Raw genomic sequence first — 919,833 nt, forward strand, 5'->3', positions numbered from 1 at the left:
GCGCGGACCGCATTACCACTACGACCACTATGACCGCTATGGCGGCCGCTACTGAGCCCGCTGGGCCCGGATGCAGCCGACACCGGCTGCCAACTCAACGCTAGCCAAGGAGACATCATGAAACGCCAGCTACTGCTCGCCGCCGCCGTGCTTGCCGCCGGCAGCGTCTTCGGACTGATCTCGCCGGGCGCCCAGGCGCACGACAACTACTATCGAAGCCCACCGCCGCCCCCGCGACACGAGGTTCGCCCCGCGCCACGGCCCGGCCATGTCTGGGTACCAGGCCACTATGACCACGCTCGAGACAACTACGCCTGGCGCGGCGGCTACTGGCAATCGGCACGCCCGGGCTACCGCTACGTGCCCGAGCGCTGGGAGCGTGGCCCGCACGGGTGGTACAAGCGCCCGGGCTATTGGGGCCGATAAGGGGCCGATAAGGGGCCGATAAGCCGCACGGGCGACCGGCTCCGCCAGGTGGGCGCGATCGGTAAACGGCAGCCTGGCGTTGGTCGGGGCATGGGCATGTGACCCCGACCAACGTCAGGTTTGCCAGCCGATCGGTCTCATCGAGGGTGGTGGGAACCCGGGAGACGGACGGCCGACAGGCAATCTTTTATCTCCTACTGAAGTGGGGTACATCCCTCATCCATTTGAACTAGTGCGACTCCCATTCCGCGTCAACCCGATGTCCGGATATATGGCATAAATGCCCTTTTTCATGGGTTTCATCATTGTGTCAGCCAGCACGATATTCGTTAATGCCACACCCCCCAACCGGGTGAATAATTGATAATTGTCAGACCACTTTCATTCAAATCGGTTGCATCGGTGAAACATCCTTGGGAATTGCTGTATCAGGCGTGAAACCCTTGTGACAGCACGTCCAGCAAGGCTTGGCGGGCAGGCACGCCACCAAATGAATGAATCAGGAGACGGATTATGAGGCGGACTTCATTCCATCTCGACACCACCTCTAATCCAGCCGCTTGCAATCAGATCAACCAGCCCATAAGATGAATTTAAGTTCGATTTTGGAGCGAGATTTTCTTTCGGGTTTGGGTTCGGGTCATACTTCCGGTCGCGCGGACAAGTCCATCCTGACAAATGGACAAAGACTGACACGGAAGCACGGGGTTGGCGCAGTTTCGCGGCACCGCCATTGGGGCGGCTGTCTGTCCTGACGCAGCAATGATTCCCGCAAGCAAAGCATCCCGCAGCTCGCCCATGAACGGGGAGTGAAGAAGAATGAACGCCTTGCTTATCGAGGAGCATCCATTGCTCCGGCTCGGGCTGTTGCAGATGCTCGAGACCATTCAGGAATTCGGTCACGTACTTGCATTGTCGCCAGCTGACGTTGTCCGAACTGAAGTACCTCATCGAAATGCCGAACTGCTGGTCTTCGGCATGCCCGGCGACCAAGCCTCCGGATGGGCGCAACTCGAACAGGCGCGCGAGCGTCTGGCGCCGCAACGCATCCTGGTGCTGGCCGACGCCTTGCCGCTGCACGTGCCCAACGCGGATGCCGCGCGCGGCATCTGCGGATGCCTGCCGAAGTCCACATCGCTGCCCGTGATCGAGGCCGCCATCCGGCTGACCATCTCGAGCGTGCAGGGCCTGATGCTCGCAAGCGAGGTCTGCGCGACGCCGTCGGCATCGCGCTCGGCCATGCATGCCACGCAATCGCTGGCATCGGCTGCGCCATTGCCGCTGCCACCGGCCATGCAGGAGCCGCTTTCGCCCGGCGCTTGCGCCAACGTCCTGCGCACCACCGTTGCCGTGCGCGACCTCACCAGTCTGCGCCCGGGCCAGCCGATCAGTTCGTCGGCAACCCCGTTGTCGCCGATGGTCGAGGAGGAGCCTGGCTACGACGAGGCAGAGATGCTGCAGATCACGCCGCGCCAGTACGAAGTGCTGGTGCTGCTGGCACGCGGGTATCCGATCAAGACCGTCAGCCGGATGCTCAATATCTCGGTGGCCACCGTGAAGAGCCACGCCTGCACGCTCTATCAGCGCCTCAAGGTTCGCAACAAGGGAGAAGCCGTGTATGCGGCGTTGCAGCGCGGTGCAACGCTCGAGTGGGTCCATGGCGACGAACACTCGGCTCGCGACGGCGGTGTGCGGCGCGTGATCGCCCGCGGCCCCGACGCGCAGTACGACACCAGCGTGCCTGCCTGAGTCTCCGGATTTCCCGGCCCCCTCCCATACGGGCGCCTTCCTCGGAAGGCGCCCTTTTTCATTGGGCATGGCACATTGGGCACGTCACGCCCGGGCGCTGCCACTGTGTGGGGTAGCAGACAGTGGCTTCAGGACACCCCCCCTACAGTCCGCGTATTGCTAACCAAAATGTGACTGTCATGGGCGTAAACGAACTGGACAACCTCTTCGACGCGGCAGACAAGCCCGACGATGCATCGACGCCACGCGGCGCCAATGGCCGGCGCCGGGCACTGATCACCGGCATCACTGGCCAGGACGGTTCGTACCTGTGCGAATACCTGCTCGACAAGGGATACGAAGTCCACGGCATCAAGCGGCGCAGTTCTCTGTTCAATACCGAACGTATCGATCATCTGTACGAGGACCCGCAAGCGCCGGACCGCAGACTGATCCTCCATCACGGCGACATGACCGATACGGCGAGCCTCGTGCGCGTCGTGCAGCAGGCCCGCCCCGACGAGGTCTACAACCTCGCGGCGCAGAGCCACGTGCAGGTGTCATTCGAAGAGCCCGAGTACACCGCCAACACCGACGCCGTCGGCACGCTGCGCCTGCTCGAGGCGATGCGGATTCTCGGCATGGAGCAAAGCACGCGCTTCTACCAGGCATCCACGTCCGAACTGTATGGGCTGGTGCAGGAGATTCCGCAGAAGGAAACCACGCCGTTCTATCCGCGCAGCCCGTATGCCGTAGCCAAGCTCTACGCCTACTGGATCACCGTGAACTACCGCGAAGCCTATGGCATGTACGCGTGCAACGGCATCCTGTTCAATCACGAAAGCCCTGTGCGCGGCGAAACGTTCGTCACCCGCAAGATCACGCGCGCCATCGCGCGCATCGCGCTGGGCCTGCAGGAAGTGCTCTATCTTGGCAACCTGTCCGCGCTGCGCGACTGGGGCCATGCGCGCGACTACGTCGAGATGCAGTGGCTGATGCTGCAGCAGGAAACGCCCCGTGATTTCGTCATCGCCACGGGCGAGCAACACAGCGTGCGCGAGTTCGTCACGCTCTCCGCGCAGAAGCTCGGGCTGACGGTCACCTTCGAAGGCAGCGGCGTCGACGAGGTCGGCATCATTTCTCATATCGACGCCTCGCGCCGCGAGTTGTCCTCCCGCTGCAAGGTGGGCGACGTGATCGTGCGCGTGGACCCGCGCTACTTCCGCCCGACCGAAGTCGAGACGCTGCTGGGCGACCCAACGCAGGCACGCGAGCAACTGGGCTGGTCCCCACGCATCACGTTCGACGAACTGGTGCACGAAATGATCGAAGCGGACTTCGTGGCCGCGCGGCGTGACGCGCTGGTCAAGATGGCCGGCTTCAGGACCTATGACTACCATGAGTGACGCCCGCCCGAGAGTGTTCGTGGCCGGCCATCGCGGGATGGTCGGTTCCGCGATCGCGCGCGCGCTGGCCGCGCGTGGCGATGTGGAACTGGTCCTGCGCACCCACCGTGAACTGGATCTGACCGACCAGCGAGACGTGCGCCAGTTCTTCGCCACCGAACGGATCTCGCAGGTCTACCTGGCGGCCGCGCGTGTGGGCGGCATTCATGCCAATAACGTCTATCCCGCCGAGTTCATCCAGCAGAACCTGATGATCGCGGCCAACGTGATTCACGAAGCCTGGCGCGGTGGTGTCGAGCAGTTGCTGTTCCTGGGGTCGAGTTGCATCTATCCGAAGTTCGCGCCGCAGCCCATCCAGGAATCGGCGTTGCTGACCGGTGCGCTGGAGCCCACCAACGCGCCGTACGCGATCGCCAAGATCGCCGGCATGATGATGTGCGACAGCTACAACCGCCAATACGGCGTCGACTACCGGAGCGTGATGCCCACGAACCTCTATGGTCCGGGCGACAACTACCATCCCGAGAACAGCCACGTCATCCCGGCATTGATCCGGCGCATCCACGAGGCCAGGCTAGCGGACGCGCCGGAGGTTGCCGTGTGGGGCTCCGGTGCGCCGATGCGTGAATTCCTTCATGCCGACGACCTTGCCCGCGCCTGCCTGCATGTGATGGACCTGCCCCAGGCATCGTACCGGGCGCATACGGAGGGCGCCGGGTTCCTGAACGTCGGCAGCGGCGAGGAAGTCTCGATTCGACAGCTGGCGCTGCTGATCGCGCGCGTGGTCGGCTATCGCGGCAACATCGCATTCGACCCGACACGCCCGGATGGCACGCCACGCAAGATGCTCGACTGCGGCCTTATCAACGCAACCGGCTGGCAGCCGCAGGTGTCGCTGGAATCCGGCCTGCGATCGACCTACCAGGACGCGCTTTCGAGCGGACGGCTCAGCGTCGAGCCGGAAGCGCTGGCCACGCCAACCTAGCGGTTCGAACGAGCCAAGCGACTCCTGGGAGACCGACATGCGTTTGCAGCGCAACTTCGTATGGGACACCCTGCTGGCGGGAACGCTGTTGCTGATCGTCGGCTACTGCCATGCGATATCGCATATGGACTCGCCGATGTTGCTGCTGTCGACCCTGATGCTGACCGCGATGGTCATCATCCACTGGTTGCTGCACGTGCGGGAACGCGTCCCATCGCTGGCGAACTCGAGCGTGCTGCTCTTCGAGACGCTGTTTCTCGTGGTAGCCCCCTCCGTGCAGCGCGCCTATTACGAATGGCATATGGTCAACACGGCCACGCTCGAGGAAAGCCTGGCGGTGAGCACCAACCTGCTCTGCACGCTGTTCGTGATGACCTACGTTGCCACGCGGTACTACATGCAGCGGCGCGACCAGCACCGGTCACGCACGCGTCGGCCACGTCCGCCCACGTTCGTGCGCACGCTGCGCCTGAACGCGCCGCGCACGTTCGTGTTGCTGGGCGTGGCGGCAGTGGCCGCAATGCTGTCCTGGCAGACCATCGACCTGCGCGCGCAGTCTGAAGTGATCGAAGCCACGCCGCAGTACCTTCTGGTGCAGAAGTACCTCTGCTTCATGCCAGTGCCGATGCTGCTGATGCTAGTCAACGTGAAGGGGCGCAAGATGCTGCGCCAGCCGTTCTGGCTGCTGGTCACGCTGTTCGTGCTGGCCTGTGTGCTGATCACCCAGAATCCGCTGATCGAGAAGCGCAACGCCATCGGGCCGATCTACCTGAGCCTGTTGCTGATGTTGATGCCGTGGTTCTCCCGCACGCCTCGCCGTCTGGTGTCGACGCTCGTGCTTCTGACCGGTGTCTTCTTTCCGTTGCTGTCGATCTTCACGCACGCCGACCTGTCGGCATGGCAGCCGTCAGAGATCCTCGATCCGTGGTTGTATTTCTCGCACTTCCTGGATCTGCACTACGACGCCTGGGCCAACATCGCCACGGTCATCGAGATGGTGAACCGCGACGGCCTGAGCTACGGCCACCAGTTGGCGGGCAGCCTGCTGTTCTTCGTGCCACACACGCTTTGGGAGACCAAGCCGCTCGCCACGGGCATCGAGATCGGTCAGTTCCTGATGGCGTACTACAAGCTCGACTTCGACAACCTGTCGGCGCCGCTGATCGCGGAGGCCTACATCGACTTCTTCGCGTTTGGCGTGATCGCCTACGCGATTGCGCTGGCGTTTATCGTGCGGCTGCTGGACAAGCTCTGCCGTAGCGGCGGCATCATGGCGCTGCCCGCCGGCATCTATTTCTCGATCTTCCTGATCTTTGCGCTGCGCGGCGCGCTGATGATCGCCATGGCCTACGGCAGCGGTGCCTTGATGGCGTTTCTCACCATCGGCTGGTTCGTTTCCAGCAAGCGCAGGCTCCATACCCGGCGCTCCCGCAATGTTCGCCCGCTGGGCCCCACGCCGGTCCGTCCTGCCATCTAGTCAATTCGCTTCGATTGCGTTTGCGTTTGTGCTTGCGTTTGCAGGGCCCGCCGGTATCTACGTGGGCGAGATCAAAGCGAACCCAGACGGGTCCCGCCCCTCGCATTGCCCATGCCACGCTCCGGCACCGCCGGAGCGTCAGCCAACGTCTCAGTGCTGCGCATCCAGCGAGCCCCGGCTCAGCCGCACGATGGCCTGCGTCGGCATCATCCAGAGGGCGGTCATGGCATTGGCCGCGATCAGTGCCTCCACCACGTGCGGGAAGCTGACCGCATCGGCAAAGTACAGGATGGTGCAGAGCACGCCGGCAGCCAGAAATTCGGCCATGCCGATGTTGCCCAGGCTGACGAACGCCTTCGCGCCCATCAGCACCGGCGTGCTCGCCGCCGACGTTACCAGCAGGGCGAAGTAGACGGCGCACAGCGTAGCGAGCTTGTTGGAGATCGGGTATTCGCCGGCCGTCCACAGCGACACCGCCGCACCACCCACGAATGCCGCACCGATGATGGCCAGCAGCCCGTAGGCCACGTAGCACGTGGCCAGCTTGCGATAGATCCTGATCACCCACTGCCAGTCGCCCGCCAGCATGTTGCGATGAATGATCGGCCAGAGTGGCTGGTTGATCATGTAGACAAAGCTGTGCAGCAGCAGGTTGGCGCGAAAGAGCAAGGCGAGCAGCGCGGCATCGCGCGGCATGTCGGTTTCGTAGCACAGCAGCACCGCGCCCTGCTGCAGGAAAACCACAGCCAGTTGCGCCTGCAGGAGCGACCAGGAATTGCGTGCCAGCTCACGCGCGAATGCCTTGCCAGGAAACGCATGAGGCCATCCGGCGCGTACCACCACGCCGATCATGTTCACCACGCGGATCAGGATGAAACCGGCCTGGCTGGCGACGAACAGCAACGTCACATCGACATGTTCCTCGCCGGGCGGGCGGAAATAGGTCACCAGCAGGATGAACACGACGTTCAGAATGCTGCCCGCCGCGGTGATCAGGTTGTTCACGTGCTGACGATGCTGTCCCTGGTTCACCGCCTCGCCCACGGAGAGCACGGTCAGCATCGCATAGCAGACCAGGGCCGCGGTGAAGAGACTGTAGTGCCTGGCGGAGAACAGGTTGATGCCACTTGTTTCGAGTACCGGCCGCAGGATCAGCACCAGCAGGATCAGCGACGCGAAGATCGCCGACAGCCCCACCCACGACACCGTCAGCACCCCTGCCAGTTGCCCGCGCCGCCGATCGTCGGCCGCGATGGAAGTAACGGTCGGCCAGATACCGATCGCCACCAGCGACAGCCATGCCGTCACGCCGAAGTAGACCATCATCGCGCTGAAATCGTCGGTGTCCAGCACCCGGGCGAAGAGCGGAATGCTGACGGCCTGCAATCCTATGCTGCAAACCTTCGACACCATCGAGCTTGCCACGGCCAGGCGCAACGCCCGCTTGGCCTCGCTGGCCCGCTCCGCGGCCGCGCCGTACTGCCCGCCTTGCGCGGCCGCCGCCATCCCGGTTTCGGTTTCACCCTCCAGCAACTCCCCCTTGATGGTCGTCACACATACCTCCAGATAGCCAGCCTTCAGATTGATGTTCGCCGATGCCGTTCATGGCATCGGCTCGGAAAATAGGGACGCGCGGACACGCACGATGCAGGACCGCCCGGCATTGGAGCGTAGTCCCCTGGCCCATCCGCTTCTGTTCGCTCGCGCACAACCGTGCCAGGTGCTGGCGCGTGCGTGCGGAGGCGAACGTTCCCTTCCGGCGACTCTCCCTACACTTCGCACGTGAATGACCTGCCTTGTCGCACTGACCAACGGTGGGTCCCGAATGGATACCTCCACCCTGACCAGCCCGGGGCGGCAGTACTGAAGTAGACCGATGAAAATCCTGCTTTATTGCCTCAACTACGCGCCGGAACTGACTGGTATCGGCAAGTACACCGGAGAACAGGCCGAATGGCTTGCCGCGCGCGGGCATCAGGTGCGCGTGATCACGGCGCCGCCCTACTACCCTGCCTGGAAGATCGACCGGGCATACCGGGGCCTGCGCTACCGGCGCGAGATGCGCCACGCCGTCGACGTCATGCGCGCGCCACTGTGGGTGCCTGAGCGTCCGTCCGGCGTGAAGCGACTGCTGCATCTCGCGTCGTTCGCCGTCACCAGCCTTGGATGGCTGGCTCGCCAGGTGGCATGGCGCCCCGACGTGGTGTTCACGGTCGAGCCGCCATTGTTCTGCAGCCCCGCGACGCTGCTATTCGCCCGGCTCACCGGCGCGAAGGCATGGCTGCATATCCAGGACTACGAGGTCGATGCCGCCTTCAAGCTGGGGCTGCTCAAGGGCGGCCTGCCGCAACGCATGGCGAGTACGTTCGAGCGCTTCATCATGCGGCGCTATGACCATGTGTCATCGATCTCGCACACGATGGTGGCACTGGCTCGCCAGAAAGGCGTGGACGCCACGCGCGTCTCCATGTTGCCCAACTGGGTAGATCTGGCGGCACTGGCGCGCCGTGGCGAGGCGGATTTCCGCGCACGCCTTGGGATACCGGCGAACGCCGTCGTGGCGCTATATTCCGGCACCATCGGCACCAAGCAGGGCATCGAGATCCTGGCCGACGCGGCGCGGCACCTGTGCTCGCGCGATGACCTTCATTTCATCATCTGCGGCGCAGGCTCCGGCGTGCCGGCATTGCGCACGCAATGCGAAGGCCTGGCACGCGTGCATTTCCTCCCGCTGCAATCGGCCGAAGACTTCCCGGCGTTGCTCGATTGCGCCGACATCCACCTGATGCCCCAGCGGGCCGACGCCGCCGACCTCGTGCTGCCGTCCAAGCTCACGAACATGCTCGCCAGCGGCAAACCTGTGGTGGCCACTGCCGCACCGGACACCGAGCTGGGCAAGCTGGTCATTCAGTTCGGCTCGCTGGTCGAACCCGGCAACAGCGTGGCAATGGCCGATGCCATCGCGGCGCTGGCCGACGATCCGCCGCGCCGTCAGGCACTTGGGGCGGCCGGAAAGGCGTGGGCAGCCACTCATCTCGACCGGGACGCCGTGCTGGCGGAATTCGAGCGAACGTTGCTGCGATTGCGTGCCCCGCGTGGCGTAGCCGATCAGGCCGCCGCCGACCTGGCCGGGAAATAAGGCCGGGCACACGTCATGTGACCGCTTTGTGGTCTGGCGTACGGTACGCACGCCAGCGCGCGGCCATGATGAAACCATCGTCACCGGCCTGACCGGGAACAAGGCTCGGGCTGGTTCCAGCCCGGCATTAGGAGCCTGCTGTATGTTTCAGGACCTGTCGACTTTCCGCATGCCACCCGGCTTCCGTGGCCGCTCCGCCGTTGTCGTGCAGCTGTGGTGGTGCGTCCAGAGCCTGTTCTTTCACCACTCTCCGCATTTCGCCAACGGATTCCGCTGCTGGCTGTTGCGTCGCTTTGGCGCGCGCGTGGGCCGTCATGTCGTCATCCGGCCCAGCGTCCGCATCACCTATCCGTGGAAGGTCAGCATCGGCGACTACGCGTGGATCGGCGACGGCGCCGAGCTGTACAGCCTGGCCGAGATCGAGATCGGCAATCACGCAGTGGTATCCCAGTTCAGCTACCTGTGCGGCGGCGACCATGACTACCGCAGCAGCGACTTCGCCATCCAGGGACGCCCTATCCGCATCGCGGACGAGGCGTGGGTGGCCAGCCACACCTTTATCGCGCCGGGCGTAAGCATCGGCAAAGGCGCCGTGATCGGCGCCCGCAGCGCGGTATTTACCGACATGCCTGCCGGCATGCTCTGCGTGGGCAGTCCTTGCCGGCCGTTGCGGCCACGCCTGGACACTGCCCCGCGGAACCAGACGCGTCCGCATTCGCAGGCGGCCGCGCCATCAGAACGAGATTCCGCTCAAGTCAACTAGATAACGGGAATGCGGAAACCAAACAGGGAACTCATGGCTGCCAATGATCGACATCTATCACAACATCCTATGGCCTAGGTACAAGGGAGCCGTATTCAGCGAAGCTTTCTCTCACGCACACAAAGCCGGGCATAAGGTGCGCTTCTTCCATATCTCGTCCACGGGATACGGGCGCACGGCCTACAGCAGCGTCGACACCAGTTATCACCGGTACCCGTACGAGATTCTTTTCGATGAACCGTACGAGGCGATTCCGACGTGGAAGATGTCGCTACGGCTCATGCGCGAGGTCTGGCGTTCGAAGAACCGTCTGATCCTGATGCCTGGCTACCATCGCGTGGAGTTCTGGGCAATGCTGGTAGCGTGCATGTTGAGTGGCAAGCGTCGTGCCGTGTTCTGCGATTCCACCATCCAGGACCAGGTCGACCATCCGATGAAGCGGCGGCTGAAGCGGTTCTTCTTCAGCCGGTGCGATGGGGTGTTCGTCTACGGCCGACGCTCCGCCGAGTACGCGATCGCGATGGGTGCCGACCCCACGAAAGTTATCTGCCATTGCCAGGCCGCCGCGCTGCCGCACTCGTACAACGCGACCGAAGCCACCCGAATGCGGATCGCCAACGCGCCGACGGCGGAGGCGCCACGTTTCCTGTTCGCGGGCCTGGTATGCCGCGCCAAGGGCATCGAGGACCTGCTCCGGGCGTTCGTGGAAGTGCGCAGGCAACTGCCGGCCGCCACGCTGGTACTGGCGGGGCCTGTCGTCGAGGCCGACCAGTTGCCGGAACTGGCCCGGTCACTGGGCCTTGGCGACGCCGCGCAATTCCTGGGCGCCATGGATATCGATCAACTGGCGCAGCAGTACTCGCGTGCGACGTGCCTGGTACTGCCGAGCCACACGGAAGCCTGGGGCCTGGTCGTGAACGAGGCGCTCAACTATGGCTGCCCGGCGGTGGTCAGCGATTGCTGCGGTTGCATCCCCGAACTGATCAAGGAAGGCCGCACGGGCCATACGTTCGTGACGCGCGACGTCGCGGATCTGGCGCGCGTGCTGTTGAAGGCGACCAGCAGCTTCGCCGACGTCCAGGCCACCATGCGGAACTGCGTTGATGTGGTGCGAAAGTACACACCCGCCCGCGCCGGCCGGTCCATCATCAAAGGCTGCCAGAAGATACTGAAGAGGGCCCGAACATGACGATACCCAATACCCTCGGCCCCATCGCCCGGCAGCCAGTCGACGATGACATCCCGCCCTCGCCGGCGCAGTCTCTCGCGCAAGCTGGCGCGCCGGCAGCAGTTGCGCGGCCGGTGCTGTTCCTCGGGCCGCTCCCGCCGCCGCATCACGGCTTCTCAGCATCGAACCAGCGCATGGTGGACCAGATTCGCCAGCACGCGCCCGTCGTGGTGCTGGACGTCGCGCCACGGGCGTCCGGCCGGTTCGGCGGCCGGTTTGGCGGTCTGCAGGCGCTGGGCAATCGCGCACGGCAACTCTGGCGCATGGTCCGGCTCGTGACGGACGGCCAGCTCGCCAACCGGCCGCATACGCTGTACATGGGGCTCTCGGGCGGTCTTGGCCAACTGCTCGACGCGCCTTTCGTGGCACTGGCGCACTGGTCGGGCATGGCCATCTACTTCCATCATCACAGCTTCGCGTACATCAACCGGCCCACGTGGTACACGCGCCTGATCCTGCGTTGCGCGCCGCGCGGCAGGCATCTGACGCTGTGCGACCGGATGCGCGCGGAACTGGCCCGCCTCTACCGGCTGACCCCGGACCGTGTCCAGGTACTGTCCAACCTGAGCCTCATCGACCTGCCTGCATCGACATCGACAGAGGCGCCGGTCCGCCGGCATTCGGAAGTGATCAACGTCGGCTTCCTGTCAAACATCACCGCCGCCAAGGGCATCTTCACATTCCTGGAGGTGGTGCGACTGGCGCAGGAGATCGGCATCCCGGTTTGCGCGCGGATCGCGGGGCCAGTGGCACGCGATATCCGCGCAAGGTTCGACACGGAATTGGCCCGCACGCCCTGCACACGCTACCTCGGTCCGATTCATGGCACGGAGAAGGAGGCGTTCTTCCAGGAAATCGACGTGCTGATGTTCCCCACGACCTATCACAACGAGGCGGCCCCGCTGATCGTGCTTGAGGCGCACAGCCATGGTGTGCCCGTCGTCGCGCATGATCGTGGCTGCATCGGGTCCATGATCGACGAGCGCAATGGCGTGCTGGTGCCGGCCGACGCGGACTTTGCCGAAGCCGCCATCGCCTACCTGCGGAACATGATGCTCACGGACACGCAGGCCGAATCGCAGGCCGGATCGCAGGCCGAATCGCAGCGTGCCGTGCTGCTCGCCGACTTCCAGGTTCAGCGCGGACGCGCCGAGGCCGTTCTGGCGCGCGCGGTAGCGGATATCAGCCACTGCCCCGACTGACCGGGACAGCGGCAAGGGCGGGTCAGATTACCGGTCAGATGTCGTGATAGCGCATCAACACGACCCCGGCCTGCCTGAATGCGGTGGCAAGGGGGGTCGGATGCATCAGCGGCTCGCCTTCCTCCCGGCGCCATGGCTCGGCGAATCCCGGGTGCACCGACATCTCGGTCACGCCTTCCGGCAGCATCGCCGGCAACCGCAGCGCCCATCCCTGCTGACGCGTATCCGCGCCCACGTAGAAGTCCGGGCTGCGCAGGCCATTGAAGTGGCGCAGCAGCATCACGTTCATCGCGCCTCGCATGTGGTTCTTCAGGAAGTAGCAGTTCTGCGGCGGCCGAACACGCTCGATGCCTGCGCGCAGCATTTCGTCGCGCAGCACCCGCATGACGGCGGGGTACTTGTGCAGATGGCCATGCCCATCGACGTGCGACACGTTCACGCCGTGATCGCGCAGTTCGTCGAGCTGGAGCCGGAACTCGCGCCGGATATCGGCGGCGTCGATCAGGCCCGCCATCGCGCGGGCGCGCTGGATCTTCGGCGGGAACAGCGAGCCGTCCTTGCGGCACAGCGTGGAGGACGCGCCATGCGGGCGCCGCCCCTCCACGATATTGAAGTGCAGTCCGAACGAGAACCGGCTGTGATTGTCTCGCGCGTACTGGCACGCGCTTGCTGTCGCCGGGCTGCCCGCCAGGATTGTCGCGCTGGTCAGCAGCCCAGCGTCGAAGCAGGCAACGGTGGCCTGAAACGTATCGTCGTCGTAGCCGAAATCGTCGGCGTTGATGATCACGCCCTTCATGCTTCCCCCCTCCTTGTTTTTGGTGCGGCAAGAATGCGCCGACGGGCCGGATGCGCGGCCAGTGGTGCGAACGATACGCGGCACGTCAAGGGGCCTTCCGTGCGCCGCGCAACACATCGGCACGACAAGGGCCATTGGGGCAGTCCTTCGGACGTCAATGTGGTGAAACGCACCGATAGCGCACATTGCAGGCTCCTACGATGCACGTAAATGCGCGGGACTGCGATGTCCGCGCTCGTTTCAACGACTGCGGAGAGGATGCCGTGAAGAGATGCCCTGACCACGCCACCTGCAGGCAGGATGCCGGATCGTTTCATACGCTGGGAGCCACGCTTGCCATGGCCTGCGCGGCGCTGCTGCTGAGCGCGTGCGCGGTGTCTCCGGGGATGCAGTTCAGCTCCAGTGCGCCGGTCAATGCGGTGAGCCCGAACGCGATGCCTGATGTCACACCCATCACGCTCGACCTTGTGCACGAACAGCAGGCGCACTCCAAGCCGACCAATGCCGGCGTGGAAGACCTGTACGGCACGCCGACGCCTTACCGTATCGGTCCGGGCGACATCATCTCGGTCGTGGTCTGGGACCACCCCGAACTCGTGTTCCCGACGCAGACGTACAGCATCGGCGCGGCCTTCGAGATTCCGACGTCGAGCGGTGGCTCCAACATGCCTGGCTACGTGGTCAGCCCCGCGGGCGATATCCAGTTTCCCTACGCCGGGGTCATGCGGGTGGCGGGCAAGACCGCCAACGAAGTGCGCGACGAGATGGCGCGCATCCTGTCGCGCGTGGTGCGTGACCCGCAGATGACCGTGCGCGTGCTCGGCTTCCGCAGCCAGCGCGTCTACGTGGATGGGGAGGTCAAGACCCCGGGGATGCTGGCCATCGACGATGCGCCAATGACATTGGTCGAGGCGCTGAACCGCGCCGGCGGCGTGCTTAACCTGACTGGCGACAACAGCCGCGTCCGTGTCACGCGTGGTGAACGCAGCTGGTACGTCAACATTCCGGCCCTGCTGGCCAAGGGTACCGACCCAGCGCGGATTCTGCTGCAATCGGGCGACATCGTTCGCGTGGAGCAACGCGAAGACAGCAAGATCTTCGTGACAGGCGAGGTGGTCAAGCCCTCGTCGCTGCTGATGCGTAACGGCCGCATGACGCTGAACGAAGCGCTGGGCGATGCCGGTGGCGTGAATCCGTCGTCGGCCAACGCCGAACAGATCTTCGTGATTCGCCGGGCCACCGACGGCAAGCCGAAGGTGTACCACCTCGACGGCACATCGCCAGTGGCATTGGCCATCGCCGAGAGCTTCGAGCTCGAACCCAAGGACGTGGTCTACGTGGATGCGCGTGACCTCGTGCGCTGGAGCCGTGTGATGACGCTGCTGATCCAGCCGGTCGTTGGCACGGCCACCATTGTCAAGCCATAAGACATGGAAGTCATGAGAGAGGAAAAGGAAGCAGCATTCATCCGGTCGATCCTCGTGGTGTGTATCGGCAACCGGTGCCGCAGCCCGATGGCGGCGGCACTGCTTGGCCGCGCGCTGCCGCAGTGCCGCGTGCTGTCAGCGGGCCTGGCACCCCCGGTAGGCGCCGCGGCCGATCCGCGCGCGGTGCGCCTGCTGGCGGTGGAGGGCAGCGATCTGACCGACCACCGCGCGCGCGCCGTGAGCGCCGCGCTCGTCGCCGGCGCGGACCTCGTGCTGGTCATGGATGAAGAGCAACGCGACGCGCTGGAGGACATGTACCCCCAGGCGCGCGGCAAGACCTATCGCCTGTGCGAACAGGAACAAACCGACGTGCCAGATCCGTTCAGCGGATCGATGAGCATGTTCGTCATCGCGCTTGGGCTGATCAAGATGGGGGTTGAATCCTGGTCGGCAAGAATTCATGCGGCAGAACCGGCACACCGCCACGGAGGGGCATGATGAGTAACGTAAGGCAATTTCGAGAGCCCTCGCCAGAGCCATGGGAGGAAAGCGACAACGCCGTCGACATGACGTCCTATGTCGATGTGCTGATTCGCTATCGCTGGACCTTCCTCGTCGTCGCGGGGACGATCCTCGGCGTCGGCCTGTTGTACGCGCTGATGGCCCGCCCGATCTACCGCGCCGACATCATGGTCCAGGTGGAGGAATCCAACCCGACCAATAACGCGAGCAAGCTGATCGCCAGCATTTCGCCGGGGCTCGACGTGAAACCAGCAGCCACGGCTGAGATGGAACTGCTGCGCTCACGCGCGGTGGTGGGCAAGGCAGTGGAAACGCTGCGTCTCGACATCGACGCCAAGCCACGCTATTTCCCGCTTATCGGCGCATCGATTGCCAGCTACAACAAGGAACTGTCGAAGCCCGGGTTGTTCGGCTTTGGCGGGTTCGCCTGGGGCAGCGAGTCGATCGTGGTCGACCGGCTCGACGTGCCCGAGCAGATGGAAGACCGCCGCATGGTAGTGACCGCGCTGGGCGACGGCAAGTACCGGCTCGAGTTCGCCAGCAGCGAGAAATCCGCCGAAGGCACGGTCGGCCAGCCGCTGACGGTGGCCACGGACAGCGGCACCGTCTCGATCGACATCAGCCAGCTGGACGCACACGCCGGCACCCAGTTCCGCGTGCGCCGCGTGCCACGCGCCACCGCCATCGCCAACCTGCAGGACCAGTTGATGATCGGCGAGCGCGGCAAGCAGAGCGGCGTGATCGGCGTGGCGCTGGAGGACACATCGGCCGTCACCGCCGCCGCCATCCTGAACGAGATCGCCACCGAGTACGTGGACCAGAACCTGCGCCGCAAGGCCGCGGAAGCCGAGAAGTCGGTGAACTTCCTCGAAAGTCAGCTGCCGCAGCTCAAGCAGCAGATGGAAACCTCCGAGGCGCGTTACAACGCGATGCGCAACCAGCGCGGCACGATCGACCTCAGCGAGGAGTCGAAGCTGATCCTGGCGCAGTCGGTGCAGATCCAGGGCAAGCTGCAGGAACTGCGTCAGAAGCGCCAGGAACTGATCGTGCGCTTTACCGCGAATCACCCCACGATCGAAATCCTGGACAGCCAGATCGCAGGCCTGACCGCGCAGCTCAACGGTGTCTCCGGCAAGATCCAGAAGCTGCCGGACGTGGAGCAGGACGTGGTGCGCCTGATGCGCGATGTGAAGGTCAACACGGAGCTTTACCAGTCCTTGCTCAATGACGTGCAGCAACTGCGGCTGCTGAAGGCCAGCAAGGTCGGCACGGCACGCCTGATCGACGCCGCCGACGTGCCGATCAAGCCGGTGCGTCCGAACCGGATGCTGGTCACGGGCGTATCGGTGGCGATGGCTGTCGTCATGGGACTGCTCGCGGTCGGGGTACGCCGCGTCTTCGATGGCGGCATCACCGACGCCGAAGAGATCGAGACGCAATGCGGCATGACCGTCTACGCCACGATTCCCATGAGTCCGAACCAGGCCCGCCTGGCACGCAACAAGGAGAGCGGCGGCGATGTGCTGGCAATCGACCAGCCGGACGATCCGGCCATCGAAAGCCTGCGCGCGTTCCGCACGGCATTGCAGTTCGCACTGCTCTCCGCGCAGCGCAACAACGTCGTGGTATTCACCGGCCCGTCGCCCGAGGCCGGCAAGTCGTTTGTCAGCGTCAACTTCGCCGTGGTCGCGGCCGCCGCCGGGCGCAAGGTGATTCTTGTCGACAGCGATCTGCGCCGTGGTCTGCTCAACGAGCGCTTCAAGGTGTCGCGCAAACCCGGCCTGACCGAGGCACTGACCGGCACGCGGCTCGACCAGGTCATCCAGCACGACGTGGCGCCCGGTGTGGACTTCATCGCGACCGGCGCGGAGCCGCCGCTTGCGGCGGACCTGCTGCAGAGCCCCGGCATGGACACGCTGCTCGCGGAGCTGCGTTCCCGCTATGACCTCGTGCTGATCGACACGCCTCCGGTGCTGGCGGCATCCGATGCCGGCATCCTGGCCCCGAAGGCCGGCGCGGTGTTCATGGTGGCTCGCGCTGACAAGACCACGACCGCCGAACTTACCGCCGCACGCCGCCTGGTGGAGCAGACAGGTGGCGAGATCAAGGGCGTGCTGTTCAATGGGCTCAAGATCGAAGGACGCTGGTACCGCTCGCATTACCACTTCGGCAAGTACCGCTACCTGAACCGCTACGGCCACGATCACGCCAAGCAGGCGTGAACCACGCCAGGAATGAAAAGGCCGCTTCTTCGCAAGCGGCCTTTTCTTTTCGCGCATCGCTACGCGCCTGCTGGCGGGTCGTCATGGCTGATAAGCGGGCGCGACTGCTGTCATCGCCAGATGCCGCCGGACCAGCATGACGAGCAAGGCGATCATGACGATGGGAAGCACGTTGAGATACTGGTGCAGGTACGCGGACAGCAGCGCCTGAGCCGGCGCCACCCAGGCCAAGGCGAAGACGATCCATTCCAGGGGCGACAGCGGCAACCTGTTGCCATCGCGCAGAAGAAAGGCCATCGGCAAGATAAGCCAGGCCAGGTCATAGAACATGACGTAGGGTTGCAGCAGCAGCGTGGCGAGGACGAACGAGGCCGCCCGTAGCTCGAATCTGGCGCGCTGCGCCCAGAGGAACGCCATCGCAAGAATCGCCGGTGCGGCGACGAGGCCGTGCAACAGGTAGGCGCCGTTGACAGAGAGGCCGATGCTGCGGCCCAGCGCGAAAGCGGTTGGCATCCCCGGCCACATCATGTTGCCGCCTTGCTCCACCGCCAGCGTACCGAATTGCGGCAGGAACGCTGCAAACGCGCGCCATGCGTCCTGCCCGAGCATCACGACGCTGGCGCCGACGAAAGCGGCCGTGCAGAGCGCCGAGACGCCAAACACCTTCCAATGCCTGCCGCAGATGAGTGCGAGCGGAAACAGGATGCCAAATTGCGGCTTGATCGCCAGCACGGCGATGCATACCCCCGCAAGCGCCGCCTCGACCTCGAGCAGTGCCAGCGCCGCGCCGGCAGCAGCCAGCGTGAACAGGGAGTTTTGACCAAGCCCGATGGCAATGGCAGCACCCGGGAACGCCAGCAGCAGCGACAGATACCCACGGTCGATACCGTGACAGATGCGCATCAGCACTGCGCCATAGACGAGCAGGCCGAGCACTGAATACAGGATAAGCGCCGCGCCAAAGGGCAGTTGCCCCAACGGCAAGACCGCCAGCAGGAACGTGGGCGGATACGGCCATGCCGAATAGTCGCTGAGCCCCAAGGCGCGTTCCATGGGCAGCATCCACTCCGGCGAGAACACCGAGGCCGCCCCATGTTCCACGGCGACCTTTGCTGCGGACCAGAAGATCGCGAAGTCGATGCCGAACATGGGGGCCGATTGGTCCCCAAGAATGTAGAACCGGACGATCCATATCCCCAGGACCGGAATCTGGATCGCGAGTGCCGCCCCGGCGTAGACCGTCAGGCGGCGTACGCCCGGGCGCTTCTCATGCATCGACGACATGGGCTCCCTCCTGAATGACCTTTCGCGGAGTCTACCTCTTCCAATATCGCGCAGGCAGGCCCCGATGCGGGGGCGTGTTTTCCCTGACGAGGGTCGAAATGGATCGGTGCGCAGCGCGCCCTGCTCCATAATCTGGGCACAAATCATATAAGGGAGACAAGTCGATGACGCAATCCAATCAGGACAACCGCGGCGCGAGGATGCAACTCCAGGGCAAGGTCGCCGTCGTCACCGGCGCCGGCAGCGGGATCGGCCGCGCCGTGGCGCAGGCGCTGGCGCAGCGCGGCTGTCATCTGGCGCTGGCGGACCGCAATCAGGAAGGGCTGGCCGAGACCGCCGCGCTGCCGGAACTGAGCAGCGTGAAAGTCAGCCTCCACACCCTCGACGTGGCCGACCGCGACGCGGTGGCAGCCTTTCCGCAAACGGTGCTGGCCCACCACGATCGCATCGACCTCCTCGTCAACAATGCCGGCGTGGCGCTGGCCGGCAGCTTTGAACAGGTCAGCGAGACTGACTTCGACTGGGTCATGGCGATCAACTTCCATGGCGTGGTGCGCATGACGCGTGCCTTCCTCCCGTTGCTGCATCGCAGCGACGACGCCCGCATCGTCAACATCTCCAGCCTGTTCGGCCTGATTTCGCCGCCGGGGCAGAGTGCCTATTCGGCCAGCAAGTTCGCCGTGCGCGGGTTCTCCAATGCACTGCGCCATGAACTGGCCGACAGCCGCGTCGGCGTCACCGTGGTCCACCCCGGCGGCATTGCCACATCCATTGCCCGGAATGCGCGCGTGTCCGCGGACATTCCGCAAGCGCAAATGCAGGAGCGGCTCGCGCACTCGCAGAAGATGCTGCGGATGCCGCCGCCGAAGGCCGCCGACATCATCGTGCGCGGCATCGAGAAGCGTAGCGCCCGCGTGCTGGTCGGCTCGGACGCGGTCGTGATGTCGTGGCTCGAAAGACTGTTCCCGGTACGCTACTGGAACCTGCTCGCCCGTCGCGCCAAGCTTTGAACGCGGCGGCGGACCGACGCCTAGCCTACGTATTCGATCAGTGCCACAACCTCTGCGCCCGGGTCCGACCCGGGCGTGAGGGTCAGCGTGCAGCGCTGCCGCGTGTTGCAGCGGAAAGGCAGCCGTTCCTCGGCCGGCCCGCTTGCCTTGAATACGGACAGTTTGGTGGCATCGCCACTCACGATGGCGTAGCTCCCCCTGTCGCCCGCGGTATCGAAGACAACCCGCGTGACGACCGCATTGAGCGGCAGGATCGCCGTCGGCATGGACCCACGCTGGCCACGCGCCACCCTCAGCGCCATGATCTTGGTCCTGACGGCTGCCGATGCGGCCACGTGCCAGCCAATCTCGGCATCGGCGTACACGTTCGCCGCCCCCTTGCCACGGCAGCCTTCCAGCGTCACCACGCGGCGATTGGCAGAGAGGTTGTTGGCCTCCGAGAACATCAACGCTTCGTCGGGATAGGTGTAGTTCACGAAGTCGCAGTTGCGATAGACCGCCCGCCCCTGCGCGGCCGGCGTGTTGCCCGAGACATACTGGTGGCGCCCCATGATCTGGCAGTTGTCGAACACGACTTGCGCGCCTGCCGTATTGCCCGGTGAAAACACCGCGGAGACGGTATCGGCCGCAAACGGGCGAAACCCCTGCGAGCCGAAATCGCACTCCCGAAAGCCGATATTGCCCTGCTCCCATTCGCACAGCATCAGGCCGGCGTTGCGTGACTTCTGTTCCACCCGCAAACCGTGGGCCTTGAACGAGCAGACACCCATTGCATGGTTGTTGCCGCGCAGATTGAACAGGTACGTCTGCGCCGACGGCTCGTAGCCGCTCACATCGCAGTCGGTCAGCTTGATATGGCCGCCGCGGCGCATGTCGATCCATGGGCTGGAGCACCAGTACCGGCAATGCTCGAACCAGTAGTTCAGGAACTGGTCGGACGTGTTTTTCTCGCCCACGTGCAGGAACGAATCCCACGTGCCGGCCCAGGTGCAGCGCCAGAATTTCCACTCGCTATTGCAGTTGTCGCCGGTCAGGTCAACGCCGTAGCGCCACGTTCCTGTGAACATGCAATCGTCGAAGGCATAGTCCTGCGCACCGCCGGAACTCACGCTCGTGATCAGGTCGCTCCTGGCGTCCATGCCGTGGAATTGCAGGTTGCGCAGCCGCACGCCCAGTGCCTTGTCCTGGTTGTTGAACAACGCGCCCGAGCCGTCGCGGCCCGGCTTGTAGAGGATGACAACGGTGCCCGGCGGGCCATCGCCCTCGATCGTGAAGCCGCATGTGCGGCTGGGAAACTGCCTGGCATTGAACAACACGCCGGGCCTGGTCAGCAGATAGGTACCGCGAGGCACGACGATTCGCGCGCCGCCGATATTGTTCGGGTTCTCGCCGAACGCCGGCGCATGCACCTGGCCGGCCACGACTTGCAGCGCTGCGCGGAAAGCCTCATCCGAAGGCGATCTCCCGGTGCCATCCAGCCCCGGAAAGTCGGCAACGGACACCACCTTCTCCAAAGCGTCTGACCTCGGGTTGGCTGGAGCGCCCAGATCGCGCGCACCGGCGGCGGTGGCCACGCCCGCGCCGGTCAGGGCGCCAAGCGTGGTCAGAAAACTGCGTCGAAGATTGGGCATCGATGAGTTCCCGTTCCTGTTTGGGAAGCGTTGGTGCCTGCCCCGCGCGGTCTACGCCGCGCGCTGGGTCACTGGCGTGAGCGATATGGCTGCCTCGGGCGTATCCGACGTTTCGGAGCTGTCCATCGACATCCACCGGAGATGCTCGAGTAGTTGCTCGGCGAAGGCCTGTCGGCTCGCGTCGAGGAACAGTGAATGATCGAGCAGCGGCAAGGTGCGGAACTGGACATTGCGCAACCCCTGGATAGCCTCCAGGTGCTTGCCCAGGCCCAGTCGCAGTTCATGCAAACCCACGTCCGTGGCGCCGTACAGGAACATCGTCGGCACGCCACGCCGGTCCAGTTCCCGCACGGCGGCGGCGGCGAACTCGGGCATGGTCTGCTGCACGTCGTCGCGCCGCATCCGCCCGCCGGCAGCGGAAACATGGTCACGCACGCGCTGCCGTACCCTGCGCATCGTTGCCGACAAGAGGCGGCGCGCGTTGATCTCGCCACGGAACAGCCGTTGCCAGGTTTCCCACTGGCGTGCCGCAGCAAGGTAGACACGCATCGAGCGCAGGTGGTCGCCCACCGCCGCGTCATCAACCTCGTCCCAGCGAAACTTCACCAGATTCACCAGCAGCAGCCCGCTGACGCCCGGGTTGCTCAGCGCGGCATACAGGCCCATGAATGCGCCGGAGCAGACACCCGCAACCACGACATTGCCAAAACCGCGCCCGCGTGCCCAATCCACGGCGGTCGCAAGATCCTCGCGGGGCTTTATCGAATAGATCGCCGACACGCTCATCTTGCACGCCGGGGCAGGGCTGTCGCCCAGGGCCGATACGTCCAGCCGCAGCGCCGCCGTGCCTGCGCGTGCCAGCTGCCGCGAGACGTCCACGAACATGCGGCCGTCTCCGATGTGATGGTTGCCGCCGGTGTTCGGAAAGATCACGACCGTGCTCGCCTGTCTGGCGTTGGCGCTGGCGTCGGCGGGCACGCAGAGGATGCCGAACATCTGCGCTTCATCCAGCCATATCGGGTGTTCCACGACACCGTCCATGCCCTCGCCCGCCAGCGCGTCGCCAGCGCTGTTGGGGCTGTTGGCACTGGCGGGCGCGGCCTCCGCGCTGGCCGACACTTCAGGCCGGCGCGCCGCGCCCGATTTCACCCAGTCAGCTACGTGCTTCCAGGCCTCCACGGGCACGTCCGCGAACTCGGTCGAACGCATCATCTCCGGATACTCGGTGAACGGCGCCATGTTGACGTCAACGCCAGCCTCCCCAAGTTGCCGGGCCATTGCCGCGACTGGAGATGCCGCATCTGGCCACGCATCGAGCAGCAGCACGCGACGGGCGGGCACGACGTCATCGAGTCGCATCGCCTGGATTGCGGCGATGGTCGCGGCGGACAAGCGGAAGCTGAGCACGTCCTGCTCGCCGGCAGGCGTGGGAGGTACCTCGAGTTCGGGAATCGTGCTGTTGCGCCAGCCCGCATGCAACGCGCGAAGCTCCCGCAGATACAAGCGGCCGTTGACGACAGGGGCCAGCATGACCACGCCGCTGACTTCCGGCCCGCGCGCGGCGGCAAGCGCGGCGAGCGACGCCCCCAGGCGAAGCCCGCATAGCACCACCCGGGTGACGTGCGTCTCACTGCGTAGGGCCGCGACGGCCGTCGCGATATCCGCCAGCGCGCCGCCGAACATGTCCGCGCCGGACTCCAGATCGGCGGAATCTCCGGTGCCACGGTAGTCAAAGCGCAGCACCGGCACACCAGACGCCGCCAGCGCATCGGCCAGATGCCGCCATGCGCGATGCGACCACAGCATCTCGTGGCCCTGCGGCGCGCACATCACCACACCCGTGTCGCCCCCAGCCTCATGCAACCACCCCGCGCAGCCTTCGAACACGACCCTTCTCATGGGTCCTCCCGTTGCAATGGACGGGGTGCCCACGCCAGCCCGCCTCCGCGATGTCGCCCAGACCGGCGTCCGCAGAAACGGGTACGCACCCCGCCGGGCCAGGCCCGTCAGCTCGTTGTTGTCTTGTCTTCCACGGCAGGGACGTGGGCAATCTGCCGGACCGCTGGCATGACCGTAGGCATGCCGAGATAGGGATTCATGGTGCCGAAGCCGACGCGGTTGCTGCGCTTCGGCATCACGCCGTTGAGAATGCCGCCCGAGAGACTGGCCCCGGCGCGGGTCAGGCGCTTGATGGTTTCCTCGACCTGCGACGGCAGCGTCGAATCGGCGCGCAGCACGAGCAACGTCGCGCCCACGACATTGGCGACGAGCATGGCATCCGCCACCGCCAGAACGGGCGGGGTATCGATCAGGACGAGGTCGAAGCGCTCCGCACCGGCACGCAGGCAATCGGCAAAGGCAGGACGCATGAGCAGTTCCGACGGGTTCGTAGGCGGCGCGCCGGCAGGCAGGATCGACAGCCCATTGACGACGGTTGGCCGTGCCGCGTCGACCAGCGTGGCGCGGCCGGCCAGCACTTCGGCCATTCCCGGACCCACCGGCTGGCCGAACCAGCTCGACACCCGCCCACGGCGCAGGTCGGCATCGACGAGCAACACGCGCTGGCCCGCTTCGGCGAACAGCACAGCCAGGTTGACCGAGACAAACGTCTTGCCCGCCCCTGCGGTGGGGCTGGTCACGGCCACCACCTTGTTGCTGCCCTCGCGACGCAGGAAATGCAGTGCCGCGCGCACGCTTCGCAGGCCCTCCACGGCCATCGAATGCGGCGCGTTGCGGGCCAGCAGGTATTGATCATGCAAACCCCAATGGCCCGGCTCGGCATCGCTGGCCCCATGCGGCAACGCCTGCGCGACCTGGCGCCCGGGCTCCGGCGCCTGCAGCGCCAGCATTGTCCCGATATCCTGGTCCTTCGCCGTCAGCAGCCGCTCCAGTTCCACCTGTTCGCGGCTGTACGCGACATCGCCGAGCATGGCCAGGCCAAGCGTCTCCTCGGCATCATTGGCGGTGGCCACGGCCGGCTTCATGCGCTGGCGCACCGAGACCACGCACATCGCCAGGCAGATGCCCAGCAACCCGCCGCCCATCGTGAGCGGCGCGGTGCCCACGCCGATTGGCGAGACCGGTGTCAGCGCGATGTCGACCACGCGGGTCTGCCGGGTGCTGTCGAGCTTGGCCAGCGAGAGCTGTTCGAGCCGGTTGCGCAAGGACATGTACATGTCCTCGGCCACCTTGACGTCACGCGTCAGGGCCACGGATTCGCGCTCGGAGACCGACAGCGTCTGCATCCGGGTATCCAGCTCCTTGCGGTCCCGCGTGAGCTGCTGGATCTGACTGTCCATCGTCCGTACTTCGTTCGACTCTTCCGTGAAGCGCTGCAGCAGCTTGGTGCGGTCGAGCTTGAGCTGGGCGATCTGCTTCTGGTAGTCGATGCTGCTGTTCAGATACGACTGGGCGTCCTGGCTCGGCTGCATCGATCCCGTGCGCGAGCGGTAGCGCGTGAGCGCCGCCTCGGCGCGTTCGAGCTCGTCCTTGACGCGCGGCAGTTCGCCGCTCAGGAAGGCCAGCGTGGAGGCGGCTTCGTCGCGGCGCGTCTCGGCCTGCCCGGTAATGTAGGAATCGGCGATGCCGTTGATCAGCGCGGCTACCGCGGTACGGTCACTGCTCTGCCACGCGATGCGTACCGTGCTGGTATCGCTGCCGTCGCTGCCGATGCGAAGTTCCCGCGCCACGGTATCGATCGTCTGCGCCGTGTCGTGCCGTGTGATAGTGAATCGCGTGCCCGCGCGCGCGTCGATGCGCGACACCAGAATGGACACGCCATTCTCTTCGACACGGCTGCCGATCTTGCCATCGGTCACGAGCTCGCCGTCGAGCGTCAGGCGATAGGCATCCCCAGGCAGCACTTCGAGCGTCATTGGTACGTTGAGCAGGCGCTCCGGCACGTCCAGGGTGCGGATGTCGACCCGCTCGCCACCCCACGCGTAACCGAGCCGCTCTGGCCACGGTCCCCGGAGCTTGCCCGCCTGCGCGAAATGCGCGGCCACGCCGCCCAGCAATGGCGCGCGCAGCGGCTCGACGGAGATGTACAGGCGCAGGCGCTCCACCACCGGGCCGACCACCGCGCGGCTGCGCAGCATCCCCACGTCGAACGGTTCGGTGTGCTGCGTGGTTCCCGAGCCGTCACCCTTCTGATAGATCTGCACGAGCGTGTGGGCATCGTAGAGATTGGGACGGGAAATACCGATCATCGCGGCAATCGTGGCGCCAATGACGCCAGCCGCGACAATCCAGCCGGCATGGTCCATCCATGCGCGCAAATGGCGCCCCCCCTTGCGCGTGGTGCTGCTCCCTGGCGCCGGCATTGCGCCGGCAGATGACATGGTGCTCACGAAATACTCCCCTGACGCCTGGCTGGCTCCCGGTGGCCATCGCGCACCGGGGGCTGCGGGACTACTTGCGTCCGTAGTTGTCCTCGACTCTGACGATGTCGTCCTCCCCCAGATACGCGCCCGACTGCACCTCGATGATTTCCAGCGGCGTCTTGCCGGGATTTTCGAGTCGATGCAGCGTGCCGATCGGGATATAGGTCGACTGGTTTTCGGTAAGAATGCTGGTGGTCTCACCGCAGGTCACCCGTGCGGTGCCGCGCACGACGACCCAATGCTCCGCGCGGTGGTAGTGCATCTGCAGGGAAAGGCTCGCACCAGGCTCGACGACGATCCGCTTGACCTGGAAACGGTCGCCATGGTCGATGGAGTCGTAGCATCCCCACGGCCGGTGTACCTTGCGGTGATTGACGATCTCCGCGCCATGCTCCTGCCGCAGCCGCTGCACCACGTTCTTGACGTCCTGCACGTGGTGCTTGTCGACCACAAGCACCGCATCGGCGGTTTCCACCACCACCACGTCCTGCACGCCCACACACGCGATCAGCCGGCCCTCCGAATGGGCCAGGCACGAACTCGCGCCGTCGAACAACACGCGGCCACGGCCGGCATTGCCGGCGTTGTCCTTCGTGGCGATATCCCAGATGGCCGCCCACGAGCCGACGTCCGACCATCCGGCATCCATCGGCACGAGCATGCCGGGGATACCGCGCAGCCCGTCGAGCTTTTCCATCACCGCGTAGTCGATCGAATCAGACGGACAGGTGTCGAACGCCTCTTGTCCGATCCGGAACACATCGTCCTTGCCGCTATCACTCGGCTGGCCCGTCTCGTAGGCCGCGCAGCAACGGGCGTGCATCTCTGGCTGGAGTTGCATCACGGCCTTGAGCCACACCGATGCCAGCACGACAAAGATGCCGCAGTTCCACCAGTACTCGCCCGAGTCGACGTAGTGCTGCGCCAGCTCCAGGTGTGGCTTCTCGACGAACCGCTCGATCAGGAAGCCACCCGGCGGCACCGGCACGGCGGCGCGGATGTAGCCGAAGCCTGTTTCCGGCGCGGTGGGACGCACGCCCAGCGTGACGATCGCACCGCGCTCCGCGTGCAGCACAGCGGCGGCGATGGCATCACGGAAGGCATCGCTATCGGTCACGCTGTGATCGGCCGGCGTGGCCACCAGCACAGCATCGCCACCTTCGCCAGCCGAAGCCATCGCGTGCAGCGCAGCCATGGTCAGCGCGGGCGCGGTATTGCGGCCGCACGGCTCCGAAACGATGCGCGCGCGCTTGCCCTTGCGCTTGAGCATGTCGGCGACCATGAAGCGATGCTCCTCGCCGCATACGACGATCTGCGGCGCCTCGACACCCGCCGGACGGCCAGTGCGCGCGGCGACGCCTTCCAGGCGGGCCGCCGTGGCTTCCAGCAGCGTATCGTTGGCCACCAGGTTGAGCAGCTGCTTGGGATACTGTTCGCGCGACAGCGGCCAGAGCCGCGTGCCGGCGCCGCCCGCAAGGATGACCGGCTGAATCACCGGCCGCTTCACAGGCTGGATCACAGGCATGGAGGTTGCCCGTCCTGGCGCCAACACCGCTGGCGCCTCTACCTGCGCCTGCACCATGACAGGTGGCAGGATCTTCCTCTCCCGGCTTCGCACTCTCATCATGCCCCCGCCTCTACGCAGAAATAGGTTCGCAAGTTAGTTCCGGACCGCTGTCCGGACGGATGCCGCCAGTGTAGAAATTCAGCCCGCGCCATCTCTGTTCGATTCCGCACACGCTCGCCGGCGGGGCCGTGCGGCACGGCCGCGCATCTCGCCGTTCTGTGGCCCAGCGTACCGATGCGCGCGCGCGTTGTCGCTGCAATAGCGCTGATTGCGCCCTTGCCGGCCACGGCGGGCAAAGCACAACAGGCATTCGAACCTTGCGGAGAATCGACATGGAGCGCGGTACTGAAACTGTCCTGGGGACGCTCGCGGGTTGCGGCGGAGCGGACTCTCCGGCAGCCATCGCCCCCGCGAACACGCGGCCGGGCGGCCTGCACGGCGAAGACGCGATCTGGCAGGAAACCAACTGCTACATGGACCTGTGGATCGAACTGCTCTACGGCTGGGGACTGGACCCGCGCGCCGCGCTGGCATTCACGGTCACCCAGGACTTCGAAGGCGACCACTTCACGTTCTTCAAGTATCCGCAGGCCGATATCGAGCAGCTTTACGGCACTGTCGTGCAGGAGATGGCCGTCTACGACACGCTGGAGGCACACGTCGCCGAGCAGGTCGGTCGTGGCCATACCGTGCTGGTCGAAGTCGACAGCTACTACCTGCCCGATACACGCGCCACGGCGTACCGTCGCGGGCACGTGAAGACCACGATCGCCGTCGACCGGATCGACACGGCGGCCCAGCGGCTCTCGTACTACCACAGCGTGGGTTACTACACCGCCGAAGGCGAGGACTATCGCGGGTTGCTGCGGCTCGATCCTGCCCTGCGCGACAACGGGGACGTGCTGTTTCCGTACGCCGAATGCGCCAAGCGCGTGCGGACGCCGCTGCAGGGCGCGGCACTGGCGAATGCCGTGGCCGTGCAGATGCGCCGGCATCTGGGCCGGCGTCCCGCGCACAACCCCGTATCGCGCTGGCGCGAGGCGTTCGGCGATCAGGTCGGCAACGTACTGGCGCGTGGCGATGCGTACTTTCATCACTATGGATTCAACCTGCCGCGCCAGCTCGGCGCGAACTTCGAGATGCTGGGCCACTGTCTGACCTGGCTCGGCGAGCACGGCTATCGCGTGCCGGCATCGGCGATCCGTGGCGCGGCGACGATCGCATCGGAGTGCAAGGTATTGCAGTTCCGGCTCGCGCGCGCCGTGGCGCGTGGGCGCCCCGACCTGTGCGCAGAGACACTGGACACGCTGGAGGCCGCCTACTCGGAGGTCATCGAAGGGCTGCTGCAATCGTTTGGCAGCATCGATCCGGCGCATTCCTGAACCCCTCGTCGTGAAAGAGGGCCGACACGCCTGGCGCGCCGGCCCTCTCCCCTGCTCCATCCCCATCCCGAGGCGATGTATCAGGCGTGCACGTCGGCCAGCGCTGGCAGCAGGCGGTCGTACTCGCGCTTGACCAGCTTGTAGCACTCGCATGAATGCTTCTCCAGGCCGCAGCGATCCAGCACGGTGATATGGCCGCGGCTATGGTGGATCAGTCCAAGGTCCTCGAGCTTGCCAGCGGCTTCGGTCACACCTTCGCGGCGCACGCCGAGCATGTTGGCGATGACCTGCTGCGTGATCACCAGTTCATTGGTGCTCATGCGGTCGATGGCCAGCAGCAACCAGCGGCAAAGCTGCTTGTTGAGCGAGTGGTGGCGGTTGCAGGCGGCGGTCTGCGCGATCTGCGTCAGCACGGCCTGCACATAGAGCAGCGTCACGCGCTGCAGCGCGGGCAGCTGACCCAGTTCGGAACGCAGCACACGGGCCGGAATCCGGTATGCGAAGCCCGGGCTGCGCACTTCCACGCGACTCGGCATCGTGTCGCCACCGGTCACCACGGGAATGCCCACCAGCCCCTCGTTGCCGACGGCCGCGAATTCGACGGTAGCGCCGTCTTCCAGCAGCGACAGCAGCGAGACCACCGACGTGGTCGGAAAATAGACGTGGACGATACGCTGACCCGAGTCGGTCAGCAGTTCGCCGGCACGCAGGCGAACCAGCTCGAAGTGCCTCGACAACGCCTCCCATTCATGGCGCGGCAATGCGTTGAGCAAGTGATTGACATGCAAGTCCGACCGATGCGTGATCATTTTTAATTCCTCCTTCTGATCCCGAAGCGGCTTCGGAACGCATCCCGCGCCAATCCAAGCGCCCAGGATACGTGACCCGGTTTCGCCGCTCCACCCGTATTCGATTGATGGCGCAAGCCGGCAGCCCTGAGGCCGCCACCCGTTTTCTCCGCCGGGGTTCGGCCCCGACTGGCTGTGTTGTTGCTGGCTCTATTAAGTGCTATGCCGCACAGAACCGACAGTAGGCGAACGGTTGGGTCGGCCAGTCATGCTTTGGTAGGTTGGATGGAGGAAAACGGTGGAGGCGCAGGGTGTACGCATAGGCGCCACCCGCGCGGGGCGTACCCGGTGACAGATGCGCCCGCCGCGCCAGCGTTGGGCTGGCGGGAAAGGTTGAAGTGGGATGAATGAGGTTGAGATCAGCCGTCGTAGCTGACCGGGCGGGAAGCATTGAGTGCCGAAACTTCGCCCGAAGGGATGGCGCTGGTGCCGCTGGTGACGCCGGCGTCATGCATCAGGCGGATGCGCCGCGTTTCACCCGGACCAAGGTGGAACCAGTCGGTCTCCGGCTGCAAGGCATGGTCCACGATATGGACCCACCGCGCGAAGCGCCGCGTTCCCACCGTGAGCCACCATTCGTCACCTTCGCGCGCCACGCTGGCCTGCAGTTCCGGCTCGCGCAGCGCAGCGGCGCGGCGATCCGGGAGATACACCGACTGACTGAGTGGCGAACCGAGCGGCGAACCAAGCGGTGAACCGGGTGGCTGATTGAGCAACCCGTTGTCCTCATCCATTGGGTGTAGCGTGGCGATGACCACGTCGTGCGCGGGCGGGCCAAACCGGTAGGCGTAGGTGAAATCGAAGAAATGATCGAACATCTCCGCCGCGGCCAGCCTGCGTGTCTCGCGTGGTGCCAGCGTGAGCGTCTGCTCGGCCCGTGCCGCCACCGCCTCGCCATCGCGCAGGCAGCGCAGCGTCAGACATACGGTGCGTGGCGTGGCGGATTCGTTGATCACGTGCGCGTGCAGGCCATTCAACCCTTCATCCGTCAGGATGACCTGCAGCGGCTGCCATACCTGGCGCAACGCATGCCATGCGGACTTCGGCCGCGCGCGGGCATCGACGATGCCCCATCCGGCGCCTGGCATCAGATCCTGCAACTGCCAGACCAGTCCGCCCTGGCACGTGGACCCCGCACGGCGCCATTCACCGAAGACCTCCGTCATGATCTCGGCCACGACCGCGCGCGACAGCGCCAGGTATCGTTCCGGCTGCTCGTAGCGCAGCCGGGGCGGATCAACATCGAACAGATCCCGCAGATAGAAATCGCGGATGTCCTCGAAGTCCCACGCCGCGCCTGCGTCACGCGGCACACGCGCCTTCCAGCGCGGATCATGCAGCGGTTGGGACAAGCCCGCCTCGGAAAGCGTGCGCGCGCACGGCACGTTCGCAAAGGCCAGGCATTCCGAGGTGAAACGGACGTTTGCCATCCGCGCATCGGACAACGGGCGCTGATAGGCGCCCACGCCGTAGTAGTGACTGACGCCCGTATCGGGCTGGAACGGCCACGCGCCCTCGCTCGGCGAATTGCGCACGTAGATCACGTCGGGCCGATGCTCGCGCACGAGCGACGGAATCAGTTCGTCGAACAATGGCTGGCGCCAGACGTTGCGCGGCGTTCCCATCATCGCGGCCTGCTGTTCCGACTCGCTGCCACCGCACAGCACCGCAAGGCTGGCGTGCGCCCGCGTGGACGTCAGCCACTGCGCCACTTCGCCCGCGGCATCGGCCATCAGCGCCGGGCTGGCGCTGGACTCGCTGCCATAGTCGAAGTTGGCGAACATGAAGTCCTGCCAGACCATCAGGCCGAGCGCATCGCACTGGCGATAGAACGCCTCTCCCGGATAGCAGGTGACGCCACTGACGCGAACCATATTGGCCCCGGCATCGCGCGCGAGTTGCAGCCAGCGTGCCACGGACGCGTCCGTATCCGCCAGCCCCGGGAGATCGTGACTCGACACACAGGCGCCACGGCAGAACACGCGCTCGCCATTGACGCGCAGCGCGAACGCGCCTTCGTCGCCGGAGCGGTCCTCGGTGATCGTGCGGAAGCCAGTATGCCCACACGCGATTCCATGCGCGCCGATAGTCGCCTCGACGCGGTACAAGGCGGGTTCACCATGCGTATGCGGCCACCAGCGCTGCGCCTGCGCCACCCGCAGCGTGCCGGCAAGCGAATGCCCGCCGACGCGGCGCAATTCGCCCTGCCACACTGCGCGGTCGGGGCCAATGGCCGCGAACGTTCCCCGCTCTGGCGCCGGCCCCGGAAAGTGCAACTGGAGCACCACGACGCCGTCATCACCATCCAGATGGCTCGCCAACTCGGCGCGCACGCCGTGTGTGACATCGGCGCCCATCGGGTCGAGCAGTTCGATGTCGCGCCATGGCCCCACCGCATGAACGGGCGGGCACCAGCCAGGCATATGACCAAGCAGCGTGGTACGCACCGCGCGCAGCGTCGGCGGCACGATCATGCGCGGCTTCCAACGTACCGGCCCGCGCTGCGTGCGCAGCCACGGGTGCATCGCGCGGAAGCAAAGGTGCAGCACGTTGTCGCCGGCCAGTTCCACCTCCACCTGATGTGCGGTGAACATGTGCCGCGCGGTCAGCACCTTCGTGCCGTTGAGCCAGACCTCGGCCAACGTCGCAAGACCATTGAAGCGCAGCAGCCGGCGTCCGTCGCCCTGAAATCGAAGCTTGTACCAGTAGTCGTGCTGATGCAGTGGCGGCGGCGCAGCCTCGTCCCAGCGGCCTGCGGCACGCAAGGCGCTAGCGACGGTACCCGGTACCGGTGCCGGCAGCCAGTGTCCACCATCGTCGAGTTCGCCCGGATGCGCGACCGCGTTCGCGAACGTTTCCAGCAGGGTCCAGTCGCCTTCAAGCCGTGCATCGGCCACGGCTACGCCTGGGCGCAGTATCGGCAGCAGAGCCGGCTCCGGATCGCGCGCAGTCATGAGACGGTCTCCCCGAAGCACGCGGCCAGTGCCGGCACGGTGCCCTGGTAAGCGGCCTCGAGCTGCGCCAGGCAATCCTGGCATCCGTCGGGCTTGTGGCTGATCACGGCACGCATCAGGCGGAACTGCATCACCATGGCTTCCGACGCCATCGTGTAGCAGGCTTCGGCCACCGTATCCGGCACCACCTTTCCGTTCATCACCAGCCAGCGCACGTAGCGGCCCATCAACTCGAAATTGGCGCCGAGCTGGCGCAACACGCTCGCGGCGTAGATCTGGAAGTTGGGCTCGCCGCGCGACATCAGTTGCTCGAGGTGTGCCGGAAATGCCTCGCGGAAAGCCTTGATCGGATTCTGGCGCGGACGGCGGGCCAGATGGCTGCGCAGCAGGTCCATTGACGCCCGCAGCAAGGCATCCTCCGCCTGCGCGGCAAAGCGGCGGCGCACGACCTCCGCCTGCGGAAACGACGCGGCGCCCCAGGACGACTCACCATCGGGGCTCCGAAAGATCGACGCGTAGTCGTCGCCGCTCGCGGTGTGATACCCGTCGTGATGGTAGTAGCCCACGGCCGTGGCCTCGGGCACCAGCACGTCGATCGCAATGCAGGACCGCGCGTGCTGCCGCCGATACGCGCCGGTCGGCTGCGGCAATTGATAGTTATCGACCTCGAGCAGCACCACGTTGCCGCGATTGGTCTGCGCGGCCACATGCGTTTCGAGTCTGCCGTAGGTCGACAACTCGTCCTTGACGATGCCGTAGAGCAGTTCGAGGTCCGCTGATGGAATATTCAGCGATGTGAACTGGTCACCCTCGAAATCGAGGGTGACCGTAAATGGCAATGCGGCGATGGGCTCAAGCTCCCATCCATGCAACAACTCGATCCAGAGATCGATATGGCGGTTGGCATGCGACCACACGGGGTTGCCCCCGTGCAGCGCATAGGCTCCGCCGCGCGTGCGCACCTTGCCATCACCGTACATTTAGACGCCTCCCAGCGTTTCCCTTACTGCCTGAGGCCACTTGGCTGGGTCCAGTCCATGGTGCTTCAGAAGCGCCAGCACCAGCCGTTCGATACCGAAACCGACGCAGCCCGTGTGGGCGACGCCACCGTCGTGCAGTCCGATATGCCAGAGCGCGCCGAAGTGATCCATGTGGTAGTTGAAGCTCATGCAGGCCGTCGGCGGCGCGCCGTCGTTCACCGGGATCAGCAGTTCGAACTTGAGTTTCAGTTCGCGCTGGCTGTCGGCCACGATCTTGCCGCCGCGCCCGAAGAACGGGTCATTGGCCACGTCGACTTCCACCGGAAGCTGCAAGGCCCGGCCGAACGCCAGCCCGCGCTCCATCCACAGCTCGCGGAACGCCACGATCCGCTCGGGGGACCCCAGGCAGACGTACTCGCGCTGCCGGAACAACTGCATCCGGGTAGGCTCCAGCGACGGTTCGTGCCGATAGCAGTACGACATCACGTCGACGATCTTGCCCTCGGCGGGCAGCGGGCCACGCTTGCCGATGACGGGATAGATCGGGTAGCAGGCGGCGGGCGTCATCACCACGCCCGTGAACTGCTGCTGATCGGTCCAGTCCTGCTTGTCCTCGAGCCGCGCCAGCAGTTGTCGATGCCCGCGATCGTCGCCGCAGAAGCTGTGGATCGTGCCGGCAAGCTGCGGAAAGCTCTTGAGGTACTCGCTGGTTTCAAAATCATCCTTGCCGATCGCTGGCGGGAAGCGCAGCACTTCGGCGTTCTGGTCCGCGCCAATCCGCGTGAACGCGGCATTCAGGCCGTCGGCGATGCCTTCGAACACCGCGCTGCGGCCGTAGAGGCCACGCACGCCAGTCTGGATCAGCAACCCCGCTGCCAGCAGCGATTCGAGGAACGTTGGCGGTTGCGCGGCCATTGGGTCCGCGCCACCGGCCGGACGTGCCTCGGTGAGAGTGTGTGCATCCATGGATGCCTCCTTCAGGAACGATCGGCCAGCAGCAGGTTCGCTGTGTTGGTCTGAATGCGATCGTTGTTGATCATCAGCGGCGCCGACCACAGATCGCGCAGGTGGCGTCCCAGGCTGAACGGCGTGCCGTGCTTGTAGCCCGCCATGCCGCACACCAGCAGCGCCTGCTGCACGACTTCCAGTGCCATCGTCGACATCGCCGTCTTCAGACCGTTCATCTCGGCCGCCAGCGCGAATGCGGCGGAAACCGAAGCGCCCGCATGGCGGCTGCGCTGATGCGCCAGCGCCAGATCCACGCGGCCTTCCATCATCTGCAGCAGGCTCACGGCTTCTGACACACGCGATGCGGACGGCGGCAACTGGCCCGGACGCGCGCGCGCCTGTCCCTGGAAGAAGGTCTTGGCGCGTGATACGGCATCGCTGGCGATGCCGAGCCACAGCGAGCTCCAGAGGATGTGGGAGACCGGCGTCATGGTGGCGTCGGCGATCTCGCCGAACGGCACCGGCAGCACCTGGTCCACCTGGCCGGTGGCTTCCAGCCGGAAGCCATTGCTGCAGGTGCCGCGCATGCCGAGCGTGTCCCACGCATTCAGGCCTTGCAGCGTGTAGTCGGACTTCAGTGCGCACACCAGCACCTGATCGGACGGCGAGGCATCCGCATTGCGACGCGCGGTAATCAGGATGCCGTCAGCGTGGGCGCCATAGGAAATCGTCGGCGCCATCTTCAGCAGGTGGAAACGGTCGCCATCCACGTTGACGGCGCAGCCGCTGCTACGCAGCGCGCCACCGATCGCCTCTTCGGACGTGGCGGACGCCAGCAGCAATTGCTCGCCGGCGATGCGTGCCAGCAGGTGTTGATGCCATGGGCTGCCGGTGCCGTGATCGAGCAGGCACGCCACCTGGATCTGGTGCATCGCATAGATCATGCCGGTGGACGCGCAGGTCTCGCCCAGCACCTTGCAGATCGCGGCCACCGTAGCCAGCGACGCGCCGCTGCCGCCGAGCACGGCCGGCACCATCGCGCCGAGCAGGCCCTGGTCGCGCAGGACTTCGAACGCTTCGTGCGGAAAGCGCGCTTCCTGATCCACGGCGTCGGCAAAGCGCTGCGCGACCGTTGCGGCCTCGCGCGCGGCGGCCAGCAATGCATCGCTGGCCATCACGCCGCCCGCGTCGGGGTTGGCGTGCGCCAGCGTAACCTTCGCTCCGGTGTTCATGCTGCCTCCTGCTGCTGGCGAATGGCTTCCACCGCGGCCGCCAGCGAGTCAACGCTGCGGAATAGCTGGCGCGTCAGCATCTGATCCGGGATCTCGATATCGAACGCGTTTTCCAGCGCCAGCATCACATGCACGGTGGCCAGGGACGAGAGTCCCGCCGCGTAGAGATCGTCGTTGTCAGCCAGGGTGGCCAGCGGTACATCTAGCCGGGCCACTTCGCCCAGAATATTGCGGATGGTTGCTTTCATTCGTAGTCTCCGATTGCGTTGACGGGCTCCATTCCATGGGTTTTGCGTGGTCGTTTCGGTGCGATTTCGCACCAAACCGCTCACGCGGCGGCGTCTACCCCTCTGTGGGTCTCTTTATTGTTGGTTCAGTAAGCCGTGGTGCCGGTCCAGCCATGCAGCGCGGTGCGCAGGATGATCCGGAGGTCGAGCTGGAACGACCAGTGCTGGATGTAGTAGATGTCGAACTCGATGCGCTTGCGCATCTTCTCGATCGTGTCCGTCTGGCCACGCAGACCGTTGATCTGGGCCCAGCCGGTGATGCCGGGCTTCACACGGTGGCGCAGCATGTAGCGGTCGATCAGTTCCTTGTAGAGCTCGTTGTGCTCCATCGCGTGCGGGCGCGGGCCGACCACCGACATCTCGCCGCGCAGCACGTTGATGAACTGCGGCAACTCGTCGAGGCTGGTGCGGCGCAGGAACGCGCCGACGCGGGTCACGCGCGGATCACCGCGCACGGCCTGGGTCACGCCACCGCCGTCCTGATGCGGGCGCATGGTGCGGAACTTGAACACGTTGAAAGGCTGGCCGTCGATGCCCAGCCGCTGCTGCCGGAACAGCACGGGACCGGGCGACGACAGCTTGACCATCGCGGCGATCAGCAACAGCAGCGGGCTCAGGCAGACCAGCACGCCGAGCGAGAACACGCGATCGAAGCTGGCCTTGACCACGCCCGTGATGCCCGAGACGGGCGGACTGTTCAGGTCGATGACGGGCAGACCCATGAACTCGCTGAAGCGGTGACCCAGCAGTTCGACGGACGACACGTCTGGCACCCAGCGGATATCGATCATTTCATTGCGGAACTGGCGCACCACGCCGGACAGATCGCGGCAAGCGGCCATCGGCAGCGTCAGCCAGATCTCGCGCACGCCATGGTCGCGCACGAAGCTGCTGACTTCCTCGATCTGGCGCAGCGGGGTCACGTCGTACGGAATCACATCGGACTCCTCGTCATACACGCCCACGACGCGATAGCCGGCATCGCGGAAGTGCTGTACGCGGTCGTACATTTCGCGGCCCAGTGGGCCGTAGCCGAAGATCAGCACGCGCTTGGCGTTGATGCCCTGCTGGCGCACGTTGGCCAGCATCCGGAACATCACGACCCGCGACAGCGCCAGCATCACGCCGGTGCCGATGAACCAGCCCATCGACCAGACGCGTGAGACCGCCCCGATCTGGTGGATCAGGAATGCACCAAGCAGGCCGGAGATGAACACCACGGTCCATGCGGCGGCAATGCGCAACCCCAGCACGGCGCGACTGCGGCCGCGCCATGATTCGTAGATGCCGAAGGCAGGAAAGATCAGCAGCGCGCCGAGCGCGCACAGCATCGTCAGGAACCCGTTGACGGGTGCCGCGCTCCTGATGCCGTCATGGAAATACAGCGCGCCCATGGCGATGCCGCATACCGCGATCAGTACCGCATCGCCGAGCCGATAGAGATAGTGAAGTGCAGAGTGCCGCTCGGCGGCAACATTCCATTCCGACGCCATGACCGCCCCAAAGCCCTCGCGGGAAACCAAGTGCGGTCATGGTTGCGCACGCATGGCGCGTCGTCTGTTGGCAGGCGCACAAATCCTTCGAACGCCTGCGACCTGGGTGGCGTCAGCAGGCGCAATGCCGGGTCGCGCAAGCCGGCCGTGCGGCGACGTTGATCTGGCAGACGCGGCAGTCCGCTTGCCAGGCCCACTCGCCACGCTCGTAGGGGCGGTCACGGCCGGAAAGAAAGGTGGCGATACCCTGCACCCAGATATGCGTCACGCCCGCCACGCCACTCACCGGCAACACGAGCACCGTGGCCAGCACACCGGATGCCAGCAGCATCGCAACCGGGCCGTGCGGCACTTCGTGACGCATGATGAATGGCAGGCTGACGCAGAATCCGAGCGCCAGTCCGCTCACCACCTCGGACATCGAATGCGCGTGCAACGCCAGCCGGGACATGCCGACGGCAAGTGCCAGCAACACGCCGGCCACGGCGGCCAGCAAGCTCAGGGTTCGATAGCGCGACGGCACGGCGAGGCACGCGAACACGGGCAGGATCGACGCAGCCATCATCGCGTGGCCGGAGAAGCCCGTGAAGTTGAGCGCGGCGCTGCCGATGCCCCAGCCCATGAAGGCCAGCTTCGACACCAGCACGAGGCAGGCCGTCAGCGAGAACGCGATCAGCCAGTGCCGCGCGACGGCGTTGGCGCCATGCCAGCGCAGCCACGCATACAGGAACACGGCACACGGCAGCAGGAATGCCGATTCGCCGAAGAAGGAAACGAGTTGCCAACGACTCATGACACGCGGACCTCGTACGGTTCAACGTACGGATTGCCAATTGCTTGGGATGCCGCAGCGTAGCAGTCCATATCCATCCCCTCTGTGCGCAAGGGCACGCCAGGTCTCCATCCCGAAGCATGAGATGGGCGGCGCTCTCCGCCCCCGAGGATGAGATGCCGCGCAGGCGCGCGCGTCACCCTGAGTCTTCTGGTTGATGGAGTGTCGCCGCGCGATTCGATATGTTCGTGAGTAATGGGCGTTCGCGCACGCGAGCGTCCATTTCAAAGCCCGCATGGTCCCCCGGTCGGCGGGCTTCTTTTTTGGCGCGCCGATCGGAGTGACCGTGAGGCGTAGCGCCCCGCGACCAGGTTCAGGTCATTTCGTGGTGAGCGCCGTCGGAGACGCGCGCCAGCGCGACGATCATGGCGTGCGCGGCATCGATGTGCCGGCCGGCCTCGCGCTCGCCGATTTCGACTGCGGCGATGATGGCAGCCTCCTCGGTGGCAAAGCTCCGTCCGTGCAGCTCTCCCCGATACAACAACGGCCCGCCTACGATGGCGAGCCGTATCTCATAACAACATGCCCACTTGCCCCGGCCCTCGCGCACGGCGAAACCATGCACGGCCAGGATATCCAGACTGCGATCCATACGACCCCCTTCTTCCCCCGTGCGGCCGGCCTGTCATCTCACCGGCTTCTGATCACGAGCACATCCAGCATAGTCGCATCGACGCACGCCTGCCTTCATCCGATCGCAGGAGATCCCTTGGGATATACCCTTGCGTGGGGTGGTAGTACCGGCGAGGACGAGATATCCGCCATGGTTGCTGGCGGCGGCACGGGCCTCGCGCGCGGCATCGTCAACGCTTCGCGCGGAAAACAATGCCCGCCCGCCCATACCAGCGCGGCGGCAGCGCACACAAGGTCCACCGGCGCGGGCACGGCCTGGCAACCGCCAGCGCCGAGCTTCGCGGCGTGGCCGATCAGCGCGGCATCGAGCGCATCGGACAGGACGAGCCAGCGGCGCGGTGCCAGCTGCGCGTGCACGCGATCGAGCAGTTCGTGGGGGTCATCCTCGGCGCTGCAATCGACCACGACCAGATCCACGCCGCCAGGTGGCAGGGGCTCGGCTTCATCGGGATTGTCGATCGTGTGCAGCGACACGCGCGCTGTGGCGCCGTTGGGCAACCATTCCGGGCAATGCCATCGCACCGGCTGCGGTACGTCCTGCGATTCCATGCGCCGCGCGAGGATGCGGCACATCATTTCGTTTCTGGCGATCAGGTAGGTCGTCATCGAAGTACTAATGAGCATCTCGTCGACATCGTCGCGCAGCATGTTGCGCTGGCGAGATGCCCGGTATGCGGTGGTCGGCTCATTTCAAGGTAGCAACGACCACCTGCGGCCGCCTCATGCTTTTGGATGAGGGCAGGCCGGCGAAAGGCGGAAACTGGACGATCCGAGGGCGCGCGCGCCCGGTGCGGGCAACCGATGCTCAGGCTGCCTCGCAGGCGTGCTGCGCGCTCAGGGATGACATCGGGATATGGGTCGGCCGGGCCGGCGTCGGGCCGGGCCAGTTCAGCGATGCGCCGCGCTGGAGCGCGACGTACACGGCCTCGCCCTTGTTGCGCACGTGCAGGCGCTGATAGAGCGTGCAGGCATGCGTCTTCGCCGTGGCCACCGAGATATTGAGCAGACGGCTGACCGTCTTGATCGGATAGCCACGCGCCAGCAGGGCCAGCACTTCGTACTGGCGCTCGGTGATGTTGAGCAGGTGCGCGCCCGCTGTCGGCGTTTCCGTCGGCACCGCGTGGGTGTCCGCGTGCGCCGGCGCTGCGGCGTCGGCGCCGTGCAGCGGCACCACGACCGGCGTGGCGACGAGTCTCGACAAGTCCACAGGCAAGGCGTCCGCGAGCGGTTCGTGGACACGATGGGCAGGTGCATGCGACGGGAAACACTCGCCACCGGCCAGCACGAGCCGGATCGCGGCTTCCAGCGCCTCGGAAGAACAAGTCTTGGCCAGCAGACCACGCACCTTTTCGGGCAGGCCGCCTTCCGGCATCGGCGCCAGCAGATGATCGGCCAGCACCAGCACGCGCAGCGGCTGCAGACGCAGACACAATTCAGCCAGTATCGGCCAGCCCGCGCCACTGTCGGCGGGCATCCCGATAATCAGCAGATCGGCATGGTGAACCCAGGGTTCGGGGGCGTGCAGCGTGGTGGGATCGAGGTCGACCAGATCGCCGGGGACGTGCGCCTGAGACAAAAGGTGGTGCAGTCCGAGACGCAACAAGGGGTGTGGCTCGAACAAGAGGATGGTGGCCATGACCGCTCACTTCTTCTTGGCGCGCCGCAGGCAGAGTTCGCTTCTGCAACGCGCTGATTGGAGGCGCTCCACTTGTAACGTGGCTGCACTTCCATACGATCAGGTATAGCCTCCTGAGCCAATAGCAGCTTCCCGTCCTGGCCCGCCGCCGTCATACCGGCCCTCCCTTGGAGGATGCCTGACCGCCCCGTTTGCGCATGTAGCGCATTAGATCCTTCTCAATACTGATTCAAATTAAATCTAATTCTGATGTTCAGCATAGGAAGGGCACTGAGTGAATGCAAGGTGATGGTGCGGCGCAGCGGGTTTCTCCGTAGGAGGACGCAGGGAGCCATTGCAGGATCTGTAGCGACGATCTGCGCACAAAGCGATGGGCGCGTGAATCCCGGCTGTGCGGCGCACAACAGCCCGGCTGCGACGGCGGCAAGTAGCGCTGCGGCAACGCCCGGGCTCAGGCCGGAGGCCATAATGGCGGCCTCGAATATCGGACACGGTTCGCACGCCATCCATTGTCCCGACTCACCAACTACAGGGGGCTCCTTGGCCACTACCGAAAATACTGGCTCGCAACCTCAATCGCATGCTGGCCTCACGGCTCTGCCCGACAACCCGGACCTGGTCCCGGGTATGCCATATCGCCATTACAAGGGTGGCGCCTATCTCGTGACCGGGGTTGGCCGTTTCGAAGCCGACATGACACCGGTCGTGGTGTACGAATCCATGCGTGACCGCTCGCTGCTTTGGGTGCGACATGCCGACGTGTTCACCGAACCCGTCTCGACCGCGACGGGCGACGTCGCCAGATTCGCGCCGCACTGGGCACCGGCCTTGTCGTGTCTGGACTTCCTGCCACGCAAGACGGTCCTTCAGGTGCTGGCCTTGTACGATGCGCCGTACCGCAAATACCATGACCGGCGACACGTGCTGGAGATGTTCGAGCAGGCCCACGCGCTCGGCATCGCACTCAATCCTGCACAAGCGCTCGCCGTCCTGTTTCATGACGCCGTGTACGTCCCGGGCTTCGAGCACAACGAAGCGGCCTCGGCAGCCTTGCTCGACACCATGGTCGAGGACGTGAATGCCGACGTGATTCACGTGGCGAGGAAGATCATTCTCGACACACGCACGCATGAAGCAAGCGTGCCGGATGCCGCAACTGTCCTGGATCTCGATCTCCTCCGACTGGCCGCCGACGACGATGTCTTCGACGCGCATGGGCTGGCCGTATTCGATGAAAACCGCGGCTTGCTGGCTAGCAGGGTCCAACTTTCCGGCGAGGCGTTGTATCACGCATTCATGGTTCGCCGCGCGGCATTCCTCGGCACACTGGCGCAACGGCCGAAGCTGTTTTTGACGACTGCATTCGCCGATTTCGAAGGTCCGGCTCGTCGCAATATCGCAAGGGTTCTGGCAAGCGTTGGGCAAGCGGAAGCCAACTGATTCAGGGCTGCGAAGACCATCTCTGGACCTGCCCAGGAGATGTGTCTGAAATATGACTGTCATCTAAATCGCACCAAACTCGCCCCAGATGACAGATGTCATGCAAACGTCCGGCCATCTGCTAACCTCAATCTCCAGAAGCCGGTTTCGTGCAGCCTGAAGAAGGACCAATAATCATGGGCAGACACATCGCGGCGCTGGCGCTGCTATTCGCCGCGGTCAGTGCATTTGCCGGAGATGTCACTGGAGCTGGTTCCACATTCGTCTATCCGCTGATGGCGAAATGGGCGGCCACGTATTACGCCAGGACCGGCCAGCAGATCGATTACCAACCCATCGGCTCCGGCAACGGCATCCGGCAGATCAAGGCGGCCAGCATCACGTTCGGCACCACGGACATGCCGCTCAAACCCGAAGAACTCGAACGCGCAGGACTGGTCCAGTTTCCCATCGCGGTAGGCGGCGTCGTGCCGGTGATCAACCTGCAGGGCATTGGCGCGGGGCAGATCCACATGACGGGCGCGCTGCTGGCCGATATCTACCGCGGCAAGATCGCCAACTGGAACGATGCGGCCATTGCGTCGGCCAATCCCGGCGTGCGGCTTCCCGACCTGAAGATCACGGTGGTCCATCGCAGCGACGGCTCGGGCACCACGTTCAACTGGACCGACTACCTTTCAAAGGTCAGCCCCGAATGGAAAGCGGCGGTCGGGGCAGGCACCACGGTGCGTTGGCCCGTCGGGATGAACGCGAGCGGCAATGAGGGCGTGTCGCTCTATATTCACAATATTCGCGGTGCGATCGGCTATGTGGAACTGACCTACGCGCTGCAGAAGAGCCTGCCCTATGCGTTGGTCCAGAACCGCGATGGTCTCTACGTGAAGCCTTCGCGCGAATCGTTCAGCGCCGCGGTGACAGCCGTGGAATGGAACCCGCGACTCGACTTCTATCAGGTGTTGACCAATGCGCCGGGTCCGAATGCGTGGCCGATCACGGGCACGGTCTTCGTGCTGATGCAGCGTTCCGCCGCGCACCCGTCGAATACGAAGGATGCGCTGGCGTTCTTTCAGTGGGCGCTTGCCGAAGGGCAATCCGATGCATCGGCCGAGCACTACGTGGCACTGCCGCCGGAACTGGTGAAGCAGGTGATTGCGTACTGGGCGGAGACCTTCAAGTAGCGTCGATCCGAACACGTACGCGGCGGACAGATACAAGAAGTTGGTATCGTGACCGCCGACCCTGCCGAGCGCCTTTGCCACAGCGACGTGCACCACGCCCGGAACCTTCCTTGAGCTTGCTTTGAACCTGGCCTGAGGCACGATGCCGGCATGACCGCGATGGCCATGCCATGCCGTGCCAATCAACCGATCAACCGATCAGCGCGAGGAATCCAGCGCCTCGCCGTTCTTCTGCACGTCTTGCGCCTTCAGGTAGCTCTCGATCAGCAGTTGATACGCGGGGAAGATCTTCGTGTAAATCTCGGCCCACTGCTGGGCATCGTCGCGGTTCCAGGTGCGTTGCAGTTCGGACGCCACCGCCGCGGTATCCATCGGCACCACGCCTGCCTGCACCACGCGGGCCAGCGTGATTTCCTGCGCCATCTTCGAGTACGTGCCCGAGGCATCGACCACGGCAAAGACCTTGTAGCCGTCGGCAACCGCGCTGATGGACGGGAACGCCATGCACACGCTGGTGATGGTGCCGGCGATGATCAGTGTCTTCTTGCCCGTGGCCTTCACGGCGGCGACGAACTCGGGGTTGTCCCACGCATTGATCTCGCCCTTGCGCGCAACGTACTTCGCGTGCGGCGCGTTCTCGTGGATCTCGGGGATCAGCGGGCCGTTGGGGCCTTGCGGCACCGAAGCCGTGGTAATCACGGGCAGCTTGCTCAGCGTGGCCATTTTTGCCAGCGCGGCGGCACGTTGGCGCAGCTCGGGCATCGGCATGTCGCCGACGGTCTGGAACAAGCCGCTCTGGTGGTCGATCAGCAGCATGGCCGTATCAGCCGGATCAATCACGGGACGGGCGCCGTTGAAGTTGGCGGGTTGGGTCATGGTGAAGCTCCTTCTTCATAAGGTGGTGGCACGCCACCGTAAGGGGAGAGGGCCCGCCGCCGGCGGCGATAGCGGGTCGATGAAGACAGCTTAGTTTTGGAACGCTGGCGGCGGTAGAGTGCTAGATTGCGCATCAGAGTCCTATTTCACGAACACTGATGGCCGGGAAAGGCCTGCAGGAACAGAGAAGGGGTGATGGCGTGCAGGATCTGAACGACCTTTACTACTACGCGCAGGCGGTGGAGCACGGCGGCTTTTCGCCGGCTGGGCGGGCGCTCGGGATGCCGAAATCGAAGCTGAGCCGGCGGATCGCGCTGCTCGAAGAGCGCCTGGGCGTGCGTCTTATCCAGCGCTCGACGCGGCGCTTCAGCGTCACGGAGATTGGCCGCACCTACTACGAGCATTGCAAGGCGATGCTGACGGAGGCGGACGCGGCGCAGGAAGCGATCGAACTGACGCGCGCCGAGCCGCGCGGCATTGTCAGGGTGACCTGTCCGGTTGCGCTACTTCATGCGCACGTGGGCAGAATGCTTGCCGATTTCATGGCGGCGCATCCGCATGTGACGCTGAACCTTGAAGCCACCAACCGGCGCGTCGATCCGGTGGGCGAGGCGATCGACGTGGCGATCCGCGTACGGCCCGCCCCGTTGCAGGACAGCGACCTCGTCGTGCGCGTGCTGGCCGAACGCAAGCAGTGCATGGTGGCCAGTCCGGCGCTGGTGGCGCGGCACGGTACCCTGCCGCGCGTGCCGGCAGATCTGGCCGACTGGCCGAGCCTCGCGCTCGGCGCACCGATGGCGGACCATGGCTGGACGCTGTTTGGCCCCGATGGCGGGCAGGTCGTCCTGCGACATCGGCCCCGTTTCATCACCGACGACATGATCGCGATGCGCGATACGGCGCTGGCCGGCGTCGGCATTTGCCACCTGCCCCTGATGATGGTGCAGGACCAACTGGCCGCCGGGACACTGGTCCGCCTGATGCCGGAATGGGCCCCGCGCGCGGAGATCCTGCACGCGGTGTTTCCGTCGCGACGCGGCATGTTGCCCGCCGTGCGCGCGCTGATCGAATATCTGGCCCAGCGCTTCGGCGCAATGCAGGAGGAGTAGACCCGGCATCGCGCCGGAGGGCGTGTAGTTCGAACGAACTACACGCGCAGGGGGACGAGATTCCTCCCTTCGACGGTCGCCCGTGGGCGACATGCTCTCTACAGTCGGTCTCATCAACAGGCGCGGCCTTCGCCGCCCGATATCGAGACCGATTGCAAGCCGGAGACAGCATGTACCTGACCCAGGGCCTACACCGTCGTATGCAGCAGACGCCCGACCACGTTGCCACGATATTCAGAGGCCGCCGGCGTACCTATCGCGAATTCTCCGAGCGTGTCTCGCGCCTCGCTGGCGCCTTGCAGCAACTCGGCATGAACCCGGGCGACCGAGTCAGCATGCTGGCCCTGAACTCGGACCGCTATCTCGAATACGCAATGGGCGTGTGGTGGGGCGGTGGCGTGCTCAATCCGGTCAACACGCGCTGGAGCGTGCCGGAAATCGTTTATTCGCTCGATGACTGTGATACCGGCATCCTGATCGTCGACGATCACTTTCTGTCCATGGCCGAGCCAATCCACGCCACGGCGAAGCGGGCGCCGATTCTGATTCATGCGGGCGACGGCGCGCCGCCGGCAGGAATGCTGGGATTCGAGGCCCTGCTCGCAGACTCGCCCTCCGTACCGGACGCCATGCGTGGCGGCGAGGATCTGGCCTCGATCATGTACACGGGCGGCACCACTGGCAAACCGAAGGGTGTCATGCAGTCGCACCTGAACCTGTGGTCGTCGTCGATCTCGCGTCTCGCCCAGTTCCCGCTGGACGAAGCGACGATCACGCTCCACGCGGCCCCACTGTTCCATACGGCGGCGATGGCCAAGGCAGTGGGTGTGTTCGTCATCGGCGGCACGCACACGATGGTGCCGACGTTCGATCCGGCCGAGGTGCTGGAAACGCTCGAACGCGAGCGCGTCAACGACATCATGCTCGTGCCCACGATGCTGCAGGCGATCCTGGCGTGCCCGGACTTCGCCAGACGCAATGTCAGCAGCCTGAAGCGCATCAACTATGGCGCATCACCGATCAACGGCGCGGTGCTCGATGCGGCGCTGGCCGCCATGCCGAATGTCGAGTTCTCGCACGCCTATGGGCTGACCGAAGCGTCGCCGGTGGTATCGGTCAATCCGCCTGCCAACCACGGCCCGGTGGGCCGCGCCAGCGGGCTGTACCGGTCGGCGGGCCGCCCCGGCTTCGGTGTGTTCGTCAAGGTCGTCGACCCGAACGGCGATGAAGTCCCACGCAACACGGTCGGCGAGATCATCGTGCGCGGCCCCAACATCATGCTGGGATACTGGAACAAGCCAGAGGAAACGCGGCAGGCACTGCGCAATGGCTGGCTGCATACCGGCGACGGCGCATACATGGACGATGCCGGCTACCTGTTCATCGTCGATCGCATCAAGGACATGATCGTCACCGGCGGCGAGAACGTCTATTCGGCCGAGGTCGAGAACGCGCTGGCCCAACATCCGGCAGTCCATTCCTGCGCGGTCATCGGCGTGCCGCACGAGCGCTGGGGCGAAGCGGTTCACGCAGTGGTGGTGCTCAGACCCGGCTTGCAGGCCGGCGAGGACGAGTTGCGCACGCATTGCCGCGCGCTCATCGCCAGCTACAAGTGCCCCAAGAGCGTGGAGTTCCGCACCGACCTGCCGCTCTCCGCAGCGGGCAAGATCCTCAAGCGCGAACTGCGCACGCACTACTGGCAGGACCAGCCGCGGCAGGTCAGCTGAACCAATCGGGTCGACAGCGAACGACCCCACATCTATCTCCTCGTCACAAGAAAAGAAGGAAAGCGCAATGACCAACAAAGTGGTGGTAGCCGGTGTCGGCATGATTCCCTTTACCAAGCCGGGCGCGAGCGACGACTACGGCGTGATGGGCGCGCGTGCCGCGAAAGCCGCGCTCGCCGACGCGGGCATCGACTACGCGCTGGTGCAGCAGGCCTACGTAGGCTACGTGTTCGGCGATTCGACGTCGGGACAGACGGCGATCTACGGTGTCGGCCTGACCGGCATTCCGGTCATCAACGTCAACAACAACTGCGCCACGGGATCGACGGCGTTGTATCTGGCGCGGCAGGCCGTGGAGAGTGGCGCCGTGGAATGCGCGATCGCGCTCGGCTTCGAGCAGATGGTGCCCGGCGCGCTGAAGGGCGCGTACACGGACCGCCCCGGCCCGATGGAGCGCTTCGCCCGTGTGATGAACGACGTGCAGGGCTTCGACGATCAGGCGCCACGCGCGGCGCAGTTCTTCGGCGGTGCCGGCCGTGCCTATATGAAGGAATTCGGCATTCGGCCCGAGACCTTCGCGCGTATCTCCGTGAAAGCCCGCCAGCACGCAGCGCGCAATCCGTTCGCCGTATTCCGCAACACCGTCACGCTGGAAGAAGTGATGACCTCCCCGAAGGTGTTCGATCCGCTGACGCGTCTGCAGTGCTGCCCGCCCACCTGCGGCGCGGCCGCCGCGATCCTGTGCACCGAGGCGTTCGCGCGCAAGCATGGGCTCGACACGCGCGTGGCCATCGCGGCGCAGGCCATGACCACCGACCGCAACAGCACCTTCGATGAAGGCGACATGCGCAAGGTGGTCGGCTACGACATGACGCACACGGCGGCCACCCAGGTCTACGAACGCGCAGGCGTCGGGCCCGGCGACGTCGACGTGGTGGAACTGCACGACTGCTTCACCGCGAACGAACTGATCACCTACGAAGGGCTGGGCCTGACGCCCGAAGGCACCGCCGAGAAGTTCATCCTCGACGGCGACAACACGTACGGTGGCCGTGTGGTGACCAACCCCTCGGGCGGCCTGCTGTCCAAGGGTCACCCACTTGGCGCCACGGGACTCGCGCAGTGCGCGGAACTGGTCTGGCAACTGCGCGGCGAAGCGGGCGACCGGCAGGTAGCCGGCGCACGCCTGGCGCTGCAACACAACCTGGGTCTGGGCGGTGCGTGCGTGGTCACGCTGTACCAGCGCCAGTGAAGGCCCGCCGAGCATCGACGGACAGCACTGAGAACAAGACGACTAAAACGAAGGAGACACGAAGCATGAGCAAACTGACCAACAAGGTGGCGATCGTATCGGGCTCCGGCCGGGGCATCGGCCGCGAGATCGCGCTGAAGCTGGCAAGCGAAGGGGCGGCGGTTGTCGTCAACGATCTTGACGCCGAACCGGCTGAGGCCGTGGTCCGCGAGATCACCGCGATGGGCGGCCGGGCCGTAGCCTGCGTGGGCAGCGTGACCGAGGCCGACTTCGGCACGCGCTTCGTGGGTACCGCATTGCAGACTTTTGGCGGGCTCGACATCATCGTCAACAACGCCGGCTATACGTGGGACAACGTGATCCAGAAGATGACCGACGACCAGTGGTCGGCCATCATGGACGTGCACGTCACCGCGCCGTTCCGCATCCTGCGCGCTGCGGCGGACTACTTCCGCGAGACCTCGAAGCAGGAAGCCGAGCAAGGCCGCGAAGTGTTCCGCAAGGTGGTGAACATCTCCTCGGTCTCGGGCGTGATGGGCAATGCCGGCCAGGCCAACTATTCGGCGGGCAAGGCTGCGATCAACGGCCTGACCAAGGCGCTGGCCAAGGAGTGGGGACGCTACAAGGTCAACGTCAACAGCGTCGCGTTCGGCCTGATCAAGACGCGCCTGACCGAGGCCGTGGCGGGCGAAGGCCATGCCACCATCGACATTGCCGGCAACGAGATCAAGGTGGGGGTGAATCCGCAGCTCATGAAGAACATCGAGGCCATGATTCCGCTAGGCCGTGGCGGCACGCCCGTCGAAGCCGCCGGCTCGGTCTACCTGCTTTGCATTCCCGAATCCAACTACATCACGGGTCAGGTGCTTGTGGTGGGTGGCGGCCGTCCCTGAACGGAAGGAGACCAAGATGGATAACGAAAGACGCCGCGCGCTGCGCCGGCTTGGCTGGGGCATGGCAGGCGTGGCCGGCATGCAGATAGCGCTGCCCGGCCGTGCAACGCCGACATATCCCTCCCGCGCCGTGCGCCTGATCATGCCGTACGCAGCCGGGGGTACCGGCGATGTGGTGGCGCGTCTGATTGCCGAGGGGCTGGCCAAGACCTGGCAGCGCCCCGTGGTGGTGGACAACAAGCCTGGCGCGGGCGGCATGATTGGCGCCGATCTGGTCGCCAAGTCCGAGCCGGATGGCTACACGCTGCTGATGGCGCTGACAGGGCTCGTGCAGGCGCCATCGCTGTATGGCAAGGCCGCCTACAACCCGGTGCGCGATTTTGCGCCGATCTCGGAACTGGCTACGTCCCATCTGGCACTGGTCGTGCAGCAGGATTTCCCGGCACGCACCGCGAAGGAGTTCGCGGAGCACGTGGCGCGCCAGGGACAGCCGCTACCCTATGGCACTTATGGCCTCGGTTCGAGCGGTCATCTGCAGATGGAGATCTTCGCTCGCGCCACTGGCATCTCGCTGGTGCACGTGCCGTACAAGGGCGAGGGTCCGCTGGTCAACGATCTGCTCGGCCGGCAGATCCCCGCTGGCGTGGTTGGCGCGGTCACGGCGCGTCAGTACGCGCAGGCTGGCAAGTTGCGCCCGCTTGCCGTGGCCGGCGGGAGCCGTTCGCCACTGCTGCCCGATGTGCCGACGTTCCGGGAGTCCGGCTACGCCGGGCTGGAGCGACAGGGCTGGATCGGCCTTTTCGCGCCGGCAAGTACGCCCCGCGATGTGGTCGACAAGATCAGTCGAGATGTGAATCGCGTGATCGTGTCCGATGCGCTGCGCGCGCGACTGGTGGACATGGGCATCATCGTCAAGGGCAGCACGCCATCGGCATTCGCGGACGTCGTCAAGGCCGAGCAGGAATACTGGGCCGATGCGATTCGCGCGGCCAACATCCGGCTCGAGTAAGTCGGTGTCGCCACACGCTCCACTCACTCAACCACCGGAGACAACATGAACGCTCGCGAGCAAACGGCTGCCGAACAGATTGCAGCCCCGTTCTCGATCACCCCCATGACGCCCGTCATCGGCGCGGAGATCGGCGATATCGATCTGCGCGAAACGCTGGATGACTCCACCTATCAGGCACTGCGCCAGGCACTGGTGCGCCACAAGGTCCTGTTCTTCCGCGATCAGGACATTACGCCCGCGCAGCACGTGGCGCTTGCCCGGCGCTTTGGCGAACTCGAGGTCCATCCGGTCTTTCCACATCACCCCGACCATCCCGAGCTGGTGCTGCTGGGCGGGAACAAGGATGCGAAGGGGCGCGAGAACATCTATCACTCGGACGTCTCATGGCGTGCCGTGCCGTCGATGGGATCGATGTTGCGCTGCGTGGAATGTCCGCCGATGGGCGGCGACACGATCTGGGTCAACATGGCCCAGGCGTATGCCGGACTGCCGGACGATGTGAAGGCGCGCATCGAGGGCCTCGAGGCGGTGCATGACATGATGCCGGGGTTCGGCGCGCGCATGTCGCCGGAGGAGCGCCTTGTCAACCGCGAGAAGTTCCCGCCCGCCACGCATCCGGTGGTGCGCACGCATCCTGAAAGCGGCGAGAAGATCCTCTACGTCAACGAGGGCTTTGTGACGCATCTGGCCAACTATGGCGCGCACATCCAGTATCGCGTGGGGGCCGATTTCCGCCTGGGCGAGCTCGACCTGCTGCAGTACCTCTATCGGCAGGCCACGGTGCCCGAGTATCAGGTCCGGATGAAGTGGCGACCCAACACCATCGCGTTCTGGGACAACCGCTCCACCCAGCACTACGCGGTGCAGGACTACTTCCCCGCTGTGCGTCGCATGATGCGTGCGACGATCATCGGCGAGCGTCCGGTCTGACCCCGCGCTCACGGGCACGGCGTGTCCGTGAGCGCATCGTGGTGGCGCAGCATCGCCGGTGACTATCGAAGCAGTCCAAGACTGCGCCCGATGGCGACGGCTTCCGTGCGGCTCTGCGCGCCGAGCTTGGCGTTGATCTTGCGCAGGTGAGACTTGATCGTCAGCTCCGACACGAACATTTTCTCGGCGATCACGCGATTGCGATGGCCTGCGGCAAGCATCTGCAGGACTTCCTGCTCGCGGGTCGTCAACGGTTCCGCGATGGCGGTGCCGCGCGCCTGGTTCACTTCCACACCGGCTGCAGCCAATGGCGCCGGAATCTGCGCAAGCACTGTGCGGACGAACTGAAGGTCGATGCCGGCGCGGACGCATTCCGCTTCACGCGCGTCGGCCCATCGCCTTAGCAGATCCGCCAGACGGTCCCCTTCGTCCAGGAACGTCCGCGCGATGCCTTCATGGCTGGCGAGCCGCAGGGCCTCGGTCAACTGCTCGAACGCTTCGGACTGCTTGCCCGCGCCATCGAGCGCCATGGCCAGCAGAAGCCGGAGTTTCAGTGCGCGCCAGTGCCGCTGGCGCTGGGTGGCAATCGCAATGGCATCGGCCAGTTCTGACGCGGTCTGTTCATGCTCGCCATGCGCGATCGCAAGCCTCCAGCGGATCGAGTCAGGGAAGTCGATGTCGTTCGCATGGCCATAGCTGTCACTCGCGGCCCAGTCGGCGTGCAGTTCGGCGCTGCGCAACGCCTGATCGGCGGCATCGAGCCGGCCTTCGATCGTGGCAACGCGCGCGCGCTCCAGCCAGGCCGAACAGATGGCGCGCGGCAACTGAATGCCGCGGCCGATCTCCTCAAGCTCCGCCAGCATACGCAGCCATCGGTCGCGGTCGCCGCCCAGCAGCGCCAAGCGCGCCGAGAGAATGAACCCGGCAATCATGGCGTCCGGCGGCGCGTAGCCCTTGCAGTAGGGCATCGCTTCGGCCAGCACGCGTGCGCAATCCTCGAGAGCGTTCGCCTCATAGAGGGCCGTGGCCCATGCCGGAAGGAAGGCGTGTCTGAGGCTGCTCACCTCGCTAGGGCTCCAGCCGCGCTCGGCGACGGCGCGGAACCGCGCAAGTGCATTGCTGAGTCGGCCCTGCACCAGATCGATGATGCCTTCGAGAGAATCCGCGATGCTGCGCTGGAATCCTGTCCGCACATCGTTCGCGCCCTGCATCAGGCGCGACAGCACACGGCGCGCGTCCTCGTACCGATGACTGGCCACCAGCGAGAACGCCAGGGAGTTGGCCACGCTGGCGTACCGGAAGCGCGCGTCCGGCGGAATCCGCTCCAGATGCGCAAGGCCTGCGGCCAGACACGTTTCGATCTGGTCGGTCATCGCCAGCAGCACACAACGCAGCGTCTCGACCTCCAAGGCAATCCACGCCTGCTGGTCGGCGGGAACATCCGCCGCAAGCAACGCCGCCATCGTCTGCATCGCTTCCGCATAGCGGCGATTGAGCAACAGGACCCAGGCATAGGCCAGACCCATGCGATGGGGGTCCGCGAGCAAGCGCTTGCGGTCGATGCGGTCGAGCCATCGCGCCAGCAGTCGCACGCGGCCAGCCTGGAACAGGGCTGGGGTATGGATGGCGATCAGCGGCAGCGCCTCATCGTCAAGCCCGGCTTGCAGCAGGTGCTCGATCGCTGGGACGGGACGATCCTCCGACAGGTACCAGCGCGATGCCGCCACATGCAGCGCGCGCGCCTTGTCCGGATAGGTCACTTGCAGCCGATGCTGCAGGAAGCTGGCGAAGAGGCTGTGATAGCGATACCACTGATGCTCGCCATCAAGCGGCGTAATGAACAGGTTGTTCCGCTCCAGGAAGCTGAGCATTTCGCGGCTGTCGTGCCGTCCGGTCACGGCATCGCACAGTGGCGCCGACAGTTGGCCAAGCAGACTGGTCTGCAGCAGGAAGTCGCGGCAGGATTCGCTTTGCCCCATCAGGATGTCTTCCGCCAGATACTCGGCCAGCTCGATATTGGTACCCGAGAACGAGCGGACGAACGCCGCATGATTGGGATGTCCGCGCAGCGAGAGCGTGGCCAGGTAGACGGCCGCCGCCCAGCCCTCGGTGCAGCGCCATAGCGTGGCGATCTCGCCGTCCTGCAGCGGCAGCTCGCAGTTGTCCCGTATGAAGCTGGCGGCCTCTTCCGCGCTGAAGCGCAATGCGGCCGGGTTGATATCCAGAAGCTGGCCCCTTGCGCGAAGTCCACCAAGGCCGAGGTCTGGCGTGGCGCGCGTGCCGATGACCAGCACACCCTGCGGCGACAGCACTCTGACCAGTTGCTGCAGGTATTCGGTGATTGCGTCGTTCTGGATGGCTTCGAGATCGTCGAGCAGGATGGCGAAGGGTTGCGCATAGGAAGCCGCGATCTCGATGATCTCGTGCGCGATGGTTTCGCCAGCAATGGCGTCGGAGCGTTCGTCGCGCTGATGGCGGGTCAGGCCCGGCAGCCTGAGCAAGCCCGTGTGGAGATGCAGTAGAAAACGCTGCAGATCATTGTCGGCGGCATCGCATCGCAACCACACGCAGGCTCGCTGGCCGGCCTGGCATCGTTCCAGATACTGCTGCATCAGGGTGGTCTTGCCGAAGCCGGCTGCGGCGCGGACCAGGATCAGGCGGGCCGAGGCGGCGTCCACCATCACGTCGACAAGGCGCGAGCGGACCAGATGGTTCGGCAAGGCGCGGGGCGGCACAAGCTTGGAGGCAACCAGTCCCCGCCGCTGCGTGTCACTGTCACCGGGCTTGCGGCTGATCGCTGCGCTCATTGCTCCTTCCCTCACCATGCGTGGCGTGGGGCGTTCGCCATGGGTTATCTCCGTTTGATCTTTTCGGGCGGCTCTTGCGGCACGCCTGTGTCCCGCGGCTGTGATCCGGTCGTCGCCAATTGAAAAGCTGCCGCAGATTCTGCCATGTCGACGGCACGACCGAGAGTTTCCCATCGCGGAACGAGACTGTCGTGGTTCTTTCGAACTAGCTGGACCGATGACATGCGGCTGACAGCCAGACCATTCGAGGCGCTGATAATGTTTGGCAGGCCGCGGGCGACTATGCGCCGCAATGATTGCGATCTTCTGGTATTGCGCTCTGGAATTTCTTCCAGTGAATATCGCCAATTTTTGCTGTTTTCCTCAAATGCGCGGGCAACGACCTCTGCGGTATATGCATGGCACGTATACACCATATATGGTGGCCGGGTGCCGCGTAAACCGTACCAATGGGGCGTCCGCGCACGAAGCGTACCCAACGCTGCGTATGTTTTTCTTTAATAATCAATGCCAAATTGAATTACATGATTTTTGAAAATTCCGCCCGTTCGGGGGCTTGAGAACCCGGATCGCGGTGGGTGTGGCGACGCGGAATCCACCCATTGGCCGTCATCAGGGTGCGTGCGACACGACAAGAAGCAGCTTCGGGGCGTGGAGAACAACATCGGGCGGTTTGATTTGGTGATGTTTCTGGAGAGACCCATCATTCCTTCTATGAATTTTGAAAATGATGCTTCTTCGGCGACATGCAGTCGGCGGACTCGGGGACTCGGGGCATCGAGGTGCCGATGCCGTGACCGCAGCGTTTGGCCCTGCGCGGGCGTAGACGTCTTGGGGTGCGTTGCCCTGCCCTGGCCGCCGGGGCGTCGTCCAGGCTAATGCCGGCAATCACCAAGAGGGCCCCGGACCAGCGTGACGTCACTGTCCTGTGCTCGATCTGCCGACAGGTGCACCAGACATCGGTGTTCATCCGCCACCCAGCAAGATCAGACGCATCACTATGCTTCTGGCAAAAAATAATTTACATTGCACTTTGTGATGCAGAACAGGCCGGATGAAACAGGAGACTGAATAATCCTGTTGTAATTCAGTCACTTATGCGCGGATGGCCAATGTCGGCGTTCGCGCACGCCGGACGAAATCCCAAGCGCACAAAGTGCATTCAGAGGCCATATACCCCCATGCCTGACGATCGAGATACGCTGGCCGCCACGAAACTGACGCGAACGGAGTTCGCCGTCGTGCGGGCGTATGCCCAGGGTATGAAGCCCCTGGAGATCGCCAACCGGTACCTGCAAGACCCCGACGACGACGACGATCTGACCGAGCATCAGGCTATACAGCGCATCCTGGCGCTGCGCGACCGGTTGGTTCAGTTCGCTTTGCAGCATGATCGCCCCGATATCGCGGAGATGTTCGAGGCGCTGCGCGGGCGCTCCGACGCCGGCATGACTCGCCGGGTGGATGCGCTGACTTCGATCGAACAATTGGGCCAGGGGCGCCCACTGCCAGGGCATCAGGTCTCCCTCTGGTTCGGCCCCAGCCTGTCTCGACGTCTGATGGCGGCGGGCATCCGGACGATCGCCGACATGACCGACCTGGCCAATCGAAAAGGCAGCGGCTGGTGGCGCCACGTGCCGCGTATCGGGCGCCATTCGGCCGAGATCATCGTCCGTTGGCTTGGCACGCAATCCGCACAGACGGCGCTCAAGGTCAGTCCTCATGTGCTCGTATCGGCACAAATAGTGGATCGTAAAGCACTTTATGCGCAACCGCTGGGGCGAGGTATGGCATTCCCTGTTCCGCTGGAACTGATGCGCGCACCGGAAACATCTGCTGCCTGGGCGATGGCGCTCGGGGATGAACTCAAGGACGTTCAAGGGTGGGTGGCCGCACGGGCACGCTCTCCAAACACCTGGAAGAGCTATCGTCGCGAAGCCGAGCGGTTTCTGCTCTGGGCTGCAGGGCAAGGCAAGTCATTGCGTGCCATGGCTGCCGAAGACGTGGATGCGTATCGAGCGTTTCTTGCCAATCCGGAGCCTTCATCATTCTGGTGTGGCCCGGCGGGCCCGCGTGACAAGGCGCACTGGCGGCCGTTCGAAGGGCCATTGCGTACCAGTTCCTGCGAGGCTGCAATACGGGTGATCAGCGCGCTGTTGCGGGCATTGCGCAAGGGAGATTCAGCCAGCTTGGCGCGGAGCGGCGTAGTCGATGATGGGATTGCCACCGTGCAGGCATCCTCCAAACCGGCGGCGTTACCCCGCGAGACGATCGAATCGTTCCTGGCCTGGCTGGGTGCCAGCCCGTCTTCGCCACGGCAGCGTGCTGCGCTGGCGGCAGCGCTACTGCTTGCCCGTCACGGTATCCGGATCGTCGAACTGGCTTCGTTTCGCCTGGTTCATGTTTCCTGCTCACCGTCTGCGTCGCCCCCTATGGGCCGGCTGCTGCTCGAAGCAAAGAGTACGGCCAGGCGTGGCGAGATCGTCCTGGAGGAGGATGCGTGGTCCGCCCTGTCGGCCCATTGGACGGACCGACAACTGGCTTGGGATACGTTGAGTGAGGGATGGGATCCGGATGCCGCGTTGCTGGCGCCGATCGAGTACCCGTCGACAGCACGGGGGCGAGCCAAGCAATCGATAGCGACTGCAGGTTACTCGGCCAGTGGCTTGGAGCAATTGCTCCGGGCAAGCTGGAGACGTTTTGCCGAGGCACACGACATCGACGTGGAAGCCTTCACGCCGAGGCAGTTGCGGTTGGGGTGATTGCGATCCAATAGGGCAATTTCGTCACCCGATTGGATCGCGATGGATAGTGATGGTTGGAAGATGCTCAGATCAGCGTCTTGTCCAGGCCGAATCGGGCCTTGAGGACGTCTAGAAGATCTTCCCGGGCACTGCGGTCGGTGAGCTGAACATCGAGCATGACACGGCCGGAGTCCCACTCTTTGATCGTCCCGAGTAGCAGGCCAGATTCGGTCCGAATCTTGTACTGACGGCTGATCTCCTTGACCTTGCGGGATTTCCCTTCCTGGGCCTGCTTGCGAATCGATTCGACCTCGCGGCTGGACATGCCGTCGTTCATGATTCGCGTGGCCAGATCGCGCGTGCGGTCTTCGCCGGCAACCTTGCAGTACAGCGTCAGTTCGTAGCCGGTAGCAATCCCGATCGCGCTCGGACGTTCGCGCATGACCGCCAGAACGGACTCGGGCAGCTTGAGCAAGGCCAGTGTCTTGTTGACGGTGCCGGCCGACATGCCGGTCAGTTCACAGATTTCGTCCTCCTTCTGAACCTTGCCTTCATCGAGCAACTGACGCCAGGCGATCGCGTTGTCGAGCGCGGACTGGTCCGATCGCTGCTCGTTGAGCAGGAAGGACAGGCGATAGAAATCGAGATCGCTGAGGTCGGTCTCGATGAAGCATTCCATCTCGAGCTTGCCCGCTGACGCCAGTGCGCGCTTGCGGTAGTGACCGTCGATCAGGATGTAGTGGCCGGGACGGGTCGGGTCGGACGCAGCCAGACCCGGCGTCTTTTGACCATGCGTGGCGATCGACGCCGCGCGCTCCTGCACAACCGCCGGATCGTAGATGCGGCGGGCATTGAAGGGGTTGTCATGCAGCTGGGCGATTGGGATTTTTATCAGCGACCGCCCTTCGATCACGCTCTCTTCACTTTCAGCGCTGAAAGTCGAATGCGGCGGCACTGCACGTGCCGACTGCAACAGCCCGTTTGGATGCTGGGAGATAGCCGCCTCCGCACGCGCGAACCGGTCGATCGCGTCGCTGCGGGTCTTTTCCGCGGCCATGCCGGCGAGCATCCCCGCCTTGAGACTCTTCAATTTCGTTGCCATAGGTATTACTCAATCAGGGACAAGATTTCGTCCACCATCATGTCGACTTCCTGCACGGCCTCGCGTGCGCCCGGCACGCCGTGGACTGTGCAGCCAATGGCTTGGCACTCTCGAAAGGCCGATCGTGAACCGACCATTGCGTTCAACAGCGGAACATCGCCGTCATCACCAAGGATCTCGATGGCCTGGCGCGCAATAGACACACGGCGCTGGACCATGTTCGCCATCACACGGATCTGAAGCGTTTCGTTCTGTACCTGGGCGTGCTGCGCCAATGTTTTGGCGGCAACGGCTGCCCAGAGGTCTGGCGGCGACGGCACGACGGGGATGATCGCCAGATCGGAGATCAGCAAGGCGCTCGATGGGGCTGCCGAATGGACGGCAGGCGGGCAATCGACAAGGATGTAGTCGTAATCGTTGACGAACTTGCGCACTTCCCGGTGCATGGCGCCTCCCGAAGGCGCCAATCCGATCACTGAGGCCGGAAATGGACGTTCGTCACTGGCTTGCGCAGCCCAGCGCGTAGCGGTGCCTTGTTCATCCATATCCACCAAGAGCGACCGGGCACCACGGAGTCCAAGCGTGCCAGCGATATGCATACTGACTGTGGTCTTGCCGCAGCCGCCCTTTTGGTTGAAAACGGTGATGATCTTTGCTGCCACTACGGCCTCACTTTCAGCGCTGAAAGCGCGAATGATGGTATTCAGTTAAGGCGTCACTTTAGCCAAATAGACATTCCACTACAACCCGTTTTTCAAAAATTGAAATTTTGAAATCTGATCGAGAGCGTAAGGGCGTTGCAGCGCAATAGAAAGCGAGTGATAGCCTGCCCGGCAACGGAAATCCGCTTGAATTGCCTGCGCAGATCGCTTCTTCTTGAAAAGCGGTACGGAATCCGCCTAAAGTAGGGGTAGTGCGCTCTACGGCGCACATGACACCGCAACACATTGTGGTTATGATGCCTGCTACAGTCGAGTCAAGTCGTGTCAACCTCGTCGGCTTCCGTTCGGTTTCTACGAGAATTCAACATGCTTGAGCGGTTGTTTGCGCTGTGTAACGAACTTGCTTCGAAAGGAAATTCTTATGGCAACCGGTACGGTCAAGTGGTTCAACGAGACCAAGGGTTTCGGCTTCATTACTCCGGATGACGGTGGTGCAGATCTGTTTGCTCACTTCTCGGAAATCCAGGGCAGCGGCTTCAAGACGCTGAAGGACGGTCAACGCGTGACGTTCGAAGTGAAGCAGGGCCCGAAGGGTCTGCAGGCATCTGCAATCAAGCCTGCGTAAGCTGGACCACCACCAGCGTCGGCGTATCGCGTCAGTGACTCGTCCGGCAGCAAAAAAGGCAAGCGTTACGCTTGCCTTTTTTGCTTTGCCCGCCAAGGGGCTCAGGAAAGCTTGCGGACGCTCGTTCGAGACGGTTGCAAGATCAGCGCCTTCGAAGAGTCGGCATCCACCTTCGCCCCGGGATAGACCACGAGCACGTCCTTGAGCGCCTTACGGAACAGCGCCCGGAACTTGCGCTCGCTCTCCGTTTCCGTGCCGAACTGCATCTGCAAGGCTTCCCAGGGAATCTCGGTGCGCCGCTGAATCGTGAAGAAACGATACGTCAGCCAGGAATACACATCCAACGCGAAGGGCGACTGCTTGAGTGCCTTGAGCGCGCGCATATCCACGGGTACCGGGCGGTTGACCAGCTCGTTGAAAAACGGCTCGGACAGCACAACGAAGCTCTCGAACATCGAGCCTTGCCCTGGCTGCATCGGATCCCACCATGTCGACAGCTGATCCGCCAGCAAGTAGCCAACGCGATCGATCGATAGCGGTTCATGATTCGGCGCCTGATTCGGCACAGGCACCGACTTGTTCTGCACGATCGCAATCGTCGCGGAGAACAACCGAATCATCTGCTGGCGTACCAGCGTCATCGTCCCACGCTTGCCCCCGGTGGCCATCGGAATGCCGAGGTTGTACATGAACTCGGACAGCGAGTTGCCAAGGGAAATACGTCGATCCTCGACGGTTCCAGTGAACTCGCCCCGCTTCTTCTTGGCCATGATCTCCTTGCCGATCCATGCCAGCATCAGGCGGGGGTAGGACCCGTAGGGGTAGCCAAGGGATACAGTTTCCGAGACGAGCTTCTGCCGGCCGTTCGTAGCCCGCTCGGAGCGCTGCTGCGTGAAATAGCCAGGCTGGATCATCAGCGAGATGTTGCCACTTGTGCGCGTCCACACCGGCGGCGCACCTTTGGGCGCGCGATAGGGCAGCGTTACCTGAACGCTGGCACGGCTCAGAAAACCTACTTCACCGCTTTGCCATGCGTCCTCGCGCTCCATGGCCTGAGCCTCGTCGAACAGGCGCTGGAATTTTTCGGATGGGACAAGGCCGTTCTCGTTTCCGGGAACGATGATACGGGATGGCTCGTTGTCCCCTACCAGGACGGAGCGATCCTCGTCGACGGCCATTGAGCGTTTGATCGGCATATTGACGGGCTTCGAATTACCCGCCTTTGTACGCGATCACGTAAACGTTGTCACGCAGAAACGGGTACGTATACGTATTTCCCATGTCTTGATGCTGGCTAACGGGTTTCAGGTGCCGGGTATCCGGCTAGTGGTGAGATGGCAGGTCGACGGTGGGCAATCCCGAAGGGTTGTCCACGGTTGCCTGCTCATCCACTACAAGTAAACGATACCGATACGGGTTAACTACTCGTAAACCGTATACGGGGTGACTCGAGCCCTGATTACAAAGGAGAAATTGACCCCACTTGTACCCGTTTCTGCGTGTAAACGTACCCGATTCTGCGAACGGCCGAACCCGAATCTGCGACAAACCGAACCCGTTTCAGCGCAATCGCCGAACCGGATTCTGCGTGGATAAGTCACTGATCCCACAGGGTTTTCCACAGCAGGAAAGCATAAAAGCGTACCTGTTTCTGCGCGAAAGCCTCGGGGGCCGTCGATATGACATGCACCCGAGGGCCAGAAAGGGTGTTGTCCACGCAGAATCGGGTACGCAAACGGCTTGTCAGCATCGAGGAACTGGTCTGGGCGTACCCGATTCTGCGCCTGTATCGACTGTTAACGAACCCGTTTCTGCGCTGAACCCCAATCGGCACGCAAAACCTCCAAAGCGTACCTATTTCTGCGGCGTACCCAATTCTGCGCATGGAGCCGAGACCACCCTCGGAAACGCGTCGCGTACCCATTTCTGCGTACTCCAACGCCATACGTAAAGACGCAAGCGTACCTACTTCTGCGAGCCGACACGACCTGGACGACCGGCGGCACCGGCGCCCGGTACGTATACGTCGTCTCTCAAAAAAAGCTAGTACCCACTTAGTACGTATACGTCCAAGTTGGCTCGTTCCGTTGCGTACCAGTTTCTGCGGCGCACTTGCGTATACATGCGGGGCTAGAGCCCGACAACGCAGGGGGGGAAACAACAAGGCCGTACCCGTTTCTGCGTACGAACGCCGCAAAACTGCGTACCTGTTTCTGCGAGCACCCTTCGGCATGGGACATCAACGCCGTGGTGGCGAGCGCGCTGTACCCGTTTCTGCGTGGATAACCCGATTGCCTCTTTGATAAGCAGGAAAAGTCGACCAGCGTCTGTGACGCTGGGCGCTTAGGCTCGTTGGATCGGCGCGACATGAAGGCGGGCCGGCTTAACCTACATGCGTACCCATTTCTGCGGAGCAATTGGAGGCATCCGTCGGTTGCGCGCGAAAAGCGTACCCATTTCTGCGTGCCCAAGCGATTGGGCTAGGAGGAGTGGACCGCGCACACCAGCTTCGACGGGAAAAAGCGTACCCGATTCTGCGAGTGGATCAGGAGTGGGTCAGGGTTCTGCCAGGGGAACACCAGGCGCGATGCTTGGCTTGGGGAGCTACGAAAGCAACGGGCGTAAAAAAACCCGCCATAAAGGCGGGTTTTCGCGATCAAGCGCACCGCAAGGTGCGCTTTGAATCACAACGCTTACAGCGGGGTGATGTTCGCAGCTTGCAGACCCTTCGGGCCGTTCTTGACTTCGAACGACACGCGTTGGTTTTCCTGCAGCGACTTGAAGCCGTCAGCACGGACTTCCGAGAAGTGAGCGAACAGATCGTCACCGCCAGCGTCCGGCTTGATGAAGCCGAAGCCCTTGGCGTCGTTGAACCACTTTACGATACCGGTTTGCATGGTATTGCTTTCCAAAAAAAATATAAAAGAAACCGATGGTGCACACACCACCGTACAGCGAACTCAAGGAAAGGACACCATGGACAACCGAAGTACCAAGACGGTGGCTAACGAATGAACTGTTGCCTCGTCGCTTGAATCTGGCGGAGATTTATACGGGGGATTGTCGCTCCCGTCAAGGCAGGGGATTACCCGAACCTAAGCTGGATCAACAAACCCAGCATATGGGATCATCTCGCCTTTTTGCATATTGTCGATGAAGTGCCCGCTGGCAGACAGCGCTGGCGCCGCAATGAGCACTTCGTCAACAGTCAGGAGACCAGTGATGTCCACGTCGGACCAGAGACCACGGCCAGGCAGCGAATCCACCCTCGCACAGCCATCGACCGGTGTGTTCGAGCGCCTCTTCAAGCTCGGTGAACACAAGACCGACGCCCGCACCGAAATTCTCGCGGGCGTGACCACTTTTCTTACCATGGCGTACATCATCTTCGTCAACCCGAGCATCCTTGGCGATGCCGGTGTGCCGAAAGATGCAGTGTTCGTGGCCACGTGCCTGGCTGCTGCCATCGGCACGTTGATCATGGGGTTCTACGCGAACTATCCGATCGCGATGGCGCCTGGCATGGGGCTGAACGCCTACTTTGCCTACACCGTCGTCAAAGGCATGGGCTTGCCGTGGGAAGCCGCGCTTGGCGCGGTCTTTATTTCAGGCTGCCTCTTCTTGCTGGTGACGCTGTTTCGTGTGCGCGAGATGATCGTCAACGGGATTCCGCACGCGCTGCGCGTAGCGATCACCGCCGGCATCGGCCTGTTCCTCGCAATCGTCGCGCTAAAGAATGCGGGCATCATCACCGCCAGCCCGGCCACCCTTGTCACCATCGGCGACCTGCACCAGACGTCCGCGATCCTGGCGGTGATTGGCTTCTTCGCCATCGTCGCGCTGGACCATCTCAAGGTGAAAGGTGCCATCCTGATCGGCATTCTCGGCACCACGATCCTGAGTTTCGTTTTCGGTGGGAACACGTTCCACGGCGTATTTTCCGCGCCGCCGTCCATCGCCCCCACGCTGTTCAAGCTTGATATTTCCGCTGCGCTGTCGATCGGCATCGTCAATGTCGTGCTGGTGTTCTTCCTGGTGGAGCTGTTCGATGCCACTGGCACGCTGATGGGCGTGGCCAATCGCGCCGGGCTGCTGAAGGCAGGTCGGATGGACCGTCTGAACAAGGCGTTGATGGCGGACAGCACTGCGATCATGGCTGGCTCGTTGCTCGGCACGTCGTCTACCACGGCCTATATCGAAAGCGCTTCGGGCGTGCAGGCCGGCGGCCGCACGGGCCTGACAGCGGTAACCGTGGCGGTATTGTTCCTGGCGTGCCTGTTCATTGCGCCGCTGGCTGGCACCGTTCCCGCCTATGCAACGGCGCCCGCGCTGCTCTATGTCTCCTGCCTGATGCTGCGCGAACTGGTCGATGTGGACTGGAGCGACGCGACCGAGGTCGTGCCCGCGGTGCTGACGGCGCTTGGCATGCCATTCACGTACTCGGTGGCCAATGGCGTGGCGTTCGGTTTCATCGCCTACGCCGGCCTCAAGCTCCTGACCGGCCGTGCGCGCGAGGTGCCGGTGATGGCATGGGTCATCGCGGCCGTCTTCCTGTTCAAGTTCTACTACCTGCCGGGGCACTGAGCACGGCGGCTTAGCCATTTGCAGGGAAAACAGGGCGGCCTCGGCCGTCCTTTTTCTTTCCGTGAGCGTTGTAACGTCATCGTCAAAATGAAAACGATGACATTCGGCGGAAGCAAATGCTGCAGTGCGTACCTATTTCTGCGTATGAAACGCGAGGTTCCGACGCCAACCGTACCCGTTTCTGCGATGAATGTGAGTGCTTATTTACCTTGCGGCCTCCACATAAAGCCGCGTACACGCCTCATACAAAAGTATGAGAGTAGGAGGAAGGGGACTACGCCGGGCTGGACAAAAGAGGACAAATGCACTGAACTATAGGCGTGGCAAAAATTTGAGGGCGCAAGAGCGCCCTTTCTTGACTCCGGGTTTCGGAGGACGCCGGCGATGACCGGCAAGCGTTTCCGACAAAGCGCCAGGTCCGGCAAGTTTCAGCCAATACAAGGACCGGCCGACAATGAGACCGTTCGCTTTTGCGCCAACGGCTTCGCCACCACGAAATAAAGAGCGCGCGAACCAGATACGCGTCAAATAAAGACAGATCCAATCCAGAACAGAGATAGTGGTAACAAGCGAACGTGTAGTGCCGGGGGATGTTGTGCAACGGGGAACAGATCATGACCGCAGGAGAAATCCGGCGTCCCGCCATCGGGCCCATCAGCGAATCCGCCAAGCCGTCCGCCCACCGTGCGTGGACTGTCCTGGGTGAATCGTCAGCAGGCATCGCGCTGTCAGACTGGCACGAGGATTACGCCATTGCCGAAGTCGCCGCCGTGCTTGCCGATGACCAGGAAATATCGCCGCGCACCCGCGCCGCGGTAGAGGCGCTACTGCACCGGCACCGCCTGCTGGCCGAAGAGCTTTCGCGACAGCGAAAGCTGCTCCAGGAATGGATTCTCAGCCAGCAGACCTACAAGACGCTGTACTTCCAGTACTCCGGCCAGTCGCCCGACGCACCGAACATCGAACTGATGCTCGAAAAGGACATGGTGCGCCGACGAATCCGCGACCAGCTGAGCGCCGGACGCGACGATGTCAGCGTCGTGGAAGAACCCCCACACAGTTTGTCCAGACCGTGATTCCCACGTTGCGCGCGGCACCGACCGCGCAGCCAGCGGACCCCGAACGGGCCATGCGGCTCGCCGCCACACCTGCGGGCTCGGGTTCCGCCACTAACAAGAAGTTCAACGTCCGGGAGAACGTCATGGACCGACTGTGCAAGGCGCCGACACGGACCGCACAGATCGTGCTCGTGTCGCGCTATGAAGATTTTGGATTTAACGCGAACCAGTTTGGCTCCGGATGGGAAATCCGCCGGGTGCAGCAGGTTCGCGACCTCGAGCGCCTGGTGCGTGCGAGTTCGCCCATGGCTGGCGTGCTCGACCTGCAGGCGCCTTACACCGATGCCGAGCTGAGCCAGCTCGAACAGGCGCTGCAGCACCTGCACGTGATGTGGGTCGCGATTACATCCACGGCGATGCTGGAGGACGAGCGTATCCGTCGTCTGATCCGGGACTATTGCGTCGACTACGTGCGCACGCCATTCTCGTTCGACGAGTTGCTTTACACGCTGAAGCACGCGCATGGCATGGCCTGTCTGCACGGCGCTCGCTCGCCCGAACTGGTGGCGCGCGGGCCGATGATCGGAGAATGCGCGCCCATGCGCAACATGTTCCGCTCGCTGGCGAAGGTCGCGCACAACGACGCGCCGGTGTTCATCTCCGGCGAATCGGGCACGGGCAAGGAACTCGCGGCCCAGGCCATCCACGAAGCATCGAGCCGCCGCAAGGGGCCGTTCGTGGCGATCAACTGCGGCGCGATTCCATCGCACCTCGTGCAATCGGAACTGTTCGGCTACGAGAAGGGCGCGTTCACCGGCGCGAACCAGCGCAAGATCGGCTGGATCGAGCAGGCCCAGGGCGGCACGCTGTTCCTCGATGAAATCGGTGACCTGCCGCTGGAAAGCCAGGTTGCCCTGCTGCGATTCCTGCAGCAAGGCATGATCACGCGCCTGGGCGGGCACCAGTCGATTCCGCTCGACCTGCGCATCATCTCCGCCACGCACGTGGACCTTGTAGCGGCACAAAGCGACGGCCGGTTCCGCTCCGATCTGTTCCACCGGCTCTGCGTGCTGACACTGACCATTCCGCCGCTGCGCGAGCGTGGCGAGGACATCCTGCTACTCGCGAATACGGTGCTGGCAGAACACGGCCACGAGGCGCACCGGCGTATCCGTGGCTTTTCCACCTGCGCGACGCAGGCCATGATGCAGTACATGTGGCCGGGCAATGTGCGCGAACTGATCAACCGCGTGCGTCGCGCCATCGTGATGACCGACAACCGGAAAATCACGGCCGAGGATCTGCAATTGCACGGTGGGGTGGAGGTGCCACGCAAGACGCTGGACGCGATTCGCGAGGAGGCAGAACGCGAGGCGATCCGCTCCGTCATGGCCAGCCATGGCTTTCACGTGGTGCCGGCAGCGCGCGAACTCAACGTGTCGCGCGTGACGCTATACCGGTTGATGCACAAACACAACATCCGTATCGACACGCAGCCCAGCGCGTCCGCGGAGTAGCGACCTCGACACAGGAAGTGCAGAAACAGCACGCGCAGCAAGTGCCAAGGGAGACCCGGCGACGTCCGCTCGCCAGGTCTCCTTTGTCCTGCCGCCCGGACAGCGGTGGCAGGCTAGCGCGGCTTGGCCCGCGCAATGCCGAACGATTCCTCTTCCCGGAGTGATCAGCTCATGCTGATCTTGCCGCGCCGTCCGCGCGGCGGCGTGGTGCCATCGTGGTTGCGATCGGGCAGCGCCTCGTGCGGATCGATCGCGTTATCGCGAGCCTGCCGCTCATCGGATTTCGCCGGCTGGTCCGGCTTGAAGCGCACGTCTCCCCAGGCCCAGCCGAAGGTGCGTACATAGGTGTCGTTGCTGACGGCCGCATGGCTGTTCAAGTTCATGTCGTCGGGCCGGTCGAAGTATGCGTAGTTGCCTGCCAGGGCCGGCGTCGCAATGCTCGAGAGCAAGGCCAGCGCGAGGGCGGCAAGGACTCTTGCGTGCATGGGTGGCTCCCTCCCTCACTAAAAAAGGTGCCCGCCGGGGGACGGAGCACGTAAACCGGTGTAGATCCGCGCGCGACAAAAAGCAACGACCAATCACCCGCCCGCGCGAGAAAGAGGCCCGTCAGTAACCGGGCGGCCCGCTGCGGGATCGGCTGGCGCAGGCAGCCACGCCACAGCCGGCGGCCGCGCAATAGGACGTGGCGGGCCGTCTGGGCGCTCGCGGCGACGGAAGCAGGGGCGGCGACAGCAGATCCTGGACGCTTGGCGCGGGGCCCGCTAGTCGATAGGCGCGTCTGCGCGCCGTCATGCGCGCTGGTGGATGACGCATGGCTGTTTCCTCTCCCGGGGTTACTTTCGTATTGTTGTCACTGGCTCGTGTTCTTCTGGCACTGACTCTCCAGAGCGACAAGCGTGCCAATGTCATGCTTTCTCTTGTGCCGCAAGGCCTGCAGGCCGTTGACGTGCCAAGCGTTCCCGGCGGGATGGCATGCTTCGATGCCATTCGGTTTCGCGGCTGTAACCGAAGGCGTGAAAGTCCGCTGCTAGCGCGTGCACGCGCGCAACAAGCTGGCAAACCGTGGGCGCGTCAGCGGGCTGGCCTGGTCGGCGGCCCGGGTCGGATTCGGGGGGGAAACGGAAGATGAGCGGTGGATTAACGGCCTGCGCATCCACTGGAAGGGCGGCCATGCGAGTCCACGCCACGAGGTGAGCGGTTCGGCGTCCACATGGCATGTCAGTCTTATCAGACAACGATGCCTGTGCACCTTGTTGCAACGCTGAAACAGGCGGTCAGGCGATCCGCTGCCGCAGAAATGGGTACGCTCGGCGCTGGCCGAACCTGACCGTACCACGCTCGGTGCGGTGTTCTAGCGGGGCGTGCCAGACGGTGACGATGCGCTGGTGCCTGCGGCCTGCGATCCGTTGCTGGAGATGGGTTTGGGGCCCGGCCCCGGCGCCTGATTCCGATCGCATCCTGCAAGCGCGCCCAGGCAGAACGTCAGGCAGAGCGTCAGCCCGATGCCGCGCACAACAGGGGACCGGCCAAGCATGGTGCGAATCACGATTGCCTCCTGATATCCCGGCGAGTGGATGGCCCGGCCGGTTGTTGTGCCTTGATCTACTCTAGCAGGCGTGTCCGCGCGGCGCTTGACCGCGCGCACTATGATGAACTCAAGCCCGGGCGCCGATAACGGCGGTCGTATTCATCGTGGCGCGGCCGCACGACTTTGACGGTGCCGATCCCTGCACTTATGCTTGGCGAAGTTACCCAAGGATGAACGCCATGCCCCCTGAACACGCCCCAAACAACCCGGAGCACGCTTCCTCGCAACGGGCGCCCAGGCGCTGGCTTCCAGACCGGCACACCGGCGGGCGCACCGTGCGCGTGGTGTCGGCCTCGATCAATTCGTGGCTGGACCATCGCGCCGCCAGCAAGGGCGCGGCGCTGTCCTTCTACATGCTGTTCTCGCTGGCGCCTATCCTGGTGCTGGTCATCTCCATCGCCGGACTGTTCTTCGGTGCCGAGGCGGCGCGCGGTGAGATTTTCGCGCAGATTCAGGATCTGGTCGGTGCCAAGGGCGCCGCCGCGATCGAGGGCATTCTGGCCGCCACGCATCGCGCCGGCGGCAGCGGCGTGGCGGCAATCATTGCCACCGGCATCCTGTTCGTCGGCGCCACCAGTGCGTTCGCCGAGCTCAAGAGCAGCCTGGACGACATCTGGCATGCGCCGCCGCCGGCCGGCGCTGGCTGGCAGAAGCTGCTGCGGGCCCGGCTGCTGTCGTTCAGCATCGTTCTGGTTCTGGCTTTCATGTTGCTGGTGTCGCTGATCGTGAATGCCGCGCTGGCCGTGATCGACCGTTTCTGGGGGCAGCTCTGGACGGCCACATGGTTCGCGCCGGTGGCTGAAGGCATCTCGACGCTGTTTTCGTTCGCCGTCGTTACCGCGCTGTTCGCGGTGATCTTCAAGATGCTGCCGAATGCGCGCATCGCGTGGCGCGACGTGATGATGGGCTCCGTCATCACGGCCCTGTTGTTTGCCGTGGGCAAGCGCCTGATCGGCCTGTACCTGGGCAACAGTGCGGTGGCATCGTCGTACGGGGCAGCCGGATCGGTCGTGGCGCTGATGCTCTGGATCTATTATTCGGCACAAATCTTCTTCTTCGGTGCCGAGCTGACGCGCCAATACGCACTGCAATTCGGTAGTCTGCGCGGTCATGATCCCGCGCAGGAGCGCGAAACGGTAAAATAGCGCCCCTGTCCGCCCTCGGGCCAGCCGCGCCCCGGCGCCGCTGCGCCGTTCGGGCCTTTGCCATCACCAGATATCACCTGCCAGGTTCCCCCAGCCGTGAGTTCGCTCGTTTCCGAAATTGCGCGTCGGCGCACATTTGCCATCATCTCCCACCCGGACGCGGGTAAGACCACACTGACCGAGAAGCTGCTCTGGTTCGGCGGCGCAATTCAGGTGGCCGGCGAGGTGCGCGCGCGCAAGGCCGATCGCCACGCCACCTCGGACTGGATGGAACTGGAAAAGCAGCGAGGCATCTCGGTGACGTCGTCGGTGATGCAGTTCCCGTATCAGGCGCGTCCGGAGTTGCCCGAGAACATCGTGAACCTGCTCGACACCCCGGGCCACGAGGACTTCTCCGAAGACACGTACCGCACGCTGACCGCCGTGGATTCGGCCGTGATGGTGATCGACTCGGTCAACGGCGTGGAAGCGCAGACGATCAAGTTGCTCAACGTCTGCCGTTTGCGCGCCACGCCGATCCTCACGTTCATCAACAAGCTGGACCGAGAAGGCCGCTCGCCGATCGAACTGCTCGATGAAATCGAGGACGTGCTCCAGATTCAGTGCGCGCCGATGACCTGGCCGATCGGCATGGGCAAGGCGTTCCGTGGCGTGTATCACCTGATCGACGACAAGGTGCAACTGTTCGACCCGAAGGGAGAGAAGGGCACGGCGGCGATCATCGACGGCATCGACAACCCGGAACTCGACCGCATCCTGGGCTCGCAGGCCGAGGAGCTTCGCATCGAGGTGGAACTGGTGCGCGGCGCGTCGCACACGTTCGACAAGGAAGCGTTCCTGGCCGGCAAGCAGTCGCCGGTCTACTTCGGCTCGGCCATCAACAACTTCGGTGTGCAGTCGCTGCTCGACGCGCTGTGCGAGCTGTCGCCCCCGCCGCTGGCGCGCCAGACCGAAAGCCGCACCGTGGAGCCCGAGGAGGCCAAGTTCACCGGCTTCGTGTTCAAGATCCAGGCGAACATGGACCCGCGTCACCGCGACCGCATTGCGTTCGTGCGCGTCTGCTCGGGCCGTTTCGATCGCGGCATGAAGCTGCTGCACGTGTCGCAGGGCAAGACTGTCGCGATCAACAACGCCATCACCTTCATGGCGCAGGACCGTAACACGACTGAGGAAGCCTTCGCGGGCGACATCATCGGCGTGCCGAACCACGGCACGATTCGTCTCGGCGACGTGTTCACGGAAGGCGAGCCGCTGCGCTTCACGGGCATCCCGTCGTTCGCGCCCGAGTTCTTCCGCCGCGCGCGACTGAACAACCCGCTCAAGGTCAAGCAGCTGCAGAAGGGTTTGCAGCAGCTTGCCGAAGAAGGCGCGACGCAGATGTTCCGTCCGCTGGCTTCGAACGATCTGGTGTTGGGTGCGGTCGGCATGCTGCAGTTCGATGTGGTGGCGCACCGCCTGGAGCATGAGTACGGTGTGGACGCGATCTTCGAATCGCACGAATGCGCCACGGCACGCTGGCTGAAGGGCGATCCGGCCGAAATCGAGAAGCTGATCGACAAGGCCGGGCACAACGTCGCGCTCGACGGTGCGGGCGACCATGTCTACCTGGCCCCGAGCATGGTCAACCTGCGCCTGACGCAGGAGCGCTTCCCGAACATCAGGTTCCTGGAAACGCGCGAGATCGCCTGATCCCCAGCGCAGTTCGATAACGGAAACGGCCCGCATCTGCGGGCCGTTTCCGTTGGTGCGTGCGGCGTGACCCGTCAGTACGCCAGCGATGCCTGGATATAGAACGTGCGCGGCATGCCGACGTACATCCCACGGTTGTTATCGGTGGAACGCGTGAAGTAGCGGCGGTCGAACAGGTTCTTGATGCCGACTGCCAGCTTCAGGTTCTGCGCGGCCTTGCCGAAGTCGTAGCCCATGCGCATGTTCAGCAGCGCGTAGCCGGGAATGTCGCCAAGCGAGCCATCCGCCGATTGCTGCGTCTGGTACACGGGGTTGTCGCCGGCCGGGTCGCCTGGCGAGTGTTGCTTCGACTGCGCGTAGCCATCGACGTTGATGGACCACCGGTCACGCGCGTAGCGCATCCCCAGCGTGGCTACGTGGCGCGAGTAGAAGGGCAGGTCGCGGCCCGCGAACGCGCCTTGCTGGTAGGTGGCGTCCGTGAACGTGTACGTGGCGTAGGCGGTCAGGCCGGCCAGCGTTTTCGTCAGCGAACCGAAGTCGAAGCGCAGCCCCGATTCGATACCGCGGTGCTTCGTCGCGCCAAGGTTCGTCCATGCATCCTGCGAGCCGTTCCGGCCGGCACGCAGCTGCAGTTCGTCATCGAAGTTGATGTTGAACAGCGTCAGCTCACCGCCCCAGCCGTGCACGTCATTGAAGTGCGTGCCGATTTCGTAAGTCTTGGCCTTCTCGGGCGTCAGACCGTTAGTGGTGCGGTTGATCTGGAAGTACTGGACGGGCCCGAACGAAACGCCCGCATTGGCGAAGGCGGTCCAGTTGTCGGTGACGTGGTACATCACCGAGACCGACGGCAGCGGCTCGTTCGCCGAGTTGTCGGTTCGCTTGCCGGTCACGTTGTCCGTGATGTTCGAGCGGATGAATTCGTAGCGCAGGCCCGGCGTGATCGTCCACTTGCCCCAGTTGATGGTGTCATCGATGTAGATCGCGTTGGCCGTGGTGCCGCCGTCGCTGGACTGGTACAGGCTGGCAGGCAGGTCGGGCGCGTACACGCTGCCCGGCGTGTAGAGGGCCGTGCGCGTCGCCCGTTCGGAACTGGCCTCGCGCAGATAGCGATAGCCGACGCTGATCTCGTTGCTGACGCTGCCGGTGCGGAACAACTGCGAGTAGCGCGGCTCGATCGCGAACACGTGATAGTTGCGCGGTGATTTGGTCAGCCGCATCTGGCTGCCGTTGGGCTGCTCGAGCGTGCTGCCACGGAAGCTGTCGGTGTAGTACGTCAGGACTTCGAACTTGCGGTTGTTGTCGTTGTGCGCGTACTTGAGCGAGAAGTCCGTGCGGCGGCCCGAGAAATCGTCAAACGGGCGCGTGGACTGGAACGGGTTGGCCGCAAATTGCTCCGGCGTGAGGCCCCCAGGCATGCCTGCGTGCGCTTCGTAGTAGTGGAACGCGGCCGAGAGCTCGTCGGTCTTGGAGATCCGATAGGCGCCCTTGAGCATCAGGTCGTCGATATCGACGTTGTCATTGCTCTCGCGGTAGCCATTGCCATGCACGCCGGAGTAGAGCAGGGCGCCACCGAGGCCGTTGTCGTTGGTGCCGCCGATGAAGGCGGTGGGGTTGGCCTTGGCATTGCCACCGTGGCTGTAGATGTCGGTGGAGACCGACGCGTCTGCCGCGAAAGTCTGCGGAATCGGGCGCGTCACGAAGTTGATGATGCCGCCCACGTTCTGCGGGCCGTATCGCACCGAACCCGCGCCACGCACCACGTCGACTGCCGCGAGGTTGCCCAGCGAGGTAGGAGCCATCGACAGTTGCGGCTGTCCATAGGGCGCCACGGCCAAGGGCACGCCATCCATCAGGATCGTCGAACGTGGGGAGAGCCGCGAGGTCAGCCCGCGCACGCCCACGTTCAGCGAGATATCGCTGCCGCCCGTGCCATTGTTGTCCTGCACCTGCACGCCGGGCACGCGCTTCAGCACGTCGCGCACGTTATTGGCGCCCGTCTCGACAATGGCCTCCCGGTCGACGATGGTCCGTGCGCCGGGATGCTCCAGCACCTTTTCCTCGTTGGGGGCCTCGAGCCAATTACCCACCACGGTCACGGCGTTGAGCGTGGTTTCATCGGCACGGGTGACGGCCGGTGCGGTCTGGGAGCGGGAGGCGAGAGGAAGGGCGAGCAGGGCGACGCCGGTGGCGCAAAGGGTCAGGCGAAAAGCTGGCAGCACGGTGAACATCCGAGGTAGGCAAATACAAGTGCCTGATGGTGCGCAACGCGTCGCGAAAAGCGTGTGCTGCGTCACAAGGCCTCGAAAGTATAAATAGGAATGATTCGCAGCTACATTGTTAACGGTAAATTTTGTCGGACATGTGGCATAAATGCATCAACGTTGATACATGAAAGCGTCAGCACCTCCCGACCGCCTCGTTTAGAATCACCACCTTTGTGTCCAAGTGCACGCATTCGTGCGCTTCCCGCCTCGCAGTACACAAAATGTGCTGCTGAAGCATCTCCGACGCGTTCCTTCGAGCGCCGATACACCCCATGTCCACCGCCCCCGCGCAAGCGGCCGACGAGCCGCAAACCGTCTTTCGTGATCCTGCTTTCCGGCATTTCTGGTTCGCCCGGCTTTGCACCACCATCGCCTATCAAATCTTCACTGTCGCCGTCGGCTGGCAGATGTATGACCTGACGCGCGATCCGTTCATGCTCGGCATGGTCGGGCTGGTGCAGTTCCTGCCGTCGATCGTCCTGCTGCTGATGTCGGGTCATGTGGCCGACCGGTTCGATCGCCGCATCGTGGTGCGTACCTGTCAGGTGCTGGAAGCACTGATCGCGGCATCGATGGCCGCGGCGAGTTTCTCGGGCTGGGTCACGAGCGAGCACATCTTCCTGTTCGTTGCCGCGATCGGCGGCTGCCGCGCCTTTGAAACCCCCACGCTCCAGGCATTGCTGCCCAGCGTGGTGACGTCACGCCAGTTGCCACGCGCGGTGGCGTTGTCGAGTTCGGCGGGGCAGACCGCGATCATCATCGGGCCGGCGCTGGGTGGCTTTGCCTACGTAGCGGGGCCCGGCGTGGTCTATTCCATCAGCGCCGCGCTGTTCGCGGTTGCCGCGATCCTGGTCACCACGCTGAAGCTCCGGCAGGCCGCGCAGCGGATGACCGCGCAGGCCAGCCTCAAGACGCTGTTCGCCGGATTTGCCTATATCCGAAGCCATCAGGTGCTGCTGGGCGCGGTGTCGCTGGACCTGTTCGCGGTACTGCTCGGTGGCGCCACGGCGCTGCTGCCGATCTACGCGCGCGACATCCTGCATACCGGTCCGTGGGGTCTTGGCCTGCTGCGCTCGGCGCCCGCGATCGGTGCGTTGACCACCGCGCTCTGGCTGGCCCGCAACCCGCTCAACCGTCGCGTCGGGCGCGTGATGTTCACGGCCGTGGCGATCTTTGGTCTGGCGACGATGGTGTTCGGCGTCTCCAAATGGCTGCCGCTGTCGATGGCGGCCCTCGTGGTGCTCGGTGCGTCAGACATGATCAGCGTCGTGGTGCGCCAGACGCTGGTACAGCTCGACACCCCCGATGACATGCGCGGACGCGTGGGCGCGGTGAATTCGGTGTTCATCGGCGCTTCCAACCAGCTTGGCGAATTCGAATCCGGGGTGACCGCCGCGCTGCTCGGGCCGGTTGGCGCGGTCCTGCTGGGTGGTGTCGGCACGCTGATCGTGGTGGTGGCGTGGATGCGCCTGTTCCCGAACCTCACTGAGCGTGATCGCCTGCACGACCATCATCCGGCCAAGGCAAGCTGAGCGGCATGGCCGCTCGCCGGCAGAAAAGCGTACCCGTTTCTGCGCGCCGGTGATCGCGCTATAGTCGCCCAATGTCCGTCTCCTCCACACCCCTCCATGACAACGCGGTGTTCTCCGCGCTCACGCAATCGCGGGCGTCGCTGGAGAGCGCCTGCGCGCTGGGTGACGGGTTTGGCCTCGCGCTCTGGCGCAACCGGATGGACGACACCGCGTATGCGCGGCCCGGCCATCACACGATGTCGGTCTATCTCGAGGGCGGCTTCTCGACGTACCGGCGCGACGCACCCGACCGCAAGGGCGCGCCCGACCGCCTGTGCCTGCTGCCTGCCGACCATGAGTCTCGCTGGCACGTCGGCGGCACGCAGCGCTTCATGCATCTCTACTTCCAGCCCGAGCATCTGGCCTGGCACTGCGTGCGTGTGCTGGACATGGAGCCACGCGCGCTGCAGTTGCAGGACCGCCTGTTTGCCGAAGACGATGCGCTGGTGGCGCTGACCCGCCACATGGTTGCGCTCGACTGGGAAGCGCCCGACATGCGCATGGCCGCCAATGCGATGGCGCACGAAGCAGTGACGCGGATGCTGCTGTCGCACGGCACCCGCCAGCCTTCGGTCGACTGGCGCGGCGGTCTTTCCGTGGCTGCGCGTCGGCGTGTAACGGAGTGGGTTCACGCCCATCCGGCCGCCAATCCCACGCTCGGAGACTTGGCCGCGCTGGCGGATCTGTCCGAGTACCACTTCGCCCGCATGTTCCGAATTTCATTCGGAATGCCCGCGCATGTCTGGATCATGCGCGCGCGGCTGTCACGGGCGTGCGGGCTGCTGGGCGACCGGCGGCTCTCGTTGCAACAGGTAGCCGACCAGGCTGGCTTTGCCTCCGCCAGCCATTTCAATAACAGGTTCCGCGCCGCCTATGGGGTGACGCCGGGACAAGCGCGTGCGTCTGGAATGGGCGCACTACCGTCTATTTCGGCCTCTCGGGCATCGTAAGGCGCACATTTAGACCGTTTCGCTGCACTGCGTCACGCAGAAATGGGTACGCTTTTGCTGAAGACCGATCCGGAACGTCTCGGTCCGACGGGTGTCTACGAGCTTTGCCCTGAAAGGAAGGAGCCGACGGATGGACCTGAAATTCATTGATCCCGCCAAAGTCGAGGCCACCTGGACCTATCTCGCGCAATTCGCGGTTAGCCAGGGGCTGAACCTGCTGGCCGCGCTGGCGATTCTGGTTACCGGGTGGTGGTTGTCCAGCCGCGTCAGCCGGGCGTTGACGCGGGCGCTGCAGCGCACGTACATCGACGACACCCTGAGGCCGATGCTGACCGCGGTGGCGCAATGGATCATCCGGATCCTGACCATCGTGCTGGTGCTGTCGCAGTTTGGCGTGCAGACCGCCAGCATCATCGCGATGCTGGGTGCCGCCGGCCTGGCGATCGGGCTGGCGTTGCAGGGCACGCTGCAGAACATCGCGGCCGGCATCATGCTGGTGCTGCTGCGACCGTTCCGCGTCGGGCAGTACATCGACGCGCAGGGCGTGGCGGGCACGGTGCGCGAAACCGGCCTCTTCATGACCGAGCTGACGACGGCCGATGGCGTGTGCATGCGCGTGCCGAACGGCAAGATCTGGGGCAGCGCCATCACCAACTACAGCGAGAACCCGACGCGCCGCCTGGACATCGAGGCCATCGTCACGTTCGACAGCGACATTCAGGCGGGCCTCGATGCGCTCAAGGCCATGATGACCGAGGAGTCGCGCCTGCTGCCCGAGCCGAAGCCCGAAGTCATGGTGACCCGCTACACCGACCGGGGCATCACGCTGAACGCGCGCTACTGGACGAACAGCGGCGACTTCTGGAGCGTCCAGTATGGCTTCTTCGGCCGGCTGCAACAGCGGCTGGAGGATGCCGGTTGCCGCCTGGCCGTGCCCGTGCAGGAAGTACGCAAGCCAGAGAGCGGCGACGCCGCCCGGGCGTAACCCACACGCACGCGAAACGCGTCCAAAACGCGCGCAAGAATCGTACGCAGAAACGGGTACGCTTTCGCGGCCGCCCCCCCAATTCCCCTAATTCCCTTAATGCTCTTCCGCGAACAGCGAGCACGCGCCGGCTTCGGCCGTGCTCACGTGCGCGCGAAAGCCGCCGAAGAGGTCGCGGCCCACGCCATGCCGATTGCGTGTCAGATCGGGCGTGTCCATGGGGCGGGACGCCCATTCTGCCTCGTCGACCCTGACCGTGAGCACGCCTGCGGGGGCATCCACGCGCACGATATCGCCCGTGCGGACCTTGCCGATCTCTCCGCCCGCATGCGCTTCGGGGCAGACGTGGATGGCAGCCGGTACTTTGCCCGATGCGCCCGACATGCGGCCATCCGTCACCAGCGCCACGTGGAAGCCGCGATCCTGCAGCAATGTCAGTGTCGGCGTGAGCTTGTGCAGCTCGGGCATTCCGCAAGCCGATGGGCCTTGCCACGGGAGCACGGCCACGAAGTCACGCTCCAGCTCGCCACGCTTGAAGGCAGCCAGCAGATCGTCCTGGCGATGGAACACGATGGCGGGTGCTTCCACGACCTGATGCTCGGGTTTGACGGCCGATGTCTTGATAACGCAGCGGCCGAGCTTGCCATCGAGCAGCTTGATACCGCCGTCGGGCGCGAACGGGCTGTCGGCGGTGCGCACGATGGTGTCGTCCAGGGACTTCACCGGGCCGTCAATCCAGCTCAGCTTGCCATCTCGCAGTACCGGCTCGCGCGTGTAATCGGCCAGACCGGTGCCGGCGATCGTATTGACGTCGTCATGGAGCAGCCCCAGCGACAGCAGCCCGCGTATCACCACCGGCAACCCGCCGGCCGCCTGGAACTGGTTCACGTCGGCCTTGCCGTTCGGGTACACACGCGCCAGCAAGGGCACAGCGGCGGACAGTTCGTCGAAATCGTCCCAGGTCAGCAGAATGCCGGCCACGCGGGCCATGGCGATCAGGTGCAGCGTGTGGTTGGTGGACCCACCCGTGGCCAGCAACCCGACGATACCGTTCACAAAGGCGCGTTCGTCCAGGACTTCGGCAATCGGCATGTAGCGCGTGCCGCCGTGAACGAGCCGCAGCGCCTGGCGCGCGGATTCGCGGGTCAGGGCCTCGCGGAGCGGCGTGTTCGGATTGATGAAGGCCGTGCCCGGCAGATGGAGGCCCATGATCTCCATGAGCATCTGGTTCGAATTGGCGGTGCCGTAGAACGTGCAGGTGCCCGGGCCGTGGTACGACCGTGTCTCGGCTTCCAGCAGTTCCTCGCGCCCGATCTTGCCTTCCGCGTAGAGCTGGCGGATATGCGCCTTTTCCTCATTGCCCATGCCGGTCGTCATCGGGCCACCCGGCACGAACACGGCGGGCAGGTGTCCGAACGACAGCGCGCCCATCACCAGGCCTGGCACGATCTTGTCGCACACGCCGAGGCAGAGCACGCCGTCGAACATCTGGTGCGATAGCGCGACCGCGGTGGCCATCGCGATCACGTCACGCGAGAACAGCGACAGGTCCATGCCGTCCTGGCCCTGCGTGACTCCATCGCACATGGCCGGCGTGCCACCGGCGAACTGCGCGGTACCGCCGGCGTCCAGAGCGGCTTCCTTGATCCACTGCGGAAAGGCGTTCAGCGGCTGGTGTGCGGACAGCATCTCGTTGTAGGCCGACACGATCGCGAGATTCGGCCGCTCCTGCGCCTTGAGCCGGATCTTCGCATCATCGGGCATCGCCGCCACGCCGTGTGCGAGATTGGTGCACGACAGGTTGGCGCGTTCGACCTTCTGGCCCGCCATGGCGCGGGTGCGCTCCAGGTAGGCCTGGCGGGTAGGGGCACTGCGGGCCACGATGCGGGCCGTGACCGCATCCAGTACGGGGTGGCGGGGCATGGAAGTCTCCTGTAGGGCGCTATCAGCGTAGTCGAAATTCATGGGCATCATCGGAATGCCGTCCGGATCGGCGACCTGCCCGTTTGCGAGGGCGTCTGCATGTGGGATTGAAGCGGCTCACGGTTGTTCCGCCACGGTGATCCGGGCCACGCAGAAACGGGTACGCTTTGGGTCCGATGTGCGGCGCGGGTCATGCTCGTGGCCACTTCCCCCTGCCCAAGCGGCGGCGAGTGACGTACCATGGCCGGAACCAATGCGCCGCGCGGCGGACTCAATAGTTGCCGGGGCGCCCCATCCCCCGCAAGGAGCCCAGGGTGAGCTTGCCCGATTTCGACATGGTGCTGTTCGGCGGCACCGGAGACCTGGCGCGGCGCAAGCTGCTGCCAGCCCTTTTCGACGCGCACCGCACGGGGTGTCTCCACCCGTCCTCGCGCATTCTCGCTACCGGAAGTCATCCGCACACCACCGAGCAATACAAGGCGATGCTCGAGGAAAGCGTGCGTCCTGGCCTCGAACATGCGCCACCCGAAGCGTGGACCTCGTTCATGGATCGTATCGGCTACGTGCAGGCCGACGCGCGCCAGCCGGCGCACTTCGACGCGCTGGCCGAGCAGGTGCTGGCCCGAAAGCCCGAAGTGGTCGTGTGCTATCTGGCCACGGCGCCACATATCTTCGTGCCGATCTGCGAGCAACTGGGGCGAACCGGCCTCAATGCGCCCAACGTGCGCGTGGTGCTCGAGAAGCCGCTCGGCCATGATCTCGACTCGTCGGAGGCGATCAACAACGCCGTGTCGCGGTATTTCGGCGAGGAACAGATCTACCGGATCGACCATTACCTGGGCAAGGAATCGGTCCAGAACCTGATGGCGATCCGCTTCGCCAACGCGCTGTTCGAGCCGCTGTGGCGGCGCGAGTGGGTGCAGGACGTGCAGATCACCATCGCCGAGGAACTGGGCGTGGAGACACGCGGTGATTTCTACGATCGTACCGGCGCGCTGCGAGACATGGTGCAGAACCACCTGGTGCAACTGCTGTGCATGGTGGCGATGGAACCGCCGGCCAGCCTGTCCGAAGACGCGATCCGCGACGAGAAGATCAAGATCCTCAAGGCGCTCAAGCCCATCCTGCCGCAGGACGTTGCCGAGAAGACCGTGCGCGGCCAGTATCGCGCCGGCGCCGTCGGCGGCAAGCCCGTGGTCAGCTACGTCGACGAGCAGGGTATCGCCGCCGACAGCACGACCGAGACCTTTGTTGCCATCAAGGCCGAAATCGCCAACTGGCGCTGGGAAGGGGTGCCGTTCTACCTGCGCACGGGCAAGCGGATGCAATCGCGCGTGGCCGAGATCGTGGTCCATTTCCGCGACGTGCCCCATGCGATCTTTCCCAGGCCGCTGACCCTGTCGCCGCAGAACCGGCTCGTGATACGGCTACAGCCCGAAGAGAGCATCCGCTTGTATTTCCTGGTCAAGCAACCGGGCGATACCGTGGAGCTGACGCCGACCTCGCTCGATCTCGACTTCGCCAACTCGTTCAAGATGCGCCGTGCGGGCGCATACGAGCGGCTGTTGCTCGACGTGATCCGCGGCAAGCTTGGCCTGTTCGTGCGACGCGACGAGCAGGTGCAGGCGTGGCGCTGGGTCGAGCCGATTCTGGATACGTGGGACCAGAGCACCGTGCCGCCCAAACCGTACACGGCCGGCACCTGGGGACCGGCGGCATCGTCGGCCCTGATGTCGCGCGACGGCGCGTTGTGGCACGAGGAGGCCTGACGCGCCACAGAAGGATCGGAAACATCGGAAGCATCGGATTCACCACGACACGCGAACCATAAGGAGTAGAAGGAGCAGCCCATGCGCCAATTCGAACATGCGACGTTGATGGACCAGGCTGAATCGCTGGCCATCTCGATCGGTCACGCGCTTGATCTCGCGATCAAGGCCAAAGGCTGGGCCGTGCTGGCCGTGTCGGGCGGCAAGTCGCCACAAGCCATGTTCGAGCGGCTGCGCTACCGCCCCGTTCGCTGGGAAGCCGTGACGGTCACGCTGGTCGACGAGCGCGCGGTGCCGCCCGATGACGCAGACAGCAACGGAGCCATGGTGCGCAGCCACTTGCTGCGCGAAGGCGCGGGCGTGGCGGCCTGGGCGCCGCTGATTCGCGACGAGGCCGAGGCCGCGCACCCGCAAAGCGCGGTGGCGCGCCTGAATCAGGCCTTCCTGCAACCGGATGTGGTGGTGCTGGGCATGGGCGAGGATGGTCACACGGCCTCGCTGTTTCCGGATGCGCCTGAGCTTCAGACCGCCCTGTCCGAACCGACTCCGGGCTACATCGTTACCCATCCGTCCGTCGCGCCCCATGCGCGCATCACGCTGAACCTGGCGGCGTTGCTGGCGGCGGACCGCATGTTCCTGGCGATCAGCGGCGAGAAGAAGGCTGCCGTGCTGGAGCTGGCGCTGAAGACGCCGACGCCCTCGTTGCCGGTCAGTGTCGTGCTGGCACGGCACCGGCACGGCGTCGATGTCTTCCGGGTCTAAGCCGATGACGGATCGCGCGATGTCCTATCCCCGGATTCTGGCCGACGTGGGCGGCACCAACGTGCGCTTTGCCATGGAGACAGTGCCGATGCGGATCGGCGAGATCACCGCATACAAGGTGGCCGAGCACGCCTCGCTCGAAGCCGCGATGCGGCTCTACATGCTGACGCGTAGCGGCGCGGCCCGGCCGCGCCACGCGGCCATCGGCCTGGCCAATCCGGTCACTGGTGACCAGGTCAAGCTGACCAACCACAACTGGGCGTTCTCGATCGAGGCCATGCGCCGCGCGCTCGATCTCGACACGCTGGTGGCCATCAACGACTTCACCTCGCTGGCGCTGGCGCTGCCGTATCTGCCCGACGCCAGTCTTGTACAGGTACGCGACGGCACGGCGGTGGCCACGGCGCCCCGGGCCTTGATCGGGCCCGGTACCGGCCTTGGCGTATCCGGCCTGATTCCCGCGCCGGGTGGCGCGGTGGCGCTGGCGGGCGAGGGCGGACACATCGAGATCATGCCGGTCACCGACGACGAGTGGATCGCCTGGCGCGCCGCCCACGATCAGTTTGGACGCGTGTCGGCGGAGCGGCTGCTGTCGGGTATGGGTCTCTCGCATATTCATGCCGCGCTGTCCGCAGAAATGGGTACGCCTCTGGAGGTGCCGCTGGCCCCGGCGCAGGTGACGGACGGCGCGATGCGCGCGGGCGACCCGATATGCCGCCGCGCTTTCGACGCGTTCTGCGGGATGCTCGGCTCGGTAGCGGCCGACGTCGCGCTGGTGCTCGGCGCACGTGGTGGCGTCTATATCGGTGGTGGTATCGTTCCACGCTTTGTCGATGCCCTGCGGGCGTCGACGTTCGCGGAGCGCTTTGTCGCCAAGGGCCGCATGGGCAGTTTCCTTGCCGACGTGCCGGTGTACGTGATCACGGCAGAATATCCGGCGCTGCCGGGCCTGGCTCGCGCGCTGGCGGACCGGCTCGAAGCCGACGCGCGCCGCGCCGAGACCTCTCAATCCTGAAAGACGATGCGTGTATTGCTGGTAGAAGATGACGCCATGATCGGCGAAAGCGTGAAGGTGGCGCTGCGCCAGGAGGGCTTTACGGTCGACTGGGTGCGCGATGGCGATGCCGGACTCGACGCCGCATCGGACCAGCACGGTCCCCGGGCCGACGGCGGCTACGACGTGGTGCTGCTAGACCTGGGTTTGCCGCGCCGCCCGGGGCTCGACGTCCTGAAGACGCTGCGGGCCCGCAACGTGCGCACGCCGGTGCTGATCCTGACCGCGCGCGACGCAGTGGCCGACCGCGTGGCCGGACTCAACGCTGGCGCCGACGACTACCTGATCAAGCCGTTCGACCTGCAGGAGCTGGCGGCCCGGATGCATGCGCTGGTGCGCCGTGCCGAGGGGCGCGCGGAACCGGTGCTGCGCTACGGCGACATCATGCTCAACCCCGCCACCCGCGAAGCCACCAAGGCCGGCGCGTCCGTCCGGCTGTCGGCGCGTGAATTCGCACTGCTGTCGGCGCTGATGGCTCGACCCGGCAAGGTGTGGTCGGTGCCGCAGCTTCAGGAGCGGTTGTATGGCTGGGACGACGAAGTCGGCAGCAATACGGTGGAGGTCTATATCCATGCGCTGCGCCGCAAGTTTGGCGCGACGCTGATTCGCAATATCCGCGGGGTGGGCTATGTGATCCCCGCTGAAAGCGGCGCGGAACAAGACACCAAAGGCGGTCCCGACGGAGCCACACATTGATGCGCTCGATTCAACGTACGCTGCTCTGGTGGCTGGCGGCGGGGCTTGCGGTGGGGATCGCCGTGGCCACCGCGCTGATCTATGGGCAGGCGCGGCAGGAAGCCAATGCGCTGTTCGACTATCAGATGAAGCAACTGGCGGCCGCGTTGCCGAGCCAGTTTTCCGCGCCGGTGGCGCCGCCGTTCGATTCCGGCAGCCCGACGGGCGCCGACCTGCTGCATGCCGATGAGGACGTCGTGATCCATATTTGGGATGGCTCGGGGCGCAGCCTCTATCTGTCGCACTCGCATCCGGCATTGCCGCCGCAGGCGGAGCTGGGTTTCTCGAATGCGCAGACCAACTCTGGCGAGTGGCGCATCTACAGCGTGCAGCTTGGGCCGGCGGTCGTGCAGATCGCCCAGCCGATGAGCGCGCGTCGCACCCTGGCCGCGCATATGGCGCTGCGCACGGTGGCGCCGCTGCTGCTGCTGTTGCCGCTGCTTGGCTGGCTGGTGTGGCTGGCGGTGGGGCGTGGCCTGAGGCCTCTGCGCGAGATTGCCAGCGAGGTGAGCGCGCGCGATGCCAGCACGCTGGCGCCGCTGTCCGTGCGCAATATGCCCGTGGAGATCGCGCCGTTGTCCGATGCCTTGAACCAGTTGCTGGGGCGGCTGGCGCACGCCATCGACACGCAACGCGCGTTCGTGGCCGATGCCGCCCATGCGTTGCGCACACCGTTGGCCGCGCTGCAGTTGCAGGCTCAACTCGTCGAACGGGCCGAAAGTGCCGAGGCCAGGCAGGAGGCCGTGGGCCAGCTACGGCAGGGGCTCGAGCGGTTGACCCACCTCGTGGCGCAGTTGCTCACGCTGGCGCGGCAGGAGCCAGGCGCCGTGCCGCCGCCGCATGAACCGATCGACCTGCACGAACTGGCCGTCGGCGTGGTGGCGGATATTTCCCAGGCCGCCATCAATCGCGATATCGACCTCGGTCTGGATGACAAGGCCGGGAGCCAGGCCACCGTGCGTGGCGATGCCGATGCCTTGCGCATCCTGCTGACCAATCTGGTCGACAACGCGCTGCAATACATTCCGCGTGGCGGGCGCATCGATGTGCGGGTGAGCGAGGCCGCGGCGGGCGTGGAACTGGCCGTGATCGACAACGGCCCGGGTATTTCCGCCGCCGAGCGCGAGCGCGTGTTCGATCGCTTCTATCGCGTCCCAGATGCGCCCACCGGCGGAAGCGGGCTGGGTCTGGCCATCGTGGCCGAGATCGCGCAGTCGCACGGCGCGCGCGTCTTTCTGGAAGATGCGGCGCCGGGGCTGCGTGTGCGGGTGGTGTTTCCTGTGATCGTCTGATCTGATCGGCTGATCAGAGTACCGGCGCCACCAGCGGCTCGCCGGCGAAATGCCGCCGCGCATTCTCGACGAACTGGCTGACCGAAGCGAAGATTGCTTCGGGCGACCAGCCGGCCACATGCGGCGTCAGCACGACGTTGGGGCAATCGAACAGCTCGACGGGCGGTGCCGGCTCGCTCTCGTAGACATCGAGCCCCGCGCCGCCTAGTTCGCCTGCCCGCAGCGCGGCCGCCAGCGCCACCGTGTCTACCACGCTGCCACGCGCGATATTCACCAGATAGCCCGCCGGGCCCAGCGCGCGCAGCACGGGCGTGCCGACCATATGCCGCGTCTCGGTGCCGCCCGGCGTGGCGATGATCAGGTAGTCGGCCCATTCGGCCAGGGACATCACGCTGTCGAAGTAGCGATGCGGCACGTCCGTGCGCGCGCGGCGGTTGTGATAGCCGATCTCCAGATCGAACCCGAGACCGCGTTGCGCGATCCGTCGGCCGATCGTGCCCAGCCCGACGATGCCCATCCGCTTGCCTGACAAATTCGGGGCCAGCGGCAGCGCATTGCGCCAGATGCCTTCGCGCGTGGCGCGATCGTACGCGGGCACGCGGCGTACCGACGCCAGCAGCAACGCCATCGCATGGTCTGCCACGCAACTGTCATTGGTGCCGGCGCCGTTGCCGACGGCGATGCCGCGCTCGCGGCATTTGGCGGTGTCGATGTTCTCGTAGCCGGCACCCATCGCGCAGACCAGCTCCAGCGCGGGCATCGCGTCGATTTCTTCCGCGGTCAAGCCAATGCTGCCGATGGTCAGCACCGCGCGGAAGGTCTTGCCATGGGTAGCGACCTCGGTAGCGCGTTCGGCAGCAGTCGGCGCATAGCGAACGTCGTAGTGTTCGGCGATGAGGGCGAGGTGGGCAGGTTCGAGATGGTTGAGGATGAGCAGAGCGGGCTTCATGACTTCAGGACGTAACGGCAAGGCGAGGGAGAGACTGTTTCTGGATGTCGGCTTCAGCGGCCGAAGCGCCATTCTATGCCTGATGATCGATGGCTGCCGGCCCTCGCCCCCGCTCGCAGAAACGGGTACGCTTCGGGCATTTGGCGTGCGCAGAAATGGGTACGCTTTGGCGGTCGAGGATGGTGGAGATGTCCGGCATCCTCCCGCAGCCGCTCACCATCACCCAATGCCGACTACCCTCACCCGAGAATCCCCAACCTGGCTGCCCGCCCCCGAAAGCTGGCAGTACCACCTGCTGCTCGGCGCGGCCGGGATGCTGATCCTGGGGCCCCTTGGCGGTATCGCCGCGGCGTACATGAACTTCTCGCTCGGGTTCTTCGTGGGTGGACAGGTATTGGCCGGCATTCTCGGGTCGGCCGTGACGGCGGGCTACGGCGCATCCGGGCGTCACGGCGCGAACTACATCCAGACCGCCGCTGCGTCCGTGGCCGGCATGAGCGGCATGGCCGTCGTGATCCAGGCGATGGGCTGGATGGGCATGGCGCCGCCGCCGATGTGGCAGTTGATCGGCTACATGCTCTGCATCGGCATGTATGGGGTGGGCGTGGGAATGCTTTATACCCCGCTGCTGGTGGACCGGATGCAGCTCACGTTCCCGTCCGGGCTCGCGGTGGCCAACATCCTGCGCGCACTGACCGATCCCGTGTTGCTGCGGCGCTCGGTTGCCCGTCTGGCGGGCGGCACAGGGCTTGGCGTGCTGGCGAGCATCGGTGCCACACGCGTGGCATGGCTTGGCGCGATCGACCTGTCGGCTTCCACATTTGGCGCGGGCATGATCGTTGGCGCCCGCATTGGCATCGCGGCGCTGGTCGGCGGGCTTGCAAGCTGGGCGTTGACGCCGTACTTCGTCTCCATCGGCTGGCTGGCGCCGGGTGACCCCTATCGCAAGATCACGTTCCTGATCGCGCTGGGTATGATCATGGGCGCGGCGGCCGTCGATGTGTCGCTGCTCCTGATGCGCGCGGCGCAACGCACGCGTGCCGCTGCCTCGGGCGGCAGGGCGCCGCAGCGCTGGATCGTCGCATGGGTCGCGGTCTGGGGCGCGGCCGTCGTGGCCGCCGGCGTGGCCTGGTTCGGCCAACCAGTCGGCTATCAACTGATGGCCGTGGCGCTGGTGCTGATATTCGCGCTTGTCAACGGCATCTCGGTCGGCATGGTCGACCAGAATCCGATTTCGTCCGCGTTCGTGCTGACGGTGATCCTGATGGCGGCGGTGGGTTTGCGTCAGCCGCATGTCGGTTTGATTGCCGCAACCGTGCTGCTGGTCTCCACCGCGGAGGCGTGTGACATGCAGCAGGACCGTTCCACCGGCTGGCGCCTCGGCACCAATCGCATGATCCAGTTCGGCTATCAGGTCGCCGGCATCGTCGTGGGCGCGATCCTGGCGGTGCTGCTCGCGCGTCTGTTCATGGATGCCTATCCGGTTCTGCGACTGGATCAAACCACGCTACCCGCCGATGCGCAGCCCGCGCGCTGGACATCGGCCATGACCTACAAGATCGTCGGTGCGCTGCGCAGCATGACCGAAGACAAGCCGTATCTGCGGCTGGCGGTATGGATCGGCCTGGGCATCGGGCTCGTCACCGAAGTCCTGCGCAAGCTGATAAGGGCGTCGGCGCGTTATCGCGAGTTCGCGGAGCAGAGCCGTGTTGGCAAGGGCTGCGATTTCCTTCTGGATGCCGTGTTGCTGCCGTCGCCGTATGCATCGTCCTTCGGCGGCTTCGTCAACTTGCCCGCCGCCGCGTGGATGGCGGCCGGTGGCGTGGTCGCCAGCCTGGTCGACAGTCGCGCGCAATCGTCATCGAAGGATGCGGCGCTGCCCGATGACATGAGCACGACGTCGCTGGTCGGTGGCGGACTGATCGCCGGCGATGCGCTGGCCGCGCTGGGGTTCGGCATCGCCGGCCTGCTGGCAGTCGTGCACTGATACGGCGGACTAGATCACCTGCAGCATTGCGTGTGGCGGCTTGCGCGCGAGCAACCCCGATAGCTTCTTTAGCGCCATCGAAAGCTGCGCGCGCTCCGCCACGCCGCCAAGCGATATACGGATGGCGTTGGGCGCATCGGCCCCATCGGAAAACGCATCCGATGCGGTCACCCGCAGGTGCTCGTCGCTGGCCGCGCGGCTGAATCCACTCGACGTCCAGTAGCTTGGCAACGGGTGCCACACATGGATGCCAGATTGCGGCGACTGGTTGGCACCGATCAGCCATTGCTGCGCGATCTGCTGCCGTGCCGCCGCTTCACTGCGAATGCCGTTCAGCAATGCCTCCGCGGACCCATCGCGAATCCACTGCGTGGCGAGCGCGGTGGCGATCGGCGACGCCATGAGGGTGATCGCGCGTAGCGCGGCCAGGATCGCCTCCTGCGTGTCGGCATCGGGCGCCACCACGTATGCGGTGCGCAATCCGGGGCTCAGGCATTTCGACAGGGTCGCGATATGAATCGTCTGCGCCGGCGCGAGTGCGGCCACCGGGGGCGGTGCGTCGGGCGTGAGCAGCCAGTACGGGTCGTCCTCGATGATCCGCGCGCCGCACTGGGTGGCCACCCGTGCGATGTCACGCCGACGGTGCTCGGGCATCGTGTGCGTGGTGGGATTCTGCAACGTCGGGTTCAGATAGATGAGCCGAATCGCGTGCGCACGGCAAGCGGCTTCGAGCGCATCGGGACGCATTCCGTCGCTATCTGTCGCCACCGTCACCACGCGCCGCCCCGTTTGCGCCGCCGCCGCGCGCAGCCCCGGATAGATCAGCGGCTCCGCTGCGATAACTGACCCCGGGTCGCTGAGGCAGAGGATCACTGCCGACAACGCCGATTGGGCACCGGGGCTGGCGATTACGCGTGAGGACGCTACCGTGCCGAGCATCGGCCCAAGCCACCGCGCACCGGCTTCGCGATCCGGCTGCGTGCCGCCGCCCAACTGGTAGGTCATCAACAGGCTGGCGTCCGCGTGCAGCGTCACCTGCGCCAACCCGCGCCGGAGCATGTCGTCGAAGTCGATGCCTTCCGGTGGTGGCGGCACGTTCATGCTCAGGTCCACAGTCTGGGCCAGTTCAAAGACCGGCGCCGCGACGAAGGTGCCGAGCGAGCCGCGTGGTTCGACCAGCCCACGGCGCCGAGCCTCGGCCAACGCCCGCGTCACCGTGGTCAGGTCCACGCCAAGCATTGCCGCCAGTTCTCGCTGAGGCGCCAGCCGGTCCCCGGGAGAGAGCCGCCCGTCTGCCATCGCGTGTTCGAGGAATCCCGCGATCTGCAGATAGCGCGGCCCGCCGGTCGGGCTGAACTCGCCGATCCAGGCGGGCTTGCCTGTCGGTGCGGAAGTCTTTGTACGCACTGAAAAATCCGTCTTGTATGGATGTTGTCTTACCTTAGCATCCCGCGCACCTCAGGCCAATCCATACAAATACCCGGAATACGCCTGTGCCCCCATCAATAGGTGTCTGAAATGCGTGAGCGAGTTGCCGCCCCGGAGCATGTCCGCCGGCGAGTACCCATCCCCCCCAAAGTCCGCGCGTGGCTCTGCGTCGCGGCTCCCCTGATCCTCAGCGGTTGTTCCTACGATCTGCTCTCCCCGAGCGGCGCCGTAGGTGTGCAAACGCGCAACCTGATCGTGCTGTCCACCGCGCTGATGCTGCTGGTAGTCATCCCGGTCATCATCCTGACGCTGGTGTTCGCGTGGCGGTATCGCGAGACCAACACCAAGGCCGAGTACGCGCCGCGCTGGTCGCATTCGACCAAGATCGAGGTCGTCGTCTGGGGTATCCCGTGCGTGATCGTGGCGCTGCTCGGCATCATCATCTGGGACACCACACACAAGCTCGACCCGTTCCGGCCGCTCGAATCGAAGGTCGCGCCGATAGAGGTGGACGTTGTCGCGCTCGACTGGAAATGGCTGTTCATCTATCCGCAGTACGGCGTGGCATCGCTGAACGAGCTACCCGTGCCGGTCGGCACGCCCATCAACTTCCGCATCACGGCCGAATCGACGATGAATGCGCTGTTCATCCCGAAGCTCGGCAGCATGGTCTATGCGATGAGCGGGATGCAAACCAAGCTGCATCTGATCGCCGATGAAACCGGCGTGTTCGACGGCCGCTCCGCTGCCTACAGCGGCGCCGGCTTCTCCGACATGCATTTCCGGACGGTTGCCACCTCGCGCGAGGATTTCGATGCCTGGATCGCCCGCGCCCGCGCGTCCGGCAACGCGCTCGACGAACAGACCTACCGCGCGCTGAAGCAGCCCAGCAGCAAGGACCCGGTCACCATCTACGCAAACGTTTCGCCACGCCTCTTCCAGGGTGTCGTCGATCAATACATGGCCAGCTATGGCGACATCTGCCGCGCGGACAGCCCCGAGACGCTGCGCGCCGCACTGCCGCCGCTGCCCGACACCGTGGAGCAATAACCCATGTTCGGAAAACTCACTCTCGATGCCATCCCCATGCACGAGCCCATCATCATGGGCACGCTGGTGGTGGTACTGCTGGGCGGCGCCGCGCTGTTCGGCGCGATCACGTATCACCGCAAGTGGACCTACCTCTGGCGCGAGTGGATCTGCTCGGTGGACCACAAGCGCGTTGGCGTGATGTACATCATCATGGCGCTGGTCATGCTGCTGCGCGGCTTTGCCGACGCCATCATGATGCGCACGCAGCAGGCCATTGCCGTCGGCGAGACCGCCGGTTACCTGCCGCCGCACCACTACGATCAGATCTTCACGGCGCACGGCGTGATCATGATCTTCTTCGTGGCCACGCCGTTCATCCTGGGCTTGATGAACGTGATCGTGCCGCTGCAGATCGGCGCGCGCGACGTGGCCTATCCGTTCGTCAACTCGCTGAGCTTCTGGCTCTCGGCCATTGGCGCGGTGCTGGTGATGATCTCGATGTTCGTTGGCGATTTCGCCGCCACCGGATGGGTGGCCTACCCACCGCTCAGTGGTCTTGAGTACAGTCCCACCGTCGGGGTGGATTACTACATCTGGGCGCTACAGATATCAGGGCTTGGCACCACGCTGACAGGCATCAACTTCATCGTCACGATCCTGCGGATGCGCGCGCCGGGCCTGACGCTGATGAAGATGCCGGTGTTCACGTGGACCGCGCTGATCACGAACATCCTGATCGTCGCGATCTTCCCGGTGCTCACCGCCACGCTGGCGCTGCTTACCGCCGACCGCTACCTGGACATGCATTTCTTCACCAGCGAGCTTGGCGGTAACGCGATGATGTACGTGAACCTGATCTGGATCTGGGGCCACCCAGAGGTCTACGTGCTGATCCTGCCGTGCTTCGGCGCGTTCTCGGAAATCATTGCCACGTTCTCGCGCAAGCCGCTGTTCGGCTACAAGTCGATGGTCTACGCGACGTCGTCGATTGGTGTGCTGTCGTTCTTCGTCTGGCTGCATCACTTCTTCACGATGGGCTCGGGCGCCAGCGTCAACGCGTTCTTCGGCATCATGACGTCGATCATCTCGATCCCGACCGGCGTGAAGCTGTTCAACTGGCTGTTCACGATGTATCGCGGCCGCATCCGCTTCCATTCGTCGACGCTGTGGACCATCGGCTTCATGGTGACGTTCGCGGTGGGCGGCATGACCGGCGTGCTGCTGGCCGTGCCGGGCGCGGACTTCGTGCTGCATAACAGCCTGTTCCTGATCGCCCACTTCCACAACGTGATCATCGGTGGCGTGGTCTTCGGCTGTCTGGCGGCCATGTCGTTCTGGTTCCCGAAGGTGTTCGGCTTCACGCTCAACGAGTTTTGGGGCAAGGTCGCGTTCTGGTGCTGGCTGATCGGCTTCTACCTGGCCTTCATGCCGCTGTACGCGCTGGGCCTGATGGGTATGACCCGCCGCATGAACCACTACACCAACCCCGAGTGGCAGCCGTACCTGATCGTCGCGCTGGTTGGCGCGTGCATCATCGGCGCCGGCATCCTGGCGATCCTGTGGCAGCTCTACGTCAGCGTGCGTGACCGCAACCAGAACCGTGACCTGACCGGCGATCCGTGGGATGGCCGCAGCCTGGAGTGGGCCACCGCCTCGCCCGCGCCGTTCTACAACTTCGCGCACGTGCCGAACATCACGTCGCTGGAGCAGCACTGGGAAGACAAGGATACCGGCCGCGCCTACGCGCAGCCCGCCAGGTACGAGGACATCCATATGCCGCGCAATACATCGGCCGGCTTCCTCGTCTCCGTGTTCGGCCTTGTGTTCTGCTTCGGCTTTGTCTGGCACATCTGGTGGATGGTCGGCTTCGGCCTGGCCGCGATGATCTTCACCTTCATCGCTCGCGCGTATGACCGCGACGTGGACTACTACGTCCCCGCCGCCGAAGTGGAACGCATCGAACGCGCGCGCTTCCAGCAACTGCAAGGCGCCAACTGATCATGACGACATCCCTGAAACTCCGGGCCGACGCAGCGCCCGGCATCCATGCGCCGGGCCATGCGTCCGACGCCCACGGCCATGACGCCGCCCACGGTCACGACGGTCACGACGACCACGTGGTGCAGTCGCGCACCACGCTGGGCTTCTGGCTCTATCTGATGAGTGACTGCCTGATCTTCGCGGTGCTGTTCGCGACGTTCGGCGTGCTGGTCAACAACACCGCAGGCGGCCCGGGCGGGCGCGAACTGTTCGACCTGCGCTTCGTGCTCGGCGAAACGATGCTGCTGCTGACCAGCAGCCTGACCTTCGGCGTGGCGATGCTCAAGCTGCAGGACGGCAAGGCCAATCCGAACCAGGTCATCCGCTGGATGGTGCTGACGTTCGCGCTCGGCGCGGCGTTTGTCGGCATGGAGATCTTCGAGTTCATGGAACTGATTCACGAAGGGGCGGGCCCGGGCCGCAGCGCCTATCTGTCGGCGTTCTTCATGCTGGTGGGCACGCACGGCCTGCACGTCACGGCCGGGCTGCTCTGGATCATCGTGATGGTGCACCAGATCCAGGTGTTCGGCCTCGACGGCATCGTGCGTCGACGCCTGGCCTGCCTGAGCCTGTTCTGGCACTTCCTGGATCTCGTGTGGATCTGCGTTTTCTCCATCGTCTACCTGAGGACCTTCCTGTGAAGCCCACCAGCGTTACCGCTCACGAATCGTCGCACGGCAGCATTCGCAGCCATCTGATCGGCTACGGGCTGTCGGTGGTGCTGACCCTGGTGTCCTTCGGTGCCGTGATGAGTGGGGTACTGCCGCCGGGCTACGGGCTCGCGGTCATCGTCCTGCTCTGCATCGCGCAGTTGCTGGTGCAACTGGTCTTCTTCCTGCATCTGGGCCCGCGCAAGGGGCAGCGTGGCAACACGGCGATCTTCGCCTGCACGGTGTTCCTGATCGCCATCGTGGTGTCTGGCTCGCTGTGGGTCATGCACAACGCCAATCTGAACATGATGCCGATGCAGTCCATGCCGCTGCAGGCCAGCCCGAAGGGCTGAGCGAATCGAACCGATCCGGTTTGGGGAAGGCGTGGCGGCACAATGGGCGTTGTGCCGCCGCGCCCCTTTTTTATCCAGGCTTCAACTCGGCGGCGAGCCGTCCTTGAAGCACGCTTTGAGCTGACTGCGCAACTCTGGCGTGTCCTGATGCTCGTGCACCTGCACAGCGTGCTGGACCGCGGCTTCCAGCAGTTCCTCTTCGGTATCAGCACTGAGTGCCACCGTGCAATGCATCTGGCTGGGATAGTCGCGGCAATCGATGAATTTGCGTCCCATCGTTGCCTCCTGGCGCGAATGGTTCGTCGGGACGGGAACCTCGGGGGGCTCCCAGTGCGGAGGCCGGCTGCGCAGCATCCGCGAGTTCGGCTCCTCCTGCAGGCGTGGTCGTTGACGGGACACCGGCGCGGTTGGTCGATGTCATGTCCAGTATAGGGCGTGGCACGCATCGCCAAGCACGGCCCGGCGATTCACGCTAACCTGTCGCGGTTCCCATATTCCGCAGATCAGGAAAAGTCATGACTCAAGCACTCAGGATCGATTTTGTTTCCGATATCGCATGCCCATGGTGCGCCATTGGCCTGACGTCGCTCAAGCAGGCGCTGGAGCGTCTCGGGGACGAAGTGGAAGCCGAGATCGTCGTGCATCCGTTCGAACTGAATCCGGACATGCCGCCGGAAGGCCGCACCATCCTCGACTACGTCAGCACGAAATACGGCAGCACCGCCGAGCAGCTTGCCGAACGCCAGGTACAGATCCGCGAGCGCGGCGAGGCGGTGGGATTCGAGTTTGGCCCCCGGACGCATATCTACAACACGTTCGACGCGCATCGCGTGTTGCAGTGGGCCGGCACGCAGGGCAAGAAGCTGCCGCTCAAGCTGGCCTTGCTGAAGGCGTATCACGGCGCGGGCAAGGACCCGAGCAATCACGACGTGATCGTCGAGGCCGCGCAATCGGCGGGTCTCGATGGCGCGGAGGCGCGCCGCATTCTGGAAAGCGATGCCTATGCCGATGAAGTGCGCGCTGAAGTGGCGCAGTTCCAGTCGATGGGCATCAACTCGGTGCCATCGGTCATTTTCGACAACCGCTACCTCCTCACGGGCGGGCAACCGCCGGAAGCCTTCGAGCAGGTGATTCGCGAAGTGCTGGAAAAACGGCAGTCATGACGTGAACGTGGCCGCGTGCGGGGGGACCCGCACGCGGCCACGTTGCCTGCTGGACGTCGGGGGCGACTTTACTCGTGCCCCGTCACGAACTTCTTCGTCGAGTGATAGCCACGCTTGCTGGCATCGGCGACGGCATGACCGGCAGCCTTGGCGCCGTCGCCAATCGCAATCGCGGTCTCGTGCACCGCGTGTCCGGTCTTCTTGCCTGCCGCCTTGACGTCGGCCTTGAACTCACGGGCGCCTTCGGCCACGCTGGCGTTGGCCAGCGTGCTGAAGGCGACCAGCACGATCGCAACGAGGGAAGTTGCCTTCTTCATCAACGGTATCCCGACTCGGTCTCTGATGCGTGCATTGTAGTACCGTCCGATGCGTGTGACGTTCAGCGCGCACCGGCGCCCGGCTCCGTGATCGCGCTGTAGACCATCGTGCGCAGCTGGCGGCGCACGGGATAGGCCGACGACGGCAGGAGCTGGGTCAGGAAGAGGCCGATCAGGTCTTCCTCAGGATCGACCCAGAAGAACGTGCTGGCCGCGCCGCCCCAGAAGAAGTCTCCGGCGCTGCCGGGAATCAGCGTGGTGGCCGGCGTGAGCGTCGTGGCGAAGCCGAGTCCGAATCCGACGCCCTCGTAGGTGGCCTCGCTGAACATCGAACGGGACATACGAGGCAGATCCACACCGCCCGGCAGATGGTTGGCGGTCATCAGCGCCAGGGTCTTCGGACTTAGCAGGCGCGTGCCATCGAGTTCGCCACCCTGCAGCAACATGCGCGCGAAGCGCATGTAGTCCGCCGCCGTCGACACCAGACCACCGCCACCCGAGACAAAGCTGGGCGGCTTCAGGTAGGTGCTGGCCAGAGGATCGTCCTGGAGCATCGGCCCACGAGGCGAAATGACCTTCGAACCCAGCGCGCCGATGGCGTAGCACGCGCAGAAGCGCGATACCTTGTCCTCGGGTACGTGGAACGCGGTATCGACCATGCCCAGCGGATCGAAGATGCGTTCCTTCAGGAAGGTCTCGAACGGAATGCCGCTGATCTTGCCGACCAGGTAGCCCAGCACATCGGTCGATACCGAGTAGTTCCAGGCCTCGCCCGGCGAGAACTCGAGCGGCAGCGTGGCCAGCTTCTCGATCATGTCGTCGAGCGTGCCATCCGTGGCGATGTCGCCCAGCTTCAGCCTGCGATAGGCGGCATCGACATTGGTGTTCTGCTGGAAGCCGTAGGTCAGTCCAGAGGTGTGGCGCAGCAGGTCGACCACCTGCATCGGTCGTGCCGGCGCGCGCGTCTGGAAGCTCTCCATGAAGCCGCCGGTGAAGACGCCGAGGTTTTCCCATGCGGGGATGTACTTGCTGACCGGATCGTCCAGTGCGATCTTGCATTCCTCGAGCAGCATCATGATCGCCACCGAGGTGATCGGCTTGGTCATCGAGTAGATGCGGAAGATCGAGTCCTCGGCCAGCGGCACCTGCCGCTCGCGGTCGGCCTGGCCGAGCACCGAGTTCAACACCAGCTCGCCACGCCGCCACACCTGGGTCAGCGCGCACGGTAGCTTGCCGTTGGCGATATACGCTTCATTGATGAAACGATCGATCCGCCCCAGCCGCTCCCGGGACATCCCCTGCGTTTCCCTGCCTTGCATATCCATGGCTTCTCCTCGATCCGGCGTTCAGTTCAGTGCTGCATGTGCCGTGAAGGGTCAAGGATACCCCGGGATACGCGGATCCCGCTCAGTCGCCAGCCTTCTCCGGCGGCACGGCCTTGCCGAGCAGCTTGCCGAGCAGGCCAGTCTTGCCGGTCTCTGCGCGGCGGCCGCCCTTAGGCAGCGAGCCAGCCCGGTTGGCGCCGTACTGTTTCATGCTGTTGTTGATCTTCAGGCCCTTGTTCTTTTCCAGGTCGGTTTTCTTCACGGACGTCATCCCACTAGTTGAGCCCGGCATTGTACGCAGGTGGGCCGGCAAGCGGCCGGTTCGGGCCATCAGGTGGCCTTGTGCGGGGGCATAACAATTCATTACAACGCCAGCATCCCGCCCGCATTATGCTCGCCGACCGTGACGATACGGGATACGGAAGGATCGAATGAAAAGGGATTGCGGCGTTCGTGTGATGACGGCGGCATGGCTGCTTGCGGCAGCCAGCTCCGGTAACGCGCTGGCCCAGCATGTGGTGGGCGGCATGGGCGAACCGGTGCGGATGGGGGCGTTCGACGCGCGCGGCCAGTTCGAAGGCCAGGCCATGCTGGCTGCGCCGGTGTCAGGCAAGGAGAAGGCGCGCGCCAGACCCACCGGCACGCGCCGTGTGCCCGCCGCAGGCACGCGTGGCGTGACACCCACGCTGCCCGGCAAGCAGTTGCCGTAGGCGCCGCGGGGGGGGCGGCGCCGGGCGGATCAGTGGCTTGCGGCCCCGACGGCGCCAATGCCGGTCTCGGAACGCAGTTCCTGTGCCTCGAAGCCGGCCCGGTCGATACGTGCCCGGGGCGACCTGTCGGTGATCGAGAAGAACCAGATGCCGACGAAGCCGATCGTCATCGAGAACAGCGCCGGCGACGTGTACGGGAACGGCGCATCCTTGAAGTGGAACACGTCGACCCACACCGCCTGCGACAGGACGGTCAGAATCACGGCCGACAGCAGGCCGAGGAAGCCGCCCACCATCGCGCCGCGCGTGGTGCAGTTCTTCCACAGCACCGACATGAACAGCACCGGGAAGTTGGCCGATGCCGCCACGGCGAACGCCAGCGACACCATGAACGCGATGTTCTGCTTCTCGAAGACGATGCCGAGCACCACGGCGATGATGCCCAGGATGATCGTGGTGATGCGCGACACGCGCAGTTCCATCGAACTGGTTGCCTTGCCGTGCATGAAGACCGTGGAGTACAGGTCGTGCGACACCGCCGACGCGCCGGCCAGCGTGAGGCCGGCCACCACGGCCAGGATTGTCGCGAACGCCACCGCCGAGATGAATCCGAGGAACACGTTGCCGCCCACTGCAGTGGCCAGGTGAACGGCCGCCATGTTGAGGCCGCCGAGCAGCTTGCCGCTACCGTCCTGGAACGTCGGGTTGGTGCTCACCAGCACGATGGCGCCGAAGCCGATGATGAACGTCAGGATGTAGAAGTAGCCGATCCACGTGGTGGCCCAGAACACGGACTTGCGCGCTTCCTTGGCGTTGGGCACGGTGAAGAATCGCATCAGGACGTGCGGCAGGCCGGCCGTGCCGAACATCAGCGCGATGCCGAACGAGATCGCAGAGATCGGGTCCTTGATGAATGTGCCCGGGCCCATGATCGCGTCCTTCTTGGCATGGACTTCAACGGCCTTGGCGAACAGTGCCTCGGGGCTGAAGTGGAACTGCGCCATGACCATGAAGGCCATGAACGATGCGCCGCCCAGCAGCAGGCCAGCCTTGATGATCTGCACCCAGGTGGTTGCCGTCATGCCGCCGAACAGCACGTACACCATCATCAGCGCGCCGACGATCACCACCGCGATCCAGTACTCGAGCCCGAACAGCAGCTTGATCAGTTGCCCGGCGCCCACCATCTGCGCGATCAGGTAGAACGCCACCACCACCAGCGTGCCCGATGCCGCGAACGCGCGGATCGGGCCCTGCTTGAAGCGGTAGGCGGCCACATCGGCAAACGTGAAGCGGCCGAGATTGCGCAGGCGCTCCGCCATCAGGAACGTGATGATCGGCCAGCCGACCAGGAAGCCGATCGAGTAGATCAGGCCGTCGTAGCCGTTTGCGAACACGGCGGCGGAAATGCCGAGGAACGATGCTGCCGACATGTAGTCGCCAGCGATGGCCAGGCCGTTCTGGAAGCCGGTGATGCCACCACCGCCCGTATAGAACGCCGCCGCGGACGTGGTCCGCTTGGCCGCCCATTTGGTGATGAACAGCGTGCCGATGACGAACACGACGAACATGCCGATGGCCGTCCAGTTGGTGGGCTGTTTGACGGCCTGCCCAAGATCACCACCCGCGGCCAACGCGGCCGTCGACAACAGCAGGGCGCCGCCTGCGGCGATAACGTGATGCGTTTTCATGCGACCTCCCGCTTGATCTGCTCGGTGAGCTCGTCATAAGTGTTGTTGGCATGGCGCACGTAGAGCCCCGTGATGACGACGGTGAAGACGATCACGAACAGCCCGATCGGCATGCCCCATGTCGTCACGCCGTCTCCGACCTTCGTGGCCATCAGGTCCTTGTCGAAGGCAATCAGCAGCACGTAGCCGTAATACACCACGAGCATGACGAGCGTGAGTATCCAGCCAAGCCGAGAGCGCTTGTGGACGAGTTGTTGATACCGTGGGTTGGTCTTCAGTCTTTCGACCAGATCGTCATTCATCTCTGTCTCCTGCGTACTTGTGCGCTTTGCATGGCCGAGTGCCGCCCGCGCGCCACGCCAGCGGGGCGCGCAATATGAGCGTCATCAGGGAACCATGCCGACAAGGTACGGTGTTCGGCTTACCTGCTTCTTACACGGGTCAGAGAAATGCCCGGGGGTAAACGCGAAGTGGTGCGTCGGGACGGGCTTGGGGCGTCACGGCATTGCGTGCTGCCGTGCGCAGGAGAACTAGAACGAGACGGTGAGATTCGTCATGACCACCTGCTCGGACGAGCCGGGATTGAACCAGTAGCAGCCGACCGTCACGTTCTTGAACGTGAGTTGCACCAGGCCGCCACGCTGGAACTCACGATCGCCGCCGTAGATCCGCGTCCGTTGCATCACGAAGCCAAGCCGCAGCCAATCGACCGGACGATACCCAAGCTCGCTCCAGGCATAGAGATAACTTGGCGTTTGCGTGCCGGAGCCGGTCAGGTACTCGGCTTCGATGTAGTAGTCGAACTTGTACGCGGCGAGACTCGCCTCCAGCCCCGGAATCACGCCGTGGATGCTTCCCATGGCGAAGCCGATGATCGGCGTCACCTTGTAGGTGAATGTTTCACCGCCGGCGAAGGACCAGCCAACGAAGGCCGATTGCGCGTGCATGGCCTCGTAGTTGGCACGCGCTTCGAGATGCAGCTTGTCGCGCTCCGCGATCGCGATGGCGGACAGGTAACTCTGCTCCTGACGCGGCATGTTCCAGTAGCCGGCGAGCGAGAAATTCCAGGTGGGTGGCTGCGCTTCCTGCGATGCGTTGGCCACAGGCGCGGCAGCTTCCTGCGCGTGCGCGCTGGATACGGCCAGCGCGATACCCAATGCGGCGACCGGGTGGCGCATTTCATCCCCCCAGAGCGATGACGGCCATCGTCAGGGCGACACCGAGCGCAGTCATGCCAAGGCCGGTGGCCCAGCCATTGAATCCTGCGTGGCGACCGAGCGCCATGCCGCCTGCGAACAGCATGATGAGGGTCAGGATGCGGGAAACGATCAGGGCCGTCGACACATCGCTCAGCAACACGAATGGCAGCGCGACGGGAAACGTGGACAGCACGACGATGAAGAAGATGCGGATCGACCCCAGCACGTCGCGGGTATTGAGCTTCGCCCGCTCAGGGAGTTCTACGGCACTGGCCATCCGCTGACGCAACATGTCGATCTCCGCGTCACTCAGCAGCAACTGCGCGCTGGGTGACAGCGCGGTGCGGATGGCACGCACGGCCTCGGTTGCGGTTGGCGCCTCCCGGGCGGCCGTTGCGACCTTGAATCGCATCCCGCGATCCGCCAGGGTACGTACCAGGAACATGATCGCGTCGACGAGCCCCCAGGCCAGATTGCAGCCCAGCGCCGTGACGAGCATCGTGTGGCCCGCGTCCGCCCCGGAAGTCGGGGAGGGCGCGGAAGTTGCCGAAGATACCGCGCCGACGAACGTCAGGGCCATGAACAGCCCAAAGCACATCTCCGCGACACGATCGACGACATTAAGGGCTGGATCGCGCCCCTCGTCCGCCTGCTCCATCGCATCGGACTCCGATTGGCTTCCTGGCATGGCGGTTCACCTGGCGAGTAAGTTGGAGTGGTTCGAGATGGGTGCCGGGCGGATGGCAATGTTCAGGACTGCGGCGCTACTGGCCGTCGCATGCCAGGCTCGACGCGCCCGTATCCTTGAAGGTCACCACCACCTTGCTGTCCTTGGCGATGGTGATGGTCTGGCCATAGCTCACGGTCGGCATGAAGGCGATATCCGGCGCGACGGCCACGGGCGGATTCCGCGCGCCGTCGACACTCAGCGCCAGCTCGACGCGATAGGTATCCACCGCCACGCCCTGGCCCTGTGCCTTTTGCGCGAACTTCTGCTTGAACGCGCACAGGTCGGTAGTGATCTTTTCCAGCGCGGTGGAGATATCGACGGGTTTGCCGGGCGGGATGGGCGCGGTATTGCAGGCCGCCAGCCAGCAGGGGCCCAGCACTGCAATCAAGGCGGTACGCATCAATGGCTTCAAGATGTTCTCCTGCGAGGCGGCTGTCCGTTGTGCTCGATCCACTTTATCCCTGCCGCTGTATGGTCTCCATTGGTCCAAAGCCCTAGGGACCAATGGAAACCAGCCGGATGCTCAGAACTGATGGCGCATACCGACCATGACGCCCACGCGTGTGGTGCTGTCGACGTTGGTCACTGGCGTGCCAGCCCAATACTCGGTTTCGCGGCCGACGGTGCCGCCGCGCGCGTAGACGACATCGGCCTCCACGTACAGGCTGGTGCGCTTGGAGAGCGCGTAGTCGCCGACCAGGGCGACGCTGTCGGCGTTGCCGCTGCCCAGCAGGATGGGCGTCTCCTGGAACTGCGTGGTCACGGCCCCGCGTTGCTGGTAGCGGTAATAGGCGCCAGACAGATGCAGCGCAGGGGTGAGTTGATAGCCAAGGCCGATGAACGAGGTGGCGAATGAGGCATCGCTGGCTGTTTCACGACGTCCCATGTGGCCCAGGTAGGCCGTGGCCTTGCCAAACGCGTAGGACCCGCCCACCGAGTAATTGCGGATCGTGTTCGCGCCATCGGTGCTGCTGCGCTGGTCGTAGGCCACGCCCAGCGCCAGCGGTCCCTCCTGGTATTTCACGCCGCCGCCGAGCGTGGTGCCACGGCTCTGGTTGCCGGGTTGCTCGCCCGCGCCGTAGTCGAGCTGGACGGAGAACGGGCCGATCGTGTTTTGATAGACCACGCTGTTGTTGATGCGGTAGTCCTGGAAGAAGATGTCGCCGCCGACGTACAGCGGGTCAGACCAGAAGTTGCCCCAGCCCTGATCGAGCGGATTGAACGCCCAGCCGATGTTGTTGAGCGCGTTGTACTGGCGCCCGAAGGTCAGACTGCCCCAGTTGCCGGAGAGACCGGCCCAGGCCTGGCGCCCGAAAAATGCGTTGTAGGCCGCGCGGCCATCGTCGCTGCCGATGCCGGCCTCGAGCTGGAAGATGGCCCTGTTGCCGCCCCCAAGGTCCTCGGAGCCCCGCAGGCCGAAGCGGCTGCCTACCATGCCGCCCGATACGAGCGCGACCTGGTCATGATGCCGACCGTCGAGGTTCGAGGTATAGCGCACCGCCGAACTGACGATGCCATACAGGTTCACACCGGATTCGGCGTAGGTGGTGCCGGGCACGACGGTGGCGGCAAGCAGCCAGAGGCTGGCTGACTTCTTCATGGATTGTCCTCCGGAATTCGGTCCCGCCCGGCGCATGAGCGCGTCCAGGGGCAGACCGGTCAGGCAGTTGCCTGGGGGGTTCCAGTCCCGCGCGGCGGTCCCGTCAGGGCGCGCGGGGCGTTATCCAGACCGTGCGCGGCAAAAGGCGCGTAGGCCCGGATCGAGGGTCGAAGCGGCAGGCAAAGCCTGGAGGGGGCGCAAGCCGGACCGCTCGTTGGCAGGTTCAGGCAGGCTGGTGGGGCGGGCGCGAGGGCCCAGGGATGTGTTCGCCGGATACCCACTTCGACGTTCGTGACGGCGGCTCGTGTGCGGATAAAGACATGCACGATGGGCCGCGTCCGGCGTGGCGAACGATGCGTAGTTTACTGCATTCGCTCCGACGCCCCGAAATGCGCGTCTTTTGACGCACGTCCCTTTCTGACCGGCCGGTTCTCGCAATAGACTGAAAGCGGCCACATGCGGCGTGCGTCGCGCCGCCCGGCGTCCATCCAATCAGCGAGCCCCTATCCATGTCACTGCCCCATCTTTCGTCTGGCCAGACCGCGAGCGTCCTGCCGCTCGGCACGGACCTGGCGCAAACGCCGAGCAGCGCGCTGTTCAAGGCCCCCCACCTCGAAGTTGCCCGGCTCGTCATGCTGGCGGGCAAGCGCCTGCCACAGCATGCGGTCCCCGGTCCGGTCACGATTCAATGCCTCGAAGGCGAAATCGAGGTAACGCTCGGCAGCGTTGCCCAACGGCTTCGACACGGCGACCTGCTCTACCTCGCCGGCGGGGAGCCGCACGACGTGGCGGCGCTCAGCGATGCCTCGCTGCTGTTGACGATCGTGCTGCTGAATCACGACTGACACACGACTGACAAGAGGATCCGATGGGTATCAGCAGATGGTTCAGGCGGCGCGGGACCGAGGCATCCGGTGGTGGCGCCAGAGGCGGACGTGACGTAGACGACACGATCGAGCGCATGACGGCGTTGAATCCGCGCCTGCGGCTGGCCACGCGCTACCAGCAGAGGCTGGCGCCCGAGACCGCCGCCGCACTCGAATACGTCAGGGGGCTGGTGGCCCAACTGCCCGCCGTTCATGAGGCATGCGCGGCCGACTGGTCGACGGATGCCTGCATCCATGCCTGCTTTGCGACGGCGGACGACGTGTCCCGCGCGCTGAACGGGGCCACGACGCTGCGCAAGTTCTTCGACAACAACCTGGCGGCCGATGAGGCGTACGCGGTGCTCGGCATGACCATGGTGGAGCGCCACACGCTCGGCGTAGCCACGGAAGGCGATACCGTGCGCTCCGATGTGCCGCAGACGACATTCAGCTTCAGCGATCATCAACTCACGATGTGCGAGCCGACCGAAGCCGCGCTGCGCGAGGAGATCGTGCGCCGGATGCTCGATCAACTGGCGGTCCAGGGAATGGCGCGCATTGCCAGCAGGCTGACGAAGCGCGATGCGCTCAAGCAAGAGATCGCACTGCTCAAGACGCGGCAGCGCCTGCTCGAGTCGCAAGGCAAGGGGATGGGCGCGGTAGTGGGCGGCGCGGTGGAACCGGCAATCGGTGAGGTGGCGAAACTGGACGCCGAAATCGCGCGCAACGATGCCGAACTGGCTAAGCTGTCCGAGGCCACCGGCACGCTCGATCGCCAACTGGACATCCTGATCAAGGTGATCGGAGATGTCAGGCAATTGCTGCGGGTGGATTACCGGCACGTGCGGCTGAGCCGCATGAATGTCCTGCTGACGAATGATGATGTGGGTGGCGATGACGTCGAGCTAGGATCGGCGACCATCCCCGGTGACCCGCCGCTGGTCCGGGCGTTCATGCTGGTGCGGGTGAAGCGCAGTGCGATAGTCCCGGTGCGCAATATGCTGGACGAAGCGGAGCGCTTCCTCTAAGAGACGCTATCAAAATGATTCTGGCGTCGTTGCGCGGCCTTGCCGTACCTGGTGTACTGTCTGCGGCCGCGCCCTTGCAGGGCGCGCATGTGCTCGCAGGCACATGCCGTTCCGCAGGCGGCTCGCATACGAGCCGAAACCCCTGCTTCACCCTAGCCAGAACCGCTTTGCTTCATTTTGATAGCGCCTCTAAGAGCCGTTTCGTTTTCTTTCGATAACGTTTCCGCGTGCTTCAGGCGTCCAGTGCCTGACACAGCGCCCGCAGATCGCGAACGATCAGGTGCGGCGGCGGGCTGCTGCGTGACCATTGCGCGGCGGACGCCTCTTCCGAGCGCACCACCCATGCGGCCTGTGCGCCTGCGGCGATAGCGCCGGCTACGTCGAGGTCGGGATCGTCACCGACGTGAAGCATCCGGCTGGGTGCGCATCCGGCTGCATCGGCTGCGGCGTGGAAAATCGCGGCGCCGGGTTTGCCGCTGCCGAAGCTCTGCGGATTCAGCGATGCCCGGAAGAACTGGTGCCCGCCAGTCAGCTTGAGATTCGCATTGCCATTTGATACCGCGACGAGCGGAAACCGCTGGCTCAGCCATTCCAGCGCGGGCAGCGCATCGTCGAAGAAATCGACTTGCTGGCGCGCGGCGTAGAAAGCGTCGTAGGCGGCCTCGGCAAGGCCGGGGTCTTCTTTCGACATGTCGAGCACCAGCCGGATCGAGCCCAGCCGCAGCGCGCGCATGTCGCCAGCCAGCTCGGGGCGCATGGCTTCGAACTGGACGCGGAGGTCACGTAGCACCTGGGGTGATGAAAGGATCGGCGCGGATTTGGGCGCTTGCTGCAGCAGCCAGTCATGCAGAACTTGTTCCGCACGCACGACTGCAGGTTCGAAGGCCCAAAGGGTGTCGTCGAGATCGAGAGATATTGCGGAGATACCGGCCAGACGCATGGTGGGGAACGTGAGAAAGCGGAATTGCGGGGAATCCGCCGAATTTACCATCTTCGCTCGTATCGCCTGGAGGCCGTGTCGACCGCGAGGTCACTTCAGGCTGAGCGTGAATGGCAATAGCAACACGTTGACCAGCAGGAGCGCATACACGATCACGATCGCCGCAGGGATGACCACGGGCGGCCGATTAGACGGGTAGGCGCGTCGACGGCGCCAGAGGAATCCAGCCGTGGTTCCCGTGATGACCAGTGCCAGCATGGCGCTGGCCCACGCCAGTGACGCAGGTCCGGACTCGTCGCCATAGATCGCCGTGTCCGAATCGGTCAGCGAGATGTCGACGGCAGTGGTCGAAGTGGCAGGGACGTGTGCGACAGGCATGGCAACGGGTGTTTCAAACACCGTGGCGCGAACCGGCTGCGCGATGGCAGGTGTGGCTGTCGCGCGGACAGGTGCTGCCGCGTCCGCCATGTGTTGCGCTGGTGCAGCGGCTGCCGGCGGCGCGTCATGACGTACGGTCGATGGCGCGGTCGCTGCGACACGCGGCGCGGAGGCCGTTGCGCTGTGCATCGAACTGCGGTCCCGCCAGAACAGGTGGAACAGGCCATCGAGGCAGCGTGCCGAATCACAGGCATCCCGCCGGGCGCGCCAGGCGACGATATCGGCGTTCTGGATCGTGCCCTTGTGCAGCATCCTCTGCTGCTCGGCATAGATGCGTTCGTAACGCTCGGACAGTCCCGGTGAGTCGCACACCAGGCGATTGTGTGTGCCACTTGCGTGTGGGCTGTTGGTGTTCAGCGAGCAGCGCATCCCGCTGCCGCCAGGGTCATCGCAAACCACCGGGGGGGTGGTTCCGCGCGAATGGCAGATGATGTCTGATGCGCTCACGTTGCCTGCCGCGAGCAGGCCGGTTGCGAGGCAGATGGCCATACGAATGGCCCAGCGCACAGTGACCCTCTTCATCATGCCCCCCCATTGAAGCGGCCTGGTTTTATAACGTAGACGAAAGCCCGGGCGATGCCCAAGCACGCAATGCGATGGGCGGGTCATGATGCACTTGCCGCCAGATCGGGTTTCCCATACGCGCGACGTTCCGATCATTCGTCCGCCGTCGTAATTTCTGAGACGGAAAGCGTCTATCGTGGCGGCGACGTTCCTGGGTGATCGCGCATGCATCCTCAAAACGCTCGTGACGCAGCGTGCCGTGATTAATGGGACGCCGTGCCCGCTACGTGGCGAACAGGCGTTTGAAGCCTGGGGCTGGTTCCTTGCGCCCTATTGCGCCACGAGGAGCGGCCGCAACCGCGTCGAGTCGTGGCTGTCACGGGATGAAGACAACCTGATGTGAAGCCTTTGCGCTGCGGAATTGAATTCTTTCGATGCGTCGGCCGAACGCAAGCGGTGCCCATAGAATGCGTCTGGATTGGGTCCATTGCAGTACCGCTGCTGTGGGGAGGCCCGCGGTGGCATCACAACAACCTGAGTTACCCGAGGAGACTGATATGAGCCATCGTTTCGCCGCTGCCGGCGCAGCGTTCGCGTTGCTGTTGCTGTCCGCCACCGCTGGCGCGCAGACACAACCGCAGCCGCAACCACCCGCGAACGCGCAGGAAGCCAAGGCGAAGTTCACGGAGAAGTTCAACGAGGCGGATGCCAACCACGATGGCAAGCTGACGCGCGAGGAAGCCGAGGCAGGAATGCCGCACGTGGCGAAGGACTTCGACAAGATCGATGCCAAGAAGAAGGGCTACGTCACGCAGAAGCAGGTCGGCGCGTACTACGCCGCCAAGGCGAAGCAGCGCCGCGCTCAGGACCCGGGCAACCTGAACTGATCCGAGTCGTATCCGCCAAGGCGGTCGCCATCGGCGCCGCCTTGGTCGCGTCTAAGCGTATCTCCAATCCGTCCCCGGTCGTAGAAAGTCCCGTGTCACGTGCGTGATAACATTCAAAAAATTCGCGCGCGAACTAAATCATCCGGGTGCCGTCTTGAATCCTCGACTTGTCTACCTCCTGAATGTCGGTCAGCGTCGGCTGCATCGATGGACACAGGCGCGCACCGCCGCCGGTGGCGTCACCGCGTCGCAGGCCGGAATGCTGTTCTTCCTCGGCAAGAACGATGGCGCGTTGATGAGCGAGGCCGGCGCGGCGCTCGACCTTGGCGCGCCGGGCGTGAGCGGGCTGGTGGATCGCATGGAGCGGGCGGGGCTGGTCGAACGCGGCCTGGACGAGCACGATCGCCGGGCCTTCCGCATCTGGCTGACCGATGCCGGGCGCACCGCGCTCAAGCGCTCCCGGTCGAATCTCACCGAACTGAATGCCCGATTGACCGAGGGGTTCACGGCCGCCGAGATCGATGTGGTGGCGCGCTGGCTGACGAGCCTGCAGGACAAATTCCCGGCCAGCGACGACGAGTGATGCCGGGGATGAACGAAGGCGCCGAAGCAGACGACGCCTTCTGGCGCATCACTGCTTGGCGATCCTGCTGAAGTCCGGCTGGCGCTTCTGGGCAAACGCCGTGAAGGCTTCCTTCGCTTCCGCGCTGCGCAGCCGCTCCACGAACGTCGAACTCTCGGCGTCCATCTGCGCGACCAGTTTCTCGGCCTCCCGCATCAGACGCTTCATTGCCGTCAGAGAGCCGGACGGCTTGGTAGCGATCTTCTCCGCGATGCGTCGGCCTTCCGCGCGCAACTGGTCGACCGGAACCGTCCGGTTCGCGATGCCCCATGCCACGGCGGTGTCCGCCGGCAGTGGATCGCCCAGCGAGAACATTTCAAACGCGCGCGCGTGGCCGATGCGCAACGGCAGCAGGTAGCTCGACGCTGCCTCGGGCACGAGCGCGAGGTTCACGAACGGCGTGATCAACTGCGCGTCGTCGGCCAGGACCACGTAGTCGCAATGCAGCAGCATGGTCGTGCCGACGCCAACGGCCTTGCCCTGGACTGCCGCGACGATCGGCACAGTGGCATTCGCCAGGCTATGCAGGAATCGCACGACATGGCGCTCCTTGGGTGCGTTGCCGGTGGCCTGGGCCGCGAACTCCCCGATGTCGTTGCCGGCCGTGAAGGAATCACCGTCAGCCTGAATCAGCACGACCCGGACCGATGCGTCGGTCGATGCATTCTCGATGGCGTCCGCCAGGGCGCCGTACATGTCGTTGGTCAGCGCGTTCTTCTTGTCCGCTCGCGAAATCGTGAGGGTCAGCACGCCACGTTCAAGTCCTGCTTGGATTTCCGGAATCACGGCTTTGTCTCCTGCAATGGAAGGGGTAGGGGCAATGAAGATGTTCGTATGCGAAGTAGATGCAAAGTATAGTTGATTCGCGTGCGAAGTAAACCGGCGCCAGCATCACCATTTCCTCCAGGGCCGCGGCAGGTGCGTGACCCGTATGCCATCAGCAATCACCCCATGAGGGTTTGTGCCGACTTTTCCGCTTGGCGGCGTTGCAGTCTACTGAACCCAGGTTGTGCAGTGTGGCCGGGGGCGCGCGGCGTCTCCCCGGGGTTTGGAAACCTTTCTGGAGACAACACCATGGTGACCAAGCAGGACGATGCCTTCATTCTGAGAAACCTGATCGCGCTGGCCGCCGTGGAGACACTGGGCGGCGCCATTGCACTCGGGCTGGTGTTCAACCTACTGACATGACCTGACGCTCGTGGTGTTGCTTGCGGCCGATCCGCAGGCAACGCCACGAGTCCCAGGTTCCGGGCCATCCATCGACCTGCATTTCGCTTCCAGCAGACTTTCCGGGCCATCACTACAATGGCGCATTGCCCGGCTCGTTGCCGGGCCAGATCTGGGAGTCGAGGATGCGAATTCTGGTTGTCGGAGTGGGAGCCACGGGTGGCTACTTTGGCGCGCGGCTGCTGCAGGCCGGGCGTGATGTGACGTTCCTGGTGCGCCCCCGCCGCGCCGCGCAACTGGCCGAGCACGGCCTGCGGGTAAAGAGCCCGCACGGCGACCTGCATTTCCCGAATCCCCCTGTGGTGTTGTCCGAGCAAATCACGCAGCCTTATGACGTGGTGTTGCTGAGCTGCAAGGCGTATGACCTCGAAAGCGCCATGGATGGCTTCGCGCCCGCCATGGGGCCGAACACGGTCATCATCCCGTTGCTCAACGGCATGCAGCATCTGGATCGCCTCGACGCGCGCTTCGGCGCCGGGCGTGTCATGGGTGGCCGCTGCCTGATCTCCAGTACGCTCGATGACCAGGGCACCATTCTTCATCTGTCGAGCTTCCACGTTCTGTCTTTTGGCGAGCGCCCTTCGGGCAGCAGTGAGCGCGCGCTGACCTTGGCCGCCGCCTTCAGCGATGCCGGCTTCGACGTCCAACGCAGCGACGCCATGCTGCAGGACATGTGGGAGAAATGGCTGTTCCTGGCCACGCTGGCATCGGCTACCTGCCTGATGCGAGCGACCATCGGCGATATTCTCGCCGCGCCACGCGGGCGCGAGACCATCGCGGCGTTGCTTGGCGAATGCGCCGGCGTCGCTGCCGCCAATGGCTATCCGGCCCGGGGGCCCGCACTGGAGCAGGCGAAGACCACGCTGTTCGCCGAAGGATCCCCGCTGACAGCCTCGATGCTGCGCGACCTCGAGCGCGGCGGGGCGATCGAATCGGACCAGATCGTGGGTGACATGCTGGCCCGCCGTGGCCAGACCGCAGCGCCGACGCTGGAGATGGCGCTGACCAGCCTGAAAGCCTACGAAACGCGCCGCGCGCGCGGAGGCTGAAGCCGCCGGCGTCCGATTCGCCCGCATCGCAGAATTTGTCAGGACAGAATCAAGCCTGATACACGCGATTTCGATTGGGCGAACGACGCCGTTTACCTACACTCCGCACATTACAAGCAGCGCCCGGCACGAGCCATGCCGGGTAAAACAAGAGCGGAGGAGGTCGTAAATGCGGGAAATCCTGTTCAAGGTGGGCCTTGCCTCGCTGGCGGCCTGCACCACGCTGGGCGCCAGCGCCCAGAGCACCGCGGCATGCAATGGGGCCGGTTGCGGCTTTGGCGGAGGTGGCCTGCTGAACCAGCAGACCACCTTGCGCCTGAGCGCGGCCCAACTGGCGGCACTGCTCGGATCCACTGACGATGGACGCCAGCTGATGCAGGTTGCGGGCGTGCCAAGGTGCGACATCGAGATCGTGACGCTGCGCTACCGCACGGTGGGCGGCGCCGGGGAACCGGCGAACGCCAGCGCCGCGCTGATGATTCCCGGTGGCGCGGCCTGCAGTGGTCCGCGCCCGACGCTGCTGTACGCGCACGGCACCACGACGTACAGGAAGTACAACCTCGCCGATATCACGCAGACCGACCCGCGTAACGGCGACGGCGCGTCGGAGGGCATCAGCGTAGCCGCGATGTACGCGGCGCAGGGCTATATCGTCGTGGCCAGCAACTATGCCGGCTATGCGGGCTCGGATCTCGACTATCACCCGTACCTGAATGGGGCGCAGCAATCGGCCGACATGGTGGGCGCGCTTGCCGCCGCGCGCGTCGTCATGCGGGCGCCGGGTGGCGGGCGCAACGTGCGGGAGAGTGGCAAGCTCTTCGTCACCGGATATTCGCAGGGTGGCTACGTGGCGATGGCGACCCACCGGCTGCTGCAGGCTGCCGGGATTCCGGTGACCGCGTCGGCGCCGGGGTCGGGTCCGTATGCACTGGCGGCAATGGGCGACGCACTGGTGGCCGGGCAGGTGGGTATCGGTTCCACGGTGTTCGCGGTGCTCGTCACCACGAGCTACCAGCGGTCCTACCAGAATCTCTACCGCAAGCCGTCCGAGTTCTACGAGTCGGCCTATGCGCCAGGCATCGCCAGCCTGCTGCCGAGCATGAATTCGCTCGACAAGATTTTCACGCAAGGCAAGTTGCCACCGACTCAGCTCTTCAACAGTACGCCGCCGGCCTCGCAGTTCGCATCGCTGACGCCGCCGCTGTCACCGCCGCTGGCTTCGCCAGACCTGACGCCGGTGTTCGCGCTCGGATTCGGCAATGCCGATCTCGTGCGCAATGACTACCGGCTGGCCATGCTTGAGGATGCGCTGGTCAATCCGGACGGCGCGTTCCCGAGTTCGACCGTGTCGATGGCGCCGGCAACGCGGCCCGTGCAACCGCTGCGCGTGGACTTCAAGATCAACGATCTGCGCAATTGGCAGCCACGCGCGCCGGTTCAGCTATGCGGCGGGCACGACGATCCCACCGTGTTCTTCTTCAACGCCACCGTGCAGCAGGCGTACTGGAACAGCGCGAAGGTTCCGGCGGGTCTGACCAGCGTGCTGGATGTGGATGCGCCCATCGCCGGCCCAAGCGACCCCTATGCGGCGCTCAAGCAAGGCTTCTCGATGGCGAAGATGAATGTTGCCGCGCAGGCGGTGGCAGCGGGCGCGCAGGATGGCGGCGCGTCGGCGGTCATCCAGGCGTATCACGGCACGCTGGTGGCGCCGTTCTGCATGGTTGCCGCGCGAGCGTTCTTCGGGCAGTTCTGAGCGGGAATGTCGATAAAGAACGCGCGGCGGGGTGACCGGTCGCGCGTTCTTTCCATCAAGCGATTGGTCGATCGGTCGATCAGACGTCGATGGCAGCGTTCGACTGCATCTTCTTGCGCAGTTCGAACTTCTGGATCTTGCCGGTAGAGGTCTTGGGCAGCGGCCCGAAGTAGACCGCCTTGGGCACCTTGAAGCCGGCCAGCAGCGTGCGGCAATGCGCGATCAGTTCTTCGGCGGTGACGCTCGCGCCATCCTTCAGTTCGACGAACGCGCACGGCGTCTCGCCCCACTTGGCATCCGGCTGCGCCACCACGGCGGCGGCCAGCACCGCGGGGTGGCGGTAGAGCGCGTCTTCCACCTCGACGCTGGAAATGTTCTCCCCGCCGGAGATGATGATGTCCTTGCTGCGGTCCTTGATCTTGATGTAGCCGTCAGGCATGCACACGCCAAGGTCGCCCGTATGGAACCAGCCGCCCGCGAACGCCTCGCGCGTGGCCTTGTCGTTCTTGAGGTAACCCTTCATGCAGATGTTGCCGCGGAACATGATTTCGCCGATGGTCTCGCCGTCGCGCGGTACGGGCTGCATCGTATCCGGGTCCAGCACCGTGACGCCGGACTGCAGGTGATAGCGCACGCCCTGGCGCGCCTTCAGCACCGCGCGTTCTTCCTGCGACACCGTGTGCCAGGAGTCCTGCTCCGCGCAGACCGCGGCCGGGCCGTAGACCTCGGTCAGGCCGTAGACATGCGACAGGTCGAAACCCATCGCTTCCATCTGCGCCAGCACCGCCGCCGGGGGCGGGGCGCCCGCCACCATGCCGCGTACCGGCCCGCGCAACCCTTCGCGCCACGACGGCGGCGCGTTGACCAGCGCGGTGTGGACGATCGGTGCGGCGCAGTAGTGCGTCACGCCTTCATCGCGCATCAGGTCGAAGACGAGCTTCGGCTCGAACTTGCGCAGGCAGACGTTCACCCCGGCGCGGGCCGCCACTGTCCACGGGAAGCACCAGCCGTTGCAGTGGAACATCGGCAGGGTCCACAGGTAGACCGGATGCTTGGCCATGTCCCACTCCAGGATGTTGGAGATGGCGTTCATGGCCGCGCCGCGATGGTGATAGACCACGCCCTTCGGGTCGCCGGTAGTGCCCGACGTGTAGTTCAGGGCGATGGCGTCCCACTCGTCGCCGGGCATCTTCCAGTCGAATTCCGGATCGCCGCTGGCCAGGAAGGACTCGTAATCGGTGTCGCCGAACCGCTCGGCGTCGGGTCCGAGCACGTCTTCCACCGCGATCACCTTGAGTCCACGCACCTCACGTGCCATCTGGCGGGCGGCATCGGCGAACTCGGTGTCCGCCAGCAGCACCTTGGCCTCGCCGTGGCGCAGCATGAAGACCAGGTTGGCGGCGTCCAGGCGGATGTTGAGTGCATTCAGCACCGCACCGGCCATCGGCACGCCGAAGTGCGCCTCGACCATCGCCGGGGTGTTGGGCAGCAGCGCCGCCACGGTATCGCCCTTGCCCACGCCGGCACGGGTCAGCGCGCTGGCCAGGCGCCGGCAGCGCGCGTAGGTGTCGCGCCAGTTCTGGCGCACCGTGCCATGCACGATGGCCAGGCGATCGCCGTAGACCTCGGCCGCGCGGGCGATGAAGTCGAGCGGGGTGATTGGAACGTAGTTGGCGGGGTTGCGGGCCAGTCCGGTGTCGTAGTCGGTCGGCATGGCGTGTCTCCTATTGTGATCCTTGGGGATTCGTCGAATGAAATCCGGCGCAAGCTATCATCTCGCCTCCGGCGGACTCTGTCGTCCGGATGACAGATCTGGCGTTTTCGATGCGTTGCAGCATTGTGAGTGCCCAGAAAATTGATTCTTATCAAATGTCTTCGTCCCTTGATCAGGTTAACGCCCTGCTGGCCCAGCATGACTGGTTTCGTGCGCTGTCCCCGGCGCATCAGGCGCTGGCGGCGTCCGAGACCGTTGTCCGCGAATACCCCGCAGGCGGCTATATCGCCCGACGCGGCGAGTTCTCGCGCTACTGGATCGGGGTGGACACGGGGCTGATCAAGCTCGCGGTCTATACGCCGGACGGGCGCGGTTGCACGTTTTCCGGCGTGCCCGCCGGAGGCTGGTGCGGCGAGGGCAGCGTGATCAAACGCGAGGATCGCCGCTATGACGTGATCGCGATCCGCGACTCGCGCGTGCTGCTGGTGCCGGAAACGGTCTTCAACACACTGCTGTCGGATAGCCTGCCCTTCGCGGGTTTCGTGGTGCGGCAGCTCAACGAGCGCATGGGCCAGTTCATCGCCACGGTGCAGAATGATCGGCTGCTTGGCGCCGATGCGCGCGTCGCACAGGCTGTCGCGCAACTGTTCCATCCGGCGCTGTACCCGAAGACCACTGAAGTGCTTGAACTCTCACAGGAAGAGATTGGCCTGCTGACCGGTCTGTCGCGCCAGCGTGTGAATCAGGCGTTGCGCCGGCTGGAGGCTGGCGGCATGGTCAGCCTCGCTTACCAGACCATCAGGGTGACCGATCTCGAGGGATTGCGACGCTTCGGCTTGTCGGAGTTGTGAGGGCGAGAGGCTGAGGGCGTCGAAATTGCGGCGCAGCGTGCGCAATTTGATGTCACGAGTCACGTGTCGGGCACTTGCGGCTAGCGCTTTCCCTTAGTGCCTTTCCCTTAATGCCTTTCCCCAAGTGCTACTGGTTGCGGATGTTCCCATACTGAGGGCTCGCCACGTTCGCGCGGCGATCACTTTGACTCATGGGATCTGCCACCATGCTCGCGATTTCTGTCTGGTTTCTCGCTTCCCTCGGTGTCGGCATGTTTGCCACGGCATTGGGACGCTCCAGCCCTGCCTGGATTCTCTTCTCGCTGATCCTGAGCCCGTCTCTTGGTCTGATCGTTGTTGCCGTGCTCGATAAGAAGCGCGTGCGGTCCGCTCGCGTGCTGGCCACTTCCTCCTCGCCCGCGGCGGCGATCTCCGTGCCCGCATAACGCTGCGGGTAACGCAGGTGGGCCAGGGCCCACCTGATTGCTGTCGTGGCTTAGCTGTGCGCGCCGTCGGTGTACGGGTCGCGCCGGTCCGTGACATTCGCGGTGTCTGCATAGACATCGAACCTGCTTGCCTTGCCGCCATCGGTGTACGGATCACGTGGTCCGATGGCATGTGCGTGACCTTCCGGCATCGCCGCCGTAGTGGGGGTGAGTCCGGCGGCGGACGTTACCGTGGCGAAAGATGCAAGCGAGGCAATGGCGGCAACGGCTGCCGCCGCGATACGGGCTTTCATGATCATCTCCTGAGGCAGTACGAAAGGGTGCCCAGCACCTGTGGCCACAATGGACCACGAACGGCCGCGCATGGGCTTGCATGCCGACCACGCGCCCGAGAATCGTTCGATCTTGTCGTTCCGGCTCTACGCGCCGCGGTGCCATGCACCTGTAGAACTGCCCGGCCCGGCGCCTTATTCCCGAAAGAAGACGAAAATATTCCTGGGAATAAATGCCGGATTCCGGCGGTAAATGCCGCTTTGAAGTGACCAGGACGCTGCTACGCTGTGTTGATATGGCTGTCAGGCAGCCATGCTCGAGCCGGTTGCAGCGGTGCAGTTCGCCCCTGGTGGTCACCGGCATTCCCATATCAAGACGGAACGCTCATGTTCACAGGGTCGATTCATTGGTTGAGAGGCGTCGCGATCGTTGTGCTGCTTGGCGCAGCGTCTGACATGGCATTCGCCGCATCGCAGACGAAGTCGCTCGATACGCAACGCGGTATCCGTGATGGCAGCAGCGGCGGCACCGAGCTGAGCACCGCGCCGCTTTCGCAGCGGGGCGTGACCGGCACGCAGCCGATGGGGCCAACCGACGGATCGGGGCAGTACCCGTACATCGTCGCCCCGTATATCCAGGTGGGCCCCGGTGGCGGGCCGATTCCCTATCCGCCGAATCCACCGCACCCTCCGCAGCCGCCTCGTCCCAGGCCCACGCCGCACGCGCCGTAAGCCTCGAGCGTCAAGGGGTAGTGGCAGGTGGCTATTGCAGGTTGCCCCAGCGTGCAACCGCTGGCTCGGCATTGGCCCATTTCCACTGGCCCTGCTGCTGGCAGGCCGTGACGAAGAACCATTGGGAAGTCTTGGCGGGCTGCCCGCTCGTTTCCGACTCGACGGTGGAGAACAAGGCTTCCTTGCAGAGAGCGAGTGGGCTGTCGATGACGCGGATTACCTGTAGCACGCCGCGTTGATTGCCATAGGCGACGGCATGCCGGACCTCCCACGGCTGCTCGAAGCCGATGGGCGTATCACCGATGACCGCTGCGATGCTGTCCTGCTCCTCGCGTTGCCAGTACCGGTAGACGTACTTGCCAGCCGCATCGGCCGCCGCGCTGACGCCGACCGCGACACCGTATCCCACAACAGGATTTGCCGTGACGGCACCGGTGGTAATTCCGGCTACGGCACCCGAGATTTCGCCGACGGAACTGCACGCGCAGAGACTCACGACCGCCGCCGACAAGACCAACCTCGCGCACAGCGTCCTCACTGAAGCGAACCCCACCGCTCGGTAGCGGGCTCGGCGGATGCCCACTTCCATACCGACCCGTCGCGGCAAACCGCGGCGATATAAAAGCCGTTGCCCTTGTTCGCATCGTCGACGGAGAAAATGATCTCCTTGCAGGCAAGGTACGCATTGCCCAGCAAGCGCGTCACGGTCACCCGTCCCTTCTCATCGGGTTCGAGCGGCACGGTGTGAGCCACTTCCCAGGTCGCCACTGCGCCGACATCGAGGTTGCCAGCCACCTGCGCGATCTGATGCTGCGTTTCGGCGTGAACCTTGCGCTGACTGGCTTGCAGGGCGGCCTTGGCGCCAGCCTGCACACCGAGACCAATGCCCGTGGCAATGGCCGCGTTTTCCGTGACCGCGCCGGCAATGGCAGCGCCGCCCATGCCAGCGACAGCCGTCGTGCCCTCATTCATCAGTGAACTGCAGCCGGTCAGCATCCCCGCCGACATCGCCGTCAGCAGGAGGGTGGTGACACAGACAAGCTTATGCATGGGGCACATCCAGACAGGCATCGAAACAACCTGCGGAAACTATCACAGTGCCGCAACGCCCGCAGCCATGGCCCTTTGCCATGGGTCATGAATCAGACATTTCTGGGCATCGTCGGGGAAGTCGTCCTGGAGCCCGCCCACTGATCGAACTGCCCATATGCGGATCGAGTGCGATCACCGATCCGCCGCAAGTCCTTTGATGGTGGCAATCTCGCTTGCCGCCATGGCGAACCGCTGGCGGATGATCTCGAAGGCCATCATCGTTGCGGGCGCCATGGTGCGGTTGCCATGCCGGACGATGCCGAGCGTCAAGTCCAGTTCCAGCGCGGGCCGTACGTCAAGTTCGACAATGAGCCGTGATTTGAGCGCGGAGATCGCGGCAAGGTCCGTCAGCGGGACAACGGCATCGGTTGACGCCACGATCTCCAGGACAGTGCCGATGTCGTCCGAAATCAGCGCGAACTGGTCCTGCACTGGCGCGGGCAGTTCGTAGAGTTGCGCAATCCGTTGTCCCAGCGATGGTTCGAAGTAGCCGGGCGCGAGCAAGGGGTACTCACGGATCTGCGCGGCGCTGACATTTTCGTTGTGTGCGAGCGGGTGATCGCGCCGCGCATACCAGCCAAATGTGCAAGGGAAGATGGATTCGATCGCCAGCCCGTCATGCAGCTTTGCCACGCGGGTGTCGCCGACGAAGAAGTCGATGCGTTCGGCATGCAGGGCATCAAGGAGTCGCTCGGACGTGTCGATCAGGCTGCGCAGCCGCAGTCCAGGCGATGTGCGCAGCAGTTCAGCCAGCATCGGGCGCAGGATTGGCGTGGCAAGCGAAGAGCCCATCCCTACCGAGAACGTGCCGAGATCGCCGGACTGCATCAGGCCGAGTGTCCGTAGGCCTTCTTTTTCGTCGGAAAGCATGCGGCGCGCGCGGGGCGCATAGGCGATGGCATAGGTGGTCGGGCGCAGCCGCCGGTCATTCCTGTCGAACAGCGGCACGCCAAGCGTGTCTTCAAGCGCGCGGATGCTGCGAGATAGCGCTGGCTGGCTCAGATGAACCGATTCGGCCGCCGCAGCCAATGAGCCGGTATCGAGAAGGGCCAGAAAGTGGCGTAGTTGACGCGTATTCATGACGATGACAGTCCACTTGCATGAATTGCATTTCAACTAGAATTTAGTTGCAATTTACACAAGTAGTGGATGTCTCCAAACTGCGGCCAGATCCATTCCGACTGCCGCATCGTTCCATGTCATCCGCCCCAATTCAAAAGTCACTTCTTCCGGTCGTGGCGATCATCACGGATCGTATCGACCTCCACAGGCATCCGGCTTACTCGGTTCTCGGTGGCTATGTGCGGGCTGTTAGCGAGATTGCCGGTGCGCAGCCGCTGCTGCTCCCGGCGTGCGCCGACGCCATCGATGCCAACACGTTGATCGACACGCTGGACGGCATCGTCCTGACCGGCAGTCCGTCCAACATCGCGGCGGAAAGGTATGGAGCCACGCCCCTGCCGGCAACGACATGCCAGGACCCCCACCGTGACGCCGCGGTGTTTGGTCTGCTGCCAGCCCTGATCGATGCTGGGGTCCCAATACTGGGGATTTGCCGTGGCTTTCAGGAGTTGAACGTCTTGCATGGCGGCACGCTCGAGCGCGCGGTGCACGCTCAGCCTGGCCGACTGGATCATCGGGAGGGCGACCACGACCGACCCATCCAGCAGTGGTACGACGATAGCCACGATATCCACATCGTGCCTGGTGGCTGGCTGGAAGGGATCGCAGGGCGTTCGGCCGTGGTCAATTCGCTGCATCACCAGGGCGTCGAGCGGCTCGGTGCCGGACTGCGTATCGAAGCAACGGCGCCCGATGGACTCGTGGAGGCGTTCTCGCTTGCCAACGCAGCGCAATTCACGCTTGCCGTCCAGTGGCATCCGGAGATGCGTATCGACGACTGCGGCCTGGCCAAAGCGATCTTTTCCGCGTTTGGACGCGCTTGTGGCGAACGTCGCGCCACACGGACGCGCGCATCCCGACCGACATTCCCCGCCTGAGGTCATCGGCATATGGAATCAGCGCTGCATCATCGAGGAGTCAAGGTGCAACCCGAAGTTCGTAACCTGTTCAGTCGAACATACGCGGAGGCCCGGCAGAAGTTCCTGCAGGCCGCCGCATCGCGAGGGCTCGACGTCGAGTCCCATGAACTGCCGCTCGAGGGTGCCCACGGCGAGTCGCTGGCCACGGACGTCGTGCGCGACGGGCCGCTGCATGCTTCGAAGCTGGCCGTCATCATCAGTGGCGTGCACGGCGTGGAAGGCTACTGTGGCTCCGCCATTCAGACCGGGTTGCTTGGCCTTGGCCCGGTAGCGGCGCCGGACACGGCGGTGCTGTATATCCATGCGGTCAATCCCCACGGGTTCTCGTACTCGCGCCGGGAGACGCAGGAGAACGTCGACCTGAATCGCAATTTCGTCGACTTCTCGGCTCCGCTGCCGGACAACAAGCCATATGCGGAGATCCATGAACTCTTGCTCCCCACGGAGTGGCCGCCCAGCGATGACAACGAGCTTGCGCTGTTCATGTTGCGCAAGGAGTGGGGCGTGAAGGGGTTTCAGCATGCCGTCTCGCTGGGTCAATATCGCTTCGAGGATGGCATGCATTTTGGCGGGCGCGAGCCGGCCTGGAGCAACACCACATTTCGTCGGATCCTCCAACGCCATGCGCGCAACTGCCAGCATCTGGGCTCCATTGATGTTCACACTGGGCTTGGACCTTATGGCGTGGGGGAGCGCATCTTCGCTTGCCTCGACGAAGGGCGTTCGCTGGAGCGAGCGCGTCGTTGGTGGGGGGATGTGACGTCCGTTCATGCCGGGACTTCGAACAGCATCCCGATGACCGGGCCGATCCAGTTCGCACTCTTCGACGAATGCGCGCAGGCCGAGCAGACCAATCTCTGCCTGGAGTTCGGCACGTATCCGATGCCGCAAGTCATCGGCGCCAGCCGTGCCGAACACTGGCTGCACCGCCACGGTTCGTCTGACCCGCTGCAGGCGGCGGCCATCCGCCAGACCCTCAAGGATGCTTTCTATCCCCAGGCGGACGACTGGCAACAGGCTGTCTGGCAACAGGGCCGCGACGTGTTCCTGCAGACCCTGAATGGACTGCGGGAAGACTGATCGTCTGAGCAGGCCCTCAGTCCATTCATAACGATTCCAAGGAGACAAAATGCGCGCCACCAGTCCGGCGTCTGCCCAGACGCTTGCGGTTCACACGGCGAGGGATGTCGGCGAGCCCGACGTTCGGCCAGTCATTGGTCGGGCCGCGGTTGCCGCCGCCGTTGCCGGCAATGCCCTCGAGTTCTACGACTTCGTCATCTACGCATACTTCGCCGTCTACATCGGTCGCGCATTTTTTCCGGTCGGTGGCGAGTTCGGCAGCCTGCTGCTCGCGGCCGCCACCTTCGGAGTGGGATTCTTCACCCGCCCACTCGGCGCCGTCCTGATCGGCGCGCTGGCTGACAGGGCCGGTCGCAAGCCTGCAATGATCCTGACCGTGGCGTTGATCACCTTTGGCACGCTTGGCATGGCCGCCACGCCGAGCTATGCGTCCATCGGTATCGCCGCTCCCATCATCGTGGTGGCTTGCCGTTTGCTACAAGGCCTGGCGCTCGGCGGAGAGGTGGGGCCAGCAACCGCGCTACTCGTCGAGGCCGCGCCGCCGAATCGCCGCGCACTTTACGCGAGTTGGCAATTGGCCAGCCAGGGTATTGCCGTGGCGGTTGGTGGACTGCTGGGCGTTGCGGTGTCGATATTGCTGCCGGCGGAAGACCTGGCCGCCTGGGGGTGGCGTATCCCCTTCGTGATTAGCATCGCGCTCGTGCCGGTCGCCCTGAAAATTCGTCGCAGCCTGCCCGAAACCTTCGAAGCCCGGACCGAGCGCAGCACGGCCGAGGTGGTCGGTGGCCTGATGAAGTCGCACCGGCGCTATGTTGTTCTGGGCGTGCTGATGGTGCTGTCTGCCTCGGTCGCGTCTCAGATTGGCAACTACATGACCACTTACGCGATCCAGACGTTGCACCTGCCCGCAACACTTGCGCAGACCAGCGCTCTCGTTGGTGGCGTGATGACGTTCGCGTTCGGACTGGTGGGAGGCTGGCTATGCGATTGGCGCGGCCGGAAGATTGTCCTGATTGCGCCGCGCGTCGCGCTGATGCTGTTGATCGTGCCAATGTTCTGGTGGCTGGGCGCAATGCCCGGTGCCATCAGCTTCCTGACCGTGACAGCGGTACTCGCAGCGCTCACCGCCATGAGTGCCGCGGCATCGATCGTCGTGATTCCCGAGTTGTTGCCGGCCGGCTTTCGCAGTATCGGCGTCTCTCTGGTCTACGCAATCGGTACCACGCTATTCGGAGGGACCACGCAGTTCGTGGTGACAGGCTTGCTGGCCTGGACGCACAACCCTAACGCGCCGGCCTGGTACCTCGCCGCCACCAGCGTCGTCAGCCTTGTGGCGATCTGGCTCCTGCCGGAAACGCGCGGCACCGACATCTCCGAATAGCACGCGCCTGTTCGCCAGTGGGACGCAGTGCCGTCCCAGTGTTCCCAATCCGCAGTGCAAGCCAAAGCCGGGGTAATTCGCTGGCGGGGGGCAATTGCGCCCATTTTCCTGACCGACAACCTGTCAGGGCCACGGCAGCCTGAAGTTTTGTGGGGGCGGCGGTGTTTTCGCGCCGTTCCGGCAGGAGTGGAAGGTCTTTCAGACCGATGAGAGGAGAAACATAACGATGAAGAAAATCTTTTTTGCGACGGCGGTGCTTGGCACCATGGGTACTGCACACGCTCAGTCGAGCGTGACACTCTATGGTGTCGCGGATGCCAACATCGAGTACGTCAGTCATCTTGGCTCTCAGCCGCCAACACCTGCTAATGGCTTCAATGCCGGGCAGGGTGGGAACACATGGCGACTGACTTCGGGTGGCCTGTCCAGTTCACGCTGGGGTTTGCGCGGCGTGGAGGATCTCGGTAGCGGCACCAAGGCCGTGTACGTGCTGGAAAGCGGGTTCAGCATCGACAACGGTGTGCAGTCGCAAGGCCGGTTGTTCGGTCGCCAGGCATACGTTGGACTCGACAGTCGCTATGGCCAGTTCCTGTTCGGGCGCCAGTACACGTCGCTATTCCACATCATGGCGAACTACTCGCCCACGGCCTATGCGGTGCAGTACGAACCCGTCGTGGCATTCGCAGGTGCGAACCTTCGCGAAGACAACACAGCCAAATACATCGGCACATTCGGCCCGGTGACGGCCATCGCGCACTGGTCGTTCGGCACGGGTGTCGCGCTGCCGGGTACGAGTCAGGGCGCGCCAAGCGTGGGCGGCAATGGCGAAGTGCCGGGCCAGTTCCGTCGCGACTCCGCCTATGGCCTTGGTGCGGAATATGCAGCAGGCCCCTTCGGTGTCGCCGTGGCCTATGACCAGTACAACCCGAGCCTTAGCTCAGCCGCGGGCGCTTTCGTCGGTACCGGCTCATTCAAGAAAGCGACGATCGGTGCCAGCTATACGCTGGGTGCCACCGCCAAGATCATGGGCGGCTATCGCTGGGGTCAGAACAAGGCGCAAGACGGCTCCACGCTGATTCTGCGGGACGACTTCTTCTGGATTGGCGGCAACTACCAGGTCACCCCGGCCCTGGGTCTGACGCTGGAGTACAACTACGACAACGTGAAGAACCTGCTGGGCCAGACGCATCTGGCCAACCCATGGCAGGTGTCCTTCATCGCTGACTACACGCTGTCCAAACGCACCGACCTGTACCTGACGACGGCGTTCTCGAAGAACGCGGGCCTCAACTTCGATACGTCGGCCATCAGCTTCGCGAACGGATACTTCCTCGCCAGCGGCCAGAGCACGATGCTCGGCGTCGCGCTCGGCGTACGTCACAAGTTCTGAACGCTTGGGCCATCGGCCTGCTGGTGGCTCAAAAAAGGCCAGGCCAGTGAATGCATTCACTGGCCTGGCCTTTTCGTTTCCACCATCTCGATGGCGCGTTCGCTTTCCTGATCGGCTCTCAGACTTCCTTCGTCATTGCCTTGAAGTCGATCCATTGATCGAATTGTTCGTTGGTGACGTGGCCCGATGCGATGGCGGCCTCGCGCAACGAGAGGTTCTTCTTGACCGCGAGCTTCGCGATCTCGGCAGCCTTGTCGTAGCCGATATGCGGGTTGAGCGCGGTCACCGACATCAACGAGCGCTCAAGCAGTTCCTGAATGCGCGCGCGATCGGGTTCCACGCCTTCGACCATATGTTCGGCGAAGCTCGATGCAGCGTCGGCCAGCAGTGTGACGGACTGCATCAGGCTGTAGATGATCACTGGCTTGTACGCATTGAGTTCCAGCGTGCCGAGGCTGTTTGCCAGTGTCACCGTCGTGTGATTGCCGATGACGCGGCAACAGACCATCGCCAAGGCCTCAGCCTGCGTCGGATTGACCTTGCCGGGCATGATCGACGAGCCGGGCTCGTTGGCGGGCAATTGCAGTTCGGCAAAGCCGGCACGGGGCCCCGAGCCCAGCAGCATGAAATCGCGGGCGATCTTCAGGAATGACGAAGCCGTGGTGTTCAGCGCGCCGGACAGGTCGGCCAGCGCGTCGTGGGCGGCTTGCAGTGCGTAGCGGTTTGGCGCGGGCTCGAACGGCAGGCTGGTGTAGGTGGCCAGCGCGCGGGCAAAGGCGACGGCGAATCCCGGCGGCGCGTTGAGTCCGGTGCCGACTGCCGTGCCACCCTGCGGCACCGGCATCGCGCGCAGCATGGCCTGTTGCAGGCGCGACTGGGCATCGGCCACCTGCGTCATGTAGCCGGAGAATTCCTGGCCCAGCGTCAGCGGCACGGCGTCCTGCAGATGGGTGCGGCCGACCTTTACGATATCGTCGAACGCCTCGACCTTCTTCGCGAAAGTCTGCTGGAGTTTTTCCAGCGAAGGCAGCAGCGTCTGCTGGATCGCGCGCGTGGCCGCGATGTGCATCGCCGTCGGAAAGCTGTCGTTGGAAGACTGGCTGCAGTTGACGTGGTCGTTCGGATGCACCGGCTTCTTGCTGCCGACCTCGCCGCCCAGGAGCTGGATGGCCCGGTTGGAGATGACCTCATTCAGGTTCATGTTGGTCTGGGTGCCGGAGCCCGTCTGCCAGACGGAGAGCGGAAACTCGCCCGGCCATTTGCCGGCGATCACTTCCTCGGCGGCACGTTCGATGGCATCGGCCAGATCGGGCTTGAGCACGCCGAGTTCCCGGTTGGCGCGGGCCGCGCACAGTTTCAGTATTGCGAACGCCTCGATCAACGCCGGCGGCATTTTTTCGCTGCCGATTCGGAAATTCTGACGCGATCGCTCGGTCTGGGCACCCCAGAGATGATCCGCTGGGACGGCGACGTCTCCAAGGCTGTCTTTCTCGATGCGGGTGGCGGACGACTTCTCGGACATGGACGGACTCCTTCAGGAAAGGGATCGCAGCAAGTGCTGAGTACGATCTGCAAGAATAGCCGCCTGGTGTGATATCCGCCGTGTACTGGAACAAAGTCCCTGCCGCCGGTGCGTGCATGGATGCACGCCGGCGGCGGTTGCCTGGTCAGGTTGGGACGGGGCGCTTCAGGCAGTCATCTTCAGGCACATCTCCATGCAGGCGGCGCAGGCCTTGGCGCATTCCTGGCAATGCCAATGGTCATAGCGCTCGCATTCCTCCTTGCACCACTTGCACACTTCGGCACAGTCTTCGCAGACCAGAGGCGCGAACTCGCTGTTGCGCAGCATGTAGGACGCGGCCAGGTTGGCGATGCCTGCGCAATCCATATCGAGCGCAATGCAGCGCGTCATCTTCTTCGTGTCGGGCTCCTCCAGGCAAGCGGCCGCGCACTTGAGGCATGCGGCGGCGGCGGCATTGCAGGCTGCGATACAGTCGGCGTAACGGGAGAAATTCTCCTGCACGGTGGGTCGAATCATCGGTGTCCTCCTTGGGGGGTAGGTGGTAGGCAACCGTTATCCACAATAGCAGGCGTATCGTGGTCGTGCCGGACACGCGTACTGGTCTACAATGGCACGCCCGTGCCATGCGCCGGCGGAGTCTGGATGAATCCTTTGAGTGGGGTTTGGCCGACGAAGCGCGCAGAAGGCCGTGGTAGACGAAAACAGGCAGTCAGAAAGGACAGCATCATGGGTGAGGCAAAACGGCGGGGAACGCCCGAGGAACGGGCACAACAGGCGCGTGCGCGCGTCGATGCACTGCGGCCGGCACAACTGGTCTGCGGGGCCTGCAAGACGTCGTTCACCAATTTCGATGCCATCCCGGCGCCGGGATTGCACGGCATCGACGCGGTATTCGGCGGTCAATGCCCGAACTGCGGCAACGACGTGGTCGTGTTCAAGGGCGAGTCCAAGGCCGTGGCCGAGGCCATGCTGGCCTACGAGAGGATGATGGGCGAGAACGCGAAGCTCGGCTACCAGTCGGCGGACGGCCGCCATGTGCCGTTCGACGCGGATGCGCCCCAGGCGTCGGACGCTTCCGACGAATCTACGAAGCACTGAGCAGCGGCCCCAGCTCTGGCTCCAGCGCTAGCGCCACCGGCCAGCCGATTCTGACACTGTCAGGCGGCTTTCAGCGCCGAAAGTGGGTCAGGCCCCAGCGTCTGCCAGCAGTTCCGCGGGGCCGATTTCATAGCGGCCCCGGCCCAGGGCCTTGGCGCGATACAGCAGCACATCGGCCTGCCGCATCAGCGTTTCCTCGCTGATCGGCGTGCCCTTGTAGAGCGCCACGCCGATGCTCACGTCGACGTCGGCCAGTATTCCATCGAAATAGAAGTGCCGACCGACCGATTCCAGGATCGCGCTGGCAATTCGCTGCGCCGTGGCTGGCGTGCCGATGTCCTCGAGAATCACCGCGAATTCGTCCCCGCCGATGCGCGCGACATGATCGCTCTCGCGCACACAGCGCCGCAGACGCAGCGCGAATGCCTGCAGCAGCAGATCGCCGGTGGCATGGCCGTGGATGTCGTTGACGGCCTTGAAGCGATCCATGTCCAGATAGAGCAGGGCCATCAGTTGCTGCTCGGCGCGGCTCAGCGTCATCGCGTCCCGCAAATGGCTTTCGAAGGCGTTGCGGTTCTGGAGTTGGGTCAGGTGGTCTGTGCGCGAAATGTGCGACAGCCGCAGATTCTCCACCTTGCGCCGCGTGATGTCCTCCACGTGGATGTGTACGCCCACCACCTGCCGGCCATCCTCGCCCCATTCCGGGCGATAGTTCATTTCCATCCAGTGATGATGCGGGTAGTGATACTCGGCCTCGAAGCTGACCTCCTCGCCCCGCAGCGCGCGCTGCAGGAAGGGCTGGGCGCGAACGTAGCGTTCCTCGCCCAGCACTTCGCGCACGGTCTTGCCCTGGATTTCATCCAGCGACATACCGAACACACGCTCGTAGGCGATGTTGTTGAAGACGTAGCGCTCGTCGCTGTCGATGAAGGCCAGCAGTGCCGGGAGCGTGTCGGTGACCGCGCGCAGCCGCCGTTCGCTGCGTGCCAGTTGCAGTCCGCGCTGGCGCATGTCACGCATCAGGCGGATGAAGGCGCCGGTGACATCGCCGATCTCGTCGCGGTGCGGTCGCTTTGGCAAGCGCTGAAATGCATCCAGGTCGTTCGCGCTCGCCTGCACCACCTGATGCAGGCGCGAAAGCGGCGTCAGTAACTGACGCACCGCCAGCCAGATCAGCAGCGCCACCACCGACAAGGCGATGGCCGACATCATCAGGAATCGCCGCTGCATCTGGCGCAGCGGCGCGTAGGCTTCCTGCGCCGGCATCACGGCCACGAGTTCCCAGCCTGTGCTTGCCATCAGCCGGCGGGCGATCACGGGTCGGGTCGGCGTGAGAAATTCCAGTGGCGCGCTGTGATCGTCCACGCCGCAGGTCTCGCCAATGGCGCGGGCGGGCTTGCGCGCCATGGTGGGGTCCGGATGCTGGACATAGACGGGTTCGCTGCCGGCCGACACCAGACAGTAGAAGCCCGTGGTGCCCAGCCGGTTGTTGGCGATTTCCACCAGGAAGTTCGAGTTGGCAAGGTTGAGCCAGCCCCCCGCGACGCCCAGGAACTCACCGGACGACGAGAGCACCGGTACCGCCACCAGGACACCCACATAGCCGCCGACGCGGGAGCGGATCGGCGCGGCAACCACGACATTGCGCGTGCGAATGGCCTCAAGGAAGTAGGCGCGGTCACCCACTTCGACGGGCTTGCCGTCCATGGTGAGGACTGTGCCAGCCGCGTCGACGACCATCACGGCATTGAACGCCTCGGGCATCGGTATCGTGCGGTCGATTGCCTGCTGTAGCGCCGCCCGTACGGCATCGTGTGGCTGGTCATGCGCGGAAGCGAGCGTGTCGCGCAGTTGCGGTGCCAGGTGAGAGAGCAGCTCGATGCGGTCGTCCATCGCGGTGTCGAGCTGGTCCACCGACAGCTTGACGATGGAGTCCTGCTGGTTCTGCAGCGCGTCTTCGAGATCGAGATGGGCGAAGTAGAGCGAGCCGATGACGATGCCTCCGCCGAGAATGGCGGCAAGCACCGTGGTGATCAGCGCAATGCGTACCTTGAGCGACGGCAGTAACCGGGGCATGTGAGTGTCACGGAGTCGATGTGGCATCGAAAGCCTGTGAGTTCGCTGGAGCCAGCGCGTCGCGCATGTCTGGTTGCTGGCGAACGTAAGTTATCACGTTCGCCTGATGATGAAAGCCCGGAGAAATCGGGTTTGACAGCCTGCGTTCCATGCGTCTCTTGTCATCGGAAGCGAACCGGCCGCTACTGTGCGGGCGCAGGCACACAAGGTATAGTGCGCCAGACACGGTGTTCTTCGGGTGTCCTTCGCCAGGGAAAGGGCCCACAACGCCTCCACTGCTGTTTCATTCCTTCGTTCATGCAACCGCTCCTGTCACCGCTCGTCTGGCTTCCGCTGCTACTCGCGACGGCTGCTGTCATGCTGGCGGGATGGCTCGCAGGCCGTCTTCGGCGCGAGCGCCAGGAGGCGCGCAAGCAAGCGACGCTCGCGGATGCCTATATCAGCCACATGGCGAAGCACGATGCGCTGACGGGGCTGCCAAACCGGTCGGAACTGCATGAGCGATGCGAAGTACTGCTCGCGGAAGCGCGCCGTCGTGGCAGCGGTGTGGCGCTGCTGTTGCTTGACCTCGACCATTTCAAACATATCAATGAAACGCTCGGCCATCCCGTGGGGGATGACCTGCTGAGGACCATTGCCGACCGCATTCGCGGCGCGGTGCGGCCCCGCGATGTGGTGGCGCGCATGGGCGGCGACGAATTTGCCGTGGCGCTTGGCGACTTGCGCTTCGATGGCGAAGCCGAGCTGGTGGCCGCCAAGATTCTTGCGCGCGTGTCCGAGGACCTGCCACTGGCGGGCGAACATGTTCGCGTCACGCCCTCGCTCGGCATGGCGATCTTTCCCCAGGATGGCAATTCGCTGACGGACCTGATGAAATCGGCCGACGCGGCGATGTATGCCGCCAAGCATGGCGGGCGCGCCCAACTGCGGCGTTTTGCCAGCGAGATGGCGGAGGCATCGCGGACGCGCTTCACGATCGAGGGGTTGCTCCGTCGCGCGCTGGCCAAGGGGGAGTTCCGGTTGCGCTACCAGCCGATCGTCGACGTTTCCAGGCTGGCGCTGCTCGGGGTCGAGGCCCTGATCGCCTGGGAGACCCCCGAGCGCGGCGTGATGCAGCCGTCTGAGTTCATCCCGATCGCCGAGCAGTGCGGGCTCGTCAGCGAGCTTGGCGAGTGGGCGTTGGGCAAGGCTTGCCAGGATATCCAGTCGGTGCGTCAGGAACTGGGGTGCGATATCGATGTCGCGGTCAATATTTCGCCGCTGCAATTGCGTCAGGCAAGTTTCCCGGCGGCCGTCGCGCAGGCGTTGCGCGCTTCCGGGCTGCCGGCCGCCAGTCTGACCATCGAGGTGACCGAGGGCATTCTCGTCGACGGCAGCGAGACCACCGTCGAGACGCTCCGGCAGGTGCGCCAGCTGGGCGTGGGGATTTCGATCGACGACTTCGGTACGGGCTACTCCGGGCTGGGCTATCTGACCCGCCTGCCAATCAGCAAGCTCAAGATCGACAAGTCGTTTGTCGATGATCTCGCCGTGCCAGGACACGACCGGGCGGTGGCCGCGGCCATCGTCGCGCTCGGGCGCCAGTTGCATCTGCAGGTGGTGGCCGAGGGCGTGGAGACAAAAGCGCAGTTCGATTTCCTGCGCGCCGAAGGGTGCGATGCCGTGCAGGGCTACCTGTTCAGCCAGCCGGTTGGACTGGATACGCTGCGTCAGATCCTGCGTGGCGATAGCAGTCTGGCCAATGCGGACGTGCTTGCGGCCTGACATGGCGGCATGACGTCTGGCACGCCGCGGGCGTCCGCAGAAACGGGTACGCAACGTTACGCACGCATCGGGTGGATACGCGGTGGCTGAGACGTTCGATCCCACCCAAACAAACAAACCGGCAGGCCGCTGGCGCGGCGTGCCGGTTTCGTCATTCAAGCGTGGCTTGGGAATCAGGAATCAGGTGTGGGAAACGGTCGCCGGTGCCATGGCGACGGTCTCGGCGACGGGATTGTGGAGTCGGCGATACAACTCGTCGATCCGTGTGCGGCTGGTGGCCAACTCTTCACGCCCCAGTTCGGTGAGCAGGTAAACCCGCCCGATACCGTCGCGCAGGACGCTTTCGAGATAACCCTCCATCTGCAGCGCACGCAGCAGAGGTCGTACGGAGCCGATGTCTACCTGGAATCCGTAATCCATGAGCATTTCCGCAAGCATCGCCACGGTGGCGGGCACCTCCATGGCGAATTGCATGACGTAGACGCGGGCGAGCAAGCCGAGGAACTGTCGTTTCATGTCGCTGGCAACGCTGTAAGGGGGCTGATGGTTGACGCGGGAACGCAACGTGCACCATACGCCAGTTGCTGTATGTGGCCCTGCTGTGACATACGATACAACTTTTCGTCGCGACAAAAAAAGAAGCCGCCAGGATTGCCTGGCGGCTTGTCGGGAATGCGTCGGAGGGGTCAATTAACTCTGGCGCAGTACAGATTTTAAAGGAATCGAATACGCGATGTCACGCCCTGTGCTAGTGCCCCCTACATTTGAGGGGTGATTACGAAAGGAAATCGAAAGTAACTTGCGGCGGAAGCGCAACAATCGCCGCATTTCTGCCCTTTACGATGCGATTTCGATGATTTTGCGGCGCAGCAAAGACATCCCCTCGTCCAGCAGGGGAATGTCCGAATCCAGCGTGCTGCTTGCCAGTTTCAGCGCTTTAATACCTTCCCGTGGAGCCGTTGCTCCGCGCCGCATCGACCAATGTGCTGATTTTGTCGCATATCAGCAACGGTCTGATGTTTTTCGGTTTGATCATTGCATTTCATAAACCAATGAGACCCGCTGACCTGATCCGTCTTCTACTGCTGTCGGCCATTTGGGGCGCCAGCTTCTTGTTTATCCGCATTGGTGCCCCCGTGCTCGGGCCGCTGCCGACGGCATTCTTCCGGGTGCTGATCGGTGCCGTGACGCTTGCCGCCTGCCTTCCGATGCTCGGGCTCAAATGGGACATGCAGGGCAAGTGGCGTGCCGTGATCATCCTCGGCATCATCAACTCGGGCATTCCTTTCGTGATGTATGCCATCGCTGCGCTCTGGTTGCCAGCCGGGTACTCGGCGATCTTTAACGCGATGACACCGCTGATGGGGGTGCTGATCGGCTCGCTGTTCTTTGCCGAAAAGCTGACGCGTGCCAAGGCGGCTGGTGTCCTGATGGGGCTGGCGGGTGTCGGCGTGCTGACGCGGACGGGGCCGGTGGTGTTCTCGCACGAGGTGTTGCTCGGCGCGCTGGCTTGCCTGGTGGCAACGTCATGCTACGGACTGGCGGGCTTCCTGACGCGCCGGTGGATCACTGCTCGAGGCGGTCTGGACAGTCGCCTGGTCGCTGCCGGCAGCCTGGTGGGCGCAACGTTGTTCCTGCTGCCTTTCAGCGCGGTCGCGCTGTGGCGAGAGAACACGCTGCCGGCTGCGGGCCCTGGCGTCTGGGCGGCGATGCTCGCGGTCGGGATGTTCTGTACCGCGATCGCCTACGTGCTGTACTTCCGGCTGATTGCCGACCTGGGTCCGGTCAAATCGCTGACCGTGACCTTCCTGATCCCGCCGTTCGGCATCGTTTGGGGCTGGATGTTCCTCGGGGAATCGCTGTCATGGGCCCACGCCGCCGGGATGGCGCTGATTGGCGTGGCGGTCTGGCTGGTATTGCGACCCGCCGCGCCGGCAGTGGCGCCGGCGCCGGCCCGGTCGTGATCGTCACGCTGGATCAGCGGCGGTAGTAGTCGTCGTGATGGTGCCAGGCGTGGTACTCGCGGCGGTCATACCAGCGGCGGCCGTCCCAATAACGATCCCCGTGCCAGCCGACGACAACTGCCGGCGCCACATAGACCGGCGGGCCAGGGCGGTAGACGACCGGAGGGGGCGGCGCTATATAGGCGGGCGGTGGGGGTGCCACCACCACGGGCGCGGGAGCTACAACGACGGGTGCGGGAGCGACCACCACCGGCGCGGGCACGCCGAGACTGACGCCGATATCGACGCGAGCCATTGCGGAGGCGGAGGCAGCGAGCGCGGCTGCGCCAGCGAGGAAAATCGAAAAGTAGAGAGGACGCTTGTTGTTCATGGTCTTCAGCCTTCACCAGAAGGCGTGAGTTGCTACACCTCAACTCTACCCATGTGGCGTATTACCATTCGCGCGTGTTTGTAACGGAAACTGGCTATTCTGTAAGCAACATCCGGGGTTTCAGCGCCCCGCGCCGATGTCTGCTTCCACTGCTCCAATGCGTGACTGCTGGCAATCGGGGCAGAGTCCATACAGCACCAGCATGTGCTCGCGCAGCACGAAATCATTGCGCGCCGCCACCTGTTTCTGGCGTTGCTCGATCGCCTCGTCACGAAACTCCTCGACGCGGCCGCATTCCAGACAGATCAGATGGTCGTGATGACCGCCCTCGTTGAGCTCGAAGACAGCATGATCGGATTCAAAGCTGTGGCGTAACAGGATGTCCGCCTGCACGAGCTGGTTGAGCACCCGATAGACCGTCGACAGCCCGGCATCGATGCCCAGTTCAAGCATGGTCCGATAGACGTCTTCCGCGCTCAGGTGGCGGCGTTCGCTTGCGCGGAATACTTCAAGCACGTGCATGCGCGGAGACGTGGCCCTCAGGCCAGCGCGCTTGAGTGGGACTACATCGGCATTCACGTTGGAGGTCATCATGCGGATCTCGCCCGCGAGCGGGCGGTGCAATGGAACCAGGCGAGGGCCTGGAATGGAACGGGAAAGAAGAGGTCAGGCGGAAGACGCCCGGTCCGGCGCGTGTTGCATCGTCCCGGGCGGCGCGCCGTGCCTGGACGGCGCGCGGAATAAAAAGGTGGCCTGGCTTGTTGCTGGATGACGCGATCGGGAAAACGGGGTCTGGTTGTTTTCCCGATCTTCCTGCAACTGGCTACTACCAAACGCTCCGTGTTTCGGAGCGGTCCCCACAAAAGTCGGTATCGGGCGTCGCGAGCCTGGTTTCAGCCGAAGACGACGCTCTGAAATCTTGTACTGTCCGGTCCCGGCGACTCGCCGCGCGTCAGACAGTGACCGGATAGTAAATGGGAATCGATCTCATTACAAGGGATTTTTTCGATCGGGGTTTGCGGTCCGATAGGTAGGGCCGGTATCAAGCAGCGGATTCGCCGACACTCGCCCCACTGCGGCATTGCCGCTTGTCGTGCCGTTTCCGACTGTCCGAACGTGTTCAGACCGAACATGCTCCGGCCTTCTGGCTGCTAGCGCACAGATCTTGCCATTCGAGCGAGCGTAGTAATGGCAATACTTGCCGGGTTCCTGGGCAAGAGCCCGCTCTGCATGCTTGCCATGCCGCTATCGAATCCGCGTTGATGGCGGGGCGGCAAAGCGCAGTGCGCCGTCGTCCTGACATTCGTAGGATGCGCTGTGGGTGACAATCTCAAATCGGCTTGCGCCGCTCTCATATCCGCCAGTGTCATCATCTTTGCCTATGCAAAGGTCTCGAACACCGAGGTAACTTCCGTGCTTGCCCAATTGTTCCACGTGGTCGCCGAGCCGTTGCGCTGGCTCCTCTAGAGCGGCCGTCCCCGGGGCGGACGCATAGTAGAGAATGCATCCCTGGACTGGATCCCGGGCCAAGTTCATCGACGCGACCGCAGTCGGAAGCCGAAGCAAGTTCTGGCTAGTTCATTCCCGCCAGACACGCTGGTATTCCCCGGCTGCCAGCGCCAACCCCCGAACCTATACTTCAACGTTGTTGCAGCGCGACTTCATGCCAGTCGCCCACGCGTGGCGGCGGGGTACTGCTGGGTGTTGGCTGGAATGCCGCGCACCGTTCAATGTATTGGTAATTCGTTGTCCATTCGAGAGCGCTCTACCGCGCCAACCAGGAGACAAGGATGAAAGACGGGGCATCAGGAGCTGCGGCATTCGTCGCCGCACGGGATTTTCTGCTGCGACATCGCGCGGACTACGAACGCGCATACGGGGAATTTGCCTGGCCGCAGCTCGGCGAATTCAACTGGGCGCTCGATTACTTCGACGTCATGGCTCGGGGAAACGACAATCCCGCACTCTGGATTGTGGACAGCCCCGATGATGCGGGCGCGCCATTGTCTTTCAGGGAGATGTCGGAACGGTCTTCTCGCATGGCCAACTACCTGCGTGGCGTAGGTGTCTCGCGCGGCGACCGGCTCCTCCTGATGCTGCCCAATCGGGTCGAGTTGTGGGACGTCATGCTGGCGGCGATGAAGCTCGGTGCCGTCGTGCTGCCTGCCACGACCCAGCTATCTCCCGACGATGTTCGTGATCGCGTGCAACTCGGCGAGGCGCGGTTCGTCGTGGTTGACGGTGCGGAGCTGGGCAAATTCGACGGCGTTGACGCGAGTGTCACCCGTATCGCGGTGGGCGAGCGTGTCGCCGGGTGGCATCACATCGGCGACGCGTATCAGGCGTCGCCAACCTTCGTCCCGGACGGGGTGACTCGCGCGACGGATCTGCTGCTCCTGTATTTCACGTCGGGCACGACATCGAAACCGAAGCTGGTCGAACACACGCATCAGAGCTATCCAGTTGGCCACTTGTCGACGATGTACTGGATTGGGCTGCAGCCCGGAGACATCCACTGGAACATCAGTTCCCCGGGATGGGCCAAGCACGCATGGAGTTGCTTCTTCGCGCCTTGGAATGCCCAGGCGTGCGTCTTCATCTACAACTTCGCCCGCTTTGTTCCGAGGGATGCGCTGGACGTGCTCGTGAAACGCAACGTAACCACGCTCTGCGCCCCGCCCACGGTATGGCGAATGCTCGTGCAGGAGCCATTGGCTTCGTATGCGGTAAAGCTGCGCGAGATCGTCGGGGCAGGAGAACCGCTCAACCCGGAAATCATCGAGCGGGTGCAGAGCGCGTGGGGCATCACCATTCGCGACGGATTCGGGCAGACCGAGACTACCTGCCAGATCGGCAACCCGCCGGGTCAGCCCGTCGTGCCCGGCTCGATGGGCAGGCCGCTTCCCGGGTACCGTGTCGATCTGGTGGATCCGGATGATCATCTCGCAAACGAAGGCGAGATCGTCCTCTCGCTGGCCAGCCGCCCGCTTGGATTGATGGCGGGCTATTCGAACAACGAGAAGGCGACTGCGGAAGCCATGCGCAATGGCTTCTATCACACGTCCGATATCGCGATGCGCCGGGACGACGGGTACCTTGTCTACGTGGGTCGTGCGGACGATGTCTTCAAGGCATCGGACTACCGGCTGAGTCCATTCGAACTGGAGAGCGTCCTGATCGAACACGAAGCCATTGGCGAGGCCGCCGTTGTGCCGAGCCCAGACCCGGTGAAGCTGTATGTACCAAAGGCCTATGTCACGGTTCGCCAGGGCTACGAGGCGGGCCCCGAACTGGCCAGGGCAGTATTCCGCTTTTCGAGAGAGAAGCTTGCCCCGTACAAGCGGATTCGCAGGCTGCAGTTCAGCGAGCTACCCAAGACGATCTCCGGAAAGATCCGGCGCGTTGACCTCCGCCGCCGCGAGATGGAGCGCGAGGATCAGTCGTCGAGGATGCCCGGGGAATACTGGGAAGAAGATTTCCCCGACTTGCGTTGACTGATGTTGACTGATGGCGTGGCAAGACCCGCGGAGGGCGGATCAGGAACCGCACTCCGCTAGCCGAACTTGCGATTTCGTGCCGACGGCAGGCACCCGGCGCGGTCTGGTTTTCCCGGTTCCATCACCCCTGATCCGGGCTTAAACTTGACGCCTCGCTGATATCACGGGGCGCTCAGATGGATAACAGGACGGTCAAATCCGCGGATCGTGTGTTCGACCTGCTGGAGTTGTTTGAACGCGTGCGCCGGCCGCTGCGCGTTGGCGAGATTGCCGAGCGTCTTGGCGTTCCCCAGTCCAGTGTTTCCATGCTGCTGCGAACGATGGTGGCGCGCGGCTATATGGAGTTCGACGCGCAGATGCGCAGCTACTGCCCCTCCGTCCGGGTGGCATTCATGTGCGGATGGACCACGCGAAAGCAGGGCGCCGGCGCCTCCGTCCACGACGCGATGCAGCGGCTATCGAGCGAGACCGGCGAGACGGTGCTGCTGGGGCGCCAGAGCGGCAATATGCTGCAGTACCTCTCCGTTATCGAATCCAGCCAGGGGCTCCGCCTGTCGGTATCGTCCGGCACCATCCGGCCGATGCATCGCACCGCCATCGGCATCATGCTGATGAGCCGGATGGAAGACGAACAGATCGGACGGATGCTGCGCCGATTCAATGCCGAGGTTCCTGCTGGCGAGTCAGCCGTGCGGCCCGCCGAGATCATGCGTGCCATCGAGCAGGCACGTCGGCAGGGGTACTACGAATCGGCCAGTCTTGCCTCCCCGGGGGCCGGCGTGATCGCCACGCTTGTGGCGACGCCGATACGAGGACAGTGGCTCGGCATCGGCACCGGTGGCCCGGTGGCGCGGCTGCACGCGCGGCGCAAGAAGCTGCTGGCCGCCGTGCTCGCGGTGGCGCAGGACTGCTGAGCGCCGCTGTCCGGGAAGAATCAACCAGTTAGCCGGGCAACTGCTGACTGCGTGTCTGAATCGCATCCAGCTTGGTCAGTAGTCGCGTCGCCTGTTCCAGATGCAGGCGCTCGACCATGCGTCCATCCAGATTGATGACACCCGCCGCTTCGTGTTCGGGACGCGCGAAGGCGGCCACGATCGCGCGCGCATCGGCAATCGCGGCGTCTGACGGCGTGAACGCCAGGTTGGCGGGCTCGACTTGCGAAGGGTGGATCAGCGTCTTGCCGTCGAAACCCATCCGCACTGACTGCAGCACCTCGTTGTCGAAGCCCGCGCGGTCGCCGAAGTCGTTCCACACGCCATCCAGCACCTCGATGCCATATCGCTTGGCCGCGAGCACGATGGACATCAGCCACGGCACCAGATACATGCGATTGTCGCCGGGATAGACGCCGGTTTCCTTCGCGATGTCGTTGGTACCGACGACCAGGCACGCGAGCGAGACCCGGCTGTCCTTGCCGGCACGCAGAATGTCGTCGACATGATGGATGGCGCAGGCGGTCTCCATCATGGCCCACAGCCGGGGCGCGGGGCCGTCCACAAGCTTGCCGACCGCGGTGGCGAATGTCTCCAGATCGGCACCGGTATCGACCTTCGGCAACAAGACGGCATCCGCGCGGCACGTGGCGGCCGCGCGAAGATCCGCGTCAAATTCGGCCGTTCCCAGTGCATTCACTCGAATCACGGTCTCGTGCGCTGCAAATGGCTGCGCTGCGAACGCGGTGATCAGGTTCTCGCGGGCCTGGGCCTTCATGGCGGGCGCCACGGCGTCCTCCAGATCGAACACGATGACATCGCAAGGCAGGTTGCGGACCTTCTCGATGGCGCGTGGATTGCTCGCGGGCACATAGAGCACGGAGCGGCGAGGCGTGGTGGTGTTCATGGTCATGGGGTAGTGAGTGATGAAGAACGGCGCAGGCATCAAGGATGACACGGAGGCCGCAACCAGGCTTGCGATCGCAATCGAACGCTGATGCAAGTTTCCGCCGCGGGATTGTCGTGGCTCATCACATATGTGATGGATCGGCGCAATCCGGAACCATCACATATGTGATGCCACGCCTGCGGCCAATTGCCAATACTCAAGCCCATCGACAACAACCCAGCGCCCGCCACCACGGGTCGCCTCCGAGTGGAAACTGACAACACCATCGATAAAGCCACTGCTGGCAGCGGCACTGGCTTTACCCAGGCAATGGCCACCTGGATCAGCACGGTCGACGATGCGGAGATCGGCGAGCCAGCTTTCGAGTGGGCACGACATGCCATGCTCGACTGGGTCGCGGTCACCATCGCCGCTGCCAGTGAGCCGCTCGTGGAAATGCTCACGGCAGAGTACGCCAGCCAGGCCGCACTGCCTTGCGCGCTGCTGGGCAGTTCGCGCCGCGCGGAGATGGCGCAGGCCGCGCTGATCAATGGCTCCGCCGGCCACGCCCTCGACTTCGATGACGTTGCTTCGGCGATGCATGGCCACCCGACCGTACCCGTGGCGCCCGCGGCGCTGGCAATGGCGCAGGCCACCCGCGCCAGTGGCAAGGACCTGCTGCGCGCGCTCGTGGTGGGGCACGAAGTGGAAAGCAGGATTGGTGAGATCGTGGGCACGGAACAGTATCAGCTGGGCCTGCATCCCACCGGCACAACGGGCACGCTAGGCGCGGCCGCAGCGTCTGCCAGGCTGAGTGGATTGGATCCGACCACCACGGCGCACACGCTGGGACTGGCCGCGACACAGGCCGCGGGGCTCAAGTGCATGTTCGGCACGATGGCCAAGCCGCTGCACGCGGGCAAGGCGGCCATGAACGGCGTGATGGCCGCCCGGCTGGCAGCACGTGGTTTTACCGCCAATCCGAACGGCATTGAATGTTCGCAGGGCTTCGGTAGCACGCAGTCGCATGCCGCACCGGTGTTTCCGGATGCGTTCGAACGGCGGACGAGCATGGCCATCGAACGCACGCTGTTCAAGTTCCATGCCTCCTGCTACCTCACGCACTCGACCATCGAGGCTGTGCGTGCCGCGTGCCGTGAGCATCAGATCGATCTGGATGCACTGGAGGCAATGACCATCTTCGTGGCCGGCCCACATCGCGGCGTGTGCGACATCGCCAATCCGCAGTCCGGCCTGGAGATCAAGTTCGCGATCCAGCATCTCGCGGCGCTGGCCATGGATGGTGCGCCCACCGCTTCGCTCGCGTTGTACTCACCCGAAACCGCGTGCGCGCCGCGCTACGTCAAGGCACGGAAGCGGATCGCGCTGGAGGTGGTGCAGGGCCCGGATCGTAATGCTGCCACCGTGCAGATCGTGACGCGCGACGGCCGCACGATTCGCGCGCAAGCCAACGTCGCGGTCCCGGCCACCGATCTCGCATTGCAGTGGCAACTCCTGGTCGACAAGGCGCGCGCCATCGTCGTGCCGCGCGTGGGCGCGGCGAAATTCGCAAAGCTGGTGTCCGCGATCGAGTCGCTGGACCGGCTCCCTTCCGTTGAACCCTTGTTCGAGGCGATCCAATGACCTCCACTCAATCAAAAGCCGGTCTCGCGACTGAGAACCCCGTCGACCCGGTTGTCGCACGCCTGAGGCGGGACGCCCAGCTACGCGTCCGCGGCAACCGCTACGAGGACTTCGAACCAGGCCTGCGCTTTGCGCACCACTGGGGCCGTACGGTAACGGCGGCGGACAACACCATGTTCTCGGTGCTGACGTTGCACTACAACCCGCAGTACACCAATGACGCGGTGGCGCAGGCCAACGGTTATGCGGGCGTGCCACTCAATCCGCTGCTGGTGTTCAACACGGTCTTCGGCCTCTCGGTGGAAGACCTGTCCGAAGGCGGTGGCCCATTTCTGGGCGTGGATGAGCTGGCGTACCTCAAGCCGGTCTATCCCGGCGAGACGCTCTACGCCAGTTCGGAGGTCGTGTCACGCCGGCCCGCCAGCAATCGGCCCGGCTACGGCATCGTGACATGGCACACGCACGGCACCAATCAGCAAGGCGAAACAGTCATCGAGTTCAAACGATCCAATCTGGTCAGGATGAGGGGATAAGCATGTCGGGAGATGGTCTGGGATACATGACAGAAGAGCGCCGCATGATCCGCGATGCGGCGCGTGAGTTCACGATGAAGGAAGTGCTGCCGGTGGCCAATGCGCTGGACGGCCCGGATGCGGAGATTCCAATGTCCCTGCGCGACAAGCTCGCGGAGATGGGGTACTTCGGCATCACCATTCCGGAGGCCTACGGCGGCCTTGGGCTTGGCATCTTCGAGTACTGCCTGATCTGCGAGCAGCTGTCGCGCGGCTGGATGTCGGTGGCATCGATCGTCGCACGGGCGCAGGGCGGGTGGATCATGAAGTCGATGCCGGAAGACATGCGGAAAGCGTACCTGCCCCGTGTGGTGCGCGGCGAGTTCCTCAATGCCAGCGCGCTGTCCGAGCCGGACACGGGCTCCGATCTGGCCTCGATCTCGTGCCGCGCAGTACTGGAAGGCGATGAGTGGGTTCTGACGGGCAACAAGTACTGGTGCACGTTCGCCGACGGCGCCGACTACCTGATCCTGTTCGCGCGCACCTCCGCACCCCCGGCGCCCGACAAGCGCTGGGAAGGGATCTCGTGCTTCATGATCGAGAAACCGCGTGGAAGCTTTCCGCCGGGGATGACCGGCTCTCCGATCCCGAAGATCGGGTACTTCGGCTGGAAGACCTTCGAGCTCGCGCTTGATGGCGTGCGCGTGCCAAAACGTAACCTGATGGGGCCAGAAGGCAAGGCATTCCTCATCATGGCGAAAGGTCTTGAAGGCGCGCGCGCTCACACCGCTGCGCGGGCCATCGGGCTGGCGCAAGGGGCGCTGGAAGACGCGATCGCCTATTCGCTGGAGCGTCGTCAGTTCGGCATGCCGATCGCCGAGTACCAGGCCATCCGCTTCAAGATCGCCACCATGGCCACCGAAATCGAAGCCGCGCGGCAGTTGCTCTACTTCGTCTGCAACGAGATCGACAGTGGGCGGCGCTGCGACAAGGAGGCGTCGATGGTGAAGTACTTTGCCTCCGAGATGGCCGAGCGCGTGACGTCCACCGCGCTACAGATCTTCGGTGGCGCGGGTTACACGAAGCTGTTCCCTGTGGAGCGTTACTGGCGCGATGCGCGGCTGACCAAGATCTTCGAGGGAACTTCGGAGATCCAGCAGCGGATCATTGCAAACAGCCTGCTCGGCAAATCGGAGGTGGAAGCCATGATCGCCAGCCGCGCCTATAGCGGTCAGGTCCGACACGGAAAGGAGGCAGCATGAAGCTCGCGGCGCTCACCAGTCCAGATGGTTACTTCGAACACTTCGAGCCCGGTATGTTGATCCGCCATGCCCGTGGCAAGACGGTGACGGAGATGGACAACGTCATGCTGACCAACATGGTCATGAACACGGCAGAGGGACATTTCAACGAGGACGCCATGCGGCGCGCCGGGGGCATCTTCACGCAGCGCGTGGTATTCGGCGGGATCAACCTGTCGATGGTGCTGGGCCTGGCCGCGCAGGACACCGCCGAGCACTGCCTGATGGAACTGACGCTGGACAAGATCCGCCTGTCGCATCCGGTGTTCCACGGCGACACGCTCTACGCGTTCACCGAGGTGGTCGGACGGGAGGCTGCCGATCGCGAAGACGCCGGCATCGTTCACTTTCGTCACTACGGCATCAATCAGGACGACAAGCTGTGCGTGCAGACCGAGCGAAAGGCGCTGATCAAACGCAAGAGCCACTGGGGTGAGAAATGAGTGGCGAGTCCGGCGCGACTGGAGCACTCAACGGCCTGCTTGTGCTGGACCTGACGCAGATGCTGGCTGGTCCATATTGCTCGATGATGCTGGCCGACCAGGGCGCGCGCGTCATCAAGATCGAGCCGCCGGGCGGCGACAACACCCGGCGCAATGGTCCACACCTCGACGGCGCGGTGAAAATGGAATCGGGTGGGTTTGGTGCCTACTTCGGTTCCATCAACCGCAACAAGGAATCGCTGGTGCTCGATCTGAAGCAACCGGCGGGGCGCGAGACATTGCTGCGCCTGGTGCGCAGCGCGGACGTGCTGGTCGAGAACTACCGCGCCGGCGTAATGGAGCGCTTCGGTTTGGGCTACGAGCGTCTGGCCCGGGAGAACCCAAGGCTGGTCTACGCGGCACTCCGTGGCTTCGGCGATCCGCGCAGCGGTGAGAGTGCCTATTCCGGATGGCCGGCCTATGACCCGGTGGCGCAGGCGATGGGCGGCATCATGGGTATCACAGGTCCGCAGCGTGGCGGGCCACCCACCAAGATTGGCCCGGGAGTTGGCGATATCGTGCCCGCGATGTTCCTGGCCTACGGCATCACCGCCGCATGCTGGCACGCCCAGCGCACCGGGCGTGGCCAGTTCGTCGATGTGGCGATGACCGACGCGGTGCTGGCCGTGTGCGAACGCATGGTGTTCCAGTTCAGCGTCACAGGAGAGGCACCCGGGCCGGAGGGCAATGGTCACCCATTGCTCTGTCCGTTCGGAATCTTTCCCGCCAGCGACGGCCATGTGAGCCTGGGCGTCCCGAATGATCGTTTCTGGAAGCTGCTGGTGGAGCGGATGGGTAATCCCGCATGGGCCGACGATCCCCGGTTCTCCAGCAACGAACTGCGCGTGTTGCACCGGCAGGAGGTGGAGCAGGCCGTCGGCGACTGGACCCGACTTCATACCAAGCATGCACTCGCGGACTTGCTCGGAGGGGATGTGCCGTTCGGCCCGGTCTTCGATGCCGCGGACATCTTCGACGACTCGCACTTCCGCACCCGAGAGATGTTGGTCGAGGTCGACCAGCCAGGCGCGACACGTGGGCTGACCATCGCCGGCAGTCCGGTTCGCATGAGCAAGACGCCGGGCGGCGTGCGGCGTCGCGCGCCCATGATCGGCGAGCACACCGACCGCACGCTCGCCGACCTCGGCTTCGATACCGGAGAGATCGCCACGCTGCGTGCGGGCGGCGTGGTGCAGTAGGTACGCAAGACAAAACTATTACCACTAGCAGGAGACACTCATCATGCAGGAACGAACCAAGCGGCTCCGCCGCTGCCAGCTATCCGTGCCGGGCTCGAGCGAGAAGATGATGACGAAGGCCGCCGCAATGGGCGTGGACTTCGTCTTTCTCGACCTGGAGGACGCGGTGGCGCCGAGCGAAAAGCGTCCGGCCCGGCGCAAGATCATTGATGCGCTCAATGGTCTCGACTGGGGCCGTACCACGCGTTGCGTGCGGGTCAACGACCTGACCACCGAGTACGCCTACGAGGACATCATCGAAGTTGTGGAAGGCGCCGGCCGCAATCTCGACGTGATCATGCTGCCCAAGGCGATGTCCGCCGCCGATGTGCAGTTCGTCGACAAGCTGCTGTCGATGATGGAAAAGAAACTTGGGCTGCCGCACCGTATTGGCATCGATGTGCTGATCGAAGAGGTGGAAGCGATGATGAACGTGGAGGCCATCGCAGCTTCCACGCCCCGGCTGGAATGCCTGATCTTCGGCATGGGCGACTACTCGGCCAGCCAGGGTGTGTCCATGCGCGATATCGGTGGCAGCGGCGGTTATCCCGGCGATATCTGGCACTACCAGCGCCAGCGGCTGACCATCGCCGCGCGCGCGAACAAGCTGGACGCCGTCGACGGTCCGTTTGCGGATTTCCGCAGCCCCGAAACATATCGGGAGGAAGCACGCCGGGCCATGATCCTTGGCATGGTGGGCAAGTGGGCGATCCATCCCTCACAGGTGGCGCTAGCGCAAGAGGTGTTCTCCCCGATCGCCGACGACGTCGCGCGCGCTCGCGACATGATGCGTGCCTACGAAGAGGCCCTGGCGCAGGGACTGGGCGCGGTTCAGTACGAAGGCAAGATGATCGACATCGCTTCGGTTCGCATCGTCAGGAACCTCGTGCAACGCGCGGACCTGATCGGCATGTAGCCGGCCGCATCTCCGCCCGGCCGTGGCAGATCGCCGTGGCCGACAGGAGCGCCGGTGTGTCGTCCACCTATCGCTACCGGCGCCTACCTGAAGTTGCTGACGTTTCAGGGAGACCATCCATGCACACTCCATCTCGCGCAGACAGTCGCGTGCACACACATGTCGTCGATGAGCGGCGGCGCCGGCTGCTGGGTGCCGCCGCTGCCTCGGCGGCACTGCCATGGCTATCGCCGAATCGTGCGTTCGCCGAAAACTGGCCCTCGCGCCCAATTCGCATCATCGCCGCGCAAGCGCCCGGCTCCTCAAACGACAGCACGTCGCGTGCGTTTGCGGAGTTTTTCTCATCCAGGCTGAATGTGCCGGTTGTCGTGGAGAACAAGCCCGGCGGCATCGGCATGATCGCTGCTGAAGCCGTGGCGCGATCCAAGCCAGACGGCTACACGCTGTTGTGCACCCTGCACAGTCAACTGGCGCAGGCACCTGTGCTGCTGAAGAAGCCGCCGATCGACCCATCGCGCGATCTCACGCCCGTGGCATCCATCAGCACTGGCGTGGGTGTGATGGTCGCCACGAAAGGATTGCAGGCGAACTCGTTCAAGGAGCTGATCGCGCTGGCGAAGAAGCGGCCGGTCAGCGTGGGCAACTATGGCATCGGCTCGGGATGGCAGTTGATGGTCACCCAACTGAAGAAGCTGACCGGCGCCCAACTCGACATCATCAATTACAAGGGCACCGGCGCGATGATCGGTGACCTGCTGGCTGGTCATATCGACATCGGCGCCGGATCATTGCTGGGCATGTCAGGCGGTCTGGCCGCAGGTGGCCTCAAGCCGCTGCTGATCATCTCCGGTCCGCGCTCCCCAAAGCTGCCGGGCGTGCCGACCTGGGTGGATGAAGGCATCAACGATCCGATCTTCGCGAACCTGGCGGAGTGCAACATGCTGCTCGGTCCCGCCGGGTTGCCCAAGGACGTGGTCGACCGCCTGGCGATGCTCGTGCGGCAGTCGATGACGGAATCGGAGGCGGTCAGGAACGTTCGGGAACAACTCGGCAGCCAGGATACGCCCCTGACCGGTGATGCGCTGCGGCAATTTATCGCCGCTTCCTGGCCGACCTATCAGTCCGTCACGAAGGCGGTGGGATTGAAGATGGAGTGATGTTTGGTGAGTTCCGGGGCATGCCTTCCCCTTGCGATTGACGAAAATGTAATCTCGTTGAAATCGGCCAGAAACTTCCGGTCTGATATGTTCAAGACGCGGTTTCGCCAGTTCCCCAATTGGCGCCGCAACTCCCCTTCCCCGCCCAGTGTTCGCTGGGCGGTCTTTTCATGCCGACAATGCGCGCATCTCCGCGCCAGTTCCTCCCATTGATGGCATGTCACGATCCCCGGCGAGGAAGTTTCCGTATCTTGATTCAGAAACGCCCGGTGTGAGGCGCGGGGGCGGCTGTGTAAGGTGATGCGATGCCGTGCGTCGTATTCGCGTAAAGATTAACCGGCATCGCGTCCCCACACAGGAATCCAGATGCCGCTCACCTTGTCAAAGGCTTGCCCCCGATCGCTCCAGCTCGCCCTGATGATTGTCGCTGGCGTCGCACTGTCTGGCGTTGCCTTTCCGGCAGCCGCTGGCGCGAGCGTTGCGACCTACACCGGCAACTACATCGTGCGTTGGCGCGATGGTAGTACCACGATCGATGCCGCAGGAGACACCGCACGCATACGCCGCGTCGAATCGAATACCGGGCTCGGCATCGCCGTCAAGCGCCCGATGAGCGGAACGATGCAATTGCTGGCAATCCAGGACAGCCGTGGCGAAGGCCCTGAGGCCGTTGCGAAGCGCTTGCGAAATGACCCACGCGTTGCCGACGCCGTACCGGACCGGTGGCTGCGGCTACACGACACCGTTCCTAACGATCCGGATTTCAGCTATCAGTTGCCCTACATGGGCGCACCAGCTAACTCGGCCGGTGGCGTCAACCTGCCGCGCGCATGGGATCGCTCGCGTGGCGCGAGCCGCGTCGTGGTGGCAGTCGTTGACACTGGCTACCTGCCGCATCCAGACCTTGCCGGGCGACTCGTTGCGGGATACGACTTCATCACGCCCACTGACGTATCGCAGGACGGAGACGGCCGCGATGCCGACCCGACCGATCCGGGGGACTACGTGCCGAGCGGCACCACCTGCCCGGACGGTAGCGGCGCATCCAATAGCACCTGGCACGGCACGCGCGTGGCAAGCGTCATCGGCGCAATCACCAACAATGGGCAAGGTATTGCTGGGGTCGACTGGAATGCGCGTATTCAACCAGTAAGGGTATCCGGCCGCTGTGGTGCCTTGCTTTCCGACACTATCGACGGCATGCGCTGGGCAGGCGGGCTTAGCGTGCCCAACGTGCCGCCAAATCCTACACCCGCACGCGTGGTCAACATCAGCCTTGGTGGAGGAACGTGCTCGAGCTTCGAGCAACAGGCCATCAACGATCTGAATGCCGCTGGCGTGATCGTGGTGGCGGCGGCGGGCAACTCCTCGGGCGCCGTCGAGTCCCCGGCCGATTGCACTGGCGTGATCGCGGTAACGGCACACGCCAACGACGGGGAGAACGCGAGCTATGCCAATGTCGGGCCGGAGGTGGCAATCAGCGCGCCAGGCGGAGGCTGTGGCACCTCCAGGCTCAGCGTGTCGGGCGGCGTTGCCACATGTGCGTCACCCGCCGGCATGTCGTACATCGCCACACTGAGCAACAGCGGTGCGGCTGGGCCCACAGCATATTCGGTCGTCGGCTCTCAAGGCACAAGTTTCGCCGCACCCATCGTGTCAGGGGTGGTGTCGATGATGCTGGCGCAGAATCCGGCGCTGACCCCAGCGCTAGTCACTTCGGTGCTGAAGGCAACAGCGCGTCCGCATCCCGCCAATACGTACTGCGCAACAGGCAACAATGTCGGCGATTGTGGCGCGGGGTTGCTTGATGCCGACGCGGCGCTGGCAGCGGCGCCCAAAGCTTCGGCGGCGACGTCGACAACCCAGCCACCGGCGCCCCCCACCGGCGGTGGCGGCAGCAGCAACGGGGGTGGTGGTGGCAACAGCAACGGCAATGGGGCAGGTGGCGGAGGTGGCGGAGGTGGCGGTGCATTTGCGCCGTGGAGTGCCGCCGCGCTACTGATGATTGGATTAGCGGGATTTGCGCAGCGCCGATGTGCGTGGCGCGCGGGTCGGGGCGCCACGTGAGGGCGGTCGCAGTAAGAAGATCGTCGGGCCCGCGCTCATCGGCGAACAGAGGAATGCATTCGGATTCTTCCATGGCATCAACCGGACGTGTCCGATTGATGCGCTCATTGCCAAAACGGATACTTGACGTTGCCGGCGGGTTACCCGACCCGCTGGAAGATTCGTTGAATTGACCCCAACGATCTTTTCCCGCTACGCCCATCTCGAAGATGGGCGTCTTTTTTTGCGCTTGCAGCGTGCGCCTTCTGTGAAGGATCTACTTCTTGTCGATCCCGTTACTGCACGTGGAGCATTGATTCGTCTGTGCTGGTGCTACAAAGTATCCAAGCTGTTCCGGTGTGAGCGGTTCGGCAGCAACTCTTCCCTGTTCGGAGAGAATGTCGATGGCATCCAGAATCATGATGGTTCGCACATTAAGTGCCCTGGCCAGCTGACAAGCAGCGAAGCGTTGGCCCGGACGCCGGTTCAGATACAGGAAAACCCTCTCGTACAGGCTGCGTTGATGGGTTCTCGTGGTCATTCCGTGCTCCTGAGGCAGCTCATATGAGGGAACGCATTCGGTGAATGGAGCCTTGCATTGTAGGAATGAGTACTGACGGTGAATTCAGGAGTATTCACAATGTGCTGACGTACTTGTCCTAATTGCAACCATGCTGCGCTGAACCCAACAAGCTCGGTTCGGAAAGGGCGATCTGGCGAAAACAAATAATGCAGCGACGTTCGCGTGGACCCCGATCACCATACCTTGAACTTCAGTTGCAGCGACAGGGAGCCGACGTTCTTGTCTCCCAATGGCGGCACGAGAACAAGGTTGAACCCGAACCTGCCATAGGCGTAGCTGAGTGTCGGCAGAATCATCGGAACCCAGCTACCGTGGTTGAGTTTGGGGTATCCACGTATCACACCCAAGGCAGCGCCGAGCTGAGTAGGGCCGAGGGTGATCGGTTGCCAGCTGACGCCGCCATAGGTGGATTGCTTGCGCACGCTGTTCACGTATGTCCCGGCGATAATCCCGGTGTCTTCGTTGAAGCGCCACTCTGCCCCGAATCCGAGATTCAGTGGATTGCGTTCCTCAATTTTGGTGAATTGCAGCGAGATGAATCCAGGATTGATCCAGAATTGCTTTTGGAAACTGCGGCTTGCTTTATCCGCATCCAAATCCGTGGTCGCTGCGTTCGTGCTTACTTCTGCGGTCAGTTCCGCGTTCTGCTCTGTGCTGGTCTCGGCCGCCGATACCGCTGTTGCCGCGCATCCAGTAGCAAGCGTGACGAATACGGGAAGTATGAAAGCGACGAGGGAAATACGGGCGCACGATACCCGCTCGACCTGAGACGACAGGTTAAGCATGATGGCTATTCCGATAGTGAATTGCGAGAAATCCGGGCATCACGTCGACTCGCCTGGCATCCATGGCGTGTCGCGTTAGTTGCCCTTCATGTAGTCATGCAGACTGATTGGAAATCTATGGCGGTTCGCGCATGAAATGCCCCCGGCGTGGTAGCGGTCGTTCTGATCCGAACCATGCGGATAAGCATTAATGACTCGGAATATTCCGAATTCTAGATCTGAAATTTCCGAATAGAGATCTAGCTATCACAATTTGTCACAAGCCAGCTAATCGTATTGGTGCGTGACGATCGGCTGACGGATCATCGCGAGAGTGCGATGGCGAGCACCACTGCTTGCGGTAGATACAACTCCACCGGGAAGTCGGCAAATCAGAGAGGGGAATGACGCGCGAGGTGTCGAATGGTGCAATCGGCTATACGAGGGATGACTCAGCCGTGGATCCGGCATGCGCCTGCTCAGGAGAGCAGGCGCACCAGATAGGTCCGTGAAGGTGAGCAGGGACCGGTCCAATCAGAGGCGAGAGGAAAGCTCGACTCTTACGTCATGATCGCTGATTTTCCTGGTTTCTGGCGTACGCTGCTTCAGATTGGCTTCAGTGAAAATTCTTGGATAGCCTGGCCAGCATCGGTGCGCTTGCCTCGTCCATGTCATCGCACGGAAGTATGCCTGCTGACAACTGTGCGTCAGCGTCTGGTCTCGGCATGACGAGAGCGTCTGGCCTACTTCCAAAAAAAAAGCCGCTCCGGGAGGAAGCGGCCATACGGGGAAGTGCGAATACTGGGGTCAAAGCAGTATCAACACGAGGGATAACCAACGGACAACATCCCTTGTCCTCCATTTTTCATGCGGAGACGGAATTGAGGTCAGGGAAATTTCTTTTTTTTTGCGAGGGATTTCTGATTGCTTGTGGACGAGTTCATGCGAGAACGCCAAAGCCAGCGTCATGAGTTTGTGTGGCGATGGCGTCTTGAAGTTGCAATTGCCCAGAGGAGGTGATGCTCAGTCCGTTGCTAACGCCATCGCATGCCGGCTGCGCTGGTTCATGCAGCTTTGGCATCAGTCTTATTGGGCCTCTCCCGCTGGAAAACCTGACAGCGCCTTATCCAGGGCTACGAGTCGTAATCCGAGAATGGTTTTCGCGGCAAGGGATTCTGCGGCAACGGTTCGGCGCCCGTGACCAGCCTGCTCGCGATCGCCCCGAAGCGTTGTATTCCGTGGATCGAGGCTCGCAGCAGGCGACCGGTCATTTCGACGAGAGTCCTTGCGGCGCAGCGAATGCCGCGCATCCCTTGATTGGGCACGGTCTTTCCTCCGGTGTAGAAGGACGCGTTGACTTGGGACTGGTGAATGACATAGTGCTTCCAGCGGATCCAGTCCAGCCGGTTCGCCGGTTGGGCGAACGTCCAAAATTCGTCGAGCGTTCCTTGCCAGGTCATGCGGGTGTGCCCGTAGAAGGAACGGCCGAGAGTCATGACGGGGACGCCGTGGTGCAGAGCTTGTACTCCCATGGTCGAATTAACTGTGACCACCCCGCTGCTACGTCGCAACAGAGACGGCAAACGCGGATCATGGACATATACGACCCTGTCAGCCACTGCGAACCGATCGCTGATAGCAGCAATCGCTGCTGCATAGTCACGATGCCCCCTATCCATGGGGTGATGCTTAATGACCAGCAGCGAGTCCGACGGAGCGAATCTCGAGAACGAGAAGACGGTCCATTCGATAACGTCCTCCATTCGACGCCACGGACTGCGACTGCGGATCTGACTATCGTTATAAACCTGCAGAGCCAGCAGATAGAACCGCGGATGCCCAGGCATAAGCAGCCGCGCCACCTGGCGTCTTTCGCGGAGTCGGTACCAGGGCTTGCGGTAAGCCGCCCGGATCCAGCAAACCAGTTCTCGCAGCCGGAACGGCTTATGGTGCCGGTAGGCTGGGTAGCGTCCCGCCGCGGCCCATCCCGCCGCGAAGTAGCGCAAGGCATGTCGCGCCATCTTCCAATAGGCACCGGGATACTGACGTAGCCCCTCTGGCGCCGGAAGCAGCGGTACTGCGTCCAGAGGGATACGGGCCAGCGGGGAATCGGCGTTAACCCCTCCGGGTTCCAGAGTGATGAAGTCAGGGCGAAGGTAGCCTTCTTCGAAGGCCCAGAAGTCGAGCCCGAGTTCCTGAGCGATCCCGGCAGCGATTCTGTGATGACGCCGTGAACTTCCGAAAACGACGATGGCCTCCACGCGCGTCCGGATCACCAGTTTCCGCAACCAGTCGCTCCAGGCGACCATCGGCTGCGTAAAGTGGAGCACCCGTTCACCGTAGTAGTAGAGGTCATCCCCGCCGTTGAGATTAACCTTCCAGACTTCAGTCCCCTGCTGAGTCAGGTCTTCTCGCAGCTGAGCAAAGAACGGCCCTACAGGCCCTTGCAGAAGCAGGACTCTGGCATAGACGCCAAGCCGACCGACAACACCGTCAGCCGCGTATGCATGACCTTTCATCGAAATCAGACGTACCTGCCATGCTGCAGGACGGAGCGGGCCAGATGGCCAGCCTTGCGCCCCTGCCTGACGAGCCAGGACTCGCTTGTCGCACCGAGCCTTGCACGCTTGCGCTTCGCAAGCCAGTCGACGACGTCCTCCACCGAGCAGAATCCCTCCACACCCGGCAAGCGGTAGCGCGGATACAGGCACAGCGCGACAAACACCAGCGCGTCCAACGTCAGACGCCGCTGTCTGCGCGGCAAAGGAAAGTGATCCGTGGTCAAGCCCCAGCCGGCGTAGAACGGCGCGCCATAGCAATGCACGGCCTTCCCTCGCAATAGGGCCTCAAAGCCGGACAGTGACGTCATGACATGTACCTCGTCGGCCAGGACCAAGCAGGCGCCGAGACTAGCCTCAGTGATGATCTGATCAGCCAGTATCTCGGAGGCCGGCTTTAGCGAGCCAATGCGGTTCCCAGCCTCGACGTCAGGATGACTCTTGTAAATTACCCATGCATCCGGATTTGCACGGCGTGTCGCGGCGAGCAAGGCATCGTTGCCCCTAACCAGAGTCGAGCCATTACGGACAGAGGCATCGTCCTCGACTTGCCCGATCACCAGGATGATTCGTTTTCCCAACGCTTGTGCGGGCAGGACTGGAATAGCCGAATGCCCAAGGTTGTATTTGTCGATGCCATTGCGGACAAGCGTTTCGCGTAGCCGTCGGCCACGCCCGGCATCGTCCGGATTCACTGTGCGCGTAGAGAGCAGTTGTTCCAGCTTGCTGGCCGACTTTGGGTCGTAGTGAACGCCATCTGGATCGACAGCAAGCGAAAGTGGGGCATGGAGGTCAGAGCCAAGCCCTGCGGAACGCACGAACCCGTCCTCCATCTGCAGAACGGTCAGTCCACGAGCCCGCGCGCGGGCTATCAAGCCAGCATGACGATCGCCCCAGATGGCGATTGTCGTATCCTGAGGCAGCCGGCTCAGCTTGTCCGGACTGAGGTGGCGCAGGCTCCTGATCGTGCTCGCTGAGAGGAAGGGCATGACTGTGGCCCGCTTCCAAAGCGACATTCCGACGCAGTATGTAGGCGCCCTTCCTTCCTGCCCGATTGCCTTGTTGCGGGCCAGCCAATCGATGACATCGAAGATCGATGCGGACTGCCCCGTGACCGGATGAATGTAGCGCGTATATTGGATGTAGGCGGCGACGAATAGGTCAACTACGTTTCGTTGCCTCCCACGCCGCAGTGCGAGGCGAGCCGCTTCCGGATGTACGTCATGAGTGAGGCCCCAGCCCGCATACCAGGGCAGACCAAAGCAGGTCACCGGCTTACCGAGCATCAATGCTTCGAATCCCATTTGGGAAGTTGCCACGTAGACGTGATCCATCTGCGCGAGCAGCGAGAGAGGGCAGCATTCCTGCGCCAGCAAGCGGACGCGGCTATCCAACTGCCATCGCTCGTAATGCCCGCGCCGCCTGCCGGAGAGAACGTCCGGATGGGTCTTGATCCATATCTCGGCATCCGGATGCTCGGCAAGCGCGGCCGCGATCATCCGCGCAAATGTGTCCGCGCTTGCACCACCACGTAACAAAGACAGATCGCCTTCCGTCTGGTCCACGACCAGCACATGAGGCTTGCCCGGCGTGCTCGCGGGAAGGTGCAGCTCGCCCATGTGGTTGTACTTGGTAAGCCTGTGCTGCAGCACCAACTGCATCGCCCGGGCACCGGCATCCCGCTCGGCCGCCGACGCGTCTCCCTGCGCGATGTACTGCTCCAGGCGGGATGGACGGCGAGCATCGTAGTAAATGCCCAGATCATCTACCACCAGCGAGAGAAGACCCTGTCTGCTCCGTCCCGGATGAATGGAACGCAGAAAGCCGTCCTCCACAGACAGGAATGGCAAGTGCCGCCGCGCGGCCCACGCGCGGGCCTTGATGCTGGATGGTTTATCGCCCCAGCCGAGCACGGCATCGACATGTTGCCGGGGGCGAAAGGCGACGCCCTCGTGAAAAAACCTGCGAAGCCCGGGCGTGCGCCACAGGCCCGGAGTGACCACCGCGAATACCATGCGAATCCTGAGCGAAACCTGGAATCAAACCGTCATCGATATGCTGATATCTAGTGCACGCCGGGTGCCTCTTCCGCGTTATGCATTTGGAAGATGCCAATGACCCGACCATCAATGTCCTGCACAACCAATGCGCCAATCTTCTCCTGGCGCAACAGCGCTTCCGCGTCACCAACGCGCGAGTCCGGCGCGATAGCCTTTGGCCTTGTCGACATCAAGTCTTCCGCGAGGATGGAGCGATAGTCATGCACGGTGTCGAATCCGCGGCGGATATCGCCGTCGGTAATGATGCCGAGCAAGCGATCTCCCTGCATGACCAAGGCCAGCCCCATGCGACCCCGATTGACGACATGGACCACGTCCTTGAAGCACGTCTGTGCGGTGCATACGGGCAGCGCACCCTTATGCATGACGTCCGCCACTCGCATAAGCAGGCTCCGTCCGAGGCTGCCGCCCGGGTGAAACCGCGCGAAGTCCTCCGGCTGAAATCCGCGTTTGGAGGCCAGCACGACAGCCAGCGCGTCTCCCATAACCAGCGCGGCCGTAGTGGAACTGGTTGGCGCCAGGTTGTTGTTGCATGCTTCACGCTCGACGCTGATGTCGAGAATCGTATCTGCCGACTTCCCCAGCGTCGAGGCAGGCTTACCGGTCATGGCGATGACGTAGTTGTTCTGATGTTTGAGGAACGGCAGCAAGCGCACCAATTCCTCCGTCTCGCCGCTGTTGGAGATCATCAGCACGACGTCAGTCGGGCGAATCATGCCTAGGTCCCCGTGAAAGGCCTCTCCAGCGTGTACGGAGAAAGCCGGGGTGCCCGTCGACGCCATGGTGGCCGCAATCTTCCGGCCAATCAGGCCGGACTTCCCCATGCCGACAACGACCAATCTGCCTTTCATGTTGAGGATGCACTTCACGGTGCGCCCAAAATCCTCGCTCACGCGTGCGTTCATCGCCTCCAGCGCGCGGATTTCCGTGGCTACCACTTGCTTTGCAAGGGAAATTGACTCTGGCATGTTCCGTTTGTCCTTTTGTCTGTAAGTCTTCAGCTGCCGTCAAACAGCGGGAGCAAGAATGGCCCGGACACGCTCCAGGCAAGCGGGGGTATCGACACCAGTCCCGGTGGGTGGCACCACCTGCATCCGTATGCGGAAACCTGCCGCAAGCAGCCTCAACTGCTCCAGGCGCTCTGCCTGTTCCGCCATCGGCTGGGGCATGCTTCCGTAGACCTCGAGCACCCTTTTCCGAAACGCGTAGACACCCGAATGCTTGTAGTAGCGTGCAGACGCGCCATCGCGCGGGAAGGGGATCAATGAGCGACTGAAGTACAGGGCATCACCTTCGTTCGACATCACCACCTTCACGGCATTCTCGTCGCGGGCTTCCTCCAGCGAGAACTCATGGCAAAGCGTGCCCACGTCGGAAGTCGGATCGGCGAGCATCAGGTTTGCCAGCAACTCGATGTCAGCAGGACGTACCAGCGGCTCGTCACCCTGCAAGTTGATGTAGAGGTCGGCGTGCACCATGCGCATGACTTCGCAAAGGCGGTCTGTTCCAGACTGGTGCCCGGCGGCCGTCATCAGACAGCTCCCACCGAATGCCAGCACCGCCGACTCGATGCGCGCGTCATCCGTGGCAACCACCACGGCACCTACGCCGCGCACCGAACGGGCACGCTCGTAGACGTGCTGAATCATCGGCTTGCCGGCAATGTCCAACAGCGGCTTGCCAGGCAAGCGCGTCGATCCGTAGCGCGCGGGAATGATGATGACAACGCTCTCGCCATCCTGCCGTGTCATCAGGCGAGCTCCATTTCCGGCAGCGATTTCACAACATCGTCGAGCATCTTCACCTGGGTGAGGAAAGGCTCGAGTTGGCTCAGTGGCAGTGCACTCGGACCATCGCATAGCGCTCGATCCGGGTCGGGATGCGCTTCCAGAAAGAGACCGGCAATGCCGACGGCAACGCCGGCACGGGCGAGTTCCACCACCTGAGTCCGACGCCCGCCAGAAGCCGCGTTGCCGGCGTCTCGTTGCTGCAGGCTGTGTGTCACGTCAAAGACAATTGGGAGATCTCCCGTCGCCCGTCGCATGACGCTAAAGCCAAGCATATCGACCACGAGGTTGTCGTAGCCGAAACACGTACCGCGATCGCAGAGCAGGAGGTTTTCGTTGCCAGCCTCGCGGAATTTTTCGACGATGTGCTGAATCTGCGTCGGGCTCATGAACTGCGGCTTCTTGATATTGATGGGCCGGCCGGTGCGAGCTAGCGACACAACGAGGTCCGTCTGCCTTGCCAGGAAGGCGGGAAGCTGCAGCACGTCAGCCACCTCAGCGACCGGGGCAGCTTGCCAAGGCTCATGGACATCTGTAAGCACGGGCACATCGAACGCGGCCTTTACGTCCTGGAGAATGCGCAGCCCTTCTTCCAGTCCAGGTCCACGATAGGAATGAATTGATGAGCGGTTCGCCTTATCGAAGCTGGCCTTGAAGACGTAAGGAATCCCCAGGCGAGAGGTGATGTCCACGTAGGCGGCGCAGGCTCGCATTGCCAGGTCGCGGGATTCCAGCACATTGATGCCGCCGAAGAGAACAAGAGGTGCGCCGTTACGCACGGAGAGGTTTTTTATCGTAGCCATCAGCAGTTTTTTTGCACAGCCACGAGCCATCAACCGTGGGGGCTGTCGTCGGCTCGTCCAGATGAAAGGATTGAATCTACTGGACCGTGGTTGGCTGTCTTGGAACAAAAGGTTGACGGTATTCTAGGAAGTGCAAGTTCTCCAGATTCCCCGAAACTTCCCAATCCCCCGCACGCCAACTCTGAATCCACCTTGTCAACAGTCGGGCACTGTTGGGGGGTACACGGACTGCCTGGCCTCACTGCAGTGATTAGGAGTCTTCCGCATAATCTTCGGATATTTCTCACTGTGTGCTGCGCGTCGGAACGCTAATGTTCCAATCAATGCCCGATCGCTTCTCGGCTTCCAACCACAGGGAAGCGCTTGAGTTTCCACGATCCGGGCGGCGTAGAGGGTGCCCGGCAGGGTTCTTCTCGATCAACAACTTCAGATACCGCTGTCGTCCTCGGAATTGCCTGTCCCGTGCAGGTGTCGGTCTGGCAGGTGGGCTGTACGAACTTCACCACGCAAGACCATGGCTGTTCTGTTTTTCTTCTCGTGTCCCCTGCGACGGGCGGTCTTCATTTCTCCGCGAGGTCGGTGATGACGCTGACCATCCCCGCACCGCTGCGTGTCACGCTCACAGTCTGGCGCGCGCTTTTCTTGCGCGAAGCCGTGACGCGTGTATCGCTTGAGCGGGCGGGCTCGCTCTGGATCTTGCTGGAATCCGCCGAGCACATCGCCTTTCTGATGATCCTGCACGGCATCCTGCAGCATCGCCTGATCCCCGGCGCTAACCCGCCGCTTTTCATCGGACTCGGCATTCTTCCGTACTACATGTTCCGTCGTATCGCTCTGCGCGGTATCGACGCCGTGACATCGAATCGGGCCCTTTTTCACTACAGGCAGGTGAAGGCGTTCGATGTGGTGCTGGTGCGGTCCTTGCTCGAGGCCTTTGTGTATTTCATCGTCAGCGGCGTACTAATCCTGGCGTGCTGGCTCTATGGCATGGACGTGGAGCCGACAAGCCCGCTGCTGGTCATGCTTGGCTTCTTCCTGCTATGGGCTTTCTCAACCGGAATCTCGCTCATTCTTTCCGCAGGTAGCACGATCGTTCCAGAGATCGGGCAGATCGCGAAGATCGTCTCAATGTGGCTGTTCTACATCTCTGGCGTGATGTACCCCATCTTCATCGTGCCCGAGCCGTACAGAAGCTGGCTCCTCTACAACCCCATCGTCCATGCGCTTGAAATCATGCGGATTGGATATTTCCCGGCGTACCACGCTTACGAGGGAATCAGCATTTCCTATCTAAGCCTGATCTCGGCTGCGTTGGTGACTTTTGGCCTGCTGTTGCACGTTCGCTTTCGGCGGGAACTGGAGTCGCGATGATCGAGCTACGACAGGTCTGGAAGCGCTACAGCGGACATCACAGTCGCAACTGGGTGCTTCGGGATATCAATCTCTGTATCCGCCAAGGCGATCGCGTCGGCCTGATTGGCCGCAACGGCGCTGGCAAGTCAACCCTCCTTAACCTGATCGGGGGGATGGATCATCCGAGCCGCGGCAAGATTCGCCGCGACGGCAAGCTTTCATGGACCCTTGGCCTGAGCGGAGGCTTCCAGGGTGCGCTCTCCGGAGAGCAGAACGCTCGCTTCGTGTTCCGCATCCACGGCGTGCCGGACCAGGAGATCGCCGAGCGCACGAACTTCGTGCATGTCTTCTCCGAGTTGGGCGACTACTTCTTCGCGCCAATGAAAACCTACTCGTCCGGGATGCGCTCGCGGCTTGCCTTCGCTCTATCACTGGCTTTCCGATTCGACACCTACCTCGTCGACGAGCTCATCGCCGTTGGCGATGAGAAATTCAAGAAAAAGTCGAAGAAGGCATTCGAGGATCTCATAGCCTCCGCGGGGCTGATCATGGTCAGCCACGACGAGGGAACGCTGAAGAATTTTTGTGAGAAGGGAATCCTCATGAGCAACGGCGCCGCCTATTGGTTCGACGACATTGCAGACGCCCTCTCCGAGTACAAGAAAAGTATAAACGCATGAAAACGTTGTCCGGCGTTGCCAGCGCGGCCCGCCGCTCTCCTCTTTTAGCCGCCTTCGTCTTGTTCAGTCTGATCTCTGGACTGTACTGGGGCGTGATCGCTTCGGACCGCTATGTCTCGGAGGCCCACATTTACCTGCAGAAGACCAACGCCATGCAGCAAAGCTCGGCCGATCTGATATCGATCCTGGCCGGCTCCGGTGGCAATCGCGATCTGCTCCTGCTGCGTGACCACCTGCTTTCCATCGATATGATGAAGCTGTTGGACAAGGACTTGCATCTGCGCGAACACTTCAGCGACAGGCGCCGCGATTTGCTCTCGCGGCTATGGTCCATGGACGCGCCAGACGAACGATTTCAGCGCTACTACCTTTCCCGCATCGACGTCACCTACGACGACTATGCACAAGTGCTGACGATCACCGCACAGGCCTATAGCCCGGAAATGGCGCGTGCGATCGCGCAGAAGATGGTGACCGAGGGCGAGAAGTATATGAATGCGCTCGATCACAAGACCGCGCATGACCAGGTCTCTTACATCGAGCAGCAAGTCTCGGCGTTGGGTGTCCGCATGGTCGCGGCGCGCAAGGCCGTTCTGGCCTATCAGGATGCGCATGGCCTGGTGTCGCCCGGCAATGCCGTGGAAAGCGTCTCGGCCATCGCGAGTCGACTGGACGCCGAACTCTCTGACCTGATGACCAAGCGCGCAGCGTTGGCTGGCTACCTGACTCCCGCTGCGCCGGACATCGTGCAACTCGACAGCCAGATTGCCGCGGTGAAATCCCAACTACAAGCCGAACGCCAGCGCATGGCCGCCAAGCGCGGTGGTGGGCTTAACGCTGTGGCAGAAGAGCAGGGCCGCCTGGAGGCCGAGGCTGCGTTGGCCGACGATATGTACAAGACGGCGTTAGTGGCACTTGAGACAGCGCGCGTGGAGTCGACCCGCAAGATCAAATCCGTTGCAGTCCTGCAATCGGCCAACCTCCCGGTCTATCCCCTCGAGCCGCGGCGCATCTACAACATCCTTCTCTCTCTGCTGGCCGCCGCAATGCTAACAGGCGTCCTGCACCTGCTTGTCGCCATCATTCGCGACCATCGCGATTGACTGACCTGATATGAAACGAATTACCTGCTGCCTCGTCGCCGCGTCTCTGCTCTTCTCATGGACAGCGCACGCGCAGACGTCCAACGTTCCGCTATCCATGCTGCCCAATGCACTGCTCGGACTAACGTCCGGCTCGGACAGCAGTCCCTCGACTGACGCCGCCACTGGCCAAGGTGCTGCGGCACCTGCCTGGCAAAGCAGCCAACCGAGTATCTCCGGCCTGCAATCTCCGATGATCACGGGCGGCACGCCTTTGCCAGGTACCGGTCAGATCCAGCCGCCGTTGCCGAACATCGGTGCACAGGCATATATCCCTGCCCAGCGGCTGGTCGATTACGATGCCAACCAGAAGAGCGAGGTCTTCGGCACTCAGCTATTTACCGGCGCATTCGCCCGCAGCGCGCCATCCACCTTCAATCCTGACTACGCCGTTGCCATCGGTGACGGCGTGCGCGTCAGGATCTGGGGCGGGTTCGACTTTGATAGCGTACTTACCGTCGATTCGCAGGGCATGATCTTCCTGCCTCATTGCGGACCGATGCGTGTTGCTGGCATTCACAACCGCGACCTGCAAGCGGCGGTCACCGGCGCGTTGCGCAAGGTCTTCAGTAGCAATGTTTCGATCTACGCGAGTCTCGCCTCGGCACAGCCCGTCCGCGTGCTGGTCTCCGGCTTCGTCCGCCATCCCGGCATGTACGAAGGAACGGGGAACGACAATGTGCTGCGCTATCTGGACATGGCCGGTGGCGTCGATCCGGACCGGGGTTCCTTTCTGGACATACAGGTCAAGCGTGGAGCCACCATACGCTACAAAGTCGATCTCTATCGCTTCTTGTTGAATGGCGACCTACCGAGTACGCCCCTGACAGATGGCGACGTGATCTTCGTTGGCCAGCGGAAGAACACAGTGATGGTCGGCGGCCTGGCGGCGAGCGCCAAGCGTTTTGAGTTCAATGGCACCACCACGTTGGCCCAGATCGCAGCCGCTGCGCGGCCGGATGCCACCTCTACCAATGTGCGCGTCACGCGTGGATCGGGCACGGTGCAGGACGTTGAGTACTATCCACTCAGCAATGCGCCAGATGTCACGCTGACGAATGGCGATCTCGTTGAGTTCACAGCTGACAAACGGCCCGGCACGATTACGGTGCGGGTGGAAGGCGAGCACTTGGGTCCGCAGGAGTATGTCGTGCCTTATGGCACCAAGCTGGGCGACCTGCTTGGTCGCGTGGAGATGACATCCAACTCGCTGCCAGAGAGCACGCAACTCTTTCGTCAGAGCGTGAAGGATCGGCAGGCGAAGATGCTCGATACCTCGCTCACGCAGTTGCAGAACAGCGTGCTGACCGCACGTTCCGGAACTAACGAGGAATCCCAGCTGCGCCAGCGTGAGGCTGCCCTGGTTCTGCAATGGGTGGACCGCGCGCGCCACATTGATCCCTCCGGTCAAGCCGTCATCGGCCACGGCGAGGAACGCAGCGCCCTGCTGCTGGAGAACGGTGACCGACTGAGGATCCCCACTCGCAACGACCTGGTGTTGATTGGCGGTGAAGTCCTATTCCCGAACTCGTTCGTATTCAAACCTGGTGCCAATGTCCAGCGCTACATTCAGCAGGCAGGCGGATACACGCAGAACGCTGACAGTTCACGCGTCATCATTGCCCATCTTGACGGCACGTTTATCGATGCGCGCCAGGACGATACCGTGATGCCAGGTGACCAGATCATGATCCTGCCCAAGGTGGACTTCAAGACGATGCAGTTTGCCAAGGACGTTTTCTCTATTCTTTACCAGATCGCCATCGCGGCGAAGGTGGCAATAGGTCTCTGACATGCTCCTTGTAAACCACGTAATGTCGAACAATGTCGCGAGCGGAATTTTCTCGGACATCATCTCGTACTACCGCAGCTTCGCGCCGCCCGGTATCGAGCACGTGGCATCAGCCAGTGCGACGCTCGGCGGAATGATCCGGCACTATCACCGGCCAAATCTGGAATCCCGCCTCTCAGGCCCGTGTGTGGTCACAGTTCACCACGATCTGCGCGACGACGATCCTTCGCTCACGGTCCAGCACTTTACTGACCGCTACCGGGAGGCAAATCGCGTGATCTGCCTCAATACGCTACAGCGGGACTACCTGGCGGCGGAGGGCATTACCAATACCGTCGTCATTCCCCATGGTTACCACGCAAGGTATATCCGTGCGCGTGGCGATGCCACTGACATACCCTACCGTGAGAATACCGGTAGCGGTAAGAACGGCCGTGTGGTGATAGGCGTGTTCTCGCGTCGCTATCCGAGAAAGGTCAAGGGCGAGGGCTACATCTACGAGCTTGCCCAGCGCCTCGATCCAGCCCGTTTCGAATTCGTTTTGATTGGCAAAGGCCGCACCTACGATGCCGCGGTGCTGGAGCGGTTCGGCTTCGACGTGACCGCGTACGAGACCTTGCCCTACAAAACAGTCGCCTCTGCCTACCGGACCGTGGACGCCCTGCTGATGTCCTCCTGGTTCGAAGGCGGCCCCGCAAATATTCCGGAGGCCGTTGGCGGCGCAGTACCTGTGCTGTGTAACCCGATTGGCATGGCCAAGGATATGGTCGTCGACAGGGAAAACGGGCTTCATCTTTCCATGGACGCCGGGTCCGATGCCGAGCAGATCTCTGCGTGGCTTCTTGATCCAGCTTCCCGTGCGGACCTGCGTGAAGGTGCCAAGCGCAATGCCGGCAATGCCATCACCTGGGCCATCCACGCCTCCCGAGTGGTCGACGTCTATCGGGAGGTACTCAACGAGACTCTTGGAAATATCCTGACATGGCAAAACGCGTCCTGATCGCAGATCGTCTGCACATCACCGATCGGAACTTCAAGAGCCTGATCACCTATCTCCGCCGCGCAGGCTACGAGATGCATGCGATCGAGCACCCGGAAGGCCTGCTTACCGCATTCGGCCACTACGAAGATCGCGAGGAGATTGCGCCCTATCTCGAGCGCATGGCCGACTGGAGCGAGGCGCAGTTGCGCGCGCTCAGTATTAATGGCTTCAATGCTTTCTCGATCGCCAGAGCCGAACTGATGAGCCGGCTGGCGCCGTTGCCGCACTGGACGGATACCGAGCACTATGGTGTCGATGGCGACGACCTTCTGGCGCGGCTATACCAGACTGACCGGGCCGCCCTGTTGGAGAACTTCGCTGCAACCTGGTACTGGATGGACCGGTGGCTGGAGATCATGCGGAGCCTACCTCCCATGAATATTGCCCTGGTTTTCTCCGGCAGCCTCATCTATGCACGGACATTCTCGTGCATCATGCAGCGCCGTCAAGGGCAGCTCTACGTTTGCGAGAGTTTCTTCACAGGGCAAGACTATTACCTGGAGGCGCGCCACAGCCCGCTGCCCAATGACTCACTGCTCGGCGCCCCGGGGCTGTATGGCTCGATCGAGATCGCCACGCAAGGCGGCAAGCGTCGCGGCGACCGCGCAGCGCTAATGGAGCGGCTAGACAGGCGCTCCAACAAGAATGTCAAGCAGCCTGAGCACGACGGTGAGCCCTTGTTCCAGAACGGCGAGAAGCAGGTGGTAATCCTGGGGCAGGTCGTCAATGATTTCTCCCTGCTTAACCACGGCGAAACAGGTTTCCACAGCATCGCCTTTTATCGCAACTGCATTCGCGCTTTGCTGCGCGATACCAGTGCGAACATTGTTTTCAAAGCCCATCCGTGGGAGCAAAAGAAAGCGAATGTCAGCCGGGCGCTGACACGCGAGTTGATCGAAGCCGAGTTCCCCGACCACGAGGAACGTCTGCGTATTGTCGAAGACTACTCTCTTGAACACCTGCTGGGCTCCGCGGATTTCGTCATCGGTGTCAATTCACAGGGGTTGCTGGAAGCGGCCCTGGCGGGCATCAAGCCAATCCAGGTTGGAAAGGCCTTCTTTGGTCGCAAGGGCTTTACCCTGGATGACCTTACCGTCTCCCAGATTGTCGAGACGGTCAACAGTCTGCCTGGTAGCTATCTCTCCTTGCCCGAGTACGCCGCTCTCGAAGACTTTTTCTTGAAGGCACTAAATACCTGGCTGGTTCCTGAAGTCGAGAAGGAAGGGATTGAGCGCCTGATCCGGATCCTTGGCCCTTTGCCGAAGGCTGCGGCTGTACCGGTCAAGCCGGCCAGCAAGCCCGCGACGGCATCGGCGCCTAAAAAAGCGCCGGCGACGGAACTGCTCATCCCGGACAACCCAGTTGTTTCGCGGGAATCGGCGACAACCAGAAAGCTCAGGAAGTTTCGCCAGAACCCTTATGCCTTCTTCCGCGACGCAAACTCGCCACTACTGCGCTCAGTAGCCCGACTGATTGCACATTGAGTGAGGGGTAGCCATGCGCGAGTGGCTCCGATCCGCCATTTACAAAGGAAGAATCATGCCGACAGAGAACGAAGCTGAGCAACAGCGTGCCGACAACCGTAAGCGCTGCGCCGAGCTCGGCGGCCGCATCGCTCCTACAGCCCAAGTCAGCAGTGCGGTGAGCTTCGACGACCCAATTGATATTGGAGATGGCGCAGTGGTCTATGCGCCGGCATTTATTGGCGGGTTCACCTACGTCAATGTAGGTGCTGTCGTCTTTCCCCACGTCCGCATCGGCAAATTCTGCTCGATCGGGCGTAACGTGCAGATCGGGGCGGCACGCCATCCCGTGGAATTCCTGAGTTCGCACCCTTTCCAATTCTCGCCAGCGCTTTTCAATCGCGTGCAGGGCTATCCAGCCTTGCAGACCGAGAAGTGGCGCTTTCACGAGCCCACCACAGTTGGCAACGACGTTTGGCTCGGGACCAACTGCGTAATAGTGGCCGGCGTCAAGATTGGAGATGGGGCAGTTGTGGGCGCTGGTGCCGTGGTGACGAAGGATGTCGCCCCTTATGAAATCGTCGGAGGCGTTCCAGCGCGGCGAATCCGACTTCGCTTTGATGAAGACAAAGTGTCGCGCTTGCTCAAGACGCGCTGGTGGGATCTTCCCCTTGATTCATTGAAGAATATTCCGTTCGGCAATATCGATCAGGCCATTACATCCATTGAAGCCATCCGAAGCAGCAAGGAAAACGCATGAAACACCCGCTATCAAGAACATTCGGTTCCATTCTTATCGCCACAATTGTTCCGAGCGGTCTGGCTTTCGCCGACGACTGCACACTGCCTGCGCTGGACAAGGACGTCACATTACGCGCGGAGTGCACCTATCACAGCGGAATGCAGATCACCCGGCCTGTCCGCGTAGATTGCAATGGGGCAACTCTGGAAGGTGACAACTCGCGGGCAACCGGCATTCTGATCGACTCCAGGGGGGAAAGCCTGCAAGGCGTAGAGATTCGAAACTGCCGGGTGCACGGCTTTACCAAGCTCGGCATTGGCATCGGCTGGTCGGTACCGGACGGCAAAAAGCGAGAGATCGTCGGTGGAGACGACCCGCAACGCTATGTTTCCCGCACGCCTTCCGGCACCCACCTTATCGGCAATACGATTGAAGATATTGGCGGAGTGGGGATCTACATCGATGATCATGCCACTGGCACTGTCATCGATAACACTACGGTGCAGCGCGTCAGTGGCGCAGGAATCTACCTTGAACACGATTCCAGCGGCACCTCCATCGTTCGCTCCCGAATCCTGCAAAGCGGATGGGATGGTGCCAGGCCAATGCAACCTGGCATCGCGATCGATGCTTCGGCTGACAATCGCATCGAAGCTTCGACTATCTCTGGCAACGGCCTGGGGGGCGTGTTCCTCTACCGGAACTGCCAGGAACGCGGCCTGACAGATCCTGAGTCAGTACCTCGTGCGCACGGGGCCAATGGCAATCGCATCCAGGGGAACAAAATAGACGGCCGTGTGGGTGTCTGGGTAGGTTCGCGCATGAGCCGGAATATGCGCAGCATGCAATGCGGCAGGACCCCCTACTACAAGAACGCCGACATGGACGTTGTACTCGACGAGGCCCGAGGCAATTATGTCAGCGGAAATACGTTCGGTGGTCCTGCAAACTGGGGGATGATCGTGGAGGACGATGACACCGTTGTCGAACATAACGCATTCGTTGGCCCCTTCGCCAATGGTTCCTTGCTTATCGGCACGAAGTACCGCAATCAGGTGCTGAACCTGCCAGTTCGCGGGACAGTGCTCCGGGACAATCGCACCCCCGAGAAGCAAACACCACATTGGGAGTTCGGCAGTACTCAATAGGGTGGCGTGGTGTCGGGATCTAGCCTTGGTTCATCTCGAACAATCTGTGCGGGAACGTGGTTCGCGCCCTTGTCCTCGGGCGCAAAGGCCGGCTGTTCGCGGCTGCGGTCGCAGGTGTCGATGCGATGGCGAACCTCTACTTGCCTATAGCAGGGCATCTTCGAATGACAACGCCTGAGTGCGGCGTCCAGACGTGGTGCAGTGTCAGGCAATGGAGGGCGCCGCTCGCACGCTGGGGCCGGGGCAGGCTATCTCTGAGGCCACCGAACAGGAATCACCGAAGCACCCATCGCTCGATGCATGTGCGTAGCTCAGGGAGCTTGAGCGGCTTGAGCAGGAAATCATCCATGCCAGCGTCACGGCCGCGCTGCCTTTGTTCATCTGAGGCATCGGCGCTCAAGGCGACGACGGGCAGTCGCTGTGCCTGGCCCGCTTCGGATGCGCGGATTGCACTGGTGAGTTCGTAGCCATCCATGTACGGCATGTGGCAGTCGGTCAGAATCATCCCGTATCGCTTTTCGTGAAGCGCGGCCAGGGCCTCCCTTCCATCTGACACCACTTCGCAGGTCAGCCCAAGCTTCTCAATCTGCCTGCGGATGACGATCTGAAACGGCCCGTGATCTTCGGCGACCAGTATCGGCAAGGTTGTGAGTCCTGCCAGCGAACCTGAAGAAAGCGGGGCGTCCTGATCTTGAGTGCGAACGGGGTGCCCATTGCGTTGGACTATGGCGATGCATGCCGCGCGAAACTCGCTCCACCAGATTGGCGGGCCGGAAAGGCCGCCTTCATTCCTGCCGTAGCGTATGGCGGATACCCCGGGAGGCAGTTTGTCTGCGCCGGCGGCATCATCGACGACCACGATATCCGGGGGGGATGAAGCCTCAAGGGAGGCAAGCTCCATGCCGAGTGCCACCGCATGTTCGCGAAATACCGCCGCGTCGCCCGCACGCGATACGTCGATCGCCACACGCTTGCCTTCAAGCTCGGCAATACGTGCGCGACGTTCGACGACAGGCAGCGTTAGCTCAACACGGAACGTGCTGCCTTCGCCGGGGATGCTCGACAAAGAGATGGTACCGCCCATTGCCTGCGCCAGCCGAGAGCAGATTGACAATCCCAGTCCGCTGCCCCCGAAACGTCGCGTCGTCGATAGGTCAGCCTGAACGAAAGCCCTAAAGAGCGCGGATTGCTTCTCCGCTGGTATGCCGATGCCGGTGTCGCTGACCTCGATGCGGAACGTCTGTGTCTCGGGATGATCGGCGATCAATGTCAGGCGAACGACTATGCTGCCCTGAAGGGTGAACTTCGCAGCGTTGCCGACGAGGTTGAGCACGATCTGTCTTAGTCGTACCGCATCGCCGAGGAATGTTTCGGCTACGCCAGATTCAGCGTAGTACTCGAGTACCACGCCTTTTTCCAGGATCTGACGCGCCTGGATGCGCAGAACATCCTCGATGATCAGTCGCAGGTCGATCGGCGCCTGTTCAAGCTTCATCTCCCCTGCTTCGATCCTGGAAAAATCGAGGATATCGCCGAGAATCTCAAGGAGAAGTTTGGCCGAATGATCGGCCAGATCCAGTTCTTCGCGCTGGCGGGTGGAGAGTTCGCTTTCGCGCAGCAGGTCCAGCGAGGCAATGACCGTGGCCAGCGGCGTGCGAATTTCATGACTCATTGCGGCCAGGAAACGGGACTTGGCTTCCGTGGCGGCTTTGGCCTCACGACTGGCCGTTGCCAGAAGCGTGTTGTAGCGCTGCATCTCGGTTACGTCCATCGCGTAGCCGTACCAGAACGTTGCACCGTCGGGGGCGATTCTCGGATTGCCAGTGACGACGTGCACCCACCGGTTATCCGGGGTAAGCAGCACGGTAATATCCATTGGCTTTTGAGTCGCGATGGATTGGTCTGCTTCCGCAAGGAATCGTGTCTTCTCGGAGGCGTCGAGATTCGGAAGGGTGCCACCGCCGTCGCGCATCATTCTCTCGGCCGACCAGCTCAGCATCGTGCTTTGCATCCCTTTCACCCAGGGAAGCCAGATATGGCCGTTTGATTCGCGCCGGAACTGGAAGAACGTCACCGAGAGTGCCTCAGTGATGTCGTCCATGGCAGAGGAGGTCTGATCGACGCGATGCTGCGCTGCCACCTGTTCGCTGATATCCGTCAGCACTATTGCGATACCCGAGAACGCGCCATCTTCCGAGCTGCATTGTTTGGCGTTCACCTTGAATGTGCGTACGGATTGCTCCGGAATGCCGAGGGTGATCAGATCGGAGCGATCATTGCCGTCCATTCTGAGCAGGGTGAGTTCCAGCAGACCACCCAGATCGCGAAAGCGGCTTGTCGTGTGACTGTGGACCAATGGCTTCCCGACGAGATCGTCGGTACTGACGCCGCACAGCGTCGCGTAAGGTTCGCTGACCTTGAGTATGCAGTGCTCGTGGTTCACCACCAGGACAGGATTGGGGGAGGAGTCCAGCAACGACTGGAAAAGGGCGTGCTCTGTCTTGAGTTCTGCCACCTCGGCGTTTGCTTGTCTGGCGTTGCGCCAGCAGCGCGCCGCCACGAGCATCATTACAGCCAGCAGGGCAAACGGAATAACGAAATAGGCCGCCGAAAGATGGAGCATGGTGCGTCACGAAGTCCCAGGCAGTGTCGATACGACAACCACCGTCCCCGACGATTAGAGGGCGGCACTTCATGATGCTAGTTGAAAATCAAGAATTACAGAAGTGACAGATATGCAACATGCTCGCGAGTTGATCGGCAAGCCATGTGTTTCTGCCTTCTGACAAGGTCCGGGCGGACCTCAACTCAGTGATGTGACTGACCTGGCGCAGGTACGCCGCGTAGGAACGCGCCGGACTCCGCTCTCGAATCCGTCAGGCTATGGGCCATCAAGCGCAGTGTCATCGCAATGCTGTCGCGATGCGGAACATGGGGGTGCAGTCGCTCGGACTCATACAGGAGTACTGCGGCGAAATCATTGATCACATTCTGGTCATACTCAGCCTGCACGCGGACATGGGTTTCAAGCATCCAGCTCAGGCCCTGGACAAAACCGATGACGAGCTCCAGATCGTCCGAGTTAGGCCCGGTCTTCTGCATCCGATTCAAGCGATCAATCTCGGATTCAAGGGCGGCAATTCGATGTTCGAGCGATTCTATTCGCGAAGTCATGGAAATTCCGGTTGAGGCACGGTGATGCGGCGAGGTTGAGAAGGGATGCGTCGCGAGCGGGTCAGGCGCCAAGGCGGAACAGACTGGCAATCTGATCAGGAACGATGCCAAGCACAGTCGCCAGCTTTTCGATCGATGATCTGCGCAACGTTTCGCTGTTCTCGAGTTGGGCGTAGGCCTGCTGGCTTATGCCCAGGCGTTCCGCAATCACCTTCTGTGTGTGGCCAAAGTGCTCGCGCCACGCGCGGACCGGTGCGATGCCATCCGCGAGCACCCTTCGGGACACCACGTCGGGCACAAGACTCCGGTCGACTCCGAACTGGACTGCATAGCTGGCGTAGGGGATGACGACGAAGGCTGGATGACCACGATGATCATCAATGATCTGGAGGAGATTCGACGTATCCATTGCGATCGACAACGAGGGTCGTGGACGCGGCGAGGACTCCGAATCATCGCAGGCATCGCGTTCCATGGGCCCGCCCATTTTTTACAACGCACTTATTGCTTTGATCAGCTCGTGAGCAGTTTCAGCTGAGATAGTTGTCCCAATAGCGAGTCGCTCGTTAAGCGTCGCCTAAGTCTAACGACCGAAACGAACGCCGACCTAGGAAGAAGACCGATTCGTCGTCAGAAGTTTCCGATTTCAGCGCGACAAGCACTGAAGGCGTGGATGAGCGCGCGTGTGTGTGCGGACATCGCCAGAAGCGTGGAGAAACTGTTCATGCAGGGTCAATTGCGGTCGCTGAGAATTTCATTCCTTGGTAGAAACCGTACTCAGTTCACAACACTATCGGCTTGCCATAGTCTCGTGCGCATAACGAGAATTTCCGAAATAAGTCTGGAATATTCTTATAAAGCTGCGGGAAATCTCGCGGCCTATGTTTTTGATGATCATAGGTGATTGTTTTAGAAGAGAAAAATGGAAGTCAATGGAAGGGCTCGGCAAGTTTCCAGTTGGCGTGATGGCTATTTCTTGTCAATGGTGATCCAAAGATAATCCGTACCGTTGCATGTTCACCTTGTGACGTTAATCCACGGAAGAAGGAATTCAGTATGAAAATCAAGATGCTCACCGTTGCGGTCGCTGCCTTGGCGTCTACAGGTGCCTTTGCACAGACCAGTGTGACGATGTACGGCGTGGCGGACGTCGGTGTCGAGTACCTGAGCCACGCTGGCGGCGATCACAGCACGGTTCGCATGTCGTCCGGCAACCTCTCGGGCTCCCGCTGGGGCCTGCGTGGTACGGAAGATCTGGGTGGTGGCCTGAAAGGTATCTTCACCCTGGAAAGCGGCATCAACATCGACACCGGCAGCGGCGCCGACTCGAGCCGCATGTTCAATCGTCAGGCATTCGTCGGCTTGCAGAAGGATGGCATCGGCACCCTGACGCTGGGTCGTCAGCAGACGCTGCTGTATGACTTCGGTCTGAACTATGATCCGATGGCCATTGCAACGCGTTACTCGATCATCGGGCAGGACGGTGCGTTTGCAAGCCGTGCCGACAATGCGATCAAGTATGTCGGTACGTTCGGCGCCTTCACGGTATCCGGCCTGTACAGCTTCCGCTTCAACGGCCAGGAAGTTCCGGGCCAGAACACCCAAGGTGCCGAATACTCGCTCGGCCTGAACTATGCTACCGGCCCGCTGTCGGTTGGCGCCGTGTATGACCAGCAGCGTCTGGGCTTTGCCGGTGGTGACTCGGGCTCGAAGATTCAGCGGGCAACGCTTGCTGGTACGTATGCGTTTGGCCCCGCCAAGGTGTATGGCGGCTGGCGTTGGGCGAACGAGACCGGCGTCGCGGCACCGAGCCTGACCGGCAACTTGGGTGTGCCGGGTAGCCAGCTCCGTTCGAACTTGTTCTGGGCGGGTCTGGGCTATCAGGTGACACCGGCGCTGACGCTGACTGGCGCTGTCTATTACCAGGCCGTTCACGAGACTTCGGCAGATCCGTGGTCGCTGGTCGCTTCGGCTGACTACGCGCTGTCGAAGCGCACCGATCTCTATCTCAACATGGCCTACGCCATCAACAAGAAGGACAAGGATCGCGGTGTCGTGTCGGCAGTTGGCGTGAGCAATGCCGATCAGCCGATCAATGGCCAGAACCAGTTCGGCGCCGTTGTCGGCATCCGTCACAAGTTCTGATGACGTGATTGTGTCCTGAAGATCGTGGAGCGCCCGGACGGGTACTCCGCATCTTCCAGATCGGAAAGGCCACGGCATATGCCGTGGCCTTTTTGCATGGATGCCCGTGAAGAGGCTCCACGGTAATAAATTGTGATATTGCGGCACGCATTCGGACATGTCTGCATTAGGATTCGGAAAATTCCTAATTCGGAAATTTCCCTATGCCAACCGCAATCCCTGAATCCGAGTTCGGACCGCCGCGAGTTTGGATCGCGCGGAGGCGGTGGTCGTTGGCGATGGCGTTCCCTTTGGTTGCCGTCATGTTCGGCGCCGTCTCACCTGCCCATGCGCAGAAGCGGAATCCGTCCGAGGTGCCATCGGCGCCGGTCGTGCAGTTGATCGTCAAGGAGTCCGGCGCGATCAGATCAGCCGCGGCCATTAATGGCCGCGGCGATGAGATGCGACGCATCCAGCAGTGGTCGGCAGCGGCGCTGCAACCGTTGACGTCCAAACGGGTCATGAGCGGAGGGGCTCGCATACTTCGGCTGAGCACGCCGCTGACGGCAAGTGACGCCGCCGCGGTGGCACAGCGGCTCAGGGCCACGGGCGCATTCGACTATGTCGACGTCGACTACCGCGTTCACGTGGCTGGCGTGGCAGCCAACGACACCTACCTGTCGCAGCAATGGAACCTGTCACCGGCCACGTCGTCGCGCGGCGGGGCGGATGTCCTGGCTGCTTGGCAGCGCATGCCGACTGGTGGCAGCGTGACCGTGGCTGTCGTCGACACTGGTATTACCGCTCACGAGGACCTGGATGCCTCTCGTCTTGCCGCGGGCTACGACTTTCTGACCGCTGAGACATTGACGACGACAGCCGATGCAAAGACTGGAAAGTTCCTGCCGACAGGCTTCGTGAAGAACGATGGCATCGCCGACCGGGATACCGACCCTTCCGATCCGGGAGACTGGGTGACCGCGGACGATGCGACAAACTACCCCGATCTTTGTGGTCCTGCCGTTCCAAGCAGTTGGCATGGCACCTATGTGAGCGGCATCATCGCCGCCACGCGCGGCAATGGCTTGGGCATCGCAGGTATTACGCCGTTTGCCAGGATCTCGAATGCGCGGGTGCTGGGCCGATGCGGTGGCGTGACTTCGGATCTCATTGACGCAATGCGCTGGGCAGCGGGTATTGCGGTCCCCGGCGTCCCACTGAATGCTGAGCCAGCGAAAGTCATCAACCTGAGCCTGGGTGGTTACAGCCCATGCGGTCCGGCGTTGCAGCAGGCAGTCAACGACGTTCGCGCGCGCGGCGTGGTGATCGTGGCGGCAACGGGAAATGATGCGGCCATGGGCGCGGGCGCTCCTGCGAATTGCTCTGGAGTAATTGGCGTGACCGCGCACACGCCCGAGGGCGACAGCGCGGACTATGCCAACGTCGGTACCGGAACCATGCTGAGCGCGCCGGGCGGGGGGAGGGGCGTGCTGATGACGGGCAGTCAGTTGAGCGTATTGTCGACGGTGAATCTGGGCACGACCACACCAACCGGATCGGGATATGGGCTCAAAACCGGCACCAGCATCGCGGCACCTCATGTGACCGGCGTTGCCGCAATGCTGCTGTCGGAGAATGCTTCGTTGACGCCGGACGACATCGCATCATTGCTTACGCAATCGGCACGCCCGTTTCCTGCCGGATCCTGGTGCCAGAGCCGTCCAGGTACGTGCGGAGCAGGCATGCTCGATGCGGATTCCGCGCTCGCGCTGCTGTCTGGGCAGCCAGTCGTGCATGTCGCGGCAAGTGCTGACACCGTGCAACCCGGAGCAACACTCACCCTTTACGCGAAGGGAGCACCAGGCTTCAACGTGAGTGGCGCCACTATCCAGTGGTCGCAAACGACCGGGCCGGCGGTGTCAATCACGCCAGTGCCTTCGGATAGCAGCAGCGCGACGGCGGTACTGCCAACTGTCGGTACATACAGCTTTGTCGCGACGATCCGCAATGACGCAGGTAGTGTGGCGACCGATACGGTGACTGTTGCCGCAACCGACCCTGCATCCGTGTCGCCGGGCAATGGTGCAACCGGCGGCGTCTCGTCAGGTGGGAGCGATTCTGTTGGCCCTCCGCCGGCGGCGGGTGGAGGTGCGGGTGGCACGGCCTCTCAGACAGGGGGTTCAGGCGGCGGCGGTGCGATCTCCCCAGTCTTGGCATTGCTGCTGCTGTTTGCTGGCGGCCTGGGCTATGGCCTAAGGAGGAGCTGGAGCGGATCTGTCACGTTGGCAAGGCCAGGCCAATGAAGGAGGCAGACGTAAGTTGCCGCATGAAGCGGTCGCTCACGCCTCCCGCGCGCATTGGCCTCGCTATGCCAACGCGACAACGCCGTTGTCGATCATCTTCTGCGTCATGAGACAAGGCAACGCTCCACAAGGCAATGCTCATCAGCCATGTGACGATGACACGGTTTAGTTAGCCGCACTTATTGCTTTGTCGGTTGCCCATACGCGACGTGTTGACCATCGGCACCTTGAACCAAGTAGGCGATTGTTCTTTGATAAGCATTACTGCCAGACACTGGGACAAAGACGATTGCGGCCAATCCCGAGTAAACCATGCCCGCGGGCATAGGGCATGAGGTACCTGCGGCAGCGCTGATTGACATGTTGTAGAGGTTCTGGTTGGTGCCCGGAGTCGCCAAATGCAGTGTTCCGCTGACATCGCAACCACTCAAGGTTCCCGTCAATGCTCCCGCGCTGTCAATCGTGAGCGATACGCTCGTTTGCGACCACGTTCCTGTGACGCTGTTTTGGGTCACACTCAATGCGTTCGCTACGTCGTAGCCCCAGAGAATGCTCTGGGTCATTCCGTTCGCCAGATATGTGCCCGAGAACGTTTGCCCTTGTACATATGTCCCGCTTCCAGAATTCACCGGGTACGCAGACACCAGAGAGAACTGCTTGCCCGACACCATCGACCACGAAGCGCCTAATGTTGAAATGGAACCGATCAGTTCTGATGTCACAAATGATGCGGACGAGTTCAGCGAATATATGTTCAACGAAGGATCGATAAAGGCAAGCGCGCGGCCAAGACCCGAATTGGCGCTCCATACGCCAACGGGACCGGTTCCTGTTGCGGCCGTGGATCCCAGTTGCGGATCGGCCAAGTTTGGCAACGCTTCGCCCACAGGGGTTGGACTTGGAGACGATGCAGGGTCTGGGGATGGGCTTGGAGATGATGCGGGCGTCGGGCTTGGAGTTGGCGACGATGCTGGCGCCGGAGCGGGTGTGTTCGATGCCTGCTGCGCAGTATCGGAATCGCCTCCACCACCGCAGCCGGTTAGAAGTGCTGAGGCAATTGCTGAAATGAGTGCCGCTTTCTTTTGCATCTTCTCTCTCTCCTCAAAATGGCAGTCGCCATTCTTCCTGTTTAATCACTCGCACGAGCAACGTTCTGCATGTCTGGAAGTCTTTTAGGCACCGATGCGAGGTAGGGTTATGATTTCTCCTAGGCCTGAGACACACCGTGCAGTAAGCCACTCATAACGTTATCGTTGTGGCGGCGAGAAATGCAGTCAATAGTAGGTTCCGGCGCACCTCTACATTTACTTGATGTGAGTCAATAATTCTGTCGTGTTGGCAAGGCATGGCCGATGAAGGAGGGGGATATAAGTTGCCGCCTCATGCGTGGTCGGACTTTGGGTGACGTCGGTGAATTCGCACCAAGCCGAGAAGCGAGCGGCGAGGTGTTTGCAGTAGAGGGATGCGCGCAACAGGTACCGTTTCAGCGCGAAGTGCTGGCGGATCGCTCGAAGCACGAGAGGAAGGTCTGAGTGCGCCTCGGATCGCGAATGCCTTAGGTGCGCCGCATGCGTTCGCACCTGCGCCGGATGGTCTGATAGCTGACGGGCACACCGCGCTCGAAGCGCACTTATCGATGCCGAACTGGCCCAACTGGGGACGGAAATGCCGCCGCAAGGCCAGGCGATGATGACTGCGGGGAATCGGTGGTTGCGGTAGAGCGATATCGTTTTTATCCTGGCGTCCTACGCCTTCTCGTCAACGTGATCGTGTCGCCGGAGGGCATAGCGTGGCTCTAGAACCGGTCCGGAGCCTGCCAGACAAGGAACACACCGGGGGGCGCGTCAGACAGCGGTCGCCTGGAATGCGGCAAGATCTGCCTGAAACGCTTTCATGGCTTCGCTCTGGAGCAAGGCTTGGTCTTGCGGAAACGGGGCGTCGAAGTCAAAGGCCGCCGTGCTGTAGGTGACCTGCATGGAAGCCAGCGCTTCGGCTAGTGCCCGGGCTTCCGGCGACCGGTGCATCCGTAGCTGCCAGATCGCGGTGTCCAGTGGACTGTCCAATACATTGGGCGTTGGCGGGCAGATAGCGGTAATGAGTTTACGGGCGAGCCGGAACGCCACTACATAGGCACAAACCGCTGCCTGTCGCCAACTCGCTTCGGTTGTGGCGTTGGCGAGCATTGACACGGAAGCGGTCAGATCGGCCAGCACTGTTGGCGACCCGGCAAGCGCAGCGTCGGGATGGGCAGTTGGGCCCACATCGATCAGCAGCGACGGCGGCACGACCCGCTCGAAGCTAGTGCCTAGTGCGCGGTGTACGACGCGCGTCAATTGCGCGCACCGGAAAATGTCTGCCGCAAGGTGGAAGCAAAGCGCGGCGCGTTCCTTGTCGAAAAAGATCACTCTCGCATAGGCGGTATGGGCATTTGATCGGTCCAGAACCTCGATCGCCACCTTCGCACGCCCAAGCCATTCGTCGTTATAGTGCAGCGCGGCGGAAAGCTCCTCGAGATCGTAGTTCACGTTGCTCGGGCGGATCATTCGCGCTGTGCCTTGGGTGCCTGTGCCTGTGCCTGTGCCTGTGCCTGGGCTGGGCGTCGCTGGGTTGCCTGGAGTGGAATGAAGCTGCTTGATTCCAGTGGCCATGCGTCTTTCCCCCCTTTGTTGCCCGTTGATTCAAAATGCAAATGCCAGATCACGCACGTGTCGCCGGACATGTGAGTGCAGGGCAAGTATCGACGCTCGCCATGATCGACTGGGCAGGGAAACATCGGAAAATAAGAGCGGAATATTCCTAAATGAAAACTGCTCGGCGCAAGCGGCGGGCGTGCCATTGTCGCGAGTAAGCTGCGGTTGATCTGGGGCCTGATGGATATGATCGCTCCAGCACATGTCATGGCGTTACGACACAGGTTGTGGAGGGTACCTATCTTGCGAAGGGACGAAATCTCGATGCGGAGAATTCGAGCAGGATTTCAAGAACGATCGGATCGTTCAGCGAGCCATACCGTCTCGACAGAGAATTGGTGTTTATTGAATCATGGCGCCATATCACTGCATGTCGCCATGGTTTTCATCGCTTCCTGTTTCATCGCCGCAATCAGCCTCGTCGTTCTTGTTGCCTGCATCTTTCTATTGGTGTCGTACGATTAAGTCCAGCCCCCCCGCCCGCGCCGGCCATCATTCCGCCTTTCGAGGCGCGTGGCCGCGGAATGCTGCGATGCAGCAATGCACATGAATCGAAAACTCGGAGTTATCCTAGTGCAAATGCGGAATCTTCTCGATGCGGCCATAGCGTATGGCAATGACAATAATCCATAGGGAAGCTACGAATTTTCCCGTGGTTCTATCAGTCATCGAACCACCTTACAGGTATGGAGAAGTCAAAGATGATTACCGTCCTCATTGTCGACGATCACCCGGCAGTCCGACTCGTTATCAAGACGCAGCTATCGCAAGTGCTCGGCGTTTCATCCGTGCTGGAAGCCGACAACGGCCAGGCGGCGATCGACGTTGTGCGGCAGTGCAAGCCCGATCTGGTTATCCTCGATCTCGATATTCCGAAGATCAACGGACTTGAGGTGATTCCTCGCCTGAAGGCCATCCAGCCCAATATCCGGGTGCTCGTGATTTCGGGGCAGGATCCGATGACCTTTGCGCCTCGCGCCATGCAGGTGGGCGCAAAGGGCTTCGTCAGCAAGATGCAGGACATGACGGACATCATGCGCTGTGTGGAATCTGTCCTTGCGGGCTATACGCTCTTTCCCGCCGAGGTGGTTGAATCCGGTGCCGTGCCCGGCAAGGCCCGCGAAGATAGCGAACTGCTACAGCAACTGACTGACAAGGAGATTCAGATCATGCAGATGCTGAGCAAGGGAATGTCCAACAAGGCGATTGGAGACTCGCTCTTCATCAGTAACAAGACCGTGAGTAGCCACAAGACGCGCATCATGGAAAAGTTACACGTCACGACGTTGCTGGAACTGATCGATTTTGCGCGGCGCTGCAATATTGCACCTTGAGATGAGGTGTCGCTATGTCACGGGTGATCATCTCAGGTGAGGAATGGAGTGGCGCGGAGCGCGAAGAACTCGCTGCAAGTCTGACGTCACTGGGGCTATTCACAGAAGCGGCAAGCGCCGTGGCATCCACCGATGCCGCGGACGTCGTCGTCGTTCGGTGGCCACTATCAGCGGCATCGCAGGCTTCGCTGTCCAATCATTCACCTCCGTGCTTGCGACTGCTGATGTGTGATGCCGGCAGTATTCCGGCGGAGTTGCCCCAGTCGATCGATGCGGTGCTTCCCCTCCGCGCAGACACGGTGACGATTGCGGAAACGTTCGCTGGCCTTGGCTTCGTGCCATTCTCGGCGGCCGACGCCGCACGCCTGTGGCCAGCACTCGATGCCCTGACCGGGGGCGACGCCGATATTCGTACGGAGCTGGTGCAAAGCCTTGTCCTTACCAATACCGAGGACCTCGCGGCACTTTTGGCCGCTTGCGATGCTCGCGATTGGGATCAGGCGCGGGCCATGGCGCACAGGATCAAGGGAACTGCCCGGATGCTGGACTGCCACGCTACGGTGGCGGTCTGCCAGGCCATTGAATCCGCTTCGATCCGGCAAGACGGTGATACGGTCACCGCTCTGGTGCCATTGCTGACACAGGCGATTCAACGCCTTCTCGCGGCGCTGGCCACCGTACCGGACTGAGCCGTACCGCGCGGCCACGCTGACACGCGAACTCAGTTGGCGCCCGCCGGTGGAGTGCCGCCCGCCAGCGCTAGCAGATCGGCACGCACCCGTTCCAGGACGGGTTGCCAGTCGCGATACGTCTCCTGCCGATAGAGTCTTGTGGTTGGATACCACGGGCTGTCCGACCGACCCAGCAGCCATTGCCAGGAAGCGTTCACATCGAGCATCACCCAAGTCGGTCTGCCGAGGGCGCCTGCCAGGTGCGCGACGGACGTGCACACTGTTATCACGAGATCAAGACTGGAAATCAGTGCGGCGGTGTCGTCGTAGCTTCGCAGTTCCGCGGTGTGATCACGGATATCGAAATCGGGGACGCTTGCCAGTTCCGCCGCTCCATCGATCTGCAGGCTGTGAAATTCGATGCCAGGAAGGTCGCGGAACGCCTCGGCCAGTTCGGCGATGGGCACCGCGCGAAGCGGATTGCGCTGGTGGCCACGGCTGCCGCTCCAGACCACGCCGACGTTGAGCTTGCCAGACGCCGACAGGCGTTGCGCCCACGCGCTTGCGGCGGCAGCATCCGCCCGCAGATATGGCACATCGGCGGGCAACGTATCCAGCTCGGTGCCAAGTCTTAGAGGCGCGCTACAAAGCGGCAGGTGATAGTCGAAGCGGGGCAGACTGGGAGTGTCATGCGGGATGACCTCCGGGATCACGTCCGCAAGACTGCGCGAGAACAAGGTATGAAGCTTCGAGAAGCAGCAGTAGTGCAACTGTCCACCTTGCTGTCTGACGAGCGCCGCAATCCTGGGCACGAAGCGGACAAACTGCATTGCGTCACCGAAACCCTGTTCGCCCCACAGAAACAGCGTCTTGCCAGCGAGGGGTTCGCCGCACCAGATCGGTGCCTTCAGATCGGGGAATGATCCCTCCAGTTCTGGCGAAGCCCAGCGGTGTTCGAAGTTGATCAGGCCATTGCGATAGTCGCCGTGCAGCATTTGCAGCATGGCGAGATTCCAGATGATGCCCCCCGAAACTGGCGCCTGCATCGCTGCCTTCTCCATCAGGGCCAGCGCATCTGCCCATTGGCCAAGCTCCTTGAGCGCATTTGACTGCGCTTGCAAGGCGAGCGGCATCGTTGGGGCCAGGGCGCAGGCGCGCCGGGCCGCCAACGCGGCGTCATCCGGGCGGCGCAGTTTCAGCAAGGCATCCGACAGGTTGATCCACGCTAGGGGATTGGAAGGCTTCAGCTCGATGGCCCGACCGATCTGTGCCATGGCTTCTTCGGTCCGGCCGGATTGCAGATATGCGGCGCCGATGTTGTTGCAGAGATTGTCGAGGTCAGGATCTAGCGCATGTGCTTTGGCATATGCGTCCAGTGCCTGCTCGTGGAAGCCGCTGTGATGCAGGGTGAGGCCGAGTTGAAACCAGGACGTCGCTGCTTCGGGTGCGCGTTCACAAAGATGCCTGGCAATGTCCGCACCGCGCATCAGGTCGCCCGTTGCCGCAAGTGCTTCGCACCAATTGGACAATTCAGCTTCATCAAGTGCTTCCGGGCCCGTTTGCTGAAACCAGTCTACGGCCGACTTCGCATCTCCGGCGCACAGGGCCAGATGAGCCATGCCTGCCAGTGCCCGCGAATGATTCGGGACCGCGGCAAGTACCTGTTCAAGTGCGGTCTTTGCGCTTGCCGCGTCGCCGAGTTCAACGTCCAGCGCGGCCTGCGCGACGATCGCATCCAGGGACTCCGGCGCTCTTTTCAGCCAGTCTCGTATCAAATGCGCAGCCTGCAGCAGCGCCCCTTCGCGAATCCATGTGTGAACCTGTCTCAGGGCGTCGTGCCCGGGACGGGGAGCTTCCTGTGTCGTGGATGCCATTGACTGAGAAGTGCCTCGTTCGATGATGGCCCGCAAGCCGGGTGTCATTTCCGATGACTGGGGCGCGCGAATGGTAGCTGGAATCATGCCGCGAGTACCGATTTGCCGCAAGGCGCGAGCGCAAGCGCGAGCCCTGGCAACCCAGGCAGCCCTGGATGCGCGCGGCGGTTGACGTTTGCCGCCAGCGTTGTCTCCAGCGTGGCCATGTCGACAGGCTTGATCATCACGGCATCCATGCCGCATTCAATTGCGTGCGCGCGGATCTCTGGTTGTGCGCTGGCCGTATAGCCCAGGATTGGAAGCGTGCGATATGGCAGATCACTCGAGCGGATTGTTCGCGTCAGCGTGGGGCCATCCATGTTGGGCATGGAGTAGTCGCAGATGATCAGATCGAACGTAGCGTCCACCAGCTTTTCAAGCGCCTCGCATCCGTCACTTGCGGTGAACGCGCGGTGGCCGAGTTTCTCCAGCTGCCGCTGCAGCAGGATGCGGTTTGGCGCATGATCATCGACGATGAGGACGCGCAGTGCCTTGCCGGGCTTGGAGGTGGGCTGATTTCGCTGGTCCGATTGCCGGACCGGCGCGATCTCGGCGGCGATCGGCAACTCGATTGTCGCGGTGACCGTCGTGCCTTTGCCTACCTCGCTGGTGATGCCGATCGTTCCGTGCATCTTGGTCACCAGCCGTTGGCAAATGGAAAGACCCAATCCCGTACCTCCGGCGGAACGCTTGGTATCGCCGATCTGCGTGAATGGCTGGAATAGTTTCTTCAATCCATCTTCGGGAATCCCGGTGCCGGTATCGCTGACCGAGAACGTCAGGCTTTGACGATCCGGCGTGAGATTGGTGGCGCCGAGCCGGATCACCACCGAGCCACGGTCGGTAAAGCGCACCGCGTTCGACACGAGATTATTGAGGACTTGCTTGAAACGAAGCGGGTCAACCATGTGGCAAGGGGCCACGGCATCATCGACGATAGCTTCAAGCTGGACGCCCTTGCGCGACGCCGCCAGCCCGAAGAGGCTCGTGACGTCGCCGATGAGCTGGCGCAGGGGCGCTGGCTGAGGCGACAGCACAAACTTGCCGGTTTCCATCTTCGACGCGTCGAGGATGTCATTGATCAGCCCGATCAGCGATTTTGCGGACTCCTGCGCGGTTTCCACCTGAAGGCGGTCGTCGTCAGGCAGGCGCTTGTCCTGAAGCGTAAGTTCCAGCATGCCCAGGATCGCGTTCATCGGTGTGCGGATCTCGTGGCTGATGGACGCCAGAAATGCGCTCTTTGCACGATTGGCGGCCTCGGCGCGGTCCTTGGCGGAAGCCAGTTCGGTGACCATTTGCTGGCGTTCGGTCATGTCGATCCATCCGCCGATGATGCCCACCACGCCGCCCGTGGCATTCCGAAGCGGTTCCACCCAGTTCAGCACGATGCGTTCCTTGCCGTCGATCATCAGGGTTCGGTCGAGCGTGGCCGCGTCGCCCGTCGCCAGAACCTTGCGATAGGTCTGCTGGCTCAATGGGATGTCGCCAAGCTTCAGCGGCATCTGGTCAATCGTGCGCCCACGCATCTGCTTGCGGCCACAGCCGAGGGCACGCTCGAATGCCGCATTGCAGGTCATGAGCCTGAGGTCGGCATCGCGCAGATAGATCGGCTGCGGAATGGCGTCGAGGATGGAGGTCTGAAAGGCAAGTTGCTCATGGAGGACGGCTTCCATGCGGCGGCGGCGCTGGATCTGCTGCCGCAGTGACTGCGACCACAGCAGCGATATCGCCAGCAATACCAGGCCGGCGGTCAGGCTGAACCATGCCCAGGAGGGCAAGGTCTCCGTGCTACTTGCAATGCTCCGGGGCTCGGACCAGCGCAGACGCAAGGCGTTGATGTCCTCCCGCGACAGGCTGAGCAACGCCTTGTTCAGAATGGCCAGCAACATCGGCTCGTCTGCGGGAACGCCAATACCAACATTGAGTGGCGTGCCACTGATCGGCGCGACAATCCGAAGCACTTCGGGATACGACTCGCGTATCAGATAGTTGGCGGTCATCATGTTGCCCAGCGTGGCATCGGCGATGCCGGTGGCAACCATACGGTAGGCGTCACGATAGGACGCGGCCTTGACAACCTGGAGCGGCACGGTTGCGCGAAGCCGGTCAATGATAGGGTTCGGCAACACGACGGCAACGCGCTTGCCGGCAAGGTCCAGGATGTTGTTGATACCGTGTTGCCGAACGTGCGCCACGATGGCCCAGTACCCCTGAAAGTAGGGCTCTGTGATGGTCAGGCCGTCGGTACGCACGGAGGGGCCGTCGACCGGCACGATTGGTTGAATCGTAGGTGTGGTTGCATTGTCGGGGTCGTTATTGCCATCGGCGCGGACAGGCTCGAATCGAAGCCCCGTGCGCTCTTCGATCTGGTCGAGTACCTGCACGCTGAGTCCCACCGATTCGCCATGCTCGTCAGAAAACACGAAAGGAACCCGGTCATTGGTAGCACGGTATCGAACCACGGGGTGCGCGGCGATCCAGGCGCTTTCTTCCGCCGTGAGGTTCAGGGCCTTGTCGAAGTGCGGCATCAATGTCGTGGGCACCCAGTGGGTGGAGATCGCCAGACGCGTGGGCTTTGGGATCGCGCGGATTGCCGCGTCGAACCGCGCACGCAGCGCTGGGTCCCGGACGAGGAACGACAGGTCACCGACGGAGAGTCGCGAGACATTCACCGCGACCAGGTTGGGAATTCCATACTGCGCGGTGATATAGCTGGCAGCCGTCGCGTTTGACAACAGCACGACGTCCGCGCCCAGCGACAGTTGCGTCAGTGCGTCCAGCAGGGTGGCATAGGATTGCAGTTTGCGCCCAGGGTAGGCTGCCAGGATAGCCTGAGGATCCAGCTGGCCATTCACATATCCAAGCGTCTGGTTCCCAACCAGCTTGTGCGCCGTGCTGCGGGTTGCGATCTCGATGATCTGGTTCGGCATGAATCCGATAGCGCCTTGTGCCGGTCTCGTCTGCCCCGGATCGGTTGCGACCACGTCAATGGCATCGTGGGAAAGGTCGTAGAGCGCGGCGTCTCGGGTGGCGTATGCGCGGACTTCGACCTTGGCGTGCAGTGTGCTGGCGATCATCGCGAGATAGTCGGCGGAGATGCCCTCGTAGTTGCCATCAATGCCAACGAGATCGAACGGTGGTAATCCGTTTGCCATCACGCCGATGCGCAGCAGCATCGGGTCTTTCGGTTTCTGGAGTATCGATGACCCTGGAACGGGTGAAGACGCGCCATTGACCCTGATGCTTGTCTTTAATGTCAACGGGTGAGACGGCATGGCCAGATCACGCCGGAGTTCCGCCTGCGCGGGATGCGCAGTGCCAAGCGCCAGAAAGACGAGTGCGAGCATCGTGCCGATTGCCCGCCCTATGTTTTTCCAAAGGGGGTACGCCGTCTTCACAGAGACGGCCTGGCGTACAGCCGGTGAAGGGGAAATCGGGTTTGACATGATGCTTCTCGATAACAACGCCAGGCATGCTTGAGGCTTCTGGGATTGGCGACTGGGTACGCCTGGCGTCAGTCGGCATGTGGTCCCAATGTATTGAGATGCTGACGACCGAAGTCTAGGAACGCCATTGCTACGCCGGTGACAGACATGTCCGCAAATCAATGCGGAAATTTCTGAATGCACAAAAATGACGCACAGCGTCTCCCCCAACGCTGCCGCGTCATGGCTGTCGGAGACCAGCCTGTGCGAGAGTGGATGTGGCCGTCGGGCCCTGGGAGTGACTTGCAGCGCGCCGTGACGAGAGTCAGGCGCGCTCGCAGCGAAGTTCGAATCGTCGGTTCCCGGAGACCAGCATCGGATTGCGTCGCAATGCGCTCCGGGGCGATGCCTCTATGCCTCGATATATCTGGAAGACTGGTGTGAGGACTTTCGAGATCCGGTTACTGCGCTGTGGAAGCGGCTGGCTTGCCACACGTGAACGTCAGCTTGCGAGGGTCGTTGGTTGGCGATCCAGACCGGTACCCGTCAACCGAGCCAACCGGCACTACCGGTGCGTCCTTGCAGACCTCGTTTGCTACCTTCATGCAGGTCTTCGAGCTTTCGAGCAGCCCGGTGCAACTCACCTCATAGGCCTGGCCGGTGATGTCCGACCGTTGCGCCGCATTCAGGGTGTACGTCGGGCCGCTCTGCGTGGCGCAGGCGCCCAGCGATGCGATCAATGCGCCGAGGACTGCGGCCTTCAATGTGATGATGTGAAAGTGTTTCATGATTCAACTCCTTGAGTACTGGGTCCCGCTCCAGTCTGGCTTGGCGCCACTGGGCTGGAAGCGGGAGATCTCATTTCCTACGTGTAAAGGGCGGTGGTGATTACCACTGCATCGAGCCGCCGACACCCACCGTGGTGCCACCCGCGCTCATGCCCACGCCAGCGCGCACCTTGACGTTCTCGGTGACGCGGGCCGTTGCGCCGATCGCCACGGCATGCTGCCCCTGGTACGATCCGCCACCAACACCAAGTGCAAGCGTCTTGTCCTTGTCCACGTCCGGGATCATGGTCAGCGCGGTTGCCGCTGCGACACCTGCGTACGCCTTGCGGGACATGACATTCATCGAGTTCTCGACGTTGTTGACGCGCATGTCGGTGTACTGGTTGGCCTGGGAAACACCGGTATTCAACTGGTTCACGTTGACCGCATCGGTGCCGGCGGTACCCGCTGCCACGTTCGTGATCTGACGCTCGTTGCCAGCGGAGCCCACGGACACCGAGTTGGCACGATCAGTGGTCGAGCCCGCGCCCAGCGCCACGCTGTTGTCGTGGGTTGCCGTCGAGTTCGCACCGATGGCCGTCGAGTTGTTGCCCGATGCCGACGCCGTGTTACCCATTGCCACACCGTTGTTGCCGGTGACGCTCGCGTTGGCGCCCGATGCCACACCCTTCGTGCCTGCCTTCACGTACGCCTTGTCAGCATCCGTGTTGGTGCCATCGGCCTGGAAGTAGCGCGTGTTGGCCTCCGTCTTGTTGATCGTGTCGCCCCAGTTGTTGACCGTATCCTCCAGGTTCGTGACACGGGTATTGGTCTGGTACAACTGTGCGCCGTTGACCGCATCGGTGCTGTTGGCCGACACATCACCCTGGTGCACGTTGCTGATCGTGGTGCCGCCGGTCTGGCCGCCGTCGGTCGACGTGGTGCCTTCCAGTGTCACGTGATCCTTCGGCGAACCGGATGCACCGTCGTACTTCACGGCACGGTCATCGGTCGTCGGCGTTGTCGACGTATTGACCGAGCTGATGGCTGCTTGCAACTGCGCCACGTTGACCGCGTCGCTGGCCGTGGTACCGGCTGCAACACCCGTGATCTGGCGATAGACGCCGGCTGCCGGGTTACCGACCGCGAAGACACCCGTCGTACCCATCGTGTTCATCACCGCGTTAGCCAGCGTGGTATCCGCACCAACTGGCACCCAGCCCGCGATACCGCCTGCGGTGCTTGCCAGCGAGCCAGAGCCCAGCGCCACGCCACCGGCAACCGACGCGGAGGCGCCTATGCCCGCGGCAAGCGAGTTCAGTCCCGTTGCGCCGTCGTTGGCGTAGTTGGCACCTTGCACACCACCATCGTTCACGCTGTAGTAGTGCGTCTTCGATGCATCCACGGTCGTGTTCAACTGGTCAACGTTCACCGCGTCACCGCCACTGGTGCCGGCTGCCACGTTGTGGATCACCGTGCCGCCCTGCTTGGTGATCGTGTTGTACGTGTCACCACCCATCGTCACGCTGTTGTGGGTGCTGTCGTCGTACTTCACAGCGTTGTTGTCCAGGTTGTCGACCTTCTGGTCCACGCCCTTGAGCTGCGCCACGTTCACCGCGTCGCTGTCGGCCGTGCCGGCTGCCACACCCGTGATCTGGCGGAACTGGCCGTTGGCCGTATCGCCCACTGACACCGCGCCCAGCGTGCTGGTCGTCGCCGCGATCGCCGCGCCCTGCGCCGCGCTTGCGCTCTGCGGCACGAACCCGGCCACGCCTGCGGCCGTGCTCGCCACCGAGCCAGAGCCCAGCGCCACGCCACCGTCGGCCGTCGCCTGCGCGCCCACACCGGCTGCCAGCGCGTTCACACCCGTTGCGCCGTCGTTGGCGTAGTTGCCACCCTGCACGCCGTTGTCGTTCACGCTGTAGTAGTGCGTCTTCGAGGCGTTGAGCTGATCGACGTTCACCGCGTCGCCGCCGCTGGTGCCGGCTGCCACGTTGTGGATCACCGTGCCGCCCGTCTTGGTCGTCGTGTTGTACGTATCCCCACCCAGCGTCACGCTGTTGTAGTTCACCGTACCCGTCGTCGGATCCACGTCGTACTTCACTGACGAATCCGCAACCTGCGTCAGCTGGCTCACGTTCACCGCGTCGGTGGCATCCGTGCCAGCCGTCACGCCCGTGATCTTGCCCGAGCCACCTTCGTTGATCGTCACGGTGCCGAACTTCGGCGCGTCCGCCATCTGCAACTGAACCGCGCCCGTCGCAGGATCGGTCACCGTCTTCAGGTTGTTGCCCGTGTAGGTACCGGCAGTCGTGGCTGCGCCAGCGATCATCAGCGTGTCGCCCAGGTTCGTGTGAACCGCCGCGCCGCTGTTGCCCGCGAAGTTCAGACCCTTCGCAGTCAGTTCGCTACCTTGCTGGTTCAGTTGGTCAACGTTCACCGCATCGCCGCCGCTGGTGCCGGCTGCTACGTTGTGGATCACCGTGCCGCCCTGCTTCGTCGTCGTGTTGTACGTGTCACCACCCAGCGTCACCGAGTTGTAGTTCACCGTACCGTCGGCGTTCTTGTCGTACTTCACGGCGTTGTTGTCAAGGTTGTTCACCTTGCCATCCACTGCCTTCAGTTGCGACACGTTGACCGCATCGGTATCAGCCGAGCCAGCGGCCACGTTGGTCACGCGACGTTCCGCGCCGGCCGAGCCGACTGAGACTTCGCCCACAGGGTTCGTGCCCGCAAGGGTACCTGTACCGGGGTTGTACGCGGCCGCACCCAGGTTGGCCGTGGTCGTGCTATTAGCACCCAAAGCGACGCTGTTGGTAGCCGTTGCGGAAGCGCCGGCGCCGAACGCAGCGGATTTAAAAGCGCTGGCTTTGGCGTTGTAACCGGCGGCAGTACCTTGCTCACCGGACGTCGTCGCATAGGGACCAATGGCCGTTGCTTCCAAGTTCGAGGCCTTTGATTGCACACCGACGGCAACCGAATCGTTGCCGGTTGTCGTTGCATACGGACCCAGCGCAGTGCTATAGCCCGCAGCGGCTGACGATCCGTATCCCAGTGCGGCGGCTACGCCGCCGTTCGCGGTAGCGTTGTTGCCAATCGCGGTGGCGTTGCTGTTTGCCACGGCGTTCGTGCCGATTGCCGTCCCGTAATAGTTGGCAGAGGTCCCTGAGCCGACGGCGACTGCACCATCGGAAGTCGTAGTGGCTGTGCGACCGATGGCGACGGAGTAGTTACCCTGGCCCTTGACAGTATCGCCAATGGCCACGATGGAGTCTCCCTTCGAGCCGGATGCCTTCGGGCCAACGACCACGGAGTTATTTGTCGCGGCCACGGCGTCATTGCCGATACCCACGGTCTGGTAACCCGTGGTCGAGGCATTGCCGCCAATGGCAATGCTGTCGCCATTGGTGTTGGTGGCCGAAGCGCCGCCGCCGATGGCAATCGAGCGCGAGGATGCTGCGTTGGCAAGATTGCCAACCGCGACGGCCTGGTCACCCGCTGCAGATGCTGCGGTGCCTGCCGCCATGGACCAACGCCCCGTGGCGCCGTCGTTGTTGTAGTTGCCGACCGGTGTGCCGGTGTCGTTGACGCTGTAGTAGTGCGTCTGCGCAGCTGCAATAGCCTGGTTGGTGGCATACAGCTGGCTGCCGTTGACGGCATCCGTGCTCTTGGCACTGACGTCACCGGCCGCGACATTGATGATCTGCCGTTCTGTTCCAGCGCCACCTACGGACACTACGCCGTTGGCTGCGGACCCGGCACCGGCAAACGAATAGTTCTTGCCAGCAATCGTGGCACCGGTCACCGTGGTGGCCGCACGATCGGTCGACGCATTGCCCAGCACTACGCTGTTGTCCTGCGTAGTCGTCACACCACTGCCGATTACAAACGCGTTGTTGTTGGCGATCGTGTTGTTGTTACCGAGACTGTAGCTACCGCTGCCCGTGATTGTGGTCGGATCGCCGATCGCACCACTGTTGTTTCCGCTGACAACGTTCCCAGTGCCGATGCTCAGAGACTGCGCGCCCGTTGCCTTTGTGTTGTTGCCGATCGCAATGGTGCTTGCTGTCGTCGCACTGCTTCCGGTACCAATTGCGACAGCGCCGTCGCCAGTTGCGGCGGCGCCAATCGTCCCGTTACCGCCGATGGCCACGGAACCCACGCCACTGGACATCACCGAATAGCCGATCGCCACTGAACCCGTGTTTAGCGCACTCGCCGACTGGCCAATCGCCGTCGATGCATTGCCAAGTGCTTGCACGCCAGCGGAGTTGGCATGTCCACCGATTGCAATGGCGTCGGTACCGTTAGCCTGCGCCTGATCCCCGATCGCGACCTGCGAACCGCTGCCGTTGGCATTCGACGTGGTGCCGATTGCAACCGGCGAGCCACCGTTGCCCGCGCTAACCACAGCGCTGGCCGCAGTGCCGATCGCAACGGGGCCACCGCCGTACTGCGTGGTGGCCTTGGCGCCTTGACCGATCGCCGTGGCGCCAGTCTGCGTGGCCGTTCCGCCCTTTCGGCTGGCTGCCGTTGCGCCGTCGCCGATTGCCACTGATTCGGCTGTGTTGGCCGATGCGCCGGCGCCCGTACCCCCGCCTATGGCTACAGAGCCCGACCCCGTTGCCGAGGATCCGGTGTTTGACCATTGCGCAGAGGCCGTGACAGGTCCCAGAGCCGGCAGAAGCATGAGGCCAGCGATGACTGCCTTGGCAATTCCGCGCGCGCCAACGGTACGGGTAGCTCGCTTGCCGTTCTTGCCATGTGCCTTGGCCGCCTCGCTGGCCACTACCCAGGTATTTAGCGCCGAGTTCCAGATTAGGCGATAGATCTTGTTCATTTGGATTCACTCACTCTAGCAATTGTCAATCCCTGGGCTTGCGCGAAGGGGCTTGTGGATTGGCTGGCCGTTTCATCAACCGGGCCGTTGCTTGGAGTGTGGAAAATCCAATGGGGGATATTTATAGGAAATTTCCCAAATTAATAGAAGGATTTGGATTTGGGGATTATTCAGCCGTCACGCTAGGAAATTTCCCAATCTTCGCGGAAGCGGGTTCCAGCTGATCCTGGTGTTGGAGTGCCGTATGGGTTGGTCGCCCGGATCGACTGAGATTGGGTGCTGGTGTCGATGTCATCGACAGAGGTATTCGATGACGAGTGCAGATATGCCACGTAGTCATCTCGACAACGTTCGAGAGCAACCTGGAAGGTTATCTATGTGCCACGAAAGTCGCTAGGACGCTAGCATTTGTGACCCTCATTCCCGATCATCGAAGCAATTAAATTGCGACGCATGGCCACCATGGCCCTATTGGGGCTGCCAGATTTTTACAGTTTGGACCGATTCCACCATCCCTAACGGCGGTTATTCGCGGGAGGGCGAACTGGGCACTTTCTATTATTTTGGGAAATTTCGCCGTATGTATTCGGAAGATTACGGCGAAATAAGACGTCGTGTCTCAATGTATTTATATCTGATTAAAGCGAAGCTTCATTCATTGCTATAGAACTACTTCTAGTAATGCCATGAAAGCCATTCAATCGCACACGTCGGCCGAATCGCGCATCCTTGCGCGGCTTTATCTGAGCGCCCGGTATCAAGACCGCTAAAAACCGTGTAGAGCGCGCCGACGGAATGACTGATAACCGATAGCCAGCCAGCAGGCAATACAAACAGGCTGGATATCTGTCGCGTAATTCCGCAGTCACCCAGGCAGCTTCCCACTTATCGAATCTACAAAGCTCGCGGGCTCATGGAGCCCGCATGGAGAAGTATTGTGAACAAGATTTATCGCCTGATCTGGAACTCGGCGCTGAATACCTGGGTGGTTGCCTCAGAGATTGCCACAGGGCGTACGAAACAATCGGGGCGCAAGCGCAAGCTGATGGCGACGGCAGCGCTTGCGCTGGTCGCCGGAGGTGCCGCAGCGCAGACGATCTCGCAGGGTACCGGTGGTGCCGGTTCCATGACTGTTGGCACCTCGGATATTGCATCCGGAACCAACAGTGCAGCGATTGGCATTAACAGTACGGCAACTGGCAATGATTCCATTGCCATCGGTGACACCGCCAAGGCCACAAATCTGCGCGCCATGGCCATCGGCAACTTGTCGGTGGCGTCAGGCCAGGAGGCCGTCGCGTACGGATACAACGCCACGGCCTCGGGTACCAACTCCACAGCCATCAGTCACTTCTCCACGGCGTCTGGCTACGACGCCGTTGCGATTGGTCCGTATTCCAGTGCCTCCGGTCAATATTCCGTGGCGATCGGTTCGGGGGCTTCCGCAAGCCAGACCGACACGGTCGCCATTGGCGATCATGCCACCAGTTTGGGCGCCGGAGCTATTGCCATTGGCCAACAATCCCAAGCGGCCAACGGTTTCGCTACGGCTGTTGGCTACCAGGCACTGGCCAATCAGGGCGGGGTAGCGATGGGCTACACGGCTTCGGCTGCCGGTAAGGATTCCCTCGCGATCGGCACGTCCGCCAGTACGAACAGCGGCGCGGAAGGTTCAATGGCGCTGGGCCGGAATAGTGCGACGGGTGCCAATGCCACGTCGGCTATCGCCATTGGCGATGGTGCTAACGCGACGGGAAACCACGCAGTGTCAATGGGGGCGAACGCGTCCGCAACGGGTAACAGCAGTGTCGCAATCGGTGCATCCGGCTACGCTGACGTGACAAACTCGAGTGGACCGGTCGCGAGTGGTGAGTATTCCTTTGCGAGCGGTATGAATGCCAAGGCAAGCGCGGGTAAATCGATTGCGTTCGGCTATGGCGCCGTGGCGGATGGTCCCGCCACCACAGATTCGCCGATTGCGATCGGTTCGGGTGCCCATGCCACCAACACTGGCGCAGCGGCCATTGGCATGGGTAGCACAGCATCCATGAATGCCTCCGCATTCGGCCAGTATTCGAACGCCACCGGCGTCGCGGCCACGGCGCTAGGCTATGGCGCCTCTGCTACCGGTATGAATTCGATTGCGCTGGGGTCTTACTCCAGCGCCAGTGCCGAAGCCGGGACAGCACTCGGTAGTGGCTCATCGGCCAGTTACTACGCCACCGCTGTTGGCCAAGGCGCAAAGGCGGGTGACAACTCCACCGCCGTTGGCCAGAGCTCGAAGGCAACCAGCATTGGCGCGGCACTCGGCTACGGCGCATCATCCACCGGTGGATACGCCACGGCCATCGGGGCTTACAGTTCCGCCAGCGGGCAGGGCAGCGTAGTGCTCGGAGGCGACTATGGGGGCAGCGCCCAGGCCTCCGGCTACCGTGCGATGGCGCTTGGCGCGGCCTCGTCGGCAACGCAGGACTATGCCATTGCAGAGGGCAGCGGTGCCGTCGCATCGAGCGTGAATGCGATCGCACTGGGTCGCGGCGCCAACGCGTCCGCGGCCAATTCCGTCGCGCTGGGCGCAAGTAGCACCACCACGGCAGACCTGACAAAGCCTGCTTACAATCCGAGCAAGACGGCGACTGTCGCCGGCACCGCACCTGTCGGCGAAGTGTCGGTTGGCTCGGCGGGTAAAGAGCGTCGTATCACGAACCTGGCAGCCGGTTCCGCTGCCACGGATGCCGTGAATGTGTCCCAATTGCAGGCCGCACAGACGCACTACTACAGCGTCAACGACAACGGCACGCAAGGCGCGAACTACAACAACGACGGCGCCACGGGGATTGGATCCCTGGCGGCAGGCACCAATGCCACCGCTTCGGGCGATCACTCCACTGCCGTGGGCGATGGTGCAAAGGCCAGCGCGAGCAGCTCTGTTGCCATCGGCTTTGGCGCCGTGGCCGATGGCCCCGCCGCCGCAGCTTCCCTGGTTGCGATCGGTACAAATGCCCATGCCACCAACACCGGCGCGACGGCGGTGGGTCTGGGAAGCACCGCGGGATTCAACGACTCCGCATTCGGCCAGAATTCGAATGCCACGGGCGGCTCGAGTGCAGCCCTCGGCTATAGTGCTTCCGCTACCGGCGGATTTTCGACTGCAGTGGGACCTTCCGCCAACGCCAGTGGTCAAAATGCGGTGGCGGTCGGCAGTAATACGTCAGCCGGCTACTACGGTTCTGCAATTGGCGGCAGTGCCAATGCCGGCATGAACTCGTCCGCTATCGGCGACAGCTCCATGGCTGATGGCGTGTCGGCGGCGCTTGGCCACGCAGCGTCGGCCACCGGGAGTTACAGCACTGCGCTGGGCCCCACTGCCAATGCGTCCGGGAGTGATTCACTTGCTGCGGGCGTACATGCAACTGCCTCGAACTCAGACGCAACGGCCATTGGCGCCTATTCGACGGCTTCTGGCGACCAGGCCATAGCCGCCGGCTACAAGGCCAATGCCAGTGCTCCCTGGTCGGCTGCGTTCGGTGCCAACGCTTCCGCAACGGCTGCCGACAGCGTGGCGATCGGTTCGGTCAGCTCGGCATCGGGCAAGGCGGCCGTTGCCCTGGGTGATCTGGCCAATGCAACGGCCGACAACAGCGTCGCACTGGGTGCCCGCAGCACCACCACGGCCAACCTGAGTGCAGCCGCGTACAACCCCGGCACAGGTACCCTCGCGGGCACCAGCCCGTTCGGTGAAGTGTCGGTCGGCTCTGCCGGTGCGGAACGCCGCATCACGAACCTGGCAGCAGGTTCCGCCGCCACGGATGCCGTGAACGTGTCCCAATTGCAGGCAGCACAGACGCACTACTACAGCGTCAACGACACTGGCACTCCGACCGGCAACTACAACAACGACGGCGCCACGGGTATTGGGGCCCTGGCGGCAGGCACCAATGCCATCGCTTCGGGTGACCACTCCACTGCCGTTGGCGATGGAGCGAAGGCCAGCTCGAGTAGCGCCATTGCCATTGGCAATGGCGCCGTGGCGGATGGCCCCGTTTTAGTAGATTCCGCGATTGCGATCGGTACGAATGCCCATGCCAACAACACCGGCGCGACGGCGGTGGGTCTGGGAAGCACGGCGGGATTCAACGACTCCGCATTCGGTCAGAACTCGAATGCCACTGGCAATTCGAGTGTGGCGCTCGGCAACAGAGCTTCCGCTACCGGCTATATGTCGACTGCCGTGGGACCTTACTCCAGCGCCAGTTCTGAAGGTGCGGTGGCGGTTGGCAATGGTTCGTCAGGCGGCTACTACGGGACTGCCGTTGGGGCCGGTGCCAATGCAGGCATGAACTCGTCCGCCATCGGTGACGGTTCCATGGCCAATGGCGTGTCGGCGGCGCTTGGCCACGGAGCATCGGCCAGCGGCGGCTATAGCTCTGCGCTGGGTCCCCAGGCCAAGGCATCTGGGAGCGACTCGCTTGCGGCGGGACTAAATGCAAATGCCTTGAACTCAGAAGCGACAGCCCTTGGCTCCAATTCGACAGCATCCGGTGAAGATAGCATCGCCGCCGGCTACAAGGCCAATGCCAGCGCTTACCAGTCGGCTGCGTTCGGCGCCGGTGCTTCCGCAACGGCTGCCAACAGCGTCGCTTTGGGTGCGAACAGCACCACCACGGCTGACCTGACCGCAGCTGCATACAACCCCGGCACCGCCACCCTTGCGGGCACGACCCCGGTGGGCGAAGTGTCGGTGGGCTCGGCTGGCGCGGAACGCCGTATCACGAATCTGGCAGCAGGCTCGGCGGGTACCGATGCGGTCAACGTCAGCCAGCTGCAAAGTGCTATGGCCAGCGGCCAGACGCACTACTACAGCGTCAATGACAACGGCACGCAAGGCGCGAACTACAACAACAACGGCGCCACTGGCGTCAATGCGCTGGCCGCAGGTGTGAACGCCAAGGCCAGCAGCGACGGAACGGTCGCGCTCGGTAGCAACGTCACAGCTGGTAGCGCAACCTACGATCCGCTCGTGTCGGGGATGATTGCCATCGGCTCTAAGGTTTCGGCCACAGCCAAGGGGGCGATCGCCGTCGGTACTGGCAACACGACCGCAACCGGTGATATGTCCATTGCGATGGGAACCGGCACGCAGGCCACGCAGGACAACGCAATTGCCATTGGGCAGACCTCTTCTGCCACCGCCCAGGGAACCATCGCATTTGGTCAACAGGCACAGGCCAGCAGCAACTACGGTGTTGCGATCGGCTACATGACTCGCGCCCAGGCTGACCCGGGTACGGCAGGCGATCTGGGTACCGGCGCCACTGCGGTGGGTGATCGGGCAAACGCGAGCGGCACGGGCGCTGCGGCATTCGGCTATGAAACGGGTGCCGTCGGCGTGGGCTCCACGGCACTGGGTTCGTATTCCGCCGCGACCAACAAATATGCCACCGCAGTCGGCTACATGGCCAAGGCGACGGGCAGCAGCGCCACCGCAGTGGGCGACAGCTCAAGCGCCTCGGATTACGCCACGGCCATCGGTCGCAGCGCGAGCGCAACGGGCAACTCGTCGACCGCCATTGGCCGCAGCTCGAGCGCCGCGGGTGTCAACGCGGCCGCCATCGGCCCGGGCGCACAGGCGGTAGCCGACCAATCCCTCGCACTTGGATTGTCGGCCAAGAGCAGTGTCAAAGATGGCGTGGCACTGGGCTCCAGTTCCGTAGCCAGTGTTGACAAGGGCGTAGCCGGGTACGTTCCCGCAGGGGTCTCACCAGCGCAGTCGAGTGCTGTTGCCGCGACCACCAGCACACTCGCCGCCGTCTCGGTCGGTGATGCAAGCAACGGCGTGTTCCGCCAGATCAATGGCGTGGCAGCCGGCACGGTCGACAGCGACGCGGTGAACGTGGCGCAACTGAAGGCGGTGGACAGCAAGGCCAGCGCTGGCTGGAACCTGCAGGCCAACGGTGGCACGGCCAGCAACGTTGCCCCGGGCGGTACCGTCAACGTTGTGAATGGCAACAACATCAACGTCACGCAGAACGGCAACCAACTCACCATCGCCACGGCTGACGATGTGAGCTTCAGTTCGGTCACCACCGGGAACACGAAGCTTGATACCAATGGTCTGACGATCAACGGTGGTCCGAGCGTGACGACGGCCGGCATTGACGCAGGCGGCAAGGTGATCTCGAACGTAGCGCCGGGTGTGGCGGGTACCGACGCGGTGAACGTGGATCAGTTGACGGCAGTGGACACCAAGGTCGACAACGTGACCAACACGGTGAACAACTTCGCCGGTGACCAGTCGACGACGAACACGACGATCAACGGTCGTGGCATCCGCTACGTGCGCACCAACGACGCGGGCCTGCCGGTGAGCGACGCGTTCGCTCAAGGCCAGGGTTCGACGGCGGTGGGCTATGAGGCGAAGTCGACGGGTGCGGATGCACTGGCCCTGGGCCGTAACGCCCAGGCCTCGGCGGACAACTCGGTGGCGCTCGGTGCGAACAGCACGACGACGGCGGATCTGACGACGCCAGCCTACAACCCGGGTACGGGCACGATCGCAGGCACGAGCCCGGTGGGCGAAGTGTCGGTGGGTTCGGCCGGTGCGGAGCGTCGCATCACCAACCTGGCCGCAGGCGCAGCCGACACCGATGCGGTCAACGTGTCGCAACTGAAGGCGGTGGATGGCAAGGTGAACAACCTTGACGACCGCGCCGTGAAGTACGACGTGGATCCGACAACGGGTGCAGTGAACTACAACAGCGTGACGCTGGGTGGTGACACGTACAACACGACGACCAAGCAGGGTGGCACGGTGATCCACAACGTGGCAGCCGGCACCAGCGGCGGCGACGCGGTGAACGTTGACCAGCTGAACCAGCAGGGCTCTGACCTGACCTCGAAGGGTCTGAACTTCGCGGGTAACAGCGGCACGGCGGTTCACACGAATCTGGGCGACACGCTGACGATCGCTGGCACGGCGACGACGGCCGGTACCTACTCGGGCAACAACCTGAAGACGGTGACCGATCCAGCGACGGGCGCGGTGAACCTGCAGATGGCAGACAACCCCGAATTCACCTCGGTGAAGACGGGTAACACCACGATCAACGACAGCGGTCTGACGATCAATGGTGGCCCGAGCGTAACGGTGGCCGGCATTGACGCAGGCGGCAAGAAGATCGTGAATGTGGCGCCGGGAGACGTGAGCGCAACGAGCACGGACGCAGTCAATGGTTCGCAGCTCAACGAGACGAACCAGACCGTCACGAATCTGGGCGACACGGTGAACAACTTCGCCGGCGACCAGTCGACGTCGAACACGACCATCAATGGCCGTGGTATCCGCTACGTGCGTACCAACGACACGAACCTGCCGGTGAGCGATGCGTTCGCTCAGGGCCAGGGCTCGACGGCGGTGGGCTATGAAGCGAAGTCGACGGGTGCGGACGCATTGGCTCTGGGCCGTAACGCCCAGGCCTCGGCGGACAACTCGGTGGCGCTCGGTGCGAACAGCACCACGACGGCAGATTTGACGACACCAGCCTACAACCCGGGCACGGGCACGATCGCAGGCACGAGCCCGGCGGGTGAAGTGTCGGTGGGCTCGGCGGGCGCGGAGCGTCGTATCACCAACCTGGCGGCGGGCGCAGCGGACACCGATGCGGTGAACGTGAGCCAGCTGAAGTCGGCGACGGCAGCGTCGGTGGCAGATGCGGTGATGTATGACAACAGCACCCACAACTCGGTGACGCTGGGTGGGGATACGTACAACTCGACGACGAAGACGGGCGGTACGAAGATCACCAACGTGGCTCGCGGCGTGAATGACAGCGATGCGGTCAACATGTCGCAACTCAACGAGACGAACCAGACCGTCACGAACCTGGGCGACACGGTGAACAACTTCGCCGGCGACCAGTCGACGACGAACACGACGATCAATGGTCGCGGTATCCGCTACGTGCGCACCAACGACACGGGCCTGCCGGTGAGCGATGCGTTTGCTCAAGGCCAGGGTTCGACGGCGGTGGGCTATGAGGCGAAGTCGACGGGTGCGGAAGCACTGGCCCTGGGCCGCAATGCCCAAGCCTCGGCGGACAACTCGGTGGCGCTCGGTGCGAACAGCACGACGACGGCAGATCTGACGACGCAGGCATATAACCCAAGCAGCACGGCAACCATTGCGGGTACCTCGCCGGTGGGCGAAGTGTCGGTGGGATCGGCAGGCGCCGAGCGTCGTATCACCAACCTGGCGGCGGGCGCAGCGGACACCGATGCAGTGAACGTGTCGCAACTGAAGGCAGTGGATGGCAAGGTGAACAACCTTGACGACCGCGCCGTGAAGTACGACGTGGATCCGACGACGGGCGCAGTGAACTACAACAGCGTGACGCTGGGTGGGGATACGTACAACACGACGACCAAGACGGGCGGTACGGTGATCCACAACGTGGCAGCCGGCACCAGCGGCGGCGACGCGGTGAACGTTGACCAGCTGAACCAGCAGGGCTCTGACCTGACCTCGAAGGGTCTGAACTTTGCCGGTAACAGCGGCACGGCGGTTCATACGAACCTGGGCGACACGCTGACGATCGCTGGCACGGCGACGACGGCGGGCACCTACTCGGGTAACAACCTGAAGACGGTGACCGATCCGGCGACGGGCGCGGTTCAGTTGCAGATGGCAGACAACCCTGAGTTCACCTCGGTGAAGACGGGTAACACCACGATCAACGACAGCGGTCTGACGATTGCCGGTGGTCCGAGCGTGACGACGGCCGGCATTGACGCAGGCGGCAAGGTGATCTCGAACGTTGCGCCGGGTGTGGCAGGTACGGACGCGGTGAACGTGGATCAGTTGACGGCGGTGGACACCAAGGTCGACAACGTGACCAACACGGTGAACAACTTCGCCGGTGACCAGTCGACGACGAACACGACGATCAATGGCCGTGGTATCCGCTACGTGCGTACCAACGACACGGGCCTGCCGGTGAGCGACGCGTTTGCTCAAGGCCAGGGCTCGACGGCGGTGGGCTATGAGGCGAAGTCGACGGGTGCGGACGCACTGGCTCTGGGCCGTAACGCCCAGGCCTCGGCGGACAACTCGGTGGCGCTCGGTGCGAACAGCACCACGACGGCAGATTTGACGACACCAGCCTACAACCCGGGCACGGGCACGATCGCAGGCACGAGCCCGGCGGGTGAAGTGTCGGTGGGCTCGGCGGGCGCGGAGCGTCGTATCACCAACCTGGCGGCGGGCGCAGCGGACACCGATGCGGTGAACGTGAGCCAGCTGAAGTCGGCGACGGCAGCGTCGGTGGCAGATGCGGTGATGTATGACAACAGCACCCACAACTCGGTGACGCTGGGTGGGGATACGTACAACTCGACGACGAAGACGGGCGGTACGAAGATCACCAACGTGGCTCGCGGCGTGAATGACAGCGATGCGGTCAACATGTCGCAACTCAACGAGACGAACCAGACCGTCACGAACCTGGGCGACACGGTGAACAACTTCGCCGGCGACCAGTCGACGACGAACACGACGATCAATGGTCGCGGTATCCGCTACGTGCGCACCAACGACACGGGCCTGCCGGTGAGCGATGCGTTTGCTCAAGGCCAGGGTTCGACGGCGGTGGGCTATGAGGCGAAGTCGACGGGTGCGGACGCACTGGCTCTGGGCCGTAACGCCCAGGCCTCGGCGGACAACTCGGTGGCGCTCGGTGCGAACAGCACCACGACGGCGGATCTGACGACGCCGGCCTACAACCCGAGCAGCACCGCAACCATCGCGGGCACGAGCCCGGTGGGCGAAGTGTCGGTGGGCTCGGCAGGCGCGGGGCGTCGTATCACGAACCTGGCAGCCGGTTCGGCGGACACGGATGCGGTGAACGTGTCGCAACTGAAGGCGGTGGATGGCAAGGTGAACAACCTTGACGACCGCGCCGTGAAGTACGACGTGGATCCGACGACGGGTGCGGTGAACTACAACAGCGTGACGCTGGGTGGGGATACGTACAACACGACGACCAAGACGGGCGGCACGGTGATCCACAACGTGGCGGCCGGCACCAGCGGCGGCGATGCGGTGAACGTGGATCAGTTGACGGCGGTGGACACCAAGGTCGACAACGTGACCAACACGGTGAACAATTTCGCCGGCGACCAGTCGACGACGAACACGACGATCAATGGCCGTGGTATCCGCTACGTGCGCACCAACGACACGGGCCTGCCGGTGAGCGACGCGTTTGCTCAAGGTCAGGGCTCGACGGCGGTGGGCTATGAGGCGAAGTCGACGGGTGCGGACGCACTGGCCCTGGGCCGTAACGCCCAGGCCTCGGCGGACAACTCGGTGGCGCTCGGTGCGAACAGCACGACGACGGCGGATCTGACGACGCCGGCCTACAACCCGGGCACGGGCACGATCGCAGGCACCTCGCCGGTGGGCGAAGTGTCGGTGGGTTCGGCGGGCGCGGAGCGTCGTATCACGAACCTGGCGGCGGGCGCAGCGGACACCGATGCGGTGAACGTGAGCCAGCTGAAGTCGGCGACGGCAGCGTCGGTGGCCGATGCGGTGATGTATGACAACAGCACCCACAACTCGGTGACGCTGGGTGGGGATACGTATAACTCGACGACGAAGACGGGTGGTACGAAGATCACCAACGTGGCGGCGGGTACCAACCCGAGCGACGCGGTGAACTACCAGCAGTTGAGCGAGACGAACCAGAACGTCACGAACCTGGGCGACACGGTGAACAACTTCGCCGGCAACCAGACGTCGGAGTACACCACGATCGAAGGCACGGGTATCCGTTACGCTCGCACCAATGAGACGGGTCTGGCACAGAGCGACGCGTTCGCCGAAGGCCAGGGCTCGACGGCGGTGGGTTACGAAGCGAAGTCGACGGGTGCGAACGCCCTGGCTCTGGGCCGTAACGCGCTGGCCTCGGCGGACAACTCGGTGGCGCTCGGTGCGAACAGCACCACGACGGCGGATCTGACGACGCCGGCCTACAACCCGGGTACGGGCACGATCGCAGGTACTTCACCGGTGGGCGAAGTGTCGGTGGGTTCGGCGGGCGCGGAGCGTCGCATTACCAACCTGGCGGCGGGCGCAGCGGACACCGATGCGGTGAACGTGAGCCAGCTGAAGTCGGCGACGGCAGCGTCGGTGGCGGATGCGGTGATGTATGACAACAGCACCCACAACTCGGTGACGCTGGGTGGCGACACGTACAACACGACGACCAAGACGGGTGGTACGGTGATCCACAACGTGGCAGCCGGCACCAGCGGCGGCGACGCGGTGAACGTTGACCAGCTGAACCAGCAGGGCTCTGACCTGACTGCGAAGGGTCTGAACTTCGCGGGCAACAGCGGCACGGCGGTTCACACCAACCTGGGCGACACGCTGACGATCGCTGGCACGGCGACGACGGCGGGCACCTACTCGGGCAACAACCTGAAGACGGTGACCGATCCGGCGACGGGTGCGGTTCAGCTGCAGATGGCGGACGCACCGAAGTTCGGCAACGTGACGATCAACGACGGTGGCTCGGGCAAGATCACGGGCGTGACGGCCGGCACGGCCGCCACGGACGCGGTGAACGTGAGCCAGCTGACGCAGGTCGCGGATTCGTCGGTGAAGTACGACAAGAACACCGACGGTACGACGAACTACAACTCGGTGACGCTGGGTGGTGATACGTACAACACGACGACCAAGACGGGCGGCACGGTGATCCACAACGTGGCGGCCGGTACCAGTGGCGGCGACGCGGTGAACGTTGACCAGTTGAACACGACGGTGGATGCGGCCAAGACGCACTACTACAGCGTGAACGACAACGGCGTGCAGGGTGGCAACTACGCCAACGACGGCGCAACGGGTGTGAACTCGCTGGCCGCCGGTGTGGGCGCCAAGGCAACGGCTGATGGTGGCGTGGCGCTGGGCTCTGGCTCGGTGGCGAGCACGGCAGCAGGTGTAGCCGGGTTCGTGCCGCAGAGCGCAAGCGCGGCACAGGGCGCGGCGATCGCGGCGACGACCAGCACGCTGGGCGCGGTGTCGGTGGGTGATGCGGCTAACGGCCAGTTCCGCCAGATCACGGGTGTGGCAGCCGGTACGGCCGACAGCGACGCGGTGAACGTTGCGCAGCTCAAGGGCGTGGACCAGAAGGTCGACGTCCTGGACAACAACGCCGTGAAGTACGACAAGAACACCGACGGTACGACGAACTACAACAGCGTGACGCTGGGTGGTGATACGTACAACACGACGACGAAGACGGGTGGTACGGTGATCCACAACGTGGCAGCCGGCACCAGCGGCGGCGATGCGGTGAACGTTGACCAGTTGAATCAGCAAGGTTCTGACCTGACCTCGAAGGGTCTGAACTTCGCGGGCAACAGCGGCACGGCGGTTCACACCAACCTGGGCGACACGCTGACGATCGCTGGCACGGCGACGACGGCGGGCACCTACTCGGGCAACAACCTGAAGACGGTGACCGATCCGGCGACGGGTGCGGTTCAGCTGCAGATGGCGGACGCACCGAAGTTCGGCAACGTGACGATCAACGACGGTGGCTCGGGCAAGATCACGGGCGTGACGGCCGGCACGGCCGCCACGGACGCGGTGAACGTAAGCCAGCTGACGCAGGTCGCGGATTCGTCGGTGAAGTACGACAAGAACACCGACGGTACGACGAACTACAACTCGGTGACGCTGGGTGGTGACACGTACAACACGACGACCAAGACGGGCGGTACGGTGATCCACAACGTGGCGGCCGGCACCAGCGGCGGCGACGCGGTGAACGTTGACCAGTTGAACACGACGGTGGATGCGGCCAAGACGCACTACTACAGCGTGAACGACAACGGCGTGCAGGGTGGCAACTACGCCAACGACGGCGCAACGGGTGTGAACTCGCTGGCCGCCGGTGTGGGCGCCAAGGCAACGGCTGACGGTGGCGTGGCGCTGGGCTCTGGCTCGGTGGCAAGCACGGCAGCAGGTGTAGCCGGGTTCGTGCCGCAGAGCGCAAGCGCGGCACAGGGCGCGGCGATCGCGGCGACGACCAGCACGCTGGGCGCGGTGTCGGTGGGCGATGCGGCTAACGGCCAGTTCCGCCAGATCACGGGTGTGGCAGCCGGTACGGCCGACAGCGACGCGGTGAACGTTGCGCAGCTCAAGGGCGTGGACCAGAAGGTCGACGTCCTGGACAACAACGCCGTGAAGTACGACAAGAACACCGACGGTACGGTGAACTACAACTCGGTGACGCTGGGTGGTGACACGTACAACTCGACGACGAAGACGGGTGGTACGGTGATCCACAACGTGGCAGCCGGCACCAGCGGCGGCGATGCGGTGAACGTTGACCAGCTGAATCAGCAAGGTTCTGACCTGACCTCGAAGGGTCTGAACTTTGCCGGTAACAGCGGCACGGCGGTTCACACCAACCTGGGCGACACGCTGACGATCGCTGGCACGGCGACGACGGCGGGCACCTACTCGGGCAACAACCTGAAGACGGTGACCGATCCGGCGACGGGTGCGGTGAACCTGCAGATGGCGGACGCACCGAAGTTCGGCAATGTGACGATCAACGACGGTGGCTCGGGCAAGATCACGGGCGTGACGGCCGGCACGGCCGCCACCGACGCGGTGAACGTAAGCCAGCTGACGCAGGTCGCGGATTCGTCGGTGAAGTACGACAAGAACACCGACGGTACGACGAACTACAACAGCGTGACGCTGGGTGGTGATACGTACAACACGACGACGAAGACGGGTGGTACGGTGATCCACAACGTGGCAGCCGGCACCAGCGGCGGCGATGCGGTGAACGTTGACCAGTTGAATCAGCAAGGTTCTGACCTGACCTCGAAGGGTCTGAACTTCGCGGGCAACAGCGGCACGGCGGTTCACACCAACCTGGGCGACACGCTGACGATCGCTGGCACGGCGACGACGGCGGGCACCTACTCGGGCAACAACCTGAAGACGGTGACCGATCCGGCGACGGGTGCGGTTCAGCTGCAGATGGCGGACGCACCGAAGTTCGGCAACGTGACGATCAACGACGGTGGCTCGGGCAAGATCACGGGCGTGACGGCCGGCACGGCCGCCACGGACGCGGTGAACGTAAGCCAGCTGACGCAGGTCGCGGATTCGTCGGTGAAGTACGACAAGAACACCGACGGTACGACGAACTACAACTCGGTGACGCTGGGTGGTGACACGTACAACACGACGACCAAGACGGGCGGTACGGTGATCCACAACGTGGCGGCCGGCACCAGCGGCGGCGACGCGGTGAACGTTGACCAGTTGAACACGACGGTGGATGCGGCCAAGACGCACTACTACAGCGTGAACGACAACGGCGTGCAGGGTGGCAACTACGCCAACGACGGCGCAACGGGTGTGAACTCGCTGGCCGCCGGTGTGGGCGCCAAGGCAACGGCTGACGGTGGCGTGGCGCTGGGCTCTGGCTCGGTGGCAAGCACGGCAGCAGGTGTAGCCGGGTTCGTGCCGCAGAGCGCAAGCGCGGCACAGGGCGCGGCGATCGCGGCGACGACCAGCACGCTGGGCGCGGTGTCGGTGGGCGATGCGGCTAACGGCCAGTTCCGCCAGATCACGGGTGTGGCAGCCGGTACGGCCGACAGCGACGCGGTGAACGTTGCGCAGCTCAAGGGCGTGGACCAGAAGGTCGACGTCCTGGACAACAACGCCGTGAAGTACGACAAGAACACCGACGGTACGGTGAACTACAACTCGGTGACGCTGGGTGGTGACACGTACAACTCGACGACGAAGACGGGTGGTACGGTGATCCACAACGTGGCAGCCGGCACCAGTGGCGGCGACGCGGTGAACGTGGACCAGTTGAACACCACGGTGGATGCCTCGAAGACGCACTACTACAGCGTGAACGACGACGGTAAGCAGGGCGCCAACTACGCCAACGACGGCGCAACCGGTCTGAACGCGATGGCCATGGGCGTGGGCGCGTCGGCGTCGACCGCCGGTGGCGTGGCACTGGGCTCGGGCTCTGTAGCCAGCACCGCAGGTGGTATCGCGGGCTGGGTGCCGACCGGTGCGGATGCCACGCTTGCCAACGCGGTGATGGGTACCATGGGCACGGCGGGCGCAGTATCGGTCGGTAACCCGGCAGCCGGCATCTATCGCCAGATCACCGGCGTGGCGGCAGGTACGGCTGACAGCGATGCGGTCAACGTGGCGCAGCTCAAGGCGGCAGTTGGCTCGGGTGGAACGGGTCCTGACGACGGTCGCAACGTGAAGTATGACGGTACTGGGAATGCCCCGAAGGATCACGTGACGCTGGCTGGCGATACGTCGACCGATGGTGGCAAGACCGGTGGCACCACGATCAGCAACCTGCACCAGGGTGATGTGTCGGCCAACAGCACCGATGCGGTCAACGGCGCGCAGTTGTACCAGACCAATACCCGTGTCGATAACCTCGAGACCACGGTCAACAACTGGGGTGACGTGATCAACAAGACGGAGGCCAACACGCGCTACTTCCAGGCTGATGGCACCAACACGGACGCCGACAAGGCATACGTGCAGGCTGGCACGAAGGGTGTGGCATCGGGCGCCAACGCCAGCGTCACCGGCAACAACGGTGTGGCGATGGGTAACACGGCGTCGGCATCGGGCAACAACTCGACGGCCATCGGCGCCAATACGAAGGCGACCCACGATAACAGCGTGGCGCTGGGTGCGGGCTCGGAGACCGATCGTGCTAACTCGGTGTCCGTGGGCACTGCGGGCAACGAGCGTCAGATCACGAACGTGGCAGCGGGTACCGCAGCGACTGACGCGGTCAACGTCTCCCAGCTGCAGTCGGGGCTGAACGATGTGCAGAACGCCGCGATCAACTACACCAACCAGCAGGTGAACAACGTCCGTCGTGATGCGTACGCTGGCACGGCATCGGCGATGGCAATGGCGGCACTGCCGCAAGCCACGCTGCCAGGCCGCGGCATGGTGGCGATGGGTGGTGGTACCTACGGTGGCCAGTCGGCAGTCGCGCTGGGCCTCTCGAAGATGTCCGAGAGCGGTCGCTGGGTCTTCAAGGCCCAGGCCACGAGCAACACCCGTGGCAACGTGGGTGTGGCGGCCGGCGCGGGCTTCCACTGGTAATTGATCGCGACGATGGTGTACCGCGGCGGCGTCAGGCACGCCGCCGCGTGTCCCGAACCTAACAGAATCCGAACCCAAGAAATGAAAGCCAAATCTACCTGGATCGCTGTCGCGACCGTACTGGTCGCCGCTGCAGCACTGCAGGGGTGCTCGACCACATCGAGTCGCCTCTCGGATGACGGCAAGTCCGACCAAATCGCATTTCCGGACCCGTCGTCGTCGTGGCCGAAGGACGGTACGTTCCCGAATATCGATAACCTGCGCATGCTGGCACCCGGCATGATAAAGTCCCAGCTTTATCCGCTGCTTGACCGGCCGCATTTCAACGAAGGCTTCTTTGGCGTGCGCGAATGGGACTACCTGTTCAACTTCCGCACGGGTCGCGCCGCGCCGGACGATATCGTCCAGTGCCAGATGAAGGTCGTTTTCGACAAGAACGAGAAGACCCGTGCGTACTACTGGAAACCGGAATCCTGTGCCAGTTTCCTGAACAAGCCGGCTCCTGAAGTGCAGCGCGTGGTCATGCCGCCCGTCGTCGCCAACGTGCCAACGGTGCTGCGCAACGCGACGCTGTCAGGCGACACGCTCTTCCGGTTCAACGGCTCGGGCCCGGGTGATCTGACCAGCGACGGCCGCAGGCAGATCGCGACGCTCGGTGCCGAGCTGACGCAACTGAAGTCCGTCACGCGTGTGGAAGTTCAGGCGTTCACCGACCGTATTGGGTCGGCAAACGCCAACAGGGTGCTGTCACAGAAACGCGCGGAAACGATCAAGAAGCTGCTGGTGGACAACGGTGTGGACTCGCGCGTTGTCGTGGCGGAAGGTCGCGGCAAGTCCGAGCCGGGTACGCAGTGCGGAACCCTGCCGCGCGCGAAGCTGATCGAATGCCTGGCGCCGGACCGTCGTGTGGAGATCCGCGTACTGGGTACGAAGTAAGGGCGCGACTGCCGTCTGTCCTCTTCTGGAGGAGGGGGACGGGCGGTCATGCATCCCATAAGTCCGACAAGAGTCGGACAAGTAAAAAGGCCGTTGCCCATATCGGGTAACGGCCTTTTTGCATATTTGCATGGGCGCTCGCGAGCATGCCAGCGAGGCGGGCACGGCTTTCCAATGACCTTCTAGATGCCGGAGTCAGGGGCGGCGATATCGAGCCGGTAGCCCATCGAATGCACGCCCCGCAGCGTCACGCCGTGCTCCGGGCGGAGCCGAAGCACGCGTCTAAGCCGGGCTACCATCGCAGCCAGCGCGCGCGATAGCGGTGGCAGGGTGCTGCCCCAGACGACGATCTCGATGTGATCACGTGGCAAGGTCACGGCGGGGGAAGAGAACATCAGCTTGGCCAGCGCAAATTCCTTGGGCGTCAAACGGATGGTCTCCGCGCGGAACCTCACGCAGCAGGCGTCGAGGTCAAGCGTGTAGTCGCCCGCACTGAGCTGCCTGCCGCCCGATCCTTCGCGCCTGCGGGCGCGCCGATGGTGGCCGATGATGCGTGGCAATAGGCTGCTCGGATCGCTGGTGAACACGACATAGTCGTCCGCACCGGCATCGAAAGCATCGATCAGATTCACCTGGGACGCGTTGTGGGCGATCACCAGGATCGGCATCTGGAGTGTGGTGGCGCGCCGGAGTGCCTGGACCACATCGGTGGCCGGATCGTCAGGCAGGTTGTCAGACACCAGTACCACATCGAATACAGAGCGCCGGAGCTCCCGAAACAACCTTGCGGAACTGGCGAAGCGGGACGATACGACACCGCCGGATTCCAGCACTTTGCTGATGCCGGTTGCGGAGGAGGGCTCCGCGTCAAGCAGTGCGATCTTGATCGAGTTCACTTTCAACTTCCGAAAGCAGGCGCCCGGCTACGGGAGCGCATTTATGATGACTCGATTGAGAGTAGCAAAGCCATTCAGCATGGCGATTCGGAAATTTCCGATGAAAGGAGTGATCCATCGGAATGGGTTAAGTACCCGAGAGCAAGTGATGCGCACGCAAATCACGGGCGTTCGGCAGGTGTCGAACCGGGCTCTCGGCGGTGCAGCGCCAGCCGCGAGAAACGCTGCTGCCGGCAGGGCTGGCGCCCAGAGATGACCTTGCCCGAAGGCGCAGCGCAGTTCACGCAATGCGATGAGCTGGGCGATGGTCTCGACTAGCGCGCAGCGGGGTGTCGGATGCCAAAGGAAGCTCCTGCCGGACCAATGGCCGGATTCCACCGCGGTGAAGGCTGTCGTGGTTCAACGGCCCGCACGCGCGCCGCGGCGGGTCTCTGCGCGATATTCCAGGTATGCCAGGCAACCGTCGGTGAACGCGCCGGTATATCGGCGGCAGGAAAGGGGCAGGCGGATGTCGTTGAGCTGAGCCCACTGATAGCCTTCCAGCATTTCGGCGCAGTGGTCACCGCAGTGCTGACCGACGATGCGCGGCAATGCGTCCGAGTAGCCCGGCGTGACCTTCGCGGACGCGGCCTGTCCGGCTGCAGGGCCAGACAGGATCGACGAGATGGTCGTGCCGGCGATGATCACTGCAACCACGGCCACCGCCACCAGGATCAGGAATCGATTGCGCCCCGGCTTGGCCGCCAGCGGGGCGGGCGCGGATTGAGACAGGATCTGCATTGGGAGAACAGCCTCTCAGTCCGCTTCGTTGACGAACAGCAGACGACCGAGCAGGCCGGCCAGGATCGCGCCGCAGATCGGTGCGACCCAGAAAACCCACAGTTGCTGAATCGCTACCCCACCAACGATGATCGCCGGACCCGTCGAGCGTGCGGGATTGACCGACGTGTTTGAGATTGGGATCGAGATCAGGTGAATCAGCGTCAGCGCCAGGCCGATCGCCAGCGGTGCCGCCGCGCGCGTGCGTCTGTAGCTGGTGGCGCCAATGATGATGATCAGGAAGAACGAGGTCATCAGCGTCTCTGTCGTTATCACCGCTCGCAGCCCATAACCGCCCGGCGACGCCGCACCGTAGCCGTTGGTCGCCAGGCCATTGGTCATCAGGTCGAAGCCGGGATTGGCGCTTGCCAGGTATAGCAGCGTGCCTGCGGCGCAAACGGCACCGAGCAACTGGGCCACAATGTACAGCGGCGCTTCGGCGACCGGGAAGCGTCCAGCGACGGCAAGGCCAACGGTAACGGCCGGGTTGAGGTGGCAGCCGGAGACCGGGCCGATGGCATAGGCCATGGTGACGACCGTCAGACCGAAAGCGAGCGATACACCGAGCAGACCGATACCAACGTTAGGGAAGGCTGCTGCGAATACTGCGGCGCCGCATCCGCCAAGGACCAGCCAGAAAGTGCCCAGCCATTCGGCCGTGAATCGTTTGCCAATATTCATGTTGTTACGTATGCCGTCGAGTATCGAAAGGGCGGCGTGCGCGGTGCGACCACCGCTCGCCGGTCGTCATTTTCGATATGCCGATGTACGACGGGGCTAAGACTCTTCCTGCGCTGCCACAGGCGAATTCCCGTTTCGATGCGAACGTTCCACTAGAAGCGCATGCCTGTGGCACAGCCTCCGGCGGCGTGGCCATTCCCGCCTCCTGCCGCGCAACCAAAGATCCCGCAGCCGCCAAGCAAGGTAACGACGGCAAGCACAGTTGCCGCACGGATGGCGCGGCTTCTTACAAAGTCAGCAAACGACGGAAAAGAGGTGCGGATCATGATTGCCATGGCCGATAGATGAAATGTACGCCGGTCCCACCGTGGCTCCTGGTCGCATTGGCCGAGTCGCGAACCATAAGGTATGCGTAGAAGACTAGCGCAAGCTTGGCCTGCGAGTAACGGTCACGCGCGGGCAAGAGTGGTTTGATCGTTGCCCAGTCCTTGAACAGTGGACTTGGCAAGATACCCCCCAGACCACAGAAGCCTGTGCCACGAGACCTAAGCTCCCACAGTTCGCGGTGGAATCCTGTCAGGTGGATCTTGCTGTTCATAGGCGCTTCGGGTGACAGTGGTTGATGTTGGCGACACGGCACCAATGTTCGAGGACCGGCTCGGCAAGTCGTTACGGCAAGCGTAAGGGCCGACTGGAATGCGCGGATTCGGAAGCTTCCTGATTGTCTTCAGAACCCTCCGCATTTGCGCGCCACGACATGCAATACCCTTGGCGGGTCAACCCGGCACCTAGCCGGGGAGAACGATTTTCATCACCGCCTCATGAATACCCTCGCCATACCCAGGCCGCTTGCAGTTGGCATTCTGGTGCCCGACGGCATCGATGCGACGATCGATCTGCTTCCGGCTTCCAGAGACTTCCATTACTCGATCTTTGTGTCGCTGGTTGACCTTGCGGAGGTTGGCCAGAGTATTCTGTTCGACCTCGTTGTCCTGATGCTGCCGGCTGTCAGTGGGCCGGGTCTGGCGTTCGTCGACCAGGTGAGAAAGCTCGGTTTCGATACGCCGCTGGTTGTCATTGTCACGACGCCAGATGCAAATGGCAGTGCGCATGCCTTCCATGACAGGATCGATGGATTCATTTCCGATCCACGATCGTCGGAGATCGTCGCCGCCGGGCTGATCGCGGCGCACCAGTGCCATTCACTGTCCCGCGAGGATAGAGGCTCTACTTTTCGGTTGGGCGACTATGTACTGGACATGCGCCAGCATTGCGTGTTGCTGCGCGGGGTAGCCGTCAAGCTGTCCGATCGGCAGTTTCGGCTTGCGCTCATGCTGTTCCGGAGCGCGGGCAAGACGCTGACCCGTGCCAGCATCGAACTGGAGATCTGGGGTGCGAGGCTGCCGACCTCGTCCAGGGCATTGTCGACGCTGATCTCCACCCTGCGCATGCAATTGGGCATGCGTTCACGCGGCCCGATTTCGATCCATGCCGTGTCGGGCTTCGGCTATCGACTCGAGGTGGGTGCGCCGGCAGGCAAGATGTCTCAGTCGGCAGTCGAGGATGAAGACGTTTCCCACGCCCGGCAAGCGGCGTGAATCGGGCGCGCTGGATCATCACGGAGAGGTTCTCCGCGCCGCAAGCTGCTTCGGTATTGAAATTCAGAGGTTTCCTAAGCTCAGGCGGTGGTGCTGACGGCAGAATTCCCGGCCATTGATTGACTCTCTGCTGCTCGTTCCATGCTGGTCGCCCGCCTGACACTCTGCGTACTGGCATTGATTGCCACCGTTGCACACGCTGCCGACAAGGTAGCCTTCGCCGGCTTCGCCTATGCCGGTGAAGCTCGACAGATCGATTCGCGCTTTCCGCTGACGCGCAAGGTGGAAGCCGAGCTGGCCGCCAGTGGCCGGAGTCCTTCGAAGCTCATCACGCAGTCGTTGACGGCAAATCCGCCGGCGAACTTTGCCATCACCACCGACGGTATGGCCAGCCTCAAGGACAGCGATCAGGCACTGGCCACCGCGCTTGTGGTGACCAGCGAATCGGTATCCAGCGAACGCTTCGGGTCGATCTACAAGGTCGTGACGAATCTGCGTGGCCAGGCGTTGGTATTCGACTTCAAGGCCATGACGGTGGTGCGCGCGTATCCGCTGAATATCAGCCACCTGGATGTGTTGGACCACATGCCGGGCGATGCCGAGAAGCGCGAACGGATCAAACGGCTGCTGGCCGGCGGCGAACGTCCCGGTTTGCTCGATCGCTATGTGCGGGCGTTGTCATCGGCGCAGTTGCCATCGTCGGGCACGCGCTACCTGCAGATCGAACGTGTGGAACTGACGCCGGGTGCCAGGGCGCAATTGCCGGAGGCGTTGCGCGGCGACGGTGTGGCGGAGGGCTGGGTGGCCGATATGTTCGGCGAAGCGCTGCTCGACCGGGCACAAGTGCCGATCCTGCCATTCACAAAGGGCTATGCCATCGGCAATGCGATGTCGATGCATTTCAGCGATGGCGAGGTCTTCAATCTCCAGTTGCCGAAACCCGACTATACGATCGACCTGTCCGTGAAGGACTTCAAACGGGTCGAGTACGGCAGTTCTGCGGCTGGCACGAGCTACATCTACGCATCGTACAGCCACGTCTCCATGGCCGAGCCCATGTCGGGCCGCCGCTATCTGGATGCGGACTTCAAGAACGGCGAGGTCAAGGCGGTACCGGTGACGCAGTCTCGCACCGACGACTTCCCGGCATTCGCGGAATCCCTGCGAGGGCTGTTTACCAAGCTGGCCGATGTGGTCGGCGGCAAGGACAGTGACTGGTTGGCTGCTGCCGCGAGCGGCGACAACGTGAAGAGCCAGATCGAAAGCACACGAGGAGTGATCAAATCATGCAGGTAATTCGTAACTTATGGTGGCTGCTGGTACTGGCCAGCAGTCTTGCGTCCGCGCAGGTGGTGACATCCAAGGGGATGGCAACCGTCAAGTACGACGGCTCGCTGTTCTCGAGCAAGGCATCCGCCGAAGACAAGCAGCGTGCATTCCAGACCGCCGAGGTTAATGCCATCGAGCGCTACTACGCCGAGAGCGGCGAATCCCAGGCCGAGAACTTCGACAGCATCCGCGACAAGGTGGCGGCCAACCTGGACAAGTTCGTGCTGGGCGCCACGCTGATCAGTGACGAGGACAAGAAGGACGCGCAGCAGTACTCGGTGGTGGTGCGCGTCGATATCAACGTGGCCAAGCTGCGCAACGCCGTCAAGGGCGGCGCGCCGGTCGCCATGGCCGCTGATGGCCAGAAGTCCCCGCTGACGTTTGTGTTCGTCGCACGCCAGCAGGACAGTGTGAAGTCCTACGACCCTCGCGTGTACAAGCGTGCCGACATCAAGGAAAGCGCCACGGAGAAATCGAGCCGCAGCGGCTATGCCGCGAACACCTCGGTGTCGATGGAGACGGGCGGCAGCCGCACCCGCAAGGCCGATGAGATCAAGTGGAAGCTGGTGCCGTCCGGCAACCTGAACACGATCTTCACGGGCGTGTTCGCGCAGTCGGGCTTCCAGGTGGTGGAGGCGGGGTATGTGGAGCCGACTTCGGGCGGTCACCTGCGGATCTCGGCGCTCGAGAACGACTTCCAGACCGGCAACGACCTGCAGCCGGCCACGATGCGCGAAGCGGTGCTCGGACTGCAGACTGCCCAGGTGCCTTACCTTGCGCTGGGCACCCTCGATATCGGCATGCAGGACACCGACCCGGTAACGGGCCTGACCCGGATCTACGTGACGGTGACGGCGAAGCTGATCGATGTGACGACGCGCTTCCCGCGCACGGTGTCATCGGTGGGCCCGGTGCAGTTCTCGGGCACGGGCCCGGACGCCAGCGTCGCCCAGACGAACGCCCTGAAACGGGCGGCGGATTCGGCGGCACGTGAGCTGGCCGCGCAACTGAATAACGCCAAGGTGCGCTGACACCGTTGACCGGCCAGGTGATAGCGGATCGCCGCCGCCTGGCCGCTTCCTTTCACATTCTCCAATTGACATCATGATCAAAAAACACCTCGCCATCATCGCGCTGTCATCACTTGCCGCCGCGCACGCGCACGCTCTTCCTTCGCTTGGCGCCATTGCCAATGCCGTGACACCGTCCAGCAGTGCATCGGGCGGTAGTGCCGATGCGGGGGCCATGCAGGACCAGCTATCCGCCGCGTATGGCGCGGCCGGCAAGGAAGTGCTGCTGGCGCAAGTCAATTTGGCGCAGGCCGTCGGTCTCAAGGAAGTCGCCGCACAGGCGCAGGCCACCGCCGATGCGCTGACCTCGGGTGCCACCAAGGACAGCCTGCAGGAATCGGACAAGGTCCAGAGCGAGGCATCGAAGGCCATCGAGGCCGCGCTCAAGGACGGCAACACGCGCATGGATGCTGCCGGCAAGGCCTCCTATGCCGAGGGCATGAAGCATCTGGGGCTCGGCATGTTGCGCTACGTCGGCCTGCGATCCAACGTCATGGCGTTCAAGGATGCCGCCCAGGCACAGCTGACAAGCGCGTCGATCATGGACAAGATGTCGCTGGGCAGCAAGCTCTCGACCGGCACGTATATCGCCACCGAACTGCCCGGACATGTGTCGCGTCTGAGCAGCACGCTGCAGGCGGCCACGGCCTATGCCAAGTCGCACGACATTCCGGTGCCGAAGGATGCGACGGCCGCGCTGTCGTCGAAGTTCTAAGCGCTTCTGGCGGTGACAATCATGATTTCGCAAGCAAGGGCCACGTTGGCCGCAACCTGCGCCGTGGCCCTGCTTGTTGCCTGCGGACAGCAGACTCCGGACGACAAGCCCGTTGCCGCGCCCCCTCAGAGCGGGGCCGCGTCCAGTCCGACAGCGCAAGCCGGCAAGCCCGATGTTGGCGCCGTGGAGCGGGTTCACGTCTCCGCTTCGGGCGTGGGCGCGTCAGCCGCGGAGGCCGTGGATCAGGCGCTGCGGCAGGCCATCATGCAGGTCACCGGGACCACGATCGACTTGTCCAGCACGCAGTTCAAGACCGCGCTTGGCGCGGCGGTGGGTCGCGATGCCATCACGCTATCCTCGGCGGGCTTCGCGGAGCTGGTCAGCCAGACTACCCGTGGCGCGGTGACCAATTTCAAGGTGGTCAGTCTGGATGCGCCGGGGCTGATGGAGCGGGTTTACAAGGCGTCGATCGAAGCCGACGTGGCCAAATTCAAGGCGCCGGCGGACACGGGCAAGCTACGGATTGCCATCGCGCCGCTGCGGATCGGACACGCGGGTGGCAACAACGCCGAGCGGACCGCCGCCGAACTGCGTCAGCGCATTACCGATGCCCTGACGCAAAGCGGGCGTTTCACGGTGCTCGAGCGCGGCGATGCGCCCGAGTTGTATGGCGAGATCGAGCGAATTGCCAGCGGGGAGGTTTCGAACGACCAGTTTGCGAAGATCGGGCAAGGCCTGGGCGCTGATTTGATCTGGTTCGGCAGTGTCAACGCCTTCGAAAGGGGACGACTCGCCGACGCGGATCAGACCGGTCGTGCCGGTCGCTGGTCCGTGTCGCAGAAATTCGTGAATGTGACCACGCGTGAAGTGCTGTTTAGCAATACCGTGGATGGCGGTGCCGCCGAGCAGTCAGGGGATCGCGTCGATGCAATGGAATCGGCCATGGTCCGGAAGGTCGTGGCAGACATTCTGGTCCGGCTCTACCCGGTCAGCATCGCCTCACGCGACGGTTACAACGTGGTGCTGAGCCAGGGTGGCCAATCGGTGCGCCAGGGCGCGATCTATCAGGTGGTGCGTCTCGGCAAGGAGCTGACCGATCCGCAGACCGGTCGTTCGCTGGGCTTCACCGAGCAGGAATGTTGCACGGTGGTGGTGGACCGCGTGACGGCTTCGATGTCGTACGGTCATCTGGAGTCGGTCAAGATCAACCTTGACGAAGTGAAACCCGGCGAGCTTCAGTTGCGGGCCGAAGCGGTATCGCGCAATGAGCCGGCCGGGGCCAGTTCGGCTGCCGCCAAGGTGGTCCGGAAGGTGGTGAAGAAGAGTGCGCCGCTTGGGCCACCGGCTTCGGACGCGAACTGGTAATCAGACTGTGTGGTGAGACGAATCAGGTCCTGCCTGATGGGCGCCGCGAGATCCTTGGGGGTTTCGCGGCGTTTTGCATAGCGCGCCAGCGATAGCGCGGCCGTGGCTGCCCCGAAATGTCGTCAGGCGGTCCTGGACGCAAGCAGCATTGCCTGGATCTGATTGATGAGTTGAAGGCGCTCTTTCCGGTACTGCGCAACGGCTGCCGGCGTTGCTTTCAGGAGACCTGATTTGATGAAGCGAAGCACATCCTCAAGGTCGCTGAGCCGATACGACAGGCAGGCAAAGCGCACGCTCCTGGCCCTGAGTTGCAGGATTTCGTTTTGAAGTTCGGGATGCATGGTTGGAACTCCGGGAGGTGTCATGCAGTGACCGATGCGTGGATCGTCGACCGTTATTCCTCATTGTGATCGCCCCGGGCAATCGCGTTGCTCGGATGTTGCCCATTCGGCGGGACGACGCCTCCGAATTTTCTCACCAGCGTCTCAAGCGCCACACCGCGCGGTGTGGCGCGACCGGAATTTCCAATTGGATTTTGGGAAATTTCGGATGGTCGCGCGTAGTCGCGGTGGCCTATAACGAAGGCAGGGAACGGGTGGCACATCGCTGCCGGTTCAGGCAAATAGGACTACCTTCGGAGCTTGATCATGTCAGTCAAACCAGCAAGATTCACAGACGAAAGCGTGACGCGCCGCGCGTCGGAACTGCTTCGGACACCACGCACACTTGTCGTCCTTGGGATGGTGGCCGTGCTTTGCTCGGCCCTGTTGGCGCCATCCGCGGCATATGCCGCAGCCGATCCACCGTGCATGGTGTGCGACGCAAGCGCAACCGTCATTACCTGAGTCGCGCGTCCGCGCTGCATGGGCACGTGATCAAACATCAGTCGCCCTGTGCCGATTTCGGGAAGCTTCCGAAGCCGCGCATTGAATCCTCGAATCGATGGTCTCTCGAGTCTGCAGTGTCCGGAATGTACCGTCGCCTGCGCCCGCGACTGCCATGTGTGACTGCCAGGTGTGGATGCCAGGCGCACGGCCAGATTGGCATGTTTTGCGCGGATGACGCTTCCGGTGGACTTGCCCGCAAAATGGTCTATCAAGAAACTGTCCACGGATGGGCCGGGCCGACCCGGCATGCCGATGTGCGGACGCCTATGCTCTTTTTTCTTGGGCCGTCGAGTACGCGAGTACCCCTGTTCGACCCCAACTCCAGGATCAGGAGTGCGCTATGGAATCCGGATCTTTCGCCACGATGTGCCGTGTATGTGCCATCGCCTTGCCGATGATCGCCGTCTGCGGCTACGCCCGTGCGCAAACGACGACGGGAACCGCTACGCCGCCCATCACTCGCGCGAGCATTCTTCGCGAGTTGCAGGCGCTGAAGTCGGTAGGCTTCGATATCAACGACGAGAACTACCCCAACTCGCTGCAGCAATCGCTGCGCAAGCTTGAGGCGATGGAGGCAATGCACCAGGCCGAAGCGGGGGCGGCAGTGCAGGGCAGTGATAAGCCTGCGTTGCCCAGCGCGCCCCAGTAGGTGCCTCAGCAGGTGCCGCAGTAGGTACCTCTTTGGCATCCCGGGCTGCAGCCCACGCCCGAGTATTCCGCGAGTGGAGTGACATCCGCCTCGCGGTGGCAGGTGTTACGCGTTGCCAGCCACGCCTTCGAGCAACGCACGTACCGTGGCCAACGGTGCTACGAGGGCCGGCTGCAAGCCATACTCGCCGCTGAGGACACCTGCGGCATCCTGATAATCGATATGCGTGGCGCCACGGTCGTCTTCCCAGACCACCGCTCGTAACGGTAGTTCTATCGCGGCATGGGGGTTGGCCTGCATCGCCGGCGTGCCGCCCTTCGGATTGCCGAACAGAAACAGCCGCGTCGGTCTGAGCGAGGTGCCGGCCTGTTCCGCGGCGGCGCTCTGATCGATATCCGCGAATAGTGTGAGCCCGCGCGACGCAAGCGCGTCCTTGAGGCGCGCCACCGTCGTTGCGAAGTCGTGGCGGCTCGGCAGCGATTGCGTGCGCGCGGGGTGCGGTGTGTTCTGGGCTTGTGCTGTCATGATTTCTCGATCTGAAAGCGGGAGCGATGCCACGGACTGTGGCATCGCTCCTCAGAACGCGACCTGCTGGCCCGGATCGGGGACGATTACCGCCGTGGTGACCCCGGCCCCGAGCGCTGCCTTGAACTCGTCAGGCGTGCCGCGCAGCATCGGCGACGTGCCGTAGTGCATCGGAATGGCATACCTTGGCTTGATGAAATCGCGCACGGCAATCGCCGCGTCCTGCGGGCCCATCGTGTAATGCCCGCCGATCGGGATCATGACCAGATCTGGCTTGTAGCGTTCGGCGATCAGCTTCATGTCGCTGAACAGTCCGGTATCGCCCATGTGCCAGATCTTGAAGCCATTCTCCATCTCGATGATGTAGCCGACCGGCTCGCCGCCGTAGTGGCTTTCGGTCTTGTTCGTGGCTGGATTCTTCCAGACCAGTTCGGACGAATGCTCGGCGTGGACGGCGGTGATCTTCGGACCGTCAGGTCCGAATGGCATGACAGTGCCGCTCTTGCCAAAGGGTTGCACCAGATCCGAGGTCACCAGACCAAGGCTGACCAGTTGCGGGCCCATGCCGCCGCCATTCCAGATCGGCACGTGCTGCGTCGTGGCGATTGCCGGCGCATCCCCGAGATGGTCGCCGTGGGCGTGGGTGAGCAGGATCATGTCGACCTTGCCCAGCGCGGAGAGTTGCTTGAACGCGGGCGGCGTCTTCGGATTGCCGGTCAGCCAGGGGTCGATGACGATGACCTTGCCGCCGGGCGTGGTGATACGCGTGGCGGCCTGGCCGAGCCAGAGCACTTCGGTCTTGCCAGCGGCATGGCTGCCGGTGGTAGCGGGCTGCGGCACCGGGGCGGGGGCGTTCGAGATGCCTGAGGCGCAGGCGGCGAGCGCAGTCGCGGCTGCGGCGGCAATGATAAGGCGGCGTCTGATCATGGTCGTCCCTGATTGGGCCCTGTTGGGCAATGAGTAGGGGAAATGAACTGCGACGATTCGAACTGCCTGCACCGTCTCGGGGGTATCGGGGCTGAGGCGCTGCGTGCCGGCAGTATTTGCAGTGCGGCCCCGGCTGTCAACTGGCGCCTGGTGGCGGGGCAAGGTGTTGCTGTATTTGCAGCAATTGCAACGGCGGATTTCATCCGCCCCAGATATGCACCGCCATTAACATCTGCTCACGATCCCGTAACCCAATGTAATGGTTCCTCGCCCATGATGGAGTCGTACAAGCGAGGCCAATCGTTGGCCGTCAAGGAGTCTGAAATGCGCAAGTCGATTCGTTATACCGGTATTGCCGTCCTGAGCGCCGCCATGCTGGTCGCGGGCTCGGCTTCGGCGCATGATCGTTACTATCGTGGCGGCTACCACGGTGGCGGCGGAAGTTCGGCAGGCGCGGCGCTGGCCGTGGCGGCCGTCGCGGGATTGGCGATTGGCGCGCTGGTGGCCAGCAGCCAGCCAGTGATGGCTGCGCCGGCACCGGTCTATGCGCCGCCGCAGCCCGTGGCCTACGCAGCGCCGCAAGTACCCCCGGGCTACTGCTATCGCAGCTATGACGGGGCGTATGTGCCGTGCCGTGGCGCAGCCCCGGTCAACTACGTACCGCAGCCGTACTACGGCTACTGATCCTGCATCGGGCTGGAGCCCTTGCGTGGGCTCCAGCCCCTCACTCCGCCAAACCTCACGTCAATCGCGGGCAGGGCGACGCACCACGCGCAGCTTGCCGCTGGTGCCGCCGCCGCAGAAGAACTGCTCCTTCCCATCGGACTCGAGCCCCGACACCATCACGCCGGGTGGCATGTCGATCTGTTCCAGCACCTCACCGGTTGCCGCGTCGATACGACGCAGCGCGCCCTGATCGCCCTCACCAGCGCCGTGCCAGAGCGTGCCGTCTACCCAGCTGACCCCCGTGACGAAACGATCAGAGGTGATGGTGCGCAGGATGGCGCCGGTCTCCGGGTCAATCTGATGGATCTTGCGTTCGCGATACTCGCCGACCCACAGCGTGCCTTCGGCCCAGGCGAGCCCTGAGTCGCCACCGCCGCCGGGCGCTGGAATCGTGGCCAGCACGCGGCCCGTCACCGGGTCGATTTTCCGGATGCGGTCATCGCCGATCTGGAAGATATGCCGGCCATCGAATGCCGTGCCGGCGTGTGCCGCGATGTCGATCGTCTGCAGGGTCTTGCCGGTGGCCGGGTCGAGCGCGACCAGACTATTGCCAACTGCCATCCAGACCTGCTTGCCGTCATAGGTCACGCCATTCACTTGCTCGACGCCGGGGAAGGGGCCGAATTCGCGGAGGATTGTTGCGTTGGTTCGTTTCATGATGGTTATCCGTTGAGCGGGATTTCATCCTAATCGCCTGGCAGCGGCACGTGGAGTAACAAGGTTGTCGTGAAACCTGGCATCGGCGCGGTGATCCAGCGCTGGGCGCGGCCGCGCCCGATCGACTGCACCTTGCCGGCGGCTGCCAGTGTCTCGAGCGCTCGTTGAATCGAGCGCTGGCTGGCGCCAAGCGCTAGCGCCAGCGAGGAACTCGACCAGGCCTCGCCGTCCGCAAGGCTGGCCAGCAGCATGGCATGCGCATCCTCGACCGGCTGCGCCAGCACCGCGACTTCGGTCGCTTGGCACGGCGCCAATGCGAAGCCGCGCTTCGTTGCATGGATGCCGGCCATCGGGCTCAGCACCGCACGCAATCGGCCGATTTCCACTCGCAGTCGCGCGCGCAGCGTTTCGTCGGCATGACGGGTGCGGAAGGCGTGCGCGATCAGCGTGTCGCGCGCGACATCGTCGGGCCATGCCTCCGCCAGCGTGCGAGCCAGCGCGAACAGCACCGGGCGCGACGCCAGCGAGACCACCGTGCCAGCCTCGCTCACGGCCAGGCGGCACGCGTCGACCACGAGCGTGGGAGAAGCCAGCAGCGACGCCACCTCATCGAGCCCAATGGATCGGGTGTCACCACGGGCGATCAAGCGGGCTGCCGGCGCATCGAGTTGCGCTGCGGCACTCTGGACCTCGGCGAGTAGCGCGGGGATGCCGGCATCGCGCGCGAAGGCCTCGGCGCGGACCAATCCCATGCGGGCCTCCTGTGTGCGCAGCCGCCGCATGGCAACACCGGTGACAACCAGTTCGTGGGCTGCCCGCAGTGCCGGTGGCAAGACCGTGGGATCGATGGCGTCCAGCGCTTGCTCGGCCACGTCGAGCTGTCCGGTCAGCAACTGACGGCGAAGCTCCAGATAGCGTGCGCAGGCGGCATTGGCGTGGTCGCCATGCGCCTCCAGTGTGACGCGCGCCGCATCGAGCCATTTGGTCCGCCAGCCCAGGTCACGCGAGGCCAGTGCGACTTCCGCCTCGGCAACGATACATCGCGCCCGGGAGACCGCCTCCTTCGCGCCGAAGGCGCGTGCGGCGCTTCGTAGCAGTGCCTTGGCGCGGGCGAATTCGCCAAGCTGCGCCATGGCGATGCCGCGCAGCGCGAGTGCAGGGGGATCGTCGCGCAGGGCCACGCGATTGAGCGCGCCAAGCGGATCGCCGGCCGAAAGCGCCAACGCCGCGGCCGTGATCAGCGAGTCCATCCGAATCCCGACATATTTGTCACTCCCGCAGTGGCGATGGAGGCGCCTAATCTAGCACAGGGATACCTACTGCATTGGAGGGAGCGACGATGACCACACATTCCACCGGGACGCGCGAACAATGGCTGGCCGCGCGGCTCGATCTGCTCAAGGCGGAGAAAGAACTGACGCGCCGCAGCGACGAACTGGCGCGCCTGCGTCAGGCACTGCCATGGGTGCGCGTGGACAAGGCATACCGGTTCGATACCGAGCAGGGCAGCGCATCGCTGTCGGACCTGTTCCGGGGGCGATCGCAACTGCTGGTCTACCACTTCATGTTCGGCCCCGACTACAGGGCCGGGTGCCCATCCTGCTCGTCGATTGCCGATAGCTTCAACGGCTTTGCGATCCACCTGGCCAATCACGACGTGATGCTCTGGGCGGCTTCGCGCGCGCCGCTCGACAAGCTGCTGGCATACCAGCGCCGGATGGGCTGGACGTTCCCCTGGGCGTCATCGTCCAGCAGCGATTTCAACTTCGACTTCAATGTCTCGATGACCGAGGCGCAGCAGCGTACCGGCGATACCGAATACAACTACGAGCGCGGGCGGCGCAAGCTGGACACGGCCGAGCCGCCCGAACCGCTCAAGAAGTTCGCAGCGACCTGCGGCACGGACGCCGCCACGTTCTCGCGAGACTTGCCAGGCCTGAGCGCATTCGTGATCGAAGACGACGTCATCTATCACACCTACTCGACGTACGCGCGCGGGCTGGATGGCTTGTGGGGGATGTACCAGTGGCTCGACCGCGCGCCGAGAGGGCGCAACGAGGCGGGTCCATGGTGGAAGCGGCACGACGAGTACGCGGATCCGGCACCGGCGTGATCGTCTGGCGGCCTGATGTCATGTCACGGCATGATATTTCTTGTCTATCGCACCGGGGCCTTGTTACGAATGGTTGCAATGAACCGGGCCCTTCTCGTTTGCGGGCCCGGCCGAGCGACTGGCGACTATCCAGATCGACTAGAAGCTGAAGTCGATGCCCGATTGATTGCCCGAGGAGACATTCACCGGGGTGCTCTGCGTGGCGCCCGCCGCGGAGGTGGCCTGAATCGAGTACTTGCCTGCCACGGCGGTGATGCTCTGCAGTGTGATCGGCAGAGGGGTGCCATACGTGCCCACCAGCGGGGCCGCTGCGGGAAGTGCCAGCGAATAGGCGCCGGTGTCCAGGTTCGCGTTCGTGGAGGTGATCTCGTAGGATGCCGATCCGATCGTCTGCAAGGCTCGCAGCGACGCCTGCGCGGCCGGGGTGGTCGTGCCGGCAGCCGTGTTGGTGGCCGAGGTCGGTAGCGTGAACGGTGCCCCGGCAGTGGAGATCGTCGTGGTCTGCGTGGCCGTCACCGGCACGGAGCGAATGATGCCGGTGGCATGGCCCGTGGGTACCTGGTTATCCACGATCACCACGTCGTAGGTGCCATTGGTCGAACTCTGCACCAGCGGCGACAGCACGAATTGCCCGTTGCCGTCGGCCACCGTGCCGCGGACGACTTGTCCATTCTGTTCCGCGAAGACTTGTGCGCCGGCCTGCGCCATCGCGACGTTACCCGTGATCGAGCCGCTGACGACCATCGGGATCGCGGTGACCACCGGCTTGAGACTGTACGTGCCGTTGCCGCGCTGGACGATCGATTTGCACGCGTTGAAGTCGAGCACCAGGTCCGCCAGCGTGTTCGGCTGCACGGTGAACGGCTGGATGATCTTGAACCCGCTTTGCGTGGCGCTTGGCGTGTCCAGCGGCTGCTCGGTGGTGGTGCCGCTGACCACCACGGAGTTGGCGGGTGTGTTGCCCTGGTTGGCTGCAAGCACCAGTCGGATCTGCTGATACTGGCCCGCGGGAAGCGGGGCGCGGCCCAGGTCGGCCAGCACGCCGTTGGTCAGCGTGAGCAGGTCGATCTTCTGGGGGGAGGCCATCGTGATGTCGGTCCAGCCGGCATCATTGTCACCGGCGGAACTGCTGGTGTTCACCCGGACCTTGTTGACCGTGACGAAGACATGGTCGAAGCCGCAGGCGGGGGCATCGGTCATCGAGACCTGCAAGGTACCGTTGCCGGTAGTGCCGCTATTGCTGCCGCTGCTGCCATCTCCGCCACCGCCGCACGCGGTCAGCATCGAGACGAACGGTACGGCAATCAGTGTTGCGCGGGCGACTGCTTTCATGGCGGCTCTCCCTCGGGGCTTGTTGCCCGAATCTTAGGCTCGGCGGTAGATTGACCGAGTCCGGGGATTGCAACCATTCGTAACAGCCGCCGCGCCTCGACAAGGCTACTTCTTGTCGACCTCGCCGTACCAGTAGATACGCTTGCGCTTGCCAAGGCCGGTGGGCTTCACTTTCTGCACGCCGAGCCCCGATTTCGCATCGCCGCCACCGGTGGCGGTCTGATTGCCGCCGCCCAGCAGCACTGGCGTGACGACGGAGTTGCCGCCCGTGCTGACAGTGATCAGGCCGAACACCGACGACGGTGGGAAGCCGCCGCCGTCCAGCACGATGTAGCGGTTCGTGTTCTGGCCGATGCTGGTCAGGAAGTTGTAGGAATAGCTACGCGCGGTGCCAAGGTTCGGATAGCAAGCGCCGGCGACCGGCACGGAAGGCGTGTTGGTGCCTACGTTCGTATAGCCCGCGACGGTCAGCGGTGCGTTCACCGCCTTTTCGCCCGGGTTGATCAGTGTGATGAAGAAGCCCGACTTGCTGCCATCGTAGGTCGTGGCCGTGGCATCGAACAGGTTGCTTTCCGTGATCGGGCTCCACGACGTCGACATGCCAGTGGTGTTGGTGTCCTTCAGCATGTAGAGGCGGTTGACCACGTTGTATGCGGTGCCGGGTGCGGTGGACGCCGAGTAGAGAGGATGCTCGCGGTCGCCGGAGCCAAGCGAGATCGCATCGTATCCATTCGTCGAGACGACATCAGGCGGATAGAAGAACTTGCGAGCATTGTTCGTACCTGCGCCGCCGCCCAGGGCCGCAAGCTTCGTGACCGTCCAGGCGGTGGGCGCATTGCCGGCAGCGGTTTCGAAATCGGCGCGCCAGACATTGCCGCCTACATCGCCCACGTACACGCGCTCCACATAGCCATCGCCGTTGCGATCGAGCGGCGTGACGTCGGAAGGAATCGCGCGGGTCATGCCGGATACGGCCAGGCATGGCGTTGTGACGCCAGCACAGGACGGCTGCGCGGACCAGACGATGTTGCCCTTGTAGGCGTCCACCATGATCAGGCCGCGCCCCATCGTATTGACGCCCGGGGACGGGTCGCTATCCTCGGCAGGGTCGTAGCCCGCGCCCATGACGATGACGGGGTTCGCATTGCCGCGCACGCGCATCACCTTGGGCTGCGACCAGGTCTGGCCCATCTCGGCGAGGTCAGTGTTGCTGAGCCGCCAGACAAACTGCGGGTTGGTCGGATCGGTCACGTCGAGTGCGTAGATCAGGCTACCGCCACGTCGTGCGGTCAGGAAGATCATGACGTGCGGGTTGTTCGGATCGCGGAGATCCTGCATGACCGTCGTGCTGCCATCGAAGAAGTAGTCGCGCGGCAGCGGCGTCGGCGTGATGCCAGCCGGCGTGGTCGAGAGCTTGATTTCCGGCGTGTTCTGGTAGAGACGATTGAGCTTGCCGAAGAACTCGGGCGCGATGAAGCCCCAGATTTCGCCCCCGGCACGCGTGGCGCCAATGCCCTGGGTGCGATTGCCGTTGACGGCGTGGAAGACACCATCGTTCGTGCCGTAGTAGACCACGACACCAATGGAGCCGCCATAGTTGACCACAGCGGGGCGCGAGTGCAGCACGTCGGCGTGGATCGACGAGCGGACGGTTACCGGTGCCCCCGGTCCGAGTTCCGCTTCCGCGCCTGCCATGGTCGTTGTCGTGGTGGTCGTGGTGCCGGAACCGCTGCTGCCGTTGTTCTTGCCATTCCCGTTTCCGTTTCCATTCCCGCTGCTGCCACTGCTGCCACTGCTGCCGCTGGTGCTAGTGCTGGTGCTGGCAGGGGTCATGTCCTGGCCGCGCACCCAGGCAATCAGGTTAGGCACCTCGGTGGACGGGAGGGCCTGGATCACGTTCGTGTTGGTGGTATCCGTCGTGGCGTTGACGTTAAGGGCTGCCAGCCCACTCGTGCCAGTCAACCACTTGTTGTTGGCATCGAAGCTCGTCAGGGCGCTAACGCCACCCGATGCGGAACACGTGCCCACGCCATTGCATGTCAGCAGCCTGCGGGAAGTCTGATCGCCCAGCCATTGCGCGCGCATCATTTCCGCCACGCCGCCTTTTTCCACGATTTCGCCGTCTGGCGAATCGAACTGCCAGCCAGTGCCAGACGGACTGTTCTGCCAGTAGCCACCGGACGGCCAGGTCGTCATGTTGGGACCGTATCCAGCACTGGAATAGGACTGGGGTGGCTCCGCCGTCCAGAAGCTGACGGAGTTGGGCGAGATGAAGCCGGTCTGGGCGTTGCTGATGGCGCTGGCACCCTTGGCATCCTGCAGGACCAGGTTGCCGTTGGTGTCATAGCCCACCTGATACTGCTTCAGGTTCCCCATCCAGCGCGGCGCGGCGGTCGCGTCGGGGCGGAACATCCCGACGTAGACCTGGTTCAGGAACTGGCCCTGCGCATTGACCGAAGCCGGAAGACTGACCGAGGCGAACACGCTGTTGACCGCCTGCACTTCGTTGAAGATGGCCATCAGGGCGTCGGCCAGCCCGTTTGGATCCCCGAGCTTGACTTCGGAGTACTTGCCCCCGCCGTTGCTGGCCATGCTCTTGGTCAGTTGCAGGTAGTCGGGGTTGCTCCCGTCGGTCACGCCGATCGTATAGGTGACGATGTTCTGATGGTCGGTCGAGCTGGCCGACAGATTGGTCTGGTAGTTGAACCGTGCCCACTCGTCAGCCCAGTTGGCCTGGTACTTGTTGGTGGCCGATGGCAGCACGATCTGCTGCAGTTGCGCGGCGCTCGCCTTGGCCTGGTTCGTCAGGCTGTTGATGGCATTCTGTCCGGTGTCACCGGGTTTGCCGTTGTTGACCGCGTTGGCGATGTAGATGACGAAGTTGCGCTGGCATGGGTTGTCGATCGGCGACTTATAGGTGATGCCGGACAGGCCCTGCTGGCCGGCATAGTACGCCCAGGCTTCCTGCATCGCCCCGGCGACCTGCGAGTTGCCGGCGCTGTCGCCAGTTCGGTCGATTGTCTTGACGTACGTGAGGAAGTTATTGACGCCGGTGGCGTCCATCAGCGGCAGCTTGTACGGCGCCGTGGACGGGAACTTCATGATGCCGCCGAAGTTCTTGCTGTCGCCGAACATCATGATGCCGAGGTTGATGTTGCCGAGTAGCGTTTGGCTATTCAGAATCGAGTAGACGGCGTTGTACAGCGCGCACTGCTCGGCACCCGCATCGGTGTTCGCGTTATTGCTCGACACCACGCCTGACGTGGAACATGTGAAATTCGCCGAGGCATTCCAGGCTGACGCATTGTCGAGCACGATCAGGACGTTGGGCTTGCCAGCCTCCGGCTGGAGACCCGTGTACAGGTCGATGTCCTCGGCCGAGGCCGGCAGCGAGATGGCCATCGCGAGGCAGCCAGCGAGCGCGAGATGAGGGGCGGATTTGCGCATGAGCGGTTCCTGGAGCGGCGAATTGAAAGGCAGCTGCGTTGTTGATCAGGGACAGGCGGTACCGTAGGGCACTCGTACCGCGATGCCCTGATGGAGCGTTGCATTGGCGTTGGTGGAGCCTGTGTCGTTCACGGTGGCGCTGACATCCCATTGCGTGGTGTTGCAGAGCGAGTTGCCTCCGCTACCGCCGGTGGCATCGATGATGCCGGTGTTGTTGTTACCGTTGCCGACGAAGCACGCCACGTCATCTGGATTGGTGACGTCGAGTTGCGTGTTCGTGATCGTGGTGCTCGATTGGCAAACCGGCGTCGCCACTTGCGCGGTGTAGTCCGCCTTGCCATCGCCATTCACATCCACGGGGACGGTGGTGGCGACCGGCGCGGACGTGAAGTCCTGGCTGATGACCTGCTCGATGCCTTGCTGCGCCGCGCTGACCGCTTCGACGTTGTGCTGCTGGTTGGCCGTCACTTTGGTATTGACGATGCCGGTGCTCACCAGGGAGATGACCAGCAGCAGGAAGATCACGACGAAGATCATCGTGATCAGGAGCGTTGCGCCGGATTGTCGGCGTCGTGTCCGGTGCATCTTCATTCCCTGTTCCCCGCGACGTTGATCAGGCGGGCCGTCTGCGCGTAGATGTGACGCTTGTAGCTGTCGTTGAAAGGGCCAGCCGCTTGCGCGCGACCGAGGTCGTAGGTACGCGTGTCCGTCCAGCCGTTCGTCGTGCGCGAGGTACGGGCCAGCACGCCGATCCGGACGGCGGTCACGTTCTTCCAGTTGGTCAGTGGCGTGCTCCAGTCGTAAGTCGTCACTGTCGTGCACTGCGCGGCATTGTTGCTACCGGGGTCTGCCACGTAGCAGTCGGGCGCGCCGTTGTTATCCAGATCGACCCCGTAGATCAGATGCATGTCCTGGATGCCGACGGCCACCGACTGGATCTGGAATGCGCCGTTACTTAGCTCGGCCATTTTCAGCGTCGGCACGCCGTCTCCGCTGCCGCTGCACTGGTCGCATCCGGCAAGGTAATAGATGCGGACCGTCGCCTGGCGCAGCTCAGTCGGCACGGTGTTGTCACAGGTCTTGGTGCGCAAGGTGAACTGCGCGGCGCTGGCGCCGAAGACCATCTGCGACGTGTCGCTCGCGCAATAGGACGCCTGCAGATACGGTGTGCCGGTTACCGCGGCGCTGACCGGCGTGGTCGACACGCGCCGAACCACCAGGATCTCGGAGCTTGCCAGCAGATTCGACAGGCACGGCGCGACGGTGCCGGGCGCGAAGCCTTGCACGCCAAGCGGCATCGTGACAGGCGACCCCGAGAAGCCGAGCGCGCTGGGATCGGTGGCGCAGACATCAGGGCTCGAAACCTGCGCCTTGGTGGAGAGGTTGGTCGGGCCGAAGAAACCTGCAAGCTCTAGCTCGCGGGTCATCGTGTCGAGCACGTACCGGCCGTTCTCCATCTGGTCGGCGCTGTTGGCGAACTCGTTGCGCGTCGTGCTGGTATTGAGAAAGAGCGCCGAAAGTGCGGTCAGGATGATCAGGGTGAGCGTGATGGCCACCATCAGCTCGACCAGCGAGAAACCGCGTTGCCGGCCCCTCAGGCGCAGCGCGGCTGCATGATGCGCCCGCGTCATGACAGGACTCCGATGCGGACCGTTACGCTGATGGCGCGGCGGTTCGCGTCGTTGCCGAACGAGCCCGCACCGCATGGCAACGAGGAGGTCACGGTTTGCGCCAGCCCCTGCCATGCCACCGTGACGCGGTAGATCTGGTTGGTGGCATCGATCGATTCGATACAGCCAAGCGCGCCGATCATGGCGCCGACCGCCGTGCCGCTGCTGCTGCTCTCGGCGCTACCCTGCAGCGCGGTGTTCCATGCGGCGAGATCGGCCGTGGCCGTGCCCAGTTGGGCATTGCTCACGCCCGTGCACACCGGTGGCGCGACGGTGGCGTTGCCCATCACGGTCATGGCGCTGCCGCTGGCATAGCAGGGGGCAGCCTGACGATTGGCGTTAATGCGCGCCACCATGTCTTTCAGCAGCGTGAGTGCCTGCGCGCGCTGGTAAGACTCCATCTCGGTCTGTCCCGAGCGCGCGATCAGCCCGGCCGTGCCGAGCAGCGCGATCAGCAGGATCACGACGGAGACCAGCACCTCGATCATGGTGGCGCCACGCTGTGATGCCAGGCCGATTCCCGGGCGCTGGCGGCGCGGCCTTTGTGTGCGGTGCATGCGATTCATCATGTGCAAGTTCCGTTCACGGTGGTCACGCGCCCGGTGCCGCCCAACTGGACGCAGAGAGTCGTGGCGCTGGTCGCATTGGTGGATGGCGCCACCTGGAATGTCTGGGTGCCAGCAATGGGGCGGCCATCATTGCCGATGGCCAGCGAGCTTCCGCTGCTTGCGGTAATGGTGATGCCGTCGTACGGGCCATAGCCGCGAATCCGGGCGGTGCCGGCCGCCACGGCCCAGCCACCGGTCCATGATCCGCCGGTGCCGGATGCCGTCATCGTCGTGGTGGCACTGCGATTGACCGCTTCGCTGCGCGTCAGGGTCAAGGCGGAGGCCAGATCGGCGGCGGCGTTACGGGTGCGTTGCGACGAGATCAGCTGGCTCATGTTTGGCGCGGCCATGGAGACGACGATCACCAGCACGATGACGGTGACCATCAGCTCGATCAACGTGAAGCCGGCGGCGCGCTGCGTCGCCGGCAAGGTTGGCGAGAGGTTCGGCATGGCCTATTTCCAGCAGGAGGTGGGTGCCACGCCGGCGGCCGTTTTGTCGCCGGTATTGTTCAGCGTCAGTACGCCGCAGTCCGTGTCCGAGGCAAGCTGGGTATTGATCGGGGTCGCGGTGAAAACGTAGGCCGGAGGCGTGGCCGTCACGGTGAGGGTGACCTGGTAGTTGGGCGCGATCGAATCCGGCAAGACAGCGAAGCCAAGTGCGGAAAGGGTTGTGGCGTAGGCGCGATTGTCGACCAGGTAGCGTTCCTGCAGACTCGCGGCCTCGAGGACGAATGCCTCGGCCGCGGCGCGGTTGCCCTTAATGACGTAACGTTGGTAGTTGGGAATCGCGATGGCGGCGAGGATGCCGATAATGGCGACCGTGATCATGAGTTCGATCAGCGTGAAGCCACGCGACGACCCGCGCGTGCGCGCGTCCTCCCCAGTGAACCCGATATCCCGAAACAGTCCGCGCGTACGCACGTGACCATGTTGCACCGTGGGGCAGGGTTGTCCCATGTGTGCTCCTTTTTCTATATATGTTCGGCTGACCCGGTGCCGATAAATTTCTGTCGGCGAGTGTATGACTCGTCATGGGAAGGGTCAACCGTTTCTAGGATTCTTCCTATGTCTGTGGTGGAAACACCATCGACAGCAAGGACCTTGGTCGCGCGAAGAACCAAGCCAGTCTTAAGCCAGCGTTAAGACAAGCACTGCGAGTCGATCGACCCGTATCTCTGCTAACCTGGTTGAGTTAAAAACGCACCGCCTTCCACCGATGTGGATGCAAGCCGCATCGGCTACAATCCACCGTCATGACACGTGCGACCGCGAGCATCCCGCTCCGGGGCGCGCTGCTGCTGATCATCGTATTGGCGCAGTTGCTGACCCCGCTCCTGCACGGCCATATCGGTACTCCCAACCAGACTGGCCTGCACGTGCATACGTCGCCGTCCAGATCAGTCGATTCTCATTCGCGTTTCGAGGATTTGAGCAGGCATGGCGACCACCATCACCACGCCTTTGGCTCTCATCGCGAGCCCTTCGAGGTCGATGTCGAAACCGCCATCGGGCCGCTTTCCTTTTCCCTGTTGCTCCAGGCCGCTGCCGTGCTTGGCGCGTCTGTTCTGACGTTTGTCCTGCTGGCCGCGCTCGCGGTCTACGTCACGCCGCGCCGTGCCTGGCGGCCAGCATCACCGCGTGGCCGATGGTCCAGTCGTGTTGGATGGCCACCACCAGCCCAAGCTCCCCCCATCTTCTCCTGATGTCACCGGCCGGCAGTCCGCCGGCATGTTCGCGCGCGCCCTGATTCGAGAGCGGGCCCGCGCGGGTTTCGCATTCTGGAGTCATGTATGGTCTTTTCCCGGTTCCCCAGGATCGGCGCGGCTATCGCGTCGGCCGTGTTTCTTGTCGGGCAGTCGTTTGCCCAGTCCACCAACCCGCCGGCGATGCAGCCGGTGCCACTGTCCGCCGACCAGGCGCGGGCGCTGGGCGTGCGGTTCAGTCCTGTCCAGGCGTCGGCAAACCTGGAGGTTGGCACGCACGCGCGGGTCGTTTTCCGGCCCGACGCCCAGTACGTCGTGGCAGCGCCCTACGCGGGGATCGTGCCGCGCGTGATCGTGGCGGTCGGTCAGACCGTGCGGCGTGGGGAGGCTCTGGCGACGTTCGCCAGTCCGCAGCTTTTCGAAGCCAGCCGCGCGCTGACGGAAGCCAACTCGCAGGTCAACCTCGCCCAGAAATCGCTGGCCCGTGACAAGCTGCTGTTCGACGACGGCATCATCGCGAACAGCCGTCTGCAGGCCACCGAGGCCCGCGCGACCGAGGCGGCGGCGATGGTCAAGGCACGGCGTGCCGAGCTGGCCTCGGCGGGCATCGCTTTCACGGGCGCGGGCGGCGAGGCGCAACTGGTAGCCAATCGTTCCGGCGTGGTGTCCGAGGTCAATGCTGTTCCCGGCGCGCGCGTGGACGCCGCCGCGCCGCTGTTCCGGATCGTCGATCCCGACGCGGTGGAACTGGACCTGCTGGTTGGCCGCGACATTCCCGTGCCGTCGCTGGGCGATACCGTGGACATCAAGCCGCGCGGCGCCAGCGGCAAGGTGATCGGTATTGCGCCGACAGGCGATGGCACCGCCGGCGTGCGCGTGCGGGCGTCGCTGGAGCGGCGCGGCAACCTTCGGGCGGGCGAGAACATCAACGTCACACTGGTGCTGCGCGGCGCCACGGACGGGTCCGGCGCGCCCGGCCGCGTGCGGATTCCGGCCGCTGCGCTGGTGTACTGGCAGGGGGTGCCCGGCGTATTCCTGGCCACTGACAAGGGCTTCACGTTCCACCGCGTCGAGATCGACAGCACCGACGACGCCACCGCCGTCGTCCGGACCAGGCTGCCTGCCGGCGCTCGCGTGGCGGTCACCGGCATTGGGGCGCTCAAGGGCATCCTGACGGGAGACCAGTGATGGTAGGCCGTCTGATTGATTTTTCCCTGCGGCAGCGCCCGCTGGTGCTGATCGCCGCCTGCGTGCTGGCGGCGGCCGGGGCGTGGGCCTATCTGAATCTGCCAATTGACGCGTTTCCTGATATCTCGCCCACGCAGGTCAAGGTGGTGCTGAAGGTGCCGGGCATGACGCCCGAGGAGGTAGAGCAGCGCGTCTCCACGCCGATCGAGCAGGAGTTGTTGGGCATTCCGCACAAGACGATCGTCCGCTCGGTGTCGAAGTACGGCATCAGCGATGTCACGGTCGACTTCGAGGAAGGGGTGGACGTCTACTGGGCACGCCAGCAGGTGTCGGAGCGCATGGCAGGTATCGCGCGCGATTTGCCGTCATCGGCAGTCGGGGGGCTCGCGCCCGTGACCACGCCGCTGGGCGAGATGTTCATGTTCACCGTCGATGGCGATGGCTACAGCCTGGCAGACCGGCGGCGTGTGCTCGACTGGGTGATCCGCCCCGCGCTGCGTACTGTGCCGGGCGTGGCCGATGTCAACTCGCTCGGTGGCGAGGTCCGCAGCTACGAAGTGATTCCCGATCCCGCGCGGCTGCGCGCCCGGGGCGTGACGCTGCAACAGCTGCGCGACGCGCTCGACACCAATAACCGCAACGACGGCGCGGGCCGGCTGGAGCAGGGCGACGAGCACTGGGTCGTGCGGGTGGAAGGCGGGGTGCGTGGTGTCGACGATCTGCGCACGATCGTGGTCGAGTCCGGGCAGGGCATGGCGGATGCTGCGGCGGTGGCCGTCGGAGATGTCGCCACGGTCAAGCTCGGTGAAGCCACGCGTAACGGCGCGGTGACGCAGGACGGGCGCGGCGAAGTGGTCGAGGGCCTCGTGCTCGGCCTGCGTGGTACCGATGCCCGCAAGCTGGTGGATGCCGTGCAGGCGCGACTCGATGCGCTGGCGCCCGACTTGCCCAAGGGCATGACGACCCACGTGTTCTACAACCGTGGCGAGCTGGTATCGCGTGCGGCCAACACTGTGGTGCGCGCGTTGATCGAAGCCAGCGTGCTGGTGGTGGTGCTGCTGTACCTGTTTCTCGGAGGCGTGCGCGCTGCGCTGGTGGTGGCGGCCACGCTGCCACTGTCGATCCTGGCGACCTTCCTGCTGATGCGCTACGTCGGGCTCACCGCCAACCTGATGAGCCTGGGTGGCCTGGCCATCGCGCTGGGCATGCTGGTGGACGCTGCCGTGGTGGTGGTGGAGAACATCGAGACGGCGCTGGCTCGCGAGGAGAAGCATGGAGCGCGTAGTGATCTGCGCGGCGCCGCTATCCGGCACGCCGTGACATCGGTGGCGACGCCGATGCTGGCCGGGGTGTCGATCATCGCCATCGTGTTCCTGCCATTGCTGTCGCTGCAGGGGCTGGAAGGCAAGCTGTTCTCGCCGGTGGCGCTGACCATCGTGCTGGCGCTGGCGTCGTCGATCGTGATTGCCTTCACGGTGGTGCCGGCGCTGGCGTCGCTGGTGCTGAAGGCCCACGCGGACGAGATGCCGTGGATGATGCGCAAGGTGGCTGCGGGGTTTGCGCGGCTGCAGCAGTGGTGTTTTGCGCATCGCCGCGCCGTATTCGGGGTGGCCGGCGCGGCGTTGTTGCTGGCGGTCGGGCTGTATGTGTCCGTTGGCAAGACGTTTATGCCGAGCATGGATGAGGGCGACCTGATCGTGCAGTTGCAGAAGGCGCCATCCGTATCGCTGGCGGCATCGCTCGAGCTGGATCAGCGTGTCCAGCGGGCGCTGCTCAAGGAAGTGCCTGAAATCCGCTCGGTGGTGGCGCGTACCGGGTCGGACGATCTGGGACTGGACCCGATGGGGCTGAACGAGACCGACACTTTCCTGGTGCTCAAGCCGAAGGACGAGTGGCGCGGAACCAAGGACGATATCGCGGAATCGATCCGCAAGGTGATGGAGCGCTTCCCGGGCGTGGTCTACGGTTTCACGCAGCCAATCGAGATGCGCGTCTCCGAGATGCTGACCGGCACGCGGGGCGATGTGGCCATCAAGATATTCGGCAACGACCTTGCGTCCATCGACAACGCCGCTACCGCCATCGCCGCAACGGTACGCAAGATCAACGGCGTGGCCGAGGTGATCGCACCGAGCAACAGCGGCGTGCAGTACATGAACGTAGTGATCGACAGGGCCGCGGCCGGGCAGGCCGGATTCAGCGGCGACGCATTGCAGGCGCAACTGCGCGCGTTGGTGGAAGGCGACCGCATCGGCGTGGTGCCGGAAGGCATCGTCCGCACGCCCCTGATCCTGCGCGGCGGGCCGGGGCTGCGGCAGGTGCCGGATGCTTTCACGGGTCTGCTGGTGACGGCGCCCGATGGCAAGGTATGGCCACTGACGTCGCTCGCGCGTATCGACCGCATCGACGGACCGGTCCGCATCAACCATGAGGACGGGGCGCGCTTTGCCGTGGTCCAGGTCAACGTGAGTGGGCGCGATCTGGCTGGCTTCGTGCAGGAAGCGCAAACCGCGGTGAATCAGCTTGCGTCGCTCAAGGGTCTGCGCATCGTATGGGGTGGCCAGTTCGAGAACCAGCAACGCGCGGCGGCCCGTCTCGCGCTGGTGGTGCCGCTGGCGCTGGGCGCGATCTTCCTGCTGCTGATGCTGACGTTCCGGTCGGTGCGTCAGGCGGTGCTGATCATCGCCAATATTCCGTTCGCGCTGGTCGGTGGCATTGCCGCATTGCGGATCTCGGGCGAGTACCTGTCCGTGCCGGCGTCGGTGGGCTTTATCGCGCTGCTCGGCATCGCGGTGCTCAACGGCGTGGTGCTGGTGTCGCACTTCAATGCGTTGCTGGACGAAGGGCACGATATGGCCACCACCGTGCGCGTCGGCGTGCGCGATCGCTTGCGGCCCGTGTTGATGACCGCGTGCATTGCGGCACTCGGCATGATTCCGCTGCTGCTGGCCTCCGGCCCGGGTTCTGAAATCCAGCGGCCGCTGGCGATTGTCGTGTCCGGCGGACTGGTGACATCCACCGCGCTGACGCTGCTCCTGCTGCCGCTGTTGTTCGAACGTTTCGGCGTGCCTGGCCTTCGTCCGTCTGCCAAGGGAGAGATGCAATGAAGCCGGCAATGCGAAACATCACGTTGGCGATGATAGGAGCCGCGTTGCTCTCGAATGGTGCCGTCTTCGCGCAGGACGCGCAGTCGTACCTGCCTGCCGAGGCGGCAGTGCGCGAGGCCGTTGCGCGGGCGCCCGACGTGCTCACGGCTGAAGCGCGGCGGGATGCCACGACGGCACGCGCCGCGGGCACGCGCGCGGGCACGGCGGAAACGGTTGTCAGGGTGATCGGCCAGGGCCGGCAGGTGCGCGAGCCCTCAGAGCGCTATCCCGAAGGCCAGATTGCAATCGAGCGTCCGCTGCGTCTCTGGGGCAAGGCGGAGGCCGACGGCGCCCTGGCCGATCTCGCGACCGAGGCCGGCAACCTCTCGGTCAAGGACGCCAAGCACGAAACATCGCGTCAGATCCTGAGCCTCTGGATCGCCGCAATTCGGGCTGGGCAGGCCCGCGTGGCCGCCGAGGACAATGCGCGCGCGGCGGCGGACCTCGCAGCCATGACGACGCGGCGCGTGCAGGTGGGTGACGCCGCGCGTCTCGACGCGGAACTGGCAGCGGCAGAACTGGCGCGCACACGTGCAACGGTGGCCACCGCCCAGGCCACCGAGTCGGCATCGCTCGCCGAGTTGCGCGCGCGTTTCCCGATGCTGGGTCAACCGGCGCCGGCACCCGTTCGCATCGCGCTGCCGCAGCCTCCGCAGGAGCCGGCCGAGCAGTTACGCGGCATCTACGTGCAGGACAGCCATGAATACCTGCTGGCGATGGCGGAAGAAGCCCATGCATTGCAGCAGGCCAAACGATCGGATCTGGACCGCAAGCCGGACCCGACCGTCGGCATGTTCGTCACGGTGGAACGCGGCGGCGCAGAGCGGATTCTCGGGGTCAGCGTGTCGATGCCGCTTGGCTCGGCGTATCGACGCTCTAACGCAGTGGCGGCTGCGGCGGATGCCGAGGCGGCCGCGCGGAAGCGGCTGGGTGTCGAGCAACGCCTGGGTGCGGAGTTCGACGTCTTGTACCGGAACCTGTCCGGCAAGCGCGCGGCGGCAGCGGCCCAGACCGAGGCTGCGACGCTGCAACGGACGGCGTCGGATCGCGCAACGCGCGCGTATCGCGCCGGAGAGTCTGGCTTGCAGGAGCTGATTGTCGTGCGACGAAACCTGGCCGACGCCTTGCTGGCGGAGCGCCTGGCCAATGTCGACGTGCTCGAGTCGGATACCCGTCTGAAGCTCGATCTCCATCGCATGTGGGACTTTGACGACTGAGCGGTAACGACCCGGCAGACGCTGCAAGTCTGCCGGGTATCCGTTAACAATCTATATTTTTATAGACTATAATTCTCGCAATTGATGCCCGGCCCGGCCCGGCCCGGCCCGTACCGGGGCCCATATCGGCGCATACCGGCACCGGCCCATGAACCAGACACATTCCTCCATCGACCTCGTCAGCCTGCAAAGTGCAGCGGCGGACGCCTGCGCGCTGCTCAAGGTGCTGGCCAACCCCGACCGCCTGCTGCTGATGTGCCAGCTTTCACAGGGCGAACTGTCGGTGGGCGAACTGGAGGCGCGGCTCGGCATTCACCAGCCCACGTTGTCCCAACAGCTTGCCGTGCTGCGTGAAAACGGTCTGGTAGCCACGCGCCGCGAGGGCAAGAACATCATCTATGCCGTGGCCAGCGAACAGGCACTTGCTGTCATGGCCGTGCTGTACGAACAGTTCTGCGCGAATTCCTGAGGAGCGAACATGCTGCTGATCGATCTTGGCAATTTCACCCCGGGCCTGTCCCTGGCCGGGGGCATCGTCATTGGCGTGGCTGCAGCCGTGCTGGTGCTGTTCAATGGGCGGATCGCTGGCATCAGCGGCATCCTGGGCGGGCTGCTGAGCCTGCCGCGCCGCGACATGACGTGGCGGGTGGCCTTCCTGATAGGGCTGATCGGCGCACCGATACTTGCCGCGCTGTTCGGGATGCCGGCCAGGGCCGATATCCAGGCAAGCTGGGGCGAGGTGCTAGTCGCGGGCTTTCTGGTCGGGATCGGCACGCGCTACGCGGGCGGATGCACCAGCGGCCACGGCGTCTGCGGTATCTCGCGTGGGTCCATCCGTTCGCTGGTGGCCACGCTGACCTTCATGGCGGCAGGCTTTCTGACCGTTTTCGTTACCCATCACCTGATCGGAGCCTGATATGAGCGCCATCACCGCACTGCTCGCGGGCCTGCTGTTCGGCATCGGCCTGATGGTTTCCGGCATGGCCAATCCGGCCAAGGTGCTGGGTTTTCTCGACCTGGCGGGGCGTTGGGACCCCTCGCTCGCCTTCGTGATGGTCGGCGCCATTGCGATTGGCTCGGTGGCGTTCCTGCTGGCCAAGCGCCGCCAGCGTTCGCTGCTCGGGTTGCCCATGCAGCTGCCGACGAATACTGTCATCACGCCGAGGCTCCTCATCGGCAGCGCGCTGTTCGGTATCGGTTGGGGGACGGCGGGCTTCTGCCCGGGCCCCGCGCTGGTGGCGTTGGGCGCAGGCTATCCGAAGGCCATCGGCTTCGTGCTGGCCATGGCGGCCGGGATGCTGGTCTTCGAAGTGCTGGAACGCAGCAAGGTGCGCGTCGCGCGCGCCTGATCAGGCTTGCGCGCTCCGCGGCGGGAATCGCAGCACGAAACGGGTCTTTCCGTTCGCCGACTGGACCGAGATACCGCCGCCGTGCGCGGTCATGATCGCGCGCGTGATGGAGAGCCCAAGCCCGACGCTGTCCGACTCGGGCCGCCGCCTCGACTTGTCACCGCGGAAAAACCGATCGAACAGCGAAGGCAACAACTCGGCCGGAATCTCGGGCCCATCGTTTTCCACCGCCACCACCACGCTGCCGCCTTCCGCGTGCGCCTCGACAACCACCGCGCCGGCCTGCGGTGTGTGGCGTAGCGCGTTGGAGAGCAGATTGCTCAGCGCGCGCCGCAGCATCAGGCGGTCGCCCTCGACGATGCCGTCGCCCTGCAGCCGCAGTGCCACCTGTTTGTCCTCGGCCAGCGCTTCATAGAACTCGAACAGCGCCCCCGCTTCCTGCGCGATGGAAATGGTTTCCTTGTGCGGCAGGTCGAGCCCGTGTTCCATCTTGGCCAGATACAGCATGTCCGAAACCATGCGCGACAGCCGTTGCAGCTCTTCCGCATTGGAGGCCAGGATTTCCCGATACTTCTCGGCGTCCCTGGGTTGTGACAAGGCCACCTGCGTCTGCGTCATCAGATTCGTCAGCGGCGTGCGCAGTTCGTGCGCGAGATCGGACGAGAATTCGGACAGGCGGCGGAAATCATCCTGCAGGCGTTCCAGCATCGCATTGAGGTTGGCGGCGAGATTGGCCACTTCCTCGGGAACGGCTTCCACCGGCATCCGTTCATGGAGCTTGTCTCCCGTGACGACTTTTGCTCGCGTGGCCATGGCGCGTAATGGCGCCAGACCTCGGCGCGCGGCCCACCAGCCGAAAATACCGCTGGCCAGCACAGCCAGCGCTACATACGAGACCAGCGATCGGCGGAAGGCGTGGACGAAATGCTCGTGGATCTCCGTGTCCATCCCCAGCAGCACGTCGGTGCGTTCTCCCGCCGCGTTCACCGTGGCACGCATGCCGCGATAGGTCTTGCCGTCCTGCGTCCATTGGAAGATGTCGTCATCGCCGACATGCTTGCGCGATGCCTCAATCGACGTCTTCAGCGCTGCGGCAAAGTCGAAATCCGGCGTGGCGTAGTGCACCTGACCGTTGGCACCGCGCGTATAGACCAGGAGTCCGCTGTGATGCTGGTAGGCGTCCGCCAGGCGCGTGGGCAGCGTGCTGCCGGTGTTGTCGGCGATGGTCTTCTCGACCAGGCGCATGTTGTCGCGCAGCAGCGCGTAGTCCTCCACCGCGAAGTGCCGGTCCATGGCCGTGAAGATCAGCACGCCAAGCCCGAGCAGCACGCAGGCCGAGGTCAGCGAGAACAGCGCGGTCAGCCGCGTGGTCAGCGAATAGCCGCGCATCAGGCCAGATCCTCGGGTGCTTCCAGCACGTATCCCATGCCACGCACGGTCTGGATCAGCTTGTCGTCGAAGTCGTCGTCGATCTTCGCGCGCAGGCGGCGGATCGCCACGTCGATCACATTGCTGTCGCTGTCGAAGTTCATGTCCCAGACCTGCGAGGCGATCAGCGAACGCGGCAGTACCTCGCCACGGCGGCGGGCCAGTAGTTCCAGCAGCGCGAACTCCTTGCCAGTCAGCACGATCCTGCGCCCGGCGCGCGTGGCTCTGCGTCGGGCCAGATCCAGCACGAGATCGGCGATCTGAATACGATCGACCGGTGCCTGCGCGGCACCCCGGCGCAACAGCGTGCGCACGCGGGCCAGCAGTTCGGAGAACGCGAACGGCTTGACGAGGTAGTCGTCCGCGCCGAGTTCCAGCCCTTTCACGCGGTCGGCGACGCTGTCACGCGCCGTCAGGAACAGCACCGGCACGGGATTGCCGGCGGCCCGGATGTTCTGCAGGATGCGCCAGCCATCGATATCGGGCAGCATCACATCGAGGATCAGCAGGTCGTAGGACTCGTTCAGCGCCATGTGCTGGCCGTCCTGCCCGTTATGCACGAGGTCCACGATGAAGCCGGCCTCGGTCAGGCCCTGCCTCAGGTATTCGCCAGTCTTGGTTTCGTCCTCGACCACCAGGAGCTTCATACGTGTCCTCGTCAAACCAATGCACCCGGGCCCCGTGCCCGGAAAACGCCGCAAGTGTACGCCGCGGTCCGAACATGACGCGGACATTACCGGAATGTAATTTTTGGGTCATTAGGTGGTTACCGCGCCCTGACTACTCTGTGCTCGCTGCGCCATTTTGCTGGCGCGATTTCACGATGAGAAGGAATTGACAGCATGCGAGCCAACGTTCCGGCCGATCTGATTTTGCCTGTGCGGGCGGGGTTGTCCCGGCGTCGCTTCGTCCAGGGTCTTGCCGCCGGGGGTGTGCTCGGCGCGCTCGGGGGATTGTCGTCCGGAGGCTGGGCCAGTTCCGGGGGCGGGCAGGCTGCAACGGGCAATGGCACCGCCCCGGTCCTGCGTGGCACGGAGTTCGATCTCGTGATCGGCGAGTCGGCGGTCAACTTCACGGGCAAGCCCGGCATGGCCACCACCATCAACGGCATGCTTCCCGGCCCCACGTTGCGCTGGCGCAAGGGCGACACGGTGACGATCCGCGTCACCAATCGCCTGAACGAGCCCACCTCGATTCACTGGCACGGCATCATCCTGCCGTATCAGATGGACGGCGTGCCCGGTATCAGCTTCCCGGGCATTCCGCCCGGCGAGACGTTCACCTACCGCTTCAAGGTGGATCAGACCGGCAGCTATTGGTACCACTCGCACTCGGGCTTCCAGGAGATGACCGGCGTCTACGGCAGCCTGATTATCGACGGCGACGAAGATCCAGTGCGTGCCGACCGCGACTACGCGGTGCTGCTGTCCGACTGGACGGACGAGGATCCGATGCGGGTCATGTCCAAGCTCAAGATCCAGAGCGACTACTACAACTACAACCAGCCCACCGTAGTGGACTTCTTCCGCGACGTCTCCAACGACGGGCTTGGCGCCGCGCTGGAGAAGCGAAAGATGTGGAACCAGATGCGGATGAGCCCGACCGATCTGGCCGACCTGTCGGGCGCCACGCTGACGTACCTGATGAATGGCGTCACCCCTGCCGGCAACTGGACGGGGCTGTTCCGTCCCGGCGAGCGCGTGCGCCTGCGCTTCGTCAACGGCGCAGGCAACACGTTCTACGACGTGCGCATTCCGGACCTGAAGCTCAAGGTGATACAGGTCGACGGCCAGAACATCGAGCCCGTGACGGTCGACGAATTCCGCTTCGGCCCGGGGGAAACCTGCGACGTGCTGGTGGAACCGTCCGACGACGCGCACACGATCTTCGCCCAGTCGATGGACCGCACCGGCTTCGCGCGCGGCACGCTGGCCGTGCGCGAGGGCCTGCAGCCGCCGGTACCGGCGCCCGACAAGGCGGAGTGGCTCACCATGGGTGACATGATGGGCAGCATGAACCACGGGGCGATGGATCATGGCGCGATGAACCACGGCGCGATGCCCATGGATCATAGCCAGCACGATATGTCCGATATGTCCGGCATGGCTGGGATGAGTGGCATGTCACATGGCGACTCGCTCAAGGTACCCAGCACGCGGGCACGTCATGCGCGTACCGAGTACGGTCCGAGCACCGACATGCGCGTGGACATGGCGCGCACCAACCTCGACGACCCCGGCATCGGGCTGCGCAACAACGGGCGCCGGGTGCTGACACTGGCGGACATGCATACGGTCGGTGGCCCGATGGACCATCGTGGCCCGGGCCGCGAGGTGGAGTTGCACCTGACCGGCAACATGGAGCGCTACACGTGGTCGTTCGACGGCGTGGAGTACGGCAAGTCGACCCCGGTGTTCTTCAAGCATGGCGAGCGCCTGCGGGTGATTCTCCACAACGACACGATGATGACCCACCCGATGCACATGCATGGCATGTGGAGCGAACTGGAGGCGCCCGACGGCACGTTCCAGGCCCGTCGTCATACGATTCCCGTGCAGCCCGCGCAACGCATCAGCTTCCTCGTGACCGCCGATGCGCTCGGACGCTGGGCATGGCACTGCCACTTGATGATGCATATGGACATGGGCATGTTCCGTGAAGTGGTGGTGGCATGATGAAAGCACGCAACCCACTCACACTGACGCTGCTCGCGGCGGCGCTTCTCTCCGTCAGCATGGGCGCCGCATGGGCCCAGCATTCGCACGCGGACCACGCGTCGCACGCTGCCCCATCTGCCAACGTGGCCAGCGCGACCACTTCGGATTCGATGTCATCGATGCAGGGCATGGATGGCGGCGAGATCCAGACCATGGACAGCGGCGAAAGCGGCGACATTCAGACCATGGACGGCGGTAACGCCGGAAGCGCGCCGCCCGCCATGGATCATGGCGACATGAAGATGCAGGGAGGCAGTGCGCCGCCGGATGCGCGCGATCCGAATGCCTATTCGGGCGGCTACTTGCTCGGCGTCGGCAAGTACGCGCTGGACGAGCATCGCCAGCTTCACATGGCCGACGAACACCTGTTTGCCTCGGTGCTGGTGGACCGCCTGGAGTGGACGCACGGCAACGGTAGCAATGCAACCTCGTACGAAGCCCAGGCATGGATCGGCAGCGCCTATAACAAACTTGTGATCAAGGCCGAAGGCGAAGCCGAGAAAGGCCGGGTGCATGAGGCCCGCACCGAGCTGTTGTGGGGCCATGCGATTTCCACGTTCTGGGATACGCAGGTCGGCTTGCGCAACGATGCCGGCTATGGCCGGCCCGCGCGGAACTGGCTGGCCTTCGGCGTGCAGGGTTTGGCGCCGTACTGGTTCGAGGTCGATGCCACGGCTTACGTGGGCAACGAGGGGCGTACCGCGCTGCGGCTGTCTGCCGAGTATGAGCTGCTGATTACGCAGCGGCTGATTCTCCAGCCGCGCATCGAAGCGAACCTGTACGGCAAGAATGACCCGGCGACCGGCACCGGTAGTGGGCTGTCGAACGGCGCGGTGGGATTGCGTCTGCGTTACGAGTTCAGTCGCCAGTTCGCGCCGTACATCGGCGTCGAGCGCTACCAGACGTTCGGCAATACCGCCGATATGGTTCGCACATCAGGCGGCCGTAGCGGCGAGACGCGTTTCGTTGCCGGCGTGCGTGCCTGGTTCTGATCGCGTCCGGCTTCAATCGTTTTACCCAGGGAGATCTCATGACTTATATCCACACCGTGGCCAAGGCGCTGGTTGCCGCCACCGCGCTTCTGGCCAGTGCCGCCGCCCTCGCGCACCCCAAGCTTGTCAGCGCCACGCCTGCCGACAAGTCCGAAGGGCCCGCGCCCACGCGGATCGAACTGCTGTTCTCCGAGAACCTCGTCAAGCAGGTCTCCGGCGCGAATCTGGTCATGACCGGGATGCCCGGCATGGCCGATCATCCGCCAATGAAGATCGCGGCCAGTGTGTCCGGGGGCGACGATCCCAAGGCGATGATCATCACGCCGAAGAGCCCGCTGGTACCGGGCACCTATCGCCTGGACTGGCGGGCGGTGTCGTCGGACACCCATCCGGTCAACGGCAGCATCACCTTCACGACGAAGTAACGCGGGCAGGGCTATCCAATGGAGGTCGACTGGCTCAACGTGTGGGTGCGGTTCGCGCTCTATCTGGATCTGATGCTGCTGTTTGGCTTGCCGCTGTTTGCCCTGTACGCGCTGCGAAAGGACGAACGCGGAGCCGCCAGCGCCCGGTGCTATAGCGGCTACGCCACGATGGCCGCGCTCATCGGTCTGGTGCTTTCCGTCGTGGACATGGCCGTGGTGGCCAAGGCCATGACCGGCGTGGAAGGGTATGCGGATCTGGGGGGCGATACGGTGGCGATGATCGCGACCGAGACAGCCTTCGGTATCGCCTGTTTCATTCGCATGAGCGCGCTTCTCGGTGGACTGCTCGCGAGCTTCGCGCTCGCGCATCGGCCGACGCTGCGCTATCGGGTCCTCGTCGCCTGTGGCGCCGTCGCGCTGGCAACGCTCGCATGGGGAGGCCACGGCGCGATGAACGAGGGGCTGTCCGGCGTCGTGCATCTGCTGGTCGATATTGCGCATCTGCTCGCGGGCGGCGCATGGATCGGCGCGCTGGCTGGATTCCTGATGCTGGCCCGGATGGGCGTTCTCGCAGTGCTGGACCGCGCCGCGCGCGGGTTTGCGAGTATCGGTACCGTAATCGTCGGGACGCTGGTGACGACCGGGGCAGTCAACTACTGGTTCATCGCCGGCATGCCGACGCTGGAGCGACTGACGTCGCCCTACGGCCGGATTCTGCTGGTCAAGCTGGCGCTATTCGCCGCGATGCTGGTGATGGCAGCGCTGAACCGGTATCGCCTGGGCCCGGCGCTGGCGACGGCATCGGACAGTGGCGCGGCCGTGCGGGCGCTGCGCAGGAGCTTCGTTATCGAAGCCCTGCTAGGCGTGGCGGTGCTGGCGATCGTGGCCGTGCTGGGTGTGCAATCGCCTGAGCCTTGATGGACTTCCGCCTCTGGTCGCGACGCTTTACTCGACCAGCTTTGCCCGCAGCCGCTTGAATTCGTCCTCGGAGATGGAGCCGGACGCTTTTAGGCGGTCGAGCTTTTCCAGTTCGTCGGCGACACTGAAGCCGACCACCTGGCGAAGTTCGTTGCGTGCCTCCCGCGCACGTTCCTGATTGCGCTCTGCCATGCCGCGACCCTGAGTGAGGATGTAGGCGAAGACGCCGATGTAGGGCAGCACGATCAGGAAGATCACCCACAGCACCTTGGCGAAGCCCGATACGTCATGACGCCGGAACAGATCGCCGGAAATGGTGATGAGCAACCAGAACCACAGGATGAAAAGGAAGATGGAAAAAACGTCGATGATGAAGTTTCCAAATGAAAAACCTTCCTGAATAACCATTGATGCTCTCCATTGAAAAGAAAATGGTCCCGATAAGGGAAAAGGCGATTGGTTGATCCGATTCGTGCGATAGAACAATGCGCGCCGGGCGCAATGCAGGTGGTCAGTGGCGCGTCAACCTCATTAGGTATAGCAGGTGTGACGACAAGTAATCACTTTCACCGTTATGAAAGTTTCTTGTCGGGATGATTCCTGATTTTGCAGGATGCGACGGATGCCATCCGCTTCAGGCCGACGTCGGCGAATGTCCGCGCGTTGCGGTCAGGCCCCTTGCCCGGGAGCACTTTTGATATATGCGTCCAGCCCGTTGGCCAGCGCGGCGAAGGTCACGGCGCAGCGTGCGTTGTCACGCAGGTCTTCATGCATGGCTACCCAGGTGTCCAGCGTGACCGAGAACTGCTCGGGCAACACCCTCACCAGTTGGGGATCCCGTGCCGCCAGCGCGGCCTGGCACACGCCAATGCCGAATCCCGCACGGATGGCGCCGAGTTGGGCCAGGTCGCTGTCGCTGCGAAACGCCAGGCTATCCCGCCAGAAGGGTTTGAACTTGCTCTGCAACCGGCGGATGAAGTCGTTTTCCTGATCGAAGCCGATGAGCGCATGGCGCGACAGCTCGCTCGTCGAGCCAGGCACGCCGTGCGCCTGCAGATAGCGGGTGTGCGCGTGCAAGCCAATTTCGATACCGCCGACATGCCGGGCGATCAAGGCCCCCTGGACCGGTCGGAACATGCGGATGGCGATGTCCGCCTCGCGGCGCAGCAGGTCGTCAGGCTGATTCGACAGGACGAGTTCGACCACCAGCTCCTGATGCGCGTCGCGCAAGGCCGTCAGGATCGGAGGCAGTACCTCGGCACCAATGACTTCGCTCGCGGTCAGCCGTACCGTGCCCCGGACGCCCGCGCCGTGGCTGCTTGCAACCCGGCGCAGCGCGGCGGCGGTGGCGGCGATGCTCGCCGCGTATGGCTTCAGTTCATGAGCGGCCTCGGTGGGGGCGAAGCCGTCGAACGAGCGCGTGAACAGCTTCAACCCCAGGGCCGACTCGAGGCTGTCGATATGTCGCCCGACAGTGGGCTGCGTGATGCCGAGGGCCCGGCCGGCGGCGGAGAGCGAGCCGACCTCCAGCACCTGCAAGAATGTCCGGTACCACTCCCAGCTCGGTTCGTTTCGCGTCATGGTATGCATTTTTAAATAGTTGCCAGTCGATTCTAGGCAATTTTCTTTCGATTGCGGGTGCGCCACACTGCGGTTTCGCGAATTGCTCGCTGCCTTCCCAATCCGTTACCGAAAGGAAATCCGATATGTCCAAAGTTGCCTTGTTTGGCGCGGCAGGCGCCATTGGCCGGAGCATCGCGGCCGCCCTGCGCAGCAGGGGTGAGCCCTATCGGGTGGTGGGCCGGCACGAGGCCAGCCTGCGCCAGGCCTTCGGCGATGACCCGCTGGCGGAGATCCTGACCTGGAATCCGGACTCGCCGGACGCGATTCAGGCGGCCGCCACGGGTGTGGAGACCTTGATCTATCTGGTCGGCGTGAACTACTGGCAGTTCGAGCTGCACCCCGCGCTGATGCGCAGGACGCTCGACGCCGCCGTGGCGGCCGGCGTGAAGCACATCATCCTGATCGGCACGGTGTACCCATATGGCAGGGCAAGGACGACACCCGTGCGCGAGGACCATCCGCGCGAACCCCACACCTTCAAGGGGCGTATGCGCAAGTCGCAGGAGGACCTGCTGATGCAGGCACATGCCGATGGACGCATCCGTGCCACCGTGCTGCGTTTGCCGGACTTCTATGGTCCCGGCGTCGAGAACAGCCTGCTGCATCGCGCGGTGCTGGCGGCTGCGAACGGCGGCACGGCCGACCTGATCGGGCCGATCGACACGCCGCATGAGTTCATCTTCGTGCCGGACGTGGGCCCGGTGGTAGCCCGGCTGGTTGATACCCCGGCTGCCTTCGGCAAGATCTGGCACCTCGCCGGGGCCGGCGTCACCACGCAGCGCGAACTGGTGGAAGAGATGGAGCGCCAGACCGGCCGTGCGATCAAACTGCGCGTGGTGGGCAAGACGATGCTGCGTCTGCTGGGGCTGTTCAATCCGCTGATGCGCGAACTGGTCGAGATGCAGTATCTGCAGACCGACCCCGTGATCATGGACGACTCGGCGTTGCAGGCGCTGATTGGTCCGATTCGAAAGACGTCTTATCAAGACGGCATTCGCCAGACGCTGGCTGCCGCCATGTGCGCCAATACACGCTTGGCGCCCGCTTCGGCCGGCTGAAACTTGCCCGACTTGGAGGTGCTGTCAACGCAACGCTTCCGGCGACAGTTATTGGGGACGAGCGAGAGCGATGCGCGCGGCGCCAGCGTCGCGCTGCAACGTACCTGATCGCCTACTCGGCTCAAGCGTTTTTCTTCTCGTCGATTCACCCCGATACGGGAGCAGCCAATGAAGAATTTGCTGAAGTCGATGGCCCTTGCGGCCGCGCTGGGTTTGTCGCTCGGCGCACAGGCCCAGGCACCTGCTGGCGCGCCAGCAGGCAGCACGGGCCTCTGCAAGGACGGAAGTTACTACTCCGGCGCCAGCAAGAAGGGCGCTTGCGCAGGGCACAAGGGCGTCAAGGAGTGGTATGGCGGCACCGCCGCAGCATCCGCACCAGCCGCGATGGCACCGGCCGCGATGGCGCCTGCCGCGGCACCCGCGCCCAAGGCCGCCGCCCCGGCGACAACAGCCGCACCTGCGGCCCCCGCCACTGCCACCGAGAAAAAGACCACCGCCGCCGCCCCGGGCGGAGGCCCTGGCCAGGTCTGGGTCAACTCGTCGACCAAGGTCTACCACTGCCCGTCCGATCGCTACTACGGCAAGACCAAGAGCGGCGCGTACATGTCAGAGGCCGACGCCAAGGCCAAGGGCTACAAGCCCGATCACGGCAAGGCCTGTTCCTGAGCGGGAACTGACGCGGGACCCAGGGCTCCGTGCCCAGACAGTCCAGAGGTATCCCGGGCAACCGGGACGCCTCTGGAGATGTCATGCTCCGATCATTTGATCAATCCAGACAGCAAGCCGATCGGATACGAACCGTGCCGCTCGCGCGCCGCTACAATGCCGGCTGCCCACTTTCCATGAACGATCATGCTCAAGCGCACTGCGTTGGCCATTCTTGGCTTGGCGCTCATCACGTCCACTGCCGTAGCCGCTGATATTCAGGGCGCGGGTTCGACGGCGGCCGCGCCGGTCTATCGCGTCTGGTCGAGCGGCTATGCCGCGGCCACCGGCACCCGGCTCAATTACGCGGCGGTTGGATCGGGCGAAGGTATTCGTCGTATCCGGGAAGGGCAGGTCGATTTCGGCGCGTCGGATGTGCCGCTGTCTCCCCAGGAAGCAAGCAAGTCCGGGCTGGTCTGTGTGCCGACCGTCGTTACCGCTGCGGTTCCGGTGGTCAACCTGCCTTCCGTCCCGAAGGGCCAGTTGAAGCTGACCGGAGATTTGCTGGCGAAGATTTTCCTGGGCAAGGTCGATAGCTGGGATGCGCCGGAGATCCGTGCCGTGAATCCGGGTCTCGCCCTGCCGAACCTGAAGATCCACCCCGTGGTGCGTGCCGACGGTTCGGGCACCACCTATCACTTCAGCGCCTATCTGAGCGAGGTGAGTGCCGATTGGAAGTCGACGTATGGCACCAAGTCCGCGTTCTCATGGCCGGCCGGCTACACCGGTGCCAAAGGCAGTGGCGAGGTCGTGAAGGCGGTCCAGAGCAACCGTGGCGCTATCGGCTACATCGACTACAACTACGTGCTGGATGAAGGTCTGAATCCGGTGCAACTGCGCAATGCGGATGGCAACTTCGTCAGCGCCACGGTGGGCGGATTCCGCGATGCGGTGGTGCACAGCAACTGGAACCGGAGGGGCGATTTCACGGCCAGCCTGGTCAATCAGGCGGGCGCCGACGCATGGCCGATCACCATGGGGACGTTCGTCGTCGTGCCGGCCGTCAGCCGCGCCGGTGAGCGCACGCTCGAGGCCATGAAGTTCGTCACCTGGGGCTATCTCCACGGCGACCAGCTCGCCCGCGAAGCGAAGTTCGTGCCGCTGCCCGGACAGGTGCAGGCGAACGCGTATCGGGAACTGGCGCGCGTGACGGATGCCAGCGGCAAGGCCATCGGCCTGCAAAGCATGGCATCGCCCGCAGGCAAGGCTCAGTAATGTCTCGCAATGGGGTACCCGGGCCGGATGGCAGGGCGTCCCCGCTGCTTCAATCGACGATGAACAACGTGGCACCCGTCGCGGTACGGGACTGATGGGCCTCGGCGTCGTCGCCGACCTGATAGCTCATGCCCGGCCGCAGCATGAATTGACGGCCGTCTGCGAGCGTCGTTTCCAGTTCGCCCTGCAGGCAGAACAGGACGTGCCCCTTCTTGCACCAGTGGTCCGCGAGGTATCCCGGCGAGTACTCGACCATGCGCACACGCACCCGGCGGTCGCCGTCGCCGAAGTACTGCGTGCGCCAGTAAGCCGCTCCGGTTTCTCCCTTGTGCTCGGTGCGTTCAATCTGCGACCAGTCGGTCGTGCCAAAGGGAAAGGCGTCCATCTTCATGCTAAGTTTCCAGGGGCGATTGAAGGCCGGGATTCTACACCTGCCAGCTTTCAGGCTTTCCCCGTATCGACTATGACCCGCACGTTTCGCACCATCCACCTCGCGCACATCCACTGCGTGTTCCGCTGCCTGGCCGTCACTGGTCTCCTGGCTTTCGGCAACGCGCATGCCACCGACATCGACTGCGATCCGTCCGTCGTGTCTGCCCGACCGGTGCCGGCGCATCGCATGATCTGCGAGTCCGCGCTGTTCTCGATGGGCTACCAGCGCATCTTTGCTGATCAGCAGCGGCAACTCAAGGCTGGATCCATCACCGAGTCGGAAATCGCGGCGTTCCGCAAGAAGCGGGACGCCTGTGATTCGGCGGCGTGCCTGGATACGGTCTTCCGGGAGTGGAAGGCGTTCGCAGCCCAGGCCACCACCCGTCGCAAGCCATAACGAAAATCCCCCAATATCGAATATCGGCTGGATGGCCGATTTCTTTACCGTACCTTGGTAGGGGACATGGCTCGGGCTCCGGGGCAGTTTGACCTTAATCAAGGTTTCGCAGCCCTCCCGTCGCTACGCTGCCGGCATTTTCATGCAAGACAGAAGCGTTTTCGGGGAGAGAAATGCCACAACACACGCTGGATCTTGAAATCGATCACCTGATATCGAGATCCATCCTGGAGTGCGGCCCGCGCACCAGTGTCAGCGAAGTTGTCGCGATGATGGCGCAGCGCAGTTGCAGCTCGATCGTCGTGGTGGACCAGGGGCAGGTCGTCGGCATCTGGACCGAGCGGGACGCGCTGGCGCTCGGCGAGATGGGTGATGCGCTGTCGCGCCCCATCGCCGAGTTGATGAGTCATCCCGTACTGGCGCTGGACTGCCGCACCAGGCTCGGCGATGCCGCGCTGTACTTCAAGAGCAAGAGCATCCGCCATTGCCTGGTGGTGGATGACAGTGGGCGTCCGCTCGGCATGTTGTCGCAGACCGACCTCGTCATGAATCAGGGCGCCGAGTATTTTCTGCGCCTTCGCCCGATTCACTCGGTCAAGGTTCCGCCGCCGGTCATCGTCGACCCGGAAGAGAAACTGGCTGCAGTCATGCGTGTCATGCGTTCGGGCGGACTGAGCGCCGTAGTCGTCCGCTTTCCCGACGACGAGTACGGCATCCTGACGGAGCGCGACGTCGTGCGGCTGGCTGCCGCCAACGCGCTCGACGGCATCGTGTCGGATCATGCCAGTCGTCGCCTGCATTCGCTGGCGCATTCCAACAGCTTGTATTCGGCCCGGAAGTTTCTTTCGGACCATCGCTTGCGTCACGTTGGCGTGCTCGACGATCAAGGCGAGCTGACGGGTCTGCTAAGCCTGTCGGACATCCTGTGCGGTATCGAACACGAGTACGTGCATGAGCTACGGACGGCGCTGCACGAGCGCGACGAGGCACTGCGGCGATCCAACTACCATCTGCGGCTGGCCGATCGCGTATTCGAATCGACGCTCGACGGCGTGATGGTGACCGATCTGAACGGCGTGATCGAGCAGGTGAATCCAGCCTTCACGCAACTGACCGGCTACACGCTCGACGAGGCCATCGGCCGGACGCCGCGGATGCTGAGTTCGGGGCGCCAGGGTCCATCCTTTTACCAGGAAATGTGGAGCCAGTTGCGCGCGCAAGGTCACTGGAAGGGCGAGATCTGGAATCGCCGAAAGAACGGCGAGCTGTACCTCGAGCATCTGTCCGTCTCAAGCATCTGCAATCAGGCCGGCGAATGCACGCATTACGCGGCGATCTTCTCGGACATCACGCATCGCCGTATCGCGGAAGAGCGCCTGAACCATCTGGCCATGCACGATCCGCTGACGGACCTGCCGAACCGCACGCTGTTCAGCGAGCGGCTCAAGCAGGCCATCATTCGCGCCCGGCGCGCGTCCAGACGTGTGGCCGTGTTGTTCCTCGATCTCGATCGCTTCAAGATGATCAACGATACGATGGGGCACGGCACTGGAGACGACGCGCTCAGGATCATTGCCATGCGGCTCAAGCATGCCGTGCGCGAGAGCGACACGGTGGCCCGGCTTGGCGGGGACGAGTTCACGATCGTTGTCGAGGAGATCGAGGACATCCGTCATGTCGCGCATATCGCGCAGGTGCTGCTGGAGGTGGTTGGTCAGCCAATCGATGCGGCCGGGCGCAGCGTGTTCGTGACGCCGAGCATCGGAATCAGCATTTATCCGGACGACGGCACGGATCAGCAGCAACTGTTGATGCAGGCCGACCGCGCCATGTACGAAGCCAAGCAGGAAGGCAAGAACACCTTCCGCTTCTTCGCCACGCAGATGACTTCGTCCGCGAAGGAAAGCATGGCGCTCGAGAGCGAACTACGTCGCGCGCTGACGCGCCGCGAGTTTCGCCTCCACTATCAACCGATCTACGACCTGGGCTCGGGAAGGATCGTCAGCGTCGAAGCGCTGCTGCGCTGGCAGCATCCGACGCGCGGGCTGCTGTCACCCGGTGCCTTCATCGATGTGGCCGAGGAATCGGCCCTGGTCGTGCCGATTGGCGCCTGGGTGTTGCGCGAGGCGTGCCGGCAGGGTGCGGCCTGGCTCCGGTCGGGCTTCGAATTCGGCCGCATGTCGGTCAACCTGTCTGCCAGGCAGATCCGCCACGAGCATTTCCTGCATGACGTCTCCGATGTGCTGAGCGACGCCGGCATGCAGCCGGAGCATCTGCAGCTTGAACTGGTGGAGAGCATGGCCATGACCGGAAACGGCGTGACCGAGCTGGTGCTTGGCGAACTGGCGCGCCGCGGTGTCGGTCTGGCCATCGACGACTTCGGAACGGGCTATTCCTCGTTTACCTATCTGCAGACGCTGCCGGTCAATACCGTCAAGGTGGATCGCTCTTTCCTGACCGCTGTGATCGAGCGGGAGCGCGACGGTGCGATTCTTCGCGCGATCGTTGCCATGGCCCGTGCGCTTGGCCTGACCGTGGTGGCCGAGGGCGTGGAGAACATCGCCCAACTGCAGTTTCTGCGCGAGATCGGTTGCGACCGCGCGCAGGGTTTTCTGCTTGCCAGGCCCGGACCGGCCGAGGTCCTGACCGCCCTGGGCAATGCCGCGCATCCGTTGATCGCCTCGGGGGCCTGACTCGCAGCGCCGCCGCGTCGCCCGTCGATCTGCCGGGGACGCGCGGCCGAACGGAAGAACGGACGCACGCACTGGAGGCACCCACTAAGGTGGGGGACCGGTCGTGCAGCACCGGTCCCGTTCGTTGTTTCATGGCATGATTGAGCGATCAAGGTCTCCGACTTATCTGCCATGACAGCGGCCCTACTCGTCATCGATGTCCAGCAAGGCCTGTGCGAAGGCGATGAGGCCCCGCTCGCCTACGGCGACGTCATCGACCGCATCAACGATGTTGCCAGCAAGGCACGCACCGCGCGCGTGCCCGTCATATTTGTCCAGCATGAATCGGTGGACGACTACCTGCCGTATGGCTCCGCGCGCTGGCAGCTCGCGGATGGGCTGACCGCGCTGGAGAGCGACCTGCGCATCCGCAAGACCACGCCGGATTCTTTCTTCGGGACGACACTCGAGGCGACGCTGAAGGAGCACGGGGTGACGCACCTGGTAATCTGCGGCATGCATACCGAGTACTGCGTCGATACCACCACGCGGCGTGCGCTGGCGCTGGGCTATCCGGTGAGGCTGATCGAAGATGGTCACACCACTGTTTCGAATGCGGCCTTGTCTGCAGGGCAGATCATTCGCCATCACAACCTCACGCTGACGGGTATCAGCAGTTTCGGCCCGCGCGTATGTGCGGTGCCGGCGGCGGACATCACGTTCTGATTCGTCAGAGCCATTGTCAGCCGCTCTCACAGAAGCCCTTGCGCCCCCGTGTCGTTCTGCAACCAACTATCCCTGATCAACCCTGCGGTCTCGCTGATCTTCGCTGGCTGCTTCCTGGTGGTCTGGCGGCAGCTCCGCAGCCAGCACCTGCTGGCGTTCGGGGTGTCCTTTGCGCTTTATGCCGTGGCGGTGGCCATTCAGGTCCTGTCTCCGCCGAGCGATTCCGTCTGGACGACGCTCGTCGCCGCGCCGTTCTACATCGGCAGCACGATGCTGATCGCGTGCGGATTGCTGTGGCGCGCTCATGTCGAATCCACCACCGCACTGGCCGCCTGTTCGGGGGTGGCCATCGTCGAGTTCTCGCTGCTCGCGTACTTCCATTTCGCGGTACCTGACCTGACGGCGCGGATATATGTACACAACGTTGGCGCCGCGCTGATCTTCGGCATTGCGCTGGCTCAGCTTGGCGGCTTGCGGCGGGGCAGCGTGGCGGATCGAGCGATCTACTGGGTTTTCGTCGCCTTTACGGTGAACCTCGGCGTGCGGCTGCTGCTGAGCACGAGCGCACCTCCGCACACCGACGAATGCGGCAGGGCATTTTCGAGCTATTGGACGTATTTCCAGGTAGGCCAGACGCTCTTCAATGTCTTCTTCAGCCTGGTGCTGCTGGGCTCCGAGATTCACGCGCTGATCGAACGGATCCAGCACGAGCGGGATACGGATGCGCTGACGCGGCTTCACAACCGGAGAAGCTTCGAGGAACTCGCGCGCGCGACGATTTCGCGGGCCAATGGTGGGGTGCCCGGCCTGATCCTGGTGGACCTTGATTTCTTCAAGCTCATCAACGACAACCACGGTCACGCCAGTGGCGACGCGATACTCGTGGAGTTCGCGCGGATCGTCAGGCGCGTGGTGGGCGCGCGGGGAATCGCCGGCCGGCTTGGGGGCGAGGAGTTCGCGGTGCTATTGCCGCGGACGACCGGGGAGGAAGCGATCCATATCGCCGAAGAGATTCGGGAGACCCTCGAGCGCGCGCGTTTCGAGACGCTGCCGGATAGCCCGCGTGTGACGGCCAGCTTTGGTGTGGCGGTGTGGCAACCGCTGGAATCGCTCGATGCGCTGATGTCTCGTGCCGACGGGCTGCTCTATACCGCAAAGCGCAGCGGTCGCAATCGCGTGCACCACGCGCACGAACAGACGCCGATGCAGGAAGTGGGCAGCGAACGGCTGCCCTGATACCAGTGCGCGGCGGCTGCGCGTTCAGCCGAACTTGCGCAGCGCGTCCAGCGCGAGTCCCGCGCCGATGCGCCGGCATCGGGCGAGTCGCTTATCCGGCGATCGCGATAACACCGGGCGTAAAGCCGTCGACCCGTACTTCCCCTTCGGTCTACGAGTTAACGATCCATTACAACAGAATGAAAACAAATTCAATTCGGCCTTAGCAATCCCACCGTACCATCTTGCCTCGTCCAATTGAGTGGCGCACCGTTTCCGACGGATGCCCCGACATGTACGCAATCCTGCCTTCTTTCGTTTCGGCGATTTTCCTTGGTTACGGCTTATATGTTCTATCGAGCCAGGGCGTGACGCGCGTGTCGACCTCATTCTTCTTGCTGTGCGCGATGACGTTCGCCTGGCAAGGCTCATGGGCGTTCCTGTTCGGGACCGAGACTCCAGACGGAGCCATGCAGGTGGCGCGGTTCGGCTATCTGTTTATCCTGTTCCTGCCCACGACGTTCTATCACTTTGTCTGCGAGGTGACAGAATCTCGCAAGGAATGGCCCCTTCTGATCGCCGCCTACGGCGTGAGTCTGGTGCTTTCGGTACTGTTGATGAGTAGCGATCTGGTCGTGTCGGGTTACTACACGCTCTACTTCGGCAAGTATCCGAAAGCAGGGTTACTGCATCCCATACACATCATGCAGACCGTGGCGCTGGCCCTGCGCTGCGCATGGCTGCTGCTCAAGGCGCGCGCAAACGCGACCGCCGAGCGCCGACGCCGCTTCGGCCTGTGCCTGCTTGCGTTGGGACTGTTCTCTCTCGCCGCGGTTGACTATGCCGTGAACTTCGGGGCCAGGTTCTATCCGCCGGGCGTGTTCTTCATTGTGCTGAGCCTCGGCGTTATCGCGTTCAGCGTTGTACGTTACGACCTCATGCGGCCGTACTCTCTCGCCGCGACCGTCGCGCATGAAGTGCGCACACCGTTAGCGACTATTCGCATGCAATTGCAGGAAGTCGAGAATGCGTGGCCGCACCTGCACCAGGGCTACATCGCCGCGGTGGAGAACGGCATCCTCGAAGACAGAATGCGCCCTGGGCAAATCGAGCGGACGAAGCAGTTGATCGGCGGGATGTCACGAGAGGTTGACGGCACCAGTGCCGTGATCGACATGACATTGGCATCGCTGACGCTCGAGCGACTCGACCGCAGCACCTTTGCGCCCCACGGGCTCGCCGAGTGCGTGGCTGCGGCTATTGAGCGCTATCCGCTCATGCCAGAGGAGCGTGCGCGTGTGCACATCCGCGGTTTCGCCGACGACTGGAAGTTCGTTGGCTCCGACACGCTTCTGATCTACGTATTGTTTAACTTGCTGAAGAACAGCCTGTATGCGATTCACTCGCATGGCAGCGGCAATATTGAAATCTCTGGCGAGATCGAGGGCAATTACTACCTGATGCGGTTTCACGATACTGGCCCAGGGATTCCAGCGAGTATTCTGCCTCGTCTCTTCGAGCCATTCTTCTCAACCAAGGCACATGGCCGCGGTCACGGGCTGGGATTGTCCTTCTGTCGCCGCGTCATGGAAGCGTTCGGCGGACGCATCGAATGCGCGTCTCAGCTTGGCGCGTACACGACCTTTACCCTGCGTCTGCCGCGCTTCAGGCCGTGCGACTCGGGCCTGGATCAACCACTCCAGACCCGAGTCGCGGGCTGACTTCAGACTGCGACTACGATGCCCACCTAGTTGGCAAATGGCGAAGCGATCAGTTCATATTCCTTGACCCGTTCGATGATCTCGCGCGGAAAGCGGGTGATCCGCTTGTCCTTGCCCGCGAATACGATCTGCTGGTAGCCCAGCGACACAGGACGGCCCTCGACGCTGAAACGAAACAGCAGATAAGCCGAGCACTGGCGAACCTGGAACGTGTTGAGGTGGCAATCGACACGCTGGAACGGAAACGTTTCTTCGACATATTCCTGATGGGCGCGTTTGGTCACGAATGTGCCACCGGCCGCGAGCAGGTTGCCATGGACGCATTCATGGAACCAGCGCTCCCGGCAGATGCCCTGCCATTCGAAATAGCGCGCGAAGTACGTGTTCATGAAGGCATTTGAATCCTTCAGATAGATGTCGATGACATGATGGAACGTCTTTTGCGAACTGCCCTGCATGGCGCCCTGCTCGAACATGGCAGTGCCACGGGTCAGCATTTGGGGAATCACGTCACGCGTAATCATGAATTGCTCCTGAATGGTAGCTGCTAGGCGGCAGCCGGCGCGTGCCCCGCGAACGATATGGGACACGGCACATTCTGGCCCGATGTGCGGTTCACGCTCTACAGGCTTGCGTGCTGCGTTCACGCCGCAACACCTGTCGGCAGACCTTGATCCAACTCCGCCCCGCCTCGGAATAGAGGCGAATGATTTCAGACGTTTCGGAGATCTTTGCGGGGGTTTCGGTGCCAGGAAGCTGTTGGGGAATGCATCCGTGCCGCGTTTGCGCGGGCGCGGTCGGCGAGGTTCGGAACTGCAGTCCCGGGCTACCGTGGATGATTTGCGGCTTGCGCAGAGGACATCCACGCTTTCAGCGAATGACCAAACGGCACCATGGCGTACGAGCGTCCTTTGAGTCGTGCCGTATTGATCGGGTGCTCCGGATGGCCGGATGTCACCGCCGAGAACTATGCCGACGCGTTCCTGTTTGAGCTTCAGGAATCAGCACTCACCAGGCATATTTGATCCCGGCGCGCAGCGTGTACTGGTAGAAGCTCTGCGCGCCCCAGGCGCCCGACACGTTGGACCATGCTGTCCAGCGTTTGCCCAGATCCGCGTTCACACCGAGCTTCACCTCGTAGCGGTTGCTCGGATACATGCTGCCCAGCGGCAGGTCGTTGAACGAGATGCTGCTGGACACACTGGTGTGCCACCAGTTCAGCGTCAGGTATGGCTGAATCTTGCGGTCGTCAGCGCGCAAGAACGTACGATGAAAGCGCGCGCCAAGCCGGGTGATCCAGCCGTGCGAGTTGGCGCCGGTGACGTTGGTACCGTTGGGTTCGGTGATGTCGGATTCGTTGTAGCCGACATAGATCAACTGGCCTTGCGGCTCGATGACCCAGTCATTGCGCAGCGGCACCGCATAGCCGGTCTCGCCAGACGCGGCCCAGCCTTGCGCGTTGTAGCGCACCGATGGCAGGTACTGCCCATCGACGTGGTTGGTGAACCAGCCGTACTGCAGCCAGGTGTCGACGTAGGCCCCGAGTTTCTTCTCGTCGTTCTGATACCACGTGGCGTAGCCACCCACGCTCCAGCCCTCGACGGTGCCCTTGGCGCTGAACGGGTTGTTCTGTGCGTTGGCGTTGGTGTTGGCGTAGCCGTAGCTGCCCATCAGGCCGAGGTGGCCGCGGTCGGCGCCGTTGCCGAAGATCTTCCACTTGGCCAGTTCGGCGCCGCCCTGCATCATGAAGGTGTTGGTGCGGGCGGTGAAAATGCCGTTTGCGCTCTTGCTGCCCAGCCAGTTGCCCACCGCGCGCAGCCATCCCGAACGGGGCTTGTCCTGATCGGGATTGAAACCTTGGCCCTCGACGTACTGAGGCTCGCCCAAGCGGTCATGCAGGCTGTGTACGAACATCTCGCCCACCAGCCGCTGGTTGGCCAGATAGGCTGCGATTTCGGGGCGATAGAGCGGTTCGGGGGGAGAGGGGGGCGTCGGCGGTGCCGGCGGTACCGGGTTTGCCTCGGAGCGCAGGTACCAGGCGTCGGTATTGGTACCGTCGGCGTTGCCACGGAACAGGCGGTACTCGTAGGCACCAGCCACGGCGCGGCCGTCGAGTGAGAATGCGCCAGGCAGTGTGGTCGCGCCATTGACCGTGTCAACGACCAGGATGCCGTCCGCCTGGGTCAACTGCCCTGGTCCGCCGGCGTTGGCAATACGCAGCCGCGTTGTGCCTGTCGCCGAGCCGCCGTCGATCACGAGCCGGTCTGACGGCGATCCATCGGTACCTAGGTACGTATTCAGGCCAATCAAGCCGTTTGCCCCGGTGTAGCTGTTTGCAGTCAACGTCTTGAAGACGCCAGCCGTCGACGCTCCGAACAGGATTTGGCTCGCGTCGTTGGTGAGCGTGGTCACGTTGGAATTTGCGGTCAGATTCCAGACGGTCCCTTGGATCAGTGACACCTTAGACGTGGTGCCGGCCTCGGTCAGTGCTGCACCGTTCAGCACCGCGCCAGACGCGATGATATTGGCGGTGGTGACCGAACTGCTGATGGGTGCCACGGGGCTACTTAGCGTCTGCAGCACGCCGGCCCCAGGGATGGCGGTCGGCGATGTGTTCACGACGAGCGTGGGGTTATCCGGGGCGAGAAGCGAACCTGCGGAAAGGGTCGTCGTACCTAAAACATGCAGCCAGTTCGGAGCGCCGGTAACCGTCGTGCCATTCAGCGCGACCTGCGCGGTTCCGCCACTGACCGCAATGGCATCCGATTGGGCGCTGCTCAAGGTTCCGCCATTCCATGTGGCAGTTGCCGTGAAGCCGGTATCGCTGCTGAGGACAAGGCCCGCAGCGTCCGTACCCATTGCCTGTACAGTGGCGTTGGTAGCGTTTAGCGTACCGTTATTCACGCGGGCGGCAATGGCTGACGGTCCCGTAGTCGTGACTGACGTGCCGTCAATGTCGATGCGCGCCCCCGCGCCGCGCGCATACAAGCCGTATGAGCCATTGCCTTCGGTCTGCACGGAGCCGCCGGTCAGGCTGACACGCACGACGTCTGTGTTTGTCGTGCCCCACGCGGTAACGCCAGGCGCGTTGGTATTCGTCGACGTAACGATGACATTCTTGCCCGTGACGAGCGAGTTGGGGCCATAACTCAGCAGACTATAGCCGCTGGTTCCGGTCGTCTTGAAGCTCGAATCTTGCAAGGTGATGGTAGACCCAGAATTCGCATAGACTGCATACGCAGAGGGTCCTGTTGCCGTTACGGTCAGCCCAGTGCCGGAGATCGTGGAGCCGGTAATCGCAAAGATACCGTAGGCGTTGCTGCCGCTGGTATTGACCGTGACGTTGGCCGCGGAAATGTCCGAGCCAATAGCAAACAAGCCGTAGGCAGTACCGCCAGCGGTGAGAATGCTGCCCCCATTCATCGAGACCGATCCACGGATGCCGTTGAGCACGTTGGAGATGACTCCGTAAGCGCCGTAGGTGCCGGTTGCATCCGAATAGAGTCCGCCACGCGTTTCGATGGTGACGCTATTCAGCGTGATGCGACTGCCATACGCGTATGCGCCCGACGCACCCAAACCTTCGGTAAGAATCGAAGCATTTGTCAGCGAGATGCTGCTGTTATGGCTTGCCACTGCGCCGTAAGAGCCAACTGGTACGCCGCTCACATTGCCATATCCGCCGGTCGTATGGATACTCAGGCCCCCAGTTGAGGTTGCCGAAGTGTTGGTGTTCTGCGTCCACAACGCGGCGGACGCGCCGCCCGTCGTTGACAGTGATATGCCGCCCGTTCCGAGGTTGACGGTTCCGCCAGTCGCATAGATGGCAAACGCGTTGAACGCGGTGGCGGAGAGGACCACCGGGCCAGGAGAAGGCCCTGCGCTGGGATCCACAACGAGGGTCCCGCCAGTAACGCGCGCAGCCGTGCCACCGGGTGTCACCGATGTACCACCCACGATTGTGGTCGTACCGCTACCGACGTTGACCGTGGAGGTCACGGTCCCAGGGCCAATGGTTTGCGCCAGCGTCTGCGGAACGACGCCATAGAGGATGGATATCGCAGTACCCAGTGGCCAGAGCCGACGTGTGCGCGGTTGCCGCTGACGAATAGCGCATCGGGATAAGTGCAGCGTATTGTCCAGCATAGGAATACCTCCCAGCCCAAGGCGTAACCTTGCGGGTTTGTATCGCAACCGCGCATTGTGCTGGTATCCAGAGAATGGATGCCAGAATTCCTACACTAGTGCATCCGCCAGCTCTTGCGCTAGATGATTAAAGAAACATTAAGATCACCACATTAAATTATTCGTGGCATCTCAAGTCTTGAAGGACTTTATCGACCGGCACCGAGGGATACGCGGGGTCGAGCCAATATGCAGGTCTACCGTGCCGACAAGGTGTGGCGTCGACTCCAGTGCGGGGACGTCCCCGTGGATCGTTGTACCGTGGAGCGCCTGATGTGGCGCTACGGCTAGCGCGGAAAAGTGGTTTGCACCACGGTCGGCGATGCCAAGTAATCCAGCCTGCTGGACGTGGACACGCAAGTATCGAAAGCAATCGATCTCGCCCAATCCCGGCAGGCGTGTACTTCATCGTGTGCGGCGAACACGCGCTCAGCCGAACTTGCGCAGCGCGTCCAGCGCGAGTCCCGAACCGATACCGCCGAACAGGTCGCCTTCCACGCGGCGCGCGCCCGGCAGCAATTGCGCGAGCTGCTCGCGCAGCAGCGGCACGCTGCTGGAACCCCCCGTGAACAGGATCGTGTCGACGGCCTCGGCCTTGACGCCAGCCGTCTTGAGCATGCCCTGCACCGTCGTGGCGGTCTTGTCGACCAGTTTGGCGATGGACTCGTCGAAGGTCTCGCGAGTGATGGCGAGCGTGGTGTCCGGCGCGATACGGGCCAAGTCGACCACGGTCTGCGCTTCCGCAGACAGCGCGATCTTGGCGGCTTCCACCTGGATTGCCAGCCAGTGGCCCGCGCGCTCGCGGATCAGCCGGATCAGGCGATCGAGCTTCACGGTGTCGGCGGCATCGCGGTAGTTGTCCATCACGATCGACCAGGCCTTGCGTGTGTAAACCAGGTTGATGGTGTGCCAGCTCGCCAGGTCAAAGTACTGGCCCGAAGGCATGGCCTTGCCGTTGCGAAGCTCACTGCCCAGGCCCAGCATCGGCATCACGCTGGCGAGGCTCAGAGCGCGGTCGAAATCGGTCCCCCCGATATGCACACCACCATTGGCGAGGATGTCGTCGCGGCGGTCAATGTGGCGGGCGCGCTCCGGAGACAGGCGAACGAGCGAGAAGTCGGACGTGCCGCCGCCGATGTCGGCCACCAGCACGAGTTCTTCACCGCCGATGCCGGCCTCGTAGTCGAAGGCTGCGGCAATCGGCTCGTACTGGAACGCGATATCGCGGAAGCCCGCGTCGCGGGCGATCTCGGCCAGCGTGTCCTCGGCAAGCTGGTCGGCGGCGGGATCCTCGTCGATGAAATGCACCGGTCGGCCCAGTACGGCCGAGGTGAACTCGCGGCCGGCGGCGCGTTCGGCGCGGCCCTTGAGTTCGCCGATGAAGTGCGCCAGCAGCTTGCGGAAAGGCATGGCCTGGCCCATCACTTCGGTGCTGTCATCCATCATCGACGTGCCCAGCAGGCTCTTGAGCGAACGCATCATGCGCCCCTCGTAGCCGGCCAGATAGTCGGCCAGTGCCGCGCGGCCATAGCTGACCAGCGGGTCTTCCGCATGGAAGAAGATCACGGAGGGCAGGGTCGCCTTGTCGTCCTCGAGCGACAGGAGCGTCGATGCGCCCGGGCGAACCCAGCCCACGGTCGAGTTGGACGTGCCGAAGTCGACACCACATGCGTTTGCGATCATGAAATTCCGGATGAGGGCAGAGGTGCAAGGAGAGGCGGAGCCAGGGGCGTCCGCCGCGCGGGGCGCTATTGTATTGGTTTTCCTTGCGGTGGGTATGAATGCGGGCGCGATGCGATTGCGCGGCCCATTTCATGTGGCGTATGCCGCAATGAGCGGAAAAAAATGACTTGGTTTTGTGAAATCAAGTCATTTTATGAATTCATGAGATGGGGCTACTCTGTCACCTGGGTTGACACCAGACATCCTGAAGCCCGACGGAGACATCGCCCCTCCGTGCCACGACTGCATCGCCCCTGATTGACAGAGCCCGATCGGCAGCCCGGCAAGAATCCGGCGAAGCCAGCCTTGCCGCGGACTGCCATCCGGGGCAAGGTCAAGATCCCTATCATGACCACGAAGAACAACACCGTCTCCCTGCTTACCGCAGCGCTTCTGCTCGCCCCCGCACTGGCATGGAGCGCCCCCGCCCCGGTTCCTGCCGACAGCACCGCAGCCCCCGCCGTCCTTTCCCCCGTCCTTTCCCATGACAGCGCGCTGTTCGGCTCCCAGGCTGCTCTTGATACGGTGACCCGCACCATCGATGTGGTGCCCGGCATGAAGCGTCTGACCGTTGCATCCGGCGAGTCGGTGGCGATTCGCGCCGGTGGACGTACCGTCGGCTGGACGTTCCTGCAATCCATCAACGGCAGCGCCATGAACCTCGCGGTGCTGATGCCCGGCGTGCCGCAGGCGCGGGATGTCTACGTCTTCATCGAACCCAGCGAGATCTATCGCGCGGGTTGAGCCGCGCCTGGATCAACGTCCCATGCGCCGGTCATAGCTCTGCGAGATGCGGTGCACCAGGTCTGGGTCGCGGGAGTCGTTGGCGTTGAATTGCACTCTCACGCTCCCGTCCGGCTGTTGGCGCACCCAGGCCGAGACCGGAACGCCGCCGCGGTCGCCGGAAATCTCGCCGCTGACCTGGTTCTGCACCGCGATCGCCACACCCTGATCGCGCATGGCATCGGCGGCGGCGAAGAACGAACGGTCGTAGCTGGCGGGCACCGTGCCGGGAGGGTAGCCGTAGTAGGTGCAGCCGGCCAGCGCCAGGCCAAGGCAGAGCGTCCAGATCGAAAGCAGGCGTGTCATGGCGATTCCCTCCCAGTTTCCGTGGCCGGTGTGAACCTATTCTAGGTGGCCCCGGCGGGAAAATGTGCCGATTCCGACTGGCTTGTTACGCCCCCCGGGGCGTTACTGCGCTGGTGCCTTCGGTGCTGCGCTGAACGTCTTGTTCGCGATCTTCCAGACGCCGTCGATCTGCAGCAGGTTCATGTAGTCGGTGAACGTTACCTCGGGGTACTGCAGCACGACCTTGGCGGTGGCGGCATTGCCGACCACGTCGAAGCTGGCGATAAAGCGCCGGCGCTGCGCTTCGTCCGCGGCGGGCTCGCCCTGGAAGCGGGCCGAGAATTCTTCCACGGTCAGCGAATGCAGGGTGCCGTCACGGAACGAGATGATGCGGGCATCGGCATGAAAGGCCTTGCGGACGTACTCGGCGCGGCCGGTGCGGTGCGCTTCCAGATAGTGCTGGATCGGTTCGAGGGCGGCCAGGTATTCGGCCGGGATTGCTTGGTTCGTCATGCTGTGTCCTCCAGTGCGTATTCGGAAACGCCTCGCTGTTGGTCCGCGGGCGGTTTGCATTGTATCCGTAAATTGCATACAAAATGGAGTTGGGCAGCCCAAAAGAGAAAGCGGCCGGATGCCCTGAAGGCATCCGGCCGCATCAGTTACTGCGAAGCCGATGGGCTGGCTTACTCGTTGACCGCCAGTTCCGACTCCAGCACCTGGATGGCCGTCTTCTTCGGCCCGCGATTGCGCCAGGCCGACCACGTCACGCCAGCCAGCAGCAGCGCCGAGATCACCACGAACGTGCAGCTGATCGGGCGCTCCACGAACACGGCCAGGTCGCCACGCGACAGCAGCAGGGCGCGGCGGAAGTTCTCTTCCACCATGGGTCCGAGCACGAAGCCGAGCAGGATCGGTGCGACCGAGAACTCCAGGTACATCAGCAGGGCGCCGATCAGGCCGAAGGCCAGCACTTCCCAGATCTGGAACAGACTGCTCTGCGTGCTGAACACGCCCACCGCGATGAAGAACATCGCCGACGGGAACAGGTAGCGGTAAGGCACCTGCAGCAGCTTGACCCACACGCCGATCATCGGCACGTTCAGGATCATCAGAATCACGTTGCCGATCCAGAAGCTGGCGATCAGGCCCCAGAAGATGTCCGGGTGGTCGCTGATGAGCTGCGGACCCGGGGCGATGCCCTGGATCATCAGCGCGCCAAGAATCAGCGCCATCACGGCGTCGCCCGGAATGCCCAGGCTCATCGTCGGGATGAAGTCCACCTGCGTCTTCGAGTGCGAGGACGCTTCCGGCGCTGCCACGCCAGCGATCATGCCGGTACCGAACTTCTCGGGCGTCTTGGAGATCTTGCGTTCGAGTGCGTAGGCCACGAACGTCGTGATCGTCGGGCCCGTGCCCGGCATCGCGCCGAACAGCGTGCCTACGCCAGTGCCGCGCACCATCGGCCAGAAGGCCTCTTTCAGCTCGGCCAGGCTCGGACGCATGTCGCGAATGCGAAGCTTGGCGTTGGAGGTCACCGCGGTCATGCGGTTCACGTTCAGGATGAAGTCAGCCACCCCGAACAGGCCCATTGCGATGGCCACGAGTTCCAGACCATCGCTCAGTTCCGGAATGCCCAGCGCGAAGCGGAACGTGCCGGTGTTCACGTCGGTGCCGACCACGCCGCAGAGCAGGCCGAACAGCGTCATGGCCACGCCCTTCAGCGGAGAGCCGCGCGACATCGTCGAACCGGCAAGCAGACCCAGCAGCATGATCGAGAAGATCTCGGCGGGACCGAACTTGAAGGCGATGGTCGTCAGCAGCGGCGACGCGAAGATCATCACGAGAATGCCCACCGACGCGGCGAAGAACGAGCAGATCATCGTGATGCCCAGCGCCGTGCCCCCTTTGCCAGCCTTGGTCATCGGGTACCCGTCGATACAGGTCACCGCGTGTGGCGGGTGCGAAGGCAGGTTCAGCAGAATGGCGCCGATCGCCCCACCGTACTGCGAGCCGTAGAAGATACCGGCCAGCATCAGGATGGCAGGCACCGGGTGCATGACGTAGGTGAGCGGCAGCAGGATCGAGATAGCCGAAAGCGCGCCCATGCCTGGCAGCACGCCGATCAGGTTACCGACCAGCACGCCGAAGAACGACCACATCAGGTTGCTGCCCTGGAACGCTACCCCAAAGCCGAACCAGAGATCATGTAATGCATTCGAAACCATGGTACTCACGCCCCCCACGTAAACATCGGAAGCTGCAGCTGCAGCGCCCACGAGAACACCACCGCCGCAATAACGCACATGGCAATGGAGAGCAGGAACGCCTGCTTGATGCTGTTGCTGCGATCACCGAGCGCGGAAATGAAGACGATGGCGAACGTGGCCGGAATCATGCCGCCGTACTTGCCGAACAGCAGGAATGCCAGCGTGCCCAGCACGATGCAAACCGTGCCGCGCAGGTCCGGCGCAGCGTGGCTGTGTCCATGACCGGAGGGTTTGTCTTCCTTGGGCTCGTCGTTGCGGGCGGAGACGGCGATGAGGACGCCGACGAATGCCAGCAGCGCGCCCACTGCGACCGGGAAGAAACCGGGGCCCATGTGGCTGAGCGAGCCGGTGTGATACTGCAGACCGGCCATTACGGCAGCGAGTCCGACCAGTGCCATCAGCGTGCCGCCGTAGTAGTCCTTCTTGAATCCTTTGGCGTGGCTCATCGGGTGGCCCCGCTCTGGTTGCGCCACACGGGCTGTCCTTCGGCTCTGTCCGCTTCCACTGCGCGGACGCCGCTGCATCGACTGGTCATGCTCTCCTCCTACCTTTCAGAATGCCAACGGCCGCGAACCCTGGTGGCAGGAACCGGCGGCTCGTTGGATCTGGGGGAATCTATAAGGAGCGTCTTCCAATCGCCTTTCGTTAGCCTTGCGCGAACCTTTCGGGAAACATCATCTTGTGATGTATAAGAGTCTTTTACGCCGAACTCAGTGAAATCCCTAGGGGGCATTCCGCATTGTCGGAAGAAAGGAAATCAGGCAGTGATGGGTTGGGTTGTATCTGCGACCAGTCAATTTGAATTGACAGAAAAACGGCAAAAAAAATGCCCGCGAAATCGGGGGATCGCGGGCGAGATGCTTGCATCGTGGGGTCAATTCACGATGGCGTCATTTAGCCATGCGCCAGTACCCGTTGTCTCCCCTTCGGCAGGTGGCTTGCGGACACAGGCGGATTCGGTGTAGATCAGTCCGCCGATTGGACTTCCGGGAATTTGCAGGGCTAGGGGTGTATGCATTGGCCGGGTTTCTCTGGAAATAGCCTTCGGCGTTGTAGACACTGACTGACCCGAAACGATCGGCCGGCACGTTCTTCATCGCAAGGCGACAAGGCGTGTTGCCCGAAGCCTTATCGCGGGCAAGACATTCTTAATGCGATGGATTAATTGAGATTTGGAGCCCGTGATGCGGGATCCAGGGGTTGCGTGATACGGAAAGGTCTACCTGCGTCGATGCGCCCCTGGCCGGAACGCATCGATCTTTCACACTGCCTTCAGTGGTGTTTCTTGCTCTTCTGAGGTTGGGTGGACGTCGTTGTCGCCTGTGTTGGCGGGACGAGGAACGATGCCTGCGACAGTGGTGCCGCCGGTCCGGTCACGGCTTGGCCGGGCGGCGATGGCGAGGTGGTGGTCTGGCCGTTCTCGTAGCCGGTGGAGACGGCTTCGAGATAGCCGGGCGGGAACTTCTGCTCCGGTGTGGCCGTGGGTTGGGCGTAAGCGGCAGCGCCTGCAATCAGCGCGATGGCGCCGACAGCCAGCGGTTGCCCCAATGTGATGGGCAGGTAGGCTCTGGGATGCATCAGCAGCTCCTTCTTCACGACGTATTGCAACGACCTGCCGCAGCGATTGCTGCAGCAATGCACGGATGGGACGGCGCCTTCCACGGATACCGGCCTGCGCGACGCGGACGTGACGGCTGCTTCGACTGAACACGCTTCGAGCCATCCACAAAAGGATGGCCGGCAGTCAGCGCCAGCATCGACTGTGTGTCAGGGATGGGGGTGGGCGGAACGTACAGGTTCCGCGCGAGGGAGGGAGCTCGGCCTTCCTCACAATCTGCCACGGAGGCCGCGAAGTCAAACCGATTTACACATCAGGCGAGAGACCGCCCGCGGCGGTGTACGCGAAGGCACGGCCGTGCGTTCGATGTTGCCGCGGCAGTGTCTGACGCGACAGGATAGCAGCGGCGTTCATGGCGATTGCGCGGGCTAGACTACAGGGCATCGAGCAACTAGGCCAACGCTGATCCTGGAGGCCATCAATGCATAAATCTGCAGACGACGCTGAAGATGCCGTTAGCCGCCCCAAACCGCAGATGGTGCCGGCCGGCTATCGCCAGGGCATTATCACGGCCATTACCGTGCTGCTGGGTTTTTCGCTGGCCTTCTGGCGTTTCTGGGGCTTCGAGAGCCCCGGGAAGTGGAGCGTCCGAGCGTTGTTCGCCGCGTTTTGCCTCGTCTCCGCCGTGGCACTGCAGATTCTGTCGCTGTTCCGCGCGTTGCGCATTGAGGACGACGAGGTGTCCGAGTATCGCAGGACCGTACGCTGGTTTATCGCGTCTGCCATTGCACTGCTGCTTGGACTGACCGCCGCCATGTTCGACGCCGCGCTTGCCGAGGCAGTGGATTGAGGCCGGGTCTGGCAGGCACCTATAGCTTCAGTGTTGAAAGCAGGATGCTGGTCTCAGTATTGGCAATGCCAGGGATCAGGCGGATGGCACTGAGAATGCGGTCGAATGCCTCCAGCGTATCCGCGCGCAGTTCGGCCATCAGGTCCCAGCGGCCATTGGTGGTGTGCAGCGCCACGACGTTCGGGTGACCGCGTAATTCACGCCGCACGTCCTCGCTGTGGTTGCCCTCGATCTCGATGCTCATGATGGCGCGGATACGGAACGCCTCGGCCTCGGGGCGCAACCGGATCGTGTAGCCGACGATCGTCCCCTCGCTCTCCAGTTTTGCCAGACGGTTCTGCACCGTGGCTCGCGCCACGCGCAGCTTCCTGGCAAGCGTCACCACGGGCATACGAGCGTCATCCCGCAGCAAGGCAATGAGTTGTCGGTCGGTATCGTCCATGGGTCTGGCTTATTGCCTCATTGATTGGGCAAAGTGTAATGCGAGAACCAATTTCTGCCCATCGTCCGCATGCAATTTGGCTCGGCCACGGCGGGTGAGCGTACCGGGAGGGACGAGGTCGGCCAGCGCGGGAAAATTTTTACGGGCTTTTTACTGCGGGCCGCAATCCTTTGATCCGATATCTATAAGCACATGCTTACCCTTGAGTCTGGGATATGGATGGGCCGAGGAGATCATGATCAAGATACTAGTGCCGGTGAATGGCTCCGAATGCGCGCTCGACGCGGTGCGCCATGCGGCGTTCCTGTATCGAGAGAGCGGCGTGGCCGAGGTGGTGTTGCTGAACGTGCAGCCGCCGCTGGAGCATTCGCGGGCCAGCGCCTTTCACTCGCTTGCGGATTTGCGCGAGCAGGAATCCCAGGACGGCGAGTGCGCGCTGGAGCAGGCGTGCAATATCCTCGACGATTCCGGCGTGCGCTATACCGCGATGATTGGCGTCGGCAGCCCGGCGCAAGCGGTGGCTAGCGCGGCGACGGCTTTGCATTGCGATGGCATCGTGATTGGTGTGAACCTGTGGTCGAGAATCAAGGCGTGTTTCGGCGTCGGACTTGCCTCCGGCATCATGCGCAAGACTTCCGTACCCGTGACGGTGGTGAAGTCGGCTGGAGCAAGCGGCGCGCTCACCAGCCAACCCTTACCGCCCGTTCTGCCGGCTTCGCATCGTCACGCCCGGCCGATGCTGGTCGTGTATCCGTGACGCATCGACTGCATATCATCGTTTGAGCGGAAGCGGACGTCATGGATCGGACGAGACGGTCGCCAGTGCGGCGCCCTTCTCGCGCGCCATGAAGACCGCCTCCGACTTGTTCTTCGCTGCGAGCCGCCGATAGAGTTGCAACGTATGGCTTTTCACGGTCGGGACCGAAATACGTAATTTCCTGCTGATGGACTTGACCGAGAGCCCCCGCGACAACAGCACGAGCACCTCGTACTGGCGCAGGGTCAACCTGAGCAACTGCGCTTCGCACATGTATGCCGGCACCCGCGCGCTGCCGTGGACGCCTACCGGCGTTGGCACGGCAATCGGGGCAACCGGCCCAACTGGCGGCGTGGGTGCCACCGCGTGAACTCCGGCGTGCGCGCAGGCAATCAGGGCGCGTAGCGCACATTCGATCTCAACGGCGCTCGCGTGTTCGGGCAGCCACGACAATAGCGGCGCGAACGGGTTGGGCGGCATCCATTGGACTTCGCCGCCATGCGCCAGGAATAGCACGCAGCGCAAGGCCGATGCGGTTTCCAGCAACTGGTGCATGTCGATATTGGCGCCGCGCGGCAAGGCGCCAAGCACCAGCAACTCGGTACCCTGCAGAGAACACGGGGTCTCTGGCCGTGGCGTGATGACGCTGCTGTCGTCCACGTCTGCAATGCGATTGAGAATCCGCTGGATGCCAAGCCCGACCAGCGGGCGAAATTCGACCACCGTTGCCCTCATGATTGCTCCCCTTTGTTTCTGTAGTTATTTGACTGCGAGCAATCAGACCGCAAGAAGCATTCCATATGCGCGGGCACGCAAAAGCCGCGCCGGCACGCCAAAAGAAACCCCGGGCGTGTTACGTGTCACGTAACACGCCCGGGGCAGGCTTGTGGAACTGGCGGGTTTGGCAGGCAGGGCGCCTGCCGGGCGTCAAGGCGTGATGGCTACCTTGAGCACGCCGTCGCGCTGGTGTCCGAAGAGGTCGTAGGCGGCCTCGATATCGGCGAGCTTGAAGCGGTGCGTGACCAGCGGGCCGAGGTCGATCCGCTGCGTTTCGATCACGTTCATGAGCCGGCGCATCCTTTCCTTGCCCCCCGGGCACAGCGACGTAATGATGCGGTGATCGCCCAGACCGGCCGCGAAGGCGTCCAGGGGAATCTTCAGGTCGCTGGAATAGACGCCAAGACTCGACAGCGTGCCGCCGGGCTTGAGCACGCGCAGGGCCGATTCGAAGGTGGACTGCGTGCCGAGTGCTTCGATCGACGCGTCGACGCCACGGCCGCCCGTAATGCGCAGGATCTCCTGCACTACGTCGGTATTGCGGAAGTTCAGCGTGACATCGGCACCCATCTGACGAGCGATGTTCAGGCGGTCATCGATCCCATCCACGGCGATGATCAGCGACGCGCCACGCAGGCGGGCGCCAGCCGTCGCGCACAGTCCGATCGGACCCTGCGCGAACACGGCAACGATATCGCCGATCTTGATATTGGCGTGCTCCGCGCCGGAGAAGCCCGTGGACATGATGTCGGGACACATCAATACCTGCTCGTCGGTCAGCCCGTCGGGGATGGGCGCGAGGTTTGCCTGCGCGTCCGGCACGAGCACGTATTCGGCCTGGGTGCCGTCGATCGTATTGCCGAAGCGCCAGCCGCCCATGGGCTTGTAGCCGTGCGAGTGGGCTTGTCCGTCCTGCGACGCGCAACCGTCCTGGCACGCGTAGGAGTAGAAACTGGGGCAGATCGCGCCCGCGATGACGCGCTGACCCTCGCGATAACCGGTCACGCCACTGCCGAGTTTCTCGATGATGCCCACCGGCTCGTGACCGATCGTCAGACCCCGCTCTACCGGATACTCGCCTTTGAGAATGTGGATATCGGTGCCACAGATCGTGGTGGTGGTGATGCGGATCAGTGCGTCGGTGGGGCCGACGGCCGGGATCGGTTTTTCCTGTAGCACGATCTTGCCGGGCCCCTGAAAAACCGCAGCTTGCATGCCTGCCATGTCGAGACTCCTTCTGGTTGGCCTGAAAGGCCGCCCGCAGCCTCGCGGGCGGTGATCCAGTCAGTCTAGGCCAGGCAGGTGCGGCAGAGAATTGACACTCGTCAAAGTCGGGGAATGTGCGGTCAGCGGCCTTCGCCGAATCCTTCCTTGACGTCTGGGCACTCGCCACCGATACTTCTCAAACTATTCACTGTTTAGTTATGGGGGCGCGCATGGAAGATAGCTTGTCCAAAGTGGAAGGTGCAGCGGGTGACATGGGTGAGGTGGATAACTTCGCGCCCGTCACGCAGGAAGTCGATGCAAGCGATCTTCCCGTGCGTGGCGTGTTGCCAGCGGGGTTGCAGGGCACGTTGTATCGCATCGGCCCGAACCCACGCTTTCCGCAGCCCGAGGCCCACTGGTTCGGTGGCGACGGCATGGTGCATGTGTTTGCCATCGACGATGGGCGCGTGTCCTACCGCAACCGCTGGGTGCGGACGCCCAAGTGGCGTGACGAGGATCGTGCCGGGCGTCCGCTATTCCGCGCCTTCGCCGGCAAGTTGCCGGATGCGCCGGAGTGGTCGGGCAGCGATGGCGGCGTGGCCAATACCAACATTGTCTGGCACGGCGGCGCGCTGCTGGCGCTTGAGGAAGCGCACCTGCCAACCGCTGTGACGCCTCAAGCGATCGACACGCTTGGCTATATGGAATATGGCCCGCTGAAGGGGCCGTTCACCGCGCATCCGAAGACCGACCCCCGCACTGGCGAACTACTGTTCTTCGGCTACAACGCCGACGGCAAGCTCACGCCGGGCGTGCAGGTTGGCGCAATCGATGCACAGGGCCGCCTGACGCATTACGCGCGTCTGCAGGCGCCGTACCCGAGCATGATCCACGACTTCATGGCCACGCCGGGTCATCTGCTGATCCCCGTGCTGCCGCTGACCGGCAGCCTTGCACGCGTGGAGCGCGGCGGCCCTGGCTATGCATGGGAGCCAGAGAAGCCCGCCATGATCGGCATCCTGCCGCGTGGTGGCGGCGCCGACGACGTGCGGTGGTTCGAGGGCCCTGCCTGCTACGTGTTCCATGTGATGAACGCGTGGGAGGAAGGCGAGGGGGGACAACGCATTCTGGCGGACGTCATGGTCTACGACGAACCTCCCCTGTTCCCCCACGCCGACGGATCGCCAGGAGATCCCGCCCGGCAGCAGGCGTACCTGACGCGCTGGACGTTCGATCTTGCGTCGGACATACGCCGGTTCACCGCCGAACGGCTCGACGATACGGCGGGCGAGTTTCCACGCATCGACGACCGCGTTTCGGGTTTCCGCTATCGGCACGGATGGTTCGCCGCTTCGCACCCCGAGTACGGCGAAGGCGCGCTCAACGGCATCATGCACCTGGACATGCAGGACGGCACGCGCGACGCCTACTGGCTGCCGCCGGGCGATATCACGTCCGAACCGGTGTTCGCGCCGCGTGGTGGCGCTCATGATGGCGCTCATGATGGCGCTCCCGGCGGCGAAGGCGATGGCTGGCTGTTGGCGGTGGTGTGGCGGGCTGCGGCACAATGCAGCGAATTGCTGGTGTTCGATGCGCGGCATGTCGCGCGCGGTCCGCTGGCAACCGTCGAGCTGCCGCAGCGCGTGCCGTTCGGCTTCCATGGCAACTGGGTAGCGGGATAGCGGGATAGCGAGAGGGATGAACGAAGGCGGCACGAAACAGAACGGCGGGCGCAAGGGTGGCACGCGCAAGGTGGCGGGTGGCACGACCAAGCCCGCCGGACAATGGCATCACGGCGACCTGCGTGCCTCGCTGATCGCGTGGGGACTCCACCTGCTCGATACGCAAGGCATCGCGGCGATGAGCATGCGCGAAGCCGCCAAGCTGGCCGGCGTGTCGCCGGGCGCGCCGGCACACCATTTCCAGGACCGCAACGGCCTGCTCGCGGCCATCGCCGCGCAGGCGTTCCGGGAACTGGGCGCCTTCCAGGGCAACCGCGCGCGCCTGATTCCGCGCGATACCCCGGCCAACAAGCTGCGTGCGCTGCTGGTCGGTTACGCCGAATTCGCGCACATGTACCCGGCGCGCTTTCACCTGATGTTCGGCCCGGCGATAGAACGCCGTGACGAATATCCCGAGCTTCAGGAAGCCTCGTCCGGTTCGTTCGATCGGGTGCGAGAAACCGTCGTTGCATGTCTGGGCGGACGTGAACCCGGCGCGCTGACACATGAACAACTGGCGTTCTGTGTCTGGACGGCCGCGCATGGTCTGGCCACCCTGACGGCCACGCACGACCGCTTCCGGGCCATTTCGGCGGCCCCCGGGGCCGTCGAGCAGATGGCGGATACCGTCGCCACCTTCTGTCTGGCTGCGCTTCAGCACACAGGCGACGTCTGAAGACGTCCCCCTCCGTATTAGCCATAGCGTGTGAGCGAGCACTCACGTTCGACCCGTTGCCGCCCTTTGTGTATCTGTTTTGTATCGCCTTTGTACGAAAAACGCTAAAGAGCCACTTTCGAGCGCCGTAAACCTTGGATGTAAAGACATTCATTTGCCTGTCTGGGTGAATCACATCGAAGTTACGCACGGCGAAGGACCTGAAGAAAATGGCTGCACTCGATTTCCTCGGCATTGGCTCCAACATGCAACTGGGTACGCTCCTGGATCAGCTTGCGACGGCGGAACGCCTGCCGCTGAAGGCGCTGGAGACCCAGAATACGGCCTACCAGGCCAAGCTATCCGGATATGGCACGATCAAGAGCATGTTGTCGGCCTTCCAGGCTTCCGCCAACTCGCTTGCCAAGCTCGATACGTTCGGCGCCGTCAAGGCGCAGGTCAGTAACAGCGATGTGATGACCGTCGCCACTGGCACCAATGCGGTTTCCGGCAACTACAACGTAAACGTCAAGAGCCTGGCACAGGCCCAATCCCTGGCGGGCGCTGGCCAGCTCAAGCAGGATTCGGTCATCGGCACTGGCACGCTGACCTTCGAGTTCGGCGTGACGGGCGGATACGACGCCGACCCGGCATCGCCGACATACGGCACATACGTGAACCCGACGTTCACGCCGACCGCGGGCTCCGCTAAGACCGTGACGATCGACAGCAGCAACCAGACGCTGCAAGGTATTCGTGATGCGATCAACAAGGCCAATATGGGTGTCAAGGCCAGCATCATCAACGACGGCAGCGGCACACCTTATCGTCTGGTGCTCAATTCGGAGAAGACCGGCGAGGCGATGAGCATGCGCATCACCGGTTCGTCACCGGAACTGCAGGCGCTTGCTGGATACGATCCGGTGGCCGGCCCGCAAGCCGGCGGCATGAAGGAAGTGGTGCGTGCCACGAATGCACAACTGACCATCAACGATATCGCCATCACCAGCGCCAGCAATGTGGTGACCGATGCCGCGCAGGGCGTCACGATGACGCTCAAGAAGACGGGCACCACGTCGATGACGTTGACGCAGGACCTCGACAGTATCAAGGCTGCGGTGCAGGGGCTGGCCGCTGCCTACAACAACCTCCAGACGGCCGCCAAGCAGCTGACTGCCTTCGACGTGAAGAGCGGTACCAAGGCGGCTCTGACCGGTGACGGCGTGCTGCGCGGTATCCAGTCGACGCTGCGCTCGGTACTCAACACCCCCGAAGCCGGGATGCGCGATGGCGCCGCGACAACGCTGGCCCAGCTTGGCGTGACGTTGCAGAAGGACGGCACGATGTCGGTGGACACCAAGAAGCTGGATGCCGCGTTGGCCGGAAACCTGGCTGACGTGACCGCGCTGTTCGGCGGCGACGGCACGAAGGGTGGGATCGCGCGCCGCTTGTCCGAAGCGGTGGATACCATGACCGGTACCAACGGCCCGCTGACCTCCGCGACCAAGGGTATCGAGCAGAGCGTGAAGGATCTCGGCAAGCGCTATGACTCGATGTCGGAGCACATCGATGCCAATATCAAGCGCGTCCAGAAGCAGTTCCAGGCGCTGGATCTTGCAGTCTCGCAGATGAACCGCACCAAGGACTACCTGACCCAGCAGTTCTCGGCGATGAACAACACGAACAGCAAGTAAGCTGTCAGCGAGTCGTCAATCGATGCAAGAACGCCGCCCTCGTGGGCGGCGTTTTTTTGTTGCGAGGAGACGGACGGGCGATGAGTCGTCAGCATGTTCCATCGGTGTTCCGCTCTCCCGCTAGGCTGGAGAGAGGAGCGAACCGCCCGCATCTGAAGCGCGTGCGGCGTGCTCCCCCAAAGGCCATTCCTATAGCGCACCCGCCAGCCTGAACTGGCCGACCGCACGGTGCAGTGCATCGGCCTGATCCTCGAGCGAGGCCGCGGCGGCGGTTGCTTCTTCCACCAGCGCCGCATTTTGCTGCGCCATCTGGTCCATCTGTGAGACTGCCTGGTTGACCTGCTCGATCCCGCCAGTCTGTTCTTCAGTGGCTGCGCGCATTTCGCCCATCAGGTCGGTCACGCGCTTCACGGCCTCGACGATTTCTCCCATCGCCTTGCCTGCGTCTTCGACCAGCACTGAGCCATCCTCGACACGCTGCGCCGAGTTGTCGATCAATCCCTTGATCTCCTTGGCCGCCGTGGCGCTACGCTGGGCCAGGCTGCGCACCTCGCCGGCCACCACCGCAAAGCCGCGTCCCTGCTCGCCGGCGCGCGCGGCCTCCACCGCCGCGTTCAGCGCCAGGATATTGGTCTGGAATGCAATGCCCTCGATGACGCCGATGATGTCCACCACTTTGCTGGACGCCGCCTTGATCTCGCCCATCGTGTCCACCACCTGGTGCACGATCGCTCCGCCGCGTACAGCGATCTCCGATGCGCCTTCGGCCAGCCGCGCCGCCTGACGGGCGTTGTCAGCGCTCTGGCGAACCGTGCCGGTCAGCTCTTCCATGCTGGCCGCGGTCTGTTCGAGCGATGCTGCCTGTTCCTCGCTGCGGCGTGACAGGTCGACATTGCCGGCCGCAATCTGCTTGGCGGCGCCTGCGATCGCGTCCGCCGAACCGCGAATCTGGCCGATGGCTCCAGTCAGCCGCCCCTGCATCTGCTGCATGTTGTACAGCACGCTTTCCCGATCGTTCGACGCCACGTTCACGTGCGAAGCAAGATCGCCTTCGGCGATGCGCGCGGCGATCTCCGAGGTCAGCGATGGTTCGCCGCCAAGCTGCTTCTGCAGACTGGCGGAGACGCGCACCATCACCACGGTCATCAGCGCGCCCACGCCCAGCAGCCAGCCGAGCGCTTTCCAGAGCGACGCGCGGAACTCGGCCTGGATGTCATCCATGTAGAAACCGGCGATGAAGTTCCAGTCCCACGGCTTGAAGTTCAGCACATAGCTCAGCTTGGGCTGCGGCGCCTCGGCGCCTGGCTTGGGCCAGGCGTACTCAAGGAAGCCTTTGCCGGCGGTCTTGCCGATCCGTGCGATATCGCGGAACAGATAGACGCCGTTAGGGTCCTTCATCTCCGACATGTTTTTGCCATCGAGTTCGGGCTTGATCGCGTGCATCAGAACGACAGCGTCGGACCTCATCACGGTGAAGTAGCCATCGCCGCCAAAACGCATCACGCGCACGCGGTCGAGTGCCTGCTTCTGGGCTTCCTCGGTGCTCAGCTTGCCTGCGCGCGCCATGGCTTCGTACTCGGCCACGACCGAGTTGGCCGTGTCGGTGACCTGTTGCAGCGTCAACTCTCGATCCTGCTGACGCAGTTCTCGCATTTGCCATGCGTTCCACAGCGTGATGGCCAGCAGGCAGACCCAGCTCAGCACCAGCGGCAGCATGAGCTTCTTTCTCAGGCTCAGGTTATGCAACATCCTTATCCTCCGTTCACATCGGTTGTTGATTGGGGCGCTTTCGGGTCTTTGTATGGTTTGTCTTCGCGCGTCCTCTCTGACCGGCCATAACGGCGGCGTCATCGTCAAACTTGATCGGGAAATACCACTGATAGGTAATAGTGATGCGCGCGCCGCTTTGATTTCTGCCATGCAGCACGTTGCAAGAGGTTTGAGGGTGCCGCGTAACGAACCGTAATCAACGAGCCCGATCCGAAGCCTTCAAGTGGTTGTTCTTTTAAATGAGAACCATTACCATCTCCTTCGTTTTTCCCGCGGGAGTGTGGCGTCTTCGCCATGCCGCCGATGCGGCAGCCTCTCCGCCAGCCATGCACGCTTGCCCAGAACTTCCCCGATGACCGAATCCACGCCAGCTTCCAGCCAGCAGCGCCGCGCCTTCTGGCTCAAGCATCTTCACCAGTGGCACTGGATCAGTTCCGCGATCTGCCTGATCGGGATGCTGATGTTCGCCGTCACGGGATTCACGCTCAATCACGCGGGGCAGATCGAGGCCTCGCCTTCGGTCGTCACGCGCCACGAGACCGCGCCGCGCGAACTGCTGGACGCGCTGAAGCGCGCCGCGCTCGCGAACGCATCGACGGGAAACCAGAAGGACCAGAAGGGACCGGTGCCGCGCGTGCTGGCTGACTGGCTGTCGAAGACGATGGATATCGAGGCGGCAGGACGCGAGGCCGAATGGTCCGCCGACGAGATCTACGTTGGCCTGCCACGCCCCGGCGGCGATGCCTGGCTCAGCGTTGCACTCGAAGATGGCGAGGTCCAGTACGAAGTGACATCGCGGGGCTGGATTTCCTACTTCAACGACCTGCACAAGGGCCGCAACACGGGCCATGCATGGAGCTGGTTCATCGACATATTCGCCCTGGCCTGCCTGATCTTCAGCGTCACCGGGCTGTTCCTGCTCAAGCTTCATGCCGGGGGCCGCATGGCCACGTGGCCGCTGGTGGGCGCGGGGCTCGTTGTGCCGCTGCTGCTGGCCATCCTGTTCATTCACTGATTTGCAACCGAGAAAGGTAGTTTCGACATGCGCCGACTCCTGACCGTCACCGTAACCGGCCTTGCCGCAGCGCCGCTGGCACCCGCCATGGCCGCCGACATGAACGTCAAGGTGGAAATTCCCCGCCTGAACGTGGCCGAGTACCACCGTCCCTACGTATCCATGTGGATCGAGCGTGCCGACCAGAGTCCGGTGACGACGCTGGCGGTCTGGTACGACGCGAAGAACAAGGAAAGCCAGGGCACGAAGTGGCTCAAGGACATGCGGCAGTGGTGGCGCAAGGCCGGCCGCGACATGCAGCTTCCGGCCGATGGCGTATCGGGTGCCACGCGCGCTCCCGGCGAGCACGCGCTGACGTTCAGCGATGGCAAGGCGCCGCTGGGCAAGCTGCCAGCCGGCGATTACCAGCTCGTGGTGGAAGCCGCGCGCGAAGTGGGCGGACGCGAACTCGTGCGTGTGCCGTTCGCATGGCCGCCCAAGGCCGCGCAAAGCGCGGGCGCAAAGGGCGAGCATGAGCTCGGCAGCGTGACTCTCGACCTGAAGCCGTGAGCCGCGCCAATCACCGCAAACGCATTGAACTGATCTGACCGGAGCCTGACGATGAACAAGCCTGCCCGCTTCTCCACCCGACTTTCCACCCGCGTTGCAGTCCTCGCGCTGGCTGCGCTGGCGCCGCTGGCCGCCCACGCCCATCGCCAGTGGCTGCTGCCGTCCACCACCGTGCTGTCCGGCGGTAGCCAGTGGGTGACCGTGGACGCCGCGGTGTCCAACGACCTGTTCTACTTCGAACACATGCCGATGCGTCTGGACAACCTTGTGGTCACCGGCCCCGATGGCGCGGCGGTGAAGCCCGAGAACGCGTCGACTGGCAAGTACCGCAGCACGTTCGACGTGCCGCTGGCGCAGCCGGGCACGTACCGCATTGCCGTGGTCAACCAGGGCCTGTTCGCGAGCTGGAAGGAGAACGGACAGACCAAGCGCTGGCGCGGTGCTGCCGATGCCCTGGCCGCGAACGTCCCCGCCAATGCGCAGGAACTGCAAGTGACCGAGATGGCCAGCCGCGTGGAATCGTATGTCACCAGCGGCAAGCCGTCGAAGCAGGCATTGACGACCACCGGACGCGGCCTGGAGCTGGCGCCGATCACCCATCCGAACGACCTTGCCGCGGGCGAGACGGCCAGCTTCCGTCTGCTGCTCGACGGCAAGCCGGCTGCCAACCAGACGGTTTCCGTGGTGCCAGGCGGCGTTCGTTATCGCGATCGTCTCAACGAGTTCGACACGACCACCGACGCCGACGGCAAGTTCTCGGTGAAGTGGCCGGCTGCCGGCATGTACTGGATGGAAGCCGAACTGCGCGACCAGAAGGCATCGGCCAAGCCCGCCACGGTTCGTCGCGTTACCTACGCGGTGACGGTGGAAGTGCTGCCGCAGTAAGACGGCCGCTACGATATCGCCGATGAATCGCGTTCTCATCCCCGTCACGCTGGACCCACCACCGCCCGTGCCCGAGCCGCAAGGCTCGATCGCGCAGTGGGCGGGCGAGACGATGGGGACGACCTGGGCTGTCCGCGCCGTGCTGGCGCTCGGGCAGGACGGCGGCGGCCTGGAGGCAGGCATCCGCGCGGTGCTCGACGAGGTTATCGCGCAGATGAGCAACTGGTCCGAGATATCGGACCTGAGCCGTTTCAATCGGGCCGACGCCAGTGCCTGGGTCACGCTGCCCGAGGATTGCTTCACGGTCCTGCAGGCGGCGCTGGACACCGCGCGTGACAGCGGTGGCGCCTACGATCCCAGCGCCGGCCCACTCGTCGATCTCTGGGGCTTCGGCCCGGGTGGCAAGCGGCACACCGCGCCTACGGCCGATGACGTGGCACGGACGCGCCAGCATTGCGGTTGGCAACGGATCGAGATCGACGCATCGGCGCGTCTCGCGCGCCAGCCGGGCGGACTGTCACTCGATTTCTGCGCGATCGCGAAGGGGTTTGCCGTCGATGCGGTATCGCGCTATCTCCTGGCCCAGGGCGTGCCGCATCATCTGGTCGAGATCGGCGGCGAGTTGCGCGGCCAGGGGCTGAAGCCGGATGGGATGCCGTGGTGGATCGAACTGGAGTCCCCTTCGGCATCTGCCACTGCCGAGGGCGGGACTGGACGCACGCTGCGCACGCTGGTGGCGTTGCTCGGCCTGTCGATCGCCACGTCGGGTGACTATCGCCGCTACTTCGAACACGATGGACGGCGGTACGCGCATACGATCGATCCACGCACCGGTTACCCGGCCGCGCATGCGTTGGCGTCCGTTACGGTGCTTCATCGCGAATGCATGATGGCCGACGCGCTGTCCACCGCATTGACTGTGCTCGGGCCAGAAGCCGGTATCACTTTCGCCACGCGCCAGGGCCTGGCTGCCCGCTTCCTGGTGCGCACGCCGCACGGCTTCGATGAGCGGATCACCCCGGCGTTCGCCGCAATGCAAACATGATGCGTCTTCTACCGTGGGCAATGCTTGTCGCCGGCGTGGCGCTGTCCGTGCTCGCGCACGGTCGTGATGCCATCGCAGCCGGCGTGGTCATCGCGTACGTTGGCTTCTGCTGGGGCGTGCTCGACGGGCATCGCCGCCACCGTGCCGCCCGTGCCGCGCTCGCCAATGTCGCAAGTGATGACGCGACCGAAGACGCGCGTCCGACGCTCGTCGCCTACGCAAGTCAGACCGGTTTTGCCGAACAACTCGCCGTGCAAACGGCCCGCGCGTTGCAAGGCGCGGGTCGGCCGGTGCAACTCGTGTCCTTTGCCGAACTCGATGGTGCGCGTCTGGCCGCGTGCGATCAGGCCCTGTTCCTGGTCAGCACCACGGGCGAGGGCGATGCGCCAGACATGGCGTCGGGGTTCGCGCGCCGCTTGCTGGCCGGCACCACGCCCGATGCGCTGCGCCAGTTGCGCTATGGCGTCCTTGCACTGGGCGATAGCAGCTACGCGCACTTCTGCGCGTTCGGCCGCGCGCTGTCGGGCTGGCTGGAGAGCCATCATGCACAGCCGTTGTTCGACAGGGTCGAGGTCGACAACGGCGACCCCGGCGCGTTGCGCCACTGGCAGAACCATTTGTCCGCGTTGAGCGGTGGTGCGGAAATCGCGGACTGGGAACGCCCGCGCTATGGCCGCTGGCGGTTGGTGGAGCGCAGACTGCTCAATCCGGGCAGTCAGGGCGAGGCGGCCTTTCATCTGGCGCTCGAACCCGAGGACGCGTCGCAACTGACATGGCGCGCCGGCGATATTGCCGAGATTGGTCCATGCCAACCGCCAGACGTCGTAGACCGGTTGCTGGCTCGCCTGTCGCTCGACGGAACCGCACCGGTCCGTTGCGACAGTCGCCCGATGACCTTGTCCGAGGCGTTGGCCACGCGGCTGCCGCTGCCCGATAGCCAACTGGATATATTGACCGGATTCACACCTCAGCGACTGGTCGACGCATTGCCCGCGCTGCCGCACCGCGAGTACTCGATCGCATCGCTGCCCGCTGACGGCCGGCTGGAATTGCTGGTACGTCAGACCCGTCATGCCGATGGGCGGCTTGGGCTCGCCTCTGGCTGGCTGACAGAATTCGCGCGCGAGGGCGCGTCGATCGCGCTGCGCGTCCGCACCAATCGCAGCTTCCATCCGCCCGAAGACGGCCGGCCGCTGGTCCTGATCGGCAACGGTACCGGCCTTGCGGGCCTGCGTGCCCTGATCAAGGCGCGCGCGGAGGCGGGCCATCACCGCAATTGGCTGCTGTTCGGCGAGCGCTCCGCCGCGCACGATAGCTTCCACGCAGAGGAATTGCAGGCGTGGTTATCGCAGGGCGTGCTGCAGCGGATCGACCATGCATGGTCGCGCGATGGCGCGATGCCGCGCTACGTGCAGGACGCCGTGTTCGCGCAAGCGGCGACGATCGCTGCGTGGGTGGAGCAGGGTGCGTCGATCTACGTTTGCGGCAGCCTGCAGGGCATGGCCGCTGGCGTGCAGGACGCGCTCCTGCGCATCCTCGGTGAGTCCACACTACAGCGACTGACCGAAGCAGGCAGTTATCGCCGCGACGTGTACTGATGTCGTCGGTGTCACATCGCTGACGCCGTGGAAGCCATTGCGGACAGCATGATTTGCGGCGGCGCAGCGTCGCCGGCAGCGTCACATTCCGCTATCCTCGCAGGTCTGCATCCGACGAGGAGATCCGATGTTTCGCCCGACCCGTTCCCTGCGGCGCACCGCCGTCACCGCGGCATGGCTTGCCGCCGCATCCACCGCCCCCGCGCTGGCGGCCGGCCCGGACAAGTTCGCCGTCCCCGGGCTGGAAAAGCCAGCAACGGTATTGATCGACCGCTGGGGCGTGCCGCATATCTACGCCAACACGCTCTATGACGCGTTCTTTGTGCAGGGCTTCGTGGCCGCGCGGGACCGGCTGTTCCAGATCGATCTGTGGCGCAAGCGTGGGCTGGGCGAAATGGCGAAAGACTTCGGTCCGGCCTATGTGGAAGGCGATCGCATGGCGCGCGCCGTGTTGTTCCGTGGCGATATGTACCGCGAATGGCTGGCCTATGGATCGGATGCCAAACGTGTGGCCGAGGCCTTCGTGGCGGGCGTCAATGCGTACATCGCGCAGACCGAGGCCCATCCGGAACTGCTGCCTCCCGAGTTCAAGCTGATCAACTACAAGCCGTCGCGCTGGCGTGCCGAGGATATCGTGCGTATCCGTCATCACGGGCTGACGTTGAACCTCACTGGCGAGATCGACCGGGCGCAGATCTTCTGCTACGCGAAGCCGAACGCGGTGCGGGCGGACTGGGTTCGCCGCGAACTCGATCCGCAGATCGAGCCGAAGGTGCCAGACGGGCTTGACCCGTGCACGGTCCCCGCTGCCGAGTTGCGCAAGGCGTACGAACTTGCCACGGCCGCGCCGCGCTTCCCGAAGGACTGGTGGCAATTAGGCACACGTGCCGAGAACATCCCGGTGGACCAACTCTATGCGACGGTCGATGCGTCGAGCGATACCGCGCGCAGCCTGGGGTCGAACAACTGGGTGATCGCGGGCAGCCGCACCGCCACGGGGCGACCGATCCTGGCCAACGATCCGCATCGTGCGCACGGTGCGCCGAGCCTGCGCTACATCTCCCACCTGAACGCGCCGGGCCTGTCGGTAATCGGCGCGGGCGAGCCGTTCCTGCCCGGTATCTCCATCGGTCACAACGGCACGATTGCTTTCGGCCTGACGCGGTTCTACATGGACCAGGAAGACCTCTATGCCTATGAGACCGATCCCGCCCAGCCGCACGAGTACAAGTACAAGGGCCGCTGGGAGCCGATGGAGACGGTGACCGAGCAGATCGCGGTGCGCGGCGAGGCGACGCCGCGCAAGGTCACGATCGACTTCACGCGGCACGGCCCGGTGCTCTATGCCGACACGAAGAACAACCGCGCCTGGGCGCTGCGCGCGGCGTGGCTCGACCTCGGCATGGCACCGTACTTCGGGTCGATGGACTACATGCGTGCCCAGAACTGGGATCAGTTCCGCGCGGCGATGAACCGCTGGGGCGCTCCTGGCGAGAACCAGGTCTATGCGGACCGCTTCGGCAACATCGGCTGGCTCCCGGGCGGGTTGACCGTCAATCGGCCGAACTGGGATGGCCTGATGCCGGTGCCCGGGGACGGACGCTACGAATGGGCCGGCTATCGCAACATGGACGAACTGCCGTGGGCGTTCAATCCGGCACCGGGATTCGTGGTCACTGCCAACGAGAACACGATCCCGCCGAATCACCCGGCAGCCAAGCTCGGCGTCGGCTACGAATGGGCCGAAAGCTCGCGCGCGCGTCGGCTCAGGGCGCTGGTGTCGGCCAATCCGCGCAGTTCGGTGGAGGACTCGATGGCATGGCAGAACGACACGGTGTCGCTGCCCGCGCAGCGGATGGTGACGTTGCTCAAGCCGCTCACCAGCAGCGATGCGCAGATTCAGCGCGGGCTGGATCTGCTGCGCGGCTGGGACGGCAACGAGCGTGCCGACAGCGCGCCCGCCGCGCTATTCGAGATCTGGTTCAGCAAGCATCTGCGTACTGCGGTGGTGCGGGCCGCGCTCGCGCCGGAGGCCGCGCGGCTGGTCGGTGCTGGCGATCCGAGCCGCGTGATCGCGGTGCTGGAGCGGCCTGACAGCTGGATGAGCGTCGAGAAGCGCAACGACGTCATGCTGGCCTCCCTGAAGTCGGCCATGGTCGAAGTCGAGAAGAGGCTGGGCCCTGACCCGAAGACCTGGCAATGGGGCAAGCTTCACACGGCGGTGTTCGAGCATCCGCTGCATGCGATCCTCGACGCGACGCAGCGCCAGCAGTTCGACGTGAATGCGGGGCCGATCGGCGGGTCTTCGTTCACGCCGATGAATACGAGCTACCGCAACAGCGACTTCCAGCTCACTGCAGGGGCGTCGTTCCGCATGGTGGTGGATGTCGGCAACTGGGATGCGTCGCGCGTGGTGAACACACCGGGCCAGTCGGGCAACCCGGCCAATCCGCACTATCGCGATCTGGCGCCGCTGTGGGCGAAGGGCGAGTATTTCCCGCTGCTGTACTCGCGCAAGGCGGTGGAGAAGGAAAGCAAGGAAAGGCTGGAACTGGTGCCGCAGTGATGGAGCGTGGCACGGCAGGCCCGGTCGCCTGACTGGGGCCGAGTCCTGCGTTGCAGGGCTCGGCCCTTTCCTCTTTGCGGGGCCTCGCTTGATCAGGCCAGGCCCCCGCCGTTCGCGGTTCAGTGCATTTCGTGCATGTCGCGCTTCAGGTCGGCAAGCTCGAGGTGCATGGCGCTGACTGCATCCATGACCCGATGGTGGACGCCGTCGGTATCGTGGCAAACGCGTTCGGCGCGATCGCCAATTCGTTCGAGATCATCGACGCACTGACGGATGCGGCCCTCGTTGCGGGACGACATGATCTTCTTCGCGGACTTGCATTCCTTGTCGAGCTCGTCCATGCAGCTCATCAAGTCCTTGGGAATCGCCGAATCGGCGTGGATGGTCTTCGATGTCTCGCTGACCGTGCGCTGCAGATGCGAAAAGCGTGTCTGGATTTCACTGGCTTGTAGCATGGTGCCCCCTTCTTGAACATCCTTGCGGATGTGTTCAGGTTGCAGGTAGTGGAGTGTTATCCGCTCCAGTTCCAGTCTAGTCAGGATTGCCAGGCATCCGGAAAAGCCGCACTCGTGACCCGGGTGAAATATCTCGCAGGGTGATCCATCGGCCGTGCATGGCGCATGTGCGCGTGCGCGCGGCGCTACCTCTGGCCGATTGTCGGGATTCCCGCATATGACGCGTCGGCGTTTCGGGGCACGCGCTAAGTCGGGTTGTCAGAACCTGACGAACCTGCTGAGCGAGCGCCCTTGCCACGTGTTGCGAGCCAGCAAAGGATGGATCCCGCGCACACCATCGCGGCGCCTTTCCAGAATGCGAACGACAGCGGTGCGTGCAGCAGCGTGGCGGCCAATGCGGCCGACAACACCGGGATGAAGTACGACGCGCCAGCCAGCACCGTCATATTGCCGTGGAGGATGCCGACGTTCCACGCGGCATAGCCGAAGCCCATGGCGCAGGCGGCCAGCAGCAGGTAGACCGCGCCCGTCATGCTGAGGACCATCGTTTCGCCGTCCGTGAACAGATACTTCCCCCAGAGTGCGAGCGCCGTCAGCATGAAGAACAGCGTGACCGCGTTCTTGCCCTGCGCGTACCGGCTCGTCACCGTGCAGTAGCCCGCCCAGATCATCGCGCCGGCAAAGGCCAGGCCGTAGCTGAGGGGGTTGTCCTGAATATTGGCGGCCATGCTCGGCAGGTCCAGGCCCTGATCGCCACCGAGCACCGATGCAATACCCAGCAGGGCCACCAGAAAGCCTGGCAGGATCAGCCAGTTGGCGCGCTGACGATTGAACAGGATGGCGGCCAGCATCGTGAAGGACGGCCAGAGATAGTTGACCATGCCGACCTCGATGGCCTGCCTGCCGGTATTGGCATAGCCAATGGACAGCGACAGGCACAGCTCGTAGGAAACAAACAGCACGCTTCCCCAGAGCAGATAGATTCGAGGCAGCGCCCGCGTCCGGGGCGGGCCGACCGTCAACCAGAGCAGCGCCGAAGCGACCGTGTAGATCAGTGCCGCCCCACCGGTCGCGCCGAAGCTCTGGCTGACGCCGCGGATCAGGCCGACGATCGCGCTCCAGAATAGGACCGCGACAAGCCCGATCAGGGTTGCCTGTTTGCTGCTTCGCGTGACTGCCATGTTGCGTGGAACGATCGATGTTGACGGGAGAGACGCGATTCTACTGCGTCATGTCCGCCTTTTCGATCGGGCCACGCAACCGGGTTCACGCCCCGAGTGCCATCTCCAGCACCCGTGCCACGTGCAGCGCCTGCCTGTCGGCGCCGTCATGGATCTGATGGCGGCAGCTCGTGCCATCGGCGACCACCAGCGTCCGCGCATCGGCGCCGCGCACGGCCGGCAGCAACGCAAGCTCGCCCATCTTCATCGACACATCGTGGTGCTCGGCCTCGTATCCGAAGTTGCCCGCCATGCCACAGCATGACGATTCGATCAGCGAGGTCTTGAGTTCCGGAATCCAGCCGAGTACCTGTTCCACCGGCCGCACGGCATCGAACGCCTTCTGGTGGCAGTGCCCATGCAGCAGGGCCTCGGTGCGGCCGATTGGCTTCAGCGTGGGAGCGAATCGACCGGCCGCATGTTCGCGCACCAGGAACTCCTCGAACAGGAACGCATTGTTCGCCAGCAGCCGCGCCGCGTCGCCATAGCCGTACTGCAGGAATTCGTCGCGCATGGAGAGCAGGCAGGACGGTTCCAGGCCCACCACGGCCACGCCGCGCGAGACGAACGGCAGCAGCGTATCGAGCGTGCGCCGGGCCTCGGCCCTGGCTTCATCGACCAGGCCGGCTGCCAGGAACGTGCGGCCGCAGCACAAGGGCCGCTCGCCCGGAACCCCCGACAGATGCACGGTGTATCCGGCCGCTTCGAGCACGCGTTGCGCCGCGCGCGCGTTCTCCGGTTCCATGTGATTGTTGAACGTATCGACGAACAGCACGACTTCCTTGCCGCCGACGGGCCGGGCCACGTAGTCATCGCGCAGGAACGCCGATTGCCAGCGGGGCAGCGAGCGTCGGGCCGACAGGCCGAGCAGGCGTTCGGTCAGTTGCGGCAGGCCGGGCACGCGGTCGCGCAGGTTGAACAACCAGCGCAGCCGGCTGGCGGTGCCCGCATAGCGCGGCAGGAAGGCCACGAGCCTGTCACGCGCGCGCAGCCGGCCTGCGCTGGCGTTGGCGGCGCGCACCTCGATCTTCATCTTCGCCATGTCGATGCCGGTCGGGCAGTCGCGCTTGCATCCCTTGCAGGAGACACACAGGTCCATCGTGTCTCTGACCGCGGCGTCGAGCAGTCCCTCGGTGCCAAGCTGACCGGACAGGGCGAGCCGCAACGTGTTGGCGCGGCCACGTGTCAGGTGCTGCTCGTCACGTGTGACGCGGTAACTCGGGCACATGGTGCCGGCGTCGAACTTGCGGCAGTGACCGTTGTTGTTGCACATCTCCACCGCGGCAGCCAGTCCGTTTGCCGGATCGGTGCCGGTGCCCGGTGCGCTCTCGGCCTCGGTGACCGGGTCCCGCGTGACGTTCCATGCCGACCAGTCGAGCACCGGCCGAATCGGCTTGACCGAGTAGCTCGGTGGGAAACGGAACAGCGATGTGTCATCCATCTTTGGCGTGCCCACGATCTTGCCGGGATTGCAGCGGTTCTCGGGGTCGAACAGTGCCTTGACCTCCTCGAACGCGCGCGCCAGCGATGGGCCGAACTGCCAGGCCACCCATTCGCCGCGGCAAATGCCGTCGCCATGCTCGCCCGAGTACGCGCCCTTGTACTCGCGCACCATCGCGGCGGCTTCCTCGGCGATGGCTCGCATCTTGGCCGCGCCGTCGCGCCGCATGTCGAGGATTGGCCGCACGTGCAGCGTGCCGACGCTGGCATGGGCGTACCAGGTGCCGCGCGTGCCATGCTTGTGAAACACTTCTGTCAGCCGAGACGTGTACGCGGCCAGATGCTCGAGCGGCACGGCGCAGTCTTCGATGAACGATACCGGCTTGCCGTCGCCCTTCATGCTCATCATGATGTTGAGGCCGGCCTTGCGCACTTCCCACAGCGCCTTCTGCGGACCAGGGTCCGGCATTTCCACCACCGAGCCAGGCAGGCCAAGATCGGCCATCAGCTCGACCAGTTGGGCCAGTCCCTGCAGCGTGGCCGCGCGATCCTCGCCGGCGAACTCAACCAGCAGAATCGCTTCCGGCTCGCCCACCAGCGCGCGGTCGATCACGGGGCGGAATGCGGGATTGTTGCGGGCCAGATCGATCATGGTGCGATCGACCAGTTCCACGGCCGCCGGCTTCAGCGCCACGATATGGCGCGTGAGATCCATCGACTGATAGAACGTCGGGAAATTCACCACACCCAGGGTCTTGTGCGCCGGTAGTGGCGCGAGTTGCAGCGTGATGTGGCGGAAGTAGGCGAGGGTGCCTTCCGATCCCACGAGCAGATGCGCCAGATTGACGCTGCCGTCGGCGGTATAGGGCCGTTCACTGCGCGGCGCGAAGATATCAAGGTTGTAGCCGCCCACGCGGCGCAGCACGGTCGGATACATCTGCGCGATGGCGTCGCGCTCGCGCGTGGCGATGCGGCGCACACCGTCGGCAATGGCGCGGTGTGGCGCCGACTCGGCCGGCCAACTGGCATCGAAGCGCACGTCCTCGCCGCTGGCCAGGATGGCCTGGACGCCGAGCACGTTGTGCACCATGTTGCCGTACTGGATCGAGCGTGAACCGCACGAGTTGTTGCCGGTCATGCCGCCAATCGTGCATTGCGCGGCGGTCGATACATCGACCGGGAACCAGAGGCCGTGGGGCTTGAGCCATGCGTTCAGGTGGTCGAGCACGATGCCGGGCTGCACGGTCACCGTGCGCGCCACCGGATCGAAGTCGATGATCTGGTTCAGGTACTTGCTGTTGTCGATGACCAGCGCCTCGCCCACGGTCTGCCCGCACTGGCTGGTGCCGCCGCCGCGCGGCAGCAGCGGCGCCTTGAAGTCCCGGGCGATGTCCAGCGCAAGCCGCGCATCGGCTTCGTCGCGCGGTACCACCACGCCGATCGGCATGACCTGGTAGATCGACGCATCGGTGGCATAGCGGCCACGGCTGGCGTTATCGAACAATACTTCGCCGCGCAGTTCGGCGGCCAGGCGCCGGTACAGCGGCGATTGCAGGGCGGGTGCCGCCGCGCCGGGCATGAAGCGCAGCGGTTGCACGCCGGGTGGCGTGGGGGTAGTTGGCAAGGCCATGGACTTCTATGTCTCCGGTTGCGTGCGCTGGGAGACGCCGTCATGGCCTTGTGACGATGCGCACCGGGTGCGCGTGTCGCGTCAGGTCAGGCGGCGTCCTGCGCGCGTTCTAGTTCGGCGATCAGCGCGTCGTGCTTGTGCTGCAGGTGCGCGCGCAGGATGTCACGCAGCGCGGCCCCATCGCGCTTCGACAAGGCATCGAGCATCTCGCCGTGCTCGCGCACGGCCATGTCCCATTTGTCCTGATCGAAGTTCGAGCGGAAGCGCAGCGCCTGAATGCGCAGGTTGATGCGTCGATAGGTCTCCTCGAGGATCGGATTGCGCGCCGCCGCATTGATCGCGTCATGGATGCGGCGGTTCAGCGCGTAGTAATTGGGCAGGTCCCGCCGCGCGTGGCAAGCGAGCATTTCGTAGTGGAGAGCGCGGATTTCGTTCAGCTCGGCATCGGTGATGCGCTGGCAGGCCAGCTCGCCGGACATCGCCTCGAGCGCGCCCATCATCTCGAACAGGTGGTTGATCACCTCCTGCGACAGCACTACCACCTCGGCGCCCCGGTTCGGCAGCAGCGTCACCAGCCCGTCACCGGCCAGGACCTTGAAGGCTTCGCGCAGCGGCGTGCGCGAAACCTGGAGCAGGTCGCACAGCACGCGCTCGTTGAGCCGCGTGCCCGGCGCGAGGTCGCCCTCCATGATCATCGTGCGCAGGCGTTGAGCCACCGCCACATGCAGGATCTGGCGGTCGACGGCTTGCGAAGGGGGGGTCGGGTTTGTGCTCATCAGGGATCGTGTGGCTTGACAGTATTGTATTCAAAACCTAATCTTGGGCAAGCTCGAACTGCAATTCGTTGTCTCAGGTTGCGCCAGAAACAACGCAGTTGGTGCCATGAAATCCAAATAGCTATTGATTTATAAGGATTTACTGCGGAGAGGCAGGCACTTGCGTCCGCCATCATTATCCCGCATGACGGACGCGCAGTGCATCTCTGTTTTTTGAATACAAAATTCAAATATAAGGATACGAGGCGACATGCTCCGATTGAACTCACATCCCAGCGGCCGGCATTTCCTGCAGATCCCCGGGCCCACCAACGTGCCCGACCGCGTGCTGCGCGCGATGGATTACCCGACGATTGATCACCGGGGCCCCGAATTCCAGCAACTGGGCAAGAAGGTGCTGGCCGACATCCGCAAGATCTTCCAGACGACCCAGCCCGTGGTGATCTACCCGGCGTCGGGGACTGGGGCGTGGGAGGCCGCGCTGGTCAATACGCTGTCCCCCGGCGACAAGGTGCTGATGTACGAGACCGGCCATTTCGCGTCGCTCTGGAAGAAGATGGCCGACAAGCTCGGCGTGAACCCCGAGTTCATCGTGGGCGACTGGCGTCATGGCGTGGATGCCGCTGCAATCGGCGCGCGCCTGGCCGAAGACCGCAACCACGAGATCAAGGCGGTCTGCGTGGTCCACAACGAAACCTCGACCGGCGTGACGTCCGACATCGCCGCGGTGCGCCGCGCGATCGACGCGGCTGGCCATCCCGCGCTGCTGCTGGTCGATACGATTTCCTCGCTCGGTTCGGTCGACTATCGCCATGACGAATGGGGTGTCGACGTAACGGTGTCGGGCTCGCAGAAGGGGTTGATGTTGCCGCCCGGCATCTCGTTCAACGCCGTCAGCGCGAAGGCGATCGCCGCATCGGCCAAGGCCCGCTTGCCCAGGGCGTTCTGGGGCTGGGATGAAATCATCGAAGCCAACAAGAACGGATTCTGGCCCTATACGCCGGCCACGAACCTGCTCTACGGCCTGTCGGAAGCGTGCGACATGCTGCTCGAAGAGGGCCTGCAGAACGTGTTCGCGCGCCATCACCGCCATGCCGAAGCCACTCGCGCCTGCGTCAACGCATGGGGGCTCGAGATCCTGTGCCAGAACCCGTCCGAGTACAGCCCGGCGCTGACTGCCGTGGTGATGCCGGAAGGCCATAGCGCCGACGCGTTCCGCAAGATCGTGCTCGAGCACTTCAACATGTCGCTCGGGCAGGGCCTGTCGAAGCTGTCCGGCAAGGTCTTCCGCATCGGGCATCTGGGCGATTTCAATGACCTGACGCTGATGGGCACGCTGGCCGGCGTGGAGATGGGCTTCGCACTGGCGGGCGTGCCGCACCATGCAGGCGGTGTACTGGCCGCCATGGACAGCCTGCGCGCCGCGGCATCGCAGCCGTCGCTGCGCGCGGCCTGAGGTTTCAAGCAGCAGCAAGAAGAGAGCGTCCAGCAGAGGCGCTCCCGACTACAAGGCCGATGCACCACAGAGCGCACGGCCGCCACCCAAAGGAGACAGACCATGACGTTGCGTTATGCCGCACGCGCCCTCGCGTGCGCTTCGTTGCTAGGTGTCGCGTGGGCCAGCCCCGCGTTTGCGTGGGAGCCTACCAAACCGGTCGAAGTTGTCGTGCCGTTCAGCGCGGGCGGGGCATCGGATCAGATGGCACGTTCCATCCAGGGCATCATCGCCAAGCACAAGCTGATGAACCAGCCGATGATCGTCGTGAACAAGGCCGGCGCCAGCGGGGCCGAAGGGCTGATGGACACCAAGGCGTCGAAAGGTGACGCGCATAAGCTGCTGGTGACCTCGTCCGCGCTCTACACGGTGCCGATGATCAGCCAGTTGCCCTTCAACTGGCGCGACCTGACGCCGGTGGCCATGGTGGCGATGGACGAGTTCGTGCTCTGGACCAACGCCGAGGCGCCGTACAAGACGCCGGCAGACTACATCGCCGAGGCGAAGAAACAGCCGGGCAAGCTCAAGATGGGCGGTACCAGCTCCAAACGCGAGGACCAGATCATCACCGCGCAGGTCGAGCGCAAGGCCGGCGTGCGCTTCATCTACATCCCGTACAAGGGCGGTGGCGAAGCGGCGACACAGCTCTCGGGCAAGCATATCGACTCCAACGTCAACAACCCCTCCGAATCAATCGGTCAGTGGCGCGCCGGCGAGCATCGCGCGCTGTGCGTGTTTGCGCCGGATCGCATGCAGTACACGAACAAGATCACCGGCACGCAAAGCTGGGGTGACATCCCCACCTGCAAGGAGCAGGGGCTGGACGTGCAATACCAGATGCTGCGTGTGTTCATGCTGCCCGGTGGCGTTACGCCAGATCAGCAGAAGTACTACGTGGATCTGATGCAGAAGGTCGTGGCTACGCCGGAGTGGAAGGAGTATCTGGAGAAGAACGCGCTCAAGAACGATTTCCTCACGGGCCAGAAGTTGACCGAGTTCCTGACGGCCGATGAAACGCGCCACAAGGACATCATCAAGGAAGCGGGTTTCCTGGCGGCGAAGTAAGACCGTAGAGCGAGTGCTGATGGCTTGCCCCCTCTCCCTTGAATGGGGTGGGGGGCAACGATCCGGGGGGACACATTCATGAGCGAACAATTACAAGACACCGCGCCGGCGGCGATCACGGTGCGTGCGGCGGAAATCGCCACCGCGCTGCTGATCACCATTGGCGCGGTGGTGGTGATGGTCAGCAACTACCAGATTGGCGCGGGGTGGGAGCCGGACGGCCCGCAGGCCGGCTATTTTCCGATGCGGATTGGCGCGATCATCTTCATCGCGTGCATGGTGGTGCTGTGGCAGGCGTGGCATGGCGAGAATGAGAAGGTGTTCGTCACGTGGCCGCAATTGCGGCAGGTGGCGGTGATCCTGGTGCCGCTGACGGTCTACGTCGCGCTGATCGCCTTTCTGGGCATCTACGTAGCATCGGCGATCTTCATTGCGGGTTTCATGCTCGTGATCGGCAAGTTCGCATGGTGGCGCGCGGTGCTGACTGGCGTGGCCATCAATCTGGTGCTGTTCTGGATCTTCGAGATGCAGTTCCGCGTGCCGTTGCCCAAGGGACCGCTCGAAGCGGCCCTCGGATTCTGAAGGGGACCGGCATGGAAGAACTCAATGCGTTGATGGGCGGCTTTGCTGTGGCGATGTCATGGCACAACGTCGGGCTGATGCTGGTGGGCATCCTGCTCGGCATCGTCGTGGGTGTGCTGCCCGGGTTGGGTGGCCCCAATGGCGTGGCGATCCTGCTGCCGCTGACGTTTTCGATGGAGCCGACGTCGGCCATCATCATGCTGTCGTGCATCTACTGGGGCGCGCTGTTCGGGGGCGCGATCACGTCGATCCTGTTCAACATTCCCGGCGAGGCGTGGTCCGTGGCCACCACGTTCGATGGCTACCCGCTCGCGCAGCAGGGTGAGGCGGGACGCGCGCTGACGTCGGCCTTCACCGGGTCGTTTCTCGGCGCGCTGGCCGGTGTGCTGTTGATCACGTTCCTGGCGCCGCTGGTGGCGAAGTTCGCGTTACGCTTCGGGCCGCCGGAATTCTTCGCGGTGTATTTTCTGACGTTCTGCAGCTTCGTCGGCATGGGCAAGGAAGCCAAGGCCAAGATCGTGATCGCGATGTGCATCGGGTTCGCACTGGCGGCGGTCGGCATGGATACGGTTTCGGGCACGCTGCGCATGACGTTCGGCTCCACGGAACTGCTGCGCGGGTTCGACTTCCTGGTGGCTGTTATCGGCCTGTTCGGCATCAGCGAGATCCTGATGACGATGGAGGAGGGCGTCGCCTTTCGTGGCAAGCGGGCCAGCATCGACCTCAAGGTGGTGCTGAAGACCTGGGCCGAACTGCCGCGTTACTGGATGACACTGATCCGTTCGTCGATCATCGGTTGCTGGCTTGGCGTGACGCCGGGCGGCGCGACGGCCGCATCGTTCATGGGCTATGGCGTGGCCAAGCGTTTCTCGCGCAAGCGTGAGACGTTCGGGCGCGGCAACGTCGAAGGCGTGATCGCGCCTGAGTGCGCCGCGCACGCGGCCGGCACCAGCGCGTTGCTGCCAATGCTGGCGCTTGGCATTCCGGGGTCAGCCACGGCGGCGGTGCTGCTGGGTGGACTGATGATCTGGGGGCTGCAGCCGGGGCCGTTGCTGTTCACCGAGCAGAAGACCTTCGTCTGGGGGCTGATCGCGAGCATGTATCTGGGCAATCTGGCGGGCCTGATCGTGGTGCTTTCCACGGTGCCGCTGTTCGCCGCCATCCTGCGCATTCCGTTTGCGATCATCGCGCCGCTGATCCTCGTGGTCTGCGCGATTGGCGCGTTCACAGTGCATAACGCGATGTTCGACGTCTGGCTCATGCTGATCTTCGGCGTGATCGGGTATGTGCTCAAGAAGCTCGAGTATCCGCTGGCGCCGCTGGTGCTGGCATTGGTACTGGGCGATCGCGCGGAGGATGCATTCCGGCAGACCATGCTGATGTCGCAGGGCGAACTCAACGTGTTCTGGTCCAACGGGCTCGTCGGCACGATCATGGCGCTGGCAGTGGTGATCCTGGTGTGGCCGATGTTCGGCAGCCTGCTGGAGAAGACCCGGCGCCGCAAGGTAGTGTCGGCCCATCAGGGAGCGTCAGAATGAGCGATGACATTCAGCAGGAAGGGACGTTGCTGGTGACGCGCGAGGATGCCGTCGCCACCATCGTCCTGAACCGGCCCGCGAAGCTCAATGCCTTCACGCTCGATATGTGGCGGCAGCTTGGCGAGGCGTTCCGCGAGCTTTCCGCCGATGACACGGTGCGCTGCGTCGTCGTGCGTGGCGCGGGGGACCGCGCGTTTTCGCCGGGCAACGATATCGGCGAATTCGCCACCACGCGTTCCAACAAGCAACAGGCCACGGCCTATGGCGCGGTCATGCATGGCACCGCGCAGGCGATGCAGGACTGCCCGCATCCGGTGGTGGCGCAGATCCACGGCATCTGCGTGGGTGGCGGGCTCGAGGTCGCAGCCATGGCCGATATCCGCATCTGTGGCCAGAGCAGCCGTTTCGGCGCGCCGATCAAGAATCTCGGGCTGGTGATGGCGCACGCGGAGATGGCGCCGCTGGTGCGGCTGATCGGCACGTCGCGCACGCTCGAGCTGCTGTTCGAAGGGCGCATCGTCGATGCGGCCGAGGCGTATGCGATGGGGCTGGTCTCGCGCGTGGTGCCCGATGATCGCGTGGCCGACGAGGCGCGTGCCGCGGCGCAGCGGATCGCTTCCGGCGCGCCGCTGGTGGCCCGCTGGCACAAGCGCTTCGCCCGGCAACTGGCCGAAGGCAAGCCGCTATCGGCCGCCGATATCGATGCTGCGTTCGACTGTTTCGATACCGAGGATTTCCGCACTGGCTATCGCGCGTTCCTGGCCAAGGAGACGCCGAAGTTCAGCGGTCGCTAACCTGGGAGCAGACCGATGTCAGATTCCCCTGCAATCGCGCCGGGTGCGTTGTCCGGCCTGCGTGTGCTGGAACTCGCGCAGATCATGGCCGGGCCCACCTGCGGCATGATGCTGGCCGATCTCGGCGCCGATGTGATCAAGATCGAGAAGATCGACGGTGGCGACGACGCACGTGGCTATCGCGAGCCGACCATCAACGATGTGTCGGCGCCGTTCCTGATGCTGAACCGCAACAAGCGCGGCATCGCCCTTGATCTGAAGACACCCGAAGGCCGCGAAGTGTTCCTGCGCATGGTGCGCAACGCCGACGTGGTGATCGAGAACTTCCGCAAGGGCACGCTGGAGAAGCTTGGGCTTGGCTACGACACGCTGTCGCGCGAGAACCCGGGCCTGATCTATTGCGCGATCTCAGGCTATGGCCGCACCGGGCCGTTCGCCGACAAGGGCGGCTTCGATCTGATCGCGCAGGGTTACACGGGGCTCATGAGCATCACGGGCGAGGCGGGCGGGCCGCCGTTGCGCACCGGGAATTCGATCGCCGATATCAATGCGGGCATCCTGGCGGCGTTCGGCATTCTTGCCGCGTATCAGCATCGGCAGAAGACCGGGCGCGGGCAGATCGTGGAAACGTCGCTGATCGAGGCCGGCCTGCAGCAGCTCTACTGGCACGCGGCGATTCATTTCGCCACGGGCGAGTCGCCGGGGCCGAGCGGGTCGGCGCACGTGCTGGCGACGCCATACCAGGCATTTCCGACGCAGGACGGCCATATCATCGTTGGCGGCGCGAACGAGAAGAACTGGGCGCGTATCGCGCAGGTGCTCGGACATCCGGAATGGGTCGAAGACCCCCGCTATCGGCGCAACGCCGACCGGATGCGTCATCGCGACACGTTGCTGCCGGAGATGGCCGGCATCCTGATGACGCGCCCGTCCGCTGACTGGCTGGCGGCATTCGATGCAGCGGGCGTCCCGGCCGGACCCGTGCATTCGATTGGCGAGGCACTGAACCATCCACAGACGCTGGCGCGTGGCATGGTGGTACGGCAACAGCACGCGGAAGCCGGGCCCATCCGGACGCTGGGGCTGCCGATACAGCTATCGGAAACGCCGGCGCAATACCATCGCCCGTCACCGAGGCTGGGCGAACATACGCGGACGTTGCTGGCGGAATGCGGCTATGGCGAGGCGGAGATCGAGGCGATGCTCGAAGCCGGCGTGGTCACGGAGACGGCCGCATCGGCGGCGACCGTGACCGAGATATAGGGTGAGGTATCGGGCGCTTACCCGACGTAGAACAGGATGCTGATGAACTGGCACATGCTGCCGGCCAGCACGAACAGGTGCCAGATGCCGTGGAAGTGGCGCACCTTCTCGTCGAACAGGAAGAAGCCGATGCCGGCAGTGTAGATGGCGCCGCCGGCTATGAGCCAGTACAGCCCCACGGTCGGCAGGGCCGCCGCCAGCGGGCCAAACGCGATCAGCACCAGCCAGCCCATGATCACGTAGATGGCCAGCGAGAAGATGCGGGTGCGATGGCCGATCCAGAGTTCCTGAATGATGCCGGCCACGGCCAGCCCCCAGTTGACGCCGAACAGGGTCCAGCCCCAAGGGCCACGTAATGTGACCAATGCGAACGGGGTATAGCTGCCGGCGATCAGCAGGTAGATCGCGCAGTAGTCGAGGCGGCGGAAGATGTCCTTCGCGGGGCCGCGAACGCTGTGGTAGACGGTGGAGATCGTGTAGAGCAGCACCAGCGTGGTGCCATAGACGACGGAGCTGACGACCTTCCAGGCGTCGCTATGGAGTGCCGATGAAGTGACCAGCACCGCCATGCCAGCCGCCGAGAGCACCGCTCCCGCCAGGTGGCTATATCCGTTGAACCGTTCGCCGCGATACATCCCCAATGCCTCCGTCTGCGCTGTGGACAAGTGGCCATTCTGTCACGGATCGCCCGGTGAGCAGGCCGATCCGCGCAAACAACAGGGTCATGTACACTTGCCGGCTGGCGTCCGCACCGGGTTTGCCTGGCGTAGGCGTCACTCCCGAGAACCTGACACGACGAATATCCCATGAAGAAACTCTCCCTGATCCTCGCCGCCGTGGCGCTGGGCGCCGCAGGTATCGCGCAGGCTGAAACGCTGCCGTCCGGCGTGGTGATCGAGCACGTGACCAAGGGCACCGGCGCTTCGCCGAAAGCAACGGATACGGTCAAGGTCCACTACCGTGGCACGCTGACCGACGGCAAGGAGTTCGACAGCTCCTACAAGCGCGGCCAGCCGATCTCGTTCCCCCTGAACCGCGTGATCCCGTGCTGGACCGAGGGCGTGCAGAAGATGCAGGTCGGCGGCAAGGCCAAGCTGACTTGCCCGGCCTCGACGGCCTACGGCGAGCGCGGCGTGCCGGGCACGATCCCGCCGAACGCGACGCTGAACTTTGAAGTGGAGCTGCTGGGGATTGGCGGCTGACGATTGAAGGGGCCGGCGGATTCAGGGCCGGCTCTCGTTCCACCCCCGTTCCCCCGTGTATAGACCGGGAGCGGGGCGCAAACCATAAGAACAAGAACATGCAGGTAGATTCGGTCTTTCTCATCGTCGCCCTCGGCGCCATCGTTGCCGGATTCGTGCAGGGCCTGTCAGGCTTCGCGTTTGGCATGGTTGCCATGTCGTTCTGGGCCTGGGGCGTCGAACCACGGCTGGCTTCGGCGATGTCCGTGTTCGGCGCGCTGACCGGCCAGTTGCTTGCGGCCTTCACCGTACGCCGCAAGTTCCATCTGGCCACCGTACTGCCGTTCCTGCTTGGCGGCATCGTCGGCATTCCCATCGGGGTCAGTATCCTGCCCCGGCTCGACGTCCATCTGTTCAAGCTGTGCCTTGGCATCGTCCTGGTGATCTGGTGCCCGATCATGCTGTTCTCGAACCGCATTCCGCCGATCCGCCGTGGTGGCCGGCTGGCCGATGCCGTGGTCGGCGCCATCGGCGGCATCATGGGTGGCATCGGGGGGTTCACGGGCATTGCGCCAACACTCTGGTGCACGCTGCGAGGCTTCGACAAGGACAAGCAGCGGGTGGTGATCCAGAACTTCAATCTCGGCGCATTGCTGGTGACGATGGCCGTGTACGTGGGTACCGGCATCATCACGCGCGACATGTTGCCGATGTTCGCCATCGTGGCCCCGGCCATGCTGATTCCCACATTGCTCGGCACGCGGGTCTACATTGGTATCAGCGACATCGCGTTCCGGCGCATCGTGCTGACGCTTTTGACCTGCTCGGGTGTAGCCATGCTGGTCGCGGCAATTCCGAAGCTTTAGAAAAGAGCTGCATCAGGCGCTTTGTCGTGGGTGAATATCAGGGTTTATACTGACGTCCTTCTTTTGCCTGCAGCAAGTGATCGGCTTCACCATGAACAAGCGCTTCTATCTCTTCTGTGCCACCACGTGGGCCGCGGCTGCCGTGCTGATCCTGGGACAGGGTTCTATGGCCACGGATGCGCTGAGCGGCGTGATCGCGCTGGCTGGCTTCGATCTGCTTCGTCCCTGAGTGCTTGGCGGCGGTGCCCGCGCGCATCGCGTTAACACCATTGGTTCATGGCATTTTCGATGCCCGCGGCATAGGCTTGGTGATGGATTGTGCGTACTCAGCGCACGATGGTCTCAACCGTTCTCGCAGGAGGATCCCGATGAAGGCACTCACCATTGCAGTGGCAGTTGCAGTCTTTGTACCCGGGCTGGCGTTTGCGGCGGGACCGGCAAGTCCCTCTGATCGCTATGACTACGACATGCATACGACTAACAAGGACGGCTATGTGCCCGACCCGGCGCGCACGAGCAACAAGGATGGCTACACGCCCGACGCCGCCCGGGCCGGCGACAAGTTCGATCCCTACACACAGGGCGCGAACCAGAGCACGTCATCAGCTCTGACCGATAGCAAGAGCACCACGAAGAAGTCGAGCAAGTCTCACAAGAAGGCGCCTGCAGCACCGACGGCGGCGACCCAATGAGCGACGAGATCTGGTTGGAAACAAAGCCCCGCGAATGCGGGGCTTCTTTTTTGGGCTTTCGCAGGGTCCTGAGGACAGCCTTGGTCCAATGTCCGCCGGCAGCCGCCGGACAGGACGACAGACGGCAGTGGCGATAAAAGCTTGATCCCCTCTGAAGTAGGGTGTGATGCTTCTTTCGTTGTATCGTCAACATCGTTCGATTATGTTGCCGGGCTGGACACAGTCCATCGACAACTGCGCCGACGCTGTCGCGCACGCCCACAAAACGCCCGGGCGAATCGGGCAAGCAAGAAAAAGAATCAAAAGAGCATTCACCTTGTCAGCGAACAGGGAACGGGAGAAACGGGTTGAACACGCCAACAAGGTCAGCCGGGCAGCACTTGCCCGGCATTTTGCGTTCTGCGCGACGAAATTTCTGCGGTACCAGCGCGCTGCCCGGCTCATGTCCGTGGCAGGTGCCTGACATCATGCCGCCCCGCAACGGCGGCCCCCGACCGCACGCCCTCCTCTCCATGCCGGCGCCTTCTACGACGCCGTCATCGCCGACTGGATTGACATCCTCTTCGTAGTTTCAGTACCCGGCAGTTCGCTTCAAGCGCCCCGGAGTCCTGTCCGAAGTAGCGACACCCGCTTTGGTTCCACGAAAGCTCGTCTTGTGACGCGGCCAGCGATTCCGTTTGCAGCATTTCCACCTCATCCAAGTAGAACCAATGAAAAACACCCAACGGAAGCTGGCTGTACTCCCCCTGGCATGCCTTGCTGCCACGCTGGCAGCGTGCGGCGGCGATGCCTCGGAGTCGAGCACGGCGGCAGCCACGCCCACCAGTACGCCGGCCGCGACGCCTGCCGGCAGCATGATTTATACCGGTGTTGCCGACCCCACGAGCAGTATTGGCGTGAACGGCGATTTCTATCTCAATTCGGCTACGTCCACGCTGTTCGGCCCCAAGGCAAACGGTGCCTGGTCCGCAGGCGTATCGCTGATCGGGCCAGCTGGCACGCTGATCCGCTATGGGACGCGTGACCCGATTGCCAGCGACGGCAACGATGGTGACTTCTATCTGAACACCAGCTCAAGCACGCTGTTTGGACCGAAGGCGGCCGGAGCCTGGCCGATGCCCGGCAAATCGCTGATCGGCGCCACGGGTGCGGTTGGACCGACCGGCGCCACGGGCGTAACCGGCGCTACCGGTGCCACGGGTCTGCAGGGCATCCAGGGGGTCACCGGCCCAATGGGTGTGACGGGTGCTACTGGTGCCACCGGCGCCGGCGTGACGGGACCGCAGGGCATTCAGGGTATTCAGGGCCCCACCGGCCCTGCCGGAGCTGCAGGGCCGACTGGTGCGACTGGTGCGACGGGGGTAACAGGGGCTACGGGTGCGACGGGCGTGACGGGTCCCTCAGGTGCGACAGGCCCCACGGGGCCGCAAGGACCGCAGGGCATTCAGGGCCCCACCGGTACCACGGGAGCGACGGGCGCCACAGGGGCAACTGGTGCCACGGGGGCCACCGGGCCTGCGCTCTATACGGCGAACTTCGTTGTGGGCAATGGCACGAACTTTGGCAATGCCACCTACATCATGACGGGGTCGGGTCTGACCCCTATCGCCACACAGCCGTATCTTGGTGTTTTGCTGCCAATCAATTGCAGCACACTGACGCTGTCGACGGCCGTGACGGGCATCCCGCCTGCACCCTATACGATGGAAGTCTTCAAGATTCAGCCTCCCTCGACAACCGTCACGTCAACAGGGCTTGTGTGCCAGGCCAACAGCTCTGGAGCTAGCTGTACGCAGACCCAGACTGGCACCTATGCGGCTTCCGCGGGGGACGTGCTGCAGGTCCAGTTGACAGGTACTACGGCGTTTAACGCCTGGTCGGGCGCTGTCTATGCCACGCTGACGTGCCAGTGATCGACGGCGGGCATCGATAGGCTGATGGCGGGCCATGGGCTCGGGGATCGCTCCGGGCCCATCCGTCTCGTGCGAACCCTTGCGCCGCCTGTTCAGTATCCCGCCCCAGCGCCCGACAATTGCCAACCTGTCTCCCCCGAGAACCAAAGCCAATGCGAATCTGCCTGTCGATGATCGTCAAGAACGAGGCCGCCGTGATCGAGCGCTGTTTGCGCGCGGTGCGCCCGCACATTCACGCCTGGGCGATTTCGGATACGGGGTCGACCGACGGGACGCAGGACATTATTCGCAATACGCTCGGCGACCTGCCGGGTGAACTGATCGAACGTCCATGGGTGGATTTCTCGACCAACCGCAATGAAGCGCTCGCGCTGGCGGCCAAGCACGGCGATTATGCGCTGCTGATCGATGCCGACGATACCATCGAGGCTTCGGACTTCGGCGAACTGACCGCCGACTGCTATGACCTGGTCGTCCAGTTTCGCTCGCTGACCTACAGCCAGCCACATCTGATCCGGCTGGGCCACGGGTTCTTCTATACGGGCGTGACCCACGAATACATCGACTGCAACCGTCCGTATAGTCGCGACACCTTGAAGAACGCCATCTATCGCATCGGCGACGACGGCGCGCGGCGCGTGAGCGGCAGAAAGTTCGTGGAAGACGCAGGGATACTGGAGAAGGCACTCGCAGCCGATCCCGGCAATACGCGTTACCAGTTTTATCTTGCCCAGAGCTATCGCGACGGTGGTCTGGTGGACAAGGCCATTGCCGCCTATGCGAACCGCGCCACCATGGGCGGGTGGGACGAGGAAGTCTATTACTCGATGTTGCAGATGGCGGTGCTGAAGGAGGGCGGCGGAGCGTCGCCCGGGGACATCGTCGACGCCTACCTGGAGGCCTACAACTACCGGCCGACACGGGCCGAAGCGCCTTGCGAGCTCGCGCGCTATTTCAGGCTGCGGCAGCGCCATGTCCTGGCACGCGACTTCGCGCGTGTTGCCACCGGCATCGCCCAGCCCGATGACCGGCTCTTCATGGATCAGACCGTCTATGACTGGCGCGCGCGTGACGAGCTGTCGATCGCGCTGTACTGGTGCAATGAACGCGATGAAAGCGCGCGGCTCTGCCGGGAATTGCTTGCCGATCCACGCCTGCCGCGCGAGCAGCATGATCGCGTGACGCGAAACCTCGCCTTTGCAATGGGCGATGTCCCGGGCTGAAGCTGCCGACGAAGCAGCGTCTATCGGGTGGAACCGTCGAGGCTGGCCTCGATCCGCGCGATCAGGTCTTCCATCCAGCGCCGCAGCAGCGTGTCCGACATGACCGTTGCCGTGCTTCGCGCCAGCACCCGGTACACCTTGCCGCGCGGGATCTTCGAAATGTGCGCCGGGTCGGGCCAGGCCTTGTTGCCGGCCAATAGCTGCAGCGTCTCCAGGCCAATCAGGATCGGCCACAGGCAGGCAAGCCGCAACCGGATCGCCGTGCGCGGAATCGCGAACGTATAGGCCATCGCTTCGCGGAAATGCGCGAGCGAGACATGCAGCAGTTCGTCCAGTATTGGCCGCGCGCGCAGCGCATTGGCCGGGTCCATCAGGTCGCGTGGCGTCATGCCATGTCGTTCCAGGACCTCGGTCGGCAGATAGCACCGGCCGATGCGCAGATCCTTGCCGCAATCACGCAGCACATTGACCATCTGCAATGCCTTGCCGAAGCGGACACCTCGGCGCAGCATCGTCTCGGGCGCCGCCGTCAGCGTGCCCGGCTGGTGGGCATAGGTCATCGTGGTCCAGAACTCCCCCACGCAACCGGCCACGAGATACGTGTAGCGATCGAGCTCGTCCATCGTCCGCAGCGCGGCCACCTGGCCCGAGCGCTCGTCGGGGAACGTGCGCAGGTCGAATTCCATGCCTTCGGTCAGCGTATCGACGATACCGCGGACAGCCGTGCGATCAGAAGCATCGAGTTGGCTCAGCACGCCAAGCGCGGGGCCGATCGATTCCAGCAGTACCTTCTCGTCGGACTGGGTTTGCTGGCTGGCAACTTCCGCGCTCAGCCGTTGCGCGAGCGAACCGTCGTTCTGCGTGCCGTTGACGTGCTGCCGTAGCGCCAGCAGCAGGTCTAGTCGTTGCGCGGGCGGAATCAGCGAGGTATCCGCGATGGTGTCCGCGGCGCGTGCCAGCAGATAGGCCAGACCGACGGGGTCGCGCATGCCCTCGGGCAGGATGCGAAGCGTCAGGTAGAACGAACGGGAAACCCCCTTCAGCAGCGGGCCGAGCAGAAAGGCCCGGTTCGGATTTGGCATGGCATGGTGATCGCACAATGGGACGGCGCATTGTATCCGCCAAAGCTGACGAACTCGTCTGGCCTCAACCTGGCCCTGCCAAGCCTGCGCGTATTAAACCTAGTACCGAACCTCGGTGAGGTGATGCATTCTCTCAAATGACAACACATCGGGCCGGATAACCGGTACTAAGGAGACAAAGCATGAACAATCTCAGTATCCAACGTCGCCAATTCCTGACGAGCCTGGTGGGAGCCGCCGCTGTAAGTAGCCTGCCGCGATGGGCTTACGCGCAAGCGGCATACCCGAATAAACCAGTGCGCGTGATCGTGCCCTTTGCCGCTGGGGGCACGACCGATGTGGTCGCTCGCCTCATCATGCAAAAGGTGGGGGAACTGATGAAGGCCTCGTTCGTGATCGAGAACAAGGGGGGTGCCAACGGCATCATCGGTACGGGCGAGGTGGCACGTGCCGCGGCAGACGGCTATACGCTGTTGTTCAACACTGCTGGCGCCCAAACGCTAAGCCCCGTGATCTACAAGGCCCCATATGAGGCGGCGGCCAGTTTTGCGCCGGTGGCGCGGGTGTGCGATGTCGGCTTTATTGTCATCGTGCGCAAGGATCTGCCGGTCAAGAACATGGCCGACTTGATTGCTTTGGCCCGGAAAGCGGACAAGCCGCTCGCGGCCTCGTCCGGCAGCAGCATGATCAACCTGATCACCGAGCAGTTCAAGCGCGTGATCGACGCACCGAATGTCACCAACGTGCAATACAAAGGGACAAGCCTTCAAATGCAGGCCGTGGCTTCGGGGGAAGTCGATTTTTCGTTCGACTCCTTTGCCGCAGTGGAGTTGATCAAGGCGGGTCGCGTCAAGGCGCTGGCGGTTATTCTGCCGCAGCGCGCCGGGTCTTTTCCAGACGTACCTACGTTCAAGGAACTGGGTATCAAGGACATGGAGTTCAATTCCTGGGCAGGGCTGCTGGCACCCAAAGGGACGCCCAAGGAGATCGTCACCGCGCTGGCGCAGAACGTCGAAAAAGCAAAACAGATGCCGGACGTGGTCGCCAAGCTCAAGCAGTATGACTATGTCATGGCCAACAGCACGCCGGATACGTTTGGCAAGGAGATCCAGGCAGAAACCGATCGCTGGAAGCAAGTGGTGAAGGAAACCAACTTCAAGATCGAAAGCTGATTCGGCATAGTCCTGAAGAAGCACTCCATCGGCGCGTTGTCCCGGGTGTCGGCGCGCCGATGCGGCGAATTCCTGATGATGGCGCTGCTTGTCAGGTATGCTGTTTCTCTTGCGCGTAGTTGGGATCAGTGTTTTCCCTTGGCTACAAGGCAGTGTCCTGCCTCAGGCGCAGATCCGTCCGAGTTCCCTGTGCGGTACATGCGTGGCGCGCACGCCACGCCCGAGGAATCCGCGCCTACCCGCAAAGCCAGGCCTGACGCGGCCGTCTGGCCAGCAAGGGGAAAGAACCGTCCACCTACGCAAAACTACTGCATCGAGGTCATTCCCATGTCATGGGCGCTTATGCATAATTTCCTGAATCTGGGCCTCAAGGATTGTATTGATGCGTGTGACGATTCGAACCACGACGATTCCCGGAGCTCCTGACCGAGCTGCACTTCATCGCGCGGCGGTCTACCTCAATACCGAGGAAGATGCCTCGCCGCTGATGGTCAGTGCGTGGAGTCAACGTGAACCCGAAGCATTTCTCGCCGCCCAGCGCTGGGCGCGCAACCATGCTTATCAGGTATCGAATCCCCGCAACGGCACGTATTACGGCGGACGCACCGCGCGTTGATTCCAGCGCCCCCATGACGCCGTGAAACGCCTGCTGCTGTGGTGTCTGGCGCTGGTTGCGTCGGGGCAGGCTTGTGCCGACACTGGCCTGCTCGAACGCATGGTCGGCGGATTTTCGCGCGACAGCCTCTGGAAGAACGTCCAGGAGCGCTGCCTGACACCGGCTACGCCCACACATTCCGATTGCGTCATCGTTGATCGACAGCGGGGCTTTGTCCTCTACAAGGACATGATTGGCGCCTCGCATTACCTTGTCATTCCCGTGCGGCCGGTCAGCGGCGTCGACGACGCGCGTGTCTGGTCCGATCGCGAGCACAATGCCTGGGCCTTCGGCTGGGCCGCGCGCGACACCGTGGGCAAGGCCATTGGCCGCGCGCTGCCGGATACCCTTCTGGGGCTGGCCATCAACGCGAGGGCGGCGCGCAGCCAGGATCAGCTTCACATTCATCTGGATTGCATCAGCGAAAGCGCGCGCGACTTCCTTGCCAATAGCGCTTTCGACAGGCAGTGGCGCAGCCTGACGTTTCGCGGCAAGCCCGTGCGTGTCAGGCTGATTCCCTCGGACGATCCGGTTCTTGCGGTGGACCCGTTCGACGTGGTGCGCGAGGACCTCGGCGTCGACGGCAAGATCGCCGACCGGGGCGTATTCCTGGGCTATGTGCGTCCCTTGCAGGGCCAGGCCGGTTTTGTCGTGGTCGATGAACCCGTCGACAAGGCGGGCGGCGCAAACGGCCATGCCAGCGATTTTCTGGATCGCGGCTGCAAGCTGGGCCGGGCGCAGCCCGGGCGATAGCCGAAAAATTCTGCCTGCCAGAACGTGGCGGTGATGACCGTTGCACAAATGGCCGATATTCGCCGCTTTGTTTCCGCCGACCATTTCGTCTGACGTCTTACAAGGGACGCGCCCGCGTAGAATAGCCCGCGAGCCCCTCCAGCAAGAGACAAAAGTGAATACGACTTTCCACCAGGAAAGCACCGCCGCAGCCGCGGAGACAAACACGTCGCGAGGCATCGCCCTGCTGACGTTCGCATTCATCCTGAGTCAGTTCTATCGAAGCTGCCTCGCCGTTATCGCGCCCGAACTGCAGCATGACTTCGGACTGTCCCCGGCGGGATTTGGCGCGCTATCTTCCTGCTTCTTCCTCGCTTTCGCCGTCGCGCAGATCCCCGTAGGCATCGCCTTCGACCGCTACGGCGTAGGCCGCCCCACGGCCGTGCTGCTCGGTGTCGGCGCCGTGTCGGCAATCGGTTTCGTGGTCGCGCCCAATGCTGGCATGGCCATGCTGGTGCAGATGGGCCTTGGGCTGGCCTGCGCGCCGGTGTTCATGGGCCTGCTGCACTATGCGTCGGAACAGCTTTCGGAGCGACAGTACATGCGTGTGGGCAGCCGCTCGAATGCGCTGGGCATGATCGGGGCACTTTGCGCCACGGCCCCGCTGGGCTGGGCTTCGCAGCATGTCGGCTGGCGCCCCGCCATGGCACTTGCGGCGGTCTGCATGGTGGTCGCGTGCTACGGCGTATGGCGTTTTGTTCGTGATGACGGTCACGAGCAGGCGCGTCAGGCGCCCATGAGCGCGATGCTGGTCGAGAGCGGCAAGCTGCTCGGATACTGGCCGCTATGGACGCTGATTCCGCTATGCGTGGCGATGTCCGCCGGCACCGGTTTTCGTAATGCATGGAGCGGTCCGTATCTGGCCGATGTGTTCGGCCTCCAGGCCGGCACGCGCGGGATGGCGCTGATGCTGCTGAGCCTGGCAGGCTTTCTCACCGCGTTTGCGTTGCCGGTGCTTGTCCGCCGCAGTTCGCTCAAGGCGGCGATTGGCATATGGGGATGCCTGGCGACCGCCGGTGGTATCGCGCTGACGATCTGGCCCGATGCAGGGGTGGCCAGCGGCGTTGGCATGATGGCGCTGCTGTCGACGATCGGCATGCTCCATCCGCTGGTGATGGCGCAAGGGCGTGCGTTGATTCCCGCGCCTGCGCGTGGCCGGGGTCTCGGTCTGCTCAACACGTTCGTGTTCCTGGGCTCGGCGCTCACGTCGTGGGGATTCGGCCTGATTGCCAACGTCGGTCATCTGCGCGACTGGCCCGTGGCCCATACCTACTCGGCGATCTTTCTCTCCGCCGTGGTGGTGGTGGCGCTCTCACTGGTGCCGTACTACTTCAGCCCTATATCCGCGCCCGCTGCGAAGTCGTAGTGGACTCGCGCATGGCGCTCCCCCTCGTTAGCGTGGCGTCATGCGTTTGAACATGGCGACGCGCTCGCGCGTGCATGCCCATTCATTTGGCAATTCAGGGTCAATCCCAACACCGCGTTACGTAACGTCGTAACACGGCATCGCTGAAAAATCACCCTACGGACAATGTTCAGACATTGCGTGTTCCGGCCGGAAACGCGCATGGCATCGCCGTTTCCGGGAAATCCGCACGGACATGCACCAGATTGGCACACCGATTGCAGAGCAGGGCTCGCTCAAATCGCGAGCGACAACACCAAGAAGTCCTGCTTCTGGAGAAAGAACGAGCCATGAGAATGAACACGATCGGTTATCTGTCCCTTGCCGCATTGCTCTGCGTCGCGGCCTGCGGAGGCGATGGCAGCGGTGGCAGCAGCAGTAGTGGCAGCGCCAGTACAGCCGGCACGCAAACGACTTCCCAGCAGCCAACGGCTACTGGCTCCGTCACGATGAGCATTCCCTTGAAGAATGGCGACGGCAATACCGTGCGAACGCCGACGGCCTTGGGCAGCCAGTCCGGCACGACGCTCAAGCCGACCTTTGTCGACGGCGGTAGCAATGGATACGTGAAGGTGTTCTTTGATGGCGTACAGGTTGCGGCATTCCCAACCGCAAACCTGCCGTCCGGCCCCGGACCGAGCGGCAGCGCGAATCTCGCCAACGGCGGCAGTTTCTCGTATCAGTCGACCATCAGCTATGTCCGCAATCAGCCCGTTGCCACGATTGCCGCCACCTACGCCACCGTGCCCGGCACGCACAAGATCGGCGCCGTCCAGGTCAATGGGCCATGCGCGTCGAGCGATCCCTGCATCCCGAACAATGAAGGCTATGTGCTGGCGCAGGGAGAAACGGCGGCGTTGCTTCAGCCGGGTCAGAACGCGGATGTGTCGCTCTATCTTCGTGGTGTCATGCAGTCGGCGTACATCTGTGACTATCCTGCCTGCAATGGCAGTGGGCTGACTGTGGACCAGGATGGCTACTACCATCTCTACGTTGTGGTTGCCGACGAGAACGGTACGGCCATCACGCACCAGGTGGATGCCAGTGGCAGCACGATTCCGTTCGACAACAGCTACTACGCGATTGTCGAGACAGGCAACAGCCTCCTGGACATCCGGACGGAAGCCGGCAAGCCGATCGGCGGGCAGTCGCTCTATACGCCTGGCAGCGACCGGCAATCCGACAATGGCGGCAGCTACGGTGTGGCGATCAAGGTGAAGTGCAACGCTGCCGGCACGACGACGCTCATTGCGCAACTCGGCCCGGATGGTGGTAAGTCGATTGCCCCGATCGCAGGCTTTGCCGCGACCTCGGGTACGAACTATCCGACCGCCAACATGGCTCTCGGATCGGTAGGTGCAGACCAGTACTTTGGCAACCAGCTCAGCCTGAGCTGCAATGGGACCGGAGCCCTGACGGTTCAGTAGTCGTTTCGTGTGTCCACCCCGAGGACCCAAAGCCGTGACCGCCGGACTTGCTGCCAGCCGTCACGGCTTTATTGCCATTCGCCAGCGCGGGTGCATTGCGCCCGCAATTCGCATAATCCCTGATTTCTCTCAAGTTCCGGTACTGACTGCCGTTAGCTTTCCCCATGTCCGTTCGAGCGCATACCCAGTTGCGCCGCAGGCAAAGCAGTGATCGGCCGCCACCGGGCGCGGTCAGTCAGCCGCCAACCAGTCAATCAGGTAGAAGAAGGCATGAAGAATCTTGGTATTGGTGTACGCCTTGGCATCGGCTTCGGCGTGGTCTTGCTGTTGTCCACATTCATGACGGTTCTGGGCGTGCTGCGTCTGGAAGATGTCGCGGGCCGCACGCACGCGATGATGCAGCAGCCGCTCGCCAAGGAGCGCATCGTCAGCGACTGGTATCGCCTGATGTACGCCAGCGTGCGCCGTACCACGGCCATCACGCGCAGCAGCGATCCCTCGCTTGGCCAGTTCTTCGCCGCAGAGACCAAGACCTCGGCCGAGACGATTGCCGCGATGCGCGACAAGATAAAGCCGATGCTGACGTCCGACGCGGAAAAGGCGTCCTTCGAGCGCATTCTGGTCGTACGCAATCCCTACAACGAGTCGCGCGACAAGATCGCCAAGCTTAAGCAGGAAGGACAGGCCGAGGATGCCGTCAAGGTGCTGGAGAACGAGTTCGTGCCGGCCGGTGATGCCTACCTGGCTGAGATCCAGAAGCTGCTGGACATCCAGCGCGCGTCCATCGACGCCACGGCCGAAGAGATCAACCGGATCTACGAGAGCGCGCGCAATGGTTTGATCGCGCTTGGCGTGATCGCATTGGCAATTGGTGTGGCATTCGCATGGTGGCTCACCATCGGCATCACGCGCCCGTTGCATCGTGCCGTTGGCTTTGCCCGGACCGTGGCTGCTGGCGACCTGACCGGCCGCATCGACGTGGACAGCCGTGACGAAACCGGCCAGCTCCTGGCAGCGCTGCGCGAGATGAACGAGAACATCCTTGGCATCGTCAAGGAAGTGCGCAAAGGCACCGAGGCGATTGCCACCGGCACGAGCCAGATTGCCGCCGGCAATACCGACCTTTCGCAACGGACGGAAGAGCAGGCATCGTCGCTGCAGGAGACCGCGTCGAGCATGGAGGAACTGACCAGCATCGTGCGCCAGAACGCCGACAGCGCGAAGCAGGCCAGCGGCCTGGCGGTCAATGCCTCCGACGTGGCCACGCAAGGCGGCGAGGTGGTGGGTCAGGTGGTGCACACGATGGACGAGATCAATGCCGCCTCACGCAAGGTGGTCGAGATCATCTCGGTGATCGAAGGCATCGCGTTCCAGACCAACATCCTGGCGCTGAACGCGGCAGTTGAAGCCGCGCGCGCCGGGGAACAGGGCCGGGGCTTTGCCGTAGTGGCGGGTGAGGTGCGCAGCCTCGCGCAGCGCAGCGCGACGGCGGCCAAGGAGATCAAGTCATTGATCGGAGATTCCGCCGATCGCGTCGAACGTGGCTCGCAACTGGTGGCGCAGGCTGGCCAGACGATGGAAGAGATCGTCAGCGCGGTGAAGCGCGTGACCGACATCATGGGCGAAATCAGCGCGGCGTCGGTCGAGCAGAGCGCCGGCATCGAGCAGGTCAATCAGGCCGTGACGCAGATGGACACCGTCACGCAGCAGAACGCGGCGCTGGTGGAACAGGCTGCGGCGGCCGCGGGATCGCTCGAAGAGCAGGCCCAGCGGCTCAAGGAAGCGGTGGCGACGTTCCGCCTGGCCGCCTGACGTCCCCCGGCTATCTCGCTATTTGGTTCTGGGTGGCACGATCGTGCCACCCGATTCCGCTGCCTGCTGCGTGTGCCGCATCTGCGGCATCATGTTGCTGTTCAGGTGGAACATCACCCATAGCGATCCGGTCAGCGTGATCACGACCAGTGTCAGCGTGAACATCAGGGAAAGCATGTTCCAGCCGCCTTCCGACTTGGCGTTCATGTGCAGGAAGTAGATCATGTGCACCACGATTTGCACCGCGCCGATCAGCAGGATGGCGATGGCGGTGGTGGACGATTTTTCGAACACCTTGCCCATCACCAGCCAGAACGGCACCGCTGTCAGGAACACCGACAGCACGAAGCCCGTCAGATAGCCACCCAGCGTGGCGTGCGGCCCCACTTCCTCTTCGTGCTCGTGGCCATGCCCGTGGCCGTCCATCGCGTGGTCTTGCGCGCTCATGGCAGCGACCCCATCAGGTAGACAAAGGTAAAGACGCCGATCCACACGACGTCGAGAAAGTGCCAGAACATCGACAGGCACATCAGCCTGCGCTTGTTCGCCGTGATCAGTCCGTGCCGCGCCACCTGCGTCATCAGGACGATCAGCCAGATGATGCCGAACGTCACGTGCAGCCCGTGCGTGCCCACCAGCGAAAAGAACGACGTCAGGAAAGCGCTGCGTTGCGGGCCGGCTCCCTCATGGATCAGGTGCGCGAACTCGTAGAGTTCCACCGTGAGGAACGCCGCGCCGAACACGCCGGTGATGGCCAGCCAGATCTGCGTGCTGGCGACACGGTTCTGCTGCATCTGCAGCATGGCGAAGCCATACGTGATCGACGATATCAGCAGGAACGAGGTGTTCAGCGCCACCAGTGGCAGCTCGAACAGCTCGGCGCCGCTCGGTCCCCCCGCGTACTCGCGCCCCAGCACCCCGTAGGCGGCGAACAGGCACGCGAATATCAGGCAGTCGCTCATCAGGTAGAGCCAGAACCCGAGCAGCGTGCCGTTCTGAGGATGTACCTCCTCGGTCAGGTAGAACTGATAGCCGCCGGGGGGCGCTTGGTCCGCATCGGCCGTGCCGTGCGCGTGCAGGGGTAGGGTCGTGTCAACCATGGCCGGCCATCAGTTGGGTGCGCGCCGCTTCAGTCCGGACCACCTGCTCTGCCGAAATGTAGTAGTCGCGCTTGTAGTTGAAGGTATGGATGATCGCTGTAATGATCGTGGCCGCGAACGACGCGATGACCAGCCACCAGATGTGCCAGATCAACGCGAAGCCGCATATCGTGGAGAGCCCGGCCAGTACGATGCCGGCCGCCGTGCCCTTCGGCATGTGGATCGGGATGAAGCCCTGCTCCGGTCGCTGGAAGCCGTTGTGTTTCATGTGCCACCAGGCATCGGTGTCGTGCACGACCGGCGTGAATGCGAAGTTGTACTGAGGCGGCGGCGACGAGGTCGACCACTCGAGCGTGCGGCCGCCCCAAGGGTCGCCGGTGGTGTCGCGAAGCTCCTCGCGGCGCATGAAGCTCACCACGAGCTGGATCAGGAAGCAGGCGATGCCGATGGCGATCAGCAGCGCGCCGAACGCGGCGATCTGGAACCAGATCTGCAGCGACGGATCGTCGAAATGGTTCATACGGCGGGTCACGCCGAGCAGGCCGAGCCAGTACAGCGGCATGAACGCGAAGTAGAAGCCGACGAACCAGAACCAGAACGACGCCTTGCCCCACGATGACACCAGGCGATAGCCGAATGCCTTGGGGAACCAGTACGTGATGCCGGCCATCAGCCCGAACAGCACGCCGCCGATGATCACGTTATGGAAGTGGGCGATCAGGAACAGGCTGTTGTGCAGCGAGAAGTCCGCCGGAGGCACCGCCAGCAGCACGCCGGTCATGCCGCCGATCACGAATGTGACCATGAAGCCGACCGTCCACAGCATCGGTGGCTCGAAGCGGATCTTGCCGTGGTACATCGTGAACAGCCAGTTGAAGATCTTGGCGCCGGTCGGAATCGAGATGATCATCGTCGTGATCCCGAAGAACGAGTTGACGCTGGCGCCGGAGCCCATCGTGAAGAAGTGGTGCAGCCAGACCAGGTAGGAGAGCACGGTGATCACCACCGTCGCATAGACCATCGACGCGTAGCCGAACAGGCGCTTGCGCGCGAACGTGGCCACCACTTCCGAGAACACGCCGAATACCGGCAATACCAGGATGTAGACCTCGGGGTGACCCCAGATCCAGATCAGGTTCACGTACATCATCGCGCTGCCGCCCTGATCGGCCGTGAAGAAGTTCGTGCCGGCGTAGCGATCCAGCGCCAGCAGCGCCAGCGCGGCGGTCAGTACCGGGAAGGCGGCGATGATCAGCACGTTCGTGCACAGCGACGTCCACGTGAAGATCGGCATCCGCATCAGCGTCATGCCAGGGGCGCGCATCTTGACGATGGTGACCAGCAGGTTGATCCCTGATAACAGCGTCCCCACCCCCGCTATCTGTAGCGCCCATATGTAGTAATCGACGCCGACGTCGGGACTGTGGAGAATGCCCGACAGCGGAGGATAGGCCAGCCAGCCGGTGCGCGCGAATTCGCCCACGAACAGCGACATCATGACCAGAATCGCGCCGCCCGTCGTCATCCAGAAACTGAAGTTGTTGAGGAACGGGAATGCCACGTCGCGCGCGCCGATCTGCAGCGGCATGACGAAGTTCATCAACCCGGTGACCAGCGGCATGGCCACGAAGAAGATCATGATCACCCCGTGCGCGGTGAAGATCTGGTCGTAGTGGTGAGGTGGCAGGAACCCGGCGTTGTCGCCGAACGCGACGGCCTGCTGCATCCGCATCATGACCGCGTCGGCAAAGCCACGCAGCAGCATCACGATGCCCAGCACGATGTACATGATGCCGATCTTCTTGTGGTCGATGCTGGTGAACCACTCTCGCCAGAGATAGCCCCACGCGCGGAAGTACGTCAGCAGCGCCACCAGTGCCAGTCCGCCTATCGCCACGGCGGCGAAGGTGGCGATAAGGATCGGCTCATGGTAGGGAATGGCCTCCCATGACAGTCGGCCGAAAATCAGGTTGGCGAGTTCGGAGCGCTCGGGCATGTTTGTCACCTGGGCCTGTGTTGGCCAAAATTGACCGATGAAGATTGGCGGGAACCGGGAAAATGGGGGCGAATCCCCGCTTCACCGCAGCAGTCGTCTACCGTCGTTGAGCACGACGTCCGGCGCAAACAGCGGCGAATCGACCGGTGTGTTGCTTGCCGTGCAGATTTCGCCGGACGGGTCGAACTTGCCGCGGCTGCGATCGAGCGCCATGGTGTCGGCCATGCAGGCGCCGCCATCCACGCAACGGTTCAGGATCAGGTCGTAGAGCTCGGGCGCCACGCTCGCATAGCGCTGCACCGGCTCACGTTCGCTGGGCTGGGCCAGCTTCAGGTAGACGTCCTTCGACAAGGTGCTGCCCGATGACTTGGCCTGCGCGATCCAGCGATCGAAGTCCTCGCCCGACATGCCGTGGAACTTGAACCGCATATGCGAGAAGCCCGCGCCACTGTAGTTGGACGAGAAGCCGTCATAGACGCCGGGTTTGTTGATCACTGCATGGAGCTTGGTTTCCATGCCAGGCATGGCGTAGACCATGCCGGCCAGCGAAGGCACAAAGAAGGCGTTCATCACCGAGGTGGCGGTGATCCGGAAGGCGATCGGGCGATCGACCGGCGCGGCCAGTTCGTTCACCGTGGCAATGCCTTGTTCGGGATACAGGAACAGCCACTTCCAGTCCAGCGCCACGACTTCCACCGTGAGCGGTTTCACCTCGGCGGAAACGGGGCGACCTTCGTCGAGCCGTGTCAGTGGCCGGTAGGGATCGAGCTGATGGGTGCTGACCCAGGTCACCGCGCCGAGCGCGATGATGATCAGCAGCGGTGCGGCCCAGATCGCCAGTTCGAGCACCGTGGAGTGGTCCCACTCGGGGTTGTACGGGGAATCGGGGGCGCTCTCTCGGTATCGCCACGCGAACAGCAACGTGAGGAAGATCACCGGGATGATGATCAGCAGCATCAGACATGTGGCGATGATGATCAGGTCACGCTGGCGCATGGCCATATCGCCGGATGGCGAAAGCAGCACAGCATTGCACCCGGCCAGACTCGCCAATAGCGCGATTGCGGTACAACGCAAAAGCAACCTTCCCGTCACCCTGATGGGTGTCACTGCTGCATCGAAGCGTGGCATGGTCTCGGAAGTGGCGTCTGGTTAACGTCGCATTGGGGTGGCCCCAACGATCTTTCGATTTCCAGTTGCAGTTTAGGCGCTATTCTTGTGATTGCGGGACTTTAAGTGCAGTACGACATCCTCCTCTCGCACATCAAGGAGACTCCACGATGGCCAGTCTGTCCCACCAGCATCGCGCGTCGCCCACTGCACCTCCGGCTCCCGGTCATCATGACGTGGCGCCAGCCGAGATCGCCACAGGCGTGGTGATCGGGCGCGCCTCCGAATACTTCGACTTCTTCACGTACGGCATCGCCTCGGTGCTCGTCTTCCCATCGGTCTACTTCCCGTTCGCGAGCGAGCTGGCCGGTCTGCTCTACAGCTTCGCGATCTTCTCCTTCGCATTCATCGGACGGCCGTTTGGGACGACGCTGTTCATGCGAATCCAGCGGCGCTGGGGCCGCGGCATCAAGCTGACGGCCTCGCTGTTCCTGCTCGGCACCGCCACGGTGGGTATCGCGTTTCTGCCGTCATACGCGTCGATCGGCAGTTCGGCCATCTACCTGCTGGCGCTGTTCCGTTTCCTGCAGGGCATTGCCTTCGGTGGATCGTGGGATGGCCTGCCGTCGCTGCTGGCCCTCAATGCGCCGGAAAACAAGCGCGGGTGGTACGCGATGGTGGGGCAGCTTGGCGCGCCGACTGGCTTCATCGTGGCGGGTGCGTTGTTCCTGTTCCTGCGCTCGAGCCTGACGCCGGAAGAGTTCATCGATTGGGGGTGGCGGTATCCGTTCTATGTGGCCTTCGCCATCAACGTGGTGGCGCTGTTCGCGCGGCTGCGCCTGGTGGTCACGCATGAATACACCCGACTGCTCGAGGAGGATGAACTCGAGCCGATCAGCACGCTGCAGATGGTCAATGCGCAGGGCTTCAACATCTTCCTCGGCGCGTTCGCGGCGCTGGCCAGCTATGCGCTGTTCCACCTCGTCACCGTGTTTCCGCTGTCATGGGTGAGCCTGCACAAGACGCAGAACATCACAGACGTGCTCGCGGTCCAGATCGTGGGTGCGGTCATTGCGTTCATCGGCACGTTGATCTCCGGATGGCTTGCCGACCGCATCGGCCGGCGTACCACGTTGGCGACAATGGCCGTGTTGATTGGCATCTTTAGCCTGTTCAGTCCGTGGCTGCTCGATGGCGGCGCGACCGGTCAGAACCTGTTCATCCTGATCGGCTTCGGTCTGCTGGGGTTGTCGTATGGGCAGGCGGCCGGCGTGGTGACGTCGAACTTCGAGACCCGCTATCGCTATACGGGCGCCGCGCTGACGACCGATTTCGCGTGGCTGTTCGGCGCCGCGTTTGCGCCACTGGTGGCGCTGGGACTGTCGTCGCTGTTCGGTCTGGTCGCGGTTAGTCTGTATCTGCTGTCAGGAGTGGTGGGAACGCTGGTGGCGCTGCGGATCAACCGTGCGCTGGGGACCCCCGACGACTGACCTCATCAAGCGCAAATGCCACGAACGCGCGCGCCGCGGCGGTGCGATAGGCGCCACGCCGTTGCAGTAGCGCGGCATGGCGCGGTGGCAGCGGTAGTTCCAGCTTGAGGACGCGCAGATCCGGATGTCCGGCGGCAATGGCCGCCGGCAGCACCGTGGCGTGGCGTCCGCTGCGCACGGCGTCAAGCACGGCGCTGACCGAGTTGGCCTCGAAGGTGATGCGCGGCTCGATCCCTAACGCCCCGAAGTAGCGGGCGATATAGCCCCGCGTGGCAAATTCCCGCGTCAGCATGGCCATGGACTGCGCCGCGAGCACGTCGGCGCGCAGTGCCGTGCGTCGCCGTGCCAGCGCGTGTGTGGCGCCGACCATGTAGGCCAGCGGTTCCTCCATCAACGGTGTGGCGTCCAGGTCGGGCAGGTGGATATCGTCGAAGGCGATGCCGATATCGACCTCGTCATCGGCCAGCAACGGTTCCACGCGCTCTTGCGGCATTTCGCGCAGACTCAGTGTGATATTCGGATACGCCGAGTTGAACGCCACGATCAGCGGCGCCACCAGATAGGGCGTGAACGTCGGCGTGATCGCCAGCCGGAGGTTGCCGCGCGTGAGTTCTCCCACGTCATGGATGGCGCGTCGCCCCGCTTCGAGGTCCTGCAACGCGCGGCGTGCGTGCACGTAGTACGCCTCGCCGGCGTCAGTCAGTCGCACGGTGCGGCCGCTGCGATCGAACAGCGGCGCGCCGAGTGATTCCTCGAGCTGGCGGATCTGCTGCGACAGTGTCGGCTGCGAGACATGGAGTGCCTCGGCCGCTCGGGTGAAGTTGCCGGCGTCGGCGACGGCCAGGAAATAGCGAACGTGGCGCAGCAGCATGGTGGTAACTATTGGTGTTGCCAATGACGAGGATAATAAACCGGTCTTTGACCCAATAGCTGTTCGCCGCCATGCTGGAGCCATCCAGTGACGATGGAGGCGTCGGCGTGAAAGATCTGATCCAGGGCATTCTGAAGTTCCAGCGGGAAGAATTCCCGAAGCGGTCGGCGCTGTTCAAGCACCTGGCCACGCAGCAGAATCCCAAGACGTTGTTCATCGCGTGTTCGGACAGCCGCGTCGTGCCGGCGTTGCTGACGCAATGCGAGCCCGGGGAGCTGTTCGTGATCCGCAACGCCGGCAATATCGTCCCGGCCTATGCGGTGCAGCCCGGCGGCGTGTCCGCCAGCGTCGAATACGCGGTGGCGGGGCTCAAGGTGCGCGACATCGTGATCTGTGGCCATTCCGATTGCGGGGCCATGACGGCCGTGGCCACCTGCCAATGCCTGGACCACATGCCTGCTGTCGAAGAGTGGCTCGAACATGCCAGCGGCGCCCGGCGGATCAGTCTGGCCCGTCCGCACGCATCGGACCGGGCACGGGTGGACGACATGGTGCGTGAGAACGTGATCGAGCAGCTTGACCACCTGCGGACGCATCCGTCGGTGGCGCAGGCGCTGGCCGAAGGGCGTGTCGACCTGCATGGCTGGGTCTACGACATCGAAACCGGTGAGATCGATGCCCTCGAGGGACGTACGGGGAAGTTCGTGCCGCTGCGGGAACAGCCTGATGTCACCGCCACGCTGGAGCGGGCTGCCTGACGCCAGGGTTTGGCAGGTATCAGCGCGAGGGCGATTGCGCAGGCGCCGCGCGCAGCACGCCTGCGGCGATTTCGCGCATCAGCTCATCGACGGTCTCTAGCTCGGCCTCGCCCAGGCCGGCGGGCGCGCGGGCGGTGCCCCAGTCACCATAGACCATGGCGATGCAGCGATTGCGGATTCTCACCGGTGCCAGCAGGATCGACCGCGCGTCGGGAATCGCATCGCGATACCACCGTGGCAGACGGCGCGCCACTTCGGCGTCGGTCGTGTCCTCCACCAGCAGCGGCTTGGACGCCAGCGCGGCAAAGTGGAACACGTCGGGCACGAAGCCTTCTTCGAAAGACAGCGCGGACAGCCTTTCACGCATTCCCTCGCCGAAGCCCAGCCGCGCGTGAAAGTGCCGTGTCGAGGGGTTCAGCATCATCAGGAAACAGCGCGAGAAGTCCAGCGCGCGCATCGACGATTCCAGCACCATCGGCGCCAGTTGCGATACCGTCCGGCCCGCGCCTTCGCGCTGCACCTCGGCGATGCCTTGCCGTAGTCGCTCCAGGACGTTGTCCGGGCGCGCGCCGTGGGCAAGTGTTGCCGCATCCTGCGCCGGCGATTCGGATTCGACGATCGACGCATTGAGCACCTCGGCCTGGCGCACGGCCACGGAGACGTCGCTGGCGTCCAGGCCGAGCACCTTCGCATGGGACAGCAGCAAGGCCTCGACCGATGCCTGATTGCCGTCGCGCACCATCGTGGCCGCGGCCTGTGCGGAGACCTGCGCGATGGCGGCGAGCCAGTCGGCATGGGTTTCCAGCACGGTATCCGTGGACAGCGCGCGCGGCTTCATGGCGTGCGCGATCAGACCCGGGAGCCGCCATTTGCGCGCGGCCGCCTCGGCGATCTCCACCATCGACACACCGAGCACTTCCTGGCAGGCCTCGTTCTCCGTCATCGGATGCGCGGCGCACATGGCCTCTACGCGCTCCCATTCTTCGGGGAAATAGAACACGATGAGCAGCCGGCTCATATGGTGCATCAGCGTGCAGACGACGGCTTCCTCGCCCTCGTTGATGCCGCGTGCCTGGCTCAGCGCCCGCGTGATCTCGCCGGCCACCAGCGCGCGTTGCAACGCACGCGTGGCCTGCGGGCGATTCGGCGCCACGCCGTGGAAGTAGTCGAGCAGCTGGATGCCGAGCGTCAGGTGGCTGATCGCCTCCACGCCCAGAACGAGGATCGCGCGCGAGACGGTGGTCACCTCGCCGCCGAATGATCGGTACATGGCCGAATTGGCGAGCCGGATCACCTTCTGCGACAGGCTGAAATCCGACAGCACGCTCGTGGCCATCTCGCCGACGGTGAGGTCGGCGTTGAGCGTCTTGAAGATGTTGTCGACACAGTACTGGAGCGTCGGGAAGTCTCCCTGCTGCGCCATCCGTGCCCACAAGGTCTCGAAGAAATCGGACTTGGACATCAGGACACCCGTGGCGCGAAGACTTCGTCCTCGCCGACCACGAACCTGCCGTCGATCACGGCGCTCTCGAAATCGGCGGCGGCGACGGCGCGCGCAAAGAGCCATCCCTGCACAAGGTTGCAGCCCTGCGCGGCCAACAGCTTGTTTTGGGCATCGGTTTCGACGCCCTCGGCAATGGCGACGAGACCAAGTTCGCGTGCCAGCGACAGCACGGCCGACACGATGGTCCGCGCGTGCGGTGAATCGACCATGTCGGCGACGAAGCTGCGGTCGACCTTGAGGGCCGACAGCGGAAAGCGGCGCAGATACGACAGGCTCGAATAGCCGGTGCCGAAATCATCGACGGCGAAGCGGATGCCGAGCGCACGCAGCGAAAGGAGCAGTTCCTCGGCCGCCTTCGGATCGGTCATCAGCGCGCTTTCGGTGATTTCCAGCAGTAGCCGGTCGGCGCCGATGCCCGATTCCTGGATCGCATTGCGGACACTGTCGAAGAAGCCCGGATGCAGGAACTGCACGGCTGACACGTTGACCGACATATGGCCTACATGGATACCCAGCGCATCCCAGGCGGCGAGCTGCGCGCAGGCGCAGCGCAGCGCCCAGGCGCCAAGGTGCTTGATCAGACCGTTCTTCTCGGCGACGGGAATGAACACATCGGGCCGGATATCGCGGCCAGCGTGCTCCCAGCGCATCAGTGCTTCCACGGCGCAGACTTCACCGCTGCCAGGCCAGACGATCGGCTGGTAGTGCAGCAGGAATTCGCCGTTCTGCACCGCTTCGAACATGCTCTGCTCGATCTGGAACTGTTCGTCCAGGCGGCGATCCAGTTCAGGCGAGTAGATGCAGTAACGGTTCTTGCCGAGCGCCTTCGCCTCGTACATCGCCAGGTCCGCGCGGCGCAGCCATTGCGACTCCGATTGCGCCGAACCGTTCGAGAAGGCCAGGCCGATGCTGGTGGTGATGCGCACCTGGCAGCCGCCCAGCAGGAAGGGCTGGCGGCAGACATGGATCACGCGCTCGAGGACCCGGATGGCGTCCGCCTCGGACTCCATGTCATCGAGCATCAGCACGAATTCGTCGCCACCCAGCCGCGCCACGCTTTGGCGCGTGCGGACGGTGTCCTGCAGGCGCGTGCCCACTTCCTTGAGCAGCGCATCGCCAAATTCGTGGCCGAGCGAGTCGTTGACGTTCTTGAAGCCGTCCAGATCCATCAGGGCAACCGCGAACGGCTGGCCCGCGCGGCGGCCGGACGTGTATTCCTCGATCCGCTTGCCGATGTAGGCGCGGTTGCCGACACCGGTCAACGGATCCAGGAAGGCACGCTCGGTCAGGTCTCGCTCCGACTCTACCCAATGCGTGATGTCTTGGCCGAACAGCAGCAGGCTCGGCGCATCGTCGGCATCGCGGTGGTAGCTCACGCGCAGATCGAGCCAGTTGGGCCCGCCGATACCGCCGGCCACGCGCACGCGCTCGCGGCGCATGGCCTGGTCCTGCGCGCAGCACGTCAGCAGCATGGCCACGCGTTCGCGGGACTCCAGCGCGATGATGTCGAGGATCGAGGTGCGCAGCAGGTATTCGCGCGGATAGACCAGCAGTTCGGCGGTGGCTTCGGTCGCTTCGAGGATGCGTCCCTGCATGTCCACGCGCATGGCCAGCGCGCCGGAGGCCTCCAGCAACGCCAGGGCCTCGCCGTAGGCAGGGCCGGCATCAGGCCGCCTGCGATCGGCAGGCTCCGGTGCCAGAGCAACATCGTATGCGAACGCGGTCATGTATCTTTCAGCCCTGAGCCCAATGGGCGCATGGCTGATATCGGTTGGTTTCTTGTGATCTTTAGGGTTGGATACCCGCGGTAACGCCAGTCCGTGGCTAACCCGTGCCCGGAACATGACCTCTGGTGCTGCCGCCGTCATATGAATGACATCGGCGATTCTAATACGAGCCGACATCGGGCTGAGTGTGACGCGGGAGGGGGCTGATGACAGTGGGCACGACTACAACACGCGCATCGCCAGTTGAAGGCCAGGCTTGTGTCGGGATTGACATAGTCGTGGGAAATCCGTGACACTCATTCCCATGTCCAGTTTCGCCATCCGCATCGCCGCAATTATTCGCACCATTCCGAGAATGGTGGGTTAGCGCGCGTCCGAAACAGACATCAATAACCCGCCCAACGAGGCGGGTTTTTTTATGGCCGCCTCCAGGGATTTTCAGAGATTTCCCCTCAAGAATGGAGTCGCCATGCCGTTTACTCGTCCCCTTGCCGTGCCCCAAGCCGTTGCGCCGGGCCAGTCGTTCGATGCCGAGCCGTTTGAAGCGGCACACGACGCCTGGAGCGACGCCGACGATTACCTGAGGCGCATCCTGACCGCGCGCGTCTACGACGTGGCACGGGAGACCGCGCTGGAGGCGGCGCCGACCTTGTCCGCGCATCTCGGCCACCGCGTCTGGCTCAAGCGCGAGGATCACCAGCCCGTGTTTTCGTTCAAGGTGCGCGGTGCCTACAACAAGATGGCCAGCCTGCCGGCCGATGCGCTTGCCCGTGGCGTGATCACGGCCTCGGCCGGCAATCACGCGCAGGGCGTGGCGCTGGCCGCGGCCCGGCTTGGTGTGCGGGCGATCATCGTCGTGCCCCAATCCGCGCCGCAGGTGAAGGTGGACGCGGTGCGTGCCCACGGTGGCGGGATGGTGGAAGTCGTGCTGGCCGGCGAGTCCTATTCCGATGCCTTCGACCATGCGCTATCCCTGCAGCAACAACACGGAATGACGTTCATCCCGGCGTTCGACGACCCTGACGTCATCGCCGGGCAAGGTACCGTGGGCATGGAGATCCTGCGGCAGCATCGCGGCCCGCTTGATGCCGTGTTCGTGCCGATCGGCGGTGGCAGCCTGGCAGCGGGCGTGGCGGCATATGTCAAGGCGGTCCGGCCGGAAGTCCAGGTCATCGGCGTGCAGACGGAGGATTCCTGTGCCATGGCGCGTTCGCTGGCCGCTGGCGAACGGGTCACGCTCGATACCGTGGGATTGTTCTCGGATGGCACGGCGGTCAAGCGCGTCGGAGAAGAGACATTTCGGCTTTGCCAGAAGTACCTTGATGGTGTGCTGACGGTGGATACCGATGCGCTCTGCGCGGCGATCAAGGACGTCTTCCAGGACACGCGCAGCCTGGTGGAGCCGGCCGGCGCGCTGGCCGTGGCGGGGCTCAAGCAGTATGCGGCGACGGCGGGCGACGCTTCGCTGGCGCTGGTCGCGATCACATCGGGCGCCAATATGAACTTTGACCGCTTGCGCATCGTGGCGGAGCGGGCGGAAGTGGTTGGCGCCGCGCGATGATGGAAGGGGAGGCCGATGATCGCCCAGAAGTTGTCGTACAACTGCGGTGCTTTCGGGCAGAATCAGGGGTGGCACTCTTCCCAGCCACAAGACATTGGAGACATCGAGCATGACAAAGCAGGCAAAGGTCGCACTGGTCACGGGCGCGGCGCGCGGTATCGGCAAGGCAGTGGCGCAGGCGATGCTCGCGGACGGATATCAGGTCGTGCTGGCCGGTCGCACCGCCGAGACGTTGGAAGCCCTGGCCGCGCAAGCCACGGCTGCGGGCCAGACCGCGCTGGCCGTGCAGTGCGATGTGAGTGATGCCGCCTCGGTCGACGCGTTGTACGGCAAGATCCGCGAACGCTTCGGCCGGCTCGATGTGCTGTTCAATAACGCAGGCATCAACGCGCCGGGTGTCAGCATCGACGAACTGTCAGTCGAGCAGTGGAAGGCGGTGGTCGATACCAACCTGACCGGCGCCTTCCTGTGTGCGCGCGGCGCGTTCATGCTGATGAAATCGCAGGACCCGCGTGGTGGCCGCATCATCAACAACGGGTCGATCTCGGCCCACGCGCCACGGCCGAATTCCGTGCCCTACACGGCCACCAAGCATGCGATTACCGGATTGACCAAGAGCCTGTCGCTCGATGGCCGTCCCTGGGACATCGCCTGTGGTCAGATTGATATCGGCAACGCGGGTACCGACATGGCCAACCGCATGGCGCGTGGCGTGCCGCAGGCCAATGGCGAGATCCGCCCGGAGCCGTTGATGGATGTGGCCCACGTTGCCAGCTCGGTACTGCATATGGCCAATCTGCCGCTGGAAACCAATGTGCAGTTCATGACCGTCATGGCGACCAAGATGCCGTTCGTGGGACGCGGGTAATTCGCTGAGGCGGAATCTAGGCGATCCCCCTCTCGCTCGACCGAGAGGGGCGGCCCGTCAATGGGGGCTACCGTGCCGGCCGGCCATGAAAGCCGCCGCATCGGTTGCGGTCATGCCGCGGTTGTCGCGTGCGTTGGGGTCGGCGCCATGCGCCTTGAGTATGTCGACGATGTCCGTGCGCTGGAACATCGCGGCGGTCATCAGTGCCGTGCGGCCGTCAGGCGAGACGCCTTCGACGTCGGCACCATGCTCGAGCAGGATCTCGACGATTTCCGTGTAGCCCTTGTAGGCGGCTCCGGCGATCGGCGTCTGACCCATCGCATTGCGGATGTCGGGCGAAGCGCCGACTTCCAGCAGCGTGCGCAGCGCGTTCGCGTGGCCGTGGTAGGCGGCCAGCATGACGAGGGTGTCGCCTTTCTCATTACGCAGGTTCGGTGGCATGCCGCGTTCGATCAGCGCCGCGAGCGCCACGGCGTCGCCATTGCGCGCGAGATCGAACACCTGGCCCAGCGCGGCGATCATGCGCGCTTCATCTTCCGCGGACATCGTGGCTTGAGGCTGTTCCATCATCATTTTCCTGTCTCGGACGGTTTGTTCGGGATTTTCTGAGTCGTTCCGCCCGTGCCTCTCCCGAGGGCGGGAGAGGCACGGGTAGTGGGGACTTACTTGGCCTCGATCATCTCGATGGCTGCCGCGACACCCGCACCATAGGCGGGGTCAGCCGCCGTGCAATGCTTGATGTGGGTCTGCTGGATGTGTTTCGAGACACCCTTGATCGAGCGGGCCGTGTTGTCGAACAGCGCTTGCTGCTGCGTCGGCGACATCAGGCGGAACAACGCGCCGACCTGCGAGAAGTAGTCGCCGTCCTCGCGATGGTTCCAGTGGTCGGCGGTGCCTTCCAGCGTCAGCGGCGGTTCGCGGAAGTCGGGTTGCTCGGCCCACTCGCCCTTCGTATTGGGCTCATAGGCGATGGCGGCCCCCCGGTTGCCGTCGACGCGCATCGTGCCGTCGCGGTGATAGCTGTTGACGTACTTCGCGGCTTTCGGCGAGTTCACCGGAATCTGGTGATGATTCACGCCGACGCGATAGCGCGCGGCGTCGCCGTACGAGAACAGACGGCCCTGCAGCATCTTGTCGGGCGAGAAACCGACGCCGGGAACGATCGTCGACGGTGCGAACGATGCCTGTTCGACTTCGGCGAAGAAGTTGTCCGGATTGCGGTTCAGTTCCAGCACGCCGACTTCGATCAACGGGTAGTCTTTCTTCGGCCAGATCTTGGTCAGGTCGAACGGGTGGTAGGGGACCTTGCTGGCTTCGGCTTCCGGCATGATCTGCACGCAGAGCTTCCAGCGCGGGAAATCGCCACGTTCGATCGATTCAAACAGATCGCGCTGGTGATATTCGCGGTCCTGGCCCGTGATCTCCGCGGCTTCCTCGTCGGTCAGGTTCTGGATGCCCTGCTGGGTGACGAAGTGGAACTTCACCCAGAAGCGCTCCATGTTGGCGTTGATGAAGCTGTAGGCATGGCTGCCGAACCCGTGCATATGACGCCAGGTGCGTGGGATACCCCGGTCACTCATGACGATCGTGACTTGGTGCAGGGCTTCGGGCAGGCCGGTCCAGAAGTCCCAGTTGCTTTCGGCGCTACGCATGCCCGTGCGCGGGTCGCGCTTCACGGCGTGGTTCAGGTCGGGGAACTTCAGGGGATCGCGCAGGAAGAAAACCGGGGTGTTGTTGCCCACCAGGTCCCAGTTGCCTTCCTCGGTGTAGAACTTGATCGCAAAGCCGCGGATGTCGCGTTCCGCATCGGCAGCGCCGCGCTCGCCGGCCACCGACGAGAAGCGCAGGAACAGGTCGGTTTTCTTGCCAACCTGTGAGAACAGGTTGGCGCGCGTGTACTTGGTGATGTCATGCGTGACCGTGAACGTGCCGTAAGCGCCGGCGCCCTTGGCGTGCATGCGGCGTTCCGGAATCACTTCACGGTCGAAGTGGGCAAGCTTTTCGAGGAACCAGACATCCTGGAGCAGGGCGGGGCCACGCGGGCCGGCGGTCTGAACGTTCTGGTTATCGACAACGGGCGCGCCAAATGCGGTCGTGAGCTTATTCATAGTCATTCCTTGATGCAGTCGTGCGATCCGGAGGGGTCGCGTCTGGACATTTGTGGGACGGAATTGCCGCGGCTCGTGGCCGCGTCATCGAGTGCGCCGGGGAACTGACTCGCCGGCAGGAGTTGCAGTCAACTATCGCAGAAGGGGTCGTTCAAGTCATATCGTATTGATCAATGGCCGCGATAGTGCACAGACTTTTCGAGCGGGCCATTAAGTGGTTTACGTCTGGGAAGGGCTCCGCTTTCTCGCATTTTTCGGATCAGGTCAAATTCTGTGCTCGGCATTGACAGGAAATTGACGTGTATCAGTCGATTCTTTGCAGTGTCTGGACGGCAGGCTGAATAGGCTGAAAGCAGGACAACTACGACCATGCCGCACCATGTGGATCGTCTACCGTTTTGGCCTTGCCGCCATTGCCTTGATCGCCCTGATTGCGCTGTTCGTGTGCCAGTACCGGCTATCGGCCAGGCTGGCGCGCCGCGAAGCAAAGCTCGATGGGCAGCAGGCGCATGAGGAACCCGGCGCTATTGAATCGTGAGGCGCGGCCCGTTCAAATGCGACGCGCGCTCGACCTGAATCCTCCCTGTGGCAGGTTTTCCGTGCCTTTTCAGGCTGCGTTCCTATCCTTACAAGGTGAAAATCATGCGCAGGAGATGACATGCAAGCGAGGTTTGCGCGCGGCATCGCGCAGACGCCACTGACGGTGGCAGCCCGGGAATTTCCGCTGGCGGAGGAGGCCGCCATGCCCGAGGTTGGCGACCTGGTGACCGTCTTCAGTCAGGATCTGGTGACGGAGTTCAGCATCCGGCTGAACGCCGCGGCGGGGCCGGATCTCTGGTACGGCGTGATCTACGCCATCAGCCGGGGAACCGAGATGCTCGTCGTCGCGGAGGGGCTCGAGCTTGACGATGTGGTCAGCGTCAGGCGGCAGGAAGTTGCGTCCGTCATCAAGGCGGACAGCCAGCATTGAGAATCGGCAGCCAGGTGTGGGACGGCGGCAGGCGTTGCCGCCGGGGGGCTGCTGCGGGTATGCTGCGCGTGCATTCGTATGCCAGAAACCGTAACGCCCGCCCCCAGCCAGCAAGTCGCCGTTCCCATGTCCTCGCCCCTCCCCGTACCTGCTACCACTCGCCAGTTCATCGCCGGACCTGCCGGTCAGATCGAAGTTCTCGTCGATACGCCGGCCGCTGCGCCGATCGGCGTTGCCGTGGTGGCGCATCCGCATCCGTCCCAGGGCGGTAACGCCGAACACAAGATTCCCCAACTGCTTGCGCGCATCCTGCAGGCGCATGGTTTCCTGGCATTGCGGCCGAACTATCGCGGCGTTGGCCAGAGCGAAGGGGAGTACGACGAAGGGAACGGCGAAACGGACGACGTGCTGGCCGTGATCCGGTACGCGCAATCAGCGAATGCGGGGCTGCCGCTGGCATTGGCTGGATTCTCGTTCGGCGCTTTCGTCCAGGCGCGCGCAGCCGAGGTGCTCACCGCCGCGGGCGAGTCGATGGCGCACTTGATGCTGGCGGGAATGCCCGCTGGCGCGTTGTCCGACACGCTGTCCTATGACACGCCGACGGTCCCCGCCCACACGCTGGTCGTGCACGGAGAGCGCGATGAGCGGGTACCGCTGGTGAACGTTTTCGACTGGGCGCGACCGCAGGAACTGCCGGTGGTCGTGGTACCGGGCGCCGGACACTTCTTCACGGGGAAACTGCCCGGCCTGCGCCGCGTGGTGGAGAGCTATCTGCGGCGGCCCGCCGAGTGACCGGCTGATCGGTAGTTACTGGGTCAGAACTCGTACATGATCGAAATATCGCCGGTCATGTTGGCCGAGTGAGATACGACCGGGCTGTTGCGCGCATCGCCGACGAGCGCTGCGATGCCGAAATCGGCCGTGGCGAACCAGTGCTTGCCGAAGAACCACATCGCGGATACCCCCCCGCCGTATGAGCGGATGCCGGCGCCGGCATGGTACTGGGGCAGTCCTGAACGCGCCGATTGCTCCGCCGTGACACCGTACCAGCGACTCATGTAGGCCGAATCCGCGACCGTCATGGTGGGACCCGCGAACCAGGCGAACTTGTCCGAACTGCCCGGCAGCGGCATGTACGCGCCGAGGTCGCCCAGCCACCCGTTGGCACCCCCGAACTGGCGCCGCGCGTTCGCGCGAATCACAAGCGGAAACTCCTTCGAGACCACGTACTCCGCGAACAGCTTCGACTCGACCGCCATCCCGATGTTGCCGAGTCCGGCCAGATGGTCGTGGTCGTGCTTTTCGCGTCGGCCGAAGTCATAGGTCAGCGCAATACCGGCGCGCCAATGGTCGGAGTGGACGATGTTCCAGCCGAGGCCTTCGCCAGTGGACAGGAAGCCTTGGTCGCGGTACCGGATGTCGATCGCCGGGCCCGCCAGCGGATAGTAGTTGCCGGTGCCGTCGTAATACGGGCTGATACGGGCTGCCATGCCCAGGCGAACCGTCCAGTCGGGCGGGGGCCCCTCGAACAGCTTTTCCAGCGGCACGCCTACCGAGTACTGCCACTCGGCCAGCGGGGCCGGCGTCTGGGCGTGGGCTCGCGGCGCGGCCAGCAAGGCCACCAGCGCGAACATCGCCGTGGCGAGCCACAGTATCAGGGCGCGCGGGTACCGGCCATGTGCCACACCAGCCTGGTAATCCGAATTCGTCGACAAGTAATCACTCCGTTTCTTCTGGCGCTTCCCATGGGGGAAGGTGCGATGCAAAACCGGTGTAACGGCGCTGGCGGACGTGCGGATGACGCAAAGTCATCATTTTGCTGAAACCCGATGGCCATTGTGGCCGACGTGGCGGCCGGCGACCAGCCCTCCCCGGCCAGCCGTCAGTCGTCAGCCGTCAATTCCTGGCGCCGCGCTCGTCGTCCCATTGCCAGTCGCGCCGCATGATCAGGAATGTGAACGATGTGGACCAGCCTATCAGAATCAGGCCCACCAGCGGCTGTACGGCAGCCAGTAGACGCAGCTGGCCGATCGGGACGATGTCGCCGATGCTCTGTGTGGTGAAGGTTTCGAGGGAGAAATAGATATACGCCGCGGGGCCGTGCTCTTGCATGCCCGTCAGGCGGCCGATGCCAAGCCACTCGGTGCCGAGCCAGTAACCGCCGCTGAAAATCACGGCTTCGATGCAATGCGTGAGGATGATCAGCAGGATCATCACGGCAATGTTGAGTTTGCCGCTAAGGCGCTTGGGGTGAATCGAGGAGATTAGCCGAAGTGCTTCATAGTGCAGGCCGACGCAGATAACGGTCAGGCCGGCCGTGAGTCCGACTGCAAGAAGGTAATTAATTGGCGTGTCTGGCATCGTTCGCCGGGAGTTCGCGAGTGATGGGCAGACTATATACGGCGGCTTGATGCTTGCGCCATGGTGCGCACAAATGCCAACGCGGCGTGAACGCATGGCAGAGTGCATTCACGCCGCGCTGGATTGCGCACTGATGGCTTTCTTCAACTTGCTGCGGGGGCGCAGTTATTAGTGTCGTGTGTCGGGCTCAGACAGGTAGCGTCTGGACCACGATCGCGGCGGCGGCGCCGGTGGCGGCTGTGACGGCCAGCCATCCACTCAGGATCAGGGCACTGTTCTTGAAGCTCATGATGGACTCCGGGGCAACAACCGGAGCCGGCCAGAACAGTGGCCCTGATGCGACTCCGGTTACTTCTTTTCAACTACCGCCAGCATGGGGCGGGGCTCAGGCGTTTGCGCCTTCGGTGTACGGGTCGAACTTGCCGGTACGGGCACCGTCGTAGTACGGATCAACCTTGCGGGCCGGTTCGCTCGAGACACCGGTGCGATCCAGGCCGGCGACCATGCGTGCGCCGTCGGTGTACGGGTCGAACTTGCCGACCTTGGCGCCGTCGAGGTACGGGTCAACCTTGCGGGCCGGTTCGCTCGAGACACCGGTGCGGTCCAGACCGGCGACGATGCGGGCACCGTCGGTGTACGGATCGAACTTGCCTACCTTGGCGCCGTCGGTGAACGGGTCAGCCTTGCCGACCTTTGCACCATCGGTGTACGGGTCGGTCTTGCCGACGCGTGCGCCGTCGGTGAAGGCGCTGCGCTGGTCGTTCACGCGATAGCTGTAGCCGTAGACTTCGCCGGCCTTCTGGGCGGCGGGGGCGGCTTGTGCGGCACCAGTGACGAAAGCGGCGGCGAGTGCGGCGGCGGTCAGGATGGTCTTGGCGTTCATGATTGCTCTCCTTGCGAAGGGCCGGGCGATCTTGGTGTGTGGGTCGCGGGGCCGGTATTCTGTGCTGCGAATCTCAGGGGTCTTGGTTCGGGCGCTGTTGCTATCTACTGCTAGATAGGTAACCAGGGCTAAAAAAAAGACCGCCTCCCGGTACTGACAAACGACTTGGTATTGCGTGGATCGGCTTGGTGCTGCGGACTGCTTTGCTGCATCGCGTCGTCCATGAGCCAAATATTATCTACTACTAGATAGATAAGCAAGGGCTTTCTTCGAGACGCAATCATATTTCTGGTAAAGATAGCGAGTGATTGCGGGGTAACCGAAGCCGCTGATGACGTTTAAGCGACTGATTTAAAACATAAAATTGCGTTAGGCTATCGCCCGGCGCGACATGATTAGAGTATTTACTCTAGTTATGCCAACTCACCTGTCGCGTTGGGCGACCAAGCCCTCGAGCAGGGTCCGTGTCTGGTCGTGCATCACATCCTGCACGCGTTGCGTCTCGGCTTCCCCATAGCCCTGCCAGTTCAACGCCTTGAGAATATGACGCCGCATCACCTTGAACGATGCCACCTGGCTGTCGATGGCGATGGTGCGGATACGTGTGGATTCCGCCGTGGCCGGCTGCCCGGTCAGGCGGCCAACGATATGCGTGGTCAGCGCGAACAGCCGGTGGTTGATGCCGGCATCGAAGCGGTCGAATGCCGCCGGGGGGCCGAGTCCCGCGCGTTCACGGGCCATGAACTGACGCCAGTGCTCTGTATCGGGGCCCTCATATAGAAAGGCCATGAAGCGCGCCTGCAGCGCCAGGTAGGCGTCGATCAGCTCTGCATCACTGGCATCTTCCCGGGCCACCACGGCTTCCGCCCGGCCCACAACTTCCTCCAGCAGCGACCACACTCGCTCGACGAAGTAGTCGATGCATGCCAGGTAGACCCCTTCCTTGTTATCGAAGTAGTACTGGAGTGCCGGAGCGTTCACCCCGGCTTCGCGCGCGATGTCGCGGGTGGAAGCGCCGTCAAAGCCATGTGTGCCGAACAGCCGCAGCGCCGCATCAATGATACGGGCACGAGTCTCTTCGCCACGCTGGTAACCGCCTTCGGCCGCAGGCCTGTGTCGCGCCATGTCGGAAGTCCTTGTCGCTGAATTCAGACAGAAATATACCAGTTGACAGATTTTTACCAAGTGGAATAATTGCTCAGCCATTCCGGCTTCGAAGTCCCCGCGTCCCCATGTCCGCCACCCATTCCGCCGCAACGGCGTCGCCAGCCGGCGTCGCGCCAGAATCCGCCGTTTCCGACCGCACTTCGCGCCGCAAGCAGATCCTGCTTGGCGCGGGTTTGCTGCTTCTCGTGCTTGTCCTGGCGTACGGCGTGCGCTGGTGGCTCTATGCCCGTTTCATCGAAAGCACCGATGACGCCTATATCCAGGCCGACAGCGTGACGGTGGCACCCAAGGTCAACGGCTACGTGGCCGAAGTCTACGTGCGCGACAACCAGCAGATCCAGGCGGGCCAGGAACTGGTGCGGCTCGACAATCGCCAGTACCAGGCGGCCTATGACGAGGCGCAGGCGACCGTGGCTTCGCGGCAGGCCGACGTGACGCGCGCGGAAGCCGATCTCGCGCAGCAGCAGGCGAGGATCGCGCAGGCTGCCGCGGAAGTGGATGGCGCGCGAGCCAATTCGCGCTATGCGGCATCACAGGTGGAACGCTATGCGCCGCTGGTGAAATCGGGCGCCGAAACGGAAGAGCGCACTGCCGAGCTGAGCAATGCGCAGACCCGCGCATCCACCACGCTGGCGGCCAACGAGGCCGCTTTGCGAGTGGAACAAAGCCAGACGGTGACGCTGAAGGCGCGGATCGAGCAGGCGCATGCGCAGCTCGACGTGGCGCAGGCCAGCGCGCGTCAGGCAAAGCTCAATCTCGATGACACCGTGGTGCGATCCACCACGGCCGGGCGTGTTGCCGACAAGGGTGTGCGCGTCGGCCAGTTCGCCCAGCCCGGCATGCGTCTGCTGACCGTGGTGCCGGTGCAGGACCTCTATCTGACCGCCAATTTCAAGGAAACGCAGGTGGGCCGCATGCGCCCCGGCCAGCCGGTGACGCTCCACGTCGACGCGCTACCCGGTGAGGAGCTGCATGGTGTGGTCGATAGCCTGTCGCCCGGTACCGGCTCGCAGTTTGCCCTGCTGCCCGCGCAGAACGCCACGGGCAACTTCACCAAGATCGTCCAGCGCGTGCCGGTGCGGATTCATGTGGACGTGCCGACGGAAGCGCGCGCGATCCTGGTGCCGGGCCTGTCGGTAGTCGTCGACATCGACACGCGCGAGCTCCATCCCGCCAGGAGCCAGGCCGACATCAAGGCCACCCATGGCTGAAGCGGCCGCAATCGCGCGGGAGCCGAACGCTTCCGCGGCGGACTGGATTGCCGTGGCAGCCGGCTCCCTCGGGGCGCTTCTGGCCACGCTCGATATCTCCATCACGAACTCGGCGTTGCCGCAGATCCAGGGCCAGATCGGGGCGGCCGGTACCGAGGGTACCTGGATCTCTACCGGCTACCTGATGGCCGAGATCGTGATCATTCCGCTCACGGCATGGCTGACGCGAGTGTTCGGGCTGCGCCGCTTCCTGATGTGGAACGCGCTGCTGTTCACGGCGTTCTCGATGATGTGCGGCATGTCGCATAGCCTGACCCAAATGGTGGTCGGCCGTATCGGCCAGGGGATTGCCGGCGGTGCGATGATTCCGACCGCGCAGACCATCGTGCGGACGCGGCTGCCCCGGCACCAGATGCCGATCGGGATGTCGATGTTCGGCCTGATCGTGTTGCTCGGGCCCCTGCTCGGCCCGGTGGTGGGCGGATGGCTGGCCGAAAACGTCAACTGGCGCTGGTGCTTCTTCCTCAATCTGCCGATCACGGCGGTGCTGGTGCCGCTGCTGTACTTCGGCCTGAAATCCGAGCGCGCGGATTTCAACGCATTCTTCAAGGCCGACTGGCTCGGCATCGTTGGCCTTGCGGTGGGTCTCAGCTCCCTGACTGTGGTGCTCGAAGAAGGCCAGCGCGAGCAATGGTTCGAGTCGCACCTGATTATCTATCTGTCGTTGCTGGCGGCAGGCGGCCTGGCACTGATGCTCGTCGGGCAGCTCACCGCGAAGCAGCCCATCGTGCGTCTGCGCCTGCTGCTGAACAAGAACTACGCAAGCGTGATCCTGATCGTGACCACGGTGGGCGCCGGGGTGTACGGCGTGTCTTACCTGCTGCCGCAGTTTCTGGCGACGATCGCCGGCTACAACGCCGAGCAGGCGGGCGGCATCATGCTGCTGTCGGGCCTGCCTGCGTTTCTGCTGATGCCCGTGCTGCCGCGTATGCTCGGCAAGTTCGACAGCCGCTGGCTGGTCATCTCGGGGCTGGTGTGCTTCTTCGCCAGTTGCATGCTCGATATCGGCCTGACCGTCGACAGCGTTGGTCATGATTTCTATGCATCGCAGATCCTGCGGGGCTTCGGCCAGATCCTGGCGATGATGCCGCTGAATCAGGCATCGATGGCCGCCGTGGCCACGCACGAGGCGGGCGATGCCGCGGGCCTGTACAACATGGCGCGCAACCTTGGCGGCTCGATTGGCCTCGCGCTGCTCGGCACGCTGATCGACCGGCGCAATGCCTATCACGACTCGGTGATCCGCGAATCGGTGACCGCTAATAGCGCGATCGGTCAGGAGCACATGACGTCGAGCATCGCGAGCTTCATGGCCCAGGGCGGCGACTATGCTCATGCCCAGTTGCAGGCGATTGCCCAGCTGAGTGGCCAGATTGCCCGCCAGGCCGCTGTGATGACGTTCTCCGAAACCTTCTTCGCGCTTGGCGTGGCACTGCTGTTCTGTGTGCCGCTGGCCTTGCTGCTGAAACCGCCCCGTCCGGGCGCACCTATTTCCACCGGTCACTGATCATGTCTGTTTCCTTTCGTGCCACCTTGCTGACGCTTGCGGCGGCGATGTTCGCCGCGGGCTGCACCGTTGGCCCCGACTATCGCGGCGCGCCGCAGGTGGCTGGTAACGCGATCGACACCGGCAAATTTCCCCGCGCCGGGGAGGGCACCGACAGCCAGACGCCGCGTGTCGCTGACTGGTGGCACGCGCTGGGCGACACGCAACTCGATGGACTGATCGAATCGGCGTTGAAGCAAAGTCCCGATATCCGCGTGGCGCGCGCGCGCGTGCGACAGGCACGTGCCGGACTGGCCGGGAACAAGGCCAACCTGTTCCCGACGGTTGCCGTCGATGCGGCCACGTTGCGCACGCGCTCGCCGAACCTGTCCGCGCTGTCGGGCCAGGGCTCGTCGAATGCCGGGCGCGGGCCGTTGTCGCTCTATATCGCAGCCTTCGACGCAAGCTGGGAGATCGACCTGTTCGGCGGTACGCGTCGCTCGATCGAAGCCGCGTCGGCCGAAGCCGATGCCGCCGATGCGCAACTGGCCGATGCCCACGTGCAGTTGGCCGCCGAAGTGGCACAGGCCTACATCACGCTGCGCGAGCAGCAGGAAAGCCTTGCGCACCTGGCGTCGTCCGAGCAGCTTGAGGCGGAGATGCTCGACCTGACGCAGCAGCGTCGCGCGCGCGGTGTGGCATCGCAGCTTGAGGTGGAGAGGCTGATGACGCAACTCGACAACACGCGCGCGCAGATGTCGCCGGTGCAAGCCAGCATCGCCGAATCGCTGGACCAGCTTGCGATGCTGACCGGTCGCTCGCCGGGGACGCTCGACGCGGAGCTATCGGCGCCGAAGCCGTTGCCCGGCGTGCCGGAAACCGTCGCGGTTGGCGATCCGGCCGCGCTGCTGAAATCACGTCCCGATATCCGCGCCGCCGAAAGGCGTCTGGCATCGAGCACGGCGCAGATCGGCGTGCGCAAGGCGGACTGGTTTCCGAAGCTGTCGCTGCTCGGCTCGCTGGGCTTCGCGGCGACGGACCCCAGCCACCTCGCGCGCAAGGAAAATGGCACGTGGATGACGCTGCCGCGCCTGCAATGGAACATCCTCGATTTCGGCCGTGTGGCCGCAGGGGTCGAGGGCGCCGAGGGCGGGCGTGACGAAGCGGAGGCCAGCTACGAGAGCGTGGTGCTGAAGGCACTGCGCGATGCCGATGTCGCGTTGTCGCGCTACGGCCATCAGCGTGAGCACGTGGTTGTGCTGCGCCGCGTGGAAGCATCGGCGGAGCGCGCCTCGACGCTGCAGCAGCAGCGCTACCGCGCCGGCACGGCCAGCATGCTCGAATGGCTCGACGTCGAACGCACGCGAGTGGTGGCCCAACAGAGCCGCATCTCGGGCGATGCGGATCTCCTCAAGGATTTCGTCTCGCTGCAGAAGTCGCTGGGCCTCGGCTGGCAATCTTCCGCAGCGCCAGCCTCCTGACCCGGCCCGCTTACTGCGGCGCGTTTACCAGCGGCGGGTGGACTTCAACATCATCTCGATCCTTGTGAATGGCACCGCGCAGTGGCGGCAGGCGCGGGCGATTCTGCCCCCGCTCGACGATTCAGTTTTGATGTTCTGCATCGCGCCTCGGGGTAGCGGGACGGGCCCGGCGCACGAAACCGGATGGAATACGCTGGTGCAGGGCGGTGCCGTGTGACTAGAATTCCCCAGGACAGGCGCGCCCTGCCACCGCTTTGTGCGTGACAGGCGACTTGGGGCGGCGCGAACCCGGGACGAATGACCATGCATTTCAACGCCAACGACAGCATCGTGATCAACGTGGTCACCAGCCTGTTCGTGGTCTTCGTGGGCACGATGGTGGTCAAGCTGATCAACCGCTTTTTCTCGACCCGCCTGCAGGCCGACAATCGCGGCAGCTATCGCGCCTGGACCGTGGCATCGCGGAACTTCGTCGCGGCGGTGACCTTCCTGCTGCTGCTTGGCATCTGGGTGTCGGAACTGAAAAGCGTGGCGATCTCGCTGGCCGCGTTTGCCGCGGCACTGCTGCTGGTCGGTAAGGAACTGGTGATGTGCTTCCTGGGCGCGTTCATGCGCATGGTCACGCGACCGTTCCAGTTGGGCGATCTGGTGGAGATCGGGCCGTTCGGCGGCGAGGTCATCGATATGGATGTGATGTCGACCACGCTGGTGGAGGTAGCCCCGGCGCGTCATTACACAGGCTTTACCGTGCAGGTCCCCAACAGCATGTTGCTGACCACGGCGGTGCGCAACCATTCCCAGGCCGGTGCCTATACGCTCGATACCGTGCGCATTCCGCTGGAGGTGGGTGTGGACCCCGAGGATGTCGAGGCGCGCCTGATCAAGGTGGCGCGGCAGGCTTGCGAGGACTTCATGGAAGAAGCTGGCCGGACGCTGCGGCGCTATGGCGACATGCGGTTCGTCGACCTGTCGCAGTTCGAGCCGCGCGTGCTGTTCGAGCCGGTGGACGTGGACCGCTTCGACGCGATCGTGCGGTTTCCGGCCCCGGTTAGCGCCAGGCTGCCCGTAGCGCAGCAGATCGTGCGTGGCTACTATCGCGAGCCGGCGCGGAAGAGCGTCGCGCAGCAGTGAACCAACCACCTGGGGGTCGCCATGGCGCAGGCGTTGCAACAACGGAGTACGAGCGTTGGCCCCCGGTTCCTGTCGGCCTGCCTGTCGGCTTGCATCCTGGTGCTGGCAGGTTGCGCCAGTCTGCCTGCGCATCCTGACCGCACGCCGAGCTACGCGTCGACCGATACCAGCGACACGTTGCTGGCCACTTCCCTGGCGCCACGACTGGCGCGGAATCCGGGTCAATCGATCTTCTATCCGCTGGGTTCGGGGCCTGATGCGCTGGCGGTCCGCATGGCGTTGGCGCGCGCGGCGCGCAAGACGCTCGATCTCCAGTACTACTCCTTTGATGCGGATACCACGGGCAGCGCCCTGCTCGGAGAGTTGATCGATGCCGCCGACCGTGGCGTGCGGGTGCGCGTGCTGATCGACGACCTGCATTCCACCAATCAGGACAAGCTCTGGGCGGCGCTTGATGCCCATCCGAACATCGAGACCCGGCTGTTCAACCCGTTTGCCAGCCGCTCCGCGCGCTGGGCCGAGATGATGGTCGATTTCGGCCGCCTTGACCGGCGCATGCACAACAAGCTGATGGTGGCGGACAACCTCGTGGGCGTGGTCGGTGGCCGGAATATCGGCGATGCGTACTTCTCGGCCCGACCCGACGTTGATTTCAGCGACCTGGATGTGATGGTCGCCGGGCCCGTCGTGCAGGTCGCCAGCAAGGTGTTCGACCAGTACTGGAACAGCGAGAGCGCGTATCCGGTGGCAGCGCTGGTGCCCGAGGGCAAGGAAGCACCGGAGGAACTGCGACGCTTTCGCAAGGAAGTCGAGGCAAAGGGAGACATCGCTCGTGCCAGTCCTTTCGTGCAGGAGCTGCTGGACTCGGGGCTGGCGCGCGGCATCGAAGTGGGTCATCTGCCGGGCCACATCGGCAGCGCGCGCGTGATTGCCGACTCGCCTGACAAGATCGAGAACGATCCCGACGATCCGTCGACCCACGCCATTCCCCGCCTGCGGGCGCTGATGGAGGCGGCGCAGACCGAACTGGTGTTGATCTCGCCGTACTTCGTGCCAGACGACGACACCGAGAAATGGCTGGCTGCCATCGTCAAACGCGGCGTCAAGGTGCGGGTGCTGACCAACTCGTTCGCGGCCACGGATGTTTCCGCGGTCCATGCGGGATACGCGCCACGCCGTCTGGCGCTGCTCCACGCCGGAATCGAACTGTACGAACTCAAGCCCACCGCCAGCACCGGTTTGACGCAAGATCGTGGCAGACACGCTCGCACTTTCACATCGAGCCGCGCAACCCTTCACGCCAAGGCCTATGTCGTCGACCGGCGGTTCCTGTTCGTGGGCTCCCCGAACCTGGACCCGCGATCGAGCCGGCTCAATACCGAGATGGGGGTCGTGCTCGACAGCCCCACGCTGGCTGCCTGGTTCGTGTCCGACGTGGACAAGCGGCTGCCCGAGATCGCGTGGCGCATTGGGGTGCGTACCGATGCAGCGGGTCAGGAAGGCCTGACGTGGACAACGATGGAGCAGGGCAAGGAAGTCACCAACGACAAGGAGCCCGGCATGAGCGTGTGGCAGCACATCGGCATCGACTTTCTGGGACTCCTGCCGCTGGAGGATGAGCTGTAGCCGAGGGGATCCGTGGTGTGTCAGGCGGTGGCGTCGGGGGACTGGAGCAGTTGCAGCAGATGCTCCTGAAGCTTCGAAAGCTCCGGCGCGATACCGCCTGGAAAGCCCTGCCGGTCGCCACGCTTGTCGATCAGCAGGTCGGCGAGGAATGCTGATACAGCGGCCGGGGCGGCTAGCCTGGCCAACTGATTGGCAATGCGCGGATAGGTGTGGAACAGTTCGAGCGGCCGGACTTCACGCGGCAACTGGGCGAGCCATCTGAGTGCTTCGGATGTCAGCGCCTGTTCCGTGGCATCCGAGGGCTGGCGCATCTCGGTCCAGTCGGTCCGCGCGGCAGGCGGCATATTCCCGTCGAGTACCTTCTTGGCTTCCTCGACAGTCACGAACTCGAACGAAAGGGGGTCCATGGTGGCTCCACATCAACACGCCGGACGCCATTCGGCGACCGTCGACCATCTTATCGGATCAGACGCCCGTTTCTTGACGGCGGGTTTGCTTGCCCCACCAAAGTAGGGATTGGGGGTGCGGGGGGTGAGTGGCTGGCGCCACCAGTCGCGGCTATGCCGGCGGCTTCACTCCGGATCCATTCCGCCACACGCCGGACGTCCTCGCGCGGTTGCTCTCTGGCGTGAATCAGCCAGAAGGCGTTGGGGCTGGGCATGGCCGCACCACCGGTCGCGGCAACCACCAGTTGGCCGCCGTCGATCCACGACTGGATCAGTTCGAGGCGGCCAAGCGCCACGCCTTGCCCGGCCAGCGCTGCATGGATCACCTGATCGTACTGGTTGAAGCGCAGGATGCCGCGGCGGCTGGCCTGGCGGTAGCCTTGCGCACCGAGCCAGTTGCGCCAGTGCAGCCATGGGCGTGGATCATCGAACTCGATCAACGGCAGTTCCGCCAGCGCCTCGGGCGTCGTCACGAGGTGGGCGCCCATCGAGGGGTTCGCCACCGGGGCGATGGTCTCGTCGAACAGATGGACGGCAAGGGGCGGCGCCGCCGATGCCGGGCAATAGCGGATCGCCAGATCGATGCCATCGGCACGCAGATCGCTGATCTGGTTGTTGGCGGACAGTCGCACGTCCAGGCCAGGGTACTGGCGCTGCAGCGAGCCCAGCCGCGGCAACAGCCAGAGGCCCGCCACGCCAATGCTGGCCGTTACCGTCACGGGTTGCCGGCCATCGCGCTTGCGAAGCTCCGCCGCCACGTTTTGCAGTTGCAGCAAGGCGCCGTCGGCGCTGCGGAACAGCCGCTCGCCTTCCGGCGTGAACGCGACACCCCGGTGCCGCCGGATAAACAGCCGGACCTGAAGCTGCTCTTCGAGCGCCCGGACCTGGCGGCTGACGGCCGACTGGGTCAGGCAGAGGTCCTCGGCGGCTTGCGTGATGCTCATGCGCCGGCCTACGGCGACGAAGCCCTTGAGCAGATCGAGGGAAAACATCCGGGCGAGCGGTTCGGACATGACGGGGGCGTATGGCTGTGGCAGGGGCGAATGGCGCCATTACAGCATGGCTCGCCATCTCTTGCCATGCGTGTGGCGCATGGCAAAACGCCCGAAATGTCGGTTGAATCGCCGCACCGGAGCACATGAAATGGAGGGCATTCAAGGCCTTCCTCCGACCGACAGCATGACCAACGCTCCCCGCTCCCATACTCGCGCCGCATCTCAGCCCGCGGCCCCTGCGCCATGGTGGCGCGATACCGTCTTCCTGTTGCTGGCCGGCGGGCTGGTCATGGGGCTGGCGCTGGGCGCGCGGCACGTGCAAGGGCTGTTCCTGCTGCCGATCATCGGCGACCGAGGCTGGACGCGCGAGTCGATCGGCTTCGCCATGGCCGTGCAAAACCTGACCTGGGGCATCGCGCAACCATTCACCGGCATGGTGGCCGACCGGTTCGGCTCCTGGAAGGTGATGCTGGCCGGTCTGGTGCTGTACGCGCTGGGCCTCTACGGGATGGCGGTGATCACGAGCGCGCCGGCATTCGTGCTGGTCGCCGGGGTTTGCATCGGCGTGGCGCAGTCTGGCACGACCTTCGGCGTGGTCTATGGCGCGCTGAGCCGCATGGTGCCGCCAGAGGACCGCAGCCGCACGCTGGGCATCGCCGGGGCAATCGGTGGCATCGGCCAGTTCCTGATGGTTCCATCCGCGCAGGCGCTGTTGTCGTTCGCCGGCTGGACGAATGCGCTGATGGTGCTGGCGGTATGCGCGGCGGTGTTGATCCCGTTCGCGTTGCCGTTCCGCGATCGCGTCCCGGCATCCGATGCTGCTACCGGCGGCCAGCCACCGATGCCGATGCTGGCCGCCATCCGCGAGGCTTTCAGCCACTCGGGCTTCTGGCTGCTCAACCTCGGCTTCCTGGCATGTGGCTTCCAATTGGCCTTTATCGCCAACCATCTGCCCGCCTACCTGCGCGACAAGGGGCTGCAGCCCGCTGACGGCATGGCCGCGCTGGCCATCATCGCGCTGGCCAATATCTTCGGCACCTATGCGTTCGGCTGGCTGGGCGGGCGGCATACGCGGAAGTACCTGCTAGCCGGCATCTACCTGGCGCGTACGTCGGCAATGGCCCTGTTCGTGCTGCTGCCCCTGAGCCCGATAAGCCTGTATGCGTTCGCAGCGGTGATGGGCTTCCTGTGGCTCGGCACCGTGCCGCTGACCAGCGGCATCGTCTCCCAGGTATTCGGCGTGCGCTACATCACCACGCTGTTCGGCTTCGTCTTCTTCGGCCACCAGCTCGGCTCGTTCCTGGGCGTGTGGCTGGGTGGGGTGGTGTTCGAGCTGACGCGGTCCTATGACCTGGTCTGGATGGGGGCGATGGCACTGGGGGTGATTGCCGCCGCGCTGCACTGGCCGATTGACGATCGGGCGATCGCGCGCGCGCCGATGCGCCCGGCACGGGCATGACGGGCTATGTGTCCTGCGGAATAAACCCTGGCGATCCGGTGTTTACGTAGCAGGCGAGATACGCGCTCAAGCAGTCCAAGTGGAGTATGCTGGGCACGAGAGTCTCACCGATACCGGAGCCAACCATGCAACTTCGTTTACCCGTCTGGATGGGGATCGCCGCCCTGGTCTTGAGCGCATGTGCGTCGCTGCAACCCGTGGAGACCGGGCAGAAGATGATCGGGAGTCCGCAGTCGGCCGTGAGCGACACATTTGGCAAGCCCACCGAGACGCATCAGCTTGCCGACGGCACGCTGCGCTGGATCTACTCGAAGCAGCCCTACGGGTATGACGTTTACGCGGCCGATTTCGATGGATCGGGCAAGCTGATCGCGTTCCGGCAGATGCTGACCGAGGCCGAAATCTACAAGGCGCAGCCCAACGCCTGGACCAAGCGGGACGTTCTGGAACGTTGGGGCATGCCGCGCGAGCCAATTCAGTACTACCCGTTGATGAAGCGCGAGGCGTGGTCGTACCGCATGTACCTGCCCGGCTACGTGCCGGCGCATTTCAGCGCCTACTTCGACGATAACGGGGTGCTGGATCGCACGATGATCATCATGGATACGTACGGCGCGGACCGCAGCCGCTCGAAGTAGCGGCCGCGTTACCCGATGCGGTACTGCCCTGGCGGCGAGATTAGTCACCAGGGCATCCGCGCAGTTAGCCGCGAAGGCATCCGCGAAGTCTCCCCGAAGTTAGCCCCGACGAACGGCGGTGACCTTGCCGCCCACCACGTCGATGGACCGGCGCTGCGGGTTGTAGTCCATCGTGGCCGGCAGGCTCTGGCCGTCGCGGCTGCCGAAGCGCCAGGCACAGCCCTTGAGCAGGGCGGCGGCCTCGGCTTCGGTCTTGCCGATCAGCGCCTCGTCGCCCAGCTTGTCGGCCTGGCAACCCTCCGGCGTGCCACGGCCACCCTGGGGGCCCGGGTTCGGAATCGGCTCTGCCGGCGGTTGCGACGCGCAACCGGCCACCATGGCGACGAGCGCGACAGCACTGGCGGTGGTCAGTCGCTTCAATTGGCGGTTCGATCGAGTCATGCGGAGGCTCCTTGTGAAGATAACAGCGATTTCTAGAGTTTCTGCGCTGCCGCCAGCGTGAAGATCTTGCTCCAGCGGTTGGCGGTGCTGCCGTCCGCGACGGGGATCTTCCAGTCTGCGGGCGTGTGGTGGTGCAGCGTCAGCGCAATGTGCCACTTGCCATCGGCGGCAACGGCGCGGGCCTCGCCGATATCGGCGAAGATCAGCACGACACGCCGGCCATTCATCTCCAGGACACCGTTCTTGCGCTCGGCGTCCAGCCTCAGGCTACCCCAGTCTCCGGTCAGCGCGAGCACTCGCTCGCCGTTGACACGCTTGCCGTGGATGGCCCGATAGCGTTGCAGCCAGCGCACGGCCAGCGCGGTCAGGGCGGCAAGCAGCGCAACCACTGCGGCGGTGCCGGCGATCGCGCCGTAAGCGGCGGCTACTTTCAGGTAGAGCTGCACGACGCCGTAGACAAAGGCAGCCAGTAACGCCAGCCCCAGGAGAATGATTGGCACGTTCGGTTTTCCGGATGTGTTGTGCATTGGCGGCGCCACCGGGCGCCGCGCCAGTGTCGGACTGCGCAAGCCTATAATGGTTCGCCCCGCACAGCCAGTCGGGGCCCCGATCTGGTTCGGCCGACCTTCCATGCCATCGTATCCTCTCGTCCTTTGTCTGACCATCGCCGTGGTGTGCAGCGTGGGCATGGCCATTGCCGCCTGGCCGCGCCGTGACGACCCTACGGTCAGGGCGTTCCTGCTGCTGGCCGGGGGCGTGGTGGTCTGGAGCGGCGGACGGCTGCTCGAGATCAGCGAATCGGACATGGCTGGGCGGATCTTCTGGGCCAAGCTCCAGTACCTCGGGATCGTGGCCGTGCCAATTGGCTGGCTCGTGGCGATGATCCATGTCAGCCGGCCGCATTTCGTGGTGCCCTGGTCGAAGCTATGGGTGCCCGTGATGGCGGCCGTCCTGTCGGTCGTGCTCGTGTTTACCAATGAGCGCCACCATCTGGTCTGGACCTCGATCGAACTGATGCCCCCCGGTGTATCACCCGGCGCTGTGTTCCACCACGGCATCGGCTACACGATCATGGCGGCGTGGACCTATGCGCTGCTCGGACTGAGCCTGTACTTCCTCATCACGGCCAAGGTGCCGAACGCGGCGTTGTCGGTGCGCGGACGGAACATCCTGGCGTGCGGCCTGGCGCTGCCGCTGGTCTTTCATCTCGCCTATCTGGAACGCCTGACCGGCCCGCTCGGCGGTGATCTCACACCGGCCACGTTCTCGGTCATGACGGTGCTGGTCTGGTTCTGTGCGCTGCGATCGCATCTGGACGATGTCGGGCACTACGCGCGGCTGCGTGTTTTCGACACTATCCGCGAAGGCTGCGTGATCCTCGGCCTGGACGGCACCATCGTCGAGTTCAACCCCGCGGCGGCGCGCATGTTGCCGGAACTGGCGCAAGGCGAGGTGGCGCCTGCCACGTGGCAGGACTTGCTGTCTTTGCCGACCACGGCCGAAGACGTCGGCACGAATCCCGGGATTCCCCAGGGCGCGCAGTACGAACTGACGGTGGAGCCCGTTTGCCGGATGGATGGCAAGCCAATCGGCAGGCTCGTGTTCATGCGCGACATCAGCCGCTATCAGTCGCGCGAGCAGGCGCTGGCCATGCAGCTTGGGCAGACCGCGCAGGAGTTGTCGCGCGCCCAGGCGGACCTCGACGTCGATGCCCTGACCGGCATTCCGAATCGCCGCTACTTCCAGCGCGAGTCGCATGCCGCGGTGACACGCGCCTACGAACGCGGCACGGAAATCGGCCTGCTGATTCTGGATGTCGACCTGTTCAAGCAGTTCAACGATCTCTATGGCCATCCGCGTGGCGATGAGTGCCTGCGGCAGGTCGCGACGGCCTTGACCTGCGTGCTCGACGGCACGCAGTTTTGCGCCCGCCTGGGTGGCGAGGAGTTTGCCGTGGTGCTGCCGGATTCCACGTCCGAGGAGACGAGAACCATCGCGCGCCGGATGGTGGCAGCGGTGCGCGAGCTGGGCATTCCCCACCACGGCACGCCGGTGCAGCCGTTCGTGACGATCAGCGTCGGCGCGGTCTGCGCCGTGCCCGACGCGCCGCGCCTCGAGCCACTGCTGCATCGCGCCGACAGCGCCATGTACCGCGCCAAGCGGGCGGGCCGGAACCGCTACGTGGTCGATGGCGGGCTCTACCTGGAACTGCGCGGCAACTGACCCGGAATGAATTCGCGAGAATTCACACAGGGGCTTGCAAATTCCACAGGCTTCTGTAGAATTCGCGGCTCGCATCGCCCAGATGGCGGAATTGGTAGACGCACTAGGTTCAGGTCCTAGCGGTGGCAACACTGTGGAGGTTCGAGTCCTCTTCTGGGCACCAGATTCGAAAAGCCCCGCGCAAGCGGGGCTTTTTTCGTTCTCCGCCCGGAAAGAAAGGCCCTTGAGGGCCTTTCGCGAGGACGAGAAAAGGTTGCGCTTGCAAGCGCAACCCGGGGTCGCGCATGGGTGACCGAGTCCTCTTCTGGGCACCAGATTCGAAAAGCCCCGCGCAAGCGGGGCTTTTTTCGTTTCTACGCCCGGAAAGAAAGGCTTCCCTCAGCCGTTGCCCACCACCAATCCGCCAACGCCCACGCGCCCTTGCTGCTCCGTAGCGGCGTGGCGCACGACATCCCCCACCATCTCGGCCGTCACGGCGGACAGCGTCCAGCCCAGATGCCCATGCCCTGTGTTGTAGAACACGTTAGCGGCATGGCCCCGACCGACGCGCGGCATCATGTTTGGCATCATCGGTCGCAACCCCGCCCAGGGCACCACGCTGCGGGTGCTGACGCCGGGGAAGCAAGCATGGACCCAGTCGATCAGCGGACGGATGCGATCGGCGCGGATGTCGCGGTCGACGCCATTGAACTCTGCGGTGCCGGCTATGCGGAATCGGTCCACGCCCAGACGGCTGGTGACAAGCTTGGTTTCGTCGTCGAGCAGGCTGACCGTGGGCGCCGAGGCCTGGCTTTCGGCGTCGTTGAGGTTGACCGTGATCGAATAGCCCTTGACCGGGTAGATGTTCACGCGGTCTCCGAGTTGGCGCGCGAATTCGCGGCTGGCAACGCCGGCGCAGACGACCACGGCGTCGAATTCGCGTGATGTCGTCTGGCCATCGTCAGCCGAGACGATCGTCACTCGCCGGCCGCTGGTCGACACGGCGCTCACGTCCTGGTTGTAGAGCATCTGCACGCCCAGTCTGCGCGCCGCCGCAGCGATACCAGTGGTGAACTTGTGGATGTCGCCGGTAGAGTCGCTTTCGGTGTAGTAGCCGCCGTAGTACCGGCCTGCCAGCGTCGGCTCGATGCTTCGCATCTCGTCCGGGGTCACCGCGCGCCGTTCGAGTCCGCCTTCGGTGAGCAGCTTCGAGACTTGCCCTGCGTGATCGAAGCCCGCCTTGTCCCGATAGATATGCAGGATGCCGCGCCGCTTGAGGTCGAAGTCGATGCCCTCCGCCTCCGCCCACGCAAACAGGTGCTGGCGCGCGGCAATGGCAAGCCGCGTGGTCTCCACCGTGTTGCGGCGGTAATGCGGGATCGATGCGATGAACTCGGCGAACCAGCTCAGCTTGTGCCAGGTCGGACGCGGATTGACGAGCAGCGGCGCGTCATTGCGCAGCATCCACTTCAGGCCCTTGGCCAGCGTGGACCAGTGCGTCCAGACTTCCGCGTTGGAGGCGGAGAGCTGTCCGCCGTTGGCGAACGAGGTTTCCATGGCCGCATAGCGGTGCCGTTCGAACAGGGTGACGGAGAACCCGCGTTTGGCCAGGGCGTAGGCCGTCGTGGCGCCGGTGATGCCGCCGCCGATCACTGCAATGGATTTCATGTCGAAGGTCTTTCAGGACGTCGTGGGATGGCAGTCCGCCGCGCACCATGCGCGGTTGCGGACGCCCCCTCTGTCCTTGACCTGAGAGATTCGCGGCACACGAACAATACGCGTGCCGCTTGCTCCTTCGGTACCGCCGGCTGACGTGCAAGCCGGGGTTCTTCAGAGTTCAATGGCGGGTACCGGTCCTTTTGCCTGAGAGTTTCCGGGGCGGTTGCTCCTTCGGCGCTGTGTCGGCCGGGCGGCTGGCACAGACTCTCCCGATACACGCGGGGTAAAACGATGGCAACTATGCCATATAAATCCGCTAGCGGTGCGGATCACCTGGCTTGCGCCCCGTGATCATGGCAGCGACGAGGTTCTCGCGGCCCTTGATGCTCATGACGATGGCCGCGGCCACATGCAGGATCACCAGCGCCAGCAGCCCGTTCGCCAGCCAGCGATGGATGTCGACTGGCAAATCCTCGCCCCAGAACGCATCGAGACGCGAGATCCAGCCGGTGACCGCCAGCGCCAGGATCAGCGCCCACATGGCCAGCATGGCGACGGCGCCCAGCGGCGTATGGCTGACATACCGCGGCGCGCGGCCGGCGACCAGTGCCTTGCCATAAGCCAGCATGGCGGACGGACGTGGCAGCCATGTGCGGAAACGCGCAGGCTGGCTGCCGATGAAGCCCCACAAGACCCGGAACAGCACCAGCCCCGCGGCGATGTAGCCGAGGGTCCGGTGCACCTTGTCTCCGGAGTCCTGGACGAGGTCAAAGCAGACGATGGCCGCCACGCTCCAGTGCGTGAAGCGCACGACCACGTCCCAGACGCGAATCGTGTCGGGGGCGTTCGTCCGGTCCGCGGGCGCCGACATGCTTAGCTGCCGATTTCCGATTTGACGATTTCAAGCGTCTTGGTGTCGAAGTAGATCTCGGCCTTCTTGCCATCCTTGGTCGTGCCGTAGATCTCGTAGCAATTGCCGTCCACCTTGAACTTCTTGATGTTGTAGCCCTGTTCCTGGATCTTGGCCTTGGCATCGGCTTCCGGCATCCATTCGGATTTCGGGTGCTTGGCGCAGTTGGCGCCGGCGAAAGCGGCGGTCGAGAACACTCCGGCAACGAGGAAAGCGGCAATCTTCTGCATGAACTTCTCCGGCAATGAGCCCCGCAAGGGGCGATGGCGGCATCCTAACTCAGAATGAGAGCCATTCTCAACACTGGGTTTCCCAGGGGGTGTCGGGCGCTCGCGGCCCAGCGGCTGGTCTTGGACCATTGCAGTCACCTGGCATACGATGAAACTGCCACGTGGGGGGCTCCAGCTTCTGGCCAATCCGGACCCGCAGGGAGATGTCATGCAGGGCTATCAACTCACCTTCTACACCCAGGAAGGTCGGCGCTATCACGGCAAGCAGCTATCGCACTGGCTGATGCAGGTGATGCGGGAGATGCAGATTCGCGGCGCCACGCACACGGTGGCGGCGGAGGGAATCGGGCACGACCATCGCTTCCACTCCTGGCACTTCATCGAACTTGCCGATCGGCCGGAAGAGGTGACTGTGGTTGCCACGGTCGAAGAGGTGGAGGCGCTGCTGGAGCGCCTGCGTCACGAAGACATCCGCCTGTTCTATGCGAAGACGCCGGTCGAGTTCGGCTTCGTCGGCACGCTCGATATCTGAGCGCCTGGCTCAGGCCGGATTGATGACGGATACCCCGGCACGCGCCGCGGCCCGGGCAAGCCGCGCCACGCCTTCCTCGATCTGCGCCGGATCGGCGCCCACGAACGACAGCCGGAACGCGGGGCGCGCGCGACGCTCGGCATAAAAGCCGGCACCCGGCACGAACAGCACTTTCTCTGCGATGGCATGGGGCAGCAGCGCCGCCGCGTCGTCGATGCCATCCACGGATACCCACAGGAACATGCCACCGGCGGGATCCGCAAACCGGATGCGCGTGCCGAACGCCTGGCGCAACGCCGTCGTCAGCCGATCGCGCTTGTCGCGGTAGACCGCCACTTCCCGCCCGACCTGCGCGGGCAGGTTTCCGGCCTGAAGGTAGTGCGCGGCGGTCAGTTGCAGCCATGGCGGCGTGCACAGGTCCGACACCTGCTTGGCGATCACCGCGCGACGCACGATCTCCGGCGCGGCCACCATCCAGCCCAGCCGCAGTCCTGGCGCCAGCGTCTTCGACAGGCTCGCGAGATGCACGAGCCACGGGCGCGCGCCGGGTACCTGATTGCAAAGCGCGAGCAGCGACGGCGGCGGCGGACCGTCGAAGCACAGCGCGCCGTAAGGATCGTCCTCGACCAGCACGATCCCGTGCTGTGCCACCAGTTCCAGCAATTGAAGCCGGCGCGCGGGTGACAGCGTGGCGCCGGTTGGATTGGCGAAGGTCGGCACCGTGTAGATCATGCGCGGACGTGCCGGCGCGTCCGCGAGCATCGCCTCCAGTGCGTCGACGTTCATGCCGTCATGGTCAGACGGCACGCCGCGCACGTCAGCGCCGGCCAGCCGCAGTGCCTGCAGCGTGGCCGAGTAGGTGGGTTCTTCCACCAGCACAAGGCTGCCCGGCTCCACCAGCGCGCGCACGAGAAAATCGAAGCCCTGCTGCGAGCCGCTGGTGACCAGCAGTTCGTCCAGGGCGACGGCCGCGCCACGCTCCGCCATCAGGGCCGCCAGCGCCTGGCGCAGCGCAGGCGTGCCCTCCGTCGCACCGTACTGCAGGCACTCGGCAGGACGTTCACGCAATGCCTGCGCGGATGCCGCGCCGATGCCTTCCACGTCGAACAACGCGGCGGACGGATAGCCGCCAGCGAACGAGATCATCTCCGGGTCGGAGAGATACTTGAACAGCTCGCGGATCGGCGAGCCTTGCGGCTCGCGTAGCGCGGGAACGAAGGGGTAGGCGGTCATGGCGCGCTCGTGGTTGCGGACGTCGTGCTTCAGCAGGCCGCGGCGGTCATCTTGAAGATGCCCTGCGCATTGCCGGCGTCGAAGCCCAGGTCCGTGCGCGTGATGGCCTGTGCCTCGTCGACGTAGCGATCGCGCGTGATGAACTCGTAGAACGAACCCGGTACCTCGCGCACCACCTCGTCACCGCTGGCGCCAACGAACGCGCGGCGAACCGGATCGGCGCGGAACGCGGTCTGCTTCACGCGGCCGCTTTGCGACACCTCGACCTTTTCCTTCATAGGGCGGCCCACACGCTTCTGTTCGTCCGATACCGCGAAGACGTCCTCCACGCGGTCGGTGGCGTGGTTGAATGCATTCCCTTCGGTGGCGATCCACGCCATCTCGGACGACTCGGCCAGCAGGCGTTCGTAGTCGTTCAGATGCGGTGTGGCGTGCTGACGCGCGAAGCAGCCGGCCAGCAGGTCGATCAGCTCCCCGGCATCGGCCAGCGGCAGCGCGCCGTCACGTTCCAGTTCCCACAGTAGCGACTGCGCGCGCGGCGTGAGCGGATCGACGGAGTTGCCGACGACGTGGCTCACGGCTTGCTGGAATTCCTCGCTATAGCGCTCGGGATGGAATTCGCTGAGGAAGAACTGCGCGATTTCCTCCGGCGCATCGGCGTGGGCATACGAGCGGCCCGTCATGCCGATGCGGTCGAGCGGATACGTGCCATTGAGGCGGTAGCCGAGCGGGCGCAGGATACGCGTGAAGGCTGCCTCGCCTGCGGGCAACGCGCCGTTCTCCTGCCAGCGCACGGTGCGCAGCGCGCCGTGGTCGAAGTGCACCTTGCCGCCCGCGGCCGCTACATCCTCCGTGTAGGCCTTGCCGGTGGGCACGCGATCCAGGATGCCGGCGAACAGCACCAGGTTCAGCGCATGAGCGATCTCGGCGCGCGTGGGGTGACCCAGCTTGCCGGTCGGCAGCGTGGGTGTGGCCACCAGTTGCGAGAGCCGCGTGGCGGCTTCGGTGCCGAGGCTAAGGGATACGAGCGAGGTGACGTTGGAAATCATGATGAGATGCCGCGCGGGGACGCGCGGAAAGGCAGTTGGAATAACGTAGGTGGTTTTCAGTCCACCGAGGCGCCGGACAGTCGGACGATGTCGCCCCACTTCTGGCGATCCTTCTTCAGAACCTCGGCGAAGGCATCGGGCGTGCTCGGTGCCGGTTCGGCGCCGAGTTCGCGCATCTTGGCCTGCACGGCGGGCTCGCCGAGCACGCGCGTCAGGTCCTGGCTAATCTTCTGCGCCACGGCTGCAGAGGTACCACGCGGTGCGAGCAGACCGAACCACGGGCTGGCGTCGAAGCCTGGCACCGGGCCGGCGGCGGCGACGGTTGGCACATTGGGCAACGCCGACGAGCGTGCCGGCGTGGTCACCGCCAGCGCCTTGAGCTTGCCCGAACGGATGAACGGCAGCGAAGCCGGCAGGTTGTCGAACATCACGTCGACGCTGCCGCCCATCAGGTCGGCGATGGCCGGGCTGCTGCCCTTGTAGGCGACGTGGCTCATCTCCGTGCCAGTCATGCGCTGGAACAGTTCGCCCGCGAGGTGCGTGGAGGTGCCATTGCCGGCCGATGCCATGTTCACGTGTTTCGGATGCGCCTTCAGATAGGCGATCAGTTCGCCCAGCGTCTGCACATGGGCGCGCTCGGCGAAGGCCGGTGACACCACGACCACGTTCGGCACCTTGGCGACCATCGTCACCGGCACGAAGTCGGCGGCGGCGTCGTAGGGCAGCTTCTTGTACAGCGTCGGGTTGATGCCGAACTCGCCCACCGAGCCCATCAGCAGCGTGTACCCGTCGGCCGGGGACTTGGCCGCCGTGCCGGTGCCGACGATGCCACCCGCGCCGGGACGGTTGTCGACGAGGACGGTTTGCTTCCACTGGATCGCGAGCTGGTCGCCGATCAGGCGCGCCACCATGTCGGTGGTGCCGCCCGGTGGATACGGCACGATGATGCGTACGGGTTTGGCCGGGAATTCCTGGGCGGCGGCGATGCCGGGAACAGCCGCGCCGAATGCGAGGCCGGCAGCTGCGAGGGCGCTGATCAAACGCTTCATGTTGTCTCCCTGTCCTGCTTGTCTTTGTTCGTTCTGGGGTGCCGCGTTAAGAGGGGGCGCGGCGGTGCGAGTTCGAATCGTTCCTCATCAAGCTGACGGTTTCAAGCGAGATTTCGGTATAGGATGATGACTTTTAGTCAACAAGTCCGTCCCCGCCTCATGCGCCAACGTCTTCCGAGTCTGTCCAACCTGCGTGCCTTCGACGCGGCGGCGCTGCATCTGAATCTGCGGCGCGCGGCGGCGGACCTGTACATCACGGAGAGCGCGGTATCGCGCCAGATCGCCTCGCTGGAAAGCCTGCTTGGCGTGCAGCTTTTTCACCGGGCCAATCAGCGCATCACGCTGACGGCGGCGGGGGTGCTCTACAGCCGCCAGGTGCGCGAGATGCTGCGCAAGCTGCAGCGCGACACGCTGGACATCATGGCGCACGAAGGTGTGGGTGGCACGGTGGAACTGGCGTGCGTGCCAACGCTGGCCGTCGAGTGGCTGATTCCACGGCTGCCGGGTTTCTATGCCCGCCACCCGCAGGTCATCGTCAACATCCGCGCGCAGTCGGATGTCTTCCTGTTCGAGGGCACGCCGTACGACGCGGCGATCCACTTCGGCGAGGCGGTCTATCCGGGCGCGCGGGTGGACCGGATGTTCGGCGAGGAGTCGGTGGCCGTCTGCCATCCAGACTTTTTTGGCGGCAAGAAGCGGGTCAGCGTCAACGACATCGCGCGATCGCCGCTGCTGCACCTGGTCACGCGCAGCTTCGGCTGGAAGCAATGGATGGAGGCTGCCGGCATTGACGATGTCAATGCGTTGCGCGGCGCGCGCTATGACCACCACAGCATGGTCATCAGCGCGGCGCGCGCGGGGCTTGGCATCGGGCTGGTGCCGCGTTTCCTGGTGGAGGAGTACCTGACGCGCGGGCTGCTGGTGACACCCGTGGCGCGATCACTGCGCGCGACGAGTGCGTACTACCTCGTGGTGCCCGACAACCAGCCAATGAGCGATGCGATGGGGCACCTGCGCGAATGGTTGCTGGAGGCAGCGGGTGAGTTCGTGGGCGTCGCGACGTAGAGGGAGCCTCGAGGGAACGACCTTGTGACTTCGCGTTGTGACTTCGCGTTGCGCCAAGGCTTGAGTGCCGTATACGATGGGGTACGGAACATGGTCGTGGTCCCGGAAACCCATGCCAAGGTGTGGCTTTCCCAACTAGTGCACGTGTTCTAGTCTTGAAGACTGTCTGGCGCAGTCAGCGTCTGAAGCTATAACCATACTCACTCCCCATGCCAAACGACCCGATCGAACCCCAGGCCGTCTATCAACCTATTACCCGCAGCGCGATCTTCATCGTCGCGACGCTGACGCCCGGTGCCGAGCACGCCGCGACCGTGCGCGCCTGGTGCGCGGATGTCGCAGCGCTCGTGCGGTCCGTCGGCAAACGTGTGCCGGGCGGCAACCTGTCATGTGTCTGCGGCTTTGGCACCAACGCCTGGGATGCACTGTTCGGGGGCCCGCGTCCCGCATCGCTACATGCATTCCGCGAGTTCGGCGCCGGCGATCGACGCGCCGTGGCCACACGGGGCGATCTGCTGCTGCATATCCGCGCGGAACATATGGATCTGTGCTTTGAACTCGCGACTCAGTTGATCGGCCGGCTCGGCGCGGCGGTGACCGTGGTCGACGAAGTGCATGGCTTCCGCTACTTCGACATGCGCAGCATGGTGGGCTTTGTTGACGGCACTGAGAATCCAGTGGACCGCGAAGCCGTGGATTTCACGATCATCGGTGACGAGGACCCATCGTTCGCAGGCGGCAGCTACGTGATCGTGCAGAAGTACCTGCATGACATGACCGGCTGGAACGAGCTTTCCGTCGAGGCGCAGGAGCGCATCATCGGGCGGACCAAGTTGTCCGACATCGAACTCGATGAGTCGGTCAAGCCGACGTGCTCGCACAGCTCGCTGACGACGCTGGAAGAGGACGGCAAGGAAGTGAAGATCCTGCGTGACAACATGCCGTTTGGCTCGCCCGGCAAGGGCGAGTTTGGCACCTATTTCATCGGCTACGCGCGCTCGCCCGCGCCAATCGAGCAGATGCTCGAGAACATGTTCGTCGGGCGTCCGCCGGGCAACTACGACAGGCTGCTCGACTACAGCAAGGCAGTCACCGGCAGCCTGTTCTTCGTACCGTCTCAAGCGCTGCTCGAAGCGCTCGCGGAACGCAACCCATAGACCGCGGGCCTGGACGATGATGGCGGCCTCGGCATGTCCGTCGAGGCCGAGTGCGAATCGGTGGATCCGACCGACCTGTTCGGCGAGCAGCCGCTGGGGCTGCCGCAGCGCGCCAAGGCCACTTCAGACGCCACTGCATCCGATTCGCACCAAAAAAAACTGACCCTGTCATACTCCCGTAATACCCACACTAAGAGCATGGACTCCATCATTGTTCGTGGTGTGGGACAATCGCGCCCCATCGGGTAAGGGTTTTCCCGGTGTTCGCGTGAACAAGGTGCGCAATGAAATCGATCGACTGGAAGGACTGGGAAATCTTCTGCCGCGTGGTGGAAGGGGGCGGCTTCACACAGGGGGCCGAACTGGCCGAAGTCCCGAAGTCATCGGCGAGCGCCGCGGTGGCGCGGCTGGAAGGGCAACTCGGCGTGCGATTGTTCGAGCGGACCACGCGTCGGGTGCGCGTCACTCAGCGCGGCCAGCAACTATATGATCGCGTGGCGCCACTGTTCGGCGAACTGCGCGAGATCAGCGCGGAAGCGGCGTCCGTCAGCGAAGAGGTCAGCGGCACGATCCGCATCGCCACACCCTATGAAGTCGGTTCGCAGCACCTTTCGCCGACGGTGAACCGGCTGCTCAAGCTGCATCCCTCGCTGCGCGTGCAACTCGATGTGAGCTGGGACCAGCCAGACCTGATCCGCCACGGCTACGACCTGGCCTTCGTCATGACAGACACGGGGTTGAGCGATAGCTCGTTTGCCAGCAAGCGGGTGGTGCTGATCGAACGCGCGTTCTATGCCGCGCCGTCCCTGATTCGCGAGCGCGGACTGCCGCGCACGCCGCAGGATTTGCAGGGCTGGCCCACGGTCGGCAATCTTGACGATACGCGTTGGGAATTCCTGCGCGATGGGGTGGAAACCTTTGCCATGGATGTGGAACCCCGCATCTGCACGCACAACGCGGAAGTCCGGTTTAATGCCGCGGTGGATGGCCTGGGCGTGACGCGCCTGTCGCCGCGATTTGTGCGCGAGGCACTTGTGGAGGGCAAGCTCGTGCGCGTGCTGCCTGGCTACGCATCGTCCCCGCTGAAGGTCTATGTGCTGATGCCCGCCCGCAAGCTGATGCCGGCCAGCGTGCGCGCATTTCTGGATGCGCTCGAGGAAACGCTGGGTGTGCCGGAAACGCGTCGGCCCGGAGTGCGCGTGACGGCCGCAACGCGCATTGAGGAGCGCGCGGAAGATCAGAACGATGACGATGGCGAGCCCACCGTCATCACCCTCGACTGAGCGTCAGAAAGGCTGGTCGCCGCTGCGGGCGTCGAAGCCCAGCGTGTCGGCGATTTCCAGCATTTCGTCGTCGTCCTCGCTGCGCGTGATCCAGCCGGCATAGGCATCGCCGCCCGTATCCCAGTTCCAGAGCGTGTAGCCCGCCACGCGGAGCTGATCGGCCGCCAGCTCCATGAGTTCGGGCACGCTGGTGCCTTCGAGGAAATCCTCATCCTCGGTATCGTCGGTGCCCCAGTCGATCTCGAGATCGATACGCTCGCATAACTGGTTCAGGCAGCCGATAAAGGACTCCACGTCCTTCCAGTCGACATAGAAGCCTGATTCCCAGTCGATGATCTCCTTGATCTGAGAGAGCAATGCCTCCGCATCGACGTCGTCTTCCTCGGCGTCTTCCAGGGCTTCCTCTAGGAGCGTGAGCTGCCGTGTGGTCTGTTGCGTGTCGCCCAGGTTGATCAGCGCGAACAGCCGGCTTACGGCGTCCTGCGCATCGTCTTCCAGTTCTATCGCCATCTGTTCTCTCCTGCCGCTACCTTTCCGATTTCATTTTGCCCACGCGGTGTCACGCGCAGCGCGCGCGACGTGCTTGTAGGTTCTATCCAGCCGCGCGCCAGCATCGCCTGCAGCAGCGCGGCCCCGAGCGCCCCTCCCAGATGCGGCTTGCGCTCGCTCCAGTCGGGGCACGTGCAGGCGAACTGCCGCCGCTTGCGCCGCGCCGCATCCACGTCGATCCCCAACTGCCCCATGGCCTGCGTGCCATCTCCGGTCAGGTCGACCCGCGTGCCGTCCACGGCGATCCAGCCCGCCTGCGACATTCGTTCGAAAAGCCCCACAGCAAGTTCCCCGGCCAAATGGTCGTAGCAAGTTCGTGCCTGCTTCAGCGCAGGCGGCGTGGTGCGCGAAACGGGCACGGCACGCATGCGCGGCGGCTGACTGGCCAGCGACGCGGTGGCCAGCGCCTCGATGGCCACGCCAATTTCCGGCGTGGCAAGCCGATAGTAGCGATTGCGCCCGCGAGTTTCCACCACCAGCAAACCGCCTTCGGAGAGGCGGGTCAGATGTCCGCTGGTCGATGACGCAGACAATCCGGCGATCAACGCCAGTTCGCCGGCGGGCCGGGCGCTTCCGTCCATCAGCGCCCACAGCATCGCGGCGCGGCCCGGGTCGGCCAGCAACCCCGCAAGCTGGCTGATGCCAGGAGCGAATTCCATAGTTCATGCTTCCGTGAAGGGACGGATGCAGTATAGGGGAGTCGGGGGGGCCGCTGACCTCAGACATTAAAAGCCTGTTTGCACATTAAAACGCCGTTCCAAACATCAAAGTGCTTTCCTGTGCAAAAGTGTGCTTTCCAAATGTATTGGTCGCACCCCGTAGCCCTATTCAGTTCCGCCATCCATGCGAATCACCGGTTCCGTCCCTCGGTGTGACTAGGAGTTCTTCCCTTTTACGATGTTGCTCTTATACGGATCGTTACGCCGATACCTTGCGCTGACCTTTCGCATCGGTGGATCCTCTTCGACCAGGCGGTCTTTCTCAAAATAGGTTTTGAAGTGAATCTTCGCCAACTCTTCAGGCAGGTATGCCGTTGCTCCCCAAATGAGACGCCAGGCAGCCAGTTCGCTCGAGTTTGAGATGACGTACACCGGATGGTCGACTTCCTGCCTCAGTCGCGATACCGACGCAAAACCATCCAGCGGACGCGGGACGCGAACCTCCTCACCCTTGTTGTCCCAGCCAATCCAGTGACTGTAGAAACCGACGCCGTCGGGTAGGCGCATAAACTCGTAGTAGGTCTCCGCTGGTTTTGGCAGGCGCATACCGCAAATCTCGCGCATCAAGCGCAACGAGATATCCCCGAACGCGTCACGCGGCGCTTTCTTGAGAACCTGTTTGAAGTGGTTGTAGTCGTTGAACCGCAGTTGTCGTGCCCTGACGTGCAGCAACTGGCAATGACAGAGGCCAGCCGAGACGTCGGCTGCCACGGGGAGGCTTTTCAAGCCTGCCTTGAGTTGAGCGTAACTGAACATCACAGTCTCCGAACGAGCGTCGCCATAGGACTACATAGTCCTAGCCTTCGGCACGCTGCTTGCCCGGTCGGCGACCTTGGGTCATGTGATTTGATTGAAATGCCCCAGCTTTTCCCACGCAGCCGGGAGGTAGCTGGCACCCATATGAGAAGAATACCAGACTTTATCCTCAGTTGATATCCTAGTTCCTGTTAGCGGGGAGAGCCCTGCCGAATAGAGGGGCCGATTGACCGCGATGGCCGACACCAACCGAACGAGTAAGGCCGCATTGGTAAGTGCTGCATCAAGGAACGGCCTGAAAACAAAGGAAATGAAGATGACCGGCAATGGCAAGAGAGTGAGCTGGATTGTTCGCAGTGGAAGCGACTACCTGTTTCCCCAAGGCGGAGACGTGGGTTTCACACCGAATCTGGCGGAAGCCGGGGCGTTTGAATCAGAAGAGGCTGCATTCGAAGCGGGGCAGGATCATTGCGACCCGGGGTTTGTAGTAATGCGGGACCCGCGCTGAGAGGATGAAGTCCTTTGGGAAGCTGGCTATTCAACATCCCTGCGCGCGTCACCCCACCAAGAGAGCTAATCGAGCACTTCCTGCGTCAGTCGGTTTGTGATCTCACCCGAGAGCAAGTGGTCGACTTGAATGGAGGACGCCCTTGCTGGTTGTCACATCCGTCCGTGGACTCTGAACCAGATTAGCGGTGAGCCAGAAAGACAAAATCCGCCTCAAGGGCGGGTTCTGCTTACAGAAGTTGATGCCAGGAGAGCCCCAGGTGGCTGCTGAGCTACGAAGGCGTAAAAGTGGATTCCTTCCCGTCTTGAGGGACAAGGCCCGGCGCGCACCCGGTAATGCGGCGAGCTTTCGTCTATACGAAAAAAATAACGACGACGCACTCATCATGACGCCCCACTCTGCCCCCTCAAACTTCACGCCCTCGCTGTGGAGCTGCTTGCCACTATTGAAGCGCACGCAAGCGACTACCCCCAAGTGTTTCTTTGGAATGAGGTACCCGGTCCCGACCTTGTCCGGACGTATGCGAACTTGGTCATCGAGGTTTTTGTCGAGAAAGACAACCCTATATCCGTTCGCTCTCGTGAGTCGGGAGGGGTTTCTGTCAACGTTAAGAGCTTCCCCGAAGGCATGGAATTGCTGCGAAGAACGGAAGGGCTTCGCCAAAAATTAGGCGAGCCATACGTCCGACTCCGCTAGGCGGGCTCAAGCTCCTTGGGAAAAGCGCGCTGCATTGCCTCGATGGCAAAGGAGGGTAGCGGCCGATAGCTACTGCTCATCCAGGCCGGACTGGTGGGGATGGGCTCTGCCATGATGAACTCGGCCGGTCCTGGCTCTTTCTTGCGTACCGGATTGCGATACTTCAAGCGAAGGAACTTAAACTCTGGAGCTGCGTGGATCCACAGATCTGCGAGAGTTCGATATCGGCCGTCGAATCGAAATCGCAGCCACTCTGTGCGGAATCTCGCCGCCTTCCCGGTGGGCGGAGGAAAATCCCACGTTGAAAGGAAGACATAGGGAATGTGCCACTCTTCGAGATGCCGTTGATCCCAAATGCGGGTGCGGTCGGCCACCTTCAGGAATTCAATAAGGTAAAAGATGTCGGCAAAGGGAGCATTGTCTCGTACGAACGCCCAGTGCTTCTCCCATCTACCGAAGGAGGCGGCTCGCAGTGCTGCCCCAGCCGCGGGATCAGCATCCTTGGGTGGCAGGAGTTCATATCTGGCGCCGCCCTCGGCCTTGATGGGGCAGTAGGTGCCTGGACTAGGGTCGTGCCCCCACGTGCGCACAGCAGTTGCGATGTCTTCTGCGACGGTGTGCAGCGTGATTCCACAAGCTAAGCACCGAACAGTCGGCCGAATGCGAAGGTTGCCATGGGGATCATGCTTTGGACCGTAAAGGTCTTTGTAGTGGTCGACGTTCAGGTTTTGACCGGATCTGGGATCGTATGCGTATTCCAAAATCTTCCTTGCATCAAGTTGCGACGCGCTGCGAACATCGTCTTGATGCTTGGCTAGTCGCGGATAGTTCGCCTTAGTTGCCAAGAAGGGGCTAGCTAACCCGATATCGTCTTCCGGATTAGTTAAATCGATTCCCGGCTAGAAAAAATCTCTCGAGCGCGAACATCAACTATCGGCCGAAAATTATGGATCTTCAGACCCACGAAATGGGGGTGTACGAGTAGAGAGAATTGAAAACGAATTAACATTTCTTATGGTTGCGTTAGTTGTGCTTCTGCCCGTCATTGTCTTTGTTGATCCAGCTCCACTCGGGGTAGCGCGCGCACAGCGCTTTTAGGCTGTTTCCCCAGCATACCCGGCGCCCTGGCAGCATCCGTTTCGCGAATCGCATGATCGTTCCCCGGCCGTCGAGGCCCTTACATGCTAGGTTCGTTTCGCGCCTCTCCAATGTATCCCCACCGAAGTGGGCTATTTTAGCGAAGCAATTGCGCTTACTTAACAAGGTTACGGTTTCAATAGGTCGCAGATTTCGGCTGTGCCCGTCGGAAGGTGCTGACCTGCGCGCGATATTCGAGAGGTAATAATGGAACTATTCATATTCTTGCTGGTGGTCGGCGTAGCTTTGCTTGTCTGGTACGCCCGAAAACTGCATCGGGAGCTCGCCGGCGCAAAGAAAGCTCACGATGACCTTGACGTTCGCTTCAATGTTCTGATGGAAGCAAAGGCGCGACTCGACGCGGCGAACGGCGCTGCCATAAGGGCGCTCACGGAGCGGGCGACAGCTGCAGAGCAAGAGCGCGACTCTCTTGCGATGTTCAAGGATGTCCGCGACGTCGCTTTGGAGGCGGAGCGCCTGATTGTCGAGGCATCCATCACATTGAGCCAGGCGGAGATGGAGGCAACCGAAGTAATCGATGCTGCGAAAGCGGAAGCATCGAAGATTGCTTCGGAGGCATCTGCCGATGCGAAATCGAAGCGACAGGCGTCGGAGCAGATGCTCAGTAGGGCAAGTTCCCAGGCGGCGAAGGTCATTGAGGACGCCCAACAGCGCGCCAAAGAGATCGCCGGCGACGCCATGCGAGCCCTGGAGGACGCTGACAAGCTCGAGGCAATCAGCTTGGCAATGCGAAACGTTATCGAAGGCTACGGCGACCGATACATGATTCCCGCTCACAGTCTGCTGGACGAACTGGCCGAGGCCTACTCGTTCGCCGAGGCCGGAAAGCAACTCAAGGTAGTGCGGGAATACTCCAAGGTCATGGTCGCCCAGGGCCGCGCAGCGAGTTGCGAGTACGTGGAGAACAACCGGCGAGTCACCGCCAGCCGGTTTGTCGTAGACGCTTTCAACGGTAAGGTCGACTCGATTCTGTCCCGGGTGAAGGTTGATAACGTCGGCACGCTCCAGCAAGAAATCAAGGATGCCGCCGCGCTTGTGAACCACAACGGTACGGCGTTCAGGAATGCAAAGATCCTGAAGGAGTACATTGATGCCCGCATCGACGAACTGGTTTGGGCTTCTCGTACGATTGAGTTGCGCGAAAACGAGAAGGAAGAACAGCGTCGTATTCGCGAACAGATGCGCGAGGAGGAAAGGGCACGTCGCGAGTATGAGCGCGCGATGAAAGACGCTGAAAAGGAAGAGGCGCTGTTGCGCAAGGCCATGGAAAAGGCCCAGCAGCAAATTGCTCGTGCTTCGGAAGAGCAGAAGGCCCAGTTTGAACAGCAACTGGCAGAGCTGGAAGAGAAACTCAAGCAGGCCGAGGAGAAGAATCAGCGCGCGCTTTCGATGGCCCAGCAGACCAAGGCCGGGCACGTCTACGTCATCTCCAACATCGGTTCCTTTGGCGAGCACGTCTACAAGGTAGGCCTGACCCGAAGGCTCGACCCGCACGACCGGGTCCGTGAGCTCGGGGATGCGAGTGTGCCATTCCCCTTCGATGTGCACGCGATGATTTGGTCGGACAATGCGCCCCAGCTTGAGACGCTCTTGCATCGCAAATTTGTCGAGACCCAGGTCAACAAGATCAACCCGCGGAAGGAGTTCTTCCGCGTCGGTATCGCAGACCTGCGACAGACTGTGGAGGAGATGGGGCTCAACGTATCTTGGACAATGTCTGCGATTGCGGCGGAGTATCGAGAGACGCAGGCAATCGAACGCCAGATTGAATCCGACCCGGTTCAGCGCGATAAGTGGTTCCGTCAGCAACTTGCTTACGAAGCTCGCATTAGCTTAGAAGCAGAAACAGGCGACGTGGCCCCGAGCACACTAGATGTCAGCAATACACCGGGTGGCGAGTTGGTGGATGCGTAATGGTGTGAGGTGCAGCGTCTTTTGATGCTCACCTCATCATCGGGGCGGAGCACTGGCCAATTTCCTTGCGCCATGCATGTTTCCCTGCGATGGCGAAGGAACTCGTTGGTCGCGTGTTGGATGCACTGAAAGACAAGGACTCAAGGCATACAACGCTTTAGTTGTGGCTTCAGGCTGAGGCCGTGGCCGCAGAGCTACGTTACACCACTCATAAGATACAAGATTCTTGGAAGAAATGTCTGAAACCGAAATTCCCAACGCGCCTCCTGCGGCCTTATTTAGCCTTGACCTAGGCGAGAACGGTGGTGTGGTCTCGCCAACGAATTTTTCTGCGTTACTCGAATGGATCGAGATGGAAATCGAGGCTTGGTCTTGGTTGAATGCGCTCGAAGCCGGTCATCACAAGGCTTCAATTGATAGCGGTCTGGGGCCGCTTCGAAACGCGCTTAACGCAGCCAGAAGAGCCGTTCAGCGCGCAGTAGTTAACCAAGATGACCCCTCGCCGTATGTCGCACAGCTCCAGACTGCCATCCAGGACACGTTCGTAGCGAGACGGTTTCCTTACTCAAAGTCGCCGTTGGGTATGCGGGTGGAGGAAATCAGGGTGCGCGACCCGCTCGAGGCGGCCGGATATCTCTACACGAAGATGTTGAACGCAGGAAGCTATGCGTTCGACGCGAAGGACATCTCATCATGGAGAGGCTTCCTCACTGGCCTGTTGGAGCAAGCAGGGCTTGAAAGTGTCCCAGGTAAGGTCTTCGACGGCGCATTGAAAAGCTTCGCTGGTGTCCAGGCGAGAGCTGAGCGTCTACTTGCCGAGAAGACCGAGGCATATAGCGCGTTACACAAAGACTACGAGAGACTTGCCGCGGAAGTGGCTGCCACGAAAACTCGCCAAGGCGAGTTGTTTCAGCAGTTTATCGATGTGAGTCAGGGCAGCCATGACAAGACGCTCGCCGCCCACAAAGAGAGTATGGCCAGTCTGGAGCAGGTGTTCAGGGAGAAAATGAAACTGCGGGCGCCCGTGGAATATTGGGAAGAACGACAGTATCGCCACGACGCTCGAAGCAAGTCCCTAGGATGGCTGACGTTTGGGGCAATGGTTGCCTTGGCGCTGATGATTGGCGGCATAGCCTGGTGGGTGCTATCGGGGCTTTCCCCAGACGGGAAGCCGGAAGTCTGGCGCGTCAGTGTGCTTGTTCTGGTAGGCGTTCTTGGAGTTTGGGCAGTTCGACTGATAGTGAGAATGTTCCTGAGCCATATTCATCTGGCCACGGATGCAGCCGAGCGAGTGGTCATGGTAAAGACCTACCTGGCCCTTCTTGAAGGGGAGAACGTGCCCTCTGATGAGGACCGGAAACTCATCCTGCAGCCGCTCTTCCGCCCAGCTTCCGATGGCATTGTTAAGGACGAAGGCTTGCCGCATCCGGCTCTCGATATACTCACGAAGCTTGGCTCTCGCTAAGGATCTGCGCTTGGTGTCGATATCTCAGGGAGAACCCGGGGATCCCAGGGGACCTGCGAGAGGCCGCCAATTGCACAAACTTCACGCTCAGAGTTTTAGTCGGCAGCGCCAGGATGTGGGGCCGTGTGTCCATCCTTCTGCTGGGGTGACGGCGAACTATGGTCACGCATGGTTGCGTTCAGCGAGACCCACCGCGCAGCGTTTCCCCTCATGTCTACTCAAGTCCCACCGCTTCCGCGTCCCGCCGGATTCGGCGCGCTCAAGTATTTGGGTTCGGAGTAGGCGCAAGTCAAATGTGCAAGGCGAAGGCGGCAGTCCTCGCTCGCTGTCTAGCCTTGCTCCAGTCGCGACGCCCTGCGTTGATGTGCGTCCCTATACTGGGAATGCAGCTACCGCCGACTATTTATCTCGACGCTCACGACCTTGCGGCTATCCTCAAGGTCACTCCGCCTACAGTCCTCCGCCGTGTCCGGAGCCAGCCCCATTCCCTGTCGGCGCCTGCGCATCTCGGCCCTCGCTTTCCACTCCGCTGGCGTAGAGCCGATGTCGATGCATGGCTGACCGAGCGAGGCCTTCCTTGAAGGCCGAACGCCACAGATAGTGCGCGACCCGGAAAAACTTCGCTGTTTAGAGTGTTTCCCCTAATCTGAAACTCTCTGCTTATTTCAAACCAGTTTTCTCGGCGAGCTTCAAGGCGCTCCACGAACGGCTCATTTTGGCTCTTTCCCCTGCGAAATTCACGCCTTAACATGCGGTCATTCGCAGCTGGAAACCCTCTGCATCCGGATGATTCCGGGTCATGTCAGATGCAGGAGTTTTGGCGCTATACGGGATTGCAGATCGCAGATATCCACGACGGTGCATGGCGCCACGAGGATCTCATCTGCCGCGTTCGACTAGAGCGCGCAATCCCTGGTCATAACTTCAGCAGGACATTGGAAATGGAAAAAAAGTACTTTGTGGGCCCGAATCGTTTGCCCGTTGCACTATTGCGCGCGCTGGACGAAGTGGGAGCCCCGTTCAGGCAAGCGCGAGGTTTGCCTGGCGACATGCCCGTACTCACGTGCGCAATCCCCAAGAAGAAGCGACACCTCTTGGGCTCCACGTATGAACAGTCCAACCTCGGCTTCGGGTGCATCGACCTTGGCGAGGGCCGCAAGCTGCAGACGCTTCGGTTTCAGATGGGAGATTTGCAGTTCTACTTCGTGGCAGATATTCTCGACTCAACGATGTGGGCGGCAATCGACATGTGGCGGACAGTGGGGCGTCTTCCGTTCCTGTTCTACGTCGAAACAGACAACTCTTGGGACGCATCGTTTGTTGTTGTCGACGCGATAACAGGTCCGCTTCGAAATGAAGCGTTTAGGGGTGGCCCGGAAGCGGTACCGAGCGCTAGTACCGCATATGAGCTGCGTGATTTGGTTTTAAGCGGCCAACTGCAGAAGGCTGCGACGTCTGACATCCCAGGCGTGCCACTGCGCCATGTCTTTGTGAACATCATGGCAACCAGTTCGATGGCCCGGGCCCTCAAGCCGCACGTTTGACGAATGGCAAGAAGGTACGCTTAAGAGCTCTCAAGTGCGCGGCCTTCGTGGTCGCGCATTTTCTGCGCGGTGTACTCGCAGACCATGCAGTGCTTGAGCAGCTGGACGCGAAGTTGCACTGGTTAGCGGTCCGTCGTCGAGTAATCTTGGCGTCTGCGGCTTCTCCCTTCCTCACGCCGCCGGACATCGCTGTCCCAAAATGGCAGTCTTGCCACCAGAGTAGGGTAACGGCACCGCCTAACGCAAGCTGACCAATCCATCGGTATATTATCGTCTCCGCTAGCTACGTAAAACAAAGAAAACGGAGGCGAGATCATGGCGGTTAGATTCCGTAAATCCATCAAACTTGCTCCTGGTGTCCGAATGAATCTAAGCGGATCGGGAGTTGGCTGGACGCTGGGTCCACGTGGTGCCTCCGTGGGGATTAGCAAGCGCGGCACCCGGGTCAATACGAGCTTCGCAGGATTCTCCTCGAGCCAAACCATTAGTCGTCCAGCGCGAGTCCAGCGCGCGATACCTCAGCCCGCCCAAGCTAGCACAATCAGTATGTCTTGCACGGTAGGTGAGGACGGCCAACTCATCTTCCGCGACGAGAGCGGGGCACTGGTGCCGGAGCAACTGGTCGAGCTTGCCAAGAAGCAACACAAAGAAGGCCTGATGGGCCTAATTCAAAGCAGGTGCGACGACATCAATGCCGAGGTGGAGAGCGTGGCTACAGTGCATCTCGAAACGCCCGATTGCAACCAGGTACCACGGTTCGATGCGCCTACATTTTCAGTCTCAGAGCCTACGACGCCAGCAGCACTCAAGCTGGGATTTCTCGACAAGTTGTTCAAGAAGCGGCGCCTGCGTGCGGAAGAAAGACATCGTCAGAAGGTCGAAGTATTCAACGCTGACTTGGCAAAGTGGCTGGCCGAGCGCGACGCGTTCCTTCGAGCCGCGGACGCCCGTCGAGAACTCATCGAACAGCGCATCTATTCCGATACGAAGGCTATGGAAGCATGGCTGGCAGAAGTGCTCGCCGATATCGGATGGCCGCGTGAGACAGAGGTCACATTTGAAGTTCTCAATGACGGCTCCACCGTCATGTTGGATGTGGATCTTCCAGAGGTTGAGGACATGCCAAACAAGGTCGCGACCGTCCCATCTCGCGGGCTGAAGCTCTCAGTTAAGGGGATGTCAGCTACAAGGGTGCAGAAGCTTTACATGGAGCATGTCCACGCGGTGACTTTTCGGCTTATCGGGGAAGTGTTCGCGGCTCTGCCAACAGTCAAGACGGTCATAGCGTCCGGTTACTCGCAAAGGCATAGCGGGGCAACAGGCCGGCTGCAGGATGAATATCTGCTCTCCGTGGTCGTTCCTCGTGAGCAGTGGAGCCACACAGACTTCGACCACCTCGCTCAGATTGATGTGACAGAAAGCTTGGCGCGTTTTGAGCTACGTCGCTCGATGAGTAAGACTGGCGTATTCAAGGCCATCGAGCCGTTCAGTTCCACATCAACCACGTGACGCGTAGCGTTCCGCATCGCGTTTCGTGGTAGAGACGTCACCTGCAGTGCACCGCGTGTGGTTTCCCATGCCTTCTCACCCCGAACGTGGTATGGAGCGCGTATCGAAAATGTGCCAACATTCCTGCCGACTGAGAATTACCAAAAACTCGGCAAAATTGTTGGGCATAACGAATGTATTGGATCCAATGCATTAGCGGGCGCAGTATCCAGCTTTGCCGATTCGATGAGCATTCGCTTCCCGGTCTGCCGCGACCGGGTCAAGCATTGGACGGGCTGGATGGACAACCTGAACACCGAACAGCAGCCGGCAGCTGAGGAGCTTCCGCACGTAAAGATCGTCGCTACCCTGGCGGCCAAGATCAATCTGGCGGACTTTCAGAACGCTGTTCCTGCGATTCGCGAACTCACCGTATTGAACGATACGAAGGTCGACTACCAGAGTCTGCGCCTGGTTGCGACGTCCGAGCCCGCATTCCTCAAAGCCAAGACTTGGCACCTGGACCGACTCGGCGCCGAGCAGACACTCCGCGTCTCTGATCTTGATATCCCATTGGACGGGCCCTTGTTGGGTCGTCTCACCGAAGCCGAGAAGGCGGTTGTCACGTTCCGGCTTCTGACCCAAGAGTCTGAAGAACTGGCGGTCGCTGAGCGTCCCGTCGAGCTGCTCCCCCGGAATCAATGGGGCGGCATCTCATATCTGCCGGACATGGTGGCGGCGTTTGTGCAGCCCAACGAGCCGGCAGTAGAGCGTCTCCTGAAGCAAACGTCGGAAGTTCTCCGTAAGGCAGGAAAGAGTGGGGCAATCGACGGGTACACGAACGGCGCGAAGCGGGCGTGGGAGCTCGCCTCAGCGGTTTGGACTGCTGTCGGCTCGATGGGACTGGACTATGCGCTTCCACCTGCAAGTTTTGAGCGTACGGGGCAGAAGGTACGGGGCCCTGGTCAGATTGTCGACTCAGGTCTGGCGACTTGCCTCGACCTCACCCTGTTGTTCTGTGCCGCGTTGGAGCAGGCAGGGTTGCATCCCATCGCAGTCTTCACGGAGGGACATGCTTTTGCCGGCGTCTGGTTGAAGGCGGAAGAGTTCACCACGGCCGTCGTCGACGATGTGACAGCATTGCGCAAACGCGTGAGGCTCAAGGAGCTGGTGCTCTTCGAGACCACGCTGGTTACCCATCGCCCGATGCCGAGGTTCAGCTATGCAGTCGAGAAGGGCGCAGAGAAAGTTTCCGAAGCAGACGAGCACAAGTTCGGATTGGCAGTCGATATCCGACGGGCTCGTCTTCAGCGCATCAAGCCATTGGCCAGCAGTGAATTGGTGGCGCCTGTTGAACCTGTAGCGCCGGGCGTGGATGTCGAGCCGGATTTCGAGGATGCGCCGGACCTTCCGGAAGATCTGCATCAGGCTTCGGACGACGATGCGCCGGAGCGGCCTGAGGATCGGCTGACTCGCTGGCAACGAAAGCTGCTCGACCTGTCTCTGCGGAACAACTTGCTTAACTTCAAGGCTACGAAGAAGGCGGTCAAGCTGGATGCACCCGATCCAAACGAGCTCGAAGACTTGCTGTCCGAGGGACACGCCATCAAGTTGTTGCCGCGCCCGCAGCTCATGGAGGGCAACGACCCACGGAGCCAGGCGATCCACGAGGCTCGAGAACGTGAGAACCTGCGTCGGCAACATGCCCTGGATGCCCTTAAGCGGAAAGAGGTCTTCATTGGTATCACGCCTGAGGACATGGAAGCTCGATTGACCGAGCTCTACCGTTCGTCTCGTGCGGCCCTTCAGGAGGGCGGTTCGAATACTCTGTTCCTGGCACTGGGGTTCTTGTCATGGACGCGCGAAGCCACCGATGACAAGCGGTTCAGGGCGCCGCTGATTCTGGTTCCGGTCAGCCTCGAGCGCAAGAATGCCCGCTCGGGCTTCAGCATTCTGTTGCATGACGACGAGCCGCGCTTTAATCCGACGCTGATTGAGATGCTCCGCCAGGACTTCGACTTGTCGTTGGACGTCGCGGAGGGCGAACTACCCAAGGATGACTCTGGCCTTAATGTGGGAGCCATCTGGAATCGAGTCTCCGACGCAGTCAAAGACATCAAGGGCTGGGAGGTGGTCGATGACGTCGTGCTGTCTTCGTTCTCGTTCGCCAAGTACCTGATGTGGAAGGATTTGGTCGAACGGACCGACCAACTGAAGCAGAGTTCGGTGGTCAAGCATCTCATCGATACACCGCGAGATGTCTACCCGAGCCCCATCGAGTTTCCCGACGCCAGGAACCTCGACCGCGACCTCCCACCTCAAGATACGTTCTGCCCGCTCCCTGCTGACTCTTCCCAATTGTCGGCGGTCGCTGCAGCAAGCAAGGGGAAGGATTTCGTGCTTATTGGGCCGCCCGGCACCGGCAAGAGCCAGACCATTGCCAATCTCATTGCGCAATGCCTGGCGGAGCGCAAGCGCGTGCTGTTTGTCTCCGAGAAGATGGCGGCGCTGGACGTCGTCTATCGCCGACTGAAAGACGTCGGGCTCGGTGGGTTCTGTCTGGAACTGCACTCAAGCAAGGCACGTAAGTTCGAAGTGTTGGAACAGCTCCGCAAGTCGTGGGATGCGGCCAATGCGGTTGAGCCGGAGGACTGGATCGCTGAAGCAGAGCGCTTGGGTACGGTGCGTGCGCAACTGAATCGCTATGTCGAACGTCTGCACACTCGCCATTCGAACGGGTTGAGCGCGTACCAAGCTATCGGTGTGGTCGTCGTCGGCAGGGAACTACCGATGGTGGAACTCTCCTGGTCGGGGGCAGAGGCGCACGATAGAAGCGCGCTTGATAGGCTCCGGAACGCAGCAGACTTTCTTAGTGTGAACGCTACAGCCGTTGGTGAGCGCAATCTCACTGCGTCTCCGCTCGCACACGTTGCCAAGAGTGAGTGGTCGCCCGGTTGGCAGGCTACTTTGCTATCCAAGTCCGCCGCGTTGAAGCCTGTAGTGGAGCAGTACCACGCATCTGCATCCGAATTCGTAGATGCGGTCGGCTTGCCGCATATTCCATTGGACGGGAAAGTTCGAAACGCGCTTGCGTTGCTCGCGAAGATCCTCCCGGATGCAGCAGGTCGCGATTGGCAATTCGTACTCAAGCCGGATGCGAAGCAGATTTTCGAAGGTTTGAACCGAACTGTGCAACTGGTCCAAGAACACAGTGACGTCTTGGCCGCGCTGCCTGCTCCATTGGATGCCGAGCGAATCGAGACTATTCGACAAACTATCGCCGCCCTTACGCGGCATCGAGAGCTTACCGAGCAATTGGCTGAGCCGTGGTCAGCGAATGTGCTCGAAAAACTGCAACATGGCGTTGGACTGGTATCCGCAATTGGGGATGAGACACATCAGCTCTCACTCCCATACAAATCAAAGCTCACTAGCGCATTCGTCAAGCAACTGAAGACTGACTTGGACGAGGTTGAAGCGTCGGCGTGGCCGATGAGCTGGATGAAGCGTAAGGCGCTCATCAAGAAGCTGAAGGACGCAGCCGATGGCCCGGGAGAGCCGGCTATCGAGAACGATGTCCAACGCCTCGTCAAAATCGACGATCTTCGCACGCAGGTCATTGCTATCACCGACCTGAAGCATTCGACCGGCGGTGTATGGACTTCCCTGGAAACTGACTTGGATGTGGCTCGTGCATCTATTTCTTTCCAGAAGGCCCTTGTTGCGTCACGCAATCGCGCTGAATGGGAAGATATTGGTCTCGAGCCTGTTGCACAGGGTGCGTGCGGCGATATCGCCCGATCCGACCTCATGCGGATGAAGGAGCTTCGAAGCCTCCACGCAGAACTCGCGCGATTGGATGGCGTGGCGGCCGACATGCCGGGGGTCTGGGCCGGCTACGAAACCGACTTGGCGGTGGCCATGTCGTTTGCGGTGTACCAATCAGCGCTCCGAGAGGCCAAGGCAGGAAACAAGTGGACGGACAGCGGCCTGACGTTCGTGGAAATGGGGAGGTGTGGCGAGCTGCCCGCCCGTACCCTCCTTGGCATGCGGAAACTGGTGCGCCTGGAGCAGGAGCTTGGCGGTCTGGGAGACTTGGCGCAACGGACAGCCAATCTCTGGGCCGGGCTACGCACGAAGGCAGCAGATGTGGCCGCCGTCCACGCGTTCCATACGTCGCTGTTGGCTGCGCTTGCACCACTATCCGGTACGCCGGAAGGTGTGGCATCTGTTCGCGAATGCATCGGCCGCGTCCTGGGCGCCGGCAATATGCTGCTGGAGCCGGGCGGCCCCATTGCTGTAGCCGGACGCCAGTATGTCGATGCAAAGGCAGCGCTCGACACAGCTACCGGTGAGTTTGCCGCAGCGAGCGGCATTGTCGGTGACGACGTAGCGATACTGAGTCTGACACCGGCTGAAATCGGGGATAAAGCATCGCAAGTCATCGGCTCTCAAGGCCGGCTGAATGCGTGGTGCGCATGGCGTAAGGCACGTGGACTGGCGATCTCACTGGGCCTCGCACCGTTGGTTGCAGCAGCGGAGAATGGTGCTATTGCTGCGGGCAATATTCGCGAGATGTTTGATACGGCATATGCACGCTGGTGGCTGAATGCAGTTGTGGATGCCGACGACGTGCTGCGGAACTTTGTGTCGGCTGAACACGAGAAGCGCATTCGCGACTTCCGTGAACTCGACGAGCGCTTTACCAAGTTGACTCAATCCTGGGTCAGAGCTCGACTTTCCTCGGGCCTGCCGACACAGAAGAGCGTGTCGCGGGATTCGGAGTGGGGCGTGCTTCGGTATGAGATGAACAAGAAGAGCAAGCATCTGCCTCTTCGCGAGCTAATGAGCCAGGCTCCCAGCGCGGTGCTGTCCCTGACTCCGTGCCTCCTGATGAGCCCATTGTCCATCGCTCAATATCTTTCATCGGATTCGGCGGACTTTGACCTAGTCGTTTTCGACGAGGCATCGCAGATTCCGGTGTGGGACGCCATCGGGGCAATCGCGCGCGGCAAGCAGGTTGTGATGGTTGGCGATCCGAAGCAGCTTCCGCCAACGAGCTTTTTTGACCGTGCGGAGTCAGATTCGGAAGACATCGACGTTGAGAGTGACCTCGAAAGTATCCTCGATGAGTGCATTGCCGCGAATCTTCCCACGCGAAACCTGTCGTGGCACTACCGCAGTCGTCATGAGAGCCTCATTGCGTTCTCGAACCATCGCTATTACGAAGGCGGTCTTGTAACGTTCCCGTCGCCGGTGACGAATGACCGAGCTGTCAGCTTCCACCTCATTAAAGAAGGTTTGTACGAGAAGGGTGGGGCGCGCATTAACAAGCCGGAAGCAAAGGCACTGGTTGCTGATTTGGTCGCCCGCCTCAAGCAACAAGGGTTCCGCGAGTCTGGATTGACGATTGGCGTGGTGACCTTCAATACGGAGCAGCAGACGCTCATTCTCGACCTCTTGGACGAAGAGCGGCGTAAGGATGCCAGTATTGAGCCATTCTTCATGGATACAGAACTCGAGCCAATCTTCGTCAAGAACCTTGAAAGCGTTCAGGGGGACGAGCGGGACATTATGTATTTCTCGCTTACGTATGGCCCAACCGTCAGCGGTGAACTGTCCATGAACTTCGGGCCAATGAACAAGCAGGGCGGTGAACGCCGCCTGAACGTGGCTGTTACCCGAGCACGACACGAATTGCGGGTGTTCTCAAGTTTGCGTCCGGAACAACTGGACCTGTCGCGAACCCAGGCCGCAGGCGTTCGCGATCTGAAGCACTTCATGGAGTTTGCCGAGCGGGGCGCGCGGGCTCTAGGCGAGGCCGTTGCCGGCAGCCTGGGCGGCTTCGACAGCCCGTTCGAGCAGGCCGTCCACGCAGCACTGACGGCCAAGGGGTGGAACCTTCATACACAGGTGGGTGTCTCGGCATTCCGTATTGACCTTGGCGTCGTGGACCCGGACGCACCAGGGGCCTACCTGGCTGGGATTGAGTGCGATGGCGCGACATATCACCGGTCTGCAACAGCACGTGACCGGGACAAGCTGCGCGAACAGGTGCTTCGCGGCCTAGGATGGGAGATTGTACGTATCTGGTCCACTGACTGGTGGATTGATGCCAACGGTGTAGCGGAGAAGGTCCATCAGCAGCTCGCTGCACTGCTAGCTGCAAAGCGCGCGGCGCGAGACGGGCAAGCTGAGCGAGCAGACGAGCTCGCGAAGGCAGCAATCGAAGCCGCCATGACAAAGCCACCGGCGGCGACTTCACAGACCACCTCTCCTGCTGACTCAGTTCGAGTTGAGAGTGAGGATGTCGAGCGCAGTCCGGCCGTTTTCGCTTCCAATCATCCTGCATCCCCCGCGCCGTCCTCGGCCCCGGCGGAGGCGTTTGTGGAAGTGGACTTGTTGATGGCTGGCTATGCCGTCCATCCGGATTCATTCTTCGATGCAGATTACGATGCAACCCTGCTCGACATGATCGAGCATGTCATCTCTGTTGAGGGGCCAGTTCGGGATGAGGTTCTTGCCCGGCGCATCGCGCGTGCCCATAGTTGGTCGAGAACAGGCTCCCGCATTCAGGACCGCGTCGTGCGTCTCGCTGAATCGAAATTCGTTGCCCGGAAGGAGGACGTCGGCACGTTCTTCTGGCCGAAGGGAAGTGATGGCACGGAGGTCATTGGCTTCCGACGGCCTTCCATTGGTAACGTGCGCTCGGTGGACGAAATCTCACTTTCGGAACTCACTGCGCTCGCCAGCAAGCTGCGACGCGACGGACACGATGAAGAAGCGGCACTGACGCTAATGGCGCGAGAGTTGGGCTTGTTGAAGCTGCGGGCTGCCAGCAGGGAGCGCCTGCAATTGGCGTGGCTGGGAAGCCGTACGTCTCAATAGGCCTGCTGGACCTGCATCAACGCATGGTTACAGGCACCTTGAGAGTTGGAATCTGGCCATTATCATGCAATAGAGTACGTCACACCGCGATTCTTTACCTATTTCGAACCAAAACAAAAGGCAACGCGTGCAGAATAAAAAATTGTCAATCCGAAAGCTGGTTTCCTACCTCAATGACGAGGAATCAGAAGGAGGAGGCTTTTGGTTACCTAACATCCAACGGCCATTTGTTTGGAGTCAAGAGCAGATTACCCGCCTCTTTGATTCCATCATGCGAGAGTATCCGATTAGCACGCTTCTGGTTTGGAAAACGAAGGAGCCGGTCAGGAACCGGAGGTTTATTGACAACTACCATCGCGGCATCCGCCTAACGGACTTCTACGTTCCCGAGAACACCCGCCCCAAGATGATGGTTCTCGACGGCCAGCAGCGGCTGCAAAGCCTTTTCATTGGCCTAAAAGGTAGCTATGAAGGGAAGGAGCTTTACTTCGACGTCACGAGCGGGCAAGACTCCGCCCCAGAGGATATCCGATACCGTTTCGCCTTCAAGGACCGGACGTCGGTCGACTGGCCCTGGGTGCGATTCAAGGATATCGTGTCCAGCAACAAATTGGATCTTCAGATTGCGAAAGAACTGACTGCCACGGTCGACGGTCCGCTGTCGGAGGATGACATGATCGCGGTGCAGTTGAATGTTGGGCGCGCTCGCCAAGAGTTCGTCAACAACGACAACATCACATATCAGGAATTGGACAGCATCGATAACCCGGACGCATACCGGGTCGATGACATTGTCGAGATCTTCATCCGCGCGAACTCGGGTGGTACAAAGCTAGGGAAGTCGGATCTCCTTTTCTCTCTGCTCACCTCGACGTGGGAAGACGCAGATGGCGAGATGGAGGCTTTACTGGAGAAGCTGAATCGAAATGGATTCTCCTACGATCGTGACTTCGTTCTGAAGGCGTGCTTGACCGTGTTAGGCAAGGGTGCCCGGTACGAGGTCGGGAAATTCCGAGATGGTAGGACCAAGGAAGAGATCATTGCGGAATGGCCATTGCTATCCAAAGCTATACTTGCGGTCCATGATCTGCTAGTCACGCGCACGTATATCCGGTCGGACAAGGCTTTGCCTTCCTACCTCGCGCTCATACCACTGATTTACTACCGGTATCACTACCCTGACGGGTTCAAGAAGAACGACCAGCTTCCGGACTATTTGCTTCGAGTGCTGGTAACTGGCGTTTTCGGGGGAAATCCAGATTCTCTTATCGACAAGATCGTGCGTGATGTTCAAGAACGCAAGGACTTCGTGCTGACGGAGATCTACGGAGTTATCCGCGAAGCGGGACGCAACCTTGAAGTTACGCCACACGTTATCTTGGATCAGCACTATGGATCACGAGAGATTCATTTGTTCTTTAGTCTTTGGTACCGAGGCTTCAACTATCAACCTGCTTACGACGGAAATGTCCCGTCGGTTGACCATATCTTCCCCCAAAGCTTGCTTAGGACGGTAAAACTAGTGAACCCGGACAATGGCAAACGCAACCTGATGAAATTTCCCCAGTCCATCCGGGACCAGATTGCGAACTGCATGCTGCTGACGACGGAAGAGAACGGTCCGAGTGGAAAAAGCGACACTCCTCCGCATCAGTGGCTGGCTCGCGAGCGTTTCAGGACGGACCAAGAGCATAAAGCGTACCTTGATCTTCATCTCATCCCTAGCGACCCGGCGCTTTGGGCGATCGACCGTTTCGACGATTTTATTGAAGCCAGGAAGATGCTGATACAAGAGAAGTTCTCCTACATGCTCCAACGGGTCGAAGCGCAGGCCGCCTAAAGGCACGCGTCTAGACATTGGCGCGGCACAGTGGCGCAGGGCTTTGCCGTCGCTCTTCAATGAACTTTGGACTCGAATATCGCATGGCGCAGACCGTTTGCGCTATGCAGCTTTACAAAACGCTTGTCGGCGGTCAAAAGGCTCCGTGTCGATCCATTTATCCGTAACGTGTACTCACTCCTGCTGAATTGGACGGTCAACTGATTTGCGATCGACCGCATCGACTACTCACTGTGAGCGGTGTCGGGGAGTCCGTCTCCTGCAGGCAATGGCAGTCGGTCCTTCACCAAAGTTCGGCAGAAGCCCTGAAGCTCGGCGATCCTGATCGCCCGCCGCCACCGCATTGGCTGGTTGATACGCCGGTGAGGTGGCTGCGGACAGGTCGTAAGCAAATCGCCTAGCAGGCTTGATCCCTGCGGAAAGGCGACCAGGCGCATCACTCCCGGCTGCCCGTAGCATCATCTCCCTGAAGGTCGGACGGTTCAAGTCAAGAACCGCAACGCATCTCCATTGCGCGTCCGTTCGAGTTTTCGCTATGCTTTGCAGCTTCCGGCAATTGGGCGGTAGTTTTTGCGACAGGAGCCACATGGCAACGAAGAAGACGGCCGCACCGAAAGCTGCGGCAAAGAAAGCGGCAGCATCGGCAAATAAGGCTGCGCCCGTAGCGAAGAAAGCAGCGATGGGAGCCCCGGTTGCTAGGCCGCTGAAGGAAACGTTCAACAAGTCGAGTCTGCTGGCTCACCTGGTTGCCCAGACTGAGCTGGACAAGAAGACCGTACAAACTGTCCTGTTGCACCTCGAGAACACCATCGTGAGTTCGATTCACAAGAAAGGCGCTGGCGAATTTACCCTGCCGGGACTGTTCAAGGTTTCGGCTATCCAGGTGCCGGCTACGAAGAAGCGCTTCGGCAAGAATCCGTTCACTGGCCAAGACCAGTGGTTCGCGGCCAAGCCCGCGTCGGTGAAGGTGAAGGTCCGCCCGCTGAAGAAGCTGAAGGACGCTGCTATCTAAGACCAATGGCGGCCGGAAGTGAGCGAGAAGGGGAGCGAATGCTCCCTTTTGTTTTGGTGTACTGATACCAAGATGGGGTGTACGGTGGCAACTTAACCAGCCCAGTGTCAGTTGACCACTATATCTCGAAAAAGGCTAAAACAGAATATAAAGTTTTTATGATCGACGACAAAACTACTCAAATCGAGAAGGCTCTAGGGGCCCTTGGGACATTGGAGCGAGCAACTGAGTTTCAGACGTTTCTCCTGCTGGCCAGTCTAGCCATTGCATTAAATATCTCATTGACGCTGACCCACCAGCCAAACCTCGTAGGATTTTCTTGGCAATACGCCAGAGACCATCTTGCAATCGGACAAGCGCTGGTGTTCCTAACGGGTTTCACCCTTTACATGTCGTGCATCGTTGGATTACTACGATACTTCGCGGACCAAGTAGTTAGTTGGCTAGCGAACTCGCTCCCATCGTTCTTGCAATCGTACAATCCCGAAGCGACGTACCGTGGACGTAGCCGGCCGAATAACAGGGTACGTCCCTATGAATTGCTTGAAGCAGCTCGCCATGATGGGGGTGAAGAGTACCTTACGCAATACCACGACGACGTAGCGAAGCGAGGTGCTAAAGATGCCGCCGCTTGGCGGACCGCCTCCCTGTCGTTCGGTCTACTGGTGCTCCTAATTATTGAAGCTACATTGCCCGCAAATGCATCATTATCTGCCGGCTTTGTCCGCTTCCTGAATTCAGAAAAAAATGGTCTAGGCGACTTCATCGGCGTTACCGTCATCTTGATACTTCTTGCGTCATGGCTCTTTCGCTTTATTGAAAATGAATCTTATGATGGATGGGTCATCTGTCCAAAACTCTATGCCAAACTCGAGCGCGAGCGAAAAATAAGAGAACAGGACCAACAATCTACCATGCATCGAAACAGAATTTACTAGGTCCGCTATGGACCTGCTCCGCAATCCCCCTTGACTGGACGAGTGGCTAGCTACCGGTTCAAATCCAATCGCTCGCGTTCTTGCGGCGAATCTTGCTCAAAGGAGCGTACTTTTTTTGGACGTTGAACCGGTTGGCTTGAGCATCGCAGCTGTAGATATGTCGGAAAAGCCCTTCCAACTCTTCGACCTGCGCTCTCGTTGTGTTGTCCCAGACCTCAAAAACGGAGACCCACTCTTACCAATGGTCAGGATCCGCGTCTCCTCTCAGACGACCATGCATCTTGGACACTATGTCTGCGCCCTTGTCGGTTAACACCGAGAAGCTCTGTTTGATGTTCATGTTTTACACCATCTCTTCCGCGTGTTTCAGTGCAGATTTCGAGGGTTGATCAATCCACCATTGATCAAATGTAGAATGCTTCTTCTGTCCCCGAGAAAGAAGATCAATAGGCAATGTCAAACGCAACTCCTCCTAAACTCTTTATTTCGTATAGTTGGACGACACCTACCCACGAACGTTGGGTCCTGGAACTTGCAGAGCGCTTGCGCGATGACAATATCGATGTGATCCTCGATAAGTGGGATTTACGCGAGGGGCACGACGCATACGCGTTCATGGAGCGCATGGTTACCGACCCCGAAATCAAGAAGGTTGCGATGATCTGCGATCCAGGGTATGCAGAAAAGGCCAACCGGCGGGGCGGCGGAGTTGGGACAGAGACACAAATCATTACAGGCGAAATCTATTCGCACATCTCGCAAGACAAGTTCGTCGCTGTCATTGCCGACAAGAACCCCGACGGAAGTACTCCAGTTCCGGCCTACTACAAAGGTCGCATGCACATCGATCTCACGGACGCCGACCGGTTTGAACAGCAGTATGAGCAGTTCGTTCGCTGGGTCTACGATAAACCCCTTTTCACAAAACCTCCGCTTGGGAAAGCTCCGAGCTTCCTGACAGAAGCCTCTGCTCGAACTTTGGGCAACCGTTCTGCCATGAAGCGTGCCTTGGAGCAGTTGCGTGACGGTCGGCCCACGGCCACAGCGGCGATCGGTGATTATTTGTCGAGCGTAGCTACCGCATTTGAACATCTGCGTATTGTCAAAGATAGCGGCGAGGAATTCGATGAACAGGTTTTCGTATCTATCCAAGGATTTCTTGCTACGCGCGATGAAATATTGGAAGTTATCCAGACGGTGTCACGATATCTGCCAACAGAAGAAAATGTACGAAGGATTCACCGCTTCTTTGAAGAGCTACTCCGCTACTATGGCCCGCCTCCCACTGTTTCTAGTTGGAGTACCTCGGATTTTGACAATTTCGTTTTCGTTACGCATGAGTTGTTTCTTCATACCGTCGCGATATTCATCGAAAGCGAGCAGTTCGAACACGCTCGGACTCTAATTGCAACGGAATACTACGTAGGGAAGATGCACGTGTTCGGAAACGAGTCGATGGTTTCGGCTGCTGCTATTGATGGCGACGTCGCTGTGCTGGAGCACCGGAATACTCGTTTGGGATCGCGCCGTCTCTCCCTTCGTGCGGATCTCCTGCACGAGCGGTGCAAAACCGGCGTGAATCGATTCGACTCAGTCGCACAGGCAGACATCATCCTTTTCCTGTGCTCGCAAAGTTGGGGCGGCTATTGGTGGCCGCATACGGCTCTTTACCTTGGCAGAAGTCAGTCAGCACTTCCGGTATTTGCGCGATCTAGTTCGGCCAAGTACTTCAATCGTCTGCGAACCGTTTTCGGCGTGGATACAGCGGATCAAATGCGAACCTGGATTGGGCAGCTGGTGGCGAGTAGGGGGCTGCCACGCATGCAATACAGCGAGCTCCCGTTGGCATGGCTCACCAACGTCGAGAAGATTGCTACCAAGGATTGAGGCGCGAGCTCGCTATGTTGCATGGAAGGTGAGCCCTGTTTCACAACTTTGAACAAACCGGGATTCGACACCCCGAAGCCGGGGCCCGTGTTGAAACCAGAGCGGCGGAGGGAAGAAATTGTGCGCCATGGACCTGTCCACCCTGGCTGCCCGACCGCGAAGCGGGCAATGTGCACGCGACAGAGATGTTGATATCAAGATCGCGCATATCCACCGAGGTTATTCCGTACGATTTCTTAGCAGCTGCGATTTGCCTGGAATAACCTAATACACATCCTCACGTAAACAGATGCAATGCTTTTGGGAGGATATCCTTCTTGAGGTATGAAAGGGACAGCCGAAGGCCCCCTGTGCACAAGCTCGGGTATTGCCTTCCATCAGACGATGTGCCTGACTCCGACAGTCATTCGAGCCACGCGCTATCTTCGCCCGCGTGCTGGTCGTCTAAGCTCTTCCCCCACAGAGACCAGTTTCCCCCACCCGCTGCCGTCTTCTAGCCGACCAAGTGAGCGGTCACGACCGAAGCCTTTCATCTGGAAAGGCCAGGCACTCCCGCCGGGTCGGCATTGTGGTTGGCCGACGTGTGACCTACTCGTATACGTCCGCGAGAACGTCATGACGTCAAATTCGTGATACTTATTTCGAATACTATGTGAGCTTTAGAATTCGTACTTGCTATAAGTACGGATAACACGCCTACACGAGGGCTCTTTTTCTGAGAGAGGCACTTGTGGAATGTCAGTCCCCAAGTCGCCAGATTTGCCACTCGGCGAGCGTGCGGAAAGTGAGCACCCCCTCCGACCTCGCGTGGAAGAAGTATGTTTTTCGACACATGCGACAATTTGTGCCGGCGCAGTGACATTTTGATACATTTAGATGATGCCCTACGAGGCGCACATCTAACTAACGTCACATCGGATATGGCACGTCCCCTTCGAAAGCTTCGGCCTGACGGTTCGCCGTACGCGAGGCGCCCAGTCGTCGAAGCAGAGATTTCCGCATTGCAGGATCTTGGGGAGTTTGATCTTGTGACTCGCTGTCGAGCGAGCGAGAAGGAAGAAGCGAATTGGGTCTCACCGGAGGCCGTTTTGTACTTTCTTAGGCAGGACGACCGTTCCGAAGAAGTTAGGGACCGGTTGATGTATTTGCTTCTAGAACGGCTCTATCGGCGTCTGCCGAAACCCAGTAGCGGCGGCGGTCAAACCGCCTCACTCACGGCGACCAACATCCGGGATGAGGTGTGCGACCATTTTGTTGATTTGCTCCTTGGCGACGCCGGTGCATACGATGAGCGACTGGACTTTTACGAGATCAACTTCAACCAGGCGCTTGCGTGCGACATACTTGATGCGAAGCGGAAACACTGGGCTATAGAGAACCGTGGCACTGAGCTTGGCTCGGAAGACGACGAGATATCAGCTCACGTCGAGGAGGCCGCAGGCGAGTACGACCCCTTCGATCCAGACGAGCTCGACAAAAAAGATTACCGGAGAAGGCTGCAGGATGCGATTGATAACTTGCCAGAACTTCAACAACGGATTGTTGAGATGTGGCGCCAAGATATCCCCATCGACTCCAGTGATCCTTCCGTCATGACGATTAGCAAGGTGCTGGAAAGGTCCGAGAAAACTATTCGCACGCATCGAGACAAAGCATTTGCCGCTCTTCGACGTCGTCTCGAGCGCAAGGAGAACACCCGATGACCTCACAGCCGTCTGCCACGCGCGATGACGTTCTAAGGGCTTTTGCCATGGATTTTGGCGAAGGCCCAGCAGTGTTGAGCCGTTACCTCGCCGACTTTCCACAGTTCGCTGTCGACCTTGTTGATCTATCACGCGAGTTGACTCGCAGTGAAGCGGTCGAAGAAAGCCTGACTGAGGAGGACGTTCTTGACGTTCGTCGAGGGCTTGATCGCTTTCGAAGCAAACGAAAACAGAGTGTCGATATACCCGACCTGCAACCCAAGGCATTCTTGGACGCCGCGAAGCAACTGAATCTCCCTCTTCAGGTCATGATGGCATTCCGGGAGCGGCGAGTCGAAATCGTATCTGTACCTCTCCGGTTTCGATGCGCACTTGCTGATGCGCTTCGAACAACGAGAGCAGGACTCGAAAATTTCCTGACTCTACCTCCCCAGGTTGCGGCCGCGAGGGCAAACAAGTCTAGCGTCAAGCCAGTTGCCGCGGAGAAGGTTTCTTTTGAGCGGGTACTAAAAGATGCCGCGGTTGCGCCCGAGCGCATATCCGAGTTGATAAATACGGAAGACTAGTGTGGACGCTATCGAACTTGCGCGGCAGCGTGCGTGTGAACTTCATTTGCAGGGTGTACTGCAAGGTCGAGATCCTTGGTCACCCTATGAGTTTGCCCTTGCAGAGGCTCAAGCAAGAAGCATCGGCGTAGAGAAATGCGCGCCGGGAGCACCGCTACTCGATGGCTCAAGAGCGATCTTCGACCGCAGCTATCCAGCCATCATTCATGAGAATACAGGAACGGAGTTTGAGCAGGCGTTCCTTGTTGCTCACGAGATTGGGCACGCTGAGCTGGGCGATGACGTAGAGGAGGAATCAGATTCGGAACCAGAGATTCGCTTCGATGCAGCGCGCTCGTCGGAGGCGGCTCCAGTTGATCTGGATAGGGTCGTCGATTACAGTCGCCGGCAAAGACGGGAAGTCCAGATGGACTTGTTTGCGCGAGAGTTTCTGCTTCCTCGTTTAGTGGCCAGGCAGTTGCACGTCGAACAGGGCATGTCTTGTTCCGAAATTGCGGGACGACTTGGTGCGCCCTTCGAGGTTGTTGCTCAGCAATTATTTGATGCGCTACTGCTACCCCCAGTTGAACGTGATGTGGAGGCTCCGGCTCAAGAGATACCGCTGAATGCCAAGCAACGTCTTGCAGCAGAGCATCGTGGTAAGCCGTTCTTACTTCAGGCGGGTCCGGGTACGGGCAAAACCCGTACGCTAGTTGCACGTGTAGAAGGTCTGTTAGACGAAGGAATCGACCCAAGGCGAATCCTCCTTCTTACCTTTTCGAATAAAGCTGCGGCCGAGATGGCCGAACGTATTGCGCAAAAGCGGCCAAAGGAAGCTGCAGCTTTGTGGGTAGGAACATTCCACGGCTTCGGCTTGGATCTGCTCCGTCGGTTCAATGACCTATGCGGGCTGCCTGCGGATCCGAAGCTGATGGACAGAACCGAAGCAGTGGAATTGCTTGAACATGAGTTCACGCGGCTCGATCTGGTCCACTATCGCAATTTATACGACCCATCTCAGATGGTCTCGGACATTCTTTCCGCAGTCTCTCGAGCCAAAGATGAAGTCGTCGATGCGCAGGGCTACCTCCGACTCGCGACCACCATGGCAGCCGAAGCGCGGAGCGACATCGAACGCGAGGCCGCGGAGAAGGTCGGAGAGGTGGCAAAAGTCTACGCGGCCTATGAAGCTATCAAGGCCCAACATGGCTGTGTAGATTTCGGCGATCTAGTCATGCTTCCGGTACTGCTCTTGGAAAGGGAGGCGGAGGTTCGTCGTCAGCTTCAGGAAAAGTACGACCATGTCCTTGTTGACGAGTACCAAGACGTCAATCGTAGTAGCGTGCGACTCCTAGCTGCCTTAAAGCCTGACGGAACCAACCTCTGGGTCGTCGGGGATGCAAAGCAGTCGATATATCGATTCCGAGGCGCATCGTCATTCAGTATGGCTCGCTTTGGCAAAGAGGACTTCGCGGGCGGGGATAGCGACAAACTTGAAATCAACTATCGTTCGACACCAGAAATCGTAGAGACATTCTCCAGTTTTGCTGTCGGGATGGCCTCCGCGGGTTCTGGAGACAGACTTACGTCGGATCGCGTCCCTTCTGGCAAGCCACCGGAGCTCAGGACAGTAATGAACGGGGCGCTCATGACTCCGGCTCTTGCGGATTGCATCGAGGAAATGAGGGTCGCGGGCGTTCGCTACCGCGACCAAGCAGTCCTTTGTAAGGGAAATGTCAGACTCGCTGAGGTTGGGTTGGAGCTGGAGCGGCTCGGCATACCTGTGCTGTACCTGGGAAGCCTTTTTGAGCGGCCGGAGGTCAAGGACTTGATGGCCGTGCTTTCCCTCCTCGTGGACCGGAGAGCAATGGGTCTGGTCCGTACCTCGTGCTGGCCAGACTTTGCGATGTCCATGGAGGACACCGTCACGGCATTTGAATACCTGAGGGAAAGCGAAGCTGAGCCAGGCGCTTGGGCAGAGGGCATTCCCGGCGTGTCCCCGGGCGGGCAATCTGCGCTTGCCGCCTTGCAGACCGCGCTTCACGGTTTCGACAGTAGCTCAAATCCATGGTCAGTGCTTGCTCACATCTTGCTGGACAGGACAAGAATGGCCGCCAGCATTGCCTCCTCGGCGACTGTTGCAGACCAAGCCCGAGGCATAGCAATTTGGCAGTTCATGAATTTCGTTCGTGTCCAGCCACGCGGCAATGGACTTCCTATTGCACGGCTGATGGACCGGATGCGCCGGCTATTGCACCTTCGCGACGATCGCGACTTGCGTCAGTTGCCAACAGCCGCCCAGAAGGTTGATGCGGTTCGACTGATGACCATCCACGGGTCCAAGGGCCTCGAATTTCCAGTGGTCCACATCTCAGGTGTCAATCAGGGGAGTGTCCCGGGAGCCTTCCGTCGGTCGCCGTGTCCGCCACCAAACGGAATGGTCGCCGGCGGACACGGCTCCTCGGACGAGGTCCTTAAGGCCGGCCATCTCGAGGAACAGGAGTGCCTGTTCTATGTCGCCATGTCGCGAGCCAAGGACCGGCTGTTCTTCTACGGCGCTACCCAGACGGCCGATGGCAAACGGCGCAACTTATCGGAGTACCTGAAACGCCTAACCGGTGTCGAGGAACGGTCGATACAGCCCTTCGCTCAATTGCCCACCGCACCTGACCAAGTGCCAATAGCAGTGTCTTTCTCCGGTGCACCCACGTTCACTTCGGATGCAGTCGCATTGTTTGACTCTTGTGGTCGGCGATTTCTGTACACCCACCTTCTTCAGGTGGGTGGCAAGCGAAGGACTACCGCGTTCATGCAGATGCACGAGGCTGTTAGGACAGTGTATCGCGCAGTGGTTGCAGCCGGTAACACGCCGCTAATCGACTGGGAGGACTGGCTGGAGCGGGCGCTCGTCGAACAAGGCTTGCATGAGCATGGCTACGTGGACGACTTTCGTGGATTGGCTCAGGGAATGCTCAGGTACTTTGTGCAGTCCCGAGAGGGTGCCACGTCCGAGCCTCCGCAGACTCTCGTTGTCGCCTTCGAGGCGACCAGTATTGAGGTGCGGCTGGATGAAGTGCTGGTGCGCAACGGCGTCCGAACCCTTCGGCGGGTGAAGACCGGTCATGCACGGTCGGGAGACCAGAAAGATGTCGGAGCTGCAGCATTCCTCCTGGCGGCCGGAAAAGTGCTCCCTGATGCAAAAGTGGAGTTGGTCCATCTGGCTGACGGCGAAGCTACCCCGCTAGCCTTGTCACCGCGTGAGCTGGATAGCCGCCAGAAAAAACTGAAGGAAATGCTGGGCGAGATAGGCGCCGGAAGGTTTCCCGCGACGAGATCCGAGTTTACGTGCCCTGGTTGCCCGGCCTTCTTTATATGCGGGGCAACCCCGCCGGGGACAATTGTGAAATCGTTCAAAAAATAATTTACCGGCGAAGCTCCGTCGGCCCGATTAGTAGTTTGTAGCCCAGCAATTCCGCGCTGGACACAGACCTAACGAGGTACGACGTGAACCAAATTGTATACGATATTGATGATGTTGGCGACGCTCTGCGCGAGAATCGCCCCCTGCGGCAGGCCGCTTCCTACCGCATCCGCTTCGGGCTTGAAGGCCTGAACTTTCGCACCATCGAGTTGGCGGACCCGGTCCCGACCGGCCGTCAGATCTTGGCAGCCGCAGGGCTGGACGCGCGTGCTGACTACACCCTGTGCGCCATTCTCACCACGGGTGACTTCGAGGACGTTCGCCTCGACGAGACTTTTGACCTCCGTGGCCGCGGTGCAGAGCGCTTCATCGCGTTCCGGGCTGACCGCGACTACAAGCTGACGCTCAATGGTCGCCAGTTGATCTGGGGGCACGCGACTATCGACGCCGACGTGCTGTATGCACTTTCCGGCGCAGGCGCGCACGAAGCCGTTTTCCTCGAGGTACGCGGTGGCCAAGATCAGCTCATTGAGACGGGTACGAACGTGAACCTGGACGCCCCCGGGGTGGAGCACTTCATCACGGCGACCCGTCCCGTTACGGGCTATGTCATCAAGGTCAACTCCCGCGAAGAAACGGTACCCGATTCCCGCGTGACCTTCGAGCAAGTCGTTCATCTGGCGTTCCCCAACTCGCCGGCGGACCCCAACTTTAGCTATTCGATGACGTATCGCAACGCAGCTTCCATCCCCCACGCCGGTGAACTCGGTAAGGGCGGATCGGTTGAAGTCAAAAAAACGGGAACCATCTTCAATGTCACGCCAACTGTTAAATCGTAATCCGGACTTGGCCCGACTGCGCGCGGAGGGCTATTTCGTGCAAATCCAAGGCAGTCTCCTGGTGATGCGCGAAGTGCCCTATGTGGATTCGAGCGGTCACGTTCGTTTGGGCAGCTTGGTATCTGCGCTCGACCTTGCGGGGGATACGACCATTCGGCCGCAAACGCACGTGATCCACTGGGACGGCGAATTTCCGTGCCAGGCAGATGGCACTCCCCTCCAGGCGATTGCCCATCAGTCGCAGGTCATGGACTTGGGGCATGGCGTCTCGGCCAAGCACAGCTTCTCCAGTAAGCCGCCGGAAGGCTACGCGGATTACTACGAGAAGATGTCGACGTACGCTTCCATTCTGGCGGGGCCGGCGGCAGTTCTGAGGCCGGGGGTTAGTCCACGCGTCTTCCGGGCGCCTGCGGAAGGCGCAGTTGAATGCAGGTTCAATTACCTGGACACTGCATCTGACCGCGTTGGCATTGGCGCTTTGACCGCGAAACTCGAAGGCGAGGTCGTATCCATCATTGGAACCGGTGGTACTGGCAGTTATATCCTCGATCTGGTAGCCAAGACTCCCGTGCGGGAGATCCGTCTCTTCGATGACGATGAGTTCCTGCAGCACAACGCCTTTCGCGCACCGGGGGCGCCGTCTCTCGATGAGCTTCGGGAAGCGCCGAAGAAGGTGGAGTATCTGCGGTCGATCTACGGACGCATGCATCGCGGTATCACCGCCCATGCTGTGAGTCTGGAAGCCTCGAACCTCGGGCTGCTAGATGGGACTACCTTTGCGTTCATCAGCATGGATGCCGGCGAACAGAAGAAGGCCATCGTCGAAAAGCTGGAAGCGCTTGGCGTCTTGTTCGTCGATGTAGGAATGGGCCTCGATTTGGTCGATGGTAGCTTGGGCGGGATCCTGCGCGTCACCTCAAGCACGCCGGAGAAACGCCAGCATGTCCATTCCGGGCGCATTTCCTTCGCCGGTGCAGGTAAGGACGATGTGTACGCATCCAACATCCAAGTTGCTGACTTGAACGCATTGAATGCGTGCCTGGCTGTCGTCAAGTGGAAAAAGCTGCGGGGTTTCTATCGCGACGACGAGCAGGAACACCACAGCACCTACACGACCGACGGGAACATGCTCCTTAATGGTGAGCAGGCATGATGCGCATTCAAACTCTCAGGCATGAATTCGTAAGCAGTGTCCCCAGGGAGTTGGAGCCGGGCATCCTCTACATCTCAATGGAGTGCGCGACGGCCATGCACTCCTGCTGCTGTGGATGTAGGGAGCAGGTTGTGACACCCTTCACGCCGACGGACTGGAAGATGACCTATGACGGCGAGACGGTTTCCCTCCATCCTTCCATTGGAAATTGGAACCAGAAATGTCGGTCGCACTACGTCATCTCCAAGGGGAGAGTCATCGAGGCCGGCCCTTGGTCGCAGGCGCAGGTGGACGCCGAGCGCCGCCGCGACCGGCGGGCGAAGGAGCAGTTCTATAAATCTGTGGGTGCTGGCGCGGCAGTGGCCTTAACTGACGACGATGCGGATTCGAAGCCTACTTCGGCCATATCTTCTGGCGAAAAGTCGCTCTGGTCTTCCGTGCGGCGGTGGCTATCGCTCTAGCGGAAGGAGGGATTTGCGAACCCCAGCCATCGAGCCCATTGCACATCAGTTTTTGAAAACTGACGTCGGCGCTAGGAAAATCGAAACAGTCTCGGGACAGGTGCCAACCAATGGTGTACGTCTCGAGAAAAACTAGGAGGAAACATGTTGGACCGGTTCATTGAATTTTTCATGAATGAGCCTCGCAGACTAATGAGCGTAGGTCGCGGGATCTTGAACTGCTCTGGCTTTTTGGTTTTCGCCGGGCTTTGCGGTGCTCTAGCGATAAAAGCGAGCTCAGTTGCCGCAGGGATGGCCGGCAAGGTCGATCCAGTAGTGGACCTCGTCGACGTATTTCCCGGCCTGCCTCTCTGGTGGGTTCCGGAGTCAATAGTCGGGTACGGTTTTGCGATGGTTTGCGGATTAATCGGCGTTTGGCTTATCCACTTCGGACGAGCATTGCAGCGGATGCACTGACGAAGAGACACTTGGTAGACCAGAGTTTGAATCACCACGGCGATGCCGCTTTCCTGCGCGCATGACCGTCCACGCTAAGGAGCTGAGCATGGCTGGAGCAAAGCGGCTGAGGACGCTGTCCGCATACCGACAACAGATTGCTAGACTTGGTAGGTATCGTGTTGTGCATCCCTTGAATGTGCAACTCGCAGAACGGATCGGCTTCGAAGAGTTTCCGAGTGAGGGCGAAGCTATCGTTCCGTCGCCGGTAGGTCCGATCACAAGCTTTAATGCCGTAGGTCGCGAGATCGTTCGACACGACCTGCCTAAGGAAACCTATTCAAGGACGGAGTTTCGAACCTGGACTGACTGGCACGGGTACAGTCACAGCGGACTACAGTCTCGGTCCTACGAGGCTTATCCTCGCGAACACTTGCCGCCACCATGTGAGCATCTGATGGTGATGCGACGGAAAGGCGAACTGTTCATCGCTTCGCGGGAACTCGGCCTGGACACGCCCGAAGCCGAGGCCGTACACCTCCTGAATATGTACTTCGAGATATTCGGTGAACTTGAGATTGTCGGTGCCGCTGGCGAGGCGGATGCTAATCTCTTGATAAAGAGGGTGCAGTGGAAAATTCTGCCACCTGGGCAGTATCCGTTCGAGGTCGCCCAGCAGTCTCTTAAGGAATACTTGGAGCGTCTTCCTGACGATGTTCGGCATGTCAGTACGGATCGTATTCGGACGATCACAAAGCATCAGCCAGATTTCATGGCTATCGGCATGGGTGGTTTCTCAGATTATGTAGTGTTTGGCTTCAGCGGAAAGAAGCGATACGTGCTGGAGAGCCCGAACACGGGAAACGCGACGTATGTCTTCCGAGATGAATGGGAGAACGTTGCGCAGCTCACAAAAGCAGAGATTTTGAGCAACGGACTGCACGAAGAGCGACTGATTCACAACCAGCGCTGGAAAGGTGCGCTGGGAGACGTCATTGGTAGAGATTGAGCGGCCGGGATGCTGGTGTTGAACCGGCAGGATGGCTCACGAAACCCTGAAGAAGTCCGGCGACTGACCGGCATTTACAGCACGCTGCAACCATTCGGGTAGGCTGCCTTCACCGTTCCAGGTATGCCCATCGGCATCTCTATACGAGACTGCCGAGGGCGATCGGGATGCTGTCGAACTGCGCGGTTGCTCCGCGAAGCAGCCGGCAGAGCGAAGGCTATCCACTGTGATGCCGTGCCTAGCCATTTGGGATTTAACCCATAGGATGGCCGAGGCACGGTCTCGCAATCGTTGCGCGTCGGATGGTGGTTCCATCACGGGCATTTGGTGGTCATGCCTGTGCATTCGGAGATCTATTTCAAAAAGGCGTTGTGCTACGGACGCAAGCCGAGGAATCGCTCGACTCGCTGGATGGCAAGAGGCAGGGGGATAGATTGGCAATCGGCCCGTTTCGGTAAATCTCGTTCCGAAGCGGCAACTTGTTGGCGATGTGGCCGTGCAACCTTGGCGAGAAAGGAAAGCCCGTAGGCTGGCCAGCTACCGAACGCAAGCATTGTAACTGTCAATTTGGCAAGCAATCGCGGAGTAACAGGTCGAAACAACGTATGGATCGCACCCACTGCACATCCACCTGAATCTTCGCTATGCTTTGCGGATTCCGGCAATGGTGCCGGTAGTTCCGTGACAGGAGCCTCATGGCAACGAAGAAGACGGCCGCACCGAAGACTGCGGCAAAGAAAGCGGTAGCCCAGGCAAAGAAGGCTGTTCCCGTAGCGAAGAAGGCTGCGCCTGCAGCCAAGAAGGCAGCCGCAGCACCAGTGGCCAAGCCGCTGAAGGACACTTTCAACAAGTCGAGCCTGCTGGCCCACCTGGTTGCCCAGACGGAACTGGACAAGAAGACGGTGCAAACGGTTCTGTCACACCTCGAGAACACCATCGTGAGCTCGATCCACAAGAAGGGCGCTGGCGAATTCACGCTGCCGGGCCTCTTCAAGGTGTCGGCCATCCAGGTTCCTGCCACGAAGAAGCGCTTCGGCAAGAACCCCTTTACTGGCCAGGATCAGTGGTTTGCCGCAAAGCCGGCATCTGTGAAGGTCAAGGTTCGCCCGCTGAAGAAGCTGAAGGACGCGGCGCTGTAAGGGGCACGAACTCGCTTTGAAGGAAGAGGGCTACGGCCCTCTTTGCATTTGGCAATCTTGGGGCGGATATGCATCGGTTCTATTCTTGTGGTTTTATCTGCTAAGCTGACTACCAGCCCGAAAAACTAATGGAGAAAGACCGAATGGCAACCTACAAACAGTTGCTGGCTCAAAAGGAAGCTCTGGAAGCTCAACTCGCAGAAGTCCGCGCAAATGAAGTGGCGGGCGTCATTGAGCAAATCCGCACTCTGATGGAGCAATACGGGCTGTCCGTTGAGGACATCCAAGGCAAGCGCCGTCGGGGCCGACCCGCCGGTAGCGGAGCCGCCAAGGCAGTCAAGGAACCGTTGCCTCCGAAATATCGCGACCCGAAGACCGGAAATACCTGGTCGGGCCGAGGCCGTGCGCCGGCATGGCTGGGCAAGAATCCGAATCGATTCTTGATCGCGGAAGAGTGACGGCCGTCGCTCTACGCTGGTAATCCAGGCCGGCCATGCAACCCATGGCCGGCCATCCGACCATCCCATCAAGCGTCATATGCTCTCAACGTCCCGCGCAAAGAACACGTTCGCTAGTGCAATTATGGATGCGGAGGTGTTGCTGACGCTGTTCGACTCCATGAATTCGAAGCCACCGTCTGATGGGACAGAGGTGCTCAAGCGGGCTGGTCTCATCATGGCCCTGACGGCATGGGAAACATACGTCGAGGACAGAATTCGGGAGGAGATGAATGTCCGGCTGAAGATGATTTCGGGAAGTCCAGTTGGACAATTTGTTAGCCGCCGACTCGAGGAGGAGTTGAGGCGATTCCATAATCCCAACGCAGAGAAAACAAAGCGACTATTCCAAGAGTATGTCGGTATCGACGTTACCGAATACTGGAATTGGCCACCGTTCGATTGCGCTAGGGTAAAGAAGACGTTGGATGACCTCATCGCCAAACGAGGGGATGCAGCCCATCGTGCGCGGTCAGTGGTGCAAGGCGCTCTGCCGCCCCACCTCGTCAAGCGAGAGGATTTGGACAAGGCGATCCGCTTCCTGAAGGCGCTTGTTGAGGCTACGGACAGAGGTTTGGCCGAGCATGCTCTAATGTGAACGGCTAGCTTTCTGCGCCGAGTCGCCTTAGGTCATTTCAACTTGCGCGCCAAGCATGTTTTTCCCGCGCTGCGAATTTGCTTCACTTGAGCCAGCCAGCTCCTTCACGACGTCGATGAATTGCTGAAGGACGGGCTCTGTACCGCCCTTTAGCCAACAAAGCTGAAAGCTCGTCTTGTAGTTCACGTCCGTCAATTTGACCACTGTCAGGCCTGCCGGATACGTGAAGTCCTTCCCTAGGACGGTTAGGCCAATCCCTACTCCCACCGATATCAGATTCATCTGTGACGCAACAGAGTGCACTTCCTGCACGACCTGCGGCTCGAATCCAGCTTCCTGACAAAGTGCAAACAACGGGCCGTAGCCTGGACTAACGCTCGACTTCGGCACAACCACAAATCGTTCACCAGCGAGTTGCCCCAACGAGACGGACTTTCGTTTGGCAAGCGGATGGTCGGTGGGTACAACCACGCCAAGGGCTCCGGTTTGGATCACGAAACGCTCGAGGGACGCCTCACCTTCCGATTGAGTGGCTCCCCTCCGATGCTTTCGGGGGGATCCGGCATCGGGGCCGAAATGCATGAAGCCGGCTTGAATTTTTTCATCCAGCACTGCCTTCGCTTGGTCAGAAGTTGGCATTTCAACGAGCGAAAGCGCGACGTTGGGGTGGTGCTCAATGAACTGCTTGATGGCTGCGCGAAAGATGGGGTGATACAGGGTCAGTGACCCGTATCCGATGCTCAGCCCACCGACCTTACCTGCGCCAACCTGCTTTGTAAGCGTGATGGCTTGGTTGAGATCGCTCATGATGTTCTGTAGGCGAGGAAGGAAGGCCCGCCCGGCGGCTGTCAGCTTGACCTTATGCGCTTGTCGCTCGAAGAGCTCGACTCCAAGTTCGTCTTCCAAGTCCGCGATGATCTGCGAAACAGCAGGGCGTGTTACGAACAAGCGGTCCGAAGCCCGACCGAAATGCTCCTCCTCTGCAGCCGCAACGAAGTAGCGCAAGTGTCTGAGTTCCATGGCTGTAGATGCCTCTGTCAAGAACCTCGTACCGTACGGGGGGCGTCTGGGCCTGAATGGCGTTCCCACATTCCCAGAGCGTCAGTGTGGCTTACAGTCTGACGACGTCGGCCGATAGTGTCGATCCGCGTTTACCTCATTGCCGGTAAGAGCAGCTAACCAACGGTGTCCCGGGCCCATGGTAAGCGCAACTTATCTCACTGCGGACTAAAGCTGACTGGACGCTAGACCTGTGTGAGGACGAAACTTTTTGTCGTCGTCCTTCGTACGGCACCAAATACACAAAATTAGGAGACATATGAAACCCCTCCGCATGCTCTTGAAAGGGCTAGCTGGCTGTCTGATGACGTGCGTGCTCGGTCACGCCCAGGCGCAGGATAAAGCCTATCCCGTCAGGCCAGTGCGTATGATTGTCTCGACTTCGGCTGGAGGGATGACCGACATACTGGCGCGGCTCTATGCCGACAGCCTTTCAAAATCACTCAAACAACCTTTCGTCGTAGAAAACATGCCGGGCGCAGGCACCATGCTTGCCTCGCGCTATGTGGCAAGGCAGGCGGCAGACGGCTATACGTTGCTTATTGCCGCGAACAGCATCGCAAGTCTTCCTCACGTTGAGAAGAGTGCTGGGTATCAGATGAAGGACTTCACCGGTGTTGGAGAGCTTGCGCGCTCGCCATCTCTGCTGGTTGTGAGCAATTCATCGGCGATGAAGTCGATTCCCAACCTCGTCGCTGCAGCAAAGAAAAGTCCCGGCGTGGTGACCTATGCGTACGTTGGGCGTGGCACAACGTCATATATGACGTCGGAACTGTTCGCACGTGATGCCGCAGTGAGCTTCAATGCGATCGCGTACAAAGGTATTTCCCTTGCAGTTCCAGACGTGCTTGCAGGGCGGGTCGACTTCCTAATGGGACCATCGACGTCGACAGAGGAGTTGATCAAGAGCGGAAAGATGCGCGCGCTAGCGATTACTTCAGAAACTCGCTCGCCGGCCTTTCCTAATGTTCCTACATTCAAGGAACTCGGTTACGCGGGCGCCACCTATAACCTCTTTTTCGGGGTCTTCGCGCCCGCTGCGGTTTCTGACACCGTTCGGAGTGCCTTGGCGGACGCCATTGAGATTGCAAAGAAGGATCCGGCCTTCGTTGCACACCTCCGGCAACTCGGTATGGATGTCTCCAGCGTGCGCACGCCGCGGCAATTCAACGCCTTCCTTAGGGACGAAGAGAGCAAATCGCTGAGCCTGCTTCGGCAGTGAGACTGTGCCGCTTGACCTTTGACAAGCGCGCCGCATCAAGAGGCAACAGTGTGACTCTCCGTCGCTATTAACGGGGGGAGTTCTGCATGCCGGTACGGTCTCCCGCATTTCTGCTCCCCTGGCGAGCGAAACCTGGTTAGCCAGCCTTACCACCAGGCGGAGAAAATCAAACTCGACGGGCCAGACGACGGTGTCCTAGCATGCCGTTATAAAACTTGAAGCAGGAGACAGTGGAGATGAAAAGACGTCAAGTTGTGGGAGCGTTCTGCGGGATGTCGCTGGCGCTCATGACCGGTGGAGTAACCGCACAGCAGGTGTCGTATCCAACGAAGCCGATTCGAATCGTTGTCAGTAGCGTTCCCGGCGCGCTATTGGACGCATCTACCCGGCTCTACGCGGACCGGATGTCGCGCTACTTGAAACAACCTGTAGTCGTGGAGAACATGCCGGGCGCAAGCTCGATGTTAGGTGCACGATACGTTGCGCGCTCTGCTGCAGATGGCTATACGCTCCTTGCATTCGCCAATACGGTGGTGACCATGCCTCGGCTGGTGAAAGGAGCCGGCTACGACTTCAACAAGGACTTCGTCGCCGTGGGAGAGATGGCACGCTCTCCGGCGCTACTGGTGGTCGGCGGTACCTCATCATTCAAGACATTGGATGACCTCGTGAAGGCTGCGAAACAGCAGTCGGGAGCCTTGACGTTCGGATCGGGCGGCCAAGGAACTACGTCGCATCTTCCGGTCGATCTGTTCATCAAGAACGCCGGCATCAGCATGACGCACATACCTTACAAGGGCGTTGCAGCCGTGACGCCAGACCTCATTTCCGGTCGCGTGAGCTGTATGGCGGCGACTGCGACGTCTGTGTACGGGTCGATCGAGGCAGGCACCGTGCGGGCTCTCGCCATATCTTCCGAAAGCCGGTCGACGAAGTTCCCCAATGTCCCAACATTCAAGGAACTTGGGTATCCGGAAGCAACGTACAGCATTTTTGTTGGCATTGCGGCACCGGCGGGGATTCCAAAGGCTGTGCAAGCAAAGCTCGCTGAAGCTATGGAAGCCGCGCGGTCCGATCAGGCATTGCAAGCTCGCCTCGCTGCGCTGGATCAAGAGGTCTCCGATGTCCGCACACCGGGGCAGTTTCAGGCGTTCCTAGTGGCGGAAGATAAGCGGACCGAGCGACTTCTCAAGGACGCAAAGATCCAGCCGGAGTGATGTCTTAGGGGCCATTGAGGAAGCGGACGACCATGGTGTTTGAACATGAATCGTGAACCGGAAGGTATTCTCGTCCTGGATGAGGTTGGGGCAATCATCTTTTCCAGCGGACTGGGCAGAGACTTGTTGGTCTGCCAATCCCTCTGCAGACTTTGGCAGAACCGAGGGTGCGTGCCAGTCAAGCGATTGTCAGCCCTGACGGAACTGCATCGGCCATTGGCGGTTGCCGCAATCCCGACGAAGGATGCGGTCTGCTTTCTGGTCTTCGATTCTCGGGAAGCCGACGGTCTGAGTGAGTTTCTCGCGAGCGTGGATTCTGCGGAGGATATCCTTCGCCATCTCATCACCGACCCGTACAAGGCGATGGTTGTAGTGGATGGCGGGGGAAGAATTACCTACATGAGCCCCGTTCACGAGCGCTTTTTCGGCATCAAGCATGGAGAGGCGGTTGGTAAGCAAGTGAGTGCTGTAATCGAGAATACCCGCTTACATGAGGTAGCTGTTACAGGGAAGGGGCAGTTTGCGCAGTTGCAGGAGATGAACGGCATCACCCGCGTCGTCTCTCGCTTTCCAGTTCTCGACCGCCAGAATCGGGTGGTCGCTGCGGTCGGACAGGTGATGTTCAAGGGGCCGGAATCCATCCGGCAGCTCACTCTCGAACTGAACCACGTGAAGCAGGAGCGGGATTTTTACAAGCAAGAGCTTTCAGGTATCCGAAATCGGAACTATGGGCTTGACCACATCGTTGGTAGTAGTCGCGCGGTGCGACGTCTCAAGGACGATATCCTGCGGCTTGCACCACTAGACGTGCCGGTGCTGCTGACGGGGGAAAGTGGTACTGGCAAGGAAATGGTCGCGCATGCCATCCACAAGCTAAGCGCGCGTAGCGACAAGCCGCTTGTCTTGGTCAATGCTGCTGCGATGCCGTCGAATCTTGTCGAGAGTGAGTTGTTTGGCTACGAATCTGGTGCCTTCACAGGTGCGGACCGCAAGGGACGAAAGGGAAAGTTCGAAGCGGCAGACAACGGCACACTCTTTCTCGACGAAATTGGAGACATGCCAGTAGACATGCAGGTGAAGCTCCTGCGAGTCCTTCAAGATGGCCGCTTCGAGCGAATCGGAGGTGATGGCGCCCAGCACTCCAATTTCAGACTTGTTTCTGCCAGCAATCGCAACTTCAGTGCCATGATCGCGGATGCGAGTTTCCGGCTCGATCTTTTCTACCGTATTAGCGCGGTTACGCTTCGTTTGCCGCCCTTGCGCGAGCGGCTGGATGACATTCCAGAATTGGTCGAGAGCTTCTTGAAGGCGTTCTCCGTTCGGCATGACAGCCCAAAGAAGTCGATTTCGGAGTCCGCCATTCAATTTCTGAGATCACGTGCTTGGCCCGGAAACATTCGTCAACTTCAGCATGAAGTTGACCGGGCGGCCATCTTCTGCGACGGGGATGTGCTTACTATCAGCGACTTCACCAACCTTGATAGCGTCGAGCTCACGTCTGAGGTCGGTACAAAGAATACGTACGTCCAGAACAAGTACGAAATTCGTCGCGCTACCGAGCGGGTGGAGTCAGAGATGATCATCGAGGCTATGCGGCGCACTGGCGGAAACAAGTCTCGAGTGGCAGAGCAACTTGGAATCTCCCGTTCGTATCTCTATAAGCGGTTGAGTTTGATAGAGAGTGCTAGGAGCGCGACGGCGGCTCACGATAGCACGCGTCAGAATTCCTATCTGGAAGATGAGACCACGGCCGTCACACTTGGCTGAGCTGTATCCGCAAGTAAGCACTTCCCCTCAGACAGCGGGTTGCTGACGACGCGGTTCTCTATCCGTTTGGGATCCGCCCGACTTGCGCTTCCCCGCCAAGAATCATTTGCGGTTGTACCTGGCATGTACGATTCCTGCGGGGCGCCAGAACCCCATGCCTTACAGAAACAGCAACTACACTAGATTGGCACGATGACTATAAATGATTCCTGGGACTACATCGTGGTTGGCGCGGGCTCTGCCGGATGCGCGGTGGCTCGTCGCCTTTCTGACGATCCGAACGTGCGGGTAATGCTGCTAGAGGCGGGGCCGTCTCCGGGCAGCTTTTGGATCAAAACGCCTGCGGGAATGGCGAATATGTTCCTTTCGAAGTCGCACAATTGGAGGTTCTTCACTGAGCCTGTATCCACGCTGGGAAATCGACGGATCTACTGGCCGCGCGGAAAGACGCTGGGTGGCAGCAGTGCCATCAATGGAATGGTGTATACACGCGGAAACCGCCGTGACTATGACCACTGGAAGAGCCTCGGCAACGCTGGTTGGGGATGGGACGATGTGTTGCCATACTTTCTTCGCGCCGAACACAATGAGCGCGGCAAGAGCGACGTGAGAGGAAACGAGGGCCCCCTCTATGTTAGTGACCCTGCAGTGAATCATCCGTCGGTCATAGAGTTCATCGAGGCATCGCGCCGCGCAGGTATCCCCTACGTCGAGGACCTAAGCTGTGCGGGTGAGGAGGGTGTGGGGGTGCTGCAGGCGACCATACGCAAGGGTCGTCGGCATTCCGCGTTCGATGCCTACATTGCGCCGGTGACGAGCCGACAGAACTTGAAAGTGGTAACGGCTTCGCATGTGCGACGCGTACTCATGCAAGGGCGCACTGCAAAAGGGGTGGAGTTCTTGGAAGACCGATCCATCCGGTCGGTCTTCGCGACGCGTGAAGTCATCTTATGTGCAGGTGCGCTGGGATCGCCGCACATCCTGATGCTGTCGGGCATCGGCGATGGAGAGCAGCTGCGACGGGAGGGCATAGAAACCGTGTTCCACCTGCCCGGCGTCGGCAAGAACTTGCAGGACCATTGTTCCGTCCAAGTTAAGGCGAAGACCGTTCCGCATTGTTCGTATAACCGAAACCTGTTGGGATGGAGAAAACTCTGGAGCGGCGCGCAGTACATGCTGACGCATAGCGGCTATCTCGCACTGGGTTCGTCTCAGGCAGCTGCATTCATGCGTAGCGATGCCAGTATCGACTATGGAGACCTGGAAATCAGCTTTCGTCCAATGACATTCACCTTCAACGACGAAGGTCGGGCGGCAGTGGATGCCGAGAACGCAATCGGCGCGACAGTTTATCGGGTGCGCCCTGAATCCCGCGGCGAGCTTGTTCTTAAGTCCGCCGATCCCCTCTGCGCTCCAGCGTTTTATCCCAATTATTTGGCGACGGAAGGCGACCTTCGCGCGATGATCTCTGGGCTGAGGAAGGTCCGGGAGATTCTGGCCACAGAGCCGATTGCCTGCAGCATTAGGGGGGAGCTAGCGCCAGGTTCGGCGTTCACAACAGACGAACAGCTCGCTGAGTACATCCAATCGACTGCCAAATGCGCCTACCACCAAGCGGGTAGCTGCAAGATGGGGAAAGACGACATGGCAGTCGTAGACGAGCGGCTACGTGTGCATGGTGTGGATCGATTGCGCGTCATTGACGCCTCGATTATGCCGACAGTGACGTCGGGCAATACGAATGCCCCGACGATCATGATTGGTGAGAAGGGCGCCGATATGATCCTGGCAGACGCCACAGGCTGACCCCGCAGATCTCCGTTTTCCTCCCGCAGCACGAATGGTGGCTGTCACGGGGAACATCAGAAAGCAAGCTTTATATGGACGCCATCTCAGGTTCTCACCTGAGCGAGGCGGGAGTGCAATCGTCCGCAGAAAGGAGACAAACTGATGAGAACAGATAGGCTTGGATGTCGAAAAGAGGCTCGCCGCCCGGGTGAAAAGATATGTCTAGGTGGAAAGAGTATGTCGATTGCATTGACAGGGATGTCCTTGCTGTTCATCGGGACTGACGCTGTTGCGGACCAATTTCCAAGTAAGCCACTGAGGATCATCGTGCATTCCTCACCTGGTGGCCAACTGGACATTACAACGCGCCTTGTAGCACAGGGCCTGAGCGAACGGCTTGGTCAGCCTGTCATCGTGGAGAACAAGCCTGGCGCAGAAGGCTTGGTAGGGATCCGTGAGGCCAAGCGGGCGCCCGCTGATGGCTACACGTTGCTGGCTGCAGCGAGCACCATCACGACATTGCCGGCCACAAAGGCTGAGCCTGGCTACGATCTGAGCAAGGACTTTGCCGGCATTGGGCCAATGGTCAAGTTTCCATACCTCTTGTTGACGGCGACGGACAAACCGTACCGCAGTGCCTCCGACGTTATCGCCACGGCGCGCAAAAGCCCGGGCACGCTTTATTACGCAACGGGTGGAAAGGGCAGTACTTCAAGCCTTGCAATGTCAATGCTGATGCAGCAAGCCGGTATCCAGATGCACCAGGTCCCGTACAAAGGGAACGCGGCGGCGATGCCAGATTTGGTTGCGGGTCGTGCTGACGTGATGTTTGACAGTTACGGTAGTGCTGGGCCGAACGTAAAGTCGGGGCGATTGCGCGTATTGGCCGTGACGTCGTCCACCCGGCTCGACGTGTTGCCTGGCACGCCGACTGTGCAGGAACAGGGGATAGCGAGGTACTCATACGATCTATGGTTGGGGTTGCTCGCACCTTCCGGCACACCCAAGGAGGTCGTATACAAACTATCGAGTGCGTTACGGAATGTTCTGCAAAGCAGGAAGATGATTGAACGCGCACACGAGGACGGCGGTCAAGTGATGGAGCTTTCTCCGGAGCAGTTCGACGCTCAATTGAAGCGTGAGTTGTCGGATATGGAGAAGCTTACGAAGACCCTTGGCTTCGTGAAGGAGTAACTAGAGGGAAGAATGCTGACAAGGGAGAGGCCGCGGCGGGCGGGCGCCGTGGCCCACCGCCGGGAAGATTCAAAGCTTCATGAGTACGGACTTTGTTTGAGTGTAGGCCTCAATCGACTCGGCACCGTACTCACGGCCGAACCCAGATTGCTTATAGCCGCCCGTGGACATCACTGGGTCGGAATCGCCGTACGTGTTGATCCAGACACGGCCAGACTTGAGCGAGCGCGCCACGCGGTGGGCACGGCTAATGTCTGTAGACCACACTGCTGCCGCTAGTCCATATATTGAATCATTGCCCAGGATCACCGCGTCGCGCTCGTCTTTGAAGGGGATGACCGATAGCACGGGCCCGAAAATCTCTTCCTGCGCGATCGTCATTTGGTTATCGACATGGGCGAATACTGTAGGGCCTACGAAATAGCCACTGGTGCCTATCCGGGAGCCCCCATATCGGAGCTGTGCGCCTTCGCGCGTGCCGACGTCTATGTACGTAAGCACTCGATCCATCTGCTGTGCAGAAATCAGCGGGCCTAGTGCTGTGTCCACGGAGAATGGCTGGCCCACCTTGTACCCTGCTGCCAGTGCACATACTCGATCTACCACGGCTTCGTAAATGTCTTTCTGCACCAAGAGCCGACTTCCGGACGAGCAAACTTGTCCCGAGTTTCGGCAAAATCCGGCCACGGCAGCTACTGAAGCTGCTTCAAGATCCGCGTCGGAGAAGATGATGTTTGGTGATTTCCCGCCCAACTCCAGAGTCACCTTCTTCATGTTTCCCGCGGCGGCCTGCAGAATTTGCCTGCCGACGTTAGTCGAGCCTGTGAACGCAATCTTGTCGACGTCCATATGCGCAGACATGGCGGCGCCAGCGATCGGGCCCAAGCCGGGAACAACGTTGAGGACGCCAGGCGGAAGTCCGCACTCCTGGATAAGTTCGGCCAGACGCAAAGTCGACAGCGGCGCCTGCTCCGCAGGCTTCAACACCGCTGTATTGCCGCAGGCAAGTGCCGGCGCGATTTTGGCAGCTGCCATGGCAAGCGGGACATTCCAAGCATTGATCAATGCACAGACGCCCATCGGCTCGCGCAGCATGTGGATGAACCGCGAAGCATCACTTGGATTCGTTGTGCCTAGGATTTTGCTCGCCCAGCCGGCGTAATAGCGGAAAGTCTCCGCAATGTGAGGAATGCGTGCCTGGCTGGCCAGGTATGGCATACCGTTGTCGTAGGTCTCGATCGCCGCGAGTTCATCGGCATGGCGCTCCACGGCGTCAGCGATTCTCAGCAGATACTGCGCCCGTTGATGTGGCGATATCGCGGACCATGAGGGACCAACCAATGTGCGACGCGCTGCAATTACAGCCCTGTCTATGTCTTCGGCATCGGCTTGTGCAACATACGTGAGCGATTTCTCGGTGGAGGGATCTAATGTCTCGAATCTGTGGCCGGATGCGGATTCTACCCATTCTCCATCAATCAGAAGCTTCTTGGGCCCTGCGAGAATCCAGCCCAGCGCGTTCTCCTGACCGGGAACGAAGAGGGCATTTTCGGTGCTTGAATGTGGAGGCATGGATCGATATGTTTGCTGCAAGGCAAAGCAAGGCACGCCGGGCGACCGAACGCAACAGGCGTTCAGCGACCGGCTATGCCTTGCGTTGGATTGATGTACTCCGCTTCACGAGCGGTCGTCAAAAGGGCGGAGAAGCTGGGTCATGCAATGAGGCGCAGCACCGTGGAGAACGGTGCGCCATCGCGTAACCCATGCACGGCGCGGATCAACTCGTCGGCCTTCACCGATGCGTGGCCGTAATCTAGACAGTCGATAACCTTATCTCTCAGTTGCGGAGCCGACATACGCTTGCTAGGACTGCCACATACATCACCGGTTTCGACGAGAAGCTGCTTGCCATTGGAGAGTGAAACTTCGAAGGCCACAGGCACCATGCCCAGGAATGGCAAGGTCTCATCGGCTTCGATAGTGATGCGTTCTGCGGCGAAAGTACCGACCCCCTCATCCCGAATCGCGTCCTCTGTGAAGTCGGCAATGCGCACGCCACCGCGTTCCAGGCCGACGGCAACGGTGTAGGCAATGCTGAACTGCGCGTCTACGACGCCGGCGTTGCGGTAGTCGAACTTGCGTCCAACCATGTTCACCGCCTGACCGCTTACACGAATGCGGATCTGTTTGATATCGCTGGGACGCAGGCCTTCCGCATGGAGTTGCAGGGAAAGGTCAATCGGCGCGTGGGTGAAACGGCATGCGGGGTACGGTTTCAGGCTCAGGTCCTCGGGGAGGCTGCACTGTTCAATGTCGTCGCGAACTGCGTCGAGATCGAACTTCCCATCCTGGTACAAGTTTGCGAAGCCGGCCTTGCCTTCAAAAACGTTTCGCGGTCCATCAATGCCTGCCTGAGCGAGTGCGACCGACATAACGACATTCTTGACCATCTGAGCTGGCTGAAACCGTTTGGCGAGACTACCGTCGATAATCGACTGCAGACTGCCGGCCGTTTGTGTGAGTTGGTGGCCCAGCGCGTTGACGGTGGTATCCGTATCCCAGCGGCGTAGTCGGGCTATGGCAAGGACCGCTCCAACGGAACCGCTGATCACGCTGTAGTTCCATCCACGCGAGCCTTTTGGGCCGCCAGCACGACCGATACGCATGGCTCCATCGACTCCGACGGCCGCCGCGGCAAGAAACTCCCGGCCGTCGCAGTCGGAGCCAATGTCTTCAACGTCGGCAATAAGACCTGGCAGCACCATCCCATTGGCGTGCAGAGGCACTTTGTCATCGGTGTCGTCGTAGTCCAGCGCGTGCATGCTGACCGCGTTAAGGAATGCAGCAACCGGAGCGCTGGCGTGGCCGAAGCCCCCCCACACGGTGCAATTTCCCGTGCCCCATCGGGCCAGAGCCGTACGAGCCTCCGTCAAACCTGGCGCGTGCAGACCCGCAAGTGCGCAAGCAAGGCTGTCGATTAGACCGTCGACAGTGGCGTCGATCGTCTCGTCGCGCAGTTTCCCGAATTCGCGGCTAACGGCATTTGATGCGAGCAGATTGGCGATATCCATGGTGAGATGGGTAAGTTATAGAGGCGTCGAGTATCGGACGGCAGGGCGGCGCAGAGCCAGTCGCTTTTCATGGATGCAAGCGTAAGCGTCCCTTACGAGCGTGGAACTGGAAGGTGATGGTTAGCGGAACTTACGCTGGCCAAAGAAGAACTGACTCGACATGCCGGTGGGCATCTATTGACAATGGGGAGAAACTAAGGCCGCCTTATACGGAGACACGCCCCTATGACACAAGCAGTTGACCTGTCGCACGAGTTCGCCACGTTTGTCGCCAACACGCAATATTCCAATCTTCCCGCTGCCGCTGTTGAAGGGGCCAAGAAGAGCATCCTCGATACCCTGGGCGTAATGCTGGCGGCCACCGGAGTCGAGCCAGCCGTAAAGGGGGTGAATTCGTTGGTACGTGAAGCCGGCGGGGCTGAGGAGAGTTCTTTGCTTGGCTTCGGGGGACGAGCTCCAGCGCTTTGGGCGGCATTTCATAACGGTGCGCTGGCGCACTGCCTGGACTTTGATGATCACGCGCCCGAGGGCCATCATCCGAGTAGCTCTATCGTCCCTGCGGTTTTCGCTCTCGCGGAGCGCTCCGGGGGTGTCTCCGGGCAGGATCTAGTTGCGGCCGTCGCCGCCGGGCAAGACATGTTTTTGCGTATCCGGCGTAACGTCGCAAACCGGCAGGATTGGCACCTCACGACAGTGATTGGAGTCTACTCGGCGGCTGCGGCTGCGGCTCATGTGCTAAGACTGAATCGCGACCAGATTGTCGATGCCATCGGAATTGCCGGAATGCAATGCTGTGGCACCCTCGAGTTGGCATATGGTGTTGGCAGCGATCTGCGAGGCATGTATGCCGGATTCACGACAAAGGGCGCCGTGCTCGCTGCGATGTTGGCCGAAAAGGGTGTCAGTGGTGTCAAAACCATGTTCGAAGGCAAGGCCGGCTTCTTCAATGTCTACTTTGACGGTGAATACGACCGGGAAAATATGGTGAAGGGTCTCGGCGAGAGTTATGACGGTGGGTCGATTCTCTACAAGCCTTGGCCTTCCTGTGGCGCCTCTCACGGCTTCATTCATGCCACGCTGGAACTGATGAAGGAGCACAAGCTGACGGTCGGAGACATTGAACAGATCCGCGTGAACGTTGGCGATTTCCAGAAGCAGTTGTGCGAGCCAATCGAAAGCCGGCGGCGCCCGGCGACATCTGTGGACGCCAAGTTCAGCATTCCCTTCTGCGTCGCGTTAGCCGCGACCAAGGGCCAAGTGAAGATCTCCGACTTCTTTGGTGAGGCACTTAAGGACCCGCAGGTGCTCGCGACCGCGCAAAAGGTGTCCCACGTTGTGGACGAGAGCTTTGACTGGAAGACGACGCTTCCGAAGGGGCGCCTTGATATTGTCACCCGAGACGGACGCACTCTGTCGAGAGTGGGAGAAAACGTTCCCGGTGACATTGAGTGCCCCATGACATGGGAGTATCTCAACGAAAAGTTCCGATCTGGAGCGGAGCTTGCTGCGGCACCACCTTCTAGCGATGGAATTCGGCAGGCCCAGGAGATGATCCGACATATCGAGGATCTCGACGATGCGACCGATATCCTGCGCGTACTGAGCTGAGCATGGACGCCACGACTGTAGGTATTGCCCGCTACGTTGCGGGTGCAGAATTCAAGAGTTTCCCTGAACGGGCGGTCCACGAATGCCGGCGCCGCATCATAGATAGCGTGGCGTGTGCTGCAGCGGCTTATCCTGAACCGTTCTGCGAAACTGTCCGTAGATTTTCCGCAAACTATGCCGGAGTGCCGGGTGCGCGCATCTGGGGAAGTGGCCAGCGCACGTCCATAGAGATGGCGGCGTTCGCCAACGGAACGATGCTGCGCTATCAGGACTACAACGATACCCACCTCGGCAGAAGTAACGGGCACCCGAGCGACATGATAGGGGGGCTCGTCGCGCTGGCAGATGCTTACAGTCTTAGTGGTGAATCTTTGGTCACCGCCGTCGTCGTCGCGTATGAAGTCTACTGCGGCCTTTGCGACAGTGCGGCGCTGGCAGCCCGCGCTGTCGACCAGGCCACGTGCGCTGCGGCCGGTTCAGCCGCGGGGGCCGCGCGGTTGCTTGGTCTAGATCAAGACAAGGTCGGGGCAGCGATATCGCTGGCCCTGTCTTCAGGTGTGCAACTCTACAACGTCCGTACGGGGAGACTTTCCGATTGGAAGAGCTGCGCCGGTCCTAATGGTGCCCGCCACGGTATCTTTGCAGCGCTGCTGGCTCGCGAGGGTATTACCGGGCCGACTGCAGTGGTAGAAGGGACTGGCGGCTTCCGCGACGTCGTGGGTGAGCTGGACTGGAAGGCCGGGATCAGTGAGATACCGCTCATAGTCGGTACACATCTCAAGTTCCACCCGGTTTGCTACCACGGGCAGGCTGCTGTCGACGCCGCGTTAGCATTGCGAGACAGGCTACCACTACAAGGTATCCAGGCGATCGATGTCATCGACGCAATTGAGGTGGAAACCTATGAGGCTGCGTTTCGCGCTATGGCCGGTGACCCAACGCGGTGGGCGCCGACGAACCGCGAAACGGCGGATCACAGTTTGCCTTTTACGATTGCTGTAGCGTTGTTGAATGGCAGGCTCATCTCTGCCGACTATGAACGGCCGCGCTTGGAAGATCCTCAGATTCGGCATCTGATGAGCCGTATTCAAGTTCGCCGATCAGATGACATGACGAGTGCGTTCCCTGAGCATTCTCGCTGCCGGATCCACCTACGGTTGAAAGACGGTTCCTCATTCAGCCATTTGCAGGAAGATCCCAGGGGCAGCGTTGCGAATCCCCTGACCGATGCCGACTTGGAATCAAAGTTCCAGGAGCTGTACCGCCCCTGGGGAAGCGAGAAGATGGCGCGCCGAGCCTTGGAGATACTGTGGTCGGTAGATCGGCTCACCGACGTTTCGCAACTCGTTGATACCATTTGTAGCGTTCCTGAGAAGTAATCTGTCGGGGCCGTCGCCCCGACTCAACTTATAGCTGCACCACGACCGCCGTAGTGCGGACGCACGTCCACGGTGGCGTCTCGCGCCCTCGTTCTAAGCAGTCTGCCACGCCTTTTCCTGGCTGCTTTTTCCTGGCCGATTCATCGGCGTCTGTCAGTTCCTCCATGTGATTAAAAAAATGCGCCCGCGCCTGACAGTTGGGCACCGCCATCTTTTATTGGCGCTCTGCGTTCACGTGCGGCCTGCGAAGAGCGTAAGCGTAGCTTACCGATATGCCCAAAAAAAGCGACTCGACTTTTGGTGCCGTGAATTTGAAACTTGACTCCACAGCACCAGACATCGATGGAACCAACGACATTGCCCGTCGTGATGTCTAGATGCAGTGAAACCAAGGAAACCAACATGTCCGCTATCCCAATCTCCATCGAACCGAACATCTCCCATGGCGTCACGCTGGATGACGTACTCCAGGCCACTCAAGCGGTCACGCGAAACTTTGGCGACGAGTACTTTGCGAAGCTCGATAAGGAAGAGGCGTTCCCGCATGACTACATCAAGGCGTTGATGGACGCCAAGTTGCATACCGTAATGATTCCCGAAGAGTACGGCGGTATGGGATTGGGCCTACGCGAGGCCTGTGTCATCGTCGAAGAGATGCACCGATCAGGCGGCGTCGGTTCCATGATCCATGGCCAGATGTTCATGATGGGGATTCTCGCTCGCCACGGTACTGGTGAACAAAAGCGCAAGATCCTGGAGGAAGTGTGCGCAGGCCGAGTGCGTCTGCAGTCGTTCTCCCTAACGGAGCCTAACGCTGGCACGGACACCGCGAAGCTTCAAACGAAAGCTTGGCGTGATGGCAACGAGTGGGTAATTACTGGGCAGAAGCTCTGGACGTCGCGCTTCGACTACACCGACGCCTTCATGGTGTTCGCGCGTACCAGCCCGCCGAAAGATCCGGCCAAGCCGCATCAGGGAATTTCAGCATTCCTGGTCGACAAGCGAGAGGTCGATCCGAAGCAATACACGAGTCGCAAGATCGACGTGATGTTCAACCATCATACGTTCGAGGTCTTCTACGACAACATGCGCGTGCCCGAGACGTCTCTCATTGGAGAGGAAGGTAAGGGCTTCAAGTACCTGCTCGACGGTCTGAATGCCGAACGCATCATCATCGCGTCTGAAGCCATCGGCGACGGCCGATGGTTCGTGAATAAGGCGGTCAATTACGCCAAAGAACGTGTGTTGTTTGGCAAACCAATCGGCGCGAACCAGGGCGTGCAATTTCCCATCGCTCTGGGCTACGCGCATCTGGAGGCAGCGGATGCCCTGCGCTGGAAGGCCGCGGAGAAATTCGACCGACGTGAACCGTGTGGTGGAGACGCCAACATCGCGAAAATGCTCGCGTCCGACGCGTCCTGGGAACTCGCCAATGTCTGTATGCAGACGCACGGTGGCTTCGGGCTGGCCAAGGAGTACCACATCGAGCGTCGCTTCCGTGATACCCGCGTGTTTCAGATTGCCCCGATCTCGCCGAACATGGTCCTGAACTACGTAAGCCAGCACGTACTTGGGCTGCCGCGTTCCTACTGAGTCTGGAGTGGATATGAACGAAGGTCTCTACTTCGAAGACTACACGGACGACTGGCGATACGAATCTGCCGAAGTGCCGGTCGCAGAGGATGGCATTGCTGGGTTCGTCGAACTCCACGAGTTCCATACGCCGACTTTTACAGACCGAAGCTATGTCGAGTCTTCACCGGAGTACGGCGCGCGCATGGCACCTGGGCTGCATGTGCTGTGTCTGGCCGAGGGCGCTGTATTGAGGGCAGGGCTGACCAGGCGGCGAGGCATATTCCTGATGGAATTGACTCCGAAGTTCCTGAAGCCCGTGTTCGCTGGAGACACGATCAGTGTTCACGTTCGGTTGCAGTCGAAGCGGCAGACGAGCAAGGACGACCGCGGCGTGGTGACCACCATGCATGAAGTGAAGAACCAACGCGGCGAAGTGGTTGTGACGTACGACTCCACGCGGATGATCCGTACCCGCGCGTACGTCGAGCCAAGCGGCGTCGTCAACTGATAGAGCTTGAGGAGGACAAAAGTGCAAGCAACATTGCCGAAGCCAGTTGTCAATGCTGATTCGCAGATCTACTGGAACGCCGCCCGGGAGCAGCGGTTAGTCATCCGCAAATGCAACGCCTGCGGCGAACTTCACTTCATGCCACGACACCTGTGCCCGTCATGCTGGTCTGATGACCTTGCATGGGTTGAAGCGAAGGGGTCTGGTCGAGTCCATAGCTTCAGCGTGGTCCGTCGGGCGTCCGATCCCGCGTTTGCCTCCCGTGTGCCCTATGTCATTGCCTTGATTGAACTGGACGAGGGCCCGCGCATGATGGCCAATATCCTTGGTGAGGATGCGCTTTCCGTGGCGATGGGTGACGCCGTTCAAGTAGTTTTTGAAGACCGCGGTGACGGCGCTCTAATTCCACAGTTCGAGCGGATCACCACGCGCGGAGCCTGAAATGAAGAAGATCGCGTCCCTTAAAAATAAGGTGGCTATTGTCGGCGTAGGAGAATCCGAGATCGGTCGTGTGCCACATATGTCCGGACTTGGCCTGAACGCACAAGCCGCACGTATCGCGATTGACGATGCCGGGCTGAAAGCAGCCGATATTGACGGTGTACTGACGGCGTACTCTTTCACAGAACCGTACTTCATGCTTGGCTCGGTCTTGTGCGAATACCTCGGGCTGAAGCCTCGCTACAACGCATCAATGGTGGTCGGAGGCGCAAGTCCGGCAGTGATGCTCAAGCACGCAGCTGAAGCTATCGCTGCGGGCCAGGCCGAGACGATCCTGGTCTGCGCGGGGGAGAACAGAGCTACCGGGCAGTCGCGTGACGCGACGGTTAGCAATCTGTTGGCGGTAGGTCATCCATATTTCGAACAGCCCTACGGCGGGTCAATTCCCGGGTACTACGCCATGATTGCGCAGCGGCACATGCATGTTTATGGCACGACCCGTGAGCAGCTAGCACAAGTCGCCGTACAGACACGCAAGCACGCCTTGCTGCACCCGAACGCCCATATGAAGACGCCGATAGGGCTGGACGACGTCTTGGGCGCAAAGCCGATTGCTGACCCATTGGGCATGCTTGATTGCTGTCTAATCTCCGATGCAGGAGGCGCATTCATCGTCACGTCTGCGGAGCGCGCCCGTGACCTGCAGTGCAAGCCGATCTATTTGCAGGGTATCGGCGAATACCACACTCATGAGCACCTGATGTGCGCGCCAAGTCTGACGGAGTTCGGTGCAACGGAATCGGGGCGCGTCGCCTACGAGATGGCGGGACTTGGGCCGCGTGACATTGACGTTGCACAACTCTACGACTGCTTTTCGATTGTGCCGCTCCTAGAACTTGAAGAGCTGGGTTTCGTGGATCGGGGAGAGGGAGGCGCGTTCTTCGCTGAGGGGCATGCAGGAATCGGCGGAACGCTACCGGTCAACACGCATGGTGGCATGTTGTCTCATGCACATGCCGGCGCTGCGGGTGGGCTGTTTGGCATTGTCGAGGCAGTGCGCCAGTTGCGAGGAGGCTTGGGTACGCGCCAAGTCGACGGTGCCGAAGTCGCCCTTGTCCACAATGAGGGCGGCATCCTGTCGTCGCACTGCACCGTCATTCTCGCAAACGGCAGAGGCTGAGTTCCCGATCAATTTCCATTCAGTAGGTATGCCATGACCATTGCAACCGCAGCCCGCGGCAAATACTTCGAGGATTTTGAAGTCGGGCAGGAGTTTATCAGCCCGGCTCGCACGATCACGCTCACGGATATCGTGAATTTCGCCTGCTTGTCTGGGGATTTTAACGAAGTTCATACGAACTTCGAATACTGTAAGACCACCCAATTTGAAGAGCCTATTGCCCACGGACCCCTCGTCTACGCCGTTATGGCTGGCCTGCAGTATGCCAGCGGTGTCAACGACGGAACACTGATTGCATTACTGCAGAATGACCAGTGGCGGATGTTGGCGCCCGTGAAGCACGGCGATACCATCCGTGCGCGCGTTCGAGTATTGGAGAAGAAGGAGACGAGCAAGCCGGATCGAGGCGTGGTCGTGGTCCAACGGGAGGTTCTTAAACAGGATGGAACTGTCGCCCAGGAGATGAGGACGACATTCTTGTACCGACGACGCCCGAAGTAGTGGAAGCACTCCGCGCAGTCGTTCGTGCTTGGCACGTCCCTCAGATGCGCTTTTCGCGCGGAAGTTCTTTTTTGCAGACGTATTCGAATATTTGGCTAGGGTATGGCCGCCACCCATCGCTCCGACTTTGCCGCTATCCGGCTGGAAAGGCAACGATATCTCGGCGGCCAGCTTTAGGTCCAGGAGCTCTGAACTCACCGCTCCCAGCCACCAGAGAAACGCAATGAATTCAATTACGCCCACTCCACACCCTCTTCGAGGTGTCAAGGTCATTGAACTTTCGCACTTGATTGCCGGCCCGTACTGCGGGCAGTTGCTTGCCGAAGAAGGCGCCACCGTAATAAAAGTCGAACCCCCTGAGGGTGAGTTGACGCGCCATCGTGAACCGATGCGTGAGTCCGAGGGCAAGACGATCTCTGGGTACTTTGGCGCGCTCAACCGCGGCAAACAAAGCATCAGCTTGGATCTCAAGAATCCTCAGGGTCTTAGTACATTCCATGATCTCTTGAAGACCACCGATGTGCTGTTGACTAATATGCGTGGCGGCGCACTTAAACGGTTGGGACTCCATCCCGAGGAGTTGCTTTCTCGATATCCTCGGCTGGTAATTGCGTGTATTTCGGGCTTTGGCCTAAGCCGAGCAGGCAAGTACGCTGACAGGGCCGGACTCGCGATGGTTGCGGAGGCGATGTCTGGTACTACCAGTCTGACTCGAAATCATGATGGCGATCCTGTGTGGTGCGGCTTCGCAATGGGTGACATTCTCGCCGGGATGACAGCCCACTCTGCAATCCTGCTTGCGCTGCGCAACCAGGAGAAGCACGGCTTGGGAAGGATTCTGGATCTGAGTATGGTTGAGTGCGCACTGCCTATGGTAAGTGTTGCGCTTGCTCGTGAACAATCGGCGAGTGAGGAACTCAGGGCGTTCGCGGGCTCGAATAACTTCCACGGCGTACCCTATGGTGCGTTTCCAGCTTCCGACGGGTTCGTGAACATTGGTGTTAATCGCGATGACTTTTGGAAACGCCTATGCGAAGCTATGGGACGCCCGGAACTGGGGGTAGATCCACGTTACGAGACCTATGTCGAGCGCGCGAAGCGCCAGCATGAGGTGCATCAGATTACTGACTCGTTTACGCGGCGCTATAGCCGCGAGGAAATTGTTGAAAAGCTAAACGCGGTGGACGTACCTGTGGCCAGCATTCTGACCATGGCGGAAATTGGCAGCAACGAATACATGCGTGCTCGGGGGGCTCTCCGCGTAGTCCGTGATGGGATCGGCGGCACGATGCTTTTGCCTGTGGACCCTACCGGCTTTCAACCGGCCGACGGCAGTGATCTCGTTCCGCAACTAGGCGAGCATAGGGAAGAAGTTCTCTTTCGAGAATTGGGAATTTCCGAGGAAGACATCTCTCTGCTTGAGGAAGCTGGAGCCTTTGGACGGTCGAAGACCTTAGCGACGTCGTAACGTGGAATTGGTACCGAGGAAGGCTCCGTGAAACCGGTACGCTGAGCCTTCGTCGTGCGCTCGTACGCGTGTAGAGCGGCGAGCACGCATCGTCTTCGAGCGAGGCAACGATCAGTTGCTTCGCTACGTATATACCGTTATCTAGCTTTGGTATGGCCGTCAATCCACTGCAGAATGAAGTCGGCAATCTGAAGGTTGTTGGTGTCTTGCATGATCATGTGGCTATTGCCAGGGATTCCGAGCCGAGGAGGGTGCAGCATATCTGCTTTACCTCCTGCCTTGCGCAGGCGCGCGATTAGGCGCTCACATTCGTCAAAGCGTTCCTGCCAACCCGGGCCAGGCAGACCGGTTGGCGCAGAGAGGTGATCTCCGTAGACAACGAGGACCGGGACAGTTGCAAGCTTGACGATCTGTTCATCGGTGTACGAGTCCCCACCGCAGCTACCAGGTTCGACGAGAACAGCGGCCTTTATGACGGCGGTATCCAGCAAGGCTGTCTCCAGGGGAAAGTTCCCCGACTGCGAATGACTGAGCAAAACCGCGCCCTTCACTTGTTTCGCTAACGCCGAGAGAGCCTCGTAGTTCGGATTCGGGTTCGGCAGCGAAGTTGACAAGTCCGGAATGCCCTGTCGCGATAATTCTGAGACCGCCCCAATGGGGTATTTGGTATCTTCAAAAGCAACGCCGTCTTGCGGACCAAACCGGAAGTTAATCCACGCAGCATGGAGATCGCCCATGCGCGTAATGTTCGGCAGATCTTTAGCCAGGGCGAGACCGGCTCCGACGTTATTGAATACAGCTTGATTGAAGCCAGAGCGAGCGCGGCCAACTTGGTCGACTACGTATGTAGGATGGGCTTGGCGGACAAAGTACTCATACCAGCCCATGCGACCATCAGGGGTTGTGTCGAAGCTGTTGCCGCTTAACCCTGCGCCATGCACCATAATCACCGGCGCTTTTAGGGGGCCGGTAGGCACCATGAACTCGACATACATTTGTCCAATGGTCACATGGTCGGCCGGACGGCGGCTTCCCAGCTCAACGAAACTCTGCTCGACGTTGCTTCCACCGATGAAGGTGCTTCCCCTCGAACGAAGCGATAGCGGAGAATCGGGAATTTGAATGGTGTTGAGATCTTGTGCCATGGCGATCTGAGAGAGCGGAGTCGAAGCAATGGCTGAGGCAATGGCCGTCGCGCTCAACCGTCGAATGATTCCTAATGTCATAGATGGAGAATGTTCGTAAGCAGTCCTTCAGCAACGCCTCTCAGCACGTTGCAGGCATAGCCCAAGGCAAGAGAGCAGCGTAGTCATCGGCAGTCGTCGCCAACGGGAGTTTCCTGAACAGCCAGACGAGATACTGGTACGAGTCGATACCGTTGGCCTTGCAGGTTTCGACCAGCGAGTAGAGATTGGCACTGGCGTTGGCGCCAGCCACGGTCGTCGCGAACAGCCATCCCTTTCTTCCGAGAACAAACGGGCGGATCGCGTTCTCGCAGGGATTGTTGGAGATCGGCCATGTGCCATCCTCCACGTAGCGCACGAGCTTGGGCCACTGGCCGTGGAGATACTGCATTGCGCGGCCCAAGAGGCTGCCCGGCACCACGATTGGCAACTGCTCGCGCAGCAGCGCCTCGATCGCCCACAGGACGTGCGTGCTGTAGCGCTGGCGCAGCCGTTGTCTGCGCGCCGGTGACCAGTCTGCCGAACGTGCTTCTGCCGCGAACAGCCTGCCGACGAGCTTGACGAAGCGCGTGGCCGTCAACTGCGGGGTGCGTGCCGCCTTCGGCACCGCCTCCTCGGCCTTGATGAAGCCGCGGCGCGCGTGGGCCCAGCAGCCCAAGTGGACGAGCTGGTTGTCCAGCGCCAGGCCGTTGTAGAGTTCATAGCCGTCGGTGATCAATGCCGTGCCGGGACGGATGCCAGCATAGATCGCCTTGGCATGCGCCGCACCACGCCCAGGGGCGTAGCTGAACAGCCGCACGGGCGGCCCCGAGCCGTTCATTTGCACCCAGACATAGCTCTTGGCCTGCGCTCGCCGTCCTGGCTCCTTCAGAACCTGGAAGGTCGTCTCGTCGCCATGGATCAGATCCGACTCGAACAGCGTGTCGCGCATCAGGTTGATCACGGGCTGCACGGCCAAGCCAACGCGTACCATGCTGGCGGCAATCGTGTTGGCCGAGATGTCGCCGCCGAAGCGGCGCAGCAAGCCGGCTTGGCGGTACAGCGGCATACCAAACTGGTACTTGCCGGTGGCAATCCACGCCAGCGCCGATTCGGTGAACAGGCCACGGGGGATGATGCGTGCCGGTGCCGGCGTGACCTTGATGCCCAGATCGCAGCACGGGCAGGCGTACTTGACGCGCTGGTGCTGGATGACGCGGACCTGTTCGGGAATCACGTCGAGCTGCTCGCTGGTCTCGACACCGATCTCGACCAGAGCATGACCATCGTTCGCGCAGAAGCGCTCGGACTCGGGCAGGTCGTGGCGCACCACCTCGCGCGGCAGATTGGGGTCCAGGGGCTTGCGGCCGCGCTTCTTGCGCGTGTGTGCGGCGACCTTTGTGCCGGGCACATCTTCCAGTGCCGGTTGCGCGCCGGCCGTCAGGGCTTCGGCTTCGTTGAACAGACCGAGCTGGCCTGCATCGCGAGCCTCGCTGGTCGCGCCGAACAGTTCGCGGCGGTAGGCCCGCAGCCGCTCCTCGGCGAGATCACGTTCGGCCTTAACCAGCCGCAACTCTCTGCGCAGAGCATCGCGCTCTGCGAGCAGTTCCTGGAGTTCTTCGGCGCTGATTGTGATGGGCATGTCGGCTTGGACCGACATGCCCATGTGCAGTTCAGCTCGCGCGTGCGTAGAAACGCTGCGGATGCTTCTTGACGACGGCAATGTCGATGCCGTCCAGCAACCAGTGCAACTGCTCGACGCTCAGCTTGACGACGTCGACCGTGTCGGGCCAGATGAAGCGGTCGGCTTCCAGGCGTTTGAGCAACATCCAGAAGCCGTTGCCGTCCCAGCCGAGGATCTTGATGCGGTCGCGCCGGCGATTGCCGAACACGTACAGTGCCTGTGCCATCGGATTGAGCGACATCGCCTGCTCGACCAGGATCGACAGGCCGTTGATGCCCAGACGGAAGTCCACGGCCTCGCGATGCAGAAAGACCTTCAGGCCGTCGTCGAACCGAAACATGGCTGCCTCCCCAGCATCTGGATGATCGCCGCCATGGCCTCGATGTTCGCCTCGTTCAGATCGAACTCGACTCCATTGGGAAGCCGCACGTGCAGAGCAACGGTCAGGGCCTGTGGTTGCGGCGCTGTCGCCCTTGGCGCAGACGCTGTCACGACCGGTACAAACGCAGTCGCGGCCTGGCTTGCCGTGGCTTCACTTGCCGGCTGAGCCGGGATGTCGATACACACACCATCGAGGTGGCCCGCGTCCGGTGCTTCGGGTATGACCGCTTGGGGCGGCTGCGTTGCCTCCTGCCACGCTTGCTCCCGCTCCATCAGATACCGCGTGATCCACTTGCGCAGCAGATTGGCGTTGACGCCGCAGGTCTGCGCCATGCGGGCGACCGATGTGCCCGGCTTCAGGCAGGCCTCAACCAACGCGCGTTTGCTTTGCTCGTCGAACTTGCGACGGCCGTCCTTGCGCGATTCAAGCACTCTCAACTCAGGGATCGTCTGTTCCATAGGTGTCCACCTTGTGTAGGTGGACACCATCATCCCTACTCATCGACTACCTCGGTAGGGCGTGTTTGAAGGACGGCTTACGAATGTTCGATTTTCTTTGGTCTTATGGTCTTGGTGCCTGCGCGTGGTCGACGTCGCAAGACCGATGCCAGTCCTCTAACCATGAAGTTTCAGTGGGTAAACTCTTACGCGCCGGTGCCTCTTGCAACGACATGTCTTTGCCGCAGGCATCTCTGTCGTTGCCGAAGTCATTGGGCTTGTCGCGGCGTGCCTGACTACAGAGATAGTCCGGCATTGAGCCAACGTGGCTGAGGATGGACAAGTGCCGCAAAGATAGAAGGTCCTTGACGCGCTCAGAGAGGAGCGGCTCCGGAATGTGGTGGCTGGCACAGGAATTGTAAGTAGTTTCCTCTAGTCAAATCCCACGGTGCATAGGCACGCGCGTACCCATGGCGCTTTCTTCCCATCGGCGTCGCATTGTCGAGTTACTCAACTTTGGCTGCAAGCTTTTCATCGTCCGATCTCCGCTGCACAACGGACCGGTTTATGCTGCGCTGCAAAGGCCTGGCGATCATATTGATGTCGAAGTCATACCTTGGTGGCGCGCAGGAAAGTTGCTCCGAACAGGCAAGGTGAAGCTTGACAAATCTGATCCCGCGACTGCAACCCAGATTGAAATCAGCGGGCGAATGGTTCACCGACGTAGAGGTGCATTGTGAAGGACCGGTGATTTGGAGTGTAACCGCCGTTTCCGAGCGGAGAATTTTGCGAGCCGCAGGCAGTGGACGAGCAACCCTACACTGCCTGCGCAAGTATGATGCAAAGAACGCGGCCCTAAAGGCCGTTACTTCGTCCCTGAAGTGGTCGCTAGTTGTCGGTTGAGAGCTTCCCTAGCTCGACGTGCGCTTTCTGCATCCACTTGGTCAGCCAAGACCTGTGTGAGTTGGAGCAGCTGTCCTGCTGTTAAGCCGACGTTCATGCTGATGCGCATATGTGCTTGCAACTGCGGCTCAACTCCGGGGAGCGCGGAGAGCATTCCCACGGTGGCAAGCTCACGGCTTTGCCAGTCAAGATTGTCGCGCTCGAAGATGTCACCGAAGAGGTGCGTCTTCAAGTATTCGTCAATCGCCGGGGCAAACTCGAACAGGGGGCCCTTTACTGGACCACCCGAAAGTTGGGTCTGATTTGCGGTTCCTGCAGAGAGTAGAGCTTGACCATTTGGAGCGGGCTTGCTGGGAGATTTGCCGAGAGCGTCAACAATACCTCGCTCCTTTCGGGACGCCAGTACTTTCATGAGCTCGGTGAGCGCGTTAAGACTGCGTGGAAATCCCGCGTAGGCATAGAGCTGTACGAGGATCTCCCTCGTATCACTTACCGTGAGGCCTGCATCCAACCCATGGTTCAAGGCCGTAGCAAGCTTTGCTAAGTCGCCCGCAGAGGCAAGAGCAGCAATAGGTACGATAGCCTGCTGCTGGGCGGAAAGAGTTTCCGAAGCAGTAGTTGTGTTTGACATAGTTTTCGACTCTTGGGAGTTTGGTGCTGCTTGACACACGGCAGCAGCCAAGCCGAGCGAGACCGCCAACGCAAGGGACATGCAGCGCCGACCAATCGACTTATCGCGCGTTGTACTGAGCATCGGTGACTTTCTCCATCCATTCAACATTCTTGTTGTCCACCGTTCCGGTTACAGCGAGATGCGTCATTGCGTTGGTCGGCGAGGCGCCATGCCAGTGCTTAACGCCAGGAGGGCACCACACCACATCTCCAGGGTGGATTTCACGAGCCTGTTTTCCCCATTCCTGCGTTAGTCCAACGCCAGAAGTTACTACGAAATATTGGCCTTTGGGGTGGACGTGCCACGCGGATCTTGCTCCCGGCTCAAACGTCACCAAGCCGCCGGAAGCATTGATATCTGCGTTGGCGGACCAGACCGGGTCAATGCGTACTCGTCCAGTGAAGTACTCTGCAGGCGCAGAAACGGACGGACGGCTTCCCGCACGAATGATCTCTTGGGAGGCTGCCGGCGATCCTTCTTTGGCTTGCTGGGCAATGGCTCCAGTCGCGACTGCCTGGAGCGCCACGGCGACAAGAGCCAGTCGCGAGATGAAAGTTACCTTGGTGGTACTCATTTTTCCGTTCTTCCCTTGTTGAGAAATGCCAAAAAACCCGCGTGGCGTTTGAAGCGTCGCAGTCGACTTGGTGAGTGCCCGTATCCGGCAGACGAGCTTTCCAACTGAAGGTAATGCGCTGCTATTGCTCTACCTTGCGGATCGTTACTCTGAGCGTTCCTGGTCGTCGGATGATCTCGATGCCTGAGACCAACGTGCCGAGTCTGATCAGCCCCTTCGCGTAGGAAAACTCCTTGTGAAATATCGCCAGATTCCCCCACGGCGCGTAGTAGGTGACGTCGCCAATGTGAGGTGTCATTCCGGACTGGGCACCCGCAGTGGACAAACGACGGGGCAAATCAGCAATTTTCTCGGTCGCTGCGTAGTCTTCTAAGTCGACCGAGAGCGGCAGCAAAGAGAAGAAATCCTTTGCTGATTCGCTGTTGTCCAACGTCGCTGTGATGGTAGTCCCGTCGATGTCCATGCTGATTTGCATGGCGTGCTCCTCTTGATGAGCGGGGGATCGCCCCGAATTGGGAATCTCGGCGCTCGTTGCTGCATTCACTGCCGATGTCGAGACGATAGTGAGAAGAGTGCCAACAACAAGCGTCATCTGTGGAAACAGCGGGCGAGAACCTTACGCGACGACACGGCCTTCGATGGGATAGCCGGGGTCCGTATATCCTGGGGTCGATGCGTGGCCCGGGGGAACTAGTCCATTGACGAACCGTTCGTCCTCTGGAGTAATCTGCAATTTCAGCGCTTCAGCATAGCTGTCCCACTGTGCTTCCGTACGGGGGCCAGCAATGCTCGCGCTAACCAATCGGTTGTTAAGCACCCAAGCGAGGGCGAATGCGATAGACGTGGTGCCTCGTTCGGCCGCATGCTTGGCGACAGCCTGTGCAATTCGAAGCGATTCGGGGCGCCATTCCGTCTGCTGCATGCGCTTGTCGCCACGACCGGCACGGCTATCAGCCGGCGGGGCAACGTCTATCGCGTACTTTCCCGATAGCACGCCGCGAGCCAACGGACTGTAGGGAACAACGCCCAAGCCATAGTGGCCTGCAGCCGGAAATTGCTCAACTTCCGCGGTTCGGTCGACGATGTTGTAGAGCGGCTCGCTGGCAACGGGTCTGTCGATGCCAAGTTGGTCGGCGATGCGAACGACTTCGGCAATACGCCAGCCACGAAAGTTTGAAACGCCAAAGTAGCGAATCTTGCCTTGCCGGACTAGGTCGCCGACGGCGCGCACACCTTCTTCGAGCTGAAGACCAGGAATCGCGCGATGAAAGTAGAGCAGATCGATATAGTCAGTGCCGAGACGTTTGAGACTTGCTTCGACTGAATCGAAAATCCACTTTCGAGATTGTCCTTGTCGGTTTGGCCCTGCAGATGTGGCCGCCGGAAAGCCAAACTTTGTGGCTAGAACCCAATCATTTCTATTGGGGGCAATGGCTCGCCCTACGATTTCCTCTGAGCGTCCCGCGTGATAAACATCCGCCGTATCGATGAAGTTGACGCCTTGGTCCGCTGCTTTTGTGATGATGCGTTGGGAGGTCGCTTCGGCGGTTTCGCCGCCGAACATCATTGCGCCAAGGCAAAGGGGTGAAACTTGCAGTGCGCTTCGCCCTAGATATCGGTAGTCCATGATTTAGTTCTCCTGTGTCGCGGGGGATTCAATAGTCCTGGCTCGTGGGGCGGAACAGGACTTCATTGATATCCACGTCATCGGGCTGATTCATTGCAAATTCCACCACGCGAGCAAATGAATCAGCGGAGACTGCTTTCTCATAGACTTTCGCGATTCCGGCGGCCACATCAGAGTCGGTAATCGTGCTGGGCAATTCCGTCGCAACAGCACCGGGCGAGATGATGGTAGTGCGGATGTTGTAGGGCTTTACTTCCTGACGCAGTCCTTCCGAGATCACTCGGACCGCGTGCTTGGTGGCTGCGTAGACGGCACCACCCGGACCAACTTTGTGGCCTGCTACGGACGCAACATTGATAAAGTGACCGCTCTTTTGTGCCTGCATGACCGGCAGTGCGGCAGCGATTCCGTAAAGCACGCCCTTGATGTTGACGTCAATCATGCGGTCCCATTCGTCAACGTGTAACCGGGCGAGCATGGCGCTGGGCATCAGGCCGGCATTGTTCAGCATCACATCGATACGTCCATGCAGTTCGATGGCGCGATCTACGAGCTGCTTTACTTGGGCGCGGTCGGTCACATCGGTCTGCACTACCGCCTGGTCGCCTAAGCCTAGTTCCTTCGCGAGTGCATGCAGCCTGTCCAACCGTCGCGCACCGAGAATTATCTTGGCGCCATGGGCAGCCAGCAATCGTGCTGTAGCCTCACCCAGTCCGCTGCTAGCACCGGTAATCACCACAACCTTGCCTGCAATATTGCTGTTCATCTCACGTTCCTCTGCTTGATAGCGAAATGGACATAAAGTGACGTATGGCATACATATTGCGCCTGTAAGACGCCATATTGATGTGCCGTTCGCCAAAGCCACCGCTGTGACATGAACTGTATTGCGTGGGGCAGTAGTTCGGTAGACGGTAAAATCTGCATGCTCTTGTGCAAACGGCTCACCAATGGCAAAAGAAAATCTGAACGACCTCCAGGCGTTTGTGGCAGTCGCCCGCGAACGCAGTTTCACCAGAGCAGCCGCGCAGTTGGGTGTCTCTCGGTCCGCTCTGAGCCATGCGATGTTGGCCCTGGAAGCCCGCCTTGGCGTGCGTCTGCTCACGCGCACAACGCGAAGTGTCTCCACCACTGAGGCAGGTGCACGGTTAATGAATACGGTCGCTCCCCGGTTAGATGAGATTGAACTGGAGTTGGGTTCACTGAGTGAGTTGCGCGACAAGCCTGCAGGTACGGTGCGTATCAGTGCTCATGATCACGCGATCTCGACCATCCTTTGGCCCAAGTTGCTCCCGTTGATGAAGGAGTACCCAGACATCAATGTCGAACTTAACGTGGACTATGGACTTACCGACATCGCGGCAGAACGATTCGATGCTGGTGTGCGGTTGGGCGACCAGGTGGACAAGGATATGATCGCGGTGCGGATCGCGCCGGATTTGCGCATGGCGGTTGTGGGTTCACCGGAGTACTTTGCGGCGAGGTCAACGCCCGTCACGCCCCACGATCTCACAGGGCATCATTGCATCAATCTACGATTGCCCACAGATGGCCGCCTATATGCCTGGGAGTTTGAGAAGGGCGATGAGCGGATCAATGTGCGTGTAGACGGTCGGGCTGCGTTCAACAATACCTTCCTTAAAGTCCAGGCGGCGCTGGATGGCATGGGATTGACGTTTTCCCCGCTGGATGTAGTGCAGCCGCACATTGACACTGGGCGATTGGTACCTGTTCTTGAGGATTGGTGGCCCACGTTTCCGGGTTACCACCTCTACTATGCCAGTCGTCGTCAGTTGGCGCCCGCACTGGCGCTGGTCATTGATACGCTGCGCTGGAGCGGGCGATCTCGAGCCCTCAAATAGGCCCCTGAGGAGATCGGGCAATTGACCAACCGGATAGGGGGCGTCCTTCGACGTGATGTGCCGCCACCTATGGCCAATGTGGACGCAAAGATAGCTGCGCCTCCACCACTCCTTCCCTGGCTGCCCGACCGCGAAGCGGGCTCAGAGGTGCCTACCCGAGGGGAGGAGAGTTCTTCAACCTTGAGTAGCGCCTCAAAGGGTTATTCCAATAGGAGATCTCTAGGCGATCACAGAGGCTCTGGAATAACCAAGTACATATCCTCAATTGCGACATTTCTACGCTGTTTTTGGGAGGATATCTTTCTTGAGGTATGAAAGGAAAAGCCGAAGGCCCCCCGTGGCTGGCACAGGGAGCCTCCTTCCATCGTCCAGATGCTGAATGATTCCGACAGTCTTCCCGAGCCGTGCGCTATCTTCGCCCGCACGCTGGTCGTCTCAGCTCTTCCCCCACAGCTGACCAGTTTCCCCCCGCCGCTGCCGTATCAAGCCGACCAGCGAGGCGGTCACCACCGAAGCCTCTCAATTGGAAAGGGCGGCCCTCCCGCCGGGCGCCATTGTGGTCGGCCGACGTGTGACATAGACGTATACGTTCGCGAAAGGGTCATGAGCGGAACTATTTTGTAACAAATGAAGGAATCGGTATTGTTGGCAGCAACTGGCAAACGGGAGCGAATGACTGCACGATCGTCAATACACGTTACCGTTTTGTGTGTCCGGCTATTGCGTGAAACGGCGATCTTAACGTCCGGAGAGTTCAATGATTACCTTGCCGAAGTGCGAGGCTAAGCTCAGATGCCGATAGGCAGCTTTCGCACTATCGAAGGAGAAGATCTTGCTAATATAGGGTCGGATTTGATGATATTGAACCATGCGGTTCATTGCTTCATGGTCGGCTGTCGATCCAACATTGATACCCCTGAGCGTTTTCCATGGCACTAATGCGCGTGGGCTGAGGGTGCCAGTGGATAGGGCGCCAATCATGTGAATCTGCCCTCCGATTGCGACACTGGCTACAGACCTGTCGATGGTTCCGCCACCGCCGACCTCGACGACATGGTCAACACCGCGGCCATCCGTGAGCCTCAGCACTTCGTCCTGCCACTCGGGCGACGATCGATAATTGATTGTGTCAGTCGCACCGATTTCGCGGGCAATGGCGAGCTTCTCGTCGCTTGACGAAGTCGAGATAACGCGTGCACCGGCCGCGCGTGCAAACTGAATGGCAAAGGTTGATACGCCCCCCGTACCGAGCGTGAGTACGGTTTGGCCGCTAATCAGAGGACGAGGACCGAAGAGTGCGTTCCAGGCGGTCAAGCCGGCGCAAGGAAAGCATGCGGCCTCTTGGAACGAAAGATGGTCAGGGATACGGACGGCGTGATTCTCGTCGCAAGCAACGAGTTCTGCCAGCACGCCGTCAACAGCCGCTCCACGTGATCGCGGAAGATCTGCGGCGGTCATGGGGCCAGCGATCCAGCTGCTAGAAAAGGTGGGACTGACTCTGTCGCCGACCTTAAAGCGGCTGACATCGGGGCCGACGGCTATCACCTCTCCGGCGCCGTCGGACAAGGCAATGACGCGGTCGGGACGAAGGCCGTTGTAGTTGGCGTTGATAATCAGCAAATCACGGTAGTTCAGCGACCACGCTTTCATGCTGACCAAAACTTGTCCACGCAGGGCCGCAGGATCCGGCCTTTGACTCAGATTTACGCTATCCAGGCCATTTGCACCGTTAAGTTCGTAGACTCGCATGTGTGTTCTTCCGATTTGCGGACGATGCCAGAGCTCAACCGAAAATTCACAGTTCGACAGTGAGTTGCGGCGACAACGGCACCGGCCCACATCAATTGTTGTTCCCTGGCAAGATTCTTTTCAAAGCAGCAAAAGCTAGGGGAACCCAACTGGCTCCCCTAGCTACACCTCTCTGGTCATCTGGTGGGTGGTTTGTCACCATCTCACAAGTTGGGCGGCAGTTCGCAGCCCATCGTCCGGCGAATTAGCTGTTTACCGGCATGAAACCAAGCATCGCCTTGGTTTCAAGGTACTCTTCCATGCCGAAAACGCCCATCTCACGGCCGTTGCCCGATTTTCCATACCCGCCCATCGGCGCAGCAGTGTTTGCAGGCGCACCATTAAAGAACACGCGTCCTGCACGCAACTGTCGACAGACCACAAGCCCTAGATCTGGATTGTTAGTAAACACGTAGGCGCCGAGACCATACGGCGAGTCGTTTGCAATCGCAACCGCCTCTTCAATGGTCTTATATGTGATTACCGACGTCACCATGCCGAAGATCTCTTCGCGCGCGATGGTCATCTCAGGCGTCACGTCAGCGAAGATGGTGGGCTGTACAAAATAGCCTTTGGAGAGCCCGTCTGGACGCCCGGGGCCGCCGCAAATGAGTCGCCCGCCTTCCTTGATGCCCAGCTCGATGTAGTGCTGAATACGCTCAAACTGCGCGCGATTAACGACGGGCCCGTGGGTTGTGTCAGGATCCTCAGGATCACCGACGCGCAGGTTGCTAACGGCCTCGCGAAGGTAACCCAGCATCTCGTCCAACTGATCCTCGTGCACCAGTAGTCGGGTGGGAGAGTGGCAGGATTGTCCGCTATTCGAGAAGCCTCGCGTGACCTGGAATGTTGCAGCAGCACGGAGATCGGCGTCAGGCAGTACAACGTTTGCAGACTTGCCGCCAAGTTCCTGCGCAACCCGCTTTACGGACGGTGCGGCGGCTTCTGCGACCAGTACGCCGGCACGCGTGGAGCCAGTGAATGAAACAACTGCAATATCCTCGTGCGAGCTGATCGCATTTCCGACGATAGGCCCGTCACCGTTTACCAGATTGAACGCTCCCTTTGGAACGCCCGCCTGATGAAGGATCTCGGCCAGTACGATTGCACTGACGGGCGTGAACTCCGAGGGCTTAAGAACAACTGGGCAGCCAGCTGCAAATGCCGAAGAAAGCTTGTTGCAGATCAGTTGGTTGGGCCAGTTCCATGGCGTGATGAGCCCGGCAACTCCAATCGCCTCGCGACGAATGATGTTTTGACCTTCGCGGGATTCAAATTCATAGGAACGAAGAGTTTCTATGGCTTGCCGAAGTGCTGCGAGACCGGAAGTGGAGTGCTGACGTAAGGAGCGCGGCGCACCCATCTCGAGTGTCAAAGCATCCAGGATTTCCTGCTCGCGCCGCTGATAGACGGCGATGATTTCCTCCAGAAGCTCAATGCGCTCGGGTTTCGAGGTGGAGCTAAAGCTGGGGAGGACGCGCTTGGCGGCCTGCACGGCAGCATCGACGTCCGCGGCACTGCCGAGGGCGACTGTAGCGAAGGCAACTTCAGTTGCAGGGTTGATCAGAGTGAATGGCTTGGATTCAATGGGGTCGACCCACTTACCATCAATATAGAACTGTCCAAAGTGTCGCATGGTCTCAATACAATTAGGTCAAGGAAATGCGCCTGATGTCGCGGAACGTTCCGCCGTGAGCTAGGTAACAAATCTTATCGCCGACGGCTCGAAACGCAGAACATTCCGCACTGCCAGCCGCTTACTGGACGGCCTTAAACATGTCCTCCACCACCTTCTTGGCATCGCCGAACACCATCATCGTCTTGTCCATGTAGAACAGCTCGTTATCCAGACCCGCGTAGCCCGCGGCCATCGAACGCTTGTTCACGATGATGGTCTTGGCCTTGTAGGCTTCCAGGATCGGCATGCCGGCGATGGGGGACTTCGGGTCGGTCTTGGCGGCCGGGTTGACCACGTCGTTGGCACCCAGCACCAGCACCACGTCGGCTTGCCCGAATTCGCTGTTGATGTCCTCCATTTCGAACACCTGGTCGTACGGCACCTCGGCTTCGGCCAGCAGCACGTTCATATGGCCCGGCATGCGGCCGGCTACCGGATGGATGGCGTACTTCACCGTTACCCCGTGCTCGGTCAGCTTCTCGGTCAATTCTTTAAGTGCATGCTGCGCACGTGCCACTGCCAGGCCGTAGCCGGGCACGATGATCACGGTTTCGGCGTTGCTCATCACGAACGATGCGTCGTCGGCGGAGCCCGACTTCACGTTGCGTTGCGCCTGCGCGCCGGCCGGGCCGGCCGCTGATGCCTCGGCGCCGAAGCCACCCAAGATCACGTTGAAGAACGAGCGGTTCATCGCCTTGCACATGATGTACGAGAGGATGGCACCGGACGAACCCACAAGCGAGCCGGCGATGATTAGCATCGGGTTGTTCAGCGAGAAGCCAATACCAGCCGCCGCCCAGCCCGAGTACGAGTTCAGCATCGACACCACTACGGGCATGTCTGCACCGCCAATCGGGATGATGATCAACACGCCTAACACGAAGGCGATGGCCAGCATGACAAGGAACGGGGCCCAGGACTGAGACAGGAAGAAGGCAATTCCGAAGCCGACCATGGCGATAGCCAGCAGCAGGTTCAGCCAGTGCTGGCCCGGGAACACCACCGGCGCGCCCTGGAACAGACGGAACTTGTAGCGGCCCGACAGCTTGCCGAACGCGATGACCGACCCCGAGAACGTGATCGCCCCGACGAAGCAGCCGATGAACAGTTCGATACGGTTGCCCAGCGGAATCAGGTGCGTGCCGGCCGGCGTGATACCGAATGCGGCAGGCTCCGCCACCGCAGCCACGGCGATGAACACTGCGGCGAGACCGATTAGCGAGTGCATGGCCGCCACCAGTTCCGGCATCTTGGTCATTTCGACCTTGCGTGCCACGTAGGCGCCTATGCCGCCGCCCACCACGAGCGCGCCGAAGATCAGCGCAAGACCGGTGCCCACCGACGACTGGCCTGCGCCCGCGGCCAGGAACTCGTTCTTGAGCTTGACGATCAGCACTAGCGTGGTTAACACGGCAATTGCCATGCCGATCATGCCGAACGCGTTGCCCTTGCGGGCCGATGCTGGGTGTGACAGTCCTTTCAGGGCCTGGATAAAGCAAACAGATGCCCCGAGATAGAGGAGGGTGACACTATTCATCGAGAGTGCATTCACGACGTGACCTCCGTGGGTGCGCCGAGGCCATCAGCAGTAGTCGCCCCCGCCTTGGCTGTTTTCTGGGGCTTCTTCCTGAACATCTCCAACATACGTTGGGTGACCAAGAAGCCTCCGAATACGTTCACAGCTGCGAGGCATACCGCTAGTACACCCATCGTCCTGGCTGTTTGCGTTTCGGTCAGACCGGCTGCCAGCATCGCCCCGACAATCACGATTGCCGAGATAGCGTTAGTTACTGCCATGAGTGGAGTGTGCAATGCCGGCGTAACCGTCCAGACGACGTGATACCCGACGTAGATTGCGAGAACGAAGATGATGACGTTAATCACCGTATGATTCACTAATTCCATGGATGACTCCGTGCTTATTGGTTCGATGTGTTCAGTTCTCCGTTTCGGCACAGAAGGCATGCCGACACGATGTCATCCGAGGTATCGATACGGACAGCCCCCTCCTTATCGACAATCAACTTAAGGAAGTCGAGCACATTCCGTGCATAGAGCGCCGAAGCGTCTGCTGCCAACAAGCTCGGTAGGTTCGTGTGCCCGACGAGAACTACGCCATGACGTTCGACGACCTGATCAGCTACGGTTAGCGGGCAGTTGCCTCCCTGAGCTGCTGCAAGATCCACAATGACCGAACCCGGCTTCATCTGTTGGACGGTCGATTCCTGCAGGAGAACGGGAGCCTTTCGGCCTGGAATGAGCGCAGTGGTGATGACAATGTCAGCTTGGATGGCACGCTGGTGCACCAATTCGGCTTGGCGTCGCATCCATTCAGCTGGCATCGGGCGCGCATAACCCCCCACACCTTGAGCGATCTCGCGCTCCTCGTCCGTCAGGAAGGGAACGTCTACGAACTTGGCGCCTAGCGATTCGATCTGCTCCTTCACGGCTGGACGCACGTCAGAGGCTTCGATCACGGCGCCCAGGCGCTTGGCCGTGGCAATGGCTTGTAGGCCTGCCACACCGGCGCCCAGGATCAGAACGCGAGCTGCCTTCACGGTGCCGGCCGCTGTCATAAGCATCGGCATGAACCGCTGGTAGTGCTGGGCGGCCACCAGTACAGCCTTGTAGCCAGCAATATTGGCTTGAGAGGAAAGTACGTCGAGGCTTTGCGCTCGGGTCGTACGAGGTGCTGCCTCCAGAGCAAACGCGGTCACGCCAGCGGCGGCGAGTCGGCCAATACCTTCTCTGTCAAAGGGGTTGAGCATCCCTACAAGGACTGAGCCGGAGCGCATAAGCCGGAGTTCGTCCTGAGTTGGAGTGCCAACCTTCAGGACTATCTCAGCTTGGAAGGCATCTTTCATGGAGCCTATGGTTGCGCCGGCGGATTCGTATGCTGCATCGGTCTGGCTTGCACGAATGCCAGCGCCGGCTTCGACGACGACGCGATGGCCTTGCATCACATACTTTTTTACTGTTTCCGCCGTGGCGGAGACGCGCCCTTCGCCACTACGCGTCTCCAACGGGATGCCTATGTACATCTATGCAGCTCCTTCGATTGAGTATTCTTGGCGGGAACCTGTCCCGCTGCTTCGTTTCCTGACCCCTGAGCACCCACTACACGGATTGACAGGAGGGCGGGAAGACGTGCCAACAACCGTTGTTGTGGCGGAAGAAATACAGCGACACTTCGTCTACGGACCTGGAAACGTCGACTTGAACACAGCGACAAGTGTTCGCCTGGCTCACCCTTGAGATACGAGTAATTCGAGAGGCTGTCGTGGGATAAGTACCAATCCATTTTTCGACAAGGCCGCGCAGAGTCGTAGTGCCGTTCATTACCGTCTTCCGATGTGTCGAGGTCCGCAAGCCTGGTTAGGCTTGTCGCTTAACTTCCTCCGCGATGTCATCTTTGCGAATGTCGCGCAGCCCAGTCTTCCCGTGGTGGCGATCCGCCAACTTGTAGCCGAGAGCGTCCTCGGCAATCATGATCTTCTGAACGTTTGCCGACCCTTCGCCAGTAAAGAACATGTCGGCATATGCGCGGTAGTACGACACCCGGTATTCCATAGCAAGGCCGTAGCCGCCGAAGATCTGCATCGCCTTGTCAGCACAGAACTTCGCGGTTTGCGAGGCGTGGAACTTGGCGATTGCCGCAATGCGGTTCGAAGGCTGACTCGCATCCATCATCATCGCGGCCTTGTACACCATGGCACGGCTCGCTTCGATTGCCACGGCCATTTCGGCGATGTCCGACTGGATCATCTGGAAGCGGCCAATCGGCTGGCCACGAACCTCACGCTCGTTGGCGTAGCGCACCGCATCCTCGAAACAGGCGCGCGCCACACCAAGCGCTTTGGCAGCTACGCCAACACGCCCTGGCTGCAGGGTTCGCATAATGATCTTGAAGCCTTCGCCTTCTTCGCCAAGGCGGTTCTCGACGGGAACCACGAAATCATCGAGGGAGACCACGTTCGTGCGGAACGACTTCGAGAGACCGAGCATATCAATGGGCCGTGCAGTCCAGCCGGGGTACTTCTTTGGCTCAACAATGAACGCCGTAACCCCCTTTGCACCGGCATCGCGATCCGTTTTCGCAAACAGAATGCCTACGTCCGTCTCGTTTGCGATGGACGCGAACATCTTCTCGCCATTGATGCGGTACACATCGCCGTCGCGTCGAGCGAAGGTCTTCATGTTGCCCGCTGCGTCCGAGCCGCCGCCGGATTCCGTCAGGGACATCATCCCAATCGTCTTGCCGGCCAGCAGATTCGGAACGTACTTCTGGATTTGCTCCGGCGTGCCGCCGAAATAGATACAGCTCGGGCAAGTGGAACCCTGCTGGTTGTTGCAGGAAGCGAAGCGTACGTCCAGGCGAACTGTCTCCTCTTGAATCACTGCGGCGGCCAGATAGCCCATGTTGCTGCCACCGACCGACTCGGGGAAGACGGCGCCATACAGACCAGCTTCGCCGGCTTTTCGCACCAGTTCCCGCGGAAACTCGCCTCGCTTTTCGAAGTCATCCATCACGGGGAGCACCTCGGCTTCCATGAAGTGCTTGACCATGTCGCGAATAGCCTCGATGTCCGAGGAGGTGGTGGGGTCCTGATACGTGTCCATCGTCGTTTCTCACCTTAGTGAATTGGCAGATGAACAGTCTTGTTGCAATCAGCATGCCACAGACGATTTCTATGGCATACCGTTGGAATTTAGCCAGTATCAGCGGTAGTTAGGGCCCCGGTGAGGCCTTCAAGTGTCTTCGCGATGGCGAGAATGTACTTGCCGAAGACACTTTGGTTCACGTCAAGGACACGGCTAGTTGTCTTCGCTCTGGTAATGCTGCGGCCAGAACTGCTTAATGACACTACGGTGTCTGGCGTAGGTGAAGCAACTGTCGAGTTTCACTTGGACCTTACTGACATCGACCTCTGTCTGGCCTTCCCGACGGGAGCCGATGATGCCCTGCAAAGCGGCGGTCGCCATCGGGATGAGCATCTCCATCAAGTGAGTGCAACTCGCCGATCCTCGCAGTAACGACTTGACCTTGCCTGACCAGCCGGACGCGATTCTCTCGCCCACGAGAACAGAAAGTGTTGTCTCTGCTTCCTTGCACAGGGCGTATGGCGTGGAGTCCGAGGACGCCCTTATATCGCGGACAACAAACTCTCCATCAACTGTGAGGCGAATTGATAGGTCGTGGAGGGGGCTGCCAGGCGGCAGCGGTTCAGGCGTACTAACCCGTGCGAAGGCAAACGGCTTGGTGTCCACGAGTCGGCCTTCGACGTCGAACAAGCCGTCCTCGCGCTTGAAGACATGCATATCAATGATGCGTTGGTGGACGTTGCGCCGGGGAGCTGGAGTGGGTAGGGGCATGGCTTTGTTAGGTAACGTGATTCAAGGCATTCACCGCCGTCGGCCGAAACGACCAAGCGCGGCAACGTCCATATCGCTCCATCTCGCAAGAAGCACGCCACCAGTGTTCGTGGGTCGTCGTGCGAACACAGTGTTTCCGCGAAAGACACTGGTGTCGATCTCACGGACAGAGTACCCGGATGTCCTCGTGCCGGTTGCCCGGAATCCCAATTCCCACGGGCCTTTCCGGCAAGTTGATGCTTGCTGGCATTACACTTGCTTCGAAGAGATAAATGCCTGCAAGCGGATACAAGAGTCCTGCTTTTTGCCGGCCCAGAATATCAATCGGAGACGTAGCATGAAACTGAGTCTGATCCCGCTTTCGGCGGCTATTGGTGTGTCGGTTGGGATGTATGCACTTGCCGCGCCAACCACTGCTAGGGCTGCGGACGGGTATCCCAATAAGCCGATTCGCCTGGTAGTCAACACCGCACCTGGCGGCTGGACGGACGTAACGACCCGCTTCATCGCGCAGAAGATGAGCGAGAAATTAGGGCAGACGATCGTGGTCGATAATCGGGCCGGTGCAGATGGGCTGGTAGGTATCCGCTACGTCAAGTCGGCGCCGAAGGATGGCTACACTATTCTTGCTTCGGCCGGAACGATCGCTATCCAACCGTCAGTCAAACAGGATCCGGGGTACGACCTGCCGCGGGATTTCGTCGGCATCGGACCCATGGCTCGCACGCCGTTGGTCATGATCGTTGGCGGGGAGCAACCCGACAAGTCCCTCAAGGACTTCGTCAGTCGCGCCAAAGCAAGCCCGAACAAACTGTCGTACGGTTCCGCAGGCGTGGGATCTACAACGCATCTCGGGGCTGCGCTGTTCATGCGAGAAAGCGGATTGTCTCTGCTACATGTTCCTTACAAAGGCAATGGCGCGGCAATGCCAGACGTCCTTGGTGGGCGCCTAGATACCATCTTTGAAGCCTACGGAAGCAGTGCGGGCAACATCAAGGGTGGAGCGGTGCGGGCGCTCGGCGTTACGTCATCGACCCGCCTGGCAGCATTGCCCAATGTTCCGACACTAGCTGAACAAGGCTACAAGGACTTTAGCTACTATCTGTACATTGGTCTGGTTGCCCCCTCGGGCACTCCAAAGGAAGCCATTCAAAAGCTATCCGACGCTCTGCGCGTGGTGACCCAGAGTGAAGAAGTAAAAGCCAAGCTAAGAGACGAAGGATCTGAGCCGATGACGATGAGCGCGGATCAGTACACGGCCTTTCTTCGCAAAGACATGGACAAGATGGCGCGGTTGGTTGAGGAACTTCACATCCCCAAGCAGTAAGCAGTGCATCGCAAGCCGAAAATGAGAGTACTGAGCGGCGGAGTCCCTCTGCCGCTCACGCCTTGATAGCGTTCAATTCAGATAGCAACGCGAAAGCCCTTCTAGCGCGGTGGAGCGTCAGGTGCCTGTCATTGGCCGAGCCCTCTGTATGTTCGGCCCGGGGGCTACTTCACCTTGCGCTGCCTAAGGTGTCGGTACTGCGGTCATCCAAAGAGTAGGGGTACGGACCTTGCCTCTACGCCGGACCCCGGGGCCTAGCCAAATACGATACGGTTGGTATGAATAGTTCAATGAGCGCGGAGACCTTCGACTACATAATTGTTGGTGCAGGATCCGCGGGATGCGTTCTTGCACGGCGTTTGTCCGACAACCGTTCTGTCAACGTGTTGTTGATAGAAGCAGGACCGTCGTCTGATAGATTCTGGGTGAACACACCGGCCGGGATGGGGAAGCTGTTCCATCACAACCAGTTGAACTGGTGCTACCACACCGAACCGGTGCCTGCGCTGAAGAATCGACAGATCTATTGGCCTCGCGGAAAGGGTCTAGGAGGAAGTAGCGCCATCAACGGAATGGTCTATGTGCGAGGTAATCGTGCGGACTTCGATGGATGGGAAGAACTCGGAAACCCAGGGTGGGGATGGGATCACGTATTGCCCTACTTCCTTCGAGCCGAGTGCGGCAAGGACGGGGAAAATCTCTCCTTGGGTGCTGATGGGCCGCTTATCGTGAGCCAGCCGGCGCTTCGTCACCCTGCGGCCGAAGCGTTCATCGAGGCCGCGGCAAACTGTGGCATCCCCCGCGTCAAGGAGTTTGTCGGTGACGAGCAGGACGGCACTGGCTATCTTCCTGTCACGATCGCAAACGGAAAGCGGCAGTCTACTTATGTTGCCTACCTGCAACCAATCCGGCACCGTGAAAATCTGAAGATCTTGACAGCGACGATGGTACGCCGCGTCGTCTTCGAGAGTATGCAGGCCTGCGGGGTAGAGGTTAGTGACGCCGACGGTCGAACTCGCATCATTCGAGCTCGACGCGAGGTAGTGCTTTCGGCGGGTGCGCTGAATTCCCCGTATTTGTTAATGCTCTCCGGAATTGGAGACGGGCAAGTCCTACAGCGGCACAGCATCAAGACTTTGGTAGACGCCAAAGGCGTAGGAAAGAACTTACAGGACCACTTTGTGGTTCGGCTCCAAGCAAAGGTAACTCGGAATAGCTCATATAACCATGTTCTGCGCGGATGGCGAAAATACTGGGAAGGGCTTCGCTACATCACAACTGGCGGCGGTTACCTGGCTCTAGGCTCGTCCATGGCAGCGGCATTCGTGAAAAGCGAGCCCAGTATTGGGCATGCCGATATCGAGGTGAGCTTCCGACCAATGACCTTTGGCTATGACGTAGCCGGACGTTTGTCCGTGGACAGCTATGCGGGAATCAGTGCGTCCGTCTACAACATGCGCCCGTGGTCACGAGGCGAAGTTACTCTGCAATCGGCGCGGCACACGGACGCTCCAGCATTTTTCCCCAACTACCTGAGCGACGACCGAGATATTCAGGCGATGATCTCTGGTGTCCGTGTAGCCCGCAAAATGTTCGCCAGCGAACCTTTGGCTTCGAGAGTAATCGCCGAAGTGGCTCCAGGAGGAGCTGTGGCATCTGACGAAGATATTCTTGACTACATGCGAAAGCACGGTCAATGCGCGTTTCATCCGGTTGGCACTTGCAAGATGGGCGTGGATTCCATGGCGGTGGTGGACAGCGAACTGCGTGTCCGCGGAGTATCCCGTCTTCGAGTGGTGGACGCCTCAATCATGCCGACGGTGACGTCCGGCAATACCAACGCGCCAACCATCATGATTGCGGAAAAAGCTGCGGACCTGATTGGGCTGGACCCGATGCCGCTTCGTTGAGGCCACGCTCTCCCGCCAAGGGAAGGCGAAGAACTCAGATGAAAGAAAAGGGGCTAGTGACTTCGAGAGTCACTAGCCCCTTTGTTTGTCAGGCAGTCGGACGACGTCGATACATGATCGTCGCCGTCATTTCCTGAGCGACAGAGCCATCCTGCTTGATGCACTGGCGACGAAAGGTGACTACGCCACGATCTGGTTTGGAGGATTCCTTCTTCTCCAGGACCCGTGCATGCATTCGAATGGTGTCACCATGCTTGACCGGACTCAGCATCTTCCAGCCGTCAATCTGTAGTAGCGCCAGGAGCGTGCCATCGTTCACGCCACTAGCATATTGCAGCCCGCCCATCACCGCATAGATCAACGGACCATGCGCGATAGGTTCACCGAACGGGGTGGTCTTGCAATACTCGAAGTTCGTGTGAACGTCGTTGAAATCGCCGGAGAGGCAGGCGAAATTGACAATGTCTGTCTGGGTGATCGTACGTGCCGGCGTCGTGAATTCCTGGCCCACTTCAAAGTCTTCGAAGTAGCGGCCGCGAGGTGCTTGGTTAGTCATGTTATCTCCATTGAAAGTGCGTCGAATGTCGGAGCCCACTAGCCTTTGTCGTTAGCCAGAATGACGGTGCAGTGGGAGGAGAGAATGCCCCCTTCGTTGTGAACGAGGGCAACTTCCGCGTTGGCCACCTGGCGCTCTCCGAGGCCGCCGCGCAGTTGCCGGACAGCTTCAACAATTCCAAAGAGACCGCCTGCCGCGCCGGCGTGGGCATGGGATAGCATCCCGCCGTGCGTGTTGACAGGTAGCTTCCCACCAATCTTGGCGTGGCCGGCGGCAAAGAACGCGCCGCCTTCACCGGGCTTGCAGAATCCAAGTTCTTCAAGCTCAATAATCGGTACGATCGTGAAGCAGTCGTACAACTCGGCTACATCGATATCGGCAGGAGTCAAGCCTGCCATTTCATAGGCAATGCGCCCGGATTCGGTCGCTCCGAACTCTGTCAGACTTGGTGCGCACATCAAATGCTCGTGTGTGTGATGCTCGCCGATACCCTGCAAATAAACAGGCTTTGACTTCAAGTCCTTAGCTCGCTCGGCGGACGTAACAATGAATGCACCGCCCGCGTCAGAGATGAGACAGCAGTCGAGCATGCCGAGTGGATCCGCAATTGGTTTGGCGTCCAAGACCTGGTCGATGGTCAAGGGACTTTTCATGTGCGCATTCGGATGCAGAAGGGCATGCGCACGTGTGTTGACAGCGACGCTAGCCATCTGCTCACGGGTGGTGCCGTATACGTGCATGTGTCGCTGCGCGATCATGGCATAGAAGCCGGGGATCGATGTTCCGTAGGGCTGTTCAAAGTAGGGATGCCCAACCGCGGTCAGCGACGCGACCGCCGCGTCTCGAGTCAGACCCGTTGCGCGATTTTCGCCTGCGCATACGAGTACCGTTTCTGCCTGCCCGGACGCGATGGCTTCAGCTGCATGCTTAAGCATCACGGCAGGGCTCGCTCCGCCCGAAACAACGGATGCATTGAAACGTGGTTTCAGGCCGAGGTATTCGCAGATGACCGAGCCGAGCATAAAGTACGGTTCGGTGAATGAATACGCTGTAAGAACGCCGTCGATGTCGGAGACATTCAGACCGGCATCGTCCAGGGCCCGTTTGGCGGCTTGGGCGTTCAGTCCGAGGCCGGACATACCAGGCACCTTGCCAATGTCCGACTCACCGACGCCTACGATAGCGATTTTGTTCTTCAGGGAGGTTGCTGGTTTCATGGCACTTCCCTTATTCATGATCGGCACGCACGAACTGCGGCACCATGGCCCCATCGCCGCGATCTTCAAAAGTGACCTGCACTCGGTCGCCAATTGCTGCGGCCAGGGCGTCTTCCCCTAGGATGTTGGCCATCATGCGAGGGCCCTCGTCGAGTTCGACCAATGCCACCACGTATGGCACGCGAGGGGCGAAGGCAGCCATGGCTGCACGGCGAACGATGGTGAAGCTATGAATGGTGCCTTTCCCTAGGCTTTCGACCCACTCTAGCTTGTCTGACCAGCACGCTGGACACAGAAATCTCGGCATGAAATGTAGGCGACCGCAATCGTTGCATTTGCGGATGAGTAGCTTTCCTTCGCGGGCGCCGTTCCAATAGGGAAGAGAGTCCGCATTAGCTACCGGGGATGGGAGGTTCGCATTCATTGTTGATGTCTGGAGGCTAGTGGTAGTGGCGGCCAGGGGCCGTCTCCACTTCACTCGTCGCAACGGACATGCCAGGTCTGTCAGGCAGCATGCGCGGGCCAGAAAACGTATTTGTAGCCGCTCTCCGCCCTCGGCGGCATCGACATGTGTATTTCCATGTGTTTTTGGCACGTACACTTGTGTGTTGGTCGCGATCACCTGTGCGAACTACGAGGGTTTGGGGCTTCGATCTGCGGCGGGGATGGTGTGTGGCATGCGTCTTGCGGTGACCAACGAGCAAAGTTTGCGCACCGAACAATAGAGAGGAGACTTCGTTAGCATGCAGATTGGCTTTATCGGGCTCGGCGCCTTGGGCAGCGCACTTGCGACGCGCGTGGTCGCTCAATACCCAACGATGGTATGGGATATCAACTCGAAAGCTGTGGAAGAGCTGGTGTCGAAAGGCGGGGTGGCTGCCCCATCGCCCGAGGTGCTGGGACGTCTTTGTGACGTAGTTCTTTTCTGCCTACCGCGTAGCCGCAACGTCCATGACGTATTGCTTGGCAAAGACGGACTTGCGAAGTCTCTTCGCGCTGGCGCCCTTGTCATCGATCAGACGAGCGGCATCCCCAGAGAGACGAGGGCGATTGCCGATGCGCTTAAAGAACATGGTGTTGAGATGGTCGACGCGCCAGTGTCGGGAAACCCCATGATAGTTCTAGAGGGTAAGGCGACAATCATCGTCTCCGGCCCTGACAGTGGAGTTAAGAAAGCTCTGCCTATTCTCCGAGCGATCACAGAGAACGTCCACTGCAGCAGTGCTCGTGTCGGCGATGCCCAGGCGCTGAAGTCGGTGAACAACACCATGAACGCAGCTTGCCGCGTAGCAACGCTGGAGTCTGTTGCCATGGCGCGCAAAGCGGGAATGAGTTTGCGAGCTATTACCCGTGTACTCGAAGGAAGTCCGGCGTCAAGTCGCATTACGCAGGTCATGCTTCCGGCGATGTGTGAACGTAGGTCGTCTACGAAGTTCGCAATGGCTTTGATGGTGAAAGATCTAAGCCAGTCGCTCGAGCTTGGCGCCGAACACGAAGCACCCCAAGCGATCGCTGGAGTGGCCAAAGGGATCTTGCAGACGGGATTGGGTATATTGGGACCGCAAGCACAGCTAGAGGACGTCGTGCGTGTGGTGGGTACCATGGCAGGCGTCGATCTACTGGACGATAAAGTCGCCGCGAAACAGGTACAAGAACTACAGCAACCTTCTGCCGAACCGATGAGGATTTGCGGTGTCGGTCTATCTCTCCCGGTATCGAACCGGATTCGGGCATCGCACGAGCTACAACAGGCGGTGTTGGTCCCAGGTATTGGCGATGCCGATGATCATCTGAGCGAGAGTGCTCTATCAGAAATTCTCAATTGCGATGCGCTAATCGTCGACGGCGAGAAGGTCAAAGTCTTGGTCGGAGTTCTGCCTTCTGAGTCCGTGCTGAAGCCGAAATCCGCCGTGATCATCATTGGCGAGAGTGTAGATGCCGAGCAACTACGGGGCCTGTCGACGACCTGCGAGCAGCGGGGGTTGCATCTCGTAGAGGCTGTCTTTGGTCGCAATCAAGACGGCTCGGTGAATATGATGGAGCTTTTGTGTGGTGGACTGAGCGCGGCACCGGATTCGGCCAGGAACGCCTTGCTGGCAGTTTGTCCTAAGCTCGTCGACTGTGGTTCTGTTGGAGACGCTCAGGTGGCTGGCAATCTGCGCAACTCGATTGCTGCGGTGAACCTGATGCTTAGTGTGGAGTCCTTGACGATGGCACTTCGCGCGGGACTTACGACCTCGTCTCTAGCAGCAGTGATTCCACAGAGCTCGGGCAGCAACGCGGCTGCAGATTGGCTTGTCGGAAATCTGGCAAGACAGCACGAACAACCAATGCTAGACATTGGACAGTTCCTGAAGGATATTCACATCGCCTTGCGCGCGGCAACGGGCCTTCCGGTGCCAATGTTGCTTGCTAACGTCGCTTCCGCCTTGTTAATTGATGCAAATCGCCGCTGGGGGTCGCATGCGACTGCTATTGAGTTGGGACGGCTTGCTTAGAACATGAGGATGAGGTTGGCACGACCTCATCTAAAAAGTGCGCTCGTGCCGTCCTGCCTCAAAAACGAGTGGGTCCACGTAGCCGTGCTGATTAGGGCGTTCGTCCTACGGACCCCGTTTTTTGCGGAAAGCAAAGGGAACGCAGGTTCGACGCATTGGCAGTAAGAATAATTTCTTTAGCTAAGCTCGAAGAAGGAGACTACGCATGAAAGATCAAACACAACGAACCTGGCTCATCACTGGTGCCGACAAGGGACTTGGATACGCAACCGCGAAGGCTGCATTGGAACAGGGCGACCAGGTGGTGGTGACAGTCCTCGCTAGAGACGGAAGTCACGGCCTTTCGGAAAGCTATCCGGACCGCTTGCGATCCTTCCACCTGGACGCGCGAGACCAAGATCGAGTTGATGAGGTCGTTGCCCAGGTCGAGCAGGCATTCGGCCGACTTGATGTGTTGGTCAACAATGCTGGTTACGGTTTGCTCGCCGTTGCGGAGGCCACGCTGGCGGATCGCTATCGACCAATGTTCGAAGTTAATTTCTTTGGCCTAGTCGAGATGACACGTGCGGTACTGCCGATCATGCGACGTCAGCGCAGCGGCCATATTATCAATCTGTCATCCAAGGCAGGATTTGGAGCGGCCGCGGGATTCGCCTTCTATAGCGCATCCAAGTTTGCTGTGGAAGGCTACTCAGAAGCGCTTGCCAAGGAAATCGCCCATCTTGGGATTAAGGTCACCATTATCGAGCCAGGTGGCTTCCGCAGTGATTTCGCGGGGCCGTCGCTAGTTTCGAATGCGATCGACGATCCCGACTACGCAAAAACCAATTCTCTTATCTCGAATTATGTGTCGGCACGGCACGGAAAGCAGGAAAGTGACCCCGCGAAGTTTGGTCCTGCGCTGTGCAAACTCGTGGCCGCCGAGCAGCCGCCATTGCGCCTACCGCTAGGACGAGACAGTATCGAACTGATCCGACAGGATATCCAGGCAGTGAGTGCCGAGCTTGATAAGTGGGAATCGCTTTCGCTGTCCACGATGGTCGACTAGGGCAGCGCAGGCGCCATCTCGACGTTCAAGTGTGCTGCCGCGCTGGTACGGCTAGCGCGGCACAGGGGACCCAGGGGTTTTGTACTGCAGCGCCAATCTCACGCGGTGCGTCGGTCCTAAGACCGACTGCGCCGCGCTTCGCCTTAAATCCTGACAGTTCTTTGCAGGACGGTCTTCGTTACTAAGTAGGAATTCAGGCTTTCCTCCCCGCCTTCCCGACCGAACCCGCTCTCTCGTACGCCACCGAACGGAGTGTCTGCGCCAGGGCTACCGAAGTGGTTGATCGACAAGACGCCGCAGTCAAGCTCACGGCTGATCTTTTCCGCGTCGTGGAGCGAATTGGTGAACGCGTAGCCAGCCAGACCGACAGGAAGGCTGTTGGCCAAGGCGATTCCTTCGTCTAGTCCGGACACTGGAACACAGAGAGCGAGGGGACCGAATGGCTCGGTGTGCATAGCATCTGCAGCCATTGGTACGTCAGCTAGAACCGTTGGCGCGTAGAAGTAGCCGCGGTCACCGACTCGCCGACCACCAGCTGCGACTCGCGCACCACACGCCTTGGCATCATCCACCAATGCCGAAACTGATGCCAGCCTTCTGGCGCTTACTACGGGCCCCATCTGAGAGCCGGCCGCAAAGCCGTCACCAACCAGGAGTTCGTTGCAGGCCGAAGCAAACGCGTCCACAAAGTCCGCATATACATCTTGGTGAATGATGAACCGCGTGGGCGAAGCGCAGATCTGGCCAGCCATCCGCATCTTGGCCGCTGTCGCCAACTTTGCCACACTCCGTGGATCTACATCTGCACCCACGAGCACAGGGGCGTGGCCGCCAAGTTCCATCAGCACCGGCTTCATCGCGGCCGCTGCGAGTTGGGTGAGATGCTTACCAACTGGTACGGAGCCCGTCAGGGTGACCATTCGAATGACCGGCGAAGCGATGAGAGTGGACGAGATGACTCCCGGATTGCCGAAAACGAGGTTGAGGACTCCCGGCGGAAGGCCAGCATCAACAAAGCACTGCACAAAGGCGCAGGCAGTCCCCGGAGTTTCCTCAGCGGCCTTGATAACAATGGAGCAACCGGCAGCGATAGCAGCACTGATCTTGCGCGCGGGCGAGCTGAGAGGCACGTTCCACGGTGTGAACGCCGCAACTGCGCCGATTGGTTGACGTAACACCAACTGCTGCATTTGCGACTCCGCTGGAACAATGGTTCCGTAGGTCCGCAATGCTTGCGCAGCATCCCACTCGAGAAAAGTGCTCGCTCGGCTGACTTCTCCGCGAGCTTCGCTAATGGTCTTGCCTTGCTCAAGAGTGATAATCGTTGCGATAGCCTCACTGCGCTCTCGCAGAAGCCGACACGCCTCGAGCAAGATTTTGGATCTTTGCTGAGGCGGCGTTACCCGCCAGACTTGAAATCCAACATCCGCAGCCGCCAATGCGCTGTCCAAGTCGTCTGTAGTCGCCTCGGGAACTTGTCCAAGTACTTCTTCAGTACTCGGATTTGTTACGTCGCAATATACCGGCCGGTCATAATGCCATTGACCATTAATGAAGAGTCCAATGGCGGGATAGGCCTGCGAGGCCTGCGAGGAAGGCGAAGTTTGAGAAATCGGCATCTCCATGTCCAGTAAGCTGTTGCGCTTCAGGTTGATTTAGCTAGCGACGTACTTAAGCCACCGACCACCGTCGACAATCAGGTTCTCGCCGGTCACATAGCCACCAAGGTCGGAGCCCAGAAAAACTGCAGCGTTAGCGATGTCCTGCTTGCGGCCAAAACGGCCGAGCGCCGTCTTGCGAGCTTCAAGGTCACCCTTCCCAGCCTCGATATACATGCGCTGGACCCCTTCAGTGTCGCCAATCGGACCTGGAGAAATGGTGTTGACGCGAATTCCGTCCCCGCCCCATTCAACGGCGAGCGTTCGCGAGAGAGACAGAATGCCGCCTTTGGCTGCCGACGCATGGGCAGCACCAGGCCAGCCAGTAACTCCGAGCATTGTGATGATGCTGATGATCGAGCCGCCGCCCGGGGCGTCCTTCAAGTAGGGGTACGCTGCGTGACAGCCGTGGAAAGTGCCGTTCAGATCGATATCAATGACGGTGCGCCAGCCATTTGGGGACAGCTCGGCCGTCGGGCATACGAAGTTACCTGCTGCGTTATTCACCAAGATGTCAAGGCCGCCAAACGTATCTACCGTAGCCTTAACCGCTTCTTGTACGTCTTCGTAGTTCCTGACGTCCGCTTTGCGGGCAGCGGCCTTGCCGCCTGCTTCCGAAATGGCTTTTGCGGCGGCTTGGACGCGTTCCTCATTTCGGCCAACCAGCATCACCGATGCCCCCAACTGCGCATAGAGCGTCGCGATCTCCAAGCCGATGCCGGTGCCTCCGCCGGTGATGAGTGCAGTGCGGCCTTTCAGGGTGTCATTCGAATACATTAGTGCTGCTCCGTGGTTCGTAACGTAGAGAAGTAGACAGGGCTGCTGCCGGACGGCGGGATGCCCATGCAGCCTCTACTGCAATCCGCGTGCCACACCGGCGTCACTGCGAAAGGTCCATGTAAACGGGACTTTTTTAAAGTCGAGTCCATAGTCAGAGGGCCACAGACTGGTGTTGGCTGAGATGAGGTAGTGTCTGCGGTGTACACAAGTGTCTTTTCCGACTACAGCGAATCGTGGATTCTGGGCTGAGCCGAAGACACGGCACATGCTGCCTTGCAGAAGACCCTTGTATCTGCAAGGGTTGCGGGGCATTTGAAACCAACCTTGAGAGTTGGCACGAGCATTGCAGTGAGGAGGTACCACACTGAATGCATCGAAGGAGACTTACGAATGTCGAAGGAGCTTGTCACCACTGAGCGCCAAGGCTCAGTGCTGGTTATCCGGCTGGACAGCCAAGAGAATCGCAACTCGCTGACCACTGAACTGCGCGAGCAGTTGGGAGAGGCGGTCGATCAAGCCGAACGCGATCGTGCGGTTCGTGCAGTGCTTTTGACGGGTCGGGGCCCGACGTTCTGTTCGGGGGGAGACTTCCGCATGCTCAAGGACGCCTGCGACCCTTGGCCAGTACATCGTCGCTTCCGCAACTTGAGTCGATGGCTGACGCCGTTGATTACCCTGGATAAGCCGGTGGTCGTCGGCGTCAACGGGCACGCGGTGGGCGGTGGTATGGGTCTCGCACTGACCGGCGACGTTGTTATTGCAGGCGAAAGCGCAAAATTCATGTCGGGCTTCTTTAGGTTGGGCACGGTGCCGGACATCGGGACCATGTATCACCTGCCTCGGCTGATTGGCATGGCGAAGGCAAAGAACTTCCTGTTCGGCGGTGCCACCATGTCGGCGCAGGAAGCGGCAGCGCTAGGGATTGTGGCCAAGATCGTGCCCGACGACCAAGTCGAAGCAGCAGGCCTGGAAGAAGCCGCGCGTTTGGCTAGTGGTCCAGCGGAAGTCATGGGTCTGGCTAAGTCACTGATGGCCCGCAGCTTTGAAACGTCTTTGATGGACATGTTTGCGTTTGAAGGTTTCGGTCAGGTACTGGCGATGTCGAACCCCGAGTTCCGTGAGGGTCTCGCTGCTGCCATGGAGAAGCGCGGTGCCGACTTTACTGGCGCTGCCGCAAAGAACTAAACCAATTCAATAGAGAGACAGAGTAATGGACGCGTATCAGGACCCCACCACCTCCTCGGACATCGAGGCTATTCGGGACATGGTCAAGCACTTCATGGAAGCCGAGGTGCTGCCCGTGATGGATGACTTCGAAAAGCGAGGCGAGTTTCCACGGGAACTGGTGCGGAAAGCGGGTGAAGCTGGTTTGTATGGCGCCGTCTTCCCCGAGTCGGTCGGTGGCAGCAACATGGGCTATCTGGCCGCGGCGGTGATTCAGGAGGAGACGGTTCGCCTGGACGTACGTTTCGCCTCCTGCAACAACCAGCAGGGTTCCACTTGCCCGAGCTGTATCTATTTCGGCGGTACTCCGGAGCAAATCCAGAAGTACGTCCCGAATCTGCTGGCCGGCAAGACGATCGGGATGATGTCCCTGACGGAGTCCGGTGGCGGCTCGGACGCGGCGGGCAACATGAAGACCTTCGCTCGACGCGACGGCGACGTGTACCGCATCAATGGCGAGAAGATGTTCGCATCCATCGCAAACGAGACGGACGTAGGAATTCTGTTCGCGAAAACGGATCGCGATGCCGGTGCAAAAGGGGTTACGGCGTTCATTGTTGAGCCAAAAAAATACCCCGGTTGGACTGCGAGGCCCATCGACATGCTGGGTCTCTCGAAGTCGTTCCGCACGAACGTGGTATCGCTCGACGATTTCGTGGTTCCCGTCGAGAACCGCCTTGGCGAAGAAGGCGAAGGCTTCAAGATCATTATGCGAACCCTGCAGCCAGGGCGTGTTGGCGTAGCTGCCAAAGCGCTTGGTGTGGCGCGCGCCTGTTTCGAGGATGCGGTGCGCTACGCCAACGAGCGTGAGGTTCGTGGCCAGCCGATTGGCCGCTTCCAGATGATCCAGTCGGACATCGCCGAAATGGCCGTGGCAATCGAAGCGAGCCGTGCCATGGTGTACAAGGCCGCGATGATGATGGATGCGAGTCAGCCTTCGAACCGCATTGCGGCAATCGCCAAGTTCCACGCCTCGCAAACCGCGAAGTTCTGTGCTGACAAGGCGATGCAGATCTTCGGCGGCTACGGCCTTGCTATGGAATACCGGGTGTCGTACTACCGCGCATATGCCGACATGTTCTTTACTGGCGAAGGGTCGGCAAACGTTCAGAAGATCATGATTGCCGAGGACGCTCTCGGCTACAAGTTGGCGGATCGCCACCACGGGAAGACTGGGCTGCGCGACATTCGCAAGGACGATGTCATCCGCGAGTGGCAAAAAGATAACGCGTGAGGGAAACGATGTCCGACTTTCTAAAGTTCGAGATTGACAACGGCATTGGGCTCATCACGCTCAATCGGCCAGAGAAGCTCAACGCTTTCAATGACGACATGTTGCAAAAGTGGCTGGATGCCCTAGAGCAATGCCGTACGGACCCAGAAGTACGGGTCATTGTGATGACCGGGACAGGGCGTGCCTTTACGACTGGCGGAGACGTCGAAACGTTCTCTGCCTCTGCGGCAATGACCCCGGCGCGGATTAAGGCAAGGGTTGCGGACGGAATTCAGCGTCTTCCTCGGAAGATCGCTGAAATTGACAAACCGGTAATTGCAGCCTTGAACGGCTTCGCGACGGCCGGTGGCCTTGACATCGCGCTTGCTTGTGACATCCGTTTCGCAGCGGAGAGCGCCCGGTTTGCAGAAACCTATGCACGTATGGGCTTGATTCCCGGTGTCGGCGGCGCGTACTTCCTGCCCCGTGTAGTTGGAATGGCCAAGGCGCTGGAGATGTTCTGGACGGGAGACTGGGTAGACGCTCAAGAAGCAGAACGGATTGGCCTGGTCAACAAGGTGTTCCCTGACGACGACCTTCTGGCCCGTACGCTGGAGTTTGCTCGTCGCGTAGCCGATGGAGCGCCTCTGGCCGTCCAGCTTATCAAGCGAGTAATGCGGTTCAGCATGGACAAGGACCTGGCAACTGCCCATGAAATTGTCGCGGCGAACCTGCCAATCGTACGCACAAGTGAGGATCACGCCGAAGCCGTTCTTGCATTCAAGGAGAAGCGGCCCCCGAAGTTCGCCGGCAAGTGACATCGACCGAATTTAAGCTAACGAATCAAGCATCGAAATGACTAGCAAGCACCCCCTCGACAACTTCTTCCGGCCGCAAAGTGTGGCGATAGTTGGAGCTTCGCCGCAGGTCGGCAGCCCGCGAAATTCCCTTGTAAAAGTCCTGCTTAAGCATGGATTTGAGGGCCGCGTATATCCCGTGAGCCCAAGCCATGCTGAAATTGAAGGCATGCAGGCTTACAAGAATGTCGCCGAGTTGCCTGAAGTTCCGGACGTCGCACTCGTCATCACGCCTGCTCAAACTGTGCCTGCTGTGATCGCGGAATGCGGAGCCAAGGGAATTACGAACGCAGTTGTGTTCAGTTCCGGCTTTGAAGAAGTTGAGGGCGGCCAAGAGCACGCTGACAGGATGGCCGAGGCCGCGGCTCAGTACGGTGTGAAAGTACTCGGCGCGAACTGCCAGGGAGTTTGGTCTGTCCGCGCGCGTACGATGCTTACCTTCAGCCCCGCGCTTCGGAATCTGGATGTCGTGCAGCATGCCCCGATTGCGGTTGTCAGCCAGAGCGGCGCACTCGCCGGCGCGATCGGTAACTCTTTGCAGAACAACGGCATGGGTTGCTCCTATATCGTTAGCGTCGGCAATGAGACCTGCCTTGACGCTCTGGATGCGCTGAGCTGGGTTATCGAGCAGGACGATGTGCGTGTAGTCGCGCTGTATATCGAAGGGCTTGACGACGCGCATCGCATTCTGCAGATCGCGGACAGGGCGCGGGAACGTGATGTACAAATTGTCGTTCTAAAAGCCGGACGGTCGGAGGTGGGCCAGCAGGCAACGGCGTCGCATACGGGCAAGATCGCCTCGGCGCATGCGGTCTACCATGATGTCTTGGAGCAGGCAGGCGTGATCTCGGTGGACAGCCTGCTGGAGGCCCTTGCCGCTGTGGAGGCCTTGGCCTTTCTGAAGCATCCGCGTGTTACTGGAGATGCGAAGGGCGGTGTCTCCGTACTCTCGTCTTCGGGTGGCGCCGGCGCGCTGTTGGCCGACCATAGCAGTGAGTTTGAGATCCCGATGGCGGAATTCCGCGAGGAGACTGTGACTACACTTCACGAGATTCTTCCGTCTTTCGCGAGAAAGGAGAATCCAGTCGATCTGACGGGGCAGATCAACACGGTCCCGACTATGTTCCGGGATGCCTGCGCGACGGTGCATGACGACGCTCGAACGGAAGCGATTGTTATCCAGTTCGCCAGCAGCGGACGCCGGTATCTCCAGGACAATGTGGAAGTTTTCAAGTCCATGGCTCAGGACCTTCCGGTAATTGTCAGTTTCATTGGCGAGAACATGGAGCAAGATACGCGCAAGATGTTCCGTGAAGCCGGCGTGCTACTGAGCTCTGACCCGTCCGTCACTATGCGTGCCCTTTCGTGGCTCTACATGCGCAACCGGATGCATGCCTGGCCGAAGGCAAGCGAACGCCGCGTTCTTGAAGAGCGACCGGCACCCAACGATTGGGAAAGTCTCATGAAGTTCTGTGAGGACAGTGCGCTAACTCCCGCGAAGTGGCTGGTACTGGGGCCTAATGATCGCGCTGAGATAGCATGCGCGTCGCTGAACTATCCGCTGGTCGTAAAGGTCTTGCCGTCCGAATCGGAGCACAAGACCGAATTGGGCCTGGTGAAACTCCGCGTGCAAACGCCAGAGGACGTCGATCGCCATGCGCAGGCGTTCCGAAGCCAGCTGGGCAAGCCGGCTATGGGTGTACTGGTTCAGGAGATGGTGGGGGATGGCGTCGAGGTTGTCCTATCCTGCATGCGCAATACCGACTTCGGTCCCGTGCTCTCCATTGGGTCGGGCGGCGTGGCAGTAGAACTGTACCGAGATATCGCGCACTTGGCCCTCCCGGTTACGCCGCAACAGGTTATCGCAGCGATGAAGAAGCTGAAGCTGTGGACGCAACTGCAGGGCTTCCGCGGCAAGCCAGCAGCTGATATTGCCGCGCTGGCAGAAGCAGCATCACGCTTTGGTGACACGTTCCTGGCTAGCCCGACTATCCGGGAAGTAGAGATCAATCCTGTCATCGTACGGCCCGCTGGCGAAGGGCTGTGTGCAGTTGACGCGTTGGTGACAACGAACAGCTGAGATCCACGAAAAGTTGGATTCTAGTGATAGAAAGTCAGACTGACGCATGACGCAGCAGTCGACGCGCTAGCAGTAAGGGCTGAGCATCAAGCTCAGCCCTTTTTGTTTTGGGCCACGGTTGTCGCGCACTTACCGCAATGCCACTAGCGTAGTTGGGATCCATCGCCACTCTAAGCCTCCATAAATTGCTTATGCTTGGAGGGGCCATCCGGAATCTACTGAGGATCCTCTGGGTGTATTTCATGTCCTTGGCGAGGTCACCTTGTCTTTCGAAAGCACACAAAAAAAACCGCCTCGGGGAAAGACGAGGCGGACAGAATCGCTGCGCGCTAAGCATAGCGGTAACGGCGCACCGAGAGACAACTGATTCGCACTAGCCAATGCAACTACTGTGCCTGTGAAAGTTCCCAACAACTCTAGTTACGAAAAATGGAGATTCCTTAGTAACTTCGTCGAAGCGCGTATCGATGGTGCGATGACGCATATTTCGTAAAAATAGATGGCGCAGAAGTTGCTTTGTATCCTTCGCTGTTTATATAAGTAAAGGAGACGAAGGACATGAAAATTAAAGTCAAAGCACTGGTGCTGGCGCTTGGAAGTGCTGCAATATTTTTGGGATTGGTTGAACCCGCTTCGGCTAACGACACCTACCCCTCGCGGCCGATTCGGGTGATCGTGCCGAATTCCGCCGGGGGTGGACTCGACGTGACAACGCGACGCGTCGTTAAGTTGATGAGCGAGAATCTAGGTCAGCCCATTGTGGTGGAAAACCGTTCTGGCGCCGACACTCTGGTTGGCACTCGGGTTGCAAAGGCTGCACCTGCAGACGGCTACACGATTCTGGCCAACGCCGCTACGATCACAATCCAACCCTTCGTTAAAGAGGACCCTGGCTACGACCTCAATAAGGATTTTGTGGGCGTCGGGCCGATGGCTCGGTCGCCGTTCATGCTGCTGGTTCCAGGGGTAGGTCCCGACCATACCCTGGCTGAGTTTGTGGCACGGGCGAAGGCGAACCCGAACAAGCTCTCCTACGCTTCGGCTGGTCTTGGAACTACGACGCAACTGGTCGCAGCGATGTTCCTGCACAGTGCCGGTCTCAAGCTCTTGCATGTTCCCTACAAGGGCAACGCGGCGGCCATGCCCGACGTGCTCGGTGGTCGTGTCAACATGATCTTCGGCTCATATGACACCACTTCTGGAAACATCAAGGCAGGACAGGTAAGGGCGCTAGGCATTTCGTCGACTACGCGCATTTCCGCCCTTCCTAACCTCCCGACTATCGCTGAGCAGGGCTACCGCGACTTCAGCTACTACTACTGGTCTGGTCTCTTCCTGCCGGCGGGCACGCCAAAGGCCATCGTCGATCGCTTGGCGGTAGCATTGCGCTACGCGTTGTCGAACGCGGAGCTGGACGCAACCTTTCGCTCCGAAGGCACCGAGATCATGAAGCAGTCGCCTGCTGAGTTCGCTGATTTTCTGAAGTCGGAGATGGCCAAGATGTCCAAAGTCACCGCTGAGCTGAATGTTCAGAAGCAGTAAGGCACTGTCAGGCCTTACCCTATGATGCTGTGGTGACCGTTCCTCCTTGATGCAATCGCATTTGGCACGGTCACAGCAGAATGCCCGTTCAGCCTGAACGACTCAATACCGGAGGCGGAAGCCAACCAAGCCTCGGCGTTATCGTATCGATACCTGTCATTTTTCCGCTGCCAGGTCCTCCGGCTGTTACCCCTGCCGAGCAAACTTTTCTCCTTTCCAAACATCGTGAGAGTCATCGGATGCGTGTCCCATTTCCAGGCGACCATTGCGATAAGCTGTCTTCCAAAGCCGGCTCAATCTCGGCGCCAGCGAAAGACTCACTTACGGCGGGCGGCCACGGCCACGACCTATTCAAGGTCCGGATAAGGTCCCTCTTGCCAAGAATCTGCCAACCCGGGACAAATGTCGTGCACTATAGGGCAGCGCCGAAATGATAGGGGTGCGTAGGGTCGTTGCGCGCGCCTTGCGTCAGCATGAAGGACCCCGCTCCCGAGGTAGCTTGGGGCCACACATGCGAATCCGCCGTGGACCGCATTGGATGCGACCTCAATTCCAAGTGCCGACCGTCACGCTACAGGCGTATCGACATGCCTGTTGGGTTAGTGCAGCGCGATGACATCTTCTCAGGGTAGGGGGTCTGCAAGCAACTCCATTTGCTCGATGGAGGCGCCAAACTGTTCGTGCAGCGCATTCTCCAATCGACAGAGATCTGAGAAACCATAGTCGAGGGAGTTACGAGGGGCCAGCCCAGCGAGAATGTCGTACGCGAACCGAGCTAGTCGTTGCTGTCGAAGTATGCCGCGAAGGCTCTCCCCTTCGTGCATTAGTCGCCGCGACAAGACCGAAGCTTTCAGACCGACGATCCTTCCTGTGGTCTCCAGACTCCAGTCCAGGTGTGGGGCGCTGAAGATCTTCGTAGAAATTTGAGCAGCGAGCGGCCGCCGGTTGCTTTGGTCAGTGGTGACGAGCTGCAAAGGCGCGGACGAAAAATGGGAAGATAAACGAATGAGGGTGGTGAACCTGTCGATGTCCATGGCGGCACCCGGCATGAGGCAAATTCCAATGGGCTCGAAAGCGGGCAATAGTCGGAAGTCACCCTGCTTCAAGTATCGCGCAAAGCCGCGCGTCTCGACCTCGCAAAGTCCCTCCGTCACCCGTATGCTCAACGGGAACGGTACGTTGAAATTTCTGATCCGAGTCAGACGGAACTCAACGGCTCGAACCCGAAGCCGAGTTGAGAACTCCGGCGAGGAACATTCCGGCGAGGAACATTGACCCGCCGCCTCCCGGGCGAGTCTGCTGAAAGTGGAAACGTTTGCCATAGCGTGCTCGTCGACCCAGAGGGGCAAGTTGTTATTCGACTTCGGCACTCAGCAGCGACAGGCCCAGGCCGGCGCGGCGCCACAGCCACGGGCTCGGACGGTAGCGCATGTCGCCAGTCAGGCGGTTCATGTTGCGCAGCACTTCCAGAATCACATGGGCGCCGATCGTGTCGCCCAGTGCCAGCGGACCCTTCGGATAGCCCAGGCCCAGATTCACGGCAAGGTCGATATCGGTCGGCGTGGCGATGCGCTGCTGCGCGATGTCGCTGGCGATGTTCACGATGCAACCGATGATGCGCTGGGCAATGAAACCGGCCGAATCGCGGATCACGGTCACAGGCAAGCCATCGCTGGCAAACAGGCCTTGCGCGGCATCGCGTGCGGCGGCGCTGGTGGCTGGCGTGGTCATCAGCGTGCGGCGCTTGGTGGCTTCGAACGGCATCAGGGTGTCGATGGCCACCACGCGCGTGGCGTCCAGGCCTTCTTCCAGCGCAGCGGTGGTGGCGTCCAGGCCCAGCGGCGTGACCACGATCAGGGCGTCGGACGATGGCTGGTTGCCCGCTTCAACGGTCACGCCCAGCGCGGCAAGCAGCTTGACGGTCATGGCGTGGCCACGCTCGTTGGCGCGGCTTACCCATACGCTGGCCGGACGGGCATCGGGTACCGGCTGCGCAGGGGGCACCTGCTTCTGGCCTTCCGGATACGCATAGAAGCCGGCGCCGGTCTTGCGGCCCAGCAGGCCACCTACCGAGCGCAGCGCCGTGATCGGCGACGGGCGGTAGCGCGGCTCCTGGTAGAACTGGTTGTAGATCGACTCCATCACCGGATGCGACACGTCGAGCCCGGTCAGGTCCATCAGCTCGAACGGGCCCATGCGGAAGCCGGCCTGCTCGCGCATGATGTTGTCGATGTCGACGAACGCGGCCACGCCTTCCTGCGCGGCCTTCAGGCCCTCGATGTTCATGCCGCGGCCTGCATGGTTCACGATGAAGCCCGGCATGTCCTTGCAGCGCACCGGCGTATGGCCCATGCGGCGCGACAGTTCCATCAGGCGGTCGCCCACGGCGGGGTCGCCCGACAGGCCATCGATCACTTCCACGACCTTCATCAGCGGCACGGGGTTGAAGAAGTGATAGCCCACCACGCGGCCCGGCAGCTTCGCACCCACGGCGATGGCCGTGATCGACAGCGACGAGGTGTTCGACGCGATCACCGCGTCTTCACGCAGGATGGCTTCGAGCTTTGCCACCAGGTCGCGCTTGACGTCCAGGCGTTCGACGATGGCTTCCACCACCATGTCGCAGCCGGCCAGGTTTTCCAGCGCGCTGCAGGCCTTCACGCGGGCCAGCGCGGCCTCGCTGTCGGCAGCGCTGATCTTGCCCTTGTCGGCCAGCTTGGCAAGAGTATCCTGCAGGTACTGGCGTGCGGAGGCCACGGCCTGTGCGTTGGTGTCGAACAGGTGGACAGTCAAGCCGGCCTGCGCGGCGATCTGGGCGATACCGCGGCCCATGGCACCCGTGCCAACAATGCCAATGTTCTGAATAGCTGAGTTCTGCATTCGATTGTGAATTCAATCAGCCCTTGAGCGGGCAGTTGGTTTGCGATACGGGTTGGAAAGCCGTAGCGCCGGGAATGACCTTGCGAATCTTGAGAAGATCGAAAGCCGACTTTGACTCTGATGGCTTCTTTGCTTCGGCCAAGTACATGTCATGGACCATCTGCCCATTTGCCTCGATACGGCCGTTCTTCACGAAGAAATCATTGATGGGCGTCTTTCGCATGTACGCCATCACTTTCTCGGAGTCGGTGCTGCCAACTGCCTGGATTGCCTTCAAGTACTGCGTGGTTGCCGAGTACATCCCCGCTTGGACCATTGTGGGCATAAGCTTGGTCTCGCTCTGATAGCGCATGCCAAACTTGCGAGTCTCGTCGTTGTAGTCCCAATAGAACGCTGTCGTGAACTGAAGGCCTTGTGCGACGTTCAGGCCCATGCCACGCAGGTCGTTGTCAAATATCAGCAACGGGGCAATAACCTGTTTGCCTTTACCGAGGCCAAACTCTGCCGCCTGACGGACTGCGTTCTGGGCGTCCCTGCCAGCGTTTGCGAGCGCGATGACATCAGCCTTCGACGCTTGAGCTTGGAGCAAATACGAGGCGAAGTCGGGCGCTGAGAGGGGGTGCCGTACCTTTCCCACGACTTTTCCTCCACCTTCTTGGACAACGGAAGTTGCGTTCTCTTCCAGCGAGTGGCCGAATGCGTAGTCAGCTGTGATGAAGAACCAGTTCTTCTTGCCTTCCGAGACAATCGCTTGCGCCGTGCCGTGAGCAAGCGCGTAGGTGTTATAGACGTAGTGAATGCCGAAGGGCGAACATTGCTTTCCCGTAAGTTCGGTCGTGGCGGAGCCGGCGAAGATGGTGACCTTTTTCTTACTTTCACCGAGCTTTTGGAGTGCTAGCGCGGAGGCTGAATCGGTAGATTCAATAATCATCTCCACGTTGTCCCTGTCGTACCACTCACGGGCTTTTGTCGCGGTCACATCTACCTTGTTTTGGTAGTCTGCGGTGAGGACCTCGATGGGACGGCCAAGGACTTTTCCTCCAAAGTCCTTGACGGCCATTTTTACGGCGGCAATGCCTCCGGGACCACCGATGCCCGAATACACGCCGGTCATGTCGACCAGGACTCCGATCCGAACAGCTTCTTGTGCCTGAACTGGCGCCGCGCCAAGCAATGCAAGGCCTGCGAAGCCAGCGAGAATATGTCGCCGGTTCATGTCTGTCTCCTTCGTACTGTTGATTTTGGTCTTGTGTTCAGTTTTTGGCCTTAGACCAAATTGCATAGGGGTCTACGGTCGACCCTAAAGCGGGGGAATCCGAAGACGTTGCGTCGGAGCGGAAGTGCTCCGCCACGGGAACCGGCAGCGCTGCTATCTCGTCGCCGTCCGATGTTCGGACCCGTCTACGGAAGAGACCGCGATCTACAAAATGCGGATCATGAACCGCCTCCTCAAGGGAGACAACGCGTACCGTACAGACGTCCTGCCCTTCGAATCTGCGTTCCCAGAACGCGGCGGTCTGCTGGCAGACCGCGTGGGACACCATCTGGTGAACCTGTTTGGACGGAAGACGGGAGAGGTATCCCTCGTCCAACTGAAGAAGCCGAACGAAGTTGCTCCAGAACTTGTCCTCGAGAGGGGCTGCAGCCAGGTACTTGCCGTCAGACGTGCGATAGATCTGATACCGAGGAGTACCCCCAGCGACTACCCCTGACCCTGGGGATGGCCACTGGCCGCCCGCACCATCGGCGAGCCCCCAATATTGGAAGGCGAAGAGGTTGTCAGCCATTGACACGTCGATGTATGTACCTTGGCCGGTCTGATCTCGCTGCCGGAGTGCGAGGAGAATATTTATTAGTGCGGGGTAGCTACCACCTGCAATGTCGGCGATCAGGGCGGGTGGAAGCACGGGGGCTCCATCTCGGTCGCTGGTTACTGAGAGCAGCCCAGTGCTTGCGGCGTAGTTCAAGTCATGAGCGGCTTGCTGTGCGCGCTCACCTTTCTGTCCATACCCGGTGATGGAGCAGTAGATCAGCCGAGGATTCAGCTTAGACAATTCCTCGTAGCCCAGTCCCAGACGCTCCATTACTCCAGGCCGAAACTGCTCCACCAAGACGTCGGCCTCGACGATCAGCGGAGTGAGCTTTTCTACAGCATGGTCGTCCTTCAAGTCGAACTCGAAGGACTTTTTTCCTCTGTTCAAGAGCAGGAAGTTAATGCTATCTGCCCCGAGCTTTGGCTCGTATGTCCGCATCTCGTCGCCACGACCGGGACGCTCCACTTTTACGACGTCAGCGCCAGCTTCCGCCAGGATGAGGGTACATAGCGGTCCGGGCAAAAGAGTGCTGAAGTCCAGGACCTTTACGCCAGCAAGGGGCAGATTCATGACGCTTACTTTTTTGCTCGATTTGCTGCAACTTGGGCCCGGCGTGCCGGTGCATACGCTTCCTGTCCCAATGCCTCATGCAAGGCGCTGGTGACTGCGAAGTGATGCTCCAAACCAGTTCGTTCTAGAATGGAAATGGGACCTTCCGGGTACCCAAGTCCAAGGCACAGGGTCTTGTCCATATCAGCGGCCGTTGCGAGTTTCTCGTCGAGACGGCGCAAGGCAGCGTTGTAGTACGGGCGGATTAGACGATCCACAATCCGGCCGGGGAAGTCGTTGCACACGGCGACCTTGAGGCCTGCCTCGATGAATGCTTGGCGCGCGGCATCGATGGCACTCTGCTTCGTCCCCGGCTGCTTAACTAGCTCGACAAGTTGGCTCGGAGCCGAGTTGCCAAGACGGAAGCGCGCGAAACCAACAACATTTGAGGTCTCTGCGCCGTCTTGTTCGCCATTGTGAGTGGCCAAGCACTCAGTACCCAGTTCGATCGCGACGAACGAGCTGTCGGAGTTTGAAGCCGAAATGAGGAACGATTGACCCGCTTCAGAACCAACGAAAACCACACCGGTTCCAGACGAAGCAGCGTTTTCTAGGAACGGGTGGGCTTCGGGAAAGGAGCGGCTTTCGCCGCTGTTGACAATCTTGTAGCTCATATCAGGCTCCGAACATTTTCGAATCACCATACGCATGGAAGCCGCGACCGGTCTTCTTTCCGAGTCGCTTGGCGGCAATCATGCGACGGACCAGGGGAGGGCACGCGGCGCGAGGCTCATGCGTGAGGCCGTGCATGGCTTCGCACAGGAGCTTCTGCGTATCCATCCCCACCAGATCAAGCAGTTCAAGCGGGCCCATCGGGTAGCCCAGAGCCGTTTTGATTGCAACGTCGATGTCCGCCGGTTCGGCGACGCCTTGCTCCACAAGTCGGATAGCGTCGTTGTTGAACGGGATAAGGAAATAGTTGAGGATGAATCCTGGCGTGTCCAGCGTCTTTACGGGCTTCTGACCCATTTTCTCGGCGCATTGCCACGCTTTGGTGAATGTCTCCTCGGACGTCGCGATGCCAGGCGACATCTCAATCAACTTCATGAGCTGTGCCGGTAGGCAGAAGTGCATGCCAACGAACCGGTCCGCCCGACCACTTCCACCTGCGATCTCGGTGATGGAGATCGTTGAGGTGTTCGACGCGAAAATCGTGTTCTCGTTGCAGACCTCGTTGAGCGCCGAGAAGAGCTGGTGCTTAACGGAAAGGTCCTCAAAGATGGCCTCAATGATGAGGTCACATTGCGCCATGTCCTGCAGGCTTGTGGTGCCCTGCCACCGGTCCATGATGAGAGGCACATCCGATGCCTGCAGCTTGCCTCGCTCTGCCGACTTCGTCAGAAATGCTTCGGTCTGTTTGCGTGCCCGATCCAGTGCATCCTGGCGCGTGTCGTAGACAATAGTGCGAAATCCGGCACGTGCTGCGACGATGGCAATGCCCGCGCCCATGGTTCCACTTCCAGCCACGCCGATTGTTCTAATTTCGGTCATTTAAACGTCTCCTATTTCGTGAGGAAGCTGCGACCAATAAGTTGACGATGTACTTGATTGGTGCCTTCCCAAATCTGGGTGATCTTGGCGTCTCGCATGAGACGCTCGACTCGATAGTCGTTGCAGTAGCCATAGCCGCCCAGAAGCTGGACAGCATCGGTGGTGATACGCATAGCTGCGTCCGTAGCGCGAAGCTTCAGGAGGGATGCTTCCACACCAAAATCCGTCGCTCCCTGATCCACCATCTCGCCAATGCGCCATAGCCATGACTCACACAAGACCAGCTCGGATGCCATGTCCGCAAGCATGAACTGAATGCCCTGGAACTCGAGGATCCGCCGGCCAGACTGTTTGCGCTCATTGATGTACGCGGTGGCGTCTTCAAACGCGGCCCTCGCAATGCCCAACGCATGAGCGGCGACGCTCGGTCGAGAGCGGTTTAGCGAGCCAAACAGGATCTTCAGGCCATCGCCAGGTGCGCCAAGTAGATTTGCCATGGGCACGCGGCAATTTTCGAACAAAAGCGCCGCAGTGCTTGACGCGCGTGTCCCCATCTTGTGTTCGGTGTTCAGAACAGAGAGGCCCGGCGTTCCCTTTTCGAGTACAAGGACCGAGATGGACTTCTTGCTGTCTTCGATTCCGGACCACTTTCCGAAAAGAAGGTACAGATCCGCGACGTCGCCGTTCGTGATGAAGACCTTTCCGCCGTTGATCACGATTTCGTCACCCTCTTGGGTGAAGGTAGTCCGCATTCCGGTGGCGTCCGAACCTGCTGAAGGCTCCGTGATAGCGAGAGAAGCCAGTGCACCTTCGGCCAACTTGGGCAAAAGGCGCAGCTTCTGTTCTTCGTTTCCGTACTCGATCAGCGGCTTCATTGCATGAAAGTTCGTAGCCCAAATGATGCCGGTCGACGCGCAGGCCTTCGAGATTTCTCGCACACATGCGAGATAGCTCAGAAACGATGTTTGTACGCCTCCATATGCCTCTGGAACAAACATGGCGTTCAAACCGAGACCATTGATTGCCTTGATGTTGTCCCAGGGAAAGGCGGCGGTTCTGTCGTATTCTGCTGCCCTTGGGGCGATCTCATCGCGACATAGTGTGCGGACACTGTCCAGCAGCATCTGCTCTTCGTCAGAGAACTTAAGGCTCTGGTCGAGACGTTCAAGAATGTTCATGTCATTGCTCCGTCGTCAAAGGGCCATGCCCTGGCCACCGTCGACATACAGCGTTTCACCGGTAAGGAAGCGTCCGGGCAGTTGATAGAGCATCGAGACGAGGGAGGCTACATCCGAAACGCTTCCCGGACCGCCGGTGGGAATGCGTTTCTCCAGGAATGCTCGAAGCGAACCGGCGTTAAGTTCCTCCCGGTTTAGGTCGGTCTCGATGTAGCCTGGCGCCACGTTGATAACCCGGATCTGGTCTCGCGCCCATTCCACCGCAAGGCAGCGGGTGATGGCGCCGACTGCTGCCTTTGAAGCGCAATAGGCAACGTTGGATCTCACCCCAAGCTTTTCGTAGAACGACCCAATGTTGACGATTAGGGCGCCGGCAGCGCGTACGAGGTAAGGGTATGCAACTTGGCTGACGGCGAAAACGGAGGTGGCGTTTGCCACCATGACCTTCTCGTAGTCGGCAATGGGAAAATTGCTGGACTTTCCCTGGAGGTGCATGCCGGCATTGTTCACAACGCCGACGATATGGTTCTGCGTTCTTCCTGCGACCGTTGAGAAGGCGCTCGCAATGGACTTAGCATCTGTAATGTCGCACTTGACGGCAAAGAGCCTGGTCGCAAGGCCGCTTTCTGCAGCCGTGCCTGGAAGCTCGCCGGACCGTGAGAGGCATGCGACTTCGAACCCCTGATTTGCGAGCTCTAGTGCGATTGATGCTCCAATTCCACGACTGGCGCCGGTCACGACTACACACTGGTTTCTCATTTCATGCATCCTTGAATACCGGCGGGCGCTTCTCGACGAATGCCGACGTTCCCTCAATCGCGTCCTGCGTTTGGTAGGCGAGGGTGGACAAATCGGCCTCAATACGAAGACCTTCACTGAGCGTCGTCGTCGATGCGCGCTGAACGGCTTCGCGAGCGAACTGGGAGGCGCAACGACTAAACTCCAAAAATGGTTCTAGCCAGGACTTACCGAGAGCGACGGGGTCATCGCCCTCCACGACCTTGCTTACGAGACCGATTTGCGTGGCCTCCGTAGCGTCGATGCTGCGGCCAGACATGATGAGTTCGAGTGCGCGCGTCTCGCCGACCAGCCGTGGTAGACGTTGAGTGCCGCCATAACCTGGGATCAGGCCCAGCTTGATCTCGGGGAGCCCCATCTTTGCTCTCGCAGTTGCGATGCGGAACGTGCATGCCAAAGCGAGTTCCAAGCCGCCGCCGAAGGCGTATCCATGGATCACCGCGACGGAAGGGATGGTCAGCTCAGCCAGCTTGCCGAAAGCCCGTTGACCGAGCAGCGCGCCTTCTCGTTGAGCGGTCAGGTCGCGATCCATCAGCTCCTTGATGTCGGCGCCTGCGCAGAAAGCCTTAGGCCCGGCGCCGACAATCACCAACCCGCGAGCCGCGGAGGCTTTGATCTCTTCGATCTTGTCCCCAAATGCGCGGAGAGTCGAAAAGTTCAGAGCGTTTAGCGCTTCAGGGCGGTTGAGAGTCAGGATTGCAAACTGACCGGAAAATGAAAGTTCAGTGCTCATCTCAGGCCCCTGTGCTGACGGTGGCCTTGTAGCGCACCGCAACTGGATTGATCTTTCCTAAGCGGGCCATTTCCACGAGTTCGCGCTTCAGAATCTTGCCGCTGGCGGTCAAGGGGAAGTTCTCCAGGCCGATGAAGTACTCGGGCATGTCGTACTTCGAAAGGCCGCAAGTTGCGAGGTGGGTAAGCATCTCGTCGGGATCAATCTCTTGGCCTGCCCGCGGAATGACGGAAAGGCAGACCTTTTCGCCGAGTCGCTCATCGGGAACGGCGAAGGCCGCTGCTCGTTCCACTCCTTTGTGGCGCATCGCCAGTTCCTCGATGTGCGCCGGATGGATGTTGTGGCCGCCACGGATAATCAGGTCCTTCTTCCGCCCGACGATCATGAGGCAACCGTCTTCATCCATAACGCCGAGGTCGCCGCTCATGAACCATCCATGCACGTTGAAGGATGTCTCCGTTGCCACCTGGTTGCTGAAGTAACCGAGCATGAGCACACCGCCGCGACCGCCGATCTCGCCAACTTCGCCAATCGCTGCTTCTTCGTCAGGGTTTTCCTGCTTCCAGATCCGCACTTCGTAGGAGTCGCAAGGGCGACCGCACGTAGAGACAATTACGTCAGGACTGTCAGTAGGAACGGTGTAGTTGTGCGAGCCGTTCTCCGTCATGCCGTACACATTCTGCGGCGTGACACCGAGATTCACGAAGCGCTCCGCCACGTCGCGGGGGATAGCAGCTCCGGCCATGTAGAACGTCCGCACGTCGCCGAGCGACTTCATCCCTCGGTCGCGAACGGCCTGAAGGATATCCATCGCATGGGTTGGGACACCCATCACGTAGGATGCACCTGTTTCAAGAATCCAATCCAGGGCGTTCTTGCCGCGGCGAGAATTCGCCATGACCAGTTCCATGCCGGCGACCAGGGATTGCTCGAATGCCACCGTTGCGATGTGGTGGCTCATCGGGCTGAGGGTCAGGACAATGGTTTCTGCCGAGTGACCCCAATCTGCCACGAGGGCACGGCCGTTTGCGAGCAGCGTGTTATCGCTGTGCATGACGCCCTTGGGCAGACCCGTCGTTCCGGAGGTGAAAGCCAGATAGACGATCTTGTCTGGATTCAGATCTGGAATTGTCAGAGCAGCGGGCGGCTGGCGATCCGGGAAGGGTTGCGACCCTGCCGGAAGCTCGGCCGCTGCAGCCTGCGTATCGGGAAGGGCGTAAGTCGCCGAGAGAGTAGGAATGTCAGCAACGCGCGCGAAAACCGAATGCTCGTTGGCGTCTGCGCCGTATCCAGGCATAGCAAACAGCGCTTTGCACTGGATTCGGTTCAGGAGCGTGCAGATCTCATCCACCGTGTAGTTCTGGTGCAACGATGGGCAGCAGACATAGCCATTCCTGGAACAAGCGAGGAACACAATGACTGTGTGCACCACATTTGGCAGCCAGACTCCAACGCGGTCGCCCGGCTTCAGACCTTTCCTGTGAAGGCTTTCGGCTACGCTATCGGCCCATTCGACCACTTCGCGCCAGCTCAGGCGGACTTCCGAGTCGCGCAGAGCGCAGGCACTTGGACGCTCTCGCGCATGGCGGCGGGCGAGTGTGTACAGAGTCTCCTGCTGCCAGACGCCGGAGAGGTAATAGTCTCGGGCGTCCTTCGGATTGTGGAGCGTCAGAATGTTTTGCATCGCTGTGACTCGTCAGTTCAGTGGCCGAACTTGCTCGTATCCGGCTTGCGACGTTCCGAGAAGGCCGCCGCCAGTTCGTGGTGCTCTTCTGTGTCGAGGTAGCCGCGCAGCAGAAGGTCGTGTGCCATGCGGGAGAGGCCGGAGACACCGCCATGGCGCGCATTGAAAGCGCTCTTGAGGGATGCAAGTGCGAAGGCGCCGCGCTCTGCCACTTCGAGGGCGTACTCGCGCGTAGCCGCTTTCAGATCAGCGTCCGGGACAACACGATTGATGAGGCCGATTTCCATCGCTTCGCGGGCTGTCATCTTCGGATTCCGGAACCAGATATCCTTGGCTCGCTTCTTTCCGACGAGGTCTTCGAGATACCAGGTCCCATAGCCGCCGTCGAAGCTGCCGACCATCGGGCCAACCTGGCGGAAGATTGCGGACTCTTTTGCGATCGTCATGTCGCAAACAACTTGAAGGACGTTACCGCCGCCGACCGCAAATCCATTGACGGAGGCGATGACGGGCTTTTGCAGGCGATCGATGCTCTCGTACATTTCCAGCGTGGGAAGCACGCCTGCGTACAGCGTCGAGTCCTCCATACCGTCTTTCCGGCCTCCGGTGCAGAAGAACTTGTCGCCTGCGCCCGTGAGCACGATCACACGAGTGCGAGTCTCGCGGCGGATCGCATTGATGCAGTCGCGAATCTCGTGGCACATGCGTTCCGTGAACATGTTCCCGTCGTGCGGGCGATTCAGCGTGATGGTGCCGATGGGACCGTCTTCTTCGTAGAGAATCTCTTCGTAGCTCATGAGTTTTTTCCTAGTTAAACGATTTCCGAATCAATTAGTCCGGAGATGCAGGTGGATGACATAGACAGGCGGTCTCGGAGGATTTCCTCCGAATGCTGTCCGAGCGTGGGGGGCGGTGTGCGCAGCGTCGCGCTCTTGCCGTCGAAACGAATACCTAGGCCAACCTGGGGAATGCGCCCGTCCGGTCCTTCAGCCACGTAGAAGAGGCCGTCATCCTGCAGCACTCGATCTGCTACAAGTTGGTCGAGTGTGTTGATGGGGCCGGCGGGGATACGATGCTTGGCAAACAGATCTAGCCACTCTGCGCGGGGGCGTGTGGAGAGAATCTCTGAGATAGCTACGACGATGCGTTCGCGCGCGTGACGACGCTTGGCGTTGCTATTGAGCTCTTCATGCGCAGCAACGTCCGGTTGACCCACGGCCTCCCAGAAGCGTTTCCAGATTCCGTCGTTTCCGAGGCCGAGCGTCATTGGATGGTCGGCGGTATCGAACACCTGATAGATTGCAATGACAGAGTCGCGCCCCCCAGCTCGCTTGGGAACATCGCCCGAGCCCATATAGGGAACGATTTTCGGTGCCATGAAGCGAGCGGAACTGGCGACCATTGAGACGTCAATCTGGCGCCCCTTCCCTGATTGTTGACGGGCGTAGAGGGCCGCAAGTGTTGCCATCGCAGCGTCTTGACCCGCGAGTAGGTCGGAGGCCGGGGTCCCAACTTTCTGGGGGCCGCTATCCGGCTCTCCTGTCAGGTCCATGATTCCTGCATAGCCTTCGGCAATCAGGTCATAGCAGGGCAGATCCGCACGAGGGCCGTCGAGCCCGAAGCCCGTAATCGAGACGTGAATCAACGCGGGATTGAGGGCTTGCAACGTCGTGTAGTCAAGGCCGAGCTTCTTTTGCACCTTGGCGCTGGTGTTCATCATGACGACGTCGCACGTCTTGGCCAGATCGTGCAGGACGCGTTGTCCTTCGGCCCGAGACGTGTCAATGGTGATGCTCGACTTGTTCCGGTTGACGCTCAGGAACCAGAGAGATTCGCCTGCAAGAAACGGGGGGCCCCACGCGCGAGTGTCGTCGCCACCACCGCGGCGCTCCACTTTGATGACTTCAGCGCCGAGGTCAGCCAGCAGTTGGGTACCGTAAGGGCCTGCCACCGAGGTCGTCAGGTCCAGTACCGTGACGTCTCTCAGCAGCTCGAGGCCTTCGGAGGGCGGCTGCAGCGGCAGTGTATTCAGGATGTTCATTTTGGGCCGTCGGAAGGTTGACGGACCTCTTACTGCAATCAGCGTGCCACTAGACGAAAGCGGACTGGCATAGGTTGTGCGTGAGTCGTCATGCCATTTCACTCACGAAGCCTGCCAAGGTAGTACTGGCAAGGGTTTCGGAGCGCAGAAACAAAGTGTGCTGAACGAGTGCAAGTGGAGATGAGGCGACTAAGCCGCAGTAAAATGCTTTCGACGACAACAGGTGACTGTCTTTACCGAATACACTCAAATACAGTGGCGAGACACAGAGCCGACATGAGAGGCCGGAGATGAAAAGAGACACAAAGGGGATCCTCGTGCTTGATGAAAGCGGCGAGGTCAGGTTCTCGAGTGGACTGGGAACCGATAGTTATGTGACACGGAGCCTTACTGCTGCCTGGCGGAATCGTGGGCGCATTCCGCTCCGTCGTATGTGGGCAATCACCGATGTGGAACCGTCTCTGACGATTGCTGCGGTGCACACTCTTGAAGGTGTGTGCTTCATGATCTTTCAGGCGGTGGAATCTGATGATCTAAACGAGTTTCTTGCCGGTGTCGATTCGGCGGACGAGATTCTTCGCCACTTCATTTCGGATTCCTACCGGGCGATGGTGGTGGTCGATCCGACGGCCAAAATTTCCTACATGAGCCGTGTTCATGAGCGCCAGCTGGGCATCAAGCACGGGGAGGCAATAGGTCGACATGTCTCTGAGCTCATCGAAAACACTGGTCTGCCAGAATGTGTTGCCACCGGTAAAGCCCAGGTGGGGAAACTGATGGAGGTCAAAGGCATCACCCGCGTAGTGTCGCGGTTGCCGATTTTCGACCGTAATCATAAGCTCGTGGCCGCCATCGGGCAGGTGATGTTCAAGGGGCCCGAGGTCATCCGTGAGATGACTGAGGAGCTGTCGCGCGTCCGCAAAGAGCTCGACTTTTACAGGCGAGAGCTCTCTGGGATCCGCAACAGGAAGTACGGGCTAGACCAGATCGTTGGGAAAAGTGACGCGGTTCGGCGTCTCAAGGAAGATATCCTGCGCGTTGCGCCGCTTGATGTCCCGGTGCTTCTCGTAGGCGAGAGTGGGACAGGCAAGGAGCTGGTCGCCCACGCGATCCACATGCTTAGCCCGCGCAATGACCAACCGATGGTCGTCGTGAACTCGGCCGCAATGCCGGCAAACCTGGTTGAGAGCGAGCTCTTTGGCTACGAGGCTGGGGCTTTTACCGGCGCCGACAAGAAGGGGCGGAAAGGAAAGTTTGAAGCTGCCGACACAAGCAGTCTGTTTCTCGATGAAATTGGCGACATGCCATTGGACATCCAGGTGAAGCTGCTCCGAGTCTTGCAGGATGGGCTGTTTGAGCGAATCGGCGGCGACAAATCCAGACAGTCCGATTTCCGACTCATATCCGCAAGCAACCGAGACTTTGCCGCGATGATCGAAGAGAATACGTTCCGGTTGGATCTCTTCTATCGCATCAGTGCGGTTACGCTGCGGCTGCCTCCGTTGCGGGATCGTCTGGAAGACATTCCAGAACTGACCGACTCGTTCCTCGAAGCGTTTGCGATGCGTCAAGGACTGGCAAAGAAGACAGCGCCAGAGGATGTCATCCGATTCATCCAATCGAGATCTTGGCCTGGCAACATTCGCCAGCTTCAGCATGCTGTGGAGCGCGCAGCAATCTTTAGCGATGGCCCAGCGTTGACGATTGACAGCTTTGGGAACCTCGAAAGCGCTGAAAGCGTTCTCGAGCGCGGCAAAGGTGCGCAGACGATGGTGCGCGACTCGCAGGCATCCTCACTAGACGTACGAGATGCAAAGGACCGTGTCGAAGAGGACCTGATCTTGGAAGCCATGGACCGTACCGGAGGCAATAAGAAGCGCGTGGCGGAGGAGCTCGGGATTTCCAGGTCCTATCTCTATAAGCGCTTGCGTGAGATCTCGGCAAAACGCGGGGAAGTCATTACGGAGGAGTAGGCCGCCTGTCTGGTCGGGCGCAGCCCTGCCCCTTGGGGCACTTCGCGATGGAGCAAAGAGTTCCTAGGGGCAGCGGTGATTCACCTGCGCGATTGCAGGAAGGCTACAGACGGTAATCCATAGGCGGACCTTTCGGTTTGCCTGAGACTACTAATTGACGGCGACTGTATTTCCTACTTCTCGCCATTTGGCGTATTCGCGTTCGACAAACGAGCGAAACGCTGCGGGGGTGCCGGTGCTAGGCTCTGTGAACAGAGAGGATCGCATGCGCTCGGCCACGTCGGACATCGCTGATACTCTATTGAGTGCTTCATTGAGGCGGTCCACTGTTGCGGGCGTCATGCCGGCAGGCCCGACTACTCCGAAAAAGGTGTACGGATTCAGTCCATCGAGGCCGGGCACCTTCGCATCGTGTAGGTTTGGAACGTTCGGCATGTAGCTGAGTTGCTTGGTGGTGGTGAGAAGAATCGCGCGAGCTTTCCCGGAAGAAATGAGCGGCGCAGCGAGTTGAGCAGTCGTAACTCCAACTTGCACGTCGCCAGCGGCGACCGCGCGCATTGCCTCCCCGTCGGACTTGTATGGAACGTGCGTCATCGTTGTACCCGTCGCCTTCATGATGTACGCACCCTCAAGATGTCCAGCGCTTCCGGCACCGGCTGAGGCATACGTGAGCGCATTCGGGTGAGTTTTCGCGTAGGACACCAGGTCCGACATTGTCTTGACTGGCAGGTTCTGGCTAACAGTTACGACCCCTTGCGCGGTGCCGATGAAACTTATCAGCGAAAAATCCTTGAGTGGGTCATAGCCGAGATCCTTTCGCACAGCTGGGCCCTGCGTCAGTGCGCTTCCTCCAATCAACGCAAGGGTGTATCCATCCGGTGCAGCGCCGTGAAGGGTACGAATAGCGACCAGCTGACTAGCTCCTGGCTTGTTGTCGACGATGACTGGAACGCCGAGAATTTCCGAGAGCTTCTGACCGTAAAGGCGCGCGATAGTATCGGTCGCACCGCCGGCAGCAAATCCGACGAGCATGCGAATCGGTCGTGTGGGGTACGGCGGCTGCGCACTGGCGGAGGGGATGAGCGTAGCGCCGACACTGAGGACGGCAATAACCTTAATTAGTTGTTTCACAAAAGTCTCCTGCTTCTAATTTTCGTAGGCATCTTCAAGGCAAGGAATGAGTCAACAGATCTCTTCCGTATGCGCACTGGATCGGCCGGCTGCCCGTGTGCGCTGGCCGGATGGCGCAACGTCAGCATCCGCAAGGACCATGTCCGCACATTTCTCGCCGATCATCATGCATGGCACGCTGGTATTGCCGGAGATCATGGTGGGCATGACCGACGCGTCTGCGATGCGCAGCCCTTCAATACCAATGACGCGCAGATGTTCGTCGACCACAGCCAACTCATCACGACCCATTCGACAGGTCCCGACCATATGTTGAGTAATTTGACCGGTATTTCGAATGAAGTTGAGGATCTGGTCGTCGCTTTGAATGGTAGGGCCAGGTGACATTTCCTCAGCGATGTGGTCTCGTATTGGAGATGTACCGGCAATCTCTCGTGCCTTGCGGACAGCTGCAACCGCAGTCTGCCGGTCTGACTCGGTGTCGAGAAAGCGGTAACGGATGGCGGGTGCAGCGAAGGGGTCTGCCGAGCGGATGTGGATGCTGCCAGTGCTCTGGGTGCGTTGCACGTGCGCATACATAAAGAAGCCTTCGACGTCCGACATGCGTCGCCCCTTACCCTCCTTCAATTCGACGATATACGGGCTCACCACCATCATGACGTCCGGTTCGCACAGATTATCTTGGGAGCGTGCGAAGACGCGAATGGAGCCATGACCCTGCGCGATCAACCCTTTTCGGAACAGTGCCCAGCGCAGGATCTCGAGGCCGAGACGCCAACCTTTTCCCTTCTTGGCGAGCGAGATTTCGGGTTTGTTGAAGCGCCATTTCATGACTGCGGCGAAGTGATCGCGTAGGTTCTCACCAACTCCTCGAAGTTCGTGTTTCACCGGAATACCGTGACGCTCCAACACATCGCGACTGCCAATCCCAGAAAGCTCCAATAGCTTTGGCGTGTTGGCGGCACCTGCAGATACGATGACCTCGCGCTTGGCATGGGCTTCCAACATGACGCCGTTGTGCCGATATCGGATGCCCGTGCAGCGCTTTGCGCTAAGAGTGAGTGAGGTCACTTCGGCCCCGGTAAGCACGGTGAGATTTCGCCGATTCTTGGCCGGTGCCAAGTATTGTGTCGCCGTGCTCTGCCGCATCCCGCGGTAGCCCGTCAACTGGGCCATCGCGACCCCCTCCTGGCTGGCACCGCTGTAGTCGGCATTAAAAGGAATGCCGATGGCCTGAGCCGATTGGATGAAAAGATCGTAGAAGGACGACAGCTTTTTGCTCTCCGTCACGCGGACAAGGCCCTGTCTGCCACGGTAGTCATCTGAGCCGAGATCGGTTCGCTCGATCTTCTTGAAGTACGGCAGGACTTCCTGATAGCTCCAACCCTTGCAGCCGAGTTCGCTCCACGTGTCATAGTCGATCTTCTGACCTCGGTTATAGACGATTGCATTGATGGAGCTGCTTCCCCCAAGCATCTTGCCGCGAGGCACGGCGATGCGGCGATTGCCATGCGTCGGGTCAGGTTCGGATTCGTACCGCCAATCGACGGCTGGGTTGTCTACGAGAAAAACGACGCCAAGAGGAGGCCGAGACCAAATATAGTCCGGCCCCTTGTCACCAGCTTCGAGGCACAGAACTGAATATTTCCCGCTTTCGCTCAAGCGGCTAGCGATGATGCCGCCGGCGGATCCTGATCCGACGACAATGTAGTCGAATGTAGTTTGCATGATGATTGACGACTTTCTGGAGGTGCCCCCGGTAACGCCGAGGTTGGAGGGTCGAGATGTATCAGTCACCATTGATGTAGACACTCTTCTCGTATAGAAAGCCGTCTAAGTGCTGCGCGCCGCCTTTCATTCCGTAACCGCTCTGCTTGCACCCGCTGAAGCCAACGGCTGGATCTGCGAGTCCATAGCAATTGATCCAGATCTTTCCGGCTTGAAGCCCGTGCATCATTTGCGTCATGGTTTTGACATTTGTCGTCCAGCACGCACCTCCCAACCCGTAGTCGGTATCGTTTGCCAGTCGAAGCGCATCATTGGCGGTGTCGAAAGGAATCACTGTAGCGACGGGGCCAAATATCTCCTCCCTAGCGATGCGCATGTCATTGGTTGCATCTCGGAAGATCGCGGGCGTAACGAAGTAACCTTCTGCCAGCGCACCGCTTAATCGCCCACCACCGATAGCTAGATTCGCTCCCTCTTTGCTGCCGACGGCTAGATAATCCAACACCCGCTCTAGCTGGCGTTTGGACACCAATGGTCCAAGCTGTGTCTCGGGATCGAATGGGTCACCAACCCTGATGCTTTTGGTGAATGTGCCGAGCCTCTCGACAAACTCGTCATAGATAGAGCGTTGAACAAACACGCGCGTCCCAGCTGAGCAGATCTGTCCGGAGTTGTTGTAGACCCCCATCGCTGCTCCCGGTACAGCTTTGGTCAAGTCTGCGTCTGCAAAGACGATGTCAGGGGACTTTCCGCCAAGTTCCAGTTGGACGCGCTTCATGTTTCCGGCTGACGCTTTGATGACTTCCCGACCTGTCAACGTGGATCCAGTAAACGCAATGCGATCGACGTCCATGTGCGCGGCCAGTGCGGCGCCCGCCTCGATGCCTAGGCCCGTTACGATATTCACGACGCCAGGCGGCACACCAGCCTCCACCAACAGTTCAGCAGTGCGAAGCGTCGTTAGCGATGCGTCCTCGGCTGTCTTGATGACGCTGGTACATCCGGTCGCCAGGACTCCTCCGAGAATCCACCACATGCTGATCAGTGGGGCGTTCCAGGGAATAATTCCGCCCACCACGCCGACGGGCGCCTTTAGTGTCAGTGTTGTGAAGTTGCCTGGCAGCGAGTTCGGAATGGTCGTGCCGCCCCAATTCATAGCTTGGCTGGCAAAATACATCACCGTCTGCAGCAAGCCGTTTCGCATTGACATGGTCCGGGTAATCGGAGCGCCCATATCCATGGACTCGAGGATTGCGAGTTCCTCGAAATTGCGTTCGAGCACGTCTCTGACTCGAAGCATTAGCGCGTAGCGCTGATGTGGGGTGAACCGGCTCCAGGGCCCCTCGAAGGTGTCTCGCGCAACCCGAACTGCGGCATCAACGTCTTCGGAACGACCTCGAGCCAGCCGCGCAATGACTGCGCCCGTTGCCGGGTTGAACGTGTCTATAGTTTCCCCTGACAACGCGGCCGTCCATCTTCCACCAATAAAATGCTTCATCACCGGGTTGGACAAAAAATCCAACTCCGGCACCGTAGGTTTCGCGTTCAAGGTTTGCCTCCTATTGCCGTTCCAATCTCCGTGGAACAACACTGATCCACCGATACAAATCTCGTTTTGATGACGAGCGCAGAGCAAGTCTAGAAGGGCCTTGTTTGCAGCAGGAAATACCGAATGATTGCGTCCCCCATCGCGTTTCCTTATGGCGCAGTGGCTTCCGTCGCTCCGGGGGCTGTTCGAATGCCCTGCCATGTTCCAGATTCGGCGAGACGATGGACGGTTTCTACCAGTTCTGCCCGCACGATTGCCGCCGAGGCGGACAATTTTTGAACGGGCAGGGCATATAGGTAGTGTGGGCGTGTGATCGGTGCGTCTGAAATAGGCAGGCAGCGCCAGCCTGGTCCAGCTGGAAACACGGCTGTAGAGGCCATTGGCTGAATTGTCGCTCCGCCTCCCTCTGCCACATACCGCATGACCAAGAGCAAAGAGTCGATCTCCGCGGAAATCTCTACGCTTAACTTTGCGCGCTCAAGTTCGGCCATGAACCGCCGGCGAACGTTGTGTGTCGTCGTAGAAAGCACGATAGGTAGCGCGACGGTCTCTTTCAATGTCAGAGATTGCCGGTCGCGGGGGACGAGTGGGCTGTCCTCAGGTATGACGACAAAGATCTCTTCGTCCAGCAAAGGGGTGAAGTCTAGTCCGCTGGCGGCAGTTGAACTGAATAAGACGGCGATATCAAGCTCGTCGCGCCTAGCTCTTTCTTCGAGATGTCCCGGCAACGCCGACACAATGTTAAGGACAATGCCAGGGTAGGCATCTTTCAGATGTCGCAGTAGTGGTAAACCCAGCATGCACGCGGTGGAAGGGGCCAGTCCGAGCGTCACACGGCCTTTGACATCCGAGAATTCCTGACGTGCGACGAGGACTGCTTCATCCAGCTGCCGAAGCATGAGCTTAGCGTGACGGTAAAGCGCTTCGCCGTTGGGCGTTGGAACAACACCGCGAGCAGATCGCACCAGTAGAGGCTTTCCGACTTCGTCCTCCAACCGAGCAATCTGTTGGCTTAATGCCGGTTGTGCGACAAAGAACTGCCGTGAAGCCTTGGTCAAGCTACCACTTTCGACAACCTGGACAAAGTAACGCAGTCCACGGACATCCATATCCGCCCCTCCCAAGTTGGATACGACGAGCAAGGCAATCTGCGTGCCTGCTGCGGCGAGGTGCAAGGTCTGTTCAAGATTGCGTGTTGCGCGGGTGCGAATCGAAAACATGTAGTTGGCAAGATCACCGGCGTGCTTCTCGCAGACACTTGAAGGTAGCGGCTTGGTGAGGTCGTTTCATTGAGCTTATGAGACTGCGCCACTTGGCTACCGAAGGAGGCTATTGAATCTATACTGGTGCGCTCCGACGCTGAAACCACGATTGGAGGCGCGAATGAAGGTCGAAGGGCGGTGCCATTGCGGAGCGATACACTACGAGGCAGAGGTTGAGCCAGGTACGGTAACCATATGCAATTGCGCGGATTGCCAGATGCAGTCCGGCTCGGTCTTCCGTGCGAATGTCCCTGCATCGGCAGAGACCTTCCGCATCATAAAAGGCGACCCCAAGAAGTACCTGAAGATAGCGCCGAGTGGAGCGACGCGCATACATGCGTTCTGCGAAAACTGCGGAGGCCCGATCTATTCCTCTGCGGAAGTCGATCCGAAGACCTATTCCCTACGTATTGGCGCGCTGAAGCAGCGCTATGAGTTGGGGAGCCCGGTCAGACAGATTTGGACGAAGAGACGATTTCCGTGGATTCCTCCGCTCGACGGGGTTGAAGAATTCGATGGCCAACCTTGACTGAGCCGCAGTGTGGACGAACGAGAAGCGACTAGACAAAGGTATCTGAAATTTGCGAAGGAGGAAGCGCGTCATCGCTCGCCTTCATACGAGCAGCTCTGCAATCGTATCGCAGAAGCCGAGGCGATGGTGACGTTCCTGGTCAGCTTGCCTTTCGAGAAAAGACAACCCAACCTTTTTCTCGGCGCTGTACGCTATCTGTCGGAAGAAGTCCTTTCTTGGGAGGACTTCAGGGACTTTGTCTTCGTAAGTGCGGATGCGCTTAAAGCGGTGATGCTCGCGCGATCGACGCAGACCAATGAACCAGCGCGATGCGCGACACTGATTCCTTTGCTATCCAGACTTCAAGGGCCTCTAGCTTTGCTCGAAGTTGGGGCGTCTGCAGGACTCTGCTTGCTACCGGACTTCTATCGCTATGACTTCAATGGACAATCTGTCACGGGTTCGAACGCGACTGCTGCTTCACCGGTGCTGCGATGCAGGCTGACCGGATATGGAGGGCAGCAACTAAGATGTCCTGAAATAGTCTGGCGCGCAGGGCTGGATCTCAATCCTCTGGACGTCACAAAGCCCACTGATACCAAATGGCTTGAGTCCCTGGTGTGGCCCGAACAGACAGAGCGCCTGGAAAATCTACGGGCTGCAATTCGCGTCGCATCGACGTGCCGACCTGATGTAAGGCCAGGAGACCTCCGGAGAGATTTCCTCGGATTGGCTGCGGAGGCGCCTCGGGATGCGACGCTCGTCATATTCCACATGGCGGTACTAACCTATGTTGCCGACGAGTCGGCAAGAGAGCAGTTTGTACGAGACGCTAGCGCAGTGGGTCATCATTGGATTTCCAATGAATGGCCCAAAGTGGTTCCGCCTCTGCAGGCTGCTCTGCAAACGGATTCAACTGCCAACTTTTTGCTGATGCTTGACCGCCAACCGATGGGCTGGGCGGACCCACATGGCTCCGCCCTGGATTGGTTGTAGCAGTCTCAGGGCTTTTCGCGGAAGGCTGAGTACAGGTTGACGTAGCCGCGCTCTACGCGTTTCTTTGCATGGATCGCGGCAGACTCTCGGTTTAGTGGGGTGAATCCGAAGCCTTGGACTAGGCGCTGCATAAACCCTGCTCGCGCAGCAATGGCGATGGCATCGTGAAATGCATGCTCATTCCATCCAGCTGCGAAGACTGCGTCCGCATCCACTTGACTTAGCGCGTTCGGCTCGAGCACAAGCTTTCTCACGTATGCAAGCAGCACCTTGAGAGCGGCGTCAATCGCGCAGCTTTCCGGGGATAGGAGGAGGCGCTCGACGAGACCGTCTTCGACTCCCCAGGCATAGGCCACCTCCGCGTGGGCCACTTGAACGAACTCGCAGCCGCCCAGCCCAGCGGCATACGCGAGAATCAGCTCGCGGATGCCTTGGCCGAGGGGCGAGTCGCCGTTCATGAGCTGTTGGCTCATATGAGACCAGGGCCCGTAGATATCGGGATACTTCGCAAACACTGCGGGCGGGCCCGCGTCGGGGGGGAGCGATTTGAGAAACGGCATGGCTTGTTCTTTCCAGGCGTTGAGTCGGTTTCCAGTTCGGGGTGACGACCAATTCACTACCCAACCTGCAAGTTAGTCGGTTGCAATGATATGGTTCTCTTTCAAGAGCTTACCCCACCGTCCGTACTCTGCACGGACGAAGCTCTGAAAGGCTGCAGGATCTTTCATCGTGCCGGGGGAAATCGCTGCTCGCTGTAGCTGCTCCCGAACATCCTCGCGAGCGAGAACTTGTACCAGTGCAGCATTGACTTTCTCCACAATCGGTTGGGGAGTGTTCCGGGGAGAGAAGATACCAAGCCAATTGGTTACCGTGAAGCCGGCGAGTTCCTGACTTGCAACGGGGACACCTGGAAGTATTGGGCTGGGCTTGTCGCTAGTTACGGCAAGGGCAACAAGGCGATTCTCCTTCACGAATGGATAGATAGGTGTCAAGTCCATTACCACGCCGTCGACGTGCCCTGCGATGGTGTCATTGACAGCGGGGCTGGCCCCCTTATATGGAACGTGTACAAAGCGCGCGTTCGACGCTTTTGCCAGCAACTCAATCGTCAGATGCGGCAAGCCACCGGTGCCTGACGACGCCATGGAAACAGGTTGACGCTTGGCGCGGGCGATCAGCTCTGCGAGAGTCTTCACTCCCAATGCCGGATTTACGGCGACGGCCTGTGGAATGGTACCAATTTGGTTAATCGCTGTGAGATCCGTCAGGGGATTAAAGGATGGTTTGGTGGAGAGCTGGGGGGCCAATAGAACATGACTGACGGTACCCATCATCAGGGTATGACCGTCCGGCAAGGCTTTCGCAACATACTCGGCGCTGATGGAACCATTCGCACCAGGTTTGTTTTCGACCACTACCGTCGCGCCGAGCAACTCGCCAAGGTGCCGGGAAATTATGCGGGCAGAGGTGTCAAGGGAGCCTCCTGGCGGAGCGCCGACCAAGATACGAATGGGGTTCGATGAGGGGGCAGCGCACGCCAGCTGAGCGGATGCAATGGTGGCGACTACGAAGGCGGAAAGTCGCCACGTGAATTGCTTGATTGAGTAGGTGATTTCCATAACATGTCTCCATTCTTTACACCGATTTCGGGGAGCTTTCTGTGAAGCCTTCCTCGGGGGACCAGGGAAAAATTCCCTAGTCTTCTCTAGGCTGCGTCACGTCGACGGCGTCAGCCCATAGATGCGATTTGCGGTTTCGCTGTACAACGACCGGGCTTCTTCTGGCGAGCAGCCCTCCGTGATCCGCTTGAACGTGTTCCATAAGGTTCCGTAGCTGAAACCCGCGCGATCGACCGGGAAGTTGGAGGACACCATGCAACGCTGGACACCAAAAAGATCAATGCATGGCTCGATATACGGTCGCCACAAATCAGCGAGGTGCTCCGAGGTAGGAGGCGAAGGTTCGACGGTAAAGTCGAAGCTCCCGAGGCACATGAGAAGACCGCCCAGCTTTACCGACACGTTCGCACATTTGGCGAGATCCCGCATTCCGGCTAGCCAGGTTGCGTGAACTTCCGCGGCTCTGCCTGAGTAGCTGCCGTGGCCCACAGGGCTACCTGTATGGATGAGCACTATGCTGGCGTCGGGATGCTTGCGTGCTAACGCTACAACGTCGGGCAACTGTGGGTGATAGATGCTCGCTTCGAATACGAGTCCAAGTGAACTTAGAACGTCGAGGCCCTCGTCAAAAGAGCGCTCCAAATACAGTCCAGGCCGATCTGCACAGACGGCGCCCCGTACTACCGGGTCTGCGTCCCACTTTGCTCGTTGCCGGACACCCTTAAATCTGCGCCCGCCAGCTTCGAGGTGAGCTTCAAGAGTTTCGCGGGTCTTTGAGCCTAGCGTGAGATCTGCGAATCCGATAATTCCCGCGGCGACGCGTGAGGGGGTGTAGAAACCACTCGCTCCGATGGCCGACATGCCTACAGCAAAATCAGTTTCCCCAACACACCGCAAATGTTCAGGACCCGAGTCTCGATACATGGAGTGGCATTCCACGAAGACTGATGCCACAACGTTGTGTCCAGACGCCTTGATATCGTTGGCATACTCTTCCACAAAGTACTTGTATCCCGTGCGGTGGTGCCACAGATGGACATGCGGGTCGACGATGGGAATATCCGGTTCAATTGGAGCTTCGGCCTTAGCACGAGACAACCAAGAGTCATCAGGAGCTTGGGTCCGTCCAAATACCGACTGGGCGCTGTCGCTCATGCCGGCACCCCTACGGCCTTCATCGAACGCAGGTGGTCGTTGTTACCCTGCGTCACTCCGACTTCGAGTTGGCCAATCGCAGCCGTGTTGCTGCACAACACGCGAACTATACGGCGCGTGCGGACCATGGTCGCCCTTGTCACGCTCGCATGTGAGACGTGTTCGTTTACAAACAGCTGGGGAGGACCCGCCTGGTAGACGCGAGATGAATTGAGCTTTGACTTCACTGGTATGCCTCCAAAGGTAGCGGCTGCGTGTGCGAGCGACATTCAGCATTTTTTCCAGAAGAACGCTGTGAGCATTCCGCAAGAGATATGCCACCGAGGCTGCCGATGCTGTCGGGAGTAAGCGACCGAAGCGTTCAAGAAGTGCGAAGCGCCTTGTGTCTCCGAAGGATGCACTTCGAGGCGCAGGAGAACAGTGGATTGAATTAAGTGCTGACAGAGTTGAGTCATAGTTCGCGACCGCGACGCTCAATCGATAGCCACAGACCGACGTCACTAGATCTATCAACGCATGATGGGAAATTCTAGGATTCGATAGATCCGGACCACGACTATCAGCGCGTAGAGCGCTAGCCGTACGCCTCTCATCCACTAGATCAGCGGTGGTCGGTGAAGAAAAACCCTGTCAATTCTTCCAGACGCATCTGTGCGCATCGAAAACATTGTGACCTCGCCGCGTACAAATGAGACATCGATGCCTACACCGATGTTTTTTCCGATGCCCGGCGGCAACCATTCCTCGTGATCCCGTCGCCAGCTGCAACCTCGTTCTGAGGCCCGCCCTTTATGGTTTTCCCTCTGTCTGCTGTTTGTGGCATGACGATTGCAGAACCGGCTGCATTGACAGTCATTAAAACGATGGCGTTGATCGCAACGGAACAGCCCCGCTTCTGTTGTGCCATTACATGCAGAAAGAGAGAGGAGACACAATGAAAAAGGGATCGAGCATGCTGCTCGCCACGGCGGCATGTCTTTCGACGGGCGTTGCCTATGGGCAGTCGAACGTGACGATATACGGTGTTGTTGATGGGGGCATTGAGTACGCGAATCACCAGCCAGGAGGGGGGCACGATACTGTGCGCGTAACAAGCGGGAATCTGTCTGGATCACGTTGGGGGTTACGTGGAACGGAAGACCTAGGGGGTGGATTGAAGGGTGTATTTGTTCTCGAAAGTGGTTATGACGTCGATACTGGAAAGTCCGGGCAGGGCGGTCGACTATTCGGTCGTACTGCCTATGTCGGACTGAATAATCGATTTGGCTCGCTTCTGCTGGGTCGACAAAACAACTCACTGTTCGACGTTATCCCAGATTTCGAACCAATTGTTCTTGCTGCGCGCTATTCAATTCTCAACCAAGATATCGCATTTGCCTCTCGCGCAGACAATACCGTGAAGTATGTAGGCACGTTTGGCGGATTTAAGGCTAGCGCGATGTACAGCTTTGGCGCAGACAGCAGCCTTGTGAACGGTAGCGAGGTGCCTGGGTCACCAAAGCTTGGGAGAGAGTTCGGCGGATACGTTAGCTATTCGGGCGGTCCATTCGGTGTTGCGGCTGCCTACGATGAAATCAATACTGGCACAACAACAAAGACTCCGGATGCAAAGACGCGACGCGCGACCATCATGGGCACGTATGCTGTAGGGGATGCAACTCTCTATGCAGGTTACCGTTGGGCGAAGGCATATGATGGCGCGTTTATGCCTGTCGCAGGAGCTGCCGCCTTGCCGACTCAGCGCTCCAACCTCTGGTGGACAGGCGTACGCTGGAGTGCCAGCGGTCCGCTTACACTGTCCGCAGCAGCCTACTATCAAGATTTTGCCGGGACTTCTGCGGATCCTTGGCTCTTTGTGGTGTCAAGTAACTATGCGTTCTCCAAGCGTACGGATGCTTACTTGTCGGTAGGCTATACCAAGAATCGCTCTGGATCAGATCTCGGCCTGGGTAACGGCGGACAGGGATTTGGAACTGTAGTGCCAGGTGCAAACCAGTTTGGTGTAACTGCGGGACTGCGTCACAAGTTCTAATATGTTGGCCCCGGCGCGTAGGAGCGCCGGGCAACTTCCAGACATCGCAAGCAAACTCAATTCTTGCAAGTAGCTCGCAATCGGTGATCAATGTCGATGCCCCGCTTCATGCAGGGCACGTAGACTTCGGCCCAATCGGCTCCCTAATCCGACGGCCAGTCCCATTGCCCAGAAAACGCCACCGCTACCCAGCACTCCGCCCGCAACACCGAATAGCAGAGGCATTGCTACGCTCGATGCGTTAACCATCAGAAGGCGCATCGCTACTGCTTCACCATGTCGACTCGCCGGGGTGATCTGATGCAGGAAGCTCATAATCATGGGCTGGACGCTGCCAAGCCCCATGCCGATGAGTATCGAGCACCCTCCCATGGATACCGCGGTTTGTGCGAACGGATAGAGGCAAAGAAAAACCCCAGTCAGAAGCATTGCGTTCGTAATGAGAACCCAATCTGACACCTTCGCTGTTAGAACCGGAAGCAAGATGCGAATCGTCGCGGCGGCCATCGCAAACGAAGCCAGAACGCTACCTATAGCTGATGCAGAGAGGTTCCGCTCATGTCCGAGAACGGGGACCATGAAGCCGTGTACGTCCCAAGACGCCGCCACAAACCAGTTCATCAATAATAAGCGAGCGAAGCCCGGCTGTCGCCAAAGGCTCCAGGCGCTACCGGATTTCGCATTGCAGTCGAGCGTGCTTGGAGACTCCTGCGCTGTTCGGACCAGTAGCCACGCAACCAGGGGAAAGGAGGCGAGAAACAGAAATGCGGCTCGGAAGCCTCCGTGGTCGATGATGAGACCTGCGGTCATCGGACCAAGGAAGTTGGATATCGCGGGAGCAAGCGAAAGCCAAGAAAACGCCCGCTTCAGTTCAGCAGCGTTATGAGCATGCCGTCCGACATGGCGTTGCATAGCGATCGATGAGGTGCCTGCCGCAGCACCGGCACACAGCGCGCTGAAGCAGAGTACCGCGTACGTCGGGTAGAAAAAGGCAGCGCAGGCTCCAACCATTGATGTAACGGCGCTCAGCCGCACCGGTGACTTGAGTCCATACCTGTCGGCAAGACGACCCGCAGGAAGGGCGAGGAATACTTGTGTAAGCGCGAAGAGTGCAACGAGAGCACCGACTTGAGTCCTACCACGGCCTTCGCTCAAAGCCAGAAGGGGCGCAGCCATTCGCATTCCTGTCATCGACGCGTGGAGGCAAACTTGACCAGCGATGACGCGCGCAAGGCCTGGCCCTTCGCGTGTGTCTCTTTGGAGGCTCATCGTCTTTTACGGGGGCTTCATTATTGGCCCTCAATCGTTCCGCTTAGCATCCGTGGTCAAATTGAAGGACGGGTGTTCTGCGAGTTGAATGGTGCCCTCGAAGCAAAAGTGAGGGGCGCAGTGTCAGATGCCAGTGCAGCCACCACCAGGCGGTGATTTGGACGCGGCCTAGGGCATTGCAAGGGAAGGGTGGGAGCCCTCTCCCTAGGACGGAGTATCCTTTGGGAGAGGGAAGCGCTATGGGTGTTTAGGCGCCTGCAAACTCGAGACCGGCCATCGCCTCGTACTTGCGCCGCATTTCATCGAGGTTGGCAGTTGCGCCAAACTCGTTGACACCCGCTTCGAACAGAGTACGGACTTCACTGGCAATGAGCATTGGGGCGCCACATTCGGCAGCCATGCGCGCAGCCAGTTTGAGGTCCTTGGCCATAAGGGCAAGCTGGAAATCGGCTGTAGCCTTACCTTCGGAGAGCGTCGGCAAGATTCGCTCCGATGCACCACTCCATCCCGTGCTGTTATTGATGACGTCCGACATATCGGAAATCTTCAGGCCGTATTTCACGCCAACAGCGGCGGCTTCATACGTAAACATGCGGTTGCAGGAAGCTACCGTGTTCTGAATGAGCTTTGCGACGTGTCCGTTCCCAGTCTCTCCGCAATACACGACATTGGGACTGATCGACTTTAGGATGGGCTGAACCTTGCCAAAGGAGTCCGCCGGTCCTCCGCAGATCAGGGCGATTGTGCCAGCTACAGCGCCGCGTGGGCCCCCAGATACAGGTGCGTCCACCAACGAGACGCCTTGCTCTGCCAACTTAGCGGCAATCTCCCGAGTGATGGTGGGATCGCCAGTAGTCTGGTCCACGATGATCTTGCCCGCGCTGAGTCCGGATGACAAACCGTCTTTGCCGAAGACTACTTCTCGCACGACTGCCGATGTCGGAACGCAGACGAAAATGATGTCGCACTCTGCGGCGAGCGAGGGGAGGTCACGGGCCCCGACAGCACCTTCCGCTTCAAATGCACGTACAACCTCTGGTCGCGAGTCATATACGTGCATTCTTCGCGAGAGCATCAGCCGCCGGGTAAGAGCGCCGCCCATTGCACCGAGTCCGACGTAGCCGACGCGCAGCTCTCGCACATCTTCATCTGTAGCGCATGGCGGGACTACTTCCTTGTGATCATCGGCAACCCGCGTGTTTGCCATGGATTCGATGAGTCCAAGGATCTCCTCAAGCTGCGCGGCTTGTCCGAGAGTGCTCACGCCAATTTGAAGGAGGCTGCGTGCCGCGCTGGTAATGGGCGTAGGCGCTCCGCAGTTCATACCCATGGCGATCGCTTGGTTCAAATCCTTCAGCATTAGCGACATGGCGAAGCTCGATGATGAAGCTTTTCCGTCCACCATATTGCGAAGCATCAGCTTCGACGTGCGGTTGCGACCGGATCCCATGTTAATGACGTCTGTCATTGCAGCGAGCGACAGACCCATCTTTTTGCCCATTGCAACGATTTCGAGCGTTGCAAGACGACAGCCTGCGCTAAGGACATTGTTGACGAGCTTCATCGCCTGGCCGTCGCCCACTCGTTGTCCACAGCGGAAGACATTCGGACTGATTGACTTCAGAACGGGTAGAGCCTTCTCATAAGTCGAGTCGTCGCCGGATGCCATGATGGTGATTGTGCCACCCGCTGCACCTGCAACGCCGCCCGAGACCGGGGCGTCAATCAATGCCACGCCGCGTTCGGCCAGGGCCTGCGCCAACTGTTGAGTTTCCTCCGGCACACCACTGGTCTGGTCAATAACCAGCTTCCCAGGGGCGAGTCCCTCAGACATGCCATTCGGACCGAATAGGACTTGGCGGACATCTGCACTGCGAGGAAGGCACAGAAGCACTACGTCGCATGCACGAGCCAGTTCAGCCGCATTGTCGGCGATGATTGCACCGCGTTTTTCGAACTCGGAGAGGACGCTGCTGTTTCGGTCCCACACCATGAGCTTGTGGTCGCTGAGAAATCTCGACGCGAGCGCACTGCCCATGGCCCCCAAGCCAATGTATCCAATCTGCATCATTCAGCTCCGGCTTGCTTTTCTTCGGCCTCAAACAAGCCGAGGGCTGCTTTGCCTGCAGCCAGACCTGCTGGCCAGCCCGCGTAGAACGTAACCTGTACGACGAGTCCTCGCAGTTCGTCCAGGGTGATACCGGCTTCAACGCCTCGGCGCATCCATACCTTGAGTTCATCTACCTTCCCGCCAGCTGCAAGGACGCCGCAGGTCACCAGGATCCGATCGCGGTATGCCAGTTCTGGCTGCTTCCAAACATCCCCCAAAAGAACCTGCTCGCGGATGCGCGCCAGTTGAGGAACGTTCTTGTAAACGCGTGCGGATTCCGAAGTCGAGGTGGGTTGCATATGGTCTCCTTTGTGTAGATCACTGGTTGAATGGACCACACATACGCAAAGCGTGTGCCATCGAAACTATCGGCCGTAGTGAGTCCGAGGTGAAGTTCGGGTGTCGCCCACGAAGGCAACTATGCCGACAACTGTATTTTTCGAGAACACTCTAGTGCTTAGGTCTGTTGGATACGCTTCGAGAAAGGGTGGCACAGGGATTGCGAATGCGGGATTGTGTTCCTCTTCGAGTGCGAACTCTCTTTCTAGGCATGTACAAGCTAGTTTTGCTACGCCATGGCGAGTCGCTGTGGAATCGGGAGAACCGATTCGCTGGATGGGCCGATGTGGGCCTGACGCAAGAAGGTGTCAGGCAGGCAAGAGAGTGTGGGCGGCTTCTTCTGCGTTCAGGGATTGATGTATCGATTTGCTATTCGTCTGTGCTGAAGCGCGCTACGCATACGCTATGGCATTGCTTAGACGAGATAGATCGCACGTGGTGTCCCGTCAACTATTCTTGGCGTCTGAACGAACGCCACTATGGCGCTTTGGAGGGCCGCAACAAGACTGACCTGGCCCAGCAGTACGGCCAGGAAAAGGTGACGTTATGGCGACGTGGATATGAAATACGCCCGCCGGCGCTCGAGCTAGGGGACCCTCGCTGCCAAACTCGGGCTGGGCGGTATGCCCACTTGGCAGATGGCGAAATTCCTTGCTCTGAATCGCTGAAAGATGTCGTGGGGCGCGTGTTGCCTCTCTGGCAACAGTCTATACAGCATGAAATTCGGCTAGGAAAGCAGGTGCTGATCGCCGCCCATGGCAACTCCTTGCGGGCCTTGATTAAGTACCTCGACAACGTGCCGGATCGTGAAATCATGCATGTGGAGGTTCCGAACGCCATCCCCCTTATCTACGAGCTAGATAAGGGGCTTCAACCTGTAAGGAGTTACTATTTGCGGAACTAGGAGGCCAAGATCCCGGTAACGGGTAGACGGGCGAGCCGCGGTACGAAGTGAATTTGTCGAGTTTGAAAGCCCCGTAGAGACACGGGGCTCCAGACAACGGTCAACCGATAGATGCAAGCATTTCCGTCAACTGCCCGGGCATCAGAGTCATGGCGTCGTGCGCTGTCGGGATCTCCAAGTAAGTCCAACCAGGAAGGCTAATCGCAATTCGACGCGATTCGTGTGTCGACGCAAAGTACGGGTTGGTACAAGCGATATATGTTGCTGGTAGTCCATTGCCAATTGGATTCTGGAGTTGCAGCTTGTCGTAGTACGTCTGGAGTGGGTGCGGCGTCAGCTTTTCCGCAAGCCACGCCGCGGTATCGGGATCCGTAATGCCAAACTGTTCCGGTGCGGCGGGCGGGATCGCGAGTTCGTGGCCGGATTCCATCGCGCGCTTCCTGTACATTTCGACACGCTCTGGAGACCGGTCGGCTGACGACTCATTCGACCGAAGAACCAAAGCGTCTAGATACACCAGGTGACGCAATTGTTCCGGCATGCGATCCGCAAGCCCGGAAACGACGGAGCCCGCAAAGCTGTGGCCAACGAGGACGACATCCGTTAGGTCCTCATAGCGAATTACCTGCGCAACGTCCTCAATGAAGGTCTCCAGAGTTGGCTTCAATGACAGAAGATGGGAGCGCTCACCCAGCCCCGTAAGCGTTGGAGTGTAGACGGTGTGGCCCAATCCACGCAGGCGCTTGGCGACATCTTTCCAACACCATGCGCCGTGGTAGGCACCATGAACAAGTACGTAAGTCTTGGAATTCATTTTCATCATTCTTTCGTTACTTTAAGGTCTTGAAGCAAGCTGTCCATTTGTGAAGCTTCCTTGACGATGTAGGCCTGAAACTCATCAGGCGTAGCCGTCATTGGTTCTGATCCTTCCGCACGGAATCGATTGCTCAACTCCTTGCTGTCCTTTGCATAGCGCAGGGCTTCGGCGAGCCGTTGAATGACCTCCTGTGGCGCTCCGGCAGGAGCGAAGAGGGCCGTCCAGAAGTAATAGGAGAAGTTAATGCCTTGCTCTGCGAATGTCGGCACGTCAGGTAGGGCTGCTAGCCGTTGGACACTCGTAACGCCCGAGGCGCGGAGCTTTCCCGCCTGCACGTAGGCTGCTCCGCCGCTGTAACCGCCAAAGATCATGCTCACTCGTCCCGAAGCAACTTCGGGTAGTGCCACGCCGTTCCCTTTGAATGGAATATGTAATACATCGAGTCCGGCTCGATGCAAAAAGAGGGCCGCGCCAAGATGAGGTGGCCCGCCGATGCCGCCAGAGGCATAGGTTAGCTTGCCAGGATGCGCCTTGGCTCGTGAAATGAAATCACTAACTGAACGGTCGGGTTGCCCTGCGCCCACATACATGATCTGTGGCGTTCGCACCATGGGCCCAACAGCGGTGAAGTCCTTTGCTGGGTCGTATCCAGGGTTGAGCTTTAACGCCGGCATTGCGGTGAACGCATTGGCCTGAGCTAGAAGAGTGTATCCGTCAGCGGGGGCTGCTTTGACCACGCGGGTACCAAGCAACGTCTCGCCACCTGGCCGGTTCTCTACGACCACCGCCTGCTCCAGCTTCTCGCTCATCTTTTGCGCGATTAGCCTCGTTGTGAGGTCTAGTGCGCCGCCGGGCGCGGCGGGTACGACGATGCGTATGGGTCTTGAAGGGAATCGGTCGGCCGCACCGGCTGAGTTAGAGGCTGTGGCAAGCATAGCGAGAGCGAAAAGTCCGCAAGCTCGCGATATCAGAATCGGCATTCAATTTGTCTCCACCTATTGTTTGGGGCAGGACAGTACGCAACATCGATGCCAGCGCCATTGCTAGTTCAAAGGGTAGCCGTTATATGCGAATAGTCGACAGCCGCATTGAGTCGCCGTCGCTTTCGATGCTTGAAGTTTCGCGGGTGACACTCGAATGCGTTTGCCAAGGACACCGTGTTTGCGCCGCGGACATCAGCATGTCTGCTGCGGCATCTCAGCCGGCACTTCTCTCGGGTAGGGGTAGGGAAGACCCTGCCGATGTCCGCGTGGTCGCATTATTGGGGCCGCTCTCCAGCAAATGGCATGGTTCATGCGTAATGGAGCGACCAGGACCGAAAATCAACTTACTTCGGATCCGGAAGCCCAAGCGGACCACCGCTTCGGAGAACATGAATATCGGAGACTACTCAATTGAAAAGGCATGGTACTCGTCGCGAACTTGCGGCAGCGTCAATAGGGAACTTCGGCGAAATCTATGACTTTGCCGTCTTTGCTTTTTCCGTGCCCGTTCTGGCGGCGCACTTCTTCCCAGGCACAGATAAAACTGCGGCTCTGCTGAGCACGTTCGCCGTCTATGCAGTCGCCTTCTTTGCGCGTCCGTTAGGCGGAGTCCTCTTCGGTAGTCTGGCCGACAAGATTGGCCGCATCAGGGTCATGGCAGCTACGGTGTGGCTGATGGCTGTAGGAACCGTCGCCATCGGTTTGCTGCCAACGTATGAAACCATCGGGATTGCGGCGCCAATCCTCCTGGTGGCAGCCCGCTTCGCCCAAGGGCTTGCGGTCGGCGGAGAAACGACAGGTAGCAGTGCATTCATCGTCGAGGCGGCGCCGGAGAGTGCCCGCGGCAAGTGGATGGGCATCATGTGGTTCTTTTCGTATATGCCAAACGCTTTTGTGGCAATTCTGCTGTTCGTGCTGCAGATTGCTGTTGGGTCGGAAACATACAATGAGTGGGTATGGCGCGTCCCATTTGTTGCCGGTGGGCTGATTGGCATTGTTGGATTCTGGTTGCGACGAAGTCTCGATGACCCTGAGGAATTCAAGCAAGCTGCGGCAAAGTCGAAAGGTCAGAACCCCCTGCGAGCAGTTTCTAAGTCCAACGGGCTCAAATGCATGCTGGCAGTTCTCATGATTCAACCTGTGCTTGCCGTCGGATCGTATTTGGTCATTGGATTCATGTACTCATTCCTCGTCAAGCAAGTGAAGCTCGACTCGGAGATGGCTCTTCTGACCAATGCGATAGCGATTACTGCTCTCGCTGCAGTGATTCCCGTGGGTGGGATGTTGAGCGATCGCTTTGGGAGAAAGAAGATCCTGACGATTGGCGCGGCATGGGTAGCGCTCGCAGCGTACCCAGCGGTCTACCTGGCGGCGTCCGGTACGGTTGTCAATGCGTTGCTTGGCCAGATTCTGGTTAGCCTAGGGGTGGGTCTCTATGGTGGCGCTGCGTTTACTGCGATGGCTGAGGTTTTTCCCACATCTTTTCGCGCTACTGGACATGCCATCTCGTATCAGCTCAGCGTCGCGATTTTCGGCGGTTCCACGCCGTTCATCAGCACTTGGCTCGTTAGCAAGTTCTCTATGCCACTTGCGCCGGGGTTCTATGCCGCCATCATTTCTATGCTCGGGCTCATCGCGGTTCAATTCGTACCTGAAACAGCGGGAAGTCGTCTTCGCGATGGAGCGAATGACGTTGATGAGCAGTCGCATCCTAGGGCTACGCACGTCAGGTGAAGTAAGTCACTAACACAGAGTTCGATCGATAAACGCATCGAAATGGGAAGCGCAGGGCGCACGTAGCAGCGCGTCCTGCCTGCCAAAAAACCGCCTTTCAACAGATGTTGAACATACCCGAATCCAATCCGACGGGTTCGGCGTTTCCAGTTATCAACTCTAGGAACCCTGATGAAGAACCGATGGACGACCGTCGCGACGAACGTTGCGGCAGCCTTATGCCTTGTCGCGCTGACCCTTCCTAATGCTGCTATGGCCCAGACAAAAGACATCACGATTACGTTGACCGGTCAGTCGATGATCCGTGGCGATACCCGAGTTGATGCGCCTGAGGCGGTGCCTGTCATCAAGTCGCTGATTAAGGGTGACGCCGCTTTCACGAATTTCGAGGCGGCAGTTTACGATCCAAAAAAAGGACAAACCACGCGAGATGGGCGATTCGCATCGCCACCCGAGGCGATGGAAGCCCTCAAGTCTTTCGGGTTTAATCTACTATCGCTCTCAAATAACCATTCGTTCGATGTAAAAACTCCCGGAATCTTGAATACACTAGAAACGGCTGACCGGCTTAAGGTCGGGCATGCCGGAACCGGTCGAAATATCAATGAAGCGGACAATTGGTCGTTGGTCGAGACACCAAAAGGCAAGATCGCACTTATCGCGCTTGCGTCGGGAATGATCCGTGAGGGCGCTCGTGCGACAGACAATCATCCCGGAGTGAACGAACTGCGAATCGCAGGGACCACTCCGAATGCGGAAGATGTCCAACGCATCCTGCAGCGTGTAAGGGAGGCCAAGAAGGTTGCAGACATTGTGATCGTGTCACAGCACAACCATCACTTTCCTAATGTGGAGGAAGACTTCGCTCAGCTCCTGCTCTCGGAATTGCCGGGACGTCTTGCGGCGCCACAATGGTTGGAAACCTGGGCACGACAGCTTGTGGATGCCGGCGCGGACGTCGTCTCCATGCACGGGCCCCCTCTCTTGCACGGCCTGGAGGTCTACAAGGGAAAGCCGATCTTCTACAGTCTCGGTAATTTCATTTTTCAAGTACCCCCAGAATCTGTGCATTTGGAGGAGCCGATCCTGTGGGAAAGTGTGGTGGCATATGTGGAGTTCGGAGGCGGGAAGCTCAAGGCAATTCACTTTCAACCCATTGCAATGAACAAGGTCGGTAAAGGCTTGCCGAATCCGCACGATCAGTTCGATGTTAACGAGTACCACCGTACCAGAGGGCTGCCAAAGCCGGCCACTGGGAAGCAGGCGCGGTACCTTCTGGAACGTTTCGCGCAGTCCTCCAAAGTGTACGGTACGCAGATCGCGATCAAGGACGGAACGGCTGACCTCGTAGTTCCGACCGCATACTAGTACGCTGAACCACCAAACCTTGAGAGCGGCATAGAGAATCTGCCGTGGGTTGAGAGCGCGCCGGACATCATTAGCAATGGTGTACGGCGCGTGGCATTTCTAGTGACAGTTGAACAAGCGTGTCATCGGACAATCGCCGCTAGGATTGGCTGACGACAACGAAGTGCTCCATATTCGGCGTCGTCGCGTAGAAGGGACTCACCATTTTGCGCCATTGTTCGCGTTCAGGGCTGGAACGATAAGTGATCATGTGATCTTCCAACTTCTCCCAGGTCACTTGCAGAATATATCGATTATTATTTTCGACGCATTTCGTAAAACAATAATCCAATACTCCTGGAACCTTGGAGGTGATGGTTTCCAATGCACGAGTCATGGCGGATTCAAACTCGGCGGCCTCTCCTTCTTTCGCGAAGAACTCAGCAATTTCCAATATCATGTCAATTTAATGTGAAGAATATTATTGGTTAGTGATAAACGGGATTTACGTCGTGGTCAGTGCTTAAAGCCTAGTGATCCAGCCCAGTATCTTCAATGTGGCACGAACGTGCTAAGAATCCATTGCGTTCGAGCGTCATACGTGGGATTCCGGGCATGGACTCAATAACGCAAAAGTCGAGCCAGCTTCTAAAGCGAAGCTCTAAGCTATCAGGCGCAACCCGCTCTCTGGCAGCGGGTCGGGAGGGGCGCATTGACCACTACCCAGTTGAAGGTCTGTCCATCTGGGAGTCGACGGGGTTAAGGTTGCGCCGACTTGCCGAGATCGCTGGATCGCGGCGACGAAAGGGGAGTGGATGGAGTAGGTGCGCTCGGATAGGTACGCTATGGTCGTAGTCCAGAATCTGAGTCGCGGGTGAAGCTTGCACGGGGTAGATTCGCAGGGCCGTGGCTGCAGGCCTTTTTGCCAGGCTATTGATGGTATCGGACGGCGTCGATGAATAGCTTCATGGCATGCGAGGGCTGGCGACGACTCGGATAGTAGAGATGGTAGCCGGTCCACAAGGGGCACCACTGCTCTAGTACACGGACTAGGCGTCCCTTTGCAATATACGGCGACGCCATCGATTCGGGAACGTAGCAGAGGCCAAATTCTTCTAGTGAGGCCTCTAGGACCTCGTAGATTCCATTGAAGGTGAGCTGACCATTGACTCGGACGTTGAGCTGGCCTTCGCCTTCCTTAGCGAACTCCCAGGAGTAAAGGCCTCCATGGGTCGGCAGCCGAAGGTTGATGCACCGATGGCTTACGAGGTCGTGTGGTGTCTTTGGTGCCGGGTTCTTCGCGAAGTACCCTTTTGTTCCGACGACGGCGAAACGTTCGTCCGGCCCGAGCCGCACCGCAATCATGTCTTGCGCTAGCTGCTCGCCGAATCGGACGCCGGCGTCGTAGCGCTGAGCGGCAATGTCGACGAGACCATAGTCGCATGTGAGTTCGACCTTGATCTCAGGATACTGCGGCAGAAACTTGGTGAGTTTTGGCCAAAGGATGCTGCGAATCGCGTAATCCGTAGCTGTGATGCGGATGGTGCCGGTGGGAGTATCCCGAAACTCGCCGAGCATTTGCAGGACGGTATCGATCTCTTCCATCGGGCCCGATATGCTGGCTGCCAGGCGCTCGCCTGCTTCAGTCGTAGAGACATTCCGCGTGGTTCGGGTAAGCAGTCGAACGCCGAGAGCGGCTTCGAGAGCTCGGATGGAATGGCTCAATGCAGACTGTGAGATGCCGAGTTGCGCAGCCGCTCGCGTAAAGCTTCCTTCGCGGGCCACCGTAAGGAAATGGAGCAAGCCGCTGTAGTTGTCTCTAGGCATTTATGAGCCGCGTTCATACGTGTATGCGGACTCTACCATCTTATCGATTAATAAAGCACCTGAAAGAATGGATGCTGATGGTCACTCTCTCGCCGGAATTTTGGAGGGTGCCATTCAGCCGCGAGATGCGAGCCCGTCTGGTCCAGCGCCTGCGACATCTCAGCCAAACCTGATGCCAAGACTCCATTCGAGGTCCGTATGCATGTCCCTTCAAAGACACAGACTCCGTCATCCCTAGAAACTTTCTCTGCACTTTTGCCGATCATGGCAGCGGTGCTGTTTTCCTTCTTGGTCATCGGACTGGCGTTGCCTGTGCTCCCATTGCATGTGAGCAAGGACCTCGGCCTGGGAACCTTCGTGGTAGGGCTGGTTACAGGCTGCCAGTTTGCGGCGGCGCTCATTTCCCGGGTTTGGTCCGGGTATTTTTCCGACAAGCAAGGCGCTAAATTGACCATGCTTGTCGGCTTGTCTGTGGCTACGGTGTCCGGCGCCTTCTATCTCTGCTCGTTGTCTCTGACAAGCTCACCTTGGACGTCGGTTTCCGTTCTGCTCATCGGCCGCGGTCTGCTCGGCGCTGCGGAGAGCTTTATTATCACCGGCGCGTTGAGTTGGGGCCTTGGACTCGTTGATCATCGCAGTGCGGGTAGAGTAATCGCTTGGGTTGGCACCGCCATGTACGCTGCCTTCGCCATGGGCGCGCCTATTGGGTCGCTCCTGTATGGCCGGTACGGCTTCATTTCGATTGCTGTAGCGACTATGGTGATCCCGTTGGCCGCGTCACTGCTCGTACTTAACCAAAAGGCGGTCGCGCCGCATCTTCACGGCGAGCGAGTGCCAATGCGGACTGTCGTGGGTATGGTATGGATGCCTGGGATTGGCCTAGCCCTTAGCAGCATTGGGTTTGGTGCAATGACGGCCTTCATCTCGTTGTTGTTCGCGGAACGAGGGTGGACGCCGATTTGGCTCGCATTCACCGTCTTCGCCGCCTCGTTCATCGTCGCCCGCACCTTTCTGAACCATTTGCCCGACAGGCTCGGCGGCGCAAAGGTCGCTCTGATTTTCGTGCTGATCGAAGCTGCGGGCCAGTTCTGTATCTGGCTCGCTCCGAATCCAGGGATGGCGTTGGTAGGGGCGTTTCTCAGCGGCTTTGGCTATTCGCTTGTCTATCCAGGGCTCGGCGTGGAGGCTGTTCGTCGCGTTCCAAGCCAGAGCCGAGGCTTGGCGATGGGGACATACACGGCATTCCTCGATCTTGCGCTTGGCGTGACGACACCGGTTCTCGGGCTCATCGCTGGGCTGAGCAACCTGCGGGTGGTCTTCCTTGCCAGCGCAGTGTTCGCAGTTCTCTCCGCAGGTGTATCGACCCGTCTGGTTCGACGGATCACGACATCGGCCTCGTGAATGACTTGCGTAGTTGCAGCAGGCTCCTTGGCCATCGTCGGCCGGATGACCTCTCAACCGCTCGCGCGAGTTCGTTCGCAGGCGGCCTATTCATGAGATGGGCTTTGGGGCGATGGGAGCGTGGCCGCAGCGTCTCGTTTTGCGAGGTTATCTCTATCGAAACGCTGCTCCGCTTGCGGTGGCCGTGGGATACGGCCCGGACAGCGTGCCGAAGCCTTGCTCTGCCCAGAACTTGCACCTATGCCGTGTCTGAAAATTCGGGTCTTGCGTGACGCCGTCCGAGGCGAAGTTCAAGACGATTGGAGCATCGGGTCGATATGCCGGCCAGCCTGTAAGCCTTGCCCCGTTCGGATTTCCCCGCGTCGCAAAACTGGTCCAGTATCCGATCATGGCATCGGAGATCTTTCGTTGTGCTGGCGTTAGCTCGGTTTGATGGAAGAGATAAGACAGCTCTTTGGTATGCGCGGCCCCTTCAAGCTCGCCCGGTACGCCGAAAATGGGTGCCGGATAGGGTGCGCTCCCATCTGAAAATTCGTACGCGTATAACGGAACGTGCGGCGCGAGCAGTTGGTTAGCCAAGTGAAGGTTGCAAAGCCCGATACGGTTGTTAGTAATCATGCTGGAATCGCTCAGCACGGCGCTCAACGCGTGCATTGGGGTGGCGTAGTTGGCCAGGGGGTATTGCGATTCGATTGCAGACACTCTGGTTTGACCAAAGTACTGGCGGAGAATATCGAGATATTGCTCGGCACGTACGGCGTCACGACTCCCTCCATATCGTTGGGCGAGCTGATACAAGGCTTCATCGCGATTCGACCCCTGCATCAAGGGTACCTTTGCAAATCTGCCTGACGCCATAGCTTCGCGCAACGGTAGTGGAAACGCTCCTCCTCCCCAAGACGGTTGCGCTGCTGCAGTATCCGAAATTGCGCCCTGTTGCTTCGCAAGAATGACGCTCGTCGGCAAGTTGCGCAGGCACGGCAGAGGATTTGGTTCCGTGCAGCCAAGGTCAGTGGCGATGTTCGCTCCCCGTTCCTCGGATGCCGTCAGCGACGGATAGTATTGCCATTGACACGGGCCGCTTTGCGAGATCGCGCGGTGAAACAGCCCCCGTGCCGGTGGCGATGCCAGGAGCAAACAGACAGCTTGGGCGCCACCAGACTCTCCGAAGATTGTCACGTTTCGAGGATCGCCGCCGAAGCTCTGAATGTTGTCGCGGACCCAACGCAACGCCTGAATCTGGTCCAGTAGAGCGTAATTGCCGGAACCCAACTCGGGCTCCTCTGCGGTGAGGGCATGGTGCGCAAAGAACGCGAAAATGTTCAGGCGATAGTTCAGCGAAACAAGGATGACAGGTTCACCCCTCGTCACCAGCCAATCTGCGTTGTACTCATGTGCGGCCGATACGACCTGCCCGCCACCATGAATAAACACCATTACCGGGAGTCGATGGTGCGGCTTGCGGTGTGGACTCCAAACGTTCAGGTAGAGGCAATCTTCATTGGTACTCGCAAGGCGACCTGATTGGGGGCACGGGCTGCCAGCGTCCAAGGCGTCTCGGATGCCTGACCATGCGTCCATGCGGCGAGGCGCCTTCCATCGCAAGTCACCAACTGGCGGTGCCGCATAGGGAATGCCTTTGAATACTTCAACAGCGCCGTCCTCCAATACTTGCCCGCGGACAGACCCCGACGTCGTAGTGGCAATGACATACGGAGGGGTACCCGCGACGGCAGGCGGAAAAGCAGGCGCCACCATCGCAAATGCGGCGATGGCGCCGCAGATCACATATCGAAGCGCCGATCGTGTATCGCAGAGGTTCATGGTGGATCAGTGTGAAGTCTTCGTTGTTGGTTGATTCAATCGAAGACGAGTGCGGTTGTGGCATGTCGTCCGGTGGCGGCGCGTGCCGCCATTACGGCCCGGCGGCACTCTTATGGCAGGCTATTCGCAAGACCTATGCCACCGGCCAGTGTGCCGGCGGGACAGGATCGGCACGCATCAAGTGTCGCGGGTGGGGTCAATTTGTGCGCAGCGAGAACACTGGGATTTTTCGAAGCGGATGTCGCACGCCCCATAGAGCCTAGCGGCTTACATGTCTATTCCCTTTTCATAGAGAGTGTCGCCCTGTGGCGCCGACGTGCGCCAAGGGGGGGCGTGAGATGGATACCTATAGGGAGCAGTCAGAACAGGGCTATCGGCTATAAACAAAAATGCCTTCGGTAACCACTCGTCTGCTGCTGGCCGGTGCCGCGATACTTCGTCGTGCTTCGACCTCGTGGCATTCAGCGCCACGATACAGCTCGCGTGTTGCCACAGTCAGGTGATTCGAGATGACGACGGGGATGCCTCGCGCCGCGGTTGCCCGAGCCAAAACTGCCAACTCCCCTTGGCGTTCTCGTGGAAAGCCTTCGGCGGTGTACTTGGTGAAGGAGGGAGCATCCTCCAAGTCGACATACGGCGGGTCACAGTAGATGACATCGCCAGGCACCGCAAGCTTGAACGCATCCGTGAAGTCGCCCTGTACGATGACCGCCTTGCTTCGTGCGCGCTCGCTGAACGCGCGAATGCTCTCTTCCGGTAGTGCCGGCGCCTGTGCGGACCGGCCCCAGGGCACATTGAAGTTGCCTTTTGCCGCGTACCGCGACAGCCCATTGAAGCCAAACTTATTCAGGTAGAGGAAGTAGGCCGCTCGGACGTCCGCAGGTGCCGCTCGGTTGAATGCATCCCGCACAGCCAGGTAGATTTCTTCGTTTGCGGCATACTCCGAGAACAGAGGTCGCGCCAGCTCGATGATTCGCTCGGGACGCTGGACCATCTGTTTGTACATGCCGATGAGGTCGACGTGCGCGTCGAGCAGCAAGTAGCTCGGAAAATCTGTTCCCAGGAACACGCTTGCGCCGCCGACGAATGGCTCGATGAGACGATTACCTGCGGGCAACAGCTTCCGGAGTGTCGGCAGGAGCTGCGTCTTTCCGCCCGGCCATTTCAAAATCGGCCCAGCCGACGCTGGGATATTGAGGGAGGCCGGAGCGCCGGCGTCGTTGGCTTGGAGTTGAGGATGTTTTTGCATCCTCAGTATAGGTGAGCCGAGTGCTCATGACGTACATGAGCGCCGTACGTCCGCATCTTAATCGAGCTGCCGGGTTGGCAACCCTACAAGCTGCTTCAAGGAGGTGTGAAGGAGATGGCATGCATGGCGAAGGGTTGATCGTTGCTCTCCTGTGTGGCGCGGGAGCAAAACTCGCGGTCCCACATTGCCCTTCAGGAAGCCATTCAAGCCCAGGCCACGTCATGGCCGTCGTCTCGTGCGTTGATGCGTACTAAAAAGAAGCCCGCGGCAAGAATCTGCCGCGGGCGGGGACGGTGTCATGGGGTTAATCACGACGATGTCATTATATTGTGCTCTAATCGGCACGAACCCCCCTCTGTTGGGTGAATTGCGCGCGCACGTCCAAAAGCAAACGGCGAGCACGTTGGCTCGCCGTTTTTGATTCGAAGGCACTTTGGCCTAGCGTTGCATCAGGGCTGGGTCTTGATGATACGCACTTCCATGCGGTACCCACCCTGTGGGCTCGGTACGGCCACGCGACGCTTAATGCCTTCTTCGCCACGCCTCATGGCGCGCTCTGCCTGCTGTTCGAGGCGCCGTCGAATCACCTCGGTACGCGAGAGAGGAATCTCAAATGTTCTAGTCATCGACTTCTCCTACGTTAGTATCGAGTATAGCACTCGCGTCGATAGGCAGTGAGAGGAGGTAAGAGATGAACTGAAGAGACGGCGTCAGGAGTGGCTCCAGCAGTTCCAGCTTCTCAGCAGCTAGCTCATTCGGCAGATTTCGGTGCAGGTTCAGCACTCCGAAAGGCGTTTCGGGTGACAGACTCCCATCTCCCGGTTCAAGCAAATCTGCAGGAAACAGCGGGAACGACAGGAAGCTTTGGATCGTATCCTTTTCGTTCTCAAAGAAGGCCTTCATGTCCCTGGCCACGTAGCCAGAGAAGGAACCAGCATCGCATCGTCGCAGCCAGTCCTCAGGCGCTTCAATAACTGACGCTTCCCTCGAGACGAACGCATCGGCTGCGCCCGGCAGAACGCCTTCGATAAACCGGCTTTCCTTATCCGATGCTACCCCCATGGGTACAGGCAAACAGAACGGCTCTAGCTTGCCGTCAGGATCGCTTGCCACACTAGAGTCTGACGCAACGGAAAGTTTGGGCAGCAGTTCGAGTACACCGTAAAGTTTCTGAACTGATGTAGCTTTGTCCGCAAAGCGCAGCATTCCCTCGTAGTGCGATACGTCTGTGGGAGTCATTTGCAATGACGGCCGAAAAAGCATGATATTGCAGGCATATCGTGCCTTATCCCCATCTTCGTCGAATTCTTGAGCAAGCTTCAATATATTAAAAAGCTGGACTCGAATTGCAAGATCTCGGGTGTCGAGTGGTAGTTTGGTCGAATCCAACGCAAGGAACAGGGCTTCTGTTGCGTTCAATACTGTCTCTCTATATTCCTCCAGGAAGCCGACTGGTGGAATCGTGAATAGTTGCCGAACACGATCATCGATGCTTTCCGCTCGTGCCCTGAGGACGTCAGTCTTCTGTTCAATCGCAGAGGAAATCCGAGCCAATTTTTCCGAGAAACGGTTCGCCCGTTTGGCTTGCGCATCCCCGCTCTTGCCGAACAAGATGGCGAAGGTCAGTCCAGTAAGCCAAAAAGAGGTGGAACCCCAGTCGAATGCTGGTTCACTGATTAGCCATATCTTGCCGAACGATGCAGCAATCGCTTTGTCGTAGTGAGCGCCAAGATACCCCGCACCCACACCAAGGAGAGTAGTGAAGCCCACAATCCATGGACTAGTCAGGAACGCTTCGGTCCGAGTCCCATCGGTGTCACTATTGGTCTCGATACCTTTCGGTCCATCACGTCGCCACGGTAGCGCCGCTAGCCATCGCGGTTCTTGTTTTATCGCGTTATCGGCCTGTGTCTCGTTTTCTTGAGGAAATGTTGTACTCATAAGCTTCGAGTACCAGCGCTACGATGTCTCGAACTGGCACGCAATGAAACTGGAAGCTTGCATATTACCGGTTATTTGACGGAGAGATGAGGCTCGTTACATGTATCGAAAATCGTCACACGGAGGCCTTCTCGAGGCAATGGTGGTTGCCATACCGAACTGCCCATATGGGATAACGGACTGATGCGTCTGTGGTCGAGCGACCATCACTATTTGTCTACGAAGCAGGGGAGTGTGAAGTGCTCGAATCCAGTAGATTCGTCGCTGCTTATGAGCTACTCGCCAATGCAACCACGACCGCGATTAATGCAGTGGACTTCAGTGCGGGCAACACGGCTCGATTAAAGTCGGCGAATACGTCTCGCAGAGGCTCTCGGTCTAAGATTCGAGGCAGCCAGAAGGTCTCGGCGCTTCGTATGCGGGGCCGCGATCTTTTGGAGGCGTCCTCTCCCAACTGGGTGCAGGGCAATCCCGGGTGGTACGGTCAACGTCGCGCACATCCTCCATGGTTGCCGCAGGCGGTGACGAGACAAAAAGGTATATCCCCCGAAATACAAGCGCCGCGGCCACGATAATGACCGTGGCGGCGATAGCTTGCAGGAGAAATCGGTTCCAGAGTTTCAAAAGATGGCGATTTGGTAGTCTTTCCTAAGACATTCGGACGAAGCATACCCAATCTGGGTTAGCACTAGTGCCGACCTGTTGCAGAAGAGTTACATTCCGTTCCGTCCGCGTCGCAGATGGCTGCCTGGCCGCTCCATCCGCAGACAACTACTGAGGCTGCTGCCGTGCAGCGGCATGTGGCACAGATTCGGCATTCAACCAAGTTTCGTGGCCCAGTCGGGGGTTGAGACGCCGTACGTCTTGTAGAACGCGTCCAACCTGGCGCGTGCAGGCTCCCCCGCATTCAGTCCCATCCAGCTAGCTGCGTTGGTGCCAAAAAACCGATTTGACAAGTTTGAGACGCCTTGCTGCCGTACGGCGGGCCGTCCTTCGAGGTCGTCGAAAAGCTGCACGAAATCAGTCAGATACTGCTTGATCTCACCTTCGGTCAACGTCATTTCCCAATCTGTGCCGTACATGAACCGCGCAGCCAGTGGCGCTCCGCCGGCTGGCACTGGATCCATGTAGAGCTGTCGAAGATTTGTAAGGAGCTCCGGTCTTTTCCGAAGAATTTCTACGAAGTAGGCGGCATCTGCGTATGCATTGATACCGGGTTTGCCGGGCTGATTTGCCATCAATGCCGTAAATCCACGAGCTCTGGTGAGTCCATCTTCGACCGGTGACGTGTCTCCAAAGTGACCGAAGCTGATGCGCAGCTTTGGGAAGACACTTAGCGCATCCTGCCAATAGTGAGCAGCTGCCAACTCCTGAAACTCAGGCACGACGCCGTTAGAGATATTGGTGTGCGCCATGATGGGAACCTCGTTGCTCTCGCACCATCTGAAGAGGTCTGTCATTGCCTTGTCAAGGCGAAACCCGAGGTCCTCCCGGTCAGTCCATTTAGGCAACCAGTCGCGTGCCCAGAAGGACTTGCCGTCTTTTCCTTTCAACCTGCTATTGCCGAGGGCGGCGAAGCCCATTGGCGGGTATAGCTTTACGCCGATGCATCCCTTCTTCTCAATCGCATCCTTAACGAGGTCGAGAGAATCTGTACTCGAGTGGTTGAGGTCAAATGCCACCTGCCGAAGTGGGTTGAATGGCGCGAAGGCATGAACTCGCCCTCCTGTAAGGATGGAGATCTGGCGCATGACTTCGACCTGGGTAGCGAGCGGCGTCCGCGTTTGCACGCCTTTCCCGAGCCAAAAGTCGTAATCGACCATACTGGGTATCATCAAATCTACTACCCGAACACCTTTCTGGTTGTAGGTTCTCAGGTAATCGTGCACGCTGACGTAGCGGTACTGGAAGTTCTGGAGGACGAAGTCAATCAATCCAGTCGCAGATTTTCCCTGCAGCCCCTGAAGAAAGAGTCCCTTGTTCTGCCGGAGATTTTGATACGTCTCAACGTCCGGCGGCAACTGTTCTATCAGAGACAAAGCCTGAAGTTGGGCGCTGGTCGTTTCATCTGTACTGGTCAAGTCGAGAAGTTTCAGATCTCGATTTTGGCGTAACGTCCTGAACTGAACGGACTTTTGAGCAGCCAGCTGAAGCTGTTCTCGCCCTTTGCTGTACGCATCCTGTCGAGCATTCGAAACTTGCTTTGCATACTGGGCTTCATCGCAGCTTTCGAGCTTGCCAGACATGCCACGAAGCACACTAAGCTCGTCGCTTCCTGTTGGCGCTTCCGACCACACAATCTCTTGAAGAAGACTTCCCAACACATTGGCTCCAAAGCCAAGTGCGCCCTCTTGATGGATTGCTACGCGGGAGAGGAATTCGCCAACCTGGAGATCTGTCCCATTGAATACGTGGCAATGCGAGTCGATGGTCAGCGGTCCATTCGGCAAGCTCACTTCGGGAGAGGTAGGGCACACTGGCTTCGGCTCTCGCCGTATGAAGCAGCTACAGCCAGATACCAGCGCGACAGCACTCAAGCTGCCCAGCGACTGGATCATCCTTCTGCGACTCAGAGTTGGCCTCGTCATGTGTTCTATCTCCCTGATTTTATTTGTTGACCACTCGCTCTCGCGCCGAGTGTAGTCAGATTTTTGTACCGCTAAGAGAAGCGTCGGAAGTGATCCAGTGGCAATCAACTATGGCTACCGCTTACCCGCTCAGCGCACAGCTGCGCTCAATCGCTAAGGCACGCAAGCATGCGCTTGAGTTCGGGCTCGGAGTATGGAGACGCGGCGCCACGAATTGCATCTTCCGTAACCTCACTCTGAACTACGAGCCCATTCTTAGGCAGCTTTGCCTGACCCAGAATGACGAAATCGAGGTTGTTTGAAAAGCCGACATACGCGCGGATATCCGTGGGCTTTTGCCGCTCTCCACTGCTACCGCACTTATCTCCCTTCACGTCAGGGTATGAATCAAAGGGAGGAAGAAGCTTCTCCGAGGGCCCACAGCGCAGGGCCGCAGGGATCGGGCCTGGTTTTTGGGATTCGATTTTGTTGTATCGCAGGCGTTGGTGCAACGCGATCGATCCCTCTCCGAAAGCAGGTCCCTTGTCAGCGACTAGCGCAAACGTTGGCGCCAGGTTGGCTCCAGCGATCCATACTATTTTTCCTAAATGTCTTGCCTCCGGCGTGACCGCAAGCGGAAGGCTCTCTGAGTTCAAATAGCGCACCTCCCCATCGACGAGATGCTTCAAACTTGTCGTGGATACATACGATTGCACTTTGTCGCCAACAACGGTGTCGAGTACCGCGCCAAGTTTTGGCTTCCCTAGGCCGGCGCCGATCAAAGTCCTTCCTTCTCCGCAGGACACAGTCGGTTGACCGGGAGTGAACGGTTCTACTTCGATGGCAAATGCGCAGAATGCTGTGGTTCCCCGGCCAAATCCTCTGATTTCGGCTTCCTTGAATAGCGTTCCGCAGTTCTTGGCAGCCTTGCAGTCAATCGGTCCATCCTTCTGCCAAATAGAGAGTCCATTGGCGATGTAAGTAAAGCCATGATCGCCCACTGTATAGGAGGCAGGTCCTCCGTCTGGGTTTACTGCGAGAGGTGCGCGGACGGCGATCGATCCATCTTTGAAAACCCGAGTGGGAGTATTTATGGTGTGTTTTCCGTCTGCGGTCTTGATTTTGATAGTGCCCGGGATACCACAGTCGCTGGCGGCAAAGTTGGACCCTGGATTGAGTAGTGTCAGCGTTACTAGGCCGAAGAATATGCGGTGCATTTTCGTCTCCTTGCGTATGTCATAACGCATGAGTAGGAGGGTAAATTATTAGCACGGGATTCTTCTGGAAACCATGGGTTTCCGACCATTCTTTAGTGGGGGCCGATAACTAGACGACCTTTAGGAACCGGTGACCGGGACTGGTCTTCCGAGTTTCGGAGGAGGTCTCGCGGCGCAGGCAATGGCGGAGCGAGGTGGTGAGCTAGCATGGTTGTTGATGCCTCCATCTTTGTAAGCGCAGATGCCGCGAGTTGAAGCGATTTCCAGGTCTTACGAGAAGTCCTGCCACCGTGCTGCGATGCCTGTCATTTCTCCTGCGACCGTGCTTTGTGGATGGCCGGGGTCGACTGAGCAGGAGTTCCTACCGTTTCGCTGCATATGTCGCAAGCCGCCACGAGGAGGTTCGACGCCGTACCCTTGCAATCCGCGAAGGGAACGTCTCGGCGCACAAAGGTCGTACTCACTACCTCGCCACAACGAGGGCAGATGGCATTGCTTTTGTCGCCTTCACGGAAACGTTCTGGGTTCATGGAGCTCTGCATTCACGCCATTCGGGTGAGGTCCATAGTTAGTGCCATCAGTCGAGTGTAGACGCAGGCCGCCGTCCGCCGCGCCCTTGAAAACCTAGTAAAAGCATCTACACTCGTCTTCAAGCGCCGCTCGGCGCTTCCTGGATTGCCCACTACAACGAGAACCACACTTCCCGGGCAGTCTCTTCCCTTGATTCGTCCGCATTGAGTTCAGCAGGAGCCAGGAGCTCTTGCTATCCGCGTTCATCAATCTTTGTGCTGCCGTGACGCGTTCGTCTGAACAGCCCATGGTGGATGAGTGCGCCTAGCTTTGGGGACGCTCCCAAGGAGTAGCTATGCCTATTTGGAGAGTGGCCGCCGTCGAAGAACGGCCGCAAGTAACCCTCGGTCATTGGACCGTCTACGAAACCGAACGCGGCGAGAGGCACTTCGTCGGCCGATGTATGGACAGCGGCTCGGGTCGAGTCAGCTCGGCGATCGCATCCTTCGATGTCGCAGCGCGGACAGGCACGACCAGAAGCGGACGTCGTTATGTTCTTGTTGGTGGCCCGGGTCATGATCCCGATGGAATGCACACGTGGGCAGTATGGAAGTCGATCAACGACGTAAAGACGGAGAAGAACGTCACACCGGACTATGTCGATCCTGCACACCGAATCATCTGAGTGCGTTGCAACTTGACGCCATCTCGATGTGCATGAACCAAGCTAACTGCTTTTCTTGCTGGCGAGAATCAGAACCATAGAAAGCCAGCTTTTTTTGCGTTGCGCTCATTTTGCGAAGCCGATGCGCAATGCCGTCTAGTAGTCCACGACGCAACGATGAACTAGCTGTAGTGCGGCAGTTGATGCACTGATCGTAGGACTACGTTCGTGATGAATTTGGAGATAAAAATGCGACCCCCTAGAGTGAGAGAAGACCAGTTCATTCAGCGGCGCGAACGTATCGTGCCTTTGAAGCCAGAGCTTCGTGAGGAGTTTAGAAATTGGCCGCTAGGACTCGTCGATATGACGTTCGTCGAGGAGTGGCGCCTAATTAGGACTCCTGCAGGAAGCGTACACGTGGTAGGGCGATTTTCCCCTGGCGGGCGCCTTAATGCCTCGCTGCAACTGGCGTCGTTAAACTTGGCGTCACGCTCGGTGGTGACGTCGACTGGAAAGAAGCTCAGGCTTCAAGGTGAACCGGGCTGCACCGCGATTGGGAAGTGTATCGCCTCGATGTACGGGGTCTTCGATAGGCGGATGCTTGAAGCCCAGGACGTTACTGACGCAGTTGTTAGGCTCATGAAAGAATAGCTGCAGCTAAACCGCCGAGCCGGGCGTATGGGCATCAAATGTTCTTGCGTTTTTCGCCCGACGGACTACCCTAGAAGTGCCAGTTTTCTGGCACTTCTGCAGGAGCCCACAATAGAACGACAGAGGCCCTGCGATCTCGATGCTCGGAATAGACCGAGCCATCTCTATCACTCATCAAATGGTGAGCAGATTCTTTGGGCGATGCTTCTGGCCCACGCGAAGCTTCGGGAATTAAGGCTCAGTGTTTTCCTTGGAAGACACTGGTTTCTGCATCCCGCGCAGCTTCTAGCAAATCATTGCGATCGACGAATCGCGTGAACTCTGAGACTGGCACTACAAGCGCCAGTTGAAGGAACGCCGTGAATGGAAGTTCCCCATTCGCGAGCTGAGCTTCGACCTTTTCTGGCTTAAGCGATACGCCTAGTTCGTCAAGCTGTTCGGATAGGTCTTTTACGCTCAGCCCATGGGCCTTTACCTCATGGAGGAAGATATGCTTCGCAGCAATTTCCCAAGACTTGTTCGAGTCAATGAACTTGGACCACTGCGCAGGGTATTCCGCTCCGACTACCTCAAGCAAGGCGAGGAAAAACGCGAGACTGTAGGTGCCGCGATGAATCTTGCTTTCCGTTCCACTCAAGGATTCGGACATCCCATCGGCGGCGATGCGTTCGGCTAGCTCCGCGAAGGAAACGTCCTTGCGCGCAAGAATTCCCCGCGCAGTGCGCGCTGCCAATCTCGACCACGGAGTGCTCGTATGGGCCAACTCAGTTTCCTCTGGCGAAGTGGGCATTCAACTGGCAGCGCGTGCTGACTCAATAAAGTCTAGCCATACCACTGGCTTCTATTGCCTCGGCAATAGAGAGGAAGGTCTCGGAGCTACACAGTTGGCCCAGTCATTCTAGACCTTTTCCAATTGCTGCAGTGGCATGGTCTCGTATCGTCGAAAGGCCTTAGCCATGGCTAGCGAAGCAACACTGTATCTCGCGTTTGATGGGGTGCTTCATCCCAACCTCGTCTCGATGCGCGAAGGTTCCTCACCGCGGCTGCGAGCCGGTGGGCATACCTTGTTCGAGAACGTCGAAATTCTGGAGCAAGTAATCGATGCTTGCCCGTCGACCAGGATAGTGCTCCACAACTGGTGGGTTCCCGTATTGGGCTATCGCGCAGTGCTCAGATTACTGCCGGAAAGCATACGGCAGCACGTAGTTGGTGCGACGTGGCGCCAGGTGAGAGGCCCGAGAGTGAGACTAGCGAAAACAGGAACGCGACGTGATTGGCTTCAGGCAGATATCCTGCGCCGCTGCCCGGAGCGACCGGTCCTCTTGGATTGTGATGTGCGCCAGATCGTGCCGCAGTTGGCCGATTGTGCCTGCATCGTGGATAACTGGCGGGGCATCGCAGACAGTTCGAGCATTCAATCCTTGTTCGAGCTGCTTGGGGAAGGGGTCATATGCCAACGCACAAAGCGTATAGGCGAGCGAAAATCTCCGTGCAAAAGTGCGTTGCAAGGAGTCGAGGTAGCTGGTAATATTTTCGACGTCCTCCCAATGTATGGGTACAATTACCCAGCCTAAGTGGAAGACTTGCTAGCACTATAACACCCAAATCCCATTTCCGCAAGTAAATGCGGGGGAATACACATGTCTTCGCTGCATGTGTTGCATTAACGTGTACCTCAACTAGGAGATGTCAGATGGAATCGTGCTTACAGGGTACGTGCGGCTTCATATAGTTGCGCTGTAGCCAAAACCTGAATTTTGCGACGCTAAAGCCTAAACCGAATCTACAAAGGGGAAATGATGACTGATCTGTACTTATTATTAAGTACGTGTGGCCGTACTGGAATCCAGCAGGAAATCGGAGAGTGGGTGGCTTAAAGCGGCAACTCTAAGCCACCCTGGATGTGAGTCAAAGGACACTTAACCCAACAACCACGAATGGTTAGTGTCCTCGACTCACTCCCGGTTTGTCAACCGATTTTGAGAGGGGGGCGGCCTCCGCTCGCCCTCAAAAAACGTGATCGAGACGAAAAATGTACACTAAAGAACACTTTCCGACCCGCCGAAGCCATGTGGCTCGCCAGGCGCGGGGCGCCGTAGTAGTTCGCCCCGTCTCCCCCTTGTTGCTCCCCGTCTCCAATGACGCCGCCGCGCGTGCTCCGGCTACCGCGCGACTGCCCGTTGTCGTAGTCGTCGCGCGTTGCCGCTAACGGTTGGCTATTAGGTCGGCGTTTAGCGCCGCCCCGAAAGTCCGCTTCCTATCGCGAACGTCGTGAGGGTGGGACTCGTCTCGCCCTCGTTGTGGAGATTACAAAATGAAGAGCATGAAGCTTGAGGGGGCTTGGATGCGCCCCAACACGGCCAATGCCGTACCGCCGGCCAATGAACCAGCAACTGCTGCTCCAACAGCGGCGCCTCAAGGGTCTGGCATTCAGCAATGCGTAGCCCTCTGCTGGTCGCCACCGCGGCTCATCGACATGCGGGAACAGTATTCGTTGTTCCCGGAGTTGGTGATTCGCAGCTAGGGCCTAGATTGCTCTCGCGGCGTTAGCGCCGCTACTCGAAAACACTCAGAAAACCTCTATCGCGTAGATCGCGAGGGCGAGTCTCGTCTATCGCCCTAAGGAGAAAGGCAAATGCAAATCATGCAACCGCGTGAGGACAACACACGCTTCAGCGCGCCCAGTTGCGCGCAACAAGCTCGCCGAAATGGCATGGCCCACCCGCGTCAAGGAGTCGTCCATGGCTAACGGGAAGAGGTCACGCTTCGACATGACACAGGTGAAGTTCGCTCGATTTCTCGAAGAGGGGCGCGGCCAGAGAGGCGGCGCAGCGTATCGCCCCTGGCTGCAGATCAACGACATCTCTTCGAAAGGCCGTAGCCATCGTACTGCGTCTGACCGCACGGGTTTTCGAACGCATCACTTGCTGTCTGACAACGAGTTCTGCGCCTACCTCGATGCCTGGTGGCGGACTGATGTTCTTGACATCCGTGAGCAGTACCCACTGCTGCCTGTCGAGCTGACAGTCGCCATCGCTGCTCAGCTCGGCGTGCGACACCCTAGGAACCACAAGGAGCAGCTCTACATCCCGCAGACAACCGACCTCGTCCTCGTGACGAAGGCTGGCCTTGAACCCATCGCAATCAAGGAGGACGCCGACTATGCGGTGCCACGGACCCAAGAAAAACTGGCTATCCAAGAGGAATTCTGGCGCCGCCGTGGCTTCGAGATGAAGGTCATGTTGTCTTCACAACTGAAGACTCAACGGTCTCTGAATTTGCTGTGGATCTACCACGCGCGCCGTCGCCCCTTTGACCCGCCTTACATCCCTGGAGACAACCCGCTGTACGACTACCTCGTGAAAGACGTGTCGGACGGCATCAATAGTTCCGTAGACCTGGCAAGGCGCGCCGACGCACATCTGCATTTGGAGCCAGGCGCAGGGCTCGCCGGTATTCGAGAGCTGCTGGCACAGCGTGTGTTGGATACGAACGTCGACCAAGGCGACATCAGCAAGGGCTGCACCCTCTCTATTGGAGATCTTTGGAAATGAATGCAAATCACACCCTACCCGTGCTGGCGCAAGGGCTGCTCTTCAAGCATCGCAATAGCAATGAAGGCAAGCTCTATCGCATCGTGAAAACGGGCGGAGGAGAGCTTTGGACGCAAGTCTGCTCGGTCGAAGACGAACTCTGGCCGAAGGCGCATCTGACGGAAGAGTTGAGTGCTCGATTCCTGCCGGACTACCAAGGCGAAGACGCCCTGGAGTTTGTCAGCGAAGAAGACACCCGCGTATCCGCTCAAGCTAGTGAAGTGGCAAAGACCCGGTACGAGTGGATCTCCGGTCTGTTGAAGCCAGACGTGATCTGCGCGATGTTCTCCCCTGCAGACAGGGGCGCCATCATCAGGGAACATGCGGCGAAGATTGGCAAATCGGTGACGACCATCAAGTCGCTACTCAAGCGATTCTGGGCAAGGGGGATGACCGTACTCGCGCTTGAAGGGGACCGACATAAGTGCGGAGGAAAGGGTAAGAAGCGGACGTGCGACTACAAACCAGGAGCTAGGCGGAAGCATCCCGAGGATGGAGTTGGGACCGCTGTCACCAAAGACAACATCTCCTTTCTTGAAACTGCAGCGAGCTATGTGCTCGGGGCAAAGGGCAAGCGCACGCTCCAAGCGGGGCTCGACTTCATCCGCGCAAGGTTCCGCGAGGAATTGCCGAACGCTGAGCCGTTCACGGTGAGGCAACTCCAGTGGTACATCCACTCGAAGTACCCATACACCGTCAAAAAGCGCAAGCAACACGGGGACAGGGCGTACGAACTTGCATGGCGTTCCTTCAAAGGCAAAGCCGATGTGTATGGGCCGGGTGCGCAGTTCCAGATTGACGCGACCGTCGCGGATGTCTATCTGGTGTCCCACTTCAACCGACTGAGGATTGTCGGCCGGCCCACGATTTACATTGTCTCTGACACGTTTTCGCGATTGGTTGTCGCGGTGCACATCTCGTACGCGCCGCCCAGTCGAGAGGGTGCAGCGCTGGCACTGCAAAGCGTGGCAACCCCCAAGGTCGCCCTTTGCCACGAGTATGGCATCGAGATTAGCGAGGCCGATTGGCCTTCCCATCACCTGCCGCGAGAACTGCTTGCCGACCGCGGCTCGGAGTTCACCAGCATCACGGCCTGGGAGGGAGTCGTGGGAAACCTGTTGATCAACGTTGCCAATACGGCGGCCTTCCGTCCCGACTGGAAGTCCATCGTCGAGTCTCGGTTCAACCTCATCGACGCCATTTGGGGGCCGTTTGTGCCGGGTCATGTCGAGAGAGACTTTAGGATGCGCGGAGGCACCGACTATCGCCTCGATGCTGTGCTCACGATCCGTGAGTTCACTGCGGTGTTCCTGCGCTCGGTGATTGAGTACAACAACCGCCCGCTCCGGACGAAAACGCAGATTCCTGAGATGGTAGCGGCAGGAACCAAACCGACGCCCGTGGAACTCTGGAAGTTCGGTATCGCCAACCGCAGCGGGGAGCTCCGAACTGTACCGCTAGACCAGGTTCGGGCATGCGTGTACCCGCGAGGCCGGGCGTCCGTCTCGCACATGGGAATCTTCTTCGCGACGAGGTTCTACGAATCTCCGCGTGCCATTCAGGAGGAGTGGTTCGACAAGGCGCGAAAAGGAAAGTGGAAGGTGAACGTGGCGTACGACCCCGAGAACCCCGAGCGGCTCTTCATCATTCACGAAGACCGAACCATCGAGCGCGCCACGTTGCGTAAGACTGGCCCTCAGTACGACGACGCGGTCAGCTTGTCTGAGATTCACGCCTTGGTGGAGGACTCGACCCGAAATCTCAATAAGTCCTTCCGCGAATTTGAAGACGTGAAAGCCGAACACCGCAGCAAGTCGGATGCAGTCGTCGCGGCCGCCATGGCGGAACGCAAGGCAGCGATGGAGGCCGCTGGGGTCAAGAACCTCGAAACGGACGGCGTGCGGGATGCAAAGGCTGAGGAGCGCGAACTTCTCGAACGGGTCCGCAGCGGGAAGTTGGGCGATTTGGATTCGTCTGAGAGCGCGACAGTGCCGCTTGAGGACGAGGATGACTTCTGGGCCGGCTTGGACGAAATGTCGATGGAAGCCCTAGAAGATGCCGAACGCCGTGCTCGGTCTGGGCAGTCTGGAGCACAGCGATGAAACGGGACGACTTGACGTACTCGCCCAACGTATTAATGCCACCGCTCTTTCGGGAGTGCGACGGCCCATCAGCCGTTGCCATGAAACCTTAGCGTAACTAACGGCCTGCTGCCACATGTAGGGAGGGGTATCGGCCACGGAACCCCTCTCAACACCCTGGACAGCTTGGAGAACAACGATGAAACGCGAAAATTTCGAACTCCAGCAGCACACTTTCGAAGCTGCACCGAACGTGGTGCCAGCAATCTATCAGCCATCGAGCTTGCCGGACTTCACCGGCAACCCCTTGGTTGAAACACTGCCTCCATACCACGACGGCTCCGACTACCTCATGAATTTGGCGAGCTATCCGCACTATTCGGCGAATGAGCGGTGGCAATCGCAGAGCTACAGGATTCATGCTGTCGGGCGTTTGCGTACGTTCCTGAGGCCCATGCCATGGCATCTGAGCGTCGCTCGGGACATCTTCAGGCACGTATGGGAGGGTTATCGAAGCCGGAATCCACTTGTGAACAGGCAAGAAATTCTGGAAAAGAACTACGGCACTGCGATGGAGACCGGCACGGTTCAACCGTTGCAGGAGCATGTTCCCTCTCATGCCTCCACGTTCGGGCTGTTGGGTGCATCTGGGATCGGAAAATCCACAGTCGTCGATCGCGTATTGAAATGCCTGCCGCAAGTGGTCTTACACCGGCAATATGGCATCGCTCAGCTCGTTTGGCTCAAGGTCGAATGTCCGCCGGATGGGAGCTTGAAGCAATTGATGTGCTGGATTCTCGAGCAGGTTGACGCCGCAATGGGTTCCAACTATCAGAGCTACATCCGTGACAAGAGTCCAGCCGATGACCGAATGGCTCTCGTTGGCCGAGTGCTCGAAAGACACTTCACCGGACTATTGGTAATCGACGAGATTCAGAACGTGCTTACCGATGTGAAGAAACATCATCGCAACATTGATTTTTTCATGACGTTTGCCAACCGGATCCGCGTGCCAACCATGCATGTTGGGCTTCCCAGTGCCCTCAACTTGTACCCAGACAACATGCACTCAAAACGGCGTGCGACCGAATCCGGTATTCGCTTGCTTCCGCCGAAGATGCCGAACAAGGAGTGGAGTGGATACCTGCGCGAACTCTTGGAGTATCAGTGGCTGGAAAATCCTGCGACCAAAGAAGAGTTGGAACCTGTTCTGCGCGAAAAGTCCCAGCGAAACCCTTCGCTGGCTACCAGTCTCTTCATACTGGCTCAGACCATGGCTATCGAAGCCGGTCACGACACGCTCACAGCCGAATTCGTAGGGAAGGTGGCGGACCGCTATTTCACCATCGTCAAGCCGCTGACGAATGCCATCAAGAGCAACAATGTCGAGATGATTGCGATGCACGGTGCCGCGATGAAGGGCATCGAAGATACGGTATCCCGTGCCAATGACATGGCGGCGGATCGAGTGAAGCTCGAGGAGATGGCGAAACACCGTATCACGCATGGAGCCATTGCCAACGCAGCAGCTTCGCTCATCGCCCTTGGAAAAATGCAGGACGAGGTGATGTCCAAGCTGAAGGAACTCACACAGTCGAAGCCCGATTGCGATGCGGCCTGGCTGGTGAAGCGATACCTGGAGTGGGAAGTTGATGCCCCAAAGGTAGCCGGCACCCAAGCTCTTGAGAAGCAGCTTGCAGAGCAAATGCAGCGCGACCAGGAAGAGCTGAAGAATGGAGGGAGGGGATGAACGTCTTCGTGCCGCCCCCATACGAGGATGAGCTCTTCTACAACCAGGTGGTTCGTTACATGGCTGAGTTTCCCGTAGCTGGACAACGATGGTTGATTCAGGAGTTGTTTGGAACGGAGCTGGTGCTGTCGCCACACATGCCTAGGAATCTGAGTGCGTTCGCTGAGCGTACGCAGACGGTGACGAGCCTAAGCAAGGAGGCAATCTTTTGGTCCTACACAATGTACCCGTTCAACTGCGCGTATCTCTCCGAGGAATTGCGTGCCGAGACCGTGGACTATGCGTATTTCGGCACGTCGCGGCGGCGAATGCCGGGAATTTTGTCGTCCATCGCGCCGCCGAAGTTCCTGAGGTGGTGTCCCCGATGTGTTCTTGAAGACAGAAGTCGCGCCGACTGCGGCGAGGCTTATTGGAGGCGAGCGCACCAGTTGCCCGGTGTATGGCAGTGCGACAAGCATCTCGATGACCTCGTGGATTCCACCTTGCCGCGATTTGCAACGGGTCTAAACCACTTGGCGGCAGAAGTTGTCTTGCCGAGGGAGGTCGAAGAATTCCGGCGGGAGAGAGAGGCTTCTCCCGCGGAGGCCACGCTCAGACGACGCATCTTGGCGCTGCTCAATAGCACCGAGTTCGCTCCTTGCGTGGCGAGACCTGATTACAAAGCGGCTGCGTTGCAGGCTGGCTTCAGTGCGCCGGGGAATCTCGTCGATTACCAATCGCTGTACGAGGCGTTTTCCGACTTCTGGGGAGACGTATTGCCGCGAGTGGATGAGCTCCATCGGACCAGAGGGATGGGAATGGGCTGGCTACATGGTCAACTCAATGCAAGAAAGCCCATTGCGCAGCCCGTAACCCGGGAGCTGATTGACATCTTCTTCCAAGAGCTCGGTGTCACAGTCCGCGAGCGGTCGTCGGCTGTCAACCCGGCGAAGCCAGTGTTCTATTGTCCAAGCCCGTATGCGGATCACGGGCAGGGAACATCGGTAAGAAGGGTTACACGTACCAGAAAGCATCCTGAAAGGGTGGCAATCGCGTGCGATTGTGGGCTGGCCGCCCTTGTTCCATTGAGCGCGGCCAACAAGCAGATTGGAATGGGCGAAGTCATCAAAGTGACAAGATATGGCAGCGCCTGGTATCGCGAGTTTGAGAGACTGCGCGGCCAAGGTATGGAGTGGGAGGATGCAGCTGAACGTTTGGGGATTTCGTCCTCTGTTGTGGTCTATTGGCGCAGAGCCCTTAAGCCAAAGGTCAGCTTGTCAGGCCAAGAGAGAGAAGCCTTGCGAAGTGAGTGGCTAGGCATTCTTGCCGAGATTGCGCCACGTCCGCCAGGCTTGGCTAGGGATAACCACACGCCGCTGTACACGCGCCTCCTCCGTGATGACCGATCCTGGCTGGAGAAGACGATGCAGGCATATCGAGAGCAGCACAATCATGCGCTCCGAAGGACGACAAACTGGAAGGCTAGAGACGAAGAGTATCCGGAACGATTGGTCGCTGCGGCTTCCCGTTTGTTGAGGATGCGGCGAGTCCAGACCCTGACCGTAGGTGCCTTGTTTAAGGAGGCAGGGATTCACGAGGGTCCTGTTCGGAGGCACCAGGACCGGTTGCCTTCCACAATTGCAACCTTGGCTCGCCTCACCGATGGCAATCTTGGGCCAGCATTGAGTGCAGCGGCCGCTACGTAGCGTGGCAGCGATGTGGCATTGAGTCGCCCCAATTGGGGCGGCTATTTTGCTTCACGGCGCTCCGTCCGGGCGACTTTGGAGGGGCCGATACAACCGGAAGGCATTTTAATGTCAGGCCCAAAAAGTGACGAACTGTACTTTACGCTCTTGGGTTCGCCGGGGCCTCTAGGCGAATCAAGGACTTAGCCTTCGTAAGTGCAAGAAATTTAATGTCCGAGGTCAGCCGCACTGAGCAGTGCAAACGAAGTCCTTGCTAGCAGACTATGTTCTTACTAGTAAATTAAGCTCTTGCGAAGAGACGAAATCGGCGCACGCGAAGCGACCGTCCTGGCGGTCCAAAAAGGACGCTGGAGAAACGTACGGTGGCGGGGACAGGCTGGATCGTGAGTGTTGCGACCTCATTTATGTCGATGATGAGCGGGCGCAAGTCATCGTCCTCCAAGGCCACGTTTCGGACCGAGTCGAACGAGCCACTCCAGTCAAGAAGTGCAACGCCTTGACCACGTCGATTGGTAGCGATTGTTTCAAACGTGCTGTAAGTGCCGGGCCATTGTGGTTATCCGATAAGCTGATCGAGGAGGACCATAGTCGACCCTGGGCGGGCGTCGAAACTTCCCAAAAGCAGACGTTCTCAGGGCTTACCGGCTCAAGGTAGGGTAGGGCTTCGCCATCGCGCCGCTACGCACACATTTTGCGCGGGTGGTTGGGTGTGAGGGCAAACGGGCGGTCCGGGCGATCCCACCTGCGTCCCCGCCCTCAAGCATCGCCCTTGTTCCGCCGATTTCTCGTGCAATGTACCTCCGCCATGTTGCGTGGCGGGTACTCCGCATCGGCGAGAAGAACAATGGGTAGGTTCGATAATTTGATTCCGAGCTTTGACGGCGAGGGCGACGATAACAGCCGCAATCACGGCGGTACGGCCGCCGGCGGACATCACTCCGCGGGGAATTACGCCGACAACGTCCCGTTTGGCGCCAGGCAGGGGCACGGTTTTGCCGCGGAGCGTGCAAATGACCTCTATGACCGTCTAACGGGCCGAGACGCTCAACTGGCGGGTGGCAACAACGCGAAGGACGGTCCTGATGGGATCGTGGACGGGAGTGTCATCCAGACCCAATACTGCAGATGCATTGAAGAGTGTTTCGACGGTGACCGCTTCCGGTACACCACCGACGGCAAGCCCATGCAGATCGAAGTCGCTTCAGATACATACCCCGAGGCGCTCGTCGAGATGCAGGAGCGGATCCGTAAGGGGCAGGTCCCGGGCGTAAAGAACCCAAAAGAAGCCGAGAACTTGGTTCGCAAGGGGAACTTCACGTACGCCCAAGCGAAGAACATCGCCCGTTTCGGCACCATCGAAAGCCTGACCTATGACGCGGTCAACGGCATATCGGTGGGTCGACCATGGGCGTTACCGCCATCATTACCCTGACCGTCAAGCTGTGGAACGGAGAACATACAAGCGGGATTTCGCCATCAAGCTGTGGTTGCCATTCGTCGAAGAGCAAGTTCGCAAACGCGCGTACGTTGCGCTGCCGTCATCCAAGCAGCTTTCCGATTCGATCGTCCGGATAGCAGGGCAGATCGAACCCGACGAGCCATTTGCAGAGTACGCCAAGGCGGAGACCTTGGATGTGCCGGACGAGATCTATCGAAAGATCACTGGCAAGGGCGGCGAGCCGGCACCAAAGGTGCCTGCGCAAAATGCGATGCCCACTGGCGATGAATTAGGCAACAAGGACGTGCGTGAACTCATTCGCGAGCATTGGGGGGGCGACGTGAACAAACTCGAGGCACCTCGGAACAAGGCTGCCAAGGAGGGCGCGTCCGAGGGTTTCTTCGCGCGGACAAGAGTTCGTGGAGCAAAATTGGCTGGGCAGTGGTCGCGCCTGCTCAAAATTCGCACACTCTGGCAAGGTGACAGCTCCGAAGGAGACTTGGATACGCCCATGTACGGGAGGGGGTAATGCGGTTTGCCACGTCGCTATCTGGAGCAAGGTCTGTCCACAAAGGAGATCGCGCGGCGACTGGACGCGAGTCTGCGCACCCTCCACTAATGGATCGACATAGGGCAACTCGATCGCTCACGGGATAACGAGTCGCTGCGGTACAGATGCCGCCCGTCCGTGCCGCACAAGATCGAAGAGTTTCGCGGCATCATCACGGCGCGCCTGGCTGAATATCCTAGGTTGACCGCGATGCGGCTGGTCGAGGAGATTTGCGCTGCCGGCTACCAGGGCGGCTATTCGCAGGTCAAGGACTTCGTGCGAGGAGTTCGCACAAGTGCCGTCTCCCAGCCAGTCGTGCGTTTCGAGACGCCGCCCGGACGGCAGGCTCAAGTTGATTTCGCCGCATTTCGGCTGCCGTGTGGCAGACGCTATACCTTGTTCGTCCGCTTCACTACGGTCGCTGCCATCTGGCCTATTCGCGTGCGGGGGCGTCGTGCGCCAGAGGCAGCTACCGACTCTTCTGGGACATCAAGCGTCTGAGGTGGATTGTCGGTAGCGCTTCAACACTCAGTCATTCACTCTGGTGTCTCAATGGCCGCCACGTTCCGACATGCCTGGCGCGGCGCTAGCACGGCCGGCTCTGCGCTCGTGTGAGCAGCACGTGCAATCGCGCTAGCGACGTCGTCAATCAAACCGACGTTGGAATCAAGTACACCGCTGACGGCATGACCTACGCCGGTCAAGACCAATTGTTCGACGTGCTCGGCGTGAACCGCGTTGCGAACGAGATCGCCCCCAATGGCTGCTGGTACCACGTCGTCTTCACTAGCCTGAATGACGGTAACGCGGCCAGCGAAGGATTGGATCGCCGAGAAGATCTCGGATCTTCGCCAACTCTCATGGTTGCGCAGAATCTCGGTGAATCTAGGGCCAAAGGCGACATCGAATGCCGCAGGGTCGTACGCGGCGCCGACAATGGTGACAAGTCCCGAAATTCTATGCGACGCTTCCACCGCAAGACGCACCGCAATCTCACCGCTCATGCTCACACCGACAACCACGCGCGGCTCATCGGCGTCAACATAGCCTAACGCGTGGCAAGCTTCCGAGTATCGCTTTGCAAGCGAGCCAGGAGTTCTGGCGCTACTGTCACCGTGTCCCGAAAAATCGATGGCAACGGAGCCAACACCTTGCTTCGCAAGCGCAAGGCGCAAATGCAACCAACGCGCACGACTGCTGCTACCGGCGCCATGAAGGAACAAGCACTGCGTTTTTCCGTTCGCCGAAATACGGTCTGCGGCCAGGGTTTCGGTTCCTGCCTCAATTGCGAAAGTGTCTACTGAATGCATGTGCAGCGCATGAGCCTCTGTCGAGATTGCCGTTCAACGCTACTTCAGTGATCCGCCTTCGTCCCAAAATAGCCATGGCCTGAATGGTACGTTTTTTAGCTCCAGGCGTCAGACTTTGAGCTGAGCGGGGCTTGGTGGCTTTTCGCTCGGCCCCACTCCCATCACACAGTCACTTTGCTGTAGGCATCGCGAACTCAGCCCCACGCGCCGTGTCGTTGGGCCAGCGTTGCATGATGCTCTTCTGACGGGTGTAGAAGCGCACGCCTTCTTCGCCATAGGCATGCATGTCGCCAAACAGCGAGCGCTTCCAGCCGCCGAAGCCATGCCAAGCCATCGGGACAGGAATTGGCACGTTGATTCCCACCATGCCCACTTCGATGCGTCGGGCAAACTCGCGTGCGACTTGACCGTCGCGGGTGTAACAGGCGACACCGTTGCCAAACTCATGGCCGTTGATGAGCTTCACGGCCTGGGCGAAGTCGTCGACACGCACGCAGCCAAGAACCGGGCCGAAGATCTCTTCCTTGTAGATGCGCATCTCGGGAGTGACATTGTCAAACAGTGTCCCGCCCGTAAAGAATCCTTGCTCGTGGCCAGGAACCTTGTAGTTCCGTCCGTCGACGAGAAGCGTGGCGCCCTCTTCAACTCCCAGCGCAATGTAGTTTTCAATGCGTTCGAGTGCTTGGCCCGTGACGACTGGGCCCATTTCCGCGTCGGCCTCCATGCCGTTCTTGATAACGAGTTCGCGTGCTCTGGCTTCGAGCTTTGGCATGATCTTGTCGGCTACGTCGCCCACGAGCACTGCCACGGAGATGGCCATGCAGCGTTCGCCAGCGGAGCCATATGCAGCGCCGATCAATCCATCCACGGCCTGATCAATGTCCGCATCGGGCATCACCACCATGTGGTTCTTCGCACCGCCCAGCGCCTGGATGCGCTTGCCCAGCTTTGCGCCCGTTTCGTAGATATAGTTGGCGATAGGGGTCGAGCCAACGAAGCTCACGGCCTTCACGTCATCGTGGTGCAACAGTGCATCGACAACCGTCTTGTCCCCCTGAATGACGTTGAACACGCCGTCGGGAAGTCCCGCTTCCTTAAGGAGGCGAGCCATGAAGAGCGATGCCGATGGGTCGCGCTCGCTGGGCTTCAGAATGAAGCAATTTCCTGTGGCGATGGCGACCGGGAACATCCAGCACGGCACCATGCATGGGAAGTTGAACGGCGTGATACCCGCGACAACGCCGAGGGGCTGGCGCAGCGTCCAGTTGTCCATGCCCGTCGACACCTGATCAGTGAAGTCGCCCTTCAGCAGTTGAGGCACGCCGCAGGCGAATTCGATGATGTCGATGCCACGGCTGACTTCGCCTGCTGCATCGCTCAGTACCTTGCCGTGCTCGGCTGTGATGATCGCCGCAAGCTCGTCCTTACGTTGGTTCATCAGTTCCAGGAACTTTAGCATCACCCGCGCTCGGCGAATGGGGGGTGTGTCCGCCCACTTGGGAAATGCAGCTACCGCCGAGGCCACAGCGGCGTCGACGTCCTCGGCCGTGCCCAGGCGAACTTGGCGTGCTACTGCGCCAGTGGCGGGATTGAACACCGCCTGAGCGCGCTTGCCATTGCCTTCATACGGCTCGCCGGAAACGTAATGAATCACCTCGGAAGGGTTGGTGTAGGGCGCAGTCATGGGCGTCTCCTGTCAGTACTGGGCGGGGCGGAATTGCCCGTCGCGTTATCGATGGTTGGAGTGTATGGACCGAGTCGCCGCCCGGGTAGTCGCTCGAGAGCGAACTTACTGTTCAGGATTTTGATCTGCTGCCATGCTATAGATGTGAAACACGGTCGACTACATGTGCTGATTAGAGAGGTTCATGATGCGTAAAGAGCAGGTTGAGGAACTTTGGGAGCACCTACATTGGCTCGTCGTACTGCAGCAGCAGGGCAGCTTTAGTAAAGCCGCCGCGCGTCTCGGCGTTAGCAAAGCCTCCATGAGCCAGCACATTACGGATCTCGAGAAGGCGGCAGGTATCGCCCTGGTTCAAAGGACCACGCGTAGCGCTAGTTTGACCGACGCCGGTCGGCAACTGGTGGAGTCCATGCGTGGCGCATTCGAGCAGATTGCAACGGGGTACGCCAATGTCCGTGACCTTGCCGGGGCGCCGCGAGGCTTCCTGCGCGTGACAGCGCCGGTGGCCTTTGCGAGGCAGCAACTTGTGCCGTGTCTGCCTGACTTCTTGCGGAAGTATCCCCAGATTCAGCTAGAGCTGGATATGTCGGATCGCTTGCGGCCGTTGGCTCAAGAAGGCTTCGATATCGCCGTCAGACATACCTCCGCCCCACCGGAAACCCACGTCGCATGGACGTTGGCGGCGACGCGCGCCGTTCTCGTAGCTAACCGAGCATACCTGCGTAGCCGAGGAGCGCCAGAGACGCCGCAAGCGCTAGTCGATCATGCGTGTCTCCACTATCCACGGCGACAAGGAACGACCACTTGGACGTTTGTTTCGTCCGTTGCTGGCTCCGGCGGACGGTACGCTGATCCGGTGACAGTCCCGGTCACGGGGCCGCTAGCGGTGAACAACAGCGAAGCGCTGCGTGATGCTGCGATCGAAGGCTTAGGTATCGCGCTATTGCCGGACTTCAGCGCGCAATCTGCCTTGGAAACTGGCCGTCTTGTCGAGGTCTTGCCGCACTGGCGCTCCACCGGAGCATTTGGCGACTGGCTCTACGCCATCCGGCCTTATTCAGCGCACGCCTCGCGGGTCTCGCAGGTGTTTGTGGACTACTTGCGCGAGACGTTTTCAGAGGGCTTTACGTCCACGCCACCCACACTGATCTGAGATAGTGAGAAACAAGTAATCCATAAGCCATTTTTTGTTCTTTAGTTCAAAAAATATCAAGTAATAAATCATTGATTCAGAAATATCGATTACTTAAACTCATTTCAACTCAACCACAAAAGACTACGGCCGAAAAACGGCCGGGTACGGAGACAAATGCTCGGTTCCGAACTCGTCATTCGAGCGCTCGCGCGCCGCGGTGTCACTACGATCTTCAGCCTGTCTGGCAATCAGATCATGCCGCTGTATGACGCCTGCATCGATGCCAACATCCGCATCGTGCATGTCCGGCATGAAGCCGCAGCGGTGTTCATGGCAGATGCTTGGGCGCAGATGACAGGGGAGATCGGCGTAGCCATGCTCACGGCTGCGCCTGGAATCGCTAACGGCATTGCGCCGCTGTACTCGGCATCCCAAGCGGAAAGCCCGGTCCTGTTGCTCTCGGGCGACTCCCCCGTCTCTGAGGACGGGATGGGATCCTTTCAGGAACTGGACCAGGTCGCGATGACTTCGCCTTTAACCAAGTGGTCGAAGCGAGTAACCGACGCGCGGACCTTGGCTTCCGCGGTCGACACAGCGATCTCCATAGCGATGGCAGACCGCCGTGGCCCGGTTCACCTGGCGCTTCCATTCGATCTGATGACTCGCGAATCCGAGGTAGATGCTTTGCCTCAACAGATTCCGAAAACGCCGCCGGTGGAACCGGGGAGCGCGGCCGTTGAATCGATCGTAAACCTGATTGGTCAGGCACATCGACCGCTGGTCCTTGTGGGACCGTCGCTGTGCCGCGGGGCGAGCAAAGCTTCCCTGCGTCTGAGCAGCAAGGCATTGAGTGCTCCCATTGTGCCGATGGAGAGCCCGCGTGGCCTGCGCGATCCTTCCCTCGGCGCCATCGCCGAGGTAGTCGCGGAGTCGGACCTGATTGTGTTGTTGGGCAAACGCCTTGATTTCACGACTGGATTTGGCCGCGAAAACGTCTTCGGCAAAGCAGCACGGGTCGTCGTCGTCGATGCAGACGTCGAGATGGTACGGCGGGCAGAGCGGCTACTCGGTGACCGCCTGGCTGCCCGTTGCGTAGCGGACGTTTCCGCGACGCTGAATGCTCTGACGTCCGCAACTCATACTCCCCGCGGCGACCGGGGGGCATGGATGGAGCGTGTAGCGGCGACGAGCCTTGAGCGTGGCGCCCCGGCTTCCCCAACCACCTCCGGCATCCATCCTCGCGCACTTTGCAAGATGGTAGACGCCTTTCTGCGCAATGCCCAATCGCCCGTTCTTGTTTGCGACGGCGGTGAATTCGGTCAATGGGCGCAGGCGTACTGCAACGCTCCGACGCGGATCATCAATGGCATGTCAGGTGCCATCGGCGGTGGCATCTGCTATGCCATCGCGGCAAAGATCGCCCGGCCTGAGTCAACGGTGGTGTTGCTGATGGGTGACGGCACAGCCGGCTTCCATCTTTCTGAATTTGATACGGCCGTACGCGAACAGGCTGCAGTTGTGGCCGTAGTGGGTAACGATTTGCGCTGGAACGCCGAACACGTGATTCAACAACGCACCTATGGCGAGGATCGCCTGCTTGGCTGCTCTTTGAGCGCAACCGCTCGTTATGACGCTGCAGTGGCTGCCCTTGGCGGATTCGGGGCCTTGGTGGAGCGCCTCGACGAACTGGCCCCCGCCCTCGAAGCCGCCATCGACAGCCAGCAGCCCGCTTGCATCAACGTTCAGATGGAAGGACATCCAGCGCCGGTCTTTGCACGCAACCAGGTTGGCGCGTCAGCGCATTGAATGAAACGGGAGAAAGTGATGGAGGCGACAAAGGCCGCGCAACGCACGCTTACGGTACGCATTGCCCGCGGCACAGAGGAAGGAAACTTTGAGACGTATGAGGTGCCATGGCGCGAGAACCAGACCGTGCTTGATGTGGTGACCGAGGTGCAACGTCGCATTGATTCAACGTTGTCCTACCGCTTCGCATGCCGCGTAGGTGTGTGCGGGTCCTGCGCGATGACGGTGAACGGCAAGCCGCGCTGGACATGCCGAACCCACGTCAGTCGGGTCGAAGAGGATGGCGTGATTGTCATCGAGCCGTTGCGTAACATGCCGCGCATCAAGGACCTGGTGGTCGACATGTCGGAGTTCTTCGACAAATGGAAGAAGGCCGGTAGCACCTTTGTCGGCACCGCCACCCGTAACGACCCGCCTGCTGCGGTGTCTCCGCAAAGCAAGAAGCGAAAGATGGCGGATGCCGCTATCGAGTGCATCAACTGCGGCGTCTGCTATGCCTCCTGCGACGTGGTCGCGTGGGACAAGGAATACCTGGGGCCGGCGGCGCTGAATCGCGCGTGGACGCTTTTCAACGACGAACGTCACGCAGACCCGAAGGATGTGCTGAAGAAGGCAACCTCTGGTAGCGGATGCAATTCCTGCCACACGCAGGGAAACTGCATGACCCACTGCCCCGTCAGCCTGAGTCCGACTGGCAGCATTGCGGGTCTGAAGAAGAATGCACTGCTGCAGTTCCTGAAGGGAGGTGGCTGATCATGGAGCAGCGTCTCTTCGCCCTCCAGCGCCTAAGCGCGATGGTCATGGCGCCGTTCGTGCTCGTGCACCTTGGCGTGATTCTGTATGCGGTGCGCGGTGGACTGACCGCAGCAGAAATTCTCTCCCGCACACAGGGCAGCCTCCTCTGGATCCCGTTCTACTCGCTGTTCGTGGTGAGCGTGGCAGTCCATGTGCCAATCGGGCTGCGCAATATCCTGATCGAGTGGGCAAGGGTTGGCCGCAGTGCTGCATCGGTCTTCTGTTTTTTGTTTGGGCTGTTGCTGCTGTCGATGGGTCTGCGCGCCGTGGCAGCCGTGGGAGGGCTGCTGTCATGAAGTCTCCGAGAAATCACCGTGCATATTGGGCGTTTCTTGGGCACCGGCTGTCGGGTCTTGCGCTTGGCATCTTCCTGCCCGCTCACTTCTATGTCCTGGGTCTCGCACTTGACCAGCGGGACCGTATGGACGCCTTCCTGAAGTTTGCCGATATGGGCGCCGTCAAGTTTGGCGAATGGGGTCTGGTATTGCTCTTGTCCATTCACATGTGCTTTGGCCTACGACTGTTGGCGCTGGAGCTTCTCCCATGGAGTACCACGCGTGATGCGCGCTTGTCGTGGATCAGTTGGGGAGGTGCGCTTTCGCTCTTCATCGGCGCCATCTTTGCTCTGGGGGTAATCTGAAATGCAAATCGATAATCACAAGACAGACATCCTGATCCTGGGCACGGGTGGGGCAGGATTGTTTGCAGCCTTGCATGCCAAGAAGGCTAATCCCGCGCTCAAGGTATCCGTGGCTGTCAAGGGCCTGCTGGGAAAGTGCGGCTGCACGCGGATGGTCCAGGGCGGCTACAACGTGGCGCTGTCCACTGGCGATTCGATCGAGCGACATTTCATGGACACGATTGAGGGCGGCAAGTGGCTACCGCGTCAGGACCTAGCTTGGCGCCTCGTCGAAGGTGCAATCGAGCGCGTGCGTGAACTTGAGAATGAGATTGGATGCTTCTTCGATCGCAACCCGGACGGAACGCTGCATCAGAAAGCATTCGCAGGTCAGAGCTTCGATCGTACGGTTCACAAAGCTGACCTGACTGGCATTGAGATCATCAACCGCCTGATGGAGCAGGTGCGGGCGCTCGATGTGGAGGAGTTGGAGGAGCATCGGGCCATCGAGCTGATTCCGGCGGCGGATGGCTCGGGTATCTCCGGCGTGCTGTTCATCGATATGCGCCGCGGTACCTATCGATTTGTCCAGGCCAAGGCCGTTCTGCTGGCGACGGGTGCGGGCCCGACGATGTATCGTTACCACACGCCTTCCGGCGACAAGACCTGTGATGGCCTGGCGATGGCCATGCGCTACGGCCTGAGTCTCCGGGATATGGAGATGGTCCAGTTCCATCCGACGGGTTTGTTGGGCGGTCCCGATACCCGCATGACGGGTACGGTGCTTGAGGAAGGACTGCGAGGCGCCGGCGGTTGGTTAATCAATGGCAACGGTGACCGCTTCATGACCAACTATGACCCTCGTGGAGAGCGCGCGACGCGGGACGTGGTCAGCCGTGGCATCTACTCCGAAATGCGCGCCGGTCGGACTGGACCAATGGGGGGCGTCTATATCCAGATGAGCCATCTTGGGCCGGAGAAGGTCGCAAAGACCTTCCCAGGGATGGTTAACCGATGCAAGGATTGCGGCTTCGACCTCGCTGGCGGACGCGTGGAGGTCGTGCCAACCGCCCACTATCTGATGGGTGGCGTGGAGTTCGATGTCGATTGCAGTACTGCGTCTCCGGGCCTGTTTGCGGCCGGGGAAGATTGCGGTGGCGTGCATGGCGCCAATCGGCTGGGCGGAAACGGCGTGGCAAATTCGACCGTATTTGGCGGCATTGCGGGTGATTCCATGGCGGCGTATGTATCGAAGGTGCAGCACTGGAAGGAACCGGACAAGCGGGTCATCCTGAGCGGCGTCGAGCGCGCCGAGTATCCCTTCTCGAAGACGCCGGGCGCGATACACGAACTGCGCGATGTACTGGCGCAAACGATGTGGGATGACGTTGGCGTGCTGCGCAATGAGCAGGCGATGCGCCGAGGACTTTCTTCCATCGCTGGCCACCGCGAGGCCCTGCTAGCCATGGGCGTTCTGGATGGTGACCGGCGCTACAACGTCACCTGGCACGACTGGCTCAATCTGCAAAGCCTGGTGGACATGTCTCGGGTGATTACCGTATCTGCGCTCGCTCGCGAGAACAGCCGGGGAGCCCACGCGCGCGAAGATTTTCCGGAGCCCGGCGATCTGCACAGCAGTTGCTACACCCGCGTGACGGCAGATGGCGATGACATTCGCCTGGAAATGGTTCCGGTGAAGTTCAACATCGTTACGCCAGGCAAATCACTGATAACCGGTGAGGCCGGTCAACCCCCAAAAGTTGCAGCATAAGGACCGCTACGATGACCATCTCTATCGATCGGGTCGAGGAAGCCGCGCTCGAAATCATGAAACGCGCCGCGATCGAGATCCCCAAGGACTACAAGGAAGGCATCCAGGCATTGCAGAAAACGGAGACTGGCAAGCTGCCGCGATTCGTGATCCACGCAATGCAGGACAACTGGGACGCCGCCGACCAGGACCGCCGTCCAATGTGCGCCGATACTGGATTGCCTCGCTACTACGTGAAGGTGGGAAACAACGCGGCGGTGCAGCGCGGTTTCGTTGCAGTCGAGCGCGCTTTACGCAAGGCAACGGCAGACGCCACGCTGGCGGTTCCGCTGCGCCCCAATCGCGTGCACCCCCTCTGGCGCACTGATAACAACAACAACGTTGGCATCAATGCACCCGAGATCGAGTGGTCATTCGAACCCGACGCCGATTGGGTAGACATCACTACCGTCCACAAGGGCGGACTGTTCGGCACCGATTACCGGATGTTGTTTCCCGGGGACGGCATTGACGGGATCAGGCGGTTCGTGCTCGACACCCTGATTGCATTCGGCAAGCGTGGCCTGGCCTGCCAGCCAGCGATTGTTGGCATCGGCCTGGGCGGCTCCAAGGATACGTGCATGCAGCTTGGCAAGCAGGCGGCTTGCCTCCGTGTCGTGGGTGACCGCAATCCCGACCCGAAGATTGCCGAGCTGGAACTTGAACTCATGAAGCTCGGTAATTCGATCGGCATGGGTGCGATGGGCTTCGTGGGCTCGTCAATGGTGGTCGACTGTCATATCGAAGTAGGCCACACCCATACGGGAGGGATGCCCATCAGTCTCCATACGTTCTGTCTGTCTTCGCGACGTGCCACGGCTCGTATCCATGCAGACGGCAATATCGAATATCGCACGGACCCTCAGTGGTTCACCCCTTATCTGCGCAGGGAGACGGTCGAATGGTAAGCCCTCAAGATGATGAACTGAAAGTCTTCCACATCAACCTGCCCGCGACAACGGAAGACATCGCCAAACTCGAACTCGGATCCGCCGTCTACTTGACGGGGGTAATTTATACGGCCCGGGAAGGCGTCTACAAAAAGGTGCTCGACGAAGGCCTGGAACCCCCGGTTGATTTGCGTGGGCTCAGCAATGTCAATTTTCATTGCTCACCAGCCGCCGCGCCCAATGAGGACGGGAGCTATAACGTTGGCGCCGTCACTGCCACTGCGAGCTTTCGCTTTTCCAAGTGGATACCGAAGTGGATGGAAAAGACGGCGTGTCGCATCTTCATCGGTAAGGGTGGCATGCCGGCTGACGACTACAAGCGGGTGCTCGCGCCTGGCGGGGCCATCTACCTCACGACCGTTGGCTATGGAACCGGGGCGCTGCTCGGCCGTGGCATCAAGCAGGTGAAGGACGTTTTCTGGCTCGACGAACTAGGCATCGCGCAGGCGATGTGGATGTTCGAGGTGGAGAACTTCGGTCCGTTCATTGTTGAGAGTGACCTGGAGGGCAACTCGCTGTTCGCGCAGCACGCCGAAGTCATCAACGCTGGGATCGAAAAGCTCTACGCTGGTCTCAAGCCACCGGCATTACACCGATACGGCGAAACGGATGACCGCAAGAACGAGGTGATGTAAGGACATTCTTGAACAGAGCTAGAGCCAGGAACACGACATGATCATTGATTTCAGACTCCGCCCTCCGGTTGGTGGCTTCCTCGATACGCTGATGTATGCGGCGGGTGAGCGCCGTGATGGCTTTACCCGCACTGTTGGCTTCGAGCCGTCGCCAGCCGCTCAACAGCAGTCTATGGAACTGCTGCTCAAGGAAATGGATGAGGCCAGTGTGGACAAGGGCGTCGTGGTTGGGCGTCTCGCCGGCACACTGGGCAGTGTTTCGAACGAGGATGTCGCGCGAATCGTGCGTGACTATCCGCAACGATTCATTGGTGCCGCGTCCATCGACCCGACGAACCGGGTGACCGCGTGCAAAACGATCTCCGACGCGGTCGCTAGCGGGTTCAAGGCCATCAATATCGAGCCGGGCTCTTACCCCATCCCGATGTATGCCGATGACAGGCGTCTGTACCCGATTTACGCTCATTGCGAAGATCTGGGCGTACCCGTGATCATGATGGTGGGGGGAACTGCTGGTCCGGACCTGAGCTACTCGGATCCCGTCAAAACCGACCGCGTTCTGACCGACTTTCCCAGGCTGAGCGTGGTCGTTGTGCATGGCGGGTGGCCATGGGTGACGGAAATCCTGCATATCGCATTCCGTCGGCCGAACATGTATCTGTCGCCGGACATGTACTTCTCGCGCATGCCAGGATGGGAGGAATACGTGAAAGCTGCGGACTCGTTCCTGGCCGACCGCATGCTGTACGCAAGTTCCTTTCCGTTTTGCCCGGTACGGGATTACAAGCAATGGTTCGAGACGTTGCCGATTCGTCGCGAGAACATGGAAAAGGTGATGGGCGGGAACGCCCGTCGTCTGCTGGGGATCTAGCCCGTGTGCGCAACGTCCATGCGGCAGAATGACGGCGCAACGCGCTAGCGGATTGAATCACATATCAATTTGTCAGACATGGACGTCAAAACCCTTTACACCCTGGTAGCCATTGCCGACCGAGGCAGCTTCGCCGAGGCGGGCAACGCCATCGGGCTCACGATCTCTGCTGTCAGTATGCAGATGCGTTCTCTTGAGGAAGAGCTGGGCATCACGATCTTCGATCGCAGTCGCAGACCGCCAGTATTGACGGACGCTGGGCTTGCGTTCACGAGTCGCGCGCGTGACCTCCTGACCCATTGGGAGAGCATGAGCGCGGCTCTCAAACGCGAAGCGGCCGGAGGTGTGCTTAAGCTCGGCTCCGTACATACCTGCGTTTCGGGCGTCTTACCGCTTGCATTGAAGCGGTTGCATCAGCAGGGGCACCGAATCGACATCCACCTCACCACGGGTCTGACCCATGATCTGGAGCGGGCGGTATATCGACGGCAACTGGACGTGGCTGTCGTTACCGAACCAGAGGTTCCGCGCCTGGACCTGCAGTTCATGCCTTTCTTTAACGAAGAGTTCGTGGTGATCACACATGCCACGACCAGAGGGGACTCGGACAAGGGGATTCTGGAGACAACGCCCTATGTCAGATTCAATCGCACCGCTCGCGTCGGACTTCTTGTCCAGGAGGAAATGGTGCGACGCCAGATTGCGGTACGGTCGACGATGGAGATCGATACGCTTGAAGGAGTGATCGCCATGGTGGCCAACGGTCTGGGCTCGTCAGTCGTGCCGGCTCGAGGTGTCGAGAACGAGTTCCCGGCATCTATCCGTACCATCCCGTTCGGCTCGCCTCCGTTGATGCGTCGCCTTGGTATCCTGGTCCCTCGCGATAATCCTCGTGCACATCTTTCGCACTTGCTTTTGGAAGCGCTGGCCGATGTGACCAAGCCGAGCATTACGCCGGACGACGGGCGACCGAAATTGGTACAGAAGAGCTAATCATGGCGACGTTCCGATTCTCCCTCCGGCAGTTGGAACTGTTCTCGATAGTGGCGAGGACGGGATCAACTTCTGCCGCGGGAGAAGAGGCAGTGCTATCGCAGTCGGCCGTGAGCGCGGCCGTCAATGAATTGGAGCAGACGCTAGGGGTGACCCTATTCGATCGCGTCTCGAAGCGACTCGTACTCAATGATGCGGGGCGCGCACTCCAGGAACGGGCAACCCGACTCATATGGGACGCGCGTGCAATTGAACGGGATTTTTCTGGCGGGCATCCGCCCTGTCATCTGAGGGTCGCAGCGAGCACGACCATTGGCAATTACCTTATTCCGAGGATTCTGGCGTACTACCACGCCAGTTATCCGGAGTGTCGGGTGGACACGCAGATCGGAAATTCGCACGAAGTCATCCGGTTGGTTTCCGAAGCACGCGCCGATGTGGGAATCATTGAGGGGCCAAGTCCAGCGGCGGACTTGGTCAGCCATAAATGGAGCGACGACGAATTGATTATCGTTGCATCGCCTCACGACAGGCTCGCTGTGACACAAACAGAATCCGGTCAACCGGTTTCCCGTGAGCAGCTTCAGGGGGCAAACTGGCTTTTTCGGGAAGAAGGGTCGGGGACTCGCGATGCGGTGATGAGTGCCTTGTTTTCTTACCTTGGGCCGCTCACTCCTCAGACCGTATTGGGAAGTTCCGAGGCGATCAAGTATGCGGTGGAGCTTGGCCTGGGCATCAGTTGTTTGTCGCGGATTCTGGTGCAGGGCATGTTGGACAAGGGGGCCATAATTGAATTGCGCACTGACTTTCCTCGGCTGATACGACCGCTATCCATCGTGTCGCATCCGGCGCGGCCGCCTTCGGTTGCCATGTCTGAGTTTCTGAATCTGTTTCGAACGGGATAGCGAAAATCAAGTAATCACAATTATCAAATCACATCCAGAAGGATGTGGGTGGGATTATTTTGTCATAAAAAAGATAAGAACTTTAATTGCTATATATAAGTTCCATATCTCGTTTCCGTTTTATTGAATTTGTAATTAGGATTAAAAAATAAAGCAACGCACACGATAGTCGTCAAATCATGGCGACGCCACAAAGGAGACAACGATGAACTCACGAGACACAGGCAATGCCATTGGCAGTTGGCTAGCGGGAGGGCGGCGGTGGTTGCGTCGCATACGCCAGAATCCCATCGTTAAGGAGCTGTGCCAGGACGCGGATGCCCCGCGGTACAAGACATCGACTGCCGTGGCCATGTTTGCGTTTGCCATTGCGCCTTTGGCGATGGTGCCTGCTCACGCGGAGGAGTGGCCGAACAAGCCGATCCGACTCGTTGTTCCGTTTGCGTCGGGTGGAGCAACGGACCTTCTGGCTCGTGCAGTTGCTGTTGAGCTGGGCAAACAGTGGAAACAGACAGTTGTCGTGGATAACCGACCGGGCGCCGGCGGCGCGGTGGGGGCGGAAGCGGTTGCCAAATCTGCACCAGATGGCTACACGCTCTTGCTCGCGTCGGGAAGCATGTTCACGGTCAATCCGTTCATTTATCAGAGGCTCCCGTACTCAGCCGAGAGTTTCGAGATGATCAGCAAGATTGCCAGTGGGCCGATGGTGCTGACGGTGAACACCAAGGTACCGGTGAAAACGATGGCTGAGTTTATCAGCTACGCCAAGGCCCACCCTGGCAAGCTGACCTTCGCGTCGGCGGGTAATGGCAGCCAGGTGCACATTGCTAACGAGGCCTTTGCCGAGGCCGCAGGAATCGAAGTGGTGCACGTGCCGTACAAGGGCGAAGGTCCGGCGTACTCAGACCTCATGGCGGGAACGGTTGACATGACCGTGGGCAACATCAATGCCATCTCACCGCTGCTAAAGGGCAACCGTCTTCGCGCGCTGGCGGTGACTGGCAAGGAACGATCCCCATTGCTGCCCGACGTACCGACCACTGCTGAGGCGGGTCTGCCGGGATTTACGTTTTATGGATGGTTCGCACTGATGGCTCCGGCGGGTACGCCTAAGGAGCTCATCACGAGGATGTACGCCGATCTGGAGAAGGCCACCGCAGGGCCAAGTATGCAGCAGTATCTCCCTGCGCAAGGCATGACCAGGACACTGACGCCAAAGGGTCAGCTTCCCCAGGAAATCGCACAAGAATCGGGCCGGTGGAAGCAATTGGTCGCCAAGCGAAAGATCTCCGCCAACTAAACGAACCGACCCCTCATCTTCCGGCGCTTGACTGGAGGGCGCGGCTCACAAGCAGAATCGCACGATCACGTGGCAGTGTTCGGTACTGCCACAGTCCTGGCGAGGAGACAGTCGAATGAATAGGATTGTCGGAGGATGCATCAAGGCGCTTGGCATCTGTGCCGCCGTAATCGGAACCACGGTGGCCGGGGCCGCACCTGCGGCGGCACAAGCCTATCCCAGCCGCCCCGTCACAATCGTGGTGCCCTTTGCGGCCGGAGGCGACGCGGATCAGTCCGCGCGGAACCTCTCCGTTACCGCGTCAGCACTGCTGGGCCAGCCCGTAGTTGTCATGAATCGCCCTGGGGCCAATGGCGCGATCGGTTCGCAGATAGCTAAGGATGCGAGTCCGGATGGATATACGTTGCTGCTGGCTCGGGTCGGCTCTCAGGTTCTCCTGCCGGCTATCCAGGATTCCGGACTTGCTTACAAGTGGAATGACTTTACGTTCATTGGCCTGCTTGAGTTGAATCCGGTGGTATGTGTTGTGCACCCGGACTCCAAGTTCAAGACGCTTGCAGACTTGGCGGCGGAACTTCAGGCGCATCCTGGAAAGCTCAATTACAGCGCGTCGGGCCCCGCCACGGTACAGAACCTCGCTCCACAGTTGTTGCTGCAGAGTCTCAATCTGAAGCCAAACGGAGCGGTGAACGTGAACTATAAGGGTGGAAACGAAGCTGCACTGGCAGTCATCTCCAAAGAGGTGGACTTCAGTTGCAACAACCTAAGCTCCATGGCGGGCCTGGTCGCAGGTCGCAAACTGCGTGCTCTAGTCACGACCACTCCAGAGAGGCTGAAGCAGTTCCCAGACGTTCCCACAGCGAGGGAAGCAGGCTTTCCAAAGCTGGAAGCGGTGATCGGGTGGAGCGCGTTGTATGGGCCCGCCAAGATGCCGCCGGACATCGTCAAGAAGTGGGCTGGTGTCCTGAAATCGGCATCCACGGACACCCGATGGATCTCCGCGAATGCGACATACGGTGGCATTCCAAGAGTTCTGACACCAGAGGAGACGGCCAAGTACGTTTCCGAGAACTTCAGCGCGTATCAGTCGCTCGCGAAAAGCGCTGGGATCAAGATGCAATAGGCTTCGGAACGCATTCCAAAAACAAATCGGACAGCCATGGGGATGGAACACTACGCAGTGCTTGGGGCAACCGTTGCGGGAGCCTACACAGTATTTGGACTCACCGGTTTCGGCGCGGCGATGGTGGCCGTGCCGATTTTGGTGCAGTTCATTCCCTTGCAGTTCGTGGTTCCTATGCTTCTCCTACTCGATCTGGTGACGACATTGATGGTTGGAATGCGCAACTGGAGTTCAGTGTCACGGCCGGAACTGCTTCGCCTGATTCCCTTCATGACGGTGGGTGTAGTACTAGGTACGACGGTGCTCGCGAAGATCGAATCACGTTGGCTCCTGGTCGGCCTCGGTCTCTTTGTACTTGTGATGACGGGACGGGCCCTCCTGATGTCCTCGGCACGAGCGGAAGAGGAGGTGGCAAGGGGGTGGTCCGTACCTGCCGGCGTAGTCGGGGGCGTATTCAGTGCGCTGTTTGGAACAGGAGGCCCCATCTACACGATGTATCTGTCCCGCCGGCTTCCGCAGATTGATGCATTTCGTTCCACAATCGCTGCCGTCATTCTCTTTAGTGCACTGGTACGCCTGGCAGCTTTTGCGAGCAGCGGGCTGCTGCATCAAGGAGACTTACTGCGCAGCGCCGCGTTCGCGATGCCGTTCAGCCTTGTCGGACTTGCAGTCGGATCGCGCTTGCGCAAAAGAATCTCTGCGGACAACGTGCGACGTGCCCTGTTGATATTTCTTTGCGCCAGTGGCGTTTCGGTGCTTTGTCGTGGCCTATCGATGCATTGAGATAAGAGCACATGATCAACCCCATAGAAGGGTTCGAGGCCGAATGCATGACAATTTCGACTATCAAGGTCCGGTTGCTGTTGCAGCGGATACGGAGCGCTATCTGGCCCACTGGAGCGCTGCAGTGCCGGGTAGTACTCGTTGTTCCGTTCGACCGCGCACCACGGAGGAGACCGTCAGAGGAATCGAGGGAAGATCATCCCCTTGCACCGATTGGTCCGGGGATTGCGCGTACTCGTGTCGCAGCGTAGCCACGGGCAGATACACGATCCGCCCAGACCAGGCAACGAGGCTGAAGACCAGCCCAAATGGAGCTGCTTTTTTGCGCGATAACGCTCCGTCATTGAGGGGTCCTGAGGGCCGATACAACCCGAACGCGTTTTAATGCCAGGCCCAAAAACTAACGCAAGGGGGTATTGGGTTTGAACCCCGTTGGGGTGCCTGTAAGAATCAAGGACTTAGGGTGGCGAAGTGACAGGTTCTTGATGTGCGAATTCAGCCGCGCGATGGGTGATGACACTAAAGTCCGCACAAGCCAATGTCGTTCGCCCAAGTTCTCCTGCCGTACCTTGAGCGGAGAAACTCTTACCAACGGTGCCGCTGTCTCCGGTGCTAGCAAGTTGCTTGCACGGAGCGATTCGCATGGAGTTGGGTAAGACGCCAGGACAAATGCTGCGACGGCAATCGCGCTACGTCCAGCGGCGGTGATCACTCGCTTCCGAGAACACGCACGTGTCCCACGCTTGCAAGCGATAAGGCGGGATTTAGTGGCACGTGGCGACCGGAACCTCCCGGACGGCCCATTCGGCCCATTGCGGACTGACTCGATTCCACCGTAAGCACCTGGTTCGCGGAAGTCATTATTTGACTGGGTGTCAAAAAATCCGTATCTTTAATTATGTTGGTGTCAATTGTTGCGGCGCCGTAGTGCATGCCCCCATGCCAGCCGCACAAGGACAGCACATCGCAGGCTGCTTCAGGCCGCGATCGAAGAGAAATTTACGGAGGAGTAATGAAACGAAGTCTGGCCATCGCCGGGACGCTGCTAGCGACCGGCGTGACCGCGCACGCTCAATCGTCTGTCACGCTGTACGGCGTGGCGGATGCGGGCATCGAATATCTGAATCACGTACCGAATGCCGCCAGGCAATCGTCCAGCCTCGTGCGCATGACGTCCGGCAACATTGCCGGTAGCCGTTGGGGTTTGCGTGGCGTGGAAGACCTGGGTGGTGGGCTGAAGGGCGTGTTCTTGCTCGAAGGCGGTATGGTGCTCGATACCGGCATGGCCGCACAAGGCGGGAGATTGTTTGGCCGCCGCGCCTATATTGGTCTGGACACACCATACGGGCAGATCACCATGGGGCGTCACCATAATCTGACGTTCGACCTGATCATCGGCTTCGATCCGATGTACTTTGCACCCAAGTATTCGTCGTACTCGCATGACACCTGGCTGGCAGGGCGTACCGACAATGCAGTGAAGTACACCGGCAAGTTTGGTGCGCTGACGGCCTCGGCGCTCTACAGCTTTGGCGTGGACTCGACGATCGCGAACGGCAGCGAAGTTCCGGGCAACAGCCGCGTCGGCAGGGAAATGAGCGCGGGCTTTTCCTATGGCATGGGCAAGTTCCGCGTTGCGGGTGTTTTCGACCAGCTCAATGGCACCTCCGCCGCGACCGCGGGGCGGACCGAGCGTCGCTACGTGGTTTCGGCAGCGGCCGACTTCGGCCCAGTATCGGCCTACTTCGGCTATCGGCGGCTGGTCAGCCAGATCCTGACATCAATGACCCGCACGGACCTGTTCTGGGCTGGTGGTACCTACAACTTCAAGCAGGCACTTGCGCTGACCGGCGCGGTGTACAAGACCAATGACCGCACCTCGGCGAAGGATCCGATGTCCTTGGTGATGTCTGCCGATTACCGGTTCTCGAAACGCACGGACGCCTATCTGACGGCCTCATACACCTTGAACAAGGGCGGCTCGGCGCTCGGTGCCAACGGGTACGACGGCTCCGTGATTGCCGGCGCCAATCAGTTCGGCGCCGTTGTTGGCCTGCGACACAACTTCTGATTGGTGTCGACCGGACGCGCCGGCTGGGTCGCGTCTTTCGGGTGTGCCGCCTTCGCGGCACACCTTTTCTTTCCGGCGCGGCGTAGTTCGCGGGGCCTCTGGAATTATTTGACAGCATATCAAATAAGCACTAGATTATTGAGACGGTCGCATTTACGAAGGAGACAGCGTGAGCGAACAAGACAAGCCGCAAGTGACGGCAGGAATGCGAGGTGCCTCATGGGACGCCCGGCTGATGGACCGCCCCTATCAGATGGTGCCCTATGCATTGGGCACGGCCGATGGGCAGCGCACGCTCGGCTTTCTGTTCAGCCTCACTGGCAAGGAAAAGACGGTTGTATCCCTGATGCACCCGCGCGAAATGGCCATCACTCACTACCTGGTGCCGTTCGTGCTCGATGCCGGATGTGCTTGCTGGGTGCAGGGCCCGCGCTCGATCGGCAACGATCTGCGTCTGGAGCATGAGATCGCGCTGTTCGATGTCGCAGCTGGTATGACGCACCTGCGCGATCTTGGTTATGAAAAGATCGTGCTGCTTGGTAATTCGGGCGGCGCGGGCTTGTACACGTTCTACAACCAGCAGTCGCTGACGCCGCGTGAAATGCGTATTGCCCGCACGCCGGGTGGCCGCCCGACGAACCTGGGTGAACTGCATATGCCGGAAGTCGATGCGTTCATCCTTGTGTCGCCGCACCCGGGCCAGGGCAAGCTCCTGATGAGCGGCATTGACCCGTCGGTCACCGATGAAGACGATCCCATGCAGACGGACCCGACGCTCGATCCGTTCTCAAAGGCCAACGGGTTCGATGTGGAATCCGGCAAGGGCCGATACGCGCCCGACTTCATCGAACGATATCGCGCCGCACAGACCGAACGCGTCGCACGCATCGACGCACGCGCGAGGGCAATGCTGCGGGCCAAGCAGGAGGCCCGCAAGCAAGTGAAGTCCGGTGCCGGCACCGATGCTGACCGTCGGCTCGCAGCCCATGCCCCGATCTTCGAGGTCTGGCGTACCGACGCCGACCTGCGCTCATGGGACATCTCGCTGGACCCGTCCGACCGCAAGACCGGTTCTCTCTGGGGCAAGGATCCCTTTGTGTCCAACTGGGGAAGTGTGGGTTTTGGACGTATCGTCACGCCGGAATCCTGGCTCTCTACCTGGTCGGGGCTGTCATCCAACGCGGCGCTGGACAAGACGATTGGCACGTTGCATCAGCCCACGCTGCTGCTCGAATACACCGGCGATCAATGCACGTTTCCGGCGGATATTCAGGCAATCTACGATCAGATCCCTGCGGCGCACAAGCAGCATATTCGTGTGCGCGGCAACCACCACGGCATGGCGTTGAGCCGCGAGGAGGAGCCCGGGCAGCGCATTGCCGGACGTCATATCGTCGAGTGGCTGCGGGAATCGATGGCCTGAGCGGCACCGCAGACGAACTATATAAATACAGAGGTAGACAACGATGCTGCAACCCACCCACGTACGCCCATCCGTGTTGCTCGATGGCGTGCGCTATCCCGATGAAGACCGCCTTCGCCGTTATGTCGGCGACGGTTACCTGACCGGCGAAACGCTGGTTGGCGCCTTCCGTCAATCGTTCCGCGATCACCATGATCGGCTGGCCCTGGTGGGGCCGGAGGGCGAGTTCACCTATCAGGAGTTGGACGAACGGACTGACCGACTCGGGGCGGCGCTGCTGGCCCTGGGCCTGCGGCCGCTCGACCGTGCGGTCTTTCAATGCGGCAACAGCAATGAGCTGCTGTTCGCATTTCTCGGATGCCTGAAGGCCGGCATCATCCCGCTGTGTTCGCTACAGGCATTCCGCAAGCTGGAAGTGGGTTACCTGGGCAACTTGTGCGAGGCACGCCTGCATTTCGTTCAGGGAGATGACCCCAAGTTCGACGACGTGGCGTTTGCCGAGGAGATGCAGGCGGAAGTACCAAGTTTCCAGTTCATCCTTCAGGCGCGCGGTGAGCGCCGCGGACGAGCCGTATTGCTGGCTGACTTGATCCGCGATATGCCGCTGGCGCGCGCCCAGGCGTTGTTGGCTGACGTCGACCACGAGCCGTTCCAGGCGGCGGTGTTCCAGTTGTCGGGTGGCACCACCGGTGTGCCGAAGATCATCCCGCGCTTTCAGAACGAGTATCTGTACAACATGCGCGCAGTGGCTGCATGCAACGGATATACGTCTGAAGACGTGCTGTTCTTCCCGACGCCGTACATGCATAACCTCAACATGGGCTGCTTCTTCGGTCCGTTTCTGTTGTGCGGCGCGAAGGTGACGGTGGCCCCGGATATCGGCGAGGAAACGCTGCAGTCCCTCGTTCGCAACTACGAACCGACCTGGTTCGGCGTTGCCGGGCCGATCCTGAATCGCATCGCGCCGGAACTGCTGCGTGGCACCGCGTCGGACAAGGCGCGACGCAACTTCATTGCCCCGAAGAACGCTGCCAACCTGACGCGCCTGACCGGATCGCCGACACATCACATCTTCGGCATGACAGAAGGCGTGATCATGTTCACGCGCCCGGAAGACCCTTCGGAGATTCGCGAGCAATCGATTGGTTATCCGGTATCTGATGCTGACGAAGTGCGGATCGTCCATCCCGGCACCGAAGACCCCGTGGCCGATGGCGAGGTTGGTGAAGCGTTGTTCCGGGGGCCGTACACCATCCGCGGCTATTACAAGTCCGAGAAAGAAGATGTCACGCGCTTTACCGCCGATGGCTTTTACCGCTCCGGCGACCTGATGTCTGCTCAGGTGGTTGACGGCAAGCGCTACTACTTCTTCCTCGGGCGGATCAAGGATGTCGTCGATCGCGGCGGTGAAAAGATCAATGCCGAAGAACTCGAGAACGTCATCAACCAGCACCCGTCGATCCTGGCGTCAGCGGTCGTTGGCATGCCAGACAAGGTCTACGGCGAGCGTGTCTGCGCCTTTGTGCTGCTCAAGCCGGCAGCGGCTTCGGGCCTGACACTGCCCGAGCTTGCCCAATACCTGCAGGAAGCCGGCCTCGCCAAGTTCAAGTGGCCTGAGCGGCTGGAAGTCATCCCGGAGTTTCCGCTGACGGCATCGGGCAAGCTCAGCAAGGTCCTGCTGCGTGACCGCATCGTCCAGATGCTGCGCGCCGAAGCGGAAAACGACACTGTTCACCACGCAAAGTGAAGAAGGAAGAGACATGAACCAATCCACGCAAGGCGCCCACGCCAACGTGCCCGTCGTTGCACTGCACGGCGTCCATCACACAGCGCGGCCCACCTGGAAACTTGCGGAAACGGTGCACTTCTACCGCGACCTGCTGGGCCTTCCGCTCGTGCATGCGATTTCGGCGAAAGGGTGGGGACCCGACAATCACGCGGACTTCCTGCATTTCTTCTTCGATAGCGGCAATGGCAGCACGATCGCCTTCTTCTACTACATCGGTACCGAGCGGCCCGACTGGCTGACCGTGCGCGAGCACTACCAGGACCGCGCCACGCACACCGCATGGCGAGTGCGCGACGAAGCCGAGTTGCTGCAGTGGCGCCAGCGCGTGGAGGCGGTGGGCATTCCCTTGCGCTACCAGATTCGCCACGAGGTCATCGAGTCGATCTATTTCAACGATCCGAACGGATACCCGATCGAGATCACCTGGCAGGTGCGCCCGTTCAGCGACGCCGACAAGCAGGATGCCGCGTTCACGATCGATTCCGCCATCGAACTCGAACGCGCGCGGGAGGAGGGCGCCGCCTTTGCATCGATCGAGCCGGTCTGGCAGCGCAAGGCGGAGCGTATCGAGCGCGCCGCGCCGAATGGCGAGAAGGCTTCGGTCTATGTACTCGATGTGCCCGAGTTTGCGCCGCTGATCGACGTGGCCCGTAAGACCGCTGGCTATCAGACCACGGCCATTGGCAATGGCTACGTGCGCATCGACGGCAATCCGGTACTGCAGTTCCGGCGCAAGGAGCTCGGCTTCAAGCCGGCGGTCTGGTACGGGGCGCTGACCGGCGGCCTGGCGGGCAGCATTCGCCAGTTCGACATGGATGCGCTCGTGGTGGCTCCGGGAGATGCGCAATGAAGGTGGCGATCATTGGTGGCGGACCGTCGGGGCTGTTCCTGTCGATCCTGCTCAAGGAGCGGATGGCGCAGGTCGACATCGACGTGTTCGAGCAGAACCCGGAGGATGCGACGTTTGGCTTCGGCGTTGTCCTGGCCGACACAGGCCTGTCGAATCTTCGGGCAGCTTCGCCGATCGTGGTGGACCGCCTGGCCAAGGCCATGCGGTTCAACGACCAGCATTCGATCGTTAGTCACGAGCATCCCATCGTCATGAAGAAGCCCGGTGCAGGTGGTGGTGCCATTCCCCGCATCAGTCTGCTGTCTGTACTGCAGCAGCGCGCAAAAGAGCTTGGCGTACGGGTGACGTACAACAAACGCATTGCCGATTTCGATGCGCTCGATGCCGATCTCGTCGTCGGGGCGGATGGTATCGGCTCGCAATTGCGTACCGCCAATGAAGCGGCCTTTGGCACGACGCGCCGCACACTGACGAATCACTTCGCCTGGTTCGGCGTGGCAAAGCCCTTTGCGAGTCCGGCTCTGGTGTTTCGCAAGTACGAGGGTGGCTACTTTGTGGCCCACTATTACCCGTACTCCGATTCGATGAGCACATTCGTGGCCGAGTGCGACCACCAGACCTGGGTCGACTTCGGCATGGAAGAAATGAGTGCCGAAGCGCGGCAAGCGCTCTTCGAGAAAGTGTTTGCCCCGGAACTGGCTGGCCACGGATTGGTTTCGAACAATTCGATCTGGCGACAGTTCCCGGTGATCCTCAATGCCAACTGGCATGTCGGCAAGCAGGTCCTGATTGGCGATGCGCTGACCAGTGCGCATTTCTCGATCGGATCTGGCACCCGGATCGCGATGGAGGATGCCATGGCGTTGGCGGACGCCATCGTGGCGCACCCGGACGATGTGCCGGCCGCGCTGGAGCAGTACGAAGCCGTGCGCAAACCGGAAAAGGCCAAGCTGATCAGCGCTTCCGAGGCGTCGTATAACTGGTACGAGCGCATTCGGGAATGGATGGATCTTCCTACGCCGCACGAGTTCGTGTTTCGCTTTATGACGCGTACCGGCCGTATTGACGCGGAACGTCTGCGGGCTCAGTTTCCGGCGTTGATGGCCGAGTTGGCTGCCGGCGGAGTCGCGGCCGTGGCGGCAGAAGGGCAATCATGATGCGCGCCACGGAGTACGTGCTGAGCGAAAGCCCGTTCGTGGTGCGGCGTACCGTGCGTTGGGGCGACTGTGATCCGGCTGGTGTCGTCTATACCGGCCGCTTCACGGATTACCTGCTCGGCGCGGTTGGACTTTATACCGCGCACATGGCGGGCGGCGACGGCCGGCTGGGAGAGGTCCACGGCGTCGGTACCCCATGCAAGGCCATGCGTTTCGAATTCATCGGCACGCTTTGGCCGGATGACGTGATCGATATCACGTGCACGGTTGAAGCCATTCGGACCAGATCGTTCGATATCCGCTGCGTGGCCCGCCGACCCGACGGCGCCCCGGTCTTCGACGCCATGTTCTCGCCGATTTGCGTGCGGCTGGACCGGCGCGAAGGCACGCAAATTCCTGATTCGCTGCGCGCGGTGCTGACCCGCTTTCTGTCGCCAGCGCTCTGAACTGTTTCTGGAAACAACAATGTCGAAGTACCGAATCGGGCAAATCGTGCCCAGCTCCAACATCACGATGGAGCGCGAAGTCCCTGCCATCTTCAATGCCCGCATGCAGGTGCTCCCAGAGCAATTCAGTTTCCACGCGAGCCGCGTGCGCATGCATCGCGTGGTGGCTGAGGAACTGGAGAGGATGAACCGGGACATGGGCCGCTGCGCGCTGGAACTGGCCGACGCCCGCGTGGATGTCATGAGCACGGCGTGCCTGGTGGCCACCATGTGCATGGGTAACGGTTATCACCGTCAGGTCATTGAGGAACTCGGTGCCGCCATCGGGGACGCGCCGTATCGCCCGCAGATCATGACATCGGCCGGCGCGCTGGTGGAGGAACTGAAGGACTTCGGAGCCCGGCGCATTTCATTGATGGCCCCGTACAGCGATGCCCTGACGAAAACCGTCGTCGAGTACATCGAGCACGAAGGCATCGAAGTGAAGGATGTCATCAATTTCTCGATCCTCGACAACCTTGAGGTTGGAGAGCGGGATCCGCTACGACTGCTCGAAGACGTGAAACGGTTGGACACCAAGGGTGTGGACACCGTGGTCCTGTCCGCCTGCGTGCAGATGCCGTCGCTGGCGGCGCTCGAGCCCGCTCAGCAAGCGCTTGGCATTCCGGTGACGTCGACGGCAGCCTGTACCGTGAGGCAGATGCTGCGCAGGCTCGGCCTGGAAGCCACGGCGCCGGGCGCAGGCGCCTATCTGGGCAGCCAGACCGGACTGCGCTGAGCCCCTGCGCAAACCACAAGGCGGCTGCCCACGTAAGGCGCCGCCATGACCACGGAGACCGTGATATGCATGACGCCCCCCAAGTATTGCCCCGTGCTGCCGGCTGGATTTACGTTAGCGTGATCCTCGGTGCCGCCCTCGGGATGCTGGCTGGATACGCCCCTTTGTTCAATGCCACGGCTGGCGTCTTCGTCAGGCCGCTGGCCGCTGAGTTCGGCTGGGGACGCTCGCAGGCGTCCCTGTCGTATGCGGCGTCGATGTTCGGGCTGGCCGTTGTCAGCCCCATCGTTGGCGCCATGATGGACCGTTTCGGTGTTCGTCGGGTGATCGTGTGTTCGGCGATCGTCTTTGGCCTGGCCACTGCCGCGATGTCACTGCAAAACGGCAGCATGTTGATGTGGGTGGCGCTCTCGGTTGTTGTCGGCGTGTCCGGTGCGGCGACCTCGGTGCTGGGCTACCTTGCAGTGCTGCCCCAGTGGTTCGATCGTCGTCTGGGCCTCGCGCTGGGCATTGCGATGTGTGGCCTCGGGGCTGGCACCGTCATCCTGCCGATCACGGCGCAGTTTCTGGTCACGACATTCGGCTGGCGTATGGCCTATGTGGGTCTGGGTGTTGGCTCGGTCGCGCTTTCGTTGGTGGCCTGCGGGCTATTGCGGGAGCGGTTCTCCGGTAGTCGTGGGGTAAAGCATGTGCCGGAAGGTGTAGCGCTGGCTGTGGCGATGCGTAGCTACCGGCTTTGGGCGATCTGGCTGGTGTTCGTATTGAGTTCTGCGGCCACCTTGTCGCTGGGGCCGCATCTCCCATCGCTGTTCGCGGATCGCGGCTTCGATGCGGCCATGGCTGCGCGGAGCGCCTCGATGGTCGGCGTTGGGCTCCTCGTCGGGCGTCTGCTCACCGGGCTACTGATCGACAAAATCCATGCGCCACTGGTGGCAAGCGTCTTCTTCGTCGGGGGCGCGGTCGGGGTATTCCTGCTGCGCGGGACTCACGACTACGCCGCGTTGCTGGTGGCAACCACGCTCATCGGCCTGACTATTGGGGCGGAGGGCGACCTGATTTCCTATCTGGTCCGGTCATACTTCGGTCTGGCCTCGTTTGGCTCGCTGTTTGGCATTGCCTTCTCCGGCTACGGCTTGGGTGCAGTCATCGGTCCGATCGGGCTGGGCGCCTGGTTCGATCGGCATGGCAGCTACGATGTGCCGTTGCTGATCCTGCCCTGCATGCTGCTGGCTGCCGCCGCGCTGGTCCTGTCTCTCGGACGCTACAGAGCTGGCGCGAAAGGGCAGGACGTAACGGCGGTGGCGTCAGCCTAGGGGTACGCGGTGGATGGCATGTGGGGTGATCGGGGATAGAATTGGCATACCACCAATTTCTAGTCGGTCTGATCGTCCAACGCCCATGCCTGCCGCCCGTAAGTCGCCCGCTGCCAAGGTTGCCGCACAGCCCACGCCCAATCCGGTGCCGCGTCGACGCGGCCGACCACCGAAAACGGAGTCCCCGATCGGCGCCGAGCCCATGCTCAGCCGCACGACGATCCTGCAGCATGCGATCAAGCTGACGAAGACCTTGCCGCTGGACCAGATCTCGATGGTCCAGCTTGCCAAGGACTTTGGCGTGGCACCGGGGCTGATCCACTATTACCTTGGTGGCCGCGATCAACTGGTATCAGGTGTACTGAACGATTACTATCGCCAGCGCACCCTGCGGATCCCGCCTTTGACGGGCGACTGGCGCGCGGACGTCGAGCGCATCGCGCGGCTCAGTTTCCAGGTGGCAGTGGAAAACCCCGGCGTCAGCAACTATGTGGCGTCGCATAACCGGTACCGTCTGTTCCAGGATGTGCAGCCGGGCGAAACCGACTATGGCCTGGAGTTCTTCAACCGGATGACATCGGCGATCATGCAGGGCGGTTTTTCCGCCGAGCAAGTCGCCTTGGGTTACCACTTGCTGGCGCAGTACCTCGTCGCGGCAAGCATGGCGGAAGCCTCGCGCCAACTGCCTGCCTATCACCAGGCATTTATTCAGAACAAGCTGGATTCGGTATCGGCCGAGCAGTATCCCGGTGCGCGCTTTGTCAGCCGATCGTTCTCGCAACTGTCCTCCGATACCGCCTTTGAAGAAGGACTTCGCATTACGCTCGACGGCATCGCTGCCTGGCAGCGCGAAGCAAAACCTGCGAAGAAAAGAAGCGCGCGTTCCGCGTAACCGGTAGGACGGGGGCCCCCACTTTCTCGATGCCACCTCGCTAGTGGTATCTACTTATTTGAGATGCAGTCAATAAAACTACAATCATTATTTGATGGTATATCAAATAAGTGCCGCGACGATGACGTCGCCGGTACGCCAGACGTGGAGACAACATGAAACGCCCCTTTCTCGCACTGACGTTGCTAGCCTTGGCCCTGCCGGCCGTTGCCAGCACGTATCCAGACAAGATGGTTCGGATTCTCGTGCCATCAATTGCGGGTAGCGCGCCGGATATCATCGCCCGGCAGGTTGCCGAACGCCTGACCAGCGCCTGGAAGCAGCAGGTGATTGTGGAGAACAAGCCCGGCGGTAACGGCATCGTCGCGATGAGCGCGCTCAAGCAGGCGCCGGCCGACGGGTACACGCTTGTGCTGTTTCACGCAGCGGCGGCTGTCACGACGCCCGTCATGTACAAGGAAGCGAAATTCGATATCCAGCGCGACACGGAAGTGGCTGCGACGCTGGCGTACACGCCGATGATGTTCGTGACCGGCCCCGCGACGCCCTACAAAATTCTTGGCGATGTCATCAAGGACGCCAGGGCACGTCCTGACGACGTCGTGATCGGAAGTCCGACCCGTGGCTCCGTTCCCCATCTCACGGCGGAGATGATGGGGCAGTTGCAAAAGGCAAAGTTCCGGCAGGTGAGTTTCAGCGGCACAACTCAAGCCATCCAGGCTGTGGTGAAGGGCGATATCCCGGTCTATGTCGATGGCATCGCGCCGCTCGTGCCCCTGGTGCGTGGCGGTCGCCTGAAGGCGCTTGCCGTGACTTCGGATGTGAACCTGCCCGGTCTGGAGGGCATTCCGCTGGCCAAGGACGTCGCGCCCGGTCTTGTCGCCAAGGGCTGGTTCACGATCTTCGCGCCCAAGGGGACGCCAGCGCCGGTGCTGGATCGCGTCAACGCTGCCGTCAACCAGTCGTTGACGCAGCAGCCGTTTGTCGATCGGCTCAAGGACCTGGGCACGTATCCAATGCCGATGTCGCGGCCGGAAGGCGCAAGGTTCATCGAGGCCGAGAAGCTCCGTTGGGAGAAGGTGATTTCGGACGCCGGCGTGAAGCCGGAATGATGCCGATCCAGTGCTGATCTTCCTTCGGAGAACATATGCGTGATCTTTTTTCCCGGGCAGGGACCGGCCCGGTCATCGGCTTCCGCCTGTTTTGTGCGGGAGCATGCGCGGCGCTCGCCGTCCTGGCTTCGACTTCCTATGCAGATTCGATCGGACAGCCGCACAGTACCTCGGCGGCGCAGTCCGGCGCCAGCCTCGTACTGCTGGGAACGGCCGGCGGCCGGACCTCCTGGCGAGGTTCGCAGTCTGCGGGAATCGCTTCCGCGGTAGTGGTCAATGGCCAGGTCTACCTTGTCGATTTCGGCGCGGGCTGGCTGCGACGCTACTTCCAGGCGGGCTTGGGCGCGCCGCCACCAGGACGCGGCCTCGAAACATTACGAGCGGCATTTATCACGCATTTGCACGCCGACCACATCGTGGACTATCCGTCGCTCGTCCTGTTTGGTGCGTCGGACGGCTTGGCCGAACGGCGTCAGAAACTCAAGGTGATCGGGCCCGGCTCACGCGGAAAACTCCCGCCCGCGAGCGGTGGCAACGACGGGGTGGCGGATGTCGTGGCACCCGAGCAGCCGATGCCTGGCACGGTTGCCATGACCGAGGCGCTGTACCGTGCGTTCGCCGCGGACATCAACGACAACATTCTGGATAGCCGCAAGCCGAATCCCCATAGCCGCGTCGATGTGATGGATATCACGCTGCCTGCAGGCCTTGACGTTGATCCTGATCGCGATCCCGCGCCGGCGATGGCTCCGTTCGAGATCTACCGTGACGAGAACGTCAGGGTGACGGCAATACTGGTGAACCATGCCCCCGTCTATCCGGCATTCGCATTTCGGTTCGACACCTCGACTGGGTCCGTTGTCTTCTCAGGCGATACCAGCCCTGACCCGAATCTGATTCGGTTGGCGCAAGGTGCCGATGTGCTGGTGCATGAGGTGATCGACACCGCCTGGGTGGATTCCCTGTACCCGAAGCCCCGGAGCGCGGCAGAGGAAGCCAAGGCGCACCATCTTGTTCATGCGCATACCGCCGCATCGGATGTCGGTGCCGTCGCCGAAGCGGCTCACGTCAAGACCCTCGTCCTGTCGCATCTGGCGCCCGCCGACAGCGATCCCCACCGATGGGCAGCAGCCAGCCAAGGCTTTTCGGGGAAGGTGATCGTTGGTCGCGATCTCCTGTGGATTCCTCTTGTGCCTGCTGCACCGGAATCGAAACTGCGCGCGGGTAGCACCCCCTAGCTTTCCAGATTTTTTCCTATGGCAACTGCGCGCCCTCGGCGTGCGGCCTGCGCTCGTCCCGACGGCGAGGCTGAAGATGCCTGCAAGCCAGATGTATCACGACAACAAAGGAGATAGTGGTGAAATTGAATCGTTTTGCAGCAGTTGCCCTGGCCGCGTGCTCGGGTTCCGCATTGGCCCAGTCGAGCGTTACGCTCTACGGGGTGGTCGACGCAAGCATCGAGTACGTGAACCACGTGGGCGCGGTGCCTACAGCGGCCAATGGCTTTAATCCAGGACCGGGGCATGACGTCGTTCGCATGAATTCGGGCGGTTTGTCCGGTTCCCGTTGGGGTATCCGCGGCGTTGAGGACCTTGGCGCAGGAACGCAAGCTGTATTCGTGCTCGAAAATGGATTCAGCGGCGACACCGGCACGATGCAACAGTCGAGCCGACTGTTCGGTCGGCAGGCCTTTGTGGGGATAAAGAACGCGACCTATGGCCAGATCAGTCTGGGGCGCCAATACACCTCGTTGTTCGACAGCATCGTAAACTTTGTGCCGGCGTACTTTGCCACGCAGTACGAGCCGATCACGCTCTTTACCGGTGCGAACTTCCGTGAAGACAATACGATCAAGTACACCTTGAATGCGGGCCAGTTCACCGGCGTTGCGCATTATTCCTTTGGCACTGGTCTGGCTTTGCCGCAGACTGTGCAGACAGGCCTGGCGATCGGTGGCAATGGCGAAGTACCGGGTCAGGCGCGAAGAGACAGTGCTTATGGCGCGTCTCTGTCCTACGCTGGCGGTTCGCTGTGGGCAGCCATCGCGTACGACCAGTTCAATCCCACCATTGGCACGACAACCAGCGCGAGCAGTGGCAGTTTCAAGAAGGCGACGGCGGCGCTGAGCTACAGCCTGCCTTGGGGGCGCATCATGGGTGGCTATCGTTGGGGGCAAAACAAGACACCGGCGGGCGCGACAATCGGGCGAGATGACTTCTTCTGGGTTGGTGGCATATATCAGGTAGGGCCGGCGCTCAGTCTCACGCTCGAGTACGACTATGACAAGGTCCGGAATGTATTCGGTAACACGAGCGTCGCTAATCCCTGGCAGGTGAACCTGATTGCCGATTACAGCTTCTCGAAGCGAACGGATGTGTACCTGTCGGCCGCCTACGCAAAAAATGCAGGTTTGATGCTTGACTCTGCGCTGATTGCCTATGCGAATAGCCTCTCGCTCGGTAACAGCTATGTGCTTGGCAACGGCAACTCGTCGATGGTGGGTGTGTCGGTTGGCGTTCGTCACAAATTCTGACGCACCCGAACACATACCGTCCGATCCCGTGCTGCCGATTGTTGGCAGGCGCAATCGGACGGAAATGCAGCGGCATCCCAGCGTCGTCAGTCGGCCAGAGTGCTCGACGCTGCGTCCTTCCGACGGCCGCTGGATTGCGTATGGCTACACTGCTTCTCACTATTTGGCTGTTCGCGCTCGCGCTCCTCAGCTCTGGCTGTTGCCGGGGGCTGTCGGCCGTGCGGCATGTCTGGAGCATAGTCATCGACGTTCGAGATGAAGTGCTATGGTAAGGTCGCTACGATGAGTTCCTAGACTTCAACATGTGGTGCATGGGCGAGCACTTTTGTGCTGGTCGAAGAGAGTGAGGCAGTGTGAGTGATGCCAAACAGGACGCGCAGCGCGCGCTTCGGGCTGACAGAGTTTCAATCAGCAGGGCTTTGCGCCTGAGTGTGCCGCCAGAGGCCAGGCCGGCCCCGGTCAACATGAAGGACTGGATTCGGCAACGGAAAGAGCAATTGCAAGCTGCCCGTGCCGCAGCCAAGCAAAGGCGTGATCTGCTAAAAGCCGAAATCCTGTCGGCGGCGCAAGACGTTGCCCGAGAGGAACGTATTGCCGCACGGCAGGAGGCCGTGCGCCGGAAAGCGGAAGCCAGGACCGCACGAACCTACGCGCGGGAGGACGCACGCGCTATTGTCGAATTCGAGCGCGGCAAAAAAACCCGCCCGGAGTCAAAGCCAAAGACGCTTGCCCAGGAGAAGCACAAGCTGGTCTCTTACGCGGATCTGCTGCGAATGCGTGGGTGATTCCTGGACAACGACGTCGGTTTGGTGAGCGGGCAGGTTTTGGTGCCTAGTCGACACGAAAGCGTTCCAGGGACTCCCCAACATTGAAGGCTGCGTTGAAGCGATTCTGGCACTGGCCGGAGTCTGACGATGGAGTAGAGCTATTGAGCCGCCCAACTGGGCGGCTTTTTGTTCGCCGGCGCCGCATCAGGCGAGACAGGCAGGGGGTGATACACCCGGAATTTTCGGTACCAGTATGATTGACATGGTACCGAAATGGGACTTACATTGCCTTCAGACCTAAAACAAGGCAATGGAGACAGAATGGCCCCCCAGGCATCCGCCCGATACGGCTGCGCCACGATCGCGCAGCTCTACACCTCTGCTTTTCGTGCTTGTCCCCAGGCCCTGGCGCTGGTCGAGGACGGTGTGACACTCACCTATGAAGCGTTGGCCCGGCGCTCGTACCGCATGGCCAGGTTGTTCCATGCACGCGGCCTTGAACGTCAGGATGTCGTGGCCTTTCTGGTGGGCAATCGAGTCGAGGCAGTCGTGGCGATCATCGCGGCGCAGCTTGCAGGACTCAAGGCGGTTTCATTGCATCCGATGGCGTCGGAGGAGGACCACGCCTTCGTGCTTGGCGACGCCGGTGTGAAAGCGCTGGTGGTCGACGATGCGCGTTTCGCGGCGCGCGCGCAGGTCCTGCAGGCGCGTGTTGCAAACGTGCTGATGATGCCGCTGGACGACGGCGTGCTCGGTGCTGGTCTCGCGAGTCAGGCGGCGGCCATGGACGACGCGGAGCTCGAACCGGGCGACGACGCCGCGGAGATCAGCAAGATCTCATACACCGGCGGTACCACGGGTCGCTCCAAGGGCATCCTCCATACGCACCGCACGGTGGTGACGATGCTGCAGGCCATGCTGGCGACGTATGAATGGCCGCAGCAGATCCGCTATCTGGTGACCACGCCGATTTCACATGCTTCGGGCAGCCTGATCCTGCCGACGCTTTTGCGCGGCGGTACCGTGTACCTGTGTGACAAGTTCACCCCGTCTGACTTTGTGACGCGGGTAGCAACGCATCGCATCAATCTGACCTTTCTGGTGCCAACGCAGATCTACGCCTTGCTGGATCACGCTGGCCTCGCGGAGGCGGACTTGTCCAGCCTGGAGCTGGTGCTGTATGGCGCCTCGCCGATTGCGCCGTCTCGCCTGCAGGAAGCACTGAACAGGATTGGCCCGGTATTCGGCCAGGTCTACGGTCAGGCCGAGGCGCCGATGACCATCAGCTATCTGTCCAAGCGCGACCATGACTTGTCTCGCTCGCACCTGCTGAGCTCATGCGGCAAGGTCATGGTCGGCAATCAGGTCAAGTTGTTAGACAGTGCGAGGCGAGAAGTGGCGGTCGGCGAAGTCGGCGAGTTGTGCGTGCGCGGTCCGCTGGTGATGGATGGTTATCTCAACCGGCCCGAAGAGAACGAGAAAGTATTCGCTGGCGACTGGCTGCATACCGGTGACATGGCGCGCCGCGATGCGGCGGGCTACCTCTACATCGTCGATCGTGCCAAGGACATGATCATCACCGGTGGGTTCAACGTTTATCCGAGCGAGGTTGAACATTGCCTGGCACAACACCCGGCCATCGCCATGTCCGCGGTGTTCGGTGTGCCCGACGAGAAGTGGGGCGAATCCGTCACGGCCATTGTGGTGCCGAAGCCGGGACAGACACCAGATGCGGGCGAGCTTGTCGAGTTCGTCAAGAGCAGGAAAGGCGTGGTCAATGCGCCCAAGACGGTGATCTTCGCGGAGCAGTTGCCGATGACCGCGCTTGGCAAGATCGACCGCAAGGCCATCCGCGGCAGCTACTGGAACGGCAAAGACCGACAAGTAGCCTGAAGTCGCAGCGGCACCGGCCATGAAGGTGTCGCGCAAAGCCATCCAAAAAAGAGAAGGAGACAATCATGGGTTTGACCCGCAAACTGCTGGGCGCGTGCGCCCTGACGCTTGCCTTTGCCGGCACTACCGTGCACGCGCAGGACAGCTATCCCTCCAAGCCGATCCGCTTCATCGTGCCGTTCGCGCCCGGCGGCGTGACAGACCTGACCGCGCGTACTTTCGCCAAGTACATGGGCGATGCCCTCAAGCAGCCGCTCGTTACCGAGAACAAGGCGGGCGCTGGCGCTACCATCGGCGCCAATTTCGTTGCCCATGCCGCACCTGACGGCTACACGATGCTGCTGGGTACCAACGTCACCCATGCCATCAACCCGCGCCTGATCGCCGCAACGCCGTATGACCCGCTCAAGGATTTCCAGGCCGTGGCGATCTTCGGCCTGAATGGCAACGTGCTGCTAGTGAGCAATTCGTTCCCGGCGAAGACCTTCGCCGAGTTCCTGGCGTACGTGAAAGCGCGCCCTGGCCGCGTCAATTACGCTTCCGGCAGCGTCGGCAGTTCCGCGCATCTGGCGGCCGAATTACTCAAGCAGGACGTGAAGGGCCTCGACTATACGCATGTGCCATATGGCGGTCCCTCCGAAGCCATGAGCGCGCTCATGGGTGGGCACGTCGATTTCCTGTTCGCCAACATTGGCGCAGCGGTCACTCAGATCCAGTCTGGCAAGGTAAGGGCGCTCGCCGTTACCACCGCCAAGCGCGCGCCTCAGCTTCCCGATGTGCCGACGGTGGCAGAGTCCGGCGTGCCTGGGTTTGAAGTCGTGGGCTGGATGGCGGCATTCGTACCAAAGGGCACGCCGGCGCCTACCATTGCGCGCCTGAACCAGGTCATCAATCAGGCGCAGAAGAACCCCGATCTGCGCAAGACCCTGGATGCCGCAGCGCTGATCCCCATTGTGGATAGCCCCGAACAGAGCAGCCGATTTGTGCAGGAGGAATACGAGAAATGGGGGCGCGTCATCCGAGCCGCCAACATACCGCCGCAGTAGGCGGCGAGCGTCGGCTCGGCGCCTTCCCTGCGTGGCGGGAACGGAGGTATCCGCTCAGCCGCGGGGTTGCTTTGCCCGTGGGGTGGGCGTTGACGGCCTGACCAAAAGGCCGTTCAGAATGAGTTCGTAGAATTCGCTGAAGGCATCGCCGATCTTCATGCCGGTCTGCTGCAGGAACTGCTGGTTGCGCAGACGGTGTGCCGCGCCCAGGATGGCTTCGGAAACCAGGCGCGGATTGTGCGGGGCCATCAGCCCCTGTCTCACACCTTCCTCGATCATGCTTTCCAGTCCGCGCACGCGCGCGAGCTGGTAGTCATCGAACACCTTGCGGCCGGTCTCGATGGCGTCCAGGTCGGTAAGGGCTGCCTTGCTCAGCCCCGTGGCATTCAGCGTGGCATGCATATAGGCCGAGATGGCGCGCGCTGCGTCGGGAGCGCGCCTGGCTGCCGCGTAGCCTTTTTCCAGATTGGCTTCCAGCACATTGCGGCAGACGTGAACAAACAGCTCCTCCTTGGTTTCAGCGATCTCGTACAAGCGCCGGCGCGAGCATCGCATGCGCTGAGCCATCTCGCCGATGGTCAGCGACGAGACACCCGTGGTGATCAGCAGGTGCGTCAATTCCTCGAGGAAGGCTTCGTCGGTACGTCGTGTTGCCATGGGATGTGAGGCGTGCCGGGCGCAGAAGGCGAGCAGGGCGTGAGTCAGGAAGCCAGTATCTTAGTGGATTCCACGTGAAGGTCGGGAGGGTACGCCTGCGTGGGGCGGGCGCGCGACTCCGAGAGATCGCGATTCGCCGTGCCGAAGCAGGCTGACATGAGAAGGCACCTTGCAGGAGATGGCACCGCTCTCACTGCGCCGCCCGTCGTCCCCCCACAGCCTTGTCCATCACCTCGGCCTGCAACGCTTCACTTGGATTGGTGAATGTTTGCCGCCGCAGCGTTTCAAGCTGCTGCGCGCGGTCCTGTTCCGACAAACCGGCGAACGACACGATCTGCGAGCGCTGGGCTGCGTAATCGTCGTAGCGCTGCTGCCAGGCCTGCTCGGCCTGCGCCTGCTGCTGATAGCGCTGGGCGACCTCGGGACCGTATGCCTGAGCCAGGGACGCACCGATCTCCTGAGGGCTACGTCCTGCCGTATGCATATTGGCAATCGTCTTGCTGATCGCCTGCGGCCTTGCTTCGGCTTCGCGAGCGGCACGTACAGACTCGGGCAGCGTGGCGTCCAGTGCGGACAGGCGGCGCCGTCGTTCGGCGTCGTCGAGGCCAGGCTGGGTGGCCATCTCCAGGCGCGCGAGCATGGCGTCGTCGTAGGCTTGCTCGTCGTCGAACCAGATGGCCACGACGTCTGGCAAGTGGCGCGCTCGCGCGGCATTGCGGTCGGCGATCAATGCGCGCAGGCGTTGCACCTGACTGGTCTCTGGCGCGCCAATCACACTGGTTATCGGTCCATCGGAGGCTTTGGGCTGCATCTCGGACAGGTATGCCCGGTAGCGTTGCCACAGTTGCCACGCCTGGTCCTCGGCCGGTTGCGGCACATGTTTGCGGATGTCGTCGCGCACCAACTGGTCCAATGCCGCGGCGTCGCCCGCGTCATGGCTGGCGCTCAGAAAGAAGTCGAAGTAGGTGCGCAGCGCGCGCGTCAGGCGCAGATTGCCTTGCGCGTCGGCTTCCGGGCCGGGTGGAATATCGACGCCCGCCAACGACGGCATCTCGGTGATGTTTCGCGCGCGGATGCTGTCAGCGGGTGATGCCGATAGCTCCGACCTTGCGTCCGTGCGGGACCGCGCCGGCAGTGGACCTTGCGCCGGTTCCGTGGGTGCCGTTGCCCAATAGACGGCGGCACCCACGAGCCCGGCTACTACCAGGACCAGGGTGACCCCTGGCCTTCGCTCAGAGCTGATCATTGCGCAAGCGGTTGGCGTGATTCAGGATCACCGTGCGTGGGTCGACGTCCTGATACATACCGAGCATCTGATTGATCTCGTCGAGATGGTTCCAGTAGTAGTCGGTGGAAAGCACGCGTCCCCACTTGGCGCTGCACACCGACACCATCCCGTCGTTGGGGCCGGCGCCCTTCATGCCCATGACACCGGCAGCGGCCGCCATGGCTGCCGTGGATGGGTCAAGCAGGTTCGAGCGCAGCAGGTTGATCGGGCCGCCCCGGCCGGTCCAGGAGTAAGCGGCCTGGGTGTAGGTGATGAGATTTCCGTTGGCATTGCGCCCCTGCCGTTGCTCGGCTACTGCTCCCGGGGTGTCGCAATCCGGGCCTAGCGCGGATTGCGAGCCAGGCGCCAGGGTAGCGTTGAGCCGCGCGTTCTGCTCGGCGGCGCCCTGGCTGGTCAGGATGCGCACCGAGGCAATCGCATCCTGGTTTAGCGCCTGTCCATTGAACATGCCGTTGAACCAGCCCAGAAGATCCGTTGCGCCCTGAATCACATTGACCAGCGCGGGCCCCGCAAGTGGAATGCTGCTGATGCCGTTGATGACGTCCAGCACGACGTCGGCGAGTTGGCTGCCACGGTGCGGGCTGCCGATAGTCGTCACCGATGCCACATCCTGCGGCGACATGGCAGCCAGCATCCGCGAGGTGGGCCCACCCTGGCTGTGTCCGATCAGATTGACCTTGTCGGCGCCGGTCTCCAGCTTGACCGCGCGGACATAGGCCTGCAGTGCCAGTGCGCGTTCTTCATCGCTGTTGAACGACGGCACCGTGGACACGTAGACCGTGGCGCCATTGGCTCGCAGCACCTCAGGAATGCCGTACCAGTAGTCGATCACGCCGCCCATCTTTGCCGCGCCGGTCAGGCCATGCACCAGCACGATCGGATAGCGTGTCTTTGCATAGTCGCTGGTGGCCGCGGCACTGGCTGGCCAGGCCATGGCGATGGCTGCGACGATGGCCGCCGCAGTCCCTGCCGCAGTCCCCGCGATGGCGCTCGTGAACCTGCGTGTCCCTGTCTTCTGCGTGACGGTGCCATGATGCGCGCAAGCCCGGCCGGGCCCACGACGATTGCCGTGTTCCATCTGGTCTCCTCGGTGGTGGTGTCATTGTTGTTTGAAACAGTAAAGGCACCTGACTTTGCGAGCACAATCAAAACCTTAGGTGGTTTCCTCCAAACACTCGCGCATGTCGGGGTTATCCCTTGGGAGGGCTCCGCACTATCGGTAACGGCCACGGGCGGCGGCCCGCTATCGCATCCTCAAAGCCCACCTTCAACAAATGCAAATTGCCGGCCCAGCGGGTCTGCCGCAAAGTCTCCCCCAACTCACCGCACGACAAACTCGCGATAAAGCCGGTGAGCAATGGAAGTCCTGATGCAGAAAACAGGTGGAGACAATGCTACGAATTTTTCTTGCCGCGGTAATGCTTGTGCTTGCGAACGGCTCGGCACTTGCCGATGCCTACCCATCCCGTCCCATCAGATTGCTGGTTGGGTATGCGCCGGGTGGGCCGGTTGATACCGCCGCGCGCATCTACGCGGACTACCTCGGACGTGTGCTCAAGCAGCCGGTAATCGTCGATAACCGCGCGGGTGCCAGCGGCGCCATCGCGGCTGGCATGACGGTCAGCGCCAAGCCTGACGGCTACACGCTCTATTTCGTGGCCAGCCCCACGATGACGATGACGCCGCTGATCCAGAAGTCCGTCAGTTTCAAGCCGGCACAGGACTTCAGCTATGTCGGCCTGATCACCGACTACACCAACGTGCTGCTGATCAACAAGGATTTCCCGGCCAAGAACGTGGACGAGCTGGTCTCGTACGCACGCAAGCATCCGGGTGAAGTGAGCTTCGGTTCTGCGGGCGTGGGTGCGTCGAACCATCTGTCGGCGGAACTGCTTGCGCAGATGACGGGGGTGAAGATGCTGCACGTGCCATACAAGGGCAACGCGCCGGCCATGGCCGATGTCATCAGCGGCAAGGTGACCTTCATGTTCGATATCACCGGAACGGCCATCGGCCATATCCGGGGCGGCAAGGTACGTGCGCTCGCCGTGACGTCGAAGACGCGCAACCCCGCGCTGCCCAATGTGCCGACACTGGTCGAATCCGGCCTCAAGCAGTACGACCTGACGGGCTGGTACGCGCTGGTTGGTCCTCCGGGGCTGCCTGCCGATGTGACGGATCGGCTCGTAAAGGCGCAGCAGGCTGTGGGGCAGGATCAGGCCTACCGGGAGCGGATGGTCGACGGTGGCTATGACCTGAACGTGTCCGGCCCGGCCGCGCTGCAAGGGCGTATCAAGAAGGAACTCGCGCTCTGGGGCAACGTGGTCAAGACGGCGAATATCGAGGTCGAGTAAAAGGTATAAGCGAGGTATAAGCGAGGCATAAGTGGTCGAAGAATGGAGGTCGGGCAAGCCGGATCACCCGGCGGTTTCGCGCGGGCGAAGTACTGCTTTTCGAACGGCGAATTGCGCTGGCACCTTGCTGACCCTAGACTTCGACGTGTGACCCGACCGCGCCCTGATCGGGCCCGGTCGGGCCGTGTTCCACTCTCCATGAGGATTTGAGCCAGATGCCGCAGGAGCGACCGATCGCGCATCGGATCAGCGATATCCCCCGCCATTGGGCGACCCGTACCCCGCACAATGTGGCGGTGCGCGAGGGCGACCGTGTCGTCACCTATGCGCAACTCTGGGAGGGCGTCGAGCTGGCCCAGCGCTATCTCGAAGCGCAGGGTGTCGGCGCCGGCGATCGCGTGCTGATCGTCGCGGAGAACAGCCTGGCCATGATCACGCTGATCTTCGCCTTGTCGGAACTCGGTGCGTGGCCGGTTGTGACGAATGCCAGGCTGACTGCGCGTGAGATCGAGGAGATCCGCGCGCATTGCACACCGCGGCTGATGCTCTTCACGCATGCCGCATCCCCCGATGCCTTGCGGCATGGCTTGCGCTATCGCGCCCGCGAAATCTCGCCACCGGGCCTAGGTCCGCTGATGGCCGCCGACGCGGATGCCGGCAGCGAGCGCGAGCCTGCCGAACTGGCGCGCGACGTGGCCGCGCTGATCTACACGTCAGGCACTACAGGCCAACCCAAGGGCGTGATGGTCACGCATCGCGGATTGCTGCACTACGCCCGCGTGACGGCGGAAATCCGCCGGATGGGGCCGGAAGACTGCGCGTTCGCGATCATGCCGATGTCGCACATCTTCGGACTGGCGACGTTGCTGCTCGCCACGTTTCAGGCCGGTGGCAGCCTGTATCTGGTTGCACGCTTCAACGTGGCCGATGCCTGCGCGGCGCTGCAACGCGACGATATCTCGATCCTGCAGGGTGTGCCGGCGATGTTCAGTCGCATCCTGGCTTACCTGGGCAAGACCGGCGTTACCACGCTGCATCCGAAGCGTCTGCGTTATCTCTATACCGGCGGTGGCCCGCTCGATCTCGCGCTCAAGCGCAACGTCGAGGCGATGTTCGGCCAGCCGCTGCATCACGGTTATGGCATGACCGAGTACGCAGGCTCGCTGTTCATCACGCGCACGGACCGGCCGCGCAGCGACAGCTCTGCCGGGGAAATCGTGGAAGGCGCGGAGTTGCGCGTGGTGGGGCCGGGTGGCGAACCAGTGCCGGAGGGCAGCCCCGGAGAATTGTGGGTGAGAGGCCCGGGTGTCATGCGCGGCTACTATCGTGCACCCGAACAGACGGCGGAGGCATTGCGCCCCGATGGCTGGCTCAATACGGGCGACATCGGACGCATCGATCAGGATGGTGCGTTGTTCATCGTGGGCAGAACGCGCGATCTGATCATCCGTTCGGGCTTCAGTGTTTATCCGATCGAAGTGGAATCGGTCATCAACTCGCATCCGTCGGTCCGCTTGTCTGCCGTGGTCGGCAATCCGGCGGAAGACGGCGACGAGGAGATCATCGCGTTCGTCGAGATTCGCGAAGGCGAGACGTTCGACGAGAGGGATCTTCACGCCTACCTTGCCGAAAGGCTCTCGCCGTACAAGCGCCCGGCGCGCATCGTGCGCGTGTCGGCGGTGCCGACGACGGCCAGCGGCAAGCTGCACAAGCACCGGCTGCGGGGAATGATTGCGGAACTGGTCTAGCCGGGGTCTAGCCGCGGTATGAGCGGCTCGGGGCGTCGGCAATCGTCAGACCGGGTTGCCGATGCCGTCCTCGACCAGCAGTTCCACCAGCTTGCGCGCGAACACGGGTAGCGCGTCCAGGTCCGCCACGCAGATCTGCAACTTGCGCTCGGCCCACTCATCCTCGATCGGTACGATCTTCAGCGCCATGGTCTGGGCAAGCCGGCGCGCGGTGCTCTCCGGCAGCACGCCGATCCCCACGTTTGCCTCGATCATGCGCGCGGCGGTCTCGAAGTTGCTGACCTGGATGCGCCAGCGCAGGTTGCGCTGCAGGTCCGATGCGGCGCGCTTCAGGAAGTTGTGGATGGCGCTTTCTTCGGGCAGGCCAATGAAATCCTGGTCGAGCGTTTCGACAAAGCGTACCCGCTTCTTCTGGGCAAACGGATGGCTGAGTGCAGTCGCCAGCACGAGCCTGTCGAGCCGATAGGGCATCACTTCCAGGCCATCCATGTTGACGCCGCTGGCGGCGATGCCGATATCGACCATGCCTTCCTGCACGGCCCTGACGATATCCGGACTGAGGCGCTCCCGGATGTCGACCGTCACGTCGGGGTGATTGACGAGGTACGTACGCAGCACCCCGGGCAGGAACTCGCTCATTGCGGTGGTGTTGGCGAACACGCGTACATGCCCCTTGATACCGGACGAATACTCCTGCAGGTCGCCGCTCAACTGCTCGATCTGGCGCAGCACGCGCCGCGCGTGCGCAAGCAGCGTCGCGCCCGCCGGCGTCACCTTGACGCCGAGGCTGCTGCGGCTCAGCAGTTTGACGCCAACCTGCTCTTCCAGGTTCTTGATGCGGGTGCTGGCAGCCGGCAGGGATAGGTGGCAACGTTCTGCACCGCGGGTCAGGCTGCTGGCCTCAGCGATATGCGTGAAGAGATTCAGATCGACCAGGTCGAAGCGCATGACGTTGTCTCCAGAATAGTCAGCGATTATCCCCCCAACGGGCCCATTCGATCTATTCGCGCAACTACGGGGGGGACTTCCGCGCAGGCGAACGCAGGATTCAACACATGCAAATGGCGGGATGGCCAAGGATCGGCCAAGCTGACCGTGGTAGACGAAAAATGGAGACAGGCATGACAGAAGAAGACGGCTTGCTGGTAGAAATTTCGGATGGCGTGGCAACGCTGACGCTCAACCGTCCGAAGCAGAAGAACGCCCTGAACGGTTCCATGCGCGATGGGCTATGCGACGCAGTACAGCGGATTCGCGCCGACCGCTCGGTGCGCGCCGTAGTGTTGCGCGGCGCCGGCGAGGACTTCTGCTCCGGTGGCGACATCCGCGCGATGAACGTGACGGAGGCGGATGCGGGCCGCGCGCGCATGGACGACATGCATGGCTGGATCGCCATGCTGGTGGATCTGGATCGTCCCGTGGTTGCGGCTGTCGATGGGGTGGCCTATGGGGCCGGCTTCAGCATTGCGCTGCTTGCCGATTTCATCGTGGCGTCGCCGCGCGCGCGCTTCTGCATGCCGTTCATGAAAGTTGGCCTGGTGCCCGATTGCGGCGCGCTATACACGCTGCCGCGAGTGGTAGGCATGGCGAAAGCGCGGGAACTGGTGTTCAGCGCGCGCGAAATCGGCGCGGAGGAAGCGCGCCAGATCGGCGCCGTGTTCGAGATCGTGCCGCAGGACAAGCTACATGCCCGCGCCGACGAGCTGGCTCGTGGCCTGGCCGGCGCTTCGCCGGCTGCATTCGCCATGGCCAAACGCGCGTTGAACCAGTCGCTCGGCAGCGATGTGCGTGCCATGCTGGAAATGGAGTCGCTGGGGCAGGGCATCGCCTTCACCACCAGCTACCACCGCGAAGCCGTGCGCCGCTTCAAGGAAAAGGAGCCGCCGCTGTTCCGCTGGCCTGCGGCCTCCCGGGACTGACTCTCGCGACTGATGGCTGCCGGGGGCATCGCCCCCGGTCTCACGTCACCCTCAGGGTCATCCGTCACCCAGCCGTCACCCGGCCGTCACCCGGCCGTAATTCCGGCTGTCTGGATGACCTTCTTCCATTTCTCGATTTCGCTGTGCAGTCGCTGGCGCATCTGTTCCTGCGTGCCCGGATCGGCATCCGCGCCGGCTTGCACCATGCGCTGGCGCACCGCCGGGTCGTTCATGGCGACGTTGAAATCGGCGTTGAGCTTGTTGAGGATTGGCTGCGGCGTGTGGGCCGGCGCGAACAGCGCGGCCCATGAGTAGGCCTCGTAGCCGGGCAGGCCCGATTCCGCAACGGTCGGCACGTCGGGCAGGATGGCCGAGCGCTGGCGGCTGGCCACGCCGAGCACCTTGATGCGGCCCGTCTTGATGTGCGGCAGGGCAGTCGGGGCGTCGCTGAACATTACCTGCACCTGTCCGCCGAGCAGGTCGCTCATGGCTGGGGCACTGCCCTTGTAGGGGATGTGCTGCAGCTTTGTGCCGGCTTCCATGTTGAACAGTTCGCCTGCCAGATGCGTACCGCCGCCATTGCCGGAAGAGCCGAACGCGAGCGGCTTGTCGCTCTTCTTTGCGTACGCGATGAATTCCTTGATGTTGTTGGCGGGCACGGACGGATGCACCACCACAAAGATCGGATACATCGTCGCGAAGCTGACCGGCGCGAAATCCTTCTCGATGTCATAGGGCAGCTTGCCCATCAGCGACGGATTGACCGAGTGATGGATGGCGCCCACGAACAGGCTGTAGCCGTCGGCAGGTTCCTTCGCCGCGACGGTCGCCCCGATCACGCCACCCGCGCCGGGACGGTTGTCGATGACGACCGGGACCTTCCACATCTCGCCGAGCTTCTGGCCGAAGATGCGCGCCGTGGTGTCCACCGGACCGCCAGGCGGAAATGGCACGATCATTCGCACGGGCTTGGACGGCCAGGTATCGGCCGCGAGCGCGGAAAGCGGATGCGCGACGGCGCCGAGCAGGCCGGCGGCCAGAAGCCGCCTGCGCATGGCGAAGGAACGGGGGGCTTGCATGGGGAGTCTCCTATGACAGCAGTGATGCGGCCTGTTCCTGCAGCTCGCGCTTGAGGATCTTGCCGTTGTTATTCGTTGGCAGCTCTGGCAGCGCCACGATGCGCGCGGGGCGCTTGTACGGGGCCAGACGTTCACGCAGGTGGTTCTGCAGCGCGGCAACGTCGAGCGTGGCGCCGGGGCGCAGTTCCACGAAGGCGATGATCTCCTCGTTGCCATCGCTTTCGCGGCAGCCGACCACAGCCGAGCGCTGGATGCTGGGGTGCGTGTTGAGCGCGGTCTCCACCTCGGCCGGATAGACGTTGAAGCCGGAGCGGATGATCATTTCCTTCAGGCGCCCCACCACGAACAGGGCGCCGTCCGCGTGCATTTCGCCAAGGTCGCCGCTCGCGTACCAGCCGCCTTCGCGCATGGCTTTCGCGGTGGCATCCGGATCGCGGAAATAGCCGGGCATCAGGCCCCGGCCGCGCAGCCACAGCTCGCCGCGTTCACCCAGGGGTAACGGTGTGCCGGTGACGGGGTCGGTGACCTGCACTTCGGCCTCGGCCACGGCATATCCCGCGCTGGTATCGGCACGCCGGTCGCCAAGCCGCGTCACGTGCACCGAGCCTGCGTACTCGGACAGCCCGTAGCCGTGGTGCAACGTCAGGCCAAAGGTGGCCTCCACACGCTGCTTGAGCGACAGATCCAGCGGACCGGCACCGGTGTAGAGGTAGCGCAGCGCGGGCGCCGTGGGTGTCGTGATGCCCTCATGTTGCAGGTGCGCCAGCAGACGCGAATACAGCGTCGGCGGCCCCTGCAATTGCGACACGCCGCAGTGCGCCAGCGCATCCAGCAGGTCGGTCGGATCGAAGTGCGGGCGCATGACCAGTTGCGCGCCGGCCAGCAGCGAACTGAGCAGGACGGTGCCGAGTCCGAAAATGTGGGTCATCGGCACAAACGCATAGCTGCGGTCCACCGGGCTCAGCGCGCGGGCCTCGCAAGTCACGCGGGCAAAGTGAATCAGGGCATCGTGCGTGAGCATCACGCCCTTGGGCTCGCCGGTGGTGCCGGAGGTAAAGATCAGCGCGGCCACCTGGTCCTGCAGCGGCTGTCCTTCCGGCATGGCGTCGGCGCGGACGTGGCTGTGCTCCATGCCGTTCAGCGCGGAAGGCACGGCGTCGAACCGGCGTGCATGGGTGGATGCGGCACGTGACGCCGCCGCGGTGAAGTAGATCACCCGGGCATCTGCCTTGGCGGCGAAAGCGTCGATTTCGGCCGGAGCCATCCGCGCGTTGACGCCGCAGGACCACGCCCCCACACGGCTGCAGGCGAGGATCAGCGCGGCGTGTTCGGGGCAGTTTTCCGCCACGACCAGGACGCGGTCACCCGGCAGGACGCCTAGCGCCAGCAATTCCGCTTCGGCCGCGGTGGTCAGCGCGCCCAGATCGGCGAAGGTCAGGCTGCGGCCGTCCGGCAGATGGATGAACGGTTGATCGGGCGACTCGGTCAGCCAGCGGTCTAGCAAGTGATGAATCCGGGTGGTCACGGGAATTGCCGTCCTTTGTGTTGCGGGGGAAAAGTCCGGCCAGCATCGCCGCAAAGCCTGGCCGGCGCCATTCGTAAATGGCAAGGGGCGGCTTCGAGGCGCTGAAACGGTCGGCTGTGTGCATTTCGCGTTGTCAAAGGCAGGATTCGGCAAACTTGAACCAGCCCGGCCCGGCCACCCATAGAATCTGTTCATCAGACCGGAGACAGATTCATGGACCTGCGTTTCACCAAGGAAGAAGAAGCCTTCCGAGAGGAAGTCCGCGCCTTTGTCCAGGCCAACTTGCCGACCGATATTCGCGACAAGGTACTGGGCCACAGGCGTGTGGAGAAGGACGACTACGTGCGGTGGCACCGCATCCTTCATGCGCATGGTTGGGGCGCCCCCACCTGGCCGAAGGAATGGGGCGGCACGGGCTGGAACGCGCTGCAGCGCCTGATTTTCGAGATCGAGACGCTGCGGGCTGGCGCTCCGCGCATGTTGCCGTTCGGTCTCACGATGATTGGCCCGGTCCTGATGAAGTACGCCAGCGCCGCGCACAAGGAACGTTTCCTGCCACGTATCCCGACCGTGGAAGAGTTCTGGTGTCAGGGTTATTCCGAACCCGGTTCCGGTTCGGATCTCGCCTCGCTCCGGACCAGCGCCGTGCGCCGTGGCGACAAGTACATCGTCAATGGCCAGAAGACCTGGACGACGATGGCGCATTTCGCCGACTGGATCTTCTGCCTGGTGCGTACCGACCCGGAAGCCAAGGCCCAGGAAGGCATCTCGATGCTGCTGATCGACATGAAATCGCCCGGTGTGACCGTGCGACCGATCAAGACGCTCGACGGCGGCCACGACGTGAACGAGACCTGGTTCGAGGAGGTCGAGGTACCGGTCGAGAACCTGCTCGGCGAGGAGAACAAGGGCTGGACCTACGCCAAGTACCTGCTTGGCCACGAGCGCACCGGCATCGCCGGCATCGGGCACTGCTACCGCGAACTGCGCCTGCTCCGGAAGTACGCCACCGAGACCACCGATGGCCGCGGTGGCCGCCTGATCGACGACGTCCGTATGCGCGACAAGATCGCCCGTCTCGAGATGGATCTGATGGCGCTGGAAATGCTGCTGTTGCGCGTGGCCACGCAGGCCGCGGGCACCCCCGGCCCGGAAGCGTCGATCGTCAAGATCCGTGGCTCGGAGTTGCAGCAGGACATCGCCATGCTCCAGATGGAGGTGGCGGGCCCGAACGGCTGGCCTTACTCGACGGACTGGATGGAGCTGGGCGCGCCTCAGCCCGTTAGTGGCGCGGAATGGGCGGCACCGGCTGCCTCGACCTACTACGACATGCGCAAGACCACGATCTACGGTGGCTCGACCGAGGTTCAGAAGAACATCATCTCCAAGATGATCATCGGTTTCTAGGCGAAAGGACGACAAGCATGGATTTCACATATAGCGAAGAACAGCGGATGCTCGCCGACAGCCTGCGCCGCTTTGTCGAATCCGAGTACACCTTCGAGAAGCGCCGTCGCAACGCGCGCGAACACGGCAGCTTCGACCGGGGCATCTGGTCGTCGCTGGCGGAGATGGGCGTGCTCGGGCTGGCCGTGCCGGCTGACCACGGTGGCTTTGGCCACGGCCCGACCAGCCAGGTTGTCGTGCAGCGAGAACTGGGGCGCGCGCTCGTGCAGGAGCCCGTGATCCCGAGCGGGGTCATCGCCACGGCGATCCTCGCGCATCACGCGCCTGCTGCCCTGCAGGCCGAGTGGCTGCCCGCCATCGCGAGTGGCGACAAGATCTTCACGCTGGCCTATCTGGAGCCGGATTCGCGTTATCGCCCCGAAGTCGCCAGGACGACGGCCCGCAAGGCCGGTGCCGACGGCTATGTGCTCAATGGCCGGAAGTCGGTGGTCTGGCATGGCGCGGCGGCTGATACGTACATTGTTTCGGCGATGCTCGACGGCGCGCTGGCGCTGTTCCTGGTGAGCCGCGACGCGAAGGGGCTGACGGTAACCGGTTATCCGACCATGGACCGACTGTCGGGCGCGGACCTGCAACTCACCGACGTGCCCGCCACGCTGGTCACGACGAACGGTCTCGAGGCCCTGGAGCTTGGACTCGATCACGGCGTTGCGGCGCAATGCGCGGCGGCGGCTGGCGCCATCGAACGGCTGATCGAGATCACCGCCGAGTACCTTGGCACTCGCAAGCAGTTCGGCAAGCCGCTGGCTTCTTTCCAGGCCCTTCAGCACCGCGTGGCCGACATGCTGCTGCAGAAGGAACTGGCGCTGTCGATGGCCTACGTGGCCGCGCAGGGCCTCGATGCCACCGACGCGGCCGAGCGCCGCCGCAAGGTGTCCGCCGCCAAGGTCGTCACGGCAAAGGCCGCGCGCTTCGCCGGCCAGCAGGCGGTGCAGTTGCACGGCGGCATGGGTATGACCGATGAACTGGAGGTTGGCGACTATTTCAAGGCGCTGACCATGGTAGACGTCCTGCTGGGCGATACCGACCTCCACCTGGAACGCTACGGCGAAGCCATGGCGGCCTGACAAGACCCGATAACGGATGACTGTTCATGACCATCAATAGCAAGGCATATATCGTCGGGGCGTACGAGCACCCGACCCGCAAGGCACCGGACAAGACCGTTGCCCAGCTTCACGCGGAAAGCGCCAAGGGCGCGCTAGAGGACGCGGGTCTGTCGCTGGCCGACGTCGACGGCTACTTCTGCGCCGGTGACGCCCCGGGCCTCGGCATGGTGAACATGGTCGATTATCTCGGCCTGAACGTGCGCCATGTGGATTCGACCGAAATGGGCGGGTCCTCCTACATCGCTCACGTCTCGCACGCCGCGCAGGCCATCGCCGCCGGCAAGTGCAACGTGGCGCTGATCACGCTGGCCGGCCGTCCGCGTTCGGAAGGTTCGAGCGGCACGCAGGCACGCAACTGGGGCGCGAACCTGCCAGACCAGCCGTTCGAGGCACCGTTCAACCCGGTGACGGTCAACCTGTACGCGATGGTTGCCCAGCGGCACATGTACGAATTCGGCACCACGCCCGAGCAGCTCGCGTGGGTCAAGGTGGCCGCGTCGCATCACGCCCAGTACAACCCAAACGCCATGTTGCGCGAAGTTGTCACCGTCGAGGACGTGGTGAACTCCCCGATGATCTCGGACCCGCTGCACCGGCTGGACTGCTGCGTGGTGTCCGATGGTGGCGGCGCCCTCATCGTGGCCCGCCCGGAAATCGCAGCCAAGCTCAATCGCCCGAAGATCAAGATCCTGGGCGCTGGCGAGCACGTGAAGGGTTTGCTGGGCGGCCAGGTGGACCTGTCGTGGTCCGCCGCGCGTTTCTCCGGCGCTGCAGCCTTCGAGGAAGCCCGTGTCACCCCGGCAGACATCAAGTACGCGTCGATCTACGACAGCTTCACGATCACCGTGCTGATGCAGCTGGAAGACCTGGGCTTCTGCAAGAAGGGCGAAGGCGGCAAGTTCGTGATGGACGGCAACCTGATCTCCGGCGTGGGCAAGCTGCCGTTCAATACCGATGGCGGCGGTCTCTGCAACAACCACCCGGCCAACCGTGGCGGCATCACCAAGGTGATCGAAGCCGTGCGCCAGTTGCGCGGCGAAGCCCACCCGGCGGTGCAGGTGAAGAACTGCGACCTGGCGCTGGCCCAGGGTACCGGCGGCTACATGGGCTCACGCCATGGTTCCGCCACGCTGATCCTCGAACGCGAATAACAGGGATGCCACAGATGACGACTCCTTACGTCCCCACTCCGTACAAGGCTCCCGACGAGCAGCCTGACAACACCGCCTTCTGGCAGGCCGCCCGCGAGGGGCGACTGCTGGTGCGCCAATGCAAGTCCTGCGGCAAGCCGCACTGGTATCCGCGCACGTTGTGCCCGTTCTGCATGGGTGATACCGAGTGGAAGACCGCCAGCGGGCAGGGCGAGATCTACTCGTTCAGCATCACGCGTCGCGCCGGCCCCAATCCGTTCTGCATCGCCTATGTGAAGCTCGATGACGGCGTGACGATGATGACGAATATCGTCGACACCGATCTCGATACCGTACACATCGGCCAGCGCGTGAAGGTGCGGTTCGCCGAGACCGACGGCGGCGCGCCGGTCCCTGTCTTCGCACCGGTCTGAACCAGAGGGAAGGATGCCGATCAGCTACCAGCACCTGCGGAACCGGCCGTTCGCGCCGGTCCGTCAGCACTACACCGCGCGCGACACCATGCTGTACGCGCTGAGCCTGGGCCTGGGCAATGATCCGATGAATGCATCGGCATTGCCTTTTGTCTACGAAGGCGCTGCCGGCGGGCTGCGCGCGCTGCCGTCGCAAGCGGTGGTGCTGGGCTATCCCGGCTTCTGGGCACGCGAGCCAGATACCGGTATCGACTGGGTCAAGCTGCTGCACGGCGAACAGCGGCTGCGGCTGCACCGTCCGTTGCCCGCAGAGGCAGAGGTTGTCGGTCATAACCGCATCACGCACCTGACCGACAAGGGCGCCGGCAAGGGAGCCATCATGGTGACCGAGCGGAAGCTGGAAACCGCACAGGGTGAACTGCTGGCGACCGTCCAGCAGGTGTCGTTCCTGCGTGGCGATGGCGGCTACAGTCAGGCGGAAGGCGGGCAACCGAGCGATGATCCACTGCCCGCGCTGCGGCCGACACCTGAAGACAGGGCGCCTGACTTTGTCGATACGCAGCCGACGCGTCCTGAAGCGGCGCTGTTGTATCGCCTGATGGGCGATTTCAATCCGCTGCACGCGGACCCTGCCGTGGCGGCGGCAGCGGGATTCGAGCGGCCGATCCTGCATGGCCTGGCCAGTTACGGCCTCGTTGCGCATGCGCTGCTGAGGCAATGCGCGGGTCATGACCCGGCACGGCTGCGCGCGTTCGATATCCGCTTCGCATCACCGGTGTTTCCGGGCGAAACGCTCGTCACCGAGATCTGGCGCGATCCCGCTCAGCCTAATCAGTTCCAGTTGCGCGCCAAGGTGCTGGAGCGCGACAAGGTCGTGCTCAGCCACGGCTGGGCGGAGATCGCCTGAATACCCAACGAATTCCCATGACGACACCCACCGATTCGACCACCGGTCTGCCGCTGCCGTCCCGGCAGACCGGCGCCCTGAGCCATATCCGCGTGCTGGATCTATCGCGCGTGCTGGCCGGGCCGTGGTGCACGCAGAACCTCGCCGACATGGGCGCGGACGTGATCAAGGTCGAGAAACCCGGCGCGGGTGATGACACCCGGCACTGGGGGCCTCCGTATCTGCAAGACGAAGATGGGCCCACGAGCCAGGCGAGCTACTTTGCCGCGTGCAATCGCAACAAGCGCTCGGTGACGATCGACATCGCCAAGCCGGAAGGGCAGAAGCTGATCCGTGAACTGGCGATGCAGAGCGACGTGGTCATCGAGAACTACAAGACCGGTGGCCTCAAGCGCTACGGGCTCGACTATGACTCGCTCAGCGCGCTGAATCCGCGCCTGATCTACTGCTCGGTCACGGGCTTCGGTCAGACCGGTCCCTACGCGGCACGTCCCGGCTATGACCTGCTGATCCAGGCCATGAGCGGCCTGATGAGCATCACTGGCCAGGCCGACGGAGAGCCCGGCGCGGGCCCGGTGCGCGTGGGCGTCGCCGTGATCGACGTGTTCACGGGCATGTACGCCACCACGGCCATTCTTGGCGCGCTGGAGGCACGGCACTTCACCGGCCGAGGCCAGCATATCGATGTCGCGCTGCTCGACGTTGCCATGGCGGTCCTGGCGAATCAGGGCGCGGGATACCTGAACGCGGGTGTTGTGCCGACCCGCCAGGGCAACACGCACCCGAGCGTCGTGCCGTATCAGGATTTCCCGACACAGGACGGCGACATGCTGCTTGCCATCGGCAACGACGGCCAGTTCGTGCGTTTTTGCGAAGCCGCCGATGTCGACTGGGCGCGCGATGAGCGGTTCGCCACCAACAGCGCCCGGGTCACGCATCGCCGGACGCTGATTCCGATGATGAGCGAGGTCACGCGGACCCGGCCGACCAGCGAATGGATTCGTCTGCTGGAGGCTGCGTCAGTGCCTTGCGGTCCGATCAACGATATCGCCCAGGCATTTGCCGACGAGCATGTCCAGCATCGCGGGCTGCGCGTCGAGCAGGAGCGCTACGGGGAGGCAGGATGTCCCCCGTCGGATAGCGTGAACCGGATCTGCAGCACGGCCAGCCCGCTGAGGCTGTCGGAGACGCCCACGACGGTGCGTTACGCGCCACCGGGGCTCGGCCAGCATACGGACGAGGTGCTGCGCGACAATCTCAAGCTTGGTTCCGACGAAGTCGCGAACTTGCGCGCCAAGGGTATTCTGTAAAACAAGCCTTAAAAAAAGACCGACAGTGCAAGGCACTGCCGGTCTTTTTTTGTGTGTGGTGCTAGATCGCCCCTTGCTGGCGTAGCGCTTCCAGTTGCGCCTCGGTGTATCCAAGCTTGCCCAGAATGGCGGCAGTGTGTTCTCCGAGATCCGGCACATCACCCATGCGCGCTGGCGCGTTTGCCAGCGTGGCGGGCGGCAACAGGGCCTGGATCGATCCGGCGGGCGTCGCAACCTCACGCCAGCGTTGGCGCGCTGCCAGTTGCGGATGGTTCCAGACGTCGTGCATGTCGTTCAGCGGTGCGTTCGCAATGCCGCCCTGATCGAGACGTTCGATCAGTTCGTCGCGCGTCATCCGGTTCAGGTGCTTGCCGATTTCCACGTCCAGCGCCTCGCGATGATTCACGCGTTCCAGGTTCGTCGTGAAGCGCGGGTCGTTCGCCAGGGCCGCATCGTCCAGAACGTTCAGACAGAAGCGCTGCCACTCCCGATCGTTCTGCAGTCCAAAGATCACGCTGCCGCCGTCGCCGGTGCGATAGTGGCCGTACGGCGCGATCGAGGGATGTGCCAGGCCATGCCGGGCGGGCGGTGTGCCGCCATAGTGCGCGAAGTTCAGCGGATACGACATCCACTCGCCGAGCGCTTCCAGCATGGTGACTTCCACGCGCTCGCCCACGCCGGTGCGGGCACGCAGCAGCAGCGCCGAGAGGATGCCCGAGTAGGCGTACATGCCGGCCGCGATGTCGGCGATCGAGATCCCGGCGCGCGACGGCGCGTCCTCACCGCCGGTGACCGATATCAGGCCAGCCGCCGCCTGGATCAGCAGGTCGTAGGCCTTCTTGTCGCGATAGGGGCCGTGGTCGCCATAGCCCGATATGTCGCACACGATCAGCTTTGGAAAGCGGGTGTGCAGCGCGTCGAAGCCTAGTCCGAGCCGATCGGCGGCGCCGGGCGCGAGGTTCTGGATCAACACGTCAGCCTCGCCAAGCAATTGCTGAAGGATGTCTGCCGCGTCGGGATGCTTCAGATCGAGCGACAGGCTTTCCTTGCCCCGGTTGGCCCAAACGAAGAACGACGACATGCCGTGCACGGTCTTATCGTAGCCGCGCGCGAAATCACCGACACCAGGGCGTTCAATCTTGATGACGCGCGCGCCAAGATCGGCAAGTTGACGGCTGGCGAACGGGGCGGCGACGGCATGTTCCAGCGCGACGACGGTGACGCCTTCCAGGGGAAGAACTGCAGGGGGCACGGCGGGCTCCATTAGGCGTGGGATGGCCGAGTATGGAGTGACGTGTGTGACGAAGCCAGTCGATATTTCCTTACACGGCTTCAAACTCATCTAACGCAGGGTGGTGGCAGGGAGTGACTCGCTGGATTCCGTCAGAAAGCGAATGAACGCACGCGTGTAGTCCGGCAAGCTCTGAAGGCTGCGCGCGACCACGCGCTGCTCGCGCATGGCCCAGGGTTCGTCCAGCACCACGCCCTCGACGAGCCCTTGCGCGATGGCCGGCTCCGCCACGGAACGCGGTACCAGTGCGATGCCGGCGCCCTCCTGCACGCAGCGGATCACGGCCGGAAAATTCGGCGCATGGACGCGCACATGCGGGACGATGCCGGCGCGCGTTGCCATATCCTGCAGATAGAGGAAATTGCTGCTCTTGCTGCCGATCGATACGAGTTCGTGGCGCAACGCCTGGACCAGCGAGACGCTATCGCGCATGCCCAGCGGATGACGTGGCGGCACCACGAACAGTAGTTCGTCTGCGCCATAGAGGATGGAGTCGAGGCCATGCAGGTCGATGGCGCCTGCCACCAGCCCGATATCGGCGCGTTGCTCCAGCACCGCGCGAACGCTGTCCGCGCTCAGGTGTTCCTCGAGGTCGACATTGACATTGGGATAGGCCGCCAGAAAGCGGCTGAGGGCCACGGGCAGGTTGCACATCGTGCTGCTGTTCGCGTGAACGCGAATGTGGCCTTCGATGCCATCGGTGTGGCGCCGCATGCCGATCTGCAACTGCTCCACATTGTCCAGAATCGTCCTGGCGTGCTGCAGCATGGTCTCGCCGGCCGCCGTCAGGACCATGCCTTTCTGCGTGCGATTGAACAGCGGCACGCCGACGGTCTGCTCCAGATTCTTCAGCCGATAGCTGGCGGAGGGCGCGGTCAGATGCATGTCGGAAGCACCCATCGTCAGGCTTCCCGCCTCGGCAATGGCCACGAAGACCCGAAGGTCGGTCAACTCAAATCGCAAGGTCGTCTCCTGTTGCCACGGCGCCGATCGGTGCCGTGGGGCCAGGGGGCGCTTCAGGCATCGCGGTTCGAATTCTTCTAAGGGGGCTCAGTACTTTTCGACTGGCCCGAGCCGCGTTGTCGATTCTATAGTGATCGCTCGCGCCATGGCATGGCGACATTGCAACGACGTTACCGGTCACCACAGAACCGGACGGAGACAACCTCATGATTCCATCGCTTTACCGGCTTGGCGCAGCGCTGATCTGCGCCGGGGCGCTCCTGGCCACCGCAACGCCGGCAGCGGCTGACGCTGGCTATCCCGCGAAGCCAATCCGCCTGGTGGTGCCCTACGCGGCGGGTGGCCCCACCGATACGTTCGCGCGGGCGCTGGCAGCGGGCTGGAGCCGGCAATTGAAAGCCCAGATCGTGATCGAGAACCGGACCGGTGCGGGCACGCTGGTCGGTACCGAGTACGTGTCGAAGGCGACCCCGGATGGTTATACGCTGCTGCTGACCACGGTGGCGCACGCGGTCAATCCCAGCATCCATGACGCACTGCCGTATCGCACTATCGAGGACTTCGCCCCGGTGGGGCTGGCCGCGCGCGCGCCACTGGTGCTGGTGGTCAACAAGAAGCTGCCGGTGGGGAACCTGAAGGAGTTCATCGCTTATCTGAAGGCGCATCCTGGCAAGGTCAACTACAGCTCTGCCGGGGTGGGCAGCGCGCCGCATCTCGGTGCGGAATTGCTCAACTACATGAGCGACACGAAAACCGTTCACGTGCCGTATCGCGGCAGCGCGCCGGCCATGGCTGACCTGATCGGCGGCCACGTGGCCTTTATGTTCGATAGCGCGCCGACCGGGCTGGCCCAGGTCCGTGCCGGTACCGTGAAGCTGCTCGCCACCACGATGGCTGCGCGCTTGCCGCAGACGCCCGACGCGCCGGCGGTGGCTGAAGTTGTGCCCGGATACGAGGCCTATACATGGAATGCCGTGTTTGCGCCGGCCAACACGCCGCCGGAGGTTATCCGCAAGCTGACGGACACGCTGGGCGCAACGCTCAAGGAGCCCGCGCTGCAGGCCAAGGCCGTCGATCTCGGGCTGCAGCTGGAAACGAATCCAACACCGCAGGCGCTCGCGCAGTTCGTGCGCGCGGAGATCGCCAAGTGGAAGCCCGTGGCAGTCGCCGCCAACATGAAGGCCGACTGACGTCGCGCCGCAGGAAAAGGAAGACCGAACGATGATCAGACACGAACTCTGCGCCCAGCGCTATTTCGAGGATTTCGAAGTCGGGGAGCGGATGAACCTGCCCTCCCGGACCATGACCGATGCGCTGTTCGCCGCGTTTCAGCTGGCCAGTGGCGACAACCATCCGGTGCACTATGACGTGGAGTACTGCCGCGCGCATGGCATGCCCCATATGCTGGCGCATGGCTTCCAGGTGCTGATCCAGACCGCAGCGGGCGCCGGGTTGTTTCCGCATATGGTCGAGGAATCGCTGAAGGGGTTTATCGAGCAGAGCAGCCGCTTTCTGGCGCCGGTCTATGTCGGGGACACGCTGTATTGCAGCCTGACGGTCAGCGAGCTGATTCCGGGCCGCACCACCGGCGTGCTGGTGATGCAATCCGAGATCCGTAACCAGAACGACGTGCGCGTCATGGAAGGCACGCAGAAGTACCTGTTGCGCAAGCGGGTGCCGGATGCGCGCTAGCACCCGATCCACCCGATCCACCCGATCCACCCGATCCACCCGATCCACCCGATTCATTCGGCCCATCGCCCTGCTCGCGCTCGCCTTGTGCGCGAGCGCCGTGTCGGCGGAAGACAAGTTCCCGTCTGGCCCGGTCACGCTGATCGTCCCTTACGCGCCGGGTGGCACGACGGACGTCGTCGCGCGTCAGTACGCCGTGGCGTTGCAGACGGCGCTAGGGCAATCGGTGGTAGTGGAGAATCGGCCCGGCGTGTCGGGAACGCTGGGCGCCCAGGCATTGCTGCGGGCGAAACCCGATGGATACACGCTGGCCATGATTCCGGCCACGGTATTCCGTCAGCCGTTTATCCAGAAGACGGCTTACGATCCGGCGAGCGACTTCACATACCTCGCACGGATTTCGGGCTACACGTTCGGCATCGTGGTGCGTGCGGACTCGCCATGGCAATCCTGGGGTGATTTCCTGAAGTCGGCGCGTGCGGAGCCCGGCAAGTATTCATATGGCTCGCCGGGGCAGTTCAGTACGCCGCATGTCACGATGCTCGAGATCGGCGCGAAGACGGGCATCTCGCTGAATGCGATTCCGTACAAGAGCGATGCCGAGTGCATACCCGCGCTGCTTGGCGGTCACGTGTCGATGTGCGCGGCGGGCAGTTCTGCCGGGACGCTGGTCGATAGCGGCAAGCTGAGATGGCTGAACCTCTGGACCGAGCGTCGTTCCACGCGCTGGCCCGATGTGCCAACGCTGCGCGAACTCGGGCTGGATATCGTATCGGCATCCCCCTACGGCATTGCGGGGCCGAAGGGCATGAAGGAGCCGGTTGTGCGGATACTGGAAGACGCGCTGCACAAGGCGGCGGTCGATCCGGTTCACCTCGCGGCGCTGAAGCGGCAGGACCAGGCGCTCATGTACATGGATGGCGCCGCCTACAAGCGTTTCGTGGCGGAGCAGATCTCGGTTGAGCGGGCGATGGTCCAGCGTCTGGGACTGAAGGCGGACTAGCCCTCGGCGGCGTTCAGCTGTCCTGCTGCGCGGGCTTGAACGCCTCGCCTACGACACGGGCGTTGTCGAGGTACAGATCCCAGCCACCGGCCCAGTAGCTGCCCCACCACGACGACTTGTCCTGGTTGCTGGAAGGGGTCTTGTTGAAGGCTGCGCCGTAGGGCAGAAAGACGGTTTCGACTTGCGTGGACATGGTCTGGGCGCCAGATGGCGTGGTCAGGTTGGTCGGTCCCTTGGTTATCCTTGGTGGATTCCCTGATAGGGTTTTCCCGAAGTGTAGCAAGACCACTACTATTCGCGCCATGGGACCGATGGGCATACCGCCCATCAAGGCCGCATGATGAGACGCTTAGGGCATATTGAGGGCTGGCTGCCGCCAGCCCTAGCCCTGGCATTTCATCCCGGCGCCTTATCCCCAGTGCCGCACACGGCCGGTATCGACGTGCACGAAATCCTCTTGCTGGTAGAACCCGACGCCGCCAATCTTCAGCGAGGTGGCCGCATCGCGCAGATCAGCCAGCGCTACGCCGGGCAGCCGGATATCGATAGCCATGCCGTCCATATGCAGGCTGTGCTTGGCCACGCCGCCGCCCCGCGTGTTGCGCAGACGGGTGTTGGTGGCCGGGCTGCGATAGCCGGAAATGACCTGGAACGGGGTGTCTGTCTCAAGCTCCCGTCGCAACGAGAAAAGCAGGCCGAAAAGCTGGGGGTCGATTGTGCCGACCGAACCCGAATAGTGATCCCGCAGGAAGCGGTTCAGCGCCAGCTGTGCCTGTGGCAGCACTTCGCTACCCATCGCATACACCAGCGAGATGTTCTCGCCCGTGTGCGTGTGATGGAACGATAGCGAGCGGGCATTCGGCGGGTTGCCGGGGCCGCTGTCAGGTGTGTTCTCAGGCGTGTTGTCCGGCGTATTGGCCCGTGCCGCGCCGGTCGAAAGTGCTGCAATGCCGGTGCCGAGGATCAGGCCGCTGGCGCGGTGCAGAAAGCGGCGGCGCGGGGGAGTCTTCGATTGCGTCATGGTGTGGTCTGCGCGAGCTTGCCGGCGCGTGCGGTGGCCGGCGGGTTGCGCTGCCGCAGCGCCTGCTCCAGCAGCTTGTCCTGTCCGTAGATATCAGGCAGAAAATATACACGTCCATCGGCTCTGGCAATGGCGGTGCCGTACGCCAATACAACAGGCAAAGGTTGCTTCAACGCAATTGTGTTGGATTTCCCCTTGCTCATCGCCTGCCGGATGCGCTCCTCGGTCCACTCGGGCATGTCTTGCAGCACGAACTGCGCCAACTGCACCGGCTCCTCCACGCGGATGCAGCCGTGGCTGAAATCGCGGCGGCCGCGCTGGAACAATTGCGGGGTCGGCGTGTGGTGCAAATAGATGTTCTGATTGTTCGGGAACACGAACTTGATGTCCCCCAGCGCGTTCAGCGGGCCGGGCCGTTGCCGGATGCGCATCTGGCCGTTCAGCACCGCATCGAGATTGGCCGACGACAGCGTGGTAATCGCCTGGCCACCCGAGACGAACTCGAAGCCCTGTCGCGTGAAATACCCGGGGTCGCGCCGCGATTTCGGCACCACCTCGCTGCGCGCGATGGATGGCGGTACGTTCCAGTACGGGCTGAACTCGATATAGCGCATGTCCTCGCGGAACATCGGCGTGCGGGTGTTGAGCGCCTTGCCGACGATGACCTTCATCTCCAGCTTGATGTCCAGCTTTCCGTCGACGTAGTCGTAGGCGCGCAGCATGAACTCGGGAATGTTGACGACGATGACGCGGGGGCCTGCCGTCAACGGTGTCCAGCGCAGGCGTTCCATCGTCAGCGCGATCTGCTTCACGCGTTCGGACGGTGTTGTGTTGAGTTGCGCCAGCGTGCCTTGTCCGATGACGCCGTCGGCATCTAGACCATGCCGCTTCTGGAATGACTCGACCGCGGTTACCAGCGCGCCTTCGTACTTTTTCGGAACCGGCGTGCCTTGGGGCAGATCGCCCAATGCCTCCAGACGCTGCGCCATTTGCGCCAGGCCGTCATAGGGCTGCCCGATGGTCAGCTTGTTGCCCGGCGGCGTCGGCAGCGGGGTGTTCCAGAGCGGCTGGGCGGCCAGGGCCCGATAGCGGCTCAGCGCGTCGCGCAACGTCGGATACAGCGGGAACGATGGCGCCGCCTCGTGAATCGCCGCGGGCAGCCGGTTCGCGGCGACGGCGGCGTGCAGATAGCTGTCGGGGTCGAACGGTGTTTCGTCCGCTACCGAGAAGTTCACGTGAATCTGGCGCGGGTCGATACGCCCCTTGTGCAGGTCCGACAGGTACTGGCGCATCGCCACGGTTAGCGCGTTGTCCAGCCGATCCAACGATTCCGGCGCCAGGGCCGTGCCGGAATCGGCCTGCGCGATGGCCCGCTTGAAGCCATCCGCGTCGTAATCCCGGGGTTCCAGCCCATCCGCGCCCGCATCCGCCAGCGCGGCCACGGCCTGTTGCGCGGCTTGCGTCGGGCGCCCGTTGGCAAACCACAGTGGCTGCGCCCAGGCGGACGTCGCGGCGCCGATGAACCAGGCGCATAGCGCGGCTCGCATCCATGTCCGTTTCCGGCGTGGGTGGGGGGTCGAGGGACGGGTCGAGATAACTGCGGTGGCGGTCATCGGCATTCCGGAAGTTTGAGAGAGAGGCTCACGATGGCATCGTATCCGAAGACGAAGGTCGGCTCGCGGGCGCGCTTGATCTGGCGCGATCTAGCGCAATCTATTCGGCCTGCCTGATGTTCAGCCGGGCTCGAAGCGGTGCATCCGGTAAGCCAGCGGCGCTTGAATCGACAGGTAACCATGCACTGCATTGCCCACCGCGCGTCGAAGCGCCACGGCATCGACGGGTCGCGTCGCGGTCATCAAGGTTTGCGATACCAGACTGTACGTCATCGCGTGAACGGCAAAGGCAGTGGCGCCTAGCGGCGCATCGGCGGGCCAATCCGGTCCGTCGGACAGCGTTTCCATCCAGAGCTGCACGAACTCCGCGTACATGTTCCGGAACGCCTCGATGCCGGACACCTTGCGCTCGACCACAAACAGCGCCGCCCAGTGTTCGGGTTCGGCCAGCGGCGCGGCCGACTGGGCGTCGATCAGGGCATCCACACGTGCGGGCAGGGGCTCGGTGCGGTGGGCGTCGATGCTGGCGCGCATCGTGGCCGCGATTGCCTTGACGCGCAGATGTATGCAGACCGCCGCCAGCGCGTCCTTGCAGGAAAAATACTCGTAGAAGCTGCCAATGCCGACCCCGGCTAATCCGATCACCTGACGGATGGAGATGCGGTCATAAGGCTTTTCGGCCAGAAGCTGGAAGAACGCGTCGCGGATGGCGTCGGCCGTGGCGCGGGCCCGCGATTGCGCTGGCTTGCGGCGCCGGGCGCCGGACGGGTTCGGTGGATTGGGGGTGGTGGGAGCTTTGGGGCGCGCTGCTTTCATGTCTGAGAAACCCGAACACCTTGCGATGGACGGATTCTTATACTGGTTGTCGACAAGACCGGCTTGACTGACGAGCCGGCGCAACGGAGACATGCCCATGGAATGGAGCACGCACGAGGTCACCAACGTGGTGACGGAACTGCAGGATTATAACGTCTACACCACCGATCTTCCCTTGCAGGAGGCGGTGCGCCGCGCGGGGGCGGGTGCCCACGAAACCGAGCTATCCGCCTACGGCGCGCGGCTTGGCAGCGCCGAGACGATCCGCATGGCCGAGGAGGCCAACCACTTCAAGCCCGAGCTGCACACGTTCGATCGCCAGGGCCGCCGTATCGACCGCGTGGAGTTTCACCCGAGCTGGCACGGCATCATGCGCATGGCGCGCGAGCAGAACCTGGTGGCACAGCCGTTCGCCGATCCACGTCCCGGCGCATGGGCTGCCTATGCGGCCGGATTCTCGATGCACGGGCAGATCGAGGCGGGCTCGCAGTGCCCGAACTCGATGACTTTCGCGTGCATCCCGGTATTGCAGCGCGAACCCGAACTGTTCGCGGCGCTCGCGCCGAAGCTCTATTCGCGCACGTACGATGCGCGGGATATCCCGCTGGAACAGAAGGACTCGATCCTGGTCGGCATGGGCATGACGGAGAAGCAAGGTGGCTCCGACGTGCGGGCCAACACCACGCGCGCTGAACCGCTGCGTGGCGAGGGGCGCGGCGGCGAGTACCTGATCACCGGCCACAAGTGGTTCTTCTCGGCGCCGATGTGCGACGCGCACCTCGTGGTGGCCCGCACGGAAAGCGGCCCGGCCTGCTTCTACGTGCCGCGCTACCGGCCCGATGGCACCAAGAACGCGGTGCAGATTCAGCGGCTGAAGGACAAGGTGGGCAATCGTTCCAACTCCAGCAGCGAGGTGGAATTCCGTGGTGCCTGGGGGCGCATGATCGGCGAGGAAGGCCGTGGTATTCCCACCATCATCGAAATGGCCACTTTCACGCGCCTGAACTGCGTGATGGGCAGCACCGGCCTGATTCGCCAGTGCCTGGTCCAGGCGTTGCACCATACCCGCCACCGTAGCGCGTTCGGCAAGACGCTGATCGATCAGCCGCTGATGCGCAACGTGCTGGCCGACATGGCGCTCGAATCCGAAGCCGCCACGCTGATGATGATGCGGCTGACCGAGGCCTTCGCGCTGGCCGATGAAGATCCGCTGCAGCGTGCCTACAAGCGCATCGTCACGCCGGCGGCCAAGTTCTGGCTGGCCAAGCGCAGCGTGGAACTGTCTGGCGAGGCCATGGAGGTCTTTGGCGGCAACGGCTATATGGATGAAGGCCCGATGGGCCGCCTGTATCGCGAAACACCAGTGATTTCGATCTGGGAAGGATCGGGCAATGTGATGGCGCTGGACATGATCCGTGCCATCAGCCGGGAGCGGCAGGCCATGCAGGCGTTGCTGGAAGACCTGGCGCCGTTCTGCCGTCAGGACGCGCGTCTGAGCGATGCGGCCACGGCGCTGGTCGCGGGGCTGCGGACCCAGGGCGAGGCGACGGAATGGCTTGCGCGCCGCCATGCGCAGCTTCTGGTGCTGCTGGTGCAGGCCCGCCTGCTCGGCGAACATGCGCCGGCGGCGGTGGCCGATGCGTTTATCGCCAGCCGGTTCGACGCGCAATGGGGCCGCGTGTTCGGCATGCTGCCGGACGGCGTGGCGCACGCCGCGATCCTGGGTCGCGCCTGGACGCAGTAAGGCGCCGCAAGGCCAGCACAAGGCCGGCCAACAAGAGAACATACAAAAGAGAACGTGGAGACGCCCCAATGAACATCGTTGCCTTGCTGGATAGCAACGTACGCAAGTATCCGGACAAGCCGTTCCTGCGGTATGCCGGACAGTCGATCACCTATGCGGAATTCGATGCGTTGTCGCGCGGCGCCGCCATCGTGCTTGCCGACCACGGCGTTGGCGTGGGTGACCGCGTGGCCGTGCTGTGCTTCAACACGCCGGGTATGGTGGCGGCGATGTTCGGTGCGTGGCGGCTCGGCGCGGTGGCGGTGCCGGTCAACCACAAGCTGCAGACGGCGGAGGTCGACTACATCCTCGAACATGCGGGCGTGAAGGTGTGTGTGTTCGACGGCAGCCTGGCTTCCGTGGTCTCTCGCCTGCAGACGCCAGTGAAGCTGTTGGCCACCAACACCGATGCGGCCGGGTTCGATTCGTTCGACGCGCAATTGCCGGCGGCCGCCACCTACGATGCGCCGCCGCCGCCGGCCGACGACGCCATCGCCCAGATTCTCTACACGTCCGGCACCACGGGCCGGCCCAAGGGCTGCGTGCTGACCCATCGGGCCGTGTGCATGGCAGGGATGACCGCCGCGCTGGCGTTGTCGATGCAGCGCGACGAGCGCACGTTGATGGCGATGCCGCTGTGGCACTCGTCGCCGCTCAACAACTGGATGCTCGGCACGCTGTACGTCGGCGGCACCGTTATCTTGCTGCGCGAGTACCACCCGCTGCATTTCCTGCAGACGGCGCAGGACGAGCGCGCCACGCTGTACTTCGGCGCGCCAGCGTCATACCTGCTGCCGCTGCAGATGAAGATCGACGTTACCGCGTTCGATCTGGGGTCGGTCCGCGCATGGATCTATGGCGGCGGCCCGATCGGCGCGGACACCGCCCGCCAGCTTGCGCAGCTATATCGCAGCGATCGCTTCTATCAGGTCTTTGGCATGACCGAGACCGGGCCGTCCGGCACCGTGCTGTACCCGGAGGAACAGGTTGCCAAGGCGGGCTCGATTGGCCGCGTGGCCACGCCGGGTCTGGACATGCGCGTGGTGCGCACGGACGGTGCCGATGCTGGCCCCGGCGAGATTGGCGAAATCTGGATCAAGGCCGACTCCAATATGCTGGGCTACCTCGATAACGAAGCGGCCACACGTGAAGTCATGCGCGATGGTTGGTATCGCAGCGGAGATCTGGCCCGGCTGGACGCCGACGGCTTCCTGTTCGTGGTGGATCGCACCAAGGACATGATCATTACCGGTGGCGAGAACGTCTACTCGAAGGAAGTCGAGGACGTACTGGGGGCGCACCCCGACGTTCAGGACGTTGCCGTGATCGGCCGGCCACACGACCAGTGGGGCGAGACCGTGGTGGCGGTGCTGGTGCCCAGGCCCGGCACGCAGCCGGACCCGGAGGACATCAAGGCCTTCGCCGCCGAGCGGCTGGCGCGCTACAAGGTGCCGCGCGAGTTCCTGATTCGCGACACGCTGCCACGTACCCCCACGGGCAAGCTGATGAAGCACGTGCTGCGCGCGGACTTCACGTAGCGACTCCGGCCGACGGTTGTGCGCCGGACGATGCTTCCGGCCCGCAATCCGCGCCATCCGTATGCCCGGACTAAGCTGTAGGGATGACTGGCACGGTTCGGGCATGCGGGAGGCGCGATGGCAACGCGGAACGGTTTTATCGGCGCAGTCGGCAACACGCCGTTGATCAGGCTCGGCAAGCTCAGCGCGGAAACGGGCTGCGAGATCCTCGGCAAGGCCGAGTTCCTGAACCCGGGTGGCTCGGTCAAGGACCGCGCCGCCCTGTACATCATTGCCGACGCCGAGCGGCGCGGTACGCTGAAGTCCGGCGGCACCGTGGTCGAAGGCACAGCCGGCAACACCGGCATCGGCCTGGCGCATATCTGTGCCGCGCGTGGTTATCGCTGCGTGATCGTGATTCCGGAGACCCAGTCGAAAGAGAAGATGGACCTGCTGCGCGTGCTCGGCGCCGAAGTACGCACCGTGCCGGCTGTGCCCTACGCCGACCCCAACAACTATCAGAAGGTGGCAGGGCGCCTGGCGCAGGAACTCGACAATGCGATCTGGGCGAACCAGTTCGACAACACGGTCAACCGGCAGGCCCACTACGAGACCACGGGGCCGGAGATCTGGCGGGATACCGACGGCAAGGTCGATGCTTTCGTCTGCGCCACCGGCACAGGCGGGACGCTTGCGGGCGTTGCCCGCTTTCTCAAGGCGCAGAACCCGGCGGTGCGAACGGTGCTCGCCGATCCACACGGCAGTGGTCTGTACAGCTTCGTGAAGACCGGGCAGATCCGGGCCGAAGGCAATTCGATCACCGAGGGGATCGGGTCGAGCCGCATCACGGCGAATCTCGCGGACACACCAATCGACGATGCGGTGCGCATCGATGACCAGCGTTGCGTGACGATGGTCTATCGCCTGCTGCGCGAGGAAGGGCTGTACGTGGGCGGGTCGACGGGCATCAATGTGGCGGCCGCGGTGCAGATTGCGCAGGATCTGGGGCCGGGTCACACCATCGTGACGCTACTGTGCGATCGTGGCAGCTTGTATTCGGCACGGTTGTTCAACGCCGAATGGCTGGCGCAGAAGGGGCTGGTGGCGGGTTAGCCGCGCTTGGTGGTGCCGTGCTGGTGCCGTGCTGGTGCCTTGGCGCTGTAATCGACATTTCGCGTCGCCGTGAAACATCCAGTGAGATGCCGAACCATACTGGGTGGCATCTACAAGATGCGAGCAGGCCATGCCCCCCAACGCTTCCCTTGCCCCCGCCGATCCAATTGCAGCCGTCACGCACGCCGATCCTTATCCTTACTATCGTGACCTCGCGAGCACTCGCCCCTTCCACTTCGATCCCGCACTGAAGCTGTGGGTCGCCGCCAGTGCGGCGGCTGTCGCGGAAGTGCTGGACCATGCCGATGGTCGCGTGCGGCCAGTCGCGCAGCCCGTTCCGCCGTCGCTCGCCGGATCTGCCGCAGGTGACCTGTTCGGACGGCTGATCCGTATGAACGACGGCGTGCCCCATGCCCCGTTGAAGGCAATCGTGGCGCGGCAGATGGCGGCGCTGGATCTGTCCGATGTACGCGGTCGCGCCCGCGCGCTGGCAGCGGCATTGCCCCGCGTGGACCACGACGACGCGCACGAAGCCAATCGCTGGATGTTCACGCTACCGGTGCTTGCCATTGCCGATCTGCTGGGCCTTCCACTCGAGCGCGATGCGGACGGTCACGTCTCGACGCGGGTGGCCGGTTTCGTTGCCACGTTTGCCACGGCCATGTCGCCGCTGGCATCCGCTGCGGATGTTGAGGCTGGCGTTGCTGCCGCGCAATGGCTGACGCGCCTGGCGCAAACCGCCGGCGATCGCGCTACGGCAGGCAGCGGCTTGCTGGTCGCGCTGGCGCAGGCAGGGGGTGACAGCAAGTTGGATCCGGCCACGCTGACGGCAAACGCGATCGGCCTGATGATCCAGTCGTGCGAAGCGACGGCCGGGCTGATCGGCAACACGCTCGTTTATCTCGGCAGATCTGGCTGGCAAGGGGCCGATATCGCAGCGAGCGTAGATCGGGTGGCAAGGATCGATCCACCCGTGCAGAACACGCGCCGTTTCATGGCAGCGGATGCGATGTTGTGCGGTCAGCAGGTCAAGGCGGGCGATGCGGTGCTGGTGTTGCTAGCCGCCGCGGCGCATGATCCTTCCGCCCCCGTGGACGATCGCGCGTGGACCTTTGGCGCGGGCCGGCACGGTTGCCCAGGCGATGCGCTGGCTCGCGTGCTGGCCACGTGCACGATCGAGGCGCTGCTCGCGCGCGACGTGCACCCGGACCGGCTTGCTGCCAGCGTGCGCTATCGGCCATCCGTCAACGCGCGCATTCCCAGCTTTTCATCCAACAACTAAATGGAGCCCCCAACCATGATCGCCATCATCTTTGAAGTCGAGCCCGCGCCAGGGCGTCAGGACGCCTACCTCGAGATTGCCGCGCACCTGAAATCGACGCTGGAAACCATTGATGGATTCATCTCGGTGGAGCGGTTCCAGAGCCTGACCACGCCGGGCAAGCTGCTCTCGCTGTCGTTCTTCCGGGACGAGGCGGCCGTGATCGCCTGGCGCAACACGCTCGACCACCGCAAGGCGCAGGCGGCCGGGCGCGGTGGCGTGTTTGCCAACTATCGGCTGCGCGTGGCGCAGGTGATACGCGATTACGGCATGAATGAACGCGACGAAGCGCCGGCCGACAGCCGCGCGGTGCACGACGCGGCGCAACCCTGATCCCCGGAGCCAATGCGAATGACGTCGTTCGATATCGGGCAGGAGATTGCATTCATCGGCCTGACATTTCTGTTGGCCGGCTTCGTGAAGGGGGTGGTCGGGCTGGGCCTGCCGACAGTGGCGGTGGGCCTGCTGGGGCTGGTCATGCCGCCTGCCCAGGCCGCCGCGCTACTGGTGGCGCCTTCGATGGTGACCAATGTGGTCCAGCTATTCAGCGGCCCGCGTTTTGGCACGTTACTGCAGCGGCTCTGGCCGATGCTCGTGGCGATCTGCGCGGGCACGTGGATCTGCGCGGCGCTGGTGCCGGCCCGGGTTCTCGGACATGCCACCAACGCATTGGGCGTGGCGCTGGTGCTCTACGCGATCGTCGGGCTGGCCGCCGTGAGGCTGCACGTTCCGCCACGCGCGGAAGGCTGGCTGGCGCCACTGGTCGGGTTGGTGACTGGTGCCATCACGGCGGTGACGGGTGTATTCGTGATTCCGGCCGTGCCTTACCTGCAGGGGCTTGGGCTGGACAAGGAAAGCATGGTCCAGGCGCTGGGGCTGTCGTTCACCGTGTCTACCACTGCGCTGGCGGTCAGCCTGGCGCTGGACGGCGCGCTGCTGCACACGCCGGTTCTGGGGGCCTCGGCGCTGGCGCTGGTTCCCGCGCTCGGGGGCATGTTCTTCGGGCAGTGGCTGCGCCACCGGATCAGCGCGGAGCGCTTCCGCCGCCTGTTCTTCTGTGGTCTGTTGTTGCTTGGCGTCGATCTGGCGCTACGCGGAGCATTCTGACCCCATCCGCCGAGGATTCCTGACATATTCGCCTGCCATACTGGCTCCCAGATCGCGGCGCTAGCATGGCCTTGCCGCACCGGACACGAAAGGGCGATGCGGTATGAAGCGGCGCACGGGCGGTACTAGGCTGTTGGCAACGCTGGGCAGGCAGGCGGCGCGGAGCGCGCGCCGGCTGCAGCGCACCGTGGCGCAGACAGTGACAAATCCGATGTTGCGCGTGGCCAGGCAGCAGGGCCAGGCGGTCGGCAAGGCCATGGGGCGTGCCGTTGGCAAGGCCGCGCGTCAGGCCTTCACAGGGGTTGTGACTCCAGCCCCATCCCCGGTCAGCAAGGGCGGCGGTATCTGGGAGGAAGGGCTGTGGGGCTTCAGCCTCGGTATCGGCAGCATGGCGCAGCGCCGCTATCGCGTGTTCGTGCCGCCCGGTGTCAGCGCGGCGCGGCCAGCGCCGCTGCTGGTGTTGCTGCACGGCTGCGGCCAGGATGCCGCCAGCTTTGCGGCCTGCGCCCGCGTGGCCACCGTGGCGCGCGACGCCCGCTGGGTGGTGCTGATGCCGGAGCAATCGCTGCAAGGCAACGCCCAGCGCTGCTGGAACTGGTTCCGGCCCGCTGAGCGCGGCGCATCGGAGGCGGCGCTGCTGATGTCGATGGTCGATCATGCGTGCCGGCGCTACGCGGTTCTGGCCGACCGGGTTTGCGCGTTCGGTTTGTCTGCTGGCGGCGCCATGGCGATGATGCTGGGTCTGCGCTATCCCGATCGTTTTGCCGCCGTGGGTTCGCATTCCGGCGCCGCGCCGTTCAGTGCCAGCAACGCGTCGCAGGCGTCACGCGCGATGCGTGGGGAGCGGGCGCCTGACATTGACGCGGCGCGGTTGCTGCTGGCTGGACGTCGGCCTCCGCCGCTGCTGCTGATGCATGGCGACGAGGATGCGGTGGTGTCCTACGACAACGCCACGGCTACGGCTGCCATGTGGCTCGACCTCGTGCCACATGGCGTGCATGCACCTGCCCCGTTGCCGCCAAAGCGCGTGCGCCGCGGCACGCGCAGGGAGATGGACGTGCTCGACTGGCAGAGCGGGGCACGCCCGTACCTGCGGCTCGTGAAGGTGGAGGGTTTGCGTCACGCCTGGAGCGGCGGCGCGCCGGGGCAGGCGTTCGCCGACCCCACCGGCCCCGATGCACTCAAGATCGCGCTACGGTTCTTTTCGGTGAACGGTCGTCACGATTGAGTGTGGGTAGCGCGCGGATCGAGCGCAGATAGAGCGCAGATAGAGCGTGGGCAGGGCTTGGCCCCTGGATGATGGCGCGATCAGGCCGCGCCAACGGGTTCGAACACGACGTCGCTGGTCGGACACGCCACGCAGGGCAGGATGTAGCCATCCTCCTTTTCGTCGCGGCTCAGGCCTGGCCATTCCACGCGGTAACGCACGCTGCCCGCGTGGAGTTTGCTGATGCAGGCGCGGCAGGTGCCATTGCGGCACGAACTGGGCAGCGACACGCCATCGAGCAGCGCCGCCTCAAGCAGACTCAACGAAGCCGGCGCGGCAAACCGTGTATTTGCGGGCAGGACGCACGCCGTGTATTCGGTGTCGTCGAAGGTGTTCCCGTCGCCAGTCATGCCTGCTCTTCGGTATCCGGGAATCGGGCTCGGCCGTGCGTGGCGTCGCGCAGCGTGGCAATCGCGCCATCGCGCAGCGTGGCGGGCAGGCGGATCAGCAGCGTCGCCAACGCGTCATATCGGGTGTCGACCAGCGTGCAGCCTTCGGCGGCTGACAGCTCCAGCCAGCGTCGCACGCGCGATTCGTCGGCATAGTCGATCTCGATGGCAAACGTGGTGTACGCAATGCGTTCGATACGCTCGGCGTCCTTGAGCGCGCTGGCGATGGCGTCGGTATAGGCCCGCACGAGGCCGCCCGCGCCCAGCTTCACGCCGCCGTAGTACCGCACCACGGCCGCCAGCACGCCGTCGAGGTCGTGATGGCGAAGAACTTCGAGGATCGGCCTGCCTGCCGTGCCAGAAGGCTCGCCATCGTCTGACATGCCCGACTGTCCGCCCGCCAGCAGCGCCCAGCACACATGGGTGGCGGTGGGATGCTGCGCCCGCAGATCCTGAATCACGGCCATCGCCGCGTCACGATCGGCCACCGGCACGGCCAGCGCGATAAAGCGGCTCTTGCGGATCTCGATGTCGGCGTGAACTGGAGCGGCAAGCGTGTAGGTAGGCAAGACGGGGAAATGCAGTGGTCGCTGGGCAGGATGGCGAGTGTAGCGCAGGCCGACGGTTGGCTACGGAAACCAGGCCGCATGACAGCTCGCTGACCGTCAAAAAACTGTCATGCTGGGTGCTTATCATCCGCCACGGGGCGTTCCGTCCACATTGCCCCGGTGCCCGATTCGCATAACTATCCACCCATATAAAACCATCATGTCCGACCAACCCCTCGTTGCCCGTCGCCGTGCCCTGAAAATCCTTGGTGGAGCCCCGATGCTCCCGATCGGCGCGGCCGCCGCGAGTCTTGCGGGTGGGATGACCGCGATGGAGGCCGCGTTCGCCGCCGCGCCCCGGCGCAAGGCTGGCGCGGCATTTACGTCGGCAACGTTCACGGGCATGGCCGCGCCGTCGCTCGACAATCCGGCTGCGATGGCCACGACGACGGTTGGCTCGTCGATCAAGGTGTCTTACAGCGACGACAGCGCGCAGGAATATGCGCTGGCATACCAGCCCTTCTTTGTCACCGGCGACATGCTGCCCGATGGCAAGGGCGGCAAGGTGCTGGCAGGCGGCTACTACGACATCCATAACCGCCCGATCATGGATACCTCGGTGCCCGGCAAGACGCGTCAGTTCTTCTCGGACTGCCCGGACGGCAGCTCGCTGCTGACCGTGCGCGGCGCGCGCGTGCATGGCGTGAAGGGCAATACGGTGTTCGCCGTGGTGCAGTTCGAATACACCACGCGCGACCAGGCCAACGGTGACATGTACGGCATGCTGCCGTCGCCGATCGCCGTCATCACGCTCGACCAGGACCCGAAGACTGGCAAGCTCACCCCGGTGCGCTATCACAACGTGGATACGTCGGCGGTGAACGGCCTGTGGATCACCTGTGGCGCGAGCCTGTCGCCGTGGAACACGCACCTGTCGAGCGAGGAGTACGAGCCGGATGCGGTCAAGGCCGCCACCGACAAGCGCCTGCGTGGCTTCAGCCAGAACCTGTATGGCGACGCAGACCGCGCCAATCCCTATCACTACGGCCATCTGCCCGAAGTCACCGTGCACGCCGACGGCACGGGTTCGATCCGCAAGCATTACTGCCTGGGCCGCATCTCGCACGAACTCGTGCAGGTGATGCCGGACGAACGCACCGTACTGATGGGCGATGATGCCACCAACGGCGGCCTGTTCATGTTTATCGCCGATCGTCCGCGCGATCTGTCGTCGGGCAAGCTCTATGTGGCCAAGTGGCACCAGACTTCCGGCACGGGGCCGGGCGCGGCCACGCTGTCGTGGATCGCGCTGGGCAGCGCGACGAGCGACGAGATCCGCAAGCTGGTGGATAGTGGCATCAAGGTCTCCGACATCATGGACGTCAAGGCCAAGGACCCGGCAGATAGCGCTTACACGCGCATCCTGATCGATGGCAAGCCGAACTGGGTAAAGGTGGCACCGGGCCAGGAAAAGGCGGCGGCGTTCCTGGAGACCCATCGTTACGCGGCGCTCGTGGGTGGCAGCCTGGGCTTCACCAAGATGGAAGGCACGACGGTCAATATCGCGGACCGCAAGGCGTACTCGGCGATCTCGCGTATCGAATCGAGCATGTTGGCCGGCAACGCGGCGAACGCGGGCGATATCCGCGTGGAAGGTCCCTACTCCGGCGCCGTGTACGAACTGAACCTGAGTGGCGCCCAGACCGACCATGCTGGCGCGCGCATCGACAGCGAATGGGTGCCCGTCGACATGGCGCCGGTGCCGGCACTGGTATCCGAAGACCTCGGCGGCGGACCCAAGAAGGCGCAGGATGCGCTTGGCAACTTCGCCAACCCCGACAAGGTGGCCACGCCGGACAACCTCAAGTTCTCGGAGTCGCTGCGCACGCTGTTCGTCGGCGAGGACAGCAACACGCACGTCAACAACTTCCTGTGGGCGTACAACGTCGACACGAAGCAGTTGTCGCGCGTGCTGTCGTGCCCGGCCGGCGCGGAATCGACCGGACTGCACGCGGTGGACGAGATCAATGGCTGGACGTACATCATGAGCAACTTCCAGCATCCTGGCGACTGGGAAGCAGGCCTGCACGACAAGGTCAAGGCACAGCTCGACCCGCTGGTCCGCGCCAACTACAAGGACCGGTTTGGCGCGGCGGTGGGCTACCTGACGGCGACGCCGGCAGCGATCCGCCTCGGCAAGCGGGCCTGACGCCGCGTTCCGCCCGGTCCTGCTACCCTGTGGGCTGCGCGCTTGGCATCCGACCGGGTGGCAGCTCCACGAGAAACCCCATGACCGCTGATCCGACCGCGCGCCGCATGGCGCCCGCCACCGACCGCAACCGCGAGCCGATCCTGGCCGTGCTGCGCAACGTACTGCCGCGATCGGGCACGGTACTGGAAATCGCCAGCGGCACCGGGCAGCACGCCGTGCATTTTGCGGCGGCGCTTCCGGGTTTGACGTGGCAGCCGAGCGATCTGGATGTGACGCACCGCGAGTCGATTGCTGCCTGGACCGAACATACGCAGGTCCAGAACGTTCTCCCACCCCTTGCCATCGACGTTCGCCAGGAACCGTGGGGCATCGATGCCGTGGACGCCATCGTCTGCATCAACATGATCCACATCGCGCCGTGGGCGGCGGCCGAGGCGCTGTTCGAGGGCGCGGGCAGGCGATTGGCGCCGGGCGGCGTGTTGTACCTCTATGGCCCCTACCGCCGCGAAGGCGCGCATACGGCGCCAAGCAACGAGGTGTTCGACCGCCAGTTGCACTCGGCCGATCCAGACTGGGGCGTGCGCGACATGGAAGCCGTGATCGCACTCGGCACGACGCACGGCCTGACGTGCGATGCCCCGATTCAGATGCCGGCCAACAACTTCAGCCTGGTGTTTCGCAGGCAGGCGTGAGCGGCGGCTGGCGCACTGCCCCGAGCGGCCCGGTAGGGCTGCTAAACTTCGCCGCGAAACACTGTCTATCTGCATTCAACGTGAACCTGTCCAACCTGGAACGCCAGCTTTCCTTCCTCCGGGAAATCGACCTGTTGAAGAGCGTCGTCCGGATGACGCCGCTTATCAATCAGTCACGCCGGGAGAACAGCGCGGAACATTCGTGGCACCTGGCCATGTATGCCCTCGTCCTGTCGGAACATGCGGCGGCACCTGTCGACGCCCTGCGCGTGGTGAAGATGCTGCTCATCCACGACATCGTCGAAATCGACGCAGGCGACGTGCCGTTTCACGACCCGGCGGCGAGAGCCGGTCAGGCGGCGCTGGAGGAACAGGCGGCAGAACGGATCTTCTCGCTGCTGCCGGCCGCGCAGGCAGCGGAGTTCCGGAGCCTGTGGTCCGAGTTCGAAGCGGGGGAGAGCGACGACGCACGGTTCGCGAAATCGCTGGACCGTCTGCAGCCGTTACTCCACAACGCAGCGACCGGGGGCGGTAGCTGGGTGGAGTGCGACGTCACCGAAGAACAGGCCATGGCACGTTACGGCCCGCCGATCGAGCGCGGCTCGCCAGTGCTTTGGGAAGAAGCGGCGAGGCTTGTGCGCGAGCATTTTCAGAAGCCTCGGGAAGGGTGACGTGGGTGGGGTGTAAACCGCGGGCGCCGAGTGTGCATACGCAGGGTGAGGGGCGGTAGCCACACAATGCTGTGAATCCGTGTCGGATTGCGCTTTCGCCGTTGCAGTGATTGAGCCCTGTCGGGCCATTGCATAAGCTGTCCTCGTCACGTCACTGCACCGGAGGTTCAGCATGTATCTCGATCCCATGGCAGGCTTGCAGCCTCTGCCAAAAGCCAATACGCACAGCAGGCTGCGCCAAGGTGGCCGCCCCGGCCAACTGCCATTTTCGGACTCCCCGTGTGCCGTGCTCGGGTCCAGCCGGCTGCCGATTGGCCATCTGACGGTCGCGGAGGTTTCGGCGCAAGGACTCGTGAACCTGACGCCTTTCGAGTTGCATCGCGCCATCGAGGCGGGCCACTTCTACGCCGAGGGCTACGATCCCGCCGGAATGCCCACAATACTTCCGGCCTGGCAGTTCGTGCCGCCTGCGCCGGCCCTGATCACGCCGATCATCATGGCGCTCCGCAACGAGCCGTCAGGTGAAGATCCCTTTTTCTGGATGATCGCCTACGAAGAGTTGAATGATCTCACTCCGGCTGAAGTGCTATGCGGAAGGCTGCTTTGTACCCGAGGGTCGGTGTCGATCGGTCAGGTGCATCATCTGCGACGGTCCGATGCCGAACGTCAGGCAACGGTCATGGCGGCACTAGAGCTGCTCCCCTCCCGGTTGCTGCGAGCCGGCCCGTGAGGTGCGATCTGGAGTTGTCCTTGCGCGCCACCGATATGCCGGCAGACGTCGCGGCACAGATGCCGCCGCGTGGATTGGTCATGGATGTGATGGCGTCGAGCGTTTGCACGCTGAGCCGTGGGATGTTGCTGACCAGAGCTGCCTGGAACGCGGCGACGGCGCTGCCCGATTTCGCGACGCGTACCCACCGATGGGGGCCGCCGGCCAGTTGCAGGCAGGCGGCGGGCCGCTTTCCTTTCCATTGGCTGTATGTCGCGGAAGATGCCTACACCGCGATATGGGAGGGGCGGTTTTGCGAGAAGGTCGAGAGATTTCCGGGCGCCTTCAGACTCAACGAGGCTGCCAGTGACGGCCTCCTGGTCACCATGCGGCTGAAGTCGGATCTGAATTTCCTCGAGATTGGCGGGACGACAGCCGCCAGACTCGGAATCTATGATCGGTTGTCAGACCCAGACTATCAATGGTGCAGGCATTTCGGTCTGGAGATGCACCATGTTCTCGAAGCGCTTTTCAATCGGACAGGTGCGATTGGCATTCGCTATCCATCAAGGCGCCTTCGCAACCATGCCGCACTCGCGGTTCATTCCCGCCATCTTGGCAGGTGGAGAGAATCGGTAACGATCGATACGGCACGTTTCGGGGACTTGCCCATATACGGTGAGCTTCTCGACGATCCGTGTCGACTGCCCAAGGCGCTATCAAAATGAAGCGAAGCGGTACTGGTTAGACGCGCGGCCGCAGGCAGTACAAGTAGTACGGCGAGGCCGCGCAATGACGCCAGATTCATTTTGATAGCGCCTCTACAGCGCACTAGGCTGCGCCGGTGCGACTCACCCCCGCACCAGCATCACCACCGCCGTTGCGATCAAGCACAGCGCGAACGCCGCGCGCAGTTTGCGTTCCGGCATACGGTGGGCAAGGGCCACGCCCCATGAGATCGTCAGCATGCCGCCCAGCGAGAGCGGGATGCCGCTGTACCAGTCGACGTGGCCGGCGTTGGCATAGGTGAACAGCGCGACAACCGCGCCGGGGGTGACCAGTGCCAGAGCCAGGCCCTGTGCGGCGGCCTGGCGCATCCCGAACAGCCCCACAAGCGCGGGGGCGGCTACCACGCCACCGCCGACGCTGAAGAATCCGGAGAACGCGCCGCCGACCACGCCCACGGCGGGAATCCACGAGGGAGACAGGCGTGCATGCGGTTGTGTGGTGGCGCGGCCCGGCAGGAGTCGCCACAGGAAGTACAGTGCCAGGCCGATCATGAAAATGGCGAAGATGCGCCGTAGCAGTGCCGGGTCGATCGACGTGGCGAACTTTGCGGAAGCGTAGGTGGCAAGCACCGCAGACAAGCCAAGCACGATGGCTGTCTTCAGCTCGATATCGGCGCGCTTGCGGTATTGCCAGAATCCGATCAGTACGTTCGGCGCGATCATCACCAGCGAGGTGCCCTGTGCGAGCTGCTGGTCCATGCCATAGAGCAGGCCGAGGGCCGGGATGGCGATCAGGCCGCCGCCGATGCCAAACAGGCCGCCCACGCCGCCGAGGAGTCCCCCGAGTCCAAAGATGAGCAGGGCGGACAGCAGCGAGTGGTCGGGCATGGTGAATCGGGGGCGGGGTTACGAGAAGCGGCCTTCAGAAAAGGCAAGTCCGCGATCATACGCGGACATGGGTAATACATGGCTGTGGTGCGTCGGGCGGATCGGGTGGAAGACCGGCACCCGCAGGTGCCGACTCCTGACCGACGCGGTCAGTCGACCTGCGCGCCAGACTGCTTGACGATCTTCGCCCATTTGTCGATATCGCCGCGCAGCATGGTGGAGAACTGTTGCGGCGTGCCCGTCAGCACTTCGGCGCCCTGGGCAGCAAGCTTGTCGCGGAGCGTCTTGTCGGCCAGCGCGGTCTGCATCGTGGCGGCAAGCTTCTGCGTGACATCCTTCGGCGTGCCGCGCACTGCGAACAGGCCGACCCAGAGGTCGCCGCTATAGCCGGGCACGGTCTCGCTGATGGCGGGGATGTCCGGGGCAAACGGCGAGCGCTTGGCCGAGCTCACGCCCAGGGCGCGGACCTTGCCGGCCTTGATATGCGCCAGCACGGAGGGCAGGCTGGCAAAGGCCATCGGCACCTGGTTGCCGAGCACGTCATTGAGCGCCGGGGCGACGCCCTTGTACGGCACGTGCTCGAGCTTGATGGCCGCCATGCTGTTCAGCATCTCACCCAGCAGATGGTTCAGCGTGCCGTTGCCGGCGGAGGCAAAGCGGTAGTAGTCGGGCTTGGCCTTGGCCATCGCGATCAGTTCCGACATCGACTTGGCCGGGAAGGCGGGGTTGACCACCAGCACGTTCGGTACGGTAGCTACCGGGGCGATCGGCTCGAAGTCCTTGATCGGGTCGAACGGAATCGAGCGGTAGAGCGACGGGTTGATGGCCTGCGTGCTGCTGATGGTCATCAGCAGCGTGTAGCCATCCGGCGCGGAGCGGGCCGCCGTCTGGGTGCCAATGTTGCCGCCAGCGCCCGGGCGGTTTTCCACCACTACCTGCTGGCCAAGGCGTTGCGACAGGTCGGCCGCCACCAGTCGGGCGACGATGTCGTTGGTGCCGCCCGGCGCCTGCGGCACGATCATCTGGATCGGCTTGGACGGATAGGTGTCGGCTTGGGCGTGGCCGACAACGGACAGGGCCATGGCGATACCGGCGATGGCGCGGATTGTACGAAGCATGATGTCTCCTCGGTGGCTTCTGGCGGGCCCATGCACTTGGAGGCCCGCTAATGTGGCGCCCACTCTAGCGGAGCCATCCGCCAAGGAGAAATTCAATCGGTGACTATGGGCATAAGGTTTTCTTATCGGACCGGGCGCGGCGGGCCGGCCATCCACCCATCCACCCATACGCCGACACCAGGAGTCGCCGCTCCCATCAACCCGCTGGCGCCAGCGACCCGCCCAGGGCAATCCGTTCTCCGACTATCTCCCGCAACACATCGGCCACCGCCTCGGCCGCATTCGAGCGCGGCAGCGCGCGCGGCCAGCACAGGGACAGCGTGCGTCGGAGTTCCGGAACGATCAGCCGCCGAGGCACGGCCGCATCGCCATCGCCAAGCGACGACGCTGGCAGTATCGTGCAGGCCAATCCTTCCCGGGCGGACGCCAGCAGGAAAGGCAGGGAATCGAGATCGGCCACCACATTCAGGTTCATGCCGGCTTTGGCAAACGTGCGCTCGACCACCTCGCGCAACCCCTGCGAGCCGCTTGGCAGGACCAGCGGGATACCGTCGAGCGCCTTGAGCGGGACCGTATCCGCCGTGGCGCCGCCCCGTTTGCCCGGGCGCGGCGCGGTCACGGGTGGCGTGCCGATCAGGTAGAGCGGTTCGCTGGCCAGCGGCTCCGGCTCCACCGCGCGCGATGGCGTGTCGCGAAACAGGATGGCGAAGTCGAGCCGGTTCTGGTTCAGCAGCTCGGAGATATATCCGCTCATGCTTTCAAAGAGTTGCAGCCGGACCTGCGGGTAGCGCTGGCGCACGGTGCGTATCAGCGCCATGCCGAAGGCCGCTGCAGCCGTGGTGGGCAGGCCGATGGCCACGGTGCCCGAGACCTCGGCGCCGGCCACGCGCACGTCGGCGCCCGCGATTTCCACCTGTCGCAGGATATTGCGCATGTGACGGTAAAGCGTTTTTCCGGCTTCGGTGGGCCGCACGCCTTTCGCGCTGCGGTGCACCAATGGCACGCCGAATTCGTCTTCCAGCGTGGCAAGCTGCTGCGACAGCGCGGGCTGCGCCACGCAGACGACCTCGGCGGCGCGGGTCAGGCTGCCTTGGTCGACGATGGCCACAAAATAGCGCATGGCACGGATGTCCATGGGTTCTCCAGAGGGTGCATGGGGGACGCACCGGGGGTGCAGGCTATTGATTCTACTTATGGAGCCTTCTGCAATCCCTATTTCACAGGTCGGAGGCAGGCGGGTAGATTGGCGGCATTGCGCTACCTACCCAAGACACCGTCATGTCCCGACCCCTTGAAGGCATCACCGTCGTTTCGCTCGAGCAGGCCATCGCCGCGCCGTTCTGCACCCGTCAATTGGCCGATCTCGGCGCGCGCGTCATCAAGATCGAGCGGCCTGGCCCGGGCGATTTCGCGCGTGCCTATGACGGCCGCGTGCGCGGGCTGTCGTCCCACTTCGTCTGGACCAACCGTTCGAAGGAAAGCCTGACGCTCGACGTCAAGGCACCTGCCGCCGCCCCGGTGCTGGAGGCCCTGCTGGCCAAGACCGATGTGCTGATCCAGAACCTGGCGCCGGGCGCGTCGACCCGCCTCGGGCTGGACTACGAGACGCTGTCGAAGCGCTTTCCACGCCTGATCGTCTGCGATATCTCCGGCTACGGCGGCGATGGTCCCTATCGCGACAAGAAAGCCTATGACCTGTTGGTGCAGAGCGAATCGGGCTTCGTGTCGGTCACTGGCACGCCGGAAGAGGGCGTGAAGGCCGGCGCCTCGGTGGCGGACATCGCCGCCGGCATGTACGCATACAGCAACGTGCTGGCCGCGCTGATCGAGCGGGGCCAGACCGGCCGCGGCAAGCATATCGACGTGTCGATGCTCGAATCGATGGTCGAGTGGATGAATTTCCCGATGTACTACGCGTTCGATGGCGCCGAACCGCCGCCGCGCGCCGGGGCGTCGCACGCCACGATCTACCCGTACGGACCGTTCCCGACCGGCGACGGCAAGACCGTGATGCTTGGTTTGCAGAACGAACGCGAATGGGCGGTGTTCTGCAAGGTGGTGCTCCAGGAGCCGGATCTGGCCACCCACGCGGCGTTTGCCACTAACAGCCTGCGCAGCGCCAACCGCGCGCAACTGCGTGCCCGCATCGTCGAGGCGTTCGGGCGGCTGACCGCCGCGCAGGTGGTGGAGCGGCTGGAGGAAGCAAAGATCGCCAACGCCAATGTCAACACGATGGCCGACGTCTGGGCGCACCCGCAACTGGCGGCCCGCAAGCGCTGGCGCACCGTCGATACCCCAGCAGGGCAGATCCCGGCCCTGCTGCCGCCCGGCATGACCGACGCGCGCATGGACCCGGTTCCGGCGGTAGGCGAGCATACGGACGCGATCCTTGCCGAGACCGGCTGCACCGCCGAACAAATCGCCCGGCTTCATGCCGACGGCGTGGTCTGACGGAGGCGGGCGATGACAAGCACCCGAGTGCCGCGCAGTTATCTGTTCGTTCCGGCATCGCGTCCGGAGCGCATTGGCAAGGCCATCGCGGCTGGCGCCGACGCCGTGATCGTCGATCTCGAGGACGCAGTGGCGCCGGATGCCAAGGCGGCGGCGCGGGCCGGCCTGGCCGAGCCCTGGCGCGACTTGCAGGCCCAGGCGGATGCCGCTGGCGTAGCATTGCTGCTCCGCATCAATGGTGCCGACACCTCGCACTTTGCCGAAGACGTGGGCTTCTGCCGCGCATGCGGCGTTCGCGAGATCGTGCTGCCCAAGGCCGACAAGGCGGCGCTGGCCGCGCTGCGTGCCGATCTGCCCGAGACGCCGTGCTGCGCCTTGCTGGAGAGCGCGGCCGGGTTTGCCGATCTGGCCCATGTGGCGCGCGCGCCAGGCGTATCGCGACTGCTGTTCGGCAGCATCGACCTGATGTTCGATCTCGATGTGGGTGACGACGACGCGCCGCTCCACCATTTCCGTAGCGAACTGGTCATGCATTCCCGGGCGGCCGGACTGCCGGCGCCGGTCGACGGTGTCTGCACGGCCATCGGCGATGCCGACGCGCTGGCCGCCGATACCGCGCGGGCACGGCGTTTCGGGTTTGGGGCCAAACTGCTGATTCATCCGAATCAGGTGGGGGGTGTCCATGCCGCCCTGGCGCCATCGGCCGAAGAACTGGCCTGGGCGCGTCGTGTGGTCGAGCAGGCGGCCGCCGCGCAGGGCGCTGCGATCGCCGTCGACGGGAAGATGGTCGATCGTCCAGTGCTCGAACGCGCACAGCGTATCGTCGCGGCGGGTGGCGTCTGACGACGCTTTCGGCCCCCCCGAATTGGCGCCGATGGGGTGTCAATGGAGCGCCAATGCGTGTTTTCCCTGAGCGTGGGATTGCTGCAAAACCCGCCGGTTTGCCATCGGTGTGAAAGGTATTTGTAATGATGTTCAGGCTGAATAGGCGCGCGAGATCATGCACGCTATGCGGGAGAACACGAAGATGAATGTCCTGGGCCTAAGACAATAAAGCTGTCTTCCCGGTGCACCGTTTGGCGGACATGATCGTTAATTAACTTCCGATCACGTCGAAACGAGCCAGACTGACCGTGCATTCTTCTGTTTCCCGAGTCGCCGTGGCGACGTTGCTGGCCATGGCCTCCGTGGGCTCCATTGCCGCCTCGGCCGGGCAAGCCGCCAGCGGACCCATGCCTCCAGATGGCCCCTGCACGCCGCCGCCGGCAAAGGCCGCGCTGACCCTGGCGCAGGCACGTCTTGACGCGCTGCGCTGCAACCGCGACATCATCTCGGCCCGTCGTGGCGAGGAAGCCAGCCAGGCCGACATCCAGATTGCTTCCCAACGCCCGAACCCGGTCCTGAGCCTGGGCGTGGCCAATATCAACCCGAATCTTGGTGTAGGTGCCGGCAACTGGCGCAGCAAGACCGTGGACTCGACGGTGCGCGTCGACCAGGTGATCGAGACCGCCAACAAGGGCAACCTGCGTACCGACGCGGCCCGCAAGGCCAGCGCCGCCGCCGGCGAGCAGACGCAGGCGGTGGTGGCCCAGCAGGTCAGTGCCGTGGAACAGTCGTGGTACGACGCGGTAGCCAGCCAGAGCCGGGTAGAGGTGCTGACCGAAACCGTCGGTCTCTATGGCAAGACTCAACAAGCGAACGAGGCACGGCTCAAGGCTGGTGACGTGGCACGCGCCGATGTGACCAAGCTCCAGCTCGAAACGCTGCGGGCCCAGAGTGACCTTCGCGCCGCCCAGTCGGACTATGCCACCAGCAAAGCAGCACTGGCCGCCACAATCGGTCTTCCGGGCACGCTGTTGGACAACCGGCTCGTGCCGGACTGGCCTGCGCTCGATGCCCCGGTGCCGCCAGTCGATCCTGAGGTGCTGCAGCGCCGCCCGGATGTGACGGCCGCCGAAGCCCGGCTGGCCGCCGCCGCCTCGGCGCGTGACCTGGCGCGTGCCGGCCGCGTGCCCGACGTGACCGTCGGCGCCCAGTACGAGCACTATCCGGTTTCCGAGGCCAATACCACCGGCAGCGGCAACAGCTACGGCGTGTTCATTTCGATTCCGCTGTTCGTGCGCCACAGCTTCGGCGGTGAAGCGCGCCGTGCCGAGGTGGACTACTACGCCGCGCTCGACGACCGCAACCGTATCTTGCTGGCCGCGCAGAACGACATCGAACGGCTGCGCAGCCAGCTTGAGTCGGCGCGCGCGTCGCTGCAGCAGATGCAGACCGCCGTGCTGCCGGCGGCGGAGAACGTCGCGCAGAGTGCCGAGTTCGCCTATACGAAGGGTGCCACTGGCGTGCTCGACCTGCTCGACGCGCGCCGCGCGCTGCGTCAGACGCGCCTGGACGCCGTCGACGTGCAGGGCAGCTTCGCCAAGGCCATGGCCGCGTACCGCGCCGCCCTGCAGGCCACCACTTCCGATATCAACAAGCTTCCCCAGGTTCGAACCGATGCATCGCATCCCTGATATGCCGCTCATCTCCCGCGATTCCCGCTTCACCCGTGCCGGCGCCGCGCGTCTGGCGGCTGTGCTGTCACTGTGCGTGCTTACGCTGGGCGCCTGCGGCAAGAAGGAAGCGCCCGAGAACGATGACGAGCCGAAGGTGGCTGGTCAGGTCATCGAGTATCCGGCGAACGTCAAGTCGCTGCCCGGCGTCGTCGGCCAGCCGGTCAAGAGCGGCGGCGATCGCATGTTGAGCATGCCCGGCCGCCTGGTCTGGAACGAGGACAAGACGGTGCGCGTGGCTTCGCCATTCGCTGGCCGTGTGATGGAAATCCTGGTGCAGCCCGGCGTCACGGTGAAGGCCGGCCAGCCGCTGGCGATGCTGACGTCGCCCGATTTTGGCTCGGCCCAGGCCGATGCCCGCAAGGCGTCCGCGGATAGCGCCGTGGCGTCGAAGGCGCTGGCGCGCCAGCGCGAGTTGTATGAGGCCGGCATCATCGCCCAGAAGGATCTGGAGCAGGCGCAGGCGGACAACGCCCGCGCCGCGGCTGACCAGCAGCGCACGCAGGCAGCGCTGCGCATGTACGGCGCTTCCGGCAATGACGGCGTGAACCAGCGTTTCGCGCTGCGCAGCCCGATCGACGGCCTGGTGGTCGAGCGCAATATCAATCCGGGGATGGAACTGCGTCCCGACCAGCCGCCCACCGCGCCGCTGTACCTGATTACCGATCCCACCACGCTGTGGGCGCAGCTTGATGCCGCCGAGGCGGACCTTGGCCACTTCAGGCCCGGCGTGACCGTGCAGCTTGCCAGCGCCGCCTACCCCGGCGAGACGTTCACGGGCACTGTGGTCAAGATCGCGGATTACGTTGATCCGTCGTCGCGCAGCGTCAAGGTGCGTCTGTCCGTGCCGAACGCCGACCGCCGCTTGAAGGCCGAGATGTTCGTTACAGCGAAGATGCAGGCCGCGTCGTTCCAGGGGATCTCGGTGCCGTCGAAGGCCGTGTTCCTGGCCGATAACAAGAACTATGTGTTCGTGCGCACCACGCCCAACAGGTTCGAGCGCCGCGAGGTCAAGCTCGGCGTGACGATTCCGGGCACGACCGAGGTGGTGGAAGGCCTGAAAGAGGGCGACGTGGTGATCACCGACGGCAATCTCTATCTGCAGGACATCCTGCGCGATGCCACCGCGGTGAACGCCGCGCGTGCGGCTGCCAAGCATTAAGGACGGCAGCCACATGATTTCACGTATCGTCAATTTCGCGCTGCACCAGAAGCTGTTTGTCTGGCTTGGCCTGATCATCTTCGTCGCGGGCGGCCTGGCCGCCTTCAAGAACCTGCCGATCGAAGCGTTCCCAGACGTCTCGGACATCCAGGTCAACGTGATCACGCTGTACCCGGGCCGGGCCGCCGAGGAAGTGGAGCGCCAGGTCACGATTCCGATCGAAACCGCGCTGGCGGGTACGCCGAATTCGGTGCGCGTGTTCTCGCATACGCAGTTCGGCCTGTCGTTCATGATGGTGACCTTCAATGACAAGGCCACCGACATCGTCGCGCGCCAGCAGATCATCGAACGGCTGCGCAGCGTTGACCTGCCCGACGGCGTGCAGCCGGAACTGGCGCCGTTGTCCACTGCCATCGGTGAGATCTATCGCTTCCGCCTGAGCGGCAAGGGCTACACGCCGCAGGAACTGCGCACGCTGCAGGACTGGGTCGTGGAGAAGAATCTGCGTCAGGTGCCGGGCGTGGCCGACGTGGTCACGATCGGCGGCTCGATCAAGCAGTACGAGGTGAACCCGAATCTGGGCCGCATGCGCGACAGCAAGATCTCGCTGTCGCAACTGTTCACGGCGCTTCAGCGCGGCAACTCGAACGCCGGCGGCGGCTCGGTGGCGCATGGACGCCAGCAGTACCTGCTGCGTTCGCTGGGCAGCTTCCGTAGCTCGGCCGACATCGCCAACGTGGTGGTGGCCGAGAACAACGGCACGCCGATCCTGGTCAAGGACATTGCCGAGGTCAAGATCGGCGCCGCGCCGCCGCAGGGCCTGATGGGTCAGGACGACGAGGACGACATCGTCTCGGGCATCGTGGTGATGCGCAAGGGCGAGAACCCGTCGATAGTGCTCGAGGCGCTGAAGAAGAAGATCGAACTGCTCGACGACCAGATTCTGCCAAAGGGCGTGAAGCTGGTGCCGTACTACGACCGCTCGACGTTGATCGACAAGACGCTGCACACGGTGTTCGGCAACCTGGTGGAGGGCGCGCTGCTGGTGATGGCCGTGCTGTACCTGTTCCTGGCCAACGTGCGCGCGGCGGCGATCGTGGCGCTGGTGATCCCGCTGGCGTTGCTGTCGACGTTCATCGGCCTGACCTGGGTGGGTATTCCGGCCAACCTGCTGTCGCTGGGGGCGATGGACTTCGGCATCATCGTCGACGGCGCGGTGATCGTCGTCGAGAACATCTTCAAGCGGCTGGGCGAACTCAAGGAACAGCAGATCAAGGACAACAAGGCGCGGATGCACGCGATCCTTCAGGCCACGACAGAGGTGGGGCGTCCGACCGTGTTCTCGATGATCATCATCATCGCCGCGCACATCCCGATCTTCACGCTGCAGCGTCACGAAGGAAAGATCTTCGCGCCGATGGCGTACACGGTGACGGGCGCGCTGGTCGGCTCGCTGATCGTCTCGCTGACCGTGGTGCCGCTGCTGTGCCACCTGCTGCTCAAGAAGAACATCGCGCACGAGGACAATTTCGTGGTGCGCCAGTGCAAGCGCCTCTATGAGCCGATGCTGGCGTGGGCGCTCGAGAACAAGAAGAAGGTCGTGGCCATCGCCGTGGGCCTGCTGGTGGCCACCGTCGGCGTGGGCAAGTTCCTGGGCAGCGAATTCCTGCCCGAACTCGACGAAGGCTCGATGTGGGTCAGCTTCGACTTGCCGGCCTCGGTGTCGCTGGACGAGGCACGCGATCAGGCGCGTCTGCTGCGCAACGTGATTCGCACCACGCCCGAGGTCAACACGACGATTTCCAAGGTGGGCCGTCCCGACGACGGCACCGATCCGAAGTTGATCAACACCGTGGAAATCCTGGTCGACCTGAAGAGCGACAAGGCATGGCGCGCTGGCTTCGACAAGCGCAAGATCATCGAGGAAATCAATCGCAACCTGCGCAAGATGCCGGGCATCGAGCCTAACTTCTCGCAGCCGGTGCGCGACAACATCCTGGAGAGCATCTCGCAGATCAAGGGCCAGATCGTGATCAAGGTGCAGAGCGACAGCCTCGAGCACAACAAGAAGGTGGCGGATCAGATCCTGGCCAACGTGCAGTCGGTACGCGGCGTGATGCGCGCGTTTATCGACCGTGACGGCGAACTGCCGCAGTACGTGCTTGATTTTGATCGCGCCCAGGCTGCCCGCTACGGCATCAACGTGGCTGACGTGCAGGACCTGATGGAAAGCGCGCTCGGCGGCAAGGCCGCAACGGAGCTGTGGGAAGGCGAGAAGCACTTCAGCGTGGTGGTACGCCTGAAGCCGGGCGAGCGCGAACTTCCGAACCTGCCGAACATCTTCATGCAGACCGCCGATGGCGCGCAGGTGCCGCTGTCGCAGCTGGTGACGTTCCGGGCCGCTTCGGGCGCGATGAACATCAGCCGCGAGAACGGTCAGCGCACCACGTCGATCGGTATCTTCATCCACGACCGCGACATGGGTAGCGTGGTGAAGGACATGCAGGATCTGGTGAAGAAGAACGTCAATGCCGAGGACGTCAAGATCAGTTGGTCGGGCGAGTTCGAGAACCAGGAACGCGCGATGGCGCGCCTGTCGATCGTGGTGCCGCTGTCGGTGCTGCTGATCTTCCTGCTGCTGTTCAACGCGTTCCAGTCGTTCAAGAGCGCGGCGCTGATCATCTCGAACATTCCGTTCGCGCTGATCGGTGGTGTGTTCGCGCTGTTCCTGACCGGCATTCCGCTGTCGGTCTCGGCGGCAATTGGCTTCATCGCGCTGTTCGGGCAGGCCGTGCTGAACGGCGTGGTGATGGTGACCTACTTCAACCAGTTGCGCGACGAAGGCATGCCAGTGCGCCAGGCCGTGCTGACCGGCTCGATGGATCGTCTGCGCACCGTGTTGATGACCGCGATGCTGGCCATGCTGGGCTTGTTCCCGATGGCGATCTCGCGCGCCATCGGCTCGGAAACGCAGCGGCCGCTGGCGATCGTGATCATCGGTGGCCTGATTACGGCCACGCTGCTGACGCTGATCGTGCTGCCCACGCTCTACGAATGGATGGTTGGCCGCTCATGGCCGGACGAGCCGGACACGAGCGGCAGGGATGACGGCCGGTTGCCTGAGCATGTAGCAAGTTGACAGTCGGGACGTAGAAAAAACCGGGGCTCTGGCCCCGGTTTTTTTATGAGCCATAGCTTGACTCGGTGGAAGGACGATTTGGCTTCCCGCCTGTCGATAGCAACGAGGAAATCGTTCAGTAAAACGATATGATTCCTCACTCAGCCGAGTTGGCTGGCAAGCGCCTGTTCGGTATGTTCTGGAGCGAAAGCACAGCATGAAAGAGGAGACAAAACCCATGGAGTTGATCCTTGAACGGCTTTCGGCGTCCGTTGCCACGGCCGAGAGTCTGGAGCAACTCACGAGACCGCTGCTGGAGATGCTGGAACTGATCACCGGCCTTGAGTCCCTGTACCTGACGTCGATCGATGAAGAGGCGGGTTTGCAGTCCGTCGATTTTGTCAGGAACGCGGGCGAACTCGTGATCCCCGAGGGGCTGTCCGTGCCATGGTCCGACACCCTCTGCAAGCGTTGCCTGGAAGAGGGTCGCCGCTACACATCGAACGCGAGCGAGATCTGGGGGGATTCACAGGCCGCGAGGGCGCTTGGCATCGAGACATACGCCAGTGCCCCCATTCGCGCGAGCGATGGGGAGATCATTGGTACGTTGTGCGGGGCGAGCAAGCGCAGCCAACCGCTGGGGCCGCAGGCGTTCAGCGCCTTGAACATTTTCTCGAAGCTGATCGGACACCATATCGAGCGAGAACGATTGCTCGAGGAGCTAAGGCGGTCGAACGAGTACCTCGCGAACTTCGCATTGACCGACGCCCTGACGGGCCTGCCCAACAGACGGGCGCTCCACGGCGAGCTTGGCAGACTGCTGGCGCGCGCAACCAGGGACGAATCCCACGTCATCGTCGGCATCATCGATCTGGATGACTTCAAACGCATCAACGACGCATACGGACATGTGGTCGGCGATCAGTTCCTGAGCGAATGTTCAAAGCGCCTTTCCGGCATTGTGCGAGACACCGACATGCTGGCCCGCGTGGGTGGCGACGAATTTGCGCTGGTGGCACCCGCTCCGGCGTCTGCAACGCAGGCGCATAGCCTGGCCGACCAATTGCAGAAGCGTGCGTTGGCGGCGACTCGCGGTGTCTACACGCTGGCCGGCGTCACCATTGACTACGCCGGCGTGAGCGCCGGTGTCGTGGCCGTCAGGCCCGTCCCCGTCGAACAGGCGCTGGAACTGGCGGACGCCGCCATGTACCGGGAGAAGCGGCAGCGCAAGCAATCCAGCCCAAACGGTGGGCGACCGCTTCATCGCTGACCGGCGCTGACACGCGTCCGGCCCGATTCTCCGGGCGCAACGCCCGGAGCAACCAATAAGCAGACAGCAACGGGCTGCCAGCCAGTTTGGAACCCCGCGCGCGCGTCGTCGGCGCAAGCTTCGTGCCGTTGGCATGTAGTTGCGCCCCACGACATCGCCGCGTGTATGGAGCGATGAAGCACGCTGCGCCTGCCAGCGAACCTGCTCCCCCTCTGACGTTGAGGAGGGGCAAAGGCTCTTCCATTCCAATTCACTAGAGAAGACCGTTCCAGGAGATATCCATGAGCTCTCGGCATCGTTCCGGGCTGTTTGCGCACGCCTATTTGGGCGCCACTTCATTCCTCACGTCGTTCACCATCTGCGTGGCGGCTGTCAGTCTCGCCGGTTGCGGTGGCGATGGCAGTTCCAGTGCCACCACCAGCACGTCCTCGGGGTCCACCTCGACGAGCACCGGCTCCACCACCACGGCCACCACGCTGCAGGTTGTCGCGCCGGTCATCGACTGCTCGCAACTGGCCTCGGTCGACATCACGGACATCGGCGGTGCCGGCAGCAAGATCGCGTCGGCGACGATCACCACCACCACCATCAACGGTGCCAACGTGCAGCTCTGCACGGTGAAGGGAACGCTGGCGCCGTCGAACACTTTCGCAGTGGCGCTTCCGGTCAGTACCTGGACGCAACGGTTCGCCGAACTCGGATGCGGCGGCTTGTGCGGCAACGTGAGCGATCCGACCAAGCAAAGCTCGTTCAGCTTCAGCTACAACTGCCCGCTGGTGCAGCAGGGCGGGTTCGTCACGGCAGCGACCGATATGGGACATACCGGTTCGGATGCGACGTGGTCATCGGATACGCAGAAGCAGGCTGACTTTGCCTATCGCGGCCAGCACATCACGACGCTCGCGGCGAAGAAGCTGATCAAGTCCTACTATGGGCAGGCGCAGAAGTACTCGTACTTCGTGGGCTGCTCGGATGGCGGACGCGAAGCGCTGATGGCCGCGCAGCGCTATCCCAACGACTACAACGGGATCGTCGCTGGCGCCCCGGCAGCCCATTTCCAGACGCAGAACTCGCTGTATCACGGCTGGAGTGTAGTGTCGAACAGCACGACCGGCGATAACACCGGCAACGTCGTGCTGTATGCGGACAAGGCAAAGGTACTGCACAAGGCCGTGGTCGCGGCCTGTGGTGGAACCAGCGGCGCGCCGGACGGCCTGCTCGCAGATCCGCGTACGTGCAACTTCAATCCGGTTTCGATCCAGTGCGCCGCTGGCGCGACGGACACCAGCAATTGCCTGACGGCGGCCGAAGTCACCACGGCAAGCCGGATCTACAGCGGCCCGACGGACACTACCACCGGCAAGCGGATGCTCGCGGGCTCGCCGCAATTCGGGTCCGAGGCAAACTGGATCGGCGTGGAGGTGCCGAATTCGAACTCGACCGATGCGCCGGCGCCGGTAACCAGCCTGTTCAGCAACATGATCGTGACGGGTGCCTACAACCTGATCTTCACGGGCTCGCCGACCATGCCGAACATCAACACGTTCGGCTATCACGATGGCAACTTCTATACCGACTACCTGGCTGCCAATCATCCACTCAACGATGCGACCAATCCTGACCTGTCGGCCTTCCAGAAGGCGGGCGGCAAGCTGATCCTGTGGCATGGCTGGGCGGACCAGCATATCTCGCCGCTGTTCACGATCGCTTACTACGAAGCCATGCAGAACACGATGGGCACGTCGGCCGTGGATGCATTCGCGCGGCTGTACCTGGTGCCTGGCGTGGGCCATTGCGGCGGTGGGGAGGGCAATCCGAACATCGACCTGGTATCGCGGATCACGGCCTGGGTGGAGCAGGGCACGGGGCCCAGCAGCGTCATGACGTACCAGACCGACACGTCCAGCAATGTCACGGCGTCGCGCCCGGTCTATCCGTATCCGGCGGTGGCCATGTACAAGGGTTCCGGTGACTGGCATGACGGCGCGAACTACGTCAGCGGCGGTCCGCTGTACAACGTCGCGACGGCGGCATGGGCGGGATCGAGCTTCTATACGCCTTACACCGCGAAGGTTCAGGGGGTGGCTGCGCCTTGAGCGTGCGGAGGGCGCCGGATCTATTTGGGTCCGGCGCCCTCGATGATCGCGTTCCGGGCCGCCAGCACGCTCTGCAGCCTGGCTTCGACGGTCCCATCCCCCTCCAGATACAGTACCGGACAACGCAGATTCTGCAGCCACTGCCGATGCTTTTCGAGGCTACGGCCTTCGGCGGTGCCTGCATCGTATTGGGCGGCCCACTCGAGAAAATCCGGATCGGCCTTGCCGAAGCGGCGCTCTTCGCGCAGCTTGAGCCGCGCCAGGCGGATCGGCGTCGGTACGTACAGAAAGACCACCAGGTCGAAGGCGTGTTCCAGCGCTTCCCCCCACGCCATCACCGCCCCCGCCACGACGGTTTCGGGGCGCGCGCGCAGATCCTTCAGCAGCCGGGCACAACGTTCCTCGGGCTCGAATTTCACCTGATACGGCGGGTTGGTGGGGCGCCAAAAGTAGTCATCCGTTTCGAGGGCGTGCGTCTGGGTCGCTTCGGCGATGGCGTTGGCCAGGGTCGACGTGCCGGAGCCTGCTGCGCCGGTAATCAGGATCTTCATGCCGGTCGTATTGTGGGGGAGGGGAAGGTGGGCGTTCGATTGTAGCAAGGCGCACTTTTCGGCCTCGCTCGCAAATATCTTTCGCTTCGATGTCACAAGCAGGGGGGCTCGTTCGTCATGTCATCGTCAACCACGCAAGGAGATGAAACCATGACTGCAAGACTCGACCCATTCGCCGCCGCTCCCGCCCAGATGAAGTCCTGGATGGGCACATCCATTGCCATAGCCGGGAGCCTTGAGCCGAGCCTGGTGTCGCTGGTTGAAGTCCGCGCGTCGCAGATCAACGGATGCGCAAACTGCATTAACATGCACACGACCCAGGCACGCGAACGCGGGGAGACGGAACAGCGCCTCTATCTGCTGTCCGCCTGGCGAGAGGCGCCTTGCTACACCGATCGCGAGCGCGCGGCATTGGGCTGGACCGAAGCCATGACCCGGTTGTCCGAAGGGCACGCGCTCGACCGTGTCAGCGCGACGCTCAAGGAACACTTTACCGAGGAGGAGCAGGTGAAGCTTACGCTCATGATCAACGTGATCAACGGCTGGAACCGGCTCGCGGTCGGATTTGGCCTCTGGGTCGATCCGGCGGCTGCCAAGGCCGTGGCCAAGGCAGCCGCGTGATGGTGGCGGACGCCGGCTTATCGGAAGCCGCGGCGAGCTTCGAGCCGCTGCGGCCCAAGCTGATCCGCGTCGCGTACCGGATGCTCGGTTCGGTCGCGGATGCGGAGGACGTGGTGCAGGAAGCGTTCATCCGCTGGATGAACGCCGAGCGCGCCGAGGTGCGCGTGCCCGAGGCGTTCCTGCGGCGCATGGTGATGCGGATGTGCCTCGATGAGCTGAAGTCGGCGCGTCACCGGCGCGAAACCTACATCGGTCCATGGCTGCCCGACCCGGTCGTCGAGGAAGAGGAGCAGGACGACGTCACGCTGCCGCTGATGCTGGCGCTCGAACGCCTGTCGCCTCTCGAGCGCGCGGCGTTCCTGTTGCACGACGTGTTTGGCCTCGCGTTCGATGAAGTGGCCGCGACGATCCAGCGCGAGCCGGCCGCGTGCCGGCAGCTCGCGGCGCGGGCGCGGGCCAATGTGAGGGAATCCCGCCCGCGTTTTCAGGTCGAGAAGGAGCGGGGCCTGGCACTCGCAAGGGCATTCTTCGACGCCTCACGCAGCGGAGACATGGGTACGCTCAGCACGATGCTGGCGGCCGATGTGAGCCTGCATGCGGACGGTGGCGGCCAGCGCCCCGCGATTGGCCATCCGGTGTTCGGCTTCGACGAGGTGATGCGTGTGCATGAACAACTGTCGAAATACTTCCTGAAGAATGGCTCGACCTTTATCCGCGCGGCTTTCATCAACGGGTTACCGGGCATCGTCACGCGCGAATCCGACGGCGAACTGCAGACGACGGCGCTAGAGATCGAGGACGGCAAGATCGCGGCGATCTATGTGGTGCGCAATCCGGACAAGCTGCGGCATCTGCACTAGCAGCCCGAGCCGTCAACGCATGACGATCAAGCCCTGGCGCTGAACACGTGCGCCTGAATCTTCCCGCTAATCGGACCGGGGCCGAACTCCCTCGTCAGCGCCTTTGCGCAGGCGAGCGTGGCATTCACCAGCGCATCGGGGCCGAATGCCTCCAGTTCGCCGCGTAGCGGCGTTCCCTGGCAGAAGGCGATGGCAGGCGTGTTGGCGTCCACGGCACGGCTTTCGGCGGCGACGGTCGCGCATGTGGAGGCTTCGGAAAAGCCGCCGAGTCTCAGATCGGCCGCCACGACCGCCGGGTCGTGATAACCATGAGGCGTGCGCGCGAGAAACACAGGCGGCTTGTCCGGAAATATGCCGGTCAGCGTTTGCGTTACCGTATGCGCGAACGCGTTTTCCTCGATGCGATCCCACACGTTGAAGAGCAGCACGCCCCCGGGTTTCAGCACACGGCGCGCTTCGGCGAAAGCCTTGTGCTTCTCGGGAAAGAACATCGCCCCGAACTGGCAGATCACCAGATCGAAACTTGCGTCGGGGAAGGGTAGCTGCATGGCGTCGGCCTGCTGCCACGTCAACGGCCGCGAGGTGCCGATGGCGGCGGCGCGATCCAGCATCGGTCGGTTGAGGTCGGTGGCCACGATCGACGTGCCGTCGGGCAGGGCACTTGCCAGCCGCCGTGTCAGCGCGCCAGTTCCCGCAGCAACTTCGAGCACGTGTGTCGGCGCAAGTGCAGCAGCACGCGCGGCGAGGTCCGCCGCGTATGGTTCGAAGATCAACGGGACCATCAGCGTGTCGTACAACTCCGGAACGGAGCCTGCGAAGACGGTGTCTGTTCCATGCGATGTCATGGCTCGCCTCTTGTCCCTGCCCCCGGTGTCGAGTGCCGGGGTGTCGATCCAGCTTGCTAAAGCTAGCTAAGCGGGGGCGCGTAGCGCCAGGTTCAACTGGTCCACCGTTTCCGCCCAGTCTGCATCTTCGGCGATCTCGTCGCGCAGCAGCGATGCCTGGGCGGGAGTCCAGAATGCAGCGTCCCAAAGTTCGACGTTCTGCGGAAGCGGCGAATGCTTCGCAATGAATGCGCGGATATCGCTCTCGTCCGATGGCAATCCGAGCTGGGCGAAGAGTTCGGAGAACTGGTGAAACGGGGCATCCATGGGGAATCTCCGGTTGATCAGTTGGATCTGGGCAAGGCACTCCCTACAAGATAGCAGCCAAAGCCGCGAACTGGCTGACTTCTCCATTCGTGCGCGGTGGTGTCATCAATACCTGCGTCGGTCCTCATACTGTGAGACATTGTCGTTTCCCGAGAACGGCACCGGGCTTGTGGACGCCGGTGCCTGACGTTTCAGGAGGTACGAGATGTCCAGCAAGAACACGATCTGTCTGTGGTACGACGGCGATGCGCTTGACGCCGCGACTTTCTATGCCAAGACCTTCCCCGACAGCGCCGTCGGCGCCGTATTCCGCGCACCTGGCGACTATCCCGATGGCAAGCAGGGCGATGTCCTGACGGTGGAGTTCACCGTGGCGGGCATTCCCTGTGTCGGTCTCAATGGCGGCCCGCATTTCAAGCACAGCGAAGCGTTCTCGTTTCAGATCGCCACTGACGATCAGGCTGAGACCGACCGGCTTTGGAACGCAATCGTCAGCAACGGTGGCCAGGAAAGCGCGTGTGGCTGGTGCAAGGACCGGTGGGGATTGTGCTGGCAGATCACGCCGCGCACGCTCCTGGCTGCAATCACGGACCCCGATCGCGCGGCGGCCAAACGGGCGTTCGATGCCATGATGACCATGGGCAAGATCGACATCGCCACGATCGAGGCGGCACGGGCGGGCCGAAGCTAATACCGAAGCTAGTGCCGGAGCGAAGCTCAATCCCCGGTCAGATCGCGCAGTGCCGATTCGGCGGCAGGAAAGCGAAACGCGAAGCCCTCCCGTTGCAGCCGTGCCGGGATCACCCGCTGACCTGCAAGTAGCAATTCACTCATCTCGCCCGCTGCCCACCGAAGTGGCGCCGCGGGCAGATGGAACCACACGGGCCGGCGAAGCACCTTGCCGACAGTACGAGCGAACGCTGCTTGCGTCAGGCAGCCCGGCGCGGTCGCGTTGTAGACGCCGCTCATGCCCGGGTCCGACAACGCCCGCGCGAGGATACGCAGCAGATCCTCGCGATGAATCCAGCTCATCACCTGGCTGCCGTCTCCCAGTCGCCCGCCCATGCCGAAGTAGTGCGGCAGCATCATCGATGGGAGGGCGCCGCCGGGGCCGAAGACCACGCCGAGCCGCAGCACGACCATGCGGAGGCCGTAGTCGCGCACCGGCTCGGCGGATTCTTCCCATCTCCGACATAGCTCGGACATAAAGCCACCCCCGGGCGCGCTGTGCTCGTCCAGCAGTTGATCGGCATCGCGTGCGCCGTAGAAGCCGATAGCGGATGCCTGGATCCAGATGGCAGGTTTGTGCGTGGCATGACTGGCCCAGCGCGCGAGCGCTTGCGTGACACCGACGCGGCTGGCCAGCAACTGCGCACGCCGCCGCGGGCTCCAGCGCGGCCCCAGTACTGGGGCGCCGGCCAGATTGATTACCGCGTCGAACCGTTCCTGTGCGTGCAATGGATCGAGGGACGTCACGCTGCGGGCGCGGCCGGCGAACTGATATGCAGCGCGCAATGGGTCGCGTGCCAGCAGCGTGACGGTATGGCCGGCATCGAGGAGTTGGGTTACGAGCGTCTCACCGATGAATCCGGTGCCGCCCGTCACCAGAATGCTCAGGTGCGATTGTCCGGCGAAGGGATTGATGGACTCGCCGCGACGACTCATGCGTCTCGCGGCGAGTCCATCGCGAATGCCAGACACTGTCACCCCTGCGGCGGCGAGACTCAACAGCCAGCCGCGCCAGCCGAAGTTTGTGATTGCCAGTCCCGTGGGTGCCTGGAACCACTCGACAAGCTGAATCGCGTACAAGCCAAACAGCGCGCCGCCATTGATGGCCAGCAGCGTGTGAAGCACGCGCTCGGTGGCCGGGAGCTTGCGGCTTCGATCCTCCACGACGAAATCCCAGAGCGTCAGCCATATTTCCACCGCCACGAGGCCGGCGATGGCGAATGTCCAGGCGCCAAAGAACTTGAGATTGGCCATCGACGCAAACAGCACGCCGTACAGCACGGCGCGGATGGCGTGGATGGACAGCTCTCGCCGCGCGCGGGGGCTGTGTGGCAGGCCTTGCGTCAGCTCGTGGTGGTAGAGCGTGTCGAAGGCGCCCATCAGCGCCTGCACGATCAGGAGATTGATGGCCCAGTCCAGGGCCGGCAAGGTGGTGTTCATGCTGCGTCCTTTCGCCACAAATAGAGTAATGGTGGAAGCATCGAGAGCAGTGCCACCGCGTCGACCACCACATGCGGCCAGACGTGCGCCTGCAGCGAGATCAACAAGTCTTGCGGCGCCCAGACCAGCAGGCCGACCAGCAACCACCCCCATGCCATCCGGTGTCGCGTTCGGTTGCCCAGATGCACCAGCGCCAGCATCCATATCGCCGAGCATTGCAGGGTGGCGCCAAACAGCGCGATCCACCAGACCTGCTGCGCTCTGGCATGCGCGGGCGCCGCGCCCGACCAGAACGATTGCTCGACGATGCGGTGATACGTATCAAAGAGCGTTGCGTCCGCCGCCCACGGCATGGCGGCGCCGACAAGCAGATGCGCGATGGCAGCCGCGTACATCCAGCGAACCGCCAATTGGCGGGTATCTCGCCGAGAGGGACGTTCCTCAGCCGCATCGGTTGGTCCCTTGCCGCTGAGGAACGGATTGCCAGTGCCACAGGCATCGCCGTCACAGGCCGTTGCGGTGCCGTAGCCCAGCCAGCGTGAAAGCGTGTAGCGATTGCTTGCGAAGGCGCGGTACAGGCTCGCCATTACACGACGCAGCCCAGGTACCCGCAACGGCAACACCAGCCAGCCATGTCCCGCCAGCGTGTAGGCCGCGATCATGCAGTCGATGCCGACGAGCAGGCGGCCATCGGGCGTGCGGCCATGCAGCTCGCGGTTCAGTGCGGCGAGATCCACGTTCAGCGGCGAGCAATCGAAACCCTCTTGCGCGATATCGACGAAAGCCAGCCGGTGTTGTGTGTCCCATGCGCTCAGGCGCTGCATCTCGGCGGCGCAGAACGGGCATTTGCCATCGAAGTAAAGAACCAGCGCGTTCATCTGGTCGCCCTCCATTTGTCGTTCAACGCATCCGCGCATACCAACCGCTCACATCGGCTTGAACACCATCAGCGCGAACACGGCCACCGTCGCGGCGAATGCCGGATAGCCGAGGTATTCCCAGCGGCGCGCATCGCGCCAATAGGACGCCGGCAGTGGCGTGCCACGTTCGTGCGCGGCCATTGCCGTCCGGGACATGCGGATCTGGTACCACACCACCGGAAGCCAGCAGGCGCCCGCGAACAGATAGAGCGCGGCGGATGCCACGATCCATAGCGCGTTCAGCGGATATCCGGCCAGATGGAGCATGTAGGCGCCGGACAAGGGCTGGACGATGACCGCAGGCGTGGTGAACCACCAGTCCGCCCGCACCACGAGACGCGAGACCACGGCGATGGCTTCGGTCGAGCCCGAGCGGTTGGCGAAGAACAGGTAGAAGGCCGTCCCGAAACCGGTGCCGACCAGCACGACGGACGAGATGATGTGAATCACCTTGATGGCGAGGTATTCCATGATTCCTGCTCCGCGTAGAGGATGAAGAGAATGGCGAGAATCGACAGGTTCTTGAGCACCGGCCCGAACGGATGCCAGAGAAACTCCGGCAACGCGACGGCGATGATCAGCGAGTAGCCGGCTACAAGCGCAGCCTGAAGCGCCCATAGCCGGCGTGACGGATAGCGCAGGCATCCGACGGCCATCGCCGCATCTACGAAGACCGCGGCGTATAGCGTCACGATGGCGGGCGTGCCATGCAATCCGACTGCGCCGAGCAGTGCCAGGCTGTCGGCAAGCGGGTAGGCGAACAGCGTGACCAGTGCCGTGGCCAGCCAGACAAGGGCCATCACGATCCGCAGCATCGGCATACGCCATGCGCCAACGGCGCGATGGCGCAGGAATTCGGCTTCACCGGGTGCGATGAAAGTGCCAATGGCGCGTGGCCGATGCCCGAGCAGGCGCGTCAGCGGCGCGGCATCGCCATGACACCCGCGCCGGAGCATTCGCCACGTGTCGGGGGTCAGCTTCGACCCCGGCACGCAACGCGCCACATACGCGGCCATCGTCATGCACGGGGCGGGAATGGTCGCCCACATCGGCGCTGGCAGCTGCATTCCCTGGCGATAGGTGTCCAGCATCGCCCGATATGACATGCGGCTTGCGCCGACGACCTCAATGCACTGGCCCGGGGGAATAGCCGGAGCGATGGCAGTGACGACGGTATCCACGAGATCGTCGATATGAACCGGTTGAAACCTGGCCTCGCCAAGTTCTGGCACCGGTATCACCGGAAGACTCGCCAGGGTACGAAACATCGCGGCGGAGTTGCCGTCCTGGGCATACACGAGCGATGGATAGAGGACCTGCCACTGCACGGGCAAAGCACGCAGCACGTCGTCCGCCGCGCGCTTGCTGTGAAAGTAGGGCGTGTCGCCGCGATCCGCGCCAAGCGCCGAGATCTGGATGACGCGGCCCACTCCGGCCTTCGCGCAGGCGCGGAACAAGGCTGCCGGCGCCAGGTGATGGACGGCGTCGAAGCGATTCGTGCCGGTTTCGACGATGATGCCGACGGCATTGATGACGACGTGCATACCCTGCACGCGCGGAAGCCATTGCTCGATGGTGGTATCGGTCCTGAAATCCATGGCGACGTCACGGGCCGATGTCGGCCTGCGCAGACCGCGAATCACCTCATGCCCTTGCGCTTCCAGGCGCTTGCACAGCACAGCGCCAATCAGGCCCGATGCACCACACACCAGAACTCTGAGCCGCCTGCGATCCGCCATCCCCGCCGTTTCCTTCTTTTCGCTGTTCATACAGTTATTTCAGTAAAGACAGAAATAATCGGGTAAAAAAGAAACGGGTCGATGCCCGTTTCCGGTGGGAGCCTCAGCTACGTTTGCGTACCGCGTTGCTGATCTTCGCCGTCAAGCCCAGTGTCTTCATCAGCGTCTCCGGCTTCAGCCGCAGCATTTCATCGGCCAGCGTGCTCATGGTTTCGATGAACTTCAGGGTTTCCTCGATACGCTCGCGCGTTCCAGCGTCTTCTTCGCCGATCGCCGGGTTGTCGAGGCATTCCCGCAGCGCAACGGCCGTCGGATCGATCTCACGCTGCCGGCGGCCGGCCACGATGAGCTTGAACAGCTCCCAGATGTCGGTCGACGTCTCGAAGAAGTCGCGGCGCTCGCCCTTGATATGCACCACCTTGACGAGGTGCCAGGACTGCAGTTCCTTGAGGCTGTTGCTCACGTTGGAGCGGGCCACGCCCAGGGTATCCGTGATTTCCTCGGCGTCCATGGGGCGCGCGGCCAGATAGAGCAGGGCGTGAACCTGCGCGACGGTGCGATTGACGCCCCAGCGCGAGCCCATTTCCCCCCAGTGCAGCACGAAGCGTTCGGCGATCGGTTTCAGTTCCATGCGTTGCATTCTATTCGTTCAGTTATTTCTGTCAAGAGAGAAATAACGAGGGTGAGGCGGGAAGATGCCGCAGGGATGTTCCGGGCCGGAGGGCATAACGATATTGGCTTTCGTTCGTTCCTTCCTCCGGCACGCATCCCTATGCTGTCACGCCAAGGTATCCACCCATCGGGCTGGCGCGAGGCGCCGGAATGCCCGTCAGCAGACCGCAACCATGACCACTCCCGAGGCACCCCGCCAACTCCACCTGAATCTCAACGCGCTGCACGCCGGCTTTGTGCCGTCCGCGTGGCGCCTGCCGGAAAGCGATCCGCGCGCATTCGTCGATGTCCAGCACTACATCCGTCTTGCCCAGGTGGCCGAGGCCGGCAAGTTCGATGCGATCTTTCTGGCCGATAACGCGTCCATCGCGGACCAGATCAACTTTCGCCCAATCACCGCGCTGGAGCCGACCGTGCTGCTGGCCTGCGTTGCGGCGGCCACGACGCATATCGGGCTGGTGGCGACCGCATCCACGAGCTACAACGAGCCCTACAACATCGCCCGCCGCTTTGCCACGCTTGACCATGTCAGCGGTGGGCGCGCGGGCTGGAATGTGGTGACCACGGCCGATGCCGGTTCCGCCCGCAACTTTGGCCGCGCCGCGCCGCCGGATCATGCGCAGCGCTATGGTCGCGCGGACGAGTTCACGAACGTCGTCAAGGCGCTCTGGGATAGCTGGGAGGACGACGCTTTCGTCGGCGACCGGGCGACGGGGCTCTTCGTCGATACCGACAAGCTGCAGCCCATTGCCCACCACGGCCAGTACTTCAACGTCCATGGGCCGCTGAACCTGCCGCGCACGCCGCAAGGGTATCCGGTGCTGTTCCAGGCCGGCGGATCGTCGGACGGGCGCGAACTGGCCGCGCGCCATGCCGAGGCGGTGTTCTCTGCCTCGCAGTCCTTCGAGGAATCGCTGGCCTACCGTCGAGACATCAATCAGCGTGCCGAGGCACTGGGGCGTGGGCCCGGCGCCGTCAAGATCCTGCCGGGGCTGACCACGATCATTGGCGCTACCGAGGCGCAGGCACGCCGCCGGCGCGATGATCTGATCGACCTGATCCCGTGGGACTACAGCCTGAACCGGCTGGCGGGCACGCTGGGCATTGCGGTGGATCGTCTATCGCTTGATGCGCCATTGCCGGACGGTCTGCAACTGCCTGCAAACGGCAATCACACCTTCTTCCGCGCCACCCTCGCGCTGGCGCAGCGCGAGGGTTTGACCGTGCGTGCGCTGATACGCGAGCTGGCGGGCGGTGGTGGTCACCGCGTCATCGTTGGCACGCCGGAGCAGATCGCCGACGATATCGAGCACTGGTTCCGTCATGGGGCCGCCGACGGGTTCAATCTGATGCCCGACGTGCTGCCCGGTGGCGTCGAGGATTTCGTTGACGGTGTGGTGCCGATTCTTCAACGGCGCGGGCTGTTCCGCACGGAATATACGGGACGCACCCTGCGAGACCACATGGGGCTGGCACGACCCGCAGGCCGCACGCGCGAGCAGGCCGCGGCGTAGCGGCGTAGCGGCACGGCTCACGGTACATCGTCGCCGTACTTTGCATTTGCTACCTCGTATTCCTTCTTGGACCCGCGGCAGCGGCCTTCATAGACTGGTGCTTCCCAATACTTCCGCACCTTGCTCCATGAAACGACGCTCCGCACTTGCTTCCCTGGCAGCCCTGGCCATCGCGCTGTCGGCATTTTCCATCGGCACCGTCCACGCCCAGACGACGGGCAAGCCCCTCAAGGTGGGCGTGCGCGGCGGGGTCGATGAAGAGATCTGGGAGGTTGTCACGCGCGAGGCCGCGAAGAACGGCCTGAAGGTGGAGCCCGTGATCATCACGGGCACCGCCAGTCCGAACGAAGCGCTGAACAATGGCGACCTCGATGCCAATTCGTTCCAGCACATCCCGTTCCTGCGTGACCAGATCCGCCAGCGCGGCTACAAGATCGTCAACGTCGGCACCACGCTGATCTCGCCGATCGCCTTCTACTCGCGCAAGGTCAAGTCGCTGGAAGCGCTGCCGAACGGCGCGCGCATCGGCATTCCGAACGACCCGAGCAACCAGACCCGCGCGCTGGTCATCCTGCGTGATCACGGTCTCATCAAGCTCAAGGACGGCTTCGATCCGTCCACAGGCACGGCATCGCTGGCGGACATCACGGCCAACCCGCGCAAGCTCGATCTCGTTGAAAGCGCCTCGGTGGTACTGCCGCGCGCGCTGCCTGATCTCGATGCCGCAGCCATCATCAATACGTTCGCGTACCAGGCCGGGCTGATTTCCTCGCGCGACGGCATTGCCGTCGAAAAGCGCGAGAACAATCCCTACGTCAATGTGATCGCGGTGCGCGAGAAGGACAGGAACGCGCCGTGGGTCGCAACGCTCGTGAAGTCATATCAGTCCGAGGCCGTGCGCAAGTTCATCCTGACCAAGTATCAGGGATCGATCATCCCGGCATTCTGACGAGGGAGGCTGGCAATGCACACCGTATCCCAGTTGCACGCGCGCGATCCCCATATCGTGTTCGAGCAGGTTGGTAAGACCTATCCTGGCGCGGCGACGCCCGCGCTGGCGGACGTGTCATTCTCGATCGGGCGTGGCGAGCGCTTTGGCATCATCGGGCGCAGCGGCGCGGGCAAGTCGACGCTGCTGCGCACAATAAACATGCTCGAGCGCCCCGATGAGGGACATGTTCGCGTCGACGGTGTCGATATCGGCAGGCTGGACGAGAATGGACTGGTCGCGTTACGTCGGCGCATCGGCATGATCTTCCAGCATTTCAATCTGATGTCGGCCAAGACCGTCTTCGAGAATGTCGCATTGCCGCTGCGTGTAGCGGGGGTGGGGCGAGCGGAGACAGCATCGCGCGTCAACGAGCTGCTGGCGCTGGTAGGGCTGGCGGAGAAGGCGAATGCCTACCCGGCGATGCTCTCCGGTGGACAGAAGCAACGCGTTGGCATCGCCCGCGCGCTGGTGCACCGACCGGAAATCCTGCTGTGCGACGAGGCCACGTCGGCGCTGGACCCCGAAACCACGGAACAGATCCTGGCGCTGCTGCGCGACATCAACCGGCAATTCGCGCTGACCATTGTGCTGATCACGCACGATATGGCGGTGATCGACGAAGCGTGCGATCGCGTGCTGGTACTCGATCACGGCCATGTGATGGAGCATGGCCCGGTCTGGCGTGTCTTCAGCGAACCGAAGGCCGACGCCACCATCGCGCTGCTGCGTCCGCTGCGCAAACGCCTGCAAGCGCAGGCTCATTCTCCGGAGATTGTCGATCGTGTTGCCAATGGCTGAGAAGTACCTGAAGGCGCTGGGCGAGACCCTGATCATGACGACCAGCGCGTGCGCGGTGGTGTTCGTCACCGGCCTCGCGCTGGCGCTCGTTCTGACGGTCACCGCGCCCGCGGGCCTGGCGCCACGACCACGCGTGCATCGCACGCTGTCCGTGCTGGTGAACATGTTCCGGTCCGTGCCGTTCATCATCCTGCTGGTGGCGATGCTTCCGGTCACGCGGATGATCGTCGGTACCACGATGGGCATCTGGGCCGCGGTGGTGCCATTGAGCGCCCACCTGATTCCGTTCTTCGCCCGCGTTTCACAGGTGGCCCTCAACGAGACCGATTCCGGGCTGGTCGAGGCCGCGCGGGCCATGGGGTGCCGCCGCTGGCATATCGTGCGCCACGTGTTGCTGCCCGAGGCGCTTCCCGCATTGATCGGCGGTGCCACCGTGACCGTGATCGCGATGATCGGCGCATCCGCGATGGCGGGCGCAGTTGGGGCGGGCGGGCTGGGCGACCTTGCCATCCGCTATGGCTACGAACGGTATGAAACCGCGGTGATGTTCAACGTGATCGTGATCCTGGTGGTGCTGGTCACGCTGGTGCAGTTCAGCGGAGAGCGGCTGGCCCGTCAGTTCGACCATCGCAGATAGCGGGCAATGCGCAGTCCCCACGTGAAAACGTGGGGACTTCCATGCGCGATCGGAAAAGATCAGAACAGGCCGGTCGTGGGCGGCGGCTCATCCTTGAGCAGCCAGGCGCCTACTGCCGCTGCCTTCCATTGGCGGGGATTGTGATTCGCCACGGTCCTGGCGTTGCGCCAGTGACGGTCCAGGTTGTACTGGCGGTCGCACGAGGAAGCACCGCCAACATCAAGGGCCAGCTCCGAAGCCTTGAGCGCGGCTGCAACGGTGAAGTACTGCGCCTGGGCAACGTCGATCGATGCCTGCGTCAGTGATGCGTTGCTCAGGTTGTCGGCCCAGGCAGCGTCGATGGTATCGGCGGCACGTAGTGTCGCGGCTTCGGCGGCAAAGACCTCGGCAGAGATCTGGCCAATGGTCTCCTGCACGTAGGGATCATCCACCGAGCGCTCTGCCGAACTGTGCTTGATCGGGCGGGCCTTGTTGCGCGCGAACCAGACCGCATCGTTGAGCGCGTTGCGTGCGATGCCCGCCTCGGTGGCGGCAAGGAATAGCTGGAATACCGGCGAAACCGGGTTGCGGCGATCACGCGGCAGGAAGCTGCCGCGCACCTCGTCCGCCTCCACGCGCATGTTCGTGAAGCGCGTGGTACCGCTGGCCGTCAGCCGCTGACCGATCGTATCGAAGTCGTCTACCAGGTCCATGCCCGCGCGCTCGCGCGGCACGGTGAAGTGCGTTTCCTTGCCGGCTTCGTCCAGCGCGATCGAGCTGACCCAGTCCGCATAGAGCCCACCGGTGCTGTAGTACTTGGTGCCATTGACGAGGTAGTGGTCGCCATGGCGCACGATGGTGGCCTGGATGGCGCCCTGCTTGCCGCCGCGCTCCACGCCGCCGTTGCCGAAGATATGCCCGGCCAGCAGACGGCCGAACCAGCGTTTGCGATCGGCTTCGTTGTCGTGCGCGGCCAGCAGACCCTCCACCAGACCGAAGTTGGGACGCAGCGCCTGTGCGAGATTGGAGTCCACGGTCGCGAGTTCCATTACGAAGCGGATGGCATCGCGCAACGTGCCGCCCGGCCCGCCGTAGACCTTGGGAATGCGGAACGTGAGCAGGCCGGCGTCGGCGACCTCTCGCGCGAATGCGTAGGGCAGTTCGCGCCGGAGCTCGCGGATAGCCGCGCCTTCGGCAATCCGGGGCAGTAGCGCTTGCGCGCGCTGACGCAGGATGGCGACATCCGTGGCCGGCGGTAGTGCATTGCCGGGCGGCGTGGGATGCGGGTGGTTGGATCCTGTCGCATCTGCAGGTGCGACGATTTGAAGTGCAGCTTCTGTAGTCACGGTACGGGCTTCTGCGCCTATCGGCGAGGGTTGCTCTGGGCCGTTCAGAGTAACCAATCCCGCCCGCGTCACTAAGCGCGAATTCCGCATGTCGACGCTACCCGTCCGTATGAGACGCGTAGCGACTGGACTCAGGCGGGTTGCTGCTCCGCCACTGTTTGCACGATCGACGTAGCCAACGCTTCTATGCCCAGCGCGGAGAGGCTGTCCGCGTGCACCACGCGCCGCGCCTCCCACTTGTGGAAATGCTTGCGTTGCGAGCGCGCGTAGGAGGGGTCGTAGTGCTCGGTCGCGAGTTCGCCGAACAGCTGGCGCAGGTTTCCTGTGGTCGCCATCTCCTGCCACGCGGCGATGATGGTCTTGCCGTGCAGTTCCTTCAGCCGCCCAAGCTGCTCGGCAAGCCAGGCGGGCCGATCGCCAAGATATGCATAGTCATGCAGCAGGAACGCGAGTCGCGTTTCTGGCGATGCGTCGATCTCCACACAGGCGCTGTCGCGCATGTGGGCAACCAGCGGCACCGGCAGATTGAGCTTGCCAATGCGCGCGCCTTCACCTTCCACATAAAGCGGCCGGGCCAGATCGACGCGCTCGATCACATCCGCCAGCGCGGTCTCGAACGCGGTCTGCGAAGGCTGGGCGACATCGGGCAATGCGCCGAGCAGCGATCCCTTGTGCCGGGCCAGCCCTTCGAGATCGAGCACCTGTTCGCCTTGCGCAGCCAGCGCATGAAGCACGCGTGTCTTGCCGCTGCCCGTGGCGCCGCAGATCACGACTAGCGGCAGGCGCGCGGCCTGCGAGTCGAGCACGTCGATGACGTGGCGGCGCCAGGCCTTGTAGCCGCCGGCAAGCTGTTGGGCATCCCAGCCCACCATGCGCATCCACGTCGTCATCGAGCCGCTGCGCAGCCCGCCGCGCCAGCAATACACCAGCGGCCGCCAGCCAGACGGACGATCGGCGAACTGCTCGCGCAAATGGCGGGCGAGGTTGGCTGCCACCATGGCACCACCGACACGCCGTGCCTCGAATGCGCCGACCTGCTTGTACAGCGTGCCGACGATGCGGCGCTCTTCGTTATCGAGAACCGGACAGTTGATGGCGCCGGGAATATGGTCGATCTCGAACTCCGCCGGTGAGCGGGCGTCGATGATCGTATCGAACGCATGGCGGTCTTCGACTCTTACGACAGGTTTCATGGGGTGACCGTCAGCCCGGGTTCACCGGTTTCCATGCGGCCCACCACGGTGGCTTCCGTGAAGCCCTGCTCGCGGAAGACGGCCAGCACCTTGTCCACGGCGCCAGGCGCGCAACTGATCAGCAGGCCGCCACTGGTCTGAGGGTCGGTGATCAGCGGTTGGGCAAGCTCGGGCAGGCCAGCGGCGAGTTCGACTTCGCTGCCATAGCCTTCCCAGTTGCGGCGCGATGCGCCGGTGATGAAGCCCTGTTCCGCCAGTGACATCACATTCGGCAGCAAGGGAATGCGAGGCCATTCCAGCACCGCGCGCAAGCCCGCGCCGCGTGCAAGTTCCAGCGTATGGCCCGCGATGCCGAAGCCGGTGACATCGGTGATCGCATGGACATCGTCGAGTTCGGCCAGGGCGATGCCGGGCGTATTCAACTTTGTGGTGGTGTCGATCAGCCGCGCGTATCCGGCATCATCGAGCTTTTCCTTCTTCAGCGCGGCGGACATCACGCCTACGCCGAGCGGCTTGCCGAGCACCAGCACGTCACCGGCGCGTGCGTCGCGGTTGCGTCGGATCTTCTTCGGATGCGCCAGCCCCATCACCACCAGGCCATAGATGGGTTCGACCGAGTCGATCGTATGGCCACCGGCGATGGGAATGCCAGCTGCCTGGCAAACGCTCTGGCCGCCCTCCATCACCCGGCCGATCACTTCGAGCGGCAACTGGTTGACCGGCATCGCGACCAGTGCGAGCGCCATGATCGGACGTCCGCCCATCGCATAGATGTCGCTGATGGCGTTGGTGGCGGCAATGCGGCCGAAGTCGAACGGATCGTCGACGATCGGCATGAAAAAATCGGTGGTGGCGATCAGCGCCTGCGTTTCGTTGAGCTGATAGACCGCGGCATCGTCGGACGTTTCGATCCCGACCAGCAGTTCCTTGGGGACCGGCAACGCGGCGCTGGAGCGCAGGATCTGGGACAGGACGCCAGGCGCGATCTTGCAGCCGCAACCTCCCCCGTGGGAAAAACTGGTGAGACGCAGCGGAGGCGTGGCCTCCACTTGGGGGGTGTTGGTGTTCATAGGGAGTGGCGTGGGCCCAGGCGGATCGGAGATAGGCCGTACTTTACAGTACGAGTCCGGCCCGCCTGGCGTCGCGCGATGACTGCCCAATGACTGCCTAGTGAATGCCTATTTCTTGCGCTTCTCCGCCAGGCGCGTGTTGATCCGTTGCGTCAGCCGCTCGATATCGGCATTCAATGCGTCGCCACGCGCGGCATCGGCGGGGACGTGTCTGTTGGCGCTGGCGTCCCAGACGGAATCCATGCGCAGGTACTCGTGCATGGCATCCGCCAGCAGGGTCATGTCCTGCAGCAAGGGCGCGCGCGAATCGCCGGGCGGCAGCGTGACGCGCACCAGACCGGACAGCGCCTGCTCGAAGGCGGGCGCGTGGAGGGTTCGGGTGCGCGCGTCGACCTCGCGCTCGGGCATCTTGCCAGCCTTCATGGCCTCGATATCGGCTTGCGTCGCCCGAAGCGCGGTCATGAAGCGATCGGCGGCCACTTCGAACTGGCGGGAACCGGCCAACTGGGCTCGCAGGGTCAGCGGTGCAGGCGGCGCGAACGCGGCCACACCGACCACGGCGACGATGGCCGTCACGGTGGCCATCAACGTGCCACGCCGCAGTTTCTTGCGGTAAGTCTCCGGCGACAGCCGGACGGGCAGGCACAACGCCAGCAGCGCGCCGCCGATCAAGCCACCCACATGCGCGGCGTTATCCACACGCGTCGACAGGAAGCCCTGTGCGAGCGAGTAGCCGATCATGATCACGGCATCGCTGACGAGTTGCTTGTGAATGCTCTGCGGCAGTTCGCGGCGATGCAGCAGTGCCGCGACAAGCAGCGCGCCGCCGATGCCGAACACCGCTCCCGAGGCGCCGACGGACACCGAGGCCTGCGCCGCGAAATAGAGGCTCAATGCGCTGCCGAGCAGGCCGGCGCCAACGTAGATCAGCAGGAAGCTGCGCGTGCCAAAGAATCGCTCTACGTGCTTGCCGAGCAGGTAGAGCACCACCATATTGGCGGCCAGATGCTTGAGACTGCCGTGAAGGAAGGTGGCCGTCAGCAGCCGCCACCACTGACCGTCCTGCGTCAGCGCGCCAAGGTTGCCGCCCCAGTCAATGAGCATCTTTGGCGCGGCGCCATCTAGCGCGGCGCCGCGCGAAAGCATGATGAGCCAGACGAGCACGTTCACCGCGATCACGCTGTACAGGCCCCAGGTGCGGGGCAGCGCCTGCATTTGCGCCACGAAGGCCCGCTCGGCAACAACGTCGGCGGACGGCGCGATGCCGGCCACGCGCATGTGGTGCGCCACCAGTGCCTGAACGAGTTGCTGATCCGGCTTGCGCAGCATGGCCAGTCGCACCTGATAGGCGCGACGCGCTTTCCGGCGGCCGCCGGGCTTCGTTTCGACCGATTCGATGACAAGGGTCTCGCCCGCGCCCCGCACGTCGCGTATTGCCGCACCCGCGATGTCTCGCCAGCGCAGATGGCGGCGTTTGCGCGGGAATGCCGTGGAACCGATGCCGCTGGCATCGATGGTCAGCAATGGTTTGCCGAGCGGCGCGTGGCGTCCCCATCCCCATTCAAAGAGGATCAGGATGCCTAGCAGCACTATGCTCATCAGAACGGAGCCGGCGTTTCCGCGCATGATGATCAGCATCAGCGCAGCCAGGCCCCCAAAGATGGCCCACAAAACCAGGCGCATGAACAGCGCCGCGCCAAACTGGCGCACATAGAAGGCGCCTATCGGGCGGGCAGGGGTGGCCCTTCGCCGCCAGCGTTGCGATTGCTCCATCGTTCTTCCCGAAACGGATTCAAGTTTCGCGTCATCTCGAGTGGCATTCCCGGTGACGGAGCCACGGCGCGCGTGACGCGACGATAGAGGCACTGCCTGTGCGGCGCAAGCTCCCCCGTTGGCGGGGTTGTGTTGTGTGGAGTAGCCCCCTGTTGGACAGCCAGTCTTACATTGACTTCAAAGTCAGAAACTGCCAACCACCCGCCACACCAGCATCAACGACAACGCCAGCATCGTTACCCCAACCAGGGCATCCAGCGCCTGCCAGGCTTTGGGGCGGGCGAACCACGGCGCCAGCCAGCGGGCGCCGAATCCCAGCAGTCCGAACCAGACCACGCTGGCGGAGCTTGCGCCCGCCACGAACCAGCCGCGCAGTGCCGCCGGTTGCTGGGCGCCGATGCTGCCGACCAGCAGCACCGTATCCAGATAGACGTGCGGGTTGAGCAGCGTGAAGGCTGCCGCCTGAGCCAGCGCGGCGCTTCGGCCGAGGCCTTGGCCGCTGGTGCGGGTGCTTAGCTGGTGCGATTCCCGGGCGCGCCGCAGTGCCCGCCACCCATATATCGCCAGGAAGATGGCGCCGGCTGCCGCTAACGCGCGGGCAAGGCCGGGGCTTTCGCCGAGGGCCTGGGCCATGCCCATCACGCCTGCCGTGATCAACAAGGCGTCCGCCACTGCGCAGAACAGCACCACGCTGCCCACGTGTTCGCGTCGCAACCCTTGGCGCAGGACGAAGGCATTCTGCGCGCCGATGGCGACGATCAGTCCGAAGCTCAAGGCCATGCCTTGCAGCGAAACGGAAAAAGCGGGAGATGGGGCGGGGAGGACGGTGATCATCCGAGGGAGCTTGCCTGTCTTTCTGGATGAAGACAAACTATCTTTCCTTCATCTAATTAAGTTGAGCTAAATCGATGCTGGACTACGCCGCGCTTTCCGCATTGGCTGCTGTGATTCGCGAGGGCAGCTTCGAGCGCGCGGCTCGCGCGCTCAACGTGACGCCATCGGCGATTTCGCAGCGCATCCGCTTGCTGGAAGAGCGCGTGGGCTGCGCGCTGGTGGTGCGTGACCAGCCTTGCCGGGCGACCGAGACCGGACGGCGGTTGTGCCAGCACGTGGACCGGGTGCGTTTGCTTGAGCAGGAACTTCAGGGGACGCTGCCGGCGCTGGCGCCCGAGGGTGTGACACGGGTGGCGTTGCCCGTGGCGGTGAATGCCGATAGCCTGGCCACCTGGGCCGCGCCCGCCATCGCCACGTTCGCGGCGGCGCATCCCGTATTGATGGAAGTGGCCGTGGACGATCAGGACCACACCACCGAGTGGCTACGCAGCGGCGCGGTCCTGGCCGCCGTGACGGGTACCGGCCGGCCCGCGGCAGGCTGCAACAGCCGCCCGCTCGGCGCCATGCGCTATCTGGCGGCGGCCAGTCCGGCGTTCATGCAGCGCTACTTTGCCGAGGGCGTTGGCGCAGGCACCCTGGCCGAGGCGCCCAGCCTCGTGTTCAACACCAAGGATGAGCTGCAGGTGCGGTGGGCGCGGCGCTTGTGCCATCGGCATGTGGAACTGCCCCGGCATACCCTGCCGTCGTCGCAGGCGTTCGTGACGGCGGCCTTGGCCGGCATGGGCTGGGGCCTGCATCCACAGGCGCTCGTCGCGCCGTATCTGGCGAATGGCACGCTGGTCGAACTGGTGCCAGGGGCGCCGCTCGATGTCCCCCTTCACTGGCAATACGCACGCGCGGCGTCTGGCTTGCTCGACGGATTGAGCCGCGAGGTGCTGGCTGCCGCGCGGGCTGCGCTACTGCTGCCCTGATGTTGGCTGGTGTTGGGTGGTATTGGCTGGCAGAGGCGGGTTCCCGCATGGCCTGCGGCAGCCGGGCTCGAGCGGCGCTCTACGCATACTTTCCATCCGAGGTCCGGTCAGACCCACAAGCGGTACAACCAGAACGATTCATCTTCGACGAAGCGCTGCGCGAACTCGGTCGGAGAAAAGCCGGTAATGCGTTTCGTCGTGCGGACCAGATGGGCCTGGTCCGCGAAGCCTTCCTCCAGCGCCAGCCCGGGCCAGTCGAATGGCTGGCCGGCCTCGTAACGATCGCGGGCTGTGAAAAATGCGCCCTCGGTTCGGACGATCGCTTGCCACTCGCGCAAGGACCGGCCGCTATAGGCCTTGATGCGACGTTCCACCTGACGCGGGCTGCTTGTCCGCTGCCATTCGCGGGCCTGCAAGGCCAGGCGTTCCACCCAGCGCCGGCCCGTCTGGCGCAGAGACGCGAGCGTGGACGACCGATGCTGAAGCGCGAGCCATCGCGGAGCGAGATGTTGCTCGAGCGCCGCCAGTGTTTCCGCGTCGCTCTCGGCATCGCTCAGGGACTCGATGAGTGGCCGCCAGCCATCGCCAAGCACTTCGCGCGCGCATCGAAAGCGATCGTGAATTGCCGTCAGATCCAGATCGAACAATGCCTTGGCCGCATCTGCGGTAAAGCACACCATGCCACCGCGTCCGGTGGTCGGCACCCAGCTCGTGAGTGGTGACGATTGGCTACCGGAAACGGCAACCGTGGCCCCGATGGGGCGCCACAGGGGACCGTTCGATGACCGTTCCACCAGGCCGGTGCCCGGATCGGGAAACCAGGACAGGCAAACGAGCGGCGATGCGGGAACGTGGGTCAGGCGCTGCGCGTCGGTCAGCGGAAAGCCGCGCGTGTCCCGGCACACGATTGCCGCAATGGCGCCATGCAGCGATGGCGGGGCCGGATAGAGTCGCGCATGAGGGGGCCGCCCGCCGTGCGATGCCAGTGGCGCGCGCGCGGTCGGGTCTGGGCATTGGATCGGCGTCGAAAGGGGCCCGGAGGACATGAGCGGCGAGTATAGGCAGGCGCGGCGTGGCTGTCGATGTCGTTTCGGTTCAAGACAGACCGCGTGGGAGCGTGTGGAATCTGCACATGACCACCGAATCCCAAGCCCAATGCCCGTTCCAGACGGCCAAGTCACCGACGCCGCCCGGCTCGCCACCGTTGCATCCATTCGGTACCTGGCCGCCCGGTCCGGCGGCCGGCCTGACTGGCTGGCACCTGCTGCGGAGAATGTCGCGCGATCTGCTTGGCACGCTCGGCGAATGGCAGCGGACGTATGGCGACGTCGTGCATCTGCGGATGTGGCCGGAACATGCGGTCGTCGTCACCGACCCGCAGCTCGTCCGCGAACTTCTGGTGACCCATCACGACTCGTTGATCCGCTGGGAACGTGGCACGCGCGTGTTCGCCCGCGTGCATGGGCATAGCGTGCTGACCGCAGAGGGTGACGCATGGTCGCGCAAGCGGCAGGCGTTGCAGCCGGTCTTCATGCCGAAGGCCGTGCATGGTTTCGTTCCGGGCATCGTGGAGATCGTCGACAAGGGGCTCGCCACATGGCCCGCGCGAGTGGCGGACTGGCCGGTGGAAAGCGCGCTGACGTCGCTGACCATGGATGTGATCGTCCGGATGATGTTCTCGGATGAGATCGGTGAGGACGCGCGCATTGCGGAATGCGCCGTGCGCGCGATCAGCGAGGCGGCCAACGCCGATTTTTACTGGCCGGCGAGCCTGCCCGACTGGGTGCCATGGAAGCGCGCAAGTCGGCAGGCACTCCACACGTTGCGGGGCCTGATCGAGCGACATCTGCAGGCGCGTCTGCAGATGCGCACGGATACCTGGCCGGACGACCTGCTTTCGCGCCTGCTGTGCCTGCATCGGGATGACGCGGCGGCGTGGCCGCTGCAGGCGGTGCGCGACGAATGCATGACGACGTTCCTGGCCGGACACGAGACCACCGCGGCGACGCTGACGTGGTGGGCCTGGTGCATGGCATCGAACCCGTCCGCGCAGGACGCCGCACGCGCCGAGGTCACGCATGTCCTGTGCGGCCAGGCGCCAACAGCGGAGAGCCGCCAGGCGCTGCGTCAGGTGGTGCAGACGATCACGGAGTCGATGCGTCTCTACCCGGTGGCCCCGGTGCTCATCAGCCGTCGCGCGGTCCGCTCCATCACCCTGGGCCCGTGGCGCCTACCGGCGCGCACGCTGTTCATGCTGCCCTTGCAGTTGATGCACCACGATCCGCGCTTGTTCCCGGAGCCGGAGCGCTTTCAGCCCGATCGCTTCTCGACAGGTTCGCCGCAGGCCCCGCGCGGCGCCTACATGCCATTTGGCACCGGCCCGCGGGTTTGCCTGGGGCAGCACCTGGCAACGGCCGAGATGACGGTCATCGCCGCGATGCTGCTGCAGCGGTACAAGCTGTCGGTGCCGGAAGGCGCAGCACATCCGCGGCCGCTGTTGAACGTGACGTTACGGCCGGATCAGCCGCTTTGGCTTGCCGTGACGCCGATTTGATAGCGATTTGATAGCGAATTGACTGGCACGTGCCGCCTCGCCAGTCTCAGCGACGGTGCGGCGGCACGTGCCAGTGCCTCAGGACGTCACGGTATCGGTCAGGGCCAGGGCCGGGTAGTCGATATACCCACGCCCGTCGCCACCAAAGAACGCATTGGGAATGGCATCGTTCATCGGCGCGCCGAGCTTCAGGCGGGTGACGAAGTCCGGGTTGGCCAGCACCATCTGTCCAAAGGCTTCCAGATCGGCAAGCCCGGATGCCACGTCGGCACCCACAGCTTCACGGGTGCGGCCCGGCCGGTTCAGGATCAGCGTACTGCGCCAGCGTTCGCGGATGTCGGCCAACTGTGGCTCGTTGCCCTGGAGGCTGACGTGCAGGTACGCCAGGCCGAGCTTGTCCAGTTCCGTTACCAGGTAGCGGTAGAGCGCCGGACCTTCGGCGCCTTCGTCGATGCCCCACAGCGGCGTGCCGGGCGATAGTCGGATGGCCGTCCGGTCCGCGCCGATTTCCCCGGCGATTGCGGTGGCCACCTCAATGGCGAAGCGGGCGCGGTTGTCGACCGAGCCGCCGTATTTGTCGGTGCGGGTATTGGCATTGGGCGCGAAGAACTGCTGGACCAGATAACCATTGGCCCCGTGGATCTCGACGCCGTCCGCGCCCGCGGCGATCGCTTGCCGGGCGGCGAAGCGGAAGTCGTCCACGGTCTGGCGCACCTCATCAGTGGTCAGCGCGCGCGGTGCCGGAATGTCCTGCATACCCTTCAGCGTAAACATCGGCACACCGGGGGCAATGGCGGATGGCGCCACACCTTGCCGGTGATGCGGCGTGTTGTCCGGGTGGGACATGCGTCCCGCGTGCATGAGCTGGATGAAGATCCGACCGCCACGCTCGTGCACTGCGGCGGTGACGTTTTTCCATCCATCGACATGGGCTTCGGTGTAGATGCCGGGCGTGGCGAGGTACCCCTGCCCGTCGTCCGAAGGCTGGGTCCCTTCGGTCACGATCAGACCGACACTCGCGCGCTGCGCGTAGTACTCGGCCGCCAGTTCGCCCGGCGTGCCATCAAGGCTGGCGCGGCTACGGGTCATCGGCGCCATGACCAGGCGATTCTTCAGGGTGTATCGGCCGACGCGGACCGGGGTGAACAGTGCGCTCATGTGCATGACCTCTTTTGACAGTGCAGGTTGCCGGCATCGGTTTGCGATGCCGATCAGGCGCTGCCGCGCGCCATCGCGCGGATCAGCGCTTCCATGGCGCCATCATCGGTTGCTTCCTGATCGAGATAAATCTGCTAATTTGCAATGCATTGATCCACTGATGGAGCAATCGGCGTGGAACTATTGAACGACATGGCCTTGTTCGTGGAGGTCGTCAAGGCGAAGGGGTTTCGCAGCGCCGCGGACGTTCTGGATATGCCGAGTTCGACGCTGTCCCGGCGAATCAGCGCCCTGGAAAAGGCGATCGGGTTGCGCCTGCTGCACCGCACGACGCGCAAGATCGAGTTGACGGAGGCCGGCCGGATCTACTTTGAGCGATGCAAGCGCATCGTGGGCGATGCCAGGCTGGCTCACGAACAGCTCGGTACCATGCTGGCGGAGCCTGTGGGCGTGCTCCGGGCGTCATTTCCAGTTGATTTCGCGGTGACCTATCTGGCGCCGCTGATTGCCGAGTTTGCTGGCCGCTACCCCGGACTGAGCTTCGACTTCGATCTCACGCCCCGGCGAGTGGATCTGGTGAGCGAGCCGTTCGATGTCGCCATCCGCGCGGGCGAGCCCGAAGTCTCGCAACTGATCGCGCGTCAACTGGCGTCGTTCCGGACCTATCTCTATGCCTCGCCTGGATATATCGAACGCGCGGGAGAGCCGCGCGCTCCCGCCGATCTGAATCATCATGAATGCCTGGGCATACAGCGGGGCGGTGCGTGGACACTGCATCGCGGCGAAGTCACCACCACGATCCCGGTGAGCAGCCGCTTTACGTTGAACAGCGTCGGGATGGCGCGTCGTCTGGCCGCGCTCGACATGGGCATCGTGCTGATGGCCGAAGCGATCGTGGCAGATGACCTCGCCACGGGACAGCTACGCCGGCTGATGCCCGAATGGCAGGGAACGCCGGTACCGGTCTACGCCATGACCGAGACGCGCCTGCTCCCGGCCAAGACGCAGCGATTCATTGAGTTCCTGCGTGAACGGTTCGAATAACAGGCGGGTAGCCGCGCGCTCAACGCTGTGAAAAAACAGTGATTGAGAAGGCTTCCAGTGCCACGTCTTATCCCAGTGCCAACGAAGGCGCGCCTGACGCGAGTCAGTTCACCCCGTGGCGTTCCGAGGAGCGAGACTGCTACTGAGCCGACGGCCCGCTGGACAAACCGGTCGACTCGGAGGGCGCCGTGCCACCACCCGGCGTACCCGCCGTGCCTGGCGTGTTTCCATTCCCCGAGTCGGGTTTGTCCTGCTGCTGCGCCTGCCGTCCATGCCGGCCGCCACCGCGCTGACCTAAGCCGCCACCACCGCCGCCATGGGATTTTGTCGCGGTCTGCTTCAATTCCTGATTGATGGTGTCGATCGTGCGTGGCGCCGGCGTCATGCGCGCGAAGTTACTCTGGATATTGCGCATGGCCGCGTCGTTATCGCCTCCATCCGGGGGCGAGGCCGCTTGCTGGCTGAAGGCGACGCCTGGCAGGGCCAGCACGGCGGCAGCCGCCAGCCAGGCGGCAATACGTGGCTGGCGACGGAAGGTGTGGCGCGGTTTGTTGGGGGCGGGATGATTCATGTTGCGTGTCTCGGCTCCGGTTGATGATTGTGGGGAGCATTTCCCCACAAGAGCACGCAATCTGTTAGTTCTTTCCCGTTTCAGCGTATTGCGGTTGTATCGGCGGATTACAACGACGCTGGCCGCTGTGGCCTTGGACTCACAGCATCCCGGTGATGTGCTGCATGACCAGGCTGCTCAGCGCCACGCTGACCCACACGATCAGGCCCAGCAGCAGCGGGCGGGCGCCGGCGCGCTTCAGGCGTTCGAAGTCGGTGCTCAGGCCAACGCCGGTCAGCGCGCCGATGACGAGGAACGGGGCCAGTTGCTGGATGACGTGCGTCACGCCTGCCGGGAGGAATTCGTTGATTGCCGACGCCAGCACGAAGAGCACGATGAACCAGGGGATCACGCGACGCATCGAGCCGCCAGGCTGGCTGCGCTGGAAGAGCATGGCGATGACCAGCGTGACGGGCACGATCATCATCGCGCGTGTCAGCTTGACGATCGTCGCGTACTCGCCGGCGGCTGAACTCCAGGCATAGCCGGCTGCCACCACCGACGAGGTGTCGTTGATCGCCGTGCCGGCCCACAGGCCGAAGCCGGCATCGGACATGCCGAGCATCTTGCCCAGGATCGGGAAGATCACCACGGCCACGACGTTGAACATGAAGATCGTGGACAACGCATACGTCATGTCGTGATCGTCCGGCTGCAGCACGGGCGTGATCGCGGCGATTGCCGAGCCGCCGCAAATGGCCGTACCGGCACCGATCAGGACCTTGAGCTTCTCCGGGATGCGCAGCAGGTGCCCGGCCACGAGGGCCACGGTGAAGGCAACCGCCAGTGTGACGAGCGAGATAGGCAAGGACGTCAATCCGGTATGGACGACCTCATGCAGTGGCAGGCTGAACCCCAGGCCGACGATCGAATACTGCAGAAGCTGCTTGGAAGCGAACTGGATGCCGGGCTTGCACGACTCGGATGGCTTGAGGAAGGCTCGGCAGAGCAGGCCAAGCAACATGCCGAATACGGCACCTCCCAGCAGTGGCACAGCCTTGCCAAGCAGCGTGGCGGGCACGGTCAGGGCGAGAACGAGGAGTAGCCCGGGGAGTGTGGATCTTGCGGAGAGGAGTCGGGACGCCATGCTGCAAACACCTTCTTAGATGAATTTTGCATAACGATATTTCCTCAGTGCATATGGGCGCCAACGGTATTTTCGGGTTGTATCTATCGAAAATGTCGATAAGGACGGCTGTCGGGCCTGCCGCGGCAACCGACGATCCCCCACAAAAGCAAACCGCCGCGACGAGGTGCTCGTGGCGGCGGTTTGCTTTTATCGGTTCGTTCTATCGGCTCGGGCCCGTCTGGCGTGGCCCCAGTCTTCCTACTGCTTGTTCGGGGTGGTGCAGAGCCCGTGCAGCTTGCGCAACCCTGAGTAAAGTCCGCGCCTTTCCTCTGGCGTCAGCATCCGGATGACCGATGCCTGCCCGCGACGCGCCAGCGGAATGACCTGCGCATGGAGGGTGGCCCCCTCTGGCGAAATCCGGCATGTCAGGCGCCGGCGCGTTCCGCCTTCCGACTCAAGCGTCACCAGCCCGCGATCCTCCAGCAGCCGCAGTGTCCGGCTGACCAGCGCCTTGTCCGAGGTGGACTGCCTGACCAGTTCCGCGAATGACATCGTCTCGCCGTGCGCCAGCAGCGCCAGGATGCGCCACTCCGGCACCGTCAGCTCGAAGCGGGACGCGTACGGCTCCGTCACGTTGCTGCGCAGCGCCGTGACGAGCTGGCTCAGCATCGTCGTCAGGAAGTCGTTGACGTTGAGATCGGTGCCGGCTTCGTCGAGGTTCGACCACGGGTCGGTGGTCCCGGTGTCGACGGAGGCGGAACGGGTTGTGCTGGACATGAAGGGGGAGCTGTGGAGACGTGCTGGAAAATCGCCGCAAAGCGCGGCTGGAAGCCGATCGCGATTGTCTCACATGCAGGGTTGCCGGCAACTTCGCGGGTTTGCGCGTCGGACGCCCGCCTCACAAACGTTACGCGCGCCGATGACGCGCCCGACATCGGGGCGCGTCACCGGCGCGCGCAAGCAGTGTCATCCGGCCGCCGCGCATCAGGGCGCGGCGTTTCCGTGCGGCATCAAGCCGCGAAACCGCCATCCACGTTGAGGCTGGCACCCGTCACGAATCCAGCCTCAGGGCCGGCCAGATACGCCACCATGCTGGCGATCTCGTCGGGGTGGGCGTGACGTTGCAGCGCCATCAGGCCGTGCAGCGATGCTGCGAATTCGCTGTCCTCGGGGTTCATGTCGGTGTTGACTGGGCCAGGCTGCACGTTATTGACCGTGATGCCCTTCGGTCCCAGGTCGCGTGCCATGCCTTGCACCAGCCCCTTCAGGGCGGACTTGCTCATCGCGTAGGCGGCGCCGCCCGGGAACGGCATACGATCCGCATTGGTGCTGCCGATGTTAATGATGCGGCCGCCCTGGCCCATGTGCGCCAGCGCTGCCTTCGCGGCGACAAATACCGCGCGTACATTCACGGCCAGCGTCTTGTCGAAGTCTTCCAGCGGGAACGTATCGACCGGACCGAGGAACAGCACGCCGGCGTTGTTCACGAGGATGTCGATCCTGCCGAAGTCAGCGGCGGCCGCGTCGATCGCACGCGTGACGGCCGCGGCATCGGCCGCGTCGGCGTGATAGGCACGGGCACGGCCGCCTGCGGCCTGGATCGATTCGGCCAACGCTTGCGCCACCGCGCCGGAGCTCTGGTAGGTGAAGGCCACGGCGGCGCCTTCGCGTGCCAGGCGGCGCACTACCGCGGCGCCGATGCCGCGCGATCCGCCGGTGACGAAAGCCACCTTGTTCGAGAGGGCGGCGGAGGCAGGGGTGGGGGTGGGGTTCATGATTGTGTTCCTGTGTGGTTGGGACGGTGATGGCAGTATGGTTTTCGCGATCTGCAACCGGTAGTCATGATTCCGTATCAACTTTTTCAACCATTGGTATAAGCTTCGGCGCATGGAAGCGCTGAACCTGCTCGAGTCATTTATCCAGAGTGCCGAAACCGGCAGCTTTTCGGCTGCCGCGCGTCGCCTCGGGCTGACGCCGGCCGCAATCAGCAAGAACGTGGCGCGGCTGGAGAGCCATCTCGGGCTTCGGCTGTTTCAGCGCAGCACGCGCCGGCTGACGCTGACGATGGGCGGCGAGCAGTTCCTGCAGCAGGTATCCGATCCGTTCTCGACGTTGCGCGACGCGTTTGCCAGCGCCGCGCAGGAGGACGGCAAGCCCGCCGGGGTGCTGCGCGTGAGCATGGGCGTGGCGTTCGGCCGCGAGTACCTGGTGCCGTTGCTTGGCGAATTCCTGGCGCGTTATCCGGGCATCGTGCCGGACTGGCATTTCGAGAACCGCACCGTCGATCTGATTGCCGGTGGTTTCGATGCGGCCATCGGTGGCGGTATCGAACTGACCGAAGGGGTGGTGGCGCGGGAACTGGCGCGGACCTACGTGGTGGTGGCAGCGTCGCCGACGTACATGAAAGACCGGGTGATGCCCCGCCACCCGTCGGACCTGGCGGGCTTCGACGGCATCGTGCGCCGGTCGGCCTCGACCGGACGTCTGCGGCATTGGAATCTGCGTAATCAGATAGGCGAGCAGGCGCTGGCGGAGATGCGCACGCGCGTGATTCTCGACGATCCGGAGGCAATGGCCCATGCCGCCATGAGCGGCCTCGGCATTGCGCTGCTGCCGATGCCGCATGCCGCGCCCTGGCTCGAGAGCGGTGCGCTGGTGCGCCTCCTGCCAGGGTGGTATGCCGACAATGGGCCGATCGTGCTCTACTATCCGAACCGCAAGCTACTGCCGCCGAAAACGCGCGTATTCATCGACTTCATTGCGGAATCGTTCCAGAAGAAAGCGCTCGCGCACCGATTCGACGGGCGCTGAGCGAAACCCCGTGTAGCACCTCACCCTCGGAGGGCTGTATGCCACCGGCAACACGAAGAGGTTTTCCGCTCCACGCTTACATCTGGGCGCCGTTCGCCGTTCTGGTGCTGCTGGTTGGCGCGGTGGCTTGCGGCGTCAACTACCTGATGACGAAGTCGGCGCTGGAACATGCGATGGCCGATGCCAACGAGCGCATCAGTCGCGAGATGCTGGAGAAAGTCGAGGACATGGTGCTGCCGACCCAGGCCGCGGTCACCCTCGTCAGCCACAGCTCACTGGGCGAGGCCACCACGCTCGCGCAGCGCATGGCACGTGTTGCGCTGGTCCGCGATGCGCTTGGCACATCGCCGGTTCTGCAGTCCCTGTTCCTGGGCTATGCCGATGGCAGTTTCTTCTACGTACGCCGCGTGCGCGATGACGCCGAGCGCGGGCCATACCAGGCGCCCGCACGCTCGGCCTACGTGATCCAGAGCATCGACCATGACGCAGGGGCGGCATTTGGCCAACTGATTTTCCTCGACACGGACCTGAACGAGCTTGCCAGGCGCCCAACGCCAGATTTCGTGAAGCGATACGACCCAAGGAAACGCCCCTGGTATATGGAGGCCATCGCGGCGGGCAAGCTGGTTCGGACCGAACCGTACATGTTTTTTTCCGACTACCAGGCCGGGGAGACCATTGCCGTGCCAACGCGCGCCGGGAGTGCCGTTGCCGGTGGCGACTTCCGGCTCGACACGCTGGGGCAGGCGCTCGCGCGTGACAGAACCACACCCGGATCGGTACTTGCCGTCGTCAATGCGCAGGGGCAACTGGTCGCCATCGACCGGAGTCCCCCGGAATGGATGTCGGCGCCAGACGCCATGCGCACGGGCCTGCTGGGCAAGCCGGAAGATTACGGGCTGCCGGTGCTGTCCAGCCTTGCGGCAAAGGTGGTGAGTGGCAGCGAGGCAGCCGTCCGCAACGAACTGACGACGCTGGGCGGCAAGGGCTGGTACACCAGTATCGGCCGTATGAGCGGCGGCGTCGGCACGCTTTACCTGGTGATGGCCACGCCGCAGGATGAACTGCTGAGGGACGCGACCCGGCAGGCGAGCGTCGGGATATTTGCCACCGCACTGGTCGTCCTGCTGTCCTTGCCGCTGATGTGGCTGGTCGCGCGCGCGGTGGCCCGCCCGCTGTGTCAGTTGACCGATGAGGCCGAGGCCATCCGCCGCTTCGATTTCGACCAGCCGTTCCGTTTCTGGTCGCCGGTGCGCGAGGTCCATCGGCTGGGCGAAACGATGGACAAGATGCGCAACACCATCCAGCAGTTGCTTATCATCATGCGGTCCGTCACCGCGGAATCACAACTCGAGAAGTTGCTGCCCCTGCTGTTGCACAAGATGCAGAACGCCGCGGCGGGGCAGGCGGGCGTGCTGTACCTGCTCGATGGCGACACTGTCCGTCCCGCCGCCGCGCTTGATGCGCAGGGGCGTGACATCGTTCAGGAGATCGGGTCCACGCCATTGCCGGAGGCGCTGTCGTTGATCGTGGCGGCGGTGCGTGATGGTGTGTCTCGCACGGGCTACGTGACGGCTGCCGAGGCGGCTCAGGCAAAGCTTGGCCCGCTGGCATCGGTCATGCCTTGTTTCGTGGCCGCGATTCCGCTGATCAATCATCGACACGAATGCCCGGGCGTCGTGCTGGTGATGCGCGACACCCCGCTTCAGACGGCGCAACTTGCCTTCGTCGATACGATCGCCGGCCTGTCCGCTGGCGCGCTGGAAGTCCGCGAACTGAGTGCTGCCCAGCGCGACCTGTTCGATGCATTCATCCGGCTGCTGGCCGATGCGATCGACGCCAAGAGCCCGCATACGGGTGGTCACTGCGCGCGCGTGCCGGAACTGACCAAGATGCTGGCCCGGGCGGCGTGCGAGGTCACCCAGGGCCCCTACCAGTCCTTCCAGCTCAGCGAGCAGCAGTGGGAGGAACTGCACGTGGCTGCGTGGCTGCACGACTGCGGCAAGGTGACGACGCCCGAGTTCGTGATCGACAAGGCGACCAAGCTGGAAACGCTGTATGACCGGATTCACGAAGTGCGCATGCGCTTCGAGGTACTCAAACGCGATGCCGAGATTCAGTGCCTGCAATCCATTGCCGCGGGCGAGCCGTTGCCGATCGCGCAGGCGCGGCGCGATGCGGAGATCGCGCGGCTCGACGACGACTTTGCTTTCGTCGCCGCATGCAATCGGGGCGGCGAGTCCATGTCGCAGGAAGACAAGGACCGACTGCGGCAGATCGCCGCCCGCACCTGGACGCGGACGCTGGACGATCGGCTCGGCGTCTCGCACGAGGAGTTCGCGCGCAAGTCCCGTTCGCCCGCCCGCGCATTGCCAACGCAGGAGCGACTGCTGGCCGATCGCGACGATCATCGCATCGAGCGCGGGGCGCGCGATGTCATGCCGCCGGACAACCCGTGGGGCTTCAAGCGCAAGGTGCCACGCTATCTCTACGACCACGGCGAATTGCACAATCTGACGATCGGGCGCGGCACGCTGAGCGAGGAAGAACGCTACAAGGTGGAAGACCACATCGTGCAGACGCAGATCATGCTGTCGCGCCTGCCGTTCCCGAAGCATCTACGCAATGTGCCGGAGATCGCAGGCGGGCATCACGAGAAGATGGACGGCACCGGCTACCCACGCGGGCTGACGCGCAACCAGATGAGCCCGCTGGCCAGGATGATGGCGATTGCCGACATCTTCGAGGCGCTGACCGCCGCGGATCGGCCCTACAAGAAAGCCAAGACGCTCTCGGAGTCGATCGGCATCATGGCCCGGCTCAAAGCACAGCAGCACATCGACGGCGAACTGTTCGACCTGTTCCTGACATCCGGCGTCTATCGCGAATACGCGCAGCGCTATCTGGACCCCGCGCAGATCGACGAGGTGGATACGGAAGACTACGTCGATGCCGCCTGAATGGGGCACTGCCGGCCCATGGCGTTACCTGCCCCGCGCGCCCCAGCGTCGCGCGCGGCGCGCGGAATCGGCGCGGTGGACGCGCAGCAGCAATCGTGTCAGCAGATCGTCGGCAACCGGGATGATGGCCACGATGAGCAGCAGCGCGGCCAGCGGCAGCGTGGCGGCGTAGCCGAGCGTGCTGAACGCCTGCGCGCCGACGATGCCACCCACCAGGAACATGCCGACCAGCACCGTGAGCAGACGTAGCTTGTGGCGGTCGGCCATGACCGGCCGGCTATTGGGGCGCACCGCAGCATTCCAGTAGAACAGCTTGCCCAGCTCGATGCCAATGTCGGTCACCATGCCGGTCACGTGCGTGGTACGGATCTCGGCGTTGGAGAGTTTGGTGATCAGGGCGTTCTGCAGGCCCATCATGAAGCAGAGCAGCATCACGGTGGCCGGCACGAACAGCCAGTCCATGTCATTGAGATGGCTGCCCAGCAGCCCGAAGCAGAGCAGCAGAGTGGCTTCGACCAGTAACGGGATCGCGTACTCGCTGCGCAGGCGGGTTCTTCTCGCCCAGTTGACCAGGATCGCCGTGGTGCCCGCCCCGGCCAGGAACGACGCCAGTGCGCCGATGCCGTGCACCACCAGCCCGTATCGCTGCAGCACCAGGTCGTCCGCAATGGCGGAGACGATGCCGGACATGTGGGACGTGTATTGCTGCACCGCAAGAAAACCGCCCGCGTTGGCCGCGCCTGCCACGAAACACAACACGCGCGCCAGGCGGCGATTGGAGGCCGGGTTACGGTGACGGGCGGTCAGACTGCGCAGGAACCCGATCGGCATGGTCGTAGAGGCACGGTATGGCGAAAACACTAATCATACGACCACTGCCCACCGGGCCGTGAGCCCTCCGAGGGGTTTGGCGCTCTGGACGGGCGTTTTCAGCACCTAGGCAACGCCCGGCCGCTGCCATCCGGCCTGCCGCAGTTCCTCTTGCTGGCGGCGCAGGATCTCGGTGGTAGTGCCCTTGCCATCGGGCGCCCAACCCGGCGGCATGATCAGGTACGCGGCGGCGTGCCAGAGCTTCGAGGCGGAGGCCATGTCCCGGCCCAGGCTGACCCAGTGCTCGAACTGGTTGACGATCGGGTTGTGCGTGGTGGACGGATGGACCAGTCCGTAGCGGCACGGTTCGTCGGCGCGCTCTTCCACATAGGTACCGAACATGCGGTCGAAGATGATCAGCACGCCACCGAAGTTGGCATCGAGGTAGTCGATGTTCGACGCGTGATGGACGCGGTGGGCCGACGGCGTGTTGAACACGTATTCGAGCCAGCCGAGCTTGGGCATCCAGTCGTTATGCAGCCAGAACTGGTAGAGCAGGTTGAGCGAAAGCGTGGCCAGCACCACTTCGGGACGCACGCCGAGCAGGACCAGCGGCGCGAAGAACACGGCGCTGCCGGTGAGCTTGCCGGTCCAGCCCAGCCGGTATGCGGACGTCAGCGTGAGCTGGTTGGGGGAGTGATGCACGGCGTGCGTGGCCCAGAAGAAGCGGATGCGGTGCGCGGCGCGGTGGTACCAGTAGTAGCAGAACTCCTGGCCGACGAAGAGCAGGAAGACAGCCAGCGCGCTGTTCAGCGTGACTGTGAACAGGCGGTGATCCCAGGCAAACGAGAAAATCGGCGCGGCCAGCGAGAGCGGCAGCAGTACCGACAGCTTGCGTCCGGCCAGGTCGGCCAAAGACAGCCAGACCTCGTTCCAGGAGAACGGGTTGACGCCGTCGCGACGCTTGCGCCACAGGACGAATGCCTCGATCAGCGAGACGGTGACGACGAACGCGGTGACGTACATCGCAAACTTGCCAGTGATGACCATGGTGAACCTCGGTGAAATCTGTGAACTCGGTGGATTCAGTGCGGGGCGCGGTTGTGCCGCGTCGGTGAGGCAACTCTAGCGGCGGGCGATCCGGGAATCCATTAGGGAATTATTTCGCCCAATGTCACGCGGCTGGCCTTGACATTTCCCGACATGATTTCCGGGGCGACGCCCGTGGATCGTCGTCCTATAGTTCGGCCCGTCGACACGCCAGGTCGTGTTGCAGCGCACCGAATCGAAAGGACTTCAAGATGATTTCACGCACCCGGATCGCCGCCACCGGCGTACTGCTCCTGCTGGCCAGCACGTCCGCATCCGCCTGGACTGGCCACGGCACGGCCTATACGCCACGCGGCACCTACAACGGCGCCCACTTCGGATCGTGTGGCGGTGGAAGCTGCTCGCACGCCGGTGGCGTGGTTGGCCCCTACGGTGGCCTGGCCACCAACACCGGCACGGTTACCCGCACCGCGCCCGGCCAGTTCTCGAACGCCGGCACGGCGGTGGGACCGAACGGCCGTTCGGTACAGCACGATGGCAGCACCAGTTGCGCGAGCGGTACCTGCTCGCACAGCGGCGACATGACTGGCGCCAATGGCCGTAGCGCCACCACCAGCGGCAGCGTTACTCGCGAGGCGCCGGGCCAATACACCTCGTCCGGCACCGTGACGGCCGGCAACGGCAACACCTACAACCACGCGGCATCGACGGCCTGCGCAGGCGGCACCTGCGATCGCTCCGGAACGGTAAGTGGCAGCTATGGCGGCACCGTCACCCACGCCGGCAGCGCTACGCGCGTGTCGTCCGGCGTGGTGACCACCGGCGGTGGCGCGACGGTCGTGCATGGCAGCGCGGTGTCGACCGGGGGCACGGTCGTGGTTGGTGCTGTGCCAGTGGCGTATGTGCCGCCGCCTCCGGTGGCAGTCGTGGCAACGGTGCCGGTGGCACCGCCTCCCCCGCCGCCCGCAGCGCCCGTTTATGTCGCGCCGCCGCCTCCGGCCGTCGTGGTCACGGCCAAGGCACCGCTGCCGGTCTATGTGGCGCCGCCGCGTGTGGCTGTCTGGGTACCGGCCCATTGGGTCGGCCGCGTCTACGTGCCCGCGCACTGGGCCTGACGCACACCGGTGCGCACCGGTCCAGATTGATTTCCCAACTTTTGCATCCAGGAGTAGATCGTGAAGAAGATGATGGCAGTACTTATCTTGTGTATTGTTTCGGCAGGCGCGCATGCGCAGAGCCGGTTGATGGCGATGGGCGCGATGGACGCGATGGGGGCGACGGGCGGTGCCGCGGGCGGCGACCGTATCGAGCACGCCGAAGCGGCGGCGCAGCAATTGCAGACCCGCTTTGCGAACGCGAACACCACCCATGACGGCAAGCTGACCCGCGCGCAGGCGGCTGCTGGTATGCCGATGGTGGCGAAGCATTTCGACGAGATCGACAAGCAGCGCGCCGGCTATGTGACGCTGCGGCAGATCGAGATTTTCATGGCCCAACGGATGTCGGCTCGCTGAACACATGGGAGACGCGGCATGGAGCAGGTGAACCGGATAATCGTGCTCGATGACGAGGCGGAGTTGCGCAATATGCTGCAGCGCTTCCTGACCGGGCATGGCTTTCACGTGCGCGCGGTGGCGGACGGCAAGCAGCTCAATCGTTACCTGCAGCGCGAGCCGTACGACCTGCTCGTGCTCGACCTGATGATGGAGCCCGAGGATGGCCTCTCCGTCTGCCGCAGGCTCCGCGCCGAAGGCCAGACGATGCCCATCCTGATGCTGACCGCCAAGGGCGATCCAGCCGATCGCGTGATCGGGCTCGATACCGGCGCGGACGACTATCTGGCCAAGCCGTTCCTGCCCGACGAACTGGTGGCCCGCATCCGTGCGTTGCTGCGCCGCCAGAAGATCGCCGCCGGCGATCCCACCGTGGCTTCCCAGACGCTGAGCTTTGGCGAGTTCCGCTTCGATGTCGGCAAGCAGACGCTGAGCCGCGCGGGCGTGCCGGTGGAAGTGCACTCTGCCCAGATGCTGCTGCTCCAGGCGCTGGGCGCGTCGCCAAACCGGCCGGTCAGCCGCGAGAACCTGCTGGCCCGCGCGCGCGGCCGCGATCATGACGCGCTCGATCGCAGCATCGACGTGCAGATTCTGAGGCTGCGCCAGATCGTCGAGGAAGATCCGTCCAAACCGCGCTTCATCAAGACGGTTTGGGGCGTGGGATACATGCTGGTAGCCGGCGTGGAGGCGTGATGCGGATCGGACTGCCGCGCTCGCTGCTGGCTCGCAACATCGCGCTGCTGGTGGCGCTGGTGGCGTTCACGCAGGTGTGTTCGCTGGCGGTGCTGCTGCACTTCGCGCAGCGCCCGCGCGTGGAGCGCGCCGCGACGGTGTTCGCGCACTATGTGTCGATGCTCGATGGCGTGATGGCGGCCATGCCGGCCGAAGAAGCCAGAGTGGCCGTGGCGCGCCTGGGTGGTCAGACGGACGCGCCGGCAGTGGACGATGTGATGGAAGCGCGGGCGCTGCATCCATTCCGCACCTGGCAGCGCGACGTGTTCATGGACGAGCTGCACAAGGCCCTGCCACCCGATATGCCGGTGCAATGGCAGGATGCGGGCGACAACGAGCGACTCTGGATCCGCATTCGCGCAGCCGGGGTGCCAACGTGGGTGGCCTTGCCGATGACCGCCGATGCGCAGGCCAGCGGCATCACGGCCGCCATTGCGCTTTCCGCGGCGCTCGGGTTGCTGGCGGCGCTGACCGGATACCTGATCCAGCGCCATATCAACCGGCCATTGCAGAACCTGGCGCGCGCGGCGTTGCACGTCAGCGCCGGAGGGACGCCCGCGCCGCTGCCCACCGATGGGCCGACCGAAATATCGCAGGTCAGCAGTGCGTTCAATCGCATGACCGAAGCCCTGCAGCAGACCGAGAAGACGCGCGCGCTGATGCTGGCCGGCATTTCGCACGACATCCGCACGCCGCTGACCAAGTTGCGCCTGGCGATGGCGATGGCGTTGCCGCGCGGGACGGACGATGCATTCGTGGGGTCGGTGGAAGGCTACCTCGATCGCATCGACACGATCCTCCAGCAGTTCATGGACTATGCGGGCAGTGGCGAACGCGAGGCGCCGCAGCCGGGTGACCTCAATGCGCTGGTGCGCCAGCTTGCGTCCGACTTCGCCGGGCTCGGCCATGAGTTCGAACTCGATCTCGGCGATCTGCCGCTGGTGTCATATCGCCCGACGAGCATGTTGCGCCTGTTGATGAACCTGATGCAGAACGCCATCAATTATGGCCGTACGGGACTGATGGTGCGCACGTGGAAGGAAGGCGGCGCCGCACATGTTGCCGTTTGCGATCGTGGCATCGGTATCAGCGTGGCCGAGATCGAACAACTGCGCGCGCCGTTCAGCCGCGGCGACAATGCGCGCGGGCACTCGGGCGGCACGGGGCTCGGGCTGGCCATCGTCGAGCGGATCGCGCGACTGCACGGCGGATCACTCGCGTTCCGTCCACGCGACGGCGGTGGACTGGAAGTGGTGGTGTCGCTGCCCGCATGACATCGAATGAAATAGTTCTTGCCTGGCCTGTTGCATGGCCGCATCCGATACTGGGTCTGCCGGCGCCGAAACCACGCCGCCCCCAAATAGACCCATTAGCAGACCCACTAGCAGGACTTCGACATGCAGACCGTATTTCAATCCATCCAGCGCAACGCCAGCCGCCTGACCCTCACCGCTTTCGCGGCTACCTCGATGCTGATGGCCGGTTGCGCTTCCGCGACCACGATGATCTCCGACGCATCCGTGCCGGCCACGCTGGCCCACGCGTCGGCCGATGTGATCTACGTGCGCGGCTTCGACGTGAACGCGAACCAGGTACGTGTCGATGACAACGTGATGCACCGTGTCAAGGCCATGGCGACTGGCAATGCCGGCGCGCTCTCGCAGGACCAGACCGCGCTTGATGCACGCAATGCGGTAGCCGACGAAATCGTGAGCGATCTGCGGGCCAAGGGCTTGCATGCCGAGCGTATCGACGGCCCGGTGCCGACGGATGCCAACGCGCTGATCGTCGATGGCCGCTTTGACAAGATCGACGAAGGCAAGTCGCGCCGCCGGATGCTGATCGGCCTTGGCGCGGGCAAGAGCGATGTGTCGGCGTCGGTGCAGGTGTCCTATCAACCCGCGCATGGCACGCCGGTGCCGGTCGAGTTGTTCCAGACCAGCGCCAACAGTGGCCATATGCCCGGAATTGCGGAGACCGCAGGCATCGGAGCCGCCGCTGGTGCGCTGACGACCGCCGCCGCGGCTGGTGCGGGTGTGCATGGGGCGACGGAGATGAAGCGCGACAGCATCTCGGCGGAAGCCAGGCGCGTGGGCGACGCCGTGGCGAAGCAGGTGGCGGGCGTGGTGGAGAAGCTGTCGAAGACGGCCTGAGCGTCGGTGGGCCTGCCGGGCGCAGGCTCGCCGGATAGCTCGGTGACTCTTGAGCGACAGGGGGAGACAGGGCTGCCAGGGCAATCCCGCCAGCTCTGCCCGATTTCTGCTTCCAGGCAATGGATGAGGCCGGTACCCGCCAAAAGGCTTTTCTCGACCTGGCGCATCAGATACATTGGCGTTTCACGAACGGGTCAGGGTGCCGCGAAGCCGTGAAACACTACTCCTCCGAAAACTTCCACCTTACGCAAAGCATCGGATTCCATCTCAACCGGGCACGCAACATCCTGTTGATGGAGATGGATGCCGCACTGCGGCCGCTCGACATCACGGGCCAGCAGATGGGCATCCTGTTGTCGCTGACGCGCGGCGTGGCCACCACGCCGTTCGAGATCAGCAAGGTGCTTGGGATCGATACCGGCCTGATGACGCGGATGCTCGACAAGCTTGAGAGCCGGGGACTGCTGCAGCGCCAGCGCAGCATCGAGGACCGGCGGGTGATTCATCTGCTCCTGACGGACAAGGGCAGGGAAGTGGCGGCCCGCATTCCCGAGATCGCGCCCGAAGTGCTCAACCACCGGCTGCGCGATTTCTCCACGGAGGAGTTCTGCGAGTTCCTGCGGCTGCTGCGCAAATTCACCGATTCCGACTAGGCCGGACCCGCGAATCGCTGGGGTGAGCGGCGGGTGCCGCTTCCCCCTTCCCCCTTCCCCCTTCCCCTTTCCCGAGAGCGGCGGCTTAATCGAGCAGGCGCGACAACGCAGGCGGCAGCCCCGCGTTGGGTTTGCGCGGTGGGCGCGCAAAGCTGCCCTCTCGCGCGCTGCCGGCTTGCAGCGCTACCAGCGATTCGCAATGCCGCACGGCGCTGCTGACGCCGTCCACCACCGGTACCGGAATACGGCCCTTGAGCGAGCGGGCCAGTCCGGCCAGCGGCGCGCCGGCCACGATGATCACGTCAGCGCCGTCCTCGCGCACAGCTTGCAGCGCGAGTTCTTCCAGACGTGCCGAGTGGTCTTCCTGCACGCTGCCAATATCGCGCAGCGGTTCCTGCAATGAGCGGATGCTGGCCAGCCGGTCGCCCAGGCCATTGGCCGCCACGCATTCGCGATACCACGCCTGAATGCGGTGTGAAATCGCGATGATGGAGAAACGCTGCCCCAACAGGCAGGCGCTGGCCAGCGCGGCTTCCGTCATACCTACCACGGGTACGTCGAACAACTCCTTCAGACCGGCCAGGCCGGGGTCGCCAAACGCGGCCACGATCAAGCCGTCGAACTGGCCCGCGTGCTCGGCGGCGGCGCAGGCGGTGGCATAGCCACCCACCAGTGCTTCGAAGCGCGTTTCGATATAAGCCACGCCGAACGGGGCGGTTGCCATCGTGATGCGGGTGTCCGGCGACGCAGTGCGCTGGGCCTCGGCGTGAATCAGGTCGGTGACCGACTCACTGATATTCGGATTGACGATGAGCAGGTTCATGGCGAATCAGATCTCGGGTTGTCCAGCTTCGAGGAACTTGCCGCGGCCGGCCGCAGGCTCCAGGTACTCGCCATTGCGCACGATCAGTTCGCCGCGCGAGAAGGTAGTCATCGGCCAGCCGGTGACCTCGATGCCTTCATACGGCGTGTAGTCCACCGCGTGGTGCAGGTTGGCGTTGGCGATGCGCACCTTGCGCGTGGGGTCCCAGAGCACGATGTCCGCATCGGCGCCGACAGCAATCGTGCCCTTGCGCGGGTAGAGCCCGTAGATCTTGGCGGGGCGGTACGACGTGAGTTCCACGAATTGGTGCAGCGAGAGCTTGCCGCGCGCCACGCCGTCGAACAGCAACGGCAGGCGGGTTTCGATGCCCGGCACGCCATTGGGGATGTGGTCGAACGGCTGTGCCGTGCCGCCCAGCTTTTTGCCTTCCGGATCGTCGTAGTTGAACGGCGCATGGTCCGACGAGAACACGCTGAACACACCATTGGTCAGCGCACGCCAGACGGCGGCCTGGTTCTCCGGGTCGCGTGGCGGCGGGCTGCAAACGCACTTCGCGCCTTCGTAGCCATCGTCGCCGCCCATGCCCATGTCCTCGGCGGTCAGGTACAGGTACTGCGGGCAGGTTTCCGCCAGTATCTTCATGCCGCGACCCTGCGCCCAGCGGATCTGCTCGATGGCTTCCTTGCCGGAGACGTGCACGATCAGGATCGGCACGTCCACCAGTTCCGCGAACGTGATGGCGCGATGCGTCGCCTCGCGTTCGACAGCATCGGGGCGCGCCAGCGCGTGGAAGCGCGGCGCGATGCGGCCTTGCCCCACGAGCTTGTCGGTCAGCCACGAGATGCAGTCGGCATTCTCGGCGTGCACCATGACCAGCGCATTGTTCTGCCGCGCCACGTCGAGCACGGACAGCATCTCGCGGTCCGACAGTTTGAGGTCGTCATAGGTCATGTAGACCTTGAAGGAGCTATAGCCCTGGCGGATCAGTGACGGCAGTTCGTCCTCCAGCACGGCGGGGGTGGGGTCCGCCACGATCAGATGGAACGCGTAGTCGATCACGGCGCGGCCATCGGCGCGACGGTGATAGTCGTCCACGGCCGCCTTGAGCGAAGCGCCTTTCTCCTGCGCGGCGAACGGGATCACAGTGGTCGTGCCGCCGCACGCGGCCGCGCGCGTGCCGGTGAAGAAGTCATCGGCCATGCGCATGCCGTCGGGCATCGGCTGGTCCAGATGGCAGTGGCCGTCCACGCCGCCGGGCAAGGCCAGCAGGCCGGTGGCGTCGATTTCGCTGGCAGCCTGCGGCAGGTCGTGGCCAAGTGCCACGATGCGGCCGCCGCGCACGCCAATGTCGCAACGGAAGCGGTCGGAAGCGGTGACCACGTCGGCATTGCGGATCACCAGATCGAGATTGTTGTCTGCGGGCATGGTCGTCACTCCGAGGGGTTGCCGGTCATTCGACTTCGCGGAACAGGCGGCCCCAGCCCTGCAGCGCGCGGGTATCGACACCGGCCAGACGCAGCGACTTCCACACCACGGTGGCGATCGTGTCGTAGACCGGGATGCCGGTCTCGGCCTCGAGCGCTTCCACCAGATGCGCGGCACGCAGGTTGGTGCAGAACGTGGTGATGGCCTGTGGCTTTTCGGCGGCCAGCTCGCGCACCATCTTGCGGACGGTGTCCTCGTCCACTTCGGCGAAGCTGTAGTTCACATGCAACCCCAGGTGGCGCTCCGTCGAACAGTCGAAACCGCTGCGCTGGTAGTTGGCGACGATGCGCTCCTGCACATCGTGCAGGTACGGCGTGGCCAGGCCGAAGCGGCGTGCGCCGGTCTTTTCCAGGATTTCGTTCAGGGCCAGCACCGAGGTGGTGGCGGGGATGCCCGTGGCCTCGGTGATCTGGCGGCACAGCGCTTCATCCTTGTCGAAGCCGAGCCAGCCCGACGACGTGCCGTTCCACGCGATGACGTCCACGCGGGCATCGGCCAGCAGGCGAGCGGCAGCTAGGATCTTCTCCAGATCGAACTGGCCGAGCGCCTGATCGCGCAGCGAAATCTCGGTCACGGTGAAGCGCGAAAAATGCGCGCTGACATTGGGCAGGCCGCTGACCATCGCGCTGGTGATGGGTTCGAGCGCGGTGTTGGAGGACGGCGTGAGCATGCCGAGGCGAATCTGTCTGGTCATGATGGGTATTACTCAGGAGTTCAAACGGGCGCCGTCCGCAGGGGCGACGCCTCTGTATTCGTGTGGAATTCGGGGTTCCAGCGCTGCGGCGGTACCGTCAGACCGGAATTTTCTTTTCGTAGTCGATGTTGGTCGACGCCAGCAGCAGGCCGATGCCGCAGGCGGCAAAGAACATCAGTGCCAGGAAGTACGAGCCGGTGGCCTGGACGATCAGGCCGACGATGATCGGCACGCTGATGCCGGCGATGTTGCCGCCCAGGTTCATCACGCCGCCGAGGAAGCCCACCTTGTTGCGGGTGCCCAGCATCGACGGGACGGACCAGAACAGGCCGCACCAGCGCAGGAAGAACAGGGTGGAGGACAGCAGCACCACGACCGCTACGGGGTCGGTGACGTAGGCGACCGAGAAGATCGACACCGTGGCCACCACCGCGGCGATGCCGAACAGTGTGCGCATCACCACGTTCGGGCGTCCGCCGGCTTCTTTCCACTTGTCGGCGATCCAGCCGCCGAGCAGCTCGCCGACGAATCCGGCGAAGAAGATGATGAAGCTCGCGCCGCCCATCTGCTTCAGGTCGAAGCCGCGGGCCTTGCTCAGGTAGGTGGGCATCCAGGTCAGCAGGCCGTAGAACACGGCGTTGAAGCACATCCAGCTGATGGCCATGCACCAGACCGAGCGGTACTTGAAGAAGTCCAGCGAGCGGCCGCTCAGGTTGGTCGGCTCCTCGCTGTGCTCCAGGGCAAGCGCGTCCTCGATATGACGGGCTTCTTGTTCATTCACGCCGAGGTGTTCGCGTGGCGAGTTGCGGATGTACCACCATGCCACGAAGCCGGCCAGAACCGTGCCAACGCCGGCCACCACGAACGACAGGCGCCACGAGCCCAGTTCGCTGATCAGCCCGGCAATGATGAGCGAGCCGAGCGCCGCGCCCAGCGGCGCGCCGCCGTCGAGCAGCGTGGCGCCACGGCCGCGTTCGTTCTTCGTCATCCAGATGGCATTGAGTTTGCCGCCGGCCGGGTAGATCGGGGCTTCCGCAGCGCCGAGCCCCAGCCGCGTCAGCAGCAGCGAGGTGGCATTGGTGCAGACCGCTGCCAGCGCCTGGAACGCGCCCCAGAACACGGTAGCCGTAGCGATCACGATGCGCGGCTTGTACTTGTCGGCCAGCATGCCGCCCGGCACCTGCATGACGGCATAGGTCCAGAAGAACGAACTCAGGATCAGTCCCTGCATGGCGGGACTCAGGTCGAATTCCTTCGCGATCAGCGGCATGGCCACCGACAGCGATGCGCGGTCGATGTAGTTGATCGCCACGAGCAGCAGCATCATCAGGAAGATCTTCCATCGCACGCTGCTGCGGGGAACCGCGAGCGAGGCTGCGGCGGGGCTTGTGGATTGCATGACGGGTGTCTCCTTGTCCTTGATGCCTTCGATGAGGCGTTTGGTTTAGTGTGTCGCGCAACTGGACGCAGTATAGGATACGTAATCTGTAATTACAACATCTGTAAGTCATTGATTTATATAGACGACGAATGCACAGATTAGGTGTGTGGTAGCCTCCTGATGGTGCAAATTCCCCAACCTGGTGATGTCTGTGACACAAGCGCTTCCCAAAACCGCCCGGCTCCGCACGCTGGGCATGTCCGCCGAGATCGCGGCGCGGTTGCGCACGATGATTCAGGAAGGCGAGCTGCCGCCGGGCGTGCGGATCGACGAGAAGGCCTTCTGCGAGGCCTTCGATGTGTCGAAGACGCCGTTGCGTGAAGCACTGAAGGTGCTGGTGGCCGAGGGGCTGGTCCTGCATCGCCAGTACATCGGCTATCGCGTTGCGCCGCTCGATCTCGACGAACTGCGCGCCACATTCGAGACGTTGCATGGGCTGGAGGCACATGCCGGGGACCTGGCGGCGCAGCGGCTCAGCGATGCGGCCGTGACCAAGATCGAACGTCGCCATCAGGCCATGATCGACGCGCACGACGCCGGACGCCGCACCGACTACTTCCGCATTAACCAGGAAATCCACCAGCTCATCATCGACGGTGCCGGCAACGCCGTGCTGGCCGGCATCTATGCGATGCTGATGAGCAAGGTCCACCGCGCCCGTGGCGCGGCCAACGCGGATATGCTGCGCTGGCAGGAATCGCATACCGAGCACGAGGAGATCATCGCGGCGCTGCGCGAGCCGGGGCGTCCGCGTCTGGCCGACGTGCTGCGACGGCATTCCGAGAACACCGCGAAGGAAGTGTTGCGCGTGGTCGAGCAGACGCTGGCCGAGCCTGCGGCGCGCGCGGCGGGTGGCGGGCGACGCTGACAGGCACTGACGATTTCTCTCCGGGCCTGAGGGACCTGCCGTTTTTCCGATGGATCAACATTGCTCTTCAGGAATAGTGAAGACGGCTTCACCATTTGTGGCTGGCTCCGCCGCCTGGCGGTACCTATAGTCCACGCCAGCGCGGCTTTCCCCAACCGCGACGACAATGGAGACATAAAACATGATCAGGACATGGGTCGGCGCGTGTGCTGCGGTTGTGACGCTGTTCGCCTCGACCGCTCAGGCCGAGGACATCCGCGTGATGACATCGGGCGGATTCACGGCTGCCTACAAGATCCTGGGTCCGAAGTTCGCCGGGGAGAGCGGCAACACGCTGGAGACGACGCTTGGGCCGTCGATGGGGCAATCACCGGAAGCCATTCCGAACCGGCTGGCGCGCGGCGAGCAGGCCGACGTGGTGATCATGGTCGGCTACGCGCTCGACGATCTGATCAAGAAGGGTGTGGTCGATCCAACGTCGCGCGTCGAACTGGCAGATTCGCGCATCGGCATGGTAGTGCGGCAGGGCGAGGTGGTGCCCGATATCCGTACCGTGGACGCGCTGCGTCACGCGCTGATGCAGGCGAAGTCGATTGCCTATTCCGATAGTGCCAGCGGCGTGTACGTTCAGCGCGAGCTGTTCAAGCGGCTCGGTGAGCCAGAGGCACTGAGCGCCAAGGCGAAGAAGATCGAGAAGACCCCTGTGGCCTCGGTCGTCGCCAATGGCGAGTACGAGATCGGTTTCCAGCAGGTGAGCGAGCTGTTGCCGGTGTCTGGTGTGAGTTTCGCCGGACGCATCCCCGAGGACGTGCAGTCGATCACGCGTTTCGCCGGCGGGATTCCTGTCAACGCTGCACACCCCGCGCTGGCAAAGGCATTGCTCGACTACATGGCTGCGCCGGCCGCCCAGACGGTTGTGAAGGAGACGGGCCTCGATTCCGTCCCCCACTAGGTTTTTCGGAGACTGCAGTACTGCCCCGGGGCCGGCGTTTGCCGGCCCTTTTTCATTGGGTGTGGATCTGGGCGATCACCACGAGGATGACCGCCGCATTGCCGGGCTGCTGGAAATGCGAGGAGATCGTCCGCGCATGGCCAGCCCTTGCGCCCAGCACATCCACGAGCAGATCGGAGGCGCCATCGATGACCGCCGGCTGCTGCAGCCAGCCTGCCGCGCTGGCGACATGGCCCTCCACCCGCACGATGTGATCCAGGCGGTCGAAGCCACCCAGGTACGCGTGGATCTGGGCCAGTACGTTGAGCGCGGCCAGCACGGCGGCGTGATGGCCTTCTTCCAGGGTCAGATCCCTGCCGACCTGCCCCTGCCAGACGACCTTGCCGTCGGCCAGCGGCAATTGGCCGGAAATAAAGAGCAGATTGCCTGCCTGGCTGACGGCGGCGTAGTTGCCCAAGGGGCGGGGCGGATCGGGCAGCATCAGGCCGCGCGCCGCGAGCCGTTGCTGCACGAGGGTATCGAACGCGTTGGCATGGATCACGAAGGGGCTCCTGTGATGATCACGGGGCGATGACGGTTAGGGCTGGGGGCGCCGTCGCTCGCAAGGGGCGCGGCGATGGCGGCACACAAGCAATCAGCGGCCAGCGCTGTAACCGCCATCTACTGCCAGCACGGTGCCGGATACGAAGTCAGCCTTGGCGAGGTAGAGCACGGCGGCGTTGATCTCGTCGATGCGGGCGATGCGGCCCAGTGGATGCAGGCGACCCAGCGCGTCGTGACTTTCCGCTGCGTGCATCGGGGTGTCCGTCACGCCGGGCGCGACCGCATTCACGGTGACGCCGAACGGCGCCAGTTCCAGCGCCAGGGCCCGGGTGGCCTGATTGAGACCGCCCTTGAGTGCCACGGCCAGCAGTGCCGGCACGCCGGCGTGCGGCTGCAGCGCGATCGATGCGGTGATGTTGATGATCTTGCCTTGCCGGCGCTCGCTCATATGCCGCGCGGCTTCCTGGGAGGGATACAGCGTGCCCTTCAGGTTCGTCGCGATCTGTAGCTCGATTTCCTCGGGCGTGAACTGCACGAAAGGCTTGGCGGAGAAGATGCCGGCGTTGTTGACCAGCACGTCGACATGACCGAAGCGCGCAACGGCCTGCGCGAAGACTTCGCGTGCTGTGTCCGGGAGCGCGACGTCGCCAGCCACGCCAACGAAGCGTTCGCCGGCGCCCAACTGCGCGGCCGTGGCTTGCAGGCGTTCCTGCGAGCGGCCGGTGCCGACCACGTTGTACCCGTCCTTCAGAAAGGCCCCGGCCAGACCCAGGCCGATGCCGCTGGTGGCGCCAGTGATGATGACGGTGGGATGTGTGTTGCTCATGATGTGCTCCAGAGAGATAGGTGACGCGGACCGGCGTCGCGTTTGCAGTGCCGCCTCCGGTTGAACACACTCTATTCCGGTATCAGGGAGCAAAAAACGGGGTTGTGTACACTTGTCCTGTTACATGAGGTAATAAATATGCACAGGCACTTCGACGACGTCCTGCTCGGCAGCATCGAGCTGTTTTGCCTTGCGGCCGAAGCGGGTAGCTTCACCGCCGCTGCCAACACCGCCGGGGTCACGCCGGCGGCCGTAAGCCGCTCGATTTCGCGGCTGGAGAAGCGCCTGGGCGTGCGCCTCTTTGTGCGGTCCACGCGCAGCATCCGGCTGACCGAGGGCGGCAGGAGCTACTTCGAGCAATGTCGTGGCGCGCTCAACCAGTTGATCGAGGCCGAGCGCAAGGTCACGGGCGAGCAGGTCCAGCCTTCGGGCACCCTGCGTATCAGCGCGCCGACGACTTACGGGCACTACCGGCTGCTGCCCTTGCTGCCCGTCTTGCGCGAGCGGTTTCCTCTCCTCAGGTTCGAGATCCAGATCGGCAACCGCAATATCGATTTCCACGAGGAGAACTTCGACGTGGCGATCCGGTTCCGCGCGCAGCCGGATTCGACAATGGTCTCGCGGCATCTGGAGGATGCGGAACTGGTGGTGGTGGCGAGCCCTGGGTATCTGAAGCGGGCCGGACGGCCGCAGGCGCTTGAGGATCTGCAGCGGCACGAGTGCATTCAGTTCGATCTGCCCAGCAGTGGCCGGCCGATTGCGTGGCTGTTCATGGATGGTGGCCGTGAACGGCAGGTGCTGGCTACAGAAAGCCATTATCTGTGCGCCGAGGACGTGCTTGCCGGCGTCACCCTGGCCAGGTCCGGTGCCGGTCTGTTCCAAACCTACCGCTTTATCGTCGAACGGGACTTGGCCGACGGCACGCTGGTCGAGGTCCTGCAGCCATTTGCCGGCCGGTCACGGCCGGTCAGTCTGATGTACCCGCACGGGCGCCTGCTGCCGTCGCGGGTCCGGGTGTTCGTGGATTTTCTGATGGAGCATGCGGCGGCCCTGGCAAGCGCGCGGGGGGGGGGCGGGGAAACCTGCCCGGGGCTAGCGAATGAGCGAAAGGCCGGGCGCCGGCTGTTGCGCAAGTGGCCGTGAAAAAAGCGTCGGCCGAACCTTCTCACCCTCCTTTCTTAGGGAAATCGTCTCTATCTTGTAACGGCGTCAACCGATAATATTTCAAGGCGTTACGAAATATTACGAGACCAGGCCTGCGTTCCCCACATCACATTTCAATGAGACGGGCCGGCTCGCAAGCCTCAGCGCGCGTATCGCATGGGGCCAGGGTTGAATCCGCGCATGCCAAGTCCGAGCCAGGGCGGTGTGTGCCATACAAGGGGAGCAGTCAGTCGTGCATGAACCAGTGTCGTACTTGCAGGGGCTCGTCCACGCCCGTGCGGGGGGGCTTGTTGACCTTTATCCGGCGTATTACCTGCGATATCTCGCCTCCGTGGCGTCGATATCTGCCTTCTGTTATCCGGCGGGCAGCCGCAAGTGGCTGACGCGGCGTGCCAAGCTGATTGCGCTGTCGGCCGTGCGGGCCGGTTCGGCGCGGTCGTGGCTGCGCGCCGCAGCGTCGTCGCCGCTGCTGCAGCGGGTGGTGGTGGCGCGGCCGTTGATGCTGGAGAAGCCATTCCGGCCGCTTGGCGCGCTGGGTCTGGGCTTTGGTGACCGGGCGAGGTTGGTGGTGGACCACTACGTGCTGGCGGAAGCCGCGCTGCCTGTTTGCGTCTGCGATCGAATCTATTTGTCCGGCGGACTCCGGTGGATGTCCGAGGATGGGCGCTACGAGCTTCGTCTGGCCGATTCCGGCCCGAATCCCAAGGAAGGCGAACTGGCTTTCTACTGGACCGATATCGAGACCGGGGTTTGCCTGACGCAACTGAGCTTCTATCTCAGGCGTGGCGACCACGGTCCGGAAATCTATGTCGGCGGCCTGCAGGGGCCGATGGGCGAGCAGAGCCGCGAATGGATTCGCCTTGCCACCAAGGCCAGCGAAGGCCTGCGGCCCAAGGATGTCGTGATGGAGGCGTTGCTGGCGTTCGCCGCACACGTTGGCGCCCGGCGTGTGGTGGGGGTGTCCCGCGCCAATCACGTCAGCCGGCAGCGCAACACGCCGCGTGAAATCCTGGCGGACTACGAAGGCTTTTGGGCGGAGTACCACGGCACGTCGCTTGCGGATGGCAACGTCGATGTGCCGATCTGCCAGCCACAACGCGATATTGCGGAGATTCCTTCCAAGAAGCGGTCGGCCTGGCGCCGCAAGCAGGCATTTGCCGAAGCGGTGCGCGCGACGGTGGCGGACTGGCTGCGTGCCGACGCGGTCCCCGCCGGCAACGATCCCCAACTTCCTGTTGCCGCAGCTGTCGCTGCCTGATCGCGTATGGAAGAATCTGGTCGTGGTAAACCCTAGTAGTCTAGCTACCTAGACTTTTAATAGAGTCCGATATCGACTTGGCGCGCCGGCTGAATGCCGGCGCGTTTCGTATGCCGGACGCCAACGACCTCCTCTCTCGCAGCCGCGAACCTGTCTATCTACAGCTGGCCACGATCTTTCGACGACAGATCGAAAGCGGCGCGTGGCGGCCAGGTGAACAGATTCCTTCCCTCGAAGCGCTCTGCCGTCAGTACGGCGTGGCGCGCATGACCATGCACAACGCCCTTTCCCGCCTGGACGAGGAAGGGCTGGTCGAGCGCTCGCGTGGCCGGGGGACGTTCGTCAAGGCGGGCGGCCGTGAATGCCGGCGAATGGCGTTGCCGATCAACTGGAACCAGGCCGTGGCCGTGGGCGACAAGCTGTCCACGGAGGCCATCGTCGAATCCACCGCCGATGTGCCGCTGCCTGATGACCTGGGCATGCCCTGCGACGGCCGTCGCGCCGATGCCTACCATTTCCTGCACCGCGCTCATCGCACCGATGGAAGACCGTTCGCCGTGGGCGAGGTCTATATCGCCGCCGATGTCTTCGCGCGCGACCCCGAGGCTTTCCGCCACGGCGCGTCGGTGCCGGTGCTCGACCGATTTCCCGGCCTCAAGGTCAATGCCGCGCGGCAGCGGCTGTCGATCGTTCCGGCCGGTGCCGAATCCGCCAGCGCGCTCGAACTGGCCGTGGGCGCCCCCGTGGCCGAACTGCGGCGTTTTGCCTGCGTCGACGACGTGATCGTTTATTACGCGCGGATTGAATTCCCGACCGAGTATGTCTGCCTGGATTTCGATCTGCTCGCCCCCCATTCCTGACAACACCCACCCAATACGGAACCTGCAATGGAGACTCAAGACACGATGAACGGCGCGGAAAGCCTGGTGAAGACGCTGCTGGCTTGTGGCGTCGATACCTGCTTTGCCAACCCCGGCACCAGCGAAATGCATTTCGTGGCGGCGCTGGACCGGATTCCCGGCATGAAATGCGTGCTGGGCCTGTTCGAAGGCGTGGTCACTGGCGCGGCCGATGGCTACGCGCGCATGGCCGACAAGCCGGCCGCCACGCTGCTGCACTGCGGCCCGGGGCTGGCCAACGGCCTGGCCAATCTGCACAACGCGCGCCGCGCGCAGACGCCGATCATCAATATCATCGGCGATCAGGCCACGTATCACCGCCCGCTCGACGCGCCGCTGACCGCGGATACCGAAGGTTGGGCGCGCCCTGTTTCCGTCTGGACGCGTACCGCTACCCATGCGGCGTCGGTTGGTGCCGATGCCGCCGCGGCGGTGCAGGCCGCGACTTCCGCACCGGGTGGCGTGGCAAGCCTGATCTTGCCATCGGATGTTTGCTGGGATGCGGGTGGCAAGGTGGCCGCGCCGCTGCCGGCGCTGGCCGTGCCGAAGGTGTCGCCCGATGCCGTGCAGAACGCCGCGCGCGTGCTGCGCAGCGGCCAGCCCACGCTGATCGTGCTGGCGGGCAACGCCTTGCGCGCTGGCGCTCTGGCTGATGCGCACCGGATTGCCGCCGCCACCGACGCGCGACTGATCACGCCGATGTCGAATTCGCGCGTGACACGTGGACGTGGCCATCTGGCTGTTGACCGTATTCCGTACTCCGGTGACGTGGCACGCCAGAAGCTGGCGGGTATCCGTAATGTGATCCTGGTCGGCGCGCCCGCACCGGTGACGTTCTTCGCCTATCCGGGCAAGTCGCCGCGTCCGTACCCCGAGGATGCCGTCATCCACGTGCTGGCCCGGCCCGAAGAGGATCTGGGCGAGGCATTGGCCCGCCTGTCGGACGAACTGGGCGCGCGTAATGCTCCGCTGCCGGCCTCGGCCCATATCACGGCGGAGCCGGCAAAGGGTGCGGTGACATCCGAGGCGGTGGCGCAGACGCTGACCGCGCTGTTGCCAGAACAGGCCGTAGTGGTGGAAGAGAGTGTGAGCTTCGGCCGCGCGTTCTATCCCGGCACGGTCCATGCCGCGCCGCACGACTGGCTGCAACTGACCGGCGGCGCCATCGGCGCTGGCCTGCCGCTGGCCACGGGCGCTGCAATCGCGGCACCGGACCGCCGCGTGGTGGCGTTGCAGGCCGATGGATCGGGCATGTACACGCTGCAGTCGCTGTGGACCATGGCGCGTGAAAAGCTTGACGTGACGATCGTGCTGCTGGCCAATCGCAAGTACGCGATCCTGCTGGGCGAGCTGGCTGGTGTGGGTGCCAATCCTGGCAAGACCGCGCTGGATATGCTCGACCTCGGCAATCCGGATCTGGACTGGGTCAAGATGGCCAACGGTATGGGCGTGGAAGCTGCGCGTGCGGAGAACATGGAGACGTTCGCCGACCTGTTCCGCATGGCCAACCAGCGCAAGGGCCCGTTCCTGATCGAGCTGGTGATCTGAGGGGCATTCCTCGCAGATTGACGGCGCCCCTCTCCCGCTTGGCGGGAGAGGGGCGCTAACCTTCCTTCAACCTTCCACTTCCGCCCAGCCAGCCATTGCCTGGCCGCCGGCATCGTCGCCGGTCCACAGAATCACCTTCCCGGGTGTCTCCGCATCGTCCATACCACCGACGGTGACCGTATCCAGATGGAACAGCGGCGCAAGCCCGCGGAAGCCGAAGCGCTTCACGCGCGCGTCGGGGCGCTCGTGCCGCAGCAGTTCAAGCATCAGCATCGCCTGCATCGGTCCATGCACGATCAGGCCCGGGTAGCCCTCCACGTCGCGCACGTAGTCGAGATCGTAGTGAATGCGGTGGCCGTTGAACGTGAGCGCCGAATAGCGGAACAGCAGCACCGGATCGGCCTTGAGTGACCGGCCGAACTGCGCGGTGTGCGCCAGTCGCGGACGCGGCGGTTGCGGCTGGCCGCGCTCGGGCATGGCGCGATAGACGATGTCATGACGCTCGTTCAGCGCGGTTTCGCCGTTGACGCTGAGCTCATGATCGACGGTCACGAACCAGAGTTCGCCGGTGCGGCCAGACTTGTGCTGGACATCGGTGATGGTCGATGTCTTCGTCACGGTTTCGCCCACGCGCAGGCCGCGTTTGAACGTCACTTCGCTACCGGCCCACATGCGGCGCGGCAACGGTACCGGCGGGAGGAAGCCGCCAAGCGCGGGATGTCCGTCCACGCCGATTTCGTGCTGCGGCGCGCGCGGCAGGAAATAGAGCCAGTGCCACAGCGGTGGCAGCGGCTGGCTGACGAGCGCGTCACCATCCAGGTCGAAGGTGGCCGCCAGCCCTTGCACCGGTTCCGCGGCGAGCGTTTCGGTGCGGGATTCGGTGCGGCCGATCCACTCGCGCAGTTCTTCGAGGGTAGGGGTGGTCATGTGGATCTCGCAGGCTCTCGTGGTAATCAGCGGGCGGCGGGCAGCCAGTCGTTGACGTTGGCTTCGCGGTCGAGCTGCCAGACGCGCGCAATGATCGCGCGCATCTCGGCTTCGGTCGCGCCGTGGCGGAACGCGCCGAGCTGGATGGCCTTCGCCTCGAGTTCGGGACGCGACAGCGTGTTGTCGGGGTCACCCTTGGGCACGTCGACACGCGCCTGCAGCGTACGGCCGTCAGTGGTGCGCACCGTCACGCGGCCGATCCACTGGCGCGGATAGGCGGTGTTGATTTCCTCGTCGAGTTCCATCGTGACCTTGTCGCGGAACGCCGAGACCTGCGCATCCTTCAGCGAATGCTGCTCGAACTCGCCCAGGCCGGCATGGGCGTGCACGGCGACCAGGCCGAGCACCGTGCCCATCGAGAACTTGGCCTGATGGATCGTTGCCGGGTTGACCACCGGGCCAAGCACGTCGATCGCGCCCTGATGGACGTGCGCCGTGACGGCGGCGATCTGGTCGGCTTGCAGTCCTTCGCGCAGCATCAGCGCCTTCAGCGCGTCCGCGGCCGGATGCGTGTGGCGGCACGAGGCGAAGAACTTGAACGACGTTTCCGCCGTGGCCCAGCGCGTGCCGAGGCCATCAGTCAGCGCCGCCGGATTGGCGTCGCTGGACATCCCCGCTGCCATGCCCTGCGCGCCTTCCAGGATCTGGCGCGCGCCGGTGAAACCCGCGCGTGCCAGCCAGGCGGACTGCAGGCCATCGGCGGCGGCCTTGGCCGTGTGCAGTTGCTTCGAATCCGCGGCGTCGCGCAGGAATTCCCACAGGCCAGCGGCCTGTGTGCCCGCGGAACCCAGTGCCTGGTTGATACCTTCGGCATCGAGTCCGTACAGCTTGGCTACTGCCGCCGCAGCGGCCAGCGTGCCGACGGTGCCGGTGGTGTGGAACACGCGGTAGTGCGAGCGGCCCATGAACTCGCCGATGCGGATGCCTGCTTCGTAGCCGGCGATCGAGGCCAGCAGCACTTCCGCGCCGGTTTTGCCTTCCGCCTGCGCGGCGGCAACTACGGCCGGGAACACCACCGCGGCGGGGTGGAGCACCGAGCCGTTGTGGACGTCATCCTGCTCGACCACGTGTGACGAGGCGCCGTTGATCAGCGCGGCGAAATAGGGCGATGTGCGACGGCGGTCGACGAAGACCTCGGCCTGGCCGGTGGCCGGGCCCATCGCGGCGGCGAACTCCTGGATGCGTCGCACGGCGGGCGCGTCCTTGCCGGCGATGGCCGATGCGATCCAGTCGAGGAACAGATCCTTGGTGCGCTCGATGACGGGCGACGGCACATCGGCGAGCGTGAACCGCGCGAGAAACTCGCAGAGCTGGCGGGTCGGATAGCGGGTATCGATGTCGGACATGGTGGGTATCAGAACGAGCGGGGCAGTTCGAGAACGTGTTCGGCGACGAACGACAGGATCAGGTTGGTCGAGATCGGCGCCACCTGGTACAGGCGCGTTTCACGGAACTTGCGCTCGATGTCGTACTCGGCGGCAAAGCCGAATCCACCGTGCGTCTGCAGGCAGACGTTGGCCGCTTCCCATGAAGCATCGGCGGCCAGCAGCTTCGCCATGTTGGCTTCCTTGCCGCAGGGCTTGCCTGCATCGAACAACTGGGCGGCCTTGTAACGCATCAGGCTGGCGGCTTCCACATTGACGAATGAACGCGCGATCGGGAACTGCACGCCCTGGTTCTGGCCAATCGGGCGATCGAACACGATCCGCTCGCGAGCGTAGCTGCTGGCGCGTTCGACGAACCAGTAGCCATCGCCGATGCATTCGGCGGCGATCAGGATACGTTCGGCGTTCAGGCCGTCGAGGATGTACTTGAGTCCCTTGCCTTCCTCGCCAATCAGGTTTTCCGCCGGGATTTCGAGGTTGTCGAAGAACAGCTCATTGGTTTCGTGGTTGACCATGTTGCGGATCGGCTGGACCGTGAGGCCGTTGCCAATCGCTTCGCGCAGGTCGACGACGAACACCGACAGACCTTCGGACTTCTTCTTCACCTGGTCCAGCGGCGTGGTGCGCGCCAGCAGCAGCATCAGGTCGGAATGCTGGACGCGCGAGATCCAGACCTTCTGGCCGTTGATCACGTACTTGTCGCCGCGCCGCACGGCCGTGGTCTTGAGCTTGGTGGTATCGGTGCCGGTGGTCGGTTCGGTCACGGCCATCGACTGCATGCGCAACTCGCCCGAGGCGATGCCGGGCAGCCAGCGCTGCTTCTGCGCTTCGGAGCCGTGGCGCAGCAGGCAGCCCATCACGTACATCTGGCCGTGGCACGCCCCCGAGTTGCCGCCGTTGCGGTTGATCTCTTCCATGATCACGGAGGCTGCGGTCAGCGGCAGGCCGGAGCCACCGTATGCCTCGGGAATCAGCGCGGACAGCCAGCCGGCGTGGGTCAGCGCCTGGACGAACTCCTCCGGAAATGCGCTGTGTTCCTCGATGCGTTGCCAATAGGCCGAATCGAATTGCTTGCAGAGGTCACGTACGGCCTCGCGGATTTCCGGGTAAATCAGGTCTTGGTCCTGTGCAGCATGCATGGCAATGTCCGTCAGTATCGAGTAGGCGCATTATTCCCGACCGGTCGGAGCAGTGACATTCGCATTTGCGGAAGCGCGGCTTCGGTTCCGGCTTAGGGATGTCCCAGGGGTGTGACGGGGGGCGCGGACTGGCGCGGATGCGGGTTATCCCGCGACTTTTTCATGCCCTCGCCCTCCCTTCGGCAATGCCGAATTGTGCCGCCGGGTCAGTGGATTCACGCTGCGCGCTACTCGAATCCCAGAAACCAGACGCGTATGACACGCGCATTCAGGAGACAGCGTATGACCTCATTCCCGCAGTTGCCAGCCATCAGTACCAGCAAGTGGCGAGGCATGACGTGGGCGGCACTCGCGCTAGCAGCCGTGGCGGTGGCCGTTCCCGGACAGGGCCGCGCGAACGATGCCTACCCGTCCAAGCCCATCGTGATGGTCGTGCCGTTCGCGGCAGGTGGCCCGACTGATGTCGTGGCGCGCTCGGTGGCGGCGGCGATGTCCAAGACGCTGGGCCAGAGCGTGGTGGTGGAGAACCGTCTGGGTGCCGGCGGCACGGTGTCCGCCGCGTACGTGGCCAAGGCCGCGCCGGACGGCTACACGATCCTGATTCACCATAACGGCATGGCCACCGCGCCGGCGCTCTACTCGAAGCTGCCGTACAAGCCGCTGACCGACTTCAGTTTCGTGGGCCAGGTGGCGGATGTGCCGATGACGCTGCTGGGACGCCACGACCTGCCGCCCAACAACCTGCCCGAGTTGGTGACCTACATCCAGAAGAACCAGAACAAGGTGAACCTGGCCAATGCGGGCCTTGGCGCGGTGTCGCAGCTGTGCGGGATGCTGTTCCAGAAGGCGATCGGCGTGGATGTGCAGACGATCCCATACCAGGGCACCGCGCCGGCGATGACTGCGCTGCTGGGCGGTCAGGTGGATGTGCTGTGCGACCAGACCACGCAGACGCTTACCCATATCAAGGCTGATAAGGTCAAGCTGTACGGCGTGACCACTGCTGAGCGCATTCCCGCGCTACCGAACGCGCCGACGCTGCGCGAAGGCGGCCTAAAGGGCTTCGAGGTCAAGGTCTGGCACGGGATCTACGCGCCCAAGGGCACGCCGCCTGCCGTGATCAACAAGCTCAACGGCGCGTTGCGCGCGGCGCTGAAGGACCCGGCCGTTGCGGCGCGTATGCAGGATCTGGGCGCGGTGATCGTGCCCGAGGACAAGCAGACGCCGGAAGGGCTGCGCACGTGGCTGGCCTCGGAGATCGACAAGTGGTCGCCGATCATCAAGGCCGCTGGCGTGAAGGCGGATTGAGGAGGATTGAGGCGGACTGAGGCGGGTAGCGCCAATTGTTTTGTCCCCTCGCCCGCACGGCGGGAGAGGGGGAAAACACCTACACCGGCTCCCGGGCCGCATCCACCAGATACTGGATCAGCGTTTCCGCGAACTGGGGCAGTTCCCGTCCCGGCCGGCGCACGAGTTGCAGCTCGCGCCGCGCCCAGTCGTCTTCCAGCCGGATGAAACGCAGTACCTTGCGGCTGGCGTAGCGCCGCGCGCAACTGTTCGGCACGATGGCGATGCCGGCGCCGGCTTCCACCATGCGGCACACCGCGTCGAAGCTGCCCACCTGGATGCGCAGGCTGATCCGTTTGCCCATGCCGCTGGCGATGCGGTCCAGGAATGACTGGATCGCCGACGACTGATTCAGCCCCACAAAGCGGCAACTATCGAGCAGTTCGGCGAACCGCAGTGTCTTGAAGGCTGGAAGCGGATGGTTGACAGGGGCGATCACGATCAACTCGTCGCTGCAAAGCTGCATCGTGTCCAGGTCGGCGGTGGCGACTTCTCCCGCGACGATGCCGAGGTCCGCCGCCCCGTTGCCGATGGCCGAGACGATGTCGGCCGAGAGGTGCTCCTCCAGCTCGATGTCGACGTCCGGGTTCTCCGACAGGAAGCGCGACAGCGCGTGGGCCAGGAACGAGTTGGTGGCCGTGGTGTTGGCCAGCAGGCGCACGCGGCCCTTGACACCCTTGGCATAGGGGCGCAGGTCCGAATGCAGGCATTCGAGTTCCCGGAACACCTCGCGCGCGTGGCGCAGCAGGGCGTCGCCCGCCGGAGTGAGGCGCACGCCTTTCACCTGGCGGATCAGCAACTGGGTCTGAAACGCCTCTTCAAGCTGCTTGATGCGGGCGCTGGCTGCGGGCAGCGAGAGAAAGCTGCGCTCGGCCGCGCGTGTGATGTTCTCTGTTTCTCCCACGTTCAGAAACAGCCGCAAATCGGTCAGGTCGTAGTGCATGGCTTCGGCGGGCACGAAGCCCACTTTTGTGATTCATGAATTCCAAAGTTTCGGCCGCCAATTTATCGTATCCAGCTCTGCAATAAAACGGGCAGGCTTCCCTGTCCGTGCAGACAGCAAGCCAATGGAGGATACGATGAGCGGAATGATGGAAGGCAAGGTAGTGGTGGTAACGGGCGCCGGTGGCGGCATCGGACGAGGCATCGCCCTGGGCATGGCGGCGGCCGGTGCGCGTGTGGTGGTCAATGACCTGGGCGTGTCGATGACCGGCGAAGGCGGCGATGCCGGCCCCGCGCAGCGCGTGGTCGAGGAAATCCGCGCGGCCGGCGGCCAGGCCGTGGCCAATACCGATTCCGTTTCGACCTGGGCTGGCGGCAACGCCATCGTGCAATGCGCGCTCGACACCTTCGGCCGCATCGACGCCGTGGTCAACAACGCCGGCAACCTGCGCGATCGCATGTTCTTCAAGATGAACGAGGAAGAATGGCGCTCGGTGATCGACGTGCACCTGCACGGCACCTTCTTCGTCAGCCGTGCGGCAGCCAACTATTTCAAGGATCAGGAGAGCGGCGCCTACGTCAACATGACGTCGACGTCGGGGCTGATCGGCAACCTGGGGCAGGCCAACTACTCCGCGGCCAAGCTGGGCATCGCCGCGCTGTCCAAATCGATCGCGCTGGACATGGCCCGTTTCAATGTGCGCTCGAACTGCATCGCGCCGTTCGCCTGGAGCCGCATGACCAGCTCGATCCCGGCTGAGACGCCTGCGGAGAAGGAGCGTGTGGCCCGCCTGCAGAAGATGGAAGCCGGCAAGATCGCTCCGGTGGCCGTGTTCCTGGCCAGCGACGCGGCCAAGGACGTGAATGCCCAGATCTTCGCGGTGCGTGCCAACGAAATCATGCTGATGAGCCAGTCGCGCCCGGTGCGCTCGGTCCATACCGGCGAAGGCTGGACGCCGGAGACCGTCGCGGAGATCGCCATGCCCGCGATGCGCGGCAGCTTCTTCAAGCTCGACCGATCGCCCGACGTCATCAACTGGGACCCGATCTGACCGAGTCCCGAGGCCGGCCCGGATCCAATTCAGGCTGATCCCGGGGCCGGCCAGCCTTCCGCTTTCCGTCGATGCTGCATTGCAGCGCGACGCGTCCATACATGCGTGCCCGATGTGGCACGCATTCTGCTCACTCCTTCATCGTTAGTACCGGCGTCAGGGCGCGCGCACTTGGGAAGTGCGTGACGATTGCTGCTGGTGATAGCGAAAACACTGAACAGGTGCATACGCGCGATACGTCGATATGTCGCACGTCTCTTGCCGGCGCCGGTTAGCACTCGTCATTCGAAAGTGCTAATGCGGAAAACGTTGAACGAAAGACGCAGCGGTATGTCGCAGCGATAGTCGTCAACGCGTTGCGAGGCGGCGATGATCGTGACCCTGCTGGTCGCGTGGACATGGTCTTGCTGTGCGCGCAATCATTGCTCGCGATGTGTCTGACGCGCGCGATGGGCGCGTTGCACGAAGGCGTGCGAAGGCATTGTTGTGTCGATGCCGAACGCGTTGCGCGAAGGTATTGGTCGTAACGATATTGGGTGGGCGAGTTACACACCGCGTCGTGCACATAGTGCGGGAAAGGTGTAAGGTGTGTCACAAGCATGGTCAATGGCCCGTCGCTGCGGAATAGGACGACGAGGTGTCCGGTAATAGTGAGCATGACGATGACGTACAACGCCATCACCGGACAGACGATATCTATCGTCAACTCGCGGTCCACGTTCGCCGTTATTTGACTATGATGAAGTAAAGATTTCGCAACATGGCAGCTCCGCCATGCCGGGGTGGTGGAAGGCAAGATTGCCGCGAAATCTTTCGGGGGGAGCAGCACTGCCTTCGCCTCGGAGTGTTTCTCAGACGGGAGTGAGGTATGGACATTTTTGGCCACTACGCCACACGCTTCGAGGCACGCAAGGAAGAGGAATACAGCATCCAGGAATACCTGGAGATCTGCAAGAAGGATCCTACTGCCTACGCGACTGCTGCCGAGCGAATGCTCTCCGCAATCGGACAGCCCGAGCTGGTGGACACCCACCACGATCCGCGTCTGTCCCGGCTTTTTTTCAACAAGGTCATACGGGTCTACCCGGCGTTCCGCGACTTCTATGGCATGGAGGACACGATCGAACAGATCGTCTCGTTCTTCAAGCACGCAGCGCAGGGCCTGGAAGAACGCAAGCAGATCCTGTATCTGCTCGGGCCACCCGGAGGCGGCAAGTCGTCGCTCGCCGAGAAACTCAAGGCGCTGATGGAGGAGATACCCATCTACGCGCTCAAGGGCTCACCGATCCATGAATCGCCGCTCGGGCTGTTTTCAGCCGATGAGGACGGCAAGATCATGGAGGAAGACTATGGCATTCCGGTCCGCTACCTGAATACCATTCCGTCGCCGTGGGCAGTCAAACGACTAAACGAATTCAATGGCGACATCACCAAGTTCCGCGTGGTGAAGCTGCGTCCGTCGGTGCTGGCGCAGATCGCGATTTCCAAGACCGAGCCGGGCGATGAAAACAACCAGGACATTTCGTCGCTGGTGGGCAAGGTCGATATCCGCAAGCTCGAGGATTTTCCGCAGGATGACCCGGATGCCTATTCGTATTCCGGTGGCCTTTGCCTGGCCAACCGCGGTCTGCTCGAGTTCGTGGAAATGTTCAAGGCGCCGATCAAGGTGCTGCACCCGTTGCTGACCGCAACGCAGGAAGGCAACTACAAGGGTACCGAGGGCTTCGGCGCGATTCCGTTCGATGGCGTCATCCTCGCGCACTCGAACGAAGCGGAATGGACCACCTTCAAGGCCGACAAGAATAACGAAGCCTTCCTGGACCGGATCTATATCGTCAAGGTGCCGTACTGCCTGCGTGTTTCCGATGAGGTAAAGATCTACGACAAGCTGCTGCGCAGCAGTTCGCTCTCGGCCGCGCCGTGCTCGCCGAACACGCTGAAGATGATGGCGCAGTTCGCGGTGCTCACGCGGATCAAGGAACCGGAGAACTCGAACATCTTCTCGAAGATGCGCGTCTACGACGGCGAAAGCCTCAAGGACGTGGATCCGAAGGCCAAGTCGTACCAGGAGTATCGCGACTATGCCGGCATCGACGAAGGCATGAACGGGTTATCCACGCGTTTCGCGTTCAAGGTGCTTTCCAAGGTGTTCAACTTCGACAACACCGAAGTGGCTGCCAATCCGGTGCATCTGCTCTATGTGCTCGAACAGCAGATCGAGCGCGAGCAGTTCCCGCCGGAGCAGGAAGCCAAGTTGATGTCGTATATCAAGGAGTATCTGACCACGCCGTACGTGGAGTTCATCGGCAAGGAGATCCAGACCGCTTACCTGGAGTCGTATTCCGAGTACGGGCAGAACATCTTCGATCGCTACGTGGTGTTCGCCGATCTGTGGATACAGGACCAGGAGTATCGCGACCCCAATACCGGCGAGATCCTGGATCGCAACGCACTGAACGACGAACTCGAGAAGGTGGAAAAACCGGCGGGTATCTCGAACCCGAAGGACTTCCGTAACGAGATCGTCAACTTCGTGCTGCGGGCGCGTGCCAACAATGGTGGCAAGAACCCGGTCTGGACCAGCTATGAAAAGCTGCGGATGGTGATCGAAAAGCGCATGTTCTCCACTACCGAGGATCTGCTGCCGGTGATCTCGTTCAATGCCAAATCGTCGCGGGAAGATCAGGACAAGCACGAAAACTTCATCAACCGCATGGTCGAGAAAGGATATACACCCAAGCAGGTTCGACTTTTGGTGGAGTGGTATCTGCGCGTCAGGAAGTCGTCGTAGTCCACCGGACGCGGTCCCCGGAGCCGCCGAGACACCTGGGCGGCTCCCGATCCTGACGCTCTGGTTTGGCGTCTCAACAAGACGGGCGAGCGGCTTATGGCTACGGTCATCGATCGGCGGGAGAACGGCGGCAACAAGAGCGCCGTCAATCAGCAACGCTTCATCAAACGCTACCGCGAGCAGATCAGGCAAGCGGTGGCGAAGGCGGTGTCCGGTCGGAAGATCATGGACATCGAACAGAGCGGGCAGGTGTCCATTCCGGTCAAGGACATCTCCGAGCCGATTTTTCATCACGGCCAGGGCGGCCGGCGCGAGTGGATTCACCCGGGCAACAAGAAGTTCGTCAGGGGCGACAGCTTCGACCGCCAGCAACAGGGTGGCGGTGGTGGTGGGTCTCGTGCCAGCGATAGTGGCGAGGGCGAGGACGACTTCGTCTTCACGCTGTCGCGCGAGGATTTCCTGAACTTCTTCTTCGAGGACATGGCGCTGCCAGACCTGGCCAAGCGTCACCTCGCCAAGATCGCCGAAGTGCGCAAGGTGCGCGCAGGCTTCTCGATCGACGGCACACCATCGAATCTTTCGATCCTGCGCACGATGCGCAGCTCGCTCGGGAGGCGCATTGCCTTGTCGAGCCCCTATCTCAAGCGCCTGCGCGAACTCGAGCTCGAATACAACGACGAAGTCGAGAAGGATCCGTACTCCGAGAAGGCCGAGGCGCTGATGGAGAAGATGCGCCATCTGCGCGCCCAGGTGGATCGAGTGCCGTTCATCGAGAAGCTGGATCTACGCTACAACAACCGCGTGCTCAAGAAGCGTCCGCAGGCGCAGGCGGTGATGTTCTGTCTGATGGACGTGTCGGGTTCGATGGATGAAAGCCGCAAGGATCTGGCCAAGCGCTTCTTCATGCTGCTCTACTTGTTCCTTAAACGGAACTACGAGCGCATCGACGTGGTGTTCATCCGCCATCACACGGTGGCCAAGGAAGTCGACGAGGAGGACTTCTTCCATTCGCGCGAGTCCGGTGGTACCGTGGTCTCGAGCGCGCTCAAGCTGATGGTCGAGGTGATTCACGATCGCTATCCGCCGAGCCAATGGAACATCTACTGCGCCCAGGCGTCCGATGGTGACAACTGGGCCGGCGATTCGGAGCTTTGCGGGCGCCTGTTGCGCGAGTCGATCCTGCCGCTTGTGCAGTATTACGCCTACGTGGAGGTGGCTTCGGAAGAACCGCAGAATCTCTGGGAGGAGTACCTCACGGTGAAGGGCGAGTTCGAGCACTTCGCGATGCAGCGGATCATCGGTGCTGACGAGATCTATCCTGTGTTGCACGACCTCTTTCAGAAGCGGGCCGCGTGGCCCGGCAGGTAGCTGACCGGTAACGTCGCCGGGAATACTGGGGAAGCCTATGGCCTATCTATCGACGGGCTCGGAGTGGACTTTCGAGCTCATCCAGCGCTACGACCGCGAGATCGCCCGCATTGCCGGAGATTTCGGCCTCGACACCTACCCGAACCAGATCGAGATCATCACCGCCGAGCAGATGCTGGATGCCTATGCATCGTCAGGTCTGCCGGTCGGCTACAACCATTGGTCGTACGGCAAGCACTTCCTGGCCTCGGAACGCGGATACCAGCGCGGGTACATGGGGCTGGCCTACGAAATCGTGATCAACTCCAATCCATGCATCGCGTACCTGATGGAGGAGAACACGATGCCGATGCAGGCGCTGACCATCGCGCACGCCTGCTATGGCCACAATTCGTTTTTCAAGGGCAACTACCTGTTCCGCACCTGGACCAACGCGGACGCCATCATCGACTACCTGCTGTTCGCCAAGAACTACGTGGCGGAATGCGAGCAGCGTTATGGCGAGCAGGAAGTGGAGTTGCTGCTGGATTCCTGCCACGCGCTGCAGAACTACGGCGTGGACCGTTACAAGCGGCCCAAGAAGCTGTCGATCACCGAGGAGCAGGCCCGTCAGGCCGAACGCGAGAGCTACCTGCAGATGCAGGTCAACGACTTGTGGCGCACGCTGCCCAAGCATCGTCCGCACGCGCTGCGGCAGGAAGAAGAGGCACTCGAGCTGGAGGTGACCTTCCCGCCGGAGCCGCAGGAGAACCTGCTTTACTTCATCGAGAAGAACGCGCCAAAGCTGCAGCCGTGGCAGCGTGAAATCGTGCGCATCGTGCGCAAGATCGCGCAGTATTTCTATCCTCAGCGCCAGACCAAGGTCATGAACGAAGGCTGGGCCACGTTCTGGCACTACACCATCATCCATCAGCTCTATGAGGAAAAGCTCGTTAATGACGCGTTCATGCTCGAGCTGTTGCAGGCGCATACCAACGTCATCTATCAGCCGCCGTACCACAGCCAGTATTACAGCGGCCTGAACCCGTACACCCTGGGTTTCCTGATGTTCCAGGACATCCGCCGCATGTGCGAGAACCCGACCGAGGAAGACCGACGCTGGGCGCCCGAGATAGCGGGCAGCGACTGGCGCCAGACGCTCGACTTCGCCATGCGCAACTTCAAGGACGAGAGTTTCCTGCTGCAGTTCCTGTCGCCGCGCGTGATCCGCGAACTCAAGCTGTTCTCGGTGCTCGACGACGACCGCGAAGGCAAGTTGCGCGTGACGGCCATCCACGACGACGAAGGCTATCGCGAGATTCGCCATCTGCTGGCCAATCAGTACGACCTGTCGAACATGGAGCCGAACATCCAGGTGACGAATGTGGATGTTGGTGGAGACCGCTCTCTCACGCTGCGTCACCTGCAGAATGACCGCAGGCCGCTGGCGCAGAATTTCGACGAGGTGGTGCGACACGTGACGCGGCTATGGGGCTTCACGGTGAGGCTCGAAGTGGCCTACGAGGATGGACGGCGCGAACTCAAGTACGAGTGCAAGCCTGAACGCCGCCATCAACCCCAGCGTCGCGCTGCCTGAAAGACGAAAGCGCCCGGAGGCTTAGCGCCTCCGGCGCGTATCGCGCGGCCGGGCCGTCGAGGACACCCCTGCGCGTTCCAGATCGACACCCGGCAGCAGGTGCAGCAATCGCACCAGTTCCGACTGGCGATGCGTGCCGGTCTTGCGCAGCGTATCCCGGATATGCACCCGCACGGTGTGCGGCGAAAGGAACTCGCGTTCAGCGATCTCCGTGAGCGTTTCGCCCGCGGCCAGGCGAATGGCGATGATGCTTTCCTTGCGCGACAGACCGAACAACGAGGTCAGCACGCCCGCGTCGAGCACGGATCGGGACTCGGAGTTGCCCAGCAACATCATCGCCATCGGCAGTTGCCACGGGCCTTCCACCGGTTGGCGCGATACCAGTGGCATGACGATGATGGGCACCGGTTGCCCGCCCGATGTGATGTGCATCCACGAGCCAGCGGCTGTGCCATTGCGGCCGCCATGCACTGCGGACTCAAGCAGCCCCGCCAGTACTGATTGCATCGATTCCGCGCGGGCGCGCAGCACGCCGTTGTCGAGGGCTAGATTGGTGTCCGCCTGGACCAGTGCTTCGGCCCAGCTATTGGCGTAGCGCACCCGCATGTCGGCTTGCAGAACCATGACGCCGAAGTCGAGCGTGTCGAGGCTGGCCAGGCCCAGCGATGCCAGGCCACTCAGTTCGAAATTGCGATGCTGCATGCGGGCCGCCCGCGCCCAGTGGGGCATGACCTGGGCCACGCGTTGCTGGCAATGCGCGAGTGCGTCGCACGATGCCGGAGTGGCGCTCATCAGCACGCACACGTCGCTGGTGTCGAACAGTCGGATGCCTTGCGCGAGGCCGCTGCAGTCATAAATGGAGGTGGCTGCCGCTGGTTCTGGCTCGGCCAGCATGGCAGTGGCGCCATCGACGGACATCGTGGCGCATGCCCATGTCGCGCCTGCGGGTGTCAGGTGCGCGGGCAGGGCACGCATATTGTCAGGCATGCTGCCTGCGCTCGTGAAGCAGCCGTGCGGGGTCACGCCGAGGCGCGCGCGCGCCGCGAGCTTGTCCCATATCAGATAGCTTGGGCTGCCGGTGCCGGTGTAGCGGGAAAAGAGATCCAGGGCGGCAGGCATGGCCGCGACGTCCATGGCGGACTCATAGATGCAATCGACCAGACGATGGAATACGTCGTCGGTAGACGGGTGTTCGCCCATATTGATTTTCCCCCGGTGGCAAACGCCTGTTTCCTCAAGTCCGCTGCGTCGAGGCGCGGTCCTTTTATGTCTTTGTATGCAACTTCCGGCGATGACCCTGATGCATATCGCCGTACTGCCATTTCACCATGATCATGCATAACCGCGAGGCTGGAACATCCCGCCTTGGGAGGGGAGAGTCCCGCGCCGCGCCTGCGTTTCAGGGTTTCTGCACAAGGTGCGCGAACCTTCACGCAGGCATCATGGAAGCTCGCGAGATAGTAATGCCGTGACCACCGTATTTCAAAATTTTCCGGTCAAATGTATTGGAGTGCCATTGCACAAATGAGACACCCCTATGCGGGCGCGCCCCTATGCTCACATTGGCAGCGCCGTCAGGCCGGCTTGCCAGCTTTTCGGGTGACGAGATCGGCGCCTGCGCCAGCCGCGGCGGCTGTCGCGATCTCTTCCTCAGTGCCGCCGCCATCCACCTGCACCGTCACGAACGGTACGGCCAGTCGAATGCCGTTGGCGTCGAAGTTGCGCTTGAGCCGGACGTTGAAGGCCCGCGTGATTTCGTACTGGGTGAGCGGCCGTGTCTTGAACTGGGCCAGAACGACCTGACCGGTGGGGTCGAAGCGGTCGAGCCCCAGGATGTCCAGACCGGACAGCAAATTGCGGCTGTAGCGATGGTCGCGCGCCACCTCGGCGCCGGTTTCGCGCACGAGTTCCAATGCCCGCTCGAAGTCGCTCTGATAGGCAATCGAGATGTTGAAGACGGCGAAGGCATAGCCGCGCGACAGGTTCTTGACGGCCTTGATCTGGCTGTATGGCAGCGTGTGCACGGCGCCCTTGCCGTCGCGCAGTCGCACGGTCCGGATCGTCATGGCCTCGACTACGCCGACATGGTCCGGCAACTCGATCGAATCGCCGATGGCGATCGTATCCTCGACGACGATGAACAAACCGGTGATCAAATCCTGCACCAGCGTTTGCGCACCGAAGCCGATGGCCAGCCCGACCACCCCTGCGCCGGCGAGCAACGGCGTGACGTTGACGCCAAGGTTGGCCAGCACCGCGATCATCGCTACCACGAGCACGCTCACGAATGACGCATTACGCACGAGGGGCAGGATGGTCTTGGCGCGCAGGCTGGGCTGCGCGGCGCGGCCGTGCGTGGGGGAAAGCGTCTGGGTGATGGCCGTGTCGATCAGCAGCCAGGCCAGCCATGCCAGCAGCACCACGCCGACCACCCCGAGCAGCGACTCGGTGATGTGACGGCCGGCGGCGGTCGATTGGGCAATTCGTATCAGCGAGGTCTGCCAGATACGCGCGTTGAGTTCCAGGAATGTGATCCAGATCACCACGCGGATCAGCGCCGCGCCAAAGCGGCCAAAGCGCTGGACGTACGCGGAGCGCCGCCGATCGCGCAGGCGCGGAGCGCGCACAGTTGCCTTGGGTGATCGGCCCACCACGAGCGTCAACAGCGTGGCGGTCACGAACAATGCCACCGTGATGACCGCGCGCCGCAGGAATTCGTCGGCATGGCCGGTGGCCATGATCGTGCCGATGACCGATGCCGCGACCACGGCGAGCACGGGCAGATACCACGCATCACCCGCCAGGCGCAGCAGATCCATCATCGCGGGGTATTCCTGCCGAACCGCAAACGGTCGAAATGAGATCAACTGGCCGATGGCGCGGCGAAACCGCACGGCAAACACGCCAATCAGGATCGCGGCGAGGATATTGGACAGCGTGCTGATCAACGCCGCCAGGTTGAGGCCAAGCGCGGCGATCACACGCGGATCGCTGTTGACCTCTCCCAGTGCGGCCAGTGAGCCGGTGATGAACAGCAGGATCGGTGAATGGGTAATCAGGTCACGCACGGCGTGCGCGCGATGCGCGGACTGGAACAGCGTGAAGATGACCTGGCAGACCGCCGACATCACGGCGCCGGCCACGATCGCGTAGGCCACCAGAACGGCGCCCACACTGGCGGGCGTGCGACCGAACACCTGATAGGCGAGCAGCACCGTCAGGCCGAATGCGACGATCCACGGTCCGATGCCGCGCACGAAGTACAGGCTGACATCGATCCAGGAAGGTACCCGCGGGAGTTGATGGTCTCTGGGCCGCCGCAACCGGTTCTGGCGCAGTCGCCGTGCCAGTTCCCGCAGCAGCCACCCGGTAATGGCCCACCCGGCAAACACGGTGCCGAATTCGGTCCAGGAGACGATGGCCTTGCGGGTGTTCTTGATCGTCAGGGCATCGTGCAGTTCTTCGCGGGCGAACTCCATTCGCCACTTCCAGTAATGCACTGCACCGCTATTTTTGTGTGGCGCGTTGTCCATTTCCTGAATGGCCTGCGCAACGGCGCCGATCAGACCGGGGGAGGGTGCGCTGGCGCCAGCGGCCGACGCTCCCGCCGCCGCCTCTGCCGCCGATGCATCGAGGCCAGTACGCACTGCCTGCAATTGCTTCACCAAAGCCTGTCGTTCGCCCTCGTTCTGCAAGGTATTGATGACCTGATCGAGCGATTGCGCCAGAGGCGCGCTGGCGGGGGGTGCCGAAGCGGGTTGGGCGTTGGCCTTCTGCGCCACTGCGGCGAGCGACAGTCCGGCGCTTTGCGCGGCACCGGCCAGGAACATCGCCATCAGGATGCCGGCAAGCCAAGTGAAAACTGGAACGCGTAGTCGTGAGCGCTGCATGGACGGTTGGGGCGTGGCAGGGGGATTGCCGCGATAGGAGCACCTGTATGCGCGTCACTGTAGCGCATCGGCACGCGAAGCACGCGTGCGAGTGGGGTGTCGGGCGCATCGCGTGGTGTCCGCTTTTTATTCAAAATATTTGATCAATTCGTCCGGAATCTGACTGCATCAGCCTTGGCATCGAATTCTATAGTTCAGCACATGGACGGCGCGGCAAACAAAAAATCGAACGTTCAGCAGGATTCAAAACAGCTAAACAAATTCACATATTTGGAGAGAATCATGACCCGGACCATCGCCCTCAAGCTCGCTTCCACCCTCGTGCTTTCGCTTGCAGCCCTTGGCGCAGCCCAGGCAGGCACGGTACCCGCCGACAAGTATGGCTATGAGTTCCGCACCGGAGAGACTGCGGGGACCCGGGTGCCCGCCGACAAGTATGGCTACGAATTCCGCACGCACGACACATTCACCGATGGCGCCCGCGCTGGGAAGTTCGACGCATTCACCGATGGCGCCCGCAAGGTGGCAGGGCTGGACAAGGCCGGTGTGTCGGCGGAGCCGGCCCGGTCATTCGACCCGTACCTGGACGGCGCTCGCGCATGACCGGTGTCACGCGTTCCGAACGAGGCGTTACGTAACCCGTAACGCCTTTTTCATTGGGGCAGCGGCCAGACGGGGATCACGGGAGGGGCATCGACCGCCCGACTGAAGTAGGGTGGCGAAACCCGGAACGTCCATTTGGCGCGGGATTCAGACGGGGCGATTGAAACGCGGGTTCGCATCTACCTGATCGGGCTGGAGATTGGCACGTGGTTTGCAGAAAGGAGAATGCAGACGCGCTTCAAACACAGCGTCCCGATGTCAAACAGGAGATCGCCATGTTCCAGAATACCTTTGCTCAAGCCGATGCCGTGATCGTGCACGATGCCGCCATTGCCGCGGCCATCGACGCCGCCATGCTGCGCCGCCGCGACGAGTACGTGGGCCAGCCGATGGCATGGAAGGTCTTCTGCGAAGCGTCGCATGTCGCCACGCTCTGCGAGCCGCTTCGCATGGCGTTTATCAATCGCGTGGCCAATGAGCGTGGCGCCGACATCGCGCTGCGCCTGAAGACCAAGGCCGAGGCGATCCGCGCGGCGGCAATTGCAGAGCTGGTCTGAACATCGTTACCATGGCCGCTCCATCTTCCGGAGCCGTTCATGCCACCCCTCGATACGCTGTTGCCGTTTCTCGGCATCGCCGTCCTGCTCAGTCTTGCGCCGGGACCTGACAATATCTTCGTGTTGTTGCTGTCAGCGATGCATGGCACGCGCGCCGGCCTGACCGTGGTGTTGGGGCTTTGCACGGGACTGCTGGTTCACACGGCGGTGGTGGCGGTGGGCCTGGCCGCGTTGCTGGCGGCATCGGCGGTGGCGTTCACCGTGTTGAAGATCGCCGGCGCGCTGTATCTCGTCTATCTGGCGTGGCAGGCGTTCCGCGCTCCCGTGGGCGAACTTTCTTCTTCCCAGATGCAGGTGAAGACCGGCAAGCACATGTACCTGCGTGGGGTGATCATGAACCTGACCAACCCCAAGGTCGTGATCTTCTTCCTGGCATTCCTGCCGCAGTTCGTCAGCCCGGATCGGGGCCCGGTGGCCCCTCAGATCATGGTGCTTGGCTTCGTGTTCATCCTTGCCACGCTGCTGGTCTTCGGCTCGATCGCCTGGTTCTCGGGCGCGTTCGGCCGCGTGCTGATGCGCTCCGCGCGGATGCAACGCGCGGTGAACTGGTTCGCCGGGAGCGTGTTCCTGGCGCTCGCCGGCAGGCTGGCGCTGTCTCAGCGGTAAGGGATCGGCCCCGTCCGGGGCCGGTGCTCACGCGAAGGTGATCGCGGGGCGCCGCTCCGGCAGTTCCAGGTGCGGCACGTTGTTGAAGCTCAGCAGGCGCTGCGTGCCGCGTCCGACGATCAACTCGCAGAAGCCGGTGTTGCGGAACTGCAGGTTCAGTTCGATGGCGGTCTGCGTCGGCGCGCCGAGCAGGTCGGCCACCGCACGGCCAATGGCGCCGCCCGAACTGACCACCAGCAATGCGTCCTCCCGCGAGGCGCCTTCGGTCGCATGGGCGAGAGCGGCCTGCATTCGCTGTCCAAACTCGCCCCAGGTTTCAGGCATGCCGGTCAACTGATCCTGCGTCCAGGCCGCGAATGCGGCGCGGAACGTGCGCCAGTAATCCTGGTAGTCCCCATTCTGATGGGCTCGATGATCCGCGCCCTTGGTGAAGCTGCGGTACAGCGATTCGCCGTCGTACTCATTCAGGCCTGGGTGCGATGCCACAGGCAAGTCGCTGACGCCCATGCCGGCCAGGATCTCGCTGGCCGTGTCCTGCTGGCGCACGAGTGTGCCAGCCACCACGCGGCGAAACTGCACACCGCGGTCGCGAAAATATTCGCCCAGCCAGCGTGACTGCTGGCGGCCCGTATCGGACAGGCAGTCGTAGTTGGCGGCCCCGAACGAGGCTTGTCCGTGGCGGACCAGAAATAGCGTTGCCATGAAGTGCGGGCGGCGACGCGCCCGAAAGAGTCTGCGTTGCAGCGATTCTAGATGGGGCCGGCTGGCGAGCCTAGCAAGCCTCGCCGAAATTCATGTCGGCCATCTTTTTGCTGCATTTCGCCAGATTTCGCTGCGCTGCCGGCACAATGCCGGCAGTCAGGTCTGGTCAGATCAGGTCAGTCGAGCGTCACACCGGTATCCGCCGTCAGTTTGAGCACCACTGGCAGATAGGCCTTGTACGCGCGCTCGGCTTCGGCCGGGGTATTGCCGATCGGTTCCGCGCCCATCTCGTCGATCTTCGCGCTCAGTTCTGGTGACTTCACCAGCGCGCTGACCTCGCGGCCCAGCCGTTCGATGATCGCATCCGGCGTCTTTGCCGGCGCCAGCAGCGTAGTCGGGCCAACGATCTTGTAGGCGGCATCGCTGTAGCCGGCCTCCGTGAACGTCGGCACATCCGGCAATGCCTTCGCGCGGGTGGTGCCCGCCACGGCCAGCGGTCGGAGCTTGCCGACCGCAATGTACTGGCGCAGCGTGGTCACGGATCCGATCGTCAGGTTGACCTGTCCGGCGAGCAGGTCGGTCACCATCGGCCCTTCGCCGCGATAGGGAACGTGCAGGATATCGACCCCGTAGGTCTTGTCCATGTACGCCTGGATCGTGTGCGGTTGCGTGCCCGGACCCCAGGAGCCCATGCGCAGCTTGCCCGGTTCCTTCTTCGCGTAGGCAATCAGCTCGGTCACGGTCTTCACCGGCACGGCCGAATTGACGGCCAGCACCGTGCGGGCCATGGCCACATCGGAGATGGGCCGCAGTTCGGTGCGCGGGTCGTATGGGAGCTTCTTGTACAGCGCGATATTGGCCGTGATCGGACCCGGAATCGTCATCAGCAGGGTGTAGCCGTCAGCCGGCGACTTGGCGACAAAGTCCGTGCCGATGATGCCGCCCGCGCCACCCCGGTTTTCGACCACCACCGGCTGCCCGAGGCGCTTGCCAAGGCCTTCGGCCAATTGCCGGGCCACTGTGTCAGTCAATCCGCCGGCCGGATACGGCACGATCATCCGGATAGGCTTGGACGGATAGTCCCCCTGCGCGAACGCAGCCAGCGGCAGCAGCGCCGCCGCGGCGCATGCAGCGTGCATGATCCACCGTCGTCGTGGCGGAATGGTTTGCTTCATGGTGTGTCTCCTCGTTTTGATGCCCGGTCCCTGTCGGGACATACCGCTATGGTTGCGGCTGATGCGGGCGGTGGATTGGGTGAAGCGAGGGAAAAATCCTGGGGGCTGGCTTGTCAGCTTTCCGGCCCGAGATAGCAGGCGACCATGCGCGTCATCTCGCCGGACAGGCGCTCGTCGTCGAGCCGAAGCGGGCCCGGATTGTTGAGCACGGCATTGACGAGCATGCCGAACACCATCTGCATGGCGAAACGCACGCGGACTTCGTTGGCTTCGGCCGGACCCGGCAGCCGGGGGGTAAGCAGCGCCACCAGCCGTTCGACGATTTCCTCGCCGTTCTTCTGGTGCGGCAGCCATTCTTCCGGGCGCGTGGACGAATGCTTGAGCGACGCGCGAATCACGCCGCGATTGTTGTGGCAGCCATTGACCAGGAAGCGCATGGTCTTCTCGACGATCTGCCGCGCCGGTACTTCGCCCCAGCGATGCTCGGCCATGTAGCGGGCCACCGAGGCGTCTGACTCTTCCATCACCAGCGTGCGCAGCGCGTCGAAGAACGCCATCTTGTCGCGAAAGCGCCCGTAGAACGCCCCGACGGAAACCTGGCAGGCCGCCGCGATCTGCGCGACCGATACCGCTGCGAAGTCACGTTCCGCCAGCAGCTTGCGGCCGGCGGCAAGCAAGGCCTGCTCGGTCTCGCGCGCGCGGCGCTGTCGCGGCGGTTGCAGGATCGACGTCGTGTCTACCCTCGGGAAGGGGGAAGAGGCGGGCGATGCACTTGCGATGGGGCTTTGCATGGCAGATTTCCGTATTCGAATTCGTATTCGGTTTTGAACCTTATGTGCCGCTAACACGCACCGTCAAGATAGGGATTACGATTTCCAATATTTGGAAATTCATTCCGCTCTTTGACATACAACGAGGTCGCCGACCACACTGGAAAACAGGAGACAAGATGCAAATGAACACGCCAGTCGAACAATTCATTGCAGAGCGCCGGCGCGAAGACCCTTCGTTCGGCGGGCTGCTGGCCAAGGGTTTCGCGCTGCTTCGCTGCTTTATCGACGACCCTCGCCCATTGGGCAACGGAGAGCTGGCGCAGCGGCTGCAGTTGCCGCGGGCCACGGTATCGCGCATCTGCCGCACGTTGTTCGAACTCGGCTACCTCGACTGGGAACCGAAGCTGGACAAGTACTTCGTCAGCGCCCAGGTGCTGGCGCTGGGCTATCCCTACATGGCCGGCCTGCAGGTCCGCCACCTGGCGCGACCGCTGATGCAGGCGCTGGCCAATCAGGTCGAAGGCGCGGTGTCGATGGGCGTGGCCTACCAGCTCGACGTGACTTACCTGGAATCGTGCACGCACATGGAAGGCACGCCGGCACGGCCAGCGATTGGCGCGGTGCGGTCGGTGCTGACGACCGCGATGGGGCGCGCGTACCTGTGCACGCTGTCGAAGACCGAATTCGAGAAACTGATGACCACGGCGCGTGCAGAGCGGCCCGAGGAGTACGCCGCCTGTTACGACACCTTGTGCCACTGCATCGCCCACTATCCGAAGCGCGGATTCACGCTCAACGAAGGTGATGCGGGAGCGGATGTACATGGCGTGGGGGTGTATTCGCGCGTGGTGTACATGAATCGGCCGCTGCTGTTCAACTGCGCCATCCCAGGGATGCGCGTCAAGCGGGGCTCGATGGAGAAGCGCGTGGCGCCGTTGCTGCGCGAGATGGTGCGATCAATAGAAAACATGGCTGGCGTGGGACGCTAGGCCGCCGGTAGGTGGGACCGGACCTTCCCGCCAGGCTGAACGCGTCGCGGCACGTATCGCGCGCGTCATCAATGGAGACAACATGCAGGATCTGCAACCCTTGCTGCGCCCGCGCTCGATCGCGGTGATCGGCGCGTCGACGCAACCAGAGAAAGTCGGCGGCATGCCGATTCGCCTGTTGGGCGAACTCGGCTACGCCGGCCGCGTGTTCCCGGTGAACCCCGGGGCCGACACCGTGCAGGGCCTGCGCGCGTTTCCGACCGTCGAAGCCATTGGCGAGCCGGTGGACCTGGCGATCGTCGCCGTCCCGGCGCCGGCCGCGCCCGACGTGATGGCGCAGCTCGGCCGCGCGGGAACGCGTGCCGCGGTGGTCTTCACTTCGGGCTTTGCCGAGGTCGCCAACGGCAGCGGGTTGCAGCACGCGCTGGCTACGCAGGCTAGGACGCATGGGGTGCAACTCCTCGGGCCGAACTGCCTGGGCGCGATGAACCTTGGCGAGCGCATGTTCGCCACGTTCTCGCCGATTCCACTGACAGGCGTGCCGCCAGTTGGCGGCGTGGGGCTTGTCAGCCAGAGCGGTGCGTTCGGTGCCTACGCATTCGCGCTGGCGCGCGAGGCGGGTTTGGGTTTGAGCCACTGGGTCACCACGGGTAACGAGGCGGGACTGCAGGTGGCCGACGTCATTGAATGGCTCGCGCACGATCCGCAGACGCAGGTGATCCTGGCCTATATCGAGGGTGCGCGCGACGGGATGCGCCTGCGTCAGGCACTGGCGGCGGCCCGCGCGGCGGGCAAGCCGGTGGTGATCGCCAAGGTCGGCACCACGGCCGCCGGCGCCAGCGCCGCGCAATCGCATACGGCCAGCCTGGCCGGCGAGGACGCCGTGTACCAGGCCGTGTTTGACGAATACGGCGTGCATCGCGCGCATACCCTGGAAGCATTTTTCCGGCTTGGCTACACGCTGGCGCGAGGCAGGCGGCCGGCACGCTGGCATTCGCCCACGGGCATGGCGGCGGACGCCGTGGCGCCGGTGGCGATCGTGACCGTTTCCGGTGGTGTCGGCATCATGATGGCGGATAGCGCCGAGTCGCAAGGGCTGCCCCTGCCACCGATGCCCGATGCCGCGGCCGCGGCGCTGCGCGAGGCTGTGCCGTTTGCCAGCACCTCGAATCCAATCGACGTGACCGGACAAGTCGTCGCGCAGCCAAAAGTGCTTGCTGACGCGCTGGCAGGTGTGGCGCGCAGCGGCGCATATGGCAGCGTGGCGGCATTCCTGGCCGGTGGCGGGAACGCGCCGAGGGTGTGGAGCTTGCTGGAACAAACCGTTGATGATCTGGCGAACGATCCGCAAGCCGCGCCGCTGATGATTGCCGGCGTGATCTCCGATGACAAGCGTGCATGGCTCGAGGCGCGCGGCTGCCTGGTGTTCCGCGAGCCGGCGCACACCATCGAGGCTGTGGCCGCGCTTGCCAAGGCTGCCGCGATGACCGAATCCGCGCAATCCCCGGCCGCCCCGGCGCAGCTGCCGTCCGTGCCCGACCTGCCAGCCGACGCAAAGGCGCTGTCTGAAGCCGACGCGATGGCACTGTTGTTGCAGGCTGGCGTTCCCGTGGCACCGCACGGTCTGGCTCGCGATGCCGACGAAGCGGTACGTGTGGCGGAGGCGATCGGCTATCCGGTAGTGGTGAAGCTTTGCTCGCCCGACATCTTGCACAAGAGCGATGTGGGCGGGGTGGTGCTCAACCTGTCTGACGCCGACGCGGTGCGTGCCGCGTTCGAGCGCGTCCGTCGCGCTGCCGGCACGGCAAGGTTCGATGGCGCGCTGGTTGCCCGCATGGTGCGCGGCTGGGGCGAAATCATGGTTGGCGTGCGGCGCGACCCGGTGTTCGGGCTGGTTGCGCTGGCCGGTATCGGCGGCACGGCCGTCGAGATCTTCCGCCAGATGTCCTTCGGACTGGCACCCGTTTCACGCGAACGCGCGCGGGCCATGCTGACGCAGAGTCGCGCCGCCGCGTTGTGCGCCGGCCATCGGGGGCATCCGCCGCTCGATCTCGATGCGGTGGCCGATGTCATCGTGAACGTGTCGCGTGCCGCGGATGCCATCGGCGAGCGGCTGGACACACTGGAAATCAATCCGTTCATCGTGAGCGCGGACGGGCTGGTTGCAGCCGATGCGGTGATTACGCTGCGCTGATCGACACAGACAACCACTCATAACAAATACAGGAGACAGGTTATGCGATCGAAGCTTCGCAGGGCGCTGCTCGGCATGACGCTGGTGCTAACGGGCGTGTGCATGACGACCGGCGCCGCCAATGCTGCACGCGCCTATCCCGACAGGCCCATCCGGCTCGTGGTGCCATTCCCCGCGGGTGGCGGCACTGATGTGATCGGCCGGATGCTGGCGGCGCGATTGTCCAACACGCTCAAGACCACGGTCGTGGTGGAGAACGTGGTGGGCGCCACGGGCACGATCGGCACGGCCCAAGTGGCACGCGCCGCACCGGACGGTTACACGCTCGTGCTCGGGATTTCCGCCACGCACGCCATTGCGCCGTCGATCTTCCCCAAGCTGCCGTATGACCCGTTGCGCGATTTCGTGCCGATCGGCCGTATCGCGATTGGCGGCAACGTGCTGGTGGCGAATCCGAGCTTCCCTGCCCATGACCTGCGCGCGCTGATCGCCATGGCGAAGCAGCCTAACGCCGATCTGACCTACGGGTCCTGGGGGCAGGGTTCCGGTGGCCATCTGGCGGGTGAAAGCCTGAACGTGTCCGCTGGCATCCATCTGCGCCATATCCCGTACAAGGGCGTGGCGCCGATGCTGACCGATGTCATGGGCGGGACGCTGCCCGTGGCGATGTCGGACCTGGCGGGCACCTTGCCGCTGATCCGCAGCGGCAAGGTGCGGGCGCTGGCCGTGTCTGGGTCGGAGCGCTCGGTGGCATTGCCCGATGTACCTACGTTTGCCGAGAGCGGCGTCGGGTTTCGGCTCGACAGCTGGTTCGCGTTGTTCGCGCCGTCCCGCACGCCGGCGCCGATTGTCGAACAGCTCGACCGCGCAATGCAGGAAGCCATGCAGGACAGCGGGCTGCAGGCGCAGATCGCCAGCCTCGGCATGCGCTACGCGCCGGTTTCCCGCGCGCAGTTCACCAACCAGATGCGCGAAGACACCCGCACCTGGGCAGCACTTGTGAAGTCGAGTGGCGCCGCGCTCGAATGATCCAGAACGTTCAACCGTGAGAACCCCATGAACCATCCTGCTTCCCCGATGTTCCCCGCGCCCGTCCACACCAGCCCGCAGGAGGCCATGGTTGCCGCCGCGGCGTTGCCGCTGGTGATCTATGGCTATCCGCTGATCGAAACGCTGCGCACCTGCCGCCTGCAGACTTCTGTCGATGCGCCCACGCGCTATGGCCGCGCCCCGATGAACATGCTCTCCGCCAGCGCACGGCAATGGACCCACGAGGACAGGGACATCGTCACACCGGCCAATGACCTGCTGTACTTCTGCGGCTGGCTGAACCTGGCAGATGGTCCGGCAACGATTCGCGTGCCCGCATTGCCGGACGCGGACCGCTACTACGTGATCGAACTGCTGGATGCGCACACGAACAACTTCGCCAACCTTGGGCCGCGCAACGTACCCAAGGAGGGCGCCGATATCGAGATCGTCGGCCCCGGCCAGCGCGGCAGCGGCGGACAGACGGTGGAGTCGCCGACATCGCTCGTCTGGATCATCGGGCGGGTCCTCGTGACCGGCGCCGATGACCTCGCGCGTGCCTATGCGTTCGAACAGGGCTTCCAGATGGTGAAGAGCGCGGGCCCGGCGCAGCCGCCGAGCGTGGCCCAGTGGCAGGAGAGCGACGACGAAGCCATCGACTTCTTCCAGAATCTCTACCGCGCCATGCGTGATTTCCCGCCCACGCAGCAGGAACTGGGGCTGTTCACGTTGCTGCGCAAGGTCGGGCTGCACCTCGAGGATGATCTGGACATTGGCTCGATGCGCCCATCGATCGTCAACGGCCTGCGCAGCGCGTACGCGCAAGCCATGGTGCTGATCGAAGCGCATACCCGCAGCCAGGGGCACAAGGCGTGGGGCTACAGCCTGCGACTGGGTACGTATGGCGATGACTGGCTGCTGCGCGCCTGCACGGCGATGAAAGGGCTGGGCGCCTTGCGCGCCGATGAAGCGGTGTACGCCATGGCCGATTTTGATGCCGATGGCGAACGGCTACACGGCAACCAGGCATACGAACTGCGCTTCCCGCCTGGCATGCTGCCGCCGGCCGATGCATTCTGGTCTGTCTCGCTCTATGGCGAGGACCGGTTCTTCACGGCCAATGAACTGGGGCGCTACGCCGTGGGCGATCGCACGCCTGGGCTGCGCAAGGAGCCGGACGGCACGCTGGTGATCCCCATCGGCCATGCCCGACCGGCGGAAGACGCCAACTGGCTGCCCGCCCCGTCGAGCCACTTCTATCTGATCCTGCGCCTCTACCATCCTTCCGAAGCGTTCCGGGCCGGGCAGTACACGATTCCTGCCGTGCGCCGCGTAGGCTGAGCAAGGACATTATTAGAACGACAGGAGACAACGAGACATGACACAGCAAGAGAACACCGCACAGCAACGCGCGCGCGATGCCGTGATCCACACGCTGCCGCTCTACGAGATGGCACGCATGCGCGCCGCCACCTGCCCGCGACGCGATCACACTGGAAGGTTCGCCGGAGACGGGCCCGAATCGACGCTACGCTGGGTCAACCACGTGATTCGCCCCCGCCAGTTGCTTGGCCCGCAGCACCGACAAGTGGTGACGCCGAACAACGACACGCTCTACACCAATGCATGGATCGATTTGTCGCGCGGCCCGGTGGTGCTGGAAGTGCCGGACTTCAACGGGCGCTACTACGTGTTGGGGCTGCTCGATTTCTATACAAATCCGTTTGGCTATATCGGCAGCCGCACGACTGGCCCAAGTGCGGGTCGTTTCCTGTTGCACGGGCCGGACTGGCACGGCACGGTACCGGCGGGGATGCAGGCTGTGGCATGCCCGACGAACGCGGTCTGGATGATCGGCCGTCTGCTCGTGGACGGCGAAGCCGACCTGCCCGTGGTGCACGCGCTGCAGGATGCCATCGCGCTGCGGCAACTGGACGGCTCGCTGGCGGCGTTCGCATTCGACGTTGCGATGCAACCCGAGGAGCATCTGGGCGACGCGCGACGCTTTGCCGAGGTGGTGAATCGCGTGGTGGGAGAAAACCCGCCGCTGGGTGCGGAGGCCGCCGAGATCGCAGCCTTTGCAGAGGTTGGCATTGGCCATGGCATTGTGCCGACGCCACAGCAGATCGACCTGCTCGACGCCGCCCTGCGTGGCGTGCTGGCGGATCTTGCCGAGCCGCAGCCGTCGGACATGGGCGGCGGTTGGGCAATGTCGGTGGATGTGCGTGAGTCCTTCGGTAGCAATTACCTGCAGCGGGCACTGGTGGCCAGGAACTACATCGGCGCGTTGGGCGTGCAGGAGGCCATGTATGTCATGGCCGACCGTGGTGGCGACGGCGAACCGCTCGACGGCCGTCATGCGTACCGGCTCGATTTCGCCGCCGACAATCTGCCCGATGTCGGCGCATTCTGGTCCCTGACGATGTACGACAAAGGCGATTGCATGCTGGTGCCGAATGACATCTCCCGGTACTCGCTGGGCGATCGCTCGCCATCGCTGACCCGTGGCGCGGACGGCAGCCTGAGCCTCTACCTTTCCGCAATGCCACCGCGTGATGAAGCGCTGCGGGGCAACTGGCTGCCCGCGCCGGCCGGACCGTTCTACGTCGCGCTGCGGTTGTACGTGCCGCAGCCCTCGCACCTGAACCGAACCTATCGCTACCCCGCCATCCAGCGCATGGAGGTGCCAGCATGAACCCTTCGCAATTGACTCGCCGGCGCCTGCTCGGCGCGATGGCGCTGGCGGGTCTGGTGCCGTCAGCCTTCGGGAACGCCTATCCGAGCAAGGCGGTGCGTTTTGTGTCGCCCTACGGGCCGGGCGGATCGAACGATACGTCGGCGCGAATCCTGGCCGAGGTATTGAGCCGCAAGTATGGCCAGCAGGTGGTGGTCGAGAACAAGCCGGGCGCCGGCACGCGCGTGGCGAGCGAATCCGTGGCCCACGCGGCGGCGGATGGCTACACGCTGCTGTGGGCGGCCGCACCGTTCGCGATCAATACCGGCGCAGGCTTGTCGCAACGTTTCGATATCCACAAGGATTTCGTTGCCGTGGGCCCGCGCGTGCTAGGGCCGGTTTTCCTGATCGTCAACGCGAACTCGCCGGTGAAGACCGTGGCGGATTTTGTAAAGGTGGCGAAACAGAAGCCCGACGGGGTGAACTTCGCATCGCCGGGTATCGGCTCGGGGCCGCACCTGACGGCGGAACTGTTCGCATCGCAAGCCGGGTTCAAGGTGGTGAACGTGCACTACCGGGGCGATGCGACGGCCTATACCGAACTGCTGGCCGGGCGCGTCGATGCAACGCTGACCGCCATCACCACGGCGCTGCCCTTTATCCAGGCGGGCAAGCTGCGCGTGATCGCGGTGGCGGCGGAACAGCGCACGCCGGTCTATCAGGATGCGCCCACCTTCGCGGAGCAGGGCGTGCCGGGCGTGGTTGGCTACGGCTGGTTCGGCATCGTCGCGCCGGCAGGCACGCCCGCGCCCATCGTGCGACAACTCAATCAGGATGCCAGTCAGGCATTGAGTGACGCGCAGGTCAGGCAGAAGCTCCTCGCGCTCGGCCTGCAACCCGAACCGGGTAGCAGCGCCGATTTCGCCGCATTTATTGATAGCGAGGTGAAGAAGTGGGGCACGCTGGTGCGCACGCGGGGGCTCGTGCTCGAGTGAGGCGGGTGGCGCCTACTGGCATCCAGATGGTGCTCTGATGCGTTGACGGCCGGTCAGCTGTTGCTCGTAGCGGAGGGCTTCCTTGCCAGTCCTGCACACTGACCTATCAGAGTCTGGGCACAACAGGCACTCCCGCTCCACTCGCCACGGCTGATCTTGCCATCCGCCCCGGCGATGAGCTTGCGCTGGCAATACGCGACCGTGGGGGGCGGCTCGAGCTGCGCGTCGCGGGGACCGCTGCCCGGTGGGCGGGCGGTGGGCATTTCATCGGTCCAGACATAGGCCGTGCCGTCCGGCGCGGCCTGTACGGTCTGCGGCGGCCCCCACTGCGCCTTGGCTTGCTCGACCGGCGCCCCTTTCCAGGAATCGAAGATCCGTTGCATGGTGCCCGCCTCCAGATTGGCGCAGGCAGTGGTCAGCGCGATCGCGGCAGCGGCGATCATGCCGGCGCGGGCAGGGGAACGTCGGGATGGTGCAGGCATGGCGACTCCATCAGGGGCGGCAGTCCTTCCCTCGGAGACTAGGCGAGCCAGGCGCCGGCTGCCAGTGCATTTATGCGTGCTGCCGCACCGTTCGCCAGCCCGTTTGGCTGTTTTAGCTGAAGAGCCCCGGCGTCTGACTGTGCTCCGAGGCGTTTGCCATGCGCTTTCCCGCCGTGCGAGGCACGCGGGCCGCTCTGGGTTCCGGGAGGACCGGAGGCGTCAGCACGAACTCGCGTGTAGATACCAGGGGTACGGCGCTGGCCTTCAGTTCTTCGATGCGCGGGGCCAGGATCTGGTAGGTGTCGATGTCGAAGCGGGCCGGCGCGGCCAGCTGCCGGGCGGCGTCCTCGAGCGTGGGGGCCGAGCCCAGGTAGCACCAGTCTTCGATGATGTGCCAGGGGAAGCAATCGCCGAAAGCTTCACGCCAGGCAATTGCTCCTGCAAACGGCCAGCGCTGGATGGCCATGGAAGCCATTGCTTCCACGGTGCGTTCCCGATGGGCGATCTGGGATTCATCCCCGGTGCAGGCGCCCGCGCATCGGTGCAACTGCCGCGCGAAACAAGGGCTGCCCCGGCGGGTGGTGCCTTCGAGCATCAGTGTCGCCAGGCAAAGCTGGTGTTCATCCGCCAGCGATCGCAGGCGCGCTTGCGCGGCGGCCCGGCTCGGAAATGCACCATATAGTGCGGCGTGTCGACTGAAGTCGACGTGACGATCCGAACGCAGGCGCGGTGCAGGCAGCCCGTCGAGCATCTCCCACGAGAATAGCTCGGTGTTCTGGCGCAGCAGGTGGTTGTGCAGCGGCCGCAGTGTCTTGACCAGATGCGCCTCGCTCAGCAGGGCGCCGATTTCTCCTCCGGTCTCGCGCCACTCGACGCGGCGCACGGAGCGGGCCAGCCGCATCTCCCTGGCGTTGCTGTGATCCCCGGCGAAGTGGGCGCGAATGCGCTGGCGCAGATGGATGCTCTTGCCGACGTAAAGCAGCACGTCGTCGTCGCCATAGAAGAGATAGACGCCCGGGCGATCCGGTACATCGTCCAATGCAGTTTCTTCCAGGCCCGCTGGCAGGCTGGCGTGCTTGACCAGCGACGTCACGGCGGATTCGACCAGGTCGACCGAATAGATCTCGTGAATCTTCTGCCAGAACTGCCACAGCAGCTCGGCATCGGCTAGCGCGCGGTGCCGACCCTTCGGCGTCAGGCCGAAGCGGGCGATCAGGGCATCCAGGCCATGGCGCTCGACGGACGGAAAGAGCGACCGGGACAGACGAAGCGTGCAAAGTACGTCCGCACGGAAGGTCACGCCAGCGCGGCGGAACTCGTTCTTCAGGAACCCATAGTCGAAGCGCGCATTGTGGGCGACGAACAGGCGACCTTGCAGCTTCTCGGCCAGGGCTTCGGCAATCAATGCAAAGGTGGGCTGGCCGCGGACCATATCGTCGGTGATGCCGGTCAGTCCCTGTACGAACGGTGGGATGCTGGTCAGGGGATCGACCAGCGTGTCCCATTCCTGAATGCCGTCGGGGCCGACTTCGACCACGCCGATTTCGGTGATGCGGTCTCGCTGCGCGTCCGCCCCGGTTGTTTCCAGATCGACAAATACAATAGGCCGTGCAAGCGCGGCAGCAAGCGCCTGCGCATCGAGCATACCGGGCTCGCGGCTGGTCAACTTCTCTGGAAGGTAGGTGGGCGGTTCTTGGAGGGTCATGCGGCGATTCTAATAGATAGGTAAATTCTTTTACGAAACCCCTTGCCTTCCGCAGTGGGGTCATCTAATATTCGCCCCCTCGCAACACGAAACGCACTGCAAACGCAGCAGCGACAAGGGTTGTGGGGCGGCAGTGGGTTGGGGTTGCGAAGGAATGCAGCGCTGACCGGCAGAAAAAAGTTCTGCAAAAACTGTTGACGAAACGCTGAATGCTCTGCATAATCTCGTTTCTCCGCTGCAACGAAATGACGGCAACGTCAGCGAGGCAGCGACAGCGAACCGGCAAAGCCGGGCGCTGAGGTTCTTTAACAATCAAACAACCGATAAGTGTGGGCGCTTGATGGCGAACGCCACGGTGACTTCGGTCGCTGTGATGCTTCAAAAGTTATCAGTGCTCGCACAGTAAAACATGTTGGTTGGGTTCTTCGGAGCCTGGCCAGTCAGTTTTCTGAGAGTGAGCGACCGCTCGAAAGAGCGAGGTGCTTCGGCACCACACAGAGATTGAACTGAAGAGTTTGATCCTGGCTCAGATTGAACGCTGGCGGCATGCCTTACACATGCAAGTCGAACGGCAGCGCGGACTTCGGTCTGGCGGCGAGTGGCGAACGGGTGAGTAATACATCGGAACGTACCCTGTTGTGGGGGATAACTAGTCGAAAGATTAGCTAATACCGCATACGACCTGAGGGTGAAAGTGGGGGACCGCAAGGCCTCACGCAGCAGGAGCGGCCGATGTCTGATTAGCTAGTTGGTGGGGTAAAGGCCCACCAAGGCGACGATCAGTAGCTGGTCTGAGAGGACGATCAGCCACACTGGGACTGAGACACGGCCCAGACTCCTACGGGAGGCAGCAGTGGGGAATTTTGGACAATGGGGGCAACCCTGATCCAGCAATGCCGCGTGTGTGAAGAAGGCCTTCGGGTTGTAAAGCACTTTTGTCCGGAAAGAAATCGCGCTGGTTAATACCTGGCGTGGATGACGGTACCGGAAGAATAAGCACCGGCTAACTACGTGCCAGCAGCCGCGGTAATACGTAGGGTGCGAGCGTTAATCGGAATTACTGGGCGTAAAGCGTGCGCAGGCGGTTTTGTAAGACAGGCGTGAAATCCCCGGGCTTAACCTGGGAATTGCGCTTGTGACTGCAAGGCTAGAGTGCGTCAGAGGGGGGTAGAATTCCACGTGTAGCAGTGAAATGCGTAGAGATGTGGAGGAATACCGATGGCGAAGGCAGCCCCCTGGGACGTGACTGACGCTCATGCACGAAAGCGTGGGGAGCAAACAGGATTAGATACCCTGGTAGTCCACGCCCTAAACGATGTCAACTAGTTGTTGGGGATTCATTTTCTCAGTAACGTAGCTAACGCGTGAAGTTGACCGCCTGGGGAGTACGGTCGCAAGATTAAAACTCAAAGGAATTGACGGGGACCCGCACAAGCGGTGGATGATGTGGATTAATTCGATGCAACGCGAAAAACCTTACCTACCCTTGACATGCCACTAACGAAGCAGAGATGCATTAGGTGCCCGAAAGGGAAAGTGGACACAGGTGCTGCATGGCTGTCGTCAGCTCGTGTCGTGAGATGTTGGGTTAAGTCCCGCAACGAGCGCAACCCTTGTCTCTAGTTGCTACGCAAGAGCACTCTAGAGAGACTGCCGGTGACAAACCGGAGGAAGGTGGGGATGACGTCAAGTCCTCATGGCCCTTATGGGTAGGGCTTCACACGTCATACAATGGTGCGTACAGAGGGTTGCCAACCCGCGAGGGGGAGCTAATCCCAGAAAACGCATCGTAGTCCGGATCGTAGTCTGCAACTCGACTACGTGAAGCTGGAATCGCTAGTAATCGCGGATCAGCATGCCGCGGTGAATACGTTCCCGGGTCTTGTACACACCGCCCGTCACACCATGGGAGTGGGTTTTGCCAGAAGTAGTTAGCCTAACCGCAAGGAGGGCGATTACCACGGCAGGGTTCATGACTGGGGTGAAGTCGTAACAAGGTAGCCGTATCGGAAGGTGCGGCTGGATCACCTCCTTTCTAGAGGCTTGTGTTCACAAGTCAAGCGTTCACACTTATCGGTTTGTTTGCTGTTACAGCCAAGGGTCTGTAGCTCAGGTGGTTAGAGCACCGTCTTGATAAGGCGGGGGTCGTAGGTTCAAGTCCTACCAGACCCACCAAGTTATCGCGCGGGGGATTAGCTCAGCTGGGAGAGCACCTGCTTTGCAAGCAGGGGGTCGTCGGTTCGATCCCGTCATCCTCCACCAGTACCTTGGGGTTGTAGTCAAAGACAAGAATTCAGGCGGGTGCCTGAGTGTTTGTCTTTGGCTGTTGCCAACAGGCGTCAAGCCTGGCTGTTCTTTAACAATATGGGATGTAGTAAAGGTGTCGCGAGCGTTGATGAGACGCTGTAGTACAAACGCGATACCGGGTTGTGATTGTATCAACCAAAATGTATTTAAAGTGATCGAAAGATGACTTGGAATACGGCACAAACGCGAGAACTCAGACCTATGACGGTCGTGTCCTAGAGACACACTCGTTATAGGGTCAAGCGAACAAGTGCATGTGGTGGATGCCTTGGCGATTACAGGCGATGAAGGACGCGGTAGCCTGCGAAAAGCTTCGGGGAGCTGGCAAACGAGCTTTGATCCGGAGATGTCCGAATGGGGAAACCCGGCCCGAATGGGTCATCCCTGACTGAATACATAGGTCAGGGAAGCGAACGCGGCGAACTGAAACATCTAAGTAGCTGCAGGAACAGAAATCAACCGAGATTCCCAAAGTAGTGGCGAACGAAATGGGAAGAGCCTTGTACTCTTTAGCAGCATTGTTAGCAGAACGGGATGGAAAGCCCGGCCATAGCAGGTGATAGCCCTGTATGCGAAAACAGCGTTGTGGAACTAGGTGTACGACAAGTAGGGCGGGACACGTGAAATCCTGTCTGAAGATGGGGGGACCATCCTCCAAGGCTAAATACTCGTAATCGACCGATAGTGAACCAGTACCGTGAGGGAAAGGCGAAAAGAACCCCGGGAGGGGAGTGAAATAGATCCTGAAACCGCATGCATACAAACAGTCGGAGCCTGGAAACGGGTGACGGCGTACCTTTTGTATAATGGGTCAGCGACTTACATTCAGTGGCAAGCTTAACCGATTAGGGAAGGCGTAGCGAAAGCGAGTCCGAATAGGGCGTTGAGTCGCTGGGTGTAGACCCGAAACCAGATGATCTATCCATGGCCAGGTTGAAGGTGCGGTAACACGTACTGGAGGACCGAACCCACTAACGTTGAAAAGTTAGGGGATGAGCTGTGGATAGGGGTGAAAGGCTAAACAAATCTGGAAATAGCTGGTTCTCTCCGAAAACTATTTAGGTAGTGCCTCGTGTCTCACCTTCGGGGGTAGAGCACTGTCATGGTTGGGGGGTCTATTGCTGATTACCCCGCCATAGCAAACTCCGAATACCGAAGAGTGCAATCACGGGAGACAGACATCGGGTGCTAACGTCCGGTGTCAAGAGGGAAACAACCCAGACCGCCAGCTAAGGTCCCAAAGATTGGCTAAGTGGGAAACGAAGTGGGAAGGCTAAAACAGTCAGGAGGTTGGCTTAGAAGCAGCCACCCTTTAAAGAAAGCGTAATAGCTCACTGATCGAGTCGTCCTGCGCGGAAGATGTAACGGGGCTAAGCCAGTCACCGAAGCTGCGGACGCACGCAAGTGCGTGGTAGGAGAGCGTTCTGTAAGCCTGTGAAGGTGTCTTGTAAAGGATGCTGGAGGTATCAGAAGTGCGAATGCTGACATGAGTAGCGATAAAGGGGGTGAAAGGCCCCCTCGCCGTAAGCCCAAGGTTTCCTACGCAACGTTCATCGGCGTAGGGTGAGTCGGCCCCTAAGGCGAGGCAGAGATGCGTAGCTGATGGGAAGCAGGTTAATATTCCTGCACCGTCGTATGATGCGATGGGGGGACGGATCGCGGAAGGTTGTCCGGGTGTTGGAAGTCCCGGTCCCTGCATTGGAGAAGGCGCTTAGGCAAATCCGGGCGCGGAATTCAAGGATGTGGGGCGAGCGGCCTAGTGCTGCGAAGCAATTGGAAGTGGTTCCAAGAAAAGCCTCTAAGCTTCAGTCATACGAGACCGTACCGCAAACCGACACAGGTGGGCGAGATGAGTATTCTAAGGCGCTTGAGAGAACTCGGGAGAAGGAACTCGGCAAATTGGTACCGTAACTTCGGGATAAGGTACGCCCTTGTAGCTTGACTGGCCTGCGCCAGGAGGGTGAAGGGGTTGCAATAAAATGGTGGCTGCGACTGTTTAATAAAAACACAGCACTCTGCAAACACGAAAGTGGACGTATAGGGTGTGACGCCTGCCCGGTGCCGGAAGATTAAATGATGGGGTGCAAGCTCTTGATTGAAGTCCCGGTAAACGGCGGCCGTAACTATAACGGTCCTAAGGTAGCGAAATTCCTTGTCGGGTAAGTTCCGACCTGCACGAATGGCGTAACGATGGCCACACTGTCTCCTCCCGAGACTCAGCGAAGTTGAAGTGTTTGTGATGATGCAATCTCCCCGCGGCTAGACGGAAAGACCCCATGAACCTTTACTGTAGCTTTGCATTGGACTTTGAACCGATCTGTGTAGGATAGGTGGGAGGCTTTGAAGCGTGGACGCTAGTTCACGTGGAGCCGTCCTTGAAATACCACCCTGGTTTGTTTGAGGTTCTAACCTTGGCCCGTGAATCCGGGTCGGGGACAGTGCATGGTAGGCAGTTTGACTGGGGCGGTCTCCTCCCAAAGTGTAACGGAGGAGTTCGAAGGTACGCTTGGTACGGTCGGACATCGTACCTAAAGTGCAATGGCAAAAGCGTGCTTAACTGCGAGACTGACAAGTCGAGCAGGTGCGAAAGCAGGACATAGTGATCCGGTGGTTCTGAATGGAAGGGCCATCGCTCAACGGATAAAAGGTACTCTGGGGATAACAGGCTGATACCGCCCAAGAGTTCATATCGACGGCGGTGTTTGGCACCTCGATGTCGGCTCATCTCATCCTGGGGCTGTAGCCGGTCCCAAGGGTATGGCTGTTCGCCATTTAAAGAGGTACGTGAGCTGGGTTTAAAACGTCGTGAGACAGTTTGGTCCCTATCTGCCGTGGGCGTTGGAATCTTGACGGGGGCTGCTCCTAGTACGAGAGGACCGGAGTGGACGTACCGCTGGTGTACCTGTTGTCTCGCCAGAGGCATCGCAGGGTAGCTATGTACGGAAGAGATAACCGCTGAAAGCATCTAAGCGGGAAACTCGCCTGAAGATGAGGATTCCCTGGAGGCTTGACCTCCTTGAAGGGTCGTTCGAGACCAGGACGTTGATAGGCTGGGTGTGGAAGCGCAGTAATGCGTTAAGCTAACCAGTACTAATTGCCCGTAAGGCTTGATCCTATAACCAGTGTGTTTTACCTGGTGAGTGCGCCTTGTGCCCAGGTGTGCAACACAACCCAATCTTTACTACACCCAGATTCGCCGCGCTGACCTCGGGTCAGCCCGGCAACCCCTCATGCCTGGTGACCATAGCAAGTTGGAACCACTCCTTCCCATCCCGAACAGGACCGTGAAACGACTTCGCGCCGATGATAGTGCGGACTACCCGTGTGAAAGTAGGTCATCGCCAGGCTCTTATACCCAAAACCCCCAGCCCTATAAGCTGGGGGTTTTGCTTTTATGCCGCGCGGTTTAACTGCGCGGCGTCGTTGGCGGAAACGTCTGCCAGTACAACTCGAAATTCAGCAAAAAGGCCCACGCCATATCGGCGTGGGCCTTTTTATTGCGTATTTCGCAAGAGCCCGTCTCACTGTCCCGCTCGCGCAAAACACCGTCCCGCGAGCGTGTATCTCGGCGGCTGAAAACCCGCGCAAGCCCGCGAAATATCGTCGGAACGCTTCTATTGCGAGTATTTCACCGCATTACAGGTCGATTTCCAGTGACCCTAACCGATCTACAAACTGGTAGGATGACGCGCTATTGGCAGCATGCTTATTGAACTGATTCAAAAGTATGCTGCTCAAATGCTGCATTGCCGCAGCGGTGTGACAAAGGGTTCGGAGGAGGACCTTGTCAGCGCGCAGAGCGTTCTGGGCGACACCCGGCCGGCAAACGTTACCGTTGAAGTCATCGCCAGCAAGCTTTGGGATCCGATATCGGGCCTTGGTCTATTGTTGCGATCGGCGAGACGATGCTCACTCAGATTCGGGCACGAACTCGCGCGAATGACGGTAACACCGATAACAGAAGATTGTGCAAGACAGTCAGAATACGGGGAGCGGGGCGGGCATCTAAGTCACCCTGCCAGCCGGACGCGTGCGCGTCCGGCGTTGTGTATTTCGAGGCCAGCTAACTGGCGAAAGCAGGGGCGAATGGCGATGACGATCCGCTGAACCCGATCACCGACAAGTGCCGATGGCAGGCACGCCAATTGCGTCCGCGTGTAACGCGGTCGCGCCGGTCTGGCCAACCAGGCCCAAAGAAGAACTCATCCGTTTCATCCTCGAGGATATCGCTATGCAAGCAATGCGCGCCCGGCGTGCTTTGATTCCAGGCATTCTGGCTGTTGCCGTAACAGTACTGTCTGCGTGCGGCAAGGACAACAAGCCGCCTGCGGCCCAGACGCCTGAAGTGAAAGTTGTCACGCTGAAGGACGAGAACGTTACGCTCGACAGTTCCTTGCCTGGGCGCACCATGCCCTACCGGATCGCCGAGGTTCGCCCTCAGGTCAATGGCATCCTGCAGAAGCGTCTGTTTGTCGAAGGCAGCGATGTGAAGCAGGGCCAGCAGTTGTACCAGATCGATCCGTCGACCTATGAAGCTACTGCGAAGAGCGCCGAGGCAAATCTCGAATCGGCGCGCCTGCTTGCCGAACGCTACGGCAGGCTGGTCGGAGAGGAAGCCGTCAGCAAGCAGCAATACGCCGAGGCGCAGGCTTCCTACCTGCAAGCCAAAGCCGCTGTGGACCAGGCCCATATCAACCTGCGCTACACCAAGGTCCTTTCGCCGATTTCCGGCCGTATCAGCCGATCGCTTGTCACTGAAGGCGCGCTGGTAACGAACGGCCAGGCTAACGCGCTGGCAACGATTCAGCAGCTCGATCCGATCTATGTGGATGTGACGCAGCCGTCGTCGGCAATCCTCCGCCTGCGTCGCGAACTGGCCAACGGCCAGTTGCAGGGTGCCGGCGCGAACGCGGCCAAGGTTACGCTGCAGCTCGAAGATGGCAGTATCTATTCGGAGCCCGGTCGTCTTGAGTTCTCGGAAGTGGCCGTCGACCAGGGCACGGGTTCCGTGACGCTGCGCGCCGTCTTCCCGAACCCGCGCAATGAACTGCTGCCGGGCATGTTCGTTCATGCGCGTCTGGCGGAAGGCGTCAAGACTGCCGCTATCCTGGCACCGCAGCGCGGCGTCACGCGTGACCTGAAGGGGCAAGCGACTTCGCTGGTGGTGAATGCGAGCAACGAAGTGGAGCAGCGCATTCTCTCGACCGACCGCACGGTTGGCGACAAGTGGCTCGTTACAGCAGGCCTGAAGGCTGGTGATCGCGTGATCGTCGAGGGTCTGCAGTTTGTGCGCCCGGGTGCGAAGGTCAAGGCCACCGAAGCCGATGCGGCCACAGCCGGTGCCGTGGAGGCTTCGGCCGCGAGCGCGGCGTCGGCCCCCGCGGCAAAGTCCTGAACGGGACGGACGCATGAGGATTTGCCATGTCTAATTTCTTTATCGAGCGGCCGATCTTTGCCTGGGTGATTGCGCTGGTCATCATGTTGGCCGGCGTGCTCTCCATCAGGTCGCTGCCGATCAACCAATACCCGGCGATCGCGCCGCCGACCATCGCCATCTCCGTAACCTACCCGGGCGCTTCGGCGCAGACGGTGCAGGATACGGTGGTGCAGGTGATCGAGCAGCAGCTGAATGGCCTGGACCGCCTCCGCTACATCTCGTCGGAATCGAACTCCGACGGCAGCATGACCATCACGGTCACGTTTGAGCAAGGCACCAACCCGGATATCGCGCAGGTGCAGGTGCAGAACAAGCTTGCCCTGGCCACGCCACTGTTGCCGCAGGAAGTGCAGCAGCAGGGGATTCGCGTGACCAAGTCGGTGCGTAACTTCCTGCTGATCGTGGGTCTGATTTCGACCGACCCCAACATGACGCGGGAGGATCTGTCGAACTACATCGTTTCGAACATCCAGGATCCGCTGTCGCGTACCGCAGGGGTGGGTGACTTCCAGGTGTTCGGTTCGCAGTATGCGATGCGGATCTGGCTGGACCCGGCCAGGCTCAACAGCTACCAACTCGCGCCGCTGGATGTGAGCAACGCGATCAAGGCGCAGAACGTCCAGGTGGCCTCGGGTCAGCTTGGTGGCCTGCCGGCGGTTCGCGGGCAGCAGCTCAACGCGACAGTGATCGGCAAGACGCGTCTCCAGACCGCCGAGCAGTTCGGCGACATCCTGCTCAAGGTTAATCCCGACGGCTCGCAGGTGCGTCTGAAGGACGTGGCCGATGTTGCTCTGGGCGGCCAGGACTACACGATCAACGCGCAGTACAACGGCCGCCCGGCATCGGGTATCGCCATTCGTCTGGCATCCGGCGCCAACGCGCTGGAGACGGTCAAGAACATCCACAACACGCTGGCTCAGCTGGAACCGACGTTCCCGCCGGGCATCAAGGTGGTGTTCCCGTACGACACGACGCCGGTGATCTCCGACTCGATCCACGAGGTGATCAAGACGCTGCTCGAGGCAATCGTGCTCGTCTTCCTGGTGATGTATCTGTTCTTGCAGAACTTCCGCGCCACGCTGATCCCGACGATCGCGGTGCCGGTGGTGCTGCTCGGTACGTTCGGCGTGCTGGCCGCGTTTGGCTACTCGATCAACACACTGACGATGTTCGGCATGGTGCTGGCCATCGGTCTGCTGGTGGACGATGCCATCGTGGTGGTCGAGAACGTCGAGCGGGTGATGGCCGAAGAAGGGCTGGGTCCGAAGGAGGCCGCACGAAAATCGATGGGGCAGATCCAGGGCGCACTGGTTGGTATCGCGCTGGTGCTGTCCGCGGTGTTCCTGCCGATGGCGTTCTTCGGCGGCTCGACCGGTGTGATCTATCGCCAGTTCTCGATCACGATCGTTTCCGCGATGGTGTTGTCTGTGCTCGTGGCGCTTATTCTCACGCCGGCGCTGTGCGCGACGATGCTCCAGCCGATCGAGAAGGGCGACCACGGCGAGCACAAGCAGGGCTTCTTCGGCTGGTTCAACCGCAGTTTCATCCGGTCGACGCAAAGCTATGAGCGTGGGGTCTCCGGCATTCTGAAGCGCCGGGCTCCGTTCCTGCTCATCTATCTGGCAATCGTGGTGGTGATGGGTTTCCTGTTCACGCGCATCCCGACCTCGTTCCTGCCGGAAGAAGATCAGGGCGTGCTGTACGCGCAGGTGCAGACGCCGGCCGGCTCGTCGGCCGAGCGCACGCAGGCCGTGCTTGACCAGATGCGCAACTACCTGCTGAATGACGAAGGCAAGATCGTGGAGTCGCTCTTCACCGTGAACGGCTTCAACTTTGCCGGCCGTGGCCAGAGTTCGGGTCTCGCGTTTATTCTGCTGAGGCCGTTCAAGGATCGCGAAGGCGATGCCACGAGCGTGTTCGACCTGACCAAGCGGGCACAGGCCAAGTTCAGCACGTTCCGCGACTCGCTGGCATTTGCCTTCGCGCCGCCGGCGGTGCAGGAACTCGGTAACGCCACGGGCTTCGACTTCTATATGCAGGATCAGGCCGGCTTGGGGCACGAGGCGCTGATGAACGCGCGCAACAAGTTCCTGGCGCTTGCAGCCAAGAGCCCCGCGTTGCAGCGAGTACGTCCGAACGGCCTCAACGACGAGCCGCAGTACGTCCTCGAAATCGACGATGAACGCGCGCGCGCGTTGGGGCTGTCTTTGGCGGACATCAACAGCACGGTGTCGATTGCCTGGGGTTCCAGCTACGTGAACGACTTCATTGACCGGGGCCGCGTCAAGCGCGTGTACCTGCAGGGTCGGCCGAACTCGCGAATGTCGCCAGAGGACCTCAACAAGTGGTTCGTGCGCAACGACAAGGGTGACATGGTGCCGTTCTCGTCGTTTGCCACGGGCAAATGGGGCTTTGGATCGCCGAAGCTGCAGCGCTACAACGGTGTGCCGGCGGTGGAAATCCTCGGTGAGCCGGCAGCAGGCAAGAGCTCGGGTGAAGCCATGGCGGCGGTAGAGGAAATCATGAAGCAAATGCCAGCCGGCATTTCCTATTCATGGACGGGCCTGTCGTACGAGGAACGGTTGTCGGGCTCACAGGCGCCGGCGCTGTACGCGTTGTCGTTGCTGGTGGTGTTCCTCTGTCTGGCGGCGCTGTATGAAAGCTGGTCGATTCCGTTCTCGGTGATGCTGGTGGTACCGCTCGGGGTGATCGGCGCGCTGCTGGCCACACTCGCGCGAGGGCTGTCGAACGACGTGTTCTTCCAGGTGGGGCTGTTGACCACGGTGGGCCTTTCAGCGAAGAACGCGATTCTGATCGTGGAATTCGCCAAGGAACTGCACGATCACGGCAAGGGCCTCGTGGAGGCGGCGGTGGAGGCGTGCCGAATGCGTTTGCGCCCCATCATCATGACCTCGATGGCGTTCATGCTGGGCGTGTTCCCGCTGGCGGTGTCGCAAGGCGCCGGCGCGGGTAGCCAGCACGCCATCGGTACCGGCGTGATTGGCGGCATGATCACCGCCACGGTGCTTGCCATCTTCTGGGTGCCGCTGTTCTTTGTCGTGGTCAGCGCGATCAAGGAGCGGCGCCGCAAGTCCGATTCGTCCTCCCTCGAGAAGGGAGCCCAAGCATGAGAAAGACGCTACTTTGCCTGGCCGCCGTGGCGGCGCTGAGCGGCTGCAGCCTGATTCCCAACTACGAGCGGCCCGCCGCCCCGGTGGATGCGACGTTCCCGCAGGGTGAGGCTTATCCGAAGACGGCTGCGGTCGATGCGTCGGTGACGGCCGTCGATCTTGGCTGGCGGGACTACTTCACCGATCCGCGCTTGCGCGAGCTGATCCAGGTCTCGCTCGACAACAACCGCGATCTGCGTGTGGCCGTGTTGAACGTGGAAGCTTATCGCGCGCAGTACCGTATCCAGCGTGCCGACCTGTTTCCGCAGGTCGACGCCGCGGCGCAGGGCACGCGGCAGCGCGTGCCGGCGGATCTGTCGACCACCGGTCAACGTGTGATCAGCAGCCAGTACGGCGTGTCTCTTGGAACCACGGCTTGGGAACTCGACCTGTTTGGCCGGTTGCGCAGCCTTAGCGAGGCCGCGTTCGAGCAGTATCTCGCGGGTGATGAGGCGCGCCGAAGCACGCAGATCGCACTGGTGGCCAGCGTTGCCAATGCCTACCTGACGCTGCGCGCGGACGAGGAGCAACTCAAGGTCACGCGGGACACGCTGACTACGTACGAACGAACGTACAACCTTACGCGCCGCCGCTTCGAGGAAGGCATCGCTTCGCGGCTGGAGCTGCGCCAGTCGGAAACGCAGGTTGAAACCGCGCGGGCTTCGCTGGCGGCATACACGCGTGCGCTGGCGCAGGACACCAATGCGCTGACGCTGTTGCTGGGTTCGGGCATGCCGGCGGATCTGCCGCAAGGGTTGGGGCTGGAAGAGAAGCTCGTGGCCGAGGTGCCGGTGGGACTGCCGTCCGATCTGTTGCAGAATCGTCCGGACATCCTTTCGGCCGAGCATCGGCTCAAGGCGGCCAACGCGGACATCGGCGCGGCGCGTGCGGCGTTTTTCCCGCGCATCACGCTGACGGCGTCGACCGGCACGGCCAGCAGGCAGTTGTCGGACCTGTTCGCGGCCGGTCAGGGCACGTGGCTGTTCTCGCCGCAGATCGTGCTGCCGATCTTTACGGCAGGCAGCCTGAAGGCAAGCCTCGACTACGCAAAGATCCAGAAGGACATCAACGTCGCGACATACGAGCGGACGATCCAGGGCGCCTTCCGCGAGGTGGCCGATGGACTGGCCGCACGCGGCACGTTCTCGGATCAGGTTCAGGCGCAGGTGCGGCTCGTCCGGGCAAGCCAGGACTACTTCACGCTGGCTGAACATCGGTACAGTACTGGCGTGGATAGCTACCTGACATTACTCGATGCGCAGCGTCAGCTTTATAACGCGCAACAGACGCTGATCACCGATCGTCTCAACCAGCTCACCAGCGAGGTGAACCTGTACAAGGCACTTGGCGGTGGCTGGACCGATGTCACGCACAAGCCGGAGAATGGCGCGCCTGCTGATGGGGCCGGAAGTTCGACGACCGGCAGCACGGGCGGCGGCGCACGGTCGGCTTCGTAGGCCGTAGTCGACCGGTGCACCGGCATCGAAAGGAGGCAGTCTCTGACTGCCTCCTTTTTTATTGCCTGCCGCGAGCCAGCGGGGCTCGCGCCATCAACGCAGCAGCGTCGATTTCCCGAACAGGCTCTCCAGCAATTCGACGACCAGCTCGGCGGTCTGGTTGTGGACGTCGCGCGCGGGGTTCAGTTCGACCACATCGATGGAGCCCAGGGCGCCGGTGTCCTCGATCATTTCCAGTGCGAGATGCGCTTCGCGATAGGTAGGGCCGCCGCGAACCGCCGTGCCAACGCCCGGCGCAATCTGGCTGTCGAGGAAATCCACGTCGAAGCTGACATGCAGATGGGTATCGGCATCGATGCCCGCCAACGCCTGCTCCATCGTGGCCCTCATGCCGTTCTCGTCGATGTAACGCATGTCGTAGACGGTCAGGCCCAGCTCACGCAGCCGCTTCTTTTCCTCGGCATCGACACTGCGGATGCCGATCTGTCGAATGTTCTGGGGTGAGGTGGCGGGCGTCACGCCGCCTAGCGACACAAGCGGGGCGGGACCATCCCCGCACAGGCACGCCACCGGCATGCCATGGGTGTTCCCGGTCGGGCTGGTGATGCCGGTGTTGGCATCGGCGTGCGCGTCGAGCCAGAGCACCAGGAGCTTCTTTCCCTGCTCGCGGCAATAGCGAGCCGCGGCATTGACCGAGCCAATCGCCAGGCAGTGGTCGCCACCCATCAGCAGCGGCAACTGGCCCGCGGCCAAGGCCTGGTAGGTGGCGTCCATGACCAGACGGTTCCAGGCGACAACCTCCGGCAGGTGCCGAACGCCGTCCGTGGGTGGCAGGTTCGGGTTGCCGGGGCCCACAAGGTTGCCCAGATCGGTGACATCGAGGCCGTTGCGCACCAGGGCGCCCGCGATGTCCGCCACGCGCAAGGCTTCGGGGCCCATCGAGGCGCCACGGATGCTGGCGCCCACGTCGGTCGGCGCGCCAATCAGGGTGACAGGCTTCATGGGGTCTCCAGGTTCAGTGGGGACGATAGATGCCTGCCATCATGGCACGAACGGGTGTCGAACGTGAGCGGGATGTTGGCGAGATGTTGGCGAGGTTTCAGTCCGGCTTGATCGACGCCCGGGCGATGATCGGTTTCCAGCGCTTCTGCTCCTGGGCGATGAAGCCGGCGAACTCGGCGGGCGTATCGCCGACGAGGATTGCCGCATCGGCGGCCATGCGGCTTGACGCCGCCGGGCTGCGCACGCTCTTCGCGCTGGCCGCGGCGAGCTTGTCGACGGCGGCCTTCGACATCGACGACGGCGCGAGGATGCCATACCACTGGGTCATCTCGAATCCCGGGTAGCCCTGCTCGGCGACGGTCGGCACATCCGGCAATTGCGGAATGCGCTGCGCGGAGCCTGTGGCGATGCAACGCAGCTTGCCGGACTTGATGAAGGGCAGGATCGCCGGCGCGCCGACGGCCGCCGCCTCCAGCCGGCCGGACAGCAGGTCCGTGATCTGCGGGCCGCTGCCACGGTACGGCACGTGCAGCACGAAGATGCCGGCCGCTTCCTTCAGGTACTCGAATGCGAGGTGGCCGGCACTGCCGTTGCCGGCAGAGCCGTAGTTGAGCTTGCCGGGCTTGCTCTTTGCCAGCGCCACGAACTCCTTGAGGTTCTTCGCGGGCACATCCGGATGTACTACGTACAGGCTCGGCACCTTGGCCAGCAGCGACACTGGCGTGAAGTCCTTGTTCACGTCGTACGGCAGCTTCGGAAAGATGAAGGGGTTCACCGCCAGCGTACCGATATGACCGAGGATGATGGTGTGCTGATCGTCCGCACGGGCCACTTCGCCCATCGCCACGTTGCCCGCGCCACCCGGTTTGTTTTCGACGAAGACCGACACGCCCAGTTGCGAGGTCAGTTCGGCGGCTACGGAGCGCGCGATGATCTCGGAACTGCCGCCGGGCGCGAACGGCACGACGAAGCGGATCGTTTTTGACGGCCACGTCTGCGCGCGCGACAGGCTCGGGAGCATTGCGGCGGCAGCCAGCGCACCCGTGGCGCCAAGGGCCCGTCGACGCGAGGAATCAAACTGGGACATATCGTTTCTCTCGGAGTTTTATCGTTCTATGGAAGGCCAGGACGGCCAGGGACAGTCCGCCGGAGGCTCCGGCAGGCCTGCTTACTTGATGAGGTCGAACTCGCGCGCGAGCCGCCTGTATTCGCGAACCTTGTTCTGGACGTAGGTGTCCAGCTCCGGCCCGGCCATCGGGGTGGGCACGATGCCGTGCGTTTCCAGTGCCTGCACGTATGCACGGGTGCCGGCCGCCCGCTGCAGCGCGTTACCCCAGCGGCGCCGGTCCTGCTCGGCGACCTTCGGTCCCATGTAGAAGCCGCGCACGATGGGCCATTGCACGTCGAGTCCCTGTTCCTTCGCGGTGGGAATCGACGCGAAGCGGCCGGGCAGGCGTTGATCGGCCAGCACGGCCAGCACGCGAATCTTGTGCGCCTCGATCAGGTCGACGGCCTCGCCGATATCGCCGGGAACGGCCTGCACATGTCCCGTCATCAGCGCGGTCATCGCCTCGCCGCCGCCTTCGAACGCCACATAGCGCATGGCGTTACGGTCCAGCCCTGCTTGCCGGGCAAGCAGGGTTGCCTTCATCCAGTCCTGGCTGCCCGCGGAGCCGCCGATGCCGAACAGCACTTTGCGCGGGTCGGCCTTCATTGCGGTCACAAGGTCCTTCAGGGTCAGGTACGGCGAACGGGCGTCGACGGCGATCATGCCGTGGTCGACGCCAATCGCAACCAGCCACTTGACGTTGTCGGGCCCATACTTGCTGAACCTGCCGCTGGCCAGGTTCAGCAACGCGCCGCTCGAGAATGCCACGATAGTGTTGGCATCATCGGGAGTCTGCTCCACCACAGCGTCGAACATGACCGCGCCGATCCCGCCGGGCCGATAGTCGATCTGCAAGCGTGCGGGTAGTGCCCTGGCCTCGTCCAGCCCAAGCTTCGCGATCCTGCACGTCAGGTCGTAGCCGCCGCCTGGCCTGGCCGGCGCGATGCACCGCGGTTGCGGCGTTTCCGCCTGCGCTGCGTGGGCGGTCTGCACGCCGCCTATCAGCAACAGGGCGAACAGGCATAGCGTTCGCACTGGACTGTCTCCCATTTTTTGAATTAGCCATCCCCGCAGTCCGCGCGGATGGCTATCATTTCTGTCTTGCCATGCTAAGTCGGTCGGCTGTCGCCAAGCTGTCGAACGCCTGCCAGATTGCTTAACGTAAACCCTGCCAAAAGTGCGCCTGCTACTCGTTGAAGATCACCCGGATCTGGCTGCGCTGGTCATCAAGTCCCTCGGGGACAGCGGCTTCGTCATTGACCACGCCGTGGACGGCGAGGCCGCGCTGCTGATGATCGCCACCGCTTCGTACGATCTGATCCTTCTGGACCTCTCGCTCGGGAAGGTCGACGGGCTGGACGTTCTGCGCTCGATCCGGACCCAGGGTGTCACGACGCCCGTGCTGATCCTGACGGCTCGCAGCGAGATCGCCGATCGCATCCTGGGCCTCGACCTCGGGGCCGACGACTATATCGCCAAGCCCTTCGACCTGGGTGAACTCGAAGCACGCATCAAGGCGCAGCTTCGCCGCCGCCAGGGTGGCCAGCCGGTGACTACCTACGGCGGCCTGTCTTTCGATTCGGTGGAGAGATCGTTCTACTGCGAGGGCACGGCGTTGACGCTGAGCCGGCGCGAACTGGCGGTGCTGGAAGCGCTGTTCCTGAGGGCCGGCCGCGTCGCCACGCGGGACGTGTTGTTCCAGTGCGTGTTCTCGATCGACGACGAGGTCAATCCCGAAACCATCGAACTGTATGTGTCGCGGGTCAGGAAGAAGCTGAAGCCGAGCGGTCTGGTCATCACCGCCGTGCGAGGCGTCGGCTATCTGCTGGAACAGCGTCAGGATGGCTAGGCAGCTCTCGGCGACGAGCTTGCGCCGGACCCTGCTCTGGCGCCTGGCGCTGGCGTTGCTGACCGTCGGCATCGTCTCGGCTTTTGCCTCGTATCGCACCGCGCTGAAGGAAGCCAATCAGGCGCACGACCGAACGCTGCTGGCCTCCACGCGCTCGATTGCCGAGCGTATCCACGTAACTAACGGCCGGGTGACCGTCAACGTCCCCTATGGCGCGCTCGATACGTTCCAGATCGATGCGCGCGGGCGGATTTTCTATCGCGTGCTGGATCCGGCGGGCCATTTCGTCTCCGGCGAGAAGGACTTCCCGGCAATGCCAGCCAATGTGCCGCGCAGCGAGGACTATCCGGCGCTGGTCCATTTCTATGACGATGCCTATGGCGGGACGCCCTTGCGCGTGGCGGCGCTGTGGCAGCCGGTGACCGAAGGCGGGCAGCGGGGCGTTGCGCTGGTGCAGGTGGGGGAAACGCTGGAGATGCGGGATGACATGGCCAGACGGTTGCTGTTCACCATGCTCTGGCAACAGGCGGCGATGATCGGTGTCTCGATGACGTTGCTGGCATTGACGGTGGCGGCCACGCTGCGGCCGCTGAAGCGTTTGCAGGATCGTATTCAGGCCCGCCGGGCATCGGACCTCGCGCCGGTCGAGGGCGATGACCTGCCCAGGGAAATTCAGCCGCTGCTGCAAACGCTGAATCAGTACCTCGAACGTCTGCGGGTCATCGTCGAAAACCAGAAGCGCTTTCTCGACGATGCCGCGCATCAGCTTCGGACATCGCTGACGCTGGTCAGGGGCCATGTGGACCAGCGCATACGCGCTTCGGATCACGGCGGCGATCTCGCCGAGGTCAAGGCTGCCATCGACCGGACAGTGCGGTTGACCAACCAGTTGCTGACGTTGGCGCGTACCGGGGATGGCGATGTCCTTGCGCCGGACGGTGACGCGATGCAGCGCATCGAACTGGGCAACCTCTGCCGTGACATCTGCGCGGAGTGGTATCTCCATGCGCGGGAGCGGAGGCAGGATCTCAGTCTGGGCGAATGTCCGGCTGCTGCATGGGTCGTTGGCAACGAGGCCATGCTGCGTGAAATGCTGGCCAACCTCCTGCACAATGCCGTGAGCTACACGCCGGCTGGCGGGAGCATCTCCGTGACGGTGGAACGGTCCGACAGCACGCTCTGCATCCTGGTGGACGATAGCGGGCCCGGCATCCCTTCGGCGGAGCGCGAACGCGTGTTCGAACGCTTCGTTCGCATCGCCGGCACGCCCGGGGCCGGGAGCGGACTTGGTCTGTCGATCGTTCGGCAAATCTGCGAAGCGCATCAGGGCAGCGTGCGACTGGAGTCCGGCGAGAAGGGCGGGCTACGCGTCAGGGTGACGTTGCCGACTGCCCCCGCCGCACCGCCCGCTGTGGTCTGACAGGCGCTGCAATCCAATCCGATTGGCCATTTGTAACTCCCCCCTGCAAGTCATCAGACGACGGCCTATAATCCCTGATTCATTGATGCAACAACGATTGATCGGGCAACAGAATGACTTCGGAATTTCGCCCTGAGCAGGATGTATCACCTGGCAGGGCAGTAGCAGGATCACCGGCCAACCAGCCGGTGAGGAAAGGGCAGGTCCTGCCCTTTCGCGAGTCTTTGCTTGCGATGACCGGCATCGCATTTGTCGTAATGCTGGTTGCACTTGACCAGACCGTGGTCAGTACCGCGCTACCAACCGTGGTGGCGGAGTTGCAGGGCTTCGAGTATTACGCATGGGTGGCTACGGCCTACCTGCTGACGTCGGTCATTACCGTGCCCATTTTCGGGCGACTTGGCGACTATTACGGGCGCAAGCCGTTCGTGCTGGCCTCGATCGTCGTGTTTGTGGCGGCATCGGCGCTTTGCGGCATGGCCACGAACATGCCGTTCCTGGTAGCGGCCCGCGCATTGCAGGGGATCGGTGGCGGCATGTTGGTCGGCACGGCGTTCGCCTGCGTTCCCGATCTGTTCCCTGACCCGCATGTGCGCCTGCGTTGGCAGGTCATGATGAGCACGGCGTTCGGTCTGGCCAATGCGATCGGCCCGTCGTTGGGCGGTGTGCTGACCGAGTGGTTCGGATGGCGAGCGGTGTTCTACATCAACCTGCCGGTTGGCCTGCTGGGTTTGCTGATTGCCTGGCGATTCCTGCCGCATCTGCGTCATCAGTCGCATACCGAGCCGATCCGTATTGACTGGGCTGGCGCCGCACTGATCGCGGCAGGACTGGGTAGTTTGCAACTATCGGTGGAGTGGTTGCCTGAGCGGGGGCTTGGCGTTGTGACGATCGGCCTGATGGTCCTCTCCATCGCCGCGTTCGTCTCGCTGTGGCATTGGTCGCGTAAATCAGCGAATCCGATTCTGCCGTTCGACATGTTCCGCAATCCGAGCCTTGCGTCGCTGTTCGTGCTTTCCGTGCTGGCGGGCTTCACGATGTTCGGCTTGCTGCTGTACGCACCGCTGCTGTTCCAGGGTGGGTTTGGCTATTCGCCGAAGGAGGCCGGGCTGTTGGTGACGCCGCTAGTCGTATGCATCACGATCGGATCTATTGTGAACGGCCGCATCATCACCCGGATCCCGCGCCCCAATGCCATGCTTTACGCGGGATTCACGATGCTGGCGCTGGCACTGCTGGGTCTCTCGCAGGCGACGCGCGGTATGCATCACAATCTGCTGCTTTCGATCATGTTGCTGGCGGGGCTCGGACTGGGCTTTATCCTGCCCAACCTGACGGTATTCGCGCAGCAGACCGCCGGTCGTGCCAATCTCGGCATCGCCACGGCGATGCTTCAGTCGCTGCGGATGGTCGGCGGGATGGTCGGGACGGCACTGGTTGGCACGCTGGTCACGCGCAGCTACACGTCTGGCGTGACGTCGGCGCTGGCTGCCGCCAATGCGACGGATTGGACTGCCAGGATGACCGACCCGCAGATCCTGATCGACAAGGCCGCGCAGGCAGAATTGCTGACCAATTTGCAGCAGGCAGGGCACAATGGAGCCCTGCTGCTGGAACAGGCGCGGGTGTCCCTCGTCGGCGCCATCCATCTTGGCCTGTTGCTGGCGGCAATCGCTGCATTGTTCGGTGTCTGGCGCGCGCGCCGGGTTCCGCCGATCAAATTGATGCGGGTAAATGAACCCGTGATGGCTGCGGACTGATGACAGCCGTGCGGATGTGAAGCACATTCGCCTACAGGAGGAGTGGAGTGGAACTGGAGCGACAAAGCCTGGCTGTCCTGCAGCAATTTGGCCGGACCTACCGGGCTTATGCTGCGGCATTTGAACAGCGAATCGGACACCCGTTGCCGCGTTGGCGCATTCTGTTCGCGTTGTATGGACACGAAGGCCCGATCGCTCAGAAGCCGCTGGCCGATCGCGTCGGCATGGACCCGGGCGCGCTGACACGCCAGCTCAAGACGTTGCAGGAACTGGGCTGGGTCGACCGCATGACCAGCGAGCGCGACAACCGCATGACCAACGTCACGCTGAGCGCGCTTGGCCGCGAGATCGTCGACCAGGCAATGCCGCGCCGCTCGGCATTCCTGCAGGACGTGCTGGCCAACGTCACGGAAACGACGATGCACAACCTCTCGAAGGGGCTGGTTCAGCTCGAGGCGGGCATCGCCGACGCAGTCGCGCGCACGCAGGCGGAACGCGACGCCGCCTGATCAGGCAGCGTCGCCTGGCTCCCCTCTATCCGCCAAACAACGCCGCAATGGCCGTTGGGTTAGAAGGGAAGTACAAGTGCACGTAGGACGCGGTAAGCGTCCCGGACCGATAGACAGCTTCCCCGCTTCCATCATCGCGCGGTGACCGCGCGTGCAGGAGCGGAGCCAGCGGAGTGTTGGTGGTCGAGTAGTGGAACGTGTGTCCGCGTACCGTCTGGCCAGCCATGCCTTCCCTCGTAGGTAGCTCGACGGCCTGATGGCCGATTGCCGCCAGTCGTTTCTGCATCGTCACCGTGCCGGGCAGCAGCCCGGCCATGCGATGGGTTTGCCCTTCCTTGTCCACCAGGTTGTCGAACAGCGCCATCATTCCGCCGCACTCCGCCAGCATTGGCAGGCCGCGTGCGTGCGCCGCGCGGATCGCGTTGTGCATCGGCACATTCGCGGCAAGCGCGGCGGCGTGCAGTTCGGGATAGCCACCAGGCAGCCATAGCGCGTCACAGTGCGGCAAAGCCGCGTCACGCAAGGGCGAGAACCATGTGATATGCGCCCCGAGCGCGTTCAACGTTTCCACATTGGCCGGATAAATGAACCGGAAGGCATCGTCGCGCGCGATGGCGATGCGCCGGCCCTCCAGCAGGCGCGGCAATTGCTGCGCGGGGGTGTCCGGAAACACGATCGGCCTTGGCAGGTGCGATATCGGCAGTTCGGCCAAGGCATCCGCCATGCGATCCAGTCGCGCGGTAAGGTCGGGAAGCTCGTCGGCGCTGAACAGGCCAAGATGCCGCTCCGGCAACGCCGCCGCATCATCGCGGGCCAACGCGCCGGCCCAGTGGATGCCATGCGGCAGGCTGTCTCGCAACATGTCGGCATGGCGTGCGCTGCCGACGCCATTCGCCAGCACGTGCATCGCGTGAAATGGCTCGCCGTAGGTCGCCAGGCCGTGAGTCACGGCACCGAACGTTTGCGCCATCGCGCCTGCCTGAATGACGGCGAGGACCGGCAGTCCAAAGAGTCGCGCTACATCCGCACTGCTCGGCGTGCCATCGTGCAGGCCCATGACACCTTCGACAAGAATCAGATCGGCGGTCTGCGCGGCCAGGGCAAGACGTTGGCGAGCATCGGCTTCCCCTGTCATCCAGAGATCGATCGATTGCACCGGAGCACCGCTGGCGGCGGCAAGCAGCGTCGGGTCGAGGAAATCAGGTCCGATCTTGAATACGCGCACGGTACGGCCCTGTCGCGCATGAAGGCGGGCCAAGGCGGCGGTGACCGTGGTCTTGCCCTGCCCCGATGCGGGGGCGGTAACGAGCAACGCGGGGACCGGGCGCGTGCCTGTCCGTGTTGTCGCGTCCAACGGAGAGGATTGAATGGAAAGCGGGGGCATGTCGGAATTGGCAATGCACGGCGGCAGCGCTATGCGATGCGATGGATTATATCGGGCAGACATCATGGCCTTTAGCTCCGTGGCAGGACCATGCCCTGGAGTGCCACACACTCGAACAGCTCGCGGTCATTGGTGACGCCGAGCTTCTGCATGGCGCAGTTCTTTTGCCGGCTGATGGTCTTGACGCTGCGGCACAGCGTGGTCGCGATCTCGGTTACGGTGCGGCCGGTCAGGTATAGCCGCAGTACCTCCATCTCGCGCGCGGACGGCCGCTGCTCGCCGTCGCGCCCGCAAGGCAGCATCGTCCGGAGTTCGGTGGGTGCCAGAGCGCGTAGCGCGGACTTGCCGATGTAGGTAAAGCCGCGCTGGGCTCGCCCGATTGCGGTCATGATTTCCGCCAGCGGACTGTCCTTGATCAACAGCCCATGCACGCGGACATCCAGTATCGTGCGTAGCACGAGCGGATTCGTGATCATGGTGAGCACCACCACGGATATCGACGGGTGTCGTCGCCGCAGCGACGTGATCAGGCGCACGCCATCGAGCTCGGTGGGGCCCGGCATGTGGTAGTCGGTCACGACCACATCCGGCTGGAGCAGATCGACCTGTTGCTGCAACTCCGTGGCACTGGCAGCTTCGCCGCAGACTTCCCAGCCAGTCTGCGACGACTGTACCCTAGCCCGGATTGCCGCCGTAATGACGGGGTGGTCGTCGGCCAGCAAAATCCTCAACGTCATCCAATGACTCCTGAACATATGGGTCAGATACGGCTTCACGCTGGCGTCAAAAAAGCGCCGCACGCGGAACTGGCGTACGGCGCGAACACGCAGCAACTGCGCGCACGCGGAACCGCGAATCAAACGGGAGACGACTCGGAGAGCACCGCGATGCACGGCGAGATTAATGCCCGGCTCGCGGGAAGGGAGTAAGAGGATTCGCAAAAAACGTATTGCATTGCCTTGCGTCGGTGACATTGAACGCAAACGACCCCGTGGCGCGATGCGCCACGGGGTCGTCGATTGGCATCAATACGTGTGGGTCAGGCTACTGCCAGAGGCCTGGCGGGTTGTCGCGCCTGACGGCGTCCGTCGATGGCCTTGAGAGGGTCTCGCAGTACCGAGGCGCCGACGTCCATGATGTCGCGGAGCGTGTTGCGGTCATCAGACTCCTGGGGCATCCAGAAATGAAGCGCTGCCCAGGCCGGGAAACTGCTGGGTGGCGCCAGCAGGCGTGCCTTGCGATCGCGCGTGACGAGCGGCACGTTGAAGTCGAGCACCGGGCAGATGCCACCTGCCGCATGTAACAGCGTGATCTGGGTATGCCACGACGGCACCACGGTTTCGCGATGGCCGGGAGCAAGGGCCTGGCGCTCCAGGAATCCACGTAGCGGACTTGCGGCGTCGCAGTCTTCCTGCAGCAGGATCCAGTCGCTTTCCACGTCTTCCATCGACCCCGTGCGCGTGACGCTGATCAGGCGTCGCGGCGTGGCCATGATGCTATGCGGGATGACCGAGTCGGGCACGTTGGCGCCATCGACGACAAAGGCGCAGTCGAGATCGCCGCTATCCAGGCTATCCGCTAGCGCCGCATCGGCAATGACCGGCCGCGTGATGAAGCTGTCCTGTGGGAAGCGTTCGCCCAAGGCGGTCAGGATTTCGGTAATGACCGGATCGCCAATCGACGAAGAAAACCCGATCGAAATGCGTCGGCCTCGGGCTGCCTGAGCGGCATGTTCCCCGCTTGGCTGCACGAGCTGGTTCCATTTGGCCAGAATCTGACGCGCGGTCTGCTCGAGCCGCAACGCATGTGGCGTGGGCTCCAACGCGCCATTTCGTTTCACGAACAAGGCATCGCCTGTGATTTCGCGCAATCGCGCCAGGCTATATGCCACTGTGGGTACGCGCCCCTGAGTGCAAGCTGCAACCGCATTGAGGTCGCGATACTCCATAAGCAGAACGAAAACATGCAATAGCTTCGTGCTGACGTGCCGCATACTGACTTCTCCCGATCCGAGTTCTGCTTTGTTATTTGTTCTGGTGATGCAACATCATTGCTGCTTCTGACTGCCGGCCGGTTCTCCTTGCGGAAATTCGGCGAGGGCGATGGCAGTTACTGCTGGCACTACCAAAAATGTGCAGGGGCGACGGCGAGGCGCCCTGGCAGCCGAAGACGCCGCGCGCGGACGATGAATGTCCGCATCGCGTCTTGCAGCCACCACTTCCTCCAGACCGCGCGGGTTTGTGTATCCGGTGCGTGCTACGGCAATGGCTCCTATTCGTCAGACCAGGAAATATGCAGCGGCTTGTGGCGGCGTCATCTGCCGACGCCGTACCGCTTTGACGCCTGTCCTCATGCGCCGGGCGGCGCCATTGCAGGCGTTTCGAAATTTAGTTGATGCGTAGAAATCTTAATACAACATTCTGGAAACTACTAGTAATGCTCAACTTCCAGACGGTTGTGCCATACCAACAAAGACACTATGTACGAACAACGATACAACCCTGAAACCCGCCTCAAATGGGGGTTTCCGTCAATGGGAGTGCGTTAGTCGACGCCAAATCCCGGCGTGAATTCAGCATCCTGGACTGTCAGTTGATAATGACAGAGGTAGGAATTTTTCCAAATTGGAATAACAAAATTTGAATTGCAAATGTGAGTGTGCGGATTGTGCCGAATTGTTGTGGGCGTATCGCGACAATCCTGTAGAGGCCGTGTTCAATTTGCTTAACTCGTGCCGCGAAGACACTGAATTGCCTTTTGCGCGGGCGGTGGGCTACCTTACGGGCAGGGTAGGCGGGAGGGCCGTGCGCGCGATGGCATGGACGCCTGACTGGAGGCCGGCGAGCGGAGACATTTGCGTGAACAGACGCTATTCGGAAGAACAGATCCGCATGTATCTAGAAGAGGCCGCCAAAGGGGTGCCGGTGCGGGAGCTCTGCGCGCGTTATGGCTTCAGCGATGCCTCGTTCTACGGTTGGCGGGCCAAGTATGGCAGCAAGGTACGGCAACACGACCCGTCCGACAGCCGCAGATTGCGCCAGTTGGAAGAGGAGAATGCGCGACTCAAGAGTATGCTTGCGGATGCACTGCTCAAACTTGAGTTGCTGCGCAATCGTACCGGCCGGCACGGCGACGGCAAGAGCCATGGATAGGTTGGTCGCCGCATCGAGCCGGGCCCTCTTGCCACTGCAATGTCTCGCATGACATTGGTTTCTGGAGTTTTTTCGTGAAGAAGGTTTTTGCTGCCGCAGGCGCAATGGTGTGGCTCGGGATGTCCGCCGCTCAGGTTCATGCGGCGCCTCCGCAGGATCCGGGTACTCCAATGGTCGCGCCGCTGCCGCCGCGCATGCTCGATCCCGCGACGTCCACCGTCGAGGATACGGGGGGCACGCTCAGTGCCTCTCAGGTCGAGCGATGCCGCCAGTTACTCGACCAGATCAATGCCTTGCCGTCGGGGCCGCAGTGGGGGCCGGGCAAGTCGTCAGTGACGACGGCGGATGGCCGGACCTATTCCACGCTCGAGCGCGCGCCGGATCGCAAGCGCCTCGAGGAGGCGTACCGGCAGGAGTGCGCCCAGTCACGCAAGTAAGTTCTGATCCGCCGTTGCCAGGATGATGCCGGGTGTGACCAGGCGATTGTCGAAAGGGATGGTGGTTACATCCGTCATTGCAGGAGCAAACATGTTCCACTTGCGACGTTTCCTTGCCTGGTCGTTCGGGCTGATGTTGCTGGCCGGCGCAAGCAGCGCGCTGGCGCAGGCCAAACTGGACAAGCCGCAGCTTGACCAGTTGCTTGCACCAGTTGCGCTGTATCCCGATGCACTGCTGTCGCAGGTGCTCATGGCATCGACCTATCCGGCGGACGTGGCTTCCGCCGCGGAATGGTCGAAATCGAATCAGAGTCTTTCGGGCGATGCGGCCACCAAGGCCGTCGAAGGCGAGCCGTGGGACCCGAGCGTCAAGTCGCTCGCGGCTTTTCCCTCCGTCATGGACATGATGGGACGCCAGCCGCAGTGGGTCGAGAGCGTGGGCGATGCTTTCCTGGCGCAGCCCGATGACGTGATGGACTCGGTCCAACGTCTGCGCGTACAGGCGCAAAAGGCCGGCACTCTCAAGTCCAACGAGCAGCAAAAGGTGGTCACGCAGCAGAGCGGCGGCACCACCATCGTCCAGATCGAGCCCGCCAGTCCGCAGGTGGTGTACGTGCCGTCGTACAACCCGACCGTGGTCTACGGCGCATGGCCCTATCCCGCCTATCCACCGGTCTACTACCCGCCGCCACCCGGATCGGTGTTCGCCACCTCGCTGGTGGCCGGCATTGGCTTCGGGCTTGGCGTGGCGGCTGTGAATTCGATGTGGGGCGGGTTCAACTGGGGTAGCCATGACGTCAACATCAACGTCAATCGATACAACAATATCAACGTGAATCAGCGGCTCGACGTCAATCGGTCCAACGTGAACTGGCAGCACAATCCCGCGAACCGTGGCAACGTGCCGTACCGGAATCAGAACGTTGCGAACCGCTACGACGCGCAGCGTCAGCAGGGGCTGGCCAATCGCCCGCAGGGTGGTCAGCAGCGCCTGGGCCAGGCGGGTGGTGGCGTGCAGAACCAGCAGCGCCTGGGTCAGGGCGGAGGCGGTGTGCAGAACCAGCGCGACGCCGAGCGTCAGCGTGCGGCCCAGTCGTTCCAGGGGCGTACCGGCCAGTCGATTCCCGGGCATTCAGCGCCGAACGTGAATCGCCAGGCTGGCGGGCAGAATCCGCGGCCGGCAGGCGCGGATCGTCAACGTGCTGATCAGGCCGATGCGCGCAACCGCGCGCGTGACAGCAACCGCAATAACGCGTTCAGCGACGCCGGCAACGGTGACCGGATGCGTCAGCAGGCAAACCGGGGCGATCGCAGTGGCGTCCAACACAACGCGGGCCAGATGCAGCAGCATTCCGCGCCGGCGAGATCTGGCGGAGGCATCCACGGCGGTGGTGGTGGTGGTGGTGGTGGCTTCCAGGGCGGGGGCCATGCGGGCGGAGCAGGTGCGGGTGGCGGTCACCTTGGTCACGGCCGGAGGTAGCGATGAAGCGTAAATCGAGGTTCGAATCCATGTTGCGTGCCGGCGCATTAGCGATGCTGCTGAGCATGTCCGTCCCCGTTCTGGCTCAGCATGTCTATCCGACGCCGGATGCCGCAGCCGATGCGCTCGGCGATGCCGTGGCACGCAGTGACCCCGATGCGCTGAAGCAGGTGCTCGGCGCGAACTACGAGAAGCTGGTGCCGCCGGGGCTCAGCCAGAACGACGTCTACGATTTCCTTGCCGCCTGGGCCAGCCATCATGCCGTCCAGCCCGATGGCGACAAGGCCGCACGTATCGAGGTGGGCGGTAGCGGCTGGACGTTCCCGGTGCCGCTGGCCAAGCGTAAAACCGGTTGGCAGTTCGATCTGGCTGCCGGCGAGCAGGAGATCCGGCGCCGCCGGATCGGGCGCAACGAACTCGTGGCGATGGATACGTTGCTGCAGCTCGCTGATGCCCAGCAGCGTTATGCGGAGCAGATTGGCAATGGCAAGTACGCCCATCAGCTCGTGAGCACGCCCGGCAAGACCAACGGGTTGTACTGGCCATCGGCATCGGCCGAGAATGATAGCCCGCTTGGACCGGACGCCTTGGCAATGGGCCCCGAGGTGCCGCCGGAGGAAGCGTTCTACGGCTATCGCTATCGGATCATCGCACCGCCGGAGGGCAGCGACGCCAAGTTCGCGTTCATCGCCTGGCCCGCGCGTTACGGTGCCAGCGGCATCCACTCCTTCATGGTCGATAGCGAGCGCCGTTTCTACGAGCGAGACCTGGGCAAGAGTACCGGCACGCGCGCGGGTGCCATGCGAGCTTTTTCGCCCGAGGGTTGGGAGCGGGCGGCAGATCGCTGATTCCGGATCCGAAGTCTCCGGCAATGGCGTCTAAGCCGGATCCGGACCGCGCAGCGTGATGCGGTCCGCTTCGGCGTGGACGTCTGACAGCCCTTTCTCGTCGACGATACGAAGCTGACGGTGCCGCACCGTGATCAGCCCGACGGACGCAAAGCGGGACAGAAGCCGCGAGACCGTCTCCAGCGTCAGGCCCAGGTAGCTGGCGATATCGTTGCGAGTCATCGCCAGCATGACTTCTCCCCCGTCGGTGCCGCGGCGGCGGTGTTCCGCAGCCTGATCCAGCAACAGCATGGCCAGCCGCTGCGCGGCCTTCATCGAGCCGATGGTCACCAGCAACTCGCGCTGCCGCAAGGCGTCGCGGTGAAGTAGCGCGAGCAAGGCGGCGTGAACCGCCGGATCTTCCTCGCAGCGCTTCGCTGTCTCCAGTGGCACCACACAGCATTCGGATGCCTGCAGGGCAATCGCGCTCGTGCCGAACTGCGGCGCGTCGTTCGGCTCGAGGCCGGCTACGTCGCCGGGGAGCATGAAGCCGGTCAATTGCCGCCATCCAAGTGCAGATTCGTACATCCGCTTGATGCCGCCGTGGCGCAATGGGTAGACGGCGCGTACCGGTTGGTCCTGCCTGAATAGCGTCTCACCGGCTTGCAGATGCTTGCGCTCGGGGCTCAATGCTGGTCTGTCGGGCAACGAGGTGCCGCCGTGTGCACTTGCGCAAACGGATTGGAACGGGCACAGGGTGCAGCATGAGACGCTGGGGGCTTGGTGGTCCAGTGGTATTGCCTCCTGGCAGGCATGGTGGACATTTTTTCCCGACAGTATAAGTGCCCACGAACATCGCTGATCGTGAGTCGATCTGCATTCTTTTAAACAGGCGTAGTAAGTTTTTTTGCGGCCTCCTTGGAGGAGAGGTCAGCATGTGCCCGGAAAGTAGAGAATTCTTTCAAAAATTCATGTTGTGTCTTCAAGACAATGTCGGAAAGGCGCCTCGTCGATTGTGCTATGCTGCATCGCACAATAAAGGAGGAGACCCGTTCTCAAGACGAACAGGAGTCTTCATATGGCCAAAAGCCTCTCTCCGGACTGGGATGCGCAGCTGCGACAAATTCGTCGCGCGCAGTTTCAGCCCGCGAAACAAATTCGTACATGGCTGGAGCGTCTGGAACTGGCGCCTCCAGCCACTCATCGCCAGCGCCACACCGCGCCAAGCGAGGCCGGGCCGACTGAACTGCCAGGCAACTGGCAGTCGCTGAATCTGGGCCTGACGCCGCTACCGGGCGAACTGGTCCCGCAACTCTCGTACCGGCTCTATATTCCGTCCGGCGCCAAGGGCGCATTGCCCGTCGTGGTGATGCTGCACGGATGTCAGCAAACGCCTGAAGCCCTGGCGGCTGGCACGCGCATGAACGCGCTGGCCGAGCGTGAAGGATTCATGGTGGCTTATCCGCAGCAGCCACTGCGGCGCTCCGTGCATCGGTGCTGGCAGTGGTTCGACCTCGCGGCCGGACAGGGCGGGCGCGAAGCACAGGCGCTGGCACTGCTGATCGACGAACTGGCAACCCGGCCCGACGTACGGATCGGTGAGATCTACCTTGCCGGGTTGTCGGCGGGTGCCGCGATGGCGGCTCTGGTGGCGTTGCGCTACCCGGACAAGGTCGCTGCCGTGGGACTGCACTCCGGTGTAGTGATCGGTGCGGCCGATTCGCCCCGGGCGGGCCTGAGGGCGATGCACGAGGGCTCGGCGATCGAGCCCGCGCTATTGCTCGATGCTGCTGGCGTGACGCCCGGCGGCCCGGCCATGCCGGCCATCGTGTTGCACGGCATGGCGGACGAAGCGGTGCATCCGATCAACGGGCGTTTGCTGACGCAGCAGTTCCTGGCCTACAACGGCCTGGGTGGCAGCCTTGGCGGACAGATCGAAAGCGCAAACGATGCGCCGCTCGGCAAGGATGGCGAAGTTCGCGAAGCGCGCTTTGGCCGCTGGAATCGCGATCTGGTCCGACTGGTGGAAGTGGGGGGCCTGGGTCATGCGTGGAGCGGCGGCGATGCCACGGTACCGTACCACAGCAGCATCGGCCCGGATGCGAGCTGGCTGATCTGGCAGTTTCTCCGTCAGCACAAGCGGGCTGCGTGACAACGCAGGACGGGGCCCAGGACGGAGCCCGAAGCGCGCCCAAATGAAAAAGGGGGAAGGCTGACAGCCTTCCCCCTTTTTCATTGTGCCAGCGCGGCAAGCGTGGCGGGCGCGATCAGGCGTGCCGCTTGCGTACGAACAGCGCCGTCACGATACCCATGATGCAGACGCCGACCACATAGTGGGCCGGGGCCAGCGAATCATTCTTGAGCATCAGCGAGACGATCACCGGCGTCAGTCCGCCGAAGATCGCGTACGAGACGTTGTACGAGAAGGACAGCCCGGAGAACCGCACTTGCGCTGGGAACGCGTGCACCAGCACGTAAGGTACGGCGCCAATCGTGCCGACGAAGAAGCCGGCCAGGGCGTACAGCGGGAGCAGCAGGTCGGGACGGGTGCCGATCGTCGTGTACAGCACGTAGGCCGTGGCAGCCAGCAGTGCGCCACCGATCGAAAGCGTCAGGCGCGCGCCGATGCGGTCAGCCAGGATGCCGGCCACCACGCAGCCGATCGACAGGCACAGCGTTGCGGCGCTGTTGGCCACCAGCGCGGTGCGGGCGTCGAAGCCGTACAGCGTCTGCAGGTAGGTCGGCGTCAGCAGGATCACCACCACGATGCCAGCGGACAGCATCCACGTGAGCAGCATCGAGATGACAACGGCGCCGCGGTGGTCGCGCACGACCGTCTTGAGCGGCAGTTCGGCGGCCAGCGCCTTGCGTTGCTGCAGTTCCGCGAAGACCGGGGTTTCATGGAGCCAGCGGCGCAGGTACATCGAGCCGACACCGAACACGCCGCCCAGCACGAACGGCACGCGCCAGCCATGGTCGACGAGTTCCTGCGGATCGAATACGGCGTTGATGCCAGTGGCTACCAGCGAGCCGAGCAGGATGCCGGCCGTCAGACCGGCGGTCAGCGTGCCGCAGGCATATCCGACGTGACGCTGGGGCACGTGTTCGGACACGAACACCCATGCGCCGGGGACTTCTCCGCCCACGGCGGCACCCTGCAGGATGCGCAGCACCAGCAGCGCCATCGGCGCCAGCAGGCCCACCGAAGCATAGGTCGGCAGCAGGCCCATCAGCAGCGTCGGTACCGACATCAGCAGAATCGACAACGTAAACATTTTCTTGCGGCCCAGCAGGTCACCGAAGTGCGCCATGATGATGCCGCCCAGCGGGCGTGCCAGGTAGCCGGCCGCGAAGATGCCGAAGGTCTGCAGCATGCGCAGCCAGTCCGGCACGGATGCCGGGAAGAATAACTGGCCAATGACCTTGGCAAAGAAAACAAAAATAATGAAATCGTAGAACTCGAGCGCGCCGCCAAGTGCGGCAAGCGCGAGCGTCTTGTAATCCTGACCGGTCAGCGGGCGAGCGGCATGGCCGCCTTGCGCGCCCGAAGCCCCGGCAGTACTGCTGGAGGTGGACATGAAAAGACTCGCATGGATACATTCACATGCGAAGCGCGCAACACGGATGACGTGGAGGGGGACGGCCGAAGGGATAACAGCACGAACTGAGCGAACCGGAGGCCGGCGGGGTAAGCAGGCTGGCAGGCAACGGACGCTTCGCAAAGGCGTAACGATACCAGATCGGTCTGTCGCATCCCTGATTTTGTATAAATCGGATTACTAAATCGTCCTTTGCACTGCCATAATCCGTCTCCATAATGAAAAACAAGTGAAATCCGGGGCACAAAGCGCAGGCCGGCATGGGGCTGAGCCTGCGTGGGGTCGAACTACTCTGGGGTGACATGGCTTTCAAGGATTCCATCCAGGCCGCGACAGGGGCGGCCATGGCCACGCCTCGCAGGCGCGTGGCCGTACGCGTCGCGGGTGGCGTGGTGGCCGCGCTGGCCGTATTCGGGCTGGCCGGCTATTTCGGTGGGCCGCCGCTGATCAAGTATCTGGTGGAGAAAAACGCCACCGAGGCGCTGGGGCGCAAGGTGACACTGGGCGAGGCGCATGTGCGGCCGTTCAGTCTGTCCGCCACAATCAACAACCTGACCATCTACGAGCCCGACGGCAAGACGCCGATGGTGACGCTGGGCGAGGCCGAGGCCAAGACCTCGGCCGCATCGGTCTGGCACCTCGCGCCGGTCATTGATTCCCTTCATGTGGATGCGCTGTCCGTGCATGTCTTGCGCGATGCGAATGGCCGCATGAACTTTGCCGATGTGCAAGAACGCTTTGCCGCGCTGCCGCCGAAGCCGGCCGACGCAAAGCCCGCGCGGTTCTCGGTCAGCAATATCGCGGTGACGAATACCAGCTTCCTCTATGAGGACAAGCTGCTCAATACCGTCCAGCGCGTGGAGAACTTCACGCTGACCCTGCCGTTCCTGTCAAACCTGCCCCACGACGTCACGCTGAACACGGCGCCGAGCCTGTTTGCGAAGATCAATGGGTCGCCGCTGGCGCTGGCTGGCACGATGCAGCCTTTCGCGGACAGCCGTGAAGCAAACCTCAACATCAACCTGGATGGGCTCGAGGTAGCGAAGTACATGGCGTTCGCGCCAAAGCTGAAGGATGCTGAAGTCAAGAGCGGGCTCGTGGATACCCGGCTCAACGTGGGCTTCCGTCAGGAAAAGGACAAGCAGGACCTGTACGTGTCCGGAACCATCGCCCTGCGCGACGCCGACGTGGTGACGCATGCGGGCGCGCCGCTGGTCAAGGCGGGACGGCTGGCGGTCGACCTCGATCGTGTGGAGCCACTGGCCCACAAGGCGCACGTGAAGAGCATCGAACTGGACGGCTTCGGCTTGCTGGCAACCCGCGGTGCCGACGGCACGCTCGATCTGGCGACGGCCTTCCTGCCGGAAGGTATGAAGACGGCGCCGGCCAAGGCTCCCGCAGCCGCACCGGCATCCGCCACGCCGGCCCCGGCCTCGGCGGTTGCCGCTTCGGGCGTGCAGGCGCCGCCCAAGGCCGAAGAGGTGCCATGGTCCTACGCCGTCGACCGCATCGCGATCAAGGACGCGAAACTGGGGTTTGTCGATGCGATGGCGCCCTCGGGGCCGGGCAAGCTGGACATCGGGCCCGTGAATGTCGATATCGCCAATCTGGCCAGCACCGGGGACAAGCCTGCCAAACTCGATGCCACGGTCACGATCGCTGATGGCCAGACCATCAAGCAGTCCGGGGAACTCGACCTCAAGAAGGGCACACTGAACGGCACGCTGGAAACTTCCGGCGTGCGCCCGCAAGGCTTCGCGGCGTGGTGGCCGCACGAGCTGCGCAGCCAGTTTGGTGATACCGGCATCAACGCCGAGCTGAACTACAAGATGGCGTGGTCGCAGCCGGTGTTCCAGTTCACGCTCGAGAAATCCCGGGTTGAGCTGTCACCGCTCTACGTGGCCACGCGCGAGCCTGTCAATCTGCCCGCTTCGGCTGGCAGCGATGATCGCGCGACGAAGGCCGCGAGCCCGGCGCCGAAAGGCCGCGCGGGCCGCGCGCAACGCGGCAACCGCGCTAGCCAGCGCGTGGCGGACACCGAGGGCGCCAATCTGCCGCTGCTCAAGGCTGACAAGCTCGTGCTGGACGACATCCAGCTCGACCTGGCCAAGCAGACGTTCGAAGCGGGGCAGGTATCGCTGGCCAAACCGCAGATCGCGGCAACGCGTGACCATAGCGGCCAACTGCTGGAGATGGCGCGGATCTGGGCCGTCGAATCAGCCGAGTCCGCTGGCAAGCGGGCGCGTGCGCCGGCTGCGGCGACGGCCGCGACAAATGGCGGCGGCGCGGGAGCGCCGGGCTGGAAGGTGCGCATTGGCAAGGTGGCGGTGGATGGCGGCTCCGCGCGCCTGGCGGACTATGAGCCGGCCGAGGCCAATCGCGGTCGCCCGGTCATTCACCAGTTCCGCAACATCGGATTCAGCAGCGGCACTGTGACCTGGCCGCTCTCGCCGGGGGCGGTGCCGATGAAGCTGCACGCCGAAAGCGGGCGCAAGGGTGTGATGAACATCGACGGACAGGTCACGCCGACCGGTCCGGCCGCGCAATTGCAGCTCGATCTGCGCGAACTCGACATCGCGCCGTTGCAGCCCTACATGGCTGACCGTTTCAACGCTGCGTTGCGCAGCGGGGCGCTGACGCTCAAGGGCAAGGTTGCCTACGAGGCGCCGGCCGGCAAGCCGATAGCGGTGCGATTCAATGGCAACGTGATGGCCGGAAATGTGCGTACGGTGGACCGTGTCACCGGCGACGACTTTCTGCGCTGGCGCTCGCTGGCCGTGAGTGGCATCGACTTCAACATGAACGATGCCAAGGGGCCACTCCAGCTTGGGGTCAACAACGTGGCGTTGTCCGATTTCTACGCCCGGGTGATCCTGAACGCCAATGGCCGGCTGAACCTGCAGGACGTGATGGCGGGTGGCGCGGCAAAGGGCCAGCCAGCGCCGTCGACCAGCCTGACCCAGGCGAATCCGGCTTCGGCACCCGAAGCCAAACCTGAAGCCAAGCCCGAGGCCAAGCCGGAGACGGCGGCGGCCCCCGCGCAGGCAGCGGGGCCCAAGCCGGTTATCCGTCTGGGCGGTGTTTCCATCGACAAGGGGAACATCAACTTCTCGGACTTCTTCATCAAGCCGAATTACTCTGCCAACCTGACTGGCATGAAGGGGTCGATCTCCAAGGTTTCCACGGGGGATCCTACGCCGGCAGATCTGGTGCTGGATGGCCGGCTCGACGATGATGCTCCCGTCAATATCAGCGGCAAGATCAATCCGCTGGGCGAACAGCTCTTCCTCGATATCGCCGCAAAGGCGGACGGCGTAGAACTGACGCGTCTGACGCCTTACGCGGCCAAGTACGCGGGCTACCCGATCACCAAGGGCAAGCTGAACGTCGACGTGGCGTACAAGATCGAGAATGGCAAGCTCGATGCGAAGAACCACCTCTACCTGGACCAGCTCACCTTCGGCGACAAGGTGGACAGCCCCGACGCGGTCAAGGTGCCTGTGCTGCTGGCGGTATCGCTGCTCAAGGACCGCAATGGCGTGATCGACATCAACCTGCCGGTCTCGGGCTCCTTGTCCGATCCGGAGTTCAGCATCGGTGGTGTCATCCTGCGCGTGATCGTCAACCTGCTGGCCAAGGCGATCACCTCGCCGTTCGCGCTGATTGCCCATGCATTTGGCGGCAACGCGGAAGAGCTGGGTTATATCGAGTTCGCGCCGGGTTCTTCCACGTTGACCGACGACGCGCACAAGAAGATCGAGACCATCGGCAAAGCGCTCGCCGACCGTCCTTCGCTCAATCTGGAAATCAGCGGCCGGATCGACCCCGACACCGATGCCGATGGCGCGCGCCGCGTCTGGCTGAACCAGCGTGTCGCCGAAGCCAAGCAGCGCGATCTGCGCCGTTCGGCACAGGCAGGCGCGCAGGCGGAAGAGGGCGAGGGCGGCGAGCAGGGCGCCACGGTCACCGTATCGCCTCAGGAATATCCGAAGTACCTGGAAGCGGTGTACAAGCGCGAGTCGTTCAAGAAGCCCCGCAACTTCATTGGCCTGACCAAGTCGCTGCCGCCGGCCGAGATGGAGAAGCTGCTGCTCGAACATGCGCCAGTGACCGATACGGAACTGCGCGCGTTGGCGGAGCAGCGGGCGTTGACGGTCAAGCAGGCGCTCGAGCGTGATGGCAAGGTGCCCAACGCCCGGCTGTTCCTGACCGCGCCGAAGCTCAACGCGGAAGGGATCAAGGACAAGGGCAAGCCCAACCGTGTCGATTTCTCGATCCGTCAATGATGGGACGCGTGCCGGCGTTTGAATGAAATGCTCGAACGCCGGCATGGAGACCGTCATCGAAAACCGCGTATCATGCGCCCCGAAACTTGAATAGATATCGGGAGCGAGATGTGCAGCAGGAAGCAGTAGCCTATAAGACTTGGGTTTGCCTGATTTGCGGCTGGGTGTACGACGAGGAACTGGGCTTGCCCGAAGAAGGCATTGCCGCAGGCACACGCTGGGAAGACATCCCGGACGACTGGCGCTGCCCGGAATGCGATGTCGGCAAGGGTGATTTCTCGATGATCGAGATCTGACGTCAGGTCACGGCGCTTCGCGCTGGGTCGCCGATCGACAGATGCCCGCGCGCCGTCGCTTTTGCGCGCAGCGTGTATAGCGCATCCGGTACGGGTGGCTGCAGCGCCACAATGCCGTGCCCACGGTCACGACCAGCAGCGCCACCATCACGGTGGCGAGCATAAGAAGAGACATCGCGCCTCCTTCTCGCCTGCAGCCGCTCACAAGAGCAGGCAGGCTGTCCGGCCAATGCCTGCCGTGCAGGCTCCTCCATGTCCGCTCCGCAAGCGCCCTCCGCCCCGCATTCCCCCCCAGACGTGCCCGTGATGCAGGTCATCTTCGGCCTGATGCTGGCCATCATGCTGGGTGCCCTAGAACAATCGATCGTGGCCGTGGTCCTGCCCGAGATCGCCTTGCAGCTCAACGGTTTCGAGGACATGGCGTGGGTGATCTCCGCCTATCTGGTGGCGTCCACCGTGGTCACGCCGATCTACGGCAAGCTGTCCGACGTGCTCGGGCGCCGCTCCGTGTTGACGTTCTCGATCGTGCTGTTCGTGCTGGCGTCGATCGCCTGCGCGATGGCCACGACGATGCCGATGCTGATCGTCGCGCGCATTCTGCAGGGCCTTGGCGGTGGCGGCCTGATCTCGGTATCGCAGGCAACGATCGCCGACGTGGTGCCACTACGTGAACGCGGCAAGTACCAGGGCTACGTCAGCGGCGTCTGGGCCGTGGCCAGCATGGCCGGGCCCGTGATTGGCGGCTACCTTGCGCACTTCCTTTCATGGCGCTGGATTTTCTGGATCAACATTCCGCTGGGGCTGATCGCGCTGGTCGTGGTGCGCCGGGCGCTGCGGCATTTGCCGGTCAGCGGACGCAAGCATCGCATCGACTACCTCGGCGCGCTGCTGTTTGGCGGCGGCCTGTCTGGCGTGCTGGTGTTCCTGACGCGGATGGGGCAAGGCCACTCGCCGATGGAGCCGCAGACGATCGGTCTGCTGGCTGCCGGGGTGATCGGTCTGGTGCTATTCGTCTGGCAGGAGCGGCGTGCCATCGACCCGGTGATTCCGCTGAAGATGCTCGCCGTGCCGACCGTCGCGATCTGCTGCCTGACGCTGTTCCTGTGCTTCTTCCAGTTGATCGCGATGTCAGTGCTGCTGCCGCTGCGCTTCCAGGTCGTGGGTGGCGCGGGGGCCGACACCGCCGCGCTGCGGCTGGTGCCGCTGACGCTGGCCATTCCGTTCGGCGCCTATGCGTCGGGCCGGCTGATGTCGTGGAGCGGGCGTTACAAGCCGCTGCAACTGGCTGGCTGTCTGGTGGCGCCGATTGCCATCGTCGGGCTGGCCTTTGTGCCGCCGCAGGCGGTGGTGCCGGCCGCGCTGGTGATGATCGTCCTGGGCCTGTCAATCGGCCTGCAACTGCCGAGCGGGCTGGTGGCCACGCAGAACTCGGTGCCGCCGCAGCAGGTTGGCATCGCCACCGCGCTGACCGCGTTCTCGCGCCTGCTTGGCGGCGCGGTGGGCGTGGCGGTGCTGACCACGGTGCTGATCGCGCTGCTACGCCATAGCGGCATGGCGGTCAGTGACCTGCATGGTGGCGAGGATGTGCTGATGAGCATGTTCCGACGGGCCATGGATGCGGGGGATCAGGGCGACGCTGCCGCGGTGCGCGAGGCGGCGGAGCATGCCTTCCGCCTGCTGTTCCTGATGAGCGCGGGCGTGTCATTGATCGCGCCGTTCTTCGTCATGCGGCTCAAGGAGAAGACGCTGCGCGGCAGCCCGGCCGGGGCGGCATCGGCAGCCGCCGCGGAATAACGGCGTTCAGCCCGTGCTGGCCACGCGTCGCCGCGCGCGCGCCGCCAGCCCTGGGCCAAGCGCCCAGCGCAACGTGGGCGCCAGCGCGCGCATTCCGGTCAATGCCAGCGAGCGGCGCAGCGATGGCCGGTGCAGGCCGAGCATCTGGCGCGCCCAGGGCGGCAACAGCGCCACACCCGCATCGGCCATGGTCCGTACCGCGGGTATCAGCAGCGGGTTGGCCACTGGCATCGTCATGACCAGTTGAACGACCTCTCGGGTGCGCTCGCTATTGACGAGCAGCGGCTGCTGCGCTTCCAGATATGCGTCGATCTCCGCGCGGGAACGCGGCACGTCCGGCGCGCCAAGCAGCGCGGCGACCCTGGCTTCTTCCTCGAAGTAACGATCCTGCTCGGCTGCGGAGAGCGGCCCGACATAGCGCAGGTATCCCGTCAGAAAGCTCGACACTTCGGCCACGTGTACCCACGTCAGCAGCGCCGGGTCGTCGGCGGCGTACGGCTGGCCATCGGGCGCGGTGCCCTTGATGCTGGCATGGATGCGGCGCACGCGCTCGATCAGCGTCATGGCGTCGGCATGGCTGCCATATGTGGTGCCCGCGATGAACTGCGCCGTTCGCCCGAGCCGGCCCTGCATGTCGGTGCGAAACGTGGAGTGGTCCCAGACGCCCGCCAATGCCAGCGGATGGAGCGCCTGCAGCAGCAACGCGCTGACACCCCCGGCCAGCATCGCCGGGAAATCGGAATGGACGCGCCAGCAGACTGCGTCCGGCCCGAACAGGCCGGGGTCTCCGGGTGGGTTGTCGTAGTCGAGCGTCAGCCCGGAGTTGCTGCGCGTCAGGGCGCGGACCTGCGCGCCGGCCTGGTTGCGCAGACGTTGCAACGGGCCGGCGGAAGGTGTGGACGGGGCGGACGAGCGGGGGAGTCCTGGCGGCATTGCGGCATGGGCGCCTCCTCGACGCCAGAAAGCCACGGGTTCGATGGGGTCAGTCGTAACGCAGGTCCGTGGCCTTGCCCCAGAATACACGGTACGCGTAGACCGTGTAACCCAGGATCGTGGGCAGCACGATCACCGCGCCGATCAGGATCACCATCAGCGATTCCGGCGCGCTGGCCGCCTGCCAGATGTCGATGCGATCGACCACGAGGTACGGGAACAGGCTGTAGGCCAGGCCGTTGAACGCCAGCAGGAAGATCACGGCGGTGCCCACGAACGGCACCCAGCACCAGCGGTCGTTGCCGTTCGCGTGCAGGTCACGCATCCGGCGCAGCAGTCGCTCGATGACCACGAACAGCACCATCGTCAGCAGCGGAATCGGCGCCAACAGGATGATGTTCGGCAGGGAGAACCACTTCTCGAAGATGCGCTCGCTGACCATCGGCGTGACGATCGAGATCGCGGCCACGCCAATCGCGGTGAGCCACAGGCTGCGGCGCGCCCAGTAGATCGCGCGCAACTGCAGGTTGCCCGTGGTCTTCATGATCAGCCAGCTTGCGCCCAGCAGGCAGTAGCCGGCCACCAGGCACAGGCCCACGGCCACGGCGAACAGCAGGTTGGGCAGGTCGTAGCGAAAGCCGGTGATGTACAGGCCGAGCATCAGGCCCTGCGAGAAGCTGGCCAGCAGCGAGCCCGCGTAGAACGCGAAGTTCCACCATGGCTTGTGCGGGTCTCGTGCCTTGACGCGGAAGTCGAATGCCACGCCACGGACGATCAGGCCGGCCAGCATCAGCGCCACGGGCAGGTACAGCTGCGTCAGGATGACGCCGTGCGCCATCGGAAACGCGGTCAGCAGCAGGCCTACGCCGAGCACGAGCCACGTTTCGTTGGCGTCCCAGAATGGCCCGATCGAGGCGATCATGGTGTCCTTGTCGGCGTCGTCGGCGCGCCGCAGCAGCACGCCAACGCCAAGATCGTAGCCGTCGAGGATCACGTAGATCAGCATCGACAGGCCCATCAACGCCAGGAACACCAGCGGCATCCAGCCGGCCGGCTGGGAAAGATCATGCATCGTGGCCGGGTTCATTGCGCGCTCCTGAGCTGACCGGGGATAACGGATTGGGAGGAATCGTCCTTTGACTTGCCGGCCTTGCGCGCCAGGTGGAATACCACCGAGATATAGGCGACGATCAGTACCGCATAGAGCGTCAGGTACATGGCAAGCGTGCTGCCGATCATCGTCGCGGGCACCTTGGAGGCGGCCTGCGCCGTGGTCAGCACGCCGTAGACCAGATATGGCTGGCGGCCGATCTCGGTGACGTACCAGCCGGCGACCAGTGCGACCCAGCCGGAGAACGTCATCGCCACCAGCAGCCGCGCCATCCACGGCGCGGGCGCGCCGCGCTTGCGGAACTGCCAGGCAGCGACCCACGAGGCCGCCAGCATCAGCAGGCCAACGCCAACCATGATGCGGAACGCGAAGAACAGCGGGGCCACGGGCGGGTGGCGATCGGCAAATGCGTCGATGCCCTTGATTTCGCCGTCGACCTTGTGGGTCAGGTAGATCGACGCCAGCTTCGGAATCGCGATCTCGAAATCGTTCGACTGCGTCGTGGCGTTGGGCAGGCCGAACAGCACAGCCGGCGCGCCCTTCTCGGTCTTCCAGATACCTTCCATCGCCGCGATCTTGGCCGGCTGGTGATGCAGCGTGTTCAGGCCGTGCAGGTCACCGGCCACGATCTGCAGCGGAATCAGGATCGCCGCCAGCACCACGCCCGTACGCATCGAATGCAGGACTTCGCGGCTGCGATCGTTGCGCAGCCAGCGGTATGCGGAAATGCCGGCCACCAGGAAGGCAACGGTCAGGCCGGACGCCAGCAGCATGTGGACCAGACGGTAGGGGAAGGACGGGTTGAAGATGACCTCGATCCAGCTTGTCACATGCGCGCGACCGTCGATCATCTCGAAGCCGGCCGGGGTTTGCATCCACGAGTTCAGCGCCAGGATCCAGAATGCCGACAGCGTGGTGCCACCGGCCACCAGCAGCGTGGCGATGGTGTGCATCCGGTTGCTGACGCGGCGCATCCCGAACAGCATGATGCCCAGGAAGGTGGCTTCCAGGAAGAACGCCGTCAGGACTTCATAGGCCAGCAGCGGGCCCGCGATATTGCCGACGGTCTCCATGTATCCCGGCCAGTTGGTGCCGAACTGGAAGCTCATCGTGATGCCGCTGACCACGCCCAGCGCGAATGTCAGCGCGAAAATCTTCACCCAGACGCGATAGGCGTCCATCCAGCTTTCGTCGCCGGTCTTGTTGTAGCGCAGCTTGAAGAACAGCAGGACCCACGCCAGAGAGATGCTGATGGTGGGAAAGAGGATATGGAACGTGATATTCGCGGCGAACTGGATGCGGGCCAGTATCACCGGATCGACACTTGCAAACACGAATTACTCCTTGCGGGAACGGGCGGACTTCGCGGGGGCCTTGGCGGCTTCCCGGGGGGCTGGCTTGCTCGATGCCTTGCTGGATGCCTTGTCTCCGCCGATACCGATGGCGGAGGTCAGGCGGTCCTTCACGTCGAGCAGCTTGGTGACGCGCGAGCCCAGGCGCATCAGCTTTTCCAGCGTGGCGACGTCAAGCTTCTGCGTGTCGCCGAACCACGTGGTGACCAGGAAAATCAGCCCGTACATCTCCTTCATGCGCGCCTGCGCGTGGAGATCCTCGGGTGATGTCGGCGTTTCGAGCTGCACTTCGCGCAGCATCGACAACGTGGGATCGATCTCGCGCCGGCGGCGTTGCTCGGCCAGCGTGCGGAAGATGGCCCAGACGTCGTCGGGCGCGGAGAAGTACTCGCGCCGGTCGCCGGGCTGGTGGGACAGCCGCACCAGGTTCCAGGATTCCAGTTCCTTCAGGCCGATGCTGACATTCGAGCGCGAAAACCCAAGAGATTCGGCGATTTCGTCGGCGTTGAGGGGGCGCGAGGCAGTGAAGAGCAGGGCGTAAATCTGACCAACCGTTCGGTTAATCCCCCAGCGACTGCCCATCTCTCCGAAGTGGAGAACAAAGCGCTGGATCAGGGGCGAGAGTTGCATGTTCGTTTCGAACTTTCAGAATTTTGTGAAAGTTTAGTACGAAACGCCTGATCGTGCTCAAAGAAGTTCGCGCGGCGCTTTGCCGCATGTCCATTCTCAGAGTAAGGCCCAAATTCTCAAAGTACCTTGCAAAGATTCTCAGACTTAGTGCTCATAATTGGGAGCGGCGGGCGTGCGTGGTGCTGGCTAGAAGGGCCTAGGCATGGAGGGCGAGGACGTACGGCCCGCGTGCGCATATCCGGCGAGGGGCTTCCGTGGCGGTACATCCATGTAGGGTGGATTGATCTGCCGCCCCACCGTGGTTTTGCATTCCTGGCGTGTGCGCAAAGGTGGTGTCCCAGCGATCGCCGGTCAGTCCCGTGCGTGCCTCCCGTGGCAGAGCGCGATCAACGGGCTGAAGTAGTCGATCGACACTGGTACCTTCCGTTTGCGAACAAGGTCGTCAGTGTTGGTGGCCCGCTCGTCAGAGGGCGCATGAAGCAACTGCACCACGCGCTGACGATCCTCGAATGCGACCGGCTGTGGGCCGCACTGCAGGGCGTGCAGCGATTGTTCATGCAGATTCAGGAGATGAACCTATTTCAGCATCTGAGGCGAGGGGCGGGGCCGTTCAGCAGATGTTTGTAGGGCGAAAATAGTACCGGTACGAAACTAAAATAAATTTGGTACGGCTACCTATGCTTCATCCCGAGAGGGAGGAGGGCTGGGCCCGTACCGTTTGCATTTTCAGCCCTCCGAAATAGCTATTCGGCCAAAACGGACTAGCTCCGCCCTCCCAAAATGGCGGACATTGTCTGGTCTAACGGGGAGGCTTACGGGTACTGTCTGGTGCCCTTGCGCCGGGGCTGGCTCGCACGAAACTCCGTAATGGACTCACGCAACCGGGTCGCGTTCTTCTCGGTCCCCAACAGGTGCAGCGTCTCCTGGATGCTCTCGTAGGCCTGAAGCGACATGAGCACCACAGGTGCGCCACGCCGTCTCTTGATGACGAGTGGCTCGCTGTTCTTGCAGACTGAGACTATCGTCTTCTCAAAATCTGCTCGCACTACACTAAGGGCCATTGATTTCATTGGGTCAATCCTGCTCAAGTGGGCGTGCGTCGGTCCGGCTGTGGTCTACCAGTCCAGACGATAACAAGAATTTCCTCCAGTCCCTTGAAACTCTAGTTCGGTCCGTATGTGGCTTCCGATGTGGCGCGCGACGACGATCGGCATGATCTGCGCAACGAGGATCCGATTAAAAAGGGCAATGGAGCTTACTCTGACGCCTCCTTGACGCGGCTCCCTGCGAAGGATGTGCAGGACGAGGAGGCCGGGAGGAGAACGGGGCGCTTCTCGACTAGCAGACTTGCTCCAATTCGGATCGATGCCCCGTCCCTGACGCGCATTACGCGCTCTCGCCTGCACAGGGGTGCTTTGCCCTTCTGCGGGGTGTGTGTTGATGTGATCAATCCACATCGACCTGTCGACAGGAATCATTCGATGTCCTGCCGGCGCCGCGCCGCCCCTTGGATGCCCGGTTGGCTTCCGCCAAGGTTCGCGAGTCGTTTGGCCGCTTCACGCTGGATCAAGGCCTTTAGCGCTTCGCGCACAATTGCCGTTTTCTCCGACAGGCCCGTATAGGCTTGCGCCTTGGCTAACAATTCGTCGTCAAGCGCAATAGTCGTACGCATGGGAACCTCCGCGAGTACAAGCAGGACTTATAGCATCTATTGATGCCTAAAATGGTGCGTCTTGTCATTCGGAACGCGGGCGGCATGTCACACCAATAGGACAGTTCGTGGAACTTGAGACCGGCCAATTGCCACCGAGCGTGCGGCGTTCATTTAGGAGTACACCCGCGGTGCAGGTCCTGGCTGCGGTAACGTTCGCCTTAGCACACAGCCGTATCGCCGCTGGACTGAGTATTGGGATAATCAATGCACTTTGTTTGAGCAGAAGTCTTGGGCATTTTGTGTTGTGTCGCGCCATTAAGGTCGGTACGTCGCGCCATTAAGGTCGGTACGCGGGGCTTTCAATCGCCCCAAAGCCTTGCTGGAGGCGGCCGTACCGACCTTCTCCATTTGTTGTTGCCGATTATTTGCCACGGATAACGACAAAAATGACAGAAATTCGACTTGTCATTGTTCGCACAGATTGGTGCATTCGAGTCCTGACATCATCAAAGCGTGATGCGGACCGTTTGCCGTGCGGACGCGGCATGCGATCAACTGTACTCTTTTCGGAATCACCGCGGCTAATATTACTGAGCTTGCAGCGGATTGCGCCTGAACCTTCACACTTGATTCCAGTTCGCGTCAGAAGGGGTAGAGAGGCCAGCTCGTCGTTCAGGATGGGGAGGGTGCCGTCACGTGGTGGCTGTGGCGCATGGCGTTCGGATAGTGGCTCGGCCGACCCGCTTGTGGCGCCCTAACCGGCGTGCGGAGACGTGGACGCAGTAGTTGTAGGGCAAGAATTAGCCTTCCGCCCAAAGCAAGGGATCACGGGGTATGCGGCTAACCGGGCGTGCTGCACCGGCATGGTCGAGTGCCAACATTAGCGCCATCAGCGCGACTGGGCACTTTCCGAAGTTTGCGCCGGTTGCAGCAGTCAATGATCGCTTAGAGCCCTGTCAGCGATACGCGAAGTTTCCCCTTATAGGCACTACGAACGGGCCTGTGCGACTTGGCGTTGTCCGAAATCTCTGCCAGGGCCAGCCAACCTGGACACTTCGTTTTTGCAGGGCAACAACGTCTGCCCGCAGCTTTTCACTCGGCTTGCTTGTGTTAGCCATATCAGCAGTGGCAGTTTCTTTCGCGTTCAAAATGGGCAAAAGAGTGCATTCTCCAGCCACGCGTACCAATCCCAAGGATATATGCAGTCACCTGCCGATTCGTGATGGAAGATGGGGACCATCTCCCGCTGAATCAACTGCATCAGTTCGCGAATGTATGGTTGTGGAATCGAGGCAAGCGCGACAAACGCGCCAAGGCGATCCTGGCCAATCGGTACGTGGTTTCGAAGCTGATCTAATTGGCTCACCGTTCGCATGTGTTTGGGCCTCACATTTCCTATGCATTGCTGTGTCGTTGCCGAACAATGGCGGCCAAGTCAGGCGCGGCCGCGTGCACTAAATGGCGCGAGCTGGTTGACGTCCAGTCGCACAAGTTGCTAGGCAGCCGGGCAGGACTGCCGCTCAGGTCGTCATTCCATCGCAGAGCGCAGCAGCAGGAAGTTTCCATTGACGGTGCGTTTCCGAGTTCGCTGGCCTCGGCACAAATGCGTACCGCTCGCCCGATTCCGTATGGCATTCAAGTCCCGAGCGATTGCCCAGAACCCATTCGTCGATGCCGACCACTGGCTCCAAATGCCAGGTTCCTGATTTGTGCAGCCCGCTAGGCACCAGTGCTTGAACGGCGCCGATTCGCTCTGGCGCATGAATAAGCATATCGACCACGTCCTCCATTGACGAGGACAGAATCCAATTCGGCAGTTCGCTGGGGTCGAGGTGCTTCACCTCCAACAGAAGGCTAGGGGTAAGCGCCCGGTGAACCCGTCTTGAAGGGAAGCAGGAGAGCAAGGAGCATCGTGTCCATCTAAATTCTTGGTGGACACGTGAACACTATCGAAGAGAGCGCACCAGCGCGACGCCGACGTCGGCACAGCGCCGAGTTCAAGGCTAAAGCCGTTCAGGACTGCCTGCATCGGGGTGTTTCGATTGCGGCGGTAGCGCTGCACCATCGCGTGAACGCGAATCTGCTGCGACGCTGGGTCGCTGAACACCAAGTGTTGGATAGCGCGGGCGAAGCCCGCGCATTGATGACAGTACCCCAAGCCGAGTTCATCCCGTTGCAGATCGGCGATCCCACGCCGACGCCTGCGATACCGGATATACAGATCGAAGTGCGACGCGGTGCTGCGACGATCAGTATTCGTTGGCCAGGATCGGCCGCAGCAGAGTGTGGCGAATGGCTTCAGGGGTGGTTGCGTTGATCCGCATCGAGGCAATCTGGCTAGCTACCGAGCCGCTGGACATGCGAGCGGGAACAGATACGGTCTTGGCTCGGGTGGTGAAGGTATTCGGAGCCGCCCGACCGCATCATGCTTATCTCTTCACGAACAAGCGCGCGACGCGTATCAAGGTGCTGATGTACGACGGCATTGGTATCTGGTTAGCGGCGCGGCGACTCAATAAGGGCCGCTTCGTCTGGACCGACGGTATGACGGCCATCGCGACGCCGCTGTGCCGAGAGCAACTGGATGCGCTGGTGCTGGGCCTGCCTTGGCAACGCCTGGGCCGCGATGAGGCGATCACCGTGCTTTAGTCGTGGCTTGGCACAAGGGCCGAGCGTCCATTGGGGGCTGTGCCAATAGTTGGAGTGACGGGGAACTGGCAAGATTCGGAACATGAATCCCGCCGAGAACCTGGACGATCTGAGCCCACAGCAACTGCGCGAGCTGGCTGCGACGCTGCGGGCACAGATCCAGGAGCAGGACGCCGTCATTGCGCGTCACGCGCAAGAGCTGCGCTACCGGCAAACCAAGATCGATCAGCTCACTCACGAGCTAGCCATCCACAAGCGCTGGAAGTTCGGCAAACGCAGCGAGCAACTGACATCTGCCCAGGCAAGCTTGCTGGAGGAAGCCCTCGATGCAGACCTTGAGGCAATCGAAGCCGAGCTCGAAGCACTGACTCCTTCATCCAGGTCGGAGCCCAAGGACAAGCCGAAGCGCCAAGCACTTCCACCCCAATTGCCTCGCACTGAGATTCGTCACGAGCCGGAGTCCGAGACTTGCACATGCGGCTGCGCGCTCAAGCGCATTGGCGAAGACGTCAGCGAGAAGCTGGACTACACCCCTGGCGTGTTCACGGTCGAACTTCATATCCGGGGCAAGTGGGTATGCGGTCAATGTGAGACTCTCACCCAGGCACCCGTTCCTCCGCACGTCATCGACAAGGGCATCCCCACCGCCGGCCTGCTGGCGCATACGCTGGTGTCCAAGTTCGGCGACCATCTCCCTCTGTACCGGCAAGAACGCATCTACGCACGCGCCGGCCTGGCGATCCCGCAATCGACGCTGGGCGCGTGGGTCGGCATCTGCGGCGTGCGTCTGCAACCGCTGGTGGATGCACTGCAGGCGGAGGTATTGACCCAGAGCGTACTGCATGCCGACGAGACACCAGTGCAGATGCTCTCGCCAGGCGACGGCAAGACGCATCGCGCCTACCTGTGGGCCTACGCACCGAGCCAACTCTCGTCGTTACGTGCGGTGATCTATCAGTTTGCCCCCAGCCGCAGCGGCGAACATGCCCGCGCATTCCTGCGGGGCTGGCTGGGCAAGCTGGTATGTGACGACTTCTCGGGCTACAAGGCCAGCTTCGGCGGCGGCATCGTCGAGATTGGGTGCATGGCTCACGCGCGTCGTAAGTACTTTGAGTTGCACGACAAGCACAAGAGCGAATTGGCTGGCCAGGCGCTGCGCTTCATTGCTGGGCTCTACGAGATCGAGCGAGAGGTGCGGGACGCCGAGCCAGAACTACGCCTGGAAGCGCGACAGCAGCGGGCCAGACCAATCCTGGATGCGCTGCATCTCTGGCTTAGTGAACAAAGGCGGAGGGTGCCCGACGGCTCGGCCATCGCGCGTGCCATCGACTACAGCCTCAAACGCTGGGCGGCGCTCGTGCGCTACGTTGAGGATCCAGCCGTGCCCATCGATAACAATCATATCGAAGGGCAAATACGGCCTATCGCTCTTGGAAGATCGAACTGGCTGTTCGCGGGCTCACTGCGCGCTGGCCAGCGCGCAGCCGCAGTCATGAGTCTGATCCAGTCGGCGAAGCTCAATGGGCATGATCCGTACGCCTACCTGAAAGACGTGCTTACGCGACTGCCGACTCAGAAGACCGCCGACATCGCGGAGCTCCTGCCACATCGCTGGACTGCTTCCGTCCTTCCTGCGTAGCCCCGTCAAGACGGGTTCACCGGGCGCTTACGGCTAGGGCGCATTTCGTCAACGCTAACGCATTGCCAGGCTTGGGCGGGTGCAACCAGGGCTTGTAATGAAGGATTGGGATGACGCCAAGCTTCCTGCGTTAAGAACACGACTCTCTCCAAGGTAATGAACACTATAGATTGTAGCTCTATAGTGTTCATAAAGACGAGATTATGGGATTTGCTTCAGCTCTTCCCATGACGCTCAGAGAGAACTTTGGTGGTGCGTTGCGTACAGTGCGGCGGTTCCGGAAAGCTCCGCAAGAGGCGCTGGATGTGGTTTCCAGCCGGACATACGTCAGTAGCCTAGAGCGAGGGTTAAAGAGTCCGACACTGGACAAAATTGATTCTCTTGCCGAGGCTCTCAACGTACATCCACTTACATTGGTGGCACTCACATATTTGCGGTCGCGTACGCGATCTGAGCAACGCGCCATCTTAGAGAAGGTTCGATCGCAACTCGAGGAGTTGTCTAAATTCGAGAAGAAGCAGCGGACTGAGCCCTAGCGTCCGCGTGCAGTAGATGCCTTTTGCTAGCGATTCCGACGCTCGGGAGTAGGCTGGCGCCGTGTGGCGCCTCCGCCCGAAACTTGCACCGTAGGACAGGATCGCCGCGCAGCCATCGCTACGCGGCGATCTCATGTTAACGCTCAGGAAGAAGCGGCAACTCAATCTTCGCAATGCTCCGGTTGCCGAAGGTTGCCGAAGGTCGCCAGCGTGCCAAGAGCCAAGAGCCAAGAGCCAAGAGCCAAAAGGCAAAAGCCAAAAGCCAAAAGCCAAAAGCCAAAAGCCAAAAGCCAAAAGCCAAAAGCCAATGCGCCAGTCAGGAAATCACGGCGTGACGCATGCGCAAGAAGTACTGCCGCTATCGCCTCCAATCGGCGGTTACCGACCCTGAGCAGACACCCAATTCGCCACGCTGGTCACCGCGAAGCGGTCATCCACGCAAGGACCGAGCTATCGTATTGAGCCAATCTGGATAAGCGTCATTTTCAGCGTAGTAGACAATCGCTGCGACCCGTTGAGCCGGTGAGAGTTGGCTCGCGAGTTCGCCTAGTACTTCATCGAGAGCTATTGACACCTCAAGAAAATACTCAAAGCCCTCTTGCAGTACGTTGCTAGGAATGCGGTACTCGTCGGTCAATGAAACCAACCGTGCGTCCGAGTTTGCGGTCCATGGTCGTTTTGCGACGATGGTGAGTGTGTTATCGACCGACTCCAGGTCCGCGATGAGGGAAGCGAGGTTCATGTAAATCCGATTCTCTGTCGTCGTACGTGTGCAACGCGAAGCAGCCTCTAGTGAGCGACCGGTGCTGGCCGATAGGCGGTAGCCGCAGCAAAACACTTCTCCATCACGACGTTGGACAGCCTAAGCCCCGATGAGCATACGCAGCTTACCTAAGTCTGTGGTCTCTGATTCGATGTGAAAAAGGTCGTCGGCCACGCCGCTTGCGTTATCCGCAATGCCAATGACGAAATCGCGCCCGAATTTCGAATGCAGTTGGGCCAAGCGCGCCACAACTCGTTCGATGTCAGCAAACCAATCAGTTGGCTCGAATTCAGGCTCGGGCAGGGTCAAGTTGACTCCTAGGTCCCAGTCCGGCAAGTCATCTGGTCGGCTACCAGCGTGCATGCTCTTCTGGTTCACCACAATTGGGCGCGAAGCGACCCAGCCTGACGAGTCTGCAAGTGCGACGAGCTCCCGCTCGATAGCCACTGCAACGTCGTCGAGGTCAGTCCCATCTACATACGCATACAGGGTGTGTCGTTGCATGGTGCGGTGGATGCCTTTGAGGACCAGACTACGTATTGTGTGCAATGTGGTGGTGGTTGTCGACTGGCCGCTTCTGGCCGGTCCCCGTCGTCCGCCCCAGTCACAGGCCAGGCCCGGCTCCATCGGCGGCTCGCGACGCTGAGCGGTCATTGGGATGGGCCAGAGAGTGATATCCATTAGACCGGGAGAATGCCCTCAGCGCTTTGTTTTCAGCGCCTCTTGTATTTGCTGGATAACGAGGGCTTCGATATCCCCCTGAACCGCCCCGGGATTTGGCTTGAGGAGGCTCCAACTCTTGAGAGAATGGAGCCATGAACAAGACGAACAAGTTCTCACCCGAGGTGCGCGAGCGTGCCGTGCGCATGGTGCAGGAGCATCGAGGCGAATACCCCTCGCTATGGGCAGCCGTTGAATCCATCGCGCCCAAGATTGGCTGCGTATCGCAGACGCTGCTGGACTGGGTCAAGCGTGAGGAGGTCGACAGCGGGCAACGCGAGGGCCTGACCAGCAGCAAGCGCGAACGCCTCAAGCCGAGCGGCCCAATCAACTATGGGTGTCGGACTTCACCTATGTCTCGACCTGGCAGGGTTGGCTGTATGTGGCGTTCGTCATCGACGTATTTGCGCGGCGAATCGTAGGCTGGCGCGTGAACAGCACCATGCGTACGGACTTCGTGCTGGATGCCCTGGAACAGGCTCTGTATGACCGCCAACCGGCCAGCTCCGATGCCTTGGTTCATCATTCCGACAGAGGCTCCCAATACCTGTCCATTCGCTACACCGAGCGCCTGGCCGAGGCTGGCATCGAACCCTCGGTCGGCAGTCGTGGCGACAGCTACGACAACGCGCTGGCCGAGACCATCAATGGGCTGTACAAAGCCGAATTGATTCACCGCCGAGCGCCCTGAAAGTCCAGGGAATCCGTGGAACTGGCCACCCTGCAATGGGTGCGCTGGCTCAACCACATCCGACTGCTTGAGCCCATCGGGTACATCCCTCCGGCTGAAGCTGAGGCAAACTACTGGCGGCAACTCGCCAGCGAGGCGCTGTGGCGGCCTCAACTTAAACCAATCGGCCTCCTCGAAAACCGGGGCGGTTCACAAGGTAATCTGTCCAGGGAGCAAGCGCGAGCCGACGTGTTCGACTATATCGAGCGGTTCTACAACCCGACGCGCCGACATTCGACGCTCGGCTATGTCAGCCCGATAGAGTTCCAAAAGGCGCAAGAAGCTTAGGTCGGTGTCCACCGGACCGGCAGCAGCCCAGTACTCAATCGCTAGCGCGTAGCGCGTTGAAATGGCATGGGCCGGCTTAGGAACTTCTATACTGGACGAGATTCGGTAAAATTTTAGACTTCTCTAACCGCTCCATTGAGGATTTTGCATGGCAACCTACAAGCAACTGCTGGTGCAGAAGGAAGCTCTGGAAGCTCAACTCGCAGAAGTTCGCGCAACAGAAGTGGCAGGGGTCATCGATCACATCCGGACGCTTATGGAGCAGTACGGTCTGTCCGGCGAAGACATTCAAGGCAAGAGCCGTCGGGGTCGACCCGCCGGTAGCGGAGCCGCCAAGGTAGCAAAGGAACCGCTGCCTCCGAAGTATCGTGACCCGAAGACAGGTGCGACCTGGTCGGGCCGCGGTCGCGCACCGGCGTGGCTGGGAAGGAATCCGAACAGGTTCCTGATTGAAGAAGCTGCCTAAGCACCGAATGGATGGGGACCACATTTGAGGCCCCCTGATTGTCCGGCAGTTCGCACGGTGTTCATCCATCATGGACGAACCGAATGGCACTTAGAACCGCGAGTTGCGGTCGAGGTGTCACTTAATTAGGCTACCTTCGTTTTGAGTTCCTTGCTGGCAGCCTTCTGCCGGTCGTCGCGCCGGCGACTATCTATCCGAACAGGCTGAACGATATCCAAGGCGCGCCAAAGCATTGGATGCACATTGATTGCCGAGCTCTTCTTGTACTGGCCGTCGGAGATTCCGCGGTCATCGAGATGCGACCAGCTCACCCGTTCCGTGGCCTCTGGTTTGATGCCGATTATCGATGTCGTGTAGAGGACCTTCAAAATCTGAATAATGCAAGAGTTGGCAGAGCGCGTGCTCTGCATGTAGTCGTTTGCTGCAATCCTTAAAGGGTCAGTCTCCTCGATTTCAGTCCAATGCTCCTGGACGCAATCAGCCAAGTCTTGTTCGGTGATTTCGGAGTACTTGAAATGGGATTGTCTCCCCCGGATGAGTTCAGCGCATGCGTTGAGCGAAGAATAGTGGCCACTCCACTCGTCACGGAGAGATCGCAATCGCCCCATAGAGTACTTGCGCTCTGCGTCTTGAACGACGGAAGGTGGGACCGCCTCCTTTCCCTCGCAAAGCTCAATGCAGCAGTTGACGAACGAGATGGCGTCGCGTGGTCTGAATAAAGTTCTGCTGAGAAGGTAGTCGATGGCGGATTCGTTTCGAACTGCGCCCCGGAAAACGTCGTCGAATGTGACCTTCCTCTGCGTGAACTGTTCTCTGATGAGCTTCTCGATACGAAGGTCCAGGAGCTGCCTAAGCTGGGCTTTGCTCCACCTCAGGCGGAGGATAAGGCTTTCGAATTTTTCTTCCTGGAAGCCTGCCTCGCGAGTTGACTCGAAGACCGTCCGCAGCAGGTCTTCCCGAACCGCTATAACGACCTTGACTGACCTGACGCGCTGGAATGCCCTGATTGTCTCAACGAGAGCTCGAATCAGCTTGTATCGGATGCGATCGTCAACCCAAGACTCGTCTAGCCTGTCGATGACGATGTAAAACCTATTTTTGGGGTCGGTGAAGATCTCATCCGCCAAGAGCGTAATGATCTCTCCAAGCTCCCGAACCTGATTCTCGTTGACGACGGACTGGGCCTTATGGATGACTTCTGCCTTTACCTCGTCAGTAAGGTTTTTCGCCGCTGAAGCATTTAGTGAGAAGCCATGAACCTTTGCATCCAGCGTACCGGCAAGCTTGCGCTCGAGTTTGGTGGTGAACTCTTTGACGCGTGTCTCCGTGTCCTGCCAGAATTGGTCGTTCCACTGGCGGAGATACTCCACGGCGCGTTTCTTTGCCTGGTCTTTCTGGAAGAGATCCCGGAAATTATCCAAAAAGCCCCAGGGTTCATGCTCGGTAATCTTGTAACGCCGCCGAAGTAGTTCCACCACGAAAACATGCTTCCACAGTAACTGGTAGAAGAGGTCAAGCTTGACGCCGGCGGACTCGAAGAACTGGATGATGTCGGAGTTCGCCACATAGCTCAGCGATAGTGTCTCCGCGCGAAGCTCGAAGGCATTCGACTGGGTCTCCAGGAGCCGCGCAAGTAGAGCGCTTTTCCCTGCGCCAACACGGCCAACGACAATACGTTTGGGGTTGTCGGAGTCAATCAAAGACTCCAAGTCTCCCGTGTCGAGAAAGCAGTCGCGCAAGAACTGCTCGTCGGACTCGGCGTCCATGGCCCCCACTGAGCTGTTTCTGCGAAAAACATACTTCATGTGACCCCCGTTCTATTTGTTCGATGGGATGCGTATTTTTGCCGGCAGTTATGAAGGCGAGGATGATCGTGCAATTATCCGCGATTACTGCTTACATTGCCTTCACTGTCCGCTGCTTCCCGTCCGCCTTCGGGTTTACGTAACCAGGCGCGAGTGGGGCGCTGTCGGCGCCATACAACGCTAGCGGATCAGCAAGCCAGAGCGCGAATTGTGGACCCGTAGACTGTGGTCCGGTGAGCAGTCGACATTCTAGCGTCTTAGCATGTAGCCAGCATTTGCAGCCCGTATTTTCACCTTGCGTACCCCCTCCGGCGTGTCGTAGTCCAAGCAAGCTGCAAGACCACCGGATGCGGAACTGCCTCTGTAACGGCTTCCGGCGGGGGAACGGGAGCCCTGCAATCGGGCACGTCGATAGTACCCGAGAACTGAATGCCCGTTTTGGGGGGTACGTTCGCAGTGACCGTTCCTGGCCGAACGCGGAAGTTCGTCGGTCGCCAAGGCCCGCCGGAACCGTGGACTTCCGTTCCCGACCCATTTCGGCCACTGGGGCCTACGCATCATCAGCGGAAGCTCCCAGTTGTAGAGCAGTCGTTCGCCTTACTAAGTCGGCCAGCAGGCATATCAGCCGCGTCAAGGGATGGCGCATCTTCAGCAAGACCCGGAAGCATGTCGGTCAATGAGTGCGGTCAAGGTCGGCCCCCGAGTCGTCAGCGCTGTACCGTTGGCTGCATCGGCGCCGGCACGCAGGCGTTGCGAAACCTGTCTTGCCCGGCGTCCCGCCGGGGCCTAGCACCCCGGTCAGATCATGTCGTGGCGGGCGATCGCGAAACGCGATCACCTGGCGCAGAATGCACCTGATGGTGCTTAACGAGGAAGCGCCGTTCTCGTGTCGGTCGGACAGATAGCGGACGCACGGCGTCGCGAGTCGGTTCCCTTACCTGTCGCGCGCGCGGTCAGCGCGGTAGGCGTTCGGGCCAGTCCGAAACAGGTGCTTCAGGTGACCACCGTTCAGCTTTCGGTCAAAGCCTGGTCCAACACCTTATCGAATGCCGCGGCTTCCTCGAACTGCACCCAGTGGCCCGCGTTGGGGATGATGCGCAGCCACCTGAATGCCGGTGCCTTGCTCAGCGCACCGGCGATCAGGTCCGTGCGCCCCCGATAGAGCGCATCCTGTTCGCCCCAGATGCCGAAGAGCGGGCACCGCACGGCAGGCAGGGTACGCTGGATGACGTCCGTCTGGTGCAGACGACGCTTGGGCATGCGGTCGCGCAGCAGGTCAGCGCGGTAGAGATGGAAGGCAAGGCTGTCGTCATCTGTCGTCGCCTCGCGCGCGAGCATCAGCGCGCGCATATTGGCGTGCATGACATCGTCACGCTCGGGCCCGGGAGACAGATGCATCCACGCACGCAGGCCCAGCGGATTCGCCGGCCCGATGCCGAGCGCAGGCGCACCGACCAGCACCAGCCGTCTTACGCGATGAGGCCAACGCGCGGCGATGAAGCTGGCGACCATGGTGCCGAACGAAAAGGCGACCAGATCGTACGCGGCGCCGTCCAGCAGTTGGTCGAGTGCCCGCTCGACAGGTTCAGGCAGCGCGTCAGCATCGGTGCCCAAAGGCGGCCGCGCAGAGTCACCGAAACCGGGCAGGTCGGGCACCCAGACGCGCCGGCCGGCACTGACGAGCGCGCTGATGTTGCGCGCCCAGTGGACCCAACTACCCGAGCCGCCGTGCAGCAGTACCGTAGGCCGCCCCCCAGGCAGGCCCCAGGCACGCACAAGGATGTCACCGTCGCCGCAGGGCACCGCAAAGCGACTCGACGCCGCATCGAGCGCCGCCGCATCGGCCAGGGTAACGACGGCGGTGGGAAGCGTGCAAGCTGTTGACATGGAGATATGGAACGCCAGGGTTCCAAAGTCAAAACACCCTACCCTACCACGGGCGACCACCACGGATTGACGACGCCCTCCACCGATAAGCTCGCTCTCGGTCAGTCCCCGCTGCCTTGATGGAGGCCGGCCCCTTGTCGGCCTCCATCTCGGGGAATGTACCGAGAGTTTCACACGTGCTGTCGGCCGCTTCGAATTCGACTCTTAGATTCGGCAGTTCATCAGCTCTGTCGCTGCGACAAAGGTAACGGTCGGCCGCCCAAAGCCTGATACATGCACAACGATCAAGAATCGCTGAAGATTTTGCGATAGACGCCCATGCGTCGCCGAAGGACCATTGCTTGTTTTCAAAGGAGACGACGTTGACGCAAGTAGATAGGAGCGAGTTTTGCCTGAGCCGGCGAGCAGTTCTGCGCGGAGCTGCGGCCGCGGTTGCAGCGGCTGCCCTCCCTGCGCCTGCGCAAGGTGCTTGGCCGTCAAGGCCTGTGAGAATCGTCGTGCCGTTTGCGGCCGGAGGCGGCTCGGATGCCATCGCGCGCTTTACCGCCTCCAGGCTCAACGCCGCGTTGAAGCAGCCGTTCGTGGTCGACAACAGGCCAGGAGCAGGCGGTAACCTTGGCACGGAGCAGGGATTGCACTCAGCGCCCGATGGCTACACGCTGACCCTCATCGCTTCGAGCTACAGCGTGAACGCTGCGGTCTACAACCTTGGGTTCGATCCTGTGGCAGACATGACGCCCATCGTCCAGATCTCGAATGGCCCGCTGCTCATCGTCGCTAACCCGAAGACCAACATCAAGACGATCGGTGACCTGATTCAGAAGGCCAAGACCAACCCGGACAAGATCAACTATGCGACCTCCGGCGCGGGCGGGGTTGCTCACGCTGCGACGGAACTCTTCATGGATCGCGTAGGCATCAGAATGACGCACATCCCCTACAAGGGCGCCGCGCCTGCAATGTCCGACACTCTTGCAGGCACATGCGACGTCTACTTCAGCAGTGTTGCAATTGCCTTGCCGCACATTCGCGCCGGCAAGCTTGTTGCTGTAGCGGTCACAACGCCAACCCGCCTTAACGCCCTGCCGAACGTTCCGACGGTTGCCGAGTCGGGGATACCCGGTTTCGACGTACCCCACTGGCATGGTCTGATCGGACCGAAGGGCCTCTCGCAAGAGGTGGTCGCAAAGGTGAACTCGGCCGTCAATGCCTTTCTGAAAGCGCCTGATGCCAACGAGCACCTGCAACGCGATGGTGTTTCGGCCGCTGGCGGAACACCTTCCTTGCTGCAGGAACGGATCGCTCGCGAGGTGGCGGGATGGAAGAAGCTGGCAGCAAAAGGGCGGCTCAAGGTCGACTGACGAAGAAAGGGCGCTCGCAGCGCCCCTGTCATGTGCCGACGAGCGATTTCGACGTGCCGACGACTTGTGTATCCGTTCGCGCCGCGTATTGATAGAAGTAGCAAAGCTTACGACTCTCAGATGACCCAGGTAACCTTGTTCACGCCAGCCAAAGTGCACTACATCGGTGCCGTCTTATGGCTCCTGGCTTCGGTGCGAGGGGTCGCGGCGGAAGCCCCGCCCTATAGTGTCCTGTTGCAGCAATCGATGGCAAGTGCCCCGGCGATGATGGCGCAGGCCGCCACCGTCCGCGCCGCAGATGCCGATGCCAATCAAGCACGTGCCTGGCTGAATCCACGGATCGATACGGTCCTGGAGAACCTCGGCGCACCGTCAAGCGACGGCACGAGCCAGCGCCAGAACACCTACTCGATTACCCAGCCATTTGAGGTTGGTGGCAAGCGGGGCGCACGAATCGAAGTGGGGGACCGCAACTATGCCGCAGCGCAAGCGCGTGAGCGCCTGGCACGGGTTGCTTACGCGGCAGAACTAGCGGTTGCCTATGCCGCCGCGGAGGCCATGGCCGCCCGGATGGCGCTGGCGACGGAAAACCTGGCACGTGCGAACGAGGAGTTCACTGCTGCGCGTGCGCTAGTGCAGTCCGGAAAGGAAGCAGCGCTGCGCAGCGCGCAAGCGCAGGCAAGTGTGGCGGCCGCTCAGGCTGCGCAGGCCGCCGCCGACAATGACGCCACGCATGCACTGGCGCGGCTGTCGGCCATGACGGGAGCTGCCGAACCGTACACCGCGGTGTCCAGTTCCCTGCTAACGACACAAGGCACCGTGCCGACCGCGGCACTCCCCGGACAGGAGGCCCCGACCGTCGCTGCGGCAGAGGCCGAGCGCAATGCGCTGGATGCACAAGTTGGCGTGGAAAGAAAGCGCTGGATTCCGGACGTGGGCGTAAGTGCCGGCGTGCGTCGATACGGATGGACGAACGCCAGCGGATATGTTGTCGGGGTGACGGCATCGATTCCCCTGTTCGATCAAAACCGCAGCGGCATCAATGCGGCCGTGGAGCGCGTCGCGGCCGCGCAGGCCAGGCTCGACAACATGCGACTGGAAGCCGTAGCGGCGCGCCGATCCGCCATCTCGCAGGTCAGCGCAACGGATCGCCAGATCACCGCGGCCGAGGAGGGTGAAAGGGCGGCGGCAGAGGCCTATCGAATGGGCCGCGTCGGTTATAACGCCGGCAAGACGCCGCTGATGGAATTGCTTGCCGTCCGGCGTGCCTTGCTGGAGGCCAGGCAACTCACCATTGACGCGCGTCTGGCGCGCGTGCGCGCACTGGCGGTGCTTGCCCAGGCGGACGGCCACCTGGCATTCGAGGACACCAAATGATGAAGAACAAGCGTCAGCCTGCAAGCTGGCCGGTGGTTGCAGGCGTTGCTGCGGTAGCAGCGTTGATGGGATTCGGCGTCGCGCGCGTGCTGTTGCCGGGGAATGGGCCCGTTCCCGCGAAGGCAGCCGACGCGCAAGCCGCATCGGAAGCAGCGGCAGCCAAACCGGCAGGCCCACGAGAGGTTCGAATTCCGACCCAGTATCTGGCGGCGGCAAACATCGCCGTCGAGCCGGTCGCCAGTGTTGGGGTGGGTTCGGAGATTCTGGCGCCTGCCTGAGTCGCCGCAGTACCGGGAGGCGAGGCTGTGATTGTGTCCCGTGCGGCGGGCACGGTGCTGCGGGTTCAACGTCGCCTTGGCGAGGGTGTGCGCGCCGGTGATGTGCTGGCCACCGTCGAAAGTCCGGAGGCTGCAGCGATGGCTTCGGAACGCAGGGTAGCACAAGCCAGGGCGGATCTCTCCCGCAGGACGTATGAACGTGAAGCCAGTCTGTTTCAGCAAGGCGTGACACCGCGCCAGGAAATGGAATCAGCCAAAGCGGCACTGGAGGTCGCGCAGGCCGAGGCGCAGCGCGCCACAACGGTTGCCGAGGCTGCGCACCTGACAAGCGATGGCCGGGCGGTCGCGGTGGTCAGCCCCATCGCCGGCAAGATTACTGCCCAATCGGTGACGCTGGGCGCGTATGTCGCGCAGCAGGCCGATCTGTTCCGTGTGGCTGGCCTGGGCGCCGTGCAGGTCGAGGCCGCCGTCACTGCAGGGGATCTGGGCCGTATTTCACCGGGTGGCCAAGCCGCGATTCTGCTTTCCAACGGATCGCCGTTGCCGGCGAAGATCCAGGCTGTCACGCCAACCGTATCGGGCAGTGCACGCGCGGCCACGGTCGTCGTGATTCCGGAGCAACCTTCGGACCGCCTGGTGGTAGGCGAAGGTGTCCAGGTTCGCTTGCGCGCCAAGGCAAACAACAATGGCGAGTTGTCGGTTCCCGAAGATGCCGTACAGAACATTGATGGCACCGATGCGTTATTCGTGCGCACGGAAAATGGATTCCGTGCGCAGCCGGTTCTGGTCGGTACGCGCAGTGGCGGCATGGCGCAGATTCTCTCCGGTGTGCGCGCCGGGGAGCAGGTGGCAACGCGTAATGCCTTTCTGGTGAAGGCCGAGATGAACAAGGCAGCTGGGGACGACGAATGATTGGCAATGTCCTCAGTGGATCGATTCACTACCGATGGCTTGTTCTGTTCCTGACGGTCGTGATTGCCGCAATCGGCGCCTGGCAGCTCAAGCTGCTGCCGATCGATGTCACGCCCGATATCACGAACAAGCAGGTGCAGATCAACACGGTGGTGCCAACCCTAAGCCCCGTGGAGGTCGAGAAGCGCGTGACGTATCCGATCGAAACCGCTATTTCAGGGTTGAACGGCGTCGAGAACACGCGGTCGATGTCCCGCAACGGGTTCAGCCAGGTCACCGTCATCTTCAAGGAGAGCGCCAACCTCTACTTCATGCGCCAGCAGGTATCGGAGCGACTCGTGCAGGCACGTCCCAGCCTGCCCGCAGGCGCCGAGCCGCAGATGGGTCCGGTTTCCACTGGTCTGGGCGAGGTATTCCACTACAGCGTGGAGTATCAATACCCTGATGGCAAGGGCGCACCGCTCAAGGACGGGGCGCCGGGCTGGCAACGCGATGGAAGTTTCTTGACCGAGCGCGGGGAACGGCTTGATGACCGTGTGTCGAAGCTTGCATACCTGCGAACCGTGCAGGACTGGATCATTCGCCCTCAGTTGAGGACAACGGCTGGTGTGGCCGACGTGGATTCCTTGGGTGGCTATGTCAAGCAGTTCGTGGTCGAGCCTGATGCTGCAAAAATGGCCGCCTACGGCATCTCATATGGCGACCTCGCACAGGCTCTGGAGGATGCCAATCTTTCGGTGGGTGCGAACTTCATGCGCCGTTCGGGTGAATCGTACCTGGTGCGTGCCGATGCGCGCATCAAGTCGGCGGACGAGATCTCGCGCGCCGTGATCGCCCATCGCCAGAACGTGCCGATCACGGTCGGCCAGGTGGCGTCCGTCAAGATTGGCGGAGAACTTCGCTCCGGTGCGGCCAGCCGCAATGGCCAGGAAACGGTGATAGGCAGCGCGCTGATGCTGGTTGGCGCGAACAGCCGTACCGTGGCGCAGGATGTTGGCGACAAGCTGGAACAAATCTCGAAGACGCTGCCGCCGGGTGTAGTCATCGTTCCTACGCTTAACCGATCGCAACTGGTGACCGCCACCATCGAGACAGTCGCCAAGAATCTGGTGGAAGGCGCCTTGCTGGTGGTGGTAATCCTGTTCCTGCTGCTGGGCAACTGGCGCGCTGCCGTCATTGCAGCGCTGGTCATCCCATTGTCGATGCTGGTCAGTGCTATCGGCATGAATCAGCTTGGGATCTCCGGCAACCTGATGAGTCTGGGTGCGCTGGACTTCGGCCTGATCATCGATGGTGCGGTGATCATCGTCGAGAATACCCTGCGGCGATTGGCGCAGCGTCAGCATCAGGAAGGTCGTCTACTGACGCTGAGGGAACGCCTGGACGAAGTGTTGCTGTCGTCACGGGAAATGCTTCGCCCCACGATCTATGGGCAACTCGTGATCTTCCTGGTATTCCTGCCGTGCCTGACATTCCAGGGCGTGGAGGGAAAAATGTTCTCGCCGATGGTGATGACGCTCATGCTGGCGCTGGCGTCCGCATTCGTGCTGTCCCTGACCTTCGTGCCTGCGATGCTGGCTGTGCTGCTACGCAAGGAAGTTTCCGAAAAGGAAGTACGGGTGATCGTCGCGACCAAGCAGTGGTACCGCCCGTGGCTGGAGCGGGCGGTGGCGCGACCGATTCCGTTTGTCGGCGCCGGCTTGCTGGTGCTGGCACTGGCTGCAGTTGCGTTCGCCTTTGTCGGTCGCGAGTTCATGCCAACGCTTGACGAACAGAACCTTAACCTGTCCTCCGTTCGCATTCCATCGACATCGATCGATCAGTCGGTGGCGATTGATTTGCCGCTGGAACGCGCCGTGCTCTCGCTCCCTGAGGTGAAGACTGTGTACTCCAAGGCGGGTACCGCCAGCCTGGCGGCTGACCCCATGCCGCCCAACGCCTCCGACAACTACATCATCCTCAAGCCGAAGAGTGAATGGCCGGATGGCGTAACCACCAAGGAACAGGTGATCGAGCGTATCCGGGAGAAGACGGCACCGATGGTGGGCAACAATTACGACGTCACCCAACCCATTGAGATGCGCTTCAATGAACTGATCGGTGGCGTGCGCAGCGATGTCGCCGTAAAGATCTATGGCGAGAATCTCGACGACCTGACCGCCACTGGGCAACGCATTGCCGCCGTCTTGCGCAAGACACCCGGAGCAACGGATGTGCGCGTACCGCTGACCAGCGGGTTTCCCACCTTCGACATCGTATTCGATCGCGCCGCTATCGCGCGGTATGGGCTGACGGTGAAGGAAGTGGCCGATACCGTCTCGGCAGCGATGGCGGGCCGCCCGGCAGGCCAGATATTCGATGGCGATCGGCGCTACGATATTGTCATCCGCCTGCCAGGCAATCAGCGGGAGAACCTCGATGTGCTTGGCGCGCTGCCCGTGATGCTGCCAGCCGCCTCGGACCAGGCGCGGGTTTCCGTGCCATTGCGGCAGCTTGTCGAGTTCCGATTCACACAGGGCCTGAACGAAGTGAGCCGCGACAACGGCAAGCGTCGCGTGTACGTGGAAGCCAATGTGGGCGGGCGTGACCTCGGCAGCTTTGTAGACGATGCTGCTGCGCGGATCGCGCGGGACGTCAAGTTGCCTCCCGGCATGTACATCGAATGGGGCGGCCAGTTCCAGAACCTGCAAGCCGCGACCAAGCGACTCGCCATGATTGTGCCCGCCTGCTTCGTGCTGATCGCCGCGGCGCTGTATATGGCGATCGGCAATGCAATGCTGACCGCGACAGTTCTGACGGCTGTGCCCCTGGCGCTGGCGGGAGGCGTGTTCGCACTACTGCTGCGCGGCATCCCGTTCTCCATCTCCGCAGCAGTGGGTTTCATTGCTGTCTCGGGCGTGGCCGTTCTCAATGGTCTCGTCCTGATATCGGCCATCCGCAAACGGCTGGAAGACGGGGTGGCGCCGGACGCGGCCGTGATCGATGGCGCGATGGAACGGGTGCGACCGGTGCTCATGACTGCCTTGGTGGCATCTCTGGGCTTCGTGCCCATGGCCCTCGCAACGGGGACGGGTGCGGAGGTGCAAAAGCCACTGGCAACGGTCGTGATCGGTGGATTGATCACGGCCACCGTGCTCACGCTCTTCGTGTTGCCCGCGATATGCGGCATGGTGGTGCGCCGGAAACGGGGCGCGGGCGTGGGTCGCGACGAACTCGCTGAAGCTTAGGAGGTTGCATGCTGGACGTATTGCGGAACCGAACCTATCGGCACCTGTTCGGTGCGCAGGTGATCGCGCTGATTGGCACCGGGCTTGCGACGGTCGCGCTGGGTCTGCTCGCCTATGATCTGGCTGGTGCGAACGCGGGTAGCGTCCTGGGAACCGCGCTGGCAATCAAGATGGTTGCCTATGTGGGCATTGCCCCGGTTGTGGGTGCGTTCGCCAACAGGCTTCCGCGTCGCGCATTCCTTGTTGCGATGGACCTCGTGCGGGCGCTGGTGGCAATTTCTCTGCCGTTCGTGACGCAGATCTGGCAGATCTACATCCTGATTTTCCTGTTGCAGTCGGCATCGGCGGCGTTCACGCCAACTTTTCAGGCGACCATCCCGGACGTCCTTCCTGAAGAGAAGGCCTATACGAATGCCTTATCCCTGTCGCGCCTGGCGTATGACATGGAGAGTCTGGTGAGTCCGATGCTGGCCGCCGCGTTGCTATCGGTCATCGGCTTTCACTGGCTGTTCGGCGGCACTGTCGTGGGCTTCCTGGTGTCGGCTGCGTTCGTCGTTTCGGTGCGTTTGCCGCAATCCAAGGCGATAGCTCGCAAGGAGAGCCTGTATGCCAAAACGTTTCGGGGTATGTCGATCTACCTTCGGACGCACCGCTTGCGAGGGCTTCTGGCCCTGAACCTCGCCGCGGCCGCCGCCAGCTCGATGGTCATCGTGAACACGGTCGTCTATGTGCAAAGCAAGCTGCAGCGTCCGGCGTCTGATGTCCCATTCGCTCTGGCGGCCTTCGGCTGCGGATCGATGCTTGTGGCACTGTTACTGCCGAGGCTGTTGGCGAATCGTCCTGATCGTCCAGCCATGCTGGGCGGCGCCATCCTTATGTCAGCCAGTCTCGCTTTTGGAGTAGCACTGACCGGGTTCGGGCAAGTCATCGAATGGCCCATGCTTCTGCTGACGTGGTTTGCCACCGGCATCGGGTACTCGATGACGTTGACGCCAAGCGGACGTCTGCTGAAACGCTCGGCGGCTTCAGCCGATCGCCCTGCAGTGTTTGCTGCGCAATTCTCCCTCTCGCATGCGTGCTGGCTGATTGCCTATCCGCTCGCGGGGCAGGTGGGGGCGCGATACGGGATGCGTGCAGCATTTGTGGTGCTTGCGTGCGTTTCTGTTGTCGGATTTCTCGCTGCCTGGCGCGTGTGGCCAGCAGCAAATCATGAGGATACGGTCCCGGTGCGCTGACACAATCCCTCGCGGCGTGAAGGGTTGGCGAGAAAATTGCCATGATTGACGTGCTGACCGGTGGCGCAGGTCCAGAACCAACGGCCAGACTTTTCGTACGTCAGCAGCGCGTGCTGGGACTGGTCGGGGGCAGCCGCAATGATCAACCAGAGTTCGTGCGGCCTGGCGGCCATCCATGCCAAACGGGTCATCTATCAGGTGATTCCGCAGCAGCACATTGCCGATGCGTTCCAGTTGCAACACGCCGGTGCTTACGCCGGAAAATCTACCTCGACAGAATTGACAGCGAGCCAGTCATCTGGGCATCCGCGTGGGGCACTACGGGGGGCCAGGAAAAGCACTTCGCCGCCCGCTGTGGTTCCGACGAAATTCGTTCCGGTAGAACGGAGTGCGTTTCCACCGGACTGGTCGTTCCGGACAGTGTGGGTGGGGGCACCTTTCCGTTCAAGTTCTGATGCGCCGCATGGCCGTTAGCATGGCGCTAGCCCAGACGCGCACCCAAGAAAATGGCTTGCCTCCGTAGGAGGCAAGCCACAAGCTCTTCGTGCCACGGTAGAGGCAAAAGAGCAGCACCGGAAGCCAGTCAACCTGGACGGATGACTGGCTCCCCTCACACTTGTGCAAGTGTCAAACTGGCATGGGCGTCAACCTGTCAGAGCCCGTGAGCGCCGTCGGTGAAGACGTCTCGCGCCCCAATACGTGCTCCGTCGGTGAAAACGTCACGCTTGTCGATGCGCGCGCCGCCGGCGTACACGTCGCTGGCTGAGGCTCCGGCGCGTGCGCCGTCCGTGAAGGGATCGCGAGGGCGATGGACCTGCCCCTCGGCGGGAGCGGCCACGGCAGTGCCTGCGAGGATCGAGAGTGCGGCGGTAAGAATGGCAGTGTGAAGCTTCTTCATGGAAAGTTCTCCGGAGTCATGTTGGCGAGTCTGTCTCGCTCACCGTGTGCACAGTCTATCGGCCCGACACGATCAGTCGAATGACTCGAATATTACGAACCGGTCATCTGAGGGAAATGCGTCCAAAGCAGGCGAATTCTGTACGGCACAACGGTGTCAAGATCATTGCAACTTGGTCATTTGAAACGTTGATAAATTGATCGCTTATCCTCGCAATGACGCGGAGTGGGGTAGGCTAGTCTGCCCTCTTCCGAATGCGTTGGAGAGGCGAGATGGAAACCGCATTTATCCAGAATGCTGCGCGTAGCGCGGAAAACGCGCATGAACTGGCGCTCAGGCTGCGCACTCGCCGGCTGGAGTTTCTGGCAGCCAATATCGCCAACGCGGATACCCCGAACTACAAGGCGCGGGACATCGACTTTGGCGCCGAATTGGAACGGGCGATGGCAAGCGGCAATGCGTTTGTGGGCATGGCGACGACTTCGCGGCGGCATTTGGAGTCCCGTCCGTCAGCGGCGGAGGAGGCATTGCTCTACCGGGTGCCGATGCAGTCCGGCATCGATGGCAATACGGTCGAGATGGACGTCGAGCGCGTGGCATTTGCGGAGAATGCGGTGCGTATGCGGTTTTCCATTCAGAAGACGGCGGGTGAATACAAGGACATGCTCAAGCTCTACCAGGATATGCGTCCCTAGGCGGTATCCACGGATACTCACTAGTAGGAGTAGAAACTCAAAGCATGGCAACTCTTGCGGGCCCACGTTTGATGGGTAGTCGGTGGCAGGAATGTCTGGTACAAACGGCCCGCGAAGGATGTCGTGCTGCGCCGGATTTGCGTGCGGTGCTTCCTTGGCGCGTTCGATCTTGGATCGGAAAGGTTAGTGTCGGAATGGAGAAACGTCGTCAGAAGCGATTGCGCGCCCACATCAAGGAGTTTGTCCTTCCGCCAATTACCGATGGGCTCGTGCTAGGGCGCGCCTCGCCAATTGGACACGTTGCGGTCGGGCGAGCACTCAGTTTGCTGTCAACCACGGCCTTCGAGCATATAGAAATCGACGACGACGTGATTTCTGACATCCTCATTCGAAAGGCGATTCTCAGAAAGATCCCCGCCGCAGAGCTCAAGACGTTCATCCTGGATGAGATCAAACCGGCCATGGGAGCCGAGGAAATCCTTCACCTGGCGCTGGAAGTCGAGTTGTTCGTGGATCAAAAGCTGGGATAAGGCTTGCAGATGGACACATTGCTTGTTTCGGAGTGCCTCGACCTGACGGCACGCCGCGTTGCGCTCGACCAGCGATATCGGGATCTGGTCGGGGTCAATCAGACATCGACGAACGTCTTCTCGGTCTTCGATGACGACGGCACGTTTCTCGGTGTCGTGACGGACCGGCAGGCGACGCTTTTTCCAGCACGGATTTTCGCGGATCTGATCGCACGACGTCCACCCGAGCCCGTGCAGGGGCATGCCAGCGCGATCCAGTTGCTCAAGCGCATGCGTAAGGAAGCTTGTGAGCACCTACCCGTCTTCGATGCGCAAGGGCGATACATCGGCATTGTCTCCATGGCGTCCTTGCTGGCCGAGTTCGTTTGTCGCAGTGACATCAATCGTCGTGAACGCGAGGCGCTGGTTAGCCAATTGCGTACTGAGCTGGAAAACCGCAAGATATCGGCCAATGTGCTCGAGTCAACTAGTGACGCGGTGCTGGTAACGGACGCTCGCTTGCGCATCCAGTACATCAATCGTGCCTTCACAGCCGCGACGGGCTATCCCGGCGCGGATATTGTCGGGCGGCCGGCCGGATTCTTACGGTCTGGCCGGCATGGACGGGGCTTCTACGCGGAGATATTTGCAACCCTGCGCGATGGCGGACGCTGGGAAGGGGAGGTCTGGCTATTGCGGGCGGACGGCTCGATCGCGCCCGACTGGGTAACGATCAAGACGGTTCACGACGAGCATGGCGAAGTGTTCAGTTTCGTGGCGATGTTCGCGGACATCATGCAGCGCGAAAGCCTGCGCGCCCAGTACATGCACCTTGCCTACTACGACAGCCTGACCGGTCTGCCAAATCGACGCTTGTTCCAGGACCGGCTTGGCCATGCGATCGAACGTTCGGCGAACAAGGGTACGGAATTTTCCCTGCTTTTCCTTGACCTCAACCGGTTCAAGGACGTGAACGATACACTGGGCCACTCGTTTGGCGATCGGCTACTCGAGGTGGTCGGGGAGCGCTTCAAGCGACTGGTGAAGGAAGCGGATTTTGTCGGCCGTATCGGCGGCGATGAATTCACATTCATTCTGCACGACACCGCGGATCCTGCTCAGGTCGAGTCGATCGCGCGGCGGATCTTCGATGAACTGGCCAAGCCGATTGTCCTGAACGGTACGCAAAGCTACGTCTCCGCGAGCATTGGGGTCAGCCGATTTCCCGCCGATGGCACGACCGCAGAAGCGCTGATCATGAATGCCGATGCGGCGATGTACCGCGCCAAGGAGGATGGCATCGGCGCTTGTCATTTTTTTTCTCGCGGCCTGCATACGAAGGTGCTCAAGCGCCTCGACATCTCCAACGCGCTGCACCGCGCGCTCGAGGCCAACGAATTTTCGCTGGCCTGGCAACCCCAGGTGTCGCTCACCACGGGCAAGGTCATCGGTGCGGAAGTCTTGCTCCGCTGGATGCGAGATGGCAGCGTTCCCGTCTCGCCGGCCGAATTCATTCCGGTAGCCGAAGAGACCGGGGTAATCGGCGCGATCGGGGATTGGGTATTGCGCGAATCCTGTCGATACGTCGCGAAGCTCGAGGCACTGGCGATCGATCCGGAATTCAGGGTGGCGGTGAACTTCTCGCCCTTGCAACTGAGTTGGCACAGGCAGGAGCCTGTGCTGCAGACTATCGCGCAGTTTGGCGTTGATTGTCGGCGCTTCAAGATTGAGCTGACGGAGAACGCGTTGTTCGTGCACGAGGAAGGGCTGCTAGAATTTGTGCGGGAGCTGGGCGCCGCGGGCGTCGGAATTGCCATCGACGATTTCGGGACTGGATACAGCAATCTGTCCAGTCTGAAGCACTTACCGGTCACCGAACTCAAGATTGATCGCGCCTTTATCCATGACATGCAAGGCTCGCACAGCGACAGGCAAATCGTGCAGGCCATGATTAGCATGGCGCATATGCTTGGGCTGCGCGTCGTGGCCGAAGGGGTCGAGTACGTTTGGCAAGTGTCGGTGTTGCGGGAGTTTGGCTGCGAGGTGGGGCAAGGCTACCTGTTCAGCCGGCCGATCGACTTTGACGCGCTGGTCAAGCTACTCGATGCGCCCGCCGTCGACGTACAGGCGATGCTTGCCGACGGCTAGGCGATCTTTGGCGTCCCGACGGTCGGCACGACCGCGCGGATGGCTCGTGGCGGGGACTCCCGCACTGCGCTCGATCTCCGGGCGATGTGGCGAGATTTAGATGTGCCGTAATCTCGCCAGCATGACTGTGCCGGCCGCCATGGTGATGGTGGCGAATGCGAAGCCGAGGACAGGTGATAGCGCCGACCAGATGAGACCGACGCCGGCGCTCGAGATGAACTTCGCCGTGCCGTTCGTGGTGCCGAGCGCGCCGATGCTCATGGCCAAGGTGTCAGCCGACACCATCTCGGCGATCACCGTCGGCTCCAGGGCTTCCTGGACGGCCGTGTACAGGCCCGCAAGCAGGAAGACGGCCGCGAGCAGTGCGAGGGTGTTGACGTGGAGCCAGAACGTGATGGCCATGAGCAGGCCGGTCATCGCGCCTAGCGCATAGCCAAGCACGAGAATGCGCAGCGCACCGACGCGATCCGCCAGCATGCCGACTGGAAATGACGCCGCCGATTGCACGACGTTTCGCCAGACGTAGAGGCCACCGGCGATTTGCGCGGCCTGCACGATGCCGAGTGCGGGGGTCAGCAATTTCGTGGCGCCGAGGATCAACAGGCTGTGGGAGAAATCACCCATGCCAAACAACCCGACGGCGCCGAGATAGCGCTTGAATTTTGGCGGAAGGCCGCGCAAGGCCCGGAAAAATCGCAGCCCGGGATTTGGGGAAAATGCCGGATCCTTGACGAAGCCGAGGAAAGCCAGGACGGCCAGAACCCCCGGGATGACACTTAGCCATAGGACCAGACGGAACGGACCGATGGGGTCGTTCCACCCATGATGGCTTTGGGCCCAGCCAAGCAATGCGACACCAAGCAGCGGTCCGACTACTGCGCCAATCGTATCCATAGCCCGATGAAACCCGAAGGCACGGCCTCGCGCGCGCGGCGGGATTGCCTGGATGACAATCGCGTCGCGAAGCGGGCCGCGCAGCCCTTTTCCGAACCAGGAAATGATTCGCCCCACAAGTAGCATTGGCCACGCCGTGGCCAATGCGATTGCGATCTGACCCGCAGGCGTCAGGGCGTAGCCGACCAGCACCAGAAGCTTTCGATGTCCGAGCTTGTCGGCGACGTAACCCGAAATCATCTTGGTAAAGCTCGCCACCGCATCGGCCAGGCCTTCGATAAGTCCCAGAACCGCCGCCGGGATCCCGAGTATTGCCAGGAAGCCGGGCAGGATGACGGTGGTGGTCTCGTAGCAGAAATCGCCTAGTGCACTCGTGAGCCCGGCACCGACAACGGTGCGATTCAGCCATTCTCGCTGCAGCGGCACGGGGGCTGCCGGGGGCTTGTCATTCGACAGCGGTGCGGTGTCCTTTGAATCTGTCATGCTGTCTCGCGATCGGGCGCATTGCCCACGACGATCGAAACCAAAGTTGGCCAAGGCCGGGCTGACGAAAACGCTGAGCGCACTGGTCTGGCGCGGCGCTGTCCAGGAAATCCCTAAAGTCTGCAATCACAAGTCGCCACAGGCGCGGTGTGGATTGTCGGCGTCGAATCCATGACATCGTTCGCATCTGTTGGAAAAAGGCCGCGCCGCCGTGCATGTTGTCCGATGTTGCCGCAGATAGCAACGGGTGCGGCGCCTGGTAATTTCCCCGTCATGTTTGCGACAGGTCATCTCCATAAAATCGAATGTCAGCCTTCTGACCGCGCGCATGGATGTGTGAGTCGGATACGCGTCCAGACGACTTCGCCAGCACGCCGCCGCATCGCGCGTGGGCTCAACGCCAGCCTGGGTGAGTACGAGGATTCTGCAAAGCGATGGAGGGCCCCTTGCGGGAGGGCCTCCGATTTCAATCTGAGGCCGGCGATGCGATCGTGCGTGAGATGTGGCAATGCATTGTCCACGCAGGGGTGGCATTGCTGGTCCTGCGACTGGCAGCCGCCGTCGACATCAGGCATTGTGTGCCTCGCACCCGAACTGATCGGGGATCACGATGGGAATCAAGCGTCGCTGTTGCGGGAATTTGCGCACGTTGAAGACCGGAACTTCTGGTTTGCATATCGCCGCCGACTGATCATCGAGGCCTTGTCTCGGTGGTTCCCGCAGATTGAGTCATTCTTGGATCTGAGCTGCGGTGCGGGAAAATTCCTGGATGATTTCCGGACATGCTATCCGGCCGCCACGCTGGTCGCGGCCGACCGTTGCGTGGATGCACTACGCGAGGTGCGCCGGGAATATGGCTTTTCCTGTTTGCAGATGGATCCTATGCACCTGCCGTTCGCGGACGCCTTTGACGTCATCGGGGCGTTCGACGTCCTGCAGCATGCCGCGTCAGACGGGATAGTGCTTGACCAGTTGCGTAAGGCTTGTCGCCAGGGTGGCGGTATTGTCGTGACCGTACCGCATCAACGAACGCGACGACTGCGCGGCAATGCCCCGAGGGCGCCAGAAGCGCGCTACACGCTTCCCGCACTGATTCGCAAGGTCAATGCCGCAGGTTTCACTGTCGTACACAGCCAGACATTCTGCACGTTGGCATTGCCGCTTATGACGCTGAGCATGAGCAAGCAAAGGACGCGTCCGTTCCCCATGGCGGTTGGCGACCATCGACGCCGTGGTCCCATCCTGAATGACATGTTTGGCGGACTCTGCATGATCGAGAGGCAATTGGAGAAGGGCGGCGTGCGGTTCGCCAATGGCGATGGTGCGCTGATCGTCGCCGTGCGCCGATTCGCTTGAGGATGGCGTTCACTGAGTACGCACGAGAGGCGGCCTGCCACACAGGGCGATTGGAAACTTGAACCGATATTACGTCTTCGATTTGCCGCATGGCGTGCTGTCCTCGCTATTGCTGGTTGCCGTGCTCTGCATCATTGCGTTCCTGGCATTTGTCATCTATCTGAATCGCACCTATGGTCGCGGGCGCCCGCGGCTGCCGCGCCGGGGCCGGCCCCGAAAGAGCCCTCGCTCTGGCCGTCGGAAATAACGGCGGCCTACCCGCGTTCGTACAACTTGGCGTCGCCGCTGTTGGGCCGCAGCACTGTCCGCAAGGTCATTTGCGCAAGCGCCCTGGTTTGGGACTCTTGCTGCGGTGCTTGCGAGGCGGCGGTTGGCTGCGATGCAGGTGCCGGGCTAGCAGGACAATCAAGCTGAGGATGGTCACCAGCCCGACCAGAATTACCGCGACGACCGCGGGCGGCAGATGCAGGATGGGAGGCGGACGCATACGGGGATTTTCGGGCCTGGTGTGCTAGCTGTCCAGAAGGTGGGTCGCGGCGATTTGCCGACGGAGGGTGCCCTACGTGTTGCGGGAGCTCACCAGCGCGGTGTCTTGATATTGTGGCGGCACCTCGAGCAAACGCCCGGGAAGTGCCGTAGGGCGGGTGCCCTCTCATGGATGCGCGCCGCACTGGTGAACGTTCCCAATGCACTGAAGACTGGCCTGGCGGCCCCCGGGACTCGCCAGGCACAGTTGCTACACGGCCCGCTCCAGTTCTGCCTGCTTGGCGGTGGTGGAGGGCGAGGGCAACAAGCGCCGGCGCAGCAACAGATATACGGCGGGCACGACGAACATCGATAGCAGCGGCGCTGTCACCATGCCACCCACCATTGGCGCAGCAATCCGTTGCATGACCTCAGACCCTGTGCCATGTGACCACATGATCGGAATCAGGCCCGCCAGGATGACCGCCACCGTCATCGCCTTCGGCCGGACGCGCAATACCGCACCCTCCTGGATGGCGTCGAGCAACGCATCTAGCGTATCTTCACCGCGCGCCAACCGGTCGTGCCACGCGTGCTTGAGATACAGCAGCATGATGACGCCGAACTCTGCGGCCACACCCGCAAGCGCGATGAACCCAACTATCCCAGCCACAGAGAGGTTGTAGCGCAACAGATACAGCAGCCAGAAGCCGCCTATTAGGGCCAAGGGGAGCGTGCCCATGATCAGCATGGCTTCATCCAGCCGGCCGAAAACTAGATAGAGCAGTACGAAGATGATCAGCAAGGTAAAGGGGACGACGACCTTGAGTTTGGCCGTAGCACGCTCCAGATACTCGAACTGGCCTGACCAACTGAGGGCATACCCGGCGGGCATTGGTACGGCCTTCGCCACGGCGGCCTGCATGTCACGCACGGTGGACCGAAGATCTCTGCCGCGAATGTCAACATATACCCAACCGGAAAGACGTGCGTTCTCACTGCGCAACATCGGTGGGCCCTGCATGACAGTAATGCGGGCCACATCGGCCAGCGCAATCTGTAAGCCGCTGTCGGTCACAATTGGCAGGCGCCGCAGTGCATCGATGGAGTCCCGATCGTCGCGCGGATACCGAACGTTGATGGGGAATCGTGCGAGTCCATCGACCACCTCACCAACGGTTTCACCCCCGATGGCCGAGGAAACAATCGATTGGACGTCCTCGATGTTCAGACCGTAGCGGCCTGCTGCCGCGCGGTCGATGTCGACATCGATGTAGCGCCCGCCCGTGAGCCGTTCGGCCAGCGCAGATGTCACGCCGGGGACTGTCTTGACGGCCTCTTCAATACGTGTGGCGAGTCTGTCGATCTCCTTGAGGTCCGTGCCGGCGACCTTGATACCCACGGGACTCTTGATGCCGGTCGCGAGCATGTCAATGCGATTGCGGATCGGCGGTACCCAGATATTGGACAGGCCCGGTACCTTGACAATGCGGTCCAATTCTTCGACCAGCTTGTCGGTTGTCATGCCGGGACGCCACTGATCCTTCGGCTTAAAGCGAATGGTCGTCTCGAACATCTCAATCGGCGCGGGGTCCGTCGCACTGTCGGCGCGGCCGGCTTTGCCAAACACGGACGCCACTTCAGGGACCGTCTTGATCAGCCGGTCGGTCTGTTGCAGCAACTGCGACGCCTTGCCGGCCGCAAGCCCTGGCAGAGCGGAGGGCATGTAGAGCAGATCGCCTTCGTCCAGCGGTGGCATGAATTCCCCGCCAGTGCGCATGATGGGCCAGGCGGTCGCAACCAGGAGCACGCCCGCCAGCGCCACGGTGGTCTTGGGGTACCTGAGCACCTTGTTGAGCAGCGGGTGATAAGCGCGGATCAGCAGGCGGTTGAGAGGATTGGCTTGCTCGGAAGGGATCTTGCCACGAATCATATAGCCCATTAGCACGGGGATCAATGTGACGGAGAGACCCGCCGCCGCCGCCATGGAGTAGGTTTTGGTGAACGCCAATGGCGAGAACAACCTGCCCTCCTGTGCCTCCAGGGTAAAGACTGGAATGAACGACAGGGTGATGATCAGCAATGAGACGAACAGGGCAGGACCGACCTCTGCGGCCGACTCACCGATAAGGCGCCATCGCTCTTGCGCCTCAAGTTCTTGCTGTGGATGCTTGACGTGCCAGTGTTCCAGGTGCTTATGGGCGTTCTCGATCATGACGACCGCGGCGTCGACCATCGCGCCGACTGCGATTGCAATACCCCCCAGTGACATGATGTTGGCGTTCACGCCCTGATAGCGCATGACAAGGAATGCCGCCAGCACGCCAAGCGGCAACGAGATGATGGCGACCAGTGCCGAGCGCAAGTGAAAGAGAAAGAGCAGGCAGACCACTGCGACGACCGCAAACTCCTCCAGCAGCTTGGTGGTGAGGTTGTCGACTGCGCGACTGATCAGCGCCGACCGGTCGTAGACGGTGACGACCTCGACGCCGTCAGGCAGGCTTTTCTGCAAGGTCTGCAGTTTGGCCTTGACGGCGTTGATCGTCTCCAGCGCGTTCTTCCCCGATCGCAGGATAATGACCCCGCCCGCGACTTCGCCTTGGCCGTTGAGCTCCGCGATGCCGCGGCGCATCTCTGGGCCCAGTTGAATCACGGCGACATCGCCCAGTCTGACCGGAATACCGGCGTCGCTCGTCACGATCGGCACCTGCCGAAAGTCATCCAGCGTCTTCAGGTACCCGGTAGCGCGCACCATGTATTCGGCTTCACCCAGTTCCAATACTGAGCCCCCGGTTTCCTGATTGGCCCCCTTGAGTGCGGCCAGCACCTTCCCTTGTGACAGGTTGTAGGCGCGAAGCCGGTCGGGCAACAGCACAATTTGGAACTGCTTGACCATCCCGCCCAACGAGGCAACCTCTGCGACATTGGGCAAGGACTTGAGCTCAAATCGCAAGAACCAGTCCTGAAGGGCGCGCAGCTGTGACAGGTCATGCTGTCCGCTCTTGTCCACGAGCGCGTACTCATAGACCCAACCCACGCCGGTAGCGTCGGGACCAAGCGCAGGCTTGGCGGCGGCCGGCAGCCGGGACTGGACCTGGTTCAAGTACTCAAGAACGCGTGAACGGGCCCAGTACAGGTCGGTGCCGTCCTCGAACAATACGTAGACATAGGAGTCGCCGAAGAACGAGTATCCGCGCACGGTCTTCGCGCCGGGCACCGACAGCATCGTGGTGGTCAGCGGATAGGTGACCTGGTTCTCCACAATCTGGGGAGCCTGCCCAGGGAATGGGGTGCGAATGATGACCTGCACGTCGGAGAGGTCGGGCAGGGCATCCAGTGGCGTACTTCGCACGGCCCAAAGCCCCCACGCGGTCAGCATCACCGTGGCAAGAAGGACCAGGAAGCGGTTGCGGATGGACGCAAGGATCAGACTGGCGATCATGGCTTGGCTCCCGCGGTCTGGACTTGCGGCGCGACGGTGACGAGCGTCGCCATGCCGTGGGGATCCAACCGGAAGCTGAACGCGACGCGATCGCCCGCTTTCAGTCCCTGCGGAAGGCCGGCAGGTGGCGCGGCAAACTCCATTGTCATGGCGCCCCACTGGGCTGACGGGATGGCCTCGTGAGCGATGATCAGGCTGCGCTCGCCGATGGACTGGATGCGCCCTACTGCACGATGCTCGGGGCCAGCGGCCGACGCCTCGGAGGCGGCGCTGTCAACCGGGGGGCCGGAAGTAGTTTCCTGCATGCGTGCGACGGTCCCGCGCAGGCTCGCTTCTGAATCAATGAGGAACTGTCCGGAAACCACGACTTGCTGGCCCGCCTTCAGGCCCTCGAGGATCTCGCTCTGGCCACCGGCGGTTGCGCCCGCCTTGACTTCTACCGGATCAAATCCACCTTCGCCTTTGGCCACCATGGCAATGGTGCGCGCTCCGGTCCGGATTAGTGCCTCGCTGGGCACGAGCAGCCGTTCTGTTGCGCCCGCCGGCACCATGCGTACCGACACGAACATGCCCGGCAACAGTTTCCTGTCCTTGTTCTGCAGTTCGATCCGTACCTTGATCGTGCGCGTACCGGCGCTGACGTCCGGCAAGATCGTGTCCACCTTGCCGGGCAGCGCCAGATTCGGCAGCGCCGTGGTGCTTGCCATTACCGCCTGGCCAGGCCGCAGGGCAGCCGCCTGGCTTTCAGGCACTTCGGCGAGCACCCACACCGTTGCCAGGCTGGCGATGCGAAAGAGCGTCATGCCAGGGGGAACGGTCATGCCGTCCCGAGCGCCGACCTCAGTGACAATGCCGTCGACCGCGCTATTGACCGTGAGCCGCGGTTGGAGCTTGCCGCTTGCCTGCACTACGCGGATCTGGCCGTCTGTCATGCCTACCTGCCGCATGCGCGCCACCGCGGCGTCGCGCAGTTCGGGCTGCGGGTTACCCGGCATGCGCGCGACGGCCAGGTACTCTTCCTGCGCCGCCACCCAGTCTGGCGAATAGACCTGGGCGAGCGCCTGGCCTTTGCGGACCGTTTCCATGGTGGTCCGCACGTAAGTGTGTTCGACGAACCCGGTGGTTCGCGCCTGAATGACTTCGATGCCGCGCTCGTTGATGGCGACATTGCCGGGGACCTGCAGGGCCATCTCCAGCCGGCCGAGCTTTACTTCCGCGGTCCGGACGCCGAGGTTCTGCGTCACGCGGCCGTCGATGCGCACCGCGGCGCCGTCGGCATTTTCCTCTTCATACACCGGTATCAGCGGCATATCCATGTAAGGGGATTTGCCCGGCTTGTCAAAGCGCTGCCCCGGTACCATCGGGTCGCGCCAGTAGAGAATCCGTTTGCCGGTCTTGAGCTCGGCGCCCGCGGCCGGATCATGGCCGTCGTGGGGCCCATTGACCGTTGCGGATCCGGAAGCTTGCTGATGACGTTGCTGTTGTCCAAGGTAATATGCGCCACCCAGGCCCGCCGCAACGGCGAGACTCATCGCGACGCGCGCGATTGCGGTCGTTTTCATGGTTGATCCCCTTGCGTGGATGCCGGCATTGCTTCAGTCGCAAGCGGCATCAGGAAATTGAGCTCGGCCCACAGCCGGGCCGTCGCGGCCTCCAACTTCAGGCGTTCCAGCGAGAGATTGAGCGCTTTGCGGCTCGCGTCGGCGACTGCGGAGAGCGTGCCGGCACCGGCGCGATACGCCGTCAGTGCTGCTTCTGTCTGCGTTCTGGCCAGCGGCACCGTGACGTCGCGATAACGTTCCAGCCGCGACTGGTTCAGGCCGAGTTCGGCTCGCTTGCCGCGCAGTTGGCCCTGTAGCCCACGTCGAACCGCTTCGGCTTGGGCTCGCGCTGCATCGGCCTGTGAGAGCTTCGCGGCGAGCTCACGATCTTGCCGGTTCTTCCGATCCCAGGGCAAAGGCAGGGATAGGTTGACCGAAACCATGTTCGAGTACGCTGGGCCGCGCTGGCTGTACATCAACTCCACGCTGACGTCCGGAATCCTGTTTTCCCGCGCCACGCTGCCCTCGGCCTCCGCGACGCCGACCTGGGCCTCGGCGGTGGCCACATCGGGCAACTGGGACACGACGCTGCCATCGAGATTGGCGAGCCACGCGGGTATCGCAAGCGTCGGACTGTCACCCAGGGGGCGCACGGCGGCGTCACCGACCCAGCGCTGCAGCATTGCTCTGGCTGTCGACACAGCGGCGCGCGCCTCGTCCTCCCGGTCGCGCAATTGCTGCAACTCAAGTTCAGCGGTCAGGATATCGGTCCGGGGGCCGCGGTTGCCACGATAGGCAGCGCGGGCAGCGTCGATCATCAGCCCGATGGACTGCGCCTGTTCCGCCAGCACGACGGTTGCCCGCTCGGCATAGAGCCGATCGAGCCACGCCTGTGCCGCGCCACGCTGTACGGCGGCGAGCGCGGCCGTGCGTTGCGCCTGCGCCGACGAGGCCTCGGCCTCGAAGCGTCGTGCGCGCGCTTCACGCTTGGCTGATCGCGTCAGTTCCTGCATCACGCTGATCGAGCGCATCGTCATCGATTCCGTGCCGATTGAGAAGCGATCCCGTCCATCGGCGGGCACGTTGTTGACGCCAACCTTGAGAACCGGGTCCGGCAGTTGCCTGCCCGCAACCGCCATTTCCAAGGCGGATTGGATTGCTGCGCGCGACGTCTCAGCGTCCGAGGCATGCGCCGAGGCGAGCACCACGGCTTCCTGCAACGACAGGGGTGCGGCCGATTGCGCCCATCCGGGATGGGCGGCCGCGATGAGCGAGAGGGCGAGCGACCACCGCCGCCCGCGCGCTAGGGGAAAACGCAAAAACATAAAGCCTCCACAAAGCAACGACTCCCTTGGTCTTGACGACTCAGGGCACGATAGCGGACGTTGCTTCGCGGGCTAAATGCGGAAACAGCAATGGAGGATCGCGAGCGGGCGGGGAGGCGGTCGTGGGACGGGGTTGCCCGTGGCCAGCCGATACCCGCCAAGGATCGGTGTCAGGTCAGGTGTGGCTACCGGGCTAACCGAGGCCGCCTGGAATACGGGCAGTTGCGGGCTCGCATGATCGGCAGATTTGCTGTCCTGGTGGCAATGCGCCTGGCACAGGCCTGCATGCGAATGGCCCCGCTTGATTGCCATGTCCGGACAGGATTCCGCCATCCCGGTCATGCTCGCCGTCAGGCTCAGCGCATACCGGCTGCCCTCACAGGCGTAGGCGGCCGCTGCCAGTTGAACTGTCAGGAACGAAATCAACAGGAATGCGGCAATCCAGTGCCGGCGATAGGAGGCGTGCATGAGCCGGGAATCAAGTGGGCGAATCCTAGCAGCCTTGATTTTACTTCCGGCAATAAGTCTGCAGTGGGTTGTCCTGGATCAAAGACGCTCACGAAGTGCGGCACTTGACCATCGGTCGGAAAAGCCGACGATGGTCGTGCGCAAGGGATTCGGTCCGTCTGGGCGCCGTGCGCCCCGCCTGATTCTGGTGCATGGCGGCCCTGTCATGTGTGAGTCATTTTGCTGACAGGCCGGCTCTCTAGAATACGCTGAGACGAAATTCCGCCTTTCTGTGCCGTCGAATGAGACGCTTGCTGTCCCGCCTCCTGCTGTGGTTCATGATCCTCGCATTGCCGCTGCAGGCGATGGGAGCGCCCGTACACGGCGGTTGCCCAGCGCATGACCGGTTGCGCAATGATGCGGCAATGGGCCTCGAGATCGACGTGGAGGAAACAGTCACCAACCCGGACAAGCCGTGCCACCACAATACACAGCACAGCGCTTCGCGGGGAAAACTGGATCCTGATGCGGACGGTCACACGTGCGACGCTTGCATTGCCATGAGCCAGGCCCCCGGATGGTTCTCGGGCTTCTGGCTGCGGCAGCCGGAATCGTTCGAGGTGGCGGGCAGGACGGCCGCGCTCCTCGCCAGTTTCATTCCAGACGTGCTTCTTCGTCCACCCTCCACTCCTGTGTGAATTGGGGCTTCACCCCGATCGCAGTCCCGCCCTCATCGGATTGCGACGCCTTGCTGCCTAGTACCTAGGTATCTCAATTCACTTGCCACGTCATCGCGTTGACGCGTTGCCGTGGGACAACCTCGCCCGTGCGTCGGCAAGCCAACGCGTGGAGCAGGAACCTCGAACGGGAGACGACCATGCGCGCATGCATTCAGTGCAGAGCCCCTATCAAGCACGAAATCTGGAGTTGCGCCGCGTGCGGCTGGCAACCGATGAGTCAGGATGGATTGGTCTGCATGGCGCCGGCCATGCTGGCCGACCATGATGGCTATCACGAACCTCTCTTCGAGGAGTACGAAAAGCTCGAAGCCACACACTTTTGGTTCGTTCATCGGCGGCGGCTGATTCTTGACGTCCTGCAGAGCCATTTCCCGACACTCAGGTCCTTCATGGACATCGGGTGCGGGACCGCCGAGAACCTCAAGGCCATCGAGCAGCGCTTTCCGCATGCGCGCATTTGCGGTGGGGAGGCGTCGCTGCAGGCACTGGCCTCGGCCCGCAACAAGTCCAACGCCCAGTTCATCCAGATGGACGCCCGCGCGCTGCCCTTTACCGCTGCCTTTGATGTGATCGGGGCGTTCGATGTGATCGAACACGTCGACGACGATAAGCGTGTCTTGGCAGAGATGTACCGGGCTTGTCGCGCTGGCGGCGGCCTCATCCTTACCGTGCCCCAGCATCCTAGCCTGTGGAGCCATCTTGACGATGCGGCGAAGCACAAGCGACGCTACACATACAGTGAGTTGCTTGGCAAGGTGCGGGCCGCCGGATTCCAGCCCGTCTACGCCACCTCCTTCATGTCGCTGCTTCTGCCGGCGATGGCGCTCTCGAGATTGCAGCAAAGGCTCAAGCCGCCCAAGGACGCTGTGGACGACGGCTTCCGAATTGGCACGACGCTTAACCGCATTTTCGGCGGCATCTGTGCCGCCGAGCGACAGTTGATTCTTGCCGGTCTGAGGTTTTCGCTAGGCGGCTCCCTACTTGTCGCCGCGAGGAAGCCTTCGTGAAGTCTCGCGTTCTCTGGTTTTCGCTCATTGTCATTGCCATCTTGCTATGGTTCGCGACCCTTTCGATCCGGCCGCTCTACGAGCCGGATGAGGGGCGTTACGCCGAAGTTGCCCGGGAGATGTTCGTCTCGGGCGACTGGGCGACCCCTCGGCTGAACGGCGTCAAGTTCTTTGACAAGCCGCCACTTCAGTATTGGGCGACCGCGGCGGCGTTTGCGGTGTTTGGCGTCAGTGAATGGAGCGCGAGACTCTGGAGTTCGTTGATCGGGGCCAGTGCCATCCTGGTCGCCGGTTGGTCGGCGACGGCACTCTTCGGGCGGCGAGTGGGGCTCACCTCCACCCTGGTGCTGGCCGGCTCGCCGCTATGGATACTAGGCTCCAACCTGACCACGACAGATATCGGCGTCGCCGCACTGCTAGGCAACGCCATCCTTGTGTATGCGGTGGCGGCAAGGAATGCCGATAGACGCCTCTATCCGCTCGTCTGGGGCCTGTTGGGACTGGCCTTCCTTGCCAAAGGATTGATTGCGATCGTGCTGCCCGCCGCGACCATTGTGGTCTACGCCGTGCTCACCAGGCAGTTCGGACTGTTCAGACGTCGCGACTTCTGGATATGGGGGCTGTTCGCGTGCGTCCTCGCGCTCCCGTGGATCGTCACAGTGTCGGTTCGCAATCCGGAATTTCTCAATTATTTCTTCGTCCACGAACACCTTGCGCGCTTCACTTCCTCCGTTCATGCCCGTAACAAGCCTGCTTGGTTCTTCGCCGCGGTGCTGGTCGCGGGAATGCTGCCGTGGGCCGGCGTCATCCCCGCCACAGTCTGGCAGCGCTACCGACCTGCGAGGCGTTCGGGGACATTTGACCCGCGTTTATTCCTGTTGGTGTGGACGCTGATTGTGCTTGTCTTCTTCTCTGTCTCGCGATCGAAGCTGCCCCTGTATATCCTGCCGGCATTTCCGCCGCTCGCCGTGCTCGTTGGTGACGCCATCCTGCGCGTGCGCACGAGATGGGTAGTGGTCGGATGCTCGCTGATGGTCATACTCGGCATCCTGATCGCGGGACTGCAATGGATCCCCGAGCTATCGGACAAGGTGCTCAGGCGCGGGATCTCGGATCTTCGTCATTTCTCCTTCTGGAGCACGCTAACCATCGGCGCCCTGGTGGTTGGCGGGCTGGTTGCCGGTGCCCTTGCCCTGTCAGGTCGACGTGGCATTGCCGTTGCAGTGGCAGCTCTTGCATCGATTGGCAGCCTTCAGCTGGGGCTCGTGGCATCCATGGCCTTCGAATCCCTGTCGATCAAGCCGATTGGCCTAGCCGTCAAGGCATTGCGCCGCGCCGATACCGAACTGTTCAACGTCGGGCAGATCGATAGGGGCCTGGCGTTCTACTCCGGAATGCTTCCCCAGGTGGTGGTTGCCAGGGACGAGCTGGATCTTGGCTATTCTGTCGAGCCCCAGCGGTGGATCGATAGCTACGCGACATTCCTGCCGCGCTGGGGCGAGCCCGGACACAAGCTCGCCGTTATGCGCGAGGCAACCTATGCGCAACTGTCCCCAGACCTGGGGCCTGAGAGTCTGGTGGTGGCGCGTAGGGGCACGACGGTGCTCTTGGAGAAGCGATGACAGTGTCGTCCAAATTTCTCCGCTACCTGGTCACCGGCGCGACCGCGACCGGCGTGCATTACCTCGTGCTGATCCTGCTTGTTAGGCAGGGGGATATTGCATTGTTGGGTTCGATTGTCGGCAGCGTGGCGGGGCTCCTGACGAATTATTTCCTGAGCAGTCGGTGGGTGTTCGTGCGCGCGTCGGATGCTTCGTCGCGCTTTGCGAGATTCCTAGCAGTCTCGGTGCTCGCCTTCGGGCTTAACGCTGCGTTCATGTGGATCGGACTGCGGGCGGGGCTTCACTACCTTCTCGCACAGGTCCTGTCCACGTTTCTCCTCATGCTCATCAACTACACATTGCATGCCAATTGGACGTTCCTGAACAGGGAGTCACGATGAGTTCGGATAAGCGGTTGCAGGGAACAGTATCGGTGGTCGTTCCCATTTTCAATGAGGAGCAGGTCTTGCCCCTGTTCCATGCGCGTCTCGGCGCCGTCCTGGGAACCCTTCCCTATACGTCGGAAGTTATCTACGTGGACGATGGAAGCCGGGATCGGACCCTCGATGTGCTCAGGACAATACGGGGCGCCGATGAGAAAGTCGGCATCATCGAATTGAGCCGGAATTTCGGCAAGGAAGCCGCATTGACCGCGGGATTGGATGTCGCGTGCGGCGACGCCGTCGTCGTCATCGACGCCGATCTGCAGGATCCGCCGGAACTGATCCCCACCCTGATTAACAAGTGGGAGCAAGGTTTCGATGTCGTCTACGCGACCCGGCGGACCCGGGAGGGCGAATCCTTCCTGAAGAAAGCCACGGCCCACTGCTTCTATCGCCTGATGGGGAAGGTGAGTGACATCGACATCCCCGCCGACACCGGCGATTTTCGTCTGATGAGCCAGCGCGCGGTCGCGGCCATCGGCCAGCTCCGCGAACAGAACCGTTTCATGAAAGGTCTGTACGCGTGGATTGGGTACCGACAGACCTCTATCCTCTACGACCGGGATGCGCGCGCTTCGGGAAAAACGAAGTTCAACTACCGCCGCTTGTTGAAGCTCGCGATCGATGGCGTCACGGGATTCTCGACAATTCCTCTGCGGATCGCCACGTCGGTCGGCTTGATCGTCGCTGTCCCGGCGTTTTGGATGGCGCTCTATACCGTTGGCAAAACGCTGCTATTCGGCGATCCGGTGCGAGGCTATCCGTCCCTGATGACCGTCGTGTTGATGCTTGGCGGACTGCAACTCTTCTTCCTGGGCATCCTTGGCGAATATGTGGGCCGTCTGTTCAACGAAGCCAAGCGCCGGCCGCTCTATCTCGTTGCGGGCTATACCCCCGCTAGAGAGATGGATGAGGAGGGTATCCCATTCCGAAGGGTCTCGGATGCAACGAGGTCTATGGATGTTGTCGTCAGGGCTGTGCGGCGTGCGGATTCGGTGGAACATTCTCCCGCGCCCCTTGACATTGCATCGTCGGAAGTAAGAAAGAATTGGACGTGATGCGGAGATGATATAGGTACGCATCGGTATAGGAATTCAAAAAATACTGAGATCAAGGCATAGTGGTAAACGATAAATTTATAGATGGTCGTTGTCATTTAACAACCAAAAATGTTCAAGTAATCGCCCTGCAAGGTATGCGTAATATTCAATCTAATATTCTCCCGATCACTGCAGGGCCTACCTTTGAAGGAGAAATGTGAAATGAAGATTCGATGTGGAGTCGTGGCTGCGACAGCCAGTTTGATTGCGGGCACGGCGTTCGCGCAGTCCAACGTGACGCTTTACGGTGTCGCGGATGCGGGTATTGAGTACCTCAGCAACGCGCCTTCTGCTAGCAATGGATCGAACTTGGTCCGCATGAGTTCCGGCAATATGTCGACGTCGCGCTGGGGTCTACGCGGTAGCGAGGATCTCGGCGGCGGTCTCAAGGCTGTGTTCGAACTCGAAAGCGGCTTCTCGCTGGATACGGCTGTGCTGAGCAGCAGCCCTCGACTGTTTGACCGGGCCGCCCTGGTTGGCCTGGGCAGCAAGTATGGTCTGGTGACCCTGGGTCGCCAAACCACGCCGATCTACGACGTGGGCCTGCAACTCGACCCCATGGGCTTCGCACCGCGCTATTCGCTGTATCGCAGCGATGACATTATTGCCGGTCGCGCCGACAATGCGGTCAAGTATCGTGGAACGTTCGGTGGCCTGACCGCCACCGCCTTGTACAGCTTCAGCCGCACAGGTGGGGGCGAGATCCCCGGAAATTTCAAAGTCGATCGTAACATCGGCATCTCGCTGATGTACGAGACCGGCGGTCTCGCCGTTGGCGCGGTCTATGACGAGTTCCGCGGCTCGACTGTGGCAACGGACGAACGAAAGGACCGTCGCGCGTTGGTGGGTGCGAGTTATGCATTCGGTCCCGCGAAGGCCTTCCTGGGGTATCGCTGGTTCAATGGTAACGCCGGCACGCTGGCTGCCAGCGGGGCTAACCTGTACTGGGCCGGTCTGCGCTACAGCATGACGCCGGCGCTGAGCCTGACGGGCGCTGCCTACTACACGGATACGCGCAACTCCAGTGCCGATCCGCTCATGTTCGTGGCGTCGGCCGACTATGCCTTCTCGAAGCGCACGGACGTCTATATGAACGTGGCCTATGCGAGGAACAAGAATGGCTCGCAGCTCGGCCTGAACGGCTACAACTCGCTTTCGGGTGCACCTACCAGTGTCGCGCCGGGCAAGAACCAGGTTGGCGCGGTCATCGGCGTACGTCACAAGTTCTAATCGAATTCTTCAAGATCGACACTCCCTTGCTAACAACAAGAGAGCTTGAGGCCACCATATCGGTGGTCCTTTTTTTGTACACATTCATAGAGACATTGCCGTATTCCGGAAATTATTGACGGTATAGAATTTAAAAACGTCTTGACGAATATGTCATGCCATCGTGGCGGTCGGGATTCATAACCTTCTGAACTGCTACTACTATCCGCTCTACAGCCAACTGCTGGTAACGGCAACAACACGAGTTACCTTCCTGCGGCGGGCATCACGCTGAAGGCGATGTATCAGCACCGCTTGTGAATGCGCGGCAAGGTCTCCTTGCCTTGTCATCCGTCGGATCCACTATTGCGGGCCGGATAGCCGGGATGCCGCGGTGAGGCGGCTGGTCGCTGATGTGTCCGTAGCGCCGCAGGAGCACGAGGCAGTGTGGCTGGAGTCGCGAAGCATCTCAATGACAGACAGCCCGGATGTCAGGCTTGGCCGGTCACCTCTTGCCATCTCAGCTAGAGATGACATAACGAAGCACAGCCCCGGTGATTCGGTTACCACGGCGCGGCTACAGCGGGGCGCCATCAGAAGACGACAGGTATCTTCCCGCGTTCGCGCCATCGCTGCACGTCTTCACCGTGTGGGGCGCCACGTGGCTGCACGCCTCGGATCTGCTCGGCAGCACAGCCACGCTCAAGCTGTATGGTGAGGCCGGGGCGGCCTGCGCCATGGCATGCGAGGCCAACAAGGCCCCGGCAGCGGCCATTAGTATGCATCGTCGGATCATCATGGTTTTCTTTGCCGCGCTTATGCACGGCTTCTCCAGCCTGCGAACACTGTAGTTTCCCGTGCCTCACGCAAGCATGATGCGCGCGTTACGATCCTGTTAAGCTCAGGCGCGGCAATGTGCCCCTGGGCCTATCGGCTTGCAGCTCGATGCCGGTAGCGGCTTGGTGGCGAGCGCTAGGATGCGGCCAATCGCGGATTTCCTTTGACGTTGCTTCGCGGTGCAGGCGCGCTCAATTCAGGAAGATCACGCCATCCGCGAAAAGCGCAAGCTCAGCATGCTATCGGCGGATGGTCTGGGCGAGGCGGTCCGCTGTCCGATTGCTCGATAGTCCGAGGCGTCGCGTGATTTCGTCACGCCGCAGCCCCTGGAGGAGGGCGCGTCGGCAGTACGTGTTGCGTAGAATCCGCGGGCTCATATCCACCACGTCGAAGCCGATGGCATCGAAGGCCTCGCGTACGATCTTCCCAAGACTCATGTACGTGATGGGGGTGCCGGTGCGCTTTAGGGTGAACAGCAGGTCGCCATAGACGGGTGCCTTGCGGCGGATGGCCAGCCATGCTGACAACGGCGCGACGGAAAAGGACTCAAGGTCGATGGTGCGAGGCAATTTCTGGGATTTCGCCGGCACATGCAAATAGAGGGGCGCCGCGTCGGGGAGCAGGTCTTGCACGCGGGTCATTCTACCCTCGCCGGCAGTGACACCCGTGCCGAGAAAAAATGCAACGATCGCGCGGCATCGCAGTTGCGTGGGGTTGTCGCCGCTTAGTGGTTGTACGAATTCCTGCAGGCGTGCATCCACTTCCTCGGAGAGGTAGAGGCACTCGGGATCGTCCTGAAGCCATTGGTCGGCCAACATCAGCTCCGCAACAGGGTTGGCTGCACGCAGGTCAACGAGGACCAGGTGGCGGCACAACCTGTCCAACAGTTTGAGAAAGCGCAACCGGGCGGCCGTGTCGGCGGCCCCTGCCGGTCACAGCTCGTAGCTCGGCGTTCGTAGCGATACCTGTCGATAGGTCGATGCTGTGCCAGTCCCCAGTCCCCAGTCCCCAGTCGTCTGGAGGATCGTTTCGCAAAAAAAAGAGCGGTTGCCCAGATCGAAGCAACCGCTAAGGGTTCCACCGGGGGAACGGCAGATTTCAAGGATATCGGACCCAGCGATGCGAAGACGAGGGCCAGTGGAGGAGTGGGCCGATATCGTGTCCTGTGTTCGTACAAGTCAGACGCCGCGAGGCTGGCATCTTCGCTGCATTCCTGGATGGGCTATTTCGCGATGTCTTCTCCCACGCGATGCTCAATCGTTGCACCACCGCCGTACACATCGAAGTCCGCGGCTTTGGCGCCGTCCGTGTACGGATCCCTCGGTCGATGAATCTGTCCACGCTCAGCATTGCGCGCGGTTTCTGCAATGGCGCTGCCGATACCGATGATCGAGACCATGAGAGCGAACAGGGCCGCAGTGGTGCGTTTCATGAGTTGCCTCCTGTTGAGTTCTATTCAATATGATCCGGTCCCCCTTTGGACAAGGATCGTCTGCGCGTGTGCCGGAACGCAATGGGCACGACGGTCGGGGGCGCGATACGCCCTAGCAATTCGACAATGTCAGTCTAGTCCGGCCAACCGAACCTACAGATGACCCTCCCATTACAACTGCAGAAAGCTTTGGGGTGAACTAGGTCTCGTTGCGAGGAGCTGCAAATCGGCGGCGATCTTCAGCGATTACCCATTTCGCGAGCGCGGAGTCGGACAACTGTGTCGCACACAGGCCGTACCACTGGCGAATGGCATCCGCCCAGATTCTTCTCTCGGCGGCTAGCGACGCGAGGTAGAACTGGAGCTCCGCCGGCAATCGGGCAGGATGCCCGTCTTTGCTGCCGATCGTCAATTCATCCAGAGCTCGCTGCAGGCCTTCGCGTCTGTGCGCCCACCACGCGTCTTTGCCGCGCTCCGCCAGCAAACACTGCAAATGGGCTCGCAGGGCGACGACCTTGGACCAGGTGACGACAGGCAGTTCGTCGTTGCTGCTACGTAGCCAGCTCGACAGCGCGTCGACGTCAGGTTCTCCCGCACTTCCGAGGAGGCCTGGCATGTATGAAGCCATCGGCGAGACGGCGTCCTGGAGCAGTTCACGGCTAACGGCCGATGGCAGGGACCGCAGCCACTCGATAAGAGCGTAAGGCGGTGACAGGGAAATTGGGGTGGGGCAAGCCATAAGCATGTTGAAGCAGCAAAAAAAGGTTCTCGTCCTTCGGTCTGAGATGGGCATCGCATCGGTGCCACTAGCCCGTCGGAACAGGTCACGATGCATCGTGACGCGAGGCTTTGGCGTAAGCGTCTGGAAGGCTAACGCAACGCTGACAATCTCGGTTGCGCTATTCGCGGAGCTTTCCGAGTTGTAACGGGTGGGTAAGGTGTTCGTATGGGCTGGATGGCTAACATCGTTGGCAAGGGTTAGGCCCGAAACTTATAAGGAGAACATCATGACATCTCAAAAGCCCTCGATCGCGTCGTTCATGCTCGGCGTCGCCGCACTTCTCGCAACCTCCGTTGCATGGAGCGCTGACAAACTCGAATCCACCAACCCAGCCGGGTGGTCACAGCAGGCCCAGATTCAAGTGGCTGCACAGCATGATCATGGCGCCAGAGCCGGTCTCTCTTCGTTGTCCGCTATCAAGCCCGGTCCGGAGGCTTCCCTGTTCGGCAGCGAGGCGCCGGCGGGAAGCACCTCGCGCGTCGTCGACGTTGCGCCGGGCCTGAAGTATGTGAATGTCGATTCGGGCGAGACCGTAACGTTCAAGAGTGGGGCGAGCGAGATCACTTTCGCTTTTGCGCAGTTGGACCGTAACAAGGCCGTTGCCCTCAACGTGCTCTTCCCGGAATTGCCTGGTGGCCAGGGCGTCTGGGTGTACATCGAGCAGAGCGAACTCTACATCGGCGGTTGACCCGGCGACAGTGCCAACAGCGCACCTGTCTGTTTTGTCATGTTCCGGTCAGGCTGGGGTCGGCAACCGTCACGTAAGCTGTATATCAACGGTTCGCTGAACCCAACCTCTTGGAGATTGCGATGAAAACGCTGAAGAAGAGTGTCCTGCTGGTGCTGGCAGTCGCCACGCTTGGTGGAACGGCAGGAGTCGCGAACGCCGGGGTAACTTCCCCGCGCGATCCCTATACTGATGGCGGCCACTCGATGGGGGGGCGCGATCCGTTCACGGATGGTGCGCATTCGATGGGCACGCGTGACCCGTTCACCGACGGCGGACATTCCATCGGAACCCGCGATACGTTCTCTGACGGCGCTTGATCGTCAAGGTCCTGGCTGAGACGGCACGCGCCCATGGCGCACCGAATAAGGCTCGGTGTCGTCCATGGGCGTTGTGCATTCTGGAGCCCCGCCGGCCGTGAAGCGCGAACTACAAGGATTTGGCGATCGCCTCGATCGGCTTGATGCCCATGCCAAAGCGTGCGATGTTCTCCCGATGCTCGCGAAGGCTGGAGTATGGGACGTATCGCATGTTGAGTTCCGCGACACGGCTGAATGCCGGCCGGCTGAGTTGCGCACGGACTTCCGCTTCGCGGTTATCTGGCGCCACGAGGAATAGATGTTTGGTGGCGGATTGACTGGTGCCCAGGGCAAGATCCAGCAGCCGCACGATGCCGGAGTAGATCGATGTCGAATGCTCGACCTCGAACGCGGCGGCCACCTCAAGGGTTGCGGGATCCAGCCAGACCGCGTCGATCAGCGGGAACGTCTCACCGCCCGAGACGAGCAGCGTCGCCGGTAAGGCGGACAAACACCCAAGACTAAGGGGCTCGCCATTGTATTCGCGCCCCCGGTCGTTGGTCGCGATCCAAACCGCGTAGCCGAGCGACTTCCCGAGATCTCTTAGCCAGCCTTGGACTTCGGTATGCGTGGCATCTTCAAGTTTGTCTGCCTGGATCTGCTTGGCGAGTGCGGACGCCTGTTCCCTGACCTTGGCCAGATCGTCTTCCCACGCGCTGACCTCGCCGGGCAGATCGTTGCATGGCGGAGCGGGATAACGCCCTGTGCCGACGTCAAATAACAGGCCGGCCAGCGCGCCAAGATCATTGGAAAGGACATCACGATAGCGATGATTGAGCGCCAGGATGCGATCGCGCATCGCAAGGTAGTGATCCCACTTGCCCAGCTTGACTGCCGCACCGGTCAGGGCGTTGTAGCCGTTCACGATCGCTGTATTGAACGGTGGAAGCAGGGTGGGGTGGATAAAATAGAGCAGGTTGGCGACGGCGGGGCCGAGGCCTTTGATCCCCACGCCGCTCAGTCGCTGGATCGCGGTGAGCATCTCTGCTTCGGTATCGCAACAATTGCACGTGTGAAGCAACCTTGCGAACGCACGCTGGTTGTCGGCGTTCTCGTAAATATCGGGAATGCGCAGTTTCGGCTTCCAGAGAAACGCGTGATCGGCACCCTTGAAGATCTGCCGCTGTTCGGCAACCGAAGCGACAACGGTCTCCAGCGACGATCCTCGGTACGCATTGCCAAAGGTGCCTGCGTGAATTTCCTCGACGACGGCGCCGATCCCGCGCCGGATGGATCTGAAATTCTTGAGGCGTTTAGGCCAGAGGAACCAGGTTTGATAGGTGCCGCTTGGATCGGATTTCCAGCGTTCGATGAGGGTTCGGGTGGTGTCTGTCATGGCGTCACTTTTTTGCCGGGCAGTGTATCACCGCGGACCCGGAATACTGTGCGCCAAAACGATCGCAAGCGAACTTGACCTTCCCATGGCGGGAAGGATTATGGTGTATCGAGTTAGCGTTGTCGGGTCGTGGCTTGGCTAATTGTCTGAAAGGTGACGTCATGGATTCCCACGTAGTACAGGATGCTGGGTCGAAGACCGGGTTCAACCGGCGTGCGATTGCGGGGCTTGCTCTTGGGGCCGTGTCGATCGTCGCGCTCGCTTTCGCTGCCTCGGACTGGAAGCGGCTTGCATCGATGTTGCCTTTTGGGCTAGTGTTGCTGTGCCCGTTGATGCATTTCCATCACGCCGGGCGTCACCGGAATTCATCCTCGGCGAGAGGTAACGAGGCAAACGAACAGCGCGTCGGAATACAGGAGTCGCACAATGAATGACCGTAGCCCGCTCCCGCCACACGAGCACTCTGCGCACGGCGGAGCGTCGCCAGGCGATCATGACGCGCATCATGACCATTCGCATGCCGGGCATAGCTCGCAATGCGATGGCAATCGCGCGTCCGAGGCCGACTTGAAAGATCCGGTGTGTGGAATGGCCGTATCGACGGAGTCAAAATTCCGAGCCGAACACGATGGCAAGCAGTATTACTTTTGCAGCAACTCCTGCCATCAGAAGTTTCTGCAGGAGCCGGCGAAGTATGTGGGGGTGAAGACCTCTGATACCACGGAACCGGTTGCCGCGCCGGAAGGGACCATCTACACGTGCCCAATGCACCCGGAGATTCGTCGGGATCGTCCCGGGAACTGCCCGAAGTGCGGGATGGCGCTGGAGCCGCTGTTGCCGGATATCGAGGACGGCGAAAATCCAGAGCTGACGGATTTTCGACGCCGCTTCTGGTGGACGCTGCCGCTGACCGCAGTCGTCTTTGTACTCGCGATGTTCGGGTCTCGGCTGGGCTTGATGTCACCCGACATGCAAAGCTGGATGGAGTTTGTTCTGGCGACGCCGGTCGTCCTGTGGGCGGGCTGGCCATTTTTCGAACGCTGCCTGCAATCGTTCGTCAATCGCAGTCCGAACATGTGGACCCTGATTGGGCTGGGAACTGGTGCTGCCTATATCTATAGCGTGGTGGCGACGATTGCGCCGGGCGTTTTCCCGCCCGCGTTCGCCGCGCATGGGCGTATTGGCGTGTATTTTGAGGCCGCCGCGGTCATCATCTCGCTCACCCTGCTCGGGCAGCTTCTTGAGCTCAAGGCGCGCTCGCAGACCTCCGCCGCAATCAAATCTCTGCTCGGCCTGGCACCAAAAACTGCCCGCCGCATTGGCACCGACGGACAAGAGGAGGATGTGGCCCTGACCCACGTTCACGTGGGAGACCTGTTGCGGGTCCGGCCCGGCGAAAAAGTACCCGTGGACGGCGTCGTCACGGAAGGTAGCAGCTCCATCGACGAATCGATGATTACGGGCGAGCCGATGCCGGTTTCAAAGCGCGCGGGTGACCACGTCATTGGCGCGACGATCAACACTTCGGGCAGCCTGATCATTCGGTCGGAGAAGGTCGGTGCGCAGACCATGTTGTCCCAGATCGTCCAGATGGTTGCCCAGGCACAGCGGTCGAAGGCGCCGATGCAGCGCATGGCGGATCGCGTTGCTGGGGTATTCGTGCTCGCAGTCATTGGTGTGGCGGCGGCCACGTTTCTCGCGTGGGGACTCTTCGGCCCCGAGCCGAGTTGGGTATTTGGCCTGATCAACGCGGTCGCCGTGCTGATTATCGCGTGCCCATGCGCGCTTGGATTGGCCACGCCGATGTCCATCATGGTCGCAAGCGGTAAGGGTGCTGCGAACGGCGTGCTATTTCGGGATGCGGCGGCGATCGAAAACCTTCGCAAGGTTACCGCACTGATTGTGGACAAGACCGGTACATTGACCGAGGGCCGACCCGCCTTTGCGCGATCTGTGGGGATCAACGGCTATGGCGACGAAGAGGTGCTGTGGCTCGCCGCAAGTCTTGACCAAGGGAGCGAGCATCCGCTAGCCGCCGCGCTGGTTTCCGCCGCACGGGATGCAGGGTTGACCCTGGAGAAGGCAGAAAATTTTGAATCAAGCACAGGGATTGGCGTTCGAGGCAAAGTGGGGGGGGAAAGGCTGGCCATTGGCAACACGGCGCTCATGGAGGAGGAGCGTGTCCAGGTTGAGCCGTTGCGTGCGCAAGCCGAGGACCTGCGCGCACAGGGAGCGAGCGTCATGTATCTGTCCGTTGACGGCACGCTGGCTGGGCTACTTGCCGTGTCGGACCCTATCAAGCACTCGACACCAGAAGCGTTGCAGAGTCTGCGGGACGAGGGTATCCGCGTGATCATGGCCACCGGTGATGGCCTCGCCACAGCGAAAGCGGTGGCCACCAATCTGAACATTGACGAGTTCCGTGGGGAAGTGAAGCCCGCCGACAAGCTTGCGTTGGTGACGCAACTGCAGGACGCTGGCGACGTGGTGGCCATGGCGGGTGACGGGATCAATGACGCACCTGCACTGGCCAAGGCCGATGTGGGTATCGCCATGGGCACCGGGACCGATGTTGCAATGAACAGCGCCCAGGTTACCCTGGTCAAGGGCGATTTGCGCGGCATCGCCCGGGCCCGAAACCTCTCGGAAGCGACGATCCGTAACATGAAGCAAAACCTGGCATTTGCCTTTGTCTATAACGCGCTTGGCGTGCCCTTGGCCGCTGGCGTCCTGTACCCGTTTACCGGGTTGCTGCTGTCCCCCATGATTGCGGCGCTCGCGATGAGCCTGAGTTCCGCATCGGTGATTTCCAACGCGCTGAGGCTCAGGCGGACGGCTGTCTGACGCGAGCCGATCGTTGTTGCAAGTTCTGTACAAGGAATATTTTAATGAAATACCTGTTTGCCGCTGCCATCCTGGCAGGAAGTGCCGCGTCGTATGCCGCGGCGCCTGCCATGACGGTCTATAAGGATCCTAACTGCGGTTGTTGCGAAGAGTGGGTGAAGCACATCAATCAAGCCGGCTTCCCCCCCAAGGTGATCAACTCGACGGATGTGACCTCGGTAAAGACGCGGCTTGGGGTGCCGGCCTCATTCAGTTCCTGCCACACCGCCGTGCTGGAAACTAGCGGCCAGGTCATTGAGGGGCATGTGCCGGCCTCCGCTATCCAGAAACTGGTGGCCAATCGCGCAGTCAAGGGCGTCGCAGTGCCTGGCATGCCGACCAACGCACCGGGCATGGGCAAGCTGAACGGCGGCCTGGTCACGGTGGATTTCCAGGGCAAGCCCTTCTCCCAAGATTAAAGAAATCAGAGCTGGCGGCACCAATGCCGCCAGACAATGCTGCATGGAAGAATCCAACAAGCCGCGCTGGAGGATCATCGGCCTCCTGGGGTTAGGTACCGTCGCCGCGACGGTCATCGCGCTGCAGGCCAAACGCTATCTGGAGACACCGCAAATCCCCGATCGGGCACGGAGTGGGCGTGAATTGCGCATCGACACATCGGATTTACAGCGGGTGGAGCGAGGCAGGCAGCTATATGCGCAGGCATGTGCGGCGTGCCACGGTGCCAAACTGGAAGGGCAGCCGAACTGGCGCGATAGGCTGCCAAGTGGGCGGCTGCCGGCCCCACCACACGACGCGTCAGGCCATACCTGGCACCATGCGGACGCGATACTGTTCTCGCTCACGAAGAATGGATTGGTACCAGGCGTCTCTGCGCCGAGCAATTATGTCAGCGACATGCCGGCCTTCAAGTCGTCGATGTCAGACGAGGACATCGTTGCAGTACTGGCCTACATCAAAAGCACCTGGCCAGAGAAGATGCAGGCCGCCCAGCGCGAGGCGACCAACGAGTACATCGGTCGCTAGCCTGTCGAGAAACAAGAACGGCCTCCATGCCTGTCGTCATCACAGGTTGGAGGCCATCGGTCAGTTTGGCGGGAGTGGTTAGTCGCGTGCCGCGCTATTTTCTCACAACGACCTTGCCGACCATACCGGCTTCGAAGTGGCCGGGCACCAGGCAGGCGAAATCGACCGTTCCAGGCTTTTCAAACCGCCAGACGAGAGTTCCCTGTGCGCCCGGTGCGAGCGTGAGCTTGTTCGGGGCAGCGTGCTTTTCGCCGGCCATCTCCCGCATCATTTTTGCATGCTCTTTCAGTTCGGCCGTCGTGCCGATCACCATCTCGTGCTCGATCATCCCGGCATTGCGTACCTGAAACCGGATGGTGTCACCCGCTTTCACCGGGATCGCGTCGGGCGAGAATCGCATGGTGTCGTTCATCGTGACGTCCACCGTACGCGTGGCCTTGGCACTAACGCCAGGTTGTCCTGCGACCGATGCAGCCGGTTTGCGCGTGGCCGAGCTGTCATTGCTCGGGGCGGCTGTCGCCAGCGACGGTACAAAGGCCACAGCGATGAGAGAAAGCGCGAGTGTCTTCATGGCGAACCTCGGTGGTGGGATGTTAGGGATGGGCCGAGTCGGATCGACTCAGCCTCTGAATTGGACGGGTCTTACATTTGCATGGGGGAAAGAATGCCGAGCGATGCAACCAGAATCAGGATCAGCGTCGCGGCGCCGGTCTCGATCGTCAGGCTGCGTTGCAGCGTGCGTACGGCGACCACGTGATCCCCGGTGCGAACCGCATGTTCAAGCTGCGGGCTGAGATGGAAACGGTTGGCCGCTGCGAGCAGCAGCATGATGCCGAAGAGTGCTAGCTTGAATAGCAGCAGGCCACCGTACGACGCCAGGCTCAGTTCCGGCAGTTGCAACCCAATAATCATCCAGTAGTTGACGACGCCGGTGACCACCAGGGTGGCAACCACCATCGTGCCGACCTGGGCGAATCCATTGGACGTCCGGCTCAGTAGCGCCACCTTGTTGGGGGTTGCGGCCGTGCGGGACAACACAACGAAGGCAATCAGGGCACCGAACCATGCGCCGGCTGCGATCAGGTGTGCGATGTCTGATGCAAGGTGGATATAGCCCTTCACGCCGTCGTCCATCGCGCCGTGCCCTCCCCACGCCAAGGTTGCCAGCGCGAACGCGGCACCGCCTGTTATGGCGCTGAACTGGGACAGCGGCCGATTACGCAGGAAGAGCGCGGCGAGCAGACACAGGAACAGGGCAACCACACGAACAATCCAGGCCGTACCGAACGCGGTCCCGGTCACAATCATCTCGAAAACGTGGCCTTGAAGTTCCGTGTACGAAGCGGCGCCCGTCATGCCCTTCGCCATGACGGCGATGTTCACGAACGACAGGACGATACCGAGCGTTGCGGCCACCTTGCAAAGAGTTGCAAAGGAGGCACCGATCGGTGACCGCCGCTCCTCCTGGCGCAATGCATACAAGGCGAACAGCGGAAGGCCAAACAGCGCTGCGAGATCTAGATAGAGTGCGAAACGCACTGCGACAGTTGCCCAGTCCATTGCAGCTTACTTGACGGTGAAGGTGATATTGCCGTTGATCGGATGGGTGTCGGACGACACAGCGCGCCATTCCACACGATAGTTGCCGGGGCTGAGCGGCTGCGTAGGCGTGACCACCATGGTCTTGGGATCGTCGCCGCCGGCGACCTTTGCTGCGATCTTCATCGGCGAGTGGTCAGCCATGCCCGGCATGCCGGTCATCAGCAGATTTGCGCCTGAGAACTGCGTCGAAAGATTCTCCGAGAACTTCAGTTCGATCTTTTGGGGAGCGGCGACTTCCGCCTTGTCAGCGGGTGTCGATGTGAGCAGCTTCGGGTGCGCAAAGGCCACGGAGCTGACGAGCAATGCGGCAGCCGCGAGGGTCGCACGAATAGTGAGGCGTGATGCTTGCATGAAAAACTCCAATTGCTGGTGGGGTGAGAAAGGATAAAGACGATCAGAACCACATGCGAATACCCGCGACGAAGCGCGTCTCGCCGCTGCGACCGCCGGAGGCTCGGACCATGTTTGCGGTATTGCCAAAGCTTTGCGAGCGTTCGATACCGATGTACGGCGCAAACTGCCGGCTAAATTCATAGCGCAATCGCACTCCGACAGCGCCGCTGGAAAGGCCACTGCCGATACCGATTTCGGGGTCGTTCTTGCCGTACAGGCTGGCTTCCAACCTGGGCTGCAAGATCAGCCTCTGGGTCAGCAGCAAATCATACTCACCGGAAAGGCGCAGCGCGGTTCGTCCCTCGGTGCCGACATAGCCGGTTGCCTCGACTTCGAACCAGTAAGGCGCCAACCCTTGCACACCGAACGCAAGCCAGTTGCGTGCAGGGCGCCCATAGCCGGCGTCGTTCCGGACACCCAGTTGGGTGTCCCAATACGTGGCAATGGCGTGTCCCCACAACAGTTCGGTGCGGGCTTCGGGAACCTTGCCCTTTTCCACCTCGCCTTCTGCCTTGATCACGAACTTGTTGAACGCATTCCCAATCCACGCCTGCGCTTCGTAGGATGCCGCATTGCTTTCGTTGCCTTTGGTCCATTCAAGGCGATCAACGAGAACGGACGCGAAGATATGTTCGTCCGCCATATGCAGCGACCGGCTGGGGCCAATCGCGTATTGGCCGACGCCGAGCTTTGCGCCGTCGGAATAAGCATCTGGATCTCTGGCGTCCGGCGGAGCGCTTCCACCCTGCATCTGCATGGCGCCATGATCCATGCCCTGCATTGAGCCCTGGTCCATGCCTTGCATTTTGCTGTGGTCCATGCCCTGCATTGAGCCCTGGTCCATGCCTTGCATCTTGCTGTGGTCCATGCCCTGCATTGAGCCCTGGTCCATGCCTTGCATCTTGCTGTGGTCCATGCCCTGCATCGAGCCCTGGTCCATGCCCTGCATCGAGCCCTGGTCCATGCCTTGCATCTTGCTGTGGTCCATGCCCTGCATTGAGCCCTGGTCCATGCCTTGCATCTTGCTGTGGTCCATGCCCTGCATCGAGCCCTGGTCCATGCCCTGCATCGAGCCCTGGTCCATGCCTTGCATCTTGCTGTGGTCCATGCCCTGCATTGAGCCCTGGTCCATGCCTTGCATCTTGCTGTGGTCCATGCCCTGCATCGAGCCCTGGTCCATGCCCTGCATCTTGCTGTGGTCCATGCCCTGCATTGAGCCTTGTCCTGCGCTCGGCGTTGAGCCCTGCTTCTTCGCGGTTGGGGCTGTCGCCTTCTGGGGGCGTGAATCCGGCGTTGCTTCGTTTGCCGGCGCACCATCGTTGTTTGAACTGTTGGGCGAATGCGAGTGCTGTGCCCACGCGGCGCTCATTCCTGCAGTGAGCAGGGCGGCGACTGCAATTCGTGTGTACTTGTACATGGGATCTGGTAGTCGGTTGAAGAGAGTCGGATCAGGCCACAAGTACTTCGCGGAACATCCCGGCATCCATGTGCAACATAAGGTGGCAGTGCCATGCCCAGCGGCCCAATGCGTCGGCGGTTACCAGGAAGCTGATCCGCTGCGCAGGTTGGACCGGAATGGTATGTCGCCGGGCCTGGAACGAACCGTCAGGCGACTCGAGCTCACTCCACATGCCGTGCAGGTGCATCGGGTGAGTCATCATCGTGTCGTTGTGCAGAATCACGCGCAGTCGTTCACCGTACTTGAAACGGACCGGTGTGGATTTGCCGTACTCAACACCATCGATTGACCAGGAGTAGCGTTCCATGTTGCCGGTGAGGTGCAGTTCAACTTCCCGAGCAGGACCGCGCTTGTCGAGGGGGCCGCCAATGGTATGTTGATCGGCCAGCGTCAGAACGCGGCGGCCGTTGTTACGCAGACCGATGCCAGGGTCGTCGAGATTCGTTCTGGCCATGTCCACGCGCATGTCCGTGTTCGCGCCATATTCGGTCTTGGCGTGCCGAGCCTTCGTGCTGGGGACCTTGAGCGAAGCATCCATGGCCATGCCGCCCATCGCGTGCTGGCTATGGTCCATGGTCATGGCCCCATGGTTCATGCCAGCCATGCTGCCTTGGTTCATGCCGCCCATGTCCATCTTGCTGTGGTCCATGCCACCCATGCCACCCATGCCACCCATCATGTCGCTCATGGTGAGCCACTCGGGCTTGTCCACGGCCGGCACCTGGGCGTTGAGTCCTGCGCGCACCGCGAGTGTGCCGCGGGCGTAGCCAGTGCGATCCATGGATTGGGAGAAGATCGTATAGGCGTCGTCTCGCGGTTCCACCAGCACGTCGTAGGTCTCGCCGGGACCAAAGCGGAACTCGTCAACGCTTACGGGTTCCAGGTTCTGGCCGTCGACTTGAATGACCTTGAGCTTCAGGCCGGGAATACGTACGTCATAGAACGTATTCCCGGACCCATTGATGAACCGCAGGCGTACCTTCTCACCGGGCTTGAACAAGCCAGTCCAATTGCCAGCGGGGGTAACGCCATTGGTCAGATAGGTCAGTGTGGCACCGGAAAGATCCGCCAGGTCGGTCGGATTCATCCGCATCTCGTTCCACATCTTGCGCTTCTCGAAAGCGCTCTTCACACCGTCGTTTGAAACGTCGCGGAAAAAATCGAAGACGGTGGGCTTGATGTAGTTGTAGTAGTCGCTCTGAACCTTCAGTTTCGACAGGACTCGCATGGGGTCCTCGTCGGTCCAGTCCGAGAGCAGAATGGTGTAGTCCCTGTCGGCTCGCACACCGTCCACGCCGGTGGCCGGATCAATCACGATGCCGCCATACACACCGGTCATTTCCTGGAAGCCGGAATGCGAGTGATACCAGTAGCTGCCGGTTTGTTCGACCTTGAACTGGTAGGTAAATGTCTCGCCGGGGGCGATACCGGCAAAGCTGATTCCCGGTACGCCGTCCATCTGGAACGGCAGGATGATGCCGTGCCAGTGGATTGACGTGTGCTCGTGCAAGCGGTTCGTGACGCGGATCGTCACGGTGTCGCCTTGCCGCCAGCGCAACGTCGGACCGGGAAGCATCCCATTGATAGTTGTCGCCACCCGCGGCGTACCGGTAAAGTTGACAACCGATTCGGCGATGACAAGGTCAAACTCCGTCCCCGTCAATACCGGGGCGGTGCCGGATGAAGCGCTTTCGGGGAGTCCCGATGATTGTGCCCACGCAGTTCCGCCCAAAGCACTCAGCCCCGCCATTACCCCGCCGGCGGCCAAACCTTGTACGAAACGGCGGCGTGGCAGGTTGGGCAGCAAGATGCCAGACGGTCGATCACGTCGCATGAAAATAGTCCTTTTCGCTTGAATGGCCGCTTCGGTTTTTGCGGCAGGTCAAAGAGTAGCGAGATGCTGGCTACCGACGACTTACCTGAACATTACATTCCGGACAGGTTGGGGTCACCTCGGTGCGTACTGGGTAGACTACGCCGAAGATAAAAATTTGTATTAACAAAACCCGGCCGATCGCGTTGGGAGGAGGTTGGGTAATGAAACTGCTGGTAGTGGAAGATGAAGTCAAGACGGGGGAGTATCTCCGGCAGGGCCTGACCGAGGCGGGGTTCGTGGTCGACCTGGTCGCCAATGGACTCGATGGTCAACACTTTGCGGTCAATGAAACCTACGATCTCATCATCCTCGATGTCATGCTGCCCGACGTCGACGGATGGCATATTCTGCATGCCATCCGCGCGTCAGGGAACGCGGTCCCGGTCTTGTTTCTGACGGCGCGAGACAGTGTTGCCGATCGCGTGCGAGGCCTCGAGCTCGGCGCGGATGACTATCTGGTCAAGCCATTTGCCTTTTCGGAGCTGCTTGCCAGGGTCAGGACGCTGCTGCGTCGAGGCGCGGTGCAACTAGCGATGGACCGGATTCAAGTGGCCGATCTGATTCTGGATCTGAGCCGGCGGCGAGCGTCTCGCGGTGGGCGACGCATCACGCTGACCAGTAAGGAATTCGCCTTGCTCGAGTTGTTTGCGCGTCGAAGGGGGGAGGTGCTTCCCCGATCCCTCATTGCCTCCCAGGTGTGGGACATGAACTTCGATAGCGATAGTAACGTGATCGACGTGGCGATCCGGCGCCTGCGGGCAAAAATCGATGACGGCTTTGAAGTAAAGCTGATCCAGACTGTGCGCGGCATGGGATACGTCCTCGAGGCACCTGAGGATCCTCTATGAGGCACCGTCTGTCCCTGACTGTTCGGCTGACCATCCTGTTCTCGCTTTCCTCCGCAGTGGTCCTGCTCGGACTTGGCGTGCTTATCTGGCTGGCGATGGACCGGCACTTCGCCAACGAAGATTTTGTGGTGCTGGGGGACAACATCCGTCTGATTGAACGCGTCGCGGATGAAACTCCTGTGGAACGTCTGCCTGCGCGCCTGCAGGAGTTGGTGGAGCACCATCCCGGCTTTGTCGCACGGGTGCAGACCGCGCAAGGCAAGACGATTTTTGCCACGCGGGATTTCGATTTCAGGCCGGCGGAGAGCGCTACGAACGAGGGGCCGAACTCCGAAGGCACCTTCGTGTGGCAGCAGGAAACCAAGCACTACCGCGGCATGCGAGCGGAGGTGCCCGTTTTAGGCTCGGATGTGGGCGCCTTGAAAGTGGTCGTCGGAATGGACACGGAGATTCATGCACACTTTATGCATGCCTTCCGCCGGTCCTTGGCTTTCTATACAACGCTCGCTGCTTTCGCTAGCGGCTTGCTGGGCTGGTGGGCTGCGCGCCGCGGTCTGGCGCCACTGCGCATGATGGCATCGCGCGCTAAAGATGTGACGGCGAACCGATTGGATGCGCGCATGCCGGTGGCCGCGGTGCCAGTCGAGATGGCGGATCTCGCGGCGACATTGAACGCGATGCTCGAGCGTCTGCAGAACGATTTTCAACGGTTGTCGGAATTTTCGTCAGATCTGGCGCACGAGTTGCGCACCCCGATTACCAACCTCATGACGCAGACACATGTCGTTCTGTCCCAGCCGCGTGACGCCGCAAAGTATCGCGATGTGCTGACCTCAAACGCCGAGGAATTGCAGCGTCTTGGACGGATGGTCTCGGATATGCTGTATCTGGCAAAAATGGAGCACGGCATCACGCTGCCCAATGAGGAGTCGATCGATATTGCCGATGAAGTGCTGGCACTCTTCGACTTCTACGACGCGCTGGCCGAGGACAAGGGGGTCAACCTGCAACTGCAGGGGAACGCCAAATTAGCGGGCGACCGTCTGATGATGCGTCGGGCGCTCAGCAACCTCTTATCCAATGCGCTGCGTTACACCGCGGAGGGTCGTCAGATCCTGGTGTCTGTACGGGAGCACGGAACTGATGCCATGATCGTGGTGGAGAATGAGGGCGAGGAAATCCGGCCGGATCTGCTTCCTTACATTTTTGATCGGTTTTTTCGGGCAGATAAGTCCAGGACGCGACTGGATTCGGACAGTGTCGGACTGGGACTGTCGATCACCAAGGCGATCGTGGTTGCGCATGGCGGAAAAATTGCCGCGGACTGTTCCGGCGGAAAAACCCGTTTCACCATGACGTTCCCGCATGGTCGCCTCGGACTGACCTGAGGCCCGCGCAAGGGCCTCGCGCACAGCAGCGCTGCCTGGGGTGGGCTGCCGTGCTGGTCAGCTTGCGCCGCGAGGCGGAAGCAAGTGACCCGATGGGCTTTCAAATCTTACTGCAGTGGAGGCAAGCGTTGCGTCGAATTAGATATGGAATCGTTGGGCTGGCGAGCTTATCGGGGCTTGTCGCTCACGCACACATCATCCCCATCCCGGACGTGCAACCTGCCGCGGCCGCCTATCTGGCGCCGGGCGCGTCGGGAAAGACATGGCCGGCGACGGAGTGGGTCGTGGAGGTGGACCGTCTCGACGGCCAGCCTGCGAGCCGTGCCGTCCGGACCGGTGAGTCGGTTTCGCTCAGCTTGCGAAACCTGGGTGAAAAAAGCATCGACGTCGCTGTCGTGCTATCGCAGAGCGAAGCCATGACGCCAATGGCGAATAGTCAGCCCGTGACGATTCATTTGCTTGCGGGGGAACGGCAGGAATGGAGAATGCAGGCAACGAGGCCGTTGCGGATTTTCGTTTCTGCATCCCCCGAGTGGGCGAAGTAGGGCGCGCAACGCGCCCTGGCAGCATCAGCCCCCTTCGCTGTGGCCCTTCCTGAGGGCTTCGTCGAGCCTGAAAATCTCGTTGCCCTTCATGATGATTTTCGTGCCATCCCTGGTCTCCATGACCTTGCCTTCCGGCATGTTCATGGACTTGCCGAACTTGTTCTCCATGCCCATCTTGCCGTCCTTGAAAACGTGCACCTTCGAGCCGTCCTGCAAATCGTAGGTTTTAACGACATTGCTCATATCGACCGCCGCCGCACTCAGCGATACGGCAGCAATGAAGGCTCCGACCATCAGTTTTTGTTTCATCGTTTAGATCTCCAGGTTATGGTCCTGCACTAGGGCGCATTGGGTCCACCATGTTGTGGAACAACAGGTTCAGTGGACCTTGTCTTCTTGTCATCTTCGCAACCCGCCTGTTGACTGTCCGGTGCAGATGCCGGCGTCGATCGGTCCGGCGGCTGGCTCGTCGCCTTCGGCGGCGTAACATGCTTCATCGAGTGATGCCGGGGATTGGCCGCCAACACCAATAGCTGGACCTCATCCCCGTCGTCGCGGCGTTCGGCCTTGATGCCATCAATGCCCAGTCCAGTCGGTGTCTCGGCAACCCATGCCAGTTGTATTGCCCACACCTGTCCCGGCACAAGGCAGATGGCTGCGCCAACGGACAAGAAGAGTGGCATGCCTGCTTTCATTCGCATCCTGACATTACAAGTAGCGGATGGGGCGTTCGAGAACTGTCTTTTCAATTTAATTTTATTCCCGGACCCGAGCAGCGGGCCGTATAGAGCGAAAATGTAATCCTCCCGAAAGATTGATGTTAACGAGGTAACACTGGCGGGGAAGAAATTGAAGATACAGTTTCATACGGTAATGAATACAAATCTTTTCCTGCGTTGATCGCGCCAATGCAAAGGCAAACGTCTGGAGCTTGGATTGGATATTGAAAAATTTAAGAGCATTGCATCGCTTCTGATGCGGTAATACTTGAAGCCGCTCTGAAAGAACTATGTCATGTGGCGGTTAGATTCCCGTCATTTAACGATTGGATGCGCATTCTTCGTGGATGCGCGTGGGCATTGCGGCGTGGCAGCGGATTTCACCTGTGGATTCAACCGGTCAACGCAACAGCTTGATGGAGTCGTTCAGCCGGCGTACCGAAGTTTAGTGTCTTGCGCGGGCGTTCATTGAGACGCCTCGCTACAGCATCGAACTTGATATCGGGTGCGTGCAGGCCTGCGCATTCGCAGCGGCGATGGTGGCCTCAGAAAGCCCCAGCACGCAAGGGAGATCTGTGCGCTGTGTGCCACGATTTGCGAAAGGTGCGAGAAGGAATGCAGCAAGCACGGTGCGTCGCATTGACTTGTCAGTTTTGCGGCGTCTGCAATGCGAGGGACTCAGTACGAGGAGTTAACCGGAAACTGTCGGGGGGATTACATTGAGATCCGGCGCGATCCTTAGGCCTCACTTGACGGTAGGATCTCGCTTGGCCTAGCCGACGACGCCATCGTTGGACACTAATGCGTCGCAGGGTGGCGGGAACGAAGCGTTTGGCGTGGACGTGGTGGCGAATGCGAATTACACTCATTTCCGAATGAATATCCGGGGTGCCTCCATGTTTTGCCGAGTTCTGAGCCGTTGGCCGATTGCACTGCTGCTGACGATCAGCGCGTTGTTCACGAACTTTGTCCACGCCGCGGAGGCCTTCGACGCCAAAGCCCGGCAGATTTGGCAACTCCTGGACTACGTCGCGGTTGACTACGGCGGTGCGGTGGACGATGGCAAGGTGCTCAATGGATCCGAATATGCGGAGATGCAGGAGTTTGCGGCCACAGCGGAGCGCCAACTGGGAGAGTTGCCTCAGGGTCCCGCCACTCAATCGCTACGCGAGCAGGCAGCGTCATTGCGCGAGGCAGTCGCGAACAAGGCCACAGCGGTTGCCGTGGCGCAAATCGCCCACGAACTCGCGGCCGCTGTACAGCGCGCGTACCCTTTTCCAGTGGCGCCTGCCAAAGTACCCGATCTAAGTCGGGGCGCTCAGCTGTTCCAGGCGCAGTGCGCAAGTTGCCATGGCGCGCAGGGGCGTGGTGATGGGCCGCTGGCTGCGACGCTCGATCCGAAGCCAACCGATCTGACCGATCATCTGCGCGCGCAGGAGCGAAGCCTCTTCGCGCTGCATCAAGTGCTCAGCAACGGTGTTACCGGCACCGCCATGCCAAGTTTCGGCGCGCTGCCAGACGACGACAGGTGGGCCACTGCCTTCTTTGTCGGGTCGCTGTCGTACACCGGTGATTTCGCGTGCCGAACTCTACGTCAGCGAGCCGTTTGCCGATCCGACGCTCCCTGCGTTCTCAGCGCAGATGAGACAGGTCGGGCATGATTTGCAAGACTCGACCGTTCGGTATCTTGCGACCAGATTTTCGTGGCAGGCTTAAGGAAACGTCCCTATGAATCCGGATATCTACCGCGCGCGCGAGGCCGAGGCGCAGGCCGCGCTGGACGCTGCGGCCGACTACCAACTCACAGCACACGCGACCGCGCGCGGCGCCTTGCGGGCTATTGATCTGGACGGTGCACAGGCTCTAATGGGCCAGTCTGGCGGATGGATTGCACTGGGCAACGCAGCTGCTGTCGACCTCGCTGGTAATCAGGCTGCCGCGGAATTTGCCGAGGCGCTGGCGCAGCGCGATGCGCCCGACCCCAACGACGATCCCTACGGCCGGAATTTGGGTCTGGACCGCGACGCGTGGCTGCGGGAAATGCTGCACCAGGCCGGCGGCCTTGTGGGCGGCTACCTGTAGGTAAAGGGCGCCGATGGACATACGAGTCGCCGCCCGTGGCCGACAGGATGGCAGCAATGCAGAAAATCTTCGTTGACGCGCTCGCTGCACGCCCCTTCATGCAGCTTGGCAATCGTGAGAAAACGCCCCTGTGACCGGAAGCGCCACGCCCGAGCGTGAGAACACGGGCCGATCTGGCATAATCCACGGCAAGGTTGCTTAGGTCAGGGGCGGTTGCGGGCAGTTCGACCCTGCTGGGTGCCTCATACCTGGTCTTTTATTTTCTCCTGCTGGTGGTGCTTGACTTCGTCAAGCTGCGCGGTATGACAAATATTAACTCGACATCAACTGGTGTCGGAAAGGCCGAAGGTGAAGGTATGGGCAAAAACTCTCTGGATTTCGTGAAGCTGTCTGTGTTGTCTGTGTTGGAAACGATTCACGGGCTGGGTATGAGTGCACTTGTGGCTGTAGCGCTGCCCTAAGCAACTTTGGCAAAAGCCGCCTCCGGGCGGCTTTTTTTTACGCCACCGCCTCCATGCCGATGGAACAGCAACCGTCAGGTGCCAACTCCGGCCACTTCAAAGATCTCAGCGAAGTTCTTGCGATCCCTGTCCTTGTCCTGAGTCGTCTCTGAATTGGCTTGGACTTGCGATGTGCGTCACGGACCCCGACAAGGGCAACGAAGGCATCTCCGCGATCTTTATCGATCTGGACAGCCCGGGAGTGACACTCGATACCGCCTGCGTGCCCATCACCGGCCAGTACGTGGACGCCGACATCATCCTCGACAATGTCCGCGTGCCACGCTGCAACTGCATCGGCGGCGAAGGCAACGGTTTCCGGCTTGCGATGAACCGGATCAGCCTCAACCGCCTATTGCACTGCCCGACCATGATCGGCCTGGCCCGCCAGGCGCTGCGCTTGTCCATTGACTACGCGAACACGCGCCGCCAGTTCGGCGGCCCGATCATGCGATTCCAGGCCATCCAGCACATGCTGGCGGACATGGCGTCCAGCCTGTTTGCCTGCGAGAGCATGGTGCTGGCTGCCGCGCGCCGTGCCGATGCAGGCAGTGACGTCCGCATGGAGGCGTCGATGTGCAAGCTCTTCGTCTCGGAAGCCTGCTTCCAGATCGCGGACAAGGCCGTGCAGATTCATGGCAACGTGGGTGTCACGAAGAACCATCCGGTCGAGTTCATCTTCCGCAGGCTCCGGCTATACCGCATCGTCACGGGAACCAGCGAAATCCAGCGTAACACGATCGCCAAGGAAATCCTGCAGAGGCATGGGTCTTGAATGCGCACGTGCAATCCTGATCGCGACGTCCACGCCAGCATCAAGCGGGGTCAACAGGCTGTTCGCCGAGAACCGCTTCGGCTGCGACCTCTGGATGCATGTCAACATACCGTGCGGTCATCCCACCCGAGATGCATCGCGCCGCAGGTTGCCGGAACTGCGAAGCGACCCGCGTTGCGCGTCAATCCTGCGAATCACTGGCCTCGTGGCTTGACTTGTCCAGTGCTTTCTAATATTTGCTTGCAACGTGCGTAATTGGTGCGACGGGATGCGCGGAGGGTGGCGGATTCTGTTCGGCGTCTCCCCGACTTGGTTGGGATTCAGGTACAGAGGCGTCTACGTCCGGAATGAGGGGAGTTCGGTCACGAACGTCTACCAACCAAATGGCCCCTAATGGCCGACAAGCGACCGCCTGCCGGCCGATGTAAAGGTCAGACTTCGGTTTGCTCTGCAATCTCCAAAGCGTCATCAACCTCAATGCCCAAATACCTGACGGTGCTCTCGAGCTTGGTATGACCGAGGAGCAGTTGGACGGCTCTTAAGTTCTTGGTCCGTCGGTAGATCAAAGAGACCTTCGTTCGCCGGATTGAATGCGTCCCATAAGCGGAGGTGTCCAGGCCGATCGAGGCTACCCACCGATGGACCAATCGGGCATATTGTCGGGTCGATATATGGGGCGAAGAATGCAAACGACTGGGGAAGAGAAAGTCGCCGCAGCTCAATCCCCGTGCATGTATCCAGGCCTGGAGGCATTCGCGAGTCGGGCCAGTAATCTCAAACTGCACCGGTCGATGGGTCTTTTGCTGCATGACCGTCGCACGCATGCCAACTTGTCTTCCTACGCTGACATCCTGAACGCGGAGACGGATCAGATCGCAAGCGCGCAGTTTGCTGTCGATGGCGAGGTTGAACATCGCCAAGTCTCTCGTGTTTGCGGTGAGCTGAAGGCGCGTACGGATGGCCCAGATCTCGGATAGCTTCAACGGAGGTTTCTGCCCCGTCAGTCTTCCCTTGTTCCACGGGTCGTGGTGGGTGACAGATGTTTGGGAGGTAGTCATGACTAGCTCCTAGAGTTGATGGGAGCCCATTTTGCGCTTGTGCCGGAGCCCCTCAAGTTGTGGGCGCTGGGCGCTAGTCCCACTCCACCTCCGAAACCAGTTCGGCCGAGACGACCCCTTCAACGCACATCTGGTAGAGCTTTCGGTAGCACAGCGGACATGGCGCACAGTCCAAGGCCTGGTTGCCTCCGATTTCGAAGTGCAGTTCGCGAATCCGGACGGGGCCCCCGCATTTGCAGACGAGAATCTGGGTATGGTCATCCATCGCTTATCTCCGTGGCAGAAGGGGATTGCAGCATGTGACGGCCGGAGGCTTCCTCGGATCAGCGAGATACTGATCGTCATGAGCGCGCGCCCGAAGGCACCGCAGGCTCCGAAGAGCCGAAGCATAGGACCAAAATTTTCGTGCGGGGGCAGCTTCGGATCTTGCCGATTCGTTGGTTGCCGAGACTCAATCGCCGAGTTCCTGTGCGGGACGCAGGGGGCGTCTCGGTGAGCGGGCCGTGACCGACCCTTCATATCACACCCGAAAGCAGCCATTCAGCGTGGTATCGTTGACCGCTTCGAGTCTTTGGGACCAAAGCAATATGGCCACGCTTGACCTCATCGGGGTTGCAATTCAGTTCAAGGATTGGGAAAAGCCATGGACGTTCTATTCGGTTGTGTTGGACCACATCTCACATGATTCCGACGACCGCGCCATTTTCGAGCGGATATGGGCAGAAGCGTGTCGTCCGGAACATTGGCAGTACGTCGACATTTCGAAATGCTCTGATGCGTGTGATCACGGGCTCGAGATTGGATTTTCATGGCTGCCCGAGGAGGCGCGTGTGCAGTTCGTGCGAGCAGCATCATTCCAATGGAAATGACGCGAAAACTCGGAAGGCCTTCGGTCGCCGGCGCTCGCGCGCAGCACCGTTACAGCAGGCGTTCTCCGGGCGGTTGAGAGCATCAGAGCTAGATAGGTACACAGATTGCTCTAAGCTTGCAGCCGAGCGCATCTTCGAGTTGCGATTCTTGCTCACCCGATAGGGTGCGTAGATTCGGATTCATCGCCTCAAGTACGAGCCGTCCAAATGCTGTCGGCCACAAATATCTGAGATCGTTCAATGAGACGGTAGCCTGACAGCAGCAGTCTTGACCAGCAGGTCAGGTAGTCTGCCCACAGCGAAATCATCCATCTTGGTCACCCACCAGTCTTCGATGTCCACATCGCAATTGGGACAAGCCACGCTAGACCAATTTGCTCCGGGGTGAAAAATTCGACGTCCTGCTTGAATAAGAACGTAATCTCATCGGCATTGGGAGCGAATTGCGAGAAGAGCGCGCGCGCAACTTCTGCTGCCAATTCAATCGGCCTGAACTCGGGGTCGAGGGGAACACGCCATGCCCGTCCGCTCATCACGAGGGAGTCAAAGCTCAAACGTCGGATCGCCCGCCCACGCGAGAAAGCTGCGCACGACAGTAGCCTCAGTTCCGTCACTGAACCGGATGATCATCGCGCCGTCTTCGTCGGCGACCGACTCCACGCCTGGCAGTGAACGTGTAAGGACCTTGGCCTCTTCGTCAACCGTATTCGGTGCGTCGCCATTGACAGGAGCCTCAATGATCTTAATCTGATCCACCGTCTGGTGGCTCACCGATCCGGTTTTCGTCATCGTCGCTGCGGCGACGCGGTGCCCCTTCGATGCCAGGTTGGCTCCCGCCAAGGTTCGCGAGTCGTTTGGCGGCTTCACGCTGGATCAAGGCCTTTAGCGCCTCGCGCACAAGTGCCGTTTTCTCTTCCAGCCCCGTATAGGCACGGGCCTTGGCCAGCAGTTCATCGTCAAGCGTAATCGTCGTACGCATAGGAATCTCCGCAAGTACCGGCACAGACTATAGCATCCAATGATGTCGATTTTGGTGCGCACTTACATTGGGAATGCGGGCGTTTTGCCACCACAGGCCTGCAAAATCGGTGTGTCCACTGCAGGCCAATTCTTGTCTGCCGCCGATACCTGTGGTCTGCGTTCTGTCTCCAGTCCGTGCCGCGCGGGCTCCGACGCTTGGAGCCGCCATGGCTGCAACCGTTCCGCCTGAGTCGCCTGCGACCGCGCCTGCACCTCGGCCACTTCGTTTCCTGCGCGCCGTGACGGCGTGCGCCAAGGCGGCCCCGGCGTGGCGCACGCCGTCACGGCGCGCTAAGCGGCCGTGCGGCAAGGTGTCGCTCCACCCACTGCGCCCAGGGCGCGTCGAGTTGGCCGGCCAGCGTGGCGAGTACCAGGCGGATGTCCAGGTGGTGACAATGCGTCAGCAACCGCTCGAGGACGGGACGGCGGACGGTGCGCAGCGCGCCGAGGACGAGCCGCATGCCTTCGGGCGAACTCATGGTGCAGTCGCTTACCAGTTCCAGGATCGCACGCTCGGGCACCGACACCCGTACCGCCGGATGGTGATCGGGCAGGGCAGTGATCCCGAAATCTGCCGGTAGGCGCCGATCGAACAGCGCGCACCCCTGGTAGGTATAGGCATAGACGGCGTCCACCCAACGCGGCAGGGTGGTGGGCGCCTCGCCCCAAGATGAGCCGTGGGCGCAGGGCCACGAAGTGTCGCACGCCCTGCCAGTCCAGCGCGGTGCGGCCGCCCACGTGCAGCCCCGGGCGTTGCCAGCAGAGCCAGGCTAACCATGGAGGTGGAAGTCGTATTCGCAGCATTGCCGGAGGGGGCAGTCATCGGAAGGTGTTCGAAGCGGCCCTGCGAAGGGCAAGTACCGGGGGGCTCGGCTCAATTATCCACTTCTCTCACGGATTTCATCCCCGGGCCCGGTTTACTGGGAAATCGTTCAACGAAGACATTCGCGTGCGGGGCAATGACGCGATTGGGTTTGGCACTCCTTGGTGGGAAGAGGGGGTGGAGAGAACCATCCCGACGCTGTGTGTACCGAGCACGGTGTATATATCGACGATATCCTCGTAATTGACCACGGTGTCCTCGTTGCCCCAGGAGAGTTGAGCGATGCGGACGAGTTGCTAGCTAGTTCGTGATCTATGGTTGCTAGGAGACATCTATGACAGGTATTCATCTCAGGACGCGACTGTGCGAGCTGCTCGATATCAACTACCCCATTTGTCTCGCAGGGATGGGATCTCAAGGTCGTGCAACGCCTCCGGCCCTTGTCGCCGCGGTGTCGGAAGCCGGAGGATTGGGCGTTATCGGTGCCGCAGGACTATCGCCTTCGCGGCTACGTGCAGTCATCCGAGAGGCTCGCGCGTTGACGGCTAAGCCCATTGGCGTCAACCTTGTATTGCCACAAGCCGCTGCGAAGGCCGAGCTGGATAGGGACAGGATCCGGCGAGAGATTATTGAACAGTTCCCTGAGCATGCCGCTTTCGTGCGTGAATTGGCAAAAGGCTTCGGACTTGAACTAGTGGAGCTAGATGGTCGCATTGCCGTGTCTGGCGCGGCGACTGCAGATGGCACAGATGCGGACCTTCGTGGCTCGCGCGCTGACTTGACGCGAAGCTTGATCGACGCGGTTCTAGAGGAAGATGTCCAGGTCTTCGCAGGGGCGGTCGGTGACCTGAAGCTCATCGCGGGGCCTGCGCACGAGAAGCGGATGCTCGTTATGGGACTAGCCACTGGCACGAAGCAAGCTAAAAGCTAGGCGCTCGCCGGCGCAGATCTCCTCATTGCCCAAGGACTGGAGGCCGGCGGCCATGTGGGGCGAATTCCGAATTTTGCGCTGCTTCCTGATGTCATCGATTCTGTTTCTGTCCCCGTCATTGCGGCGGGAGGCATCAGCGATGGCCGGGGCATCGCTGCATCTTTGGCGTTTGGGGCCGTTGGAGTTTGGATGGGAACTGCGTTCCTGGTTGCCGAGGAATGCAATATTCCCGGCGAACATAAGTCCCAGATTCTTGAAGGGCGGCTGGAGGATTTCCGCAGTGACCGGATCTACTCTGGAAGTCCCATGCGCGGATTCCGGAAAGCCACGATCAAGGCTTGGGAGGACTCTGGATTGGAGCCGCTCGCAAATCCGTACCAGAAGGTCTTGATGGATGACTTCAATGCAGCGGCAGCAGCGGCCAGTCGCTGGGACCTGCACAGCAATCCTAGTGGCGTCGGAGGAGGGCTACTGACAGAGGCGAGGCCAGCGCGAGCGATCGTCGCCGAGCTTGTGAATCGCGCTTCGGAGTCAATCTCACGACTGGCCGCCAGTATTTGACAGGCTGGATTGCTATGTGGCGAGGGCGTTCAATCCAAGGATGGCGCTTGCCTCGGCAATAGTTGCCACTGGACGCTCATACTCTTCGCAAAGCGCTTCAATTTGGCGGACTAGGGCAGCGTTTGAAGGGGCGAGAACATCTCGGTCTAGGCGAACGTTGTCCTCAAGACCTGTGCGGCAATGTCCACCCAGTTCGAGCGGCCATCGTGCCATAGTAATTTGGTCTCGCCCAATACCAGCTCCTGTCCAGGTCGCGTTGGGGGAAAGCCTACGCAGCGTCGCCACATAGAACTCCAGGACCTCTCGGTCGACGGGCATTGCGTTCTTGAGGCCCATCACGAATTGGACGTGGAGTTCTCCAGCGATCTTGCCGACCCGCTGCATGTTGGCGGCCTGGAAGATCATCGATAAGTCGAAGGCTTCCACTTCGGGCTTGACGTCGTGCGTCAGTATTTCAGCGGCGAGCCAATCTACCAGTTCTGGCGCGTTGTCGTAGACCCGGGTCGGGAAATTAACTGAGCCCGTGGCACCACGAACAAGGCATACCGCTTGCCCCATGGCAGCCGAAACTCGGCGAAATCAACTTGCGCCTGCCGTCCGGGCGGCGTCTCGAAACGCACGACTGGGCATGAACTGCTGCAGCGGCTCGAGGTGTCACAGTCTGCAGCTTTGGCTGACCGGGATGCGGTACTCGCGTGGCGCGCCAGTAGGGGGGGGCGGCGTGGCCGACTTCAAATTCCTAACAACTTTGTCTTCATTTGCCAAATGGCTCGTGCCCGAAAGTGGGAGTGAATGGCGTTGGCTACGGATTCCTTGCAGCAACCTACACGTCTAGTGGGGTTACAGCAATCGAAATCCCGTCACCAGAGAATCCAGTTTCTCCACGGACTCGTTGACGTTCAAAGCCGCCCGCAAAATGCGGGTGTCCACTGCAGGATAATTCGTCTTATCTGCTATCGTAAATCGGCCGACACCTGCGGCCCGCGTGCTGCCTCCCGCCTCTGCCGTGCCCTCTCCGATACCTGGAGCTGCCATGGCCATGTTCTCGTCCCTTTCCCCTGACTCTGCGCCCGCGCCGCCACATGGCCCCCATAGTCCCCGCGGCCGCTATAGCGTGGTGCGCCCGCGCCTGCACCGCGGCCACTTCGCCTTCCTGCGTGCGGTGGCGCAGGGGCTGTCCGCGCGCGCCATGTGGGCGCGCTACCTCGCCGACGCGGGCGCCTTCGACGACGGCCCGCGCATGCACCGCATGACCGGCTGGATCCGGGCCGAACTCGGGGCGGCGGCCGCGCGTGGCGGCGACTTCGCCCGCGCCCGGCTGCTGCGGCTCGATCTCGCGCCACCTGGCGCCTCGCCGCTGCCGTCGCTGGCCGATTTTGTGCGAGCCGCAGGCCTCGATGGGTTCGCGGAAGCCGAGCAACTGAGTGCCTATGAGGCCGCCTTTGGCCCGGCGTTGGCCCGTCAGCGCCGCCGCAAGGCGTTGCTGCACCGCCAGCTCGACGCGATCCACACACTCGAAGCGCAGGTCGCCCAGCCGGTGTCGCCGGCGGACGGCTGCGAGGCCTGGCTGGTCGAGGCGGTGGCGGCGCGCCTGCATCGTGCTGGCCTGATCACGTTGGGCGATCTGGTGATGTTCATGCAGGCGCGCGGACCGCACTGGTGGCGTCCCTTACGCGGCATCGGGGCGCGCAAGGCGCACGCGATCACCGTGTTCCTGCGTGCCCACGCCGACACGCTCGGCGCCGTGCCGGCGTCCGACCCGAACGAACCGGACGCGATCGACGCGGTGGGTGCGTCAACCCAGGCGAGGGCGGGACCTGCGGAGCCCGTCAGCCCCTGGCTGCCGCTCGAGCGCTTTACGCCTTCGGCTGATCTGGATGGACGCACCGGTACCTACCGTTGCCCGCGCACGCAGTGTCGGCTGGCGGCGGACAACGACCGGGATGCGATCCTCGCGTGGCTCGCCAGCAAGGGCGATGGTGCGGTGGACGTGGAGGGGGCGGAAGGGGCTCTGAACGCGACGCAGCGGGCCTACCGCAAGGAGGCCGAGCGCTTTCTGCTGTGGGCGGTGCTCGCCCGGGGCCGCGCGCTGTCCTCCGTCACGATCGAGGACGCGGTGGCCTACCGGGACTTCCTGCTGGCGCCGCCGGCCGACTGGTGCAGCGCGCACACCGAGCCGCGCTGGAGTGCGCGCTGGCGGCCGCTGGCCGGGCCCCTGTCTGCCGCCTCCTGCGCCTATGCGTTGGGCGTGCTGGGTAACCTGTTTGCGTTTCTGGGCGCGCAGGGCTATCTGAGCGGCAATCCGTGGCGCGCGGTGCGCGCCCCACGTACCGTGGTCACGGGGCTCGATCCCGGGCGCGGCTTCACGGCAGACCAGTGGTCCCTCCTGGTGCGCGTGTTGGCGGCGCTGCCGCCCACCTCGGTCAACCAGCGACTGCAGTTCGCACTGCCCTTGCTGTACGACACCGGCCTGCGCCTGTCTGAACTCGTGGCCGCGACCACCGACGATCTGCGGCAGGAAGGGCTGGCGGGGCAGGGGGGAACCCTGGGGTGGGACGGCTGGTGGCTGCAGGTGGTGGGCAAGGGCGGCCGCCTGCGCGAGGTGCCGCTGCCGGCGACCCTGATGCGGCAGTTGGCCGAGTACCTGATGACACGGTGCCTGCCCGGTGACCCGCGGCAGGCCGGTGGCGCCGCGTTGCTGGGCGGGGCAACCGATCTGGCCCTCCGTGTGCCGTGGGCCAATCGGCGGACCGTCGATCCGGCCGCGCCGATTGCGGCGAGCACCTTTCATCGACAGATCAAGGCGTTCTTTCGGGGCTGCGCGCAATCCCTCGCGGTCGCGGATCCACCGGCCGCCCGATGCCTGGAGCGCGCCAGTACCCACTGGCTGCGGCATACCCACGCCTCGCATGCGCTTGCCGCCGGGGTGCCGGTCGAGGTCGTGCAGCAGAACCTCGGGCATCGATCGCTGGCCACCACCACGCGCTATGTGCGCACCGAGGCGGCGGCGCGCCGAGCGGCCATGGCGCATTTTTGGGCCGCGCAGTCTACCCAGCGCCCCTGAAGCGGTACCACCGCGCGGACGTCAACGCATGTCGCCCGTCACAACGATGGGAGCGGGCGGCCGTTTAGGGCTCGCAAGATGATGGCATGTGGGGTTTATTGCGGCGCAGCGTTTTCCTGCGGCTCTCCTGCCTGTTTCCGGCGCAATAGTGGTGCCGTGCAGTGGTCCAGGTCGACGCGGCGGCGTCCCTGTGGGCGTGCGTTGGGCACTCCGCATGCTCGTGTGAGATTTCATTGCGCGCCGCATGCCGCGCCTGACAAGGCGTACAAGGTTGTATACGACAGCAGTTTATTTTTTAAAACTATTTGTATCGAAGTTCGGTTTTTGTTTAAAGATTAAAATCGATACAACGAAATTACGTTTTACTGTTACGCACAAAAAATCGCCGGCATGGAAATGCCGGCGATTTTTTCTTGCTATCGCAAAAATGAAGCCTAATCTGAATCGAAATTCTGAACGCCTGTGTCGCCGTCGCGAGCTCCACACTCACGACACCGATTCCGGCATGCGTGCGACTTGGTCGCCAGCTTCTTCTTACTCAACCGTGACAGGCTCAGTATGGAAGACGGTTCGGCCCAGGTCAAGGGAACTTTTTCCCCAAAAAAAGGCGACGTTTACGACGTCGCAACCTGGAAAGGAGCCGCCATCATGCCCAGCGAACACGCTCACCGCTCAGCGACAGATCCTTGGGGCACCCTGCGATGGGTGCCCACGGACTGGGACCGAAGCGCGGCCCCAGCGTCCAGCTATGTTGGCCATTGGTTTTCGCCCACCATGGGTCGGGGTATGTGGCTGCGTGGCCGTCCCGCGCTGGATCTGGTAGGACTCTTCGAGGCTATGGCAGTGCTCGGCCTGATCCAGCGTTATCAGGCGCATCCCGGCCGGATTGAATGGGGCGACACGGTCCACTGCCAGCAATGCCCGGTGACTTTTCTCCTCGAGCGTGTCGAGCGCCCCGACTGTTTGGTCGTGGCGACGCCTCGCCACTGCACTCGGGAGCTGCCGAATCCACTGGTGCTCGATGATGCCGACCAGACGCGCTTGTTCGATCGGATCCAGGTCCGTGCGGCGCAGATCCTGCCTACCGTGCGCAAGGCCATGACGCCTTCGCGCGTTGCGCGACTCGGGACCGATCCCACCTTGCAGCCGCTTGCCGAAACCGTGCGGAAAATTGCCCACGCGCTGCTTCCGTAGCCAATACGGCAAACCACTGACGATGCCACCCCGCAGGGGCGTGCGACAGCGGACATTCACCCCAATAATGGCGCCCGATAACGGCAGCACGCCACCTTCTCGCGTTTGCGGCTAGCGCTCGTGCTCGCATTAGGGGGCGAGATTGAAGCATGTAACGCAGGTACAGCGTCCCTGCATCGGAGACCGTTCATGTCGTCTACCCTCAGTCCCGGTTCCCTCTATCACTACCAGGGTCGGCAATACCAGTTGGAGGCGGTACTGGGCGAGTCCGAGTTGTTGGGGCGAGACCTGGAGTCGGGCGCACGGGCGGTGCATCCGATCGACGCGCATCCCGGATGGGCTCGCCCTGCCACAGGCCGCACGCATCACGCACGACGCGTGGGCGGTGCCGTCCAGCGCAAGGAGACCTTGCGCGTGCACATGTATCTGAAGGGCGTCGCGCAATGCAATGTCGGCTTCTTGCCCAACGCGGACACGCAACGGGCCATTGACCAGATTGCCGCCAAGCTTGAGGATCCGTCGCCGCCATCGAACCATACCCTCTACGATTGGGCCCGAAAGTGGTGGAGATCAGGTGGCGTCTCTGAGGGCATCGCTTCACGTTCGCACGAGCGCGGTGGTAAGGGAGGCAGCCGCTTGCACCCCGCGTGCGAAGCGTTGATCCAGGCCGAAATCGACAAACTGCTCACGCCACGAGACTCCAAACTGCGCCAAGAGTCGATAACCGAAGTGCTGGGACGCATCAACGAGCGGATACGGGCCCATAACGCCGAAGGGTTGGCTCTCGGGGTCGAGGCAGACTGGCCCCTGGTTTCGTCTGCGACCTTTTATCGGCGATATGCGCTACGCCCCGAGTATGACAAGGTCCGCGCCAAGTACGGAAAGGCTTATGCTGATCGCTTGTTTCAAATGTCGCAACACGATCCAGCCACGGATCCTGAGCGCGCATTGCAACTGGGTGAGTTGGATCACACGACGCTGAACGTCATCGTGCGCGACGCGCTGACTGGGGAGCGAATCGGCAGGCCCACACTCACCGCCCTCATATGCGTGACGACGCGGATGGTGCCCGGCTGGCAGATTGGTCTGCGCCCCCCGCGTACCGACGCGGTTCTGCAGACGCTGCGCCACGCCATGCTGGACAAGACCCCAAAGGATGCGGCGGTCATCGCAGAACTTGGCGTCAATCCATGTCAGGGCTTGATCGAGTTCTGGCGCACCGATCGTGCCAGCGAGATGAAAACTCCCGAGGTCGAGAAGGCGTGCGATACCCTGCTGATTGCCTACGAGCTTTGTCCCGCAAGGCGTCCGGAACTCAAGCCCCATATCGAACGGTTCTTCAAGACGGTCAAGGAAACGTTTATAGCTACTCTGCCGGGCGCCACGCTATCGATCCGCATCCGAGGCAAGGAGGTCGAGGTTAAGGACACGGGACTCACGCTGGAAGAGCTCCAGCGTGAGTTCGAGCGGTGGTTGAACCGGGTCTATGCGCAGATGCCGCATGAGGGTCTATACAAGGCGTCGCCGCTCACGGCGTGGCAACGCTGCTGCCGGCTACATCCCCCGCAGCCGGTAGGGGCGGCAGCGGTGATCCACGCAACCCGGCCGACCGATCAATACAGCCTGAGCAAGAGTGGGTTGCGGATGTTTGGCAACCAGCGCTACGCTAGCCGTGAGCTCAATACCTGGCGTCATCAGTATGGGGCGAAACTGAAGGTAGTCGTGCGGGTGGATACCGAGGATATTGGCCATGTCTGGGTCGAACACCCCGGCACTGGACTCGAATACGAAGTATCCAATGTCTGCCCCACCTACGCCAAAGGGGTCACGCTCAAGGCGCACGACCTGGCCCGCAAGTTGAAGCTCTTTCGCAACCGCGATCTGGCGCAGGAGCGTGATGCCAGCAAGGCGCGTGCCGACCTCGCAGCAGTGCTCGCCGACCTGGCAGCCAGCCCGCGCATGCGCGACAGGCAGCGCGCAGCCGCAGCACGGCCTACGTCTCCAAAGGCGCACGACGTTCCGCCCTCCGCCGCGTCTACGCGGACCCCGGGGTCGGACGACGTCCCCTTCGATGCGGCCGATCTCGGCGACGAGTTGCAGACGGTCGACGGATCGACCAGTCTCTACGATGACGATGTGGGGCCACTATGAAGAGACGCGACTATAGTGAGGTCGATGCGGTGAGTCGGGCGATTGACGACGTGATCGTGGCCTACCAGCCTTTCACGGATGTGGTAGAAGCGGTCATCCGCTTTGCGGAGTCGCCCATTCAGCGCGGCTTGAAGATTGTCGGCGAGAGCCGCGTGGGTAAGTCGACGGTGGCCAGTCTGGTCTGTCGGGAACTGAATGCACGCGCGCCCGCAGGTCAAGTATGGGCGTTGGTGATCGAAATTCCCACCAATCCGACGGAGAAGACCATTGTCGAATTGCTCCTCTTTGCCCTGGGGAACGAGCGTGCAGATGGCACCGAGGTCAAGCTGTCCACGCAGTTCATCAAAATCGCCCGGGAATGCGGGCTCAAGCTGGTGTTGATCGACGAGTTCCACCATTTTGTGGAGGGGCGGGCGGGCGTGACGCACCTGGCGCGCGCGGCGAATTCGCTCAAACGTCTCATGAATAGCACGAAGCCAGTCTCTTACGTGGTCGTGGGCCTGCACAAGCTGCTGCGCATCACCGCCACGTGCGAACAACTGCGAGGGCGCCTCACGGCGACCCGAGAGTTGGGGGCGCTCGGCCAGGCGATGCTAGACAACGTGGCAGACGCGAACGTTCGCGACGTGTCGTTCCGGAACTTTCTCAACGTGCTGCGGGCCTTGACGCGGGTGTTGCCGTTTCCGAACGCAAGCGAGTTGTATGGCCCTGAGCTGGGCCGACGTATGCTGTCGGCGGCGCAAGGTCGGCTGGGTTACATCAAACCGTTACTCATCGGTGCTGTCGAGTTGGCTCACCAGCGTGATGAGCGGCTGCTTTCCAGCGAACTGCTCGAGGCGGTATTCACACGCGATATCTGGAGTGATGGCGTCGGCAGCAAGAACCCTTTCAACCCGCACTTTAAATTTGAAGACCAACTCGATGGACCGGGGGAACCGTTTGCGCCGGATGGCGACTGGTGAGGATGCAGCATGCAAGCCGTCAATCTTGTCTATGACTTTCCTGTGCAGCCGGATGAAACCGACAGCAGCTTTCGGCAGCGTGTCCGGGGCGTCCGATCCAGCGCCATATCGATGCCGCCGGGCGAAAGGCACGCAACCAGCTTGGTCGGGGAGGTCGAGTCGCTGAGTGTGGCTTTTCGTGAGCAGATGGGGGGGCAGTGTTGCCCACTATGCCTTGCAGAAAAATCATACTGGCGTGCTGAATGGGAGATTCGTGCTGTACGAGCCTGCCTGTTACATGATTGCTACCTTACGAGTCATTGTTCGGCCTGCGGGCGTCTGCTTGACTGGCATCGGCGCAACGGGCGTTTCAACTGCCTGTGCGGCATGCCGCTGTTCTGCTGCCGTCCAGTGGCCGCGTCTGCCGAGGCACTGGCCTTGACGCGCTTTGTACTGGGTGAGCAACAACCCGCCCGGGAGCTGGTAACGTTGGACCTAGAGGGCCGGTGTCGTTTGGTGCGTGTACTCGGTATGGCGCGGCGCTCGATGCAAGGTGTCGTGCAATCGGGCAGCGGTTTAGTGGGGCTTCAATGGGAAGCTATTGCCGACGCCGCCGGTGCCGTACTTGGTACGGGTATTGATCCTGTCAAGTTCCTGTTCTGTCAATTCGCTACCGCTCTGGATCCCGATGGTGGCGAAACCCACCGTGCGGTGGCATCGGAATTGTTTCGGATCATCGAACGCGAGGTTTCCACTCGACTTGCTCAGCGGGTCCGTCACTGGAGTGCCTATCCCGATGGGTTTGATGATGATGACCGGGTGTACCTTTGCTGGGTGCCGCATATCCTCTGCAGTTACCCGATCGTGAATGAAAAGTTCCTGCGCCGACATCTTGCCATTCCGAGGGAGCAGGCGTGCCACAAGGCGACACGAGTGCCGCTCCGCCAAGTGCTGGATGTACGAGGTCGCTGTATCGAGCGACTGTCAATCCCCATACTACGCGAACGGTGGGGCTTGCCGGCAGTTCAAGTTGCAAAGTTGTTGCGGGCATATGGGGTGCGACGACTGTGGGGGCCTCCTTCATTCTCGGCGGCGGATGTCGAGCACCTGCAGAATCAATTCAAGTGGCACGAAGGCGACGCGCATCCCCAATATTACACATACGACGAGGCGAGAGCGCAGCGAGCTTCGGTTGCACACCTGGACCAGTTATTGTGTAGTGACGGCGCGCGGAGCAGCGCAGATGTAGTCATCTGGCGCTGCGCCGGAAGATGCCAGTTTCTGGTCACACGGGCTGCCATCATGGCGGTCGTAGCGGCGCGCAAGCAGCTACGAGTGGAGCGGTTCACCGTCGTAAGAAGCAAGAAGAAAGATCGACCAGTCGCCTGAGCGTCGGGGATGCTATCGTCGTTCGCCAAAGTGCTCGCAGAGATGCCATTCAACGAGGGCCAGATCGTGAGCCACCTCCAACTGCGACTGGCTAGCGTCAAGAAGGAAGCCGGCATCGCGAACTCGATCGAGGCGAAATGACTGGAAGCACTGTCGGGCGGTCCAGCCGCTATTGCACAACTGGTCAAGGCATCCTAGATCCTGAAAGTGCTTCGAGCATAGGCCGCTGCTGGATGCCTTACAAATCTGCACATGCTCGCGGATTTCGTCCGTTGAGAAGGTCAAAGTTAGCCTCGATAGACGGCAGCCGCAGCACTGCGGGCCGGGAAGAAGCCGACGCAATCTGGCATTTTTTATTTTGAGCCGCATTGAAGTTTGAGTCCGCCGCTATGGAGTCCAATACGGCAATGCTGACGCGCCCGCATTGTCCATGACGATGGCCACGCTTTGCGCCGCTCGAGTAACGGCCACGTAAAAACTCGCTGCAGGGACTGGCTCTAGAGTGGATCCCTGGCGCACGAAGGCTGTGATGCCGGCCGTCGGAACGATGAGCACACGATCAAACGTTGATCCCTTCGCGACCTTGAAGTTCATGAAATCCAAATCGAACTCCTTGCCGGATCCTGCCATGCTCCGCAGGCATTGAGGTGCGAATCGCTCCACGTAAGCCCCCACGTGCTTTTTCATGAGGAGGAATACCCCGTCGTGTTCTGTTTGTACTTCGTTGCGTGACACGGTCGAAGGAAACGCCCAGTTTGCATCGAAAATCGTGTCTGAAAATTCCGCGATCTTCGGGTGGCACCGCCAAGTTTCCACACTTTCAGTGATGGTCAACTTCCCGAGTGTCTCTCTCTCTCGGAACCACTTTACCGCTTCGGCATAGGCATACCGCTTATTTTTGGTACCACGGGGGTTCGTGGCCAGAACTGATTGCCGTATATCGCCGACCATCCGAATCTGAATTGACGAATGCAATAGCGCATCGGCGATCTCCCAGTCATGCGCGCTCAAGTCTTGCACCTCGTCAATCAGTATCTCATCGTACAAGCTCTCCAATCGATGTAGTAAGGCGCCTTTGCTGGCACCTAGCAGTTCGTTGGCGAGGCGCCCGAGTTCACATGCGTAGGCTGCGCCGCTGCGGTCGAGAAATCGCGACAAGCCTTTCGCGTACCTGTCCGGTCGCCCCTCAAAACTGAACCCCAGAACCCGCGCTCCGGGAAACTTGAAGGGGAGAAACGGCTTTGCAAAATGTCGTAACAGGAAGGTGAACCATCCCATGACTTCGATGCCCAGGTGATCGCCCGCTCGTTGCCCGAGCCGGCGTCGGAGTTCCTCCTGATTTGCCTGGGTAAAGGTCAGGACGAGGACGCGGCGCTCCGGAAGAAGCCGTGCGCAATGCTCGACGATACCTTGGGTCTTCCGCGAGCCAGCAACGGCCAGAGTGAGCTGGTTAGCCATGGATGAACGCCGCGGCCTGGCGCATGTACTTGGGTGGCGTAAGCTTGCTCGTTGCGTTGGCGATGCGGAACGCCGTCTCGGTTTTCTCCCGGCTCATCCATTTGTGTAGATCTGCGCTCGCCGTGATGCCAAGTAGGCTGCGCAATGTCGCCTCGCCATTGTGGTGGATGATTTGCGGTTCCAGGGTGTGGCCGTGGGCGACTTCCCCAATGAACAGCTCACGCCTTCCCGGACTGAGCCACGCATCAACGCTTGTGGACAGCTCGGCCGGGTCCGTGCCATCGTTGTCGCGCATGGCGGCCACCGGTTTATCCAGCGCGGCGCAGAATTCAAGGCAGCGCGCCAGCGACAATCCCCGCATGCTGATCACGTCGATGCCCAATTCCATAGGGCGCTTCCCAAACAGGTCCTTGAAGAATCGCTCGAAAACGATCTCGTCGGAGGGCCCTTCCACGAGGACGATCTTCTTGGCCAAGGCCATGCGCAACGTGTCATAGCCGGGAAGGCGCTGAAAATACGAGACGGTTTCGGGATCTAGCGTCGTAATCTTCGACGTCTTGCCGTGTGCCAGGAGCAGAATGGCATCGAGACCAAGGCGGTTCAGAACGAAGGTGCTGTGCGTGGTGATGAACAGCTGCTGATGGTCGCCAGTGAGCGCCTCGATCCGCGAGAGGAGCGTGGTCAGGCTGGTATGGGAAAGGTGATTCTCTGGCTCCTCGATCATGACGAACGCGGCGTGGCCGGCATTGCGGTTCAGGGCCAGCGAGATCTTGATCGCGGCCTGTTGGCCCTGTCCGGACATCGAGAACGGTACATCGTTGACATGGGGGGTCACCACGCCGTCCCAGGCGGTTCGCGCGCTTTGATCCATGGCCAGCGAGATCGGCTGATCGTGCAAGGAGGCGTGGATCGTGCCGATGCGCTTGTTGATCGCGTCCAGCGCCGTGGTCGACATAGTCGCCTTCAGCTCGCGGTAGGCCAGGGACACGGCGGCACGCTCCGGCGGGTCGAGATGGTCGCCAAGGATCTGTCGCAGGTGATAGTCAACGCCGCTCGAGGAGCGAACGGTCCGCGAGTCGATAATGGCCGCCGCCAATTGCCGGGGGCGATTGGTGATGCGCTCGTCGGCGAAGGAGCGCCAGTCAACAAGGTAGAACTCGACCGGCAACAGGGAGGAAGGCTTGGCCATCCACTCGGCCAGCTCGTCCGCATAGTCGGGATTCGGCATGATCCGCAGCGACAGGCCTGGGCAGGCCAGGGTCGGCACGTCGGTATTGATAGCGCCGCAAAGCCGTTGCAACTCGGGCTTGTCCGCGAAGTACAGTTCGATGTGGATCTCGGGAAACCGAGGCCGTTCACCGCGCTCGATCTTGGCAACGAAATCGGCCACCACTCCGGCGTTAAACCAGTGCGGGTTTAGCTCTTCGCTTGCGCTGCGGCCACCGATGCGCCCGGTAAGGGCGAGCGCGATGGCTTCCATCAGTGTCGATTTGCCGGCTTCGTTGCCCCCCACTATCAGATTGAGCTTTGGGTTGGGCGACAGCGTGAAGTCCGTGTAGATACGGTATCCGCGGATCTTGATTTTGGTAATCAACCGACACCCCGCCTCGAAGTTTGTTGGGAGGATTATAGGGCACATGCCGACGGGGTGATCGCCCGTTTGCATGGACACTTGGAGGCAGGCGTGAGCAAGCTGAACCTTTGGCGAACCGACGTCAGGCGCAGTCCATTCAACTCAAAATCACTGCAAGATAAGTCGTCCTATTCTGCTCGCGTGCTGGTGCATAGGGCGCTGGGTTGTGGAGACTGCGCGGCATCGTGTCATCAAGGCCCGGGTGCTCACGGCATTCCTCGGCCCCAGCGCAGTTTCGCTGTGGGTTACCTACGGCCACTTGTGAGTCCACGAGAAGCCACGGCTAATCGATCTTCCCAAATCTGCATCTTTCTTTGATACGACAGTCCCAATGTGGCAAGGATTTGTGAGAATCCTTAGTGAGTTCAGTGATTCATCGATTCGCAATGCCTTGATTTTTATGGGGAACGTGTTGGCGGCGTCTTTGAGAATGGACAGCAGGTGTCAACCGCCAGGTGGTCTGCGAATGACGGAAGTCCGCTTGCGGATCAGTCACCGGCATCTGATGGTCGGCATGGCGAACGTTTGCGGCGACAAAATTGAGTGTGATTGCGTGAACCTACATCCCTCGGTGTGTCTGGCTGATCCACTGCAGCCCCTTCAGCGAAACCTCACCTTCACGCTCCAGCCTCCCGACGTCCGCCACGTAGCAGTCTGCGCCACCGCTCGGATAGATGAACTCGCATCACGGATTCCTGGCCATCTCCATTGCGGAGATGGCTTTTTTTTGAGGGGAATTGCGTGAGTCTGCATTTTGTGCATATTAAGTAACTTATCTATGCGAACGTTCGTGCCATGCGCACCACAATGCGCTTGCGGCTCACATAATGAGCTTTATAGATTGCATATTGCGCTGTTACAATTTCATACGATTACTTACAAATAGCATTTTCGAGAGACGCATGCGTATCTCGGGGCGGGGGGTATCCATGCATATTCTTGTTCGTTGCGGGGCCGTGGCAGTTCTTGGCCTTGCCGGGTGCGCACAGACGCCGGAAGGACAGTTGACGCCGCGGTCGCAGACAGTACGCCTGTGCAACGGCAACACCTGCACCGAGCAGGATCGGCGCGTATCGACATTGCCAAGCGCACAACCAACCGATGCCGAGCGCCGCATGCAGGCGCTGACAGAGGTGGCCGAGCGCAATCCGAACGGCGCCTATGACCTCGGCCTGCGCCTGTTGCGCGGCGACGGTGTCGAGCGCAACAGTTATCAAGCCATCGAATGGTTGCGCAAGGCCGGAGACAACGGCCACGTGCAGGCTCAGTTGGCGCTTGGGCGCATTTATCTGATGGGCCTCGAGGAGATGGGCTCGGACCCGGCGCAGGCAGAGTCCTGGCTGTTACTCGCTGCCGCCAAGGGCAGCAAGGAAGCCAAGGACCTGCTTCCAAAAGCGCAGGCCGCCAAGAACGATGAACAGAGTCTGTATCGGGTGCGCGAAGCCTATCGCACGTCCTGGATTGCGTGGTACAGCAGCGCTCCGTACTACTGGGTCTGGGGCCCTTCCGGCTGGTACCTGCGCTAACTCTCCTTTCCCCAGATTTCTTGCTTCAATTCCACCAACAGGAAGCGATTCCATGTACAAAAACAAGAAAACTTCTTTGCGTATGGCCGCATTGGTCACGTCCCTGGCTCTGGCTGGTTGTGCCAACCTGGGCGGCGGCACGATCAGTACCGGCACAGCACCCACGGCAGCAACCGGTGCCGCGGGCGGCGCAACGAGCGTGAATGCCAATCAGGCGCTGGAGCGATGCGACGCGCCTCTGGGCACGATCGCTGTGGATGATGGCCGTGGCAAGGAATGGTATGCCAGCTTCGGTGCAGCCACGAAGATCACGACCATCGAGCCGTTGATCCGCTTGGCCGTGCAACAGTCGAACTGCTTCGTGATTACGTCGGTTGGCAACAACCGTACCGAAAGCAAGCTTTCGTCGATTACCGACAAGCAGCGCAATTCCGGCGAGTTCCGTGCAGGTTCGAAACAGCAGAAGGGCCAGCGCGTAGCGGCTGACTACTACATGGAGCCATCGATCATCATCGATAACGACGCCACGGGCCAGATGGTTGCCGGTGTGGGCGGCCTGCTGGGTAGCGTCGGCGCGCTCGTTGGCGGGGCCATGCAGGGCAAGGCATCGGTCGTGACGTTGACCATGTTTGATATCCGTTCGGGCGTCCAGCTGTCCATCTCGGAAGGCAATGCGACGGCAACCAACTTCGGTGCCGCGATGGGCGCCTTCGGTGGCGGTGCCGCCGGTGGGCTTGGCGGCTTTTCCCGCACGCCTGAAGGCAAGGCCACAGTGGCAGCTTTCATGGACGCCTACAACAACATGGTGATCTCGCTGCGCAACTACAAGGCGCAGGAAGTCAAGGGCGGCCTGGGGCGTGGCGGCCAGCTCAAGGTAGGTTCGTAACCTCCCTTGAACGGTCAGGGCCGGCTCTGACGAGCCGGTCTGCACCTTGCCCTTGCGGAGGTAGCGACTGATTTGCGCGCCGGTGGACGTTGTCTTCGATGCCTGATAAGCGGGCGCGACGGCACAGCGGAGTCCGATCCTGCAATGTCGCTGCTCGCAGCCGCGCCTTCCGTAGACGTTTGCAGCGACCGCCCCAGTAAATGGCCAGTCAATCGAGCAGCAAGTTGGGCCGTTCAAGGAACGCGTACCAGCGGGTGCGCTTTTCCTTGCGCTTCTTCCATTCCATTGCCCACGCTTCCAGCAGTGACTTTGGCTGCGTCAGCCGGCGTCGAAAGCGCCCGGTCCCAATGATCAGGTGCTTGTCCCATTAAACGCCATCCATGGCGTGATCCTGATCGTCAGCGTTCTGATTCCGTTTGTTTATCTCGGCGCGTTCAAGAACGCGCATTGAGACTTATGGTTTTCTGGCAGATTGCCCCAAGAGCGGCGGTAGCCTTGTTCCCTCGCGAATGCTCTTCTAGAACAGCCCCCGGCTGCGGTCACGATACAGGTTCACTGACAGCCACATGTCCTCGGCTGGCGGCACCAGCAGGGGCTGCCGGTCCGATACGTTGGGGTGCCGATAGCACGCCGCACGGTAGGCCTTATGCGCGATCTCGTCGATTGTCTGCTGGTGCAGCATCAGACCGTTGTCACTTGGACACCCTCGGGGCCCGGCCGTCGCCATGATGCGCTGGTTGCCGTCCGGCGCATGGAACCGGCTCGCGTTGGTGTCGGCCACATCGCGCAGATACCGCCCGCCGCGATGGTCCGCGACGGACAGGGTGCGTGGCCGGTTGCCGAACGCATAAGCAAAGACCGTGCATTGCGAGAGGCCTGCTACGTCACCCAGTAGCTTGAGGATCTCCGCCGCAAACGCGTTCGCGTCAGGTTCGCCGATCGACGGCACCGGGCTGGTGGCCCGGGACAGGTCGAGCCGGCCGGCGAGGGAGGGGCGGTCAAGGCGCCATGAGCGACTGGGCGGGAAGACTGGGGGCGATGCCGGAACGCTGGGGCCGCGCGCCGCGCATGAGAGAGGCCTCGCAGTCGTTCCGTGGCACTCGTGCGGACGCCCGCGCGGGGCATCCGATGCGCTCCGACATTGCGTTTCAAACTCTGTCTATCGGTCGAAGCGCGGCGCATGAACCCGATACCCCCTTGCATCGCGCAAAACAGACCACGACTCGTCGTTGCGAACGCCCACTGTGACGGTGTTCAGTTCGCGCTCAGATCGCGCCAGCAGCGCGGCGCGGACGCGCATCGCCGTGTTGTGCGGCATCACGCATCGGATTTTTCTACTATAAATGAGTGACTGTATTCACATTGATTGTCCGAGCTGCAGGCGCGGAAGGCGCTCGCCGAACCCGTAATGCTTGCGGGCCAGGCAATACGCCATTCGCCGCGAGCATTGCCACGACCGTCGGAGCAACGCTATGCGAGTTGTCCTGATCGGTGCGACGGGAATGGTTGGCCAAGGTGTATTACGGGCGTGTCTTGAAGCCCGAGACGTCACCGGGATCATCGTGGTGGGCCGGCGCGCACCACCCGGTTACGTGGATCCGAGGCTGAGCGTTTACGTTGTTCCCGAGCTGAGTCGCTTCGAAGCGACAGGTGCCATGTTTGCGGATGTCAACGCATGCTTCTTTTGCGTTGGCGTGTCTTCGTTCGGCATGCCCGAGCCGGCATACCGCGCGGTCACCTACGACCTCACGCTGCATTGCGCGCAACAGCTGCTCGCCCGCAGCCCGGGCATGAAGATGGTGTATGTGTCAGGCGCCGGCGCGGACAGCAGCGAACAGGGCAAGACGATGTGGGCGCGCGTCCGGGGCGAAACCGAGAACGCGCTGCAGCGGCTGCCATTTGGAGGCGTTGCCATCTTCCGGCCGTCCGCGATCGTTCCCGAAGGCGGCATCCAGTCGCGCACCGCGATCTACCGGTGGATGTATGTCGTGTTCAGGCCGCTGCTGGTGCTGCTCCGGCGCATATCGCCCGCCAGCATTCTGACCACTGGACTGATCGGCGATGCCATGCTGAATGTCGTGCGCCTCGGCGTGACGAAGCCGGTCCTGGAATCGGCCGACATCTACCGGCTGGCCGTCGCGCACGCGTGACGCCGATTCCCCGGGCCGTTTTGCCTGTCTCTCTCGAACCCGCCGGGCTGTCTGCTTTCATTCGGCAAACCTATGAGGTCCCCTCATGCGCATGGAACGGGTGCCATTTCGCCAGATCGGCCTTGCGACGGTTGCCATTGTGCTCGCCGCATGTGGGCAAAAGCAGTCAGCCCCGCCGCCGCAGATTCCGGAAGTGGGTGTGGTGGTAGTCCAGCCGACTGCCGTGCCGGTCGTGACCGAGCTGCCCGGCCGCACGAACGCCTTCCTGGTAGCGCAGGTGCGTGCACGCGTGGACGGCATCGTACTGCGCAGGGAATTCATCGAGGGCTCGAACGTGAAGGCCGGCGAGCGGCTCTACAAGATCGATCCCGCGCCGTATGTCGCCACGCTCAACAACGCCAGGGCTTCGCTGGCGAAGGCCAGGGCGAACCTGGTCACGCAGAACGCACTGGTGGCGCGCTACAAGGTGCTCGTTTTGGCCAGCGCGGTGAGCAAGCAGGACTATGACAACGCGGTGGCGGCGCAGGGCCAGGCGGAAGCCGACGTCGACGCTGGCAAGGCGGCGGTGGACGCAGCGCAGATCAACCTGAACTACACCGATGTGATCTCGCCAGTCACGGGCAAGGTCGGTATCTCGCAGGTGACACCGGGCGCTTACGTGCAGGCGAGCCAGGCCACGCTGATGTCCACGGTGCAGCAGATGGACCCGATGTACGTGGACCTCAATCAATCGAGTCTGGACGGTCTGAAGCTCCGCCGGGAAGTCGAGGAGGGGCGGCTGAAAACGAGCGGTCCGGGCGCGGCGAAGGTAACGTTGATCCTTGAGGACGGCAGTACCTACGCGGAGCAGGGAAAGCTGCAGTTCACCGATGTCACCGTCGACCAGACCACCGGGTCGGTCACCATCCGCACGCTGTTCCCCAATCCCAACCGCGTGCTGCTGCCCGGCATGTTCGTGCGCGCGCGTATCGACGAGGGCACCAACGACACCGCCTTCCTTGTGCCGCAAGTGGGCGTGCTGCACGACCAGAAGGGCCAGGCGTCCGTGCTCATCGTAGACAAGGACAACAAGGTCGTGTCGCGTCCGGTCGTTGCAGCGCGCGCGCAGGGCCAGAACTGGATCGTCAATAGTGGTCTGAATCCCGGCGACCGCGTGATCGTTCAGGGTGTCGAAAAGGTGCACGCCGGTGCGACGGTCAAGCCTGTCGCCGCGCAACTGCCGCCGCCGCCGGGCGCTGCCAGTCGCCCCTCGGCCAGCCCCGCTAGCGCAGCAACTGCCGCCGCCACCGCCGCAGCGCACTAACCGGGAGCCTGCGACATGGCAAAGTTCTTCATTGATCGCCCGATCTTTGCCTGGGTGATCGCCATCATCCTGATGCTGGCAGGGGGCGCGTCGATATTCACGCTGCCGGTGGAGCAGTATCCGACCATTGCGCCGCCGGCCATCCAGATCGCCGCGACCTACCCCGGCGCGTCTGCCAAGACGGTGGAGGACACCGTCACGCAGGTCATCGAACAGCAGATGAGCGGACTGGACCATCTGCTGTACTTCTCCTCGACCAGTGACGATTCCGGACAAGCGACGATCACGCTGACGTTCGCGCCCGGCACCAACCCGGACATTGCGCAGGTGCAGGTGCAGAACAAGCTGCAGCTGGCCACGCCGATCCTGCCGCAGGTGGTGCAGCAACTCGGCATCAGCGTCACCAAATCGAGCAGTAGCTTCCTGATCGTACCGGCGTTCTACTCCCAGGACGGGAGCATGAACGCCTATGACCTCGCCAACTACGTTGCCTCGAACATCAAGGACCCGCTGAGTCGCGTCAATGGCGTGGGTACCGTCACGTTGTTTGGCACCCAGTACGCCATGCGCATCTGGCTGGACCCGAACAAGCTCACCAACTTCCAGTTGACTCCGAGCGATGTGACGAGCGCGATTACCTCCCAGAACGTGCAGATAGCGGGTGGTCAGCTCGGCGGCACCCCAGCTGTGCCGGGCCAGTCGTTCCAGGCGACCGTTACCGAATCGACGCTGCTGCGCACGCCAGAGGAGTTCGGCAACATCCTCCTGAAGGTGAACCAGGATGGTTCGCAGGTACGGCTGAAGGACGTGGCACGCGTCGCGCTCGGCGCCGAGAACTACAACGTGGATTCCAGGTACAACGGACATCCGGCCACGGCGCTCGGCATCCAGCTCGCAACCGGTGCGAACGCGCTGCACACCGCGATGGGCGTGCGGCAGAAGATCGAGGAGCTTTCGAAGTACTTCCCTCACGGTCTGGTGGCGGAGTACCCATACGAAACGGCGCCGTTCGTGCGCCTGTCGATCGAGGAAGTCATCAAGACGCTGCTGGAAGGCATCGTGCTGGTGTTCCTTGTGATGTACCTGTTCCTGCAGAACCTGCGGGCGACGCTGATTCCGACGATCGCGGTGCCGGTGGTGCTGCTTGGTACGTTCGCGATCATGGCGGCGGTGGGTTTCTCGATCAACACGCTATCGATGTTCGGGCTTGTGCTCGCCATCGGCCTGCTGGTGGACGACGCGATCGTGGTCGTGGAGAACGTCGAACGGGTGATGGCCGAGGAGGGACTGTCGCCAAAGGAAGCCACCCGCAAGGCGATGGGGCAGATCACCGGCGCGCTGATCGGCGTGGCGCTCGTGCTCTCCGCCGTGTTCGTGCCGGTCGCGTTCTCTGGCGGTTCGGTCGGTGCGATCTACCGCCAGTTCTCGCTGACGATCGTGGCGGCCATGGTGCTGTCTGTCCTGGTGGCGCTGATCCTCACACCTGCCTTGTGCGCGACGATCCTCAAGCCGATCCCGAAAGGCCACCACGAACAGAAGACGGGCTTTTTCGGGTGGTTCAACCGGATGTTCGAGACGAGCCGCGACAAGTACCACAGCGGCGTGTACCACGTGATCAAGCGTTCGGGGCGATGGCTAGTGATCTATCTCGCGGTGATCGCCGCGGTCGGCCTGCTGTACCTGCGTTTGCCGACGTCTTTCCTGCCTGACGAGGACCAGGGCACGATGTTCGTGCTCGTGCAGACGCCGTCGGGTTCGACGCAGGAGATCACGGCGCGTACGCTCGCCAATATCGCGGACTATCTGATGAAGGACGAGAGCAGCATCGTCGAATCGGTGTTCACAGTGGGCGGGTTCAGCTTCGCGGGCAATGGGCAGAATTCGGGTCTCGCGTTCGTCCGGCTGAAGGACTACAAGGAACGCAAGCGTGCCGACCAGAAGGTTCAGGCATTGGTGGGCCGGATGTTCGGACGTTACGCCAGCTACAAGGACGCCATGGTGTTTCCGGTGAATCCGCCGTCGATTCCCGAGCTGGGCACGGCCTCGGGCTTCGACTTCGAACTGCAGGACCGCGCGGGCCTTGGCCACGAGAAACTGATGGAGGCGCGCAACATGCTGCTTGGCATGGCGGCAAAGGACCCGATGCTCGCCCTCGTACGGCCGAACGGCCTGAACGACACGCCGCAGTTCAAGATCAATATCAACCGGGAGAAGGCGAACGCGCTCGGCGTCACGGCATCGGCCGTGGACCAGACGTTCTCGATCGCGTGGGCGTCCGCGTTCGTGAACAACTTCCTCGACACCGATGGCCGGATCAAGAAGGTATATGCGATGGCCGATGCGCCATACCGCATGACGCCAGAGGATCTGCATCTCTGGTACGTGCGCAACAGCACGGGCGGAATGGTGCCGTTCAGCGCGTTCGCGTCGGGGCACTGGGCCTATGGATCGCCGAAGCTCGAACGTTATAACGGCATCTCGTCGATCGAGATTCAGGGCCAGGCTGCTCCAGGTAAGGCCACCGGCCAGGCGATGACGGCCATGGAGAAGATCGCGGCGAAGCTGCCCGACGGGATCGGGTACGAATGGACCGGACTGTCGTTCCAGGAGCGGCAGTCCGGCTCGCAAGCGCCGATCCTGTACGCCATCTCGATCCTCGTGGTGTTTCTGTGCCTTGCTGCGTTGTACGAGAGCTGGTCGATTCCGTTCGCGGTCATCATGGTGGTGCCACTCGGCGTACTTGGTGCACTGCTCGCGGTGACGCTGCGCGGCCTTGAAAACGACGTGTTCTTCCAGGTGGGCCTGCTGACCACGGTCGGCCTCTCCGCGAAGAACGCCATCCTGATCGTCGAGTTCGCCAGGGACCTGCAGGCTGAGGGCAAGATGGGACCGATCGAGGCGGCGCTCGAAGCGTCGCGACTGCGGCTGCGGCCGATCCTCATGACGTCGATGGCGTTTATTCTCGGCGTGACACCGCTTGCGATCAGTAATGGCGCCGGTTCGGCCAGCCAGCACGCGATCGGCACGGGCGTGATCGGCGGCATGATCACGGCCACATTCCTCGCCATTTTCATGATCCCGATGTTCTTCGTCGTGCTTCGCGCGCGCGTGGCCGGGGAGAAGGAAGACCCCGACGTCGCGCTGCAGCACTACGAAGCGCACCACGCGCACGACCACGATGCCGATAACGCTGACAACGGTGGTAGCGGTGGCAGTAACGGCGAAAGCGGCGATAACGGCCCGGGCAAGGAAGGACACTGACATGGACAAGCGAACCGTCTTTGCAGCGGCCGCCGCGCTCCTCGCGGGCTGCACCATGGCGCCGTCCTATCAGCGGCCCGACGCGCCAGTTTCGGAGACCTTTCCGCAGGGCGGTGTCTACGCGGTGCCGCCGGGTGTCGCCACGGGCGACCAGGGCCCTCGCAGTGCCAATGACGCCCCCGCGACCGATATCGGCTGGCGCGACTTCTTCATCGATCCACGCCTGCAGCAGCTCGTCGGGATTGCGCTGAAAAACAACCGCGACCTGCGCGTCTCGGTGCTCAACGTCGATGCTGCCCGAGCGCAATACCAGATCACGCGCGCCGAACTGTTCCCCGCGATCAATGCCGTGGCCACGGACACCCGGTCACGCCTGCCGTCGGAGCTGCAGGTCACGCAGAACAACCCCTACAGCGTGTACAACGTCGGCCTGCAGGCCTCATGGGAAATCGACTTCTGGGGGCGTATCCGCAGTCTGAAGGATCAGGCATTGGCGCAATACCTCTCCACGGCCTATGCGCGCAAGGCGGCGGAGATCTCGCTGGTCTCGCAGGTTGCGGACCAGTACCTGACCCTGCTGTCCGACGATGACCTGCTCAAGGTCACGCAGGACACGCTCAAGACGGCGCAGGACTCGTACAACCTCACAAAGATCCAGTTCGATACCGGTACCGGTACCGAGCTTGACCTGTGGCAGGCGCAGAGTGTGGTGGAGCAAACGAAGGCCAACCTCCAGGCGCAGTTGCGCGCCCGTGCGCAAGCCGTGAATGCGCTCGTCCTGCTGATTGGCGAGCCATTGCCGGAGGACCTGCCGCAAGGCCTGCCGCTCGATGGCCAGGCCCTGCTGGCCGATATTCCGGCGGGGCTCCCGTCGGACCTGCTTACCCGGCGCCCGGACATCATGCAGGCCGAGGAGTCCCTGCTTGCGGCGAACGCGAATATCGGCGCGGCGCGAGCGGCATTCTTCCCGAAGATTTCGCTCACTGCCGCATTCGGTACCGAGAGCCTTTCGCTTGGCGGGCTGTTCAAGGCGGGCTCGACGGCATCGAGCTTCGTCCCCCAGATCACGTTGCCGATCTTCGAAGGCGGAGCGAATATCGCGAACCTGCAACTGGCGAACGTCGAGAAGCGCATTGAGATCGCCAGCTATGAGAAGTCGATCCAGTCGGCGTTCCGCGAGGTCGCCGACGGGCTGGCTGCACGCGGCACGTACGATCAGCAGATCGCCGCGCTGGAGCGCAACACCTTTGCGAACCAGCGCACGCTCACGCTTTCCGAACTGCGCTACCGGACGGGCGTGGACAGCTTCCTGCCAGTGCTCACGGCGCAAACCAACCTCTACACATCGCGGCAGACGCTGATCAACGCGCGGCTTGCGCGGCTGACCAACCTCGTCGATCTATACCGCGCGCTGGGAGGCGGCTGGATCGAGCGTGCGGGCGAGACGCCGCGTCCGGCGGATGCACCGGTTGACTACGGCGCATCGGGCACGGTCGGGTTGACATCGCCGCAGTGAAGGATGGGCGAGGGGGCGGAGAAGGATCGGCTCGTGGGCGGTTGAGTGGGTGAAAGTTCGATACGACTTGGGGTCGTGCCCGATTCTCGAATGTCTGCGCCAGCGGTAGCCTGCCGGTACACCCACACATGAAACTATCCCAATGTCCGACCGTTCCCTGATTTCACCGCGCCCCGCACGCCTTGCGGTGCTGGCCCTGACGATCTCCGCCGCGGCCGGGCTGCTTGCCGGCTGCGCCGCCAATCCGTCCGCCCAGTCGGCCACGTCGGCCAAGGTACCGGAGCTGCGTCCCGGCATTCCCGCCGGCTACCTGGCCCCGGAAGCGCGGCCCGATAGCCTGGCGCTGGTGCCACCGCCGCCGGCGGCCGAATCGGCGGCCTTCGCGCTGGACAAGGACACCGCAAGGCTGGCTCAGACCCAGTGGGCCAAGCCGGGGTCGGCACGCTGGAAGCAGGCGCAACTCGACGCGGACCTCAGCTTCCCGGCAGCGGCAGGCACGTTTTCCTGCGCGCTGAACGCGCCCGTCAGCGAGGCGCAGACGCCGCGCCTGTACATGCTGCTGCGGCGGACGCTGGTCGATGCGGGCCTGGCGACCTACCGCGCGAAGGATCGCTACAACCGCACGCGTCCGTTCGTCGCCACTCACACGCCGTCCTGTACGCCCGGCGAGGAAGCCAAGCTGGCCAAGGACGGTTCATATCCGTCCGGTCATAGCGCGGCGGGCTGGGCGTGGGCGCTGGTGCTGACCGAGGTCGCCCCCGATCGCGCTGACGCCATCCTGGCACGCGGCCGTGCCTTCGGACAAAGCCGCATTGCCTGCAACGTGCACTGGCAGAGCGACGTCAATGAAGGCCGCATGGTGGCGGCGGCCACGGTGGCGCGTATGCATGCCGATCCGGTATTCGAGGCCGATCTGGCCGCAGCGCGCGACGAATTGGCCAAGGTGCGTGCCCAGGGTCTGCCGCCGGTGCGGGACTGTGCCGCGGAAGCCGCGGCACTGACGACGACCCCGTGAGGCATCGGCCGACAGGTACCGGCGCCGATTGGCGCCGGGCTGTCGGGCTCAGCTTGCGTTCGTCATCAACGTCTTCGGCTCCAGATACGCGCTGATACCCCATCGGCCCATTTCGCGCCCGAGCCCGGAATGCTTGAAGCCTCCGAACGGTGCGCGCGGCTCGTGCGCCAGGGTGTTGACGAGCACGCGGCCGGAATCGATCTGGCGTGCCACCCGTTCGCAGGTTTCCGGGTTCTTGCCCAATACCAGGGCGCTCAGGCCATAGCGCGTGTCGTTGGCAATGGCAATCGCCTCGGCTTCGTCGTCATAGGGGATGATGGTCAGCACGGGGCCGAAGATCTCCTCGCGAGCAATGCGCATCTGATTGTTGGCATGCGTGAAGATCGTGGGCTTCACGAACCATCCCGTGTTCATGCCTTCGGGCCGGCCTTCACCACCTGCCAGTAGCGTCGCGCCTTCCTGTTGCCCAAGACGGATGTAGTCCTGCACCCGTTCCCACTGTTTCCGGCTGACCATCGGGCCGATGTCGGTGTCGGCATCGCGCGGGTCGCCGGAGCGAATTTGCGAGATGGCTGCCTTCGCGGCCTGCTCGAACTCGGTCAGTCGGCTGCGTGGCACAAGAATGCGCGTGCCCGCGATGCAAGCCTGACCGCTGTTGAGGAAGCCGGCCTGTAGCGCCAGCGGCATGATGGCGGCAAAGTCCGCATCGTCCAGCACCACCGTGGGCGACTTGCCACCCAGTTCCAGCGTCACGCGCTTCATCGTGGCCGCTCCTGCGACCACGAGGTGCTGGCCAACCGCAGACGAGCCCGTGAACGAGATCTTGGCGACGCCAGGGTTGCGCGCAATCTCCTCACCGACGACGTCGCCCCGGCCATTGACGATGTTGAACACGCCCGGGGGCAGGCCGGCTTCATGCAACGCCTCGATCACGACCTGCGTCTGCATCGCGCTCATTTCGCTGGGCTTGATGACGGCGGTGCAACCGGCCGCCAGTGCGGTGGCCAGCTTGTTGCAGATAAACCCTGCATCACTGTTCCACGGCGTAATCAGACCCGCGACGCCTACGGGTGTATGGATTACCTTGGCAGCGCCCGCTTGCTCTTCGAACACGAACGACTCCAGCGCCTCTATCGCCTGGGCAATGACGTCGGCCGGGTATGTCGCCATCCAGCGCCCGCGCACCAGCGGCGCGCCATATTCAACCTGGATGGCTTCCATCAGTTCGTCTTCACGTGCCGCGATGGCTTTGTGCATGCGCCGCAGCGCGGCGATGCGCTCTGCGCGCGTGGTGCGTGACCAGGCGGGGAATGCGGCCTGCGCTGCCGCGATGGCGCGCTGCGCGTCCTCTGCGTCGCCCAGCCGCACCTGGCCGATGACGGCCTCGGTGCTCGGGTTGTAGAGGTCGAACCATTCCTGGCCATGTGGCGTGACGAATTCTCCGTTGATGTAGATGTGTTCGATGCGTTGCATGGTGAATTCCTTTCGGGTGGGATGTGCAACGCAGTCTAGGAATGATTTATTGTTCTGATAAGCCGTCTCACGGGTGATGATGCATCCCGATATTCAGGACAATCCATGCACAGAACAGGAATGACCGAGCTGGAAGTGGTGCTTGCCGTCGCACGCCGCAATAGCTTCCGGGGCGCGGCGCAGGAGTTGGGCATGTCCACCACGGCCGTGAGCAGCGCCGTGGCGGGGCTGGAGACCCGCCTGCGGGTGCGATTATTCAATCGCTCGACGCGCAGCGTGGCCCTGACTGACGCGGGCCAACGATATGTGGAGCGCATTGCTCCCGCGCTGGCGGAAATCAAGAGCGCCGGCGAGGAAGCTGGTACCGGCCCAGACGTGCCAAGCGGCACGCTGCGTATCAACGCACCGCAGAGCGTGGCTTCCCTGCTGCTCGAACCGCTCTTCAACGTGTATGCGCAGCGTTATCCGGAGGTGAGGATCGACATCGTGAGCGAGTCGCGCCTGATCGACGTGGTGGCCGAAGGGTTCGACGCCGGGATCCGGCTGGCCGAATCCGTTCCGCAGGACATGATCGCCGTGCCGCTCTCGCGCGATGTGCGGATGCTCGTGGTGGCAACGCCCGAATACCTGAAGCGTCACGGCACGCCCAGGCATCCGCGCGATCTCCTCAAGCACCAGAGCATCGGCATGCGCATGTCCCACGGCGGCATCTATCACTGGGAACTGGAGCGCAAGGGCGAGAAACTGCAGATGGATCTGCCGGTGCGCTTTGCGCTCAACGAGTTGGGGGCCATCAAGCAGGCGGTGCTGCTGGGGCTCGGCATCGGCTTTCTCTCCGAATGGTTTATCGAGGAAGCATTGCAGAGCGGCGCGCTGGTGCCAGTGCTGGTGCCATGGTGCCCGTCGTTTGGCGGCCTGCGGCTTTATTACTCCGGCCATCGCTTCGTACCCGCGCGATTGCGCGCGTTGATCAGCCTGGCCCAGGAGTTGCGGCTGGCGGAGGCGCCGCGATCCGATCGTCGCTGACTGTCGCGTTTGGCAGTGCCGATGACCGGTTCACTTCCGCTAACCACGCCTTGGCTGAGTGCTTGTTTCCGTGTACCCGCTTACTGCGAGACGTGACAGTGGCCAACGGCGTTCGAGCGGTTGCAAGGGCTGCTTCCTGGGGTACAGCCGCCATTCGCCTTCCGAGTTTGTAAAGCGCTCGCGATAAGGTTCGATTATCTAATGGGCTGCGGCCGCGGCGACCGTGGCGCCGCGACAATCCGTATTCGATGCTTTGCGACCGAAGGCCGATCGCCCACGCCACACGCACGGACGCGGGCGCGGGAAGAAATGCGGGCCGGGGCAAGCCGGCCCACGCATCAATCGCGGTCGTAGGAGAACTGGATGCCGGCCGTGCCACCCGTCTGAATGAATAGGTCTATGAAGGCCGGAACAGTTGCCGAGCGCGACCAGTCGCGCTGCAGTTCGCAGAACAGTTGCGCAACGCTGATCATCTTGCCACCGGCCTGCTCGATCCGGCGCAGCGCGGCTTCGTGGGCGGCAACGGAGGTGCCGCCCACGGCATCGACCACGACGTAGACCTCATAGCCTTCCTTGAGCGCGTCGAGCGCCGGGAAGGTCAGGCAGGCTTCGGTCCACAGCGCGGTCATGATCAGCTTCTTGCGCCCAGTGGCCTTCACCGCCGCGCGGAACTCCACGTCTTCCCAGGAGTTGATCGAGGTGCGGTCATAGGTCGGGAAGTCGCCCAGCACCTTCTGCAGTTGCGGAATCGGCGGCTTGTTCAGGCCGGTCTTCACATTCACAGTGGAGTGGACGATCGGCACTTTGTAGGCCACCGCGGCACGGGAGGCGCCGACGATGTTATTGACCAGCAACTGGCGGTCCATGGAAGCAATGGAGTTCACCTGGACCGGTTGGTAGTCGATGATCACGAAGGCTGCGTTCTGCGGAGTCAGCAGGTGGTCGTTGGCGGGGTCCCGAATGGGTTCGCTGGCCATGGTTATCTCCAGAGCAAAGGGTGGGTTGCCGCTACTCTGCGCATCGCGCAGGCGACACATGTAGCCTGCACGACGCCATCCTGAAGGCTTGCAACAGAGGTAGGCATCGGTTGCATCACGCGCCGAACCAGGCGGTACCGGTGCGTTGCGATAACCTGCAGCATAGGCGATGCTTCGGGGGTGGGACAGAGCGATCTGCGGTGCTGGAATGTCCTTGCGTGCGCAGTGCGTTTGACTAGTGGTGCAGACACTACTGTCTGATGCGAGGGAAGCGAATAATGGACGATTTTTATGTGCTGGCGGTCCTGTATGCCAAGCCAGGACGCGAAGCCGAACTGCGGGAGAAACTGCGCGCAGTGGTAGAGCCGTCGCGTTGCGATGCGGGCAACTTACGCTACGAGCTGTTCGAGCAGAAGGATGATCCGCGCCGCTTCGTCTTCGTCGAGCACTGGGAAAACCCGGCCGCGCAGGAAGCGCATCACACGCAGAGCGAGCACATCCGCCGCTTCCAGGAAGACGGCAGCGATGCGGTGGAGCGCGTGGAGCTGTTCTACAGGATGACGCTGGTGTCCTGAGAAATTGGCGATAGAACGATTACTATTGCGCCTCCAGCGGACTGGACGTGGTGGGATTGTGGCGGGCCCGTCTATGAAGACCCGGTCAGTCGATATGCGAACAGAATTGGGAGAGCTTGGAAGCAAGAGGGGGCGGCTTGCCACGGTTCCGGTGGGCACTCCTGACCCGCCTGAACCCGATCCCAGGTAAGAATGCACGCTGCGTGTAAGGGCCGTTCCGGCTCCGACGCGCACCGCTCTCATCCGAGCATCGTTGACAATGCGTCACCGGCGTCCCCCCCAGCCTTGTATATTGCCGCTTGTTGTATGAGGCTACCTGCTTCACCGTCAGCGCCGTGTTGGGGTAGTTCGCGACGACCCGTTAGCCGGAAGTCGCCGACGCTCGAATTCCCGCGATGAAGCGCGAGTCAGTGACCGAAGTTGGCCGCGGACGGACGGCCGCTGAGAAGCCGAGGCCGCCTCTTCCCGACCCATGCGAGCTGTTCGATTGCCCCTCTTCGCCGCCACACATACTGCTTTCGTTTTTCGGGCTGCGCTCAGGCCAGGAACGTCTCTGTCAGTCGGCACCAGTACGCTGCACCCAACGCCAGGTTGCGGTCATTGAAGTCGTAGCGCGGGTTGTGCAAGCCGCGCCCGCCGTCAGATGGGCCGTTGCCAATACGGACGAGCGCCCCCGGGCATTCCTGCAGCATGTAGGCGAAGTCCTCGCTACCCATCATCTTCGGATAGTCGTGGTCCACGTCCGCTGGGCCAACAAGTGCCATGGCAACTTCCCCCGCCAAGGCAACTGCGTCGGCGGCGTTGTCGACTACCGGGTAGCCTTCCACATAGCGGATTTCAGCTTTCGCGCCATACGATTCGGCAGTCATGTGGACCAGCGTGGTGATGCGGTCCTTCAGTAGTGCGCGCACCTCCGGACTGAACGAGCGCACGCTGATCCCGATCTCGGCTTCGCCCGGAATGACATTCAGTGCGTCTCCCGCACGTAGCCGGCCAACCGTGAGTACTGCCGACTCGTTGGGGGGGACGTTGCGGGAGACTACGGTCTGGAGTGCCATCACGATGGCAGCCGCTGCCACAAGCGGATCGACCGCCAGATGAGGGCGCGCGGCGTGGCCCCCCAGGCCGATGACCTTGATGAACACCCGATCGCCCGCGGCGAGAAACGGTCCCGGACGCATCAGGAACCGGCCTTGGGGTGCGCCGGGATGGTTGTGCATGGCAAACACCATGTCGCAAGGAAAGCGATCGAACAAACCATCCGCCACCATGGCCTTGGCGCCGCTGTCGAACCCGCGCTCCTCTGCAGGCTGAAAGATCAGGTTCAACGTACCGGAGAAGTTCCGCGTGGCCGCAAGGTGCTTTGCCGCGCCAAGCAGCATCGCGGTGTGGCCATCGTGTCCACACGCATGCATGAGGCCGGGCCGGATGCTGGCGTAGGGAAGCCCGGTGTCTTCCTGGATAGGCAGGGCATCCATGTCGGCGCGCAGACCAAGACACTTGTCACCGTTTCCCACGCGCAACTGGCCAACCAGTCCCGTCTTTCCGATGCCGCGCGTTACGTGGTATCCCCATTCCTGCAACTTCCCGGCAACCAGATCCGCAGTGTCGTGCTCCTCAAAGGCCAGCTCCGGATGCCGGTGGATGTGTTGCCGCAGCGCGGCAAGCTCGTCGTGCAGGGGGAGCAGGTCGGGAAGCGCTGTAACTGCCTTGGAATCGATGGCCATCGTCAATCCAAAGTGATGTGGTTGTCTTTGGCGATGCGCTGGTAGAACTTGATGCGCTGTTCCGTTTCCCTGGTATAGGCTTCCGGCGTAATGTCCTCGGGCACGATCATGCCCTTCGCAGTCCAGATGGACCGAGTCGAAGGCTCCGCGAGAATCTTGCGTACCGCGAGGTAGAGCTGTTGAACAATCGCATGCGGTGTCCCTGCCGGGGCGGCAAGGCCGGTCCATGATGTCTCATTCAGGTCAGGCAGCTTGAGTTCGGCAAAGGTTGGCACATCCGGCAGTTGCGGCACGCGCGCCGGTGCCGCCACGGCCAGCGCACGCAACTTGCCTTGCAGGATGTGGTCGAGGTTGGAGGACAGATTGTTCCAGGTCAGCTGCACCGACCCGCCCAGCAGGTCGGTCAAAGCTGTTCCGGCGCCCCGATAGGGCACATGCGTCATCGGGATACCCGCCTGGGTCTTGAGAAGCTCCATGCTGACGTGTGACACCGAACCCGTCCCGGCACTTGCATAGTTCAGCGCGGAGGGATTGGCCCGCGCGTACTTGACCAGATCGGCGAAGTTGCGAATCGGCAGCGATGCATTGCACAGCAGCACGTTTGACAGTCGGCTGATGAGCGTGATATTCGAGAAGCCCTTCACGGCGTCATAGGGCAGCTTGGGGTTCATCGCCGGATTCACGACATGCGTGCTCTGCGAGGTGACGATGAGGGTGTAGCCGTCCGGCTGCGCTTTCGCTACATACGTCGAACCGATGGCGCCCCCGGCGCCGGGCCGGTTGTCGATTACCACAGGCTGGCCAATCGCTCTGCCCAACCTCTCGGCGATCAGGCGGCCGGACACGTCAACCGAGCCACCCGGGGAGAACGGCACAACCAGAGTGATCGGGCGTGTGGGATATTTGTCGGCGGCAAAGGCGGGCAGTTCCAGGCCGCCAAGGCTGCCAAGGGCGGTTGCTTTGAGAAAGGTGCGACGATTGATGGACATTGCCGGCGTGCGAGTTAGCGTTGCCCGAAGGTTAAGCAGACGCAGATCCGCAAGCAAACGACAAAACCATTGAGCACGATAACAAAATGTAATGACCCATGAAAATTCGCTCTCCTTCACTGGTGGAACTGCATGCCTTTCTGGCGGTGAGTCGCCTGCGCAGCTTCCGCCTGGCGGCCGAGGAGCTTTGCGTCACCCAGGCGGCTGTCAGCAGAGCAGTGCAACGTCTGGAGCAGCACCTCGGTGATTGCCAGTTGTTCGAGCGATCATCGCAGGGTGTGGCGCTGACCGAAGAAGGCCGCCAATTGCGCAAATTGACGGAGCGCCATGTGCTGGCCCTCGAGGCTGCGGCGACCAGGCTTCAGGGGCCACGCGCTGACGGAAAGCTGCGGCTGAGCGTGATTCCCACGCTCGGTACTCAATGGCTGCTTCCCCGCCTCGCGCGCTTCAGGGAGGCGCACCCGGATGTGGACGTCGAAATGCGGCAATTTCGCCATGACGAAGACTTCAGCCGCGATGACATCGACGTCTGGATTGAGGTGAAGCGCCCCAAGCGACGGTGGCCGGCCAGAATGCAAGTGAAATACCTACTCGGACGCGAACTCGTTCCGGTCTGCGCGCCATCATTGCTTTCGCGCCTGAAGCGTCCCGGAGACTTGCTTCAAGAGGCGCTGCTCCACCATACGAATTTCCCGGAAAACTGGGCGCTCTGGGCCAAGGCGGCCGGACTCGGGGTCGCACCCAAGCTGGGCCCAGGCTACGACCTGAGCATCAATCTGATCTTTGCGGCGAAGGCCGGACTGGGTATCGCGCTAACACAACCCTGCCTGATCGAACGCGAGCTGGAAGCCGGTGAACTGGTGATGCCTTTTGATTTGCGAGTCGACACCGGGCGCGGCTATTTCACCTGTGTCGACGCACAGCGGCCACGGAGCGCCGCGCAGAATGCATTTCTGGACTGGATTCTGGCCGAGGCTCGCCAAAGCGAACCGACTGGCGCTTTCGTATCGGGGCAACAGGGCTGACGGGGGAGGGCAGTACGAGCTGGCGAAAAGGCTGAACGAAGACGGGTTGATCGATCTTCCGGAAAGCGGGCGCTCAACGTTTGGCTGGAGTAGCGGAATCCGCGCAGCAAGCACGTGATTCCTGACTGGGCGGGCACTTGGCCGAGCCATACGAACAGAAGACACAACAGTCGCCAGACTTCGGGGAAAGCAAGGCCTTGCACTTCGTGCATTCATAGAAGTAGAGGCAGGCGTCTGTCGGCATCACTTCGACCGACATGAACCCGCAATGTGGACAGGTCAACGCGGACTCAAGCATGGTCGTCGTCATTTTCATTGCCTTCATGCACAGAAAAGAGGTGTGAATCGTCAACAGTTTGAATGCAGTGACGAATGTCGCCCCATGGCCGAACTCCGCCCTCGGCTCACGTTCACAGGGCCGCCGTACGACATTGCCGAAAGCCGACGTTGATCCGTTGCCACAATTACATCGGCGGTGTGAGCCCGTCCTTGCCGAAATTGATACGCGACGCTTGTAGCGTCCCATCAGGCAGCCGTTTTGCAGCGCTGATGAAAATGTGCATCCCAGGCTTGAGCTCGCTCTTGTCACTCGGCACGAAGGTCACGATTGGCACATTCGCTGGCACGATTATTTTCTTCTCGCCATCCTTGTACTTCACGCTCAAGACGCGTCCGTCGACCTCGGCTACGGTCTGCTCGATGTGGACGACAGTGGCGTTGGTCATGGTGCTCTGCGGCCGAAGGTCCCACGGATAGTGTCCTTCGCCGGTCCCACGCATGGTCTCGGGAAAGATGAGCACCTCGATTGCCCTCTGGCTCCCATCTGCCTGCGGCATCCCGGCGACCCCAACGAATGAGCCCTGTTTGATGTCAGAAATCGAGGCTTTCACAACGGCAACGACTGAGGCGTTGTCGGCCAACAAGATCTTCAACTCGGCACCCTCACGCGACTTGACTACAACGGTCTGACCCTCGGCATGCTCAATAGTGCCTCGCACGCGAACGGTGTCTTGTGCGTACGCCAGCGATGCCGCGAAGAAGAGGACAAAGCCCGCTACCTGCAGCAGTCGTATGACCGTGCCTTGTGAAACTGCGTGGCGCCACCGGATGCGTGCATCGATCCCGTGAGTACCAATCAACGCATTGCTGCGAAATCGGAAGCCGATTTGCGCTGGCGGAACGACACTGTTCATACGCACCGTGTCACCTGGTTGCGAAAGCCACGAAAAGGTCTGCATCACCATCCCCGGCAATTGCGAAGGAGTCGCCTAGAGAAGCTAAAGCGTAAACCCAAAGGGCGTATTTGGAGTGATTTGATTCAACATGAATCTTGGAATGGGAGGTAGCACCCCGCCATGGATCTTCAAGAGCACACCGCGTTTCGAGCGGCTTGCTAGCCTGCAAGATGGTTGTCCGGATCTGGCCGGTCTCGGCCCTCCGCCTATCCAGGCATAGGCTTTCTGGCGCAGAAGGCGGCTACCGCCCCATTGCAGACATTCGGCGATTCAGATGCATCGCGCATTTCACCTCGCGAGGTTGCCCAGTTCGCCTAACCTCATCTGAATCAATTCCAGTAATGCCCGCACACGCGCTGTTACGGAATGCCGGTGGCTGTAGGCACCAAGCAATTGCAACGGCGCAGGACACAGGTCCAGTGTCACCTCTTGCAATCGGCCAGCGGCAAGATCTTCCTGGCATGGGTAAGCCGCCACAATCGCGAAACCGATGCCCTGCCGTGCGCCCGCCACGGCCAGTTCTCCGCTGTTGACGCGGTAGCGGCTACGGACCGGCACCTTGACGATTTCGCCCGCCGCGTCCTGAAACTGCCAGGGCTGGCCCTTCAGTGCGCTGAGGGTGGTGATGCAGGGCAGAGATTTCAGCTCTCGCACATAGCGTGGCATTCCAGTCTTGGCCAGCAAGGAGGGAGCTGCGACCACGATGCTGGGCAGTGTGGCGAGTTCGCGGGTGATGAAGGCACTGTCCTCCTGATGACCCCGATGGAAGACGATGGAAAGGTCGACGTCCTCTCGAAGCACTTCCAGTCCGGTCATCCGCGTATCGCATTCCAGCTCGATGCCGGGATGGAGGCTACAGAATTCGGCCAGGATGGGAGCCAGCAGCCTTGGCGCTTCGCCGGGCATGCACATCTTCAGAGGGCCGCGCAATTCGCGCTGTACCACGCCAAGCTCTTCCTCCGTGGAGAGCAAGGTGTCGAGCAAGGGCTTTGCGCGTTCGTAGAGCAGCCGGCCGGCTTCCGTCATGCGCAGATGGCGGGTACTTCTCTCCAGCAGGCGTACGCCGAGTCTGCGCTCCAGTGCTGCGACGTGGCGGCTGACATTCGACGAGGGCATGGCCAACAGGCGTGATGCGCCAGCAAAGCTCTGCTCATCGACGACTGCCGCGTAGACACGGACAGTATTCAGATCAAGTGCATCGCGCATTGATTATCCCGTTTGAGGTATGAAATCTACCCATTTTCACATGCTAGTTCTCGCTGCCGGTGGAATCTAAGATGCCATTTTTGTCCGATGCATCACCCTTGGCCGTGCATCAGGACCGTTTGAGAAGGAGAGCTTCACCGTGGAAATTGGAATACTTGGCGGCGGCATTGCGGGTCTGAGCGTGGCGCTGGCCTTGCACCAGCAGGGGTACCGCCCCCGCGTCTATGAGCGCCGGGCGGCGCCTGCGACCATGGGAGCTGGCGTGACGCTCTGGCCCAATGCTGGCTTTGTGCTGCAAGAGCTGGGACTGCTGCGAGACATTGAGGCTGTTGGTGGCCGGCCTGTGATGGCGCATCGCTACGATGCGGCAGGCAACGCTCTGGGAGGCGTCGATATTGCGCTGCTGGATCGGACGATGGGGTATCCGACCCAAACGGTGCTGCGACGGGACTTGCAGGCTGTGTTGCTGAAACATGCGGCGCGGGCAGGTATCCCGGTGGAGTTCGGACACCGGGCGGCGGCCATCGATCTGGATGCCCATGGCAAGGCTGTGGCCCATTTTGAGAACGGCGTGAGCATCCGTCCGGACTTGCTCATCGGCGCCGACGGCCGTATGGATTCGGTGGCGCGCAAATTTGTTGCGGGTGACAACACGCCGATCTACCAGGGCTTCGTGAACTGGATCGGCGTGGCGCAAGGACAAAGTGCGCTGGTCGACGATATCGCGATTCAGGACTTCTGGGGGGCGGGCACGCGCTTCGGATGCGTGGCAATCCGGACCGATTTGCTCTACTGGGCAGCGGCGCAGACGCGGCCATTACCTGGGGAAACCTCCACCTCAGGAATTCGCAAGGAGATTGAGGATCTATTCGCCGGATGGCCCGAGCCTGTCGCCCGCATCATTCGGGCTACGCCTGCGCATGCCATCCGGCTGATTGCTGTGCATGACCTGGAGCCACTGCATACATGGAGTCGGGCCAATGTGTTGTTGATTGGAGATGCAGCACATGCGCCTTTGCCGACATCGGGGCAAGGTGCCTGCCAGGCACTGGAAGATGCTTGGCATCTAGCTCGGTGCCTGGAGGGCGCAAGCGGCAGTCTGGACGAAGTCTTCCAGCAATTCACAAAGATCCGCAGTCCCAAGACAACCAGGCTGGCCGAACAGGGACGGATCTTTGCGCGCGCCCTGTTTGCGATGGACCCGGAAACCTGTCGCATCCGCAACGAGCGGGCCAAGGCATCCAATCCTGTCCGTGATGTGCAGATATTGGCTGAGGGATGGGCGCAAGGATTACCCATGCCTCGCTATGCAGGCGGCATGCCTGTGGATGGCGTCGGCGTCAGCAGTCTGTACGCTCCTGAATAAGCTTGCCAGACTAAACAACGGTTGGAGTCCCCCGTAGTGAGACTCCTCACGGTGAACTGTTGACCTGTGTCTTTTACACGAGAAGAACCAGATGGCCTTTAACCTGCCAGCAAGACGGTTAGTGCGCATCATCCCCAATTCAAATGTCATGAATATAGAACTGCCAAAAGCACCGCTCAATGTCCGCTCATTCACCGCGTATTCGAGTCGCTTTCGCCATGGAGGCCAGTTAGCGCAATTCAACCAAGCGATAAAACAACAAGCGCTGAAAATCAGTCCTCATCTCTCAAGGAACAGTTGCGTGCAGCCGTGGGCTGGATATGATTCCCGGCGGATGTTTGACATCCGCAGCACGTTGCCGACATCGCGCTGCAAACTTATTATTCCGGGTCCAAATGAACAAGAAGATGCTGTACCCCTTTGTCGCGGTTCTGGCAGTCACCGGCCTCGCCGGCTGTGGCAAGGACGTTCCGAGTTGTGGCGACGTTGAGGCCACGAAGCTGTCCAGCGAAATTCTCACGGAGTTGGTGACCAAGGACACCGGCGCACTTGCCGATCAGATCAAACAGCGCATTCACTTCACGATCGAACAACCCGTGGTGGTCGCTCACGATGAAAAGCTCAAGAGCTACTCGTGCAAAGGTGTGGCGAACTACCAGGTGTCAGACACTACGATCAACGCCCTCCAGCGCAGTCAATCCGACCCCGCCTATCAGACCGAACTCTGGAAGAACTGGCGGAAACTGATGGGCACGTATTCCGTCATGGACGTCATGGCCATGGTCAAGGAAGCGAGCGACGAGGGTGCCAGCCCCGAGCATAGGGCCGCCGCCCGTGCGGACCTCGCACAAGCCCTCAATCTTCCGGCGAGTGCCTCCGATCGAGATATCCTCGGCGCCAGCATGGTGTTTGCGGCTGCGAAGAAGGACGAAGAGATCAAGAAGAACGCTACCCTTATTGAACAGGGCATGTCGTTAATGGACCCGAACACCAAGAAGGTACCGTTCGACATCACCTATACGATCGCGAAGATCGACGGCAAGGACGGCCAGTTCCAGGTGGAAGTCCAGACGGAGAAGCCACGCTTCATTGACGCGATCCAGACCATCGAGGTCTTGCTTTCAGCCGCCGAATATACGCAGAAGGCTGCATCGAGTGCGGCGACTGGCACGGCGGCAGCGCAGGCCGCATCGCCCGCCGCACCCGATGCGTCTGCTCAGGCCGCAGCAACGCCCACACCGGCAAGCGCCCAGACGGCGGCGCCCGTAGCAGAAAAGTCGCCGGCCGACTCGGCTCCGGCTTCACAGCCTCTCCCCCAGGTGTCGAGCGAAACCGCGCCACAGGCCAGCGGGCAGCAGGAGGCAGCGAATGCCATCATCGAAGCGAGCTTCGACTGCGCCAAGGCGAGCACGAAGATCGAGAAGCTGATCTGCTCCACCCCCGAGACCGCTGCAGCCGACAAGCGCCTCGGCGCCGCATTTGCTGCCGCCAGACAGAAGGCAGCAGACCCGCAGCAACTCAAAGCCCAGCAGATGGACTGGATCAAGCAGCAACGTAATGTTTGCAGCGATGCGGCATGCGTGCTCAAGGTGACGGACGACCGCGTCCAGCAGTTGTCACGGTCATAGTCTGCGGCGGCGTCGCCCCGTCCTCATGAGGCGTGAAACCGGCCGCGAGCAAGTCGTCGGCCGGCCACTGGTCGCTCGACGTTGGACGGCGGCGACCAGCCACCCTCATGCGACTCGCCTGAGCAATTCGGGCAGACAATTGGCAAATTCTGGCTGAATGGCACTGATCGGCCTGGTGATGGCCGGGTTGCCGGCCGGCACCGCATGGGAAATTCATCTGCGGTGCGGCGCCAACGAATGGATGGCGCCATGCACGAAAGAGTTCGTGGCGCCCAACGACACGCTTTTACGGCGCAACAGCATTTGGTGAGCGGCGAGTCTACTGCGAAAGCCGGCTGCCTTGCCCCTAAGTCACCCGGCTGAGAGCGATGCGTGCCTCATCAGCGATGGCACGCCGGCACGCCAGTCGAAAAACAAGGTACAAGCAGCTATAAGCTGCGAGAAAGCGCTTTTCCCTTATCTGCCGTGGCACTTCTTGAATTTCTTGCCGCTGCCGCAAGGGCACAGGTCGTTGCGGCCGGGCTGGTCGCCCCTCACCACGGCCTCCACGCGCGGACCCAGGCTCTTCCAGATCTGGCGCAGGTCGTAGACCGCCCAGATCGCCTCGCCGAAGGTTTCCACGCGCGCCTGGCTGGTGCTGGGCGGGCCATCCTCGCTGTACATGCAGACCTCGGGCTGGCCAGTGTCGTCCTCGGTCAGGGCGACGATGCTGTCGAGCGCGTCGTCCAGCCACTGGGCGGCCTCCTTGTCGCGCGGGGCGGCCCAGTCCTCGGGCCAGTTCTCCACCGCGAACATGAAGCCCAGCGCCCACACCTGGCCAAACGACGGGATTTCCCGCCCATCCATCTCGGCGCGCTCTTCCTGGGGCAGGCTCAAGATGGCGCCGCGGATGTCCATGACCTCGGGATGGAAGGTGCGTTCGTCCTCCAGCGTCTCCACGGGCTGGTCGAGCTGGTGCTCCACCTCGTTCCACCGGCGCTGCCACAGCTCCATAAAGCGGGTCTGCTGGGCCGCTTCATGGAACGCGGGCAGCAACGGCAGCGGGCTGTCCTCGGCTACATCGAGCGCCGCGCCGTCGCCCAGCAGCATGGGCAAGTAGTCGGCAGCGGGGATGCGGCGGCGCGTGCAGACCAAGGCCGTGAGAAAGCCATCGCAGAACTCCCATTGCGGGATTTCCTCAGCGCGCTGACGCAGGTTGTCCAGCAGATCGTCAAGCTCTTGGAGTTCGTCGGGTGTCAGGGCGGTGGCTTCGGTCATGGAGCGGGTTCTCTCGGTGCGGGGTAGGGATGCGCCGGACGCATCGCCGCGAAGTATAGCGCCGCTCCTTTGCAGATGTGCGTCGTGCGATTTGCAAGGCCGTGCCGTTTCGGCACCGCGCGCCAAGCCGGGTGAATCCCCGCGGCCGTTCGCCGGAGCGGCGGCCGCTCCCGAGTGGCTCCTGTTGGCCGGAAAGGGACCACAGTCGCGTCCTTCTTACTGCATCCGGGCGAGCACGATCAACACCACCGTGACCGTCACGGCGCCGCCAATGCGGGTTGCAATCTGCGCGAAAGGCATCAGCGTCATCCGGTTGGCGGCGGTAAGAATCGCCACGTCCCCGGTTCCTCCCTGGCCACTGTGGCAGGCAGTTACGATGGCGGTGTCGATCGGGTACATCTTCATCCAGGTGCCCACCAAGGCGCCAACGGCCATCAGCGTTGCCACGGTGGCGACGATGGTGATGATCGTCGGCAGGTTGAATGCGGCGATCAGTTTGTCCCAAGGTGTCAACGACACGCCGATCGCGAACAGCAACGGGTAGGTGACCGCCGTCGAGAAGAACTTGTACACCACAAATGCACCCTCCTGCAGTGGTGGTGACACGGCCTGCGTCAGCTTGAGCAGTACCGCGATGAAGAGCATGGCCACCGGCGCCGGCAGACCGAAGAGGCGATGGCACATGATCCCGACCACATAGAGCGTCAGCGCCGTTACGCCCGCCGCAGCGATGTGGTCCACATCGACGTGCCCGGTGATTTCCTTCTGGTTCGCGTCCAGCTCATCGTGCTCGCCGGGTTGCAGACGGCCCTCGCCGGTATAGGCGGGGTAGCGTTTGCCCAGGTAGTTCAGCGTGCCGGACAGGATGATCGCGGTAAGACTGCCAAGCATCACGGGCGGCAGTACCGTCGCGAACAAGAGGCCCTGGTCCTGGTGAAGGATCTCGCTGTACCCGATGGAGAGCGGAATCGCCCCCTCGCCGACGCCGCCGGCCATGATGGGCACGACGATATAGAAGAAAGTGTGCGAGGTACCGAGGCCGAGCGCGGTGCCGACAAGCGTGCCGACCGCGCCCGCCGCGATGGAACCCGCGGCCAGCGGCACGAATATCTTCAGGAAGCCCTTGATCAGCACATGGCGATCCATGCCAAGAATGCTGCCGACGATGATGCAGGCGATGAAGAGGTAGAGAAAATTCGATGCCTTGGTAAAGTCTGCTGTGACTTTGACCACCTGCTCGGGCAAGAGCTTGTAGTACACCAGCGCCGATGGCACGAAGGTGGCGAAGATGGCCGCCGCGCCGATGGCGCGGATAAGAGGGATGCGCTTGCCGATCTCCGCGAGCGTGAAGCCGCAGAATGCAAACAGGACTATGACCAGCGAGATCTCGTTGGCAAGCTTGTGGATGGAGATCAGTACAGCGAGCAGCACGGCGGCCAGGATATAGACCGGCAGCGGGAAGATGCCGATGCGAATTTCCATCACGCGCCACCAGCCATGAGGCCAGAATCTTTCGTTCTGAGGGGCTTCGTTGGGTTGCGTAACGACCGGTTCGGCTTCCATGGCTGACGTTCTCCGGAGGCGAGGGGCGGGCGCAGCGCAGGCAGGCAGTTCAGACCGCCTGTTGGGGTCGACAGCGTCCGGTTTGCTGTCCATCTTGGTAGCCGATGTAGTCAAAGTCAAACTGCCTGCCGGGCAGGACCGCAGTCATGATCGCGGCGCGTCTATTCTGGGCCGGAGGTCCGCTCGCAGCGAAAATGCGGCGTGACGGGCGCTTTATACCCCGATGCATCCAACGGTCGTGTCCATCCTGTCAGCGGCACGCGGGAGGCGTGTGAATCGAGAGTCGCGTCATCAAACACAAAAAAAAGCGGGCGCCGCCGGGGGAGGATCGGGCTTGCATGTTGCTGTGCGCGGAGCCGGGACGCCGACCATAGAAGTCTGCGGGAAGAGCGATACTCGGAATTCGGGATTTCTTATTCCATGTTGCACGCACGCTATGGTCTGGCGCCTCCGAAGAAATGCCCGGGCCTCGGTCGAAGTCCTGTCGAGGAAGTACGCGACATGCGAGAGTCGTTCGTGCTCTCGCCGGCGGTTCGTTTCGGCACTTAGTCACTTGCTACGCAGCCATATCCAGAATCACTTTCCCCCGTACATGGCGCCCATGCTCCTTGCAAGGGCGTGGCTTGCTTCTGGAAGGGAGAAGACCGAATCGATGTGGATGCGCAGATCGCCCGATGCATGGAGCGCGCCCAATGCGGCAAGCTGCGGTCCATCCGAGCGGGTCGCAAAGTGTTTGCCAGTTGCCTGTGCTTCATTGGCGCGCTCGGTGTCCGGCTTGCTCACGGTGGAGACCAGAATGCCGCCGCGCTTCAGCACCGACCATGACCGCGCCTGCGTGGTGCCGCCAACAAGGTCGAGCACCAGATCGACATCAGAGACCTGCTTCGCGAAATCCGTCGCATGATAGTCGATGACCTCCGCGGCGCCGAGGCTCTGCACGTACTCGCGATTGCCGGCCGAAGCCGTGCCGATGACGTGCGCCCCCGCAAGCTTCGCGAGTTGTACCGCTGCACTGCCTACCCCACCGGCTGCCGCGTGAATCAGAACGCTTTGGCCTTTGCGTAGCTCACCATGCTCATGCAGCGCCTGCCACGCGGTCAATGTGGCGGCCGGAGTCGCCGCCGCGTCTGTAAAGCTCAGCCGTGCCGGTTTGCGAGCCAGACGCGCCGGGTCCACCACGATGCGGCTTGCGTAGGCCCCCACGATGCCGATGAAGCCCATCACCTCGTCGCCCGGCGCCAGCGTGCTCACGTTGCGTCCGACCGCCAGCACTGTGCCGGCGGCGTCGACGCCTGGGGTGAATGGCAAGGGAAGAGGGATGAACGCTTTCATTGCGCCACTGACGATCTTCCAGTCGATCGGATTGACCGCTGCGGCGGCGACATCGATCAGGACTTCGTCGTCGCCGGGTACAGGATCGTCCAGCGATGCCAAGGTCATTGCATCAAGACCGCCGTAGGCGGCAACTCGTATGGCTTTCATCGGATGCTCCTTGAAGGAATGCCTGCAATGGGGGCGTCGAGCGCCAGTGCAGCCTGAACGGGGTCGAAATACTCGCGCAGATGAGATATGCGCCCGTCACGAGCGGTCAGGAAGACGACATACTCCTGGCGGTAGGTACGTCCGGTTGACGGAATCAACCCTTCGGCACGTACACGTGCCACGGCATGGTGCGGGTCCGCGGTGGGAGTGACGACGGCGTCGAAAAAGCGGAAGTCCTTGACCGCGCCGATGAACCAAGCCGCGTGCTCGATCACCGCTTCGCGTCCCTCGAGCCGCAGCGGATGCCCGAGGCTCGGCGCATAGGGCAGGTCCCACACAACGTCATCGGCAATTAGCCCTTGCCACTGCTGGTTGTCGTCGACCAGCCACCGGAGGTGAAGCTGCAACAGCTCTGAGGCGATGCTCATGATGGGTTCCCCTGTCTGTGCATTGGTCAGGCGATGGCCTGGCTGGCCGGTGCGCGGCGCGCGTCCAGACCAAATGCCCCGCTGCCGAAGGCTGCTACCTGCAGCAGCCCTCCAGCCATGGCGAAGTTCTTCAGGAAGTGGAACATCTGATTCTGGTCGGCCAGCGCATGGTGGAAGACCAGCGCCGTCACCACCGCATAGGCCGCCAACAACAAGGCGACGATGCGCGTGCGATAACCAGCAACCAGCAGCACTGCGCCTGCCAGTTCAAGGATCAGGGCGCCCAGATAGCCCAGCAGCGGTGCGGGCAATCCCAGGGACGCGATGTAGGACATCGTTGCGCCGGGGGCCATTAGCTTGCCCAGACCGCTGATGAGGAAGATGGCGGCGATGAGGATTCGGCCGATGGCCGGGATCACGTTTTGCGGAACTGCGAGATTCTTGTTCATGACGAACATCCTTTAGGTAGGAGCATGAAAGACGGGTTGCGTGGATCGGAAGCTTGCGGGGGTTGCGCCCCGTTGCTGAAGAAGGTTAGGCGGGCGAAATCCATATCGGTAGCCTATATTTCTAGATGTTTTCCATCTACGGAATAGATAGATGCTCGACGCCGTCTCGCTGGACCAGCTCCGCACCTTTATTGCTGCCGTGGACGAAGGCAGCTTCTCCGCGGCCGGCCGCAAACTACGGAGGGCGCAGTCCGTCGTCAGTCACACGCTTGCCAATCTGGAGGGCCAGATCGGTGTGCAACTGTTCGATCGCACCGGCCGCTATCCGCGTGTGACGAAGGAGGGCACGGCACTGCTGGCGCAGGCTCGTCTGGTCGTGAGCGGGATGGACGGTTTCAAGTCGAGGGCGAAGGCTATCGCCGACGGACTGGAACCCGAACTCTCGGTTGTCGTGGACGTCATGTACCCGATGGCCTCGTTGACTGAGGCGGTCGATGCCTTCCGGAAGGCATTTCCCCACACGCCACTGCGGCTCTATGTCGAGGCACTTGGCGCGGTCCTGCAGCCCGTACTGGCCCAGAAATGCCGGCTTGGCATCAGCGGCTCGATGCCTTCCGTCCCGGAGAGTTTGGATGCAGAAAAGCTGCTCGATGTGCCAATGGTGACAGTGGCCAGTTCGGCACATCCGTTGGCTGCCCGCAAGGGGGTTCTACGGCCGCGAGACCTGAAGGCGCACGTGCAACTGGTGCTGACCGACCGGACATCGCTGACCGACGGCATGAGCTTCGACGTGTTCTCACCGCAGACCTGGCACCTGGCCGATCTGGGTGCCAAGCACGCCTTCCTGCGCGCGGGGTTCGGATGGGGGCATATGCCGGTCGAGATGGTTCAACACGATCTGGATACAGGCCACCTGGTCAGATTGCAGCTCGAGCAGTTCCAACCGCATACGCCGCCTATTTCCATGTTTGCGGTCTACCGAAAGGACACGCCACCAGGGCCCGCAGGGCAATGGTTCCTGCGCAGGCTCAAGGGAGGCGAGGCGGCGTTGATTCCATCGCGTTAAAGGCCATGCGTTGATGGCCGCGACGCGCAACCCTGCGTGCCGTGCGCTCGCACGGACGCAGGGCAGGTCTGGCGCGCACCGGGTGCCCGTGTCTCCCCGACCGGGGCGCCGGCGGCGCGCGAAGGCCCGTCAGATGCCGCTGCGGTCGGCCTTCAGGTCGGGATTGCGCAGGGCCGGACCCTTGTCGTCGCCGTTTGCTTCCTTGGAGGCGCCGCCCCAGCCGTGGTCGGTCAGGTCGATGATGATGTCGTTCGGATCGCGGTACTTCACCTCGTAGAAGATGTTGCCCTTCACCGGGACTTCGCCCATGTAATAGCGGCCACCGGCTGCTTCCACGGTCTTGCGTGCCTCGACGATGTCGTCGACCCACACGCCGATGTGATGGAGCCCGACGAAGTCCTTGCCGCGGTCTTCGCCGGCAGCGTGGTCGCTCTTGTAGTTCAGCAGGGCGATGCTGATCGTGCCGTCAGTCAGATAGACGCCGCGCGCCAGCGACGAATCCGTCTCGCCGACTTTGCGGAAGCCAAAGGCCTGCTGATAGAACTCGGCCGCGGCCCAGGGGTCGGGGACGGACAAGGCGATATGGCGCAGTTTGCTGCTCATGGGTGTGCTCCTCTTTGTGGTCAGTGTGTTGTCGTCGTTGCGGACCCAGGTTGGACGCCCGAGTTCGATTCGACGTAAATGTATACACTACACATAATGTGTGTTCAATAAAAGAAAAAAGTACTCATATGGGTAAATAAAAATAACCAGTCTTCATCGCGTATAATTGCGTCGCATCCAGCGCGTACCAGACCTGAGGACACCGTGACCACCATCGCTTCCCAAATTGGCCAGCAACTTGCCGACGAGATCATCTCGGGCGCGCTGCCGCCCGGCGCGAAGCTCGAGGAGCCTGCGCTGGCCGAGCGTTTCCAGGTATCGCGCACGCCGGTGCGCGAGGCGCTACGGCTGCTCGATGCACGCGGCCTGATAGAACTGGTGCCGCGTCGCGGCGGGGTGGTGATCAATACCAGCCCCGAGCAACTCGCCGATATGCTCGAGGCACTGTGCGAACTGGAGTCGCTGTGCTGCCGCATTGCCACGCAGCGTATGAGCGCGATGCAGCGCCGGCAGCTGGAACTCCTGCACGAAGAGGCCATCTCCGCCGCGGAGAAACACGACAGTGACGCCTACCTGACCCTGAACCATCGCTTTCATCAACTGATCTGCCAGGGCACCCAGAATGCGACCCTAGTAGCGGCGGTGGAAAGCCTGCGTGAGCGGCTGGCGCCGTTCCGCGCGGCGCAGTCGGGCGTCGAGCGCCGCTTCGAGGTTTCGCACCGCGAGCACCAGCAGATCGTGGAGGCAGTGCTGGGCGGCCATCCCGAGCAGGCCTATCTGGCGATGCGCAGCCACACCACGCGGCTCACCCTGCATGTGATGGAACTGATCCAGTCGAAGCAGGCCGGCGGCGCGAAAAGCGCGGGTTGATGCCGGGCGAGGCGGCATCCAAGTCCGCCACTGTCCGCCGCTGTCCGATACAGCGGCGGAGCACCGATGTGCAGCGGGGCCCTCAGCCTGTCAGACCGAAGAAGCGCATGGCATTGCCTGCCAGAATCCGCGTCCGGTCCGTTTCATCGAGGTCGGGGCTGTTGGCGACCAGCTTGCCGATTTCCTGTTCACCGAGCGGAAACGGGTAGTCCGAGCCCAGCATCACGTGGTCGGCACCCATGACTTCTACCAGCAGACGTAGCGAACGATCGTCGAACACCGCGCTGTCCACGGAGAACCGCTTCAGATAGTGGGAGGGCGGATGGGGACAGTCCTGCCGCACGATATCCCGGCAATGCCAGGCGTTCTCCGCGCGACCCAGCAGGAACGCAAAACCACCGCCGCCGTGGGCGAAGCAGAGCTTCAGCGTTTCCGGAATCCGCTCAAACGCGCCGGACAGGATCAACGAGAGGATGCCGAGTTGCGTTTCCGCCGGCATTGACACCAGCCACGGCAGCATCCATTTTTTCATGCGCCCGTCGGTCATCATGTCCCATGGATGCACCAGCACCGGAATATCGTTGTTCGCGCAATGCACCAGGAAACTGACCAGGCGCTCGTCATCCAGGTCGTGCGGACCCAGGTGATTGCCGATCTGCACGCCAACGTGGCCGGTCTCCCTGGCGCGCGAGGCTTCGATGCACGCCAGGTCCAGGTCCTGCAGCGGCACCTGTGCCAGCGCCTTCAGGCGCTGCGGGCGATAGGCGCAATGCTCGAGCGCGAGGTCGTTCATCCGGCGCGCCCACGTGGCTGCGGCGCTGGCGTCGTATCCATAGCCGAACATGATCGGCGTGGCGCATACGATCTGCATGTCCAGCCCGTTGCGGTCCATTTCCTCGATGCGCAGCGCGGGGTCCCATAGCGCGCGATAGACGGGCCGGAAACGTCTGTCGCCGGCCATGATGTGGCCCGATTCGCCATCGCTGTCGACGGCGAGCCATGGCGCGTTGTCCGCGTCCAGCGCGGCGGCTTCTTCCCGCGTGATGCGCGGGAAGAAGTGGGCATGCATATCGATCTTCTTCATGTTGCCTGGGACGTGAGCGGACGGTAGGCGATCGCTTTGATCTCGATGCGCAGGTGGGGATGCGGAAGCTGGTGCACGGCCACGGTCGTGCGGGTCGGTCCTTCGTAGCCGAAGTACTCGGCATACACCGCGTTGTAGCCACCGAAGTCGTTCATATCCACCAGGAAGCTGGTGATTTCCACCACGTCCTCCAGGTCCGCGCCCACGCTGCGCAGGATGTCCCGAATGTTCTCGATCACAGCGCGGGTTTGCCGGCGGATATCCAGTGCGGTCGTACCCATGGCATCCACCTCGACACCCTCGAAGGTATTGTCGGCGCGGCGGGAGCTGGTGCCCGAGACGAACAGGAAGTCTCCAGCGCGACGCACATGGGGAAAGGTGCCGCGTGGCGTGGCCTTTCCGGTCACCACTGATGAAGCGGAGTTTGCCTGCATGTTTGCTCTTTTCGTTGTGAAGGCCCGCCCGGTAGCCGGGCGGGCATGGCGTCATGCCGCCAGGAAAGAAGCGCGGCCAAGCGCGCCTATCGTTGCCGAAACATGGTTGCCGCGCACGAACGCTTCCGCAGCCGTGGCCGCTCCCGCCATGATCAGGCTGCCGGCTGGCAGCACGGCGCCGGCGCGCGTCAGCACGTGCGATGCCTGTACGAGGCTGCGCAGCGGATGGCCGAGAATGGCGGCGGTCGAACCTGTTTGCCTGGTGCGGCCGTCGATGCGCAGCACCACGCCGAGATTGGCCAGTACATCAACATTGCGCGACCACGGGCCGACGACCAGTCCCGCCGACGAGCAGTTGTCGGCCACGACATCTTCCAGCGTGAAGCGGAAATCGCGGTAGCGCGAGTCGATGATCTCGATCGCCGGCGCCACGGCCTCCAGGTAGTCGACACTCTCCAGCAGGGTCAGCGGGCCAGTGATGTCGCGGCGAGTCAGAAAGCAGACCTCCGGTTCGGCGCGCGGATGGATATAGCGTTCCAGGTCCACGCGGCCGCCGTCTTCCTCGATCATGGCGTCGGTCAGCCATCCCCAGATCAGGCTGTCCACGCCCATCTGGACCATCTTGGCGCGGCTGGTGAAACCCAGCTTGATGCCGACGCGGCGTTCGCCGCGCTGACAGCGGTGTTCGATCGACATGGCCTGGATGGCGTAGGCCTCGTCAAGCGTGAACGGCGAGGCCGCGCTGAACTGGCCGATCGCCGCGGCGTCGCGCGCGGCCGCGTCCAGGGCGCCTGCGATGGCTGCGTGATGGCTCATGCTGCCTCCTTGCTCTTCGCGCTGCCCGACCGCTGCAGGTCGAGCGCCACATCGACGATCATGTCCTCCTGCCCGCCCACCATGCGGCGGCGTCCCAGTTCGACCAGGATATCGACGGTCTTCAGGCCGTACTTGCCGGCCGCGCTCTCCGCGTGGCGCAGGAAGCTCGAATACACGCCGGCGTAGCCGAGCGCCAGCGTTTCGCGGTCCACGCGCACGGGGCGATCCTGCAGCGGGCGCACGATGTCGTCTGCGGCGTCCATCAACTGGTAGAGATCGCAGCCGTGTTGCCATCCCATGCGTTCGGCGGCGGCGATAAAGACTTCCAGCGGCGCATTGCCCGCGCCCGCGCCCATGCCGGCCAGGCTCGCATCGATGCGGTCGCAACCTTCCTCAACCGCGACGATGCTGTTGGCCACGCCCAGGCTGAGGTTGTGGTGCGCGTGCATGCCGGTCTCGGTTTTTGGATCGAGCACGTCTTTGAACGCACGAAAGCGCGCGCGCACGCCGTCCATGGTCAAGGCGCCACCGGAGTCCACCACGTAGACACAATGCGCGCCGTAACTTTCCATCAGCTTTGCCTGGCCGGCCAGCCTGTCGGGCGGGATCATGTGGCTCATCATCAGGAAGCCGGCGACATTCATCCCCATCGACCGCGCGGTCTCGATATGCTGCCGCGCCGTGTCGGCCTCGGTGCAGTGCGTGGCCACCCTGACCACGCGTGCGCCGGCGGCGTACGCTTCGCGCAGGTCGTGCACGGTACCGATGCCCGGCAGCAGCAGCGTGGCCACCGCTGCGCGCTGCACGGACTCCGCCACTGCCGCGATCCATTCCACGTCGGTGTGGGCGCCGAATCCGTAGTTGAAGCTGGAGCCGGCCAGGCCGTCGCCGTGCGCCACCTCGATCGAGTCCACGCCTGCCGCATCGAGCGCGCGTGCGATGGCACGCACCTGTGCAACCGAATACTGGTGACGGATCGCGTGGCTGCCATCACGCAGGGTCACATCGGAGATATAGAGTTTCTTGTCGATCATGACTGGCTCCTTAGCTTGCTGCCGACAGGGCAGGCTGGTTGCCCAATGCCTGTGCGACGCGTTCGGCGCATGCGAGCGCGGCGCTCGTCATGATGTCCAGGTTGCCTGCATAGGCGGGCAGGTAGTGCGCGGCGCCTTCCACTTCCAGGAAGACCGTGACTTTCAGGCCGGTCGTCGGCCCGAGGCCGGGCACATTCACAGGTGTGTCGATGCGGTCGAACTGCACACGCTGTTTGAGCCGGTATCCGGGCACATAGCCCTGCATGCGCTCCACCATCGCGTGCACGGCGGTTTCGATCGCCGTGGTGTCGGCTTCATCGATCAGGCAGCACACGGTGTCGCGCATGATCAGCGGTGGCTCGGCCGGGTTGAGAACGATGATGGCCTTGCCGCGCCTGGCGCCGCCCACCGATTCGATGGCGCGCGAGGTCGTTTCCGTGAACTCGTCGATGTTGTCGCGCGTGCCGGGTCCGGCGGACTTGCTCGCGATCGAGGCCACGATCTCCGCATAGTGGACCGGCGTCACGCTGGCCACGGCAGCCACGATGGGAATGGTGGCCTGGCCGCCGCAGGTGACCATGTTGAGGTTCGGCGCATCAAGATGTTCGCCAGCATTGACGCTGGGCACTACGTAGGGGCCGATCGCGGCTGGCGTCAGGTCGATCACGCGCACGTTGTGCGCCTGCAGCGTGGCGTTGTGGCGGGCGTGCGCGCCAGCGCTGGTGGCATCGAAGGCGATGCGGATATCGCCGAACTCCGGCATGGCCAGCAGGCCGTCGATGCCGGCGGCGGTGACCGGCACGCCGAGGCGCGTCGCGCGCGCCAGGCCTTCCGAGGCGGGATCGATCCCCACCATGGCGCCCATCTCGACATGCTTGCCGTGGCGCAGGATCTTGATCATCAGGTCGGTGCCGATGTTGCCGGAACCGATGATGGCTACCTTGCTGGGTTTCATCTCAGGCGTCTCCTTGTCTGGCGGCCTGGAACGACGCGGTCACGCTACCCAGGCCCTCGATGCGGGCGGTAAAGACATTGCCCGGCTGCACGGCGACCATGGGGCCGAGCGCGCCGGTAAGGATGGTGTCGCCGGCGCGCAGCGGTGCGCCAACGCGGCTCATTGTGTTGGCGAGCCAGACGGCGGCATTCAACGGATTGCCAAGACAGGCCGCGCCGCTGCCCACTGAGACCGGTTCGCCGGCCAGTTCCATGACCATGCCGCAATGCGGCAGATCCAGCGCGGCGAGCGAAACGGGCCGCGTGCCCAGCACGTAGAGGCCGGACGAGGCATTGTCGGCAATGGTGTCCGTCAGCCGGATATCCCAGTTGGCGATCCGGCTGCCAACGATCTCGATGGCGGGCAGCGCGAAGGCGGTTGCCCGGATCACGTCGGCGACGGTGTGCGCGGCGTGCGGCAGGTCATGCTCCAGCACCAGCGCGATCTCGGCTTCGACCTTGGGCTGCAGGACATCGCCCCAGTCGATCTCTTCACCGTCCTGGCGCACCATGTCGGCAAAGAGCATGCCGAAATCTGGCTGGTCCACGCCCAGTTGCCGTTGCACGGCGACGGATGTCAGGCCGATCTTGCGGCCAACCAGCCGGCGGCCGGCGGCGAGTGCGTGCTCGGTGTTGCGCTGCTGCACGGCGTAGGCCAGCGCAAGTGGATCGGCGCCGGCGCTGGCGGCCCGCGCGATGGCATCGCGCACGGGCGGGCAAGGCTGGCCATGCTCGGAGGCGAACCGGAGTTGGTCCGCAACCTGGATGAGTTCGGGGTTCAGCATGCGGTCTCTCGCAATGGCGTCAGGGATTGACGCAGATGGTGGTCAGTGAGGAATAGAAGTCGAGCGAATGGCGTCCACCCTCGCGGCCAATACCGGACAGCCGGGTGCCGCCAAACGGCGTGCGCAGATCGCGCAGGAACCAGGTGTTGACCCAGACGATGCCGACGTCGAACTGCCGCGTGACGCGGTGCGCGCGCGCGAGGTCGCGGGTCCACACCGAGGCGGCGAGTCCATAACGCGAATCGTTGACGCGCTTCACCACCTCGGCATCGGTGTCGAACGGCGCGATATGGCAGACCGGTCCGAAGATCTCCTCCTGAATGCAGCGTGCCGAGTCCGGCAAGCCGGTCCAGATGGTGGGCTGCACATAGGCGCCGTTGTCGCGTGCGTCGCCAAAAAGCGGCACGCCGCCACCGGTGACGACAGTCGCGCCTTCCTCCCGCGCCAGCGCGTAATAGGACAGCACCTTGTCGCGGTGATTGCGGGAGATCAGTGAACCCATCTCCACGCCCTCCACCGTCGGGTAGCCGATGCGCAAGGCTTCCGCGCGCGCTTTCATCGCCGCCACAAAGCGCTCGAAGATTGGCCGCTCCACATAGACGCGCTCGGAGCACAGGCATACCTGCCCGGCGTTGGTGAAGCTGGAGCGCATCACGCCCGCCACGGCCTTGTCGAAATCGCAGTCGGCGAAGACCACGGCGGCGTTCTTGCCGCCCAGTTCGAAGGAGATTTCCTTCACGCCATCAGCCACCGCTTTCATGATGGTGCTGCCGGTGCGGGATTCACCCGTAAAGGTGAGGGCGTCGATGCCCGGATGCCGCGACAGGAACTCGCCTGCCGAGCCGCCGCCGAAGCCGTGTACGAGATTGAAGACACCCGCCGGCACGCCGGCCTCATGCATGACCTCGGCCAGCAGCGTGGCGCTACCGGGGGTCTCCTCCGATGGCTTGACGACGACTGCGTTGCCGCAGGCCAGCGCGGGGGCCACCTTCCACGTCATCAGCAGCATGGGCAGGTTCCACGGAGAGATGATGCCGACCACGCCGTGGGGTTTGCGTACGGTGTAGCTGAAGACGTCGCCTTCGGCTGTCCTCATGTCGAAGTAGTCGCCGCCCGCCTGGCTGGCCAGGTCCGCGAACGTGCGGAAGTTCAGCACGCCGCGGCGGATGTCGAGCGCGCGCGCCTGTTGCTCGGTACGTCCGGTATCGGCCACCTCGGCGGCGACGAATTCATCGAAGCGCCGTTCGATGCCGTCGGCAATGGCATGCAGCACCCGGGCGCGCTCGGCGGCGCTGGTGTTACCCCAGGGGCCCTCCATTGCGGCGCGTGCGGCTTGCACCGCGCGATCCACCTGGCTGGCGTCGGCTTCGCAGACGTGGCCGACGATGCTGCCGTCGACCGGTGAGAGATTGGGAAAAAGATTGGCCGCTTCTTCGAAGCGGCCATCCACGTAGTTCCGATAGAGAGCGGAAGGGAGCGACACGGTGCAGTCTCCGGCGATGGTCTGAGACGCAGTGTAGGCAGCGGTCACATCGCTGGAAATTGAATCCTTCGCCGTTGTCTATTCCGGGTCGGAATACCTGCGGCCCAGCCTTACTCGGGCTGGATGCCGGCCGCCTCGACGACGGGTTTCCACTTCGCGCGATCCTTCTGGATGCGCTGGGCAAAGGCGTCGCGAGTTTCTCCCAGCGGGATGATGCCGGCTTTCTCCAGCCGCGCGCGGAACTCCGGCTCGGCAATGATCTTCTTCGACTCGGCGGCGATGCGATCGACGATTTCCGGAGGCATCTTTGCCGGTCCCACCAGCCCGTTCCAGGTATCCACCTCATGGCCCGGGAAGGTCTCGGCGATGGTGGGGACGTTTGGCAGCACTGGCAGACGCTTGTCGCTGGAGACGGCCAGCAGGGACACCTTGCCGGTACCGTTGTAGGGCATGACTTCCGACACGCTGGCGCTGTACAAGTCGATCTGGCCGGCAAGCACATCGGCAAGCGCCGGCGCGCCGCCGCGATACGGAACCATGGTGGCCTGGATGCCGGCCCGGTTCAGGAACAGCAGTGCGGAGAGTTGCGTCAGGCCGCCATTGCCGGCATGTCCGACATTGAGCGCGCCGGGGTGGGCCTTGCCATAGCGCACCAGGTCGTCGAGCGACTTGAAGTTGTTGCGCGTACTGGCCGTCAGCACGAAAGGATTGCCGCCGACGTTGATGATGGGCACGAAGTCACGCACCGGATCGTAGCGGATCTTGTTGGTCATTGGCGCGGTGACGATCTGCGTCAGCGTGGACATGAACAGCACGTAGCCGTCGGCGGGCGCGCGCGCGACGTACTCGGCCGCGATCAGGCCCGCCGCACCGCCGCGATTGTCCACGACGAATGGCTTGCCGAACGCTTTGGTCAGGCGCTCGGCCATCAGGCGCGTGATCATGTCGGTATTACCGCCCGGCGCAAAGGGCACGACAATGGTGACCGGCCGCGATGGCCAGGGCTCCTGGGCATGGCCGGGGGCGGCAGCGAGCGCGCATAGCGCCAGCGCGGCCCCGCGGGTGATGGCGCGCAGGCGGGCGCGCAGATGGGAAATGTTCATGGTCTCCTCCAGTTCTCCTGCACCGGCCTTCTGGCTCTGTGCGCAGGGGGATATTGTGATGGGTTGCGGCCGTCAGTGCTACTCGATGCGGCAGGCCTGATCGAAGGGTAATCGCGGCAGCTTTGCGAACAGTCGCGCCGGGTCTCCCTTGCCAAGGTTGCACAGGAAGTTGACACGCCAGCGCCCGTCGGGAAAGAAGGCGCGGTTCACCGCGTCCGCATTGAAGCCGGAGAGCGGGCCGCAGTCCAGGCCGAGCGCGCGCGCCGCCAGAATCAGGTAGCCGCCCTGCATCGAGCCGTTGCGCATCGCCGTTTCCGCAGCCAGTGCGGGGTCCGCTGCGAACGTGTCGAACATGGCGGGACGGTGCGGGAACAAGGTTTCGCCGAGCGCGTGGAACGCCGTGTCGTAGGCCACGATGGCGGTGACCGGGGCGTGCCTGACCTTGTCGACATTCGCTGGCGCGAGGGTAGGCAGGAGCCTTGCCCTGGCGGCGTCGGAGCGTACGAAGACCAGGCGCATCGGGCTGCAGTTGGCGCTGGTCGGCCCCTGGCTGACGAGTGCGTAGAGCCGGGTCAATGTGGCGTCGGAGACGTCCCCGTCGAGCCAGCCGTTGTGGCTGCGGGCCGTCAGGAACAGGGTGTCGAGCACATCGGATGCGACTGGCGCACTCATGCGGCGCCCCGTGCGTTGCCCGGGCTTTCCGGCGTGTCTGGCCCCCAGGCCGTCGCGGTGATCTCCACGCGCATGTCAGGATGCGGCAGCGCGGCCACAGCCACACAGGTACGCGCCGGCAAAGGCCGGCCCGCACTGGAAAAGCGGCGCATGCAGATGGCATCGTAGGCCGCATTGAATGCGGCGTAGTCGCGCATGTCGACCAGATAGCAAGTCATCGTCACGCAGTTGGCCAGTTCGAGTCCTTCCGCCTGCAAGGCACGATCGATCTTGTCGAGCACGCACTCGGTCTGCGCGGCGAGGTCATAGACACGCTCGCCGTTGGCGCCGGTCGACACGCCCGCGCATCCATCGTGTGTACGCGGGCTCATGCCGGCCAGGTGGACATGGCCACCGGCCCGGCGCGCAGGCGAGTACGCCGCAAGTGGCGGCGGATTCATGCGCGCGCCTCCATGGCGGGGATGCCGGCCAGTGCCTGCAGCAACTCGGTGGACGCGTCCGCCGCCAGCGGCACAAGGGGCGGGCGCACGTGACGCCAGCTGGGGTCGCTGGTCTGCTGCGCCAGCGTGTGCTTGACGGCGGCCACCATCGGGAATCGCTCCACCGTGCTGCGCACCGCGGCGATCGCTGGCTGCAGGCGCGCTGCGTCGGCTGCGTCGGCGAATGCCTGTGCAATGGCGCGCGCATTGATGTTGTTGGTGGCGGAGATGCAGCCGGCGGCACCCAGTGACAGACTGCGCAGCATCAGCAGTTCCGAGGCCGGAAAAATGGAGAGCGTCGGGAAACGCTCGAGCATGGCCACAAGGTTGTCCCAGTTGCCGCTGCTGTCCTTGATGCCCACGATATGCGTTGGGAATGCCTGCACGAGGCGCTCGATCAGCGACAGCGAGATGGGCACGCCAGACATCGCAGGGATGTGGTACAGCACGATGCGCAGGGCGGGATCGTCGACGCGCGCGATCAGCTCGCTGTAGTAGGCGAAGACACCGTCTTCGCTCACGTTCTTGAAGAAGAACGGAGGCAGCACCAGTACACCCGCGCAACCACGGTCGATGGCGTGGCGCGTCAGCACCACGGCATCGTCGATCGCGCAACAACCGGTTCCCACCAGCACGCGCTCGCCGGGGATTCCCGCATCGATGGCGGCGTCGACGAGCGCGATGCGTTCCTCGAACGTTTCCGAGCAGGCTTCACTGTTGGTGCCCGAGATCGCGATACCGGCGCCGTCGGCGATCAGCCGCTTGCAGTGCGCGACGAAAGCGGGCAGGTTGATCGACAGGTCTTCATGAAACGGGGTGACGACGGGGGTGAACACGCCCCGTAGTTGTTGGGTGGGCATGACTTTGTCTCCTGTTTTTTCTTTGATGCTTGTCTGGTGGGTCGGTGGGGGCGGTGGGTTGAGGGCTACGTGGCTATCCGCGTGACCGTCTCCAGAAACTCGCTCAGGGTTTGGCTGAATGTGGTGTCGGCCGTGCCGAGGTGGGCGACGATCGACGTATGGTTGTGGCGTGCCACCTGCACCACGCGCGGGCTGCGACCCTGCGCTTCGCGTACGCGCGCCGCGTACTGCAGCGCGTACAGATCCAGGTAGGGATTCTCGAACTCCGCGAAGGCCACCATCAACGGCACACGCAGGCGCCCCGCGAAGGGCATCGGCGCGTGGGCCAGTTGCAGTGCCGGATCGTTGCCGTAGTACGCGGCGACGCCGTTGGCGTTGGGGTTGTCCGGCAGCGTGTCGGCCTGCAGGCGTGCGCTGACGAGCACGGCACCGGCCACGCCAGAGCCGTTCTCGCCGCAGGCCGGATCGCTGAGGCAGCTCGCGACGTGGCTTCCGCCCGCGGAGTGGCCGATCAATACGATGCGCCGTGGATCGCCGCCATGGGCGCGTGCATGGGCACGCAACCACGCCAGCGCCATGGCCACATCCTCGGCCCCGGCGGGATAGTGGGCCTCCGGAGCCAGCCGGTACTCGACGTTGACACCGACGTAGCCCTGCCGCGCGCACCAGCGTGGCACGTTGGCGTAGATATGCGGGCTGGCATCCTTGTCGCCACGTATGAACGCGCCACCGTGAACGAAGACCACCACTGGCCGGTCATCGCCGGCGGCGCTGCCTTCCGGCAGATAGAGATCGAGCCGTTGCCGTGCGTGCGTACCGTAGGCAATGTCAGCGTGGCTGCGGATGCCGTCGGCAGGCTGTGCCGCATGCACGCTGTCGTAGATCGTGCATACCTGCCGACGGTTGGCCTGGATGTCATCGGTCCAGCGTGGTCCAAGGGCCAGCATGGCGCTGGCCTGCGAGGACGAGAGTCCCGGGAACGCCGCTGCCACCGGCATGGCGCTCCCGGTCATGCGCCCGCTCCGCCGCCGGTGTCCTGGCCAGCATCGTCGTCCTCTGCCGGGGCGGGCCGCTGCTCGCTGCGCTGCTTGGCCGCGAGCAGGCCCGGCGCCGGTGGCACCACGAAGTGTGCAAGGCGATGGCGGTCAAACGATTCCAGGTTTCGCTCCCACGTCTGCGCGGTGTGCTCGCTGCCGGTGGGAATCTGCTGCATCTCCGTATAGATCTCGACATTGTTGCCATCGGGATCCTTGAAGACGAGGAACCAATTGCCGCCGGGTCCGTGCTGCCCGATGCCGCGCTCGATGGTGACGCCGTGACTGCGTGCCACCTCGACCGCGCGCTGCATTTCATCGAGCGATTCCACGTAGTACGAGAAATGCTCGAGCCCTGGCCGTGTGTAGCTGGGCGGGGTGTCGCGGTCGGGCGCGTCGGGCGGAAGCCGCGAAAGTGCCAGGTCGTGGTGGTCCTCGCCGGCACGCAGGAAAACCATCTGGTCGGCGATACGGTCGGACACCGTAAGGCCGAGCACCTCGGTGTAGAAGCGCGTCGATGCTTCGAGATCGCGCACCATCAGGACGAGGTGGCCCAGCTTGCGGGTTCGAATGGGGGTCATGTGATTGTCTCCTGCCTGGTTTGCCTGGCGAAGCGGGCTGTGGCCGGCGCGTGGCTAGCGTGCGTCCGGTTCCAGCGCGACGCGGTTCTCGATCGTGCCGATCTGCTCGACCCAGGCCGTCATGCTGTCGCCAGGCTTCAGGAAGACTCCACGCCCCATGCCCACACCGTCCGGCGTGCCCGTGGCGATAAGGTCGCCAGGTTGCAGCGTCAGAATACGCGACAGGTAGGCGATCTGCTCGGCCACCGAGAAGATCATTTGCGAGGTGTTGCCGTTCTGCATGACTTCGCCGTTGACATGCAGCGTCATGCGCAGGTTCTGCGGATCGGGGATGCAGGCTGCGGGCACCATCCACGGGCCCATCGGGCCGAAGGTATCGAAGCTCTTGCCGCGGAACCAGTCGTGCGTGAACGGATAGTCGGTGCGGCGGTTCAGGTCACGCGCGCTGATGTCGTTGAACACGGTATAGCCGGCGATCACCGACAGCGCGTCCTCCACGCTGACATGGCGGCATGCCTGGCCAATCACCACGCCCAGCTCCACTTCCCAGTCGAGCTTCTTGGTTTCCGGCGGCATCAGCACCGTGGTGCCGGTGGCCACCACGCTGGTTTCGGCCTTCATGAAGATGTAGGGCTGGCTTTCGCTGCGGGCGGCCAGCTTGGTGCCCATCTCGTCCGCGTGCTCGTAGAAGTTTGAGGCGGTGCCAAAGATCCGGCGTGGCCGATAGGGCGCCGCATAGGTAGCGGCAGCGTCCACGGCGGCGAGCTTGCCAGCCGCGCGCAGTGCGGGAATACGTGCGGCGGCGTCGGCCAGCAGCGGCGCATGGCGCGACCAGTCCGCCAGTGCCACATTCAGGTCCTGCGGCAGGCGCGATGCCTCGATGCCGCACGCCTGGCCCACATCGGCCAGCGCATAGAGCGTGTTCTCGACGACCAGGCCGGGTTGCTGCCGGCCGGCAAGTTCAAAAGTGGCGAGGCTATACCAATTCACCATGTCTCCTGTTTGGTGTTGTCGGACAAAGTTGGTATGCGCAGCACGTATTCGGTCTCCCGGTTCGTTTTATGCACATCCGCGTTTGTGAATACTTTATTTTCTAAGTGTATACATGTCAAGGTGTAAGTGATACTTTTCATCGTGTACCGTGTATCGACGCGGAACCCATCAACAACGAGCCAAAGGGAGCGAGGCAATGTCGCTGGCGTGCATGAAAGACGAAGGGGAGGTGGTCGTGCTGACGCGGCTGCCACTGGATCAGGACTGGCTGCGGGCGCACGCGCCGCGTTACCGGTTCGTGCCGTGGACAGCGGTGGACGAGGCGCAGCGCGTGCAGGCGCGCGCAGTGCTGACCAATGGCTCCACGGGACTGACCGGGGCCGAGATGGCCGCATTGCCGGCGCTGGAGCTGGTCGCGAGCTTTGGGGCCGGCTACGAGAACATCGAACGGGATGCGGCGCGGATGCGTGGCGTGCGCGTGTGCCATGCGCCGGATACCAATAGCCAGGTCGTGGCGGACCACGCGCTGGCGATGATGCTGGCGTGGTCGCGCGGCATTGCGATGCTGGATCGCGGCCTGAAGGCGGGGCAATGGGATGCGCTGCGCGCGCCGCGGCCGGGCGTGCGCGGCAAGACCCTGGGCATCGTCGGGCTTGGCAATATCGGCCAGCGTCTGGCAACGCTGGCGGAGGCCGTGGGCATGCGCGTGGCTTACCTGCGCCGCAGTGGCGCCCTGCAGCCGAACCGCACGCCGTATGGCGACGTGCGTTCGCTGGCGGCCGCAAGCGATGTGCTGGCATTGACCTGTCCCGGCGGTCCGGCCACTCGGCATCTGGTCGACGCGGAGGTACTGCGCGCGCTGGGTCCCGACGGCCTGCTTGTCAACGTGGCGCGTGGCAGCGTGGTGGATACCGAGGCGCTGGTACAGGCACTGCGACGCGGCGAACTGGGTGGTGCCGCGCTCGACGTGCTGGAAACCGAGCCCCTGGTGCCCGAGGCGTTTCGCGAGATGGATCAGGTCATCCTGACGCCGCACATGGCGGGCCGTTCGCCCGAAACGCGCGTGGCCCAGCACGAGGCGCTGCTGCGTAATCTGGACGGATGGTTCCGTCACGCTGCGCCGGCCCATCCGGTCGATCTGGCAGGCTGAGCGCGACGCCGCCGGCGCGCATGTGGCAGCCGGCGCGTCGGCGGCCACTAGTTGCGCTGGCCCGGTGCCGCAAGCTGCAGGATCCAGTGCGCGAAGCGCGTGGCTTCGGCGGGCGTGATGGGATTGGGCGGCATCTGCGCCGTGCCCCATTTCCCGCTGCTACCCTGGAGCATGCTCTGCTTCAGCTTGTCGACGGCGTCGGCATCGTCGTGATAGCGCGAGGCAATCGCACGGAATGGCGGCCCAACCTTGACCGTATCGAGCGCGTGACACGCGCGGCAGGTTTCCTCACTGGAAGAAGGGGCGGCGTGCGCGGCCGGATTCAACAGGCCGAGCACGGCCGCCCAAGTGGAGAACACCGCAAAAACAAACGCTTTCTTCGACTTCATCTTCGACGTCATCTTCGACTTCATCAATTCATCGTGTCGCCTGAAAGACCGGCCCGCCGGCCCACGCAGGGCGTGGCGGGCCGACATGCTTAGCGTCGCGGCCAGGGCTTTGCTGGCGCGCCGAGCACGGGTTCGCCGAGCAACGGCGTCGACAGTGCGTAGGCGCCGTCTTCGGTGAAGGCCCAGATGATGTTGCGGTCGTACTCCGTGTAGATCGCGAACACGCCCTTGCCCAGCGTGTAAGACGGCAACTGCGTCTCGTCGGCCAGCGGCGGGATGAAGTAGCCGGCGATGGTGGGTTGCGCCGGGTTCTTCACGTCATAGATCTGCACGCCGGCGTTATAGAACGAGTACGGCACGATGCCCTGGCGCCAGCTGCCGGGCTGACCGATGGCGTTGGCGCGCTTGGGCCCGAAGTTGCCGCCGCGCTGGCAGAAGCTGGTGAAGGGCGCGCCGGCCGGGATCTCGGGCCGCGGCAGCTTGGCCGCCACCTTGAGGCGCGCGGGATCGCGCGCGTCGACGACGAAGATGTCCTTGTACGGCTCGTAGCAATCCCGGTTCATCGGATAGCCGTTCGTGAACACGTAGCCCGTGCGCTCGTACTGGCTTACGTCGGCATTGTCGAACTCGGTGCCGGCGTAGCTCGGCGGCGTGTTGACGTTGCCGAGCATCTTCGGACGGGCGGGGTTGGACAGGTCGAACGCATAGAACCCAAGACCACCCATCGCGCCGAAGCCGATCTTGCCGCCCGCTTCGAGCGACTTGGGCAGGAAGATGGGATTGCGTGCCCCCATCCACGAGGTGCGGTTACCCGCGCGCGGGTTCATGAGGTAGGTCTGCTCATGCTCCGCGTTGCCGAGGATCTGTCCAGGTACCGCCACCTGCGACACGAAGGTCGGATTGGCCGGGTCCGACATGTCCCAGACCTGGTATCCGGGCGAGTACAGATAGTTGGGGTATTCGGTCAGGGCGTAGCTGTCGTCGGGCGCCGACGCGACGATCATGTACTTGCCGCCGTAGTACTCGGGCGCGTCCAGCGAGCCGGAACCCTGTTGCTGGCCCACTGGCGCATCCGGATGCTGCGTGTCCGTGGTGCGGGTTGCCAGCAGTCTCCATTGGCTGGGCAGCGGGCCGTCCATGACGAACACCTTGAAGCCCTTGAGCGAGTTGTAGTGGCGCTGAGCCGCGACCTTGTCGGGCTGCTCCATCTTCTCCTGCATCAGGCCGTAGCGGCCGATTTCGTACGAGGCCACCATGACCGGCTTGCCCAGCTTCTTGCTCCAGGCGATGGTCGCGCCACCAAGGTAGTCCTGCACCGTGTTCGGATCATACTTCTCGCTCGATCCCTTGGGACCCCAGACACCGCCTTGCGAGTAGACCACCTTGCCGTGAGCGGGGTCGGTCACGTCCATGATGCGCAGGTAGTCGCGATCATGGATGTACAGGTATCGCTTGCCCTCGAAGTCGATAATGTTGTTCCAGGCATGGAACGGCGAACCGACACCCGGGTAGAAGGCGAGAACCTTGACGTTCTTCGAGTAGGTGTTCTTGTCCCACGTGGTCATCTCGCCAGGGAAGCGTTGGCCGTTGTGGACTTCCTGCGTGGCCTTGGGCCAGATGAACTCGCCGGTGGCCGGGTCCATGCCGTAGTCGACGCCGGCCTTGAGCGCGGTGGGCCGACGGTCGGGGGTCAGGCGCAGCCAGCCTGCCAGGTACGGGTCCTTGACGTTGGGCGTGCCTGGCGTGACCTGGCCTGCGTTCGGCGTGGCGGCAGGGGTGGCGGCAGGGGTTGTGGCAGCAGCAGGCGCGGATTCGGCGCCGGCGGCCCGCGCGGCCAGCGGCAGCAGGGCGGTGGACATCAGGGCGACTGCCAGGGCGCAGCCCCCGGTCAGGGCCGTGTGGCGATGCCGGCGTTGGGGATGATGCATGACTGACTCCTTGTTGATCAGGCGATGTGGTTCCAGCCGGTGCCACATCTGCAGCGCCGGCAGCAAGCGGGTGTGTTCAGAAGGCGTGGCGGATGCCAAGCTGCATCCCCGATGGGTTCTGTCCGGGACTCGGGTTGGACTGGAAGGTCACCGGGTACGCGATCGGCACCGTGTTCTGGTTGTGCACGTGTGCGTAGGTGGCATAGAGATCGGTACGCTTGGACAGGCCGTAGATGTAGCCGATCACGAAACCGGTCGCGCTGGTGATGCTCTTGTTGTTGTCGTCGTGACGATAGACCACGCTGCCATACAACCGGCTGCGACCGTCGATGTTCCAGCGCGCGCCGATCTGCGCATCCCAGCCGCTCGAATTGAACGCCACATAGGGGGGATACGCGTAGTAACCCTTATAGGTATGGAAGATGGCGGTTGGCTCGAAGCCCCCGATGCGGTAGACCGCGGAGAAGTAGTTGTCGCGTGACGATGGGATCTGCGACGCCTGGTGGATGTCGCGTGTGTACTGCTGCTCGCTGACCGCGCCCAGGAACAGTGGGCCGTTACGGTAGTCCACGCCGATACTGAGGAAGCGCCCCGCACGCGTCGTGTCTTCGAGTCCGAACGCATACATCACGCGGCCGGTGAATCCGTAGAAGGTCGGCGTCTTGTACTGGATGGCGTTGTCCACGCGATAGGACGCGTAGAAGAACTCCATGTTGTTCACCATACTGTACGCGGCGGCCCAGCTCGGGTCCGCATAACCCGCAATCCAGTATGAAGGCGTGAACTGGCGGCCCATCGTCACCTCGCCCAGGTCCGCACTCTTGAGTCCGACGAAGGACTGACGGAACTGCGCCGACTGCACGCCCGTGTCGGCGGAGAACATCGGCTCGATCGTGAACACGGCCTTGTAGCCGCCGCCGAGATCCTCGACGCCGCTCAGGTTGAAGCGCGAGTTGTTCAGCCCGCCGCTGGTCATGCGCGTGACGCTGGCCGGGCCCGATTGAATCAGGTGCTCGATGTTCAGGTCGACGTAGCCCGATAGCCATACCGCGCTCTGGGCGTAGGCACCAGCGCATGCGAACAGCATCGCGCCCGGTACAAGCAGCTTCCTTTTCATTGTGTCTCCGAATCTTTTCGTTTCTTGTGTCGCGGGCAACGTCCATCCGCACGGCGGCGCGGCCAGCGTGGGTCGCTGGTCATCGCCGCAGGCACCTCCCCCTGCCGTCGTGCGGAAGACCTCGCCTGGCGGCGTCTTCCTCTCTCCCGCGTATTTCCTCAACGTGTATACTCGGGCGTTACAAATTATACGTAGACGAGTATATGTATTCCGATGATTATTTTCTTATACACAGAGGGGGTTTGGTAATAGCGGGTTGACCCGAATGTGTGTGCGCTATGCGGCACGTATAGCGCGGGAAATCGCTGGCTACCCGCGCAGGACTTCTCAACTTTGTGATTCCGAGGCTCAAATGTCCGTCAATCCACTCAGCGAGATCTCGCTGATTCGCAGGTTGAAGCTGAACCAACTGATGATCTTCGAGCGCGTGCTGCAGACGCGCTCGGTGATGCGCGCCGCCAATGACATGCGCCTGACGCAGCCAGCCGTGACCAAGGTGATCCACGAACTGGAGTCTTGCTTCGATGGCGCGCTATTCCTGCGTTCCAACCGCGGCGTGATGCCAACGGAGCTTGGGTTGCTGCTTGGCCAGCGCGTCAAGTCGTTGATGGCCGAACTGCGTTACATGACCGACGAACTGAACGATTTCCGGCTGGGGACCAGCGGGCACGTCATCGTCGGCACGCTGATCTCGGCATCGGCACGACTGTTGCCGCTGGCCATCTCCATGCTCAAGGCGCGCACGCCGAACGTACTGGTGACCGTGCGCGAAGGCACCACCGCCCACTTGTTTCCGGCGCTGGCCACGGGAGACCTCGACATCGTCGTCGGCCGCCTTCCCGAGCGTGAACTGCCGATTGCCACGGCCTTCCCGCTGACGCATGAGGTGTTGTTCGAGGAGTCGCTCTGCGCGGTGGTTGGCAAGGGCTACGGCGACGCACCGGATCGCGTGGGACACCTGTCCGAGCTGGCCGATTCGGCGTGGATACTCCCGACGTCCGACTCTCCGGCACGCCTGGCAGCGGAGCAGCTGTTCCGTACTGCCGGCCTGCCGCTGCCAGGGGACGTTGTCGAGTCGCTGTCGCTGCTGACCAACCTTGGGCTGCTGATGGAGACCCCGCGCATTGCACTGATGCCAAGCGTGGCGGCGAACCAGTTCGCGCGCGCCGGCCTGCTGCGCGTCCTCGACCTGCCGGAGACCTGCGCCTTCGGCACGGTTGGATTCTCGGTGCGTTCGAACAAGGAACAGAGCGCGGCGGGCCGTGCGTTCATCGCTTGCCTGCGAGAGGCCGCGCAGGCAAGCGTGCCCGACGTGCCCGACGTGCCGCTGCCTTGCTGAGTGACACATTCCGAAAGGGGGGCTTCGGGACGCGCTGGTATTCCTGTTCGGGATAGCCAGCGCCGGATGTTTGATTATCGAGGCCGGCGTGGCTCCCCTAGACTCCGGTCGAGCCATTCAAAAGGCCGGTGGCGCGTTGCGACGCGACGCCGACGGAGAGAGACACCTATGCTGACCTACGGAGCGCCCTTCAATTTCCCGCGCTGGATCGACGAGCATGCACACCTGTTGAAGCCGCCCGTCGGCAACCGGCAGGTGTGGCAGGACAGCGATTTCATCGTGACGGTGGTGGGTGGACCCAACCATCGCACGGATTATCACGACGATCCGCTCGAAGAGTTTTTCTACCAGCTGCGCGGCAATGCCTACCTGAATCTCTGGGTCGACGGCAGACGCGAGCGGGTGGACCTGAAAGAGGGTGACATCTTCCTGCTGCCCCCGCACGTTCGCCATTCCCCGCAGCGTCCCGAGGCCGGCAGCGCCTGCCTGGTGATCGAACGGCAGCGGCCCGCCGGCATGCTGGACGGATTCGAGTGGTATTGCGACGCATGCGGTCACCTGGTGCATCGCGTCGAGGTCCAACTCAAGAGCATCGTCACCGACCTCCCGCCTCTTTTCGAGAGCTTCTACGCCTCGCAAGACAAGCGCCGCTGCCCGCACTGCGGACAAGTCCATCCCGGACGCGCGGCCTGACACGCTGGGTTGACGTCCCGATGGGACACCAGCATTTCCACGCTTTTTTCTAGCAGCATTCCCGCAACCCATGATGATTCGCGAAGACTGTGCCGCACTGGATGCGGCAGACAAACTGGCTGGCTGCCGCGCACGATTTGCGCTGCCGGGCGGCACCATCTACCTCGATGGCAATTCCCTGGGCGCGATGCCCGCCAATGTGCCAGCGCGCATGAAGGTGGCCATCGAACAGGAATGGGCGGAAGGCCTGATCCGCTCGTGGAACGATGCCGACTGGTATCCCGCGCCGCAGCGCACCGGCGATCGCATTGCCCGGCTGATTGGCGCCGGGCAGGGTGAGGTGATCGTGGCCGATTCGACCTCGGTCAACCTGTTCAAGGTACTGGTGGCGGCCACCCGTATGCGGCCCGGCCGCGGCGTGATTCTCGCCGAGCGTACCAATTTCCCGACCGACGTCTACATTGCGGAGAGCGTTGCGGAGATGACGGGCTGTGAGCTGCGTTGCGTCGATCCGGAAGAGGTGATGTCCGCAATCGACGAGAACGTGGCCATCGTCTCGCTGACCCACGTGAACTACAAGACGGGCAAGCGTTACGACATGGAGGCGATGACCCGCCGCGCGCACGAGGCTGGTGCGCTGGTGGTCTGGGACCTCTGCCACACGGCGGGCGCGATGCCGGTCTACCTGAATCGCTGCGAGGTCGATTTTGCGGTCGGATGCGGATACAAGTACCTGAACGGCGGCCCCGGTGCGCCTGCGTTCGTGTTCGTCGCCTCGCGCCACTTGGAGCATGTCCGTCAGCCGCTTTCCGGCTGGCATGGCCACGCTCAGCCATTTGCGTTCACGCACGAGTACGCACCGCATGCCGGTATCGACCGGATGCTGACGGGTACCGCGCCGCAACTCGGTCTGATATCGCTGGAGAGCGCGCTGGAAGCGTTCGACGGTGTCGACATGGAAGCATTGCGCGAGAAGAGCGTGTCGCTGGGCGACCTGTTTATTGCACTGGCCGAGCAGGAACTGGCGGGACTGGGTTTCACGCTGGCCACGCCGCGTGATGCAGAGCAACGCGGCAGCCAGGTATCGCTGCGGCATGCAGAGGGCTACGCGATCATGCAGGCGCTGATCGCGCGCAACATCATCGGCGATTTCCGCGCCCCTGACATCCTGCGCTTCGGTTTTGCCGCGCTCTACGTTCGCCATGTCGATATCTGGGACACCATCGCAGCACTGAAGGACATCGTCACAAGCGAGGCGTGGAACACGGAAGCGTTCCGCACGCGCAAGTCAGTGACCTGAGTGCAACGGCCAGAACAATAAGAGGAGACAAGCGATGAGGCAGCAACAGGGATTCGACGCAATCGTCGAGCGGGAGCAGGGGCTGCATCGGGGGCTGTCCACGGGACAGCTCTCCATGATCGCCATCGGTGGCGCGATTGGTACGGGCCTGTTCCTGGGGAGCGGGTTTGCCATCGGCTTCGCCGGCCCGAGCGTGCTGGTGAGCTACGCCATCGGGGCGTTGATCGCTTTGCTGCTGATGGGCTGCCTGGCCGAGATGACGGTGGCGCATCCGACTTCCGGCTCGTTCGGCGCCAATGCGGAGCATTACATCGGGCCGCTGGCCGGATTCCTGGTGCGCTATGCCTACTGGTCGTCGATCGTATTCGCGGTCGGCACGGAAGTCACGGCCATCGCGGTCTACATGAAGTACTGGTTCCCGGCGGTGCCCGGGTGGTACTGGATCGTCGGTTTCTCCGCTGCGCTGATCGGCATCAACGCCACCAGCGTCAAGGTGTTCGGCGCGGTCGAGTATGTGTTCTCGATGCTGAAGATTGCCGCCATCGTCGGCTTTATCCTGCTCGGCGCCTATGTGGTGACACGTGCGCCGGCCGAGTCAGGCATCGGGTTGGCCAACTACACCGCGCATGGTGGCTTCTTCCCGAAAGGGATGTGGGGTACGTGGGTGGCGGTGATCGTGTCCATCTTCAGCTACCTGAGCATCGAGATGATTGCCGTGGCGGCCGGCGAGGCACGCGACCCGGAGACCGCCATCACGCGCGCATTTCGCGCGACCATGGTGCGTCTGGTGTTCTTCTATCTGCTGACGCTCGCGCTGATGCTGATGATCGTGCCGTGGACGGCGGCCGGCGCCGGTGAAAGTCCGTTCGTCAGGGTGATGGCGGCCACGCGCGTACCGGGTGCCGCGGCGGTGTTCAACTTCGTGATTCTGGTGGCGGCGTTGTCTGCCATGAACAGCCAGCTCTATATCACCACACGGATGATGTTCAGCTTGTCCCGCGCGGGCTACGCGCCAAAGGCGCTGGGTCAGGTCAACGGTCGCGGCGTGCCCATGACGGCGTTGTTGTTGTCCACCGTTGGCATCGCCTTCGCGGTGGTGCTCAACGTGGTGTATCCGGATGCCTCGTTCATGCTGATGATGGCGATCTCGATGTTCGGTGCGATGTTCACCTGGCTGATGATCTTCATCACGCATCTGTTCTTTCGGCGGCAACACCGGGGGCGGCCGCTCGCCTTCAGGATGTGGGGCTTTCCGGTGACAACGCTGCTCGGCGCGGGGCTGATGTTCGCCACGCTGGTGACAACGTGGTTCACGCCGGAGTTCAGGATGACCCTGGTGGCGGGCGTGCCTTTCATGCTGGCGCTGTCGGCGGCCTACTGGCTCTGGTACCGGAAGCGCGGTGGTGCAGCACAAGGGGACGGGGAAGACGCCGGGCACGCGGAGGTGCGCAACAGCTGGTAACGGTCGAATCTGCAGGCGGTCTCCATGCAATGAATACTGTTTCTTATTGGTGTATACACGAACTTCAAATATTAGTTCGTTTGTAAGAAACTGTACTCATAACGACATGGAGACAAAATGGAACCGTTGTACCGGGGGCGGCTCGCACCGCTCGTTGCCTCATTTCCCGTGCTGCTATGCGCAGCCACCCCAGCCGCCGCCCAGAGCGACGGTGTGCAGATCTACGGTTTCATCAAGGAGAACGTCGAGTCGATCCAGATATCCGGGAACGGGCGCAGCCAGTCCCTGGCACGCCTGTCCAACGATCTGTCGGTGCTCGGCTTTCGTGGCGGGGAGTCGCTGGGAGGCGGCAACCGTGCCTTCTTCCAGATCGAGACGAACCTGCGCATGGACGGCACCGGCACCGCGCAGATCGGTGACCGCAATACTGCCGTTGGTCTGAGCGGCCCCTGGGGGCAGTTCTGGATGGGGCAGTGGGAGATGCCCCTGCGCTACGTGTCGGTGTACAAGGTGGACCCGTTCACGGCAGGGATCTTTGCGTCCAACTCGATCATGGGGAATGGCTTCGTGACCGCCGCGAATGGCGTCTCGCCGCAGTCGTTCGACCGTCGCCAGCCCAACCTTGTCCAGTACGCCACACCGGACTGGGGCGGTGTGTCGGCGCGCGTGGCGGTATCGATGCCGGAAAACCGCACGGCCACCACGAATCCGATTGCGTGGTCTGGGCTGGTCAGCTACGAATCCGGCCAATGGTATGCGGCGTGGGGCCACGAGTACCACGGCGATTATTTCTATAGTGGCTCGCACGACTACGCCGACCGGGTCGGACTGGTGTACGCCATCGGCGGCGTCAGATTACGCGCCGCCTATGAGCGGCTCAGCTATGAGCCTGCGCCGGGGCAGTCGGTGCGGCGCGATGCGTGGCAGGCTGCGGCTACCTACAATCGTGGGCCACATACGTTCCGTGCGTCGTACACGCAGGGGGGCAATGCCCACGGCAACACCGTCCAGGCCGTGGGCGGTATCGGCCTGCCGGGCACTGATTCCGGCGCGTGGCAGGTGTCGCTGGGCTATGGCTATACGCTGTCAAAGCGCACCGAACTCTGGGCGGCCTATACGCGTCTGGTTAACCACGCCACCGCCAGCTATAACCTGTCGGCCAACTCCGTGCCCGGCCTGAAGGCAGGCGATGCGGTCAGCGGCTTCGGTCTGGGCATCACCCACAATTTCTGATCTCCTGCCGTTACCGCCTTCAACCGAAAGTAGTCAGGCGGCCTGGTGGCAGACTGCTTCGATGTTGTGGCCGTCTGGATCGAGAACGAAAGCGCCGTAGTAGTCCGGATGATAGTGCGGTCGCAACCCGGGGCCACCGTTGTCGCGGCCGCCGGCCGCCATGGCGGCCTTGTAGAACGTATCGACTTCCGCCCGGCTGTCTACGCGGAAAGCGACGTGCAGCGGTGGCTTGTTGGGGGCGCCCGAAATAAGCCAGAACTCCGGCTTTCCCGGCGGCCCGAATCCGGCCACGTCAGCGTGTCCAGTCACGCTGGCCGGAATTTCCATGATCTTGACGATGCCAATCGCGCCAAGCGCAGCAGCGTAGAAGTCCAGACTCCGGGAGAAATCGCTAACGTTGACGCCGGTATGGTCGATCATCAGTTCTCACCTCTCACAATCAACAGGTAGGTAGTCCGCATGGGTGCATCCGCTGCACGACTCGCGAGACGATACCTGAACAGATAGTGTGGCTCAAGCGGCGGTGTTGCTTACCTGGAGCCAGTTATTGGGAGTGCAGGGGAATAGCTCGGTAAAGCTCGGTATAGCTCGATCGCTACTCCGCGCGCGCATCTTTTGCATTGGCCGTTGCCACGTCGGAGAGCGCGTTCGGTGCTGGAAGCTGTTCGGCGCTGGTAGCGACGGCTCCTGTTCTCGTGCAGGTATGCTCAGCAGGCGACCGCGCTCGCGGCAAGCTCGACGGCGCTTACCCTGAGATAGTCGGCTTCGTGGAATTGCCGCCGACTGAATCAACGAGGCAACTCTTCAGAGCAACCACAAGCTCGCGCATACCCGTTGCGGTTCGGGTGATCATCGTCAAGGGGGGCATCGCGGCGATGCGTTGCACATCGAGGATGACCAGGCTCTTGTTGATTCTGACCTCCTCTTGTGCCTGCTGCACGCGCATCGGCCCGATGCAACGCGGGTCCAGGCGAATGAGCGTTAGCACCGTGAGGGGAGAGAGGCATTCGATGCACGGCTGTGGCGGCGTGATGCCTTCCGTCAGGCTAGCGGCGATGACGGCGCGGCGCAGCAGGGAGCCTCGGGGTGGCAGGATCCATTGCTGTTCGGCAAGTTGATTCCAGCTGATCTTCTTTCGCTTGGCCAGTGGATGGGTACGCGACGCGACCACGCACATGTGATCTTCGGCCAGCACGTCGACACGCAGGCGGTCCAGCCGCTCATTGTTGAGCTCATCGGGCGCGAGCGCCCCGACGATGCAATCGATTTCGCCCTGCAGCAGGTCGGCGATGAGCTGACTCACTTGCGCTTCACGGATCTGAACGAAGACATTCGGCATGCGTCGTCGTAACTCGACGATGCCCTGCGGCAATGAGGTAGAGCCGGAGAAGGTGCCGATGCGCAGCATCCCGCTGGCGCCCGCGCGCATCACGGTGGCCTCCTGCTGGGCTGCTGCGAGTTCTGCCACCAGCATCCCGGAGCGACGCATCAACGCGAGCCCGATGTGGTTGGCGGAAATCCCACGCGCGGTGCGATCGAACAGGGGACCACCGAAGATCTCCTCGATCTCCTGGATCATGCGCGACACAGCCGGCTGGGTGAGGTGCATGCGCTTGGCAGCCGCGTGCACAGTTGCCACTTCCCCGAGGTGGCCCAGCAGCTCGAAATGCCGCAGGCGCAATTTGCGCAACAGGTGATGGTTAAGGTCGTCCACGGTGGTAATGCCTGATCACGGCGATACGTTTTTGGCATCAATGTATCAGATTATCTGAATAGTCGATTATTGGCTTGCTTCTTAAACTACCTGCACCTTTTCCAGAAGCGAACCCATGACCTCCCTTCCTTCATCGGTTGCCGCAAGTGCCATCGTCGACTGCCTTGACGCAAGCGGCTTGCATCACATCGTCACCGTGCCCGACTTCGTTCAGCTCTCGGTTCACGCCCTGCTCGATCGCCGCGCGCAATTCAAAGTCATCCATTGCTCGGACGAGAACCAGGCCATCCATGTGGCCGGGGGCTTGCAGATTGGTGGTAAGCGGACAGCCGTACTTATCCAGAATCAGGGCCTGCTCAATTGCATCAACAGTTTGCGCGCCGTTGGCCTGGATGCCGGCCTGCCGATGCTGCTGGTGGTTGGCCAGTTCGGGCGCGAGTTCGACAACGTCGGACAGGACCCTGCCCAATCGCGCCGGCGTGTGGTGAACCTCGTGGAACCGATGCTGGACGTGATGGGTATCCCGCATTGGCGCCTGGATGGGCCGCAGGACGTTGGTTGTATCGAGGAAGCGGCGAGAGCCAGCGTTGCACGCCACATGCCTGCCGCTGTGCTGATTGGTCACTACACCGGATGGAACTGAGCATGACTCTGAATACACAAGAAGCTTGCGAGATCATTCGCGACGCGCGCGCCGAGGCAATCGTGGTCAGCACGATGTCCGCCATGAACTGCATGGATCAGATCGATCCGGACTATGCGCTCGGCCTTTCCTCCGTGCCGCTGATGGGCGGCGCGGCCGGTTTGGCGCTGGGATTGGCGCTCTCGGTCCCGCAGCGCAAGGTTATCGTGCTGGACGGCGACGCCAGTCTGCTGATGGAGCTTGGCGTGCTGGCGACAGTCGCGGGCGTGCGCCCGGCGAACCTCTACCACTTCGTGTTTGCCAATGGGGTGCAGTTCAACGGCGGCGCCAACCTGGCGGTGGCGGGTTCTGCGCCGATCGACTTCTGCGCGATGGCCATGGCCGCTGGCTATGCCAGTGCGACGCGCTTTGACCAGGCGGCGCACCTTCGGGAGGCCATTGCTTCCTGCCTGACCCAGCCCGCTCCAGCACTGATTGAACTGACCATTGCACCGACGGCGCCGCGCTTCGGCCCGACGTTTCTGCAGCCGGAGCAGCCAGACGCTCGCTTCGAGCGCATGGGCAAGGAGGCGCAGCGATTGATGCGCAACCTGGGAACCCTCGCATGAAGGCGACGCAGACAACGGCAGACTACGTCGTGGTCGGCGCCGGTTCCGCCGGCTGCGCTCTGGCTGCCGGTCTAGCACGCTCTGGCAAGCACAGCGTGACGCTACTCGAGGCGGGCAACGACTCGCGCCAGGTGTGGGTTCGGGTGCCTGCGGGAGTTGCCTACCTGATTCGCGATGAGCGGGTCGTGCGGCGCTTTTTCACGGAACCCGAAAAGCAGTTGAACGACCGGAAAATCTACTGGCCGCGTGGCCGGGTGCTGGGTGGTTCCTCGGCGGTCAACGGAATGATCTGGGTGCACGGCGATAGCCAGGAGTACGACCGCTGGCGCGACGAGCATGGCCTCGCAGACTGGGGCAGCGACAAGTTCAAGCCCTATCTGAAACGTGCAGAGTGCTACCGGGCGGGCGACCCGGCGATGCGCGGGCACGCCGGCCCGGTGCGGGTGAGCGAGTACGGGCCGCATCTGCCGTTAATGGAGGGCTTTGTGCAGGCTTGCGTGCAGGCCGGCATACCGGCCAACCCGGACTACAACGGCACCAACTACGAAGGGGTTGGCTACCTCCAGCTCAACACCCGGCGCGGCCTGCGTGTCAGCGCACGCGATGCCTACCTGAAGTCTCTGCCTGCCAACAGCAGGTTGAGCGTGCAGACAGGCGCCATGGCACAGCGCATCCTGTTCGACGGCTCGCGGGCATGCGGTGTCGAGTACCGAGTCGGCGGCGAACTGCGCCAAGTGCTTGCCGCGCAGGAAGTCATCCTCTCTGCCGGCGCGCTGCAGTCCCCGCAACTGCTGGAGCTCTCAGGCATTGGCGATGCGGCGCGCCTGCGCGCCCTGGGCATCGACGTGCGGCATCATGCGCCGGAGGTGGGCGAATGTCTGCGCGACCATCTGCATGTGCGCCTGACCTTCGAATCTCGCAATGCTGTGACGCTCAACCAGATCATGCCGAGCCTGTGGCGCAAGGCACTGATGGCGGCGCGCCTGGCCGTGCATGGCAACGGTCTCATGAGCAGCGGTAGCGCGGTCGCGCATGCCTTGGTGCGCACCGCGCCGCACCTGAGTCAGGCGGACGCAAAGCTCCAGTTGCACTACCTATCGAGCGCTGACGCGCGCACGGCCGGCAAGCTGGTCCTGGACGAGTTCTCGGGCTTCTCCATCGGGACCTTTGCGCTCACGCCGAAGTCACAGGGCACGGTGCATATCGTTTCGCCTGACCCTGCTCAGGCACCCGCGATGAACGCCAACTACCTGCAACACCCCGACGATGTCGCTTCGATGCTCGGGGCACTGCGGTTGGCGCGCAGAGTTGCCCAGCAGCCGGCCCTCGCGCGCTTCGTGGTGCGGGAAACCCGACCCGGGCCCGCGGGCAACTCCGATGAGGAACTGCTCGACTACGCGCGCGCGGTCGGCCAGACCTCCTATCACCCCATCGGCTCCTGCCGCATGGGTACCGATGCGAGATCGGTGGTGGACGAGCGTCTGCGCGTGCGCGGCGTGTCGTGCCTGCGTGTTGCAGACGCATCCGTCATGCCGACGATGCCCTCTGCCAACACCAACGCGCCGTCGATTGCTATTGGCGAGAAGGCGGTCGATCTGATACTTGAAGACGGCAACCGCTGACCTCCCTCCTTACAGATGAACGTCATGAAGAAACACATTGCTCGTTTGATCTCCCTTGCGGCGCTTTGCTGCATCTACGTGAGTGCCACGGCGCAGGCGGAAACCGGATTTCCGGTGCGGCCAATCAGGCTAGTGGTACCTGCCAGCGCGGGCGGCGAGCCCGACATCCTCGCGCGCCTCGTGGCCCGGCAAATGAGTGTGGACCTGCGACAGCCGATCGTCGTCGAGAACAAGGTTGGCGCCAGCGGATTGATCGGTGTGGCCTCGGTCGCAAACGCGAAAGCTGACGGATACACCATCGGCATCGTCTACCAGGCGGCGCTTGCGCTGTCGCCTCACCTTATCGCCAAGAGACTCTTTGACCCGCTTGCCGACATCGCCCCGATCGGCCTGATCTCCGTTTCTGGAAACGCGTTGATGGTGCCGAAGAACTCGCCGATCACCTCCTATGCCGATCTGATAGCGCGAGCAAAGTCTAGCCCGGGAAAACTTAGTTTTGGCTCATGGGGAGAGGGTAGCGCGGGTCATATCAGCGGCGAGGTCATGAACAAGGCCGCTGGCGTTAACATCCTGCACATTCCTTACAAGGGGTCCAGCGAATCCGTAATGGCCATGCTGGGCGGCGAGATCGATGCGGTCTTCGGCGGATGGGGCCTGGCGTCGACGCAAGTGAAGGCCGGGAAGGTGCGCGTTCTTGCTGTTACCTCGCCGCAGCGCTCCCCAATGTTTCCCTCGGTGCCCACGTTCAGGGAGCTCGGCATTCAGTTCGGCCTGAACTCCTGGTACGGTTTGGTAGCACCTGCGGGAGTCCCGCCGGACGCGATGAGGCGCCTTGAGGAATCCTTGCGTAGGGCTGTCAACGGACCGGAGATTGCAGAGCGACTTCAGAGCATGGGCATGCTGCCGCAGACCTCGACGCCAGCCGAGTTGCGCGACCGCATTCGCAGCGACTACGACACTTGGGGAAAGAAGATTGCCGAGACCGGCATTCAGGTTCACTGAGGCAAGCGCCGATCCTGCGATCTGATTCATCGCGTCATTGAGTTTGCAATAACTACGATCATCTCTCCTGGCTCGCCTCTCATCCAGTCGGCATTTGGAATGCCCTCGTCAAATCGACTATTCCATGCCGAGTTTCAAGTACCACTGGATGGTTCCGGGCGCCGGGGGGTACCGCCTTTGTATGCGCCAGGCGCCCAGTAATTGTCCCGAGGAGTAGTAGGAATATGAAGCGACCGCAGTGGCAGATGCTTGGTCAGGAGCCGGACTATCGATTCACGCTTGCGAACGAGCGCACCTTTCTGGCTTGGATTCGGACTGCACTTGCCGTCTTGGCTGGCGGCATTGTTCTCGACCAATTCGCTAGCCATGTGGAATCGAAAGCCGTACTTTCTGGTGTAGCACTAGCGTTGTCGTTGCTGGCAGCGGTGATGGCAGGCTGCGCTTATTCTCGTTGGAAGGGGAATGAGATCGCGATGCGTCATTCCGGGCCCCTTCCTGCCTCTATCGGCATCCCGCTGCTCAGTGCTGTGATCAGCTGCGTAGCATTGGTCCTTACTGTCGGACTGGTGGTCAAGCTTCAGTGAGTCGCGATCCTGGAGCCCAGCCGGAGCGCACAGCGCTCGCATGGAGACGTACAGCACTTTCCACACTGGTCAACGGTGCTCTACTAGTGCGCGCCGCCGCGGAGGCACATTCCGCCGGCTTGTGGGTGGCCGCCTTGCTGGTTGTCGTTGGCGCTTTGGCCATGTTTGCTGTAGGGTGGTATCGCCATCGCTCGCTCACGCTCGAAACGGCTCCGCCCTCAGTCCATGCGGCATTGATGATCGTCTGTCTCTGCACCGTCTTGCTCGCTTGCGTTGCATCAGTCGTTATCCGCGTAGGAAAGTAAGACTGGCATTGCTTCGCGAGCGTGTAAGTACTGGGGAGGCAGATGTCGTCGGGTGCCCACAGGCATTGGCTGACCCCACTCCGCCACGGATTGGCTACCTATTCAGTTTGAGACGGGACAGCACTAGGATTTTTCGTCTGTGTAACTCTCTCGCGGAGGATAAACACCGGCGAGGCGGGCGATCAGGATCGCGACGAACAAGCTGCCGGTGATCTGTTCCACCATGCACATGCCGCGTGCCGGCCGCGTCAGTGGCGTGATGTCGCCGAAGCCTGTGCTCGTGAGGACGGTTATGCTGAAGTAAAGCGCGTCGGCGTAGACGAGCCTTCCCGGTTGCCCGACGACCATGTACGACTGCGGATAGAAGAATCCGATACTCGCGTAGACGTACGCCCAGAGGACGCCGATCAGCAGATAGGCGGCAGCGGCGCCAAACAGCTTGTCCGGCGTCATGATCCTGGGCTGGAAGACATAGCGGAGAAGATACGCGACGGTGATGAAGTAGAGCGCAACGCTGAACAGCCAGGATACGGCGAGGCTGCTGTCGTCATCGTGCCAAAGGCCGAGGTACTGGAACCACATGGCCGGGAGGGCAAGCAACAGCACGATCACGAACGACAGGGTTGTGCGGCCGACGGCTGCCACGGTCGCCAGCAGCAGGAACATATTGACGATGTTCAGGACGAGGCGGCCACTGTCGCTCGGTGGGACAAACGATACCGCGCCGATGAGCGTGAGCAACACCAAAAAGAGCCAGAAACAGCGCTGGTAGAAAATGCGAGAGAGCGCGTCGCGCGTGGTACGGATGGCCATGCTGATATCGTCCCGGCCTTCACCGCGCGCGCGAGGCAAGGCGCGAAGTAAGCCGCTCGGCCAGCGCGCGATCAATGACCTCGAACGAACGGCTTGCCCGCTCATAGGCGTACATGTCGCCGGTCGCGATGTCGAACCACCAGCCGCTCAATACCAGCGCCCCCGCCATGACTTGCCGGCGTACGATCGGGTAAGTCATCAGATGTTCGATCTGCACGAGGACGTTGAGCTGTGACAACTGGTCGTGCGGCTTCAGGCTTTCATCGAGCGCACCCTCATGTTCGAGGCGGAAGGCCGCGTTGCTGGCGTGATAAAGCCATTTATCCAGATTTGGCGCTTTCAGCTTCGGGTTGCGTGAATAGACAGCTTTCATGGCGCCGCATTCGGAATGACCGCACACGACAATGTTCGCGACCTTCAGCACCAACACCGCGTACTCGATTGCGCTTGCTTCGGAGAGATCGCCGGTCGAGACCCCTTCCGCAGTTGCCGGGGGGATCAGATTGCCAACGTTGCGCATCGTAAAAAGATCGCCGGGATGCGTCGATGCGAGCAGGTCCGGAACTACCCGACTATCCGAGCATGTGATGAAGAGCGCATCAGGCGTTTGCGCGAGCGCGAGCTTGCTGAACTGTTCTGCGTACCGCGGTAGCATCTTCTCGCGAAATTCCACAATGCCCATTATGAGTTTGCGCATGGTGTGCTTCTGACATTGTTGAGCCTGACAATTTTTCCGGTCCTTGCGAGAACCGGGTACGGGTATCAACGGTTCATGGAGTTGTACCGGGACGTGCTCACTACGGTCCTGAGGCGGCGAGATGTAGTCAAATATGCACCGAGAGGGCGATCAATCGGGTTGGGATACCTTTCATCGTCGGGAACTGCGAGGGACCAGGTTGTCGCCACGTTGCTTCTCGATGTATTCACACACGCTGGATGTCATCAGGTCGGTGCGGAAGCAAACACAGCCTGAGACGGGCTATCGTTGTACCGTCTCAGTGCAAGGAGCGTACGGGGATCTGGCGACTGCATCCCAGCTATACAGTGGCCATTTACTATGCATTGCCCTGTGTATGTGGCGCAGGATTGCACACGTGCTGAAACATCCTGAGTTACTGCTCGATGCCGCGACTACTGCGACAGCCACCGCCAAGCGATTGCGTTATCGCAGCAGGATGTTCGCAGCTTGCGCGATTGCTGCGTTGGCGCTCGCGAAGTTCTGGCCAGGATGGAACATGCTCGCCATGATTCCAATGCTGCTATTGCGATGGCCTCGGCGGCGCTGATTCCGGGACTTGATTTACGCCGGGGATACGTATAGCGGTCTGTCCGCGCGTACAGAATAGGAGGACTCGCCGTCTACATGGCCAGACGGCGTGGTGTCGTCACGGTGACTATGCGTGAGCGATTGTGCTCACCATGCATACTTCACCCCCACGCGCAGCGCGTACTGGTAGAAGCTCTGCGCGCCCCAGGCGCCTGACACGTTGGACCATGCCGTCCAGCGTTTGCCCAGATCCGCGTTCACACCGAGCTTCACCTCGTAGCGGTTGCTCGGATACATGCTGCCCAGCGGCAGGTCATTGAACGAGATGCTGCTGGAAACGCTGGTGTGCCACCAGTTCAGCGTCAGGTATGGCTGAATCTTGCGGTCGTCAGGGCGCAAGAATGTACGATGAAAACGCGCGCCGAGCCGGGTGATCCAGCCGTGCGAGCTGGCGCCGGTGATGCTGGTGCCGGTGGGTTCGGTGATGTCGGATTCGTTGTAGCCCACATAGATCAACTGGCCTTGCGGCTCGATGATCCAGTCATTGCGCAGCGGCACCGCATAGCCGGTCTCGCCAGACGCGGCCCAGCCTTGCGCGTTGTAGCGCACCGAGGGCAGGTACTGCCCATCGACGTGGTTGGTGAACCAGCCGTACTGCACCCAGGTGTCGACGTAGGCCCCGAGTTTCTTCTCGTCGTTCTGATACCACGTGGCGTATCCACCCACGCTCCAGCCCTCGACGGTGCCCTTGGCGCTGAACGGGTTGCCCTGCGCGGTGGCATTCGTGTTGGCGTAGCCATAGCTGCCCATCAGACCGAGGTGGCCCCGGTCCGTGCCGTTGCCGAAGAGCTTCCATTTGGCCAGCTCGGCGCCGCCGTGCAGCAGGAACGAATTGGTACTGGCCTTGAAGATGCCGTTGGCGCTCTTGCTGCCCTGCCAGTTGCCGACCGCGCGCAGCCAGCCCGAGCGGGGTTTGTCCTGGTCAGGATTGAAGCCTTGGCCCTCGACGTACTGAGGCTCGCCCAAGCGGTCATGCAGGCTGTGGACGAACATCTCGCCCACGAGGTGCTGGTTTGCGAGGTAGGCCGCTATTTCAGGTCGATAGAGCGGTTTGGGTGGCTCGGGCGGCGTTGGGGGATCGGGTGGCACGGGTGTTGCCTCCGAACGCAAGTACCAGGCGTTGGCGTTCGAGCCATCGGAACTGCCACGGAATAGCTGGTACTCGTATGCCCCCGCGACGACGCGCCCGTCGAGCGCGAAGGCTCCCGCTGCAGTGGTCCCGCCGTTTGCGGTGTCCACCACTGTGATCCCGTTGGCAGTCGTCAATGCACCTTGCCCTCCGGCATTGGCTATACGCAATTTGGAACTACCCGATGCCGTGCCGCCATCAATAACAAGCCTATCTGACGGTGCGCCATCTCCTGCCAACATCGTATTCAGTGCGATGGTCCCGCCGACGCCACCATAGTTGTTGACTGTCAGGCTCTTGAAGCCTGGTGTCACGGATTGGGGGGAAAGCGTCCCGCTTGACACTGCGGGGGCAGCGAAGCTGATGAGGCTCGCATTGTTTGCGAGGTTCGTTAAGTTGGAATCCCCCGTTATCGTCCAGGTGCTTCCGTTGGAAAGCGTCAGGTTCGCGATACTGCCGGCGACGGTGGTAGCACTGCCTGTCAGATGGCTGCCTGCATCGGCGAGAAAGTTCAGGGTGCCAGCTTGGCCGGCGTTATCGCCAACATGAATAGCATTCGACGACGCATTACTAAGCGTCGTGTTGGTCAAGTTCAGGTTCAGCGTGCCGCCCGTCACGCGTACACCATCACCATTGGAACTGATGGTCGAGTTGCTTACGGTAATCGTGGAGGGCGTGCCTGCTGCCGCGGCCTCTGATTCGATAGCGACGCCTGTACTGCCGCCGGCAGCGCTGGCAACAGTCATGGCGCTGTTCGCCAGCACCAGCGACCCCCCCTCGTAGGTATTCAGACCAATTGCTGCGCTTGTGCCATTGACGGTCAGCGTTGAATTGCCGGAGAAAGTAACCGAGCCACCAGCGTTGGTGTACAAGCCGGTGGCGGTGGTTGCTGCGTTCACCGCAAGCTGGGCAGCGCCCGGAACGATAACGGAGCCGCCGCCACTTGCGCCAGCTATCTCGGCAGTACTGCCTACGCCTCGCAGGGAGCCAGAGATATTATTGACATTGACAACTGCGTCGGCATACCTGGCAAAGAGGATTGTGCCGCTGTTGCCCGTCGCATCAATCGTGACACTCCCGGTCGCGGTCGTCTTTGCCCTGTCATAGGCCGAAATGCCGATCTGGTAGTCCCCGTACACTCCACCAATCCCGCCCATCGTGATATTGACGTCCTGCGCAGTAAGCACGCCCGCTGCGTTCGAGACAAGGCCCCAACCTTGCGTACCGTTGCTGGACGTGCTGATCGTTGTCAGTCCAGATAACGTGATCCGGCTATCTGTATGCGCGTAGATCGCGTAAGGCTTGTCCGATGAGGCGCTTACACTCAGGCCTTGTGCCGAAATGGTCGAAATCGAGGACCCGGAGGCGTAGCGTGCATAAACGGCCGTAGCGCCGATGATCCCGGATGCGGAACCACTGCCAACGGCGTTGACCACCGAGTTTGTGCCAAGGTCAATCGTGCCGCCATTCATGGCGGTGGCTACGCCGAGTCCGGTTCCGGACAAGTTTTCTGCAGTAATGCCACCCCCTCCGGCGACCACAATTCCGTTACCAACGCCACCCGTCAGGCCATTTGCGTACAAGGCGGGATTGGTATTGCCGCTCGTTGCCGCCGTTGTGCCGGAAGCGATTTGCGTCGGCGGGACCGCACCAGTTACTTGCCCAACCCTGGGGCCTGTCAGTCCCCCGCCTTCCGAGTTCGGATCCGCGGGCAACACCGGTGGCTGCGCTTGCACCATTCCATACGGACCTGCCCCGATGACAAATCCGGTGAGCATTCGGAGTAACGGTGGTGACATGCTTCTTTTTGACATGAGCAGCTCCCGTAGCGATCTTTGCGTTACCTCAGAGAAAACTAGGGGGATTGGGCGTCAGGGACAATTTAGAATTTCATAACACTGATGTTAGAGAAATAGTTGAAAGATGGTTAATAGGTTAATTTCGACTAACGAAGAAGGATGATCATACTTACTGCATAGATAACGTCCGCTTGCGAAAGATAAGTTGTTGGAATATTTGCCGCCGGCCAAGCCGGAATTGCATCGCCAGTATTATGAATTGCGCGGTCAGATACTGATTGATGCGAATTACTTATTTAGCGATAAGCATAATGTCTATTCGTATAATTGAATTTCCTCAGTCGATCTCTTTGACGAAGTGATCTCAATTTTATGAGGGTGCCATAAGAATTTACATCCTGGGTCAGAGACGAAGATTGCACTGTGGGTCTGGGGATGTGATGTGGTTTTGCGTTCCAGACTTGAGATCGACTGATGACGATAGAAGTCTCCCGATAATTCTGCGATGGATGAGGCTGATCTCGCGCGTTCTGTGCTAAACGGCAAACGCACACACGGCCGACGACGGGCGTGGCTCAAAGGGGGCAGCAGCGAGTGCGCATGGGTTACGGCTCGAAGCGGGATTGCCGCCGGTAGATTCCTCGTTTGGGTGTCCGTTTGTTGCTGCGGCCTGATTGACTCCTGTCGCGGCGCCGACGGGCCGGGAAGGCCAGTAGAATGCGAGATTGCCCTGTAACCATCGAGGTAACTAATGGACATTACTCCCCCCGTTACGCTGGAAGAGTGGAATGCGGCCGGTGCTGACTATTTGCCTGGTCTTCTTGGCATGCACTTTGACAAAGTGGAACCCGATGAAGTAGTGGCGACGCTTGAAGTGCGTCGTGCCTTGGGCGCCTGGAATGGCTACTTGCATGCAGGAACGGTTGTCTCGCTCGCAGACACATGCTGCGGCTATGGAACCGTGCGAAGCCTACCAGCAGGGGCCAGTGGGTTCACCACAGTGGAGCTCAAGAGCAACATGCTTGGAACGGCCCGTGATGGCATTGTGATTTGCACCGCGCGTCCCATTCACAAAGGGCGCACGACTCAGGTCTGGGATGCAGAGGTCCGTCGCGGTGGCGACAACGCCCTGATCGCTAGTTTTCGCAACACACAGTTGATCCTCTGGCCCAGAGGATAATCGTCGCGGCCTCATACGTTGAGTGCGCGCCATGCTGTAGCGCGTGACGCCATGATGCCCGGCGTGCGGCCAACATGGCGTAGCTATGCGCTCGTCCTTCAAAATTCAGGCCAACGGTTTGGCGCCGCCTTGCAGTGGCGCATCACCATCGATGACACTGCCTCGATCGTTGATCGAACGGTAGTGAACCGTTGCGTCACCAGTCGGAGTGATCTCGCCCTTGAGCGGGAGTCGCTGGGTTTCTCCCGGGGCGACCATGTCGCCGCCCTCGAACGTGGCATGTTTGCCGCCCGCACGAGCCTCTGCGCTGGCGAGCGACACGTGATAAGCCGTAGGGTTGCGGACTTCGAGGACCTGCGTCTTGCCGTCACGCACCAGGCGCCACGTCAGCTGTTGCGGGGCATGGAGCGCATCGCCTTTCAGTCCTTCCGGACGATAGAACAATTTAATACGGGAGCGGACCGCTACCTGCAGGTAGTTCTGGTCGGCCTGGCCTTTTTCTGACGCGGGCGGCACCTCGAGCAAGTTGAGCCAGAATACTGATTCCTTGTCCTTGGGCAATGCCTTGCCGGTATAGAGGATACGCAGTGTCTGCGATTCTTCAGGGTCGATGTGAGCCGCGGGTGGGGTCACCGTGAAAGGGGCCGCGATGGCAGACGGCGATGCGTTGGCGTCCCCTGCATCGATCCAGGCCTGGGTCAGGGCAGGCTGCTTGCCCTTGTTGCTGATCTTGAGGGTGGCTTCGTGCTCTTGCGCGTTATAGATAGCCCGCGTTCCCGCGATCACGACTGAGGCATGCGCCTGCATGCCGGCCATAATGCCAAAGACCAGAAGACTTGCACCAAGGAGGGGGCGGAGTTTGTACATCGTATTCATGATGGATCCATATTCGGTGTGGAATTTCGTCATCGGATGAGGGTGCTGATGGCCCGGGATTGTTCCCGCTAGCCTCGGCGCCATGCATGCGCCGCACTCCTTACTGATAGGCGAGTTGATTGGTGACGTTCGATGCCACTGAACCGGCTCCGGTTGCATCCGTCGCACGGCGTTTCGCCGCCGGTCTGACCATTGGTGGTCAGGATCGAGGCTTGCACAGCAGGCAGCGTCACGGTGAAGCTATCGCCAGCGCCGGCATTGACCACGCAGGTGTCTGCCAATAGAGCGCCATTGAATGTGATCGTGGCGGCGGCGATTGCGGTTGTGCCGGCTGCCAGCATCAGTGCGGTGGGGGGCTTGGAAGTTCATGATGAAAGACCAGATGAGTAGGTTTCGATGTTGTTGATGACTGTTGTCTGCTCAACGTGTTCAGTCTAGGAGGCGGTTATGGTGCCTTCTATCGAAAGGCTTCTAATCTGGCACCACCACTCTTGGTTCTCAGCCCTTTGTCAGCAAGGCCAAATGTGCATAGTCAAGAACCCCGGTCAGTCCTCGACAAGTCAGGTCAAGGCGCCCACGATCGCCGCCGCTGGCGGCTGGTCGTCGCAACGAAAAGGCGCCGACTGGTAAATGGGCCGCGCGACATTGGGCGCCCGTTGAGTGGCCAGCTTTTCGACATCGTTCTATGTCGTACGCGACAGACACAATTTATTCTGTCAATGGAGAACTGCGCGAAGCACTTGCCAGAATTCCGGCCTTTCTCAGAGTCAAACGTTGAACGCCAATTGCCAATTGCCAAACGTCGCACATGACATGCCGTCCCGTTGATACCATTGCCGTTGATGTCCACCTTGAACAAGCTCTGCAAGATGCCATTGCGCGAAGCGAACTATTCGTGGACTACCAGCCGGTTTTCCGACTGCAAACAGGGGACATGACCGGCGTCGAGGCGCTCGTGCGCTGGCGCCATCCGGAACGCGGCGTGCTGTCGCCTGTCGCATTCATTCCACTCGCTGAGGCGAACGGTCTTATCGTGCCTATCGGCGAGTTTGTGCTTGAGGAGGCGTGCCAGATCCTGCGTGCGTGGCGAAAGTCGGCAATGCACGAACTGTCGATCGCCGTGAACGTCTCAGCAGTGCAACTGGCGTACGGCGACTTCGTGCGTGTAGTGCGCGAATGTTTGGACGAGTATGGGGTCGACGCACGGCGTCTGCAGCTTGAGATCACCGAAACCGTGCCGTTCACGAATCGCCAACTCGTCATCAAACGGCTTGTCGAGCTACGCCAGCTCGGGGTACGCATCGTGCTCGACGACTTTGGATGCGGATACATGTCGCTCCAGCACCTGACCACCCTGCCCGTTGATGGCATCAAGATCGATCAGTGCTTCACCACCGGACTGCCTGACGAGCCGCGTGCGACGGCAGTCGTCTCGTCGATGCTGGGTCTGGCGGAGCGCCTCGGGCTTTCCGTCGTGGTCGAAGGTGTCGAGACGCCGCGCCAAGCGTCGTGGCTGAGATCCTACGGCAACGTTTGCGTGCAGGGGTTCCTGTACTCAAGGCCTCAGCCGATCCTTCACAAGCCGCTGCGGATCCGCTCTCCGGTCCCTTGGGCCTGACACGCCGCGAGCGGCCAGGCGCGAATACACCGAAGTTGCCCGAGATCTGTCCGTTGCTTTCTGAGTAGTGGGCATGTTGCCCCTGGCGTGTCCCGGCCGCCTCAGGTTGACAACGCCTCCAGCCGTTCAAGCATTTCCGCAAGCTCCTCGCCAATCACGCGCGCTAGCGATTCAATGTTGTCGTTCCAGCTCTCAGTATCCGCAATGGTTGCCCGCAGCTCCTGGCACGCTTCATAAAGCATCGACGGCCCCAACACCGACAGCGTACCCGAGACACCGTGCGCCCAGCTTTCGAGCGCCTTATTGCTTTGGGACTTGACGGCACTATCAAGCATCGCCAGGTCGCGGTGGCATTGCTCAACAAACATGCTCGCGTACTCCGCAGGCATTGCAGGAAAGCGTGGCAGATCGGTATCGATGGCCGCTGCCGTCGCCTGCGAGGCCGAGACAATCCCGGCACCATTTTTGTCCGCAACAACTGACTCGTTTCTCAGCGCTTGATCCGGGTTCGCCACATCGTCAAGCACACGCGCGAGTCCGGCAAGCGCCACAGGCTTGCTCAGATAATCGGTGAAACCTTGCTCACGACCTTGCGCCACGTCCTCGGGACGCACGTTCGCGCTCACCGCGTAAACCGGGAGCGAGGGAATGCGCCTACGTGCCGCCTCCAGCAGCTCGTAACCACTCATCCCGGGCATGTTGATATCCGTAAGCAAGATGTCAACATGCCCGGCGTCGAGCTTGGTGAGCGCTTCATTGCCATCCGCTGCTTCGACGACATTTGCGCCCAGCGTACTCAACTGGTCGCGCAACAGCCCACGGTTGAGAAGATTGTCCTCGGCAATGAGCACGGTCAGGCTGCCATAGTTGCGGCCACCCGGTGGTCGTTCTTTGCCTGCCTGACCGGCCGGCGCATCGGTGGTGGCTTCTGGCATCGCGCGCAGCAGTTGCGTGGCCGCTCGAATGCCAGAGAGGCTGTAAAGACAGACCTCGGCGCTGCCGTCTTCGCGCAGGACAGGCACGAGCGGCCCATTCTGGCGCAGCCAGACTACGTTGTTTGAAGAACCCCATAGCTTTAGTACCTCATGGGGAGCGTACTCGTCGGTCACAAGCAGGTAGTCGCCGAGCGCTTGTGGTTGCGCATGCTCATGCTCGGACAACAACAAGGGAGGATTCTTCTTCGGATCGAACAGATTGGTCAGCCACTCCTGGTTCTCGATCGCACGGCACAGAATCGCAACGCGCTGGTCTGTCAGTGTCCATTCGGCCCCAGCCGTGCCAGTGGCGCAGGCCTGGAGTGGCAGTGTGACGGTGATCCGCGTGCCAACGCCCAACGTACTGTCGAGCTCGATTCTCCCGCGCATCAGATTGCACAGCCGTGCGCAGATCGAAAGGCCCAGACCAGTGCCGCCGGCGCGCGTGAGGCGTTGGTCATCACCTTGCGTGAACGGACGAAAAAGCCGCCGTTTCAAGTCATCATCGATGCCGACACCGGAATCCGCGACGCTTATCTTCAACTCGCCGTTTGTCCAGCATGCGCGGACGACAATTTTTCCGGATGGCGTGAACTTGAACGCGTTCGAGAGCAGGTTGTCAATAATCTGGCCAAGACGCACTCGATCAAATCTCAGCTGCGCGGGTATCGTACGGTCCATCACCAAGTAGAAGCTCAGCCGCTGACGCACTGCGAGCGGCGCATGTGCGATTACAGCGCGGTCAAGCAAGTCGGTGACGGACGACCATTCCTCGCTGAGGCGCAGTTCGCTGACATCCATCTTCGAGAAATCTAGAACGTCGTTGACTATCTGCAGCAAGCTCATCGCGGAAGCTTGCATTGCCTGTACACGCGCTGCCTGTTCGGGCGCGAGCGTACCCAGGGCCACCAGTTCGAGATTGCCGGCGAGCGACGCAAGCGGCGTGCGAATCTCATGGCTCATTGAGGCGAAGAAACGCACTTTCTCGCGCGCAGCCTCGTCGCTTGTGTGCTTCGCCTCGCGGAGCAACTGCTCGGCTTCGTAGTGTCCCGACATATCATTAATTGCACAGAAGAGCACGTCCTCACCGTCGAGCTTCGCAGGTGCGTAGGTAATCTCAAGGTGCATGCTGTCACCGACAACGCTTTCCAGGCTGAACACGAACTGGTGGATCGGCGGTGAATCCGCACTCGGAGCGAGGGCGGGCGACGACAAGCGCGGGGCGAGCGCCGCGCAGAGCGCGTCGGGCAGGGTCGTCGCAATGTCCTCGAGGCCGAGCACGTTGCGGGCAATCTGATTTGCGACGACGATGGCAAAATCGCGTTGACGCACCACGCACAGACCGACCGGCGTCGCATGGACAAGCAGATGATTGATCAGTTCCCCTTCGAGCGCGCGCTGCGCTCGTGCGTAGGTGCGCGTGAGGAAGCGGTGGTTCCAGTAGCGCGCCATTGCCAGCAGCAGCGCGATCAGCGCCGCTGTCATGAAGAAGATTGCCAGCAGTGGCACGCGGATCAGCGCGAAGTACTGCTGCCATGTAACAGAAAGCAGGTAATGCCCGAAGCCAAGAGCGAGTGGTCTCTGATGCAACACCCAGCCGACGCCTGAGACGTAATGGAAGCGTTCTTCTGTCTTCATTGCGAGCTGTCTTTCCAGGTTCAGCACGGTTGCGGTCGAGAGCGGACCTGTAAGCGGCTGGCCAGCGGGATCGATCAGAGTGGGCAACGCCGCGTCGGTGTCCTCTACGGTTGGCATCGGGAGTTCACGGACGTCGACAGCCGTGATAATGAGCGCGTCAGGCGGCCCGTTGCGTTGGACAAGCATCGCGCCAAGCACCAGACTCGGAGCGAAGCCGAGCGCAGCGGGTGGCCGGAACCAATGAACTTCGCGGACGGCATCCGCTGGGGAAAGCGATCGATTTGCGTCATCTGCAGTAATTTGCTTGAATGCCGCACTGACCAGTATCCGCATGGCGGCACCTGGATCCGCGCGCAAGCTGCCGTCCTCCGGCCTAGCGTAAATTTGGTGGCTGAATCCGGCATTGCCGTCGAGACGCACGAACATTAGCGGAAGCTGCATCCCGTATGGTGCGAAAATCTGCACCGCACGGTCGCACACCCTGCGAAGCTCTGGGGTATCACGAAGTCCCTCAAATGTCGGACTACACGCTTCCGGTGGCCGGGCTGTCCCGCGCGTAAGCCCGCCCAGTTCTCCGAGGCCGAATAACGTGCGGGAGCCTAGCAGCAGGGAATAGCGTCGCAACAGCAGTTCATTGCTCTCGTTCTCAGCCTGCTTTAGTTGTTGCCATTGCTGCTGCAGGGCGTTTGATCCAACGCTGAGCGCGGTAAAGCCCGCCGCATACAGCGCCGCGAAAACGAGTAGCCCGATCACCATCGAGAACACCCGGCGCTCGCGTTTCAGATTCGCGTCAAGTTCCCGAAGCGTCTTGAGCGGCGACGAAGGCGATGACGCGAGCAAGCGTTCCATCAACGGAATCCGTGTTGAGATGCATAGCGGATCAGGTCGGCATTGGTTTCGACATGAAGCTTGCGCATGGCCATGCGCTTCTGCGTTGCAACGGTCGTGACTGCGCGATTCAGGCGCCTGGAGATGTCGGTGACCGACAGTCCGAGCGAAAAGAGGCGCACAACTTCGAGTTCACTGGGAGAGAGCGGGTTTGTGTTGCGGAACGCCTCCGTAGTACCGCCATCCTGCCCGAGGCGCATTGCAATCCTTGGGGAAAGCAAGGTCTGGTTAGCGCCGAGCGCACGATGGCAGATCTGCGCTAGCGTACTCTCCGACTCCTCCTTGCTGACGATGCCGGCCACGCCCAGGCTACAAAGCCGGTTTAGGATGCCACCGTTGGTAAGCATGGTGAACACAACGACAGGCGTGTCGGAATAGAGCCGTCGTAATCGGCCAATAAGGCGTAGACCATCTTCTTCGTCGCGGTCGCCCTGCATCGTGAAGTCGGTCACAATCAGTCCGCAGGGACCGTCGCGAGCCAATTCGTCGAGCAGCTCAGCGCCGGAGCGGACCTTCGAGCGGACGTGAAAGCCAAGGGTGCCCAGTGCGTTCGTAACCGCCATCAGAATGATGGGATGGTCGTCTGCGACGACGACTTCCACGTGATGTATAGCGCTCGACATTTTCGCCCCGCTTTTCAAAAGACAGAAAGGTGCTGGACGCACTGGTGATGCGCGCTCAATGAATCAGAGGAACCGCACCGATTTATTCTAGTTGACGTGGCACCGCATATTAACTTGGCGATGCATGGCGAGTTTTGCGATGGGTCTAGCTATCAGATGGCGTCGATATTTCGTCAGGGCCCGCCATCGCGTTCTCCAGCGGAATCAGGCGCGCTATCGCATTGCGCATGAAAGCAAGCCACCGAGAACTGGCCCGCGCCGCGGCACTGCCCACTGCACGTGCGTGTCCGCATCTGCTCCAAACGAATCGGCACAGCCGCAAGCGAGGAACGAACCGTTGGGGCTGAGGCAGGTGCCGGAAGTCCCGCATCAATGTACCTTGTGCGCCACACAAGACTGGCAACCATGAAAGCGCCCGTCGCGGCCGCCATCAGGAGGATCGCGACCGGCGCGAACCAGCAGCCAAGCGTCGGGCGCTGCCATATGAGGAACAGCACTGTGAAGAACAGCAGGAAGCAGGCCGGCAGGATCCAGAGCGTAAAGTGGCAGATTTGCTCACATATGCGCACAAAGCGGCCGGAACTTCGCTGGCATTGATTGTCTGTCGCGACGGCGGACATGGCGGAGATTCTTCTCTGGGGGCGAGCTATTCGATACCTTTAGCCTATTGGTTAATCGCTATCGCCTCCATAGAAGGACTTCGAAACTCTGTGCGACGATTGCCCGCACAGGCTCATACAGCAATGGCGTACGGCGGCATTCCGAACCTCGTTAGGACGTGGATCGCGGCGCGTGAGCGCCGACTTCGTGTTCCACAGGAGGCGGCCGAGAAGCAACGTCCTGAGACGACCGCATTAGCGGCTCGTCAATCGAGCCTGCGGCAACCTGCTGCGTCAATTGATGGCGTGCCCTTCAACGCCACCACTTCGCCGGCGCGCAAGCCGACCGCATTGTGTCCAACCGGAAGTACACGGGGCAACGCTTGCCGAGCCATTTTGTAAGGGCGATAGGAGCGGATACAACGTCCCCCTATACTCTTAGTTAGAGCGTTTCCGACGACCATGGGTTTTCGGAGCGCCTTCGCTCGTTTCCGGGCTTCCCCCTCGACGACGTCTGAGGACTGGTGACTCCTAAAGTCACTCACGGGGATCTCCTGGAAACTCCATGCAAGATGCCACGCGGCGACGTCTGCTCGCCAATATCCTCAATATCCAAGAAAATCGGACGTGCGCCAGGATCGATGCGATCGGCGCCCCGCGATTGCAATACTTCTCGACTGAAGTGTGCCCATCCCGCGCCTTACGCGTGACCACCAGGTCGACAAGGAGACCTGGATTCATACGCATGGTGGCAACTCAATCGCATGGGGCAGCCACGCTTTTGTTCGACTGGGACCGCGCTGAGGCGAAATCACTCCACAGTCGTCCGTCGGCTCGCCGGCAAAAAAAGTAAGGCTGAGCGAGGTAACACCATGCGTACGTTGCTGTATTTCATTCTGAAAGATGTCGTCACGGCCCGATTGGTACAGGCGCGACTCGGCGAACTTGCCGATACATCAGCACTGGTAGTGGGGCCTTGGTTTGCACAGCGCGACAATCAGCCAGTGGATGGATTGCCAGGCATCGACGTTGGTCAGACCACGTATCGCGAAGAACTGGCGATCAGCGGAATCTTCGTCGGCGCGATTATTGCCGCACTGGCTGTTTTTAGATACGGAGTCTCGGTCGGTACAAGTGCCACTGCCATTGCGTATGTTGGTGCTGTGACGCTAGGCGCAATGACCGGTTGGTGGGTCGGCGGATTCGTCGGCACCAGGATTGGCCGTCTCGGACTGCGGCGGCGGAAAGCGCAAATGACACCAGACCAGTTGCTGATGATCTCCAGTTGCGACTCGAACTACAAGGAATCCACGAAGCAGCTGATTCACGAACTGGGTGGTGTAGCGATTGACGAGCACAACGACCTGATGCCGAACTTCAGGTGGGTATGATTGCCTGGCCTCCAATTATCTGCGATGTCACTTTCGATTTTGGGCTTGACCTTGCGAAGGATGTCAAAACGACTTGGAGATGATCATGCAACGCACGACAGAGTACAGAGGTTTTGCGATACGCATTGATTTGCTGAACACGTCGGAGGGGATGTTTGATACCTGGTTCCAGATCAGGGGGCCAATTCAAGCTCGCGATGCCGTCTACGGTGTGCGCCTCAAGGTGTTGGGGTCCCCGTTTTCGCGCCGCTGGGCACATTTGGTGGGCGAGCTCGCCGCGCGGGCGTCCATCGATCAGATCCTGGGTGTCGACGAATACTAAATGGATTCTGAAGGCTTCTTACCGAAGCCGCGGTGGTGCGCTACGTTGCGGTGACCCATGGTCTTTCTGGCGCCGCGCTTGCGTCCCGTCAGGCCCGGTCGTGACGCGAAACCAGAGGAATAACTTGTGTAGCAATCGCACGCAAACGCTCCGCGGTTGCTACCAATCCGGGCCGCGCACGCTCTACGAGGCGTGTTAAGGTGCGCAACGGGCTGCTCACGCGGAGTTGGCTGCGATTGATATCCTCACGGGTATCGAGGGTTACTAGATCATGCTGAATCTGAATGCGAGAACCATTTTCGAGAGTCTGATGTACAAGGATCGACACCTGAAGTTTGACGTTGTCGAGAGGACATACGGGGACTGGTGCTGGACCTATACCATCGACGGCCGCACGACATTTAGCAGCCATGGAAGCAGCTATCCTACCCGCGAGCTTGCGGCGATCGACGCAATGGACGAAGCATTGCTTCGAATCGACAAGAATCCGGTCTAGTCTCACACTGCGCTACCAAGTTCTCATCCCGACGAGAATCAGGTTGGGCACGATCAAGCTCCGCTGGTTTCCTGGCTCGCTAGCCTTCGACTGAGGCTTCACGATCGGCTGGGTCTGCGTTCTGGCGGTAGTCGAGGATGGCGTGCACCATGGGTCTGATTAAAGATGATGGGGCGTTCTTTCGCCATGCTAGGCTTGCGCTAACTTGGGAGTTTGAAATGGCTACCACCTACAGGCGGCACATCATCAACTGCAATCCGCAATTGCTTGCCAGTGGCGAGTACAACCCCCGTCTGATTGTGACGGAGCATCAAGCCGATGCGGCAATTGATCATGTGATCGATCTTGGTCCCGATGCCTATCGAACAGCGCAAGAGGCATTGCAGAAGGCTGAAAGTGCTGGCATGCGTTGGGTCGACGCGAGGGTGGGTCCGATTCATCGGCATGGAGACTTCGGCTACGAAGTCTCCGCCGCATCCAAAGAGCGAGCGCAGTGGACTGGTGAGGTTCGGATATATGGTTCCAGCTCCCCGGCCAACATCTTCGATCGAAGAACGGACTACCTTGTCGCTCCTGGCATATTCCGTTCTGATGGCGAGGCGATGGTTGTCGCGCGAGCCTATGCTATCCAAATAATCGACGCTGGCACCATGTTCACGTGGGCCGACGTGTAGGACACGTCAACGTCCCACCGCGCAATCCCAGGGTGTTTTGCCATTCGCCTTTCCATGCGCTATCCCTGCTGTGGCAAGTACTGCCGTCTGCAACGAATGATGCTGATGCTGCCAGTTTGAGCCTGGGAGTCATTTCTCCGTGAGCGGCAGCAAGATATCGGCGTACCAGGCGGAGTTCAGACCTAGGGCTTCGTCTAGTTCGAAGTCCCGCGAGCTCACGTCCAGGCGCGCCGAATGAATGCCGAGCAGCATCCATGGCAGCGCGTGGGTGCCGGCATCGGTACTAAGGATGCGCGTGACGACCGGTGCGCCGCTGGTACCGCGATGCGTCCGGGCATCGGTCAGGAAGTAGCCCTTCCCCTTAAAGCGCATGCCGAATGAGGAGGCGATGACCGCCTGCCGTACCACGGGCAAATGGTGAAGCGTGTCATGAAAGCCCAGCGGGAAGCCAACAATCAGTAGCGAAGTACCCGCTTCGATGAGGTCGTGCGGCCTATGCAGGTGAGCGGGCGTAAAGGCCCGATAGACCATCTCTGGCGGCAACGCAGCGCGGTCGAGTTCGATCACGCCCACGTCAATCCCACCGGCGGTATCGAGCCCATCGCGCCAAACACTCTTGCCGTCGCGATACAGCAGAATGGAGAAGCCGATGGACTCCGCCATGTTCTCCGGATTGACATGCAACTCGATCTCGATCCGGTCAGGGAAGTGCTTGCTTGGCTCATCGAACAGCACATGCCGGCTTGTCACAACAAACAGGCGATTGTCTCGCTCGAAGAAAAAACCGGTGGCATTGGTCAGTGCCTGCTGCCCATCGAATGTCGCAACGCGCGTGGCGACCAGCAGGATGGGTTCGATCATCATTTCACCATTCTCACCTGTCTGCTAACAAGACAAGCATAGTTGGTTTGCGCTGGATTGCCCGAAACGTCGTGGACGGTCAGCTGACTATGCGCAACAGAGGTGCGTTACCCGTCGTGGGACAGCGCCTGATTGCGGAGACGCACTTGGCTACGCGAGACTGTCATTACAGCGCCATCAACCTGGGGGCAATCATGGCTTCTCGAAATATCCACGTCATGCCGGATGACGACCGAGGTTGGATTGTGGTCGTGGAGGGGCCGAACGGCGCCACTGTTCTGTTTCCGACAGAAGCTGAGGCAATTGCTGCTGCCACAGACGCCGCAAAGCAGGACGGGGTCAAACTCTTTATTCACGACCGTGATGGCCAGATCAAAGCGCGGAAATCCTTCGATCCGACGAACCATCGCAAATCCTGACGGCGCGGCCGTTGTACGTGGAGTTCGCTCCGGTATGCCACGCCGCCGCTATTGCCTAATCCCGACAGCCAGTACGATCGACAGAGGCTCTACAGCCTGGTGAGCCCGTCTCCAACTCGCAATCAAGACTTGTGGCGATAGTTGATACGTCCTTTCGTAAGGTCGTATGGCGACATCTCAAGCGTAACGCGGTCCCCTGCGAGAACACGTATGCGATTCTTCTTGAGGCGACCCGAGGAATAGGCCCACACCTCGAACCCGTTCTCAAGGATGACGCGAAAGCGGTTGTCCGGAAGCACTTCCGAAACCTTTCCGCCAAATTCCACCAATTCTTCTTTAGCCATGTATTGCTCCGTAGTGTCAGGCGGGGTTACGCGAATAGCGTAGGGAGGTTCGTAGGGCGCCGTTCAAACGACTGCGGTCCATGTGGGCAACAGCGCCGTCACCAGCGTTGCGGGCCGCCTGCTTGGCCTTGGCTTCCGAGCCATGGGTGGCGTGGCGCATCGAAACGTTTGCAACTACGCGTTCGGCGCCGTCCCGATACTCGGAGATCATGTAGCTTGCGAACCAAATACCTGGTTCTTGCTGAATTGGGTAAACGGAAACGGTGAAGGGCGTGGAATCGTGATTCAAATTGTTCTCGGTTTCGAGTCGACGCCGCTGCGAGGCAATAGCAGGTCGATCGGGGTTCGTCGTAACCACCAATCCTGATGGTGGCCCTATTGAGGAGAAATAGGTTGCGTCGTCGATGCGCGTGCTGAGGCGGGTGGCGACGGGTGCAACATTGACCTGACTTGCGCAAGCCAGCGACGTTGTGTACATGCGCTGTGTTGCGGAGCGGACGTGCCGCCGGTCGGATATGGTTACGGGCAGTAGTTGCCTCGAAGACCCGGAGTACACCCGGGTGGCCGATGACGCTCTTCTAGTGATGATGTCGTGCTGGCGGCGCATGCGTCGAATATCATCGACGGCAGCGCATCGTACCACTTTTATGCAATCCTTGCCGGGCAGAGGCGAGCTTGCCAGGCAATGTCCACTGCGGCGGGCGTAGCGTTGTGTGCCCAACAGTACTAGCAATCGTTTCGTTGCTGCTCTTCCCGGATGTTCCGCTGGAGCTTGCGCAAGGCATTGAGTGCGTGCGGATCGTTCGGTTGCTCCATCGCCGCATCAACAGATCGCGCTTGATAACCCAAGGCTTCGCACGCTTCAGCGCGGGATTGATCTACGCCCGATGCCATCTTGATTCTGGCTTCGTGACTGCGCATCGTCTCTCGCTCCAAGATGCGGTCAGACAGGAAGCTCGCTTCGTTTTCCCGCACGTGCTCGCTCTTTCCAAGCACCGATACGCTGCCTTGGTGCGAGCCGTCAACGATTCCGTAGCCATCTGGGCACGCCAATTCCTGGGTGTAAAGCGTCTTGCCACTGCCTTCGCAACGTATTGCATGTGCGGAGGACGCTGTTGCCAGCATCATGCCAAGCAGTGCTGCTCTGAGGAGTGCCATCGTAGGTTTTGCGGTCCAGGATGCGGCGTAGGAATGATGAGCCTGGCGCCTTTGGTCAGGGCACGCTCGATGACGCCTTCTCTGGAAGGACGTATGGCGCTGTTTTTGCGCGGCGCAATGAGCGTTTTCGATCAGAGGCCAGCTAGCGACTCACCTACGACCTGGCCATCGATGATGTGCTCGCCGTGTCGTACGGCCGCACGCTTTGCCAGGCCCAAGTCAGCCCATTGCATGTCTGGAACGTGAAACACGCGCGCGCTCTTTCCGCTCGGTGGCTCACCTTCCCGACAGATGACCACGGATGCGCTGTATGTGCGGTCTGGCCGACGCTCGTGCCATTCGCGAGGCGAGTCGAATTTGTAGACCAACGGGTAGATATCAAAGCCCTTGCAGTTTGCAGTAGGGTAGTTGTCCATTATGTCGCTCCACGTGTGGTACGGTCCGGCACACACTTTCTGTGACGGCGTTCAGGTACTGCATCAATGCTTGAGAGTGCCCACCATCGCCTTGTCAGACTGTCTCGTGCCTTCAATCCGAATGCAGGTGGCTAGCGATTGACGGTCGCGCGTCGCTGCGAACGGCGCATGGAATCAGTCTTGTCGCTCTTCATGGTGAGACGCGGCGCTTCATCAAGCCATGCCATAAATAAGATCGACCGCGAACCTGCCATAGTGAAGCGCTGCCTGCTCCGCCGCCCTGCGCGTGTAGTAGTCATCCTCTTCGTCGAAGGATTCGAAAAATATCCGATCGTCCCTGTCTGCCGTGTATCGGATAGCCATCCTGTAGCGCCATTTCGGCCCGGGGGCGCACGTTCGAGTAGGCTCGCTGGGTTCCTCGAATGCCGCGACATGTATGTACATACCTCGATATCCTTGGCACAGCCATCTCATTCGTGCCGGCATGGTAGACGTTCCTCAAATAGCATCTGTCCTAGCTGCCTATGACGATCGTGGCGGCAGCGAATACCATCACCAGCAATGATGTGGAGTAGCTAAACGTGCTGACCCAGTAGAGCGCTCGACTCGGTGTCTCGCTTCGTCGTCGGTGCCACTCAAATAGTTGCGAGAGAACAAGCAATGCGAAACTGGAAAAGTAGACTGCCAACACAGGCTTCTCCCGCAGATGATTGGCCTCTTTCCACGGTCTGCCGGTTCAGTAACTCCGGACGAGGCGTGGCGGAACAGAAAGGAAGCAAGCGCGTACCGGAGCGGGATGGCGCGTGAATTCGCTCGCATCGCGCTGGATGCGAGGCGGCGATGCACCATTGATTCGAATCAGGGATGGACTCGTCTCCGTCGTTGTCTCGCGCAATCTACGCCCCAACAAGTGCGGCGCAGCGAGAAGATCAAGGAGACGGCATTGAAGAGGGCCCCGTTGAGGCGGGCAAATCAATCCAGGTGGCGTGGCTGCTTGAAGATCCTGCTCGATTAGTTATACGGGGCTTTCCTGCTGTAGTCAATGAAACTCTGTCGCTCAAATCTGGACGCTGTCCGACTCAAGATGGTGTGGCGTTGATCCGCGTACGTGGATTGAGATGATGCTGTTGTGTGAGGCGCGATTCAGGAGTGCTATGTCCTGGGAACTACCGTCTTGAGGCGCGAGTTTCGATGCGGTCGCGTTCGATCACTGTACGTCGATGCTGGACCAGAGCAACCGGGGGCGCGACGCATCACTGTGAGGCAGTTTGCGCAGAGGTATATGGAGACCTCTTGTACCGAAGGAATGCGACTGTAGTATGCGGCGTTGAAAAGCTAGGGGTTGTTTCGCCGAAGGTCCGTTCATTGCCTCGCGCCGCGCTTGCAAGATACGTATCGATTGTCGTGAGATGTTCATTGACCGAGGTGCGGTGTACCTGTATAAGTATGATCGCAGGATCTTCAAGCGTAACCTCGAGGCGTTAGGTGTTTACCTCGGCAGCACCACTTTCTCTCCATGTTTCCTCCTTGATCGTCATGCCTCGTCCGCTATTTCGGCACGGCGAGAATTTTTAAGGAAGTTCTACATGGAAACCGGTACTGTAAAGTGGTTTAACGATTCAAAGGGTTTTGGCTTCATCACGCCGGATGCAGGCGGAGACGACCTGTTTGCCCATTTTTCCGAAGTGCAAGGCAATGGATTCAAGTCGCTTCAGGAAGGCCAGAAAGTGCGCTATGTGGCCGGCGTAGGCCAGAAGGGCCCCGCGGCGACCAAGATCGAACCGATCTAAGGTAGCCCTCGAAGTTGCGCAAGAAGCCCTGCCGGGAGAAAACCGGCGGGGCTTCTTCTATTTCGTGACGGCGAAATAGGTGCGGCGCGATGGGTACAGAAGAGCAGGCTATTGCGCAAGGCTGCTATGGCGACACCGGCCCGGCTAAAGTGATTGGTAGCGGCTGGCGACTGTCAGAATCGGCCCATCGAACTTCGGACGGTGCTGGCGCGCTGGCGAGTCCGGCCGCATCGCTGGCGTAGCTGCCAGCCTGTAGGCCGATGCGTGCGGCGTGGGCATTCCCGTCGCTCGCGCCAGTTTGATTTTGCGTACCGTGCAGCGAATGTTGGCTAGTGGCAAATGGCCTGCGGCCGAGGTCTAACGCTGGCGCAGCGCCCAGATGCTTTCAATGATGTGCCGGGTCGTTGGGCTGACGACGATCTCTCCCAACTCGGCTTGCGAAAACCATTGGCAGCCCTGGATCTCCTTGCTTGGTTTCGGCACGGCCGATTCTCCAATATTCGCGACGAAGACGTGGTGCACGGTGGTTGCGCCAACGACTTGAAACAAGAATCCGAGCCCGCGAGCCAGCAACGTGGTCTCCTCCAGAAGCTCCCGGCCTGCTGCGTCAGCAAACGTTTCGTTCTTGGTCGGACGGCCACCCGGCAGCGCCCATCTGCTGCCATCCTTTGAGACCAGTAGCACACGGTCGCCGCGTGCGCAAACTACGGTAGCCCTTACCTTTGTTTTCATGGTTCGAGTGGAGAAAGTCGACGCCTGGCGGGCATCATACCGGGAGATTGCCGCTTTGCAGCAGCCGGCAGTCTGAGCTGGGGCTTTCGTGCCGCAAGCGGTCGAAGGGTAGTTGAATGCGTACTTGCGGGGGGGGGCAGCCGCGCTTCACGCGTTGACTCTATGGCTGGCAGGCATTTTCGAAATGCCTGATCATGCTGACGTTCAGCAGGTTGCCGCTTCCGGCGCTGATCGTCGTGCCGTTCTTCAGGACGATCAGCGAGATCGTATCCTCGGCGTTGAAGGCGACGCCCGTTGCCACGCTGATCGAGCCGCCACTCACGCAAATGATGATGTCGTCAGCAGCGGTGCCTCCGCTCGAAGAGACACCATGACGCTCGCCCGTCAGCGCGCTGTCCGTTATCAGGAGGTGGCCTGAGTCGGCGACCCGGGCGGCGTCATACTGGGTGCTGCTGACCGTTGTACGCATAGGCGCGGTGCCCGGCGACGTCGGAGGGGGCAGGCGTTCGAGGTGTCTTATCGTGCGGATCTGCCAAGTCAATACTGCGTGGATCAAGCCTTTTTCACATACGAGTTACACCATCCATTTGCGGAGACCTGCTTGCCGGCGAAGATCGGGCAGGGCCCCCATGCATCGCCTGGCTTGCCCTGGTATAGCTGGCAATTGCTGCACTTCTGGCTGACGTCGTGCTTCGCGAACTTGGCCTTGTCGACCTTGCTTGTATCGTGCTTGTACCCCAGCGCTACCGCTTGAGGGTCCTTCTCATCCAGTTTCGCAGCAGTCTGCGCTTCCGCCTTGCCATCAACCCCGGCCACGGTGGCCAGAACAACTCCCGAAATACTCGATAGAAATCGCCTTCGATTCGTCATCGCGAGACCTCCTCCAGGTTGAAATTCACAAGGATGCGCGCGCGCATCCAGACGCCGGCAGCGCGAGCGCGTTGCCGAATGAATCTTCAACTCTTCTTATAGGTCGCGCGGGCGATGGATGCTGTCAGTAATTGTCCGACGTTGCGCGAGTAGTGACGCGGAAGGCAGCGTACCGTGCTTTACGAAGACGTTTGCAGTGCCTTGGGAGTGGCATCGCCGTCCGTTTGCGGCGGCTGGACGGATTTGAGTGCCAGTTCAGCCACCAGCATGGTGTGGCCTGGCTGCGCGTTCACGGTCAGCGTGCCGCCCACACGCGCAATGCGAAGGTGCATGCTGCGCATCCCCACGCTCATGCCGGCTTGCTGCACTGCCGCGACGTCGAAGCCGACGCCATCGTCGTCGATGCTCAGCAACAGCCGATTGGCATCGGGGAGTTCCAGGCAGACGCGCACGCGCCGCGCGCGGCTGTGCTTGACGACGTTGGTCAGTGATTCTTCCAGCAGGCGGATCAGTGCCAGGCACTGCAGGGCGGTGGGCGGTGTCCGCCACTGGGCGGGGCACTGCCAGTCGATGGCGATGCCCAGTTCGTCGAACAACTCCGTAAAGCGGTAGCGCAGAGGCGCGATCCACTCCAGTGGCGTCGCCGGTACCTCGACGCCGACACTGGCGCTGCTGTCGATGGTCTGGCGCAGGTCATCGCGGATCAGTTTGAGCATGGAAAGCACGTGCTGGCGCTGCAGCGGTGCCTCGCTCTGTTCGACCAGAGCCATCATGTGCACCAGCGATCCGCCCACGCCGTCATGCAGGTCGTGCGCGATCTGCAGGCGTTCTTGCAGACGGGTGTTGCCCAGCGTCAGCGCGTGCTCGCGCGCCAGGGTCGTGGCCAGTTCGGCGCGGGCGTTGGTGATGCCGTCGGCCAGTTCCTGATTGAATTGCTCGATACGACGCACGTTGTGCGCGTGGCGCAGCCCCAGGATGCCGGACAGGCATAGGGTGACCACAATGCTGGTGTAAGGCGAGATTGGGAACGACCCGGGGAGAACGGCCAGCAACAGCAGGAGGTCGTGCACGCTGGCGGCCAGCAGGATCAGCAGGCAGCCTGCCAGCAGCGCGTGCTCCCGCTGGCGTGTGCGCAGCGCATGGACCAGAAACTGCAAATCATTGACGTAGAAGATCGCGGCGGTAACCATGACGCCCACCAACTGCGCGTGACCTACATACGCATCCGGCACCACCACCTGGGCGGCCAGCAGTATGCCGGTGACCCACCACAGTGCCCGTTCGATGCGCGGCAGATGCTGCCCGCCAAAGCGCCAGGTGAACACGCAGAAGCAGGCGATCGACAACAGCAGCGCCATGGTGTTGAAGCGCGCCACCGTCAGCGTGCTGTGCCACGGCCAGGGGGTGGTCACCAGCACGTTGGCGATGAACAGTACCCAGAACAGGTACATGAGCGCGTACCAGCCATAAGCGGTCTGTTCGCGCCGCACCACCCAGATGCAGAAGAACAGTGCCGCCATCACGCCCGACACGATGATGTTGATCATGAACAGCGTGCGATAGCGCCACCAGAGTTCGTCATAGCGCTGCTGCATCGCCAGCGGATCACCAAGGAAAACCGGCCCCAGCCCCAGGGACTGCCCGGCCACACCCACCACGCGCACCCAGAGCGTGTTCACGCCGTCATGTATCCAGGCTTCGGGCAGGCGCCAATGGCGCGGCAGGTTCCAGCTCCGCGACAGCGGCTCGGTGAGCTGCGCGTCCCGCCACAGTAGCTCGTCGTTGATGAAGGCTTCGCCCGCCATCACCACCGATTGCAGTACCAGCGCGACCGGTTCGCGCTGTGTGCCCGGGCATTCGCGCTGCCAGTCGAGGCGATACCAGACGCTACCGCCGAAGCCGGGCTGACGGCGGCTCCAGTCGTCGGGCAACGTGACCGTGCGCCATTGCGAGGGATCGGGGCGTGCGCCTTGCGGGCCCGCTTCGGCCGTGCTGACGGTGAGGATGCGCACCGAGCATTGGGCCGTTGGTGTCTGCGCCCAGGCCGACGCCGCAACCAGCCACAGCACGAGGTGCGCGAGGCAGGCGAGCCAGCCCTTCATCCCAGCAAGCCACGCGAGCGCGCCGCGTTGATCGCCCTGGTGCGCGACGAGACGGCGAGCTTGCGATAGATATGCTTGATGTGGCATTCCACGGTGTAGCGCGACAGGAACAGGTGCTCGGCGATCTCGCGGTTGCCCAGCCCGTCCGCCACCAGTCGCAGGATCTGGTGTTCGCGCGGGCTCAGGCGTTCGGCCGATGGTTCGGGCGTCTGCGCGTTGGCCGAATCGCTCGGGCCGGGATGCAGTTCCTCAATGATGCGCCGGGCGATGAACGGGTCGATGGGCGCGCCGCCGCGCAGCACGCTGCGCAGGGCCATTGCAACTTCCAGATCGTCGCGCTCCTTGACCACGTAGCCGGTGGCCCCGGCACGCAGCGCGGCCAGGATCGCATCCTGGGTGCTCCAGGCAGAAATCACCAGAATGCCCAGTCCTGGGTCGGCCGCGCGCAACTCGGCGATCAGGTCGATGCCGCTGCCGTCGGGCAGGCCCAGATCCACCAGTGCCAGTGCCACGGGCTGGTCCGCCACGCGGGCGCGCGCTTCGGCCAGCGAGGCGGCCAGTACAAGCGCGTCTGGCGCATAGCCGAGTTGTTGCAGCAGGTTCTCCAGCCGGCGAGCGACCAACGGGTCGTCCTCCACCAGCAGCGCCGGCGCAGGCAAGGTCAGATCGGCGGCAAGCATGCGCAAGGGCATCGGCCCGGGCTCCCAGAGAAACGGATCAGCGCGCATTATGCGGCGCGCCGACCACACCGGGCCATCCCTTGAAACCAGTATTTAGTGGGGTATGTCGCCGGGATTCGCGGTGGTGCCGTCGCCCTGCTGGCGCATCGCGGCGAAATACCAGTTTGCAGTGATAGGCAGGCGTTGCCGTCACTTATCTAATTGCCTCCTGCCTCAAGGCACGTCCAAGACACGGTCAGGGCACGGGTGGCAGGCCGAGCATCCCGCGGCTGCCAGGTCACGCATTCCTATTCCAAACACCGCACCACGCCGGGTCACGCACACGGCGTGGATGCCATTGGTCATCAAGTCGGTCATCGAGTCGTTCATCGACTTGGCCACCGGCTCCGGGGAAGTCGTCATGAATCTGAAGCGAATCATCAAGCGTTGCGGCCGCCAGCCTGCCACCGACACAGCGCAGCAAGTCGAATCGGGACAACTTCCATGTCCGCGCGGCGGGCGGACGGAAAGACGCCATTGGCACCGGCGCGCGGTATAGCGCCCTCCCGATACCACCAGGCAACGCACGACTCCCACGGTCCTCGGTGCCTGCCGGCCACGTCGCCGCTTCAGATCACGGAAGTACTCATGAATCGTACCCATCGCATTGTTTTCAATCGACGCCTCGGTCTTTGGCAGGTCGCCAGTGAACTTGCCCACGGACAGGGCAAGGGCGGTTGCCCATCCCACAGCCGGCTGGCCCGCCGCGCAAGGGCCGTGGCCGGGCTGGCGGCCGCGCTGGCCATCATCGGCAGCCCGCCGGGCGTCTGGGCGCAATCGGTCACGGGCGGCGGGGATGTTGCTCCGGGGGGAGCGCCCGCCCAGACGCCATCCTGGATCGTGAGCTCCTTGCTGACAGTGGGGGGTGGTGGCACCGGCTGGCTGAGTATCGAGGGTGGCGGCACGCTGATAACGACCGCGGGGGCTTCCATCGGTGCCCGTGCGGCTGGAATTGGGGCGGTCAGCGTGTCCGGCCAAGGCTCGCTTTGGGATAGTTGGCAGAGCATGGAGGTCGGCGGCTACGGCACCGGCACGTTGAACATTGCCGATGCGGGCCGCGTGTCGGTGGTCAACGTACTAACGTTGGGGCAGACCGTCGGCAGTGTCGGCACCATCAACATCGGCGCCGCCAGCACCAATGCGGCCGACGCGCGCGGCGCAGGCATGCTCGACACCCCACGCATCGACTTCGGCGCCGGCGCGGCCACGCTCAACTTCAACCATACCGACAGCAGCTACACGTTCGGCACGGTCTTGAACAGCGCCAGTACCGGCACGCACGCACTCAATCACTATGCCGGCGTCACGCGGCTGACCGGCGACAGTTCTGGCTTCAAGGGCACCACCACGGTCGCGGGCGGCACGCTGGTGATTGCCAACGTCCTGGGCACCAGCGCGGGACAGATCGACAGTGCCAGTGCGTTGGCACCGGCCGGCGTGGAGGTGTCTGGCGCGCTGGCTGCCTGGCGGGCCAACGGCGACATTCTCGTCGGCGGCAATCGCGATGGCCATCTGACGATCGACGGCGGCGGCCAGGTGACCAACACGAGCGCCAGGATCAACGCCACGCAAGGCACGGCACGGGCAACGGTGACTGGCGCGGGCTCGCTTTGGGCGAGTCGCAGTGGTCTCCATGTCGGCGCCGATGGTGGCAGTGGCCGGCTCGATGTGATGGCGGGCGGCAGAGTGACCAGCAACGATGCCTTCGTCGGGCGGTACGGCGGCAACGGTGCGGTCACCGTGTCGGGGGCGGGATCGATCTGGAGTAACGACGGTTACCTGCGCGTCGGCGAACGGAACGGCATTGGCTCGGTGTCGATCGAAGCCGGAGGCTTGCTTGTCACGCAGCACAGCATCATTGGCAGGCTGCCGGACAGCTTCGGCTCGGTCAGCGTGAGCGGTGCCGCATCACGCTGGAGCAACGCCGGCGGTCTCATTCTGGGTGACGGCTATCTGACCAACTATGGCTCGGGCGCGCTCACCATCGCCGATGGCGGTACGGTCGAGCTTGGCATCCGGGGGAGCAGCGCGTTGTCATTAGGCGTGAACGGCAATTTTGCTTCGGCGGGCGCCGGCACGCTTACGATTGGCGCGGCGTCGACCGATCCGCTGGCTGCGGTGGGGGCAGGCATTCTCCAAGCGACACGCGTCGAATTCGGCACGGGGTCGGACTCGCTCAACTTCAACCACACCGCTGTCAATTACCGCTTCGACCCAGCCTTGATCGTCGTCGGCACGGGCAGCCACGCCGTCAACCACTATGCCGGCGTGACGCACCTGGCCGCCGACAGTTCCCGTTTCGACGGGACCACGACGGTGGCGGGCGGCACGCTGATCGTCGATAACCGGCTGGGTGGCAGCGCATCGGTGATCGGCACGGGGCATCTGCGAGTCGATGGCACGTTTATCGGCAACGTCAGCGCGTCCGCGCGAGGCGAGGTTGGTGGTGTCGGTCGCATCCAGGGCGACCTGGATGCCAGTAGCAGCGGCGTGATCGGGGGCCAGCAAGGCCAGACGCTGGCCGTGACCGGCAACCTGACGCTGGGTACGAGTAGCGCCATAAACGTCGCGCTTGGCGGGGCTACAGGCAACGCACTGTTCGACGTCGGCGGCAACCTGAGACTGGAGGGCACGCTCAACGTGACCGATCAGGGCGGCTTCGGTGCAGGCATCTATCGCCTGTTCAACTATGGCGGCAGCCTGACGTACAGCGGCGTTGTTATCGGCACGACACCGGCAGGGGTTCGAGCGGACAACCTCAGTGTGCAGACCGCTGTCGCGGGCCAGGTCAACCTGCTCTCTACCATCGGCAACTCCCTTGGCTTCTGGGACGGTGGAGACCCCACGCGCCGGAACAACGGCGTGGTCGATGGCGGCAACGGTACGTGGCGGGCCGATGGGTACAACTGGACCGGCGCCGACGGTGCTGCGAATGGTCCATTCCAGCCCAATCCGACGTTTGCGGTGTTCCAGGGCGTGGCGGGCACGGTGCAGGTCGACGGCAGTGCCGGCGCCCTTGGCGTAACCGGCATGCAGTTCGCTACCGATGGCTACCGCGTGCAGGGTGACGCCATCACGCTGCAGGGGGCGGGCGGTCAAAGCATCATCCGCGTTGGCGATGGCACGACGGCCGGCACGGGCCAGACGGCCACCATCGCCTCGGCGCTCACTGGCGCGAGCACGCTGGTCAAGTCCGACTACGGCACGCTGGTGCTCTCTGGCGTCAATACCTACACGGGCGGCACCGAACTGCGTGGCGGCACCTTGCGAGTGTCGGCGGACGCCAACCTTGGCGCGGCACAGGGTGGGGTGACCTTCACTGGCGGCACGCTGGCGAGCACCGGCAGCTTCGACACAGCACGCGCGGTGATGCTGACGCAGTCGGGCGTCTTCGATGTGGCTGCTGGTACCGAGCTAGGCCTGACCGGCACGGTCTCTGGCAGCGGCAATCTGACCAAGTTGGGTACTGGCACGCTGCGGCTGGACAACACCGGCAACGCCTATGGCAATACCGTCGTGCAGTCCGGCACGCTGATCGGCAATGCCGCTTCGATCTCGGGTCAGGTTGGCAATGCGGGCACCGTCATCTTCGATCAGGCGACCGATGCCCATTTCGCTGGCGACATCGTCGGTTTCGACGGTACGAACGGCAGCATGGTCAAGCGTGGGGCGGGCGGGCTCGTGCTCGGCGGCACCTCGGTGCTGGACTGGTCGATCCAGGCCGGCGGCCTGACCAGCGCCGCCGAACGCTTCAGTGGCAACGCGGCCATCGCGTCGGGCGCTTCGCTCACCTTCGGGCAGGCCACCGATGCGAACTACGCAGGCGTTCTCTCCGGCAGCGGCGTGTTCAACAAGACGGGCACGGGCACGCTCAGCCTGAGCGGAAATAGCGCAGGCTTTGCAGGTACCACCTCGATCGCGGGCGGACGACTGGCATTGAATGGCGCGCTCGGCGGATCGTTGATTGTCGGTAGCGGCGCGGTCCTCGGCGGTAATGGAACGATCGGCTCTGGCCAGGGTTCGCACGTGACGATCGCTTCGGGCGGCACGCTGTCGCCCGGCAATTCCATCGGCACGCTCACGGTGAACGGCGACCTGACCGTGCAACGCGACGCGCGCTTCGTCGTCGAGGTCAATCCGCTGGGCACCGAGGCTGATCTCGTCCACGTCACCGGCAAGGCCACGCTGGACGGCGGCACGGTGGCCCACGTTGGCGCCAGCGGCGACTACCAGCTGCGTTCGACCTACACCATCCTGACGGCAGACGGTGCGCTGTCCGGCAAGTTCGACAGCGTCACTTCGGATTTCGCATTCCTCGCGCCCAGCGTGAGTTACGACTATGCCGCCGGCAAGGTCATGCTGGACCTGAAGCGCAATGACATTGGTTTCGCCACGGTCGCCGGCACGCGCAACCAGCGTGCCACAGCCGCCGCCATCGACAGCATCGGGCTGGCTGCGGGCCACGCGGTGTATGACGCCGTCGCGCTGTTGCCCGATGATCAGGCGCTGGTCCGGGCCAGCTTCGATGGGTTCTCCGGGGAGATCTACGCTTCCGCGAAAACGGCGCTGATCGAGGATAGCCGCTTCGTGCGCGATGCCGCCACCGGGCGCTTGCGCGCGGCGTTCGATGGCGTCGGGGCTTCGGCCGCGCCGGTGATGACGCGAAGCGACGGTCGCAATGTACTGGCTGCCCCCAACGCCGCAGGACCGGTCAGCTGGATCCAGGCCTTCGGCAGTTGGGGCCACAGTGACAGCGACGGCAATGCCGCCCGCCTGAGGCGATCGACGGGTGGTGTGTTGCTGGGCCTGGATACCTCCGTGCTTGGCGACAACTGGCGCGTGGGCGCGCTGGCCGGCTACAGCCATACCAGTCTCGATGCGGACAACGCATCGTCCGGCGGCAGCGACAACTATCATCTCGGCCTGTACGGCGGCACGCAGTGGGGCGCGCTGGGTTTGCGCACCGGCGTGGCCTATAGCTGGAACAACCTCGACACGCGGCGCTCGGTGGCCGTGGCGGGCATGAACGACTCGCTCAAGGCCAATGCCGACGCGGGCACCGCGCAGGCTTTCGCGGACCTCGGCTATCGCATCGACGCGCGCGCCGTTGCGTTGGAGCCGTTCGCCAACCTCGCGTATGTCCATCTCCACACCGATGGCTTCCGCGAGCAGGGCGGCGCGGCCGCATTGCAGGCAAGCGGACAGAACACCGACACCACCTTCACCACCCTTGGCACGCGCGTCTCGACCCGCCTCGAATTCGGCGGCGCGGAGGTCACCGCGCGGGGCGCACTGGGCTGGCGCCACGCGTTCGGCGACGTGACCCCGCTTGCGACGCTGGCCTTCTCGGCCGGTGGCGCCTTCACCGTGGCCGGGGTGCCGATCGCCAAGGACAGCGCCGTGATCGAGGCCGGATTCGACGTCAAGGTCGGCCGCACGGCAACGCTGGGTCTGGCCTATCAGGGACAGATCGCCGGCAATGCCCAGGACCATGGCGTCCAGGCCACGCTCAATGTTCGTTTCTGAGCGCAGGCAGGCAGCGCCAATCGCATACCCAACTATAAGAACGTACTGGGAATTCGTCGATGCGATGACGCCGGAAGCGGGTGCCAAGCCCTATGGCCGAGCCGTGCCCCGCTTCCGCGACAGCGATATGCGCAAGTTCCTCAACAAGAACCTGCCGGGCGACTGGAAAGGCGGCAAGTTCTGACGGCTGTCAGGCGGGGCGCCGACGCATCGGACTGCCCCGCCCAGATTACCCGGCGACGCGCTCCGTGTCCGCCATCACGAACCGGTGCTCGATCAGGTCGGCCTGCGGGTGGTAGTACCGCAGGGCCATCGAAAACCGGCCCGCAGGCGCGGGCAGCCAGTTGGCGGTGCCGCCCTCGGGTTGCGCGTGCTGGATGGCGATGTCGAGCGATCCGTCCGCATTGCGTATCAGTCCGGGTGTGCGGTCCCCAATCGCATAACGGCGGAGCGGGTTGGCCGTGAAGAAGCGCCGGCCATCCGGTTCGAACTCGTACATCGACAACGACCAGAATGCGTCGACAGGCATGTTCGCAGGCACGCGCAGCCGATAGCGGTGCCCACCGTCGAATGCCTGTCCGTCGCCATCCACCAGGGCGGTTGCATAGATCGCTTCCGCGCGTTCCAGCGCGCCGAGTCCGACGAGCGCGATGTAGGCGCGGTACACGTAGTCCTTGCCGAAGTTGCCGATATGGTCCATGCCACTGAACCACGAGCCCTTGGGACCGCTTCGACGGATGCTGCCCTTGGGCGGGTGTTCGAGCCGATGGCGCAGCGCCGGCCACAGCCGCGTCCAGGCATCGCGCACCTGCGGATCGAGCGTGCTCCATGCGTCCAGCGCGTCTGCCCGGATGCCAAGATCGGCCCACCCGTCGACCATGAACTGTTCGTCGGCTGGTACGCCGTTGCGCGCCAGGGCCTCGTTGACGAGCGACAGATATGCGGCCGGACTGGATTCGTCGGGTGTGGTGATGAACCGCTTGGGTTCCATGGCGCTGGCCTGCAACAGCATCTGGTCCTGTAGCGCATGTACGGCGGGTGCATCGTGTTCGCCATCGACGAGCGTGCGCGTCAGCAGCCAGACATCGTTGCAAGGCGCCCGGACCAGGGTCGCGCCGACCGGTAGCACCTTTGCCGCGCTGGCATGGTGTGCCGGGCCGGCTATCACGAACGTGTGGGCGCCGGGGCCGTTGGTGCGCGGGCCCAGGCAGGCGAAGTTGTTCGTGAAGGCATCGAGCAGTGCCACGCTGTAGTAGCGGTCACCCATGTCAGGCATCGCCAGCGTCACGGGTGCGTCGGACAGGTCGAGCCACGCCGACGAGTACAACGTGTCGTTATTGGGCATTGTCACTTGCCGGGCGCGATCGTCCAGCAGATGCCGGTTGTGATACAGCCGGTTAGCCGGCTTGCCGCGCGTGGGCGCCTGCTGCGTGAAGCGCCAGCGCGTGCGCGCCACGTCATGCAAGGGGAAGGTGTAGGCGAAGGCGTCGCCAATGCGCTGGTCAAGTGTGGTGGCGTTCAGGGTCATGGTGTCTTCGGGTTCCGATGGTCAGTCCACGGTGATGTGGTTGGCGCGGATCACGTTGCCCCACGCCGTCACGTCGTCGCGCACGGTCTGCGCGAACTGCGCGGTGGTCTTGATCGGTGGATCGGCCATGTTCAGCTGCATGAAACGTTCGCGCATCTCGGCGCTGGCAAGGGCGAGGTTCACTTCCGCGTTGAGCCGTTGCACGATCGCGTCTGGGGTGCCTGCTGGCGCGAACATGCCGTACCAGCTGTTGGTGTCGAACGGATAGCCTTGCTCGGTCATCGTGGGCACGTCGGGCGAGGCGGAGCCGCGCCGCGTGCCGCTGACAGCCAGCGCGCGCAGCTTTCCCGCACGAAGCAATGGCAGCGACGACGAGGTGTCGACAAAGGCCACGCGCACGACGCCGCCCTGCATGTCGTTCAGGATCTGCGGCACCGTCTTGTAGGGCACATGCCGCAGGCGGATGCCCGTCTGCATCTTCAGGGCCTCCATCGTCAGATGGCCGCCCGAGCCGATGCCCCAGGACGCGTAGTCATAGGCATCCGGCCGCGCGCGTATGTGCGCGACGAACTCCTTGAGGTTGCGGGCGGGGAAGTCGGGCGCCACCACAAGGAAGTTGCCGCCTGCGCCGATCTGGGCGATGGGAGCGAGGTCGCGCAGGCCGTCGTACGGCATCTTTGGCTGCAGCGTCTGGTTGATGACCACCGTGGCGGCGTAAGTGAACAGCAAGGTCTGACCGTCCGGTGCGGCCTTGGCGACGATGTCGTTGCCGATGATGCCGGTGGCGCCCGGCTTGTTGTCGATCACGAACGATTGGCCAAGACGCTTGCCGATCATTTCAGCCAGCGGACGGGCGAAAAGATCGGGGCCGCTTCCGGCTGAAGCCGGCACCACGAGGCGGATAGGGCGCGACGGCCAGGTGGCAGCCGCGCCGGCGGGCCGCAGCGCGGCGCCCAGACCGAGCATCGCGAACAGGCGCAATGCATTGCGCCGGCGATGGTCGGCGATGTCGTTGGCAATGTCATCGACAGACTGTGGGAACGGCATGGCGGGCTCCTAGTGGATGCCGAAGTTGTCGTCCGAGCCGCTTTCCAGGACCATGGCCGCCGCGACGTAGAGGCTGCGCGATACATAGCTGCGCACCTGTTTCGAGCGGGCGCGCAGCCATTCGGCCTTGAGCTGACGAGCCTCCACGACATGCGGAGCATCGCCGGATGCCTGCGCCAGCAGGTCGATCACATGCAGGGCCAACTGGATCTCGCCGCGATCCGCCAGTCCGCGGGCGTGCCGTACGATCGCGCCGTGATCGGTGATGGCCGCTGCGATCTCGTCGGCTACCGCCTGCGGCGCGGCCGGATGCAGCGTCGTGGCGTTGCGATCCCACCAGCCATTTTCGGAGCGGTAGATATCGCGGGCGATATAGGTCGGGTCGCCGTAGGTAGGCTGCATCCACGGCTGCTCGAACAGATCCGGTGGTGGTTGCAGCGCGGCCAGCATCTCGCGCTCGTTGCAGCCAGCGTTCATCAGTCGCACCACCTCTTCGCGCATCCAGCGCAGTGCCCTGGCGGTGTGCAGCAGTACGTGCTGGCAAGTGTCCTCGCCTTGCAGGGAAGGGCCAAATTCACGGACGACGGTTTCGGGGCGCAGGCTGGCCAGCCGTTCCAGCGTTTCCGCCCAGCGCACGGTGTCGCGCATGGTGCGGAACGGTGTGCCGACATTCGGGATGGAGTCGATCACGGCGGGGCCGCCGTAGAGCAATCGGCTTCCGGGCAGCCAGACGGCGACGGCATCGTCGGTCTCCGATGGCGCCCACAAGATCTCGGCGCGCCGGTCACCATGCCCGACCGTGATGCCTTCGGTGAAGGTCTCGGTAGGTCGGTTCTGGCCCAGCTTGCCGGCCAGGGCGCCGCTGGCGTGGCGGAACTGGATCTCGGCCATGCGCTCCTGCATCCGCTGCGTTTCCCGGTAGCGCTTCTGGCGGGCCAGCACATTGACATGCGCCAGGATGCGCGGCGCGGGGTCGCCGCGTTGCGCGGCATGGTCGAGCCACTGCTTCACGCCGGCGTTGTAGCCCAGGTGACCGTGGCTGTAGCAGATCGCCAGGACGGGCAGGTCCGTCTGCGTGCGCAGGACCTCGATCATGCCCGCCGTAATGCGTCCGCCGGGACCGCTGTCGACCACCAGCAACCCGCCACCCACATCGGCGACGAAGCTCTGGCCTTGGCCATGCAGCAGCCAGATGCCATCTCCAATGGCGTCGATGCCCTTGCCGGTGATCAGCGCGGCGGGGCGGTCCTCGATTGCGTTCATGTGGGTCCCTTCCAGTTGACGAAGGGATATTCACGCGCAGATTCGCCGTTATATGCAGTGGGGAAAGTCCCGGCGGGACCACCGCTGGAGCCGGCGAGAGTAGTACTGGCGCGGGCTGGCGGCGTTTCGGGGCAGGTCGGGTGTGAACCGCTGGTTAGCACCCGCAACTGAAAGTGAGTTCCCGACCCGCCTGCGGTACGCTAGCCGGCCATTTCCGGGGTGCGGGGTACCTGTCTGCGCAGTGGGCTGTCCGGCTGCTTGCCGAGATAGTGCACTTCTCGCCGCAACAGCGTGGCGAACTGCTCCGCCACGGGCGTCATCGGGGAATCGGCCCGGTAGATCAGGCATACCGCATGGCTGGGCAACGGATCCTCGATGGGCAGCGCCACCAGATTGGCGCTCGCCAATTGGCCGGGTACCAGCTGGCGCGGTAGCAGGCAGAGCAGCGACCGGTCTTCGAGCAGTGTCTGGATCATGCCGATGGTGTCGCAACGCACGGCCACGCGCGGCAACGGCAGATCGAGTTCCCGGAAGGCGTCCAGAATCGCGGCGCCCGGGCCGTGCATCCGCTGGCCCGTCAGCACCCACTCCGACCCCACCAGTTCGCGCAGCCTGCGGGCGTTGCGCAGCGGATGGTCCTTGTGTGCCACCACCACCGAATCATTGTCGTACAGCGGCTCGGAGACAAACTCGCGCTCGATGCCCTCGTCCGGAATCGGGCTGACTGCCATGTCCATGACACCGGCGCGCAGATCGGAAAGGTGGGCGGGATAGACGCCGCTGTCGATGCAGACCTGGACGTCCGGGTGTTGCGAGCGAAAGCGCTTGAGCACGGCCGGCAGCAGCAGGTGCGCCGGGCCGCCCGTGGCGCCGATACGGACCACGCCATTGCGCGTGCCCAGCATCTGCGACATCTCGTCGGTGGCCTTGCGCGCCTCGCTGGCGATGAGTTGCGCGCGCCGCAGAAATGCCTCGCCATAGCGCGACAGCACCACACCGCGCGTGGTGCGTGTCAGCAACGGCACATGCAACTCTTCCTCGAGCAGGCGAATGCTCTTGGTGATGGCCGGACCCGAGACATCGCGGGCCTTGGCGCCGGCCCGGATGCTGCCGGTCTCGGCCACGGCAATGAAGTCCTGAAGTTGGCTCAGGCGCATGAATTGTCCCCAGTGGCTGGCGTTCTTGATGACGTTTTGCCGCCAGCATAGCCGCATTTCCATGCGCTGGGGCCCCAACCCTCCAACCCTGCAGTCATCAGGCGGCCGGGCCACGCCGGGTCGATACGGTCAGGCGCGACCGGTCCGCACGGCATGCCCGGAGTGCGGTTGCTCGCGATGGCGGTCCTTCAGTTCGCGTCGCAACAGCTTGCCGGTGGGGGTGCGTGGCAGGCGTTCGTCGAAGACCACCGTGCGCGGCAGCTTCAGGCGACCGAGCCTGCCCTGGCAGTAGTCGACGATGTCCTGCGCCAGATCCGGCGTGGCGGCCCTGCCGTCACGTAGTTCGATCACGGCCTTCGGTACCTCGCCCAACTCTGGATCGGGCACGCCGATCACGGCGACGTCCGCCACCGACGGGTGCTGCATCAGCACGCTTTCGATTTCCTGTGGATAGACGTTTACGCCGCCCGACAGGATCAGGTCCGCGCGCCGGTCGCTCAGGAACAGATACCCTTCCTCGTTGACGTAGCCGAGGTCTCCGTAGGTGGCCCAGCCCTTGTCGTTGTACGCGGATCGCGTCTTCTCCGGGGCGTTGTGATACGAGAACGTCGCCACGCCCGAGAAGAAGATCATGCCGACTTCGTTGGGCGGCAACTCGTTGCCGGCGTCATCCACGATATGGATGACGCCGGCCGACGCGCGTCCGACCGAGCCCGGATACTTGCGCCATTCCAGTGGCCCGATGGAGGTCGTGCCGGCGCCTTCGGAGCCGGCGTAGTACTCGTAGAGGATGTCGCCCCACCAGTCGAGCATGGCCTGTTTGACATGGACCGGACATGGCGCGGCGGCGTGGATGGCGACCTTCATCGACGAGAGGTCGTAACGGCGGCGTGCCTCTTCGGGCAGGCCCAGCAGGCGCACGAACATCGTCGGCACCCACTGGCTATGTGTGACGCGGTAGCGCTCGACTGCGGCCAGTGCGCCCTCGGCGTCGTATTTCGCCATGGCGACGCATGTGCCGCCGACGTCAAGCGTGCGCATGATGTAGCGCAGCGGCGCGGCGTGATAGAACGGCGCAGTGGACAGGTAGACCGTGTTCTCGTCGAAACCGAATGCACGGCGCCAGGCGATGATTTCAAGCTCGGGTTTGTCGCGGTCTTCGTACGGCGTGAGCGGCCGGCGGATGCCCTTGGGGTGGCCGGTGGTACCGGACGAATAGAGCATGTCGCGGCCGACCGGGCGCGGGGGCAGGGTAGCGTCGGGGGCGAACGCGGAGATCGCGGCTTCGTACGCTTCAAAGCCTGGCGGCAGGTTTGACGCGCCAGCCAGCACGAAGACAGGCAGATCGAGCGCGTGGGCATCGGCCGCGCGTACTGCTTCGACCAGCGGCAACATGGCGGGCGACGCAATCAGCAGTTTCGCCCCGCAATCTTTCAGCACGTAGGCCGCTTCCGCCGGGCTCAGGTGCGTGTTGACTGCGGTGTAGTACAGCCCGACGCGCCGCGCCGCGGATGCAATCTCGATCAGGCCCGGGTGATTCTCCACCAGCACGGCGATGCAGTCGCCGGCTTCCAGTCCACGCGACACCAGCCATTGCGCCGCGCGGATCGCGCGCGCGTCCAGCTCGCCATACGTGATGACGTGGCCCGATTCAGCCTGGATCAATGCCGGCTTTTGCGGCGCCACGGTTGCCCAGTCGTGCAGCGTTGTCATAACAGGTCGTCTCCTCCTGTTGGTTTTGTATTCTTTTGCGACGCTATGCGCCCAGCGATGCCTCCACATTGCGCAAGAGCGTCAGCAGGCGCGGGCCGAGGTCTTCCTTCAGCCGTCTGCACTGTTCGCTGTAGATCGGCACGGCGGCGGCGAGCACCCAGGCCTCACCATCGCGGCGTTTCTGCATCGGCACGGCGATGGTTTCGATTTCGCGGTGCAGGTCGCCGTAGCTGCGCGAGAAGCCATGCTCGCTCAGATCACGCTGTGCCGTGGCAAGGCGCTCGTCGAGCCATTCCTTGCGCGATGGGTCGCGCCGCGCGAAGCCGTCGAGCCACGCCTTGCGTTCGGACTCGGACAGCATCAACAGGTACGCCCGGCCGGATGCCGTGCGCGACAGCGAGACGCGCATCCCGATTTCCGAGCGGAACAACTGCGAACCCGCACCCTGCGCCACTTCGACGTAGCTCAGATTGGTGCCAATCCCTGCGAGCAGTTGGACTTGTCCTTCGATGTGATCTGCCAGTTCCTGCATCAGCGGGCGGGCCAGCTGGCGGATCGTCATGCGAGCGAGCGCCGGCGCGGCCAGGTTCAGCAGGCCGAGTCCGGGCACGTATTTCGATAGCCGCTCGGAATAGCGCAGCAGGCCGAGTTCGCACAGCGTGTCGAGCAGGCGGAACAGCGTGGGCTTGGGCAGACCCGTCAGCTCCGCCAATTCCTTGCCGGACAGTTCCTGGACGGTGGTCGAAAAGCAGCCAAGGATGCCGATGCCGCGTGCGAGCGCGCTCACCAGGCGGCCTTCCTGTTCGCCTTCGCTCTCGCCCGCCGTGACGGGTGCGGTAGGTGGCAGTGATGTCACTTCAGATGCTCCCGGTTAAATGCTGATGCTTTTTTTGGCGCGCGTGTCTCATAAATTCTATTCTGTAATTCAAAAAAAGATTAGGTCAAGAGAAATTTTGAGGCGATTTGCTGGACTTTCTGGTAAAACTTGATTGAAGATATGTCACGCCAACCGATATTTTGAGCCACCAAACTCATTTTTCCTACTACCAGGATCAGGGGGAGACACATGCAGCAAGCCTTCATCATCGACGCAATCCGTTCGCCGCTGGGCCGTTCCAAGCCCGGCTCCGCCTTTACCGAACTACACGCCACCGAACTGCTGGCTCAGGTGCTGTCGCAACTCGTGCAGCGCAATGACCTTGACCCGGGTCTGGTCGACGACGTCATTACCGGTTGCGTGACGCAGGCCGGCGAACAGTCCGCAGGGGTTGGGCGCGTGGCCTGGCTGGCAGCGGGATTTCCGGAGCACGTGCCGGCCACCACCATCGACCGCAAGTGCGGTTCGAGCCAGCAGGCCGTTCACTTTGCCGCGCAGGGCATCATGGCCGGCGCGTACGACATCGTGATTGCTTGCGGCATCGAGTCGATGAGCCGGGTGCCGATGGGCGCGGCGCGTATTGGCCAGAACCCATATGGTCCGTCGTTCGAGGAACGCTACGCGCCGGGGCTGGTCGGGCAGGGCGTGTCGGCCGAGTTGGTTGCCGCCAAGTGGGAGCTTTCGCGCCACGACATGGACAGCTACTCGGCGCGCTCGCACCAGCGCGCCGCCGCCGCCCAGGCAGCCGGCGGATTCAAGCGCGAGATCGTCGGCATCCAGACCGTGAACGGTCTGGTGGAGCAGGACGAGACGATCCGCGCCAACACCACCGTGGAGCGTCTGGCGACGCTAGAGTCGCCATTCCGCAACGACGAACTGAGCGCCCGCTTTCCGCAGATCGGCTGGAACGTTACCGCCGGCAACGCCTCGCAGATCAGTGATGGCGCGGCGGCAATCCTGATCGTCAGCGAGCGCATGGCCACGAAGCTCGGCCTCAAGCCGCGCGCGCGTTTTGTCGGCTTCGATGTGATCGGCGCCAATCCGCTGGAGATGCTGACCGCGCCGATTCCCGCCACCCAGCGCGTGCTGGCAAAGACCGACATGACGCTCGAGCAGATCGCCCACTACGAAATCAACGAGGCATTCGCCAGTGTGCCGTTGGCCTGGCAGAAGACGATGAAGGCCGATGGCGCGCGCCTGAACCCGCGCGGTGGCGCGATCGCGCTGGGTCACCCGCTTGGCGCATCGGGCGTGCGGCTGATGACCACCATGCTCCATGCGCTGGAAGACAGCGGCGAGCGCTTTGGCCTGCAGTCGATGTGCGAAGCGGGCGGCATGGCAAACGCCACGATCATCGAGCGCGTCTGACGCCCATCGCAATCCCATACAAACAGGAAAAACAAGCATGAAACTCGACCAGACCATGTCCGCCGTCGTGACCGGCGGTGCCTCCGGCCTCGGCCTTGCCAGCGCCAAGCGCCTTGTGGAGAAGGGTGTCAAGGTGGTGATTGCCGACATCTCGGAAGAACGCGCCGCTGCCGCGCTCGATGCGCTGGGCCCCAATGCCACGTTCGTCCAGGCCGACGTCACCGATACCGACCAGATGACGCGCGTGTTCGACGCCGCAGTCGCGATGGGGCCGCTGCGCGCGCTCGTGCATTGCGCGGGGCTGGGTGGCGCGGTACGCGTGGTGGAAAAGGACGGTTCGCCCGGTTCGCTCGAAGCCTATGAGCGCGTGGTGCGGATCAACCTGATTGGCACCTTCAACGTGCTGCGTCTGGGCGCGGCACGCATGGCGACCAACGAGCCTATCGACGGCGAGCGCGGCGCATGCGTGCTGACCGCGTCGGTGGCGGCCTACGAAGGCCAGATCGGCCAGATTCCGTACGCATCGGCCAAGGCGGGCATCGTCGGCATGACCATCGTCGCGGCACGCGATCTGGCACAGCGCATGATCCGCGTCTGCACGATCGCCCCGGGCCTGTTCGACACGCCGCTGCTGGCGCGTCTGCCCGATAACGTGAAGGCCTCGCTGGGCGCGATGGTGCCGCACCCGGCCCGCCTGGGCGCGCCGGACGAGTACGCGTCCACCGCGTTGCACATCCTCGAGAATCCGATGCTCAATGGCGAGACCATCCGTCTGGATGGCGCCATCCGCATGGCCCCGCGCTAAGGAGTCGATCATGACCGATACGCTAGCCAAGGAGATCCGCGGCAACGTGATGGTGCTGACCATCAACCGCCCCGAAGCGCGCAATGCGATGGACTTCGAAACGGCCACCGCCATTGCCGCAGCGCTGGACGAACTCGATGCGCGCGACGACCTGAGCATCGCCGTGCTGACCGGTGCCGGCAACACTTTCTGTTCCGGCATGGACCTGAAGGGGTTCCTCGCCGGCAAGCGGCCCAGCATTCCGGGGCGTGGCTTCGGTGGTGTGACCGAGCGCCCGCCGCGCAAGGTGTTGATCGCCGCGGTCGAGGGCTACGCGCTGGCGGGTGGCTTCGAACTCGTGCTCGCCTGCGATCTGGTCGTGGCCTCGCGCGAAGCAAAGTTCGGCCTGCCAGAAGTCAAGCGAGGCCTGGCTGCAGCCGCTGGCGGCCTGATGCGCTTGCCGCGCCGCGTGCCGTACCACGTCGCCATGGAGTACAGCCTGACCGGCGACATGCTGCCGGCCACGCGTGCCTACGAACTGGGTCTCGTCAATCGCTTGACCGAGGCAGGCGGCGCGCTGGATGCCGCGCTGCAACTGGCCGCTGCGGTCGGCGCCAACGGGCCGCTGGCCATCGCCGCGAGCAAGCAGGTGGTGGTGCAATCGGGCGACTGGACCCGCGAAGAAATGTTCGAGCGTCAACGGCCGCTGATCGAGTCGGTTTTCACCTCGGCCGACGCGCGTGAAGGCGCGGCGGCATTTGCGGAGAAGCGCAAGCCGGTCTGGACCGGCAAGTAACACCCTGTCTGGATTGGCCGCCCCGAGCCTGATCAGGGGCGGCCTTTCGCGGTGGCAGCGCCCGCGATAACAGACCCGTCGCAGCAAGAAAGACATGCGCCCCCGCGTGAATACGCGGGCGGTGACAAGAAAAAAATGGTTGAGCCGACACAACCAATCAGGAGACGACAAATGCAACGCAGGACCTTCAGTTCGCTGGCGTTTGGCGCCAGCCTCGCGCTTGGCGCGATCGGCATGATCGCCGCGGAACCGGCGAACGCGCAGGCATGGCCAACGCGGCCCATCACGATCATCGTTCCCGGCGCGCCGGGTGGCACGACCGATATTCCGGCCCGCATCGTCGCGCAGAAGCTCTCGGCATTGCTGGGCCAACCCGTGGTGGTCGACAATCGCGCCGGCTCGGGCGGGATCATTGGCACGCAGGCCTTCCTGAATGCGCCCGCCGATGGATACACCTGGCTCGTCGGCAATACCGGCTCGCACGCGATCAACTACACGGCCTACAAAAAGCTGAGCTACAAGCCGCAGGACTTCGTGCCGGTCACCGACATGATCTCGTTCCCGAACGTGCTGGTCGTCAATGCCCAGTTGCCCGTGAAGAGCGTGGCAGACCTCTTGGCGCTCCTGAAGAAGGAACCGGGCAAGCTCACGTATGCGTCGGCCGGCATTGGGCAGACCACGCATCTGACGTCGCTGATGTTCACGCAGCGTACGGGCACCAACGCCATCCATGTGCCCTACAAGGGATCGACGCCCGCCACCACGTCAGTGCTCGCCGGCGAGACCACTTTCATGTTCGACAACCTGACCCAGTCGCTGCCGCAGATTCGAAGCGGCAAGCTGCGCGCGCTGGCGGTGACGAGCGATGAACGTCAGGCCAGCATGCCAGACGTGCCGACCATGGCCGAGGCCGGGGTGAAGGATTTCGTCGTGCAGGGCTGGCTGGGGTTCTTCGGCGCGGCAAAGACGCCCCCGGACGTGGTCGCGAAGATGCAGGCGAGCCTGGCGAAGGTCATGGAGGATCCTGAAGTCGTGCGGCGCTTTCGCGAAATGGGTGGTATGCCTGGCGGAGAGCCGCAGCCGAAATTTGCCGAACTGGTCAGCAAGGATCAGAAGCGTTGGGGAGAGACCATCCGCCTCGCCAACCTGACGCTCGACTGATGACGCTGGCATCGTCCAACGCATCCAACACCATCTAAGCAGGAGACATCGCATCATGACCAACCCTTTGCCCTGGATCAGCGGCGACCTGGAGATCTTCCAGGATGGCATTCGCAAGTTCGTCGAGCGCGAACTCGCACCCAACGAGGATCGTTGGTGGAAGCAGCAGTACATCGACCGCGAAGTCTGGTACAAGGCTGGCGAGATGGGGATGCTCTGCGCGAGCATTCCCGAAGAGTACGGTGGCGGCGGCGGAACGTTCGCCCATGAGGCCATCATCACGATGGAACAGGCGCGGGCCGGCGTAAGCAGCCTCGGCACCAACGTGCACAGCGGCATCGTTGCCCACTACATCCTGCGCTACGGCACCGAGGATCAGAAACGCAAGTGGCTGCCGAAGATGGCGACCGGCGAGCTGGTTGCCGCCATCGCCATGTCGGAGCCCGGCGCGGGTTCGGACCTCAAGAGCGTCAAGACGCGCGCGCTGAAGGACGGCGACAGCTACGTCATCAATGGTTCGAAGACCTTCATTACGAACGGCTATCACGCCAACCTGATCCTGGTGATCTGCAAGACCGATCCCGAGGCGGGCGCGCGCGGCGTGTCGATCGTCGTGGTCGAGACCGATGGCCAGCAGGGATTCCGCCGCGGTCGCATCCTGGAGAAGATGGGGCAGAAGGGCCAGGACACCGCCGAGTTGTTCTTCGACGACATGCGCGTGCCTTGCGCGAACCTGCTCGGCACCGAAGAGGGCAAGGGCTTCTACCAGCTTATGCAGCAGTTGCCGCAGGAGCGCATGATCATCGCGCTGGGCGCATTGGCATCGATGGAGCGCGCGCTGGGCCTGACGATCGAGTACGTGCGCAATCGCAAAGTCTTCGGCGAGTCACTGATCGAATTGCAGAACACCCGATTCCGGTTGGCGGAGTGCAAGACCAACGCGACCATCGCGCGCAGCTTCGTCAACGATTGCATGGAGAAGATCCTGCGTGGCGAACTGGACCCGGGCACGGCGGCGATGGCCAAGTGGTGGTGCACCCAGCGTTCGTGCGAGATCATCGACGAATGCCTGCAGTTGCACGGCGGCTATGGATACATGATGGAGTACCCGATTGCGCGGATGTATGTGAACGCGCGGGTCAGCAAGATCTACGGTGGCTCGAACGAGATCATGAAGGAGCTGATCGCGCGCGAACTCTGAGGTGCTGCCGGCGAGGCGTCGTCGCTATGGACTCGGTCAGGGTTCGCTTTCGATCCGGACCGAAGCCTATGCGGCCGGCGCGTCGCCGGCGAATTCCGCAATCGCCACTTCGCGGAAATGCCTGATGGCCGGACCATCGGCGTGCGGGGAGCAGGCCAGCGCGATGCCGATGCTTGTAGTGTTGGGATAGTTGGCCAGTGTCGAATAGACCAGCTTGTCGCTGCCGAATCGACGCATGATCGACGGGACCAACGCGACGCCAAGGCCGCTTTCCACCAGTGCCAGTACCGTCTGGATCTGCGTGGCTTCCTGCGTGATCCGGGGAAGAAACCCGGCGGTCTGACATGCCGCCATCGCAGCGGCGTGCAGGCCCGAGGCTTCGGTCTGGGCGTACATGACGAACCGCTCTTGGGCAAGGTCGGCGAGCGTAAGCGGTTGCTTTGCCGCCAGCGGATTGCGCCGTGGCAGCGCGGCAACGAACCGGTCTTCCTGCAGGGAAATCAGCGTGGCAGTGCCCCTGGACATCAATGGCGTCCTGATGAGGCCGACATCCAGGGCTTCCTCTTCCAGGCTCCGAAGAATGCTGGTCGACGTTGCCTCCTTCAGTACGAGTTCGATGCCCGGATATTCCTCGCGGAAGCGCGAGACGAGTCGCGGTAGTACCTGATACGTCGTGGAGCCGACGAATCCCACGCGCAATGTGCCACCCAGACCGCTGGCGGCTGCGTGTACCCGCTCGCTGAACTGGCCAGCGTGGAACAGGATGCGCTTTGCCTCCAGCAACGCGACCCGCCCGCTGGCGGTCAGCGCCACGCCCCTGGCATCGCGCAGGAACAAGGTCGTGTCCAGCTCTGCTTCGAGTTTCTGTATGGAGACGGTCAGGGCCGGCTGGGCAATATGCAGCCGCTCGGCGGCGCGCCGGAAATTCAGGGTCTCGGCAAGTACGACAAAGTGCCTGATGCGACGTAGATCCATATTCCTGGAAGGGTGACAGAGCGCCGCATTTCAATGTCGTGTCCTGGCTCCGGAGGGCGCTTGAGACTTGGAGCTTATTGAAACATGCTGTGCGTCGCAATACGGGCACATACGCATGTCGCGGGGCATTCCCGCTGCGGCGCCATCGCTGTCAGGCGAGCCGTTTCCCGCCGCCACGGCGGAACGAAAAACGGCCGGCCGTCACCTCTTTATCCCTTGAATACGGGTTTGCGCTTGTCGAGGAACGCTTCCACGGCTTCCTTGTGATCGGCGGCCTGATGCGAGACCGCTTGATAGACGGCGGACAGTTCCAGCAGCGTGCCCAGCGACGTGTGCATGCCTTCGCGCAGCAGGCGCTTGGCCAATCGGACCGCATGCGGCGGGTTTGCCGCGATGGCGGCCGCGATCTCCCGAGCCGTGGGCAGCAGAGCCTCAGGTTCGACTACCTGTGAAACGAGATTCCATTCGAGCGCCGTTTGCGCGTCGATGGCCTTGCCCGTGAACGTAAGCTCCGCCGCGCGCGACATCCCGATGATCCGCGGCAACAGCCAGGCGCCGCCATCGCCGGGAATGATGCCCAGCTTGACGAAGCTCTCCGCAAACTGGGCGGCCCGCGACGCGATGCGGATGTCGCACATGCAGGTGAGATCGAGACCTGCCCCCAGTGCCGGACCGTTGACGGCGGCGATGACCGGGACCTCCAGATTGAACAGCGCAAGCGGTAGCCGCTGAATGCCATGGCGATAGTCCCGTCTGACGTCCATTGCCGAGGCAGTCCCGGATGCCTGCCGCTTCATTTCGTGGATGTTGCCGCCCGACGAGAATGCGGTACCGCTTCCGGTGATGATCACGGCGCGGACCGACGTATCGGACTCGATACGCTCGATCGCGGCCAGGAATTCGGGCACGGCCGTATTGCCCGTCAGTGGGTTCCGGCGCTCGGGTTCCGACATCGTCAACGTGACGACGTGCCCGTCTTGTTCGTAGGACAGGAAGTTCGACATGGTAGGTCTCCGGGATTGGATGGATCGTTTCGACTATCGTTGCGTCTACTGTTTCGGCACGCCTGCGCGCTCGGCGGCGTCTGACCACTTCTTGATCTCCGCGAGCTGGAAGGTCCTCAGCGCTTTCGCGTCGCCGACAAAGACGTCCCAACTGGTGCGCGACAGGAATTCGCTGGTTTCAGGTGTCTGGTAGATGTCCACCATCAGCTTTTCCAGCTTGGCGATGACCGGCTTTGGCGTGTTCGCCGGTGCGAACGCGGCGGTCCAGTTCACCATGAAGTAGCCGGGGAATCCGCTTTCCTGAAGCGTGGGCGTGTTGGGCTGGCTGCCGAGCCGCTTGTCGCTGGTGACCGCGAGCAGCCGGAGCTTGCCGCCGTTCAGGAGCGGAAGTACCGCGCCATAGTCGGCAAACACGAAATCCACCTGCCCTGCAGCCAGATCGGTCAGCGCCGGCGCCGCGCCCTTGTATGGCACATGGTTGGCCTTGATGTGACCCATTGCCAGAAAGAGCTCGGTCGCGATCTGGTACGAGGCGCTGCCCGCGCCATAGTTGAGGGTGCCGGGGTGCTCGCGTGCCGCGCTCAGCAGCGCGTCGACGGTTTGGTAGCGGGAAGTCGCGCTCACGACCAGCGCCATGGCGCCCACTCCCAGACGGGCAATGGGTGCGAGTTCGCTGACGGGGTCATAGGGGAGCTTGCGGAACATTGCGACATTGGTCGCCACCGGCGAGTTGCTGGCCAGCAGCAGCGTATATCCGTCGGGTTCGGCGCGGGTCACGGTTTGCGCGGCGATGAAGCTGTTGCCACCCGGGCGGTTCTCGACGACGACCGGCTTTCCCAGCCGTTCCTCCATCTTGCGTGCGAGATATCGGGCGTTGGAGTCCGTGCCGCTCCCCGGCGGAAAGGACACTACCAGCTTGATGGGCTTGTCCGGGTATTCGCTTCTGGCGTCCATCGGCGTCAGTGCGCCGCCAATCGTCACCACGAGCGCGCACAGCATGGCCCACCGGCGCGTGGCTGATGTGAGTTTCATTCCTGTCTCCGTGTTATCCGGCTTCGTCTAGTACGCGAAGCGTCAGCAGAGACTATGCGCAGCGCTATGGCGCTGTCCAATATAGAAACGACGATTTCCGATATCCAAAATATATCGGCGTACTGCCGGGCAGTGATAAACGCAGCTTATCGAAGTCTCGCGAATCGCTATTGGACGCGGCGTTGGCACGTGGCTACGCTCATCGCTACAACTCGAAAGCAGGAGACAACGATATGAGCAAGGCGCTTGGCCACATCAAGGTGCTGGACCTGTCCCGTGTGCTGGCCGGACCCTGGGCTACCCAGAATCTGGCGGACATGGGAGCCGAAGTCATCAAGGTGGAACGGCCTGGTGCCGGGGACGACACGCGCGGCTGGGGGCCGCCGTTCCTGAAGGACCCGCAAGGCAACGAGACCGATGATTCGTCGTACTTCCTCAGCGCAAACCGGGGCAAGAAATCGATCACGATCGATCTCGCATCGCCGAAGGGCCAGGACATCATCCGGGCGCTGGCTCGCGAATGCGATGTCGTGGTGGAGAACTACAAGGTGGGGACGCTGGCCCGCTATGGCCTGTCCTACGAAGACCTGCGCAAGCTCAACCCGCGTCTGGTGTACTGCTCGATCACGGGATTCGGTCAGACCGGGCCCTACGCGGCATTGCCGGGCTACGACTTCGTTTTCCAGGGTATGGGCGGTCTGATGAGCATCACCGGGATGCCGGATGGCGAGCCCGGCGCCGGCCCGGTGAAATCCGGCATCGCCATCACAGATCTGCTCACCGGCATGTACGCCACATCGGCCATCCTTGCCGCGCTTGAGCACCGGAACGTCAGCGGAGAGGGCCAATACATCGATATCTCCTTGCTCGATTGCGTGGTCACCATCAATTCGTACCAGGCCATCAACTACTTTCTGTCCGGCAAGGTCCCCCAGCGGATGGGCAATGCGCACTCGAACATGGTGCCGTACCAGGTATTCCGCTGCAAAGAGGGCGACGTCATCGTGGCGGTCGGCAACGACACCCAGTACGTGGCGTTTTGCGGCGTCATCGGGCGTCCCGATCTGGCGGAGGATGCCCGGTTCACCACGGCGGCACAGCGCAACCGGAACCGGGAGACGCTGATTCCCCAGGTTGCCGAGGCGATGCTGGCCAGAACCATGACGGAATGGGTGGCGCTGATGGAAGCGGCGAACGTGCCTTGCGGCCCGATCTACAACATGAAGCAGGTGTTTGAAGACCCGCAGGTCAGGCATCGGGACATGCAGCTCGTTCTGGAGCACAACAGCGGTTCGAAAGCCCCATCGCTTGCGAATCCGATTCGCTTCTCCGATACGCCGATTCGCTACCAACGCTCCGCGCCAACCCTGGGTGAACACACCGACAGGGTTCTGCAGGACATGCTTGCCTTTTCAGAAGCCACCATCGACGCCTTGAGGGAGCAGGGCGTGATCTGATCGTTGTACCCAAAAAGAAAACTCAAGGAGACGAGATGCTGCATTCCGCAAAGATGCTTTTTCTGGCTGTTGCCGTGTTCGCCGTGTCAAATGCCGCGTCCGCGGCAGATCAGCCCATCCGCTTGGTCGTGCCATATCCGCCGGGCGGCGCGGCGGATCAGATCACCCGGCTGGTGACCAGCGATGCGTCGAAGTTCCTGAAGGCGACGATCGTCATCGACAACAAGCCAGGGGCAGCGGGCATCATCGCCGCGGAGACCGTGGCCAGATCCGCGCCAGACGGCAAGACGCTCCTGGTCGGCTCGAATGCGCCCCTGGTGATCAACAGCGCGATCTACGAAAAGCTGCCTTATGACCCGGCGCGCGATTTTGTGCCAGTGGCGGGGCTGGGCAAGACGCCGCTGATGCTCTCGGTGCGGGCGGAACTGCCGGTGAAGTCAGTCAAGGATCTGGTGGCACTGGGAAAGAGCCAGCCCGGGAAGCTGACCATGGGCTCGGCGTCGAGCGGCAACATCACGCACCTTGCCGGCGAGAACGCGTCAAGCAAGCTCGGCGTGAAGGTCACCCATGTGCCGTTTGCAGGTAGCGCGCCCGCCATCGTCAGCCTGATTGGTGGGAACATTGATCTGATCTACGACGCATTGCCGTCCTCCATGCAGCAGGCCAGGGCAAACCGGATTCACGCGCTGGCCATTCTCGATACGAACCGCTTTCCACTGTTGCCGGACGTGCCCACCATGCACGAACTGGGCTACTCGGGGACCGAGGCAAGCGCCTGGTTCGGTGTGGTCGCGCCGGTCGGCACGCCCGCCGCGCCAATCGCGGCGATGAACAAGGCGATCAACGACGCCCTTCGCAATCCCGAACTGGTCGAGAAGCTCCGCGCAATCGGCGCGCAGCCGATGCCGGGATCTCCCGCGAGCTTTGGGGAATTCATTAACGAAGAGCGCGCGCGCTGGATTCCCGTGGCGAAGTCGCTCAACGTGAAGGCGGACTGAAGCATGCAGGCGCTGAGTTCTGTCGAGGCCGTCAAGGCGCTTCGCGACGCGCCGGCCGCGGTGAGCGACTACATCGTGCTGGACCAGGAGACGATCGATACGTTCGCAGGGCTGACCGGCGATCGTCAATGGATCCACGTCGATCCGGTACGCGCCGCGGCCGAGTCGCCGTTTGGCTGCACGATTGCTCATGGACTCCTGACACTGTCGATGGTCACGACGGCGTTCACCCAGTGCTTCTCGTTTCCGGGCCGCAAGATGTCCGTGAACTACGGGTTCGACAAGGTGCGTTTCACCGGTGCCGTACCCGCGGGCGCCCGGGTGCGCGGTGTGTTCGTCCTGCAGCGCGTCGAGGATGTCCGGCCGGGCGAGATCAGATGCTTTTGGCAAGTGGAAATGCAGGTGGAAAACAGCGAGCGTCCCGCCATGGCCGCGACGTGGCTGGTGCAGATGCGCTACTGAAAACACAGGAGACAAGCAATGACGGTACTGGAAGTCAGGCACGTGGGAACCACCGCCGTGGTGACGATGAATCGTCCGGAGCAGCGCAACGCGCTCGACATGACGATGCGGGACGCCTTTGCCGAGGTCATTCCGGCGTTGCGCGATGACAAGGCGGTAAAGGCCATCGTGCTGACCGGCGCTGGCGGGCACTTCTGCGCGGGGGGCGATGTGAAGGCAATTGCGGCCGGGCAGGGTGGCGAGCGCGACATCTTCGAGGGACGCGAGCGCATTCGCAAGATCCATCGCTGGTCCGACGAATTGATCGACATGGAGAAGCCGGTCATCGCGGCCGTGGACGGCGTGGCGTTCGGCGCGGGACTCTCGCTGGCGCTTTGCGCGGACTTCATCCTGGCATCGAAGCGGGCCACATTCTGTTCGGTGTTCTCCCGCATCGGATTTGTGCCCGACGTCGGGGCCTTGTATCTGCTGCCTCGCTGGATCGGTCTCGCGCGCGCCAAGGAACTGGTCTTCTCCGCGCGCGTCGTGAAGGCCGATGAGGCGCTCGACCTTGGGTTGCTCCATTCGATCTCCGAGGACGATGTCGTGGCCGATGCCATTGCGCTGGCGAATCGCTTCGCGCACGCCCCGACCGACGCCATCGGCGCGGCGAAGTCCGTGATGAACCGGGCGTTCGAGTCCGACCGTCATACCGTCCATGCACAGGAAGCGATGCTGCAGGCCATGTGTCGCGAGAGCGCCTATCACCAGGAGGCGGTCCGGCGGTTCATCGACAAGGAACCCGCGAAGTACCAGTGGTGAAGACTGCCACCGTGAACATGATGTGAGGCACCGGCTGCCGGCGTGTTGCGGGCACGCGGCAGCACCGTGCCGGCTTTTGCACTGACGCCTTGCGGCAGTGCCAGATCAGGAGTTTTCGTTGAATCATCTACTCGATACCTTTCATCTCGCGCAGTTGCCCCCGGAGGCGGAGGCGTTTCGTGCCGAGGTGAAGGCCTTTCTGGCGGACATGCAACCCAAGGCCCCACCGAGCAAGCGGGCCAGGTCGTGGATGGGCTTTGACGCTGATTTCAGCCGGAAGCTTGCCGGCCGCGGATGGGTAGGCATTACCTTGCCCGCGCAGTATGGCGGGGCCGGCCTCGATCCGTTCCGACGATTCGTGCTGGTCGAGGAGTTGCTGAGTGCTGGAGCGCCCGTCGCGGCGCACTGGATCGCGGATCGGCAAAGCGGGCCGCTGATCCTAAGGTACGGGACAGAGGCGCAGAAGGCGGCTTACCTGCCGAAGATCTGTCGTGGCGAGGCATTCTTTTGCATCGGCATGAGCGAGCCGAACTCCGGCTCCGATCTGGCGAGTGTCCGGACGCGCGCGACACCGGCTTCGGATGGCTGGGTCCTGAATGGCCAGAAGATCTGGACGACCAACGCGCAGCATTGTCAGTACATGATCGCGCTGGTCCGTACTTCAGGTGTTCCCGAGGACAAGCAGAAGGGGTTGTCCCAGTTCATCATCGATCTTTCCCTGCCCGGCGTGACGGTGCGTCCCATCCGGGACCTCACGGGCGATGCGCACTTCGCCGAGGTGGTATTCGAGAATGTGGCGCTGCGGCCGGATGCCCTGATTGGCGAAGAAGGCAGTGGTTGGGAACAGGTGAACGCGGAACTGGCTTTCGAGCGTAGCGGCCCGGAGCGCATCTATTCCAGCATCGTCCTGCTGGATGCCTGGATCGAACAACTTCGCCGCACGGAAGCGACCCGAGACCAGGTGGCCGCGCTTGGCCGCTTCGTCACGCATGTGGCGACGTTGCGCAACATGTCGATCGCCGTGACATCGAAGCTGGCACGCCATGAGAGCCCGGTGGTCGAGGCCGCGTTGGTCAAGGACCTGGGCACCGAGCTGGAGCAGGCGATTCCGGCCTATCTGGAAGCGGCGATTGCCTCGGACCCCGAGTCGGCCGGCGATGGCGAGCTGCTGCGCACGGTGGCCTATCTGAGCCAGATTTCCCCGACGTTCTCGTTGCGTGGCGGCACGCGAGAGATTCTCCGCGGCATGATCGCCCGTAGCCTCGGGCTGCGCTAATACGAGGGAGGACAGTGAATGTTCGTAGAAGCCATCGCAGATATCCTGAAAGACCGTTTCTCGCCGCAGGCGCTCCGGAAGTTTGAACAAGGCGTTGAAGTCAGGGAGGCATGGAGCGCCATCGAGGAGGCGGGATTTCTCGAACTCCTGACGCCCGAAGAAGCTGGAGGCGCCGGGCTGGCGTTGGGCGAGCTGTTTCCGATACTTCTGGAGATCGGAAAGCACGCGGTGCCACTGCCGATCGGCCAGACCATTGTGGCACGGGCGATTCTCTCGAAATCCGGGGGCGGGGCACCCGCGGGCATGATCACGATCGCGCCAAGATGCCGGCGCGAACCGGACGGCAGCCTGCGCATCGCCAACGTGATCGGTGGCCTGGTCGCGGACCATGTACTCGTGGGCTGCGGCGATACGGTGCTCTTGCTGGATTGCAGCACGGCGCAGCGGGACTGGATCGGGGTGCACGGCAGTCTCTGCGCGGATTTGACGTGGGTGCGGAGTGATGCCGTGCCTGTCGAGGGCGTCACGGTGGACGAACTGGACGCCTGGGACGGCGCCGTGCTTTCCGTGCTGATGGCGGGGGCGGCCCGACGCGCGGGAGATCTGACCCTCCAGTATTGCCAGGACCGTTCGCAGTTCGGACGGTCGATCGGCAAATTCCAGGTCATCCAGCATCAGCTTTCGGTGATCGTCGAGCACATTGCCGCTATGTCCGTCGCCGCGCAAATGGCTTTCGCGGGTGGGCAGCGGCGCCCGGGGGGGCTTGCTGCCGCCGTGGCGAAGGCCCGTTGCGCGGAGGCCGTGCAGGTTGTCGCGGCGGCCGCCCACGGCCTCCACGGCGCCATCGGCATCACGGAGGAGTATGACCTGCAACTGCTCACGCGATGCCTGCACGAATGGCGCATGGCGCACGGGTCGGAGTTGTACTGGAATCGCGTTGTCGGCATGGCGATTCTGGGGCGCGATGGCGTGAAGGTGAGCGATTTCGCACGTCAGGTCTAGGCGCTCGGGTGTACGCATAGTCTGGCGCGAATAGTTCGTTCGAACGTCGCCGGCATGGCCGGCGCGGAACAGAATGGCTGTGTCGCGTCCCCACCGAGGAGTCAACACGTGGATTTCCGCTTCAGCGAAGAACAGGTCATGCTGCGCGACACGCTCGCGCGCTACCTGTCCGATCACTACACGTTCGATGCGCGCCAGGCTGCCGTGCATTCGGCCGCCGGCTGGCGTCCCGACTGCTGGCGCGCGTTCGCGCGCGACCTTGGCCTGCTTGGCATCGGGATTCCCGAGCGCTTCGGTGGGCTGGGCGGCGGCATCGTCGACCACATCGTGGTGATGGAACAGTTCGGCCGCCATCTTGTGCTGGAGCCCTACCTTGGCACGGCCATCCTTGCGGTTGATGCACTGCAATATGCCAATGAGACGCTGGCCGCCGAAGCGCTGCCTGCCATCGCGGCAGGCGAACTGGTGGTCGGCTGGGCGCACGCCGAACCGGAATCGCGCTACGGCATGACAGTGCGAACACGCGCGGACGCGGCTGCCGGTGGATACCGGTTGCATGGACGCAAGGCGCTTGTCACCGGCGCGCCCTGGGCCACGCACTTCATTGTCAGCGCGAACACGGATGCCGGTCCGACGCTGTTCTGGGTCGAACGCACGGCGCCGGGCCTGACGTTGATCGAAGCCCCCACCTTTGACGGCGGCCGTACTGCCGACCTGATACTGGCCGACGTGCCGGTGAGCGCCGCGCAAGTGCTGGGAATGCCTGGCGGCGCATTGCCGCTGCTGGAGCAATTGAGCGACACCGCCACCGTGGCGCTGTGTGCCGAAGCCACCGGCGCCACGGCGCGAATGCTGGAGGACACCGTCGAGTACGCGCGTCAGCGCCAGCAGTTCGGGCAGGCCATCGGCAGCTTCCAGGCGCTGCAGCATCGCATGGCCGACATGTACATGTTGCACGAGCAGGCCGTCGCCCTCACACAGGTGGCTGCCATGCGTCTTGCTGGCGAGCCACATGAACGGGCGCTGGGTGCCAGCACCGCCAAGGCCCATGTCGACGAAGCAGGCCGCCGCATCGGGCAGGGCGCGGTGCAGATCCACGGCGGCATGGGCGTGACCGAGGAAACGGCGGTCGGCCACTACTTCAAGCGTGTCACCGCCATCGGCCTGCAGTTCGGCAACGTTGCCTACCATCTGCGCCGTTGTGTCGACCTGCGCTACCCGGCCAACGCATAAGGACCGCCATGGATATCGACGAGTCTCCGCAAGACCTGCAGTTTCGCGCCGAGGTGCGCGCCTGGATCTCCGAAGCATTTGATGACGAGCTTTGCGCCATGATGGCGCAATCGAAGAACGGCCATCTCGACAAGGCGGCACAGGTACGCTGGCAAAAGGCGCTGCACGCGCGTGGCTGGGCCGCGCCGAACTGGCCGCAAGCACATGGCGGCCCTGGTTGGACACCCACGCAACGTCACCTCTTCCAGAGCGAACTGGCCGCCGCCGGTTGCCCGGCAGTGTCGCCGATGGGGCTCAAGATGGTGGCGCCCGTCATCATGAAGTACGGCAGCCCCGAGCAACAGGCCCGCTTCCTGCCGCGCATCCTGGCGTCCGACGACTGGTGGTGCCAGGGCTACTCCGAACCGAACTCAGGCTCCGATCTGGCATCGTTGCAGATGCGCGCGACGCGCGGCGTCGATGCGAATGGCGAGCACTACATCCTCAACGGTTCGAAGATCTGGACGACGCACGCGCAGTGGGCCGACTGGATGTTCTGTCTGGTGCGGACCTCGCGGGAGGGCAGGCCGCAGGAGGGCATTACGTTCCTGCTGCTCGACATGCGCACGCCGGGTATCACCGTATCGGCGCTGCCTACGCTCGACGGCCCGATGGAAGGCCAGCAGGAGGTCAATCAGGTTTTCTTTGACGATGTGCGCGTGCCGGCCGCCCAACGCATTGGCGAGGAGGGCATGGGCTGGACCATTGCCAAGTACCTGCTCGAGTTCGAGCGTGGCGGCAGCTTCGCGCCGATGCTGCACCGGCAACTGGACAAGGTGGCTGCCATGGCCGCCGCTCAGCCCGGTGAGGATGGCACCGGGCGGCTGATCGACGATCCCGTCTTCCGGCAACGGCTGGGCGCCATGTATGTGCGCGTGGCGGCGACCGAGGCGGCGGAGTTGCGGCTGTTCTCCGGCGTGGCCTCGGGTACGTCGATCGGCGCGGCGTCGAGCATGATCAAGTTGGTCGGAACCGAGACGGCACAGGCCATCTCCGAGCTAGCGGTCGACGCGCTCGGGCCCTATGCGCTGCCATTCGTGCGGGATACCTGGGCCGAGATCCAGGGACGCGCTGCCGACCCGCGTTTGGGTCCCGACGATGCCGCCCCGATCGCGCCGCGCTACTTCAACTATCGCAAGGCATCGATCTACGGCGGTTCGAGCGAGATCCAGCGCAACATCATCGCGCGACAGGTATTGCGGCTCTGAGCGCCCGCTTTGGCGTCCCTCGACGCCATTTGTCACCAGTACCCATCCTATCAATCAGAAAAGGAGACAAGGCTCATGGAGACGGAATACCTCGCGACGCTGCCCAGCGCGATTCGCCACTACGCCCGGGAGCGGGCCGGGGCCATTGCGTACGCCTTCGAAGGCCGCGAGACCACGTTTGCCGATTTCGATCGCCATACGGATCGTGTGGCGCAGGCCCTGCTGGCCGACGGCGTGAAGGCTGGCGACCGCATCGCCTATGTCGGCAAGAACAGCGACCACTATTTCGAACTATTCTTTGGCGCGGCCAAGATGGGGGCCGTCATTGTGCCGGTGAGCTGGCGGCTGGCAGGGCCTGAAATCCAGTACATCGTCTCGCACTGCGACGCGACGCTGGTCTTTGTCGGCCCCGAGTCATCGGCATCGGTTCGCAACCTGCTGCCAGCGCTGCCACTGGTGCGCCGCGCCGTGGCGATGGAGGGCGGGGAGCCAGACTGGCCGGCCTACACGGACTGGCGCGATGCGTGCCCGGATACGCCACCGGCGCACGAAGCGAAGCCTGCTGACGTGGTGCTGCAGCTCTACACGTCTGGCACTACCGGACGTCCCAAGGGCGTGATGCTGATGCATCGCAACCTGACTAGTGGTACCGAGATCTCGCTGCGCGAAGGCGCCGACTGGTCGCAATGGAACGACGAAGATGTGTCGCTGGTGGCCATGCCGGTGGCGCATATCGGCGGTTCAGGCTGGGGCGTGCGCGGTGTTCTGGTCGGCTGCAAGGGTGTCGTGGCGCGCGAATTCGATCCGGGCAAGGTGCTCGACTATATCGAGCACGACCGCATCAGCAAGCTGTTCATGGTGCCGGCTGCGATGCAGATCGTGCTGCGTGATCCGCGCGCGCGCCAGGTGGACTATTCACGCCTCAAGCACATGCTGTACGGCTCGTCGCCGATTCCCGCGGCGCTGCTGCGCGAGGGCATGGCGGTGTTTGGCTGCGGCTTCGTGCAGCAGTACGGCATGACGGAGACCACGGGCACGATCGTGGCGCTGCCGCCGGAAGACCATACGCCCGCCGATGTCCCGCGCATGCGCGCCGCCGGCAAGGCCATGCCCGGTAGCGAGGTGGCGGTGGTCGGGCCGGATGGCCAGAGGCTGGCTGCCGGCGAGGTGGGCGAAGTGGTGATCCGCTCGCCGCAGAACATGGCGGGCTACTGGAAGCAGGAGGAAGAGACCGCCCGCACCATCGACGCCGACGGCTGGCTGCGCAGTGGCGATGCCGGCTACATGGACGCGGACGGTTACCTCTATATCCACGACCGGGTCAAGGACATGATCATCAGCGGCGGGGAGAACATCTACCCGGCCGAGGTGGAGAGTGCCATCTACGGCCACCCGGCCGTTGCCGACGTGGCCGTGATCGGTGTGCCGGACGAGCGGTGGGGCGAGGCGGTCAAGGCGATGGTGGTGCTGCGCCCGGGTGTGGCCGCGGACGCCGACAGCATTCTGGGCTGGGCGCGCGAGCGCATCGCGGGTTTCAAGGTGCCCAAGAGCATCGACTTCATCGACGCCATGCCGCGCAATCCATCCGGCAAGCTGCTGCGCCGGGCGCTGCGGGAACCGTACTGGACGGGCCGTACCCGGCAGGTGAACTAGGCACTCGGGGGCCGGGGAAGGGCGCATCCGGCGCCAGATGGCACCGGGCGGTCGAGGTCTGGATCGCCTTGCTGGCGAGATCTGCCCGACCCGCCGCCCGATGTGTCGCGCCCCCCAGCGGTGTCGCCGTTTGATCTGTCGCAACACCACCTATGGTGTCGATATAGATAATTCACCCCATATTTTGTGCGTAAGCACGGGAGGGGTGCGATGCAGCAGAACATCCGGGGCGCGACAACTGTCGACGTCGAGTCGTCCATCAATGAATACCTGGACCGCAAGGACTGGCGGATTCACGCCAATGCCAACCAGGGTTATTCGCTGGGCGGCCTGATCCTCAATGTGGCCGGCAAGGTCACCGCCAACTACTGGCTTTCGCATGTCTACGCGCCCGAGGCTGGCGCCGCGCACCGGGAAGGTGACTTTCATATTCACGATCTCGACATGCTGTCCGGCTACTGCGCCGGCTGGTCGTTGCGCACTCTGCTCCATGAAGGCCTCAACGGCGTGCCTGGCAAGGTGGAAGCCGCGCCGCCGCGGCATATGTCGAGCGCGGTCGGGCAGATCGTGAATTTCCTGGGGACGATGCAGAACGAATGGGCCGGCGCGCAGGCCTTCTCGTCGTTCGACACCTATATGGCGCCCTTCATCCGCAAGGACGCGATGACGTACCCCGAGGTCAGGCAGCACATCCAGGAGCTGATCTACAACCTCAACGTGCCGTCGCGCTGGGGCACGCAGACGCCATTCACTAACCTGACGTTCGACTGGACATGTCCCGACGATCTCAAGGAACAGGTGCCCGTCATCGGCGGCGAGGAAATGCCGTTCCGCTATGGCGACCTGCAGGCGGAGATGGACATGATCAACCGTGCGTACATCGAGGTGATGACGCAGGGTGATGCCAAAGGGCGCGTCTTCACGTTCCCGGTCCCCACCTACAACATCACGCCGGATTTCCCGTGGGAAAGCGAGAACGCTGCGCGGTTGTTCGAGATGACGGCGAAATACGGCCTGCCGTACTTCCAGAACTTCGTGAACTCGGACCTGACGCCCAATATGGTCAGGTCCATGTGCTGCCGCCTGCAACTGGATCTGCGTGAATTGCTCAAGCGCGGCAACGGCTTGTTCGGCAGTGCGGAGCAGACCGGGTCCCTGGGTGTGGTCACCATCAACTGCGCGCGACTTGGTTATCTGTATCAAGGCGACGAAGCCGCACTGCTGAACAGGCTCGATTCACTGCTGGACATGGGCCGCGACACGCTGGAGGCCAAGCGCGAGCGTATCCAGCAGTTGATGGACGAAGGGCTGTTCCCCTACACGAAGCGCTACCTGGGCACACTGCGCAATCATTTCTCGACGCTTGGCGTAAACGGCATCAACGAGATGATCCGCAATTTCTCGGCCGATGCGTACGACATCACTACGGAAGCCGGGCACGCGATGGCGATGCGTCTGCTGGACCATGTGCGCGGGCGGATCGTCGAATTCCAGGAAGCCACGGGCCACATGTACAACCTGGAGGCCACGCCCGCGGAAGGCACCACGTATCGCTTCGCGCGTGAAGACCGCAAGCGCTGGCCCGACATCCTGCAGGCCGGCACGGCCGATCAGCCCTACTACACGAACTCGTCGCAGTTGCCCGTCGGCTTTACCGACGATCCATTCGAGGCGCTGGCACGTCAGGAAGCCCTGCAATCGAAGTACACCGGGGGCACGGTCCTGCATCTCTACATGGGCGAGCGACTGTCCAGCGGCGAGGCCTGCAAGCGGATGGTGCGTCGCGCGCTGGAGTCGTTCCGGCTGCCTTACATCACGATCACGCCGACGTTCTCCGTCTGCCCCAAGCACGGCTATCTGGCCGGCGAACACCGCTTCTGCCCGAAGTGCGACGAGGACATTCTCGCGCGCAAACGCGCCGCGCTGGCGGCGTGAGGTTTCCCGATTTTCAACCCGACGTTTCGCACATGAGGAGCAACGCCATGACTGATCTCGCTGTCGCCCGCCATTTCTCGATTGAACCCGCACTGGCACTCAAGGACGAAGAGCGCCAGCCCTGCGAGGTCTGGACCCGCGTGATGGGCTACCACCGTCCGGTGGCGAGTTTCAATACCGGCAAGAAGGGCGAGCATGCCGAGCGCACGTTCTTCGATGAGAGCCGCTGCGCGGCCTGAGCCCATCTTGGCAGACCTCAAGGTCGGCGGTTTCACACCGCTGACCAGCATCGACTTTCCCGGGCGGCTGGCCGCGGTGGTGTTCTGCCAGGGATGCCCCTGGCGTTGCGACTACTGCCATAACCCGCATCTGATTCCGGTCGGCAGCCCGTCAGCGCGGGCCTGGGAAGACGTGCTGGTATTCCTGGCGCGGCGGCGTGGCCTGCTGGATGGCGTGGTGTTTTCCGGCGGAGAGCCCACGCTGCAGGCCGCGCTACCCGCCGCCATGCGCGATGTGCGGCAACTGGGTTTCGAGGTCGCCCTGCACACGGCCGGCATGTATCCGGACCGCCTGGAGGCTGCGCTGCCATGGGTCGACTGGGTTGGCTTCGATATCAAGGCGCCCGCGCACCGCTACGACCACGTGACCGGCACGCCCGGAAGCGCCACACGCGTGATGGACTCGCTGGAGCGTCTGGTGGCAAGCGGTGTCGCCTATGAATGTCGCACGACCTGGGACCCCGAGCTATTCGATGAGGCCGAATTGATGGCGCTGCTGCATACGCTGGCGGAGAAGGGCGTCCAGCGCTGGTCGTTGCAAGTCTGCAATCGCGCCGGAATGCCGGTGCCGCACCCGGCGGGGATTGCAGACCGCATCGCAGCGGCGTGCCCGCGGATTGCCGTGCGAATGCAAGCCTGATTTACTCAGCCACGAAGCGTTGCCACGCGCCGGTTTCCTGACACACGCCAACCCTTTCGCAATGTAGTCGGACCTGCTCTTCGTCGAGATCGCGTGCAATTGATACGTCGCTGTCGAACGCGATCTTGAGCGCCCGTGCCACGTGGGCATTCTCGATGGGAAGTTCCCAGGTCAGGAATAGCTGGGTGCAATCCTGATTCGTCGGAAAGTCGGCGGCATTGAAACGGCTGCTGCCGCGCGGAATCACTGCGTGAGGCTGACAGGTATCGAAGATCAGCACCGTGCCCCGCTGCAGCGGAATACGAAGATCCAGCAAGGGGAAGTGGACGTCCTGTCCCTTGTCATCGCTCAGGAAGAGATTGCAGAATGCGGCGCCGCCATACTGGTCGCCGTCATGGTGATACCGCGCCCCGCGACAGACCATAAGCGCGACATCGCTCGCGGCCAGCACTTCGGGCAGGCCGAGCGTGCTTGTCCAATCCGAGACGGCGCGCACGCAGCACGAATAATCCGACCAACGCGCGCGTGCTCGCGCCAGGGGCATGACCTCGACATCCCCCACTTCCAGGTTCATGTGATGTGAGATTTCGCGCGCCCAGTCTGCGGTCAGCCGGGCGGGGGGCTTTGGAATGTCGACGGTGCCGGAGAGCACGACGTCACTCACGCGCCGGCTGCGAATGGCGTCGCCACTCCAGTAGTAGGCGGTGAGGGAATCCTGAAGATGAGGTTGCGGGTGGCTGCGGCTCATAGGCTGCAGTGTAATGCGTTAGCCGGGGCCGTGGGGACGGCCCCAACTGTGGAAACGCTACCAGGTGTACTTCACGCCCACACGAAGCGCGTACTGGTAGAAGCTCTGCGCGCCCCACGCCCCCGACACATTGGTCCATCCAGTCCAGCGCTTGCTGAACTGGGCATTGGCACCAATCTTCACCTCGTAGCGGTTGCTCGGATACATGCTGCCCAGCGGGAGTTCGTTGAACGAGATGTTGCTGGATACACCGGTGTGCCACCAGTTCAGCGTCAGGTAAGGCTGCCACGTGGTCTTGCCTTCCTCGCGCACATACGTCCGGTGAAACCGCACGCCCAGGCGCGAAATCCAGCCGTGGGAGTTCGCCCCGTTGATCTGGGTGCCGTTGGGCTCGGTGATGTTGTCTTCGTTGTAGCCCACGTAGATCAACTGGCCCTGCGGCTCGACGATCCAGTTGCTGCGCGTCGGGATGGCGTAGCCGGTCTCGCCCGAGACGGCCCAGCCGGTAGCGTTGTAGCGCACGGTCGGCAGCAGTTGGCCTTCGACGCGATTGGCGAACCAGCCGTACTGGAACCAGGTGTCGACGTAGGCGCCCAGCTTCTGCTCGTCGTTCTGGTACCACGTGCCGTAAGCGCCAACGCTCCAGCCCTCGACCTTGCCCTTCGCGCTGAACGGGTTGCCCCG

785 protein-coding genes, 3 tRNA genes, 3 rRNA genes, 14 pseudogenes and 1 riboswitch (2 of these 806 only partly in view) are annotated in these 919,833 nt (G+C 62.2%); of the genes and pseudogenes, 445 read left to right on the top strand and 360 right to left on the bottom strand.

What is annotated here, in order from left to right; genetic code table 11:
* From K6G35_RS19540 to K6G35_RS19565, 6 genes are all read left to right on the top strand, one after another.
* Positions 1 to 55, top strand: the 3' end of a protein-coding gene (locus tag K6G35_RS19540) for a hypothetical protein (RefSeq protein WP_008647799.1). 77 nt of this gene lie to the left of the window's left edge; the window shows 55 of its 132 coding nt (coding positions 78–132); the start codon falls outside the window, past its left edge; it ends in the stop codon at positions 53 to 55.
* 62 nt (positions 56 to 117) lie between these two features.
* Positions 118 to 426, top strand: a complete 309-nt coding sequence (locus tag K6G35_RS19545; RefSeq protein WP_008647801.1) for a YXWGXW repeat-containing protein — start codon at positions 118 to 120, stop codon at positions 424 to 426.
* An 819-nt stretch (positions 427 to 1,245) separates the two neighbouring features.
* Positions 1,246 to 2,175, top strand: coding sequence for a helix-turn-helix transcriptional regulator (locus K6G35_RS19550; protein WP_035882979.1), 930 nt, complete (start codon positions 1,246 to 1,248; stop codon positions 2,173 to 2,175).
* 179 nt (positions 2,176 to 2,354) lie between these two features.
* Positions 2,355 to 3,560 carry a GDP-mannose 4,6-dehydratase gene (gene gmd / locus K6G35_RS19555; protein ID WP_035882978.1) on the top strand — a complete coding sequence of 402 codons (1,206 nt, stop codon included), beginning with the start codon at positions 2,355 to 2,357 and terminating at the stop codon, positions 3,558 to 3,560.
* Positions 3,544 to 4,545: a GDP-L-fucose synthase family protein gene (locus tag K6G35_RS19560; protein ID WP_495676876.1), complete on the top strand. Its 1,002-nt coding sequence runs from the start codon at positions 3,544 to 3,546 to the stop codon at positions 4,543 to 4,545. Before gmd ends, K6G35_RS19560 begins: the two co-directional genes overlap by 17 nt.
* Positions 4,546 to 4,582: 37 nt before the next feature.
* On the top strand, positions 4,583 to 6,022 hold the full coding sequence (locus K6G35_RS19565) for a hypothetical protein (protein ID WP_495676877.1): 1,440 nt from the start codon (positions 4,583 to 4,585) through the stop codon (positions 6,020 to 6,022).
* A gap of 150 nt (positions 6,023 to 6,172) precedes the next feature.
* Here the strand turns inward: K6G35_RS19565 and K6G35_RS19570 are convergent, their stop codons facing one another.
* Entirely contained in the window at positions 6,173 to 7,576 is a 1,404-nt protein-coding gene (locus K6G35_RS19570; protein WP_008647812.1) for a lipopolysaccharide biosynthesis protein, read from the bottom strand.
* 322 nt (positions 7,577 to 7,898) lie between these two features.
* On the opposite strand from K6G35_RS19570, the gene K6G35_RS19575 reads away from it, so the two are divergent.
* The 4 genes from K6G35_RS19575 (at position 7,899) to K6G35_RS19590 (ending at position 12,354) form a co-directional block, all read left to right on the top strand.
* Complete coding sequence (locus tag K6G35_RS19575) at positions 7,899 to 9,161, top strand: glycosyltransferase WbuB (RefSeq protein ID WP_495676878.1); 1,263 nt, start codon at positions 7,899 to 7,901, stop codon at positions 9,159 to 9,161.
* Positions 9,162 to 9,303: 142 nt separating this feature from the next.
* On the top strand, positions 9,304 to 9,924 hold the full coding sequence (locus K6G35_RS19580; RefSeq protein ID WP_008647820.1) for a putative colanic acid biosynthesis acetyltransferase: 621 nt from the start codon (positions 9,304 to 9,306) through the stop codon (positions 9,922 to 9,924).
* A gap of 136 nt (positions 9,925 to 10,060) precedes the next feature.
* The gene (locus tag K6G35_RS19585) at positions 10,061 to 11,113 is read left to right on the top strand and encodes a glycosyltransferase family 4 protein (RefSeq protein WP_495676879.1); all 1,053 of its coding nucleotides are present in this window, start codon (positions 10,061 to 10,063) and stop codon (positions 11,111 to 11,113) included.
* A complete protein-coding gene (locus K6G35_RS19590) occupies positions 11,110 to 12,354 on the top strand; it encodes a glycosyltransferase family 4 protein (RefSeq protein ID WP_495676880.1) in 1,245 nt (414 codons plus the stop codon). The genes K6G35_RS19585 and K6G35_RS19590 overlap by 4 nt, the downstream gene beginning before the upstream one ends.
* 34 nt (positions 12,355 to 12,388) lie before the next feature.
* Here K6G35_RS19590 and K6G35_RS19595 read toward each other — a convergent pair whose 3' ends face one another.
* Positions 12,389 to 13,150: a ChbG/HpnK family deacetylase gene (locus K6G35_RS19595; protein ID WP_008647826.1), complete on the bottom strand. Its 762-nt coding sequence runs from the start codon at positions 13,148 to 13,150 to the stop codon at positions 12,389 to 12,391.
* 338 nt (positions 13,151 to 13,488) lie between these two features.
* On the opposite strand from K6G35_RS19595, the gene K6G35_RS19600 reads away from it, so the two are divergent.
* The 3 genes from K6G35_RS19600 to K6G35_RS19610 are packed head-to-tail and all read left to right on the top strand — an operon-like array spanning position 13,489 to position 17,321.
* Entirely contained in the window at positions 13,489 to 14,577 is a 1,089-nt protein-coding gene (locus K6G35_RS19600; RefSeq protein ID WP_008647828.1) for a polysaccharide biosynthesis/export family protein, read from the top strand.
* 3 nt (positions 14,578 to 14,580) lie between these two features.
* The gene (locus K6G35_RS19605; protein ID WP_017510949.1) at positions 14,581 to 15,075 is read left to right on the top strand and encodes a low molecular weight protein-tyrosine-phosphatase; all 495 of its coding nucleotides are present in this window, start codon (positions 14,581 to 14,583) and stop codon (positions 15,073 to 15,075) included.
* On the top strand, positions 15,075 to 17,321 hold the full coding sequence (locus K6G35_RS19610) for a polysaccharide biosynthesis tyrosine autokinase (RefSeq protein ID WP_495677115.1): 2,247 nt from the start codon (positions 15,075 to 15,077) through the stop codon (positions 17,319 to 17,321). Before K6G35_RS19605 ends, K6G35_RS19610 begins: the two co-directional genes overlap by 1 nt.
* An 81-nt stretch (positions 17,322 to 17,402) precedes the next feature.
* Here K6G35_RS19610 and K6G35_RS19615 read toward each other — a convergent pair whose 3' ends face one another.
* Positions 17,403 to 18,605: a glycosyltransferase family 87 protein gene (locus tag K6G35_RS19615; protein ID WP_495676881.1), complete on the bottom strand. Its 1,203-nt coding sequence runs from the start codon at positions 18,603 to 18,605 to the stop codon at positions 17,403 to 17,405.
* 164 nt (positions 18,606 to 18,769) lie between these two features.
* On the opposite strand from K6G35_RS19615, the gene K6G35_RS19620 reads away from it, so the two are divergent.
* A complete protein-coding gene (locus K6G35_RS19620) occupies positions 18,770 to 19,615 on the top strand; it encodes an SDR family NAD(P)-dependent oxidoreductase (protein WP_495676882.1) in 846 nt (281 codons plus the stop codon).
* A gap of 20 nt (positions 19,616 to 19,635) precedes the next feature.
* On the opposite strand, the gene K6G35_RS19625 is transcribed toward K6G35_RS19620, so the two are convergent.
* The 4 genes from K6G35_RS19625 to K6G35_RS19640 all read right to left on the bottom strand — a co-directional run bounded on the left by K6G35_RS19625 (position 19,636) and on the right by K6G35_RS19640 (position 27,153).
* Positions 19,636 to 21,246, bottom strand: coding sequence for a hypothetical protein (locus tag K6G35_RS19625; RefSeq protein ID WP_495676883.1), 1,611 nt, complete (start codon positions 21,244 to 21,246; stop codon positions 19,636 to 19,638).
* Positions 21,247 to 21,297: 51 nt separating this feature from the next.
* On the bottom strand, positions 21,298 to 23,145 hold the full coding sequence (locus K6G35_RS19630; protein ID WP_495676884.1) for an alpha/beta hydrolase: 1,848 nt from the start codon (positions 23,143 to 23,145) through the stop codon (positions 21,298 to 21,300).
* A 107-nt stretch (positions 23,146 to 23,252) separates the two neighbouring features.
* Positions 23,253 to 25,586 carry a polysaccharide biosynthesis tyrosine autokinase gene (locus K6G35_RS19635; RefSeq protein WP_286882471.1) on the bottom strand — a complete coding sequence of 778 codons (2,334 nt, stop codon included), beginning with the start codon at positions 25,584 to 25,586 and terminating at the stop codon, positions 23,253 to 23,255.
* A gap of 70 nt (positions 25,587 to 25,656) precedes the next feature.
* A complete protein-coding gene (locus K6G35_RS19640; protein ID WP_224444899.1) occupies positions 25,657 to 27,153 on the bottom strand; it encodes a mannose-1-phosphate guanylyltransferase/mannose-6-phosphate isomerase in 1,497 nt (498 codons plus the stop codon).
* A 374-nt stretch (positions 27,154 to 27,527) separates the two neighbouring features.
* Here K6G35_RS19640 and K6G35_RS19645 point away from each other — a divergent pair, with 374 nt between their 5' ends.
* Positions 27,528 to 28,577, top strand: a complete 1,050-nt coding sequence (locus K6G35_RS19645; RefSeq protein ID WP_008650017.1) for a DUF1839 family protein — start codon at positions 27,528 to 27,530, stop codon at positions 28,575 to 28,577.
* 80 nt (positions 28,578 to 28,657) lie between these two features.
* On the opposite strand, the gene K6G35_RS19650 is transcribed toward K6G35_RS19645, so the two are convergent.
* The 11 genes from K6G35_RS19650 to K6G35_RS19700 all read right to left on the bottom strand — a co-directional run bounded on the left by K6G35_RS19650 (position 28,658) and on the right by K6G35_RS19700 (position 40,420).
* Entirely contained in the window at positions 28,658 to 29,386 is a 729-nt protein-coding gene (locus tag K6G35_RS19650) for a Crp/Fnr family transcriptional regulator (protein WP_008650019.1), read from the bottom strand.
* Positions 29,387 to 29,784: 398 nt separating this feature from the next.
* Positions 29,785 to 32,379 (bottom strand): glycoside hydrolase family 2 protein, encoded by a 2,595-nt coding sequence (locus K6G35_RS19655; protein ID WP_495676885.1) that lies wholly within the window; start codon positions 32,377 to 32,379, stop codon positions 29,785 to 29,787.
* A complete protein-coding gene (locus K6G35_RS19660; protein ID WP_035882951.1) occupies positions 32,376 to 33,359 on the bottom strand; it encodes a DUF1839 family protein in 984 nt (327 codons plus the stop codon). The genes K6G35_RS19655 and K6G35_RS19660 overlap by 4 nt, the downstream gene beginning before the upstream one ends.
* A complete protein-coding gene (locus K6G35_RS19665; protein ID WP_186425776.1) occupies positions 33,360 to 34,325 on the bottom strand; it encodes an amino acid--[acyl-carrier-protein] ligase in 966 nt (321 codons plus the stop codon).
* 11 nt (positions 34,326 to 34,336) lie between these two features.
* Positions 34,337 to 35,539 carry an acyl-CoA dehydrogenase family protein gene (locus K6G35_RS19670; protein ID WP_008650025.1) on the bottom strand — a complete coding sequence of 401 codons (1,203 nt, stop codon included), beginning with the start codon at positions 35,537 to 35,539 and terminating at the stop codon, positions 34,337 to 34,339.
* Positions 35,536 to 35,787, bottom strand: a complete 252-nt coding sequence (locus tag K6G35_RS19675) for an acyl carrier protein (protein ID WP_008650026.1) — start codon at positions 35,785 to 35,787, stop codon at positions 35,536 to 35,538. The genes K6G35_RS19670 and K6G35_RS19675 overlap by 4 nt, the downstream gene beginning before the upstream one ends.
* Positions 35,788 to 35,912: 125 nt before the next feature.
* Complete coding sequence (locus tag K6G35_RS19680; RefSeq protein ID WP_286882441.1) at positions 35,913 to 37,319, bottom strand: undecaprenyl-phosphate glucose phosphotransferase; 1,407 nt, start codon at positions 37,317 to 37,319, stop codon at positions 35,913 to 35,915.
* Between the two features lie 112 nt (positions 37,320 to 37,431).
* A complete protein-coding gene (locus K6G35_RS19685) occupies positions 37,432 to 38,112 on the bottom strand; it encodes a phosphatase PAP2 family protein (protein WP_008650028.1) in 681 nt (226 codons plus the stop codon).
* A gap of 352 nt (positions 38,113 to 38,464) precedes the next feature.
* Positions 38,465 to 38,743: a hypothetical protein gene (locus K6G35_RS19690; protein ID WP_008650029.1), complete on the bottom strand. Its 279-nt coding sequence runs from the start codon at positions 38,741 to 38,743 to the stop codon at positions 38,465 to 38,467.
* 95 nt (positions 38,744 to 38,838) lie between these two features.
* Complete coding sequence (locus tag K6G35_RS19695; protein ID WP_080709742.1) at positions 38,839 to 39,432, bottom strand: response regulator transcription factor; 594 nt, start codon at positions 39,430 to 39,432, stop codon at positions 38,839 to 38,841.
* A 157-nt stretch (positions 39,433 to 39,589) separates the two neighbouring features.
* Positions 39,590 to 40,420 (bottom strand): helix-turn-helix transcriptional regulator, encoded by an 831-nt coding sequence (locus K6G35_RS19700; RefSeq protein ID WP_008646401.1) that lies wholly within the window; start codon positions 40,418 to 40,420, stop codon positions 39,590 to 39,592.
* A 627-nt stretch (positions 40,421 to 41,047) separates the two neighbouring features.
* On the opposite strand from K6G35_RS19700, the gene K6G35_RS19705 reads away from it, so the two are divergent.
* Positions 41,048 to 41,860: a DUF1653 domain-containing protein gene (locus K6G35_RS19705; RefSeq protein ID WP_495676886.1), complete on the top strand. Its 813-nt coding sequence runs from the start codon at positions 41,048 to 41,050 to the stop codon at positions 41,858 to 41,860.
* Positions 41,861 to 42,036: 176 nt separating this feature from the next.
* Positions 42,037 to 43,038 (top strand): phosphate ABC transporter substrate-binding protein PstS, encoded by a 1,002-nt coding sequence (gene pstS, locus K6G35_RS19710; protein WP_008646398.1) that lies wholly within the window; start codon positions 42,037 to 42,039, stop codon positions 43,036 to 43,038.
* A gap of 198 nt (positions 43,039 to 43,236) precedes the next feature.
* Here pstS (K6G35_RS19710) and K6G35_RS19715 read toward each other — a convergent pair whose 3' ends face one another.
* Positions 43,237 to 43,914 carry a hydrolase gene (locus K6G35_RS19715; RefSeq protein ID WP_008646397.1) on the bottom strand — a complete coding sequence of 226 codons (678 nt, stop codon included), beginning with the start codon at positions 43,912 to 43,914 and terminating at the stop codon, positions 43,237 to 43,239.
* Positions 43,915 to 44,114: 200 nt separating this feature from the next.
* On the opposite strand from K6G35_RS19715, the gene K6G35_RS19720 reads away from it, so the two are divergent.
* The 6 genes from K6G35_RS19720 to K6G35_RS19745 all read left to right on the top strand — a co-directional run bounded on the left by K6G35_RS19720 (position 44,115) and on the right by K6G35_RS19745 (position 50,837).
* Positions 44,115 to 45,023: a LysR family transcriptional regulator gene (locus K6G35_RS19720; RefSeq protein ID WP_008646396.1), complete on the top strand. Its 909-nt coding sequence runs from the start codon at positions 44,115 to 44,117 to the stop codon at positions 45,021 to 45,023.
* A 170-nt stretch (positions 45,024 to 45,193) separates the two neighbouring features.
* Complete coding sequence (locus tag K6G35_RS19725) at positions 45,194 to 46,750, top strand: acyl-CoA synthetase (protein WP_495676887.1); 1,557 nt, start codon at positions 45,194 to 45,196, stop codon at positions 46,748 to 46,750.
* A 67-nt stretch (positions 46,751 to 46,817) separates the two neighbouring features.
* Complete coding sequence (locus K6G35_RS19730; RefSeq protein WP_495676888.1) at positions 46,818 to 48,002, top strand: lipid-transfer protein; 1,185 nt, start codon at positions 46,818 to 46,820, stop codon at positions 48,000 to 48,002.
* Between the two features lie 65 nt (positions 48,003 to 48,067).
* Entirely contained in the window at positions 48,068 to 48,895 is an 828-nt protein-coding gene (locus K6G35_RS19735; RefSeq protein ID WP_008646390.1) for an SDR family NAD(P)-dependent oxidoreductase, read from the top strand.
* Between the two features lie 16 nt (positions 48,896 to 48,911).
* On the top strand, positions 48,912 to 49,904 hold the full coding sequence (locus K6G35_RS19740; RefSeq protein WP_186425772.1) for a Bug family tripartite tricarboxylate transporter substrate binding protein: 993 nt from the start codon (positions 48,912 to 48,914) through the stop codon (positions 49,902 to 49,904).
* Between the two features lie 45 nt (positions 49,905 to 49,949).
* Positions 49,950 to 50,837: a TauD/TfdA dioxygenase family protein gene (locus tag K6G35_RS19745; RefSeq protein ID WP_495676889.1), complete on the top strand. Its 888-nt coding sequence runs from the start codon at positions 49,950 to 49,952 to the stop codon at positions 50,835 to 50,837.
* Positions 50,838 to 50,899: 62 nt separating this feature from the next.
* Here the strand turns inward: K6G35_RS19745 and K6G35_RS19750 are convergent, their stop codons facing one another.
* Entirely contained in the window at positions 50,900 to 53,644 is a 2,745-nt protein-coding gene (locus tag K6G35_RS19750; protein WP_495676890.1) for a winged helix-turn-helix domain-containing protein, read from the bottom strand.
* A gap of 1,112 nt (positions 53,645 to 54,756) precedes the next feature.
* Here K6G35_RS19750 and K6G35_RS19755 point away from each other — a divergent pair.
* Positions 54,757 to 56,406 carry a phage integrase family protein gene (locus K6G35_RS19755; protein ID WP_495676891.1) on the top strand — a complete coding sequence of 550 codons (1,650 nt, stop codon included), beginning with the start codon at positions 54,757 to 54,759 and terminating at the stop codon, positions 56,404 to 56,406.
* 67 nt (positions 56,407 to 56,473) lie between these two features.
* Here K6G35_RS19755 and K6G35_RS19760 read toward each other — a convergent pair whose 3' ends face one another.
* Together K6G35_RS19760 and K6G35_RS19765 are read right to left on the bottom strand one after the other, a co-directional pair.
* Entirely contained in the window at positions 56,474 to 57,490 is a 1,017-nt protein-coding gene (locus tag K6G35_RS19760) for a ParB/RepB/Spo0J family partition protein (protein ID WP_495676892.1), read from the bottom strand.
* A 5-nt stretch (positions 57,491 to 57,495) separates the two neighbouring features.
* Positions 57,496 to 58,152, bottom strand: a complete 657-nt coding sequence (locus K6G35_RS19765; RefSeq protein WP_008646379.1) for an AAA family ATPase — start codon at positions 58,150 to 58,152, stop codon at positions 57,496 to 57,498.
* A gap of 421 nt (positions 58,153 to 58,573) precedes the next feature.
* On the opposite strand from K6G35_RS19765, the gene K6G35_RS19770 reads away from it, so the two are divergent.
* Positions 58,574 to 58,777 carry a cold-shock protein gene (locus tag K6G35_RS19770; protein WP_006159056.1) on the top strand — a complete coding sequence of 68 codons (204 nt, stop codon included), beginning with the start codon at positions 58,574 to 58,576 and terminating at the stop codon, positions 58,775 to 58,777.
* Between the two features lie 101 nt (positions 58,778 to 58,878).
* Here the strand turns inward: K6G35_RS19770 and K6G35_RS19775 are convergent, their stop codons facing one another.
* A complete protein-coding gene (locus K6G35_RS19775; protein ID WP_008646367.1) occupies positions 58,879 to 59,973 on the bottom strand; it encodes a replication protein RepA in 1,095 nt (364 codons plus the stop codon).
* A gap of 1,497 nt (positions 59,974 to 61,470) precedes the next feature.
* Positions 61,471 to 61,674: a cold-shock protein gene (locus K6G35_RS19780; RefSeq protein WP_008646365.1), complete on the bottom strand. Its 204-nt coding sequence runs from the start codon at positions 61,672 to 61,674 to the stop codon at positions 61,471 to 61,473.
* Between the two features lie 325 nt (positions 61,675 to 61,999).
* On the opposite strand from K6G35_RS19780, the gene K6G35_RS19785 reads away from it, so the two are divergent.
* The 3 genes from K6G35_RS19785 (at position 62,000) to K6G35_RS19795 (ending at position 65,936) form a co-directional block, all read left to right on the top strand.
* Positions 62,000 to 63,361 (top strand): NCS2 family permease, encoded by a 1,362-nt coding sequence (locus tag K6G35_RS19785; RefSeq protein WP_035882941.1) that lies wholly within the window; start codon positions 62,000 to 62,002, stop codon positions 63,359 to 63,361.
* Between the two features lie 614 nt (positions 63,362 to 63,975).
* Positions 63,976 to 64,437 (top strand): hypothetical protein, encoded by a 462-nt coding sequence (locus tag K6G35_RS19790; protein ID WP_186425770.1) that lies wholly within the window; start codon positions 63,976 to 63,978, stop codon positions 64,435 to 64,437.
* A 125-nt stretch (positions 64,438 to 64,562) separates the two neighbouring features.
* On the top strand, positions 64,563 to 65,936 hold the full coding sequence (locus K6G35_RS19795) for a sigma-54-dependent transcriptional regulator (RefSeq protein ID WP_035882937.1): 1,374 nt from the start codon (positions 64,563 to 64,565) through the stop codon (positions 65,934 to 65,936).
* 164 nt (positions 65,937 to 66,100) lie between these two features.
* Here K6G35_RS19795 and K6G35_RS19800 read toward each other — a convergent pair whose 3' ends face one another.
* Together K6G35_RS19800 and K6G35_RS19805 are read right to left on the bottom strand one after the other, a co-directional pair.
* Positions 66,101 to 66,421 carry a hypothetical protein gene (locus K6G35_RS19800; RefSeq protein WP_035882936.1) on the bottom strand — a complete coding sequence of 107 codons (321 nt, stop codon included), beginning with the start codon at positions 66,419 to 66,421 and terminating at the stop codon, positions 66,101 to 66,103.
* Between the two features lie 866 nt (positions 66,422 to 67,287).
* Positions 67,288 to 67,482 carry a hypothetical protein gene (locus K6G35_RS19805; RefSeq protein ID WP_234707009.1) on the bottom strand — a complete coding sequence of 65 codons (195 nt, stop codon included), beginning with the start codon at positions 67,480 to 67,482 and terminating at the stop codon, positions 67,288 to 67,290.
* A 221-nt stretch (positions 67,483 to 67,703) separates the two neighbouring features.
* On the opposite strand from K6G35_RS19805, the gene K6G35_RS19810 reads away from it, so the two are divergent.
* Together K6G35_RS19810 and K6G35_RS19815 are read left to right on the top strand one after the other, a co-directional pair.
* Complete coding sequence (locus K6G35_RS19810; RefSeq protein ID WP_035883080.1) at positions 67,704 to 68,669, top strand: YihY/virulence factor BrkB family protein; 966 nt, start codon at positions 67,704 to 67,706, stop codon at positions 68,667 to 68,669.
* Between the two features lie 96 nt (positions 68,670 to 68,765).
* Complete coding sequence (locus tag K6G35_RS19815; protein WP_008646353.1) at positions 68,766 to 70,358, top strand: peptide chain release factor 3; 1,593 nt, start codon at positions 68,766 to 68,768, stop codon at positions 70,356 to 70,358.
* Positions 70,359 to 70,432: 74 nt separating this feature from the next.
* On the opposite strand, the gene K6G35_RS19820 is transcribed toward K6G35_RS19815, so the two are convergent.
* Positions 70,433 to 72,577, bottom strand: coding sequence for a TonB-dependent receptor family protein (locus K6G35_RS19820; RefSeq protein WP_495676893.1), 2,145 nt, complete (start codon positions 72,575 to 72,577; stop codon positions 70,433 to 70,435).
* A gap of 317 nt (positions 72,578 to 72,894) precedes the next feature.
* Here K6G35_RS19820 and K6G35_RS19825 point away from each other — a divergent pair, with 317 nt between their 5' ends.
* The 3 genes from K6G35_RS19825 (at position 72,895) to K6G35_RS19835 (ending at position 76,128) form a co-directional block, all read left to right on the top strand.
* Complete coding sequence (locus tag K6G35_RS19825) at positions 72,895 to 74,154, top strand: MFS transporter (RefSeq protein WP_186425769.1); 1,260 nt, start codon at positions 72,895 to 72,897, stop codon at positions 74,152 to 74,154.
* Positions 74,155 to 74,225: 71 nt separating this feature from the next.
* Positions 74,226 to 75,143 carry a helix-turn-helix domain-containing protein gene (locus K6G35_RS19830; protein WP_051705404.1) on the top strand — a complete coding sequence of 306 codons (918 nt, stop codon included), beginning with the start codon at positions 74,226 to 74,228 and terminating at the stop codon, positions 75,141 to 75,143.
* 130 nt (positions 75,144 to 75,273) lie between these two features.
* The gene (locus tag K6G35_RS19835) at positions 75,274 to 76,128 is read left to right on the top strand and encodes a mechanosensitive ion channel family protein (RefSeq protein WP_035882932.1); all 855 of its coding nucleotides are present in this window, start codon (positions 75,274 to 75,276) and stop codon (positions 76,126 to 76,128) included.
* Positions 76,129 to 76,224: 96 nt separating this feature from the next.
* Here K6G35_RS19835 and edd read toward each other — a convergent pair whose 3' ends face one another.
* Positions 76,225 to 78,051: a phosphogluconate dehydratase gene (edd, locus tag K6G35_RS19840; protein WP_008646344.1), complete on the bottom strand. Its 1,827-nt coding sequence runs from the start codon at positions 78,049 to 78,051 to the stop codon at positions 76,225 to 76,227.
* Between the two features lie 320 nt (positions 78,052 to 78,371).
* On the opposite strand from edd, the gene zwf reads away from it, so the two are divergent.
* The 5 genes from zwf (at position 78,372) to K6G35_RS19865 (ending at position 83,663) form a co-directional block, all read left to right on the top strand.
* On the top strand, positions 78,372 to 79,820 hold the full coding sequence (gene zwf, locus K6G35_RS19845) for a glucose-6-phosphate dehydrogenase (RefSeq protein ID WP_024570298.1): 1,449 nt from the start codon (positions 78,372 to 78,374) through the stop codon (positions 79,818 to 79,820).
* 81 nt (positions 79,821 to 79,901) lie between these two features.
* Entirely contained in the window at positions 79,902 to 80,582 is a 681-nt protein-coding gene (gene pgl, locus K6G35_RS19850) for a 6-phosphogluconolactonase (RefSeq protein WP_495676894.1), read from the top strand.
* Between the two features lie 4 nt (positions 80,583 to 80,586).
* Positions 80,587 to 81,597, top strand: a complete 1,011-nt coding sequence (locus tag K6G35_RS19855; RefSeq protein ID WP_186425842.1) for a glucokinase — start codon at positions 80,587 to 80,589, stop codon at positions 81,595 to 81,597.
* Positions 81,598 to 81,603: 6 nt separating this feature from the next.
* On the top strand, positions 81,604 to 82,332 hold the full coding sequence (locus K6G35_RS19860; RefSeq protein WP_495676895.1) for a response regulator transcription factor: 729 nt from the start codon (positions 81,604 to 81,606) through the stop codon (positions 82,330 to 82,332).
* Complete coding sequence (locus K6G35_RS19865; protein ID WP_495676896.1) at positions 82,332 to 83,663, top strand: ATP-binding protein; 1,332 nt, start codon at positions 82,332 to 82,334, stop codon at positions 83,661 to 83,663. Before K6G35_RS19860 ends, K6G35_RS19865 begins: the two co-directional genes overlap by 1 nt.
* Positions 83,664 to 83,676: 13 nt before the next feature.
* Here K6G35_RS19865 and K6G35_RS19870 read toward each other — a convergent pair whose 3' ends face one another.
* Entirely contained in the window at positions 83,677 to 84,612 is a 936-nt protein-coding gene (locus K6G35_RS19870) for a 2-hydroxyacid dehydrogenase (RefSeq protein WP_008646334.1), read from the bottom strand.
* A 226-nt stretch (positions 84,613 to 84,838) separates the two neighbouring features.
* Between K6G35_RS19870 and K6G35_RS19875 the strand changes: the two genes are divergently transcribed.
* The gene (locus tag K6G35_RS19875) at positions 84,839 to 86,599 is read left to right on the top strand and encodes an OPT/YSL family transporter (protein WP_495676897.1); all 1,761 of its coding nucleotides are present in this window, start codon (positions 84,839 to 84,841) and stop codon (positions 86,597 to 86,599) included.
* Positions 86,600 to 86,608: 9 nt separating this feature from the next.
* Here the strand turns inward: K6G35_RS19875 and K6G35_RS19880 are convergent, their stop codons facing one another.
* Positions 86,609 to 88,006: an aminotransferase-like domain-containing protein gene (locus tag K6G35_RS19880; protein WP_495676898.1), complete on the bottom strand. Its 1,398-nt coding sequence runs from the start codon at positions 88,004 to 88,006 to the stop codon at positions 86,609 to 86,611.
* Positions 88,007 to 88,117: 111 nt separating this feature from the next.
* Here K6G35_RS19880 and cyoA (K6G35_RS19885) point away from each other — a divergent pair, with 111 nt between their 5' ends.
* From cyoA (K6G35_RS19885) to cyoD (K6G35_RS19900), 4 genes are read left to right on the top strand one after another with little or no spacing between them, the layout of a single operon-like run.
* Positions 88,118 to 89,077, top strand: coding sequence for a ubiquinol oxidase subunit II (gene cyoA, locus K6G35_RS19885; RefSeq protein ID WP_035882918.1), 960 nt, complete (start codon positions 88,118 to 88,120; stop codon positions 89,075 to 89,077).
* A gap of 3 nt (positions 89,078 to 89,080) precedes the next feature.
* Entirely contained in the window at positions 89,081 to 91,057 is a 1,977-nt protein-coding gene (gene cyoB, locus K6G35_RS19890; protein WP_008648804.1) for a cytochrome o ubiquinol oxidase subunit I, read from the top strand.
* A 2-nt stretch (positions 91,058 to 91,059) separates the two neighbouring features.
* Complete coding sequence (gene cyoC / locus K6G35_RS19895; RefSeq protein ID WP_495676899.1) at positions 91,060 to 91,740, top strand: cytochrome o ubiquinol oxidase subunit III; 681 nt, start codon at positions 91,060 to 91,062, stop codon at positions 91,738 to 91,740.
* Positions 91,737 to 92,102 carry a cytochrome o ubiquinol oxidase subunit IV gene (gene cyoD / locus K6G35_RS19900; RefSeq protein ID WP_008648806.1) on the top strand — a complete coding sequence of 122 codons (366 nt, stop codon included), beginning with the start codon at positions 91,737 to 91,739 and terminating at the stop codon, positions 92,100 to 92,102. The genes cyoC (K6G35_RS19895) and cyoD (K6G35_RS19900) overlap by 4 nt, the downstream gene beginning before the upstream one ends.
* Before the next feature lie 81 nt (positions 92,103 to 92,183).
* On the opposite strand, the gene K6G35_RS19905 is transcribed toward cyoD (K6G35_RS19900), so the two are convergent.
* On the bottom strand, positions 92,184 to 92,378 hold the full coding sequence (locus tag K6G35_RS19905; protein ID WP_008648807.1) for a DUF1059 domain-containing protein: 195 nt from the start codon (positions 92,376 to 92,378) through the stop codon (positions 92,184 to 92,186).
* Positions 92,379 to 92,617: 239 nt separating this feature from the next.
* Between K6G35_RS19905 and K6G35_RS19910 the strand changes: the two genes are divergently transcribed.
* Positions 92,618 to 93,265, top strand: coding sequence for a DsbA family oxidoreductase (locus K6G35_RS19910; RefSeq protein WP_008648808.1), 648 nt, complete (start codon positions 92,618 to 92,620; stop codon positions 93,263 to 93,265).
* 68 nt (positions 93,266 to 93,333) lie between these two features.
* On the opposite strand, the gene K6G35_RS19915 is transcribed toward K6G35_RS19910, so the two are convergent.
* The 3 genes from K6G35_RS19915 to K6G35_RS19925 form a co-directional block, all read right to left on the bottom strand.
* The gene (locus K6G35_RS19915; protein WP_035882917.1) at positions 93,334 to 93,582 is read right to left on the bottom strand and encodes a hypothetical protein; all 249 of its coding nucleotides are present in this window, start codon (positions 93,580 to 93,582) and stop codon (positions 93,334 to 93,336) included.
* A 62-nt stretch (positions 93,583 to 93,644) separates the two neighbouring features.
* Complete coding sequence (locus K6G35_RS19920) at positions 93,645 to 94,907, bottom strand: serine hydrolase domain-containing protein (protein WP_008648819.1); 1,263 nt, start codon at positions 94,905 to 94,907, stop codon at positions 93,645 to 93,647.
* 82 nt (positions 94,908 to 94,989) lie between these two features.
* Positions 94,990 to 95,178: a hypothetical protein gene (locus tag K6G35_RS19925; RefSeq protein ID WP_008648821.1), complete on the bottom strand. Its 189-nt coding sequence runs from the start codon at positions 95,176 to 95,178 to the stop codon at positions 94,990 to 94,992.
* 160 nt (positions 95,179 to 95,338) lie between these two features.
* Here K6G35_RS19925 and K6G35_RS19930 point away from each other — a divergent pair, with 160 nt between their 5' ends.
* Positions 95,339 to 95,617, top strand: a complete 279-nt coding sequence (locus tag K6G35_RS19930) for a hypothetical protein (protein WP_035882912.1) — start codon at positions 95,339 to 95,341, stop codon at positions 95,615 to 95,617.
* 29 nt (positions 95,618 to 95,646) lie between these two features.
* Here the strand turns inward: K6G35_RS19930 and K6G35_RS19935 are convergent, their stop codons facing one another.
* The 6 genes from K6G35_RS19935 to K6G35_RS19960 all read right to left on the bottom strand — a co-directional run bounded on the left by K6G35_RS19935 (position 95,647) and on the right by K6G35_RS19960 (position 100,837).
* Positions 95,647 to 97,308, bottom strand: coding sequence for a cation acetate symporter (locus K6G35_RS19935; protein ID WP_008652202.1), 1,662 nt, complete (start codon positions 97,306 to 97,308; stop codon positions 95,647 to 95,649).
* On the bottom strand, positions 97,305 to 97,610 hold the full coding sequence (locus K6G35_RS19940; protein ID WP_035882911.1) for a DUF485 domain-containing protein: 306 nt from the start codon (positions 97,608 to 97,610) through the stop codon (positions 97,305 to 97,307). Before K6G35_RS19940 ends, K6G35_RS19935 begins: the two co-directional genes overlap by 4 nt.
* Before the next feature lie 228 nt (positions 97,611 to 97,838).
* Positions 97,839 to 98,486 (bottom strand): hypothetical protein, encoded by a 648-nt coding sequence (locus K6G35_RS19945; protein ID WP_008652204.1) that lies wholly within the window; start codon positions 98,484 to 98,486, stop codon positions 97,839 to 97,841.
* A gap of 1 nt (position 98,487) precedes the next feature.
* Positions 98,488 to 99,195: a VIT1/CCC1 transporter family protein gene (locus K6G35_RS19950; protein WP_187192309.1), complete on the bottom strand. Its 708-nt coding sequence runs from the start codon at positions 99,193 to 99,195 to the stop codon at positions 98,488 to 98,490.
* Between the two features lie 76 nt (positions 99,196 to 99,271).
* Positions 99,272 to 99,637, bottom strand: a complete 366-nt coding sequence (locus K6G35_RS19955; RefSeq protein ID WP_008652207.1) for a hypothetical protein — start codon at positions 99,635 to 99,637, stop codon at positions 99,272 to 99,274.
* Positions 99,638 to 99,760: 123 nt separating this feature from the next.
* Complete coding sequence (locus tag K6G35_RS19960; protein WP_495676900.1) at positions 99,761 to 100,837, bottom strand: porin; 1,077 nt, start codon at positions 100,835 to 100,837, stop codon at positions 99,761 to 99,763.
* Positions 100,838 to 101,346: 509 nt separating this feature from the next.
* Here K6G35_RS19960 and K6G35_RS19965 point away from each other — a divergent pair.
* The gene (locus tag K6G35_RS19965; protein WP_008652211.1) at positions 101,347 to 101,682 is read left to right on the top strand and encodes a cupin domain-containing protein; all 336 of its coding nucleotides are present in this window, start codon (positions 101,347 to 101,349) and stop codon (positions 101,680 to 101,682) included.
* 23 nt (positions 101,683 to 101,705) lie between these two features.
* Positions 101,706 to 102,731, top strand: coding sequence for a hypothetical protein (locus K6G35_RS19970; protein WP_186425761.1), 1,026 nt, complete (start codon positions 101,706 to 101,708; stop codon positions 102,729 to 102,731).
* 232 nt (positions 102,732 to 102,963) lie between these two features.
* Here the strand turns inward: K6G35_RS19970 and K6G35_RS19975 are convergent, their stop codons facing one another.
* Both K6G35_RS19975 and K6G35_RS19980 read right to left on the bottom strand, forming a co-directional pair.
* A complete protein-coding gene (locus K6G35_RS19975) occupies positions 102,964 to 103,671 on the bottom strand; it encodes an HAD-IA family hydrolase (RefSeq protein WP_040011368.1) in 708 nt (235 codons plus the stop codon).
* Positions 103,672 to 103,761: 90 nt separating this feature from the next.
* Positions 103,762 to 104,598 (bottom strand): hypothetical protein, encoded by an 837-nt coding sequence (locus K6G35_RS19980; protein WP_008652591.1) that lies wholly within the window; start codon positions 104,596 to 104,598, stop codon positions 103,762 to 103,764.
* Positions 104,599 to 104,809: 211 nt separating this feature from the next.
* On the opposite strand from K6G35_RS19980, the gene K6G35_RS19985 reads away from it, so the two are divergent.
* From K6G35_RS19985 to K6G35_RS19995, 3 genes are all read left to right on the top strand, one after another.
* Positions 104,810 to 105,016, top strand: a complete 207-nt coding sequence (locus tag K6G35_RS19985) for a hypothetical protein (RefSeq protein WP_035882903.1) — start codon at positions 104,810 to 104,812, stop codon at positions 105,014 to 105,016.
* A 154-nt stretch (positions 105,017 to 105,170) separates the two neighbouring features.
* Positions 105,171 to 105,500: an EF-hand domain-containing protein gene (locus K6G35_RS19990; RefSeq protein ID WP_495676901.1), complete on the top strand. Its 330-nt coding sequence runs from the start codon at positions 105,171 to 105,173 to the stop codon at positions 105,498 to 105,500.
* A gap of 154 nt (positions 105,501 to 105,654) precedes the next feature.
* A complete protein-coding gene (locus tag K6G35_RS19995; protein WP_008652586.1) occupies positions 105,655 to 106,083 on the top strand; it encodes a MarR family winged helix-turn-helix transcriptional regulator in 429 nt (142 codons plus the stop codon).
* Positions 106,084 to 106,131: 48 nt separating this feature from the next.
* Here the strand turns inward: K6G35_RS19995 and K6G35_RS20000 are convergent, their stop codons facing one another.
* A complete protein-coding gene (locus K6G35_RS20000; RefSeq protein ID WP_035882901.1) occupies positions 106,132 to 106,908 on the bottom strand; it encodes an enoyl-CoA hydratase in 777 nt (258 codons plus the stop codon).
* A 566-nt stretch (positions 106,909 to 107,474) separates the two neighbouring features.
* Here K6G35_RS20000 and panE point away from each other — a divergent pair.
* The gene (gene panE, locus K6G35_RS20005; RefSeq protein ID WP_186425759.1) at positions 107,475 to 108,398 is read left to right on the top strand and encodes a 2-dehydropantoate 2-reductase; all 924 of its coding nucleotides are present in this window, start codon (positions 107,475 to 107,477) and stop codon (positions 108,396 to 108,398) included.
* Between the two features lie 169 nt (positions 108,399 to 108,567).
* Positions 108,568 to 110,151, top strand: a complete 1,584-nt coding sequence (locus K6G35_RS20010) for an alpha/beta hydrolase family protein (RefSeq protein WP_495676902.1) — start codon at positions 108,568 to 108,570, stop codon at positions 110,149 to 110,151.
* Between the two features lie 79 nt (positions 110,152 to 110,230).
* On the opposite strand, the gene K6G35_RS20015 is transcribed toward K6G35_RS20010, so the two are convergent.
* A complete protein-coding gene (locus K6G35_RS20015; protein ID WP_035882900.1) occupies positions 110,231 to 111,865 on the bottom strand; it encodes an acyl-CoA synthetase in 1,635 nt (544 codons plus the stop codon).
* 155 nt (positions 111,866 to 112,020) lie between these two features.
* Between K6G35_RS20015 and K6G35_RS20020 the strand changes: the two genes are divergently transcribed.
* Positions 112,021 to 112,716: a Crp/Fnr family transcriptional regulator gene (locus K6G35_RS20020; protein ID WP_017510591.1), complete on the top strand. Its 696-nt coding sequence runs from the start codon at positions 112,021 to 112,023 to the stop codon at positions 112,714 to 112,716.
* Between the two features lie 206 nt (positions 112,717 to 112,922).
* Positions 112,923 to 113,141, top strand: coding sequence for a hypothetical protein (locus K6G35_RS20025; protein ID WP_011520164.1), 219 nt, complete (start codon positions 112,923 to 112,925; stop codon positions 113,139 to 113,141).
* A 50-nt stretch (positions 113,142 to 113,191) separates the two neighbouring features.
* Here the strand turns inward: K6G35_RS20025 and K6G35_RS20030 are convergent, their stop codons facing one another.
* Positions 113,192 to 113,434 (bottom strand): hypothetical protein, encoded by a 243-nt coding sequence (locus K6G35_RS20030; protein WP_035882897.1) that lies wholly within the window; start codon positions 113,432 to 113,434, stop codon positions 113,192 to 113,194.
* Between the two features lie 435 nt (positions 113,435 to 113,869).
* On the opposite strand from K6G35_RS20030, the gene K6G35_RS20035 reads away from it, so the two are divergent.
* Positions 113,870 to 114,145: a hypothetical protein gene (locus K6G35_RS20035; RefSeq protein WP_223277398.1), complete on the top strand. Its 276-nt coding sequence runs from the start codon at positions 113,870 to 113,872 to the stop codon at positions 114,143 to 114,145.
* Between the two features lie 31 nt (positions 114,146 to 114,176).
* Here the strand turns inward: K6G35_RS20035 and K6G35_RS20040 are convergent, their stop codons facing one another.
* The 3 genes from K6G35_RS20040 to K6G35_RS20050 form a co-directional block, all read right to left on the bottom strand.
* Entirely contained in the window at positions 114,177 to 114,641 is a 465-nt protein-coding gene (locus K6G35_RS20040; protein ID WP_337360699.1) for a hypothetical protein, read from the bottom strand.
* A gap of 38 nt (positions 114,642 to 114,679) precedes the next feature.
* Positions 114,680 to 115,195 (bottom strand): hypothetical protein, encoded by a 516-nt coding sequence (locus K6G35_RS20045; protein WP_186425756.1) that lies wholly within the window; start codon positions 115,193 to 115,195, stop codon positions 114,680 to 114,682.
* Positions 115,196 to 115,369: 174 nt separating this feature from the next.
* Positions 115,370 to 116,317: a LysR family transcriptional regulator gene (locus K6G35_RS20050; RefSeq protein WP_186425755.1), complete on the bottom strand. Its 948-nt coding sequence runs from the start codon at positions 116,315 to 116,317 to the stop codon at positions 115,370 to 115,372.
* Positions 116,318 to 116,433: 116 nt separating this feature from the next.
* Here K6G35_RS20050 and K6G35_RS20055 point away from each other — a divergent pair, with 116 nt between their 5' ends.
* From K6G35_RS20055 to K6G35_RS20070, 4 genes are all read left to right on the top strand, one after another.
* Complete coding sequence (locus K6G35_RS20055; protein WP_008643966.1) at positions 116,434 to 117,237, top strand: gamma-glutamyl-gamma-aminobutyrate hydrolase family protein; 804 nt, start codon at positions 116,434 to 116,436, stop codon at positions 117,235 to 117,237.
* Between the two features lie 12 nt (positions 117,238 to 117,249).
* The gene (locus K6G35_RS20060; protein ID WP_051705402.1) at positions 117,250 to 118,359 is read left to right on the top strand and encodes a M14 family metallopeptidase; all 1,110 of its coding nucleotides are present in this window, start codon (positions 117,250 to 117,252) and stop codon (positions 118,357 to 118,359) included.
* Between the two features lie 49 nt (positions 118,360 to 118,408).
* A complete protein-coding gene (locus K6G35_RS20065) occupies positions 118,409 to 119,740 on the top strand; it encodes an MFS transporter (protein WP_008643969.1) in 1,332 nt (443 codons plus the stop codon).
* Between the two features lie 226 nt (positions 119,741 to 119,966).
* Positions 119,967 to 121,130, top strand: a complete 1,164-nt coding sequence (locus K6G35_RS20070; protein ID WP_008643970.1) for a porin — start codon at positions 119,967 to 119,969, stop codon at positions 121,128 to 121,130.
* 118 nt (positions 121,131 to 121,248) lie between these two features.
* On the opposite strand, the gene fumC is transcribed toward K6G35_RS20070, so the two are convergent.
* Together fumC and K6G35_RS20080 are read right to left on the bottom strand one after the other, a co-directional pair.
* Positions 121,249 to 122,652 carry a class II fumarate hydratase gene (gene fumC / locus K6G35_RS20075; protein WP_008643971.1) on the bottom strand — a complete coding sequence of 468 codons (1,404 nt, stop codon included), beginning with the start codon at positions 122,650 to 122,652 and terminating at the stop codon, positions 121,249 to 121,251.
* Between the two features lie 165 nt (positions 122,653 to 122,817).
* A complete protein-coding gene (locus K6G35_RS20080; RefSeq protein ID WP_008643972.1) occupies positions 122,818 to 123,168 on the bottom strand; it encodes a four-helix bundle copper-binding protein in 351 nt (116 codons plus the stop codon).
* Between the two features lie 210 nt (positions 123,169 to 123,378).
* On the opposite strand from K6G35_RS20080, the gene K6G35_RS20085 reads away from it, so the two are divergent.
* The gene (locus K6G35_RS20085) at positions 123,379 to 123,750 is read left to right on the top strand and encodes a hypothetical protein (protein WP_008643973.1); all 372 of its coding nucleotides are present in this window, start codon (positions 123,379 to 123,381) and stop codon (positions 123,748 to 123,750) included.
* Positions 123,751 to 123,837: 87 nt separating this feature from the next.
* On the opposite strand, the gene K6G35_RS20090 is transcribed toward K6G35_RS20085, so the two are convergent.
* A complete protein-coding gene (locus tag K6G35_RS20090; RefSeq protein WP_495676903.1) occupies positions 123,838 to 125,826 on the bottom strand; it encodes a sensor domain-containing diguanylate cyclase in 1,989 nt (662 codons plus the stop codon).
* 18 nt (positions 125,827 to 125,844) lie between these two features.
* Here K6G35_RS20090 and K6G35_RS20095 point away from each other — a divergent pair, with 18 nt between their 5' ends.
* Complete coding sequence (locus K6G35_RS20095) at positions 125,845 to 127,590, top strand: putative bifunctional diguanylate cyclase/phosphodiesterase (RefSeq protein WP_317915399.1); 1,746 nt, start codon at positions 125,845 to 125,847, stop codon at positions 127,588 to 127,590.
* Between the two features lie 180 nt (positions 127,591 to 127,770).
* Here the strand turns inward: K6G35_RS20095 and K6G35_RS20100 are convergent, their stop codons facing one another.
* Positions 127,771 to 128,106: a PadR family transcriptional regulator gene (locus K6G35_RS20100; RefSeq protein ID WP_008643977.1), complete on the bottom strand. Its 336-nt coding sequence runs from the start codon at positions 128,104 to 128,106 to the stop codon at positions 127,771 to 127,773.
* A gap of 321 nt (positions 128,107 to 128,427) precedes the next feature.
* Complete coding sequence (locus tag K6G35_RS20105; protein ID WP_160172196.1) at positions 128,428 to 128,565, bottom strand: hypothetical protein; 138 nt, start codon at positions 128,563 to 128,565, stop codon at positions 128,428 to 128,430.
* Positions 128,566 to 128,642: 77 nt separating this feature from the next.
* On the opposite strand from K6G35_RS20105, the gene K6G35_RS20110 reads away from it, so the two are divergent.
* Complete coding sequence (locus K6G35_RS20110) at positions 128,643 to 129,554, top strand: DMT family transporter (RefSeq protein ID WP_186425751.1); 912 nt, start codon at positions 128,643 to 128,645, stop codon at positions 129,552 to 129,554.
* A gap of 13 nt (positions 129,555 to 129,567) precedes the next feature.
* Here the strand turns inward: K6G35_RS20110 and K6G35_RS20115 are convergent, their stop codons facing one another.
* The gene (locus K6G35_RS20115; RefSeq protein WP_008643981.1) at positions 129,568 to 129,924 is read right to left on the bottom strand and encodes a hypothetical protein; all 357 of its coding nucleotides are present in this window, start codon (positions 129,922 to 129,924) and stop codon (positions 129,568 to 129,570) included.
* 120 nt (positions 129,925 to 130,044) lie between these two features.
* Complete coding sequence (gene fur / locus K6G35_RS20120) at positions 130,045 to 130,518, bottom strand: ferric iron uptake transcriptional regulator (protein WP_186425750.1); 474 nt, start codon at positions 130,516 to 130,518, stop codon at positions 130,045 to 130,047.
* Positions 130,519 to 131,714: 1,196 nt separating this feature from the next.
* Here fur and K6G35_RS20125 point away from each other — a divergent pair.
* Positions 131,715 to 133,418, top strand: coding sequence for an AMP-binding protein (locus tag K6G35_RS20125; protein WP_008643985.1), 1,704 nt, complete (start codon positions 131,715 to 131,717; stop codon positions 133,416 to 133,418).
* 179 nt (positions 133,419 to 133,597) lie between these two features.
* Positions 133,598 to 134,335: an IclR family transcriptional regulator gene (locus tag K6G35_RS20130; protein WP_035882875.1), complete on the top strand. Its 738-nt coding sequence runs from the start codon at positions 133,598 to 133,600 to the stop codon at positions 134,333 to 134,335.
* 28 nt (positions 134,336 to 134,363) lie between these two features.
* Here K6G35_RS20130 and K6G35_RS20135 read toward each other — a convergent pair whose 3' ends face one another.
* The gene (locus K6G35_RS20135; protein WP_035883070.1) at positions 134,364 to 135,260 is read right to left on the bottom strand and encodes an HpcH/HpaI aldolase/citrate lyase family protein; all 897 of its coding nucleotides are present in this window, start codon (positions 135,258 to 135,260) and stop codon (positions 134,364 to 134,366) included.
* A gap of 249 nt (positions 135,261 to 135,509) precedes the next feature.
* On the opposite strand from K6G35_RS20135, the gene K6G35_RS20140 reads away from it, so the two are divergent.
* The 8 genes from K6G35_RS20140 to mprA (K6G35_RS20175) all read left to right on the top strand — a co-directional run bounded on the left by K6G35_RS20140 (position 135,510) and on the right by mprA (K6G35_RS20175) (position 144,559).
* Positions 135,510 to 136,886 (top strand): MmgE/PrpD family protein, encoded by a 1,377-nt coding sequence (locus K6G35_RS20140; RefSeq protein WP_495676904.1) that lies wholly within the window; start codon positions 135,510 to 135,512, stop codon positions 136,884 to 136,886.
* Positions 136,883 to 137,419 (top strand): MaoC family dehydratase, encoded by a 537-nt coding sequence (locus K6G35_RS20145; protein WP_051705400.1) that lies wholly within the window; start codon positions 136,883 to 136,885, stop codon positions 137,417 to 137,419. Before K6G35_RS20140 ends, K6G35_RS20145 begins: the two co-directional genes overlap by 4 nt.
* Positions 137,420 to 137,445: 26 nt before the next feature.
* Complete coding sequence (locus K6G35_RS20150) at positions 137,446 to 138,660, top strand: acyl-CoA dehydrogenase family protein (protein ID WP_234707005.1); 1,215 nt, start codon at positions 137,446 to 137,448, stop codon at positions 138,658 to 138,660.
* Positions 138,657 to 139,142: a MaoC family dehydratase gene (locus tag K6G35_RS20155; RefSeq protein WP_286882389.1), complete on the top strand. Its 486-nt coding sequence runs from the start codon at positions 138,657 to 138,659 to the stop codon at positions 139,140 to 139,142. Before K6G35_RS20150 ends, K6G35_RS20155 begins: the two co-directional genes overlap by 4 nt.
* Positions 139,139 to 140,380, top strand: a complete 1,242-nt coding sequence (locus K6G35_RS20160) for a CaiB/BaiF CoA transferase family protein (protein WP_186425748.1) — start codon at positions 139,139 to 139,141, stop codon at positions 140,378 to 140,380. Before K6G35_RS20155 ends, K6G35_RS20160 begins: the two co-directional genes overlap by 4 nt.
* A 43-nt stretch (positions 140,381 to 140,423) precedes the next feature.
* Positions 140,424 to 141,335, top strand: coding sequence for an HpcH/HpaI aldolase/citrate lyase family protein (locus tag K6G35_RS20165; RefSeq protein WP_186425747.1), 912 nt, complete (start codon positions 140,424 to 140,426; stop codon positions 141,333 to 141,335).
* 119 nt (positions 141,336 to 141,454) lie between these two features.
* A complete protein-coding gene (locus tag K6G35_RS20170; protein ID WP_035882871.1) occupies positions 141,455 to 142,492 on the top strand; it encodes a Bug family tripartite tricarboxylate transporter substrate binding protein in 1,038 nt (345 codons plus the stop codon).
* Between the two features lie 366 nt (positions 142,493 to 142,858).
* Positions 142,859 to 144,559: an MprA protease, GlyGly-CTERM protein-sorting domain-containing form gene (gene mprA, locus K6G35_RS20175; protein ID WP_495676905.1), complete on the top strand. Its 1,701-nt coding sequence runs from the start codon at positions 142,859 to 142,861 to the stop codon at positions 144,557 to 144,559.
* 256 nt (positions 144,560 to 144,815) lie between these two features.
* Here the strand turns inward: mprA (K6G35_RS20175) and K6G35_RS20180 are convergent, their stop codons facing one another.
* From K6G35_RS20180 to kdsA, 7 genes are all read right to left on the bottom strand, one after another.
* On the bottom strand, positions 144,816 to 145,079 hold the full coding sequence (locus K6G35_RS20180) for a hypothetical protein (RefSeq protein WP_035882868.1): 264 nt from the start codon (positions 145,077 to 145,079) through the stop codon (positions 144,816 to 144,818).
* A gap of 215 nt (positions 145,080 to 145,294) precedes the next feature.
* Positions 145,295 to 145,906 (bottom strand): hypothetical protein, encoded by a 612-nt coding sequence (locus tag K6G35_RS20185; protein ID WP_495676906.1) that lies wholly within the window; start codon positions 145,904 to 145,906, stop codon positions 145,295 to 145,297.
* 1,112 nt (positions 145,907 to 147,018) lie between these two features.
* On the bottom strand, positions 147,019 to 148,404 hold the full coding sequence (locus K6G35_RS20190; protein ID WP_495676907.1) for a capsule polysaccharide biogenesis protein: 1,386 nt from the start codon (positions 148,402 to 148,404) through the stop codon (positions 147,019 to 147,021).
* Positions 148,405 to 148,409: 5 nt separating this feature from the next.
* Complete coding sequence (locus tag K6G35_RS20195) at positions 148,410 to 150,458, bottom strand: capsule polysaccharide biogenesis protein (RefSeq protein WP_495676908.1); 2,049 nt, start codon at positions 150,456 to 150,458, stop codon at positions 148,410 to 148,412.
* Between the two features lie 50 nt (positions 150,459 to 150,508).
* A complete protein-coding gene (locus K6G35_RS20200) occupies positions 150,509 to 151,471 on the bottom strand; it encodes a KpsF/GutQ family sugar-phosphate isomerase (protein ID WP_035882862.1) in 963 nt (320 codons plus the stop codon).
* Positions 151,472 to 151,510: 39 nt separating this feature from the next.
* A complete protein-coding gene (kdsB, locus tag K6G35_RS20205; protein WP_035882860.1) occupies positions 151,511 to 152,254 on the bottom strand; it encodes a 3-deoxy-manno-octulosonate cytidylyltransferase in 744 nt (247 codons plus the stop codon).
* Positions 152,254 to 153,093: a 3-deoxy-8-phosphooctulonate synthase gene (gene kdsA / locus K6G35_RS20210; protein ID WP_035882858.1), complete on the bottom strand. Its 840-nt coding sequence runs from the start codon at positions 153,091 to 153,093 to the stop codon at positions 152,254 to 152,256. The genes kdsB and kdsA overlap by 1 nt, the downstream gene beginning before the upstream one ends.
* A gap of 363 nt (positions 153,094 to 153,456) precedes the next feature.
* Here kdsA and K6G35_RS20215 point away from each other — a divergent pair, with 363 nt between their 5' ends.
* Genes K6G35_RS20215 through K6G35_RS20250 form a run of 8 tightly spaced genes read left to right on the top strand, consistent with a single transcriptional unit; the run spans position 153,457 to position 162,455 of the window.
* Positions 153,457 to 154,464, top strand: coding sequence for an ABC transporter permease (locus tag K6G35_RS20215; protein WP_495676909.1), 1,008 nt, complete (start codon positions 153,457 to 153,459; stop codon positions 154,462 to 154,464).
* On the top strand, positions 154,461 to 155,126 hold the full coding sequence (locus tag K6G35_RS20220) for an ABC transporter ATP-binding protein (protein WP_035882857.1): 666 nt from the start codon (positions 154,461 to 154,463) through the stop codon (positions 155,124 to 155,126). The genes K6G35_RS20215 and K6G35_RS20220 overlap by 4 nt, the downstream gene beginning before the upstream one ends.
* Entirely contained in the window at positions 155,123 to 156,229 is a 1,107-nt protein-coding gene (locus tag K6G35_RS20225; RefSeq protein WP_495676910.1) for a KpsE/RkpR family capsule polysaccharide export protein, read from the top strand. Before K6G35_RS20220 ends, K6G35_RS20225 begins: the two co-directional genes overlap by 4 nt.
* A gap of 10 nt (positions 156,230 to 156,239) precedes the next feature.
* Positions 156,240 to 158,060 carry a polysaccharide biosynthesis/export family protein gene (locus tag K6G35_RS20230; RefSeq protein WP_286882383.1) on the top strand — a complete coding sequence of 607 codons (1,821 nt, stop codon included), beginning with the start codon at positions 156,240 to 156,242 and terminating at the stop codon, positions 158,058 to 158,060.
* Between the two features lie 22 nt (positions 158,061 to 158,082).
* Entirely contained in the window at positions 158,083 to 159,060 is a 978-nt protein-coding gene (locus K6G35_RS20235) for a glycosyltransferase family 4 protein (RefSeq protein WP_286882382.1), read from the top strand.
* A complete protein-coding gene (locus K6G35_RS20240; RefSeq protein WP_286882381.1) occupies positions 159,042 to 160,586 on the top strand; it encodes a capsular polysaccharide export protein, LipB/KpsS family in 1,545 nt (514 codons plus the stop codon). Before K6G35_RS20235 ends, K6G35_RS20240 begins: the two co-directional genes overlap by 19 nt.
* Positions 160,587 to 160,641: 55 nt before the next feature.
* The gene (locus K6G35_RS20245) at positions 160,642 to 161,325 is read left to right on the top strand and encodes a CatB-related O-acetyltransferase (RefSeq protein WP_286882380.1); all 684 of its coding nucleotides are present in this window, start codon (positions 160,642 to 160,644) and stop codon (positions 161,323 to 161,325) included.
* Entirely contained in the window at positions 161,322 to 162,455 is a 1,134-nt protein-coding gene (locus K6G35_RS20250) for a right-handed parallel beta-helix repeat-containing protein (RefSeq protein ID WP_495676911.1), read from the top strand. Before K6G35_RS20245 ends, K6G35_RS20250 begins: the two co-directional genes overlap by 4 nt.
* A 274-nt stretch (positions 162,456 to 162,729) precedes the next feature.
* Here the strand turns inward: K6G35_RS20250 and K6G35_RS20255 are convergent, their stop codons facing one another.
* From K6G35_RS20255 to K6G35_RS20265, 3 genes are all read right to left on the bottom strand, one after another.
* Positions 162,730 to 165,078, bottom strand: a complete 2,349-nt coding sequence (locus tag K6G35_RS20255; protein WP_495676912.1) for an ATP-binding protein — start codon at positions 165,076 to 165,078, stop codon at positions 162,730 to 162,732.
* Positions 165,079 to 165,263: 185 nt separating this feature from the next.
* The gene (locus tag K6G35_RS20260) at positions 165,264 to 165,629 is read right to left on the bottom strand and encodes a hypothetical protein (protein ID WP_495676913.1); all 366 of its coding nucleotides are present in this window, start codon (positions 165,627 to 165,629) and stop codon (positions 165,264 to 165,266) included.
* A 61-nt stretch (positions 165,630 to 165,690) separates the two neighbouring features.
* Positions 165,691 to 166,038, bottom strand: a complete 348-nt coding sequence (locus tag K6G35_RS20265; protein ID WP_035883060.1) for a helix-turn-helix domain-containing protein — start codon at positions 166,036 to 166,038, stop codon at positions 165,691 to 165,693.
* 647 nt (positions 166,039 to 166,685) lie between these two features.
* Between K6G35_RS20265 and K6G35_RS20270 the strand changes: the two genes are divergently transcribed.
* A complete protein-coding gene (locus tag K6G35_RS20270) occupies positions 166,686 to 167,774 on the top strand; it encodes a porin (protein WP_035882850.1) in 1,089 nt (362 codons plus the stop codon).
* Between the two features lie 278 nt (positions 167,775 to 168,052).
* Entirely contained in the window at positions 168,053 to 170,056 is a 2,004-nt protein-coding gene (gene mprA / locus K6G35_RS20275; protein ID WP_051705393.1) for an MprA protease, GlyGly-CTERM protein-sorting domain-containing form, read from the top strand.
* A gap of 179 nt (positions 170,057 to 170,235) precedes the next feature.
* Here the strand turns inward: mprA (K6G35_RS20275) and K6G35_RS20280 are convergent, their stop codons facing one another.
* Positions 170,236 to 170,619 carry a hypothetical protein gene (locus tag K6G35_RS20280; protein WP_234707002.1) on the bottom strand — a complete coding sequence of 128 codons (384 nt, stop codon included), beginning with the start codon at positions 170,617 to 170,619 and terminating at the stop codon, positions 170,236 to 170,238.
* A 94-nt stretch (positions 170,620 to 170,713) separates the two neighbouring features.
* On the opposite strand from K6G35_RS20280, the gene K6G35_RS20285 reads away from it, so the two are divergent.
* Positions 170,714 to 171,232, top strand: coding sequence for a hypothetical protein (locus K6G35_RS20285; protein ID WP_234707001.1), 519 nt, complete (start codon positions 170,714 to 170,716; stop codon positions 171,230 to 171,232).
* Positions 171,233 to 171,444: 212 nt separating this feature from the next.
* Here K6G35_RS20285 and K6G35_RS20290 read toward each other — a convergent pair.
* Both K6G35_RS20290 and K6G35_RS20295 read right to left on the bottom strand, forming a co-directional pair.
* A pseudogene (locus K6G35_RS20290) lies at positions 171,445 to 171,611 on the bottom strand (IS6 family transposase); the annotation flags it as partial.
* A gap of 289 nt (positions 171,612 to 171,900) precedes the next feature.
* Positions 171,901 to 172,599: a hypothetical protein gene (locus K6G35_RS20295; protein ID WP_035882849.1), complete on the bottom strand. Its 699-nt coding sequence runs from the start codon at positions 172,597 to 172,599 to the stop codon at positions 171,901 to 171,903.
* An 848-nt stretch (positions 172,600 to 173,447) separates the two neighbouring features.
* Between K6G35_RS20295 and K6G35_RS20300 the strand changes: the two genes are divergently transcribed.
* Both K6G35_RS20300 and K6G35_RS20305 read left to right on the top strand, forming a co-directional pair.
* Positions 173,448 to 174,080: a response regulator transcription factor gene (locus K6G35_RS20300; RefSeq protein WP_011520117.1), complete on the top strand. Its 633-nt coding sequence runs from the start codon at positions 173,448 to 173,450 to the stop codon at positions 174,078 to 174,080.
* Positions 174,081 to 174,199: 119 nt separating this feature from the next.
* Positions 174,200 to 174,769, top strand: a complete 570-nt coding sequence (locus K6G35_RS20305; protein WP_234707000.1) for an Hpt domain-containing protein — start codon at positions 174,200 to 174,202, stop codon at positions 174,767 to 174,769.
* 32 nt (positions 174,770 to 174,801) lie between these two features.
* Here K6G35_RS20305 and K6G35_RS20310 read toward each other — a convergent pair whose 3' ends face one another.
* The 4 genes from K6G35_RS20310 to K6G35_RS20325 all read right to left on the bottom strand — a co-directional run bounded on the left by K6G35_RS20310 (position 174,802) and on the right by K6G35_RS20325 (position 185,696).
* Entirely contained in the window at positions 174,802 to 176,661 is a 1,860-nt protein-coding gene (locus K6G35_RS20310; RefSeq protein ID WP_495676914.1) for a tetratricopeptide repeat protein, read from the bottom strand.
* Positions 176,662 to 176,708: 47 nt separating this feature from the next.
* Positions 176,709 to 180,320, bottom strand: a complete 3,612-nt coding sequence (locus tag K6G35_RS20315) for an ATP-binding protein (protein WP_495676915.1) — start codon at positions 180,318 to 180,320, stop codon at positions 176,709 to 176,711.
* Positions 180,321 to 180,550: 230 nt separating this feature from the next.
* A complete protein-coding gene (locus K6G35_RS20320) occupies positions 180,551 to 180,877 on the bottom strand; it encodes a hypothetical protein (protein ID WP_495676916.1) in 327 nt (108 codons plus the stop codon).
* A gap of 100 nt (positions 180,878 to 180,977) precedes the next feature.
* Positions 180,978 to 185,696 (bottom strand): YadA-like family protein, encoded by a 4,719-nt coding sequence (locus tag K6G35_RS20325; RefSeq protein WP_495676917.1) that lies wholly within the window; start codon positions 185,694 to 185,696, stop codon positions 180,978 to 180,980.
* 937 nt (positions 185,697 to 186,633) lie between these two features.
* On the opposite strand from K6G35_RS20325, the gene K6G35_RS20330 reads away from it, so the two are divergent.
* Both K6G35_RS20330 and bamE read left to right on the top strand, forming a co-directional pair.
* Positions 186,634 to 201,885: an ESPR-type extended signal peptide-containing protein gene (locus K6G35_RS20330; protein WP_495676918.1), complete on the top strand. Its 15,252-nt coding sequence runs from the start codon at positions 186,634 to 186,636 to the stop codon at positions 201,883 to 201,885.
* Between the two features lie 81 nt (positions 201,886 to 201,966).
* Positions 201,967 to 202,821, top strand: a complete 855-nt coding sequence (bamE, locus tag K6G35_RS20335) for an outer membrane protein assembly factor BamE domain-containing protein (protein WP_495676919.1) — start codon at positions 201,967 to 201,969, stop codon at positions 202,819 to 202,821.
* A gap of 182 nt (positions 202,822 to 203,003) precedes the next feature.
* Here bamE and K6G35_RS20340 read toward each other — a convergent pair whose 3' ends face one another.
* The 3 genes from K6G35_RS20340 to aqpZ form a co-directional block, all read right to left on the bottom strand.
* Positions 203,004 to 203,717 (bottom strand): response regulator transcription factor, encoded by a 714-nt coding sequence (locus K6G35_RS20340; RefSeq protein WP_495676920.1) that lies wholly within the window; start codon positions 203,715 to 203,717, stop codon positions 203,004 to 203,006.
* Between the two features lie 399 nt (positions 203,718 to 204,116).
* A complete protein-coding gene (locus tag K6G35_RS20345; RefSeq protein WP_495676921.1) occupies positions 204,117 to 204,497 on the bottom strand; it encodes a hypothetical protein in 381 nt (126 codons plus the stop codon).
* Between the two features lie 15 nt (positions 204,498 to 204,512).
* Positions 204,513 to 205,217, bottom strand: a complete 705-nt coding sequence (gene aqpZ, locus K6G35_RS20350; RefSeq protein ID WP_495676922.1) for an aquaporin Z — start codon at positions 205,215 to 205,217, stop codon at positions 204,513 to 204,515.
* Between the two features lie 866 nt (positions 205,218 to 206,083).
* On the opposite strand from aqpZ, the gene K6G35_RS20355 reads away from it, so the two are divergent.
* The 5 genes from K6G35_RS20355 (at position 206,084) to K6G35_RS20375 (ending at position 211,294) form a co-directional block, all read left to right on the top strand.
* Positions 206,084 to 206,815: a winged helix-turn-helix domain-containing protein gene (locus K6G35_RS20355; protein ID WP_495676923.1), complete on the top strand. Its 732-nt coding sequence runs from the start codon at positions 206,084 to 206,086 to the stop codon at positions 206,813 to 206,815.
* A gap of 141 nt (positions 206,816 to 206,956) precedes the next feature.
* The gene (locus K6G35_RS20360) at positions 206,957 to 208,111 is read left to right on the top strand and encodes a hypothetical protein (RefSeq protein ID WP_495676924.1); all 1,155 of its coding nucleotides are present in this window, start codon (positions 206,957 to 206,959) and stop codon (positions 208,109 to 208,111) included.
* Entirely contained in the window at positions 208,102 to 209,175 is a 1,074-nt protein-coding gene (locus K6G35_RS20365) for a hypothetical protein (RefSeq protein ID WP_495676925.1), read from the top strand. Before K6G35_RS20360 ends, K6G35_RS20365 begins: the two co-directional genes overlap by 10 nt.
* A gap of 73 nt (positions 209,176 to 209,248) precedes the next feature.
* Positions 209,249 to 209,929: a hypothetical protein gene (locus K6G35_RS20370; RefSeq protein ID WP_495676926.1), complete on the top strand. Its 681-nt coding sequence runs from the start codon at positions 209,249 to 209,251 to the stop codon at positions 209,927 to 209,929.
* A 21-nt stretch (positions 209,930 to 209,950) separates the two neighbouring features.
* Positions 209,951 to 211,294, top strand: a complete 1,344-nt coding sequence (locus tag K6G35_RS20375) for a CsgG/HfaB family protein (RefSeq protein WP_495676927.1) — start codon at positions 209,951 to 209,953, stop codon at positions 211,292 to 211,294.
* Between the two features lie 122 nt (positions 211,295 to 211,416).
* On the opposite strand, the gene K6G35_RS20380 is transcribed toward K6G35_RS20375, so the two are convergent.
* Positions 211,417 to 211,635 (bottom strand): HP1242/YdcH family protein, encoded by a 219-nt coding sequence (locus tag K6G35_RS20380; protein ID WP_495676928.1) that lies wholly within the window; start codon positions 211,633 to 211,635, stop codon positions 211,417 to 211,419.
* 886 nt (positions 211,636 to 212,521) lie between these two features.
* Between K6G35_RS20380 and K6G35_RS20385 the strand changes: the two genes are divergently transcribed.
* Entirely contained in the window at positions 212,522 to 212,830 is a 309-nt protein-coding gene (locus tag K6G35_RS20385; protein WP_008643995.1) for a DUF4148 domain-containing protein, read from the top strand.
* Between the two features lie 105 nt (positions 212,831 to 212,935).
* On the opposite strand, the gene K6G35_RS20390 is transcribed toward K6G35_RS20385, so the two are convergent.
* Both K6G35_RS20390 and K6G35_RS20395 read right to left on the bottom strand, forming a co-directional pair.
* A complete protein-coding gene (locus tag K6G35_RS20390) occupies positions 212,936 to 213,355 on the bottom strand; it encodes a DUF302 domain-containing protein (RefSeq protein WP_495676929.1) in 420 nt (139 codons plus the stop codon).
* Positions 213,356 to 213,406: 51 nt separating this feature from the next.
* Complete coding sequence (locus K6G35_RS20395; RefSeq protein ID WP_035882816.1) at positions 213,407 to 214,282, bottom strand: metal-dependent hydrolase; 876 nt, start codon at positions 214,280 to 214,282, stop codon at positions 213,407 to 213,409.
* Positions 214,283 to 214,606: 324 nt separating this feature from the next.
* Between K6G35_RS20395 and K6G35_RS20400 the strand changes: the two genes are divergently transcribed.
* Positions 214,607 to 214,966, top strand: a complete 360-nt coding sequence (locus K6G35_RS20400; RefSeq protein WP_035882815.1) for a hypothetical protein — start codon at positions 214,607 to 214,609, stop codon at positions 214,964 to 214,966.
* Positions 214,967 to 215,026: 60 nt separating this feature from the next.
* On the opposite strand, the gene K6G35_RS20405 is transcribed toward K6G35_RS20400, so the two are convergent.
* The gene (locus K6G35_RS20405) at positions 215,027 to 215,665 is read right to left on the bottom strand and encodes a Vgb family protein (RefSeq protein WP_008644003.1); all 639 of its coding nucleotides are present in this window, start codon (positions 215,663 to 215,665) and stop codon (positions 215,027 to 215,029) included.
* 29 nt (positions 215,666 to 215,694) lie between these two features.
* Positions 215,695 to 216,915, bottom strand: coding sequence for a hypothetical protein (locus K6G35_RS20410; RefSeq protein ID WP_035882814.1), 1,221 nt, complete (start codon positions 216,913 to 216,915; stop codon positions 215,695 to 215,697).
* 89 nt (positions 216,916 to 217,004) lie between these two features.
* Between K6G35_RS20410 and K6G35_RS20415 the strand changes: the two genes are divergently transcribed.
* Complete coding sequence (locus K6G35_RS20415) at positions 217,005 to 217,778, top strand: DUF899 domain-containing protein (protein WP_008644007.1); 774 nt, start codon at positions 217,005 to 217,007, stop codon at positions 217,776 to 217,778.
* 138 nt (positions 217,779 to 217,916) lie between these two features.
* Here the strand turns inward: K6G35_RS20415 and K6G35_RS20420 are convergent, their stop codons facing one another.
* The 7 genes from K6G35_RS20420 to K6G35_RS20450 form a co-directional block, all read right to left on the bottom strand.
* Positions 217,917 to 219,110: a DUF4382 domain-containing protein gene (locus K6G35_RS20420; protein ID WP_008644009.1), complete on the bottom strand. Its 1,194-nt coding sequence runs from the start codon at positions 219,108 to 219,110 to the stop codon at positions 217,917 to 217,919.
* A gap of 105 nt (positions 219,111 to 219,215) precedes the next feature.
* The gene (locus tag K6G35_RS20425; RefSeq protein WP_495676930.1) at positions 219,216 to 222,557 is read right to left on the bottom strand and encodes a pilus assembly protein; all 3,342 of its coding nucleotides are present in this window, start codon (positions 222,555 to 222,557) and stop codon (positions 219,216 to 219,218) included.
* A 45-nt stretch (positions 222,558 to 222,602) separates the two neighbouring features.
* The gene (locus K6G35_RS20430; RefSeq protein WP_008644012.1) at positions 222,603 to 223,148 is read right to left on the bottom strand and encodes a pilus assembly PilX family protein; all 546 of its coding nucleotides are present in this window, start codon (positions 223,146 to 223,148) and stop codon (positions 222,603 to 222,605) included.
* On the bottom strand, positions 223,145 to 224,188 hold the full coding sequence (locus K6G35_RS20435; protein ID WP_008644014.1) for a PilW family protein: 1,044 nt from the start codon (positions 224,186 to 224,188) through the stop codon (positions 223,145 to 223,147). The genes K6G35_RS20430 and K6G35_RS20435 overlap by 4 nt, the downstream gene beginning before the upstream one ends.
* Positions 224,185 to 224,796, bottom strand: a complete 612-nt coding sequence (pilV, locus tag K6G35_RS20440) for a type IV pilus modification protein PilV (RefSeq protein WP_495676931.1) — start codon at positions 224,794 to 224,796, stop codon at positions 224,185 to 224,187. Before pilV ends, K6G35_RS20435 begins: the two co-directional genes overlap by 4 nt.
* Positions 224,793 to 225,287, bottom strand: coding sequence for a pilus assembly FimT family protein (locus tag K6G35_RS20445; protein WP_035882810.1), 495 nt, complete (start codon positions 225,285 to 225,287; stop codon positions 224,793 to 224,795). The genes pilV and K6G35_RS20445 overlap by 4 nt, the downstream gene beginning before the upstream one ends.
* A 3-nt stretch (positions 225,288 to 225,290) precedes the next feature.
* Positions 225,291 to 225,794, bottom strand: coding sequence for a type IV pilin protein (locus tag K6G35_RS20450; RefSeq protein ID WP_035882808.1), 504 nt, complete (start codon positions 225,792 to 225,794; stop codon positions 225,291 to 225,293).
* Positions 225,795 to 226,090: 296 nt separating this feature from the next.
* On the opposite strand from K6G35_RS20450, the gene K6G35_RS20455 reads away from it, so the two are divergent.
* The 7 genes from K6G35_RS20455 (at position 226,091) to K6G35_RS20485 (ending at position 233,440) form a co-directional block, all read left to right on the top strand.
* Positions 226,091 to 226,540, top strand: a complete 450-nt coding sequence (locus tag K6G35_RS20455) for a hypothetical protein (protein WP_008644019.1) — start codon at positions 226,091 to 226,093, stop codon at positions 226,538 to 226,540.
* 87 nt (positions 226,541 to 226,627) lie between these two features.
* Positions 226,628 to 227,728 carry an efflux RND transporter periplasmic adaptor subunit gene (locus tag K6G35_RS20460; RefSeq protein ID WP_008644021.1) on the top strand — a complete coding sequence of 367 codons (1,101 nt, stop codon included), beginning with the start codon at positions 226,628 to 226,630 and terminating at the stop codon, positions 227,726 to 227,728.
* Positions 227,728 to 230,835 (top strand): efflux RND transporter permease subunit, encoded by a 3,108-nt coding sequence (locus K6G35_RS20465; RefSeq protein WP_495676932.1) that lies wholly within the window; start codon positions 227,728 to 227,730, stop codon positions 230,833 to 230,835. The genes K6G35_RS20460 and K6G35_RS20465 overlap by 1 nt, the downstream gene beginning before the upstream one ends.
* Positions 230,832 to 232,091 (top strand): TolC family protein, encoded by a 1,260-nt coding sequence (locus K6G35_RS20470; protein WP_495676933.1) that lies wholly within the window; start codon positions 230,832 to 230,834, stop codon positions 232,089 to 232,091. Before K6G35_RS20465 ends, K6G35_RS20470 begins: the two co-directional genes overlap by 4 nt.
* 148 nt (positions 232,092 to 232,239) lie before the next feature.
* Complete coding sequence (locus K6G35_RS20475; RefSeq protein ID WP_008647678.1) at positions 232,240 to 232,560, top strand: ArsR/SmtB family transcription factor; 321 nt, start codon at positions 232,240 to 232,242, stop codon at positions 232,558 to 232,560.
* A 12-nt stretch (positions 232,561 to 232,572) separates the two neighbouring features.
* On the top strand, positions 232,573 to 233,007 hold the full coding sequence (locus K6G35_RS20480) for a YeeE/YedE family protein (RefSeq protein ID WP_024570749.1): 435 nt from the start codon (positions 232,573 to 232,575) through the stop codon (positions 233,005 to 233,007).
* 1 nt (position 233,008) lies between these two features.
* The gene (locus tag K6G35_RS20485) at positions 233,009 to 233,440 is read left to right on the top strand and encodes a DUF6691 family protein (protein ID WP_495676934.1); all 432 of its coding nucleotides are present in this window, start codon (positions 233,009 to 233,011) and stop codon (positions 233,438 to 233,440) included.
* On the opposite strand, the gene K6G35_RS20490 is transcribed toward K6G35_RS20485, so the two are convergent.
* Together K6G35_RS20490 and K6G35_RS20495 are read right to left on the bottom strand one after the other, a co-directional pair.
* The gene (locus K6G35_RS20490; protein WP_495676935.1) at positions 233,441 to 234,829 is read right to left on the bottom strand and encodes a heavy metal sensor histidine kinase; all 1,389 of its coding nucleotides are present in this window, start codon (positions 234,827 to 234,829) and stop codon (positions 233,441 to 233,443) included.
* On the bottom strand, positions 234,829 to 235,515 hold the full coding sequence (locus K6G35_RS20495) for a heavy metal response regulator transcription factor (protein WP_008647673.1): 687 nt from the start codon (positions 235,513 to 235,515) through the stop codon (positions 234,829 to 234,831). The genes K6G35_RS20490 and K6G35_RS20495 overlap by 1 nt, the downstream gene beginning before the upstream one ends.
* A 195-nt stretch (positions 235,516 to 235,710) precedes the next feature.
* Between K6G35_RS20495 and K6G35_RS20500 the strand changes: the two genes are divergently transcribed.
* The 4 genes from K6G35_RS20500 to copD (K6G35_RS20515) are packed head-to-tail and all read left to right on the top strand — an operon-like array spanning position 235,711 to position 239,920.
* On the top strand, positions 235,711 to 237,543 hold the full coding sequence (locus tag K6G35_RS20500) for a copper resistance system multicopper oxidase (protein WP_495676936.1): 1,833 nt from the start codon (positions 235,711 to 235,713) through the stop codon (positions 237,541 to 237,543).
* Positions 237,540 to 238,577, top strand: coding sequence for a copper resistance protein B (locus K6G35_RS20505; protein ID WP_035882798.1), 1,038 nt, complete (start codon positions 237,540 to 237,542; stop codon positions 238,575 to 238,577). The genes K6G35_RS20500 and K6G35_RS20505 overlap by 4 nt, the downstream gene beginning before the upstream one ends.
* 38 nt (positions 238,578 to 238,615) lie before the next feature.
* Complete coding sequence (gene copC, locus K6G35_RS20510) at positions 238,616 to 239,002, top strand: copper homeostasis periplasmic binding protein CopC (RefSeq protein ID WP_495676937.1); 387 nt, start codon at positions 238,616 to 238,618, stop codon at positions 239,000 to 239,002.
* A gap of 18 nt (positions 239,003 to 239,020) precedes the next feature.
* Complete coding sequence (gene copD / locus K6G35_RS20515) at positions 239,021 to 239,920, top strand: copper homeostasis membrane protein CopD (RefSeq protein WP_495676938.1); 900 nt, start codon at positions 239,021 to 239,023, stop codon at positions 239,918 to 239,920.
* 27 nt (positions 239,921 to 239,947) lie between these two features.
* Here the strand turns inward: copD (K6G35_RS20515) and K6G35_RS20520 are convergent, their stop codons facing one another.
* Both K6G35_RS20520 and K6G35_RS20525 read right to left on the bottom strand, forming a co-directional pair.
* Entirely contained in the window at positions 239,948 to 240,328 is a 381-nt protein-coding gene (locus tag K6G35_RS20520; protein ID WP_008647667.1) for an SHOCT domain-containing protein, read from the bottom strand.
* A 261-nt stretch (positions 240,329 to 240,589) separates the two neighbouring features.
* Positions 240,590 to 241,501 (bottom strand): LysR family transcriptional regulator, encoded by a 912-nt coding sequence (locus K6G35_RS20525; protein ID WP_286882680.1) that lies wholly within the window; start codon positions 241,499 to 241,501, stop codon positions 240,590 to 240,592.
* A gap of 125 nt (positions 241,502 to 241,626) precedes the next feature.
* Here K6G35_RS20525 and K6G35_RS20530 point away from each other — a divergent pair, with 125 nt between their 5' ends.
* From K6G35_RS20530 to pstS (K6G35_RS20540), 3 genes are all read left to right on the top strand, one after another.
* Positions 241,627 to 242,601, top strand: coding sequence for an NAD-dependent epimerase/dehydratase family protein (locus K6G35_RS20530; protein WP_495676939.1), 975 nt, complete (start codon positions 241,627 to 241,629; stop codon positions 242,599 to 242,601).
* Between the two features lie 168 nt (positions 242,602 to 242,769).
* Positions 242,770 to 243,267 carry a DUF3761 domain-containing protein gene (locus K6G35_RS20535; RefSeq protein ID WP_495676940.1) on the top strand — a complete coding sequence of 166 codons (498 nt, stop codon included), beginning with the start codon at positions 242,770 to 242,772 and terminating at the stop codon, positions 243,265 to 243,267.
* A gap of 186 nt (positions 243,268 to 243,453) precedes the next feature.
* The gene (gene pstS / locus K6G35_RS20540) at positions 243,454 to 244,521 is read left to right on the top strand and encodes a phosphate ABC transporter substrate-binding protein PstS (protein ID WP_495676941.1); all 1,068 of its coding nucleotides are present in this window, start codon (positions 243,454 to 243,456) and stop codon (positions 244,519 to 244,521) included.
* Positions 244,522 to 244,570: 49 nt separating this feature from the next.
* Here the strand turns inward: pstS (K6G35_RS20540) and K6G35_RS20545 are convergent, their stop codons facing one another.
* Entirely contained in the window at positions 244,571 to 244,912 is a 342-nt protein-coding gene (locus K6G35_RS20545; protein ID WP_008641490.1) for a DHCW motif cupin fold protein, read from the bottom strand.
* A gap of 72 nt (positions 244,913 to 244,984) precedes the next feature.
* Here K6G35_RS20545 and K6G35_RS20550 point away from each other — a divergent pair, with 72 nt between their 5' ends.
* From K6G35_RS20550 to K6G35_RS20570, 5 genes are all read left to right on the top strand, one after another.
* The gene (locus K6G35_RS20550; protein WP_008641491.1) at positions 244,985 to 245,350 is read left to right on the top strand and encodes a hypothetical protein; all 366 of its coding nucleotides are present in this window, start codon (positions 244,985 to 244,987) and stop codon (positions 245,348 to 245,350) included.
* A 173-nt stretch (positions 245,351 to 245,523) separates the two neighbouring features.
* Positions 245,524 to 248,043: an EAL domain-containing protein gene (locus K6G35_RS20555; protein ID WP_035882793.1), complete on the top strand. Its 2,520-nt coding sequence runs from the start codon at positions 245,524 to 245,526 to the stop codon at positions 248,041 to 248,043.
* 171 nt (positions 248,044 to 248,214) lie between these two features.
* On the top strand, positions 248,215 to 248,748 hold the full coding sequence (locus K6G35_RS20560) for a cysteine hydrolase family protein (RefSeq protein ID WP_495676942.1): 534 nt from the start codon (positions 248,215 to 248,217) through the stop codon (positions 248,746 to 248,748).
* Positions 248,749 to 248,796: 48 nt separating this feature from the next.
* Positions 248,797 to 249,984, top strand: coding sequence for a GGDEF domain-containing protein (locus K6G35_RS20565; RefSeq protein ID WP_008641494.1), 1,188 nt, complete (start codon positions 248,797 to 248,799; stop codon positions 249,982 to 249,984).
* 272 nt (positions 249,985 to 250,256) lie between these two features.
* Entirely contained in the window at positions 250,257 to 251,684 is a 1,428-nt protein-coding gene (locus K6G35_RS20570) for a sensor histidine kinase (protein WP_008641495.1), read from the top strand.
* A 26-nt stretch (positions 251,685 to 251,710) separates the two neighbouring features.
* Here the strand turns inward: K6G35_RS20570 and K6G35_RS20575 are convergent, their stop codons facing one another.
* The 3 genes from K6G35_RS20575 to K6G35_RS20585 all read right to left on the bottom strand — a co-directional run bounded on the left by K6G35_RS20575 (position 251,711) and on the right by K6G35_RS20585 (position 257,552).
* Positions 251,711 to 252,208, bottom strand: coding sequence for an acyl-CoA thioesterase (locus tag K6G35_RS20575; RefSeq protein ID WP_495676943.1), 498 nt, complete (start codon positions 252,206 to 252,208; stop codon positions 251,711 to 251,713).
* A 484-nt stretch (positions 252,209 to 252,692) separates the two neighbouring features.
* Positions 252,693 to 255,830 carry an autotransporter family protein gene (locus tag K6G35_RS20580; RefSeq protein WP_008641497.1) on the bottom strand — a complete coding sequence of 1,046 codons (3,138 nt, stop codon included), beginning with the start codon at positions 255,828 to 255,830 and terminating at the stop codon, positions 252,693 to 252,695.
* A 468-nt stretch (positions 255,831 to 256,298) separates the two neighbouring features.
* Entirely contained in the window at positions 256,299 to 257,552 is a 1,254-nt protein-coding gene (locus K6G35_RS20585) for an Hsp70 family protein (RefSeq protein WP_008641498.1), read from the bottom strand.
* A 387-nt stretch (positions 257,553 to 257,939) separates the two neighbouring features.
* Between K6G35_RS20585 and K6G35_RS20590 the strand changes: the two genes are divergently transcribed.
* Complete coding sequence (locus tag K6G35_RS20590; protein WP_495676944.1) at positions 257,940 to 258,335, top strand: CzcE family metal-binding protein; 396 nt, start codon at positions 257,940 to 257,942, stop codon at positions 258,333 to 258,335.
* A gap of 12 nt (positions 258,336 to 258,347) precedes the next feature.
* Here K6G35_RS20590 and K6G35_RS20595 read toward each other — a convergent pair whose 3' ends face one another.
* The 5 genes from K6G35_RS20595 to K6G35_RS20615 all read right to left on the bottom strand — a co-directional run bounded on the left by K6G35_RS20595 (position 258,348) and on the right by K6G35_RS20615 (position 262,504).
* Positions 258,348 to 258,680 carry a hypothetical protein gene (locus tag K6G35_RS20595; protein ID WP_008641501.1) on the bottom strand — a complete coding sequence of 111 codons (333 nt, stop codon included), beginning with the start codon at positions 258,678 to 258,680 and terminating at the stop codon, positions 258,348 to 258,350.
* 102 nt (positions 258,681 to 258,782) lie between these two features.
* Entirely contained in the window at positions 258,783 to 259,172 is a 390-nt protein-coding gene (locus tag K6G35_RS20600) for a nuclear transport factor 2 family protein (RefSeq protein ID WP_008641502.1), read from the bottom strand.
* A gap of 170 nt (positions 259,173 to 259,342) precedes the next feature.
* Positions 259,343 to 260,884: a tripartite tricarboxylate transporter permease gene (locus K6G35_RS20605; protein ID WP_008641503.1), complete on the bottom strand. Its 1,542-nt coding sequence runs from the start codon at positions 260,882 to 260,884 to the stop codon at positions 259,343 to 259,345.
* Between the two features lie 5 nt (positions 260,885 to 260,889).
* A complete protein-coding gene (locus K6G35_RS20610; protein WP_008641504.1) occupies positions 260,890 to 261,372 on the bottom strand; it encodes a tripartite tricarboxylate transporter TctB family protein in 483 nt (160 codons plus the stop codon).
* A gap of 826 nt (positions 261,373 to 262,198) precedes the next feature.
* The gene (locus K6G35_RS20615; RefSeq protein ID WP_051705389.1) at positions 262,199 to 262,504 is read right to left on the bottom strand and encodes a hypothetical protein; all 306 of its coding nucleotides are present in this window, start codon (positions 262,502 to 262,504) and stop codon (positions 262,199 to 262,201) included.
* Positions 262,505 to 262,965: 461 nt separating this feature from the next.
* Between K6G35_RS20615 and K6G35_RS20620 the strand changes: the two genes are divergently transcribed.
* Positions 262,966 to 263,334, top strand: a complete 369-nt coding sequence (locus K6G35_RS20620) for a hypothetical protein (protein ID WP_035882786.1) — start codon at positions 262,966 to 262,968, stop codon at positions 263,332 to 263,334.
* Between the two features lie 19 nt (positions 263,335 to 263,353).
* On the opposite strand, the gene K6G35_RS20625 is transcribed toward K6G35_RS20620, so the two are convergent.
* Complete coding sequence (locus tag K6G35_RS20625) at positions 263,354 to 263,776, bottom strand: Lrp/AsnC family transcriptional regulator (RefSeq protein WP_008641514.1); 423 nt, start codon at positions 263,774 to 263,776, stop codon at positions 263,354 to 263,356.
* A gap of 235 nt (positions 263,777 to 264,011) precedes the next feature.
* Here K6G35_RS20625 and K6G35_RS20630 point away from each other — a divergent pair, with 235 nt between their 5' ends.
* Positions 264,012 to 264,533, top strand: coding sequence for a universal stress protein (locus K6G35_RS20630; protein ID WP_035882785.1), 522 nt, complete (start codon positions 264,012 to 264,014; stop codon positions 264,531 to 264,533).
* A 39-nt stretch (positions 264,534 to 264,572) separates the two neighbouring features.
* Here K6G35_RS20630 and K6G35_RS20635 read toward each other — a convergent pair whose 3' ends face one another.
* On the bottom strand, positions 264,573 to 265,268 hold the full coding sequence (locus tag K6G35_RS20635; protein WP_035882783.1) for a response regulator transcription factor: 696 nt from the start codon (positions 265,266 to 265,268) through the stop codon (positions 264,573 to 264,575).
* Between the two features lie 192 nt (positions 265,269 to 265,460).
* Positions 265,461 to 266,534: an NAD(P)-dependent alcohol dehydrogenase gene (locus tag K6G35_RS20640; RefSeq protein WP_008641520.1), complete on the bottom strand. Its 1,074-nt coding sequence runs from the start codon at positions 266,532 to 266,534 to the stop codon at positions 265,461 to 265,463.
* A gap of 212 nt (positions 266,535 to 266,746) precedes the next feature.
* Here K6G35_RS20640 and K6G35_RS20645 point away from each other — a divergent pair, with 212 nt between their 5' ends.
* The 3 genes from K6G35_RS20645 to fliD all read left to right on the top strand — a co-directional run bounded on the left by K6G35_RS20645 (position 266,747) and on the right by fliD (position 270,586).
* The gene (locus K6G35_RS20645) at positions 266,747 to 268,198 is read left to right on the top strand and encodes a carotenoid oxygenase family protein (protein WP_495676945.1); all 1,452 of its coding nucleotides are present in this window, start codon (positions 266,747 to 266,749) and stop codon (positions 268,196 to 268,198) included.
* Between the two features lie 16 nt (positions 268,199 to 268,214).
* A complete protein-coding gene (locus K6G35_RS20650; RefSeq protein WP_008641526.1) occupies positions 268,215 to 268,913 on the top strand; it encodes a TetR/AcrR family transcriptional regulator in 699 nt (232 codons plus the stop codon).
* Positions 268,914 to 269,122: 209 nt separating this feature from the next.
* Positions 269,123 to 270,586, top strand: coding sequence for a flagellar filament capping protein FliD (fliD, locus tag K6G35_RS20655; RefSeq protein WP_008641527.1), 1,464 nt, complete (start codon positions 269,123 to 269,125; stop codon positions 270,584 to 270,586).
* Positions 270,587 to 270,775: 189 nt separating this feature from the next.
* On the opposite strand, the gene K6G35_RS20660 is transcribed toward fliD, so the two are convergent.
* Positions 270,776 to 272,335, bottom strand: a complete 1,560-nt coding sequence (locus tag K6G35_RS20660) for a methyl-accepting chemotaxis protein (protein ID WP_186426113.1) — start codon at positions 272,333 to 272,335, stop codon at positions 270,776 to 270,778.
* Between the two features lie 373 nt (positions 272,336 to 272,708).
* On the opposite strand from K6G35_RS20660, the gene K6G35_RS20665 reads away from it, so the two are divergent.
* The 6 genes from K6G35_RS20665 (at position 272,709) to K6G35_RS20690 (ending at position 280,014) form a co-directional block, all read left to right on the top strand.
* A complete protein-coding gene (locus tag K6G35_RS20665; RefSeq protein WP_495676946.1) occupies positions 272,709 to 273,371 on the top strand; it encodes a PepSY-associated TM helix domain-containing protein in 663 nt (220 codons plus the stop codon).
* 27 nt (positions 273,372 to 273,398) lie between these two features.
* Positions 273,399 to 273,920, top strand: a complete 522-nt coding sequence (locus tag K6G35_RS20670) for a DUF2271 domain-containing protein (protein ID WP_008641531.1) — start codon at positions 273,399 to 273,401, stop codon at positions 273,918 to 273,920.
* A gap of 51 nt (positions 273,921 to 273,971) precedes the next feature.
* Complete coding sequence (locus tag K6G35_RS20675; RefSeq protein WP_495676947.1) at positions 273,972 to 274,805, top strand: DUF4198 domain-containing protein; 834 nt, start codon at positions 273,972 to 273,974, stop codon at positions 274,803 to 274,805.
* A gap of 22 nt (positions 274,806 to 274,827) precedes the next feature.
* Entirely contained in the window at positions 274,828 to 275,850 is a 1,023-nt protein-coding gene (locus K6G35_RS20680; RefSeq protein ID WP_495676948.1) for an FAD:protein FMN transferase, read from the top strand.
* Positions 275,847 to 277,448 (top strand): flavodoxin domain-containing protein, encoded by a 1,602-nt coding sequence (locus K6G35_RS20685; protein WP_495676949.1) that lies wholly within the window; start codon positions 275,847 to 275,849, stop codon positions 277,446 to 277,448. The genes K6G35_RS20680 and K6G35_RS20685 overlap by 4 nt, the downstream gene beginning before the upstream one ends.
* 127 nt (positions 277,449 to 277,575) lie before the next feature.
* Positions 277,576 to 280,014, top strand: a complete 2,439-nt coding sequence (locus K6G35_RS20690; RefSeq protein WP_495676950.1) for a penicillin acylase family protein — start codon at positions 277,576 to 277,578, stop codon at positions 280,012 to 280,014.
* 119 nt (positions 280,015 to 280,133) lie between these two features.
* Here K6G35_RS20690 and K6G35_RS20695 read toward each other — a convergent pair whose 3' ends face one another.
* From K6G35_RS20695 to K6G35_RS20710, 4 genes are all read right to left on the bottom strand, one after another.
* A complete protein-coding gene (locus tag K6G35_RS20695) occupies positions 280,134 to 280,469 on the bottom strand; it encodes a hypothetical protein (RefSeq protein WP_008641537.1) in 336 nt (111 codons plus the stop codon).
* 245 nt (positions 280,470 to 280,714) lie between these two features.
* Complete coding sequence (gene yddG / locus K6G35_RS20700; RefSeq protein WP_040010827.1) at positions 280,715 to 281,650, bottom strand: aromatic amino acid DMT transporter YddG; 936 nt, start codon at positions 281,648 to 281,650, stop codon at positions 280,715 to 280,717.
* An 85-nt stretch (positions 281,651 to 281,735) separates the two neighbouring features.
* Positions 281,736 to 284,759, bottom strand: a complete 3,024-nt coding sequence (locus K6G35_RS20705; RefSeq protein ID WP_495676951.1) for an FAD-binding and (Fe-S)-binding domain-containing protein — start codon at positions 284,757 to 284,759, stop codon at positions 281,736 to 281,738.
* 86 nt (positions 284,760 to 284,845) lie between these two features.
* Entirely contained in the window at positions 284,846 to 285,535 is a 690-nt protein-coding gene (locus tag K6G35_RS20710; RefSeq protein ID WP_186426107.1) for a GntR family transcriptional regulator, read from the bottom strand.
* Positions 285,536 to 285,785: 250 nt separating this feature from the next.
* Between K6G35_RS20710 and K6G35_RS20715 the strand changes: the two genes are divergently transcribed.
* The 6 genes from K6G35_RS20715 (at position 285,786) to K6G35_RS20740 (ending at position 292,272) form a co-directional block, all read left to right on the top strand.
* A complete protein-coding gene (locus K6G35_RS20715; RefSeq protein ID WP_008641541.1) occupies positions 285,786 to 286,991 on the top strand; it encodes a pyridoxal-phosphate-dependent aminotransferase family protein in 1,206 nt (401 codons plus the stop codon).
* Between the two features lie 102 nt (positions 286,992 to 287,093).
* Positions 287,094 to 288,095 (top strand): Bug family tripartite tricarboxylate transporter substrate binding protein, encoded by a 1,002-nt coding sequence (locus K6G35_RS20720; protein WP_008641542.1) that lies wholly within the window; start codon positions 287,094 to 287,096, stop codon positions 288,093 to 288,095.
* Positions 288,096 to 288,173: 78 nt separating this feature from the next.
* Positions 288,174 to 288,677: a tripartite tricarboxylate transporter TctB family protein gene (locus K6G35_RS20725; RefSeq protein ID WP_008643146.1), complete on the top strand. Its 504-nt coding sequence runs from the start codon at positions 288,174 to 288,176 to the stop codon at positions 288,675 to 288,677.
* A gap of 11 nt (positions 288,678 to 288,688) precedes the next feature.
* Positions 288,689 to 290,215, top strand: a complete 1,527-nt coding sequence (locus K6G35_RS20730; protein ID WP_008643148.1) for a tripartite tricarboxylate transporter permease — start codon at positions 288,689 to 288,691, stop codon at positions 290,213 to 290,215.
* Positions 290,212 to 291,009 (top strand): enoyl-CoA hydratase/isomerase family protein, encoded by a 798-nt coding sequence (locus K6G35_RS20735; protein WP_008643150.1) that lies wholly within the window; start codon positions 290,212 to 290,214, stop codon positions 291,007 to 291,009. The genes K6G35_RS20730 and K6G35_RS20735 overlap by 4 nt, the downstream gene beginning before the upstream one ends.
* A gap of 15 nt (positions 291,010 to 291,024) precedes the next feature.
* Positions 291,025 to 292,272: a CaiB/BaiF CoA transferase family protein gene (locus K6G35_RS20740; RefSeq protein WP_495676952.1), complete on the top strand. Its 1,248-nt coding sequence runs from the start codon at positions 291,025 to 291,027 to the stop codon at positions 292,270 to 292,272.
* Between the two features lie 17 nt (positions 292,273 to 292,289).
* On the opposite strand, the gene trhA is transcribed toward K6G35_RS20740, so the two are convergent.
* On the bottom strand, positions 292,290 to 292,907 hold the full coding sequence (gene trhA, locus K6G35_RS20745; protein WP_495677116.1) for a PAQR family membrane homeostasis protein TrhA: 618 nt from the start codon (positions 292,905 to 292,907) through the stop codon (positions 292,290 to 292,292).
* Between the two features lie 171 nt (positions 292,908 to 293,078).
* Here trhA and K6G35_RS20750 point away from each other — a divergent pair, with 171 nt between their 5' ends.
* The 6 genes from K6G35_RS20750 to K6G35_RS20775 all read left to right on the top strand — a co-directional run bounded on the left by K6G35_RS20750 (position 293,079) and on the right by K6G35_RS20775 (position 298,147).
* Positions 293,079 to 293,474 (top strand): FKBP-type peptidyl-prolyl cis-trans isomerase, encoded by a 396-nt coding sequence (locus K6G35_RS20750; protein WP_008643156.1) that lies wholly within the window; start codon positions 293,079 to 293,081, stop codon positions 293,472 to 293,474.
* A 98-nt stretch (positions 293,475 to 293,572) separates the two neighbouring features.
* A complete protein-coding gene (locus tag K6G35_RS20755; protein ID WP_186426106.1) occupies positions 293,573 to 294,319 on the top strand; it encodes a sulfite exporter TauE/SafE family protein in 747 nt (248 codons plus the stop codon).
* Positions 294,320 to 294,410: 91 nt separating this feature from the next.
* Positions 294,411 to 294,548 carry a hypothetical protein gene (locus K6G35_RS20760; RefSeq protein ID WP_011520027.1) on the top strand — a complete coding sequence of 46 codons (138 nt, stop codon included), beginning with the start codon at positions 294,411 to 294,413 and terminating at the stop codon, positions 294,546 to 294,548.
* Positions 294,549 to 294,687: 139 nt separating this feature from the next.
* Complete coding sequence (locus K6G35_RS20765; protein ID WP_008643159.1) at positions 294,688 to 295,011, top strand: hypothetical protein; 324 nt, start codon at positions 294,688 to 294,690, stop codon at positions 295,009 to 295,011.
* Between the two features lie 710 nt (positions 295,012 to 295,721).
* Entirely contained in the window at positions 295,722 to 296,924 is a 1,203-nt protein-coding gene (locus tag K6G35_RS20770; RefSeq protein WP_008643160.1) for a collagen-like domain-containing protein, read from the top strand.
* A 152-nt stretch (positions 296,925 to 297,076) separates the two neighbouring features.
* Positions 297,077 to 298,147: a tetratricopeptide repeat-containing glycosyltransferase gene (locus tag K6G35_RS20775; RefSeq protein ID WP_035882755.1), complete on the top strand. Its 1,071-nt coding sequence runs from the start codon at positions 297,077 to 297,079 to the stop codon at positions 298,145 to 298,147.
* Between the two features lie 20 nt (positions 298,148 to 298,167).
* Here the strand turns inward: K6G35_RS20775 and K6G35_RS20780 are convergent, their stop codons facing one another.
* Positions 298,168 to 299,229 (bottom strand): phytoene/squalene synthase family protein, encoded by a 1,062-nt coding sequence (locus tag K6G35_RS20780; protein WP_495676953.1) that lies wholly within the window; start codon positions 299,227 to 299,229, stop codon positions 298,168 to 298,170.
* 182 nt (positions 299,230 to 299,411) lie between these two features.
* Between K6G35_RS20780 and K6G35_RS20785 the strand changes: the two genes are divergently transcribed.
* The 6 genes from K6G35_RS20785 (at position 299,412) to K6G35_RS20810 (ending at position 306,492) form a co-directional block, all read left to right on the top strand.
* A complete protein-coding gene (locus tag K6G35_RS20785; protein WP_008643164.1) occupies positions 299,412 to 300,401 on the top strand; it encodes a Bug family tripartite tricarboxylate transporter substrate binding protein in 990 nt (329 codons plus the stop codon).
* A gap of 382 nt (positions 300,402 to 300,783) precedes the next feature.
* The gene (locus tag K6G35_RS20790) at positions 300,784 to 301,017 is read left to right on the top strand and encodes a hypothetical protein (protein WP_008643166.1); all 234 of its coding nucleotides are present in this window, start codon (positions 300,784 to 300,786) and stop codon (positions 301,015 to 301,017) included.
* Positions 301,018 to 301,038: 21 nt separating this feature from the next.
* Complete coding sequence (locus K6G35_RS20795; protein WP_008643168.1) at positions 301,039 to 301,809, top strand: CDP-diacylglycerol diphosphatase; 771 nt, start codon at positions 301,039 to 301,041, stop codon at positions 301,807 to 301,809.
* A gap of 154 nt (positions 301,810 to 301,963) precedes the next feature.
* The gene (locus K6G35_RS20800; RefSeq protein WP_008643169.1) at positions 301,964 to 303,214 is read left to right on the top strand and encodes an MFS transporter; all 1,251 of its coding nucleotides are present in this window, start codon (positions 301,964 to 301,966) and stop codon (positions 303,212 to 303,214) included.
* A gap of 335 nt (positions 303,215 to 303,549) precedes the next feature.
* On the top strand, positions 303,550 to 304,680 hold the full coding sequence (locus tag K6G35_RS20805; RefSeq protein WP_035882747.1) for a hypothetical protein: 1,131 nt from the start codon (positions 303,550 to 303,552) through the stop codon (positions 304,678 to 304,680).
* Positions 304,681 to 304,950: 270 nt separating this feature from the next.
* The gene (locus K6G35_RS20810; protein ID WP_008643177.1) at positions 304,951 to 306,492 is read left to right on the top strand and encodes a methyl-accepting chemotaxis protein; all 1,542 of its coding nucleotides are present in this window, start codon (positions 304,951 to 304,953) and stop codon (positions 306,490 to 306,492) included.
* Between the two features lie 18 nt (positions 306,493 to 306,510).
* On the opposite strand, the gene cyoD (K6G35_RS20815) is transcribed toward K6G35_RS20810, so the two are convergent.
* From cyoD (K6G35_RS20815) to cyoA (K6G35_RS20830), 4 genes are all read right to left on the bottom strand, one after another.
* The gene (gene cyoD / locus K6G35_RS20815; RefSeq protein ID WP_008643179.1) at positions 306,511 to 306,939 is read right to left on the bottom strand and encodes a cytochrome o ubiquinol oxidase subunit IV; all 429 of its coding nucleotides are present in this window, start codon (positions 306,937 to 306,939) and stop codon (positions 306,511 to 306,513) included.
* Positions 306,936 to 307,592, bottom strand: coding sequence for a cytochrome o ubiquinol oxidase subunit III (gene cyoC / locus K6G35_RS20820; RefSeq protein ID WP_008643180.1), 657 nt, complete (start codon positions 307,590 to 307,592; stop codon positions 306,936 to 306,938). Before cyoC (K6G35_RS20820) ends, cyoD (K6G35_RS20815) begins: the two co-directional genes overlap by 4 nt.
* Positions 307,585 to 309,588, bottom strand: coding sequence for a cytochrome o ubiquinol oxidase subunit I (gene cyoB, locus K6G35_RS20825; RefSeq protein ID WP_008643182.1), 2,004 nt, complete (start codon positions 309,586 to 309,588; stop codon positions 307,585 to 307,587). Before cyoB (K6G35_RS20825) ends, cyoC (K6G35_RS20820) begins: the two co-directional genes overlap by 8 nt.
* An 81-nt stretch (positions 309,589 to 309,669) precedes the next feature.
* Positions 309,670 to 310,719: a ubiquinol oxidase subunit II gene (gene cyoA, locus K6G35_RS20830; RefSeq protein WP_040010907.1), complete on the bottom strand. Its 1,050-nt coding sequence runs from the start codon at positions 310,717 to 310,719 to the stop codon at positions 309,670 to 309,672.
* A gap of 149 nt (positions 310,720 to 310,868) precedes the next feature.
* Here cyoA (K6G35_RS20830) and K6G35_RS20835 point away from each other — a divergent pair, with 149 nt between their 5' ends.
* The gene (locus tag K6G35_RS20835) at positions 310,869 to 312,188 is read left to right on the top strand and encodes an MFS transporter (protein WP_008643186.1); all 1,320 of its coding nucleotides are present in this window, start codon (positions 310,869 to 310,871) and stop codon (positions 312,186 to 312,188) included.
* Here K6G35_RS20835 and cynR read toward each other — a convergent pair.
* Positions 312,157 to 313,059 (bottom strand): transcriptional regulator CynR, encoded by a 903-nt coding sequence (cynR, locus tag K6G35_RS20840; protein WP_008643188.1) that lies wholly within the window; start codon positions 313,057 to 313,059, stop codon positions 312,157 to 312,159. The genes K6G35_RS20835 and cynR overlap by 32 nt on opposite strands.
* A gap of 107 nt (positions 313,060 to 313,166) precedes the next feature.
* On the opposite strand from cynR, the gene K6G35_RS20845 reads away from it, so the two are divergent.
* Positions 313,167 to 313,817: a carbonic anhydrase gene (locus K6G35_RS20845; protein WP_008643190.1), complete on the top strand. Its 651-nt coding sequence runs from the start codon at positions 313,167 to 313,169 to the stop codon at positions 313,815 to 313,817.
* A gap of 19 nt (positions 313,818 to 313,836) precedes the next feature.
* Here K6G35_RS20845 and K6G35_RS20850 read toward each other — a convergent pair whose 3' ends face one another.
* The gene (locus tag K6G35_RS20850; protein ID WP_008643192.1) at positions 313,837 to 315,279 is read right to left on the bottom strand and encodes an HDOD domain-containing protein; all 1,443 of its coding nucleotides are present in this window, start codon (positions 315,277 to 315,279) and stop codon (positions 313,837 to 313,839) included.
* Positions 315,279 to 317,048, bottom strand: coding sequence for a putative bifunctional diguanylate cyclase/phosphodiesterase (locus K6G35_RS20855; RefSeq protein WP_008643193.1), 1,770 nt, complete (start codon positions 317,046 to 317,048; stop codon positions 315,279 to 315,281). Before K6G35_RS20855 ends, K6G35_RS20850 begins: the two co-directional genes overlap by 1 nt.
* Positions 317,049 to 317,517: 469 nt before the next feature.
* Here K6G35_RS20855 and ilvA point away from each other — a divergent pair.
* Positions 317,518 to 318,606: pseudogene (gene ilvA, locus K6G35_RS20860) on the top strand (threonine ammonia-lyase, biosynthetic); the annotation flags it as partial.
* Positions 318,607 to 318,718: 112 nt separating this feature from the next.
* Positions 318,719 to 319,477, top strand: coding sequence for an SDR family oxidoreductase (locus tag K6G35_RS20865; protein WP_008642642.1), 759 nt, complete (start codon positions 318,719 to 318,721; stop codon positions 319,475 to 319,477).
* 57 nt (positions 319,478 to 319,534) lie between these two features.
* Here the strand turns inward: K6G35_RS20865 and K6G35_RS20870 are convergent, their stop codons facing one another.
* Together K6G35_RS20870 and K6G35_RS20875 are read right to left on the bottom strand one after the other, a co-directional pair.
* Complete coding sequence (locus K6G35_RS20870; RefSeq protein WP_152564933.1) at positions 319,535 to 320,023, bottom strand: ankyrin repeat domain-containing protein; 489 nt, start codon at positions 320,021 to 320,023, stop codon at positions 319,535 to 319,537.
* 116 nt (positions 320,024 to 320,139) lie between these two features.
* Positions 320,140 to 321,585, bottom strand: coding sequence for a catalase (locus K6G35_RS20875; protein WP_008642635.1), 1,446 nt, complete (start codon positions 321,583 to 321,585; stop codon positions 320,140 to 320,142).
* A gap of 379 nt (positions 321,586 to 321,964) precedes the next feature.
* Between K6G35_RS20875 and K6G35_RS20880 the strand changes: the two genes are divergently transcribed.
* The 3 genes from K6G35_RS20880 (at position 321,965) to K6G35_RS20890 (ending at position 323,347) form a co-directional block, all read left to right on the top strand.
* The gene (locus tag K6G35_RS20880; protein ID WP_008642634.1) at positions 321,965 to 322,123 is read left to right on the top strand and encodes a hypothetical protein; all 159 of its coding nucleotides are present in this window, start codon (positions 321,965 to 321,967) and stop codon (positions 322,121 to 322,123) included.
* A 120-nt stretch (positions 322,124 to 322,243) separates the two neighbouring features.
* Positions 322,244 to 322,555: a hypothetical protein gene (locus tag K6G35_RS20885; protein WP_008642633.1), complete on the top strand. Its 312-nt coding sequence runs from the start codon at positions 322,244 to 322,246 to the stop codon at positions 322,553 to 322,555.
* A gap of 126 nt (positions 322,556 to 322,681) precedes the next feature.
* Complete coding sequence (locus K6G35_RS20890) at positions 322,682 to 323,347, top strand: alpha/beta hydrolase (protein WP_495676954.1); 666 nt, start codon at positions 322,682 to 322,684, stop codon at positions 323,345 to 323,347.
* Positions 323,348 to 323,370: 23 nt separating this feature from the next.
* Here K6G35_RS20890 and K6G35_RS20895 read toward each other — a convergent pair whose 3' ends face one another.
* From K6G35_RS20895 to K6G35_RS20910, 4 genes are all read right to left on the bottom strand, one after another.
* Entirely contained in the window at positions 323,371 to 324,270 is a 900-nt protein-coding gene (locus tag K6G35_RS20895; protein WP_008642631.1) for a MipA/OmpV family protein, read from the bottom strand.
* A gap of 181 nt (positions 324,271 to 324,451) precedes the next feature.
* A complete protein-coding gene (locus tag K6G35_RS20900) occupies positions 324,452 to 324,916 on the bottom strand; it encodes an ion channel (RefSeq protein WP_008642630.1) in 465 nt (154 codons plus the stop codon).
* A gap of 385 nt (positions 324,917 to 325,301) precedes the next feature.
* Positions 325,302 to 325,799 (bottom strand): hypothetical protein, encoded by a 498-nt coding sequence (locus K6G35_RS20905; RefSeq protein ID WP_011519329.1) that lies wholly within the window; start codon positions 325,797 to 325,799, stop codon positions 325,302 to 325,304.
* A 423-nt stretch (positions 325,800 to 326,222) separates the two neighbouring features.
* A complete protein-coding gene (locus K6G35_RS20910) occupies positions 326,223 to 326,924 on the bottom strand; it encodes a CerR family C-terminal domain-containing protein (RefSeq protein ID WP_008649510.1) in 702 nt (233 codons plus the stop codon).
* Positions 326,925 to 327,031: 107 nt separating this feature from the next.
* Between K6G35_RS20910 and K6G35_RS20915 the strand changes: the two genes are divergently transcribed.
* The 6 genes from K6G35_RS20915 to K6G35_RS20940 all read left to right on the top strand — a co-directional run bounded on the left by K6G35_RS20915 (position 327,032) and on the right by K6G35_RS20940 (position 333,961).
* Positions 327,032 to 328,177, top strand: a complete 1,146-nt coding sequence (locus K6G35_RS20915) for an HlyD family secretion protein (protein WP_008649511.1) — start codon at positions 327,032 to 327,034, stop codon at positions 328,175 to 328,177.
* Positions 328,170 to 329,744: a DHA2 family efflux MFS transporter permease subunit gene (locus K6G35_RS20920; RefSeq protein ID WP_186426098.1), complete on the top strand. Its 1,575-nt coding sequence runs from the start codon at positions 328,170 to 328,172 to the stop codon at positions 329,742 to 329,744. Before K6G35_RS20915 ends, K6G35_RS20920 begins: the two co-directional genes overlap by 8 nt.
* Positions 329,745 to 329,746: 2 nt before the next feature.
* The gene (locus K6G35_RS20925) at positions 329,747 to 331,204 is read left to right on the top strand and encodes an efflux transporter outer membrane subunit (protein WP_008649513.1); all 1,458 of its coding nucleotides are present in this window, start codon (positions 329,747 to 329,749) and stop codon (positions 331,202 to 331,204) included.
* Positions 331,205 to 331,241: 37 nt separating this feature from the next.
* Complete coding sequence (locus tag K6G35_RS20930; RefSeq protein WP_040011187.1) at positions 331,242 to 331,421, top strand: hypothetical protein; 180 nt, start codon at positions 331,242 to 331,244, stop codon at positions 331,419 to 331,421.
* Positions 331,422 to 331,507: 86 nt separating this feature from the next.
* Positions 331,508 to 332,335 carry a mechanosensitive ion channel family protein gene (locus K6G35_RS20935; protein ID WP_495676955.1) on the top strand — a complete coding sequence of 276 codons (828 nt, stop codon included), beginning with the start codon at positions 331,508 to 331,510 and terminating at the stop codon, positions 332,333 to 332,335.
* A gap of 21 nt (positions 332,336 to 332,356) precedes the next feature.
* The gene (locus K6G35_RS20940) at positions 332,357 to 333,961 is read left to right on the top strand and encodes a phospholipase D family protein (protein ID WP_495676956.1); all 1,605 of its coding nucleotides are present in this window, start codon (positions 332,357 to 332,359) and stop codon (positions 333,959 to 333,961) included.
* A 20-nt stretch (positions 333,962 to 333,981) separates the two neighbouring features.
* Here K6G35_RS20940 and K6G35_RS20945 read toward each other — a convergent pair whose 3' ends face one another.
* Together K6G35_RS20945 and K6G35_RS20950 are read right to left on the bottom strand one after the other, a co-directional pair.
* On the bottom strand, positions 333,982 to 334,368 hold the full coding sequence (locus tag K6G35_RS20945; protein WP_017513275.1) for a hypothetical protein: 387 nt from the start codon (positions 334,366 to 334,368) through the stop codon (positions 333,982 to 333,984).
* Between the two features lie 50 nt (positions 334,369 to 334,418).
* Entirely contained in the window at positions 334,419 to 335,420 is a 1,002-nt protein-coding gene (locus K6G35_RS20950; protein ID WP_495676957.1) for a LysR substrate-binding domain-containing protein, read from the bottom strand.
* 166 nt (positions 335,421 to 335,586) lie between these two features.
* Here K6G35_RS20950 and K6G35_RS20955 point away from each other — a divergent pair, with 166 nt between their 5' ends.
* Both K6G35_RS20955 and K6G35_RS20960 read left to right on the top strand, forming a co-directional pair.
* Positions 335,587 to 336,861, top strand: a complete 1,275-nt coding sequence (locus tag K6G35_RS20955; protein ID WP_495676958.1) for an MFS transporter — start codon at positions 335,587 to 335,589, stop codon at positions 336,859 to 336,861.
* A 125-nt stretch (positions 336,862 to 336,986) separates the two neighbouring features.
* Positions 336,987 to 337,499 (top strand): hypothetical protein, encoded by a 513-nt coding sequence (locus tag K6G35_RS20960; RefSeq protein WP_008649521.1) that lies wholly within the window; start codon positions 336,987 to 336,989, stop codon positions 337,497 to 337,499.
* A 99-nt stretch (positions 337,500 to 337,598) separates the two neighbouring features.
* Here the strand turns inward: K6G35_RS20960 and K6G35_RS20965 are convergent, their stop codons facing one another.
* Positions 337,599 to 337,940, bottom strand: a complete 342-nt coding sequence (locus K6G35_RS20965; RefSeq protein WP_008649522.1) for a hypothetical protein — start codon at positions 337,938 to 337,940, stop codon at positions 337,599 to 337,601.
* Positions 337,941 to 337,972: 32 nt separating this feature from the next.
* Complete coding sequence (locus K6G35_RS20970; RefSeq protein ID WP_008649524.1) at positions 337,973 to 338,440, bottom strand: hypothetical protein; 468 nt, start codon at positions 338,438 to 338,440, stop codon at positions 337,973 to 337,975.
* A 130-nt stretch (positions 338,441 to 338,570) separates the two neighbouring features.
* Here K6G35_RS20970 and K6G35_RS20975 point away from each other — a divergent pair, with 130 nt between their 5' ends.
* Together K6G35_RS20975 and K6G35_RS20980 are read left to right on the top strand one after the other, a co-directional pair.
* Entirely contained in the window at positions 338,571 to 340,163 is a 1,593-nt protein-coding gene (locus K6G35_RS20975; RefSeq protein WP_008649526.1) for a diguanylate cyclase domain-containing protein, read from the top strand.
* Positions 340,164 to 340,239: 76 nt separating this feature from the next.
* A tRNA-Leu gene (locus K6G35_RS20980) sits at positions 340,240 to 340,326 on the top strand.
* A gap of 215 nt (positions 340,327 to 340,541) precedes the next feature.
* Here K6G35_RS20980 and K6G35_RS20985 read toward each other — a convergent pair.
* The 3 genes from K6G35_RS20985 to K6G35_RS20995 form a co-directional block, all read right to left on the bottom strand.
* Positions 340,542 to 341,810, bottom strand: coding sequence for a D-amino acid dehydrogenase (locus tag K6G35_RS20985; protein WP_035884441.1), 1,269 nt, complete (start codon positions 341,808 to 341,810; stop codon positions 340,542 to 340,544).
* A 173-nt stretch (positions 341,811 to 341,983) separates the two neighbouring features.
* Positions 341,984 to 342,083, bottom strand: a riboswitch (glycine riboswitch).
* Between the two features lie 34 nt (positions 342,084 to 342,117).
* Positions 342,118 to 342,672 (bottom strand): cytochrome b/b6 domain-containing protein, encoded by a 555-nt coding sequence (locus tag K6G35_RS20990; RefSeq protein WP_008651383.1) that lies wholly within the window; start codon positions 342,670 to 342,672, stop codon positions 342,118 to 342,120.
* A gap of 2 nt (positions 342,673 to 342,674) precedes the next feature.
* Positions 342,675 to 342,941 (bottom strand): PepSY domain-containing protein, encoded by a 267-nt coding sequence (locus K6G35_RS20995; protein ID WP_008651386.1) that lies wholly within the window; start codon positions 342,939 to 342,941, stop codon positions 342,675 to 342,677.
* Between the two features lie 208 nt (positions 342,942 to 343,149).
* On the opposite strand from K6G35_RS20995, the gene K6G35_RS21000 reads away from it, so the two are divergent.
* The gene (locus K6G35_RS21000) at positions 343,150 to 343,473 is read left to right on the top strand and encodes a DUF190 domain-containing protein (protein WP_008651388.1); all 324 of its coding nucleotides are present in this window, start codon (positions 343,150 to 343,152) and stop codon (positions 343,471 to 343,473) included.
* A gap of 9 nt (positions 343,474 to 343,482) precedes the next feature.
* On the opposite strand, the gene K6G35_RS21005 is transcribed toward K6G35_RS21000, so the two are convergent.
* The 3 genes from K6G35_RS21005 to K6G35_RS21015 are packed head-to-tail and all read right to left on the bottom strand — an operon-like array spanning position 343,483 to position 346,804.
* Positions 343,483 to 344,706, bottom strand: coding sequence for an aminotransferase-like domain-containing protein (locus tag K6G35_RS21005; RefSeq protein WP_008651390.1), 1,224 nt, complete (start codon positions 344,704 to 344,706; stop codon positions 343,483 to 343,485).
* Between the two features lie 29 nt (positions 344,707 to 344,735).
* The gene (locus K6G35_RS21010; protein WP_495676959.1) at positions 344,736 to 345,755 is read right to left on the bottom strand and encodes a DUF1338 domain-containing protein; all 1,020 of its coding nucleotides are present in this window, start codon (positions 345,753 to 345,755) and stop codon (positions 344,736 to 344,738) included.
* Positions 345,756 to 345,811: 56 nt separating this feature from the next.
* A complete protein-coding gene (locus K6G35_RS21015; RefSeq protein ID WP_495676960.1) occupies positions 345,812 to 346,804 on the bottom strand; it encodes a Bug family tripartite tricarboxylate transporter substrate binding protein in 993 nt (330 codons plus the stop codon).
* A 159-nt stretch (positions 346,805 to 346,963) separates the two neighbouring features.
* On the opposite strand from K6G35_RS21015, the gene K6G35_RS21020 reads away from it, so the two are divergent.
* The 4 genes from K6G35_RS21020 (at position 346,964) to K6G35_RS21035 (ending at position 350,309) form a co-directional block, all read left to right on the top strand.
* On the top strand, positions 346,964 to 347,869 hold the full coding sequence (locus K6G35_RS21020) for a LysR substrate-binding domain-containing protein (RefSeq protein WP_008651393.1): 906 nt from the start codon (positions 346,964 to 346,966) through the stop codon (positions 347,867 to 347,869).
* Between the two features lie 209 nt (positions 347,870 to 348,078).
* Positions 348,079 to 349,026, top strand: coding sequence for a Dyp-type peroxidase (locus tag K6G35_RS21025; protein ID WP_008651394.1), 948 nt, complete (start codon positions 348,079 to 348,081; stop codon positions 349,024 to 349,026).
* Positions 349,027 to 349,059: 33 nt separating this feature from the next.
* A complete protein-coding gene (locus tag K6G35_RS21030; RefSeq protein ID WP_495676961.1) occupies positions 349,060 to 349,275 on the top strand; it encodes a hypothetical protein in 216 nt (71 codons plus the stop codon).
* Positions 349,276 to 349,310: 35 nt separating this feature from the next.
* Positions 349,311 to 350,309: a LysR family transcriptional regulator gene (locus K6G35_RS21035; protein WP_008651395.1), complete on the top strand. Its 999-nt coding sequence runs from the start codon at positions 349,311 to 349,313 to the stop codon at positions 350,307 to 350,309.
* 3 nt (positions 350,310 to 350,312) lie between these two features.
* Here K6G35_RS21035 and K6G35_RS21040 read toward each other — a convergent pair whose 3' ends face one another.
* From K6G35_RS21040 to K6G35_RS21050, 3 genes are all read right to left on the bottom strand, one after another.
* Positions 350,313 to 350,819, bottom strand: coding sequence for a DUF6630 family protein (locus K6G35_RS21040; protein WP_008651396.1), 507 nt, complete (start codon positions 350,817 to 350,819; stop codon positions 350,313 to 350,315).
* Complete coding sequence (locus K6G35_RS21045; RefSeq protein WP_035884446.1) at positions 350,810 to 351,517, bottom strand: ArsR/SmtB family transcription factor; 708 nt, start codon at positions 351,515 to 351,517, stop codon at positions 350,810 to 350,812. Before K6G35_RS21045 ends, K6G35_RS21040 begins: the two co-directional genes overlap by 10 nt.
* Positions 351,518 to 351,733: 216 nt before the next feature.
* Positions 351,734 to 352,333 (bottom strand): hypothetical protein, encoded by a 600-nt coding sequence (locus tag K6G35_RS21050; RefSeq protein WP_495676962.1) that lies wholly within the window; start codon positions 352,331 to 352,333, stop codon positions 351,734 to 351,736.
* 235 nt (positions 352,334 to 352,568) lie between these two features.
* On the opposite strand from K6G35_RS21050, the gene K6G35_RS21055 reads away from it, so the two are divergent.
* Entirely contained in the window at positions 352,569 to 352,841 is a 273-nt protein-coding gene (locus K6G35_RS21055; RefSeq protein WP_495676963.1) for a hypothetical protein, read from the top strand.
* A 692-nt stretch (positions 352,842 to 353,533) separates the two neighbouring features.
* Here the strand turns inward: K6G35_RS21055 and K6G35_RS21060 are convergent.
* The gene (locus K6G35_RS21060; protein WP_495676964.1) at positions 353,534 to 354,382 is read right to left on the bottom strand and encodes a hypothetical protein; all 849 of its coding nucleotides are present in this window, start codon (positions 354,380 to 354,382) and stop codon (positions 353,534 to 353,536) included.
* 499 nt (positions 354,383 to 354,881) lie between these two features.
* Here K6G35_RS21060 and K6G35_RS21065 point away from each other — a divergent pair, with 499 nt between their 5' ends.
* From K6G35_RS21065 to K6G35_RS21145, 17 genes and pseudogenes are all read left to right on the top strand, one after another.
* The gene (locus tag K6G35_RS21065) at positions 354,882 to 356,609 is read left to right on the top strand and encodes an SNIPE associated domain-containing protein (RefSeq protein WP_495676965.1); all 1,728 of its coding nucleotides are present in this window, start codon (positions 354,882 to 354,884) and stop codon (positions 356,607 to 356,609) included.
* 235 nt (positions 356,610 to 356,844) lie between these two features.
* Positions 356,845 to 358,074, top strand: a complete 1,230-nt coding sequence (locus K6G35_RS21070) for a DUF6161 domain-containing protein (protein WP_495676966.1) — start codon at positions 356,845 to 356,847, stop codon at positions 358,072 to 358,074.
* A gap of 941 nt (positions 358,075 to 359,015) precedes the next feature.
* Positions 359,016 to 359,618, top strand: coding sequence for a hypothetical protein (locus tag K6G35_RS21075; RefSeq protein ID WP_495676967.1), 603 nt, complete (start codon positions 359,016 to 359,018; stop codon positions 359,616 to 359,618).
* Positions 359,619 to 359,933: 315 nt separating this feature from the next.
* A pseudogene (locus tag K6G35_RS21080) lies at positions 359,934 to 360,077 on the top strand (DUF4236 domain-containing protein); the annotation flags it as partial.
* An 87-nt stretch (positions 360,078 to 360,164) separates the two neighbouring features.
* On the top strand, positions 360,165 to 361,127 hold the full coding sequence (locus K6G35_RS21085) for a DUF4236 domain-containing protein (RefSeq protein WP_495677150.1): 963 nt from the start codon (positions 360,165 to 360,167) through the stop codon (positions 361,125 to 361,127).
* A gap of 279 nt (positions 361,128 to 361,406) precedes the next feature.
* Positions 361,407 to 367,994, top strand: coding sequence for an anti-phage protein ProA (gene proA / locus K6G35_RS21090; RefSeq protein ID WP_495677117.1), 6,588 nt, complete (start codon positions 361,407 to 361,409; stop codon positions 367,992 to 367,994).
* 127 nt (positions 367,995 to 368,121) lie between these two features.
* Positions 368,122 to 369,834: a GmrSD restriction endonuclease domain-containing protein gene (locus tag K6G35_RS21095; RefSeq protein WP_495676968.1), complete on the top strand. Its 1,713-nt coding sequence runs from the start codon at positions 368,122 to 368,124 to the stop codon at positions 369,832 to 369,834.
* Positions 369,835 to 370,420: 586 nt separating this feature from the next.
* Positions 370,421 to 370,846 (top strand): HU family DNA-binding protein, encoded by a 426-nt coding sequence (locus K6G35_RS21100; RefSeq protein ID WP_495676969.1) that lies wholly within the window; start codon positions 370,421 to 370,423, stop codon positions 370,844 to 370,846.
* 158 nt (positions 370,847 to 371,004) lie between these two features.
* Entirely contained in the window at positions 371,005 to 371,784 is a 780-nt protein-coding gene (locus K6G35_RS21105) for a hypothetical protein (protein ID WP_495676970.1), read from the top strand.
* 453 nt (positions 371,785 to 372,237) lie between these two features.
* On the top strand, positions 372,238 to 373,671 hold the full coding sequence (locus tag K6G35_RS21110; protein ID WP_495676971.1) for an SEFIR domain-containing protein: 1,434 nt from the start codon (positions 372,238 to 372,240) through the stop codon (positions 373,669 to 373,671).
* Between the two features lie 1,139 nt (positions 373,672 to 374,810).
* The gene (locus tag K6G35_RS21115; RefSeq protein WP_495676972.1) at positions 374,811 to 375,374 is read left to right on the top strand and encodes an RNA polymerase sigma factor; all 564 of its coding nucleotides are present in this window, start codon (positions 374,811 to 374,813) and stop codon (positions 375,372 to 375,374) included.
* Positions 375,371 to 375,940, top strand: a complete 570-nt coding sequence (locus K6G35_RS21120; protein ID WP_495676973.1) for a hypothetical protein — start codon at positions 375,371 to 375,373, stop codon at positions 375,938 to 375,940. The genes K6G35_RS21115 and K6G35_RS21120 overlap by 4 nt, the downstream gene beginning before the upstream one ends.
* A 1-nt stretch (position 375,941) precedes the next feature.
* Entirely contained in the window at positions 375,942 to 379,340 is a 3,399-nt protein-coding gene (locus K6G35_RS21125; RefSeq protein WP_495676974.1) for a UvrD-helicase domain-containing protein, read from the top strand.
* Positions 379,341 to 379,423: 83 nt separating this feature from the next.
* The gene (locus K6G35_RS21130; RefSeq protein ID WP_495676975.1) at positions 379,424 to 380,179 is read left to right on the top strand and encodes a multiubiquitin domain-containing protein; all 756 of its coding nucleotides are present in this window, start codon (positions 379,424 to 379,426) and stop codon (positions 380,177 to 380,179) included.
* Positions 380,154 to 381,332, top strand: coding sequence for a ThiF family adenylyltransferase (locus K6G35_RS21135; protein WP_495676976.1), 1,179 nt, complete (start codon positions 380,154 to 380,156; stop codon positions 381,330 to 381,332). The genes K6G35_RS21130 and K6G35_RS21135 overlap by 26 nt, the downstream gene beginning before the upstream one ends.
* Positions 381,329 to 381,793, top strand: coding sequence for a ubiquitination-like system serine protease family protein (locus tag K6G35_RS21140; protein ID WP_495676977.1), 465 nt, complete (start codon positions 381,329 to 381,331; stop codon positions 381,791 to 381,793). The genes K6G35_RS21135 and K6G35_RS21140 overlap by 4 nt, the downstream gene beginning before the upstream one ends.
* Positions 381,794 to 382,337: 544 nt before the next feature.
* Positions 382,338 to 383,237 carry a hypothetical protein gene (locus K6G35_RS21145; RefSeq protein WP_495676978.1) on the top strand — a complete coding sequence of 300 codons (900 nt, stop codon included), beginning with the start codon at positions 382,338 to 382,340 and terminating at the stop codon, positions 383,235 to 383,237.
* A gap of 36 nt (positions 383,238 to 383,273) precedes the next feature.
* On the opposite strand, the gene K6G35_RS21150 is transcribed toward K6G35_RS21145, so the two are convergent.
* Positions 383,274 to 383,582, bottom strand: a complete 309-nt coding sequence (locus tag K6G35_RS21150) for an H-NS histone family protein (RefSeq protein WP_495676979.1) — start codon at positions 383,580 to 383,582, stop codon at positions 383,274 to 383,276.
* Positions 383,583 to 383,932: 350 nt separating this feature from the next.
* On the opposite strand from K6G35_RS21150, the gene K6G35_RS21155 reads away from it, so the two are divergent.
* The 3 genes from K6G35_RS21155 (at position 383,933) to K6G35_RS21165 (ending at position 385,471) form a co-directional block, all read left to right on the top strand.
* On the top strand, positions 383,933 to 384,376 hold the full coding sequence (locus K6G35_RS21155; protein ID WP_495676980.1) for an HU family DNA-binding protein: 444 nt from the start codon (positions 383,933 to 383,935) through the stop codon (positions 384,374 to 384,376).
* Positions 384,377 to 384,519: 143 nt separating this feature from the next.
* The gene (locus K6G35_RS21160; RefSeq protein ID WP_495676981.1) at positions 384,520 to 384,834 is read left to right on the top strand and encodes an H-NS histone family protein; all 315 of its coding nucleotides are present in this window, start codon (positions 384,520 to 384,522) and stop codon (positions 384,832 to 384,834) included.
* Between the two features lie 136 nt (positions 384,835 to 384,970).
* Entirely contained in the window at positions 384,971 to 385,471 is a 501-nt protein-coding gene (locus K6G35_RS21165) for a HEPN domain-containing protein (protein ID WP_495676982.1), read from the top strand.
* 27 nt (positions 385,472 to 385,498) lie between these two features.
* On the opposite strand, the gene K6G35_RS21170 is transcribed toward K6G35_RS21165, so the two are convergent.
* On the bottom strand, positions 385,499 to 386,491 hold the full coding sequence (locus K6G35_RS21170) for a LysR substrate-binding domain-containing protein (protein WP_495676983.1): 993 nt from the start codon (positions 386,489 to 386,491) through the stop codon (positions 385,499 to 385,501).
* Positions 386,492 to 386,789: 298 nt separating this feature from the next.
* On the opposite strand from K6G35_RS21170, the gene K6G35_RS21175 reads away from it, so the two are divergent.
* From K6G35_RS21175 to K6G35_RS21195, 5 genes are all read left to right on the top strand, one after another.
* Complete coding sequence (locus K6G35_RS21175; RefSeq protein WP_495676984.1) at positions 386,790 to 387,752, top strand: Bug family tripartite tricarboxylate transporter substrate binding protein; 963 nt, start codon at positions 386,790 to 386,792, stop codon at positions 387,750 to 387,752.
* A gap of 236 nt (positions 387,753 to 387,988) precedes the next feature.
* Entirely contained in the window at positions 387,989 to 388,969 is a 981-nt protein-coding gene (locus K6G35_RS21180) for a Bug family tripartite tricarboxylate transporter substrate binding protein (RefSeq protein WP_495676985.1), read from the top strand.
* Positions 388,970 to 389,014: 45 nt separating this feature from the next.
* Entirely contained in the window at positions 389,015 to 390,736 is a 1,722-nt protein-coding gene (locus K6G35_RS21185; RefSeq protein ID WP_495676986.1) for a sigma-54 interaction domain-containing protein, read from the top strand.
* Between the two features lie 192 nt (positions 390,737 to 390,928).
* Positions 390,929 to 392,542: a GMC family oxidoreductase gene (locus K6G35_RS21190; RefSeq protein WP_495676987.1), complete on the top strand. Its 1,614-nt coding sequence runs from the start codon at positions 390,929 to 390,931 to the stop codon at positions 392,540 to 392,542.
* A 219-nt stretch (positions 392,543 to 392,761) separates the two neighbouring features.
* Positions 392,762 to 393,718, top strand: coding sequence for a Bug family tripartite tricarboxylate transporter substrate binding protein (locus K6G35_RS21195; RefSeq protein WP_495676988.1), 957 nt, complete (start codon positions 392,762 to 392,764; stop codon positions 393,716 to 393,718).
* A gap of 69 nt (positions 393,719 to 393,787) precedes the next feature.
* Here K6G35_RS21195 and K6G35_RS21200 read toward each other — a convergent pair whose 3' ends face one another.
* Both K6G35_RS21200 and K6G35_RS21205 read right to left on the bottom strand, forming a co-directional pair.
* Positions 393,788 to 395,290, bottom strand: coding sequence for an aldehyde dehydrogenase family protein (locus K6G35_RS21200; RefSeq protein WP_495676989.1), 1,503 nt, complete (start codon positions 395,288 to 395,290; stop codon positions 393,788 to 393,790).
* A 140-nt stretch (positions 395,291 to 395,430) separates the two neighbouring features.
* A complete protein-coding gene (locus K6G35_RS21205) occupies positions 395,431 to 396,789 on the bottom strand; it encodes an MmgE/PrpD family protein (protein WP_495676990.1) in 1,359 nt (452 codons plus the stop codon).
* A gap of 225 nt (positions 396,790 to 397,014) precedes the next feature.
* Here K6G35_RS21205 and K6G35_RS21210 point away from each other — a divergent pair, with 225 nt between their 5' ends.
* The 8 genes from K6G35_RS21210 to K6G35_RS21245 all read left to right on the top strand — a co-directional run bounded on the left by K6G35_RS21210 (position 397,015) and on the right by K6G35_RS21245 (position 405,449).
* On the top strand, positions 397,015 to 398,397 hold the full coding sequence (locus K6G35_RS21210) for an MmgE/PrpD family protein (protein WP_495676991.1): 1,383 nt from the start codon (positions 397,015 to 397,017) through the stop codon (positions 398,395 to 398,397).
* A 2-nt stretch (positions 398,398 to 398,399) separates the two neighbouring features.
* A complete protein-coding gene (locus K6G35_RS21215) occupies positions 398,400 to 399,776 on the top strand; it encodes an MmgE/PrpD family protein (RefSeq protein WP_495676992.1) in 1,377 nt (458 codons plus the stop codon).
* Between the two features lie 402 nt (positions 399,777 to 400,178).
* Positions 400,179 to 401,369 (top strand): acyl-CoA dehydrogenase family protein, encoded by a 1,191-nt coding sequence (locus K6G35_RS21220; RefSeq protein WP_495677118.1) that lies wholly within the window; start codon positions 400,179 to 400,181, stop codon positions 401,367 to 401,369.
* Positions 401,370 to 401,382: 13 nt separating this feature from the next.
* Positions 401,383 to 401,859: a MaoC family dehydratase gene (locus K6G35_RS21225; protein ID WP_495676993.1), complete on the top strand. Its 477-nt coding sequence runs from the start codon at positions 401,383 to 401,385 to the stop codon at positions 401,857 to 401,859.
* Positions 401,860 to 401,880: 21 nt separating this feature from the next.
* Complete coding sequence (locus tag K6G35_RS21230) at positions 401,881 to 402,300, top strand: Zn-ribbon domain-containing OB-fold protein (protein ID WP_495676994.1); 420 nt, start codon at positions 401,881 to 401,883, stop codon at positions 402,298 to 402,300.
* Position 402,301: 1 nt separating this feature from the next.
* Positions 402,302 to 403,480, top strand: a complete 1,179-nt coding sequence (locus K6G35_RS21235; protein ID WP_495676995.1) for a thiolase C-terminal domain-containing protein — start codon at positions 402,302 to 402,304, stop codon at positions 403,478 to 403,480.
* Positions 403,481 to 403,513: 33 nt separating this feature from the next.
* Complete coding sequence (locus K6G35_RS21240) at positions 403,514 to 403,981, top strand: MaoC/PaaZ C-terminal domain-containing protein (RefSeq protein ID WP_495676996.1); 468 nt, start codon at positions 403,514 to 403,516, stop codon at positions 403,979 to 403,981.
* Between the two features lie 223 nt (positions 403,982 to 404,204).
* Positions 404,205 to 405,449, top strand: a complete 1,245-nt coding sequence (locus K6G35_RS21245; RefSeq protein WP_495676997.1) for a CaiB/BaiF CoA transferase family protein — start codon at positions 404,205 to 404,207, stop codon at positions 405,447 to 405,449.
* Between the two features lie 137 nt (positions 405,450 to 405,586).
* Here the strand turns inward: K6G35_RS21245 and K6G35_RS21250 are convergent, their stop codons facing one another.
* From K6G35_RS21250 to K6G35_RS21290, 9 genes are all read right to left on the bottom strand, one after another.
* A complete protein-coding gene (locus tag K6G35_RS21250) occupies positions 405,587 to 406,594 on the bottom strand; it encodes an alpha/beta hydrolase family protein (RefSeq protein WP_495676998.1) in 1,008 nt (335 codons plus the stop codon).
* Positions 406,595 to 406,715: 121 nt separating this feature from the next.
* Positions 406,716 to 408,254 (bottom strand): IS66 family transposase, encoded by a 1,539-nt coding sequence (gene tnpC / locus K6G35_RS21255; RefSeq protein WP_495677119.1) that lies wholly within the window; start codon positions 408,252 to 408,254, stop codon positions 406,716 to 406,718.
* A 31-nt stretch (positions 408,255 to 408,285) separates the two neighbouring features.
* Positions 408,286 to 408,636 carry an IS66 family insertion sequence element accessory protein TnpB gene (tnpB, locus tag K6G35_RS21260; RefSeq protein ID WP_205190083.1) on the bottom strand — a complete coding sequence of 117 codons (351 nt, stop codon included), beginning with the start codon at positions 408,634 to 408,636 and terminating at the stop codon, positions 408,286 to 408,288.
* On the bottom strand, positions 408,612 to 409,136 hold the full coding sequence (locus K6G35_RS21265; RefSeq protein WP_205190082.1) for a transposase: 525 nt from the start codon (positions 409,134 to 409,136) through the stop codon (positions 408,612 to 408,614). Before K6G35_RS21265 ends, tnpB (K6G35_RS21260) begins: the two co-directional genes overlap by 25 nt.
* A gap of 844 nt (positions 409,137 to 409,980) precedes the next feature.
* A complete protein-coding gene (locus K6G35_RS21270; RefSeq protein ID WP_495676999.1) occupies positions 409,981 to 410,649 on the bottom strand; it encodes a carboxymuconolactone decarboxylase family protein in 669 nt (222 codons plus the stop codon).
* Positions 410,650 to 410,749: 100 nt separating this feature from the next.
* Entirely contained in the window at positions 410,750 to 411,265 is a 516-nt protein-coding gene (locus K6G35_RS21275) for a (R)-mandelonitrile lyase (protein WP_495677000.1), read from the bottom strand.
* Between the two features lie 121 nt (positions 411,266 to 411,386).
* Positions 411,387 to 411,740, bottom strand: a complete 354-nt coding sequence (locus K6G35_RS21280) for a cyclophilin-like fold protein (protein ID WP_495677001.1) — start codon at positions 411,738 to 411,740, stop codon at positions 411,387 to 411,389.
* Positions 411,741 to 411,881: 141 nt separating this feature from the next.
* A complete protein-coding gene (locus tag K6G35_RS21285; RefSeq protein ID WP_495677002.1) occupies positions 411,882 to 412,892 on the bottom strand; it encodes an aldo/keto reductase in 1,011 nt (336 codons plus the stop codon).
* A 28-nt stretch (positions 412,893 to 412,920) separates the two neighbouring features.
* On the bottom strand, positions 412,921 to 413,658 hold the full coding sequence (locus tag K6G35_RS21290) for an SDR family oxidoreductase (RefSeq protein WP_495677003.1): 738 nt from the start codon (positions 413,656 to 413,658) through the stop codon (positions 412,921 to 412,923).
* 184 nt (positions 413,659 to 413,842) lie between these two features.
* On the opposite strand from K6G35_RS21290, the gene K6G35_RS21295 reads away from it, so the two are divergent.
* Positions 413,843 to 414,754, top strand: a complete 912-nt coding sequence (locus K6G35_RS21295; protein ID WP_495677004.1) for a LysR family transcriptional regulator — start codon at positions 413,843 to 413,845, stop codon at positions 414,752 to 414,754.
* Positions 414,755 to 415,492: 738 nt separating this feature from the next.
* Here K6G35_RS21295 and K6G35_RS21300 read toward each other — a convergent pair.
* The 7 genes from K6G35_RS21300 to K6G35_RS21330 form a co-directional block, all read right to left on the bottom strand.
* Complete coding sequence (locus K6G35_RS21300; protein WP_495677005.1) at positions 415,493 to 416,503, bottom strand: zinc-dependent alcohol dehydrogenase family protein; 1,011 nt, start codon at positions 416,501 to 416,503, stop codon at positions 415,493 to 415,495.
* A gap of 244 nt (positions 416,504 to 416,747) precedes the next feature.
* Complete coding sequence (locus K6G35_RS21305) at positions 416,748 to 418,178, bottom strand: aldehyde dehydrogenase family protein (RefSeq protein ID WP_495677006.1); 1,431 nt, start codon at positions 418,176 to 418,178, stop codon at positions 416,748 to 416,750.
* A 121-nt stretch (positions 418,179 to 418,299) separates the two neighbouring features.
* Positions 418,300 to 419,772 carry an NAD(P)(+) transhydrogenase (Re/Si-specific) subunit beta gene (locus tag K6G35_RS21310; protein WP_495677007.1) on the bottom strand — a complete coding sequence of 491 codons (1,473 nt, stop codon included), beginning with the start codon at positions 419,770 to 419,772 and terminating at the stop codon, positions 418,300 to 418,302.
* Complete coding sequence (locus K6G35_RS21315; RefSeq protein WP_495677008.1) at positions 419,769 to 420,125, bottom strand: NAD(P) transhydrogenase subunit alpha part 2; 357 nt, start codon at positions 420,123 to 420,125, stop codon at positions 419,769 to 419,771. Before K6G35_RS21315 ends, K6G35_RS21310 begins: the two co-directional genes overlap by 4 nt.
* Positions 420,126 to 420,139: 14 nt before the next feature.
* Complete coding sequence (locus K6G35_RS21320; protein WP_495677009.1) at positions 420,140 to 421,261, bottom strand: Re/Si-specific NAD(P)(+) transhydrogenase subunit alpha; 1,122 nt, start codon at positions 421,259 to 421,261, stop codon at positions 420,140 to 420,142.
* Positions 421,262 to 421,595: 334 nt separating this feature from the next.
* The gene (locus K6G35_RS21325; RefSeq protein ID WP_495677010.1) at positions 421,596 to 422,840 is read right to left on the bottom strand and encodes an acyl-CoA dehydrogenase family protein; all 1,245 of its coding nucleotides are present in this window, start codon (positions 422,838 to 422,840) and stop codon (positions 421,596 to 421,598) included.
* 195 nt (positions 422,841 to 423,035) lie between these two features.
* Entirely contained in the window at positions 423,036 to 423,593 is a 558-nt protein-coding gene (locus K6G35_RS21330; protein ID WP_495677011.1) for a DUF2889 domain-containing protein, read from the bottom strand.
* Between the two features lie 337 nt (positions 423,594 to 423,930).
* Here K6G35_RS21330 and K6G35_RS21335 point away from each other — a divergent pair, with 337 nt between their 5' ends.
* Positions 423,931 to 424,920, top strand: a complete 990-nt coding sequence (locus K6G35_RS21335; protein ID WP_495677012.1) for a Bug family tripartite tricarboxylate transporter substrate binding protein — start codon at positions 423,931 to 423,933, stop codon at positions 424,918 to 424,920.
* A 290-nt stretch (positions 424,921 to 425,210) separates the two neighbouring features.
* Positions 425,211 to 426,830 carry a GMC family oxidoreductase gene (locus K6G35_RS21340; protein ID WP_495677013.1) on the top strand — a complete coding sequence of 540 codons (1,620 nt, stop codon included), beginning with the start codon at positions 425,211 to 425,213 and terminating at the stop codon, positions 426,828 to 426,830.
* A gap of 88 nt (positions 426,831 to 426,918) precedes the next feature.
* Here K6G35_RS21340 and K6G35_RS21345 read toward each other — a convergent pair whose 3' ends face one another.
* Genes K6G35_RS21345 through K6G35_RS21355 form a run of 3 tightly spaced genes read right to left on the bottom strand, consistent with a single transcriptional unit; the run spans position 426,919 to position 429,027 of the window.
* Positions 426,919 to 427,386 carry a MaoC/PaaZ C-terminal domain-containing protein gene (locus K6G35_RS21345; protein WP_495677014.1) on the bottom strand — a complete coding sequence of 156 codons (468 nt, stop codon included), beginning with the start codon at positions 427,384 to 427,386 and terminating at the stop codon, positions 426,919 to 426,921.
* A gap of 38 nt (positions 427,387 to 427,424) precedes the next feature.
* Positions 427,425 to 428,603 carry a thiolase C-terminal domain-containing protein gene (locus tag K6G35_RS21350; protein WP_495677015.1) on the bottom strand — a complete coding sequence of 393 codons (1,179 nt, stop codon included), beginning with the start codon at positions 428,601 to 428,603 and terminating at the stop codon, positions 427,425 to 427,427.
* Positions 428,604 to 428,613: 10 nt separating this feature from the next.
* Positions 428,614 to 429,027, bottom strand: a complete 414-nt coding sequence (locus K6G35_RS21355) for a Zn-ribbon domain-containing OB-fold protein (protein WP_495677016.1) — start codon at positions 429,025 to 429,027, stop codon at positions 428,614 to 428,616.
* A 319-nt stretch (positions 429,028 to 429,346) separates the two neighbouring features.
* On the opposite strand from K6G35_RS21355, the gene K6G35_RS21360 reads away from it, so the two are divergent.
* Together K6G35_RS21360 and K6G35_RS21365 are read left to right on the top strand one after the other, a co-directional pair.
* Positions 429,347 to 431,101, top strand: a complete 1,755-nt coding sequence (locus K6G35_RS21360; protein ID WP_495677017.1) for an NAD(P)-binding domain-containing protein — start codon at positions 429,347 to 429,349, stop codon at positions 431,099 to 431,101.
* Positions 431,102 to 431,306: 205 nt separating this feature from the next.
* On the top strand, positions 431,307 to 432,149 hold the full coding sequence (locus K6G35_RS21365) for an oxidoreductase (protein WP_495677018.1): 843 nt from the start codon (positions 431,307 to 431,309) through the stop codon (positions 432,147 to 432,149).
* 143 nt (positions 432,150 to 432,292) lie between these two features.
* Here the strand turns inward: K6G35_RS21365 and K6G35_RS21370 are convergent, their stop codons facing one another.
* Positions 432,293 to 433,774 carry an NAD-dependent succinate-semialdehyde dehydrogenase gene (locus tag K6G35_RS21370; RefSeq protein ID WP_495677019.1) on the bottom strand — a complete coding sequence of 494 codons (1,482 nt, stop codon included), beginning with the start codon at positions 433,772 to 433,774 and terminating at the stop codon, positions 432,293 to 432,295.
* A gap of 30 nt (positions 433,775 to 433,804) precedes the next feature.
* Positions 433,805 to 434,584 carry an SDR family oxidoreductase gene (locus tag K6G35_RS21375; protein WP_495677020.1) on the bottom strand — a complete coding sequence of 260 codons (780 nt, stop codon included), beginning with the start codon at positions 434,582 to 434,584 and terminating at the stop codon, positions 433,805 to 433,807.
* Between the two features lie 393 nt (positions 434,585 to 434,977).
* On the opposite strand from K6G35_RS21375, the gene K6G35_RS21380 reads away from it, so the two are divergent.
* From K6G35_RS21380 to K6G35_RS21400, 5 genes are all read left to right on the top strand, one after another.
* A complete protein-coding gene (locus K6G35_RS21380) occupies positions 434,978 to 435,772 on the top strand; it encodes an enoyl-CoA hydratase/isomerase family protein (RefSeq protein WP_495677021.1) in 795 nt (264 codons plus the stop codon).
* 25 nt (positions 435,773 to 435,797) lie between these two features.
* Positions 435,798 to 437,045 carry an acyl-CoA dehydrogenase family protein gene (locus K6G35_RS21385; RefSeq protein ID WP_495677022.1) on the top strand — a complete coding sequence of 416 codons (1,248 nt, stop codon included), beginning with the start codon at positions 435,798 to 435,800 and terminating at the stop codon, positions 437,043 to 437,045.
* 8 nt (positions 437,046 to 437,053) lie between these two features.
* Complete coding sequence (locus tag K6G35_RS21390; protein WP_495677023.1) at positions 437,054 to 437,842, top strand: enoyl-CoA hydratase/isomerase family protein; 789 nt, start codon at positions 437,054 to 437,056, stop codon at positions 437,840 to 437,842.
* Between the two features lie 37 nt (positions 437,843 to 437,879).
* Positions 437,880 to 439,961: an acetate--CoA ligase family protein gene (locus tag K6G35_RS21395; RefSeq protein WP_495677024.1), complete on the top strand. Its 2,082-nt coding sequence runs from the start codon at positions 437,880 to 437,882 to the stop codon at positions 439,959 to 439,961.
* A 558-nt stretch (positions 439,962 to 440,519) separates the two neighbouring features.
* Positions 440,520 to 441,503 (top strand): Bug family tripartite tricarboxylate transporter substrate binding protein, encoded by a 984-nt coding sequence (locus K6G35_RS21400; RefSeq protein ID WP_495677025.1) that lies wholly within the window; start codon positions 440,520 to 440,522, stop codon positions 441,501 to 441,503.
* 623 nt (positions 441,504 to 442,126) lie between these two features.
* On the opposite strand, the gene K6G35_RS21405 is transcribed toward K6G35_RS21400, so the two are convergent.
* From K6G35_RS21405 to K6G35_RS21460, 12 genes are all read right to left on the bottom strand, one after another.
* The gene (locus K6G35_RS21405) at positions 442,127 to 442,552 is read right to left on the bottom strand and encodes a hypothetical protein (protein WP_495677026.1); all 426 of its coding nucleotides are present in this window, start codon (positions 442,550 to 442,552) and stop codon (positions 442,127 to 442,129) included.
* A gap of 304 nt (positions 442,553 to 442,856) precedes the next feature.
* The gene (locus K6G35_RS21410; protein ID WP_495677027.1) at positions 442,857 to 444,383 is read right to left on the bottom strand and encodes a 3-hydroxyacyl-CoA dehydrogenase; all 1,527 of its coding nucleotides are present in this window, start codon (positions 444,381 to 444,383) and stop codon (positions 442,857 to 442,859) included.
* Positions 444,384 to 444,399: 16 nt separating this feature from the next.
* Complete coding sequence (locus K6G35_RS21415) at positions 444,400 to 445,599, bottom strand: ABC transporter substrate-binding protein (protein WP_495677028.1); 1,200 nt, start codon at positions 445,597 to 445,599, stop codon at positions 444,400 to 444,402.
* A 37-nt stretch (positions 445,600 to 445,636) separates the two neighbouring features.
* Positions 445,637 to 446,767, bottom strand: coding sequence for a CaiB/BaiF CoA transferase family protein (locus K6G35_RS21420; protein ID WP_495677029.1), 1,131 nt, complete (start codon positions 446,765 to 446,767; stop codon positions 445,637 to 445,639).
* Between the two features lie 5 nt (positions 446,768 to 446,772).
* Complete coding sequence (locus K6G35_RS21425; protein WP_495677030.1) at positions 446,773 to 447,420, bottom strand: 3-hydroxyacyl-CoA dehydrogenase family protein; 648 nt, start codon at positions 447,418 to 447,420, stop codon at positions 446,773 to 446,775.
* Between the two features lies 1 nt (position 447,421).
* A complete protein-coding gene (locus K6G35_RS21430) occupies positions 447,422 to 448,297 on the bottom strand; it encodes a 3-hydroxyacyl-CoA dehydrogenase family protein (RefSeq protein WP_495677031.1) in 876 nt (291 codons plus the stop codon).
* Positions 448,298 to 448,308: 11 nt separating this feature from the next.
* Positions 448,309 to 449,475, bottom strand: coding sequence for an acyl-CoA dehydrogenase family protein (locus K6G35_RS21435; protein WP_495677032.1), 1,167 nt, complete (start codon positions 449,473 to 449,475; stop codon positions 448,309 to 448,311).
* 15 nt (positions 449,476 to 449,490) lie between these two features.
* A complete protein-coding gene (locus tag K6G35_RS21440) occupies positions 449,491 to 450,243 on the bottom strand; it encodes an SDR family NAD(P)-dependent oxidoreductase (RefSeq protein WP_495677033.1) in 753 nt (250 codons plus the stop codon).
* Entirely contained in the window at positions 450,236 to 451,006 is a 771-nt protein-coding gene (locus K6G35_RS21445; RefSeq protein WP_495677034.1) for an enoyl-CoA hydratase/isomerase family protein, read from the bottom strand. Before K6G35_RS21445 ends, K6G35_RS21440 begins: the two co-directional genes overlap by 8 nt.
* A gap of 1 nt (position 451,007) precedes the next feature.
* Positions 451,008 to 452,690 carry a class I adenylate-forming enzyme family protein gene (locus K6G35_RS21450; RefSeq protein WP_495677035.1) on the bottom strand — a complete coding sequence of 561 codons (1,683 nt, stop codon included), beginning with the start codon at positions 452,688 to 452,690 and terminating at the stop codon, positions 451,008 to 451,010.
* A 17-nt stretch (positions 452,691 to 452,707) separates the two neighbouring features.
* The gene (locus K6G35_RS21455; protein ID WP_495677036.1) at positions 452,708 to 453,487 is read right to left on the bottom strand and encodes an enoyl-CoA hydratase-related protein; all 780 of its coding nucleotides are present in this window, start codon (positions 453,485 to 453,487) and stop codon (positions 452,708 to 452,710) included.
* Positions 453,488 to 453,501: 14 nt separating this feature from the next.
* Positions 453,502 to 454,731, bottom strand: coding sequence for a CaiB/BaiF CoA transferase family protein (locus K6G35_RS21460; RefSeq protein WP_495677037.1), 1,230 nt, complete (start codon positions 454,729 to 454,731; stop codon positions 453,502 to 453,504).
* Between the two features lie 290 nt (positions 454,732 to 455,021).
* On the opposite strand from K6G35_RS21460, the gene K6G35_RS21465 reads away from it, so the two are divergent.
* A complete protein-coding gene (locus K6G35_RS21465; RefSeq protein ID WP_495677038.1) occupies positions 455,022 to 456,704 on the top strand; it encodes a sigma-54 interaction domain-containing protein in 1,683 nt (560 codons plus the stop codon).
* 150 nt (positions 456,705 to 456,854) lie between these two features.
* Here the strand turns inward: K6G35_RS21465 and K6G35_RS21470 are convergent, their stop codons facing one another.
* The 4 genes from K6G35_RS21470 to K6G35_RS21485 form a co-directional block, all read right to left on the bottom strand.
* Complete coding sequence (locus K6G35_RS21470; RefSeq protein WP_495677039.1) at positions 456,855 to 457,835, bottom strand: Bug family tripartite tricarboxylate transporter substrate binding protein; 981 nt, start codon at positions 457,833 to 457,835, stop codon at positions 456,855 to 456,857.
* Positions 457,836 to 457,886: 51 nt separating this feature from the next.
* The gene (locus tag K6G35_RS21475) at positions 457,887 to 459,563 is read right to left on the bottom strand and encodes a GMC family oxidoreductase (RefSeq protein ID WP_495677040.1); all 1,677 of its coding nucleotides are present in this window, start codon (positions 459,561 to 459,563) and stop codon (positions 457,887 to 457,889) included.
* Positions 459,564 to 459,624: 61 nt separating this feature from the next.
* Complete coding sequence (locus K6G35_RS21480) at positions 459,625 to 461,061, bottom strand: aldehyde dehydrogenase family protein (RefSeq protein ID WP_495677120.1); 1,437 nt, start codon at positions 461,059 to 461,061, stop codon at positions 459,625 to 459,627.
* A 200-nt stretch (positions 461,062 to 461,261) separates the two neighbouring features.
* Entirely contained in the window at positions 461,262 to 462,332 is a 1,071-nt protein-coding gene (locus K6G35_RS21485) for a LysR substrate-binding domain-containing protein (protein ID WP_495677041.1), read from the bottom strand.
* 163 nt (positions 462,333 to 462,495) lie between these two features.
* Between K6G35_RS21485 and K6G35_RS21490 the strand changes: the two genes are divergently transcribed.
* Both K6G35_RS21490 and K6G35_RS21495 read left to right on the top strand, forming a co-directional pair.
* Positions 462,496 to 462,903 (top strand): GFA family protein, encoded by a 408-nt coding sequence (locus K6G35_RS21490; protein ID WP_495677042.1) that lies wholly within the window; start codon positions 462,496 to 462,498, stop codon positions 462,901 to 462,903.
* Between the two features lie 12 nt (positions 462,904 to 462,915).
* On the top strand, positions 462,916 to 463,881 hold the full coding sequence (locus K6G35_RS21495; RefSeq protein ID WP_495677043.1) for a DUF2332 domain-containing protein: 966 nt from the start codon (positions 462,916 to 462,918) through the stop codon (positions 463,879 to 463,881).
* Positions 463,882 to 463,886: 5 nt separating this feature from the next.
* On the opposite strand, the gene K6G35_RS21500 is transcribed toward K6G35_RS21495, so the two are convergent.
* From K6G35_RS21500 to K6G35_RS21510, 3 genes are all read right to left on the bottom strand, one after another.
* Entirely contained in the window at positions 463,887 to 464,441 is a 555-nt protein-coding gene (locus K6G35_RS21500; RefSeq protein ID WP_495677044.1) for a carboxymuconolactone decarboxylase family protein, read from the bottom strand.
* Positions 464,442 to 464,513: 72 nt separating this feature from the next.
* Positions 464,514 to 465,500: a Bug family tripartite tricarboxylate transporter substrate binding protein gene (locus K6G35_RS21505; RefSeq protein ID WP_495677045.1), complete on the bottom strand. Its 987-nt coding sequence runs from the start codon at positions 465,498 to 465,500 to the stop codon at positions 464,514 to 464,516.
* 96 nt (positions 465,501 to 465,596) lie between these two features.
* Positions 465,597 to 466,655, bottom strand: a complete 1,059-nt coding sequence (locus K6G35_RS21510; RefSeq protein WP_495677046.1) for an amidohydrolase family protein — start codon at positions 466,653 to 466,655, stop codon at positions 465,597 to 465,599.
* Positions 466,656 to 467,589: 934 nt separating this feature from the next.
* On the opposite strand from K6G35_RS21510, the gene K6G35_RS21515 reads away from it, so the two are divergent.
* On the top strand, positions 467,590 to 468,687 hold the full coding sequence (locus K6G35_RS21515; protein WP_495677047.1) for a porin: 1,098 nt from the start codon (positions 467,590 to 467,592) through the stop codon (positions 468,685 to 468,687).
* Between the two features lie 87 nt (positions 468,688 to 468,774).
* Here K6G35_RS21515 and K6G35_RS21520 read toward each other — a convergent pair whose 3' ends face one another.
* The 3 genes from K6G35_RS21520 to K6G35_RS21530 all read right to left on the bottom strand — a co-directional run bounded on the left by K6G35_RS21520 (position 468,775) and on the right by K6G35_RS21530 (position 472,365).
* Entirely contained in the window at positions 468,775 to 469,956 is a 1,182-nt protein-coding gene (locus K6G35_RS21520; protein WP_495677048.1) for an MFS transporter, read from the bottom strand.
* Positions 469,957 to 470,203: 247 nt separating this feature from the next.
* Positions 470,204 to 472,027 (bottom strand): NAD(P)-dependent oxidoreductase, encoded by a 1,824-nt coding sequence (locus K6G35_RS21525; protein WP_495677049.1) that lies wholly within the window; start codon positions 472,025 to 472,027, stop codon positions 470,204 to 470,206.
* Positions 472,024 to 472,365, bottom strand: a complete 342-nt coding sequence (locus tag K6G35_RS21530) for a carboxymuconolactone decarboxylase family protein (protein ID WP_495677050.1) — start codon at positions 472,363 to 472,365, stop codon at positions 472,024 to 472,026. The genes K6G35_RS21525 and K6G35_RS21530 overlap by 4 nt, the downstream gene beginning before the upstream one ends.
* A 251-nt stretch (positions 472,366 to 472,616) precedes the next feature.
* Between K6G35_RS21530 and gpmA the strand changes: the two genes are divergently transcribed.
* Positions 472,617 to 473,309, top strand: coding sequence for a 2,3-diphosphoglycerate-dependent phosphoglycerate mutase (gene gpmA / locus K6G35_RS21535; protein WP_495677051.1), 693 nt, complete (start codon positions 472,617 to 472,619; stop codon positions 473,307 to 473,309).
* A gap of 100 nt (positions 473,310 to 473,409) precedes the next feature.
* Here gpmA and K6G35_RS21540 read toward each other — a convergent pair whose 3' ends face one another.
* The gene (locus tag K6G35_RS21540) at positions 473,410 to 474,123 is read right to left on the bottom strand and encodes an alpha/beta fold hydrolase (protein ID WP_495677052.1); all 714 of its coding nucleotides are present in this window, start codon (positions 474,121 to 474,123) and stop codon (positions 473,410 to 473,412) included.
* 5 nt (positions 474,124 to 474,128) lie between these two features.
* Positions 474,129 to 475,106 (bottom strand): Bug family tripartite tricarboxylate transporter substrate binding protein, encoded by a 978-nt coding sequence (locus tag K6G35_RS21545; RefSeq protein WP_495677053.1) that lies wholly within the window; start codon positions 475,104 to 475,106, stop codon positions 474,129 to 474,131.
* Between the two features lie 414 nt (positions 475,107 to 475,520).
* Between K6G35_RS21545 and K6G35_RS21550 the strand changes: the two genes are divergently transcribed.
* Positions 475,521 to 476,843, top strand: coding sequence for an MFS transporter (locus tag K6G35_RS21550; RefSeq protein WP_495677054.1), 1,323 nt, complete (start codon positions 475,521 to 475,523; stop codon positions 476,841 to 476,843).
* Between the two features lie 171 nt (positions 476,844 to 477,014).
* The gene (locus tag K6G35_RS21555) at positions 477,015 to 478,211 is read left to right on the top strand and encodes a CapA family protein (protein WP_495677055.1); all 1,197 of its coding nucleotides are present in this window, start codon (positions 477,015 to 477,017) and stop codon (positions 478,209 to 478,211) included.
* A 139-nt stretch (positions 478,212 to 478,350) separates the two neighbouring features.
* Here the strand turns inward: K6G35_RS21555 and K6G35_RS21560 are convergent, their stop codons facing one another.
* Together K6G35_RS21560 and K6G35_RS21565 are read right to left on the bottom strand one after the other, a co-directional pair.
* Positions 478,351 to 478,650, bottom strand: a complete 300-nt coding sequence (locus K6G35_RS21560) for an antibiotic biosynthesis monooxygenase family protein (protein ID WP_495677056.1) — start codon at positions 478,648 to 478,650, stop codon at positions 478,351 to 478,353.
* 470 nt (positions 478,651 to 479,120) lie between these two features.
* Positions 479,121 to 480,017, bottom strand: coding sequence for a LysR family transcriptional regulator (locus tag K6G35_RS21565; RefSeq protein ID WP_495677057.1), 897 nt, complete (start codon positions 480,015 to 480,017; stop codon positions 479,121 to 479,123).
* Positions 480,018 to 480,215: 198 nt separating this feature from the next.
* Here K6G35_RS21565 and K6G35_RS21570 point away from each other — a divergent pair, with 198 nt between their 5' ends.
* Complete coding sequence (locus K6G35_RS21570) at positions 480,216 to 481,418, top strand: arabinose transporter (RefSeq protein WP_495677058.1); 1,203 nt, start codon at positions 480,216 to 480,218, stop codon at positions 481,416 to 481,418.
* Positions 481,419 to 481,571: 153 nt separating this feature from the next.
* Here K6G35_RS21570 and K6G35_RS21575 read toward each other — a convergent pair whose 3' ends face one another.
* The 7 genes from K6G35_RS21575 to K6G35_RS21605 all read right to left on the bottom strand — a co-directional run bounded on the left by K6G35_RS21575 (position 481,572) and on the right by K6G35_RS21605 (position 492,804).
* A complete protein-coding gene (locus K6G35_RS21575) occupies positions 481,572 to 483,242 on the bottom strand; it encodes a carboxylesterase/lipase family protein (protein WP_495677059.1) in 1,671 nt (556 codons plus the stop codon).
* A gap of 370 nt (positions 483,243 to 483,612) precedes the next feature.
* The gene (locus tag K6G35_RS21580) at positions 483,613 to 484,491 is read right to left on the bottom strand and encodes a DNA adenine methylase (RefSeq protein WP_495677060.1); all 879 of its coding nucleotides are present in this window, start codon (positions 484,489 to 484,491) and stop codon (positions 483,613 to 483,615) included.
* Between the two features lie 449 nt (positions 484,492 to 484,940).
* On the bottom strand, positions 484,941 to 485,117 hold the full coding sequence (locus K6G35_RS21585) for a hypothetical protein (RefSeq protein ID WP_495677061.1): 177 nt from the start codon (positions 485,115 to 485,117) through the stop codon (positions 484,941 to 484,943).
* Positions 485,110 to 486,432, bottom strand: coding sequence for a hypothetical protein (locus K6G35_RS21590; protein WP_495677062.1), 1,323 nt, complete (start codon positions 486,430 to 486,432; stop codon positions 485,110 to 485,112). The genes K6G35_RS21585 and K6G35_RS21590 overlap by 8 nt, the downstream gene beginning before the upstream one ends.
* A gap of 818 nt (positions 486,433 to 487,250) precedes the next feature.
* Positions 487,251 to 488,990 (bottom strand): amidohydrolase family protein, encoded by a 1,740-nt coding sequence (locus K6G35_RS21595; protein ID WP_495677063.1) that lies wholly within the window; start codon positions 488,988 to 488,990, stop codon positions 487,251 to 487,253.
* Positions 488,991 to 489,166: 176 nt separating this feature from the next.
* Complete coding sequence (locus K6G35_RS21600; protein WP_495677064.1) at positions 489,167 to 490,216, bottom strand: hypothetical protein; 1,050 nt, start codon at positions 490,214 to 490,216, stop codon at positions 489,167 to 489,169.
* A 2,063-nt stretch (positions 490,217 to 492,279) separates the two neighbouring features.
* Entirely contained in the window at positions 492,280 to 492,804 is a 525-nt protein-coding gene (locus K6G35_RS21605) for a DUF6471 domain-containing protein (protein WP_495677065.1), read from the bottom strand.
* Between the two features lie 193 nt (positions 492,805 to 492,997).
* On the opposite strand from K6G35_RS21605, the gene K6G35_RS21610 reads away from it, so the two are divergent.
* From K6G35_RS21610 to K6G35_RS21645, 8 genes are all read left to right on the top strand, one after another.
* A complete protein-coding gene (locus tag K6G35_RS21610) occupies positions 492,998 to 493,615 on the top strand; it encodes an HAD domain-containing protein (protein WP_495677066.1) in 618 nt (205 codons plus the stop codon).
* A 1,167-nt stretch (positions 493,616 to 494,782) separates the two neighbouring features.
* Positions 494,783 to 495,595, top strand: coding sequence for a TnsA endonuclease N-terminal domain-containing protein (locus K6G35_RS21615; protein ID WP_495677067.1), 813 nt, complete (start codon positions 494,783 to 494,785; stop codon positions 495,593 to 495,595).
* The gene (locus K6G35_RS21620; protein ID WP_495677068.1) at positions 495,592 to 497,736 is read left to right on the top strand and encodes a TnsB C-terminal domain-containing protein; all 2,145 of its coding nucleotides are present in this window, start codon (positions 495,592 to 495,594) and stop codon (positions 497,734 to 497,736) included. Before K6G35_RS21615 ends, K6G35_RS21620 begins: the two co-directional genes overlap by 4 nt.
* A 178-nt stretch (positions 497,737 to 497,914) precedes the next feature.
* On the top strand, positions 497,915 to 499,465 hold the full coding sequence (locus K6G35_RS21625) for an ATP-binding protein (protein WP_495677069.1): 1,551 nt from the start codon (positions 497,915 to 497,917) through the stop codon (positions 499,463 to 499,465).
* Positions 499,462 to 501,150: a TnsD family Tn7-like transposition protein gene (locus tag K6G35_RS21630; protein ID WP_495677070.1), complete on the top strand. Its 1,689-nt coding sequence runs from the start codon at positions 499,462 to 499,464 to the stop codon at positions 501,148 to 501,150. Before K6G35_RS21625 ends, K6G35_RS21630 begins: the two co-directional genes overlap by 4 nt.
* Positions 501,151 to 501,994: 844 nt before the next feature.
* On the top strand, positions 501,995 to 502,582 hold the full coding sequence (locus K6G35_RS21635) for a YeeR family protein (RefSeq protein WP_495677071.1): 588 nt from the start codon (positions 501,995 to 501,997) through the stop codon (positions 502,580 to 502,582).
* Positions 502,583 to 502,592: 10 nt separating this feature from the next.
* Positions 502,593 to 503,117, top strand: coding sequence for a hypothetical protein (locus K6G35_RS21640; protein ID WP_008651399.1), 525 nt, complete (start codon positions 502,593 to 502,595; stop codon positions 503,115 to 503,117).
* A 159-nt stretch (positions 503,118 to 503,276) separates the two neighbouring features.
* Complete coding sequence (locus K6G35_RS21645) at positions 503,277 to 503,639, top strand: hypothetical protein (protein WP_186426087.1); 363 nt, start codon at positions 503,277 to 503,279, stop codon at positions 503,637 to 503,639.
* 35 nt (positions 503,640 to 503,674) lie between these two features.
* On the opposite strand, the gene K6G35_RS21650 is transcribed toward K6G35_RS21645, so the two are convergent.
* Both K6G35_RS21650 and K6G35_RS21655 read right to left on the bottom strand, forming a co-directional pair.
* Complete coding sequence (locus tag K6G35_RS21650) at positions 503,675 to 504,448, bottom strand: alpha/beta fold hydrolase (protein ID WP_080709878.1); 774 nt, start codon at positions 504,446 to 504,448, stop codon at positions 503,675 to 503,677.
* Between the two features lie 169 nt (positions 504,449 to 504,617).
* Positions 504,618 to 506,132: a CoA-acylating methylmalonate-semialdehyde dehydrogenase gene (locus tag K6G35_RS21655; RefSeq protein ID WP_008651402.1), complete on the bottom strand. Its 1,515-nt coding sequence runs from the start codon at positions 506,130 to 506,132 to the stop codon at positions 504,618 to 504,620.
* Between the two features lie 187 nt (positions 506,133 to 506,319).
* Here K6G35_RS21655 and K6G35_RS21660 point away from each other — a divergent pair, with 187 nt between their 5' ends.
* The 29 genes from K6G35_RS21660 to K6G35_RS21800 all read left to right on the top strand — a co-directional run bounded on the left by K6G35_RS21660 (position 506,320) and on the right by K6G35_RS21800 (position 537,927).
* On the top strand, positions 506,320 to 507,285 hold the full coding sequence (locus K6G35_RS21660; RefSeq protein ID WP_035884529.1) for a LysR family transcriptional regulator: 966 nt from the start codon (positions 506,320 to 506,322) through the stop codon (positions 507,283 to 507,285).
* A 156-nt stretch (positions 507,286 to 507,441) separates the two neighbouring features.
* Positions 507,442 to 509,073 carry a thiamine pyrophosphate-binding protein gene (locus K6G35_RS21665; protein WP_495677072.1) on the top strand — a complete coding sequence of 544 codons (1,632 nt, stop codon included), beginning with the start codon at positions 507,442 to 507,444 and terminating at the stop codon, positions 509,071 to 509,073.
* A gap of 18 nt (positions 509,074 to 509,091) precedes the next feature.
* Entirely contained in the window at positions 509,092 to 509,826 is a 735-nt protein-coding gene (locus K6G35_RS21670; RefSeq protein WP_035884452.1) for a succinate dehydrogenase/fumarate reductase iron-sulfur subunit, read from the top strand.
* 2 nt (positions 509,827 to 509,828) lie between these two features.
* Positions 509,829 to 510,164 (top strand): hypothetical protein, encoded by a 336-nt coding sequence (locus tag K6G35_RS21675; RefSeq protein WP_008651409.1) that lies wholly within the window; start codon positions 509,829 to 509,831, stop codon positions 510,162 to 510,164.
* Entirely contained in the window at positions 510,161 to 510,508 is a 348-nt protein-coding gene (locus K6G35_RS21680) for a succinate dehydrogenase/fumarate reductase transmembrane subunit (protein WP_008651411.1), read from the top strand. The genes K6G35_RS21675 and K6G35_RS21680 overlap by 4 nt, the downstream gene beginning before the upstream one ends.
* Position 510,509: 1 nt before the next feature.
* Positions 510,510 to 512,258 carry an L-aspartate oxidase gene (locus tag K6G35_RS21685; protein WP_286880409.1) on the top strand — a complete coding sequence of 583 codons (1,749 nt, stop codon included), beginning with the start codon at positions 510,510 to 510,512 and terminating at the stop codon, positions 512,256 to 512,258.
* Between the two features lie 11 nt (positions 512,259 to 512,269).
* Complete coding sequence (locus K6G35_RS21690) at positions 512,270 to 513,205, top strand: fumarate hydratase (protein WP_008651414.1); 936 nt, start codon at positions 512,270 to 512,272, stop codon at positions 513,203 to 513,205.
* Positions 513,199 to 513,882: a fumarate hydratase C-terminal domain-containing protein gene (locus tag K6G35_RS21695; RefSeq protein ID WP_008651415.1), complete on the top strand. Its 684-nt coding sequence runs from the start codon at positions 513,199 to 513,201 to the stop codon at positions 513,880 to 513,882. Before K6G35_RS21690 ends, K6G35_RS21695 begins: the two co-directional genes overlap by 7 nt.
* 37 nt (positions 513,883 to 513,919) lie before the next feature.
* Positions 513,920 to 514,753 carry an amidohydrolase family protein gene (locus K6G35_RS21700; protein ID WP_495677073.1) on the top strand — a complete coding sequence of 278 codons (834 nt, stop codon included), beginning with the start codon at positions 513,920 to 513,922 and terminating at the stop codon, positions 514,751 to 514,753.
* Between the two features lie 78 nt (positions 514,754 to 514,831).
* Entirely contained in the window at positions 514,832 to 515,746 is a 915-nt protein-coding gene (locus K6G35_RS21705) for a LysR family transcriptional regulator (RefSeq protein ID WP_008651417.1), read from the top strand.
* Positions 515,747 to 515,748: 2 nt separating this feature from the next.
* Entirely contained in the window at positions 515,749 to 516,651 is a 903-nt protein-coding gene (locus K6G35_RS21710) for a LysR family transcriptional regulator (protein ID WP_495677074.1), read from the top strand.
* Between the two features lie 205 nt (positions 516,652 to 516,856).
* Positions 516,857 to 517,951, top strand: a complete 1,095-nt coding sequence (locus K6G35_RS21715) for a Bug family tripartite tricarboxylate transporter substrate binding protein (RefSeq protein WP_495677075.1) — start codon at positions 516,857 to 516,859, stop codon at positions 517,949 to 517,951.
* A gap of 115 nt (positions 517,952 to 518,066) precedes the next feature.
* Positions 518,067 to 519,074 carry a Bug family tripartite tricarboxylate transporter substrate binding protein gene (locus K6G35_RS21720; protein WP_008651420.1) on the top strand — a complete coding sequence of 336 codons (1,008 nt, stop codon included), beginning with the start codon at positions 518,067 to 518,069 and terminating at the stop codon, positions 519,072 to 519,074.
* A 42-nt stretch (positions 519,075 to 519,116) separates the two neighbouring features.
* On the top strand, positions 519,117 to 519,857 hold the full coding sequence (locus K6G35_RS21725) for a sulfite exporter TauE/SafE family protein (RefSeq protein ID WP_008651421.1): 741 nt from the start codon (positions 519,117 to 519,119) through the stop codon (positions 519,855 to 519,857).
* 1,012 nt (positions 519,858 to 520,869) lie between these two features.
* Positions 520,870 to 521,928, top strand: a complete 1,059-nt coding sequence (locus tag K6G35_RS21730) for a porin (protein WP_495677076.1) — start codon at positions 520,870 to 520,872, stop codon at positions 521,926 to 521,928.
* Positions 521,929 to 522,163: 235 nt separating this feature from the next.
* A complete protein-coding gene (locus K6G35_RS21735; protein ID WP_495677121.1) occupies positions 522,164 to 523,351 on the top strand; it encodes an alpha/beta hydrolase in 1,188 nt (395 codons plus the stop codon).
* A 43-nt stretch (positions 523,352 to 523,394) separates the two neighbouring features.
* Positions 523,395 to 525,098, top strand: a complete 1,704-nt coding sequence (locus K6G35_RS21740; protein ID WP_286880395.1) for an AMP-binding protein — start codon at positions 523,395 to 523,397, stop codon at positions 525,096 to 525,098.
* A gap of 13 nt (positions 525,099 to 525,111) precedes the next feature.
* A complete protein-coding gene (locus K6G35_RS21745) occupies positions 525,112 to 525,990 on the top strand; it encodes a VOC family protein (RefSeq protein ID WP_035884456.1) in 879 nt (292 codons plus the stop codon).
* Positions 525,987 to 527,147, top strand: a complete 1,161-nt coding sequence (locus K6G35_RS21750) for an FAD-dependent monooxygenase (protein WP_008651427.1) — start codon at positions 525,987 to 525,989, stop codon at positions 527,145 to 527,147. Before K6G35_RS21745 ends, K6G35_RS21750 begins: the two co-directional genes overlap by 4 nt.
* The gene (locus K6G35_RS21755) at positions 527,144 to 527,593 is read left to right on the top strand and encodes an acyl-CoA thioesterase (protein ID WP_495677077.1); all 450 of its coding nucleotides are present in this window, start codon (positions 527,144 to 527,146) and stop codon (positions 527,591 to 527,593) included. The genes K6G35_RS21750 and K6G35_RS21755 overlap by 4 nt, the downstream gene beginning before the upstream one ends.
* A gap of 19 nt (positions 527,594 to 527,612) precedes the next feature.
* Complete coding sequence (locus K6G35_RS21760) at positions 527,613 to 528,371, top strand: maleate cis-trans isomerase family protein (protein WP_186426083.1); 759 nt, start codon at positions 527,613 to 527,615, stop codon at positions 528,369 to 528,371.
* Between the two features lie 65 nt (positions 528,372 to 528,436).
* Entirely contained in the window at positions 528,437 to 529,684 is a 1,248-nt protein-coding gene (locus K6G35_RS21765) for an MFS transporter (protein ID WP_008651433.1), read from the top strand.
* An 85-nt stretch (positions 529,685 to 529,769) separates the two neighbouring features.
* Entirely contained in the window at positions 529,770 to 530,576 is an 807-nt protein-coding gene (locus K6G35_RS21770; protein WP_035884457.1) for a TetR/AcrR family transcriptional regulator, read from the top strand.
* A 155-nt stretch (positions 530,577 to 530,731) separates the two neighbouring features.
* Entirely contained in the window at positions 530,732 to 531,688 is a 957-nt protein-coding gene (locus K6G35_RS21775) for a Bug family tripartite tricarboxylate transporter substrate binding protein (RefSeq protein WP_008651437.1), read from the top strand.
* Between the two features lie 35 nt (positions 531,689 to 531,723).
* Complete coding sequence (locus K6G35_RS21780; RefSeq protein ID WP_008651439.1) at positions 531,724 to 532,926, top strand: MBL fold metallo-hydrolase; 1,203 nt, start codon at positions 531,724 to 531,726, stop codon at positions 532,924 to 532,926.
* Between the two features lie 119 nt (positions 532,927 to 533,045).
* Complete coding sequence (locus K6G35_RS21785) at positions 533,046 to 534,221, top strand: porin (RefSeq protein WP_495677078.1); 1,176 nt, start codon at positions 533,046 to 533,048, stop codon at positions 534,219 to 534,221.
* A 353-nt stretch (positions 534,222 to 534,574) separates the two neighbouring features.
* Positions 534,575 to 535,006 carry a hypothetical protein gene (locus K6G35_RS21790; RefSeq protein WP_008651442.1) on the top strand — a complete coding sequence of 144 codons (432 nt, stop codon included), beginning with the start codon at positions 534,575 to 534,577 and terminating at the stop codon, positions 535,004 to 535,006.
* A gap of 303 nt (positions 535,007 to 535,309) precedes the next feature.
* On the top strand, positions 535,310 to 536,881 hold the full coding sequence (locus tag K6G35_RS21795) for an AMP-binding protein (RefSeq protein WP_008651444.1): 1,572 nt from the start codon (positions 535,310 to 535,312) through the stop codon (positions 536,879 to 536,881).
* A 65-nt stretch (positions 536,882 to 536,946) separates the two neighbouring features.
* Complete coding sequence (locus K6G35_RS21800; protein WP_008651446.1) at positions 536,947 to 537,927, top strand: Bug family tripartite tricarboxylate transporter substrate binding protein; 981 nt, start codon at positions 536,947 to 536,949, stop codon at positions 537,925 to 537,927.
* A gap of 54 nt (positions 537,928 to 537,981) precedes the next feature.
* On the opposite strand, the gene K6G35_RS21805 is transcribed toward K6G35_RS21800, so the two are convergent.
* The 3 genes from K6G35_RS21805 to K6G35_RS21815 form a co-directional block, all read right to left on the bottom strand.
* Entirely contained in the window at positions 537,982 to 538,584 is a 603-nt protein-coding gene (locus K6G35_RS21805; protein WP_495677079.1) for a TetR/AcrR family transcriptional regulator, read from the bottom strand.
* Positions 538,585 to 538,774: 190 nt separating this feature from the next.
* Positions 538,775 to 539,830, bottom strand: coding sequence for a lipase secretion chaperone (locus K6G35_RS21810; RefSeq protein ID WP_495677080.1), 1,056 nt, complete (start codon positions 539,828 to 539,830; stop codon positions 538,775 to 538,777).
* Positions 539,817 to 540,950, bottom strand: coding sequence for an esterase/lipase family protein (locus K6G35_RS21815; protein ID WP_495677081.1), 1,134 nt, complete (start codon positions 540,948 to 540,950; stop codon positions 539,817 to 539,819). Before K6G35_RS21815 ends, K6G35_RS21810 begins: the two co-directional genes overlap by 14 nt.
* Positions 540,951 to 541,263: 313 nt before the next feature.
* Between K6G35_RS21815 and K6G35_RS21820 the strand changes: the two genes are divergently transcribed.
* Together K6G35_RS21820 and K6G35_RS21825 are read left to right on the top strand one after the other, a co-directional pair.
* Entirely contained in the window at positions 541,264 to 542,226 is a 963-nt protein-coding gene (locus tag K6G35_RS21820; RefSeq protein ID WP_495677082.1) for a Bug family tripartite tricarboxylate transporter substrate binding protein, read from the top strand.
* 215 nt (positions 542,227 to 542,441) lie between these two features.
* Entirely contained in the window at positions 542,442 to 543,974 is a 1,533-nt protein-coding gene (locus tag K6G35_RS21825; RefSeq protein ID WP_495677083.1) for a class I adenylate-forming enzyme family protein, read from the top strand.
* Between the two features lie 45 nt (positions 543,975 to 544,019).
* Here the strand turns inward: K6G35_RS21825 and K6G35_RS21830 are convergent, their stop codons facing one another.
* The gene (locus K6G35_RS21830; protein ID WP_017513681.1) at positions 544,020 to 544,922 is read right to left on the bottom strand and encodes a LysR substrate-binding domain-containing protein; all 903 of its coding nucleotides are present in this window, start codon (positions 544,920 to 544,922) and stop codon (positions 544,020 to 544,022) included.
* A 173-nt stretch (positions 544,923 to 545,095) separates the two neighbouring features.
* Between K6G35_RS21830 and K6G35_RS21835 the strand changes: the two genes are divergently transcribed.
* Positions 545,096 to 545,893 carry an enoyl-CoA hydratase/isomerase family protein gene (locus K6G35_RS21835; protein ID WP_008651465.1) on the top strand — a complete coding sequence of 266 codons (798 nt, stop codon included), beginning with the start codon at positions 545,096 to 545,098 and terminating at the stop codon, positions 545,891 to 545,893.
* An 86-nt stretch (positions 545,894 to 545,979) separates the two neighbouring features.
* Here the strand turns inward: K6G35_RS21835 and K6G35_RS21840 are convergent, their stop codons facing one another.
* Positions 545,980 to 546,972, bottom strand: coding sequence for a tripartite tricarboxylate transporter substrate binding protein (locus K6G35_RS21840; RefSeq protein ID WP_008651466.1), 993 nt, complete (start codon positions 546,970 to 546,972; stop codon positions 545,980 to 545,982).
* Positions 546,973 to 546,982: 10 nt separating this feature from the next.
* A complete protein-coding gene (locus K6G35_RS21845; RefSeq protein WP_495677084.1) occupies positions 546,983 to 548,497 on the bottom strand; it encodes a class I adenylate-forming enzyme family protein in 1,515 nt (504 codons plus the stop codon).
* A 213-nt stretch (positions 548,498 to 548,710) separates the two neighbouring features.
* On the opposite strand from K6G35_RS21845, the gene K6G35_RS21850 reads away from it, so the two are divergent.
* From K6G35_RS21850 to K6G35_RS21875, 6 genes are read left to right on the top strand one after another with little or no spacing between them, the layout of a single operon-like run.
* Positions 548,711 to 549,904 (top strand): acyl-CoA dehydrogenase family protein, encoded by a 1,194-nt coding sequence (locus tag K6G35_RS21850; RefSeq protein WP_008651469.1) that lies wholly within the window; start codon positions 548,711 to 548,713, stop codon positions 549,902 to 549,904.
* Positions 549,905 to 549,921: 17 nt separating this feature from the next.
* Positions 549,922 to 551,031: an acyl-CoA dehydrogenase family protein gene (locus tag K6G35_RS21855; protein WP_495677085.1), complete on the top strand. Its 1,110-nt coding sequence runs from the start codon at positions 549,922 to 549,924 to the stop codon at positions 551,029 to 551,031.
* Between the two features lie 26 nt (positions 551,032 to 551,057).
* Positions 551,058 to 552,224 carry a thiolase family protein gene (locus K6G35_RS21860; protein ID WP_008651473.1) on the top strand — a complete coding sequence of 389 codons (1,167 nt, stop codon included), beginning with the start codon at positions 551,058 to 551,060 and terminating at the stop codon, positions 552,222 to 552,224.
* A gap of 14 nt (positions 552,225 to 552,238) precedes the next feature.
* Positions 552,239 to 552,637, top strand: coding sequence for a Zn-ribbon domain-containing OB-fold protein (locus K6G35_RS21865; protein WP_008651474.1), 399 nt, complete (start codon positions 552,239 to 552,241; stop codon positions 552,635 to 552,637).
* 13 nt (positions 552,638 to 552,650) lie between these two features.
* Positions 552,651 to 553,544, top strand: a complete 894-nt coding sequence (locus K6G35_RS21870) for a MaoC family dehydratase (protein ID WP_008651475.1) — start codon at positions 552,651 to 552,653, stop codon at positions 553,542 to 553,544.
* 17 nt (positions 553,545 to 553,561) lie between these two features.
* Entirely contained in the window at positions 553,562 to 554,854 is a 1,293-nt protein-coding gene (locus tag K6G35_RS21875) for a CaiB/BaiF CoA transferase family protein (RefSeq protein ID WP_008651482.1), read from the top strand.
* 61 nt (positions 554,855 to 554,915) lie between these two features.
* Here the strand turns inward: K6G35_RS21875 and K6G35_RS21880 are convergent, their stop codons facing one another.
* A complete protein-coding gene (locus K6G35_RS21880; RefSeq protein WP_008651483.1) occupies positions 554,916 to 556,118 on the bottom strand; it encodes a CaiB/BaiF CoA transferase family protein in 1,203 nt (400 codons plus the stop codon).
* 78 nt (positions 556,119 to 556,196) lie between these two features.
* Positions 556,197 to 557,108 (bottom strand): LysR family transcriptional regulator, encoded by a 912-nt coding sequence (locus K6G35_RS21885; RefSeq protein ID WP_495677086.1) that lies wholly within the window; start codon positions 557,106 to 557,108, stop codon positions 556,197 to 556,199.
* 206 nt (positions 557,109 to 557,314) lie between these two features.
* Between K6G35_RS21885 and K6G35_RS21890 the strand changes: the two genes are divergently transcribed.
* Genes K6G35_RS21890 through K6G35_RS21900 form a run of 3 tightly spaced genes read left to right on the top strand, consistent with a single transcriptional unit; the run spans position 557,315 to position 559,803 of the window.
* Complete coding sequence (locus tag K6G35_RS21890) at positions 557,315 to 558,298, top strand: tripartite tricarboxylate transporter substrate binding protein (RefSeq protein ID WP_495677087.1); 984 nt, start codon at positions 557,315 to 557,317, stop codon at positions 558,296 to 558,298.
* A 31-nt stretch (positions 558,299 to 558,329) separates the two neighbouring features.
* Positions 558,330 to 558,800 carry a MaoC family dehydratase gene (locus K6G35_RS21895; protein ID WP_008651486.1) on the top strand — a complete coding sequence of 157 codons (471 nt, stop codon included), beginning with the start codon at positions 558,330 to 558,332 and terminating at the stop codon, positions 558,798 to 558,800.
* Entirely contained in the window at positions 558,790 to 559,803 is a 1,014-nt protein-coding gene (locus K6G35_RS21900; RefSeq protein ID WP_495677088.1) for a tripartite tricarboxylate transporter substrate binding protein, read from the top strand. The genes K6G35_RS21895 and K6G35_RS21900 overlap by 11 nt, the downstream gene beginning before the upstream one ends.
* A 13-nt stretch (positions 559,804 to 559,816) precedes the next feature.
* On the opposite strand, the gene K6G35_RS21905 is transcribed toward K6G35_RS21900, so the two are convergent.
* The 4 genes from K6G35_RS21905 to K6G35_RS21920 all read right to left on the bottom strand — a co-directional run bounded on the left by K6G35_RS21905 (position 559,817) and on the right by K6G35_RS21920 (position 563,253).
* A complete protein-coding gene (locus K6G35_RS21905; protein WP_035884470.1) occupies positions 559,817 to 559,996 on the bottom strand; it encodes a hypothetical protein in 180 nt (59 codons plus the stop codon).
* A gap of 216 nt (positions 559,997 to 560,212) precedes the next feature.
* Positions 560,213 to 560,824 (bottom strand): YcbK family protein, encoded by a 612-nt coding sequence (locus tag K6G35_RS21910; protein ID WP_495677089.1) that lies wholly within the window; start codon positions 560,822 to 560,824, stop codon positions 560,213 to 560,215.
* Positions 560,821 to 562,371 carry a L,D-transpeptidase family protein gene (locus tag K6G35_RS21915; protein WP_008651490.1) on the bottom strand — a complete coding sequence of 517 codons (1,551 nt, stop codon included), beginning with the start codon at positions 562,369 to 562,371 and terminating at the stop codon, positions 560,821 to 560,823. The genes K6G35_RS21910 and K6G35_RS21915 overlap by 4 nt, the downstream gene beginning before the upstream one ends.
* Positions 562,372 to 562,557: 186 nt before the next feature.
* Entirely contained in the window at positions 562,558 to 563,253 is a 696-nt protein-coding gene (locus tag K6G35_RS21920) for a TetR/AcrR family transcriptional regulator (RefSeq protein ID WP_035884472.1), read from the bottom strand.
* 97 nt (positions 563,254 to 563,350) lie between these two features.
* Between K6G35_RS21920 and K6G35_RS21925 the strand changes: the two genes are divergently transcribed.
* From K6G35_RS21925 to K6G35_RS21955, 7 genes are all read left to right on the top strand, one after another.
* Positions 563,351 to 564,997 (top strand): acyl-CoA dehydrogenase family protein, encoded by a 1,647-nt coding sequence (locus tag K6G35_RS21925; RefSeq protein WP_495677090.1) that lies wholly within the window; start codon positions 563,351 to 563,353, stop codon positions 564,995 to 564,997.
* Positions 564,998 to 565,065: 68 nt separating this feature from the next.
* Positions 565,066 to 566,574 carry a class I adenylate-forming enzyme family protein gene (locus K6G35_RS21930; RefSeq protein WP_495677091.1) on the top strand — a complete coding sequence of 503 codons (1,509 nt, stop codon included), beginning with the start codon at positions 565,066 to 565,068 and terminating at the stop codon, positions 566,572 to 566,574.
* A gap of 117 nt (positions 566,575 to 566,691) precedes the next feature.
* Positions 566,692 to 567,666: a cysteine synthase A gene (locus K6G35_RS21935; RefSeq protein WP_008651497.1), complete on the top strand. Its 975-nt coding sequence runs from the start codon at positions 566,692 to 566,694 to the stop codon at positions 567,664 to 567,666.
* A gap of 130 nt (positions 567,667 to 567,796) precedes the next feature.
* The gene (locus K6G35_RS21940) at positions 567,797 to 568,948 is read left to right on the top strand and encodes a cytochrome P450 family protein (RefSeq protein WP_286880344.1); all 1,152 of its coding nucleotides are present in this window, start codon (positions 567,797 to 567,799) and stop codon (positions 568,946 to 568,948) included.
* Positions 568,949 to 568,963: 15 nt separating this feature from the next.
* Positions 568,964 to 569,320, top strand: coding sequence for an antibiotic biosynthesis monooxygenase family protein (locus K6G35_RS21945; protein ID WP_008651500.1), 357 nt, complete (start codon positions 568,964 to 568,966; stop codon positions 569,318 to 569,320).
* Between the two features lie 18 nt (positions 569,321 to 569,338).
* Positions 569,339 to 570,094: a sulfite exporter TauE/SafE family protein gene (locus K6G35_RS21950; protein ID WP_495677092.1), complete on the top strand. Its 756-nt coding sequence runs from the start codon at positions 569,339 to 569,341 to the stop codon at positions 570,092 to 570,094.
* A 103-nt stretch (positions 570,095 to 570,197) separates the two neighbouring features.
* Complete coding sequence (locus K6G35_RS21955; protein WP_035884475.1) at positions 570,198 to 571,322, top strand: extracellular catalytic domain type 1 short-chain-length polyhydroxyalkanoate depolymerase; 1,125 nt, start codon at positions 570,198 to 570,200, stop codon at positions 571,320 to 571,322.
* Between the two features lie 80 nt (positions 571,323 to 571,402).
* On the opposite strand, the gene K6G35_RS21960 is transcribed toward K6G35_RS21955, so the two are convergent.
* On the bottom strand, positions 571,403 to 571,711 hold the full coding sequence (locus K6G35_RS21960) for a 2Fe-2S iron-sulfur cluster-binding protein (protein ID WP_008651504.1): 309 nt from the start codon (positions 571,709 to 571,711) through the stop codon (positions 571,403 to 571,405).
* Positions 571,708 to 572,319 (bottom strand): IMPACT family protein, encoded by a 612-nt coding sequence (locus K6G35_RS21965; protein ID WP_008651505.1) that lies wholly within the window; start codon positions 572,317 to 572,319, stop codon positions 571,708 to 571,710. The genes K6G35_RS21960 and K6G35_RS21965 overlap by 4 nt, the downstream gene beginning before the upstream one ends.
* Positions 572,320 to 572,518: 199 nt before the next feature.
* Here K6G35_RS21965 and K6G35_RS21970 point away from each other — a divergent pair, with 199 nt between their 5' ends.
* From K6G35_RS21970 to K6G35_RS21990, 5 genes are all read left to right on the top strand, one after another.
* A complete protein-coding gene (locus K6G35_RS21970) occupies positions 572,519 to 574,507 on the top strand; it encodes a PhoX family protein (RefSeq protein WP_008651506.1) in 1,989 nt (662 codons plus the stop codon).
* 80 nt (positions 574,508 to 574,587) lie between these two features.
* The gene (locus K6G35_RS21975; RefSeq protein ID WP_008651507.1) at positions 574,588 to 575,202 is read left to right on the top strand and encodes a DUF938 domain-containing protein; all 615 of its coding nucleotides are present in this window, start codon (positions 574,588 to 574,590) and stop codon (positions 575,200 to 575,202) included.
* Positions 575,203 to 575,282: 80 nt separating this feature from the next.
* Positions 575,283 to 575,873, top strand: coding sequence for an HD domain-containing protein (locus tag K6G35_RS21980; protein ID WP_008651508.1), 591 nt, complete (start codon positions 575,283 to 575,285; stop codon positions 575,871 to 575,873).
* A 172-nt stretch (positions 575,874 to 576,045) separates the two neighbouring features.
* Positions 576,046 to 576,603, top strand: coding sequence for a hypothetical protein (locus K6G35_RS21985; RefSeq protein WP_495677093.1), 558 nt, complete (start codon positions 576,046 to 576,048; stop codon positions 576,601 to 576,603).
* Positions 576,604 to 576,623: 20 nt separating this feature from the next.
* Entirely contained in the window at positions 576,624 to 577,310 is a 687-nt protein-coding gene (locus K6G35_RS21990; RefSeq protein ID WP_495677094.1) for an RES family NAD+ phosphorylase, read from the top strand.
* A 123-nt stretch (positions 577,311 to 577,433) separates the two neighbouring features.
* On the opposite strand, the gene K6G35_RS21995 is transcribed toward K6G35_RS21990, so the two are convergent.
* From K6G35_RS21995 to K6G35_RS22005, 3 genes are all read right to left on the bottom strand, one after another.
* Positions 577,434 to 578,198, bottom strand: a complete 765-nt coding sequence (locus K6G35_RS21995) for a sulfite exporter TauE/SafE family protein (protein ID WP_008651511.1) — start codon at positions 578,196 to 578,198, stop codon at positions 577,434 to 577,436.
* A 149-nt stretch (positions 578,199 to 578,347) separates the two neighbouring features.
* Positions 578,348 to 579,316, bottom strand: a complete 969-nt coding sequence (locus tag K6G35_RS22000) for a Bug family tripartite tricarboxylate transporter substrate binding protein (protein ID WP_017511503.1) — start codon at positions 579,314 to 579,316, stop codon at positions 578,348 to 578,350.
* Positions 579,317 to 579,512: 196 nt separating this feature from the next.
* Entirely contained in the window at positions 579,513 to 580,451 is a 939-nt protein-coding gene (locus K6G35_RS22005) for a LysR substrate-binding domain-containing protein (RefSeq protein WP_008651513.1), read from the bottom strand.
* A 143-nt stretch (positions 580,452 to 580,594) separates the two neighbouring features.
* Here K6G35_RS22005 and K6G35_RS22010 point away from each other — a divergent pair, with 143 nt between their 5' ends.
* From K6G35_RS22010 to K6G35_RS22040, 7 genes are all read left to right on the top strand, one after another.
* The gene (locus K6G35_RS22010; protein WP_008651514.1) at positions 580,595 to 581,767 is read left to right on the top strand and encodes a CaiB/BaiF CoA transferase family protein; all 1,173 of its coding nucleotides are present in this window, start codon (positions 580,595 to 580,597) and stop codon (positions 581,765 to 581,767) included.
* A 12-nt stretch (positions 581,768 to 581,779) separates the two neighbouring features.
* Positions 581,780 to 582,610, top strand: coding sequence for an HpcH/HpaI aldolase/citrate lyase family protein (locus K6G35_RS22015; RefSeq protein WP_495677095.1), 831 nt, complete (start codon positions 581,780 to 581,782; stop codon positions 582,608 to 582,610).
* 335 nt (positions 582,611 to 582,945) lie between these two features.
* Positions 582,946 to 584,283 (top strand): TolC family protein, encoded by a 1,338-nt coding sequence (locus K6G35_RS22020; protein ID WP_051705536.1) that lies wholly within the window; start codon positions 582,946 to 582,948, stop codon positions 584,281 to 584,283.
* Between the two features lies 1 nt (position 584,284).
* Positions 584,285 to 585,484: an efflux RND transporter periplasmic adaptor subunit gene (locus K6G35_RS22025; RefSeq protein ID WP_052018045.1), complete on the top strand. Its 1,200-nt coding sequence runs from the start codon at positions 584,285 to 584,287 to the stop codon at positions 585,482 to 585,484.
* A 13-nt stretch (positions 585,485 to 585,497) separates the two neighbouring features.
* Positions 585,498 to 588,623: an efflux RND transporter permease subunit gene (locus K6G35_RS22030; RefSeq protein WP_008642362.1), complete on the top strand. Its 3,126-nt coding sequence runs from the start codon at positions 585,498 to 585,500 to the stop codon at positions 588,621 to 588,623.
* A gap of 217 nt (positions 588,624 to 588,840) precedes the next feature.
* Entirely contained in the window at positions 588,841 to 589,872 is a 1,032-nt protein-coding gene (locus K6G35_RS22035) for a GGDEF domain-containing protein (RefSeq protein WP_286880325.1), read from the top strand.
* A 281-nt stretch (positions 589,873 to 590,153) separates the two neighbouring features.
* On the top strand, positions 590,154 to 591,968 hold the full coding sequence (locus K6G35_RS22040) for a tannase/feruloyl esterase family alpha/beta hydrolase (RefSeq protein WP_035884485.1): 1,815 nt from the start codon (positions 590,154 to 590,156) through the stop codon (positions 591,966 to 591,968).
* A 20-nt stretch (positions 591,969 to 591,988) separates the two neighbouring features.
* Here K6G35_RS22040 and K6G35_RS22045 read toward each other — a convergent pair whose 3' ends face one another.
* On the bottom strand, positions 591,989 to 592,519 hold the full coding sequence (locus tag K6G35_RS22045) for an ATP-binding protein (RefSeq protein WP_035884486.1): 531 nt from the start codon (positions 592,517 to 592,519) through the stop codon (positions 591,989 to 591,991).
* Positions 592,520 to 592,669: 150 nt separating this feature from the next.
* On the opposite strand from K6G35_RS22045, the gene K6G35_RS22050 reads away from it, so the two are divergent.
* Positions 592,670 to 593,140, top strand: coding sequence for a carboxymuconolactone decarboxylase family protein (locus K6G35_RS22050; protein WP_035884487.1), 471 nt, complete (start codon positions 592,670 to 592,672; stop codon positions 593,138 to 593,140).
* Entirely contained in the window at positions 593,140 to 594,000 is an 861-nt protein-coding gene (locus K6G35_RS22055) for a sigma-70 family RNA polymerase sigma factor (RefSeq protein ID WP_035884488.1), read from the top strand. The genes K6G35_RS22050 and K6G35_RS22055 overlap by 1 nt, the downstream gene beginning before the upstream one ends.
* Positions 594,001 to 594,026: 26 nt before the next feature.
* On the opposite strand, the gene K6G35_RS22060 is transcribed toward K6G35_RS22055, so the two are convergent.
* Entirely contained in the window at positions 594,027 to 594,845 is an 819-nt protein-coding gene (locus tag K6G35_RS22060; RefSeq protein ID WP_495677096.1) for a class I SAM-dependent methyltransferase, read from the bottom strand.
* 66 nt (positions 594,846 to 594,911) lie between these two features.
* The gene (locus tag K6G35_RS22065; RefSeq protein WP_008642355.1) at positions 594,912 to 595,151 is read right to left on the bottom strand and encodes a DUF2789 domain-containing protein; all 240 of its coding nucleotides are present in this window, start codon (positions 595,149 to 595,151) and stop codon (positions 594,912 to 594,914) included.
* A 205-nt stretch (positions 595,152 to 595,356) separates the two neighbouring features.
* Here K6G35_RS22065 and K6G35_RS22070 point away from each other — a divergent pair, with 205 nt between their 5' ends.
* Complete coding sequence (locus K6G35_RS22070) at positions 595,357 to 595,842, top strand: VOC family protein (RefSeq protein ID WP_008642354.1); 486 nt, start codon at positions 595,357 to 595,359, stop codon at positions 595,840 to 595,842.
* 26 nt (positions 595,843 to 595,868) lie between these two features.
* On the opposite strand, the gene K6G35_RS22075 is transcribed toward K6G35_RS22070, so the two are convergent.
* The 5 genes from K6G35_RS22075 to K6G35_RS22095 form a co-directional block, all read right to left on the bottom strand.
* Positions 595,869 to 597,320 (bottom strand): TIGR01777 family oxidoreductase, encoded by a 1,452-nt coding sequence (locus tag K6G35_RS22075; protein ID WP_008642353.1) that lies wholly within the window; start codon positions 597,318 to 597,320, stop codon positions 595,869 to 595,871.
* A complete protein-coding gene (locus tag K6G35_RS22080) occupies positions 597,317 to 598,198 on the bottom strand; it encodes a thiol-disulfide oxidoreductase DCC family protein (protein WP_495677097.1) in 882 nt (293 codons plus the stop codon). Before K6G35_RS22080 ends, K6G35_RS22075 begins: the two co-directional genes overlap by 4 nt.
* A 48-nt stretch (positions 598,199 to 598,246) precedes the next feature.
* A complete protein-coding gene (locus tag K6G35_RS22085; protein WP_008642351.1) occupies positions 598,247 to 598,711 on the bottom strand; it encodes a DUF2269 family protein in 465 nt (154 codons plus the stop codon).
* On the bottom strand, positions 598,687 to 600,009 hold the full coding sequence (locus tag K6G35_RS22090) for an SDR family oxidoreductase (protein ID WP_495677098.1): 1,323 nt from the start codon (positions 600,007 to 600,009) through the stop codon (positions 598,687 to 598,689). The genes K6G35_RS22085 and K6G35_RS22090 overlap by 25 nt, the downstream gene beginning before the upstream one ends.
* A gap of 73 nt (positions 600,010 to 600,082) precedes the next feature.
* Positions 600,083 to 600,610: a GbsR/MarR family transcriptional regulator gene (locus K6G35_RS22095; protein WP_186426063.1), complete on the bottom strand. Its 528-nt coding sequence runs from the start codon at positions 600,608 to 600,610 to the stop codon at positions 600,083 to 600,085.
* Positions 600,611 to 600,824: 214 nt separating this feature from the next.
* On the opposite strand from K6G35_RS22095, the gene K6G35_RS22100 reads away from it, so the two are divergent.
* From K6G35_RS22100 to K6G35_RS22115, 4 genes and pseudogenes are all read left to right on the top strand, one after another.
* Positions 600,825 to 602,165, top strand: a complete 1,341-nt coding sequence (locus K6G35_RS22100; RefSeq protein WP_035884493.1) for an LLM class flavin-dependent oxidoreductase — start codon at positions 600,825 to 600,827, stop codon at positions 602,163 to 602,165.
* A gap of 127 nt (positions 602,166 to 602,292) precedes the next feature.
* The gene (locus K6G35_RS22105) at positions 602,293 to 603,114 is read left to right on the top strand and encodes a MetQ/NlpA family ABC transporter substrate-binding protein (protein ID WP_008642345.1); all 822 of its coding nucleotides are present in this window, start codon (positions 602,293 to 602,295) and stop codon (positions 603,112 to 603,114) included.
* A gap of 15 nt (positions 603,115 to 603,129) precedes the next feature.
* Positions 603,130 to 603,909, top strand: a pseudogene (locus K6G35_RS22110) (methionine ABC transporter ATP-binding protein); the annotation flags it as partial.
* Between the two features lie 37 nt (positions 603,910 to 603,946).
* Entirely contained in the window at positions 603,947 to 604,591 is a 645-nt protein-coding gene (locus K6G35_RS22115) for a methionine ABC transporter permease (protein WP_495677122.1), read from the top strand.
* 59 nt (positions 604,592 to 604,650) lie between these two features.
* Here K6G35_RS22115 and K6G35_RS22120 read toward each other — a convergent pair whose 3' ends face one another.
* From K6G35_RS22120 to K6G35_RS22140, 5 genes are all read right to left on the bottom strand, one after another.
* Positions 604,651 to 605,916 carry an acyl-CoA dehydrogenase family protein gene (locus tag K6G35_RS22120; protein ID WP_186426061.1) on the bottom strand — a complete coding sequence of 422 codons (1,266 nt, stop codon included), beginning with the start codon at positions 605,914 to 605,916 and terminating at the stop codon, positions 604,651 to 604,653.
* Between the two features lie 131 nt (positions 605,917 to 606,047).
* Positions 606,048 to 607,109 carry a tRNA 2-selenouridine(34) synthase MnmH gene (mnmH, locus tag K6G35_RS22125; protein WP_186426060.1) on the bottom strand — a complete coding sequence of 354 codons (1,062 nt, stop codon included), beginning with the start codon at positions 607,107 to 607,109 and terminating at the stop codon, positions 606,048 to 606,050.
* Positions 607,106 to 608,179 (bottom strand): selenide, water dikinase SelD, encoded by a 1,074-nt coding sequence (gene selD, locus K6G35_RS22130; RefSeq protein WP_495677099.1) that lies wholly within the window; start codon positions 608,177 to 608,179, stop codon positions 607,106 to 607,108. The genes mnmH and selD overlap by 4 nt, the downstream gene beginning before the upstream one ends.
* Positions 608,180 to 608,287: 108 nt before the next feature.
* Positions 608,288 to 609,952, bottom strand: a complete 1,665-nt coding sequence (locus K6G35_RS22135; RefSeq protein ID WP_495677100.1) for a rhomboid family intramembrane serine protease — start codon at positions 609,950 to 609,952, stop codon at positions 608,288 to 608,290.
* A gap of 183 nt (positions 609,953 to 610,135) precedes the next feature.
* Entirely contained in the window at positions 610,136 to 610,786 is a 651-nt protein-coding gene (locus K6G35_RS22140; protein ID WP_495677101.1) for a LysE/ArgO family amino acid transporter, read from the bottom strand.
* Positions 610,787 to 610,860: 74 nt separating this feature from the next.
* Here K6G35_RS22140 and K6G35_RS22145 point away from each other — a divergent pair, with 74 nt between their 5' ends.
* A complete protein-coding gene (locus tag K6G35_RS22145; RefSeq protein WP_495677102.1) occupies positions 610,861 to 611,757 on the top strand; it encodes a LysR family transcriptional regulator ArgP in 897 nt (298 codons plus the stop codon).
* Between the two features lie 107 nt (positions 611,758 to 611,864).
* On the opposite strand, the gene K6G35_RS22150 is transcribed toward K6G35_RS22145, so the two are convergent.
* Positions 611,865 to 612,803, bottom strand: a complete 939-nt coding sequence (locus tag K6G35_RS22150) for a helix-turn-helix domain-containing protein (protein WP_040011260.1) — start codon at positions 612,801 to 612,803, stop codon at positions 611,865 to 611,867.
* An 86-nt stretch (positions 612,804 to 612,889) separates the two neighbouring features.
* Between K6G35_RS22150 and K6G35_RS22155 the strand changes: the two genes are divergently transcribed.
* Positions 612,890 to 614,311, top strand: coding sequence for a cytochrome P450 (locus K6G35_RS22155; RefSeq protein ID WP_495677103.1), 1,422 nt, complete (start codon positions 612,890 to 612,892; stop codon positions 614,309 to 614,311).
* A 78-nt stretch (positions 614,312 to 614,389) separates the two neighbouring features.
* Here the strand turns inward: K6G35_RS22155 and K6G35_RS22160 are convergent, their stop codons facing one another.
* Positions 614,390 to 615,469 (bottom strand): alkene reductase, encoded by a 1,080-nt coding sequence (locus K6G35_RS22160; protein WP_495677104.1) that lies wholly within the window; start codon positions 615,467 to 615,469, stop codon positions 614,390 to 614,392.
* A 174-nt stretch (positions 615,470 to 615,643) separates the two neighbouring features.
* On the opposite strand from K6G35_RS22160, the gene K6G35_RS22165 reads away from it, so the two are divergent.
* Positions 615,644 to 616,513: a LysR family transcriptional regulator gene (locus K6G35_RS22165; protein WP_186426054.1), complete on the top strand. Its 870-nt coding sequence runs from the start codon at positions 615,644 to 615,646 to the stop codon at positions 616,511 to 616,513.
* 139 nt (positions 616,514 to 616,652) lie between these two features.
* On the opposite strand, the gene K6G35_RS22170 is transcribed toward K6G35_RS22165, so the two are convergent.
* The 4 genes from K6G35_RS22170 to K6G35_RS22185 form a co-directional block, all read right to left on the bottom strand.
* Positions 616,653 to 617,084, bottom strand: a complete 432-nt coding sequence (locus K6G35_RS22170) for a hypothetical protein (RefSeq protein ID WP_008650970.1) — start codon at positions 617,082 to 617,084, stop codon at positions 616,653 to 616,655.
* 139 nt (positions 617,085 to 617,223) lie between these two features.
* Entirely contained in the window at positions 617,224 to 618,210 is a 987-nt protein-coding gene (locus K6G35_RS22175; RefSeq protein ID WP_040011258.1) for a YeiH family protein, read from the bottom strand.
* A 240-nt stretch (positions 618,211 to 618,450) separates the two neighbouring features.
* Complete coding sequence (locus K6G35_RS22180; RefSeq protein WP_008650968.1) at positions 618,451 to 618,969, bottom strand: MarR family winged helix-turn-helix transcriptional regulator; 519 nt, start codon at positions 618,967 to 618,969, stop codon at positions 618,451 to 618,453.
* 233 nt (positions 618,970 to 619,202) lie between these two features.
* A complete protein-coding gene (locus K6G35_RS22185; RefSeq protein WP_035884505.1) occupies positions 619,203 to 619,967 on the bottom strand; it encodes an SDR family oxidoreductase in 765 nt (254 codons plus the stop codon).
* A gap of 112 nt (positions 619,968 to 620,079) precedes the next feature.
* Here K6G35_RS22185 and K6G35_RS22190 point away from each other — a divergent pair, with 112 nt between their 5' ends.
* Together K6G35_RS22190 and K6G35_RS22195 are read left to right on the top strand one after the other, a co-directional pair.
* Positions 620,080 to 621,003, top strand: a complete 924-nt coding sequence (locus tag K6G35_RS22190; protein ID WP_495677105.1) for a LysR family transcriptional regulator — start codon at positions 620,080 to 620,082, stop codon at positions 621,001 to 621,003.
* Between the two features lie 38 nt (positions 621,004 to 621,041).
* Positions 621,042 to 623,963, top strand: coding sequence for an HD domain-containing phosphohydrolase (locus K6G35_RS22195; protein ID WP_286880277.1), 2,922 nt, complete (start codon positions 621,042 to 621,044; stop codon positions 623,961 to 623,963).
* A gap of 42 nt (positions 623,964 to 624,005) precedes the next feature.
* On the opposite strand, the pseudogene K6G35_RS22200 reads toward K6G35_RS22195, so the two are convergent.
* Positions 624,006 to 624,794, bottom strand: a pseudogene (locus K6G35_RS22200) (YoaK family protein); the annotation flags it as partial.
* Positions 624,795 to 624,899: 105 nt separating this feature from the next.
* Positions 624,900 to 625,823: a sterol desaturase family protein gene (locus K6G35_RS22205; protein ID WP_008646968.1), complete on the bottom strand. Its 924-nt coding sequence runs from the start codon at positions 625,821 to 625,823 to the stop codon at positions 624,900 to 624,902.
* A 251-nt stretch (positions 625,824 to 626,074) separates the two neighbouring features.
* On the opposite strand from K6G35_RS22205, the gene K6G35_RS22210 reads away from it, so the two are divergent.
* The 6 genes from K6G35_RS22210 (at position 626,075) to K6G35_RS22235 (ending at position 630,914) form a co-directional block, all read left to right on the top strand.
* Positions 626,075 to 626,938 (top strand): hypothetical protein, encoded by an 864-nt coding sequence (locus tag K6G35_RS22210; protein WP_495677106.1) that lies wholly within the window; start codon positions 626,075 to 626,077, stop codon positions 626,936 to 626,938.
* A gap of 69 nt (positions 626,939 to 627,007) precedes the next feature.
* Positions 627,008 to 627,337: a hypothetical protein gene (locus tag K6G35_RS22215; protein WP_495677123.1), complete on the top strand. Its 330-nt coding sequence runs from the start codon at positions 627,008 to 627,010 to the stop codon at positions 627,335 to 627,337.
* 18 nt (positions 627,338 to 627,355) lie between these two features.
* Positions 627,356 to 628,069 carry a response regulator gene (locus K6G35_RS22220; protein ID WP_008646974.1) on the top strand — a complete coding sequence of 238 codons (714 nt, stop codon included), beginning with the start codon at positions 627,356 to 627,358 and terminating at the stop codon, positions 628,067 to 628,069.
* The gene (locus K6G35_RS22225) at positions 628,069 to 629,382 is read left to right on the top strand and encodes an ATP-binding protein (RefSeq protein ID WP_495677107.1); all 1,314 of its coding nucleotides are present in this window, start codon (positions 628,069 to 628,071) and stop codon (positions 629,380 to 629,382) included. The genes K6G35_RS22220 and K6G35_RS22225 overlap by 1 nt, the downstream gene beginning before the upstream one ends.
* A gap of 123 nt (positions 629,383 to 629,505) precedes the next feature.
* Positions 629,506 to 630,261, top strand: coding sequence for a DUF4410 domain-containing protein (locus K6G35_RS22230; RefSeq protein WP_035884510.1), 756 nt, complete (start codon positions 629,506 to 629,508; stop codon positions 630,259 to 630,261).
* Between the two features lie 212 nt (positions 630,262 to 630,473).
* Positions 630,474 to 630,914 carry a MarR family winged helix-turn-helix transcriptional regulator gene (locus tag K6G35_RS22235; RefSeq protein ID WP_024568967.1) on the top strand — a complete coding sequence of 147 codons (441 nt, stop codon included), beginning with the start codon at positions 630,474 to 630,476 and terminating at the stop codon, positions 630,912 to 630,914.
* 85 nt (positions 630,915 to 630,999) lie between these two features.
* Here the strand turns inward: K6G35_RS22235 and K6G35_RS22240 are convergent, their stop codons facing one another.
* The 4 genes from K6G35_RS22240 to K6G35_RS22255 form a co-directional block, all read right to left on the bottom strand.
* Entirely contained in the window at positions 631,000 to 631,737 is a 738-nt protein-coding gene (locus K6G35_RS22240) for an aspartate/glutamate racemase family protein (RefSeq protein WP_008646980.1), read from the bottom strand.
* A 6-nt stretch (positions 631,738 to 631,743) separates the two neighbouring features.
* Positions 631,744 to 633,162 (bottom strand): dihydropyrimidinase, encoded by a 1,419-nt coding sequence (gene hydA, locus K6G35_RS22245; RefSeq protein ID WP_008646989.1) that lies wholly within the window; start codon positions 633,160 to 633,162, stop codon positions 631,744 to 631,746.
* A 25-nt stretch (positions 633,163 to 633,187) separates the two neighbouring features.
* On the bottom strand, positions 633,188 to 633,916 hold the full coding sequence (locus K6G35_RS22250) for a maleate cis-trans isomerase family protein (protein WP_186426044.1): 729 nt from the start codon (positions 633,914 to 633,916) through the stop codon (positions 633,188 to 633,190).
* Positions 633,917 to 634,013: 97 nt separating this feature from the next.
* Entirely contained in the window at positions 634,014 to 635,315 is a 1,302-nt protein-coding gene (locus tag K6G35_RS22255; RefSeq protein WP_017511596.1) for an MFS transporter, read from the bottom strand.
* A gap of 187 nt (positions 635,316 to 635,502) precedes the next feature.
* On the opposite strand from K6G35_RS22255, the gene K6G35_RS22260 reads away from it, so the two are divergent.
* Positions 635,503 to 636,225: a GntR family transcriptional regulator gene (locus K6G35_RS22260; protein ID WP_186426043.1), complete on the top strand. Its 723-nt coding sequence runs from the start codon at positions 635,503 to 635,505 to the stop codon at positions 636,223 to 636,225.
* 181 nt (positions 636,226 to 636,406) lie between these two features.
* A complete protein-coding gene (locus tag K6G35_RS22265; RefSeq protein ID WP_495677108.1) occupies positions 636,407 to 637,177 on the top strand; it encodes a substrate-binding domain-containing protein in 771 nt (256 codons plus the stop codon).
* A 52-nt stretch (positions 637,178 to 637,229) separates the two neighbouring features.
* Here K6G35_RS22265 and K6G35_RS22270 read toward each other — a convergent pair whose 3' ends face one another.
* Both K6G35_RS22270 and K6G35_RS22275 read right to left on the bottom strand, forming a co-directional pair.
* A complete protein-coding gene (locus K6G35_RS22270; protein WP_186426042.1) occupies positions 637,230 to 637,718 on the bottom strand; it encodes a RidA family protein in 489 nt (162 codons plus the stop codon).
* 93 nt (positions 637,719 to 637,811) lie between these two features.
* Positions 637,812 to 638,546, bottom strand: a complete 735-nt coding sequence (locus K6G35_RS22275; protein ID WP_008646999.1) for an SDR family NAD(P)-dependent oxidoreductase — start codon at positions 638,544 to 638,546, stop codon at positions 637,812 to 637,814.
* A 138-nt stretch (positions 638,547 to 638,684) separates the two neighbouring features.
* On the opposite strand from K6G35_RS22275, the gene K6G35_RS22280 reads away from it, so the two are divergent.
* From K6G35_RS22280 to K6G35_RS22295, 4 genes are all read left to right on the top strand, one after another.
* Positions 638,685 to 639,689 carry a LysR family transcriptional regulator gene (locus tag K6G35_RS22280; protein ID WP_495677109.1) on the top strand — a complete coding sequence of 335 codons (1,005 nt, stop codon included), beginning with the start codon at positions 638,685 to 638,687 and terminating at the stop codon, positions 639,687 to 639,689.
* Positions 639,690 to 639,942: 253 nt separating this feature from the next.
* On the top strand, positions 639,943 to 640,968 hold the full coding sequence (locus K6G35_RS22285) for a VirK/YbjX family protein (protein ID WP_081596814.1): 1,026 nt from the start codon (positions 639,943 to 639,945) through the stop codon (positions 640,966 to 640,968).
* Between the two features lie 110 nt (positions 640,969 to 641,078).
* The gene (locus K6G35_RS22290; RefSeq protein WP_011518410.1) at positions 641,079 to 641,828 is read left to right on the top strand and encodes a GntR family transcriptional regulator; all 750 of its coding nucleotides are present in this window, start codon (positions 641,079 to 641,081) and stop codon (positions 641,826 to 641,828) included.
* 45 nt (positions 641,829 to 641,873) lie between these two features.
* A complete protein-coding gene (locus K6G35_RS22295) occupies positions 641,874 to 643,415 on the top strand; it encodes an acetolactate synthase large subunit (protein WP_495677124.1) in 1,542 nt (513 codons plus the stop codon).
* A gap of 66 nt (positions 643,416 to 643,481) precedes the next feature.
* Here K6G35_RS22295 and K6G35_RS22300 read toward each other — a convergent pair whose 3' ends face one another.
* Genes K6G35_RS22300 through K6G35_RS22310 form a run of 3 tightly spaced genes read right to left on the bottom strand, consistent with a single transcriptional unit; the run spans position 643,482 to position 646,926 of the window.
* Entirely contained in the window at positions 643,482 to 644,342 is an 861-nt protein-coding gene (locus K6G35_RS22300) for an HTD2 family dehydratase (RefSeq protein WP_186426040.1), read from the bottom strand.
* A gap of 26 nt (positions 644,343 to 644,368) precedes the next feature.
* Complete coding sequence (locus tag K6G35_RS22305) at positions 644,369 to 645,748, bottom strand: MmgE/PrpD family protein (protein WP_008647010.1); 1,380 nt, start codon at positions 645,746 to 645,748, stop codon at positions 644,369 to 644,371.
* Between the two features lie 8 nt (positions 645,749 to 645,756).
* The gene (locus tag K6G35_RS22310; RefSeq protein WP_011518414.1) at positions 645,757 to 646,926 is read right to left on the bottom strand and encodes an acyl-CoA dehydrogenase family protein; all 1,170 of its coding nucleotides are present in this window, start codon (positions 646,924 to 646,926) and stop codon (positions 645,757 to 645,759) included.
* A gap of 282 nt (positions 646,927 to 647,208) precedes the next feature.
* On the opposite strand from K6G35_RS22310, the gene K6G35_RS22315 reads away from it, so the two are divergent.
* Positions 647,209 to 648,234 carry a tripartite tricarboxylate transporter substrate-binding protein gene (locus K6G35_RS22315; RefSeq protein ID WP_152564937.1) on the top strand — a complete coding sequence of 342 codons (1,026 nt, stop codon included), beginning with the start codon at positions 647,209 to 647,211 and terminating at the stop codon, positions 648,232 to 648,234.
* Positions 648,235 to 648,313: 79 nt separating this feature from the next.
* On the opposite strand, the gene K6G35_RS22320 is transcribed toward K6G35_RS22315, so the two are convergent.
* The gene (locus tag K6G35_RS22320; RefSeq protein WP_008647015.1) at positions 648,314 to 649,216 is read right to left on the bottom strand and encodes a LysR family transcriptional regulator; all 903 of its coding nucleotides are present in this window, start codon (positions 649,214 to 649,216) and stop codon (positions 648,314 to 648,316) included.
* Between the two features lie 136 nt (positions 649,217 to 649,352).
* On the opposite strand from K6G35_RS22320, the gene K6G35_RS22325 reads away from it, so the two are divergent.
* The 4 genes from K6G35_RS22325 (at position 649,353) to K6G35_RS22340 (ending at position 656,002) form a co-directional block, all read left to right on the top strand.
* Positions 649,353 to 650,267, top strand: coding sequence for an SDR family NAD(P)-dependent oxidoreductase (locus K6G35_RS22325; RefSeq protein ID WP_008647017.1), 915 nt, complete (start codon positions 649,353 to 649,355; stop codon positions 650,265 to 650,267).
* 868 nt (positions 650,268 to 651,135) lie between these two features.
* On the top strand, positions 651,136 to 653,058 hold the full coding sequence (locus K6G35_RS22330; protein WP_008647020.1) for a PrkA family serine protein kinase: 1,923 nt from the start codon (positions 651,136 to 651,138) through the stop codon (positions 653,056 to 653,058).
* Positions 653,059 to 653,154: 96 nt separating this feature from the next.
* Positions 653,155 to 654,426 (top strand): YeaH/YhbH family protein, encoded by a 1,272-nt coding sequence (locus tag K6G35_RS22335; RefSeq protein WP_017514448.1) that lies wholly within the window; start codon positions 653,155 to 653,157, stop codon positions 654,424 to 654,426.
* Positions 654,427 to 654,463: 37 nt separating this feature from the next.
* On the top strand, positions 654,464 to 656,002 hold the full coding sequence (locus K6G35_RS22340) for a SpoVR family protein (protein WP_008647022.1): 1,539 nt from the start codon (positions 654,464 to 654,466) through the stop codon (positions 656,000 to 656,002).
* A gap of 21 nt (positions 656,003 to 656,023) precedes the next feature.
* Here the strand turns inward: K6G35_RS22340 and K6G35_RS22345 are convergent, their stop codons facing one another.
* Both K6G35_RS22345 and K6G35_RS22350 read right to left on the bottom strand, forming a co-directional pair.
* Positions 656,024 to 657,202 carry a helix-turn-helix transcriptional regulator gene (locus K6G35_RS22345; RefSeq protein ID WP_186426037.1) on the bottom strand — a complete coding sequence of 393 codons (1,179 nt, stop codon included), beginning with the start codon at positions 657,200 to 657,202 and terminating at the stop codon, positions 656,024 to 656,026.
* 374 nt (positions 657,203 to 657,576) lie between these two features.
* Positions 657,577 to 659,838 carry a mechanosensitive ion channel family protein gene (locus K6G35_RS22350; protein ID WP_495677110.1) on the bottom strand — a complete coding sequence of 754 codons (2,262 nt, stop codon included), beginning with the start codon at positions 659,836 to 659,838 and terminating at the stop codon, positions 657,577 to 657,579.
* Positions 659,839 to 660,174: 336 nt separating this feature from the next.
* Between K6G35_RS22350 and K6G35_RS22355 the strand changes: the two genes are divergently transcribed.
* From K6G35_RS22355 to K6G35_RS22365, 3 genes are all read left to right on the top strand, one after another.
* The gene (locus tag K6G35_RS22355; RefSeq protein ID WP_035884518.1) at positions 660,175 to 660,495 is read left to right on the top strand and encodes a hypothetical protein; all 321 of its coding nucleotides are present in this window, start codon (positions 660,175 to 660,177) and stop codon (positions 660,493 to 660,495) included.
* Between the two features lie 275 nt (positions 660,496 to 660,770).
* Positions 660,771 to 661,052 carry a DUF7696 family protein gene (locus K6G35_RS22360; protein ID WP_008647029.1) on the top strand — a complete coding sequence of 94 codons (282 nt, stop codon included), beginning with the start codon at positions 660,771 to 660,773 and terminating at the stop codon, positions 661,050 to 661,052.
* Positions 661,053 to 661,091: 39 nt separating this feature from the next.
* A complete protein-coding gene (locus K6G35_RS22365; RefSeq protein WP_008647030.1) occupies positions 661,092 to 661,718 on the top strand; it encodes a LysE family translocator in 627 nt (208 codons plus the stop codon).
* Between the two features lie 27 nt (positions 661,719 to 661,745).
* Here the strand turns inward: K6G35_RS22365 and K6G35_RS22370 are convergent, their stop codons facing one another.
* The 3 genes from K6G35_RS22370 to K6G35_RS22380 all read right to left on the bottom strand — a co-directional run bounded on the left by K6G35_RS22370 (position 661,746) and on the right by K6G35_RS22380 (position 664,386).
* The gene (locus K6G35_RS22370) at positions 661,746 to 662,420 is read right to left on the bottom strand and encodes a histidine phosphatase family protein (RefSeq protein WP_186426035.1); all 675 of its coding nucleotides are present in this window, start codon (positions 662,418 to 662,420) and stop codon (positions 661,746 to 661,748) included.
* Positions 662,421 to 662,596: 176 nt separating this feature from the next.
* Entirely contained in the window at positions 662,597 to 663,595 is a 999-nt protein-coding gene (locus K6G35_RS22375; protein WP_286880247.1) for a Bug family tripartite tricarboxylate transporter substrate binding protein, read from the bottom strand.
* 113 nt (positions 663,596 to 663,708) lie between these two features.
* Positions 663,709 to 664,386, bottom strand: a complete 678-nt coding sequence (locus K6G35_RS22380) for a TetR/AcrR family transcriptional regulator (RefSeq protein ID WP_495677111.1) — start codon at positions 664,384 to 664,386, stop codon at positions 663,709 to 663,711.
* Between the two features lie 164 nt (positions 664,387 to 664,550).
* On the opposite strand from K6G35_RS22380, the gene K6G35_RS22385 reads away from it, so the two are divergent.
* The 6 genes from K6G35_RS22385 to K6G35_RS22410 all read left to right on the top strand — a co-directional run bounded on the left by K6G35_RS22385 (position 664,551) and on the right by K6G35_RS22410 (position 672,249).
* Complete coding sequence (locus K6G35_RS22385) at positions 664,551 to 665,357, top strand: IclR family transcriptional regulator (protein ID WP_008647034.1); 807 nt, start codon at positions 664,551 to 664,553, stop codon at positions 665,355 to 665,357.
* A gap of 82 nt (positions 665,358 to 665,439) precedes the next feature.
* Positions 665,440 to 667,551 (top strand): acetate--CoA ligase family protein, encoded by a 2,112-nt coding sequence (locus K6G35_RS22390; RefSeq protein WP_286880243.1) that lies wholly within the window; start codon positions 665,440 to 665,442, stop codon positions 667,549 to 667,551.
* Positions 667,552 to 667,593: 42 nt separating this feature from the next.
* Positions 667,594 to 668,580 carry a Bug family tripartite tricarboxylate transporter substrate binding protein gene (locus K6G35_RS22395; RefSeq protein WP_008648374.1) on the top strand — a complete coding sequence of 329 codons (987 nt, stop codon included), beginning with the start codon at positions 667,594 to 667,596 and terminating at the stop codon, positions 668,578 to 668,580.
* A gap of 27 nt (positions 668,581 to 668,607) precedes the next feature.
* Positions 668,608 to 669,921, top strand: a complete 1,314-nt coding sequence (locus K6G35_RS22400) for a DUF1254 domain-containing protein (protein ID WP_495677112.1) — start codon at positions 668,608 to 668,610, stop codon at positions 669,919 to 669,921.
* Positions 669,922 to 669,958: 37 nt separating this feature from the next.
* The gene (locus tag K6G35_RS22405) at positions 669,959 to 671,275 is read left to right on the top strand and encodes a DUF1254 domain-containing protein (RefSeq protein ID WP_035884524.1); all 1,317 of its coding nucleotides are present in this window, start codon (positions 669,959 to 669,961) and stop codon (positions 671,273 to 671,275) included.
* On the top strand, positions 671,272 to 672,249 hold the full coding sequence (locus K6G35_RS22410) for a Bug family tripartite tricarboxylate transporter substrate binding protein (RefSeq protein WP_286880237.1): 978 nt from the start codon (positions 671,272 to 671,274) through the stop codon (positions 672,247 to 672,249). The genes K6G35_RS22405 and K6G35_RS22410 overlap by 4 nt, the downstream gene beginning before the upstream one ends.
* Before the next feature lie 53 nt (positions 672,250 to 672,302).
* On the opposite strand, the gene K6G35_RS22415 is transcribed toward K6G35_RS22410, so the two are convergent.
* Both K6G35_RS22415 and K6G35_RS22420 read right to left on the bottom strand, forming a co-directional pair.
* Positions 672,303 to 672,731, bottom strand: a complete 429-nt coding sequence (locus tag K6G35_RS22415) for a hypothetical protein (protein WP_035884526.1) — start codon at positions 672,729 to 672,731, stop codon at positions 672,303 to 672,305.
* A gap of 112 nt (positions 672,732 to 672,843) precedes the next feature.
* Positions 672,844 to 674,436: a 3'-5' exonuclease family protein gene (locus K6G35_RS22420; RefSeq protein ID WP_495677113.1), complete on the bottom strand. Its 1,593-nt coding sequence runs from the start codon at positions 674,434 to 674,436 to the stop codon at positions 672,844 to 672,846.
* 503 nt (positions 674,437 to 674,939) lie between these two features.
* On the opposite strand from K6G35_RS22420, the gene K6G35_RS22425 reads away from it, so the two are divergent.
* From K6G35_RS22425 to K6G35_RS22460, 8 genes are all read left to right on the top strand, one after another.
* Positions 674,940 to 676,471, top strand: a 16S ribosomal RNA gene (locus K6G35_RS22425).
* A gap of 63 nt (positions 676,472 to 676,534) precedes the next feature.
* A tRNA-Ile gene (locus K6G35_RS22430) sits at positions 676,535 to 676,611 on the top strand.
* An 11-nt stretch (positions 676,612 to 676,622) separates the two neighbouring features.
* Positions 676,623 to 676,698 (top strand) — tRNA-Ala (locus tag K6G35_RS22435).
* Between the two features lie 281 nt (positions 676,699 to 676,979).
* Positions 676,980 to 679,858: ribosomal RNA gene (locus K6G35_RS22440) — 23S ribosomal RNA — on the top strand.
* Between the two features lie 118 nt (positions 679,859 to 679,976).
* Positions 679,977 to 680,090 (top strand): 5S ribosomal RNA (gene rrf, locus K6G35_RS22445).
* The 16S, 23S and 5S rRNA genes sit together here with 2 tRNA genes alongside, the layout of an rRNA operon.
* 884 nt (positions 680,091 to 680,974) lie before the next feature.
* Positions 680,975 to 682,138: an efflux RND transporter periplasmic adaptor subunit gene (locus tag K6G35_RS22450; protein WP_008644670.1), complete on the top strand. Its 1,164-nt coding sequence runs from the start codon at positions 680,975 to 680,977 to the stop codon at positions 682,136 to 682,138.
* 26 nt (positions 682,139 to 682,164) lie between these two features.
* Positions 682,165 to 685,311 carry an efflux RND transporter permease subunit gene (locus tag K6G35_RS22455; RefSeq protein ID WP_186425726.1) on the top strand — a complete coding sequence of 1,049 codons (3,147 nt, stop codon included), beginning with the start codon at positions 682,165 to 682,167 and terminating at the stop codon, positions 685,309 to 685,311.
* On the top strand, positions 685,308 to 686,807 hold the full coding sequence (locus K6G35_RS22460) for an AdeC/AdeK/OprM family multidrug efflux complex outer membrane factor (protein WP_008644666.1): 1,500 nt from the start codon (positions 685,308 to 685,310) through the stop codon (positions 686,805 to 686,807). Before K6G35_RS22455 ends, K6G35_RS22460 begins: the two co-directional genes overlap by 4 nt.
* 93 nt (positions 686,808 to 686,900) lie before the next feature.
* Here K6G35_RS22460 and rocF read toward each other — a convergent pair whose 3' ends face one another.
* The 3 genes from rocF to K6G35_RS22475 all read right to left on the bottom strand — a co-directional run bounded on the left by rocF (position 686,901) and on the right by K6G35_RS22475 (position 689,967).
* On the bottom strand, positions 686,901 to 687,809 hold the full coding sequence (rocF, locus tag K6G35_RS22465; RefSeq protein ID WP_008644663.1) for an arginase: 909 nt from the start codon (positions 687,807 to 687,809) through the stop codon (positions 686,901 to 686,903).
* Positions 687,810 to 687,906: 97 nt separating this feature from the next.
* Entirely contained in the window at positions 687,907 to 688,896 is a 990-nt protein-coding gene (locus tag K6G35_RS22470; protein ID WP_035883102.1) for a Bug family tripartite tricarboxylate transporter substrate binding protein, read from the bottom strand.
* 81 nt (positions 688,897 to 688,977) lie between these two features.
* Positions 688,978 to 689,967 (bottom strand): tripartite tricarboxylate transporter substrate binding protein, encoded by a 990-nt coding sequence (locus K6G35_RS22475; RefSeq protein WP_040010978.1) that lies wholly within the window; start codon positions 689,965 to 689,967, stop codon positions 688,978 to 688,980.
* A gap of 127 nt (positions 689,968 to 690,094) precedes the next feature.
* Between K6G35_RS22475 and K6G35_RS22480 the strand changes: the two genes are divergently transcribed.
* The 4 genes from K6G35_RS22480 (at position 690,095) to K6G35_RS22495 (ending at position 694,455) form a co-directional block, all read left to right on the top strand.
* Complete coding sequence (locus K6G35_RS22480) at positions 690,095 to 690,766, top strand: response regulator (protein WP_011518445.1); 672 nt, start codon at positions 690,095 to 690,097, stop codon at positions 690,764 to 690,766.
* Complete coding sequence (locus tag K6G35_RS22485) at positions 690,759 to 692,186, top strand: sensor histidine kinase (protein ID WP_008644659.1); 1,428 nt, start codon at positions 690,759 to 690,761, stop codon at positions 692,184 to 692,186. The genes K6G35_RS22480 and K6G35_RS22485 overlap by 8 nt, the downstream gene beginning before the upstream one ends.
* A gap of 233 nt (positions 692,187 to 692,419) precedes the next feature.
* Positions 692,420 to 693,946, top strand: a complete 1,527-nt coding sequence (locus K6G35_RS22490; protein ID WP_008644658.1) for an MFS transporter — start codon at positions 692,420 to 692,422, stop codon at positions 693,944 to 693,946.
* 47 nt (positions 693,947 to 693,993) lie between these two features.
* A complete protein-coding gene (locus K6G35_RS22495; protein WP_008644657.1) occupies positions 693,994 to 694,455 on the top strand; it encodes a MarR family winged helix-turn-helix transcriptional regulator in 462 nt (153 codons plus the stop codon).
* A gap of 25 nt (positions 694,456 to 694,480) precedes the next feature.
* Here K6G35_RS22495 and K6G35_RS22500 read toward each other — a convergent pair whose 3' ends face one another.
* The 3 genes from K6G35_RS22500 to K6G35_RS22510 form a co-directional block, all read right to left on the bottom strand.
* Positions 694,481 to 695,767 (bottom strand): cobyrinic acid a,c-diamide synthase CobB, encoded by a 1,287-nt coding sequence (locus tag K6G35_RS22500; protein WP_035883109.1) that lies wholly within the window; start codon positions 695,765 to 695,767, stop codon positions 694,481 to 694,483.
* A 143-nt stretch (positions 695,768 to 695,910) separates the two neighbouring features.
* The gene (locus tag K6G35_RS22505; protein ID WP_008644653.1) at positions 695,911 to 696,576 is read right to left on the bottom strand and encodes a response regulator; all 666 of its coding nucleotides are present in this window, start codon (positions 696,574 to 696,576) and stop codon (positions 695,911 to 695,913) included.
* A gap of 302 nt (positions 696,577 to 696,878) precedes the next feature.
* Complete coding sequence (locus tag K6G35_RS22510; protein ID WP_008644649.1) at positions 696,879 to 697,832, bottom strand: LysR family transcriptional regulator; 954 nt, start codon at positions 697,830 to 697,832, stop codon at positions 696,879 to 696,881.
* Between the two features lie 865 nt (positions 697,833 to 698,697).
* Between K6G35_RS22510 and K6G35_RS22515 the strand changes: the two genes are divergently transcribed.
* From K6G35_RS22515 to K6G35_RS22530, 4 genes are all read left to right on the top strand, one after another.
* A complete protein-coding gene (locus K6G35_RS22515) occupies positions 698,698 to 698,991 on the top strand; it encodes an IS3 family transposase (protein ID WP_008644647.1) in 294 nt (97 codons plus the stop codon).
* A gap of 119 nt (positions 698,992 to 699,110) precedes the next feature.
* Positions 699,111 to 699,428: a hypothetical protein gene (locus K6G35_RS22520; protein WP_051705408.1), complete on the top strand. Its 318-nt coding sequence runs from the start codon at positions 699,111 to 699,113 to the stop codon at positions 699,426 to 699,428.
* Between the two features lie 91 nt (positions 699,429 to 699,519).
* A complete protein-coding gene (locus K6G35_RS22525; protein WP_008644642.1) occupies positions 699,520 to 700,908 on the top strand; it encodes a DUF3300 domain-containing protein in 1,389 nt (462 codons plus the stop codon).
* Positions 700,909 to 700,910: 2 nt separating this feature from the next.
* Positions 700,911 to 701,756, top strand: coding sequence for a DUF2950 family protein (locus tag K6G35_RS22530; protein WP_008644641.1), 846 nt, complete (start codon positions 700,911 to 700,913; stop codon positions 701,754 to 701,756).
* Positions 701,757 to 701,786: 30 nt separating this feature from the next.
* Here K6G35_RS22530 and K6G35_RS22535 read toward each other — a convergent pair whose 3' ends face one another.
* Complete coding sequence (locus K6G35_RS22535; RefSeq protein WP_152414958.1) at positions 701,787 to 702,443, bottom strand: Crp/Fnr family transcriptional regulator; 657 nt, start codon at positions 702,441 to 702,443, stop codon at positions 701,787 to 701,789.
* 370 nt (positions 702,444 to 702,813) lie between these two features.
* On the opposite strand from K6G35_RS22535, the gene K6G35_RS22540 reads away from it, so the two are divergent.
* On the top strand, positions 702,814 to 703,887 hold the full coding sequence (locus K6G35_RS22540; RefSeq protein ID WP_035883119.1) for an extracellular catalytic domain type 1 short-chain-length polyhydroxyalkanoate depolymerase: 1,074 nt from the start codon (positions 702,814 to 702,816) through the stop codon (positions 703,885 to 703,887).
* 115 nt (positions 703,888 to 704,002) lie between these two features.
* On the opposite strand, the gene K6G35_RS22545 is transcribed toward K6G35_RS22540, so the two are convergent.
* A complete protein-coding gene (locus tag K6G35_RS22545) occupies positions 704,003 to 705,313 on the bottom strand; it encodes an MFS transporter (protein WP_008644638.1) in 1,311 nt (436 codons plus the stop codon).
* 281 nt (positions 705,314 to 705,594) lie between these two features.
* Here K6G35_RS22545 and K6G35_RS22550 point away from each other — a divergent pair, with 281 nt between their 5' ends.
* The gene (locus K6G35_RS22550; protein ID WP_008644637.1) at positions 705,595 to 709,620 is read left to right on the top strand and encodes a DUF748 domain-containing protein; all 4,026 of its coding nucleotides are present in this window, start codon (positions 705,595 to 705,597) and stop codon (positions 709,618 to 709,620) included.
* Positions 709,621 to 709,730: 110 nt separating this feature from the next.
* Positions 709,731 to 709,916, top strand: coding sequence for a rubredoxin (locus tag K6G35_RS22555; protein ID WP_008644636.1), 186 nt, complete (start codon positions 709,731 to 709,733; stop codon positions 709,914 to 709,916).
* 7 nt (positions 709,917 to 709,923) lie between these two features.
* Here K6G35_RS22555 and K6G35_RS22560 read toward each other — a convergent pair whose 3' ends face one another.
* Complete coding sequence (locus K6G35_RS22560; RefSeq protein ID WP_155714372.1) at positions 709,924 to 710,091, bottom strand: hypothetical protein; 168 nt, start codon at positions 710,089 to 710,091, stop codon at positions 709,924 to 709,926.
* A gap of 77 nt (positions 710,092 to 710,168) precedes the next feature.
* On the opposite strand from K6G35_RS22560, the gene K6G35_RS22565 reads away from it, so the two are divergent.
* Complete coding sequence (locus K6G35_RS22565; RefSeq protein WP_495676364.1) at positions 710,169 to 711,710, top strand: MDR family MFS transporter; 1,542 nt, start codon at positions 710,169 to 710,171, stop codon at positions 711,708 to 711,710.
* A gap of 6 nt (positions 711,711 to 711,716) precedes the next feature.
* Here the strand turns inward: K6G35_RS22565 and K6G35_RS22570 are convergent, their stop codons facing one another.
* From K6G35_RS22570 to K6G35_RS22585, 4 genes are read right to left on the bottom strand one after another with little or no spacing between them, the layout of a single operon-like run.
* Positions 711,717 to 712,643 (bottom strand): oxygenase MpaB family protein, encoded by a 927-nt coding sequence (locus tag K6G35_RS22570; RefSeq protein ID WP_495676365.1) that lies wholly within the window; start codon positions 712,641 to 712,643, stop codon positions 711,717 to 711,719.
* 49 nt (positions 712,644 to 712,692) lie between these two features.
* Entirely contained in the window at positions 712,693 to 713,730 is a 1,038-nt protein-coding gene (locus K6G35_RS22575; protein WP_495676366.1) for a cytochrome d ubiquinol oxidase subunit II, read from the bottom strand.
* Positions 713,727 to 715,088: a cytochrome ubiquinol oxidase subunit I gene (locus K6G35_RS22580; RefSeq protein WP_035884072.1), complete on the bottom strand. Its 1,362-nt coding sequence runs from the start codon at positions 715,086 to 715,088 to the stop codon at positions 713,727 to 713,729. Before K6G35_RS22580 ends, K6G35_RS22575 begins: the two co-directional genes overlap by 4 nt.
* Positions 715,089 to 715,091: 3 nt before the next feature.
* Positions 715,092 to 715,736 (bottom strand): GbsR/MarR family transcriptional regulator, encoded by a 645-nt coding sequence (locus K6G35_RS22585; protein WP_008652475.1) that lies wholly within the window; start codon positions 715,734 to 715,736, stop codon positions 715,092 to 715,094.
* A 474-nt stretch (positions 715,737 to 716,210) separates the two neighbouring features.
* Here K6G35_RS22585 and K6G35_RS22590 point away from each other — a divergent pair, with 474 nt between their 5' ends.
* Positions 716,211 to 716,363 (top strand): hypothetical protein, encoded by a 153-nt coding sequence (locus K6G35_RS22590; RefSeq protein ID WP_011229378.1) that lies wholly within the window; start codon positions 716,211 to 716,213, stop codon positions 716,361 to 716,363.
* Between the two features lie 185 nt (positions 716,364 to 716,548).
* Here K6G35_RS22590 and K6G35_RS22595 read toward each other — a convergent pair whose 3' ends face one another.
* From K6G35_RS22595 to K6G35_RS22605, 3 genes are all read right to left on the bottom strand, one after another.
* The gene (locus K6G35_RS22595) at positions 716,549 to 716,806 is read right to left on the bottom strand and encodes a type II toxin-antitoxin system Phd/YefM family antitoxin (RefSeq protein ID WP_011229379.1); all 258 of its coding nucleotides are present in this window, start codon (positions 716,804 to 716,806) and stop codon (positions 716,549 to 716,551) included.
* A 404-nt stretch (positions 716,807 to 717,210) separates the two neighbouring features.
* The gene (locus tag K6G35_RS22600; RefSeq protein WP_011229380.1) at positions 717,211 to 717,408 is read right to left on the bottom strand and encodes a type II toxin-antitoxin system VapB family antitoxin; all 198 of its coding nucleotides are present in this window, start codon (positions 717,406 to 717,408) and stop codon (positions 717,211 to 717,213) included.
* Positions 717,409 to 718,910: 1,502 nt separating this feature from the next.
* Positions 718,911 to 719,231 carry a hypothetical protein gene (locus K6G35_RS22605; protein ID WP_495676367.1) on the bottom strand — a complete coding sequence of 107 codons (321 nt, stop codon included), beginning with the start codon at positions 719,229 to 719,231 and terminating at the stop codon, positions 718,911 to 718,913.
* Between the two features lie 98 nt (positions 719,232 to 719,329).
* Between K6G35_RS22605 and tnpA the strand changes: the two genes are divergently transcribed.
* The 4 genes from tnpA to K6G35_RS22625 all read left to right on the top strand — a co-directional run bounded on the left by tnpA (position 719,330) and on the right by K6G35_RS22625 (position 722,214).
* Positions 719,330 to 719,707, top strand: coding sequence for an IS66-like element accessory protein TnpA (gene tnpA / locus K6G35_RS22610; protein ID WP_038319240.1), 378 nt, complete (start codon positions 719,330 to 719,332; stop codon positions 719,705 to 719,707).
* Positions 719,704 to 720,039: an IS66 family insertion sequence element accessory protein TnpB gene (gene tnpB, locus K6G35_RS22615; protein WP_170292681.1), complete on the top strand. Its 336-nt coding sequence runs from the start codon at positions 719,704 to 719,706 to the stop codon at positions 720,037 to 720,039. The genes tnpA and tnpB (K6G35_RS22615) overlap by 4 nt, the downstream gene beginning before the upstream one ends.
* 82 nt (positions 720,040 to 720,121) lie before the next feature.
* Positions 720,122 to 721,678 (top strand): IS66 family transposase, encoded by a 1,557-nt coding sequence (gene tnpC, locus K6G35_RS22620; RefSeq protein WP_133428611.1) that lies wholly within the window; start codon positions 720,122 to 720,124, stop codon positions 721,676 to 721,678.
* A gap of 227 nt (positions 721,679 to 721,905) precedes the next feature.
* Positions 721,906 to 722,214, top strand: a complete 309-nt coding sequence (locus tag K6G35_RS22625; protein ID WP_104669951.1) for a helix-turn-helix domain-containing protein — start codon at positions 721,906 to 721,908, stop codon at positions 722,212 to 722,214.
* A gap of 430 nt (positions 722,215 to 722,644) precedes the next feature.
* Here the strand turns inward: K6G35_RS22625 and K6G35_RS22630 are convergent, their stop codons facing one another.
* On the bottom strand, positions 722,645 to 722,956 hold the full coding sequence (locus K6G35_RS22630; protein WP_017513085.1) for a hypothetical protein: 312 nt from the start codon (positions 722,954 to 722,956) through the stop codon (positions 722,645 to 722,647).
* Between the two features lie 120 nt (positions 722,957 to 723,076).
* The gene (locus K6G35_RS22635) at positions 723,077 to 723,481 is read right to left on the bottom strand and encodes a hypothetical protein (RefSeq protein WP_227874024.1); all 405 of its coding nucleotides are present in this window, start codon (positions 723,479 to 723,481) and stop codon (positions 723,077 to 723,079) included.
* Between the two features lie 311 nt (positions 723,482 to 723,792).
* Here K6G35_RS22635 and K6G35_RS22640 point away from each other — a divergent pair, with 311 nt between their 5' ends.
* From K6G35_RS22640 to K6G35_RS22650, 3 genes and pseudogenes are all read left to right on the top strand, one after another.
* On the top strand, positions 723,793 to 724,119 hold the full coding sequence (locus tag K6G35_RS22640) for a hypothetical protein (RefSeq protein WP_011229381.1): 327 nt from the start codon (positions 723,793 to 723,795) through the stop codon (positions 724,117 to 724,119).
* Positions 724,008 to 724,715, top strand: a pseudogene (locus tag K6G35_RS22645) (IS3 family transposase); the annotation flags it as partial. The gene K6G35_RS22640 and the pseudogene K6G35_RS22645, both read left to right, overlap by 112 nt.
* Before the next feature lie 148 nt (positions 724,716 to 724,863).
* Positions 724,864 to 725,181 (top strand): H-NS histone family protein, encoded by a 318-nt coding sequence (locus K6G35_RS22650; protein WP_495676368.1) that lies wholly within the window; start codon positions 724,864 to 724,866, stop codon positions 725,179 to 725,181.
* Positions 725,182 to 725,306: 125 nt separating this feature from the next.
* Here the strand turns inward: K6G35_RS22650 and K6G35_RS22655 are convergent, their stop codons facing one another.
* The 3 genes and pseudogenes from K6G35_RS22655 to K6G35_RS22665 all read right to left on the bottom strand — a co-directional run bounded on the left by K6G35_RS22655 (position 725,307) and on the right by K6G35_RS22665 (position 728,873).
* Positions 725,307 to 726,947, bottom strand: a complete 1,641-nt coding sequence (locus tag K6G35_RS22655; protein WP_017515034.1) for a P-loop ATPase, Sll1717 family — start codon at positions 726,945 to 726,947, stop codon at positions 725,307 to 725,309.
* Between the two features lie 130 nt (positions 726,948 to 727,077).
* A pseudogene (locus K6G35_RS22660) lies at positions 727,078 to 727,313 on the bottom strand (BrxR family transcriptional regulator); the annotation flags it as partial.
* A gap of 681 nt (positions 727,314 to 727,994) precedes the next feature.
* Complete coding sequence (locus tag K6G35_RS22665; RefSeq protein ID WP_495676369.1) at positions 727,995 to 728,873, bottom strand: alpha/beta fold hydrolase; 879 nt, start codon at positions 728,871 to 728,873, stop codon at positions 727,995 to 727,997.
* Positions 728,874 to 729,214: 341 nt separating this feature from the next.
* On the opposite strand from K6G35_RS22665, the gene K6G35_RS22670 reads away from it, so the two are divergent.
* The 6 genes and pseudogenes from K6G35_RS22670 (at position 729,215) to K6G35_RS22695 (ending at position 737,263) form a co-directional block, all read left to right on the top strand.
* Positions 729,215 to 730,234 carry a tripartite tricarboxylate transporter substrate binding protein gene (locus K6G35_RS22670; RefSeq protein WP_011514836.1) on the top strand — a complete coding sequence of 340 codons (1,020 nt, stop codon included), beginning with the start codon at positions 729,215 to 729,217 and terminating at the stop codon, positions 730,232 to 730,234.
* A 120-nt stretch (positions 730,235 to 730,354) separates the two neighbouring features.
* Positions 730,355 to 731,611 (top strand): TolC family protein, encoded by a 1,257-nt coding sequence (locus K6G35_RS22675; protein ID WP_011229386.1) that lies wholly within the window; start codon positions 730,355 to 730,357, stop codon positions 731,609 to 731,611.
* Positions 731,608 to 731,889, top strand: coding sequence for a hypothetical protein (locus K6G35_RS22680; protein WP_051069083.1), 282 nt, complete (start codon positions 731,608 to 731,610; stop codon positions 731,887 to 731,889). The genes K6G35_RS22675 and K6G35_RS22680 overlap by 4 nt, the downstream gene beginning before the upstream one ends.
* A gap of 21 nt (positions 731,890 to 731,910) precedes the next feature.
* Positions 731,911 to 732,801 (top strand): annotated as a pseudogene (locus K6G35_RS22685) (efflux RND transporter periplasmic adaptor subunit); the annotation flags it as partial.
* Positions 732,798 to 736,028, top strand: a complete 3,231-nt coding sequence (locus K6G35_RS22690; protein WP_008642698.1) for a CusA/CzcA family heavy metal efflux RND transporter — start codon at positions 732,798 to 732,800, stop codon at positions 736,026 to 736,028. The pseudogene K6G35_RS22685 and the gene K6G35_RS22690, both read left to right, overlap by 4 nt.
* An 8-nt stretch (positions 736,029 to 736,036) precedes the next feature.
* Positions 736,037 to 737,263: an MFS transporter gene (locus tag K6G35_RS22695; protein WP_008642699.1), complete on the top strand. Its 1,227-nt coding sequence runs from the start codon at positions 736,037 to 736,039 to the stop codon at positions 737,261 to 737,263.
* A gap of 652 nt (positions 737,264 to 737,915) precedes the next feature.
* Here the strand turns inward: K6G35_RS22695 and K6G35_RS22700 are convergent.
* A complete protein-coding gene (locus K6G35_RS22700; RefSeq protein ID WP_008642700.1) occupies positions 737,916 to 738,161 on the bottom strand; it encodes a hypothetical protein in 246 nt (81 codons plus the stop codon).
* Between the two features lie 272 nt (positions 738,162 to 738,433).
* Here K6G35_RS22700 and flgB point away from each other — a divergent pair, with 272 nt between their 5' ends.
* From flgB to K6G35_RS22715, 3 genes are all read left to right on the top strand, one after another.
* Complete coding sequence (gene flgB, locus K6G35_RS22705; protein WP_008642701.1) at positions 738,434 to 738,856, top strand: flagellar basal body rod protein FlgB; 423 nt, start codon at positions 738,434 to 738,436, stop codon at positions 738,854 to 738,856.
* A 194-nt stretch (positions 738,857 to 739,050) separates the two neighbouring features.
* The gene (locus tag K6G35_RS22710; RefSeq protein WP_008642702.1) at positions 739,051 to 739,386 is read left to right on the top strand and encodes a hypothetical protein; all 336 of its coding nucleotides are present in this window, start codon (positions 739,051 to 739,053) and stop codon (positions 739,384 to 739,386) included.
* 9 nt (positions 739,387 to 739,395) lie between these two features.
* Entirely contained in the window at positions 739,396 to 741,513 is a 2,118-nt protein-coding gene (locus tag K6G35_RS22715) for a putative bifunctional diguanylate cyclase/phosphodiesterase (RefSeq protein WP_011229389.1), read from the top strand.
* A gap of 96 nt (positions 741,514 to 741,609) precedes the next feature.
* Here the strand turns inward: K6G35_RS22715 and K6G35_RS22720 are convergent, their stop codons facing one another.
* The gene (locus tag K6G35_RS22720) at positions 741,610 to 742,890 is read right to left on the bottom strand and encodes an MFS transporter (RefSeq protein WP_008642705.1); all 1,281 of its coding nucleotides are present in this window, start codon (positions 742,888 to 742,890) and stop codon (positions 741,610 to 741,612) included.
* A 513-nt stretch (positions 742,891 to 743,403) separates the two neighbouring features.
* Here K6G35_RS22720 and K6G35_RS22725 point away from each other — a divergent pair.
* Entirely contained in the window at positions 743,404 to 744,246 is an 843-nt protein-coding gene (locus K6G35_RS22725) for a class I SAM-dependent methyltransferase (protein ID WP_223277385.1), read from the top strand.
* Between the two features lie 736 nt (positions 744,247 to 744,982).
* On the opposite strand, the gene K6G35_RS22730 is transcribed toward K6G35_RS22725, so the two are convergent.
* The 4 genes from K6G35_RS22730 to K6G35_RS22745 all read right to left on the bottom strand — a co-directional run bounded on the left by K6G35_RS22730 (position 744,983) and on the right by K6G35_RS22745 (position 751,487).
* A complete protein-coding gene (locus tag K6G35_RS22730; protein WP_011229391.1) occupies positions 744,983 to 748,153 on the bottom strand; it encodes an efflux RND transporter permease subunit in 3,171 nt (1,056 codons plus the stop codon).
* Positions 748,150 to 749,715, bottom strand: coding sequence for an efflux RND transporter periplasmic adaptor subunit (locus tag K6G35_RS22735; protein ID WP_011229392.1), 1,566 nt, complete (start codon positions 749,713 to 749,715; stop codon positions 748,150 to 748,152). Before K6G35_RS22735 ends, K6G35_RS22730 begins: the two co-directional genes overlap by 4 nt.
* Positions 749,712 to 751,019 (bottom strand): TolC family protein, encoded by a 1,308-nt coding sequence (locus tag K6G35_RS22740; protein ID WP_008642714.1) that lies wholly within the window; start codon positions 751,017 to 751,019, stop codon positions 749,712 to 749,714. Before K6G35_RS22740 ends, K6G35_RS22735 begins: the two co-directional genes overlap by 4 nt.
* Before the next feature lie 72 nt (positions 751,020 to 751,091).
* The gene (locus tag K6G35_RS22745) at positions 751,092 to 751,487 is read right to left on the bottom strand and encodes a copper/silver resistance protein SilD (RefSeq protein WP_008642716.1); all 396 of its coding nucleotides are present in this window, start codon (positions 751,485 to 751,487) and stop codon (positions 751,092 to 751,094) included.
* 281 nt (positions 751,488 to 751,768) lie between these two features.
* On the opposite strand from K6G35_RS22745, the gene K6G35_RS22750 reads away from it, so the two are divergent.
* The 7 genes from K6G35_RS22750 to K6G35_RS22780 all read left to right on the top strand — a co-directional run bounded on the left by K6G35_RS22750 (position 751,769) and on the right by K6G35_RS22780 (position 758,417).
* A complete protein-coding gene (locus K6G35_RS22750) occupies positions 751,769 to 752,164 on the top strand; it encodes a hypothetical protein (RefSeq protein WP_011514840.1) in 396 nt (131 codons plus the stop codon).
* 278 nt (positions 752,165 to 752,442) lie between these two features.
* The gene (locus K6G35_RS22755; RefSeq protein WP_171020481.1) at positions 752,443 to 753,213 is read left to right on the top strand and encodes a class I SAM-dependent methyltransferase; all 771 of its coding nucleotides are present in this window, start codon (positions 752,443 to 752,445) and stop codon (positions 753,211 to 753,213) included.
* On the top strand, positions 753,210 to 754,835 hold the full coding sequence (locus K6G35_RS22760) for a glycosyltransferase family 39 protein (protein ID WP_011229394.1): 1,626 nt from the start codon (positions 753,210 to 753,212) through the stop codon (positions 754,833 to 754,835). The genes K6G35_RS22755 and K6G35_RS22760 overlap by 4 nt, the downstream gene beginning before the upstream one ends.
* Positions 754,832 to 755,215 carry a GtrA family protein gene (locus K6G35_RS22765; RefSeq protein ID WP_011229395.1) on the top strand — a complete coding sequence of 128 codons (384 nt, stop codon included), beginning with the start codon at positions 754,832 to 754,834 and terminating at the stop codon, positions 755,213 to 755,215. Before K6G35_RS22760 ends, K6G35_RS22765 begins: the two co-directional genes overlap by 4 nt.
* Positions 755,212 to 756,315, top strand: a complete 1,104-nt coding sequence (locus K6G35_RS22770; RefSeq protein WP_011229396.1) for a glycosyltransferase family 2 protein — start codon at positions 755,212 to 755,214, stop codon at positions 756,313 to 756,315. Before K6G35_RS22765 ends, K6G35_RS22770 begins: the two co-directional genes overlap by 4 nt.
* A gap of 204 nt (positions 756,316 to 756,519) precedes the next feature.
* Complete coding sequence (locus tag K6G35_RS22775) at positions 756,520 to 757,587, top strand: porin (protein WP_008642729.1); 1,068 nt, start codon at positions 756,520 to 756,522, stop codon at positions 757,585 to 757,587.
* Between the two features lie 533 nt (positions 757,588 to 758,120).
* On the top strand, positions 758,121 to 758,417 hold the full coding sequence (locus K6G35_RS22780) for a hypothetical protein (protein WP_008642731.1): 297 nt from the start codon (positions 758,121 to 758,123) through the stop codon (positions 758,415 to 758,417).
* Positions 758,418 to 758,642: 225 nt separating this feature from the next.
* On the opposite strand, the gene K6G35_RS22785 is transcribed toward K6G35_RS22780, so the two are convergent.
* The 3 genes from K6G35_RS22785 to K6G35_RS22795 all read right to left on the bottom strand — a co-directional run bounded on the left by K6G35_RS22785 (position 758,643) and on the right by K6G35_RS22795 (position 760,451).
* Positions 758,643 to 759,221 carry a site-specific integrase gene (locus K6G35_RS22785; protein WP_223277383.1) on the bottom strand — a complete coding sequence of 193 codons (579 nt, stop codon included), beginning with the start codon at positions 759,219 to 759,221 and terminating at the stop codon, positions 758,643 to 758,645.
* Positions 759,222 to 759,625: 404 nt separating this feature from the next.
* A complete protein-coding gene (locus K6G35_RS22790) occupies positions 759,626 to 759,835 on the bottom strand; it encodes a hypothetical protein (RefSeq protein ID WP_008642736.1) in 210 nt (69 codons plus the stop codon).
* Between the two features lie 199 nt (positions 759,836 to 760,034).
* On the bottom strand, positions 760,035 to 760,451 hold the full coding sequence (locus tag K6G35_RS22795) for a copper resistance protein CopE (protein WP_223277382.1): 417 nt from the start codon (positions 760,449 to 760,451) through the stop codon (positions 760,035 to 760,037).
* A gap of 391 nt (positions 760,452 to 760,842) precedes the next feature.
* Between K6G35_RS22795 and K6G35_RS22800 the strand changes: the two genes are divergently transcribed.
* Positions 760,843 to 761,304: a CzcE family metal-binding protein gene (locus K6G35_RS22800; protein WP_011229397.1), complete on the top strand. Its 462-nt coding sequence runs from the start codon at positions 760,843 to 760,845 to the stop codon at positions 761,302 to 761,304.
* A 122-nt stretch (positions 761,305 to 761,426) separates the two neighbouring features.
* Positions 761,427 to 761,663 (top strand): hypothetical protein, encoded by a 237-nt coding sequence (locus K6G35_RS22805; RefSeq protein ID WP_008652083.1) that lies wholly within the window; start codon positions 761,427 to 761,429, stop codon positions 761,661 to 761,663.
* 109 nt (positions 761,664 to 761,772) lie between these two features.
* Here the strand turns inward: K6G35_RS22805 and K6G35_RS22810 are convergent, their stop codons facing one another.
* On the bottom strand, positions 761,773 to 763,038 hold the full coding sequence (locus K6G35_RS22810; protein WP_495676370.1) for a type II restriction enzyme NmeDI-related protein: 1,266 nt from the start codon (positions 763,036 to 763,038) through the stop codon (positions 761,773 to 761,775).
* A gap of 161 nt (positions 763,039 to 763,199) precedes the next feature.
* On the opposite strand from K6G35_RS22810, the gene K6G35_RS22815 reads away from it, so the two are divergent.
* Genes K6G35_RS22815 through K6G35_RS22830 form a run of 4 tightly spaced genes read left to right on the top strand, consistent with a single transcriptional unit; the run spans position 763,200 to position 766,908 of the window.
* Complete coding sequence (locus K6G35_RS22815; protein WP_008652085.1) at positions 763,200 to 763,472, top strand: DUF2933 domain-containing protein; 273 nt, start codon at positions 763,200 to 763,202, stop codon at positions 763,470 to 763,472.
* Positions 763,465 to 765,882, top strand: coding sequence for a heavy metal translocating P-type ATPase (locus tag K6G35_RS22820; RefSeq protein ID WP_011229398.1), 2,418 nt, complete (start codon positions 763,465 to 763,467; stop codon positions 765,880 to 765,882). The genes K6G35_RS22815 and K6G35_RS22820 overlap by 8 nt, the downstream gene beginning before the upstream one ends.
* 44 nt (positions 765,883 to 765,926) lie before the next feature.
* A complete protein-coding gene (locus tag K6G35_RS22825; RefSeq protein ID WP_011229399.1) occupies positions 765,927 to 766,340 on the top strand; it encodes a DUF411 domain-containing protein in 414 nt (137 codons plus the stop codon).
* Between the two features lie 43 nt (positions 766,341 to 766,383).
* Positions 766,384 to 766,908, top strand: a complete 525-nt coding sequence (locus K6G35_RS22830) for a c-type cytochrome (RefSeq protein WP_011229400.1) — start codon at positions 766,384 to 766,386, stop codon at positions 766,906 to 766,908.
* 94 nt (positions 766,909 to 767,002) lie between these two features.
* Here K6G35_RS22830 and K6G35_RS22835 read toward each other — a convergent pair whose 3' ends face one another.
* The 5 genes from K6G35_RS22835 to K6G35_RS22855 all read right to left on the bottom strand — a co-directional run bounded on the left by K6G35_RS22835 (position 767,003) and on the right by K6G35_RS22855 (position 772,196).
* On the bottom strand, positions 767,003 to 767,479 hold the full coding sequence (locus tag K6G35_RS22835; RefSeq protein WP_011229401.1) for a cupredoxin domain-containing protein: 477 nt from the start codon (positions 767,477 to 767,479) through the stop codon (positions 767,003 to 767,005).
* 71 nt (positions 767,480 to 767,550) lie between these two features.
* Positions 767,551 to 768,468, bottom strand: coding sequence for a copper homeostasis membrane protein CopD (copD, locus tag K6G35_RS22840; protein WP_008652092.1), 918 nt, complete (start codon positions 768,466 to 768,468; stop codon positions 767,551 to 767,553).
* A gap of 6 nt (positions 768,469 to 768,474) precedes the next feature.
* Entirely contained in the window at positions 768,475 to 768,861 is a 387-nt protein-coding gene (gene copC / locus K6G35_RS22845) for a copper homeostasis periplasmic binding protein CopC (protein ID WP_008652096.1), read from the bottom strand.
* A 43-nt stretch (positions 768,862 to 768,904) separates the two neighbouring features.
* Positions 768,905 to 769,843, bottom strand: a complete 939-nt coding sequence (locus K6G35_RS22850; protein WP_223506376.1) for a copper resistance protein B — start codon at positions 769,841 to 769,843, stop codon at positions 768,905 to 768,907.
* 508 nt (positions 769,844 to 770,351) lie between these two features.
* The gene (locus tag K6G35_RS22855; RefSeq protein WP_495676371.1) at positions 770,352 to 772,196 is read right to left on the bottom strand and encodes a copper resistance system multicopper oxidase; all 1,845 of its coding nucleotides are present in this window, start codon (positions 772,194 to 772,196) and stop codon (positions 770,352 to 770,354) included.
* Between the two features lie 203 nt (positions 772,197 to 772,399).
* Here K6G35_RS22855 and K6G35_RS22860 point away from each other — a divergent pair, with 203 nt between their 5' ends.
* The 3 genes from K6G35_RS22860 to K6G35_RS22870 are packed head-to-tail and all read left to right on the top strand — an operon-like array spanning position 772,400 to position 775,019.
* Entirely contained in the window at positions 772,400 to 773,086 is a 687-nt protein-coding gene (locus tag K6G35_RS22860; RefSeq protein ID WP_008652575.1) for a heavy metal response regulator transcription factor, read from the top strand.
* Positions 773,083 to 774,474 (top strand): heavy metal sensor histidine kinase, encoded by a 1,392-nt coding sequence (locus tag K6G35_RS22865; RefSeq protein WP_008652574.1) that lies wholly within the window; start codon positions 773,083 to 773,085, stop codon positions 774,472 to 774,474. The genes K6G35_RS22860 and K6G35_RS22865 overlap by 4 nt, the downstream gene beginning before the upstream one ends.
* Positions 774,475 to 774,524: 50 nt before the next feature.
* Positions 774,525 to 775,019, top strand: a complete 495-nt coding sequence (locus tag K6G35_RS22870) for a hypothetical protein (RefSeq protein ID WP_011514844.1) — start codon at positions 774,525 to 774,527, stop codon at positions 775,017 to 775,019.
* A gap of 24 nt (positions 775,020 to 775,043) precedes the next feature.
* On the opposite strand, the gene copK is transcribed toward K6G35_RS22870, so the two are convergent.
* Together copK and K6G35_RS22880 are read right to left on the bottom strand one after the other, a co-directional pair.
* The gene (gene copK, locus K6G35_RS22875) at positions 775,044 to 775,328 is read right to left on the bottom strand and encodes a periplasmic Cu(I)/Cu(II)-binding protein CopK (protein WP_008652571.1); all 285 of its coding nucleotides are present in this window, start codon (positions 775,326 to 775,328) and stop codon (positions 775,044 to 775,046) included.
* A gap of 29 nt (positions 775,329 to 775,357) precedes the next feature.
* Positions 775,358 to 775,714 carry a Cu(II)/Cu(I) resistance protein CopM gene (locus K6G35_RS22880; RefSeq protein ID WP_495676372.1) on the bottom strand — a complete coding sequence of 119 codons (357 nt, stop codon included), beginning with the start codon at positions 775,712 to 775,714 and terminating at the stop codon, positions 775,358 to 775,360.
* 529 nt (positions 775,715 to 776,243) lie between these two features.
* On the opposite strand from K6G35_RS22880, the gene K6G35_RS22885 reads away from it, so the two are divergent.
* The 4 genes and pseudogenes from K6G35_RS22885 to K6G35_RS22900 form a co-directional block, all read left to right on the top strand.
* Entirely contained in the window at positions 776,244 to 776,381 is a 138-nt protein-coding gene (locus tag K6G35_RS22885) for a four-helix bundle copper-binding protein (RefSeq protein ID WP_111733881.1), read from the top strand.
* A 193-nt stretch (positions 776,382 to 776,574) separates the two neighbouring features.
* On the top strand, positions 776,575 to 777,399 hold the full coding sequence (locus tag K6G35_RS22890; protein ID WP_227461555.1) for a c-type cytochrome: 825 nt from the start codon (positions 776,575 to 776,577) through the stop codon (positions 777,397 to 777,399).
* A 67-nt stretch (positions 777,400 to 777,466) separates the two neighbouring features.
* Positions 777,467 to 777,820, top strand: a complete 354-nt coding sequence (locus K6G35_RS22895; RefSeq protein WP_008652569.1) for a hypothetical protein — start codon at positions 777,467 to 777,469, stop codon at positions 777,818 to 777,820.
* 624 nt (positions 777,821 to 778,444) lie between these two features.
* Positions 778,445 to 779,095: pseudogene (locus K6G35_RS22900) on the top strand (acyl-CoA dehydrogenase family protein); the annotation flags it as partial.
* A 431-nt stretch (positions 779,096 to 779,526) separates the two neighbouring features.
* Here K6G35_RS22900 and K6G35_RS22905 read toward each other — a convergent pair.
* Positions 779,527 to 780,153, bottom strand: coding sequence for a tyrosine-type recombinase/integrase (locus K6G35_RS22905; protein WP_008652562.1), 627 nt, complete (start codon positions 780,151 to 780,153; stop codon positions 779,527 to 779,529).
* A gap of 587 nt (positions 780,154 to 780,740) precedes the next feature.
* On the opposite strand from K6G35_RS22905, the gene K6G35_RS22910 reads away from it, so the two are divergent.
* The gene (locus tag K6G35_RS22910) at positions 780,741 to 781,022 is read left to right on the top strand and encodes a hypothetical protein (protein WP_008652558.1); all 282 of its coding nucleotides are present in this window, start codon (positions 780,741 to 780,743) and stop codon (positions 781,020 to 781,022) included.
* A 543-nt stretch (positions 781,023 to 781,565) separates the two neighbouring features.
* On the opposite strand, the gene K6G35_RS22915 is transcribed toward K6G35_RS22910, so the two are convergent.
* The 3 genes and pseudogenes from K6G35_RS22915 to K6G35_RS22925 all read right to left on the bottom strand — a co-directional run.
* Positions 781,566 to 781,793 carry a cytochrome c1 gene (locus tag K6G35_RS22915; RefSeq protein ID WP_231108952.1) on the bottom strand — a complete coding sequence of 76 codons (228 nt, stop codon included), beginning with the start codon at positions 781,791 to 781,793 and terminating at the stop codon, positions 781,566 to 781,568.
* Positions 781,765 to 782,001 carry a type II toxin-antitoxin system VapB family antitoxin gene (locus K6G35_RS22920; RefSeq protein WP_008652555.1) on the bottom strand — a complete coding sequence of 79 codons (237 nt, stop codon included), beginning with the start codon at positions 781,999 to 782,001 and terminating at the stop codon, positions 781,765 to 781,767. The genes K6G35_RS22915 and K6G35_RS22920 overlap by 29 nt, the downstream gene beginning before the upstream one ends.
* A gap of 322 nt (positions 782,002 to 782,323) precedes the next feature.
* A pseudogene (locus K6G35_RS22925) lies at positions 782,324 to 782,698 on the bottom strand (type IV toxin-antitoxin system AbiEi family antitoxin domain-containing protein); the annotation flags it as partial.
* Between the two features lie 501 nt (positions 782,699 to 783,199).
* Between K6G35_RS22925 and K6G35_RS22930 the strand changes: the two are divergent.
* The gene (locus K6G35_RS22930; RefSeq protein WP_017511943.1) at positions 783,200 to 783,796 is read left to right on the top strand and encodes a nitronate monooxygenase; all 597 of its coding nucleotides are present in this window, start codon (positions 783,200 to 783,202) and stop codon (positions 783,794 to 783,796) included.
* 18 nt (positions 783,797 to 783,814) lie between these two features.
* Positions 783,815 to 784,357 (top strand): annotated as a pseudogene (locus K6G35_RS22935) (NAD(P)H-dependent flavin oxidoreductase); the annotation flags it as partial.
* 12 nt (positions 784,358 to 784,369) lie between these two features.
* Here the strand turns inward: K6G35_RS22935 and K6G35_RS22940 are convergent.
* Positions 784,370 to 784,885, bottom strand: a pseudogene (locus K6G35_RS22940) (beta-keto acid cleavage family enzyme); the annotation flags it as partial.
* Between the two features lie 505 nt (positions 784,886 to 785,390).
* Here K6G35_RS22940 and K6G35_RS22945 point away from each other — a divergent pair.
* From K6G35_RS22945 to K6G35_RS22970, 6 genes are all read left to right on the top strand, one after another.
* Positions 785,391 to 787,421, top strand: coding sequence for a site-specific integrase (locus K6G35_RS22945; RefSeq protein ID WP_231108954.1), 2,031 nt, complete (start codon positions 785,391 to 785,393; stop codon positions 787,419 to 787,421).
* An 837-nt stretch (positions 787,422 to 788,258) separates the two neighbouring features.
* Positions 788,259 to 788,615, top strand: coding sequence for a hypothetical protein (locus K6G35_RS22950; protein WP_152567201.1), 357 nt, complete (start codon positions 788,259 to 788,261; stop codon positions 788,613 to 788,615).
* 189 nt (positions 788,616 to 788,804) lie between these two features.
* On the top strand, positions 788,805 to 790,766 hold the full coding sequence (locus K6G35_RS22955; protein WP_017513710.1) for a TnsB C-terminal domain-containing protein: 1,962 nt from the start codon (positions 788,805 to 788,807) through the stop codon (positions 790,764 to 790,766).
* Positions 790,763 to 791,728: a TniB family NTP-binding protein gene (locus tag K6G35_RS22960; RefSeq protein WP_017513709.1), complete on the top strand. Its 966-nt coding sequence runs from the start codon at positions 790,763 to 790,765 to the stop codon at positions 791,726 to 791,728. Before K6G35_RS22955 ends, K6G35_RS22960 begins: the two co-directional genes overlap by 4 nt.
* Before the next feature lie 9 nt (positions 791,729 to 791,737).
* Entirely contained in the window at positions 791,738 to 793,096 is a 1,359-nt protein-coding gene (locus tag K6G35_RS22965) for a TniQ family protein (protein WP_111733677.1), read from the top strand.
* 9 nt (positions 793,097 to 793,105) lie between these two features.
* Positions 793,106 to 793,237 (top strand): hypothetical protein, encoded by a 132-nt coding sequence (locus K6G35_RS22970; protein ID WP_017513707.1) that lies wholly within the window; start codon positions 793,106 to 793,108, stop codon positions 793,235 to 793,237.
* 246 nt (positions 793,238 to 793,483) lie between these two features.
* Here K6G35_RS22970 and K6G35_RS22975 read toward each other — a convergent pair whose 3' ends face one another.
* Together K6G35_RS22975 and K6G35_RS22980 are read right to left on the bottom strand one after the other, a co-directional pair.
* Complete coding sequence (locus tag K6G35_RS22975) at positions 793,484 to 794,554, bottom strand: UvrD-helicase domain-containing protein (protein ID WP_017513706.1); 1,071 nt, start codon at positions 794,552 to 794,554, stop codon at positions 793,484 to 793,486.
* On the bottom strand, positions 794,547 to 796,148 hold the full coding sequence (locus K6G35_RS22980) for an ATP-dependent nuclease (protein WP_024569973.1): 1,602 nt from the start codon (positions 796,146 to 796,148) through the stop codon (positions 794,547 to 794,549). The genes K6G35_RS22975 and K6G35_RS22980 overlap by 8 nt, the downstream gene beginning before the upstream one ends.
* Positions 796,149 to 797,116: 968 nt before the next feature.
* Here K6G35_RS22980 and K6G35_RS22985 point away from each other — a divergent pair.
* Together K6G35_RS22985 and K6G35_RS22990 are read left to right on the top strand one after the other, a co-directional pair.
* Entirely contained in the window at positions 797,117 to 797,713 is a 597-nt protein-coding gene (locus K6G35_RS22985; protein ID WP_035884044.1) for a tetratricopeptide repeat protein, read from the top strand.
* Between the two features lie 52 nt (positions 797,714 to 797,765).
* A complete protein-coding gene (locus K6G35_RS22990; RefSeq protein WP_035884043.1) occupies positions 797,766 to 798,599 on the top strand; it encodes a hypothetical protein in 834 nt (277 codons plus the stop codon).
* 520 nt (positions 798,600 to 799,119) lie between these two features.
* Here K6G35_RS22990 and K6G35_RS22995 read toward each other — a convergent pair.
* Positions 799,120 to 799,569: pseudogene (locus K6G35_RS22995) on the bottom strand (LuxR family transcriptional regulator); the annotation flags it as partial.
* Positions 799,570 to 800,071: 502 nt separating this feature from the next.
* Here K6G35_RS22995 and K6G35_RS23000 point away from each other — a divergent pair.
* The 5 genes from K6G35_RS23000 (at position 800,072) to K6G35_RS23020 (ending at position 807,844) form a co-directional block, all read left to right on the top strand.
* The gene (locus tag K6G35_RS23000; protein ID WP_035884042.1) at positions 800,072 to 800,749 is read left to right on the top strand and encodes a Rossmann-fold NAD(P)-binding domain-containing protein; all 678 of its coding nucleotides are present in this window, start codon (positions 800,072 to 800,074) and stop codon (positions 800,747 to 800,749) included.
* Positions 800,750 to 800,834: 85 nt separating this feature from the next.
* Positions 800,835 to 802,052, top strand: coding sequence for an efflux RND transporter periplasmic adaptor subunit (locus K6G35_RS23005; protein WP_008652549.1), 1,218 nt, complete (start codon positions 800,835 to 800,837; stop codon positions 802,050 to 802,052).
* Positions 802,053 to 802,067: 15 nt separating this feature from the next.
* Positions 802,068 to 805,313 carry an efflux RND transporter permease subunit gene (locus tag K6G35_RS23010; RefSeq protein WP_495676373.1) on the top strand — a complete coding sequence of 1,082 codons (3,246 nt, stop codon included), beginning with the start codon at positions 802,068 to 802,070 and terminating at the stop codon, positions 805,311 to 805,313.
* A gap of 1 nt (position 805,314) precedes the next feature.
* On the top strand, positions 805,315 to 806,829 hold the full coding sequence (locus K6G35_RS23015) for an efflux transporter outer membrane subunit (protein WP_495676374.1): 1,515 nt from the start codon (positions 805,315 to 805,317) through the stop codon (positions 806,827 to 806,829).
* 142 nt (positions 806,830 to 806,971) lie between these two features.
* Entirely contained in the window at positions 806,972 to 807,844 is an 873-nt protein-coding gene (locus tag K6G35_RS23020; protein ID WP_234819083.1) for an acid phosphatase, read from the top strand.
* A gap of 48 nt (positions 807,845 to 807,892) precedes the next feature.
* Here the strand turns inward: K6G35_RS23020 and K6G35_RS23025 are convergent, their stop codons facing one another.
* Positions 807,893 to 809,317, bottom strand: coding sequence for an aldehyde dehydrogenase family protein (locus K6G35_RS23025; protein ID WP_008645505.1), 1,425 nt, complete (start codon positions 809,315 to 809,317; stop codon positions 807,893 to 807,895).
* A 105-nt stretch (positions 809,318 to 809,422) separates the two neighbouring features.
* Between K6G35_RS23025 and K6G35_RS23030 the strand changes: the two genes are divergently transcribed.
* Positions 809,423 to 810,343 carry a LysR family transcriptional regulator gene (locus K6G35_RS23030; protein ID WP_035884037.1) on the top strand — a complete coding sequence of 307 codons (921 nt, stop codon included), beginning with the start codon at positions 809,423 to 809,425 and terminating at the stop codon, positions 810,341 to 810,343.
* A gap of 338 nt (positions 810,344 to 810,681) precedes the next feature.
* On the opposite strand, the gene K6G35_RS23035 is transcribed toward K6G35_RS23030, so the two are convergent.
* Positions 810,682 to 811,320 carry a hydrolase gene (locus K6G35_RS23035; RefSeq protein WP_186426291.1) on the bottom strand — a complete coding sequence of 213 codons (639 nt, stop codon included), beginning with the start codon at positions 811,318 to 811,320 and terminating at the stop codon, positions 810,682 to 810,684.
* 278 nt (positions 811,321 to 811,598) lie between these two features.
* Between K6G35_RS23035 and K6G35_RS23040 the strand changes: the two genes are divergently transcribed.
* Positions 811,599 to 811,895, top strand: a complete 297-nt coding sequence (locus K6G35_RS23040) for a putative quinol monooxygenase (RefSeq protein WP_008645516.1) — start codon at positions 811,599 to 811,601, stop codon at positions 811,893 to 811,895.
* A gap of 536 nt (positions 811,896 to 812,431) precedes the next feature.
* Here K6G35_RS23040 and K6G35_RS23045 read toward each other — a convergent pair.
* Both K6G35_RS23045 and K6G35_RS23050 read right to left on the bottom strand, forming a co-directional pair.
* Positions 812,432 to 813,622, bottom strand: coding sequence for a M20 aminoacylase family protein (locus K6G35_RS23045; RefSeq protein ID WP_008645519.1), 1,191 nt, complete (start codon positions 813,620 to 813,622; stop codon positions 812,432 to 812,434).
* 2 nt (positions 813,623 to 813,624) lie between these two features.
* Positions 813,625 to 814,611, bottom strand: a complete 987-nt coding sequence (locus K6G35_RS23050) for a Bug family tripartite tricarboxylate transporter substrate binding protein (RefSeq protein ID WP_186426302.1) — start codon at positions 814,609 to 814,611, stop codon at positions 813,625 to 813,627.
* Between the two features lie 98 nt (positions 814,612 to 814,709).
* On the opposite strand from K6G35_RS23050, the gene K6G35_RS23055 reads away from it, so the two are divergent.
* A complete protein-coding gene (locus K6G35_RS23055) occupies positions 814,710 to 815,636 on the top strand; it encodes a LysR substrate-binding domain-containing protein (protein ID WP_040011016.1) in 927 nt (308 codons plus the stop codon).
* A gap of 73 nt (positions 815,637 to 815,709) precedes the next feature.
* On the opposite strand, the gene K6G35_RS23060 is transcribed toward K6G35_RS23055, so the two are convergent.
* The 3 genes from K6G35_RS23060 to K6G35_RS23070 form a co-directional block, all read right to left on the bottom strand.
* The gene (locus tag K6G35_RS23060; protein WP_186426290.1) at positions 815,710 to 815,946 is read right to left on the bottom strand and encodes a GDCCVxC domain-containing (seleno)protein; all 237 of its coding nucleotides are present in this window, start codon (positions 815,944 to 815,946) and stop codon (positions 815,710 to 815,712) included.
* Positions 815,947 to 816,100: 154 nt separating this feature from the next.
* Positions 816,101 to 816,880, bottom strand: a complete 780-nt coding sequence (locus K6G35_RS23065; RefSeq protein WP_495676375.1) for a hypothetical protein — start codon at positions 816,878 to 816,880, stop codon at positions 816,101 to 816,103.
* Positions 816,881 to 817,159: 279 nt separating this feature from the next.
* Positions 817,160 to 818,077, bottom strand: a complete 918-nt coding sequence (locus K6G35_RS23070) for a LysR family transcriptional regulator (protein WP_008645527.1) — start codon at positions 818,075 to 818,077, stop codon at positions 817,160 to 817,162.
* A 139-nt stretch (positions 818,078 to 818,216) separates the two neighbouring features.
* Here K6G35_RS23070 and K6G35_RS23075 point away from each other — a divergent pair, with 139 nt between their 5' ends.
* The 3 genes from K6G35_RS23075 (at position 818,217) to K6G35_RS23085 (ending at position 821,381) form a co-directional block, all read left to right on the top strand.
* On the top strand, positions 818,217 to 819,443 hold the full coding sequence (locus K6G35_RS23075) for an FAD-dependent monooxygenase (RefSeq protein ID WP_495676376.1): 1,227 nt from the start codon (positions 818,217 to 818,219) through the stop codon (positions 819,441 to 819,443).
* 395 nt (positions 819,444 to 819,838) lie between these two features.
* Positions 819,839 to 821,071 carry a lysozyme inhibitor LprI family protein gene (locus K6G35_RS23080; protein ID WP_495676377.1) on the top strand — a complete coding sequence of 411 codons (1,233 nt, stop codon included), beginning with the start codon at positions 819,839 to 819,841 and terminating at the stop codon, positions 821,069 to 821,071.
* Positions 821,072 to 821,228: 157 nt separating this feature from the next.
* Complete coding sequence (locus tag K6G35_RS23085) at positions 821,229 to 821,381, top strand: hypothetical protein (RefSeq protein WP_495676378.1); 153 nt, start codon at positions 821,229 to 821,231, stop codon at positions 821,379 to 821,381.
* 146 nt (positions 821,382 to 821,527) lie between these two features.
* On the opposite strand, the gene K6G35_RS23090 is transcribed toward K6G35_RS23085, so the two are convergent.
* The 5 genes and pseudogenes from K6G35_RS23090 to K6G35_RS23110 all read right to left on the bottom strand — a co-directional run bounded on the left by K6G35_RS23090 (position 821,528) and on the right by K6G35_RS23110 (position 826,259).
* A complete protein-coding gene (locus tag K6G35_RS23090; RefSeq protein WP_495676379.1) occupies positions 821,528 to 822,328 on the bottom strand; it encodes a UPF0149 family protein in 801 nt (266 codons plus the stop codon).
* A gap of 216 nt (positions 822,329 to 822,544) precedes the next feature.
* Positions 822,545 to 823,891 (bottom strand): 2-hydroxycarboxylate transporter family protein, encoded by a 1,347-nt coding sequence (locus K6G35_RS23095; protein ID WP_495676380.1) that lies wholly within the window; start codon positions 823,889 to 823,891, stop codon positions 822,545 to 822,547.
* A gap of 556 nt (positions 823,892 to 824,447) precedes the next feature.
* Positions 824,448 to 825,373, bottom strand: a pseudogene (locus K6G35_RS23100) (NADP-dependent oxidoreductase).
* A complete protein-coding gene (locus tag K6G35_RS23105; protein ID WP_495676381.1) occupies positions 825,370 to 825,801 on the bottom strand; it encodes a nuclear transport factor 2 family protein in 432 nt (143 codons plus the stop codon). Before K6G35_RS23105 ends, K6G35_RS23100 begins: the two are co-directional and overlap by 4 nt.
* 26 nt (positions 825,802 to 825,827) lie before the next feature.
* Positions 825,828 to 826,259 (bottom strand): DoxX family protein, encoded by a 432-nt coding sequence (locus K6G35_RS23110; protein ID WP_495676382.1) that lies wholly within the window; start codon positions 826,257 to 826,259, stop codon positions 825,828 to 825,830.
* 142 nt (positions 826,260 to 826,401) lie between these two features.
* On the opposite strand from K6G35_RS23110, the gene K6G35_RS23115 reads away from it, so the two are divergent.
* Positions 826,402 to 827,316, top strand: a complete 915-nt coding sequence (locus K6G35_RS23115) for a LysR family transcriptional regulator (protein ID WP_495676383.1) — start codon at positions 826,402 to 826,404, stop codon at positions 827,314 to 827,316.
* Positions 827,317 to 827,445: 129 nt separating this feature from the next.
* On the opposite strand, the gene K6G35_RS23120 is transcribed toward K6G35_RS23115, so the two are convergent.
* The gene (locus K6G35_RS23120; protein WP_008645539.1) at positions 827,446 to 827,919 is read right to left on the bottom strand and encodes a VOC family protein; all 474 of its coding nucleotides are present in this window, start codon (positions 827,917 to 827,919) and stop codon (positions 827,446 to 827,448) included.
* Positions 827,920 to 828,123: 204 nt separating this feature from the next.
* On the opposite strand from K6G35_RS23120, the gene K6G35_RS23125 reads away from it, so the two are divergent.
* On the top strand, positions 828,124 to 828,789 hold the full coding sequence (locus tag K6G35_RS23125) for a GntR family transcriptional regulator (protein ID WP_008645541.1): 666 nt from the start codon (positions 828,124 to 828,126) through the stop codon (positions 828,787 to 828,789).
* A gap of 82 nt (positions 828,790 to 828,871) precedes the next feature.
* Here the strand turns inward: K6G35_RS23125 and K6G35_RS23130 are convergent, their stop codons facing one another.
* The 14 genes from K6G35_RS23130 to K6G35_RS23195 all read right to left on the bottom strand — a co-directional run bounded on the left by K6G35_RS23130 (position 828,872) and on the right by K6G35_RS23195 (position 841,140).
* Entirely contained in the window at positions 828,872 to 829,873 is a 1,002-nt protein-coding gene (locus K6G35_RS23130) for an amidohydrolase family protein (RefSeq protein WP_008645542.1), read from the bottom strand.
* Entirely contained in the window at positions 829,870 to 830,307 is a 438-nt protein-coding gene (locus K6G35_RS23135; RefSeq protein WP_286962461.1) for a RidA family protein, read from the bottom strand. Before K6G35_RS23135 ends, K6G35_RS23130 begins: the two co-directional genes overlap by 4 nt.
* 51 nt (positions 830,308 to 830,358) lie before the next feature.
* A complete protein-coding gene (locus tag K6G35_RS23140; protein WP_286962462.1) occupies positions 830,359 to 831,123 on the bottom strand; it encodes a 2-keto-4-pentenoate hydratase in 765 nt (254 codons plus the stop codon).
* A complete protein-coding gene (gene dmpG, locus K6G35_RS23145) occupies positions 831,120 to 832,157 on the bottom strand; it encodes a 4-hydroxy-2-oxovalerate aldolase (protein ID WP_035884027.1) in 1,038 nt (345 codons plus the stop codon). The genes K6G35_RS23140 and dmpG overlap by 4 nt, the downstream gene beginning before the upstream one ends.
* 10 nt (positions 832,158 to 832,167) lie before the next feature.
* A complete protein-coding gene (locus K6G35_RS23150; RefSeq protein ID WP_008645546.1) occupies positions 832,168 to 833,112 on the bottom strand; it encodes an acetaldehyde dehydrogenase (acetylating) in 945 nt (314 codons plus the stop codon).
* Between the two features lies 1 nt (position 833,113).
* Positions 833,114 to 833,935, bottom strand: a complete 822-nt coding sequence (gene mhpD, locus K6G35_RS23155) for a 2-keto-4-pentenoate hydratase (RefSeq protein ID WP_008645547.1) — start codon at positions 833,933 to 833,935, stop codon at positions 833,114 to 833,116.
* 19 nt (positions 833,936 to 833,954) lie between these two features.
* Positions 833,955 to 835,418: a 2-hydroxymuconic semialdehyde dehydrogenase gene (locus tag K6G35_RS23160; RefSeq protein WP_495676384.1), complete on the bottom strand. Its 1,464-nt coding sequence runs from the start codon at positions 835,416 to 835,418 to the stop codon at positions 833,955 to 833,957.
* A gap of 110 nt (positions 835,419 to 835,528) precedes the next feature.
* Positions 835,529 to 836,521: a Bug family tripartite tricarboxylate transporter substrate binding protein gene (locus tag K6G35_RS23165; protein ID WP_008645550.1), complete on the bottom strand. Its 993-nt coding sequence runs from the start codon at positions 836,519 to 836,521 to the stop codon at positions 835,529 to 835,531.
* A 78-nt stretch (positions 836,522 to 836,599) separates the two neighbouring features.
* On the bottom strand, positions 836,600 to 837,193 hold the full coding sequence (locus K6G35_RS23170; protein ID WP_008645552.1) for a malonic semialdehyde reductase: 594 nt from the start codon (positions 837,191 to 837,193) through the stop codon (positions 836,600 to 836,602).
* On the bottom strand, positions 837,190 to 837,633 hold the full coding sequence (locus K6G35_RS23175; protein ID WP_008645554.1) for a RidA family protein: 444 nt from the start codon (positions 837,631 to 837,633) through the stop codon (positions 837,190 to 837,192). Before K6G35_RS23175 ends, K6G35_RS23170 begins: the two co-directional genes overlap by 4 nt.
* Positions 837,630 to 838,532, bottom strand: a complete 903-nt coding sequence (locus K6G35_RS23180) for a dihydrodipicolinate synthase family protein (protein WP_495676385.1) — start codon at positions 838,530 to 838,532, stop codon at positions 837,630 to 837,632. The genes K6G35_RS23175 and K6G35_RS23180 overlap by 4 nt, the downstream gene beginning before the upstream one ends.
* Before the next feature lie 65 nt (positions 838,533 to 838,597).
* Positions 838,598 to 839,545 carry an alpha/beta hydrolase gene (locus K6G35_RS23185; RefSeq protein WP_186426281.1) on the bottom strand — a complete coding sequence of 316 codons (948 nt, stop codon included), beginning with the start codon at positions 839,543 to 839,545 and terminating at the stop codon, positions 838,598 to 838,600.
* Entirely contained in the window at positions 839,542 to 840,147 is a 606-nt protein-coding gene (locus tag K6G35_RS23190) for a VOC family protein (RefSeq protein ID WP_186426280.1), read from the bottom strand. The genes K6G35_RS23185 and K6G35_RS23190 overlap by 4 nt, the downstream gene beginning before the upstream one ends.
* A gap of 54 nt (positions 840,148 to 840,201) precedes the next feature.
* A complete protein-coding gene (locus K6G35_RS23195; protein WP_186426279.1) occupies positions 840,202 to 841,140 on the bottom strand; it encodes a fumarylacetoacetate hydrolase family protein in 939 nt (312 codons plus the stop codon).
* Positions 841,141 to 841,351: 211 nt separating this feature from the next.
* On the opposite strand from K6G35_RS23195, the gene K6G35_RS23200 reads away from it, so the two are divergent.
* Positions 841,352 to 842,290, top strand: a complete 939-nt coding sequence (locus tag K6G35_RS23200; RefSeq protein ID WP_234707068.1) for a 2-hydroxyacid dehydrogenase — start codon at positions 841,352 to 841,354, stop codon at positions 842,288 to 842,290.
* A 47-nt stretch (positions 842,291 to 842,337) separates the two neighbouring features.
* On the opposite strand, the gene K6G35_RS23205 is transcribed toward K6G35_RS23200, so the two are convergent.
* From K6G35_RS23205 to K6G35_RS23215, 3 genes are all read right to left on the bottom strand, one after another.
* Complete coding sequence (locus tag K6G35_RS23205) at positions 842,338 to 842,703, bottom strand: c-type cytochrome (protein ID WP_008645564.1); 366 nt, start codon at positions 842,701 to 842,703, stop codon at positions 842,338 to 842,340.
* 65 nt (positions 842,704 to 842,768) lie between these two features.
* Entirely contained in the window at positions 842,769 to 844,538 is a 1,770-nt protein-coding gene (locus tag K6G35_RS23210) for an LVIVD repeat-containing protein (protein WP_495677125.1), read from the bottom strand.
* Between the two features lie 145 nt (positions 844,539 to 844,683).
* Positions 844,684 to 845,724, bottom strand: a complete 1,041-nt coding sequence (locus K6G35_RS23215) for a porin (protein WP_008646197.1) — start codon at positions 845,722 to 845,724, stop codon at positions 844,684 to 844,686.
* Positions 845,725 to 846,076: 352 nt separating this feature from the next.
* Between K6G35_RS23215 and K6G35_RS23220 the strand changes: the two genes are divergently transcribed.
* The 5 genes from K6G35_RS23220 to K6G35_RS23240 all read left to right on the top strand — a co-directional run bounded on the left by K6G35_RS23220 (position 846,077) and on the right by K6G35_RS23240 (position 851,751).
* Complete coding sequence (locus K6G35_RS23220; protein ID WP_495676386.1) at positions 846,077 to 847,063, top strand: LysR family transcriptional regulator; 987 nt, start codon at positions 846,077 to 846,079, stop codon at positions 847,061 to 847,063.
* A gap of 168 nt (positions 847,064 to 847,231) precedes the next feature.
* Positions 847,232 to 847,756 carry a 3-hydroxyanthranilate 3,4-dioxygenase gene (locus K6G35_RS23225; RefSeq protein ID WP_008646199.1) on the top strand — a complete coding sequence of 175 codons (525 nt, stop codon included), beginning with the start codon at positions 847,232 to 847,234 and terminating at the stop codon, positions 847,754 to 847,756.
* Positions 847,757 to 847,826: 70 nt separating this feature from the next.
* The gene (gene kynU, locus K6G35_RS23230) at positions 847,827 to 849,056 is read left to right on the top strand and encodes a kynureninase (protein WP_035884017.1); all 1,230 of its coding nucleotides are present in this window, start codon (positions 847,827 to 847,829) and stop codon (positions 849,054 to 849,056) included.
* Between the two features lie 34 nt (positions 849,057 to 849,090).
* Positions 849,091 to 850,518: an amino acid permease gene (locus K6G35_RS23235; protein WP_008646201.1), complete on the top strand. Its 1,428-nt coding sequence runs from the start codon at positions 849,091 to 849,093 to the stop codon at positions 850,516 to 850,518.
* Positions 850,519 to 850,635: 117 nt separating this feature from the next.
* Positions 850,636 to 851,751, top strand: coding sequence for a porin (locus K6G35_RS23240; protein ID WP_017513604.1), 1,116 nt, complete (start codon positions 850,636 to 850,638; stop codon positions 851,749 to 851,751).
* A gap of 33 nt (positions 851,752 to 851,784) precedes the next feature.
* Here K6G35_RS23240 and K6G35_RS23245 read toward each other — a convergent pair whose 3' ends face one another.
* A complete protein-coding gene (locus K6G35_RS23245; RefSeq protein ID WP_495676387.1) occupies positions 851,785 to 852,171 on the bottom strand; it encodes a VOC family protein in 387 nt (128 codons plus the stop codon).
* 325 nt (positions 852,172 to 852,496) lie between these two features.
* Positions 852,497 to 853,465, bottom strand: coding sequence for a LysR family transcriptional regulator (locus K6G35_RS23250; protein WP_008646206.1), 969 nt, complete (start codon positions 853,463 to 853,465; stop codon positions 852,497 to 852,499).
* A gap of 115 nt (positions 853,466 to 853,580) precedes the next feature.
* Between K6G35_RS23250 and K6G35_RS23255 the strand changes: the two genes are divergently transcribed.
* The 6 genes from K6G35_RS23255 to K6G35_RS23280 all read left to right on the top strand — a co-directional run bounded on the left by K6G35_RS23255 (position 853,581) and on the right by K6G35_RS23280 (position 858,229).
* The gene (locus K6G35_RS23255; RefSeq protein ID WP_024570063.1) at positions 853,581 to 854,108 is read left to right on the top strand and encodes a thiamine pyrophosphate-binding protein; all 528 of its coding nucleotides are present in this window, start codon (positions 853,581 to 853,583) and stop codon (positions 854,106 to 854,108) included.
* Entirely contained in the window at positions 854,099 to 854,716 is a 618-nt protein-coding gene (locus tag K6G35_RS23260) for a thiamine pyrophosphate-dependent enzyme (protein WP_008646208.1), read from the top strand. Before K6G35_RS23255 ends, K6G35_RS23260 begins: the two co-directional genes overlap by 10 nt.
* Positions 854,713 to 856,338: a GMC family oxidoreductase gene (locus K6G35_RS23265; RefSeq protein WP_495676388.1), complete on the top strand. Its 1,626-nt coding sequence runs from the start codon at positions 854,713 to 854,715 to the stop codon at positions 856,336 to 856,338. The genes K6G35_RS23260 and K6G35_RS23265 overlap by 4 nt, the downstream gene beginning before the upstream one ends.
* A gap of 24 nt (positions 856,339 to 856,362) precedes the next feature.
* Entirely contained in the window at positions 856,363 to 857,340 is a 978-nt protein-coding gene (locus tag K6G35_RS23270) for a Bug family tripartite tricarboxylate transporter substrate binding protein (RefSeq protein WP_495676389.1), read from the top strand.
* A gap of 224 nt (positions 857,341 to 857,564) precedes the next feature.
* Positions 857,565 to 857,924, top strand: coding sequence for a YidH family protein (locus K6G35_RS23275; protein ID WP_008646212.1), 360 nt, complete (start codon positions 857,565 to 857,567; stop codon positions 857,922 to 857,924).
* Positions 857,921 to 858,229 (top strand): DUF202 domain-containing protein, encoded by a 309-nt coding sequence (locus K6G35_RS23280; protein ID WP_080709846.1) that lies wholly within the window; start codon positions 857,921 to 857,923, stop codon positions 858,227 to 858,229. The genes K6G35_RS23275 and K6G35_RS23280 overlap by 4 nt, the downstream gene beginning before the upstream one ends.
* Before the next feature lie 123 nt (positions 858,230 to 858,352).
* Here K6G35_RS23280 and K6G35_RS23285 read toward each other — a convergent pair whose 3' ends face one another.
* The 3 genes from K6G35_RS23285 to K6G35_RS23295 form a co-directional block, all read right to left on the bottom strand.
* Positions 858,353 to 859,042 carry a potassium channel family protein gene (locus tag K6G35_RS23285; protein WP_008646213.1) on the bottom strand — a complete coding sequence of 230 codons (690 nt, stop codon included), beginning with the start codon at positions 859,040 to 859,042 and terminating at the stop codon, positions 858,353 to 858,355.
* A 19-nt stretch (positions 859,043 to 859,061) separates the two neighbouring features.
* A complete protein-coding gene (locus tag K6G35_RS23290; RefSeq protein WP_186426270.1) occupies positions 859,062 to 859,739 on the bottom strand; it encodes a carbonic anhydrase in 678 nt (225 codons plus the stop codon).
* A gap of 717 nt (positions 859,740 to 860,456) precedes the next feature.
* Positions 860,457 to 863,276 carry an autotransporter family protein gene (locus tag K6G35_RS23295; RefSeq protein ID WP_286962481.1) on the bottom strand — a complete coding sequence of 940 codons (2,820 nt, stop codon included), beginning with the start codon at positions 863,274 to 863,276 and terminating at the stop codon, positions 860,457 to 860,459.
* Positions 863,277 to 864,048: 772 nt separating this feature from the next.
* Between K6G35_RS23295 and K6G35_RS23300 the strand changes: the two genes are divergently transcribed.
* Positions 864,049 to 864,477 carry a PaaI family thioesterase gene (locus tag K6G35_RS23300; RefSeq protein WP_186426269.1) on the top strand — a complete coding sequence of 143 codons (429 nt, stop codon included), beginning with the start codon at positions 864,049 to 864,051 and terminating at the stop codon, positions 864,475 to 864,477.
* Positions 864,478 to 864,582: 105 nt separating this feature from the next.
* On the opposite strand, the gene K6G35_RS23305 is transcribed toward K6G35_RS23300, so the two are convergent.
* Positions 864,583 to 865,353 (bottom strand): fimbrial biogenesis chaperone, encoded by a 771-nt coding sequence (locus K6G35_RS23305; RefSeq protein WP_186426268.1) that lies wholly within the window; start codon positions 865,351 to 865,353, stop codon positions 864,583 to 864,585.
* An 808-nt stretch (positions 865,354 to 866,161) separates the two neighbouring features.
* On the opposite strand from K6G35_RS23305, the gene K6G35_RS23310 reads away from it, so the two are divergent.
* Positions 866,162 to 866,971 carry a putative bifunctional diguanylate cyclase/phosphodiesterase gene (locus tag K6G35_RS23310; RefSeq protein ID WP_186426266.1) on the top strand — a complete coding sequence of 270 codons (810 nt, stop codon included), beginning with the start codon at positions 866,162 to 866,164 and terminating at the stop codon, positions 866,969 to 866,971.
* Positions 866,972 to 867,072: 101 nt separating this feature from the next.
* Here K6G35_RS23310 and K6G35_RS23315 read toward each other — a convergent pair whose 3' ends face one another.
* From K6G35_RS23315 to K6G35_RS23325, 3 genes are all read right to left on the bottom strand, one after another.
* Positions 867,073 to 870,432 (bottom strand): hybrid sensor histidine kinase/response regulator, encoded by a 3,360-nt coding sequence (locus K6G35_RS23315; protein WP_495676390.1) that lies wholly within the window; start codon positions 870,430 to 870,432, stop codon positions 867,073 to 867,075.
* A complete protein-coding gene (locus tag K6G35_RS23320) occupies positions 870,432 to 871,094 on the bottom strand; it encodes a response regulator (RefSeq protein ID WP_495676391.1) in 663 nt (220 codons plus the stop codon). Before K6G35_RS23320 ends, K6G35_RS23315 begins: the two co-directional genes overlap by 1 nt.
* A 173-nt stretch (positions 871,095 to 871,267) precedes the next feature.
* Positions 871,268 to 871,714 (bottom strand): hypothetical protein, encoded by a 447-nt coding sequence (locus tag K6G35_RS23325; protein WP_008646222.1) that lies wholly within the window; start codon positions 871,712 to 871,714, stop codon positions 871,268 to 871,270.
* 851 nt (positions 871,715 to 872,565) lie between these two features.
* On the opposite strand from K6G35_RS23325, the gene K6G35_RS23330 reads away from it, so the two are divergent.
* The 4 genes from K6G35_RS23330 to K6G35_RS23345 all read left to right on the top strand — a co-directional run bounded on the left by K6G35_RS23330 (position 872,566) and on the right by K6G35_RS23345 (position 874,576).
* Entirely contained in the window at positions 872,566 to 873,084 is a 519-nt protein-coding gene (locus K6G35_RS23330) for a hypothetical protein (RefSeq protein ID WP_495676392.1), read from the top strand.
* A gap of 85 nt (positions 873,085 to 873,169) precedes the next feature.
* Positions 873,170 to 873,406, top strand: a complete 237-nt coding sequence (locus K6G35_RS23335) for a hypothetical protein (RefSeq protein ID WP_035884004.1) — start codon at positions 873,170 to 873,172, stop codon at positions 873,404 to 873,406.
* Positions 873,407 to 873,716: 310 nt separating this feature from the next.
* On the top strand, positions 873,717 to 873,902 hold the full coding sequence (locus tag K6G35_RS23340) for a hypothetical protein (RefSeq protein WP_234707066.1): 186 nt from the start codon (positions 873,717 to 873,719) through the stop codon (positions 873,900 to 873,902).
* 149 nt (positions 873,903 to 874,051) lie between these two features.
* Positions 874,052 to 874,576: a hypothetical protein gene (locus K6G35_RS23345; protein ID WP_241227871.1), complete on the top strand. Its 525-nt coding sequence runs from the start codon at positions 874,052 to 874,054 to the stop codon at positions 874,574 to 874,576.
* A 129-nt stretch (positions 874,577 to 874,705) separates the two neighbouring features.
* Here the strand turns inward: K6G35_RS23345 and K6G35_RS23350 are convergent, their stop codons facing one another.
* Positions 874,706 to 875,437: a S1 family peptidase gene (locus K6G35_RS23350; protein WP_008646228.1), complete on the bottom strand. Its 732-nt coding sequence runs from the start codon at positions 875,435 to 875,437 to the stop codon at positions 874,706 to 874,708.
* A gap of 71 nt (positions 875,438 to 875,508) precedes the next feature.
* On the opposite strand from K6G35_RS23350, the gene K6G35_RS23355 reads away from it, so the two are divergent.
* Entirely contained in the window at positions 875,509 to 875,856 is a 348-nt protein-coding gene (locus K6G35_RS23355; protein ID WP_008646229.1) for a DUF2188 domain-containing protein, read from the top strand.
* Between the two features lie 122 nt (positions 875,857 to 875,978).
* Here the strand turns inward: K6G35_RS23355 and infA are convergent, their stop codons facing one another.
* From infA to K6G35_RS23375, 4 genes are all read right to left on the bottom strand, one after another.
* Positions 875,979 to 876,200, bottom strand: coding sequence for a translation initiation factor IF-1 (gene infA, locus K6G35_RS23360; RefSeq protein WP_008646230.1), 222 nt, complete (start codon positions 876,198 to 876,200; stop codon positions 875,979 to 875,981).
* Between the two features lie 16 nt (positions 876,201 to 876,216).
* On the bottom strand, positions 876,217 to 876,678 hold the full coding sequence (locus K6G35_RS23365) for a hypothetical protein (protein WP_234707063.1): 462 nt from the start codon (positions 876,676 to 876,678) through the stop codon (positions 876,217 to 876,219).
* Between the two features lie 248 nt (positions 876,679 to 876,926).
* Positions 876,927 to 877,358, bottom strand: a complete 432-nt coding sequence (locus tag K6G35_RS23370) for a hypothetical protein (protein ID WP_317915490.1) — start codon at positions 877,356 to 877,358, stop codon at positions 876,927 to 876,929.
* Between the two features lie 131 nt (positions 877,359 to 877,489).
* Entirely contained in the window at positions 877,490 to 877,774 is a 285-nt protein-coding gene (locus K6G35_RS23375; RefSeq protein WP_008646233.1) for a hypothetical protein, read from the bottom strand.
* Positions 877,775 to 879,360: 1,586 nt separating this feature from the next.
* On the opposite strand from K6G35_RS23375, the gene K6G35_RS23380 reads away from it, so the two are divergent.
* On the top strand, positions 879,361 to 879,564 hold the full coding sequence (locus K6G35_RS23380; RefSeq protein WP_008646235.1) for a cold-shock protein: 204 nt from the start codon (positions 879,361 to 879,363) through the stop codon (positions 879,562 to 879,564).
* Between the two features lie 357 nt (positions 879,565 to 879,921).
* On the opposite strand, the gene K6G35_RS23385 is transcribed toward K6G35_RS23380, so the two are convergent.
* From K6G35_RS23385 to K6G35_RS23410, 6 genes are all read right to left on the bottom strand, one after another.
* The gene (locus K6G35_RS23385; RefSeq protein ID WP_495676393.1) at positions 879,922 to 880,296 is read right to left on the bottom strand and encodes an NUDIX hydrolase; all 375 of its coding nucleotides are present in this window, start codon (positions 880,294 to 880,296) and stop codon (positions 879,922 to 879,924) included.
* A gap of 160 nt (positions 880,297 to 880,456) precedes the next feature.
* Positions 880,457 to 880,852, bottom strand: a complete 396-nt coding sequence (locus tag K6G35_RS23390; RefSeq protein ID WP_186426206.1) for a hypothetical protein — start codon at positions 880,850 to 880,852, stop codon at positions 880,457 to 880,459.
* Complete coding sequence (locus K6G35_RS23395) at positions 880,849 to 881,166, bottom strand: high-potential iron-sulfur protein (RefSeq protein ID WP_035883998.1); 318 nt, start codon at positions 881,164 to 881,166, stop codon at positions 880,849 to 880,851. Before K6G35_RS23395 ends, K6G35_RS23390 begins: the two co-directional genes overlap by 4 nt.
* 179 nt (positions 881,167 to 881,345) lie before the next feature.
* Positions 881,346 to 883,268: a sensor histidine kinase gene (locus tag K6G35_RS23400; RefSeq protein ID WP_495676394.1), complete on the bottom strand. Its 1,923-nt coding sequence runs from the start codon at positions 883,266 to 883,268 to the stop codon at positions 881,346 to 881,348.
* A complete protein-coding gene (locus K6G35_RS23405) occupies positions 883,265 to 883,960 on the bottom strand; it encodes a response regulator (protein ID WP_008646240.1) in 696 nt (231 codons plus the stop codon). Before K6G35_RS23405 ends, K6G35_RS23400 begins: the two co-directional genes overlap by 4 nt.
* A 201-nt stretch (positions 883,961 to 884,161) precedes the next feature.
* Positions 884,162 to 884,350, bottom strand: a complete 189-nt coding sequence (locus K6G35_RS23410) for a hypothetical protein (protein WP_495676395.1) — start codon at positions 884,348 to 884,350, stop codon at positions 884,162 to 884,164.
* A gap of 225 nt (positions 884,351 to 884,575) precedes the next feature.
* Between K6G35_RS23410 and K6G35_RS23415 the strand changes: the two genes are divergently transcribed.
* Complete coding sequence (locus K6G35_RS23415) at positions 884,576 to 889,513, top strand: autotransporter domain-containing protein (protein WP_495676396.1); 4,938 nt, start codon at positions 884,576 to 884,578, stop codon at positions 889,511 to 889,513.
* Entirely contained in the window at positions 889,500 to 889,697 is a 198-nt protein-coding gene (locus K6G35_RS23420; RefSeq protein WP_152414974.1) for a hypothetical protein, read from the top strand. The genes K6G35_RS23415 and K6G35_RS23420 overlap by 14 nt, the downstream gene beginning before the upstream one ends.
* A gap of 45 nt (positions 889,698 to 889,742) precedes the next feature.
* On the opposite strand, the gene K6G35_RS23425 is transcribed toward K6G35_RS23420, so the two are convergent.
* From K6G35_RS23425 to K6G35_RS23450, 6 genes are all read right to left on the bottom strand, one after another.
* Positions 889,743 to 891,041, bottom strand: coding sequence for a DUF1254 domain-containing protein (locus tag K6G35_RS23425; RefSeq protein ID WP_495676397.1), 1,299 nt, complete (start codon positions 891,039 to 891,041; stop codon positions 889,743 to 889,745).
* Between the two features lie 21 nt (positions 891,042 to 891,062).
* Positions 891,063 to 892,088: a Bug family tripartite tricarboxylate transporter substrate binding protein gene (locus K6G35_RS23430; RefSeq protein ID WP_008645321.1), complete on the bottom strand. Its 1,026-nt coding sequence runs from the start codon at positions 892,086 to 892,088 to the stop codon at positions 891,063 to 891,065.
* A gap of 9 nt (positions 892,089 to 892,097) precedes the next feature.
* Positions 892,098 to 893,351, bottom strand: coding sequence for an alkyl sulfatase dimerization domain-containing protein (locus K6G35_RS23435; protein ID WP_186426202.1), 1,254 nt, complete (start codon positions 893,349 to 893,351; stop codon positions 892,098 to 892,100).
* A gap of 200 nt (positions 893,352 to 893,551) precedes the next feature.
* Positions 893,552 to 894,508: a LysR substrate-binding domain-containing protein gene (locus K6G35_RS23440; RefSeq protein WP_495676398.1), complete on the bottom strand. Its 957-nt coding sequence runs from the start codon at positions 894,506 to 894,508 to the stop codon at positions 893,552 to 893,554.
* Between the two features lie 129 nt (positions 894,509 to 894,637).
* Positions 894,638 to 896,221 carry an acyl-CoA synthetase gene (locus K6G35_RS23445; protein WP_008645313.1) on the bottom strand — a complete coding sequence of 528 codons (1,584 nt, stop codon included), beginning with the start codon at positions 896,219 to 896,221 and terminating at the stop codon, positions 894,638 to 894,640.
* 43 nt (positions 896,222 to 896,264) lie between these two features.
* On the bottom strand, positions 896,265 to 897,077 hold the full coding sequence (locus K6G35_RS23450; RefSeq protein ID WP_051705486.1) for an IclR family transcriptional regulator: 813 nt from the start codon (positions 897,075 to 897,077) through the stop codon (positions 896,265 to 896,267).
* A gap of 210 nt (positions 897,078 to 897,287) precedes the next feature.
* Here K6G35_RS23450 and K6G35_RS23455 point away from each other — a divergent pair, with 210 nt between their 5' ends.
* From K6G35_RS23455 to K6G35_RS23475, 5 genes are all read left to right on the top strand, one after another.
* Positions 897,288 to 898,466, top strand: a complete 1,179-nt coding sequence (locus K6G35_RS23455) for a thiolase family protein (protein ID WP_008645311.1) — start codon at positions 897,288 to 897,290, stop codon at positions 898,464 to 898,466.
* 37 nt (positions 898,467 to 898,503) lie between these two features.
* On the top strand, positions 898,504 to 899,271 hold the full coding sequence (locus K6G35_RS23460; protein ID WP_008645304.1) for an SDR family NAD(P)-dependent oxidoreductase: 768 nt from the start codon (positions 898,504 to 898,506) through the stop codon (positions 899,269 to 899,271).
* Between the two features lie 10 nt (positions 899,272 to 899,281).
* Positions 899,282 to 900,046 carry a crotonase/enoyl-CoA hydratase family protein gene (locus tag K6G35_RS23465; RefSeq protein ID WP_035883991.1) on the top strand — a complete coding sequence of 255 codons (765 nt, stop codon included), beginning with the start codon at positions 899,282 to 899,284 and terminating at the stop codon, positions 900,044 to 900,046.
* Positions 900,047 to 900,217: 171 nt separating this feature from the next.
* Positions 900,218 to 901,207, top strand: a complete 990-nt coding sequence (locus tag K6G35_RS23470) for a Bug family tripartite tricarboxylate transporter substrate binding protein (protein WP_286881881.1) — start codon at positions 900,218 to 900,220, stop codon at positions 901,205 to 901,207.
* Positions 901,208 to 901,262: 55 nt separating this feature from the next.
* Positions 901,263 to 902,408: an acyl-CoA dehydrogenase family protein gene (locus K6G35_RS23475; RefSeq protein ID WP_008645297.1), complete on the top strand. Its 1,146-nt coding sequence runs from the start codon at positions 901,263 to 901,265 to the stop codon at positions 902,406 to 902,408.
* A gap of 66 nt (positions 902,409 to 902,474) precedes the next feature.
* Here the strand turns inward: K6G35_RS23475 and K6G35_RS23480 are convergent, their stop codons facing one another.
* The 3 genes from K6G35_RS23480 to K6G35_RS23490 form a co-directional block, all read right to left on the bottom strand.
* Positions 902,475 to 903,383: a LysR family transcriptional regulator gene (locus K6G35_RS23480; protein ID WP_495676399.1), complete on the bottom strand. Its 909-nt coding sequence runs from the start codon at positions 903,381 to 903,383 to the stop codon at positions 902,475 to 902,477.
* A 209-nt stretch (positions 903,384 to 903,592) separates the two neighbouring features.
* On the bottom strand, positions 903,593 to 904,387 hold the full coding sequence (locus K6G35_RS23485) for a crotonase/enoyl-CoA hydratase family protein (protein WP_008645293.1): 795 nt from the start codon (positions 904,385 to 904,387) through the stop codon (positions 903,593 to 903,595).
* Between the two features lie 45 nt (positions 904,388 to 904,432).
* Complete coding sequence (locus tag K6G35_RS23490) at positions 904,433 to 905,419, bottom strand: Bug family tripartite tricarboxylate transporter substrate binding protein (protein WP_495676400.1); 987 nt, start codon at positions 905,417 to 905,419, stop codon at positions 904,433 to 904,435.
* Positions 905,420 to 905,652: 233 nt separating this feature from the next.
* On the opposite strand from K6G35_RS23490, the gene K6G35_RS23495 reads away from it, so the two are divergent.
* The 12 genes from K6G35_RS23495 to K6G35_RS23550 all read left to right on the top strand — a co-directional run bounded on the left by K6G35_RS23495 (position 905,653) and on the right by K6G35_RS23550 (position 918,401).
* Positions 905,653 to 906,876 (top strand): CaiB/BaiF CoA transferase family protein, encoded by a 1,224-nt coding sequence (locus tag K6G35_RS23495; RefSeq protein WP_495676401.1) that lies wholly within the window; start codon positions 905,653 to 905,655, stop codon positions 906,874 to 906,876.
* Positions 906,877 to 906,911: 35 nt separating this feature from the next.
* On the top strand, positions 906,912 to 907,874 hold the full coding sequence (locus K6G35_RS23500; RefSeq protein ID WP_495676402.1) for a Bug family tripartite tricarboxylate transporter substrate binding protein: 963 nt from the start codon (positions 906,912 to 906,914) through the stop codon (positions 907,872 to 907,874).
* A gap of 3 nt (positions 907,875 to 907,877) precedes the next feature.
* A complete protein-coding gene (locus K6G35_RS23505) occupies positions 907,878 to 908,336 on the top strand; it encodes a MaoC family dehydratase (RefSeq protein ID WP_008645287.1) in 459 nt (152 codons plus the stop codon).
* 18 nt (positions 908,337 to 908,354) lie between these two features.
* Complete coding sequence (locus K6G35_RS23510) at positions 908,355 to 909,137, top strand: enoyl-CoA hydratase/isomerase family protein (protein ID WP_008645286.1); 783 nt, start codon at positions 908,355 to 908,357, stop codon at positions 909,135 to 909,137.
* A 118-nt stretch (positions 909,138 to 909,255) separates the two neighbouring features.
* Positions 909,256 to 910,413, top strand: coding sequence for an acyl-CoA dehydrogenase family protein (locus tag K6G35_RS23515; protein WP_008645285.1), 1,158 nt, complete (start codon positions 909,256 to 909,258; stop codon positions 910,411 to 910,413).
* Positions 910,414 to 910,431: 18 nt separating this feature from the next.
* Positions 910,432 to 911,415, top strand: coding sequence for an acyl-CoA dehydrogenase family protein (locus tag K6G35_RS23520; RefSeq protein WP_495676403.1), 984 nt, complete (start codon positions 910,432 to 910,434; stop codon positions 911,413 to 911,415).
* Between the two features lie 108 nt (positions 911,416 to 911,523).
* Positions 911,524 to 912,648, top strand: coding sequence for an acyl-CoA dehydrogenase family protein (locus tag K6G35_RS23525; RefSeq protein WP_495676404.1), 1,125 nt, complete (start codon positions 911,524 to 911,526; stop codon positions 912,646 to 912,648).
* An 8-nt stretch (positions 912,649 to 912,656) separates the two neighbouring features.
* The gene (locus K6G35_RS23530) at positions 912,657 to 913,895 is read left to right on the top strand and encodes an acyl-CoA dehydrogenase family protein (protein WP_495676405.1); all 1,239 of its coding nucleotides are present in this window, start codon (positions 912,657 to 912,659) and stop codon (positions 913,893 to 913,895) included.
* A 75-nt stretch (positions 913,896 to 913,970) separates the two neighbouring features.
* Complete coding sequence (locus K6G35_RS23535; RefSeq protein WP_495676406.1) at positions 913,971 to 915,548, top strand: fatty acid--CoA ligase; 1,578 nt, start codon at positions 913,971 to 913,973, stop codon at positions 915,546 to 915,548.
* Positions 915,549 to 915,758: 210 nt separating this feature from the next.
* On the top strand, positions 915,759 to 917,483 hold the full coding sequence (locus tag K6G35_RS23540; RefSeq protein ID WP_495676407.1) for a ribonucleoside triphosphate reductase: 1,725 nt from the start codon (positions 915,759 to 915,761) through the stop codon (positions 917,481 to 917,483).
* A gap of 47 nt (positions 917,484 to 917,530) precedes the next feature.
* Positions 917,531 to 917,722, top strand: a complete 192-nt coding sequence (nrdD, locus tag K6G35_RS23545; protein ID WP_495676408.1) for an anaerobic ribonucleoside-triphosphate reductase — start codon at positions 917,531 to 917,533, stop codon at positions 917,720 to 917,722.
* A gap of 7 nt (positions 917,723 to 917,729) precedes the next feature.
* Entirely contained in the window at positions 917,730 to 918,401 is a 672-nt protein-coding gene (locus tag K6G35_RS23550) for an anaerobic ribonucleoside-triphosphate reductase activating protein (protein WP_008645277.1), read from the top strand.
* 1 nt (position 918,402) lies between these two features.
* Here K6G35_RS23550 and K6G35_RS23555 read toward each other — a convergent pair whose 3' ends face one another.
* Positions 918,403 to 919,149 carry a hypothetical protein gene (locus K6G35_RS23555; RefSeq protein ID WP_495676409.1) on the bottom strand — a complete coding sequence of 249 codons (747 nt, stop codon included), beginning with the start codon at positions 919,147 to 919,149 and terminating at the stop codon, positions 918,403 to 918,405.
* A 57-nt stretch (positions 919,150 to 919,206) separates the two neighbouring features.
* Positions 919,207 to 919,833 carry the 3' portion of an autotransporter outer membrane beta-barrel domain-containing protein gene (locus K6G35_RS23560; protein ID WP_234707060.1) on the bottom strand. It continues 2,535 nt past the right edge of the window, so only the last 627 of its 3,162 coding nucleotides appear in the window; the start codon falls outside the window, past its right edge — the gene reads right to left on this strand; its stop codon occupies positions 919,207 to 919,209.

It is taken from the genome of Cupriavidus sp. HY129 (assembly GCF_059492215.1).

Excerpts from the sequence above, each read along its gene's own strand:
- K6G35_RS19545 (WP_008647801.1), top strand. The coding sequence starts at position 118 with ATGAAACGCCAGCTACTGCTCGCCGCCGCCGTGCTTGCCGCCGGCAGC.
- K6G35_RS19550 (WP_035882979.1), top strand. The coding sequence starts at position 1,246 with ATGAACGCCTTGCTTATCGAGGAGCATCCATTGCTCCGGCTCGGGCTG.
- gmd (WP_035882978.1), top strand. The coding sequence starts at position 2,355 with ATGGGCGTAAACGAACTGGACAACCTCTTCGACGCGGCAGACAAGCCC.
- K6G35_RS19560 (WP_495676876.1), top strand. The coding sequence starts at position 3,544 with ATGACTACCATGAGTGACGCCCGCCCGAGAGTGTTCGTGGCCGGCCAT.
- K6G35_RS19565 (WP_495676877.1), top strand. The coding sequence starts at position 4,583 with ATGCGTTTGCAGCGCAACTTCGTATGGGACACCCTGCTGGCGGGAACG.
- K6G35_RS19575 (WP_495676878.1), top strand. The coding sequence starts at position 7,899 with ATGAAAATCCTGCTTTATTGCCTCAACTACGCGCCGGAACTGACTGGT.
- K6G35_RS19580 (WP_008647820.1), top strand. The coding sequence starts at position 9,304 with ATGTTTCAGGACCTGTCGACTTTCCGCATGCCACCCGGCTTCCGTGGC.
- K6G35_RS19590 (WP_495676880.1), top strand. The coding sequence starts at position 11,110 with ATGACGATACCCAATACCCTCGGCCCCATCGCCCGGCAGCCAGTCGAC.
- K6G35_RS19595 (WP_008647826.1), bottom strand. The coding sequence starts at position 13,150 with ATGAAGGGCGTGATCATCAACGCCGACGATTTCGGCTACGACGACGAT.
- K6G35_RS19600 (WP_008647828.1), top strand. The coding sequence starts at position 13,489 with ATGGCCTGCGCGGCGCTGCTGCTGAGCGCGTGCGCGGTGTCTCCGGGG.
- K6G35_RS19605 (WP_017510949.1), top strand. The coding sequence starts at position 14,581 with ATGGAAGTCATGAGAGAGGAAAAGGAAGCAGCATTCATCCGGTCGATC.
- K6G35_RS19610 (WP_495677115.1), top strand. The coding sequence starts at position 15,075 with ATGAGTAACGTAAGGCAATTTCGAGAGCCCTCGCCAGAGCCATGGGAG.
- K6G35_RS19615 (WP_495676881.1), bottom strand. The coding sequence starts at position 18,605 with ATGTCGTCGATGCATGAGAAGCGCCCGGGCGTACGCCGCCTGACGGTC.
- K6G35_RS19620 (WP_495676882.1), top strand. The coding sequence starts at position 18,770 with ATGACGCAATCCAATCAGGACAACCGCGGCGCGAGGATGCAACTCCAG.
- K6G35_RS19625 (WP_495676883.1), bottom strand. The coding sequence starts at position 21,246 with ATGCCCAATCTTCGACGCAGTTTTCTGACCACGCTTGGCGCCCTGACC.
- K6G35_RS19630 (WP_495676884.1), bottom strand. The coding sequence starts at position 23,145 with ATGAGAAGGGTCGTGTTCGAAGGCTGCGCGGGGTGGTTGCATGAGGCT.
- K6G35_RS19635 (WP_286882471.1), bottom strand. The coding sequence starts at position 25,586 with ATGTCATCTGCCGGCGCAATGCCGGCGCCAGGGAGCAGCACCACGCGC.
- K6G35_RS19640 (WP_224444899.1), bottom strand. The coding sequence starts at position 27,153 with ATGCCTGTGATCCAGCCTGTGAAGCGGCCGGTGATTCAGCCGGTCATC.
- K6G35_RS19645 (WP_008650017.1), top strand. The coding sequence starts at position 27,528 with ATGGAGCGCGGTACTGAAACTGTCCTGGGGACGCTCGCGGGTTGCGGC.
- K6G35_RS19650 (WP_008650019.1), bottom strand. The coding sequence starts at position 29,386 with ATGATCACGCATCGGTCGGACTTGCATGTCAATCACTTGCTCAACGCA.
- K6G35_RS19655 (WP_495676885.1), bottom strand. The coding sequence starts at position 32,379 with ATGACTGCGCGCGATCCGGAGCCGGCTCTGCTGCCGATACTGCGCCCA.
- K6G35_RS19660 (WP_035882951.1), bottom strand. The coding sequence starts at position 33,359 with ATGTACGGTGATGGCAAGGTGCGCACGCGCGGCGGAGCCTATGCGCTG.
- K6G35_RS19665 (WP_186425776.1), bottom strand. The coding sequence starts at position 34,325 with ATGGATGCACACACTCTCACCGAGGCACGTCCGGCCGGTGGCGCGGAC.
- K6G35_RS19670 (WP_008650025.1), bottom strand. The coding sequence starts at position 35,539 with ATGAACACCGGAGCGAAGGTTACGCTGGCGCACGCCAACCCCGACGCG.
- K6G35_RS19675 (WP_008650026.1), bottom strand. The coding sequence starts at position 35,787 with ATGAAAGCAACCATCCGCAATATTCTGGGCGAAGTGGCCCGGCTAGAT.
- K6G35_RS19680 (WP_286882441.1), bottom strand. The coding sequence starts at position 37,319 with ATGGCGTCGGAATGGAATGTTGCCGCCGAGCGGCACTCTGCACTTCAC.
- K6G35_RS19685 (WP_008650028.1), bottom strand. The coding sequence starts at position 38,112 with ATGAGTCGTTGGCAACTCGTTTCCTTCTTCGGCGAATCGGCATTCCTG.
- K6G35_RS19690 (WP_008650029.1), bottom strand. The coding sequence starts at position 38,743 with ATGGATCGCAGTCTGGATATCCTGGCCGTGCATGGTTTCGCCGTGCGC.
- K6G35_RS19695 (WP_080709742.1), bottom strand. The coding sequence starts at position 39,432 with ATGCTGCGCGACGATGTCGACGAGATGCTCATTAGTACTTCGATGACG.
- K6G35_RS19700 (WP_008646401.1), bottom strand. The coding sequence starts at position 40,420 with ATGGCCACCATCCTCTTGTTCGAGCCACACCCCTTGTTGCGTCTCGGA.
- K6G35_RS19705 (WP_495676886.1), top strand. The coding sequence starts at position 41,048 with ATGCCATATCGCCATTACAAGGGTGGCGCCTATCTCGTGACCGGGGTT.
- pstS (WP_008646398.1), top strand. The coding sequence starts at position 42,037 with ATGGGCAGACACATCGCGGCGCTGGCGCTGCTATTCGCCGCGGTCAGT.
- K6G35_RS19715 (WP_008646397.1), bottom strand. The coding sequence starts at position 43,914 with ATGACCCAACCCGCCAACTTCAACGGCGCCCGTCCCGTGATTGATCCG.
- K6G35_RS19725 (WP_495676887.1), top strand. The coding sequence starts at position 45,194 with ATGTACCTGACCCAGGGCCTACACCGTCGTATGCAGCAGACGCCCGAC.
- K6G35_RS19730 (WP_495676888.1), top strand. The coding sequence starts at position 46,818 with ATGACCAACAAAGTGGTGGTAGCCGGTGTCGGCATGATTCCCTTTACC.
- K6G35_RS19735 (WP_008646390.1), top strand. The coding sequence starts at position 48,068 with ATGAGCAAACTGACCAACAAGGTGGCGATCGTATCGGGCTCCGGCCGG.
- K6G35_RS19740 (WP_186425772.1), top strand. The coding sequence starts at position 48,912 with ATGGATAACGAAAGACGCCGCGCGCTGCGCCGGCTTGGCTGGGGCATG.
- K6G35_RS19745 (WP_495676889.1), top strand. The coding sequence starts at position 49,950 with ATGAACGCTCGCGAGCAAACGGCTGCCGAACAGATTGCAGCCCCGTTC.
- K6G35_RS19750 (WP_495676890.1), bottom strand. The coding sequence starts at position 53,644 with ATGAGCGCAGCGATCAGCCGCAAGCCCGGTGACAGTGACACGCAGCGG.
- K6G35_RS19755 (WP_495676891.1), top strand. The coding sequence starts at position 54,757 with ATGTCGGCGTTCGCGCACGCCGGACGAAATCCCAAGCGCACAAAGTGC.
- K6G35_RS19760 (WP_495676892.1), bottom strand. The coding sequence starts at position 57,490 with ATGGCAACGAAATTGAAGAGTCTCAAGGCGGGGATGCTCGCCGGCATG.
- K6G35_RS19770 (WP_006159056.1), top strand. The coding sequence starts at position 58,574 with ATGGCAACCGGTACGGTCAAGTGGTTCAACGAGACCAAGGGTTTCGGC.
- K6G35_RS19775 (WP_008646367.1), bottom strand. The coding sequence starts at position 59,973 with ATGCCGATCAAACGCTCAATGGCCGTCGACGAGGATCGCTCCGTCCTG.
- K6G35_RS19780 (WP_008646365.1), bottom strand. The coding sequence starts at position 61,674 with ATGCAAACCGGTATCGTAAAGTGGTTCAACGACGCCAAGGGCTTCGGC.
- K6G35_RS19785 (WP_035882941.1), top strand. The coding sequence starts at position 62,000 with ATGTCCACGTCGGACCAGAGACCACGGCCAGGCAGCGAATCCACCCTC.
- K6G35_RS19790 (WP_186425770.1), top strand. The coding sequence starts at position 63,976 with ATGACCGCAGGAGAAATCCGGCGTCCCGCCATCGGGCCCATCAGCGAA.
- K6G35_RS19795 (WP_035882937.1), top strand. The coding sequence starts at position 64,563 with ATGGACCGACTGTGCAAGGCGCCGACACGGACCGCACAGATCGTGCTC.
- K6G35_RS19800 (WP_035882936.1), bottom strand. The coding sequence starts at position 66,421 with ATGCACGCAAGAGTCCTTGCCGCCCTCGCGCTGGCCTTGCTCTCGAGC.
- K6G35_RS19810 (WP_035883080.1), top strand. The coding sequence starts at position 67,704 with ATGCCCCCTGAACACGCCCCAAACAACCCGGAGCACGCTTCCTCGCAA.
- K6G35_RS19825 (WP_186425769.1), top strand. The coding sequence starts at position 72,895 with ATGTCCACCGCCCCCGCGCAAGCGGCCGACGAGCCGCAAACCGTCTTT.
- K6G35_RS19830 (WP_051705404.1), top strand. The coding sequence starts at position 74,226 with ATGTCCGTCTCCTCCACACCCCTCCATGACAACGCGGTGTTCTCCGCG.
- K6G35_RS19835 (WP_035882932.1), top strand. The coding sequence starts at position 75,274 with ATGGACCTGAAATTCATTGATCCCGCCAAAGTCGAGGCCACCTGGACC.
- edd (WP_008646344.1), bottom strand. The coding sequence starts at position 78,051 with ATGCCCCGCCACCCCGTACTGGATGCGGTCACGGCCCGCATCGTGGCC.
- pgl (WP_495676894.1), top strand. The coding sequence starts at position 79,902 with ATGCGCCAATTCGAACATGCGACGTTGATGGACCAGGCTGAATCGCTG.
- K6G35_RS19855 (WP_186425842.1), top strand. The coding sequence starts at position 80,587 with ATGACGGATCGCGCGATGTCCTATCCCCGGATTCTGGCCGACGTGGGC.
- K6G35_RS19860 (WP_495676895.1), top strand. The coding sequence starts at position 81,604 with ATGCGTGTATTGCTGGTAGAAGATGACGCCATGATCGGCGAAAGCGTG.
- K6G35_RS19865 (WP_495676896.1), top strand. The coding sequence starts at position 82,332 with ATGCGCTCGATTCAACGTACGCTGCTCTGGTGGCTGGCGGCGGGGCTT.
- K6G35_RS19870 (WP_008646334.1), bottom strand. The coding sequence starts at position 84,612 with ATGAAGCCCGCTCTGCTCATCCTCAACCATCTCGAACCTGCCCACCTC.
- K6G35_RS19875 (WP_495676897.1), top strand. The coding sequence starts at position 84,839 with ATGCCGACTACCCTCACCCGAGAATCCCCAACCTGGCTGCCCGCCCCC.
- cyoA (WP_035882918.1), top strand. The coding sequence starts at position 88,118 with ATGCGTGAGCGAGTTGCCGCCCCGGAGCATGTCCGCCGGCGAGTACCC.
- cyoB (WP_008648804.1), top strand. The coding sequence starts at position 89,081 with ATGTTCGGAAAACTCACTCTCGATGCCATCCCCATGCACGAGCCCATC.
- cyoC (WP_495676899.1), top strand. The coding sequence starts at position 91,060 with ATGACGACATCCCTGAAACTCCGGGCCGACGCAGCGCCCGGCATCCAT.
- K6G35_RS19905 (WP_008648807.1), bottom strand. The coding sequence starts at position 92,378 with ATGGGACGCAAATTCATCGATTGCCGCGACTATCCCAGCCAGATGCAT.
- K6G35_RS19910 (WP_008648808.1), top strand. The coding sequence starts at position 92,618 with ATGACTCAAGCACTCAGGATCGATTTTGTTTCCGATATCGCATGCCCA.
- K6G35_RS19915 (WP_035882917.1), bottom strand. The coding sequence starts at position 93,582 with ATGAAGAAGGCAACTTCCCTCGTTGCGATCGTGCTGGTCGCCTTCAGC.
- K6G35_RS19920 (WP_008648819.1), bottom strand. The coding sequence starts at position 94,907 with ATGGATATGCAAGGCAGGGAAACGCAGGGGATGTCCCGGGAGCGGCTG.
- K6G35_RS19925 (WP_008648821.1), bottom strand. The coding sequence starts at position 95,178 with ATGACGTCCGTGAAGAAAACCGACCTGGAAAAGAACAAGGGCCTGAAG.
- K6G35_RS19930 (WP_035882912.1), top strand. The coding sequence starts at position 95,339 with ATGAAAAGGGATTGCGGCGTTCGTGTGATGACGGCGGCATGGCTGCTT.
- K6G35_RS19935 (WP_008652202.1), bottom strand. The coding sequence starts at position 97,308 with ATGAAAACGCATCACGTTATCGCCGCAGGCGGCGCCCTGCTGTTGTCG.
- K6G35_RS19940 (WP_035882911.1), bottom strand. The coding sequence starts at position 97,610 with ATGAATGACGATCTGGTCGAAAGACTGAAGACCAACCCACGGTATCAA.
- K6G35_RS19945 (WP_008652204.1), bottom strand. The coding sequence starts at position 98,486 with ATGCGCCACCCGGTCGCCGCATTGGGTATCGCGCTGGCCGTATCCAGC.
- K6G35_RS19950 (WP_187192309.1), bottom strand. The coding sequence starts at position 99,195 with ATGCCAGGAAGCCAATCGGAGTCCGATGCGATGGAGCAGGCGGACGAG.
- K6G35_RS19955 (WP_008652207.1), bottom strand. The coding sequence starts at position 99,637 with ATGCGTACCGCCTTGATTGCAGTGCTGGGCCCCTGCTGGCTGGCGGCC.
- K6G35_RS19960 (WP_495676900.1), bottom strand. The coding sequence starts at position 100,837 with ATGAAGAAGTCAGCCAGCCTCTGGCTGCTTGCCGCCACCGTCGTGCCC.
- K6G35_RS19965 (WP_008652211.1), top strand. The coding sequence starts at position 101,347 with ATGTCACTGCCCCATCTTTCGTCTGGCCAGACCGCGAGCGTCCTGCCG.
- K6G35_RS19970 (WP_186425761.1), top strand. The coding sequence starts at position 101,706 with ATGGGTATCAGCAGATGGTTCAGGCGGCGCGGGACCGAGGCATCCGGT.
- K6G35_RS19975 (WP_040011368.1), bottom strand. The coding sequence starts at position 103,671 with ATGCGTCTGGCCGGTATCTCCGCAATATCTCTCGATCTCGACGACACC.
- K6G35_RS19980 (WP_008652591.1), bottom strand. The coding sequence starts at position 104,598 with ATGGCCATCTGCCTCGCAACCGGCCTGCTCGCGGCAGGCAACGTGAGC.
- K6G35_RS19990 (WP_495676901.1), top strand. The coding sequence starts at position 105,171 with ATGAGCCATCGTTTCGCCGCTGCCGGCGCAGCGTTCGCGTTGCTGTTG.
- panE (WP_186425759.1), top strand. The coding sequence starts at position 107,475 with ATGCGAATTCTGGTTGTCGGAGTGGGAGCCACGGGTGGCTACTTTGGC.
- K6G35_RS20010 (WP_495676902.1), top strand. The coding sequence starts at position 108,568 with ATGCGGGAAATCCTGTTCAAGGTGGGCCTTGCCTCGCTGGCGGCCTGC.
- K6G35_RS20015 (WP_035882900.1), bottom strand. The coding sequence starts at position 111,865 with ATGCCGACCGACTACGACACCGGACTGGCCCGCAACCCCGCCAACTAC.
- K6G35_RS20020 (WP_017510591.1), top strand. The coding sequence starts at position 112,021 with ATGTCTTCGTCCCTTGATCAGGTTAACGCCCTGCTGGCCCAGCATGAC.
- K6G35_RS20025 (WP_011520164.1), top strand. The coding sequence starts at position 112,923 with ATGCTCGCGATTTCTGTCTGGTTTCTCGCTTCCCTCGGTGTCGGCATG.
- K6G35_RS20030 (WP_035882897.1), bottom strand. The coding sequence starts at position 113,434 with ATGAAAGCCCGTATCGCGGCGGCAGCCGTTGCCGCCATTGCCTCGCTT.
- K6G35_RS20035 (WP_223277398.1), top strand. The coding sequence starts at position 113,870 with ATGGCATTCGCCGCATCGCAGACGAAGTCGCTCGATACGCAACGCGGT.
- K6G35_RS20045 (WP_186425756.1), bottom strand. The coding sequence starts at position 115,195 with ATGCATAAGCTTGTCTGTGTCACCACCCTCCTGCTGACGGCGATGTCG.
- K6G35_RS20050 (WP_186425755.1), bottom strand. The coding sequence starts at position 116,317 with ATGAATACGCGTCAACTACGCCACTTTCTGGCCCTTCTCGATACCGGC.
- K6G35_RS20055 (WP_008643966.1), top strand. The coding sequence starts at position 116,434 with ATGTCATCCGCCCCAATTCAAAAGTCACTTCTTCCGGTCGTGGCGATC.
- K6G35_RS20060 (WP_051705402.1), top strand. The coding sequence starts at position 117,250 with ATGGAATCAGCGCTGCATCATCGAGGAGTCAAGGTGCAACCCGAAGTT.
- K6G35_RS20065 (WP_008643969.1), top strand. The coding sequence starts at position 118,409 with ATGCGCGCCACCAGTCCGGCGTCTGCCCAGACGCTTGCGGTTCACACG.
- K6G35_RS20070 (WP_008643970.1), top strand. The coding sequence starts at position 119,967 with ATGAAGAAAATCTTTTTTGCGACGGCGGTGCTTGGCACCATGGGTACT.
- fumC (WP_008643971.1), bottom strand. The coding sequence starts at position 122,652 with ATGTCCGAGAAGTCGTCCGCCACCCGCATCGAGAAAGACAGCCTTGGA.
- K6G35_RS20080 (WP_008643972.1), bottom strand. The coding sequence starts at position 123,168 with ATGATTCGACCCACCGTGCAGGAGAATTTCTCCCGTTACGCCGACTGT.
- K6G35_RS20085 (WP_008643973.1), top strand. The coding sequence starts at position 123,379 with ATGGGTGAGGCAAAACGGCGGGGAACGCCCGAGGAACGGGCACAACAG.
- K6G35_RS20090 (WP_495676903.1), bottom strand. The coding sequence starts at position 125,826 with ATGCCCCGGTTACTGCCGTCGCTCAAGGTACGCATTGCGCTGATCACC.
- K6G35_RS20095 (WP_317915399.1), top strand. The coding sequence starts at position 125,845 with ATGTGGCATCGAAAGCCTGTGAGTTCGCTGGAGCCAGCGCGTCGCGCA.
- K6G35_RS20100 (WP_008643977.1), bottom strand. The coding sequence starts at position 128,106 with ATGAAACGACAGTTCCTCGGCTTGCTCGCCCGCGTCTACGTCATGCAA.
- K6G35_RS20105 (WP_160172196.1), bottom strand. The coding sequence starts at position 128,565 with ATGCGGCGCGGAGCAACGGCTCCACGGGAAGGTATTAAAGCGCTGAAA.
- K6G35_RS20110 (WP_186425751.1), top strand. The coding sequence starts at position 128,643 with ATGAGACCCGCTGACCTGATCCGTCTTCTACTGCTGTCGGCCATTTGG.
- K6G35_RS20115 (WP_008643981.1), bottom strand. The coding sequence starts at position 129,924 with ATGAACAACAAGCGTCCTCTCTACTTTTCGATTTTCCTCGCTGGCGCA.
- fur (WP_186425750.1), bottom strand. The coding sequence starts at position 130,518 with ATGATGACCTCCAACGTGAATGCCGATGTAGTCCCACTCAAGCGCGCT.
- K6G35_RS20125 (WP_008643985.1), top strand. The coding sequence starts at position 131,715 with ATGAAAGACGGGGCATCAGGAGCTGCGGCATTCGTCGCCGCACGGGAT.
- K6G35_RS20130 (WP_035882875.1), top strand. The coding sequence starts at position 133,598 with ATGGATAACAGGACGGTCAAATCCGCGGATCGTGTGTTCGACCTGCTG.
- K6G35_RS20135 (WP_035883070.1), bottom strand. The coding sequence starts at position 135,260 with ATGAACACCACCACGCCTCGCCGCTCCGTGCTCTATGTGCCCGCGAGC.
- K6G35_RS20145 (WP_051705400.1), top strand. The coding sequence starts at position 136,883 with ATGACCTCCACTCAATCAAAAGCCGGTCTCGCGACTGAGAACCCCGTC.
- K6G35_RS20150 (WP_234707005.1), top strand. The coding sequence starts at position 137,446 with ATGACAGAAGAGCGCCGCATGATCCGCGATGCGGCGCGTGAGTTCACG.
- K6G35_RS20155 (WP_286882389.1), top strand. The coding sequence starts at position 138,657 with ATGAAGCTCGCGGCGCTCACCAGTCCAGATGGTTACTTCGAACACTTC.
- K6G35_RS20160 (WP_186425748.1), top strand. The coding sequence starts at position 139,139 with ATGAGTGGCGAGTCCGGCGCGACTGGAGCACTCAACGGCCTGCTTGTG.
- K6G35_RS20165 (WP_186425747.1), top strand. The coding sequence starts at position 140,424 with ATGCAGGAACGAACCAAGCGGCTCCGCCGCTGCCAGCTATCCGTGCCG.
- K6G35_RS20170 (WP_035882871.1), top strand. The coding sequence starts at position 141,455 with ATGCACACTCCATCTCGCGCAGACAGTCGCGTGCACACACATGTCGTC.
- mprA (WP_495676905.1), top strand. The coding sequence starts at position 142,859 with ATGCCGCTCACCTTGTCAAAGGCTTGCCCCCGATCGCTCCAGCTCGCC.
- K6G35_RS20180 (WP_035882868.1), bottom strand. The coding sequence starts at position 145,079 with ATGACCACGAGAACCCATCAACGCAGCCTGTACGAGAGGGTTTTCCTG.
- K6G35_RS20185 (WP_495676906.1), bottom strand. The coding sequence starts at position 145,906 with ATGCTTAACCTGTCGTCTCAGGTCGAGCGGGTATCGTGCGCCCGTATT.
- K6G35_RS20190 (WP_495676907.1), bottom strand. The coding sequence starts at position 148,404 with ATGAAAGGTCATGCATACGCGGCTGACGGTGTTGTCGGTCGGCTTGGC.
- K6G35_RS20195 (WP_495676908.1), bottom strand. The coding sequence starts at position 150,458 with ATGGTATTCGCGGTGGTCACTCCGGGCCTGTGGCGCACGCCCGGGCTT.
- K6G35_RS20200 (WP_035882862.1), bottom strand. The coding sequence starts at position 151,471 with ATGCCAGAGTCAATTTCCCTTGCAAAGCAAGTGGTAGCCACGGAAATC.
- kdsB (WP_035882860.1), bottom strand. The coding sequence starts at position 152,254 with ATGACACGGCAGGATGGCGAGAGCGTTGTCATCATCATTCCCGCGCGC.
- kdsA (WP_035882858.1), bottom strand. The coding sequence starts at position 153,093 with ATGGCTACGATAAAAAACCTCTCCGTGCGTAACGGCGCACCTCTTGTT.
- K6G35_RS20220 (WP_035882857.1), top strand. The coding sequence starts at position 154,461 with ATGATCGAGCTACGACAGGTCTGGAAGCGCTACAGCGGACATCACAGT.
- K6G35_RS20225 (WP_495676910.1), top strand. The coding sequence starts at position 155,123 with ATGAAAACGTTGTCCGGCGTTGCCAGCGCGGCCCGCCGCTCTCCTCTT.
- K6G35_RS20230 (WP_286882383.1), top strand. The coding sequence starts at position 156,240 with ATGAAACGAATTACCTGCTGCCTCGTCGCCGCGTCTCTGCTCTTCTCA.
- K6G35_RS20235 (WP_286882382.1), top strand. The coding sequence starts at position 158,083 with ATGTCGAACAATGTCGCGAGCGGAATTTTCTCGGACATCATCTCGTAC.
- K6G35_RS20240 (WP_286882381.1), top strand. The coding sequence starts at position 159,042 with ATGGCAAAACGCGTCCTGATCGCAGATCGTCTGCACATCACCGATCGG.
- K6G35_RS20245 (WP_286882380.1), top strand. The coding sequence starts at position 160,642 with ATGCCGACAGAGAACGAAGCTGAGCAACAGCGTGCCGACAACCGTAAG.
- K6G35_RS20250 (WP_495676911.1), top strand. The coding sequence starts at position 161,322 with ATGAAACACCCGCTATCAAGAACATTCGGTTCCATTCTTATCGCCACA.
- K6G35_RS20255 (WP_495676912.1), bottom strand. The coding sequence starts at position 165,078 with ATGCTCCATCTTTCGGCGGCCTATTTCGTTATTCCGTTTGCCCTGCTG.
- K6G35_RS20260 (WP_495676913.1), bottom strand. The coding sequence starts at position 165,629 with ATGACTTCGCGAATAGAATCGCTCGAACATCGAATTGCCGCCCTTGAA.
- K6G35_RS20265 (WP_035883060.1), bottom strand. The coding sequence starts at position 166,038 with ATGGATACGTCGAATCTCCTCCAGATCATTGATGATCATCGTGGTCAT.
- K6G35_RS20270 (WP_035882850.1), top strand. The coding sequence starts at position 166,686 with ATGAAAATCAAGATGCTCACCGTTGCGGTCGCTGCCTTGGCGTCTACA.
- mprA (WP_051705393.1), top strand. The coding sequence starts at position 168,053 with ATGGCGTTCCCTTTGGTTGCCGTCATGTTCGGCGCCGTCTCACCTGCC.
- K6G35_RS20280 (WP_234707002.1), bottom strand. The coding sequence starts at position 170,619 with ATGACCCAGAGCATTCTCTGGGGCTACGACGTAGCGAACGCATTGAGT.
- K6G35_RS20295 (WP_035882849.1), bottom strand. The coding sequence starts at position 172,599 with ATGATCCGCCCGAGCAACGTGAACTACGATCTCGAGGAGCTTTCCGCC.
- K6G35_RS20300 (WP_011520117.1), top strand. The coding sequence starts at position 173,448 with ATGATTACCGTCCTCATTGTCGACGATCACCCGGCAGTCCGACTCGTT.
- K6G35_RS20320 (WP_495676916.1), bottom strand. The coding sequence starts at position 180,877 with ATGAAACACTTTCACATCATCACATTGAAGGCCGCAGTCCTCGGCGCA.
- K6G35_RS20325 (WP_495676917.1), bottom strand. The coding sequence starts at position 185,696 with ATGAACAAGATCTATCGCCTAATCTGGAACTCGGCGCTAAATACCTGG.
- bamE (WP_495676919.1), top strand. The coding sequence starts at position 201,967 with ATGAAAGCCAAATCTACCTGGATCGCTGTCGCGACCGTACTGGTCGCC.
- K6G35_RS20345 (WP_495676921.1), bottom strand. The coding sequence starts at position 204,497 with ATGCAGATCCTGTCTCAATCCGCGCCCGCCCCGCTGGCGGCCAAGCCG.
- aqpZ (WP_495676922.1), bottom strand. The coding sequence starts at position 205,217 with ATGAATATTGGCAAACGATTCACGGCCGAATGGCTGGGCACTTTCTGG.
- K6G35_RS20360 (WP_495676924.1), top strand. The coding sequence starts at position 206,957 with ATGCTGGTCGCCCGCCTGACACTCTGCGTACTGGCATTGATTGCCACC.
- K6G35_RS20365 (WP_495676925.1), top strand. The coding sequence starts at position 208,102 with ATGCAGGTAATTCGTAACTTATGGTGGCTGCTGGTACTGGCCAGCAGT.
- K6G35_RS20370 (WP_495676926.1), top strand. The coding sequence starts at position 209,249 with ATGATCAAAAAACACCTCGCCATCATCGCGCTGTCATCACTTGCCGCC.
- K6G35_RS20375 (WP_495676927.1), top strand. The coding sequence starts at position 209,951 with ATGATTTCGCAAGCAAGGGCCACGTTGGCCGCAACCTGCGCCGTGGCC.
- K6G35_RS20380 (WP_495676928.1), bottom strand. The coding sequence starts at position 211,635 with ATGCATCCCGAACTTCAAAACGAAATCCTGCAACTCAGGGCCAGGAGC.
- K6G35_RS20385 (WP_008643995.1), top strand. The coding sequence starts at position 212,522 with ATGGAATCCGGATCTTTCGCCACGATGTGCCGTGTATGTGCCATCGCC.
- K6G35_RS20390 (WP_495676929.1), bottom strand. The coding sequence starts at position 213,355 with ATGACAGCACAAGCCCAGAACACACCGCACCCCGCGCGCACGCAATCG.
- K6G35_RS20395 (WP_035882816.1), bottom strand. The coding sequence starts at position 214,282 with ATGATCAGACGCCGCCTTATCATTGCCGCCGCAGCCGCGACTGCGCTC.
- K6G35_RS20400 (WP_035882815.1), top strand. The coding sequence starts at position 214,607 with ATGCGCAAGTCGATTCGTTATACCGGTATTGCCGTCCTGAGCGCCGCC.
- K6G35_RS20405 (WP_008644003.1), bottom strand. The coding sequence starts at position 215,665 with ATGAAACGAACCAACGCAACAATCCTCCGCGAATTCGGCCCCTTCCCC.
- K6G35_RS20410 (WP_035882814.1), bottom strand. The coding sequence starts at position 216,915 with ATGGACTCGCTGATCACGGCCGCGGCGTTGGCGCTTTCGGCCGGCGAT.
- K6G35_RS20415 (WP_008644007.1), top strand. The coding sequence starts at position 217,005 with ATGACCACACATTCCACCGGGACGCGCGAACAATGGCTGGCCGCGCGG.
- K6G35_RS20420 (WP_008644009.1), bottom strand. The coding sequence starts at position 219,110 with ATGAAAGCAGTCGCCCGCGCAACACTGATTGCCGTACCGTTCGTCTCG.
- K6G35_RS20425 (WP_495676930.1), bottom strand. The coding sequence starts at position 222,557 with ATGCGCAAATCCGCCCCTCATCTCGCGCTCGCTGGCTGCCTCGCGATG.
- K6G35_RS20430 (WP_008644012.1), bottom strand. The coding sequence starts at position 223,148 with ATGAAGATGCACCGGACACGACGCCGACAATCCGGCGCAACGCTCCTG.
- K6G35_RS20435 (WP_008644014.1), bottom strand. The coding sequence starts at position 224,188 with ATGACGCGGGCGCATCATGCAGCCGCGCTGCGCCTGAGGGGCCGGCAA.
- pilV (WP_495676931.1), bottom strand. The coding sequence starts at position 224,796 with ATGATGAATCGCATGCACCGCACACAAAGGCCGCGCCGCCAGCGCCCG.
- K6G35_RS20445 (WP_035882810.1), bottom strand. The coding sequence starts at position 225,287 with ATGCCGAACCTCTCGCCAACCTTGCCGGCGACGCAGCGCGCCGCCGGC.
- K6G35_RS20450 (WP_035882808.1), bottom strand. The coding sequence starts at position 225,794 with ATGGGACAACCCTGCCCCACGGTGCAACATGGTCACGTGCGTACGCGC.
- K6G35_RS20455 (WP_008644019.1), top strand. The coding sequence starts at position 226,091 with ATGACACGTGCGACCGCGAGCATCCCGCTCCGGGGCGCGCTGCTGCTG.
- K6G35_RS20460 (WP_008644021.1), top strand. The coding sequence starts at position 226,628 with ATGGTCTTTTCCCGGTTCCCCAGGATCGGCGCGGCTATCGCGTCGGCC.
- K6G35_RS20465 (WP_495676932.1), top strand. The coding sequence starts at position 227,728 with ATGGTAGGCCGTCTGATTGATTTTTCCCTGCGGCAGCGCCCGCTGGTG.
- K6G35_RS20470 (WP_495676933.1), top strand. The coding sequence starts at position 230,832 with ATGAAGCCGGCAATGCGAAACATCACGTTGGCGATGATAGGAGCCGCG.
- K6G35_RS20475 (WP_008647678.1), top strand. The coding sequence starts at position 232,240 with ATGAACCAGACACATTCCTCCATCGACCTCGTCAGCCTGCAAAGTGCA.
- K6G35_RS20485 (WP_495676934.1), top strand. The coding sequence starts at position 233,009 with ATGAGCGCCATCACCGCACTGCTCGCGGGCCTGCTGTTCGGCATCGGC.
- K6G35_RS20490 (WP_495676935.1), bottom strand. The coding sequence starts at position 234,829 with ATGCGCGGCTATTCGCTGACCACGCGGCTGACCGCGCTGTTCTCGCTG.
- K6G35_RS20495 (WP_008647673.1), bottom strand. The coding sequence starts at position 235,515 with ATGAAGCTCCTGGTGGTCGAGGACGAAACCAAGACTGGCGAATACCTG.
- K6G35_RS20500 (WP_495676936.1), top strand. The coding sequence starts at position 235,711 with ATGCGAGCCAACGTTCCGGCCGATCTGATTTTGCCTGTGCGGGCGGGG.
- K6G35_RS20505 (WP_035882798.1), top strand. The coding sequence starts at position 237,540 with ATGATGAAAGCACGCAACCCACTCACACTGACGCTGCTCGCGGCGGCG.
- copC (WP_495676937.1), top strand. The coding sequence starts at position 238,616 with ATGACTTATATCCACACCGTGGCCAAGGCGCTGGTTGCCGCCACCGCG.
- copD (WP_495676938.1), top strand. The coding sequence starts at position 239,021 with ATGGAGGTCGACTGGCTCAACGTGTGGGTGCGGTTCGCGCTCTATCTG.
- K6G35_RS20520 (WP_008647667.1), bottom strand. The coding sequence starts at position 240,328 with ATGGTTATTCAGGAAGGTTTTTCATTTGGAAACTTCATCATCGACGTT.
- K6G35_RS20525 (WP_286882680.1), bottom strand. The coding sequence starts at position 241,501 with ATGACGCGAAACGAACCGAGCTGGGAGTGGTACCGGACATTCTTGCAG.
- K6G35_RS20530 (WP_495676939.1), top strand. The coding sequence starts at position 241,627 with ATGTCCAAAGTTGCCTTGTTTGGCGCGGCAGGCGCCATTGGCCGGAGC.
- K6G35_RS20535 (WP_495676940.1), top strand. The coding sequence starts at position 242,770 with ATGAAGAATTTGCTGAAGTCGATGGCCCTTGCGGCCGCGCTGGGTTTG.
- pstS (WP_495676941.1), top strand. The coding sequence starts at position 243,454 with ATGCTCAAGCGCACTGCGTTGGCCATTCTTGGCTTGGCGCTCATCACG.
- K6G35_RS20545 (WP_008641490.1), bottom strand. The coding sequence starts at position 244,912 with ATGAAGATGGACGCCTTTCCCTTTGGCACGACCGACTGGTCGCAGATT.
- K6G35_RS20550 (WP_008641491.1), top strand. The coding sequence starts at position 244,985 with ATGACCCGCACGTTTCGCACCATCCACCTCGCGCACATCCACTGCGTG.
- K6G35_RS20555 (WP_035882793.1), top strand. The coding sequence starts at position 245,524 with ATGCCACAACACACGCTGGATCTTGAAATCGATCACCTGATATCGAGA.
- K6G35_RS20560 (WP_495676942.1), top strand. The coding sequence starts at position 248,215 with ATGACAGCGGCCCTACTCGTCATCGATGTCCAGCAAGGCCTGTGCGAA.
- K6G35_RS20570 (WP_008641495.1), top strand. The coding sequence starts at position 250,257 with ATGTACGCAATCCTGCCTTCTTTCGTTTCGGCGATTTTCCTTGGTTAC.
- K6G35_RS20575 (WP_495676943.1), bottom strand. The coding sequence starts at position 252,208 with ATGATTACGCGTGACGTGATTCCCCAAATGCTGACCCGTGGCACTGCC.
- K6G35_RS20580 (WP_008641497.1), bottom strand. The coding sequence starts at position 255,830 with ATGCTGGACAATACGCTGCACTTATCCCGATGCGCTATTCGTCAGCGG.
- K6G35_RS20585 (WP_008641498.1), bottom strand. The coding sequence starts at position 257,552 with ATGATCGCAAACGCATGTGGTGTCGACTTCGGCACGTCCAACTCGACC.
- K6G35_RS20590 (WP_495676944.1), top strand. The coding sequence starts at position 257,940 with ATGACCACGAAGAACAACACCGTCTCCCTGCTTACCGCAGCGCTTCTG.
- K6G35_RS20595 (WP_008641501.1), bottom strand. The coding sequence starts at position 258,680 with ATGACACGCCTGCTTTCGATCTGGACGCTCTGCCTTGGCCTGGCGCTG.
- K6G35_RS20600 (WP_008641502.1), bottom strand. The coding sequence starts at position 259,172 with ATGACGAACCAAGCAATCCCGGCCGAATACCTGGCCGCCCTCGAACCG.
- K6G35_RS20605 (WP_008641503.1), bottom strand. The coding sequence starts at position 260,884 with ATGGTTTCGAATGCATTACATGATCTCTGGTTCGGCTTTGGGGTAGCG.
- K6G35_RS20610 (WP_008641504.1), bottom strand. The coding sequence starts at position 261,372 with ATGAGCCACGCCAAAGGATTCAAGAAGGACTACTACGGCGGCACGCTG.
- K6G35_RS20615 (WP_051705389.1), bottom strand. The coding sequence starts at position 262,504 with ATGCATCCCAGAGCCTACCTGCCCATCACATTGGGGCAACCGCTGGCT.
- K6G35_RS20620 (WP_035882786.1), top strand. The coding sequence starts at position 262,966 with ATGCATAAATCTGCAGACGACGCTGAAGATGCCGTTAGCCGCCCCAAA.
- K6G35_RS20625 (WP_008641514.1), bottom strand. The coding sequence starts at position 263,776 with ATGGACGATACCGACCGACAACTCATTGCCTTGCTGCGGGATGACGCT.
- K6G35_RS20630 (WP_035882785.1), top strand. The coding sequence starts at position 264,012 with ATGATCAAGATACTAGTGCCGGTGAATGGCTCCGAATGCGCGCTCGAC.
- K6G35_RS20635 (WP_035882783.1), bottom strand. The coding sequence starts at position 265,268 with ATGAGGGCAACGGTGGTCGAATTTCGCCCGCTGGTCGGGCTTGGCATC.
- K6G35_RS20640 (WP_008641520.1), bottom strand. The coding sequence starts at position 266,534 with ATGGCAGGCATGCAAGCTGCGGTTTTTCAGGGGCCCGGCAAGATCGTG.
- K6G35_RS20645 (WP_495676945.1), top strand. The coding sequence starts at position 266,747 with ATGGAAGATAGCTTGTCCAAAGTGGAAGGTGCAGCGGGTGACATGGGT.
- K6G35_RS20650 (WP_008641526.1), top strand. The coding sequence starts at position 268,215 with ATGAACGAAGGCGGCACGAAACAGAACGGCGGGCGCAAGGGTGGCACG.
- fliD (WP_008641527.1), top strand. The coding sequence starts at position 269,123 with ATGGCTGCACTCGATTTCCTCGGCATTGGCTCCAACATGCAACTGGGT.
- K6G35_RS20660 (WP_186426113.1), bottom strand. The coding sequence starts at position 272,335 with ATGTTGCATAACCTGAGCCTGAGAAAGAAGCTCATGCTGCCGCTGGTG.
- K6G35_RS20665 (WP_495676946.1), top strand. The coding sequence starts at position 272,709 with ATGACCGAATCCACGCCAGCTTCCAGCCAGCAGCGCCGCGCCTTCTGG.
- K6G35_RS20670 (WP_008641531.1), top strand. The coding sequence starts at position 273,399 with ATGCGCCGACTCCTGACCGTCACCGTAACCGGCCTTGCCGCAGCGCCG.
- K6G35_RS20675 (WP_495676947.1), top strand. The coding sequence starts at position 273,972 with ATGAACAAGCCTGCCCGCTTCTCCACCCGACTTTCCACCCGCGTTGCA.
- K6G35_RS20680 (WP_495676948.1), top strand. The coding sequence starts at position 274,828 with ATGAATCGCGTTCTCATCCCCGTCACGCTGGACCCACCACCGCCCGTG.
- K6G35_RS20685 (WP_495676949.1), top strand. The coding sequence starts at position 275,847 with ATGATGCGTCTTCTACCGTGGGCAATGCTTGTCGCCGGCGTGGCGCTG.
- K6G35_RS20690 (WP_495676950.1), top strand. The coding sequence starts at position 277,576 with ATGTTTCGCCCGACCCGTTCCCTGCGGCGCACCGCCGTCACCGCGGCA.
- K6G35_RS20695 (WP_008641537.1), bottom strand. The coding sequence starts at position 280,469 with ATGCTACAAGCCAGTGAAATCCAGACACGCTTTTCGCATCTGCAGCGC.
- yddG (WP_040010827.1), bottom strand. The coding sequence starts at position 281,650 with ATGGCAGTCACGCGAAGCAGCAAACAGGCAACCCTGATCGGGCTTGTC.
- K6G35_RS20705 (WP_495676951.1), bottom strand. The coding sequence starts at position 284,759 with ATGGCCTTGCCAACTACCCCCACGCCACCCGGCGTGCAACCGCTGCGC.
- K6G35_RS20710 (WP_186426107.1), bottom strand. The coding sequence starts at position 285,535 with ATGAGCACAAACCCGACCCCCCCTTCGCAAGCCGTCGACCGCCAGATC.
- K6G35_RS20715 (WP_008641541.1), top strand. The coding sequence starts at position 285,786 with ATGCTCCGATTGAACTCACATCCCAGCGGCCGGCATTTCCTGCAGATC.
- K6G35_RS20720 (WP_008641542.1), top strand. The coding sequence starts at position 287,094 with ATGACGTTGCGTTATGCCGCACGCGCCCTCGCGTGCGCTTCGTTGCTA.
- K6G35_RS20725 (WP_008643146.1), top strand. The coding sequence starts at position 288,174 with ATGAGCGAACAATTACAAGACACCGCGCCGGCGGCGATCACGGTGCGT.
- K6G35_RS20730 (WP_008643148.1), top strand. The coding sequence starts at position 288,689 with ATGGAAGAACTCAATGCGTTGATGGGCGGCTTTGCTGTGGCGATGTCA.
- K6G35_RS20735 (WP_008643150.1), top strand. The coding sequence starts at position 290,212 with ATGAGCGATGACATTCAGCAGGAAGGGACGTTGCTGGTGACGCGCGAG.
- K6G35_RS20740 (WP_495676952.1), top strand. The coding sequence starts at position 291,025 with ATGTCAGATTCCCCTGCAATCGCGCCGGGTGCGTTGTCCGGCCTGCGT.
- trhA (WP_495677116.1), bottom strand. The coding sequence starts at position 292,907 with ATGTATCGCGGCGAACGGTTCAACGGATATAGCCACCTGGCGGGAGCG.
- K6G35_RS20750 (WP_008643156.1), top strand. The coding sequence starts at position 293,079 with ATGAAGAAACTCTCCCTGATCCTCGCCGCCGTGGCGCTGGGCGCCGCA.
- K6G35_RS20755 (WP_186426106.1), top strand. The coding sequence starts at position 293,573 with ATGCAGGTAGATTCGGTCTTTCTCATCGTCGCCCTCGGCGCCATCGTT.
- K6G35_RS20760 (WP_011520027.1), top strand. The coding sequence starts at position 294,411 with ATGAACAAGCGCTTCTATCTCTTCTGTGCCACCACGTGGGCCGCGGCT.
- K6G35_RS20765 (WP_008643159.1), top strand. The coding sequence starts at position 294,688 with ATGAAGGCACTCACCATTGCAGTGGCAGTTGCAGTCTTTGTACCCGGG.
- K6G35_RS20770 (WP_008643160.1), top strand. The coding sequence starts at position 295,722 with ATGAAAAACACCCAACGGAAGCTGGCTGTACTCCCCCTGGCATGCCTT.
- K6G35_RS20775 (WP_035882755.1), top strand. The coding sequence starts at position 297,077 with ATGCGAATCTGCCTGTCGATGATCGTCAAGAACGAGGCCGCCGTGATC.
- K6G35_RS20780 (WP_495676953.1), bottom strand. The coding sequence starts at position 299,229 with ATGCCAAATCCGAACCGGGCCTTTCTGCTCGGCCCGCTGCTGAAGGGG.
- K6G35_RS20785 (WP_008643164.1), top strand. The coding sequence starts at position 299,412 with ATGAACAATCTCAGTATCCAACGTCGCCAATTCCTGACGAGCCTGGTG.
- K6G35_RS20790 (WP_008643166.1), top strand. The coding sequence starts at position 300,784 with ATGCGTGTGACGATTCGAACCACGACGATTCCCGGAGCTCCTGACCGA.
- K6G35_RS20805 (WP_035882747.1), top strand. The coding sequence starts at position 303,550 with ATGAACACGATCGGTTATCTGTCCCTTGCCGCATTGCTCTGCGTCGCG.
- K6G35_RS20810 (WP_008643177.1), top strand. The coding sequence starts at position 304,951 with ATGAAGAATCTTGGTATTGGTGTACGCCTTGGCATCGGCTTCGGCGTG.
- cyoD (WP_008643179.1), bottom strand. The coding sequence starts at position 306,939 with ATGAGCGCGCAAGACCACGCGATGGACGGCCACGGGCATGGCCACGAG.
- cyoC (WP_008643180.1), bottom strand. The coding sequence starts at position 307,592 with ATGGTTGACACGACCCTACCCCTGCACGCGCACGGCACGGCCGATGCG.
- cyoB (WP_008643182.1), bottom strand. The coding sequence starts at position 309,588 with ATGCCCGAGCGCTCCGAACTCGCCAACCTGATTTTCGGCCGACTGTCA.
- cyoA (WP_040010907.1), bottom strand. The coding sequence starts at position 310,719 with ATGCCACGCTTCGATGCAGCAGTGACACCCATCAGGGTGACGGGAAGG.
- K6G35_RS20835 (WP_008643186.1), top strand. The coding sequence starts at position 310,869 with ATGGCCAGTCTGTCCCACCAGCATCGCGCGTCGCCCACTGCACCTCCG.
- cynR (WP_008643188.1), bottom strand. The coding sequence starts at position 313,059 with ATGCTGCTGCGCCACGTTCGCTATTTCCTGGCCGTCGCCGACGCCGGC.
- K6G35_RS20850 (WP_008643192.1), bottom strand. The coding sequence starts at position 315,279 with ATGTCCAAGTCCGATTTCTTCGAGACCTTGTGGGCACGGATGGCGCAG.
- K6G35_RS20855 (WP_008643193.1), bottom strand. The coding sequence starts at position 317,048 with ATGACCGCGTTCGCATACGATGTTGCTCTGGCACCGGAGCCTGCCGAT.
- K6G35_RS20865 (WP_008642642.1), top strand. The coding sequence starts at position 318,719 with ATGACAAAGCAGGCAAAGGTCGCACTGGTCACGGGCGCGGCGCGCGGT.
- K6G35_RS20870 (WP_152564933.1), bottom strand. The coding sequence starts at position 320,023 with ATGTCCGCGGAAGATGAAGCGCGCATGATCGCCGCGCTGGGCCAGGTG.
- K6G35_RS20875 (WP_008642635.1), bottom strand. The coding sequence starts at position 321,585 with ATGAATAAGCTCACGACCGCATTTGGCGCGCCCGTTGTCGATAACCAG.
- K6G35_RS20880 (WP_008642634.1), top strand. The coding sequence starts at position 321,965 with ATGTGGATCGTCTACCGTTTTGGCCTTGCCGCCATTGCCTTGATCGCC.
- K6G35_RS20885 (WP_008642633.1), top strand. The coding sequence starts at position 322,244 with ATGCAAGCGAGGTTTGCGCGCGGCATCGCGCAGACGCCACTGACGGTG.
- K6G35_RS20890 (WP_495676954.1), top strand. The coding sequence starts at position 322,682 with ATGTCCTCGCCCCTCCCCGTACCTGCTACCACTCGCCAGTTCATCGCC.
- K6G35_RS20900 (WP_008642630.1), bottom strand. The coding sequence starts at position 324,916 with ATGCCAGACACGCCAATTAATTACCTTCTTGCAGTCGGACTCACGGCC.
- K6G35_RS20905 (WP_011519329.1), bottom strand. The coding sequence starts at position 325,799 with ATGAACGCCAAGACCATCCTGACCGCCGCCGCACTCGCCGCCGCTTTC.
- K6G35_RS20910 (WP_008649510.1), bottom strand. The coding sequence starts at position 326,924 with ATGGCGCGACACAGGCCTGCGGCCGAAGGCGGTTACCAGCGTGGCGAA.
- K6G35_RS20915 (WP_008649511.1), top strand. The coding sequence starts at position 327,032 with ATGTCCGCCACCCATTCCGCCGCAACGGCGTCGCCAGCCGGCGTCGCG.
- K6G35_RS20920 (WP_186426098.1), top strand. The coding sequence starts at position 328,170 with ATGGCTGAAGCGGCCGCAATCGCGCGGGAGCCGAACGCTTCCGCGGCG.
- K6G35_RS20925 (WP_008649513.1), top strand. The coding sequence starts at position 329,747 with ATGTCTGTTTCCTTTCGTGCCACCTTGCTGACGCTTGCGGCGGCGATG.
- K6G35_RS20935 (WP_495676955.1), top strand. The coding sequence starts at position 331,508 with ATGCATTTCAACGCCAACGACAGCATCGTGATCAACGTGGTCACCAGC.
- K6G35_RS20940 (WP_495676956.1), top strand. The coding sequence starts at position 332,357 with ATGGCGCAGGCGTTGCAACAACGGAGTACGAGCGTTGGCCCCCGGTTC.
- K6G35_RS20945 (WP_017513275.1), bottom strand. The coding sequence starts at position 334,368 with ATGGACCCCCTTTCGTTCGAGTTCGTGACTGTCGAGGAAGCCAAGAAG.
- K6G35_RS20950 (WP_495676957.1), bottom strand. The coding sequence starts at position 335,420 with ATGTCCGAACCGCTCGCCCGGATGTTTTCCCTCGATCTGCTCAAGGGC.
- K6G35_RS20955 (WP_495676958.1), top strand. The coding sequence starts at position 335,587 with ATGACCAACGCTCCCCGCTCCCATACTCGCGCCGCATCTCAGCCCGCG.
- K6G35_RS20960 (WP_008649521.1), top strand. The coding sequence starts at position 336,987 with ATGCAACTTCGTTTACCCGTCTGGATGGGGATCGCCGCCCTGGTCTTG.
- K6G35_RS20965 (WP_008649522.1), bottom strand. The coding sequence starts at position 337,940 with ATGACTCGATCGAACCGCCAATTGAAGCGACTGACCACCGCCAGTGCT.
- K6G35_RS20975 (WP_008649526.1), top strand. The coding sequence starts at position 338,571 with ATGCCATCGTATCCTCTCGTCCTTTGTCTGACCATCGCCGTGGTGTGC.
- K6G35_RS20985 (WP_035884441.1), bottom strand. The coding sequence starts at position 341,810 with ATGAAATCCATTGCAGTGATCGGCGGCGGCATCACCGGCGCCACGACG.
- K6G35_RS20990 (WP_008651383.1), bottom strand. The coding sequence starts at position 342,672 with ATGTCGGCGCCCGCGGACCGGACGAACGCCCCCGACACGATTCGCGTC.
- K6G35_RS20995 (WP_008651386.1), bottom strand. The coding sequence starts at position 342,941 with ATGCAGAAGATTGCCGCTTTCCTCGTTGCCGGAGTGTTCTCGACCGCC.
- K6G35_RS21000 (WP_008651388.1), top strand. The coding sequence starts at position 343,150 with ATGCAGGGCTATCAACTCACCTTCTACACCCAGGAAGGTCGGCGCTAT.
- K6G35_RS21005 (WP_008651390.1), bottom strand. The coding sequence starts at position 344,706 with ATGACCGCCTACCCCTTCGTTCCCGCGCTACGCGAGCCGCAAGGCTCG.
- K6G35_RS21010 (WP_495676959.1), bottom strand. The coding sequence starts at position 345,755 with ATGATTTCCAACGTCACCTCGCTCGTATCCCTTAGCCTCGGCACCGAA.
- K6G35_RS21015 (WP_495676960.1), bottom strand. The coding sequence starts at position 346,804 with ATGAAGCGTTTGATCAGCGCCCTCGCAGCTGCCGGCCTCGCATTCGGC.
- K6G35_RS21020 (WP_008651393.1), top strand. The coding sequence starts at position 346,964 with ATGCGCCAACGTCTTCCGAGTCTGTCCAACCTGCGTGCCTTCGACGCG.
- K6G35_RS21025 (WP_008651394.1), top strand. The coding sequence starts at position 348,079 with ATGCCAAACGACCCGATCGAACCCCAGGCCGTCTATCAACCTATTACC.
- K6G35_RS21030 (WP_495676961.1), top strand. The coding sequence starts at position 349,060 with ATGTCCGTCGAGGCCGAGTGCGAATCGGTGGATCCGACCGACCTGTTC.
- K6G35_RS21035 (WP_008651395.1), top strand. The coding sequence starts at position 349,311 with ATGAAATCGATCGACTGGAAGGACTGGGAAATCTTCTGCCGCGTGGTG.
- K6G35_RS21040 (WP_008651396.1), bottom strand. The coding sequence starts at position 350,819 with ATGGCGATAGAACTGGAAGACGATGCGCAGGACGCCGTAAGCCGGCTG.
- K6G35_RS21045 (WP_035884446.1), bottom strand. The coding sequence starts at position 351,517 with ATGGAATTCGCTCCTGGCATCAGCCAGCTTGCGGGGTTGCTGGCCGAC.
- K6G35_RS21050 (WP_495676962.1), bottom strand. The coding sequence starts at position 352,333 with ATGTTCAGTTACGCTCAACTCAAGGCAGGCTTGAAAAGCCTCCCCGTG.
- K6G35_RS21055 (WP_495676963.1), top strand. The coding sequence starts at position 352,569 with ATGGCCGACACCAACCGAACGAGTAAGGCCGCATTGGTAAGTGCTGCA.
- K6G35_RS21065 (WP_495676965.1), top strand. The coding sequence starts at position 354,882 with ATGGAACTATTCATATTCTTGCTGGTGGTCGGCGTAGCTTTGCTTGTC.
- K6G35_RS21070 (WP_495676966.1), top strand. The coding sequence starts at position 356,845 with ATGTCTGAAACCGAAATTCCCAACGCGCCTCCTGCGGCCTTATTTAGC.
- K6G35_RS21075 (WP_495676967.1), top strand. The coding sequence starts at position 359,016 with ATGGAAAAAAAGTACTTTGTGGGCCCGAATCGTTTGCCCGTTGCACTA.
- K6G35_RS21085 (WP_495677150.1), top strand. The coding sequence starts at position 360,165 with ATGTCTTGCACGGTAGGTGAGGACGGCCAACTCATCTTCCGCGACGAG.
- proA (WP_495677117.1), top strand. The coding sequence starts at position 361,407 with ATGGACAACCTGAACACCGAACAGCAGCCGGCAGCTGAGGAGCTTCCG.
- K6G35_RS21100 (WP_495676969.1), top strand. The coding sequence starts at position 370,421 with ATGGCAACGAAGAAGACGGCCGCACCGAAAGCTGCGGCAAAGAAAGCG.
- K6G35_RS21105 (WP_495676970.1), top strand. The coding sequence starts at position 371,005 with ATGATCGACGACAAAACTACTCAAATCGAGAAGGCTCTAGGGGCCCTT.
- K6G35_RS21110 (WP_495676971.1), top strand. The coding sequence starts at position 372,238 with ATGTCAAACGCAACTCCTCCTAAACTCTTTATTTCGTATAGTTGGACG.
- K6G35_RS21115 (WP_495676972.1), top strand. The coding sequence starts at position 374,811 with ATGTATTTGCTTCTAGAACGGCTCTATCGGCGTCTGCCGAAACCCAGT.
- K6G35_RS21120 (WP_495676973.1), top strand. The coding sequence starts at position 375,371 with ATGACCTCACAGCCGTCTGCCACGCGCGATGACGTTCTAAGGGCTTTT.
- K6G35_RS21135 (WP_495676976.1), top strand. The coding sequence starts at position 380,154 with ATGTCACGCCAACTGTTAAATCGTAATCCGGACTTGGCCCGACTGCGC.
- K6G35_RS21140 (WP_495676977.1), top strand. The coding sequence starts at position 381,329 with ATGATGCGCATTCAAACTCTCAGGCATGAATTCGTAAGCAGTGTCCCC.
- K6G35_RS21145 (WP_495676978.1), top strand. The coding sequence starts at position 382,338 with ATGGCTGGAGCAAAGCGGCTGAGGACGCTGTCCGCATACCGACAACAG.
- K6G35_RS21150 (WP_495676979.1), bottom strand. The coding sequence starts at position 383,582 with ATGCACAGGCATGACCACCAAATGCCCGTGATGGAACCACCATCCGAC.
- K6G35_RS21155 (WP_495676980.1), top strand. The coding sequence starts at position 383,933 with ATGGCAACGAAGAAGACGGCCGCACCGAAGACTGCGGCAAAGAAAGCG.
- K6G35_RS21160 (WP_495676981.1), top strand. The coding sequence starts at position 384,520 with ATGGCAACCTACAAACAGTTGCTGGCTCAAAAGGAAGCTCTGGAAGCT.
- K6G35_RS21170 (WP_495676983.1), bottom strand. The coding sequence starts at position 386,491 with ATGGAACTCAGACACTTGCGCTACTTCGTTGCGGCTGCAGAGGAGGAG.
- K6G35_RS21175 (WP_495676984.1), top strand. The coding sequence starts at position 386,790 with ATGAAACCCCTCCGCATGCTCTTGAAAGGGCTAGCTGGCTGTCTGATG.
- K6G35_RS21180 (WP_495676985.1), top strand. The coding sequence starts at position 387,989 with ATGAAAAGACGTCAAGTTGTGGGAGCGTTCTGCGGGATGTCGCTGGCG.
- K6G35_RS21185 (WP_495676986.1), top strand. The coding sequence starts at position 389,015 with ATGAATCGTGAACCGGAAGGTATTCTCGTCCTGGATGAGGTTGGGGCA.
- K6G35_RS21190 (WP_495676987.1), top strand. The coding sequence starts at position 390,929 with ATGACTATAAATGATTCCTGGGACTACATCGTGGTTGGCGCGGGCTCT.
- K6G35_RS21195 (WP_495676988.1), top strand. The coding sequence starts at position 392,762 with ATGTCGATTGCATTGACAGGGATGTCCTTGCTGTTCATCGGGACTGAC.
- K6G35_RS21200 (WP_495676989.1), bottom strand. The coding sequence starts at position 395,290 with ATGCCTCCACATTCAAGCACCGAAAATGCCCTCTTCGTTCCCGGTCAG.
- K6G35_RS21205 (WP_495676990.1), bottom strand. The coding sequence starts at position 396,789 with ATGGATATCGCCAATCTGCTCGCATCAAATGCCGTTAGCCGCGAATTC.
- K6G35_RS21210 (WP_495676991.1), top strand. The coding sequence starts at position 397,015 with ATGACACAAGCAGTTGACCTGTCGCACGAGTTCGCCACGTTTGTCGCC.
- K6G35_RS21215 (WP_495676992.1), top strand. The coding sequence starts at position 398,400 with ATGGACGCCACGACTGTAGGTATTGCCCGCTACGTTGCGGGTGCAGAA.
- K6G35_RS21220 (WP_495677118.1), top strand. The coding sequence starts at position 400,179 with ATGTCCGCTATCCCAATCTCCATCGAACCGAACATCTCCCATGGCGTC.
- K6G35_RS21225 (WP_495676993.1), top strand. The coding sequence starts at position 401,383 with ATGAACGAAGGTCTCTACTTCGAAGACTACACGGACGACTGGCGATAC.
- K6G35_RS21235 (WP_495676995.1), top strand. The coding sequence starts at position 402,302 with ATGAAGAAGATCGCGTCCCTTAAAAATAAGGTGGCTATTGTCGGCGTA.
- K6G35_RS21240 (WP_495676996.1), top strand. The coding sequence starts at position 403,514 with ATGACCATTGCAACCGCAGCCCGCGGCAAATACTTCGAGGATTTTGAA.
- K6G35_RS21245 (WP_495676997.1), top strand. The coding sequence starts at position 404,205 with ATGAATTCAATTACGCCCACTCCACACCCTCTTCGAGGTGTCAAGGTC.
- K6G35_RS21250 (WP_495676998.1), bottom strand. The coding sequence starts at position 406,594 with ATGGCACAAGATCTCAACACCATTCAAATTCCCGATTCTCCGCTATCG.
- tnpC (WP_495677119.1), bottom strand. The coding sequence starts at position 408,254 with ATGCCCATCACAATCAGCGCCGAAGAACTCCAGGAACTGCTCGCAGAG.
- tnpB (WP_205190083.1), bottom strand. The coding sequence starts at position 408,636 with ATGTTTCGGTTCGACGACGGCCTGAAGGTCTTTCTGCATCGCGAGGCC.
- K6G35_RS21265 (WP_205190082.1), bottom strand. The coding sequence starts at position 409,136 with ATGGAACAGACGATCCCTGAGTTGAGAGTGCTTGAATCGCGCAAGGAC.
- K6G35_RS21270 (WP_495676999.1), bottom strand. The coding sequence starts at position 410,649 with ATGTCAAACACAACTACTGCTTCGGAAACTCTTTCCGCCCAGCAGCAG.
- K6G35_RS21275 (WP_495677000.1), bottom strand. The coding sequence starts at position 411,265 with ATGAGTACCACCAAGGTAACTTTCATCTCGCGACTGGCTCTTGTCGCC.
- K6G35_RS21280 (WP_495677001.1), bottom strand. The coding sequence starts at position 411,740 with ATGCAAATCAGCATGGACATCGACGGGACTACCATCACAGCGACGTTG.
- K6G35_RS21285 (WP_495677002.1), bottom strand. The coding sequence starts at position 412,892 with ATGGACTACCGATATCTAGGGCGAAGCGCACTGCAAGTTTCACCCCTT.
- K6G35_RS21290 (WP_495677003.1), bottom strand. The coding sequence starts at position 413,658 with ATGAACAGCAATATTGCAGGCAAGGTTGTGGTGATTACCGGTGCTAGC.
- K6G35_RS21295 (WP_495677004.1), top strand. The coding sequence starts at position 413,843 with ATGGCAAAAGAAAATCTGAACGACCTCCAGGCGTTTGTGGCAGTCGCC.
- K6G35_RS21300 (WP_495677005.1), bottom strand. The coding sequence starts at position 416,503 with ATGCGAGTCTACGAACTTAACGGTGCAAATGGCCTGGATAGCGTAAAT.
- K6G35_RS21305 (WP_495677006.1), bottom strand. The coding sequence starts at position 418,178 with ATGCGACACTTTGGACAGTTCTATATTGATGGTAAGTGGGTCGACCCC.
- K6G35_RS21315 (WP_495677008.1), bottom strand. The coding sequence starts at position 420,125 with ATGGAATTAGTGAATCATACGGTGATTAACGTCATCATCTTCGTTCTC.
- K6G35_RS21320 (WP_495677009.1), bottom strand. The coding sequence starts at position 421,261 with ATGTACATAGGCATCCCGTTGGAGACGCGTAGTGGCGAAGGGCGCGTC.
- K6G35_RS21325 (WP_495677010.1), bottom strand. The coding sequence starts at position 422,840 with ATGGACACGTATCAGGACCCCACCACCTCCTCGGACATCGAGGCTATT.
- K6G35_RS21330 (WP_495677011.1), bottom strand. The coding sequence starts at position 423,593 with ATGCCCCTACCCACTCCAGCTCCCCGGCGCAACGTCCACCAACGCATC.
- K6G35_RS21335 (WP_495677012.1), top strand. The coding sequence starts at position 423,931 with ATGAAACTGAGTCTGATCCCGCTTTCGGCGGCTATTGGTGTGTCGGTT.
- K6G35_RS21340 (WP_495677013.1), top strand. The coding sequence starts at position 425,211 with ATGAGCGCGGAGACCTTCGACTACATAATTGTTGGTGCAGGATCCGCG.
- K6G35_RS21345 (WP_495677014.1), bottom strand. The coding sequence starts at position 427,386 with ATGACTAACCAAGCACCTCGCGGCCGCTACTTCGAAGACTTTGAAGTG.
- K6G35_RS21350 (WP_495677015.1), bottom strand. The coding sequence starts at position 428,603 with ATGAAACCAGCAACCTCCCTGAAGAACAAAATCGCTATCGTAGGCGTC.
- K6G35_RS21355 (WP_495677016.1), bottom strand. The coding sequence starts at position 429,027 with ATGAATGCGAACCTCCCATCCCCGGTAGCTAATGCGGACTCTCTTCCC.
- K6G35_RS21360 (WP_495677017.1), top strand. The coding sequence starts at position 429,347 with ATGCAGATTGGCTTTATCGGGCTCGGCGCCTTGGGCAGCGCACTTGCG.
- K6G35_RS21365 (WP_495677018.1), top strand. The coding sequence starts at position 431,307 with ATGAAAGATCAAACACAACGAACCTGGCTCATCACTGGTGCCGACAAG.
- K6G35_RS21370 (WP_495677019.1), bottom strand. The coding sequence starts at position 433,774 with ATGGAGATGCCGATTTCTCAAACTTCGCCTTCCTCGCAGGCCTCGCAG.
- K6G35_RS21375 (WP_495677020.1), bottom strand. The coding sequence starts at position 434,584 with ATGTATTCGAATGACACCCTGAAAGGCCGCACTGCACTCATCACCGGC.
- K6G35_RS21380 (WP_495677021.1), top strand. The coding sequence starts at position 434,978 with ATGTCGAAGGAGCTTGTCACCACTGAGCGCCAAGGCTCAGTGCTGGTT.
- K6G35_RS21385 (WP_495677022.1), top strand. The coding sequence starts at position 435,798 with ATGGACGCGTATCAGGACCCCACCACCTCCTCGGACATCGAGGCTATT.
- K6G35_RS21390 (WP_495677023.1), top strand. The coding sequence starts at position 437,054 with ATGTCCGACTTTCTAAAGTTCGAGATTGACAACGGCATTGGGCTCATC.
- K6G35_RS21395 (WP_495677024.1), top strand. The coding sequence starts at position 437,880 with ATGACTAGCAAGCACCCCCTCGACAACTTCTTCCGGCCGCAAAGTGTG.
- K6G35_RS21400 (WP_495677025.1), top strand. The coding sequence starts at position 440,520 with ATGAAAATTAAAGTCAAAGCACTGGTGCTGGCGCTTGGAAGTGCTGCA.
- K6G35_RS21405 (WP_495677026.1), bottom strand. The coding sequence starts at position 442,552 with ATGCCGGGTGCCGCCATGGACATCGACAGGTTCACCACCCTCATTCGT.
- K6G35_RS21410 (WP_495677027.1), bottom strand. The coding sequence starts at position 444,383 with ATGCAGAACTCAGCTATTCAGAACATTGGCATTGTTGGCACGGGTGCC.
- K6G35_RS21415 (WP_495677028.1), bottom strand. The coding sequence starts at position 445,599 with ATGAACCGGCGACATATTCTCGCTGGCTTCGCAGGCCTTGCATTGCTT.
- K6G35_RS21420 (WP_495677029.1), bottom strand. The coding sequence starts at position 446,767 with ATGAATCTGCCCCTTGCTGGCGTAAAGGTCCTGGACTTCAGCACTCTT.
- K6G35_RS21425 (WP_495677030.1), bottom strand. The coding sequence starts at position 447,420 with ATGAGCTACAAGATTGTCAACAGCGGCGAAAGCCGCTCCTTTCCCGAA.
- K6G35_RS21430 (WP_495677031.1), bottom strand. The coding sequence starts at position 448,297 with ATGACCGAAATTAGAACAATCGGCGTGGCTGGAAGTGGAACCATGGGC.
- K6G35_RS21435 (WP_495677032.1), bottom strand. The coding sequence starts at position 449,475 with ATGAACATTCTTGAACGTCTCGACCAGAGCCTTAAGTTCTCTGACGAA.
- K6G35_RS21440 (WP_495677033.1), bottom strand. The coding sequence starts at position 450,243 with ATGCATGAAATGAGAAACCAGTGTGTAGTCGTGACCGGCGCCAGTCGT.
- K6G35_RS21445 (WP_495677034.1), bottom strand. The coding sequence starts at position 451,006 with ATGAGCACTGAACTTTCATTTTCCGGTCAGTTTGCAATCCTGACTCTC.
- K6G35_RS21450 (WP_495677035.1), bottom strand. The coding sequence starts at position 452,690 with ATGCAAAACATTCTGACGCTCCACAATCCGAAGGACGCCCGAGACTAT.
- K6G35_RS21455 (WP_495677036.1), bottom strand. The coding sequence starts at position 453,487 with ATGAGCTACGAAGAGATTCTCTACGAAGAAGACGGTCCCATCGGCACC.
- K6G35_RS21460 (WP_495677037.1), bottom strand. The coding sequence starts at position 454,731 with ATGAACATCCTGAATACACTGCCGCTGCAGCCGCCCTCCGAAGGCCTC.
- K6G35_RS21465 (WP_495677038.1), top strand. The coding sequence starts at position 455,022 with ATGAAAAGAGACACAAAGGGGATCCTCGTGCTTGATGAAAGCGGCGAG.
- K6G35_RS21475 (WP_495677040.1), bottom strand. The coding sequence starts at position 459,563 with ATGCAAACTACATTCGACTACATTGTCGTCGGATCAGGATCCGCCGGC.
- K6G35_RS21480 (WP_495677120.1), bottom strand. The coding sequence starts at position 461,061 with ATGAAGCATTTTATTGGTGGAAGATGGACGGCCGCGTTGTCAGGGGAA.
- K6G35_RS21485 (WP_495677041.1), bottom strand. The coding sequence starts at position 462,332 with ATGTTTTCGATTCGCACCCGCGCAACACGCAATCTTGAACAGACCTTG.
- K6G35_RS21490 (WP_495677042.1), top strand. The coding sequence starts at position 462,496 with ATGAAGGTCGAAGGGCGGTGCCATTGCGGAGCGATACACTACGAGGCA.
- K6G35_RS21500 (WP_495677044.1), bottom strand. The coding sequence starts at position 464,441 with ATGCCGTTTCTCAAATCGCTCCCCCCCGACGCGGGCCCGCCCGCAGTG.
- K6G35_RS21505 (WP_495677045.1), bottom strand. The coding sequence starts at position 465,500 with ATGGAAATCACCTACTCAATCAAGCAATTCACGTGGCGACTTTCCGCC.
- K6G35_RS21510 (WP_495677046.1), bottom strand. The coding sequence starts at position 466,655 with ATGAGCGACAGCGCCCAGTCGGTATTTGGACGGACCCAAGCTCCTGAT.
- K6G35_RS21515 (WP_495677047.1), top strand. The coding sequence starts at position 467,590 with ATGAAAAAGGGATCGAGCATGCTGCTCGCCACGGCGGCATGTCTTTCG.
- K6G35_RS21520 (WP_495677048.1), bottom strand. The coding sequence starts at position 469,956 with ATGAGCCTCCAAAGAGACACACGCGAAGGGCCAGGCCTTGCGCGCGTC.
- K6G35_RS21525 (WP_495677049.1), bottom strand. The coding sequence starts at position 472,027 with ATGATGCAGATTGGATACATTGGCTTGGGGGCCATGGGCAGTGCGCTC.
- K6G35_RS21530 (WP_495677050.1), bottom strand. The coding sequence starts at position 472,365 with ATGCAACCCACCTCGACTTCGGAATCCGCACGCGTTTACAAGAACGTT.
- gpmA (WP_495677051.1), top strand. The coding sequence starts at position 472,617 with ATGTACAAGCTAGTTTTGCTACGCCATGGCGAGTCGCTGTGGAATCGG.
- K6G35_RS21540 (WP_495677052.1), bottom strand. The coding sequence starts at position 474,123 with ATGAATTCCAAGACTTACGTACTTGTTCATGGTGCCTACCACGGCGCA.
- K6G35_RS21545 (WP_495677053.1), bottom strand. The coding sequence starts at position 475,106 with ATGCCGATTCTGATATCGCGAGCTTGCGGACTTTTCGCTCTCGCTATG.
- K6G35_RS21555 (WP_495677055.1), top strand. The coding sequence starts at position 477,015 with ATGAAGAACCGATGGACGACCGTCGCGACGAACGTTGCGGCAGCCTTA.
- K6G35_RS21560 (WP_495677056.1), bottom strand. The coding sequence starts at position 478,650 with ATGATATTGGAAATTGCTGAGTTCTTCGCGAAAGAAGGAGAGGCCGCC.
- K6G35_RS21565 (WP_495677057.1), bottom strand. The coding sequence starts at position 480,017 with ATGCCTAGAGACAACTACAGCGGCTTGCTCCATTTCCTTACGGTGGCC.
- K6G35_RS21570 (WP_495677058.1), top strand. The coding sequence starts at position 480,216 with ATGCATGTCCCTTCAAAGACACAGACTCCGTCATCCCTAGAAACTTTC.
- K6G35_RS21575 (WP_495677059.1), bottom strand. The coding sequence starts at position 483,242 with ATGAACCTCTGCGATACACGATCGGCGCTTCGATATGTGATCTGCGGC.
- K6G35_RS21580 (WP_495677060.1), bottom strand. The coding sequence starts at position 484,491 with ATGCAAAAACATCCTCAACTCCAAGCCAACGACGCCGGCGCTCCGGCC.
- K6G35_RS21585 (WP_495677061.1), bottom strand. The coding sequence starts at position 485,117 with ATGACTAGAACATTTGAGATTCCTCTCTCGCGTACCGAGGTGATTCGA.
- K6G35_RS21590 (WP_495677062.1), bottom strand. The coding sequence starts at position 486,432 with ATGAGTACAACATTTCCTCAAGAAAACGAGACACAGGCCGATAACGCG.
- K6G35_RS21595 (WP_495677063.1), bottom strand. The coding sequence starts at position 488,990 with ATGATCCAGTCGCTGGGCAGCTTGAGTGCTGTCGCGCTGGTATCTGGC.
- K6G35_RS21600 (WP_495677064.1), bottom strand. The coding sequence starts at position 490,216 with ATGCACCGCATATTCTTCGGCCTAGTAACGCTGACACTACTCAATCCA.
- K6G35_RS21610 (WP_495677066.1), top strand. The coding sequence starts at position 492,998 with ATGGCTAGCGAAGCAACACTGTATCTCGCGTTTGATGGGGTGCTTCAT.
- K6G35_RS21615 (WP_495677067.1), top strand. The coding sequence starts at position 494,783 with ATGGCTAACGGGAAGAGGTCACGCTTCGACATGACACAGGTGAAGTTC.
- K6G35_RS21620 (WP_495677068.1), top strand. The coding sequence starts at position 495,592 with ATGAATGCAAATCACACCCTACCCGTGCTGGCGCAAGGGCTGCTCTTC.
- K6G35_RS21625 (WP_495677069.1), top strand. The coding sequence starts at position 497,915 with ATGAAACGCGAAAATTTCGAACTCCAGCAGCACACTTTCGAAGCTGCA.
- K6G35_RS21630 (WP_495677070.1), top strand. The coding sequence starts at position 499,462 with ATGAACGTCTTCGTGCCGCCCCCATACGAGGATGAGCTCTTCTACAAC.
- K6G35_RS21635 (WP_495677071.1), top strand. The coding sequence starts at position 501,995 with ATGGGTAGGTTCGATAATTTGATTCCGAGCTTTGACGGCGAGGGCGAC.
- K6G35_RS21650 (WP_080709878.1), bottom strand. The coding sequence starts at position 504,448 with ATGCATTCAGTAGACACTTTCGCAATTGAGGCAGGAACCGAAACCCTG.
- K6G35_RS21655 (WP_008651402.1), bottom strand. The coding sequence starts at position 506,132 with ATGACTGCGCCCTACACCAACCCTTCCGAGGTGATTCATTACGTTTCC.
- K6G35_RS21660 (WP_035884529.1), top strand. The coding sequence starts at position 506,320 with ATGCGTAAAGAGCAGGTTGAGGAACTTTGGGAGCACCTACATTGGCTC.
- K6G35_RS21665 (WP_495677072.1), top strand. The coding sequence starts at position 507,442 with ATGCTCGGTTCCGAACTCGTCATTCGAGCGCTCGCGCGCCGCGGTGTC.
- K6G35_RS21670 (WP_035884452.1), top strand. The coding sequence starts at position 509,092 with ATGGAGGCGACAAAGGCCGCGCAACGCACGCTTACGGTACGCATTGCC.
- K6G35_RS21675 (WP_008651409.1), top strand. The coding sequence starts at position 509,829 with ATGGAGCAGCGTCTCTTCGCCCTCCAGCGCCTAAGCGCGATGGTCATG.
- K6G35_RS21680 (WP_008651411.1), top strand. The coding sequence starts at position 510,161 with ATGAAGTCTCCGAGAAATCACCGTGCATATTGGGCGTTTCTTGGGCAC.
- K6G35_RS21685 (WP_286880409.1), top strand. The coding sequence starts at position 510,510 with ATGCAAATCGATAATCACAAGACAGACATCCTGATCCTGGGCACGGGT.
- K6G35_RS21690 (WP_008651414.1), top strand. The coding sequence starts at position 512,270 with ATGACCATCTCTATCGATCGGGTCGAGGAAGCCGCGCTCGAAATCATG.
- K6G35_RS21695 (WP_008651415.1), top strand. The coding sequence starts at position 513,199 with ATGGTAAGCCCTCAAGATGATGAACTGAAAGTCTTCCACATCAACCTG.
- K6G35_RS21700 (WP_495677073.1), top strand. The coding sequence starts at position 513,920 with ATGATCATTGATTTCAGACTCCGCCCTCCGGTTGGTGGCTTCCTCGAT.
- K6G35_RS21705 (WP_008651417.1), top strand. The coding sequence starts at position 514,832 with ATGGACGTCAAAACCCTTTACACCCTGGTAGCCATTGCCGACCGAGGC.
- K6G35_RS21710 (WP_495677074.1), top strand. The coding sequence starts at position 515,749 with ATGGCGACGTTCCGATTCTCCCTCCGGCAGTTGGAACTGTTCTCGATA.
- K6G35_RS21715 (WP_495677075.1), top strand. The coding sequence starts at position 516,857 with ATGAACTCACGAGACACAGGCAATGCCATTGGCAGTTGGCTAGCGGGA.
- K6G35_RS21720 (WP_008651420.1), top strand. The coding sequence starts at position 518,067 with ATGAATAGGATTGTCGGAGGATGCATCAAGGCGCTTGGCATCTGTGCC.
- K6G35_RS21725 (WP_008651421.1), top strand. The coding sequence starts at position 519,117 with ATGGAACACTACGCAGTGCTTGGGGCAACCGTTGCGGGAGCCTACACA.
- K6G35_RS21730 (WP_495677076.1), top strand. The coding sequence starts at position 520,870 with ATGAAACGAAGTCTGGCCATCGCCGGGACGCTGCTAGCGACCGGCGTG.
- K6G35_RS21735 (WP_495677121.1), top strand. The coding sequence starts at position 522,164 with ATGGACCGCCCCTATCAGATGGTGCCCTATGCATTGGGCACGGCCGAT.
- K6G35_RS21740 (WP_286880395.1), top strand. The coding sequence starts at position 523,395 with ATGCTGCAACCCACCCACGTACGCCCATCCGTGTTGCTCGATGGCGTG.
- K6G35_RS21745 (WP_035884456.1), top strand. The coding sequence starts at position 525,112 with ATGAACCAATCCACGCAAGGCGCCCACGCCAACGTGCCCGTCGTTGCA.
- K6G35_RS21750 (WP_008651427.1), top strand. The coding sequence starts at position 525,987 with ATGAAGGTGGCGATCATTGGTGGCGGACCGTCGGGGCTGTTCCTGTCG.
- K6G35_RS21755 (WP_495677077.1), top strand. The coding sequence starts at position 527,144 with ATGATGCGCGCCACGGAGTACGTGCTGAGCGAAAGCCCGTTCGTGGTG.
- K6G35_RS21760 (WP_186426083.1), top strand. The coding sequence starts at position 527,613 with ATGTCGAAGTACCGAATCGGGCAAATCGTGCCCAGCTCCAACATCACG.
- K6G35_RS21765 (WP_008651433.1), top strand. The coding sequence starts at position 528,437 with ATGCATGACGCCCCCCAAGTATTGCCCCGTGCTGCCGGCTGGATTTAC.
- K6G35_RS21770 (WP_035884457.1), top strand. The coding sequence starts at position 529,770 with ATGCCTGCCGCCCGTAAGTCGCCCGCTGCCAAGGTTGCCGCACAGCCC.
- K6G35_RS21775 (WP_008651437.1), top strand. The coding sequence starts at position 530,732 with ATGAAACGCCCCTTTCTCGCACTGACGTTGCTAGCCTTGGCCCTGCCG.
- K6G35_RS21780 (WP_008651439.1), top strand. The coding sequence starts at position 531,724 with ATGCGTGATCTTTTTTCCCGGGCAGGGACCGGCCCGGTCATCGGCTTC.
- K6G35_RS21795 (WP_008651444.1), top strand. The coding sequence starts at position 535,310 with ATGGCCCCCCAGGCATCCGCCCGATACGGCTGCGCCACGATCGCGCAG.
- K6G35_RS21800 (WP_008651446.1), top strand. The coding sequence starts at position 536,947 with ATGGGTTTGACCCGCAAACTGCTGGGCGCGTGCGCCCTGACGCTTGCC.
- K6G35_RS21805 (WP_495677079.1), bottom strand. The coding sequence starts at position 538,584 with ATGGCAACACGACGTACCGACGAAGCCTTCCTCGAGGAATTGACGCAC.
- K6G35_RS21810 (WP_495677080.1), bottom strand. The coding sequence starts at position 539,830 with ATGATCAGCTCTGAGCGAAGGCCAGGGGTCACCCTGGTCCTGGTAGTA.
- K6G35_RS21815 (WP_495677081.1), bottom strand. The coding sequence starts at position 540,950 with ATGGAACACGGCAATCGTCGTGGGCCCGGCCGGGCTTGCGCGCATCAT.
- K6G35_RS21820 (WP_495677082.1), top strand. The coding sequence starts at position 541,264 with ATGCTACGAATTTTTCTTGCCGCGGTAATGCTTGTGCTTGCGAACGGC.
- K6G35_RS21825 (WP_495677083.1), top strand. The coding sequence starts at position 542,442 with ATGCCGCAGGAGCGACCGATCGCGCATCGGATCAGCGATATCCCCCGC.
- K6G35_RS21830 (WP_017513681.1), bottom strand. The coding sequence starts at position 544,922 with ATGCGCTTCGACCTGGTCGATCTGAATCTCTTCACGCATATCGCTGAG.
- K6G35_RS21835 (WP_008651465.1), top strand. The coding sequence starts at position 545,096 with ATGACAGAAGAAGACGGCTTGCTGGTAGAAATTTCGGATGGCGTGGCA.
- K6G35_RS21840 (WP_008651466.1), bottom strand. The coding sequence starts at position 546,972 with ATGCAAGCCCCCCGTTCCTTCGCCATGCGCAGGCGGCTTCTGGCCGCC.
- K6G35_RS21850 (WP_008651469.1), top strand. The coding sequence starts at position 548,711 with ATGGACCTGCGTTTCACCAAGGAAGAAGAAGCCTTCCGAGAGGAAGTC.
- K6G35_RS21855 (WP_495677085.1), top strand. The coding sequence starts at position 549,922 with ATGGATTTCACATATAGCGAAGAACAGCGGATGCTCGCCGACAGCCTG.
- K6G35_RS21860 (WP_008651473.1), top strand. The coding sequence starts at position 551,058 with ATGACCATCAATAGCAAGGCATATATCGTCGGGGCGTACGAGCACCCG.
- K6G35_RS21865 (WP_008651474.1), top strand. The coding sequence starts at position 552,239 with ATGACGACTCCTTACGTCCCCACTCCGTACAAGGCTCCCGACGAGCAG.
- K6G35_RS21870 (WP_008651475.1), top strand. The coding sequence starts at position 552,651 with ATGCCGATCAGCTACCAGCACCTGCGGAACCGGCCGTTCGCGCCGGTC.
- K6G35_RS21875 (WP_008651482.1), top strand. The coding sequence starts at position 553,562 with ATGACGACACCCACCGATTCGACCACCGGTCTGCCGCTGCCGTCCCGG.
- K6G35_RS21880 (WP_008651483.1), bottom strand. The coding sequence starts at position 556,118 with ATGGAGCCCGCCGTGCCCCCTGCAGTTCTTCCCCTGGAAGGCGTCACC.
- K6G35_RS21890 (WP_495677087.1), top strand. The coding sequence starts at position 557,315 with ATGATTCCATCGCTTTACCGGCTTGGCGCAGCGCTGATCTGCGCCGGG.
- K6G35_RS21895 (WP_008651486.1), top strand. The coding sequence starts at position 558,330 with ATGATCAGACACGAACTCTGCGCCCAGCGCTATTTCGAGGATTTCGAA.
- K6G35_RS21900 (WP_495677088.1), top strand. The coding sequence starts at position 558,790 with ATGCGCGCTAGCACCCGATCCACCCGATCCACCCGATCCACCCGATCC.
- K6G35_RS21905 (WP_035884470.1), bottom strand. The coding sequence starts at position 559,996 with ATGTCCACGCAAGTCGAAACCGTCTTTCTGCCCTACGGCGCAGCCTTC.
- K6G35_RS21910 (WP_495677089.1), bottom strand. The coding sequence starts at position 560,824 with ATGACGCAATCGAAGACTCCCCCGCGCCGCCGCTTTCTGCACCGCGCC.
- K6G35_RS21915 (WP_008651490.1), bottom strand. The coding sequence starts at position 562,371 with ATGCGAGCCGCGCTATGCGCCTGGTTCATCGGCGCCGCGACGTCCGCC.
- K6G35_RS21920 (WP_035884472.1), bottom strand. The coding sequence starts at position 563,253 with ATGAAAGCAGCGCGCCCCAAAGCTCCCACCACCCCCAATCCACCGAAC.
- K6G35_RS21925 (WP_495677090.1), top strand. The coding sequence starts at position 563,351 with ATGGAATGGAGCACGCACGAGGTCACCAACGTGGTGACGGAACTGCAG.
- K6G35_RS21930 (WP_495677091.1), top strand. The coding sequence starts at position 565,066 with ATGAACATCGTTGCCTTGCTGGATAGCAACGTACGCAAGTATCCGGAC.
- K6G35_RS21935 (WP_008651497.1), top strand. The coding sequence starts at position 566,692 with ATGGCAACGCGGAACGGTTTTATCGGCGCAGTCGGCAACACGCCGTTG.
- K6G35_RS21940 (WP_286880344.1), top strand. The coding sequence starts at position 567,797 with ATGCCCCCCAACGCTTCCCTTGCCCCCGCCGATCCAATTGCAGCCGTC.
- K6G35_RS21945 (WP_008651500.1), top strand. The coding sequence starts at position 568,964 with ATGATCGCCATCATCTTTGAAGTCGAGCCCGCGCCAGGGCGTCAGGAC.
- K6G35_RS21950 (WP_495677092.1), top strand. The coding sequence starts at position 569,339 with ATGACGTCGTTCGATATCGGGCAGGAGATTGCATTCATCGGCCTGACA.
- K6G35_RS21955 (WP_035884475.1), top strand. The coding sequence starts at position 570,198 with ATGAAGCGGCGCACGGGCGGTACTAGGCTGTTGGCAACGCTGGGCAGG.
- K6G35_RS21960 (WP_008651504.1), bottom strand. The coding sequence starts at position 571,711 with ATGACTGGCGACGGGAACACCTTCGACGACACCGAATACACGGCGTGC.
- K6G35_RS21970 (WP_008651506.1), top strand. The coding sequence starts at position 572,519 with ATGTCCGACCAACCCCTCGTTGCCCGTCGCCGTGCCCTGAAAATCCTT.
- K6G35_RS21975 (WP_008651507.1), top strand. The coding sequence starts at position 574,588 with ATGACCGCTGATCCGACCGCGCGCCGCATGGCGCCCGCCACCGACCGC.
- K6G35_RS21985 (WP_495677093.1), top strand. The coding sequence starts at position 576,046 with ATGTATCTCGATCCCATGGCAGGCTTGCAGCCTCTGCCAAAAGCCAAT.
- K6G35_RS21995 (WP_008651511.1), bottom strand. The coding sequence starts at position 578,198 with ATGCCCGACCACTCGCTGCTGTCCGCCCTGCTCATCTTTGGACTCGGG.
- K6G35_RS22000 (WP_017511503.1), bottom strand. The coding sequence starts at position 579,316 with ATGCTTCGTACAATCCGCGCCATCGCCGGTATCGCCATGGCCCTGTCC.
- K6G35_RS22005 (WP_008651513.1), bottom strand. The coding sequence starts at position 580,451 with ATGGACATCCGTGCCATGCGCTATTTTGTGGCCATCGTCGACCAAGGC.
- K6G35_RS22010 (WP_008651514.1), top strand. The coding sequence starts at position 580,595 with ATGTCCCGACCCCTTGAAGGCATCACCGTCGTTTCGCTCGAGCAGGCC.
- K6G35_RS22015 (WP_495677095.1), top strand. The coding sequence starts at position 581,780 with ATGACAAGCACCCGAGTGCCGCGCAGTTATCTGTTCGTTCCGGCATCG.
- K6G35_RS22020 (WP_051705536.1), top strand. The coding sequence starts at position 582,946 with ATGGCCTCCGTGGGCTCCATTGCCGCCTCGGCCGGGCAAGCCGCCAGC.
- K6G35_RS22025 (WP_052018045.1), top strand. The coding sequence starts at position 584,285 with ATGCCGCTCATCTCCCGCGATTCCCGCTTCACCCGTGCCGGCGCCGCG.
- K6G35_RS22030 (WP_008642362.1), top strand. The coding sequence starts at position 585,498 with ATGATTTCACGTATCGTCAATTTCGCGCTGCACCAGAAGCTGTTTGTC.
- K6G35_RS22035 (WP_286880325.1), top strand. The coding sequence starts at position 588,841 with ATGGAGTTGATCCTTGAACGGCTTTCGGCGTCCGTTGCCACGGCCGAG.
- K6G35_RS22040 (WP_035884485.1), top strand. The coding sequence starts at position 590,154 with ATGAGCTCTCGGCATCGTTCCGGGCTGTTTGCGCACGCCTATTTGGGC.
- K6G35_RS22045 (WP_035884486.1), bottom strand. The coding sequence starts at position 592,519 with ATGAAGATCCTGATTACCGGCGCAGCAGGCTCCGGCACGTCGACCCTG.
- K6G35_RS22050 (WP_035884487.1), top strand. The coding sequence starts at position 592,670 with ATGACTGCAAGACTCGACCCATTCGCCGCCGCTCCCGCCCAGATGAAG.
- K6G35_RS22055 (WP_035884488.1), top strand. The coding sequence starts at position 593,140 with ATGGTGGCGGACGCCGGCTTATCGGAAGCCGCGGCGAGCTTCGAGCCG.
- K6G35_RS22060 (WP_495677096.1), bottom strand. The coding sequence starts at position 594,845 with ATGACATCGCATGGAACAGACACCGTCTTCGCAGGCTCCGTTCCGGAG.
- K6G35_RS22065 (WP_008642355.1), bottom strand. The coding sequence starts at position 595,151 with ATGGATGCCCCGTTTCACCAGTTCTCCGAACTCTTCGCCCAGCTCGGA.
- K6G35_RS22070 (WP_008642354.1), top strand. The coding sequence starts at position 595,357 with ATGTCCAGCAAGAACACGATCTGTCTGTGGTACGACGGCGATGCGCTT.
- K6G35_RS22075 (WP_008642353.1), bottom strand. The coding sequence starts at position 597,320 with ATGAACACCACCTTGCCGGCCCTGGACTGGGCCATCAATCTCCTGATC.
- K6G35_RS22080 (WP_495677097.1), bottom strand. The coding sequence starts at position 598,198 with ATGAACGCGCTGGTTCTTTACTTCGATGGCAAATGCCCGTTCTGCGCC.
- K6G35_RS22085 (WP_008642351.1), bottom strand. The coding sequence starts at position 598,711 with ATGGAATACCTCGCCATCAAGGTGATTCACATCATCTCGTCCGTCGTG.
- K6G35_RS22090 (WP_495677098.1), bottom strand. The coding sequence starts at position 600,009 with ATGAACAGCGAAAAGAAGGAAACGGCGGGGATGGCGGATCGCAGGCGG.
- K6G35_RS22095 (WP_186426063.1), bottom strand. The coding sequence starts at position 600,610 with ATGGAACTGAAACCGATCGCCGAACGCTTCGTGCTGCACTGGGGGGAA.
- K6G35_RS22100 (WP_035884493.1), top strand. The coding sequence starts at position 600,825 with ATGACCACTCCCGAGGCACCCCGCCAACTCCACCTGAATCTCAACGCG.
- K6G35_RS22105 (WP_008642345.1), top strand. The coding sequence starts at position 602,293 with ATGAAACGACGCTCCGCACTTGCTTCCCTGGCAGCCCTGGCCATCGCG.
- K6G35_RS22115 (WP_495677122.1), top strand. The coding sequence starts at position 603,947 with ATGGCTGAGAAGTACCTGAAGGCGCTGGGCGAGACCCTGATCATGACG.
- mnmH (WP_186426060.1), bottom strand. The coding sequence starts at position 607,109 with ATGAAACCTGTCGTAAGAGTCGAAGACCGCCATGCGTTCGATACGATC.
- selD (WP_495677099.1), bottom strand. The coding sequence starts at position 608,179 with ATGAACACCAACACCCCCCAAGTGGAGGCCACGCCTCCGCTGCGTCTC.
- K6G35_RS22135 (WP_495677100.1), bottom strand. The coding sequence starts at position 609,952 with ATGGAGCAATCGCAACGCTGGCGGCGAAGGGCCACCCCTGCCCGCCCG.
- K6G35_RS22140 (WP_495677101.1), bottom strand. The coding sequence starts at position 610,786 with ATGATCACCGTCCTCCCCGCCCCATCTCCCGCTTTTTCCGTTTCGCTG.
- K6G35_RS22145 (WP_495677102.1), top strand. The coding sequence starts at position 610,861 with ATGCTGGACTACGCCGCGCTTTCCGCATTGGCTGCTGTGATTCGCGAG.
- K6G35_RS22150 (WP_040011260.1), bottom strand. The coding sequence starts at position 612,803 with ATGTCCTCCGGGCCCCTTTCGACGCCGATCCAATGCCCAGACCCGACC.
- K6G35_RS22155 (WP_495677103.1), top strand. The coding sequence starts at position 612,890 with ATGACCACCGAATCCCAAGCCCAATGCCCGTTCCAGACGGCCAAGTCA.
- K6G35_RS22160 (WP_495677104.1), bottom strand. The coding sequence starts at position 615,469 with ATGAGCGCACTGTTCACCCCGGTCCGCGTCGGCCGATACACCCTGAAG.
- K6G35_RS22170 (WP_008650970.1), bottom strand. The coding sequence starts at position 617,084 with ATGAATCATCCCGCCCCCAACAAACCGCGCCACACCTTCCGTCGCCAG.
- K6G35_RS22175 (WP_040011258.1), bottom strand. The coding sequence starts at position 618,210 with ATGGCGTCCCGACTCCTCTCCGCAAGATCCACACTCCCCGGGCTACTC.
- K6G35_RS22180 (WP_008650968.1), bottom strand. The coding sequence starts at position 618,969 with ATGTCCAGCACAACCCGTTCCGCCTCCGTCGACACCGGGACCACCGAC.
- K6G35_RS22185 (WP_035884505.1), bottom strand. The coding sequence starts at position 619,967 with ATGAACCCCACCCCCACCCCTGCCTCCGCCGCCCTCTCGAACAAGGTG.
- K6G35_RS22190 (WP_495677105.1), top strand. The coding sequence starts at position 620,080 with ATGGAAGCGCTGAACCTGCTCGAGTCATTTATCCAGAGTGCCGAAACC.
- K6G35_RS22195 (WP_286880277.1), top strand. The coding sequence starts at position 621,042 with ATGCCACCGGCAACACGAAGAGGTTTTCCGCTCCACGCTTACATCTGG.
- K6G35_RS22205 (WP_008646968.1), bottom strand. The coding sequence starts at position 625,823 with ATGGTCATCACTGGCAAGTTTGCGATGTACGTCACCGCGTTCGTCGTC.
- K6G35_RS22210 (WP_495677106.1), top strand. The coding sequence starts at position 626,075 with ATGATTTCACGCACCCGGATCGCCGCCACCGGCGTACTGCTCCTGCTG.
- K6G35_RS22215 (WP_495677123.1), top strand. The coding sequence starts at position 627,008 with ATGATGGCAGTACTTATCTTGTGTATTGTTTCGGCAGGCGCGCATGCG.
- K6G35_RS22220 (WP_008646974.1), top strand. The coding sequence starts at position 627,356 with ATGGAGCAGGTGAACCGGATAATCGTGCTCGATGACGAGGCGGAGTTG.
- K6G35_RS22225 (WP_495677107.1), top strand. The coding sequence starts at position 628,069 with ATGCGGATCGGACTGCCGCGCTCGCTGCTGGCTCGCAACATCGCGCTG.
- K6G35_RS22230 (WP_035884510.1), top strand. The coding sequence starts at position 629,506 with ATGCAGACCGTATTTCAATCCATCCAGCGCAACGCCAGCCGCCTGACC.
- K6G35_RS22240 (WP_008646980.1), bottom strand. The coding sequence starts at position 631,737 with ATGAACCTGCTCATCGTCAATCCGAATATCAGTGAGTCGGTCACCGAC.
- hydA (WP_008646989.1), bottom strand. The coding sequence starts at position 633,162 with ATGCCCGCAGACAACAATCTCGATCTGGTGATCCGCAATGCCGACGTG.
- K6G35_RS22250 (WP_186426044.1), bottom strand. The coding sequence starts at position 633,916 with ATGACCAGACAGATTCGCCTCGGCATGCTCACGCCGTCCTCCAACACC.
- K6G35_RS22255 (WP_017511596.1), bottom strand. The coding sequence starts at position 635,315 with ATGCAATCCACAAGCCCCGCCGCAGCCTCGCTCGCGGTTCCCCGCAGC.
- K6G35_RS22260 (WP_186426043.1), top strand. The coding sequence starts at position 635,503 with ATGTCTGTGACACAAGCGCTTCCCAAAACCGCCCGGCTCCGCACGCTG.
- K6G35_RS22265 (WP_495677108.1), top strand. The coding sequence starts at position 636,407 with ATGATCAGGACATGGGTCGGCGCGTGTGCTGCGGTTGTGACGCTGTTC.
- K6G35_RS22275 (WP_008646999.1), bottom strand. The coding sequence starts at position 638,546 with ATGAGCAACACACATCCCACCGTCATCATCACTGGCGCCACCAGCGGC.
- K6G35_RS22280 (WP_495677109.1), top strand. The coding sequence starts at position 638,685 with ATGCACAGGCACTTCGACGACGTCCTGCTCGGCAGCATCGAGCTGTTT.
- K6G35_RS22290 (WP_011518410.1), top strand. The coding sequence starts at position 641,079 with ATGCCGGACGCCAACGACCTCCTCTCTCGCAGCCGCGAACCTGTCTAT.
- K6G35_RS22295 (WP_495677124.1), top strand. The coding sequence starts at position 641,874 with ATGAACGGCGCGGAAAGCCTGGTGAAGACGCTGCTGGCTTGTGGCGTC.
- K6G35_RS22300 (WP_186426040.1), bottom strand. The coding sequence starts at position 644,342 with ATGACCACCCCTACCCTCGAAGAACTGCGCGAGTGGATCGGCCGCACC.
- K6G35_RS22305 (WP_008647010.1), bottom strand. The coding sequence starts at position 645,748 with ATGTCCGACATCGATACCCGCTATCCGACCCGCCAGCTCTGCGAGTTT.
- K6G35_RS22310 (WP_011518414.1), bottom strand. The coding sequence starts at position 646,926 with ATGCATGCTGCACAGGACCAAGACCTGATTTACCCGGAAATCCGCGAG.
- K6G35_RS22315 (WP_152564937.1), top strand. The coding sequence starts at position 647,209 with ATGACCTCATTCCCGCAGTTGCCAGCCATCAGTACCAGCAAGTGGCGA.
- K6G35_RS22320 (WP_008647015.1), bottom strand. The coding sequence starts at position 649,216 with ATGCACTACGACCTGACCGATTTGCGGCTGTTTCTGAACGTGGGAGAA.
- K6G35_RS22325 (WP_008647017.1), top strand. The coding sequence starts at position 649,353 with ATGAGCGGAATGATGGAAGGCAAGGTAGTGGTGGTAACGGGCGCCGGT.
- K6G35_RS22330 (WP_008647020.1), top strand. The coding sequence starts at position 651,136 with ATGGACATTTTTGGCCACTACGCCACACGCTTCGAGGCACGCAAGGAA.
- K6G35_RS22335 (WP_017514448.1), top strand. The coding sequence starts at position 653,155 with ATGGCTACGGTCATCGATCGGCGGGAGAACGGCGGCAACAAGAGCGCC.
- K6G35_RS22340 (WP_008647022.1), top strand. The coding sequence starts at position 654,464 with ATGGCCTATCTATCGACGGGCTCGGAGTGGACTTTCGAGCTCATCCAG.
- K6G35_RS22345 (WP_186426037.1), bottom strand. The coding sequence starts at position 657,202 with ATGGGCGAACACCCGTCTACCGACGACGTATTCCATCGTCTGGTCGAT.
- K6G35_RS22350 (WP_495677110.1), bottom strand. The coding sequence starts at position 659,838 with ATGGCGATGTTCCTGGCCGGTGCCGCGCAAAGCGCCGGACTGTCGCTC.
- K6G35_RS22355 (WP_035884518.1), top strand. The coding sequence starts at position 660,175 with ATGACCCGGACCATCGCCCTCAAGCTCGCTTCCACCCTCGTGCTTTCG.
- K6G35_RS22360 (WP_008647029.1), top strand. The coding sequence starts at position 660,771 with ATGTTCCAGAATACCTTTGCTCAAGCCGATGCCGTGATCGTGCACGAT.
- K6G35_RS22365 (WP_008647030.1), top strand. The coding sequence starts at position 661,092 with ATGCCACCCCTCGATACGCTGTTGCCGTTTCTCGGCATCGCCGTCCTG.
- K6G35_RS22370 (WP_186426035.1), bottom strand. The coding sequence starts at position 662,420 with ATGGCAACGCTATTTCTGGTCCGCCACGGACAAGCCTCGTTCGGGGCC.
- K6G35_RS22375 (WP_286880247.1), bottom strand. The coding sequence starts at position 663,595 with ATGAAGCAAACCATTCCGCCACGACGACGGTGGATCATGCACGCTGCA.
- K6G35_RS22380 (WP_495677111.1), bottom strand. The coding sequence starts at position 664,386 with ATGCAAAGCCCCATCGCAAGTGCATCGCCCGCCTCTTCCCCCTTCCCG.
- K6G35_RS22385 (WP_008647034.1), top strand. The coding sequence starts at position 664,551 with ATGAACACGCCAGTCGAACAATTCATTGCAGAGCGCCGGCGCGAAGAC.
- K6G35_RS22390 (WP_286880243.1), top strand. The coding sequence starts at position 665,440 with ATGCAGGATCTGCAACCCTTGCTGCGCCCGCGCTCGATCGCGGTGATC.
- K6G35_RS22395 (WP_008648374.1), top strand. The coding sequence starts at position 667,594 with ATGCGATCGAAGCTTCGCAGGGCGCTGCTCGGCATGACGCTGGTGCTA.
- K6G35_RS22400 (WP_495677112.1), top strand. The coding sequence starts at position 668,608 with ATGAACCATCCTGCTTCCCCGATGTTCCCCGCGCCCGTCCACACCAGC.
- K6G35_RS22405 (WP_035884524.1), top strand. The coding sequence starts at position 669,959 with ATGACACAGCAAGAGAACACCGCACAGCAACGCGCGCGCGATGCCGTG.
- K6G35_RS22410 (WP_286880237.1), top strand. The coding sequence starts at position 671,272 with ATGAACCCTTCGCAATTGACTCGCCGGCGCCTGCTCGGCGCGATGGCG.
- K6G35_RS22415 (WP_035884526.1), bottom strand. The coding sequence starts at position 672,731 with ATGCCTGCACCATCCCGACGTTCCCCTGCCCGCGCCGGCATGATCGCC.
- K6G35_RS22420 (WP_495677113.1), bottom strand. The coding sequence starts at position 674,436 with ATGACCCTCCAAGAACCGCCCACCTACCTTCCAGAGAAGTTGACCAGC.
- K6G35_RS22450 (WP_008644670.1), top strand. The coding sequence starts at position 680,975 with ATGCAAGCAATGCGCGCCCGGCGTGCTTTGATTCCAGGCATTCTGGCT.
- K6G35_RS22455 (WP_186425726.1), top strand. The coding sequence starts at position 682,165 with ATGTCTAATTTCTTTATCGAGCGGCCGATCTTTGCCTGGGTGATTGCG.
- K6G35_RS22460 (WP_008644666.1), top strand. The coding sequence starts at position 685,308 with ATGAGAAAGACGCTACTTTGCCTGGCCGCCGTGGCGGCGCTGAGCGGC.
- rocF (WP_008644663.1), bottom strand. The coding sequence starts at position 687,809 with ATGAAGCCTGTCACCCTGATTGGCGCGCCGACCGACGTGGGCGCCAGC.
- K6G35_RS22470 (WP_035883102.1), bottom strand. The coding sequence starts at position 688,896 with ATGTCCCAGTTTGATTCCTCGCGTCGACGGGCCCTTGGCGCCACGGGT.
- K6G35_RS22475 (WP_040010978.1), bottom strand. The coding sequence starts at position 689,967 with ATGGGAGACAGTCCAGTGCGAACGCTATGCCTGTTCGCCCTGTTGCTG.
- K6G35_RS22485 (WP_008644659.1), top strand. The coding sequence starts at position 690,759 with ATGGCTAGGCAGCTCTCGGCGACGAGCTTGCGCCGGACCCTGCTCTGG.
- K6G35_RS22490 (WP_008644658.1), top strand. The coding sequence starts at position 692,420 with ATGACCGGCATCGCATTTGTCGTAATGCTGGTTGCACTTGACCAGACC.
- K6G35_RS22505 (WP_008644653.1), bottom strand. The coding sequence starts at position 696,576 with ATGACGTTGAGGATTTTGCTGGCCGACGACCACCCCGTCATTACGGCG.
- K6G35_RS22510 (WP_008644649.1), bottom strand. The coding sequence starts at position 697,832 with ATGCGGCACGTCAGCACGAAGCTATTGCATGTTTTCGTTCTGCTTATG.
- K6G35_RS22520 (WP_051705408.1), top strand. The coding sequence starts at position 699,111 with ATGTCCGCCGCTCAGGTTCATGCGGCGCCTCCGCAGGATCCGGGTACT.
- K6G35_RS22525 (WP_008644642.1), top strand. The coding sequence starts at position 699,520 with ATGTTCCACTTGCGACGTTTCCTTGCCTGGTCGTTCGGGCTGATGTTG.
- K6G35_RS22530 (WP_008644641.1), top strand. The coding sequence starts at position 700,911 with ATGAAGCGTAAATCGAGGTTCGAATCCATGTTGCGTGCCGGCGCATTA.
- K6G35_RS22540 (WP_035883119.1), top strand. The coding sequence starts at position 702,814 with ATGGCCAAAAGCCTCTCTCCGGACTGGGATGCGCAGCTGCGACAAATT.
- K6G35_RS22545 (WP_008644638.1), bottom strand. The coding sequence starts at position 705,313 with ATGTCCACCTCCAGCAGTACTGCCGGGGCTTCGGGCGCGCAAGGCGGC.
- K6G35_RS22550 (WP_008644637.1), top strand. The coding sequence starts at position 705,595 with ATGGGGCTGAGCCTGCGTGGGGTCGAACTACTCTGGGGTGACATGGCT.
- K6G35_RS22560 (WP_155714372.1), bottom strand. The coding sequence starts at position 710,091 with ATGTCTCTTCTTATGCTCGCCACCGTGATGGTGGCGCTGCTGGTCGTG.
- K6G35_RS22565 (WP_495676364.1), top strand. The coding sequence starts at position 710,169 with ATGTCCGCTCCGCAAGCGCCCTCCGCCCCGCATTCCCCCCCAGACGTG.
- K6G35_RS22570 (WP_495676365.1), bottom strand. The coding sequence starts at position 712,643 with ATGCCGCCAGGACTCCCCCGCTCGTCCGCCCCGTCCACACCTTCCGCC.
- K6G35_RS22575 (WP_495676366.1), bottom strand. The coding sequence starts at position 713,730 with ATGAACCCGGCCACGATGCATGATCTTTCCCAGCCGGCCGGCTGGATG.
- K6G35_RS22585 (WP_008652475.1), bottom strand. The coding sequence starts at position 715,736 with ATGCAACTCTCGCCCCTGATCCAGCGCTTTGTTCTCCACTTCGGAGAG.
- K6G35_RS22590 (WP_011229378.1), top strand. The coding sequence starts at position 716,211 with ATGAAGCAACTGCACCACGCGCTGACGATCCTCGAATGCGACCGGCTG.
- K6G35_RS22595 (WP_011229379.1), bottom strand. The coding sequence starts at position 716,806 with ATGAAATCAATGGCCCTTAGTGTAGTGCGAGCAGATTTTGAGAAGACG.
- K6G35_RS22600 (WP_011229380.1), bottom strand. The coding sequence starts at position 717,408 with ATGCGTACGACTATTGCGCTTGACGACGAATTGTTAGCCAAGGCGCAA.
- tnpC (WP_133428611.1), top strand. The coding sequence starts at position 720,122 with ATGAATCCCGCCGAGAACCTGGACGATCTGAGCCCACAGCAACTGCGC.
- K6G35_RS22625 (WP_104669951.1), top strand. The coding sequence starts at position 721,906 with ATGACGCTCAGAGAGAACTTTGGTGGTGCGTTGCGTACAGTGCGGCGG.
- K6G35_RS22630 (WP_017513085.1), bottom strand. The coding sequence starts at position 722,956 with ATGAACCTCGCTTCCCTCATCGCGGACCTGGAGTCGGTCGATAACACA.
- K6G35_RS22635 (WP_227874024.1), bottom strand. The coding sequence starts at position 723,481 with ATGCAACGACACACCCTGTATGCGTATGTAGATGGGACTGACCTCGAC.
- K6G35_RS22640 (WP_011229381.1), top strand. The coding sequence starts at position 723,793 with ATGAACAAGACGAACAAGTTCTCACCCGAGGTGCGCGAGCGTGCCGTG.
- K6G35_RS22650 (WP_495676368.1), top strand. The coding sequence starts at position 724,864 with ATGGCAACCTACAAGCAACTGCTGGTGCAGAAGGAAGCTCTGGAAGCT.
- K6G35_RS22655 (WP_017515034.1), bottom strand. The coding sequence starts at position 726,947 with ATGGACGCCGAGTCCGACGAGCAGTTCTTGCGCGACTGCTTTCTCGAC.
- K6G35_RS22665 (WP_495676369.1), bottom strand. The coding sequence starts at position 728,873 with ATGTCAACAGCTTGCACGCTTCCCACCGCCGTCGTTACCCTGGCCGAT.
- K6G35_RS22675 (WP_011229386.1), top strand. The coding sequence starts at position 730,355 with ATGACCCAGGTAACCTTGTTCACGCCAGCCAAAGTGCACTACATCGGT.
- K6G35_RS22680 (WP_051069083.1), top strand. The coding sequence starts at position 731,608 with ATGATGAAGAACAAGCGTCAGCCTGCAAGCTGGCCGGTGGTTGCAGGC.
- K6G35_RS22690 (WP_008642698.1), top strand. The coding sequence starts at position 732,798 with ATGATTGGCAATGTCCTCAGTGGATCGATTCACTACCGATGGCTTGTT.
- K6G35_RS22695 (WP_008642699.1), top strand. The coding sequence starts at position 736,037 with ATGCTGGACGTATTGCGGAACCGAACCTATCGGCACCTGTTCGGTGCG.
- K6G35_RS22700 (WP_008642700.1), bottom strand. The coding sequence starts at position 738,161 with ATGAAGAAGCTTCACACTGCCATTCTTACCGCCGCACTCTCGATCCTC.
- flgB (WP_008642701.1), top strand. The coding sequence starts at position 738,434 with ATGGAAACCGCATTTATCCAGAATGCTGCGCGTAGCGCGGAAAACGCG.
- K6G35_RS22710 (WP_008642702.1), top strand. The coding sequence starts at position 739,051 with ATGGAGAAACGTCGTCAGAAGCGATTGCGCGCCCACATCAAGGAGTTT.
- K6G35_RS22715 (WP_011229389.1), top strand. The coding sequence starts at position 739,396 with ATGGACACATTGCTTGTTTCGGAGTGCCTCGACCTGACGGCACGCCGC.
- K6G35_RS22720 (WP_008642705.1), bottom strand. The coding sequence starts at position 742,890 with ATGACAGATTCAAAGGACACCGCACCGCTGTCGAATGACAAGCCCCCG.
- K6G35_RS22730 (WP_011229391.1), bottom strand. The coding sequence starts at position 748,153 with ATGATCGCCAGTCTGATCCTTGCGTCCATCCGCAACCGCTTCCTGGTC.
- K6G35_RS22735 (WP_011229392.1), bottom strand. The coding sequence starts at position 749,715 with ATGAAAACGACCGCAATCGCGCGCGTCGCGATGAGTCTCGCCGTTGCG.
- K6G35_RS22740 (WP_008642714.1), bottom strand. The coding sequence starts at position 751,019 with ATGTTTTTGCGTTTTCCCCTAGCGCGCGGGCGGCGGTGGTCGCTCGCC.
- K6G35_RS22745 (WP_008642716.1), bottom strand. The coding sequence starts at position 751,487 with ATGCACGCCTCCTATCGCCGGCACTGGATTGCCGCATTCCTGTTGATT.
- K6G35_RS22750 (WP_011514840.1), top strand. The coding sequence starts at position 751,769 with ATGAGACGCTTGCTGTCCCGCCTCCTGCTGTGGTTCATGATCCTCGCA.
- K6G35_RS22755 (WP_171020481.1), top strand. The coding sequence starts at position 752,443 with ATGGCGCCGGCCATGCTGGCCGACCATGATGGCTATCACGAACCTCTC.
- K6G35_RS22765 (WP_011229395.1), top strand. The coding sequence starts at position 754,832 with ATGACAGTGTCGTCCAAATTTCTCCGCTACCTGGTCACCGGCGCGACC.
- K6G35_RS22770 (WP_011229396.1), top strand. The coding sequence starts at position 755,212 with ATGAGTTCGGATAAGCGGTTGCAGGGAACAGTATCGGTGGTCGTTCCC.
- K6G35_RS22775 (WP_008642729.1), top strand. The coding sequence starts at position 756,520 with ATGAAGATTCGATGTGGAGTCGTGGCTGCGACAGCCAGTTTGATTGCG.
- K6G35_RS22785 (WP_223277383.1), bottom strand. The coding sequence starts at position 759,221 with ATGTTGGCCGACCAATGGCTTCAGGACGATCCCGAGTGCCTCTACCTC.
- K6G35_RS22790 (WP_008642736.1), bottom strand. The coding sequence starts at position 759,835 with ATGAAACGCACCACTGCGGCCCTGTTCGCTCTCATGGTCTCGATCATC.
- K6G35_RS22795 (WP_223277382.1), bottom strand. The coding sequence starts at position 760,451 with ATGCCAGGCCTCCTCGGAAGTGCGGGAGAACCTGACGTCGACGCGCTG.
- K6G35_RS22800 (WP_011229397.1), top strand. The coding sequence starts at position 760,843 with ATGACATCTCAAAAGCCCTCGATCGCGTCGTTCATGCTCGGCGTCGCC.
- K6G35_RS22805 (WP_008652083.1), top strand. The coding sequence starts at position 761,427 with ATGAAAACGCTGAAGAAGAGTGTCCTGCTGGTGCTGGCAGTCGCCACG.
- K6G35_RS22810 (WP_495676370.1), bottom strand. The coding sequence starts at position 763,038 with ATGACAGACACCACCCGAACCCTCATCGAACGCTGGAAATCCGATCCA.
- K6G35_RS22815 (WP_008652085.1), top strand. The coding sequence starts at position 763,200 with ATGGATTCCCACGTAGTACAGGATGCTGGGTCGAAGACCGGGTTCAAC.
- K6G35_RS22820 (WP_011229398.1), top strand. The coding sequence starts at position 763,465 with ATGAATGACCGTAGCCCGCTCCCGCCACACGAGCACTCTGCGCACGGC.
- K6G35_RS22825 (WP_011229399.1), top strand. The coding sequence starts at position 765,927 with ATGAAATACCTGTTTGCCGCTGCCATCCTGGCAGGAAGTGCCGCGTCG.
- K6G35_RS22830 (WP_011229400.1), top strand. The coding sequence starts at position 766,384 with ATGGAAGAATCCAACAAGCCGCGCTGGAGGATCATCGGCCTCCTGGGG.
- K6G35_RS22835 (WP_011229401.1), bottom strand. The coding sequence starts at position 767,479 with ATGAAGACACTCGCGCTTTCTCTCATCGCTGTGGCCTTTGTACCGTCG.
- copD (WP_008652092.1), bottom strand. The coding sequence starts at position 768,468 with ATGGACTGGGCAACTGTCGCAGTGCGTTTCGCACTCTATCTAGATCTC.
- copC (WP_008652096.1), bottom strand. The coding sequence starts at position 768,861 with ATGCAAGCATCACGCCTCACTATTCGTGCGACCCTCGCGGCTGCCGCA.
- K6G35_RS22850 (WP_223506376.1), bottom strand. The coding sequence starts at position 769,843 with ATGGACCAGGGCTCGATGCAGGGCATGGACCACAGCAAGATGCAAGGC.
- K6G35_RS22855 (WP_495676371.1), bottom strand. The coding sequence starts at position 772,196 with ATGCGACGTGATCGACCGTCTGGCATCTTGCTGCCCAACCTGCCACGC.
- K6G35_RS22860 (WP_008652575.1), top strand. The coding sequence starts at position 772,400 with ATGAAACTGCTGGTAGTGGAAGATGAAGTCAAGACGGGGGAGTATCTC.
- K6G35_RS22865 (WP_008652574.1), top strand. The coding sequence starts at position 773,083 with ATGAGGCACCGTCTGTCCCTGACTGTTCGGCTGACCATCCTGTTCTCG.
- copK (WP_008652571.1), bottom strand. The coding sequence starts at position 775,328 with ATGAAACAAAAACTGATGGTCGGAGCCTTCATTGCTGCCGTATCGCTG.
- K6G35_RS22880 (WP_495676372.1), bottom strand. The coding sequence starts at position 775,714 with ATGAAAGCAGGCATGCCACTCTTCTTGTCCGTTGGCGCAGCCATCTGC.
- K6G35_RS22895 (WP_008652569.1), top strand. The coding sequence starts at position 777,467 with ATGAATCCGGATATCTACCGCGCGCGCGAGGCCGAGGCGCAGGCCGCG.
- K6G35_RS22905 (WP_008652562.1), bottom strand. The coding sequence starts at position 780,153 with ATGACTACCTCCCAAACATCTGTCACCCACCACGACCCGTGGAACAAG.
- K6G35_RS22910 (WP_008652558.1), top strand. The coding sequence starts at position 780,741 with ATGGCCACGCTTGACCTCATCGGGGTTGCAATTCAGTTCAAGGATTGG.
- K6G35_RS22920 (WP_008652555.1), bottom strand. The coding sequence starts at position 782,001 with ATGCGTACGACGATTACGCTTGACGATGAACTGCTGGCCAAGGCCCGT.
- K6G35_RS22930 (WP_017511943.1), top strand. The coding sequence starts at position 783,200 with ATGACAGGTATTCATCTCAGGACGCGACTGTGCGAGCTGCTCGATATC.
- K6G35_RS22945 (WP_231108954.1), top strand. The coding sequence starts at position 785,391 with ATGGCCATGTTCTCGTCCCTTTCCCCTGACTCTGCGCCCGCGCCGCCA.
- K6G35_RS22950 (WP_152567201.1), top strand. The coding sequence starts at position 788,259 with ATGGCAGTGCTCGGCCTGATCCAGCGTTATCAGGCGCATCCCGGCCGG.
- K6G35_RS22955 (WP_017513710.1), top strand. The coding sequence starts at position 788,805 with ATGTCGTCTACCCTCAGTCCCGGTTCCCTCTATCACTACCAGGGTCGG.
- K6G35_RS22960 (WP_017513709.1), top strand. The coding sequence starts at position 790,763 with ATGAAGAGACGCGACTATAGTGAGGTCGATGCGGTGAGTCGGGCGATT.
- K6G35_RS22965 (WP_111733677.1), top strand. The coding sequence starts at position 791,738 with ATGCAAGCCGTCAATCTTGTCTATGACTTTCCTGTGCAGCCGGATGAA.
- K6G35_RS22970 (WP_017513707.1), top strand. The coding sequence starts at position 793,106 with ATGCTATCGTCGTTCGCCAAAGTGCTCGCAGAGATGCCATTCAACGAG.
- K6G35_RS22975 (WP_017513706.1), bottom strand. The coding sequence starts at position 794,554 with ATGGCTAACCAGCTCACTCTGGCCGTTGCTGGCTCGCGGAAGACCCAA.
- K6G35_RS22985 (WP_035884044.1), top strand. The coding sequence starts at position 797,117 with ATGCATATTCTTGTTCGTTGCGGGGCCGTGGCAGTTCTTGGCCTTGCC.
- K6G35_RS22990 (WP_035884043.1), top strand. The coding sequence starts at position 797,766 with ATGTACAAAAACAAGAAAACTTCTTTGCGTATGGCCGCATTGGTCACG.
- K6G35_RS23000 (WP_035884042.1), top strand. The coding sequence starts at position 800,072 with ATGCGAGTTGTCCTGATCGGTGCGACGGGAATGGTTGGCCAAGGTGTA.
- K6G35_RS23005 (WP_008652549.1), top strand. The coding sequence starts at position 800,835 with ATGCGCATGGAACGGGTGCCATTTCGCCAGATCGGCCTTGCGACGGTT.
- K6G35_RS23010 (WP_495676373.1), top strand. The coding sequence starts at position 802,068 with ATGGCAAAGTTCTTCATTGATCGCCCGATCTTTGCCTGGGTGATCGCC.
- K6G35_RS23015 (WP_495676374.1), top strand. The coding sequence starts at position 805,315 with ATGGACAAGCGAACCGTCTTTGCAGCGGCCGCCGCGCTCCTCGCGGGC.
- K6G35_RS23020 (WP_234819083.1), top strand. The coding sequence starts at position 806,972 with ATGTCCGACCGTTCCCTGATTTCACCGCGCCCCGCACGCCTTGCGGTG.
- K6G35_RS23025 (WP_008645505.1), bottom strand. The coding sequence starts at position 809,317 with ATGCAACGCATCGAACACATCTACATCAACGGAGAATTCGTCACGCCA.
- K6G35_RS23030 (WP_035884037.1), top strand. The coding sequence starts at position 809,423 with ATGCACAGAACAGGAATGACCGAGCTGGAAGTGGTGCTTGCCGTCGCA.
- K6G35_RS23035 (WP_186426291.1), bottom strand. The coding sequence starts at position 811,320 with ATGGCCAGCGAACCCATTCGGGACCCCGCCAACGACCACCTGCTGACT.
- K6G35_RS23040 (WP_008645516.1), top strand. The coding sequence starts at position 811,599 with ATGGACGATTTTTATGTGCTGGCGGTCCTGTATGCCAAGCCAGGACGC.
- K6G35_RS23045 (WP_008645519.1), bottom strand. The coding sequence starts at position 813,622 with ATGGCCATCGATTCCAAGGCAGTTACAGCGCTTCCCGACCTGCTCCCC.
- K6G35_RS23050 (WP_186426302.1), bottom strand. The coding sequence starts at position 814,611 with ATGTCCATCAATCGTCGCACCTTTCTCAAAGCAACCGCCCTTGGCAGC.
- K6G35_RS23055 (WP_040011016.1), top strand. The coding sequence starts at position 814,710 with ATGAAAATTCGCTCTCCTTCACTGGTGGAACTGCATGCCTTTCTGGCG.
- K6G35_RS23060 (WP_186426290.1), bottom strand. The coding sequence starts at position 815,946 with ATGACGACGACCATGCTTGAGTCCGCGTTGACCTGTCCACATTGCGGG.
- K6G35_RS23065 (WP_495676375.1), bottom strand. The coding sequence starts at position 816,880 with ATGGTGATGCAGACCTTTTCGTGGCTTTCGCAACCAGGTGACACGGTG.
- K6G35_RS23070 (WP_008645527.1), bottom strand. The coding sequence starts at position 818,077 with ATGCGCGATGCACTTGATCTGAATACTGTCCGTGTCTACGCGGCAGTC.
- K6G35_RS23080 (WP_495676377.1), top strand. The coding sequence starts at position 819,839 with ATGAACAAGAAGATGCTGTACCCCTTTGTCGCGGTTCTGGCAGTCACC.
- K6G35_RS23085 (WP_495676378.1), top strand. The coding sequence starts at position 821,229 with ATGGCACTGATCGGCCTGGTGATGGCCGGGTTGCCGGCCGGCACCGCA.
- K6G35_RS23090 (WP_495676379.1), bottom strand. The coding sequence starts at position 822,328 with ATGACCGAAGCCACCGCCCTGACACCCGACGAACTCCAAGAGCTTGAC.
- K6G35_RS23095 (WP_495676380.1), bottom strand. The coding sequence starts at position 823,891 with ATGGAAGCCGAACCGGTCGTTACGCAACCCAACGAAGCCCCTCAGAAC.
- K6G35_RS23105 (WP_495676381.1), bottom strand. The coding sequence starts at position 825,801 with ATGAGCATCGCCTCAGAGCTGTTGCAGCTTCACCTCCGGTGGCTGGTC.
- K6G35_RS23110 (WP_495676382.1), bottom strand. The coding sequence starts at position 826,259 with ATGTTCGTCATGAACAAGAATCTCGCAGTTCCGCAAAACGTGATCCCG.
- K6G35_RS23115 (WP_495676383.1), top strand. The coding sequence starts at position 826,402 with ATGCTCGACGCCGTCTCGCTGGACCAGCTCCGCACCTTTATTGCTGCC.
- K6G35_RS23120 (WP_008645539.1), bottom strand. The coding sequence starts at position 827,919 with ATGAGCAGCAAACTGCGCCATATCGCCTTGTCCGTCCCCGACCCCTGG.
- K6G35_RS23130 (WP_008645542.1), bottom strand. The coding sequence starts at position 829,873 with ATGAAGAAGATCGATATGCATGCCCACTTCTTCCCGCGCATCACGCGG.
- K6G35_RS23135 (WP_286962461.1), bottom strand. The coding sequence starts at position 830,307 with ATGCAGGCAAACTCCGCTTCATCAGTGGTGACCGGAAAGGCCACGCCA.
- K6G35_RS23140 (WP_286962462.1), bottom strand. The coding sequence starts at position 831,123 with ATGAGCCATCACGCAGCCATCGCAGGCGCCCTGGACGCGGCCGCGCGC.
- dmpG (WP_035884027.1), bottom strand. The coding sequence starts at position 832,157 with ATGATCGACAAGAAACTCTATATCTCCGATGTGACCCTGCGTGATGGC.
- K6G35_RS23150 (WP_008645546.1), bottom strand. The coding sequence starts at position 833,112 with ATGAAACCCAGCAAGGTAGCCATCATCGGTTCCGGCAACATCGGCACC.
- mhpD (WP_008645547.1), bottom strand. The coding sequence starts at position 833,935 with ATGCTGAACCCCGAACTCATCCAGGTTGCGGACCAACTCCGGTTCGCC.
- K6G35_RS23165 (WP_008645550.1), bottom strand. The coding sequence starts at position 836,521 with ATGAACATTTCCCATCTGCGCGCCCGCCTGCGCGCCATCACCCGCGGG.
- K6G35_RS23170 (WP_008645552.1), bottom strand. The coding sequence starts at position 837,193 with ATGAGTGCGCCAGTCGCATCCGATGTGCTCGACACCCTGTTCCTGACG.
- K6G35_RS23175 (WP_008645554.1), bottom strand. The coding sequence starts at position 837,633 with ATGAATCCGCCGCCACTTGCGGCGTACTCGCCTGCGCGCCGGGCCGGT.
- K6G35_RS23180 (WP_495676385.1), bottom strand. The coding sequence starts at position 838,532 with ATGCCCACCCAACAACTACGGGGCGTGTTCACCCCCGTCGTCACCCCG.
- K6G35_RS23185 (WP_186426281.1), bottom strand. The coding sequence starts at position 839,545 with ATGACCGGGAGCGCCATGCCGGTGGCAGCGGCGTTCCCGGGACTCTCG.
- K6G35_RS23190 (WP_186426280.1), bottom strand. The coding sequence starts at position 840,147 with ATGACCCCCATTCGAACCCGCAAGCTGGGCCACCTCGTCCTGATGGTG.
- K6G35_RS23195 (WP_186426279.1), bottom strand. The coding sequence starts at position 841,140 with ATGGTGAATTGGTATAGCCTCGCCACTTTTGAACTTGCCGGCCGGCAG.
- K6G35_RS23200 (WP_234707068.1), top strand. The coding sequence starts at position 841,352 with ATGAAAGACGAAGGGGAGGTGGTCGTGCTGACGCGGCTGCCACTGGAT.
- K6G35_RS23205 (WP_008645564.1), bottom strand. The coding sequence starts at position 842,703 with ATGAAGTCGAAGATGACGTCGAAGATGAAGTCGAAGAAAGCGTTTGTT.
- K6G35_RS23210 (WP_495677125.1), bottom strand. The coding sequence starts at position 844,538 with ATGTCCACCGCCCTGCTGCCGCTGGCCGCGCGGGCCGCCGGCGCCGAA.
- K6G35_RS23215 (WP_008646197.1), bottom strand. The coding sequence starts at position 845,724 with ATGAAAAGGAAGCTGCTTGTACCGGGCGCGATGCTGTTCGCATGCGCT.
- K6G35_RS23220 (WP_495676386.1), top strand. The coding sequence starts at position 846,077 with ATGTCCGTCAATCCACTCAGCGAGATCTCGCTGATTCGCAGGTTGAAG.
- K6G35_RS23225 (WP_008646199.1), top strand. The coding sequence starts at position 847,232 with ATGCTGACCTACGGAGCGCCCTTCAATTTCCCGCGCTGGATCGACGAG.
- kynU (WP_035884017.1), top strand. The coding sequence starts at position 847,827 with ATGATGATTCGCGAAGACTGTGCCGCACTGGATGCGGCAGACAAACTG.
- K6G35_RS23235 (WP_008646201.1), top strand. The coding sequence starts at position 849,091 with ATGAGGCAGCAACAGGGATTCGACGCAATCGTCGAGCGGGAGCAGGGG.
- K6G35_RS23240 (WP_017513604.1), top strand. The coding sequence starts at position 850,636 with ATGGAACCGTTGTACCGGGGGCGGCTCGCACCGCTCGTTGCCTCATTT.
- K6G35_RS23245 (WP_495676387.1), bottom strand. The coding sequence starts at position 852,171 with ATGATCGACCATACCGGCGTCAACGTTAGCGATTTCTCCCGGAGTCTG.
- K6G35_RS23255 (WP_024570063.1), top strand. The coding sequence starts at position 853,581 with ATGACCTCCCTTCCTTCATCGGTTGCCGCAAGTGCCATCGTCGACTGC.
- K6G35_RS23260 (WP_008646208.1), top strand. The coding sequence starts at position 854,099 with ATGGAACTGAGCATGACTCTGAATACACAAGAAGCTTGCGAGATCATT.
- K6G35_RS23265 (WP_495676388.1), top strand. The coding sequence starts at position 854,713 with ATGAAGGCGACGCAGACAACGGCAGACTACGTCGTGGTCGGCGCCGGT.
- K6G35_RS23270 (WP_495676389.1), top strand. The coding sequence starts at position 856,363 with ATGAAGAAACACATTGCTCGTTTGATCTCCCTTGCGGCGCTTTGCTGC.
- K6G35_RS23275 (WP_008646212.1), top strand. The coding sequence starts at position 857,565 with ATGAAGCGACCGCAGTGGCAGATGCTTGGTCAGGAGCCGGACTATCGA.
- K6G35_RS23285 (WP_008646213.1), bottom strand. The coding sequence starts at position 859,042 with ATGGCCATCCGTACCACGCGCGACGCGCTCTCTCGCATTTTCTACCAG.
- K6G35_RS23290 (WP_186426270.1), bottom strand. The coding sequence starts at position 859,739 with ATGCGCAAACTCATAATGGGCATTGTGGAATTTCGCGAGAAGATGCTA.
- K6G35_RS23295 (WP_286962481.1), bottom strand. The coding sequence starts at position 863,276 with ATGCTCACCGGATTTGTCATCGGGGCAGGTCCGTATGGAATGGTGCAA.
- K6G35_RS23300 (WP_186426269.1), top strand. The coding sequence starts at position 864,049 with ATGGACATTACTCCCCCCGTTACGCTGGAAGAGTGGAATGCGGCCGGT.
- K6G35_RS23305 (WP_186426268.1), bottom strand. The coding sequence starts at position 865,353 with ATGAATACGATGTACAAACTCCGCCCCCTCCTTGGTGCAAGTCTTCTG.
- K6G35_RS23310 (WP_186426266.1), top strand. The coding sequence starts at position 866,162 with ATGACATGCCGTCCCGTTGATACCATTGCCGTTGATGTCCACCTTGAA.
- K6G35_RS23315 (WP_495676390.1), bottom strand. The coding sequence starts at position 870,432 with ATGGAACGCTTGCTCGCGTCATCGCCTTCGTCGCCGCTCAAGACGCTT.
- K6G35_RS23320 (WP_495676391.1), bottom strand. The coding sequence starts at position 871,094 with ATGTCGAGCGCTATACATCACGTGGAAGTCGTCGTCGCAGACGACCAT.
- K6G35_RS23325 (WP_008646222.1), bottom strand. The coding sequence starts at position 871,714 with ATGTCCGCCGTCGCGACAGACAATCAATGCCAGCGAAGTTCCGGCCGC.
- K6G35_RS23330 (WP_495676392.1), top strand. The coding sequence starts at position 872,566 with ATGCGTACGTTGCTGTATTTCATTCTGAAAGATGTCGTCACGGCCCGA.
- K6G35_RS23335 (WP_035884004.1), top strand. The coding sequence starts at position 873,170 with ATGCAACGCACGACAGAGTACAGAGGTTTTGCGATACGCATTGATTTG.
- K6G35_RS23340 (WP_234707066.1), top strand. The coding sequence starts at position 873,717 with ATGTACAAGGATCGACACCTGAAGTTTGACGTTGTCGAGAGGACATAC.
- K6G35_RS23345 (WP_241227871.1), top strand. The coding sequence starts at position 874,052 with ATGGGTCTGATTAAAGATGATGGGGCGTTCTTTCGCCATGCTAGGCTT.
- K6G35_RS23350 (WP_008646228.1), bottom strand. The coding sequence starts at position 875,437 with ATGATCGAACCCATCCTGCTGGTCGCCACGCGCGTTGCGACATTCGAT.
- infA (WP_008646230.1), bottom strand. The coding sequence starts at position 876,200 with ATGGCTAAAGAAGAATTGGTGGAATTTGGCGGAAAGGTTTCGGAAGTG.
- K6G35_RS23365 (WP_234707063.1), bottom strand. The coding sequence starts at position 876,678 with ATGTACACAACGTCGCTGGCTTGCGCAAGTCAGGTCAATGTTGCACCC.
- K6G35_RS23370 (WP_317915490.1), bottom strand. The coding sequence starts at position 877,358 with ATGGCACTCCTCAGAGCAGCACTGCTTGGCATGATGCTGGCAACAGCG.
- K6G35_RS23375 (WP_008646233.1), bottom strand. The coding sequence starts at position 877,774 with ATGGACAACTACCCTACTGCAAACTGCAAGGGCTTTGATATCTACCCG.
- K6G35_RS23380 (WP_008646235.1), top strand. The coding sequence starts at position 879,361 with ATGGAAACCGGTACTGTAAAGTGGTTTAACGATTCAAAGGGTTTTGGC.
- K6G35_RS23385 (WP_495676393.1), bottom strand. The coding sequence starts at position 880,296 with ATGAAAACAAAGGTAAGGGCTACCGTAGTTTGCGCACGCGGCGACCGT.
- K6G35_RS23395 (WP_035883998.1), bottom strand. The coding sequence starts at position 881,166 with ATGACGAATCGAAGGCGATTTCTATCGAGTATTTCGGGAGTTGTTCTG.
- K6G35_RS23400 (WP_495676394.1), bottom strand. The coding sequence starts at position 883,268 with ATGAAGGGCTGGCTCGCCTGCCTCGCGCACCTCGTGCTGTGGCTGGTT.
- K6G35_RS23405 (WP_008646240.1), bottom strand. The coding sequence starts at position 883,960 with ATGCCCTTGCGCATGCTTGCCGCCGATCTGACCTTGCCTGCGCCGGCG.
- K6G35_RS23410 (WP_495676395.1), bottom strand. The coding sequence starts at position 884,350 with ATGACGACTTCCCCGGAGCCGGTGGCCAAGTCGATGAACGACTCGATG.
- K6G35_RS23415 (WP_495676396.1), top strand. The coding sequence starts at position 884,576 with ATGAATCGTACCCATCGCATTGTTTTCAATCGACGCCTCGGTCTTTGG.
- K6G35_RS23420 (WP_152414974.1), top strand. The coding sequence starts at position 889,500 with ATGTTCGTTTCTGAGCGCAGGCAGGCAGCGCCAATCGCATACCCAACT.
- K6G35_RS23425 (WP_495676397.1), bottom strand. The coding sequence starts at position 891,041 with ATGACCCTGAACGCCACCACACTTGACCAGCGCATTGGCGACGCCTTC.
- K6G35_RS23430 (WP_008645321.1), bottom strand. The coding sequence starts at position 892,088 with ATGCCGTTCCCACAGTCTGTCGATGACATTGCCAACGACATCGCCGAC.
- K6G35_RS23435 (WP_186426202.1), bottom strand. The coding sequence starts at position 893,351 with ATGAACGCAATCGAGGACCGCCCCGCCGCGCTGATCACCGGCAAGGGC.
- K6G35_RS23440 (WP_495676398.1), bottom strand. The coding sequence starts at position 894,508 with ATGCGCCTGAGCCAACTTCAGGACTTCATTGCCGTGGCCGAGACCGGC.
- K6G35_RS23445 (WP_008645313.1), bottom strand. The coding sequence starts at position 896,221 with ATGACAACGCTGCACGACTGGGCAACCGTGGCGCCGCAAAAGCCGGCA.
- K6G35_RS23455 (WP_008645311.1), top strand. The coding sequence starts at position 897,288 with ATGCAGCAAGCCTTCATCATCGACGCAATCCGTTCGCCGCTGGGCCGT.
- K6G35_RS23460 (WP_008645304.1), top strand. The coding sequence starts at position 898,504 with ATGAAACTCGACCAGACCATGTCCGCCGTCGTGACCGGCGGTGCCTCC.
- K6G35_RS23465 (WP_035883991.1), top strand. The coding sequence starts at position 899,282 with ATGACCGATACGCTAGCCAAGGAGATCCGCGGCAACGTGATGGTGCTG.
- K6G35_RS23470 (WP_286881881.1), top strand. The coding sequence starts at position 900,218 with ATGCAACGCAGGACCTTCAGTTCGCTGGCGTTTGGCGCCAGCCTCGCG.
- K6G35_RS23475 (WP_008645297.1), top strand. The coding sequence starts at position 901,263 with ATGACCAACCCTTTGCCCTGGATCAGCGGCGACCTGGAGATCTTCCAG.
- K6G35_RS23480 (WP_495676399.1), bottom strand. The coding sequence starts at position 903,383 with ATGGATCTACGTCGCATCAGGCACTTTGTCGTACTTGCCGAGACCCTG.
- K6G35_RS23485 (WP_008645293.1), bottom strand. The coding sequence starts at position 904,387 with ATGTCGAACTTCCTGTCCTACGAACAAGACGGGCACGTCGTCACGTTG.
- K6G35_RS23490 (WP_495676400.1), bottom strand. The coding sequence starts at position 905,419 with ATGAAACTCACATCAGCCACGCGCCGGTGGGCCATGCTGTGCGCGCTC.
- K6G35_RS23495 (WP_495676401.1), top strand. The coding sequence starts at position 905,653 with ATGAGCAAGGCGCTTGGCCACATCAAGGTGCTGGACCTGTCCCGTGTG.
- K6G35_RS23500 (WP_495676402.1), top strand. The coding sequence starts at position 906,912 with ATGCTGCATTCCGCAAAGATGCTTTTTCTGGCTGTTGCCGTGTTCGCC.
- K6G35_RS23505 (WP_008645287.1), top strand. The coding sequence starts at position 907,878 with ATGCAGGCGCTGAGTTCTGTCGAGGCCGTCAAGGCGCTTCGCGACGCG.
- K6G35_RS23510 (WP_008645286.1), top strand. The coding sequence starts at position 908,355 with ATGACGGTACTGGAAGTCAGGCACGTGGGAACCACCGCCGTGGTGACG.
- K6G35_RS23520 (WP_495676403.1), top strand. The coding sequence starts at position 910,432 with ATGTTCGTAGAAGCCATCGCAGATATCCTGAAAGACCGTTTCTCGCCG.
- K6G35_RS23530 (WP_495676405.1), top strand. The coding sequence starts at position 912,657 with ATGGATATCGACGAGTCTCCGCAAGACCTGCAGTTTCGCGCCGAGGTG.
- K6G35_RS23535 (WP_495676406.1), top strand. The coding sequence starts at position 913,971 with ATGGAGACGGAATACCTCGCGACGCTGCCCAGCGCGATTCGCCACTAC.
- K6G35_RS23540 (WP_495676407.1), top strand. The coding sequence starts at position 915,759 with ATGCAGCAGAACATCCGGGGCGCGACAACTGTCGACGTCGAGTCGTCC.
- nrdD (WP_495676408.1), top strand. The coding sequence starts at position 917,531 with ATGACTGATCTCGCTGTCGCCCGCCATTTCTCGATTGAACCCGCACTG.
- K6G35_RS23555 (WP_495676409.1), bottom strand. The coding sequence starts at position 919,149 with ATGAGCCGCAGCCACCCGCAACCTCATCTTCAGGATTCCCTCACCGCC.